The sequence below is a fragment of the Neptunomonas concharum genome, assembly GCF_008630635.1.
In the GTDB taxonomy this organism is placed as follows: domain Bacteria; phylum Pseudomonadota; class Gammaproteobacteria; order Pseudomonadales; family Balneatricaceae; genus Neptunomonas; species Neptunomonas concharum.
This window is the reverse complement of record NZ_CP043869.1, coordinates 692,058-1,614,803: the sequence shown is the minus strand read 5'-3', so window position 1 is coordinate 1,614,803 and position 922,746 is coordinate 692,058. Positions and strand designations below refer to the sequence as shown.

Genomic DNA, 922,746 nt, shown 5'->3' with positions numbered 1-922,746 from the left:
ACCAGTACCTTTTAGGCTATCTTCATTAACCATATAAGGAACATAAGTTTCTGTATAGCCGTGCTCAGATGTTTGCACATCCAGCATAAATTGAATCAATGCACGGTGCAGACGTGCCATTTTGCCAGTCATCAAGGAGAAGCGAGAGCCTGTTATCTTCGCAGCGGTTTCAAAATCTAAACCGCCATTCGCTTCACCCAAAGCAACATGATCCTGAGGATCGAAATCCAGCTCTTGTGGTGTGCCCCAACGACGAACTTCGACGTTGTCGTCTTCACTTTCACCGGCAGGTACAGAGTCGTCCGGTATATTAGGAACACCCAACAACATATCATCCAACGCAGCGGTAATGTCACTTAGTTGTGCTTTTGCTGCATCCAGTTGACTGCCTAAGGTTTCTACTTCTGCAAGGAGTGGCTGAATATCTTCACCAGCCGCCTTTGCTTTACCGATCGATTTAGAGCGGGTATTACGCTCATTTTGCAGGTTTTCTGTCTGGATTTGTGCTTCACGACGCTGAGCTTCAAGCTCATTAAATCGCGCTACAGGGAATTCGAAATGCTTTTTAGCCAATTGCTCCGCAACGGCTTCGGGATTTGCCCGGACAATTTTAGTGTCTAACATGAGTCTATAAATAACCTTGATTTAGAACAGGCGGGTAAACCAGATACCTGCTGATAATGCCGCAATACACATTAAAACGCTTAATAATACATAGATCAGAGCCGACATGATATGCCCTTCCTGCAGGAGAGCCACGGTCTCAAGCGAGAAGGATGAAAAGGTCGTAAAGGCGCCTAAAAAACCCACCATCAACAAGGGGCGAAGCTCCGGTGATAATTTCGCCTTCTCCATAATCAGTACAAACAACACGCCCATAATCAGAGAGCCGACAACATTGCAGGTTAAGGTGCCTATTGGCAGTTTATCCGCTTTGTCATTGAGGACAGCAGCAAGCCAATAGCGACTCATTGCACCTAAAGCTCCTCCAGCGGCCACTGCTAGAACCGTTTGCATACTATTCCTTACGTTTGGTAGCGCTTTTTCGGACTTTGTTGATCTAACATTTTAAGTTGCTGAAGTTTAGCACTTATTTTCTGTTCTAGGCCACGTTCTGTCGGCTCATAATAGCAACGATGCGCGATTTCTTCTGGTAAGTAAGATTCACCGGCTGCGTACGCCTGAGGTTCATCATGGGCGTAGCGATATTCAGCACCATAACCTAAATCTTTCATTAAATTAGTAGGGGCATTGCGCAGATGCTCAGGCACAGACAAATCTGGATCGTTGCGAATATCCGCCCGACATTGCTTGAATGCCGTATAAACAGCATTACTTTTAGGCGCGCTCGCACAGTAAATCGCCGCTTGGGCAATCGCCCTCTCACCTTCTGCAGGCCCTACCCGCTCAAATGCATCCCATGCAGACAAAGCGACCTGCATAGCTCTAGGGTCAGCATTACCAATATCCTCAGAGGCAATAGCGACTAACCGGCGAGCAATATATAAAGGGTCACAACCACCTTCCAGCATACGACAGTACCAATACAAAGCTCCATCCGGCGATGAGCCTCGTACTGACTTATGAAATGCCGAAATCATGTCATAGAAAATATCGCCTTGCTTGTCGTATCGACGTCCTGTGCTTTGCAAAATTTCTTGAAGCGCGCTTTGAGGGATCCATTCTACATCCCCTTGTTGCTCAGCGAGATCCGATGCGATTTCTAATAAATTTAAAGCACGTCGAGCGTCACCGTCTGCTGCACGAGCTAACCGCTCCAATGAGTCGCCCTCAAACTGTATTGGACGAGCCCCCAAACCTTGTACAGTGTCAGTCAGCGCCTGCTTGAGCACATCCACGATATCATCATCTGTAAGGCTTCTAAGCAGGTACACACGAGCACGAGATAAAAGTGCATTGTTTAGCTCAAATGAGGGGTTCTCGGTTGTCGCGCCGATGAATAGAAAAGTGCCATCCTCAATGTAAGGTAAAAAGGCATCTTGTTGAGATTTATTAAATCGGTGGACTTCATCTACAAACAAAATAACTTTTCGTTGTCTTGATAAGCGAACTTGCTTAGCTTCCTCCACTGCTGCACGAATATCCTTTACACCAGAAAGTACCGCAGACAGCGTCATAAAATGAGCATCACAGGTTTTGGATAGCAAACGCGCCAAGGTAGTTTTCCCCACTCCTGGCGGCCCCCAGAGAATCATCGAATGAAGCGCACCTTGCTCAATGGCCTGGCGTAATGGTTTTCCTTGTGCCAGTAGGTGCGATTGTCCAATATAACGAGAAAGCGTATCTGGGCGCATACGCGCGGCTAAGGGTTGGTAGCCACTTTCCTGATCAGAAAACAGGTCGTCCATTAAGCCTCATCACTTAAAATGACATCAGTGCCTTCAGGGGGTGTGAACTGAAACAGTGCTTCATCCATCGGCTCATTAATAACCGCATCTTTTAGCAAAATGACCGTTTGCTGGCCTAATAAATCCTGTAACATCAGTTCCGACATAACACCGTTGGTAAAAAAGAGTCGAATACGCTGAAAGCTACTCTGCGTCTGCTTCGGCAGCAACTCATAGAGCGCTTCATTCTCTTCTTTTATCGGCATCTCTATATCATACTTTTCAGCGAGCTCTGCCACATTGCCATTAAGTATCAAGGCAGCCGCATTTGACTGAGAAGCGTCGACTGGCTTGCGGGTTGCCTGCTCAAGATCAGGATCATAGATCCACAAATAGCTGCCATCACTCACAATTAACTGTGGAAATGGCGATTCTGTTTCCCAACGAAATTGACCTGGACGAGCGATTTTCATTTCGCCTTTGGAGACTTCAGAGCGATTATTTTGTTCGCTACGCGTCACTTGTTCGAAGCGAGCACTGAAACGCTCATAGCCCTGCAACAAGGACTTTAAAGATTCTGCAGGTGTTTCTGCTTGAGCTCCCATAGCCATCAAACTAATGCCTAAAACTGCACACCATTTCATCACTTTTTTCATCAATTAACCTCTTACAGGCGGTGGTGCCAGCACTTCGCGCTGGCCGTTACTGCCGGCTTCTGTCACTACGCCAGCGGCTTCCATCGTTTCGACCATTCTAGCGGCACGGTTGTAGCCAATTTTTAACTTTCTCTGCACACTGGAAATAGACGCTTTTCGTGTTTCAGTGACAAAGGCGACCGCTTCATCGTAAAGCGGATCTTGCTCATCATCGAACAATCCACCACCCCCACCGGATGCATCGCTTCCACCTTCATCCAAAATCGTATCGATATATACAGGTGCGCCGACAGCCTTCCATGCCTCTACCACTCGGTGGACTTCATCATCACTGACAAATGCACCATGTACACGATTCGGAACACTCGTGCCTGCAGGGAGATATAACATATCGCCATTGCCCAGCAGGTTTTCAGCGCCCGATTGATCAAGAATCGTTCTGGAATCAATTTTAGATGAAACCTGAAACGCAATTCGCGTTGGAACGTTGGCTTTAATCAAACCGGTTATTACATCAACGGAGGGGCGCTGCGTCGCCAGAATCAAATGAATACCAGCAGCACGGGCTTTTTGTGCAATCCGCGCAATTAACTCCTCCACTTTTTTACCGACAATCATCATCATGTCGGCAAACTCATCTATTACGACAACAATATAAGGTAAAGTTTCCAAAGCAGGTGCTGGCGTCCCAAAGGGCTCACCATGCTCTTCAGCATTCCATAAGGGATCTAATAACGGCTTACCTTGTTGCTCCGCTGCTTTAACTTTTTCATTGAAACCTGCAAGGTTTCGCACCCCCATTTTTGCCATCAATCGGTAACGGCGTTCCATTTCACCGACACACCAGCGCAAACCTCCTGCCGCCTCTTTCATGTCAGTAATAACAGGCGTCAGCAGATGAGGAATGCCTTCATAGATAGACAGCTCCAACATTTTCGGGTCAACCATCATTAAACGAACCTCTTCAGGCGTCGCTTTAAACAGAAGGCTCAACAGCATGGCATTGACTCCAACCGATTTACCCGACCCTGTCGTACCCGCTACCAATAAATGGGGCATTTTCGCCAGATTAGTCACCACGGGGTTACCCGCAATATCATTACCCAACCCAAGGGTAAGTTTTGATGACGCCTCTTTATAGGGCTTTGAGTTGAGCACTTCACTGAGGCGTACCATCTGGCGGCTTGAGTTAGGAATCTCAATACCCATCACCGATTTACCAGGAATAACCTCTACAACACGCACACTGGAAACTGCTAACGAGCGGGCGAGATCTTTTGCCAAATTAGTAATTTTGCTGGCTTTAACTCCAGGAGCTGGTTGGATTTCAAAGCGTGTAATCACAGGCCCTGGGTTAACCTCAACCACTTCTGCCACAACGCCAAAGTCCTTCAGCTTACTCTCCAAAAGCCGGGACATCTCTTCCAACTGTTCTTCAGAGTAACCATGATCAGTTTGTAACTCGGGTGGATCTAAAAGCTCTAGTGCCGGAATCTTTCTTAACGAGCGCACTGGCTTACGCTCAGATGTAGCAGGCTCTTGGTCATCATTTTGTAACGGCCGATGGGTTTCGGCCAGCGGTACAATTTTTAGGGATTTTTTCAATGCAGCGGCTTCTAACGATTGATCTCCCGCATTCTCCATTTGAGATGCTGTATCTTGAATATCACGTTTTTCTGGCAAATCAATCGTAGCGGCATCTTTAACAGGTTCCAGAGTAGGAATAATGTCCTCATCTTCCCCCACACCTTTCAAAACAACAGGTGCTTCAGGCGCTAACGCAGACAAGACTGGCTCGGCAAACGTAGGCTCTATTGGCTTGATTTGAGATGTCGTATCTTCCGACTCCTCTGGCAAGTTAGGTGCTGATTGAGGCGTCTCAAAGCGTGCTTTGAGGCGTTCTTTCATACTCGCCCGTACCTGATCCGGCTCAAGCTCACCACTGGCTGGGGTTTCAGTACTCGCGAAAAGCCCCACTACCCATCGATAGCTCTTAAGCACAACGGTACCCAAACATTCAGCGACCTCGCCCCAAGACGTCTCCATATAAAAGGTACTACCAATCGCTGCAGCGGTTACCAAAAGCAAACTGCTACCTAACAAACTAAACCATGAGACCATCCAATCCGATAGCGCTTGCCCAATCAACCCACCACTGGTAAATGGAAAGCCCAACAACGTATTAGAAACATGTAAAGAAGCCAAACCACAGCAGGACACAATCAATAACAATAAGCCTACCGTGCGTAACATCACAAACGGCAAACCATCAAGTAACGAAACATCCCCCCGAAGCATAAAACGCAGACATGGAAATAGAACAACAAAAGGGATAAACCAAGCACTCAACCCTAAAAACGAAAAAGATAAGTCGGCAACCCAAGCACCCATGACTCCCATCCAGTTTTCCACTTGAGGGTGGTAGCCTAAATGGGACCAGCCGGGATCTTTAGAGTCATACCCCGCCAGACTCAGGAAGAGATAAGCACATGACATCATTACCAACAGTAATGCCAGATTCTTACTCCCGCGAGATAACAACTCGGTAAACGCTTTAGGGTTCGCTGTCAGCCTATTTTTCACTCAAATTCCTTATCATCTATAGCACGTTCTCACGACGCATAAAATAACATAAATCAGCTGTTCACACTGCCTACGTCGTAACCGATTGTGAGAAAATCATGATGCTCTTTAAAGCGCCACAGCATACGACATCCTGCCTTAACACAAATCGATCACTAACCACAGACCACATTTTTTAGAAAATGTCTTAAAAATTACAGCACGTGAGGATTGCATTTCCTGACGATAGCCCCATCATAGAATAAAGATTTCCAAACAGGTTAAGGCAAGCATTCATGAGCGATACACAACACCACAAACTGATCATTCTTGGTTCCGGCCCTGCAGGCTACACTGCCGCTGTTTATGCAGCACGCGCTAACCTAAAACCCGTTGTTATTACTGGTATGCAAGCTGGCGGACAGCTAACAACCACAACCGAAGTGGACAACTGGCCAGGTGACGTTGAAGGTGTTCAGGGACCTGAACTGATGATGCGGATGCAACAACACGCTGAGCGCTTTGATACACAGGTGCTGTTTGATCATATCAACGAAGTTGAGCTGCAAAATCGCCCGTTCACCCTGAAAGGTGATATGGGCACCTACACATGCGATGCTTTGATCATTGCAACTGGAGCTTCAGCTCAGTACTTAGGTCTTGACTCTGAAGAAGCTTTTAAAGGAAAAGGCGTGAGCGCTTGTGCCACCTGCGATGGTTTCTTCTACAAGAATCAGAAAGTGGCGGTGATTGGCGGCGGTAATACCGCAGTAGAGGAGGCCCTTTATCTCTCTAACATCGCAGCTGAGGTCACCCTGATCCACCGTCGTGACTCCTTACGCTCTGAGAAAATTCTTCAAGACAAACTGTTTGAGCGTGCGGAGAATGGCAATGTGCGCATCATCTGGAATCATCAGCTAGAAGAAGTTCTAGGGGATGACTCTGGTGTAACAGGCATCCGTATCCGCAGTACAGAGGGTGAGGCCACACAAGATCTGGATCTGGCAGGTGTCTTTGTTGCCATCGGCCACAAGCCAAACACTGATATCTTTGAAGGCCAGCTAGCAATGCACAATGGCTACCTGAAAATCCAATCTGGCTTGGAGGGTAATGCAACGCAAACAAGTATTCCTGGTGTATTCGCTGCTGGTGATGTGTGCGATCACATCTATCGCCAAGCAATTACTTCGGCCGGATTTGGCTGCATGGCCGCACTGGATGCCGAACGTTTCCTTGACGATCTAGCCTAATCAACTTCAACGCCCAAAGCGACTAGCTTTGGGCGGGTTTCTCTTCATGATTCCTTGGCTTTCTGACACATCTCTGCTTTTTCCTGACCCGAACTCGGCCCTATTAGAGCCAGATGGACTACTGGCAGCTGGAGGCGACCTTTCTCCTGAACGCCTTATTGCAGCCTATCGTGCTGGTATTTTCCCTTGGTTCTCCGACGAAGATCCTATTCTTTGGTGGAGCCCCAACCCTAGGTGTGTATTAAAACCTGAAGAGATTCATATCTCACGCAGTATGAAAAAGCATCTAAGAAAAGCCTCTGTACAAATTAAAGTGGATACCGCTTTCACAAAGGTCATTCAGCAATGCGCAACTTCGCGATCAGATCGGCAAGGCACATGGATTACTGATGATATGGTAGTCGCCTATAAGGAGCTGCACCGCAGAGGTATCGCCCATTCAATCGAAGTATGGCAAGCTAATCAGCTTGTTGGCGGGTTGTATGGCTTATCTATCGGCAAGCTGTTTTTTGGCGAATCAATGTTCAGCCTTCAACCTAATATGTCAAAAGTGGCCTTTATCACTCTCGCTTCTTATTTGAAAGAGCATGGTTTTCCGCTGATTGACTGTCAGGTACATAACGAGCACTTGGTTTCACTTGGTGCCCAAAACATTTCTAGAAAAGAATTTCTGCACTATATTGATCAGTATATTGATCAAGAACCCGGCGATATATGGAGCACTTTCAGCGCTCCAACCTTGAACAGTGAACGCGAATGACCGATTTAAAAGAACTTCACTTCTTTGCTACACCTGAACATAACTGTAGCTATATAGAAGGTAATAAAGCCAAAACGCTCTTTGTAGACCCGTTATCAGAGGTCTCTATGGCAGCGTTTAGCCAGCTCTCAGATTTAGGCTTTAGACGTAGCGGAAAACATATTTACCGACCACATTGCGAAAACTGCCAAGCCTGCATCTCTGTTCGTATTCCTGTTGCATCGTTTTCTCCCAATAAAACCCAGAGAAGAATTTTCAATAAAAATAGCGATCTAACAGTTAAAAAAACAACTCCTCATTATGCCGATCACTATTTTCAGCTTTATGCAGCCTATATCAGCCAACGGCATGCCGATGGTGATATGTATCCCCCTACCCGTGAGCAATTCGTCAGTTTTTTGGTAGACGGAGAACAGCCCTGCGAATTTATTGAATTTTATCTAGGTGACAAACTCCTCGCTTTAGCTGTGACGGATCGACTGTCAAAGGGTCTATCCGCCACTTACACCTTTTATAACCCGGCATCCGAATACCAAGCCCGCAGCTTAGGAACCTATGCCATTTTGTGGCAAATTCAGGAATGCCAACGCCTTAACTTAGATTACTTATACTTGGGCTATTGGGTACAATCGTGCCGGAAAATGAGCTACAAAATCGCCTATCGTCCACTCGAATTCCTCATTGATGGCCGCTGGATAATGATCCGGTAAAAGAAAACCACTAATTCTCTTTGATATCCCTAGATTATTCAGGCAAAATACTGCGCTCTGATAATAGGACATTGTTCGAAATCAGCCCTTTCACAGGTAGGTAATGAATGGCTAAAGAAGATAGCATTGAAATGGAAGGCACCGTGGTTGACACGCTGCCAAACACCATGTTCCGCGTTGAGTTAGAGAACGGTCACGTAGTCACCGCTCATATTTCTGGCAAAATGCGTAAAAACTACATCCGTATTTTGACGGGTGATAAAGTTAAAGTTGAACTAACACCATACGATTTGAGCAAAGGCCGTATCGTATACCGCGCTCGTTAAGTTCATCGCGCCTGCTATTTCTAGCAGGCGGAGACGAATCCCTCAGTGACGGCCTAGGCCGTCACTGCTACTTCTAGCGTGATTTCATTTTCATCATCTACGCTAATTTTGACCTCACCACCCTCTTCTGCAAGCTCTCCAAACAGTATCATCTCAGCCAATGGCTTTTTCAGCTTCTCCTGAATTAAACGCTTCATAGGTCGTGCACCCATTTTCTCGTCATATCCGTGGGTAGCCAACCACTCTCTGGCACTATCATCCACCATCATGACAACACGTTTTTCATCTAACTGAACTTGCAACTCTGTGAGAAACTTATCGACAACCCCGATAATAATCTCAGGGGAGAGCGGCTTGAATTGAATCACCGCATCTAAGCGGTTGCGAAACTCGGGAGAGAATAGACGTTTGATCGCCTCCATTCCATCACTGGAGTGGTCCTGATGACTAAACCCAATGGATGGACGACTCATTACATCCGCCCCTGCATTGGTCGTCATCACGAGGATCACATTACGGAAGTCCGCTTTGCGACCGTTGTTGTCTGTTAGCGTCCCATTATCCATCACTTGAAGAAGAATATTAAAAACCTCGGGATGGGCTTTCTCTATTTCGTCTAACAACAAGACACAGTGAGGTGATTTGGTGACCGCTTCGGTCAGTAAACCTCCCTGATCATAGCCAACATATCCCGGAGGTGCACCAATAAGGCGGGAGACGGTATGACGCTCCATATACTCTGACATATCAAAACGTATCAGCTCGATACCCATAATCCTTGCCAACTGCGTTGTCACCTCAGTTTTACCGACACCGGTTGGGCCAGCAAACAGAAAGTTTCCTACAGGCTTATTGGGTTCGTTGAGCCCCGCACGTGATAAACGAATCGCAGAAGATAATGACTGGATCGCTTCATCTTGCCCCAGCACAACCATGCGTAAGTTAGCATCCAATTTTTGCAGCTGCTCCTTATCGGAAACCGATACCGTTTTTGGCGGTATACGAGCTATTTTAGCCACAACAGACTCTATTTCGTGCACACCAATAACGGGGCTGCGATCCTCAGCTTTAAGTAAACGTTGATAAGCACCAGCTTCATCCACAACATCAATTGCCTTATCAGGCATATGCTTATCATTAATATAACGATCAGCAAGCTCAGCAGCCGACTTCAACGCTTCATCGGAGTATTCAATCTCGTGGTGCTGCTCAAATTTACGGCGTAACCCTTTAAGAATCTCGAAGGTCTCATGCACACTTGGCTCTAATACATCCACTTTCTGGAAACGTCGAGCCAAGGCTCGGTCTTTTTCAAAAATACCTCTAAATTCTTGGAAAGTCGTTGAGCCAATACAGCGCAAATCACCGGAACTCAGTAAAGGCTTGAGCAGATTAGACGCATCCATTGAGCCGCCAGATGCCGCCCCAGCCCCAATGATCGTGTGGATTTCGTCAATAAACAAAACCGCCCGCTCTTGCTGCTTCACTTCGTTAAGCAGTGCCTTTAGACGCTTCTCAAAATCACCTCGATATTTTGTACCTGCCAACAAGGCACCCAGATCCAGAGAATAGACCACACTACCGGATATGATGTCCGGCACCTGCTCTTCGATAATCAGCTTAGCCAACCCTTCAGCAATGGCTGTTTTACCAACACCCGCTTCCCCTACCAATAGAGGGTTGTTTTTACGACGGCGGGAGAGAATCTGTATCACTCGCTCCACTTCAGCAGCACGGCCAATCAGCGGATCGATACGTCCTTCGGCAGCTTGCTGGTTCAAATTTACGGCATACTTACTAAGCGCACTTTGTTCTTTACCTTGTGCATTATCATCTGACTCTAACAAGTGCTCTTGGTCTTGGTCATCATGGCCTACACGCGATATGCCGTGCGAGATGTAATTCACCACATCGACACGTTCTATACCTTGTTGCTGCAACATATAGACCGCTTGGCTTTCTTGCTCGCTAAATATCGCAACAATTACATTAGCGCCAGTTACCTCTTGTTTACCTGAGGATTGAACATGAAACACCGCGCGTTGCAAAACCCGCTGGAAGCCTAATGTAGGCTGCGTCTCCATCCCCGGAATATTTTCAGGCAACAGTGGCGTTGTTTCTTCGATAAACTGCTTGAGTGTTGCTCTCAGTTCCTCAACGTTCGCACCACAAGCTACCAGTACTGAAACCGCTTCCCTATTGTCCAGCAGAGCCAGCAGCAAGTGCTCAACCGTCATAAACTCATGACGATTCTCGCGAGCGCCTCTAAAAGCAGCACTCAATGTTTCTTCAAGCTCTCGATTTAACATGATTATGTCTCCGCTAAACAGCTTCTACTTCTGACAACAGGGGATGTTTGTTATCCCTAGCATATTGATTCACTTGGGCAGATTTAGTTTCAGCCACATCCCGAGAAAATACACCACATATACCCTTACCTTGGGTATGAACCGCTAACATTACCTGCGTCGCTTTCTCTTGTGTCATCCCGAAGAAGACCATGAGCACCTCAACCACAAACTCCATTGGCGTGTAATCATCATTCAGAAGGACGACACGATACATCGGCGGCTTTTTCAGTTTAGGCTTAGCTTCTTGTGTCGCCAAGCTTCCTTCATCAGAAAAATGTTCTTCTTCATCGGCGGACATACGAATCAGATTTCTGTCAATGCTTGTAAACATGAAATATCTCTATAAAACCTGTAAAAAAATTAAGAAGAAATGGCACCACAGTTTCACAAACAGCTATACTTCTCACCAACAGGAGAAGTTTAAACTGGCAGTCCCTGTATTGATAAGCGACATTCTACGCTATAACTCTATTGTAGCAGGTGTCAGCTTTGCAGTTCAGGCTTACTATCTGCAGGTAGGTCGGTTAACAAGGCATTAGATAGGAGTATGTAATGCAGACAGGGAAAGTAAAGTGGTTCAATAACGCTAAAGGTTTTGGTTTCATTATTGCTGACGAGGGGCCTGATGAAGATCTTTTCGCTCACTACTCAGCGATTCAAACGGATGGCTATAAAAGCTTAAAAGCAGGCCAACTGGTTAAATTTGAAACAACACCCGGCCCTAAAGGAGTTCATGCGGTTAATATTGTACCGCTATAACTCAAAGGACCCAGAAAACCATAAAGGCATGTCATTGACGACACGCCTTTTTGTTAAATAAGCCGAAGGGTATGAACGTTCGTTCATACCCAAGGTTTCTTCTGCGCCACACCTCGCACACTGTCACCAAACGCATACATTATTCCAACACTACAGAATTAGGATTTATGTCGAATATATTGCTCTTCAACAAGCCATTTCAGGTACTTACTCAATTTACTGATCCCGAAGGCCGCGCAACACTAGCTGATTACATTAAGCTATCTGGCTTTTATGCCGCTGGAAGACTGGACTACGACTCTGAAGGCTTATTAATCCTGACAAACGACGGCGCGTTACAGCACATGCTTGCTCACCCTAAGTTTAAAATGGAAAAAACCTACTGGGCTCAAGTCGAAGGAGAGATCACCCAAGAAGCGCTTACGCTACTACGAAAAGGGGTACTTTTAAAAGATGGCATAACGCGCCCCGCTAAAGCAAAGCAGATGGAAGCACCTAAGGTTTGGGATAGAACACCACCCGTACGCGAGCGCAAAGCGATACCTACCAGTTGGATTGAGTTAAAAATTACCGAAGGAAAAAATCGACAGGTTCGTCGGATGACCGCAGCGGTGGGCTTTCCTACCTTAAGATTGATCCGTTATGCTATCGGAAGCTGGACGATAGATGACCTCCCTATTGGGGAGTTCCGAGAAGATACCATCCATATTTCACAAAAACCTAAGGGGAATGCACCTGGCTCAGCAAATAGGAAGGGACGAAACAAAGCATCCAAACCTACCGGCCGCCGCGCCAATCCTGCTCGCTAACACTTAGAGAGTTACCAGCGCTTAGCTGCAAGCAGGTCCGTTTCTTTTTGTTCTACCCATGTTTCCTGTGCGTTACCAATCTCTTTTTTCCAAAATGGGGCGTCTTTTTTAAGGTAATCCATAATGAATTGAGCCGCCTCAAATGCATTAACACGATGCGCGCTGGCAACCCCCACAAAAACGATATTCTCATTGAGGGATAGATGGCCAACCCGATGAATAACAGCAATATTCGCCAGCTCCCAACGTATTCGTGCTTGCACAACTATGCCCTCTAAAGCTCGCTCCGTCATCCCCGGATAGTGCTCTAAAAACATCTGCTCCATGGCAGTTTCTGCATGCTCGCGCACTAAACCCGTAAAAGTAACCACTGCTCCAGCACTGGCATCATCTGATTTAAGCCAAGCGTTTAGTGTTGTAATATCAAAATCATCTGTTTGTACAAGAATCAGATCTTCAGGCATGCTATCTCCCCTCTAAAGTGAAAAATCATATCATTTTTTAGCGCAAACGACGCCTTTAACTAACACAGGGATCAACATGAGCTGGACACCCCATGCTACCGTTGCTGCAATTATTGAGCAAAATGGCCGTTTTTTGATGGTCGAAGAGATATCAAATGGAAAGCTCGTTATCAATCAACCGGCAGGCCATGTTGAAGAGGGAGAATCCTTTGAAACCGCAACCCTTCGAGAAACGCTGGAAGAAACCGGCTGTCATGTGGAATTGACGGCGCTCGTTGGCTTATACATTGCCAAAGGTGAGGAAAACGGCATCACCTACCACAGGCTATGCTATGCCGCCAACCTGCTCCAACAAAATCCCGACGCTGAGCTCGACAAAGAGATCGTCCGTACGCGCTGGATGACGCGAGAGGAACTAGTGGCAGAAAAATCTGCCCTAAGAAGCCCAATGGTACTGGCCTGCATTGACGATTATCTGGATAATCAGCGTATTCCGTTATCCTTTGTTCGCCAGCTATAAACTGGTAAAACCTAGTTCAACTCGAGCGTTTGATGAACCCTACATCCCCATTAACAGTACAAAAAGTGATTGTCGGCATGTCCGGCGGCGTCGACTCATCCGTTTCAGCCCTTCTTCTGATGCAGCAAGGCTATCAGGTCGAAGGGCTTTTCATGAAAAACTGGGATGAAGATGATGGTACCGACTATTGCACCGCCATGGACGACCTTGCCGACGCCCAAGCGGTTTGCAACAAGCTAGGCATTCACCTTCACACCGCCAACTTTGCCGCCGAGTACTGGGATAATGTCTTCGAGCATTTTCTTGAAGAGTACAAAGCTGGCCGGACACCCAATCCAGATATCTTATGCAATAGAGAAATTAAATTTAAAGCGTTTCTCGAGTACGCACTAGAGCTTGGCGCTGACTTTATCGCAACCGGACACTATGTTCGCCGCGCAGAGCGTAATGGTCACACCTGCCTTCTCAAAGGACTAGATAACAATAAAGACCAGAGCTATTTTTTACATCAGGTGGGTGAAGAAGAGATCAAGCGCACGCTCTTCCCCGTGGGAGAACTGGAAAAGCCCGAGGTTAGAAGAATAGCCGAAGAGCACGATCTGATTACGCACAACAAAAAAGATAGTACCGGTATCTGCTTTATAGGAGAGCGCCGCTTTAAAGATTTTCTCCAGCAATACCTCCCTGCCCAGCCTGGAAAAATAGAAACCGACAACGGAGATGTGATTGGCGAACATGCCGGTTTAATGTATTACACCATCGGTCAGAGGCAAGGTTTACATATTGGTGGCCTCAAAGACTATCCTGAAGAACCTTGGTTTGTCGCAGGCAAAGACTTAGACAGAAACGTCTTGATTGCCGTTCAGGGCCAACAAAATGACCTGCTCTTTACCGATTGGCTTACCAGTGCCGATATTTTCTGGATTAATGGTCAAGCGCCAGAAACACCCTATCGCTGTAAAGCGAAAGTCAGATATCGCCAAGGAGATCAAACGTGCACCCTTGAAAAAGATCCCCAAAGCGCCATCTATAGGGTACTCTTTGATGAGCCACAGCGCGCAATTACACCCGGTCAATCCGTGGTGTTTTATCAAGATGACATCTGTCTTGGCGGTGGCGTGATAGAAACCACAGGGAAAAACGAGGCCTAAACCTACATGTCCAGAGCCCATGATGAACAAGCAATCGCACTTGCTGCCATGTTTCAGGCGGCAACGTTAGTTGATCAGATCGCCAACAGAGGCATGGTTCCACAAAATAATTTTGAGGCAAGCATATACAGCCTGTTTGTAACTAGACCTGAAAGCACAGAAGATATTTATGGTGGAGCAAAGGATCTTCCCTTTAATCTCAGCATGGGTCTTAAATCACTAAAAGACCTCGTTGATAAAAAGCAGGAGACCAAAAACAACAATATTACCAACTATGTGCTTAGCATGATTATGTTGGAAAAAAAGCTTTCTAAAAACAATCAGATGCTGAACCTAGTGGGTGAGAGAATTGATAGCATCCGCGAGAAAGCGAGATACTTCAGCCCTGAATCACAAAATCCAATGGATAATCCGGCAAGCTTTACCCATTCAAGTGTGATTGCCAATTTGGAAAGCCTCTACCAAGACTCCATCAGCACCTTCAGTTTTCGCATTCAAGTAGGTGGCGACCCTCGCCATCTACAAAATGCTGAGAACGCCGCAAAGATACGCGCACTGTTACTTTCTGGCATTCGGGCGGCCATGCTTTGGAGGCAAGTTGGTGGCAAACGCTGGCACTTGCTTTTCTTCCGCTCCAGACTAAGACCATCGCTGAAAAAAATTGCACCCTGAGTCATTCTCTGGCTTGTAATATTTGCATTCTGACCTAGGCTTACAGCATGTGGTTGCTTATATCAGGGAGATATATAAGCATGTTCAGGAGACCCTCATGCAGTACGAGAAAACAAAAGGCTTTAGCTTGCTGGAGCTCATGATAGCAGTTGCTATTGTGGGCATTCTGGCGAGCTTTGCCTATCCTGCTTATCAGGCGCACATTGATCGCACTAATATAGAATTATCAATCTCTGAAATTACCCTCATCAGCGGCAAGCTGGAGACTTTCTTTATCACTCAAGGCAGCTACCCTCCTAATCTGAACAACCTAAACCTACCTGCGGATGTACTGAGAGACCCGTGGGATAACCCCTATGAGTATTTGAATATATCGACAACACAAGGGAACGGTCAGCTAAGAAAAAATAAAGATCAGGTACCTATTAATACCGATTACGATCTCTACAGCAAAGGAAAGGATGGCCGCACTGCTAGCCCTCTCACCTCGGCATTAAGCCAGGATGATATCGTGCGCGGCCGAAATGGCAGCTATATTGGCCTAGCCAAAGATTACCATTAAGATCTATGAAACTTGAATTAAGCGCCTTCAAAAGCCGTATCGGACGACGACTCTTTCTACTTTTCTTAATTGTAATATTTATTCCACTATTTGTGACTGGTCTCTCATCATTCAAAGAGGTCAGCCAGCTTATCTCCTATGAACACAAAGAAAGCTTACGTCGGACCAGTCAGGAATACGGTTTGAGTTTATTCAGACGCCTTAGCGATGCTCGCCGTTACTTGAGTATAGCGCTCACCGACTTAACCGATAGTACCCCAATTAATGATGATGAGTGGGCACTGCTAAAGGTATTTTTCAACCAACTGCATATTTACCGTGACAAGCAGCATAAATTAAGTTTGCTAGGTTCAGATATTGATGCGAGCCTATCCCAAACATTGGCAACATTGGGAGACGAACGGCTGTTTCTAGTCAACCAAGGTGATTACCAAGACGTATGGCTGGTAGAACGGCTCGAACTAGATGGGAGCCAATATATTGCAGCGGCTCAACTTAAAGAGGAGTTTGCATGGCCCGAAACCGAGCTGGGTGCCTATGAGTCTCTCTGTATCGCTTTAATGTCTGGGGCCACTATTCACTGCACCGAGCCTATGCCAAACGAGAAAATTCAACAGGTCATTACACAACCAAACACCCCCACGCTTTCTTGGACCAATACCCATGGCACTAAAATGCTGGCTTCCTATTGGGCATTATTCATGGACCACCAGTTCAGGGTGCCCGACTGGTATATCATTACTAACAAGCCTGAAAGCATTGTGCTCTCACAACTAACCGCCTTTGCAAGAACTTACATACCGGGAGCACTACTTGCTCTTTTGCTCATTGTACTTTTATCCGTGATTAGTATTCGTCGTTATTTAAAACCTGTCGACGCTTTAATAAAAGGCACTCAAGCGTTATCAGAAAACGATTTAACATATCGTATACAACTAAACACGAATGACGAATACCAAGAGCTAGCAGAATCCTTTAACGCCATGGCCCGCAAGTTAGAAGATGAGTTTAAGGTCAACTCAACGCTGTCTTCAATTGATAGAAGAATTCTTGTGAAAACAGATATTCACGCGTGCGCTCGCGAAATACTCCAAAGTCTGTCAATGCTGTCATTTCCAAACAATGCCTGTATTTTTATATTCGACCCTTTTTTACAACCTGAGCAAGTTATTTTTCACTACAACTACACTCATAACACCTTCACAGATATTCCTACTAATCTTGATCAACTGCGTAATTCGTTGCAGCACCATAGCCAAGGAGAAAATTCCATTAGCTGCAGTGCTGACCAAGTGCAAGCATGGTTTCCACAAAGCCGATGGCCTAGCAAACAAGAAAGCTACCGCTTTTACCCACTCTTTCACGGCAATCAACTCATGTCGGGCTTGTTAATCGGGCAGACAGAAAAACAAAGACACGCTAGATTCCCAGAGTTTTTAACTCACACCGCCGTCGTATTTAACGCTCTCCATCGTGAGAAAATGTTAGAACGGCAAGCAAACTATGACAAATTGACCGGCCTTTATAACCGCAGTTACTTTCAATTTAGCGTCAACCAGCGACTCAAGAGCCGAGATGCACCAGGCTATCAGGCCAGTATGCTGTTTATCGACCTGGATCGTTTTAAGAATATTAATGATACCCTTGGTCACCATACCGGAGACCAGCTATTGATCGAAGCCGGCCAGCGAATTCTTAAACACTTACCAGAGGATACGATAGCATCACGCTTTGGAGGGGATGAGTTTACAGTTTTTATACCCTACCTTCCCCAAGATGCGTTAGCTAGCCTAGCCCAACGGCTTATTCAAAAAATATCGGAAATTTACCGCTTAGGTGATTACAGTGCAAACATCAGCGCCAGTATAGGCATTAGCCGCTTCCCGCAAGATGCTGAAAGTTTTGAATCACTGCTACGCTGCGCAGATATGGCTATGTATCAAGCAAAAGCAAAAGGTAAGGAGTGCTTTGAATTTTATTCACAAGATTTAAGTATTGCCCTAGAGCACAGAACCAAACTGGAGCGATACCTACGCTCTGCGATTGATAATGACTACATGAAGGTTGTCTACCAACCTAAAGTTGATATACAAAACCGCTGCTTGTCCGGATTTGAAGCACTCTCTAGATTTATTCACCCAACCGCTGGTTTTATTTCCCCTGAGGAGGTTTTCACCATAGCCGAAGAAACCGGCATGGTCATGGAACTGGGGTATCACGTCATGATAAGCGCAATGAAACAACAAGCCGCATGGCAACACGCTGGGATTTGGCAAGGCCGCATGGCGATCAATATTTCACCTATCCAGTTATTTGATATTCACTTTTTAGAGCATCTAGATCAAGCAATCTATAGTAGCGGGGTTAAGCCAGAACATATCGAACTGGAGATAACCGAAGGGGTTTTTCTGGATAATATGCAAAAGGCGACAGAGCGTCTGAATCAAATTAGAGAAAAAGGTATCACAATTGCGATCGACGACTTTGGCACAGGTTATTCATCACTCTCCTATATATCAAATTTACCTATCGATAATCTGAAAATCGACCGGTCGTTTATTCTTCAACTAGAGAAAGATAAGCGCTACAAAGGGGTAATCAGCAGTATCATTACCATGGCACAACACTTAAATCTAAGAGTCACCGCAGAAGGGATTGAAAACCTCGAACACCTCTACTTTATGATCGATCATCAGTGCAATGATATTCAAGGTTACCTTTACAGCAAACCCCTCAATGCAGAGGAGTCAGAAGCGTTACTCAGAAATCCGCAAACTGAAAAGCTTTTCATTCTCACGGCTTTGTAAAACCCTCACGAGATACAGATTTCTAAGCAAAGTTCCGCTATAATTTTGCCTCATTTTTATCAATTAGCTACAGCGAGATGATACATGGAGCTTTCTGCCCTCACTGCCGTATCTCCGGTAGATGGCCGCTATGGCAGCAAAACTGCTGACCTACGCCCTATTTTCAGTGAATTTGGACTTATCCGTAACCGTGTTCTGGTCGAGATCCGTTGGTTGCAAAAACTGGCCGCTCACCCGCAGATCACAGAAGTACCTGCGTTCAGCGACGCTGCGAACGCCCTTCTGAACGGCATCGTTGATAACTTCAGCACCACTGATGCAGAACGCGTCAAGGAGATCGAGCGCACGACCAACCACGACGTAAAAGCCGTTGAATATTTGATTAAAGAGAAATTCAAAGACAACGCTGAACTGCAAGCCGTTAACGAATTTGTACACTTCGCTTGCACCTCTGAAGATATAAACAACCTCTCTCATGCGCTAATGCTCAAAGAAGGTCTAGAGGTTACTCTACCTTTAATGAAGCAAACCGCTGACGAGATTGCCAAAATGGGCCGTGATTTTGCAGAGCAGCCTATGCTCTCCCGCACCCATGGCCAAACAGCTTCACCAACAACCGTTGGAAAAGAGATGGCTAACGTGGCGTTCCGTTTACAGCGTCAGATCAAGCAGATGCAGCAGATTGAGTTTTTAGGCAAAATTAATGGTGCAGTCGGCAACTACAATGCTCACCTATCAGCCTACTCAGATATCGACTGGGAAGAGAATGCTAAAACCTTTATCGAAGGTTTGGGGCTTAGCTTTAACCCATACACGACTCAAATCGAGCCACACGACTACATTGCAGAACTGTTTGATGCGGTTTGCCGTTTCAATACGATTCTGATCGACTTTGACCGTGATATTTGGGGTTACGTCTCACAGGGCTACTTCAAGCAGCGCACTATTGCTGGCGAAGTTGGCTCTTCAACGATGCCACATAAAGTTAACCCTATTGACTTCGAAAACTCTGAAGGCAACTTAGGCATTGCTAACGCTATCATGCAACATTTAGCAGCCAAGCTACCTATTTCTCGCTGGCAACGCGACCTAACAGACTCCACGGTTCTTCGTAATATGGGCGTTGGCTTTGGTTACAGTTTGATTGCGTACCAATCGACACTCAAAGGTATCAGCAAGCTGGAACTGAACGCGGTTCGACTGAATGAAGATTTAGAAAATGCATGGGAAGTATTGGCTGAACCAATTCAGACCGTGATGCGCCGCTACGCCATCGAAGAGCCATACGAAAAGCTTAAAGCACTTACCCGTGGCCAAGCAATGAACAAAGACACGATTCAGGCATTTATCGATACACTCGAACTGCCAGAAGCGGTCAAAGTTGAGCTGAAGCAATTAACACCCCATAACTATATCGGTAATGCGGTGGATCAAGCCAAGCGTATCTAATAGATCGTCACACACGAAAAAGGGGCTATTAAGGCCCCTTTTCGTTTTTATGATAACAGGCCCCTATTGCATAGATTCGGGTGCCGCTTTTTGATGCTCTTGAAGCAAGCGCTTAAGATCAATCAGATGGATTTCGGTTAACACAATGTTGGTGAGATTAATAAGGCCCAACGCCAAAGAAACACCGCCCCAAGCATATTTCCCGTCACCTAAGGTCGCCATTGAAGAGACAATCATGATAAAAGACACAAGCATCATCGCCCCTTGATAGGAAGAAAACGCCAAAGCGCGCTTATTCCAATCATAGATGATCTTCACAGGCCCAGACCATGCATTCAATTTGATCTTTAAAGCATCACCCTGTTTTGTGAATGAAATACCTTCTTGGTTCAACACTTTTTCGACATCGATGATTTGCATAGGATTTCCCTTCCAGATTGATCAAATATATGACTGACATAATATATTAATAGTCACCCGTTATAAATCGTTCAAGATTCAAGGTTAATTGTTTTATCCATCTTACCTTTTAGGCTAAGAGCACCTGATGATTCGTAGGTATAACGATATAATGGAGGCCTCTCTTTGCCGCAGGAACAGATTCTCTCCATGGAACAATTTCACGCTTCAGATAATACAGAAATTAACTATATCTCTATGGGTGCTGGCGAACTTTGCCTTGTTTTTTTACATGGCTGGACAGCCAGTTCAAGAGAGTGGCTTCCTTTTGCAGCCGAATTATCTGAACGACATCAAGTGATCTGCTGGGATGCCCGAGGACATGGTTTCCATGTTTATCGCAGCCAAACGGAGATGACTCTTGCGCGTATGGCAGATGACCTTGAAGAACTGTTAGCACACCTTGAATTGACAAATGTTGTGCTTATTGGACACTCCATGGGCGCGCTTACCGCATGGGAGTATATTAGACGCCACAGTGATGCTCGCCTTAAAGGGCTTTGTATTGTCGACCAATCGCCAAAATTAGTCACCGATGATGAATGGAGAAACGGCGTTTACAGTGAGTTCAATGCGACAAAAAACCAAACATTTCTTAAGCGTCTTGAAGAAGATTTTGCTGAAGCCGTATTAGAACTGATAGCCTTTGGGCATAATCGCCGCTCACGAGAAAACTACGAGGCAAACTCAAGAGGCTTTCAACAAATGCGAGACCATCTCCATAAGCTTCACGGTTCTCTATTAACTCGATGCTGGGACAGCATTACTCAACAGGACTATCGCCCTGTGCTCCCCTCAATCCAATGCCCAACCCTTCTGGTATACGGCGATGAAAGCCAGTTTTATAGCGCTGACTTACAAGCTTATGTTCACCAGCACACACCAAATAGCCAACTGCTGATTTATCCCGACTCAGATCACTCGCCTCATTTATGGCATAGAGAGCGTTTCATTTATGATCTGAATCGCTACACAGAGTCTTTGTGAGCCGCCGTCATTACCCTATAATGGCCGCCTGTTTTTAAAGGCTATCACCTATGCTATCCAATGTTCGTATCGTTTTAATCAATACATTCCATCCTGGCAATATCGGCGCAGCGGCTCGTGCCATGAAAAATATGGGGCTGTCCCAGCTCTGGCTGGTTGACCCTAATGATCATCCAAGTGAAGAAGCCGTATCCAGAGCAGCAGGCGCTAAAGATGTACTCGACAATGCAAGAGTCGTTAGTACGATGGAAGAAGCCATTGCAGACTGCCAGCTCGTCATTGGAACCAGTGCCCGCACCCGAACATTTGACCTACCTATTCTCGATGCACGAAACTGTGCAGAAAAAGTGGTGTCAGAAGCAAGCCACGGGGAGATTGCGTTAGTTTTCGGGCGTGAAACTATGGGCTTATTGAACGAAGAACTGCAGTTGTGTAACTTCCATGTTTACATCCCTGCGAATCCAGAATATCCCGTGTTAAATGTTGCTCAGGCCATTCAGTTGCTATGTTACGAAGTCTGGATGGCTTCTCAAAGTACTGAGGTTAAGCCAACTGAGTCCGAGTATCCTCGACATAAAGAGATGGAGCTTTTTTATGAACATCTGGAAACTGTGATACGAGCTACCAACTTTATTATTCCCCAACACGAAGGGCGCGCCATGACCAAACTAAAGCGCTACTTCAACCGGACGCGTCCGGAAAAAGCCGAGTTGGGCATGTTACGAGGCATCCTGACCTCTGTTCAGGAAACTATGCAAAGATTATCGTCGACCGACAAGAAGGATTAACGACAATGCACACCAATCTAAAAAATTTAAAAGAAGATGCAGCACGTCTCCAAGCAGGTATCGAAGCAGTCGCCGCTGAAATGGATGCTTATGAGAATAACTTAGGCGGCATTCAAGATTGCGCACTGAAAATCCAGAAGTGTGCCAAGGTGTTAGGAAATAATCGAATTGCCGCTTTGGCAGCACGAGATAAACGCAAAGTCATGGATGAACTGGAAGATGCCGCCATTGAATTGGTTGAGCTACTGAAACGATGATTCAGTTCCCGCTAGGTGATATCACCGTAGAGCAGTTTCTTGAAGAATATTGGCAAAAGAAGCCCCTACTGATTCGAAACGCTTTCCCTGACTTTGAGCCCCCTGTCAGCGCTGACGAGTTAGCAGGGCTCGCCTGTGAACCGATGGTTGAGTCTCGCCTCATTACTCAGGATGAGACCGGTGAAAGTTGGGAACTTAAGCAGGGGCCTTTTGAGGAAGCCGATTTTGCCTCTTTGCCTAAAAGCCATTGGACTCTGCTCGTCCAAGCGGTTGATCATTGGGTCCCAGAAGCTAATGCGCTACTTGAACAGTTTCGCTTTATCCCTAGTTGGCGTATTGATGACTTGATGATCAGCTACGCCACCCAAGGGGGTGGTGTAGGGCCTCACTATGATAATTACGATGTATTCCTGATTCAGGCTAGCGGACAGCGACGCTGGGAAATAGGCGGCACATTTAATGAAGCATCACCGCGCCGCAGCGATACTCCCGTCATGATCCTTCCTGAGTGGACCGCCGAAGAAAGCTACATCCTAAACCCGGGTGATATGATTTATATCCCACCCTGTTTAGGGCATAACGGTATTGCTGAATCAGACGATTGCATGACTTACTCTGTTGGTTTTCGAGCCCCCTCTCATGCCGAAATTCTCAGAAGCTTCACGGACTTCGTGGGTGAGCAATTAACTGGCGAACTGCGTTATGCTGATCCTGATCTGAAGCTACAAGAAAGTCCCGCAGAAATAACTGAAGCTGCTTTTGACAAAGTAAGAGATATCTTTACCTCTTACCTAAAAGAGCCAGGTCTGTTAGAAGACTGGTTTGGCCAGTTCATGACAGAGCACAAATACCCTGATCAAGAGCAAGATGAACCGCAAGAGATGTTAACAACAGATCAGGTTCGTGGCTATCTTGATGAAGGTGGACTGTTGATGCGAACGGAAGGGATACGCTTTGCCTATCGCCGTAAACAGGTAAAAAATTACGTGCTATACGTGAATGGCGTGTCTTGCGAGGTAGGCGCTCACGAAGGAGGCTTTATAAAAGCCTTATGTGATCACTCAGCAATCAGTGGTGATGACATCACCAGCCAAGAAACACTGGAGATTGTCACCGAGTTGCTCAATATGGAAGCACTCTGTACAGAATCCTATGACGAAGCACTAGAAGAGGAGGCCTAGGCCTCCTCTTTTTTACCTAGTTAGCTGTCAACCAGCGTCCTATGATCAGAACCCGGCAGCACATGCATACGCTTGCCTTTTAGCTCATCGACGCTGTAAGTCGGGCTGAGAATATTATTAACAAATATCCATTCGCCCTCTGCCTTTTCAGGCGTCAGGGTTACTGTCAAATAGCCCCGCTGAGAGATATTCATATACTGCAAGTCATTAATTAATGTAGTGAAACCAAACTCAGCCTGACCTAAAGCCACAGGGTCATCCCCAAGATTAAGATAAGACTCCAATCCAGGTGATGTTACTGAAGGTGCCGCAAGCTCTACCCCTACCGCATCGCCAACCCTATCTGTCAGATTGTTGGCCCAAGCATTATGAGTGTCGCCCGCCAAGACAATGAGATCTTTATCCAGCTGCTTAACCAGCCCAAAAATCACTTCACGCTCATAAGCATAGCCATCCCAGGCATCTAGGTTATAAGGAACCGCGGATAGGACTCTTGCTTGCTCTTCCTCCGTGAGTGTTGGATCACCTGCATCCATTCTTAATTTGATCGCGACCAACTCCCCCATCTTAGACGGTGACCGGAGCAGCTCTGCAGGGATATTCATACGCCCCATAAGCACTTGCTGTCCTAACACTTGCCATTTTGCAGGAGAAACCATCATGGTTTGCTGCAACCATAATAATTGATCAGCACCCAACAACGTCCGGTTGGCATCAGCGACATCTGCAATAAATTGAGCACTATTGAAACTTCCGCTAACAGGATCCGTATAACTTGCAAAATCTAACTGTAAATCTCGCCCAATCAGTCGCGTATCCAGCATATACAAGGATGCTAGATCACCGAACTCAAAGTAGCGATAGATTGTTTCGTTGTCATCAGGATTAGCCGGACGAATAGGCAACCACTCGAAGTAAGCTTGCAATGCCTGCATTTTGCGCTCATCAAAGCTTCCCTCTTCCGGTTGATGATTCTCTGCACCATTGCGCCATGCATCATTTGCTACTTCATGATCATCCCACACACAGATAAAAGGTACTTTTGCATGAAGACCTTGCAGCTGTTCATCACTACGATAGAGCGCATAACGTTTACGATAATCGCTTAAACTAACGAGTTCAGTATCGTTATCTTGAGGAATCGCTCGACCTATCTGAATCGCATTCTCTGTTGCATAACCACCCATCGCATACTCATAGAGGTAGTCACCTAAATGGAGTACAGCATCAATATCATTCCGTTTTGCGGCTTCACCATAAACGTTGAAAAAGCCTGCAGGATAATTCGCACAAGAGAATACGGCCAGCTTAACTTTGTCTACAGAACCACTGGGTAACGTTTTCATCTGACCAACAGGCGATACTACTTCATTAGCTATGAAGCGATAGAAATAAGTACGCCCTGGTAATAAGTTTTGAATATCAACCTTGACGGTATAATCTCGCTCTGGAGAAGTAATCATATGTCCTTGGTGAATAAGCGAAGTGAATGCAGCATCCTCAGAAACTTCCCAATGAACCTGCACATCTATTTTCAGTTCTAACTCGGGTGTTACCCGTGTCCAGATGATGACTTTATCTTGCAAAGGGTCACCACTGGCAACACCATGAGAATACTTAACTTTTACGCCAATTTGGCTATCACCTCCGCATCCGGCAAGCCCTGTAGAAATCGCTGCAGCACCGATACCCATTGCAGATAATCGAATGAAATCCCTACGGCTGATACTATTACTTCTCGACATGACCTGTGCTCTCGGCTATTTAAAACCCTATAGTAACGAAGGATTATGACGATGATCTGACACGCATTGAGTTACATCGACGCTAGCTTCTGAGCAGATTCTGTAACCAAGCGCCGCAGCCACTGGTGAGCACGATTATGTTGAAGCAACGGACTCCAGGCCATCTTCAGCTCAAAGCTGGGGACTTCAAAAGGTGGCGGAAAAATTTTAAGTTTGGGGTTATGCTGCTGCGCCATCGCCGCCTTGGTTGGGATGGTAACAATCAAGCCTTTTTGTTCAGCCAGTAAAGCCGCTGATTGATAGTGGCGAGTGAATACAGAGATATGCCGTTTGTGGCCGCATTTAAGCAGCGCTTCATCTACCCAGCCAAGGCGAGTGGTATCTTTTGGCGTGAGCCCCATTCCGGCCCCCATTCCTGTTTTACTGACCCATACATGATGCCCTTGTAAATAACTATCCAAAGAGAAACTATCCGCGAGTGGGTTATCCGCGCTAAGTAAGCAGGAGAAGCTATCTTGCCATAGCGTCACTTGGTGAAAAGCTTGAGGCAACGTATCGAAGCGGTTTATAACCAAATCTACTTCACCCTGCTCTACCTCCAGAAAACTCATATCACTGGGGGTTAAGATATCAAGCACGACACCCGGTGCTTCCTCAGTGAGCCGAGCCAGTACAGTAGGAATTAGCGTTGACTCACCATAATCACTGGTCATAATGCGAAACACACGGTCACTGCATGATGCATCAAAATCCGTACCCGGCTCTACGGCTTGCTCGATAGAAGCAAGGACTTGCCGAATAACAGGTTGTAATAAAATCGCACGCTCCGTCGGCATCATACCTTCACTCGTCCTAACCAAGAGAGGATCTGAAAAAGTTTCTCTCAGACGCCTTAAGCCATTACTCATGGCTGGTTGAGTAATACCCAATAAGCTAGCGGATCGAGTCACATTTCGCTCTCTCAGCAACACATCTAGATAGACCAGCAAGTTTAAATCAATCTTATCGAGATTCATTTATCAGCCTCAAATCTTTTAGATTCAACAAGTTAAACACTACATTCATATAATAAATATATAAAATAAATAGCATTTATTTCAATTATATATCTTTTTCCCATACTATGGCTTCAACAATTAGAAACAGCTTTTTGCTATTACCTTTAACCTGTTAGGTAGGACAAAACCATGTCAAACTACACAAAAGATATCGATGCAGTAGCAACACTGTGCGAAACCAATGGCTCTCCTTGGAACGCTATCAACCCAGAATCTGCTGCTCGTATGCGCGCTCAGAACAAATTCAAAACCGGTCTGGATATCGCTAAATACACGGCAGGTATCATGCGCCGTGACATGGCTGAGTTTGACAAAGATAAAACCAAGTACACTCAGTCTCTGGGCTGCTGGCACGGTTTCGTAGGTCAGCAAAAGCTGATCTCTATCAAAAAGCACTTCGGTTCTACTGAACGTAAATACCTCTACCTGTCTGGCTGGATGGTTGCTGCACTGCGCTCTTCTTTCGGTCCTCTGCCTGACCAGTCTATGCATGAGAAAACCGTTGTTGCTGATCTGGTAAGAGAGCTGTACACCTTCCTGCGTCAGGCTGATGCGCGCGAACTGGGTGGCCTGTTCCGTGAACTGGATAAAGCGCGTGAAGCGGGTGATGCAGCTAAAGAAGCTGAAATCCAGAGCCAGATCGATAACCACGAAACGCACGTTGTGCCGATCGTTGCTGATATCGATGCAGGCTTCGGTAACGCGGAAGCAACTTACCTGATGGCTAAGCAGATGATCGAAGCCGGTGCATGCTGCTTGCAGATCGAAAACCAAGTAGCTGATGAGAAGCAGTGTGGTCACCAGGACGGTAAAGTAACCGTACCTCACGCTGACTTCCACGCGAAACTGCGTGCACTGCGTTACGCGTTCCTTGAGCTAGGTGTTGATGACGGTGTTATCGTTGCACGTACTGACTCTGAAGGTGCTGGCCTGACTAAAGAGATCGCAGTGGTTCGTGAGCCAGGCGATCAAGGTGATATCTACAACTCTTACCTAGATGTTGAAGAAGTTGCTCCAGAAGACACCAGCGAAGGTGACGTACTGATCAGCCGTAACGGCAAACTGGTTCGTCCTAAGCGTCTGGCTTCTGGTTTGTACCAGTTCCGTCCTGGCACAGGCCACGAGCGTTGCGTATTTGACTGTATCGAAGCGCTGAACGCAGGTGCTGACCTGTTGTGGATCGAAACAGCGGTTCCGACTGTTCATGAAATTAAGGGCATGATGGATGACGTTCGTAAAGTACATCCTGATGCTAAGCTGGTTTACAACAACTCTCCATCGTTCAACTGGACGCTGAACTTCCGTCAGCAGACGTACGATGCATGGGTAGCTGAAGGCAAAGACGTATCTGCCTACGATCGTAACAACCTGATGTCAGCTGAATACGATGATTCTGAACTGTCTGCAGCCGCTGATGCACGTGTACGCACCTTCCAGGCAGATACTGCTCGTGAAGCGAACGTATTCCACCACCTGATCACGCTACCGACTTACCACACTACTGCCCTGTCTGTAGACAATCTGGCGAAAGAGTACTTCGGTGATGCAGGTATGCTGGGCTACGTGGCTGGCGTACAGCGTAAAGAGATCCGTCAGGGTATCGCGTGTGTTAAACACCAGAACATGTCAGGTTCTGACATCGGTGACGACCACAAAGAGTATTACGCAGGTGAAGCAGCACTGAAAGCCGGTGGTGCGAAAAACACATCTAACCAGTTCAACTAAGAACCGATTTAAGAGAAGCGCTCTGGTGATGTAAGTGATCAGAGCAGCGTTCTCCAAGATCAAGGCGATCCCTTTTACAGGCATCGCCTTTTTTTTAACGGGTTCAACTGAAACTTACTGATGAAAGAACCCAATAGGTTTTTACGTTAGAATATGCAGCGGTTTCTATTAAAATTGATAAAGTGATTTCAAATATGGCTGATACACCTACTTTCCTTCAAGATGCTAAAGATGTGTTAACCGACCAGGGGTTCACAACAAATAATACTTGGTATCACGGTACGTCATCGGCGCTAGTCGATTCCATCAAAGCACAGGGCTTAAAACGCTCAGGTGATAAAGAGCTCAACGCAGCTGCAAAAAAAACCATGGCAACTATTGGAAACAGCTACACTGAATCAATTGAGCCGGTATTTTTAACACAAAGTAAAGAATTGGCTTTTTACTGGGCACAGAAAACCGTCAGGGATCGCAGTGTGCGAATAGCCGGAAATGAACAGCCTGTTGTATTTACCGTCACCTTGCCAGAAACACTCAATACACAAGTGAAGCCCGATGTTGGTGCGGCCAGCTTATTATTGGTCAGTGAAGGTGAGAACTTTATGGCTTATCTGGCAGGCCTCTATCAGAAGCACGGCTTTGATGCCCCTGAAATTGACCTAATGAAAGCCGACCGTATGGAGTACTTAACCAAGTTAGGTATGGCTTATTTTGATGAGGATATCGAAGCGACCTACCTCAATTTGATCACAAGCTAACCAATCCAACAGATGTATCTTTTCAAAAGGTTCGTATCAGTAGATATGAGCCTTTTAAAGCACTATCAGCTCACGAATTTACGCGATTATGTAGTTAAAATTATAAATATTTTTTTGATATATGAAATCTTATTTTAATTCCAAAATTGCATGTAAATTACGTTAAAAAGCCCCCCTTCTAAAGTCGAAATAACCTTTTTATGCTGCATCGCAACACCCATGAATTGGGCGTTTCAAGCTAGCCAGTTAAACCAAAATTCTGTAGTTTTTTTACATTAATTCAATCGACCTATTTGTAGTGAAACTACAGCTTTGCTGCTATGCACAAAAACGCTTTGACATGACCTGCTTACCCCTTCAACATAGAGAAAAATGATTCTTAAATCATCTTATTTTTATAGAAACACGTGAAGGACTAACCATGTCAAACTACACAAAAGATATCGATGCAGTAGCAACATTGTGCGAAACCAATGGCTCTCCTTGGAACGCTATCAACCCAGAATCTGCTGCTCGTATGCGCGCTCAGAACAAATTCAAAACCGGTCTGGATATCGCTAAATACACGGCAGGTATCATGCGCCGTGACATGGCTGAGTTTGACAAAGATAAAACCAAGTACACTCAGTCCCTAGGCTGCTGGCACGGTTTTGTAGGTCAGCAAAAGCTGATCTCTATCAAAAAGCACTTCGGTTCTACTGAACGTAAATACCTCTACCTGTCTGGCTGGATGGTTGCTGCACTGCGCTCTTCTTTCGGTCCTCTGCCTGACCAGTCTATGCATGAGAAAACCGTTGTTGCTGATCTGGTAAGAGAGCTATACACCTTCCTGCGTCAGGCTGATGCGCGTGAACTCGGTGGTCTGTTCCGTGAACTGGATAAAGCGCGTGAAGCGGGTGATGCAGCTAAAGAAGCTGAAATCCAGAACCAGATCGATAACCACGAAACGCACGTTGTGCCGATCGTTGCTGATATCGATGCAGGCTTCGGTAACGCAGAAGCCACTTACCTGATGGCTAAGCAGATGATCGAAGCCGGTGCATGCTGCTTGCAGATCGAGAACCAAGTAGCTGATGAGAAGCAGTGTGGTCACCAGGACGGTAAAGTAACCGTACCTCACGCTGACTTCCACGCAAAACTGCGTGCACTGCGTTACGCTTTCCTTGAGCTGGGTGTTGATGACGGTGTTATCGTTGCACGTACTGACTCTGAAGGTGCTGGCCTGACTAAAGAGATCGCAGTGGTTCGTGAGCCAGGCGACCAAGGTGATATCTACAACTCTTACCTAGATGTTGAAGAAGTTGCTCCAGAAGACACCAGCGAAGGTGACGTATTGATCAGCCGTAATGGCAAACTGGTTCGTCCTAAGCGTCTAGCTTCTGGTTTGTACCAGTTCCGTCCTGGCACAGGCCACGAGCGTTGCGTATTTGACTGTATCGAAGCGCTGAACGCAGGTGCTGACCTGTTGTGGATCGAAACAGCGGTTCCGACTGTTCATGAAATTAAGGGCATGATGGATGACGTTCGTAAAGTACACCCAGATGCTAAGCTGGTTTACAACAACTCTCCATCATTCAACTGGACGCTGAACTTCCGTCAGCAGACGTACGATGCATGGGTAGCTGAAGGTAAAGACGTATCTGCCTACGATCGTAACAACCTGATGTCAGCTGAATACGATGATTCTGAACTGTCTGCAGCCGCTGATGCACGTGTACGCACCTTCCAGGCAGATACTGCTCGTGAAGCGAACGTATTCCACCACCTGATCACGCTACCGACTTACCACACTACTGCCCTGTCTGTAGACAATCTGGCGAAAGAGTACTTCGGTGATGCAGGTATGCTGGGCTACGTGGCTGGCGTACAGCGTAAAGAGATCCGTCAGGGTATCGCGTGTGTTAAACACCAGAACATGTCAGGTTCTGACATCGGTGACGACCACAAAGAGTATTACGCAGGTGAAGCAGCACTGAAAGCCGGTGGTGCGAAAAACACATCTAACCAGTTCAACTAAGAACCGGTTTAAGAGAAGCGCTCTGGTGATGTAAGTGATCAGAGCAGCGTTCTCCAAGATCAAGGCGATCCCTTTTACAGGCATCGCCTTTTTTCGTGTGGGACATTTACTTAAGAGGAAGGTAAATATCTGTCAGCAATTCGGTAGGAGCCACCTCTTTAGGATCATTTAAGTACTCTTCAAATACGGGCTTATCTGCCGCTTCCCTTCCTGACTGAGGTAACCATACCCCATACAGCCATTGATAAGCGTTATGCATGTCGCTATAGGGGCCTTTATAGTGTAATACCGCATATTCTCCCCCAACTAATTCCTGACACTCAAATGTCGATTCAGCAGAACCATCAAAGGTAGCACCGGCAAAGGAGCGTAGCTCACTCTCTTCTACACTGCACGGATCATCTAAATAGATACCAATTGAACGTATATCGGATGTCAGTTTATGGTTAATCGCCAACCAACCAAACAGTTTCTCAAATGCTTTGCCAATCTCCATATAGGACCCTCGATGAGGGAGGCCACATACAGAAAAACTTTCGACTTGTTTAATATTCACTTCTAACATCATCATATCTCCGACAGTTTTTACATGCATATCTGAAGGGGTAACAGCAAACTGCTGATGACTCCCTTCCCTTTTATAACGCACAGGCGGAAGCCCGTAGCTCTGTGAAAATGCCCTGCTAAATGCTTGAACGCTGCTATAACCTGCGCCTAAAGCGATTTTCGATAACGGCTCACTGGTATTCAAAATCTGCTCAGCGGCTCTATGTAAACGTAGGCGCTTTACGGTCATTGCTAAGGTTTCACCATAGATTGAGCGATAAATCCTGTGCCAATGCGAAGGGGACATACAAGCCACCTCTGCGAGTTGATTAAGATCTAGCGGCTGATCTAGATTAGCAAAGATATAATCGATGACGTTTTGAAAACGCTGGTGATAACTGTTTCGCGTACTTTGCATAGGAAGTCTCTTAACATTCAAACGTTAGAATGAACTCTACCACTGAGACTTTTAACAAATCTTGCTAAGTTTTATTGGTGAGAAAGGTGAGCTGAAAATATTTACGCGAGGATCTACTAAAAAAATTAACGAGCAAGTAAAGAGAGCGTCATAGGCTTAGATATGCAGTCCGTCTGATCATTAGCCATATCAGCTAAACGGGTTGCCACCAATACCGGAACAGAGTCTACAGTGAAGGCTTCTTGCAATGACGACTGGTAAGGGGACTCGATAATCACCTCTTGGCCCTTGATACGAATATATAACCGACTGCCATGAATTACACTCAAATACTCGTGCTGCTGGCGACCATTGTCATCAGAGAGATACAACGCCCCATTAAAACATGTAGGAGAATCACCAGCAGCTGTAGGCTCTTGTAATAGCGTAGGGTCTGCACCCGCTAAAATCTGGCGTTGCAGCTCGCTCGCACTGTTACGCGCGCCACCTGTTGCGGCAAGAAAAGGGATCTCCCACTCATACTTCATGCTGAGCACAATAGAGATCGACAGTGCGGTTACTGCCAGTATTGATAAACCTTTTAAAGCATCATTCATTATCGTTATTTTCCTTATACTGGGGGATTATGCGCCTATTTGCCTATGCAGGCTACTGAACCTGAGTACAACCCAAATAAAGGAAATCCCTTAATATTTTCACTATCTTGTCGTATGCTTAGACAAAAACAAACAGGATCAACTATGCACTTGCCAATTCCGCAACTTTGCGATGCAACACTGACATTAGATAACCGTATTGCTACCCTCGCCTTCAATCGAGATGATGTTCGTAATGCTCTGACAGGTACAGCACTCATTGATGACATACTGACAACAATCGATTGGGTTAATCGCTCTGAGGATGTTTCCGTACTTATCATGACGGGGAATGGATCAGCCTTCTCTGCTGGCGGTAACATCAAGGAGATGCAGGAAAGAGATACCACCTACCGTGATGGCGCTTTTGGTGGGGATGTCTATGAAGTGCAGAATAAATATCGCAACGGCATCCAAAAAATCCCACTTGCCGTTTATCAATGTGAAGTCCCGGTTATTGCCGCAGTTAATGGCCCTGCTATCGGCGCAGGTTTTGACCTAACCTGTATGTGTGATATTCGCATTGGCTCAGAATCCGCTCTGCTGGGCGAGACCTTTGTAAATCTAGGCATTATCCCAGGTGATGGGGGCGCATGGTTCTTGCAGCGTCTCATTGGCTACCAAAAAGCAGCAGATATGACCTTTACCGGTAGATTAGTCAAAGCTCAGGAAGCTAAAGAGATGGGGCTATTGCTGGATGTTGTACCTGCAGATCAGCTGCTGCCAACCGCTTTGAAGATGGCCCAACAGATTGCAGCTAAGCCCCCCCAAGCACTTAGGCTAACAAAACGACTAATGAAGGCAGCTCAACGACAAGCGTTACCCGACTTTCTCGACCTATGTGCTGTTTTCCAAGGCATGTGCCACAACACAGAAGATCACATGGAAGCCGTCACTGCGTTTGTAGAAAAGCGAACAGGTAACTATTCAGGAAAATAAGCCAGTCATTAGACAACTTAGAGCCGGGAATATCCCGGCTTCTCTTTCTCTCTTTAAGCGATTAACTCAGCGCCTTCCACAAACCGATCAGGCTCACAATAATTAACGCAGAACCAAGCACTCTGAAAAACAGCGGCGTTTCTGCCGATACCATCCGTTCATGGAATCGTTGCCCAATCAGGTGCCCCAGCGCTGCGCAAGGTAGTAGCCATAGATGATGAATCCATTGGAAATCTACGCCTGCCCAAGCAAATGCTGCACACTTAATCACCACTAGAATAAACCAAAGGACAAACAGCGTATCTCGCAGCTGGTGCTTAGCCACATGTCCTGCATAGACGGCCACAATCAATGGTGCGCCGATCAAGGATGTACCACTAATATAACCACCAAGCATTAAGAACATATTATCCAAAACTCGGCTATTACTCTTAAAAGGTCGATTGAGTACATAACCAATGGCATACACCATCACAATCACGAAAATAATACTGCTCATCAATGCTGTAGGTAGCGTCAATAGACCAAACACCCCTATCAGTTTTGGAATGATCATGATTTTTAAGGAGTGCTTTAGGTAATCCCAATCGATAGTTGAGATAGGCTCTTCACTAACCACTCGTTTATTCTTTTTGTGACTGCCATACGCAATTAAGCTTGAGAATACTAAAAGGTGAACGGCAATAATCGGTAAGAAAACCAGTGGATCATTATGTACTAATAATAAAAAAGGCAGGGTCAGGACGGCACCACCAAAGCCCAAACCTGAACGGACAAAGCCGCTCCAGATAAATAATGCGCCAATGGCTACATATTGCCATACCTGTAAATCGTTCACTGAAGCCCCCTGATTTTTGAAGGCTCTAGTATAGCAGTCTGTTACTTCGTGGAAGTACTTTTATCCGACAACAAATAGAGTGCCATTGCTTGTTGATCAGCCTTACTTAAATACGATAAACCATCACGAATAACCTCTCCCATGGCCGCTCCCATCACATCTCCATCAGGTTTTATCCCCGTGCTTAATCCATAAGCCAGAGTATTGAGCGTCCAACCTTGTTGTTTTAGAGCTTCAGGCGTAATCGCTGGGGCTTTCATATCATCTAATATTGTCGCCCCTTGTAGGGACTTATCATCTTGCAAACCACCTAACCACCCTCTTGGGGTATGGCAAGCGGCACAATGCCCTGCGACTTCGACAAGATACTTACCTCGGTTGTATTGATCATCCTGAAGACTATCTGTTTGGACAGAGGTGCGCCCTTCAAAATACAAGGCACGCCACAGGTAGAGCGCTGAGCGAATGTTATAAGGGAACGCAAGCTGGTGCTCACGATTTTCATAAGGTACTGGAGGTACCGTCTGAAAGGCCGCCCATAAATCAGCAATATCCTGATCACTAAATTGAGCATAAAAACGGTAAGGAAACACGGGATAATAAGGCTGCCCATCAGGCGAAACACCCGACCTTACCGCGCGCCCGAACGTTTCTATTGTCCAATCACCTATACCCGTTTTGTTATCCGTCGTTAAGTTGGGCGAAAAAAGCACACCAAAAGGCGTTTTAATCCCATAGCCACCCGCCAAAGGAGCATTGGCTTCCGTATTGGTATGGCACGCAATACAACCCGAAATGCGCGCAAGATAAGCACCTCTGGCAACGTCACCTTCCCGCACCGATAAAGGTGTTTCAGGTGGTAGTGACGTCACCATAAAGCCGAAAGCAACCGCTAAGATTAAAGCCGCAAAAACTGTGTACTTTTTCCACCCCACCATAGATCAGTCCTCTTCGGTACGATATCGAGTGTGGCAGTTGCTACAGCTCTCTTTAACCATGGTGAATAGATGATCAGCAGGCATATTATTTAAGTGCTCTTGGGACATCTGTTGCATTCCCATCATTTTGTGCCCACCCATCATTTTATGCCCACTCATCATAGAGCTGCTACCACTCATCATCGTGGTAGCCGGCGCTTGCTGAGAGCCTGCTTCATATTTAGAAGCGGCCTGCGCCAACGCTTCGCTAAAGCGCTGCAAGTCCATGGCATAACCAGAAAAACGTGGCCACTCTTGCCAGATCTCCGGTTTCGCTTCTGTATGACCTAGCCCTTTAAGGCTGCCTTTCGGGAACAGCTTTAGCAGGCTTTCACCTGACAACTGTGCGATGGTATCCGCTGCGTCTTTGACCTGTTGCGCATTGTATTCTCGTTCTCCGCTAAAAATAGCGGCTAAGGTTTTCATGGATGCTTTCATATCATCCATAGTATCCATGCGCTCTTTTACAACACCGGTCGCATTACCATGAGCAACAGCAAATTGGAGAGGTGCCAGCGATAGCAAAGCGCCCCCAATGAAGGTAACCATTGTTTTTTTCATATTTTCACCTAATCCTATTATTCTTATAAAAACGTTCATTGATTTATAGTGCGCGGGATAGACCCCGATTGCGCCATAAAAAATAAACCGCGGGCAATACCAACAATGTAAGAATGACCGCACTGACCATTCCACCAACCATCGGTGCCGCGATACGACTCATGACTTCGGAACCTGTGCCTGTTCCGTACAATATCGGTAATAAACCAACAATAATGGCGGCAGCGGTCATCATGACAGGTCTTACCCGTAACCCCGCCCCGTGCAAGACGGCATGCCTTAAGGTTTCCTCTCTGGGATCTACATGATTGGCGCGACAACGCTCTAGCATCTCTGCGTAGGCCTGGTTGAGATAGACCAACATAATGACACCAATCTCTACAGCAACACCGGCCAGCGCGATAAAACCAACACCTACCGCCACCGAGAAATTAAAGCCCTGCCAATACATCAACCAAATGCTGCCTATCATCGCTAATGGTAACGTCCCCATGATAATGGCGACTTCAACGACATTACGAAAACTCATATAAAGCAATACGATAATGATCGCTAATGTGAGCGGTACAACGTAAGTCAGTTTCTCTTTAGCCCGCAGCATATACTCGTATTGTCCTGACCAATTGATGGAGTAACCAGGCGGCAGTACCAGTTGATCAGCGACCACCTTCTGCGCTTCCTCAACATAAGTCCCAACATCCACCCCATCAATGTCAATAAAACTCCAACCGTTGAGGCGAGCATTCTCACTCTTGATGCCAGGTGGGCCATCTTCAATAAAAATATTAGCCACGTCCCCTAGAGAGATGCGTTGCCCTGCCGGTGTGACTATCGGAAGCAGACCAAGCTGTTCAGGCGAATCCCTATACGCTTGAGGATAACGCACATTGATCGGGTAACGCTCCAACCCTTCTATCGACTGGGAAACATTCATACCCCCAACGGCACTACCAATCACTTGCTGTACGTCCGCAATATTCAAACCATAACGCGCTGCTTTTTCTCGCTGGATATCCACCTTGATATATCGACCGCCGGCCACACGCTCGGAGTAAACCGAAGCCGTACCGGGTATCGATACCATGATCTGTTCTAGCTGCTCTCCTATTTTTTGGATTTCTGCCAAATCAGGCCCGGCTATTTTTACCCCTACTGGCGTTTTAATACCGGTTGCCAGCATATCAATCCGGGTTTTAATAGGCATAACCCACGCATTGGTTAATCCTGGAATCTGGACTAACGAATCCAACTCCTTTTTAAGCTTCTCCGTTGTCATACCGGGCCGCCATTCACTCTGCGGCTTTAGCTGAATAAAGGTTTCGATCATGGTCAGTGGCGCAGGGTCAGTAGCTGATTCCGCACGCCCCACTTTACCAAATACAGAGCTAACCTCAGGGACTGTCTTAATTAACTTATCGGTTTGCTGCAATAACTGACGAGCCTGACCAATGGATATGCCAGGATAAGTTGTTGGCATATACATCAGATCCCCTTCATCCAGTGGCGGTATAAACTCACTACCCAGCTTATTAACAGGCCACAAACCAATCAGAAACACACCGACAGCTAATAACAACGTTATTTTAGGAAAGCGTAAAACCGCTTTAAGCGTTGGCATATAAACAGCGGTTAACAACCGGTTAACAGGGTTTTTATGTTCAGGCAGGACTTTACCTCGAATAAAGTACCCCATTAACACAGGTACGAGCGTTACTGCCAATGCCGCAGACGCTGCCATCGCGTAGGTTTTGGTAAAAGCCAATGGCGCGAACATACGCCCTTCCTGTGCCTCAAGGGTAAACACAGGCACAAAACTCACCGTGATGATGAGCAAACTAAAAAACAACGCAGGCCCCACCTCTGTTGCCGATGCAACAACGACAGACCAACGGTTCTCTTTTGTTAGCGGGGTTCGCTCCATGTGCTTATGCATGTTTTCAATCATTACAATGGCGCCATCGATCATCGCGCCTATAGCAATAGCAATCCCCCCTAGCGACATGATATTGGCGTTGATACCTTGTAAATGCATCACAATAAAGGCCGCTAATATACCCACCGGCAAACTGATGATCGCAACTAATGAAGAGCGAATATGGAATAAGAACACCATACATACCAAAGCGACCACTACAAACTCTTCAAGTAGCTTGAACCATAGATTCTCAACGGCGCGATCAATTAAGCCCGAGCGATCATAAACAGTGACGACCTCAACCCCTTCAGGAAGTCCTTGTTTTAAGGTTTCAAGTTTCGCTTTTATGCCATCGATGGTTTTACTGGCATTTTCACCGAAGCGCATGACTACCACACCGCCGACCACTTCCCCTTCGCCATTAAGCTCAGCAACACCGCGGCGCATTTGAGGTCCAACACCTACATCAGCGACATCTTTCAGCAAAACGGGCGTGCCTTGTTGATTCACACCTAAGGGAAGCGTTCGTAAATCCTCAACACTGGATATATACCCGGTTGCCCTGACCATATACTCAGCCTCGGCCATCTCAATAACGGATGCACCGACTTCCTGATTGCCCCGTTTAATGGCATTTTGAATATGGCTAAGCGGCATATCAAACGCCCGCAATTTATCTGGATCAACTCTGACCTGATATTGCTTAACCATGCCACCAATCGGCGCAACTTCAGAGACACCTGGAACCGTTTGCAACTCATACTTCAGAAACCAGTCCTGAATACTACGCAGCTTACCTAAGTCATGTTTTCCCGTTTTATCAACCAATGCATAGAGATACACCCAGCCCACACCCGTTGCATCAGGTCCAAGCTGAGGTCTGGCGTTTTCAGGTAATGAAGGTGCTACTTGGCTGAGATACTCCAACACGCGACTTCGCGCCCAGTACATATCGGTATCATCATCGAAAATGACGTAAACATAGGAATCACCAAAAAAAGAGTACCCTCTCACGGTCACCGCTCCAGGAACGGACAGCATCGCGGTCGTGAGTGGATAGGTCACCTGATCCTCTACCACTTGAGGTGCTTGCCCCGGATAGCTGGTTTTGATGATTACTTGTACATCAGATAGATCGGGGATTGCATCAACCGGTGTATTTTTCAGCGACCATATACCTGCGCCTACGAGGATTAATGTCGCTAATAAAACAAAAAACCGGTTCGAAACAGACCAACGAATAATAGCCGCTATCATTCCCCCGCCCCCTGCTTCTGATGATTCATACCTTGGTGAGCACTGTGATCCATCTCTGGCATGGCTTCATGATTCATACCCTGATGAGCACTGTGATCCATCTCTGGCATGGCCTCATGATTCATACCCTGATGAGCGCTATGATCCATCTCTGGCATGGTTTCATGATTCATACCTTGATGAGCGCTGTGGTCCATCTCTGGCATTGCTGTACCTTGAGTGTCAGGGATATGAATACCCGTAATCGGGAATTGCCCTTGCTTATCTTTAATCTCAACATGGAGGGTAGAGCCTTCAGGAAGGTCTGGCATCTCAACCTGTTCATCCAATGTGAAGTCCATCGTCATGGTGGGCCAGCCCCATGCCTCGATAGGGGCATGCTTAAGGGTTAACATCCGGTGACCTGGCATGCTGCTAATGAGGGTCGCTTCCACCCAAACAGAGGATGGTTTTTCTGGTTCAGAGGCTTCGGGGGACATACGTTTAAAGTCAGACGTTTTACTCGACTCGGAGTCCAGCATAAACTGGGCTGCCGTTACAATACGATCCTCTTCATTTAACCCTGAGAGTACTTCGATTAGCTGCCCATCGGTCTGGCCTGTTTTCACTTCAACAGACTTAAAGCGCCCTTCGCCCAACGCAATAACGACTCGATTAACATTACCGGTGCGAATAACCGCCTCTTGGGGCACCGTTAGCACGGCCTTCTCCATTGGGTTTTCAATCATCACACGTGCAAACATATTGGGCTTTAACGCGTGATCCTCGTTTGCGAACCGCAACCGTACTTTTAGCGTACGCGTTTTCGCATCCAACTCTGGATAGATATAATCAACACGTCCCTCTCTGATTACACCCGGTTGGAAGTCGGACTCCAACGTAACGACTAAGCCTTCCTTTAGTAAGGCGGCTTGACGCTCAAACACTTCCGCTTCTACCCACATCTCATCCAACGAAGCCACCGAAAGCAACGTCATACCGGGCTTAACATACATACCTTCAGATAAGTTAAAGTCATCGACAACACCGCTAACAGGAGCCTTAAATGTGACGTATTGCTGGGCTTTTCGGTTTTTACGCAGATCGGTAATAAATGCATCCGATACTTGCAAGGCCTTCAATCTCGCTTCAGCCGCCTTCACCAAGCGACTATCGTTGCGCGCTAAAGCAAATAGTAACTCCTCTTGCGCATTAACCAATAAGGGGGAGTAAATCTCATAAAGCGGTTCACCTTTTGTAACTTGTTCCCCCTTTGAGCGCACAAAAGATTTCTCAATCCAGCCATCTACCCGAGGGTGAATATGAGTAACTTTATCCTGATTATATTGAACATAACCAACCGTACGTATTTTGAAGCTCAACGGCTGTTTGACGACTTCACCGATACGTACCCCTAGATTATTTATCATTTCAGGGGCAACACTGATCGTCCCAGGGCCACTATCACTCCCTTGGTTGGCCTCTTCAAATACGGGTATCAGATCCATCCCCATAGGAGATTTACCGGGTTTATCCCGACGATAATTGGGGTCCATTGGAGCCACCCAATACAGTGGTTCAGGTTCACCCGAGATCTTACTCGTATCGCCATTCTCCATGCCTATATAGGGTAATGCGACCCAAACGGCTGCCGCACCAACCGCGATACCTACCGTCAACGTGCCTAGTGTTTTCATCATATTACTCATGATCTCCCCCAGCGATTTCCAATAAAGAAGGAGCCGAGCCGGATAAGAGATAATCCATTTGTGCCAGCTGTTTCTGCATATCTGTCGTAATGTTAATCAACTCAACTTTGGCGTTGAGTTCTGCTAATTGAGAACGCACAACCTCAGAAAAATCACCTGTATCATTCTGATATGCACTTTCTGCCGCGTGGCTTTGCGCATGAAGTTTAGGAATTAATACGGACTGGTAGTGCTGTTGCCGTTGTTCTAGCCGAAGCGCTTGTACTTTGGCAGTATTAAATGCCGAGAGCATCTCTCTAAGCATGACCAGCTGTTCTGTTTTAACCATTTCGCGCTCAGCAATGGCCGCCTTCACATTCTGGTCCTGCCTGACTTGTGAGAAAATTGGCATATCTACACTGACACCGAATGTCACCAGATCAGATCGTTCTCGACCAAACCCATCTTCTCCACGATGCCCATAACTGGCGTTCAGCATCCACTCAGGCTTATAAGCTTGCTCAGCTAATTGAACGCCATTACTGCGGACTTCATACTTTTTTTCCAACAGCTTAAAAGTGGGGTGCTGTCGTAAAGCACGCATAAGTTCAGAATCCTTAGCGTTAGTTAAACGTAAAAAACGCTCAGGGAAAGGATACGAAACCTTGGTGTCGCTTCCCTTAAAGTCAAATTGATACTCATTGGCAACCCTATCGCTTAACAGCCACGTCTGTAGCTGTTGTTCGGCCGCCTGCTCTTTCTGCTGCAGGCGGTATAAGCGATCTTCTAACTGCTCTTGTTCTAATTCCGTACGAATCAGTTGCTGCTGTCGGCTAGAGGATAGACCTGAGGTGTAGTTAGCTAACGAAATATCAGCAAGCTGCTGAAAAAGCCGCCGATTTTTTTCAAGTAGCTGTGTTGTCTCTTTTGCATTGGCCGCATCTAACCAAAGCTGTGTAATCGTCAATTTAACCTGAGCCGCTCGCACTGCTCGCTGTAAAGGTAACTGTTCTCCTTGCAATAGGTAGTTACGACCACTCAACTGTAAGGTATCGCCACGGGGTATTTTTTGAGACACACCGAGTACTAATTGCGTCATCGCCTCCTGATTAAAGTCAAAGCTATCTGTTGGCATGTTTGCCAGCGCCAGCGATAACTTAGGATCCGGCAATTGACTAGCTGCCATGCCCTTGGCTTGAAGCGCGCTTTGGCTAAGGAGATTACCCTCAAACCAAGGATCTTGTTTTATCGCAAGCTCAACAACCTCGGGAAGCGTAATGGTTGATCGCAAGTGCTGATCAGCCACAGCAAGACTACTGACGCCCATCATCAGCAGCGCTAACGAGTGTTTATAAGTCAGCCTCATTAATACTGCTCCTGCTGTTGGCTAATATGCGCATACACCTCGCTAGAACCATCTTCCTTGAGCAAAAGCACATCATAAGGCGTGAACTGATCCCCCATCTCCATGCCCGGACTACCCGCTGGCATACCAGGAACCGCAAGCCCCCGAGCCCCTTCAGGCTTTTCATTTAAGAACTTCTCGACTAGACGGACAGGCACGTGCCCTTCAAACACATAGCCCTCTTTAGATACAGCGGTATGGCATGAGGCATACTGGGGTTCAACTCCCCAACGCTGCTTCTCAGCGGTTAAGTTTTCTGGGTGTACCGCTTTTGTTGCTATGCCCCGTTGCTCTGCATGCTCGATCCAAGCACCACAACAGCCACAGGTCGGGCTCTTATAAACCACCAGCGATGTCGGTGTATTGGTAGTTTTTTCTACAGCAGCGGCTGTATTCGCTTGAGTCGTACTGTCAGTACAACCGACTATCGCAATAGAAAGAATTAGCGAACCTGCCGCTACAGCAAAGTGACGTTTAATGTGTGACATGATGTGTCCCTCTTACTGCTTGCCTTGATCGCGTATAGCGCGGAGGCCGCACCATAAGATAACGGTATAAATAACAAGCAAGCAAAAATAGATAAGGCGTAAGCCCTGCTTAAAATTAAAAGTGTTTTTAAGGATTAAGCTGTTATCGGGGGACGATAAAGAGAGTCAGAGGAGGAAAGTAGAACCGAGCTAGGTTCAATAAAACGTTGGAAATCAACATCTCCAAACGTGAGATACAACCCTGTATCAGGGCATGCCGTTACAGAAAGGCAATGAGCAGTGACACAATTCTCCATCTCATTGCAACAATCTGCAGACTCCATTGGCATTGAATGACAACCCATACTGGCATCTGCTGATTCCATGCCGCTGCAATGGTCACTGTCACTTTGCATTGTTTGATGCTGCTGTTGAGGTAACATCTGCCAAGGAGACACCGACGCCACAGCATAGCTGAACAACTGCATGATAAGCATCAGCAGTAATCCAAACATAAGCAATGTACGGCGGTTAAGTAGTAACATCAGTTTTCCAAAGTGAACTAATAACTGGAGTCTAATCTGATTTCCACAATAAATAAAGTGGCCACCGCTAACGTGTGGCCACTTACTGTTTATTTCGATTCGTTCGCTAAGAAGAACCAAGTATCCAGCACTGAGTCCGGGTTAAGGGATACGCTACTGATCCCCTGCTCCATTAGCCACCTTGCCAAATCAGGGTGATCTGATGGCCCTTGCCCGCAGATGCCGATATATTTGCCCTGCGCTTTGCACGCATCAATCGCCATACTGAGGAGTTTTTTCACGGCATCGTTACGCTCATCAAACAGATGGGCAATGACGCCAGAATCGCGATCTAACCCTAATGTCAGCTGTGTAAGATCGTTAGAGCCGATAGAGAAGCCATCAAAGTATTCAAGGAACTGATCCGCCAAGAGCGCATTGGACGGTATCTCGCACATCATAATAACGCGCAGACCATTTTCGCCACGGCGCAAACCGTTCTCTTCTAGCAGGTCAATCACTTGTTTTGCTTCGCCGACCGTGCGCACAAACGGAATCATGACCTCAACATTCGTTAGGCGCATTTCATCACGCACTTTCTTGAGTGCACGACACTCCAGCTCAAAGCAATCTTGGAAAGAATCCGAAATATAGCGCGCCGCACCACGGAAACCGAGCATGGGGTTTTCTTCTCCCGGCTCATACTGATCTCCGCCAATCAGGTGTCCATATTCGTTAGACTTAAAGTCCGACATACGAACAATCACTTTCTTCGGATAGAAAGCCGCAGCAAGCGTAGCGATACCCTCAACCAGTTTCTCCACATAGAAATCTACCGGCCCACCATAACCCGAGATGCGACGCTCGATAACTTGTCTGACTTCAGGACTTTGATCGTGCAAATTTAGTAACGCTTTAGGGTGGACACCAATCATGCGGTTAATGATGAACTCTAGCCGCGCTAAACCAACACCCGAGTTAGGTAGGGATTGGAAGTCAAAAGCACGATCTGGGTTACCAACATTCATCATCACATCAAAAGGCAAATTCGGCATAGAATCAACACTGTTGGTCTGATGCTCAAAATTCAGCTTGCCCTCATAAGCACGTCCGGTATCGCCTTCAGCACAAGAGACAGTGACGACTTGGCCATCGCGTAGGCGGTCTGTGGCATCAGCACAGCCAACAATAGCTGGGATACCCAGCTCTCGCGCAATAATCGCCGCGTGGCAGGTACGGCCTCCTCGGTTTGTGATGATGGCAGAAGCCCGTTTCATCACCGGCTCCCAGTCTGGATCTGTCATATCTGTTACCAGCACATCACCGGGCTGGACTTGATCCATCTCTGCCAAATCAGAAACCAAACGCACAGGGCCAGAGCCGATACGATGGCCAACCGACCGCCCTTCTACCAGTACATTGCCTTTTTCTTTTAGCAGGTATCGCTCGATGACATTCGCATTATCACGGCTACGAACCGTCTCAGGGCGTGCTTGAACAATATACAGCTCACCATCGTCGCCATCTTTTGCCCACTCAATATCCATAGGACGGTTGTAATGCTTCTCAATAATGACAGCGATCTCTGCCAGACGTTGAACATCCGCATCCGTAATGCAGAAGCGGTTTCGATCTTTTGCATCTACGCTGACGGTTTCTACCGCATTTTTAGTCGAGCCTTCACCCGCATACACCATCTTAATCGCTTTAGACCCCAAAGTACGGCGTAGAATAGCCGGTACTTTTTGCGTGAGCGTAGGCTTATAAACATAAAACTCATCAGGGTTGACCGCCCCCTGAACAACCGTCTCACCCAAACCATAAGCAGCCGTAATAAAGACTACATGGTTAAAGCCAGACTCTGTATCCATAGTAAACATAACGCCAGAGGCGCCCGTTTCACTACGTACCATACGCTGTACGCCTGCCGATAAGGCGACTTCACTATGTTCAAACTCTTGGTGCACACGATAGGAGATAGCGCGATCATTATAAAGAGAGGCAAATACCTCTTTGATCGCCTGCTTAACGTGATCAAGACCGCGTATATTCAGGAATGTCTCTTGCTGCCCAGCAAAAGACGCATCAGGAAGATCCTCAGCGGTTGCTGACGAACGAACCGCCACCGCTACTTCATCCCCTTGCGTCATATCGGCATAAGCTAGCTCAATCGCTTTATCGAGCTCCGGTTGAAACTCCGCCTCTAAAATCCACTGGCGGATCGCTTTACCTGTGGACGCTAAAGCAACCACATCGTTGGCATCAAGTTGATTAAGGGATTCGTCGATCTTCTCTTTAAGACCGGTATGCACCAGAAAATCTCTGAACGCTTCAGCCGTAGTCGCAAAACCACCGGGGACTTTAACGCCGACGCTGGTTAGCTGGCTGATCATTTCACCGAGGGATGCGTTTTTACCGCCTACTTTTTCAACATCGCCCATACCCGCCTGGTCGAGACGTAATACGTAATTATGCAAAGCCTGTTTCTCCTGCTATCCAAGAAATCTGCTGCTATTGTTATCACTATTTTTATGCGCAGCGAACGATGGCACACAGCATACTGTAATTTAGAGGAAAAATGAAAAGGCCTTATAATGATTTAAGACAAAAAACGGACCGATGTTATCCCTTTAGACCCTTATTAAAATCCACAAAACGTTGCTGTAATTCATCTGCTGCACCCAAACGTTTGTTTTGTCGCAATAACGCGATTGCACACTCTGCCGTGCACAACCCACCTGCCACTTGGTTTCTTCTTAGCCTGAATTCAGACGGTTGCACGTTCACTAATGCAAACCGAGGTAAACGGTGCAAGTAAGGCGATCGGTTATAGATCTTACGAGCCTCCTGCCAAGTGGCATCAATGATAATAAACGTATCGCACCTGTTAATCTGTTGAGTATCAACCATTCCCACCTCAGACTCAGGATAAAGCAGCGCCACGCTCCCTTTTTCAATAAGGTTTAATAACACCTCGTCGGGCTGAGTTCGAGACCAGATAATCCGGGAGACCTTGAGCCCTTTGCTGCTTTCTAGCAACCGTCCGGTGTTAGTCGCTTTAGTAACCTCACGCGCATGGGTTAGAAGAAGAATATGCAGGGTGTCCATTCGCTAGTCCCAAGGGTGCTGAGCATAGTAGTCAGCCATAAAGTCGATCAAGGCTCTAACCGTCGGTGATAGATGCTTTCTGGATGAGTAAAACCCATAGATACGCATCTCTGGAGGTTGCCAATCCGGCAAAACCGGTTGCAAATTACCTTCTGAGATTGCCTGATTTGCCAAGTAAGTTGGCAGTAGTGCGACCCCTGCCCCTTGAATAGCGGCCTGCATTAAGACACTCGTCTCGTTCGCACTTAGTCGGCAACCGACACTAATCGCTACATGCTGATCACCTCGACTTAGATGCCATACATTGCGCTCGAAGTACTTATGCCCCAGACAATCATGAGAAACGAGATCCTCAGGAGATCTGATAGCTGCAAAGCGGGCCAGATAACTGGGAGATGCCGCCATAACAGAACGGCATTGAGCAATCGGTTTGCCAATCAACGAGGGATTTGGATTAGAAGCGATGCGTATCGCTAAATCGATGCGCTGTTCAACTAAATCGACCGCCGTATCTTCTAAATCCACATCCACAGATACGCGAGGATGCAATGCCATAAACTCGACCAACGCAGGCGCTACATGAGCATATCCAAAAGAGGGACTGACAGCGATACGGATAGCATCGCTTAGCTCACCAGATGGGTTGGCATTGCTAACTAACTGATGTGCCGCTTCCAGCCATGCCTCGACATCCTTTAAGCAATGCTCACCGGCACTGGTCAGCGTTACTTTACGCGTCGTTCGATGAAACAAGCGCACCGCCAACCAGCCTTCCATTGCCTCGATGTAGCGCGTCACCATTGGGCGAGACATATCTAGCCGTTGTGCTGTTGCTGTAAAACTGCCGGAGTAAGCCAGATCAACAAACACCTCTGCGGCTGTTACTCTATCCATAATTAGACCGAAATATGAAACAAAGCTACACAATTTAAACCATATATCCGAGCATATCAAACCTTTAGACTGCCCTCATCACTCTTTAAAACAATGAGGAACACCATGAAACTACCTGCCCTATTAACCGCTCTGGTTATCTCAACAACCGTATCTGCTGCAGACAAAGCACCACTCACCTTAAAAGTGTATAACGCTTCTGAAAGCAGTTTTCACGTCAACTCCACCCTCATATACGGTGATACCGAAGCGGCCGTCATCGATGCGGGTTTTACCAAAGCAGACGGATTACGTATTGCTGCCAATGTGCTCGACTCCGGTAAGAAATTAACCACTATTTTTATCAGCCAAGCCGACCCAGATTATTACTTTGGCGCGGAAGTGTTAAAGCAACTGTTCCCTGAAGCCAACGTTATCGCTGCACCTAGTGTTGTAAAAGTGCTAGAAAAGAAAAAGGCCGGCAAGGTTTCATTTTGGGGGCCTAAAATGGGGGCAAACGCGCCCACCCATCCGGTTACGCCTACCGCCTATAAAGAAACATCATTCAGTGTTGATGGTTACCCTATCGAAATCAAAGGCACAGAGGGCCCCTTAGCTCATCGCCCTTACTTATGGGTTCCATCACTCAAAGCGGTTGTGGGGAATGTTGCCGTATTTGGTGATCTGCACGTCTGGACCGCAGACACTCAAACCGATGTGCAACAAGCAGCTTGGCTAGATCAACTAACAGAGATGCAAGCTCGCAACCCCAAGATTGTTGTCCCTGGACACATGCAAGCAGAAACACCCACCGATGTAACGGCTATTCATTACACGGCGGATTATCTGCAACGCTTTGCTAAAGAAAAACGAAATAGCAAAGACAGCGCAGCCTTAATCCAAGAGATGACAACGCATTACCCAGATGCAAAACTAAAGGTTGCACTCGATATTGGTGCTAAAGTACATAAAGGAGAAATGGCGTGGTAAAACTGTCGCATTTGTTCAAGACAACTCGCTAACTCAGCGCCTAAACTCAAAGGATGAATCTAAAGCGTGAGGCACGATGATGGAACCTTTAACATTTAAATACACCATTCTCTATGTAGACAGCGTAAAAGATACACTGGCATTTTATGAGGCCGCATTTGGCCTAAGCACAGCGATGCTGCATGAAAGTGGTGATTATGGGGAACTCAAAACAGGCGCAACGACACTGTCGTTCTCCTCGTTAGAACTGATGGAGACGCTTGGAAAAAAACCGTCTAAAGCTAACGCCAATAATCCATCTTTTGAGATTGCTTTTGAAACTGATGATGTACCCGCCGCGCTCTCCCGCGCTTTAAAAGCGGGTGCCTCATTGGTGCAAGATGTTGAACAGATGCCATGGGGACAAACAACAGCGTATGTATCTGATATCAATGGCTGTTTAGTCGAGTTGTGCACACCCGTGGCAGCTCAACCATAGCCAGTATCATGCAGCTACTTCGGAAAAGCCAACAGGATCGCTTATACATCTGGCGGCTTTTCTTGCTCTAGCTAATGTAACATCAACCCTACCCTCTACTGACATCATCTTTTCTCAATACTGTGGCACCGGGTGAGCGGCTCAATAGAATTGTCGCCATAACAAACAACGCCCCACTGATCCATGTTCGTAGCAGATTAGCCTGATTCCATTGCGCGCGCACCGCTTCCCAATCAGTCGGCAAATCATGAACATCCCAAGACTCCGTATAATAATTGAGCGGCAAGTTAACCCACTTAGTAAACATGACAATGCCAAGCATATATGCCAATCCCACTGCCAACCAGAGCCAACCAATAGAACAACGCTGCTGGAGAAAAACCACCGCCGTAATCAGTGCAAAAACACCCGCACCAAAGAAACAAACAAAAAAGCCTGCATGGCGCACATTTACGTTAAACAAGGATTGTACCGTGGCGTACATTTCACCATTTAAAACTAATGTGGCGTAGTTAACGTTAAAAGAATACGTCGCAAAAAAGCCCGCCATCACCCCTAATAAAAGTGTGCTGATGATCGGCATAATCCGAACAAGCAATGTAGACATAACACCTCCTACTAATTTGCTGCAGTATCGCCAAGCACTATTAGAAGGTCGTTAACAAATGATAAGAAACTAACGATTCTTTATACGAGAAAGAGAAACAGGCGTGATACCAAGATAACTCGCAATATGCTGTGCGGAAACTTGCTCTATCAACCGAGGTGAAGTATCACACAACTGCTGATAGCGCTCTGCAGCACTCAAATGTAACCAATCGCGTTCTCTCGCCAACTTTGAATCAATTAGGCGCTCCAACCATAGATGGCTAAATGACAGCCACGCTTGATCACACTCAAAAGCACCGCGAAAATCTGCATAAGACCACACATCACAGTGAATATCCGTTAGCGCTTGTATATAAAAACCCGCCGCCTTCTCACGCAAAGCAGGCGTGACAGGCCAAAAAAAGTCATTCGCCATAAAGAAGCGCTTGTTATGCTCTCGCCCTTGCGTATCTAAGTAGAACATCCGCACCACCCCAGCATGAAGCCAATAAACATGCTGCCAAGAATCAGATGCGACCAATAAAGTTTCACCCTTAATGCCCCGCCGTACTTGCTTGCAGTCATTCAATGTCTGTTGCACTGACTTAGCAAGATCTGATAATGGCGAATACGACTGAAGGGACGACATCATTTTGGCTGCCATTCCTCATAACTAGGGATACCCTCATCCTCCAGCCACTCGACATCATGCTTTGTCCAAATATGAGCTTCTGGCTTTACTTCAGGATCATCATCCAAAGTCGCTACTCGCAGAATCACATGTGGCTGGGCTGGCCTTTCTGCCACCAACTGTGTGCCACATACAGAACAGAAGTGTCTTATTTTCCCTGGGCTAGACTCAAAGCTTGAAAGCTTATCTTTACCACGCAGCCATCGAAAATGCGCTCTTAATACTCCAGCCGTAGGTGCAAAAGGTGCGGCATGTGCTTTCTGGCAAGTCTTACAGTGGCAAAAAATGATTGGCATATCCAGCGAGTCAACCTCGTACTCGATAGCTCTACACAGACAACTCCCCTTCATACACTTTCTCCTTGAATACTAACGACGGGCTTTGGGGCTAACTTGTGGCTACGAAGCAGCAGCTCCTAATGGCGACAACAGCCCTGTGTTAAATATCTTTTCATATCTCGGCTTATATGGCCACTTCAACCATATTGACGCCATGCCAGAGGAAAATAACAGGACAGCCATAAGCTAGGGAACATAAGATTAATTCCTAAATATAAAGACTTGGTTCCCATTTTATGCGAGCTGCAGAGTATTAGTGGGAACTTATTCATATGTTTCCTAGTCCATTGTTATCTTTTTTGATTTGGTCAATCACATAATCTTTGAAAAGCTGGTTGTCGTAGGCACGTTGGTAAGCCGGCACAAAGATTCTGTTTCCTGCCAGCATTTGTTTGATTGTTGTTGAAGCGTCCATGACTTCATTTCTCCTTTGGATTGTGATCTTGGGTCATAACACCCGCATAACGGGCAAAAACAATACCAAGCGAAGCGCAGGGCCCTGCGTGTTTTTGTCCCTAGCGAGCACTGCGAGTGTTAATGCGCTTGTTATCCGCAACTTGCCACATTTGTAGCGCCTTGCTACAATCTGACAGAAAGCTATTAGGAGGCACCTTATGGCAACTGCAAGCGTAAGGCTAGATCAAGATCTGGTTGAGAAAGCGACCATTATGGGTAAAGCGCTAAATCGAACTATGCCGAAACAGATTGAGCATTGGGCAAAGATAGGTGAAATGATGGAAGATAATCCTGACTTGCCATACGAATTCGTTAAACAGGCAATCATTTCCAAAGCTGAAAAAGAGGCTGGAAAATTGGAGCCTTACGATTTTGGCTAAGATTACCAAAGTTTTACAGACAGCTAGTTTCAAGAAGGCGGTAAAGAAGTTACATCAGAATCAGAAAAAAGATTTGGATAAAACCGTAAAGATACTGATGGACGATCCCCTCCTAGGGGAGCAGAAAAAAGGGGACCTAGCATTTCTGCGCGTGTATAAATTCAAAATGGTCAAACAGTTAACTTTACTTGGTTACAGCTACAAGGATGGCACTGTAATACTGGAATTAATAGCACTTGGTTCTCATGAGAACTTTTATTGCGATGTTAAAAAGTTATTCTGACCAATTACCTTAACGCTATATGCATTAGAACTTATACTGACGAAGACCGTTTTTCTTTTAAGTAGAGCTACAGTGGAAACCAGAACCAAATCTTGCCTTGATACCTGTAAAAGTAGCCAATGACCACCCACTGGACAACCAGCCATAAAACCGAGAAGAAGAAAAACCCTCTATGGCACGATGTCTCGGGGAGAGTAAAGTACGACAATATCACTGAAGTCTATTTTAGTAATGGTAGCGGCACGAAATTATCGTTATCGCCTGATCATCGACAGCATAGACGAGTCTATTTGTGTCATCAATGCGACGTGACCAAAAACCAGATAGGTTCTCTTTTAAAGGCTCTGGCTTACCAATACCCTCAAACGGAGAGCGCCTCACGTCATTGATGAGTTTGTTGATACGCTTTAATGTTTTCTTGTCTTGGGTTTGCCAATACAAATAGTCATCCCAAGCAGCATCAGTCCACGATAACAGATATTGGCTACTACTCATCAACTAACTCTCGTGCTGTTGTTTTACCAGCACGATATTGCGCTATAGAACGATTTAAATGCTCTGCGTTTTGAGGAGAACGAAGTAAGTGAACGGTCTCCATAAGGCTGTTGTAGTAGTCTAAAGACATAACCACTGCATCTTCAGAGTCACGGCGTGTAATGACTGTTGTATCGGCATCATTAACTACCCCGTCTAGAACAGCTTTGAGGCTATTTCTTGCTTCTGTAAAAGATACGATTTTCATAAGAACCTCAACCTGTACATTTAATGGAACAAGTATAGTCTTACAGAGCACACCTGTACAGTAAACCGGACATTTAACTAACATCTTGCATCAGCAGTAAGCTCTACTTTCTTGCAGGACAATTAACGCTTGGCTTAGGGGCGGGTTTGGAGCTGCAAAGCATCGGAGAAACCGTCCCAGCCATGCTTGCATGGCGACTACAGCCACTTGTTAGGCCTTTCTCTCTGAAATAATGCAGTTTTTTAAGGTTATATACTCGTGCAATCCATTCTACCCATCGCTAGCATAATGAGTTTTTTTATATCATGCAGGCAATTAGAAGGTAACTGATTAATGCTCACTAAGCTCACCTTTTCTTTTTCATTGGATTTAGCTTTGTTAGCCAAACTACTTACAGCGAAAAAATAATGAACTATTTTATCGTCTTTATTCGTTGTCTTATGAAATTGCGACCATAGCTGAGGAGGAAGCATAACTCCAGATTCTTCAAATACTTCCCTCGATATAGCATTAGAAATGCTTTCGCCATCATTCACCAATCCACCAAGACCATTCAGGCGCCCCTTTTGCCATAGCGGCTTATTTTTCTCGATCAAAACAACATGGGTTAAACTAGGATTAAATAGAAAGCCTACAACAAAGCTCTTGGTAGAATTGAGACGTTTTTTCACAAAAAATCTTCTTTTTTTATAGAGAATGGATAAGAAACTAAGCTAGCCAAATAAGCCCTTCCTTTCTCAAAATCACTATCACTCGGTTCATTTGCATATGACTTATGTGTTTCAAAGCTTTCTTCCAAATGGCGAATAAGATATTCAACTTCTGATTCATCAAGCTCACTTTCATCTAGGCGTCGGACTTTTTGGGCTATCAATTGATAACCAGATAGTGACTTCTGATTCTGCAACCATTTTTCCCTAAATTGATGAGTTTTTGACATCATTGTCAAATATAGAGCTGCCACATTACTAGCAATACCAGTAATTGCCAATAGAGTATATAGACTAAATCCCATTAGCTGAGGGCTAGAGGTGCTTGTTGTAGCGTAATGCAGGCTCACGGAAATACAAAAAATTGGGACAATGATAAATAGTGTGATTGCACTTTCTTCTACCCAAACAAGTAATCTAAGTCTTTCCATAGTGACTTTATGAGCAAATGCATTGTGTCTAGCCCTAATCCAAATACTTTTACACTTTTTATGGTATTTATCATTCATGCTATAGCCTCGGTGTTATTTAGCCACATCGGCCCTTGATATTATATTTCTTATTACACTTTTCTTTAGACTGCTATTCAGTTTATAAAGCGAACCTCTCAAGCTATTACTAAACACAAGTACATACAACGGAAATTTTATAGATTTCTCTAACAATTCATTTACGCCCCCTTCAGCGACCAGTGTGAAGTCCGGTTCACCGAGCTTAGATATAATTGAATCTTTGTATTTAACGGGAACGATATGTGCATGAGCATGTATGACCTTTCCACCTGTACAGCTCTCTCCTCGTCCCCGCTCCACGAGGATATAACCATCACTCAACAGAAAATTAACTTTCGATTCCAAAAACTGAACTAGGTCATTTGCACATACGTCTGCAAAGCTACTATAATTTTCCTTTGTATAAACTAAATAATGATCTTCATCCAAAGGATTGGCATCCTTCACAACTCTAAATTTGTCATCTTCTGTCAACGATTCTTCAATAGCTATTCGTTCTAAAAATGGATTTGTATTTTTTAGCATGCTTTTACTTCCTCAAAAATCACTCGAAATAAACCTTTTAACCTTATATCCTAACTCTCTCAAGACCATTGCTGGATGAGATAGAACTCCAAATTCAACAAACAGTAAAGTACCAACTGGGACGTATTTTTTTATCTTAGATAGATTAATCTCATCCCCTCTGTCTGGAGTCATTCTAATCAACAAGTTATCCTTGCGATTCCATTTCTTAAAATCATCATAAGTATTTATTGAAAATAATGAATACACACCCCCCGAAAAATTTTCGATCTCGCCTGCAATCCTAATGTTTAAAAAGTTCCACTTACCATCTTCATCTTCTACAAAGTGAAAATTTAGAGGGAGACTTTCTTTGAAGTCTGATCTTATTTTCACTAAGTATGGGGCTATTTGTTTAACCCACGAATCAGCTGTTTCCCGCCTAATTGGAGGAATACTAATTTTAGAACGTATCCCACCAACAGACTCGTCAATTATATCTCGGGAAGATTTCGACAAAGAGATTGATAACTCATCATTAAAATCATGAATACAATCAGGAGGGGATTTGCTATCGCTTTCCCAAAGACCCGGCAAATGCTCCAGAATATAATCATTGTCGTCGATCCATAACTCGAAGGAATTGGTGATTGTCATGTAAGTATGAACTATACAGCTCCACTTACCATTCCATAACCTTTTAATAAATCCTATCGCTTCCTGTTTTGATTTACAAAACTTACGCGGTAATCCAAGGTTTCCCTTATACGAGAACCGGACAGTAATACCTCTTTCATTAGATGGAAAGTCAGCCATTTTTTTCTCTATATCATCTAGAGATAGATCAGGGCTAAACAAAGCTAGCTCAGGATCAAACCAACCGGAAGATTTAAAATACTGCATAGCAGAGGATTTTAATCCTAGATATCCAAACCTTGGTAGATTTTTAGTCAGAGAATTGTACCTATCTATCTCAGGGGCTGCGCTCGCTGGAAATGATCTAACTTGCACAATATAGACAATATCATTTTTTGATATCCATTCGATAAGCACAGGAAATTTACATGCTTCACGTATATTATCCAAGTCACTTTGAATGGAGTCCGTGATTGATTTTAAATTACTTGAGCCTTTATAGGTTGGAGTAGAATAGGAATCATTGTGGTATTCTGCTACCAATCCATATTCAGGGGAAGACTGATTAAGCATCTCAAAATTACTATATTTTACTGCTTCACAATATATCCTATCCCCTCCTTCAAATAGCTCTATTTTAGATTGACCGATTATCTCCCCCTTAATTTGTTCTTGTATAAGGATAGACATTTGTATGTCTTTATTATCACTGCCTATAGCATCTTTATAATCATAAACCACTTCATCGAAAGCACTTTTGTAGCATTCATTAATTCCATCTAGCAAATCATCAAAAGTAACAATATTTGATATTGATTTAAAAATACCGGGGTATAAATGCCCCTCCACATCCTCATCATTTGAACAACTTCTAACTATAAATGTCTTTTCAGTTGATAGTTGAATTAGCTCATTGAAAACTTTCTCTAACTTTTTAATGATATGCTTTTTATTTTGTCTATAAATAAGATCTGATACTAGATCGCCTCCCAAATAAAACCCGACTGGAACCTTGGTTCCTTTTGAACTCAATATAGACTGAAGCAACGCCTTGCTTCCTATGTTCCTATATTTTGATTTGTACAGTTCATCTAACCATAATATTTCCATATACAATCGCTCTATAGTTAAACTTTCAAAACGGGACTCAGGCCTAACGCCCAATTAAGCTGCCAAAAACGCACTCACGTCGTTTATGCAAACCACCGTAAACAACGATACTCAACGCAAGCTGAAAATGCCATGCGTTTTTGGTCTGCTTGAATTCTTTGTTATATTTTTTTACCGTAAATTTCTCGACTAAATGGTGGTGTTGTTTTTGTGCTATCAAATAGCTCATATTCGTTTTCAACTTCACCATTTTCATTTATTTCAGTAATAGAATATGTATCAGTGTCATACCCACCTTTAACTTTCCATTTTTCATGACTTACTAACAAGCCATGTGACATAGGTATTTTTAAGTGTTTCCTATACTCGCAATCAGGATCATATGATGGGCTTCTCTTTTTAGGTGTTGTTTTTTCAGGTGTTTCTGACTTAGCCAGCTTTTCAGAGTCTTTTATTGACGCTACGACTTCTTCATCTGTTTCAAATAACTCTAATAGCTTAGATAGGCTAACAATATGAAATGATTTGCCTGACGTTTTTTCTCTAAACTCATCCACCAATTCAAACCTTGGGTACAAAGGGCTCTTTCCGCTTTGATGCCACCAATCGACTTTCTCATCACCAGAAACAAATATTACATGTTGTTCTTTTTCTTTGGCTATAGTAAGAATTTCATGCCAAATCAGTAAATCACCTGCTTGGTTTTGATCCTTATTTTGGTCTTTATATCCTGGCGGTATTTTTAAAGTATTACGATTGTCGAGATCTTGAGCGATTTCTTCGACATTCACTTCTTCATCATTCAAGACTCGCTCAGCCAAGACTTCTTGATACATTTTACTGACAGGGTCATTCCACCCCCATCTTTGAACTGCTGTTAATGTTTCTCGTATTTTATTTTGATAGTCTTTAATTGCTTCTTTCAGATTACTTTCTAACCCTAAGACTGCCTTGAATTCATCTAAACTTTCTAACAGCGGGTGAGCACCAACATAATTGAAGCTTTGGTTCGATTTTTTTTGTAAAGCTTCATTTATATCTGTAAGTTTCTTAGCTCTATTGTCTAAATACTCTCTTACTGCTTGAGCTGGTAAGAAGATTTTATCACTTTGAACGAGCTGCTCATAAACAGTTTTTATAGCTTCTACATTTTTTACATTAGTTGTAAAAGGGAGTAAAAGTACATTAGCATCTAAAACAATTAATGCATCATCTTTAATACTCTCTATAGGCTCCAATGAGAACTTAAAAGCATCAGCTGGTGATGGGTAAATGTTCCTTTTGCTAAATTCATTTTTCATTTACGACAATTTCCTTTATGTGCACTCGGTGCTGATAAAAATATAACATTTTAATAGTGCGCATGCGCGTTTACACATTGCCGAAGCCCTGAAAAAAACCTTCTAACGATTTGTTTTATAAGCATTTTTATGGCTTCCCCCATAGCAATTCAAAACACAAAATCAAGCATGCGCATTATATCATTTATCCACAGCACGTTATTCTGGCTGTGTCATTGGTTAGTTATTGATCTTAATACACTTTCACTAACGCTTCCATGACAGATCAAGAAAGTGAATAGCATTCAGATCATAAAAGTAAGCATCAAACTTGCGAAGGCAAAAATAAACTGTATATTTATACAGCTTAGAGCAATATATCCACAAGGAGTGTGTGATGTCTTCCAGCCCTTTTATGAATCACCTTCGAAGCGAGTTGCGTATACGTGGCTACAGCATGAAAACGGAAAAGTCTTACTTATACTGGATTCGTTATTTCATTAGATTCCATCAGCTTAAGCACCCTAATCAGATGGGAGCCTGCGAGGTAAGAGCCTTTCTTTCTTTTCTGGCAACCGAGCAACATGTTGCTATTAACACTCAAAATCTGCTCTGAATGCGCTCGCATTTTTGTATAACAAAGTACTTGAACAGCCCCTTGGAGATCTTGGTTTTCAGCATGCCAAACAAGGTCGGCGCTTGCCGTCAGTACTCTCTGCCAATGAGGTTAAATCGATTTTTGATCAAATTGAGAGTGAGCGAGATAGGCTGATATTTGCATTGCTGTATGGTAGCGGTCTTAGGATCAGTGAGTGTCTGAGAATTAGAGTTCAAGATTTAAACTTGGAGCAAGGCAGCCTGGTTGTTCGATGCAGCAAGGGTAATAAAGATCGAACGACTATTTTGAGCAGAAAGTTAGAAGGCAGTATTTCAAAGCAAATTGAAACGGTGAAATTACTTCAACAACAAGACAATAGAAGAGGCTACGGGCCTTCGCTGCCTTTTGCGTTAAGCAAAAAATATCCCAATGCATTTCGACAATTGAGTTGGATGTATTTATTTCCTTCGACTAGTTTATACCCTCATCCATTAACGGGAGAACTTTGTCGTCATCATCTTCATGACTCAGTACCTCGAAAAACACTCAAAAAAGCAGTTCAATTAGCTAACATCCCAACCAAGCGAGTGAATTGCCATACTTTTAGGCATTCGTTTGCAACTCACCTTCTAATGGCTGGCAGAGACATTCGAACAGTCCAAGAGCTGTTGGGACATAGCGACGTTTCAACAACACAGATTTACACACACGTTATTGGGCAACATTTTGCGGGAACTAATAGCCCTTTAGATGGCATCCTATGATGACACCATAGTCGACTATTCTTTAAAGCTGCTAGAAAAAGCGATATTGCATTACAAAACACCATGAGCTCAAAATCAATATCGCACCTACTCGTAGGTGCTCACCAACAGTTAAGGCTCCAATTTCATTTTTTGAGTAATTCCGCTTGATAAACGCTGAAAGCCCCAGTGCATCGAGCACTGAGGCGATTTGAGGATAATTAGGGCTGAAAAGTTAACACTTTATTCATCCGCATGCTCGTTATCTTCCTTGAGCCTTACATTATCCATCTGATATTAACCTGTTTCATGATTTGCCCAGTCGAGAACGTGTATTCATCACTAAAGTCGCGCTTATGCACACAGTGGTACTTATTTGCTATAGTCTCGCCTTCGATTTAGGTAGGTGTGTTATGAAGCGTTCGGTGTTTTTTATTTCTGATGGTACGGGTATTACGGCAGAGGCGTTGGGTAATAGTTTGTTAGCCCAGTTTGATGGCGTGGAGCTGGAGAAGATTACGCTGCCTTATATCGATTCACCCGAGAAAGCAGCCGTGGCTGTACAGACGATTCAAGCCGCTGCCGCTCAGGATGGGGTCAGGCCTATTTTGATTGATACCATCGTCAATAACGAGATTCGCACCGTGCTTAATGGTTGCGACGCTTTGAAGATTGATGTGTTTTCTACCTTTATCAAGCCACTTGAGCATGAATTTGGTATTGATTCCTCCTATAGCGTGGGTAAATCTCACGGTATTGTGGAGGCGACCCGTTATAAAGACCGGATCGATTCGGTGAATTTTGCCATTGATAATGATGATGGGGCGCGTACCAAACAGTATGACCGGGCAGATATTATTTTGGTGGGTGTATCCCGTTGCGGTAAAACCCCTACCTGCCTGTATATGGCGTTACAGTTTGGTATCCGCGCGGCAAATTACCCGTTAACAGAGGAGGATCTGGAGCTGGATGGCCTGCCCGAGAGCCTCAAGCCCTACAAAGATAAGCTTTATGGGCTGACTATTGATCCTTTTCAGTTGGCCGCTATTCGCCATGAGCGCCGCCCCAATAGCCGTTACTCTTCGCTAACCCAATGCGATACCGAAGTTCGTTATGTGGAGCAGCTATTCAAGCAGCAACAGCTTCCGTTTATTAATACGACGACTTTTTCTATCGAGGAGATCTCTACCCGTATCATGGCGGATCGTGGGCTGAAACGAAGAATTAACTAAATTTTCATTTTACATGCAGGGTGTATTGGTTTATTTTTGACGAATCGTCAATATAGAATTTAATTACCCATGTCGCCTAAAATTATTGATTCAGCCACACAGCATGCGCGTGAAGCGCAGATCCTTGCAGCCGCCTTACGCTACATCCAGCAAGAGAGTATCGCCACCCTAACCGTCGATAAACTAGTTAAGGAGTTGCCCTTCTCAAAGGGGACGATCTATAACCACTTCTCTGGCAAGGAAGATATCCTCCTTGCCTTGTGTAATAGCGGCATGACAATTTTAGCCGACCTCTTTTTGCGAGCAGAGCGCTTTGATGGCATCCCGCGCGAGCGCGGCTTAGCGATCCATTTTGCTTATATGCTTTATGCACGTCTCTACCCGACCCAGTTTATGCTGGTGCTATCGGCCAAAACATCCAATATCACCGATAAAGCATCTGAACGCCAAAAACAAGCAAACCTCATTTTAGAAAGTCAGTTATTTGAGCCGGTAACCTCAGTTTTTCAAGACGCGTTAGCGCAAAACCTGATGGATCTCCCTGTGTCTATGACCATTGAACAGCTGGGCTTTGCCTGCTGGAGCCTGAGCTTTGGTACGAATGCGCTGTTGCTTGAAGATGTTGAGCGCTGCGGTAAACGTACCGGGATGGTCGTTGAGCGGGAGTTATTGAATAACGTCGCCCTGTTGTTTGATGGGATGCGTTTACGGCCCTATAGCCATGAGTTTGACTGGTCGACCACTTTACACCGATTAAAGCATGAAACTTTTAAAGAAGAAGTAACCCAACTGGAGGCGCGAGGTGTTGTGCTGGCTGTCTGACAACCATCGTGCCAATCGAAAACTATAACGTGATTAGCCGTCTTTAAACGGAGTTATTATGAAAGAGCGAGTCTACAATGCTGCGATAGAGCACCCCATAAAGGTGCTGCTCATCGGCATAATACTGATCATAGCCGCTGCTGCTGGCGCTAAGAATTTGGTATTCAAAAGCGACTATCGGGTGTTCTTTAGTGAGCAAAACCCACAGTTAACCTCTTTTGAGTCGATGCAGAAAATCTATAATAAAAGCGATAATGTCGCCTTTATTATCGCCCCAAAAGAGGGGGGTGTATTTACCCCCGATAGATTAACCGCCATCCACGAACTCACAACGGAATCTTGGCAGATCCCCTACTCTAACCGCGTCGATTCTATCACTAACTTCCAACATACTACGGCGGAAGAGGATGATTTGATCGTTGAGGATCTGGTCCTAGAGCCATCTGACTTAACCCCTGAGCAGATGCCTGCATTACAAGCCATTGCGGTTAATGAGCCCCTCATGAAGCGCAAGCTGATCTCGGATGATGGCAAGGTCACGGTCGTCAACGTAACTGTGCAGCTACCCGGTATCAACCCTGTCGCAGAGGTGCCTGAGATAGTCACTAAAGTTCGTGATATGCGCGAGCAATTCTTGGCGGCCAACCCCGATACGGATGTGTATTTATCCGGCATGGTGATGATGAACAACAGTTTTGCTGAATCTTCACAAAACGACAGTAAGACACTGATTCCACTTATGTTTGGTGTGATCATTATCGCGATGATCTTTTTGCTGAGGACCTTCAGCGGCACCATTGCTACAGTACTGATTATTATTTTCTCGATCGCCAGTACAATGGGGCTTGCAGGATGGACAGGCTTTTACCTAACCGGCCCATCCGCTAGTACACCCACTATGGTCATGACCTTAGCCGTGGCTGATTGCGTTCACATTCTGACATCCTTCTTCTATGAATTGCGCCACGGAGCCAAGAAAAAGGATGCCCTCAAAACCAGTTTACGCATCAACTTTGGCCCTATTTTCTTAACCAGCGCAACGACCGCTATTGGCTTTTTGAGTATGAATTTCTCAGATTCGCCGCCTTTCCGTGACTTAGGAAATATGGTTGCTGCCGGTGTGATGTTGGCGTTTGTGTTCTCGATTACGCTGTTCCCTGCCCTGCTGATGTTGCTGCCTGTGAAGGTAAAACCTCGCCCCGAAGGTCATAACGGTGCAATGGAGAAGCTCTCGCACTTTGTTATCGAGAAGCGCAACTTTCTGCTGCCGGGTATGAGCGTAATCATGATCGGGCTGGTACTGTTTTTACCCCTTAATAAACTCAACGATGATTTTGTTAAGTACTTTGATACCAGCGTGCCATTCAGGCAAGCCACTGATTTTATGCAAGATCACCTCTCTGGCTTAACCTCGATGGAGATATCCATCGACTCTGGCACCTCTAGTGGAATTAACGAGCCTGCTTACCTAAAAGCCGTGGATGATTTCAGCGAATGGTTGCGTACCCAGCCTGAAACCGACCATGTTAATACCCTCACAGACATCATTAAGCGCCTTAACAAAAATATGCACGGGGATGACCTGAGCTATTATAAACTGCCCGAAAGCCGGGAGTTATCGGCTCAATACCTGCTGTTATATGAGATGTCACTCCCTTACGGGCTGGATCTTAATAACCAGCTCAACGTCGATAAATCTTCTGTTCGTGTTGTAGGAACCTTTAAGAACCTCACCAGTAATGAACAGATCGATTTAGAAAGCCGTCTCTATGGCTGGTTTGCTACCCATGCACCTCAATATGAAGTAACCATAGCCAGTCCCAGTTTGATGTTCTCTCATATTGGCCAGCGTAATATCACCAGCATGCTGCTGGGTATCTCCTTTGCCTTGGTGTTAATCTCTGCGCTACTTGGGCTTGCTCTGCGCTCGTTCCGCTATGGGGTAATCAGCTTACTGCCTAATCTGGCACCCGCGGCCATGGGCTTTGGTCTGTGGTACTTTATTGATGGTCAGGTGGGGTTAGCACTTTCGGTGGTTGCCGGTATGACCCTAGGTATCGTGGTAGATGATACCGTACACTTTTTGAGCAAATACCGTCATGCCCGTGAAGATAAAAACAAAGATTCTATTGAAGCGGTGCATTACGCTTTTGCGAGCGTAGGCAAAGCCCTTTGGATCACAACACTGGTATTGGTAGCAGGCTTTATGGTCCTAGCTCAATCCAGCTTCAAGATTAATGCCGATATGGGCTTGCTAACCGCGGTCACCATCTTAATTGCTTTGATTGTCGATTTCCTATTCCTCCCACCGCTATTAATGCTAATGGATAAACGAGCCGCCAAAGCCAAACAAGGAGCAACAGCATGAACACATTTAAATCTTTTTCACACTGGTTACTGGCAGGCGCATTTGCCTTAACAGCTAGCGTCTCTCTGCAAGCCTCAGCTGAGACGGCAGAGGAAAAAGGCCTACGTATCTCTCAGGATACAAAAGTTAAGGATGATGGCTGGAAAGACCTTCAAGCTGAAATGGTCATGATACTTCGCAATAGCCAAGGTGAAGAAAGCATCCGCGAGATTCGTCTGAAGTCTTTGGAAATGGCAAATGATGGCGACAAAAGCTTGAGTATTTTTGATAAGCCACTGGATGTAAAAGGCACGGCGTTTTTAAGCTTTTCTCACCCCGTGGGCGCAGATGATCAATGGCTTTATCTACCTGCGTTAAAGCGTGTCAAACGTATTGCATCACGCAATAAGTCCGGCCCTTTTATGGGGTCAGAGTTTGCTTATGAAGATCTGACTTCGTTTGAAATCGAGAAATACACCTATAAATACCTGCGCGAAGAGGCCTGTGGCGCAGAGCAGTGCCATGTCATCGAGCAATACCCGGTCGACCAATACTCCGGTTATACCCGACGTGTGGTATGGGTTGACCAGAGAGAGCTGCGCTTACAGAAGGTTGTTTTTTATGATCGTAAAGACGCTTTGCTAAAAACCCTGACTTACCATGACTACCAGCAGTACCTAAACAAACACTGGCGCCCTGATCTGATGAAGATGGAAAACCACCAGAGCAAAAAAAGCACCGACCTGCGCTGGAAAGATTACCAGTTCAGTACAGGCTTAGATGACTCAGACTTCAATAAGAACTCCTTGAAGCGAGCACGCTAATATGAAGTCGATCAATACACAGCTTTGTACCGTATTGCTCGGCTCGTTATTCTCCTGTTCGGTGACGGCAGATTCCGAGGTTGAGTTTGAGCTATCAGGGAAGCTCTCTTTAGAAGCCCGTGGTTTTCTGGAGAGCCCCGCTTACGAAGGTCAGCATAGTGGGCGTGGCGCACTTTCATTAGCCCTTGAGCCCGATATGTATTGGGCAATGAATAATGGGGGGGATGCCGTCACCTTTAAGCCGTTTTTCCGCCTTGATCAGCAGGACAATCAGCGTACTCACGCTGATATCCGTGAACTTAGCTGGACTCATCTAGGGGACGGCTGGGAGCTGCGTAGTGGATTACGCAAGGTGTTCTGGGGAGTCACAGAGTTCCAGCACTTAGTCGATGTTATCAACCAAAGCGACGCCGTTGAAGATATCGATAGTGAGGATAAACTCGGCCAACCGATGATCAACCTTTCCCTAGTTCGGGATTGGGGGATTGTGGATCTTTACCTATTACCGGGCTTTCGTGAGCAAACCTTTGCGGGGCGTTCGGGCCGCTTAAGAGCACCCCTTGTGGTTGATACAGATAATGCCCGATATGAAGCAGGCAACAAGGAGTGGCACACCGATTTAGCCGTTCGTTGGAGCCACTCTGTGGGGGATTTTGATTTAGGAACCTATTGGTTTCGGGGCACACAGCGTACCCCTGAGCTATCCCTCGATCTAAGCGGATCATCTCCCATGCTGGTGCCCACCTATGTACAGATGAATCAGTTCGGTTTTGATCTGCAAGCAACGTTAAACAGTTGGTTATGGAAGGCCGAGTTGATCTGGCGGGATACCGATAAGGAGCACTACTGGGCCAGCCAAGCGGGTTTTGAGTATACCTTTTACGGTATTGCCGATAGCGATGCGGACTTAGGCGTGCTCTTGGAATATGGCTGGGATCAACGAGGTGAGGATGCCACGGCGATTTTCCAAAATGATATATCAGCAGGTGCTCGTATCACCCTCAATGATGCTAATAGCACGGAGTTTTTAGCCGGATTTATCCACGATCTGGATTACCACTCCACCAGCTTTCAGGTAGAAGCCAGCCGCCGTATCGGTAGTGGTTGGAAAGTCAGTGTAGATGGACGCTTTTTCGCTGCGAAAAACAGCCGCGATCCTTTATCAGCTTTAGATGATGATAGCCATATCCAGTTAACCTTGGATCGTTACTTCTAAGAAGCCGGGATACGATGTTAAACCATGGCCACCTGGGCCTCAGGTGGCCGTTTTTATAAGATCTGTCTATTCAACTAGCGGGGTTTGCACTGACGATATAACACTCTTCGTCAGAGAGGTTTCTGAAACGATGTGGAATATGGCTGCTAAAGTAATAGCCATCTCCTTCTTTTAGTAGATAGACATCAAAGCCAACCGTTAGCTCGATCTCACCTTTGAGTACGACACCACTCTCTTCTCCTTCGTGTTGCAGCATCTCTGCACCCGTATCAGCGCCTGGCGGGTAATATTCCCGTAGCATATCCGTGGTGCGCCCTTTAACTGAGGCGCCAACCAACAGCAACTTGACGTTACCCGAACCAATATCCGGCTGTTCTTCAGATCGAAATACCACTTTTTCAGGTTCCATTTCGTCTAGATCAACGGTAAAAAAGTCACCAATCGAAATCGGTATACAGGCCAGAATTTTCTTAAGGGAACTGACGGACGGGCTGACCCCGTTTTTTTCAATCATAGAGATTGTGCTGTTAGTCACGCCAGCACGTTTAGCTAACTCTCGCTGTGAGATACCTTTAAGCTTGCGGATTTTCTTTAATCGCTCACCTACGTCCACATGGTTATCCTGTTCTAAAACTATCAGGTCAGTATATCAAAGATGCAGGCCGACACATCCAAAATAGCGATAGCATCGGCCAGCATAAGACTTAAAGACTACGCAGGCTTTGCTCCATAATATCCAGCCCTTCTTCAATCAGCGCATCCGATGCGGTCAGAGGCACCAGAACACGAATGGTGTTGCCGTAGGTGCCGCAAGAGAGCAATAACAAGCCACTAGCCGTTGCTTTTGCTACAAGCTGGCGCGCTTTTTCAGCATCAGGCTGACCTTGTGTATCAAACAATTCACACGCCACCATTCCGCCGGCAGCACGAATATGCCCGATACAGCTAAGCCCATTCTCTTTCATTGCTAAAAAGCGTGAAGTAATGAGTTCTCCGACCGCTTGGCTTCGCGCCAGCAAACCCTCTTCTTCAATTACTTCAATCGTAGCTAACGCTGCGGCACATGCCATTGGACTACCGCCATAAGTGCTGCCAACGCTGCCAGGTCCCGGCGCATCCATTAGCTCCGCTTTGCCCACTAATGCAGATAAGGTCATACCACCGGCTAAACTCTTCGCCATGGTAATAAGATCAGGAATAACACCGGTATGTTCAATAGCAAACATTTTACCGGTACGGGCAAAACCTGATTGCACTTCATCAACGATCATTAGGATGCCGTGCTCATCGCACAACTCGCGAATAGCCTGCATAAACTCAGCAGGCGCTTGATAGAAACCACCTTCACCTTGCACAGGCTCAATAATAATGGCCGCCACTCGGGTGGGGTCTACATCGGTCTTCAGCAAGCCATGTAAGGCAGCCAGAGAATCTTGTGCTGACACGCCATAATAGTCATTGGGGTAAGGAGCGTGATAAACCTCCGCAGGGAAAGGCCCAAAACCCACTTTGTAGGGAGCCACTTTGCCGGTTAATGCCATCCCCATCATGGTACGCCCATGGAAAGCGCCGTTAAATGCGATCACCGCCGAACGCCCCGTGGCTGCGCGCGCTACTTTCACCGCGTTTTCGACCGCTTCGGCTCCTGTGTTGAGCAGTAGCGTTTTCTTTGCATGATCTCCTGGTGTAATGCTATTAAGCTTTTCAGCCAGCGCTACATAGGGTTCATAAGGCATAACATGAAAGCAGGTATGCATCAGTTGGTGCAGCTGGTTTTCTACCGCTGCAACCACTTTTGGGTGCAGATGGCCTACGTTTAGCACACCAATGCCGCCTGCAAAGTCGATATAACGATTACCTTCGACATCCCACACTTCTGCGTTGCTAGCTTTTTCTGCATAAAATTGCGTGATGTTTGCAGCACCCCGAGCCACCGCGGCTTCACGACGCGCCTGCATCTCTTGGTTAGTTGTCATTTGGTGACTCCTGTTAACTAATTCCACCGATCAGGGTGTATTTCATTTCTAAGTATTCATCGATGCCGTAACGGGAGCCTTCCCGACCGATACCGGACTCTTTCACCCCACCAAAGGGTGCAACTTCCGTAGACAGAACGCCTTCATTCACAGCAACCATGCCATATTCAAGCCCCTCCGAGACTCGCCATACTCGACCTAAGTCGTTGGCATAGAAGTAAGCCGCGAGGCCATACTCGGTATCATTAGCCATCGCTATCGCTTCTGCTTCGGTTTCAAAACGGTAGACAGGTGCAATAGGACCAAAGATCTCTTCACGGGATACCCGCATCTCAGGAACCACATCGGCAATCACTGTCGGCTCAAAAAAGGTACCACCCAGCTCATGAGGGTTTCCGCCACATACTAAGCGCGCACCTTTGCTTACAGCATCTTCAAGCAGTTCGGATACTTTGTTGACAGCGGCTTGATTAATTAACGGTCCTTGATCGAAAACCCCTTGTAGGCCGTGCCCAACCGATAAAGCTTGTACTGCTACGCTGAACTTCTCGATAAATGCGTCGTAGACACCTGCCTGCACCAAGACTCTATTTGCACACACGCAGGTTTGCCCAGCATTGCGAAACTTGGAGATAATTGCGCCTTGTACTGCTTTATCAAGATCGGCATCATCAAAGACGATCAAGGGTGCATTGCCCCCCAACTCCATGGATACTTTCTTAACGGTATCTGCGCACTGTTTCATTAACTGTTTACCGACGGCTGTCGAGCCGGTAAAGGACAGTTTTCTGACCTCTTTACTCGCTGTAAAGACGCTCCCTACTTCCGCTGGCTGGGTTGTCGTTATGACATTAATGACTCCTTTAGGAATCCCGGCACGCTCGGCTAATACCATCAGCGCCAAAGCAGAGAGAGGCGTATCTTCAGCGGGTTTTAACACCATGGTGCAGCCTGCAGCCAGTGCAGGTGCGCATTTACGGGTGATCATGGCGTTCGGGAAGTTCCACGGTGTAATCGCCGCGACAACACCCACCGGCTCACGGCTGACCATAATACGTTTATCTGCCGCATGGGATGGGATCAAGTCACCATAGACGCGCTTACCCTCTTCTGCGTACCACTCAACAAAAGAGGCTCCGTACAGTACTTCACCTGCCGCTTCAGTTAAGGGCTTTCCTTGCTCTGCTGTCATTAACATGGCCAGATCGTCTTTGGCATCGACAATCAAATCAAACCAGCGTCGCAATAGTACAGATCGTTCTTTAGCTGTTTTCTTCTTCCATAAAGGTAAGGCCGCTGCCGCTGCATCAATGGCTTGTTGCGTTTCAGCGGCACGCATGTCAGGTACATACGCTAGAATCTCGCCGTTTGCCGGATTAATGACCGGCATCGTTTTTCCACTCAATGCGGCTTGCCACTCACCATTAATATAGGCTTGCTGCTTGAGTAAGTCAGAATCTTTTAGTGATAACATAAGTTAACCTCTTTGTATAACACCTTGATTGCATAGAGTTTCTAGATCTTCACCTTCAATATTTAACAAACACTTTAGCACTTGTTCGCTGTGCTCGCCGAGTATAGGCGGTGCTTGAGTATATTCGATTGGTGTTTCTGAAAACTTCACAGGGTTCGCAACCGACGGTACCTGCCCAGCTTGTTTGTGGGACAGGGAGACTTTCATTTGACGGTGCACTACCTGAGGTTCGTCAAACACCTGCTCAAGGGTATTAATAGGTCCGCAAGGGACACCAACCTCAGCCAATAACGTGAGCCATGTCTGGGTCGTCCGTTTCCGCAAAAGTGGTTCAAGCAGAGGTATTAATGCATTTCGGTTTTCAACCCGTTTGCGGTTGGTCTGAAAAGCCTCCATACACGCTAACTCAGGCTTGCCCGCCACCTCACAGAAACGTGTAAATTGCTGGTCGTTTCCCACGGCTAGAATGATATGACCATCTTCAGTGGCAAACGCTTGGTAAGGTACAATGTTGGGATGAGCATTACCTAGTCGTCCAGGTGATTCTCCGCTGGCAAGGTAGTTGGTAGCTTGATTGGCAAGGGCTGCCACACAGACATCCAACAAGGACAAGTCAATATGCTGACCTTTACCAGTTTGGTCTCTGCTTAAGAGCGCCGCCTGAACAGCATTGGCGGCATATAACCCTGTCATAACATCCACCAACGCTACCCCTACTTTCATCGGCATACCATCAGGCTCACCGGTTACACTCATCAGGCCTCCCATTCCTTGTATCATAAAGTCATAGCCTGCCCGGTGTGCGTCTGGCCCATCCTGACCAAATCCAGTAATGGAGCAATAGATCAGGCGAGGATTGATCGTCTTCAGTGACTCATAGTCCAATCCGTACTTGGCTAAGCCGCCCACTTTGTAGTTTTCTAGAACCACATCGCTGACCTTCACTAATGCTTTGATTAGCTCCTGCCCTTCAGTCGATGCGATATCAATCGCTACGGACTGCTTACCGCGATTCGCTGCATGAAAATACGCCGCTTCACTGCTTTGCCCATCACTGCCTTGCATAAACGGGGGGCCCCAACTTCGGGTGTCATCACCTGCTCCGGGGCGCTCAACCTTGATGACTTCAGCACCAAAGTCCGCCAGCATTTGACCAGCCCATGGGCCAGCCAAAATGCGACTCAGATCCAATACACGGATATGTGAGAGTGCGCCACTCATCAGAAGAACGCCTGCAAACCTGTTTGTGCACGCCCTAAGATCAAAGCATGGATATCGTGGGTGCCTTCATAAGTGTTGACCGCCTCAAGGTTCATCACATGGCGGATTACATGGAACTCATCGGCAATACCGTTACCACCGTGCATATCACGAGCAACTCGGGCGATATCCAGTGCCTTGCCACAATTGTTACGTTTCATTAACGAGATCAACTCAACTGGACAATTACCTGCATCCATTAGCTGCCCCATGCGCAAGCAACCTTGCAAACCCAAGGAGATCTCCGTTTGCATATCTGCCAACTTTTTCTGAACCAATTGAGTTTGTGCCAAAGGTCGGCCAAATTGTTTGCGGTCCAGCGTATATTGGCGAGCGGCCTGCCAGCAAAACTCAGCTGCCCCCATAGCACCCCAAGCAATGCCATAGCGCGCCTTGTTTAAGCAGCCAAATGGTCCTTTTAAACCTTCTACATTGGGTAGCAGGTTCTCTTCAGGTACAAATACATCTTCCATCACAATTTCACCTGTAATCGAAGCACGCAGTGAAAACTTACCTTCAATTTTTGGCGCTGAAAGCCCTTCCATCCCTTTTTCAAGTACAAATCCACGGATCACATCATCAAGTTTGGCCCATACGACAAACACGTGCGCAACCGGGGAGTTAGTGATCCACATCTTACTGCCCTTAAGGATATAACCTCCGTCAACCCGTGTGGCACGGGTACGCATACCGGCCGGATCAGACCCCGCATCAGGTTCAGTTAAGCCGAAACAGCCAATCCACTCACCACTTGCTAACTTAGGAAGGTACTTTTTACGCTGCGCTTCACTGCCATAGGCGTAGATAGGATGCATAACCAGTGAAGATTGCACACTCATCGCTGAACGATAACCGCTATCAACTCGCTCTACTTCACGGGCAACCAAACCATAAGTGACATGACTTGCACCCGCGCACCCGTACTCTTCCGGTAAGGTACAACCTAGTAAACCTAACTCACCCAACTCCTTCATAATTTCAATATCGAAGGTTTCATGACGGTTGGCTTCTAAAACACGAGGCATTAGCTGTCCTTGCATGTAGTCACGGGCGGCATCCCGTACCATGCGCTCCTCTTCAGAAATTTGCTGGTCAATAAAGAAAGGGTCTTCCCAGTTGAAAGCGGCTTTACTCATTGTGATGGCCTCAGTTCTATTTATTTTGATTCACGATTGATTGTTTCTCTGTCTTTTTTACAGCACACTCACAGCATGCATCAGTAAAAATCCAATAGTCGAATTATTGTTCATTATTTTTTACAAAATCAACTTATTTACTAATAAATTTTATTTACCAACAGCTCTCGTCTCTAATCTAACTATATATTAGATCATGCTAACCCTTCGCTTATTTCTTGATTTATTTCATATTTTATACAGAACAACCCTTAAAAACCCTGCTATTCCTCTGTAAATCTCATATCCAACTCACCCGAAAGTCTTAGATTATTTTTAGTAAATTGTGCTTTACGATCTTTAAAAAAGACTGTTAGATATAGTGAACACATGGTCTAAAACGCATCCACATAGAGACCAGACAATAACAACAAGAGTGGGAAGGGAAAGCGCTATGAGTGGTCATCAGGACACCATTGTTAAATTTCAGAACATCCAGAAAACTTACGATGGCGAAGTGTATGTCGTCAAAAATCTTAATTTAGATATTCGCCGTGGCGAGTTTCTTACGTTACTCGGCCCTTCCGGTTCAGGTAAAAGCACCTGCCTTATGATGCTTGCAGGATTTGAATCACCTACCAGCGGCCTCATCGCCCTAGATGGTAAAGCCTTAAATCATACCCCCCCTCATAAACGTGATATTGGTGTTATATTTCAAAATTATGCGCTTTTCCCTCACATGACTGTAGAGGAAAATGTTGCCTTTCCATTGTTGATTAGAAAAACCCCAAAGCACGAAATTGCCAAAAAGGTCAAACGTGCCTTAGACATGGTTCAACTAGGCCATCTTGGTAATCGACGTCCGGCCCAGATGTCCGGCGGCCAACAGCAACGAGTCGCTTGCGCCCGTGCATTGGTGTTTGAGCCGCAACTGGTTCTTTTAGATGAACCACTGGGTGCACTGGATAAAAAGCTCCGTGAAAGTATGCAGCTGGAGCTTAAGCATATTCACGAAAACCTCGGTGTTACCATGGTATTTGTTACCCATGATCAAGGGGAGGCGCTTACCATGTCGGATAGAATTGCCGTGTTCAATGACGGCATTATTCAACAGATTGACGATCCAGCTACCCTGTATGACGAACCGGCTAATGAGTTTGTAGCAAGCTTTATTGGTGAAACCAATATGCTACGTGGGCAAGTGACCGCGTTAAGCGGCGAATCCTGCGAAGTGCAACTGGATAATGGCTTTCGTATTATGGCAACTAACCATTCAGGCCTTAACGTCAACGATACAACCTGCATTTCCCTTCGACCAGAGCAAGCTCGCTTTATCCAGCCCAATGAAACGACATCTGGCAACCGATTTGATACCACGGTCATTGAGTGTATCTACCATGGCGACCATATGCGTCTGAGTTTGGATGCTGGTGGGCAGCACTCATTTATGGTGAAAGTCCCCAGCGGTTCTCTTCACAGCCGGCTAAACGGTGGGCAACGCGTCACCGTTGGCTTTAATGCTGAAGATTGCCGCGCCCTTCGTACACAATAAAAAAAATACTGACTCATTTAGTCTCGAGGATATTTATATGAAAGCAATTCGTACCGCTCTCTTTTCTGCTATAACAGGCGGCTTACTCGCCGCTCAAGTGGCCTCTGCACAATCTCTAACAGTCGTTGCATTTGGCGGCGCTTCTCAAGAAGCACAACGCACCGTATTCTTTAAGCCCTTCAGTACAACCAGCGGTAATCAGATTGTAGAAGATAGCTACAACGGAGGCTTGGCCAAAGTTAAAGCTATGGTCGATAGCAACAGCGTTACCTGGGATGTTCTTCAAGTTGAAGACCCCGATTTGCTTCGAGGTTGTGAAAGTGGTCTGTTTGAAAAAATGGACTGGGATAAACTCGGCGACAAAGGGCAGTATCTTGAATCCGCCATTAGCGAGTGCGGTATGGGACATATCATATGGTCAAATGTGATCGCTTATAATCGTGACACCCTCAAAACAGGCCCTAAAAACTGGCAAGACTTCTGGGATGTTAATAAATATCCTGGTAAACGCGGTCTACGCAAAGGCGCAAAAGGTAACTTGGAATTTGCACTGCTTGCCGACGGAGTTAAGCCAGATGAAGTCTACTCATTGCTTGAAACAGAGGAAGGTGTAAACAGAGCTTTTGCTAAGTTAGATGAACTAAAACCTTACATTCAATGGTGGGAAGCAGGCGCCCAACCTCCCGAGTGGCTGGCTTCTGGCGATGTGGTGATGACGACTGCCTACAATGGCCGTATTACTAATGCCAATAAAGAGGGTAAAAACTTTCAGGTTGTTTGGGATGGGCAGCTCTATTCCGTTGACTCTTGGGCCGTCATAAAGGGTTCTAAAAATAAAGATAAGGCTTTTGATTTCATCGCCTATGCAAGCTCTGCAAAAGTGGCTAGTCAGTATCCAGCGCATATCCCTTACGGTGTAGCCCATAAAGAAGCCACTCAGGCAATCCCTGAGAAGATCGCAAAAGATCTGCCGACTTACCCTGATAACCTCAAAAACGCACTTCGTGAAGATACTGCATTTTGGGTTGACTATCAGGATGAGCTAAATGAACGCTTTAATGCTTGGGTAGCACGCTAAATCGGACTCAGTTTCTGGCCGCAGAATTGGTGTGGCCAGAAACTCCCGCTTAAGCGACGAGGTATCGTTATGACATCACTCTCCACTAACGTCGAGCTACAGGGCTTAGCCGAAGAGAAAAGCCTAAAAAGCAAACTTCGGCGCTCTCAACGCAAGCAGAAATTCAAGGCGATCTGTTTAGTTGCGCCATTGTTTTTGTTTGTTTTGGGCGTATTCGTCACCCCTATTTGTATCATGCTTTTCAAAAGTGTTGATAATCCTGAAGTACACAAAAACTGGCCAGAGACCACAGCTATACTCTCCGACTGGCAAGGCACCGAACTGCCCCCAGCTTCTTTTTATCTTGCTCTGTCTAGAGATCTGCGTAATAGCAGCGAAAACAAGACGCTCTCTGCCGCGGCAAAGCGTATTAATTTTGAACGTTCAGGGATGCGCAGCGTTATCACCCGAACGGCACGAAATCTGAATAAGACCCCCTTGGAATCAGCAGAGAAAGAAGCTGACAAACTGTTAGAAAGCCATAAACGCTGGGGGGAGCTAGCAACATGGCAAGCGATTAAACGATCATCCTCACCCTATACTTCCTTATATCTATTAAACGCAATCGACCTTACTCTAGATAACGACGGCTCCATTGCCAAAGTCAGTGAGGATCAGGCCATTTATCTTAATATTTTTGGTCGCACCTTATGGATATCCTTAGTGGTAACCCTATCCTGTCTGGTGATCGGTTATCCTTTAGCGTATTTGTTAGCCACGGCTAAAGCTAGCTTAGCAAACATGCTGATGATTGGCGTGCTTCTGCCCTTCTGGACCTCTTTACTGGTACGCACCAGTGCTTGGGTTGTGCTGTTGCAGAAGAATGGTCTTATTAATGACATGCTCATATCGATGAAGCTGATTGATGAACCATTGGTTCTGCTGTTTAACCGTCCCGGAGTCTACCTTGCGCTGATCCATTTACTTTTGCCCTTTATGATCCTCTCGCTCTACAGCGTCATGAAATCTATCTCACCTGCTTACATGAGAGCAGCCATCAGCCTCGGAGCTCGGCCATCCCTAGCATTCGTCAAGGTTTACATGCCACAAACCCTTCCGGGAGTTGCGGCAGGCGGGCTGTTATGTTTTATCTTATCCATTGGCTACTACATCACACCGGCGCTAATCGGCTCTCCTCAAGATCAGATGATCAGTTACTTTATTGCTTACTACACAAATCAAGTAATTAACTGGGGAATGGCTGCCGCTTTAGGTGTCGTTCTATTGGTCTGTTGCGCACTACTGTTTGCAATATATAACCGTCTCGCTAATAAACACGATTTGAAGATGGGGTAATCTATGGAATTCCAACCCTATACCACGCGAACACAAAAGCTGGGCTACTATGCCTACATGGCTCTATGCTTTTCTATCTTGCTGTTTTTACTGCTTCCAATATTGGTTATCGTGCCTTTATCTTTCAGTGCCGACAGCTTCCTCAGCTACCCTTTGCCAGGATACTCTCTGCGCTGGTATGAGGAGGTATTAACCTCCCCAGCTTGGACCGCTGCTATTAAAAACAGCCTTATTGTGGGAACCTGCTCAACCTTGTTAGCGACCGTGCTTGGTACGTTAGCGGCTATGGGATTAACGCTGAGTAACTTTCGCGGCAAATCTTTTGCTATGGCGGTTATGATCTCTCCCATGGTTGTGCCGTTGATTATATCTGCTTTAGGCCTCTACTTCTTCTTTGCAAAAGCTGGGCTAAATGCTACTTACACGGGCTTAATCTTAGCGCATACGGCTCTGGGAGCACCGTTTGTGGTCATCACTGTGGCAGCAACGCTGAAGGGCTTTGATACAAACCTGATGAGAGCAGGCGCAAGCCTCGGTGCCAACCCTACTCAGGTTTTCTTCCGTATCGTGTTGCCGTTGATTTTACCTGGGGTTATTTCGGGCGCTCTTTTCGCGTTCGCCACCTCATTTGATGAAGTCGTTGTAGCGCTCTTCACCGCAGGGCCTGAGCAACGCACCCTACCAAGGCAAATGTTTGATGGTATTCGGGAAAACATTACACCGGCTATTACCGCTATTGCTACGTTACTTACACTATTTTCCCTAGCCCTGCTCTCTGTGTTGGAATGGCTCAGAAGGCGAGGAGAACGGCTAAATAGCGGCGCTTAATCCTTCGTTCTGCGCGGGAGCCTTAACAGGCTCCTTTTTTATATAACTAATCTTGCTGCATCTCATCAATAACCCAATCTTTAAATGCCTGCATTCCATAGCTCAAAGTACGATTTTTCTGATAAACCAAATAGAAGGATTTGTGCGTATCCAACATAATGTCAAAGGGTACGACCAGCTTCCCATCGGCAATTTCACGGGAGGTCAACGTACTATCGGCTAACGCTACCCCTAGACCTTCTTGTGCTGCTGCGGTTGCCAGTTGGCTACTGGATAACTGTAGCCCCCGGCTAAAGCCGGTGAATTCCATACCTGCCAACTTTAGCCATTCAGGCCATTCATGCAGCCGCTTACTCACATGAATCAAACTATGGGAGCGTAAATCCTCTGGTACCGATAACACTCTCCCTGATTGCAGCAAAGCTGGACTACACACCGGTACCAGCAAAACATTTCGAAGAAAAAACACCTCAATATCGTGCCAATCTCCATGGCCAAAATAGATCGCCATATCAGTATTGGATTTATTAAAGTCAATCAGACCGGTTGATGCGGTAATTTGCAGCTCCACATCTGGATACTTCTTCTGAAAGCGGCTCATTCTTGGCATTAACCAACGTATCAAAAAGTTTGGTGCCACACTGATGGTAATCGCATCGTTTTCAGCAGATGCCGTAAGCTTTCTGGTAGCTACTTCTATTTCATCCAAAGCATGCTGAATCGCAATAAGATATTGCTGTCCTAAAGGGGTCAGTTCGATTTGCCTTCGATTTCTGGAGAAAAGGCGCTGACCCAAAAAATTTTCAAGTGACTTAATCTGATGACTAACTGCCGATGCCGTAATATAAAGCTCTTCTGATGCCGCTACAAAGCTCTGGTTTCTGGCGGCGGCTTCAAAAACGCGTAGTGTATTGAGAGGAGGAAGACGTCTGATATCGAATACCTAATTGATGAGTTATTTTCATCATTCTGATGAAATTTGATCGTTTGTGCAAGACACAACTCGACCTTAGTATAAACCCAACACTCACATAAGCTTATTAGGTATCATCATGAACCAAGAAATCGACATCAAGCTAGATAGCAATGGCAACATCGATACTAACTACTACATTCAAGAGGCTCACAGGCTGCGTAGCGATTATAATGCTGAACTCTTTTCTGCAGCTAAAAACTCACTTAAAAAAGCGCTCGTAAAACTACTCGCTTTTGAATTTCCAAAAGCATCTGCTCGTCGTCCCGCTCATCACTAATAGAGCAATAGCGGATTAGCAGGAAGATTTTGGGGCCAGCACCTGGCCCCGAGAACTTTTTTGACAGCTAAGCTAGGCATTTTACACCCTTATCTCCCTATCTATTCTTGTCTATACTGGTATCAACTGCGTATAGAGAGAACTCCAATGAACCAACCTATCATTACAGGCATGGGCCTGTGGACCCCTGAGCACACGATTACCAATGAAGAACTCGTTACTGCGTATAACGGTTGGGCAGAGCAATTTAATAACCAGCATGCCAGTGAGATTGAACAGGGTCTTGTATCCGCCGCCCCCTTCTCAAATGCCGAGTTCATAGAGAAAGCCTCTGGTATTAAAAGTCGTTTTGCATACTGCAAAGAGGGTATCTTGGATATTAATCGCATGCGCCCTCTGATCAATGAGCGTTCAGATGAGGAGATCTCGATACAAGCAGAGATTTCTATTGCAGCTGCAAAAGCGGCGCTCCAATCGGCCAACAAAGAAGCAAAAGATATTGACGCCGTTATTGTTGCCTGCTCCTACACACAGCGCGCTTATCCGGCCATTGCCATTGAAGTTCAGCACCACTTAGGGATTACCGGCTTTGCTTTTGACATGCTGGTTGCTTGCTCATCGGGCACCTTTGGCCTTCACCGTGCCTACGAAATGATAAAAGCAGGCACAGCAAAAAGCGTGCTTGTCATTAATCCGGAACACACCTCTCCACAAGTTAACTATTGCGACCGTGATAGTCATTTTATTTTTGGTGATGTAGCAACAGCAACCTTGATTGAATCTTCAGAGCAAAACCGTGCGCAGCATAGCTATGAGATTATCAGCACGAAAGCCGCCACACTTTTCTCCAACAATATTCGCTCAAACTTTGGCTACCTTGCCAGAGTCAATGATACAGACCCCTTCTCATCGGATGCATTGTTCCACCAAAATGGCAAGAAGGTATTCAAAGAGGTATGCCCAATGGCCGCGCAGCATATCACTGAGCATTTGAAGGAGAATCAGCTACAACCTAGCGATCTTCGCCGCTGGTGGTTACATCAAGCAAATATCAACATGAATCACCTTATCTCAAAACGGCTACTTGGGCGAGAAGCTACCCAAGATGAAGCTCCCATCGTACTGGACCGTTATGCCAACACAGCTTCCGCAGGCTCCTTGATTGCCTTTAACCTACATCATGAAGACTTACAACAGGGAGATTATGGCGTGATTTGCTCATTCGGCGCAGGCTATTCGATAGGCAGTTTATTACTTAAGAAATGCTAAGCTCACAACAGCTGAGCATAGAACAAAAAAAAGCACCCTCAAAGGTGCGTTTTTTGTTCAAGCTAAACTAAATCACTTTTATAGTTTTTCAATAACCGCTGTATTCTTTAAACGGTCAACAAAGGCTTGATAATCTTGCTGACCGATACGATTACTTAAGAATCCACCCATTGAGCGTTTTTCTTCTTCACTCAATTCAACCGCTTCAGTATTAACCTTATCTAACAAGACAAGCGCCATACCGCCATCCGCTAGATCTGTGATATCAATAGAGGGCTGCCCTTGAGTCGGATGCGGCATTGCAAACATTAATGAGCGTACCTCAGCAGGCAACTCTGCTGCTGCACGAGAGGCCGCTTCAACGCTCTCAACTGTCAAGTCAGCAGCAACCACATCAACGGGTTTACCCGCCAGTAAATCTGCTTTGCGTTGTTCAGCATCAGCTTTGAGGGCCGCTAACACTTTTTCTGTTTTGATAATCTCTTTCAGGCTATCAGCCACCTCTTCTAGCGTCTGAGATCTTGGCTCAAAGTGCTCTTTGACCCGAACAACCACAGTACGCTCTCGATCAAGCTCAATAGGAGCACTGTTAAGTCCTTCTTTGATCTGCTCTTGACTAAAAGCTGCGCTAATCACTTTCGCATTTCGGGTGATATCAACTTCTCCGCCGCTACGATCAAATGGAGCAGAGGTTAGGATCGTCAAACCAAGCACTTCTGATGGCTCTACTAAGTCACCGGATGAAAAGCTCACATCCGCCAAGGTTTCTAGTTTCTCAACATAGACTGCTTCTACTTTTTGCGAAACCAGATCTTCTGTTAGCTGCTCACGCACTTGTGCTAACGTTGGTGCTTCTTTAGAAGAGATATCTAACAGTTTGATCAGATGGTAACCGAACTCCGTACGAACTGGCTCTGATACCTCACCTTCATTCATGGAGAACAGTGCATCTTCAAACGCCGTTGCAAAAACACCTTTTCCGTTAACGCCCAGATCACCGCCAGTTTCAGCAGAGCCTAAATCTTCAGAGTCAGACTTAGCAACCGCATCAAACGTCTCACCTGCATCAATACGCTGCTTCAGGGCCGTTATTTTTGCCAATGCTGCAGCATCGTCTTGAGTATCACTCACCTCAATCAGGATGTGCGCCGAATGACGCTGCTCCTCAGCCTGAAATGTGGCCAGCATCTGATCATAGGCACCATTGATCTCTTCTTCACTAACCGAAACGCCATCGCGAAGGTCATTCTTATTTAGCACGACATATTCGACAACTACTTGTTCTTCAGTTGTGAGATTCGCTTTATCTTGCTCATAACGCGCTTTTATTTCATCGTCAGACACGCCAACCGTCTTCTCGATTTCCGCCTTTGGCAAGACAAAATAACGAGCATTTCGCGTCTGGCGATCCAGCTCAACAATACGCTCCAGCTCAGATGGCACTGCAAACGCAGAAAGCTCATAAGCAGTACGCTGCTGTTCAAGAAGTTTCTCTTTTTTAACCAGCTCTCGATACATCATAGGAGAGAAGCCAGCATTCCGTAACACCGCTTCAAATTGCGCTGGATTAAATTTACCATCAATCTGGAAATCCGGTGTATTAACGATAAGCTGATCAATCATTCGATCAGAGATCAGTAATTTTTGCTCTTGCGCTGAGAGTAGAAGAGATTTCTGCTGAATCAAACTTTCAAGCACCATCCCCCGAATCAAGTTTTCATCCAACAAAGCAGGGTCTGCGTTTTCTCCCATCTGAGATAGCAACTGGCGTCGCTGTAGCTCTGTCGCCTGATAAAGCTCTTGCTCCGTAATCTCTTCACCATTAACCGTAGCGGGCGCGTTACTTCCTGCGCTTAAGCTAACTAATGACTCGACACCAAATAACGCAAAGGTCACGATGATCAAACCCACTATGACTTTGGCAACAATACTTTGAGAATTATCCCGGATGGATTGCAGCATGTTTCACCTAAAAGCAAATCTAAAATTCAAAAAAAAAGCGCATTCGCCTGAATGCGCCTTTTTAAACTGGCGGAACGGACGGGACTCGAACCCGCGACCCCCTGCGTGACAGGCAGGTATTCTAACCAACTGAACTACCGCTCCGTGTTCGGCTTATACGACCTTGACGCGATCAGCCCTTACTTGTTTACTGCGTCTTTCAGTGCCTTACCAGGCTTGAAAGAAGGCAGTGTCGCAGCAGCAATCTCAATTGGCTTGCCTGTCTGCGGATTACGACCTGTACGTGCCGCGCGCTCTTTAACAGAAAAAGTACCAAAACCTACTAAAGCAACAGATTCACCTTTCTGCAATGCAGAAGTAACAGCCTCTAGCGCGCCATCTAATGCACGACCTGCAGCTGCTTTTGGAATGTCTGCAGAAGCTGCAATAGCGTCGATCAGTTCAGACTTATTCACGATGTTCCCCTTTATCGAGTCGTTTATTTTTTATGTTCTGTAGTCCATGCCCAGTACAAATATCTCGCACTTTATACCAACTGGCAGAAACAAGTGTCAAGCGCTCAACCCCTGATTCTGCCTAGCTTTGGCATTAATGGGTATTTATTTGTTCTGTGGAGGTTTTTGCCGATTTTTTTTCAGCTGTGACAGGCTCAACAGGTTCTTCCTTTAACGGCTCAGGTTGATACGTCAAAGCGATCTGTAATACCTCGTCAATCCACTTCACCGGCTTAATTTCTAAATCGGCCTTTATATTATCAGGAATTTCCTTCAGGTCACGTTGATTTTCATCAGGAATTACAACTGTTTTGATTCCACCGCGGTGTGCAGCCAGTAATTTTTCCTTTAAACCACCAATCGGCATCACTTGCCCGCGCAGGTTTATCTCTCCTGTCATCGCCACATCAGAGCGCACTGGAATATCGGTAAGTGCCGAAACTAACGCAGTGCACATACCAATACCCGCGCTTGGACCATCCTTCGGCGTTGCCCCTTCTGGGACGTGAATATGTATATCCTGTTTTTCATGAAAGGTAGCGGGAATTCCCAACGCTTGAGCTCTACTACGGACAACCGTTAACGCTGCCTGTATGGACTCTTTCATCACATCACCCAAACTACCCGTAGTAATTTGACGCCCTTTACCCGGTACCACAGTGGCCTCAATACTGAGAATATCCCCACCCACTTGCGTCCAAGCCAAGCCAGTCACGTGGCCAACCAGGTTTTCTTCTTCGGCCAAACCAAAACTGTGCTTCTTCACACCGCTGTAGTGGGCTAATTCTTCCGCTGTCACCACAACCTGTTTAGCAGCCTTGCCAAGAGAAACTTCTTTGACGACTTTACGACTGATTTTTGCAATTTCTCGCTCCAGCCCACGAACACCGGCTTCGCGTGTGTAGTAACGGATCAAGCCTAAAATAGCATCATCCGCTATTTCCAGCTCTTTCTCCTTCAAACCATTTTGTTTAATTTGCTTAGGAATTAGATACTTACGAGCGATATTTAACTTTTCATCTTCGGTGTAACCCGGAATACGAATCAACTCCATACGATCTAACAAGGGACCGGGAATATTCATCGAATTTGAGGTACACACAAACATGACATCTGACAGATCGTAGTCCACTTCTAAGTAATGGTCGTTAAATGTACTGTTCTGTTCTGGGTCTAGCACTTCTAACAAGGCTGATGCTGGATCACCACGCTGATCCATCCCCATTTTGTCAATTTCATCCAATAGGAATAATGGGTTTTTAACACCGATTTTAGCCATTTTCTGAATCAGCTTACCCGGCATAGACCCTATATACGTGCGGCGATGGCCTCGGATTTCGGCCTCATCCCTCACCCCACCTAACGCCATGCGTACATACTTACGATTAGTTGCACGAGCAATAGAGCGTCCCAATGAGGTCTTACCCACCCCTGGAGGCCCTACAAGGCATAGAATTGGCCCTTTCAGTTTCTTGACGCGTTGCTGAACCGCCAGATATTCCAGAATACGCTCTTTAACCTCTTCAAGGCCAAAATGGTCTTCATTGAGGATTACTTCGGCACGCTTCATGTCATGACGAACTTTCGAGCGCTTTGACCAAGGAATCTGCAACATCCAATCGATGTAGCCTCGTACAACCGTTGCTTCAGCGGACATAGGCGACATCATCTTCAGCTTATTGTATTCAGCAATGGTTTTGTCATGCGCTTCTTTTGGCATACCTGCCGCATCTATGCGGTTTTTCAACTCTTCGATGTCACTGGTACCATTTTCATCCAGATCGCCAAGTTCTTTCTGAATAGCTTTCATTTGCTCATTCAGGTAGTACTCACGCTGGCTTTTTTCCATCTGTTTTTTGACACGGCCACGAATGCGCTTTTCAACTTCAACCAAATCAATTTCGGCTTCCATTAACGACATTAAATGCTCAAGACGTTGGCGGTTTTCAAGCATTTCAAGAATTTTCTGCTTCTCATCCAACTTTAGGGACATATGAGCCGCAATCGTATCCGATAAACGACCAATATCATCAATATTCTGAAGGGATGACAGCACTTCTGATGGAATTTTTTTATTGATCTGAATAAAGCGTTCAAACTGCTCCAGAGCGGTACGCTTATAGACCTCACCCTCTGCCGTTGTAAGCTGTTCTACAGGCAAACTTTCTACTTGAGCAGTAAAGTAACTCTCTGTTTCAAATACCGTTTTAACACGGGCACGATAATCACCTTCAACAAGTACTTTGACTGTACCATCAGGCAACTTTAGCATCTGTAATACGCTTGCAACCGTGCCTATTTCAAACAAATCATCAGCGACAGGCTCGTCATCTGACGCATTTTTTTGTGCGATCAACAGGATCTCTTTATCACCTTCCATTGCCGCTTCTAAAGCTTCAATAGATTTTTCACGGCCAACAAACAATGGAATGACCATATGAGGGTACACAACCACATCACGTAGCGGCAGTACGGGAAGCTCTACATTAATAACATCACTGGTAGCTTCAAACTGATCCATAATGGATTTTGCCTCTTTGCAGGGCACCCTAAACAGCTGGGCGCGAGAAATAAAAACGGACTTTTAAGTGTCTGAATCAGACTATGGGGGCTAAAAATAAGAAAACAACCATATTCTGGTAACAATCGAGCCGCGAAAATGCGGTAGTGATTACGCTGCCGTTTACATATATTGGTTATAGCAAGACATTACGTTTCAGGCAATGTGCGAATAGATTTTGTCTATCTATTCACACATCTGTGCTTATTTGTAGTAAGCGTTATCCGTTACCGTGTGATCGGTGACGTCACGCACGCCAAGCAGCCCAGGTATACGCTCTATTAAGGTTTTTTCGACGCCATCTTTTAATGTCAGATCTACAGCGCTACAACCTTGACAGCCACCACCAAACTTGAGGATAGCTATATAACCCTCTGTTTCTTCTACCAATTCTACAAGTTTAACTTCACCACCATGTGAAGACAGACCTGGATTAATATCCGAGTAAAGAATGTAGTTTATCTGCTCATCCATTGGGCTATCGGCAGATACTTTAGGCACTTTTGCATTAGGAGCTTTAATAGTTAGTTGCCCACCCATGCGATCCTGAGCGTAATCCACCAACGCCTCTTCAAGATAAGGCAGGCTATTTTTTTCAAAATAGAAACGTACTTTTTCCTTTTCCATGATGACATCATCTTCGACCACTTCATCAGGACGGCAATATGCGAGACAGGTTTCAGCATAAGAGGTACCCGGCTGTGTCACAAACATTCTGACTGCGATACCTTCAACATTCTGCTTTTCTAACAATTCGGCCAGATAGTCCTCTGCACCTTGGGTAACCGTAATATTCATTTTTAACACCTGAGAGACAGATACATAAATTATGTCCAAAGGATACACTGATTCTAAACCCGAGTAAATTGATCAGATATTATCCAACCGACATAGATACACCTTGTTTAGACGTAGTATTTAGCACTACGGATCACCGCTTATCTAAACAGAAGATGGCACATCTGCTACACTAGCATTCAGTTGGCAGGGAGTTGTTAAATGGCCGAACATTCCGTAGTTTTTTCTTTCTTTTTGATTTTTTCAGGTGCAGCCGTTTTAGCCTCGATTGCCCTCTACACCCGACAGCCGTTACTCGTCGCCTATATTGTGCTAGGTGCCTTATTAGGGCCTTATTGGCTTGGCTATATCTCAGATACCGCCATGCTAGCCGACATATCCCACATCGGTATTATCTTTTTGCTTTTCTTGCTGGGTTTGGATATGCAGCCATCCCACCTTGTGCAAATGATCAAAAAAGCCACATGGGTGGCATTGGGTAGCTCTGTCATTTTTTTGGGGATCGGGTACACCGCAGGGATTTTCTTTGGCTATACACAAACTGAGGCACTCATTATTGGCGCTGCTTTGATGTTTTCCAGCACGATTATTGGTATCAAATTACTTCCGACCACCGTGTTACACCACCGCCACACCGGTGAACTCGTCGTAGGCTTACTGTTATTACAAGATGTTATCGCCATCATTGTGTTGCTTTTTTTGTATAGCGGCCAAGGTGACGAAGGTATGATGGGATTAGTTAAGCCTTTGATTGCCTTACCCTTGTTGATAGGAACCGGCTTTTTACTCGTCAAATATGTCATCCTTCCTTTAATTCAGCGCTTTGATCGTTTCCATGAGTACATTTTCCTGCTAGCTATCGGCTGGTGTCTAGGCATGGCCGAACTGGCTCAATATGCAGGCCTATCAGCGGAGATGGGCGCTTTTGTTGCAGGCGTTGCTTTAGCCACGAGTCCAATATCGCAGTATATTGCCACGAACTTAAAGCCTCTTAGGGATTTTTTCTTAATCTTGTTTTTCTTCTCCGTAGGGGCGAGCTTCAACCTCGCTCTGATTCCTCAAATACTACTTCCCGCTACGTTGCTGGCTGTTATCGTGGTTGCTTTTAAACCCATAGTCTTTCGTTACCTGCTCAAAACTATTAAAGAGGATGATCAGATATCATGGGAAGTGGGCTTTCGCCTTGGACAAATAAGTGAGTTTTCATTGCTGATCGCATATATCGCCACCAGCGCCGCCTTGATTGGGCAAGAAGCGTCCCATGTTATTCAAGCTACCGCTATTCTTACTTTCTTATTATCTACGTATGTGGTGATTTTCAATTACCCTTCACCCATTGCCGTGTCTGACAAACTGAGGCGAGACTAGCCGAAGCGCATACCCTCTTAGGGTATGCGACTCTTCACTAATAGAGAGTTTTATCTCTACCCTCCCAACTGAGCACCGCTTGGTGAATAGCCTTCTCACGATTATCCGCTTTACCCAACAACAGCATCAGAACCGATAATGTACTGATAACAGCTGCCTCTCCATACTCATGACGCTGATCACCACGCCATACATCTACTAGTAATTGAGGCTCTAGAGACTCATCCTTTACAAGCCTTCGCGGAAAAATGCGCCCCCACATTTCATCAGACAGCTCTCCGTTACGAATCCACCGCACCTCACAATCGCTGTCAGGTTTCAACTCGGCTTCCCCCCCATCACCTCGAATGGTCAAACTGTGCTGCACTCCCAACAGCTGGCTCGTATGCTGATGCATGGGAGCATAAGCCGGGTGGAATACCCCATCAACCGTGCAGGGTGCTAATAGAGGATTAATCAACCTGCACAGTGTGTGTACTGGAGAGCGAAGACCAAAGATGGATCGTAACTGAATAATGTCACCTAACTGTGGTACCAGCGTATTGATCGACATAAACGCAAAGGCACGCTCAGATAGCGCAGCCTCTACATCCTGCCAATTCTGACAAGGTGATAGGCCAAAGAGTGACAGCATATCTTCTGTATAAAGTCGCCCTTGCGTATGGCCGCGAGAACCATGCATAAAGATACGTACGCCCTGACCTGCCAGTACGAAAGCGGCCAACAAGTACCAAGGTAGTTGCCTTTTTTTACCCGCATAAGAGGACCAGTCCAAATCCACCGCCAAACCTGTCGGGGCATTTGCGTGCATACGTGCAGCCTCTACGAAGCCTGCCAACTCCTCCGGCGCCTCCTCTTTTACACGCAGCAGCATCAAAAAAGCGCCCAACTGCTCAGGCCTTACTTCACCCCGCAAAATCATACCCATCGCTTCTTTTGCTTCACTCTGAGTAAGCGACCTTGATCCCTTCTTTCCTTTACCAAGCACTCTTACAAATGGGGCAAACGGATGTTCTGACACGATAAAGCTCCACAATTATCTGAGGGCACAACTATACAACAGAATCCAAGGCATGGAATCTGTTGCTTATCCCTCCCTGTGATAGAATGCCTCTCCCTTGAGCTTGGAATCCATCATGAAGAGATTAGGCATCCGCTTTGGTCGGCCAAAGACCAAAAAAAACACGACCACTGACAACACCCCCATTGTCCTAAAGATAGAGTCGCTAGGACACGATGGCCGTGGCGTCGGGCGCCATCAAGGGAAGACACTGTTTGTAGAGGGCGCCCTCCCCAATGAGCAGGTACACGTGGATATTATCGCTACGCATAAGCGATTTGATGAAGCCAAAGTGTCAGAGATCATCACCCCTTCTGCAGATCGAGTAGATCCCTTTTGCAAACATTATGACGACTGTGGCGGCTGCCAGCTTCAGCACCTTGAGCATTCTGTGCAAATTCACCACAAGCAAAAGAGCGTGCTTAGCCAGCTCCAGCGCATTGGCCAAATCACACCCGAGGTTATTGAAACACCACTTACTTCACCTTCGGTTCACTATCGCCGATCTGCCCGTGTAGGCATTAACGTACTCCAACGCAGCGGTGAGGTCATCGTTGGATTCAGGCGGCGAAAAAGCAACAAACTACTGGATATTGATCACTGCCCCATACTAGACCAGCGCTGTGATGGTCTATTTAGTGCGCTAAAAGCTACGCTGCAAGATCTCCATAACCCTAAAGGCTTCACGCATGCTGAAATCCTTCTAGGCGATCAAAGTATCGCTATACAGATCCGCTGCAAGCACACGCCGGATAAAGACAGCCGTGAACTGTTGGAAACCTTTGCCAAAACGCACCAGCTCAACCTCTATATCAAAACCGATACTCAACTCCTGACGCTTTGCGAAGCTTCAACCAAGAACGCTTATCAAGTCGCTGATAACAAGGTTGAACTTCACTTTGAGCCTGGCGACTTTTTGCAGGTCAACGCAAGTATCAACCAGAAGATGATTGATCAAGCAATCGATTGGCTGACACCGGCCTCACAAGATAGCATTCTAGATCTCTTCTGTGGCCTTGGTAATTTTACACTGCCACTGGCGCACTATGCCGATCACGTTACAGGCATTGAGGGCAGCGACGAAATGGTGAGTCGAGCAAACAAGAACGCTCTGATTAACCAATTAGCCAACGTCTCTTTTTATAGAGCGGACCTTGCTGGCGATAATCAACAGCAGACCTGGTATCAAGCGAATTACAACAAAATGCTACTTGATCCTCCCAGATCTGGTGCTTACGAACTGATAGACCAAATGCCGTTAGGTATGGAGAAAATTCTCTATATTTCCTGCGAACCTTCAGCACTTGCTCGCGACGCTAAGCGTTTGCAGGAGAAAGGCTATAAATTAACACGCTTCTGCGCTATGGATATGTTCCCACACACCAGCCATGTCGAGTCGATGGCCCTGTTTGAAAAAGCGGAAAAGCCAAAAACCAAACCCAAAGCCGGACTGTTTAAACGATGATTCCCGTACTTTATGCGGACGAGCATATCGTCGTGATTAATAAACCTTATGACCTGCTCTCTGTTCCGGGAAAAGGCCCGGACAAACAGGACTGCCTATGGTTTCGTGTTCAGCAACAAGGATTTCCTACGGCACGAATTGTTCACCGTTTAGATTATGCCACCTCTGGTTTGATGGTATTAGCGTTAACAGCCAGTGCTCACGCCCTGATTAGCAAGCAGTTCCAACAGCGGGAAGTCTCGAAGCGCTACCATGCCATCATTAGCGGCACTCCAACCGAAGATAACGGTATAATAGATCAACCCCTACGCTGCGACTGGGAAAGAAGACCACTGCAAATGGTGGACCATGAGCAAGGCAAGCAGGCTATTACTCGCTGGGAGGTTATCGAGCGGCTATCGAACGCCACTCGGGTTCATCTATTCCCTAAAACGGGTCGATCCCATCAATTAAGAGTACACATGCTCTGGATGGGACACCCAATTGCGGGGGATCGCTTTTATGCCGATGAGGCTGCGCTCTCGCTAAGTGATAGATTGATGCTACATGCTGAGGAGCTTGCCTTTACCCATCCTGCTAGCAGTGAGCCCTTGCACTTTATAGAGCTTGCGCCGTTTTAAACTATACGACGCAAGGTATCACCAGCCCGAAAAGCTTTGACGTTCTCGATGGTTTGATCAAGTATTCGCTGGCGAGCTTCAATGCTCCCCCAAGCACTATGAGGCGTGACAATCAGGTTGGGAATATCACCCACTAGCAGTGGATTATCTGAGGTAGGTGGCTCACTGATTAGTACATCGGTTGCAGCGCCTGCAATTTTTCCCTTACGCAGGGCATCCGCCAAATCGGCTTCGTTAACAATACCACCGCGAGCAACATTAATTAATATGGCTTCAGGTTTCATCTGATTAAACACATCAGCATTAATCAAATTTTCTGTTTGCTCTGTGAGTGGACAGTGCAGACTGATAACATCCGCCTGCCTATACAGCTCCGCCAAGGCAACACGCCCCTCTGTAGGCGCTGTTCCTGGTCGGGCACCGATGATCACCTTCATTCCAAACGCTTTAGCAATCTCTGCAACCCCTTGTCCCAAATTACCGGAGCCGATCAGGCCGAGTGTTTTGCCAGATAGCTCTCTAATCGGAAAATCAAGCAAACAAAATTGAGTAGATTTTTGCCACTCTCCCGCCTGCACCGCTTGATGATAGCTCAGTAAATTGGTCTGTAATGCCAGCATTAAACTAAACGTATGCTGCACGACAGAAGGCACCCCGTACGCCTGACAATTAAAAACGGCTATGCCTTGCGAGCGAGCCGCTTCTAGATCAACGTTATTCACTCCCGTAGCTACCACACAAATCAGTTTTAAGGATGGATTAGATGCCAGAGTATCGCTATCCAATACAACTTTGTTAACGATAATAACATCCGCGCCACGGACTCTATCGGCCACCTCGTGAGGAGAGGTAGCATCATAGGCGGTAAAGTTATTAAAGCATTGAGATAACGTTTCTAGATTAAGATCTGTAAGGCTTTGCGCATCCAGAAATACAGCTTTCATATTCATGGTCCTTAAGTGGTATTGGCCGGTATAAACAAAAAAGGAGCCTAAGCTCCTCTTTTAAGACTACTGCATTCAGTCAACGATCAACCTGGCATATTATCTTTGATTGTCCATAAAATCTCATCAGCAATGATAGCAGGAGCCGATAGCCCTTCTTGATTCAGCACGCTGATATAAATACCTGAGCGAGTACGTGTCATTTTCAACTGATAACGTCCGGTATGCTCATAGCTATCCGTTTCAGGGTTGTAGTTGCCTTTTTTAGCATCTTCGCCAAATACATAAATGACACGGCCAGCAAACCAAATCTTATAGCCTTTTCTGTTAGCGGCATTATTTGGATCATCCAGCGCTTGTACTTGCCCTTCAGCGAGCGGCTGATTCAATGCTTGTTTCGTGCTGTATTTGATTTCAGACTCACTACCCCCACCCAACAGTGAAAGGCTATCACCTAACTTGATCTCTCCACGGTCTGAATTTAACCATTCAAAGAATCCCATATCTTTCTTGTTTTCAGATCGCGTCGTTGTGGTATAGGTCATGTACATCATGCCGGTCGCTTTGTCCCGCGTACCCACATCAAAGCCTGCGCTATCAACAGCAGCACTTAGCAGCTCCCACGACTGATCAGTATGAGACTCCAATTTCAATACAGGATTACCACGAGAGTCACGACCCAACTGAGGCTTGTTAGCCCGCTTTTCCTGATAAGCCAGTAAAGAGCGCTCGGACGGATTGGTTGTCGCTTTGCTCATGTAGCGCAGCATTTCGAACATCATATCCGATTTATAACCGACCTCTTGCGCTTCATTGCTGCTCCAATCCGCAACAGCTTCTTTTTGCGCCTCTGCAAACTGCACATGCTTCATCTCTATTGAGGTGCGCTGATAGTTCTCAGGGTCCGGTCTTAAGCGTATCTGCAGCTTATTCCGTGTTCCGCCAGGAATATCCTGAAAAGTGATTCGCTTGATCCAGCGATCAACGAAGCCATGCTCCGGCCCATCGACGATGATCCAATCACTCTCAATAACACCTTGCCGGGCATCCGCAGATTCCACGGCAATACCGTTATACTTCATGAAATCTAATGACTTTTCCCATACCGATGCGATGGGCTCATCAACCACAATAATCTTCTGGTTACCCAGCTTCTTCAGATTAACTGCTTCACTACCGGTATCTGCGTAGAAAAATTCTGGCCGTGGAACTTCAAATTCACCCGTTCGCTTTGAGGCCGTATTTGTAATCGCAGGAATTACAAGCAGGTCCTGTGTTTGCTTCACTTGCAAATGAGGCGGTACATCCAGCTTTTTAGCAACGGTTGCTTTCTCGTACTCCTGATTCCGATCGCGTATTAACCCCTCCTCTCCATAGATAGGGTTCTTTTTGATCATGCTACAACCACTCGTTAAGGTGATAGCAGCCAGTACAGCCGTAGAAAGTAACCGCTTTTTCATAAAATCTCCTTACTTGAGAATTCCGCTATCAACCATCGCTTGTTTTACAACCGGTTGGCTCGCTTGCGACAACACAGTTAACGGCAAGCGGATTCCCTTATCCATTAAGCCCATCTCATACATCGCCCATTTCACGGGGATTGGGTTAGCCTCAATGAACAAATGAGTATGTAAAGGCATCATTTTTTGCTGAATCGCACGCGCTTCTTCAGCTTTACCTTCCAAGCCTAAACGACACATCTCTGACATCTCAGCTGGCGCAACGTTCGCAGTTACTGAAATATTTCCCTGCCCACCCGCAATAATCAGCTCAATCGCAGTAGCATCGTCTCCAGAGTAGATGGCAAAACCTTCTGGCGCATTTGCAATCAGAAAACGTGCACGCTCAAGATCACCCGTTGCTTCTTTGATACCAATGATATTCGGGATCTGTGCCAATCTGAGTACCGTCTCTGGCTGCATATCACATGCTGTTCGTCCTGGAACGTTATATAAAATCTGTGGAATATCCACCGCTTCAGCAATCGCTTTATAGTGAAGGTACAGGCCTTCCTGAGTCGGCTTGTTATAATAAGGCGTTACCAACAAGCAGGCATCAGCACCGGCATTCTTTGCTTCACGGGTCAGCTCAATCGCTTCTGTCGTAGAGTTAGCGCCAGTACCTGCAATTACAGGGATGCGGCCATTAACGCGTTCAACAACACGTTTGATTACCGCACAATGCTCATCACAATTAAGTGTTGCAGACTCACCTGTCGTGCCTACTGCAACGATAGAGTCTGTGCCCTTATCCAAATGAAGATCCACAACCTTATCAAGACCAACCCAGTCGATCTCTCCGTTGTCCTTCATTGGGGTGACAAGCGCTACAATGCTGCCGGTAATCATTTTATTCTCCGTTACATAAGGTTGGTGCCTCTGTTTTTTCAGACACATCCAAACCGGATCTGATATCGTATAAGGCTCGATATTCTATACGAAATAGTGACAATAAGCGTAGTAGCCACATCGCTTTTTTATGATTTGAGGAGAAGAAAATGGCAAAAGTGGAAATTGACCACGAAGTTGAGGACTTTTCAGCCCCAATAACCGGTGCAGAGACCTTCCAATTATCAGCTCATCGCGGCAAAAATATCATCGTCTACTTCTACCCCAAAGACAACACACCAGGATGCACCACTGAAGGGCAAAATTTTAGAGATCTTTACCCCGACTTTACCGCCCTGAATACGATTGTGGTGGGGGTCAGTAAAGATAGTCTTAGAACCCACGAGAACTATAAAGCCAAGCATAATTTCCCATTTGAGTTGATTACTGATCCAGATGAAACCGTCTGCAAACATTTTGATGTTATCAAACTCAAAAAATTATATGGCAAAGAGTACATGGGTATTGAGCGCAGCACTTTCCTGATTGATACGCAAGGTGTGCTTCGCCAAGAGTGGCGTAAAGTGAAAGTAAAGGGGCACGCTGACGCTGTATTAGAAGCGGTAAAAGCTCTTTAGAGTCATCGTATGCAGTGCCCATGACATGGGCACTGCAAAATTCAAGGCCATTTATAAACTAGCTAACTTCTTCTACTGACTGGTCATCAGCATCGAGAGGCCCAGGCCAAGCATTCATAATTGCCTTTACCAAGGTGGCGAGCGGAATAGCAAAAAACACGCCCCAAAATCCCCAAAGTGTTCCGAAGACCAAAACCGCTACGATTATAGAGATAGGGTGTAAGTTGACTGCTTCAGAGAACAGCCAAGGTACAAGAGCATTGCCATCTAATGCCTGTATGACGCCGTAAACCACCATTAAATACATAAATTCATTGCTCCAGCCCCATTGAAAAAAGCCGATCAATGCAACAGGCAAGGTAACAAGCGCCGCTCCGATATAAGGGATCAAGACGGACAAGCCAACCATGATACCCAACAACGCTGCGTAGTTAATTCCCAAGAACAAGAAAGCAACGTAAGTGACTGTACCAACAATAAAAATCTCAATTACTTTACCGCGTATATAGTTCGCTATCTGGTCATCCATCTCATCCCAGACTTTGGTCATCATTTTACGTTTTTTAGGTAGAAACGAAGCCCACCAGCGCACCAGAAGGCGACCATCTTTTAAAAAGAAGAAAACCAGAATAGGTACTAGGACTAAATAAACCAGCAAGGTCATCACCCCGGTCAGGGAGTTTAGTGAAAAGGTTAAAACCCATTGCCCTGCACTGCTTAGTTCACTGGAGGCTAACGCCATGACTTCGCGAATCTGTGACTCAGAAATCCACTGCGGATACTGCTCCGGCAGTACTAACAACATCGCCTGAACCTCCTGAACCATGCCAGGAAGCTCGTTAAAGAGATTAGAGAGCTGCTTCCAAGCCAGTGGTACAACAATTAAGGTTAGCGCTAAAAGAAAACTTAAGAAGCCAGAAAAGAGGATCAGAACCGCCACAAGATGAGGCACTCTTCGCTTAACCAACCAATCCACCCCGCCCTGCATCAAAAAGGCGATTATCAAGCCTGCAAACACCGGTGCCAAAGGCTTACCCAATGTAAGAATAATGAGCAAAGAGGCGCCCAATAAAAGAAATAGAAACAGCGCTTCTTCATCAGAAAAATACCGCTCGATCCATTTAGAAAAAATTGCTCTCATACCTAGAAAATCCTAATGTTTTTCAACCGCGGCGAATGAGGTAGGTATATTCGGCGTCTGCGCTGAACATTTCAAGTAACTCATGGTCTGAACGATCAGTAAAAGCTTTAAAGTCACGCACTGAACCTGCATCAGTAGCTACGACTTTTAGAACCTGCCCTGTTGTAAGTTTGTTGAGTGCCTGCTTGGTTTTTAGCAAGGGCAAGGGGCAGTTTAGTCCACGAGTATCTAAGAATTGATCGACTTCTATTTCTTGCATAGTAGGCCTTAATATCAATGAATTAACGACAGTTGTGATAAATCGCAAACATCACTAAGCATATCGGGGTAAGATAATGACACGCTTCCCATCCCCTTGAAAGAGAACATGGAAACCTGAATGACTTTTAAACCTGTTATTTTCGCAGCGCTGCTTTTAGGTACAGCACATTACACATCTGCTAACGATAACTTACCCATCTTAGGGGACTCAACCTCTTCCATAATCTCTTTAGACAAAGAGTACAAAATAGGCCAAGCATGGGCACGCTCACTCAGAGGAAACGCCCCATTACTGAATGACCCTATTACCTACTCATACCTTTATGATTTAGTGTGGCAACTGGCTGCCTACAGCCAATTGCAGGATAGACGGCTCGATCTGGTTATATTGGATAATCCCACGCTTAACGCTTTCGCCGTACCAGGAGGAGTGGTCGGCATTCATGGGGGCCTGCTTCTCTCTGCCGAACAAGAAGATGAATTAGCCTCTGTAATTACCCATGAGTTTGCCCATCTAAGCCAGCGCCATTTTGCTTCGCAGTTAGAACAAGCGCGACGTAACCGCCCTTTATCTCTAGCGACCATTCTAGGGAGTATTTTAATCCTAGCAGCTGACTCAAGCGCAGGAACGGCGGCCCTCACAACCAGTATCGCAGCACAGCAAGCGTCTCGATTAGCATTTAGCAGGCAAAATGAGCAAGAAGCTGATCGCATCGGTATGCAAAACCTAGTCGAGGCAGGCATTGACCCTAATGCAATGCCAAGAATGTTTGCCCGAATGCAGCGATCTTTACGCTTTGAAGGAGCCAAGCCTCCCGAGTTTTTACTTACTCACCCTGTGACGGAATCCCGCATTGCGGACTCACTTAACCGTGCAGCACAACTACCTACCCCCCCCAAACGCAGAAATGCCTTGGATTTCACCATCATTCGCATACGAATGGCGGTTCACTTCACAAAGAACCCACAAGACGCTTTTAACTACTATCAAAATGCTAGCAACAACAACGCTGACGCGAAAAACCTCTATGGCCTAGCACTGGCAGCCATTCGACTCAATAAGTTTTCAGCGGCTCAATCTGCTCTTGAGAAGCTACCTACAGACTGGAAAAACCACCGGTTTGTTCGTCTGACGTTAGTTGAAAATACGCTATCTAATGAGCAATGGCAGAACGCAATCGGTGAGCTAACACACTTAAACAGCTTGTATCCTGGGGATTTCGCCGTTTATAAACTGCTAGCCAAAGCGTTTATGGGTGCGAAACAACCAGAAAAAGCGACAAAGGTGCTTGAGCAACTTATTGAGGACCATCCCAATGATGTCGACGCTTGGTATCTGCTCTCTGAGGCGCTGGGGCAAGCAGGCAAACGCCTCGCTGTCCATGAAGCACGTACAGAGTACTTTCTCCTGACAGGGCAAGTAGATAGAGCATTGCAGCAAATTCTGTTTGCTAACCGTGAGCCAAACCTCAGCGAGTCAGACCGTGCCCGTTTGAGCCAGTTAGAATCTGATGCTAAGCGCATTCGCGAAGAGATGAAAATGGATTTATAAGGACCAACGTAGCCAAACTAGCTGGCTACGTTGTTTCTAGCCTTGCTGTTAGTCGGGCTTATCGTCCTTGAACATTCGCCAGCCGCCAATCATGGTCGAAATCAAAGATTGTCGGGACATAATGTCCTCCCTTACAGCAACATATACATGAATCATGATAAAGACAATGAGATACCACATGCCTAAATGATGCCATGTATGCACATCTTGGCTCTGCCCCATTAGCGGAATAACCCAGCCAAAAAGCTGATCAGCCCAACTACCTTGCCCCAAACCTTCACCGTATAGCGCAAAACCAGTGATAATCATAAAGATCATTCCCAGCACAAAAAAAGTGAACATGGCTAACTGACCAAGCGGGTTGTGGCCAATATATTTTTTCGGCGTTTTCTCCATAAAGAGATACCAGCGCACTTCATGAACCGCTTCTTTCCACCACTTTGCTTTGAAGATCGGTACGATAAAGAGTTCACGGGCATGACTATTACCAACAAACGCCCAATAAATTCTTCCTAAAAACGCAATGGTTACAACATAACCTGCCGTAAAGTGAGCAAATCGGATATATCCCATCACATAGTTATCAATCGCCTCTCCTGGCATTGTCGGTAAGGGTGAGCCAATAAAGTACCCGGTGACGCATAACGTCAACACGGAGAACACCGTTACCCAGTGCCATAAACGAACGGGGGCTTCATATACATAGACCGCTGTTTGCTTACGCTGTTTGAGTTGCTCTGTACTCATGTAAACCTCCACGGCACCTGATGCCCTCAGGTGCTCTCCCAGCTATTAGCGAATTTTCACTTTTGTCAGTTCCTGACCGTCCGGTGACATCACATGCGTGGAGCACGCCAAACACGGATCAAAACTATGTAAGGTTCGCAATATTTCTACTGGTTCGTCTGGACGCTCCATGGGTGTATTCAGCAAAGACGCTTCAAACGCACCAATATTGCCTTTAGAGTCCCGAGGGGAGCCATTCCAAGTGGTTGGAACAATAGCTTGATAGTTCTCTATTTTGCCATCTTTGATCTTAATCCAATGCCCCAGTGCACCACGTGGCGCTTCATTGATACCAACACCTTTTGCCTCTTTTGGCCAAGTACTAGGGTCCCACTTTTCAACATTAGCTGTAGAGGAGTCCCCATTCTTGATGTTGTTAATCAGCGCGTGCCAATCATCCAACATGGTATCGCAGCATAGCTCGCATTCCAGAGCTCTTGCTAATGTCCGCCCCAAAGTAGATGGAAGGAACTGTTTTAACCCCAAGTCTAAACCGGTCGCTTGATTGAACCCTGATAACGACCGATCGACTTGCTCTTTCACATACTCTCGACCAGAAACATAAGCGATGATGTAACGCGGCAATGGCCCAACCTCCATCGCATGACCTCGCCAGCGAGGAGCCTTGATCCACGAGTATTTTGCCGCTTCATCTAATTCCTGAATGTTGGTTTTAGTCCCTTTTGTATTAGGACCTAATTCGAAGTTTGGTTCAGTGACGCCATCCCAAGGGTGAAGCCCCTTCTCGCCATTGGCATAGGTGTACCATGAGTGATCGACAAATTCTTGAATCTGTTCAGGGTCCCGAACATCCACTTCATGGATCTCATTCCAGTTACCACCGATAATGGCACCAGCTGGCAGCAAATCGGTAGATTTATCCCCTTGTACTTGGGCATATGTGCCATAAGAGAGTACGTTCTCACTAGCAAGACCTCCGCCATAGAGCCAGTCTTTATAGATACCGGCAATAGCCATCACATCAGGCAGGTATACATTTTTTGTGAACTCTCTCGCTTCTTTTATACGCTCCAGTACAAAGTTCAAACTGGTCATATTAACCGGCGCACCGGATGCTCCCACTCCGTCCAGATTAATCGCGCATGCAACACCGCCGACCATGTAGTTCGGGTGAGGGTTTTTACCGCCAAAAATGGTGTGTATTTTGACAATCTCTTTTTGTAGGTCGAGTGCTTCAAGATAATGAGACACCGCCATTAAATCCGCTTCAGGGGGAAGCTTATATGCCGGGTTATCCCAATAGCCATTGGCGAATAAACCTAATTGCCCCCCTTCTACAAACTTTTTCAGGCGTGTCTGAACATCACGAAAATATCCAGGGCTCGACTTTGCATGACTTGGAGACACCATTTGTTGCAGCTCAGAAGTTGCTTTCGGGTCTGCTTTTAATGCGTTAATCGGGTTAACCCAATCCAAGGCATGAAGATGATAAAAATGCACGATATGATCGTGAATCTGCAGCGTTTTATCCATCAGGTGACGGATAAGATAGGCGTTATAAGGAACATCAATGCCTAGCGCATCTTCAACGGCTCTTACAGAAGTCAATGCATGAGTACCCGTGCAAACACCACAGATCCGCTCTACAAAGGCCCATGCATCCCGTGGATCGCGTCCTTTCAAAATCACTTCAAGTCCACGCCACATCGTACCGGTAGATACGGCATTGCGGATTATATTGTTTTCATCAACGTTGACTTCACATCGCATATGGCCTTCGATGCGCGTTACCGGATCAACAACGATACGACGGCCACTGTTATCAAGATTACTAGCATTTAACGTGGTCATACGTCTTGATCTCCTTTATGTTGTGCACGTTTGATCGCGCTCACTGCGGCATGAGCTGTCACCGCAGCACCGACACCACCGGCAACCGCCATGCCGATCTCATCCGCATTTTTCTCAATTCCAAACTGGTGAATATCGGTTAGGCGGTCATAAAATGATCCTTTATCCCAAAAGCCATCTTCCGAACAACCAATACAACCGTGGCCTGCTTGAATGGGGAAAGAGGTTCCTTCATTCCAACGTACGGTTGAGCATGCGTTATAGGTCGTTGGCCCCTTACAACCTACTTTATATAAGCAGTAACCTTTACGGGCACCTTCATCATCCCACTCCTCAACAAATTGGCCTGCATCGAAATGTGGACGTCGGTAACATTTATCGTGGATACGTTGGCTATAGAACATCTTTGGTCGCCCCTGACGGTCTAATTCAGGAATTTTCCCAAAGGTCAGCATATAGGTAATGACGCCTGTCATAACTTCCGCAATGGGCGGACAACCCGGTACTTTAATGATCGGCTTATCCTTGATCACTTTATGGATAGGTACGGCCTGCGTTGGGTTAGGCCGGGCCGCTTGAACGCAGCCCCATGATGCACAAGATCCCCAAGCAATAATGGCCTTGGCATCTTTAGCTGCATGTTTTAATTGATCGAGAAATGGCTTACCGCCAACAATACAGAACATGCCATCTTCATTCAGCGGAGGGTTACCTTCCACCGCTAAAATATAGTTACCCTTATATTTCTGGATGGTTTCTTCAAGTATCGCCTCGGCTTGATGCCCTGCGGAGGCCATTAAGGTGTCATCATAATCCAGTGAGATCATAGAGAGGACAACATCCTTAACCAAAGGATGTGCTGACCGGATAAAGGATTCTGAGCAGCAGGTGCATTCCAAGCCATGCAGCCAGATCACCGGTGTCCTTGGTTTACTCTCCATGGCATGAGCTATTTTAGGTGCAAAAGTAGGCCCTAATCCAAGAGCCGCAGCCGTTAAGCTGCAATATTTGAGGAAACTACGGCGAGTAATACCCTGGCGCCGCATGACTTCATAGAAAGTTTCGATGGATGGCATGTTTTTTCTCCGTCTCAGCAGCTCATGCTTTAGCATAAGCGGCGACGTGGTTCTTATAATCAAACCTCTTCAAAGCAAAAGACACACCATTAAATTTAATTATTTTATTTTCAATAAGTTACATAATATACAAACATGCAAAGCTGTATAACGCATCCAGCTAAACTCCCAAGTTGAAAAGATGCTTTCCATAGACTAAAGGTACATACAGCTTCTTTTCGTAACCGAGTAGGCTCAAACAAACAATAAGAATAAAAAGAGATGTATGAATATGAGCTACCTCGACCACGAAGGGATTCCACGTTTGGCTTTAGATTTTATTGATCGAGATCACGAAGAAGCCGCTCGCCTTGTCAACGAAATAAAGTCGACTATTAACTTAATCCGGCAATCCCAAGCTAATCACGATGCCCTCTCACCACTTCTAGAGACTCTGCTCAATAACAAGCAGGAGCACTTTAAACGTGAAGAGGAAGCCATGTCTCAAGCCAACTTCCCCGCTTACCAACTGCACAGGCAAGAGCACTGTCGAGTGATTAATGAGCTGACTTCACTGATCGACCACTGGAAAACCTATGAGGATTTAAACGCACTAAACTCGTATATGACCGAGATTTTTCCTACATGGCTGAAAAGCCATACATCAACCATGGATAAGGCATCTGTACATTATTTAAAGGGCGGGTAATCACACAGGCGGCATAGCTTATATCTGCCACATAAGCTATGCCCTATTCAAAACAGATCACATACGAACTTCATTACCTAGAAAGCTATTCAGCGCTTTCCAATTTATCAATAGCACTTTGGACTCTCGCCACCAGCTTCTCATTGGCCATAGGCTGCTCACCCGATAATACCGGGATCAATGTCAGTTCTCGACAAACCGCAAATAGCATAAGCACCAACATGTCATCGGGCTGACAAAATCGCTGCTCAAGCAGTTGGCTGACCCAAATCTTTAAGTCTTGATCAAGTTGTGATAACTGCTCTTGCACATCCTGATCCAACTTATGGCACTCACCGTAAAAGATTCTGTACAGGCAGGTATAAGCAGGATCGGCAGACATCTTCTTAAACGCTGCTACTAATAAAGCAGAGGTAGACAAACCTTCTTTATTTTCGAGCAGTACTTGACGCTCAGCTTGCGCCTTGGATAGAAGAAATTCAACCAGTTCACTTAGCAACGCCTGCTTCGTCGGAAAATTATTATAAACCGTCGGCTTAGACACACCGGCCTTCTGTACGACAAGGTCGATCGACGTACCTTGAAAGCCAGCTTTCGAAAACAGATCTAGAGCAGTATCCAATATCAGTTGTTTTTTAGATGGACGGCCACGCGCCATAAAAACTCCATTGACGGCAGGCAAATTATCTATTAATTTAACCAAACCGTTTAGTTAATAAATTAATCTATAGGTGTGATAATGCGTGATGATGGTTATTTTGGTCAATACGGCGGCAGCTATATTCCGGAAATACTTTTTAACAGCCAACAACAGCTGCTAAAGGAATATCGATCAGCCATGGCTGATTCTGCATTCATCGAACAAGTACAACAGGAGATGCAAGAGTACTCTGGACGCCCCACTCCGCTCACGCACTGTGCACGCCTCTCCGCCCAAATCGGTGGTGCGCAAATCTACCTTAAACGGGAAGATCTAAACCATAGCGGTGCTCATAAAATGAACAACGTTATTGGCCAAGGGCTGCTTGCCAAGCGCATGGGCAAAACACGTATTATTGCAGAAACCGGTGCAGGTCAGCATGGTGTAGCTTCGGCGCTAGTCGCTGCACGTCTCGGACTTGAGTGTACCGTTTATATGGGCGCCCACGATATAGAACGCCAGTACCCGAATGTTTTCTGGATGAAGCAGTTAGGAGCAACAGTTATTCCCGTAACCACAGGTGCTGCCACACTAAAAGATGCCTTAGATGAGGCAATGCGCGATTGGTCCGCCAGTTACGATGATACCTATTACCTGATCGGAACAAGCTGTGGCTGCGCTCCGTATCCTGAAATGGTCTCGGGCTTTCAGTCTGTTATTGGTCATGAGGTCAAGACTCAGGCTCTGAAACAATTTGGCCAGCTACCCGATAAAATCTATGCCTGTGTTGGCGGTGGCAGTAACGCCTGCGGTATTTTCATGCCTTTCCTTGAAGACAGCACAGAGCTTGTCGGGGTTGAAGCCGGTGGCAGAGGCCCACAAGTTGGCGATCATGCTTGCCGTTTTAATACGCCACAAGCTCGGTTTGGTATCGCCCAAGGGTTTAGCACACGTTTTCTTCAGGATGATCAAGGCCAACTATTGCCGACTCACTCTATTTCAGCAGGTCTTGATTATGTGGGGGTTTCTCCGATCCTTGCCGATCTGGCAGATCGCGGTGAGGTGAGAATGATCAGTGCAACCGATGAGGAGGTCATGACCGCGTTTTCGCAACTGGCAAAAAATGAGGGAATTATTCCGGCACTGGAATCGTCCCATGCTGTCGCCGGCGGACTACGCGAAGCGGCAACTTTATCTCCTGATCAGCATATTGTGATCAATCTATCAGGGCGCGGCGATAAGGATCTCTTCAACATCGCTCGCGCACTCAATGACCAACCGTTTAATACGTTTCTGCGCACTTATCTGGATGAGGAGGAAAACCGATGAAACAGCTAACTTCATTTATTCAGAGAAAACGTGAAAGCCAACCCATTTTACTCATGACCCATGTGGTATACGGTTATCCAACGATACCGGAGAGCCTTGAGATCATGGAGATGCTGCTAAAAGAAGGGGTAGAGCTTCTGGAGGTGCAATTCCCCTTCTCAGACCCTGTTGCCGATGGCCCGGTGATCACCGAGGCTTGTCATGTTGCCCTAGAGCAAAAGGTTACGTTAAACCAATGCATCGAAGATATATCCGTATTGGCAAGCACTTATCCAGAAAGCCGTGTTCTGTTAATGAGCTATCTTAACCCGCTTATCCAGATAGGTTTTGACCATTTAGCAGAGAAACTCAGCCCTTCAATTTCAGGTATGATCATTCCTGACCTGCCTATAGACCATAAAGCATTGGCCACACCCCTGAACGATAAAGAGATACCCATTATCTGGATTGTAACACCCGGTATGGAGCCGTCTCGCATTCAAAAAATTGCAGATCAAGCAGCAGGAATGCTCTATTGTGTTAGCCGTGCAGGCGTCACAGGACAGACAAATTCACCTATCGACTCACTTGAAAGCTACTTAAACTCGATACGCGCCCTGACTCAGCTACCTTTAGCGGTCGGGTTTGGTATCAGTACCCGAGAGGATATTGCCATGCTAGAAAACAAAGCTGACGTTGCCATTGTGGGTTCTGCCTTATTAAGAGCGTTTCATGCTGGAGGTATTCAACAGGTGAAACGATCTCTTCTTGAACTTAAAGGCAGTAACGCCTAAGCCGTTTTCACTCTGACGCTGTTATTGGTATCGCGACTTTTCCGGATCAGCTCATCGCCCATCATATGACGATGAGCTGATTTTGCTAAGCGATCATAGAGCACCACATTAACGGTTGCCGCTAAATTCATGCAACCAACTGTAGGTATGTAAACAACTGCATCCGCTTTATCAATAACCGCTTGCGATAAACTGCTATCTTCTGGGCCAAATAGGTAGAAAGCGTTTTGCGGATGCTTAAAATTCGGCAGCGACGTAGCACCTTCAGCCAGCTCCACACAAACCAGCTTTACGTCGTCAGGTATCACTGCCGTAATATCATCGCCTGCAGAACGAAGTGGAATGCGGTGAGCCGCCTTTTTGGTATCAGTATTAAATTTAACCGCTTTGTCATAACGACCACCGGTGTAAAATACAGCGTCAACCTGATAACAGCCTGCGGCACGCATAACCGCACCTACGTTGGTTGGACTTTTCGGGTCTGTTAAGCCAATGAATGCTTTACCTTGTTGCATGAATGGTTTTCTATCTCAGCAGAATCTAAAAGTGCAAGGATACGCGAAATCAATCAGCTTATCAGGGTTGTTTATCTCTGCTATGCTTTTGCCCTGGATAAAACCACGGGACACCCTGTTAATTTTTATATGAGCAATCTCAATGAGCAAATTTTGGAGTGAGGCGATTCGCCAACTAACCCCCTACGTACCGGGTGAGCAACCTAAGGTCAGCAACCTTATCAAGCTGAATACCAATGAGAACCCTTATCCACCGTCTCCTAAGGTGGCTCAGGCAATACATTCGTTTGATAGCGAGCGGCTGCGCCTATACCCTGACCCCGATGCGTCATTGCTCAAACAAACACTCGCTGATTATTTATCAGTGAAGCCTGCTCAAGTCTTTGTGGGCAATGGCTCAGACGAAGTACTAGCGCACACATTTATGGCCTTTTTCCGCCAGCCTGAACCTCTACTCATGCCAGACATCTCCTATAGCTTTTATGATGTTTACTGCAATCTATATGGTATTGAGTGCCGCCATATCCCACTAAGAGAAGATTTTGGTATCGCCTTAAGCGATTATAATTTGGCCAATGGCGGTATTATTTTTGCCAACCCCAATGCCCCCACAGGAAAAGTGTTGCCACTAGACGATATCGAAGCACTGCTGAAGCAAAATACGGAGTCTGTCGTAGTAGTCGATGAAGCTTATATTGACTTCGGAGGCCAATCAGCCAGCACATTAGTGGATCAGTATGCAAATCTCTTAGTGATTCAGACTTTTTCTAAATCCCGTTCGCTAGCCGGTATGAGAATTGGCTTTGCCATCGGCAACGAAACATTAATCGAAGGTCTGGAGCGTGTTAAAAACAGCTTTAACTCCTACCCCTTAGATATGCTGGCCCAAGTAACGGCAATTGAAGCCATTAAGGATGATACCTACTTTAAAGAAACCACCCAGAAGGTGATCGATACCCGCGACTGGACAACCTCGCAGTTAGCATCAATGGGCTTTAAGGTCGTACCTTCGGGTACAAACTTTGTGTTTGCTTCTCATCGATATATTCCCGCTGCGGAATTAATGGGCTTCTTACGAACCCATAACATCCTGGTTCGCCACTTTAGCCGTCCAATCATTGATAATCACTTACGCATTAGCATCGGAACGGATGAGGAGATGCAAGCGCTGATTGACTGCCTCAAAAGTCATCCAGAAGTGACAACTCTATAAAACAACCATCATCATTCACCCTTATTACCAGAGGGGTGAATGATGCAGTTTTTGACAACGCATTGTTCCCTTGCCGAAATTCATACGCCTGTTAGAATCCGTTTTTAACTTGTGAGCAAGATGTGATGACTGAAGCAACACGTGGACTGCTGCTAGCACTGTTCTGTTTCTCAACGTGGGGCAGCTTCCCCATCTTTTTCAGTTTACTGACCCATATCCCTCCCACCGAGGTACTAGTACACCGTGTGGTGTGGTCGTTTATATTTGTCGCGCTTATTTTACTATTTTCAAAGCAGTGGCGCAGGGCTGTAGCAGCATTAAAAAATCCCAAGCTAGTGTTTGCTCTGCTTTCTTCGTCGCTGTTAATTGCGATCAACTGGGGAGTCTATATCTGGGCCGTAGGGCAAAACCGTGCAGTCGATGCCAGCCTTGGCTATTTTATTAACCCCATTGTCGCTGTAGGACTCGGTGTTATCTTTCTCAAAGAAAGCTTAGCGAGCTACCAAAAATTAGCTATTTTGATAGCCTCGGCGGGTGTGCTCTATAAAATTCTAGGGGTGGGAGAGTTTCCTTGGATCGCTTTAACGCTGGCAGTTTCATTTGGATTTTACGGCTTAGTCAGAAAGCAAGCACAGGTTGATACCTTTACCGGTTTAGCACTTGAAACCCTGCTACTTTTACCTTTATCACTTCTCTACTGGGGATGGTTAACCTATTCAGGCGAGCAACACTTTGCCATAAACAGCGATGGTCTATTATTAATTTGCTCAGGCGTTTTAACGGCTATCCCTCTGATGGCATTTTCAGCGGCAGCCCGCCGATTGAGCCTTACCGCTATTGGTTTTTTAACCTACCTTACACCCACACTACAGCTACTGAGTGCCGTATTTGTATTAGGGGAGCCTTTCGATAAGGGCGATTTTGTAACCTTCGCACTTATTTGGCTGGCTTTAATCGTTTTCTCAGGAGGCGCTATTCGCGAGCGCCAGAAGCTGCCACAAAGCGCCTAGTCTAAGGTAAAGGGTGGCAGATTTATTAATCTGCTTCCCCTTCTATACGGTTAGAACCACTTTGTTTCGCAATAAAGAGATGCTCTTCCGCTCGGCGAAGCATCGTCTCCGGTGTATCTTCGATATCTCGTAATGTCGAGCTGCCAATGCAAACGGTATATTTCAGATTACCTGTTTGAAAAGGTATCTCTATTCCTTCTACAAGCCGACGCACCCTTTCAGATGCCAGCCGTGCTTGCTCTCGATTTGTTTCAGGAAGAAACATCACAAACCGATCGTCCGAATAGCGTGCAAAAAAGTCAGCGGTTCTCTGGAAACCATGTAGCGCTGTCACAAAGCTCTGCAACACCTGATCCCCAGCATCCCAGCCATACTCATCATTAATGCCGCTAAAATCATCAATATCAATTAGTAAGAAGGAGCATACCCAATCATATCGATGGGCCTGTGCGACTGACTGATTTAATATCGTCATTAAAGAACGGCGGTTATAAGCCCCGGTTAACGGATCTCGTTGGGCTTGGTGGCTCACTTTCTGTTCTAGCTTACGGGACTCAGTGACGTTTCTCGCAACCCACAACAACTCCGTTGCACTCACCGCGATTAACTGGGAATCCCACGTCTGTACCTCCAGCAAGCCGATTTCTCTCCAATGTAACGAGTGTTCTGGCTTGAGTGTTAGTTGCAGAGGCTGTGGCTCATGACTTGATAATGCAGCATCAAACTGAGCACTTACTTTTTGCGACAGCTCGTCAGTAAACAAAGTACTAAAGGTACGTGACAGCATTTTGCTCGCATCCAACCAATCCATTGATCCAACGTTTACATCCACAACCTCGCCTGCACCATTTAACGTGACGATTAATTGATCGATAACGCCAACTAAAGCATTGTAACGTCGCAGCAAGTGACCCTCTGAATCCGTCATCCACTTTTCCCCTATAGCTTTCTTCTTTGTCTAAAAGTTATAGCACAGCTCACAAAAAAAGTGGGGACTAAAGGCAATATCTGAAAAATTAAATACGTTATGCGATTAAACGTCGCACCAGTCGCGCAGAATCCCCCGTTAAATCGAGGGCATAACTGAAGCAGAGCGGGCTCAAATCAGCCATTAATCGTTCTAGTGCTTCAGGCTGCCCCGAAAAGGTTGCTTCAATAAGTACCGAGCGCTCCCCTTCTAAGGAGAGATAGAACGGGGGGTTGCACAGAGCCACCCCATCATCAAATTCTGAATGCACCGACCAACCCGCCCCCTCAAGGGCCCTTTGCATCTCAAGGCGTGTAAGTTGGGTTTGCACTACACCCAAAAGCTTATAGTCTAAGCTACTCATGTTTTAAGCTTTTGATTCAGCGCTTGTTGTCTTTCTCGTTCTCGTTGCTTTGCTTCTCTGCGCTCTTGCATCGTGAGCAAGGCTTGATCACCTATATGGTCTTCACCGCGCTCTCTCGCAATTTGGATTTGAAGTTCTCGTTGGCGAAATCGTGCTATTTGTTCTTCACTGTGAGTGCCGTAGCAGTGTGGGCAACTAACACCATGTTCATAGCGTTCACTTTGCTTGTCCTCTTCCGTGATAGGCAAGCGGCAGGCGTTGCACTGCTCGTAGCTCCCTTTCTCAAGCTGGTGATTAACCGTGACGCGGTCATCAAATACGAAGCATTCACCTTCCCACAATGACTCAGTTTCAGGGACCTCTTCCAAGTATTTCAAGATCCCACCTTTAAGGTGGTAGACCTCTTCAAAACCTTGTTCTTTCATGAAAGCGGTGGACTTTTCACAACGAATGCCACCTGTGCAAAACATCGCAACTTTTTTATGTTTAGCAGGGTCCATATGCTGTGCGACATACTCAGGAAACTCCCGAAAGGTTTCCGTTTTAGGATTAACCGCTTGTTTGAACGTACCCACCTGTACTTCGTAGTCATTTCGAGTATCGATTAAGATGACATCAGGATCATTGATCAGATCATTCCACGCTTTAGGCTCAACGTAGGTACCCACTACACGCTTTGGATCGATACCTTCGACACCCAATGTCACTATCTCTTTTTTCAGCTTAACTTTGGAGCGCTTAAACGGTTGTTTTTCATGCAAAGATTCCTTGTAATCTAAGTCTGCCAAGCGAGGATCCGATTTCAACCAAGACAGCAATGCATCTATACCTTCTCTTGTGCCTGAGACCGTTCCATTGATTCCCTCTTCAGCCAGCAGTAATGTACCCCTGATGTTATGTGCCTTCATCGTTTCCTGGAGCGGTTCACGCATTGCTTTAAAATCCTCAAGCGTGACAAATTTATATAATGCACAGACCACCGTATGGGACATAAGCAAACTCCAACATGTTTGAATCGCAAATTTTAAGAGCCGAATTATACGTAAAGCCAGGACTCTTGTCCTGATCGGCTATAATGACTCTCAATGAAAAAACCTTAGACCACAACCACCACTCTTGAGAAGATAGCTAAGAGCAACACCAAAAAACATCTTGCTCAATGAGTGAGCATTCTATTAACTCTGCACGCCTCTACTTAGGCTTTACTGGATACCTGTTTTGTTAAAAATTAATGACCACACAACAATCAAGCCGGAAGAGGTAGAACTCATTGCCATTCGGGCGCAGGGAGCCGGCGGGCAAAATGTTAATAAGGTATCCAGCGCCATCCACCTTCGCTTTGATATTGCCAACTCATCCCTTCATGATGTTTATAAGCAGCGCTTGTTAGCACTCAAAGACCACAGAATAACGAAAGAAGGCGTTATCGTGATCAAGGCGCAACAGTACCGCACGCAAGAACAAAACAGGGAAGATGCTCTCAATCGACTGATAGAAATCATTAAAACAGTAACGGTGCAGCAGAAAAGCCGACGCCCGACCAAGCCAACAAAAGGCTCACAAACCCGGCGACTCAATAGCAAGACAAAAAAAGGACAGATAAAAGCATTAAGAGGAAGAATAACAGATTAAGCGTACGGCTAGCTTATATGTAGTTGCGAAGGTGGTATCAGTTGGTTTTCCTCATGCAGGTCCAGTAATTCAATCACGGCTTCGATCCATTCTCCAGTTTCACCTCTCAACCAGCTAGCGGATAACTCTTCCTGTAAAAGTGCGCGCCAATCCGTGATTTTAAGACGTTCCGATGCAGGCAGTAGTAACGGCAGGTGCCTTAAAATTGAGAACAGCTCAAACGGAATTTTGAAATCGCGAAAGCTTCTTCTAGCGAACAGCTGAAGCTGCCTACCGGTACAGTATGCGGGTCTGATATCCCGTCCCGCCGCAACCTGCATCCAAGGATCGACACCCCTGACACCCAAATCGTCTAATGCTACAGGGTAGACACCGTATAGATTAAAAGCTCTCAAGTAAATCTGGCGAAGGTAAGCATCATAACACTGATTTTCAATGGCATCGAAACGGCTCATACCACTGATTTCACGAATGCTTATAGTCGCATCGGCTAATGCATAGGGGCGACCTAACAAAGCAACACTTGTCAGCTCATCAGACTGCTTTCTCACCCAATGACTGATGGGCCGCTCATAGCGCCACAACTGCTCTAAGAACCTCTCCGTCAGATTAAAAGGCACATTTAAGTCAGCAATCACGCCACCCACACCAAACCGAACTGTCAGGATATCGGGCTGAATATGTCCAAGCAATGCCTCCATCACCCTACCCGCACGCTCATGAAAACGGATAAAGTCATCCGCATGCATATCAGCACGCGTTTCAGGATCATTTAACAGGGAGACTAGGTCGTGGACAGGCCACTCTGCGATCAGGCGCAATTCTTCTTCTGTTACCACGTCAGATACATCACAGTCAGATTCGAGTAGAGAAAAAACTGAAGCACTCTTCTTCATATCAGAAGAAACATCACCACCATGATTTGGAGGCTCTCCTGAAGAGGTCGCCATAAAAAAACAGTGGCCGAATTGGCGCATAAATACCCCATCACTCCAATTGATATCAGTAATACTATGCAACTGCACAGAAATAACCAACTAGAATGTTCAGTTATAGTTCAGTTTTGTCGTAAGTTTAGCTTGAATCCAGAAGTTTAGTTATATTTTTTTCTTATATAAGGGCTCTACAATGCTTAAGAAACAGCTGTTCTTTGCATCAACTTATTCAGCACTCGGGAAGCGGCAACCAGGCCAAATGTTGCCGTTACGACAGTGGCTGCACCAAAACCGCCATCGCAGTCCAGTCGAGTTTGCCCATCATTCATCATTTTTTCAGCACAAACAGAGCCGTCTGGCTGTGGATAGCGAAGCTGCTCTGTTGAATAAACGCACTCAACGGCAAATTTTTTACCACTTTTGCTAAACCCATAATGGCGACGAAGAAAGGATCGCACTTTAGCAGCTAAAGGGTCATTATGCGTCTTAGAAAGATCTGCCGTCGTCACGCATACAGGATCAAGCTGCCCACCAGCACCCCCAACAGTGATAATAGGAATTTTCTGTCGCTTGCAAAACGCGATCAGTGCCGCCTTATCCTTAACCGAGTCTATCGCATCAACCACATAATCAAAGTAGCCGTGTATCAGCTCTGGGATGTTATCACGTTGAATAAAAGACTCTTCCTGATGCACTAAGCACTCTGGATTGATCTGTTGAATGCGCTCGGCCATAACAGCTATTTTAGAACGACCTATCGTATTGGTCAGCGCATGAATTTGCCGATTGATATTGGTTTCGCATATATCATCCTGATCGATTAGGGTGAGTTCACCAATACCTGATCTTGCGAGCGCTTCTGCAACCCACGAACCTACACCACCAATGCCAATCACACATACATGCGCATCACGAAAACGCTCGACCGTATCGACGCCATACAACCGTCGGGTTCCACCAAAACGACTATCGAAAGATGTCACGCTAACGCCCTCTACTGTTATATATCGTCATCTGTCAGTTCGGTGTATACCGGTTGCCCACAGCGGTTGCAGGTTCCTTCAACAAAAATCGTTCCCTCTTGCTCATACTCCAGCGGATTACTCATACCAAGATCGGCTTCCTGACAATGATCGCACCATGTTTGCTCCAGAAAGGCTTGCTGCTCTTCTTTATCACGAGCAAAAAAATTACGTTCGATACGCTCTTCTGTAGACACAGATTTTCTCCAGATTAACTTTTGGGCCACGGCAGCTGCTGAGGATCTCCCCATACAGCCAATTGGTTTGCAACTGATTGAGTCAAAAAGAACTCCCCCTCAGCAGGGTCAGATCGATAATGATGATCTTGCCCATCATATCGGAAATGGAGTTGCCAAGCATGAAGATATGTTCTGTCGGCTAAAGAGGAGGCATACAGGGCGTCACCTACAATTGGCGCACTTATACTTTTCATTGCCACACGTATTTGGTGAGTTTTTCCCGTTTCAGGTTTCAGCAGAAAGAGACGCTTACCAGGGTCAACTGCTTGACTAAAAAAACGCGTGACGGCGGGGTTATTCACGGTCGTAGCCAATCGCCAAGTTGCCCGACGCGACCTAACCATATCACCTTTAACACTCCCCTGCTTTTTCGAAGGCTTTTTATCACTCAAAGCCAAGTAATATTTATTCACCTGACGCTCACGAAACAGGGCCGACAGTTTAGCTGCAGCTAGCGAATGGCGGGCAAATATCATCACACCTGAGGTCACTTTATCCAATCGATGTACGAGAAATACAGACTCACCTAAGTCTTCACTCAGGCGCATCGTCAAACCCGTTAACTGGTCATCTTTGTGAACAGAGATGCCCGGCTGCTTGTCTATCACTACAAAGTCATCGCAGGTCGCTAACAGCGTATAGCAAGACATATGTTGGTCAGAATCTACCACCCCATTTCCTGCTTTATAAAGGGTATAGTCACTTTGCGCTGCGCGGTTAAGGAAGCCTGATCCAGACGTTCAAGTGTTAAACACAAATCCACCATACTACGACTATCATGATGGACCATATAACGGGCAACATCTTCAGGAAGTTCAAAACCTCTGATTTTTGCCCGAAGGCGTATGGCTTGTACCTTATCTTCATCATTTAACTGAGCGACGCTAAATACAGCCCCCCAACTAAGCCTAGAAACCAAATCAGGAAGCTGTATCTGTAGCTGGCGTGGAGCGCTATTCGCTGCCACGATCAACGTATTTTGTTCCTGACGAATGCGGTTATAAAGATGGAAAAGCGCCTCTTCCCAGATAGGATTACCCGATATTGCCTCAACATTATCAACGCAGACCAGATTTAGATGCTCCATCCCTTCCAGAATAACAGGGCTGAGGCTAAGCAGTTCTTGCAGTGGCAAATAAACAGCTGTACGGCGTGCCGGTTCAGCCGCATGGCACGCAGCCTGCAAAAGATGAGAGCAACCCGCACCTTCGCTTCCCCATATATATAAAAACTGTTCACCTGTTCCAAGCGCAGCCTGACGCAACATTTCACAAACCAGCCCGTTTTGGCCTGTTTGAAAGTTTTCAAAACGCGCCTCATCCTTTAAAGAAATACCTAATGGTAGCTGCTGTGGCGCATTAGCGCTGTTCATCGTCATTCTTTTCCTGTTCTAGAACGGGCTCCGGTATATCTGCAAGTTCCAAAGCCTCAGAGCCATAAAGATGGCTCTTTTTATAACCATCGTGAAGGTGGCGCAAAAATACCATAATTACCGCCGCTACCGGAAGCGCTATCAACACACCGACAAAACCAAATAGCTGTCCCCCTGCCATAATGGAAAAAATAACAGCAACCGGGTGCAAACCTATTTTATCGCCTACCAGAAGTGGTGTTAGCACCATACCTTCCAATGCCTGCCCAACGGCAAACACAGCACCTACCCACAGCAATATGATTGGGTCATGGAACTGCATATAAGCGGCAACTGCTGATGCAATAATACCTACAATAAATCCCATATAAGGCACAATACTAGCCAACCCGGCCAACATACCCAAAAGAAGTGCCAAATCTAGACCGATCATCCATAAGCCAAGTGCATATACCACCCCCAACGCGAACATCACAAGCAGTTGGCCTTTAATAAAGGAGCCTAAAACCTCATCACTTTCTTTGGCCCATAAAGACACCTTCGGCTCGATGTTACGGGGTAATAAATAACCTATCTTCTCAATCATGACATCCCAGTCCCTAAGCAGATAGAAGGTCACAACCGGTATTAACAATAAGTTAGCAAACCAACCAACAACAGCCAGACCCGAACGCGTTATACCACCTGCAATTTGCGCCATGATATCGCCCGTCTTCTGCCAATGTGAGGTAATCAGTTGCTTCAGGGTGGAAAGATCGCCAAAAGAGATATCTTCACCTAAGTAAGCCTGAATAGCTGGGATAACCTTCTCTTCAAAGAGCGCGATTACCGCAGGAATCTGCCTAACCATGACCTGAATCTGGTGACTGAGCTTTGGTATAAATAAGAGAATCAGCAAGGTAAGGAGTGTTGATAGAATAACAAATACAATGACGACCGATGTCGTACGTGTAAAGCCTGCTAACTCCAAACGATCAGCAACAGGGTCGGTCAAATAAGCCAATAAGGCACCCACTAAAAAGGGAGATAGGATAGGCCCTAATAAGTAAAGTAAAAAACCAGTCACCAGAAAAACAACCAGCAAGAACCAACGCTGCGTAGCAAATAAATTATCCATAGTCCCTCACTTTCTCCGCTTTCCAGACCAACGCCAGTAAAGCGTCGACTGATCCTGAACAGGATCTAACTTTCGTATTAATCGCATACGCCTTTCGAGCCCTAAAACTCTCAGCAAAGCATCTTTAGATAAAGAGGTATTAACCTCTAGTGCCAGTTCACCTGCATGAAACATCACCACGCTATACGCTTGCAAGGATGGAAAGGCACTAAGCAGCCCAAGTACTGCGGCATAGTCTGCCAGATTTTCCACATGAGTCACGCGAATAACAAAGGTTTTTTCCTGCCCAGCTTCATGAGAAGCAAGCGTCACACCAAAATCTGATAATAACCAGCTAAACAATTGAGCAAGTTGCTGTGTCCTATCTCCTTTGAAGCTGACTTCATCTCTATCTTCCCCTGCAACTCGACGCCAACGGGATAAACCCGGCTCTTCCGTCAACAGCTCGATATAAAAACGCGGAAGGTAACTGTCGTGCTGACTAAGCAATCTAACAGGTATCGCCAATTGCTCAGCGAAGCCTTTGATAACATCGCCAAAAGGCTCATTGGGCGTTGATAAATCCAATGATAAAGCCGAGTGAATAGGTATTTTAAACACAAATTCAGGGCGATAAGCGCCAATAGGATTACGCTGATGAGCGATAAGCAACTCATCCACTAAACTCTGATTAAAATTAATGACAAGTCTCTGAGCAAGATAGTCATTTCCCTCACGATTCGTTCGTACCAGCAGCGTAGGCTCAAAATGAAAACCACTTGCATAGTGGCTGTAGTCAGTCTGCCCATCTACTAAATGATCAACCTTGTAATCACCACTAGCTTTGCGCAGTACCTGCTTAAGCCCTTCCCGAACATCCATAGGAGCAGGCGCAGCGAGATCTTCCACCAGTAATGCTGCCTGATAAAAATCATCAGTACCCTCAGCAGCGCTTGCCCTACCATGCGCACCAACAATCAGCGTGAGTAAAACCATTAATTGAAAAAAAACATTCATTTAAACGTCTGGGCTTATTCTACAGAGGAAATCTTATGAAAAGGTCAACATACAATAGCAGCCTTACAAGCAACCTGTTAGAATACTGCGCATATTTTTTACCTCTCATTTTACCCCGTCTGGAAGGTTAAACTGCATGTCTACTGGTTCTGACAAAACATCCCTAAGTTATAAAGATGCTGGCGTTGATATTGATGCTGGTAACGCATTAGTTGACCGAATTAAAGGGGTTGCTAAACGCACAGCTCGCCCCGAAGTGATGGGCGGCTTAGGCGGGTTTGGCGCATTGTGCGAAATTCCTGAAGGGTATAAACAGCCTGTATTGGTATCGGGTACTGACGGCGTAGGTACAAAACTTCGCTTGGCGATGGACTTAGCTAAACACGACACCATCGGTATCGATCTGGTAGCGATGTGCGTCAACGATCTGGTTGTTGCCGGAGCCGAGCCATTGTTCTTTCTTGACTACTATGCAACAGGCAAACTCAACATCGATACAGCAGCGGATGTTGTCACAGGCATTGGCAAAGGCTGCGAACTAGCTGGCGCTGCCTTAGTCGGCGGAGAGACCGCAGAAATGCCGGGCATGTATGAAGGTGACGATTACGACCTTGCAGGCTTCTGTGTAGGCGTTGTAGAGAAATCAGAAATCATCGACGGTACTAAAGTAAAAGCAGGCGACACATTGATAGGCTTGGCCTCCTCTGGCCCACACTCAAATGGCTACTCATTAATCCGAAAAATTATTGAAGTCTCTGGCGCCGACCTAAACCAAGAGATCGAAGGCAAAAAACTTAGCGATGCCTTGCTTGAGCCAACACGTATCTATGTAAAATCAATTCTTTCCTTAATGAAGCAGCAACAAGTCAACGCGCTGTCACACATCACAGGCGGTGGCTTACTGGAAAATATCCCACGCGTTTTACCTGCTAATACAAAAGCTGTTATTAACACCAATTCTTGGGTACTACCTGGCGTATTTCAATGGTTGCAATCAGCAGGCAATGTCGAATCCCGTGAAATGTACCGCACCTTTAACTGCGGTGTCGGTATGGTCATCTGCGTTCCTGCTGATACTAAAGATCAAGCACTGGCCGCATTGAAAGCATCAGGTGAGTCAGCTTGGATCATTGGTCATGTCGCTGATGCGCTTGACGGGGAAGAACAGGTTGAACTGACCGAAGCGGAGTAAACCATGTCCCTGAAACGGATCGTTGTACTGATTTCAGGAAGCGGCTCTAACCTCCAAGCTATTATGGATGCAATTCAATCTGGCCAGATTAACGGTCAGATTGAACTGGTTATCAGCAATAAAGCCGATGCCTATGGCCTTATCCGTGCTAAAAACGCAGGCATAGCGACCTGTGTTATTGATCACAAAGCGTTTGATTCACGAGAGTCCTTTGATTTAGCTGTTCAGCAACGCATAGATACGATAGAGCCCGACCTTGTCATCCTTGCAGGCTTTATGCGTATTCTCTCAGCAGGCTTTGTGCGACACTACTCAGGCCGCATGTTGAATATTCACCCCTCGTTACTACCTAAATACAAAGGGTTGCACACACACCAACGCGCACTCGCCGCTGCCGACAAGGAACACGGTTGCACCGTGCACTTTGTCACAGAAGAACTCGACGGCGGCCCTCTGTTAGTACAGGCCGTTGTTCCAGTAAAAACTGACGACACAGAGGCTACGCTTCAAGCACGAGTGCATGAGCGAGAGCATATCGCCTACCCCCTTGCTGTAGAGTGGATCTGCGCCGATCGCATACGTGTTTGCGAAGATGGAATTTATCGCGATAACGAACTTTTACCCACCTCTGGGTTCAGACTAGCGTATAACGAAAAAACCGACTCTGGAGCCTCAGATGCGACTCATTCATAGATCCATCGCAACAGCATTGTTTTGCTCATCCTTAGGGGCCTATGCAGACTCCCCCCCCGTCTCACCGTTCAAAGCGATATACAGCTCAGAGTGGGATGTCGGCATATCTCTTGATGGTGAAGTAGAGCGCTCTTTGATAGCAACCTCTGAAGGCCAGTGGACATTTCGCACCTATGCAAGCGCTATGGTTGCCTCGATTGATGAGCAAAGCATTGTTCGCTTTGAAAACGAGCAAGTAGTGCCTCTTAATTATCTTTACAAGAAAAAGGTATTAGGCAAGAAACGCAAAGCCAGCCTTATCTTTGACTGGGATTCATCCAGCGTCAAAAATGATATTGATGACAAACCCTGGAATATGGAAATACCCAAGGCAACCCAAGATAAGTTGAGTTATCAGTTGCAAATGCGTCTTGATCTAAAAGCAGGGCAAAAAGGTCCTTTCAGCTACCAAATTGCAGATGGCGGCAAGCTGAAGCAATATGACTTCAAGATCATTGGCAACGAGACCATTCAATCACCACTTGGCGAGTATGACACCATTAAGGTGGAAATGGATCGCGGCCCTAATGCCAAACGAGAAACCTACATTTGGTACGCTCCCGAACTCGACTATATGATCGTTAAACTAAAACAAACTGAACCCGATGGTAAAGCCTACGCTTTGCACCTTAAGTCAATGGAAACGCTTTGATCATGACCCTTCAAGATGGTAACTCGCTCTACCAATGGCTACTTTCGACAGAATTAACCGCTGACGATGATAGACGCTTTTATGCAAGCTACTTACTTGGGCATATAAGCCTTGCCATTGCAGAAACAGAAGAGAACCCAACCTCTTTTTCCAGCACCTTAGAACAAAGCCTAAACAGCGCACTCGCAACAGATAAATTAAGCGATAACGACCGTAATGGCATTCTAGAGCTCCTCAAAGAAGGTAAAGCCTCCGCTTAAATATTGTGCAACGCACAATAAGTAAGTATACTTAAGTATAAGCCCTCAGGGTAACTTTAGGAGACTTTTCTCATGAATCTAAACGGTATGAAATTCACTGGCGTTGCAAATGATGATCGCCGTATCGCTGGAGAGCTTCAAGCAATGGGCGCATTCGATCAATCGCAAGAGGACACACACTCTGTTGTTGGTCAGGTCTTGGAAGCCATCGGGCAGTTCATTACTTGGACTCGCTGGAAAGGTGAAGTAGGTGTCTATGGTTGTCGTGTAGGCGCTGATCACGCCCGTTACATGGAAGCAAAACACACTGCTTAATGACTTAAGCGACATGAAAAGGCTGCCAACTCTGAAAGATATAAGCGGCAGCCTTTAAAATTTCACATATTCGTCAGATCTAGACCAAGCGCATTAGCTCTTTGTACCATTGCGCCATTAATTCGCTCTTCTGTTAGCGTCCCATTCTGGCGGGATATTTTGAGTATATGCTCGCACTGTTTATGCTGGTTTAGAAAAGTATCATTCGCTTGCATACTATTATCCCATCCCATGGCCTTTTGGCGACTACCAACATATTCATCGCTAAAGGTTTGAAGCGACAAAGCAGGCTCCGGCTTAAAGCGGTGGTTCAACTGGCGAATAAAAATATCCGTCATGAGCATAGAAGAGGTCGACTGGCGAAACACAAAACGCTTATTAACACCCGGCCATATCTGCTTTAACTCTAACAGACGCTCACCCTGTTCATCTTCCATATTATGCAATAACCGATAAACGCCATCATAAAAGCCTGAGCAAGACGCCCCCACTGACGAGGCAAGCTTCATCTGCTCAATGCCCACAGAGCTTTCTGCTGACGTGAAGCTGGAGATACCTAGAAAGGAGAAAACCACCAACGTCTTTTGTAGTTTTTTGCCACCTACCCAGCTAACTCTCATCTTAAATATATCTCTTTATCAAAACGGATATTCGAAATTCTACATGATTGTAAACTGGGTAGATAGCTTAGGGAAAAAGCAGACTTATACTGCCACATCCACTTGCTGTACAACCCTTGCCTCCCCTTGCTCAGAAAGGTAGATACCCGTCTGCGCCACCCTACCTAATATCTCATTGTTGTCATTCTTTATATCAAAGGGGGTTTCCGACGCTCCTAGATAGATCGCTCCCACATCAACATCTTTCAGTCCGAGCAGTTGATCTACTTCGCTCGTTTTCTTCCAAATAAGCAATTCGTCATAAATAGTATCCGCCTCATCTATAAACTGATTACCGTCATCATCAAAGTGTAGAAGGTCATCAAAACCATGGCCTGATATAGCACCAAATAGTTCAGAACCATCATTGATTTTCCCATCTCCATTTATATCTCGCGCAAGCCACCCTCCGTCACTTTCTAGAAAGCGCATCAAATCCAGCTCTCCATCCGCATCTAAATCAAAATCAAACTGCGCTTGTGATAACTCGGTAGATAAACCATCAAAGTTTAAAACCAAAGGATCTTTAAACTGAATCTCTTTAGTAACCGACACCAAAGTCTCTGCCGAATAAGCATGTTTCATATGTAAGTTCAGGTTTAAATCAATACGTTGACCATCCGCTGTATGTATAACCCCTGAGCTCTGAAACGTAGTACTCTCAAAGGATTCAACCTTTTGATAAACACTCACGTTGACCTCTACCGTTTTTGGTATCGATAAAAAATCCGTAGATGCTGAACGCTGCAAACGTCCTGCTGAAAAATCCTCTTGGCTTATGTTCGCCAAATCAAAAGGCATCTCTGCACTCTGAGGTAACTCTTTACCGGTTAAGGCTCGATATAAAGCATGGAAAAGGGATTGCTCGGTTTGGCAACTACACAAATTATCCTCACTTGCATCCGGCTCGCGAAAAACCAACCCTTCATCTGTCATGACCAGGATTGATGCTGGTCCAACCTGTGTATCAAGACGCTGATCATCCCACAGTAGAGCTTGCGAGCTAGAAAGGTGGCCCGCAAACACATTTGTAGATTCTGTCTTCTCCTTGGTGGTGATACGCTCCATTTTTTGGTGGTCGGCATCTAATAAAATATGACTTTGCTTAACATGCATAACTGATCTCCTTAGGACTGACTAGCGCGCTGTTTACGTCACAGGGAATAGATTTGCCGTTGGTTAAGTACCTTATGGCACTTTTTGCCCGCAGCAATGTCTTTAGAAACGCTATAAAACACTCAAAAATCCAGCAACTTAGGTGCTATGACGATGTTGCTACTTGCACCGTCAGGTATAAATAAGCAAGATGCAGGCCTGAATCAAAAAAGGATGAGACACATGCCATATCTTAGATATCCAAAAGCCACCACACCAAAGCTCTGGGCAGGCTCCATTCTTGCGATATTCCTTACCGGCTGCAGCGTTACACCGAAAGCCCCCGGTATCGCTGAGGAGATTTGCTGGAACCAATTGAAAGGCTGGCAAGATGATCAACTAGTCGAGGCTATGCCCGCTCTACAAAGCCAGTGTGATCGCTTAAGTAAAAAAGATACGGTTTGGAAAAATATATGCGAAGCCGCCCCTAAAGATGCATCAACCCCGGAGGTCAGGCGTTTCTTTGAAACACACTTCTCCCCTCATAATATTGTCGGTCTTCAAAACAAGAACCAAGGCTTGATTACGGGATATTATGAGCCCACACTTTATGGAAGTTTTGAACGTTCAGAGCGCTTTAACTACCCTATCTATCAGCGTCCCGATGACATGTTTGAAGTTCGCTTAGAGAGCCGTTTTCCAGCGCTTAAAAATCAACGGGTAAGAGCACGCATTGAAGGTAATAAAATCGTCCCCTATTACTCACGAGCTGAAATAGACGGCAACCAACAACCCTTAAAAGGTCATGAAATCATTTGGGTGGATGATGCAGATGCCGCATTTTTTCTTCACATCCAAGGCTCTGGCCGTGTACAACTGCCTGATGGTAAGAGCGTTGGTGTAGGATACGCCGATCAAAATGGACACCCCTACCATGCCATTGGTAAAAGCCTCATAGCACAAGGCGAGTTAACACGGAAGAATGTATCCTTACAAACTATTCGAGCATGGCTTAAAAACAATCCAAGCAAAGCTTCTGAACTTAAGAACAGCAACCCCAGCTATATCTTCTTCCAGCTCCGTCACGATTTAGATAACGGTCCACGTGGCTCCCTCAATGTTCCCTTGACCCCTGAGCGGAGTGTTGCTGTAGACAGGAAAATCATCCCTCTCGGTACGCCTCTATGGATCAACACTCAACTACCGAATACAACAACACCCTACCAGCGCTTGGTCTTTGCTCAAGATACAGGCGGTGCCATTAACGGGCCAGTCAGGGCTGATCTATTTTTCGGAAAAGGGGATAGAGCTGAACAGCTGGCTGGAGAGATGAAACAAACAGGAAGTCTTTTTGCTCTGCTACCTAAACCCGCTGATGCAAAGCTCTGTAACTAAGCAATAAAAAGCGCCAATTGAAATATCAATGGCGCTTTTTTGGATACCGATGAGATTACGGACTACATCATTTCTACCGCAACCGCCGTAGCTTCACCGCCACCAATGCATAATGATGCAACACCCTTAGACTTGCCTGCCTGTTTAAGCGCATACAATAAGGTAACAAGAATACGAGAGCCACTTGATCCGATCGGGTGACCTAACGCACAAGCGCCACCTTTAACATTCACCTTAGCATCATCTAGACCTAATTCAGAAATGGCTAACATCGATACTACGGCAAACGCTTCATTGATCTCATAAAGATCAACATCATCTTTTGACCAGCCTGCTTTATTCAACACTTTTTCAATAGCACCAATAGGAGCGATGGTGAACTCCGCAGGAAGTTGCGCATGAGTGGAGTGCGCCACAATACGAGCAAGAGGCGCGAGACCACGTGCTTTTGCTTGCGACTCTTTCATTAAGATTAGCGCCGATCCCCCATCGGAAATGGAGCTAGAATTTGCCGCTGTTACCGTACCGTCCTTTTTAAAGGCGGGCCTTAACCCACGAATCTTATCGATACGCGCATTACCTGGTTGCTCATCCGTATCGACCTGCACTTCACCTTGGCGAGTTTTCACTGTGACAGGAGCAATTTCATCTTTAAACGCACCTGTCTCAATCGCTTTTAGCGCTTTTTCAAGAGAACCAATAGCAAAGTCATCCATTGCCTCTCTCGATACGTTGTAGTCATCAGCACTCTTTTGTGCAAACGACCCCATCAAACCACCTTCGTACGCATCTTCTAGGCCATCAAAAAACATATGGTCAATAACTTGCTGGTGACCCATACGCATACCTGCACGGGCTTTTGGTAAAAGATAAGGAGACTGACTCATATTCTCCATACCGCCAGCGACCATCACATCGACCTGACCAGCCATGATTTGATCATGGGCAAGCATGACAGCCTTCATACCAGAACCGCACATTTTATTGATGGTTGTTGCACCAGCCGCATCAGGAATACCCGCAGCACGAGACGCTTGCCTAGCAGGTGCTTGTCCTAACCCAGCAGGCAATACACACCCCATGATCACTTCATCAATATCCGAGCTAGATATACCTGCGCGCTCAATCGCCGCTTTAATAGCCGTAGCACACAAATCAGGGGCTCTTACTTCGCTCAGGGAGCCCATCATCCCGCCCATAGGCGTACGTGCAGCACTAACAATAACAACTGAATCCTGACTCATCACAAAAACCTCAGTTTACGTAAGCGTTAATTTTGAAAAATAAAAAAGCCCTGCTACCTACAGCAGGGCTGAATAGAAATAGGATTAACCGAAATTACGCTTAACCACTTTCTGTATTTCACCAACAATACCACTTCGGAATGCCAACACACAGACGATAAATATAACACCCATAATAATATGGATGTAGTTTCCTAATTCGCCGCCTGACATGTAGTTCTGGATCGTGACAACAACACCTGCGCCGACCAGTGGCCCAAAGATTGTGCCCATACCACCCAATAGTGTCATCAGTACCACCTCACCCGACATATGCCAATGAACATCTGTAAGAGAAGCCAACTGGAATACTAACGTTTTAGTGGAACCTGCCATGCCAGCCAGAGCTGAAGAGATCACAAATGCAGCCCATTTATAATCATTCACATTATAGCCAAGGGATACAGCGCGTGGTTCATTTTCACGAATAGCCTTCAGGATCTGGCCAAAGGGTGAATGAATCGTACGGTGTACCATCCAGAAACCAAATAAGAAGATAGCCAGCACGAAGTAGTACATACTGTTGTTATCGGATAGATCAAAAAGTCCAAACAGTTCACCACGTGGTACACCTTGCAAACCATCTTCCCCTCCAGTGAACGGAGCCTGTAGGTAGAAGAAGAACGCCAACTGAGCCAACGCCAGGGTAACCATTGCAAAGTAGATACCTTCGCGCTTTACAGCTAATTTGCCATATACAGCACCCAAAAGGCCTGCTGCAATAGTTCCTGCCAATACGCCTAGTTCAGGCGTGATACCCGTCTGTAGCATTAAGTACCCAGTAACGTACCCTCCCGTACCAAGAAAAGCAGCATGTCCAAAGGACAAAAGTCCAACAAATCCTAGTAGAAGGTTAAATGCGCAGGCAAAAAGGGCAAAACAGAGCACTTTCATCAAAAACACTGGATAGACAACCATTGGCGCAACTAACGCCAGTGCTATCAGAATCACATAGAGCTTATTAATTTTCATGGCTGTACCCCTTTAAGCTTCTTTACCAAACAGACCGGCAGGCTTAATCAGCAGCACGATCACCATGAATAGGAAAATAACGGTGGTAGACGCTTCCGGGTAGAAAAACTTTGTCAATCCTTCCACTACCCCCATCATCAAACCGGTAAGAATAGCGCCACCTATCGATCCCATTCCACCGATTACAACGATGGCAAAGACCACGATAAGTATATTGGAGCCCATTTCAGGACTTACTGAATAGACAGGTGCAGCAAGCACACCAGCAAAGCCAGCAAGTGCAACACCAAAACCGAAAGTGAGCGTTGTAATCAATGGTACATTGATACCGAACCCCTGCATCAGCTGTGGGTTTTCTGTCCCGGCTCTTAAATACGCGCCTAACTTGGTTTTTTCGATGACCCACCATGTGCTAAAACACACGATAAGCGAAATTACGATGATCCATGCGCGGTAATTAGGCAGATACATGAATGGTAGTTTTGTACCACCCTTCAGTTCAGCAGGAATCTGATAAGGCAATCCGGAAGAACCATAAAGATGAGTAAATAATCCCTGTAAAATCAGTGCGATACCGAAAGTCAGCAGAAGGCTATAGAGGTGATCTTCATTGGCTATTGGACGTACCAAAAAGCGTTCGATTAGTATCGCAATTCCACCTATAGCAATGGGCACTAATATCAAAGCGACCCAGTAGTTAATGCCAAGATAATTTAGTGCCATCCACGCGAAGAAAGCACCAAGCATATACATCGCGCCCTGCGCGAAGTTAATAATTTTTAACAGACCAAAAATAATCGCCAAGCCAAGACTCAGCAAGGCATAAAATGAGCCGTTAATCAGGCCCACCAGCAACTGTCCCGACAGCGCAAACAGATTAATACCAAATATCGTCGCCATAACACCACCTAGAAAAACAAAGGAGCCGTGCGGAGCTTCCACACAGCTCCTTGCAGATAAAGCTGGAGGGGGTACACGACGTGCAACACCCTCCTAATTTCAAGCAGGATTACTTGAAGTCACACTCTGGAAGCATTGGGTTAAATGCCACGTTACCAGGAATGGTTGCTTCGATGTTATAGATATCATCTTCGGATTTACGGCTAGCCGCATCTTTGATGCTCACCAATAGCATATCGTGAACCATACGACCGTCGTTACGTAACGTAGCATTACGAGCGAAGAAATCGTTCGGCTTCGTCATTTTCATCTGCTTCATGACGGCATCAGAATCATCCGTACCGGCTGCTTTGATCGCATTTAGGTAGTGCATTGTCATAGAGTACGCACCTGCCTGCCCCATAGCTGGGATAGAACCATGACGCGCTTTGAAACGTGCAGACCACTCACGGGTTTGATCATCCATATCCCAATAGAAGCCTGTAGTCGCCTTCATGCCTGCAGCAATCGCTGGATCCAACGCTTTTGCGTTATGCGTAAATACCAACAAGCCTGCAACGTCCATCATTTCTGTCAGACCAAATTCTGCTGCCGTTTTCAAAGAGTTAACGAAGTCAGCACCCGCATTAGCCAAGCCTACAACGTCAGCACCAGAAGCCTGAGCCTGAAGGATATAAGAAGAGAAGTCTGTTGTACCTAGCGGTGCACGAACAGCGCCTACAACTTCACCACCCGATTCATTAATTACTTTAGAAGCAATACCTTCAAGCGCATGTCCAAACGCATAATCTGCTGTAATGAAGAACCACTTCTTCTTGCCAGACTCTACCATCGGCTTAACGGTACCATTTGCCAAAGCAGCTACGTTGTAAGTCCAATGAACATTGTAAGGAGAGCACGCTTTAGTTGTGAACGCATTACTTGCAGAAGTAGAGATTAGCGCGATTTTCTTAGCATCTGTCAGTACTTTAGTCACGGCACCTGTTACAGAAGACGCTACCAGACCATTAACTGCATCAACCTTTTCATCTTCAACCCACTGGCGAACTTTTGCAGACCCTACATCCGGCTTGTTCTGATCGTCAGCACTCACAACTTCAATTGGCTTACCCAGTACCGTTCCACCGAAGTCTTCAACCGCCATCTCTACAGCGGTTACACAACCCTGTCCACAAACATCGGCGTAAACACCACCCATATCTGCCAGTACACCGATTTTAACCACATCATCTGAAATACCAGCGGCCTGTACACCTGTTGCGGCTGCCAAGCTCATTGCTGCGGCTAGTACGGTCTTTTTCATTGCTTTCATGTTGTCACTCCTGCTTGAGAAATTTTTATTGTTATCGCATTTCAAGGGAATCAGGCATTCACTTGGACCGTTTAATCCAAGCATTAAACACCCAAATAGGTATTCAACAGCTCCGTTTTAGCTTGCAACTCATGAGCATGAACCTCTTCTACGATATGTCCGTGTTCCATAACGTAGTGACGATCAGCTATTGGGGCCGCAAAACGGAAATTTTGCTCGACTAACAAAATAGTCAAGCCACGTTCTTTTAACATAACCAGCACTTCTGCCAGCTTCTGAACGATGACCGGAGCCAAACCTTCAGTGATCTCGTCAAGAAGCAAAATATTTGCTCCCGTACGAAGAATTCGAGCCATAGCAAGCATCTGCTGCTCACCACCAGAGAGGCGTGTCCCCTGGCTATAACGGCGCTCAGCTAAGTTAGGGAACAGCTCATAAATCTCTTCAACACTCATGCCATCCGAACGCACATTCGGAGGTAGCATTAAGTTTTCCTCGACATTGAGGCTAGAGAAGATGCCTCGCTCTTCAGGACAGTAGCCTACCCCCAGGTGGGCAATTTTATGGGCAGGCATGTTAATGGTCTCATTACCATTTATATTGATCGCCCCCGTACGGCGTCCCACCATATTCATGATCGCTTTCAATGTGGTTGAACGACCTGAACCATTTCGCCCTAAGAGCGTTACCAACTCACCCTGCATGATCGTCATATCGATACCATGCAGAATATGAGATTCGCCATAGTAGGCATGTAAATCAACGATGCGGATCTTCTCACCGGTACTGCTCATGCCTTCGCCTCCTTCTCTGCTGCACTTTCTGCTGCGATCGCATTAGCAACCTCATCATCAGCCTCAACACCCATATAGGCCTCACGAACCTGTGGATCTTGAGATACCGTTTCATAGGTACCTTCTGTGAGGATAGCGCCACGCTGCAATACAGTGATCTTATCGGCAAGTTTCGCAACCACGTGCAAATTATGCTCAACCATAAGAATGGTACGATTTGCAGAGACTTTCTTAATAAGATCAGCAACTACACCCACATCTTCGTGGCCCATACCTTGGGTAGGCTCGTCCAGCAATAGCATTTCTGGATCAAGCGCCAAGGTAGTCGCAATCTCTAATGCACGCTTACGCCCATAGGGAAGGTCGACTGTAATCGCATTGGCATAGTCTTTTAAGCCAACCTCATCCAGCAGCTCTAAAGCACGATCATTTAACTTATCGAGAACTTTTTCAGACTTCCAAAAATGGAAGCTATTACCCTCTTTACGCTGCAATGCAATCCTGACATTTTCCAACACGCTAAGATGCGGGAAGACCGCCGAGATTTGAAATGAGCGCACAATTCCCTTACGAGCAATTGCCGCAGATTTCATCGAGGTAATATCCTCACCGTTAAACAAGATCGTACCGGTGGTAGGTGTTAGGAACTTAGTCAGCAAGTTAAATACCGTTGTCTTACCAGCACCATTAGGGCCGATAAGCGCGTGGATTGTGCCTCGCTCAACTTTAAGATTCACATCATCAACAGCAGTGAACCCTTTGAATTCTTTTATCAGATTCCGGGTTTCCAGAACATAATCTGCACTCATGCGGAATAAGCCTCTTTTGTTCTTATTTTGCAGCTTCGGCTGCACGGCTTAACTTACGTATTCGTAAGCTGTCTTTAGAAATTAGCAATTTCCCTTACTGGAAGCCAAGTACTACTTTGGTAGCAACACTCCATAAAACACCCCCAAAAACCCCATTTTATTCATATATTTCATACGGTTAACCATTGAAAAAAGAATCATGATATAATTTCACTACACCTCTTTGCTACTTTACGTTTACGTAAACTTCCGCTAAATTAACCTGATCAAGCATAGTAGATATATTTATGGAAAAGAAGGCGACATATTCAATTAGCGAGCTAGCCAGCGAATTTGATGTTACCACCCGTAGCATTCGCTTTTATGAAGACCAAGGTTTGCTCGCTCCTCGACGCCGAGGGCAAACACGTATTTATAGCCGCCAGGACAGAGTTCGTTTAAAGCTCATACTCAGAGGCAAGCGTTTAGGGTTTTCGCTTGCAGAGACCAAAGAGCTTTTTGATTTATGGGATGAAACGTTGTCCGGCAGCGAGAAGCAGTTAAAGCTTCTGCTCAACAAAATCACTGAGCGGAAGATGGCGCTTGAACAGCAATTAAACGATATCGCAATGGTTCAGCTAGAACTGGAAAGTGCAGAAACTCGTTGTACTGAAGCACTTAAGGAACTAGCGAGCAAAAAACAACAAAAAGCAAATTCAGCCTGACAACCGTCAGACAGGAATAAGCAAACAGTAAGGATGTCACAGATGATTTCACAATACACAGAACTAAACTTTGGACTTGGCGAAACAATTGACATGCTGCGTGAGCAAATCAACAGCTTCGCCGCGCAAGAAATTGCGCCACGCGCAGAACAAATTGACCACGACAATGAGTTCCCCAACGACTTGTGGCGCAAATTCGGTGATATGGGCCTGCTAGGTATCACAGTCAAAGAGGAATACGGCGGTGTAGGTATGGGCTATCTTGCGCATATTATTGCCATGGAAGAGATTAGTCGTGCATCCGCTTCTGTAGGTTTATCTTACGGCGCACACTCCAACCTGTGTGTAAACCAAATTCATCGTAACGGCACCCACGAGCAAAAGCTTAAGTACCTGCCTAAACTGATCAGCGGCGAGCACATCGGCGCATTGGCAATGTCTGAACCGAACGCAGGCTCTGATGTTGTATCAATGAAATTAACCGCACGCGATAATGGCGATCATTATCTGCTGAACGGCAACAAGATGTGGATCACTAACGGTCCTGATGCCAACACTTATGTTATCTATGCCAAGACAGACATTCAGGCAGGCCCTCGTGGTATCACAGCCTTTATCGTAGAGCGCGACTTCCCAGGCTTCTCTCGCCACCAAAAATTAGACAAGCTGGGTATGCGCGGCTCCAACACATGCGAACTGGTTTTTCAGGACTGCCCTGTGCCTAAAGAAAATATTCTAGGCGAACTTAACGGCGGCGTTAAAGTTCTGATGAGTGGTTTGGATTATGAGCGTTTGGTTTTGTCTGGCGGACCATTGGGTATCATGCAGGCGGCGATGGATATTTGTGTACCTTACATCCGTGATCGTCAGCAGTTTGGCCAACCGATTGGTGAATTCGAACTTGTACAAGGCAAAATTGCCGATATGTATACACTGATGAATGCCTCTAAATCTTATGTTTACATCAATGGCATGGCGGCTGAGCGTGGTGAAACGTCTCGTAAAGATGCAGCAGGCTGTATTCTTTATTCAGCAGAAATGGCTACCAAAATTGCACTGGACGCGATTCAGCTATTGGGTGGCAACGGCTATATCAACGAATTCCCGACAGGCCGTCTGCTGCGTGACGCAAAACTTTATGAAATCGGCGCCGGTACTTCTGAAATCCGTCGAATGCTGATTGGTCGCGAACTTTACCTTAACAAGTAAGCGACCACCTCACCTTCCATTAATAAGAATTAAAAAGATCCTGTTACACCAACCGTAACAGGGTCTGATGAGGGCAGCTTATGTCTATTATTCAATCCAAAATAAACCCAAGGGCTGAAGATTTTGTTTCACGCCATGAAATGATGTCAGTCGCTGTGCAAGATCTGCGCGAGCAGGTCGCTACCATTGAGCAAGGTGGTGGCCCATCTTATCAAGAGCGCCACACCTCCCGTGGTAAGCTTCTACCTCGCGACCGCATTAACACATTGATTGATCCGGGCTCTGCGTTTTTAGAACTCTCGCAAATGGCCGCTTACAAAGTGTACGAAGACGTGATTCCGGCGGCAGGGATTATCACAGGTATTGGCCGCGTATCAGGCCGCGAGTGTATGATTATCGCCAACGATGCCACGGTTAAAGGTGGCACATACTACCCGCTAACGGTTAAAAAGCATCTTCGTGCTCAAGAAATTGCTGAGCAAAATCACCTGCCTTGTATTTATCTGGTTGACTCGGGTGGTGCCAACTTACCTCAGCAAGACGATGTATTCCCTGACCGCGATCATTTTGGCCGTATCTTCTACAATCAGGCACGTATGTCCTCGAAAGGCATTCCTCAAATCGCGGTAGTGATGGGCTTGTGTACAGCCGGTGGTGCATACGTACCAGCCATGGCGGATGAATCGATTATCGTACGCAACCAAGGTACGATCTTTCTCGCAGGCCCCCCGTTGGTAAAAGCAGCAACTGGGGAAGTCGTGAGTGCAGAAGATTTAGGGGGCGCCGATGTTCACTGTAAAGTGTCAGGCGTTGCCGACCATTACGCAGAGAATGACCAGCACGCCCTGCAGATTGCTCGCACAGTGGTTTCTAACTTAAACCGCAAGAAAGAGATCAATCTGGATATCAAGCCAGTTGAAGCGCCGCTCTACCCTGCTGAAGAACTGTACGGCATTGTCGGTACAGATCTTAAAAAGCCCTTTGATGTGCGTGAAGTGATCGCTCGTATTGTTGACGGTTCTAACTTTGACGAATTCAAAAAGAACTACGGTACAACACTCGTCACCGGGTTTGCACATATTTTCGGCTATCCAGTAGGTATCATTGCTAACAACGGTATTCTTTTTAGCGAATCCGCACAAAAAGGCGCTCACTTCATTGAGCTTTGCTGTCAGAGAAAAATCCCTCTTCTATTCCTGCAAAATATCACAGGCTTCATGGTTGGGCAGAAATATGAAGCAGAAGGGATCGCCAAACATGGCGCCAAACTGGTAACTGCGGTTGCTTGTGCAGAAGTCCCTAAATTGACCGTATTAATTGGCGGCTCATTTGGTGCAGGTAACTACGGCATGTGTGGCCGTGCCTATAGCCCTAACTTCCTATGGATGTGGCCAAACGCGCGCATCTCCGTTATGGGTGGCGAACAAGCAGCAGGCGTACTGGCAACCGTCACACGCGATGGTAAAGAGCGTAAAGGTGAAGAGTGGTCAGCCGAAGCTGAAGCTGCGTTTAAAAAGCCCATCGTCGAAACGTATGAACACCAAGGCCACCCTTACTACGCATCTGCCCGACTATGGGATGACGGTGTTATAGACCCTGCTCAGACCCGCGAAGTGATCGGCATGGGGCTTTCTGCAGCACTGAACAAACCGGTTGGTGAAACACGCTTCGGCGTCTTCCGCATGTAAGGAGATCATGATGACCGATAATAATCATGTACTCCTGCGCCAAAATGACAACGGTATTGCCGAACTCATTCTGAACCGCCCGGAAGTACACAATGCTTTTGATGATCAGATTATTGAAAGTTTGATCAGCCAACTTGAGCATGTTGATACGAATGACAACATTCGTGTATTGATCCTGCGATCCAATGGCAAAAACTTCTCTGCTGGTGCTGATCTTGCATGGATGAAGCGCATGGCAAAAAACTCCCATCAGGAAAATTTGCAAGACGCTGGACGTTTAGCAAAATTGATGGAGAGATTAAACAACCTGAGCAAACCCACTATCGGACTTGTCCAAGGTGCCGCTTACGGTGGAGCCGTCGGGCTAGCTGCTTGCTGCGATATCGTCATTGCATCTGAAGATGCTCAATTTTGCTTAAGCGAAGTAAAAATTGGGCTGATTCCCGCAGTTATTAGCCCTTATGTAGTGAGAGCCATTGGCGAGCGTCAGTCCCGTCGCTTCTTCCTAACAGCAGAAGCTTTCTCTGCAAATACAGCAAAAACATTTGGGCTGGTTCATGAAGTTGTCGCTACAGCAGATCTGTTTGACGACGCTTGCGCCCGCATCACTGCCACACTACGCAGAAACAGCCCACAAGGTATGCGTGCTGCTAAAGATCTGATCTTTGCGGTGAGTTCCAAAGTGATTGATCAGGCGGTAATCGACGATACAGCAAAACGTATTGCCGATATCCGCGTCAGCACAGAAGGACAGGAAGGACTTAGCTCTTTCCTAGAAAAACGCAAACCAAACTGGATTCAGGAGTAAGTCACTATGTTCAGCAAGATATTAATTGCAAACCGTGGCGAAATCGCCTGCCGGGTTATTCAAACCGCTCACCGGTTGGGTATTCGTTGTGTCGCGGTCTATTCTGAAGCCGACCGTAATGCTCGCCATGTTGCGATGGCAGATGAAGCTTTTTTACTTGGTCCTGCGCCAAGCAGTGAAAGTTATTTGCGCGCCGATAAGATTATTGAAATCGCATTACAATCAGGTGCTCAAGCAATTCACCCGGGCTATGGTTTCCTATCAGAAAACACTGGCTTTGCTAACGCCTGTGAAGAAAACGGCATTGTATTTATTGGCCCACCCGCTTCTGCTATTGCGGCAATGGGCTCAAAATCTGCTGCTAAAGCGATCATGGAAAAAGCCAATGTACCTCTCGTACCCGGCTATCATGGTGCAGATCAAACCCCTGCATTATTAAAAGCTGAAGCAGAGAAATGCGGCTTTCCATTGCTACTAAAAGCCATTGCTGGCGGTGGTGGTAAAGGGATGCGTGTCGTCAACAATATTGATGAATTCGACTCTGCATTAGCCGCCGCTCAACGTGAATCGCAAAACGCCTTTGGCAACCCGGATATGCTCATTGAGCGTTATTTAACTAAGCCTCGCCACGTCGAGATTCAGGTATTTTGCGATCATCACGGCAACGGTGTTTACTTGGCAGAGCGCGATTGCTCTGTTCAACGTCGCCACCAGAAAGTGATCGAAGAAGCACCTGCTCCAGGTCTAGCTGACGAAACCCGTAAAGCAATGGGTGAAGCAGCCGTTGCAGCAGCAAAAGCCATCGACTATGTCGGCGCAGGTACTGTTGAGTTCCTGTATGACGAAGATGGCTCTTTCTACTTCATGGAAATGAACACGCGTTTACAGGTAGAGCACCCTGTTACTGAAATGATCACAGGTCAAGACTTGGTAGAATGGCAGCTGCGTATTGCCGACGGAGAAGTGATTCCTCAGCAGCAGGATCAAATCCAAATCCGCGGCCATGCACTGGAAGCCCGTGTTTATGCAGAAGATCCGGATAATGACTTCTTACCCGTAACAGGTACTCTACACTACCTGAGAACACCTGATGAGAACGGCAACGTTCGTGTCGATACCGGTGTCATTGAAGGCGATGAAGTTAGCGTTTATTACGACCCCATGATCGCTAAACTGATCGTATGGGATGAAAGCCGTGAGCAAGCGATCAATCGCATGGTACATGCACTGGAGTCTTATCGCATCGGTGGTATGAAAACCAACATTGGATTCTTGCGCCATCTGGCAGACAGCAAACCTTTCCGTGACGAAGAACTGGATACAGGGTTCATTGAGAAACATAACGATCTGCTTTTCCCAGAAGCAAAAGTTGATGTTCAGAGCCAGCTAGCCTTAGCCACCAGCTTTCTGCTGGAGAAAGAGCGCCAGAGCAACCCAGTAAAAGGTGACCCATATTCACCGTTTAACCAGCAAACCAGCTGGCGCTTAAACGCAAATTATGCGCGCCCGCTCGAATGGACTGTGGAAGGTGAAAGCCACAAAGTCAGCGTGTTAGAACACACCACTGGTTATGAAATCACGGTTGATGATGCAACCTTCAACGTTTCTGCTTCGTTGGATGATGATCATCTTCGCGCTGTGATTAACGGCCATCGTCTAAGCATCCACGGCCACATGGCCGGTGATAACCTGACCCTGTTCCGTGAAGGTAGCCAGTTCCAATGCCAGCTGTTCCGTCATACGTTTGATGAAAACGATCAAGCTGATGGCGGCTCGCTAACCGCACCGATGAACGGCGCGATTGTTGCCGTTTTGGTTGAGGTTGGCCAATCTGTCGCTGAAGGCGATACACTGGTAATCATGGAAGCGATGAAAATGGAACACAGCATTAAAGCGCCTCATGATGGCGTCGTTGCTGAAATTTTCTTCGCCGAAGGTGAACTCGTATCTGATGGCGCAGCACTCGTCGCCGTCACAGCAGCGGATGAAGAGGAGGCCTAATCATGGGTTTGCCCGAGAAAGTGAGAATTGTAGAAGTCGGCCCTCGTGACGGCCTACAAAATGAAAGCGGCCCGGTTATCAGTACAGACATTAAAGTGGAGCTGATTAACCGACTCGCTGATGCCGGTATGCAATATATTGAATCGGCAAGCTTTGTCTCACCGAAATGGGTTCCTCAGATGGGCGATGCCAGCGCGGTTATGGCTGGTATCTCCCGACGGGAGGGTGTGGTGTATGCTGCGCTCACCCCTAATCTGAAGGGCCTTGAAGGAGCCATTGCCGCAGGCGTTGAGGAAGTTGCGGTATTTGGAGCCGCGTCTGAATCTTTCTCTCAGAAAAACATTAACTGCTCAATTGCCGAAAGTCTTGCCCGCTTTATTCCAGTCATTGAACTCGCCAAGCAGCACGATATTCGTGTTCGAGGCTATGTATCAACAGTACTGGGCTGCCCTTATGAAGGGGATATCGATCCCGCACAAGTCGCATCAGTGTCTCGTGAACTTTTGGATATGGGCTGTTACGAAATATCCTTGGGCGATACTATTGGTGTTGGTACACCAACCAAGGCGCGCAAGATGTTAGCCCGAGTCGCCAATGAAGTACCCGTAACGAAACTGGCAGCTCACTTCCACGACACATACGGCCAAGCGCTAGCAAATCTATATGCCGTTATGCAGGATGGTATTAGCGTCATAGACACATCAGTTGCAGGTTTAGGCGGCTGTCCTTATGCAAAAGGCGCTTCCGGTAACGTTGCAACCGAAGATGTAGTCTACATGCTAAATGGGCTAGGGATAAAAACAGGGGTTGATCTGGATAAACTTGTCGAGATAGGCAACTGGATAACCCGACAAATAGGCCGAAACAACGGATCGAAAGTCGGTCTCGCCCTCGGGTGTGACCAATAGAAAACAGATAAGATCTCTATCGCTGGCAATAACAATAAACGAGGCACAGCACGATGAGTCAACCCACACACATTACTGCGCTGGATCTACCCATACCTGAGCGCGATGCGTTACCTGAAGAGGTACAAAAGTACTTTGGCAAGTGTGACGAAAAGTTAGGTATGGTGCCCAATGTTCTGGCTGCCTACAGCCAGAATACCGCTCAGTTAGACGTTTTTTCCAAGTTCTATAACGAACTTATGTTTGGTGAAAGCGAGCTAACGCCCTTAGAAAAAGAGATGATCGCCGTGGTCGTTTCTTCGGTCAATCATTGCTACTACTGCTTAACTGCCCACGGCGCTGCTATTCGGGAATACTCAGGTGACCCTGTTTTGGGTGAACTGATGGTGATGAACTATCGCGCAGCAGAGCTTAGCTCACGTCATCGCGCTATGCTGGATTTCGCCGATAAACTGACTCGCCATCCTGACCAGATTCTCGAAGCTGACAGACAAAACCTAAGAGACGCGGGATTCAGCGATCAGGGCATTTGGGATATTGCCAATATTACCGGCTTCTACAACATGACTAACCGTGTTGCCAGCGCCGTTGAGATGCAACCGAATCTTCAGTATCACGCTAGCTATCGTGGTAAATGAATCGACGGAATACCTGATAACAACAAGATTGCAGGGATTTGAATATGACAACTAAATTGCCAAGTTACACAAGCGGAACCTCCGATAAACCACTGATCGGCATGACGATCGGTGATAAATTTGATGAGATAGCCAATACATTCCCAGACAACGATGCATTGATCGTTCGTCATCAGGGGTTACGATATACCTATCGCCAATTACAAGAAGCCGTGGATCAAGCCGCACGCGCTTTTTTGGCTATTGGTGTCCAACGTGGTGATCGTATTGGTATGTGGTCACCGAACCGTGCAGAGTGGACTATTACTCAGTTTGCTACGGCTAAGGTTGGCGCTATTTTGGTTAACATCAACCCAGCCTACCGCTTACATGAGCTGGAATATGCACTGAACCAATCAGAAGCACGTTTCATTGTCACTGCTGACACCTTCAAGAGTTCAAACTACACTCAGATGCTATACGAACTCGCTCCTGAGCTGAAAGCATCCGCTGAAGGCAAATTAAAATCCATGAAGCTTCCTTATCTACAAGGTGTTATTAACCTTGCCGAAGAAGCTCACCCGGGTATGTGGCGCTGGGCGGATTTCGTGAATATGGGTGATAACGTTGCTACTGAGCAGCTAGCCGATATCCAATCGCAGCTACAGTTCGATGACCCTATCAATATCCAGTACACCTCGGGTACCACAGGCTTCCCGAAAGGAGCCACCCTCTCCCACCACAATATCCTTAACAATGGCTATTTCGTTGCAGAGAGTATGAACTTTACTGAGAATGACCGCCTGATTATCCCCGTCCCACTCTACCACTGTTTTGGTATGGTGATGGGTAACTTAGGCTGCATCACTCACGGCGCGGCAATGATCTACCCCGATGAAGGTTTTGAGCCGAAAACGGTCCTTGAAACCATCACAGAAGAGAAAGCCACTGCGGTTTATGGCGTACCTACCATGTTTATCGCCGAACTGGATCACCCTGATTTTAAAAACTTCGACCTGAGCACGCTGCGCACCGGCATCATGGCAGGCTCTATCTGCCCAGCCGAAGTTATGAAAGCGGTGAACAACAAGATGCACATGGAAGAGGTTCAAATCGCTTACGGCATGACAGAAACCAGCCCGGTTTCCACTCAAACCGCAGCGGATGATCCCTTCGACAAGCGCGTGACCACCGTCGGTCGTACACAACCTCACTTAGAGACAAAAATTGTCGATGCCGCAACTGGCAATATCGTCCCTCGTGGCGAGATTGGTGAGCTCTGTACCCGTGGTTATAGCGTCATGCTGAAATACTGGAACAATGAAGAAGCCACTCGTAAATCCATTGACGCTGCCGGCTGGATGCATACCGAAGACTTGGCAACCATGGACGACGAGGGCTATATCCAGATCGTCGGCCGCATCAAAGACATGGTTATCCGTGGTGGTGAGAACGTCTACCCGAAAGAGATCGAAGAATTCCTATACACCCACCCTGCTATCTCCGATGTACAGGTAACCGGTGTACCGGATAAAAAGTACGGTGAAGAACTGATCGCATGGATTAAACTTCACCCGGCTGAAGCGGACACAGTTACAGAAGAGCAACTTCGCGAGTTCTGCAAAGGGAAAATCACCCACTTCAAGATCCCGCGTTACTTCAAGTTTGTGGATGAATTCCCAATGACCGTGACCGGAAAAATCCAGAAGTTCAAAATGCGTGAGATATCCATTGCTGAGTTAGGCTTAGACGATATCTAATCACCTATTATTGAGCACCTCTGTGATAAAGGCCGATACAAACGTATCGGCCTTTTTGGATCTAGCACTTTGCTCCAGACTGTTTACAGAGACTTATTAGCTGCTCTTTTCCAACGCCAATTTAGTACCAAAGCCAATAAATACAATGCCAGTTATAGAGTTTAACCAGATTTTAAATTTCGGGTGGTTAGTGGCATTTTTCACTTTGGCTAACGTGAACACCATAGCCGAAAACCATATCACATTGACTAATGAATGCGCAGTTACAAGCGCGTATGCACTGAAAGCGCTACCGTCTACTGTCATAAACTGCGGAAAAGCAGCAAGATAAAATACTGACACTTTAGGATTCAGTATATTAGTTAAAAAACCTTCATAAAAGGCACTCTGTATCGACGCCGGTTTTTTCAACTGCTCCCTAAGTGCTGTAGTCGCAGATGGACGTTGGCTTACAGCGTTTCTTAGCGCTTTGAAGCCAAGCCAAATCAAATAAGCAGCTCCTAGCATTTTAAACACAAAAAAAGCGTTAGCCGATTGCACCAAGAGTATAGAGATGCCAAATATGGACAAAGTGCCATGCACATAGAATGCGGCCACAAAGCCTGCAACATTTGCCAACCCTGCCCTATGCCCAGACAAAGGAACCGTCTTAGCAATAAGAAACCCATTCGGACCAGGCGAGATAACCAGTAAAGTGGCCACTGCAATAAACGTAAGAATGTTGTTTAAATCCATCCTATTCTCCGAAAAAAGCAATAATGACTTCCACAAGGCAATGCCAAGAGGAGCACCCTATCTCATGGAGTGGAAACCAATAGTGTTGCCTTCGGTGTCTTGTGCTATTGAAATAAACCCATAATCGCCAATCGCCATCTTAGGTACGACTACCTTTCCACCGGCCTTTTCAACCCTTGCTTGCTCAATCGCACAATCCTCGCTACTGAAATACACCAAGGTGCTGTTGCCCCCTGCCGCGACACCTTCCATTTTACAGATTGCACCACTGGCACCAGGCCGCTCCTCCATCGGGAAAGCCCACATTTCAGGCTGCGGGAAATCTTTTGGTTCACTGGGATTGTCCAAGCGTGTTAGTTCTAGATCTAGTACTGATTCGTAAAAAGATTTAGCGCGCGGAATATCATCCACATAAATTTCAAACCAGCATACGGCATTTGTATTCATTGTAGAGCCCTCCAGAAATGTTTAACTATCCTTATCAATCTATACACTATCAGATTTCAATTAGTGTTTCGCGTACGCCAACATCTTGCTTACTGGCCAAACTACCGCATCGTTATTACCCAATCAAGACATCAAACCGGCTGTCAGTTTTCTTTGGCTCAACTTCAAATATTTCAGCATTAACAATTTTCTCAGCAACGAAAGAGTCATTTTTACTCTTTCTTGTAGCTCAGATAGTGAAGTATTGTGGACAATCACAGAAGCGGGTCAATCACCATACCCTTCTTAGGGGTATAGGTAATACCACTATCCGAAATAAATCTAAAAGGAATAGAAACTGTTTTTAGGCCTACATTTTTACGTATAACAAAGTGAAGGTGAGGCCCAGTTGAGTAACCCGAGGATCCAGACCTTGCAAGTACATCGCCTGCCTTAACAATGTCTCCTGGTTTAACTGTGGCAGTTGCTATCAATATATGAGCATAAGTTGCGTAAGTGCCGTCTTCGTGGAGCACTTTTACATAGTTTGCCTTATCAAGAAAATACTTGTTCTTACCACCCATGTGATAGTCATCTTTCACCCAGATAACCACGCCATCCCTAGCAGCACTGATATCCGTTCCGACAGGAAGTGCTATATCTATTGCATTTATGTTTGGGAGCTTAGAGTGTGAGAAACGCCCATTGAATCCTTGAGTAATCTTATGAGAAAGCTTTGAGGATACTGGAAATTTGTAGAGATGGCCGTCCTCCCGCGCAGACGGATCACCCAGCCGCCAGCGATAACGGAAAGAACCAATTTTTTGAGGGCTTGTATACAAATCCTTTTGACTCGCGGCTGGGACGACATATTTTTTTGAACCGCCTGCCAGTCGAGACGATTTTACAAGAAACTCTACGGGAGCATGATAGGGGTTATCTGCGACTAAGATATTCATGCTACCAGCGCTACGACTGAAGACCCTCGGCGCTGGCTTAATTACTTCCCTCTTATACTCCACAATGTCGAATTCATTATCATTTTTGTTTGATGGGCGCCTATCGGTGAACACCCACTTTCCGGATTCATCCTTGTACTTGTATACTTCTTGGCAAAATGCCTCGGAAGATATGAGTAGAGTTAAAACTATAAACCTTATGAACATACTATGTTGACTACCTATTGATCCACCTAACACCAAGCTGTGCAGCTTGCTGCGTCCTTGCTTCTACGCCTAGTTATGCATTCTCACGGGATGCAATATTATGAATTAGCTTTCCACGGCATATAAAGTAGTAAGCAGCTACGGAAAATAGGATAAGCTGGGATAACGCAGTAACGCCTTTGGAAACCGCGGCCTTGCGTATTGAGTCCGCCATTGAAGCAAAATCGGACGATCTGCCAGCAGCGTCAGCGAGATGCAAATGTGCATAAACAGCACCAATTGCTTCAGGGATTGATATTATAGCTAACACCAGCAAGTAGATTCCAAATATTCTAATTGCGACCCAAATCCATTCACTCTTACTCATTTTTCATCCTTAGTGCAACACCTTAATATAGGGCGCGATGAAAGCGCGTCATTACTTAAGCGCCTTGTTAACTGTTTTTTTGTACCAAATGACAATCGGTGCAAGTAAAAGAAAGCACCCAATTGCGATTGGTATGCTAATTAGAATTACTGGGGCAATACCAAAAGCAATAGCGCCATAAGATACGGCAGGATGCTCACATCTCTTAATTGAGCCAAAGCCTAGTACTATTGAAATAAAACCAAGAAAAGCACCTACTCCACCGATGATATAAATAGCAGCAGCTTCACTAAGTTCAAATTTATTGCTAGGTCTGAATGAGGCTTCTGATTCAGTTGCACCTGACATTACTCCTAATGCGTCCGCTACTACTGGGGCGAGTTTCATATTTATACCATCATCATAAATATATGCCTCTAGAGATAACAACATCAAGGTTATTCCTAGCGCTGAAATGATTAATGCAAATACCCCTAAACGATTACTCATAGCTTCCCTGACAGTCAAAACGCTAAGCTAAGCGGCGCAGCTTTGCTGCCTTCTTGCTTAAGCGCATTGTTAAATTTTTACCCAACAATGGTAGGAGGTAAGTATATGGTAAATTCATTTATTGGCTCGATTAACACACTATAGGGATTGCTTTGCTCTTCTTCTTTAACAATATCAAGATCAGATAAAAGTTTGAAATTAGCTGATTTTATCTGGGCGGGCTTAACCTCAAGCTCTTTGTGCCACACACGATATGTACCCAACTTTTTATCTCTTCGATAATAAAATCCAGCCAGCGGGTGCGTTAGATAGACCAAGGCAGACTCAATATCGGGAAAACCCGGGAATTTTAACAAATCAGATTCCGATTGAACCAAATCAACTGAAGCTTCAGCCCACTCGGATTCAGTTTCCATATGGTATTTTTCGTACAAGCCATTAACTTTATTGAGAGTGCAGTCAAAGCTAACTTTTCCAGCATGCCACGGAAGATTCCAAAGGTATCTTGGCACCGCTAGCGTCCAAGAATCTAGAGTAGTGCCAAGGAACCATACACAACGTTCTCCTGTTTCAGTATCAATAATGTATATTCGATAGTTTGTTTGGCCCATTGTAAATTTCGGAAACGGGAAGACTGCTGAAGTAAAGTCAACATCAATGAATGGAACTACAGATATAAGCCCCATCTTTTGGCCGTTGATTTCAACCGTGTCTAATTGAAACCGTTCGGGGAATATCCCTTGAAACCTATCAGAAGGTACTGCGTAAGTAATGATTGCGAAATGCTTCAAAGAACAAAGGACATCTATACCTTTTGGTTTAGGCCTTTCTATCAAATAGTCCTCTAGTTTCCGCGATTCTTGCACGATGCTTCCTTGAAATTGGTGTGCCCCGCAAAAGGTGACAATGGCAGGAGGTCAGATTGCAGGCGCTTGTTAAGTTTAGACCCAATAAATGAGCCGACTAGCCCACCTAATACAATGGGGATATAGTTCATATGGATGCTAATAATTTTTATCGGACCAACTGTGATTGATAATGACGTTAATAAAATTATCACAAAACCAATAAAGTAGTGTTTAGAAGTAAGCTTTCTAGTTACGAGAACAGTTGTTAATACTAGGACAATAAATGTAAATGGTAACGACCAGTACATAGCTTTACTTGATCGAGTAGCATCTACCATTTGAGCGCTATCAGTCATATCTAGAATGAGGATCTGATAGAACGCTACCAAGAGATAGCCAATTACTCCAAGGCCTATGGCAAGAGCTGAGCCTAAAATTATACTTTTGATTAACGATCTCATTTATCTTCCTTGAAACTTGTAACGAGACTGTCGGATTAGACATTTAACAAAATAAAACCTCATCCCACAGCCTTCCTTGATATTCTTAATGCCTAAAATCAGTTTTGACAGGCTCATTTTTGATGTATTCAAACACGTTTCATATCGCCATACGAGCACTCATAAGGCTTAATTTCCTCAGATAAGCCCCTCCCAGGTGTCTTAATGCCTCACATTACCTTGGGTCGCTATCTTTTCAATGTTGTGAACCATAGGTAATCCTCCCGAGAATAGGCGAATAAAACGATTTTTAATAACAGTGCAGGGTCATAAGCAGGCGCGCCGTTATGGTCGTTACGATAGCGGGATTCAAACACACTAAGGTCGAGTTCATTATCAACGACGTGGTTGAGGGTATATTCGAATGTTCCCGGCTGGATTTGGTCTGCAAACCGCAACGGTATCATCTTAGTCTGTTTGTAATCGTAGTGTTTGAAGCGTGCCATCCGTTGCACCATGCGGGGTAAAGTTTGTTTTAAGCAGTGTAACTGAGTGTTCGACCGCAGGTCTAGGGCTGTAAGACTTACCCGACAGCCTCAACGCCCAATTAAGGTGTAAAGCACGCTACCACATAGCTCAACTGGAACATCTTAATCACTGCATTTGACCTAAACCAAAAATGCCAAGCGTGCTGAATCGCTTTTAAATTATTTGTTAGCCACTCATTCCCAAAGGTTACTGCTTACTTAACAGGAACTTACGTAAATCTCTCTCAACCCGCATCACAAACAGAATAAATACTTTATCACCGTCTTGTTTATAGAAAACACGACATGGATTTACGACAACCTCACGATAACTTAAATGTTCCAGCTCGGGCGGAATGCGACCTGATTCAGGGAAAGTTTCTAGGCGTTCAACTTTAGAGAAGATCGTTTGAACCCATTGCTTTGCAGCTACGGCATTTTCAAGTGCGATGTATTCAGCAATATCATTGAGGTCAGATAACGCTGGCTCAGTCCAGATTATTTCAGCCATTTTGACATTTTTTCCTTGGCTTCATCGTGACTTACCACTTTACTATCAGCTAATGCGCGTTCACCTCGTGCGATACCCTCTAGAATCACCAAGCGATTTTGCATAGATTCGTAATCATCAACATCAACCAGATATGCTGATGGCTTACCATGCTCGGTAATTAACACAGGTTCTTTGGTGTCGTGAAGATCTGCGAGGATCTTGGTCGCTTGACGTTTGAGTGATGTAACGAGTTCTACTTTCATGAGAGCCGCTCCAAAGAAATACTAAAGTGATACTATTCTATCACTTTGAGTATAGCAAACACCATGACGGCTAACGCTGCACTTAAAGGGCCGAAAAAGCGTAGCTTTTGAGGCCCCAGTGAGCAAAGCGAACAATTTTCAACGCATTGTTAAGCATTTACCCTCTCCTAAATAACTTTACGATGATCAAAGCCCCAAAACAGGCTAATCCAATTCCTGCAAGGATCCTCCAGAAACCAGGAGCTATTTGAAAAACACCGTATTTAGTTAGAAAACTACCAGTAAACGACCCTATTCCGCCCGATACCAGTAATAAAATACCCAAGAATCCTTGAGAGGCCTCTTTTCTTTCTAGCGCTTCCTGATGATCTACCAGTCTTTGCTCTTCCTTTAATCGCCGAAAGCTCTCAGGATCACTGAGCAATGATTCGATTTTTCTAACCCTTTCAGGCCACCTCTCGCGATCAATCATTTCGAGAGCTTCGTAGAGCTGTTTCAATGAATAATTGTCGTAGTCAGGCTCTTTCATATTTTTGCTTAACGCCCACCTCAACTGTCGGAGGTCAGATTGCAGGTGCTTGTTAGGTGCCTACTGCACACTTTCAAATACACTACTTAACGCGTTTGTGGCCACAGCATTAAGTAAATCTTTGGACTTAATTTCCATACTACGGCCTACTTTTTTCTGCATTTCTGACATTTTATCTGCAAATTGTGAGTTACGTTTTTCGTAATAAATGGAGTTTAACTCTGCAACCGAAAAATGCTCAAGGTATGAATTAGCCAAATTTTCATTCCACTCTCTCTGATGATCTTTTGTTATTTTTACAAGTTCATCTTCCAAACGAGATGAAGCTTCCTCATGTCCAAGCTCTTTAACAAGCATCCGAAATGTTTGCGTATTCTTAGAAACCCTAAAACTCAAACTAACTAAGTTTTTTCCAAGTTGCATTTTTTCCACAAACTCAATAGCCGTGATTTCAGGTTGATGCTTTGAACAGGCTGACAAAATCAATAAAAGTGAAAAAATAACGATTTTCTTTAACATTGCACGATTTCCCTAAGCACTGGTGTTACCCATAAAAAGTAGACACCTCAATGAACCACTTGGGCTGCATCTCATCAAAATCCGTTCGAATATTGGAAGGCAGGTAACTTGCTGAATCCAAGACAAACTCTTGGTCTTTCAGACGTTTGAAAACAACCCAATGCCAGAAATTTTTACCATCTTCCTGATGGTGCTTGATGGACAGTAGTGCCAGATCAGGCAAACTACTCCATGATTCAAAAGGAATTTCATCGGGAGACGTCTCAACTCCGGCACTGGACAACATCTTCCTGACATACTGGGTATCGGACCAAAGCGATTTATCTTCGGCATAGATACCCATAGCATTCGCTACAGCCTTCATTTCCGAGTAGGTTTTGCCCAGAACATTGGCTACCGATGCAATTCCGCAGCCTGTAGTTTCTTCCTGTATTACGGGCTTTAGCACCGTTTTCTCCTTATCGCATAACGCTTACAGCAGTTGAGCGCATTGCGCGTCAACTGCCTGTTTTTGTTAGCCGTAACATTACTCATGGTTTCCATTTAGCTTGCACATGAAAACGTTTAATAAGGTCTTGTATTTTGGGGCTTTCGCACCCTTCCTTAGCAATTACTGAGTGGACAGCTTCAGTGGCCTTAGCGCTACCAGCTTTAAGTATCTCCTGAGTTTGCTTTTGAGAAATGACTGAATTTCTTTTCTGTATTTCTTGTAAAGTAAGTACGGTTACCATTTGGTAGTTTGCTAGGAATGAAGTTAGTTCTGATTTCTCAGGCTTGATACATTTACCAGCCGCTGCATTCGTTAAAGTGAAATGCTCAAATACCTTCAAGATATCTGTTTTTCCTGCTGCGTGAACTGTTCCGCAGTACATCAGCAATAAAATTAGAACTTTTTTCATAGATACCATCCGTTGGCTTTTAGTGACGGCTAACGCCTCAAACACCGGCGGCGTTTGCGCCGTCCGAGTGCTTTGACTTGTTAGCTACGGTTTTACCCTTGATATTGATGTACATATGATCCCAGTCATGCTCCAAAACCACATCGAAATCCTTTAGGTTTGCACACCTCGTTACCACAAGCTTTTTCAAATTTGGTGCAAACTCGAAAATTGAATCAATGGACTCTAGGTTTTTGCAGTAATGGATTTGCAGCTCCTCTAGCTCGCTAAGAACTGGCATGCCCTCCAAAGATGTGGGATTACACCAATTAAGATCGAGCTGCCTCAAATTTTTGGATAGCTCAATACTTGAGTAGGACTTGTCTTTTGGTTTAAACCTCCAAACGTCCAAGCCACGAAGTGAGTCCAGCTCTCCAAGACCACAATCTTTACGAACAGGATGCCAGACCGCTTTTTTAAGCTTCGGGAATTTTGAAAAGTTGATAGCAGGCCTTTTTTCATGGATACCGAAATACGTTAGATCTATGAGCGAATACAGCCCACTTATGTCTTTTAGCGCAATCTCCCAAAACCACACCTGCTGAATGAAAGGTATTTGGTTTAGGAAATCTAGGTCTTCTTGCTTAAAACCAAAAACAGGGCACCCAAAAGCACCAAGTATCTTTCTATCTTGGATTTCTCTGATGCAGCATTCCACTTGGGACGTCTCAATCCCTAGGGAGTGAGTTATTCCCAAATCAGCCGTTTCTAAAAATTTTCCGATTCTCTCAATTGGCATGATTCTAAGTAGCTAACGCCTTTAGCAGGCGAGCCACGCTTTTCGGCATCGCTGCCTAAATTTGTTACATGCTGGCACGCTGGATGGCTGAAACTACCTGCTTGCCAACACCAATGATTCTGTTGTGGTGATTTTCGCAAAGTAGCCATGATTTGTCTCTAGGCACCAAGTAATACTCAAACGCGAAACACTCACCTATGATCTTTATGACATTCTCAGTTGATGCTTCAAATATTGGGTAGTGAGATAGTTGGTCATCTTCAACTACGAACCACACTAGCTCCTTGGAGTCTGGAACGAACTGACCAAGTTTCTCGAACCCTTTACCGTCATCGTAAGTTATAGAGTCCGATGGGTGAGAAAAGGATTCCCACCACCAACGCCTATCACCCCCCTCTACGAAGTGCGCTACAAGTGAATCATATAGAGATGCTCCCTCATCCTTAAGCAAACTGACTTCTTTAGATAGGCCAAGTAAAGATATGGCCTTTTCAACTTCCTCTAATACTTGAGACATACTTTCCCGTACATGTAACGCCGCGCTCACCGGAAAATTAGGAGCGCAGCGAATAATTTTTCCGAGTGCAGCGCTTTGTTATGACTTACACAACTAGCCATTTCAATTTCGCCACATTACAAAACAGATTGAAGGTAGAGTAATGGATGGTTTCTTCAATCTCATACAGTTCATCCAATCGCATAAGTCGCCCGTGAAGTCGAAGATAGTATTTTGCTATTGGATTGTGATCTTGGATTTCTTGACAAGTTTCAACTGTCATTTTATGTAGATACCGGAGATTTTCAGAAGCATTTTCGTTCTCTTGTCCGAACTCTCCCATTTGCTCAATCATAGAATTTAGAGAAACATCCTCAATAAATTCTGGCTCAGAATGTGCGACGCCACTCGTCCCAGCCTGATAGTAGTTCCATTGCTTATGATTATGTAATCGCTCTACTTTGACAAAATTGGAATTCTCCACGATCCTTTGAGCTTCAGTATGGTTATAGAGGTCATCTAGTGTGTAGAATGCCGGAGCGGCGTATATAACAAGGGCTTTACGACGCAAATTATGAGACACTTTTTCAAGAATTTCTTGTTGGTGCTCAGTAATTTCAAATCGCCAATGCCTGGAGCTAAAACCGTAGCTTTTTAGAAGCGATGAAGCTCTGCTCAGAGGGACGGGCCGCTTTGCTTGAATTAGTAGGTTAGTGCTAAACGTTGGTAACCGTCGCTTCCTACCAAGCTTGCGCCACATAAACCCCCACCTTAGATGATCGAGAACCACCCCCTTTGGTATGTCATAGAAGCGAAACAGGTCCCAAAATAAAGGGTGCTCAGCTTCTAACGCAGCATCAATTCCAAACTTACCTTCAAACACTTGGCCAGGAGTAGCAATTCGGTGACTTCCAAACCTTAACTCGGTGTATAGGGGTGCCTCAAAGTCCTTTTCTTCAAATTCTGCTTTCATATTTCCCTGATATTAATTGCTGAAGGTGTCATAACATTTTAATAGTGCGCATGCGCGATATCATTCCCCACCCAAAAGTCAGAAAATTAGCTAACACGCTGTTTTAATTTAATTTTCAGGAAAGTTTCAAAATTAGGAGGTGAGAAAAACGCGCATGCGCGATATTCTTTCATCCTTGGCATGATATCTTCCCTGTGAATATCTCTATTTCCTTGATTTTACAGATAGTTCAAAAGTTGTCCAGAATAGAAACCGTGCCTACCTGAACAACAAACCGCGCCAAGGTTTACTTTGTTTGAAAATATACTGTATGGATATACATAAAATTGCTAATTTTTATCCACAAGGAGTGTCGGATGAGCCATAGCCCTTTTATTCAGTCGATCCAGCGGAATACTTGGCAAGAATTCACCGGCAGCAGAAACCACCGGTGAACAGAGTAAGACTGTATCAGCCTTTAAGAACTGGCGTATCACAAACCACATCAGCATTTTGCGCACGGTGGCGTAGGTAGTGATCCATCAGCACAATCGCCATCATCGCTTCGGCGATGGGTGTGGCACGGATGCCAACACAAGGGTCGTGGCGACCTTGAGTGATCACTTCAATCGCTTCACCTTTGGCGTTGATACTACGGCCGGGTAAACGTAAGCTGGATGTCGGTTTAAGTGCGATGCTGGCGGTGATCGCTTGGCCGGTCGAGATACCACCGAGGATGCCACCCGCATGGTTTGAGCAAAAACCTTCGGGGGTCATTTCATCACGGTGCTGTGTTCCTTTTTGTTCTACCACGGCGAATCCGTCACCAATTTCGATCCCTTTTACTGCATTAATGCTCATTAATGCATGGGCGAGTTCTGCGTCGAGACGGTCGAAGATCGGTTCGCCTAAGCCAACGGGCACGCCTTCTGCAACGACGGTGATTTTTGCGCCGATAGAATCCCCTTCTTTACGTAGGGCATCCATATAACGTTCCATTTCTGGGACGATATCGGCATCCGGCGAGAAGAATGGGTTTTGGTTAACCTGATCCCAGTCGAATTTGCTGTCGTCGATCTTTAATGGCCCCAGCTGCGATAGGTAGCCGCGGATGGTAACCCCTTTGCTGGCTAGAAATTTCTTTGCAATTCCGCCTGCGGCAACGCGCATGGCTGTTTCACGGGCAGATGAGCGCCCACCGCCGCGGTAATCTCGAAAACCGTATTTATGGGTGTAGACGTAATCTGCATGAGCTGGACGAAAGGTGTCTGCTATATTGGAATAGTCTTTGGAGCGCTGGTCGGTATTTTGGATCAGCAGGCCAATAGAGGTGCCTGTTGTTTTACCTTCGAACACTCCTGAGAGAATCTGTACGATGTCATCTTCGCGCCGTTGTGTGGTGTGGCGGGAGGTTCCCGGTTTACGACGATCCAGGTCTTCTTGTAGGTCTGCTTCACTTAGTTCGATTCCCGGTGGGCAGCCATCAATAACACATCCCAGTGCAGGGCCGTGGCTTTCGCCAAAGGTGCTGATGCTGAAGAGTTTACCGTAGCTGTTTCCTGACATGGGTTTGTATCTCTCTCATTAAATCCGGTGTTTGATTATACGGGTTCTGTCAAAATTCGTCGCGGTATTGCGCGAGTTCTTCTTTGGTAATGGCAAAGACACCATTGCCGCCTTCGGGCAGGTCTACCCATATGAGAGGCACATGGGGGAACTGCGTCATCAGATGGACTTCGCTGTTGCCGACTTCAACCACAAGCAGCCCTTCGTCGTTTAGGTGGTCACACGCTTCGCGTAAGATGCGCCGTGTGATATCTAAGCCATCCTCTCCCGAGGTGAGTGCCAATTCTGGCTCATGTTGAAACTCCTCAGGCATGCTGTCAAAGTCTGGTTTATCGACATAAGGTGGGTTCGATACGATCAAGTCATAACGTTTGCCCTCGAGCCCATTAAATAGATCACTATGAATCACATTAACCTGTTCGGCCAGCTCGTGCTTCTCGACATTGGTTTGGGCTACATCTAAGGCGTCTTCGGATATATCCACTAAATCGACTTCGGCTTCTTCAAAGGTATAGGCGCAAGCGATGCCGATGCAGCCACTGCCGGTACACAGGTCCAGTACGCTTTCGACTAAACCGGGGCGCAAGAAGGGTGAAAACTCGGTTTCGATCAGTTGAGCAATCGGTGAACGGGGGATCAATACGCGCTCGTCCACATAGAATGGCATCCCCATAAACCACGCTTCTTGCGTGATATATGGCAGCGGTTTACGTGCCTCAACACGATCACGCACAAAACTGATGATACGCGCCTTTTCTGTGGGTAATAACCGGCTATCCATCACCGCAGGGTCACTGTTCCAAGGCAAGTAGAGTGCGGCCAACACCAGTTGTACCGATTCATCCCACGTGGAGACGTTGCCATGGCCCAAAAAAACCTGTTGCTGGTTCATTAAACTACAGGTCCAGCGTACAAAATCACGCACGGTTTTGAATTCTGTTAACAGCGGCTCTTGATCTATCATCATAACAATCGGGATAATACCCGGCTCTAGCTTATTAAGGCCCGACAGTTTAATGAATTCACCTCGCCTGCGCCATGTCTAAGGATCAAAAGAGCCCGGAAGATATCTCCTTTACGTCATTAATGGGGGATGTCAGCCCGTTAAAACACGACAAAGCGACATTACGAACCAACGGCCCTATTCGTAAGGATAGATCACGCGCTTACCACCGGGCTATGGCAGAAGCCGAAAGCGAACAGGTGATCGACGGCTTATCCAGCGAAGCGGTGGAGATTGTCGAGTCTGATGAAGAGTTGCTATTTGCAGCCCCTGGTGTGCAGATCCGCGTTATGAAGCGCTTACGCAAAGGCCATGTTCCTTGGGAAGCCGGTATTGATCTACACGGTATGACGGTTGATACCGCCCGAGATGAGTTGAGCGCGTTTATTCGGGATGCTCATCGCCAAGGGATGCGTTCTGTGATCGTCGTCCACGGCAAAGCGTTTAGTCAGTCCGGGCAGCAACCGGTGCTAAAGTCCTATGTGAATGATTGGCTCCGACAACTTGCTCCCGTCTTGGCGTTTTGCTCTGCCCAGCCTCGTGACGGTGGCTCGGGTGCCTTATATGTGCTTTTACGTCAATCTAAGCCATAATTTAACATCCGCTACTTTACGCAACTGTCATGTTCGCGTAAGTTAGCTCCCTTTTTTGATCCAGATGACAGGGGATTTTTACCAGTGATGGAAAAAGCATACGCCGCAATTATTGAACAGGTTGGCGAAGACCTAACCCGTGAAGGATTGGTTGATACACCCGCACGTGCGGCGAAAGCAATGGCCTATCTCACGCGCGGTTATCAGCAATCCCTTGAAGAAGTGGTGAATAACGCGCTCTTTCCTTCTGATAATAGCGAAATGGTGCTGGTTAAAGATATCGAGTTGTATTCTCTGTGCGAACACCATCTACTGCCTTTTATTGGCAAAGCTCATGTGGCTTATATTCCTGATGGCAAAGTGATTGGTCTTTCGAAGATTGCACGTATTGTCGATATGTACGCTCGCCGTTTGCAGATTCAAGAGAACATGACGAAAGAGATCGCCGAGGCAATCATGTCTGTGACGGACGCTAAAGGTGTGGGCGTGGTCATCGAAGCGAAACATATGTGCATGATGATGCGCGGTGTCGAAAAGCAAAACGGCTCAATGAAAACATCTATGATGCTGGGTACATTCCGTAGTAAACCAGAAACACGCGCTGAGTTTTTATCACTTATTAACTAATAACACCCATTTATCGAACGCAATTAACCCTCAGACAGTTTTCCTGTTTAAGGGTTAATTTGCGCGGCTTCATAGGCTCGCCTTTCTAGATCATCCAGTGCTTTATCAGCTACTTTACGGCCAACCTCTATAACATCTTTCGCACGGTGAAAATCGTGAAAGCGGCAAACTTCAGACGGGATATTAATCAATAAGTCCGGCGGATAACCTGCGATTTTGTATTGGCTCAATGAGCCTTGCATCACTTCCAGCGAAGTCATAATAATATCGATATTGCTATCCAGCTTAAATTTGCTGTCTTCCGGGTCTTTTGACTTAAGGAAGGAGAAGATGCCATCTTCGAATCTGCGCGCTTCATCAATACGCGGATGAGGCAGTTTTACTTCCGGCATGACAGGGTTAGTGTTCAGATCAACGGCTATGATAAGGTCAGAATGTGCGGCAACGGTTGGTACGATCGGCAAAGGGTTTAAAACACCCCCATCGACTAACACACGGTGTTCCTCTACTACCGGCGTAAATACTCCAGGTACGGCGATCGAAGCACGTATAGCTTCCATCAAAGACCCACGCTGAAACCAAACCTCTTTTTGGTGGACTATATCCGTAGCTACTGCGGTAAACTGAATAGGTAGATCTTCGATCTTAGGGTTGCCAGTAAGATTAGAGAGTTTGTCATATAAGCGCTCACCACGAATTGCACCCATACTAAAAGTTACGTCAAGTAGTTGAATAATGTTGAGACGTGAAAGCCCCTCTACCCAACTTTTATAGTTTTCAAGTGCACCCGACGCATACAGCCCACCGATTAGTGCTCCCATGGAGCTGCCAGCAATACAATTTATCTGATAACCGCGAGCTTCTAGCGCTTCGATCACACCAATATGGGCGTACCCCCTCGCCCCACCGCTACCCAAGGCAAGAGAAACAGTTGTCATGGCTTATCACTCCCGGCAACGAGCACGACTTTAAGCTGGCTATTACCCAGCACCGAAGGCGCTAAAGCCCCTAATGCTTTGACAGCAACATGTCTTAATCCATTATCGTTGAGCAAAGCTCTTAGCTCATTGGCTGTAGCTTCTGATTTTTCCTGAGCATCTGCTAAATTCTCTCCCTGATGGTGCACCACGACCACCGCTGAGCGATTAAAGCTCGCCAAACGTGGCTCAAGCTGTTGCAACACGTCCTCAGTTGGCAGTTCATCCACGGCTAGATCGACATAACCGACTTGAGAAAGTGTCGTCACGATTCGCGCTGCCGCATCTGTTTCAATTAAATCCAAGTGGGCATATAGGCGAAGGTTGCCCCGCTCAATGATATACATCACAACCGTCAAACCCGGCAGGCTCGCTACATGGTAATATTGAGAACGCTCAACACCATAAAGCTTTGATCGATCGAATATTTGGTTGGCCCAGTAAGCACTACTGCCACATTCCCGGCCACGACAGCTAAAGAGTGTTTCAGCGCGTTGCGCGGCTAACTGCTCAGAGAAAAATTCATAGACCTCCCGCGTACGGTGCCCTTCGGGGATACGGTAGGTAATTCGGGTCAACTTACCACTGAGGCGCTCTGCCTTTTCTGGCCGCTCCGCACCATTTACCTTTTCAATGCTGCCTAAAGGTAGCAGATAATCAATGGCAGCCTGGCGGTCATATTCAACAATATAAGACCCTCGAAAACGATCCAGTGCTTTACTATCGGTCGAGCCACTAATATCTGATTCAGCCAGCGCGACAGCACTGGTAAGTATCAAAATGAGTGTTGTAATCCGTTTAAACCACATTATGTTACTACCTGATTTTATTTTAGTTTTAGATCACCGTTTCGTTAAAACATTCCTTAATCTACTGCTTTAATTGCGTCGGCAATCAGACGAGCGGCTATCGGTTCTAAATGAAGATGATGATTGCCGTTAAACCAAAACACTTCACTTTGTTGTAAATGTTTTATACGCGCGCGCCAGCTCTCATCAAACAGGCCGGTCTCACCAAGATAAACGCTGACGGGTACTTCGATCTTCTTTAAAAACGCCGTTACATGCCCTTCGGTCATGCGTAAGATGGAGGGCAACATCAATCCTGGGTCACTACGCCATACAAAGCCGTCATCTTGGCGCTTTAGCCCTCGCTCAATAAGCCACTCTGCTGCTTGGCGACAAACCGGCCATCGACCTCGCATACGGGCTTGTATGGCTGACTCTTTATCGGGATATGGCCGTAAGAGTTTTTCCATCATTTTTCGTCGCTTTATAATAGCGTCGGACATCAGTACCGGCAGCTCACTCTCTTCATATACGAGCGGCGCTAATCCTTCGATCAGGTGTAAACGCTCAATACGATCAGGAAAAGCGCCGGCAAATAATGCAGCGATGCTTGCCCCCATGGAGTGCCCAATTAAGGTGACTTTATCGACACCTAATTGGTCTAATACACTTAATAGATCGCTAACGTTGTCCCATATGTAATAGGGCATTGATGAGGGTCTATGATCCGATAAACCGTGCCCGGCCAGATCCAATGCAATAAAGTGATGATGAGGAAAATGCGTACGCAGCTCATTAAAGGTCGCAGCATTGTCTAACCAACCGTGCAAAGCCAATAGCAAAGGCTGACCACGCTCTCCGGACTCCAGCGCTTTCAATCGAAAGTCGCCGATCAAAAATTCTCTTTCTTTCATATGGATAAGGTATCAGAGCAGCACACGAATTGCGCTGTTATTTTTCAATCAAGCGCGTAGCCATGCCCGCAGCAGGCCAATCCAGTGCAAGAGAGACTCGATGACCCGGGAGTAAAGGCTCGGGGGAACGCATATCCCCTTCTATTAAATAGCTTACCAGATAGCCAATAAGTGGCTGATGTGTCACTACGAGTAAGTTATCCTGCCAATGTGCCTCTAACGCCGTTATGGCTTCAGAAACCGGCACGTCGGGCGTGAGGCGCTCATCTTCGACGATTTCAATACCGCCTAACGACTGCTGCATCAGTCGAGCCGTTTGACAGGTACGTCGGTAAGGGCTGCAAATAATTTTACTGATATTCGGTGCAAAGTCTGCCACCTCAGCAGCTTGCTGACGGACAAAAGAGATCCCTTTCTCCGTCAGGCAACGGCTTTCGTCTGTTGTGGCATTCCAGTCCGCTTCTCCATGACGCATCAGTATCAACATATCACACCGCATCCCTTGGTAAGACAAATTCAACATCCGTACTTTGCTCGCTAGTCATTAAGGTTTTCGCAACCTCTTGCACATGAGCCCCATTAAACACAACTTCATACAAACCAGACACTAAAGGCATGTAGATATTTTGCTCATCCGCTTTGGCCTTGATAATACGAATAGTATTAACACCTTCAGCCACCTCACCCAACGCATCAACCGCTTCATTCAGTGTTTGGCCGCTGCCTAACGCGTAACCAACACGGTAATTACGGCTCAGCGGAGACATACACGTAACAATAAGATCGCCTACGCCTGCCAGCCCTAAAAACGTCATAGGGTTTGCGCCCATGCTGACAGCGAACCGGCTCATTTCGGCCAAGCTACGCGTCATCAACATGCTTTTTGTATTTTCACCCATCCCCAATGCAGCACTTAGCCCAGCGGCAATGGCGTAGATGTTTTTCAATGTACCGCCTAACTCAACACCATACTTATCTGAGCTGGCGTAGACCCGAAAATAGGACTGGTGCAAGGCATCCTGCACTTCGCTACGTAAAGCTTCATCATCACTAGCAATAACGGTTGCCGTTAACTGGTGCTTAGCAACCTCTTTCGCCAAATTTGGCCCACTCAGAACCCCTACGCGGGCATCAGGCAGCTCGTCACACAGTATCTGGCTCATGAGACTAAAGGTTTCACCTTCGATACCTTTAGTGGTACTTATCACTCCCTGACCTGCTACTAGGTAGGGTTTTGCCATTCTCACCACTTCCCTAAAGCTTTGGCTCGGGATGGATACAAACACCAACTGCGCCCCTTTGACTGCTTCCGCTATATCGGTGGTTGCTACCAAGGAGTCTGACAATGGGTAGTCCGGAAGATAACGAGAGTTCAGATGGCGCTGGTTAATCTCTTCTGCTCTGGTGGCATCACGCATCCACTGGGATACACAGATGCCCTTTTCTGCCATGATGTTAGCAATGACGGTTCCAAAACTACCGCCACCTAACACAGCAACTTTCTGCTGCTTTGCATTCATACCGATTCCTTAACGACGGCTACCGATCATCAATACTATCGAGCAACCGGTCTATACCCTTAAAGATAAACACTACAATCACGTAAGCTAACACCGACAATCCAATAAATACCATAAGCTGTGTTAGGTCACCGGTGCGCTGATAACCTGCAACGCCGAACGCTGCAAACAGAGCGCTAACAATAATTGCCAACACCTTAGAGATTAGCCGGGTTTTATGACGATCTTCAGACATGAGTCTGGTTTTTCTCCTCTTCGTTTGGGGTATTTTCACTCGATACAGTTACATCATCTTGTACTTCGACATCAGAAACCACTGGCGCTACTGGCTTCTGGCCAACCGGATACAGATCAGCCAACAACTCTTCATCAGGGTGGATACATTCCAATTTGACTCCCGTTTCGGCTTCAATATCGGGAATCATAAAGGAGTCGTTTTCACAGGCAAAGCAGATAGATGTTCCCGATGCCCCGGCACGCCCTGTACGACCGATACGGTGCACGTAATCATCCGCATCTTCCGGTAATTGATAGTTGACCACATGAGTTACACCATCAATATGGATACCACGGCCTGCCACATCCGTTGCCACCAGTACTTCGATCTTGCCATTTCGGAAATCTTCTAAGGTTTTTACACGCTTATGCTGTGGGATCTCGCCTGACATGAGCGCGGCTTTTACACCATCTTTGCGTAGCTTTTCGGCCAGATCACGGGTTTCGTGGCGACGATTACCAAACACGATGACGCGCTCAATGTTGTTAACGCGAATGTAATTACGCAACAACTTGTACTTTTCATGACTGGAAACCAAAAATACTTTCTGGCTGATGTTATCCGTCGAACGTTTTTCTGCCTCGATCTCAATCTGAACGGGATCTTTAGTCCATTGGCGGGCCAAATTCATAATATCATCGGTAAATGTAGCGCTATACAGCAGGGTTTGACGCTCATCCCCTTTACGCGGCGTGTTGCGGATAATCGTGCGTACATCAGGGATGAACCCCATGCTGAGCATACGGTCTGCCTCATCCAATACAAGCACTTCGACGTTATATAGATCCACCTCTTTGGAGCGCACAAAGTCGATCAATCGACCTGGCGTTGCCACCAAAATATCAACCGGCCCTGCTTTAAGCTGTTTACGCTGCTTTTCATAGTCCATGCCACCTACCATGGAGATAACACGTAGGTCGGTGTATTTGCATAACAGCTCAGCATCAGCGGCAATCTGTAACGCCAGCTCTCGCGTAGGGGCAATAATCAAAGCACGAGGCTCACCCTTACGCTGTTTGTCCTCAAGTTGGAAATCCAACAGGTCTGTAATAATACCGACAAGAAACGCTGCTGTTTTACCGGTACCCGTTTGGGCCTTGCCGATAATATCCTTGCCTTCCAGAGCAGGTTTAATGGTTTCTGCCTGAATGGGTGTGCAGTACTCAAAGCCTAAATCATGGACAGCGCGCATCAGGGGATCCGGTAGCGAAAAGTCATGAAAGCGCTTTTTGCCTTCAACTTTTGCGACAACAAATTCTGATGGTGTCCAGCGTTCATGCTGACTACTTTTTTTACGATCTGACGGCCGACGTTTGCTGGCTCGCTCACTCTTAGAAGCTTGCGCATCTTCCTTGTTGTTATCAACAGTATCGGATGTAGCGTCTTGCACGGTTTGGGTTACTTCTTCCAATTTTTTACTCACTTTAACTGATTTCTCGCCGAAATGGCGGTAGTGCATCTAACAGCTGACGACCATAACGACGGGTCACTACCCGACGATCCAGCAAAATAATCTGCCCACGGTCCTGCTCTGTACGTAATAAACGGCCAGCTGCCTGTGTCAGGCGAATCGATGCTTCCGGCACCGTCCACTCCATAAACGCATTACCTCCACGCTGCTCTATCCATTCAGCCATGGTGGCGTCCACAGGATCATCGGGTACGCCAAACGGTAGTTTAGTAATAATTACCTCGGTCAGGTACTTACCTGGGAGGTCGACCCCTTCCGCAAAAGAGGCCAATCCAAAAATAATGCTATGTTCATTCTCGTCTATTCGTGCTTTATGGCTACGAATGATCTCATTCTTAGTCAGGTCGCCCTGCGCCAGTACTTTAGCACGGATCTTCTCTGGCGTATTCTCCAGCACCGAAAACATCTGGCGCCAAGAGCTAAATAAAACCAGCGCCGCTTCAGATGTTGGCAAATGCTGATTTAAGTACTGAATCACTTCTTGCGTATGATCATCAGGTTTGCCTGGATCACTTTCCATTTTTGGTACTGATAATACCGCAGCCCCCGCGTAGTCGAAAGGGCTTGGCAAGCGCTCACACAGCACATCCGAGGGTAACCCCAAGTCATCGATAATACGGGTGAACATGCCGAGTGCCGTTAATGTTGCCGAGGTAACAACGGCTCCAAAACAATGATCCCAGAGATGATTTTGCAAAGTATCAGCAGCGGATACTGGGCTGCTACGACACTCATAATCCACACCATCAGACGCTTCGGTCAAATTGATCCAACGAGCCGTGGGTGCTACACCCTGCGGATCTGGCTGAGAATAACTTTTGTTTAGCCAGTAGAGCGATTGCGCACGCATCCACAACTGCCCCATGCGCGGATACCAGCGCTCTGCCACATCACGATTAATCTCAGGCACCCCTCCATCTAAGGCCTCTTTCAAGAGATCAACGATTTGCTCAGCTTTAATCATCCAACGTTCAGCCTCACGACTTAAAGCTAACGAAAGTGCCATTAAGTCATCAGGTAACACCCCTTTAGGGAAGCGATAACGATCAGACGACGGTCGCTGCTGCAGATCAAACAGCTTAGCCCTTAATGCGACCTGGTATTGATCCAACAAGGTGTCCATCTCCTGACGGGCAGGGCTCATTTTATCAACATATTGCGACAGCACGGCATGTCCATCACACTCATCGAGCATATGATCAAGCTGCTTAGTTGCCGACTTAAGCCAGCGCTGCGTCCCTTTTACCCGCATGCTGTAAGAGAAGTGTCCGGTTGCTTTCGCCGACAGATGATGCCCCTCATCAAACACATAGATGGTTGAAGAGGGTTCCGGCAAAATGGCTCCGCCACCTAACGAAAGATCTGCTAAAACCAAATCATGGTTTGCGACGACGATATCCGCCTTATCCATTGCATCTCTCGATCGGTAGAAAGGGCAAACCGAAAAGTTACTGCAGCGACGGTTAGTACAGCGGGTGTGATCACTCGTCATTGGCGACCAGCGCTGCTCTTCAATCTCTTCTGTTAATGAATCCCTATCCCCATCCCATGCGCCTGACGCAAACTGATTAAGCAGTCCTTGGTAGAAAGCGAGTGAGTCCTCATCTAGTTTGTGGTCTATTTCATCTTCATAGAGCGCCATTTGTCCAAGTTCGTGCTGTGACTCAAGCAGTTTTTCTGCCTGGCTGATACAGAAATAACGTCCACGCCCTTTTGCCAGCACAAATCGAATGGGAAGCTCCAGCAATTTAGATACTTCTGGCAAGTCTTTGTTAAGCAGCTGTTCCTGAAGCGCGACTGTCGCCGTAGATAGCACCAATGATTTACCACAGGACTGGGCGATAGGAATGGCACTTAATAGATAAGCCATTGTTTTACCCGTACCGGTTCCGGCCTCTATCAGGCAGACATGATTACCGCCTCGGCGCTCCCCTTTCTCATTGGTATCAATACTGCCCAATACCCGAGCGATATGCGCAATCATCATCTTTTGCCCATACCTTGGCTTTAAGTTCTGTTCGGACAGAAAACGCCGATAAGAGGATTGGATCGAATTTTTAAGGGTGTCACTTAACAAAACGTATACTCGACCAGTTTTTGGCGTGGATCATATCAAGATACTGGATATATAAACAGAAAATTACTTTACATCAAAGTTTGCCTGTATATAATCACATGTACTGTATAAAAAAACAGGCACGATCATGAAACTGACAAAAAGACAATCAGAAGTATTAGAGTGTATTCGTGACCATATCGACGCGACTGGCTATCCACCTACCCGTGCAGATATCGCCAGAAGCCTCGGCTTCAAATCTGCTAATGCGGCAGAAGAGCACCTTAAAGCGCTCGCTCGAAAAGGCGCCATCGAGATTATTCCTGGTACATCCCGCGGTATCCGCCTACCTGAAATTGAGAGCGAACCCGAAGGTATACCTGTTATCGGTCGCGTTGCTGCCGGATCACCTATTCTTGCTCAAGAACATATCGAGGAGCACTGCACGATCTCCTCCAGCTTCTTTCATCCACCGGCGAACTATCTGTTACGAGTCCACGGTACCAGTATGAAAGATATCGGTATTATGGACGGTGACCTATTGGCGGTTCATCAATGCAACGACGCAAAAAAAGGGCAAATTGTTGTTGCCCGCATCGAAGATGAAGTCACGGTCAAGCGCTTCAAGAAGGAAGGCCACATGGTCTACTTGATCGCCGAGAATGAGGAGTTTCCTCCCATTGAGGTTGACCTTCGACAACAAACGATTTCGATCGAAGGATTAGGCGTGGGCGTTATCCGACAAGGGAGTGAGCCATAATGCAAGCATTGAATACGGTAATTCCGTTCCCTGCTCCTTTACTGCGCAAAACAGATGTTAGTGAGATTCGCCGCAAACCGACAACCTCGTCAGCCTTTGGCAAAATAACAGAGATTGTTACGCAATGTGGTGATATTACTGAGATCCCTATGCTGATGCCATTACTGGCTCAACTCAGCCATAGTGATCGCTGGTTCGTATGGGTATCGCCACCTAGCCAGCTACCTAAAGCGCTGCTGCTCGATGCCGGTGTGGATCTGAAAAAAGTCATCATGCTTTACCCGAACGAGCAGCACTCAACGCTTGAGTTAGCACAAAAAGCCCTGCGTGCAGGTACCTGCCATGCCGTTATAAGTTGGACGGGGGACCTTTCAGACACTGAGATGCAGGCCCTTGAACATTCAGCACTGCATGGCCACAGTAATGGCATCCTCATCCGAGGACGCCAACACCACTGAATCGACCGAATGCCTTAATGGAGTGTAACAGGTATTGGAAGCCCGGATGCTTCCTTCGGTTCTACCTCACCAGCTTTACGCATAGCATTTATCTATTTGTATTGTGCCTGTCTTTACTGTTACCACTCTTGCATATCGGCTCTTAATCTTTCAACCAAGGCGCGAAACTCATTCAGCCACCCCTTATACTCAGCCAAAATATCTTTATCTTCGGCATGATTAGGATTGATCTGAATAACATGTATTTCTGAAATACTGACTTTCTCATTGGCGGTTGCCGTCTGATGATCAGCCGCTTTCCAACATGCATCATAGGCTGCCAGCATTTTATGCAACCAACTTGCTTCGTTTTTCTCCAAAGCATTTAATTCTGAAAGCTCAGGTGACTCCTGACCAGAGCCTTCTAGCAAGCGTTCCAGATCAGATAGCCTAGAGACTAACGCAGGATCAAAGCGATACTTCTCCGCGACTTCCCGCAAAAAAGCACCATATGCCGACGCCAAATGAAAAAGAACAGACTCATTATAAGACTCAATTTCGGCGTGCTTACTCCAACCTGTCGATTCGTGAGCCTCCGCCAGCGCATCCATATGGATGCGGGCAAAGTTGATTTTCTGATTCGTCCTGACCAGATAGACATTACTCATGCTACGCCCCTGTTAATACCCAACCGTGTTTATTTTTTCTTCGCTTTAGGCTCTTCAACCGCCCATTTACCATCTGCATAGAATGCCTTCCAACCGGTCGCTTTGCCATTGACCTCGGTCATCACATACTGCTCCTTGGTTTTGCGGCTATATCGCACAATAGTCTCATTGCCTTCCATATCATGCGTGGGCGCACTAAATAAGAAGCTGTATTTCTCATCAATCTCCGATTGATGCGGCAATAACTCGACCACCTTAGGGGCACGGGTTTCACGATTTTTTGGGAACTGACTCGCCGCTAAGAATAACCCCGACGCACCATCGCGCAGAATATAGGTATCCTCAACTTTTTCACAGGCCAGCTCTGGCATCGGCACAGGGTCCATTTTTGGAGGAGCCGCTTCGCCATTTTTGAGCAGTTTACGTGTGTTTTTACATTCCGCGTTTGTGCAGCCGAAGAACTTGCCAAAACGGCCCGTTTTAAGCTGCATCTCAGAACCACACTTATCACATTCTAACGAAGGCCCATCATACCCCTTAATACGGTACTGCCCCTGCTCGACTTCATAACCCGGACAATCAGGGTTATTCCCGCAGACGTGTAGCTTGCGGTGCTCATCGATCAAGTAGCTATCCATCGCACTATCACATAGCTTACAGCGGTGCTTGTTACGTAGAATCCGCGACTCTTCTTCGTCATCTCCATCAACGCTCACCACTTCATCACCAGAGGTCAGGTTGATGGTTGCTTTGCAGCGTTCTTTAGGTGGCAAACTATACCCAGAACACCCTAGGAACACCCCCGTGCTGCCGGTGCGAATCATCATATGACGATCACACTCAGGGCACGGTATATTCGTATCAGTAGGGCTGTTAGGCCGCATCCCATTTTCTGGATCTTGTGCTTCTTCAAGGCGTCGTGTGAAACCTTGATAGAAACGGTCTAGCAAGACTTTCCACTCAGCCTCACCCTGCGCGATATCATCAAGCGCATCTTCCATTCGTGCGGTGAAGCTGTAATCCATGAGATCAGTAAAGTTTTCGGCCAAACGTTCAACCACGATATCGCCCATTTTACAGGCATAGAAACGTCGGTTTTGGATTTCTACATAACCGCGATCTTGAATCGTTGAGATAATCGACGCATACGTCGATGGACGGCCGATTCCCCTTTTTTCCAACTCTTTAACCAAACTTGCTTCAGTATATCGTGCGGTTGGTTTCGTGAAATGTTGTTTAGGGTCAAGCGATTTCAGGACAAGTTCTTCACCTGCCGCCACATCCGGAAGAATAATATCCTCATCATTCTTACCTTTACTCGCCATTACGCGGGTATAACCATCAAAGCGCAGAATACGCCCTTTCGTGGTAAGCTCATATTCGCCCGACTTCACAGTAATACGCGTACTTGTGTACTGGGCAGGTGTCATTTGACAGGCAATAAATTGACGACGAATCAAATCATAGAGTCGCTCGGCATCCCGCTCCATGCCGTTTAGATTCGCAGGTTCTACATTAACATCTGAGGGGCGGATCGCCTCATGGGCCTCTTGTGCCCCCTCTTTGCTAGAATAGCGATTTGCAGCTTCCGGCAGGTATTTACTGCCATAATGATCACCGATATATGCACGACAACTTTCTACCGCTTCGGCACTCAAGTTAGTCGAGTCCGTACGCATATAGGTGATATAGCCGGCCTCATATAGACGCTGTGCCATCATCATGGTTTTCTTAACGCCAAACCCTAAACGGGTACTCGCTGCCTGCTGAAGTGTTGACGTAATAAAAGGTGCAGAGGGTTTGCTGCTGGTTGGCCGGTCATCACGACTCAGCACCGTCAAGCTCGAAGCCTGTAACGCCTCAAGATGCTGATTTGTCTCCGCTTCTGAGGAAGGCCTAAACGCAGCGCCTGCCACCTTAGCGACTTGTAGGCGGATAGCATCTTCTGCTGCCGTTAGTGCTTGAGCGTGAACTTCCCAGTATTCTTCAGGGATAAACGCACGAATCTCTTTTTCCCGCTCCACAACAAGACGAACAGCCACCGACTGAACTCGCCCTGCAGAAAGCCCTCTGGCGACCTTTTCCCATAGCAGTGGAGAAAGCATATAACCCACTACACGGTCTAAGAATCGTCTCGCCTGCTGGGCATTGACATGATTCATGTCCAGATGACCGGGCTTTTCAAACGCTGCCGAGATCGCCTTCTTCGTGATTTCGTTAAAGACTACACGACGGTAGCGCTCATCATCCCCGCCGATAGATTCCCGCAGGTGCCAAGCAATAGCCTCCCCTTCGCGGTCCAAATCCGTTGCGAGATAGATAGTGTCAGCTTCTTTGGCTAAGCGGCGCAACTCTTCTACTACTTTCTCTTTGCCTGGTAGAATTTCGTAGTGCGCATCCCAACCTTTCTCAGGATCAACCCCCATACGTGCCACCAGCTGCTCTTTAGACTTTTTAGCCTTGTAGATCAGCTTTTCTTCTGGCGACATTTTGCGGGTCAGGGCAGCCTGACGAGCACGGGCTTTAGGATCAGACTTAGTGGCGCTTCCGCTCGTTGGCAGGTCACGGATATGACCGACGCTCGACTTAACGACATACTGACTTCCAAGATACTTATTAATCGTCTTGGCTTTTGCGGGTGACTCAACAATAACGAGCGATTTTCCCATAGGGTGGTTATCCTCGGGCAGAGATAGCACATAAAAACAGCGAGCATATATAAGTGGTTAGCGTAGCGGGGTCAAGCGAGTCTACAAAAAAAAACTAAACCAGCTATAATCGAACTGTCATATGTTGTTTTAGAAATTGGCATAAAAATACAACTGCTTGACTATATAATTCATAGACTTACCAAGGTAGTTAAGCCCAATGCTTCAAGATAACTTAATATACATTGCTATTATCGCCCTTGTTGGTGCAGCTGCGCTCTTTATAAACTACTTCATAACCCGCCAAGAGCACAACACCTCTATGAAAAACAGCCGCTTAGGGTGGCTGCAGACCCGAACACTGCATACGTTAGATGCCATAACGGCCCTAAGAAGCGCAGGCTGTAAACCCGATATATTGGAAAAGCTGAATCAGCACGCCATGGTCTTGATCGAAGAGATCAGCCTTCTCGCACCGGATTCAGATTTAATGACGCAAGTAAACAATCAAAAAGAAACCGCCGACAGAACCGCCCCAGGTACAGCTCAATTTACCAGCGATAAAGAACTTAAGCGCTTTCAGATTTATATCAACTTTACTGAAAAACTACTCGCCGAAATGCTAAAAAAAGGCAAACTCTCCCAAGCTTTGGCGAGAAACTATGGTCAGGAGTTATACTGGCTGAACCTCACCGTTGTCGCAGAAGCACACATTAGCCAAGGGCAGCGCCATCTTCACGATAACGACCCACTCACTGCCCTTTCGCATTTCAAACATGCTAAGGCTGTGATCGTTCGCGCTATGGTCCCTCAAATAAAGAAACAACCGCTTTTGGATAGAATCCAACCCATGATAGAAGAGATACAACCGAACAAAACGGCTAACGCTGGTACGTTGGCAGATTCGCTGGATAACTTCCTCAAGTAGATGTAACAAAGCACACAGGCCTTGCTTGTTTTCAGAGGGTAACTTTGCTCCCAATAATGTTATGTTGTAACATAACATTTAATTACCCCTATGGACCGACTCTTTGTAAATAAATGCGAGAGGCCTTTCTCCTTATGATTCAACCAAATAACTACCAAGCAGTAGCTAATCTGTCGCCCTGTGCGCTACCTCGACGCTCAGCAAGCGCACACCACCCAGACATCTTCACCGATATCTATCGAGACGACACGTATCTTGCCATATGGCAACGAAGCCTGTCAGACGAGCTAAAAGGCGCTGTGACAGACTTTATGGATATTAACAAGGCACGACAAGGCATCTTGGCCGTCACGCCTCACAACACCATCGAGACGCTTTGCAAAACCTTCGGCCCTAACGATAGCGTTGTTACATTAGGAGAGGATATTGCCCTGCTTGTTGATATGTTTTGTTGCTTATTCGACCTAAAGCGCGCTGGCTTAAGGCTCACAAAACTGGATATGGCCATGTGCCCGCGGTTTCATGTTGACCGTGTTCCATGCCGTTTAGTCACAACCTATCAAGGCGTCGCTACCGAGTGGTTACCTCACGAAGTGGTCGACCGCTCCAAACTTGGCGCAGGCCACCAAGGGAAACCAGATGAGCAATCTGGGCTTGTTAATGGCACCCACCATATCCAACGCCTGAGCTTAGGCGATGTTGCTTTATTAAAAGGTGAAAACTGGTCTGGCAATGAAGGCGCAGGGGTCGTACACCGCTCGCCTCCTGTACCTACAGGTGAAAAACGCTTACTACTGACACTGGACTTTATCGATGACTAAAACATTTTTTATCCAGTGTGAAAGCTTAACAGAGCGAGACCGCTTGGATTTATCGATGTGCATAAAGCACCTGAGTTTTAATTCAGATGGGCTGATTCCCGTTATCACTCAATGCTATCAAACGGGCGAAGTGCTGATGCAAGCCTGGATGAATAAAGCCGCTATCGAGAAAACCCTATCTTCTCAAAAAATGACTTACTGGTCCCGAAGCAGACAAGCGTTCTGGATGAAAGGCGAAACCAGCGGCCACACTCAACAGTTAAAAAGTATGCGCTTTGACTGCGATGGCGACGCCATTTTATGTCTGGTAGAGCAACAAGGCCCAGCTTGTCATACCGGCCGGTTGAGCTGCTTCTATTTACAGGCCGATAACCAATCAAGCCAAGTGCAGTTGTGCACACCTATTTTTACTGAAAAAACAGCCACTGAACAATAACTCACTGGACCATGAAAGAAGTGCACTCTATGCCATCGACTCTGATTAAAAACGCAAACATCGTTAATGACGGCAAGGTAATGGCGTCTGACCTTCGTATTCGGAACCAACGTATAGAAACCATCTGTACAGACATTGCTGCCCACCCTAACGAACAGGTTATAGATGCCAAAGGCGCGTATCTGCTACCTGGCATGATTGATGATCAAGTTCATTTTCGAGAGCCGGGTCTAACTCATAAAGGCACCATTGCCAGCGAATCCAGCGCTGCAGTTGCAGGCGGCATTACCAGTTATATGGAGATGCCCAATGTTAACCCTTCTACCACAACCCTTGAGGCTTTAGCACAGAAGTACGCTATTGCATCCGCAAGCTCACTCGCTAATTACGCATTTTATTTAGGTGCCACCGAAGATAATATAGAGCAGATAAAGCGCCTTGATCCAAGCAAGCACTGCGGTGTCAAAGTCTTTATGGGTGCCTCAACAGGGGACCTATTGGTAGAAAACCCGACAGCGCTTGAGGCTATCTTTCGAGAATCGCCGACCTTAATTGTCACCCACTGCGAAAGCGGCCCCGTGATTGCACATAACCGCCAAGCATTACTTCAATCCAAGTCCGAACTCACTATTGAAGACCATCCAAAACTACGGGACACAGAAGCCTGTTTTGCATCCTCCTCTTACGCTGTCAATCTTGCCAAGCAGTATGATAGCCAACTCCATGTACTGCATATCACCAGCGAAAAAGAGCTCAGTCTGTTTGATGCAGGCTCTGTGGCAAGTAAAAAGATTACCGCAGAGGCCTGCGTGCACCACTTATGGTTTACGGAAGATGACTACCCCCGCTTGGGTAATTTACTCAAGTGCAATCCATCGATCAAAAGCAAGCAAGATAGAGACGCTCTAATACAAGCCTTGCAGACAGGGAAAATCGATATTATTGCCACTGACCACGCACCCCACACCTTTGCCGAAAAGCAGCATGTTTATGATCAAGCTCCGGCGGGGTTACCGTTGGTTCAACACGCGCTCTTAACCTTAATGGATCATGTAGCACAGGGACGTATGACACTCCCCCAAGTCGTCGAGAAAACCGCCCATAACCCCGCTACGCGATATGCCATTCAAGATCGCGGCTTTATCCGCGAAGGCTACTACGCAGATTTGGTTTTAATCGATAGGGCATCTCCCACCATCGCTACTCATCAAAACAGCTTATATCTCTGTGGTTGGACTCCATTTGATGGCCATACCTTCCGTTCAAAAATCGTAGCGACCTGGGTGAATGGACAACAGGTTTACAACGGCCAGCAGGTTTCGACACGCCCAAGCCCTGCGCAACCACTCATATTTAATCGATAATCAGGAATACCATGTTTCAACACAATACGCTTCCCGATATAGCGACAACACAGCTCACCGATAACGCGTTTGCACTGCAATGGGTAGGCATGGAGCAGATTGCGGTGCCACTTATCCTGCCTCTGCAACATGGGCAAGCACAAAATCTGGCCGCCAAAGCTAGTATCTATGTCAGCCTTGATGATCCTGCAGCTAAAGGTATACACATGTCCCGTTTGCATGCGATTGTGAATCAACTGGCGATACGCAAATGCAATAAAGCCACGCTGGACGATTTACTGAATGAGGCCGTCCGCTCACAAGCAGGCACAAGCAATAATGCCAAGCTTCAATTAACCTTTGGGTTACTCTTAAAAAAACCATCACTGCTCAGTTATGAAACCGGCTACCAGACTTATGACGTTACCATTGCGGGTGAATCACGAGCCAACAAACACAGTTATGCAATGGAAATAACCCTTCCCTATTCCAGTACATGCCCTTGCTCAGCTTCATTGGCTCGCCAATTATATGCCAACGAAATTGATATCAAGTTCCCCTCATTAGCCATTGATAAAAAAGAGCTTTTACAATGGTTGCAATCAGACGCTGGATCAGTTGCCACACCTCATAGCCAACGCTCTTACGCTTACATTAACATGGTCATAGGCGATCATAACTGGCCTGATTTAGCTGAGTTGATTTTTCAATTTGAAAAAGCAATCGGCACCCCCGTACAAACCGCAGTGAAACGCAGTGATGAGCAAGAGTTTGCGCGACTCAATGCCACCAACCTTATGTTTTGCGAAGACGCTGCTCGTCGCTTAAAAGGTTGTTTAGAAAAGATGTCGTTCGTTGATGACTATCAACTCAAAGTAGAGCATCAGGAAAGCCTTCATGCCCATAATGCAGTTGTAATTGATAAGCGATCAGCCCGCTAACGCAAGCTGATCTGAGGCATAAAGGTAAGTAGGGCGTATTATTGCAATACGCCATTTTCATCGTAATATGCTTGTGTGCTGTATTCGCTTAGCGGCAATTTACCGATGGTGCCTTCACGTTTTACGTAATCGACAAACGACTGCGCGTAATCCAAGAAGGTATCTACGATACGGCTTTCATCCTGCGCAATAACACCAAATGTCAGATAACCGTCCCGGCCACCTGCAATGTAATTGTTCGTTACCACTTTATAGGTCGCCGCAGGGCTTAGTGCTTCCCAAGTATCGCTGCCTTTACGCATCACTTCCAGATTGCTAAAGCGGCTGCCTTTTACCTGTGAGCGATCCAACGTCCAGCGTAACCCCGAAGCATAAGGGAAGGCTCCTGACGACCCATCTGGCGAGATTGCATAATCAAAGGCATCTTCCAACACATTGATAATATCCTGCCCCGTCATTGTCAGCTCCACCAACGTATTGGCAAACGGTAGCAACGTATAGGCATCCCCTACCGTGATATCCCCTTGTGCAAGATCCACGCGTACACCACCGCCGTTTTGGATAGCAATATCAGAGGTTAAGCTCATATCACGGAACGCCTTAGCCACAATATTGGTAATATCACTACCATTAGACTGGGTGGCTGTCACATCACAAAGCGAGCTTTTACCCTGCCCTGGGATTCGTTCAAGGCACAGATCATCGGTACTTGAACCGATCACCGCTTGCTTAAGTTGATCAACCTGTACGGAGTAACCCGCCAGCACCGCTGCTGCTGTTGGGTCATCTTCAACCACCGAAAGTACACTATTAGCAGCAATGGCATCCAGCACGCCTTGGCGCTCAGCACCTGCAAGCTCCGCATCATTACGCTCAAAGGTATCGGATAGCAACAAGTGCGGTGTACCCGCGCAGCTTTCTACCTTACCCTCGCTGCTAAAGTTAACATCCAGCTCACCCACTACATTGGAGTATTGCCATGCCTGCACCACACAGACAGGGTCGCCATCTTTATTAGTGAGCTGTGTCGGGTAAGGCCCAGCGGCATTCAGGCCAAGTGCATTAAATTGATCGCCCAGCAAGGTGTGGGAATCACCGCCTACAATCACATCGACATCGGTCAGGTTTTGAGCCAAGGCCTGGTCATTTTTATACTGATAATGGGTCATCAGGATAATCTTGGTAATGCCGTCTGCTTTAAGCTCATCAATATATTTCTGCGCAGTTGCGGTTTCATCTAAAAATTGAGTCGATGCATCCGGGCTGGAGGAGTTCTTGGTTTTGTTGGCAATATCAATACCGATGATACCGACACGCGCCTCACCAAACGTTTTGACGACAAAGGGCTTAATATAATCCGTTGGTGAATTCAGCGCCAAAGGAGAAACACCTAACTCAGGCACCACATTCGCAGCAAGTACATCTGTTGTACACTGGCCGCTGTTAAGGTGATCTAGGAAGTTTTTCAGCCCCGCATCACCATCGTCAAACTCATGATTACCCAATGCGAACGCATCAAAACAGACCTGATTCATCAAATCCGCATCCGCCTGCCCTTTAAACAGGGTGTAATACAGATCCCCCGTGATGGCATCACCCGCATGAAGCTTAAGCACATGAGGCTGTCCACTGGAAAGCTCATTAAACTTTTGAGTCACTTTAGCAAAGCCGCCCATCTGCACATCCGTATCCTCACCCGCCAGCATCAAACTGCCACCATTACTGGTAAGGTGGGAATGGTGATCATTAATATGCAGAATTTTTAGCGCCAGCGCAGCGCCCTCTTTTTCACTCTTAGAGTTACCGTTACAGCCTGCTAACGCAACCGCTGCCGCCAACAACGCAACCGTGCCTACCTGTTTTAAATGAACCATAGATCTAATCCCCGACACTCTCTTTAGCTGGAAAATCCACTGTTAAACGTTTAGTAGAAAAGATTAGATTACTACGCAAAAATGACATTAATGCTGCGAAAATGCCTTAAGAGGCTGCTTTTTTGGATGTTTTTTTACGCCTGTAAACAGGCTTTTTCCCTAATCCTTTAAGTTCGGTGAAGTTCTGGATTTCGACTTCTCCAATCAAAGCCCTAAGACCTTCTGTCAAAGGCTGCATAAACTGTCCATAGCTCATCCGTTTGTCGCTGATCGCTTCTAGCTGGGATTCCCAGTGAGCCGTCATATCAGGGACAACCATCTTTGCCGGTAGGCTGTTAACCAATTTTTTGCCGGTTTCTGTGGCGTGGATCTCTTTGCCTTTTTTAGTAAGAAATTGGCGTTTGAAGAGTAGCTCTATAATACCTGCTCGGGTGGCTTCGGTGCCTAGTCCATCGGTATCCCTGAGCACTTTTTTAATCTCTGGGTCTGATACAAACCTGGCGATGCCGGTCATGGCCGCCAGCAGTGTGGCATCCGTAAAATGCTTTGGAGGGCTGGTTTGTTTCTCATCCAGCCTACCCTCTTGACAGTACACTGAATCACTCACTTTCAGTGCAGGTAACGCCTGACTTGCGAATTCATCTTTCTGATCCGGCTTACTTGAGCGAGGAAAGAGTACCTTCCAGCCTTGTGCGATAACGGATTTTTGCTTGGCGATAAAAAGCCCACCCTCTACTTCGTTATCAATTTGGTGTTCTGCATATTCAAAAGGTGGGTAAAACTGCATCAAGTATTGCCGAGCAATCAGCTCATAGATGTTTTTTTCATCCTGTGAAAGGCGGCTTCCCTCCATCGCTCGGGAGGTGGGAATGATGGCATGATGGGCACTGACTTTACTATCATTCCACGCTTTACTCTTAAGGGACAGATCTGCTTCTGCAATCGCTTTAGCCAGTGTTGGCGCGGTTTTGGCTATGGATGCGGTAACGGTCTGCCGGTCGTTATAGTGCCCGCTGGGCAAGTAGCGGCAATCCGACCTTGGGTAAGTAATAAGTTTATGGCGCTCATAGAGTTGCTGGCAAACATCCAACGTTTTTTGGGCATTTAGGTTAAAACGCTTTGAGGCATCAATTTGCAATGCTGATAGATTATAAGGTAATGGCGCTTGCTGCTTCTTTTTCTCTTTTTTGACTGCCGTAACACGTCCCTCTTTACCGGTGACAGTTTGCAGTACCTTTTCAGCCAGCTTAAGAGAAAGAACACGGCCCTCTTCATCCATGTAAGGCTCACAGGCGCTGCTCGGTTTCCATTTGGCGACAAATGTCTCGCCTTGATCCGTTTGCAAGGTGATAAACACTTCATAGAAGGGCTTGGATACGAAGTTCTCTATTTCTTGGTCGCGATGTACCACAAGCCCTAACACAGGTGTTTGCACCCGGCCGATAGAGAGTACACCCTGATAACCAGCGTTCTGCCCTAGAAGTGTGCAGAGCCGTGTCATATTAATACCATAGAGCCAATCTGCTCTCGCTCGGGCAAGTGCGGAGGTGGCTAAAGGGATAAACTCACTGTTCTGGCGAAGGCTATTGAGCGCTTTTTTGATAGCGTCAGGGTTCATATCGTTCACCAAGCAGCGCTTTGTTGCCTCTCGCTTAGCTTTACTGACCTTTGCATAATTGATCACTTCATCAACCAATATTTGACCAACGCGATCAGGGTCACCCATATTGACCAGCAGATCTGCTTCTTTAATCAGCTTTTTCACAGTGTTGAACTGCTTGCGGGTTTTGGGCTTTACCTGTTGCTTCCATTCAGTGGGAATGATCGGCAGATGTGCCCTCTTCCATTGTTTGTATTCAGGGTCATAGGCTTCAGGCTCGGCCTGTTCAAGCAGATGCCCTATACACCAAGTGACAATATCACCATTGGCAACCCGAATAAAACCATCACCTTTTTGATGAGGCTTGGGCAAAACATCCGCCACAGCACGAGCAACGCTGGGCTTTTCTGCGATATACAGCATCATCTAATTTGAGACCACTGAATTAAATCTGGCGCGTATTAGTCCGCTTAGGCGAGGGCTTTTTATAACCCACGACGCAGTTTCTACCATGTTTTTTGGCGGCATAAAGTGCCATATCCGCATATTTTACAAGGGGCTCTTCCTCTGTGCTATCACCAGGTGCTGTGGCAATACCAACAGAGAGTGTGATAACTCGCATACAGGTATCACTTTTACCTGAGAGCTCTTCAATGACGGCAATCATTTTCTTCAGCTTTTTGTACGCTTCTATTTTGCTGGTATTAGGTAGGATAAGAATAAACTCCTCGCCACCATAACGCGCCAGTACATCACGGGATCGAATTTGACGAGAGAGGTATTCCGCAACAAATTTGAGCGCTTTATCACCCTCTTGGTGACCGTAGGTATCGTTATACTGTTTAAAGTGGTCAATGTCGATCATCGCCACGGTTACTTCATAGCCCTGAAGTTCTGAGGCTTTAATTTCGCGTTTTAAGGTGTTGCCTAAGCCTCTGCGGTTCAGCAATCCTGTAAGTTCATCCCGGTTAGAGGCCATACTGAGTTCAGCTCTTAGCTGAGCATTGTAAAAGTGTAATCCGATGGAGTTACAAACGGCGATGACCATTTTTTCGTCCTCGGTTGATAGCAAGTTTTCTGTTAGTTTATCGGAACGAATATGCAATACACCAAAAGCTCGCTCCCGACAGATAATAGGAAAACAGGCAACACTTTTTATAGTGGTCATGTTAGCCTGCGGACAGCTCATGGTTTGGGTGTTGGATAGATCTTTATAGATTTTGCTATTTTGCAAAACCCAGCAATCATTTAATCGCATCTCCTGATGAACTTGATCTGAGTGTGGTCCCCACGATCCCGCATTTTTCCAAAGGTTGAACTCAGGATTAGCAAACATGACCGAAACAGTGTGATCGGGCACGATATGTTGCAAGCTATCTACCGTAATTGCTTTTAATTCTGCCAGCGTGCTGGCCGATGCTAGCAAATCGCTCATAACACGTACTTGTTCGAGCTTTTCAGAACGTAAGTATTCGTTTTCTAATATCTCATTTTTGGTAGCCGACAAGACATGAGCATGTTCTTCAGCTAAACGGCGCTCTTCTACTTCAACCTGAAGTTGCTGAACAGTTTCTGATAATTGTTGATGGCTACTAGTAGCATCTTGCCAACGCCGCCAAGCATACCAACCCAACGCCAGTGAAAAGAAAGATAAAGCAACAGGCAGCTCTTCAGCCCCCGCTAACCCCTGAGTTTGGCTCCAAGCTAACCAACGCTCATTAAGATCCGTTAACGCTGCGATCAAGAAAGCCGCTACAAAAATACCGATTGCAATTAAAAAGTCAGAGACACTACGCTTCATTCACCCTTCCTGATGTGAAAACCTTCTGACAACCCGAGCACGCTGCTCACCACTGCTCATAAGCTTAGTTTATTTTTGTAAAATAGCCCTGTAAAACGAAAAAAGGCAGAAGAATCTGCCTTTGTAGAGCTTATAAACCATTAGCTTTTGGGAGGCTGCCTTAGCTTTTTAAAGATTACTTTTAAGCTTTTTTGCATGCGGCTAACGGCGTCTGCTAGTTCACCAATCTCATCTTTGGAGTTAACAGAAATCACCGTATCCATTTTACCTAAACTCATCTGTCTAGCACTTTCTGACAGCTCACGGATCGGCTGCACCAAAGCACGATTAGCAAACCACAAGTTGATTACAACAATGACCAACAAGATAGCAGCACCAACACCCAATGAAAGGATGACGGTTGTTTTCACTTTTTCATCCACTGCCAAGCGTGCGTTCTCTACTGCATCATCGATATCATCAATGTAGAAACCCGTTCCCAGCATCCATCCAAATTCTTTTAAATCGATTGCATAACTAAGCTTTGGTGCTTCTTTGCCTTTTGAAGGCTTATCCCACATGTAACTGACATAACCGCCGCCATTACGACCTACTTTAATCAGCTCTTCGATTAATCGAACACCATTCACATCCTGAAGGTCTATGAGATTACGCCCTTCAAGCTCAGGTTTCGCAGAATGAGCTTTAGTCACACCATCGTAGTCAAACGCGAAAATATAACCATCTTCATCACCATAGGAGATCGAACGTAGCGCCGTTTTTACACGTTCTTCTGCTTCTCTCTCGTTTGCTACACTTTTTAGGATAGGACGAATAGCCGTTTCTGTAATTTCCATATAGTTGAGCAGGGATTCCCGCTTGGCTGCCATCATCGTATCTCGAATTTCCACCAGCTCCTGATTACCCATATCCCGTATCTGATAGATTGAGACAAAGGTCAGCGCAGCTACGGTTAACAAGAGAGGAATTGCCGTCAAGACAAGGATTTTTTGTTTGATCTTAAGGTTTTTCACTTAAAGCACTCCAAGGCCTTTGCAGTTAAGCGTGTAATCTAACCGCTTACTCTTTATTTTTATTAGTTTAGTAATAGCAAAAAATGTGTTGCCAGCTTCGGACTATAGTAAACAACGCTCTGAATTAAAAGCACTATATAAGTGGAAATATCTGTGGCTCTCTTTCTAAACTCACCCCAAATTTGGATTGTACCGAGGTTTGAATTTGCTCCGACAGGTCGAGCAGCTCATCCAATTGACCATCACCATAATGCACCAAGACCAGCGCTTGTTTATCATACACACCCACGTTGCCTTGCCTTTTCCCTTTCCAATGACACTGATCTATCAACCAGCCTGCCGCTAATTTAGTGTAACCGGGCTGATCGGGATAGCGTACAAGATCAGGAAAATGGCTGATCAGTGCATCACACTGGCTATTCGTAATAACCGGATTTTTAAAAAAACTCCCAGCATTACCTAATGTAGCAGGGTCGGGCAATTTGCTTCGTCTCACCTCGCACACCGCATCAAATATTTGCGAAAGGCTGGGCGCATTAATACCTTTTTGGTCAAAAAATCCCTGAAGGGCAGCGTACTTTAAACGGGGAGCCGCTACTTTAGATAGCGACAAGGTCACTTCCGTAATGATATAGCGTCCCGGCTGCTGCTTAAAAAGGCTATCTCGATAAGCAAACTGACACGCTTTTTTATCAAAATCTACCCAGCGTTTTTGCTCAATGTCGTAAGCGCGTAAATGAACGAAGTTATCTTTTAGTTCCGTGCCATAAGCACCGATATTTTGTACGGGCGCAGCACCGACTGAGCCAGGAATCAACGCCATGCTTTCAATTCCTGAAAAACCTTGAGCTACGCTCCAGGCGACAGTCTTATGCCATTCTTCGCCTGCACCCAGTGTGAGCAGAGCAGAATCTCCTGACATGTTGACGGTTCGGCCTTTAATATCCATTTTGACTACCAAACCTGAGACGTTCGGTGTAACCAAAATATTGCTGCCGCCCCCTAGTATATGTAATTTCAGTCCTTGCTTATCAGCATAGTGAACCGCATCAGTCAGCATCTGCTCTGAGGTCACGCTAACAAAAGCTTCAGCAGTTGCAGGAAAGCCAAGAGTATTGAGCTGATCCAGCGGGCACTGGTGTTGAATATTCATCGGTAGAGCGCTTGTTGCATGTTTAACAGAAGTCCCATAGACGCGTTTTCTACCAGATCCAATACATGGTCAAATCCAGACGCTCCACCATAATAGGGGTCAGGCACTTCAGATTCGAGACACTGCCCAAAGCTTAAAAATAATCCTAGATACCCTTGGTAATTCGCCGGCGCTATCGACTTAAGGTTGTCTAAGTTTTCAGAATCCATCGCAAGGATGTAGTCGAACGTTTCGAAATCTTGTGCTGTTACCTGTCGGGCACGCAAGTGATCCAATTCATACCCACGTTGCTGAGCAGCCGCTACCGATCTTTTATCGGGCGGGTTGCCAACGTGATAAGCCGCTGTACCAGCTGAATCCACTTCAATCAGGTGTGCAAGGTTATGCTGAGCCACTAAGGTTTCAAATACACCATGGGCTGTGGGAGAGCGACAAATATTGCCTAAACAGACGAACAGAACACGTTTTTTAGCGACGGGTTTCACGCATGATTCCTTGCTATTGCTTTAAAGCAAACCATTATAGCGACGCAGATTGTGCCTGCCTATGATATAGAAAGTTAATAGCTGCTATATGCCCGCAAAACTTCAACCACCTCTACACAGTAATGCTCATACCATGCGTCTTGCCCCATTTTTTGTGCTACCTGATGTTCGGCATCGGCCTTCCAGGCTTTAATGTGCTCTAAAGAGTCCCAATACGAGACCGCAATTTCTTTATTGCCTTCCGTACAGGCTACAAATTTTGTACAACCATATTGGCTCATCGCCCGCTGCCTCATATTGGCTGCAGTCGATGCGTAAAGATCATCAAATTGTTTTACTGTTGCCGTAAAAATGACAGCGTATTTCATGGGTTTCCCCTTCGGGTCGAGATAAATAAAGATGATTAGCAATGCCTGCCCAGATTACTCTACTCTGCCGCAATAAGCCTTTATAATGAACCATTCAACAGTTTCTTAAAGTGAACCGATAATTTTATGCTTTACGTCTTACCTGAAACCACCGGTGATATTCTTGTCTTACAAGCGAGCGAGACCCTAACCGAGCAAGATTACACTGAAGTCTTTCTGCCACTCTACCAGCAAGTCGCTGAATCACAAGAAGGGGTTCGCATAGCGCTTTATCTGGACCCTGGGTTTCAGGGTATTGATGAGACAAGCTCGTGGGAACCACAAGCGTTTGCTACAGCACACAACACCTCTTTGCACTATTTGGCAATTTCAGGTGCAGAGCAATGGAAAGGTTTAACCCAGAGTTACGCTACTACGATGCCTCAAACTAACGTCAGCTATTTTGGCGCATTGCAATTTTTACAGGCGTTACATTGGATTAATGAAGATGGTGAGGCGGGCGAGCTTTATCCTTTTGGCGGATAATGGAGCGTGCCAAGCCCATCGCTATTAAGGCTTGGCAGATAAGTGCCCCTATGACTTATTCGAACAGGGCACGTAAACGCTCTAGGTCTTCGGGTGTATCAACACCCGCGGGCGGCAACTCATCAGCAACATCTACATGAATCTTTGCGCCATTCCACATAGCTCGAAGCTGCTCTAAGCATTCTGTCTCTTCTATCGGCGCAGGCTCCCAACGGACAAACTCATTGAGCATTTTTACCCGATAAGCATAGATGCCAATATGACGTTGCCAACTATAGCCTGATGGCATCGCGGTTGGATCTTTGGCAAACGCATCCCTAGGCCAAGGCATAGGAGCACGACTGAAATAGAGTGCCATACCTCGCGTATCAGAAACGACTTTCACCACATTCGGATTCAGTAGACTCTCAATGTCGGTGATGGGTTCAGATAGGGTTGCGATGCCTGCTTCAGACTCAGCTTTTAAATTATGCGCTACTTGATTAATCACACGTGGGGGGATTAGTGGTTCATCGCCCTGTACGTTAACAACAATATCATCCGCATAAAAGCCCAGCTTATGCACCACTTCTTGAAGCCTATCTGTGCCCGAGGGGTGATCTGCACGCGTCATACACACTTCTGCGCCAAAACCTGTTGCCACATCGGCGATACGCTGATCATCGGTGGCTACAATGACTCGCTCTGCTTCACTGAGTAGTGCGCGCTCGTAAACATGTTGAATCATAGGTTTCCCGGCGATATCCGCTAACGGCTTGCCCGGAAAGCGCGTAGACGCGTAGCGCGCGGGGATAACAACACTAAAGCCCATAACTTAAACCTGTTTCTCTTTCAGTCGTTCATCCGTTGTTAGCGTGCGCGCTTCACTCTCTAACATAACGGGAATATCGTCACGTATCGGATAAGCTAAACCACTGGTACGACATATGAGTTCATTGGTTTCAGCATTGTACTCCACAGGCGCTTTAGAAACGGGGCACACCAGTATATCTAATAGTTTCTTGTCCATTTGTCTCTCACTTGTCTATTCGTTTAAGCAAACTATCGAGCTGCTCTGTCAATTCATGGGCCAGTAGGGCTTCAACTTTGAGGTAATAGTAACGCTCATCACATGCAAAGGTACGACATTTCACAGCATCTTTTTCTGTCATGATAACAGGCAACGAGTCGTCGAATGCAATATCAGCGGGGGCATAAGCGTAATGATCAGGGAAAGAGTGCTCTACTACCTGCAAGCCCAAATGAGTTAAGGTCGAAAAAAAACGATCAGGATGCCCAATACCAGCAATGCCATGGACCTTTGAGAAAACGCGTTCATGGAGAGGAAACGCCTTGCCATCTGATAAGCGTACCCATTCACTGGCTTGAAGCTGCATATGAAACGCCCCAAAGAGCTGAAAATCTCCCTGCCCGTTGAGAACCACCATATCCACTTCAGCCAAACGCGACGGAGGCTCCCTAAGCGGTCCCATCGGTAAACAGTGGCCATTGCCTACTCCCCGAGAGGCATCAATGACCGCTATTTCAATATCTCGTCCCATACGATAATGCTGTAAACCATCATCACTGATAATAAGGTTACAATCCGTCTGCTCAAGTAGATACTGGCATGCAGCAACACGGTCAGGATCGATCACTAAGGGAGCACCTGTGCGTTTAACCAACATTATCGGCTCATCACCGCACTGCGAAGGTGGCATCTGAGGATTAACAAGCAACGGGTAGGTTTTTGATTGCGCACCGTACCCTCTGCTAATAATCCCTGGACGATAACCTCGTGATCGCAGGTGCTCAATCAAGGCTACAACCAGAGGGCTTTTCCCAGTACCTCCCACTTGAATATTTCCGACCACAATAACCGGTACAGGTGCATGCCAACACTGTTGCTGCTGTTTATTACGCCGCCGTTTTGCCAAATAGTAAAAAAGCCTTTCGAATGGCCAAAGTATCCAAACCCATCGAGATGGGCTATACCAAGCCTTTTGCAGGGCCGCTACGACTCGCTGCACCTTATTCTACGGCCTGCTTGGTGGTAATACTGAGCTTTTCAAAGCCCAGTTGCCCAGACACATCCATTGCCGTTACGACCGCTTGGTGCGGCGTTTTAGCATCCGCAGTAATAATCAAAGGCGGTTTATCCGACTGATCTTTTACTTGCAAATTGATCGCTTGGCGCAGCGTTTTCTCTTGGGTATTTACCAGAGCTTGGCCGTTGACGCTGTAATTACCCTCTTCATCAATCACCACCTCGATCATGGTAGGGAGATCTTCACTCGGCGCTGCATCGGAGGCCTCCGGAAGATCAATCACTAAGTGGCTCTCTTTTGTGAACGTGGTTGATACCATAAAGAAGATAAGCAACAGAAAAACCACATCGATCAGAGGTGTCAGATTAACATTCACCTCTTCCCGCTGTTGACGTTGAAATTTCACCGTAACGCTCCGCTACTTGCCAGATTCTACGGTGCGCTCACCGTGGACAACTTCAACTAATTTAACCGCTTGCTGTTCCATTTCAACCACTAGGGAGTCAACTTTACGCTGGAAATAACGGTGAAAAATCAAAGTAGGAATTGCGACCGCCAACCCCGAAGCTGTAGTAATCAAAGCCTCAGATATACCACCCGCTAATACGGATGCGTTACCCGTCCCTTGAATCATGATCTCCGTGAATACTTTTATCATGCCAATCACTGTACCGAGCAAACCAAGCAATGGCGTAATGGCAGCGATTGTGCCAAGTGTCGTCAAAAAGCGCTCCATATCATGAATCACTTCAGAGGCCGCTTCCTGAATACTCTCTTTCATGATCTCACGACCATGGCGAGCATTATTTAAACCTGCCACGACAACGCGTCCCAAGGGGCTACTTGCTCGTAGCTCTTTCATTCGCTCCGCTGTCATAGCGCCGCTCTTGAGCCAACCCCATACGTTTTGCATCAAATCAGGCGGCGCTACTTTTTTTGCACGCAGCTCCCATAGGCGCTCCATACAGATCGCAAGAGATAAAATGGAACACCCGATAATCGGGATCATCAACCAGCCACCAGATGATATCAACTCGAACACGTTCTAACCTCCTATAATGTGGAGCTACTTTATCACACTGAAATCCATTGGAGTATGCTCTCAACTGCCTGACCAGTAACGTTTTTCCATTTCACGCCACCCACGGACAAAACACGCATTCTTCGGCGACGAATTTAACAGAATCGCTCCCTGTCTGTCTGTGCGGTATATTGCCGCACCAGACGCCTTAACTCGCTCAACAACTTGCTCATGAGGATGCCTATAGGGATTGAGGAATCCCGCACTAAATACAACAACTTCGGGCTGAACCCTGTTGAGTAGTGGTGCCCCCGTCGACGTTTTACTACCGTGATGCCCCGCAATCAACCAAGTAACAGGCCGAAGATTCGGCGCTATCTGAGCTTCAATATCCGTATCTGCATCCCCCGTAATTAACAAACTGCATTGGTCAGAGCGAACCTCCAATATGCAGGAGCGGTTGTTATCGTTACTTGCTAGGTTCGCTTTAGGTTGGACATAACGAAAAATTACATTATCCCATTGCCACTGCAAACCTGACTCGCAATACCTGGCAGACTCAATAGGCAGCCGTTCAGGCATACCGGCCTCTGTCTGTGTAATTTCCAGATGCTGATGAGCTACAGACCAGCCACCCGCATGATCATTATCGTCATGACTGATCACTAGGCGGTCTAACCCAGTAATCCCCTGATGCTTAAGGTATGGTAATACGGCACGCTCAAAGGCACCTCCACCATGACGGTAAGCTGGCCCAGTATCATAAATTAGCTGATGATTAGCCGTACGAACCAGTACCGATAGTCCCTGTCCTACATCAAACACCACCACTTGAAAATCACCTTCTGTTAACGATGCTGGGGCTTTAAAGAGCAGAGGTACCCAGCATAGAAATCCGGCCAGCCTAATAACATAAGATAACGGTATAATTAACAATACAGAGCCAAAGAGTGCAAACCCAACCGCAACCCAGTCAACAGATGAACGATGCCACAAGCCTTGCGAGCTAATCTTAGCCACCGCTTCCAGACCAAACCATATCCCCTCAAGACTATAGGCAATACTTTCTAGCAACCAAGGAATACCTAACAGTTCTAGAAAAATAGCGGGGACAGATATCAATAACGCTAACGAGACGAGTGGGATAGCAAGTACATTAACGAGGGGAGCAAACAGAGACAGCACACCAAAAAAGAGCAAGCTAAAAGGCCCTATCACTAAAAAAATATACCATTGACTCAAGAAAATTATGCGCAGCTTGCTCACTCCTCGGCTCGAATCAACAAGGAAAATTAAAGCAGCAACCGCGATAAAACTGAGCCAAAAGCCAACTTCATGTATCGCCAAAGGAAAAAGTGTTAACACTACAGCCATACTGCCCCACCAGCGGCGCCAAATCGATATGCGATCAAAGGTAAGAAAGCCGCTTAGGAGAATAGCTGCCATCAGCCAAGCCCTAACAGTCGGTATGCTAAATCCGGCTAAAATGACATAAACACCACTGAGCAGCAATGCACATACAAAAGGAAGGGCAAAGTGCGATATTCGAGCCTCTTTTCCCCGCCATAGCATTCCAGTGAGTAATCGCCCTAACCACCAACCCAACCCAACAATGACGCCAATATGCAAACCACTCACCACCATCAGATGAGTCGTGCCTGTTGTTTGCAAAAGCTGCCACCCATCTGAATCAATCGCGGATTTATCACCCAACCAGAGGGCATTCAACATCACTCTGGCTTTAGGCCAACGTTCAAAACGTTGATTTACCCAAGAAATAAGATCAAACCTTAAGCGGTCAAAAGAGAAATATTCCACCGACTGTTCAGACGATAGCTCTTTCACATAGCCCACTGCATCGATATGCCGAACGAAGGCCCAATACTCATAATCAAACCCCTTGGGGTTTCGTAGGCTATGGGGAGGCTTTAAACGTACCGTAACACGTAGGTGATCTCCGGGTCTGATCGGGTATGCAGGCTGATACCAACTAAGCCGAATAGTTCTTATCGAGGGAGCAGGCTCCTGCCTATCAAAAGCGGTGATTTGCTCAACCGCCAAATCAAATCGGACACGGGATGCATTTTGGTCTGGCAAACCGGAGACAGTTCCAACAATTTCCCAGTCGATGCCTGCGGCTGATTCAGATAAGCGATGGCTAAGCTGCTGCTGACCATAAAGATAAGCGACTGAAAAACCAGCCAGTAGCAGAAACAAGGAAGTTCGGGTAGTCGAAAACCACCACCCTAATAGCAGGCACAGTAACAAGATAAGCAGCCAAACCCACACGGTAGGCAAACTGGGTAACCAACCTGTAATAAAAAACCCTGAAATATATGTGATCATCCTTGATCTCGATGTTGGCTTACTTGGTTTAGCTGTGCATAATACCTCTACTGGATTCCCCGCAGAAGAACACTTCTCTATGCCCCGTAAGCTTATTAAGAAGTATATGCCAGATGAATCATCTGTCCGTAATCATAAGCATTTAAGCTGGCTAGGCAGCCACTTGCACGACCCTGGCTTATGGCATTTAACACGCAAGTCCGTATCAAAGGCATTTCTTGTCGGTATCTTTTGTGCTTTTCTACCACTGCCTTTACAGATGTTAATCGCTGCTATTTTAGCTTTGCTGGTGCGCAGTAACATACCCATCTCTGTAGGCTTAGTATGGATTACCAACCCGCTTACCATTCCGCCGATCTTTTATTTTACCTATGTGGTGGGGACTTACCTGCTCAACACCCCTCAACTAGCCGTTGAGATGCACTTTACCTATGAATCATTGTCTCGCGATATATCAGCCATCTGGTGGCCACTACTGGTAGGATCTCTTTTCTGCGGTGTTATTTTTAGTGTAATCGGCTATTTTGCTGCCAACCTGTTTTGGATCTGGCACGTGAGACGCAGTTGGTCTGGGCGACGAAAAAAACAATCGCCACCTAACTGACCAATCCTTAATCTACCCTATGCAGTCCCCCACTCTTTAACTCTAGCACGCGATCCATCCGATGAGCTAATTCAGGATCATGAGTCACAATCACAAATGACGTGTTAAGCTCTTGGTTTAATTGCCCCATCAGTTGCTGCACATCACTGGCTGTATTACGGTCAAGATTACCCGTTGGTTCATCCATCAATACACAAGCTGGTCTCGTTACTAAAGCCCTAGCAATCGCCACCCTCTGCCTTTCACCACCACTGAGTTGGGCAGGCTTATGCTTCAGACGCTCACCTAAACCTACTGCTTGTAATATCTCGATCGATTTTTTCTGGGCGATAGCAATATCTTCTTTACCCAATAGTAGCGGCATCGCTACATTTTCGACGGCGGTAAACTCTGGCAACAGATGGTGAAACTGGTAAACGAAACCCAACTGGCGATTCCTGATAGCAGCACGCTTGTTTTCACTTACCTCATACAGGGCCTCACCGCCCACCTTAACTTCACCGACCGTGGGTGCTTCAAGGCCACCCAGAATATTGAGTAATGTACTTTTTCCTGAGCCGGAGCTGCCGATAATCGCGATCCGCTCACCCTGCATCACAGTTAAACCTATCTCTTTTAAGACCTCTAAAGAGGAACCCGCTTCCGTATAGGTTTTACCCACTGACTCACATAGCAATACGGGCTGATTACTCATAGCGTAGCGCCTCCGCCGGTTGAGTTCGGGATGCACGCCACGCAGGGTAAAGCGTAGCAAGAAAGCTGATCGTTAATGCCGCCGCTACAATCAGCCCAACATCAGGCCAATTCAGCTGTGAAGGCAGGTAATTGATGAAATATACATCCGAGGACAAAAACTCGATCCCCATCAAACGCTCTAAGCCGGCAACAAGATCAGATACCGTTAAAGCCAGCACAATACCCAAGGCGGTACCAATCAACGTACCCACAAAACCAATCACAATACCTTGCACCATAAAAATGCGCATAATCATGGAGGGCGTCGCGCCCAATGTTCGCAAAATAGCAATATCCGACTTTTTATCGGTTACCACCATCACCAAGGTCGAAACAATATTAAATGCCGCTACAAAGACGATTAAAAATAGCAATAAGCCGATCATCTTCTTTTCCATTTGAATCGCTTGAAAGAGATTACCGTGGGTGCGCGTCCAATCAGAGGCCATGAAATAACCATCTAATGTCAAACCGATCTCCCGGACAGCGACCGGCGCTTTAAACAAATCGGTAAAGGTAATACGCACGCCCTCAACGCCTTCTTTAATACGCTTGAGCCGTGCAGCATCGTCTATATGAATATAGGCTAGATTGCCATCAAGCTCGGCACCTACCGAGAAAATCCCAACAACCGTAAAACGCTTGAGGCGCGGCGTGACACCCGCAACACTGATAGAAGCCTCTGGCAGCACTAAGGTTACTTTATCACCCATACGCACTCCCAAAAAGCGCGCTAGGAGATCTCCCAGTACAATGCCAAACTCACCGCTTTGTAAGTTATCCCACTGGCCGTTAAGCATATGCTGGGAAACAATAGAAACTTTACTCTCTGCTTCAGGCTCAACGCCCTGAACAACGACACCCCTGACTTGACCACCGTTGGTCAACATACCCTGAGCATGAATAAAGGGAGCCGTAGCGACTACTCGACCGTCCGTTTCGATCGTCTGCGCCACCGTGCGCCAATCTTCGATCGGCTCATCAAAACCGGTAATACTGGCATGAGGAACCATACCAAGAATGCGATTCTTTAGCTCCCGATCAAAGCCGTTCATAACGGAAAGTACTAGAATCAATGCAGCAACCCCTAACATCAACCCCAGCATCGAAACTAGGGAGATAAAAGAGATAAAATGATTACTTCGTTTGGCGGCGGTATAACGCAGGCCAACGTATATAGAAAAAGGTCTGAACATGGTGGCGGATTAAATCATAGTTGGGGCAGTAACTCTAACATAAATAAGAAATTCTCCGTTATACTCTAACAACAAAATCAGTAATAGGAGGCCGCTGTGGGTCAGGAGCGTAGGCAATTTTATCGGGTAGAAAAGGATGTCGCACTGGAGGTAGAGGTCGTTTCTTTGGAGGAGGTAACTCGCTCTATCCAACCTTCTCAGTTTGAGGTATCCCCCTATTTTGAACTACTGGCCGAAGTGCAAGAGCTGGATAAACAACAGCAAGATTTGATTGCCTCAATAGCCCAATCCCATCCAGAGATTGCAGCCCTCTTTAACCTCCAAGCACAAAAACTGGATACCATTACTCGCACCTTGGCCAGCAGCGGTTTGAAAATCAACCATCTAACTAAGCAAACTATTAATCTGAGTGAGGGCGGGATGCAGTGCGAGGTTAATAACTGCAAGCCTGGGGATTATCTGGCAATCAAACTTATTTTTTCAAACCCTCTTTTAGGCGTTCTCTTATACGGTCAGGTTCAGCGGATTATTTCAGAAAATACCGACTCCCAGAAAGTCGCTGTAGCGTTTTATCAAATGCCAGAGAGCTGCCGTAGGCTTATTGCTCAACGGGTACTTCAAGCCCAAACTCGCCATCATGACGCGATTTAGTATATGGCCGTTTCTGCTACACTTTTATCTGAGATAGAAGACGCTTTTGACGCCATGAGCAACAGTTTGCGACTCTTTGATGAGCGGCTTTACCAATCATCTTTATCCATATCGCTCCCGTGGGTAAAAGAGCCTGGATTGCAGAAGCAGATAGCTCGAGAGCTGTATAACGATCTATGGCACAAAGACCACCAAGATGGTAGGAAGACCACCACAAACTACGGTTTGGTCGGAGCTAATGAGTCATTAATAGTAGCCGCGAAGCACCTTAATCATCACAAAGCACGACTTAAGACTGCGATTGCAAATTTAAAAAAAAGTGAACTTCCTCAATTACATGAGCATCTGCATAAACGCTCTATAGCACTGGCAAATTCACTCAATCAAACAGGCCTTGCACGCTTGCACCTTAAACAGTGTTATCGACAGATTCCCCTCTTGGAAAGCCGCCCGGATAGTGTTCGCTTTAGTTGGTATAGCAGCGGCCGAAGCATCCGCAAACTCAGTGTTGAAGAAGCGATGGGTAGGCTGTTAAAACTGGATATATCACAGCCCCACATTCAAATTCAGCTAGAGAAATTATCAGCTTTGCACCAAGCTACACCATTGGCGCAAATACAACAGCAAGTACCCGTTATTCGAGCTAATTTTTCTTGGAAAACCACCGATAATCACTGGCAACGGCAAGCCAGAAACTGTCCTTTACCGATACTAATTCCATTAAATGAAGGTGATACTTTACCCGAACACAATATACTTCCTACCGAACCACCGGAACAAAGAAACAGAGCTTTAAGGTCGGACAGTAAAATTGACCCTACGCCTTTTTTAAGTAGCTTACGTATTCACCTCTACAGGAATTGATTCCCGATGCAACACGCTAAATTACTACATCATATTGCTACAGCCATTGGTTTTGCATGGCTGATTGGATGGTTTTATCTTTGTAAGCATTTCGGAGTTATGGACTGGGGAGTTACCTTGTTGCCGCAAGGTTATGAAGGAGCCGGTCTGATGCTCGTAATTGGTTTAATGATGGTACCTGCTTTTTTTATCTGGAGCCGCTTTAATCGCTTTGTCGAAAAAAAGCTCGAGATTAAGGGCAAGTATTATGAAGATGAATATTACGCATCAGAGCAAGCAACTAAGCATAAATCAACATCAGACACTAACGAGTAAAGCAGCGGCAAGTTGTACTGAATTGAGCATCTCACTCTAAACAGTACAACCAGCACACTCATAAAAATCAAAATAAATAGCGTCAACGTGGTTCCCTTAGACGGCTATTTATTAGATTTATAGATTTGAAATCCGGTTTAAACCAGCGATGGCCGCTACACGATATGCTTCTGCCATCGTGGGATAGTTGAAGGTCGTATTAACAAAGTACTCGATAGTATTTGCAGCCCCTTCCTGGCGCATGATCGCTTGCCCGATATGTACAATCTCTGATGCCTGATCACCAAAACAGTGAATCCCTAAAATGGCTAAGGTTTCACGATGGAAAAGAATTTTTAGCATACCGACAGGCTGGCTGGAAATTTGCGCGCGTGCAGTATCTTTAAAGAATGCCTGCCCTACTTCATAAGGGATGCACTCTTTAGTCAGTTCCTCTTCGGTTTTACCGATAGAACTGATTTCAGGAATGGTGTAAATACCGGTTGGAACCTCATTGATGTAACGGAAATAATCAGAACCAACCAGATCAGCCGCCGCCGAACGCCCTTGATCCAGAGCAGCAGAAGCTAAACTCGGCCAACCAATAACATCGCCTACCGCATAAATCCCTTCGACCTCTGTACGATAGTGACCATCAACAGATAATTGGCCACGGCTATTTGGCGCCAACCCCGTTGCTTCAATATTTAAATTATCAGTATTACCCGTACGACCATTGCACCATAAGAAAGCATCAGCTCGAATACGCTTACCGGATTTTAGGTTTAAAATCACGCCGTGATCATCCCCTTCGACGCTTTCATACTCTTCGTTATGGCGAATCTTAACGGCAGTATTACGCAGGTGGTAACTCAGTGCATCCGATATTTCACCGTCTAAGAAAGACAATAAACGATCTTGGGTGTCGATCAAGTCGACTTTCACCCCTAAGCCACTAAAGATAGAACAGTACTCACTACCGATGACACCAGCACCATAAATGATCAACGTACGCGGTGTGTGGCTTAATTTAAGTATCGTGTCGGAGTTGTATATCCGTGGGTGGGAAAAGTCGATATCAGCAGGCGTGTAAGGCCGCGACCCCGTCGCAATAATAATATTCTTAGCTCTTAAGGTTTCTGTACCTTTGACTGTTCCTTTCACCAGTACGGTATTTTTATCTTCAAACTCCGCACGCCCAAAGAATACATCAACACGATTTCGTGCATAAAAGTTGGTTCTCAGCATCACCTGATTGGACATAACCTTTTCGGCACGTTTTAAGACTTTTGGAAACGAGAACCAACGAGGCTCACCAATGTCACGGAACATTGGGTTAGTGTTGAACTCAATGATCTGCTTAACTGAGTGACGCAACGCCTTTGAAGGGATTGTACCTTTGTGGGTACAGTTTCCACCAACAGTCTCCTGCTCTTCAATTACCGCTACACGGCGACCATGCTTAGCTGCATTCATTGCAGCCCCTTCGCCAGCAGGTCCAGAACCGATGACAACTACGTCATACTCATAAACAGCCATTCATTTCCCCTTAGTTTTATATACTTTTTTATCAGACACTTAGGCTAGTCTTTTCGCAGAATAGACTGTGGAGAGAAAAGGGCAAATTAGCCTTTCGCCTTAACCTCATAAGTCAGCTCATCTAATTTAGCTAACTCCGCGATGCGACGGCTTTTTTCATCTTCATCGTCACAAATGGTTTTATCACCACCACAAATATCACAGGCAGTATCCATACCCAGTGATGCCATTCCACCACAGGAGCCTGCTATCGGCTTGCGCCCTAAAAGGACACCTACTGACATCGCCAGTACAACCAACATTAAGCCTGCAAACACAAGAAAGAAAATATCCAACACAACCTCACTTCACCAGACGCTTTTCAAATCCTGGTGTCATTTTTTCAATAAACCCTGTTTCAGATTTTACTATAAAAAACGCATCAATTTGATTTTTTGATGCATATTCATAGGCGGCCTCCTCGCCCATAACCATAAATGCGGTTGCCAATGCATCAGCCTCTGCACAGGTTGGCATTAAAACCGTTACTGACGCCAGCTTATGCGTAATGGGTCTCCCCGTCTTAGGGTCAATGGTATGAGCGTAGCGGATGCCATCCTCTTCAAAATAATTACGATAGTCACCCGATGTAGCAATACCGGTATCACTGATACGGATAATTTTTTGTACCTGACGCTCACCTTGCGTGGGGCTTTCAATGGCTATGCGCCAATCTTGGTTACCGGGTTTACGACCTGAAGTCCGCAGTTCACCCCCAATTTCAACCAGATAGTTCACTATTCCATGCGTTTCAAGGATAGCGGCGAGAACATCAACACCATAACCTTTCGCGATAGCAGAGAGATCAACATAAAGAGGTTTAGTTTTTGTGATCTGTCGCGTTTCAGGATTAAGTTCTAAAAATTGGTAACCGATTTCAGTTAAGCGCTGCTCAACCAATGCATCAGAAGGCGCTTTAATAATACGTTTATCGGGCCCAAAGCCCCACAAATTGACTAAGGGACCGACTGTTACATCAAATGCCCCCAGAGTTGCCTCGCTAATAGATTCTGCTAAAGCCAATACAAAAAACAGTGGCTCAGAGGCTATTACCCCTGCGCCTGAAGGCATCTGGTTAAACTTAGATAATTCTGAATCATCAATGTACGTAGACATGGACTGGTTAACATCAACCAGAGCCTGCGTAATTTCTTTTTGAATCTGTGCTGATTGGGTATGTACATCATCCACTGAAACCCATTTCACAGTGTAGGTAGTCCCCATCGTCATGCCATTTAGGGACAGTATTGTTTCAGCTGGTTGTTTTGAACACCCACTCAGAAACAAAAAGGCCAGCAGCAGTGCTGCCGGCCATTTCAGGATACGAAAGCCGTTATCCATTAGTGATTAACCACCAAAGTCATCAAGGAAGATGTTTTCACGCTCTACACCCAGATCCAAAAGCATCTGGATAACTGCAGCGTTCATCATTGGTGGTCCACACATGTAGTACTCACAATCTTCAGGCGCTTCGTGATCCTTCAGATAGTTCTCATACAGTACGTTATGGATAAAGCCTGTCATGCCATCCCAGTTATCTTCTGGCTGTGGATCTGACAATGCCAAGTGCCATTTGAAGTTGTCATTCTCAGCAGCAAGCTGATCATACTCTTCGTTATAGAAACACTCTCGTAACGAGCGCGCACCGTACCAGAAAGAGATCTTACGCTTGGAGTTAAGACGCTTTAACTGATCGAAAATGTGCGAGCGCATTGGCGCCATGCCAGCACCACCACCGATAAAGACCATCTCGTTGTCAGTATCTTTGGCAAAGAACTCACCGAACGGCCCGTATACAGTGATCTTATCGCCTGGCTTCAAGCTGAAGACGTAAGATGACATTTGGCCTGGAGGCAAATCATCTTTACCCGGAGGTGGAGAAGCAATACGGATGTTAAACTTCACAACACCGCGCTCTTCTGGATAGTTAGCCATTGAGTATGCACGGATCACAGGCTCAGTTACCTTAGATACATACTTCCACTGGTTAAACTTATCCCAATCTCCGCGGTACTCTTCTTCTATATCGAAGTCCTTGTAGTGCACTTCATGAGGAGGGCACTCTAACTGAACATAGCCACCTGCACGGAAGTCTACGTTCTCACCTTCAGGTAAGCGTAGTGTCAATTCCTTGATGAAAGTAGCAACGTTAGGGTTAGACTCAACCGTACACTCCCACTTTTTAACACCAAAGATCTCTTCTTCCAATTCAATGTTCATGTCCTGCTTCACAGCAACTTGACAACTGAGACGCCAACCATCTTTCGCTTCACGCATTGTGAAGTGAGACTCTTCAGTTGGCAGCATAGAGCCGCCGCCATCAAGTACTTGACACTTACACTGAGCACAGGTACCGCCGCCACCGCAAGCAGAAGGTACAAAGATACCTGCATTAGCCAGTGTCTGAAGTAACTTACCGCCCGCAGGTACAGTAATAGATTTTTCCGGATCTTCATTGATATGAATAGTCACATCACCGGAACTAACAAGTTTTGAACGAGCTGCCAGAATTACCGCTACAAGTGCAAGCACCACAACGGTAAACATGACAACGCCGAGAACGATTTCAGCATTCATGGGCTTAATCCATCCTTCTGTTGATCATGTCTGAGCAGAATTACAGCTGAACACCAGAGAACGACATGAAACCTAAAGACATCAAACCAACAGTAATGAAGGTGATACCTAGGCCACGCAATCCTTCTGGTACGTCGCTATATTTCAATTTTTCACGAATGCCGGCTAACGCAGCAATTGCTAGCGCCCAACCTACACCCGCACCTACACCATAAACCACACTTTCACCAAAGTTATAGTCACGCTCTACCATAAAGAGAGCAGCACCCATAATGGCACAGTTTACAGTGATCAAAGGCAGGAATACCCCCAAAGCGTTGTACAATGCTGGGAAGAACTTATCCAACACCATCTCGAGGATCTGTACGATCGCTGCGATAACACCAATATAAGAGATATACCCCAAGAAGCTCAGATCAACTTCCGGATAACCCGCCCACGCCAATGCGCCTTCACGCAACAAGCCGTTATATAGCAAGTTATTAACCGGCGTGGTGATTGCTAGTACAACAATAACCGCAATACCTAAGCCAATGGCTGTTTGTACCTTCTTGGAAATCGCCAAGAAAGTACACATCCCCAAGAAGAATGCCAACGCCATGTTTTCTACGAAGATCGCCTTAATTGCTAGGCTGATATATTGTTCCATTACACAGCCTCCTTCTTAGAGTTAGGCGCCATGATGAATTCTGGGGCTTCAACCTGCTTCTTATCAAAAGTACGCAGTAACCAGATAAATCCACCAATAATGAAGAATGCACTTGGTGGCAACAGTAGCAAGCCATTTGCCTGATACCAGCCGCCATTGGTAATAAGTGGTAACACTTCAACACCAAACAAGCTACCAGAACCGAGTAGTTCGCGAATAAAGCCAACAAACATCAGTACCGCGCCGTACCCTAAGCCATTGCCGATACCATCCATGAAAGAGATTCCTGGAGGGTTTTTCATTGCAAAAGCTTCCGCACGTCCCATAACGATACAGTTTGTGATGATCAAACCAACGAAAACTGAAAGTTGTTTTGATACATCATAAGCAACCGCTTTAAGGATCTGGTCAACAACGATTACCAACGAAGCGATAATAGTCATCTGGCAGATAATACGAATACTGCTTGGCATATGATTACGAATCATAGACACAAACATGTTTGAGAATGCCGTAACCGCAATTACTGCTAACGTCATTACCAGTGCAGTATTCATGTTGGTTGTTACCGCCAAAGCGGAACAAATACCCAGAATCTGCAAAGCTATTGGGTTATTTTTGACGATAGGGCTCGTCAAAACATCTTTAGTTTCAGACATTGTTTACACCCCCCCCGCTTTCAGGTTAGCAAGAAACGGTGCATAACCGTTTTCGCCCATCCAGAACTTAACAAGATGAGATACACCATTACTTGTGAGTGTTGCACCAGAAAGGCCATCAATTTGATGTTCTGCACTTGCAGATGCCGGGTCGACCTTACCTTTCACTAAGCCAAGTTTTGGCTCCATCGTGCCTTCAGCGTAGACCTTTTTACCAGGCCATAGCGCTTTCCAAAGTGGATTATCCACCTCGCCACCCAAACCTGGGGTTTCAGCATGAGAATAAAAACCCAAACCAACCACTGTATTCAAATCACCTTCCAAAGCAAGGAAGCCATACAGTGTTGACCAAAGTCCGTAACCATGGACAGGTAAAATAACCTTTTCCAGCTGGCCATCCTTCTCTACTAAGTAAACCGTCTGGTATTTTGCCTGACGCTTAATAGAAGCAATATCCACATTACGATCCAGTGCTTTTGATAGCGCAGGCTCTTTAGAAGCTTTACGTGCATCATACGTTGCCGCATCAACTTCATCTGTGAATTTACCCGTCTCCAAATCAATGACTTTGGTCGTGATCTGAGCAAACAGCTCTTCTACAGATTTAGAAGAATCCATCAATCCAGCCGCTGCCAGAATGTTGGTTTTTCTGTCCAACTCTTTGTTGGCAATCTGCTGAGGCTTCAGAAGAACTGCCGCAGCAGACACGATCACAGAGCAAACAACACACAGTAGTACCGTGACCGTAATTGTTTTACCGATAGTATCGTTATTAGCCGACATTACGTGCCATCCTCCGCTTGATGTTTGCCTGAATCACAAAATTGTCAATCAGAGGTGCAAACAAGTTACCGAACAGGATTGCCAACATCATTCCTTCTGGGAATGCTGGGTTGACCACACGAATCAGCACCACCATGACACCGATAAGCGCACCAAAGTACCACTTACCTTTATTTGTCATAGACGCAGATACTGGATCTGTTGCCATGAAGAACATACCAAAAGCAAACCCACCCAACACCAAGTGCCAGTAGAAAGGCATAGCAAACATAGGGTTAGTGTCTGAACCAATCAGATTGAGCAGCACTGACATACCCACCATGCCCGCAAATACACCGGCAACGATTCGCCAAGCAGCTACTTTCGCTATTAATAGCACAGCACCACCGATCATAATGGCTAGCGTCGATGTCTCACCGACAGAACCTTGAATCATGCCAAGGAAAGCATCCATCCAAGTAAGGTTTTGCGCCAGAATCGCATCGATACCACCTGCAGCGGCTAAGCCTAAAGGCGTCGCACCGGAGAAACCATCAACAGCTGTCCAGATTGCATCACCTGACATCTGAGCTGGGTAAGCAAAGAAAAGAAAAGCACGGCCTGTTAGGGCAGGGTTCAGGAAGTTTTTACCTGTACCACCAAACACTTCTTTACCAACAACCACACCAAAGCTGATACCTAGCGCCACCTGCCATAAAGGTACGGTTGGAGGCAAAATCAGTGAGAACAGTATAGAAGTCACAAAGAAACCTTCATTAACTTCGTGTCCACGCTTCATCGCAAACAACACTTCCCAGAAGCCGCCAACAATAAACGTCACCGCATAAATGGGTAACCAGTAAACGGCACCATGGATAATGTTATCCCAGATACTCGTCGGGTCGTAGCCTGCCAGCGCGCCAGCAATAGCACCGCGCCACCCTTCAGCTTCACTCAACCCCATACCAGCCATGGCGGTATTAGCTTGATAGCCAACGTTATACAAACCCGCAAAAACAGCTGGGAAGGTACACATCCACACCAAGATCATCATGCGCTTTAGATCAACTGCATCACGTACGTGAGAAGCTGTCTTCGTCACAGATCCTGGTGTATAGAAAATAGTATCAACCGCTTCATAAAGCGCATACCAATTTTCATACTTGCCGCCTTTATGGAAATGCGGCTCCATTTTGTCAAGAATATTTCTGATGCTCATAGGCTGCCTCTCTTAAGCCTCTTTCTCGATGCGCGTCAGATTATCGCGAAGGATCGGACCATACTCATACTTACCTGGGCAAGCAAAAGTACAAAGGGCCAAATCTTCTTCGTCGAGTTCCAGGCACCCTAACTGCATAGCAGAAACGATGTCACCGGTAACCAGCGCACGTAGCAATTGAGTAGGCAAGATATCCATAGGCACAAGTTCTTCGAACTGACCTACTGGAACCATCGCACGTTCAGAACCATTTGTGGTGGTTGTGAAGTCGAATTTCTTACCCGAAGAGAGGAAGGACGCGAATACGTTCAACACTGAGAACTTATTGGTGCCAGGTAGAACCCAACCCATAAATTCACGCTGAGTACCTTCCGTTAGTACCGTAACTTGGTTCGCATAACGACCAAGGTAGCCCAGAGGGCCTTTTGCGGCACGACCATTCCATACTGAGCCACTGATAACACGATTATCACCTACAGGTAATAAGCCCGTTGCCAACTCTGTTAAGTTCGCACCCAGTCGGGTTTTCAGTATGGAAGATTTATTGACATGAGGGCCTGCCACAGAAATATAGCGCTCGACAAACAGCTTACCTTCGGTAAACAACTTACCTATTGCTACAACATCCTGATAGCCTACTGTCCACACCACCTTGTTGCGAGAAACTGGCTCTAAGTGGTGTATGTGAGTACCGGCATTGCCTGCTGGATGCTTACCCTCGAACTCTTCAACGGTAACACCCGAAACCGTAGGTACGTTTGCACCCGGTGCTTTGCATAGGAAAACGTTCTTTTCAGGTAATTTTGTTAACAGCTTCAAACCGTTAGCAAAATCTTCTGAATAAGCATTGATAAAATGTTCAGGATTAGCAGCCAGTGGATTTGTATCTATTGCGGTTACAAATATAGAAACCGGCACACTGGATACAGCGGGCACCTTGCTAAAAGGTCGTGTACGAAAAGCCGCCCACAGACCAGAAGCTTGCAAGTTTTCAACTACCTGATCACGAGACAAGCCATCAAGCTTAGCAGCATCATACTGTGTAAACTCAATAGACTCTTCATTTTCGTCCAGCTCGATAACAACCGTTTGTAGCACTCGACGCTCGCCACGATTGATCTCTTTAACCACACCAGCACCTGGTGCAGTGAACTGAACGCCTTCAGTTTTCTTATCGGAAAAGATCACTTGACCGAGTTTAACTCGATCCCCCACCTTAACGGCCATCGTTGGTTTACAACCAACATAGTCTGGCCCGCATACGGCGACCGATCGAATTACCGGCGCAGCGTCTTTGACGACTTGCTCCGGCGCACCCGTTATCGGTAGATCCAGACCCTTCTTGATCTTGATCATACACCTCACCCAATCACGATTAAATTTTTTGAAGCCTAGTTTTCACCTGTTTCAGATTACAGAAGAGCCTCGTCTCATTTGAGAGACCTCCTTTCTGATTTTTTTCTCGGAAAACCAATAACCCCACCTAAAAACCTTGTAAGTATACCTGAGCGGCGCATCCCATATCTACAAAGAGCCCCACTTTAACCGCTGATACCTTTGGGTTACTAAGGCAAATTAGCTAGACACATTTAGAATATACTTATTCCAAAAAACACTAAAAGAAAAAGACCAAAAAAAAGGCCACATTTTGTGACCCTTTCTTGAAAAGATTCAATTATTTAGTTGCTTTAGGGAACGCAGGTAAAGTGACATTAGCCATCTTCTGAGCCATACGGATAACCTGACAGCTATAACCAAACTCGTTGTCATACCATACGTACAGCACGCAGCGCTTGCCAGTAGCAATTGTAGCTAACGCATCAACGATACCAGCCGCTCGCGATCCTACAAAATCAGTAGATACCGCTTCTGGGGAGTTGCTGTAGTCGATCTGCTTCTGCATAGACGAGTGCAGCGCAGCATCACGCAAGTACTCGTTCAGCGACTCTTTAGTGACCTCTTTCTCTAGGTTGAGATTCAAGATAGCCATAGAAACGTTAGGTGTAGGAACGCGAATCGCATTACCCGTCAGCTTACCTTCCATAACAGGCAGCGCTTTAGATACAGCTTTTGCAGCACCCGTTTCAGTCAGTACCATGTTCAAACCCGCTGCACGACCACGACGATCACCTTTGTGATAGTTATCAATTAGGTTTTGGTCATTGGTGTAAGCATGAACTGTTTCAACATGTCCGTTCTCAATACCAAACGCATCGTTAACAGCTTTCAACACAGGAGTGATCGCATTAGTAGTACATGACGCCGCTGACAATACGCGATCGTTTTCATCAAAATCGTGATGGTTAACACCCATAACGATGTTCTTAACACCTTTACCAGGCGCTGTTAGCAGAACGCGAGCAACACCTTTAGACTTTAAGTGCAGCTCCAAGCCTTCTTTATCGCGCCAGATGCCCGTGTTATCCAGTACGATCGCATCGTTGATGCCGTATTGGGTGTAGTCAACCTGATCAGGACCATCAGAAAAGATGACCTGAATCTCATTGCCATTAGCAATTAATAAGTTACGTTCTTCATCAACTTGAATCGTACCTTTAAAAGAGCCATGTACCGAATCACGACGTAATAAGCTTGCACGCTTTTCAAGATCGTTTGCAGCCTTGCCTTTACGCACAACAATGGCACGTAAACGCAACGATTGACCGCCACCTGTGCGCTCGATCAACAAACGAGCCAACAAGCGCCCGATACGCCCAAAACCATAAAGAACAACATCCGTACCCTGACGCTCTTCTGCACCAATAACGGGAGCCAGCTCACTCTCTAGGAACTCATTAATGGTACGACCATTGCCTTCATTACGGAACTTAACAGCCAGCTTACCGATATCAATATGAGCGCCGCTTACATCCAGAGACTCCAATGCCTCAAGTATTGGAAAAGTATCAAGAACCGTCAGCTCCTGAGATTCCATCTGACGAACAAAACGGTGTGCTTTCAGAATATCGATCACTGAACGCTTAACAACTAAGCGACCATAAACAGAAGTCTCGATATTACGATCGCGGTATAAGCGACCGATAACAGGGATCATTGCTTCGGCAGTGGCTTCGCGTTCTTTCCATTCAGCGAATACTAGATCTTGGCTCACAGGCATCTCCAACTTTACGTCAACGCACATTAAAAAATTGCGGCATATTATCGCTTGTTATCGGGTTTCGAGCAAATACTGCTTTTCTAGACTTTAGGACCATGAATTCGTTAGCTTTTCTATCGTTTTTCACAGACAGGCGTTAACATAGCTCGCTTCTTGAAAGAGGATTGATGGGGAATAATGTGACTAAGCTGACTTTTCAGATGCCCAACAAGCTGGGCGATCTTAAATGGATAGGGCAAGCACACCAGAGTGCAGCAGGCTTAGCCATCGCTCAGGCAGCGATTGCACACGATCATCCGACGGTGGTGATCACTCGCAACAGTGATACAGCCACATTATTAGAAAATGAAATTCGCTTCTTTGCCGATAAACTAGATATTCTACCCTTCCCTGACTGGGAAACGCTTGCCTACGATAATTTCTCACCCCATCAAGATATTACCTCCACACGTATCAGCACGCTAAAACGACTAGAGCATCTGCGCCATGGCGTAGTCATTGTCCCGATTAGCACATTAATGCACCGTATCGCGCCCAGCAGTTTTTTACGAGCACATTCCTTAGTGCTTGATACAGGGCAAAAGCTGGATGGCAACCATTTAAGGCAACAGTTAACGGATGCAGGCTATCGGGCAGTTGATACGGTCCATGAACATGGTGAGTTTGCAATTCGCGGCTCAATCATAGATCTGTTTCCGATGGGCACCGACCTACCCTATCGAATTGATCTGTTCGATGATGAGATCGACACACTTCGCACCTTCGATACAGAAACGCAGCGCTCCATTGAACAGATAGAACAGATTCGCTTATTACCCGCTCGTGAGTTCCCACTCACAAAAGAGGCGATTACTCTATTTAAGCAACAATGGCGTGAACATTTTGATGTTGATCATCGCCGTTGTCCCGTCTATCAGGACGTTTGTAACGGCTTTGCACCAGCTGGAATCGAGTACTATCTCCCTCTGTTTTTTGATGGCACCTCCACGTTATTGGACTACCTACCGCAAGACACTCTGCTAATTACCGATGGCGCGCTCGCAGAACCATGCCAGAACTTCTGGCATGATGTCAGCCAGCGCTATGAAGATCGCCGCCACGATATTGAGCGACCGATTCTGACACCGAATGCAATCTTCACCCCTACCGACGAACTGCTGGCCAAACTGAAAAAGTTCCGCCGTTTACAGTTTTCCGAGGCAACAGAACCTACGTCGGCCGGGCATACTAACCTTTGTGCGGAAGCGACACCCGACCTAACCGTTAATGCACAATCCTCCACACCACTTAAACTACTCTGTGATTTTCTAGCCGAAAGACCTAATGAGCGAGTATTATTTTGTGCCGAGTCAGCAGGGCGCAAAGAATCCCTACTAGAGCTATTGGCGAAAGCAGGCATCCAGCCCCAATCAGCTAACAGTTGGAGTCATTTTTCACAAAGCGAACATCCTTTCTGCATAACGGTTTACCCATTAGATAGAGGCCTCAGCTTAGCTGGCCAGTTACAGGTCATTACCGAGTCACAACTCTTTGGCAAGCAGGTATTCCAACGACGCCGACGTGCTCGCGAAAAAGACCAATCAGACCTGATTGTACGCAATCTTGCCGAACTAGCACCCAATGCTCCTGTAGTTCATATAGACCATGGCGTCGGACGCTACCTTGGCCTAGAAACGATAGAGCTGGACGGCCAAGCCAACGAGTTTGTCATGCTCGCCTACGCAAACGATACGAAGCTCTACGTACCGGTCTCATCATTACACTTGATTAGCCGTTATAGCGGCACAACAGATGAACTCGCCCCGCTTCACCGACTCGGTACAGAACAGTGGAGCAAAGCCCGCCAGAAAGCTGCCGAAAAGATTCGCGATACCGCAGCCGAGCTGCTGGATATTTACGCACGCCGCGCCGCACGCAAAGGTTTTGCCTTTAGTAACCCAGATGAGAACTACCAACTGTTTGCCGCAGGCTTCCCCTTTGAAGAAACCCCAGATCAAGAAACCGCCATAAAAGCGGTGATTGATGATATGACAGCTGTACAACCCATGGATCGCTTGGTCTGCGGTGATGTTGGTTTCGGAAAAACAGAGGTAGCCATGAGAGCGGCCTTTATGGCAGTCCAATCTGGTAAGCAGGTCGCTATTTTAGTGCCAACAACACTGCTGGCGCAGCAACATTATGAGAACTTTAAAGATCGTTTTGCAGAATGGCCGGTCACTGTGGAACTGATTTCCCGCTTTCGGTCGGGCAAACAACAAAACGCCGTCATCGAACAGCTCAATAATGGTCAAGTTGATATCATCGTAGGCACACATAAGCTACTCCAAGGCGATATCGACTTTAAAGACCTTGGGCTCGTCATTATCGACGAAGAACACCGCTTTGGCGTTCAGCAAAAAGAGCGTCTAAAGTCTTTACGCTCTGAGGTAGATATTCTTACGATGACCGCCACACCGATTCCAAGAACGCTGAACATGGCAATGTCTGGTATGCGCGATCTATCCATTATCGCCACACCTCCTGCTAGAAGGCTGGCAGTAAAAACATTTGTACGAGAGTCCGATAACGGCTTGATTAAAGAAGCGCTTTTGCGCGAGCTGCTGCGTGGTGGGCAGGTTTATTACCTGCACAATGAAGTAAAAACCATTGCTAAAACGGCTGAAGTCCTAGCCGAACTGGTTCCCGAAGCACGAATCGGTATCGGCCATGGCCAGATGCGTGAGCGCGAACTCGAGCAAGTCATGTCCGACTTTTATCATAAGCGCTTTAATGTTTTGCTCTGTACCACTATTGTTGAAACCGGTATCGATGTGCCGAATGCCAACACCATCATTATTGATCGCGCTGATAAGTTTGGTTTGGCTCAGCTGCATCAGTTGCGTGGTCGTGTAGGCCGATCTCACCACCAAGCCTATGCTTACTTATTGACACCTCCACAGAAAAATATCACCGCAGATGCCAACAAAAGACTAGAAGCCATAGCCTTGGCTGAAGACTTAGGTGCTGGATTTACACTGGCCACCCATGATCTTGAGATTCGAGGGGCTGGCGAACTGCTCGGTGAGGAGCAAAGCGGCCAGATTCAAGGGGTAGGTTTTACACTCTATATGGAAATGCTCGAAGAGGCGATCGAGTCCATTAAACAAGGACGAACGCCCAATATGGATAAACCACTGAACCATGGCGCAGAAATAAACCTACGTGTACCGGCACTCATACCCGATGATTATCTGCCAGATGTGCACAACCGCCTAATCATGTACAAACGCATTGCCAGCGGCAAAAATGAGACCGAGCTAAAAGAGCTACAGATTGAGATGATCGATCGTTTCGGCTTACTGCCTGAGGCCACTAAGAATCTCTTTAGAATCACATCACTAAAACTACTAGCAGAACAGTTGGGAATCGCTAAACTAGATGCTGGTAGCCATAGCGGTCGTTTGGAGTTTGATAGCGAGCCAAAGGTGGATCCTTTTACGCTGGTGACACTGGTTCAAAAGCAGCCAAAAATCTATAAACTGGAAGGCGCAAATCAGTTGCGCTTCTCGATGGATATGGACGACACAGAAAAGCGCTTCACAGCGGTTGAATCCCTACTGACGGAATTGGGTAAGGTAAGTACATGAAAAAACTGATTATTCTCTGCACAGCACTGTTAGCTCTCAGCGGCTATAGCCAAGCAGCCACCTACTACGGCATTGAAGTACTGATCTTCAGCCGTGACAATGCTTCTACCCGCAGTGAGTTTTGGCCCACTCCCGATTCCCCACCAGCGAGCGGAATCAGTCTCTCAGGCTCTGGAGGTTACAAGGAAAGAGGGCCGGGCAGCTTTTTTTTAAACAGTACTGATCAACGAATTCGAAATGCCGCCGGTATGCGAGTGATCTATCATAAAGCGTGGAGCCAACCCGTCGTGCAAGGGCGCAACTCACAACCTGTTGCAATTCGTGCGGGATACATGATGGATGATGGTTATCATGAACTTGAAGGAGCTATTACTGTAGATCGCGGGCGTTATTTACACTTCAAACCCAACCTGCAACTACGCCGCAACATCGCTCTAGGGGATGGTTCTACTCGAATGATCACTGCATTACTGGATGAGCCAAGGCGCATGAAATCAAGAGAGGCGCACTATATTGACCACCCACTATTTGGCATTTTGGTTTATGCAACTCCCCTCAACTAATCAATCAGCAACTCACTAAGACGACTACTGGATTGACGGGCCAGCACATCATACTGGCCCTCTTCTACCAACTCACCTGAATCCAGTAGTGCTATGCGATCAAAGCGCTCCAAATGCACTAGATGATGGGTAATCATTATTAAGGTTGTATTCTGTGTCTTACAAAAAATCAAAAGGCGCTGAATAATCTTCTCAGCAGACTCTAGATCCAACCCTTCTAGGGGCTCATCCAGAATAAGGATAGGCGCTTTGTATAAGAGCGCTCTCGCTAATGCAAGTCTCTTTCGCTGCCCCCCCGACAACTGCTGCCCATTTTCACCGATAAAGTGATCAAGCCCTCTTTCCTGATGAAGAAACTGGTCAAGATCCGCTATTTCAAGCACCTGCCACAACTGCTCATCCGTAGCTTGCGGATTAGCCAACTGCAGGTTCTCCCGCACTGAGCCGGAAAAGAGCTTAACCGGTTGGCTCATCACACTTATTTGACGTCGCAACGCCTCTTCTGTGTAGTTAGTAATGGCTAAGCCATTCAACGAAATACGCCCCGTCTGAGGCTCCCAAAAACGCGCCAACAAATTAATCAGCGAGCTTTTACCGCTGCCGGTATTCCCTAACACAGCTAACGTTTCACCCGGATTCACAGAAAGCGAAAAGTGGTTGATAGCGGGTGTAGATTGATACGCGAAACTAACGTTATTAAAAACAACACGTCCGCTATCCGGCCCCTGCTCTGCATCGCCATAAGACACATCCGACGTAGATGACAAAACTTCATTTAAGCGTGCCGCCGCAGCGAGCGTCTTCCCTAAGTACTGATAAGCTACTGGCAAACCAGCAACCACCTCAAAAGCAGCTATCGAAGCTAATACTAACATTACAACCTGAGGGCCACTAAGCTCGGCTATGGCAAGACGCTCAATCCCCATGAACAGAACAATCGCCATGGTTAAGCCCGCCAACATCACCATAAGGCCCGATGTTAAGCCGTTAACCCAACTCATTTTAACCTGAGCGCCTAACAGTTGAGCATCCTGAGATAATAATTGTTCACTGTGTCGTTGCGAAGCACCATAAATACGAAGATCAGCCATACCACGGATTAAATCCAGCCACCCATTACGCAATGCTGCCTTACTCGATATCTGTGTTCTACCCGCATATTTTCCTAGAGAGTGCCCTAAAAGTGGTAGAAGAACCCCGCCTGCAAATAAGGCAAGCACGAGAACCCACGCAAGATAAGTGTCATAAAAACTAACAAATAACGCTAAAAGTGCCGTCGTTATAACAGCCATTACAGAAGGCACCAGCACCCTAAGGTATAGATTATCCAAAGCATCGATATCTGACACGATTCGATTAAGCAGATCTGATGACCGGAAAATCGCCACTTGACGGGGCCCTAACGGCTCTAGCTCCCGATAAAACCAGCAGCGAAGATCCGACAGTAATCTGAATGTCGCTTCATGGGTCGCTATACGCTCGCCATAACGTCCAGCTGTTCGCAAGATGGCGAAACCACGAACACCTGCTCCTGGCGTATAGTAGTTAAAAGCCTGTGCGGAGATTAGTGTGAGCCCGGCCAAGGAGGTTGCTGTGATAAACCAACCCGATAATGCGAGCAAACCAATCGCTGAAAACAACGTGAGTAAACTTAAAAAGCCACCCAACAAAACCCAACCTAAGTGATGGCGCATCAACACAATAAAGGGAAGCAATGCTCGCATTATCAACGCACCTCCATTTTCGAAAATCCACCATCTGATAATCGATAAACGCTCTGCGCAATCGATTGACTAGCCAGACGATGTGTCAACATAATCACCGTGCGCCCAACAGCTAATGCCTCGATCGCTTTTAACACATACCCTTCTGAGGCTTTATCTAAATTCGCGGTTGGCTCATCCAACAAAACCAAAGGCGCATCCTTTAGCAAAACCCGTGCAATAGCCAAGCGCTGAATTTGCCCTCCCGATAAACCAAACCCTCCCTCACCTAAATGGGTATCAAGCTGCTGTGGCAAAGGCTCAATAAACTCCCACGCAAACGCGGTTTGGCATGCCTTTACCAAGACCTCATCTGAAGCATCGGGACAGGCAATCAATAAGTTATCGCGAATCGTGCCGTAAAAAAGGTTGGTGTGCTGACTTACCCAAGCAACTTGTTGTAGCCAATGTTCATGATTGAGACGGGATAATGGTCTGTTATTGATTTGAATTTCGCCCTTATTGGGCTGATCAAAACCTAGCAGCAGATTCAATACAGTACTTTTTCCAGAACCACTTGGCCCTATAATGGCCACAAACTCACCCGCAGAAATCGTTAGGGTTGCTTCGTCCAAAACGGGGACTTGCTGCCCCGTATAGCGCTTTGATACAGCTGCTAAGTGAACGGCTATAGCGTTGCCTTTTATGACTTCATCACCGGAGACGATCTCCGGCTCAGGTTCAGATAAAAGATCTGCGATACGTCCTGCCGCCCCTATCGCTTCCGCTTTAGCATGGTAATGGGTTCCAAGCTCTCTTAATGGCAGATAAAACTCTGGTGCCAGCAAAAGAATAAACAGGGCTTCATAGAAGGTAATACTATCGCTCCAACTACCGAAATCTAGATGCCCCAAAAAACTCATCCCCAGATAAACAGCTACGACAGCAATAGAGATAGCAGAAAAGAATTCCAATACCGCTGAAGAGAGAAATGCTAATCGTAAAACTTGCATCGTTCTCTGGCGAAACTCATCTGAAGCCTTTGCCAGTGACGCCTCCTGATGGCGGCTCCGATTGAACAACTTTAAAGTAAACATCCCCCCCAATACATCGAGGAAAAATGCACTCAAATGCGACAACGCTGCAAAATTTCGCTGATTAGCCTCTGCAGCCTTCATGCCCACCAACGCCATGAAGAGAGGAACCAAGGGAGCTGTTACTAAGAAAATAACAACAACAGCCCAATTGTAGGGAATAACAAAGCCGATAATAAGCAGCGGTACTATCACGGACAGTGCCATTTGAGGCAGATAACGGGCAAAAAAACCATCCAAGGCCTCAATTTGCTCTATCGCCAAGTTACTTAGATCACCACTTCGCTGCGATAACGTATAGGCAGGCCCAAGACGAATCAGTTTGTCGCTTATTTGCTGTCTTAACTCCCTGCGTATGGTGACCGACGCTTGCGTACCACAAACATCTTTGACCGAAACAGCTACACCGCGCACTAGAAAAACAGGTACTAACGCAATGAATAATGGCCAGAGCGCCTCAAGGGGTACTTCGAGAAAGACTGCGTTGTAGATGATTTTTGCTAATAACATCGCCTGAAAAATCATCATTAGCGCACTTAACACGCCAGCAGAGACCGACAAAAGCACCCAATGGCGCGACAACCCAAGATGCGATTTAAGCCATTTCAACCTGACTTTACTGATTTCGCGGGTTAATTTTGTCATTCTTGGTCACTGCTTTTTCTGATCTGGATTTCACCTTCAGGGATTAAATGAACTGTCGTCGTTGGGAAGGCAGCTTCGGCACCATGAAACTCAATAATACCCATGACCTTAAGCAAAACATCCTCTTTGATCTTATGAAAGTGCTCCCAATTTATTGTTTTTGTAAAACAATAAATAAAGAAATCCAACGATGAGGGGGCAAATTTATTGAGGTTCACAATTAACGTTTGCCGTTGGTCAATATCAGGATGCTGTCGCAACATCTCTCGAATATCATCCACAATAGCCTTAACCGTTTTCACATCACAATAGCGTACACCTACCGTCTCATAGATCCGTCGATTGGTCATACGCGAAGGGTTCTCAACAGAGATACTGGTAAAGGTTGCGTTCGGGACATACAAAGGGCGCTTATCAAATGTGCGAATGCGTGTTAACCGCCAACCAATATCTTCTACGGTCCCCTCAATATCTTTATCAGGAGAGCGCACCCAATCACCAACTTTAAAGGGGCGATCCAAATAGATCATAAGACCACCAAAGAAGTTAGCCAGCAGATCTTTTGCCGCAAAGCCGACGGCCAAGCCACCAATACCACCAAAAGCCAGAACGCCGGAAATGCTGTAACCAAAGCTTTGCAAGACCACTAAAGAGACCGTAATAATCAGCGCCAAGCGTAGTAACTTACCCATAGCGCTGACGGTAGTCGCATCCATAGTGGTATCAATCCCTTCTGGATCGATAAGCGCTTTCTCAGCGGCATGAACAAAGCGGATCAAGAACCATCCAAGAAGCAGAATAACGGCTACTTTACGCAGTGGCTCCACAATATCCAGAAGCACTGTGCCAGTCTTTACATCAATGACATCAAAAGCCCAGCTCCCCCCTAACACCCACACCATCATGATGGTGGGTCGTCTGGCGGACTCCAGTAGAATATCGTCCCAGATATTACGGGTCTTAGAAAGTTGAGCTGCCAGGTGGTTAAAAACCTTGCCTACAATAAAAGCAACAACGAGGGTTGAAAACACAATCACGAAAACAATCAAAACCCAACTGTTCTCTTGGCCAAGAGCAAAGTTATTGATAAGCCATTGGTTTAAGTTTCCAACAATCTCCTTACCATCCACGGTCGACTACCCTCTATTCTTTAACAAGTCGGTTATTGGTTTTACACGTTGAAACATTCCATCTGCGATGCGATCCGAGCAAACCGCTCAGTGTCAATATCCAAGGGTTTACGGCGCATGGTTTGAATAGAAACGGTATTCCCACTAGGGTAGGATTCAAGAAAGGCCAACACCTGTTTTGCCCCTTCAGGATGATTACACACCAACACCATGTCACACCCAGCGGCTAATGCAGCCTCCGCCCGTTGCGCAAAATTTCCCGCAACAGTCGCGCCTTCCATGCTCAAGTCATCACTGAAAATCACACCATTGAAGCCCAGCTCCTGCCGTAAGACCTGCTTTAGCCAAAACGAGGAGAACCCTGCGGTATGCTCATCTATTTGTTGATAAATAATATGTGCAGGCATAATCGCCTCTAAGCCCTGCGATACCAATGCGCGAAACGGAACGAGATCCACGTTTCTGATTGACTCAAAGCTACGTTCATCAACCGGAATATCTAAATGGGAGTCTGCTGCCACCCATCCATGACCTGGAAAGTGCTTGCCTGTGGCAGCCATTCCGGCAGCATGCATACCTTTCATAAAGCAACTAGCTAAGGCGATAACCTGGTCAGTTTGAGTGCCAAAAGCACGATCACCAATGATTTCACTGCGAGCCCAATCAATATCCAAAACAGGCGCAAAGCTGATGTCAATGTCCAATTCAACCAACTCTGCCGCCATTAACCAGCCCAGATCTTCCGCCCATTGTTGCGCTGCAACCGGATCGGCTAACCACAGCTCGGCGAGTTTTTTCATAGGCGGAATGCGAACAAACTCGTCACGAAAGCGCTGTACGCGCCCGCCTTCATGATCAACGGCAATCAAGATATCCGCCCGCTGTTGGCGAATATCGGCAACAAGGGCCTGTAACTGTGCCTTAGACTGGTAGTTACGGCTAAATAGGATCAACCCTCCTACCTCAGAGTGGCGCAACAGAGCGCGTTCCTCATTCGTCAGCTCATACCCTTGCACATCCAACATTAAGCGCCCTGTGGCCATTAGCAATCCTCTATTTGTAATTCTGTTCCGACGGGGATCAAGTCAAAGAGTTCCATTACATCGCTATTACGCATCCGAATACACCCATGGGATGCTGGAACGCCCATCGGCTCCGAGTCCGGGGTACCATGAATATAGATATATCGGCGCATCGTATCGACATTGCCTAAACGGTTCACGCCTGGCTCTAGCCCGCTTAACCAAAGAATACGGCTCAATATCCAATCACGATCAGGAAAACGTTCCGCCAATGCTTGGGAGTAAATTTCTCCTGTAAAACGCCGCCCCACAAACACTGCATTAGCTGGTAGACCTTCACCTATTTTAGCGCGAACAAGGTGTTTTCCTCTTGGGGTACACCCTGACCCTTGTTGTTCTCCCACACCTTTAACTCCTGTAGAGACAAGGTATGTGAGCACTTTTCCGGGCAGATACAACTGCAACGTCTGTTGTGGAATACTTAGAAGAAGATGCGCCATGCTTTCTCAAAGTCGGCAGAATTGAGTGTTTTCAGCACGCGCCTGAAAACCTGCTGCTAACACAGGTATCATTCGATGCAGTGTTTTTTCGATAGCCGCTTCCTGATTATAGGTCTCTTTCTCAATCCCCCGGAGCGTATGATAATTAGATAATGTAAATATCATTGCCCCCATCATAAAGTGCAACCGCCAAAAAAACTCTTCATCCGGCATAGGGGCAGTATCTTTACGTAGAAGGTCAATAAAGCCTTCCAGTTTCGTTTTGAAACGACGTGCTAAGAATGACCGTAAGTCTTCCTGGCTACCCAGATAAGCCAACTCTAGCAGCCGCGTAAACATTGGCAAGGCTCGCGTGTTATCCTGATGCACGTACAACATAGCGCGCACCAGCATCTCAATGAGTTCTTCAATCGCTACTGTTTCGTTGGATGTGTCCGCAGTCCGCGCATGAACCGCATCCTGCAGATACTCCGCAAAAGGACCTAAGTAGGTTTCAGAGACAGCTTGAATCAAGCCCTGCTTTGAACCAAAGTGATAATTCACAGCCGCCAGATTAACATCCGCTTCTGTGGTAATTTGACGCATGGTCGTCTCTGCAAAGCCTTGCTCGGCAAATAGCGTTTCTGCTGCCTGTTGGATCCTTAGTGCAGTTTTTGATTGCGGCAAAACCGATCTCCCTCGAATGCGTTTTAAACACCTGCATTAAAATGTATCAGATAAACATATTCAAGTATTAGTACACTTCAAAAAAATATTAAAGAAATCATTACTTAACGACTGAGGAAGCGACTATTGGAAACTCGGCTCCATATTCGTGAGAAAAGTCCATCGGCTGTTTTAATCGTCATTTCGCTGATTTTGTCCTGCAGTGTCTTCTTCACTTCATAACGAACCCGGTAAACATCGGCTTCTTCGCAAGCCTTCATCAGATAGTCATCACTGGTTGTCAGCTCATCCACCAACTTTTCTTCGATCGCTCGCTTGCCAAACCACACCTCGCCTGTTGCGACTTTCTCAATATCTAATTGAGGGCGATATTGGGATACAAACTCTTTGAAGAGCGCGTGAGTATCCTCTAGCTCCTCAACAAATTTTTGCTTACCTTTTTCAGTATTTTCGCCGAACATCGTAACGGTTCGCTTATACTCACCCGCGGTAAACATCTCATAATCCACATCATGCTTTTTCAGCACCCGATGGAAGTTCGGGACTTGAGCAATGACACCAATAGAGCCTACCAACGCAAAAGGAGCGGCTAATAATTTATCCGCCAAACACGCCATTAAGTATCCACCACTCGCAGCAACCTGATCGACGCACACGGTTAAAGGGACACCCCTGGCTTTTATCCTCTCCAATTGTGATGCAGCTAATCCATAGGTGTGCACTAACCCTCCCGCACTCTCCAAGCGGATCACCACTTCATCTTCTGGGCGAATGTACGTCAATATGGCTGAAATCTCTTCCCTTAATGGCTCAACTTCACTGGCTTTAATATCACCGTCAAAATCCAACACGTAGATACGTTTTTTATCAGCTTCTTGTGCAAAGTTACCGGTTTTTGCCGCCTTCTTACGCTCTTTTTCTTCCTGTTTATCCTGTTTTTTCTGTGCCTTGAGCATCTGCTTGTAAGCTTCTTTATCTAATACAGCTGCTTCTACAGTCTCTTTCATGTCATCAAACTGATCATTGAGCGATGTTAGCTCAACTTCACCATCCCGATGCTGGTGCCGTCCTCGAGAACTGATCATGACTACTCCAAGAATGAGTAATAGGAAGACTACAAGCCCGGTAAAAGCTTTCGCAACGAACAGTCCATATTCAAAGAAAAATTCAGACAAAGGTTTTCTCCTGAAAAAGAGTTATCAGCAATAAGGTCGGTAATGTACCATAAAAGCCTTTTTACGAATCCATTGAATTCAATTATAAAACTACAATTTTAGGAAAGGCCTATGAGTTCTGAAATCACCGTTGCCAAAGTTATTGAAAAACTACCCTCTCGCTTTGAGCCCGATGCTGCTAAAGACCTTACGGTGATTTACCAATTCCTTTTGGAAGACGAGTCTGATTTTTATATCGAGATTGACAATCAAGAGTGCTCCACCTTTCCTGGAGAGCACCCGGACCCTTCCATCACCTTGTTAATGGATGCTGACACTTTTATCCAAGTCGTGACAGGACAACAAGACGGAATGAGCGCCTTTCTCAAAGGTCAACTAAGAGCAGAAGGCAACGTTATGCTGGCCACTAAGCTTGGAAAACTATTCAAAAAGAAAAGTTAAACGGGCTCACCTTTAATAAAGGGCTCTATTAGCGCGTAGGAGATCGCAAACGAGGGAGGCAGATCGGGTAACGTGTCTCGGGTATACCAATGCGCCTCTTCAATTTCGATACCATCTGGTTTTAGCTCTCCGCCTGCATAGTCGGCATAAAACCCCAACATTAATGAGTGAGGAAACGGCCAAGACTGGCTCCGTGCATAACGTACATTTTTAACGTCAATACCCACTTCTTCTTTGATTTCACGATGCACCGCCGCTTCTGCGGTTTCTCCTGCTTCAATAAAACCTGCCAAGGTGCTAAATCGACCTGGTGGAAACCGCGGTGATCTTGCTAACAAACACCGATCGCCATCAACGACCAATACGATGACACAAGGGGATATGCGAGGATACTGAACTAAATCACATTGCCCGCAATGCTTTGCCAAATCTTCAGCGTGATGATGCATTTTCGCACCACAACGTCCACAAAAACGATGCTCATTATGCCAGGTTATTAATTGTGTGGCTCGAGAGAGCACAAGATACTCCTGTTCGTTACGGCTGGTTGCCAGCAACGGCCGAAGCTCTGCTTTTTCATAGGGTATTGGCGCACCTCGGCGGATAATCTTGACTGATACGGCGTTACCCTCTAGTTCCCCAACGGGGTAAGTTGCCTCAACATCTTCCAAAGCGATATCGTCCGCAAAAAGATATTCACCTTTATTTGGCTGATACATGCGCCCTGAAGATCCAATTATCAAATGTTTTTTCACGAATGACTCCTTTTGGGCAGCGTCTATATAAAGGCTAAAAAACGATTACTTGCTTTGAAAAGTCTATTTTAATGACCATATCTAGTAGAAACCCATACAAAATATGCGTTTGTCTATTCAGATTTTTTCATTCAACTGCTAGTCTAGCTGACCTTCGAGCGCCCACTTACGGTAAGTGGGTCGGTCTAGAATAGGAAGATTAGCAAAATGACCATCTCTTTTCCTCAGGCTTTTATGAGGAATTTCCTCGGAAACTCCCCAGTCTGGTATAAGCAGGCTATTATTGGCTTTCTGATTCTAAACCCCATACTACTCATGGTAGCTGGGCCAGTTGTTACAGGCTGGATACTTATATTCGAGTTTATTTTCACACTTGCCCTTGCGCTTAAGTGCTATCCATTACAACCTGGTGGATTACTAGCACTTGAGGCGATTGTCATCGGACTAGCCTCGCCCGACTCAGTGTATCATGAAGTTTCAGCCAACCTTGAGGTGATACTGCTACTGATGTTCATGGTGGCTGGCATCTACTTCATGAAGAGTATGCTGCTATGGATTTTCACGAAGATACTCTTAAAAGTAAAATCTAAAGTTGCTCTATCTCTTCTTTTCTCACTCTCTTCAGCTTTCCTGTCTGCATTTTTGGATGCACTAACCGTAACAGCTGTCTTAATTAGTGTAGGGGTCGGCTTTTACTCGGTTTATCATAAAGTGGCGTCAGGAAAGCAATATGATCACGACCACGACCACGCTGATGATGATACCGTCAATGACAACAGCCGCAGTGATCTGGAAACGTTTAGGGCCTTCCTGCGCAGCTTGTTAATGCATGGGGCGGTTGGTACAGCACTAGGTGGGGTATGCACACTCGTTGGGGAACCCCAAAATTTATTGATCGCCCAAAAAGCCGGGTGGGACTTTGTTGAATTCTTCATACTCATGTCCCCCATCACTATGCCTGTACTATTTGCGGGCCTCACAACCTGCATTCTTTTAGAAAAAACCCAATGGTTCGGCTACGGTGCTAAACTACCCGATAGCGTACGCTTGATCCTAGAAGATTTTGCAGCAGCTCAAGACAAAAAGCGTACGACTCGCCATAAAGCCGAGCTAGCTGTACAGATGGTCGTGGCGGTTTTCTTAGTACTTGCCTTGGCATTACATCTTGCTGAAGTAGGCTTGATTGGCCTAACGGTGATTATTCTACTAACCGCCTTTAATGGTATCGTAGAAGAACATCAAATTGGCAAAGCGTTTGAAGAAGCTCTTCCCTTCACCGCACTATTGGTTGTGTTCTTTTCCATTGTGTCTGTTATCCATGATCAACATCTCTTCCAGCCCATTATTCAAGCAGTACTGGATATGGATGAAGCCTCACAACCTGCGTTATTCTTTATCGCCAACGGCGTTTTATCCGCGATTAGCGACAACGTTTTTGTCGCAACGGTCTATATTAATGAGGTCGTTGAAGTTTTTAATGCTGGCGCTATTTCGCGCGAGCATTTTGATGCATTAGCGATTGCTATTAATACGGGTACTAACATCCCAAGTGTAGCGACACCCAATGGGCAAGCGGCTTTCCTATTCTTGCTCACATCGGCTTTAGCTCCTCTGATCCGACTGTCCTATGGGCGCATGGTAATCATGGCACTCCCGTACACTATTGTGATGAGCCTTGTTGGTTATTTCGCCGTTACAATCGCTCTCTAGGTGAATAAAGCTGCCTCATAAAAGCAGCTCTCATCTCTCTTAAAATACCCGTACCCTTTGGTACGGGTATTTTTTTAACTTCCCCTCACCACACTGCCTTAGCTTTCATCAAGAATACAAAAGGACAGAAAAGTACTAAATAGGGAGATAACTGCTATAAAAACCAAGGATGGGAAGCACAACATAACAAACGCTGAGCAGATCCAAAGACGCTGAACCACAGCCCGCTTTTTTTGGTAGTCACGGGTAAATTGGCGACGATAAAAATGCCTGCTATCTGGACTTTGATCCGCCATCCATTGAGGCAAAAACCATAGCCAAAGCATCTGAAGTAAGAGTTTCATAGCAGTACCTCCTCTCATTAGAGACTAGGAAGTACTGCTCTATTTATCAAATATTATTGTTTAACCGGCTCTCGCATAGTAACAAATTCTTCGGCGGCTGTTGGATGTATGCCAATCGTTGCATCAAACACAGCTTTTGTTGCACCAGCTTTTAATGCAACACCCATTCCTTGAATAATTTCCCCAGCATCCGGGCCAACCATATGTACACCGAGTACTTTATCCGTAATCTTGTCAACGATCATTTTCATTAAGGTACGTTCGGTATTACCTGACATCGTATGCTTCATTGCACGGAACTCACTTCGGTAGATATCAATATCGATACCTTGCTCCCGTGCTTGCTCCTCCGATAAACCGACAGTACCTATGTTAGGCTGACAAAATACAGCTGTCGGAATTAAGTCATAGTCCACTTGTGCACTACCTTGCTGGTAAAGATGCCGGACCAACGCCATTCCTTCGGCCAGCGCCACAGGCGTCAGTTGAACTCTGTCAATCACATCACCAATGGCATAGATAGAAGGTACATTCGTCTGGAAGGTGTCGTTCACGATGATCGCACCATTTTTTTGCTGGGCAATACCTAGTTTCTCTAGCCCCAAACCTACAACATTAGGCACACGACCTGTGGCATACAGCACACAATCAGTGACCTGCTGACTGCCATCACTCAGTGTCAGTAATAAGCTGCCATCAACCTGTTTCTCAATAGCTTCAATATTGTTATTGAAATGGAGGTTTACGCCTTTCTTCTCCACTTCTTGGGCAACAAACTCTCGTAAATCACGATCGAAGCCACGTAGGAAGAGGTCTCCGCGATAAATTAAATGGGTATCCACACCTAAACCGGCAAAAATACCTGCAAACTCTACAGCGATATATCCCCCGCCAACGACAACAGCACTTTTAGGAAAGTCCTCAAGGTAGAAAACTTCATTCGAGCTGATAATATGCTCTTTTCCTGGAATATCCGGTATGAACGGCCAACCGCCCGTCGCTACAAGAATCCTCTCAGCGGTGTATTGTTGACCGTCAACTTCAACAGTATGATCATCGATTAGGCTCCCCCGCCCTTCAATCAGGTGGCAGCCTGAATTAACCAACAAGTTTCGATAGATACCATTTAGACGAAGAATTTCCTCATTTTTTCTATCACGCAAAGTCGGCCAGTCAAACGCAGTATCTCCAACATTCCACCCAAACCCTGAAGCGTCGTTAAACGCCTCCTGAAACTGAGAAGCATAGACGAATAACTTTTTAGGAACACAGCCTACATTGACACAGGTGCCTCCAAGATACTTATCTTCAGTAATAGCAACGCGAACACCCATAGAAGCTGCCATTCGCGCAGCGCGCACACCACCAGAACCGGCACCTATTACAAATAAATCATAGTCATACGTAGACACTGTGACACTCCTGTTATTTCAGTTTCAGTAACTGTAACGACTGATACAAGAAAGTACCAATTAAAGAAGACTAAAAACATGATAGATAATTCAAATTACTAGGTAGTCTTTGCCCTATTTATGCATGCTAGAATATGTGAATATTTTTCTAATGGATTGAAACGAATGAAAATCATCTCATTTAACATCAATGGCCTGCGTGCTCGCCCTCATCAGATTGAAGCACTCATCGAAAAATACCAACCCGATGTTATTGGACTTCAGGAAACCAAAGTAGATGATCCTCAATTTCCTCATGAAGTGATAACGACACTGGGGTATCACGTAGAGTTTTTTGGACAGAAGAGCCATTACGGTGTCTGTTTGATCTCTAAAAAGCCACCGTTGGCGTTACAAAAGGGCTTTGAAGGCGATGAAGATGATGCTCAACGGCGTATGATTATTGGTACCTATGAAACACCTAAAGGTAATAAAGTCACGGTACTCAATGGCTATTTTCCCCAAGGGGAGAATATTGAACACCCTGTAAAATTCCCTGCCAAAGCACGTTTCTATGCTGACTTGCAAACCCATTTGCAAAGCAACCACTCTCCTGATGAGCACTTAATCGTCATGGGTGATATAAACATATCGCCTACCGACAAGGATATTGGTATTGGGGAAGTTAATCGTAAACGTTGGCTAAAAACGGGGAAAACCAGTTTTCAACCCATTGAAAGAGAATGGCTTAGTAGGTTACAAAACTGGGGATTGGAAGACACTTTCCGTCTTAAGCATCCTGAAATAACAGATCGTTTTAGTTGGTTTGATTATCGAAGCCGAGGATTTGAACAGACACCTAAGCGCGGACTGCGTATTGACGTAATTTTGGCCAGCTCACCTATGGCAAGCATTTGTCTCAACTCTGATATAGACTACGATATTAGAGGTATGGAAAAACCGTCTGACCATGCCCCTATTTGGGCAGAGTTTGATATCTAACCCGTAAACTTTATATAGGCCATTGCGGGTATCTGTATCTGCTTTTCGAGCAGACTTAGCCAGAGCACGACAGGCCACTCAAAAAAAGGATTCTTTTTGTTATGACGAGACTAACAACCCGGTGCATCCTAGCGGCAAAATTGCTACCTATCACTCTAGGCTTGCTAACAATGCCATTATTAGCAGCTGACTATGACTCTGCTAAACGCGTCCCTCACGCTGTATTTACTGGCGAACCTACGAAGAGGGTTGCTATCGAATCCTTGAAATCCAGCTTCTCCTTACGTAAACAGGCACTTCCTTCTGCGCTTAATTTGGGAGAGCTTTCTGAAACTGAACAACAACGATTGGAACAAGCGCCTCTAAACAATGGCCGTAAAGCTGTTGTTGGTATACAACGTTCAACCGCCGATTTTCCTCTTCGTTATACAGCTTCTGATTTGACTTGGGAGGCCCATAAAGAGGGAGAAACTGCTATTTTGGGGATAACCTCCTCTGGCGCAGCGTCTTTACGTGTCAACATAGACTTATCAACACTTCCGCAAGGTACAGAAGTTCGCTTCTATGACGAAAGTTTCTATAAGCCTGTAGGGAGATCAATACGAGTATCTAAGGATCAAACCATTAATCACTGGTCCGACTCCATTGAAGGGGACTTTGTAGGTATCGAATTGTTTATCCCTTCCAATGCCCCTAAAAACGATTTCACGTTAGTCATTAATAAGGTGATGCATCAGCTGATCAGTAAAGAAACGGCATCGTTAAAAAACAACGCAGCCATCGGCGCCAGTGGTAGCTGCCAGATCGATGTTAAGTGTGCATCAGAATCGGCCAGCAATTTCTCAAACCTCACTAGCTCTGTCGCGAAAATTGTCTTTATCGATGACGGTTTATCCTATAGCTGCACAGGCACATTAATGAATGATGCCGACACCTCTTCAGAAATCCCCTACTTTCTGACTGCGAATCACTGTGTCGACTCTCAAGCTGTTGCTAACACACTGGAGTTTTACTGGTTCTTTGAGAAAAGCACCTGCAGCACCAGTACGGCTAATAACACGATTTACACCTCTGGAGGGGCCAGCCTTTTAAAAGCAGATAAAGATTACGACTATAGCTTTTTAAAACTAAATAGGACGCCACCTGCGGGTGTCAGCTTAAGCGGCTGGGATGCCAATACTATTGGATCAGCTGGTGTCTATGGTATCCACCATCCAAGCGGAGACCTGAAAAAATACAGTTCAGGATTGACTTACAGCTTTTATGATTCGTTTTATGGCAATAAGTCGAATACGCATATCCTCGTAGACTGGTCCCTCGGCGTTACTGAAACAGGAAGCAGCGGCTCTGGTCTTTGGTACCGGGACGGTGGTAGCTCATATTTAGTGGGCATCTTAACTGGTGGATCTTCTGCATGCGGCTCTACACAAGGGATTGATCTATATGGTCGCTTCGATCAAAGCTATCCAGCGCTTAAAGGATGGCTCAACAATACAAGCGCATCGCCCGTTACAGGCAACATCACCATTAAAGGTCAGGTCGTTGTTGCAGGCACCAGCATACCCGTATGTGGCTTAGTATTAGCGAACGGCACCCACCTGTTCAGCTGCAACCAAGGCAACTATGAGATCACAGCCCCTGTTGATAGTGAGGGCAAAATAACGCTTTTTGCTTGGGCTGACGGATTCTTCCCTTATAAGCTGGTTTTTACGCCGAGTAACAGTTCAACAACACAGCACATTGAGATGCAACGCGCGCCCTGATTTCAACAAGTCGGCTAGCACTACTCAGTTACCGGGCTGACAAAGCCCGGTTTCTTAACCAGCAACACATCACAGGGGATATGATCCAGAACTCTTTCTACTGAGCTGCCAACCAGCAACCTATCCACCATATCGCGAGCAGCTGACCCCATAACGAGAACGTCAATCTTTTGCTTTTCAACAAGCTCAGGCAAAGCGTTATGCACCTCACCTTCAATTAGATGCTCCAATATTTGTCCCTTAGCATGATGGTCTAAAAACTCACCAAATGCCTTTTTGTGCTGGCTCCGTACTTTTTCCTGCAACCCTTCATAGTCAGCTGTAAGGTGCTCATCAAAAATAGCTGACTGCGGTAACACATTAAAGCAGTGCGCCCCATGTAGTTCACCTAGCATCAACCGGCTAAACTCAATTGCCGCCTCTATAATTTTAGCATCCAATGCACTTGCTTTTTCCACTTCAGAAGGATGAAAAGGATCAACAGCTGCTAACACCCGAGGGTGAACACCCCAACCACGCTCTTTCGTCATTAATAAGGGAATTGGACATTCTGAAATTAGCTTCCAGTCACCTTGCCCTAACAGGTAGTGTCCTAATGAGTGTTTACTTATAGAAGAAATCACCAAATCAGCTTGGTATCTAAGTGCCTTTTTGATCAGCCCTTCTGCTGAGTTTTTATTCCAGCTAACATCATAGCCAACCGAGTACCCCTCGCCTTCAAATGCTTCGGATAGTTGGATAAGCTGAGCCTCTACATGTTGTTGATATCCTGCTATGGCGTGCTTTTCTGCTTCACGGTCGAATAAGTAACTATTATGCAATGAGCGGCTGTAACAGTTATGGAATAGCTCAATGTGTAAGGAGCGACCCGCCGCTATCCTTTTTACTTTTTCCAGTAGAAAACCAGATGGATTTTTCGGATCAATATCCACTAGCACTTTGTTCAGGCCCATAGGTTTTCTCCTTATAGCAAGTTAGTAATAACTCAATCCAATGCACACTTTTGATACCCATCGTTAGCGCTAAGTTCCAATTATCAGCAAATAGATATACATATTAGATAAAACTAATTTATAATATTCTAAAACTTAATGGGAGATTTTCTTGTGACTGTTAATGCTGCTCTTCGTCTAATGGCTGGATGCGTTGTACTAATAAGCTTAGCTTTAGGTGCATATATTAGCCCTAACTGGTTCTACCTAACGGGCTTTGTCGGCCTCAATTTACTTCAGTCTGCCTTTACAGGATGGTGTCCGGCAGTCTTGGCTTTTCAAAAGCTAGGTCTAAAACAAGAAGTCTGTAATTTAGAAGGCATGACCGTCAATCAGTTTGTTCATATCATCGCGGGCATCACGATTCTTGCAAGCGTGATTGCAGTTATCGGCTTTGAAGCAAACGCGCTCTATCTCATCATCACCGCAGTGGTTGGAGTTAGCTTGCTACAGTCTTCATTAACAGGCTGGTGCCCTGCCATGACTATAGGTAGGTTGTTAGGCTTTAAGGACTCTGTCAAAGCAGGATAATTACTTAAGGCACCGAGTACGGTGCCTTTTTATTAAAATACTGATACTCGTCACCGTTTTAGAAGGTTACGAAATTGAGATAAATGCTACATTTTTGTAAACTGGTACAATAATAATACTTTACCCGGAGTACATAGCTTGGCGAATGCAGTAGATGAACCTAGCCTGAGCGCTGAAACCCTAGAAATGATGAAGACTAACGCCTCTCGGGCTGCCAAGTTAATGAAAGCACTTGGTAATGAGAGCCGTTTGCTTATTTTGTGCTATTTAGATGGCAAAGAGTTATCAGTCACTCAGCTTAATAATTGCCTGGATCTAAGTCAGTCTGCCCTATCCCAGCACCTCGCTGTATTGAGAAACGACGGTTTGGTACAGACCCGCCGAGAATCTCAAACCATTTATTATTCTCTAGCGGGCGATACCGCTAAGCGCATCATTCACACATTACATGAGATGTATTGCCCAACGGTATAACTCAGCATGCGGTTAAGCCCAAAAAGCGCTTTGACGCGCTTTTTGGATTGCTTGTAGCTTTAGTGCTGTAGTCGAGTGATTTGCCAATCTTCTGTCGGCTCATTTAGCATCATCTTCATATCAACAACTTCTTCTTCCATATTGAAAGTGTTCTTAAAACCAAGCTTTTGCGCCAGCCCTTGCATCCCCTTATTTGTCGGAAGGGTCGATCCCTCAATCATAAGCGTTCCTCGCTTACGGCAGTAATCAATCACTTTACGCATCAGGATAATGCCCAAGCCTTCACCTTGAAGGTCGTCCCGGATAACAACAGAGAACTCGCTACGAATATTGTCAGGATCAGTGACAGCACGGACAACACCTAAGGTTTCAGCACCTCTTCCATCTAATCGAGGAGCAGACACAATAAAAGCCATCTCCCTGTCATAGTCTATTTGAGTCCATGAAGCCAATTCTTGATGAGACGGAATACCTCGGCTATAGAAGTAACGCATTCGAATAGATTCTGGGCTAAGCGAGTTATAAAACTCTAAGTGCTTAGGTTCGTCCTCACCCCGAATAGGTCGAATTACAGCCGGACGACCTGAACGCTTCAAAGTAATCGCCTCTTCCAGATCACCCGGGTAAGGTGAGATTGAAAGTCGTGACTTTTCTGGTGTTATAGAAATTGCCACATCAACCGCCAAGATACCCAACTTATTGAGCAGTAATGGATTGACCTCCAAGCAGTGCAGATTGGGAAGATCAACGACTATTTCAGACAGCTTCAATATCAGATCAGCAAGCTGTTCTATATCCCGCTCAGGCTGATGGCTATGCTCTTGAATAATCCGATAAATGCGAGAATTCATGACCAACTCTTTAGCCAGTGCCATGTTCACAGGCGGTAGCATCACATGTCGATCAGCTAAAACATCCACCGTGAAACCACCAGCACCAAAAACGATCATCGGACCAAACGTGGGGTCTCTCGTAACGCCTACATTGATTTGCAGCGACTGAAACCCTCGCTTCATCTGCTGTACACAAAACCCCATTGCGCCCTCATCACCAAAACGCTCACTCACTCGGTAAGCAAGTTTTGTAGTCGCATGCCGCACTTCATCAGGTGAATACACATCTTGCACAAGGTCCAACCAACGCTGATTAGATTTCTCGTCATAACTAAATGGATAGATATTTCCTCGATGCAGGGCTTTTACAGCAACCGAACCACCCAGCTGTTTCGATATCTCCACAACGCCAGTGATATCATTCGAATAGTAACTATTTTGTACTGGAATATCGTACTGATTTAAAAGCTCGCACGCCTCATTATGGGTCAAATAATCCCGCCCCTCGTGCAGTGCCGCAGCAATGATCTGTTTTGCTTGTTGATGATTTTGCGTATTCTGCTCAACATATGAAGCTGGTGTTTGGCGCATAACCTCTTGGTTACGGCGATAATCCACCATGTGCATAAATGCATCAACCGCTTCTTCGGGGGTAATAAACGTCGCAACATTCGCCGCATTACAGTGATTACGAGCTTCGATAGCGGTAGCCCGCCCCATCCAGCAGGTCAATACATTTCTTGCTGATTTTCGAGCAACTTTGACAACTTCGTCTGCCGTCTCAACACTGGGTGCCATACGTGTTGGGGCATGAATTGAGAGTATCGCATCAACCTCTTTATCTTTTGACAATATATCCATTACCGCCGTAAAACGCTCAGGCGTAGCGTCCGCATTCAGATCTATAGGATTTGTTCGACTCCAGTTAGGCGGTAAAACATTGGCTAAGTTATCGAGTGTTTCTTCACTCAAAGAAGCAAGCTTTCCTCCGCTTTTTAGCAAACGATCGGTTGCTAAGGCATTGGGTCCCATTCCATTACAGAGAATGGCCAACCGCTCACCACGTAATGGTTTCATCCGCGACAGTGTTTCTAACGCATTAAATAACTGGTCAGAGGTATCTACACGCACAACCCCTGCCCTACGCAACGCTGCATCATAGACCATATCCTCGTCAGGGATACCCGGGGCCAACCGCTGTTGAGTATCACCGCTGGATACGATATCGGACTTGAGCACTAGCACCAGCTTATTTCTCGAAGCCGACCTTAGCGCTGAAATAAAATTACGAGAGGAACCGACTACACGATCCAGCTGAAGCAAGATCGCGTGGGTGTAGGGGTCTTGGGCCACATAATCAATAACAGAAGGAAGGTCCACATCAGCGCCATCGCCTAGCGTCAGAAAATGTGAGAAGCCTATCTCCTGCCCATTGGCCCAATCAATCATCGCGGTTCCCAGCAGCCCTGATTGACCAATATAAGCAACTTTCCCCTTCTTGATGTTGATATGGGAGTAGCTGGCGTTCATTTTTGAACCAGGAACCAATAAACCCATACAGTCTGGTCCAAGAATGCGTATACCATAAGGACGAGCTGCATCTCTAACTCGCTCAGTTAAACTCTTAACCAATGGGTCATTCTTAACAGACAAACCACCGGTTAATATCATGGCGGCTTTCACCATATTAGCCCCGAGTTTTCGAATAATGTCCGGCACTGTATCCGAAGGGGAGCAAATAATGGCAAGATCAGGCATTTGCGGGAGCGCAGAGATTCTGTCATAGCAGGGAACGCCATAAACGGAGTCATACCCTTCTGGGTTTATGGCCATCATCTCTCCGGGATACTCACTATCAAGCAAGTTCTGGATAACAATACCTCCCATACTCCCACTTTTTTCGGATGCGCCAAAAATAGCTATAGATTTGGGTTTAAAAAAACGTTTCAGGTATCTCGTACTCACCGTCTGACTCTCCAAAGGGTGTCGCATTGCTTCATAAACGATCCATACAGTATACAACTTACGTATAAATTACGCAGTTGCAAAATAATTAAAGTACTGTGAATAATGAATCAGATCAAAGAAATGCATTAAAAATGCTGCTTCGCACAATAAAACCACAATCAGGCAACTTAGTTTCCACTTTTGTTCTTCAATGTGAAACGGGTTAGCATCGAAATGATGCGAATCAGAATCCAATTCTTTATGTAGGGCTAGCAAACTCCTCTAGTATAGGCTCCTGCGCACCAATCAAACTTATCAGGTATGAATTTTGCTTAGTCATATAAAACATAAAATTACATAGGGTCAGCTACATGAAACGTCTTTCTATACTATGTCAGGCTATAGCTTTGGTTTTACTTTTTCAGTCCTCAGCCTATGCGCATTCAACAGAAACGATTAACGCCAGCCTGCTCTCAGGCCTGTTACATCCACTAATTGGCTTAGATCATCTATTAGCAATGATTGCAATTGGGTTATGGAGCAGCCAGCAGAAAGTGTTCAATAAGCCAGCCACTCTAGCTATCATTGCAGGCTCCTTATTTGTTGGGTTTATAATCTCCTACTTATTACCTTTCTACCCTTTGTTGGAACCAACACTTGCAGCTTCGATATTAATCATCAGTTTATTTAGTCTGTTTGCTGCCAGACTTAATGCTAGGCTATCGCTCTATGTCATTATTTTCTTTGTACTTCATCATGGCTTTGCTCATGGTTCTGAGATGCAGGCAGGCATATCAGTCTTATACCTAATAGGTTTTACTGTGTGCTCTTTACTCCTGCAAATACTGGGTCAATTACTACCGCTAACACTCAAACCTTACCTAGTAAAGATACCTAGTATTATGCTGGCATTAGCAGGCAGCGTACTCACAGTATTTTCTTTGAGCTAAGCACCTTTACCACATCACCCAATAGAAACATTTCAGCGGACTCAGGTCCGCTTTTTTATTGATATTTTTTCAAAAAAAACCAACTCTCTTTTAAAAAAATTCATTTTACAGCATACCGCTCCACTGCTAATTATTAGTCATATAAGGCTTTTACAAAACTACAGCATGCATATGCTAGGGAGTCTTTAATGAGAGATAAGATATCAAAAAACGATGATTCAATTGATGACTTTGAAAGCTTTGATGGAGAAGAGTTTGATGAAATAGGCTTTATAAGCACCCAGAAAAACACTAGAAGAAGTCTTCGAAAAAATATCGAAGAGATGCTTGAAGCAAGAGCACTCAAACGCAGTATTAGTGAGATTTTCGATGATGAGATGTAGTCGTTCGACCTTCTCATACAACTGATAAATTTAATTTTGTAAAAAACGATACTTCAATTTAAAAAATTAATTTCTTATTTTCAAACTAAGCAAGATATATTCGCCAAACATCGTGAGTTCTCAAAGAGAGAACTTTAAATAGTAACTATGCTTTTCCATCTTATATCGAGATAACCCTAGATGAGCACAAAAATACGTGTTGAAAAAATCCCTTCTGAAGACATGGACGACTGGGAAGATGACTTATTGGAAGAAGAAGAGTTTATCAAGCACAAGAAACGCAACAGCTTCAACGGAAAAAGACGTAAAGATATTGAAGATGTGCTAGAAGAAAGACGCCTCAAAAAGCAGATTAGCTATAGTTTTGAGGATATACCTGAATATAGAGTATAGTACCGTTTTTATAAGTGAGCGGATGAGATATCATCCGCTTTAAACAGACCTCACTTATCAACAGCAAGCTTTATACCTAATAAGATCATTACTCCACCGGTGATTCCTTGCACCCACTTCTCAATACCTGAACTAGCCCCAAAACTTTTAAGGCGACAAACCACTACGGTTAAGATACCCAGCCATACAAGACCGATCACAAAGTGAATCCCTGCCATAAAAAGTGACTGCACCATAGGACTCTGTGTGGGCGAAATAAACTGAGGTAAAAACGCCATATAGAAAACAATAGTTTTAGGGTTAAGGACATTTGAGAGAAGCCCCTCCCTTATTGAGCGAGTCCAACTCGTTGTTCGCGCCCCAACCCCACGGACTTGGTCCATAGGCAATGCTTTCAAGTTTCTAATACTTTGGATCCCCAACCAAATTAAGTATAGAGCACCGGCAAACTTTAACGCGTTAAATGCCCAAGCAGACTGAAGTAGAATAACTGAAATACCCACAGCTGAAACAGCGGCATGCACAAACAAGCCACTACAGATACCCAAGCTTGTTACCAAGCCATCTTTCCAGCCACCTCTCGCCGTATTTCTCATCACTAAAAGTGTGTCAACACCAGGTGATATTGTTAGCAATGTGATTGCTATCAAGAACGTAATAAATTGACCTTCCAGCATACATACCCCCATCTAACAGATGACCAACTATACGCTTAAGCTTTTTTTCTTTATAGCTCCTCATGATATTTTTAATGGCTATGGTATATTGGCGCCTTCATTCATAGCAGGTAGTTGATGATGGCGATTTCACTTCAAGACCAGCTCCTAAAAGCTGGCTTAGCTAGCAAGCAGCAAGCAAATAAAGTCAAAGCAGACAAACGGAAAAACAAAAAGAAAGCTAGTAAGCAATCTGAACCAGCAGCCCAGAGCCAAACAGTCCTCCAAAGCCGTCAAGAGAAACAAGAACGTGATAGGCAGCTGAATTTACAACGGGAGCAAGATAAGGCTCAAAAAGCTTCAGAGGCTGAAGCCAAACAACTAATCGAAGCTCATAAAGTTAGAAAAGACCCAGAGGCTGAAGTAAGTTACCGTTTTGTAGACGGGAAACTCGTTAAAACTCTCTATGTCACGCCACAACAACAGGATCTGTTAGCCCGTGGCCGACTTATTATCTGTAAGAGTGATGAGCAATATCATATGGTTCCATCAGATATTGCAGATCGAGTTGAGCAACGCCAGCCAACTTGGTTATTTAGAATAAAAAGCAAAGAGGTATGCGAAGACGATCCCTACGCTGCCTTCCAAATACCTGACGACCTTATGTGGTGATTGAATAGCTATTGCAGGATAACTTCCTTCAATAGCTATTGCTTAAATTGCCCAATCTGGCTTCTCTTGCCGCCCTTTCAGATGAGTGCTCATATCATTAAAGTTAAGGGGTTTGGTAAAGAAGTATCCTTGTCCGATATCGCACCCATACACCCTAAGCAGTGCTAATTGGTCTTCATCTTCAATCCCTTCAGCAACGACTCGTAAACCCAGCTTATGCGCCATAGTGATAACGGTGTGTGTTAACGTTGCATCACTACGATTCTCCACCATATCTTTCACAAAGCAGCGATCAATTTTAAGCGCGGAGACAGGGAACCTGGTTAAGTAACTAAGCGAACTATAACCGGTGCCAAAGTCATCAATACTAAGCGAGACACCAAGCTCCAGTAAGCGATTTAAAACTGGCTGAACCTCTTCCAAGCTTTGTGCCAAAAGAGATTCTGTTATCTCAAGCTCTAGAACTGAGGGATTAATGCCTGTTTCCTCTATGACGTGCTTCACCGTTTCGACAATATCTGAGTTAGTTAACTGATGCATAGAGACATTAACTGCCATCGTTAATGTTTGACTAACAAGCATTTGGTATTTTTTTAAGTCCATACACGCTTGCATAAGCGCAAACTCACCCAGTTTATCAATAACACCTATCTCTTCTGCAGCCGTAATAAACTCTTCGGGGCTTACAAATCCCAATCGCGGGCTTTGCCAGCGCATCAGGGCTTCAAAACCATATACCTCTTTATTTCCAATCAGGTTTTTGGTTTGGTAAACCATGAAGAGCTCTTTATTCGTAAGCGCATGGCGGATTTCGGTTTCTAACTCAACTTTGCGTTTATTCCTTGCATCCAACTCTTTACTGAAGAAACTATAACAGCGACGACCTTTATTTTTTGATTCATAAAGTGCTATATCCGCATGTTTGAGCAACCCTAGCACGTCATCACTATCTTCAGGATAACGAGAAACACCGACACTCACCGATATAAAGAGCCGCTTACTTTCGAGTAATACCGGCTGTTTCATCACGTCCATGATTTTTTCAGCCATGGCGATAACATCGTCATCCGACTCAAAGTTCATAAATACCAAGAATTCGTCACCACTCATGTGACAGGCAATAGCATCCTGACCTACGATTTGCTGAAGCCTTACAGCAATAAGCTGTAGCATTTGGTCACCTAAAAGGTGACCAAATGTATCGTTAATTTGCTTGAAGTTGTCTACATCCATATATAACACAGCAACATTTAAGCTATTCTTCCATGCACTTTTTAGCGCTTCACCTAGTAAATCATGTGTTCTTCTTCTGTTGGGCAATCCTGTCAACGCATCGAAGTTAGCTTGTTTATAAAGACGAACTTCTGCTTGTTTTCGCTCAGTAATATCTTGCGTAACAATGACATAGTTATTGACGTTACCTTTATCATTGTGCATTGAACTGATAGAAAATGAGAACCATAGCTTCTGCTCTTTCGCTCGACGCTCTCCATACCAGCTCCCACCGTGGGCTAAATGCTCAGAGATGGCTTTAACTTCTGCCTGCAATAGATTGTGAGGGAATGAATCCAGCAAGGCATTCCCTGATTCTATTTGTATAGGCTCTTCTGAGCCTCCACTCAGTCGTTTATTGGCATATTCCACGACCCAATGTTCATCCGTCACAATCACACTGCTGGGACTTTGATCAATCGCTTTCGAGAGCTTAAAAACGTTACTTTCAGCTTCATTCCGAGCCGATTCAAACTTAGTTGCACGGTGCAGAATCACTCTGAATACTAATAATCCCGCAGCAAGGAAGATTAATACGGATAAGGTTACAAACTTCATCCTTTCAAGCCAAAGAGAAAGAAGGTCCGTATTTTGAATACCGCTTACGATAAACAGACCATACTCATCAAGACGACTTGCCGTAATAAGAAGTTCTTCATCTTGGTAGGAAACATTTGATGAGGCTGAACGGCCTTTATCCTGAGCAAGTTCTTTCAACCTATTTAAGAAATCATCTTCTACTTTAGAAGATACAAAGCTTTGCCAGAACGTGTCAGACTCAGGGTAGGACAAATAAACTCGGCCATCATCTCCAACAACAAGGGATCGTCGATTTCTTTCGCTCTCTTCCGCTTCTTGCCAGATAGCATTATTTCCCAGAAGACGGTACGCAGCTACAACATAGCCTAGCTTCGCCCCTTTCTCATTGAGAATAGCTTTACGCATAGGCAAAAGCGTTTCGCTGACAAATGTGGGCCGAAATGGCCTACCAATGGTTTGTTGTTCAGCATCAAAAAGATCTCTCCACTCTAACGTTTGCAGATTTCCTGTTGTTGCTAATACTCTCCCCTTAATATCTATCACCGCTAAAACACGCATTTGAGGTGTTGCTAACAACACATCGTTTAAGCGCGTTTGAATCACACCGTCTTCATTTTGTTCAGATAATATTGAACTGGCCAACCCGCCAAGCAACTTGTCCTGATGCTGAAAAAAACGACCGACAACGCTACTTAAAGTGGCGTTATGAGGCAACAAAGTATTATTGGCTTGGACTTCTACATCCTTCCACGTAGCAAATCCAAACGCCAGCAATGCCAGCAGCATTAGAATAGATAAAAGGCCGTATAGAAATTGGAACCAGCTTTTAGTTTTGCTTCGATCTAGTGTCATAATGACTCTTTAAACAAAAAAGGTGCATGGAACACCTAAAAACACATATAGCTTGAGCGTTAAATAGAGACATACACTATACCGCTTATAGAATGACGCCAATCTGAACAAGTAAGCACCCCTTATGTATTAACTTCGTACTACCTGAAAGCTTAGTAACAAAAGCAATTTTTCGCCTTAGTAATCATACTAAAGTTAGGGGTATTTACAGTGCTTTAGCCATACAACGGTAATCAACCAGCGTCATCTTCTCTATCGATTTCTGGTTCGGTGGTAAAACAATAATTTGCATTCTGGCCGCGCCAGAGCCTTGTTTAAGTGGTGTACGAATACGGCCTGACTCTTGTAAAGGATGTGTTTCATTATTAACGTGCATGAGTAGCTCCGACTCACAAGCAACGGCAACGGTATCCGTCGTCAAAGGCCCTACGACCGTTAAATCGATATTTAACAAACAGCTCCCAATACCCGTGTTCTCTGCATTCGGTAGACAATTCAGCTGGGCTCCGATTGCGCTGGCTTTAAGCTTGGAATCTGCCTGTCTGACCTCACCGTCTGGGCTGATAAAGTCGCTGTGAATCCACCCCTCTACTTTACGGCCATCAGGGTGAATAAAGAAAATATTAGCCCAGTCTTCTTGTCTTTTAATCAGTAAGACCTGCTCATTTTTTTTCGCTTGGGCTAAGCGCTCAAAGGATACTCCAGGCCCCGAACGTATATTGATAGGTTCGTCGATCACTTTATAAAACTCAAGCGCTCTTGCCTGAAAACTAGCCACCATCATGATCAGCAAAAGAACAAACCCTTTTCGGCTCATCATATCCTTCTTACTCCAACAAGTTCATCCAAACTGCAAACCTATGCATACTACGTCCTAGCTTCCTACAATATCGAAGCTTAGAGTCGGGGTAAAGTCGTGGATGCGACAATGCGTCACATGTAAAAACGAATGACATATGACTATGATAGACAAAACCCAGTGGGCAAAGAGTATGTTGCAAGCAACCAATTTGAAAACCATCATCGGTTTATTTTTAACATTTGGGGCAATCATCATTATCTGGAAGTTACCTCATTTTCTATCATTGTCTAATACGCCCGCTGTACGCGAACTAAGCACCGTAGCACAGTGCGACCTTACCGAAGGAGCCTGTTATGCAAAACTGGATGAAGTGGAAATAGCGCTGAGTATAGAGCCAAAGCAGTTCAGCTCACTGAAACCGCTTCTTTTCACCGCTGAAATTAGCGGGCTTGATGCAACCGAAGCCATACTAGACCTTCAGGGAAAAGAGATGTACATGGGCATTAATCAAACCCCTCTGACGCTGAACCCCAACACTCGAGTTTGGACGGGTGTAACTGAATTGGCTGTGTGCACTACCGGTTCAATGCTCTGGCAAGCTTCAGTGATCGCACGAGAGAATGACCAAACAACACCGATTAAAGCCACTTTTGAGTTTGTTGCACAATGAAAAATAACACCCTGTCTACTTTGAGAACCCTGTTACTTCTAACGCTATTATTGTTAGTAGGTTTAGCAATTGCCTTTATGCTCCGGCCATCCAATTTTCAAAGCGGAAGCCTCATGAAGCTAGGTGGCGACTTCACACTCCAATCTAATAATGGGCCAGTATCACTTAGCGATTACCGGGGTAAAGCCGTCGCACTCTATATTGGTTATGCCTCATGCCCTGATGTTTGCCCCACAGCTTTAGCGGTTATGACTCAAGCATTTCGAAACTTAAGTAACGAGAATGTAGATCAAGTTGCAGGTATTTTTATCAGTGTAGACCCTGAGCGAGATACACCTGAGAAGCTTGAAGAATACACACGTTTTTTTAGCCCGATGATTACAGGCTTGACTGGTACTAAAAAAGAGATCGATCAAGTAGTTGCACAGTATGGTGCTTTTTATCGCAAAGTGGATATGCCCGATTCAGCAATGGGGTATGCGGTGGATCACTCCTCACGTATTTACCTGATCGATCAGACAGGAGAACTGTACAAAACCCTGCTTCACAATAGCTCTCCCAACGAATTACTGGAAGAGATCAATAAACTATTAGACTCAGACAAATAGGTATACTGATGAAAAAACTAATCATAGCGGCCACTTTGAGCGTATGTGCACTTCCTGCTTGGGCAGAGGTTTCTGTGAGCGAGGCGTATGTCAGAGCCGTACCTGCAAATCAAATCAACAGCGCTGCTTTTATGACGCTAACGAATAAAGGGGAGTCTGACCTAGCACTGATTTCTGCCACCAGCAGTGCAGCTAAAACCGTGGAACTGCATACACATCAGCACGACAACGGCGTAATGCGTATGCGTCGCATTGATGAAATACAGCTACCTGCAGGCGAGGCTGTCACACTTCAGCCTGGCGGACTACATGTCATGCTGATTGGGTTAACACAGCCACTAAATCCTGATCAAAATGTTGACCTTACGTTGAAGTTTTCTGACAACTCCGAAGAAGTGCTCAATGTGCCGGTTAAAAGTGTTGTAGGGATGATGCCAAACAAAACACCTCATGCTCAGCATCATAATACCAATCAATAGTTATCGAATGGCCTGTGCTGATGGCGTTTTATGCGCATCAGCACATTTTGCACCCTCTTAAGCGATTATCAAAATGGCTATATATCCCCAAACATGCCTCTTTTTCGTTCTCAAAAAGTCCTAAATATTCAGTTTTATACGACTGAATATAGTGAACTATTCTTTTTTCAAGTGAGTCTGGGCAGATATCGACTGTATATGATTTAAACCCTACACGATAGACACCCGCGTACACAGGGAAGCAAAACTGCCCTTCACCATTCACACCTAAATAACGATTATCAGGAGCAAGTTTAAGCGCTGGTACTTTTAGCTCATTATCAAGGTGAAGGTCCAAAAAGAAGCCGAGCTGACCGCACGTATCAAATACGCCTAATACCCAATCGACCCTGTTATTCTGATCAGAATCGCTATCAGATGCATACAGATACCATGACACACCCTGCCCATCCAACTGAACAGCCAATAGTCGATAAGTAAAGTGCTCCGTTTTATAAATAGCGTCATTTATAACACTTGAAGAAACAGGCTCTTGACTAGAAATGGGGGTAAATCGAGGGTCCATGTACTTCTCCACGGCAGCCTTACTGCATTAGCTAAAGAATAATTCTGAAGCGCATTATATCAGATAATACTAATATTAAGCCATTTAGGATGCGCTGAGGGATAAGCTGTTACTTATCAGACTAACCTAAACATTCACAGATTAGCTAATCCATTGGTTTCCCAGTAACTTCTCAACCCAGACAACACTTTATTGGCAGTGGGAGGTGGATTTACCCGCATCTCTTGATAGGCGAGTTCTAACTCTTGCAGAAAACTTTCCGACGCTGGCCGTCCTGAAAAATCGTCAAGGCTGGGGGAAAACTTAAGCCCAACAATTTCACACATGGCTTTTTCCAGCCCTTGTGGCCTCGCCTCAACTTCTTCAAAGCGCTGTTGCTCTTCGGCTGTTCTTCCGCACGGAGCGTACCAGTATCCGAAATCGTCCAAAGCTCTTCGCCGATCACCCGCTAAGCAATAATGCGACATTTCATGCAAAAGGCTGCGTGGATAGTTACTTCTAAAATATAGGATGGCATGGGTATTCGCTGTCGGCGCTTCGTAGAACGGCTCTTCTGCGTCTCCTTTTATGATTAAGTTGGGTAAGATGTTCGCAAAGGCATTGATCAAATTTTGACAGTATTCATCATCAGTACTGCATACACTCATTTATTCGCTTCCTGATACGACCTAAACGCTCGACACTCGTCTAATACTTTAACCAACTATTTTCACTTAACCACCAGACTTGGCCACTGCGCTGGTCTATGCGAGCGGTAGCAAAACCTTTTATATCTTTATCGGCTCTTAGGAGCTGGATCTCAAAAACTGAAGGGGAAATAACCTCATTTTCGTTGATGGGGTTCCAGTTTCCTTGGTCAGCCAGCCAAGACTCCCCAGTAAACCGATTATAACGAATCAAGACCCACTGGCCTTTTGCGGTATAACCCGAAACTAACTTAAATGCACTGTCTGACGTCTCTTGCAGCTGCTGGAGCTGTTGGGATAACTGCGCGATGTCGACTGAACTTAACGCCTCAGCAGACTGCCCTTCCGTATTATTGGCGGCATTTGATGTGAAATTAGCACCCATCAGCTGTAACCGGGAAAGGATAAGTTGGTTTAGCTGTTTTAGGTCTGCAGTATCCGCTTTGATTTGGATGATCTGCTCCTGCATTGTCGTCACCTGCCCTGATAGATAATCAACCGCATTACTTTGAGCAGGGGTTCCCGATGGCGAGGAGGTGCGGTTTGTGTTCGTAGGGGTCACTTGATCAGACTGAGTGGCATTCTTTATTGGCTCTGGGGCAGGTAATTCTCCAGAAATTTCCGGCGTAGATTGGCACCCAGTTAGCAGCGCACTACTAATCAATAAAATGCCTATTATCCTTAATGACATGTACACCTCCCACCGTTAAAAGCATGAATCACTAAAATTAAAAAAGAGGGCCTAAGCCCCCTTCTTATGATACTCGGTTAGTATCACGCTGGATAATCCATGATCCCAGGGTTACCGTCAACGTTTTTCAATTTAGGGGTATTCAGTTTGTCTATGCTCGCAACTTTACGGTCTCTTAGGTATTCAGCAACGACATCCCATATATCAGCTCCTTCTGAACGAGCCCCTACCGTTGCCCACCCGCTGACTTTATAGGATTTATTCGCGTCAATCTTTTCTCCGTTATCCAGTGTCATCTCACTAATTCGGTTACCGATATCTTGGGTAGGATCACAGACATAATCAAACCCTCCCACTCGCACCATATCACCGCCTGACTGCAGGTAGGGCTCTGGATTAAACAAATTATCGGCCACATCTTCCAAAATCAACTTGAGTTCTGAGCCTTTCATTTCACGGACATATGTCTCTGGATAAGTCAGGCATGTTTGGTCGAGCACATGTTCCATGGTCACCATTTGGCCTTTTAGCACCGTCGTTCCCCATCTAAAACCTGGGGATAGTGAAACTTGTGCATCATTAACCTTGCGTAGTGCATCGCAAATAAGTTGATCAAACGTGCCATTAAAATTACCTCGGCGAAACATTAGCTCATCAGCAGGTGCTAATTGCTCAGTTAACCACGGCAAATAAGGGGCTCGTATATCGTTGATTAACGCAGCCATGGCAGGATCAGCAGGAATCAATTCTGAGAAGACAGGGAGCAAACGGTAACGGTAACCTTGTACCTTACCCTCTCTAACATCCAGATCCATAACACCGACGAACTTTCCGTTCGAACCCACATTACACACTAATGTAGTTCCGCCATTATTTTTGACTAATGTAGGTGCTGGCATACCATCATGGGTATGGCCTCCAAGAATAACGTCAACGCCTGAGACGCGATTAGCCATCGCGATATCTACATCCATCCCATTGTGGGAGATCACAACAACGGCATCAACCTTCTCATTTGCTCGAATGTGATCGACCTGCTCCTGAAGGCGGTCGTCATAGATATCGAATGTCCAATCAGGGATAAACCGAGCAGGATTGGCAATTTTAGTACGAGGGAAGGCTTGCCCAATAATCGCTATGCGCGCTCCGCCTATCTCTTTAATCGTATATGGTTTAAAAACATGACCACTGTCTTCACTGAAAATGTATTCATCAGCTCCTTCAAAGAGGGCATCTTCTGTCACAAAGACATTCTGCGCTAAAAACTCGCCATTAAAGGCTTTAATATTTTCAAGAATCTCTGCTTGTTCGTACGTAAACTCCCAATGTCCTGTCATTATATCTACGCCCAATGCATTGGTTGCTTGTACCATATCCATGCCCCGAGTTTTATACGCCGTACCCGAGCCCTGCCACGTATCCCCACCATCTAGCAACAGTGTTTTCTCTCGACCATAGGATTCCCGCAAACGTTCAACCAGCGTTTTTATATGAGCAAAACCACCTACTTTTCCATATTTAGCAGCGGCTTCTTCATAATTAAGACAGGAAAACGCGTGAGCCTCTAGCGTATTCGGATTAATACCGAAATGCTGGAGCAATTTATCGCCGACCAAATGTGGGGGCTTTCCTAAGGCACTTCCAATCCCTAAATTAACGTTAGGTTCTCGAAAATAAATAGGTAACAGTTGGGCATGGCAATCGGTCATATGGAGTAAACGCACATTCCCAAAGTTTTCTACTTCGTAAGGATCAGTTATTTGCTTCGCAGCTGCAAACCCTTGAGCTGGGAGCAAGCCTGCGGCACCAGCAAGACCTAATAACTGAGCAAATTCGCGACGAGACATGGACATAAAATCACCTTCGGGCAAAAAAATACCTATAGCAGCGTCTGCTATAGGTACTTAGCGGTTAATTATTATTGTGGTATAGAAAGATGCCAATTGGATTCTGCATACTCGTGCTGCTGAATACCAATACGGGCGTGATACTTAGCCTGCGCGGCTAGGTTCATAGCTTTCTGATACTCTCCTTCAGCAAGTGCAGCCTCGGCTTCTTTGATAAGCCCCTTAGTTAGCTTCCATTCAAAACCAACAGCTCCTGCTTCCGCATTCTTTGCCTTAGCTTTCTCTACTAAAGCGGCTGCATTAGCTTGTGTCGCCTCAACAGATGCCTCAACCTCTTCCTGATGATTCGTAGAATATTGCTTCCCACTCCATGTGAATGTATGGTCTTTACCATACATCCCTCGGTTCATATTGAACGCCTGATCAAAACTTTCAGCCAAAGCGGTCGTAGGAAGTAAGACAACAGCAGTTAATGCTAATAATTTTCTCATTTGCCTATCTCCTATTTACGAGCGCCAGGGCCATTAACTACCAAACCGTTGCTCATATAAGTTTGGAAGTATTCAAGGTTTCGGTAAGCTTCACTTTGCATTTCAAGAGGCTCAGAGCGGCTATCTTTATGGCAGCCTTTATAACGACGGTGCAATGTACCTAGCTCACCCCACTTAGAACGAAACACAGGGAAGTGGCTAACATGACCCAACGCAGGGCTCGGCAAATCAGCCCTAATACGAATATTTGAGCCTTGCATATGGCAATTTGCACACGATAGATTGAGCTGTCCCCGCTTGGTATAGAAGAACTTTTTACCTTCTAAATAAGCGGCCAACGCTCTTTTGTCATCTTCTGGAATTTTGATATCAATAGTATTATCTCGTGAGGTCCAAGCCATATAGGCTGAAATCTGAGCTATCGGACCTTTGCCCCACTTTAATGGCTTCTCGCCATTTTTTTCACGACACTCATTAATCTCCATCTCCAACGTTTTTACCGTACCTTGCTCTTTGTTCCAGTACGGGTAGTTTTGACGGATACCTATCCCCCCATTGTCAAAGCAATCGGCATAGCTTTGTCCGTTTGCAAAAGGGGTATTAAAAAGTGTTTCTCCCGTCTCTACGTCAAACTCATAGGGAGGGAACTCTTCCAGCTCATTCCATTGCTCACGCGATCCCGCATCAACGGCATAAATACCATTTACGTAATCCGCAATTTCTGCTTCTGGAAAGCGCTTTTTGTAGAAGTTTTGCAACGAGATACGGTCAGCCTCGGGGTCGACCGTCTCTAATGTATTACCTGCAGCGGTTACCAGTTGTGCGCTCATAATAAGCCCTACACTGACCGCCAGATTTTTTATTATTTTCATCCGGTAGCACTCCATCCTGTCATTCGATGGGTTAAGCATCCTCTAGAGGATGCTTTTTTTATTTTATAGCAGCGGTTTCTGTTGCAGACTTACCTGTGTTTTCAGACCACATCATCACCAGTTCATCCCCTTTTGCACCACCTTCGAAATCAAATGCGATATAAGGGTTTTTAGACACTGCAGGACCTAAGTTAGCCTCAAACACGACTTTATCAGCATGCTTTACCACTAGATTGTTTAAGAAAAGCGCTGGTATGAGCTCGCCCGTTTTAGAGTCTTTTCGCTGTCCAGACTCCATTACATGCTTAGCCATCATTTTAACTTGGGTTTTACCACCTGATGCTTTTGCTTTAACTTTTAAAATATTCGCCATGATTTTTCTCCAGAAACTGTCTTAGCCGCCACAACCGCCGATGGTTACTTTTACCTCTTTAGAGGCGCTGTATAATTTTCCATTTGCCTTAACAACCGCAGTAACCTTGGAGGTTTTACCCATACGCACACGTGTTGATACATCCGCCATAGTTCCGGCTGGAATGATAAATTCAGCAGCCAATGGTGATGGGTTTCCTTCAATGAAGATGCTCATGGATTCAACACCCGCCATTGAAGACGCAACCGTCACAGGCACTACCGCACCATTTTCAGCAATATCAGGTGCTTTAAGCGTTACCTCAGCACTATCTTCAACAGCGCCCTCGCCTAGCAGCGCTTTCATAGCAGACATCTGGTCTTTGGCTTCGAATGCATTTTTATTCCATGCAGCTAGTGCTAATCGCGGCATTAAAACGCTCGCGCCGATCAATACACCCCCGGTGGCAATCGCTTTTACTACAGTACGACGATTCATACTCATTTTATTGTCCTCTTACTTTCTCACCCTGCGGGCAAATCAAAACTGGTAGATATACTCAACAACCGCATCAATCTCTTCTTCGGAGAGAATCCAATGTTTGCCAACAGGTGGCATGATGGTAATAGGGTTATTAACGGTAGGATCCCAGACCTGAGCCCGTAATAGGCGTTTATCTGGGAAGCGTTGCTTCATCGCTATCATTGGGGGGCCTTGATTACCAGGAAGGTTAGCATCAGGATCATTGATTTGATGGCAAGAGATACAATTACCTCTCGACTTACCCATATAGACAGCCTTGCCTTCGGTAATCATCTCCTCCTGCGTAGCCGCATTGGCTGGCACTGCTGTGCAGATTGCCAGAAAACCGGCTGCGCACACTGAGGTCATTACTTTGCGCATTCCTCTCTCCTCCGAATCTGTCTGAAAACAGACTTTCTTATTGTTATTGTAAAAGGCTCTTATTCAAGAGCCTTATAAGCTTAGTACTATTTCACCAATTCAACCATGTAAACGACTGCCTCTGCAACTTGCTCATCGCTCAGGTCAACCCGGCCACCCTTGGGAGGCATAATACCCGAAGATCCCGAAAAACCTTTAACAGCATGATCGATCAAGACACTCAAATCTTGTTTGATTCGAGGCGCCCATGCTTCATGATCACCTAGTTTAGGGGACCCAGCGATACCGGTACCATGACAAGCTTTACAAGCGTTATCAAATGTTTCTTTTCCCGCCTGAGCTTTTGCAGACAACACAGCAGGTTTAGTATCCGAAGAATGTGTATCATCCCCTTCCATACCTAAGGAAGCTTTTCGTGCTTTTTCTTTCTCACGCTCTAGCTCCTCTTGCCCCTCATGAGAGGCCGCTGGCGCATCGGCACCTTCAATGAAGTGGCCTACTGGGGTAATCCCTTTAAGCGTGCCTTCTATCTTCATTGTTTTTGGATCAGCACAGTCTTTCATACAACGAGTATTCTGGGCATCTGGGCGCGGGTCTACAAAGAAACCATCCTTGTTAGGCATCTCAATTTGCGCTAGGTTTTCATGAGTCAGTACAAACTCATCATCCACTATTTCATTCAAGTACAAAACATAGGCGGTGATGTGATAGACCTGCTCATCCGTTAATGAGCGTGGTGCTGTAAAGGGCATCGCGCGGCGAATATAGTCAAATAGCGTCGATGCATAAGGCCAATAGGAGCCCACAGTTTTAGTTGGACGCTCTTCCGTTAATGTACCTTTGCCACCCGCTAATACAGGCCAGCGCCCTTCCCCTTCTCCAAACAAGCCGTGACACGTTGCGCAGAGTTGTTCATATAGCGCTTCACCTTCGGATACTGACCCTTCTCCTGGTGGAAGACCTAGTCCATCAGGTCGAATATCAATATCCCACCCTGCTATCTCTTCTGCTGTGGCAGTTTTACCAAAGCCAAATTTTTCTGCAGCCACAGCCGTTAAAGGCGTAGTGATGGCAGCTCCTATGATAGAGGCTAATACGACTTTCTTAAGAGATCTGAACATTGGTGACCTCCCCATTATTCGCAACTTTCCAAGTATGAATGGAGTTTTTGTGATAGATGGAATTACCGCCGCGAGCTTCACGCAATTGCTTCAAGGTAGGCTGGACGTATCCCGTCTCGTCAATAGCCCTAGATTGCAGCAGCCAAGGCTGACCATTCCATTTAGTTACTAAACTAAAGCGTGTCAGTGATTTGGATAATACAAGCCCCTTTAAGTTAGCAGGCACCCAACTCACGCCGCCATCAAAGGAGATATCCACTTGCTTAATTCGTCCCCTGCCAGACCAAGCTAATCCTTCGATCTCGATTAACCCGCTATTTTTAATCGGATTCTCTGGGCAAGGATTTGTAATGACTGAGTTAGTTTCCTGCACAAACGAAAACTTACGAGCTCGTCCGTCTGGCATCAAATCTGTGTACTTGGAGGTCTCTTCGCGGTGATACCAAGGCTTATCCCCCACTTCCAAACGGCGTAGCCATTTAATCGAAGTGTTACCTTCCCAACCTGGGTTCAATAAACGTAGTGGGTAGCCCTGTTCTGGGCGTAGCATTTCACCATTTTGAGCGTAGACTACTAATGTATCATCTAAGGCTTTCTCTAACGGGATCGAACGACTCATATGAGCGCCGTCTGCTCCTTCAGCCAAAATCCATTTACCCTCTGGCTTAATACCCACCTCGTCCAATAGCACACGTAGTGGAACACCCGTCCATTCACAGCAACTTAACATGCCATGAGTGAACTGCAAGGCTTCCATTTGTGCACCTTTCCACTCCATTCCCCCATTAGCAGGGCATTCAATAAACTTTATTTCAGAGACCGATGGAAAGCGCATTAAATCTTCCATCGTAAAAATAATGGGCCTTTCAACCAGCCCATGAATCATTAAGCGATGCTCCTCAGGGTCTATTTGAGGAACACCCGCATGATAGCGCTCGAACACGAGACCATTAGGTGTGATGATTCCCTTTAGGTCGTGTAAGGGAGACATAGAAATAGAAGAGATAGATTCGGCAGTCAACCAAGGAACTGTGCGTCGAACAACGTGACTTTCATATTTTGAAGGTTGGCCGTACGGGTACTCTACAACACCATGACCGAGCATTTTGCCCCATGTAGGTTCCATTGGTGGCAGGTTGGAACTCGCTGCCGCTTTGCTGGCAAATACGGTACCTGCTACTCCCCCTGCCGCTAGAATCCCTTTTCGTAAAAAGTCGCGGCGGTCAGTGATCGACAACCCCTCAGACTCTTTTGCAAGCTGAGCCATCAGCTCTCTGGTGCTGGGCACCTTTGTGTTCTTTGACATCCACGCCTCCGCAATCTTGGACAGCTGTGCTGCTTTTTATTCTTTTTAGGTATATGTTTATAACACCATTAGGATATTAGCACATCCTGAAACATTTTCATCACAGAAGACACTTAATTAGCACCTACTTAAGTAGAAAATCTTTATTTTTTGTATTTAAAGCTTTAATTTTTCGGTAGAGGGTACGCTCACTAACTCCCAACTGAATAGCCAAGTCCCTATTTTCACCTTGGTAGTGAGATAACACCCACCTCAGATAATCATCCTCTACCTGAGTGAGAGGAAGAATCGTCTGGCACGGTACAGAATCCACCTCTGAAGGTGACTCAAATACCTCACTTGGTAGGTGTTCAGGCTCAATTACACCGCCATCAGCAAACAACACGGCACGCTCTAAAATATTCCGCAGTTCACGAACATTGCCCGGAAAAGCATAAAGTCCCAAAGCCCTTAACGCTTTACTACTGATAGCCACAGCCTCTCCACCGGGGATTCTTTTCAAAAGCGTATTGGCTAACAACTTAAGATCTTCCTTACGCTCCGCTAACCTTGGTAAATCTATAGGAAAAGCCGATATACGATAGTAAAGATCCTGTCTAAAACGACCTTCTGCCACCATCGTTTTTAAGGATTTATGGGTAGCACAGACGAGTCTAAAATCTGCATGCTGTGGCTCTATTCCACCCACCGTACGGTAGGTTCCCGACTCGATTAAACGCAACAGTTTTACTTGTAAAGAGAGCGGTATATCTCCTACCTCATCTAGAAATAGCGTGCCGCCTCTAGCAGCGGCAACCAAACCTTGTTTACGTGAGATCGCTCCTGTAAAAGAGCCCTTTTCATGTCCAAACAACTCACTCTCAAACAGGCTTTCTGTTAACCCTGAGCATTCGACCGTAACAAACGCTCCCTTTGATCGCCGGCTGGCTTGATGAATAGCTTGAGCAACCAGCTCCTTACCTGTACCAGACTCCCCCAAAAGCAAAACACTAATTTCGCTAGGAGCTGCCCGCTGGATCATCTCCAACATAGTATTGAAAGCTTTCGACCGTCCCACCATACCAAGCCCTGATGGGGAGGCCGCAGCCTCCTTCACCAAATGCATCTTTTCAAGAAAGTAGATAACTTCACCCGCTTCATTTTTGATGGGCGTCATTTCTACATCCACGTGCTCCTCACCATGGCAAGTATTATGAAGATGCAGTACACGTTGTTTTTTTCCTGTTTCGCTACAACGCTTTAGTGGACATGATTCACCAGCTTGATCACACGGTACGGCATAACCGTGAGACACCTCAAAGCATTTTCGCGATAGAATCCTCTGATCCCCCCCATACAGTTGCGTATAGGACTCATTTGCTGCCAAAATCTCATAGTCAAGAGATAGCAAAGCAGCTGGTTCTGGGTGTGCATTTAGAATACCCGCAATCTCTGAAAAAGACTCGATAACCATAAAATATCCGCCAAAAATGTCATGAATTATGTCAAACATGACATATATATAGAAAATTTCCAGCAAACTCACCCCAAAAGCCGACCATAATCCCTCTAAAATAGCGTGTAGCGAGTTATGGCACACTCTGTGCTATCTACAAACCGAGTCATCCATTTGTAAGCAATCGATAGTTCAGTGCGCGACAGTTCGTCTCTATTGCACGACAGAAAGAGTGCTTATTCACCCTCTCTGATTTGATAACCTCGGGAGTTAGCAATGATCACAGAAGAGATTGTTGATCTTTCACGATTACAGTTTGCCATCACGGCAATGTACCACTTTCTTTTCGTCCCCCTCACTTTAGGTCTGACCTTTATTCTTGCGATTATGGAGTCTGTCTATGTCATGACAGGTAAGCAGATCTACAAGGATATGGTGAAATTCTGGGGCAAGCTTTTTGGCATCAACTTCGCCCTCGGCGTGACGACCGGCCTAACGATGGAGTTCGAGTTTGGCACAAACTGGGCCTATTACTCACATTATGTTGGGGATGTCTTCGGTGCACCCTTAGCGATAGAGGGATTAATGGCTTTCTTTTTAGAGTCCACTTTTGTTGGTTTATTCTTCTTCGGCTGGGATCGTCTGAGTAAAGTTCAACATCTCGTTGTTACATGGCTTGTTGCTCTGGGTTCTAACCTGTCAGCCATGTGGATTTTAGTGGCGAATGGTTGGATGCAAAACCCCGTAGGCTCAGAGTTCAGCTATGAAACGATGCGCATGGAAATGACAAGCTTTGCTGATATCTTCATGAACCCTGTCGCACAGGTGAAATTTGTACATACCGTGTCTGCGGGTTATACCACGGCAGCAATGTTTGTTTTGAGCATCAGCGCTTGGTACTTGCTAAAAGGGCGAGATATCGCCTTTGCTAGACGCTCCTTTGCCATAGCATCAGCCTTCGGACTGGCAGCTAGCCTATCCGTGATTCTCTTGGGTGACGAATCAGGCTACGAACTAGGTGATGTACAAAAAACCAAACTCGCAGCCATTGAAGCCGAATGGGAAACAGAAAGCGCCCCTGCTGCTTTTACACTATTCGGTTTCCCTGATTCTGAGACTATGGAGACCCACTATGCCGTTAAGATCCCTTATGCGTTAGGACTAATTGCTACGCGATCAACTACAGAAGAAGTAACGGGTATCAAGGATTTAATCCTTGAGCATGAGGCACGTATCCGCCAAGGAATGGTCGCCTATGGGCTGTTGCAAAAACTTAGAGCTGGGGATCAATCAGCTGACTTAAGAACACAATTTGATGCGGTGAAAAAAGACTTAGGGTATGGGTTATTACTAACCAAGTACACCGATGATATTACCCGTGCAACCGAGGCGCAAATTAAGGCCGCTGCCATGGACACAATTCCACCCGTCGCCCCTTTATTTTGGAGCTTTAGAATCATGGTTGCATGCGGTTTTTGGATGCTGATGATTTTCGCACTCTCCTTTTATTACACCGCAAAACGCACTTCCCACACCCAGCGCTGGCTGCTGAGACTAGCATTTATCTCTCTCCCCGTACCATGGATTGCAAGCGAGATGGGTTGGTTTGTTGCTGAATTTGGCCGCCAACCTTGGGCCATCGGTGAAATCTTACCAACCTATACGGCAACATCGGTACTGACAGTTAATGATCTGCTGGGTAGCTTAGCCGCCTTTATCTTCTTCTACACCTTACTCGCTATTGTTGAAATGTACTTAATGATTAAATTTGCACGCATAGGCCCAAGTAGCCTACATACGGGTCGTTATCATCATGAAGAAAACACCTCCTCGTCCACTCAAGCAACATTATCAGTTTAGGAGATAGACGTTATGTTATTTGACTATGAAACCCTAAAGTTTATTTGGTGGGCTTTGGTAGGCGTACTGTTGATCGGCTTTGTTGTAACTGACGGCTTTGATCTGGGTGTCTGTATATTATTACCCTTCATTGCCAAAACAGATGAAGAAAGGCGCATTGCCATTAATACCGTTGGCCCACACTGGGAAGGTAACCAAGTATGGTTCATTACCGCAGGCGGGGCTATCTTTGCCGCTTGGCCAGCCGTGTATGCCGCAGCCTTTTCCGGCTTTTACTGGGCAATGCTGCTGGTACTCTTTGCGTTGTTCTTCCGCCCTGTTGGCTTTGATTATCGCTCAAAAATACAAGACCCTCGCTGGCGCTCTACATGGGACTGGGGTTTATTTATTGGTGGTTTCGTTCCTGCTCTCGTCTTTGGCGTTGCTTTTGGAAACTTACTTCTTGGTGTTCCCTTCCAACACGATGAGTTTTTAAGACCCTCTTACCAAGGCTCCTTCTTTGGTTTGCTTAACCCATTTGGTTTATTAGCGGGTATTGTCAGCTTGGGTATGCTCGCTATGCACGGTGCGGTTTGGTTGCAGCTACGAGCCAGCGACTTAATTGAGAGCCGGGCACAAGGTTGGGTCAAATTTTTCTCTTTGTTCACGTTAACTGCATTCGTCTTAGCAGGCATCTGGCTTAGCGTCGATATAGACGGGTACACCATCATTACCCAACCGGCTCTCGATGCGTTACCTAATCCCCTAAATAAGAGCGTTATTGTAGAATCAGGAGCTTGGATGAATAATTATCAAAACTATCCTGTAACGCTTTTAGCACCGCTATTGGGGATTGTCGGTTTAGTCTGCACCTTTTTACTCTCCTCTGCACAGAAGCCGGGATTAGCATTTGTGACAAGCTCACTTTCTATGGCAGGCATTATACTGACAGCAGGTGTTTCCATGTTTCCTTTTATTATGCCTTCTAGCCTGTCACCTAACAGCAGTTTAACGCTATGGGATGCAGCCTCTAGTCATTTGACCTTAAATGTTATGACGTATGCCGCTTTGATTTTTGTGCCCATCATACTTGGCTATACCACTTGGTGCTATAGAGCGCTCTGGGGGCGTGTAACTGCCGAATATATCCGTCTTAATGATCATTCGTCTTACTAGGAGTTTTTATGTGGTACTTTGCATGGATACTGGGAGTTTTGCTGGCGTGTAGCTTTGGCATCATCAACGCAATGTGGCTTGATGCTGAAGAGGAGAGCAGATACTAAATATTAAGGGAGAGCACTCAGTTGCTCTCCCTCTTCCTTTAAAAGGTTCTAGCAATGTTTCCACACAGGTTGTCGTTTTGCAATAAACGCATCAATACCTTCTTGTGCATCCTCTGAAAGCATATTACTGACCATGATTTGACTGCAGTGGATATAAGCATCAGCAAGTGATTGGTCTTTTTGTTGATAAAAAGCACGTTTGCCAACTGCCAATGTATGTCGCGATTTGCTAGCCACTAACGACGCAACCGCTTCTACTTCTTGCTCCAGAGAGTTTTCAGGTACTACGGCATTAATTAACCCCATCGATTCCGCACGAGCAGCACTAATCAATTTACCGGTCAGTAACATTTCCATCGAGTGTTTGGGCATAACGGCCCTAGATAAAGCCACCATGGGAGTTGAACAGAATAATCCGATATTAACGCCCGGTGTACCAAAACGTGCATTATCAGCTGCATAAGCTAAGTCACAACTAGCCACTAGTTGACACCCTGCCGCGGTCGCTACACCGTGCACTTGCGCTATTACAGGAATGGGAAGGCTGGTAATTTTTTGCATTACCTTATAGCAGGTTTCAAAGGTTAGTTGATAAAAAGATTCCTCTCCAGCATCAAGCATCTCTTTTAGGTCATGGCCTGCACAAAAACCTTTACCGTCTCCCTTAATAACAACAGTACGGATAGAGAGGTCGGTTTCAATCTCATCTAAAGTTTCGAATAGCTGCTGCATTAATGCCATAGATAGGCTGTTATATGCTGATGGTCGACACAGTGTTAGGTAAGCTACCCCGTTTTTATCTCGGCGCTGAATAAACTCTTTCATAGGATCTTTCTCTTATTTTTGTTAGCGAGGCTCTTCGCACACTAACAAAGAAAAAGATAAAGGAAAACCCTATCTTTGCGAGTTTCCCTCTACTAACATCTGCCGTACACGCCATCCAGACAACAACATAGAAGCCAAACTGCCATATAAATTAATTAGAACGAGAGATGTCGGTTTATCAATCTTGGGGATAGCTGCTTGATCTGTAATGACACTGATACCCTCAGCCGTTAGATTATCGATCGCACTCATTGCTTCACTGCAACCCGCAACCAAAGCTTTTACGACCAAATAATGCTGCTTACCTGGGGATAGCAACAGAGAACGCTCAGTCAACGAGACCAAAGGCGTTAAGTCATGCTGCCGTGGGTCAGGCACAACCTTTAGCTCTCTGAGGATTTGATGGCAAAGTTTTTCAAGTAAAACTTTCATCTGCTCTGAAGCCACAGGTGGATTCATCTCCAACATTTCATTTGCCTTAAGCCAATGTTTAAGTAGAGTAGGTTCGTCGATAAATTGATTCTGAGACAGTAAAGCTTGAGACGGCTGAGAGGAGTCAGGAGAAAGTTTTGCCAAAAAAGGGGAGAATTCAGAGTCAATAAACGCTTTCCTATCCTCATGGGAGGCGTAGTTGTACTTCATCATTTGCCATAGATCTGACAAATCAGGGTGCTTCTCAAGAACGCTAGGTATAATACGGGACGTATCCTTATGTCCCATAAAGTAATGGCGCAGCTTATGGTAATCTGCCTCATTTACACTCCTGCCCGTCACATGAGCAATAAGTAAATTACGCAAATAAACCGCCCGCTGATGTAGCTTACTGCTATTGTCGCTCATATTCCCTCATGAGTTATTGTTCGTCGCTTACGCACTATTTATATGTAGATATCAAGCAATCCTAGCAATGAAACACGTACACTCAACAGTCTATAACAGAAAGCTGTTTTTATCAGCAAAGCAATACTATCAGACCGATAAAATATCAATCATTTCAGGCCCTTCATTAATATTTGCCTCGGTTTTGGGACCTACTCCATGTGCAAAACCTAACTCAAGGGACTTAAAGTCAAATAGCTGTGTATCGGCAAGATGAGAAGGCACAACATGTTGCAAAGAACGAAACATAGTTTCAATACGCCCGGGATGGTGTTTATCCCATTGCTGAAGCATCTCTTTAATAACTTGTCGCTGCAAATTATCCTGAGAACCACAAAGATTACACGGAATAATAGGAAATTCTTTAAGCTCGGCATACTCTGCTATATCTTTTTCTCTAGCGTAAGCGAGCGGGCGAATAACCATATTTTTACCGTCATCTGACACTAACTTTGGCGGCATCGATTTTAGCTTTCCGCCATAAAACATGTTTAGGAAGAACGTTTCTAAAATATCATCACGATGGTGACCTAACGCTATTTTATTTGCCCCGATCTCTTCTGCAAACCCGTACAATGTACCTCGACGAAGGCGAGAACAAAGCGCACACGTCGTCTTACCCTCTGGTACTACCGACTTCACGACTGAGTATGTATCACGCTCCACGATGTGAAAAGGCACATCTATAGAAGCAAGATACTCGGGTAGTACATGCTCAGGAAAGCCCGGTTGTTTTTGGTCAAGATTAACCGCGACAAGCTCAAAAGAGATGGGTGCACTACGCTGAAGATTCATTAGAATATCCAGCATCGCATAGGAGTCTTTCCCCCCTGAAAGGCAAACCATCACTTTATCGCCATCTTCAATCATATTGAAGTTTTCAATTGCCTGGCCCATCTCGCGACGAAGACGTTTCTGCAATTTATTTAAGCGCGTTTTATTTCTCTTTTCTAGAGCATTATCTTGTTCAAGATTCGTTGTCATTGGATGCACGAGCAAATGTGTTAAAGCGCGGGATTATACCGAAATCTATTCCTAAGCCCCAGTTTTTCCATAAAAGAAAAGCCCCGAAAAATCGGGGCTTTAATTAGAGCTTCTCGCTAAGTGTTAAGCATGATTAATCAACAATCAGCTGGTTGTTATCCAGCAACTCTTGAATAATTTCCGCATCAGTTCTAACACCGGCGCCCAAATCAACATTCTGAAGCAGAATAGTTTGATCAGGTCCTCCAGTACCAGAGCTGCTGACCTCAATCAACGTATCAGAACCTTGCTGTGAGAAGCTTAAGTAGTTCGTTAACGTATTTAGATCATGGCTTTCACCCTGCAACAAATCACTGAGATCCAGAACATCACGCTCATCGCCGACATTTTGGTAAACCGCAAAGTCAGTAACGGTATCAGACCCTGTATCACCTTGGAGCCACTGGAAGACATCATCGCCATCACCACCGGTTAGAATGTCATTGCCACCAATCCCTATCAAGAAGTCCGCATTACTCGTTCCAGTTAAAGTGTCATTACCGGATGTAGCGCCAGCAACCACTGTAGCACCAGCAATCAAAATGGTTACAGATGACGTTGCAGTATCACCATCATTATCCGTTACCGTGTAACTGAAACTCTCGGTGATAACTTCATCAGGCGCTAATGAGTCTTTAGTCGCTCGATTCACAGTGAAGTCATAACTACCATCGGAATTAACGGCCATCGTGCCATAGCTACTGCTGGTTGATCCCCAAACAACTGTATCAATACCATCAGCACCCGATTTGGATGTTACATTGCCCGATATACTTGGTAATGGATCCGTAGAAACGATTTCCGCATACAGAGTAAAGGTATTCGCTGCGTTCTCGTCCGTAAATATTTGTGTCACAGGAGTGTCACCAGGGTTTGCAGAGAAGCCTCGAATTACAACTTCATAGTCTTGCCCATCAACCGTAAACGACTGACTAGATCCAGAAATCGTAATGATATCTCGTGGATCAGCTCCATTATTTGGTGTTTCGTTATGGTCTAGGTTAATTAGCATATTAAGCGGATTATCAACACCATTCACATTAACAGTAAAGTTAACGCTTAATACCGTAGTATCCAAACTTGGTGCAAAAACCGGGAAGTTATTATGGGTAAATTGACCTACTTCAAATATTGAATTCGTCGTTACCAACTCACCTGTTTTAAGCCCTGTGTCATCAACAAAGACATAACCAGAACGACCAGCAGAAGACGCTGCTGTACCCCACTCAAGTTGATCAGTAAGCGCATCTCCATCATTTAACTCAATATTAGTTATTGAAGTTGATGTACCATCACTAGCAACTGAGTTAATAAAGCCTGCCTGCAAGCCTGTGACGCTGATCGTATCGATCGGCACGTGGACTGTTTGTACCAAACCTCCTGTCGTTGGAGAGTCATCTTCGATAACGACTGTCAGGTTAGTTGAAGAGCTATTGGTACCATCACTGACGATAACAGGTACTTCAACTACTTCAGTATCTTCTTGGGTCGGATCGGTATGATCAATCTGCCTTAAAAGATCCACATCATAGTTACCGTTATTATCAATAGTTACCCTGATCACATCACCTTGAGAAGTGCTACCTACCAATGTTTGGCTATCTGTCAATGCCCACGTGACAGCCTCGCCACCTGAGGACAAATTAGCACTTGGGCCTGTAGGAAGATCCAAGGTATAGCTTAATACACCACCGTCCGCATCCGTCGCAGAAATTGTTCCACTAGCAGATGCCGAGTCTGTTTGGTCAACTGAACCCACTCCATCTGGAATCCCCTGATCAAAGAAGCCAAGCGCAATATCAAATCCTTCTTCAGATACGTGAGCTTCGCCCGGTGTAACAATAATCGGCGTTGTATCATTATCAATGATGCCGGTGGTTTGAGAGTCTGTCCCTACAACAACATTCTCAAAACCTCCACCAACAACAGCTGGCAGGCTAATGGAGACATTGTAGTCCTCTGTTCCTTCGTCGAAGAAATCATCCTGTGTGTTCACATCGAAGGTTCCAGTAGAACTACCCGCTGCTACTGTAACAGTAGTGTCATAGGAAGAGATGTCACCCGTCACCGTATCAATATGAGTAAGAGTAACGTTCAGCGTCATATCCGTAACCGCTTCTTCCGTCAACGTTACTGTGTAAGTTGCAACATCACCTTCAGGGACAGAAGTTGGCCCCGTCAAATTAACAGTTACTGTATCTTCTGGCCCTGGGGTTGGCTCATCAATAATATTGCTGAGCACGTTATTAGCAGAAGGATCTGCCGAAATCGCCTCAAAGTTACCGTCTGTAATGGTGCCTAAGGTAATTGTGAAGCTTTCACTACCCTCGGCAAACACGTCATCCAGTGTCTGGATATTGAAGTCAACGCTATTACTACCTGCAGGGATGGTAACACTTGCTACACCTGTAAAGTCTGTACCATCAATTGCAACACCAGAATAGGTTAGAGCCACAGTGATCGGTGTTGTAACCTCACTTGCTGGCCTATTGACGCTCACGGTATAAACTGCAGAAAGCTCGCTTTCCACAATCGTTTGATCGCCGGTAATAGATACTAAGGCAGCGTCCTCTGAACCAACAGGCTCATCAAGAATAGTACCCAAGCCCACATTATCTATGATCGTAGCGTTCGTTGGGTTACTTAACACTAGATCCAGTGTCTCTGCACCTTCTGCAATGAAATCATCTGTTACAGGTACTGTAACAGTTAAGCTAGTGACTCCCGGCGCAAAGGTCAGAGTGTCAGATACAGCCGTATAATCCAGACCCGCCGTTGCGGTGCCATCCTGAGTCGCATAATCCACCGTAACCGGTGAGGTACTTGGATTACTCAGGGTGACCGTAAAGGTCATGCTACCGTCATCTTCATTAACGGTAACGTCGTTGACGCTGATGCCAACAACATCGTTATCCGTAATTGTCGTATCAACACTATTGTTAACACTATCCGGTTCGATCGCTTCAAAGTTAGTGTCGGTAATCGCACCTAGCGTGATCGTAAAGACTTCAGAGCCTTCAGCCAGATTGTCATCTAAGGTATCAATTGTGAAATCGACACTGTTGCTGCCCGCAGGAATTGTTACATTAGCAACCCCTGTAAAGTCAGTACCATCAATCGCTACGCCGCTATATACAAGCGCTACCGTTATTGGCGTGGTTACATCCGATGCCGCTTGGTCAACGCTGACGGTATAAACCGTTGAAGTATTACCTTCGATGATAGTTTGATCGCCAACAATGGAGACAAGTGCTGTATCTTCAGGCCCTGGTACAGGCTCATCCGTAATCACCGTCGTCACCTGACTTACGCCCAGCACCGTGTTCTCGAACCCACCGCCCGTGACATTCGTCATCGTTACCGTGTAGCTCTCTGTCGCTTCCGCTAAGTTGTCGTCTGTCGTCGTAACTGTGAAGCTGACCGTTTGCTGGCCCGCCGGGATCGTTACCGTCGTCAGCAACGGTACATAGTCGCCATCTTCTGTCGTGACATGGCCCGTTTGGACACTCACCACCATATCCGTTAACGGTATACGGTCTACGCTAACTGTGTAGGTCGCTACATTACCTTCGATTACACTGTTATCTCCCGCAAGGCTGATCGTTGCCGTGTCTTCGGAGGTCGGTGAGCTTTCGTCGTTGATCGTGGTCGTGACACTCGCAGCCGCGGGGTTCACCGCCGCTGCTTCAAAGCCGCCGCTGCTTGGGTTACTGATCGTCACCGCAAAGTCTTCCGCACCTTCAGCATACGCATCGTCCACCGTTTCGACCGTGAACGGTACGCTGGTGCTGCCCGCCGGGATCGTTACCTGCGTGGTCGCCGCTACGATGTCCCCTGTCTCTGCACTGAGGTAGCTGTAGGTGATGTCGACCGTCATGTCGACCAGTGGCGCTTCACTCACAGTGACAACATACGCCGCGGGCGCTTCACCTTCTTCTACCGAGGTGTCACCACTGATCGATACCAGAACCGTGTCTTCTGGTCCTGGGGTCGGTTCGTCGGTGATGGTACCGATACCTTGACCATCGGCGATCTGGGCATCTCCTGACGTTACCGCCGTTAGGTTCAGCTGGAAGGTCTCGGCCGTTTCATCAATGTTGTCATCCAGGATCGGCACCGTGATGGTGGTCGTGGTCTGACCCGCTGTGATTGTGCCGGTTCCACTTACCGCCGTGTAGTCGTCGCCCGCCAACGCACTGCCATTATCAGCAGAGGCGTAGCTGAAGCTTACATCGCCACTGGAGGCGGTGCTGAGGGTGACGGTGAAGGTCATCGTGCCTGCCGATTCATCGACGGTGACGTCGTTGATCGTCAGCGATGGCGTGCCTTCGTCATCGATGATCGTGGTCGTTACCGGGGTGGTATCTACACTGAGGTTTTCGAAGTTACCGCCCGTGAACGTGCCGGTTAGGGCGACGCTGTAGTTCTCGTTGCCTTCGGCTAAGGTGTCTTGGTTGTTGCTCACCGTGAAGTCAACCGTGCTCGCACCAGCCGGTACATTAACCGTGATGGTCGTCGGTATCAGGTCGCCATCGTCTGTGGTGATATGGCCGGTGACCACGTCAACCGTCATGTCGGTTTCAGCCGGGTTGCTCAGGGTTAGGGTGTAGGTCGCATCGCCACCTTCTGCCACCGTGGTCGCGCCGCTGAGGCTCAACGTGGTGAGGTCACTGTCATCACTGAGTACCGTAGTGGCTGTGTCAGTAGTGTCTAAGTTCTCGTAGTTGCCACCGGTCGTGCTGCTGATGCCCACAACAATATCGCTATCCGGGTCGACATAGACGTCATCCGGTGCTGTTACGTCTACACTGCCGGTCGTACCGCCCACCGGGATAGTGATGGTCGCGCCGTTGTCCAGCGTGATCACCAGTGGGGTGTCTTCTGGGGCATTGTCTACTGTCGCGGTGTACGTGATGGTGCCGCCCTCTTCAACCGCAGGCGTCGCTTCCAACGTCACCGTGGTGGTGTCGCTGTCGTCGCTTAGCACGGTTGTCGTGGTATCACTGGTATCCAGGGCTTCGTATTCACCGCCCGTCGCACTGGTAATACCCACAACAATGTCGGTATCTGGGTCTACATAGACATCATCCGGTGCGGTCACATCAACGCTGCCAGTGGTCGCACCGACAGGGATCGTAATGATGGCGCCATTGTCCAGTGTCACCACTAAGGGGCTGCCAACCGGTGCATTGTCAACGTCAACCGTGTAGGTGATCGTGCCACCTTCTTGGACGCTCGGCGTTGAAGTAAGCGTCAGAGTACTGGTCTCCGGTGAAGTGCTGCTATCGTCTAGGATGGTTCCTTGGCCTTGCGCGTCACTCACCACCACACCACTGCTGATGTTGGTCAGGTTGATCAGGAAGGTCTCTGGGTTTTCCAGATACACGTCGTCGGTGATCGGTACGTCGATCGTGACTTGTGTGCTGCCTGCCGGGATCGTTGCACTGCCGCTGACCGCGGTGTAGTCACTGCCGGCTAACGCACTGCCGTTATCCGCTGTCGCGTAGTCGAAGGTGACATCCGCCGTCGTCGGTACGCTTAAGCTTACCGTGAAGGTCAGGATACCCGCATCTTCGTTAACGGTGACGTCGTTCACGCTGATTGATAGCACTTCATCATCGGTGATGGTGGTAGTCACGGCACCGGTATTCACATTGATGGTTTCAAAACCACCGCCGCTGGTCACGCCAGTTAGCGCTACGCTGTAGTCTTCATCACCTTCTGAGAGGTTGTCGTCATTGTTACTCACCGTGAAGTCGTGGCTGGTGACCCCCGCCGGCACCGTTACGGTGAACGTCGTCGGTACCAGGTCGCCATCTTCGGTGGTGATATGGCCGGTGACCACTTCGATGTCCATTGGCGTTGCCGTCGGCTGATCGAAGTGGATGGTGTACGTCGCTGTACCCCCTTCGGCAACATCGCTGGCCCCTGTCAGGGTGATATTGATCACTTCCGCATCCGGCTCAACACCCGGGTTGGTTGGGCTGTTGTCATTGATGGTGGTCGTCACCGGTGTGGTGTCGATATTTACCGCTTCAAAACCGCCGCCACCGAAGGAGCCGGTTAAGGTAACGGTGTAGTCTTCGGCGCCTTCTGCATAGGCGTCATCGGTATTTGTCACATCCAGTGTCGCGGTGGTTGTACCTGCCGCGATCGTCACTTGCTGTGTCACCGGCACCAAGTCGCCATTATCGGTGGTGACATGGCCGGTCACAACATCAACCACCATATCGGTGATCGCTGCTGCACTTAAGGTGACGGTGTACGTCGCTGTCGCGCCTTCGGCAACCGTCGCTGGGCCACTTAAAGTGACATTGATGGTATCCGCTGGGCCTGGGGTTGGTTCATCTTGGATGATACCTAAGCCCACATCATCTGTGATCGTAGCGTTCGTTGGGTTACTTAACACCAGATCCAGTGTCTCGCCACCTTCGGCAATGAAGTCATCCGCCACAGGAATCGTGACCGTCAGGCTCGTCACACCTGGTGCAAAGGTCAGGGTGTCAGAAACGGCCGTATAATCCAGACCCGCCGTTGCGGTGCCATCCTGAGTCGCATAATCCACCGTAACCGGCAAGGTGCTTGGATTACTCAGGGTGACCGTGAAGGTCATGCTACCGTCATCTTCATTAACGGTAACGTCGTTAACACTGATGCCAACCGTATCATTGTCTTCGATCGTCGTGGTAACGCTGTTCTGTGTGGTGGAGATGCGAACATCTTCCAAGCCACCATTCTGGATGGTATTGATAGAGACGGTGAAGTCTTCATCACCTTCTACTACGTTATCATCGAGCGTATCGATCGCAAAGGTCGCTGTCGTTTGACCTGCTGGGATCGTCACAGATCCCACGGCCACGTAGTCGTTACCATCCGCATCGGTAGTCGTGTAGCTAAAGGTGACTTCCAAGTCGGTTTCTGGCGCTTGCGTAATGCTCACAGAGTAGTCTGTAGTGGTCGAGCCTTCTACAACATTTAACGGGCCGACTAAACGCACGATGGCTGTATCAGCATCCGGATCCGTCGGTACCGGCTCGTCACTGATGGTCGTCGTGACGCTGTTCTCGGTGGTTGAAGCACGTACATCTTCTAAGCCACCGTTCGTTAAGGTGTCAATGCTGACCGTGAAGTCTTCATCACCTTCGGCAATGTTGTCATCGATGGTGTTAATCGTGAAAGTCGTGCTGGTCGTACCGGCTAAGATCGTCACGGAACCCACTTGATCGTAGTCTGTGCCATCGGCATCCGTTACGGTATAGCTAAACGTCACCACCAGGTCTTCCGTCGGTGCTTCGGTGATGCTCACGGTGTAGTCCGTGGTCACTTCGCCTTCCACAACACTGCCTGGGCCAACCAGGCTCACGATCGCGGTGTCTGCATCCGGATCCGTTGGTACGGTTTCATCGGTAATGGTGGTCGTGACGCTGTTCTCGGTCGTGGAGATGCGCACATCTTCCAGACCGCCGTTACCGACGCTGGCGATGGAGACGGTGAAGTCTTCACTGCCTTCGGCCAAGTTGTCGTCAATCGTGCTGATCGGGAAGGTCGCGCTGGTCTGACCCGCTAGGATCGTCACAGATCCCACGGCCACGTAGTCGTTACCATCCGCATCCGTGGTGGTGTAATCAAACGTCACCACTAGGTCTTCCGTCGGTGCTTCGGTGATGCTCACGGTGTAGTCCGTGGTCACTTCGCCTTCCACAACACTGCCCGGGCCAACCAGGCTCACGATCGCGGTGTCTGCATCCGGATCCGTTGGTACGGTTTCATCGGTAATGGTGGTCGTGACGCTGTTCTCGGTCGTGGAGATGCGCACATCTTCCAGACCGCCGTTACCGACGCTGGCGATGGAGACGGTGAAGTCTTCACTGCCTTCGGCCAAGTTGTCGTCAATCGTGCTGATCGGGAAGGTCGCGCTGGTCTGACCCGCTAGGATCGTCACAGATCCCACGGCCACGTAGTCGTTACCATCCGCATCCGTGGTGGTGTAATCAAACGTCACCACTAGGTCTTCCGTCGGTGCTTCGGTGATGCTCACGGTGTAGTCCGTGGTCACTTCGCCTTCCACAACACTGCCCGGGCCGACTAGGCTCACGATCGCGGTGTCTGCATCCGGATCCGTTGGTACAGGCTCATCCGTAATCACCGTCGTCACCTGACTTACGCCCAGCACCGTGTTCTCGAACCCACCGCCCGTGACATTCGTCATCGTTACCGTGTAGCTCTCTGTCGCTTCCGCTAAGTTGTCGTCTGTCGTCGTAACTGTGAAGCTGACCGTTTGCTGGCCCGCCGGGATCGTTACCGTCGTCAGCAACGGTACATAGTCGCCATCTTCTGTCGTGACATGGCCCGTTTGGACACTCACCACCATATCCGTTAACGGTATACGGTCTACGCTAACTGTGTAGGTCGCTACATTACCTTCGATTACACTGTTATCTCCCGCAAGGCTGATCGTTGCCGTGTCTTCGGAGGTCGGTGAGCTTTCGTCGTTGATCGTGGTCGTGACACTCGCAGCCGCGGGGTTCACCGCCGCTGCTTCAAAGCCGCCGCTGCTTGGGTTACTGATCGTCACCGCAAAGTCTTCCGCACCTTCAGCATACGCATCGTCCACCGTTTCGACCGTGAACGGTACGCTGGTGCTGCCCGCCGGGATCGTTACCTGCGTGGTCGCCGCTACGATGTCCCCTGTCTCTGCACTGAGGTAGCTGTAGGTGATGTCGACCGTCATGTCGACCAGTGGCGCTTCACTCACAGTGACAACATACGCCGCGGGCGCTTCACCTTCTTCTACCGAGGTGTCACCACTGATCGATACCAGAACCGTGTCTTCTGGTCCTGGGGTCGGTTCGTCGGTGATGGTACCGATACCTTGACCATCGGCGATCTGGGCATCTCCTGACGTTACCGCCGTTAGGTTCAGCTGGAAGGTCTCGGCCGTTTCATCAATGTTGTCATCCAGGATCGGCACCGTGATGGTGGTCGTGGTCTGACCCGCTGTGATTGTGCCGGTTCCACTTACCGCCGTGTAGTCGTCGCCCGCCAACGCACTGCCATTATCAGCAGAGGCGTAGCTGAAGCTTACATCGCCACTGGAGGCGGTGCTGAGGGTGACGGTGAAGGTCATCGTGCCTGCCGATTCATCGACGGTGACGTCGTTGATCGTCAGCGATGGCGTGCCTTCGTCATCGATGATCGTGGTCGTTACCGGGGTGGTATCTACACTGAGGTTTTCGAAGTTACCGCCCGTGAACGTGCCGGTTAGGGCGACGCTGTAGTTCTCGTTGCCTTCGGCTAAGGTGTCTTGGTTGTTGCTCACCGTGAAGTCAACCGTGCTCGCACCAGCCGGTACATTAACCGTGATGGTCGTCGGTATCAGGTCGCCATCGTCTGTGGTGATATGGCCGGTGACCACGTCAACCGTCATGTCGGTTTCAGCCGGGTTGCTCAGGGTTAGGGTGTAGGTCGCATCGCCACCTTCTGCCACCGTGGTCGCGCCGCTGAGGCTCAACGTGGTGAGGTCACTGTCATCACTGAGTACCGTAGTGGCTGTGTCAGTAGTGTCTAAGTTCTCGTAGTTGCCACCGGTCGTGCTGCTGATGCCCACAACAATATCGCTATCCGGGTCGACATAGACGTCATCCGGTGCTGTTACGTCTACACTGCCGGTCGTACCGCCCACCGGGATAGTGATGGTCGCGCCGTTGTCCAGCGTGATCACCAGTGGGGTGTCTTCTGGGGCATTGTCTACTGTCGCGGTGTACGTGATGGTGCCGCCCTCTTCAACCGCAGGCGTCGCTTCCAACGTCACCGTGGTGGTGTCGCTGTCGTCGCTTAGCACGGTTGTCGTGGTATCACTGGTATCCAGGGCTTCGTATTCACCGCCCGTCGCACTGGTAATACCCACAACAATGTCGGTATCTGGGTCTACATAGACATCATCCGGTGCGGTCACATCAACGCTGCCAGTGGTCGCACCGACAGGGATCGTAATGATGGCGCCATTGTCCAGTGTCACCACTAAGGGGCTGCCAACCGGTGCATTGTCAACGTCAACCGTGTAGGTGATCGTGCCACCTTCTTGGACGCTCGGCGTTGAAGTAAGCGTCAGAGTACTGGTCTCCGGTGAAGTGCTGCTATCGTCTAGGATGGTTCCTTGGCCTTGCGCGTCACTCACCACCACACCACTGCTGATGTTGGTCAGGTTGATCAGGAAGGTCTCTGGGTTTTCCAGATACACGTCGTCGGTGATCGGTACGTCGATCGTGACTTGTGTGCTGCCTGCCGGGATCGTTGCACTGCCGCTGACCGCGGTGTAGTCACTGCCGGCTAACGCACTGCCGTTATCCGCTGTCGCGTAGTCGAAGGTGACATCCGCCGTCGTCGGTACGCTTAAGCTTACCGTGAAGGTCAGGATACCCGCATCTTCGTTAACGGTGACGTCGTTCACGCTGATTGATAGCACTTCATCATCGGTGATGGTGGTAGTCACGGCACCGGTATTCACATTGATGGTTTCAAAACCACCGCCGCTGGTCACGCCAGTTAGCGCTACGCTGTAGTCTTCATCACCTTCTGAGAGGTTGTCGTCATTGTTACTCACCGTGAAGTCGTGGCTGGTGACCCCCGCCGGCACCGTTACGGTGAACGTCGTCGGTACCAGGTCGCCATCTTCGGTGGTGATATGGCCGGTGACCACTTCGATGTCCATTGGCGTTGCCGTCGGCTGATCGAAGTGGATGGTGTACGTCGCTGTACCCCCTTCGGCAACATCGCTGGCCCCTGTCAGGGTGATATTGATCACTTCCGCATCCGGCTCAACACCCGGGTTGGTTGGGCTGTTGTCATTGATGGTGGTCGTCACCGGTGTGGTGTCGATATTTACCGCTTCAAAACCGCCGCCACCGAAGGAGCCGGTTAAGGTAACGGTGTAGTCTTCGGCGCCTTCTGCATAGGCGTCATCGGTATTTGTCACATCCAGTGTCGCGGTGGTTGTACCTGCCGCGATCGTCACTTGCTGTGTCACCGGCACCAAGTCGCCATTATCGGTGGTGACATGGCCGGTCACAACATCAACCACCATATCGGTGATCGCTGCTGCACTTAAGGTGACGGTGTACGTCGCTGTCGCGCCTTCGGCAACCGTCGCTGGGCCACTTAAAGTGACATTGATGGTATCCGCTGGGCCTGGGGTTGGTTCATCTTGGATGATACCTAAGCCCACATCATCTGTGATCGTAGCGTTCGTTGGGTTACTTAACACCAGATCCAGTGTCTCGCCACCTTCGGCAATGAAGTCATCCGCCACAGGAATCGTGACCGTCAGGCTCGTCACACCTGGTGCAAAGGTCAGGGTGTCAGAAACGGCCGTATAATCCAGACCCGCCGTTGCGGTGCCATCCTGAGTCGCATAATCCACCGTAACCGGCAAGGTGCTTGGATTACTCAGGGTGACCGTGAAGGTCATGCTACCGTCATCTTCATTAACGGTAACGTCGTTAACACTGATGCCAACCGTATCATTGTCTTCGATCGTCGTGGTAACGCTGTTCTGTGTGGTGGAGATGCGAACATCTTCCAAGCCACCATTCTGGATGGTATTGATAGAGACGGTGAAGTCTTCATCACCTTCTACTACGTTATCATCGAGCGTATCGATCGCAAAGGTCGCTGTCGTTTGACCTGCTGGGATCGTCACAGATCCCACGGCCACGTAGTCGTTACCATCCGCATCGGTAGTCGTGTAGCTAAAGGTGACTTCCAAGTCGGTTTCTGGCGCTTGCGTAATGCTCACAGAGTAGTCTGTAGTGGTCGAGCCTTCTACAACATTTAACGGGCCGACTAAACGCACGATGGCTGTATCAGCATCCGGATCCGTCGGTACCGGCTCGTCACTGATGGTCGTCGTGACGCTGTTCTCGGTGGTTGAAGCACGTACATCTTCTAAGCCACCGTTCGTTAAGGTGTCAATGCTGACCGTGAAGTCTTCATCACCTTCGGCAATGTTGTCATCGATGGTGTTAATCGTGAAAGTCGTGCTGGTCGTACCGGCTAAGATCGTCACGGAACCCACTTGATCGTAGTCTGTGCCATCGGCATCCGTTACGGTATAGCTAAACGTCACCACCAGGTCTTCCGTCGGTGCTTCGGTGATGCTCACGGTGTAGTCCGTGGTCACTTCGCCTTCCACAACACTGCCTGGGCCAACCAGGCTCACGATCGCGGTGTCTGCATCCGGATCCGTTGGTACGGTTTCATCGGTAATGGTGGTCGTGACGCTGTTCTCGGTCGTGGAGATGCGCACATCTTCCAGACCGCCGTTACCGACGCTGGCGATGGAGACGGTGAAGTCTTCACTGCCTTCGGCCAAGTTGTCGTCAATCGTGCTGATCGGGAAGGTCGCGCTGGTCTGACCCGCTAGGATCGTCACAGATCCCACGGCCACGTAGTCGTTACCATCCGCATCCGTGGTGGTGTAATCAAACGTCACCACTAGGTCTTCCGTCGGTGCTTCGGTGATGCTCACGGTGTAGTCCGTGGTCACTTCGCCTTCCACAACACTGCCCGGGCCAACCAGGCTCACGATCGCGGTGTCTGCATCCGGATCCGTTGGTACGGTTTCATCGGTAATGGTGGTCGTGACGCTGTTCTCGGTCGTGGAGATGCGCACATCTTCCAGACCGCCGTTACCGACGCTGGCGATGGAGACGGTGAAGTCTTCACTGCCTTCGGCCAAGTTGTCGTCAATCGTGCTGATCGGGAAGGTCGCGCTGGTCTGACCCGCTAGGATCGTCACAGATCCCACGGCCACGTAGTCGTTACCATCCGCATCCGTGGTGGTGTAATCAAACGTCACCACTAGGTCTTCCGTCGGTGCTTCGGTGATGCTCACGGTGTAGTCCGTGGTCACTTCGCCTTCCACAACACTGCCCGGGCCGACTAGGCTCACGATCGCGGTGTCTGCATCCGGATCCGTTGGTACAGGCTCATCCGTAATCACCGTCGTCACCTGACTTACGCCCAGCACCGTGTTCTCGAACCCACCGCCCGTGACATTCGTCATCGTTACCGTGTAGCTCTCTGTCGCTTCCGCTAAGTTGTCGTCTGTCGTCGTAACTGTGAAGCTGACCGTTTGCTGGCCCGCCGGGATCGTTACCGTCGTCAGCAACGGTACATAGTCGCCATCTTCTGTCGTGACATGGCCCGTTTGGACACTCACCACCATATCCGTTAACGGTATACGGTCTACGCTAACTGTGTAGGTCGCTACATTACCTTCGATTACACTGTTATCTCCCGCAAGGCTGATCGTTGCCGTGTCTTCGGAGGTCGGTGAGCTTTCGTCGTTGATCGTGGTCGTGACACTCGCAGCCGCGGGGTTCACCGCCGCTGCTTCAAAGCCGCCGCTGCTTGGGTTACTGATCGTCACCGCAAAGTCTTCCGCACCTTCAGCATACGCATCGTCCACCGTTTCGACCGTGAACGGTACGCTGGTGCTGCCCGCCGGGATCGTTACCTGCGTGGTCGCCGCTACGATGTCCCCTGTCTCTGCACTGAGGTAGCTGTAGGTGATGTCGACCGTCATGTCGACCAGTGGCGCTTCACTCACAGTGACAACATACGCCGCGGGCGCTTCACCTTCTTCTACCGAGGTGTCACCACTGATCGATACCAGAACCGTGTCTTCTGGTCCTGGGGTCGGTTCGTCGGTGATGGTACCGATACCTTGACCATCGGCGATCTGGGCATCTCCTGACGTTACCGCCGTTAGGTTCAGCTGGAAGGTCTCGGCCGTTTCATCAATGTTGTCATCCAGGATCGGCACCGTGATGGTGGTCGTGGTCTGACCCGCTGTGATTGTGCCGGTTCCACTTACCGCCGTGTAGTCGTCGCCCGCCAACGCACTGCCATTATCAGCAGAGGCGTAGCTGAAGCTTACATCGCCACTGGAGGCGGTGCTGAGGGTGACGGTGAAGGTCATCGTGCCTGCCGATTCATCGACGGTGACGTCGTTGATCGTCAGCGATGGCGTGCCTTCGTCATCGATGATCGTGGTCGTTACCGGGGTGGTATCTACACTGAGGTTTTCGAAGTTACCGCCCGTGAACGTGCCGGTTAGGGCGACGCTGTAGTTCTCGTTGCCTTCGGCTAAGGTGTCTTGGTTGTTGCTCACCGTGAAGTCAACCGTGCTCGCACCAGCCGGTACATTAACCGTGATGGTCGTCGGTATCAGGTCGCCATCGTCTGTGGTGATATGGCCGGTGACCACGTCAACCGTCATGTCGGTTTCAGCCGGGTTGCTCAGGGTTAGGGTGTAGGTCGCATCGCCACCTTCTGCCACCGTGGTCGCGCCGCTGAGGCTCAACGTGGTGAGGTCACTGTCATCACTGAGTACCGTAGTGGCTGTGTCAGTAGTGTCTAAGTTCTCGTAGTTGCCACCGGTCGTGCTGCTGATGCCCACAACAATATCGCTATCCGGGTCGACATAGACGTCATCCGGTGCTGTTACGTCTACACTGCCGGTCGTACCGCCCACCGGGATAGTGATGGTCGCGCCGTTGTCCAGCGTGATCACCAGTGGGGTGTCTTCTGGGGCATTGTCTACTGTCGCGGTGTACGTGATGGTGCCGCCCTCTTCAACCGCAGGCGTCGCTTCCAACGTCACCGTGGTGGTGTCGCTGTCGTCGCTTAGCACGGTTGTCGTGGTATCACTGGTATCCAGGGCTTCGTATTCACCGCCCGTCGCACTGGTAATACCCACAACAATGTCGGTATCTGGGTCTACATAGACATCATCCGGTGCGGTCACATCAACGCTGCCAGTGGTCGCACCGACAGGGATCGTAATGATGGCGCCATTGTCCAGTGTCACCACTAAGGGGCTGCCAACCGGTGCATTGTCAACGTCAACCGTGTAGGTGATCGTGCCACCTTCTTGGACGCTCGGCGTTGAAGTAAGCGTCAGAGTACTGGTCTCCGGTGAAGTGCTGCTATCGTCTAGGATGGTTCCTTGGCCTTGCGCGTCACTCACCACCACACCACTGCTGATGTTGGTCAGGTTGATCAGGAAGGTCTCTGGGTTTTCCAGATACACGTCGTCGGTGATCGGTACGTCGATCGTGACTTGTGTGCTGCCTGCCGGGATCGTTGCACTGCCGCTGACCGCGGTGTAGTCACTGCCGGCTAACGCACTGCCGTTATCCGCTGTCGCGTAGTCGAAGGTGACATCCGCCGTCGTCGGTACGCTTAAGCTTACCGTGAAGGTCAGGATACCCGCATCTTCGTTAACGGTGACGTCGTTCACGCTGATTGATAGCACTTCATCATCGGTGATGGTGGTAGTCACGGCACCGGTATTCACATTGATGGTTTCAAAACCACCGCCGCTGGTCACGCCAGTTAGCGCTACGCTGTAGTCTTCATCACCTTCTGAGAGGTTGTCGTCATTGTTACTCACCGTGAAGTCGTGGCTGGTGACCCCCGCCGGCACCGTTACGGTGAACGTCGTCGGTACCAGGTCGCCATCTTCGGTGGTGATATGGCCGGTGACCACTTCGATGTCCATTGGCGTTGCCGTCGGCTGATCGAAGTGGATGGTGTACGTCGCTGTACCCCCTTCGGCAACATCGCTGGCCCCTGTCAGGGTGATATTGATCACTTCCGCATCCGGCTCAACACCCGGGTTGGTTGGGCTGTTGTCATTGATGGTGGTCGTCACCGGTGTGGTGTCGATATTTACCGCTTCAAAACCGCCGCCACCGAAGGAGCCGGTTAAGGTAACGGTGTAGTCTTCGGCGCCTTCTGCATAGGCGTCATCGGTATTTGTCACATCCAGTGTCGCGGTGGTTGTACCTGCCGCGATCGTCACTTGCTGTGTCACCGGCACCAAGTCGCCATTATCGGTGGTGACATGGCCGGTCACAACATCAACCACCATATCGGTGATCGCTGCTGCACTTAAGGTGACGGTGTACGTCGCTGTCGCGCCTTCGGCAACCGTCGCTGGGCCACTTAAAGTGACATTGATGGTATCCGCTGGGCCTGGGGTTGGTTCATCTTGGATGATACCTAAGCCCACATCATCTGTGATCGTAGCGTTCGTTGGGTTACTTAACACCAGATCCAGTGTCTCGCCACCTTCGGCAATGAAGTCATCCGCCACAGGAATCGTGACCGTCAGGCTCGTCACACCTGGTGCAAAGGTCAGGGTGTCAGAAACGGCCGTATAATCCAGACCCGCCGTTGCGGTGCCATCCTGAGTCGCATAATCCACCGTAACCGGCAAGGTGCTTGGATTACTCAGGGTGACCGTGAAGGTCATGCTACCGTCATCTTCATTAACGGTAACGTCGTTAACACTGATGCCAACCGTATCATTGTCTTCGATCGTCGTGGTAACGCTGTTCTGTGTGGTGGAGATGCGAACATCTTCCAAGCCACCATTCTGGATGGTATTGATAGAGACGGTGAAGTCTTCATCACCTTCTACTACGTTATCATCGAGCGTATCGATCGCAAAGGTCGCTGTCGTTTGACCTGCTGGGATCGTCACAGATCCCACGGCCACGTAGTCGTTACCATCCGCATCGGTAGTCGTGTAGCTAAAGGTGACTTCCAAGTCGGTTTCTGGCGCTTGCGTAATGCTCACAGAGTAGTCTGTAGTGGTCGAGCCTTCTACAACATTTAACGGGCCGACTAAACGCACGATGGCTGTATCAGCATCCGGATCCGTCGGTACCGGCTCGTCACTGATGGTCGTCGTGACGCTGTTCTCGGTGGTTGAAGCACGTACATCTTCTAAGCCACCGTTCGTTAAGGTGTCAATGCTGACCGTGAAGTCTTCATCACCTTCGGCAATGTTGTCATCGATGGTGTTAATCGTGAAAGTCGTGCTGGTCGTACCGGCTAAGATCGTCACGGAACCCACTTGATCGTAGTCTGTGCCATCGGCATCCGTTACGGTATAGCTAAACGTCACCACCAGGTCTTCCGTCGGTGCTTCGGTGATGCTCACGGTGTAGTCCGTGGTCACTTCGCCTTCCACAACACTGCCTGGGCCAACCAGGCTCACGATCGCGGTGTCTGCATCCGGATCCGTTGGTACGGTTTCATCGGTAATGGTGGTCGTGACGCTGTTCTCGGTCGTGGAGATGCGCACATCTTCCAGACCGCCGTTACCGACGCTGGCGATGGAGACGGTGAAGTCTTCACTGCCTTCGGCCAAGTTGTCGTCAATCGTGCTGATCGGGAAGGTCGCGCTGGTCTGACCCGCTAGGATCGTCACAGATCCCACGGCCACGTAGTCGTTACCATCCGCATCCGTGGTGGTGTAATCAAACGTCACCACTAGGTCTTCCGTCGGTGCTTCGGTGATGCTCACGGTGTAGTCCGTGGTCACTTCGCCTTCCACAACACTGCCCGGGCCAACCAGGCTCACGATCGCGGTGTCTGCATCCGGATCCGTTGGTACGGTTTCATCGGTAATGGTGGTCGTGACGCTGTTCTCGGTCGTGGAGATGCGCACATCTTCCAGACCGCCGTTGCCGACGCTGGCGATGGAGACGGTGAAGTCTTCACTGCCTTCGGCCAAGTTGTCGTCAATCGTGCTGATCGGGAAGGTCGCGCTGGTCTGACCCGCTAGGATCGTCACAGATCCCACGGCCACGTAGTCGTTACCATCCGCATCCGTGGTGGTGTAATCAAACGTCACCACTAGGTCTTCCGTCGGTGCTTCGGTGATGCTCACGGTGTAGTCCGTGGTCACTTCGCCTTCCACAACACTACCTGGGCCAACCAGGCTCACGATCGCGGTGTCTGCATCCGGATCCGTTGGTACGGTTTCATCGGTAATGGTGGTCGTGACGCTGTTCTCGGTCGTGGAGATGCGCACATCTTCCAGACCGCCGTTGCCGACGCTGGCGATGGAGACGGTGAAGTCTTCACTGCCTTCGGCCAAGTTGTCGTCAATCGTGCTGATCGGGAAGGTCGCGCTGGTCTGACCCGCTAGGATCGTCACAGATCCCACGGCCACGTAGTCGTTACCATCCGCATCCGTGGTGGTGTAATCAAACGTCACCACTAAGTCTTCCGTCGGTGCTTCGGTGATGCTCACGGTGTAGTCCGTGGTCACTTCGCCTTCCACAACACTGCCCGGGCCAACCAGGCTCACGATCGCGGTGTCTGCATCCGGATCCGTTGGTACGGTTTCATCGGTAATGGTGGTCGTGACGCTGTTCTCGGTCGTGGAGATGCGCACATCTTCCAGACCGCCGTTACCGACGCTGGCGATGGAGACGGTGAAGTCTTCACTGCCTTCGGCCAAGTTGTCGTCAATCGTGCTGATCGGGAAGGTCGCGCTGGTCTGACCCGCTAGGATCGTCACAGATCCCACGGCCACGTAGTCGTTACCATCCGCATCCGTGGTGGTGTAATCAAACGTCACCACTAAGTCTTCCGTCGGTGCTTCGGTGATGCTCACGGTGTAGTCCGTGGTCACTTCGCCTTCCACAACACTGCCCGGGCCGACTAGGCTCACGATCGCGGTGTCTGCATCCGGATCCGTTGGTACGGTTTCATCGGTAATGGTGGTCGTGACGCTGTTCTCGGTCGTGGAGATGCGCACATCTTCCAGACCGCCGTTGCCGACGCTGGCGATGGAGACGGTGAAGTCTTCACTGCCTTCGGCCAAGTTGTCGTCAATCGTGCTGATCGGGAAGGTCGCGCTGGTCTGACCCGCTAGGATCGTCACAGATCCCACGGCCACGTAGTCGTTACCATCCGCATCCGTGGTGGTGTAATCAAACGTCACCACTAGGTCTTCCGTCGGTGCTTCGGTGATGCTCACGGTGTAGTCCGTGGTCACTTCGCCTTCCACAACACTGCCCGGGCCGACTAGGCTCACGATCGCGGTGTCTGCATCCGGATCCGTTGGTACAGGCTCATCCGTAATCACCGTCGTCACCTGACTTACACCCAGCACCGTGTTCTCGAACCCACCGCCCGTGACATTCGTCATCGTTACCGTGTAGCTCTCTGTCGCTTCCGCTAAGTTGTCGTCTGTCGTCGTAACTGTGAAGCTGACCGTTTGCTGGCCCGCCGGGATCGTTACCGTCGTCAGCAACGGTACATAGTCGCCATCTTCTGTCGTGACATGGCCCGTTTGGACACTCACCACCATATCCGTTAACGGTATACGGTCTACGCTAACTGTGTAGGTCGCTACATTACCTTCGATTACACTGTTATCTCCCGCAAGGCTGATCGTTGCCGTGTCTTCGGAGGTCGGTGAGCTTTCGTCGTTGATCGTGGTCGTGACACTCGCAGCCGCGGGGTTCACCGCCGCTGCTTCAAAGCCGCCGCTGCTTGGGTTGCTGATCGTCACCGCAAAGTCTTCCGCGCCTTCAGCATACGCATCATCCACCGTTGCTACCGTAAACGGTACGCTGGTGCTGCCCGCTGGGATCGTTACCTGCGTGGTCGCCGCTACGATGTCACCTGTCTCTGCACTGAGGTAGCTGTAGGTGATGTCGACCGTCATGTCGACCAGTGGCGCTTCGCTCACAGTAATTACATACGCCGCGGGCGCTTCACCTTCTTCTACCGAGGTGTCGCCACTGATCGATACCAGAACCGTGTCTTCTGGTCCTGGGGTCGGTTCGTCGGTGATGGTACCGATACCTTGACCATCGGCGATCTGGGCATCTCCTGACGTTACCGCCGTTAGGTTCAGCTGGAAGGTCTCGGCCGTTTCATCAATGTTGTCATCCAGGATCGGCACCGTGATGGTGGTCGTGGTCTGACCCGCTGTGATTGTGCCGGTTCCACTTACCGCCGTGTAGTCGTCGCCCGCCAACGCACTGCCATTATCAGCAGAGGCGTAGCTGAAGCTTACATCGCCACTGGAGGCGGTGCTGAGGGTGACGGTGAAGGTCATCGTGCCTGCCGATTCATCGACGGTGACGTCGTTGATCGTCAGCGATGGCGTGCCTTCGTCATCGATGATCGTGGTCGTTACCGGGGTGGTATCTACACTGAGGTTTTCGAAGTTACCGCCCGTGAACGTGCCGGTTAGGGCGACGCTGTAGTTCTCGTTGCCTTCGGCTAAGGTGTCTTGGTTGTTGCTCACCGTGAAGTCAACCGTGCTCGCACCAGCCGGTACATTAACCGTGATGGTCGTCGGTATCAGGTCGCCATCGTCTGTGGTGATATGGCCGGTGACCACGTCAACCGTCATGTCGGTTTCAGCCGGGTTGCTCAGGGTTAGGGTGTAGGTCGCATCGCCACCTTCTGCCACCGTGGTCGCGCCGCTGAGGCTCAACGTGGTGAGGTCGCTGTCATCACTGAGTACCGTGGTTGCAGTATCGGTGATATCTACGTTCTCGTAGTTGCCACCGGTCGTGCTGCTGATGCCCACAACAATATCGCTATCCGGGTCGACATAGACGTCATCCGGTGCTGTTACGTCTACACTGCCGGTCGTACCGCCCACCGGGATGGTGATGGTCGCGCCGTTGTCCAGCGTGATCACCAGTGGGGTGTCTTCTGGGGCATTGTCTACTGTCGCGGTGTACGTGATGGTGCCGCCCTCTTCAACCGCAGGCGTCGCTTCCAACGTCACCGTGGTGGTGTCGCTGTCGTCGCTTAGCACGGTTGTCGTAGTATCACTGGTATCCAGGGCTTCGTATTCACCGCCCGTCGCACTGGTAATACCCACAACAATATCGGTATCCGGGTCTACATAGACATCATCCGGTGCGGTCACATCAACGCTGCCAGTGGTCGCACCGACAGGGATCGTAATGATGGCGCCATTATCCAGTGTCACCACTAAGGGGCTGCCAACCGGTGCATTGTCAACGTCAACCGTGTAGGTGATCGTGCCACCTTCTTGGACGCTCGGTGTTGAGGTGAGCGTTAGGGTGCTGGTCTCCGGTGAAGTGCTGCTATCGTCTAGGATGGCTCCTTGGCCTTGCGCATCGCTCACCACCACACCACTGCTGATGTTGGTCAGGTTGATCAGGAAGGTCTCTGGGTTTTCCAGATACACGTCGTCGGTGATCGGTACGTCGATCGTGACTTGCGTGCTGCCTGCCGGGATCGTTGCACTGCCGCTGACCGCTGTGTAGTCACTGCCGGCTAACGCACTGCCGTTATCCGCTGTCGCGTAGTCGAAGGTGACATCCGCCGTCGTCGGTACGCTTAAGCTTACCGTGAAGGTCAGGATACCCGCATCTTCGTTAACGGTGACGTCGTTCACACGAATCGACAAGGTTTCATCATCAACTATTGTTGATGATGCAGGTGTTGTATCCACATTAACAGTTTCAAAACCACCGCCGCTGGTCACACCAGTCAGCGCTACGCTGTAGTCTTCATCACCTTCTTCCAAGTTATCATCGTTATTACTCACCGTGAAGTCGTGGCTGGTGACCCCCGCCGGTACCGTTACGGTGAACGTCGTCGGTACCAGGTCGCCATCTTCGGTGGTGATATGGCCGGTGACTACTTCGATGTCCATTGGCGTTGCCGTCGGCTGATCGAAGTGGATGGTGTATGTCGCTGTTCCCCCTTCGGCAACATCGCTGTCCCCTGTCAGGGTGATGTTGATCACTTCAGCATCCGGCTCAACACCCGGATTGGTTGGGCTGTTGTCATTGATGGTGGTCGTCACCGGTGTGGTGTCGATATTCACCGCTTCAAAACCGCCGCCACCGAAGGAGCCGGTTAAGGTAACGGTGTAGTCTTCAGCACCTTCAGCATAGGCATCATCGATGTTGGTAACATCCAGTGTTGCCGTGGTTGTACCTGCCGCGATCGTCACTTGCTGTGTCACTGGCACCAAGTCGCCATTATCGGTGGTGACATGGCCGGTCACAACATCAACCACCATGTCGGTGATCGCTGCTGCACTTAAGGTGACGGTGTACGTCGCTGTCGCGCCTTCGGCAACCGTCGCTGGGCCACTTAAGGTGACATTGATGGTATCCGCTGGGCCTGGGGTTGGTTCATCTTGGATGATACCTAAGCCTACATCATCTGTGATCGTAGCGTTCGTTGGGTTACTTAACACCAGATCCAGTGTCTCGCCCCCTTCGGCAATGAAGTCATCCGCCACGGGGATCGTGACCGTCAGGCTCGTCACACCTGGTGCAAAGGTCAGGGTACCGGATACCGCACCATAGTCAAACCCTGCCGTTGCAGTGCCATCTTGGGTTGCATAATCCACCGTAACCGGTGAGGTGCTTGGATTACTCAGGGTGACCGTGAAGGTCATGCTACCGGCATCTTCATTAACGGTAACATCGTTAACTGAAATCTGAACACCACTGCTTTCAACGATACTGCTGCTAACGCTCTCAGCAGACGGGTCTGCCTCAATGTTTTCAAAGTTAGTGTCGTTGATAGACCCAATAGTAATAATGAGGCTTTCACTACCCTCCACTAACGAGTCAGCAAGCGTATCAACAGTAAAATCAATACTATTACTTCCAGCTGGAATAGTTACTTCGGCCACACCTGTAAAGTCCGTACCATCGACTGCCACTCCAGTATAAACAAGCGATACCGTAATTGGTGAAGTAACATCGCCTGCAGGCTGATTAACACTGACAGTAAAAGGAGCCGACGTATCACCTTCCGTAATAGACTGGGCACCGGTGATAGAAACTAAAGCTGTATCTTCAGGTCCAGAAACTGTTTCATCAACAATACTAGTCGTTACTTCACCGGCTGAGCCTGAAACTGAGAGGTCCACTGATCCGCCGCCAACAACATTTTGAATAGCAACAGTGAAATCCTCACTACCTTCGGCAATTGCGTCATCTATGGTATCAATTGTGAACGTAACACTGGTTTGGCCGGCTGGAATAACAACTGAGTTAACCGCGACATAATCATTACCATCAGCATCGGTTGTCGTATAGCTGAAGTTAACAATGACGGGGGCTGTAGGAGGCTCACTGATCGTTACGGTGTAATCTGTTGTTGTCTCGCCTTCGATTACACTTCCCGGACCTGTAATACTCACAACCGCTGTAGTTGGTGTTGGAGGCGGCGCAACAGGCTCAACAATTACGGTTTCTACTTGAGGAGTGTCTATAGCGATATTTTCAAAGCCACCACCAGTAATAGACGACACAGTAACAGAGAAGGTTTCATTACCCTCCACTTCGTCATCTAGATTGGTATTAACTGTAAAGTCTACTGATGTAGACCCAGCTGGAATAGTAACAGTGGTAAATACGGGGACATAATCACCATCATCTGTCGTAATGTTGCCAGTTTGCACAGTAGCAGTGACATCAGTTTCTGGGGCAATATCCACACTTAAGGTATAGGAAGCAACGCCTCCCTCTTCAACTTGAGCATCGCCCGTCAAAGTAAAGTTAGCGGTATCTTCTTCACTTGCATCAGCTTCATCCAAGATGGTACCAACAGCTTCTCCATCTTCCACAATAACGTTGTCTGAAACGTTTGTGATAGTCATCAAGAAAGATTCAGGATCTTCTGCAAATGCGTCATCAATAATTGGAATAGTTAAAGTAACAGACGTAGCGCCTGCTGGAATTGTAGCCTCACCGAATACCGAATCATAATCTGAACCGGACAACGCGCTATTATTAGAGGACTGGTAATTAAAGGTAACGTCACCGGTAGCAGGAGATGACAGCGTGATGGTCATCGTCATCACACCAGCATCCTCATCTACTGTTACATCTGCTATACGAAGAAGCGGCCTTACCGCCGATTCATCTTCACTTAGGAAGACTGTTTCATTTTGCGTAGCATTTAGGCCAATGGTTTCATAACCTGCTTCAGGGTCAGCCTCTGCAGCAGTTCTAGATATCATTTCAAAGCTACTGCCTTCATTACCATCTGCCCCTCCAGCAGCCGCCGCATTACCAGCAGCGGTCGCTTCAGTAACCTGCGTCGGGTCTACGCCAGCAAGGATGGCTTGCTGTATTGCATCCACAGAAGCAATATCATCCGTTGCTACAGCATCTTCAACTGGATAATCCTTAACCTCGGTGTAGGTCTCAGCACCAACAAACCAACTTTGCCCGCCAGACAGGCTGACGAGGTTCCCATTGGCCATTGTAATGCCTACTTGAGCGTCAGGTCCGGTTTTAATGACTTCATCAGCAAAGACCTCATCACCTAACATCAATAAACGCTGTGTTCCGTCCGCTTGAATAGCATAAACCATGCCTGACAAAAAACTAACCGTACCGACGACCGCTGACATAGAAGCACCTCAAAAAAATTTTACCTAGTTACCGTCTATTTAAACGGCTTACAACTCCAAAAAGAATTGTACCCGAGTACAGGATAGGCAGAAATTTGAGGTTTTGCAGGATAATTAACAGGGATAAATTGACAGCGGTCAATTTATCCCTCCTTTAGAGAACATCAACAGCACTGTCTACTTAGTGCCTTTAAGCTCCTGGAGACTCATATACTTCTCTAAGACCGACTTGTGACCTTTAAGCCCATCTAAGTTCATATTGATAGATTTAAACCCTGCGAAGACATCTTTACCCCCGCACATAGCCCGAGCCTTTTCTAGAACGTCCGCGCCATAGAGATCATCCAAAACATACTCATAAGCAGTATCTGCAATATTAACAACACACTTAAACGCTAAGACATTACACAAGCAGCGATATAGCTTAGACTTCTCCGCCGAAAGATCTTGCATACAGAGAATTCTTTTACAAATCTCCAACGCTTTCTTCCGCTCATTCAGCGCTAAAGACAATAACAGCTTCAATTCAACAACTCTGAAACCATAAAGCACCTCTCCGCGCGACACCTGAACACCAACAAGTTTAGCAACCTCTAACTCATCCTTAAGCCCTAAAAGATCTAACTGTCTCGATAGCTCGGCGAGCGCCGAATAATTCAAGCTGGAAAGCTCAAAAACCTCCACCCGAAACGGAGCACCTGCATTATTGTTATCCTTTATTAGCTTCTCTACTGGATAGACTTCTGACATACCCGGAACAACCACACGACAACATGGCACCCCTAGGTGCTGGTAATCAGCGATATAGATATCCATATCCACTTTATGAATTAGATAACACAGATGCTCAAACTCCTCACGCGGACCACCCTCTACGTTCCATTCAACAAAAGGGTAATCAGCATCAGACGATAGTAGCTCCCAAGAAACAACACCACTTGAATCAGCCACATGTTTCTCGAGATTATGTTGATCCGCCACTCTCTGAAGATCCAAAGAAGGCTCCGCAAATCCAGACAACTGACTTAACTTTCTACTTTGCAATAACTCTGTTACCGCTCGTTCGAATGCAACTGCAAACTTTGGATGCGCACCAAATGACGCGATACATCCACCGTCTTCAGGGTTAAGCAAAGTTACATTAACAAGAGGAAATTTTCCGCCAAGTGAAGCATCCAATACATAGACTACAAACCCCTCAGACCTCAGTCTGTCGACAACAGACAAAACTTTAGGATAGCCCTGAAGAACATCATAAGGAATCTTCGGTAAACTAATACCTGCCGACAGAATAGTGATCTTTATATGGCGCTCGAAGATTTCCGAAATTGCATTAACCTTCGCCTCGTACTCGCTGCTTCCTGCAGCCATACCATTGCTTGCATATAAATTGCTGAGAATATTGACAGGAAACCAGACCGTCTCACCTGTTTTCTGCCTAATAAAAGGTAAAGCACAAATCCCCCTCGCAGCATTTCCAGAATTGGTATCAACCAACATAGAGGCCGTAAGCTCTTCATCCATATTATAGTGACTGAGAGTAGCCTCATCGAGCAAACCCTCAGGAATAACCTCAGAGCTAAAAGGAAACCAACGCTCATCTGGATAATGAACAAAACTAGAATGCGCTATCGTCTGACCAAGAAAAAGGTCTTTAAAAAAATAGTTGCAGCTCAACCGCTCAAAAAACTCACCATAAGCACTGACTAAGGCTGCCGACTGAGTCATCCCCTTCCCTCTGGCTCTTAACCAAGGAACACTCTTATCTCTAATCTGCACGGACCATATATCAGGTAGAGGATTAAGCCACTCACCTTCTTCTACTTCAAACCCCAGGTGTCGAAGCCTAAGCGACATTACTTTAATAGCATCTTCTTCCAAGATTGCCGAATGCTCAATCGTAACTGTCATATCACATCTCTAAATCGCGCCAGTAGCTGGAATATTCTTCTAGTTATTAATAGCTGTTACTTATGTAGAGGCAAACAACCAAACCCTCACTCAGAGGATGCATTCCAACATATACAGAATACAAATATAAGCTCTACTTAAGGTTATTAAAAATAAGGAGTTTTCTGTTAGTTTTTTTTGAAAATATGCTTGACGAAGTCAACCACCATCACTAATATACGCGCCCACAGGTTAAGTCGTTCCTCGATAGCTCAGTTGGTAGAGCAGTAGACTGTTAATCTATTGGTCGCTGGTTCGAGTCCAGCTCGAGGAGCCAACCTGTAGTTCGGAGCATAGCGCAGCTTGGTAGCGCATCTGGTTTGGGACCAGAGGGTCGCAGGTTCGAATCCTGCTGCTCCGACCACTATCTTCAATAAGTTATCTCGAATAGCACACTTCATCGGAGCATAGCGCAGCTTGGTAGCGCATCTGGTTTGGGACCAGAGGGTCGCAGGTTCGAATCCTGCTGCTCCGACCACTATCTTCATAAGTTATCTCGAATAGCACACTTCATCGGAGCATAGCGCAGCTTGGTAGCGCATCTGGTTTGGGACCAGAGGGTCGCAGGTTCGAATCCTGCTGCTCCGACCACTATCTTCAATAAGTTATCTCGAATAGCACACTTCATCGGAGCATAGCGCAGCTTGGTAGCGCATCTGGTTTGGGACCAGAGGGTCGCAGGTTCGAATCCTGCTGCTCCGACCACTATCTTCATAAGTTATCTCGAATAGCACACTTCATCGGAGCATAGCGCAGCTTGGTAGCGCATCTGGTTTGGGACCAGAGGGTCGCAGGTTCGAATCCTGCTGCTCCGACCAGCAATCGCCTCGTTTAAAACTTTCAGATAAGAAACATTTGCCGCGAAGTTTACTATAATAGCTGATACTCTTTTTCTTTGGCCACTAAAGACACCTATTGAAAAGAATAATATGAGCCATGCATTATGGAGAGCCCAATGTCTGATCAACTACTGCCACAAAAAAGCGAAAACCCTGCATTCGAGGTTACTCGGCATACCAGTAGTGAGACAATGGTTGAACCGCTTCAGCTAGGTAAACGTGTGAAAGAGATTCGTCTTAGCCAAAACCTTACTCTTGAAGAAGCGAGCAAATTAACCGGCCTTGCCAGATCAACGCTCTCAAAAATTGAGAACGAGCAAATATCCCCCACTTTCAGCGCCGTATCTAAACTAGTAAAAGGTTTAGGAATTGATATTCCGCAACTATTTACCCAGCCTTCCAAAACAGCTGGCGCAGGAGGCAGACGAGATATTACTCGCTCCGGGGAAGGCAAACCCCACCCAACACCTACTTACGAGCACGAGTTACTTGCCAACCAACTCACTAGCAAAAAAATGCTACCCTACAAAACCACCGTTCGAGCACGCTCTTTTGAGGAATTTGGCGAATGGGTAAGACACGAAGGTGAAGAGCTACTGTATGTAATCAGCGGCAGTATTATCTTTTATTCAGAGTTTTACGAACCCGTCCCCATGGAAGAGGGAGATAGTGCCTATTACGATTGCGAAATGGGTCATGCGGTCATCTCAACCAGCAAGCAAGACGCTGAAATTTTATGGGTTACCGCCTGACAAGTATTGCCTCACTTTAGACCTGATGTTAAATTAACCCTACATCCTGAGTAGGGCTGACGTCCTCGCCAACCTGCCTTCCTGGGCAAGGTGGTTACCGATATCGGTGATGTGGTCAATTGACAAATATACAGGTGGCCCGTCAAATCCGTCAGCTCTCGGTTTTTATTAAATCTGGAGCGACTTCTCATGTTCGAAGCACATTTACCAACAGCTGATCTATCTGCGAGCACTGATCACCCCCCATCCTTTCAATCAGGGGATGAGCGACTCATCGAGCTTCCCTTATACAACAAACAGCATTTATGCCACACGTGGGTATGGACTGCAAAAGGCAAAAGAAAAGACCAGAGAGGCATCCCCCATGATAGGCTCTTTGTGTATGTGGAATATAAGAATAGCAAGAACACTTCTTGCTACTTAAGCAAAGAACTAAAAGGTGAGTCATTGATCGACCAGCAATTTATTACTTTGCTCGCGGAATCGCTTCACCTACCTGACATAAACGCATCATCCACTCAAAGATGGATCGATCAAAAAATGTTCAAATAAACCGCTCGCAACGCAAAACCATTCTGTACTAAATCGGCCATATATTTTATAATGCTCGATTATATGTCATATCATCCCATCTCGGTTGCGATTGACGCAACTACGATTTACACAGGTTCAATTAGATGTCACTAGACGACCAGCCCGCTTTTTCAGAATTGGGCTTGGCCGCTCCTTTGTTGCAAGTGCTTCAAGAGATCGGCTACGAAACACCTTCGCCAATTCAGGCTGCCAGTATTCCACACCTTTTGGAAGGTAGAGACCTGCTAGGACAAGCACAGACAGGTACCGGAAAAACGGCTGCATTTGCATTACCATTAATGTCACGTATCGACATTAAAAAAACGACGCCACAACTACTCGTGCTAGCACCGACACGAGAATTGGCTATTCAAGTCGCGGAAGCCTTTCAAACTTATGCCCGTCATATCAAAAACTTTCATGTACTGCCTATTTATGGCGGTCAGGCATATGACGGACAGTTAAGACAATTGCGTCGTGGTGTACATGTTATTGTTGGCACACCGGGTCGCGTTATGGATCACATCCGTCGCGGTTCCCTAGTTCTGGACGACCTGCAGGCATTAGTACTGGATGAAGCCGACGAAATGCTACGCATGGGCTTCATTGACGACGTTGACTGGATTTTAGAGCACACACCTGCAACACGACAAATTGCATTATTTTCGGCAACAATGCCATCAGCTATTCGCCGCCTTGCCCTACAGCATCTTAAAAACCCTGAAGAAATTAAGATTGCCAGCAAGACTGCAACAGCCACGACTATCAAGCAACGCTACTGGCGCGTTAGCGGTCTCCACAAGTTGGATGCTCTGACTCGTATTTTAGAGATGCAACAGTTCGACGCCATGCTTGTTTTTGTTCGTACGAAATCAGCAACTATCGAACTGGCCGAAAAGCTGACAGCACGAGGCTACGCTTGTGAAGCACTTAACGGCGATGTATCTCAGCAACTTCGAGAGCGTACGGTTGAACGACTGAAGCAAGGAAAACTCGATATCCTAGTGGCTACTGATGTCGTTGCCCGAGGATTAGATGTTGAACGTATCAGCCATGTCTTAAACTACGACATACCATATGATACTGAGTCCTATGTCCACCGTATCGGTCGAACAGGCCGTGCTGGCCGTGAAGGGGAAGCTATCCTTTTCGTGTCGCCTCGTGAACAGCGCATGTTGCGCATGATCGAACAAGCGACGCGCCAAAAAATTGAACCAATGGATCTTCCATCTGCCGCTGATATCAATACAAAACGTATTGATCGCTTCAAACAACAAATCAGCGATGTTTTGGATAATAAAGATATCTCTCAGTTCTTAGACCTTTTAACTGAGTATCAACATGAACACGATACTGACCCGATGCACATTGCAGCAGCACTTGCCGCATTATTGCAAGGCCAGACGCCATTGCTGATCAATGAGAAAGAGATTCGAAGCCCTAAAGGTTTTGAAGATCGCCCTCCTCGCGAAAAAGGCGAACGTCCAGCACGTAAGCGTCGAGAGGGCCCTGAATCTGATATTGAAATGCAACGCTATTGCCTGTCAGTAGGCCGTGAACACGGTGTTAAACCAGGTAACATAGTGGGGGCGATTGCAAATGAGGCTGATATCGAAAGTCGCTATATTGGTCATATCGACATTCGAGAAAAAGCAACCTTTGTAGATCTTCCTGCAGGACTTCCTAAAGAGGTTGAAGCCCTACTCCAGAAAGCGATGGTCTGTGGCCAACGACTGAGCATCAAGAAAGTCGATGGCGCATCTAAACCGTCTCGAAGTAGTCGCCCATCCAATAAGGGGCCTCGCACTAAGAAGCCGCGCAAAAAGGATTGATCTACCCTAAAAAAGCACCTTTATACTAAGGTGCTTTTTTTATATATCCTTTCTTACAGAGTTACTTAGTCTCCATCTATCATTCGACCCAAACCACCTAATACCGAGCCTTCTCCTTTAGAGCCGCCTCCGGCAGAAGGAGCACTGGCAATAATCCTATCTGCCATACGTGAGAAAGGTAAGCTCTGTAACCATACGGTGCCAGTTCCTTTTAATGTCGCTAAAAATAACCCTTCGCCGCCAAATACCATCGATTTCAGGCTTCCCGCACGTTCGATGTCATAGTCAATCCCATCCGTAAAACCAACAAGACATCCGGTATCAACACGAAGCGTTTCACCATTTAGCTCTTTGCGAATCACCGTTCCCCCGGCTTGAATGAAAGCCATACCGTCGCCTTCCAATGTTTGGAGAATAAAGCCTTCCCCTCCAAACAAACCCGTGCCTAATTTTCGGTTAAAGGCAATATCAATCTTTGTTCCTAAAGCAGCGCATAGAAAAGCATCCTTTTGACACGTTACTCGCTCTCCAAGTTGAGCCATATTTAGCGCAACGATATTACCTGGGTAAGGGGCAGCAAAAGAGACACGCTGCTTGCCACGTCCTTGATTCGTAAAATGGGTGGTAAATACAGACTCCCCTGTCACCATACGCTTACCCGCAGAAAACAGCTTACCCATGAGCCCTTGATCCGGTTCAGAGCCATCGCCCATTTTAGTCTCAAACGAAATGCCTTCTTCCATGTAGGTCATAGCGCCAGCTTCAGCTACCACTGTTTCACCAGGATCAAGCTCGATCTCCACCAGCTGCATCTCAGATCCAAAAATTTCATAGTCGACTTCATGGCAACGCATGTTTACAAATTCCTTAGTTTGTTGATACGTAGATTAGTAAGTAACGCGGATAACTCCACCTCTTTGCAAGAGCCTTACCTGCTCACCAACATTAAAAAATCGCTGATCAGTGACTTCTTGCACAACCGATAGCTCTTCTCCGTTTGTTAACCGAACCGTTACCTCTTGACCTTGCTTGCGCGTAGCATTTTCTTCAATTGCCTGACCTGCCATACCGCCAGCCACAGCTCCAATAACCGATGCAATGCTACTACCTTTGCCTCCGCCAATTGTACTACCTGCAATACCGCCGATAATTGCACCCGCACCCGTGCCTACAATGCCATCAGAGCGCCCCTCAATCACAACAGGAGTAACCGATAGAACTGTGCCATATTTAATATGTTGGACTTGCCGTGCTTCGCTACGGCTATAGGTAGTACCCGTCAAACTGGGGGATGCGCAACCCGTTAACAACACACCCATGACGATCGCTGACGTTATTGTGTTTAAAGTCTTCATTGTATTAATCCCTGTTATTTACCGAGTAGCCTTATAAAGCCTATATTTTGACACCTTCTCCAAAGAATAATTTCAGTTAAGTGAATCAATGCTGACCATACAATCGAGAATATAAACCGTCTTGCTTGATAAGTTCTTGATGATCACCCTCTTCCGCTACTTGTCCATCTTCAAACACATAGACATGGTCGGCCTGCTTTACTGCCGATAACCGATGAGCAACGATAATCGTAGTTCTATTTGCAAGAAAGGTTGTCAGCGCCCCGTGTAATGCGCGTTCTGTCTGCGTATCCAGAGCAGACGTCGCCTCATCTAAAATCACTACTTTAGGCTCTGAGAGCACCATTCTGGCAACGGCAATACGCTGGCGCTGACCTCCGGAAAGCTTAACACCTTGGCGCCCCACAACTGCATCCAGTTCTCCATCCAGCGTTTTAATAAATTCAGCTAATTGCGCGGTTGTTAAAGCATCCCAAAGCTGCTCGTCGCTGAACGCTCGCCCCATACAAAGATTACTGCGAATACTGCCATTAAATAATGCGGGATGTTGTAAAACAGTAGCTACATTATCACGTACAACCGATAACCCGATTCGCTCAACAGGGACACCATTAAAACGTATTTGCCCCGACTGTGGCGTATAGAGACCTAGCAACACTTGAACGAGTGTCGATTTACCGCCACCACTTGCCCCAACCAGCGCAATTTTCTGCCCCGCCTCAATACTCAAAGAGATACCCTTTAAGACTTCAGTGCCATCTTCGTAGCCAAAATGCACATCCTCAATATCAATTGCAATACGTTCCTGGCCCTTAAAGGGGTTTTCTAAGGCAGAGTAGTTGGGTTCTTGCTGCAATGCGAGTATACGATTAAGTCGTTTTAGCGCGGCCTTAGCACCATAATAGGAATACTGCATGCCCAGTACTTCTTGCACAGGCCCCATCATGAACCATAAATATCCAAACACGGCCATCATCTGTCCGATAGAAAGATCGGAAAAGACAACCATCAACATAGATACGGCTCGGAACAGGTCAAAACCCACCAGAAAAATCAGAAAACTAAAGCGCCCTGCAGCTTCACTCTTCCACTCGAAGGCACTGGAATCATCCCTTACCTGCTTTGCCGAGTGCATCAAACTAGAAAGGTAATGCTGCTCTCGATTACTTGCTCGTATCTGTTGTATAGCATCCAATGTTTCAGTCAAGGCGTCTTGAAACAACTCATAAGCACGATTTTCCCGTCGTTTTAACTCTTTGACTCGCTTACCAATTACGGTTGTAAAGTAGATCACCGCCGGGTTGAGAAACATGATGAATAAAGCCAGCTGCCAATGCATCCATAAAAGGATAATCGCTGTACCTATAATCGACAGCGACGCTACCAGCAATCGGCTAACGGAGCTCCCAACAAAACGATCTACCGTATCCAGATCGGTAACAAAGTGAGAGCTTACCGCCCCACTGCCAATGGTTTCGTATTCCGCCATAGCGATCCGCCCTAAACGATTGAGCATTAATGATCGCATTCTGAAAATAATATCTTTAGAAATAATCGTAAACTGGCGCGATTGCCAAACATTGAGTACTAATGCAATTCCCCTCAATAAAACAGTGATGACAAGAATTGCCATGATGTAAAGTATTGGCCCATGCCAATGCTCTGGAAAGAAAGGCTGCAGTGAATTTATCAATACGCCGGGTTGATTGAGCAGAACCTCATCGACCAGCAATGGCATTAACAGAGGCAACGGTACGGAAGCAACCGTTGCTAAAATGGCGACAATGTTAGCTAAAACCAGCTCTTTTTTATGCTCAAGCGCAATATTAAGAATGTAGTTCCAACTAAAAGTGGTTGGTTGCATAGCACCTCAATCCCTATATCTCTGTGCCCGCATATATACCACACTCGTCGTCCTATCGCATCGAAATCACTACGATGACAAATAAAAACACCCGCAGATGCGGGTGCTTTTAGAGCGGTTACGGCTTACTTTGCAGCACGTAACATAGCATACAATTGATCTTTCAAATGCAGTCGCTTAACTTTTAGCTCTTCTTCGGTTTTTGTAGAAGCAGGCTCGATCTCCGCCTCCATTTTTTCTACTTGTTTTGTTACATCATGATACTCGTCGAACAGTTTAGAGAAATGCGCATCACTCATTTTCAGTGAGTGAATCTGTTCGCGGTATTCAGGAAGTTCATGTACTAAATCATGATGTTCAATGCTCATGAGGGGTATTTCCTTGTGGGTTACATTTCTAATTGCTTTTCGATTGTAGTATCACCCGACCAAGCATCCGGTTCATTGACGCCTATCAAAGATAGCTATAAATGAATCTAATCCCGCTAAATATTGACACTCTGTATGATCTCTCGTGAGGTCTTAGCTAAACCAATGCTTGCTTTTTCTGTATTTCTTGAAGCCTCCAAAGCCACCTCTGCAGACTGTTTCACCGATTCGATATCGATCATTAAAGCTTCCGCTGCATGACTCTGCGCACTAGATGCAGAGGCCATCATTGCGTTCATATTAGCAATGACCTCTACACGTCCTCGAATGTCTTCTAACGCCGCTCCTGCATAGTTAGCTTTATCAACGCAGGCGGCCGCCTGCTGCTGTCCTTTCTCCATGACGGAGATGACTTGCCCTGATTCTTCACTTAAACGATTAATCGCCTCATCAATATCTCGTGTCGATTGCTGCGTGCGCTGCGCTAATGCCCTGACTTCATCAGCAACAACAGCAAAACCTCGCCCTTGATCTCCCGCCCTTGCCGCTTCTATTGCAGCATTCAAAGCCAATAAGTTTGTCTGATCAGCTATCTCACTGATAACTTGGGTAGCATTGTGAATTTCATCTGTCGCCGCTTGAAGCAGCTCTAATTGTTTCGCTGCCTGACTAACATTACTATCTAACCCAGAAATTGCCTGAATAGTCTCACTCACCGCATCTTTTCCCGCCCTCGCTTTTTCATTAGCTTCCTGAGTATTTGCCGATGCGTCATTAGCTGACTGTGCGACTTCCTCTATTGCGGCTGTAAACTCGTTGATGCTTTGTGAGATTTTCTCTAAGTCCTGAACCTGTCTAGTGATGGCGGCCTCAGCTTGGTGTGCAATATCAATCGTTTCTCGCCCTTGGTTATCTAACGCCCGTGCCGAGTGACTGACCCGCACATTCGCAGAACGTATGCGCGCTTTATTCGTCAATGCAGCTAAATAGATAGAACCTGCCTCCGATACTGAGTTGGCATACATCTCCTCTAACACCTGACTTTGAATAACATCATGCGAGCGGGACACTAACATCCTGATAGGCTTCATACTGTACAACGCCAGACCTGAACATATTGCAGCTCCAGCAATAGCTACGATAGAGGGGACGATCACTGCTTCCCCTGAAAAATATAGAGCAAGAATAGGAAGCAAAGCAGCGAACCAAGGTAGCAGCGCAACCTTCGTATTAATACTCACATCATGAAAAGAAAAACGAGTTTTGTTCTGGTTGATGCGATCATAAACCGCCTGCGCGCGCTTTTTCTGCGATGCTGTTGGCAACGTCCGAACAGATTGGTAACCGAGCGTCTGCCCATGCTCTACAATCGGTGTGACATAGGCATTAACCCAGTAATAACCACCATCTTTACAGCGGTTCTTCACAACGCCTATCCAAGGCTTATTTGCCTTAAGTTTGGACCACATATCTGCAAATACGGCTGGGGGAACATCAGGATGCCTTACCATATTATGCGGGCTGCCGATTAACTCATCGCGGGAAAAACCTGAGATCTCCACAAAAGCATCGTTAACAAATGTGATTTGTCCTTTAAGGTCAGTGGTCGATATCAGCGGTGTTTCATTTTGGAAAGTATATTCTTTAGCATTTACGGGAAGGTTTTTCTTCATTTTTTATCTTCCGAAACCTGACGTACAGTACTTATACGTATTCGATGGGTTATTAAATTTCATACTCCCTGCTTGTATCGACCATATCACTGATTTTTATAGGAATAGGTGCAAATTAATGTATTAACCAATCGTCTAACTATTTTTATGCTTAAAGACTCGACCTGACCCGCAACACAAGGTAGTTTATACCCCCCTGAATTATTGCCAATAATAGAGTTCTACCCATGGAAAGCCTGACACTCCAACCCGTCAAAGCGGTTGCCGGTGAAGTCCGAATCCCGGGCTCCAAAAGCCTCTCTAATCGCATCCTCTTACTTGCTGCATTAGCTGAAGGCACAACAACGATCACCAATCTTCTTGATAGTGATGACGTTAAGCATATGCTGAACGCACTATCCAAGCTCGGTATTCGTTATGAGCTATCTGAAGACAGAACGGAGTGCGTTCTTCAGGGTGCAGGACAAGCCTTAGGAGCTACGGTATCCGAGCTTTTTTTAGGTAACGCAGGTACGGCTATGCGCCCCCTCTGTGCAGCACTCTGCTTAGGAGAAGGCGAATATCACCTCACTGGCGAACCGAGGATGTATGAGCGCCCCATCGGCGATCTGGTCGACGCGCTAAGAGAGCTGGGTGCTGATATTACCTATCTGGGAGATGAAAATTTCCCTCCTTTACTTATCAAAGCGAATGGACTGAACGGCGGCGAAGTCAGCATTAAAGGCAATATTTCCAGCCAATTTTTAACAGCCTTACTGATGTCTGCTCCCATGGCGTCAGAAGATTTGGTCATCAACGTAGATGGTGAGTTGGTATCCAAGCCCTATATTGATATCACCTTACACACCATGGCGCTGTTTGGTGTCAATGTTATCAATGACAATTATGAGCGTTTCACCATCAAATCGGGGCAGACTTATCGCTCTCCTGGCGAAGTCATGGTTGAGGGCGATGCGTCTTCAGCATCTTACTTCCTTGCTGCTGCGGCAATTGCTGGCGGTACGGTAAGAGTGTACGGCGTTGGCGCTGACAGTGTACAAGGCGATAAACGATTTGCCGAAGTGCTTGAAGCGATGGGGGCGTCTGTAATGTACGGCCCTACGTATATTGAAGTGACCCGAGGATCAACGTTAAAAGCAGTGGATATGGACATGAACCATATACCTGATGCCGCAATGACAATCGCTACCACAGCTCTGTTTGCAGAAGGCACTACGGCTATCCGAAACATTTACAACTGGCGCGTCAAAGAAACAGATCGATTATCCGCCATGGCGACGGAGTTGAAGAAGGTGGGGGCTACTGTTGTCGAAGGTGACGACTTTATTGAAGTCACACCGCCGGCACAACTCACTCATGCTGCCATCGACACCTATGACGATCATAGAATGGCGATGTGCTTTTCCCTGGTATGTTTAAGTGACACCCCTGTCACCATTAATGATCCTGGCTGCACTCGCAAGACTTTCCCTGAATACTTCGATCTCTTTAAACAGATCTGTAAATAGCAAAATACCAAAGTGCCAGAGATCACACTGGCACTTTGCTTTCGCCTTTTATTTTGAGCCGCCCCTACACGTTGGAGATGGCATCACAACGCCCTTCTTAGCCGCCCATTCCTCTCGAGTATAGAGGTGCATCGCTAGTGCATGAATTGGGTTTTGCATTTCATCCGCCAGAATTTTATAGATCGTCTGGTGCCGTTGCACAAGGCGCTTCCCTGCAAACGCTTCTGAAACCAACAATAGTTTAAAATGGCTCTCCGTTGCCGGACCAGAGTGCATATGGCTTTCATTTTCTATTTGGATCTCTTCAACGGCTAAGGCTTCCCGCAGTTTACTCTCCATGACCTGAGCTACACTCATTTTGATACCTCTTTTCTTGCTTTCTCATCGGCTAAATCGGCATCCCTTTGCTCTTTAGCTAATGCGAGAAAATGTTTATGTATTTTACGCGTCGCCAACCAAACACTACTGATCACAACAGGGACCGCAACCCCCAGTGCCAGATGTTTATTAAAGGATACACCGCTGTCATAAATAGCATCCATGACCAATTTAATCAGCCCGACAGAGTAATAACTGATGGCAGCAACAGACAACCCTTCAACGGTATGCTGCATCATCAGTTGGATCTTGGAACGGCGATCCATTGAAGCCAATAATTGTTGGTTCTGCGCCTGTATTGATAATTCAACGCGAGTTCGCATCATATCAGATACCCGATCGATGCGTTTAGACATATCCTCCAAACGCTCACCAACCGACTGGCATGTTCTCACAGCGGGTGTTAACCGTCGGGTCATAAACTCAGTAACCGTTAAGTGACCGGACACCTCATCCTCGCGAAGCTCTGCGAGACGCTTGAGCACCAATTCATGGTATGCCTGAGTCGCAGTAAAACGAAAAGTCGTTTTAGCACGGTAATCCTCTACGCGAGCTGCCATATCCGTTAATTCCCCCAGAATAGCCTGCTCATCAATCACACCGCCTTCTGATAAACGCTGTGTTAGGGCTGCTAATTGGCGATCCATCTTTGCTAAATCCGGCGCACAAGCTCTTGCTAGAGGTAAAGCAATCAGGGTCATTAAACGGTAGGTCTCGATCTCCATAAGCCGCTGCGCCAGACGCCCTAATTGACTATCACTCATCCGTTTATTACAAATGAGGAATCGGCCAAAATGGTCACTATGGAGCCTAAAGCTTGTCCATACACGCGCATCACCTTGCTGCGGGCTACTACCCACCAGCCGCATTCCTTCAAAATAGCTTTTCACCCTAGGTAGCATGAGTTTTTCATCTTCACTTTTGCCGGAGTCTTCAACAGAAAGATGAAATGCCGTCACAACCTGGCCGGGTAACCGTTCTAACCACCCGGACGGCAAAGGCGTGACACCCGTACTGGCAAATGGGTCGCTTCGTGGAGGCGCATCAAAATGGATAAAGGTGTAGGTGGTAAACTCCAAGTGTTTCTCACGACGAATCCGAAATGCCCCTAGATCATATTCAGCGCACACCTCATCAGTCGTGGGCGGAGTAGCCCCTAAAATTTCAAACAGCTCCTGAAGATGCTCAAATTGTGAAACTCTCTGAATATCATCAGCCATCAACGCTAAATGACTGACTCTGGCAGGACTCGGTATGACCTGAAAAGGGCGTGAGTGCATCTCTTCATACAATGAGTCTCGCAAAGGATGAAACTGCAAACCCGTGATATCGTCGTTGATCATTGCTAATTCTCAAATACGTACTAAAAAGATAGATTATCTAACGGTGCAACTAGTAAGGTCTCTTCCGTTAGATCAAATACCATCAGCTGATGACCAACGGTAAACCATTGATTGAATAGTTCTAGGGATAGGTCACTTGGCCAGAAATCGCCCATTTCATCCCAAGCTGCCAGCTCATTTTCAAAGATAGCGCGCCAGTGCTGCCCGATCTCACGTCTAAAATCATCCTCGGACTCAACCTCTCCGATCAAGTAGACATTGCCCTCTTTTTGTAAACTACCCAAAGAAATATCACTGGATCCAAATTCGTCAACAGGCAAGGTTGCAACCCATTCCGCAAAGGGTGCTTTCGCTAATAAGGTAAGGGAGGAGCGATTTAAGAGTTTCATGTGCGTTATCAACCTAATCTATTTATACTCTGGGCAAAGCGACTACGAACTATCATGATGCATATACCTGTTCTTAATCAATTAGAAACACGTACCGAATGGGTCTCCTTCTTTCGTAGGGAGCGTTCCTATGCTTATACCCTATCACCATTATGCTTAGTCGATTTTCAAACTACTTTTTTACACCTGACGTTGCTCGATGAAGTGATGTTAGACGGCCGTCAGGCAATTAAATACAGCCTAGGCTCCAAAACCAGTATGGAACCTGCGTGGCAGCTCATTAAAGCGTGTGACTGGCAACTATCTGCTGTGACCAAGGGATTAAGCGATCTGGATTTCAAAAGTAATGTTCGTGACAACAGCTTTTTAGGTGTCCATTCTGATTTATCTGTCAGAAAGTACTTTGCTAAAGATAAAACCTTGATCGCTCCAACGCTTGTCAGGCCACTAGCACCGATAGTAGCCAAACCCTATACTTGGGATTTGCATCATATTTGCTGTTTACTTAGTCACCAGCAACTAAGCGACCCCTGCTTTATACCTGCTCCCCTAAAAGAAGCACCAATAAAAAGCATCCTATTGCGGTTACTGGACACCCCCGCAGGCTGGTCTATTCAGGAAATCGATAATACCTTGCTGTTACGATATCAAGACAAAGCGATTTTAAGCTTCACGCCAACTTACACGGTGCCTGCGCCTCGTTTAAAAGAGGACACAAGCACACTTTGGTCGTTAAACCGTTTCTAGCATCTCTTCTGACAGCCCTGATGCCTCAAGCATCTTACGGGGGTTATCAGAATTTAGCAGAGCTTTGCCTTTTGGGGTTGGGAACTCCACATCGATATCAACAACACGACCATCACGGCAAACGTTAATAATCGTATCCATACAAGACGACAACAGTGAGTATTTTTCATCCGGTGCCGCGATAATCGTCTGCAATCCCAGATCGGTCATAAAACCGAGGGAGGTGATGGTATTTTCCGAGTCGAGTTTATTGAAGGCTTCATCGAATACCGACAGGCTCATACCGCCAACCGCTTTACCATCTGGCCCCTCTTTTAACCGGTAAGCAGCCCCCATTGCAGCAGCCATTGCCACATAGAAAGGCACTTGGTGCTCACCACCAGAACCGGTTTTGATACGCTGAGTCAGGGTTGTTTTACGGTTACCATTAAGGTCTTTTACAACTAATTCAAAGTTGTAGAAGTTACGATAATCTTGCAGGAGGCTGCTTTCACCCTCATCTTTGAGTACGTCGTGGATTTTAGCCAATGCGTCTTGATGAGGCTTATCTTCATCATATTTCAGGTCAAATAGAGAACCGACATTTGCTTGATCTAATCGCGTGTATGCCTCAACCAACTCTAAAATATCTTTCAGCTCAGGATTGGGAGACATCTCAAAACTATACATCTCTTTATGGAAAGGACGGTGTTTGAGGTGATTGTTCAGCTCACGAATCAGGTCTTTGATTTTGTTGATTTGATCATTCAAATGCGCCACAAAATCTGAACGGAACGCCGTTTCTGCTTCTAAGCGTGCACGCTCTGCTTTTTGGGTATAAAGCGCAAGTTCAGAATCTTTGAGCGCTTGAACGGTCTCATCGACATACTGTTCCAGCTCTTCATGAGAGGAATCAGGACCGATCTTATCCAGCCCTTGATGACTCATACCGCCACCATGAAATTTGGCTTTGTAATTCGCTACCGCATCACGCACTGAATATTTTTTCTTCTCATGCAGTGTCAGCTCAGACTGTGCTTTTTTGGCCGCTTCAAAAATGACGCGCTCTAGCTCGCCACCGCAACTTTCATCTAAATAGTCGCGTTTCTCCTGAGCGGATTGGGCATCAAAATCTTTATTCGATTCACAGGTGTTGCGGGCTTCTGCATGCTCAGATAACTCTTGATCCAACACCTCTAATGCCGCTGAGTCTTTAATCATGCTGGTACGGATACGTTGCAACTTATCCATCAGCACTTTGTTCTTCTCTTCAGCCGCCTTCAAATTATCCGCAAGATCTGCAATACGCTGTTGAATCCCCGTATCATCATGATTACGAAGGTCCGTAATCGCTTGGCGATAGCCTTCTATCTCTGTACCTAACTGTTCACGCTGACGCACAAGATCGAATACTTTTTCGCCAGCACCCGCCAAGCTTGTGGTCAAGTTAATAAGGTTATCACGCAGCTTTTCCAACGCTTCATGGCGTTTGCCCATCTCAGTAAACTCAACCATCATCTGATCAACTTGTTTACCTTGGGTTGCTAACTGATCACCACGACGGCGTATACCCATGATAGGCGATAGCTCATTAATAGAGGTGGTTGAGCCTTCCGTCTGCAGCATACAGTCATAGGTTAAAGCACGCTCTTGACGTAACAATTCGGCTTCTGTTTCTACCGCCATCACTCCGCCTAACGCACGATTCATATAAGCTTGAGCATGTTCATTATCTGTATCGATAAACTGTGCAAGCGACTGCGGCTTGGAGCGGTTCATCCACTCATGGGATTTTGCCGTATTCACAATACGACAACCTTTGAGATGTCGACCCTTACGACGATACAGTGTAACCGCTTCTTTCACACGATCAGGGTCAACAATCAAAGCCTCACGACGAGCCCCTAGAAAAGACTCAATCGCAATACGCCATTTATCTTCATTAATATCGACCAATTCACATATCGGCGTGGACTCAATACCATATTCAGACAATAGCTCCATGAGCTCACGGGTGTTGTGGCGAACAGGCGCACGGCCTTGCTTTAACTGCTCAACAGCACCTTTCTGATTCTGAATGCTCGTACGTAATTCATTAATCCGTATTACTGACTCTTCAAATTTACGGCCAATATCACGGCGTACCGAGTCTACACTTTTCTTTAGCTCATCTAAGGTATTGTCGACTTCAACAGGTTCTGGTGGCCACACATCCGCCATCATGTCTTCACCTGAGCGCCATAAATCAACCGAGCGCTTTACTAAGGGGGTGAAACTTTCTGGAAGCAGGTTCTCATAGTTTGCAAAACCCACGGTAGTTCGGAATAAACCATAAACATTCTGGATTTTGTCTTTGACCACACCCTCTTCATGCAGACGTGCTGCAATAGAGTTCTCCAGCGCTTTGATTTGGTGGGCCGCATCTGAGTTGTTCAGCTGAGCACGGGCATTGGCCAAGTTTTGCATGAGATCGCTCATCTCGGCCGCATGAGCTTCCAGCTCGGTCTGAACCTGAGTTTCTTTCTCTTGATTAGACTCTAGACGCTCCTGAGCATCTTCTTTCTTAAGATCTGCGTTTTCAAAGCGAGTCTCATGAACAACCCACTCATACTCCACCGCATTCTTCACATTGCGCTGGATCCCTTTGCAAAGCTCCTGAACTTTTTCCAACTCTTCTATGCGATTAAATACTTCGCGCGTTTTTTGTTCCATCGCGCGATATTCATCCAAAGATTTTCGAAAAGCGCCAACGTGAACGATATTCTCGTCTAGTACAAACTCACGAACGAACTTTGTCGGGCTATCGATCGGAACAAAACGGAGCGCATTCTTGAAGTTTTTGACGAACTTTTCATCATCATTAGGCATCAATGGATCATGACTTAGCGCACTGGTGACCTCTTTTACGAATTTACTCGCCCGTTTTTCTAAGACCATATCAGGGCACTGTTTTAACAGTTCTGTTTTCACCTGTGCCCACGGTTTAGGTAAACGCCCATCCCCTTCTTTGATAGAAAAGTCGTCCAAAGCCACAGAGAAATTTGGCAAGATAAAACGCCCTAAGATCTCCTCTTCAGGGGAAGAAGTCGATGCGCTGATCGCAATGCCTATACACGTTTCCTTCGCTGTCTCTGTATCAAAGAAGCTTAATGCCATATAAGTAATGGAGTCTTCTCGCGCCGTCGCCTTTTTACCGCCATCATCCATAAAACCAAGACAGTAAGTGCGCAACGAGCGCTCGCTTTTTTGTCCGGCTGAGGCGTTGAAGCTAAGATTGCGTTTATGCCCACCCATCAGCACGGTTTGGATCGCATCCAGTAAAGATGATTTACCTGAGCCATTTGGACCCACAATAGCCACATTACCCTTAATAGGAACTTCTACTGCTCCAAGCACATACCAGTTAACCAATACAATACGATTAAGCTGTTTCATCGGCGATCGCCTCCTCTGCTTCTGTCAGCGCATCGCGGGTATCGGTATCGCACAGAGCTTCTAACTGACCTATATAATCTTCTATTACCACTTGGCGAATCGTTGGCAAAATACTAAAAGGGACATTCTTCGGGTCTGTCTCATTAGGACGACCACGCTCAATGACGCCGTGCCGGCTAAACAGAGAAAGAATCTCCTTCATACGCGTTTCATTAGGTAACTCTTTACCTGTCAGATTTTCATAGAGCGACAGGAGTTCGTCAGTGGTTGTAAACGCTTTTCCACTTTCCACCTCAAACTGCTCTAGCTTCGTTTCATACTGCTGTCGCATACACAGCATGAGCAAGGATTCATCAAGGCGCAGCTTAAGATTGCGCTCCTCACCTTTAGGCAAGATACCCATATAAGCTTCGTCTGGCTGATAGATAAATGACCAGCCAATTGCTTCAAACAAATTGGTAAAGTAATCAACATGGGATGCCACCAAAAAGTAGCTCTCACGATGCGAGGAGCGATCAGCATATAAAAACTGACTGGTCAGCAATAAGTTAGCTGCACGGGTAAAATCACCGGCATCATACTGATCACTGCGACTGATAATTTTTTGCAGATCCCCAAGCATTAGCGTTTCCTATAAATTACAAAATCACGACACTCAACCATCTCAGCAACTTGAGTGTAATCATCATTAAACTGGATATTAAAGCGGTCTGCGGTTGCTTTCGCTTTCTTGCCCAACGAAGCAAGGTGGCGGATATAACTAAAGCAGATGTAGTCTTCAATGGTGTTGATACGAAACTCATTAGCGCGCAGGCTTTCTTTGTTCGCCAGATGATCATCCAGGTAACTTTCTATTCGATCGATACGCACTTCACGCCGTTCTTTAAAGGCTTTGAATAGCTGACGTAATTCAATCACTTTCGGATCTATAACCTGCTGTCTGATCACACGAGGCTCAGCTTGAATTCGTCGGCGAATAGGCGAGCGTACGCTGGAGGGCGAGATAAAACCAACAGACTCCAAGGTATCAATCTCCGGTAAATCGGTGCGCTTGGCTACTTCGGTGATCAAACGGGAAAGGCGCGAGGCCATCCCAGGCGTCGTTTTGTCCATATACCGGACAGTATCTGCAACACGTTTTTCTAAGCGATAACGGAAATCATCAATGGTATCTAAACGTTTATCCACTGATTCAAAAATCCGAATAATACGATTGATATGCTGATGCACCATCGCTTCAGCATCTTCATAGTTCGATTCAAACTGCTCCTGATAGTGGCGAACCAGCTTATCTAACTTCACCATATCAAACTGTAGATCACGCAACAGGGATAAAATCTGACGACGAAAGCGAAACGGATTATTCTTGGTTTTCAGTGTTTTATAATCGGATACCAAGATATGTTCAACGAAGCGGTCAAAAAAGCCTCGAACCACTTCTTGCGGGCTTTCGGAGTTAGCTAGGCTAATCTTTAGCTCTCGCAAGCCCAGCATCATATCGGTTAGATGAGCACTGAACTCAGCCGCTGTTTGAGCAGCTTCTGATAGCGTAATCCCGCGCCCCGCAGGATCATTAACTGCCGACTCTAACGAGCTTAAAACGTTGAGAACCGCACCACCATATGAGCGTTTTTCCAACGTAGAGATGGATACCAGCGACCTTAACAAATAACTGATGGAAGGCGACATCAACACAAAGGTTCGATAAATCCTTTGCTCTTCCTCTATCCAGCCGGTTTGCACTAAACGCCGGTAAATCCGGTTGGTATATTCTGCGCTAGATCGTGGGAGTTCAGCATCGTCTGTATCATCCTCTTCCGGCTCCCAACGACGCACACCTAAACGAACCACGGCGTCTTCGATGGAGGAGCGAACCAAATCTTTCGGAATGAAAGGGTCAATCAGGTCTTCGTCGAAGAAGAGATCAGCCAGTTGCAGTAAAACGGCCTGATATATATACCGATTTTTACCTGATAGGGGCAGAAATAAGTCGTCGGGGAGCTTATTAAAAAGCATTCATCATCCAATACGAATCTAGGTTAATTGCACTCTGTTAGGCAACAGCAAATGAAAGTTCAAACGAGGATTCTAGCTTAGGTAGCTAAGACAAAAAAGTGGATATTGGATATTTGGAGCATTCTAAGCAGGTAGGATCGGCTCATCTCAACACCTTACTGGCATTTCAAACAAAACATTTATGAGCTCATTAATCGATTCTTTTTCAAAAAATCGATTAATGCCCTTACTTTTTTGGGAACAAAATCGGCCTTTGGATAATAAACACAAGCCCTGTGTCTAGGACTCTGTAATTCAGGCAGCACATGAACTAACGTTTTATTGTCCAGTTCTTCGAGCAAAATTTCTTTAGGTAGATATACGATCCCTAAGCTGTTTTTAGCAGCACTGATCATAATTTCCGCACTATTGACGTATAACACACGGTTTAAAGCTACTGTCTGCCTTTCAAACACCCACTCCAACGGATACTTCTTATCACTGTAAACCAAGCAGCGTTGATGCCGTAACTGAGCTATTTCGTTGAGAGATGAGTGCTTTTCTACATACTCAGCAGATGCAAAAAGTTGATTGTGATAAGAGTAAAACGGCACCATGACAATAGAGTTTGAGTCATAGTCTTCTATCTCTCGACAGATTGATAAATCAGCATGAATTGACGGAAGTTGATCAATCTGATGATGCAGTAACTCATACGATATCTCAGGATACTGGCGTTGAAAGTCAGCGAGAACAGGCATAAGGAAACGGCTAAACAAAGGCTGTGGTGCGGCAATACGAATGATACCCTTTACATCCGCCGCCAAATTCGACGCCTCATCTAAAGTCGACCGCCATTCATATTCTAACCGTGTCACTTTTTCGTAAAAGCCTTTCCCTGCTTCAGTCAGAGCAATGCGCCTAGTTGTACGGTTCAGTAACTGTACGCCTAACGACTCTTCTAGCTTAGTCAGTTGTTTGCTCACTGCTGAAGCATTAACACCAATCTGATCTGCAGCCTTAACAAGAGACTGGTTATCGACAATAGCTTTAAACGTTAGCGACCATTCAAACTGACTCACAATAATTCCCTAATGGACATTTAGAAAGTCCTATTAGATCGATTATATCCTTTAAGGCATTTGTTAAGCTAAATTTTTAACTTATAAGGAAGGAAACTATGCAACCCCCTATATTTGAAATCCTTACTTGGAAATCTGCACCAAACGTCACCGAAAAAAATATGATTGATAGCATGAGTCGTTTCGGTAACTTAGTGTCGACACTCCCTGGTTTTCTCCACCAATCACTCTATAAACGAAGAGACGAGACATGGGTGTGTGTGTACTTTTGGGAGACGGAACAACAGGCCCATGATTCTAATGATCTTGTTGCGGGCACACCGGAATTCTCAGAGCTCATATCCCTAATTGAGGAAGGAAGTATTACCATGGAAGTCCTTACTGCTCTGCAAGAACGGGGTATAATTGCCTAATAAAGCGGTTTATATAGGGCAGAAAAAAGCCCTCAGCAGCAAAAGCTATTTGAGGGCTAAACAGGAAGTTATTCCTTACACTGACAATCAGTTTTCACAAGTAGATTCAATCTTGTGAATACTCAAATCAGCACCATTGAATTCGTCCTCTTCGCTAAGGCGAATTCCGGAGATCGCCTTAATACCACCATATACGATACCAGCACCAATAACGGCGACTAATATACCAGCAACTGTCCCTATCAATTGGGACATAAAGCTGACACCGCCAAGACCACCCAGCGCTTCACTACCGAAAATACCTGCTGCAATACCGCCCCAAGCACCACATAGACCGTGCAAAGGCCACACGCCTAAGACATCATCAATTTTCCAGCGGTTTTGCTGAACCGTGAACAACCACACGAATATCACACCAGCAATCGCACCAATCGCAAGCGCACCAATCGGGTGCACAACATCAGAGCCTGCACAAATCGCAACAAGTCCCGCTAGCGGACCGTTATGAATAAAGCCAGGGTCATTCTTACCTACGATCAATGCAGCAATAATACCGCCCACCATCGCCATTAAGGAGTTAACAGCCACCAGCCCGGAAATACCGTCTAGGGTTTGGGCAGACATTACATTAAATCCGAACCAGCCAATCGATAAGATCCAAGCGCCTAACGCCAGAAATGGAATATTGGATGGTGGAAAGGCAACAAGACGCCCCCCACGATAACGTCCCTTACGAATACCTAGTAAGAGCACTGCAACCAATCCAATCCAGCCACCGACACCATGTACGACAACAGAACCTGCAAAGTCATGGAATGATGCACCAAAAGACGCTTCTAACCACGCTTGAAAGCCAAAATTACCATTCCAGATAATGCCCTCAAAAAATGGATAAACAAAAGCAACCGTTAATGTAGATGCGATCAGAATGGGCCAAAACTTAGCGCGTTCTGCAATACCCCCAGATACGATAGCAGGGATTGCAGCAGCAAAGGTCATTAAAAAGAAGAACTTAACCAGCTCGTAGCCATTACCCGCCGCTAAGGTTTCGGCATCCTGAAAGAAGGTAATACCATAAGCAACCCAATAACCAACAAAGAAGTAAGCGACCGCCGAAAAACCAAAGTCCGTCATAATTTTTACCAAAGCATTCACTTGGTTTTTATGGCGCACCGTCCCAACTTCGAGGAATGCAAAGCCGGCATGCATGGCAAATACCATGATAGCCCCCATTAAAATAAACAAAGTATTCGAACTTTGTACTAACGTCTCAACCGCACTATTTACACTTTCCACACAAATCTCCCACGTTCAAGCAAGCTGCCTCGGCCACATTTGCACCAATATGGTGCGATTTCTTATTAATATTCCCAAATGGGTGCATTAGGTTTCCTTTTATATCGATCAATCAAATAAGCAATTTATTAAAAGCTTACTAAGCCATTAATTTAAAAAGGAAAATAATGAAAATGCGCAGATTGAGCTTTAATCGTCTCAAGACTGCGCACTAAGAAAAAGCACAAAATGTGCCAAATGGAAGCGTTGCACCAAATTATGGCCAGCGGATCTCAAAGCAAGTGTGGATCTTACTATTACGCTTAAAATCGGGATCAATAGTAGATGTTGAGATATCCTTGATATCAAATCCCGATAAAAGGTCGTAATCGAGTTTGAACTTACGGTAGTTGTTAGAAAAGATTAGCACTCCATCTTTTCGCAACAGGCGCATCGCCAAACGAATCAACTCAACGTGATCACGTTGAACATCCAATACATCCTGCATACGTTTAGAGTTAGAGAACGTCGGCGGATCCATAAAAATAAGATCAAATTCCGGCTTACGCTGTTTTTTCAACCATACAATACAATCTGATTGAATAAACCGGTGGTGCTTATCGTTGAAACCGTTTAACGCTAGGTTTTTCATGGCCCACTGTAAATATGTCGCAGACATATCAACGCTCGTGGTGGTTTTAGCCCCCCCCACACCTGCATGAACACTGGCAGAAGCGGTGTAACAGAATAAGTTAAGGAAGTCTTTCCCTTGAGAGATCTTCTGGATTTTCTGCCGAACAGGACGATGATCTAAGAATAACCCGGTATCTAAATAGTCATGTAAGTTAACCCTTAAACGACAGTTGTGCTCCGTCACTTCAAAAAAACGGCCCACGCTCGCTTGCTTTTCGTATTGGTCACTACCTGACTGTCGCTTACGTTGTTTGAGAACGACTTTACGGGGCTCCACCTCAAGTACCGACGGAATAACCGCAAGAACGTCCTTCAGGCGCTCAAATGCCTTCACCTTATCAATAGAGGCAGGGGCAGCGTATTCCTGTACATGCACCCAATCTTTATAGATATCAACGGCCACTGAATATTCTGGGATATCTGCATCGTAGAGGCGGTAGCATTCAATATCATTCTGCTTTTGCCATTTTTTTAGCGCTTTAAGATTTTTCTTCAAGCGATTAGCAAACATTTGTGCCGTTTCACTAAACTCAGCGGGAGTACTTGGTTGCTCGTGTGTTTCAGTCACAGCCGCTTTTTCGTACAACGTATAAAGGAACAAGCGGCTATCGATCGGGCCGTTATTCAAACGGTAGGATTTGTCTGCCTTCAGGCCGACCACTTGGCAAAGATCGGGGTTTCCCGTAAAAATAGCCGCTTTCCAGCCTGCAAAATCTTGTTTTAGCGCATCACCTAACTGGCGATATAAGAACATCAACTCTGACCCTTCACCTAGCCGTTCACCGTATGGCGGGTTTGTCACCATCAAACCACCTTGATCAGCAACAGGACACGTCATTTGCTCAACAGAAGCTTGCTTAAGCTCGATAAGCGCTTCAACACCAGCTCTTTCAGCATTGCTACGGGCAATTGACAGCATACGGGGATCTTGATCACCACCAAAAAAGCGAACCGATGATTGTTCTAGCCCTTTAGCTCGCCGTACTTCAGCTTCCTCTTTAAGTCGACTCCATATATCAGGTTGATGCTGCTTCCAGCCTTCAAAACCAAATCGTTCACGATAGATGCCTGGCGCAATATCAGCAGACATCATCGCCGCTTCAATCAGTAGCGTTCCTGAACCACACATAGGGTCAAACACCACAGGACGCTCATCCGCAAGCTGTGGCCATTGGCAGCGCATTAAGATAGCCGCTGCTAAGTTCTCTTTTAGAGGCGCGGCGCCAGCCTGCGTTCTATAGCCTCTGCGGTGCAAGCTTTCCCCTGAAAGGTCAAGGGATAGATTCAATCGGCCACGATAGATATGAGCATGTATTTTTAGGTCAGGGTTGTCACGATCAACACTAGGACGCTCACCGGTTTTTTCTCTGATCTGGTCGACAATCGCATCTTTGACCTTTAAAGCACCAAAATGGGTGTGGTTGATCGATTCCGTTCTTCCGGTAAAAGCTACACTTAGGGAACCAGACGCTTCCATATGATCAAGCCAATCAACACTTTTCACCGCATCATAAAGCTGTTCCGCTGTTTCGACAGGCGCTTCGGCCAAGGGCAGTAACACACGGTTAGCTAAACGAGACCATAGACATACAAAGTAAGCCAGTGCCAGATCACCGCTAAATTCGGCACCCGTCGCTGTGGATTTCACACTTTCTGCACCAAATCCGGTCAGTTCATCAAGAAGGAGTGTTTCAAGCCCTTTCGGACAGGTCGCAAAAAATTTCATTATTTATCCACGTAAGTTAGTTGGAGCGCGGTATAACCGTGTATTAAGCACATCATCACATACAAAAATAGCAATTAAGCTGTCATAAATGCGTCATGATTATTTTTCATGTTTTATTTAAGCACCTTAGCCGTCACTTAACTAACTGAAAGCATGGTGTTTTTGCAGCCGCTCACTATCGACTCAAAAAAAATGATTGTTTTAATTAATCGAACTCAATCGTTTTTTCCGCTATCTATAATAGTCACTGTGATGATCCAAGAATGGACGAACCACAGCTCAGGATGAATATTCAGTCTCAGATATTCACGTTTTCTAAAAACAACGTATGAGAGGCACCTCTATATGAAGAGACAGAAACGAGATAAGTCAGCAACCCTATTTAATCGCGGCTTCCAAGCAGGACTAGGAGGCAAGTCGCGAGACACCTGTCCAGTTACCACCACGGACCTACGTAGTCAGTGGATGAGTGGCTGGCGCCAAGGCCGAGAAGCCCATTGGAGCGGAATGGCAGGCGTATCCGCCATTCAAGCCCACCCTTCATTACATTGATGCCCTTCAAACACAAAAGGCTCCTCGCTTGAGGAGCCTACGTAGCACATGCTAAAAGCTATCGGGTAATGCCTGAATCGCTCGAACCGAATCGCTAACAAGTGACGGGCCTTTAAATATAAAACCTGAGTAAATTTGCACCAAACTAGCCCCAGCTTCTATTTTTTCTGCCGCATCGAACCCTTCGGTAATACCACCCACACCAATAATCGGTACAGACCCACCTAGCGATTTCGATAATACACGAATCACTTTAGTTGACTTGTTACGGACAGGAGCACCGCTTAAGCCACCGGCTTCACTTTGCAACGGTGAGTCCTCTACTCCCTCACGAGAAAGCGTCGTATTGGTCGCGATGACGCCATCCATTTCGTAGGTTTTGAGGGATGCTGCAACCATCTCGATCTCTTCTTCTGTCATATCAGGTGCAATTTTGACAGCAATCGGTACATAACGATCGTGTAAATTGGCTTGGCGAGCCTGTTCATTCTTCAACGCCTCAAGCAGGTTCTCTAATGACTCGCCAAATTGCAAAGTGCGTAGCCCCGGCGTATTAGGTGAGGATACATTAACCGTAATATAAGAAGCTCTTGAATACACTTTTCTCATGCAAAGCAGGTAATCATCATTGGCTTTTTCATTCGGTGTATCTTTGTTTTTGCCAATATTGATACCTAATATGCCGTCGTAACGAGCCCGATCAATATTAACAAGCAAAGCATCGACGCCTGCATTATTGAAGCCCATACGATTAATAATCGCGTTATGTTCAGGTATTCTGAAAAGACGTGGTTTAGGATTACCCAACTGTGGGCGAGGCGTAACCGTACCGACCTCTACAAAACCAAACCCCATCGCCGCTAGTCCATCAATTGCAGTGCCATTTTTATCCAACCCTGCAGCTAAGCCAACTGGATTAGGAAAACGAATCCCCATCACTTCTACCGGCGCTTCCAGCGTCTCAGCACCTAAAATAGTAGGTAAGCCCATCGCTGCAGCGACATTCATACCACCCAGTGCCAAGTTGTGAGAGCGTTCAGCATCCATACGGAACATCAGGGATTTAGCCAATGAATAAAGCATAGCGAACCATTTCCGAGAGTTAACAAAGCGGGCATTATAGCCGTGCTGAAGGAGTTTTACATCCTGAGCTAATTAATTCGCTGGATACTTTTAAATTTGCCGCCGGAATCGAAGCTGATGCGAAAGCGCCCTTTGATTCCATCATGTAGCAAAAAAGGTCTCAGGATTGAGGCAGGAAACCTGACTCGCCGCCCATCTGAAGAGAGTGTTGAAACCTGGCAGTTAGGTGCCTGATATTGCTTTAGGTACTCCTTCGTAGAAATACTGATATTGATAATAATTTCGTTCATTTCAACTGATCTTTAGCATATGGCCTAACCATTCTAGCGAAACCCACGAGCAATGGAATCATCAACTCATTGATATCATTTGAAGCTTACTGAATAATGAACCAAATAGGTTTTCTATCCTGAGACTCATATAACAGAATGCGCCGTTTCTTTTTTTTACTCGTTTTACTACCCAGCCTAGCTCATGCAGAAGTGAGTACCTACCTGAGCCGCTACAACATATCTCTTCAGGACACCGTTCGTTTAACGATTGAAGTGACTCAACCTGGACAAGCACAACGCCCTGACTTATCAACGCTCACTCAGGATTTTCAACTGCTTGGTAGCAAGAAGATGACAATCTCCAGCTTACAGGGGAAGACACGGGTCGCCACTACCCGATGGCAGGTTTTAATACGCCCTAAACGTTCAGGTGCATTAACGATTCCTGCGTTTACGATCCAAAACGACCGTTCACTACCTATCACAGTGAATGTCTCAGGCCCTAGCGGCATTCCTAGTTATACGGCCACCCAAACGCAAGCACCTTCCGGCATATTGCCGACAACACCATTGCAAAACATTCCACGCCCATTGTTTATTGAAAACGAGCTTGACTACACCGAAGCCTACGAAAGCAGCCAGCTAATTTATAGTGTCCGCTTGTATCATAAGGACCCCCTCAGCAAGAACGTAGGGCTAACCGATCCTTTCCTGAATCGGGCGCTGATTGTACCGCTAGGTGACGCTCAAGAGGAGGAAACCCTCTATCAGGGCCAACGCTACTTCGTTAAAGAACAACGCTACGCTATTTTTGCCGATGAGCCTGGAACTTATGATATCGAGCCTCCCTTGTTCTCAGGCACAACCGTTTCGGGCAACCCTCTTGAGACCGTAGGTAGCGAGCTGGAAGTAGCAATCATTCCCCGTGCCAATACTAACTCCCAAGGCTACTGGCTACCCGCCAATGATATGCTGCTTACCGAAACCTTAGAGGCTCCAGATAAGGTAGAGCCGGGTGTTGCCATTATCAGAAAGCTGTCGCTAACAGCAACCGGACTACCCACTGCCCGGCTACCCTCTTTGGCTGTGCTGCAAAATGAGCTCGCCACAATTGAACTACTTGATGTGACACTATCAGAAGCCATATCAGAACAGGGGTTGATAGGCACAAGAACAGAAACACTGCGTATAACGCCCAAAGAGCGGGGAGAGATCACCCTACCGCCAATTGACATCCATTGGTGGGATACCTACGAGGACAGAGCAAAGATTGCTTCACGCCCACCCGTTATTATTCGTGTAGATGCCAAATCAGCGAACGGACTGAACTCATCTGACCCTCAAGCCAAATCGGCGACGACTATCAGTGCAGAAACAACGGCCCCTGAACCTCAAGAAGCCTCAGATGTGCTGACAAAACGTAATACATCAGATGGTTACATCGTCGTAATCATATTCTTACTCACGTTAAGTACAGCCACGTCTCTGGGTTGGCTATACACCTACAATAAACTCAGACATTTTAAACAGCATCAAATTAAAAAACGCAGCATCGTGAGTGAACGGCAAAAACAAAAGCGAGAGCGTACCCATCTGTTAGCTGAGAATAACACCTTTCAGGCATTAACTATGGCCTGTCAGCAAAATAATGTGGAGTTTGCTAAACTTCGTCTTATCGAGTGGGCACAACACTTTTGGCCCGATAGTGATATAGACAGCTGTGAAGATATTAGTGCCGCTGCCTCGAATCAAACACTAGACTTTTTAATTATCGACTTAGAGCAGCATATCTATAATGGTGAAGCAGCGCTCTGGCAAGGGGACTTATTACTTCAGGCTGTCGATGCGCTGCGACAACGCCGCTTAAAATCCACCCATTCATAAATAGGTAGCGTATGGGCTTTGATCGTCACCAAGCATTTCTGAGTCGCCTAGGTTTTGGTGGCGTTTCTCCTGATGAAAATCCTACCGCCCGCCGTTGGTCCCGCAGACTAGAAGCCCCAATGATGATTGCGGCTTTATGGATTATCGTGGATTGGTATTTGGCCGAAAAAGGGCTATCGACCCCAGAGTTAACGCTTTTCACGGATCGGTTTATTTGGCTTTGCTTTGTTGCAGAAACCGGAATTTTACTCTTTTTAGTGGATAATAAAGCACTGTATCTCAAGCATAACTGGATGAACATCTTGATCATTCTTGCCGGCCTTCCAGTGATTTGGGGGATGCAGATCTTTTATGCGGGAGTGCTCAGAACACTGCGGCTACTGATCATGGTAGGTATTTTGCTACGCATATCCACCGATGTACGCACCGTGCTCGCCCGTCACAATTTGGGGATGACCCTGTTCATCTGCTTTTTAATCATGCTGTTTTCGGGCTTTCTTATTTCCGGCATTGATCCAGCGTTCAAAACACCTGTTGATGGCATCTGGTGGGCATGGGTGACGGTGACGACGGTTGGCTATGGAGATCTCGTTCCTGTTACTACAGCAGGAAGGCTCTTTGGCGCACTGCTTATCCTAATGGGCATAGGCCTTTTTTCCATGCTAACAGCCAGCTTCTCCGTTTTTTTTATAGAGCAGGATGAAAAAGATATGCTCGAAAAGGAGAACCAAAATATCGATAGGATCGCTAAAATTGAATCTCAACTAGAACGCATTGAGGCACAACTGCAACAAACATTGCGGCACTTAGAAAGCAGCCATCAAAACAATCCCCCTACTCAGAGCCCAGAACAGTCCGTAACGCGGTTGAAAGATCAGGATATTTAAAGGTAAACCCTGCTTTCAGTAGTTTTTCTGGGTATATACGCTGCCCTTCCAAAAGGAGTTCACTAGCCTCTCCTAACATGAGCTTCATCATGAGAGGGGGGACTCGAAATTTCGCAGGCTTACCTAAGACAGCACCGAGGGTATCACTGAACTCTTGGTTGGTAACCGAACCCGGCGCGGTAAGATTAAAAGGGCCGCTGAGGGTATCGTGTGCTAATAAAAAGCGGATAGCCGCCACCTCATCATCAAGATGCAACCACGACATCCATTGCCTTCCATCTCCGATAGGGCCTCCTAAGCCAAAACGAAAAGGAGGTAACATCTTTTTAAGTGCTCCGCCTTCTCCTAAGACCACTCCGGTTCGAATCAAGCAGACTCGCGAATTCAAGCGTTTTTCAGCACCCAGAGCAGCATTCTCCCAGTCACGACACAAGTCATGAGTAAACCCTTTGGTGACCGTCGCCTGCTCATTTAATGGTAGGTCATGATCGTGACTACCATAATAACCAATTGCTGACCCACTGATGAATACATCCGGTTGAGCACCAGCCTTTTCCAAACTCGCTATTAGCGTCTGGGTAAGATCAATACGACTGTGTCTCAATAGTTTTTTTCGCGCATCAGTCCAACGCTTATCGACAATCGGAGCACCTGCCAGATTAACAACACCATCCACCGGTTTTGTCAGCTTTTGTAGTTCATCGATTGTGATAGACTCAAGCTTAGGTTGATGAGCTTTTGAGCCAACAGTAACGTTAGCAGGCTTTCGAGAAATCACTGTAATATCATGCCCGTCTGCTAACAGGGACTCGACCAGCCGAGTACCAATAAAGCCAGTTCCGCCCGTAACAACGTAGTGCATCTTAGACTCCTTGGAGCAAGTAATTTGTTCCTTTTTACGTTATTCTCTGCCCTTCAGATTAATCGTTAATGACAGGAAAGGTAAAGATGTTTACAGGCATTGTTCAGGGGCAAGCCGAAGTAACCCTCATAGAGCGGCGGGATGACTTTATGCAACTGACAGTCAGGCTTCCATCCAGTCGAGCAGGCAACTTGCAAATCGGTGCGAGTATTGCGATAAATGGTACCTGCTTGACGATTGCCAGTTTTGATTCATGCAATGTTCGCTTTGACCTTATAGAAGAAACACTGCGCGTGACTAACCTCGGGGATATCACTGTGGGTGATCACGTTAATTTTGAACGTGCGGCAAAGTTCGGAGACGAGATAGGCGGGCACCTTCTTTCGGGCCATGTATCCTCTGTGGCTACCATTGACTCAATCCGCAAAACGCCGGATAACTGTGAAATCTGGCTGAAAGCACCTGACCACCTAAGCCAATATCTTCTTCCGAAGGGCTTTGTCTCCCTGAATGGGTGCAGCTTGACCATTGCTGAGGTAAAAGGAAACTTGTTTAATATCTTTTTGATCCCAGAAACACTGAATGTAACCACCTTTGGTAGCGCAAATGTAGGCGACCGTATTAATCTTGAGGTTGACCCTCAAACTCAAGCCATCGTTGATACTGTCCAACGTTATCTCGATCAATCCTCCATATAAGGCTGTTATTGTTAATTTTATGAAGACTTTTGACTATTTAAAACAGAGCTTTTTCTTTTTTAGGCAGAACTTTCGGGATATCGCTACGATTCAGCTTCCTTTTTTAATTCTTTTGAATGCTTTGGCGCTTTGGCTCGATATGAACGCATCCGAGACCGAAGACTTTCGCCAAACTGCCTTATCCATATCACTATTGAGCTTAGTACTGATGCCCATCTATTGGGCTGCCACGATTTTGTATATGCAGTCAAAGCTTGAAAACCGGCCGTTACAGCCTTTTCAAGCAATCAGCCTCAGCTTTAAGTACTGGAGAACCTTACTGTTCATCTTTATCCTGACGGCATTGGCTATCTCCGGCGGCTTGCTTTTACTCATCATTCCAGGCATCTATATTGGAATTCGCCTATCCTTTGCGGACTATATTGGGGTTGTCGAAGGCAAAAGCGCATGGGCCAGTTTAAAACAAAGCTGGGAGGAAACCGATGATTACTTCTGGGTATTACTGCAAGGTTTATTGATTCTTTATCCTACTTTACAGTTGGTAGAAATTCCTATCACCCAATACTTCACCAACCAAGAAGACCGCAGCATGTTGCTTGAACTCCCCATTGTGGTCTTTTTGGATTTACTCAGTGCTTTGATCACCGTATATGGCTTTCGCATCTATTGCGTCATGCGGGAAGAGATTCGCCCCGAATCTAATAATGACCGACCCAAAGCCATTGACGATCAGAACCCCTAACAGGGGTTTCTGTTTTATCTGGTTTGACCTATTATTCATTTCGAGACAGGCGCCTAATGTTAGGCATGAGTTCTACACAAATGGATAACCGTGATGACGGAAGTAGCCGCTACTTCGCAAAAAGCAATCAATCTGATGCTGCTCGATCCGGGCGGAGACTTTTTGTCATGGACACACCAACTCTCAAAGGCAGAACCACATTGGCAGGTTGATCGTTTTGACGATCCGCAAATGCTACTGGCTCGGTTTGAACTTAAAGCTCCTGATGCAGTGTTTTTATCCAGCTCAATCAGGGGCTATGCAGAGCTCAATGTATTAAACCGTATGATTGAGCTGAAACCTGATCTTCTTCGCTTTCAGCTAGGGCCAAGTATTCATAGTAATCAGAGTATTACTCAGAGGCTTGAGCTGACCCATCGGGTTTTTGCTCAACCCAACGATATTGAAACCATCTGCACAACAATCAAATATCTGCTTAAAATAACGCAGCTGGTCAAGCGCCCTGCTATCAGACAATTTATCAGTAATCAGCATCAGTTACCTGCCGTCCCAGGCGTATACTTGGAATTAACCCACGCGCTCAACTCTGACACGACAAACGCTAAGAACATCGCTTCGATTATTCAACAAGACCCGGCACTAGCCGCTAAGCTGATCCAGCTGGTGAACTCTTCCTATTTTGGTATGCCTAGAGAGATCAGCCAAATACCTGAGGCGGTATCTATTTTAGGGATTCGTACTCTGAGAGGCCTCGCTTTATCCAGTCGTATTTCCAGCACCTATCCACCCCACAAGCGCTGGAAGTATTTCTCTTTTGAGCGGATAAACCAAAGAGCACTCTTAGTCGCCAGACTCGCTAAAGATATCTGTCAACAAGCCAAAGTTAGCCCTGGTATAGCAGAGCAGGCTTTTCTTGCAGGGTTGCTGCAAGATATAGGTATTCTGGTCATGGCCTCCCAGAACCCATCAGATTATCTGAAGGTACTTCAGTATGCCGTTAAAGAGAAAAAGCCATTACATTTAGCTGAGAAAAAGATCACTGGGCTTTATCACGGTGAAGTCGGCGCAGCGCTGATGGCTTTATGGAACATTCCGCCCCGCGTAGTCGAGGCAATTCTTTTACACCCTGCCCCCCATCTATCCACGGACACGGATTTTCAGCCTCTTACCGCTGTTCATGTAGCTGATGCCTTAATTCCACCAGTATGGCAACATAAGCATACGAAGATGAATAACCAGCTGTCTGAAGCATACTTAGAGAAGATAGGCTACCTATCCTCTCTGCACCATTGGAAATTACTGGCACACGACTACCGAGCAATGATGAAAGCCAGCTGATGGCTATCACCAACCTGCGCTCATGTACTGCTCACATCTAATTGATCAATAATATGTTCACCAATGGGTATAGCCGATGTTGCTGCCGGTGAAGGTGCATTGCAAACCACCAGTGCACGCTGGGTTTTCACGAACAAAAAATCATCAACTAAATCACCGTCAGGTGTAATCGCTTGTGCCCGAATACCCGCAGGGTAAGGTTTTAAATCATCCAAAGTGATTATTGGGCAATATTTTTGCACCAACCCTAAATAACCACGCTTAGATAAGCTATTTTTCATCTCAGCCAAGCTAGGCTTAAGGTTTTTCCAGACAACCTTTCTTAAACCCGGGTAAGTCAACATCTCCCAACAGTCTTTAAGACTGATATCGGTTTTGCGATACCCTTCGCGTTTAAAGGCAAGTACCGCATTCGGGCCTACGGTGACTGTTCCATCAACCATACGCGTTAAGTGAACACCCAAAAATGGCAAATCTGGATCAGGTATCGGATAGATAAGATGGTTAACTATCTGATTATGTTTTGAGGGCAACAAAAAGTACTCCCCCCGAAAGGGGATGATTTTGAACTTAGGCTCGACCCCAAGCATCCGTACGACTCGGTCCGCCATAAGACCGGCACAGACAATTAGGTGGCGCCCTTTAAAGACTCCAGAATGGGTTGTCACCGTCACCTCTTCGGGTGACTCCTTAACGCCGGTCACTTCAGTAGATAAGCGTACCTCACCACCGAGATTAACAACTTTTTGCAACATTTTTTCTGTAATCTGGGTATAGCTGACAATCCCTGTAGAGGGGACAAAAATAGCTCCAAGCCCTTCGATATTAGGCTCTCTTTCACAAAGGGCTTGTTGATCAAGCACTTCAATAGGCAGGTCATTTTCTGCACAACGTCCGATCAGAGCTTGCATTCTCTCAAGCTCAACAGGGTTGGTCGCTACTAACAGCTTTCCACATTGGTCATAAGGAATACCTTCTGCTTCACAGAAAGCTTTGGTTGCTGCATTACCTAATTTACAGAACTTTGCCTTCAAGCTACCCGGTTTGTAATAAACGCCAGCATGAATAACACCGGAGTTATGCCCTGTTTGGTGGGCGGCTGGAGAGGCCTCTTTTTCCAGAACCAATACCTTGGCTGATGGATAACGTTGCTGTAGTTGCATAGCGGTTGATGCACCCAGAATGCCACCACCGATCACAATATAATCAAATAGCTCCGACATAACCTGCTCTCTATGCTCCTTCAATTACCGCATTGTCTTCAGGAGTTTTTATCCGTCGACTATAGATAAACAAACCAATAAATAACACCAAAGATAACAGACTGATCCATAGCTGATGATGTGGCCACAATAAGCCTAGTGCCAATACACCAGAAAGTATCCTTAACACGATATTTAACTTACCTTCCAAATATCCTTCCATAAAACCGACAAAGGCATACATACCAAACAATGCAAAAATAAAGATGCTCAGCACTTCTGTGGCTGTACCACCGATAAAGTTGGTGTAGGCAAATAGCACCGGCACCACATACATCCCTTTAGCAATTTTCCAAGCCGTAAAACCTGTTGCCATAGGGGGGGTTTTAGCAATAGCCGCCGCCGCAAAGGCTGTCAGACAAACAGGCGGCGTTACATTGGAGTCTTGTGATAGCCAAAAAATAATCATATGAGCCGATAGCAACATCATTGCTAACACCGTGGGATCCATCGCCTGCTCTAACAGCTGCCCTTTAAAATCACTGGGCACCAAAGCAACCAATGCTTTGGCGTCCATTTCTGACATAGGTGCCGACAGTAACGCTATCTTATCGGGATCAACCAACATGAAGATCATTTTGGCAGCCTCGGGTAAGGAACCCTGAGTAATGATCTCGATCAACTGCATCTCAGCAATCAGATTGTATAAAGCGGGAGCCGATAAAGTCGCTAACACGATATATGCCGCGGTTACCGGCAACCCCATCCCCAGTACAAGTGAAGCTAATGCAACGAGAAGCAACGTAATAAATAAGCTACCCCCTGCCCATTCTGTCACCATCAGTGAGAAGGTATTACCAATGCCTGTCATAGCAACCACATTGACCACCAAGCCAACCGATATCAATAAAATCGAGGTGGTCGCCATATTTTTCGAGCCTTGAGAAAGCGCATCAAGAATATCTTTTATACCCATCGGCTTTTTCGATAACCATGATGCCACGATCACCGAAATGATCGATATACCCGCGGCATACGTAGGCGTGAAACCGTAAATCAGTAAGCTGACCAACACCACTAAGGGCAACAAGAAATGCCATCCCTCTTTTAAGACGGTCTTGATAGGTCTGGAGTCCAATTCAACCGCATGGGCATGGCTTCGCTTCGCTTCAACACGCACATAGAAGCCCACTGACATGAAATAGAGCAACGCAGGTAAGGCAGCTATAGCAATAATGTCCACATAAGGAATTTGCGTATAAGACGCCATAATAAAGGCACCGGCACCCATCACAGGTGGCATCAACTGCCCACCGGTTGATGCAGCAGCCTCAACACCTGCGGCAAATCGTGCTGGGAAACCCGCTTTTTGCATCAGGGGAATCGTAATTACACCCGTTGATACCGTGTTAGCAACAGACGATCCAGATACAGACCCCATCAGCCCCGAACCTAAGACAGCCACAAAGCCCGGGCCACCGACGAAACGCCCCGCTGCACAGCGGGACAGTTCAATAATAAAGTCACCTGCTCCTGATTTGACCAAGAACGCGCCAAACAAGATAAACATGAAAACATACGTCCAAGAGATACGGGCAATCTGGCCGAACATCCCTTCAGAGGAGAAATAGCTTCGATAAAGCACGGTTTCCAGACTTAAGCCGGCAAAGCCAAATAAACCATCAATATAGGGCCCCCACCAAAATACATACGTGAGCGCGACCAAAATCATACAAGGGATAAACCACCCTGTTGTTCTTCTAGCAAGCTCCAGCGCAATCCCTATCGCCAGTATGGAAAAAACCCAATCACTGCTAGAAAACTTGACTCCCCTTTCGTACAAAGCATCTTCAAAACCGATCAAGTAGAGTGTACAAAGCACACCCGCCACCCCTAAGAGCACATCACCCAGAAGAACCAGTTTCCCATTTCCTAATGGGCCTTTAACCATGGGAAACATGAGCGCACACAAGAGCGCAAAGCCGCCAAAATGGATAGCAGAAACCCAAAGCTCAGAGAGCGTCCCCAACGTGTTGAAGTAGATATGAGCAATCGCAAAAACTACACCACCCCAGTAGATAAACCGACCAACATGACTTGCGTCATCCCGTTGGGCAATCTCGAGGCTCTTCAGTTTTTCCTGGGTTTCCTGCTCAATGGCAGAGGATGATGTATCGAGGGAGTTAGTCATAATAATACCGGAAGATTGACTACAAAAAAGAGATGAAGATCAGTTGTGCGGCCCCTTAGAGGCCGCACAGCAGCATCAATTCGCCATCAAATGATCTGGAATTTGAATACCCGCTTCTTTGTAATAGCGCGCAGCACCAGGGTGCAAAGGCAGAGGCAAGCCAGCAATTGCTTTTTCTAATGCCATCGCTTTGGTTGCCTTATGAATACCATTTAGGAAAGGCAGGTTCTCATAAATGGTTTTGGTTAGCAGATATACATCCTCTTCAGAGATATCATCACGAACGGCTAAGAAGTTTGGCTGCGCCATGGTGTTGATATCTTTGGTTTGCCCAGGATAAGTATTGGCAGGGATGGTGTAACGCGTCCACAGTTTATAATTACCGTTAGCACGTTGAATCTGCTCATCCGTAAAATCGAGTACCGTGATATCACTACCCATGGCTGCATAGGCCCGAGTAATCGCAGACGTCGGAACCCCTGAAGGGATATTCATGCCCTCAATTGTACCGTTCTGCAACGCATCAGCAGACGAGCCATAGCCCATATAAGCCAGATTAAAGCCGTCTGCATCAATACCTAAGTTACCCAAAATTGTTCGGCCAGAGCCTTCTGTTCCAGAATTTTTCTTACCGATAGAGAATTTTTCACCCTTCATCGATTTCAGATCATCAATCGAGCCACTTTTTGCGAACTTACTTTTAACAACAAACTGTTCAACGTTCTGCCAAAGCATGGACACCGAGCGAAGGTTCTTTTGAGGGCCGCTGTTAGCCAGCTTACCTTCCCCTTCCCAAGCCCAAGCGCCATATAGACCTTGCAGGATTGCAAACTGTGCTTCATTTTCTCCCAGCAGCTTAACGTTCTCACCAGAACCCGCTGAGTTAATAGCCGACATTGAGATTTTGTGAGAAGGCTCCAGTTTTACTTTAGCCAGTGTCGCTAATGCTACGCCTACCGGATAGTACGTACCCCCCGTTGACGCCGTTGCAAGAATATAAGAGCGCTTCTCATCTGCCTGAGCAAGACCACTGACACCCACTAAACTGCTCATTGCTACCGCCATTGAAATAGATTTCAGAAGCGTGCGTTTACTGATTTTCATTCTGTCACCTTTCTTGTGATTGTTGTAGGAAAACAGAATAGGTATAGCAGGGATTGGGCCAAAAAAAACAACCCATTGTTTTTAAATGATAAAATATAAATGGACGATAAAAACAAGCACGGATAAGCAAGAAATTGCTTATTCAAGGGTTTTAGTAGGCAAAATCATGCTCATATCCACAAACACACTCAGATAGCCTATTCAATGGGCATTTCTGATGAAAAGCCATTAAAGACCCAACAGATAAGCACAATTTTGCTCATCTGCTTGCCACCGTCACTGCACAAAATCACCACGAACAAGCCCATACTTGGTCATTTTTTGATTTAACGTTCGCCGCGGAAGATCCAACTCACCCATTACGGCTAACATGTTACCTCGGTGCCTTTGCAACGCTCCTTTAATAATATCCGCTTCAAAGCTCGCCACCTGCACAGCTAGCGGTAGTGGCCTGCCATAACTGGGCTTTGAAGGAGTGTTCCATTCACCCGACGCTAAAATATCAGCCACCGATAGCTCGGTATCTAACGAGTAACGAACAGCAATATTTTTTAACTCCCTCACATTTCCCGGCCAATGGTACGCAGACAAGGTAGCTAAATCGTGTTCAGATAACACCCTTAACGCTCGCTCATGATCACCCGCTGCACAGCGCAGATAATGCTGAAATAGCAACGGCGCGTCCTCAGGACGATCTCTCAGTGGCGGAATATGCAGCTGGGATACATTTAAGCGATAAAATAAATCCTCACGAAAATTTGCATCTTCCCGAAGATCCACTTTCGCTGCGGCCACCACTCGCAGGTCAACATTCAGCGGTTGATTCGATCCCAGTCGCTCTATCACCCCTTCTTGTAGCGCTCGCAACAGCTTGATCTGAAGATGCGTTGGCATACTCTCAATTTCATCCAGAAACAGCGTACCTTTATCTGCATACTCAAATTTACCGATTCGACGCTTAGCCGCACTGGTAAACGCACCGGCTTCGTGACCAAAGAGCTCGCTCTCTATTAATGATTCCGGTATACCTCCACAATTGATTGGAACAAAATGGTTTCGATGGCGGAAACTATATTCATGCAAACATTGAGCAACCAGCTCTTTTCCAGTCCCTGTTTCTCCATAGACGATGACATTCGTATCTAGCTCAGCCAGTTTAAGAATCTCACGTTTCAAGCGCTGAATCGCAGGTGAAATACCGATTAGTTTCGCATCGATGCCCGATTGAGAAGCGATATTTTGTTGTAGCTTTTCATTTTCGATAACCAGGCGCCTTTTTTCACAGGCACGATACACGGTTTCAACCAAACGCTCTGGTACAAAAGGCTTTTCAATAAAATCATAGGCACCATCGCGCATCGCTTTAATAGCCATATCCACATCGCCATGGGCCGTCAATAAAATCACCGGAAGCTTAGGCACTTTGACCAATGCCTCAGACATCAACGTCAGACCGTCCATACCCGGCATTCTGACATCTGTAACGATAACCCCCGAAAAGGTGTTATCCAAAATCGCTAACGCTTCTTCTGCAGTGGCATAGCTATCAACTTGAAAGCCTGATAATTTCAGCCATTGCGCCGTTGACTGACGCACCATATCCTCATCATCAACCAATAAAATATGGCCTTTATCTCTATCGCTCATTGTTCTATTCATTCCCCATGCAAAGGCAGCTTAACAGAGAAGCATAAGCCTTCTGCTGGATGGTTAGTCTTAACCGTAATAACCCCACCTAAATCTCTCACAATTCCTTGCACAATAGCTAATCCTAGCCCCAAGCCGGTTCCAATTTTTTTAGTCGTATAAAAAGGTTCGAAAAGCGTTTTTAACTGCTCCTTCGACACCCCAGCGCCATTATCTGATATATCTAAACAACCCAATTGATCTTGTACATAAAGGTGAAAAGACAGTTGCCTTTCACTCGAGCCGGTTGCTGCTATAGCATCCAAAGCATTAGACACCAAGTTATTGATAATCTGTTCGACAGCCACATCATCTCCTCTGATGAGAATAGTCGGTCGTTGGCACTCCAAACTCACATCTATCTGCTCACTTCGGATTCTATCTTCATAGTGGCATAGCACATTACGGACACACCCTTGCAGATCAGCACTGCCTCTTTGCATCTCCATATTGTCAGGTGTTTTATACGCAAAGGTTTTTAGCTGCCCTGTCATACCGGCCATCCTGTCAACCAACGTATTCATTAAAGGCAGGTTTTCTTTAAGGAGATCGGGACGATCAATGACCTGTCTAAAAATCGCAAGGTAATTGCGCATAGCCGTCAGGGGTTGGTTCAATTCATGCACCATGGCCGCTGACATTCTACCTAGTGCGGCCAGTTTCTCTGCTTGAATCAGCTCATGTTGTGCCGATGCCAGCGCTAAGGTTCGTTCTTCAACTTTTTGCTCTAACGACTCATTAGCTTCGCGTAACGCGTACTCCAAACGCTTTCTTCTGGAGATATCAATGATCGTAACAAGGTAGGAAGGTTCAGGAGTTACCGTCATTAAACGCATAGAAAATAACAGTGGAAACGTTGAACCATCCGAGCGCTGACCTACGACTTCATAGCCTGTGATCGGGGTGAACTCTCCCTTCTGCAGACCATCTAGCCAGCGCTTTAAGGGAGCAAATAGCTCAATATCAGCAAATAAGATGTGTAATGATTGCCCTTCAATCAGCGTTAAAGAGACACCAAACTGCTGCATCACCATCTGATTAACAGAGAGAATTTTTCCAAACTTATCGACCGTTACTAACCCCACTTGGGCGGTATTAATAATATGCCGTTGTCGTTGTTCGCTTTCCATATGAGCATTGAGTACCTCCTGTTGAGAGCGCCTTTTGAGACGAAACTCTCTCAGATATAAGCCCAACAGAAGCAGTGCTAAAAAACCACCGGCAACAATAAGTGCTGCAACGATCGCTTTTTGCTCCAGTGGCTTCGTAGGCTCAACCACCCCAACACGCCAGCGTAAATCATCCAGAAGGACATCATGAACAAGATAGGCTTTATCGTTATCAACTTTCATTTTAAGTAGCGTGCCATTGTGCAGTATCTCCTGCTTCAAAGGAGTAGAGCTTAACGGCAGCAAAGAGGATGCTTCCAATAGACGGCTGGCAAAAAGTGTTTGTCCCTTCTCATCCGTTACAAAAAACGCTGACTCTAAAGACAACTGCTCCTTAAGCCCTTCCATATCCAGCTTCATCACTGACACGCCTATTAAAGTTTGGCGATGGTAAATAGGGGCTGAAAGATAATAAGAGGAGGACTGCGTAGCAAAAGCACGGCCCTGCTCCCCCGATATCGCTTGCCGAAAAAACTCACTGCTACGATAAGATCTAGGCGCTTTCTTTGACTCCCGCCAATTACTGTAAGCGACCACATCACCTTGGGTATCAAGAATGATGAGTGCAGCAGACCCAGCAATTAAGTTTGTTTGCTCAAGGTAGCGACTCACACGAATAATTTTATCCGGGTTAGGTTGAATCAACAGATCTTTTACATCTCGGTTTTGCGTTAACAAAAAAGGGAGGTAGCGATATTGATCTATCGTGACACGAATAGAGCCAATGACATCTAATAAGCGCTGTCCGGTTTCTTGATGCGCTTCATAAAAACTTCGATCACGGGTATAAACATAGACCTGCCTTGTCATTAGCATGCCCAACAATACAACTAAAACCAGCAATGCAATTGAACGTTTTACCCTCAAGGGCATTCCACCTTATATCTGTAAATATGTAAGCATTATCGCCTTATTCTTCTAACCTGACGCATCCCTGTGACATAATAGCTGACCAATTAAACAACAACCTCTTGTTGGAATTAACACTATCATGAGCACAAATATCATTGCTTACCAAGGCCACCAAGGCGCTTATTCCCATCTTTCCTGTCGACATGTCCATCCAGAAATGGATGCATTTGCCTGCAAGAGTTTTGCGGATGCCATGTTTATGGTCGAGCGCGGTGAAGCGCAACTTGCAATGATTCCATTAGAGAACTCCACAGCAGGCCGTGTCGAAGAGATCTATCGGCTCATGCCCAAAACCCAGTTGCATATCATCAGTGAGCACTTCGAACCCGTTAATCACTGCTTGCTCGCTAAACCCGGTACGCAACTGAGCGACCTTAAAACCGTCTCCTCTCACCCTCAAGCACTGGCTCAATGCGATGGTAACATTAAAGCGTTGGGGATGACGCCTATCGCTAGTCTTGACACCGCAGGAGCTGCTGAAGCACTGGCTAACAGCTCAGAGCTTGGGCACGCAGCGATTGCATCAAGCCTGGCAGCAGAGCTGTACGGGTTAGACGTTTTAAAGGATAACTTCCAAGACAAGCAAGGAAATACAACCCGTTTCATTATTCTCTCGAAAGAGGGCCACATGCCTGTACTTGAAGCTGGCATTACCTTTATGACAACCATTATGTTTACCGTAAGAAACATGCCTGCTGCGCTGTATAAAGCATTAGGTGGCTTTGCGACCAATAGCGTTAACATGGTGAAGCTCGAAAGCTATATGGCGTCTGATACAATGCAAGCAGCAAGTTTTCATCTGGATGTCGAAGGCCACCCTCATCAAAAGTCCATGCAGTACGCACTTCAGGAATTAGACTTTTTTGCTAAAGAAGTACGCATCATTGGAACTTATCCAGCACATCCATTTCGTTTTAAGCAGGAAAACAGCATTGATTATTAACACCACATTAATGCAGCGCAAAACCAAGAAAATAATACTTAATACAAAAAAATACAATATAATCAAATAGTTAAAACGTTATACTAAAGTATAATTGTGCAGTGCACAATAAAATTCAATAGTATACGTGATAGAGACATTCGTGAATGTTGTTTGTTCGCTGTACCACGTATCTATCACATCCCTACTTTTCAACTCTGGCTATTTGAGTTGTATTTTTCCAGCCCCTGATCTTCAGGGGCTTTTTTTTGATGCCAAAAAGCTACGATCAAGGTTCCATTCATACTTAGTATGAAAAGATCAAACACCTATTATAACTGAGTAAAACTGAGGGTAACCCGATGGGACTGTTCGACTTTGCAGCAAACCTTGGCAAGAAATTATTTGGATCTAATGACGATCCAGCTGAAAAAATCCAAGAGCACATCGTTGCTGATAACCCCGGCGTAGATGACCTAAAAATTACAGTAGATAATGGCGTTGCAACCGTATCAGGCACAGCCAAAGATCAAGCCGCTTTTGAAAAAGCTATTTTGATGGCAGGTAATGTTCAGGGTATTGAAGAGGTCAAGGCAGACACTCTCCAAATCACAGAACCCGCTACTGCAGAAGTAACCTACTACACCATCGAATCGGGAGATACACTTTGGGGGATCGCACAGAAGCACTTGGGCAACGGTGCTAAATACACCGAAATCTTTGAAGCCAACAAGGAAGTCATAAAAGATCCGGACTTGATCTATCCGGGTCAGAAAATTCGCATTCCACTTTCTTAATCCCTTGAATATCAAGGCGGAATACAAGAATCCTCTTTTATTTCGCCTTTTCAATTTTTTTGAAAAAAGTTTCAAAAAGTACTTGAATTAACACATCCAGCTCATTAATATACGCGCACTTCAAACGATGCCGGTATAGCTCAGCTGGTAGAGCAACTGACTTGTAATCAGTAGGTCCCGAGTTCGACTCTTGGTGCCGGCACCATCTCTAGAAGCCCTCTTTAAGATTCACCACAAAGCAAACCATTTGATATTTTATCTTCAGATAATACACTGCATATAAATCCACTATCGGTGTGCTTATGAATTTGCCCTCTCCTATCGAGCTACAACTGTCTCCCCCCAGACTCTCTGATCTCTCATTCGATGACGCCATCGTTGAAAACAAAGAGAAATACGAAAAAAAACTTAAACAGTGGCAAAAACGCCTACTTACAGTACAGCAAGCTTATTATCATCAAAAAAAGCGGGCAGTGATTGTTTTTGAAGGATGGGATGCCAGTGGCAAGGGCGGTGCTATTCGCAGAATCACCGAAAAGCTTGACCCGCGTGGGTTTAAAGTTCACCCAATTAGTGCCCCTACAACCTATGAACAAGGCAAGCACTACTTATACCGCTTTTATAATAGGCTTCCCTCGCCGGGAGAGATCGCCATTTTTGATCGCTCATGGTACGGGCGCGTTCTGGTAGAACGTATAGAAGCGTTTGCCACACCCGAGGAGTGGCAACGAAGCTATCAAGAGATAAACGAATTTGAACGCCTGCTCCTTGACGACGATGCCAGAGTAATAAAGCTCTTTTTACATATCACGCCCGAAGAGCAGTTAAAGCGTTTTGCAGAACGGCTGGACAATCCAGTCAAACGCTGGAAGCTGACAGAGGAGGATATACGTAATCGCCAACGCTGGGAGGAGTATGAAACTGCCATCCAGGATATGTTTCGCCATACCTCTACGGAGTCAGCACAGTGGTCGCTCATTGCAGCGAATCATAAATGGTATACACGTATCGAAGTTTTGAAAACGATCGTTAAGGCGCTTGAAGAAAATATCGACCTATCGCCTCCACCCGCAGACCCAGATGTCATCAAGGCGGCTAAAAAGCACCTTGGCCTAGAAGTAGATCTGGATTAATCACGCTAATCCCGGTTTTTGATGGCGCTTACAGGGAGCATCCTGTAAGCTGCTGCTCCCGCCTGTCGTGCGACAACAATCTATCAATTACTTTTTACAGAGAGAATCTATGAGCTTTGCCTCCCTGGGACTATCAACTCCCCTTCTGGATGCTATTACCGAACAAGGTTATTCCACCCCTACTCCTATTCAAGCCCAAGCTATTCCTGCCGTTGTTTCCGGTAAAGATGTGATGGCAGCAGCTCAAACGGGAACAGGGAAAACGGCAGGATTTACATTACCCCTGTTGGAAAAACTATCCAAAGGAGAACGCGCTAGACCCAATCAGGTAAGAGCTCTCATTTTAACGCCTACTCGTGAGCTTGCAGCGCAAGTTGCCGAAAGCGTTGAGACCTATGGAAAAAATCTGCCACTGCGTTCAGTGGTTGTCTTTGGAGGCGTTAAGATTAACCCTCAGATGATGAATCTAAGAAAAGGGGCGGATGTGCTAATTGCCACTCCAGGCCGTTTATTAGATCTCTATAGCCAGAACGCCGTTCACTTTAAGCAGCTAGAAGTATTAGTACTGGATGAGGCTGATCGAATGCTCGATATGGGCTTCATTAACGATATTCGAAAGATTCTTGCACTACTGCCTAAACAACGACAAAACCTGATGTTCTCTGCGACGTTTTCTGACGACATCAGAAAATTAGCCAAAGGCTTGGTCAATGACCCTATCGAGATTTCTGTTAGCCCTAGAAACACAACGGCAGAATCTGTGACGCAATGGGTAGCACCTGTAGATAAAAACAGAAAAGCCGCATTGCTAATCCAGTTAATCAAGGAACAACAATGGTTCCAAGTTCTGGTCTTTACTAAAACCAAGCATGGTGCTAATAAGTTAACCAAACAACTCGATAGCGCGGGAATCAAAGCTGCAGCCATTCATGGCAATAAAAGCCAAGGAGCACGCACTCGAGCACTTGCTGAATTTAAGCGCAGTGATATTCAAGTGTTAGTGGCTACTGATATTGCCGCGCGCGGATTAGATATCGACCAGCTGCCTCAAGTTGTTAACTTTGAGCTACCGAATGTAGCCGAAGATTACGTCCACCGTATCGGAAGAACGGGCCGTGCAGGTTCTAGCGGGCAAGCGATCTCTCTGGTTTGCGCTGATGAGTTCAAACTACTGGCTGCCATAGAAAGACTGACAAACCAGCTTATTACCCGCAAAGCCATAAATGGCTATGAACCGGTAAACCCACTGCCGGAATCGCGTTTATCCAATAAGCCCGTACGCCCCAAAAAACCCAAAAAGCCTAAAGTTCCTCATCGCGACGGTCAGCGATCCGGCGAAAATGCCAGAGGGCACAAACCTGTTAGGCCTTGATTTGGTCTATAGGGGGAGGAAAGCCTCCCCTCACTGTTTATACCTCGTAACTACCCCTTGTCTATAAATCAGCGCCACTCGCCACACAAACAAAAGTTGACGTTTACGTAAACGCAATCAAAAACTATTGACCTCGATTAAAAGTTAACCTATCTTTGCCACATGAGCTTCACAAGAGCCCACACATACACCTGCCTACCGGCCGGATAAAAATAACAAAAGTTGAACCATTGCTGAGATCCAGTAATCGTTTGAGGTATGCCCTAATGACAACCCAACTACCGTGTGTTTGCGTACTTTTCTCTCGCTACTCTTCCTATTCCGCTTTTCACAACGACTCTAACAACTTACCAAGACACCGACTTGGCAAGCTAACACCTATTCCGTCTGACCTCTGCCAGCCCTATATTAGCGAATCTGACCTTCAGGGCTGATTGCTGACTGGCTTAACCGTACTGTTTTTTCAACCAGACACGGCTCAGACAGATCGGACACCGACATTGACTCCCCCTATGTACTGCGGTCATAGCGTTTTCAGGTCGTCTGATTCATCGCCGTGCTGAGGAGCTATCGATGAAAGATGTTACTCTTAATGATAAATGGGAATTAGAAACCGGCCGCGTTTATCTGACCGGAAGCCAAGCGTTAACACGCCTTCCTATGTTACAAAGCGAATTAGATAAGCGCCAGGGCTTGAACACAGCTGGGTTTATTTCCGGTTATCGCGGGTCACCGTTAGGTGGCTTCGATAAGACCCTATGGCAGGCTAAAAAATACCTAGAAAAGCATCGCATCTACTTTCAGCCAGGTATTAATGAAGATTTAGGGGCAACCCATGTTTGGGGGTCTCAGCAGGTTAATGTTTTTGAAGGAGCCAAGTACGATGGCGTTTTTGGTCTTTGGTATGGAAAAGGCCCTGGTGTAGATCGTACCGGCGACGTACTAAAACACGCCAATGCGTTTGGTACATCCCAACATGGCGGCGTATTAGCCGTAGCGGGAGATGACCATGCATGTAAATCGTCCACACTACCTCATCAAAGTGATTATGCCTTCATGGATGCCATGATGCCTGTGCTTTATCCATCAGGTATCCAGGAGATGCTCGACTTCGGACTCTATGGCTGGGCGATGTCTCGCTATAGCGGCTGTTGGGTTGGTTTTAAAACACTTGCAGAAGTGATGGACTCATCTATCTCTGCGGATCTTGATCCTAGCCGAATAACCATCAACACCCCTACTGATTTTGATCTGCCAGAGGATGGTCTTAATGCCCGCTGGCCTGATAAACCGATGCAGCAAGAAGCACGTCTGCATACTTACAAACTCAAAGCAGCGGAGGCGTTTTGTCGCGCTAATCAGTTAGATAAAACGATTATTGATAGCCAACAACCGAAGCTTGGTATTGTCACCACCGGCAAGTCTTATTTGGATGTACTACAAGCACTAGAAGATCTGGGCATTAGTCATGAAATGGCGAGTCAGCTAGGGATCAAACTCTATAAAGTAGGCATGGTTTGGCCGTTAGAGCCCATAGGCATTCGTACGTTTGCACAAGGCACACCTGAGCTTTTACTCGTCGAAGAAAAGCGCGGAGTAATTGAAGATCAGATAAAAGACTACCTCTACAGTTGGCAAGATGATAAACGCCCTCGCATTGTTGGTAAGAAAGATGAGTTAGGCAACGAGCTGCTGACAACCTTGGGGGAGTTAACACCGGCAATGATCGCTCGCGCCATTGCGTCACGCATTGCACCTTTCTATCAAAGCGAAAAAGTCGCCGCACGCCTTGCTTTCTTATGCGCTAAAGAAGCTGAGCTGGCTAAGCCCCGCTCTCTCGTAGAACGTACACCTCATTTCTGCTCTGGCTGCCCGCATAATACATCCACCCGCGTTCCAGAAGGCAGCAAAGCGCTAGGTGGAATTGGCTGCCACTATATGGCTACATGGATGGATCGAGACACTGATACCTTTACACAAATGGGCGGTGAAGGCGCAACATGGATCGGCCAAGCCCCTTTTACCAACAATCACCACGTTTTCCAAAACCTTGGCGATGGCACCTACTTCCATTCAGGATTATTAGCCATCCGTGCTGCTGTGGCTTCCAAAGCCAATATTACCTATAAAATTCTCTATAACGATGCCGTTGCTATGACTGGTGGCCAACCGGTAGATGGTCAGTTAACTGTGCAGCAAATCACCCACCAGCTCTTTGGTGAAGGTATTCGCCGTATTGCGATCGTTAGCGATGAGCCCTACAAATACCCAAGTCGCGCAGACTTTGCCGATGGCGTCACATTCCATCATCGTGACGATTTAGACGCCGTACAACGTGAATTAAGAGATATCGCAGGTTGTACCGCATTAATTTATGACCAGACATGTGCAGCGGAGAAGCGTCGACGTCGTAAGCGCGGTCAAATGCCTGATCCAGACAAACGTGTTGTGATCAATAGTGAAGTCTGTGAAGGCTGCGGCGACTGCGGTGTACAATCCAATTGTCTATCAGTGCTTCCAAAAGAAACAGACAAGGGTCGTAAACGCCAAATCGACCAATCCGCTTGCAACAAAGACTTCAGCTGCGTGCGTGGTTTTTGTCCAAGCTTTGTAACCGTCAAAGGTGGAACCCTGCGCAAAGCGCCGGGATTAAATGCCGAGCCTCCTGCCGCTAATTTGCCAGAGCCGGTTATCCCATCCCCAACCACACCTTATAACGTGTTGCTCACTGGCGTGGGTGGAACCGGCGTGGTTACCGTCAGCGCCTTGCTAGGTATGGCCGCCCATATAGAAGGAAAAGGTGTGGGCGTACTGGATCAAATTGGTCTCGCACAAAAATTTGGCGCCGTTATGAGCCATATTCGAATCGCTCCTGAGCAAGAGAAGATCCATGCCGTTCGCATACCAGCCGGTGAAACAGACCTGTTAATTGGTTTTGATTTAATGGTAGGTGCAAGTGAGGAAGCTTTAGGCAAACTTGATCGCCAACGTAGTTTCGCGATTATCAACAACCACGAAACGATGCCAGCGGCCTTTACCCGAGATCCAGACTTGCATATACCAAATCCCGAAATGCAAGCGGTGATTGAATCTACCGCACGACCAGAAGGCACTTTTTGTTTTGATGCAACGCGTCTAGCAACAGACTTAATGGGCGATGGCATGGCCGTTAACTTGTTTACCGTCGGTTATGCATGGCAGAAGGGCTTAATACCCTTGCAAAGAGAATCCATTGAGCAAGCCATTCGACTCAATGGTGCTTCAGTTAATGCAAACCTGAAAGCCTTCCTGTGGGGACGCTGCGCTGCTCACCAACCAGATGCAGTCAACGCCCTGATTAATCCAACAAGGGATATTCAGCCAGTACAGATACTGCCTTCGCTTGACGAGCAAATAGAACGCGAAGTAAAGCACCTGAAGGCCTATCAGAATGACGCTTTAGCAGAGCGCTTTCGCGCCCGTGTAGAAGCATTCAAACTTAATGAGAAAAATAAAACTGGCAAAACACATCTAAGCCACCTGATTGCCAAGCAGTACAGCCGAGTGTTGGCATATAAAGATGAATATGAAGTGGCTCGATTAATGACATCCGATAGTTTTCGAGATGAGCTTGCCGCCCAGTTTGAAGGCGAATTCACATTAGAGTTCAACTTGGCTCCCCCACTACTCTCTCGTAAAGATAAGCACGGCGGCCGCCCTCGTAAGCGCACTTATAGCGAAAAAATACTCCCTTTATTTCGCATGCTTTCACGCATGAAAGGGCTACGTGGCACACCTCTGGATATCTTTGGCTGGTCCGCTGACCGCCGCTTAGAGCGCAGAATCATTGCAGAGTATGAGGACGATCTGAATCTCATTGAACGCACTCTTAGTAACGATAATTACGGGTTAGCACAGCAACTTGCCTCACTGCCTGAGACCATCCGGGGTTATGGGCCTGTAAAAGACGTTAACTATGAAAAAGCACAACTAAAGCGTCGTGATTTAAGAGCCCAACTCAGTGCTGAACCAACGTTCAGCGTACAGGCTACAGCATTAAGCTAATTCATTTGAGTAAGGAATTAAGAGGTATCTATGTCCGTTTTCAGTCACCCAGAATTTGATCTGCACGAACAGGTCAACTACTTCCATGATGCTAAAACTGGCCTTAAAGCCATCGTCGCCGTTCACAACAGTAATCGAGGTCCAGCACTTGGCGGCTGTCGCATGTGGAACTATGCAAGCGATGAAGAAGCCTTACGGGATGTACTCAGACTCTCAAAAGGCATGACTTACAAATCGGCGCTCGCCAATCTGGATTTAGGCGGTGGAAAATCCGTTATCATCGGTGATGCCAGAGCACATAAAACCGAAGCATTATTAGAGATGATGGGGCGTTGCCTAGAAAGCTTAAGCGGCCGCTATATCGCTGCAGAGGACTCCGGGACCAGTGTGCCTGATTTACAGATAATGGGACGCCATACCCAATACGTAGCCGGCGTAACCGAACGTACAGGTATTGATGGGCAGTTAAGTAATGGCGACCCTTCTCCAGCAACCGCGTACGGCACCTTTATTGGCCTTAAGGCCGCTGTGAAGCACAAATTAGGCCGAGATGACCTGACAGGCTTAAAAGTAGCGATCCAAGGGGTTGGCAATGTGGGATATCGCTTGGCAGAACACTTGCATGTCGCTGGGGCAGAACTCTACGTCACAGACATCCATCAAGAACAGGTGGATAAAGCCGTTTCAAAATTAAATGCGACAGCTGTATCGGCTGCCGATATTTTATCCCTTGATGTCGACATTCTTGCACCGTGCGCGTTAGGTGCCATTTTGAACGACAAAACGATACCTACCATTAAAGCACAGGTCATCGCTGGGGCATCTAACAATCAATTGGAATCCGCCCATCATGACATGATGCTGAAAGAACGCGGTATTCTTTATGCGCCGGATTTCGCCATCAATGCAGGCGGCATCATCGACATCTTCTATGAGCGAGTTGGTCATACACCCGCAAAAGTGACCGCGCATATTGAAACCATCGCTGAAACCCTAGCAGAGATTTTTATTCGCTCTGATGAATCTGGACTCGCTACCGGCGCAATAGCTAATCAGCTAGCGGAGGAGCGCTTCATTCTTTCTACTGTGTAAAAGAATTCTGTTTGAGAGGGATGGTTTTATCCATCCTTCTATTTTTAAAACAATTACAACATTTAGGGTCTTTTGTTGAAATTTTGTTTCAAATCAAACCTACATTGCAAATGTATTAGCAAGCACCTTTCAGTGTAAAAGCCCTAAACTAAGTATTCAAATTATCTCGATACACGATAAAAATAACTAAGTGGAGATCCAGTGTGACTGAAGTTAGCCAAACCTATACCGAAGATGCTTCCGTGGCGGAAGCACGTAAAGATCACCCTATGTGGTCTTCTCGACTTGCTTTTATTCTTGCTGCCAGCGGCTCTGCTGTTGGACTTGGGAATATTTGGAAGTTTCCTTACATTACTGGCGAAAACGGTGGCGGTGCCTTTGTTATCGTCTACTTGCTTTGTATCGCCCTTATCGGCATTCCCATTATGATTGCCGAGGTTATGATAGGGCGGCGTGGTGAACGAAGCCCTATTAACACCATGCGTATGCTCGCCCAACGGGATGGACTCTCCCAGCGCTGGAGCTGGATCGGTTGGACGGGTATTGTATGCTCATTCCTGATTCTATCCTTCTACTCCGTTATTGGTGGTTGGGCACTCTCCTACACCGGACATGCGGTAAGCGGTGTTTTCTCAGGCGCATCCGCCGATGATATTGGTGCTATGTTTGGTGGGCTTTTGTCAGACCCTTGGACACTTTTACTTTGGCACTCTGTATTCATGGTGCTCGTCATTGTGATCGTAGCTGGCGGTATTCGCTCTGGCATGGAAAAGGCAATTAACATTTTAATGCCACTGCTGTTTCTTCTCTTACTCGTGATGGTTGGCTACGCGCTCAATAGTGGCGAGTTTATGCAAGGCTTTAACTTCCTATTTCAGCCAGATTTTTCAAAACTCAGTACTGAAGGTGTTCTAACTGCATTAGGCCATGCCTTTTTCACATTAAGCCTAGGTATGGGCGTTATGATGGCTTATGGCTCTTATCTGCCTAAGAAGGTATCCATTGTTAAAACAGCAGTAACGGTTTCCATTGTGGATACAGCGGTCGCTTTATTAGCCGGGTTAGCTATTTTTCCCCTCGTGTTTGCGAATGGGTTGGAAGCAGGTGCGGGCCCTGGTCTGATCTTTCAGACATTACCCCTTGCCTTTGGACAAATGACAGGTGGTGTTCTATTTGGCTCGCTGTTTTTTGCATTATTAGTCGTTGCCGCCGTAACATCGGCTATCTCTTTGCTTGAGCCTGTCGTTGAGTGGCTGGAAGAGCAGAAAGGCATTAGCCGCCTTTCCGGCGCGCTGATCGGCGGTATCTCGATTTGGCTACTCGGCATGATGACGATTTTATCATTTAACGAGTGGGCTAACTTCTTCCCATTGGAGTTTATTCCCGCGTTCGAAGGTAAAACTGTCTTTGATCTGCTCGATTACGTTACTGCCAATTTACTGATGCCTTTAGGGGGTCTATTTATCGCGATCTTTGCAGGCTGGTTTATGAGCAAACAAGCCGTCAAAAACCAACTTGGACTTGGAGAAGGCGCGGCTTACCAGAGTTTCATGTTTGTATTGAAATTTATTACCCCCATCGCTGTAGCCACAGTCTTTATCTATAATCTTAGTTGATAAAAACCATCAAAAAAGGAGTCTTAAAACGACTCCTTTTTTATTTTTACCGACTAATTACATAACTACGCCGCAAATCACCAAAGGTTCTAATCCAATACCCTGACTTTTGCACACCATCTGGCAGCGTCTTAGCAACCGCCTTACTGGTTTTGTTATTTGGATAATCACCATAAAGCAGAATATAGCGATATTCACCATCTTGCAGTGCATGGATGTAGTAAGACTTGTCTTCTAAACCATGCTTGCGAATGTATTTAAGTATGCCATCCACTTGGCTGGCTTGTACCAACTGAATAGCGTAGCGCATCTCCGGTTGCTGACTTATCCAATCAACACCACGACGATACTGATCCGCATCGAGTGGCTGCGAGACGGGTTGTGCCGTCTTTTGAGTAGCCAGTGACTCAACAACAGGAACGGGCTCCACACGCTGCTCTCTTACAGAGGGAGTCTCTTGCTTTAATGCTTTTTCTTCTGCCGCTGCAGCCTCAACCAACTGATCTTGTAAGGATTTACCTAATTCCAGCGGTGCTGTTTCTGACTCTGGTTTAAGTTCTGGTTTTAGTTCTGATGTAACTTCGACGACCTCCACAGGAGCAGCCCCTTCTACGGCGCTTACAACGACTTCAGGCTCATCAAGCTGGGGAATTGCTTGCGAAGTAGTTACTTCTATCTGTGGCTGATCTTTAGACTTATCTGTTGAGGAAAGACCTGCTAATGAAGGAAAAACAGATAATAAGCTTTTCAGTACATTGTTGGATTTTTCAGTTTCCACTGAACTAGAGACGGGTATTGTACCAGCACTATTTACCACTGGGGCCTCTGCTGGCACATCTGCTGCTGCCACGATATCGTTACCACCTTTTGCCTCAATAGTAGGTGGTGTTTCAACAGCAGGGGCTTTAACGGTAGGCGTGGGCGGATTAGAAACCACCTGCTGCCTTACGCGAATACGGGTGAGTAATTCTCGGCTTTTATCAAACCCTTCAGCAACCCCCAACTCAGATAGCTCTTGTGCCTTAGCAAAATCTTGCGGCACACCCATACCATAGTAATGCAGCTCGGCTAAACGATGGTTAGCATAAAGATTACCCGCAGCGGCTGAGCGCTTAAAAAGCACCGCACTTCGGACAGGGTCAGTATCGACTAACAGAATACCCAATGCTAGCTGTGCATCATGATTACTGTTGTTAGCCGCGCGGTTCAGCCAATGCATCCCTTTAGGAATATCTTTCGAGGTGCCCTTACCCTCAAGTAACATCAATGCAACTTTAAGTTGCGAGTCGCCATGTTTCTGTAACGCCCCATTGCAGTACCAATCGAAGGCTTGGGTCGAGTCTTGCTTTACACCTTCTCCCAATTCGTAATTGAGGCCTAAACGAAAGCTCGCGGCTGGGTCAACGGAATCAATAACACTATTACTACCATCTACACGGCAGGTGAGCTGCTTTTCCTGATAAGGAGCCGCAGATAAATAGACAGAACTCGCTAAAAGCGAGCTGAATAAAATAAATCCTGTTTTGAAAGTTGACTGCACTGCGCTTTATTCCGTTTTAGATCGAATGCATTGTAGAACAAAACCTTAGCCCACTATCCTACATGCTGCCTATAGGAATGGCTACATCTCAAAAAATTAAAATTTACCCTACCCATCTAAGTCTGCTCCTTGCGCAGCAAACCATTGAAAAATAGATCGAGATTGCTCAGGTGTAAGATTCATATCACGACATTGACTACGTAATGCAGAAATAATTCCCTGAGATTGATAAGCCTGAACAAATGGAGCTAACGGCACGCCATTAAGGTGCCAAATCCCTAATGGTTGGTCTGGGGATGTAACTACCTCTACCGCATCAATCAGCCCTTGGTTAACGACGGGCAGGGTTTTCACCTGCAGTTTATTGATATCAGGCTCCATGTGTATCGGCTGGTTATCTGGCCAGTGGATGCGCGTTTCCCAAAAAGAGCTATCAGCCCACTGCTTTTCTGTAGCATAGAAATCACGGCCAATTCTAGCAAACCGGAAGAACAGTTCCGTCACCCTCAGTTGATGAAAACGTTGCGCCAACAACGCTCTCTCAGGCTCGCGCAACAGTGTATTAATGACGGCTGGAGCTTGTAATGACGAGGAAAGTGCTTGAAAGATACCATTACCGGATAGTGGGTCGACAGCCATAGCGGCATCACCGACCCGAATCCAATTATCCCCAATCGACTCTTGACATAAGATGGGGGTGCTGGTGCGGGCATGCATTTCACCGCTGTAGCTGGCATTTTCAATAAAGGGCCGTGCTTGCTCTAATGTATTAAGCTTTTCAAGGCAAAACTCAGGCAAGCGCGACTTTTCCGGAAGAACAGCCGATGCAACATCAAAAGTAAGCTGCAAATAGCGCTTACCTTTTTCATCCATTGCCATCCATGCCCACCCTTGAGGAAAGCTTTCTACCGCCGAGCGCCTCTCTTCAACCTCACCTTGCCAGTATTGCAGAATAGAAACCGTTTCTGCGCCTCTGATACGCTTCTGTTTTGCAGAAGGCGCAGCTCGCCCTCTCGCTTCAACTAAAAATGTTGCCTCAACCTCTATCATTTGCCCTGATGAGTCAATTGAGATTCGGTGGCCCAAAGAGGAAGTCTCTACCTCCTTCACTCTTCCTTGGATGACATGAATACCCTGCATAGCCAGATCCATTAAGATAGCTGAGTCAAAGGCACTACGATCAATCAATCTTTCGGTATTCGCTTGGCTGGATACACCATTCCAAGTTACAAAGCGTGCAGAAGGCTCAGGAATTTTATCTAAAGCATGACAAAAACCTGCATTGCGGAGACCCTCAACGACCCGTTCAGAGATACCTTCCAACGCACTAAAAGGTCGTGGCTCTCCAACCACCGTGACGTGTGTGTAGCCCAATTGCTTAAGCCCAAGCGCAACCGCGCCACCGGCAGGACCTGCACCCAGAACGACAATGGGTGTTGCTTCGACTGTTCCAACGTTTGTCATAACGTTCAACTCTCAGTGATGGTGTCTATAGTTTATGCGAATTTATGAGAAACGCCGTTCTGGTCCAATATATTTTGCTTGTTGCTGTAAGGCCTGGTAAATCGCATCGCGGTTTGGATCAGTCATGATATGCAGCAAGCGTGCTACATGTCCGGTCATATGAGCACACCCTAAACTCGCACCCGCGGCTTGTTGCTTCTGATCAAAACCCAGTACATGACCACCAAAATCAGCATATTGGGTATTAAGCCAAGAAAGCTCTTCCAAATCACAACGAGCGTCCCCCGTCATTCTTAGCACACCTTCATACGCTGATGGGTACACGGGATCTCCGCGCGCTGGCGCTGACGCGCACATAACCACCCCAGCGTTCAATGCGTTTTCAACGGCTTCTTTCAAAACTGGCCGATCATCTCGCAAACCCAAACTTAAATTAATCACCCTCACTTGCTGGTTAACTAGCCAGTCGATTGCTGCGGCAACTTGTGCCGCTGTCGTAGTGTTTTTCTGACTAAACACCTGTGCAACGTAAAACAGCGATTCAGGAGCGTGGTAATGGATAATATCCAATATACGAGAACCATGGTTGATTAAGTCCTCTGAAGGCTCATCCATCCACAGCGCATCCTCGTGCAGTATAAAAGCAGCGCTATCCTCAACCATCGCCATTTGCGTGTCACGGTACCCACTATCGACAATCCCCACCCGCACGCGCTCATTCATGCGGTAAGCTCACCATTGGATAACAATTTACCATCCACAAGTGTTAAGCATGTATCAGCACCCGCTAACGTTGAGGCTCGATGACTAATTAAGATACGCGTGCGACCTGCAAATAACTGATCAACGGCATCAATAACTTGTGTTTCAGTTACTTCATCAACGGCAGCCGTCGCCTCATCCAAAACCAAAATAATAGGGTTTTGTAGCAGTGCACGAGCAATGGCAATACGCTGCCGCTGGCCACCAGACAGTTGCTGCCCGCGCTCGCCAATCACACTATCAATGCCTTGAGGTAGCTCTGAAATCAAACCAAGCAACTGAGCCTGCTCAGCCGCCTTCTCAACTTGATGATCATTTGCGTCAGGGTTGGCATAACGGATATTTTCTCGAAGCGAGCCTCTAAACAGGACAATATCCTGGCTGACCACAGCAATCGCTTTGCGAAGCATGAAAGGGCTAATCGTGCGTATATCAATGCTATCTATCTGAATACTTCCCGCTTGTGGATCATAATAGCGCTGCAAAAGGTCAATTAAGGTGGACTTGCCGACACCTGATGAACCACTCAAGGCAACTTTACTACCAGCGGGTATAAAGGCAGAAGCATCGGACAGGATTAATTGTTCTCGACCTGGGTAGGAAAAGCTTAGTCCCGTCAATTGCAGCTCACCGACTACCGTTGTAGGCAATGGCTGCCATGTATCGTCATGCGGAATCTCTGGCTGCTCCAACCTCAGTTCGTTGACCCGCCCCAAGCTCACACTCATACGCTGAATCGCAACATACAAGCCCAGCAGGCTGTTAACCGGTCCAACCGCCATACCCAAATAAGTGGAAAAAGCGATTAAAGAGCCCAATTGCCAACTACCCTCAATAACCCAGTATCCACCAATAAGAAAAGCAGACGCGCGGGTTAGTGAAGTCAAGGTGCTCGGTATCGCTTGCGTAAAGAACTCCGTCACCTGAAGCTTAAGCAGATCACCTAAATAGTTTTCGTTCAGCGTGTTTAGTCTATCTCGCTCTCGCTCCTCCTGCCCAACCGACTGGATAAACTTCATAGCCGGTAGGGTTTCAACCAAAAAGCTCGACAAGTCAGACGAACGTTCTCGAATGGTTCGCACCTTCACTTCGACTTTTCGTCGCATCCAACGCAGCCAGAGCACTTCAAGGGGGATCAAAATCAGCACCAAGAGCGATAGTTTCCAAGAGAGAGCGAGCAACATAACCACCGACCCTAGCAACCCTAATACACTGCTCACGGCGGAGAATAAACTATCTACTGAAAAGCGCTGAATTTCGGCAACATCACCATCCAAACGAGACAATAGGTCACCTATCCGCCGCTTTCCGTAGAAGCTAGGTGAAAGGGTTTGTAAATGATGATAGATATTATCGCGAAGGGAGAACAGAATTCGCCCAGACAAACGAGTGTGCAAATAACGCGTCACACCGGATAACGCCGTACTAATAATACCTACCGAGATCATCAGTAAAGCCACACTGACTAACGTGCCATAATCTTTGGCAATTAAGCCGTCATCGATTAATGTTTTTGTTAACCAAGGCTGCAAAAGCACCAGCATAGAAGCAAGCACAGATAGGAGAAGCAACCCACCAATTGCTTGGCTTTGAGGCTTCACAAAGCTGTATAGCCAGCGAAACGCTTTCTCTAATTGCTCGGGTTGATCACTGGCAACCGTTCGTGAAATCCATCGAAGCATCATTGATCCAAACTATGGGAGGCACCCATAAAAAAAGGGACGATGTTACATCGCCCCTTATATTATTATTTTTTGTTGAAGCTATAGTTTGAAACTAACGTCACAGACGTAACTTTGCAATCCTTAAGTCGGATGTCGACATATCTCCCGTGAGCTGTATCGAACCGATTTTCTCCAATGTTTCGGGGTCATGAACCGAAATATCACTGGATGTGCCTCCAACGTATATCTTGCTGCCATCCTCTAACATGTTGAGGTTGTAGTAAGTATGCTCCAAGTTGTGAACCGCCAAGGTTTTACCCTCCTTCACATTATGCTTAGACAAGGTGTTGAAAGAACCGTACACAATATCTTTATTATTTGGATCAGTGACCCAGTTAAAGACAATAAACTCAAATGGAAGCACTTCTCCGCTTTCTACCTCACCTGTCTTGGTATCGATACGTGTCATCCCCCACAGGAACTCCGCTTTCTCCATGTCACCAGGGTCGCCGTTCCACTTAATGGTGAAATACGGCATGATATATTCACCAATGTGTTCTCCCATCGTATGCATTTGGAAAGCATCGGGTGGTACCCACTTTTCCGGGCTTCGATCCCAGTTTTGAAGTTTAGCTAACGTGCGGATTTCACCTGTTTTCGGATCAATCGCTTTCACATCACCACCACCTAGAATGACTTCACCCGAATCTAGACGCCCCAGCTTGGTAATGCGCCGATCAACGGGAAACGTTCTAACAGGTTTGGCATCCATGCCATCAGCAGTGTTGAAGACAGCCAAACGAGGTGTCTGTACTTCAAAATGATCAGAATGAAGTTTGACAGGATTTTGCACCGTGTAGAGTTCCTTACCATCGGGGCTGACTGTCATCGAAATGATCGTTTTAACTTGCTCGGTTTTACTGGATTGTTTTGCAGAGAAAACCAACTGACAGTCGGTAATATCAATACCGTAAACATCTTCCCACTTTCCACTCAAGACATATGCAACACGTCCATCGGGTGAGGTTGCTATTCCGCCATTACCGAAAATACCTGGCACATCACAGCTGCGCACTAATTTATCCGTTTCGGTATCAATAACGTGTAGCTGATTAGGGCGCGTTACCGTCAGCAAGTACTCATGCATCTCTGAAGCTTGCGCAGTCATACCGCCACTCATTAAGACCCCGCCCGTTACCGCTATGCCCAAGGCTTTAAGGGGCTTCATCATATTTATAAATTTCATTCACCGGCCTCCTTATTCAGACTCTGGGAAAATACCATCAATTTTGCGCCAGTCTTTATCCGCCTTAGCAACGTCTTGAGACCAGTCTGGATGGGTGTTCATCGTGTCGGGGACCTGAGCCGGCCACCAGCAGGCATCAGCACATCCATAAAGATCAGACTCCATCGGCTGGCACAGCGAGCCTAAACCACCAAAAGCATCCACTTCCCAACCGGGGTCGTTGGTTGAGGTACAGCCAACAATCGTCTGCATCGCGACCACTTCTTCAACATCGCCCTGACCTACCGCGACATCCAACATTTTTGCTTTCTTATTAAACGACTTTAAATGTTTCATGCTTTAAGTACCTCTTCGTGGCGATACATAGGCATCAAAGAACCCTGGGTTCTTGAGCATTATTTGCGAGTACACTTCTACGCCATAATCAACCCAATCTCTTAAAAGGTCACAGTAGTGGTATGAAGGTGTCGCAGGATCACCATATTTTGCGTAGCTTTCGTGATAGCATCCGCCAGAGCAGATGTTGCGTATACGGCAGGTTTCACAGCCGGTATCGCTTCTGTCCAAACGCTGCTCCACAAAGGCAGCTAACGCCGGTTTATCAATTCCTTTATCTACATCCCCAAAGGTGGCAACGTCAGAACCCGTAAATCGGTGACACAGGTTAAAGTCACCCTCTTTATCCACCGCTAACAATGCAACACCGGCACCGCATGGCAGTTGTTTTTTGTTACCCTCATGGAGATCAGTCATCAATTGATGCATGTTGCCGTAGCCAAAATTACGATTCTCTAAAGCGGCTTCCAAGTACTGGGCGCCCAAACGCTTCATACCTGCAAACACTTCCGTCATTTCATCGCCCGTTAGATTGAACTCAGCAATATCCCCTGAAGTAACGGGCCCAAACCCCACTTCAGTAAAGCCTAAATCATGGTAGAGATGATTAAAGATGGTATTCACATCGGTAATACCACGGGTTAAGGTGACCCGGCATCCGACAGGACGAGCCGTATACCGAGATAACAACATAGCGACTTTCTTTTTCACTACCTCGTATGTCCCTTGACCTCCAACGGTAATGCGATTCTTATCATGCATCGCCTTTGGACCATCCATAGAGATCGTTAGCCCAAATCGGTGTTCGTTGAACCAATCAACCAACTCTTCTGTCAACAAGGTCGCATTTGTGGTCATTGTAAAATCGACTCTGGCTTCTAAGTCGGCAAAACGGCGTTCACAATAAGCAACAACCTCACGAATCATCGGCATATTCGTCAAAGGTTCCCCACCAAAAAAGACAACGTTGTATTGCTTTTGATCGGGCGATTCTTTTAGCAACATTTCAATCGACTTAATCGCCGTTTCCGCCGACATTTTTTCCCCTCTTGATGGGGTTGTAAGGTCCTCTTTATAGCAGTAGGTGCAGCTCAAATTACACCCAGTGTTAACATTCAGCACGACCGTTGTTAAAGGGAACTGCTTCACCTTTCTGGGTGCTGGGTTTAAACGAGCTACACCCGAAGAGTCATGGATAATCTCCATCGCTTTAAACTCTTCAAGTAGCTCCAACACTTCACCACTTGCGTATCGACCGGCGAAACGTTCTTTGATCATTGGTGCTGTGACTGCACTCTGTTCGCTAAACAGACTAATCAAGTCACGGCTCATTTCATCCAATTCAAATAAGCCGCTGGTTGGTACATGAAACAGCATTGTTCGAGATTTCAGGTCAACCAAATGCATATTTGGTTTAACCAGTGACAGAGATCCCATACTCACCTCGTTTTCTTTGTTTTATGCCAAGTAGGCTGGTTTGAGGTTAATTTCAAAACAATGGATTCAGCACTATTGGATTAACGATCTCACGTAGTCCTGTACAGTCACCATCAAATGAGCGTTACCCGATAACATTTGTTCACCCTCCGTCACAGTACCAACGACGGTCAGGTTTCCGACATTATTGGCGGACATTCGACGTTCTGGATTTAGGCCTGCATCACCCGGCGTGAAGATACCCCGCGCATCGATTTTGCCTGCATATTTGAGATCATGGTCTTCTTCCGCTACCTGATCGAACGGCTTCAAGGACCAACTTGCCGGCATGTAGCCTAATTTCAGATCATCTTCAGTTCCGGGTTTACCATCCGCTCCTGCGGCATACCCGATAGCACGATAAACTGCTTTTTGTTTAGGGATAAGGCCACCGTTACCGCCAATTCGCGCTATGGAATCATTCGGTGTGATATCAACACGCGCCAGTTTGTCAAAAACTGCAATGGCATCCTCAACACGGGCAGAGCCAATGCTGAGTGTGCGCATACCTACCGGTGCATCCGCACCTGCTTTTACCTGAACAACAATATGATCTGAAGCCTGACTTACGACTTTGGCATCGAGTCCTTCTCCAAAAGAGAGAGGCTGATCCAAATTTGCACCGGTAATGACAAGCGTCTGGGTACTGCCCTGCTTGACATAAGTAGGGCTAACAGCGGCGATAGCAGGTGAACTACCCGCTTTTACTGCTGTTATTGCGCCGCCGATCTCATCAGAGCCTTTTACGAACATCCGGCCCGACATACGAATCCCCTGCTCGTCAGTTGCCAAGACCTGTTTTAACGCCTGACCATCGATAATGAGAGACGCACGCCATTCATAACCAGTAAATACTTTTGCACTTCCGCTGCCATTTAATTTGCTACCGTCAGCATAGGTGCCGTTAACCAATAACACATAACGATCATCGGCCTCTTTGATTACACTCAGCTGTGCCGAGAAGTCACCTTTCTCAGGAAGATAACCACTCATCATCCAGTTACCGGTTAAATCTGACTTAGGTTTCGCTGCCCAATCATCCCAAGCTTGTGCTTTAAATGGGTAATCCGCAGCCAACTTAGGTGCTACGTCATTTAAGGCGATATCAAACCAAGCGCGGTCTCGGGCCAGCGCATGATATTCAATCGTTGGATACTGCCCCATATGGAAATGGACAAGTTTCTCCCACTCTCCTTGGGTACGACGCTGCATACCGAAACGAGCACCCGAGTGACATCGAGTACACATTTCAGCATACGCCGGATCAACTTCTTCAACTTTATTCGGAGTGCGCTCTAAAATATAACGTTGCGCCAACGTTTCAGAAGGGGCTAATCCTTGCGTATCCGATAGATACTTAATAAGAACCTGCTCCTCTTCGGGAGAGATATTCAAACCTCGCTGGGTTTTCATCCGATAGAGCGTCGTCATCCAGCCTTCTGGCGTTTTACGCTGTTCACTGATTCGAGAAAACGGCGCATCCGAATTACCTGTTTCGGTATGGCATGACAAACAGTTTTTCTTAATGATTTGCAAACCATCTGCCGCTAAGGCTGTACCCGATATACTCAGTAAGGCCACGGCACTACCGAGGTATGCTGCTCGCTTCATACGTGTGTTTTTCAAGACTATCACTCCTGGCTTTCGGTGATATTTTTATTGTTGCCCAGTATCAGATGGATGACTAAAAGCAAACACTCAAACTAGGTATGTTGATAAGGTACCCCTGCGGTGTAAATAAAGTAGTCGCAATATGTGCGCATTTGTTTGAACATGTAACAGAATGTAACATCATCCGTTAACCAATTGAAAATTAATAAAAATATATCTTTTCTATAAAAATCCACCAGCTTTTCATTAACCGCCTTGATTGCTAGACTCAAACCATTCCTTACTAAGAAAGATCTTTCCATGACTCACCCGAAAAACACCAAATACCGCATATTGATCGTCGAAGATGACTTTGCGTCGCGCTCATTGCTGGCAAGTTACTTTGAAAAGGAAGGCTATGCCGTTGCAGAGACAGAGCAGGCCGATGATCTATGTGGGCGTGTGCATCAAGAACATATTGACTTAGTGTTGCTGGATATCAGCCTTCCGGGAAAAGATGGCTTAACCTTAACCCGTGAGCTGAGGTCAGTGTCTAACGTGGGCATTATTTTGGTAACCAGTAAAGGGGATGAGATAGACCGCATCGTCGGTTTAGAGCTGGGCGCAGATGACTATGTAACAAAGCCTTTTAACCCACGGGAATTACTGGTAAGAGCTAAAAACTTACTGTGGCGCGTCAAAGACAGTCAATTGGCTAAACAGCAAGAAAGTCACCAGCTTTGGCAATTTGAAGGTTGGACCTTGGATGCCAACAAGCGCCTGTTAACATCACCTGAGAGTGTTAGCGAGCGCCTCCCCGAGGGCGAATTCAAACTGCTCTGTGCTCTGATTAATGCACCGGGGGTCATCTTATCCAGAGATCAATTAATGGATGCTATTCATGATCGTGAATGGACTCCAAATGACAGATCCGTCGATGTCATGATCGGCCGTCTTCGCCGAAAACTCACTGACGAGCCATCCAACCCCCACTTCATTCTTACCGCTCACGGGGCCGGATATGTTTTCGCAGGCGAGGTTCGTCAGTCGTGAACACAGCGCAAACACTGATCTATCGAGAGTTAATCTATCAAGGCCAGCGCAGCCGCCTATCTCGTGCTACCTCTGAGCCTTCACTCGAATCGGTCATCGTCAAGCAACCCAGTCTTCTATCCCACCTTCCATCCGCAAACAATCGCCTCCTGCATGAGTACACCATTCTTAAAGAACTGAATATTGACGGCGTTTCACAACCGATCAGCTTTCAAACGACTGAACGAGGTAATACGCTGATCTTCAGGGATAACCATTCTATTAACCTAAGGGCCTGGTTAACCCTCAAACGACCGGATTATGCACAAAGGCTACGAACAGCACTGCACATTGCAAAGATACTGGGCCAAATACACAATGCTCGAATCATTCATAAACAGATAACTCCAGATAACCTTCTGATCAACCCCGACACCGAAACAGTCACAATCATCGATTTTAGCTTGGCAAGCCGCTTAAGCCGCGAATACCCGACCCTTGGCACACCCCAAACACATTCAGATAATTTACCTTATATCGCCCCAGAGCAGACGGGCCGGATCAATCGATATATTGATTACCGCACAGACTACTATAGCTTTGGGGTGACATTATATGAGTTGTTTACAGGACAGCGCCCTTTTCCGCAAAAGGACAATTTAGAGCTTTTACATTGTCATATAGCACGGCAACCCAAAGCACCACACCTTGTTAATCCCGACCTACCCGCTGCGCTTTCACGGGTTATTCTCAAATTACTGGCTAAGGATGCAGCTCAACGCTACCAATCCAGCTACGGCCTCTACTATGATCTTGAGTACTGCAGCCAAATAAAAGATACCAGCTCAACATCAACCTTTACTGTGGGAGAAAAGGACCTCTCCGAGCGATTTGAACTCCCTCAATCACTCTATGGGCGCAAGGACACTATCGAACGTCTGAATGCCTGTTTTGATCAAGCCACCAATGGCCAACAATCATTAGCACTTATCGCAGGATACGCCGGTGTCGGAAAATCCAGCCTAGTGCATGAGTTACGCCAGTATATTTCACAGCAGCACGGTATGTTCGCAGGTGGCAAGTTCGATCAATACCATAGAAATCGCCCCTACACCGCTGTTTATCAAGCGATGCAAATCTTGATCCGCCAACTGCTCACAGAGTCTGATGAGCGAATCCAGCAATGGCGCACCGAGTTACAAACCGCTTTGGGAAAAAATGCCCAGGTCATTTTAAATCTGATACCGGAGTTATCACTCATTATTGGTGAGCAACCCACAGCGCCTCGCTTGTCACCCTCTGAAGAACTACACCGTTTCTCTCATATTTTTCGCCAGATGCTCAAGGTATTCGCTACCGCAGAACACCCTTTAGTACTTTTTTTCGACGATCTACAGTGGGCCGACCTTTCTTCCCTTACCCTGCTAGAAAAACTGGCAAATAATCCGCAACACCCCCACCTACTTATTATTGGGAGCTACCGAGATCAAGACCTTGATCAAAATATCGCTTTTACACACGCTATACATCGTTTGAAGTTAGCCCCCCTTCAGGTCACCTTTGTTAAGGTTGAACCATTAACAAAACAGGATACTCAACAGTTCATTAGCGATGCGTTATCTCATCCTTTTGAAGCGTGCGAACCATTAGCACGTATCTCTTTTGAAAAAACGCAAGGCAACCCCTTCTTTTTAAATCAATTTCTTCAGGGTCTCTATGAGGAAAAACTGATTTTTCTCGAAGGGAACCGTTGGGTTTGGAGCGAAGAAGCCATTCGTGACTGCGAAATATCGGATAACGTTATCGACTTCATGGTAGATAAAATCCAACGCTTATCTCCACAAACTCAAGCCGTCATTCAGCTAGCTGCCTGCATCGGCAACCCCGTGGCTTTGCCCATACTCGCCGCCGTCTATCAAGCGTCTATAGAAGATACCGCCGACGATTTGTGGCAAGCACTCGCCGAAGGGCTGATTTTTCCTATTAACACCAATCAGTTAAACAACCAGGCAACGACACACTCAACGCGCTATCGTTTTGTGCACGATCGCGTCCAGCAAGCCGCTTATTCACTGATACCTCAAGAGAAGATCCAAGCACTGCATCATACCATCGGATTAATCATGCTGGAGCGCTTGCCTGAGGAGGAGCAAGGGCGGCGAATATTTGATATAACCAATCATCTCAATCAAGCACACTCGCTTATTACAGCTCCAGATGAGCGAATACAGCTGGCAAATCTCAATCTACAAGCAGGTCGTCGCGCCAAAGAAGCAGCAGCGTTTGAGTCAGCTTTTGATTATTTCCAAACCGGCATTGATTTACTCCCCCAAGATAGCTGGAACAGCCAAAAGCAACTAGCCATAGATCTTCATCAACTGGCGGCAGAGGCGGCATATATCAAAGCAGATTTTAATAGCTTACATCTGCTCATTGATGCAGCTTTACCCTACTGCACAAGGGTTAACGATCGCGTCCATCTGCAGGAGTTAAAAATCCAAGCCTTGGTTGCCACTAATCATTTTGACTCAGCTCTAGAAGTTGCTCTCAATCTATTAAGCTTACTCAATATAAAGCTTCCAGAAGTACCCAGTAAACGAGTCACCCACCAATCCAGACTGTATTCTCTGGCTAAACTTTATCTCACATCGGATGAGCGTATATTAGCGTTACCTAGCATGACTCACCCCGAAGCGCGCTCGGCCATGTCAATCCTTGCCAGCATGTTCGGAATAGTAAAATTTTCAAGTTCGGGGTTACGCCCGTTGGTCATGGCAAAAGAGGTAGAGCTCACACTAAGGCATGGCCTCTGCAATGAGTCGGCCATGGCATTCGCAGGCTACGGCGGCGTATTATGCGGCCAATATCAGCAAGTTGACCTAGGGTACCGCCTTGGTCAGCTCGCTCTCAAGATTTCGAAACAACCCGAATTCAGTCGCTTTGATCATAAAGCTGAATCGCTCTTTAGTACCTATATCAGGCATTATAAAGAGCCCTTATCGGTATGCGCCGATGCGTTACTGGAAGCTCACAATAAAGGACTGGAAACAGGAGATATCGAGTGGAGTGCTTACTCTCTGGCGGCATATATTCAGTTCTCTATATTGTTGAGCACTGACTTAGATAGTTTCAGCCAGCAAGTTAAAGAATACACGTTACAACTGAAAGAATCGGGGCAAAAGCAATCCTTACACTATTCGCTCATGGCTTTGCAAACCGTTGAAAGCTTAAGAGCGCCAAAGGCCGAGTTGAACCTAAACGGTAGCTTCTATACTGAAGAGATCATGTTGGCTGAGCATAAAAAACATAACCATAAAACGGCTATCTGTTTGCACTACTTTTACAAATCGTTACTGGCGTTTCTATTTCAACACCCTAAAGAAGCCTTTGCTTACAGTGAACAAGCCCTATCACTGAGCGTCTATATTGGCGGTACTTATACAGAGTCATTTTTGCGCTACCTTCACGCACTTAATAGCTTAAACCTGTTGTCGCAACTCAAAGATGCTGAACAATTAATTCATATAAAGGCTCTCGAAAACTACCTTAAAAAAACAGACAAACTGGCGCTTCATTGCCCTGCAAACCATGAACATCACCAGATATTGGTAAAAGCACTGTTGCTAAGTTACCAGCTATCCTACAACGAAGCGGCGAGCCTGTTTGATAGTGCCATATCGCTTGCGAAACAAAGTGGGTTCCATCTGGACTTTGCAATCGCCAACGAAGCCGCCGGGCGTTGTTATTTGCGCTGGGGAAAAGAAACCATTGCCCATCATTACATTGAGCAAGCCTATATGGGCTACTCTACTTGGGGAGCTCGTAGTAAACAGACATTATTGGAACGTGAATTCCCTCACCTAGCGAGCGCTGCTACACCAAAAACGAATACCTATCTCGCGCAAGCGACTCCCCAGCCGGAGGCTCATAAACTTTCAGACTACGCCTACGATGTCGCATCTGTTATCAAAGCCTCGCAAGCAATCTCAGACGAAATTGTTCTCGAACCTCTGCTTGGCCGTTTAATGGGCTTAGCGATTGAAAATGCAGGTGCCCAAAGAGCACTACTTCTCTTAAACCGTCAATCCTTGATGATAGAAGCCGAAGCACAACTAGAGGGCAACACCCAGTTTTATGAAAATCTGACGCTCGAAGCCGGAAGTCATCTCTTACCTGCCAGCATCATCCATTATGTTGCCCGAACAAAAGAGAATGTGGTTTTAGGCCACGCTTGTCGCCATGAAATGTTCAAAAATGACCCTTACATCGCTCAACAGCAGCCTTTGTCATTGTTATGTTTGCCCATTCTCTATCACGGCAAATTGACCGCCATGCTCTATCTGGAGAACAATCAAAGCCGGGATGTATTCGATAAAAATCGACTAGAGGCTCTGCAAATATTATCTGCTCAAGCTGCTATTTCCATAGAAAATGCCAAGCTCTATCAGAGTTTAGAAAAATCCGAATACAATTATAAATCTCTGTTTTTAAACGCTGTGGAAGGTATATTCAGAGCAGCCCCCGAGGGCCGGTTCATCTCAGCCAACCCTGCTTTAGCATCTTTACTGGAGTACCCATCAGCGAACCATTTTCTAGATGAAATTACAGATATTGCCACGCAATGTTTTTATGATGATCAAGACTTATTCACCTTCATGGCAGCCTTGAATCAGCATCAACGCGTTCTTAATTTTGAAACCCGCTGGCTCAAACGCTCCAAAGAACCGATCTATGTCTCGATATCAGCCAGAAAAGTTAACGATATACAGGGTAATCTGGAATATTATGAAGGCTCTCTGACCGATATCAGTGAGCGAAAAGCGAAAGAGTTCGCGGAACGTGCCAGACAAAAAGCGGAAGCAGAGAATGAAGCAAAAACTCGTTTTCTGGCTACGATGAGCCACGAAATCCGCACGCCAATGAACGGTATACTAGGTATGGCTCAACTGCTTCGAAAAGGAAATTTACAACCGGAGCAAGCAGCACAAATTGATACGATTTATAACGCAGGCCAATCACTGCTCTCGATTCTGAACGATGTATTAGACTTTTCAAAGTTTGAATCTGGTCACATTACCTTGGAGGAACAGCCCTTCAAAATAGATCAAGTACTCGATGAAGCCTATAACCTGTTTCTCCCCATAGCACAGGAAAAATCCCTGCAACTAATACCACGTATCGATCGCAATCTGCCCTCAGTCCGTGGTGATCGACGCGTCCTTAGCCAAATTTTGATCAACCTGCTCTCAAATGCCATTAAGTTTACCCATGCAGGTGTTATCTCCTCTTGCATGAAACTACTCACAAAAACCGAGACTGACCTAACAATACGTTTTGAAATCACAGATACAGGTATAGGGATTAGCAAGGCTGCGCAAAAAACTATTTTCCGACACTTCACACAAGCAGATAGTTCGATAACAAGGCGGTACGGTGGAACCGGCTTAGGTTTGGCTATCACGAAGCAAATGATCGAACAGCAAGGGGGCAAAATCGGTGTCGATAGTCATGAAGGCAACGGCTCTTGTTTCTGGTTTGAAGTGAGTTATCCAATAGCTGATTTACCTAACGATACAACAGAGCACTCTCCACAAAAAACAATAGCTAGCACTATTGCACCCTTGGATATTCTCCTCGTTGAGGATACACAGGTAAATCAAGCAGTCGCCACGGGCTTACTCGAGATAGATGGTCACCGAGTGACTATCGCAGATGATGGCTATACAGCCCTGTCGATGCATAACGATCATGCCTATGACTTAATTCTGATGGATATTCATCTACCCGATATGGACGGCGTGACGACCGCCAAAAAAATTCGCGCCCATCCAGACCCCAACCGCGCTTTTGTTCGCATCATTGCCTTGACAGCCTCCGTTTCAAAGCAAGAGGTTGACTCCTATTTGGCAGCAGGTATGGATGACGTTATCGCCAAACCGATTCAGCATGAACGGTTGAGGCGCGTATTAAGTACTCCTTATTCTAAAGCGGAATTAATTTTAAACGCGCCTGCTCCCGAAGGGGAAACATTGTTAGATAGCTCGCTGATCCAACAACATTTAAATCTGCTGGGTGAGGAACGATTTAACCAGCTAATGGAGCAATTCCAAGCGCAAGCCAGAACTCTGCTGGGAGATTTAGAGAGCACGTCAGATGCTCATTTGCTGGCACAACATGCACACACCCTAGCGGGTGCTGCCGCAAATTTTGGTTTTCATGCACTGTCAGCCCAATGCAAACAGATAGAAAATCATGCCACAACAGAAAGAGATAACTCACTCAATATCATCACATTAATTGAAACCAGCAGAGCACTTTTTGAGGAGAGTGTAGAGGCTCTAAGCGCCCTCCGGCTTGAACTATAAAAAAAGGCGTTCTATTGAACGCCTAAACAACTCGCCTTACTGGAGAGCCAAGTTGATATGAAAGGTGCTGCTCTTTTTCTAACGATTGATATTCAGTAGCTGGGGCACGGTGTACTCTAATAGCCCCTCAAGACCAAACTCCACACCAAAACCAGACATCTTGCATCCACCAAACGGAGCGTGCGGTAACACTTCTGCATGACCGTTAATCCATGCAGTTCCGCACTCTAGTTGTGACGCGACTAATTGGGCTTGCTCTAAGTCACTCCCCCACACAGATCCCCCTAGTCCATTCTCGCTGGCATTAGCTTTCTGAATAGCTTCATCAATATGCGAGTAACGAATAATAGGTAGCACAGGACCAAACTGCTCTTCATCAACAATGCGCACACCGTCAGACACGTTTGTCACTATAGTCGGCGAGATAAAATAACCCGAACCCTCAGGTATCGCTGCCCCACTATGTACAGCGGCACCCTGTCGTTTTGCATCAGCGATCAACTCATTAACCAGATCATACTGATCTTTATTTTGAACAGGCCCAAAGCTTACACCTTCATCCATACCATTCCCCACTTGCTGCTGCTGGGCAATCGCGATGAGCTTGTCGCTTAATGACTCGTAGAGAGAATCGTGAACATACAAGCGTTTCAATGCAGCACACGTTTGACCCATATTGAGGAACGCTGTTTGAAAAATTCCTGACGCTATGGCATCTACATCAGCACCGGGTAGCACGATACCTGCATCATTACCGCCCAGTTCCAGCGTTAAGCGTTTCAGATTACCTGCCGCATTACGCATGATGTTCTGCCCTGTTGGCGTCGAGCCGGTAAATACAATTTTTCTGATCTTCTCGTGGCCACTCATGGCTCGGCCTAACCCACCCTCACCCGTGACGATGTTAATAACCCCTGCTGGTACAACTTCATTAATCAGCTCAACAAGACGGATGGTGTTAAATGGGGTCATTGAAGAGGGTTTTACTACAACCGTGTTGCCTGAGCGCAACGCGGGCATAATATGCCAAACCGCGATCATTAAAGGCCAATTCCAAGGTAGAATCGATCCGACAACCCCTAGTGGTTTGCGATGAAGTTCGATACGCTTATTCGGGCTATCCTCTATTACATCAACAGGAATCTCTAAATCAGCCGTATAGCGTGTCCAAGCCACTGCGCCACCGACTTCCATCTGAGCCAGCCCTAAAGGTTTTCCCTGCTCTTGCGTCACAATCTCAGCTAATTCAGCAGCATGTTCTTCAATTTTGTCAGCAATGCTATGCAGCATTTTTTGGCGATCCTGATGAGAAACATGCTGCCACTGTTTGAATGCTTCTTCTGCAGCATTCACTGCCTCATCAAGTTGCGCTAATGATGCAGCTGGACACTGGCTCAGCTCAGTGGCAGTAGCGGGATTAATAACGGAAAATGGTGAACCACCTCCAGCCACTTTCTGTCCGTTGATAATCATCGAGTATTCTTTTTTCATACGAGAACCTGCTTGTCCTGAGTAAAAAATTTGCCAAGCCCTAGGGCCTGGCATAATTCAGATGCGATCGATTTCTGGAAGGGGTCAGAAAGGCACAATCGCAATCATCTGAAAATACGTATTGGTATCATCATTACCGATTTGCACGCCACTCTTGTCCGGCGTATAGAATCCGAGTAGTGGACTAATAATCAGGTGATCATGCACCACCCATTCGGCATAAAGATCAATCTCTTGGCCATCCAAAGCACCCGTTCCACCTGCGGTATCACTGAAATCAAAGAATAAAGCACCAATAGACAAGGTCTCTGAAGGGCTCGCTTTAATCGCTAGGTGGTGAACATCAGCATCACTATTGAAAGGGCCAGCGTAGTTAGCAGCAACTTCTCCTTGGAACCACGTACCATAGCCACGGTTAAAACCGAAGAAGAGTGGATCAAAACCCTCTTCAAACGTGCTGTATCGATACGAAACACTCGGAGACCAAGCGACATCGGCAAAGGTCCAACCCGCTTCTACATACCAAGCATTACCATCTTTACGTGTCTTGTCGCCCTGATTCTGCGTAACGAATTCAGAGGATAAGAACAAGTTCTCAACACCTGCATTACCCTGAAAACGTAAACTGAACGTATCTTGGCCATCTCGATGGGTTTGGCCGAAATTCTCATTGACCTCCAACCCCTTCAGATACATACCGCCAAAAGTACCCACTTCTGTTTGGTACTCTACATTGATACCGGCCAACTCTGTTTCGGCCTGTGCTTTGTTATCCGATGCAATCCAGAAAATATCTGACCTCAAGCCCGTGTCACCACCAATTTTCAGAACAGCTGTTTGGTCAAAGGCTTTGCGCGCAGCAATCCAGTAAGCTCCTCCTCGATTTAATTCTTTGCCTAAAGCATCACCAAAATTCAGCGCATCACCATTAATCAGGAAACCATCACCAAAGGATACATTTTGACGACCAAAGGAGAACTGCAGGCCATTCTCACCTAATGCGGGAACCAGATTACCTGAACGCCACCCAAGATAAGCATCCTCCACTTTAGTTTTACGCTCATCGCCACTCGTAAAACCACCCGCGTCGCCATCACCAAAGGTTCCCGAGCTCAGCAGGTTCAACGCGCCATACACCGTAGAGCCTTCGCTGAGATTGCGAGAGGCACTTATCCCATATTTGATATAAGCTTCCTGCCAATTGGAGGAGCCTTCTGTATTAACAGCCGCTCCTGTGACGTCATAACTCTCTTCACTATGGAAAGTGCCTAAGATCGCTTCTATATCAAGATTGATCTCACCCGCATCACTACTATGCAGATTGTAGGCATGAGCCGGCATGGCTATCGCAGCACTCACTGCCGCACCCAATAGATAAGCCGAACGGATTTTAAAAAGGGTTTTCATTGAAAGGGTTCCTCCACACAAGCGGACGCATGACTTCGTTGTTATTATCAGATCCAACGTATGGATCAGTTCATAACAAGCATCCTACTTCTGTGGTGTAAACCAACTTTGTGCCGATTGTTTGAAGTTGTTCTTAAATGTAATCAGATGTAACACATAGATACGCTATGCATCATATTCTCGTAGCTTACGATAAATCGTCGCTCGGCTTATACCCAATGCCGCAGCGGTGGCAGACACATTGCCTTCACATTGATCGAGCGTGTTGCGAATAAGCTCTAGCTCCGTTACTTTGATCGTACCTGCCCGGCCTGAATGACTATTGGCACTCAGTTCATCTATAAAATCATCCGTTAAATGATCAATCGTGATCTCTTTTTCCCCTTCATCTAAAAAGGCTACCGCTGCTTTCAGTACCATCTCTAGTTGACGAATATTCCCTGGCCAACTGTACTGCCGGAACATATCAAGCACTTCTTCATGTATACGTACACCTGAAGCGCCAACCCGAGTTAATAAATCAGATAAGAGGGCTTCAAGGTCTGACCGTACTCGTAACGCTGGTAACTGTACGCCGACACCATTTAAGCGATAGTAAAGATCTTCACGAAAAGCATTGTCTTTGACCAATGTTTTGATATCACGATGGGTGGCACAGATCAAAGCGATATCAAGATCGACCTCTTCACCTCCACCTAACGGCGCTACTTTCCGCTCCTGTAATACTCGTAATAATCGTGCCTGTAGGGCCAGTGGCATGTCGCCGATTTCATCGAGGAATAATGTGCCATTATTCGCTTGTTGAAAACGCCCAACCATTCCGCCTTTTCTTGAGCCGGTAAACGCACCTTCACGATATCCAAACAGTTCTGATTCTATCAACCCCTCAGGGATGGCTGCACAGTTCACCGCAACGAACGGCTTATCACAGCGGCGGCTCTGATTATGCAGAGCCCTTGCAACAACCTCTTTGCCGGTGCCTGTTTCCCCATTCAGGAGCACAGGTAGATCATGATTAATCCCTTTTAATGCCATGCGCAATGCTTTAGCTAATCGAGGGTGCTCAGCCCCAATTTTCTGTATCGTGGGGTGATCCGATGAGCGTTTAGCCTTCTCTGTTCCCCTACTTAGGGGCTCACGTCTGGAAGTAAAACCGGTCAACTGGCGAGGAAAGTGTAAAAGCTCACAGTGCAGAACTATATTTCGCAACTGTAAGGTCACCCCATTATTACGCAGCAATTGATTGAGCAAAACGGTTGGAGACTGCCCTGTGATGGCCTCTATTGGTTGATGCTGAAGCTGTTCACGGGATTTTTTAAGTAACTGGCATGCTTGTTCATTGAGCGCCAGAATTTTTCCTTCCATATCAATGGCAATAAGCCCTTGCCATGCGGATCGTAGATATTCTGTGCGGCTGTGAAAAGCGATGATGGCCTGTTCTTGAAAGTGGGAAATGAACAGTCGGTTTTCAATACTTCTGGCGGCTAACTGAACCGCACTCATGTTTCCCTGTATATGTTGAGTATTTGCTTCAGTCGTTAAGTCCAGAACACCTAATAATTGGCCGTTAACCCCCTTGATGGGTGTTGATGTACAAGAGAAACAGGTGACACCATCTAAAAAGTGCTCAGTGCCATTAATCATGACAGGTTTACCATCAACAACCGCTGTACCTAATGCATTGGTGCCATGGGTTTCTTCTGACCAACATATACCCGGATCCAGCGCATAGCTCCCCGCATTATTCAGGGAACGCTTATCTCCTAACACTGATAGGATCGTGGCTTTTTCATTAGCTAGAATCACCATCCCTTTGTCACGATTAAACTGCTTTGATAGGTGGTCCATCTCAGGCGCAGCCATCGACAAAAGGGTTTGATGATTCTCTTTTAATTCAAATAGATCAGCCATAGGCGGTTGAGAGGTGATCAATGGATCTTGAAATCGAACACCGGCTTTAAGGCTTCGCTGCCATGAAGCCTCTATTTGTGCTCGAAGGAACCCACTGGGTACTTCGCCTTCGAGCAGGAGTCTTTCGCGGGCCCGTTGTGCATCTTGAAGAGGATCACTAAACACCCTTTGCTCTAACTTATACGACATAGAACACCTGCCTCTTCTTTTATTGTTATTTAGGGAGGTTTTTGTATTCAATCAAAGACAACACTCTAAACCGACTACAAAGCGGAATGCAACACAGCTGATCAAACTCAAGGTAAGCAACCACGCCAACGAAGGGGTATCAACGTGGTTGCTATGCCTTTTACTACTTAAAAGAAGTACATCATTATCGCTTGCGCATAAATATTGCTGTCGTCATTTCCTTGTGCTGCGATAACCGCATCACCCTCTGGCATGTAAATACCGATTAATGGGCTGAATACCCAATTATCATTAATACTCCAAAGCGCATAGAGATCTATCTCACTACCCGCTAAATCAGGCGCGTCATCTTGTGGTGAGAATTTCCAGTATTGTGCGCCTACTTGTAGGTTATCACGAGGTGATGCGGATATTTCCAAGCGGCTCACATCATTACCACTGTTTGCAGGGCCTGCGTAATTTGAAGCAACTTCACCTTGGAACCAAGTGCCAAATCCACGGGTAAACCCAAAGAATAGAGGATCAAAAGCTTCATTTTTTGCAGTGCTCGCGTTATCACCAGAAAACTGTGCATAGCGATAGTTGACGGTTGGTGACCAAGGAAGATCTGCAAATGTCCAACCCGCCTCCACATACCATGCGTCAGCCTCATTCTTAACACCTGCACTACCACCAGTTTCTTTAACATATTCGAAAGAGAGCTGCAGATTCTCAACACCTAATGAGCCCTGACCGCGTAAACTAATCGCTTTCATGCCCTCTCGCTGATCCCATAAGCCCAACCCTGAACCTTGATCAACATCCAATACTTTTAGATAGCTAATACCCACCGTTCCGCGGGCTTCATCCACATACTCAATATTAATGCCTGCTAAAGAAGTGTCTTGGTGATACGGGTTATTCGACTGTAACCAGAACAGATCTCCTCGATAGGGGCCCTCTGGATCAAATTTTAAAAGCGCGGTGTTACTAAAGCTTTTTTTACCCGCTAGGTAGTAGGCTCCACCACGATCAACATCAACCCCTGCGACGCCCAAATCGCCCAAGCTAATAGCATCCCCAGCAATAAGAAAGCCATCCCCTAGCTGGAAAGTCTGCCGACCTACTGAGAAATCAATAACGTTGTTTTGCGATCTTAATCCGATATAGGCATTTTCCAGGTCAACTTGACCTTCATTACCCTTTGTTAATCCTGCAGCATCGCCATCTCCGGCCGTGCCTAACGCGATGGCACCTAGGCCACCGTAAGCCTGTACCCCATTGGAAAGCTTATGGGATACCGCGAATGTGGGCTTTACAAAGCCTTCCTGCCACGTGCGGCCATTGCTGCCGACATAATCTTCTGAAGCCGAAAACAATCCCGCCATCGCTTCTATATTTAATTCAATTTGGGTTTCATCAGTGGTACTCAATACGCCAGCTTGAGTGGCGGAGGCCATTGCGCAGGCAATCAACCCTGCGAAGGTTTGTTTATTCATTTTCATGTTTACACACCATTTTTATTATTTTTGGCAAAAAAGCCCCTAGGAGACCGATAACGGTCTCTTATAGGGGAATATGCAGAGGTGAACTAAGAATTTAACGGATAAATATTTGTGACGTGCCGAGTGCCATATCACCACCAGGTAATTGAACATTGCCTAGTTTTTCTAATGAGTTTGCATCATAAATGGCAATGTCGTTATAAGTACCAGATAAGTAAATTTTGTTACCATCATGATTCATAGCAATGCAGTAGTATGAGTGTTCAAGGGCAGCTGCTTTAATCAATTTCTTCTCTTTGATGTCGTACTTAGCCAAGCGGTTGAGTACACCAAACATCAGATTGGGGTCTTTAGGTGACGTCATGCCAGTGAAGTAAATTTCGGTAATGGGCCCAAAGTCCGTTGTTTGAGTCTCCCCCGTTTTCAGATCTACATTCATAAAACCGTAGATCCAATCTGCCGTGTCCATATTGTAAGATTCATCCTGAAACTTAGCGGTTGTATACAACAGCGTGAAGTCATTAGATGGCGTTTGTATAGGCCAAGCATTCAGCACATCGGGCGGAGCATACAATGGGCGTTGCCAATTTCTACTGGCGATGGCCGTTGTATATTCACCGGATTGGACATTAAACTTGTAGATATCGCCACCCGCCATATATAAACCGCCATCACTGCCTGTCATCATGACGGTTACCTGCCTAGGTGCAGGAAACATCCGGATCGGCTTCGCATCCAGACCACCTTCAGCGCTATAAACGGCTAACTGTGTTGGTAAGACACGATAGTGGTCTCTATTGAGTTTAGTAGGGTTATGCATAGCGTAAATCTCTTTTCCATCAGGGCTAATCGCCATAGAGAAGATGGATTTCGTACGCACTGTCGGATCACTTGAAAAACGGGTATGAAAACTCACATCACACGTATCTAAATTGATACCGTAAATATCCTCATAGTGATTAGACAAGATGTATGCCGTCTTGTTATCTGGTGCAACTTGCATGACACCTGGACCAAATGAGCCAGGCACTTTACATGTCTTAAACAGCGTATCCGTGACCACATCAATAACATGGATTTGGTTGGGATAGTTAGAAACAATCATATATTCATTGCCAGGCTTCAATGGCGCATCAGCAGCCTGCACAAAAGATGGCAAAACACTGGCTGTCACAGCCAATACAGCTGTATTAAAACCCTTTGCCAGCGATGACTTTGTTTTTGTTATATTCATTACGCTCATCCTGTCTTTACTTTTTATCTGCGGGGAAAACAGTGCCCAGATTCCGCCAATCATCTTTTGAGCTCAGGGCGTCTTTATTCCAGTCTTGATAAGTGTTCATCATGTCTGGCACTTGAGCTGGCCACCAGCAAGGATCAGCACAACCATAGAGATCAGATTCCATAGGTTGGCAAAGCGATGTCACTGAACCAAAAGCATCAATTTCCCAACCGGGATCGGTCGTGGCTGTACAACCTGCAAGGCTACTCATCGCCACCACGTCTTCTACTTGGTTCTCATTAACAGCTTGATCTAATAGCTGAGCTTTATTATTTATAGGTTTAAGAAATTTCATTTCAGAGAGCCCTCCGAGGAGTAATATAAGTGTCGATGAAGGCCGGGTTTTCGGCCATGATGCGGCTATAGGTCTCGATAACAAAATCCACCCAGTCGCGCATCAAATCGCAGTAGTGATACGTAGGCCGAGTTGGGTCTTCATAACGGGCATAACTTTCGTGGTAACAGCCACCGGAACAAAGGTTTCGGATATGGCAGGTTTCACACCCCGTATTTGTTCTGTCCAACCGCTCTGCTAAAAAGCTGCCCAAACGGCCTTTATCGATACCCTGATGCACATCACCAAAGGTATTTAAGTCTGAACCCGTGAAGCGGTGACAAAGATTCAATTCACCTTTGTGATCGACAGCCAACATTTTTAAGCCTGCACCACAGGGCAGCGCTTTCTTATTACCTTCGTGGATATCCGTAATCATTTGATGCATATTGCTGAACCCTATATTGCGGTTCTGCAACGCAGCGTCCAGATAGTGCCGACCTAGCGCTTTCATGTTATCGAAGACCTGCTTAACCTCCTCATCAGAGAGGTTAAACTCACTGATATCTCCGGATGTGACCGGTGCAAAGCCCACTTCCGAGAAGCCAAGGTCATTAAACAAGTGATCCCAAATGGCCTCGACATCAGTTACACCTTTCGTCAAGGTTACACGCGCACCCACCGGGCGGGACCGATAACGGGATAACAACATTTCAGCTTTTCGACGCACGACAGCATAAGTGCCTTGCCCTCCTACGGTGATACGATTCTTATCATGAATCGCTTCGGGGCCATCCATGCTGATCGAGATACCAAAGCGATGTTGATCTAACCAGTCCACTAGCTCTTCATTAAGCAAAGTTGCGTTGGTCGTTGTTACAAAATTGACCCTTTTACCCGCTTGTGCAAAGCGTTGTTCACAATAAGCCACCATCGCCTTGATCAATGGCAAATTGCTCATAGGCTCACCCCCGAAGAACACTACCGTGTAAGTATCTTCATCTGGCGATTCTTTAAGTAACATATCGATCGAGGCTTTAGCCGTTTCAAAATCCATTTTTTTGCCCGCCGAGGGCTTATCCAAGTCCTCTTTGTAGCAATAGGTGCAACTCAAGTTACAGCCGGTATTTACATTCAGTACGACGGTTGTCAGTGGAAACCTATCCACCGTTTTTGCTTGGATTTCTGGCGTTAAGCCGGAACCATCACTCACCACTTCTAATGCGCATAAATTGTGTACTAACTCATGGACATCATTAGCGCTATAACGGTTTTTTAGCTGTTGGCTGATATCCTCAACCGATAGACTCCCACTACGAAGTAACCCAAAAACATCTTGTGTCATCGAGTCCAATTCGAACAACGAATTGGTCGGGATGTGAAACATCATCTGTCGCTCGCTTACCCGAACTTCATGCAGATTGTTCTCAACAATGTTAAGTACAGCACTCATGATTCAGCTCCTCGTTTTACTTATTCTTATTGGTTTTTAACAAGCTAAACGTTAAGGGATGGGAGGATTATTCCAGCGCTGGACGGTCACGATCAGTTGGCCATCGGCCGTGATTTTTTTGCCTTCTTCATCAACTTGAGCAATGACTTTAAGGTTGCCAGCATTGTTAGTGCTCATACGACGCTCAGGGTTAGGGCCAGCGAGCGCAGGCGTAAATACGCCGGATGCTGCATCCATACGTCCGCTAAAATGAACATCGTTGTCAGCAGCGGCAGTTTCATTAAAGGGCACAACGGACCAAGTAGCAGGCATGAATCCTATGCGTATATCATCCTCGGTGCCTGCAATACCATCTTGACCTGCAGCCCACGCTTCTGCCTCAAATACCGCTTCCATTTTGGGTGTAGAGCTGTCATTACCACCGACACGTGCGACCTGAAATGCAGGCACAACTTTCAGACTCGCAATCTGATCGTATACGGTAACAGTAGAAGACGCCTTGCCCACATGGATCGCTAAAGCGCCCGTGCTAGCTGAAGAGCTTGCTTTAACCCGTAAGACACGCTTGTTTGCATTTGCAGAAACATCCTTAATCAGCGTTAGTCCCTGCCCTAGGGTGACATCACCCTGCAAACCCGTGCCTATAATGGATAACTCTACGGTTTCACCGGATTTAATATATTCAGGTTGAACGGCCAAAATGGATGGTGACATACCGCTTTGCTGCACGGCTGCAAAGTCAAAGCCTCTCTCATCATGCTCTCTTTCAAACATGCGACCTTGCATCTCTCCAGCTTTAGCCGCCGAGAAAACCTGCCTCATGGCTATTCCATCAACCATCATGTTTGCCCGCCATTCATAGCCGGTATAGAGGATTGCATCCCCACTGCCTTCGAAGGCAGCCCCATCGGCATATTGTCCTGCTAGTACGATGCCAAATTGATCCTTGGCTTTCTCTTTAACTTGCATAACACCGTGCATTTCACCTTTGCCTGGCATTTTCCCTGCAAACGTCCAGCTACCGGCTAACGATGGCTTAACCGTTTTTTGCCATTGATCCCATGCTTTACTTTGCAAGGGCAACATGTCAGCCAACTCTGGCACCATTTCATTAAGTGCTAAGTCCAACCAATCTCTATCTCGTGCTAAAGCCTGATACTCTGTCGTTGGCCATTGGCCCAAATGAAAATGTATTAAGTGTTCCCACTCACTCGCAGGGCGGCGCTGTAACATGACCCGAGCGCCAGAATGGCAACGGGCGCAGGTTTCAGTAAACGCTTGAGATTCGAAACTTTCAGAGGTATTCAACCGCCGTTCAAGGGCATAACGAGCGCCTTCCGTTTCGGAGGGGGCTAAACCTTGTCGGTCGGCCAAATATTTAACTAACGTATGGCGCTCCTCTTCTGTCACCTTTAGGCCATGCATAATCTGCATACGTGCAATGCTCATTAGCCAGCCTTCTGGCGTTTTTCGCTGGTGACTAATACGGCTCCAAGAGGTTTCGCTTTCTTCAACATGGCATGCCAGACACTTTTGCTGAATGATATGCTCGGCGCTCGCAGCATGAACCGATGGTGTGAATAGCAGTGAAACCGTGCTTAATAGGCCACTGATTGCGGGAACGATAGGGGGTGTCTTTTTCAAAACAAGACCTCCTGATTTATTATGATTATTTTAAAGTTGGTTTTCTTTGTTTCTCTCTGATGACACAGCATTTGATGTGCCACTATCGGCAAACCTATTTATTAACAATAAGTTAAGATCGAAACAGATATTTTTATCCTTACAATAAAGCAAAAATTACTGTTTTAAATTGAGACACCTGTGCAAAACTGATACACCTTGCAACAAACCAGCATCACTAGCACGATTAGGTTTGTCACACAGCCCATTATCCCCTACTTTCCCTGTCACACGCTGAGACACTACTCATCTTCCTAGAATCAATGAAAACTTAAAAAAGTCCTTAATTAACAAAAAGTTAAAAAAAACTCTTTAAATGGCATGGCCTTTGCTGCACTCATACAACTTCAAACAACAATAAAAAAGGTTTGTTATGACTACCTATACTCCCAGTGCAGCAACCAGCAACTTTATTAATAAAAATCACCTATTGTTTATCAACGGTGAAGCCGTCAGCTCCATTTCTGAACAAACTATCGATGTGTACAATCCAGCCACCGCAGAAAAAATCACTCAAATACAAGCCGGTGGCCAAGAAGATGTTAATAGAGCCGTCGCGGTTGCACGTAAGACATTTGAGGACTCTGATTGGAGCCGCGCCCTGCCATCGGACAGAGAGCGATTACTTTGGCGTTTGGCTGATTTAATCGAAGCAAACAGTGATGAGCTATCGGAAATCGAATCCATTGATAACGGCAAAAGTGCAGCTATCGCAAAAGCCGTCGATATTCGTTTGGCTATCGACTTTCTGCGCTATATGGCGGGCTTTGCTACCAAAATTGAAGGTAGTACCGTCGATGTTTCCGTACCTTTCATGCCTGGCTCACAATTCCATGGATATACACGTCGTGAAGCCGTCGGTGTAGTTGGCGCCATTGTCGCGTGGAACTTTCCTCTGTTGTTAGCCTGCTGGAAACTTGGTCCGGCGTTAGCAACCGGTTGCACCGTCGTCCTCAAACCAGCTGAGGATACACCGCTTACCGCACTCCGCTTAGCTGAATTGGTCATGGAGGCGGGTTATCCAGCGGGGGTACTTAACGTCGTAACAGGGTATGGACATGAGGCTGGTGCCGCACTCTCATCACATCCTGATGTCGATAAACTGACATTTACTGGATCAACGCCGGTAGGCAAGATGATAGGCAAAGCCGCTATGGATAGTATGACGCGTGTTACGTTAGAGTTGGGCGGAAAATCACCTACCATTGTGCTGGAAGATGCCGATCTAAATATGGCCGCTCAAGGTGCCGCCAATGCGATATTCTTCAACCAAGGACAAGTCTGCTGCGCCGGTTCACGCCTTTATGTGCATAAGAAACATTTTGAAAATGTCGTTGCCGATATCTCAGATATTGCAAACAGTATAACGCTTGGTCAAGGGCTGGACCCCAGTTCCCAAATGGGACCACTGGTATCGGCTAAGCAGTTTGATCGTGTGAACGGCTACATTGAGCAAGGACGCAAGGATGGCGCAACTATCACCGCAGGCGGAAACGGTCTAAACGGCCCCGGTTATTTTGTTAAACCAACGGTCATGGTCGATCTGGAGCAAAACTCCAAACTGATCCAAGAGGAGATATTTGGCCCCGTGCTCGTTGCAAGACCTTTTGATGATATAGATGAGGTTATTCGTGCTGCAAATGACTCGGAGTACGGTTTAGGTGCCAGCATCTGGTCAAACAATTTGTCTCACGTTCATCGTATGATTCCGCGTATAAAATCCGGCAGTGTATGGGTGAACTGCCATACCGCATTGGACCCTGCACTACCTTTTGGCGGGTATAAACAATCCGGCCTAGGTCGGGAAATGGGGTCAGCGGTCATTGAACATTACACCGAGTTAAAATCTGTTTTAATTAACATCTAACCCGTCAAGCGGTTGCAGTCTTAACCACAACGTTAGGGCTGCAGCCTATCTGTCCTGCTACTTCGCAAGCTATCTGTATCTTCTGATTACTGCAATGCCTATGTTAATGTCCCTGCCTGACACAGATAGGATTACGGATACTATGCTCTTCGATTTACTCTTCTTATTCGCTGCAGGTTTTTTTGGCGGTATTATTAACTCCATTGCAGGCGGCGGCAGCTTCATCACCTTTCCGGCCCTTATCTTTGCAGGCATCCCACCTGTCAGTGCAAACGCTACCAATACGTTTGCATCTTGCGCCGGCTATATTAGTGGCACCTATGCGTTTCGACGCGACCTCATCGCTTATAAAGCTGAGCTTCCTCGTATGGTTATTATCAGCTTGCTTGGCGGCATTATCGGTGCATGGTTACTACTTAACACCCCTGAAACGCTATTTCGTGAAGCAATTCCTTGGTTACTGCTGTTTGCGACGCTCCTCTTTATTTTTGGCGGGCAATTAAATCGCTCACTAAAGCAGCTTGCCTCAAAACATCGCCATGCTTCCGCTATTGGTGGCGTCTTACTGCTGTTGGTTCTGCTGGGTGTGTCTATCTATGGCGGCTTTTTTAATGCAGGCTTAGGTATTATCACCCTCAGCTATCTAGCGTTGGCGGGGCACACCAACATCAATGCAATGAACGGCATGAAACTGCTCATCTCATCAGCAGTCTCCTTAATTGCCATAGCGATTTTTATAAGCGATGGTCTTATCGCTTGGTATGAAGGCACCATCGTGCTTGTGGGAACCCTTGCCGGAGGCTACGTAGCTGCGCATCTCTCAAGGCAGCTGCCGCAGACCTATGTACGTAACTTTGTTATCGTTGCCAGCGTGCTGACAACCCTCTACTTCTTCTACGATACTTATTGAGCAAAGAGGCATTTCCCGTACTTTTGAGCTACCATTCAATTATTAACTTGAATGCTAAGCGATATATAAAGAAGTGCGCATCCGTTGGAAAGGAATCACATGCAAATGCTCGTAAAATTATTGCTCATTTTTACCCTGTCTTTGCTATCCCCCCTATCATTCGCAGGCACTTTGGATGATGTGCTCAAACATGGTGATATTCGCTGCGGTGTATTTCCCGACGATCCAGGTAGAAGTGCGATTGATAGTAAGGGGGAGTGGCGTGGCTTTTATGTAGACTTCTGCCGTGCCGTTGCCGCTGCAATATTTGCTGATCCCAAGCGAGTACACTTTATTGAAGTTGGACCTCAAACACGCTTTAGTAGCTTGCAAGAACGAAAAACTGATGTCGTGATGTACAGCTCAACTTGGACCATGGAGCGAGAACACAACTACGGTATTGCTTTCCCTGCCATCTATCTTTTTGATGGGCAAGGTATTATGGTGCGCAAGAACAGCGGTATAAACACCCTATCTGACCTATCCAAGAAGCGCATCTGCGTCACTGAAAATACGACAACCCATACAACCCTCGTCCAGTATTTAAAAACACACAACATAGATGCAGAGATTTTCTTCGCCAATGGTGATGCCTTTTTTAGAGGGAGTTGTGATGCTTACACAGCTGACCGCCTCAACTTAGCTGTCAACAAAGCTAACCGAGCAGAAGACCCTGCTGCCTATCATCTACTACCCGAGCGTCTCTCAAAAGAGCCCATTGGCCCGATGGTTCGTGCAGATGATCCCCAGTGGGCTCGGCTGATCAGGGCAGTGATTGATGCCTTGGTATTAGCCGATGAGAAATTAATATCGCAGCGTACGGTTGATCAAGCGCTACTCACCCATAGCGATCTTGAAGTGCAAAACTTGCTCGGTAAAACAGGTACGATAGGTGCTCAGCTAGGACTGCGAGCAGACTGGGCCACACACATTATACGCTCCGTTGGCAACTACAGTGAGATCTACCTTCGCCACTTTGGGCCGAATACACCGGTTGGCGTGGAGCAAGGTATCAATCAGCCTTGGAATCGCGGCGGACTACTCTATGCGCCGCTCTTCAAATAGTGGTATGTCTTATTTAGATTGGCGACACAGTATTGGCACACGGCTAAATACGTCGATTATTACGCTATTTACCTGCTATTTTCTTGCGATGGCAGCCTCTACTTATAGCCTTTATGAACAGTTTCTTAGCTTTAACGCATTATCAACAAATCATTTTGAACGTGTGATGACTGCAGCGGAACTAACACGCGATGCCGAGCTGATTGCCTCTGAAGTATTTGAAAGCTTAGTGGGTGTCGATCGTAGCAACGGCCAACGAAGTAATAACAGCGAAAACCTCATACAGATCTACCAGTCGGTCAGAGATCGATTAAGTAATCCCACCAGCCCATTCGACGTAAAACAACTCAGTATTATAGATCAATGGCAAACGCCTTATTTCAATAGTCTTGAAAGGTTTAATCAGCAACTAGAGAACGAATATCAGCTAAAGTCCGCTTTGCTGTTAAGAATTGATTCGCTCTTTGAGCAGCTAAACACACTAGAGCAACAGCTTCCTTTGTTAGCAACGCAAACCGATACACGATTTACACTGCATGCTTTGAGCGCCCTCAGCTACTGTGCTACCTCCTTAAGAGCGGAGCGCCCAGGCCAACTAGCGCAGCTGCATAACGCGATTAAAGATCATCAAGCAAAACTCAATGCGCTAAGTCCTTCATCAGAAACTTTGAGGCAATTACGTAATCCTATCAATGAGTTAACTCAACAAATTCTTACGGAAAGAGGCCCTACCCTGAAATCAGAACGCGCTACACTTTCAAGCGCGAGAGAAACCCGTGTACTGGCGCAAAAGATCACTAGCGCAACCTTTAATTACTACCAAGCTCTTAAGCAGATCACGCGGGAAGAAATTGAAACCCACCAAAAACAAGTAATAACAACACTGATTACCCTATCACTCATCACACTCTTTATGGTCATCATGACTGTTGTTGTGATTTTTTATATAAAACACCATGTATTAGAGCGCCTACATCTACTTTACTCAGCCGTTAATGCACGTATGGATGGCAAAGAGGTTCGTATTCCAACCCAAGGCCGCGATGAGATCAGCATTCTTGGCCACGCCTTCGATCAATTTGCGAAAGCGCGATATGCCGCAGAAGATCAACTAAAAACAGCCCATGCAGAAACCGAAAAAGCGAACAACGATCTCAAACTTGCCAACGAACAACTCCACAATTTAAGCCAAACCGATGCACTGACCCAAATCCCAAACAGGCGGTTCTTTGATCAATATTTAGCGCGAGAATGGAACCGAGCTTGCCGACATAACAACTTTCTTAGTTTGATTATGGTCGATATAGACTGGTTTAAAGCATACAACGACCACTACGGCCATCCCGAAGGCGATGCTTGTCTGCAGCAAGTTGCGCAAACACTCTCTAGTCATCTACGCCGTGAAGGAGAATGCGTCGCCCGTTATGGTGGCGAAGAGTTCTCCATTATCTTACCTAACACCTCACGCGAGCAGGCCACCGAATACGCCGAGTTATTACGCCAAGCGATCACCCAACTGGAGATCCCTCACCCCTACGGCCAAGTAACGATCAGCCTAGGTGTCGCCACTACCAACCAGCCTGACAAGCTCTCTATTGAAGCACTGATCGCGCAAGCCGACCAAGCGCTCTACCACGCTAAGAACGAAGGCAGAAACCGGGTTATGACAAGCGACTCGGGCCAGCCTTTATAACCACCACTTGTACTTACCCGCATAACATCGGAAACTATCGCCGCTTATAACAGTTGAATAACCAACAAGGATACGAGCGTGAACAAGATAACCACCCTACTGATAGCGCTACTGTTTTTTGGATTTAAGGCACATGCACAAATGCATTCTGGCTTAACCATACAGACTATCTATAGCGAAGATCGTGGTAAAAACATCGAGATCTATTATTGGTACCCTACTGAAGAAGCACGCTATGATCATGAGTTCGGCAACAACAGAATATTTGCATCCATAAAAGCCACGCGTGACGCAAAAATTTACCCGGAAAAACACCCTGTTATAGCCTTGGCACATGGCGGAATGAGATCATCATTCACACACAGTGGCTGGATAGCGGCTGCACTCGCTAAACAGGGATATATAGTCGTCACCCCAAAGCCACCGCAGCATAATGAGATACCGCCCAGCCAAGCCGTGAACGAACTTTGGCTACGGCCAAGCGATGTGCGCTTAGGGCTATCGCACCTTAATAATATCCCTTTATTGAGCCAAAACGCGGATAACAAAAACATCGCTGGCGTTGGCTTCTTTCTTGGCGGCACCACCATGTTGACGCTTGCCGGAGGCAAAATCAGCCCTGACAAATACAAAGCATCCTGCAAACAGACCGGCGTGAACATTGACTGCCCGTGGTTATTAAAAAACAAAGTAGACTTGGATAATCTTGCGAATAGCGTATTTGATAAAGCTCAGCTAGACCCGCGCATAACCTCAATCGTTGTTATCAATCCAGAACTGACAAAAACGCTGGATACCCAAAGCCTGGAAAATACCAACAGTCGAACCACCCTGATTCATCTATCCGCTAACGCCAACCCGACACTTGAGCCGGCAAAAGCGATGATGAACATCCCCAAGCTGCAAACGATAGAGATTGCATCAGCCACACCCTTTAGCGCATTTAGCCTATGCACCGAAAAAGGGGTAAAAATACTATCGCTTGAGGGAGAGGATGAGATTTGCCATGAAATACCTAACACAACCAGGCAAGACAACCACCAGCGGATCGTGGCAGAAATCTTAGGGGCATTAGGCCGTTTACGCGACGCTAAACACTTTGGAGAACCCAGTGATTTTAAGGACAATGGAAGATAGGCATTAGAAAAAGCCTGATAACAGCGGCTTTAAAGCATGCAAGAACCCAAACTGTAACGGTAAAGGCGTCTTTATCCTCGGTTCCTGCATACAAAAAGTATGGGTTCAAATGCAGTGGTGATATAGGCGAATCTGCTGGTTTAGTTTATCAACCCATGGAAATTGAACTTTAAAGTTAGATAAATATTTGGAGATTACATGCGTACATTAATAGCACTAGCCATGGTTTCGTTATCGCTTTCTATGAGCGGCTGTAAATTACACCAAGTCAAAGGCGAGGTAGGCGGTGTCGAAGTAGAAGCACAAACTAAAGAGAGTAAAACAGAAAATAAAGGTAAATTTTGCCCACCAGGACAAGCAAAGAAAGGCAATTGCTAACCCAAAACAGGGCTGCTTATGCGCACTATGTTGGTGTTACTCACAAAAAGTAAGTTACTGATCTCGCGATTGCAGGGCTTGCAAGGCATTGTATTGCAGCGCTAAAGCTCCCTTAATGCACAGATCGCGCTCTTGTTCTCTTCGCTAGACCTAGCAATCAGATACGCCCACCCAATAACTGGATAGACGCATCCGTTAAAAACGCTGAGCGGTTCTTTGCTTTTCCTGATTGAACCGCCCCCTCAATACCCCGTAAAACAATGGAAGGAATCGTCACAGTCACCTTCTCTGACTTCCCTAAATAAGGCGTTACATCTACTTCAACCAGCGCCCACACACCACCAGCATAGTCCTCATTACTTACATGCGCTTCTACACTGGTTGCCACAGGCGCGACCTCGCCATCTTCAGCCAATAATTGTAAATGGCCTTGGATTGCCTCTTTTACGCTTTCTAGGGCGTCATCCATCGTATCACCTGCTGAAAAACAGCCGGGTATATCTGGAACCGTCACCCCATAAGCGGAACCATCCTCATGGTGAACCACTACCGGATATCTCATCACACTTTACTCCTTTCGCTAACTAAGCTAACAGCGCCGGGTTATTTCAGCCCAGCTTGTTTCAGTATGCTGTTTACTGTGCCTTTCGGAATATCCTTAACAGGATGCGTTACAGTAACCAACCCTCGCTTTTCTGGGTGCTTGTAGTGGTGGTGATCTCCTGTTGTTCGAACATAATACCAACCATCCTCTTCAATCATCTTAATCAGCTTCCTGCTGTTCACTTAGCTATCTCTTGCTTAATACAGTCATGTTAATTATACCTCTGGCGGTATGTTTTTCAATTATTCATACCACCAGAGGTATAAATAAACTATTTAAGTAAGCCCCTCAAAGGCTCGGCAATGGGATCGTATAAGTTTGACTTTGTTGTCCCGTACTGCCTCTAGACAGCGGAAGCCGTCTGTGCCGATAGTATTACGCGGGGTTGGGGATTGGAGCTTCTATATGTGAGAAGTTTCGACACCTCATATACGGCACAGAAACCCCTTCTCCTTTTTCTGTCAATGCAGAGCAGGTTTTTGAAGCCCAGACTGAGCGACATCTGAACACTATGTCTAGCCCTATCCGGTGCTTTTATTTTGGAAATTGCACCGAACCAAGCTAGAATCAAAGCATAGCGTAAAGCTCAAGGAAGATAGTGCGAGTCTTGCAGACATCGTGTCTTATATAATTCAGGGGTACCTCCTGAACATCCGCGATTGCGGGGCTTGCAAGGCATTGTATTGCAGCGCTAAAGCTCCCTTAATGCACAGATCGTGCTCTTGTTCTCTTCTCTTTACCAGACCCGGCAGCCTGATACCCTTGGCATACACCCAGCGAGGCAGCTGGTGGCACGCCTCTAACCGCTGGCCACTGTTCAGGAACTTCAATAAGGTGGATGATTTCCAGTTGGCAGCACCCACGTTGTACGTGAATGACACATAAGCCGCGTACTCCTCATCGGATAAACGGTAATCCGTTGAGTAGTACACCACCTCAGCAAAGTACTCGGCTTCCTCGGCCAGCAGATCGTGGCACTCCTCAAGCGTCTTAGTATCGCCGAGCATCACACCTTGGGTGTGGCCAAAGCAGATTGTAGGCACACCGACTGGATCGAGATAAGCGGCCTGACGTAACCCCTCAAAACCCGATATCAAGCTCAGAGTTAAGGCCCACCAGCGCATTCTCATAAACAGCAGCCACAAAAAAGCCCCGCAAAAGCGAGGCTCAGAAACCAAAAAGGAGAGCGCTTTCGCAACTTAGGAATTAGCGTACTCAATCTGTATCGAAAAAACAATACAATACTGTAAATAAATACAGTTATTTTTTAATCAGCCACCAGCCTAACCACTTTGTCTAACGCTATCCGGTACTTTTATTATGGACATTACACCGATCCAAGCTAGAATCGAACAGGTTACACCAAGCTCAAGGAAGACAGTGCGCGCACGCGAGAATGATATTACGCATGCGCATTTACAGGGAAGCCACCTGAGTACTCCTTCCAAAAAAGCTTATTAGAAATAATGTGTTAGAACGATTTCTGACTTTTAAGTAAGGAATGATATCGCGCACGCTGATGAATAAAATGTTAGGCATCACTTATGACTCCAGGCGTTTTTATATTGTCATTCATTCTGTACGGGATAATTGCGTACACCACCAAAAGAATGCTTTATCCATTTGACAAGGAGCAGCTCCCATGTCCGATTGCTGATTGGCAGTGTGGGCATGAGCATACGCTTATTGTAAGTCCGGATTATTGGTGGGCGTTTCGCTTCAAATCCCGCATCAAGGGCAGAATTCCAGATGATAGTATCAAGGAAGCGCTAAAGTCATATGTAGAGACAAATAACAAATTTAATTTATTTTCCAGCATTGCCTTGGCGATTTTTTGTTTGGCTCTATATTTTTATACACCGAGCTCTCTGTTGTCACAAACATTGTCTGCGATTGCCATAATACGTCTTTTCTCGCGGAGCTATGAGATTGCTTACGCTTTTGGTTGCGACGTCTTCCAGAAGCATGAATCCGCTACGGGGCTAGAAAAGGGTGAGCGAATTCGCTTAGCGCTTTTTAGTTATTTTGAAATATTCTTTTATTCTGCTGCAGCATACACTGCTTTGCCAACAATAGACTCTGCCTCCGAGGCAGTTACATTAGCCCTAAACGTCGGTACTCTTACAAACGTTGGATATGCCTTTGGAGAATGTAGGGCATCGTTCGTAACAAACATTGTATTTATTCAGGTCTTCGCCACGCTGAGTTTGGTTGTGCTTAGTCTGGCGGCATATCTGTCAAGGAACGAAAATGCCTAACAAGTTGCTCAAGGATCGTTCTAGGCCTTCGGCCCTTCACTGGGACGGCGCTACGCGCCGCCCCTTAGCAAAACGTTAGAAAACTGAAAGGGTTTAAATATGAAATGGATAGCAGTAGTTTTCTTAACCTTAATTACCAGTCAATCAATGGCTTCATCAGAATTTGAGGTAATTTACGACAACGGAAATTCTAAGGTTATTCTTACCAATTCTGGTCTACTTCCAGAAGCTAAGCTCAACCTACACGGAAAATCGGTTTGTTCTAATAACAACTTCTGTATCCTTTGGTTTTATTCAGAACGCAGCAATGCCAATGTTGGGGCTGCGGCAATGAAAGCTGGTAATTTATTTGCTCAAACACCAGGAATGTATGGAATATTCTCTAAGAACAATGTAGTTAACAATATTATTTGCTATGAGCCTTCTAGTGGTTGTTAGCAAAACACATAATCAGGTAGCCGAGAGTCTCTAACCCTCAGCCCCCACAACACCCTGCATGCGGGTCAGCACAGGGTGTTTCACTTAGGATAGTGAAGCGAGATCCCTCTATCTCGCTACGTATAAAGTCGCTGAGTTTTTAAATAAGATTTCGATAACGCCAGATAAACCCCTTTGCCTTCTTCTGTCAATGCTGAGCTGGCATTAGCTCTGGACATTGCACCGATCTAAGATAGAATCGAACAGGTTACATCAAGCTCAAGGAAGAGAGCGCTCACGCTAAACTGATACCTCGCATGCGCATATACAGGGACGCCTCTTTCCTACCCTCTTCCTGAAAGCTTCTAAATTAGCATGCTGTAGCGTCTTCTGACTTTTAAGTAGGGAATGATATCCGCATGCGCATGAGTAAAACTATTAGGCTATAAGCAATTTCAAACTACGCAATAGGAAAAATGAGAAATGGACAAAGTACTATTTACTACCGAAAATTTACCAGAAGGTTTAATAGTTAAAGAAGTCTTTGGCATGATTCAAGTTACCGGGACTGTAGAAGTATCAAATAAGGGCGTTATACGTGGGCTCTTAGAGCGCAAAAGAAACGAGTATCAAGAAGTAATTGACTCATTCGTTAACAGTGCCCCCTCTGAAGCGAACGCCATTCTTGGTGTTCAAATATCTACTTCCTCCCAACAATTTAGCAACGGAACATTTTTGTACATCACCTATATTGGCACACCAGCAACAATAGAAAACGTACAAGCCTAAACATATAACCCTAACCCCCATAAAGGCCGGTGGGCAACCCCACCAGCCTAGCATCAACCTAGGATCGGCGACGGTCTTGCATATCCAGTAAGCGCTCTACCCTATCTTGATCCACATACGGCGTGAGTGACATCGAAGGCTCTGCAATGGGATCGTATAAGTTCGATTTAACCGCCTCGACCTTTTTGGCTAAGTCGTTCAGTTGTTTAGACAGATCATCAAGCTGGCGGTAGCGGTGGTAAGCGATCTTATTCCACGTTGCCAGGTACGCGATTTTCTCTTCAGGAAACGGAGCCCTTTGCTGTTTGGGCAAATACTCCCCTTCCAGTGCGTAGGCACCGATAAAGTTTCTGACGGCATCCAAACTACCCGCTGGAATATCCTGAGCAGACACCACGCTAAAAGCTTTGTGAACTTGTGACCAGATATGCTGTTTTGCCCGCGTGCGCAGCGCAGGCTCAAGGTGTTTTACTTTACCGTCCAGTATTGCCCCTAAGCAGCGGAAGCCATCTGTGCCGATCGTATTGTTCAGGATGCTATCCACCAGCGCGGGGTTGGTTTCTCTCAGCTCCGCTTCCATCTGGTTAAAGGCGTTAATGTACAGCTCTTTCACCTGTGCCGCTTTTTTGCCGGTGAACCCCATGACAAGAAACATAAAGCCGTCCTTGGTCATTTGGTACGCATCATACTCATTACCTCGATGGTTAAATTTAACTGCCGAAAAGTTGGCGGTTAAAAAATGATCAGAACAGTCGAGAGATTTAATCTTGTCTGTGACATGACTATGCCGCTTTCCAAAAGCCTCAGCCACCAGCAATGAGGTGGTTACGGGTTGATTGTTCGATGCAATAGATATGAGTGTGGTAGGTTCACAACGTGTGATTTGATTAGCCATAATGGCCTCCTTGCTGTCTTTTCGAAATACCCCTTTTCGAATAGGGGTGCCGGGAGGTTCGAAACAGCCAGCAAGAGCTGCGGATTTATTCCCCCGAAGGGTATTGTATTCATCACCCTCCCGGCATAACAAAAGCTATGGCCGGATTTTAGGCACAAAAAAACAGCGCTTTCGGGTGCTGATACCGCTTGCTGACTGGAGGTTTCGACGCCTCGTATGAGGAACAGTAATCCCTTCGCCTTTTTCTGTCAATGCAGAGCTGGTGGTTGAAGCCCTAACTAGGCGACATCTGCACACTATGTCTAACCCTTATAGGTCCTTTTATGCTGGACAATGACCCAAACCGGTCTAGAATCAAAATATAGCTAAAGCTCAAGGAAGATGGCGCGAGTGTTACAGACATCGTGCGTTTGTAATTACAGGGATGCCTTCCGATAACTCCTTCCGAAAAGCTTATTATAAATAATGTGTTAGGGCGGTTTCTGACTTTTCAGTAAAGAATGATATCGCGCACGCCGATGAATAAAATGTTATGCATAGGAATAATAGAATGAAGTTGTTTGCATTTTTAGTGTTTTTTCTTGTTATATCCGGATGCGCTTCAAATATTCCTGTGCAGGAGCCGGTAGAAGTAGTCACGTTGCAAAAAGAGTTCCCGCCACAGGTTTGGTCTGATCACAAGGAGTTAAATATTTCAGAGTCGGCATGTGCTGAAAAAGGAATGCAAATACTTAACTCGTTGGGCTTCATACAGGTAGTAAAAAGTAGTCATGGTGAATATATTTATGGTAATTACAGTAACAATCGAGCAGTAATTAAATGCGTTTCTGTCAATGGACAAACACTTGTTTACTCCATTGTTGCGGGTCCTAAAAAAGCGATCGTTGAAAAGCTCAGAAACGAAATTATGTGGCAGTATTAAGTGCATAACAAAGCCAACCACAATCGCCCACAAAAGACGTGGGCTGGACTCGCTAACGCTCGCCTGTGTTGGCGGCGTTAGTCTGACTAGGATATAAGATGAAATATATTGATTTAAAAGGATTTTTTTTGGGTGGTTTTCTTGGATTTTTAGGCCTAGTGATTGTAGTTGTTGCATCCGCGTTTATACAGATTCTACTATTTGGCACTAGCGAATATGAAGCAGAATATACAACGCAAGAACTCGTTATATTAACTATCGACTGCATTATTATTTATCTATGGTCAGGTTATATAATTTCAACGATTTCTAAAAAAGCAAAAATATCAACTCCAATCATTGCTTCAATTATTGTTATGGTTTTTGCCTTTTTCCCTGTAAGGGAAGTACCTATTTGGTACATGCTAAGTTCAGCACTTCTTGCGCCGCCTCTTTTTTATTTTGGAGCTAAATTTCATGTAACCAGACTAACAAAGCGCTTAAGCGCTGGGACGCAGCAAAGCTGCGCCCCTTAGCGCGGCGTTAGAAAACTGAAAGGGTTTAAATATGAAATGGATAGCAGTAGTTTTCTTAACCTTAATTACCAATCAATCAATGGCTTCATCAGAATTTGAGGTAATTTACGACAACGGAAATTCTAAGGTTATTCTTACCAATTCTGGTCTACTTCCAGAAGCTAAGCTCAACCTACACGGAAAGTCGGTTTGTTCTAATAACAATTTCTGTATTCTTTGGTTTTATTCAGAACGCAGCAATGCCAATGTTGGGGCTGCGGCAATGAAAGCTGGTAATTTATTTGCTGAAACACCCGGAATGTATGGAATATTCTCTAAGAACAATGTAGTTAACAATATTATTTGCTATGAGCCTTCTAGTGGTTGTTAGCAAAACACATAATCGGGTAGCCGAAAGTCTCTAACCCTCAGCCCCCACAACACCCTGCATGCGGGTCAGCACAGGGTGTTTCACTTAGGATAGTGAAGCGAGATCCCTCTATTTCGCTACGTATAAAGTCGCTGAGTTTTTTAAATAAGATTTCGATAACGCCAGATACCCCCCTTTGCCTTCTTCTGTCAATGCAGAGCTGGTGGTCGAAGCCCTAACTAGGCGACATCTGCACACTATGTCTAACCCTTATAGCTGCTTTTATGCTGGACAATGACCCAAACCGGTCTAGAATCAAAGCATAGTCAAAACTCAAGGAAGATGGCGCGCGTCATATCGATATCGTGCGTTTGTGATAACAGGGACCCCTTCTGATTCCCCTCTTCCGAAAAGCTCTTAAAATTAGTGTGTTATGGCCTTTTCTGACTTTTATGTAAGGAATGGTATAGCGCATTCAAATGAATAAAAATGTTAAAAACTTAAGCATGGTCACGCAATGAAGAAAAAGCCAAGATTCTACAAGTATAAATCTTTGGATAATTTTGAATTCTTGCTGGATCTCTTATTGAAAGAGAGGATGTATGCTGCCCCCTATCACGAGCTTAATGACCCAATGGAAGGCGTCATAAAGATTGACGGTACCATTTCGAAAGAAAGAGAAGCAGAGTGGGAAAGTCTTATTAAAGAGACTCGATTGGTTTGCTTCACAAAGAGCTCAACAAATCCTTTAATGTGGTCACATTATGCAGATGGTGGTAGAGGCTGTGTTGTATGCTTTGAGCTAATGGATAAGCAGATATTTCACAAGGTTTCGTATCTTAAGAAACCATCGATTACCGAAAAAGACCTGCTCCCCGAAAAGGCTCTTCAAATATTACAATACAAAGACAAGCACTGGAAATATGAAGCTGAGTATCGCTGCTTGATTCAAAACGAAAGCTTCTTACCTGTAGATATAAAGTCAATTACATTTGGACCACGGGCTGACAAAAATAAAGTCGACATGCTTTCGCATATTCTGAGGCTTTGCAAGCCTAAGCTGGGTGTTTTCAAAATGAATGACAACGGCCTAGTTGAGAAGCCAGAAATCATTACAGGAGCCACGATAACACGCATGGCAAACCAGCAGTTGAATCCAGATTATTGTCCTAAGTGTAGTGAAACAGAAATCATTCAAAACAATTATGTTGGCCGTAACAGAAACTGGGTTGGCTTTTAACAGGTATTCAGCGTTAATACTGATTAAGGGAACCTCAATGATGAAAGATAGGTATTGGTATATTCGCGGGATGAGTGGGCTTAACCAATTTTCTGAATTGATGATTCCGCAAGGCCACCTTACGAGCAAGAAGTTGGATGAGCTTCTGCAGGCATTGGTGGCCAAATACGGTTTGTCTGACGAGGAAATTACTTCGTGTTTTTATAGGAAGCGCTGCAAAGCATACTGCTCTTTATTAGAGATTAGATATGATAGACAGAATCAAACAAGGGAATGCGGTGAAGATCCTTACTTTGTTGCATCTTTGGTTGATAGTGCGGGGAAAACTATCCCTATGCCTAAGTTAAAATCGGCACATTAGTCGAGTAGCCGAGGGACCTATAGCCTTAAGCCCTACAATAGCTGGGGGGCACCCTTCGACCTGAAAACGTGAACGCTATGCCACCTATTAGCTCTATGCCTAACCCTTTCAGCTGCTTTTATGCTGGACAATGACCCAAACCGGTCTAGAATCAAAACATAGCTAAAGCTCAAGGAAGATGGCGCGCTAGAAATAGTATCGCGCAAACGCATTTATAAAACGGCTAACATAACCCTATGCGAATATTCTCAGCTCTATTGATATCATTATTCCTAATATCAAACTCCATCTATGCAAAAGACCACAAGCAGCATGATACTACTGCTGATATTTTGCTTGCTGCAAAGAAAATATTTCAAAAAAACGGAAAGTTTGTCCCTGTATACAATGAGTACATAACTAATCAAAGTGACTACGAAAAAGGTTTCCATGATGGCATGCATTACTCTACTACTACTTTTCTCAATCAAGGAACGAACCATTTACTGCAAAAGACGCTGAAAGAGGTCAATAAGGAATCAAGAGATTATGCTTGCGGTTTTTACTCCGCCCTTGAAAGTTACTACGCTATTTCAAGCTATATCATTAATTCCAGCCCTCTCCGTGAAAGTCATAACGAATAATACGTTATCCTTCAAACAGCTAAGCGGGGGAAGGTACTAGAGCTTACTCATGAAGAAACCGTTAGAAGAACATCTCAATGGATAAAGCCCTAGAGCTTAAAATCAGCTTAGACAATGGTCTCTCTATTTCTCAAGATGAAGCGCTGCAGCTGCTTGCACAGTCCGAGCTTGTAAAAGAACTCACACGAGATTGGAGCGACGACCCGCTTTTCTGCGTTTGGCGACTCATCGCATTGAGTGAGATACCTTTTGCCCAACATCTTGAATATACCGACAGACTAATTGATCAGGTCTTCGAAAGACTTACCACTCCTTTTGGTTTCTCGCTTAGTGGTGACGAGAAATACTTTCTCCCCTGCTACAACGCAATGCTGATCAGTGCGATGTGCAGACTAGGCCAATCCAGAGCAGAACATGTTTTGAATGGTGTAGAGTGGATAACTACATATCAACCAATGGAACGCGGCTTATCAGTATCAACCTCAAAATTAAATTTTGACAGATTTGGCGGTTGTTTTAAGCATACGCCTTGTTACATTGGAGTTGCCAAGTCCGTATTTGCACTTCTTTCTTATTGGAAGGCCACAGGAGATACCGGCGTTAGCGAAAAACTAGAAAAAGGCAAAGAATACTTACTTGATCACGAGCTAGTACGGAAGCTAAGCGACGGTAAACCCATTACTCAACACATTATGGATATTTCGTTTCCTGAATCCTATCATCTGAATATCGTAGAGCTGATTCGATTTTCCAGTAATGCCAACCTTTTAGATGACCCAAGAAGCCATTTCGCAGTACGCTATTTGGAGAAAAAAAAGGGAAAAACGGGTTGGAAAACGGATTTTCGCTACCGATCAAACGGGTATATTTCCTTCGACAAGAATGGAAGAAAAGCCGGCGATTGGGTAACTTACATAATTAATCACGCATTAAATGGATTCAATACGGAAAAGTTCGCAGTTAAAGAATGATCAGAACACTCCAAGCCTTGAACTTTACACATAAATTCGTTTTAGCGCTTACCAAAAGCCTCAGCCACCAGCAATGAAGTAGTTACGGGTACGTTGTCAGATGCAGAACTGGCAAAACCCTAACTAGGCGGCACCTGCACACTATGTCTAACCCTTTCAGGTGCTTTTATGCTGGACAATGACCCAAACCGGTCTAGAATCAAAACATAGCTAAAGCTCAAGGAAGATGGCGCGAGTGTTACAGACTTCGTGCGTATGTGATTACAGGGATGCCTCCTGAATGCCTCTTCCGAAAAGCTTTTAAAATTAGCGTGTTATGGCATTTCTCTACTTCTAAGTAAGGAATGATATCGCGCATGAGAATTATTATATTGTTACCTTTGAGCCCGTAATAACTCAATCTGAGGAGAGTAAGTATGAGTGATGAATTTGACATCAATGATACTGAGAGTGTTGTTCAAATTAGCTCTGATATTAGCTGTTCATGTGAAGAATGTGATTTTTACATTGATGCAGATGTGGAAGAAGGTGTTAATCACTACATTCAAGTGCATGGATATACCCTTCTACATATAGGCCAAGAAACTGAGCACGATCAAAATGGTGAGCCATGGCATAATACTGTTGCTTTCTTAGCTGTGTAACATTTCATCAGGCTTAGATAATACGATAAAGCCATTGAGTGAAATCTGTAATTGGTAATGAGCTTCAACAAAGCCAAAATAAAGCTCATCATCTTAAGCGATACTGCGCATGCGCATGAAAAACTGTTGAGCATAGAAAATGAAACGAGACATGGATAAAGTCAGAAAGATAATATTGGCCGTTCGAGATGCAGAAGGCCCGTTGAACGGTAAATCGATTGAAGGTGTAACCGAAGCGGAGTTCGCAATGCATGCGCAGCTGCTTGATGAAGCAGGTTTGATTCAGGCTGCGTTACAGGGTGAAGGTAAGCGCGTTGCCCAGTCGGCAGTGATTTTCCGGCTCACTTGGCAAGGCCACGACTTTGCGGATTCCATTGTCGATGAAACACTTTGGAACAAAGCGAAGGAACACGTTATTAATCCAACCGCGTCATGGACGTTCAGCATCTTAAAGGAGTATTTGAAGGCCGAGATACGGAGCCGTATTCCTGGTCTGGAAGCTGGCCAGTGAAACCTAAACCAACATCTATAAAGGCCGATGGGCAGCCCCACCAGACTATGATCGCTGATAAGCACTATGTCTAACCCAATCCGGTGCTTTTTTTATGGACATCCGATCCAAGATAGAATCGAGTCCCTTGTCCCAAGTTAAAGAAAGGCTGTGTGCGCTTGCGCAGTAAAAACTGTTATGTCAGTACGGAAACTTAGATGTTCGACAATCTGAAGTATGTTCAGCAAATTTTTGTGGCTTTAACAAAACTGTTTCTTTTTTTCAGGGATCCTGAGAATCAGCATTTGGCCACTTGGGTGCAAACTCTCGCTGTAGTTGCAGGTGTTGTCATTGCCTTAAATCAGCTTGATACTCTGACAAAGCAGGATCAAATAAAAAGTAATGAACGTTACCTAGAATTCGAAAAACGTTTCTCATCAGATATTAGTTTAAAGATAGGAGCTCTTTATGAGCACTATGAGAATCGAAATCGTCTGAACGATGATGAATATTCCAAGCTATATACTCTTGAGGGCATGTTGAAGATACGTCGTGAGATCGAAATATATATTTCAGATCTAAGCACTTGCGGTAATCTTCAAGTTTGCCCGAAATCATTGGTGGATAACAACGTATGCGCTCAGTCAAAACACTTGCATCATCTGCTAAGCAAAGAATTAAAGTTGCCTCCAAAATGGAAAATGAGCTTTAACGAACCAGTGTTCTATGAGTGGAAAATAAATGAACATTGTAATATTTTCGAGCGCGCCTATTACTGGTGGAGCACTTAACAAAACGCTCAAATAATTACCTAACTAGCGCTCAACCACGCTATCTCGACCATATCCCGTACAAACTCCTCCCCCGCTTCGAGCTTTTTGAGGTAGGCGCTGCGGCTGATGCCTAGCTCGGCGGCTATGCGGCTTTGCGTGTAGTGGCTGCGGCCTGTTTTGGGGTCTGGGCGCTTTCGTAGGTAAACCGTGGCGATCAGGGCGTTAGCGGCTTTGCTGTCACGTTTTTTTAGTACATCCATCATTTTGCAGGCGCGCTGCGTCTTAATGCCTTGCGGCATGTCCGGCATGAATAGGATCTGGTAGAGCATGTTGGCGTTACTCTCCCCACCACCTCCGTGGGCTGGTAGATCGCCTTTAAACTCGATGATACGCCCCATCAGGTGTTCTGCTCGCCAGCCTGCGTATTGGCGCGCGTTTTCCTTTAGGATGACGGAGATATAACGTTCAACGACTTCTAATACTCTGCTGTCCATTAGTCCATCCTGTGTTTGCCACCGAGCCGCGAGCTCATACCGCGATAGCGATCGACTGCTTCATCTTGAGCCACCAGCTGTCGTTTGAGTTCGCGTATCTGGTTACGCTGTTGTTTAATACATTGCTTCATGGCGGCAATCAGTACGTCTCTATGGATTGCCTCGCCTGAGTCTTTTGCTATCACGCCTGCACCCTCACACTTAAAACAGACATCTGTGTGAAATGTCCCCTGTATCAAGCCATCGTTACATAAGGGGTTGTCACACTCGGCCAATGGCGGCAGCTTTATACGGCTGGGTTTACTCACGTAGCGCCCTGGTTACTGGTAATGATAGGTACGCTTCCACTTCGGCTTTAAGCGCATCAAAACCTTTGCACAGTACTGATTTGTATCCTTGGCTTGCGAGCTTTTCTAGCCATGCTTTTTGCGTGACAGATACAACGGCATTGTGGGGTGGTGTCGCTTTAAACTCGATATACAGGCCAAAGTAGCCGCCCCGTGGTATTGCTATGCAGATATCCGGTACACCCGCTTTAACCCCTTGCGCCTTGAGCCTAGCCCCTTCTTTTTGCCCGCCTTTGCGACTTCCACCATTGGGTACGTGATACGCCATATCGAATACGGCCGGATGCCTTACCCGCAACCAGTTGAAGAACGCCGCTTGCTCACTTCCCTCTCTATCCCTCATCCTTCACCCCTTCGGCTTGTTAGCTGCGTTAAGTTGGTAATCAGCACGTTTTAGCTCACTAATACTCAGGGTTGAGAGCACCCACTCTGTACCTGTCCAGCGGTAAACTCGTTGGCCTTGGGCTTTGTAAAATCCGTATACCGCGTGGTGTGTTGTTCCTTCGGGAGCATCCAGCGCCACCGGCACCAAAGGGGCCTCATCCATAGCGGTACGGGTACGACGAAACGCACTCGATGGGAATAAATGCGCATATTGGTGTTTCACATCGCTCACTGTCATCGGGGTACATCCAAAGCGCTTGGCGATCTCTACATTGGTAACTTCACCCTTGCTCTGCAATAGCGCATCGAGAATACCAGCTCGATCATGCTTACGCCCTGCTGTGACTATCATACGTTGCGCTCCTTCTCTTGCTCCTGCTTGCCACTAACCCCCTGCCCCGCAAACCATAGTCTTGCCCCCTCGATCTGCTCGCGGCTCAGGTAGATATACATTGGCCCTGCCTTGCAGTTCCTGTTCACCAGATGGCGCACATAGTTATGTGCTGCCGCTGCATCGTGGACGCTGGTTACCGCGATCCCTAGCATGTTTTCTGGGTTTTTAATCGTGCTCACCAGTCCATATCTCCTACGTTCATGATGGATGCCGACACCTTGGCGCGTGTTGTTTGCTTGCTGGGTGGATCAATCCAATCGGTATTCCCCACATCCATAACCGCTGCCGAAACCATGGCACGCTGATTGGATTTTGCTGGGCTGGCCAAGAAATGCTTCACCTGCTGCACCAGCTTGTGCTCCCACTGCTGCTGCGAGTAGCAGTCGTTGCGTGCCGCCCAGTAGCTCACAAACTCGGTGATCACCTCCTCCTGCGTTTCGAGGTCCAACGCCGAAAGATCAACTCGATTGAATCTCAACCTCTCGCCAAACGATCTGGACGGTTGCCAGCCCATGAACATCTCAAAGCGGTGATCAGTGGAACAGGAGACATCATCAAAAACCGGATGCTGCTGTGCGGGTGGCGGATTGATTTCGCCTACTGGTGGTTCAGGATGGCACTCAGCATCAACAGGTTCATTGACTGGTTCAAAAGAGTGACTGGTTCTGGGGTCAGATTCTGACCGGGTCAGGGGGTCAGATTTTGACCGGGTAGCGGTTGAATCCTGACCGGGTTTATTTTTGACTGGGTCAGATTCTGACCGGGTCAACTCGTTAGACGGTGATGATGTAGCCGCTGAATCCTGACCGGGTTCATGTTTGACCGGGTCAGATTTTGACCGGGTTAGATTAATATCACCCTTAGCGATCGTTAGCCGATACAGGTTGCTGCTCTTACCGTCGTTCCGCTCTTCTACTTGAATAAAACCACCAGCGGCCAGCGCTTTAATATGCGCCTTAACGGTACTGCGCCCCATCTCACAATGATCAGCAATGTTCTGATAAGACGGCCAGCATTTACCTTCATCGTTAGCGTTATCAGCTAGCTTGATCAAAACCAACTTACGACCGTGGTTTCCCACCTTAGCCTTAAGTGCTTCGACCATTAATAACATGCTCATTCTTTGGCCCCCTCTTTCACCCACCAGCCTCAGCCAGCTTTGTTGCATAACACGGCATCACACCCAGCGATTCACAATGTGTTTGATGAATCTCAGCCAGCAAACGAACATCGTCATTCAGAACGGCTGAGCGCAACTCCTCTAATTGGAATGTGGGCAACACCTCAAGATTCGATCCTTGGCGGTAAAACGCTACGCGTACCAGGTTAGGTGCGAATCCGGGCAAGTCGGTGATCATCTGCACCAAGTGTTGTGCGGCAACCGAGCAAGTAGACTGCTGAATATCATCCATCAGACGCCCCAACTCCGGCGCTACAGACAGCCCTAATAGCGGAGGCGTACGCTGTTGAGCAAAGTCAGCCTCAGCGATTGCCACCTCTATCTCGAAATCATCAGGATTAAGGGGAGTATTAAAAGGATCTGCGGCTTGCTCGGCCTCTACATCCAAGGACGACTCACTCACAGCCGGAGGCATCAGCACGCTTTCAGCCCAGAAATACTGGTTAGCGTCGTAGAACAGCTGCCCCTTTTTCTGCAGCTTAACCACCGTTGCACTGATCATAGGGACATTGGTCTCAACCCCCTGCTGTTCCAGCATATTCACCAGTCCGGGAATAGATGCCCCCTGATTACCTCGGGCCTTTAGCGCCCTGATTACGTCATTAGTTAAATCGTTAGCCATGGGTTAAACCTCAATTTATTAAGTTGCGTCGCTCCGCTACTATTAAGCCTCTGACCCCTTGCAAGTAACGGAGCTACGCATGACCGAAAAAACCTATTCTTACCGCCTCTCCTATACCGGACTGGAAGGCGATATGACCCCAAAGCAATACCATTCCGATAACAAAGCTCAGGCTGACGATGTCATACAGCTTGAGAACGGAAATTGGCATTACGTGATTGAGGTTAAGCAAATTAAAGCGCCTCCATACGAGCAACTGAGGCTTGCAAAATCGGGGCAAGATCATGAGGACGCGCTGTACGAAGCGCTTGATCAAGGGTATCTATCAGAAAACGATATGCCTCATATCTAACATCGTGAATTAAGAACGTTTCAGCAGGCCACATCAGATCAAATAGGACCGAATGCCCCACGCCCTCTGCGCCATAAACGGCAACGCCGAGTGCCGCTTTTAGTTTGTCGTCAAAAGTGCGCGCTCTCGCCTGTCGATCCGCTTGCTTATTGTTAGACGGCTCAAAAGCAATACGCTCCAAACCCTTAGCTTTTCGCTCGTTCTTACGTTTTACCCCGATCAACCGCGCATGCTCTGCCATAATGGCGTTTATATTGTTTTCTTTAGCAGCCATAACGACCCGCTTGAAGCAATCGGTCGGCTCTATACAATCCAGCGGCTGACCACTGTCATCAACAGCACCAAGCGGATAACTGCACTCGGTAGCAAATAGCGGTGTCTTTAGCACCACTCCCAGCGCGAACTCGGTTTTCAAAGCTAACGGTTTCTCTTTAAGCTCGGCCACCAGAGCCTGAGCCTTTGCACCTCGCGGTTTTAGTCCGTCTAGAACTGACATCTTGCGTACCTGTACAAATTCACATGGAACCCAACCGATAAAAAAAAGCCGGTGGGTATGGATAATGGGTTATGCAGACAACGCATCAGGTGGATACAGGTCAGGACGTAGCTGGTGAGCTGTTACCTTGTTATTTACAGCCATAGCAACAAAGCGCGCATACTTGGCAGAGCAGCGCTTTTCTCGGTGTCGCCAGTTGGTGATATGTTGCTGTTTAATTCCGCGCCCAGGGGGTAAAGTGCCTTCTTTAGTCGCCAACTCTGTGACTTTGCGGCTTAAGGCGGTTGGCCCACCAGCAATGGAAATAGCGACTTCTAATGCCTCTAGCTCTGTCATATCAACACCTAAAAGTATAATTTAAGGCAAAATATAACACTTGATGTGTTTATTTTAAACACTTTAAGCGCTTTGATTTCAAAACGTTTAGTTGTGATAATAAAACTATGATGCTTAAAGACCGATTTAAAACAGCCCGGAAGAGAAGGGGCCTATCTCAGCAAGAAGTTGCTGATGGCATTGGCGTGGCTCAAAATGCAATTGCAAAAATTGAGTCGGGTGAAACAAAGCAGCCCCGAAAAATTGAAGATATCGCCGCCTTTCTCGGCGTGACTTCTCAATGGCTGCTTTTTGGCAATGGGCCTAACCACCTCTCAACCTCTACAGAGCTTAGCGCTGATAATATCGTAACGGTTGATAGCGGCCAGTTCGTATCTGTGCCAGTCTATGAATCCCACCTAGCAGCAGGGACCGGCGCTTATACGGATAATGACGTAGTTATCACTTACAAGCCGGTACTTAAGGAAACTCTCGACCGCTTCCATATCCCCCATAACGCCGCAACAATCGCTACTGTCAGCGGTGATTCGATGGAAAGTACGCTACAAGATAAGGACGTAATTCTAATTAATTCAAGTGCATCTATTCCAACTAGCGGAAAGATCTATGCTTTTGAATTTGATGGTGATTTGCGGGTCAAGAGGTTCAATAAGCGCTTAGATGGATCATGGCTTATTACTAGCGATAACCCAGATAAGAATATCTATAGGGATGAGGTCTTGTCATCTCATAATATTGATCAACTCAGAATCATTGGCCAGGTTGTAACTATTGTAGAGCGTAATTTACTCTGAATTTTAGGGATTACAATTAGGTAGACTTAAGAGCCTTTCCATCTCGAAGCCACATCTGTTTCAACCCTGCCAAAGCGACAGACTCCTAATATCTAATATTTGCCTCCCTTTTGTATTCTAACGCTTGACCATGTTAATTTTTTCCACCAACATGTAGGGACAAAAAATTAACATGAGGATTGGCCATTGTTATCAGAAGTGATTTTCAAAGAAGAAACAGATGTAACCGATAAGCTAGCCTTTTTCGGTGTAACAGCCCCACAGTTACTGCAACTTGCACATAACGTTGCAACTGCTAGATCCCAAGCTACTCCTTTACATGCAGCCAATGCGGCAGGCACTTTCGCATACCATGAAGGAGTAAGAGGAAAAAGAGAGTTATTCATAAGCAACCAAACTGGCTGGGTAGCCGCCTCTTACAAAGGCATTGAGGCAGTTGAAAACCATGACAAAGGACTTATCGTAGTTTTCCAAAACGTCACCCAAGCATGCAGTAGCAATTCACCGAAGGCTATATCAGGAAAAAAAACTGGATCAAAAGAGCTAGTTGAGTCGAACAATAATTTCGAATTGTTTCCAGAAACCAAGCCTCAAAAAACATTGCATGAAAACAAGTCAGTTTGGTATTTGTGCGTGTCTTCTGACATCGAAAACGTAAAAGTCGAGTTGTCCAGACCTACATCAATAGATGATAATGGGCAGTTTAGTGCCTTTAGCGAACGAATTTTTATTACTGATTACAACGGCGATTTTGAACCGATCGATACTAAAAATTCACGAGAAAGGTATGAAGCTGACGATTTTGAAATTTATAAAATAGAATGATGATTGAATTTAACCCCGATCGCTTGATTGTTGCTAGACAACGGAGAAGCATTACAGCCAAAGCACTGGCTGAGGCGACTGGTATTTCAGCAGTTCACATTTCTCGTATTGAAAAAGGTAAGGCAGAAAACTTAGAAGAATCAACTGTAAATTCCCTTGCTAAGGCTTTAAAGTTCCCGGTTGATTTTTTCTATCGGGATAAGCCCCGTGTGCCTTTAAAAGAGGAGGTTAGCTTTCGGAGCTTAAGCAAAATGTCCGCGAAAGAAAGAAATGCAGCAACGGCTGCTAGCGCTTTTGCCTTCGAAATAAACGACTGGGTATCGGAGAGGTTCAGCTTGCCCAAAGTAGACCTCCCGGATCTTTCAGACCAAACAAGCCCGGCAATTGCCGCATCTTTACTACGCGACTTTTGGGGCTTGGGCGAAATGCCGTTAGGCAATATTATTAAACTTCTGGAGTCAAAAGGTATTAGGGTGTTTTCTTTGTCCGAAAACACAAGAAATGTCGATGCGTACTCCTGCTGGGAAGATCACGTCCCCTATATTTTTCTGAATACGTACAAGACGGCGGAGCGCAGTAGGTTCGATGCGCTGCATGAGTTAGGCCACTTGGTAATGCACTCAAATGGAGTTCCACAAGGCAGGCAGGCAGAAAATGAGGCTAATGAATTCGCTTCTTACTTTCTAGTACCGCAGGCTGATTTGATAGGCACCATCCAGAAAGTAACGTCTTTGAACCAGTTAATTAAAGCCAAGAAAAGATGGGGTGTATCTACTGCAGCTCTAGCCTATCGCTTACATAAAGTTGGATTTATTAGTGATTGGCAGTACAAGACCTTCTGTATTGATTTGAGGAAACTGTACGGCCAAACAGAGCCAGAGGGGCTTGAAAGAGAAAAGTCAGTGCTCTGGGATAAGGTTTTTAAAGCGCTCTGGACAAACGGACAACCTAGATCATGTATCTCCAAAGCTTTGTCACTTCCAGAGCACGAAATAGATACATTGTTGTTTGGCCTTATTGGCGGAGAAGTTGTATCAGGAAAAGGAAAACCTAAGCTATCTTTGGCTTAGGTGCGCCAGACCACCAAACAACTATAACTTCGCAACCAATTACCACCCTCACCTTCTAAACCAGCTTCCCGTTCTCGGGAGCTGGCAATTCAAGTACCCCTTATTTTGCCCCTCCATACAGGCAAACAATACGCTCTTACTCTCTGAATTATTTATTACTTTTCACTTAACTGGGTTACCCCATCAATCTAAAACACTTTTAGTGTTGACAAGCAACCAACTAGAGCTATATTCTTAAACACATATAGTGTTTTAAGGTGGTTGACATGATTACACGCACTCAACACGGATACGGTTTAGGTGACTGGGAATGTACCCCCGTTATTCTCCCCAGTGGTCGTAAAATTACGCCTACCGAATCACGCGCTCTGGTTTGCCGACTAAACGGCCTCAGCCAGAAAGAAGCGGCGGAAGAGATGAACTGCAGCAAGTCCAATATTGCTCAAGCGTGGGAATCCATCTATTTCAAAACCGCCACCAGCGATGTGGTGGTCGCTATCAATAAGCTGTTTGAGCTCGGGGCTATTCATCGTGTCAGGATCATTTTGATCATGTTGGTATGTAGTTGGCTGACCTTCCCTGCTATGCAGGCAGACCCCGAAGCAGATCAACACACCGAGTTAGCCCGTCGTTACCGCTCGCGTAGCTCACACCGTAGCCGTGCATCCACCAGCACCCGAAACGCTCAGCTTGACCACGCGGCTGAGCTATTGGGCGAGGCTGTTTACGAGTTCTGCACCATAGCTGATTTTGGAGGCAATGATCATGCTGCCTGAATTCTTTGTGCTGATCGGCTTCTTTTTCGCGGCTACGGCACTGTTTTGTACAGCATTCGTGCTGGTGGGCATCTACTACGGCCTACAACAGAAAGCCTCCGGCAAACCATTTTTACCCGCTGTGTTGCGCTTCATGCGTGACCCAGACAATACCTACATCCACTAAGGAAGGAATCACCATGTTATTACTCACACGTAAAGTCGGCGAAACCATCATGGTCGGCGACGACATCACCGTTACCGTGACATCGGTTAAGGGCAATCAGGTTCGATTGGGGTTTAACGCCCCTAACGATGTGAATATCCACCGCGAAGAGATCTATCTGGAGATACAGAAAGAAAAGGCCATGAAGGATGTGGCCAATGGCTAAGACTGCGGCACAGCGTAAGGCCGACCAGCGCCGAAGGGAGGCATCGCATCTTGAGGCTGTAGGTGCTTCTCGGTTTTCTATGGATATGTACCAAGGCACGCGTGAAGCCCTTGCTCGCATAGTAGAAGCCGGCGGCTTTGAGCAGCCAGCCGAAGCCTTAACTGTCCTGATCCATAACGCGGATAACGAAATACAGCGTGACATGTCACAAATTGACGTTTTGCTCAATGTGGCACGTCTCAGGGAGACAAAGCGATGAGTTATATCGATGCAATCCAGGCACGGCATGTTCAAACCAACCTGCGAAACGAGCTAAGAATCTTTGGCCGGTACTGTAGCGCAATCAATCAAGGTATAGAGCTCAATTCATCTGATGCTAGGGATCAACTTGCTCATCAGATCATTAATCTATTTATCCGTGCAGAGCGCCAAAATATCGACCTAGCCTCAGCTATTGTCGAGCGTCTTAGCCATACCGCCAGAACGGAGGTGCCCATGTGTGATGCAGTTTTAACCCAGATGCGCCCTGATCAAGATAAGGCCAGCTCTATTAGGAAAGGAACTTCCCGTGACTGAAGCAGATACTACAAAAGAGAGGATGATATGTTTATCACACTAGAAGAATGGGACAAAGCGAACTATTCAAAACCCCATCATATGAACACTCTCCGCAAGTGGGCTAAAGAAGGGCGATTTGAACCGCCGGCAGAAAAACACGGGAGGGAATGGTTAGTAAAAGAGGTGGCTAAGCTAAGGCCTCTCGACCATTCAACAGCCAATCAGCTGCGGCAAGCACAAAAAATGATGAATGACGAGCAAACCACATACCTTGACCCTAAAGTATTGGAGATCCTGAATGGCAGCCGCGCCGCGTAAGCAGAAGTTTACCAATGTTCCGAACCTCTACGTAAAGAGAGATAAACGCACTGGTAAACTTTCCTGTCAGTACAGAGACATTCGGCCAAATGCAATCAAGGAGTGGTGGGGGCTGGGGCCAGATTTGCAAAAAGCAGAAGCACAAGCTCGCCAACTAAATGCTGTAATCGCTCAAATAATCATCGAGCGAGAAACTAAAGCAATTATAGAACGGGACGTTTGTCAAAGTGTAACCGTAAACGCATGGTATGAAACGTATTTAAAAATACTCACTGAGCGCTTAGCACATAATGAGATTAAACGAAGTACGTTTGATCAAAAGCGCTGGGCATTTTCATCGGTTTTAGAGAGTCACGGGCACTTGAAATTATCCCAACTGACAACGATGGAGATTAGTAAAATTATAAATACCTACATAAAGGCTAATAAGCCTACGATGGGGCAGCGTGTAAGAACCGTGATAATAGAGTTTTTTGACGAAGCTATTGCAGCTGGGTACTTCCCTGCAGATAAACCAAATCCAGCCCGAGTGACTAGAACCCCTCGTATTAAAATCAAACGCGCTCGCCTAACAACAGAGCTTTTTATAAGTGCGCTAGAATGGTCAAAGAAAAATCAAGCGCCTTACCTATGGCATTCGTACCTTTTGGCAGCAACTACCGCACAAAGGCTGGATGATATAGGTAATGCCGCTTTTAAGAATGTGAGAGTCCTTGAAGGTGAAAAGTTTCTCTCCTTCGTGCAAAGTAAGACAGGAACAAAGGTAATGATCCCGCTAACTCTAAAACTCGATGTATTGGGTATCAGTGTTGGTGAAGTCGTGGCGCTTTGTCGAGATAACGTGGTCAGTCCTTGGCTGTTCCACCACACGAAAAAAGTTGGCCAAGCAGAGAAAGGCAGCCAGGTACGCATTAAATCTCTCAGCAACGGCTTTTCCAAAGCTATTCGAGCGGTGAAACCACAATGGGAGGATTACCTCCCCCCTTCATTTCATGAAATAAGATCATGGTCAGAACGCGAGTATAAGAAACAAGGCATCAACACACAGAATTTATTAGGCCACAAACATCAAAGCACCACGGATATATATGCCGATACCCGAGGTCATGATTGGATCATAGTTAAAGGTTAGAACTGGATTATGTTGCGTTAAATTCGCATGAAAAAAACAAGGGGGGTTTTGGGGGAATTTTGGGGGGATTTTGGGGAAAGAGAAATAACCTTTAATTATCAATTAATTATATCTAATGCACCGTACAGACCATACAGGGATCAAATGATCTGACAATGTGTTGGACATTCACCGGTTCTTTTTCGGATGTTAGCACAGGCGTATTTTCCAGCGCTTGCTCTAATGCGCCGGGTTGTCCTTGCTGGTCTCTGGAGGAAAAATTCCAGGTTGTGGGAGCAATCACCTGATAATTCTCTATCTTACCTTTGTGTATGCTGATCCAATGCCCTAGGCTGCCCCTCGCGGCTTCAACCAAGCCTACTCCTTGGCACGACTCAGGGAGTTTTGCCTGTTCACAGAATGGCTCGTTTACTTTTATAGCCGTAAGCCATTGCTGCATTTGAGGCACAACCAGCGCTAACTCTAACAGCCGGGCAATCATACGGTTTTGTACGTTGCCTCCGCTTTGGGCGACTAAGGCTCTAATGAGTGGATGCCCATCTACCTGCTGGCGCGCCAATGCACCGGTTTCTACTACTTCGCCGTCAAGCCTTGGAGCTTTACACCAGCTATAACCGGCCGTGTTGTCGAGTGATGGCAGTGTAATACCATGCGCAGGGTGCGCACGCTCTCCGGCCATCCAACTATGAGATAGATCTTCTGATATCTTAGATAAATTAAGCGATTCAACCTCGCCACTCAAACCACTCACCCCGCGCCGAAAGTGTGTTTTTCCATGCAGTGGGTAATTACCAAAACTCATAAAACGATCGGTTGCGCGCCCTAGCTGGTCTAAGTGCTGTTGTTCGCTTATATGCAGAAACGCCCTGAAGTCGCCCTTGCTCCAATGGTTGGCATCCCGATACTGATTAAGTGCCTCTATGGAGCTAATCTCAGCAACAGACTCTAGATCAGCATCAAAGACCACCTCTTCTAGAAATTGCCGAAAGCTACTGATAATCATCAAGAGCTTAAGCCGTTCATGGCGGTCGACAGGTTTGGCAGAGCCTCCCGGCTGAATGCTCAAGGAGTGCGGCCATTTACCCGCCATTAATCCCATGACGTGTAAAAAAGCAGCACGTGCCGGTAGCACCTGCTTTGTTGCACTACCCTTTTGCGCTTTAAAGCGCTCAGCCACTTCGGGAAACCATACCGCCTTAGCGTATTCATCACGCGCAAAATCCGGCATAAAAAACAGGTAGAAGTGTGTTAGTAGGTCCGCCAGATTTTCATTGGCAAGCACGATGTTTTGCGCTAATTGTCCGTTTTGATTCGGGCTCAATTGCATGGCATCAGCAAGCGCACGCGCTGAAGCAACCGATTGGCTTACCGAGCAGATACCACAGATACGCGGGGTATACACCAAGGCATCCATAGGTGGCCGGCCTTGCAGAATCTGTTCAAACCCTCGGTAGAGCGGTGAATTGACTTTAGCTTGTTGCACGCGGCCTTCTGTAATCTCTAACGAAACCTCAAGATCCCCTTCCACACGGTTAAACGGGCCAACGACTATACGACTCATCTACTTTTTTCTCTTATGAACGCTTGGGGGATAGATCAGGTTTTGGGATACGGCGTTTTTACGTAACCGATCCGGTGTTGCGGCTTTCGATAGTGACGCCAACGCCACAAACCAAGCTTTAGGCATATCCGTTGGCAGGCCAACTGGAATACCGGCGATTTTAGGTGTTTCTAAAAAGCTATGGCGGGGTTCTTCAAACTCTGGGGCAGTGCAGTTGATACATGCATAACCGCCTTTGGTACAGGAGCCTTCACCGTTCCATGGTCGCGTATTACAGTCCCCATGCGCTTGCGTACCTAAGCACCCCATATGTTCCATCAAACAGCCTCGATCACCGGGGTTTTCAGCACTGGCTTTATATTCATAATATTCATTACGGTTGCAGCCGTGATGAACTAATTGGTCAGCGTAGCTTCGGGGGCGCCCAAAGTCGTCAACGCTGGTATGGTCAAACTCCCCCATCGCCAGTTCTACTAGAGTGTCGATCACCCAATTGGGGTGAACCGGGCAGCCCGCGATATTAACGACAGGCAACTGCGCTAAGCTATGGTAATCATCCCCGAGTAGCCCACCGATCATCTCCCCTTCATATTGTAGACCTGTGGCTTCCGTTACATTGGGTGCAGCCGCCGTAATTCCACCATAAGCGGCACAGGAGCCAACCGCCAAGGTGTAACGAGCTTTGCTCGAAAGCTGTTTTACCCAATCCATCATCGGCTTTCCTGTGCCACCTAACAGATGAAAACGCCCTGTTCCCATGGGGCCTCTCAGCAACGAGCCTTCGATACACAAGATATCTAAGGGGAGCTGATCCGTTAAAATCTGATCGAGTATCGCCAACATCTGCGAGCCACACGCTTCGCTCAGAGAGGGATGCCAGAGTAAATTAATCCCTGCGTTTTTTAGGGTACTCACTAAGTCTGGAGACTCTGCGTTCAGTAGTGACATAGAGCACCCACCACAACCACCAGATTGCAGCCACAATAGATTAAACATCGCTGCACTCCTTAAGTGGTAAAACCATCTCGGCTATTGCGCCGCCATGTGGTTGGTTCTCTATTTTCAATGTTCCGCCATGTTCAATAGCGATACCGTAGCTGATTGAGAGCCCAAGACCTGTACCTTCACCCACGGGCTTTGTGGTAAAGAATGGATCAAATAAGCGAGATAAATCTTCAGCGGGAATACCAGGGCCGTTATCCTCCACGGTCATCCAAACCTGATTATCAGCGGTGCCAGCCGATAGCTTAATTGAGGGGGTTGGCGTTGTTTTAAGCGCATCAGCCGCATTTTGCAGCAGGTTAACCACCACTTGATGGATTTGCCCAGAGTGCCCCCACGCTTGTAGGTAGTCAGGCAGGTTATCCTCAACACGAATGGTGTGCTTGCTCTCTTTGATAATCCATTGCAGTGCTGATCTGACGACATGCACTAGATCAAACTCTGTTTTTGCACTCGCCTGCGTCGAAGAGAACTGCTTCAAGTCGTTGACGATATCTCGTACACGATCAGCCCCTTCCATGGTGCCATCAACCAGTGAGTTAAGATCTTTGATCGCTTTATCTAAGCGTAAGGTTTCCCGTAACTCTTTGAGTGACTCACGAGATGCGCCCGATTGTATTTCGTCAAAATAGACAAGTAACTTTGCCGTATAACGCTTGAGTGCGTGCATGTTCCCATACACAAAGCTGATTGGGTTGTTCAGCTCATGGGCTACACCGGCGACTAAGCGCCCTAGAGAGGCCATTTTTTCGGCTTGAATTAAGCGCTCCTGTGCCAATTTTAATTCGGCATGTGCGCTATTTAGGGCTTTATAAGCTTTTTGCAGCTCCCCTAATGGACGGCCTACCATCACCATACCAATTAAACGCCCACGACTATCCTTGCGGGGGGAGCAGTTCATCGAAAGCGGGATATCGCCCTGTGGGCTGGTTAGAGCTATTTCACAATCGCGGATAGGTTGGAGCCGTAATTGCTCGCTAAAACTTTGTACTTTCTGTTGGTAACACACCGAGACCAACGTCGAAAAATGCACCCCAACTAACGCTGATTGGCTTTGCCCAACCAGTAACTCTAAAGACCGATTAACTTGCTGCACCACACCTTGATGGTCACAGACCATCAGCAGGTCACTCATGGAGCCTTGTACGCTATCAAAAAAGCTTTTGGCCTCATTCAGCTCGGCGTTTTTGTCCTCTATCTCTACTTGGTAGTGGACAAGATCAGCGTATGCTTCATCCATTTTTTGGATAACGCTGACCCATGCCTCTTCCGTATGAGCGGTGACTTCAGGAGATTCAGGAATACGCTGCGCCATCTAAACAAATCCGTGGGTTGAACTTGTCTAAGACTACAGCGAACCCGAAAAAGACGCAAAAGAAGCGTAGTTACTTAACGCACATCCGCCGTAATCGCTTCAACCGCTGCTTTTAATTGTTCATCAGAGCAAGTGCCACAGGTGCCCTTTGGAGGCATAGCCCCTTTACCTGATTTGACCACTGCCGTCATAGCATCAACCCCGGTTGCTACACGGGGTGCCCATGCTGCTTTATCGCCCAGTTTTGGTGCTCCTGCTAACCCTGCTTGGTGACACGCCTTACAATGCTTTGCGACGATATCTTCGCCTTCACCTGCTATCGCGGCCGGTGTCGATACAACCAGTGCCAGCCCCAAAGCTAAAAGTGCATTCTTCATGTGCAATCTCTCTTTTTAGTCAACATATAATGAAAATCTGAATATATTCAAAGGTAGACCAAAACACAGAAACTGCAGGTAAATAGCCACAAAAAAAGCGGGCTTTTGCCCGCTTTCTAAGTTTAATGATGCATTTACTGACTTAGCTCAAGCAGCAGCTTATTCAAGCGTGACACGTAGGCAGATGGGTCATCAAGGTGGCCACCAGCCGACAAGTTTGCCTGATCCAAAATGATCAGCGCCAGTTCACCAAAACGATCTTCATCGGGTTCGTGATCCAGTTTTTGAATCAACGGATGTTCTGGGTTGATCTCAAATACCGGCTTGCTATCAGGGACCGCCTGACCCGCAGCCTCCATGATCTGGCGCATCTGCGCACCCATATCGTAAGCGTTCAGCACTAAGCACGCGGGTGAGTCCGTCAAACGATGGGTCACACGCACATCAGACACTTGGTCTTTCAGGCGCTCTTTAAGACGTTCTACCAAGCCTTCTGCTTCTTTAGCTGATTCTTCTTGTGCTTTTTTCTCTTCTTCGGTTTCGACACTACCCAGCTCTAACTCACCTTTAGTGACATCCTGGAAAGATTTACCGTCGAAGTCGAACAGGTGGCTCATCATCCACTCATCAATGCGCTCCGTCATTAAGATGACTTCGATCCCTTTCTTACGGAAGATCTCAAGGTGTGGGCTATTTTTCGCTGTATTGTAGTTCTCAGCTGTCACGTAATAGATCTTTTCCTGACCTTCTTTCATACGGCCAACATAATCTTCCAGAGAAACCGTCGGTTCAGCACTGTCAGTATGGGTGGACGCAAAGCGAAGTAGTTTAAGAATCTTGTCGCGATTGCTGTAATCTTCAGCCGGGCCTTCTTTGATCACGCTACCAAACGCTTTCCAGAAAGTCGCATATTTTTCTGGCTCGTTTTTGCCCAGTTTGGTCAACATATCCAAAACACGCTTCGTCAACGCGGACTTCAGCTTATCAACGTTTGGATCTTTTTGCAGAATCTCACGGGATACATTCAATGACAGGTTGTTGGAATCCACCACACCTTTAATGAAACGCAGGTACAAAGGCAGGAACTGATCCGCTTGGTCCATCACAAAGACACGCTGGATATACAGTTTAAGGCCTTTAGGCGCATCTCGATTCCACAAGTCATACGGCGCATTTTCAGGCACATACAATAAGCTTGTGTATTCCAGATTACCCTCAACTCGGTTATGCCCCCATGTTAGTGGAGCGCCAAAGTCATGCGAGATGTGCTTATAAAACTCACCATACTCATCATCGCTGATATCAGCCTTGTTACGCGTCCACAGCGCTGTCGCTGAGTTGACGGTTTCATCTTCTGGCTGAGTATCTTTCGCCTCTTCCTCTTCACCTTCTGCGCCCAATGCAGCTTCTTTCTGCATGATCACAGGCATAGCAATATGATCAGAATACTTACGTACCAAAGCTCGTAGACGATGGCCGTTTGCGAACTCCTCTTCACCCTCTTTCAGGTGTAAGACAATCTGTGTGCCGCGCTTTGGTTTATCAACGGTTGCAATCGTGAACTCACCTTCGCCCGCTGAACTCCAATGTACACCTTCAGCAACAGGCGTACCTGCACGACGGGTAAAGACATCGACTTTATCTGCCACAATAAATGCAGAGTAAAAGCCTACACCAAACTGGCCGATTAACTGGCTATCTTTTGCCTGATCGCCCGTGAGTTGGCTCATGAAGTTCGCGGTGCCCGATTTGGCAATCGTACCCAAATGTTCAATGACGTCACTACGGCTCATACCAATGCCGTTATCTTCAATCGTGACGGTTTTCGCTTCTTCGTTAAAGCTGACGCGGATATTCAGATCACCGTCATCTTCATACAAGTCACCATTAGACAGTGCTTCAAAGCGGAGTTTTTCAGCGGCGTCTGATGCATTGGAGATCAGCTCGCGCAAAAAGATCTCTTTGTTAGAATACAAAGAATGGATCATCAGATTCAGTAGTTGTTTGACTTCGGTCTGAAAACCAAGCGTTTCTTTCTGCGTTTCAGTAGTCATGGATACAGCACCCTATCTCTTTGGATATTGTTTATTTCAGTTTCCAAAGAGATGGGGGCTAGCCCTTCGTTTTCAAGGGTAAAATGTAAATTAACGAAAGGAAGAGAGTGTATCGAGCAGAAAATGCCCACGGGCAGACGCGATAGGGTGGCTTTTTCTATCCTGCCAAGCTGTAATCGAGCAGTTGCCTACTCGCCGACCCTGCCGCTCGATTTTACACATGGCAAAGGTATCTCGATCCAGCCCTGCACGCATGTAATCTACAGAGAAATCGATAATCTTAGCCAGTGCTGGTTGCTCTAATTGAAGGGTCAACTCAAACGCTGCGGTCAGCTCCATAAAAGAGGCAATTACACCTCCGTGAATCGCAGGAATGGTTGGGTTACCGATATTCTCCGGGTTACGCGGTAGGCGAAAAATCATCTCTTCGCCAAAGCGCTCACATTTCACGCCAATAACACGTGCATAGGGGATCAAATCAATAACAGGCTGATAATCACCTGTCTTGTGCGCTTCAGATACAAGGGATTGTAGGGTATCCATCAATTGACCTCCTCTACATTGTCACCATCGATTACAGCCTTAAATGCGGGGTCCGTATTCCCCTCCCCTGGCCGCATGAATGTAGAGATTGCGTAAGCGACCGGCTTTTCAGGGTTTTCCTGATACACCGTAGCACGCGTAAACAACACATTACGGGTTACACGATAGCACTCGGCATAAGCATACAACGGCTGGCTCAATACTGGGGTCGACATATGGTCAATCCGCAGGTCTAACGTTGGGCATAGCTCATACTCTTTGAGTGCGGGTATCGTTGACAAGCTAGAAGCGGTATCGACCAACGTCGTGAGCACCCCCCCATGCATGTAGGTATCAAACGCATGGTTAATGAGTTGCTCCTGAACCGGTAATACGACAGTAATGCTTTTTTCATCTGCGCGAATCACGCGCATTTTCAATTTACGCATGTGCGCCAATGACTCAATAAAGCGTTGGCATTTCGCCAGAATATGGGCATTCATGATTTGATCTCTGTATCGGTCGTCATCATTAAGGTTTTCAGCGTTGAGGAGCTAAATTCACGTCGATAAAGAATAAAAGCAATAAACGCTGTGAGCACCACAAACAGGATAGGGTTGATAAACCAGCCCAGCACCGCCTGACTGAAGTAAAACGTACGTAGCCCCAGGTTAAAATTGTTTGCCGCCATGGAGGTCATTTTTGCGATACGCGCCGCATTTGCCTGCTTTACCTGATCAGATATTGCCTCTTCTGGCGTCGGCGCACCTCCTACCATCACAGAGACAAAACCATACTGGCGCAAGCTCCATGTAAACTTAAAAAAGGCATAGACAAACAAAACGATCAGCAACAGGATTTTTAACTCCCACTCTTGACGGGTAGCATGCACCACAAAGGGAATATCAGCCACGACATCTATCGCTTTTTCGGTAGAGCCTAATACCGTCATAAGACCAGCTAAAATAAGCATTGTGGTCGATGCGAAAAAGGATACACTACGCTCAAGATTAGCAATGGCCGATGTATCAGATATACGGTTTTCCCGGTCCATCATGCGCTGCATCCACTCATAACGATACATATGCAGCACACTGGCTAAACAAGGCGTGGTATAGCTTTTACGTTTGGCGTAATACATATAGCCTTTAAAGCATAAGATGAACCACGACAGTGCCAGCAGATTTAACCAGTTTTGGGTAATAAAGGCGGAAACGTCTTCCATTTGATTATCCAGAAATATGTAAGTGCTTATTGTAATTGAAGTATCAGGATTCTCAATTGGTCTCTTCCCCTACCGAAAAAATAGCCCTTGGCGCTTTCTATGCGTTGGAGACTGCTATGGTAATGAGCGTTGCAGCGGCATTGATTAAATACACATCACATATTGTCTCCATCGAAACGATTGTCGTCGCTCAATATTTGCTCTGTACCCTCTTCATGGTTCCGTGGTTAATCAAGCAGGGCACAAGCGGGCTTCGCACAGAAAAGTTGGGGCTCCACATTCTGCGGGCGCTGTGCGGCTGGGCATGTTTTTACACCTACTATCTGGCCATCTCACATATACCTTTAGTAGATGCAGCGTTACTTAGAAATGCGGCGCCTTTATGCGTGCCCCTTCTGGTGCTACTGGTTTACAAAGTCCATATCGGTTGGCTGCGCTGGGTTCCAGTATTCATTGGTTTTATCGGCATAGGCCTGATCCTTAAGCCTGATAGCAACGGCTTTAGTGTGTGGCATCTAGTTGGCTTTGGATCAGCTATAACACTGGCAGGCTCCATTCTGACTACCCGAATGCTGACACGCACCGAACCGACTAATCGTATTCTCTTTTATTATTTCGGTTTATCCGCACTGGCTAGCCTTCCTCCTGCACTCATGAAATTCGATGTGATCCCACTAAAGGCGGCGCTACCTCTACTGCTGATTGGCCTATCGATCTGGCTCACGATGTGGCTGTACACCCAAGCGTACCTAAACGCCAAAGCCTCTGTTATTTCGCCTATCAGCTATTCGGGTGTTGTGTTTACGGGTTTTTGGGGGTGGTACTTTTGGGAGCAGATTCCCGACTGGCTATCTCTGTCCGGCGTGATACTCGTCGTTATTGGCGGTGTAGGGTCCGTGCTACTTGGAGCAAGGGCAGATAGAAAAGTAACGTAGGGTAATTTTACAGTGTAGGTATCAGATGGGGGCAGCTCCACCAGCCACATCCCGGCACATGAGTCGATCGCTGTGGCTGCTCCCTTCCGGGCCTGACCAGGTTCACGATGTATCATTGCGAGAGGACCAGCAGAGCTACCATAACGCGGTAAGCCGCTGTTCCGTAACAGAACTGGCGCGAAGTATACCAGCCTGTTTTTTTATTGCAAAACAAAGTCGTTATTTTTAAGAAGAGTTTCTCCCGGCTCCTCGTAATATGGCCGACCTAACCCAACGGTGCATGGGATCATGATGATCTCTAGCATGCCAATACAAATAAAACTGTAGCGGCTCTGCCTGTAAGGCTTCAGGAGGGGACTGCCAAACAACGGCCCGCCCCACGGCCAGTCGCTCTATTAAATTTACCGGTAACATAAAGATCAGATCTGTTTTTTCACAAAAGTCAGCAACGGTCATAAAGCTGGTGAGTCGTAATGACGTGTTTCTTTTTTTACCCATGGCTTTCAACCGAATATCTGCCATCGGCAAACCTTTACCGGTGATCGACACATATCCATGTCGGCACTTGAGGTAATCATCTAAAGAGAGCCGCTTATTCGCAAAAGGATGTTGAGCCCCCATGATAATGGCGCGCTCCGTGGTATCTAACAAAACACGGTGCAATTGATCTTCTCCACCATCAGGTGGAACCCCTGATATCGCAAAGTGAATCTCACCTTTGGATAGCATCTCAAAATAATCAGCTGGCCTAGAATCTAAATCTATCTGCATATCCGGTGCCTCATGGCGCATCATCGCCATCAAGTCAGGCACATAAAGCGCTGTTTCTAAGTCTGGCCCTGCGATTTTCACATGCTGTTTAGACGTAAAGGGTAAAAATTCAGGTTCTGCAATGATCTGCTCTACGCTTTGCAAGATGGTTTTTAGATCTCCCATCATTTCTGTAGCCCGCGTTGTTAAATCATAACCTTCGGCACTTCGCACCAACAAAGGATCCGAAAAGACGCTACGTAAGCGCTGCAAAGCTCGACTGACTGCAGGTTGGCTCATGTGCAGTTTTTCAGCTGCCCGTGTCACTTGTTTTTCACTTAAGAGGGCTTCTAAAACAACTAATAGATTGAGGTCCACCGACCTTAAATTCACTTTACGCATACATTAATTCAACTTTATGCATTAGATGAATTAATTATCTCCTATTATAGTGAGCGCTATCAACTTCGATTAGGAGAAGCAAATGTCCAAACCATCAATTGTAATCGCTTACCATAGCGGTTACGGCCATACAGAAGTTCAAGCAAAAGCGGTAGCTGAAGGGGTTTCTGAAGCAGGTGGTACCGCTGAACTCTTATCAGTAGCCAATGTCGAAGCCATCGATTGGGAACTGCTAGCAAAAGCCGATGCGATAATTTTTGGTTCACCGACTTATATGGGAAGCGTCAGTGGCCCTTTCAAGACGTTTATGGACGCCAGCTCGAAAGCTTGGTCTACACAGGATTGGAAAGATAAATTAGCAGCTGGATTTACCAACTCAGCCAGCCAAAGCGGTGATAAGCTCAACAGTCTGATTCAGATGAGTATTTTCGCAGCTCAACATGGTATGAACTGGGTCAGTTTAGGTCTGCTACCAGGCAATAACAGCTCCGAAGGTAGTCCTGAAGACCTTAATCGAATTGGTAGCTATTTAGGTGCTATGGCACAAAGTAATGCTGATGCATCTGCTGAGATAGCACCGCCAGAAGCCGATAGAAAAACTGCGAGCGCATTGGGCAAACGTGTTACTGAAGCAGCCATTCGCTGGAAAAATTAAAAACTGGCCTGCGCCCTTTGCGGCGCAGATTACCGTGAGGAACTGTACGTTTATATGGCGTTTATCAAACACATAAGGAACACAACTACAACCTACGGGCTGGGCGCTATCGCTCTGCATTGGGTTGTTGCTTTGCTTGTTTTTGGTTTATATCCCCTTGGTCTTTATATTGATTCACTCAGTTATTATGACCCCGCCTATCGGACGGTCCCTAACTGGCATAAAAGCATTGGTATTATACTCGCTGTAATTCTAGTCACTCGGATCATTTGGAGAGCGATTAACCCACACCCAGAAAGCATCAAAACCCACAGTAACGCTATACGTCTAATAACTAAACTTGGGCATATAGGCCTCTACCTGTTGTTGATCCTTGTTTTGATGTCCGGCTATATGATTTCAACAGCCGACGGTCGCCCTATTAGTGTGTTTAACTGGTTTGATATACCGGCACTTCCGGCATTAATTGAGCAACAGGAGGATATCGCAGGTGAAATCCACTTCATAAGCGCAACAACATTAATCACTCTATCCTTATTGCATGCTGCTGCAGCATTGAAGCATCACTTTATTGATAAAGACAATACATTAAGAAGAATGTTAGGAACAAAGGAGCCATCATGAAAAACGTTTTAAAACCTTCTATCGCGTTCGCAGGACTACTCTTGGCAGCTAGCCCTGTATACGCCGCAGACTATGTTATCGATACAAAAGGCGCTCATGCCAGCGTGGAGTTCCGTATTAACCACTTAGGCGTGAGCTGGCTCAAAGGCCGCTTCAATACGTTTAATGGTGAGTTCAGCTATGACGAAAGCAACCCTAACGCGTCTAAAGTGAATGTAGAAATTGATACGACTAGCATTGACTCTAATCATGCTGAGCGAGATAAGCATCTGCGTAGCGCCGACTTCTTAGACGTAAAAAGCTTCCCGAAAGCGAAGTTTGTCAGCACGCAATACACAGATAAAGGCGATGGTACGGCAACGCTTGAAGGCGAGCTGACACTTCATGGTGTAACTAAGCCAGTGACATTAGCTGTCTCTAAAGTCGGTGAAGGTAAAGATCCATGGGGTGGATACCGCGCAGGATTTGAGGGAACGACCGAGTTTAAGCTGAAAGATTTTGGCATTGATTATAACCTTGGCCCTGCTGCAGAAACTATCTACATGAATCTGTACGTAGAAGGCATCCGTAAGTAACCTATACCGCTAACAAAGGCACCCAACGATAGGGTGCCTTTACTTATTTTCCCCTTCGTAACGCCTCAATCTATACCCTATCATCAGACTCAAAAAAGCCAGCAAGCAGCTCATATTTCTATTTCCTTAGCCTAAAGCACAATCCACTATGCGAGTGTTATTTGCGTAAAACAAAAAATCCCCGCCAAATGACGAGGATTTTATGAAAAGGCAACTCAAAAGCTGCCTTTGACAAGCGTAGCTATGTTACCAGCCAGTTACTTCACGCAAGCCGTCAGCAATCTGAGCTAGAGAACGAACAGTCTTAACGCCAGCAGCTTCTAGTGCAGCAAACTTCTCGTCAGCAGTACCTTTACCACCAGAGATAATTGCGCCCGCATGGCCCATACGCTTACCTGCAGGTGCAGTTACACCAGCAATGTAAGAAACTACAGGCTTAGTTACGTTTGCTTTGATGTAAGCGGCTGCTTCTTCTTCAGCTGTACCACCGATTTCACCGATCATAACAATCGCTTCTGTCTGTGGGTCATTCTCGAACATCTCAAGAATATCGATGAAGTTAGAGCCTGGAATTGGGTCACCACCAATACCAACACACGTAGACTGACCAAAACCAGCATCCGTTGTCTGCTTAACAGCTTCGTACGTCAAAGTACCAGAGCGAGAAACAATGCCTACTTTACCTGGTAAGTGGATGTGACCTGGCATAATACCGATCTTACATTCACCTGGTGTGATAACGCCTGGGCAGTTAGGACCGATCAGACGAACGCCCAGCTCATCACACTTCACTTTACACTGAAGCATGTCCATTACTGGAATATGCTCAGTGATACAAACGATCAGTTTAATGCCCGCATTAGCTGCTTCTAAGATCGAGTCTTTACAGAAAGCCGCTGGAACGTAGATAACAGAAGCCTCAGCACCTGTTGCTTCTACAGCTTCTTTAACCGTGTTAAAAACAGGCAGACCTAAATGCTCAGTACCACCTTTGCCTGGCGTTACACCACCAACCATTTTAGTACCGTAAGCAATCGCTTGCTCAGAGTGGAAAGTACCCTGACCGCCAGTAAAACCCTGACAGATAACTTTAGTATCTTTATTGATCAATACGGACATGATTACTTACCCTCCGCTGCTTTAACTGCTTGCTGAGCAGCATCTGTCAGACTGGTTGCAGCAATAATATCCAAACCAGACTCAGCCAGGCGCTGTGCACCCAACTCAGCATTGTTACCTTCCAGACGTACAACAACCGGTACGCTTACGCCTACTTCTTTAACTGCACCGATAATACCGTCAGCAATCAGGTCACAACGAACGATACCACCAAAGATGTTAACCAGAACCGCTTTAACTTTGTCATCAGCCAGGATGATTTTGAATGCTTCGGTTACACGCTCTTTAGTCGCTCCGCCGCCTACATCCAAGAAGTTAGCTGGGAAACCACCGTGCAAGGCAACAATATCCATTGTACCCATGGCTAGGCCTGCACCGTTAACCATACAACCAATAGTGCCATCCAGTGCAACGTAGTTCAGATCCCAAGAAGCTGCATGTGCTTCACGCTCATCTTCTTGTGAAGGATCGTGCATTTCTTGCAGATCTTTGTGGCGGTAAACCGCATTGCCATCGATTACAACTTTTGCATCCAAGCAGTGAAGATTACCCGCATCAGTAATAACCAGTGGGTTAATTTCCAACAAAGCCAGATCTTTCTCTTCAAACATCTTAGCAAGACCTAAGAAAATCTTAGTGAATTGCTTAACCTGATCGCTGTTCAAACCTAGCTGGAACGCTAATTCACGCGCTTGGTAAGGCTGAGCACCCGTCATCGGATCGATAACCGCTTTCAGGATCTTTTCAGGGGTTTCTTCAGCTACCTTCTCGATTTCCACGCCACCTTCAGTAGATGCCATGAAAACAATACGGCGAGTAGAACGGTCAACAACAGCACCCAAGTAAAGTTCTTGGGCAATATCTGTACACGTTTCTACTAAAATTTTAGTAACTGGCTGGCCATTCTCATCGGTCTGATAAGTCACCAGGTTTTTACCTAACCAGTTTGCAGCAAACTCTTTCGCTGCATCTGGAGAGTCAACCAGCTTTACACCGCCCGCTTTACCGCGGCCGCCAGCGTGGACCTGAGCTTTAACAACCCATTTGTCACCGCCAATTTTTTGTGCTGCTTCAGCAGCAGCTTCTGGAGTATCTACCGCGTAACCTTTGGAAACTGGTAGACCATATTGAGCAAACAATTGTTTGCCTTGGTACTCGTGAAGATTCATGCTCTAGTCCGTTGTGTTGTCACTGGTAAATCCGGATAGCTTATGCCAATCCGGCCCACAGGGCTTACGACAAGCTCTCGCAAATCGGCCAGACACCAGTGCCCGACCGAAACTTTTAAATAATGTACTAAATTAACGCTTCTTACGATTAGCAATATGGATAGCGTGGTTATCTACTGCTAGCGCTGCTTCATGAACTGCTTCACTCACTGTTGGGTGAGCGAAGACCGTCAACTGAAGATCTTCTGCACTAGAACAGAACTCCATCGCAATCGCACCCTGAGCAATCAACTCAGACGCAATCGCACCTACCATATGAACGCCAAGAATTCGGTCTGTTGTTTCATCCGCGATAATTTTAACGAAACCATCCGTAGCGTTAGAAGCCATAGCACGTCCAGATGCAGCAAATGGGAATTTACCCACTTTGATCTTAACGCCTTCAGCTTTTAGCTCCTGCTCTGTTTTACCTACCCAAGCCAACTCTGGGAATGTGTAGATAATATTTGGAATAACATCATAGTTCATGGCAGCTTTATGGCCTGCGATGATATCCGCAACCATAATACCTTCTTCAGATGCTTTGTGTGCCAACATAGGTCCACGCACTGAATCGCCGATAGCATAAACGCCTGGTACCCCTGTACGGCAACTTTCATCTACGAAGATAAAACCACGTTCATCCAGTTTCACACCGCTATCGCCAGCCAGCAAACCCTGAGTCTGTGGACGACGCCCAACAGCAACGATCAGCTTATCAACGATCAGCTCTTTGTCGCCTTCAGAGTCGGTATACTTAACCTTAACTTCTTTGCCATCGATGATTTCAGTGCCTGTACAGCGAGCACTCAGCTTGATGTCCAAACCTTGTTTTTTGAACAGCTTAGCTGCTTCTTTAGCAACATCCTGATCAGCCAATGCAAGGAAAGAGTCCATCGCTTCAAGAACGGTTACTTCTGAGCCTAAACGCGCCCATACAGAACCCATCTCTAAACCGATAACACCTGCACCAATAACGCCCAAACGCTTAGGCGTTTCATCGATATTCAGCGCGCCTTCGTTATCTAGAATAAGGCCTTCTGTCAGCGGAGCTGGTGGAATTTCAACCGGAACAGAGCCTGACGCTAAGATTACATTTTCAGCATCATATACGGCAGCTGTACCATCAGCGGCTGTAACTTCAACTTGCTTGTTAGCCAGTAATTTGCCCATACCTGCCAACAAAGTCACACCGTTAGCTTTAAATAGGCCAGTAATACCGCCTGTCAGGTTCTTTACGATAGTGTTCTTGCGAGCAACCATCTGCTTAACGTCCATCTGAACGTCAGAAGCTTCGATACCATGGACTTTTGCATCATGTGCCATTTCATGAAACTTATGAGTCGACTCCAAAAGTGCTTTAGATGGAATACAACCCACATTTAAGCAGGTACCACCAAGTACAGCGGCGCCTTTATCATCAACCCATTTCTCAACACAGGCAGTTTTCAGACCCAACTGTGCAGCACGGATTGCGGCAACATAACCACCAGGGCCGGCACCAATTACGATTACATCAAATTTCTGAGACATGCGTCTTACCTATTCTCTCGTTTAATATGGGGTTGAATTACACATCAAGCAACATACGCGCTGGATCTTCCAGAAGGTCCTTGATAGTAACGAGGAATTGTACCGCTTCTTTGCCATCAATCATACGATGGTCGTATGACAACGCTAAGTACATCATAGGCAGAATTTCCACCTGACCATTAACAGCCATTGGACGATCCTGGATTTTATGCATTCCAAGGATAGCCGTTTGAGGTGGGTTCAGAATCGGTGTAGACATCAATGAACCAAACACGCCGCCGTTAGTAATCGTAAACGTACCGCCTTGCATGTCATCCATACCTAGCTTACCGTCACGGCCACGCTTGCCAAAGTCAGCAATCGTTGCTTCAACATCCGCAAGGCTCATTGCATCGGTATCGCGCAGCACAGGTACCATCAAGCCGCGATCCGTAGATACAGCAACACCAATGTCCTGATAGCCATGATAAACCATGTCATTGCCATCAATAGATGCATTCACTGCTGGGAAACGTTTCAGCGCTTCTGTAGCCGCTTTAACAAAGAAAGACATAAATCCTAAACGTGTGCCGTTATGGGTCTTTTCAAACAGATCTTTATATTGCTTACGAAGCTCCATGACTGGCTTCATGTTCACTTCGTTGTACGTTGTTAGCATCGCAGCGTTCTGCTGTGCTTCAACCAAACGCTTAGCAATGGTTGCGCGTAAACGTGTCATTGGAACACGCTTTTCAACACGCTCGCCTACCGGTACGTTCAACGCTACTGGAGCAGCTGCCGCAGACGCAGCTGGAGCAGGAGCAGGAGCTGATGCAGCACCAGACTTGATATAGTTCTGAACGTCTTCTTTGGTGATACCACCATTTTTGCCAGAACCTGGAATCTTAGAAGCGTCTAAGCCGTGCTCATCAATCAGTTTGCGAGCGGCAGGGCCAACTTTATCACCATCACCCGTTTCAGCAGCAGTAGCCGCCTCAGCAGGGGCCGAAGCTGGGGCAGCTGAAGCTGCAGCGCCGGCTTCAAACTTAGCAATAACTTCATCGCTAAGTACCGTGTCACCTTCACCTTTAATAATTTCTGTCAACACACCGTCAGCTGGTGCGACAACTTCTAAAACCACTTTGTCTGTTTCGATATCTACAATCAGATCATCCGCAGAAACGGCTTCACCTGGTTGTTTGTGCCATGTTGCAACAGTACCGTCCGCAACGGATTCAGGGAATGTAGGGGCTTTGATTTCGATGGACATATCTATTCCTTTTAAACTCAAAAAGCTGCCCTTGTAAAAATGGGGCAGCTTAGTCATTAACCGTTGATTGCTTCGTTTACCAGTTGTTCCTGTTGCTCAACATGCACAGAGATATAACCTACCGCTGGTGCAGCCGATGCAGGACGACCTACACCTTGAAGGTTGAGAGCAGGATTATGCTGATGAAGAACATGACGCATGTGATGCTGAGTACAGTACCAAGCCCCTTGGTTCATTGGCTCTTCCTGACACCAAACCACAGACTCAAGGTTTGTATAGTCACGAATGGCATCGGCCAAGTAGGTTTCAGGGAATGGGTACAACTGTTCGATACGAACAATAGCAACATCTTCTTTTTCAAGCTCAGCGCGACGATTATAAAGGTCGTAATATACCTTACCGCCACACAGAACAAGTCGCTTCACGCCTTTAGGATCCAAGGCATCAACTTCACCAATTACCGGCTGGAATGAACCTTCTGCAAGATCTTCCAAGCTAGAAACCGCTTGCTTATGACGCAACAAGCTCTTAGGCGACATGACCACCAACGGTTTACGCAGCGGACGAATAACTTGGCGGCGTAACAAATGGAAAATCTGAGCTGGCGTAGTCGGCGTACATACTTGGATATTGTGCTCTGCACACAACTGCAAATACCGCTCCAAACGCGCCGATGAGTGCTCAGGTCCTTGTCCTTCAAAGCCATGAGGAAGCAGCATGGTAAGACCGCACAGTCTCTGCCACTTATGTTCACCACTGGTGATAAATTGATCAATAACCACTTGAGCGCCGTTAGCAAAGTCACCAAACTGCGCTTCCCAGATAACGAGTGAATTAGGCATCGTTGTAGCGTAGCCATATTCAAATGCCAACACCGCCTCTTCTGATAAGAAAGAGTCATATATAGTCATTGCAGGCTGTTCCTCGGAAAGGTTCTGCAACGGTACATAAGTATCAGCGGTTTTCTGATCATGCAACACTGCATGACGGTGCGAGAAGGTACCACGTCCCACATCCTGCCCCGTAATACGCACAGGGTGGCCTTGGGCAAGAATAGAAGCATAGGCTAATGACTCAGCCATACCCCAGTTTAGTTCCATTGCGCCTGCAGCCATGCGTTTGCGGTCATCAATAATTTTCTGAACCTGGCGCTGCACTACAAACCCTTCAGGGGACTCGCACAATGTACTGCCTAGCTCTTGAAGCAGTTTCAGATCTACACCCGTGTCACAATCAAATGACCACTCATGCCCAAGATAGGGTTTCCAATCAACGAAAAGCTCTGCATTTGGCTCATGCACAAGTGATTTAACAACATGCTGACCATTTTCAAGAGCTTGACGGTACTCTTTCTCGTACTCTTTACTCTCTTCAGCAGTAATCACACCTTCGTCGATCAGCTTCTGAGCATAAAGTTCACGAGTTGTTTTTTGTTTTTTGATCTGTGCATACATCAAAGGCTGAGTGCCAGATGGCTCATCGGCTTCGTTATGACCACGGCGGCGATAGCAGAATAGGTCAATAACGACATCTTTCTTAAACTCGTTACGATAATCAACAGCTAGCTGTGTCACAAAACGCACCGCTTCAGGATCATCACCGTTCACATGGAAAATGGGTGCCTGAATCATTTTAGCAACATCGGTAGAATACTCAGTTGAGCGAGAGTCTTCTTTTTTAGATGTTGTAAAGCCAACCTGGTTGTTGACTACGATATGAATCGTACCGCCTGTTTTGTAAGCACGGGTTTGTGACATCTGGAACGTTTCCATCACAACACCCTGACCACAAAACGCTTGATCACCATGGATATTAACTGGAACAACCGTTGTTCCAACGTCATCACCGCGACGATCTTGGCGAGCTCGAACAGAGCCTTCCACTACCGGTGCTGCAATCTCAAGGTGAGACGGGTTAAACGCCATTGCAATATGAACTTCACCGCCGGCGGTCATGACATTCGATGAGAAGCCTTGGTGATATTTCACATCGCCCGAGGTATCAAGCGTTTTCTTACCTTCAAACTCACTGAATAGCTCGGCCGGATTCTTGCCAAAGATGTTAACCAAGGTGTTAAGACGGCCACGGTGAGCCATGCCAATTACTACTTCTTTCGCGCCCTGCTTACCTGCTCGTTGGATTAAGGTATTTAAAGAGACGATCATCGACTCTCCACCTTCCAAACCGAAGCGCTTAGCGCCAGCGTAACGAGAGCCTAAATACTTCTCCAGACCTTCAGCCGCGGTCAGGCGCTCAAGGATCATTTTTTTCTTTTCAACAGAAGCTTCAGGGTGAGAGCGCACAGGCTCTAGCCGTGATTGGATCCAGCGCTTTTCTTGCGTATCAACGATATGCATATACTCAGCACCCACTGTCGTACAGTAGGTCTTCTTCAAATCTGCCAGTATATCCTTAAGCGGGGCCTCTTCAGCACCGAAAAACAAGGAGCCCAGCTGGAAGGTCGTATCAAAATCCGCTTCAGACAACTCATGAAAACGCAGATCTAAATCTGGAACATCTTCACGCTCCATTAGACCTAACGGGTCGATGTTAGCAATCTGATGCCCACGTACACGATAAGCATTAATCATGCGAAGTACGCGTACCTGCTTCTTCTCATGTTCAGAAGAAACACTACCACCGGCAGCAGGCTGAGAACGCTTTTGGTTCTTTGATAAATATAAAAAGTGCTCTCGCACAGGAGAATGAGGAACATCCTGAGATAGACTCTCACCGACTTTAGGCAAGCGGTCGAACTCTTCACGCCATTCCTGTGGAACAGCATTAGGATCCAATAGATAAGTCTCGTATAGTTGCTCGACGTAGGAAAGGTTTCCACCATAGAGGTGGGCGTTTTTCCAAAGCAACTCCATTACGCCTTCTTGCATTAGTTGATCACCCTGGCTCGAGGGACTTTCTTACGCAGTTAGGTTGCACCAATTACCTAACGATGTATTCGCGCAGATGCCCCTTCTTGTGTTTCCGTTTCATTAACTCAACATCACCACGAGGTAACATGGGAATGAGGATTGATATTGTACGCCTTTTCAAAAAGGCTTGATATATTCAACACTGTAGGATTTTACAGAAAGTTACAATTTTGAAGCATAAGCCTTTCGGCTAGTTAAGCTAAATTAACCAAAAAAAACGGCACCAAAGGTGCCGTTTTTATTATTAAGTCGCTTGCTGAATGAGCATGTTGCGAATTTTCCCGATAGCCTTGGTAGGATTAAGGCCTTTAGGGCAAACATTCACACAGTTCATGATGCCATGACAGCGGAAAACACTGAACGGGTCATCAAGCTCAGCCAGACGTTGACGAGTTGCCGTATCACGACTATCCGCCAAAAAACGATAAGCCTGCAACAAACCAGAAGGTCCGACAAACTTGTCTGGGTTCCACCAGAATGATGGACACGCAGTAGAACAACAAGCACACAAGATACACTCATACAAACCATCTAACTCTGCACGCTCCTCTGGAGACTGCAAACGCTCAATGGCAGGCGCTGGTGTATCATTAATCAAGAATGGCTTGATCTTCTCATACTGCTTGTAGAACTGACTCATATCTACAACCAGATCACGAATTACAGGCAAACCTGGCAATGGACGCAGTACTAATTTGTCATTCTCTACAACAGCAGAGAGTGGCGTAATACAAGCCAAGCCGTTTTTGCCATTCATGTTCATGCCATCAGAGCCACACACACCCTCACGACAAGAGCGACGGTAACCCAAAGATGTGTCTTTATCCTTCAGCAGCTGAAGAAGATCCAAAACCATAATGTCCTTACCGCCAGGAATATCAATGTGGATATCCTGCATGTAAGGGGCATCATCAGTCTCAGGATTGTAACGATATACGCTTACTAACACTGTAATACTCCCTTAGTATGTACGAACTTTAGGTGGGAACGCTTCAACAGTTTTCGGCGCAAAGTTAACCGCACGCTTTCCTACTGTCTTATCCTGAGGGAAGAACACAGAATGGCACAGCCAGTTCTCGTCATCACGCTCAGTAAAGTCATTACGCGCATGTGCACCGCGAGACTCTTTACGCTCTTCAGCCGCGATAGCGGTCGCTTCTGCAACTTCCATCAAGTTTTCAAGCTCTAACGCTTCAATTCTCGCTGTGTTGAAAGCCAGACTCTTATCTTCTAGGTGTAGATTATTCACTTTCTCGCGAATACCCTTGAGCAGTTCCAAGCCTTTCTGCATGCTTTCGCCATCACGGAATACACCGAAGTATAGCTGCATAGTTGCCTGTAACTCTTTACGAACAGCAGACACACTTTCACCTGATGTAGAGTTATTCAGGCGATTTAAGCGAGTCATAGCACGCTCAAGATCAGCTTCAGTTGCATCCTTAACCTGGTAGCCTTCACGCATCTGCTTTTCAATCTGCAGACCCGCAGCACGACCAAATACAACCAAGTCAAGCAAAGAGTTACCACCCAAGCGGTTAGCACCGTGTACGGATACACACGCCACTTCACCACATGCAAACAGACCTTCAACGATCTGATCATTACCGTCTTTATCTGGAGAAATTGCCTGACCACCGATATTAGTAGCCACACCCCCCATCTGATAATGACACGTAGGAACAACAGGAACCGGTTCTTTAACAGGATCAACTGCTGCGAATGTTTTAGACAATTCACAGATACCTGGTAAGCGAGAGTGGAGAACCTCTTCGCCCAAATGATCAAGCTTCAGGTAAACATGATCTCCGTCTGGTCCACAACCACGGCCATCCAGAATCTCAAGGATCATAGAACGAGCAACAACGTCACGGCCTGCCAAATCTTTGGCATTAGGCGCATAACGTTCCATAAAACGCTCACCATCCTTATTGATTAAGTAACCACCTTCACCACGACAGCCTTCGGTTACCAAAACACCCGCACCCGCTATACCCGTTGGGTGGAACTGCCACATCTCCATATCCTGCGCAGGAACACCCGCACGTAGTGACATTCCCATACCGTCACCGGTATTGATCAAAGCATTGGTAGTTGATGCATAGATACGACCTGCACCACCTGTCGCCAAGACGGTAGCTTTCGCCTTAATGTAAACCGTTTCACCGGTTTCAATACAGATAGCGATACAACCAACAACTGCACCATCTTCATTTTTAACCAAATCAACCGCATACCACTCATTTAAAAAGGTAGTACCCGCTTTCATATTGGCTTGATACAGCGTATGCAGAAGAGCATGACCTGTACGGTCTGCAGCAGCACAAGTACGCGCTGCCTGAGTTGGATTGTCAGGCCCTTTAGACTGACCACCAAATGGGCGCTGGTAAATACGACCTGTTTCAGTACGCGAGAACGGCAAGCCCATATGGTCCAATTCAAACACAGCTTGAGGACCTACTGAGCACATATACTCAATAGCATCTTGGTCACCGATATAATCAGAACCTTTGACTGTGTCATACATATGCCAGCGCCAATCATCATTCGGATCAGCACTTGCGATCGCACAGGTAATACCACCCTGTGCAGATACTGTGTGTGAACGTGTTGGGAAAACTTTTGTCACACAAGCAGTATTCAGTCCAGACTGAGCCAGCTGTAGAGCGGCACGCATACCGGCCCCACCACCACCAACAACAATCGCATCAAAATTAAGTGTGCGAAGTTTACTCATCTCTTAAACACCCCACAGAATCTGAATACCCCAAACGACGTAAATAAACGTCAACAAACCACACGCCGACTGAACAATAAAACGTAGTCCAGTTGGTTTAATATAGTCCGTCGTTACTGACCAAAGACCAATCCAGGCGTGAGCCGCCAAAGATAGAATAGCCAGCAGGGAGAAGATGCGCATTGAAGTACATTCAAACAATGACTTCCACTGTGCATAATCCATATCAGAATTAAACATCAGATAACCAATCATAAAGATTGTATAGGCCAGCAATACAACTGCTGTGACTCGCTGGATCATCCAGTCGTATAAGCCACTCCGGCCAAAGCTTGTGATACTTGTTACCATACCCATACTCCCGCCAGTAGAATTGCGACTGCACCTGCTGCCAGCGTAACTTTCGCGGCCTTCGTACCACTTTCTAATTCTTCCAGATGTCCTGCATCCATAATAAGATGCTTAACACCGGCGATTACGTGATACAACAATGCAGATACCAGCCCCCATGCGATAAATCGAGCAATAAAGCCCTCTTCCAGCATGGTAATTGCTTCGTTAAAGCCAGCTTCAGATTCGAGAGACAAACCTAATGCATAGGTCATAAAGAGAGTACCAAAAAATAGCACAACACCTGTGACACGATGCAGAATGGATGTAACCGCCGGAAGTGGCTGCTTGATAGTTCGAAGATCTAAATTTACAGGTCTTTTTTTGTTCACGGCTCTTGTTCACACTTTGCTGCCCATTTTGGGCAAGGTTGCTAGGAAGTGTTCAGAGAGAGTTCCTCAGACGAACATATACGCCAACACTTGTAACGTATATTCGGGTCGAGAGTATAGACAGTTAAAAACCAGATTACAACGCACCAGACAAGGCCTAAGCCTAACGTCTAGTTAGATAAAACAACGATTATTAAACACCCCTACAACTAAAAGCGTATTCTGTCCGTATAGTATTATTGGTAGAAATTAACCCTATATGCTGCAATGCAGAAAAAGCGCATTCTGTCCAGATTGACAATCCTGTTTCAATCTCTATATTGGGCAGGTCCCATACGGACCAGACTCTGAAATATGACCTATTATAAATAGAGTCAGATTATAACAAACAATTGATAGGAGCCTCTGATGGCTGATAAGAAAGCACGTTTAACTGTCGACGGTCTTGATGAAGTTATCGAATTACCTGTTTACTCCGGCACAGAAGGGCCCGACGTAATCGATGTGCGCCCTCTAACAGGTCAAGGCCTTTTCACGTACGACCCAGGATTTGTTTCTACGGCGGCGTGTGAATCCAGTATCACCTACATCGACGGTGGCCAAGGTATTCTGCTGCACGGCGGCTACCCAATCGAGCAGCTGGCAGACAAATCTGACTATCTGGAAGTATGCTTCCTGCTGCTGAACGGCGAATTACCAACACCTGAGCAGAAAGAACAGTTCGTCAATACAGTTAAACGACATACCATGGTTCACGAGCAAATGAACCACTTTTTCAACGGTTTCCGTCGTGACGCTCATCCAATGGCTATCATGGTTGCTTGTGTTGGCGCACTGTCTGCGTTCTATCACGACTCATTGGATATTGATGATGCTCACCACCGTGAAGTGTGCGCATACCGCTTGATCGCCAAAATGCCAACTATTGCAGCGATGTGTTACAAATACAGCATCGGCCAACCTTTCCAGTATCCACGTAACGATCTGGATTACGCTGATAACTTCCTGCAGATGATGTTTGGTAACCCTTGCGAAGAGTACGTAACCAACCCAATCCTCGCTAAAGCGATGGATAAGATCTTCCTTCTTCATGCTGATCATGAACAGAATGCCTCCACATCGACTGTACGCCTGGCAGGCTCCTCTGGTGCTAACCCGTTTGCATGTATAGCATCAGGTATCGCTGCCCTTTGGGGACCAGCTCACGGCGGTGCAAACGAAGCTGTATTGACGATGCTAGAAGAGATTGGTGACGAGTCAAACATCGAAGAGTTTATCCAGCGCGCTAAAGATCCTGAAGATAACTTCCGCCTGATGGGCTTTGGACACCGCGTATACCGCAACTTCGACCCTCGTGCTAAGGTCATGAAGCAGACCTGTGACGAAGTTTTGGCTGAACTGGGCATTGAAAACGATCCTCTACTGAAGATCGCTAAGCGCCTTGAGCAAATTGCGCTGGAAGATGAATACTTCGTCGAGCGTAAGCTGTATCCGAATGTTGATTTCTACTCAGGCATTATCCTGAAAGCAATCGGTATTCCAACTAACATGTTTACCGTTATCTTCGCGCTGTCACGCACCATCGGCTGGATCTCTCATTGGAGCGAGTTCCACAGCAGCCCGAACAAAATCGGCCGCCCGCGTCAGCTTTACACTGGCCCAAGCAAACGCGATTACCCTAACTAATCGCTGGCTCTGATAAAAAAACCCGCTTTATGAGCGGGTTTTTTATTTAGTGTTCAGGTCCACTCAGCCAATTAATCTCTATAGCCGTTGCTGCGCCAACCACTGCATGTTCAAGGCTTGGCGGAATCAGAGCAATTGAAGGAGATACTTGTACCCTGCCCCCCATAATTTCCGCCTTGGTTTGTGGCAATAATGGAACCTTTGTGGGTTCAGCATAGCCATCAGGCCAGAGCGGCCAGCTTGTTTTTGGATCGTATTTATCCGTAGCCCCTAACGTATGTAGCAGCTCGTGTGCAGCGATAAAGTTGTTTTGCCCTTGGTACTCCACATCAGCATAGCCATTAACAACGCCGATCAAACCTTTTTGCAGCCCTAACGAATGTCGCAAGGCTTGCTGCCCTTTCGGTGAGAAAAAGCGCATATAGATGCGGATATCAGGTTCCACTCCATCCCAATTATCGTTTTTCCACGACCAGTAACGCATCGTTAAGCTCCAAAGCACATTATCCAATAAGCTTGGGTTCTCGGGTGGTTCAGGCGGGTTACTCGTTAATACGTTAGAGAGCATAACTTTAATCGGCTCATCAAGCGGAACACGATAACGCTCGACCTCTTTTTGAAAGAAAGTTTCGATATCAACAAAATGCTCAGTGATTAACGATTCGATATAGTCTTGCGTATCGGCTCTTTGATCACCATTAATGGGGTAAATCACGACCCAGAGAGAATTATTCCAATCCGTTGAGCGAGTTTTCGACAAAAAGGTATTTAGGCTAACAAATAACAGGATTAACAGCAGCACCGCAATACGTAACATTCGTCCCACAACGCCTCTCCTTGTTTTAAGGAAACTTACAAGAATATACCCGCCACAACACAGTAACGTAGGAATTTACCCAGCATAATAAAAATAGCCGAGAGAAGAAAATTGAACTTCATCCAGCCGGCCACAAAACACAGAGGATCGCCAACAATAGGCAGCCATGATAGAAGCAAAGAAACACTTCCATAACGCGTTAGATACAACTTAACGTGGCGGTGACTTTTTTGCTGCAACATGCGAAAGGGGTATCGGATAGCAACCAGACGCCCCATAGCAAAAGTGATAATGCCACCTAAACCATTACCGAGCGTTGCGATGGCTATCAGCTGTTCAGTTGGGTATTGGCCGTCTACAGTTAACCAAGCCAGATAGGCTTCCGACCCACCGGGAAGTAGTGTCGAGGAGATCAAACTACTGACAAACAACCCCCAAAGCTCTGGACTCATTGTTGCTCCAACCCCTGGCGAACACAGGCCAACAAACCCATATCATAAACACCGGCCAGCGCTTCATGCACAGGGCGCAATGCCTGACCAAAACGTTGCTGACAATCCAGAATCACTTGTTGAATGTGCCTCAGTTCTGCCTCAGGTAGCTCAACGACCTCTTCCACGCTTAACTCACCTTTAGCAATACCTTTTGCTAGATGCCCATAAATAACCTTCTCAGACAAACGTTGCATACTCGCAACTTGAGCAACACTCATACCCGCCTTAAACAAGGTTACTGACTCTTGCGCTTGAAGATCAGGCGAACGATCGTCTGTAGAGGTTTCTCGAATAACTTCTAAAAAATCGTCCCCATAGAGCGCTAATTTGCGCTCCCCGACACCACTAATTTTATGCAGCTGATCTGACGTTGCAGGACGATACATCACCATTTCCATCAAGGTAGCATCATGGAAAATCACATACGGGGGCACATCCTGATCATCCGCTAAGCGCTTACGCAGTACTTTTAAGCGCTCCCAGAGTTTGTGATCGTCAGCATCCAATTTTTGTTGAGGGGCGCGCTCTTTTCTGTAACCGGCTTGCTTCTCACGCTTATCTTCGCGAAGCATGATACTTTCAGCACCCTTTAATATAGGCCGACACTTTTCACTTAAGTGCAAAACTCCAAAGCCTTCGCTATCAACTTCTAGAAGTCCACGAGCAACCAATTGCCGAAACACCGAGCGCCACTGATTTCTATTCAGCTCTTTGCCAATACCCCATGTTGATACTCTTTGATGGCCAGCATCTTTGACTTTATCGGTGACACTCCCCAGCAAAACATCAATAATATGATTAACACCAAAGCGCTGCCCAGTACGATAGACCGCTGACAATGCTTTACGTGCGGCTTCTGTGCCATCCCATTGAGGCACGGGTTCAAGGCAGGTGTCACAGTTTCCGCAAGGCTTATGATCAGTTTCACCAAAGTACGCTAATAGCATCTGGCGACGACAGCTGGTGATTTCGCACAGACCTAACACCGCCTCTAGTTTCTGCCGCTCAATCTGTTTGAACTGCTCTTCGGCCTGAGACCCCTCCAGCATTTGGCGCAAAAAAATTACATCCTGCAAACCATAAACCATCCAAGCATCCGCAGGTTGGCCATCACGCCCCGCTCTGCCCGTTTCTTGATAGTACGCCTCGATACTTTTAGGTAAGTCCAAATGCGCAACAAAGCGTACATTAGGTTTATCGATTCCCATGCCAAAGGCGATGGTTGCAACCATAATGATGGGGTCTTCAGTAAGAAACCGATGCTGGTGATGCTGACGCAACTGAGGTGGCAACCCCGCATGGTAGGGCAATGCATTCAAGCCTTTTTCTTGCAGCCAAGCGGCTGTTTCCTCAACCCGCTTGCGTGACAAACAGTAAACAATACCGGAGTTACCTTGGTGTTCTTGGTTTAAAAAAGCCAGCAACTGCTCCCTTGCACGATTTTTCTGCCCTATGCGATAACGGATATTGGGGCGATCAAACCCTTGAATAAAGACCTGAGCCTCACGCAGATACAACCTAGAGACAATCTCATCACGGGTACGCCCATCAGCCGTTGCAGTCAGCGCAATACGAGGCACATGGGGGAATTCTGCCATCAGTTTAGGAAGGTTTAGATACTCAGGGCGAAAATCATGCCCCCATTGAGAAACACAGTGAGCTTCATCAATGGCAAATAACGCAATCGTTCCCTGTTGCAACAAGGATAATGTTTTAGGTTGCAAGAGACGCTCGGGAGCCACATAGAGAAGATCCAACTGCCCCCGTATAAACGCTTGCTCAACTTCTGTCTGAATAACAAAGTCCAAACTTGAATTTAGGCAAGCCGCCCGAATCCCCAATTGCGATAAGCCTGCGACTTGATCTTGCATGAGTGCAATCAATGGGGAAACAACGATTGCCGTGCCATTCCTTAGCAGGGCCGGCAACTGGTAACACAGTGACTTTCCTCCGCCAGTCGGCATAACAACCAACACATCCTTTGCTTCTACAAGGTTGTTAATAACTAGATCTTGAGGCGTGCGGAAGCGGTCGTATCCGAAGACTTCTTTAAGTACGTGAAGGGCTTTATCTGTCATGGCGGGAATTATCCGGAATGGGAAGCGTCCTGTCATCTTAATTTATCGCTGACGGAACCTCTCGCAAGGAGTAGAATAGCCAAAAGCCTTTTTTCTAGGAAGCCAGATAATGCACCCAACTTTAGATTACAAACCTTTAACTGATGAAGAGCTTGACCTGCTAGAAGCGTTTATTTTTTCTGAAGCAGTGTCCGAAGACTCTCTTGATCTGATTGGAATTCACGGTTTCCTGTGTGCGCTTAACATCAGCCCTGTGAGTGTTGACACTACAGAATGGCTTGAGTTGCTATTTGATGGCGAACCTAATTGGCAATCCTCTGAGCAAGCAACGCTTATCACCAACCTACTCCTACGCTGGAAAGATGCGATTTGCAGCGATCTCTACAATGATCGCGAGTTAGGTATGCCTTGCGAGCTGACCCTGATTACAGATAATGAAGAGTCCGAGCTGGAAATCTGGGCCCAAGCCTTTATGGAAGGCGTTTTCATGCGTGAGGATGAATGGTTTGGAGAAGGCTCTGACAAAGAGGAAGCAATTGCCGAGCTAATGCTACCGATCATGGTGGCGTCTAACCTCTTTGAAGAGAAAGAGTTTACTGAGATTCGCAAAAATCGCGTGATCTCTGAGCAAATGGCCAATGAAATACCAGAAATTCTGGTAGATCTGTATCTGCTCTTCCACGCCCCAGCCAACTAAACACAGGCTGATGAAAGCTCCCAGCCAATGACTGGGAGTTTTTATATTAGCAATACACGCGAGGTACGCGTTTCGTTACACAGGTCAACAACGTGTACGGAATTGTTCCACAATGTTTAGCGACCTCTTCTACCGCAAGATTGGCACCCCAGAACTCTACCGTTGCGCCTATCTCCACACCGGCTATATCCGTTAAGTCAACGCCACACATGTCCATCGAAACACGACCGATAATGCGTGTACGCTGGCCATTGACCATTACAGGGGTACCGGTGACTGCATGGCGGGGATAACCATCACCATATCCCATAGCGACCGTACCAATACGCATAGGCTTGTCTGCCCGAAAAGAAGCGCCATAACCAACAGCATCGCCCGCTAGAATTTCACGGATTGCAATCACTTCGCTTTGCAAGGTCATTGCCGGCATTAGCTGGTCAGCATATTCATGAGCGTCTTCAAACGGCGAAGCGCCATACAGCATCAACCCCGGGCGAACCCAATCCCTATGCAATGAAGGCCAACCCAAAGTGGCAGGTGAATTTGCTATACTATGAGGCGCGTCCAGATCAGATGTTGCTTGATCAAAGGCAGCAATCTGCTGGTAGGTATATGCCGACTCAAGCTCATCCGCACAAGCTAAATGACTCATCAGCACCACTGATTCAACATTAGGCGATGCTTTGAGCCGCTTAAACTCAGCGGCATACGTTTCAGGTGCCATACCTAAACGGTGCATGCCCGAATCCATCTTTAGCCAAACATTGAGCGGCTGAGTAAGTACTGCTTGCTCAATCCATGTGATTTGCTCAGGTCGATGTACCGCCGTCCAAAAATTATTGGCTGAAACCACCGCCAACTCATCTTCAGTAAAAAAGCCTTCGAGCAGCAGTATCGGCTTTGTAATGCCGGATGCGCGTAGCTCAAGCGCTTCTTCGATACAAGCCACACCAAAAGCGACAGTTTCCGGCTCGAGAAATCGAGCGACCTCTGCACTTCCATGACCATAGGCATCAGCTTTAACAACGGCGATAGCTTGCGCACCTGACGCCAAACGCTTCGCCAAGCGGTAGTTATGCCGTATCGCGGAAAGATGAATGACTGCTTGAGCTGCACGCCCCATGTTATCTCCTAAAATCTAAAATTATTCAGCCGTAACCATAATGGCTTCGATTTCGATATCTGCATCTTTAGGCAGCGCCTTAACTGCGAATGCAGCACGTGCAGGATATGGCTCAGAAAAGTAACGTGCCATCACTTCATTAACCGTTGCAAAGTTAGCTAGGTCAGATAGGAGAATCGTTAACTTCACCATATCAGCTAACGACCCTCCGGCCGCTTCAGCTACCGCCTTCAGGTTTTCAAACACTTGCACCGCTTGCGCTTCAAAAGACTCCGTGACCATTTCCATGGTTTCAGGAACCAGTGGAATCTGACCTGACATATAGACTGTGTTACCAACTTTCACAGCTTGAGAATAAGTACCAATAGCTGCTGGGGCTTTTTCTGTAGAAATAATGCTGCGGTTCATCTGTTCACTCCAAAATTGTTGTTATCAGTTAGTTTTTGCAAAAAGTGCATAACAATAGCAGGCTATCCATTTTTGTTAAGCATATCTTTCAATACCAAGGCCACTCGGATCAATATCAGTCGCTTTACCCGAAATAATATCACTGACAAACCGCGCTGACCCTGCAGCCATTGTCCAGCCTAAAGTGCCGTGCCCTGTGTTCAAATACAAGCTTGGATAGCGGGTTTTACCTAACACTGGCGTACCATCTGGAGTCATTGGACGCAACCCGGTCCAAAACTCTGCTTTACTGAGATCCCCACCACCAGCAAACAGATCATTCACCACAAAGTCGACATTACTACGGCGCTTTTGCTGCAAACTTAAATCATATCCTGTCAGTTCAGCCGTCCCACCAACACGGATACGGTCATTGAAACGCGTAACTGCAATCTTGTAAGTTTCATCCATTACTGTGGATACGGGAGAACGACTCTCGTCTTTTATTGGCAAGGTAAGGGAGTAACCTTTTACTGGATACACAGGGATGTTAATACCTACTTTTTTCAGCATCAGTGGGCTATAACTGCCCAATGCCATAAGATAAGCATCCGCACTGATAACCTTATCAGCTAACTTCACACCGGTAATATCGCCCCCTTCCACCTGCAAAGCTTCTATTTCGGTGTTGTAAAGGAAGGTCACACCGATCGCCTCACACGCTTTTGCTAAACCTTGAGTAAACTTGAAACAATCACCCGTTCCATCTCCTGGTAAGCGCAAACCACCTACAATCTTCTCTTGCACGAAACCTAAGGCTGGCTCTTTTTCTATACATTCCTGTCGACTAAGAACCTCATACGCAACACCACACTCTTCTAAAATGGCAATATCAGATTTCGAGGCATCCACTTGCTTATCTGTACGAAATACCTGCAACGTGCCACCAAACCGTTGGTCATAGTCGATATTCACCTCATCATTCAAAGCATTCATACTGTCCCGACTGTATTCAGCAACTCTCAACATTCGCGATTTATTGATACGATAAGCAGACTCAGTACAATTACCCAACATTTTAGTCATCCACTTAAAAAGTACCGGATCCACAGCAGGCTGAATACGCAGGGGCGCAAGATCTTGCATCATCCACTTGACCGCTTTTAATGGTATCCCCGGAGCAGCCCAAGGCGCAGAATAGCCGGGTGAGATCTGCCCTGCGTTCGCATAGCTCGTCTCTAAAGCCGCAGCAGGTTGTCGATCAATCACCGTCACATCGTGACCCAATTTTGCCAAATACCACGCACTGGTTACCCCAATGACGCCACTACCAAGAACGATTATTTTCATTATTTTGCCCAGCATATTTAACAAGATATATGCCTAGCATAATTGAAATTTATAATAGTTTTTTGTCGTATTTTTGACATATAATAGCTTTTTATATCGAAAAAAAACAAAAATACAGAAAATACATGAAAAAGTTAGATAGAATAGATAGAAACATTCTTACTACTCTTCAAAAAGATGGCCGCATCTCTTATACCGACCTCGCGGATAAAGTAGGGCTGTCTACCACACCCTGTATTGAACGAGTTAAACGGCTAGAAAAAGATGGCTATATAGAGGGTTATTTTGCCCGATTAAACCCCGATGCATTAGGGTATAACATGCTGGTATTTGTTGAAATCTCTCTTTCATACCAGTCACCCGATGCCTTTGAGCGCTTCAATTTAGCCGTCAAGCAACTACCTTACATTATGGAGTGCCACTTGGTATCAGGTGATTCTGACTACTTGCTAAAGGCGCGAATCAAAGACATGTCAGAGTATAGAGCCTTGCTAGGTGATATGCTATTGACGCTACCTGGCGTCAAAAACTCTAAAAGCTATATTGTTATGGAAGAGGTAAAAGAGAGTGCTAGCATCCCAGTACCTGCTTAACCCCTACATTAGCGCTTTTTTCCATGCTTCTGGCATGTCAGAGATTTGTTATGCAACGCGTCGATCTACTTTTAGTTGAACAGCATCTAGCCGACACACGCACTCAAGCGCAACGTCTGCTTAAGGAAGGGCGAGTATCCTACAGCACCGGTGGAAAGTCTCAGGTTATCACCAAGCCGGGCCTCAAACTGCCTGATGATACCCTTTTCACCGTTAAGGACGACCCATCAGACCACTATGTCTCCCGTGGCGCACTCAAGCTAAAAGGCGCTTTGGAGGAGTTCAACATAGATATAACAGGAATGATTGCAATTGATGTGGGCCAATCCACAGGTGGCTTCACAGATTGTTTAATACAAGCAGGTGCTGCGCAAGTGGTTGGCATCGAAGTGGGCCATGATCAGTTAGCTGAGCGCTTACGTACCCATCCTGCAGTTCACTGCTATGAAGGGATGAATGCCCGAGAGCTACCCGCCTCACTTTTAACGCATACACAGGGTAATGGATTTGATGTTGCTGTCATGGATGTCTCTTTTATCTCCCAAACAAAAATACTTCCATCACTATCACCTTTGCTACGCACAGGTGGAACACTCATCTCATTGGTCAAACCTCAGTTTGAAGTGGGTAAAGAGGGGATAGGTAAAGGAGGCATTGTGAAAGATACACGCCTATTTGCCAACGTTGAGCACCTGATACGTACCTGTTGCCACGATAATCATTTACACGTTGAAGGCTATATGGAAAGCCCCATCACAGGCGGTGATGGAAATCATGAGTTTCTCCTTTGGGCAGTTAAACAATGAAAATCAACCTTGAACATCCAGTAGTAGAAGCTGCACCTAATATAGCTAAACTGGCAGCTTCTCTAAGCGGCCTGTCTAAAGCCAGAATCAAGGATGCCATGAGCAAAGGTGCCCTGAGCCTTAAACGAGGCAAACAAACACGGCGTATTCGCCGCGCTGAAACTGCCGTTAAGTCAGGAGACATTCTCTATTTAAATTATGATGAGTCACTGCTTGCGCTAAAACCGCCCATGATCAGCTGCCTTGAAGATCGCATGGGGTATAGTATTTGGTTCAAACCGGCTGGAGTTATGTCACAAGGCAATCAATACGGCGACCATATGTCGATCCTCAGAATTGTTGAAAAACAGCTCCATCAAAAGCGCGAAGTTTTTCCGGTACACCGCTTAGATCGGGAAACACGAGGGCTAGTGATGGTTGCGCATAACAAGAAAATGGCTGCGACACTATCCACTATGTTTCAGCAGCATCAAATCGAAAAAGGCTACCAAGCCATTGTGTTAGGCAAAACTGAAGATTCAGGAAAAATAGATATTGCCCTTGATGGTAAACAGGCCGTTACCCACTTCACCCGCATTGGCTATGACGAAGAGAGAGGAACAAGTCAGGTTGATATTCAACTTGAAACCGGTAGAACACATCAGATTCGCCGCCACTTTGAGCAGATTGGGCATCCTCTGATGGGTGATCCAAAGTATGGTAGCGGCAATAAAAATCGCCAAGGATTATTACTGGTTGCGTATAAATTGAGCTTTCTCTGCCCTATCAGGAAAGATCAGATCACTCTAGCGCTGCCTGACCCCTTTCCCTCAAGGTAACAACTTTAAATTTTGAAATGACTAACCAGCGTTTTTAATTGGTGAGTCATTTCAGCTAGCCTTTGAGCTGATACAGAGATCTGCTCAGCTGCATGGGTCACATCGATAGAACCGGTATCAATATCTGTCAGATTCATACTAACATCCTGAATGACAGCAGCTTGCTCTTCCGATGCTGTAGCAATTTGATTAGACATATCTGTTATTCCGCTAACGGCTACCACAATAGCCTCAAGCGAATCTTCTACGCTATGAGTGCTAGTAACGGTATCCAACATCTTCTGATGGTTTACCTCAACCAGCTGGAAAGCTTCTTCAACTTCCGCTTGCAACTCCTGAATGATAGTGGCAATTTCAGTCGTCGATTGCTGGGTACGTTGAGCTAGCGTTCTCACCTCATCAGCAACAACAGCAAACCCTCTTCCTTGTTCACCCGCCCGCGCTGCTTCAATTGCAGCATTTAATGCAAGCAAACCCGTCTGATCAGAAACACTACTGATAACTTCGACAACATTCGAAATATTAATACTGCTGCTATGGAGCTTATGAATCAGTTCGCTTAAAGATTTAACATCCTGAGCCAGCTGATTGACTGACTTCACCGATGATTGAACGATAGCATGTCCATCACTAGCAACATGATTTGCCTGAACCGCCTGATCCGCCGACGTAGCTGTATTACTAGCCACTTCATGAACCGCAGCGGATAGTTCTTCAACGGCGGTTGCTACTTGCGTCGTTTTCTCACGTTGCACTTGGATTTTACACACACTGTCGTTTACAACTTTGTCGGTTTCATCTGCAATAGAAACCAGCTCTACACAGGTATTAGATAGCTGCCTGATAGCTCCTGAAAAGTTATCTAATGTCTTATTAAACCCTTCAGAGACACTGCCAATCTCATCATGACAATACACTTCTACACGAGCGGTTAAATCATGATCATTACAGACTTTATCCATAGTGTTGGACAAAGCGGTTACTTGGCGTAGAAGCCCTTTAACAATCGACACCGTTATCCAAAAAACCACTAACAAGCTGACAAGCAAGACACTGGCATAGAACCAGAATTCCATAGTGGCACGACTTCTGGTTGCTTCAGCACGATCAATTAGATCCCGAGCTAAGCGGTCTTCTAACTTTTTAAGCGTATTAATACGCTTTGTAGCTGCATCGAACCAATGAACTGACTCAACTCCAAATACGCCCGTGGAATATTTATCAGTGGCAATTTTACGCAGCCGCATTACTTCTTTTACTTCGTTCGAGCTTTCCAATTCCGTCAAAAGTTTTACGTGGCTATCAGAAGATAGCTCTCGGAATGTTTGTATATAAGTATTTTGCTCTGTGATTAAAGCGACAAAACGTGCAAACAGCCCCGGTAAAAACTGATCATTTGCAAACGTATTACTAAGAACCGCACGCTCAATTCCTGCTCTCTCTTTCGCTTGAAGATAATGATAATAAGCTAAGGAGGCACGGCTTAGCATCATGTCCTGACTGGTATTAGCCGTTACAAAGCCTGTTGATAACAGCGTTTTATTTAAGCGGGTGTAGTAAGTCAGCGCATCTCCAAGGGGGATATCAAGTTTGTCTACACGACTTCTAACCGTCTGAATGCTTGATACTTGTACTCCTGCTTCCTGAACGAGACTCTTTAGCTCATCACTTTCTATAACTAACGTTTTTAAAAAGCTATCCCATGTTTTTCGCGCATTATCCGTTTTAGCCCGTTGAGCAGACAGCACATCAACGAACTTGGCTCCTTTCGAACCAAGAAATCCCGCCGTTGCACCTCGTTCTTTTTGCAACTCATGAACTAACGCACTATTCACAGTTACCAACTCAACATAAGACGCGAGTCTCTCACTTTGGTAACTAACCCAATAGCTCTGATAGACCTGGCTAACCAATAAAAAAGCACTAATGAGTACAGGGAGGGAAATAAGAGCGAGTAATTTATACTTGAATGGTAGGTTTTTCATAAACAGCCCTGTCAATTAACAACACCATGCTTAATAGCGTCCCCAAAAGGAGACAATTTTAAGCAAGAATCTTATTAAAAAATCATCCTCTAATCCATACCTCTCAAGAAGTATAAAGTAAGCATAGCTAAAAAAAATCTATACGCTATTTTAAAACGTACAAAAAGAATAACCCCTGTAAAGGAATAAATAGATGCAATACAACGCCATGACATCCGGTAAAATGATCCCAGTAGGTATCAGCGCCTGCCTGTTAGGTGATGAAGTGAGATACAACGGGGGGCATAGTCGCTCTACTTTATGCTTGGGTAGTTTTAGCGAACATTTCAGTTATCAGCGTTTTTGCCCAGAAGTGGCTGCAGGTTTTTCAACACCTAGGCCTACCATGCGATTGGTGGGTGATCCTGATCAACCCGTTCTACAATATTCCAACTCATCCGAAGAAGATTTAACCGATCAGTTGGTTAACGGCTTTAAGCACAAGATAGCGCATCTTGATAGTATCGATGGCTATATCTTAATGAAGAACTCCCCTAGCTGCGGCATGGAGCGCATCAAGATATATCAGGAAAATGGCCACCCACACACCCAAAGGGGACGAGGCTTGTTTGCAGATGCCCTGATCAAAACATACCCTCTGCTCCCTGTAGAAGAGGAGGGTCGTTTGCATGATGCAGCGCTTTGCGAGAACTTTGTGATGCGTGTTTATGCGCATCACCACTACCGCAAAGAGGTACGCGAGAACCCTAGCCACCATGCACTTTTACAATACCACAGTAGTTATAAATATTTATTACTGGCACATTCGCAAAGTGCTTATAAAGCATTAGGGCAGCTCCTAGCTGACGCCGGAAATTTGCCGCTAAATGAGTTGATCGAAGATTATCAAGTTCGATTTATGGAAGCCGTCAGTAAACCAGCCAAACGAGGTGCACACTGTAACGCATTGTTACATATCCTAGGTTATTTGAAGAAAAGTGTCCCAGCAGAGGAGCGTCAAGGCGTCACAGAAGTGATCAATCAATATCTTCGGGAAGAGGTCAACCTCGCAACTCCAGTAACCCTAATTAATCACTATATTAAGCGCTACGGTAGCGACTATGTGCGCGCCCAACGCTATTTAGAGCCCTACCCTGCATCCATGGGGCTGCGAAACCAAGTATGAAAGATAACGTCATCGTCTGGTTCAGACAAGATCTGCGCATCCATGATAATCCAGCGCTTTATGAAGCCTGTCGAAGCGGGCAGGTTATTCCTGTATACATTCTGGATGATCACGCTGCAGGAGACTGGAAAATGGGAGCTGCCAGCCGATGGTGGCTTCACCACTCATTAATTGCGCTAAATAAATCCCTAGGTGGAAACCTAAGACTCTTCAAAGGAGATCCAAGCCTTACGATAGCGCAATTGGCACAAGAAACATCGGCCTCAGCTGTTTATTGGAACCGCGCCTACGAACCCTGGCGAATAAAACGAGATTCCAACATAAAACTGGAGATGCAAAAGCAAGGTTATACCGTCCAAAGCTTCAATGGCTCTCTGCTGTGGGAGCCTTGGGATATTACAAAGCAAGATGGCACACACTATAAGGTGTTCACCCCCTTTTATCGCAAGGGATGCTTGAATGCGCCTGCACCAAGGGAGCCATTACCACCCATTGAGCTTGATTCAATAGTGCCATCTTCTACTCCGTTTGATATTGATAGCTTACAGCTACTTCCCAAGATTGACTGGGATAGTGAGTTCTATCAGCACTGGCAACCTGGCGAAACAGGCGCCGCAGATACACTATCAAGCTTTCTTAATACAGGGTTAGCTCACTATCGTGATGGCAGAAACTATCCGGCAAAACCTTATATTTCGACTCTCTCGCCCCATCTACACTTTGGTGAGATATCGCCTAATCAAGTATGGTACGCCAGCGCACATACTGCGCTAGATACTTCTTCTGAAGATGCTCTGGATTGTTTTCATAGTGAGCTAGGTTGGCGGGAATTTTCATACTATCAACTGTATTACAACCCCAACTTACCAGAGAAAAACTTACAAACAAAATTCGATCGCTTTCCATGGAAAACAGACAGTTCCTCCCACTTGAGCGCATGGCAAAAAGGACTCACAGGCTATCCTATTATTGATGCGGGTATGCGCCAATTATGGAAAACCGGGTACATGCACAACCGAGTACGCATGGTTGTAGGATCCTTCTTGGTGAAAAACCTACTGCTTCATTGGCAGCATGGCGCTCGCTGGTTTTGGGATTGTTTATTGGATGCCGATCTCGCCAGCAATAGCGCTAGTTGGCAATGGGTTGCCGGTTGTGGTGCTGATGCAGCACCCTACTTCCGAATATTCAACCCCGTAACTCAGGGTGAGAAATTTGATTCAGAAGGAGACTATATTCGTCAGTATATTCCTGAGCTAAGTAACATACCGAATAAATATATTCACACCCCTTGGGAGTTATCAACTGAGGAGCTTTTGCAATATGGTGTGGTGTTAGGTGAGACCTACCCAGCCCCTATTGTTGACTTAAAGCACTCAAGAAATGCGGCCTTAGAAGCACTTAGTTCGATCAAAGAGGCGTAAGGTCAGCAATTATTTTGTATGTATTCGCGCCACTAAGCTAGCGACCACATACGATTAAGCATAATGTTTAGGGAAGTCTACAAAATGCCAAATCAGCACATTAGCAATGCCATCATAAAAGTTAAAAATCTGCGACTGAGAACCTTTATTGGATTTAACCCCGATGAGATCGCTAAACAACAAGACGTTGTGATCAATTTAGCGGTTCATTACCCTGCAGAAATGGCGGCACAAACGGATGATGTTGAAAATGCACTTAACTACAAAGTCATCACAAAACGGATTATCCAGCACGTAGAAGAGGGACGCTTTCTGCTACTCGAAAAGTTAGTGGCTGATGTACTGGATATCTGCACCGACCACCCTTGGGTCAAATATGCCTCAGTGACAATTGATAAGCCCCATGCACTGCGATTTGCTGACTCTGTCTCACTGACGCTGGAGAAATACTGTGAATAATAACGCTAACTATGCGCCTATTTTGATCACTGGCGTTGGCAAACGTATTGGCTATGCCCTAGCCAAGACACTGCTTAAGCAAGGATACCCTGTTATTGGCACCTACCGAACCGTGTATGACAGCATTGCAGAGCTCAAAGCATTAGGGGCCGAGCTTTATGCATGTGATTTCTACAACGAGCATAGCCTCAACGAGCTGATTAATACCTTAACTCAGCAACATCCGTCACTCAGAGCCATCATTCATAACGCATCCGATTGGTTGCCAGATAGTAATGCCTTGTCACCGACCGAAACTTTGCAGCGGATGATGCAAGTTCACGCCAGCGTACCCTACACGCTCAATCTAGGCTTGCGGGATTTGCTGCTGGAATATCCGGGTGAGTACAGTGATATTATTCATTTTACCGATTACGTGGTTGAAAAAGGCAGCCAGAAACATATCGCCTATGCCGCCAGTAAAGCAGCACTGACCAATATGACGCTCTCCTTTTCAGCGCTGCTTGCACCTAAAGTAAAAGCAAATGCTATTGCCCCTGCCATGATCCTGTTCAATCCTGATGATGATGACACCTATCGTGAGAAAACGCTGAAAAAGTCATTAATGGGCATAGAGCCAGGTACAGAAGAAATCATAAAAGCGGTGCAATATCTCCTTGAAAGTCGATACGTGACAGGCCGCACACTGCATGTTGATGGCGGCCGTCACTTAAAATAAAAGCCAGCCTCATAAAGGCCGTACTCTATCCACCAAAATGAGTCAACCAGCGCTTAGCCAAATTACGCCGATACTCGACAGGCAAAGAGGTTATTTCGCAAGGAAGTCGATTGTTATATAGGTAATCAATCGCAGCGATGGCCTCTCCCTGAACCAGATAAATATAAGGCCCAACCTCAGCATTATGAATAAAGTTAATCGCATTTCCCCTATTTGCGAGATGAAAATACTGACCTAATCGCTCATAGCGAGAGATATGTTGAGTCACTCGGTTTATTTTGAAATTACTATCAGCCCTTGCCAAATCCAATTCGTCATCCGATGACGTCACTGAGAAAATAAAAGCACCATTCTTTACCCGATTAAAATCATGATTGTTTAGTGACTGATTCCCTGTGGCGCAAAAAATCACATCGCAGGTTGGTAAAGCCTCCTCTTTATGAATCAAGTCAAACCCCCGCGACTGCGCTTCAATGGCTCGAATGGGATCAATTTCGACGACTTTCGTGTTGATATTTTTCGCATGTAACGCCTTTGCAATAGAGCGGCCTATCTTGCCATAACCAAATACCACTGCATTGCCACCGTTCATTATATGATGGCACTCACGCATTAGCGCCTCAGCAGAATAAACGATCGACTGTCCTGTCAGGTAATCCTCAGGGCCTTTTAATGGGCTGCGAGCTAAAGAGAGCACTGGGACAGGTAATTCGGGTAAAGCAGCATACCGCTGATGCCCATTTTCTGTTACCTCAACGACACCGATTAGGCGGGATTTAAGCAAAGGTAAAATCTCAGGAAGAGACGCTGCAAAGTAGCCCCCAATATCCACCAGCACCACATCACCTTTCGGAATAAAGCTATTCAAAATAGCCGATGTTACCTCTGGCGACTGCATTTGAGAGCGGCTTTTTATAACCACCTGAAAACGTTTTTCGACTTGCTCCAATGTTTCCTGACTAATACTCTTAGGTTTGGGCAACAACATGGCTACATCAGCAAATCGTTGTAAGCAATCGAGATAAACTGGCGGGGTATCGAGTAAATGCGTTACAACGGCCAGATGCAGATCTGGATAAAACGTCGGTTGTATATCTTCAAAAAAGTGCGAGCCTTTCACAAACAGCGGATTCATAGCTGTACTCCTTAAGTACGAGGATCATAATTACCGCTGTTTGTGTAAAAGATTAGCGACATAAGTACAAACGTTTGTTTAAATCAAACGTTTGTTACCTGATTTCAGTGCCATAAAAACCGTTCTATTGACGATACAGCGCCATAAGTTGGCGGTTATGAATGTGTGATAAAAATACTAACGCACAGATACACCCGACTAGCGCAAAAGCCATATCCGTTTGTGTATCCCACACATAACCTTGAGTCCCTAAAAAAGCTTCGGCAGATTCGCCGGTCATTTCCGCAACCACCCACTCCAGCAGCTCATAAAAAGCGCTGAACGCAAGACATACAGAGATAACAAATAGATTTAACCAGGCGGGCTTGGCCAACACCGCTTTTCTAATCAAAATTTCTCTGGCAAGCACCGCTGGAACAAAACCTTGCATAAAGTGGCCGACTTTATCGTAGTTATTACGCCCTGAGCCAAACCACTCTTTGAAAAGATCAAATAAAGGCACTTCAGCGTAAGTGTAATGACCACCCACCATCAGTACAATCGAATGAAGTAATATCAACCCGTATAGTAATGGTGTTAATGGGAAGCGCTTGTACGTTATCGCCATCAAAAGCGCACCGATCAAAGCAGGAGATACCTCAAGCGCCCATGTAAAATAGTCTTTAGGATTGGTTCCAGACCAAACCAGTACAACGGTAAATATAACAACCCATAATAACTTCATACCACCACCTGCTCCGATTTGCTCAACTCTCGGGATCCCGATAAGTACTCTGCTGACTGCATCTCTGTTAATCGACTCAGTGTTCGACGAAATTCAAAGCTTAGCGCCCCTCCAGAGTAAATATGCTCTATGGGCAATGTCGCTAAAAGATAGAGCTTAACCCCTTGATCATAAAATTCATCCACCAGACTAATAAAGCGCCTAGCCGGATCATCTAGCTTTGCATAGGATAACTGCCTTTCCCCCGTTTTAGTAACACCACCGCTACCGTCTTCGGTGCCTCTTGCTTTGATCCAACTTTTCAACTCACCTCCTAACTGAGGAAGCCCACTGATCAATATGGTCTGGTATCGACTGGCTAACTCAATGTAATCCATTGCCGAACGGGGGCCTTCACAAAGGGCAGAAAAGGTAAACCATACGATGGAATCTGCAACACGCTCGACTTCAATGGGGCGTCCACAAATAGAGATAGGTTGACGGCTATCGTCTTGTGTTTCGTTGAGTTGATCAAATAGCTCAGCAAAGTTTGCCTGCCCCTCTAAAAAATAGGTTTGCTGGTAGTTCAAATAACGTAACCGGTAATCTTCTTCACCCTTCAGATGCCACTCATGGGTGTGGGTTTTCAGCAACTCCATCGCGGGGGCAAATTGCTGACGCTGCAATCCATCCCAATAGAGTCTGTCGATAGGAATATTAGAGGTAGCAACGAGCGTTAAGCCATAATTAAATAATGCATCAAATAGCCGCCCTAAGATCATGGCATCAGCAATATCTGATACATAAAATTCATCAAAGCATATCACTCGACACTGTTGAGAGAGACGTTTAGCGATACGTACTAACGGATCAGCATGACCTGCTTCCAATTTCATCTCATGATGAACCATTGCCATAAAACGATGAAAGTGCAAACGCAACTTATCTTTATCAGGCAAGCTCTCAAAGAACAGATCCATCAGGAAGGTTTTCCCCCGACCAACACCACCCCAGAGATACAAGCCTTTTACAGGTCGACGTTTACGACCAAAGCGATTAGTAGAACACTGTAACTCCTGAAAGAGCAGATCTAACCGTTCAACCACTTGTAACTGGAGAGGATCGCCCATAAAGCCGGGGTCTGTTAATCGTTGCTCGTAGCGTTGAAGAGGAGAGTTCATCCGTGGCAAGCCTAAAGTGACAAGGCTCTATGGTACGAGATTTTAATCCTGAGACTCAACTTGGCGTATGAGGTTTATAGTAAAGACAGCTCAGGTTGATCGCCGGACAACCTTAACCGCTGAATCCAACCTTGTTGATGCCATGACAGAAGCGTTTCAACCATTTGTTGACTAGGATCTTCACCCGATTGCCATACAAGCAATGTATCAGCAACCTGTGACAGATCATCACCTTTTAGGAATGCTGTCAGCATAACATGCTCAAAAGAATCAATTGAACGAAACTCCGTTAGGCGTTCTTGGTTGCGCCACATTACCCAATGGTTTATTTGTTCCCATGGGTCAGGCGGCGTTTCCTCCCCTTTTAGCGCTCGCCAAATCTCAACAACATTCCAATGTGAAGTAAATACTTGAACACTTGGATGGAAAGCCAACTTAAGTTCAGGCCATAAGTTTTGATCCAATTGCAGTAAAGTATCCTGAGTAATTCTGGCAGCATCGGCAGCATCAAATGCCCTGAGTAATAAACGTTCAAAGCGGGCCAACTCTGATAGTTGCGGGTATTGCGAAAAAAACGCGTCCTCACGTAAAAACTTAGGAAGGTTATCTCCAAATTGACGCAGCGATGAATAAGAAGAGGGATATGCGCCAATATAGCCTTCTACCATCTGGTCGAACAGATTATCACCAAGGTAAAGCCCCAGCATTTCGAAGTCAGTATCAATGACTTCTCTCAAGCCTGCCTGGTAGTTATTACGATAAATATGCAGGCGTAAAGCTTTATTCGCATCAGCCGACTCCAAGATATGATCTGTTATAAGATCACTCTTACCCAAAATATAATCCATTAACTGCTGCTGTCGGATTTTTAACTCACTCATGATGCCATCCGATATTTTGGCTGGAGCTGCTCGGGGGTAAGGCAATCCGCTGCAATCTGTCTTGCTATCTCCAACTCATCCAACAAGTCAGCAAAAGGCGGAATATTATCGTCTCGCTCTATCATCGTGCTGATAGGGCCTAAATAACGTAACGCCTCACGGTACAAAGCCCACACAGGGTCCGGTATATCGTGATCATGGGTATCAATCACATAAGTGCCATAGTCACTATGACCTGCCAAATGTATCTGCTTAACGGTAGTCGGATCTATTGCTTTTAAATAGGTTTGGCAATCATACCCATGGTTACGAGAGCTAACATAGATGTTATTTACATCCAATAGAACCTGACAGCCTGATCGTTTAACCATTTCAGCCATAAACTCCCATTCGGGAATAGAGGACTCTGAAAACTCAAGATAACTGGATGGGTTTTCCATCAGAATAGGTTGTCCAAGATAGTCTTGCACCTGTATCAGTCGAGATACAATATGATCCAACGCCTCTTCGGTATACGGTACAGGCAACAAATCATGACTATTTAACTGATTGACCCCCGTCCAACATAGGTGGTCAGATACCCATTCAGGTTGTATCTCATTTATCAGGCATTTTAATCGCTTGAGGTATTCTAGATTCAAAGGGTCAGTTGAGCCAATAGAAAGCGAAACGCCATGCATCACCATGGGATACAATTCACGAATCTGATGTAGATAAAATTTTGGCTTACCCCCATCAACCATGAAGTTTTCAGAGATCACTTCAAACCAGTCAAGATCAGGCTTTTGTTGCAACACTTCATGAAAATGCTGAGTTCTTAAACCTAAACCAAATCCTAAAAATTGATTGTCCATCGATGACGCTTCCTATCCGTTAAATCGGAGGGATCGCTCCCTCCGAGTCTAATCGCTTTTTTAAGCGCCTTTACCACCGATATCAGCACACGATTTTGCCGTTGTCATAACAAAGCCCTGACCTTTGCAAGATGCGTGTCCTGCGCAAGCGTTATCAGCGGTTTTGCAATCATTATGGCCTTTACAAACATTAATGCCGTAGCACTGTGTCAGTTCAGCTTTAGCGATCTCACCACGCCAATCATCTTTTACTTTGCCACCTACATCAGCGCAGGCCTTTGCAGGCATACCTACAAACCCCTGACCTTGGCAGGATGCGTGCCCGGCACAAGCATTCGTTGCCGTACCGCAATCATTATGGCCTTTGCATTGGTTTACACCATAGCAATGTACCATTTCAGCAGTATCCGTTTTTACAGCACCTGTTGATGTTGTTTCTTGAGTTGCAGCACAGGCGGCAAGGCTGGCAGCAGCAAATGCGATGGCTACCCCATTGAGGGCTGGCTTTAGATTTTTATTCATTGTAATGCTCCTTGGGTTAGATCCCCATTGCCGTCTTGCAACAGGTTTCATTCTATTAGTCGCCCCCAAAGAGCATTCCTTACACTTATTTTTTAATAATTCTAAAAACTAAGAAGCGTCGTAGCCAAACATGGATTTAACTTCAAGAAACTCTTCCATACCATGCATACCCCATTCGCGTCCTAATCCCGACTGTCGATAGCCACCAAAGGGCGCACGTCCATCCACCATGGCACCATTAATGTGTACCATACCGGTACGAAGCCTAGACGCTACTTTACGGGCTCTTTCTAGATCGGAAGACCAGACAGAACCCGACAAGCCGTAGATATGATCGTTTGCGATAGCAATTGCTTCAGCTTCATCCTTGTAAGGAATAATGCAAAGTACGGGACCAAAGATCTCCTCTTTGGCAATCGTCATCTGGTTGTCCACACCTGTAAAGATAGTAGGTTTGACATAATAACCGGTCTCTAAACCCTCAGGCTTACCCAAACCACCGCATAACAACTGCGCTCCCTCATCTATACCTGCAGCGATCAATGCCTGAATATTATTCCACTGTACTTCACTGACCACCGGCCCAATAACTGTCTTAGCATCCTGAGGATCACCCGGAATCACAGACACTACGGCTTTACGTGCTATTGCTTCTACCTCAGCAAGACGACTTTCGGGAACCAGCATACGACTCAGAGCATTACAGGACTGCCCAGAGTTACTCATCATCCCCTTCACACCTCGACCTACCGCCTTCTCAAAATCAGCGTCATCAAGGATAATATTGGCCGATTTACCACCCAGCTCTAATGATACTTTTTTAACCGTATCTGCAGCAGCTTTTGAAACTAAACGCCCTGCTCGGGTGGAGCCTGTAAAGGACACCATATCTATTTGGGGGTGCGCGCTTAGTGCAGAACCCACGCCCGCTCCATCACCATCCACCAAATTAAACACACCGGCAGGTACGCCCGCTTCATGGAGAATCTCAGCAAAAATATGTGCAGATAAAGGTGCAACTTCGCTAGGCTTTAACACCATAGTGCAACCGACGGCTAATGCGGGAGCCACTTTGCAGGTAATCTGATTCAGTGGCCAGTTCCATGGTGTGATCAGCGCACAAACACCTATAGGCTCCTTGATCACTTTTGTAGTGCTGATCATCTTTGCAAAGTCGTTTTTCTTCAGAAGGCTTAGCGCTACTTTAATGTGCCCAAGACCTGCCATAACCTGCACTTTACGAGCAAATTCAATAGGAGCTCCCATTTCGGAGGAGATCGCTTGAGCAAGATCTTCAATCCGCTCGCTATAGCCTGCAATTATTTTTTCAAGTAAGGCTATACGGCTTTCTTTACTTGTTTGGCTGTAGCTCTCAAATGCAGAGCGAGCCGCCATAACAGCCGCCTCAACATCGGCTTGCTCACCTAAACGAATCGTCGCAAATGCTTGCTCTGTCGCTGGATTTATAACCACTAAGGATTGCTTACCTTGTGGCTCGGCCCATTCGCCATTGATATAAAAACGCTGTAAATCATTCATGCTGAAACTAGTCTCATCTGTATTGTTATTATCAAAAATACAGGTTTACCATTACTTTAACATTGCTTCAATCATTCCAGTGTTATTGCTTACTGCCAATGCGCCTCAGGTTCGTACAATTCAAACTCAATATCTCGGCCATCAGCACACAACTGCAATGCACGAACAGGCCTCCCATCAACAGACAATTCAACCAGCCCAATTCCTGCATCATTGACTAACCGCTCCCCTCGTGACGCAGGTACGGGGCGCCTTGGAATCACCTTCATTCGACGGCGCTTGGTCAGCCAGTTTAAGGGTGACCAAGGCGCATATAGCCAACGATTAAGCCGGTCGAATATATCCAACAATCGTGTCGGGAATTCATTTCGTAAACCACTACTTGTAATTTGCCAAATATCTGGACCGCGCTGCCGACCACGCAGCTCAATATCGTAAACAAAGGAGTAGTGTACATCGCCGGATAGAATGACAAAGTTCCGTGGTGTTTTGGAATGCCGGAATAGGTTCATCAATGCATGAGCTGAACCGCGGTGGGCCATCCAGTTTTCAGCATCGACCATAAGAGGGTGCCCAAACCATGTAAACACTTTTTGAATAGACTCAATCAGCTTGACACCAAAAATGGGAGCTGGCGAAACAAGCACGACAGCATCGTGTCCAACCAGATCTGCTTGTAAGTCGGTTATCGCCTCCCAATCCATTAGCCCTGATGGCTTATCTAATGACCTCTCGGATCGCCAACGACGAGTCCTCGTATCCAATACTAACAAGACAGGCTGCGTGTCCCATCGGTAGTGCCAATCGGAAAAACGATATAACTGCTCAATGAGTTGCTCATGCACTCCCTCGCCTGGCTGAGAGAGGGCATCCTGAACCTCCTGCATGAGCGCTTTCGAGAACTTTTCTGGCGCATTGCCCCACCCTTGACAGATTAAGTAGCCCAACAAGGTATTGCCAATAATACGATTAGATAATGGGTTCCCGTAGGCCGTCTGCTCCCATTGAGCGGTCAGGTTCCAGTCATCTGTTATATCATGATCATCAAAAATCATCGCAACAGGAAGGTGCGCTAAAACACGGCGTGCTTCACTTAAAGAAGCCGCAAAGCTCGCTATCTCCTTTTGTTCTTGCTGGTATGTCTCTCGGTGCTCATCGGATAATTCAGAAGGAGCCTCTAAACCTATTAGACGCCAAGGCTCAGGGGACCAAACCAACAGATACATAGCCAGCACCTCAGCTAATGTCATTAGGTGATTCTGCGCGTTGTCTGAGGTAAATATCGGTTTTCGAGTACCACCAAACAAAAGGTCTTTTAATGCCGCATTAGCGTTCGTATCAGGAAGTAAGGTTTCACGTTTATAGTAATGAGCATCTTGCTCATACAAGGGTGTTGCATCTGGCATCGGTAAAGGATCAACACCCTCAAATGACTCACTAGGCAAGCCTAACACTTGAATAAAACGATGAATTGCCACCAGCATAGGCGCCGCAACATCATCCGCGTAAATTTGATCCCCTGACATGATTAACACACTGGGCCACTGCTCAGCTGAATGCACGTGGGCCTGCAAAAAGTCATCTGCTCGATTTAAACCATCGGACGATTGCTCTGAAGCAGCAGAGTTATTTAAACGGTGGTGAGGCTTTCGGCAGGAGCCATGAAGCATATTTTGTATACGAGAACGTAAAACAAACCCGGGCGACACCTTGTCGGGATAACAAAGATCAGGAGCCCAGCACCGCCAATCTAACCACTCACACTCAGACGCGCCTTCTCTCTTCAAGCTCAAGTTATAGCCGATCCAGCAGTCCTCAGGTAACGGTTCTGCTAGCGGCAGATCAATCAGTAAAAAACACAGGTGCTTTCCTGCCTTTAAGCAGAGCGTAGATTGCTGCAGACTATCGGGTTCAATATGTATCGGCGCTTGCTGATCAGGTAACAAGGCAAGCTTGGCTTCCACGGGTGAAGAAACAGCTAGCCAAAACGTCAATCGGCTGGGCTGCATTCGACGCAAGATGGGGCCTGCCCAAACTAATGGTAAGTGCTGCATTTGAGCCTTTTTTTCCAAACGACCTCCGCTCTAAATAAAGATACACAACCTTTTGAGACCACAAAGATTAACAATCGTCTTAACAATAGCCGCTCACGACTCCCCCACCAGCGACCATACCGCATTGACCAACGGGTTTTTCAAACTGCGCTGTAAAGCAAACATACCCACATCATAAGGTTGTAAAGCAGGCTGTACATCCAAGATCTTCACCCGTGTTGCCACAGGACTGTTTTCCAGAACAATTTTAGGCACAACACCTACGCCTAACCCTAAACTCACCATACTCACAATCGCCTCGTTACCCGCCACCTGAGCATAAACCCTAGGATTTATACCCATTTTCTTAAACCACGCATCAATGCGATTACGTGCCAATCCACCCTCAGAGAGAACCATGGGCACTTTAGCCCACTCCTCAGGGGAGTTGGGAGCAATAGTGGGCAGGTCAAGATCGGTTTGTTCCGCAGGCGCGATAAAAACCAAAGGGGAAACGGTAATCGGCTGAAACGCCAAACCACGAGGCAACGTCGCAGGACAAGCAGCAATCGAGATATCGTCCTCCCCCCCTATCACTCTAGCAATTGCATGCTCAGGGTCACCGGTATGTAACTTAATTTCAATGCTTGGGTAGTTGTTGCGAAAACGGCTGAAGAGGTCAAACAAAATACTGTACACTGCGGTTACGGAGCAATATAAGCTCACCTCACCGTGTAATTGATTACCAGAGCCTGCTAACTCGTTACGTATCATATCCCATCGAGAGATCGCTTCCCGGGAATATAAAACAAATTTCTCACCTTCGCTGGTTAGTACAACAGAGCGATTATCACGCTGAAACAGTACAACACCTAACTCATCTTCCAGCTGCCGAATATTGCGTGACAACGCAGAGATGCTGATAAAACAAGCAGCACTGGCACGACCAAAGTGCAGTGTATCCGCCAGTGCCAAAAAGTGTTTGAGCGTTTTTGTATCCATCTCTGATTACACCCACCATCGTTTCACATATTGATACATTATGTTGCATTTATATCGATTTACGGAAGAAATAATTTTCGCTACAGTACCCACACTAAAAATATCAGAATGAGCCACGCCGCTCATTGGTATTAGCGATACAATACCCCTTCAGTATTGCGATGTTTACTTTCAGGGCTGCCGTTGTTACTGCAGCCCCAATGATTACTTAATTAAACGGAATATCAGTCATGTCAAATAACTACTTCAACACGCTACCTTTGCGTGAACAGCTAGAGCAACTAGGCAAGTGCCGCTTCATGTCTATCGATGAATTCAGCGACGGCGTTGAAGCGCTTAAAGGCAAGAAAATGGTTGTTATCGGTTGTGGCGCTCAAGGTCTGGCACAGGGTATGAACCTGCGTGATAGCGGTTGTGATGTTTCTTACGCCCTGCGTGAAGCAGCTATCGCAGAGAAACGCCAATCCTGGAAGAATGCGACTGAGAATGGTTTCGTTGTGGGTACTTATGAAGAACTGATCCCTACAGCTGACGTTGTTCTGAACCTGACACCCGATAAGCAACACACTTCCGTTGTAAATGCAGTTATGCCACTGATGAAAGAAGGCGCTTGTTTGTCTTACTCTCACGGTTTCAACATTGTTGAAGAAGGCATGAAAATCCGTGAAGACCTGACTGTTATCATGGTTGCACCTAAGTGCCCAGGCTCTGAAGTACGTAATGAATATGTTCGTGGCTTCGGCGTTCCTACTTTGATCGCTGTTCACGAAGACAACGACCCTAAAGGTGAAGGCCTAGCGCTGGCTAAAGCCTATGCTGCGGGTACTGGCGGCCACAAAGCAGGCGTGTTGATGTCATCTTTCATCGCGGAAGTAAAATCTGACCTGATGGGCGAACAAACAATCCTGTGCGGTATGTTACAGACAGGCTCTTTGTTGTGCTTCGATAAGATGGTTGAAGAAGGTATCGAACCGGGTTACGCCTCTAAGTTGATCCAGTACGGCTGGGAAACGATCACAGAAGCCCTGAAATACGGTGGTGTCACCAATATGCTGGATCGCCTTTCTAACCCAGCTAAAATTAAAGCATTTGATTTAGCAGAAGAACTGAAGCAAATCATGCGTCCGCTGTATAACAAGCATCAGGACGATATCATTGATGGCACTTTCTCCCGCGTTATGATGGAAGATTGGGCAAACGATGACAAAAACCTGCTGGGCTGGCGCGCTGAAACCGCTGAAACCGCATTTGAGAAAACACCAGCTGGCGATTACGAAATCTCTGAGCAGGAATACTTCGATAAAGGTATCCTGATGGTCGCGATGGTTAAAGCGGGTGTTGAACTGGCATTCGAGACTATGACTGCTGCGGGTATTATTGCTGATTCAGCATATTACGAGTCTCTGCACGAAACACCGCTGATCGCAAACACGATCGCACGTAAGAAGTTGTACGAGATGAACGCAACTATCTCTGATACAGCTGAATATGGTTGCTACCTATACAACCACGCTTGCTTGCCTCTGCTAGCTGACTTCATGAAGGGCATAAAAACCGACGTAATCGGTAAGGGCCTTGAGCTAGAAGACACTGGCGTGGACAACGCTCGCCTGATCGAAGTAAACACAGCTCTGCGTTCGCACCCAGTGGAAGCAATCGGTGCAGTACTTCGTGGCCATATGGCTGACATGAAAAAGATCGTTTAATTTGGATCACCCCTGAGCTTTTGCTTAGGTCATAGAAGGCTGGGACTTTGCTCCTAGCCTTTTTTTTAACTGAGCTTTGTCTTAATTGTTCTCCTTTTGAAAACTAATACCGGGTACATATGAATATTCGTCTCGACAATCTTAGCGTTAATTTCGATGATCGTTTCCAGATGGATGATATCAATTGGCAACTGGATGATAGCCAGCATTGGGTCATTACCGGCGCTAACGGTTCAGGCAAGTCCGCACTAGCCGCTATTTTAGCCGGCGCGGGCAATCAACTTTTGGGTAGCATCGAAGGCCTCCCGGATAAGGTCGGACTAGTCTCTTTTGAAGCTCAAGCAGAGCTCATCGAGCGCGAGCGAAAAAAAGATGATGCCGATATTATGGATGTTATTTCCGAAGGCACACCTGTCCATGAGATTCTCAGTGAAAATGGCAGGAACCCAGAACTGATTGATAAGCTTGTGACGATGTTCAAATTAGAGGGACTGGTTAATCGTTCATTTCGCAAGCTATCTACCGGAGAATCTCGTAAAGTCATGCTGATTCGGGCACTGGCAAGCGAACCGGATCTCCTTATTTTGGATGAACCGTTTGATGGCTTAGACGCCCATACACTGGAGATGCTGCAACATTACTTAGCTTCGCTAGTGGAAACGGTTCCGATGGTAATGGTATTAAACCGTTTTGATGAGTTTCCTGAGTTTATTACCCATATAGCCTATGTGGATCATGGACGCTTACAACTGCAAATCGAGCGCAACGACGACAAAGCCTATAGCGAGCTTTATCAACTGCTCCACCTTAAAACAACGAATCTTGAAGTACCGGAAGCAGATCCAGACAATCGTCTACCTCCATTAGATCCAAACCAACCACTGGTTCGCCTAAATAAAATCAACATTACCTATGATGGCCACAAGATCATCGACTCATTGGACTGGACCATTGAGCGCAATCAGCACTGGCAACTCAGCGGCCCCAACGGTAGTGGAAAGACAGGGCTTTTGTCGTTAATCACAGGTGACCACCCACAGTGCTATGTAAACGATATTTTCGTCTTTGGCTTTCAACGAGGTAAAGGTGAAAGTATCTGGCAAATTAAGCAGTTTATTGGTTATGTATCGACCGCACTACAATGGGAATACAAGGTAGGTACAGGCTTAAGGAACGTCATCATTTCAGGCTTCTACGATAGTATTGGTCTATATACAAAAGCCACTGAGCGACAGAAAAAGATAGCTGACGAATGGTTGGCTCTGTTGGGTATGAACGATAGGGCTGATGAGCCGTTTAATAAACTCTCTTATGGTGATCAGCGTCTTCTGTTGATCGCACGAGCGATGGTCAAGCACCCGCCTTTGCTGATTCTGGATGAACCTTGTTTAGGCTTAGATGATATGAACCGCCAACTCGTTTTAGCGTTGATTGAAAAAATCTGCGCAGGGAGCGAGACCTCAGTGCTCTATGTAAACCACCACCCTGAAGACAAAATCAAAGGGATTGATAACTATCTCGCACTGGAAAAACGCTAAACAAAGTGCATGCGCCCTAAAGGATACTCCATAGGGCGCACAACATATTACTTAGTCCTGAAGTAATGTCTCTGGGTTAAAGCCCATAATCAAAGCTCCCCAATGTTGCCCATTGATATAAATCGGTATCGATAGATCATTTAGTACCTCGCCCGTATCCCGAATAAACGTCTGCAGTAGGAAAGGCGATGTATGAGATGCACGCCTAATTTCTGCACGATTGCCCACAAAAATTCGTCTATGGCGACTTTTCAGATTATCAACCGAAAAGTCTCCTGTAATAGGGTGGGATACTTTAGCGTGATGAGCTGGTGCATAGCCATTTTTATCAATCGCAATCGCATAAATGAACTCAGATCGCTCGCTAATAAAACGATCAAAAAGTGGTTGTAACTGGGCCTCAAACTCATTCGTATAGCTCAGGTCATATTTTTCTGGCTGCTGTCCATCATTGGTACGACGATACTGCGTATCAAATATGTTATGTCCACTATCAGCTAATTTCTGAATGGCTTGAGTGGTTTGTTGCGCCCACTTGCGACCCGAAAGGATCATGCTTTCAAAACCGCCGTAACCGATAATAAAGCGAGATAGAAGCTCTTGAGTCTCTTCGGTAGCCACTTCCAGTTCACTGGAGTGTTTTTGTGACTCATCCATCTCATGCTTAATCTCTTGCGCAATATCCGTAATTTCGGACACGTGCTGATGGGACTGTTTGTTCGTATAAGAAAGCTCATCGATGGCAGCACTGATCCCCGACAACTGAGAATTCACCTCTTCAAAATCATCCACCAACTTCAAAAACTGTGAATTAGTATTTTCGATAAAGCCTTCCGTATTTTGTACATAATCCTGAATATCAACGGCACTGGTACGTGTACTTTCTACCAACGAAGTCATTTCACCAATGTTTTTATCAATCTCACTCGTAGCCACACTTACTTGTCTTGATAAATTCCGGACCTCATCAGCAACCACGGCAAAGCCTCGCCCCGCATCACCCGCACGAGCAGCTTCAATTGATGCATTTAGTGCAAGCAAATTAGTCTGATCCGAGAAGTCTTGAACCATCGATAGTATATGGGTGATATTCGTGGAATTTTCACTTAATTTCGCGACAGTATCCTGAAAGCTGTTGACGAGTTCTCTAATGGATTTAATCTGATCCAGAACCTTCATAAGCTCTTGGCTTGAGGTGCGCACTTCTTGCATATTAGCGCCGTTTTTCTCACCAATCATCAGAGTACTGCCAGCCACCTCATCAATAGCTTGCGTCGCCTCCTGACTGGATTGGAACACCAACTGCGCTTGCTCTTCCTGCTTCGACACAGAAGCGGAAGCCTGTGATAACACTTTTTGTAAACGCGTCGCACTTAAGGCCACGCTAACACTACGGCGGCGAGACTCCGCAATCATCTTTTTCAAACTGTCAGAAAATTGGTTATAGCTAACGGCCATATCGGTGATTTCGTCATGAGTGAACTCAGGTAACGTCACAGAAATATCACCATCCTTCTCTTTAATTTGCCGCAGAACTTGCGTTATTGCACTGACTGGCCGAAGAAAGAGATGACGCATAAAGAAGATAGAGAAAACCCCCGCCAATAATGCGATAACTACGGTAATGGTCCCCACCGATAAAAACCGATCGAATATCTCTAACAATAGAGAGCTTTGCTCATCCGATAGGTTCATGCCCTTAAGTGTGGCTACAAACTCTTCAGAAAAAGAGAAGCCAACAAATAACAAGACGAGATGGGGGGCTAACAGAAACAGAACATTACCCACAATTTTTTTGGTGAGTGAGTTGAAAAAAGTTCGCTCAATTGCACCGTATAAGCTCATAGTCTTTCCTTAGCATTATTTTTATTAGCTGTGGCTCACTGATTACTTAACCAATCTATCATGATTTTTAATCATTAAAATGTAGCATAACCTATAGAAATCACTCTAAATTGTGTCAATTTTGATACAAAAATAGCAAAATTCATCTCATCATTTAGTACAACTCCAGTAACACCTTTGCAGCCTAAGGCGCTATCGCCAGTTTAACCAAACACTCCGCTCCCTAAAGTAATCCCGGTACATCTCCATGTCTGGGCAATGCGCAGCCACTAACTTCCAAAACCGCGCTGAGTGATTAAACTCTCGTAAATGACACAATTCATGGATGATGACGTAATCAATTGCTTCAGGATGCGCTAATAACAAACGCCAATTCAGTGCGATCTCACCTTTTGCAGAACATCGCCCCCATAAGGATTTATAGTTTCCGATAACCATACCCTTGGGCTTCATCCCTGTGGTTTCAGCTAAATAACCTAACCGGCGCGTTAAGTCGATTCTCGCTTGATCCGCAAACCAGCTTCGAAGCAACTCATCAGCAACCAGCGTTTGGTCACGACGAGTCCGTCGGCTGATATCAATTAAAAAGCCCTTTTCAGATAGGCGGGATGTAGTATTGGAAGCACCTGCGGTAATCACAACGGGCACTCTCTGCCCTAAATAGAAAACCTCAGGTTTTTCAGCAAGCGCTATGGCATGGCTTTCATAACGGGTACGCTGCTCACGTAATTGACGCGCTATCCAGTGAGCTTTAGAACAGATAAATTCATCAATCCAAGCTAAAGGCGTACGCAAGGGGGCTTTCAGTCTGACCTTGTTCTGGCGTACCTCAATAGCTGCCGTTTTCCGCTTGCTTAAAATGACTTCTACATCCACCACTTCAGAGTCAATTGTATAGTGGCGACGCATTACGGTTTAGCTCGATATTTTTTGTGTTTTATTTCACGAGCCAGCTGGTTGTAGATAAGTCGATACTCTGAAGCCGGATACCTTCCTGGCGCATAACGTTGCGCCTGAAAAGCTTTTGCCCAACGTAGAAACAGCGATTGTGTCTCAGGAAAAGACTCACTGAGCCTTTGTGCATAGTGCATCACCGTCTCTCCCGTTTGTCTTTCCAAAGATTTATTGAAACGTCCTAGGCGACGACTGAGGACCTCAATATCTTCATCCAAGACGTGTAGAGCTACGCGGGGCGTGCGCAATAACCACCAGATAACAGCACCTAACACAAGAGCAATCGAACCTAACACCATCAGCATCTTGAGCACGCTGATACCACCCAGCCAATCCTGTATCAGGTTATTTTGCTGATGATGATAACCGAGTACCCAACGATGCCACTGGTAGTTAAGTGCTTCATAGCGCAACCGTAGCTGCCCTATCCATTGTACATTACTCTCTAGGTTAATTAGCGAGAAGGCTGTTTCGGTAGCAAACTCGGGGGCATCACCAAACAGTTCATCAAACGGCTGAAGAATACGCTCAGGCGCAACAGCTGCAGTTGGGTCTAACCTTACCCAGCCCTGATCAGGGAACCAGGCTTCAGCCCAGGCGTGGGCTTCATACTGTCGCACTTGAAGGTAGTTTTCGAAAGGGTTCCACTCTCCACCGAGATACCCCCCTACTAAACGGGCGGGCACACCGGCAAGCCTGAGAATATAAACACTCGACTCCGCAAAGTGCTCACAGAACCCTTGTTGCGAGTCAAACAGGAACTGATCTATACGCTCGCCGGCTAACGTTCCGGGGGACAAGGTATAGGAAAACTTTTGGCGATATAGATTAAAAAGCGTATCAACGATAGCAGCTTGCGTCACCCCTTGCTGTAACCACGAGGATACCAGCGCCCGCGTTCTTGGATTACCCCGTGAGGGTAGTGCCAAATATTTATTTCGCTGGAAAGCTGTGAGTGCTTCGGGTGCTCTTTGTATAACTGAGGTGGCTGAGTAGCTCACTCTTTCCATTAAGGGCGATAACGCACGAAAGGTACCATCGGCTTGCTTGACCGCACTGATCTTGATGCTCTGCGGATAATCCAAGGTAAATAGCCACTCCCGAGCGGAGGCTTCTGCGATAACCTGATAGTTGATCTGTGTAGATGGTTTAATAACCGGCATTGTATCGTTGGATGCTGGCTCTTCATCAACCAACCAGCGACTGCCATCAAAGTCACTGTAGGTCATCACCCTCCAGTACCTCTCCTCCAGTGCTGGCGGCTTGTTACCCTCAAAACTGGCCCTGAATGCTATTTTTTCTGAGCGCGCCAACTCACTTACTCTTCCCGGCTCCATCATTTCCGAGAGGCCGGTTTGTGCAACATTATTTTTATATTGCACATTCCACAGCGGCCCTAAACGTGGAAAGAGAAAAAACAGAACCAGCATAAATGGTGTGGACTGAAGTAACATAACACCACTTTTTTGAAGTGGTTTAAGATCATTTCCCAGCTTATCCGTCTGGTGCATAGAGATCAGGGCAGCAAAAATCACCCATAACGACAATATGCCATAGATAGCAGCCAATAAGGATTGATTAAAAAGGAAACCTACCGCCGCGATAAAACAGGCGACTAACACCAATACCCAGCCATCTCGACGGGTGTTGAGTTCTAACAGCTTCAGTACGGCACCTGCAACTAATAACGTCGATAACCCCTCTAATCCTTTTGCACGGGTGGCTGATAAAAAAACACCAATAATAACCCCGACAACTAGCCCCCATTTCAACCACCTAGGAATACCTGTTACTTTTCCAAGTACGGTAGCCGTACTCCATACGAGTACACCCGCAGTCAGTAACATCAACCAAGTGGGTATCACGGAGAAATGAGGCGCACAGACACCCAGCAACATCATCAGCAACCACAAGCGCGAAGCGGGGGGTAAAGCAACAGAGCTAGTCATGGGTTTGAGGCTCCGATCGGTACAAGGCAAGCGCTTTTAAGACATCTAATTTGTGATTCTCACCGATGTCAGGCCCCATCAATATCTCGTCATTTAAGTTTAAACCAAAAGGGATACCCTTTCGGCTCAGCTCCAAGACCCAATAGCTTAAGCGTGACAAGCGCGCTTCCAAGCCGAGATTCGGCCAAATATTGAGGCTCAACCAAACATCCTCTCCCGTTTCGCCAGTGTAAGACTTAACGTGTAAGCCCTGCCCTTTGGCAAAGACCTTCCAGGCTATACGATTGATAGGCATCCCAAACCCATAAGCTTTCAACTCTTGGAAATCCTCTTGTCCTTTTGACAAAGCTTGCGGCTCCATTACGGAGCCTCCAGCAGCTTGCAGTTCACCATCCTCTTTTACAGGCGAAGGGTACACCAGCACACTCTGATCAAAAGCCAACCAACTCCATGTTTTAAAAAAGCCTAAAGGGTAAAGACTGCTAACCCGTAGCAAAGCAATCTCTTGCCAGCCTCTATGCTCGGCCAGAAGCGGCACCTCAATGACTAGGTTTGAACCAGCGGGTATATCCCATGCTTGCGCTTTTTGCTGATCAAACCCAAAAGAGACTTGGGTCAATACGCGAGGGGAATATAAACGAAAGCGAAATAAGGCTTGATCCCCCTTAAACACCGGTGAGACGGAAAGCACTTCGACCTGTAGCCCAGACAAGTTAGCATATGTATGCACAATGGCCGTCATAAACAGGGACAGCATCGTAAAGCATACAGCGTAGGCTAAGTTATTCTCATAATTTATGGCTAGTAACAGAACCAGCAGAGAGACCACTAAAAAGGCGACTCCTGCCCCTGTCGGAAGTATATAAATACGTTTTTGGGTTAATATCGTCTCTTTTTCACGCGGATGTCGCGCTAAAACCCATTGCCTGAACCGGGCATTTAATCTTGACCAGAGCTTCATAACACACTCAACATATCCACACGCTGAAGCAACATCGTTATGGGATCTACACTTCGGTCTCTTTCGGTTTTAAGTAGCAGACGGTGTTTAACTACTTGGGGGAATACGTGCTGAATATCATCAGGCACTACGTAGTCTCTATTCTCAAGATATGCCCATGCTTTTGCCGCTTGCAACAAAGCCAAAGCACCTCGGGGGGATAAGCCCAGCTCAATCTCATCAGCATCGCGGCTTGCCTGGCTTAGCCGTTGTACATAGTCAATCACCGCATCAGAAACCAAAATTTCATCGCACACCGCTTGTACCGACAACAACTCCTGACTATTCATACAGACGGTGAGATTAGCAATATCATGGCGCGTATCACCATGTTTGAGCAATGCTCGTTCTGTTTCCTGATCAGGATATCCAATTGATATCCGCATCAAAAAACGATCCAGCTGCGACTCTGGCAACGGGAAAGTGCCATATTGACTAATAGGATTTTGCGTGGCTATTACAAAGAAGGGTTCAGGTAATTTTCTTGTTACACCTTCACTGGAAACCTGACGTTCTTCCATCGCTTCTAACAAAGCACTTTGAGTTTTAGGCGTGGAGCGATTGATTTCATCTGCGAGTAGCAACTGGGTAAAGACAGGGCCTGGGTGAAATTGGAATAACCCCTCTTTTTGGTCGAAAATCGCCCCCCCCAAGATATCTGCTGGCAACATGTCGCTAGTAAACTGCACTCGTCGATAGTCTAAATCAAACACATGAGCCAAGGTATGAGCCAGCGTGGTTTTCCCCATCCCAGGTAAGTCTTCTATTAATAGATGCCCCCGTGCCAACAAACAAGCAACGGCAAGCTTAACAGATGACTCCTTCCCCATAACAACTGATGACATTGAGGCAATTGCCTGTTCTACCTTGTCTCTCATATATCCCTCTAAATTCAATCAATTACTATGGTTTATTCTAGACCACACCAGCATAGCTTTGTTCAGCATAGCCTACAAAACCAAATTTCAGGCAAAAAAAACGCAGCCTAAAAGCTGCGTCATGAGAAGTTTGAACAATTAGTGGTGATGACCACCCTCACCATGGGCATGACCATGCTGAAGCTCTTCATCTGTAGCTGAACGAACGGCCATCACTTCAACTGCAAATGTGAGCGTCTGACCCGCTAACGGGTGATTGCCGTCCAACGTTATTCCATCTTCCTCGACAGCCATCACTGTAACCGGCTGCTCGCCCCAAGGCGCCTGCGCCATAAACTGCATACCTACCTGAATATCATCGATCCCTTGGAAGTTTTCATGATCAACTTTTTGGACTAACTCTTCACGCAGTGGGCCATAAGCTTCTTCCGGCTCGACAGTGACATCCAGTTTATCGCCTACCTGCTTGCCTGTTAGTGCATTTTCCAATCCTGGAATGATATTACTAGCGCCTGCTAAGTAAGCTAATGGCTCTTGACCCTGTGATGAATCAAGTACCTCACCTTCACTATTAGTTAATGTGTAGTGAATAGTAACAACTGAATTTTCAGCAATCTGCATGCGAAACTCCCAATAAGATTTAAATTTAAGCATAACTGAGAGGAACGGAATCGCCAGATGGCTAACAAGCCGGAAACACCCCACAGGAATTATGCGTCATCCTAACGCGACAAACGATAAACTGCCAGTCAGAGATACCCAATTTCACAGCTGAAAATAGAATGCACACTCAGTAATTAGGAATTTTTCCTATTAACCTAAATCCGTAAACACAGTAACATTAAAATTTGATAATCACTGATGGGATCTCATGTTATGGATAACACCTGTCGCAGCTGCCAACAGCTGTTAACTTCAAATACTGCTCGCCCACACTCTACCTTGAAGCTTCTGAGTTCACTGCCAAACAGTCAAATGTATAAATGCACGGAGTGCCATGCCTATCTGCACCACTTCGATATGTCATGGGAAGTTTTGATCGAAGGCAACACTCACAATAAAGATGCCGTAGCGTTTAATAATCAGGTAGCAAACCTGTAACGATATAAAGAAGGGGGGCTAATATCTCCCCTTCTTTTAGTCAGTGCTCTAAACCTGCTCAGCTCGATAAAAGCGGCTTAACACCTTAATCGTGTTAATCACATCCTGACTTCCGGCCATCTCCCGAATAGAATGCATAGCAAACTGGGGAACACCTATATCTAATGTTTTCACACCAATTTCTGCCGAGGTGATTGGGCCTATCGTGCTACCACAAGCCATATCAGACCTCACAACAAACTCCTGAACAGGGACATTTTCCTGCTCAGCAAGGATCCGGAACATTGAGCTTGTAATATCCGTTGTTGCATATCGCTGGTTTGCATTTAACTTAATAACAGGACCCTGATTAATAAGGGGGCCATGATTGGCATCATGCTTGTCCGAGAAGTTGGGGTGTATACCATGAGCGTTATCAGCGGATATCATCATGGATGCCGCCAAGGCACGCGCCCTGTTTTCGGCATCGGGCAGCAAGCGCTCGATCAAGTGATCCAGTAGAGGCCCTTGCGCTCCTGACGCACTCATACTGCCGACCTCTTCATGATCCGTGCAGATCAACAGTTGTCCTTCGACCAAATCACTACTGAGTAAGGCTTCTAAGCCCATAAAACAACTAAGTAAGTTATCTAGGCGCGCTGAGGTGAGAAACTCATCATTTAAACCCACAAGACCCGGCGGCTGGGTATCATAGAAGGATAATTCGTAATCCAGCACTTGACTGACATGAGCCCCCTCTCTTTCTATTTGCTGTTTTAAGAGCGCTCTAAAATCAGGCTTTTCACCCGCCTGGCCAAGTATTGGCGGTAAAAAGGTTTGCGCATTGATAGCACGGCCACTGTTCGCCTCTCGGTCTAAATGGATAGCCAGGCTAGGAATCACGGCAATAGGTTTTTCAAAGTCAATGAGGGCTTGCCTTAATTGTCCCTCTTCATCTTGAAAGCTGACTCGCCCTGCCAGCGACAGATCTCTATCAAACCATGGACCTAATAGTACCCCGCCATAAACCTCTACACCCAACTGAAAATACCCATGCTTATGCAGCTCAGGATTAGGTTTTACTTTCAGGCAAGGTGAGTCGGTATGGGCACCAATCATTCGAAACCCTGATGTGATTAGGTCTTTCGCTTTCGGCATTTTCCAGGCAACCAAAGAGGCATCATTTCGGATTATGAAATATTGACCACCGGGTTGTAATTGCCAAGAGGCCTTCTCCGATAACTGCTGGTAACCCGCCTCTTCTAACCGCGACTTCATATTACTGACAGCATGAAAGGGCGTTGGAGACTTATGCAAAAACGCCACCAATCGATTTAACTGCTCTTGCTCACCCATTATTTTTTTCACCTTCATTCATGACATTAAGTAACTCAACTTTAAAGATCAGAGTTGAATTAGCGGGGATATCTACTGATGGGCTGGTCGCCCCATATGCTAACTTAGCTGGTAGATACAACATCCACGTACTTCCTACCGGCATTTTAATAAGTGCTTCTTGCCACCCTTTAATGACACTCTTGAGAGGAAAAACAGAAGATTTATTGCGCTGGTAAGAGCTATCAAATACATATCCATCCACACGCGTTCCTTCATAGTGAACTTCAACACTGTCTCTCATCGTAGGGCGCTCACCCTGACCCTCTACCAAGATTCTATATTGCAAACCACTCGGCAATGTGATGACACCCTCTTGCGTAGCGTTCTCAGTAAGATAAGCATCACCTGCTTTGCGGGTTTCATCATTAAGGGCTTTATCAATCAATTGTTGGCGAAAAGCAGCTTTCTCAGGATCTTCACCACACCCGATTAGTAGTAAGGTGCCCAACGCTACACACCAAAGAGATCTCACCTTCATTTGCCCTGCCTTCTTCATATAAAGTGGATTAACGCATTGATTTTACATTAGACGGACCGATAGCTACACTCAGATAATATTATTTATGGAACAACAGATTTAAGAATCTGTCATAACTGTATCGAATTTGGACGTAGAAGAGAGATTATGCTTAAAGGTTTTCGGATTACACTGGCTGCGTGCCTGCTTTCACCGGCTGTTTCTTTTGCAGTAGCAGACCTCACAACTCTACTTCCTGATGATACTCACAAAAGCACAATCAAAGAGATCGTTAGATCTCTTAACAGCAGCCACTACAATAAAGTATCCATTGATGACTCATTATCATCCAACTTGTTAGATAAATATTTAGATGAACTGGACCCCTCACGAAGCCTGTTTTATCAGGTTGATATTGACGAGTTCCAAGCTTATCGGCTGTTACTGGACGATGCCATCAAGTCCGGAGATTTGGAGATACCTTTTCATATTTTCAACCGTCTGCAAGTGCGTACCAAAGATCGGCTCACCCATGCGATCAATCGCCTAGAAGATGCAACACCTTTTAACCTCACCCTAGATGAGTTTCTGGATACAAATCGAGAAGATGATCCATGGGTTGCCACTGAGGCAGAGATGAATGACTTATGGCGTAAACGAGTCAAAAGCGCCCTACTAAACCTTATCTTAGCTGATAAGACTGAAGCACAAGCACGCGAAGCCTTGATTAAACGTTACAAAAATCAGCTAGCACGCCTTACACAAACGAAAAGCGAAGATGTGTTCCAGCGCTTTGCTAACACCTTTACAAAATATTTCGATCCACACACTTCTTACTTTTCCCCCCGAACATCTGAAAACTTCAAAATCAACATGAGCCTTTCCCTAGAAGGCATCGGTGCTGTGCTACAAAGTGAAAATGAATTCACGAAGATTGTTCGCTTAGTGCCTGCTGGGCCTGCCGATAAAACAGGTCAGTTGAAAGCCGCAGATGTCATCGTTGGTGTCGGGCAAGGTCAAGAGGGTGATATAGAAGATGTGGTTGGATGGCGACTCGATGATGTCGTGGACAAAATACGAGGCCCTAAAGGTTCCTTAGTGCGCTTGGAAATTATCCCCAGCGACGATAAATCTGCTCGACGTATCGTCCCTATTGAGCGGAACACTGTCAAACTTGAAGAACAAGCCGCACAGAAAAGAATTATTGACGTCGTTCATAATGACAGAATTTATAAGATAGGCGTGGTTGACATACCAGCATTCTATATAGACTTTTCTGCCTTACAACGGGGCGACAAGAACTACAAAAGCACCACCCGAGATGTTGAAAAACTGGTTACTGAGCTCACTCAGGAAGGCATTCACGGCCTGATTATTGATCTGCGCAACAACGGTGGCGGCTCACTGAGAGAAGCGAATGAACTTGTCGGACTCTTTATTGATCGCGGCCCTACAGTACAGATCCGCGACCCCAATGGACGTGTTGATATTCTTGGGGATTTCAACCCCAAAGTCGCCTACAATGGGCCGCTCGGCGTGGTGGTAAACCGCTTAAGCGCCTCCGCATCCGAAATATTTGCGGGTGCGATCCAAGACTACCAAAGAGGGATTGTTATGGGCAGCCAAACTTTTGGCAAAGGCACTGTACAAACCCTGCTACCCCTCAATCACGGTCAACTAAAATTCACTAATGCCAAGTTTTACCGTATTTCAGGGGAAAGCACACAAAACAAAGGCATCATTCCAGATATCAGCTTCCCCAGCCTATATGATAATGATGAAGTAGGTGAAAGCTCACTTCAAAGGGCTTTACCTTGGGATACCGTACAAGAAGCTAGACACGGCGTTTACCGCAGTTTGTCACCCATTAAGCAAACGCTTGAGCGCAACCATATGGCCAGAATAGAAAACCAGCCAGATTTTAATTACATGCGGGAACAAATTGCACGACTGGCTGAGATGCGAAAAGATGAGAGCATCCCACTTAATTACCAAAAACTGCAAGAGAAGCGAGATCAAACAGATAAATGGCAACTCGAAGCGGAAAATAAACGCAGATTAGCCAAAGGGTTAGCGCCTGTATCATCACTAACAGAACTGGAAGACTTAAATAAAGATCACACTGGCCGCCCATTAACACCAGAATCTGAAGCTATACTGCATGAAAGCGGTATGGTGCTGTTGGATTATGTAGCGCTTACCGGTCAACTTAACGCAGCGAACAATTAATAGCGTTGATAAGTTTCTGAGGAGAGTATGGCACGTTCTAAGGCCCAACTGGTATTTTACATTGTCACTCCCCTCCTGCTGATAGGTATAGCAGCGGGGGGATACTTGATCTATCAGCGGATGCAAGCACAACACGCTCAAAACAAAAAAGAGCTTGAACGCTTTGGCTATGAAATGGTTGCAACTACCCGAAGTTTCGAGACCACAGGTGAGTTGGGTACAAAACAGCTACCGCCAACTTTTGATGAAGATAAGTTAACCCCTACGCAAAAGGTGATCCGCAGCCTAATTAGAGACAAAGAAAATCTTCTAACCGAAAATAAAGATTTACAAGACTCCATAGAGGCACTTCAGCTGCAGATTGCAGAACTGGAAGAGTATAAGAAACTAAACGAACGTTTCGCCCCAGAGAAGCTAATAGATGAGCTTAAAGGTGTTGAGCGGCAACTCAGAGCCTTTTTAATACGCAACCCTGATGCTGAGCGTTTTTCGACCATTCAGATAGAAACGATGGCCGCTGCCGGTGCAGCCGAATATAAAGCCTATATTACGCGTAACCGTTTAATGCTATCAGAAGATAAAAAACAGAACGTCATCAGTGACTACTTACCCGGCTATGCATTTTGCATAGGCGATGGTATAGAAGTCGCGGCTAACTCCCCAGCCGAAGAAAGAAAGCTGGCAGGTTACTTTAGAACTGAGGACGCCTCTATCCTACCTGAAGCACTTTATCAGGATTTATCTACCGTGATAGAACCTTGCCAACTCACATTACGCGAGCAACTGGATAAAGATCAAGGTTAGCCCTACCTACTTCCCGCACATTACTGTATAATACGCCCTCCTAAATATATGATTTCGGCCGTCGTCAGCGTAGCGGTCGGATATCTATTTACTGATCTGACCCTGTAAGCTGACGATACAGGTTACGTGCCGCTAAGCCCCAATTTTCTGGAGCTACGGCCAAAATATAGGACACTTTCATGAGCGAAAGCTTTGCTGAACTGTTTGAAGAATCCCTTCTTAATGTAGACATGACTCCTGGCACCCTAGTAATGGGTGAAGTTGTTGATATCGATAGTGACTGGGTTACTGTTAACGCTGGTCTTAAATCTGAAGCTGTGATTCCTCGCTCTCAGTTCCTCAATGACGCAAACGAACTGGAAATCCAGATCGGTGACAGCGTTAAAGTTTCTCTGGAAGCAGTAGAAGATGGTTTTGGTGAAACCAAACTGTCTCGTGAAAAAGCTAAACGTGCGGAAGCATGGGAAGTACTGCAGGCTAAATTTGACGCTGAAGAAACTGTTACAGGTGTTATCAGCGGCAAGGTTAAAGGTGGTTTCACCGTTAGCATCAACAACATTCAAGGCTTCCTGCCAGGTTCATTGGTAGACGTTCGCCCAGTACGTGATGTTGACCACCTAGAAGGCAAAGAGCTAGATTTCAAACTGATCAAATTAGATCAGAAGCGTAACAACGTTGTTGTTTCTCGCCGTGCAGTTCTTCAAGAAGCGAACAGCGCTCAGCGCGACGAAATTCTTGCAGCACTGGAAGAAGGCCAGGTTGCTAAAGGTTTTGTTAAGAACCTGACTAACTACGGTGCTTTCATCGACCTAGGCGGTGTAGACGGCCTACTTCACATTACAGATATGGCGTGGAAGCGTATTTCTCACCCATCTGAGATGCTGAACCCAGGTGATGAGATCTCTGTTAAGATCATTAAGTTCGACAAAGAAACTGGTCGTATCTCTCTAGGTCTTAAGCAGTTGTCTGAAGATCCATGGGAAGCAATCAAAAACCGTTACCCAGCAGGTACGAAGTGCAATGCTCGCATCACTAACCTGACTGATTACGGCTGCTTCGCATCTATCGAAGACGGCGTTGAAGGTCTGGTTCACGTATCTGAAATGTCTTGGACTAACAAAAACATTCACCCATCTAAAGTTGTTAGCATCGGTGAAGCTGTTGAAGTCATGATCCTAGACGTTGATGAAGAGCGTCGCCGTATTTCTCTAGGTATCAAACAGTGCACAGTTAACCCATGGGTTGCTTTTGCTGAGAAATACGCTACAAACGACAAAGTATCTGGCCAGATCAAAACGATCACTGACTTTGGTATTTTCGTTGGCCTAGAAAACGACCTTGACGGTCTGGTTCACATGTCTGACATCAGCTGGGAAGGCGATGCAGAAGCAGCACTTCGCCAGTTCAAGAAAGGCGACGAAGTTGAAGCCGTTATCCTGTCTATCGATGCAGAGAAAGAGCGTATCTCTCTGGGCGTTAAGCAGCTAGATAGCGATCCTTTCGCTGAATACGCTGCAGCTAACGAGAAAAACAGCATCGTAAAAGGTACTGTTAAGTCGGTTGACGCTAAAGGCGCAGTTATCGAACTAGCTGAAGGCATCGAAGGCACACTGAAAGTATCTGAAATCAGTGCAGAGCGCATCGAAGATGCAACAACTGCCCTGAAAGAAGGTGACGAAGTGGAAGCGAAGATCACTAACATTGATCGTCGTAGCCGTGCTATCACGTTATCTATTCGTGCAAAAGACCAGGCAGACGAAAAAGCAGCTATCGCTGCTGTACGTAACCAGGAAGTTGAGACTGCTGGTCCAACAACCATCGGTGACCTGATCAAAGCGCAAATGGCTAACCAGAACAACTAATAGTTGTTTTGAGCCACAAAAAAGGAGCGCATCGCGCTCCTTTTTTTATTCATAACATCAACTATTATTCGTCGAGCACATAATCTATCAAGTCATCTTCACTGATCTCATTATCTTTTACCGAATAGATGTGCAGGACAGATGCGCCCGCATCAATCACTGAGTTCTCTTTTCCCGATATAAGTGGGTGCCATTCCGGTAAGGGCTGACCTTCATAAATCAATCGATACGCACACGTAGGAGGCAACCAATGAAATGCCTCTACATCCTCAGGGCGCAGCTTCACACAACTAGGAACCAGCTCGGTTCGTTTTTCGTACTGCGTACACCGGCAACTATCATCCATTAAATGACACACCACCGTTGTGTAAAATACTTCTTGCGTATCTTCATCTTCAATTTTATGAAGACAACACAATGCACAGCCATCACAAAGAGATTCCCATTCAATGGATGTCATTTGATCAAGCGTTTTACTCCGCCAAAAAACTTCTTGAGCCACTATCGGACACCTGTTTCAGGGCGTTCCTGATAAAGATCCAGCATGTAGTCCTCTTTAGGCGGTGGCATTTGAAGATAATATCCTTTCTCTTTCAAATCACTGAGTAGCTTTTCTGTATCATCGATACGCGCTAGCTTCCTGTCTTTAGTCAATGGCATATCCATCACGTGATGTGGCTTACCAAACATTTCAAGTAGCGGTTCAGGAACCCGAGTTAACTGATCTCGTTTATCAAGATAGAGATACATCTCATCTTTTCGAGCACTTTTGTAGATAGAGCAAATAATCATGATTAATTAGCCGTTGTTCGTAAATTTATTCAGTTGATCGAGTAAAGCATCGCCAATTACCGCTTTGCGCCAGCCTTGGAGACCGCTTGGTAATTGATACTGCCCAGTATCCATACCTGAACGCACAAGCGCATCCAGATCCTTTTTCTTAAGAAGCACCTCTTGGGCAACGTCAAGTCGATGAGCAGTGTCCCGAGCAATCGTTTTCAGCCGTTTTAGGCGCTTATTCCACGAAACATGCAATGGACGGTTAATAGCGCTGACAGGATTCTCCTTTGCGCTAGTCTGCGAGGTTGCAAGCAACCCCAAGATCACATCACCATCTTCCTTGACGACGCGGTACTTAATATCTTCGAGCCTTGATAGCTCATGCTTTGTTTTTGGCCAGCGCTGAACAATGGCGATAATGGCTTGGTTTCTTAAAATGCGGTTACGCGGAACATCCCTTAAGCGGCTTTGCTGTTCCCGCCACATCGTTATATCCCGTAAGGCGGCCAACTTGTGATCTTGCAATCCCGACATCTGACTAAAACGACGATAATATTCTTTACCTTCAGGGTCTGTATCAATAGCTTGCGATAACGCAACGAGAGACTCTTCTTCAAACCATGAGAGGCGACCCAGCTTGGTTAGCTGATCTTTTAACTGTAGACAGATGGCAGGCAGATAAGCGACATCCAGTGCCGCATATACCTCCTGCTCAGGACGTAGTGGACGTTTTAGCCAATCTGATGTGGTTTCCCCCTTACCCAGTTGAATGCCAAGGGCGTGTTCAACCATACGTTGAAGCCCCATGGTAAAGCCCCAACCAACAAATGCTGCTGCCAGCTGCGTATCAAATATTGGCGTGGGTAGCGCACCCAGTGTGTGGTTAAAGAGCTCTAGATCTTCACTGCCCGCGTGAATAACCTTGAGTACATCACGGTTTTCAAATAACGCGACTAACGGCGAGAAGTCCTTGATACTCAGCGGATCTACGAGATAACAACACTGATCGTCAGCAATTTGTATCAAGCCTGGAATGGGATAAAAGGTATCAACTCGCTGAAACTCGGTATCGATGGCAATCATTGGTAAACGCTGCCAATACTGACAGCGCTCATGCAAAGCTTCATCGGTGACGATATGCTCAGGCCGCTGAGCCGATACCTCTAAAACCGATACCTCATAGGCTTGCTTATTCAATCAAAACCTCACCATTGTCGTCGCCCTGCTAGTGCATGGGCAAGCGTTCCACCATCGACATACTCAAGCTCACCTCCGACGGGTACACCATGCGCGATGCGGGTAATTCGAGTTTCACAGCCCTTTAAGCGCTCTGCAATATAGTGCGCTGTCGCCTCACCCTCTACCGTTGGATTCGTAGCCAATATAACTTCTTTCACCTGTTCTGATGTGACTCTATCAATCAAAAAGTCGATTCCCAAGTCTTCTGGGCCGACGCCATCAATCGGGGAAAGATGCCCGCCGAGCACATAGTAGACTCCAGCAAAGCCACTGGTTTGCTCGATCGCAAGTACATCCATTGGCGATTCAACAATACAGAGCAAAGAGCTTTCCCGACTAGGCGATGCACAAATATCACATATTTCTGACTCGCTCAGCGTACAACACATGCGGCACTGTTCAACCTCTTGTGCAGCTACCTTCAAAGCATCAGCTAAAGTAAAGGCGCCCTCTCTATCTCGCTCAAGAAGATGAAATGCCATTCTCTGAGCTGATTTTGGACCGACACCAGGTAAACAACGCAATGCTGTGACCAGTTGCTGTATTAATGGGCTGAAAGACATGATCAGAACGGCATATTAAACCCTGGAGGCATACCCATACCACCAGTGACTTTTGCCATGCGCTCCTGCGTCGACGCTTCCACTTTGCGTACTGCATCATTCACAGCCGCAGCGATCAAATCTTCTAAGATATCCTTATCTTCTTCTAACAAACTATCGTCAATAGAGACGCTTTTAACATCATGGCGCCCCGTCATTACAATTTTGACTAACCCTGCGCCTGACTCACCGTTAACTTCTGCATTGGCAATTTCAGCTTGTGCTTTTTGTAAGTCTTCTTGCATTTTTTGGGCTTGTTTCATCAAGTTGCCCATTCCGCCTTTCATCATTTTTTCTACCTCAAAATTTATGGGTCAATAGGATAAATAGAATCGGGAATAATCTTTCCACTAAACTGACTTAATAGCTGTTGTACATGCGGGTCAGTTTCAAAATCATTAATCGCCCTTGCTAATCGTTCTGCTTTCAGTCGCGCGAAATAGTCGGCGGGCGTCTCCTGAGTTTGCACAGCTTTATTAAAAGCAACAGATAGCGTTTGCTGAAAATAACCAGCTAATGCTTCTTCAATTCGCTGCTGCTGTACGTCGTTCAGAAGCGCTTCTTGCTCTGCACGAAAATGGAACAATAACTGAGATTCAGACACTGATTCCAACGAAAGGTTGCTGGCAATACTAGCCGTCATACCACTGAGCCCTAAGGCACCCAGTAAAGATACCCAATGAGAAGGCTGTAGTGCGGATAGTGATGTTGGCAAATCGACAGTCAATTCATGATCTACCCCACCCGTATCAACCACTTGAACTGTAACAGGGTGATCGGCGGCGGGTAATGCTCTCTCATGGACGGTATTCACCTCAGCCTGCTGAGCAGGCAAAGGCTCAGCTATAGGCTTTTTTCCATTAGGTTCCTCTTCTATCTGAGGAGGAAGGTCATACTCATCATAGGGAGGAGGCTCAAGATCAGATGCTACTACAACTGTTTCAGGGGTAACTACCGGCAGCTCAGGTGCTGTTTTCACAGGCTCAACCACACTCGGTTTGTTACTCGCCTGTGTCACAACATCCTGTTTACTCGTGCTCGGAGCAGTAACAGAAGCGTCGGCTAATTCGATAGATGAGGCTTTTGCATCCGCTGGTCGAAAAGCCAGCATTCGCAATAGAATCATCTCAAGACCTTCCCGAGCATCAGGTGCGAACGGCAGGTCTTTACGCCCCATCAGTGCGATTTGATAAAACAGTTGTATATCTTCTGGACGGATCTTATGCGCAAGTGTAGATACTTGAGTTTGATCCCCCATACTATTATCGACCGCTTCCGGGAGCACTTGGGCTACTGCAATACGATGCAATAAGCTAATAAGGTCTCCAAGTACCGTCATATAGTCGGGGGAAAACTGCGCAAGGTCCGACACGGATGCAAGCAGCTCAGATGGATCTAACGCTACTAATGCATCCAGAATGCGATATACCAAACGCTGATCAATGGTCCCGAGCATGGCACGAACATCATTTTCAATCACTGCGCCCGCGCCAAAAGCAATTGATTGATCGGTCAAACTCAGAGCGTCACGCATCGAACCATCAGCGGAGCGTGCTAATAGCCACAATGCAGGTTCTTCGTAGCGAATTTGCTCTTCGTTAAGCACATAGGCCAAGTGGTTGACGATCTTCTCAGGGATCAGATTTTTTAAATTAAACTGTAAACAACGGGATAACACCGTGACGGGCAATTTTTGTGGATCGGTCGTTGCCAGCAAAAACTTTACATGGGGTGGCGGCTCTTCCAGCGTTTTAAGTAACGCATTAAAGGAGCTGGTCGATAGCATATGCACTTCGTCGATCAGATAAACTTTAAACCGACCGTGCGTAGGTGCATATTGGACGTTTTCGAGTAATTCGCGAGTATCTTCTACTTTTGTTCTTGAGGCCGCATCCACTTCTATAAGATCGACAAAGCGCCCTTCAGCAATTTCGATACAGGCACCACATTGGCCACAAGGCTCAGATGACACACCCGTTTCACAGTTCAACGATTTCGCGAATAAACGGGCAATGGAGGTTTTCCCTACTCCACGTGTACCTGTGAAAAGATAGGCATGGTGAAGGCGATCATCATCAAGTGCATTGACCAACGCTTTAAGGACATGTTCCTGCCCTACCATTTCGGTAAATCGCTTAGGTCGCCACTTCCGGGCTAACACTTGATAACTCATAATTGGAAGACGCCATTATTCTAAAAACAAACGCTAATGCTACCGGTTAAGCGGATTAATGGCTACCGTTAGATGACTTCCAAAGTACCTTGTCGCTGGGGAATTTCTATTTCAAAACGCACACCTTGGCCTAGAGAGGAGCTGCACTCGATTGTTCCACCTAACTGCTCAGTGACTATGTTAAAAATGATGTGCATGCCCAGCCCACTACCCACACCACGCTTAGTTGTGTAGAAGGGTTCATAGATACGTTTTCGAGACTCGGCATCCATCCCTTTACCGTTATCTTTATACACCAGTACCAAACTCTCAGTGCCTTTGGGTAAAACACAAAGGGTGATAGCACCATGAGATTGGTTTTCAAAACCGTGAGTTAAGCTATTCACAACAAAGTTAGTAATAATATGGGCAAAAAGATCTGGGCGAGCTTTGATTTTTAGATTATCGGGGCAGTTAACCACCGTATTAAAGTTCGTTCTACTCAACTTCGGCCCTAAACTCGTCAACACTTCGCCTATATAGAGCCCAAAATCAAAAAGCCGCGGGTGCTCACTGCTTTGATCAACCGCAATCTGCTTAAAGCTTCGAATAAGTCCCGCTGCCCGATTCAGGTTGTTCTTGATAATATCGTAGGATTGGAAAGCCTCTTGCAGATAATTTTCAAGGTGCGTACGACCCATTGCGCCGCTTTGATAGCGTTCTTGCAGGGATTTAAGTTCCTCCTCTAAATGGGAGGCGACCGTCACACAGACGCCCAGTGGGGTGTTAACTTCATGAGCAACGCCAGCAACCATCTCACCTAAACCCGCCATTTTTTCTGATTGTTTAAGCGCCTCTTCCATAATTTTTTCCCGTGTGACATCAGCACCTGTACCACGATAGCCTCGTAAATTTCCCTCCGAGTCAAAGAAAGGCTTTGCACTCACCTCGATAATAAGTGTCTCATCTGCGGGTGTTTTAATCTCGTAACATAAATTCCTAAAGCCCCGACGCTCTTTTTGCAGCTGGCTAATTTCTTCCCACTGGTTTCGATTCGTACTCAATAATAGTTTACCAAGGACTTCATCACGCGTACGCCCTAACACCTCTTCAGGCGTAAGTCCCACAACGTCGTAGAATATTTCAGATAGGTATACATATCGATTGTCAGCATCCGTCTCCCACAACCAATCTGAACTAGACATCAAGGTGTCATTTAAACGTTCTCTGCTTAAAATTAACTCAGCCTCAGTTTGCTTGTGTCGCTGAATCTCTTTCTCTAGTTCAGCCGTCCTTTTTCTCACTTCAGACTCTAAGACAGCTTTATGCTCTATCTCCCGCCCTATATCACGCAGAATAGCGTTAACGCAGATCCTCACCACCTCTGCATACCGACGTGCTTCTTCTAGGGGGGCCGTTACACCAATATTAGCTATGCGGTCACCTTGGTATTCAAGAGGTAGGTTGTATCCTTCATAAACATCATGTGCCTTAGCAGTGGCTCCATCGACTGCGAAAAAATCAACTTCCCCCCTCATGACTTTTAACGCACCATAGTGCTGTTCACCAATTCGTAATTTATTAGAAGAGGCTATGATAATCCCGGAAGCATTCATTACGTTGATGTTGTAACCAATCGCCGCTGCTATTTGTTCGCAGATATTTTGAAATATTTTTGGATCAAGAAATGAAAGACGGTCCATGCACTTACTCCACTCCGTTTTTAAATTGAGTGTAGAACACATTGCACCGTCCGTGAAATAAGACAGCAGCAAACCTTACTGCAATGTGACATCGGCCCTTAAGTTAAGCACTTTCCCTACGGTTCGATTCCAATTGGCCGCACACTCTGGACCGCAACGTTGAGTCCATCGCGGCAGAATAACCTCTTGCGCGATTTTATTGCGAACCTCCAAATCCTGATCAGAAGGCTGAGCTAATATCATATGTCCATTTTCACCTAGACTACAGGGGCCCGATGCCAAGCAATCTAACGCTACCGCATCTTCGGTTGCCGTTTCACGCCACATTTTCTCAGTTAGCTTAGCTATTTCATTTTGCAGCAATGTCTTTTGAGCTGGGTTAAGTAAATTCCATTTATCCCTATTCATCGCTCCAAAGGCCAACCCCCAACCTACGCGTAGCTTGAATCCATAAGGAGTCGCTTTATACAGCTGGCTCGCATACGCTGACATCGTGCCAGTAATCACACAATCGATGAGATTTTCTTCAAGCGCTTTAGGCACATCCAAAAAAGGGACGCTGACGGGTGTCGCACCAACCCCCTCAACAAAATCACCTAGCGTGGTTAAAAACACCCGAATTCGTCGATCTTTGAGATCTCCAATGCTATTAACAGGCGTTTTACACCAGATCATTTGGCTTGGAAAGGGATATAACATCATCAACTTTGCATTGTATTTTTCTGAAAAAGCACGGGCCAATGTTGGAAAATAGGCGTCTGCCACTTTACGCTGCACCGTGATATTTTGCACAAGAGCAGATAGGTCGGCTCCTTCAAAAATCTCATTTTCAGGCATAACATAACCTGGTAAACCAAATGCAAAATCAAACACGCCATTTTTAATCAAACGGATAATCTCAAACCCTCGCAACCCCAATTCATCTTGCGGCTTGATCTCTCCAACAATCTCGCCTTTGGACACCTCTGCTATATGTTGATTCCAAAACGGACTTTCATGTTTAGGGTAGTTGCTAAAGTACCCCCACGTTCCTACAGCTTTAATGATGATGGTGTCATTAGCTGCAATACCACGGCTCATAAAAGCAACCAGAAGTACCAGAGCAGCAGCTCCCAGATTTTTTTTCGACAGCATTCTCATAAAGCGGCTGTACCCTATTGTTGTGTTATTGGTAGCAATGTGACCACCCTAAGGTATTAAATGCTACTCTGAGCGTATCCTACTCAGAATTCAAGTTAAGCGCATACACTTGAGTATGGGAAATTTTCATTACAGACCGAAATAGCTATTATCCATCTACAGAGTTTCAGAGCCTTCAACCATGAACAATATTTATAACCTAGGGATTCGCGGGCGTTTTTTCTTTGCGTTTGGCGTACTGAGTGCACTGACTCTCGTAGCAACGATAGTTAGCTGGATATCCTACAATCGCTTAGGCGATGAACTCAATAACGTAGTAGAAGGTAATATTCAAACCTTAAGCTTGATTTCAGATTTAAAGGAAGGTGGCACAAAAATCACTCTCATGGCACCTACTTTGCTGGCTACTGAGGATGAGCAAAGTCGCCAACAACTTTTGCAAAAGTTGAATACCAATATTGAACACATGATCGAACTTATACCCCGTCTTGCGTCAGTGACTCCCAATAATGAAAGCCAAACATCAATTCTTGTTCAGATCGATAATCTCCAGCAAACCCTGAGTCAACTGGATAGTAACGTACGCCAGAAACTTGACTTATTCCAAGAAAAAACACAAGAGAACAAACGACTCAGATGGGCAGGCTCCCGCTTCTTGTCTGAGATAAAAAACGTTACTGAACGCGCCCAGCTCAATCTATTTCGTCGTATAAATCAGGATTACTCCGATGCTTGGGCGGTACTTAATTATTTTGGCAGAGAGTCCGCCACTGAGATCAATGCGGACCTACAGCGCCTCTATCGTATCGAGGCTGATGTTAATTTACTGGCTAATTTAGTAGATCGTGCCGGGCACCTACCCGATTTAAACTCTCTTATTGCCACCCAACTCCATGCAGAGGAGATTATACAAAGGGTCAATCAGGATGTGCACCGCGTGAATCCTTTATATGACACTAGGCGGCTAAAACAGGCTATCGCCAACATCGTCTCTCTGACACACGACAAAGGCAATATCTTTTCTCTTCGCAGCCAAGAGCGATTAATTTTACAAACGGGCCAGCAACTGTTGGTACAAGTTCACGAGAAACTCGGCAAACTCAATCAATTGATTACCAAGCGGTCTAATGACACTCAAACTGCGGCGCAAATGTCTGTGCTTAACGCACAAGATACCATCAGAAAAGGACGTATTTGGATGTTACTGATGGTCAGTGCGAGCTTACTGTTCTCAATTTTAGTGGTTTGGCTATACGTAGGCCGCAATATGGTAGCGAGAATTACCAGTCTTGATGCAAGTATGCGCGCTATCGCCAATGGCAATCTGGAAGAAAGAGTGCAAGTTAAAGGGGGTGATGAAATCGGAGCAATGGCACGCTCTCTGGTTCGTTTTAGAGATCAACTCTCTACTCTTCAGGAAGAGCTGGTTCAAGCGGGAAAACTGGCCGCCCTAGGCCAGCTTTCTGCGGGCATCGCTCATGAAATAAACCAACCACTTTCGGCTATTGGCCACTACTCCCATAACGGCTTACGTCTGTTACATGCAGGTCGCTTAGAGGACACCGAAAAAAACCTCAACCAAATATCTAACCTCACAAAACGAGCGACCATGATTATTACTCGTTTAAAGTCGTTGGCTAGAAAACAACAAACAAACTGGGTTCCGGTTGATCTCCAACAGGTGATAGATAATGTATTACTGATGCTGGTGGGTGATGAGGTTAGAAAACTAACGGACATACAGGTCTTGTTCCATGAGATAACAAACCGTGTTTATGCTGATCCGGTACAATTGGAACAGGTTGTGCTCAATTTAATCACCAACGCATTAGATGCCATTGCTGAGCAAGAGAGTAAACAGATCTGTATTGAGTGTCGGCACCTGCACGATAACCGCATAGCCCTGTTTGTAACGGATAATGGCCCCGGCGTTAGCCCCGAGCTACGTGAGAATATTTTTGAACCGTTCTTTACCACAAAGCGACGAGGGCAAAGCTTGGGGCTTGGCTTATCGATCTCGTTTAATATCATCAACAACTTCGGGGGCAAACTCAGCGTCGTAGACGAACCCAGCAAAGGCGCTTCGTTTTGTATCCAACTACCTAAATATCGGAGAAGTAAATCATGAGTGCAGTGATGAACACTGGCGAGGTTATTATCATAGATGATGAGGAGATCGTCCGTGAAGCCATGGTTCAAACACTCGAACTCGACGGTTTTGAAGCCATGGCCTTCGAACACCCTCTTGAAGCAATCACCAGATGCTCTATGAGCTGGATGGGCGTTGTCATCTGTGATGTCAGAATGGAGTTAATGGCAGGATTAGAGGTTCTGGAAAAAATACTTGAGATTGACCCTGAAATCCCCGTCATCATGTTTAGCGGCCACTCCGATATCGCTATCGCGATTCAAGCTATACGCATGGGGGCTTACGACTTTCTCGAAAAGACGGAGGATCCACAACACCATATCAACACCGTTCAAAGAGCCTGGAGCAAACGCCAGCTTGTTCTGGAGAATCGCCAGCTAAAACAGGCGATTCAAGGGCAACATGAGATAGATCAGCGTTTAGTTGGCCAGACGGCCGCCATGATTCGCCTACGAGAGTCTGTTCTACAACTGGCCCATGTCGATGTGGACCTCATTATTAATGGTGCAACAGGCACCGGTAAAGAGGTTGTTGCCAAGTGCCTCCATGATTTTAGCCCCCGGGCTAAAAGGCCTTTTGTCGCGCTGAATTGCGGTGCAGTGACAGAATCCATTATTGAAAGCGAGCTTTTTGGGCACGAAGCGGGGGCTTTTACTGGTGCCCATAAAAAGCGTATCGGAAAAATTGAATATGCAAACGGCGGAACCTTATTCCTCGATGAAATAGAAAGCATGCCCGCTTCTCTTCAAGTTCGATTGCTACGTGTATTACAGGAACGCACATTACAGCGCTTAGGTGGGAACCTAGATATCAATGTCGATATTCGTGTCATAGCGGCTTCCAAAGCGAACCTTCGCGAAGCGGCCGATCAGGGACTCTTTCGTGAAGACCTTTTTTACCGCTTAAATGTTGCAAGTCTTGATATCCCCAGCCTTGATGATCGAAAAGAGGATATTCCTGTCTTGTTTAGCCACTTTACCGACCAAGCCAATCAACGCTTTGGCCGTGAGAACAAGCCCGTGCCGGAACAATTACTTCGACAGCTTAGCCAACAATCTTGGCCTGGTAATGTCCGTGAACTGAGAAACGCTGCAGAACGCTGGGCCTTGGGCCTGCCTTTAAATCATCCAATAGAGACGCCTCAAATATCCCATGAAGGCAGCCTTGATGAAAGAGTCGATCAATACGAGCGGGATTTAATTATCGCCGCTCTGACAGAAAATAAGGGGCAAGCTGAGCTGACAGCACAAGCTTTGGGCATCCCCCGTAAAAAGCTCTATCTAAGAATGAAAAAACATGGGCTTGAGCGCAGTGATTATCAATAACAATTGAGTCAAAATTGACTCAACTATTCAAAAAAGGCGAGTTAAAATTAACTCAAAAATCAAACAAATTTTCTTAGATTTTATTTAATTAACTGATTTTATTGAACTTATTATTCTGGCACAGTGGTTGCTCCAGATTAGGTTAGCAATATGCCATCGGTATTGTTGTAAAACCAATATTTGGAGAATAATAATGAGATTCACAACCAAAAAAACAGCTATCCTGCTTGCGTCCCTGATCACCTTGGGTTCAGCTTCTCATGTGGCAGCAGAAACACAATGGCATATGCCAACCCCTTATGGCGATGCCAATTTGCCAACTCAAATTGCTCATGAATTCGCGGAAGAGATCAAAAATAATACTGCCTCAGAACTGAATATCGTGGTTCATTCAGGCGCGTCATTGATCAAGCACCCAGAGATTCCTCGTGCGGTCAGGACAGGACAAGTACAACTAGGTGAAGTCTTTATCGGCATTATGGGAAACACCCATCCCGTCTTTAAACACGACAACATCCCTTTCTTGGCAACCACTTTCGAGAGCGCAGAAAAACTATGGCAGGCCGCTAAACCAGAAGTTGAAAAACAGTTGAATAAAGAAGGTATGATGCTGCTTTACACTGTCCCTTGGCCTGCGCAGAGCTTGTATACCATCCTCCCGGTCAATACATTGTCGGATCTAAAAGGTCTGAAAATGCGCGCTTATAGTCCCTCCACATCCCGCTTAGCCGACCTTATGAATACCACACCCACAACCGTGCAGGTACCTGAAATCCCACAGGCCTTCAGTACAGGTATTATTGATGCAATGATCACCTCTCCATCCACCGGGGTGAATGGCCAAGCGTGGGATTACCTTAGCAACTACACCGATGTCCGTGCGTGGATTCCTAAAAATATCGTGGTCGTAAACAAGCGTGCCTTCAAGCGTTTGGATAAGCAGACTCAACAAGTGATTCTGGATGCCGCTGCTAAAGCCGAAGCTAAAGGCTGGGCAGGCGTTCGCGTGAAAGCAGAAGAAGATACTAAGACACTCGCCAAGCATGGAATCATCGTATCTCAGCCTTCTGATGAGCTCATGACTGATCTTAAGAAAATTGGGGCCATCATGATTGAGGAATGGAAGGCAGAAGCACCCGAAGTTGAAACGATTCTATCTAACTTTAACCAGTAATCTTTAATGTTAACTGACCCTGCTGAAGCGGCAGGGTCTATCAGACAAGAGGGATTACCATGCGTTCTCTACTCAACACACTCTATCTGGCATCCGGATATTTATCAGGCTTATGTATCGCGCTGATTACCCTGATTATCACCTCTCAAATTGTCGGCCGGTTATTTGGTTTTATCGTGCCTTCGGCTGAAGATTTTTCAGGTTATGCGCTAGCGGCGGCAACCTTTTTTGGTCTGGCTTACACCTTTCGTGAAGGTGGGCATATCCGAGTAACGCTGGTTATCCAGAATTGGAGACCACGCTTTCGCTATTTTCAAGAACTCTGCGTGCTCCTCTTTGCACTGTTACTGGTCAGCTTTATGTCTTTTTATTCGGTGCACATGGTGTGGGAGTCCTATGTTTTTGAAGAAGTGTCTTCAGGCTATGTATCCGTCCCTATTTGGATGCCGCAGGTACCCGTAGCACTCGGGGTGATTGTATTGAATATTGCTATTCTTGATGACGTTATCGCCATGCTTAGACGTCAATCTCCCTCCTATAAAGCCCACGAAAACGAACTACATTTGGAGGAGGTCTAATGGACACGGCTATTATTGGAATATCGCTAGCTATTTTCATGCTAATGATGCTGGCACTCGGCGTTTGGGTATCCCTAGCACTGTTTGGTGTAGGTGTTTTAGGCCTCTACCTGTCTGGGAATGATCAGATCGGCTTGTTATTTGCCACATCCACGTGGGGGGCTAGTACCTCGTGGTCTTTGACAGCCTTACCCCTGTTTATTTGGATGGGCGAAATCCTGTTTCGCACACGTCTATCCGAAGACCTGTTTAAAGGATTATCTCCTTGGTTAAGTGGCCTACCAGGTAAGTTGCTCCATGTTAACGTACTCAGCTGTGGTATCTTTGCAGCGGTGTCAGGCTCTTCAGCCGCAACCGCCGCAACCATAGGCAGAATGACACTACCGGAGTTAAAAGCACAAGGCTACAGTGACCGAATGGCTGTAGGTACCTTGGCAGGATCAGGCACCCTTGGCCTGCTTATTCCACCCTCTATCATTCTGATCGTCTACGGAGTAGCCGCCGAGGTTTCTATAGGCCGGCTATTTATCGCAGGTGCATTACCTGGCTTGTTGCTGGTGATGCTGTTCATGGGATATACAGCTATATGGGCGCTGCTTAATAAGAAAGAGTTGCCAAGACACGACAAAGCACATGTCTCTTTTGCGACAAAGCTGAAAGCATTGAGATTACTTCTGCCTATTATGTGCTTGATTGGCTTTGTTTTAGGCTCTATCTATGGTGGTTTAACGACCCCCACCGAAGCAGCCGCTTTAGGCGTCGTTGGTGCACTGTTCTTAGCAGGTATCACAGGGTCTCTCGATTCAGAAAGCTTTGGCGCCAGTTTAATGGGAGCGGTCAAGAGCTCCTGTATGATCGGCCTGATTCTGGCAGGTGCTCACTTCCTGACCCTGGCGATGGGCTTTCTTGGCATCCCACGAGCACTGGCGGAGTGGATTGGAGAGATGTCTTTGTCACCGGGTATTTTGCTGATCTATCTCACCATACTCTTCGTCGCGCTTGGCTGCTTTCTGGATGGTATATCTGTCGTAGTACTCACCGTAGCCGTCGTACTACCCATGGTACAGCAAGCAGGTATCGATTTGCTCTGGTTCGGCATCTACATTGTGTTAGTGGTCGAAATGTCCCAGATAACACCACCTGTTGGCTTTAACCTTTTTGTTATTCAGGCGCTAACTGGAAAAAATATTTTATACGTCGCACGAGCAGCGCTACCTTTTTTCTTATTGATTCTGCTAGCTGTCATATTGATATACGTTTTCCCAGAAATTGTGACCTACCTACCGATGTCAATGAGTCAGAACTAGGTAGAAACAAAGCATAGGGCTGGGTAATAACTCAGCCCTTCATGCCTAGCAAGCGGCAAAGGTGATTCACCATCAAGCTTTTGCTATTATTTTCCTGCATTTAGGATAATTCAGGATTTCTGATGAAACAGCTACCACTATGGATTGGGCTAGTAGTGACGCTCAACATGACCCCAGCTATTGCGCAGGGCATCACGCCAACCATTTGCAAAGCCATTACAAACAAAGCAGAGCGCGAACGCTGCATCCTGCGCTACTCGGTAAACGAGCGAAAGTCCGTTAGCGATCAGGCACGTCAAGAGAGCCATCAGAAAGCAAAGGAAGCTCATTTCCAAGCGCAATCTAAGGCGTTAACCAGTTACAAGGCACCAAAGGTGACCCGCAGAAACTTAAACTTTATCAATTTTTATATTGATGATGTGACGCACACTCAGTATCTCGATTGTACCGCTTACGACGCTCGAGATAAGGCGCTATACAAAGAACGGGTTCGTATCACCCCACCCCGATCCAGCTTTACCTTTAAAGCGCCACCTAAAACGTACCCAACCAGCGTTACTTGCCGTTAACAGAGGCTAATTTACGATGAGCAGCTGAGGCTAATACCTGACGCCCACTCAGGTGGCGCTTCAGCATAATGAGCAAACTCAGCTTTCTCTTCAAACGGCTTTCTGACAACGGCTAAAAGTTCATTTACCCCTTGGTAATCACCTTGATTCGCGGCTTTAATTGCCTCTTCGGCCATATAATTACGTAAAAGATAACATGGGTTGACGGCCCGCATCTGCTGTTGGCGAATCGGGGGACTAGCAGCCTCTTTTGCTAAACGATTACCATAAGTGAACATCCAGTCCTGCGCTGGCGCGGCTTGGCCAAAGTGGGACAAGCATCGATCCAGACTAGGTTGCTGGGAAGGCTCGAAGCTGCAGAGATCCCGCAAAAAACGATTCAAATCAATTCGCTGAGCAGAGGCCAACGTGATTAGCTGGTCAACTAATGCATCATCCCCCTCTCTTTTTACCTGTAAACCTAGCCGTTTGCGCATAAGTTGATAGTACGCTGTCAGATAAAGTGACTTATATTCATCCAGTAATCCAATCAGCTTTTCTTTGCCGGTCAAAGGCAGTAATGCTTGCGCTAAACAGGATAGGTTCCAAAGCACGATATCCGGCTGGCGCTGAAAAGCATAACGCCCCTGATGATCGGTATGGCTACTGACAAAATCAGCTCGATAGTTATCCATAAAGGTGTAGGGACCATAGTCAAAGGTTTCCCCAAGAATGGACATATTATCTGTGTTCATCACACCATGAACAAAGCCGTAAGCTTGCCATTTAGCGACCATATTGATTGACCGATCGCGTATTTCACGAAACATCGCTAAATATGGATCACTCTCTTGAATGAGATCGGGAAAGTATCGCTCCAAACAGTATTCTGCCAAGCGCTTTAGATCATCATGCTTTCTGCTGTAATAGAAGTGCTCAAAGTGACCAAAGCGGATATGACTCTGGCTAACACGCAATACCATAGCACAAGGCTCCATCCCCTCACGTAAGGTATATTCATGACTGCCAATTAAGCAGAGTGCCCTTGTCGTTGGAATATTAAGCCCATGCATCGCTTCACTAACCAAGTACTCTCGAATACTGGAGCGCAATACAGCCTTGCCGTCTCCAAAACGGGAAAAGGCAGTCTTCCCGGCCCCTTTCAAATGTAGATCCCAACGCTCTCCTTGTTGGTTCACCACTTCGCCTAACAGCAAACCTCGCCCATCCCCAAGGTCGGGATTATAAGATCCGAACTGATGGCCAGCATACTTCATCGCCAACGGTTGGCTGGTTGGTAATAAACCGCCACCTCCAAAATAATAGGCCAGCTCATCCGGATTAACCTTACAGGGATTAAGGTCCAATAGCCTTGCCACCTCAGGATTAAAACTGATCAGATGCGCACCTTTAAGGCTCGTTGGCGTATTTCGCTGATAAAAATGCTCAGGAAAGTCTAAATAACCGTTTTCAAGAATAAGCGATTGTAAGGTGCCCAACATAAATACTCTTCAGCTTTGGTATTGAGAAGCTATACCTTAGCATTTTAATCAGGTATTTTCATCTATGGATCTCTGCGCTATTTATACGCAGGATAATCCTTTATTTTCAGTCAACTTTACCGCAAACTCAGCTTTCATTATGAAAACTAATCGCCATGTATATTGAATTATCAGATCTCCTGCTCTTTACGCTTATCTGCGGCTGCCTTTGGTACTGGTGGGCGGCACAGAAAGTTAAAGAGATTGCCCTAAAAGCCGCCAGAAAAACCTGCAAAGAAGTATCTTTACAGCTTTTAGATGAGAGTGTCAGCCTGCGCGCACTCTGGTTAAAGCGGGACGATTCAGGGCAAGTGCGCTTGTGGAGACGCTACATTTTTGAATTCTCATCCACGGGAGAGGATCGCTACACCGGCAAGATTATTATGCTTGGCCATCGCATCACCCACATAGAGCTACAACCCCACCGATTGGCAGAGTGAACACTAACACGCAAGATAGTTATCACAAATCTGTCACCATTCTTTCATCTTCTGTTTCCATACTTTGCCGCTGTTCACACACGGGCTCTTTTGGTTCAAACCAATATGGAAATCTCTATAATGAAAAAGAAAGTCATCGCGCTGGCAGTAGGTTCAGCGATTGCTATGGGTTTAGCGGGCTGCAATAACTCAAGCAAAGACAAGACCACAGAAAACAAGTTACTTCCTAAAGAATCAACCATCAGTTTCAACGAGGTTCCTGCACCGGTTACTGATGCTGAAAAACGCGCTATTCTTGCATCTACGGCTAGCGTAGATACTGGTTCTGAAACCCTGGACCTTGAACTAGGTTACAAGATCTTTGCACGCTCTGGTGATCAGTTTGATAACGCCGTGTTCGGTCAGCTAGTAGATACGAACGGTAATCCAATGTACGGCGATGACGGCTCTGCAAAGATTTCCAACTCCAACGAATTCACCTCGTTGCTTCCTAAAGGCGACCGCCTCTTCTCTGTATCCCAGTTTGAAAGTCGCCCTGGTGCTATGTTCTTGTTAGAACTCAAGCAGGATAAAGAGAACGGTAAACTCAGCGTGATGGACGCATGGCAGATTGACCAGTCGGGTGTTAATGGCGGCTGGGTACATTGTGCTGGATCTGTAACACCTTGGACAACTCACTTAGCGTCAGAAGAGTACGAGCCTAACGCACGTAAATTGGTTACTGGCGCTGACGCTGCAGAAGATGGCTACACAGCACCATTCTTAGATTACTTTGGTGGTGATCAGTCTAAGTGGAATCCTTACCAGTTGGGTTGGAACATCGAAGTCGAAGTTGATGCAGCCAGCGCCGAAGCGGATCCTACAGCGGCTTCAACCAAGCATTATGCAATGGGTCGCCTAGCGTTTGAGCTCTCTTACGTTATGCCAGATCAAAAAACCGTCTATATGACCGATGATGGAACCAACGTTGGTCTTTATATGTTTGTTGCAGATAAGGCAGGCGACCTGAGCGCAGGTAACTTGTATGCCATGAAATGGAACCAGACTAGCGCATCTGGCGTTGGCGCAGCAAATTTAGAGTGGATTAGCTTAGGTCACGCTAACAGCGCTGAATTGAAGCCCCATATTGAAGGGGATATGCAAGTTAAATTCGCTGATATTTTCGAAACAGCCGATGCAAGCGAAGAGGGTAACTGCCCCGAAGGTTTCACCAGCATCAATGCGGGCGGAAACGGTCAGGAATGTCTCCAGGTCAAAACCGGCATGGAAAAAGTGGCTTCTCGCTTAGAAACACGTCGTTATGCAGCCATGATGGGTGCAACAACCGAGCTACGTAAAGAAGAAGGGATCACGTTCGACCCTACTCGTAATAAGATCTACCTAGCGATGTCAGAAGTAGCTCGCGGCATGGAAAGCTTTAAGAAAAATGGTTCTGAAAGCAGCTCTTATGACGCAGGTGGTCCTGATCATATTCAGCTTGCTGGCTTTAATCGTTGCGGTGCAGTTTATCAGTTGGATACGATGGCAGATGCAGCAATGGGTTCTTCTTACGTTGCTAAAAATATCTCTGCACTGGTTACCGGCATTCCGGCTGATGACGGCTACGGTGATGGTACAGAAAATCCGATCGTTATGAACCCAACTGATTTTGATAACAGCCAAAACAAGTGTCATATTGATGGTATCGCTAACCCCGATAACGTCGCCTATATGTCTGGCTGGGATAAATTAATCATTGGCGAAGATACCGGCTCTGGACATCAGAACGACGTTATCTGGGCTTATGATTTAAAAGATAAGTCGCTAACACGTATTCAGACAACACCTTACGGTTCTGAAACCACTTCACCCTACTGGTATCCAAACATCAATGGTTGGGCCTACCTAACCAGCGTCGTACAGCACCCATACGGGGAATCTGACAAAGATAAAGATACCGGCAGTGGCGAGAACCGCGCCTACACTGGTTATATCGGGCCATTCCCTGCAAAAGCAGAATAACGTCCGAAAACTATACAAGGGGGCCTAGCCCCCTTTTGCCTTTTCTCACACTCTCGTTTTAACGGTCGTTACTGATCATGGTCACAAAAAAAACTTTCCTTTGTATACTTCCTATCTGGTCACTCACCACCCTTGCTTTAGCAAACGGCACGGTTAATCCAACACCTTATATACCTGCACAATGCTATACCAATCCGGTAAGCGACAATGGCCAAGTAGCCAACCCCTGCTATGTTTGCCACACCCAGAGCATCAAACCCAACTTTCTAAACGACAGTGATGTACAGACATCCTTTTCTTTTACCGAGCCCGCGCTCAACAATCATTGGACAAACTATTTCAAAGGGTTCTCTGAACGCGCTCAACAGATCAGCCACAAAGCGATATTAGACTATGTGCGTGAAAACAATCTGATTGATCAACAAGGTAATAATCAGTTAGCCCACTATATTGAAAAAAACATCGACCAATATGACAGCAACCAAAATGGTCGCTGGGATGGCTACCTACCGGATATCTACTATCAGTTTGACGAAGAGGGGTTCGATTTGCGCCCTGATGGAAGCGAAACAGGCTGGCGCTCGTTTGCTTACTACCCCTTCCCTGGCGCTTTTATGCCGACCAACGGCTCCAGCGATGATGTCATTATTCGCCTACCCTCTCCCTTTAGAACCGATGCTCATGGCCAACCTAGCCGCCACATCTACAAGACCAATCTGGCCATTATTGAAGCACTCATTAAGCAACAAGACGTACCTATTACGCCAACCGATGAGAAAACACTGGACGTTGACCTAGATAAAGACGGAAAACTCGATATAGCGCATATTGTTCGCTATGACTGGGCACCACTTGAAGGTCGCTTCATGAGTTACGTCGGCCAAGCCAAACAGCTGTTAGCCTCAAAAAAACTACATTTAGCAGCAGGGCTTTACCCAGAAGGCACAGAATTTATCCATTCTGTACGATATTTAGATATTAATCAGCAGCAAACCGTCAGCATGGCACCTCGCATGAAAGAGCTACGCTATGCGCGAAAAACCCATTGGATGAACTACTATCAACTGGAGCAAATTGCGGCAAAGGAGCTTAAAGAACGGCATGACTTCCCTGACCGCACCAAACAGATCATCGGCTCAGTTGAATCGGGTGTTTCTATTCCTCAAGGTTGGGTTTATCAAGGGTTTATTGAAAATGCACAGGGCAATCTCAGACCTCAAACATTGGAAGAGCACGCCTTTTGTACCGGCTGCCACTCAGGTATCGGGGTAACGATAGACACCACCTTCGCCTTTAAACGTAAACTGAATAGTGATCATTTCCAACAAGGTTGGTATCACTGGTCACAAAAAGGCCTGCAAGGCGTCGTTGAGCCACGCAGGCAAAGTGACGGGGAGTATGAATATAGCTTCTATCTAAAACAGAACCCAACCGGTGATGAGTATCGCTCCAATCAAGAAGTGAAGCAAAAATTCTATCATCCCGATGGTTCACCGAAAACCGAAGCATTCACGGCTCTACATACCGATATTTCAGAACTTCTGCTACCTAGTGCCGAACGTGCGCTGGCACTCAATAAAGCTTATAAAGCCTTAGTTGAAGAGCAATCATTTACACAAGGGCGTGAGTCAATATTGGTTGATGGTGACGTTGTATTTGAGTCCGTAGAGTTGGATCAGGAAACGGGGATAAAAGAAGCGATCAACTTCTTTTAACCCACGTTAGCGGACTCTGGCTGTGCGAATGCGTGATGTACGTTTTCGCATAGCTCTTCAGGTAGCTGAGATAACTGGATAAACAATTGCCTATTTGACACCACTCTCGCCAACTCAGGCTGAGTCAAATAGTGTAGCGCCTCTGTCAGGGTTTCGGCTTGTGACAGTTTTTCACGTGCCACCACCTCTAATGCATCGACTTCCCCCTTACGAAGCGCGGTTGGTACATCCATCAAGTTACAATGGAGCGCTTGCCAGCGTGGTTCTTTTAAAAAATCACGAAAGCTAGGGCTGCTTGCAATCAATGCATCATATTCAGCTCGAATGGGAAGCATCGCGCGCTGAACATCGGGTTGGGACACCTCCTCTGGCGTTCTCAAGATGCCCCATTGTTTAAGCCGCTCACCTACTTTTTGGTCACTTGTTACCATCGACAAGGGTACAGAAAGCAGCATTCCGGCGATCGCTGGAGACAACCAAGCCAGTAATGCTGTCGAGTTCAAACCAGCCGCAATCGTAAGAAATACGCCCATTATCATATGCCAACGATGTCGATAAATCAGCTCGCGAATAGGCAAGGAGCCATCTTCTCGACGTTGGGGATTCCAGCCAGCGTCACGACCTAGGAAAATAGAGAGTACAGCCCCAGAATGAATCAACATCATCACCGGAGCAACCAGCGCAGATAGCACCACTTCAACGACAAAACTGACTAACAACCGGCTAATCCCCCCCACTGCCCGACATGCAGCTGAGTGCCGTATGAACGCGATAAGGCCTAATATTTTGGGTGTAAACAAAATCAGCATGGTAAAAATAAACAAGTTCAGTGCTTTAGCGGCATCCATACGAGGCCAACTTGGGAATAATGAAAACTCGCCACTGAAATATTCAGGGCGGATGAACTGAGCCTGTAGTGCTAGAGCTAAGCCTGACAAAATAAGCAACAACCACAGTGGGGAAGATAAATAAGACATAATACCTGTCATCAGGTGAATACGGCTTATCCAATGCAGGCCTTTCGTCGGTAAAACACGACTATGCTGTAAGTTCCCTTGGCACCAGCGCCTGTCTCTAATCGCTAAGTCGACGATAGAAGGCGGGCACTCCTCATAAGACCCCTCCAGATCATCAGCGATCAGTACCTTCCAACCCGCTCTTCTGAGAAGTGCAGCTTCAACAAAATCATGGCTTAATATATGCCCACCAAAAGGAGGTTTACCTTTTAAGTCGGGCAGCCCTGCCGACTGCATAAATGCCTGCGTGCGTATGATGGCATTATGCCCCCAGAAGTTACCTTCATTTTGCGTCCACCATGAAAGCCCTGTGCCCATAACCGGGCCATACACACGTGTCGCAAACTGTTGTAAGCGAGCCATGATGGTAGTACCGTTGATGAGACGTGGAATTGTCTGGATTAAACCGGCATCCGGATCTGCTTGCATACGCCGTACAAGCTCAAGCATCGTACTCGCTTCCATCAAGCTATCCGCATCTAACACCAGCAAATACTCATAGCCCCCGCCCCAACGGCGACAAAAATCTGCTACGTTACCCGCTTTTCTGGCAATATTTCGATTCCTGCGTCGGTAATAAACCGAGATAGACTGATCGCCAAGGCGCTCCCGTAGCGCAGCAAAAGCAATCTCTTCTGCTATAGCGATTTGGGGGTCTGTGGTATCACTAATAACAAACCAATCAAATGCTTGTCCTTGACCCGTACTAAGAATTCCACGAGACATGGTCTCGATAGCGGCAAAAACCCGCTCGGGGGATTCGTTATAGGTTGGCATTAATACAGCTGTTTTGGAAACAGAGGGTGGCATTGTCCTGCTGCGACCTAGTAAGGCGCGCTTCCAGACTGTCAAAAAGCCTGCAATCGCTCCCGTAAAAGCAACGGTAATCCAGCTAAACGTCAGGCTAAACAGCGCTAAGACGATATACTCAATAAAGGTGAGCCCTGCAAAAGATAGCACTGAGTACATTTCATAAACTCCCCATAAGGAGAGTAATACAGCACCACCTAATACCCACCAGCGCCGAATGGCCAGCGACGATGTATGCTGGCGAACATGTTCAGCCGCACAGCTTAGCGACTGAACAGGCATGTCTGCAGGCTGTTCAGGAGGCATACCTGAAGCAAATGATGTTTTTAGTGCATCCCCTCGCCTCGCAGACAAGCTTAACGGGTCCACTGATACATCCAGCTCTCAGCTTTTCGACCATCATCAAAAAGCAGATTTAGACGCAGCTCAATCAAACGTTCATCTTCTGGATCTAGTTCGAAACTTACACGATATCCCTTCGTCTCTGGGTTATATGCAACCACAACATGGGAGACGCTTCCTGCAGAGTGCTTGACATCAGCTGTAGGTAGCACGTCAGAACCGACTGAAGAGGCAGGAAAGCCATAGTCGACCACAAACAAGCGCTCAGGCGAGGGGCCACTAATATCCGCGCGACCACTGCGCGTAGCGAGGACGATTGCCTCATCTGATTGTGCCTGAGGGCCATCTCCCCATAGCAAACGATAGGCAAAGCTAAACTCAGTACCGGCAGGAATACTCTCTTTAGGAGACCAATAAGCGACTATATTGTCATGGATTTCGGATTCAGATGGAATTTCAACCAATACCACTGAGCCTTTACCCCAATTGCCAACAGGCTCTACCCATAAGCTCGGACGCTTCTCATAGCGCGCTTCCAAATCCTGATAGTTCTTAAAATCCCGGTTGCGCTGCATCAAACCAAAGCCAAGTGGCCCGTTATCCATAAATGCACTGGTCCGTAAGTCCTGAGGATTAGACAAAGGCCTCCACAACCTCTCACCACGACCGTTCAGCATTAATAAACCATCAGAATCATGCACGCGAGGCCTGAAATCATCGACATTCTGGCGACCATACGAGGAGAACATAAACATACTGGTGCCAGCACCTAAACCAATCTTTTTCAACTCGACTCTAGGAAATAGCGTTGCTTCCACATCCATTGCTGTACTGCGCCCTGGGCGTATTGTAAAGCGATAAGCGCCAGTCACACTGGGGCTATCCATTAACGCATAGACAACCACTGATTGGCTGTCAGGTGTTGGTTTTTCTATCCAAAAGGCGCGAAACACAGGAAACTCTTCGCCATCAGGCTCTGCTGTTTTTATAGCAAGGCCTCGGGAAGAGAGCCCGTATGCCTGATGCTTACCTAAAGAGCGGAAATAACTCGCCCCCTGAAACACGACCAATTCATCTAAATAATCGTCACGATTGATCGGGTAATGTAAACGAAACCCCGCAAAACCAATATCCTGTTTTGGCAGCGGTTTCTGCATAACATTACCTGTTGAAAACAGCTCAGGAGAATAACTTAGGTGTTTAGCCACCCCTTCATCCACAATCGCAATTTCTACAGGGTCCTGAAAGTAGAAGCCTCGATGAAACAACTGCATCTGAAAAGGCAAAGACTCATCGGCCCAGATAGCGCCCTCTGGATTAAAGCGAATATCACGATACTGGTCATAGTTAAGATCCTGCAACGACTCAGGCAAAACAGACAAAGGGGCCTTATACGCTTTCTTCGAAAGCTTACGAGCAAGCTCTGACACAGTATCACGGCTGAACTTTCCATCTACAGCGTAAAGACTAGCATCTCCCCCTGCTTTTTTAGCAGCTAAAGCGGCATCGCTCACCACGATTAACGCAATAAAAACTAAAGAAAGGGCAGGCTTAAGTTTAGTGAATACCCATTGACGGACACGGCATAATAGATCGGACATTTTATTAGAAATCTCAGAACGATAAGTAAGCGCTATGACTTTTTGCGGAGGTCATTCAGCGCGTGCAATTTACGCTTTTTTTACACTAATGCAAGTACTAAAAAGGAGTATGGTTAAGCTTGCTAATCATCGATATTTACCTCAAGCACCTATCAACCAACGACTCTGGTAAGGAAAGAAGTAACGAATGGCACGAGCGATATAAAAACTACCAAAAAAGTGGATACAAAATACGACACTCGTCATAAAAACACTAAACCATGCCCCACCCGAAACTTTAGACCATCCCAGCAAAGGGAACAGATTATTCATCGCTAACGTCAACAACGGATGAAGAAAAAAGATAGCAAAGCTCAGCTCTCCTACCTCTCTTAGCCATCTGTCCAAGCAAAGCCATATCCCTTTCCATATAGAAAGTAGATAGCATAGCGCCAGCAACAGAATACAAAGTCCCATTTTTTGGACAAACTGAAAATCAATACCGCGGTACTTAAAGAACCACTTATGATAGTTTCCTACCCACGGCACTACCCATGTCTGCATGATCAACGCCCCCATAAACAACAATGCCGAGACCAGCAATAACGGCTTGTAATGCTTAATGAGAAAGACTCTATACAGAGAAAACAGCATGCCTAAAAGGTAAAAAGGCGTGTAATAAAGCAAGGACTGTATCACCCCGGCATTACCATGAGGCCTATGCAACATTACAGCGAGCATCGAGAACAGGGCAAACAGAAGAAGTTGCCTCCATAGCGGCAACTGCAAATACGCCAAGTACAAAGGTGATAATAAAAACACCACCATAATGAAAGGAATATACCAGTGCGGATAAAGCACATAGAAGTTTTTAACGGTGTAAAACACATTTAATGCGACTTTTTCAAGAGGCAACCCGTCCAGCCACCACCAACCAAACAACTTAAACCCTAAACCAACAAAAGAAACAAAAAGAAAAGGCACTACCACCCCTTTCCATTTCTTTAGAAGAAACGCCTGAAACTGAAAATTCTGGGCAAAAACAGCATGTAGAAAGTAGCCAGAAATAAACACAAATACCGCCGTCCCGCCGCGAACAATATTCTCCAGTAGAACAGGAAACCCTTTCTCAGAGTTATAAACGGAGTGGCCCAATACGATCAAGATGATCGCCACGGCACGCAGATAGTCAAACGCCAACCAACGAGCTTTCAATTCGTCTATTCCAAATCAAATAAGTGCCCCTTGTTGGCATCAGCTTTAGAGAAGTAGTCAGAGGGTGACCTGCGATGCCAAACATTCAGGGATCTGAAAGCGCGGATTATGCGCCTAACTTATTTCCAGAACCAGAGGTAAAAGCGGGTTTTTGATAAAAATATATCAACAGACGAACACATCGCTGAAAGCCTAAATACAGACGGAAGCTCTCTTCTCCTTGTACATAGCCATATCAGCTTTTCTTAATAGGTCTTCGATAGAATCACCATCATCCGGATAAAGAGCCACACCAACACTGGCCGAAACATAATGCTCACAATCGTCTAATACCACAGGTCTCTGTAAACACTGAGTAAGCTTTTCGACTAAGGTACAAATATCTTCAGGCTGAGGGTTATCATCAATCAGCAATGTGAATTCATCTCCTCCCATGCGCGCCAAAGTATCACTGGCTCGCAAAGTACTCCTAAAGCGCTGAGATACTTCAACCAATAAACGATCTCCACTCTCATGTCCTAACGTATCATTAACAACCTTAAACTCATTAAGATCCAAAAAAATCAGCGCAAGAGTGTATTTATTACGACTTGCTAATTTTAAAGAATGCTCAGCTCTATCGAAAAATAGTCGACGATTAGGCAACCCCGTTAATGCATCATAAAATGCATAGTACTCAAGCTGCATATTGATTTTTTCTATCTCTTTAGTTCTCTCTTTAACCAACTCCCGCAAGTGAACATGACGTCCAAAAGCTGACAGTATGATAAAAGCAGCCAGTGTTCCAAATAGCCATTGAGTCGCAAGAAAGCTAAGCGATTTTTCTACCTGAAGAGAAATGAGGTACTGCTGGTCAATATGTAGATTAAAAACCCAAGTTCGGCCCGCAAACGCTATCTCAAAGATATAGCCCAAACCATCTCCTTGGGACATCGCAGCTATGATGCTTTTATTACCATATACTGCTTTTTCTGGCCTACCCTTCTCATGAATATAAATATCAAGAAAGTTAATAAGATCATCACTCAGACTTTTATTGATTATTTCTGCCACTAAAAACACGCCAACAGCAAATCCTTTCAAAGACTCATGACTATCTATTGCCTGCTCCATAGGGTCAACATTTTGAAAAACAGGTGTAAAAATCAAAAAACCAGGCTCTCTTTGATCGGACTGTACTAGCTGAATAATGTCTGTCGAAACCGCACTATGTGTTTTCTTAGCCAAAAGCATACTCTCTCGTCTTGATGCGTTTGAGTAAACATTAAAGCCCTGCGCCGCTTTATTCTCAGCCAGAGGTTCGATAAATTTCACCACAACTAAAGGGTCTTCTGGATACAATGGCGCTCCTTTAATTTGAAAGTCCGAACCGAGCTCCTCTCTGGCAACTTGTTCAAACATTGCCAAATCCCTCTGTTTTATTACTGGATTCCATGACATCGCACGAATGCCTGGTAAATCAGTGGAAAGCCGTTTGACTAGATCGTAAAAGTCATCTTTGTTGATGGAGTCTCTTTCTGAAAGCTCGCTACCAAGCTGTTGAAGTGCATAAAGATAGGCAGACATCTGATACTTTAAACTATTTTCAGCAACCTTAGCTTTAAGCTCAAACTCGTTTTGTGTATAAGTAACTACCAAATGCTCGATATATTGTTGCGCGGCTTGAAAAATAACCAAAATTGACAGCAGCGGGACCGCCAACCCTTTAAGCAAAGACCCCTTACCCAGATAGCCTTGCCGACACTGCAAACATCCAAGTATTAAAGGTGTGACAAATATAACACCTAAAAAGTCTCCCACCCACCATACTAAAACGTTGAACCACTGCAGCATTCCAATCGCTACACTCTCATGGGTAAAAACCAAAACAGCATTACCCACCACGGCACTGATCAAACAGCATAAAAGCCCAATCAGTATAAAAGTTGATACTTGATAATAAGAAGGAGCACTCAGAAGGCTCACCCTCAAACGCCTAAGTAACGCAGTATTTGCCCAAGCCTGTATTGTTGAACCTAAAGCGATCAGGGCAGCAGGAATAATAGGTGCTAAGTTCTGCACTTCATCATTAAAAAAATGGGTGGTCAGATTAAAAAAGCAGGAGCCTAAAAAAACACCTACTAAGAATCGGTAACCAAGCACTAAACATCCAGCCAGTGCGACACCCGCAGAAGGCCAAAGGGAAACAATTTGTGCCTGAGGGCTAAAGGCAGAGAAAACAAACGCGCACCCCACGTAGAGGCAAAAAAGAAGAATGTAGGTAATCGTATTTTTATTAGTGGGGAGTAGCAAAGAGATCACCATATTCCATTATTAGCACATTGCGATTAATCCGCACCCGTTTGTCTTCAATCAATATGGCACAAACAGTAACCCATCCTATGGCAAACAAAGCAAATAGCGCCATACAGTCAGGAGCGCTTCATACAAAAGGAAGGTATACTTCAGGGTAGTTGTACTTGGGGAATATGTAAAAAAATTTTTAAAAATACTAACAGGACTATCGAGTACTTGAGGAAGATATGAGTGGCATTTAACGTATTGAATTTGCAATACATAAATGGCGGTCAGGGAGGGATTCGAACCCTCGATGCCTTTCGACATACACACTTTCCAGGCGTGCTCCTTCGGCCACTCGGACACCTGACCGTTGTGAGGCGCGTATACTAGCACACCTCTTTAATTGTGCAATAGATTTTGACGAGAACTATCTATTTTAAATCGACTTTTTAACGCTAATGAGCAATCAGAAGCCCACCGATAACTGCAACGAGTATTGCCACCCAAACCGACTGCTTTAACACAACTAAAACGCCCCAAATAGCCAGTACTGCGGCCATGTCTTCAACACGCGTTACGGTACCCTGCCAGACAAAACGGTAAAGCGTCGCCATTAATAAACCTACGACGCCGATATGAATACCACTGACAAAACAGCTCAATCCGGTGCTTGTTCTAAGCTTTGACCATATAGGTAAAACACTGATCAATAGTAACCAACCAGGTAGGAAAATCAGCAAGGTTGCCAGAAGCCCTCCCCAGATACCGCCACCCAGAATGACACCTAGGTAAGTCGCCAGAGTAAACATTGGGCCAGGCACCGCTTGAGCTAAGCTATACCCTGCTAAAAAGTAAGATTGAGGCATGGCATCATAGATAGCCGCTTCAGCACTGAGCATCGGTAAGACTACATGCCCTCCACCCATAACCGTTGCCCCCACGCGAAAGAGTGCATCTATCCATGCCAGTTCAGGCATAAGCCAACCGAGTACCGGAAGCGCCACTAATCCCAATAGTACTAACCATCCGTAATGGATGCTCGTTTTGTTGGTTGAGATATTTGTTTGCGTTAGCGTCTGAGTAACAGATGGCGAAATAAAAAGATAACCCATAAGGCCAGATACAAGCAGAACCCCAATTTGTACCATCCCACCGTTTAGTAGCAACATCAGCAGTGCAACCAGCAACACAAAAATCTGCCGGAATCGATCCGTAGCGGTTGTTTTCAGCATCTTTAAAACCGCGTCAGCGACCACCACCACGGCGAGTAGTTTCAACCCATGCAGTGCAGCTTCTACTGTGGGGGAAAGCTGGGTCAACATAAGCGATGCGCAGATCAGCATGAGCATTGCTGAAGGTAAAGTAAACCCCAAAAAAGCCGCCAAGCTGCCCGCTAAGCCTCGTTGCTGATACCCTAACGCCATTCCAACTTGGGAGCTGGCAGGGCCTGGCAAAAAGTTACAAAGCGCGATTAATTCAGCGTATTCGGGGGCAGTTAACCATTGGCGTTTATCAACAAACTCACGCTGAAAGTAAGCAAGATGGGCCATAGGGCCACCGAATGAGGTTAACCCAAGCTTTAAGAAGATCCAGAAAATGGAAAAAAGACTGTGCACGGCACTTACCCACTATCAAACTAAACCACTATTGTAGCAATGAAGATGACAGGGTTATGACAAAAAAAGGCCACTCAACGAGTGGCCAAAGTAAAGCACCTGAATTGGTCAATAAGACCAGGTATTAATCCGCCTGACGACGGAGAAAAGCGGGAATATCCAAGAAGTCCATATCATCTGTACCGGTTTTTTTCATGGTTTGATGGGACATCTCTTTCTCTTGTTCTGCAGCGATAGAGGTGCGCTGGCGTTCCTCTGCACGATTACGCAAGACCGTTGGCAACTCCAATTGGTTGAAGTCGGTGCCTGTAGCAACCGTGCGTGTTGTCGTACCGCCGTTAACAACTTTTAATTCTTCAGTCTGTGCCTGGCCCAAACCTGTCGCCACCACCGTGACCTTCAGGTCTTCGGTCATCTCTGGATCAATAACCGTACCGACTACAATGGTGGCATTTTCTGAGGCGTACTCTTCAACAATATTACCCACTTCAGAAAACTCACCCAAGCTCATATCCAAACCGGCAGTAATATTAACCAGAATGCCTCGGGCACCCTTAAGATCAACATCTTCCAGCAGCGGGCTGTTAATCGCTGCTTCTGTTGCAATCGTGGCACGGTCATCACCACGCGCTTTACCCGTACCCATCATCGCCATGCCCATTTCAGACATAACGGTGCGAACATCGGCAAAGTCGACGTTGATCATACCCGGACGTGTAATTAGATCTGCGATGCCTTGCACAGCTCCTCGGAGCACATCATTCGCCGTATTAAAGGCATTAATTAGGCTACAGTTACGACCTAGCACCTGCATTAGCTTTTCATTAGGGATGATGATCAAAGAGTCGACATTCTCTTTTAGCTCTTTAATGCCTTCATCTGCAATTTTCATGCGCTTACGGCCTTCAAATGGGAAAGGCTTAGTCACCACTGCAACGGTTAAAATCCCCATCTCTTTGGCGACTTCAGCAACAATGGGGGCTGCACCTGTGCCTGTACCACCACCCATTCCAGCGGTGATAAAGACCATATCTGCGCCAGTAATCATTTCAGCAATACGCTCGCGATCTTCAAGGGCAGCCTGACGGCCGACTTCAGGGTTCGCACCTGCACCTAAACCTTTGGTGAGTTCACCACCAATTTGGATAACTGAGCGCGACAGCATATTTTGCAAAGCCTGAGAATCTGTATTGGCACAGATAAACTCAACACCTTCGACATCGGTACTGACCATGTGCTGGACGGCATTTCCGCCGCCGCCACCTACACCAATCACCTTAATTACGGCGTTTTGTGGTAGGTTTTCAACCAGTTCAAACATGATTTGTTCTCCTTCAGGTTCGCGCTGTATCACTACAGTCACGCTGCTTTACATCTTATAAGTGTTATTATGAGTCACTTAGCATGGCGCTAAGAAACCCTCGTTATCTAAAAATTACCTTTAAACCAGTCTTTCATACGACTGACGATGCCCGGCCCTGTTTTCTTAGGCTTAGGCGCTTTTTCTGTGACCCGCTCTTCTGCCACTAATGTGGTTTCGTTACGCGGTGGCACATGCACCGAAGAGGCGCTCCCCACCTGTCCACCTTGACTGGCATAGTGGAGTAAGCCGATACCGGTCGCAAAGATCGGGTTTTGTAAAATATCATCCATTCCACGCACGCCATGGGGCATCGCTAAGCGTACGGGCATGTGGAAAATCTCTTCTGCTAGTTCTACCACCCCTTCCATCTTAGCGGTACCGCCCGTGAGCACGATGCCTGCCGCAACAAGATCTTCAAAGCCGCTGCGACGCAGTTCCGCCTGTACTAAGGTGAACAGTTCGTCATAGCGAGGCTCTACTACTTCGGCTAAGGCCTGGCGGGACAGATCCCGTGGTGGGCGATCTCCGACGCTGGGCACTTTGATGGTTTCATCAGCGCTCGCTAATTGCGCTAAGGCGCAGGCGTATTTAATTTTCAGTTGCTCGGCGTGCTGCGTCGGGGTGCGTAACGCCATGGCTATATCATTGGTGACCTGATCCCCTGCGATAGGAATCACACCCGTATGACGAATAGAGCCTGCGGTAAAGACTGCAATATCCGTTGTACCACCGCCAATATCCACCATGCAGACACCGAGGTCTTTTTCGTCATCGGTGAGTACTGCATAGCTGGAGGCAAGCTGCTCTAACACCACGCCGTCAACTTCCAAGCCGCATCGACGTACACACTTTTCAATATTCTGGATCGCATTGGTCGCGCCCGTCACTAGGTGCACTTTGGCTTCCAGTCGTACGCCGGACATACCCAGCGGTTCTTTAATGCCTTCTTGGTTATCGATCAGGTATTCCTGCGGCAGGATATGTAAGATTTTTTGATCTGCCGGAATAGCAACAGCGCTGGCCGCATCAATGACCCGCTCCAGATCATGATCCATCACTTCACGATCGCGCACAGCAACAATACCGTGGGAGTTCAGGCTGCTGATATGACTGCCTGCGATACCGACGGTCACGGAGTGGATTTTACACCCAGCCATCAGTTCGGCTTCTTCGACGGCACGTTGAATAGAGCTGACCGTGGACTCAATATTGATCACCACACCCCGCTTTAGGCCACGGGATGGATGCGAACCAATACCAATGACTTCGATTTGGCCACTTGGCATCACTTCGGCGACCAAACACACCACTTTTGATGTGCCGATATCCAATGCAACGATCATGTTTTGCTCTATTTCCATGAAATAAACCGTCTGTTTATTTTTTATTCAAAACCATACGAAGATTTTGCAAATTATAAGCCAAAAACTTCACTAATTCATTACTGTCCGCATTATAAGGGCTAGATAATATAAATGTACAAAAAATCACCAACCTAGCCAATACTTGATCGGCAATATTTTTCCTTTCTTTAGAGAAATCTTGCCATTTCAATTAGATAGCAATTACCTACCTGCAAAACTTTGCCGCTTAAATATTATCCTAATAGTAAGAAAGCAGCGGAAAAAATCACCCGAAAAATCAAAAATCAGTATTGATTTAAATATAATATTCAATATTAAATTTTGATTTATTTCAAAATATCAAAACTTGATATTGAATATTCGTAAAATTATCATTTCTCAATTTTGATTATTTTTCCACAACCCTCTCACGTATTTAAACAACAAAATAACTGCCGAACTAACATCAAAAACCACTTGCATTTTCCTGCTGCTGACCTTCAAGAAACTTTTTTAGAGGTATCATATTATGTTTACGAAGCTGCGCTCTTAGTTGGTGATATGTCAAACCAAGCTTCTTAGCCGCCTCTTTCTGGTTGTAATGATTTTCTTCTAATGCCTCTAGTAGTAATCGCTTCTCCAGTGCCTCAACCCTGTCGGAGAGGTGCTCAACTTTGTTATTTGACAGCGCACCTACCAACAGAACCTGCTGCTCTAAATCCTGATCTTTTTGAGCAACAGGAGACTCCCAAGGAGAAGCAAAAGGATCAATAATCAACTGGCGAATAGGTGACTCAACATCCTCCTGGCGATAAACACTTCGCTCCACAGCATTTCTGAGCTCTCGTACATTGCCAGGCCAGTCATATTCCAGCATTTGGAGCCTTGCCTGTTCTGCAAACCCCGGAAAAAAACGCCTCTCTAATTCAAAGCACATACTCAGAGCAAAATGTTCAGCCAACAGCAGTACGTCTTCTTGCCGATACCGAAGCGGTGGAATATGCAGCACATCAAATGCTAGGCGATCCAAAAGATCTGCCCGAAACTCCTCTTTTTCAGCCAATTCAGGTAAATCTGCATTGGTTGCTGCAATGAGACGAACATCTGCTTGCATTGTTTGTTGGCCGCCGACCCTCTCATACTCACCATACTCAACAATACGCAACAACTTCTCTTGCACCTGCTGTGAGCAAGTCGCCAGCTCATCCAAAAACAAGGTTCCAGCCTCTGCTCGCTCAAAACGACCGATATGACGCCGGGTCGCACCGGTGAACGCACCTGCTTCATGACCAAACAGATCTGATTCCAGCAAGTTGTCATTCATGGAGGCGCAGTTCACCTTCAGGAACGCTTGATCCCACCGCTTAGACAAAAAATGCAGCCGCTCAGCAATCAGCTCTTTACCCGTTCCTCGTTCGCCAATAATCAATACCGGCTTATGCAGGGGAGCAATTCTTGATACTTGATCCATTAGATCCAGCATCAGAGGCGACTCACCAATCATGGCTTTGTTATATGATAGCTTCATTAACTAAATATTAGCTTAATTAACTATTATTTAGCTATATTAACTACTAATTTTTTGTATGCTTTTTCATCAATTTAAAATTTATCCTTTATAATCAGTAAGTTGAAAAGTTGGCACATTCTTAGCTATTCCATTCATAACGATAGTCAATCCGCTCAACACATAAACAGCGGCCAATAGGACACTCACGGAGATCAACACAATGGGTATTTTTTCTCGCTTTCAAGACATCATTAACGCCAACATCAACTCCTTATTGGATCGCGCCGAAGATCCAGAAAAAATGATCAGAATGATGATTCAGGAGATGGAGGAAACATTAATCGAAGTACGCACGACATCCGCTAAGGTGATTGCGGATAAGAAAACTCTGGAACGTCGTATGATGGCGTTGCAAAAAGATGCCAAAGATTGGGAATCTAAAGCAGAAATGGCAATTACCAAAGGGCGCGAAGACTTAGCTCGCGCTGCGTTAACTGAGCAAGCCGCAGCAGAAGAGACACTCGAATTAGCACATAGCGAGCTTGATGCCATCGAAGCACACTTAGATGACCTCAACAGCGAAGTGTCACAGTTGCAACATAAACTAGACGATGCAAAGGCCAAACAGAAGTCAATGCTGGCCAGAGAACAAACTACGCGCTCACGCTTAGAAATTCGTCGTCGCTTTAATCGAGACAAATTGAACGAGGCATTTGAGAAATTTGAACGCTATGAGCGTAAGATGGACGACATGGAAGCAGAAGTAGAGAGCTATGATCTTGGCAGCAAAGATCTCGCCGAAGAGATTGCCGATCTTGAGCGCGATGAAAAAATCGATCAAGCTCTCGCTAAGCTCAAAGCACAGATGAACAAAAAGGAATCCGGTGATCAATAATGTCTAATTTAGTGTTTTTCTTTGTACCGACAGTCATTTTTTTGGGCCTTGTTCTGCCCCTCTGGCTGCTGCTTCACTACATAGGTCAGTGGCGCTCATCCAAAGGATTGTCGGCAGAAGACAGGCACACCCTAGAAACGGCGCTAGCGGAAGTATCCCGCCTAGAAAGCCGACTTGAAACACTGGAAACCATCCTGGATGCCGAACAGCCTGAGTGGCGAAAACAGCATTCATCGGAGTCATAAGGAGGCTCTATGTTTACAGCCAAATACCGAGGTCATGATATCGATCTCTACCGCAGCACCAAGCAACGCTGGATCGGTGGGGTTTGTGGCGGTCTTGCAGAAAATATGCAATGGTCTGCTGGAGGCCTGAGATTGCTCATGGTCATTCTATTTATGTTTACCGGAGCCTTTGCTGTCTTTGCTTATATAGCGGCCATCTTCTTACTCGCAAGCCGCCCCTATGAAGCAGAACAAAAGCCAGAACAGGCGAAGCCTAATCTGAAGGAAAAAGTGTTCAGCTATGGAACCTCTGCCTCCAGTCGCTTAAACGAGATACGCGAGCGCTTGAGTCGGGTAGACCAACGCGTTCGCGCCATGGAAGAGCATGTCACGTCACGCAAATTTCAATTCGAGCGTGAAATGCGTCGCAACGGTTAATACCTCATTGACGGATAGAGCACTTCGTGCGCTCTATCCACCTCCATACTAAGACTCTCTAGCATTTACAACCCGCTACACAGTAAGATCCTTAGGCACTTGCTCCCTATCATTCATTCCATAATCACGCACGACTTCTGCCACTCGCAGCCTGTAGTTTTCAAATAAAGCTCCTCGCCCTTTTGCTTGAGCTTTGCGATGCATTACCTGATTTCTCCACGCTTTTACGGCGGTTTCATCTTCCCAAAAAGACAGCGAAAGAAAGCGCTTCGGGTTTGCTAAGCTTTGAAACCGCTCGACTGAGATAAAGCCTTCAATTTCAGACAATATGGCTTTTAAATCGCCAGCTATTTCAAAGTATTCATCTTTCCCTTCGTCTTTTGGCTCTAGCTCAAAGATCACGGCAATCATATTTCTACCCTCGCAGATTGTTGATAGGTTTGCGGCACTACTTTTAAAAACGTGCGCTTCTCTTCTAAGATAAACCGCTCTTTTTGAGCAAACATAAAGTTACTGTGGCCATCCTTGTCTTTTTTGAGCCTTGCTCTGTATTTTTCATAATCTGCCAAGCTATTAAAGCTTATCAACCCAAAAGCGGTATCGTTACTACCTTCGTGCGGTAAAAAATAACCTAAGAGCTCGCCTCCACATAAAGGAATAATACGCCCCCAGTTTTCAGCATAGGTTGTAAACCTGTCTAGTTGGAATGGATCTATCTTGTACTCAATAAAGCATGTTATTTTCATTTGCACTCTCCTGTTAGAATGATAGGCATACTAATAATTGGGCTAAGCGCTGCTTCGATGGGCATCGAAGTATGATCGAACAATATTAACTACCATGGAACTTGCACAGAACTTTTATGAAGTACTCATAGGACTATCATAGACAGCGGAGGCTTGCAGAAATTGGAACCCAACATATCATTTGTAGCGAGCCTAATTGGCGACGCAACCCGAGCCCGAATGCTTACCGCTTTAATGGGTGGTAAAGCCTTAACGGCGACAGAGCTAGCAGTAGAAGCGGACATAACATCACAAACCGCTAGCAGCCATTTAGGCAAGCTAGTCGATGGACAGCTGCTTATTGTTCGCAAGCAAGGCCGACATAAGTATTTTCAGTTAAAAGGAAGGGATGTTGCCGAACTCTTAGAGGTACTTTTAAACGTAACATCAAAAATGAAGCACAGTAAAACATCCACAGGCCCAAACGATCCAAGGCTTCGGCAGGCGAGAGTCTGCTATGATCACCTTGCGGGTGAGCTCAGCGTTGCTCTGTACGATGCATTAATTAAAAGCGCACACATAGAAGATAACGGTATAAACAATATAGATGCTCATTTAACACCTGCAGGTGAAACCTTTTTCACCGAGCTAGGTGTAGATTTAAACATCCTGAATAAAAGTCATCGCCCGGTATGCAAGTCATGCTTAGATTGGAGTGAACGTCGCAGTCACTTAGCTGGGGCTCTCGGCCAATGGATATTAAACGATATCTTTAGTAAAGGCTGGGCATCCAAAGATCTTGATTCGAGAGCCGTTCACTTTACCCCATCCGGCTTAAAACAATTTGCTAAAAAATATAATATTCCACTTTTTTCACAACCCTGCGAAGCTGGTAAACACAGTTCATGCGGCTCTATCAAAAAAATGCAACCTCCATACTAAAATTCTCTAGCGTTTACACCCGAAACTCTCTATAAGCATTGCCAATAGATTGGCATTTTCGCCAATAGTCTTTCGGGAGGTCCCCATGGATGCCAGCCATGTTGCTATACGTCATTTAACCTATAAAGATATGCAAGAGTTAAGGGAGGCTTGTTCGGAGGTCTACCAAAACGAAAAGTTAGCCACATGGGATGAAACCACAGTTGACTCTCTTCTCACTCGCTTTCCTGACGGGCAAATATGTGTTTGCGTCGATGGGAAAGTTGTCGGATGCGCCTTTTCCATTATCGTAGACTTCGACAAGTTCGGTGACGATCATACCTACGATGAAATCACCAATAAAATGACCTTTAGCCATCACGACCCAGATGGCGATGTCCTTTATGGTATTGAGGTCTTTATTCATCCTGACTACAGAGGGCTACGGCTTGCACGTCGTTTGTATGATATACGAAAAGAACTCTGCGAGAATTTAAACCTTCGCGCCATCATGGCAGGCGGACGAATGCCAAACTATGGCAAGCATGCGCACGCAATGTCGCCCAAAGAGTATATCGAAAAGGTCAAAGCAAAAGAGCTATACGATCCCGTTTTAAGTTTTCAACTCGCTAACGGATTTCACGTTCGCAAACTACTCAAAGGTTATTTAAAGGGTGACATAGAGTCTCGTGAAAACGCCACATTATTAGAGTGGTTAAACATCTATTACACAAAATCCGTTAAGTTGATTAATGCACCCAAATCGGAAGTTCGCCTAGGTCTAGTACAATGGCAGATGCGCTCTATGTCTTCGCTAGAGATGCTCTATGAACAAATGGAGTTTTTCGTTGACGCCGTCTCCGACTATAAAAGCGACTTTATTTTATTCCCGGAACTATTCAATGCTCCACTTATGGCTGGTTTCAATCACCTAAGCGTCACACAATCCATTCGTGAGCTAGCGGCTTACACTGAGCAAATCCGCGATAAGTTTATAGAGTTCGCCATCGCTTATAACATCAACATCATTACTGGCAGCATGCCCTATTTGGATGACGGTAAACTCTATAATACAGGGTTCCTGTGCAGACGTGACGGCACTTGGGAGCGCTACGATAAAATACATATTACACCTGCAGAAGCACGCAATTGGGTGATGACTGGCGGAGAGCACATTAAAGTCTTTGATACCGACTGCGGAAAAATCGGCATCATGATCTGTTATGACGTCGAGTTTCCAGAGTTTTCAAGACTCTTGGCGGATCAAGGTATGGATATCTTATTTGTTCCTTTCCTGACCGACACCCAAAATGGCTACACCCGAGTTAGGCATTGCGCCATGGCAAGAGCGATTGAAAATGAGTGCTATGTTGCTATCGCAGGCGCTGTAGGTAACTTAGCAAAAGTGAATAACATGGATATACAGTATGCTCAATCAGCACTGTTCACACCTTCTGATTTTGCATTCCCAACCACAGGAATTAAAGCTGAGGCTACACCTAACTCAGAAATGACCCTGATCGTTGATGTAAATTTAAACTTACTCAAGGAGCTTCATAGTCATGGCAGTGTCCACACGTTACGCGACAGGCGTTTAGATTTATACAAATTGACACAGCTTAAAGACTAAGATGACCTTGTGGCTGCTATCCACATATTTTCGTCTTCTTCCATTAAGTGATATTACGTATCAAAACACCTAATGACATAACGATTGTAGATAACATCAAGAAGGCTAAGGCTCATACGGATTTGCCCAAGCCTTCTCCGATGTGGCTGATAAGCTAGGCCACAGTATTGTGTGTGTGCTCTTTCTCACTACGCTGAAACAACACAATGCCAATGGTGATCAAAACACCAGCCAAGCCAATATTCGGTGGTGCAGCTTCACCCAATACAAATACCCCTATAGACATGCCACTGAGCGCAGCAACTGTGCCAATTTGACTAAGGTAAACGGGACCAGCAAGCTGCTGAAGCAAAAAATAAAACAGGTACAGAATCGTAAAAACGATAACTTCTATTGCAAGTAAAACAATCACTCGACTTGAATTGAACACATTCACCGCCTGGCCTGCTTCAAAGAATAAAACAAAGGGTATCAGCGTTAGCGCACCACCAAACATCATGAGTGCTGCCAAAAAAACGGGCGATGCGGCAGTAGGCCAACGCAAGGTTCGGTAAATATTTCCACAAGCAATCATAACTGGCATCAGTAGCACTAACAGCACCCAGCCCTGCGCCTCAACCGCACCATTACTCTTCGCTACCGCCAATATGATACCTCCACTGAGCCCTAGCAGAACCCCCATAAAACGCCATACCCGTAGCGTCTCCATTTGGAATACAACCGCTAACAGCCAAGTAATCAATATGGGGAAAGCAAAGCTTAATGAGATAAAACCTGCACCTACATGGCGTATCGCCAAAAACCCCAGTGCATTAGGTAGCGCAAATAAAACCCCGGAAACTAGCCCGTATTCAAGCATGCGTTGGTTTAACCCCATGGGGTTACGTTTAAGTGCACATATTAAGCAAAGCATAGCGCTAGCGCCTAACATAGAGACCAATAAGAAAGTTAACAATGGTGCACCTGCCGTAGAGGCAAGCTTCCCCACGACTAAAGACAGCGATAGAAAAACACCCACCAGCAACAAACAGGCAAATGCATAAAAGCCAGTTTTATAAACAGGTTGTGTAGAATCGTGATTATTCGACTTGCGACCAACCCACATCACCCTTCTCCCGTTGCGTGTTACTATATGTTCCATAAGGAAGAATCTTAATAGAAGTCTTCTTAATGAAAAGTATCTTAACGTAGAGATAAAATTATAACAATGAATAAAGTTAAATTAGTCACGTCTCAATGGCAGCGTGAGATGCCCCAACTCGACCTACTACCGATGAAAGTGATTGGCTCTCTAGGCAAAGCGACTCGCTTAATCACACGGGATTATTTAGATCCTTTCTTTAAAAGCCACGGCTTACAGTTAGGTGAGTTTGATGTATTGGCTACGTTGCGTCGTTCAGGCGCACCATATGAATTAGCACCAACACAGCTGTTTGAAGCGCTGTTAATTTCGTCTGGAGGAATGACTAATCGGCTAGATAGGCTAGAAAAGGCTGGCTTGATTGCTCGCGCACCCAATCCAGAAGATCGCCGCGGTACGCTGGTGTTATTAACTGAAACAGGCCTAGCATTGATCAACCGAATTGTTCCCCTACATGTAGAAAACGAAGCACGCTCACTGTCGAATCTCAGCAGAGAAGAGCAAGAAACACTCGAGCGGTTGTTAGAAAAACTGATCGATGGATTAGAGAGGGAATAGCAACCCGCCTTGTGGCGAATTGTCACATGCGACAACAAGCCACATCCCCGACATAGCAGAACCCCTTAGAATTACACTAAAAAACAGGGGTTCTTTCTATGCTCGTAAGAATAATCGCGATGAGTTTACTATCAGCGAATGTCGCTGCTGATATTTTTTGGCAACCCTATTCTCAAGCCGACCCCGGCCATCATGCCCATAAAAAGAGCAAGTCCCTTCAGCTATCCAATCTGCCCAATGAGATACCTGTCGATATTAAGCTGGTTCATTCAGATCTTGAGATAAGCACCCCCTCATTATCAAATGACGTGCTTAAGCTGCAACCTACACGTAAAGGTAATTACCACGCGCTTGTGGCAACACTAGAGACTCCCGACAGTTATCAACAAGCTGTCCGATATCCTTATATGAATGGCAAGCCTGTCGACTTTTCCCCTAGCGATCTATTGGCCTACTCAACGGGGCCATTACGTATTATTCCCTCACCGCTTCCCAGAGAGCACTGGCGCTACGAAACCGATAAAACGTACCGATTCAAGGTGTTGTTTAATGGCGAGCCCTATAAAGAGCAACCCATTCTGGTCAGCACCAGTAATGGCAGCACTGATGTATTGCAAACTGATAGTTCAGGCCTGCTTAAATTACATATTCCGGATGATTTTACCAACGTCGTGCCGGGTAAAAGAAAAAACCCAGCAGCAGAGATTCGCTTATTTGCCAACACAAGTACGGATAGCATTCGCTACACCACCAGCTTTTCAGCACCCTATTCGCCAAACCCATCCCATTGGAAGAGTACCTCCTTAGGCGCGCTAGCGGCCGCATTCGGGCTTATGGCCGGATTACTTGTTATCAGACGCCTGCCAGAATACTCACGGAGACCTAAGAAATGATGGCAAACCTTACGCTCATCCGTCGCTTTACGCAGTTAGTCATGTTTATTTTTTTGGTTTATGGATCTGTGATTGTGGGCTTTTACGCAGCCGATAAATTATCGGGGGCACTCCCTGCTCTTAGCTGCGCCTATGATACGAAGAATGCTGATTACTGCGCACTGATCCCCGTACAACACCAACTGCATCATCGTTTAGGTAATGCTGTGAACTCAGGCAATGCATGGGTGCTGCTCATGCCATTACTGACAACCCTAGGGACATTTCTTCTCCTATTTATTGTGCTAAACAAAGCCTTTTGTGGCTGGGTGTGCCCCCTTGGATTCTTTCAAGAAGTGGTACACCTCGTAGGGCAAAAATTAGGATTCAGAAAGGTTGATAGTCTATCTCACAGAGCCGTAGATAAGATCCGCCCTATAAAATGGATGATGTTAGGGATTCTGGTGTTTGGCCTACCCTCACTAACCAGTTTGGGCTTTTTAAGTGATGAGTGGGGTGATCCATTTTGCCAGATATGTCCGAGTCGGATTATGACTACGCTAGCAACTGGCAGCAGCGAACAACTCTTCGTTGACACCTCCAGCTACAGTTATATGGCGCTGTCGATAACCGGTGATTTTCTTTTCGGGCTCATGATTGCACTGGCCCTCACCGTTAGGCAGCCGTTTTGTCGAATTTGTCCTCTGTTAGCGATGCACGCTGTTTTCAGAAAGTTAGGATTTGCCCGTTTGGTCAAACAAGGCACATCCCGCTGCGACAAGTGCGGTCTTTGTGCCGAAGCCTGCCCTATGGATATACGTGAATTACAAACCGAACATAATGACGCCGATAAAGCGAAAGATATTACGCTTGCCGACTGCACACTGTGTGGCCGTTGTGTTGAGTTTTGCCCTGATAAAGATGTTTTGCAGCTACGTTATTTAGGCATCCCCATTTTCAAAGCTGACCCTGCGTATTTTAAAGCACGCAAGAGATCACAAAAGCAATGGGATCAGATCCGTCTGATTAATGTGGCAGAAAAGCCCGCTGATAAAAACGTCAAGCCACTATGATATTGAGCGAACTAGACGCCATTTGGAGCTTCTCTGCTTTTCTATCGGCTTTCCTGATTGGACTGAGTTTTGGCAGCGGACCTTGTAATCTAACTTGCTTACCTTATCTGGGCCCTGTGCTATTGGGCCCTTCATCCGAACGAGCTTTAGGCACTGTCGTGCTCCCCTTTATGTCTGGCAGGCTCACCGGCTATATCCTGATAGGCATGAGTGCTGCCTTGTTAGGTGCCTTTATAGAAAGCTATTTAAAACACCCAGCACTCCCAATTGTGGTCGGCAGCATTACACTTTGGCTGGCTTTTCGAATGCTTTTTAAGCATGAGACAACTAACTGCGCCATCACCCCAAAAGAAACGTTTGCCACAGCAAACACATCGGCTGCAAAAACTACTCTTTATCATAGTCGTACTAACAACACTGACTTACTGATTGCTACGGATCGGCCTGCATTAGCCCAGAAACATCCGACTCAGCTTTTCCTGTTAGGTGCATCCCTTGCCGCAAACCCTTGCATCCCACTGATGACATTGTTAGCAGCGGCCGCACAAAACGGTGATCCACTCTTTGGCGGACTCCTCGCTCTGGCATTTGGTATGGGCGCTGTATTAATCCCTTCTCTACTCGTCCAATTTGGCGTTGCTTTAGTAGGACAGGAGTTGCGACATCACCTGAATCACTGGAAAACGACGTTGACGCGTATCGGTGGCCTGCTCTTAATCGCCGTAGCGATCAGCACGATGATAAGGGGCATTCCTGGATAATGAGCATACATCAGGCTGTGATATCTCATCCTCTTATGAAAGGCCTAGCGGTTTCACTCCTTGGGCACAGTACACTTTGGTTTTATCTCAACCATACACCTATAGTGAACGTTGATCCTCAGATAACACAGGCTATCACACCGCAGTCGATCAACGTAACGCTAGCTCGCCCATCCTTGATGCCTCAAGCAAAAAGTCTGAGTACACCTAAACCTGTACCACAGCCTACTCAACAGGTTTTACCATCGCCAAAGCTTGAGCAGCCACATAAAAAGCTCATCACACAAAGTGATCAGCCTAAAAGAACATTAAAGAACAAGCCCAAGACAGCACCGGTTACAAGCAAAAACCAATCACACAGCAAAAAGACTTCTACGACAGTGCCATCTAAGCCGGTCGCTACTGCGCAAGTGACCCACGCCACAACGCAGCAGTCCACCTCACCAAGGGCCACACAGCATGAAAGCGAACAGTATCTGTCCTATCTGATCAACCAGATAAACCGGTATAAAAAATACCCACGTCCTGCGGTAAGGCGGAATATAGAAGGAAGTGTCACTTTTCGCCTCAAGCTCAACCCTGATGGCAGTTTTAAGGATATGGAGTGGATATCGGGCCAGAATATTTTTAAAAATGCCACCCTCAAGGCCATACAATCATCCTTACCTATTCGACAATTAGCTACAACGCCACCAACATCTGTCGTGCTTACAATAGATTATCGGCTCATTTAACATGCAAAAACGCCGAGCATGAACTCGGCGTTTTCAGGCAGATTTGATTACGTATTAGTCTACCGACACACAATCCACATAGTAGATCGTTTTTCCATCAACCTTCTCTGCAACCAAGCCATGAACATAAGTTTCAAAGCCAGGGAAGTTGTTATTAAACACCCGAGCAAAACGTAAATAATCCACGATAATTTTATTGAACACCTCCCCTGGAACCAGCAAAGGTATACCCGGCGGATAAGGTGTTAACATAACCGCAGTCACTCGACCTTCAAGCTCATCTAATGGCACACGTTCGATATCTTTGTGTGCCATTTTCGCAAAAGCAGCAGCCGGTTTCATCGCAGGTACTAAGTCAGACAGATACATTTCTGTGGTTAAGCGAGCAACATCATGTTGGCGGTAAACATCATGTATCTGCTGGCATAGCTCTTTTAGCCCTATACGTTCATATTGCGGGAACTGCCCAATAAATTCGGGGAGCACCCGCCATAAAGGCGCATTTTTGTCATAATCATCTTTAAACTGCTGCAACGCAGAGATCATGGTATTCCAACGCCCTTTGGTGATACCGATCGTGAACATAATAAAGAAGGAGTAAAGGCCATTCTTTTCGATGACGACACCATGCTCAGCCAAGTATTTAGCGACGATCGCCGCCGGAATACCTTCCTCTGCAAAATCACCATCTACGTTCAGGCCCGGTGTTAGAATCGTGGCTTTAATAGGATCCAGTAAGTTGAAGCCTTCAGCAATATCACCAAAGCCATGCCAGCTTTCACCCGCTTTTAGCATCCAGGCATCACGCTCATCTAAGCCTTCGTCCGTTAGATCATCCGGGCCCCAGACTGTAAACCACCAATCATCTTCATACTCTTCATCAACCTTGCGCATGGCTCGACGAAACTCAAGCGCTTCAGCCAGAGATTCCTCGACCAACGCAGTGCCACCGGGCTCTTCCATCATAGCCGCCGCCACATCACAGGATGCGATAATCGCGTACTGAGGACTGGTTGAGGTATGCATCAGATAAGCTTCATTAAATACATCGCGATCTAATAAGTTCTGATTCGCATCTTGCACCAGAATTTGTGAAGCCTGAGATAACCCTGCTAGTAATTTATGTGTAGATTGGGTTGCAAACACCATGGAGGTATCACATCGAGGTCGACCTTCCCCAATCGCATGGTAATCCCCATAAAAATCATGAAACGCTGCATGAGGAAGCCAAGCTTCATCAAAGTGCAATGTGTCTATTTCGCCGTCCAAGAGCGTCTTAATCTCTTCAACATTATAAAGAACGCCGTCATAGGTGGACTGGGTGATCGTCAACACACGCGGTTTAACGTCTGGGTTCTCAGCTAACTTTTCACGGCAGAACGGATTAGCCAACATTTTTTTACGAATATTGGCAGGTTCAAATTCACTTCGCGGAATCGGACCAATAATGCCATAGTGGTTTCGGGTCGGCATCAGAAATACCGGTACAGCCCCTGTCATCATAATGGCATGTAGAATCGATTTGTGGCAGTTACGATCTACCACCACGATATCGCCGGGTGCGACAGTAGAGTGCCAGACGATTTTGTTCGAGGTCGATGTGCCGTTTGTCACAAAGTACAAATGGTCACAGTTAAAGATACGCGCTGCATTACGCTCTGACGCAGCAACCGGACCTGTATGATCAAGTAACTGTCCCAACTCATCGACGGCATTACACACATCAGCCCGCAGCATATTTTCACCAAAGAACTGATGGAACATCTGCCCTACCGGTGATTTCAAGAAAGCAACGCCCCCCGAATGGCCCGGGCAGTGCCAGCTGTAAGAACCATCCTGTGCATAATCAGTGAGTGCTCTAAAAAAAGGCGGCGCTAACGTATCTAAATAAGATTTAGATTCACGGATGATATGCCGAGCCACGAACTCTGGCGTATCTTCATGCATATGTATGAAGCCGTGTAATTCACGTAACACATCATTTGGAATGTGCCGGGAAGTGCGGGTTTCACCATACAAATAGATGGGTATGTCTTGATTTCGACGACGGATCTCGCCGACAAAAGCCCGCAGTTGCCCTAAAGAGATATCGGCATTGCTATCTGAATCAAAGTCATGATCATCAATCGAAAGAATAAAACCTGCCGCGCGGCTTTGTTGCTGCGCAAATGAGGTTAAATCACCGTAGCTGGTATAACCTTCTACATACATACCTTCGGCAATCATCGCGTCTGCTAACTGACGGATACCTGAGCCACTGGTGTTTTCTGAGCGAAAATCCTCGTCAATGATGACGATGGGGAAGTGAAAACGCATCTTCCGACCTTTTAATAGATGGATTATTAGTTAACAGCTGAATACTACCAGCTACCTTATTGCAATTGTGCGAAGTGTACTGCGCTTTGCAACCAATAGTTACTAGATAACAATAAATATTTCAGCTTTTCACATGCTTTTAAAATACGTTATCCACGTTTAAAACTGATAGCGATAACTTAGCATAGCCGTTCTTGGGGAGCCAGACGTATAAGACTTCTTACCGCTGGTATCCTTTTTCACCTCGACAGCATAGCGTTGATCAAATAAGTTTTGAACATTTAAGGAGACAGCATGTGGGCCTTGGCTATAGCCCAAATTCAAACTGGTCACCATATCGTAGCCCCCATACTTTTCTGTATTAGCATTATCCAGATAATATTCACCCCACGTATCGGCTTGCAAACGCGCTTTAATACCACTTGGATGCTGATAGCTAGCGGATAGACCAAACTGGTGATTAGGAACATAAGGTAATTGATTACCCGTACGATCAAAACTTGTTGGGCCCCCCGCTACCCTTACAGTCTCTTGGAACGCATCATATTGATAGTCGCTATAGGCATAGCTTGCACCCAGCCACAAACTGCCTATTTGGTTATTAAAGAGTTGATACTGCCCTTGTAGCTCCAGCCCTTTTTTATCCGTACTACCGGCATTTTGATAAATGGTTCTCCCATCTTCCAAAATCGCGATAATTTCATCATCTACTTTTGTAAAATAGATAGACATGTCCATCTGCCAGTTTTCAGCACGCCCTTTTACACCGAACTCGACGCTGCGATTGGTCGCACTTTTCAAATCATGATTGGATTCAAGTTCGCTGGAGAAGGGTACTTGTTCACCCTGCGCGATATTCCCAAACAACGAAAACTGAGGGTTCAGACGATAGCTCACACCCAATCGCGGAGAAAACAGTGTAAAGGACTTATCAAGCTCGCTATAACCGCCACTACCGGGGATAGTGACATAACGCCCCGCGCCATAGTTATAAGCCGTATCGCTACTTAGCGTCTCTTGCTTAATACTGATATGATCCAAACGAAAACCAGCGTCCACTAACCAACGCTCGGTGGGTTTCAAACTTTCCTGAAAAAACATCCCAATAACAGTGTTCGTCGTATCTTGGGTCTCTAACCAATCACCTTTTTCATCAGATAACGTTGCTAACATACGACCACTTGAGCTAGACAGATAATCGCGGTAGGCATACTTTTTTGATCCATCATCCCGATCTTGCCGAACAGTGATCCCAGCTACTAAACTGTCATTACCCAGAAGCGTGTGTTGATGGCGAATCTCTAAGTCTGTACCAAAAATAGTTACATCTGGCGTATCGTTTATTGCACCGGTGACTGGATGATAATGAGACCAATGGTTGATATAGAGCCGTTGAATAAAATCGGTGTTATCCGTTAATGCTCGGGTATAGCGGCTGTTAGCAAAGATTATCTCGGAATAACGGCCGCTATGCTTAAATGCAGAGTTGTTACCTTCTTGCTTTCCTGTCTCTTTAAACTGCTCAAACTGAGTTTCGGTCATCCCACCTGGCAGCTGTACATCCGCTTTAGTCAGACTCAGCTCTAACTCAAGCTCACTTTCATCCGAGAGTAACAAACCACCTTTTACACCAAGCTGGTCGGATTGGAACTCATTCCAATGACGCCAGTTATTTTCTGTTTCCCGATGAGAGTAGGTTAGCGCTAACGCATTACCCGACTCAGAGAATCCACTTTTTCTTAAGTGAAGATTGCGCGTATCCTGCTCCCCCAGACCTAGACGTATCTGATCCTGTTGTTCATCGAATACGGATTTGGAAAGAATCTGAATCGCCCCCCCTGCAGAACCTGTCGCATAAATATTGCCCGGACCTTTAGTAATCTCTATTTGCTCGATATCCTGCGTATCAATAAAGTCCAGGCGAGTGAAACTATCAGGGTCGGTGACCGGTACGCCATCACGTAACACCATGATCTCACGAATACCGTAATTCGCCTTTAAACCCGCACCCCGGATAATAAGCCGAGCATCATAGGCACCGTTGTTGGATTGGATAAGCACGCCGGGCGTCCCCTTTAGCGCATCAGAGACATTGAACATCTTCTCCTGCTCAAGACGTTCACCGCCGATCACGGCAATACTTTCCGGCACATCTGCTGAAGCTCTCGCTTCTCGAGTAGCCGTGACTGTAACGCTATCTTTAACCACCAGATCTTGCGCTAATGCAGGAAAAGCCTGTAACAATAAAGCACTGACAACAACCGTGCTCTGGCGAAGGGGAAAAGGCATGAACATTAATTTACTCTCCGAAAAGGTTTTCCGGATCATAAAAATAAAGTTCCCTAGAACACAGTGACACGATGTCACATGCGCGATTTTGTCGCAGCTGAAACAGCACCTTCTGTGAGTTTTCGGGGTAGCTCTTTTTTACCGCTTACTCCTAGGTTATTAAGTTCAACCGCTTGCTGTACCAAGTTGCCTCGCCCAGTACTCATGCGATTATAAGCAATATCATACGACTGCTGTGCTCTGGTCAGGTGTTTACCGACATCATCTAATGATTCAACAAACCCAACAAATTTGTCATAGAGTTCTGCACCACGGCGGGCAATCTCCTGAGCATTCTGGCTTTGGTGCTCATAACGCCAGATGTTTTGAATCGTGCGAAGCGTCACCAGCAACGTTGCTGGGCTAACCAACATAATGTTGCGCTCAAACCCAAATCGGAATAGTTGTGGATCATGCTCTAGTGCCAGAAGAAAAGCCCCCTCTACCGGTACGAACATTAAGACAAAATCCAGAGACCGAACGCCCTCAAGCTTTTGATAGGCTTTATCGCCTAGACCTCGTATATGGTTTCGTAAGGAGAGCGTATGGGCACGTAAGTGCTGTTGGCGTTCAGACGCCAATTCAGTACTGCAATAAGCTTCATAAGCGGTCAGGGATACTTTTGAGTCCACAATGATATCCTTACCATCAGGTAAGTGAACAATGACATCGGGTTGATAACGCTGCTCTTGTTCACGAAGGGATACCTGCACCTCATACTCATGACCTTTGCGTAGGCCTGACTCTTCTAGTACCCGCTCTAGAATAATTTCGCCCCAGTTACCCTGAGTTTTACTTTCACCTTTTAACGCCTGGGTCAGGTTAATCGCATCCTGACTCATCTGCTGGTTGAGCTGTTTGAGCTGGCTGATCTCTGCATGTAAGGCGCGGCGATCTTTTGCTTCGCGATCGTACACATCTTCAACCCGGCGTTTAAACTCACCTAACTGATCCTTTAATGGGGTCAGCATCATCCCCATCTCTTTTCGACTGGACTCTGAAAAGCGTCTGGATTTTTCATCAAAGATTTGGTTCGCAAGATTTTGGAACTCCTGACGTAACTGGTCTCTCGCATCCGTTAACAGTTGAAGTTTCTCATCACTAGCTTTTCTATCGGCTTGCAAACGGGCATCCAACTCGGCGACTTGCGCCTGTCGAATCGCTAACTGCTCACGAAGATCGCTACGCTCATACTCCAGATCCTCAACCATGCGCTCAAGTTTAGCCATCACCGCCAAACGTTCAGTAAACTGAACCGTTTTTAGTTGGCTTTCGTGCAACTGCTGCTCTCGGTCTTGTGCAAGACGCACCCAACCTGCACGCATAACCAAGAACATGACAATCAAAGGTGTAGCAACAGCTAAGAACACGATGACTGCCGTCGCTGTATCCCACCGATTGATTAGCGTCTCAAACAAGGGCATTACCAGTAATAATAGAGCGTCGGAATTGAGATAAGCACCAGCAGTGTCATCAATATCAGGTTTTTAACATCACCTAACAAGCGCTGCATAATCAAGATATGTACAACGGGAAAGGTCACAAAGACACACAGTAATGGAATCCACCATTCAAGCTGACGAACCCCAAAAGCCAGAGCACCAATCAATGTCAATGCAGCTAAGTTACCGGCTAAAACAAAGGCTACCTGAGTATTTTTTTCAGCTAACCTGCCCACTTTTTTCTCTTCAGGCAACTTGTTAATTGCCCCTGCGCTGAGCGCTGCCGACATAGAAACAAACCCCGTAATCAGGAAGGTAATCATAGGATCCACAGATATTTACTCCAATAAAGCTGAACAAAATCGAATTGTAGAGGAATTAGCGGCTAGTTAGTATGCCAACATGGCAGTTATGATGTGTAGTAGCGTTATCCTTATTATAGAAAATGCTATGATTGCGTTTTGGGTGTTCAGCCGTTGATGAGCTGAAACCTCCTATTAATTGAGACAAGTGAGACCCTGCAGTAATGGAGTATCTGGTTAACGAAGCTATTGAAGACTACGCCTTCCTGAATACAAGTGAAGAGCCCCCTCTGCTTCAAGAGCTGATCGACGGCACCAACGAAAACATGGGCTGGCCGCAAAAACTATCAGGACGCCTCGTTGGCCGTACGCTAAAAATGCTAAGTGCGATTCACCAACCAGAACGCGCTCTGGAGATAGGCATGTTTACCGGCTACTCTGCTTTATCCATTGCGGAAGGGATGCCCGAAACAGGCAAGCTTATTTGCTGCGAGACCAACCCACGTGCTATTGATTATGCACAAACATTTTTTGATCGTAGCGAGCATGGCCACAAAATTGAGGTTATTTTCGGGCGCGCCTTAGACACACTTGAAACCTTAGCAGAGCAACTGGATGGCCCTCTGGACTTTACGTTTATTGACGCTGATAAGCGTAACTACCTCAATTACTATTTGAAGGTTAAAGAACTAACCCGCCCCGGAGGTTTAATCATTCTCGATAATGTACTCTGGTCTGGAAAAGTGCTGCAACCGGAATCCGATATTGATGATGCACTGGTCGAAACCAACCGCTTGATTGCAGCCGACCCTAATATGGAAAACGTTTTTTTAACCGTGCGCGATGGCTTGAACGTTGTCAGGAAGCTACGCTGATGACTTGGTGGGTAGACGATATAGCCATTGAAAATGCCGATCAATTACTGCGCCTCTACGTTGATACCGATGATAATACCCCACGTATGCAACAACTGAGCGCTGTTCGAGACGCTCTCTTTGATAATCTGGAAGAGGTGTCCAGCGCTGCTGAAGTTACAGGGTTGATCCACTGGTATCTGCGGGACCAGCAGATTGTCGCACACGGTGAAACGTTGGACGAAACGGCTGATCGCCTCAGCGATATTGATATCGAGCAAGATACTGATCAATACACCGATTTAATTTTTCGTATCAAAATCGCCATTGAGAGGCTCGACGACATCATGCTGGCTGAACTTTAATCTTCTAGTAGGTACATCCTGTGAAAAAGTGGCTCGCTACCTCTCTTGTCCTGCTCATTATTTTACCCGTACTGGCTTATACCTCCTTACCCGGTATTGCAAAATATGTGGTAGAGCAATGGCTCTTAGAACAAGGGTTCCAAAAACCCGTGTTTACCGTGGAGTATCCGAGCCCTAAAGCTCTGTTAATTTCAGAACTACGTGTTGAAAAAATTACAGATAATCGTGTTTCGAAACTATCAGCTGGGCCCATCTCGATTAACTACGATCCCTGGGACCTGCTGCTTAAAGGCGAACTGAGCCGTATTGAAATCCCTCTTGCAGAACTTGATATCGAAATGACGGGGGCTCAATCAGCACCCCCTGAAGAAGATACAGCACTCTCTGGTTTTGACCTCATTCAATTGCTACCCGAACAATGGCTTGATTTTGCCCCTTCCAAGGAGCTAGTGATTGGACAACTTAGTATCCATTGGCACGGGCCTGAGCAAGCAGATTTTCGATTTACAGGTAATGTCTATTTAACACAGGAACAGCTACTTACCCGCGTAATGACCACCATTGATGATAAAGCAATTGCACGGACTGACTTGATTCTGGATGATTTGAATCGCATGCAATTCAATATCATTGACGATGCCAATACCACGACACTGACCTCCGTCGGCCAATTTCAAACCAAGGATGGGAGAATTCAGTTTTCATTGTTACACGATATAAATCTTAAGGACACACTGGAGATTGCCAAACGCCTGCCCTTAGGTTTTGAAATACCCCTTAGCATCACACAAGGGCACTACAACGGCACCTCTCATATATCTTTTCCTGACCAAATACGCGATAGCCTTAACCGATGGCTACTCAGTTTAGATATTGATCAAGATTATAGTCTAGAAGCTCAAGTCCAACTCCCGTTTAAGGAAGCAAAGACCACATCACTGATGCTATCGGGTAATACACGCTTTAACCTTGCCTCAGGCTTAAACATCGAACTGAGCAAGCAAAGTCACGTAAGCCTCAACCAGCTACACTACGATAACTGGCGTCTTGGCAAACTGACACTGCACTTGCCAGATGGGTTACAAGCGAATATTGATCAATCTTCAAATGCCAAGCCATTTAAACTGATCGTAGAGCCAGAGAATCTATCCCATCCCGACCACCAGATTACACTGCAACCGGCTACCTTCTCAATCGACGAGATTGACCTACAAAAACTACATGCAACTATTGATATACAGTTACCAAGTGTCAAAGCCAAGGTCGCGGGTAACCAACTTCCTCCGGTCACTCTTCAAGGGAAAAGTTACGTTCGCTGGCCTAAAGTCGATACAGCGCTAGCAGTCTCAGCGCTCGACCTACCCTTACATACCGCCATCAGTATTGCTGCTAATTTTGACAAGCAAATTATTGACGCCCAGTGGCGCTTGAAAGAGTTCCCATTGGCAACCGATTTAAGTTTGCTAGCACCTTATCTGCCTGTCAAAGAGATACCTGAAAACTTCTCTATTCAAAGAGGAAACTATACTCATAACGGCCGCTTCCAATGGTTCAGTGGTCGATTAGACGGCACGATCAATCACGCGATTACCGAGCTGGATATTAACTATGAACAGGTACAACTCCTTAATACTGAGTTGAGGAGTACTACCTACTTACGCGGCGATCGCATTGATGATAAAGGAACACTTCGCATTAAAACGCTAGCGGTAGGACTACCTCTGGAAAATATTCAGATCGATTATCGGCTCAATAAGATTGGTTCACCTCACACCATAGCGGATGTCTCTACCCTTTCAGCACAGCTGCTTGGGGGCACACTCGCCGCAGAGCCATTTTACACCGTTTTATCAGATCCTAATTTAAGTACAAATATTACTTTACGTGAACTTTCTTTAAATGCGCTGCTCCAATTGGAAAGGCAGCCCGGTTTATCCGGAGAAGGTATTCTTGATGTTAATCTCCCCCTTCGATTAAACCATCAAGGCTTTCGGATAACCGCAGGCGCCTTAAAAAGTCGCGGGCCTGGAATGATTAGATACCAGCCTGACGGTAACGTTAAAGCCTTAGCAAAAAATAACACTGGTTTAAGTCTTGCTTTAGATGCACTATCCAATTTTCGTTATCGGGTGCTTAATGCTGAGGTAAATTATGCTCCCAATGGCGCACTTTTACTTAAAACACAACTCTCAGGTGAAAACCCTGATTGGAACAATGGACAAGCTGTGAACTTCTCAGTCAACATTCAGGAAAATGTCCTTAAACTTCTGAAAACATTGCAATTTGCAGATAATTTGACGGAAAGCATAGAGAAGCGTTACCGTAAGCCCTAATACGAATGTATAACGGAGACTTCCATGTCACAAAAACACCTATGGCTGACCGGGCTACTGCTAAGTGGCTCGTTGTTAATGGGATGCTCCCCAAAGGTTCAGGTTGCTGTACCTAATGAGCCTATAACCATCAATCTCAATGTCAAAATCGAGCATGAGATATTAGTCAAGGTTGATCGGGAAATTGACGACCTTCTTAATGATAAGAGTGATCTTTTTTAAGGACGTGACATGTATAAATATATAACGGTTCCTCTATCTCGCTTCGCCTTACTTTGTTTGCTGTTATCACCCTCAGCTTGGGCACTGTCGTTGGACGAAGCTAAAGCTGGCGGATTGGTAGGAGAAACGCCTTCAGGTTATTTAGCGAGCGTCAGCCCATCCGCCAATACCGAAACAGCCAAGTTAATTGCCACTATTAATCAAAAACGTAAAGCCGCTTATGCCCAAGCAGCACAAAAAGCCGGTGTCCAAATCGAGGTTATCGAAGCACGGGTTGGGCAGAAGCTCTTTGAAAAAGCTGATAAAGGCAATTATCTACGACACACTGACGGCCATTGGTATCAAAAATAATAAAAACATCCCTAGAATCTGAAGGTCACCTGTGAAACGACATATAGATGATGCGCTGTTTTCCTACCGAAGGCTAAATTTGCTGGGCCTGTTCATTGCAGGAGTATCTCTAGGTTACGCGACTATAGTACTTGACCAGCAACTTTCAGCGATTGATTGCACCCTATGCCAAATCGTGCGCTTATGCCTTTTATCTATCAGCGGGATATTTTTGATCGCCTTCATACTAAACCCTTGGATTTTCGGGCAACGTCTTCTCGCCTTTTTGAGCTTAATAATCGCAGGTATCGGTTTAGCCACAGCTGGGCGTTATGTTTGGTTAACCGCCCAAAAAGCACCGCCTCTGCTGTGTGATACAGGCTTACAGGAATGGCTGCTGAACTCACCTTATTTGCAGGATATTGAACAATTTATTGTGGGCAAGCATGACTGCCTGCCTGACAGCATGGCACTTGTCGGCATACCGGTTGAACGGATAGCTCTTCTTGTCTTTATATTGTTATTTTTTATTACGTGGCGCCTATTAATACGACGCCCCATCACGCGAGCGTTTTTTTAGACATGCACAATAAGGTATCAATAGCACTTCTATCTTTGATCGGCTTATCTTCCCAAGCATCTTACGCAGCCCCTTGGACACATAATCTCTACTTTGAAAATGATCTATTCGCCGATACCGATCAAAGTTACACAAACGGTATTCGGTTGTCATGGGTATCACCTGACTTAGACAACTACCTTTATGACCCTAACATTCCCGAGGTTTTTCGGGACATTAATCGTTGGTTTGTCCCTCTCTACCCCGTGAAAGAAAAAGTGACTGATAACGTACAACGTAATTTAGTGTTCACGATTGGCCAGCAGATGTACACACCCGAAGATCGCGAACGAGTCACTATCGATCCCGACGACCGTCCTTATGCGGGGTGGCTTTATGCAGGATTCGGCTATCATGCAAAAACAGCCAACAAACTAAACTCTGTCGAGCTGAACCTCGGTGTCGTAGGCCCTGCCTCTCTTGCTAAAGAAGCACAAGATCTAGTGCATAGAACGCGCGGCATAGAACGCTTTGATGGCTGGCATAACCAACTTGAAAATGAACCGGGAATACAGATCGTCTATGAGCATAAAAACCGAATTCAGAAAGACAGGTTCTATAGCAATACCGAATATGATGTCATCACCCATTTTGGCGGCAGCCTTGGCAATGTAGCCACCTATATTAATAGCGGTGCGGAAGTCCGTTTCGGGTTTAACTTACCCGATGATTTCGGTACCTCTGCATTACGTCCCGGTGGTGATAACAGCGCCCCTGGTAACAAGCTGTATAACCAAAAACGAGGTTGGGGTGCCCATGCATTTATGTCTATCGACGGCCGCTGGGTGATTCATAACATATTTCTAGATGGTAACTCCTATCAGGACAGTCACGCCGTCCAGAAAAAACCTTTTGTTGCTGATGCTGCTATCGGAATAGCAGCCGTATATGACAATTGGAAGGTTTCGTTTGCTCACGTATACCGTACAAAAGAGTTTGAAACGCAAGATGATCCTCAGCGTTATGGTTCCCTCAGTATCTCTTATATTTATTGAAAGAGCGTACATGAGGGAACGCATAAGCACTGCAAACGAAGCCTGAGTACACAGCTAATTTTACTCACACTACCCCAAGGCAGCTTGGCGTTCTAATTCCGCTTTCAGTGCTGGCTCAATGGACAGTTGCCGAGCCAGCTCTTCAAGATAAGCCTTTTCCATATAGCTTTCTTCATCAATGACTAACACACTGGCAAGATACATTTCTGCAGCCATCTCCGGAGAACGTGCATGAAGCGCTACGTCGGCAGGATCCAGAGGCTTATGCAACTCCTGTTCTAGCCATGTTAGTAATTGAGGGTCATCTGTCATTTTTGCTATACCTTCATCAATCAGTGAACGCTCCTTGTCATCAATGTGCCCATCAGCTTTTGCTGCACCGATCATGGCACAGAGGACTGCTCGACTGTGCTGTTCCACTGCTGGCGCAGGTAATTCACTTAAGGGAACAGATGCTTGAGAGGCCGAAGCAGGTGTTCCAGACGATGCCTGCTGCGCTTGCCAGTTATTGTAAGCTTTATAGGCAACGGCCCCCAATGCCGCCAAGCTGCCGTATTTAAGTGCTTGGCCACCAAGTTTACGCCCTTTTTTACTGCCTAATAGTAAGCCCAACACACCACCAGCCACTAAACCTCCGCTATTCTTTGATAACAAATCACCAATACCTCCACTTTGCTGAGAGGATGACTGACTTGTTGATGTTCCCTGAAGCATATCGGTTCCCGCTTTAAGAAACTGATCCAGTAAGCTGCGTGTATCCATGTTGACTCCTGACAGATTATTTTCGCTAACCTATCGACAAAAATTATAGGAATTAATTCCCTCTACTTAGTGTGAGATCGTCTGTTTACCATGCTGACAGAAAATACTTTACCCCATCGCACTATCGAGCTTATCTTCACCATTCTCCTGAAATACAATGACTTTTGTAATTGCGCACAACCTCCTCTATGCTCTCATAAAAAATAAATAGAGGCGGTTATGGGAAAATTCTTTTTACTTTGCGTTTCGCACCTTTTCGTCGCCGCTTTAAGTTTTCTGGGAGGTATCTATGCGCTACCTATTCTAATGGCGCCCAACGCTCCAAATACCCACCAGATTACTCAACTGGAACAAGATTTACGCTATAGTGGTGAGTTCACAAAGGACTTAGCAGGCAGTGATTTCCTGCACTGGGGAGAAGGTAAAGTCATTATCACACACTCTTCAATCGCCTTAAAAGGAGAGCTTGCTCCAGGCCCCGCTTACAAACTTTATCTCTCGCCCACATTTGTTGAAACAGAAGCCGACTTTTTACGAAACAAAGCGTCTATGGTACAAGTAGGTGATATTAAAACGTTTAATAACTTCTTGATCAGAATCCCCGAAGGGGTACGGCCTGATGATTACACCTCCGTTATCATCTGGTGCGAGTCGTTTAATGAGTTTATTACCGCAGCCGCCTACCAATAAGGCATATCAAAGGACTTGTGTATGCGCTACCTACTGTTGCTACTCACACTGATGCTCTGTGCAGGCAAAGTCGCTGCTGTGGAGAAAATTCTGGATTACCAAACAGACATCCTTGTACAAAGGGATGGCACACTGCTAATCACTGAAAAAATAACCGTCAATGCCGAGCATGCCTCAATACGACGAGGCATATACCGCGACTTCCCAACGATCTACCACTTGCCCGATGGAACACGGTATCAAACATCTTTCGATGTCATCGACATTAAACGTGATGGGCAATCAGAACCCTACCATACCGAACAGCGCAGTAATGGTATTCGGGTCTATATTGGCGACAAACGTAATTACGTCACCAAAGGTGAGCACACCTATGAACTGTTATATAAAACAGATCGCCAAATACAATTCTTTGAACACCGAGATGAGCTATATTTTAATGCCATCGGTCATGGTTTTAGCTTTCCAATAGAGAAGGCAACAGCCACGTTAACACTGCCCACCGATGCGAATATAACCAAATTTACTGCCTACAACGGCCGCCAAGGAAGCCAAACCTCTGACGTTTACATAGAGCAGCCGCTTCCCTTTGAAGTGCGGTACACTCTAAACAAGTCATTAAACGCTTATGAAGGCATGACGATTGTTGCGGCTTGGAATAAAGGCGTCATCTTTCCTCCTTCAAGCAGCCAGACCATTCATTGGTGGTTGATGGATCACTTAACCAGCCTGCTCGCCTTAATCAGCGGTGTTATTGTCTTCGCCTTCTTGTTAGTTCGCTGGCACCAAGTTGGCAGAGACCCAGCGTCGGGCACCATCATCCCCTTATTCACCCCCCCTGAAGGATTATCCCCAGCCGCTTGCCAGTATATTTTCGATCAGAAAATGAAGCCTAGCGCCTTTACCGCCGCTACCATAAATATGGCGATTAAGGGCTATTTGAGCATCAAAGAGTCGGACACAACAGGTGGATTCCAGCTTAGTCACTTAGGAAGTTCAACCCATACTAAGGCAGAGCCATTAAGCTCAGGAGAACAAAAGCTAGCTACACTCCTATTTGCTTCAGATGCTCAGAGCGTCTCGCTAGGTCATAAATATGACAGCAAAATACAAAAAGCTTACAGCGCTCTAAAAAGCACGTTAAAAGCGGAGCATGGCGCCAAAAATTTTCGCCATAATATCGGTAGCTTTGTCGTAAGTGTATTGCTAGCACTCGGGCTCTTTGTCGTTTTAGTACTCGTTGATAATAATGCTGAAGCTGCCGGATTTGGTATCTTCTTAGGCGGGCTCACCGCAGGTATGGTGAACGCCCTGCGTATCTTTATAGAAAAACGCCACCGCTACACAGGGCTTCGTTTAGCACTTCGTGCACTGGCATCGCTTATTCCTATTGTCTTTGCTGTGTTTACTTTCAACATTGGTTCACATCTTTTGGATATGCTTGATAGCAATGGCAAAGCGATTCTTTTGTACTGTATTGTAGCTGGCGGCCTACTCGCTCTGTTTCACTGGCTCCTCAAGGCCCCAACAGTTGCAGGCCGAGAGCTAATGGATCAAATCGAAGGGTTCCGCTTATACCTGAGTGTTGCAGAAAAAGACCTGCTGAATTTCCAGCACCCACCTAAAAAAACACCCGAGCTGTTCGAACGCTATCTTCCCTATGCAATCGCATTGGGTGTAGAGAATGAATGGGGGGATCAATTCACTGAGATTATGGAAAAAGCAGCCAACGAAGGGCGAGAAAATTTACGATGGTATCATGGGCAGCAAGGCCCCCATTTCTCTACGATGACCTCCTCTCTAAGCAGTGGGTTAAGTAGTGCAATCGCCTCATCGGCGACGCCTCCCTCATCCTCAGGCAGTAGCGGTTTTAGTGGTGGCTCCTCCGGTGGTGGAGGTGGCGGCGGAGGTGGCGGCGGCTGGTAAAATTCAGCTCATGATCGCTACACTGGTTTGTTATACTCAGCTGAATCTTGGTTTAGCTATATTTTAACCGCAGGTAGAGGAGATACCCTGTGATTACATTGTCTGTCCTAGTAGGACTCATTGTTGCTCTCGCGCTTTATATTATTAGTCTGTATAACGGACTGGTTGATAAACGTACACGATCCGAAGAAGCTTGGAGCGGTATAGAAGTACAGCTTAAGCGTCGACATAACCTGATTCCTAATCTGGTAGAGACGGTTAAAGGTTACGCCACCCATGAGCAAGAAACCTTCGAAAAAGTCGTCAATGCCCGCAATAGCGCTGTCCAGGTAGGGCAATCGGGTGCTGCGGCTACCGCCCAAGCAGAAATGGCGCTAAGTGGTGCATTGCGCCAACTTTTTGCCCTAGCAGAAGCCTACCCAGACCTTAAAGCCAATACCAACTTTCTGGACCTTCAAGCACAACTTAAAGAACTTGAAGACCATATCCAGATGGCTCGCCGTTTTTATAATGGCTCTGTGCGAGATTTAAATATTATGGTGGATAGCTTCCCATCTAACTTGGTAGCTCAGCGCTTTGGATTCAGCAAGATGGAGTTCTTTGAACTGGATGAAGCAGAAGCCGCCCAAGTGAAGCAAGTACCTAAAGTCGAATTCTAGGACTCGGACAAGATTATGCTGGCAAGCGCCGTTATTGGCCACCGAGGGCTGGCCTCTCTCGCCCCTGAGAACACGCTTGCCAGTATTCGCATGGCACACCGCTATGGTATTCGCTGGGTTGAATTAGATGCCAGCCTATTAGGCGACGGATGTGTCGTCCTCTGCCATGATGACAGCTGGGATCGATGCTCAAACCACAGCGGCCTGCTCTGTCATTCTACTGCTGCTGACCTCCAGTTCATTGATGCAGGAAGTTGGTTTTCCGAGCAGTTTCGTCATGAGCCAATACCTACCCTTTCGCAGGCCTTAACACTACTTTCTGAACTGGATATGGGGCTTAATTTAGAACTCAAAGCACAAACAGGCATTGAGTATTGCCTCGTCATTAAGCAAATCTTGCCTATTATCAAAACTTATTGGCGCAGCGGTTTTCCGATACTTATTAGCAGCTTTGATCATGAACTTTTGCACCAATACCGCCAAGCCGACAGCCATCAATTACTCGGAACCCTCTACGAGACGATTGATAACGATTGGTTAAATACTCAGAAACAACTGCGTGCTGCCAGCCTTCATTGCGACTGGAACCTACTAAATCCAACCCAAGCAAATGATATAGTAGCGGTCGGATATGATCTTTTAGTCTATACCTGCAACCAACAAAGTGATGCTAAGACTCTCTGGAATATGGGCGTTCATAGCATTATCTCAGACACCCCTCATCTGCTAGCACAGCGCTAATCTGCAATTACTTGCTGAAATAAAAGACCTTTTCCCGAGATGAAAAAAAGCTCGGCGGGTAAGTGCGTCTCTCTCCAAGACATCGATTGACAGTCGTTATTGGAGAAGACAACTTTTCCAACTATCAAAGCGATACATTAATTTAAATTTTATTGTAATTTTATGTATCATTTATTTTAATTACGAGGTACATTTAATCTATCAAAGCTGTGGGCCTTAAACGCAAGCAAAGCGCCTATAGGTCGAACTAACAAACTGATACGCAAACAGCTATGAAGATAAAAATAAGTTTCATAGCCTGAAACAAGAACCAGAAAGTCGGAGAGCAGAATGATGACCCCCGAAGAACAAAATTTCATGCGTAAGATCGAAGCAGAAGAGAAGATTGAACCCAAAGACTGGATGCCAGATGCTTACCGCAAAAACCTGATCCGTCAGATCTCTCAGCACGCGCATTCAGAAGTTATTGGCATGCAACCGGAAGGTAACTGGATTACTCGCGCGCCTTCCCTACGCCGTAAAGCTGTTCTGCTCTCCAAAGTTCAGGATGAGGCGGGACATGGCCTTTATTTATACAGCGCTTGTGAAACATTAGGTATCTCACGCTCTGAGATGATAGAACAGTTGCAAAGTGGTACTGCAAAGTACTCCTCCATCTTTAACTACCCAACGCTAACGTGGGCAGATGTAGGTGCAATTGGCTGGTTAGTCGATGGCGCTGCTATTGTTAACCAAGTATCCCTGCAACGTACTTCTTATGGCCCTTATTCGCGCGGCATGATCCGTATCTGTAAAGAGGAATCTTTCCACCAGCGCCAAGGCTACGAAGCGATGCTGGCACTGGCCAAAGGCTCCCCAGAACAGAAAGCAATGGCACAAGATGCTCTCAACCGTTTCTACTGGCCTGCGCTCATGATGTTTGGTCCTCATGACTCTGAATCAGCACACTCTCAAAAATCAATGGAGTGGAAAATCAAGCGTGAGACAAACGATGACCTTCGCCAGAAGTTTGTTGATCAGACGGTCAAGCAGATAGAAGTACTTGGCCTTGAACACCCAGATAAAAACATCAAGTGGAATGAAGAACGCGGCCATTTTGATAGCAGCGATCTGAACTGGGATGAATTCTGGAGTGTAATCAACGGCAACGGTCACTGTAACCGCCAGCGCATTGAACACCACGTTGCTGCCCATGATGAGGGCGAATGGGTACGTGACGCCATCACAGCGTACAACGAAAAGAAACGAGCTAAAAAAGCACAGAATGCTGCGTAAGGGGGATGCATCATGACCAATATCACTGAAAAACTAGAATTATTTGAAGTATTTATTCGCTCTAAGCGCGGCCTTGATCATAAACACGTTGGCTCCCTTCATGCTGAAGATCATGAGCAAGCGTTAGAGTACGCACGCGACTGTTATACCCGTCGTAGTGAAGGCGTAAGCATCTGGGTTGTTAAATCTAACGACATCTGCTCTTCTCAGGAAGATGACGCAGAGAGCTTTTACGACCCAAGCGATGACAAACCCTATCGTCACGCCACTTACTACGTGCTACCTGATCCAGTAAACAACATGTAATTGGCAGGAGTATATAAGAATGAGTGATATCAAAGCTGCAACGCTTGAATATACTACCCGCCTCGGTGATGACTCTGTTGTACTAGGTCATCGTATCTCTGAGTGGGTCAGCTACGGTCCCTTCCTAGAAGAAGACATCGCTTACGGCAACGTAGCGCTGGACTATATCGGTCGTGCCCGTATGTTCTATACCTATGCTGCTGAACTGGCAAATGATGGCCGTACCGAAGATGACTTCGCCTATATGCGTAACGACCGCGAATACCGCAACTTGCTATTGATGGAGATGCCTAAAGGCGATTTCGCATATTCCCAAGTTCGCCAGTTATTTGCTGATGCTTACTACACTTTGGTACTGCCAGAGCTATTACAGTCAAAAGATGAAACCCTGTCTGCCATCGCCGCTAAAGCGATCAAAGAAACAAAGTATCACCTGCGCCGCAGCCGTGATTGGGTTTTACGTTTAGGTGACGGTACCGAAGAAAGCCATAAGCGTACTCAAAAAGCAGTCGAACAATTATGGGGCTACACCCATGAGATGTTCGATATGGATGAAACTGAGCAGTTACTGGCTGATAACGGCATCGGCGTAGATGTTTCTAAACTGCATGGAGCTTGGCGACAAATGGTTAGCGATATTCTGACAGAGGCAACGCTGACTGTGCCAGAAGATAGCTGGGCTGTTCGCGGAGGCCGCACAGGCTATCACACCGAGAACCTAGGCCACATGCTGACAGAGATGCAGATCGTACATCGCTCTCACCCAGGTTGCGAGTGGTAAACCAGTATGAATGAAATCTCACTGATGCCAGAAGAGCAGTATCAACGCTTGCAGCAGCGAAATACCGCTGATGTAAAAGACTTATGGGACTTGCTCGATGCGGTTAAAGACCCTGAGGTGCCGGTACTGAGCATTTGGGACTTAGGGATTTTGCGCAATATTAGCCGTGAAGATGGTCGTATCATTGTGACCATCACGCCAACCTATTCAGGTTGCCCAGCCATGGATAATATCAGCACCGATGTAAAGAAAGCGCTGAACGAGGCAGGTTATGATGACGTCATCGTAAAGATGTCATTATCACCTGCATGGAGTTCAGAGTGGATGTCGCCAGAAGGTCGTAAAAAGCTCAGGAATTACGGTATTGCACCACCTGAAGATGCAGACCTTGACGATGATGGCCTGACACCGGATGCCCATGCGCAATGTCCTCATTGCAGCTCCCGTAATACTCGAAGGGTCAGTGAATTTGGCTCAACTGCGTGCAAAGCACTGTTTCAGTGTAACGATTGCAACGAACCATTTGATTATTTTAAAAAGATATAGGTGAAGCGATGTCTGACACCAATTTCTACACACTAAAAATCGCCGATGTGCAGCCAGAAACGGACACAGCGATTTGTGTAACCTTTGCAGTACCTGAAGAACTAAAAGAGAAGTTTACATTTATTCAGGGCCAGTTCCTGACTCTACGCGCTATGATTGACGGTGAAGATGTTCGCCGTTCATACTCGATCTGCTCAGGTGTCACCGATGGCCATATGCGCGTGGGTATTAAACGCGTTAAAAATGGTAAGTTTTCCAACTTTGCCAATGACAACTTTAAACCAGGCATGGACATAGAGGTCATGCCCCCTCAAGGTAGCTTCTACTCTGAGTTAAAAGCAGAAAACGCTAAAAACTACATGTGTATTGCGGCAGGATCAGGTATCACGCCTATGCTGTCTATTATCAAGTCTGCGTTAGACATTGAGCCAAACAGTAAAGTTACCCTTATTTATGGTAACCGCCGCAGCAACTCTGTGATGTTCAAGGATGAGCTAAACTTCGTCAAAAACCGTTATATGGATCGCTTCCACTGGATCAATATTATGGATTACGAAGATCAGGGCGCCGATTTGCTCAACGGTCGCATCGATAATAAAAAAGGCTACGCCTTACAAAAAGCAGGCCTGATTAATATTAAAACGGTAGATGAAGCCTTTATCTGTGGTCCTGAAGCGATGATGTCTGAAGTATCCCGCGGCTTTCGCGCCGAGGGTCTGAGCGACGAACAGATCCACTACGAACTGTTTGCAAACTCTTCAGCAGACTCACAAGCTATTCTGGAAAAAGCGCAACAGCGTATTGCCGAATACGGTGAAGAAAAACAGAGCAAGGTAACTGTGATTGCGGATGGCCGTTCAGTCATGTTCGACTTAGCCACCGTAGGTGAAAACATTCTTGATGCTGGTATGGCTAATGGTATGGATTTACCTTACTCCTGCAAAGCAGGTGTTTGCTCAACTTGTAAGTGTAAAGTGGTCAAAGGTGAAGTCGATATGGACATCACTCATGGTCTCGAACAGCACGAGATTGATGCAGGTTATATCCTAAGCTGCCAAGCCCACCCTATCTCTGATGAAGTAGTCGTCGACTTCGACCAACGTCAGTAGATTGTGTCTTATCCTATAAAGCCCTGTTAAAACAGGGCTTTTATATCTCTATAAGCTATACGGGTGTATATCTAATCACCTGACTCAAACTATGGATCTGCCCAGAATCCAGCCAAATCGCTTCCTGCCTTTGATTAATAACAGACTCAATACAAACAAACGACTCCCAATCATCTTCGGACATATCCGCAAGCTTCGCGGCACCCAACTCCCCCGGATTCCAGCAGACTGAGGTGTTATAACCATCCTGCTCAATATGTAACAAACTATGAGGTTGATGCAGCGTTAATAACGGTTCCGCTTCCACAAATAACTTATCTAAGCCAGGGTTTGGAACAAATACTTCAGGAAAACGGCTCGCTTCTAATGTTTGAACATCAATTGCAGAACAACCTAACCCTTCAACCATAGACTGGGATAACTGCTCCACAGCAAAATAGCTATGCAAAGCAGCGCCCACCCCCCAACGCGCATCACCGGTATTTTTGGTAATCAGCTCAAGACCTAAAGCATCACCAACCGTAACCTCTAATGACAAGTGAAAGTCACGGCTACACATCGACTGGGTATATTCATTACTTGCTAGGGAAAAAGAAAGTCGGTGGAAATCGGTGACAGTAGCATCATCCAAACACCATTGAGCAGTACGCGCAAATCCATGATTGGGGAGGCTTGCTGATTCAGCTTTACCAAACCATGGCCAGCAAATAGGAATTCCTCCCCGTATCGCCACACCCGGTCTATCAATCATTTTATGGGACAACCATAGAAGATCAGGTTGGCCAGCGGGAATATAGCTGAGAACCTGTGCACCTTGGAGCGATACCCAACAAGTAGCCAAGGAGTTCTCTATTTTAATAAACGCTAAACCACCTTTGCTTTCCCAACGTGTCACGCCTGAACCCAAGGACTCAATTAACGCTAACTCCAAATGATTGACCAGCATCATATTCTCCTTACCATACACTTACGCAGGTTTCAGTCGAACCCCCATGCACGCACGTGTATAATTCCGTTTATAAATTGCCGCACTATACATAAAGCAGATAGCCTTGTGTAGGACTTGGAGACTTGAACAGTTTGACCACCCCCGCCCCCTCGAACCACACTCATGATTCAGTAAGCCGCCGCTTTTCGGTCGCACCCATGATGGACTGGACAGATAGACACTGCCGTATGTTCCATCGAACTCTGTCTCAACATGCTTTGTTATACACAGAGATGGTAACTACCGGTGCACTGATCTATGGCGACGCCGAACGCCACTTAGCATACAATCAGGGGGAGCACCCTGTGGCCCTGCAACTCGGTGGCAGTAACCCAGCCGAGTTGGCTCAATGTGCAAAAATGGCAGAAGCCTATGGCTATGATGAAATCAATTTGAATGTTGGCTGCCCTAGCGATCGAGTCCAGAATAATATGATCGGCGCCTGCCTGATGGCGCACCCTCAGCAAGTTAGAGACTGCTTAGCTGCCATGCAAGATCTGGTATCTATTCCGATTACGATAAAACACAGACTTGGAATTGATGACCTAGACAACGACGAGCTTCTGCATACATTTGTTGACACCGTAAAGGCCTCCGGGTGTAAGACCTTTATTGTTCATGCACGCAAAGCAATCCTTCAAGGTCTTAGCCCTAAAGAGAACCGAGACATACCTCCTTTGCAATATGAACGGGTCTACGCACTTAAACGCTGTTTTCCAGATTTGGAAATAATCATCAATGGCGGTATTAAAACCATAGCTGAATCATTGCAACACCTCCACTGGGTGGATGGTGTTATGATCGGTCGTGAGGCCTACCACAATCCATTTCTTCTCTCTGAGGTAGACAATGAGGTATACGGTACGCCCAAAGCCCCCACAACCCGCGTAAAGGCCTTAGAAGACTACTTGCCTTATATAGAATCCCAATTGAGTCTAGGGGTTCCTCTTGGTCACATGTCACGGCATATTCTAGGGTTATTCCACGGTGTTCGGGGCGGCAAACAATTTCGTAGAGTCATCAGCGAACAAGCACATAAACCCGGTGCGGATACGCAAGTCATTTACGACGCACTCAAAAAAGTTACTTCATTAAGTGATTAACAGGATTTTATTCAATGGAAAGCCAGCTAGAGCAACTTAAATCTATGACAACGGTTGTCGCTGATACAGGCGATATCGAGGCTATTCGCCAGTTTACACCGGTTGATGCAACTACAAACCCATCCTTGCTTCTGAAGGCAGCAGAGCTGCCCGCCTATGTAGCGCTACTCAACGAAGCTAAGCAATGGGCATTAACACATAGCAGCGATAAACATGAGCAACTAAGCTTAATGTCTCAAAAGTTTGGCGTGCTTATCGGACTGGAGATTCTAAAAATCATTCCTGGCAGAATTTCTACCGAGGTCGATGCCCGATTATCGTTCGATACACAGGCTACCCTTCAACAAGCTCGCCAACTTATCCAAATGTATAACGAAGCCGGCATCAGCAATGATCGCATTTTGATAAAAATAGCATCCACTTGGGAAGGTATCCAAGCGGCAAAAGTTCTTGAACAAGAAGGCATAAACTGTAATCTGACGTTACTTTTTGGATTTGCTCAAGCCGTTGCCTGCGCCGAAGCCAATGTCTATTTGATATCGCCTTTCGTTGGTCGTATTTTGGATTGGTATAAATCGAAAGCCCCCACTGACGACTTTACCAACGAGAAAGACCCCGGCGTACAATCGGTAAGTAGTATTTACCACTTTTACAAACATCATGGGTACAACACAATTGTTATGGGCGCTAGTTTTCGCAATATCGGCGAAATCCAGTCCTTGGCAGGATGTGATCGTCTGACCATTAGCCCTCAGCTTATGGCAGAGTTAGCCTCGACCGTGGAACCTCTTTCTCAGCGTCTTAGCGTTAATACAGCTAACAGCTCGCTAGATAAAATAGAAATGAGCGAAGCACGTTTCAGGTGGATGATGAATGAAGATGCTATGGCAACTGAGAAACTAGCGGAAGGCATTCGTAATTTTGCCAAGGACCAAGTGAAACTAGAGACGCTACTGGCCCAAAGCTGATAAAAAACAAAGGGCTCTAAAACATCCTATGCTTAGAGCCCTTCATCCCACATCCATGCAGGTCACCTTCTCATCCCTGTAGGTGGTCCATCCAAAGTTCTCAATCCTTATGAGATATTGCATCCCTGCTCTCTTCACTGGACAACTGTTATTCTACCTAGGCTCTTATAAAAAAAAATAGGAAAAATTCCTATTTTTCGAGAACTTTGATCAAACTCTGGAAAGCTTCATGATTTGCATCGTTGAGTGACATTAAGACTTTGTGCGCATCAATAATGCGCTTCTGCGTCTCCAAAACGGACTCCTGCACAAGCGGAATTTGCTTCAGCTCACACTGCGTTTCAGGTAAAACATCTAGTAACACAAATATTTGATCAAAGCCCATACTCAGCAGGGTTCTGGTGACGTCTTCATGGGTAGATACTAAGACAGGAGCTGATAAGCCATCTGCTTTAGCCCTCACTGCAAATTTTGCAACGAGGCCCAAAGTTGTACTATCGAGGTAACTCGCCTCACTCAGGTCAATCAGCACCGAGGTGCAATCACCCTTCGATAAAAGCGTCTCAATGTAGGTGTCTAAAGAAGAACAGAGTGTAAGCCTAACTTCCCCTACAAATTTAATAACGTAATGTTTATCCAAGACAGCATAATAAATAGAGCCAGAGCTCATAGGTTCACTCTCATCAACGACATGATCGTTACATCATCAGGTATAAGCCCGGATAACTCACAACCAGAAAATACATAAGCCTTTAGCGCTTCATGGCAAGGAGGATTGCTTTTAAGCCAGTTCAATAGCTGTTGCTCTTTGTCTGCTATGCTCCCGCCAGAGAGTAATTCTAAAACACCATCAGAGCAGAGTGTGAGTGAAAAATCATCATCTAATACTTGTTGACCTTCACCAAAAATAGCTTCCTCAAATAACCCAAGTGGCATACCTCTTCCAGGTAAAATAGTAACTTCACCACCAGATTTATAAAAAGGCATTGGATGATGGCCGGCAACAGCGTAGTTTAGGATGTTTGCCTGATGATTAATCACACCACAAAACGCTGTAAGGTGCTTATCTAACGCAAGCGAGTTAACCTCCTTGTTAATGCGCTCTAACGTTCTTACAGGAGATAGGATGTCGTAACTGGAGGAACGTTTGAAATTGCGCAACAAGCGGCTAGTGATATTTTTGAGGAGAATCGTTATAAGCGCAGAAGCCGCACCGTGACCCGATACATCTGCAATATAAAAAAGGGTCAGTTGTTCATTGATCGGAACTACGTCAATAAAATCACCGCTCACAATCAGTGACGGTGTAACCGAATAAGTAAACTCAACATCCTTGATCACTTGCTTCTGTGGAGGTAACAGGCGAGATTGGACTTGGTAAGCTGCTTCTTGATCATTCTTAAGTTCTTCTAGCGAAGCTTCCAGTGTTTCTCTATAGACTTTGCCTTCATATATTAAGCGGCATCTTGTTAACAATAGCTCAAGCGCTGATACAAATGCACTTTGCTCCTCCAAAAGCGAAGTTAGAAAGAAAACATCATCTGCGCCCGCCCTTAAAGATTCCAAGATCCTGGTTGGATCGGCTTTTTCATAAACTGAAATAACTAGAAAATAACCATCAGAATCACTTAACGCCTTGATCAGTTGTATATCTGCCTCGCGGGCAACCCTGACAATATAAACACCGAAGTGTTTAAAAGGCTGTACATTGGAAACACCTTCATTAACGAGCAGTGCATGACCTGCAAGTATGCGCCTGAACAAAATAATGTGCTCAGGCTCAAAGCCGATCAACTGAATACTCGCCGGACTTTCACACATAGTGTTAAGCGTCATCCACTTTTTGCTGGGTATACTTTAAAAGTCATCCTGATTAAATTTCAAGTCCATTTGTCCATCTTTAACCATAAAGGCTCTCTGTTGAAGATAGGCATCCCTGACAAAACTATACTCATCTCCAGAAATGAGACGTTCCGCTGAAAATAAGCTCACTCGCGTATCTAATAATCTTAGCCCATAGCCGGAATTACGCGTTGGAATATGACCCACCTCAACAGGCCATACATCTGTGTATGTATCAGGCACTCGCCCGACAGCATCCCGTACCGAAGAAGGTCCAAACAGGGGAAGCACCAGATATGGCCCCGATGATACTCCCCAATACCCCAATGTTTGGCCAAAGTCTTCACCACTTGAAGGTAGCCCCATTGGGGTTGAAACATCAATTAAACCCGCTAATCCAAACGTTGAGTTAAACGTTATACGCGCAAAGTCCTGTAATGCAGAATCAGGCTTTAATTGAAAAATACTGTTAACTAAAGAGGTGATATCCCCTAAATTCGAAAAAAAGTTGTGTACACCTTGCTCAACTAAGTCAGGTGTCACCGCCTGATACCCCTGAGCCAAAGGCTTAATCAGATAACGATCAGCACTTTTATTAAAATCATACATCGTGCGATTGTATCCTTCCCACGGATCTGATTTTGTTTCTGCCACAACTGGAGCCGCTAGAGAAAACGCCAGAACCAGTGCTAAATGTTTACCACAGCGTAACATTGATCTTTCCTAATCAAATTCAAGTATGGGCTAATTGTAGAGTAGGCTAACCCAAAATAAAACTGAAACTCGTTAAACGCAAAAAAGACTCCCGAAGGAGCCTTTTTATAGGAGTCTAATCTAAGGTTTAGATTAGAAGTCTACGCGGTAACCAGCCATGAAGCCTTCGCCACCGTCTGCAACGTTACGATCAACGTATGCAGCGAATACACGAGCCTGCTTGCCTAGCTTTTGCTGAACTTCCAAAGACCACTGATCGTCAGCATCACGCTCGTCGTCGATGTAGTTAGCTAACAGCTTAGTGTTACCCATTGTGTAAGAACCAGCCAGTTCCCAAGCATCACGGTCAGCACCTGGAGCATCGTCATTCTCGTAACGAGCAGCAACGTATACAGCATCCATAGTGTAAGAAGCACCAACAGAGATTACATCACGGTCAGCAGCTTCGAAGCCTAGGTAAGAAACACCAACGTTCAGGCCAGCGTTTTCGTACTTAGCAGCAACGTGAGAAACGTCGATAGTTTCGTCGTCAGCAGCACCACCATCGTTAGGCAGTACAGCAGCAGCAACCTGGAAGCCGCTCATAGATGGAGAAACGTAAGCGATTACGTTAGACGCACGGTGAGCACCAACTTGGTAAACAGAAGATGCAGAAGTGCTGTTGTCTAGGATATCAGTCTGAGCGCCAGTCCAAGAGTAGTAAGGAGTCCAGATACGGCCGAACAATGCAGTACCGAAATCACCAGTGATACCAACGTTAGCCAGACGTCCGCCAGCCCAAGCACCAGTTTCAGTGCTTACAGCTTGTTCGAACTGGAAGATAGCCTTAGCGCCAGAGAACAGTTCAGAGCTGCCTTTAACACCGATACGTGAAGAGTTATCTCTTACGTCTAGGTTGTCGTTTGTAGCGCCTTCAGTGTTTTCAATTTTGATGCGCAGAGAGCCGTACAGAGTAGCGTCAGCCTGTGCAACCATTGGAGCAGCCAGAGCACCAGCAACAGCCAGAGCGATCAGTGACTTTTTCATCGAGTTTTCCCCTTCAATATTCAACATACTAGTAGTGAATTCTAGTTTTTCTTAGCGCTTGTACTTGCCAGTATCCTACAAAAGAATAACTTTCAGAACATTGCTACCTAAGAAAATACTATACATTTAGAATATTTCAAATACATGAAAGCAATTTTTTTGCCTTTTCTTTCATATATCTATTCAAACTATCACTTTAAATGCTTAGCAGCTAATAAACCTAAGCCTGCCTTCACATAAATTTTGCGCATTACAGCACAGCTAATGGCTATACGCAACCCCTAAGCAACTTTCTTATACTGACTTGAAATCAATCTATTGCATTCATTGATCTTAGTCAGGCTGTAACGTTTGCCATCTTTGCCGAACGCGTTTTTCAGAAACCGGTTCTTGAGTACCTAATTGCTGCGCGAATAAGGAAACACGGTACTCTTCCAGATACCAACGGAATGCCATAAGCTCATCGATTCCTGAACCACGTTTTTCCAAAAGGCTCTTTAACCCCAAATATTGCTCCCACCATTGATGTAATTGCTCACTGAGCATACGTTGTCGTGGTATCTCTCTTGGGTATTTTTCTATCCGGTAAAGGATAGCATCCATATATCTTGGGTATTGCTGTAAAACAGACCACGATATATTGGAAATATAGGTTTTATTGATTAAATGCGTTAATTGGCTTTTTATGTCATTCAAAATAGTTACAGTGCTTAAGTCCACACGACCATTTAAATGCTTTACTGCTTGGTGGTATTGCTTATGTATTACCAAAACAAGCTTTGAAATTTCATAAATTCTAGCTTCAAGCCCATCCTTCACTGCTTCAACTTTCAACTCAAAAGAGGCTTCATCCTTTGGCAGGTCGTTGTCTAATGCCATTAACGAACGCACTGATTGGCTTAAGATCTGCTCTTCCAACATCTTTTTATTAAAAACTTTACCCGTATAGAGCACACTTTCGTTACTATGGGTCGACAGCGCCTTGCGACAGGCCCGAATTTGCGGAACTAACGCCAATAGCGCCAACCGAATAACACCTTGGATCGTTAGCTCTTTGGCCTTAGCCGCATCCATTACCGCTAGTAGCGCGACGCTCTCTTGCTTATCTTGTAATGCCGGCCAAGCATCGACGTGAATGCCACCTGCCTGTCGCAACTGAATTTTGTCAGGAATGACCCCGAAATCCCATCGCGTAATTCCTTGTCTACCCCAGCTTTGCTCAGGGCTACTTTCCAAAGCTTTTTCAGCTTGATGGCCATATTGCTCGCATAATCGCTGCCAATCTCGACCCTGCGCAATTTGCTTTCCTGCCGCATCTTTAACACGAATATTCATACGCCAGTGATCTGGCAAGACAACATCCCTCAGTTCTGAAGGATCAAGCTTAACGCCGGTCATCCGCAGCAACTGAAGGCACATCGCCTCATAAAGATCTCCGTCACCAAACACCATTGCTTCATAAAGTGCGGAGGCATAATCAGGAATAGGTACAAAATTCTTCCGACGCTGCTTCGGCAACCCTTTTAGTAACGCTGTACATTTATCTTGCAGCATACCCGGCACCAGCCATTCTAAGCGCTTTAAAGGTAGCTGTTTTAGCAGGGCAATAGGTACTGATAAAGTTACACCGTCATCTTCTGCACCCGGCTCAAAATGGTAGTGGAGTTTAAGATGCATACCTTTGTGCTTTATTTCATCAGGATAAGCACTCTGCGATATATGGGAAGTAGAACGCTGTAGTAGATCCTCTTCCGTTAAGCAAAGCGCATCGGGGCGCTCATGCTCTAACTGCTTACGCCATTTCTCAAATCCAGCACCATTAACAACATGTTCTCCCTGATATGTCCGAAAACGCTCCGCGTAGAAATCATAAAGCGCCTCTTCATCCACCAGCAGATCTTTTCTTCGAGTTTTTGCTTCTAGCCCTTCGATTTGATTCAACAGTTGCTGGTTGTGATTAAAAAAGCGAGCTTTTGTATCATAATGCCCTTCAACCAGTGCTGATCGTATAAAAACCTGATGGGATACATCAGGATCAATCGCCCCATAGTTAACTGTGCGTTTTGGGATAATCAACAAACCAAACAGCGACACCTGCTCAATAGCGGTCACTTGTGCACGCTTCTTTTGCCACACTGGCTCCAGATAACTACGCTTAACAAGGTGAGATGCTAATCGTTCTGCCCATTCTGGCTCAATGCGTGCAACCATACGTGCATAGAGCTTCGTGGTTTCTACCAGCTCCGCCGCCATAATCCACTTAGCCGGCTTTTTAAATAGGGCTGAGGCTGGGAACAGATGAAAACGTCGATTTCTAGCACCAAGGTACTCTTTATTTTCCTGGCGAAACCCCATATGACTAAGCAAGCCGGCTAATAGCGATATATGTATTTCTTTATAATCTGCTGACTCGCTATTTTCTTTAAGACCCAATTGGCGACAACTCAATAGCAACTGGCGATGAATATCTCGCCATTCCCGCATCCGCATAAAAGAGAGAAAGCTTTTCTGACAATGCTTGCGCAACTGAGATTGAGAAAGCGCTTGTCGAAGCGACTCGTAGCTGTTCCATAAATTAACGACGGTGAGAAAATCTGAATGCTCATCCACATAGACAGCATGGGCTTGATCTGCTGCTTGCTGCTTATCCATTGGACGCTCTCTGGGGTCCTGAACGCTTAACGCACTGGCAATTACTAAAACCTCTTTCAGTGCGCCTTGCTTTGAGGCCTCCAATACCATCCTACCAATACGGGGATCTACAGGCAGTTGGCTTAAGCGCTTACCTAATGCTGTCATCTGCCTTCGTGGGTTCACAGCACCGAGTTCTTCGAGCAGTTTAAAGCCATCACTAATAAAGCGACTGTCAGGCGGATCAATAAACGGGAAATCAGCTATATTACCGAGTTTTAAATTCAGCATCTGTAAGATAACTGCCGCTAAATTGGTACGACGTATTTCAGCATCGGTAAATTCGGGGCGTAGCTTATAATCCTCTTCACTATAGAGCCGAATACACACACCCGCAGCTATACGGCCACACCGACCGGCTCGCTGATTAGCGCTGGCTTGCGAGATAGCTTCTATCGGTAATCGCTGCACCTTAGACCGATAACTATAACGCGAGATACGTGCGACGCCGGTATCAATTACATAGCGAATATTAGGAACCGTAATCGACGTTTCTGCCACGTTGGTTGCCAGCACAATACGCCGCCCGATATGACGCTGATTTTCGAAAACGCGAGTTTGCTCTGCAACACTCAGGCGAGCATACAACGGCATAATTTCTGTGTCGCGCAGCTGCATTTTACGTAACCGGTCAGCAGCTTCACGAATTTCACGCTCACCACTGAGAAAAACTAATACATCTCTTGGGCCAGTAATCCGCTCCGCCCGATCCATAGCGATGATCTCTTCTACTGCGTCACAAATTCCTTGCTGCAGGCTACGCTCTTTTTGGTCATCATCCTCGGATTGTAGAGGACGATAGATAACATCTACCGGATATGTCCTTCCTGATACTTCAATAATAGGCGCGCTATCAAAGTGTTTTGAGAAGCGCTCTAAGTCAATTGTCGCTGAAGTGATAATCACTTTTAGGTCAGGACGTTTAGGCAGAATTCGTTTGATGTAGCCAAGCAAGAAGTCGATATTCAAACTTCTCTCATGCGCTTCATCAATAATGATAACTTGGTATTTAGATAACAAAGGATCATGCTGAGTCTCGGCCAGTAGAATGCCATCCGTCATCAACTTAATAAGAGAAAACTCTCCTACTTCATCCGTAAAACGAACTTGGTATCCGACACCTTCACCAATGTTAGTACCCAGTTCCTCTGCAATACGCGTCGCCACTGTTCGAGCCGCTAGTCGGCGGGGTTGTGTATGACCAATTAGCCCTAGTTCTCCCAATCCTAGATCGAGACATATTTTGGGTAGCTGCGTCGTTTTACCTGAGCCCGTTTCACCAGCGACTACAACAACTTGGCTACTTTGGATCGCCTCTTTAATGACTTCTCGCTTTCCAGAAACAGGCAGATCTGGATAGGAAACCACGGGGAAAGCTGCACGACGTAAATCAACTTTTATTTGACTCTCATTAACTTCACGGGTGAGTTCATCCAGTAAGCGAGACGCAGGCAGGTTATCATCTAATCGTTGCTTGAGCTTAGCAAACTTGCGAGAAAGCCGCGGCTGATCACTTGTTAAACAACTGACAATTAAAGACTCTAAATGGGATAGATTGCTATTCACGTAACTCTCTTGAGGCATCCCTATAAGGATGTTTATTGATGACCGCTGTATTTATGAAATCGCTGAGTTTGCAGCTCTTCATCTCTTAGCTGGCGACGAAGCACCTTTCCGACCGAATTATGGGGGAGATGTTTTCTGAATTCTACCTGTCTTGGCACTTTGTAGGAGGTTAAACGTTCACGGCAATAATCACGTATTTCACGAATGCTCAATCGTGGACTTTCTGAAACAACATAAAGCTTAATCGCCTCCCCCGTCACATCATCGGGTAGACCAACGATGGCACACTCTAAAATATCAGGATGGCAGCTTATTACATTTTCCAGTTGGCTAGGGTAAACCGTGAAACCTGACACATTGATAACATCTTTCTTGCGATCAACAATACTGATGAAACCTTGTGAGCTTAAACGCGCAATATCGCCCGTTTTAAACCACTCCCCTTCGAAAGCTTGGCGTGTTTTTTCTACGTCATTCCAATAACCGGACATCACTTGTGGTCCTTTAACCCAAAGCTCACCCGTTTCACCCTGTGCTAAAGAATTACCTTCTTCATTGACGACACAGACCTGCGTTTCAGACAGCGCTTGTCCAACACTTTCAGCCATAATATTGCCAGGATGGTTAGCCGCAACAACTGGCGATGCTTCGGTCAAACCATAACCTTCCAAAATTTCACAACCGGTGATTCTTTTCCATAACGCAGCCGTTGAAGGCGTTAATGCAACGCCACCTGAACAAACAACTTTCAACCTTTGAAAGTCCAACTGTATAAAGAAAGGGTGACGGCATAGGCTAACAAATAAGGTATTAAGCCCGGCAAAAAAGGTGAACGGGTACTGACTCATGGTATCCACTAAACGATCTATCTTTCGCGGCTCCTCCACTAATACAGAATGACTCCCCAACGAGGGCATCACTAAGCAATGAAGTGTTAGCGAGTAAATATGATAGAGCGGCAGAGCAGCAATAACCAGCTCCTTTCTAGGCGATACACTTGAGCCTAATAATTCTCGAATTTGGCGAAGATTCGCTAATAAGTGGCGGTGATGCAACATGGCACCTTTCACTTGTCCGGTTGTGCCACCCGTATATTGAATTAATGCCAGATCATCACGCGCTATTTCAGGAAAATCAACATCTGCCTGCCGCCCTAAACGCAATGCCGAACGTAAGCTAATAGTACTGATAGCATTGCTTTTAATACCCTCGCGACCTTGATGATATAGCATTTTAAAGCCAGACCAGCACCGCCTCCAAAACGGATGAAAGTCCTTTGGCGAGGTCCAGACAACCTGAACGACCTGCGTATTAGATAGCATAGACTGCGATACCGTAACAAACCGATCAAGCATAACAGCTATACGTGCTCCGCTATCCTTTAGCAGGTATTGCATCTCATCAAGGGAACTATGAGGATTAATGGTGACAGCAACCATTCCAGCACGCAATAACCCATAGAAAACAACGGTGAACTGCAACAAGTTAGGTAGCACAATAGCAACCCTATCCCCCTTTCTAAGGTCTGTATTGTGTAGCAGATAGGTAGCAAATTCTCGGCTGAGCTCATCTAAATGAGCATAATTTATAGAGGCTTTCTCGTGACTAAACGCAGGAAGTTGCGAGTAATCGCCAACCCACTGTTCAAACGCACTAATAATCGTATCGTTTTGATTGTTCGCCACTATCGGTTTCAATGATCGTCTACTTCATTAGACAGTGGAGCTTTACGTTGCTCTCTAACCAGCCCCTGATTAAAGACAACAAGCTCGCCGCTTTCAAACTGGTTCCAAACTTCGTTAGCTGTCAGCGGTACGGTCGCAATCACCGTTACAATATCATTCGCTGTTGTCTCCTTACAAAAATCGACTGTCAGCTCCTCATCCATGAGACTTGCTTCACCAAAAGGAGCACGCCGGGTCAACCAAGAGAGTTTCGAGCTGCAATACGCATAAAGATTCTCTGATTCAGACAACAGCATATTGTAGACGCCCAAGCTTCTTAGCTGCTCACAAAGATTATGGATAAGGTCTGTCAGATCGCTTGAATGACTGGGCTGGGTTGGAAATCTTTTCCGAATTTCTCCCAACAGCCAACAGAAGGCATATTCACTATCCGTTGTACCTACTGGCTGATAAAAATTTAATTCAAGATCAAAAATTCGTTTATCCAGCTGTCCGTTATGCGCAAATGACCAGCTCTTCCCCCACAATTCGCGAATAAATGGATGAGTATTTTCCAAGCAAACTGAGCCCACATTAGCTTGTCGAATATGACTGATCACAATAAGGCTTTTTATAGGATGATGCTTTATCAGCTGAGCAATCTCTGATCGGCAGCTCGGCGCAGGATCGTGGAAAGCACGAATGCCTTTACCTTCATAAAAGGCAATACCCCAACCATCCCGGTGCGGACCCGTTTCACCACCGCGTTGCATCAAACCACTAAAACTAAAGCAAATATCTGTTGGCACGTTAGCGCTCATGCCCAGTAGTTCACACATGAATCACGAACCTTTTTCATTCTCCGGCGCAGAGAGCGTTATCTTATCAGGTAGACTGTCAATCGCATCAATGCCAGATTCATACTCTGGAGCACTGATAGCATTCAAGCTTGAACTCTCTTGCTGACGACGCTCGCCTAAAAAGCAGCCTGCAGGATCAATGGACATTTTCTTACTGAGCACATTAGCTCTCACCTGCCCGCCTTTTTCAATATGCAACTCTTCGCAGATAACCTCGCCTTCTAACATACCACTCACATTCAAGTGCTTAGCGCGGATCGTACCAGAAACATGCCCTGTCTTTCCGATGGAGATATTATCTAAAGAGTTGATATGGCCTTCAAACATACCATCAATATGCATCTTACCAATGATACTCATGTCACCGGAGAATTTATTACCCTCAGCAATAATGGTTATGGCTGAGCGATTTGATTGAGAGGATACAGATTTTTTAAGGATGCCCATTTAATGCTCTTCACTGTTGTAAAAATTGTATCGAAGTTGGCTACATTCCATGAAACAAAAGGTGCCGGATTAATAGGTTGATACAGGTGTCGAACTTCATAATGTAAATGAGGCCCGGTAGATTTTCCTGTATTGCCGCTTTCCGCTATTTTTTGCCCTTTATGAACAAATTCACCGCTTGAAACTTCAATTTTATTCAGATGGCTATAATTCGTTTTAAATCCATAGTTGTGCAGCAACACCACTTGCTTGCCATACCCATCACCTTTATTACCTGAATACTCTACTACACCATCAGCGGTTGCATATACCGGCGTACCAACATCTGCTTTAAAATCAATACCATGATGCATCACCCTCTTCTTACGGATTGGATGCATACGCATGCCAAAACCATCATTGATACGGATAGCCTGTATTGGCACACCATTAGGTATACTATTTAGCATAAATAGCCTTTGATTGGCCATCATGGTCAGCGCCTCAAGCCGTTCGGAGGTTAATGCTTCGGATGTATCCACATTCAAAAGCGTTTCTAACCCAGACAAACTGGCATCGAGCGTAGCATTCAGTTCACCAAAGCGTAAATTTTCTTCTTGGAGCTTATCGCCCATACGTATGTTGTCAGCTTGCAGGCGGTCACGCTCATTCGCCACCTTTGCCAATGAAGCACTTAATTGATCGAGTTCATTCCTGTAAAGATTCTGCGTTCCCAGCATCATTTCATACTGATCTGATAGCTGCTGATGATTCTCCTCTAGATCGGCCAAATCATCAGTCGTTTTTACCAATAACCAATTTGAAATAAAAAAACTAATCCCGGATAACACGACGAACAAAAAAAGAATATAACGGGCAACCTGCCCAAGAGAGTACTGTCGTGAGCCATGGACGGTCGTTAATGTCACTATTAATCTGTTTTTCAAGCTATAACCCTTAACCCACACTTTCTGGCAGGGCTAAATATACCCATAAATGTCTGGAATGTCATAAAACGCTACGACATTCGCCTTTAGGATTGCTCTATAGTCTAACGATTGTACCAATTGCCTATAGACCTCTCTAACAACTTTCCAGTGTTTTAGTTTATGTTCTTAAGTTCTATTGGAGCAACCGGCTCCTGAACAGCCAAGAAAAAAGGAAATGGTAGATATGAGTAATCAGCAAGATGTAGTTATCTTAAGCGGTGTACGAACAGCCATTGGTGGTTTCGGTGGCAGCCTCAAATCTAAAACACCCTGCGAGCTTGGCGCTGCCGTCGTAGCCGAAGCAGTGAAGCGTTCAGGTGCAGAGCCCGCAGCATACGGACATAGCGTTTTTGGTAATGTTATCCATACTGAGCGGCGCGATATGTATCTCAGCCGCGTTGCTGCCGTCAACGGTGGTTTACCTCATGAAACACCAGCATTAACTGTCAACCGTCTTTGCGGTAGTGGGTTGCAAGCAATTATCACAGCTGCTCAACAGATTGAGTTGGGAGAATGCAACGCTGCGGTCGCTGGCGGTGCCGAAGTCATGAGTCGCTCGCAGTACTGGATGCCAAGTGCTCGCTTTGGTCAGCGCATGGGCGACACTGAAATTGTTGATGCGATGGTGGGCGCGTTGACTTGCCCATTTGAGAACACCCACATGGGCATTACTGCTGAGAATATTGCCGAAAAGTGGAGTATCAGCCGCGAAGATCAAGACGCCCTAGCAACTTTAAGCCACCAAAGAGCTGAAGCGGCATCCACATCAGGTCGCTTCAAAGACCAAATTCTTCCTATTGAATTACAAAGCCGTAAAGGTAGTACCTTTTTCGACACAGATGAGCATATCCGTTTAGGCTGCACTTTGGAGGATATGACTAAATTACGTCCTGTGTTTAAGCGTGATGGTAGCGTAACAGCAGGCAATGCATCGGGCTTGAATGATGCTGCTGCAGCTATCACTATGATGAGTGCCAGCGAAGCCGAAAAGCGTGGTCTAAAACCGATGGCTCGTATTGCTGGCTATGCCTTTGCAGGTGTTGAGCCCAAGTATATGGGCATCGGCCCTGTACCCGCTGTTAAAAAGCTACTCGACAATGCAAGCTTAAGTGTTTCTGATATTGACGTATGGGAAGTCAATGAAGCTTTCGCCGCTCAGGCCTTGGCCGTTGTCCGCGACTTGGATCTACCCGAAGAAAAAGTCAATGTTAATGGCTCGGGTATCTCTCTAGGCCACCCGATCGGTGCTACCGGCGCTATCATTACAGTCAAAGCTCTGTATGAGCTACAACGCACAGAAGGACGTTATGCCGTTGTCACTATGTGCATTGGTGGTGGTCAAGGGATTGCAGCATTACTTGAGCGGGTTTAACACGAAGTCTTAGTAGAGAGCAAGATGAACAAAGGAGCCCAAGGGCTCCTTTCATTTAGCACTAAGCCCTGACAATTCGGTAACAGGGTTCATATTCCTCATGGTTTATTTTCATACGGTGTTGATCTACAAAAGCACTCAATAATTCATCCAGTGACTTCATAATATCCACATCACCGGTTAACTCAAATGGGCCATGTTGCTCAATCGCCATTACACCGGGCTCTTTTACATTACCCGCAACGATTCCAGACAGTGCCCGTCGAAGCTGAGCGGCCAGAATATAATCAGGCTGCCCGCGCCGAAGGTTCAGCTGAGCCATTGCCTCATGATTCGGTTCAAATGGTTGCTGGAATTCATGCGGGATGTGCAGCTGCCAGTTGTAATGATAAGACTCATCCGTTTGTTTGCGATAAGCCAGTACAGCTTCCAAACCTGCTCGCATCTTCACGGCAACCTCATGAGGATCATTCACAATGATCTCATACTTTTGCGCTGCGCTTGGCCCTATCGTTGCTTTAATAAACCGGTCAACCGTTTCGAAATAGGCCTCGCTGCCTGCAGGACCTGTGAAAATTAATGGGAAGGGAATATGCTGATTTTTAGGGTGAAGCAAAATCCCTAGCATGTACAAAATTTCTTCCGCTGTACCCGCGCCACCTGGAAAGACGATAATACCGTGCCCTAAACGGACAAAGGCTTCTAAGCGTTTTTCAATATCTGGCAAAGTAACCAGTTCATTTACAATGGGGTTAGGTGATTCTGCGGCTATGATACCGGGTTCAGTCAAGCCAATATAACGCGGGTTATCTTTACGCTGCTTTGCATGAGCAATGGTTGCTCCTTTCATCGGCCCCTTCATAGCACCGGGCCCACAACCTGTGCAGATATCAAATCGTCTCAAACCCAGCTCATACCCCACCTTTTTGGTGTAGTCGTATTCACCTCGTTTGATAGAGTGCCCCCCCCAACATACCACTAAGTTGGGCTTCACATGGGGTCGCATAGCAGATGCATGGCGCAAAATTTGGAAAACAATATTAGTAATCCTCTCCGAATCAGTGAGCCCATCACAGCATTGATCCAATTCATCGCCTACGTACAGAAGGTCTCGTAAAACAGTAAATAGGTGCTCTCGTATACCTTGTATAATCTCCCCATCAACAAATGCTGAGGCCGGGGCATTAATCAGTTCCAGTTGAACACCGCGGTGTTTATGGGTAATACGGATATCAAATTCACGAAATTTATTCAGCACTTTTCGCGTGCTATCCAACTCGCTGCCCGTATTTAGCACAGCCAAGCAGCACTGACGAAACAGATGATAAAGGCCGCCCTGGCTAATATCCTGAAGCTTTGCCACCTCATGAGGAGATAAAGTATCAAGACTCTCCAATGGCGTTACACTTGCATTGACAAAATGTTCAGTGATCATAAAACGCCACCTCCACATAGAAAAACAAAAGAGACTTCACTATCTGAGCCTCTATCAATCAACATAGTTCACTTTTAGATAAAACGGTATTCTTTTAAATAACAAAAGGTTAATTTGATTTCCCTGCACAGGAGGTTAACAAATGCGCAATATAAGCCGGTACCTCCAAGCTTGCCTGACCATAAATGTGCTCTTTAAAGTGAGAGGCTTTACGAGATGACTCAAGATTAATTTCAACCGTATGCGCCCCCACCTCATTAGCGATCTCAACAAAGCCTGCGGCTGGATAAACATGGCCGGATGTTCCAATAGAGATAAATAGATCACAATGCGAAAGTGCCCGATATATTTCATTCATAAACATAGGCATCTCTCCAAACCAGACAATATCCGGGCGTAAATTGCCCACGATGCCGCAGCATCGACAGGCATCATCAGAGCCTACCGAACTTTCAGTCGGGTATACGTATCCTGTTTCAATGCAGCGCACATTCATCAACTCGCCATGCATATGTAAAAGCGCATGACTACCCGCCCGCTCATGCAAATTATCAACATTCTGAGTCACTAAAAGGAACTGGCCGTCAAACGCCTCTTCCAGTTGTGCCAAGGCATAATGTGCCGCATTGGGTTTCACGGATTCATCAAAAAGATGAGCGCGGCGCTCATTGTAGAAACGATGCACCAACTGCGGGTCCTTGTGGAAGCCTTCAGGAGTTGCGACATCTTCTATGGGATGATCCTCCCACAACCCATCGCTGGCTCGGAAAGTACGTATGCCCGACTCCGCCGAAATGCCTGCTCCCGTTAATACCACAATAGACCCATAGCTCATTTTCTTTCTCCGGTTGACCTCAAACGCTGAACATTAGACTATCATGAAAGAACAAAACTTCAGGGTTTTGGATTCTCTGCTTGGGCTGTATAAGGATAGATTCGATGAGCGCAACCAAACTATACATTCTCGATACCAACGTTCTACTGCACGACCCCCAATGCCTTTACGAATTTAAAGAGCAAGATATAACCATCCCCATGACAGTGCTGGAAGAGCTGGATGATATTAAAGACCGAAAGAAAAATGTGGCACAAGAAGCTCGGTATGCAATCCGCGCTATTGATAACATTCTCTCAACGGCCACCTCCTCCACGCAGATCACAAAAGGCGTACAAATCTTACTGCCAGGCAAAGATAGAGACGTAAAGCTTGGGAAGTTGAGTATCTTTCCGGATCACGAATTAACTAACCGCCAAGGTTTCTTACCAAACGATAAGAACAAAGACAATCAGATCATCAACTGCGCGCTCCATCTTCAATCAACAACCACCCACAGACAAGTAGTCTTAGTCACTAAAGATATCAATATGCGCCTTAAGGCGTTAGGGGCGGGTTTAGAGAAGGTAGAAGACTATCGCACGGACCAGTTAGTATCTGACTTAGATTTACTGCCTGCCGGGCATACCCATTTAGATGGCACATTCTGGGAAAATGTAGAACAGGTGAAAAGCTATCAAGAGGAGGGGCTTACCTTTCACAAGGTAGATCGTGCACTCATCCCCGACGCTTACATGAACGAATACATCTTCGACGACTCTAAAGACTTTGCCGCAAGAGTTGTGGGTATCAGTGATACCGAAATAACACTACGAGATCTCGGGTTTGATCATCTCATGCATCAAACTTGCTGGGGCATATCCCCCATCAACATTTATCAGGCTTTTGCCATGCAATCGGTGCTGGACCCCAATATCGATCTATCTATACTCAACGGTGCAGCGGGCTCGGGTAAAACACTCATCGCGCTTGCGTGTGCATTGGAAATGGTGATTGAAAACCAGCGCTACAATAAAATTATCGTTACGCGCTCTACCCCACCAGTTGCCGAAGACATAGGCTTCTTGCCAGGCACTGAAGAGGAGAAGATGACTCCTTGGATGAGCGCAATCCATGACAACCTTGAAGCAATGCATGAAAACGATGAGCGCCCTCAAAGCAGCGTTAAGTACGCAATAGAAAAAGCCAACATCCAGTTTAAGTCCCTCAACTTTATTCGCGGGCGCAGTATTCAGGACGCTATTGTTATCATTGACGAGGCACAGAATCTAACTCCCTCGCAATTAAAAACGATTATTACCCGTTCAGGTAAGGGCACAAAAATGATCTGCCTAGGCAATTTGGCGCAAATAGACTCAAATTACCTAACCCCTCTAACCTCGGGACTCACCTATATTGTCGAGCGCTTTAAAGGCTTTGAAGGGGCCGCTAATGTGCACTTTGAAGGCATCTTCCGCTCTAGGCTGGCTGAGTATGCAGAAGAGCATTTGTAAGGCCGTATATAAAATAACGGGGTTTAACCTCCCCGTTATTTTCATTCTTCCTAATACACCTTATCATGAGACACACACCAATTGACGGACGAGTTATGAGCCAGTTATCTCCTTCTGACAACTTTTCTACAGACAAACTAGCCAACAAAAGCCCTTTTGCTCTCGTGGCTCTGGATGATAACGGGCTGATTTGCTACGCCAATGAATCTGCAGGTCACGTATTTCATACGCCTCTACAGGAGCTAGTCGGTCTGTCTCTAGATAAGCTGAACCAATCCGATGATGTAATTTCCGCACTTAACCACGGTGTTCAAGCCGCAGTACAAAGCCAAAAAACACAACAAAATCGCATTCCCATTATGTGCGGTTCAGGCTTACAGTATTTTCAGATCACGTTTCAGCCTGAAAAAAACTATACCAGTCTCTACTTTCAGAATGTTTCTTCACTGGTAGATAAAGAACATTTTTTGCGTTCGCAAGCCACTCATGACGCATTGACGGGGCTATTTAATCGTCAGCAACTCTTCACAATGGGCGCGCAAGATATCGCTCGATCACGGCGCTATAAGTACCCTGTGTCATTATTGGTTATTTGCATCGACAATATTCGACAGATTAACCAGACCTACGGCTACAATATGGGTGACCATGTACTTATCAGCGTTTCACGTGTGTTACAGGAGTTACTGAGAGAATCAGACTATGTAGCTCGCTTAGATAATAAAAGTTTTGTCATAAGTTTGTTGGATGCGTCTTTGCAACAAACCGAGATCGTTGCAAAACGAGTGATGCGAGCGATTGAAGAGCAAGATATTCGCATAGCCGATACCAGCATACCTGTCGAAATCCTCTGTGGAGGCGCCCAATTTGACAGCGCACAAGACCAACTGTTTGATGATTTGTTACTAAGAGCAGAGAATAATTGCCAAAGTGATTAAGTTTATAAACAGCCTATTAAGGCGCTTACTGTTAGGGCTTATACGCTTTTACCAGTACATCATCAGCCCATTGATGGGCAGTAACTGTCGCTTTTATCCTAGCTGCTCACATTATATGTTCGAGGCAATTGAAACCCATGGCATTTTCAAGGGAGTCTGGCTCGGAACCAAACGATTATTAAAATGCCACCCGTGGCATGAAGGTGGCATAGACCCGGTACCACCCGCTTGCGGCTGCCATGAAAAAGAGACAGAAGTCAAAACAACTAAATAGAGCTATCTCCTATTGGCAAAAATAGCGCTACAATAACATCATATTGATAAAAATCTGGCCATAGGCCACCTCCAAGACTAAAAGGCAGCCCGGATGTTTTCGCCCTTAGCCGTTATTTCAACTGTCGTTATCTATATGCTTTTGCTGTTCATCATTGCGCAGCTCGTAGAAAAGCGTATTACCAAAACAGGAAGACCACTAAAAAGCCCATGGGTTTATGCCCTCTCGTTGGCGGTCTTTCATACTTCCTGGACGTTTTATGGCAGTGTTGGGTTTGCTAGTACCTCTGGGCTTCTGTTTCTCGGTATTTATGTCGGGGCCTTAATAGGGATACTTTTTTGGTGGGTCACGCTACGCAAAATGGTCTCCATAAAAGAAACTTTTCGCATTACTAGTATTGCCGACTTTATATCTACCCGCTATCGACGCTCTCAACGCATCGCAGGCCTAGTCACGCTGATCGCATTAATCGGCATTTTGCCTTATATCGCTCTGCAACTAAAAGCGATTGTCAGCTCCTTCGAAATCATCACTCATGAAGCGAGTAAACCTTGGGAATACAGCGGCTTGCTAGCAACGGTGCTCCTTACGGCTTTTACCATCATGTTTGGTGTAAGACGCCTCGACCCGACCGAACGCCACCAAGGCATGATTGTTGCCTTGGTAGTCGAGAGTGTTGTGAAATTACTCGCTTTCATCGCGGTTGGTCTGTTCGTCTGTTTTGTGATGTTTGATGGTATTCAGGATATTCACTCGCGCTTACAAGAAGCTAACCTACAACATTTAACCAGTTTTACTGCTAGTGAAAACAGCGCAAGCATGTGGGTTACACTGATTATTCTAAGCTTTGCTGGTATTTTTCTTCTACCCCGGCAGTTCCATGTTTCCGTGATTGAGAATACTGATCAGCAGCATATCAAAACGGCGATGTGGCTGTTCCCTCTCTATATGATTGCGATCAATCTTTTTGTCGTTCCGCTTGCCGCTGCTGGTTTACTAAGTGGGCTACCTAAGGAAAGTGCCGACTTTTTTGTGCTCTTGCTACCACAGCAAGCGGGTTCTGAAGCGCTAACCCTCTTTGCTTTTATTGGTGGGTTCTCCGCAGCAACAGGTATGGTGATCATCACAACGATGACCCTAGCCACCATGGTGTCTAATCATATGGTGTTGCCGATCATTGAATCCGTCCCTTCTGCGCAACCATTAAGGTCGTTTTTATTACAAATCCGCTGGGTGTTGGTTGCTTGTATCCTAGCGTGCAGTTACTGGTTTGAGCGAGAGTTTAGTGATTCCTATATTTTGGTCGCCATAGGCTTGCTTTCATTCGTTGCCATTTTGCAGTTTGCACCAGCTGTTTTTGGAGGGATGTTCTGGCAGCGAGGTAATAGCGCTGGGGCATTTGCGGGTTTATTAGCAGGTTTTTTCGTGTGGTGTTACACCCTTGCCCTGCCAACATTTATCAAACAAGGATGGTTAAATCCTGATATTTTAAGTTTAGGCCCTTGGGAAGTCAGCCTCCTTAAACCTGAAGCGCTGCTGGGGTTAGAAGGTTTAAATCCAGTGACCCATAGTGTTTTTTGGACATTACTGTTTAACACAGGATTTTATATTCTAGGCTCGTTAATCTACCACCCTCATAAAGATGAGCGCACTCTTACAACAGAGTTCATGGCGGCTCTGCACCCAGTAAATAGCAACCTTAAAGCACGCCCAACAGGCTTAGATGCTTACATCCCTCTAAACGTAAAACTTGATGAAGCACAAAATTTACTCGCTCAATATCTAACGAATGATAAAGCAAGAGAATCTGTTTATACCATCGCTGAAGATCTACAGGTGCTGGGCCAGGCTCACATTACCATTATTGAGCTGATGGAGTTTCACCGGATGTTAGAACATGTGTTGGCAGGGTCAATAGGGGCAGCCAGCGCGCATAATGCGCTTGAGCAAACTATTAAGTACTCCGAGAGAGAATCCAGTGAACTTAAGGCGCTCTATAGCCATATCATGACGGGTTTAGGCTCTCAAAGTGTAGTACAGCAAGAAGACACTGAAGAGGATATGCTACCTAATGGCTTTGGTATGATCTCTAATCTACAGTCACAAATTGATTTGCTTGAAAGTACCGTAATCGAGCAACGTAAGAGTCTTGATGCATTAGAAAGTAAACTGGAAGCTCGATATGAAGAAGTGTTTCGCTATCGCGTGGAATCACAGAGAGTTACTCAAGAAAATATCGATCTACGAGAGCAGATTGCTATTCTCACCCGTAGAGAAAGCAGTGCCAAAGAGACACCACCAAGCGCAGGCAATAAATCATAATATTGCCTGCGCCTTTTAACTAATCCTGCTTTTGTATATGTACATCCATCTGCGGGAACGGAATACTAACATTCGCTTCATCAAAACGTAGCTTCACTTTTTCTGTTGTATCCCATAGGACCTTCCAGTAATCCTCAGTCTTAACCCAAGGGCGTACAATAAAGTTGACACTACTATCAGCAAGCTCGGATACAGCAATCACTGGTTCAGGCTCTGCTAAAATACGAGGATCTTCCGAGATAATCGTCTGTAATAGTGCTTTTACCTGCAGTAAGTCAGCGTCATACCCAACTCCAAACACCATATCAACCCGGCGAGTCGAACGCTTAGAATAGTTCGTAATAACACCACCGTAGATAGGGCCATTGGGCACTATCACCTCTCGGTTGTCGCCGGTGCGCATGACGGTACTGAAAATTGTGATACTTTCAACAACGCCAGTTACACCACCTGCTTCAACAAAGTCGCCTTCCCTAAAGGGCCTAAATACTACCAGCAGAACACCCGCTGCGAAGTTTTTCAAAGAATCCTGTAACGATAGACCTATCGCTAAACCGGCCGCACCCACAATGGCAATCAGGGAGGAGGTATCCACGCCCAATTGATCTAATGATGCAACAATGACAAATAGCAACAACAGAGCATACATAATGGAGGTGACAAAATTCACCAACATATTGTCCATACGTGTCTTTCGTAATAGACGCTCTACAACTCGAGTAATGATCCCAATAATCATTCGCCCGATAATAAAAACAACGAATGCTAGCGCAATGTTGATAGCCCAAGGCACAACATAATCATTTTGTAGTCCTTCAAGAAATTTTGGATCAAGAAACTTTTCCACTTAGGCACTCCTCCTGCTGCAAACGGTGTAACATTACACCCCCACATGAAAACAACGCGTAAGCATACATTTAGAGGGAACTAATTCAATGCTTTTTAATCTCACAACGTGGAAATGGTTTATAACTGGCGCTTATCAGAGGAATCCGTACAATGCACACCTCATGACAGAAGGACTCTCTGAAGAATGAAAAAGTTTTTACTCGCCTCTGCGATATTGTTATCGACAGCACCTGTTTTCGCTGAAAAAGGACACATAGCTGATGATGTCTTTGTCTTTATCCATGGCGGACCTAGTAACCAGTACCGAATTACAGGTAGGGTCAGAAGTGGTTCTTCCATCGATATCTTGAAGAAGAGCGGAGATGGAAAATTTGTCCAAATCAGAACGACATCCGGAAAAACCGGCTGGGTAGACGCTAATAATGTTAGCAGCGGAGCCAGCATGCAGATTCGGTTACCAAAGCTTGAGTCTGAACTAAATGAAAGCCAATCACTGGTGACCGAACAATCGTCTGAAATCGAAAACCTTCGCAGTGAACTAGAAACCTATCGAACTGAAAACAGCACTTATTCTGGTCAGCTATCAAAACTACAGACGGAAATAAAAGACCTCAATCGTCAAATTGATAATATGGATGAGAGTAACTTAATGCGCTGGTTTACCTATGGCGGTTTAGTCGCTATTGGCGGTGTTTTTTTAGGTTTACTCGTGCCTTATCTCCCGAAAAAGAAAAAGCGTCGAGATGAATGGTTGTAATGTCTGTTTATGTTCAATCTTAAGCGCCCTTATGGGCGCTTAAGCGTATAGTAATTACTGATCTATCTGATACACCGTCGTGGTCCCAGATACTTCATTAGAGACTACCAACAATGGTTTGCCCGTAGGGCTAACGTCCTTGGCAATAAACTTCATCCCCTCAGGCCCTATATCTCCTTTCTCTGAAGCACGGTTTATATTTTCTACATAGTCAATAAACTGAACACCATAAGGGTCAGTAACATCATAGATCATAATACCATTGGTCCGTTCTAACCCTACAAATGCGTAAGTACGGTTATTAATAACGCCTACGGTCAGCGCTTCGGGTTCCGCTCCCTTGTCATCGCTTCGTTTATCTCCACCATTAAAGTCCTTACCTAAACGCCCTGCGGTTATACGACCGATATCTGAGTGGCTATCAAACAGCTGCTTCCCCTCTTGCCAGATAGAAAAAGAGCGCGCACCGTAGTTGTGAATAATATCGATGTCGCCATCTTGGTCTGTATCTCCTGTCTCGGTTGTCACCTTGAGTCGGCCGATCAGTTCGCTATCTTGAGCAGCAGCGAATTGTGGGTTGGTAGCATCTAACTTGTTATCATCGACCAAATCTTCAGCGCGTTGCTCTTCTGAAAAGCCTGAATAGTCTCGCGCATCACCCTCATTCGCACTCAACACAAGGGGTTTTCCACGGTAGTCCATCGTTGCAATGGTATCCGGCTGGTACATACCAACAACACCGGGGTATCGTGAAAAATTCACTGCGCCATCTTTATCGCTGGCATCGATGGCATTGACAGACAAACCGTAGTCTTTTACTCCAAAAGGGTGAATCGCTATAACACGCTGATTATTAAGATCTATTTCGGCAAGTGCATTATTCTCCTGTAAGGCCACATAGGCGCGGCTACTATCAGACGAAATCGCAATATACTCCGGCTCAAGATCTTGAGCTACGCTTGCATTAGGCCCAAATATACGTACCTGACTCGATAGCTCCCCATGACGGGACTGCCCAACATTAAAGTCTACAAAGCTAACTGTTTTAGCAGACATGGCCGGCTGTCCATTGATAATAGGAATAATCGATATTGATCCCTCTGGGTCGTTTGTGTAGTCATCATTTGGCTCCGCTTCATTGGCAACAACAGCCATAGAGCCATCTGGGGTAAACGCGACCATGTCAGGTAACGCACCCACTTCGACCGTTTTCATAAAGCGCGCTGTGTTTCCACTAAGATCATAGAAGGCTACAAAACCATTTGCTTGTTTGTCCTCAGCTTCTACTGCAATGGCTAATAGATCCCCATGAACTGAAACACTATTTGCAGCACCTAATGCGAGGCTCGATGCATCAGCCGATATGTCTAAAGTAGACACTAAGGGTAGGTCATTAAGCTGAGTTGGATCGACAGCAACAGCAGTCGTTGATATACCCGAAAGATCGAGTACATCTATTTTTTTATTATTTGCATTCACCACAAATAAGCGCTGACTTCCCACATGATAGTCCACGATTTCTGCGGCACTTTCATCATAGACACCGCTATCATAGCGACCCACAACGCTCAATTTTATAGGCGTTGGTAAATCGCCTTCCGTTAAACGCTCTCCAATCGGCAATATAGTAATTTGTGAGCCAGCACCCGCTATACCGAAGTCGTTATCATTAATCATCAATAGATGCGTTTTATCTAAAAGCGCCAACCCTTCTACTTTATCTGAAAGCTGAGAACCTTCTGGCATATCCGTTAGGGAGTTAAAAACCAGATGTTTAGTGACCGGCCTTGCACCTACAGTGGCAAGATCAAAGACCTCTTCAAGTGTTTTGCGCTGGTCGCTTTCATTGACAGAGACAGTATCGTAGCTAACCGCCTGCCCCATAATATTATCCGCCCCCTGCAAACTAATTCGATAGAGTTTGGTGGTTTTAGAGATACGCTCCAACACCACCAGATCATCATCCCCTACGGCTAGCATCTCAGATACTTTTACATCCGACAGCTTCGTAGAAACATCACCTGTGCCATCGGGAGACGCAAACGTCTGTGGCCAATCCATCTCATAACTCCACTCCCCTAGCTGGTCTCCTAGTGACCCGTCACCATTTAGCGCATATTTTAAGACTCTCAAATGACGGGAGTTTTTATACGCATCGGCATTTGGATTAGCTAATGGGCTTTGCATCGCGAAGTAAAGCGCATCCTCATTGGGAGATATCGCTAAAGACTCTATACCACGGTTGAGTTTACGATGCTTGAGCACCTCAGGTAGCCTTCCTACTACAGGATAACCAGCATCATCGACAATATCGGCTGTAACAGAGGCGGGTACGACTCTAGACAACACCTGACCCGTTTTACTCACATGTACTAATGAAGGGCCATACTCTTCGGCAATCCAGAAAGATCCATTTTTTAACTTAACGAGCGCTTCAGGATCTAACCCACCATTATCATATGCCAGAGCCTCACCCTTCATAGAGAAGCCACCTTCCGTATCGGTAGCAACCAAATTGTTTGTAAGCCCTGTAACCATTGAACCATCAGTTCTAGATAGTGGAATTTTATTTAAAATAGATGCCGAATAGTTTCCGGGGGTTCCTGTCAGCTCCCACTTAACAATCGTTGGGGCAAAATCAGTCACCGGGAAAATTTTGCCTGAACTATTGCCTGCTCCACAAAGGTCTTCAATTTTGAGGATCTTTAATGAACTACCACAAGGGATATTAGGGCCGCGGTCAGTAATCGTATAAAAGATGTTTGATGGGTCATCAGGATGATGAAATGCACCACTACCAAAACCTATCGATAGGGGTAACTGAGCAGTCCCTTGGCCAGGGATCTCATAAGTCACCGTCTCAAGCGGCTCGTCTATATCAAGCTGTAAAACCTTTCCTTCAGGCAAGCTAAACGAAAAACCTGATTTGTCATTCGAGTTGCAGCCAGCGAGAAGTGCAGCTGACACCGATAACACCATTAATTTTTGCGGGAAATTCATATAGCCTCCGAAAGCCTTCAAGTAAAGAAATTGTCGGAGTGTATCGACTATATATGTCAGTTAAGGGTATTTTTTATGACCAGCGCTTATTCCTTATCTAATGGGTCTCCCCAGCAAATGATATTGTGGTAATCAAAAGGGCGTTCGAGCATCGGTTTGATCACTTTAAAATAGGGGGAGACATCAAAATCTCGCGGTGTAAACAAGCTTGGGTGGCGACTAAACAGCATTCGCTCCCGCTTACCAATAGACTCCCCATACAGAACCGAGGGTAATATTGGGTAGTGAACTGACTGAAAACCTTCTGCGATTAAAGACGAGCAAATAGCACGAGTTGGATCCCCACTACCCAGCTGTAGTAGTTTGCGTCGCCATCGTGTTGGTATAGGGGGCGTTGGAAAAAGATATCGGGCTAAGTCGATGATATTTTTACGATCATACTGATGGCCTAAGCGAGATAGTAGATAGCTTATCATCGTGTCAATTTCTTGCTCAGATAAACCAACGGGACGACAAATCCTTGTATGCTGATCGAAGTAGGTACTCAGAGGAATCGCCCTAACTCCCTCCACCAAATCGGCCTCCACCAGCGTCCTTGCTTCTTTCTTTTGATCTAATGGGTCTAACGTATCGCCGATATACAATGCTGCGTGCGACCAAGTGGATTGTGTAAGGTATTTTATCGCGGTACTAACTCGACTCGTTCCCTCAACTAAGAGTACATCCCCTTTTTTGATGGCACCTGCCAGCCGCTCTGGCGAACTGGTCGCAACGCCACTCAGCTCGTTTCTGGGAGCCGACAGATAGTCCGATAAGGCTGTACCCAAACTATCCAACGCCCACCGCATATATAATCCTCAATACTAACCTTTTAAAAGTATAGTCATTGTTGTTGCTTATTGAGACAAGGTGCCACTTACCAACCTTCTCATCGACCAAAGGCCAACCACCGGCCCTATCAACAAAATCCACGCCACGTAACCTTGGATCAACGGATATAACAAGGTTGTTAGCGAAATCGACAGTATGGTCATAAAAAAACCTATGCTATTCATCAGCGCTAAAGCACTCCCTAAATACTCCTTAGGGCAGCTATCCGCTGCAAGCGCCGAATACTGAGCAGAATCTGCAATGACTGTCAGCCCCCATAACAGTAAGACGAACATAATTACCCAGAAGGGAGCACCCTCAATCAAAGGCCAAATAAAGCACATCAAACCAGAGATAAATAAACAGACAAAAGCTGTACGGGCACTACCCCACTCACGACTCATCGCACCCGCAACCAGACACCCAGGTAGTCCAACAGCAACCACAATAAAGGCAAGCCAAGGTATCCAACTCAATGGGAGTTCAGTCGTGTTCAACACGCCCGTAATGATAATAGGCACCAGTGTCCAAAATGCATACAACTCCCAACAATGACCAAAATAGGCGATCGCAGCGGCTCTAAATTGTGGAATACGATAGGCCTGCCAAACAGCTCCTTTCAACAGTCGGCCTGAACAAGTAGGAATAAACTCACCATCTCCAAGCTTATAAACCATAAAAGCGGCGACGGTAGCCAGAAATGAAGCCGCAAAAACCACCCAACGCCAGTCAAAACCAAAAGCAACGCCCTGCATCAAATGCGGCAAACTTGTGCCCAAGGTTAGCATTCCCACTAACCAACCTAAGGCATAACCTGTTTTATGCGGAACCCAACTAACCACAAGCTTCATACCTAGTGGATAAACACCCGCCAATGCAAACCCAGTTAAAAACCGCCAAACAAGCGCTGCAAAAAAACTACCTTCGGCAAGAATAAATAAACCATTAAACACCGCACCAAGTAACGCGCTGCACGCAAAGACATAACTGGCGCGAAAGCGATCAGCAACGCCACTAAAAGCAACCACTAGCGTGCCTGCAATAAATCCTAACTGCACAGTACTGGTTAGAAAACCCAACTGCTCTATGGATAAACCCCAATCTTGAATTAACCCGCTAGAGACTCCATTAGGCGTAAACCAGAGCGACGTACCCAATAATTGTGCTACTACAATAATCACTAAGGGATGATTCAAAAGCCCTTTCCTTTAAAGCAAGAGGTTTTATTTCATGGCCATTCGTTTAACAGTAAACTAAATAAAAAATCCCCGTCAAATGACGAGGACTTTTTTAATTCACCAGCACGCCGTTATACGACTATCATAACTAGCATCTACAGTGCGGCAAGCACAGCTTCTGCTTTACTGACTTCAAACTGCTTTGGCGCTTCTATATACAATTGCTTGATAACCCCATCCTCAATCACCATTGCGTAACGCTGAGAACGCAAACCACCGAAATCGCCGGTTTCCATTTCAAGACCGATAGCTTTTGTGAAAGCGCCTCCACCATCTGCCAACATAGTAATCGCGTCAGCGTTTTGTTGCTCCCCCCATGCCCGCATGACAAAGGCATCATTAACGGATAGGCACGCAATCAAATCAACACCTTTCGCTTTAATATCATCCGCTAAAACAACGTAGCCTGGCAGGTGATGAGCAGAACAGGTTGGTGTAAAAGCCCCCGGTACAGCAAACAGGACGACTTTTTTACCTGCGAACAGTTCAGCTGCCGGTAGTGTTTCCTGACCGCCCTGCGTTACAACGGTTAAAGGAGCATCGGGTATTGTGTTTCCAAGTTCGATCATGATCTTCTCCACAAAGTGAAGCTATCAGTTTAATCAGATTTGAGGGAAACAAACAGATATAAATAACAGGGTTTTTACTTACTCATATCGTCTACCGTTATGCTCAAGCCAACCACCGGGGTGTCGCTTTGCAGGGTCGTGATGCGTCCAATGAACAACGCCACCCTTTTCATTCCATTCATACTCCCCTTTAAACTTCAGCCTATCGCCTTTTTTCAGGCTGTTTATACGGGGAGCCAAGTCGATATTGTGGGCAATTAAGATGGTTTGTCCGGAAGCTAGCTTTAGCAAGATTCTCTGGTGCCTTGAGCCTTTGTTATCATCCGGCAGCAGCTTAATCACGCTACCTGAATCTTCTACCATCAGGTCACTGGTCTTCTCTCGGAATGCCTTTTCTAGACGTCCGGAGGATTGTTCATCATTATAGGTGAGCGTTTTATCAGCTACTTGGTCATTACCGGATAAGACTACACCGTCACCTCGATACTCATTAACAACCCATATGAGACCAATAACGATTATCAGCAAAAGACGCAACTTTGGACTAAGATTTACTTTCACACCGGTTCCTTTTTTACATTCACCTTAATTTTATCGAGCTTAATAACATTGATCGGATGAATAAAGCCTGATTGCTAGGAAACTAACATGTCCGACCCTTTCGTAGCCCTCATACTCAAAACCCTCCAGGATCAGCCACAAGGGTTTAGTGAGTATGAATTGATTAAAATTTTTGAGTCTCACGGTTTGTTTGCTGATCAGAATAACTTATCCGACTCCGACCTTGCCCTCTTTCAAAAGCATTTTCTCACCATGAATGCACTTTATCGGCTACAACAAACCCTATGGCAAGAGGAGCAAGTCCTGCTTTCAATATCCCCGCTTAGTATCTCTATTGAAAAGTGCGATGAAAACACATTCAATTCGAATACAGAAATGTTTCCTGCAGAAATCAGCGCAGCAGCACTGCGTAATTACTATCTAGATACGCGTGAATTTGAGAGCACCCAAGCCGAAGAGGTACAAACAATGCTGCGGCAGTTTTGGGCACGGTTCTACTGTATAGATAAGCGACTTGAGGCACTTAAAAGGCTCGAAATCGATATTGATAATCCCACGCCGTCTATTATTAAACAGCAGTATAAAAAACAAGCAACACGACACCATCCCGACAAAGGAGGATCACCCGAAGCGTTTATTGCCATTCGGGAAGCTTACGAGTGCTTAATCACTCTTCAGGGCGAAGCCGTTCAAACCGGGCAAACCTAGGTAGCCCATTACGGGTAAGTCCATTGTAACGGTAGGTAATTTGCGAGCCTATCGCCGGTGGAGTCTTACGTTGCTCATCAGTAAAGCCTGAACCAACCTTAAAACGTACACCGTTAGCACTTTCCACTAGCAGAGCCCCCATCATACCTCGGTATTTCCCTTTTCCTTCGAGTATTTCGATTACGGTAGCTTCTGCATCCTCATAACCTTTAAGTTTCAACAGGGCTGTGCCCCTACCAGGAAGGTAAAGTGCGTCTTCTTTATAGAGCATGACACCCTCAGCTCCTTGCTTTTGCCACAACTGCCAATCTCGTTGGAGCTGCAAATCAGAAGTAAAGGGCTTCACGTTGACCGCACGAATAAAAGGTACATTAATCCGTGTAACCGTCTGGTCTAAGAATTGCTTTCTCGTTTTGTAATCACCAGGATAATGCGGTAGGTCGAATAACCAGAAGGTTACATCTCTCCAATTTTCATCGTTAGGTTCGTTTGTTCGAACAATACCTGACACCCTCTCAAACTGACCCCGCCCTATCCATAGCTCTCCTTCCACAGCAATCTCAGGTAATGCGCTTAAAAACCAAGCAGGTGCGTGAATAGGCTTGCCCGTTCGCGTCATTAGTTTACGGCCATCCCAGTAACCACGAACACCATCCAACTTTTCAGTGTAAAGGTAGTGAGAGAGATCAATGGTTTCCCGTTTCTCATCAAGGCTTGATGCTTGCTGCAAGTTAGGATCGGACGAAACACCAATAGCAACGGTAGGGGCGCAGAACAGAGAAAGAGCCAGCGATGCCAGCCCTAGGTTGTGGGTCTTCATAATTACCATCCTTGGTAAAAAATTATGACCTTATTCTGAAGGATTTAACCGGACCCTGTAAAGTAGAGCAAATAGGACGGGCACAACAAACAGGGTAAGGATCGTAGCGAAACCCAAACCATACATAATCGTAACGGCCATCGGTTCGAAAAAAACGTCTGATAACAATGGCAGCATTCCCAGAATCGTTGTGATAGCAGCCATCGTAACCGGCCTCACACGACTGACCGACGCATCACGAATCGCATCAATCCAAGCATAGCCATCTTCCTCTTCCAAACGCTTTATCTCCTCCACCAGCACAATACCGTTCTTAATCTGCATGCCAACCAAACTAAGGACAGCCAGTAGCGCTGTAAAACTAAAGGGAGCTCCCATAAGGATCAACCCCCACGTTACGCCAATGATAGCGAGAGGCACCGTCAACCAAACGGCTAACGTTTGTCTCATAGAGTTGAACATAAATACGGTTATAACGAACATCACCAGTATGCCTAGCGGAAAAGGTGTAAACACCGCCCTATTGGCTTTTTGCTGTGCCTCAAATTCTCCCCCCCATTTAATCTCATATCCTACAGGCAGGGATAACATTTCCACTTTGGGCTTCAAACGGTTTAATAACTCCGCCGCTGTCGTTTCTGTAGCGGGATTAGGATCTGCCATAACCGTCAATGTTCGCTTACGGTCACGCCTTTTAATCAGAGGGTCTTCCCAATCGATTTCAATAAACTTAACAACTTGACCGATATTGACGTAGGTTCGCCGTGCGGAACTGTATACCTGAAGATTTTTGAGGGACTCAACGCCTTGTTGCTCCGACGCAGGAGCCTGCAACACAATAGGCAACAAATCAGAACCATCGCGATACAAACCAATAGGAAGACCGTTAACGTGCATTTTGATTGCCTGATTCAGGTCTGCCTCACTGATACCCAAACGCCGTCCTTCTGCTTCATCATAAACCGGTCGCAACAATTTAGTTCGCTGACGCCAGTCCTGATCGACATTAGTGGCCGTCGGTTCATTATCAAAAATATCCATCACTTGAGCGGCTAGCGCTCTGAGTGTGTCGGGGTCTGAACCTATGATTCTGGCTTCTATCTTAGCCTTTGTAGTAGGGCCAATAGATACGCGGGTAAACTTCGCAAAGGCCTGAGGGTATTGCTCTTTCAACAGTGTATTAATTTTACCAACCGTCGGTTCCAGATGCTCATAGCTGTCCGTTTGCACAATAATCTGAGCATAACTGGAAAAGTTATGTTCAGGTGCGTAAGTCAACATAAAGCGCTCTGCTCCCTGTCCTATGGTGCTGGTAACCTGCTCAATATGATCCAGTTCAAGAATTTGCTTCTCCAACCGTTTGATATCAGTTTCGGTGGCCCGAATATCACTGCCTTCTGCCAACCAGTAATCTACCAGTACAATGGGTAAAGAAGTTGACGGAAAGAACCCTTGCTTCACATATTTAAACCCATAAAGAGAGACACATAGTATCGCAACCATCAATACCACCGTGGACCACCTAAACCTCAAGGCCACATCTAATGCCTGTCTATAAAGACGGTAAATCACCCCGCTATATGGATCCTCACTCGGTAAGTCATTCTCCTTTGTATGAGTCTTTTCTCTAAATAACAGATAACAAAAGAACGGCGTCACCGTAATGGCAAGGAACCAACTCAAAAGCAGAGAAAAAAACAAAACCCAAAACAAACTACTGGTAAACTCCCCACTGGCATCAGGAGAAAGACCTATCGGGGCAAAAGCAGCAATCGCGATAATGGTTGCACCCAGCAGTGGCCAACTGGTGTTTTGAACAATTTTACGAACGGCCTCCAAGCGTGTCATACCACGCTGCATACCAATGATAGCCCCTTCGGTAATCACAATAGCATTGTCCACCAGCATGCCCAACGCGATAATCAGCGCGCCTAGAGAAATGCGGTGCAATTCAATGCCATAGATACGCATTAAAATAAAAGTCCCTAAGATCGTCAGTAATAAAACACCACTCATCAAAATACCCGGCCGGGTTCCCATAGAGATGAGCAGAACGATTACTACAATAGCGACGGCTTGCCCTAGGCTGACCAGAAAATCATTCACCGATGCCTCAACCCTCTCGGGCTGATTGTAGATAAAATCAATCTGCATCCCGATTGGGCGGCTGTATTCCAATGCTTGCAAACGAGACTGTACTGCTTGTCCAACCTCAACGACATTTACTCCCGCCGCAAAAGAGAGATTCAGCGTTAGCGCAAAATCACCGTTGTAGCGATATAAGTGAAGTGGAGGATCAACGTAATCTTTACGGATTGTAGCAACATCTGTTAGATGAACTAATTCACCGTTGGCTTCACCTAATAATAAGCCACCCAGACCTTGGCTAATTTGCGAATAGTTCAGTGCACTGATACGAATATATTCACTACCGGCTCGGATTCTGCCCGCATCGCTAACAAGATTATGAGTACTAAGCACTTGCTGTAGCGCAGCCACAGAGAAACCCGTAGCGGCTAACTTCGCTCGATCAATCTCTATGATAATCTGCTCTTGACGGCTCCCTCCTACAGTAACTTTGCCAACGCCTGGCAATAACACCAACTCCCTGCGAAGAAAGTCAGCATAATCTTCCAACTGTTCGTAGTTATATCCTTGCCCACTGAGCGCCATGAACATACCGTAAACATCACTGAAATCATCGATAATCTGTGGCGATGAACTTCCTGGCGGTAAGGTTGCTGCAATATCATTAACTTTACGGCGCATTTCATCCCAGATTTGAGCAAGATCTTTCTTTCGATAAGTGCTCTTCATTTCCACTTGTATTTGAGAAAAACCAGCACTCGATGTAGAAACAATCTCTTCAACATACGGCAACTGTTGGATAGCATTTTCCAATACGAGCGTCACCTCCTCTTCTACCTCTTGAGGGGATGCTCCCGGATACGCCGTGTTGATCAAGGCCTCTTTAATAGTGAATGCTGGATCTTCGAGCCTTCCTAACCCTAAAAAAGAGAATATTCCCCCACCAATGAGCAATGCGACAACTAACCAAGTCACCGTTTTGTGACGAATACCATACTCAGCCAAGTTCATGACAAGCGCCTCACAATCCGCGTTCTTTATTAATTGCTCTTACCTTTTGTCCCTCTTTCACGTAGGCAACACCCGCACTGATAATAGGCGTAGCATCATCCAAGCCTTTAATGATCGCTCGATCTTCCATTATTTTCAGGAGCGTAATCTCAGTCCTCGTCGCTTGCATTTGATCAGTAACTCGCCAGACGAAACTTTTACCCTGTGTTTCAAACACAGACTCAATAGGCACACTGACAGCACCGGAGATACCCTCGGCTAATAAGAAATTCCCCATATCAACCTCGATACTGGCAGACATTCCCGGAAAGATTGGGAACTTAGCCTCACGAGACATACTAAACACAACTCGGTAGGTACGCGTTAAGGGGTCAGGAACGGAGTCATGCTTTTTGTAGCAAGCATTAAATTCACTGTCTGGTTGACTATCGAAGCGCACCACACCACAGATACTACTAGCATCAATATCAGGATTGATATGAGTTAACAGCGTTTCAGGAATACTAAAACGAATATCAACACTCTCTTGACCTTGCAGTTCAATAATGGGGGCCTGCGCTTGTACAGCCTGAAAATTCTCAATATCAACTTTCGCAATAACGCCATCGAACGGAGCGATCAACCGAGAGTAGCGCAAATTATCCTGAGCAGCCGATAAGGCAGCACGCGCCGCCTTAAGATTAGCACTAGCCTCATCTAAACGAGTCTGACTTGCGTATTGTTTCGCAATTAACGCTTTTATTTGGTCGTACTGTACTTTGGCGAGTTGATACCTTGCCTGACGATCATCAACCACTGTTTTAAAATCGGTTTGGTCTAACTGAGCCAATAACGCCCCTTCCTTCACTATATCCCCGGCTTTCACAGGTAGGGCTTGTAACTGACCCGATACACGAAAGGCCAGTGCAGAGTGACGCGACGCTTCAATGGTTGCTGGCAAAGTCCGTCGTGTCGTGGGAGCTACCGATATCGCCAAATCGATTTGTGCAGGTCTGATAACTTCAGCATCCACAGCTGCAGGCTCTACCGGCTGATCACAACCACTCAAAAAACCAGTAGACACCACTAGCAGTACAAGAAACAAAGCTTTTTTCATTGCTCATCACCAACAAACATTCATGAACGTATGTTTATTATACGTAAATAGCGGCCTCTATAAAGGATATTTATATGAAATATTTACTCACATATCATGAAGGAAAACCCTAATCTGATTTGCTACTATAATCCTCTAACTACAATAACGATGAGCCCATTATGCCTAGCGCCCTAATCATTTCCGCCGCCAAAACGATTGATAGTCAAGGTTCTCAACAACATTGCTTAGCACTTGAACAACAGATCCAAGAAAAAGGTTTTGATATCAAGCAGTTGATTATTGAACCATTAAGTGCCGACTGGCATAGCCCTGAAAAAGATGGACACTTTCGCAGTGGTTGCGCACCGATCGAAGCACTATCCAAAGCTAAAATTCTGATTGATGCTGGTGCCGAAGCGGTTGTTATTAGTGGGGAAGATCACATTAAGAGCGGTTACACCCGTGACGAACGACTTGAGAAAATGGCAGTTTATGGCGCTCAGTATCCGCTAACAGAAGCCTATAATGAGCTAGCAACGCACTTTATAACGCGACAGAAAAGCACAGAAGATGAATTTCAACGCATAGCTCATGCGCTGTTTGAAAACTATCAATTGAGCTATCGTAACACGCTATCGGATAGTTTCACCCCAGAGCAACTTCCGGATGACCGGTGGTACAAACCTATCACCTCACTCTTTAGGGGTGTTGACTGCGCCAACCCTTTGGTCGACTTTTCAGGCCGTATGCTCATATGCTCTGAACGCTTGGCACAACAGTTAAATATCCCTAAAAACGAACAGATCGAAGTAAAAGCTGTAGGGCTAGGCAGGCTCGAAGGAGATGGTCGCGACTACATTGGAAAAATATCAAATTATGAGCACTTACAAAACGCTTATCAGCAATGTTGCCAAACAGCTGATGTCGACTTTGCAAAGCAATTTCGCCAAGGGGATGCGCTTTTAGAAGTTTACACCTGTTACCCTGTTGTTCCTATGGCCTTCTTACTCGCCAGCGGCCTAGTAGATCATTTGGAAGAAATTTCTGAATTCCTAAATGAGCACACCATCACCGTTACCGGTGGAATGAACTTGGCAAGAGCACCTTGGAATAACCCAGCCCTGAATGGCCTGATCACCATGTACCATCGCCTCTGTTCAGGTACTGAAACCTACGGCATGGTGCATGGCAATGGAGGGCTAGGTTACCGTCAAGGCGTCGCACTTGTGGCAAAAGCACCCTAAGTAGCTTTTCTCTTTTAATAAACAGACGTGAATGTATATTAATTAGAATTGGGGTATATTAAACATTTTTAAATACCGACTCAGCTAATGGCAAGAAAGACCAAAGAAGAAGCACAAAAAACTTACCACTTGTTACTTGATTCAGCAGCTATGCTTTTCGCACAGCAAGGGGTAAGTCATACCACACTAAACGATATTGCAAGGCAGGCATCACTCACAAGAGGCGCGGTATATTGGCACTTCGAAAACAAAGAGGATGTTATTAAAGCGCTGTGGGAGCGCGACGCTGCCCCTACCTTGGAAATATTTTTACAAGCGCTATCGTCACCCACTCCTACGGATGGAACGCTTCACTTTTGTGAGACAATTAAGCAGATGCTAAAAGTGGTAGTGAATAATCCGAAGGTCAGTCAAGCCGTCCGAATTGTCCTGAACTCAGCAGAATCCACCACGCATCAGACGGCGCTACAAATATACTTGGAAGAGAAGGCAACTCGCATCTACCAATCAATTTTAGATGCACTGACTCACCTTGAGAACCGCGCTCAATTGAATCCGCAATATACTCCCCAGCTATTAGCAGCTGCCCTGTGGAGCTATCTGCATGGGCTTGTCGATAACAACATGCAAACCCATATTCAGCAGATAGATTTAAAAACTGACAGCGATCAACTCATTGATCTGTTTCTAGGGAATTTTTTCCGCTAGTAGTATTACTTAAGGGCGTTGCCCCAGCCTAAAGGATCCATTCTGAAAGAACTGGGCAACTTCTTTGCGCTTTTTTCCCAGTAAAATCGGGCTGTCATCGATAAACAAAAAGTTCTTCCAGCAGCGACGAAACACATCCCAACGTGTTTCAACGATATGCTCAGCACCGTAGCAAAAATAAACAACGGTCTGGTTATCCCATGAAAAGTAAAGATTAAACGAGTCGGGTAGATCAAGACTCTCACTATCCCATGCGCTCTGCCAAGCTCCCTCTTCCACCCAGGTTTGACTGTGGCTAGCCCAATCATCTTTCGCTAATTCAGTGATATCATCACTTTGTTTACTAATCATTTGAGTCCATAGCTGATATGCTCTGGCTGGTGTCATCGGCTTGATAAATTCAAGATCTTCAGCCGATACCGGCATATCCTTGTGATGATAAAACCACGCATGTCGATACTCTTTTAGAGGCGTATAATTCATCGGTCATTCCTAGCACTATAATGAACGGGAGTATAACGATAACCCCTTGCGATCTCACCCAGATATTTTAGCCAAAGCTTTATCTGGTAATTTCCTCCTCTCGTGCATTAAGGCATAATGCCAGCCATGAATAAACGACCGACCAAAGCCGAAACCCGCCAAGAACTCGAATCAAAAATTCAAGAGTTCATTAAACATGGCGGCGCCATTCAGCATGTAGACAGTGGTGCATCTGGACTTGTGGAAGGTGCTTATCACCGTAACAGCTTTACATTCGGCCACCCGAAGCAGGAGCGTACCCCCGTTCCTGAGGCACTGGCAGCTATAGACTCTAGGCGCCGTTCCAAAACAGAAAGCCCTACTCATGCTTACTCTAAGCGGCCCCGAAAGAAAATCATTTACGATGATTTTGGGGAACCAGTACGCGAAATATGGGTTGAAGAATAATCTTCAAAAACCCCTTTCCTTTCTAGCTAAAATCGGTCTATAGTGAATGTGAAGAGATTGTCACATTCACCCTTAGATACGGAGTTAGCGCGTTACTTTTTCAAAGTCGAATTCTGAGCAAAAAGATATTGCTCGCAGTGTGATAAGGAAAGAATATGATCATTAACATCACTAGCCGTCATGATAAAGTTTCACCCGCTGTTCGCGAAAAAATTGAAAGTTGGCTGGAAAATAGCCAAAGTCATTTTGATATTATCTCCAGTGCGCAAGTAACTATTGACAAAAAAGATCGCCAAGAGGATGTAGAAGCTATCCTGCATGCCTGCGGTAGGGAAGTTGTAGCTAAAGCGAGCGCTGATAATTTATATGCTGCATTGGATGCTGTCGCTGATAAGATTGACCGCCAGCTATCTAAACTTCGCGATAAGCAGACTCATAAAAAAGGCGCGACAAAACATACTGAGCTCATCGGTGATGATGCCGTCAATGATGAAGTCTTCGAAGAAGAAGAAGAGGTCTATCTTGCTTAATTAAGACCTTGAACCAGAAAGCCCCTTTTGGGGCTTTTTTGCGTTTAGGGTTTAGCTACCGCCATAGCCTTGGCGTAGTTCACTGACATTCATTGGGGATATACCAGCGGCCTTAAAAACATCAACTAAATCTGCAACTTGGGATGCATTACTAGTAGCCAGCTGTTTACCATCTGCTGCAAAAAGATTGTTTTCAAAGCCAATACGTACATCGCCTCCCTGTTTCGCAGCCTCAAGCAATATTGTTTGTTCGGATATACCAAAGGCACAACACGCCCATGGCGTCTGTCCTAATTGCTCCTGGTATTGAAGAAACTCCCGTAATCCACTCACTGAGCTTTGTTGCTGAACGTGATACCGCCCCAATACGAAAAGCAGATGGTGAGGAGCATTCGGTATAATCCCCTTTGCTTTTAAGGACAGATACCGAGCAACATCATCCCCTGAATAGAGAATATATTGCGGCAAAATATTCTCAGCGGCTATCCAATGGAAAAAGTCCGCCGCTGTTTTCTCACTGCTCTGATCAGGAATTAACTCCTTTATCGCAAACGAGGCAGCTTCTGGCACAACGGCTTTAATCAATGCCATCTGCTGCTGTGGCGTATAAATACCGATGGCTTCTGTCGTCACCTGAATGACCACATCAGACCCTACACGCGCCTTAACGGCGTCCATTACTTGTAGATTATCATCGATATCCAGCGAGTGGTGACCATCGTTATCTCTGGCATGTAGATGCACCATTGCAGCACCCGCTTCTGCACAGGCAGCAACCTCTTGCGCAATCTCTTCGGGCGTCATCGGCAAAGCAGGATGATCACTCTTCATTTTCTTGGCACCGTTTGGCGCCACAATAATCAGTGATTTTTTCATGAGCAAGAGGCTCCTGAAGTAACTTCTTTTATTACAGATTCAATACTATTGCCGAGCTTATCGACTAGTTCATCTACTTGCTCAGTCGAGATGATAAACGGCGGCGCTAATAAAATATGATGCCCATGTGTACCATCAATAGTGCCTGACATAGGGTAACAAATTAACCCTAGCTCCATAGCCCTGTTCTTTATGCGCGCATGCAATTGAGTGACAGGATCGAAAGGTTGCTTGGTCTCCTTATCTTTCACCAATTCAAGACCAATAAACAAACCTCGCCCACGAATATCGCCCACATGAACGTTCTCTGCAAAACGCTGATGGAGCCTATCCATCAATAGATTTCCTTTGTGAACGACATTGGGAAGTAAGTTTTCATTTTGTATCGCATTCAGGACCGCCAATGCTCCAGCGGTTGCCGTCGCATGCCCCATATATGTATGCCCATGCTGAAAGAAGCCGCTCCCATTTGATACCGCATCATATACTCGATCACTGGCCAACATAGCACCAATAGGCTGATACCCAGCACCTAACCCCTTAGCAATGGTAACGATGTCAGCATGGATACCCTCCTGTTCATGAGCAAATAATGTCCCTGTTCTTCCCATACCACACATGACTTCATCCAGTATCAATAAGACACCATATTGATTACAAATTTCTCTGATACGTGAGAAATATCCCTCTTCTGCCGTGAGTGCACCCGCAGTCGCACCTACGACGGGTTCAGCAATAAAAGCAATCACTGTGTCAGGGCCTACAACCAATAGCCTCTCTTCAAGCTCATTGGCAACCCGTTGCCCATATTCAAACGGCGTTTCATGTGCTCGCTTGTCACGGTAGCTGTAGCAGGGTGCAATATGTTCAGCGGGAATGAGTAGCGGATCAAAGGGCGCACGACGCCATATATTCCCGCCCACAGCGAGTGCTCCTAATGTATTGCCGTGATAACTTTGTCGACGAGAGATAAAACGGGTTCGTTGCGGCTGACCTATCTCTAGGAAATATTGCCGCGCTAACTTCAATGCGGCCTCAACCGCTTCAGACCCACCGGATAGAAAGTAGGTATGATTGAGATCACCCGGTGCGTGCTCTGCCAGTTTATCGGCCAATAGTTCAGCGCTCTCTGTGGTAAAAAAAGCACTGTGAGCATAGGCTAATGAATCTATCTGGTGATGTAATGCCGCTCTCACACCAGCATGATTGTGACCTAAACATGAGACAGCTGCTCCACCGCTGGCATCTAAATAGGCTTTACCGTTTTGATCAAAGAGATACGCACCCTCACCTCTAACGGCTACAGGTAATGTTGAATGACAATGACGATGGAATACGCGACTATTCATGGAAATTTCCCCCTAAACGAATAGTGCTATTCAATACGCCTTCCACAAGACGCTCAAACGATATAATCTCTTAGCCTATGAGAAAAACTCATAGGCTAAAATACAATGGTTAATCATTTTCCTCCCCTCAATGCGCTGCGTGTCTTTGAAGTAGCTGCACGTAGGCTTAGTTTCTCTAAAGCCGCCGATGAGTTATGTGTGACACAAGGTGCTGTCAGCAAGCAGATCCAATTACTGGAAAGTTATCTTTCTCGTCCTTTATTTAATCGTACCCCTCAAGGGTTAACCTTAACTGAGGCGGGAAAACATTACCTTCCAGAAATAACAGCAGCGATGCAGCAAATAGTCAGTGCAACGGCAGCATTGCAACAAGCCCGTAAAAATACACTGACACTCAATATTAGCCCTTCGTTTAGCAATTTGTGGTTAATACCTAAGCTATCCGAGCTTCAACACAGCTTACCTGACCTAAAACTATCTATGGTGACAGGTGATGGTCCTATCCAATTCGGCGAACAAGAGGCAGACCTTGCTATTCGCTGCTTACCTTTATCGCTAAACCACGAACACGCCACTCTGTTAACGGAAGAAATTTTATTACCTGTAGTTCATCGTGATCTATTCCTACAAAACGCAACCTCTTCAAAAGAAGCGCTACTCAGCCTTCCATTGATTCTGCACACCACACGCCCTGAACTGTGGACACAGTTCTATAGCTATCTTTTCCCAGATTCTGAGGCAATTTTGCCCAGCAACTCATGCGCTGTCGGCTTTGAGCATTTCTTTATGTCCCATGCGGCGATTTTACAAAAACAGGGCGTCGGTTTATTACCCGACTTTATGATTGAAAGCACACTAGCATCATCAAATCTCGTAAATCCTTTTGGCATTCGCTACGCTAGCGGATACGGTTACTACCTGTTAACGTCACCTTATAAAGCCTATGACCCTAACATTATGGCGTTAAAAACGTGGCTGACTCAGCAGCTGGCGACTGCGTAACACCCCCTGTAGTAGGAGTGAATAATGAGAGAAAACAGAGTCTACCTTTCAGTAGTGGCTATCGTTCTGAGCTTCTTGCTAGTACTCTCGGCTCTCGCTACTGAGCGTGTATGGCAAGCGCCAGAGCTGCAAAAGCATCCACTGACGGGTACGATTTATGATCTTCGCACTCAGGCATTTATCACATCGGATGACCTTCAGGAGTTTTTAAAACGATCCGATTACGTACTTATTGGTGAAAAACACGATAACCCTGATCACCATCAACTTGAGCAAGAGATTATTTCAGCCAGCATGGCAGAAACGGCTGGTAGTGTGGTGTTTGAGATGCTGTCAGAGGATCAACAGGGGCTTATCAAGCAACTTCAGCCAACAGACAGTCCCGAAGTATTAAAAGACAAACTGAAGTGGAATGAACGTAGCTGGCCTTGGGCAGATTATGGAAAGCTTATACATGCAACCCTTCGTCATGGTGGAAAAGTTATCTCTGGAAACCTATCAACCGTTACCCTTCAACACCTTTATAAAACCTCCGATAAACAGCGGTTCACAAAAGAGCAGCAAGAGACGATCAATCATATTGATCACACAGTCAAAGAGGCGCTCTTAGAGCAAATCTATCAAGGCCATTGCCGTATGACGGAGAAAGATCGCTTAAGCGGTATGCTCACCATACAGTTAGCCAGAGATGCTATGATGGCTTGGCAGATGGCTAACAGCCCCCACAAGCCTGTAGTACTTGTTGCTGGTGCAACACATAGCCGAAAGGATCTGGGGGTTCCACTTCACCTAAAACAGTTAACTAAAAACTCAAGTACAATCACAACGCTTCTTTTAGTAGAAGTTCAAGAAAGCCTGTCTCAACCTCAAGACTATGTGACACAAGATCAGGCTGACTATATTTGGTTTACGCCAAAACAGGTATCCGTGGATTACTGCGCTAACTTTAAGCGTTCACATGCTTAAAAGACGAAATAAGCACGCTATCAGAAATCCAGCCTAAAGGTGTCGGCATCCTGCCAGGCAGGGAAATTTTCTCGAAAAGTTCTCAATGACGAGAGCGATAGTGCGGTTGTTTCTACAAAACTAACGCTTTGGGGCTGATCAATTAGTAGATCACCTTTAAAATCAACAGCTAACGAATCTCCACTGTAATTCAATCCCGCTGCGTCTTGCCCTACACGGTTAACGCCTAACATGTAGCACTGATTTTCTATCGCTCGTGCCTGTAGTAGGGTTCTCCAAGGATTACGCCTAGGCGCAGGCCAATTGGCAACACAGATACTTAAATCATAATCATTTTGGTTGCGCATAAAGACAGGGAAGCGCAAGTCATAACAGATAATCGGTAATATATTCCAACCACGGTACTGAATAACGACTCGCTGGTTACCAGATTGGTAGTGTTCGTGCTCTTTACCCATACGAAAAAGGTGACGCTTGTCGTAATAAGACACTTCCCCTTGCGGTGTTACCCAATAGAATCGGTTAACAAATCCTTGGTGAGTTTGAATGGCTACCGAGCCGCAAACGACTGACCCTAATTGAGATGCTTGCTGCTTCATCCACGGAAGTGTTTTACCTTGCTCCGTTTCTGCGTGCGTTTCAGGCTCCATCATGAAACCTGTTGTAAACATCTCAGGTAAGACAATCACATCTGCGGCACCCGCCAGAGGAGCTATCAGCGCTGCTAGTTGCACTCTATTCTCTTCTGGCTTTTGCCAAATCAACGCCGTTTGAACCAGCGAAACTCTTAAGTTTTCCAAAGGAGTATTCATACCCACTCTCACTTTAAAGGTGCACAAGGCGCTCGGCTGCGCTTCTCAAAGTATCATCCCCTTTTGCAAAACAAAAACGCACTAAACGCATGCTCGGTGGTGTTTCACAAAAAACAGACACAGGAATAGCCGCTACACCGGCTTCTTTAATTAACCACAAACAAAACTCGGTATCTGGAAGGTCGCTGATGGCACTGTAGTCCACCAGCTGGAAGTAGGTTCCCTTGGCTGGTGTGAACTGGAAGCTGCTCCCTTTGATAAGCGAACAAAACAGATCTCGTTTTGCTTTATAGAAAGTTGGAAGCTGCAAATAGTGCTGCGGCTCATCACGCATAATATCCGCCAACGCCAGCTGCATCGGCGTTGCTGTAGAGAAGGTTAAATACTGGTGTACTTTGCGAAACTCTACAGACAGTGATGCCGGAGCAACACAATAGCCAATCTTCCAGCCTGTTGTATGGTAAGTTTTACCAAACGATGAAACCACAAAACTGCGCGGATACAACACATCATGACTTAATAAGCTCTGGTGCTCACCTTCAAAGACGATATGTTCATACACTTCATCTGCCAGCAGCAGGATATCCGTCCCTTCCACGATACCTGCCAACTGATCCAAATCAGCGGCACTTAGAATGGCGCCTGTCGGGTTATGCGGCGTATTGATAATAATCATGCGCGTTTTCGAGCTAATAGCAGCCTTGACCTGCATCCAATCCACTTGGAAATTCGGTGGCAATAGTTGCAAGCGAACGGCCACACCACCATTGAGTTCGATAGCCGGTTCATAGCTATCATAGGCTGGATCAAAAATAATGACCTCATCACCTTTGCGTACGACCGACGAGATTGCGGCAAATAGCGCTCCTGTCGCCCCGGAGGTTACCGTTATTTCCTGATCTGCACAGACCTTACGACCATAGAGGGTTGCGACTTTTCCGGCGATCTGCTCTCTCAAAGCAGGTACCCCGGTCATTGGAGCATATTGGTTTGCACCTTGACGAATATAATGACCAACAGCATCCAACAAAGCGCGAGGCCCATCAAAATCGGGAAAACCCTGAGAAAGATTGATCGCTTGATATTCAGCGGCCATTTGAGACATTTGGGTAAAAATAGTCGTCCCAACTTTGGGTAACTTCGTCTCAGGGTAATTCATAGTAACTTACTCAACTTAGCAAAAAAGAAACGTATTCTAATCTCACTGGGTCAAAATAAACATCCTTACCCTAACATGCTCGACATCACCAGTTCCTCACCGGCCTGCTCCATCACTTCATCAATGTAAGTCTCAACCGTTTCTTGTACCAGTCGGTTTTCCGCATAAAAGAAAGCGATATGAACAATCGCATCACCTTCGTTGACCAGCGGCAATGTTTGAATGCCGATAACAATCCCTTCTCGTGGGGCTTTAACTTCGACCTCACTTCGCCCCAACGGATCACTAATAAAAGCAAGTACTTGGCCTTTATCAACACGATCTCCTAAAGTAACCTGACTGCGTAGAATACCGTTTTGCTCTGCTCGTACCCAACTGGTAGACCTTGCAATAACCGGCGTAATCGGCGACTTTTTACGTGTTTTCCTCAGCATTCCGAGCAGGCGCATCACACGCATCACACCCTCAACCGCCGCAGCTATAGGGATAGGATCAAATCGAAGCGCTTCTCCACCTTCATAAGTAATGACTGGTATAGAATGCTCCTCTGCAATTGCTCGCAACGAGCCATCCCTTAAAACGGCATCAATAATGATGGGGGTACCAAAAGCATGGGCAATCTCACTGGTGGTTTCATTGCTCAAGTTAGCGCGGATTTGAGGAAGGTTTGAGCGATGAATCGCACCAGTATGAAGATCAATCACGTAGTTACAATGCTTGACCACCTGATTAAAAAACTGATAAGCCAATCTGCCAGCAATCGACCCTCGCTCAGAGCCTGGAAAACAACGATTCAGATCCCGCCTATCAGGCAAGTAGCGTGACTTATGGATCAAACCAAAGACATTCACCACCGGCACAGCAACAACTGTACCTTTCAGCCTAGACTCATCTATACGTCCCAGTAACTGACGAACTGCTTCTACACCATTAAGCTCATCACCATGTATCGCCGCATTGACTAAAAGTACCGGGCCTTCTTTAGCACCATTGATCACTTCAATGGGGATACTTAGCGGTGTGTGGGTATAAAGTTGTGCTACCTCAAGATCAATCACCGCTCTTTGACCAGGTGCCACAGAGACACCTGAAATCGTTATACTTTGATTAGGCTTAGCCCTTGCCACGTGTTCTCGTCCTCTGCGGTTTCGCATTTTTCTCAATAAATTGAACAATCATAGTTGCAACATCCTTTCCTGTGGCTTTTTCAATACCTTCAAGCCCTGGGGATGAGTTAACTTCCATAACTAAGGGGCCTCTTTCAGAGCGCAATAGATCCACCCCGGCCACACCTAACCCCATAATTTTTGCAGCAGCTACCGCTGTCTGACGCTCTTCTGGGGTGATTCTGACAAGCGATGCATTACCACCCCTGTGCAGATTAGAACGAAACTCCCCGTCTGCACCTTGGCGTTTCATAGCTGCAATCACCCGATCCCCAATCACAAAGCAGCGGATATCCGCACCGCCTGCCTCACGAATAAACTCCTGCACCATGATATTGGCTTTCAACCCCATAAAGGCTTCAATAACACTCTCGGCAGCTTTACGCGTTTCAGCCAGTACCACGCCAATACCTTGGGTACCTTCCAACAGTTTAATAACAACTGGGGCGCCGCCAACCATGTCCAGCAAGTCTTTAATATCATCAGGCTTACTGGCAAAACCGGTCACTGGCATACCGATGCCTTTTCGTGAGAGCAACTGCATAGAGCGTAGCTTATCTCTGGAACGAGTAATCGCAACTGACTCATTTACAGGAAAGACCCCCATCATCTCAAACTGGCGTAACACTGCACATCCATAAAAAGTCACAGATGCACCGATACGAGGAATAATGGCATCGAATCCCGTCAGGTCATCCCCTTTAAAGTGGATTGAAGGCTGGTCTGAATTGATGTTCATATAGCAACGTAAAGCATCAATGACCTTTGTTTCATGCCCGCGCTGCTCGCAAGCTTCAACCAACCTCCGTGTGGAGTAAAGGCTTGAGTTACGAGATAAAATACCAATTTTCATATTAAAACTCCGGTTTCCCAAACTGATAAGACAGTTCAGGATCGATCATTAATTTGGATAGCATAGCGGTACGCCCAATCAACATACGGAACTTCATGATATCTCTGTTCGTTAGCGTAATTTCGATAGGCCAAGTTCTACCACCACAAAGCAAAGGGGTTTTAATCACATAACGCATTTCGCTATGGCCACCTGAGTCCGTCACTTTACGGACATCCAAAATTGGAGCTTCACAACGAATGACCGTTTCAGTCTCCTCCTGATGGGGGTGTAATGCAAATCTAACCCACTCTTCACCTTGGTCATTATTAAAAGCTTCAACCTCAAAAGCATGGATACATGAGGTTCTAGCCCCCGTATCCATCTTGGCTTTGATCCAATGAATACCCAATTCAGGTAAAGAAACCCACTCTCGCCAGCCCGCTGTCACTCGCTGATATTGCATATCAGATGCTTGATTCATAATAGACTCCTCCCACAAAGTATAGGTAACCTGCCAGTGTACACATGGCTTATATCTCCTTAGTCGAACATAAGAAAAGAAAAATACCAAGGCAAAAACAGCTCAGATATTAAAAACCGTGATCTGGAGTAACCAGCTAAGAACAAGCCAATGTTGTACAACGAACGTTGCAATTTTGAGTGCGCGGATTATAACCGGTTACGCTTAAAAAGATAGTACTTAAATTAAGTAATCAGAATAATAAAAAGGCCCCAAATGGGGCCTTAAAAAATCAGTTCAGTTCACAGTATTCATCATATAAACGAAGTAATACGCTGGACTCTCCAGATACGTTCTTGCCAAGAACCGTTATAGTAAACGGATCCCTACAAGAGTAAGCACCGATAGGAATATTAAGTGTTAAAATGGAACCTACCAACTGATAAGATCCCTCAGGCAATGGGCGACTAGTATTAACGGTCGAAACTTCCCAATGAGAAACCGAACCACCAAAATTTCGGAGTTTAGACAACAGATCTATAGAGAGAGGTTCGCTAACAACATACTGTACAAAGGCATATGGATTTAAACTAGGTGGCCGTATGATATTACTGTCATATATCTCGTAATTTACTGTTATCGTATCTTCATTCCCATCGGTATCTCTTGCAGTTATATCAGCACTAAACATGCCTGCCTGAGTTGGAATACCCATAAGTGATGCACTTACATCATTTGCCTGATTTAATATACTAATCCCCTCAGGCAATTGGCCTGACTTCAGAGTAAAGTCTACAAATAGCTCCCTCGTACCGGAGCGTATATAAAGTGGATCAACTGGGAAGTTGATATAGCCCACTAAGTTGACCTCATCCCCAAGCGTAGCAGGTTCAGTCACTATAGATACAGGCCCGAGCGGTAATACGTCTTCCAACTCAACATTTACAAGGGCATTTGGAGCAGCGTTGATACAAACATCTGAAGTTGTCCCTATCAACCCATTTGCATACATAATTTCTGCAGAAAAACAAACCTCTACCTCACTAGGAATATATAAGTTGCCTGTGGGCTCGCCAATATCGGCAATTGTCTCTGCTGTCGTTGGACTCCATCCTAAATTAGCTGTTGTCGTAGCCTTAATTCGTACTGTTCCGGGCTCATTACCCAGCACTGTGATAATAGCCTGTGAACGATTCATCACTACATCACAATTCCACCACGTAAAGTGGCTGACCTCTGCGGCCATCGCCATACCCGTGGGTGATGCACTAGATTCCACTACCGTGCCATAACCTTCCTGTAGCCAGATACCGGTATCTTCATTCAGAGACCATAACGGAATCTGATCACCTAACTGTATGGAACTACCATCTTGGTAGGTATCGATATAGATCGGGATTTCGATATTAGCTGTCACTCCCGGTGCTAGCTGTAACGGTTGGCCATTTTGTGTAAATTCATACTCCACCGTTCCTAAGCTAATAATCGGTGTTTCTGTTCCATCACTCTCTTGGATACCAACAAAATCACCCGGGAACGCTGCCAGAGATGCCGCTCTCGATACGTCGACCGGTGTAATGGTGACTTGAATATCGCCATTAACCAGATTCCCCGCTGCATTCACAAAGCTATTTGGCTGAACGTTTACTTGTGCTCCATCAGAACCAACCATCAACGCAGATTCTGCACTTTGGAAAGACTGTGGCGCGCCCGCAGCAATCATTGTGATATCAAAGAAGACTTTACCTGCTGCACCTGGGGATTGAATCGGTACGGATTGCGCAGCAAAACCCTGCGCTGACAATTTCAGTACATACTGTTTATCTTCTTCCAGCGTTAGATCAAACCGTCCTTGTGCATCACTGTTGCTGGTTAGTACAGAGGTGCCATTTTGTAAGACTTCAATGGCTGCACTCACAACGTTACCTGCAACATCGGTTATACGCCCTTGTACCGTTGAGGTAAGCGGCTCTGGTTCGCCACCCGCTACCGTTACATCAACGGTATCTTTTGCAATGGCTACCAGGCAACGACCATAGATGCCGCTGTGGGTGTAGGAACCCGCATTATTACAACGTCCTACTTGAGTACTCACCGTCAACTCAAATGTCAGGATTTCTTCTGTCGAGGCAACAGCCGGAGCTGTAAAGCTGGCACTATCGCTATCCGCACCCTCTAATACGACGGTCGTCCCTGCGATTTGTGTCCAGTGATATGAGAGAGATGCCACACGCGATAGTCGTGCGTTTTTGAATTTTCCTTCACCGACCAAAGAGACTTGATCGCCTTGTGATACGCTTTGGTTATCACCAGCATCAGCACCTACCAGCCCTTTAACGCAGCCTGACAGTGGGATCACCAGTAATAAGCCCAATAAGATCCTTTTGAAAGTGATCATATTTTTTCCTTTAGTTAAGTAAACTCCTATATGTCACACTCGGCCTAACTTCTTGAAAACTATCAAGCAACAGCCGCCCTGTGTGTGACGAGGAGAAACTAACCTAAAGGCAGTTTGCGTACAAGCTAATTGAAGAGCTTCAATATCACAAATACGATAAGAGAGTGATAGGGTACTTACAGAGCTGGCTGTCGTTTACTCATCGTAGGGTTCGATTCGAAACACCTCAAGCCGATAGCCTGCCGATGCTAACTCATGACTAAAGGTCTCCGTACGTAAAGTACCCGTTAACCAAACCGCATCGTAAAGGCTTTCTAGCTTGACGCCCGGCTCATAACGAGCATAGATAATCTGGTTAGATGGCGGTGGGGGGACATGAATACAAGCACCAAAGTAAGGAACGAGAAAGAAGGTAAAAACCTTTTGATCCTCGCCCTCTAAAGGAACGACAAAACCGGGAATACGGATTGTCTTGCCATCCATTTCAGGGACAATAGGGGCTGATTGGAGCGCTTGTTGCAGCTGGTCCATTAACTGAGCAGCCCTTGGGTCCAAATCATCCAACCCCTCCAACTGCTGATCATCAAAGAGGCCATCAAGCGTATAATCCGCAGGCATGAGCTGATCCCACTCTAGCTGCTCTATCGGTTTCCCTTCTAACTGGCCAACAATATTCTGTGCAGCTAAGCTGGGTGGTGTAACAAAGTGCAAAAATGCCAAACACACTGTGATAAAAATTTTGATATGCATACCTTACTTCTAATAACGTACCGATAAACCATCAGCGTGTGCCATACGATAGGCGCTGATCCCCGGCCATAATCCAGTCATAGCACCCGCCAATAAAACAGCACCTAGTATATATAAAGTCTCCATAGAAAGACTCCAAGGATCTAAAAATAAACCTAAGTTCGCTTCCAATACCGGTTGAAAAAACCAAAGTCCTCCTATCGACACCACAATCCCTAATAGGGTTCCTAACAGCGTAACGATAAAAGACTCCATCACTAACAAAGCTACCAAGTGCCAAGGCCGAGCCCCCACCGCCCTTAATATTGCCATCTCACGCCGCCTTATTCCAAGACTCGTTAGCAAAACAGAGAGCATTCCTGCAAGCCCCGCCACAACAACACATGCAGATACAATACGAAGTGCGTCTTCAGCTATACGGATTAACTCCCAAAGTTGCTGCAGGGCCACTCCCGGCAGTACAGCCTGCAGTGGCTCCTCGTTGTATTGGTTGATTTGTCTTTGCAGGTGAAAAATAGCCAAGCGCGACTTCACCCCGACAAGGATAGCGGTGAGTGTTTTAGGTTGTAAATCTTTGGCACGAACGTCGTCTTCAGAAAAGTGCTGACCGGGTATTCTAGTACCCGACTGCCAGCCTATATGAATAGCCTCAATCGCCTCTGGACTGATATAGACGGAACGATCTACTGGCGTTCCTGTCGCGGCTAAAACTCCCTTTATAATAAAAGGCCGATCATCATGTTCTGCAAAGCTGTTGTTGCCCATACCATGAGATAGCGTGATCTGGTCGCCTATTTGATAACCTAATTCTCTAGCTACCTCAGCACCAACCACTGCTTCAAATAGATCATCGTAAACCGAACCTGCGAAGAAGGATAGAGCACGCTGTTGGCCCACTTTGTAGTGTTGAAAGAAGTCACCTGTGGTACCCACAACCCGAAACCCCTTATGAGAGTCCCCTAGTAGTATAGGTAGCGCCCACTCTACATGCCGATGACCAGCAATTTTCTGATAACTTTCCCAACGGATATTATTGGAGGCTTGACCTATATGAAAAATGGAGTAGAGCATAAGCTGCAAAGCCCCCCCTCTAGCGCCCACTATCAAGTCCGTACCTGATACGGATCGATTAAAATGCTCTCTAACCTCTGATCGAACTTTCTCTACACTGATTAACAACGCAACACTTAAAGCAATTGTAAGGATAATCAGTAATAGCGTTTGCCTCCGATGCCAGCCACTCGCTATTGCAGACTTAAGCAGCATTATTCACTCCCTGTGCTACCGCTACGCTATTAATGTGCGAAAGCGAAACGCTGCGATCAAATCGTTCACCTAGCACTGGGTCATGGCTAACCAACAGAAGGGTACTATTTTGTGTTTTCACTTCTCGAAGGAGCAAGTCTAAAAACTGCTGTCGGCTGTCAGCATCAAGCGCCGATGTAGGCTCATCTGCAATCAGTAATCTTGGCGAACCGATCAGCGCGCGGGCAACGGCAACACGTTGCTGTTGGCCAACCGATAGCTGAATAACAGGCTGGTTGGTTTTTAATTGTGACGCCAAACCTAATTCCGATAATAATCGTTGTGCCGATCGCTTAACGGAGCCATCTCGCTCAATGGCCTTTTGTTTTCTAAGCGTTGAAAACCTGCAGGGCAAAACGACGTTATCTAGCAATGAAAGATAGGGAAGTAAATTGAAGCTCTGAAAAACAAATCCAATGTTATCAGCCCTAAAACGATCTCGTCGTAACATCGAAAGCTGCGCTACATCGACATCGTTAACATACATGTGGCCCGCCTCAGGTGTCAGTAAACCCGTTATCAAGTTGAGCAACGTGCTTTTCCCACTACCCGAGGCGCCTTGTAAAAACACACGCTCTCCCTTCCCTAAGGAAAACGAAGGTATATCTATTAGCGGTGCGTCTTTACCCCAGCTAAACACTATATTTTGCAGCCGAACCACATCCATCTTATCGCCGCCATTAAAAGGTTATTTGAGAGGTATCACCGTTTGACTAGGTTTCAGACTCCCACCCTTTTGAAAGGTTTCACTGATAAATTGATAACGTATCTCTTCTGTTGCCGGGAATATTTTGAATAAATTAACTGTGAGGTTTTCTAATTTCGCTGGGTCAGCACATTTAAATTCATAGCTAATGCGATAGTCGCTATGTCCTTCGTCATGGCTGTTATTCTCATGCTCATGCTCATGCTCATGCTCATGGTCATGGTCATGGTCGTGGTCGTGGTCGTGGTCGTGGTTATCTTTCTGATCATCTTTTAGTGGGGTATCCTCTAACTTCACTTTCTTCAGAATACAAAGCGCGTCATCTGCAATTTCAAAAAGTGAGTACCCCTGCTTCAGTTGCTGCTCAACCTCTTCCAGTTTTTTATGCTGCTCAGCATTTTTTGGAGCATGCTCAAAACCTGCAAAATTCAGGGCAGGTGATACTAACATCAGCGATAGACTTTCGGCCTCTTTAGCGATGTCCAAGTGAGCAATACCGTGCTCATGCGCTTCGCCTGCATAGAGATTTGTGGAGAAAGATGCGCTAATAAGCAAAGGGAATAACCAACGATTCGGACGTTTCACGATAATAGCTTCCATTACTAAAAAGTTACACCATAACATAACAACAAGTATAAAAAAATCAAGCCCGCAAAGGCCTGATTGAATTAAACGCACATACAAGAATCAACGATAATAATTGAAAATCCGATCAACCGAGCCATCGTTATACATCTCTTGTAAGGTGGTATTGAGGCGATTAATAACGGTATCAGAGGTTTCCGGGTGGAAAGCAATACCCATAACTGTTTCTTTAAACGTCAACACATCAACTAAGCCATCAACTCGCTGCTTTTTAGCTAAATAGGGGCCTAATAAATGTCCCGTTGCCCATAGATCAATCCGATCACGATCTAATTTTAAGGCGTTAAGCTCATCTCGGCTTACCAAGTCTAAATTAAACCCTTGAGCCTCCAGATATAGAGCAATAGCGTCTCCCCTATAACCTCCAATACGATACTTCCTAGCATCTTCTAGAGAAGAAAGTCGTATATTACGGTCTTTTTTTGCTAAAAATACCCAGTTATTAGACGTTAGAGGACTGACCCACTTGAAAAGCTTCTCGCGCTCTGCTGTGCGTGTCGTAGAAAAAACGCCGACATTTGGGGATTCTTGGGCCATACTGTACGCGCGGTTCCAAGGCAACAGCTCCATCTCAACAGGGATCTGACTTCGTTTGAACAGTTCGTGTACGATATCAGTAGATATGCCCGAAATTTCGCCTGTCCTTGTAATCATATTAAACGGAGGGTAAGACTCCGTTGTTAACTTTATAGGCTCCGCCGCACTCGAATGAGCACTAAGCACCATAAGCATTAGATAGGCATACAACCTTACCGCTTTACTGACTGCTTTGAAAAAGTAAGAGAACACACTCATAGTTCTTGCTCGTTGGAACGGTTGTTTTGTCGGATTTTCTTAAACGCTACAATTAAACTTTTTTGCATTCGCGTTAAGGAGTCAGCTAACATACCTATTTCATCATTACTTTTTACTTCGATAACTGTATTGAGCTTACCAGTACTGATTTCACTGGCCTGTTCTGCAAGCTTAAGAATAGGTGTAATCAGAAACTTACCCAACAGCAAAACCAATACGAAAAAGATAGCAGCGTTAACTGCAACCGTTCGAATAACCTCGTTAACGACGGCATCTTGTATAGTTTTGCTGATAAAACGGTCGCTCACATAAACAGCCACACTGCCAATTGTTTTATCAGTAGTACGGATTTCTGCCGTTGCTTGGGCGTATGAGCTGGCTATGTTACCTGATGAGCCAATTACTCCCCAGTTATGATCTCGCTCTTTTGCTCCCATTACATTCGTGCCATTTTCATCATACACTACAACACCCAGAAGGCTTGTCTCCAGCATTTCTGCCTCAATTGCGCTACTGATACGATCAGTATCTAAATCCCAAACAGGAGTAATCAAATGCTGCGCCAAGCGCTCAGCGGTAACATCAGCCAAGTTGCTGAGTTTTTCTTTTTCGGTAGCAATCAAGCGATAAGTGTCAAATATACCTACCGCCGCCAATATTAAGGTGGTACAAACCAGCGTGATCAAAACAACTTTTGTTCGAATAGAACCTGAGTAGCGCGCAGACATGAAATCCCCTTATTTTTTGTAGTTTTGTCGCAAGATCATACTTTGGTCTTGGTAAATAAACAATCGCCAAAAAAAGAGGAGACTTATCAAGAAATTAAGGCGAGTTTTTCGGCTCGGGTTAAGCGTTTAATTACATACTCACGCTGACAAGCTTCCGACCGGTTACGAGCGGGTTCGTGCCAAACTAAAGTAACAGGCCTTCGACAACGGGTGTACTTTGCTCCCAACCGATTCGACTCATTGTGTTCTTTAAGCCGTCTCTGGCAGTCCGTAGTCACCCCCGTATAAAGCGTGCCATCAGCACAAAGGAGGAGATATACATGCCATAAAGGGGAATATTCAACGTCAGACATACTGGGCAAACTCACCGGATAACACTTAACGCTAGAATAATATAAACTTCGTGTCGAAAAATAAAATGCAGGGCATTTTACACAACAATAAAATACCGTCTTTCAACCTGCTGGAGCCGTGCAACATGCACACTTTTTTAATTACGTTAGCTGTCATAGCCTTTTTTATGATAGTGCTTGAAGATGTTATCCATCTCAATAAAGCAAAAACGACGCTGTTTCTGGGAACACTTGCTTGGCTTGTACTATTTTTGTTTCCCGAGCCCAATTTGTCACCAAAAGATATTCAAGAGATGCTTAATGAGAACCTTTTGGAGATCGCCAGCCTCTGGTTGTTTCTTATGGCAGCTATGACGTTTGTGGCTTACCTCAACCACCAAGGATTAATTGAAACTCTCATCTACAAGTTTTTACCCAGTCGCCTAGGTGAAAAACAATTGTTGTTTATGGTGGCGATATTTTCGTTTGTGTTTTCATCGCTGTCTGACAATATTACGGCTACGTTGGTCTCTGTAGCACTGGTACTCTCCTTACGGCTTCCCCCTAATAAAACATTGAAATTCACCGTCATGGTCGTCTTTGCCGTGAACTCAGGGGGCGTTTCATTAATAACCGGTGATGTCACCACTTTGATGATATTCCTAGCCGATAAAGTAGCAATACAGGATTTACTTTGGCTATCTGCCCCCTCATTTATCAGCGTGATGTTTTTAGCAGGCTTGCTCTCTTTCGGACTCTCTGGGGAACTTATCATTGATGGTGGACAACGGCGCTATGATCGCGTTGGCATGAGCATCGCCTTTGTTTTTTTAGCGACCATTCTAAGTACCATCATCCTCAACGTTATTGCTGGTGTCCCTCCGGTGCTTACCTTTTTGTTTGGCCTCTCAATTATGTTTTTAATTGGCCGCTTCTTCCACAAAGATGACGACCGGGAGAGTATGCTCGACTATATACGTGCGATTGAGTTTGACACATTGCTCTTTTTCCTCGGCATTTTACTCCTTGTCGGTATGTTAAAAGAGATTGGGGTTCTGGATTCTTTAGTGAAGATTTATGACATGTTGCCAGCAGTCCATGCAAACTATGTGATGGGTTTACTCTCTTCACTTGTGGATAATGTCCCGTTAACAGCTGCACTCTTAAAAGCAGACCCTGGCATGGATCACGCAGGTTGGTTATCACTCACCTATGGCGTTGGTGTAGGAGGTTCATTACTCGTTATTGGTTCAGCAGCGGGTATTGTTGCCATGAGTAAAGTGCCGGAAGTAACCTTTATCAGCTATATGAAATACAGCCTGTTTTTGCTCCTAGCTTATTCTTTAGGCTTTGCGGGAAGCTATGGCGTGGGTTTGGTACTGTTCCAGTAAACTTTAAGAAGCACGTTGTTGGCTGAAATGTTCGATAGCCAACAACGTGATCTAATTACCAATGATGCAGTTGTGCAAACAATCTAATTAGATAATCGCGTTATGGTAGATGTTTTGTACATCATCTAGATCGTTTAGCATGCCAAGAAATTTTTCGAGCATAGGCATATCTTCTTCACTGATTTCCGTTTCAGTTTGTGGCAAAAACTGAATTTCGTCCACATCAAATGTTATTCCCTCAAACGCTTCAGACAACGCCTGTTTAGCTTTAGCATACTCAGTATGGGGAGCAAAAACAGTTATTTTCCCCTCTTCATTTTCAATATCAGTTACGTCCACATCAGACATCATCAACGCTTCCAGTACCGCCTCTTCATCATCGTGCTGAAAAACAAAAATGGCGCAATGATCAAACATATGAGCAACACTGCCCTGCGTACCAATTTTCGTTTTAGTCTTGGTAAAACAGTTACGGACATCACCAAACGTACGATTAGGGTTATCTGTCAGGCAATCAATGATCACCATGCAATTCCCTGGGCCAAACCCCTCATAGCGCGCTCGAGAAAAGTCTTCTCCGCCACCGCCTTTTGCTTTATCAAGCGCTTTATCGATAACATGGCTCGGCACTTGTTCTCGCTTTGCTCGCTCAATTAAACCGCGCAGCGCTAAGTTACCGTTAGGGTCCACGCCCCCCGATTTTGCAGTAACATAAATTTCACGGCTAAATTTACTATAGAGTTTTGCGTTGGCATCGGATGTTTTTGCCATCGACATTTTGCGGTTTTGATAAGCTCGACCCATGGGATGATCTCTTTTACACAAGAATAAAAAATGGGATTCTACCTGATAAAGATTTATCTAGGGAGTGACTCTTTTATAAAATCAACATCCCTGCTTAAATCACCTTCTGACCTTCTCTATGTCTTTGCGTGGAAGAACCGCTCACATAGGTAATCCAGCTCCTTGAAGAATCTGCTCAAACTGAAAACTTGCACCTCCTCAATATAAAGCCGGCCATCTAAGTACAAGCGCACAACGGGCAAACTGAATACTTGGTTTTGAGCGCACTCCTCAGAAGCTTTTTCGCAATCTACATAATGTAGAGCTAAATCAGGCCAGTTGTCACGAAGATAGCGCTCAATTTGAGGACGAATAGCATGGCAAACACCACAGTGTTCACCCCCAAATAACCAAAGTCCGGTTTTGCCTATCGACTCGCTCATTAGGACTCCACAGCTTTACTCATCGACAAGGCGTGCGCCACACTCTGCTGATCTCCTACTGTGCCAAACCAAGATAGTTGCTCCTGTAACTGAACAACCTCACCGACGATAATAAGCGCAGGCGCGGGTAGTTGCGCCTGCTCCTGTTTGCTCACAATGTCTGCCAAAGTGCCAGTTAAAACCTGCTGATCAGCGGCCGTTCCCCTTGAGACAATGGCAACCGAGGTATTCTCTGGTTTACCATGGGTTACGAGCCCTTTAACCAAATCGGGCAATGTATGTAGCCCCATGTAGAAGACAACCGTCTGATTAGCATGGATCAATTCAGCATAGTTCAACTCTTGCTTGCGGTTTTTGAGTTGGCCCGTAACAAATTTAACCGATTGAGCATAATTTCGATGAGTCAGCGGGATACCGGCATAGGTTGAGCACGCACTTGCCGCCGTAATACCCGGAACCACCTGAAACGGGATACCTTCCGCTTTTAGCTCTTGCAGCTCCTCCCCCCCACGACCAAAAATGAAAGGATCGCCTCCTTTTAACCGAACCACACGTTTACCTTGTTTCGCGTGATTGACTAATAGAGCATTAATCCCCTCTTGGGGTACCGCATGATTATCTCGCTGTTTGCCGACATAGATAAGATCCGCATCACGACGACAAAGATCCAATACTTGCGGTGAGACCAAGTTATCGTAAAACACCACATCCGCTTGCTGCATTAGGCGAAGCGCCTTGAATGTCAGCAATTCAGGATCACCGGGGCCTGCACCTACGAGGTAAACTTCTCCAATTTGGTGGCCCACTTTACCCTGTTTAATCGCTTCAGTAAGCAATGCCTCGGCTTCAGTGTCCCTGCCAGAGAACACTTTCTCAGCAATCTGCCCCTCAATGACATATTCCCAGAAGCGGCGTCGATCATTTAGCACGGAAAAGCGCGCCTTGACCTGATCGCGAAAGCGCCCGACTAAACTACCTAAGTTACTGTACCCTTGAGGAATAAGCGTTTCTAGACGAGCCCTTAAAAGGCGCGCTAAAACAGGTGAATCTCCTCCCGAACTGATACCTATAACAATAGGAGACCGATCAACAATAGCAGGAAAAATAAAGGTACATAACGAAGGCGTGTCTACCACATTAACGGGTATATTGTGCTCGCTGGCATCAAAATGGATACGCTCATGAAGAGCATTATCATCAGTTGCAGCGACCACCAGCACCTTGCCATCCAGAAGGGCTGGATGATACTCACCAATGATGATTTGATCTTGCTCATGACTGAGTAAAGCTTTGAGTTCATCAATAATCCCATGGGAAACCACCGTGAGATTAACGCCAGCACGTTTTAGCAGCCTCGCTTTGCGCAAAGCAACATCGCCACCACCTACCAGTAGTGCCTGACGACCTTTGAGATTAAAGAAAAGAGGTAGGAAGTTCACAATGAGCCCTCATCAATTGATGAGCCTAAGATTAGCACATTTGCGTACAATCTATGATGGCTTCCAGGCTCATATTTTGCGATTCAAAACATAGAAAACCGGTTTAAAGCTGGGTATGCAATCCACATTCACGGGTTTCTAGTGCTTTGGTTGGATCAAAGTAGTCGTGCTCATTAGGCAAGTTGTGTTCAGCCAAATAAGCTTCTAGGTCTTCTTCACTCCAATTAAACAGCGGCGCTACTTTGATAATACCGTCTTTGCTTGCAGATACCACTTCTAACGATTGGCGAAACTCAGTTTGATCCTTACGAATGGCATTCAACCACAAATCTGGCTTCATCTGAGCCAACGCTCTCTGAAACGGTTCTAATTTAACCTGACGCGTAAACTCCTCATGTAGCGGATCATCTACGTCAGGAATACCTTTCATTAAGACGTTACGACGGGCAGAGGTCATCTGAGGAATAAACGTCTCAACATTTAAGTTAAGATCTTGAATCAACTTTTCTGCAAATCGATAAGTGGCAGACGTGTTATAGCCAGAGTCAACCCATAGCACCTTGATATCGGGTTTAGCTTGCACCGCCATATGCAAAATTACTGACTCATAGGGGCGAAAATTAGTGGTGACTATCGGGTTTACTGACTGAGAAACAGCCCAAGCGATAATCTCTTGTGGCGACTTACCTGTTAGTGCTTGGTTCGCAGCAGCGAGATCAATACTCATATCTTATACTCCTATGCAGTGCAAGACGGGGCTAACCACCCCGCCTTGGCATCATTTATCGGCGAAACAGCGGACGTGGATCTTCTGCAGCCCCTTGATAATGGACACTGATCTCATTGAATACAGCAAGGTCTTCTTGGCTAAATCGCTCCTCTGGAATTTGAAACGCATTGAAGCCACAGCGCTCCATGTAACCCAAACGATCGTGGGCAACATCCCCTACCGCTCTTAACTGCCCTTGAAATTTTTGGCGTACCAACTGCATGGCAATACTGAAGCCTCGACCATCCCGCAAAACAGGAAACTCAACAGCAACTAAGGGAAACGCCTGATGGAGACGGTACAGCTCGGCCAAGTTATCATCGCCATTCACCTGAACACCCACTTGACCTTCATGAGCATCAAGTACTGCTTGGTTTTCCAAAAAATATGTAAAAGGAACGATGAGATCACCTTGTGGCAGCTCAGCGGTTTCTTCAAGCCTTTCAGGACTAAGAGTAATCCAGTTATCCTCAACGATTTGTTGATTAATGAGCAACGGCATACACATTCTCCTTAAACGGATCCATACCAATACGCTGAACCGTATCTCGGAACAATTCATTGTCTAAGCGATGCTCTACAAACACGCCCAGAATACTTTCGATGGTATTAGCAACTTCATCAGCTGCGACTGCTTTACCTAAGATCTTACCCAAGCGAGCATCTTCTCGCGAAGAACCACCTAAGGTAATCTGATACCAGTCTTCGCCTTTTTTATCGACGCCTAATATACCAATATCGGCTACATGGTGGTGTCCACAGGCGTTGATACAGCCTGACATGTTGACATTGATATCACCTAGTTCGTAGAGATAATCTAGATCATCAAATTTCTCATTGATTTGATCAGCAATATTTAACGTACGGGCATTAGCTAAGGCACAAAAATCAAAGCCTGGGCATACAATCATATCTGTCAGTGTACCAATATTTGGACGGGCCATGTTGCCACCATCCAACGCCTGCCATACAGCGAAAAGGTCCGATTTTTTAACATCAGCCAACACCAGATTTTGATCGTGGGTGGAGCGGATCTCACCAAAGCTATACTGCTCAGCCAGATCAGCAATCAGATCCATCTGCACATCCGTGATATCACCTGCCGGTTTTAAATAGGGCTTTAACGAAACAATTACTGCCCGATAACCCTCGACCTTATGTTCACGGGTATTTTTCTCATACCACGTTGCAAAAGATTGATCCGCTGACAGCTTGTCTGCAAGTGTTTTATCTTCTGCAGCCTTTGGATCATAATCGAAAGGTTTGAAAAAAGATTTGGCACGCTCAATTTCAGCGTCAGTCAGCGTCAGCTCACCATCGCGCAAGAATTCCCACTCCGCCTCAACTAAACGTGTGAATTCCTCAACACCTAGCGCATTTACCAGAATCTTAATACGTGCCTTGTATTTATTATCTCGACGGCCATTAAGGTTATATACCCGTAAAATGGCATCCAAGTAAGACAAAAGGTGCTGCTTAGGTAAAAACTCACGTACTACTTTACCGATGACAGGCGTTCGACCAAGTCCACCACCAACCAAGACTTCAAAGCCAATCTCACCCTCTGCATTTTTGACAAGATGCAAACCGATATCGTGTACTTGGGAAGCTGCACGATCTTCGGGTGCTCCGGTAACAGCAATTTTAAACTTGCGAGGTAGATAAGCAAACTCTGGATGCAACGTCGACCACTGACGAATAATTTCACAGTATGGCCGCGGGTCCTCCAATTCATTGGACAAGATACCCGAAAACGGATCGGTAGTCGTATTTCGAATGCAGTTACCAGATGTTTGAATCGCGTGCATCTGCACTTGCGCTAACTCGGCTAGAATATCCGGCACTTCTTCTAACTTAGGCCAGTTAAATTGGATATTGGTACGTGTCGTAAAATGTCCATACCCTTTGTCATATTTTCGCGAAATATGCGCTAGTTTGCGCATCTGCTCAGATGAAAACAGACCATAAGGAATCGCCACACGCAACATAGGCGCATGACGCTGCACGTATAGGCCATTCATCAAACGCAATGCTAGGAACTCATCTTCTGGTAGCTCGCCAGCCAGAAAACGACGCGTCTGGTCACGAAACTGCTCGACTCGCTCATTAACCAGGGTTTGGTCAACTTCGTTATATTGGTACATGAATACTTCACCCGTTTGGCAGACCCGCTGCCCGCTTAGTTCTAAGAGTCAAAATTAAAAGTTTGTTTATTATTTATCAGCCTGCCAACACAAACCGTACGCCGATAGCAAGAAGTACCGAGCCAATAATCGGCTGCATAACCGCTGGGGAAAGCTTCGCTCCCAAATGGCTTCCTAGGAATACTCCCGGTAAAGAGCCAATCAGCAGGTAAGCCAGCAAGGACAGGTCTACACTGCCCATAGTATAGTGTCCTGCTCCTGCCACTCCCGTCAGAACAACTGCATGAACCAGATCAGTTCCTACAATTGCCGGCATGTTCATCCGTGGATAGAGTGTAATCAACAATGCCGTACCTAACGCACCTGCACCCACTGAAGACAAAGTAACCAAACCACCTAAGACAATACCCATGACGACGGTGATCGCTGGACGTACACGTTTTGCTTTAATAACCCATGCTTCATGCTGAATCTTCATAGCGTAAGTACGAATACGGTTACGACAGAAAACAGCAATGGAGGTTAAAATCAACGAAAAGCCTAACGTCAGATTCATTAAGTGCTCAATCTGCTCGAGCGCATCCAACCCCTTAAGGTATTCCAGAGTCAGCAAGCTACCGGGTATACTCCCCAATAGCAGTAAGAACACCACTCGCCACTCAATAAGCTTCTTTCGAGCGTAGGCAAATACACCACCAAACTTAGTGACTGACGCATACAGCAAATCCGTACTAACAGCGACGATAGGCGGGATGCCAAAGACGACAATCAAGATCGGTGTCATCAACGCACCGCCACCGATTCCTGTCAGACCGACAACAAACCCAACCACCAAACCTGCAAAACTGTAAGCTAATTCCATAACCACAGTACCTACCACCGCCAAATTAATCAGGTCGCCATCATACAGAGCATTATATATAACCTAAAATAATAATTTTTCATCTTGTTATATTTTTTTAGAATAAAAAATCATCCCGTAAAACCCGTACTCGATTATAACAAAAAAGAATAAAAGAATTTCTATTTATTACTTTTACAAAGGTGATTAGTTTGTGATAATGCGCCGCAACATCCGCAGCTGTGCACATTGACCTCTGCGATCAACTTTGTCCTTTATTAGAGCAGGCTGACATGACATCTTTACCAGAACGCCGTCTTACTCATCTTAAGCAATTGGAGGCTGAGAGCATCCAGATCATTCGCGAAGTCGCCGCCGAGTTCGAGAACCCTGTCATGCTTTACTCCGTCGGCAAAGATTCGGCAGTAATGTTGCACCTGGCACGAAAAGCCTTCTTCCCAGGAAAGCCACCTTTCCCTCTTATGCACGTTGATACCACTTGGAAATTTAAGGAGATGATCAGCTTTCGGGATAAAATGGCTAAAGAAGCAGGGATGGACCTGATCGTACATATCAATCAGGAAGGTGTAGATATGGGGGTAGGCCCCTTCACCCACGGCTCATCCAAACACACGGATATCATGAAAACTCAGGCCCTCAAACAAGCATTGGATAAGTACAAGTTCGATGCAGCTTTTGGTGGTGCACGCCGTGACGAAGAAAAATCTCGCGCAAAAGAGCGTGTTTTCTCATTCAGGGACAAATTTCACCGCTGGGATCCAAAAAGCCAGCGCCCCGAGTTGTGGACTATTTTTAATACCCGTGTAGATAAAGGCGAGAGTATTCGCGTATTCCCTCTTTCTAACTGGACGGAACTGGACATCTGGCAATACATCTATCTTGAGAGCATCCCAATTGTACCTCTGTACTTCGCAGCAGAACGCCCCGTTGTGCAACGCGATGGCATGATGATTATGGTTGATGACGAACGCCTTCCGTTGAATGAAGGCGAAACGCCTGATATGCGTAAGGTACGTTTCAGAACGCTTGGCTGCTATCCGCTAACCGGTGCTGTCGATTCCAACGCAGAAACACTACAGGAAATTATTCAGGAGATGTTGCTCACAACAACCTCCGAGCGACAAGGCCGCGCCATTGATCACGACTCGTCTGGCTCAATGGAGAAAAAGAAGATGGAAGGCTACTTCTAGTAACCGACCCACTTTTTCTAACTGTTTCCTGATACCGAATTTTGTAGAGAGAAGACCATGAGCCATCAATCAGAACTGATTTCCAGCGATATTGAAGCCTATTTACACCAACATGAAAACAAAGAACTTCTTCGGTTCCTGACGTGCGGAAGCGTGGATGACGGCAAATCCACCTTAATCGGACGCTTGCTACACGACTCTAAAATGATCTATGAAGATCAACTAGCTGCGATCCAAAACGATAATGCCCGCGTGGGCAATGCGGGAGAAGAATTAGACCTCGCATTACTTGTTGACGGTTTACAAGCAGAGCGTGAACAAGGCATTACTATTGACGTTGCCTATCGGTATTTCTCCACCGCCAAGCGTAAGTTCATTATTGCCGACACCCCTGGCCATGAACAATACACTCGCAACATGGCCACAGGCGCATCAACCTGTGATTTGGCCATCATTTTGATCGACGCTCGTCATGGGGTTCAGGTTCAAACACGGCGCCATAGTTTTATCGTGTCATTACTAGGGCTAAAGCACACCATTGTTGCCATTAATAAAATGGACTTGGTTGACTTCAGTGAAGCGCGCTACGAAGAGATAAAAGCAGATTATTTGAAGTTCGCTGCACAATTAGATCTCCCGGATATCCAATTTGTGCCACTTTCTGCATTGAAAGGTGACAATGTCGTTAACCCATCAGAGTCTATGCCTTGGTACACCGGTTTACCACTGATGGAGACACTGGAAACCGTGCAGATCGCCCGTGATCAGAACTTTGATGCACTACGTTTCCCAGTACAATACGTTAACCGTCCTAATCTTGATTTTCGTGGCTATTGCGGCACGCTGACCTCAGGCATTGTCCGCCCCGGTGATGCTGTCACTGTTTTACCTTCAGGCAAGTCATCCCGCGTAAAATCGATTGTGACCTTTGATGGTGAACTAGAGGAGGCATTTCCTCCTATGTCGATCACCCTGACACTGGAAGACGAAATCGATATCTCTCGTGGCGATATTCTTGTACATAGTCAGAATATCCCTAAAGCGACCAATCGTTTTGATGCAACGCTCGTGTGGATGTCAGAGCAGCCCATGTCACGAGGTAAAACCTATGACATCAAACTGCTGACCAGTCGTGTTGCAGGTGCGATTACTGATATTCGTTACAAAATCGATGTAAACACACTAGAACACTCAGAAGACTCCAGCTTACAGTTAAATGAAATTGGGCGATGCGAGTTAACGCTTGAGCGCGCCATTCTTCCGGACAACTATAAAGCTTTCCGAGGTACAGGCTCTTTCATTGTGGTTGATCGACTCAGTAATGCAACGGTTGCGGCTGGCATGATCATTGACGCCGACCAAGATGCTGGTTACAAGCTCTATGATGCAACACAGGTCAGTGCCGAGCAGAAAGCCGCACGTCTAGGTCAGAGAAGCTCTATTATCCAAATCACGGGGGATAAACAGTCAACTGAAACGCTGATTCACTCGTTAGAAAAGGCACTGTTTGATCTGGGTAAAGCGGTCGCACCGCTAATTGAGTCGAATTTACCAGCTACGCTACAACCGGTCATTGCCGATGTTGCGGCTCAGTTAAAAGACAACGGTCTGATAGTACTGTCAAATAGCCAGTTAGACGCTGATCTCAGTATTGATGCAAACACAGCGCCGACTCAAGATGAAGACCATGTAGCTGCTGCGCTACAACAGTTAAGAGCTAAAAACCTGATATAATCCAGCGCGGTCGGGGCCAGAGCACGCCTCTGTCTCCGATTGCGTTAGATCAACGCTTTACCCATGTTTAGCGATACAAAATTAGGTTAAACTTTAGCCTTTGCTAATTTTACCGATCTATCAAGTGCTGCTTGATAGGTCTTTCGTTTTTCTGAAGCAGAGATCATGACAGATTTCCTATTAATTCTGATCAGCACCGTGCTGGTTAACAACTTCGTACTGGTACAGTTTCTAGGCTTATGCCCCTTTATGGGAGTTTCCAATAAGCTAGAAACCGCCATGGGCATGTCCCTTGCGACAACCTTTGTACTAACACTGTCTTCGGTATGTAGCTACCTTGTCTACACCTACCTGCTTCAACCATTTGAGTTGGGTTATCTTAGAACCATCTCTTTTATACTGGTGATCGCCGTTGTCGTACAATTTACAGAAATGGTCGTCAAAAAAACCAGCCCTATGCTCTACAAAGTGCTGGGGATCTTCCTACCACTAATCACCACAAATTGTGCGGTGCTTGGCGTGGCACTTTTGAACATTAAAAAGCAGAACCATTTTATGGAATCTATTTTTTATGGATTCGGCGCCGCTGTAGGTTTTTCAATGGCATTGATTTTGTTTTCGGCCATTCGTGAGCGTGTTGCCGTGGCTGATGTACCCGTTCCCTTCAAAGGTGCCGCGATCGGTATGGTGACGGCGGGTTTAATGTCTCTAGCCTTTATGGGCTTCACCGGTCTGGTTAAGTTTTAAGCGGGATAGATGCCATGAGTGCTGTATTAATTGCCATACTGGTCTTGCTGAGCTTAGCTATCGTATTTGGACTTGTATTAGGCTTTGCTGCTGTTAAGTTCAAGGTTGAAGGCAATCCCATTGTCGACCAAATTGATAACTTACTGCCTCAAACACAATGTGGACAGTGTGGCTACCCAGGTTGTCGGCCTTATGCTGAAGCAATTAGTAACGGGGATGCCATTAACAAATGCCCTCCCGGCGGACAAAGCACCATTGAAGCCCTTGCCGACTTGCTGGATGTAGAAGCTATTCCGCTGGATGCTGAACACGGTGAAGAGAGTGTAAAAAAGATCGCTTACATCCGTGAAGATGAATGTATAGGCTGTACTAAGTGTATTCAGGCTTGTCCAGTTGATGCCATTTTAGGTGCAGCCAAACAGATGCACACTGTCATTGTGTCCGAATGTACTGGCTGCGACCTCTGTGTAGAACCCTGCCCTGTTGACTGTATCGATATGTTGCCGATTGAAACCACCTTAAATACCTGGAAGTGGGATGCGCCCGTTCCTGGCGTACAGCTGATTGCAACCGACAAGGGTCGTGGACTTGAACAAAGAGAGGTCGCCTGATGCATAAGTTTTTCTCATTTCATGGTGGCATCCATCCACCAGAGAATAAAAAACAATCCACACGCGCACCTATTCGTCCAGCACCCTTGCCCGAAAAGCTGATCGTCCCTTTGCAGCAGCATATTGGTGCGCCTGCTAAACCTTGTGTCAATACAGGTGAGCACGTCCTTAAAGGACAAGTGATTGCCAAAGCACAAGGCCGTATTAGCGTTGCGGTGCATGCTCCTAGTTCTGGGCATATTATCGATATTGCCCCACAAGCGGTTCCTCATCCATCCGGTTTGGCAGCACCTTGCATCACGATTGCAACAGATGGACAAGATGAATGGATACCCCATCAAGGGTTAGAGAATTATCGTGCACTCCCTAAGCCTGAATTGATCGATTACATACGCGATCATGGCATTGCTGGCATGGGCGGTGCAGGCTTCCCGACAGATGTCAAACTTCATCTAGGGGATGATCATATCGTCAATACTTTGATCATCAATGCAGCCGAATGTGAACCTTACATTACCGCTGACGATATGCTTATTCGTGAGCGAGCTGATCAAATTGTCAGCGGTGTTGAGATCATCAACCACTTACTGCAACCCAGCCACATCATGATCGGCATTGAGGATAACAAAGCTCATGCTATTCGTGTGCTGGAAGAAGCCTTACGTGATACGAATCTGAACATTGATATTATGGTTGTCCCCACAAAATATCCTTCTGGCGGGGAGAAACAACTGATCAAACTACTCACCAATGTGGAAGTACCGAGCGGCCGCATACCCGCAGATGTAGGTATTGTCTGCCAGAATATTGGAACAGTCGCTGCCATCCATCAAGCAGTACATGAGGGCAAACCGCTCATCTCCCGTATTGTGACAGTCACCGGTGAAGCGGTCTCAAAGCCACAAAACCTAGAAGCATTAATAGGCACTCCATTTAGCGCTCTTCTGAAAGCTTCAGGTATTAATCGACCTCAACTGAGTCGCCTAGTGATGGGTGGCCCCATGATGGGATTCACTATCGAAGATGAGAATATTCCCGTCATCAAGACATCCAACTGTATTATTGCAGCAACATTACAAGAGATGCCTCCCGCACCGCCTGCACAAGCGTGTATTCGCTGTGGCATGTGCGAACAAGTATGCCCTGCTGAGCTACTACCCCAACAGCTACATTGGTTTGCTAAAAGTCGCGAGTTTGAAAAGGCTAAGCACCACAACCTGTTTGATTGTATAGAGTGCGGAGCCTGCTCCTATGTCTGCCCTAGCAATATCCCACTGGTACAATACTACCGTTTTGCTAAGCAAGAGATCAGAGCAGAAGAAGCTGAACAACGTAAAGCAGAACAATCCCGCATCCGCTTTGAAGCAAGACAAGCAAGGCTTGAGCAAGAAAAGATTGAAAAAGAGCTAAGACGCAAAGAGCGCGCCGAGCAGGCCGCTAAAGCGCAAGCAGAAAAGAAAATCAGCGCTGAGAAAACCTTGGCAACACCTGATAACAATGCTCAGCCGGCTGCACCTGATATTAAGCAGCTCAAAACAGCCGCCGCCGTTGCAAGAACTAAACTTAAAAAGGCACAGCAGGCGTTGAAAAATGCCACTGAAAAAGGTCAAGAAGGCACGGAGGTGTTGCAAGCTACCGTTGTCGATTTAGAGAAAAAAGCACACGAAGCACAACTAGCCTTTGAAAAAGCGGATTCGGGTGCCCCGACATCAGGTACGGCATCAGCGCCGCTCAACGGTCTTACAGAAGATGTAGAGAAAGCTAAACGCACGCTCGAAAAAGCAGAGACAGCCTTACAGGCTGCGATCGCCAACAATAGTCCGGCCGTTGAAAAGATGCGCGCTGGGGTTGATAAATTACGTGCAAAATATGATGAGTCTCTAGAAGCCCTTCAACAAGCTCAAAGCAACACCACGGTTACAGTAACCGAGGCTATTGACTTAAAAGCGCTCAAACAACAAGTTTCCATCATGCGAACCAAACTAAAGAAAGCAGAAAAAAGTTTGGCGGAAACAGCAGAAGGCGATGCCCTTTATAGAGAGCTTGAAGAAGAAATTAAGCGCCTGCAAGAGCGACACGATGAGGCTAAAGCTCGTCTTGATGAGGCTGAAGCAATCAAGTCTAAAGAAGCACAAGCTCAGGGCATTGACCTCAAAAAGCTAAAAATCGATGCAGCGCTTGCAAGGGCTGCTGTCACTAAAGCAGAACGTGCTATCAAAAAAGCGCAAGAGAATGATGGCGAAGACCTCACTCAATTACAGGCTGAGTTAGTGGCTGCCGAACAACACGCAAACCAACTCAATCAAACTTTGAGCCAATTTGAATAGGACATCCCATAAATTATGGCGCTAATTCGAATTTCATCCCCTCACGTCCATAAACCGGCCAGTACCGCCGACGTGATGCGACTCGTAATTTTGGCAACGTTGCCAGGCGTACTCGCGATGACCTTCTTCTTTGGGTGGGGAACACTGATCAATATCCTATGGGCATCGCTCCTTGCTCTGACCTTTGAAGCGATCTGTATTCACGCCCGCAAACGGCCGACCCTGTTTTACCTTCGTGATTACAGTGCTGTACTAACCGCCGTATTGATCGCCCTTGCACTCCCCCCTTTTGCACCTTGGTGGTTAACCTTAGTCGCTGTTTTTGTGGCCATCGTTATAGCCAAACAGCTCTATGGCGGCATTGGCCAAAACCCTTTCAACCCAGCCATGGTCGCTTATGCACTGGTATTGATCTCTTTTCCTGTTGAAATGACACGCTGGACGGCCCCCTTTGTTCTTCATGGCGAAGGATGGAATGTTTTAGGTTTTACAGACACGTTGCAATTGATATTTGGTAGCTGGCAAGCGAGCGCTGATGCGTTTACATCAGCCACCCCCTTAGATGAAATGCGCCATCGTGGGGGCCTCACGACTGAAGAGGTGTGGAGAACGTCTGATGTTCTCGCCAATGTTGGCGCATGGCACGCCGTTAGTGCAGCTTATGTTATGGGAGGGATCTTCCTGCTTTATCGGAAAGTTTTCACATGGCATACGCCTGCAGCATTCCTGCTTTCTTTAGGCGGCTTGGCAACGCTATTTTATTTGATCGCACCCGATCAATACCCAGACCCATTTTTTCATTTAACGGTTGGTGGCACTATGCTGGGCGCATTCTTTATTGCAACTGACCCGGTTTCTTCTGCTACCAGCAACAAAGGGAAAATCTGGTTTGGCGTCGGTATAGGCGTACTCATTTATATTATTCGAAGCTGGGGTAACTACCCTGATGCGGTAGCTTTTAGCATTCTATTGATGAACCTAGCCGCCCCTTTTATTGATCAATACACACAACCACGTAGTTATGGACACCGTTCGCCCAAGCGCGGGCTTAAGGAGAAAGCGTAATGGAGTTATTCCAATCTATTCGCCAAAACACCTTAGGCATCTCTATTTTTGCGATTGTGACGGCTGGCCTGATTGCCATCACCCAAGTCTCGACCAAAGAGCGAATTGCCACCAATGAGCGTGAGCAAGAAGCGAAAGCATTACACGAAATCATTCCGGCCAAAAGCATCGACAATGACTTACTCCATGACACGCTGCTGCTACCCGCCCCAACACTCGGCTATTCTCAAGCGAGGATTTATCAAGCACACAAAGCAGGTCAAGTCTCGGCTGTTATCATCCCTGTAATTGCGCCCGACGGTTATAGTGGCGATATTTCGCTGATTGTAGGCATTAACGCAAAAGGTATTATTGAGGGCGTTCGTGTATTATCCCACAAAGAAACACCGGGTCTTGGGGATAAAATTGATTTAAAAAAATCCCCTTGGATTCTCAGCTTTAATCGCAAGTCGTTAAAAGATGATAATGATCCCGCTTGGGCCGTAAAGAAAGAGGGCGGCGACTTTGATCAGTTTACCGGCGCAACCATTACGCCGCGGGCTGTAATTAATGCTGTCGCACGGGCCGTCCGCTTTTTTGAACTAAACAAGTCTACTTTGCTCATTAAAACCCACCCTGCGGAGGCATCATGAGTATTGATTACCGCAAAATCACCCTAGATGGCCTGTGGCACAACAATCCGGCTCTCGTTCAACTGCTCGGCTTGTGTCCGTTACTCGCGGTCACCTCTTCTGTCGTTAATGCTCTCAGCTTAGGTATTGCAAGTATTCTCGTTTTGACAGGCTCCAACCTCACTGTTTCACTATTCAGACATTTTGTGCCGGACGCTGTACGCTTACCCGTGTTCGTTATGATCATCGCCGCCTTCGTAACGTCCATCGAGCTTTTGATGCAAGCCATGACTTATGAGCTTTATCAAATACTCGGCATCTTTATTCCATTAATTGTTACCAACTGCGTCATCATGGGCAGAGCTGATGCTTTCGCCTCAAAAAATCCTGTATCAGCCTCTTTGCTGGATGGTTTTATGATGGGCTTAGGCTTTACCGCCGTTTTGGTGCTTTTAGGGGCCTTACGCGAAGCGCTGGGATCTGGCACTCTATTTGCGGATATGCACTTACTTCTTGGAAGCTGGGCAGAAAGCTGGAAGATCACTCTGTTTAATGACTACAAAGGCTTTCTGTTTGCTATTTTACCTCCCGGCGCTTTCGTTGGCATGGGGCTTCTCATCGCGCTAAAGAATATCATCGACCAACGGCTCAAAGAACGCGCATTGTCACAAGCGCCGCAACAGGAGCCCGGAAGCTCCAGTAAGCGTGTGCGTGTTACAGGTTGATAGCTAATTTATCTATTGTTTTTATAGGCTTTTTTGGGTAGTTTGATGTTTTCTGCTACCTAAAAGAGCCGAATGTCTTGAACAACCCTATTCCTGTTATCATCTGCGATGATTCATCTCTCGCACGTAAACAGATGGCCCGCGCATTAGAGGGCTGGAATGTAGAGATTACGCTTGCTGAGCAAGGCCTTGAGGCTATCGAAGCGATTCGTGCAGGTAAAGGCGACCTCCTCTTTCTCGATCTTAATATGCCAATTCTAGATGGTTATGGTGTACTGGAAAGAATTCAGCGGGATGACCTGCCTACTATGGTTTTGGTTGTCTCTGGTGACATACAACCTGACGCCCGAAACAGAGTAAAAGCATTAGGTGCGCTAGATTTTATTAAAAAACCTATTAATCCCGATATTGTCAGCGATGTACTACATCAATATGGATTACTATCGGAATTAAGCCCCAGTGATGCACCATCACCTCCCCCCACCGAAGTTGCAATCGACCTGAAGTCTTACTATCAAGAGATAGCTAATGTCGCCATGGGACGTGCAGGTGATAGGCTAGCACGTCTATTAAAAGTCTTTGTACATTTACCTATACCCAGAGTCGATGTGATTTCCATACAAGAGCTTGATATGGCATTACGCAATCATATAGGTCGAGAGGGTAGCGCAACGGTCAGCCAAGGTTTTGTAGGCGCAGGTATCTCTGGTGAAGCGCTGCTGCTCTTTACAGAGTCCAATATTCCAGATATGGCCAAACTACTACACTATGAAGGCCCGATAGACGAAGCCGCCGAAAAAGAGATTTTAATCGACTTAGCCAATGTATTAAGTGGCGCTTTTTTAAACAGTCTTGCTCATCAACTGGATATTAGTTTTAGCCAAAACCCTCCTTTCATCATCGGTATGCATGGTGACTTACCCGAAATAGGTGATAATGGAGAAAATAGCTGGGATAAAACACTGTCAATTGAAATCAGCTATCGCATAGAGGACCACAAAATCAACTGCGACCTCTTACTGCTTTTCACCGAAGACTCTTTAGACGCCCTTAATGAACGAGCTCGATTTTTCTGATGAATATGACTGCAACAGAACCTAATATCGAAGAACTACACTTACAACTCGGCTTATTGCAAATGTTAGATGTGGGGTTAGTCGTTCTGGATAAAGACTACAATATTTATCTATGGAATACCTTTATGGAGAACCACTCTGGCCGACTCCATAGTCGCTTGTATAAGAAAAATCTGTTTGAGTGCTTTTCCGAACTTCCTGCCACATGGTTTCGCCGCAAGATTGAATCCGTTTTTACTTTGAAGAACCGTTCCTTCATCACTTGGGAGCAGCGACCTTACTTATTCCATTTTAAGAGCTATCGGCCCATTACCGGCAACGCTCCACACATGTACCAGAATGTCACCCTTATTCCCCTTTCCTCTCCTGATGGGAAAGTGAATCATGTAGGCATATTAATCTATGATGTAACCGATGCCGCCATGGGAAGAAGAGCATTAGAAAAAGCCAATGGACAACTAGAAAAACTTAGCAGAACCGATGCACTAACAGGGCTTTTTAACCGGGGCTTTTGGGAAAGCCAAATGCTACATGAGTTTAACCGGTTTGCCAGAACACAAAGCCCATCTACACTCATTATGGTCGATATTGATCATTTTAAGCGCATTAATGACACCTACGGGCACCCTGCTGGCGATGAGGTCATACGCCAACTCAGTGCCTGCCTTCAAGAAGCGACTCGAAACACCGATATTGTAGGGCGCTATGGTGGAGAAGAGTTTGCGTTATTGTTAGTCGATACGAAAGCGTCCCAAGCTAATATCCTTGTGAACCGACTTAGAGATGCGGTCGACTCACTGGCTATACCTCATTTAGATGAATCGATTACTTTCACTCTGAGTATGGGAATGGTAGAGATCAGTAATTTATTTCAGACCTATGAGCAGTGGATACAATTGGCTGACCAAGCACTCTACCAGTCTAAACAAAATGGCCGAAACCGAGTCACTGTACTGAGCATGGACGAATAAACCTGCTTTATATTTGCTATGAATAAAACCATAAGACACCAGATTTTCAGCCGCTGGAGGGAAGAAAACCCTTTTCCCACCACAGAACTTGAGTACACCTCTCCGTTTGAGCTACTCATAGCCGTTATCTTATCCGCCCAAGCGACTGATGTCGGCGTTAATAAAGCCACGCGTAAACTCTACCCTATCGCGAATACACCAGAAACCATTCTACAGCTAGGGCTAGAAGGCTTAAAAAGCTATGTAAAAACCATTGGCTTATATAACGCTAAAGCTGAAAACATCATCAAAACGTGTCAAATTCTCATGGATCAATACAGTAGCCAAGTACCTGATACCCGAGAAGCATTAGAAGCATTACCCGGTGTTGGCCGCAAAACAGCTAATGTCGTATTAAATACTGCCTTCAGGCAGCCTGCTATGGCCGTTGACACTCATATCTTTCGTGTTGCCAACCGTACCCGTATAGCACCTGGAAAAAACGTGCTAGAGGTCGAAAAAAAGTTACTAAGGTTTATTCCAAAAGAGTTTTTAATGGATGCTCATCATTGGATGATTTTGCATGGACGTTATGTCTGCACCGCACGAAAACCTAAATGCGGTAGCTGTATGATCGAAGATCTATGCGAATACAAGGAAAAAACCGACATATAACCACCTCCCAAATAGCGTTAAAAGTTACCCCCACAAGCTGTGGATAATTATGTGTAAATCTTTTGAGTAGATCCATGCAGACCGCATAAACACTGCACTGCTCTTAAATTGTCCGAAATTCAACCACAAAGAAAAAATACATATTTTTCAATAAGTTATATATTTCAATAATTTTTTATAAAGAAAAAGTATTGACTTAGCCTAAGTGGAACTTCACCAAAAAATCTGTGTGGATGACGCTATAAATAGACAGTAAAAAACTTTGATTTCAAGACTTGAAAATAAAAAAAGAAAGAAATTGTGGATAAAACAACCTGACTGCTATCCACGTCGGAATAACATCTGAACTCAGAAAGCAAGGGCACTTACTTATTCAGGCATTTCAATTTCGATATGAGTTTTTGGAATACAACAGCAGGTAAGGATTTCTCCTTCATTGAGATCTAAAAGACTTTCTTGCACATATTCTACTTCGCCATCAATTAAACGAACTTTGCAGCAACCACAATACCCACCGCGACAGTTATAGGGTGCAGGGATCTCCTGCACCTCTAGAGCGTCCAATAAGGTAGGTTCATACTGGTAGTAAAAAGTGTGGAAGTGATTGACTTTAATTCGAGGAATCGACATTACTCACCCCTTACAAATCAAAGTCATCAAAATCACTTTCATCGACCTGATTATCTATCTGACCGACCAGATAAGAGCTTATCTCAGACTCCTGCGGCGCTACTTGCACATTATCGCTACTTAGCCAAGCATTCATCCAAGGAAGTGGATTTTGCTTAGAAGGAAACAGCTCATCAAATCCTAATGCTCGCATCCTAACATTCGTAATGTATTCCACATAATCACTGAGAATTTTGGCATTCAAGCCAATCATGGACCCATCACGGAATAAGTAGCTAGCCCACTCTTTTTCTTGCTCTGCAGCTTCGGCAAAAATGCGAATAGCCTCTTCACGACACTCAACGGCAATCTCTTTAAATTCAGGATCATCGCTTCCCGAGGCCAAGATATTTAGCATATGTTGAGTGCCCGTCAGATGAAGTGCTTCATCACGGGCAATCAATTTAATAATCTTTGCATTACCTTCCATGATTGCTCGCTCAGCAAATGCAAAGGAGCAAGCAAAACTCACATAAAAGCGGATAGCCTCTAACACATTGACCGAAACCAACGTTAAGTAGAGCTTTTTCTTGAGATTACGCATCGATACATCAAATGTTTTACCCGCAATCGTATGCGAACCTTTACCATGTACTGAATAAATACTGACAAGCTCTATCAGTTCATCATAAAGCCGTGTCACCGCTTCAGCACGCTTCACGATCTCTTCATTGGTTACAATTTGATCAAAAACGTCTGAAGGTTCAGTGATGATATTGCGAATAATATGAGTATAAGAGCGGCTATGGATCGTTTCGCTAAATGCCCATGTCTCAAACCACGTTTCCAACTCAGGTAATGAAACAATCGGCAAGAAGGCAACGTTCGGAGAGCGCCCCTGTACAGAATCCAGCAAGGTCTGATATTTTAAGTTACTCAGAAAAATATGCTGCTCATGCTCAGGCATATTCATAAAGTCTTTACGATCAGTGGACAAATCAACTTCTTCAGGACGCCAGAAAAAAGAAAGTTGTTTCTCAATCAATTTCTCAAAAATAGGATATTTTTGCCTATCATAGCGAGCTACGTTAACACTTTTTCCGAAAAACATCGGCTCAAGGGTTGCATCATGATTAGAAGTACTGAACGTTGAATAAGACATAAATTCTGAGCACTACAAGGTGAATAACAAAGTGTTACACAGGTACGCTAAGCGCACCTGCAGTCGATAATTGACTAAAGCTTACAGGCACCGCTCTCGCAGCCGTTGTCATCCTGCTGATCTTTAGCACCATCACGCGTGTTATGGTAGTAAAGCGTTTTAACACCATATTTATAGGCGGTCAGAAGATCCTTAAGCAGCTGCTTCATAGGAACCTTTTCACCGGGGTAGTTTGTCGGATCATAATTGGTATTCGCTGAGATTGACTGATCCACAAACTTTTGCATGATACCGGTTAACTGCAAATACCCCTCGTTATTCGGGATACTCCACAATAACTCATACTCATCTTTTAGACGGGTATATTCAGGCACCACTTGCTTCATAATGCCATCTTTACTGGCCTTAACAGAGACAAAGCCTCGTGGAGGCTCAATGCCATTGGTAGAGTTCGTGATCTGCGACGAGGTTTCGCAAGGCATCAAGGCTGTTAGTGTACTATTGCGTAGTCCGAATTCACGGATGTCTTCACGCAGCGTCTCCCAAAAATAATGTAATGGCTCCTCGCAATACTCATCAATTTCCCGCTTGTAGGTATCGATTGGGAGAACCCCTTTGGCGTACATGGTTTCATTAAACTTCTCGCAAGGGCCCTTCTCTTTAGCCAGCTGGTTTGACGCTTTGAGCAAGTAATACTGAACCGCTTCAAAGGTTTTATGCACTAAACCATTAGCAGAACCATCAGAATAGCGAACACCATTTTTAGCCAAATAATAAGCAAAGTTAGTTACACCAACGCCTAGCGTACGACGATATTCTGTTGCTTTGCGCGCCGCTAAAATAGGGTAGTCCTGATAATCCAACAGGTTATCAAGGGCACGAACGATCAAATCAGCCAAAGTTTCTAGCTCATCCAATTCCTCAATCGCACCTAAGTTGAAAGCGGATAGCGTACAGAGCGCTATTTCACCTTCTGGATCATTAATATCGTTTAGAGGCTTGGTTGGTAGTGCGATTTCAAGACACAGGTTAGACTGTTTAACAGGGGCAACAGCAGGATCAAACGGGCTATGTGTATTACAGTGATCCACGTTTTGAATATAGATACGGCCCGTAGAGGCACGCTCTGATGCCAATAAACCAAACAGTTCAACAGCCTTGATACGGCGCTTACGAATCGACTCATCTTGCTCATATTGAAGATAAAGACGCTCAAACTCATCCTGGTCCGCGAAAAAGGCATCATATAAGCCAGGCACTTCATGAGGACTGAAGAGTGTAATATCCCCACCTTTAATCAGGCGTTGATACATGAGCTTGTTCAATTGCACACCATAATCTAAGTGGCGCACACGGTTCTCTTCCACTCCTCGGTTATTTTTCAAAACCAGAAGAGATTCAACTTCCAAATGCCATAACGGATAAAACAGTGTCGCAGCACCACCACGCACACCACCTTGCGAGCAAGACTTAACCGCCGTTTGGAAGTGCTTATAAAATGGGATACACCCTGTATGAAACGCTTCACCATTACGTATAGGGCTACCAATGGCGCGAATACGCCCAGCATTTATGCCAATACCAGCCCGTTGTGAAACATATTTAACGATAGCGCCAGCTGTCGCATTGATGGAATCCAGGCTATCACCACACTCCACAAGAACACACGAACTGAACTGTCGGGTTGGCGTTCTAACACCTGCCATGATAGGCGTAGGCAATGATAGCTTAAATAGTGAAATAGCATCGTAGAAACGCTTTACATAATCTAATCGCGTCTCTTTAGGATAAGACGCAAAAAGACACGCCGACACAAGCATATACAACAGTTGTGGGCTCTCGTAGATATCCCCGGTTACGCGGTTCTGAACAAGATACTTGCCTTCAAGCTGTTTCACTGCAGCATAACTGAAGTTCATATCACGGCTATGATCTAAATGCTCATTCAGTGCATCAAACTCTTCTCGACTGTAGTCTTCAATTAAATGCTTATCGTAACGGCCTGCTTCTACCATACCCGCAACATGGTCAAATAGATGAGGAGGATCAAAACTACCAAAAGCGCGCTTACGTAGATGAAAAATAGCTAAACGTGCAGATAAGTACTGATAATCCGGTGCAGACTCGGAAATCAAATCCGCTGCAGATTTAATGAGTGTCTCGTGAATCTCAGAGGTTTTGATACCATCAAAAAACTGGATGTGCGCTTTAAGCTCTACTTCTGAGGGGGAAACCTGATCCAGGCCATTAGCAGCCCAAATAACTACTCGATGAATTTTTTCGAGATCAATTTTTTCTCGGCGTCCATCACGCTTTGTGACCGTCAAATCTTGCTGCATAACGATTCCATCGTAAAGTTATAATGTTTGCGCTCTTTATTTGGAATTGGTAGGTGATGAAATAGCCATGATCGCCCTGAGGGCAGCGGGAAGTGCCTAGTGCTACAGTCGCAAATATGACACAACATCTGGTACATCAACTAACAACAGGCACTAAATATAGAGATAATCGATTTCTTTTCAATACTTGATTTTCAGTCTCTTCTATGTAGAGAACAGCCCCTAACTTGCCCAAGTCACTGAACATGGGGGCAAGGGACAAATACGCTTTTTTTAAGATTTTTTTTCAAAGATATTGCTGAACTGAAGCATTAAATTCATATTAAAAAAACTTCCTATTTAGGCGTTTTGAATCATTTACATTTATAAGATGAAGGTCTATTATACGCGCCCCTTCAGGTGAGGTTCCCGAGTGGCCAAAGGGATCAGACTGTAAATCTGACGCGAAAGCTTCGGTGGTTCGAATCCACCCCTCACCACCATTTTCTTTCTCCTAAATCTACAAACCAAAACAGAACCGAGTTAAGACTCGGAAAAAGCTCGATTTTCGCTTATAATTCCGAGCAATTCACTCAACTATATTCGAGTTACCTAATATGCGATTAGCTGAACTTGAAGGTTTGATGCTTAATATCGGCCTTGCCCTCTTTGCGTGTTTTATTTTTTTTATTATTTATGATCTTGCTAAGCGCTCCAAAGCCGGAAAATTCGGCACCTTTGTGCTATTTTTCGCATTAGGGCTTGGGTTAGCTGCCTTTCTTATCAAAACCATTGTGGTGGAAATCATTGGCGGGCACGTCTAACCTTCAGGCTTACGCCATTACTCTCTATCATAAAAGGAGCGATCCATGGAGCCTGGCACTCTTATTCTTATTGCCGTTGTTGCACTCGTTACATTTTACGCCATCTCGATATATAACCACCTGGTTCGATTAAAGCATAATGTGTCTCAAGCATGGGCCAACATTGACGTTTTATTAAAGCAGCGGCATGACGAGCTACCAAAACTGGTTGAAACCTGCCGTCAACATATGAAATATGAACAAGATACTCTCACACAGGTTATCGAAGCACGCTCTCGTGTCGCCTCCGCACGAGAACAACAAGACTTAAAAGGCTTAGGACAAGCAGAATCACAATTGCGTATTGGCTTGGGCAATCTTTTTGCCGTTGCCGAAGATTACCCAGAGCTAAAAGCCAGTGAGTCTTTCCAGCACCTGCAAAGCCGTATTACAGGATTAGAAAACTCCATCGCAGATCGGCGGGAGTTCTACAACGCCTCTGTTAATGTTTACAACGTCCGGATTGAGCAGTTCCCTGACCTGATTATCGCCAGACAACTTAAATTTACACCAAGCGATTTACTAGAGTTTAAAGAAGCGGAGCTTAAGGATGTGAACATTGGGGATCTTTTCCAATCTCCAAAATCATAATTATTTATGAGCACTGATGCACTGTTTATCAATTTCCTACTCTGTGTTGCACTAGCTATCACGGCTTGGAAAGGTTTTGACTTTCTTAAACGGTACCGTCTGATTACAGGCACACCAACTTCTAAAATAAGGGCCGCGCACCAAGGTTATGTTGAACTCATTGGCCACATAACAGAATCAAGTGGGTTGTTGCGCTCCCCTCTATCAGGACGAGAGTGTGTCTGGTTCCGCTGTCGCGTTTCACGCTTACAAAGTGGTAAAAAAACCCAGAAATGGAGTATTGAGTATGCTAGTGAATCTACCGATTTTTTTGAAATTAGCGACACCACTGACAGCTGCTTAGTCGCACCAGAGGGGGCGACCATTCGTGCAGAACATACGCGAACTTGGTACGGCAGTACACCTATGCCGGACTCTGCCATTGATAAACCAGCATCTAATTTAAACAAGCTAAATCAGATTCTTAACACACCGCTGGATTCAGAGCGTTACCAGTACCAAGAAAGCCTGCTGTTTCCCTACGAAAAAATTTATGCTCTTGGCCAGTTCAGTACCACTGGCGGTGGGCGCCATCTACCCAGCTTGGAAAGCATTAAAGGCGACATTATCAGAGAGTGGAAACAATCTTACGATAACCTGCTGGATACATTTGATACTGATAATAATCAGAAACTGGATATGCATGAGTGGAATGATGTCTTAGCTGCGGCTGAAAGTGCTGCGGTTGAACGGCGCAAAGAGCTAGCAAACCAGCCGACTCGACACCTTCTCTGTCAACCCGCAGAAAAGGACCACCCCTACCTCCTGTCAACGTTTGATGAAGAAGCACTCGCTAAGCGCTACGGCTGGTATGCATTAGGGGCACTGATTGCACTAATGTTAGAGATGTGGGCAATCATCACTCTTTGGACCTAGACTCATCCACTCCAGCCCTTAATGGCTAATATATCGCCCTTGCGCTCATCTTTCCTCTATAATGGCGCTTTAAATTCAGTATCAGGTTAATACGTATGGAACAAAAAGTCGTTAACGTTGGGAACATTGAAATTGGCAATGACAAGCCTATGGTGCTTTTTGGTGGTATGAATGTACTCGAATCAAGAGACTTAGCGCTGACTATTGCCGAACACTATGTAGCTATTACCGACAAACTGAACATTCCTTATGTATTCAAAGCTTCTTTTGATAAAGCTAACCGTTCATCCCTTACCTCCTTCCGAGGCCCCGGGCTTGATGAAGGCTTAAAGATCCTTGAAGAGATCAAAACCACCTTTAATGTTCCCTTGATTACCGATGTTCATGAACCCTACCAAGCTGCACCTGCGGCAGAAGTCTGTGACATTATTCAACTGCCTGCGTTCTTATCTCGCCAAACCGACTTGGTTCAGGCAATGGCTTCAACCGGTGCTGTTATCAACATTAAAAAAGCGCAATTCTTAGCGCCTCATGAGATGAAACATATTCTACATAAGTGTGTAGAGGCCGGTAATGATCGCCTCATTCTTTGCGAACGTGGCTCTACATTTGGTTACAACAATTTAGTAGTAGATATGCTGGGATTCTCTGTCATGAAAGCATTTGGCTACCCTGTTATGTTTGATGCAACCCATGCACTTCAAGTTCCTGGAGGGAGAGCGGATTCCGCCGATGGACGACGCGGGCTTGCAGCTCAGCTGGCACGTGCGGGCATATCCCAAGGTATAGCGGGCCTCTTCTTAGAAGCTCACCCTAATCCGTCCGAAGCGAAGTGTGATGGGCCTTGTGCACTGCCTTTAGATAAGCTTGAGCCTTACCTAGCACAGATGAAAGCGGTCGATGATCTCGTAAAAAGCTTTACACCGTTAGAAACAGATTAGATAAGCGTCTGATTTTACTTAAAACATTGTCCATCCTTGTCTATTATTAACGAAGTTTAATAGTCAGGCATGGGCAATGGATAACCTACAGCAACAACTCTACCTATCTCTCAATGATGCAAACATCATAGGTCCGGAGCATCATCGATTTAAATTAAAAGGTAACAGTGCACCTCATCCGTTAGGCCAACTCTGGCAAGCAGATGATCTCAGCACATCCAGCCCCACCCCTGTATCCCTTATCGTCATAGCCCCTGAGCTGACAAAACATAAAGGGCTCTTAGCTGCTTTTAAGAAGCAAATCATTCGCGCTAAGGGGTTAAGGCATAAACATATCCTGTCGATCTATGGGTACTTTGTACACCGAGGCGGCTTGCTATTTTTTGCATTCGAAGCGCTGGATGGGCTGACATTAGCGAACTTAATCCACGAACGAAAAATCAGTAAGCTCAAAGAAGGCCAACAACGGGGATTGATTCACCAATTAGCGAGTGCAGTCGATTTTTTTCACCAAAAAACCCGAACCCCTCACGGCGCTATTTCTCCCGACCTTATCTATATTAATCGACAAGCGGGCGTTAAGCTTTTTCCTTTAGATCCAAGAGAACTATTTGCGGAAACAACATTCCAGCTAGAACCAGCTTTTCTCTATCCCGCTTACCAAGCCCCTGAAGCTTTCCACCCCAATCCGCTTCCAATAGTTTCGGATATCTATTCGGTTGCATGTATTAGTTACGCAATCTTAACAGGCAATCCCCCCTTCACCATCAGTGACGACGAAGCCGCACGTGTCAAGAAAGAACTAAAAGCTCCCACTCAGATGAATAAGTCACAGTGGTTTGCCCTACAACAAGGCCTAACCACGACACCTGAACAGCGACAGCCAAATTGCGCAACGCTCATTGAAGCTATCTTTCATCAAGCGGAACCTACTACCAACCAGGAAGAGCCATCACCTGCGGATACTGCTACAGCCGAAATAGCGAATGTATCAGCCCCCCAAAGCGGCGATAAAACCACCCTTTATTGGCTTGTAGGCAGCTTTCTATTTGCTGCAGGCGTCACCGTCGGTTTCTTTGCCAGTCTCCTATTAGCCGACCATCAACGGCAGCAGCTCAACGGGCATATCGAGCAGTGGAAGAACCAGGCTAGCATGTGGAAAGCAACCTCCGAAGATCAAACAAATCAAATCCTGCAAATGGAAGCAGAGATAAACCAACTCAAAGAACAAACACTGGCTATGTCTACACCTTTTCAGGCCTCGGGCGTACAACAACGGGCATCAGCTTCTGAGCCAACCCATTTCGTTGCTTTCCATGACCCCCTCAGTATTGGAGGCTTCGGCCCTGATATGATTTCGCTCCCCGCAGGACAGTTTCAGATGGGAGACATCAATCGCCAAGGTGATGATAACGAAAAACCCGTTATCACGGTCAATGTCCAGAAACCGTTTGCCCTATCCCGGCATGAAGTCACATTTGAGCAATATGACCGCTTCGCAGAAGCCACCCAACGCAAGCGCCCAAATGACAATGGCTGGGGCCGCGGGCAGCTCCCTGTAGTCAATGTAAGTTGGAATGATGCCAATAACTACGCCAACTGGCTAAGAGAGCAAACCGGCCAACCTTACCGCCTACCCAGCGAAGCCGAATGGGAATATGCAGCTAGAGCCGGCACAAGCTCCGCCTATTGGTGGGGAAATGAACTTTCATCGCAGAAAGCAGTCTGTGATGGGTGTGGGACCCTATGGGATGGGGAAAAACCGGCACCAGTTGGCTCACTTCTAGCGAACCCATGGGGTTTCAATGACCTTAATGGTAATGTCGATGAGTGGGTTCAGGATTGCTACACAGAGACACTAGCAAACTACCCCAAAGACGGCCAGGCATACCTACAAGCCGGATGTGAGTACCGCGCCATGCGAGGTGGGTCATGGTTTGACATTGGTAGAGTTGTGCGCTCGGCCAGCCGTTATCGTCACCCACCCACCAGCACGAGAAATACCTGGGGATTTCGCGTAGCTCTAGACTTAAACGATAAAAATTAAGGACAGCTTTTATGATACTTAAATACATACGGACTGCTGCCGTACTCACTTGCTTTAGCTCCCCGACTCTGACTTTAGCAGCACCGTTAACGATCACCCATGAGCAGCAGACTGACCTTGCCGTAACACTTTACACAAACAATTTAGGGCTTATTCAGGATACTCGCCAGCTTCCCGCGCTAGAGGAAGATCAAACCGTCGTCATTCGGGATGTCAGTAACCAGATGCAAACAGAAACCTTGCAAATCAGAGATGCAGGGCTAGTAAAAGAGCAGACGCTAAATAATGCCTTATTAAATTACCACGCACTTTTGCAGCACTATATCGGTAAAAGCGTGACGTTATCTCGTCAACAACCAAACGGCGAAGAAGTAAGACAAAACGTTACGCTGCTAAATGTAGATGGTAATACTGCTCTTGTGGAAAACGGAACGCAAGTAGAATCCGTTCCTCTATATTCATCCGACTGGCGAATTATTTTTCCCACCAGACCTGACAATCTGCTGTTAAAGCCCAGTCTGACATTTCGCAGCCAAGGCACGCCAGAACCCGCTCAAGCGAAACTCAGTTACCTGACGCAAGGGCTCAGCTGGCAGATGGACTATGTAATGACGCTAAACGAAGGCAATACTGAGCTTGTCGTTGATGGCTTAGCATCACTTATTAACAACACAGGTACGCCACTACACAATGCACGGGTAAATCTACTTGCTGGTGATGTGTACAAAACTGAAAACCCTCGCTATCGAGCTAAAGAAGTTATGATGGCTGCTGCACGAGCAGACGAAGGCTCAGCACCGCTACCTGAAACGATCAATGACTACCAACTCTATACACTCAAAGACACTGTAACACTTCAGGACCAACAACGAACACAAGTGCCCTTACTTCATGCGGATAAAGTAAAAGTTGAGTCCCTACAAAGATACAGTTTTTATATTCATGCAGGCATTGATAATCAAACCCAGAAAGTAAAACCTGAATCTTTCATTCGCTTTACCAATAATCTACACCATGGTTTGGGTAGCCCATTACCTTCTGGCCAAGTAAGGTTCTTTTCTCCCGATAAAAAGGGAGAGTTGCACTATACCGGCGGTACCCATATCAATCAGACAGCCATCGGGGAACAAGTTGAGTTAGCGATGGGTAAGGCCTTTGATGTAACCATTTCGAGGCGCCAAACCGACTATCAGACCGCCTTTGATGGGACGGTAGCAGAATATGAGCTACGTATCCAAAACAGTGCGAATAAGAGTCGCGACGTGGAGATTAGCAGCCTCTTTTCGCAACCATGGAAATTAATCAGCAGCACAATGCAACCTTTAGAGCAAAGTGCAGGTTCGGCAAAATGGCGAATTAACGTTCCCGGTAATAGCGAAGGGTTACTGACGATGAGGGTACGTTTAACAAAGCAAAAGTAGCTAGAGTACCGGTAGCGCTGGCTGTTTATCAGCCCAGCGTTGCGCCTCTTCCGGATCAGGCAGCATATCCAGCTCGCCGTGATGGTAAACGTCACGCATTCGCTTGATAGCTAACGTATGACCTTGATTAGCGGCTAAGCGATAAAAATGTAAAGCTTGCTTATAGGATGGCTGGAAGTAATGCTCAAAGCCTTCTTCGTAGATTTTACCCATCTGGTATTGAGCTTTCATATCTCCCTTAGCCGCCGCTTTTTCTAAATAAATCGCTCCTTGAATACGGTTGTCCTTACCCTCTCCTCTAAAATGCAGAAGATGACCGTATACAGAAAGCGCATTGCGACTTCCATTATCCGCAGCAAATCGAAATATCTTCATCAACCATTGATGCCGGCGAGGAGAGTTCCGAAAAAGTCGGGAGCGAAAAATAAAATACGCCATCTGAAAAATGGCCGGTGCTATCCAATGCATCAATACTCGCATAAATCCTACTCTCAACAATAAAAACAGCGCTAGCTAATGTAGCACAAATGACTATAAGGGATGAAGTTACTAGACGATTTGACTCTCAACAAGCGCTAAAAACACGTCAGCTTCAACTGGCCGCGAAAATAAGAAACCTTGAAACTCATCACACCGCTTCTCTATAAGGAAAGCAGCTTGAGCCTCATACTCGACCCCCTCAGCAACTACGCTCAAATTTAATGACTCGGCCATTGCAATAATAGCTGCCGTCAATGAGCAATCATCGGCGTTATTAGGTAAGTCTCGGATAAAAGTACGGTCAATTTTCAAGGTATCTAAAGGAAAACGTCTTAGGTAACCCAAGGAAGAGTAGCCCGTTCCAAAGTCATCTACGGCGATACGCAAACCTAGGGACTTTAATTGAATGAGTGTAGACTCTGTCTGACCGGCATCTTCCATGATCGCGCTTTCAGTCAACTCAACTTCTACTTTATCAGGCGTAACGCCTATTCGCTGAATAACTTCCTGAATTTCAGCGGCGAGACGCGTATCTCTGAATTGTACTGCACTGTAGTTTATGGATACCAACAGCTCCTCATGGCCTAATTGATGCCATTTTCTAAGTTGTTGGCATGCTTGCTCCAGTACCCAGGCCCCTACTTCATGAATGAGCCCTAGCTCCTCCATTAAAGGAATAAACTCAACCGGTGAAACATCTCCAAGTATAGGGTGCTTCCATCTAAGCAGAGCTTCTGCACCAATAATATGGCGTTTCAATGCATGAACACGGGGCTGATAATGGAGGGTCAATTGATTATTCGAAAGCGCACGGCGTAGTTCACCTTCAAGCAGCATACGTCTTTCCGTTGTTTCACTCATACTCGGATCATAACAACGGTACATGTTTCTTCCTTGGCGTTTAGCATGTCGAATCGCATTCTCGGCATTACGCACCAGAAGTTCAAGGTCCGGCCCGCTTTCAGCCACCCGAGCATAACCGATACTGGCAGTAAAAGAGATTTCATGGCCGTTGGCCTGACAAGGCTTACTGATAAATTCTAGTAACTCAGAGGCAAGTTCATGATGGCGATTCTGGGCAACCGTGCTGCACAGAGCCAGTGCAAACGTATCACTTCCCCAACGGCTGACTTCACTACGTAGATCCCTCACTCGAGTGCCTAATGTATCAGCAAACTCACGTAAACGCTGCCCTATGACATCCAATACCGCATTACCGGTCATATAACCAAAAATATCGTTGATGCGAACAAACCGGTCAATATCTATCAAAAAGAGCGTTGTACACCCTGCTCCCCGAACGCATTCATGGATCATACTATCAAGAGCACGCGAGAAAGACTCTCGATTTTGTAGTCCTGTCAGCGAGTCGTATCGAGATAAGAACTGAATTTTTCGCTCCGCAGATCTCTTCTCGGTAATATCTTGCAGCGTTCCCTGAATGGCAATAATCGTACCGTTCTCATTTCTATCAAGCTCCGACTGAACGCGCACGACCCCCTCCTCGTCGGCATTCTTACTGTATGTCACCTCAAAGTCTCGGGGTAATAGACTTGGGTCATCAGACGCGCGCATGAGAATCTGCATGATTCGCTTCTGATCATCTTGCGCTAAATACTGAGCCAAAAACAGGGGGGATTCCACGCCTTCTGAAGGTATCTTAAGTATTGACTGTAGCTCTGGGGAAACAGAGAAATTTTTATTGACTAAATCCCAACGCCAATAACCTAAACGAGCAATCGATTGTGCTTTAGCAAGTCGTGCCTCGCTTTCAACCAAAGAGGTCATCGCTTCTACCGCTCGAAGCATGAAGCGTAACCGCTGTTTAAGCAAAGTCCAGTTAATCGGCTTAGCAATAAAGTCCGTGGCCCCAACCTGATAGGACTCTTCAATCGAACTATCACCTTCTAGCCCCGTAATCATTAATACGGGGACGTTTTCACCCTCTCGCATCCGACGTAACTTGCGACATGCGTCAAACCCGTTCATCACTGGCATATCAACATCCAGCATAATCAGGTCAGGTCTTACCACAGGAAACATCTCGAGCAATCGTGCTCCATTCTCCGCAGTCGCGACTGTGTAACCCTGCTGCCTTAGATGTGCTGCGGCAACCATTCTAATGGTGGCATCATCATCAACCACTAAAATAGTTTTGTTGTGTGATATATCTTGTACTGCTTTTTCTATCAAGTTACATCAACTCCCGTAACTGCTGCTCGGCTCTTGCATTAGCCGCTACCAGTTGTTGGTATTGGTTAGCAAGATCTTCGGTTCTGGACTCCCGGCATCCTAATTCCATTTCTCGACTAATCGAGCTCACAATCAGTAGCCCCAAATTGCCGGAACTAGACTTCATAGCATGAGATAAACGCCTAACTTCTTCGATATCATTATTTGTAATAGCCGCTTCTAAAGCCGTCAGTATTTCCAGTCCATTATCTGCATAGGTAGAGACTAAAGAGTTGAGTAACGGCAAGCCATTTTCATCCTGTAGCTCAGATAAACTTTCCAACAAAGCAACATCAACTTCTTTTTCGCTGAAGGTTGCAGGTTTGAGCGGCTGCTTAGCTTCAGTTTCTGACATTTGCGAAAACAGCACTTCAGGTTCTTCATCACTCTGGCTATTGTCCTCATCAAGCCAGCGTAACAGCATCTGGTACAGCCCTTTCCGACTAAAAGGCTTACTTAAATAATCATCCATACCGTTGCTTAAATATAGCTCTCGATCACCATCCATAGCATTTGCTGTAACAGCTACGATGGGTGTGTAAGGCAGCTGATTAGCGATCTCTTGCTCTCGAATCGTTGCTGTTGCGGTAATCCCATCCATAACGGGCATCTCTATATCCATTAAGATTAGGTTATAGCGACTCTTTTGCCACTTTTCTATGGCTTCAATGCCATTTGCAGCAACATCCGCAGAGCAGCCAATTAAACGTAGCAGCCCAAGCGCAACTTGTTGATTCACCGCATTATCTTCTACCAATAAAATATGCCCTCGCAACTCACCTAGGGCCTCAGCTTCAGGCAGTAATTTTTCAAAGGAGCTTTCTTCGCCATCCGTTAATAAACTGGCTAAATTATCAAGCAATAAGGAAGGGAGTATTGTATCTCCTTGCCGTTGAAGTAGCTTGGCGTTTTCAGGCAACCAAGTGGTATCTGGCAAGGCTGTTGAGGATACAACTGAAAACTTTAACCCTGTCACACCAATACGATGGTTCAAAGAGTGGATAAAACGGCTGGTGTCCCTATCTTTTTGTGAGAAAGGCAACATAACTACATCAAAACCTTTGCCTCTCGCTGCAGCGTTAATAATCTGGCGCTCCGCTAATTGTAAGCTACTCGCAATATCGGTATATACATCCCAACTGGCCAACAATTCTCGAATAGAACCATATTCAAGCAAACCGTCCTCAATAATGAGCACACGGTATCCCCCAAGCAGTGTTTTCCCACTCACACCATGCTGTAAGTCATCCACATGCAAAGGTAACTCAAACCAGAAGGTTGAACCTGCACCTAAAACACTATTAACACCAATTTCCCCCCCCATTAATTCTACGAGCTGCTGACAAATTGCCAGCCCCAATCCGGTACCCCCGTACTTTCTTGTGATCGATGAATCCGCTTGGGAAAAAGATTCGAAGATACGCTTTTGAGCATCTTCTGTAATACCAGGTCCGGTATCCTTAACTTCGATACGCAAGAACGGGGTCTCACCCGAAAAGCTTCCGGATACACCTATATCGACTCGACCTTTGTGAGTAAACTTGATGGCGTTACCTACTAAGTTTAAAAGCACTTGCCGGAAGCGGATTGGATCTCCGGTCATTCGACCGCAGAAACGTGAATCATAACGACTGGATAATGAAACACCTTTAGCACTGGCCACTTCACCTAACAACTGAACGACTTGTTCAATCTGTTCATAAAGATCAAAATGAATCGTCTCGAGTTTTAACTGACCTGCTTCAATTTTGGAGTAATCGAGAATGTCATTAATGATGTTTAATAGCGAACCACCAGATTTGTGAATTGTTTCTGCATAACGTCTCTGCTCCTCAGACAATGAGGTACCAAGCAACAACTCAGCCATCCCCAACACACCATTCATAGGCGTGCGTATTTCATGGCTCATCGTTGCCAAGAAACGGGATTTTGCAAGATTAGCTTCTTCAGCAATATCACGAGCATGCTTTAGTTGATCATCACGTACTTCAATTTGCCCTAACATGGTATTGAAACCGGTTACCATGACGCCAAATTCATCTTTTGAATCATAGGAGACCCGACGGGAGTAGTCACTTTTCTCCGAGATCACCCGCATCGCACTAACAAGGCGCTCAATAGGATTTATGATTACCTTCTGTAAACGACTAGAGATTAGATAACCGACAAAAAGAACCATCAAAAGAGCAACAGAGCCAAAAATCAGCCAATTTGTTACCATCATTTTGTAGCTGGACAAACTCACTCTGACCATCAAATTCCCAACGGTGCGCTCATTAACACGTATGATTTGGTGTATATCTAGATAATCATCGGTGAAGATATAAGACCAATCCTGCTCACCAGTCTGAAAATTTTCTATATTGATTGCTGATAGAGGTGTCTGGGGGATGCTCTCATCTGCTTGTTGATACTGAGCAAAATATGTTCCCTGCTGATCTGTAAGCACGGCAGAGACAATATCTTTGTTTGCACTAAACGTATTTAACAGCTCATTGGCTGTCACGCTGTCATCAAAGATCAGCGTAGCCGAAGCATTGATACTGACAGCCTTCGTTAATGAGTGCACGGATTGCACTAACTGATCTCGACTATTGAGCCAAAAATTTACAATAAAAACTGTATAGGAAAGAATCAACACCACTAACGTGGTCAGCATCACAATCGCAGAAAGCTTATGACGCACAGGCAAATTACGAAAGAATTTATTCAAAGCACATCCAAAATAATCAATAATAAAACTAACTTATGCAAACATATGGAGCAAAGCAATCTCCGGTTAGCCTAGGCAAAGTACTACAGAAAGAAATATCCCCCTAATAAATGCCAAACCACAATAAACTTATAGCAAAGGATTCTGAGATAACAAAGTTATCGGCAGGTAAACTCTCAGCATAATAGTTTCATAACAAAAAGGTGATCTAATGCAAACATTCCAAGACAACTCCCTTTCTATCGGCAATACACCACTGGTTAGGCTTGGCAGACTGGCTCCTCATGCTGAGATTTACGCCAAAATTGAATCCCGAAATCCAGCAGGCTCTATCAAGTGTAGAATTGGTGCAAGTATGATTTGGGCTGCTGAAAAGTCTGGGCAACTCAAACCTGGTATGACATTAGTTGAACCAACCAGTGGAAACACGGGCGTTGCATTAGCCTTCGTAGCAGCATCACGAGGTTATAACCTAACATTAACCATGCCAGCCTCTATGAGTATAGAGCGACGCAAGCTAATGAAAGCGCTTGGCGCTGATATCGTGTTAACACCGCCAGAGAAAGGCATGAAAGGAGCTATTGAAAAAGCTCAAGAGATTGTCGATGCTGACCCAAAAAACACACTGATGCTGCAACAATTCCAAAACCCGGCAAACCCGGCAATCCATGAACAAACAACAGGCCCTGAAATCTGGAAGGATACAGAAGGCCAGATCGACATTCTTGTAGCAGGGGTAGGAACCGGGGGCACCATTACGGGGATATCACGCTATATCAAGCAAACCCAAGGGAAAGCGATCACCAGTGTTGCGGTAGAGCCAACGGATTCCCCAGTGATTACTCAAACCATTCAGGGAGAAGAAGTCAAACCTGCACCACACAAAATTCAGGGAATTGGCGCAGGCTTTGTACCGGGTAATTTGGACTTAACACTGGTAGATTTGGTAGAAAAAGTCAGTAATGAGGACGCCATTGCAACAGCTAGGCGCTTAATGAAAGAGGAAGGAATTCTTGCCGGTATTTCTTGCGGAGCTGCAACAACGGCGGCATTACGCATTGCCGAAAAGCCTGAATTTAAAGGTAAAAAGATTGTTGTGATTTTACCAGACTCAGGGGAACGCTACCTTTCCACAGCACTTTTTGAGGGAATGTTTACTGAAAACGAGCTAGCCCAATAGGGCTAAACTCGACTCCCAAACTAAAGGCCCCTTTGTACTTATAGCAGGGGGCCTTTCGGTACTACTTTTCGATACGAACGACCCTCAAGAGTTTCGAGCTAACTTTAAAACCTTCAGCCTGTAGCACGTCAAGCTTCATCGCCACCCGTACTTTACGCCCTCGGGTTTCAAAGCCAATCATGCCTATATCACTCGATATAAAGCCACTATAGTCACCCACGAGCAGACCGCCGTTAGATTTTATGCTTTCTAACTCACTTTTTGATAGCAACTCACGTCTATCTATATAGACAACGTGGCACTCATTCAAAGAGTTCAAAGCTTCAACACTGGAAACATGAATAGGCAAATTGTTCACTAACTCATTTTTCACTACTGATTCAAGCTTTGATTTAAGAGAGGGGTTACCCACCACACACAGCTGATACTTATCATTAGGAAGCTGTTTATCTTCTGGCCAAGAGATGAAAGATAGGAAGTTGTAGATATAAACCGACTTTATATCATCTAGCACACTATCTTCTGCTCGTAATTGAGTACTGCTCAACGTCAAACAACAGATTAAGAATACAAAATAACGCTTCAGGTTCAATAGATACATCATTAGAACCTCACCGTTAACTTAGCAGAAAGGCTCCGCTTGATCTCAGTATTTTCTGATACCCCGCCGACATTTATTGGTGATGAATTAAACTCCTGATGGGCATTATCAAAAAGGTTTTGGCCTATAAAGCTCAACTCAACTTCAGGTGAAATCTGCCAGCCCAACCTAACATCAGTTCGTAAGTAAGCATCCACCCCAGTGTCCCCTATAATCAGCACAGGCGAACCTACAGAAGATAGCTCGGATACATAATAAAGACTGACATCTAACTCCCAATCAGGATTAATGTCCCAGTATGACCTTAAGGCAAATTGGTGCTCAGGAGACTTATTACTAGATACCGTCGGCTCAACCGATTGGGGTAAACTATTATAGGATTGCTGCAGCCAGCTATATGAAGCGGCCAAAGACCAGCTTGGTAGCACTTGCCAACGTATCGCCGCTTCAGCACCGAAAGCATCTGCACTGGCCTCGTTTCCAAAACTCAGTAGCCCGGATTGGTTTTGTAATGGGTTATACAAACGGTCGATTTTTAGGGTGGTTAGATCATCGTACCAATAGCGAAACCCAACCAGGTCCAAGGAAAATTCTTCTGTTGGCTGATAGCGAATACCTAACTCCAGAGAGGATAGCTTTTCAGACTTATGGGCACTGTTACCAAACGCTTGATAAGCAGAATTAGAGGCGACGGTACGTTCTATTCTTGAGGGTGTGCGAGAAGAGTAGGAAAGCGCTCCCCAAACTTGGGTTTGAGGACTCGCTAGCCACACACCTCTCAGCGTAGGCTGCCATTGGCTGCCAGTGATGGAGGAATACTCATATCCAATGCCTGATAGCAAACGAAACGATTCAGTAACGTTTAGCTCATTTTGCGCAAACAGATTGATCGTGTTATTCGACTCATTTTGAGGATTAAAGATCACAACTGGCGTAGGAGACAGGTTTGGAGATATGTCATCTCGAGAAGATCTTAAACCTATACCGACTGCTGTTTTACCTCGTTCATGCTTCCAACCTTTTTCAAGGTCAATATCCAGCACCGAAGCAGACTGATCAGCCATATACTCCTCACGCTGGGTATAATCAAAATAAGCTTGAGCTGTTGTCCAGTCAGTCTCAGAGATTTGGTTCCAGCGACCTAACACATGCCACCCTGAATATTCATGTCGATCACGTACATCCGTCAGGCAGAACGTACACATACCAAACGCAGGAATAGAGAGCAAACCGGATAACTGTTGTTGAGAAGCACCTGCCATCTGCATCAATTGGATTTGAGGAAGCACCACAGAAAAAAAGTCGGGTGCGTAAGGGTTAATTTCAGACTTAAACTGGCGCTGATCCGAGTAACCATTAAAAAGACCAACGTCAAACGTAACGGTTTCATCTACGTTTAAATCCGTATCAGTTCGTAACGAAAGCGACAAATGCTTAGAATCATCGTTCGCAGCCACCGGATAAACACCCAAGCCCGACGTAGAGGTGGCTTTATTTTCTTTTATCAGATTGACCTTTCCGCTGAAGCGATAGCTACTGCTGTCACCAAACTCGCCACCATATCGAAACCCCGCCTCTTTATTTTGGCTGCCAACATTCGCCGTCAACTCACCACTTTGACTGCTGTAAGAAGAACGAGTGATGATGTTGATAACACCATTCATTGCATTCGCTCCCCAAGCAGCGGAACCAGGCCCCCGTATCACTTCAATTCGTTCAATATCCTCTACACGAATATCTTGCATATCCCAATAGACGCCACCAAACGTGCTGTTATACAGGCTTCTTCCATCCAACAAAACTAGAAATTTATTAGCAAAGGTTTCATTAAAACCACGAGAATTGACTGCCCATGTGTTACCACTCACAGCTCCCACATTGATACCAGGAACCATTCTTAAAGCATCGGGCACATTGGCAGCAGCGGAACGCCGAATATCTTCTGCGGTAATAACATAGACGGCTGCGGGAGTTTCATTCAACTTTGATGGAATTTTCGAGGCGATACCCACCTCAAGAGAGGAAAGTTCACCAATAGAAAGCGCCTTTAAATCACTTAGGGAAAGCCCTTCGTCTGCACTCACTTGACTGCTTAGCAAGCAAGTGATCAATAGCAGTTTATATCTAGAAAATATCGCCAATTTACTACCAATCCCTAAATCAAAAAAGGCTGACAACATGTACAGAACACAGCAGAAACACCCTTAACACATAAAGCTAGGGTATGTTTGGTTACCAGTATAGAAGCTAATTTAGAATCTGCCTGCGGACATTTAAAATTTTATGCCTTTTTGATAAAAAATTTTATTGTCTACCCCAATTCTTTGAACCAGGTCAAAGGAGGGGCAAAAAATGCTTGGCCTGTTACGGCTGTAGTAAACTGCATCAAGCGATCACCGTGCCCTTGTCCATCCCCTTCAACCATACTTTTCAGCATCAATGTGAAATTTTCTGGCGTACGGCAATAACTGGCAAACAATAGTCCCGACTCCTGCAATGTGCCATAGGGCATACTGTGCCGCAATATTTCCAAGGATTGACCCTGATCATCTTTAAGGGATGTCCGTTTTGTATGTGCGGTCAAGGGCTTGTCCGCTGACGAGTACTCAATATTATCTGCTTTAGTACGCCCATACATGTCTTCTTGGGCTTTTAATGTTTGAGCATGCCATTTAGGTAAATCATGGACATAACGCTGCAGATGAATATAAGAGCCGCCCTCAAAATCAGAGTCTTCTTCACCCACCAGTGCAACTTCTTTTTTATGATCCCCTTGTGGGTTCTCGGTCCCATCGACAAATCCAGTGAGGTCTCTGGAATCCAAATACCGAAAGCAAGAAACCTCCTCTGCTATCGCGACATGAGAGCCAAATAAAGCGATCAATCGAGTTGCCAACTCAAACGTAATGTCATGCCGATCAGAGCGAATATGCAGTAACAGGTCTGCTGGGGTGATCGGCATTTCAACAGCCCCTTCCACCGAGGGGAAATTCGTCAGCAATAATGGCCGCTTCAATGGCGATATCTGGGGCCAATACTCACTCCCAATAGCAATAACCGCGTGTAGTGATTGGCCGGAAAACTGCTGTTTCATAGCATCAATGACGCCTTGACTCTGAGCTAATGCTTGCTTAACCGCTCTATTGGAGCCTTCGACCACATTTAATGTGACAAACAAAGCATCGCTGTTTGCATCCGCAATAACGCCTGACTGGTAATTAGCATTCATCATTTCACCTCTCTTACTAAGCATCTTATTCTGGCTCTGAATGCATCAGCCTACCAATAATAAAAATCAACAAAGCACATAGACGCTCTTTATCGATCACTTAGTATCTTGCGTCGATATCGGGCGAGCTGTATCACGTATCCACTCACTCCAGGAGCCTGCATATAGAATCGAGTTATCAAAACCCGCATGAGACATAGCCAGTATATTGTGACAAGCAGTCACACCTGATCCACACATATGTACAACAGGCTGCGTTAAGTCCACCTGCTCAGCCCATTCATGCGCTAGCTGCTGTGCCGACTTAAATACACCATCTTCAGAAAGATTCTCCTGAAACGGCCGATTAACCGAGCCAGGAATGTGTCCGGCAACGGGGTCAATCGGCTCTACCTCACCTAAAAAACGCGGCCTAGCTCGTGCATCGACAATCTGCAGCAATCCCAGTTTTTTAACAATGTCCGTTGTGGATAAATAGGATGTATTTTGGAAAGGTGCCTGTACCGTAAAATCACCCGCTGACGGTTCTGGCAAACTATCTGTCATCTTGCCATTGAACGCCTGCCAAGCCTGTAAACCACCATCTAAAACAGCAACGTCGCCATGCCCCATGTAGCGTAAAAGCCACCATAATCGAGAGGCCATCGCACCTTGCATGTCATCATAAACGACAACCTGTACTCCTTGTTTCACGCCGCACCTACTCAGCTTTTGAGCAAGCGTCTCAAAGTCGGGTAAAGGGTGGCGCCCTGAGATACTTGTTATTTGAGAAGAGAGGTCTGACTCCATATCAAAAAAGTGGGCATCTGGAATATGCGAAGTTTGATAAAGCAAACGCCCCTTCTCCTGATCAGTTAAATAGGACCGACAATCAAAAATCTGCCACGCTCCCTTCTGATATTCAGACTGCAGTGTTGCCGCATCGATCAAGGTCTTATAGGTCATCCTTCTCTCCTAAATGATCAAATCAGAGGTATTGAGCCAACTCTGATGTTAGTAGCTCCAACTCGTTCTCTGCCTTCTGCTTCGCTTTTTTCTTAAGCGATTCAACTTCCAAACGCTTTTCTTCTAAAATAAGCTTCGCTTCAACATTTTTATCTGATGCGGCATCAATACGATCAAAGTAGCGCTTAAGTTGCATTAAAATGGCACGTCGTCGTCCCTCTTCTGCACGTGCGATCTCTTCTGCTGTCTTCTCTTTTTTCTCGATTTGCGACTCGTCAGATTGAGCAGCTACGTAGTTTAACGGGCGAATACCGGCTGCGATTCGTACCTTATCCATAAAGGGAGCCGATATCTCGCGTGCCTTCTCGGCTCCTTTTTTTAGCTCAGCTTCAACAGATCCCAAATCATTCATTAGTTCATTATAACGAGCACGCGGAGCCGACAACTGAGCATCTAAAAATTCAAATAGCTCTTTTTTTGCTTCACCCCAAGCGATCCCTTCTAGGTATTTTTGGCGCATTTGCTCTGTTTCAGCTGTCGTTGCAAAGCAGTTATAAAGCTGGAACAGTGTACTGCTATCAGGGTCTTTAGGCTCGCCAGGGGCTTTGGTATCCGTAACAATTTGGTTTATCAGCTTGCGCAGCTGATCAGCCGAACAGAAAAGCGGAATCGTATTATCGTAACTCTTTGACATTTTACGACCATCAAGCCCCGGTATCAGCTGGCTTTCTTCATCGACTTGAGCTTCAGGTAAGTTAAATAGTGGCTGATACGCATGGTTAAAACGCCCTGCCACATCTCTCGCCATCTCGATATGCTGAATCTGATCTTTACCAACGGGGATAATATCTGCATTAAACATCAGAATGTCCGCAGCCATCAGAACGGGGTAGCTAAATAGCCCCATGGTGACACCGTCATCTAAATCTTCTTTGCCTGCATCACGGTTCGCATCCACCGAAGCTTTATAGGCATGTGCACGATTCATTAGACCTTTAGACGTCAAGCAGGTCAGAATCCAAGTCAGCTCAGTAATTTCAGGGATATCTGTTTGGCGATAGAATGTCGCTTTATCAGTGTCTAGCCCCAACGCAAGCCAAGTCGCTGCAATCTCTTGAGAAGAGCGGGCCACTCTTTCAGGGTCATGGCACTTAATGAGCGCATGGTAGTCGGCCAAAAAGAAGAAGCTATTGTAAGCGGCATTTTTGCTGGCATCTATCGCTGGCTTAATCGCCCCCAGATAGTTACCGATATGTGGCGTACCTGACGTTGTAATACCTGTGAGTACAGTTTTTTGGGACATTGCTAACAATCCTGGATCTAAATCGGTAAAAAATTTGCGCTTAATCATACACAAAATTGTGCGTAGATTCGCCTCTTTCCCCCCACGACTTTGATTAGATCAGTCAAGGATGAAACTCTCATTCAAAGCAGGTAAGCTTGCACTATTCGTATCGTTTATTTCACCTATCAGATTAAAGCGGAATCTTATGCTGACTGTTATTTCCCCGGCCAAAACGTTGGACTACGAGTCTCCCGTAACGACCAAGCTGCACTCTATGCCTCGATTTCTGGAGCACTCAGCTCAGTTGATTAACACGCTGGAAGCACTTTCGGTTCAAGAGGTCGCCGAGTTAATGAAACTCAGCGATAAACTGGCAAGCCTTAATGTAGCGCGCTACGCCTCTTGGCAAGAGCAGTTTAATCCCAATGATGCCCGACAGGCAGTACTTGCCTTCAAAGGTGATGTGTACACAGGCCTTGCAGCTGAAACACTCAGTGAAGAGCAACTTGAATATGCACAACAACACCTGCGCATACTCTCTGGATTGTATGGGATATTGAAACCACTAGATCTGATGCAACCCTACCGATTGGAAATGGGCACAAAACTCAACAATGCTAAAGGTAAGGATCTCTATCAGTTTTGGGGAACACGACTAACCGAGTCGCTAAACGAGGAGTTGGCCAGCGATAACAGTCCAGTTCTAGTGAATTTAGCGTCTAACGAATATTTTAAGGCAATCAAGCCTAAACTACTCAACGCACGCGTGATTACCCCTGTCTTTAAGGATTGGAAAAACGGCCAGTACAAGATCATTAGCTTTTACGCAAAAAAAGCCAGAGGTTTGATGAGCAGATACATCATTGAAGAGAAGATAAACGCACCTGAAGCACTCAAAGCGTTTAACTATGAAGGGTATCAGTTTTCAGAAACCTTATCTGAAGGCGATACCTTAGTGTTCACACGGGATCACAACGAATAACACAGCACTTCCAATAAAAAATGGCGCTCAAAAGCGCCATTTTTTATTAAGTCTTTGATACAAACCGTTTAAGGCTGCTCTATCCCCACAATAAACCAGTGAGCATTACCGGTATTCATATCGCGAGTAAGATGCCAGATTTCGCTGAACTCACTCGGTTGTTCACTCTCTGCTTCCTTAATCCAACCATAAAAGTGAATGCTAGCAACTACATGATCCTTGTTGTCGATAAAATTGATTAGCTCCGCCATTACGGATACCACATCGGTGTGCTGATCCGCTGCATATTTACCACGCTCAGCGATTAACTGCTCCAGTAGTTCAGGGCTGGTGTAGGTTTCTATTTCTGCCCAATCTTGACGATCCCAAGCCGCTTGTAACGTCGTAAAATGCTCACGGGCACCACTGAGAAACGAAACTTTATTAAACCATTGAGGAAGCACTAAATCAGGTTCAGACAGCTGCGTTGCTGCAGCGGACATCGGTGTAAAATGCTGTGGTTGCTGAACCGACTCAACTGGCTCTCGGGTCTCACGATATTGTGGCTGACCTGCGTATTGAGGCGCTGGCTGCTTCTGCTTCATCATGGCGAAAAGCTTATAAGCTAAGAATGCCATAAGCCCTATCAGCAATATATCCATAAACTGGATACCATCAAAAGCGCCACCAAACAATAAGGCGCCGAGTAAGCCACCCGCTAAAAGTCCACCTAACATACCGCCCATCATTCCAGACTTTTTAGGCGCGGCATTCGTTGCATTCTGAACAGGAGCCTGCTTCTGAGCAGGTGCTACTTTTTTGGGCGCTGAGTAGGATTTCCCGAATGAAGAACCCCCTCCTAAACGCTTCGCCTCTGCTTCAGGCGCAAGAAAATTAAAAGTAAAAAAAGCCATAAGAATAGATAGAAACAATGTGCGCATTATTAACCTCAGCTTGCTTTTAGAATCCGTTTCATTACATCAGCAACGACGGCAAGATAGATCCCTATGAAGATCAGTATCATACCAGTGATATGGAAAGAATGTATCTGCTCCCCTAAAAATAAAGATGATAACAATATGCCAAACAACGGCATTAAGTGAATAAATAGACCTGCTTTTGCCGCACCCAGTTCCGCAACCCCTCTATTCCAGAATAGATAGGCCAATATAGATGGGCATACAGCCATGTAAACTACCGTCGCTACCGAACTCAGGCGCCACTCAATAGGTTCGGCGCTCTGAAGCTCCCAAAGAGAAAAAGGTAATAACGCTAGGATACCAATCGCTACTGTCACCCCAAAGAATGTAAAACCATCCAAGCCTTGGGGACGCCAACGCAGTATCACGGAGTAGGAAGCCCAACATAACACACCCGCTAGTACCCACAAATCGCCTCGATTAAACTCCAGTGTCAGTAGCTGCGCCAAGTCTCCCTGAGAGATGAGTATTAATACACCCATCAACGAACTCGCGACCCCAGTCCATTGCCGCAGCGAAACAGTTTCTTTCAGCAAGAGTCCTGTGATTAACAAAATAATGATCGGAATAGCTGACTGCATCAACGTTGCATTCATCGCCGTTGTGCCTGTGAGTCCGATATAGATTAAGGTGTTAAAGCTGGCCACACTCAACACGGAGAGCAACAATAGGATTTTCCAGTGCTTTTTTATCAACGACCAGTTTGCAATAAGGCGCGGTAGTAAAAAAGGCAGAATAATAAGTAGAGCCAATGTCCAGCGCATCTGCGCCATAGTGACAGGCGGCAAGACAAGGTGCATTGCGCGCCCAAGCACAAAGTTACCCGCCCAGAACAAAGTTGTCAGGGTAAGTAAGAGGTAAGCCATGATTATTCCTTATTAAGCCAACGGGAGAGCAAGGTTTTATTTTCCTCTTTCCCTGTAAGAACGTACTGTAAAACGTTGTAATTGTTGACCGTCCACTCTACCTGACGAAATGCCTCACTTAAACCGCAAAACAGAATTTCATCCCCTAGCTGGAGCTCTTTTAACTCCCCAGGGAGCATTTTGATCTCACCCTCCCGCCTTAGCATCAATGGGAAAGCAGGTAGCATTTTTCGATAGTCTCGCGGGTCTTTAAGCAGGACATTCATTTTGATCAGAACACCTTCATCTAAGGCCATGTTAATGGCCGGCGTCTGCTCTTCAGATAAGGTAAAGGCCCAACTATCCAGCTCATCTTCGCCAACTACGCTGCTCATGCGATTTAGTAAAGTATGCGCCCATACATCGTCATAATGCTCCAAGGCTGCAATAAAGGCAGGTAATAAAGGCGTTTTAATCTGTGCCATAATCTGATTAGCGATAATGCGCCCCGGCTCCATAACAAAATCCGCACCGGAATGTTCGAAAACCCGTCGATTGGCATCAAGATTCTGTCTGACAACCGTCACGAGTTTAGGCTTTAGCTCCCTTGCAGTCATAATGATAGAGAGATTATCGGCGTCATTATCAGTACCGGCTACGATGCCGATGGCATCATGAATACCAGCCTCCTCTAATGTTTTGGCTTCTGTTCCTACACCCCAGATCTGCTGCGCTGTTTGATTAACGCTTTCAGGTTTCGCATCGATGACAGTGATAGCCACATCATGTTCTTTGAACGCTTTATAAAGTGCACGACCAAACCGCCCAAAACCACAAATAATCCAACGCCCTTGCGTGTTTTGATACGCACTGGATAGCGGTCGATGGTAAGGGTTAATCAGCCAGTCATAAACCAAGTGCTTATAAGGTGAATGCACAGCCATAGACAGGTAGCCGGCATAAGCTTGAAAAGGATCGACCACCAAATTGGTTCCAAATGAAAGCAGGTTAGCGGTTGTCACATCGGCCTCTGTCCGACTGATAACCAGCCGCTGTGGTACCAGTAATTTACTTGCGATAGAAATAGCCAAATTAGCGCTATCGTCATCCGTGAGCGCTAACACACCAATACAATGAGGATGCTGTAGCCCTGCATCATAGAGCACATCCGGCAACGCACCGTCTGCACACAAACCCGGCACACGAAGAGGCAGATGATCCATCTCTAAGTCATCAATGCGGTCCTGATCTATGTCGATAACAACAGCACGGATATCACGCTTTGCTAATTTATGAACAACAATCCGTCCGGTGACGCCATAACCACACACCAAATAAAAAGGCTCCGCAAAACCCGCGACTTCACTGGTAAATGAACGCCTACGTAATAACCGGCCAAACACCGGTTCCTGCACTAAAGCCAGTGTCGAACCAATGCCGTACAACCAAGCCACCACGGTTGCATAGATCATCAGCAGCGTCCACATCCGCTGAGCACTGGTGAACTCGTAGGGAATCTCTCCAAAACCAATTGTGGATCCCATAAAAGACACGAAGTAGACAGCATGGAAAAAATCCATACGCCAAATATTGCCTTCATTATCTTGCCCGGGTATCAGAACGAACCCCAAAATAGAAATGGAGTAGACCACAATCATCGTGATCAACGGCACCCGCAGACGCCGAAGCAGGAGGTATAAAACGTTATTCATAAACTAGCGGCGTACGACTATCGTTTCGACGACCAATAGAACCACAGAAACGATATTGGCTAGTAGTGCGCCTCCAGATAAAGAAACGATACTTGCCATCATTTCTGGTGTCATGCCTCCGCTGATCTGCTCGGCAAAACCCCATAGAATAGCTGCAATTATCAACTGAAGGTCAGCGACCAAGCTCGTCGCTAACATAAGCGCACCGAGGTGTGTACGATCACCAAACTTAAGAACGGTACAAATCAAACTAACAACTAATGCTGCGAACAGTTCAAATACGTTGTGATGTATGACTTTGTCGATTTCACCAAGAAAAAAGCCAAAGTTCAGCGTTAACGCCAGTACAATAAAAAAAGCAAAAATCACCTTCTCACGATTCATCTGTTCATCCTTCAGAGTAACCACTGCATTGTTATCGCTCCGATTGTATCGGGTGTAGCAACAGATGGCTACGTTGATTAATGGAACCCTCTCTTTATACAACGGTCTAGTTTAGACTAGGCCTTTAATTCTGTTATCGCATGAATTTTTTCCTCTGAGTTTGAGACACACTAATAATGAAAAAACCTGCACTGACTTTCGTTAAGTATTGGATTTTCGCGCTGGTTGCCGCCTTTGCTGCATCAAGTTCCTTGGCAACGCCTATTATTAAGAGCGAAAATGATGATCGACTCTATCGTACGATCACACTACCCAACCAACTCCAAGTCCTTTTAATTTCCGACATAGATGCCGACAAGGCAGCTGTATCCATGGATGTTGCGGTGGGCTCCGCTGCCAACCCTGACTCGCGACCTGGCCTTGCGCACTTTTTAGAGCATATGCTTTTCTTAGGGACAAAAAAGCACCCTGAGGCAGGGGAGTATCAAGCGTTTATACAAGCTCATGGCGGCTCACATAATGCGTTCACTGCACTTACAAACACCAATTACTTTTTTGATATCAATGCTGCAGATCTGGAACCTGCAATCGAGCGCTTTTCTCAGTTTTTCATATCACCGCTGTTCTCAGAAAACTATACAGATAGGGAACGTCATGCCGTACATTCGGAATATCGCGCTAAAATAAGGGATGACGGCCGCCGCATTTATGCAGCCAATCAGACGTTGATCAACCCCGCGCATCCTGCCAGCCGTTTCGCTGTGGGCAACCTTGATACACTACCCAATGACAAAAGCGGGCAGCTTCGTAAAGATCTTTTAGACTTCTATGCACAGCACTACTCAGCTAATCGGATGAAGTTAGTCATCTTGGGTAAGGAGCCTTTGGATGACCTGCAAGCACTCGCGATCCGTTATTTTTCTGCAATAGAAAACAAAGCATTACCGAAGTTTGAGATCACCGCACCTCAGATACTTCCATCAAATCTCAAAACTAAAATTGAAATACAAACACTGGCTGATATTCGACAGCTAGCTCTCAATTTTACTACTCCTAGCGACCATCCCTATTTACAAAGTAAACCACTCCAGCTAATTAGTAGCTTGGTTGGTTACGAAGGCGAAGGCAGTCTGCTAGCTTTACTTAAAGAGAAAGGTTGGGCCACGGGTTTAGGCGCGTCACCTGGTGCCACATACAAATATGAGAGCAGCTTCCATGTTTCTATTTCTCTAACGCCATCAGGTATGGAACATACAGATGAGATTATTGCTCTGTTTTTCTCTTTCATCGAAAGCCTGAAACAAACAGGTATCAGCGAAACACTCTTTAAAGAAGAGCAACAGCTTGGCAAAACTGCCTTTCAGTTCTTAGCTGAACAGGCCCCTATTCATTATGTCACTCAACTCGCCCAACGAATGCAAGAGTTAGCCCCAGCTTATTGGCTGAATTCTCCCTATGTCCTCAGCGAGTATGAGCCAGCTCTCTATCAGCAGTTTCTCGGCTATATTTCACCTGAAAACATGACCCTTAGTGTGCAGGCGCCTTCAATTCAAGGGGATACTAAAGAGCCCTATTACAACACCTCCTACCGCACCTCTACGATAGAAGAAGGACTCATTAAAAAATGGAAGCAAGCACCGATTTTGCCCGAACTGCATATTCGAGGAAACAATCCTTTTATAGCCGAAAACCTTGCAATCAAGCCAGCACCTGAAGATAAAAAAAGCACCCCCAGTTTACTTAACCATACACCCGATGGGGTTCGCAGTTGGCACCTGCAAGATACCCTTTATAACACCCCAAAAGCAGATTATTTCTTCACCCTTCTCACTCCGCTTGCAAGAGAAGGTGCCGATGCAACCGTTGGTTTAAATCTTTATACGCAGATGGTTAGCGAAGAGCTGAACAAGGTACTCTATGATGCCGATATGGCAGGGTTATCCGCCAGTATCTACCCACATCAACGCGGCATCAGTGTTAGAATTTCGGGTTACAATGACAAATTAGGCAGCATCGCCACACTGATTGCAAAAACTTTGCGAGCGCCCAATTATTCCCCTCAGCGTTTCGCTCGAATCTTAACCGCCTATAAACAGCAATTAAAAAATGCAGAAAAAGAAAAGCCCTACAATCAACTCTTCCGGGTAGGATATGAAATCCTATTACAGGATGCTCCTCTGACAGAACTTCAGGCAGCGGCTGATTCTTATACACTCAAACGTTTAGAAGCTCTCGTGGAAACGCTTTTTACTGAGGTCGAATTAAGAACCCTCTCACACGGCAACCTCACATCGGCAGAAGCGGTCAAAATCAATAACGACCTTATCACTACACTGTCACCTATCAACACAGCAGCTATTGCGCCGGCACTCACGATTAAGCAACTCAACGATACTCATTTTGAGAAAGTAAACATAGATATAGAGCATAACGACTCAGCCGTTATACTCTATATGCAAAGTTTAGATGATAGCTATCAAGCACGCGCCAGTACTGCTGTATTGGCTGAAATATTATCGGCACCTTTCTACAGTCAATTACGTACTGAAGAGCAACTTGGCTACATTGTTTTTGCCTCTCCCGTTACATTAAATAAAATATCAGGCATCAGTTTTGTGGTTCAGTCACCTAACACCCCCGCAGACACGGTGGTATCCCGCATGGAGTACTTCTTTGACCAATTCACACCAACTTTAGAAACGTTGAGTGATGATAGCTTTGAGAAGTTTCAAACCAGCGTCCTCAATCGAATAAACGAACAAGATGTACAACTAACCTCTAAAACCCGCCGTTTCTGGAGAGAAATAGACCAAAATGAGTGGAAATTTGATAGCCGAGAGCAACTATCCAGTGCACTGAAAAAACTCACAAAAGAAGACTTGGTCAAACAGTGGGAAGTACTTCGACGGCACAAATTACTTTTAAGCTCCCAAGGAAGAGCTGTTAGCGAGGCTTCGGTGGCAACTCCCCCTGAGGGATAAATTGTCGCCCTTGAGGTTGCGTTTCTTCACAAAGTCCGGGGTTGAGTATGCACCGATCCCGGATCTCATCTTCATGTATACGCTGAAATACAGCATCCTCTCCTTTTAAGTCAGACTTAGAAAAGACCTTGCCCGCTTTGAACTCCCGCACAATGGGTAAAGGAGAAGGTGCCACCACCGTAGGAGGTGGCAGATCCGATGGTTTATCAACGGGCACCACTTCCGTCATCTGCTCGCGATCAAACGCTCCTCGTTTCTTACGATGATAAGCCCATCGTGGGTCCACTGTTCCCTCTGAATAGCCCATCGGCTTAGAAACATTGTAAGGTATAGGCTCTTCTGCATAGATTAGCGGCGCTATACTCGCCATTAAAAAGGACAAGCAGAAAGTACCCGTTGCCTTTACCATATTTCCTCCATGGGATAGATCGACTCTGCATAAATTGCCAACTCCTCAAGCATCTCCCGCTGCGGTTGGGTAATATCTGCCTGCTGATAAAGCTCATTCAGCTGTTCATAGAACTGCTTCATTGTGAGTAGACCTCTATTATCTGCCTTGAGTAGCTTCTCAGTCCGGTATTGCTCCCAAACCGCAGACTCTTCAGCACTAAGCGTCATCGGGTAGTTTCGTGCACGATAGCGAAACAGCATCTCTTCAAGTCTGGGGTCTTGAAATGCTAAAGATAAGTCAGCTAACCCTGCCGGGTCACAAGCTCGAATTCGTTCCATTGACTGCTTATCCGCATCGCTAAAAAAACCACCCGCGTAAAGCATATGATCAGGATCACCATCCGATTCATAGGCATCTTCATTCATAATATCGGCCACTTTAGCTTTTAAATCAGCAAAACCTCTCAACATAGCCAAATGCGCTCTACATTCGTCACCATTGATGGATAGGCGTGCGGCTTCATCGCGATTAATCATGCCTGCAGGCGCGAGGATGGGGCACTTATTAATGTGCACCTGTTTCAGAGCAATCTTAGGATCAGCATCGCCGCGCTCTGCAGCAGGCAGATAAAGATAGTGGCGTATCTCCTCAACGGACAGAGTTATCAGTGGCGTAGGATCAACCCGCAGATCCCACACCAAAACGCTGTTACGATTGACCGGATGCGTCGCAACCGGAGCAACAATTGCCAAGTTTCCGACTTCGGCAGAGTAACGGGAAGAGACATGCAAAACAGGCTTCATTGAAGCGACATCCAGCATACGCTGCGCTGACACTTTATCTTTATGATCTAACACAAACTCATAAAGACGCGGCTGTTTCTCTTTCACCAACTTGGCTAGCGCAATAGTGGCATACACATCAGACAACGCATCATGAGCGTGACCATGATCAATTCCATTAGCCTGAGTTAAGTCTTCTAATCGTAAGCTCGGTGAACCATCTTCATAGGTAGGCCAAACAATACCCTCTGGCCGTAAAGCTCTCGTCAAGCGAAGCATGTCAATGATATCCCAACGAGAACAACCATTTTGCCACTCACGAGCATAAGGGTCGTAAAAGTTACGATACAGGGTGTTTCTCGTTACTTCATCATCAAAACGTATGCTGTTATAACCCACACCACAGGTACCGGGCCTAGATAGTTCTTGGTAAATGGTTGCTATAAACTCGGCTTCGCAAACGCCTTCTCTAACTGCTTTTTGCGGGGTAATCCCCGTAATCAAACACGCTTGTGGATGAGGCAGAAAATCATCCGCAGGTTTACAATACAACATGATCGGTTCGCCGATGATGTTAAAGTCTTCATCTGTACGAACACCTGCAAATTGAACAGGTCTATCCCGCTTTGGGTCAGCCCCTGTTGTCTCGTAATCATGCCAAAAAAAAGTTCTTTCAGAAGTCATCTCTTCAATTATCCGTGATATCTGTGCAGTTAGCAGGCTATAATGGTGCCATAGTATCAGGTCAGGCAGGGAGGATTACATATGCTAACGTCTCAAACAACCGAACAACGTTGCCCCTGTGGTTCAGGTAAACCTTTTGCTTTCTGCTGTGAGCCTTTCCTTGAAGGCGTAAAAGCAGCTCCTACAGCTGAACACTTGATGCGCAGTCGCTACACCGCTTTTGTCATGGGTGCCATTGATTATCTGATAGATACCACTGCTCAAGCAAAGCGTGCACTTATTGATCGAGCTATTTTGGCAGAGCAGGTTCAGTTTACCACGTGGACAGGCCTAACCATTTTGAGTTCGCAAGCTGGCACACCAAGTGACTCGGAGGGTGTTGTTGAGTTTGAAGCCACCTTCGAAGCAGATGATGAAGCCGGCATTTTACGAGAACGGTCCAATTTCTCTCAACATGACGGTCGATGGTTTTATGTCGATGGTGATGTCGAGTTGAGATCACTTGCCTAAATAGCAAGAAGCTTAGGAAATTACCAAGAGAAACTCACTTGTCAAGGCTTTTACTGACAGGCCTGTGCCCGTTAGAATAAGCCTCCTTTTTTCATCCGAAATTCTGTTATCCGGATTTTTGCTAACGTAAGACAGCTATTAATGTTATCAAAGTTTTTTAAGCCTAAGTGGCAACATACTAATCCCGTGACACGGGCATCAGCCGTCAGAAAACTGAGTGATCAAAGTCCTGAACAGTTTCGCATTCTTTCCAAGATGGCGACTCAGGATCCCGATGCACATGTTCGACAGACTGCTGTAGAACAAATTTCGGAAATCAGCCAGCTTATCCACCTTCTTGAACAGGAGATGGAAACAGACACGACGGCAATCGAGCAAGGGCTAGCCAAACGGTTGCAACATGAACCCCTGTCCGACAACCTGATTACACAATTATCCCAATGCAAGAACCCTATTGCTGTTTTCAATAGTGTTAGCCTGACAGGTCATAATGATCTACTGCGGAAACTGCTAGACACTATTGATAACGAAGCATTGCTGTTTAATGTCGTCCTATCGAATGCTCCCATTCAAGTCCGAAAACAAGCCGCAGAGCAGATCAATAGTCTTGAGAATATCGAGAAACTCGCTAAAGAGACTCGCCAGAAAGATAAAACTATTCAGCGAATCATGCGAGAGAAGCTCAAATCGATTAAAGAGTCTGAAAAGCAACGCGCGCTTGAAATAGAAAGGGCAACCCAACTTTCAGAACAGATCACAACTCTCTCCAATGGTGAATGGTTCCCACTTTATCCGGCCAAACTCACATCGTTAGTTCAGGAATGGCAAGCTTTCTCAAGCACACTCGATGTAACTCATAGAGAACAAGTCCAGATAGCACTTGAGCGATGCCAACACCGAGTAGATGAACAACAAAGCATTGAAGCCGCAAAACAGGCGGCACAACAAAAGCGCAGAGAAGCTGAACGTCAGGCTCAGCAGATTTTAGTTGCATTACAAGAAGCAACGACCCAGTGCCAACAACAGATTTTGTCGACCGACCCGGTAAACAATGACCTTATCCAAGATCTTATCGCCAGTTCGACGCAACAGTGGGAAAGCCTTTCAGGCCATCTCTCTCACTTAGAAGCGACATTTAAGCAACATATCGGCACTTTGCAATCTGCACAGACAAAAACAGCTGCTACCCGTGATACGCTGCAAAAGATTGATCAATTTTTAGAAAAGCATTCAATCGATAGCATTTCAAAATCATCTACGGTATCGATGAAGAAGCAAGCACAAAAACTGCTTTCACAACTCGACTGGCCCGACACTTTGGAACCGCCAGCATCGTTATTAGCCCTGCAAGCCCTCCTTGGCGAATTAGCAGCATTCGATAAAACTACGCGCGAAAAAAATGCCAAAGCAGAAGCCCATTTTAGCGAGCAACTTACACAACTTGAGACAGCAATCAATCAAGGTGAAATCAAGCTCGCCGATAAAACAGCCAAAAAAACCGCGGATCTCTTCGGGCGTCTTAACGGAGCTACACCCGATAAATTAGAACAACGCTATAAATTACTGACAAATCGGCTGCAAGAGTTAAAAGACTGGCAAGGCTACGCCGTAGCTCCCAAAAAAGAGCAGCTATGTGAGGAGATGGAAGCACTTATCTCTAAAGAGATGCCAGCGCCAGAGAAAGCGAGAACGATTAAGCAATTACAACAACAGTGGAAAGTCCTAGATTCTACCGATCCCTTCCACTCTCAAGCGGTCTGGAAACGCTTTAAAAGCGCATCCGAGCAGGCTTACGCGCCTTGCGAGCAGCACTTTGCTCAACAAAATGAAATACGTCGCTACAATCTGGAGCAGCGCCAACTAATTTGTCACGAAGTTTCAACTTACCTTAACACCATTGATTGGGAAACTGACGACTGGAAAGCGGTAGAAAAAGTTATACAAACAGCCAAGGAAGAGTGGCGTCGTTTTGTGCCAGTTGATCGGGGCCCAGGGCAAGCTTTACAGAAGCAGTTTAATACTCTCATCGTGGAAACCGAAAATCACTTTAAAGTATTTAAATCGCAATCCATGGAAATTAAGCAAGGATTGATTGATGAGGTTGCACAATTAACCCAATCAGAAGATGTCCAGTCAGCAGCTGAAGCCACCAAGGTACTACAGAAGCGCTGGAAAGAGGCCGGGCCAACATTCCACAGCCAAGAAAGAGTACTCTGGAAGAACTTCAGAGCTCATTGCGATCAGGTTTTTGCTCGCCTCCAAGCGGCGACACCCTCTCGGGATGAACGCCAGGCCATCAAAGAAAAACTCGCTGAAATTAGCCAGGAACTTACTAGTTTCTTGGAAAAGCCTATTTATGCTCAGCGCAACCTAACCCTTATGGCCGAAGGCCAGCAGCTTATTCAAACCTATGGTGATAACTTATCACCGAGGGATGAAGAGAGGTTCAATAAAGCCTCCAACGCATTTGAAGCACAAATCGAAGCCTTTAATAACTTTATAGAAACACCTGCTATTAAACATCTCATTCAACAAGGTTCGATCTGCGATAAGTTTGAAGAAGCCATTCTCGAAAATGCAGATATCGAGCCCTTACTAGACGACTGGCAACTTGATATAAACCTGCCTGAACATGCTGATTTGCTTCTCAGAAAGAAAACAGCAGAAGAAGTACTCAATGGCAGCACTTCGCTGGAAGCTATCTTACCGGCATCCGCGCAACGCTTAAGAGAGATCTGCATTCGCCTTGAAATCGCTCTAGGAGAGCCATCTCCTGAGGCTGACCAAGCACGAAGAATGGAGTATCAGATGCAACGATTACAGCAAGCGCTTGAGCAGCAACAGCAGACATTTACGCTTCTCGATATTAAGAAGCTTGAGCTGGAGTGGTCATCTACACCCTTTAGCCAGCTACACCCTGAGCTAACCAGCCGTTTCTACAACCTATTGGATAAGGTATTTAGTTAACCCACTGAGGTTAATTAGCCGCACAAAAAAACCCGCCAATGGCGGGTTTTTTCTATCTGAACGATATCACGACATGTGAAGACCGCCATTGATAGACATATCAGCACCTGTAATGTATCCCGACTCATCTTCAGCCAGGAAAGTCACTATGCGCCCAATCTCTTCTGGTGTACCAAAACGCCCTACCGGAATGGTAGAGCAGATCTTTTGCTGAACCTCTTCAGCAATTTTAGCCACCATTGGCGTCATTACGTAACCAGGAGATACCGTATTCACAGTAACACCCTTAGAAGCCACCTCTTGAGCAAGTGCCTTGGTAAAACCATGGATACCTGCCTTCGCAGCGGAGTAGTTACACTGACCAAACTGCCCTTTCTGTGCATTAACAGAAGAGATATTGATCACACGACCGAAACCTTTTTCGATCATAGGATTAATCACCAGACGCGTCATATGGAACATCGAGTCAAGGTTAGCTGTTAGCACCTCATCCCACTGCTCCCAGCTCATCTTTTTAAACTGACCATCACGGGTAATACCCGCATTGTTGATCAGCACATCTACTGTACCGCCAGTTAGTTCCTGAACCGTAGCAATACATGCTTCACAAGATGCCGTATCGGTCACATCACCGTAAGCAACGTGGATATCATAGCCATCTGCCTTTTGCTCTGCTTGCCAGGCTTTTGCCTTCTCGTGGTTCCCACCACTGTTATAACCTGCGACAACAGTAAATCCCTGATCGGCAAGGCTACGGCAGATTGCTGCACCTAATCCACCAGTACCACCAGTCACAAGAGCAACTTTCTTACTCATGCTTACATCCCCTTTTCTTTCTCGTTGTTTTGTTTCGACTCTACTTATTTTTCTTATCAAAGTCTTTAATTAGTTCGATCATAGACCCAAGAGTCTTATTTGAAATATGACTTTGGTTTATAGTCACAATGATAGTAGGGTAATGTTAAGGAATGATGATATCAATAAGATACTGCTAATTATCTGATTTTAAATTGCTTTTTTAGCAATTGCTTTCTTAACCCATAAAAACGCGATAACCGATGTTAAGGTGTTAGCAACTACAAACGAGATAAACATTGCCTGTAATCCCCCAAAATAGTTTGCGACCCATGCCATAGGTATAAAGAAAACAAACAAGCGCAGGATACTAATGCGCATAGCACGGATAGGCTGATGAAGCGCATTAAGGGTAGAAGCGCTCAAGAAAATAACGGCCTGCATCCCAAACCCCAAAGGCACAATCGTTAACCATAGCAACAATGGTTGCCTAACGGCTTCAGAATCCGCAAACAGCCCTGCCAACCAACCACTTAAGAGTAAAAGGAGCAGGAAAACACAGAACTGCCAGACCAATGCAAATTTTACAGCCCCCTTGTAAGCAGCCTCAACTCGGGAGATCTGCCCAGCTCCATAGTTTTGGCTCACAAAGGGCGGTAACGTCATTGACAGAGCCAGGCAGGCTAATAGTGATAGCGACTCGAGACGATTACCTACACCAAAAGCAGCGACAGCCTCAGCCCCATGCTGCGCGACTAGGGCCGTTAAAATCCCTCCAGCTAACGGAGTCAGCATATTGGATAGTGCCGCAGGCAAACCGATTTTCATCACCTGCAACCAATGTCTCAGCACTCGCGCCACATTCAGCCGGACAAACACCAGTAACTGATAACGATGATAGAGAATATGGGTAACACAAAAAAACACACAAACCCAAGAGATCACACTCGCCAACGCTGCTCCTCTGATCCCCATCGCCGGAACAGGCCCCCAACCAAAAATCAGCAACGGATCCAACATCACATTTAAAGCCGAAGAAGCAGCCATGATCATCGCAGGTGTTTTGGTATCTCCACGGGATCTTAAAGAGCTATTGGCTACCATGTTAGCTACTACAAAAACGGCACCAAACCACCAAACTTCCATATACTCAAGAATGTATACCTGCAATGCTTCACTGGCGCCCATCAAACGAAACAGAGGCGGCATAAACCAGTGAGCAATAATGCTCACCACTAGCACTAATATGAGAGTCATCATTAAATTATCGGTTGCCAAGAGTGCCGCTTCACTTTGACGACCTGCACCAATCAGCTTAGCTAAAATAGCAGACGTACCAATACCAAAGCCTATTGCCAGACTAATCACCGAAAAAGTCACCGGAAAAGTAAACGCCAATGCCGCCATAGGCTCAGTTCCTAACTGAGATACAAAATAGATATCGGCGAGATTAAACAGCATAAGGCTGACAATACCGACCATCATCGGTAGCGTCATTTTAACGAGCGTAGGACGAATATCGTCCCGGATCAGATCAGGAGAGGACATCAGATAAAGATCACAAAATAAGAGAGCATCTATCCTAACGGCAGATAAGCAAAAGAAAAACCGTCATAATAGAAGAGTGTGTTGCACAGCTGCAATTAAGTGGAGATTTTATGAACCTGATACTGCTGAAAGAAGATGACTTTGTGAGCCCCAATCACGTGCAACTATCCGATAGGCGCTTTATGCATATTCGCGATATCCACCAAGCAGAATCCAACAGCACACTCAAAGTCGGTTTGATTAATGGCTTAATCGGAACCGCTACCGTAACCCATATCCAATCTACGAGTATCACCCTACAAATCCAGCTCAATCAAACCCCGCCACCGCCTCTACCAGTCACCCTACTATTAGCCTTGCCTAGGCCCAAAATGTTAAAGCGCATTTTGCAAACAGCCAGCACAATGGGTGTTAAAGAGATTTATCTCATCAACAGCTATCGAGTCGATAAAAGTTACTGGTCTACCCCGCTACTCGCCGAAACAGCCATTTATGAGCAACTAATATTAGGCCTAGAACAAGCAGTCGATACCCACCTTCCTAAGGTGTACCTTCGTAAACGCTTCAAACCCTTTGTAGAAGATGAGCTTCCTTCGCTAAGCCAAGATTCACGAAAACTTGTCGCACACCCATACAATACAACGCAATGCCCGAGCTCTGAGTTAACGAAGACAGTGTTAGTGGTCGGCCCAGAAGGGGGATTTATCCCTTATGAAATCGAAAAGTTAGAAGCAGCGGGCTTTACTTCTTTTCATATCGGGCAGCGTATTTTACGGGTAGAAACCGCTATACCCGCGCTTCTTTCTCGACTCTTTCCTATTCTCTAGACAATTCCGTTGTTTTTACTGATTAAGATCAAAGCATATAAACTTATATGTAAATACTATTGAGAATTAAACGCATCTGCATTGACAAACAGCCTCTTAACGAGAATAATTCGCGTTATCTTTCCTACTTAGCAAGGTGTAAACGATAATGTTACGCAAATCTCTACTGACCATTGCCATGCTCTCTTCTGCTTTTTCTATGACCGCTCAAGCAGAAACAACGGAAGTGAATATTTACTCATACCGACAACCCTTCCTGATCGAGCCTTTACTGAAAGCCTTTTCTGAAGAGACCGGTATTAAGACCAATGTCGTTTTTGCTAAAAAAGGTTTATTAGAGCGTCTGGAGCATGAGGGCGCAAACTCACCCGCTGATATTCTTCTCACTTCGGATATCGGTCCATTGTCAGATGCCGTTGCCAAAGGTTTGTTCGCACCATTCAATAGCGAGATCGTTAATAAAAACGTACCAGAACAATTTCGTGACCCAGAAGGTCGCTGGGTAGGCTTAACCTCCCGTGCTCGCTTGGTATATGCTTCTAAAGAGCGTGTTAAAGAGGGTGAAATTTCCAGCTATGCGGATCTGGCTGATCCAAAATGGAGAGGTAAAATTTGTACTCGCAGCGGCAAACACACCTACAACTTGTCTTTGATTGGTAGTGTCATTGCTCACGATGGTGAAGAGAAAGCCGAAAGCTGGTTACGCGCTGTAAAAGATAACTTGGCGCGCAAACCACAGGGCAACGATCGTGCTCAAGTCAAAGCAATTAAAGAAGGCGTATGTGACCTAGCCTTAGGCAACTCTTACTACTTCGGGAAAATGCTCACGAATGAGAAAGAACCCGAACAAAAAGAGTGGGCCGCATCCGTTAACCTGATCTTCCCTGACCAAGAAGGTCGCGGTGCACACATGAATATCTCAGGGGCAGGTATTGCCAAAAACGCACCACACCCAGAAGCTGCGCAGAAGCTGATCGAGTTCCTGACCGAGCAACAAGCGCAACAATACTACGCTGACGCCAACTTTGAATTCCCAGTGCGCCCAGGCACACCGAAGTCTGACTTAGTGAAGCAGTATATGGGCGATTTCAAAGGCGATACGATTAACCTTCAGCGCGTAGCAGAACAACGTGCTGCCGCTGCTAAATTGGTCGATAAAGTCGGCTTTGATAACTGATAGTTATCGACTTTACATGACTGAAACGGTAGTCTTCGGGCTACCGTTTTGTCGTTTCAAATCATGAGCTCACATTCTTTACAAACAGGAAACACCCGAGGCTGGCTTTTTAGCAGCTGGAGTGCAGCCTTACTGGTTGCCTTGCCAGTTTGCTCCGTCTTTTATCTAGCCCTCTTCCCTGAGGAAAATATCTGGCAGCATCTAGCTGACACTGTGCTTCCCGTTTACATCAAGACTACGCTATTGCTCATGGCGGGTGTGGGGGCGCTCTCTATACTGACGGGTGTATCTACAGCATGGCTAGTAACTATGTGCAGTTTTCCGGGAAAACGGCTGTTTGAATGGGCACTCCTGCTGCCCTTTGCCGTCCCTGCTTACGTCATCGCTTATGTTTATACCGATTTACTCGAATATGCAGGCCCCGTACAGGGGGCTTTAAGAGATCTATTCGGCTGGCAAACCGCCAAAGATTACTGGTTTCCAGAAATAAGGTCATTACCTGGCGCTATTTTGATGCTCTCATTGGTGCTTTATCCATATGTCTACCTGATGTCACGAGCAGCATTTCTGGAACAGTCCATGAGCTTACGTGATGCCAGCCGCATTTTGGGTTGTAGCCCTTGGCAAAGCTTTGTAAGAATCTCTTTACCCATTGCCCGCCCATCCATTGCGGTCGGTTTGTCACTGGTTTCTATGGAAACCATTAATGACTTCGGCACTGTGGACTATTTTGCCGTAAAAAGCATGAGCGCTGGTATTTATGATACCTGGCTTAATATGAGTAACTTAGGGGGAGCCGCTCAAATCGCCACGATGATGATGATCTTTGTGGTCATACTGATTACCCTTGAAAGAGCTGCCAGAGCACGCCAAAAGCAGTTCCATACCTCTGACCGGTACAAAGCGATTGATCCTTACGCCCTTCACTCTTGGCGCGCAGGATTGGCGATACTCGCCTGCGGGGTACCCGTATTGGCAGGGTTTATCATACCCGTAGGTGTCTTGGGTGTTTACGCCACTAACCATCTGGATCAATTGTTTAATAGCGATTTCTTAACCCATGCAAGCCACAGCTTTATCCTCTCGGGTAGCGCGGCGCTGCTATGCGTTTTACTTGCGGTACTACTCACTTATGCAAAACGACTTAACCCTAACCGCATCAGTCTGGTATCCGCTGTGCGCTTTTCAAGCCTAGGTTATGCACTGCCTGGTGCGGTGCTTGCCATCGGTGTCATTATCCCCTTGGCCGCTTTCGATAATCGTCTGGATGCATTCTTGAGAGAGCATTGGGGCATATCAACAGGCCTTTTATTAAGTGGAACCACCTTTGCTGTTATTTTCGCCTACTGCGTTCGCTTTCTTGCGGTATCCACAGGTGCAGTTGATAGCTCTTTAAATAAGGTAACACCCACCATGGATATGGCATCACGCTCACTGGGTATGACACCCGGTTCGACACTCCTAAAAGTCCACTTCCCTTTGATAAAAGGTGGCTTATTAACCGCCTTGCTGGTTGTATTTGTAGACTGTATGAAAGAACTACCTGCAACACTCATTCTGCGGCCGTTTAATTACGATACACTGGCAACCTATGTCTACCAGTTCGCATCTGATGAGCAATTAGAAGAGTGCTCTTTGGCAGCCCTGTTGATTGTCCTTGTGGGAATTATTCCTGTGATTCTACTGAGCCGCTCGATCACAGGAACGCGCAAAGGTAATTAATTCAGGCAGGAAAAACAATAGGGCGATGAACAGCAACCTGCACACTCACCCGATCCCCTTCACGGTAGGAGAGCAATTCCCGAACCACAGCCGTGACTACCCGGCCGTTGTCCAGCTTTAAGCGATAGCGAGTCGCCTCACCCATAAAATCACGAGATAAAACGGTCGCAACCGCATGACCCTCTGCCACAGGGATTGGAGACAAATCTGCAGGTCGGATAAACAAATTAAGTTGATCTTTACTCTGAAAACCTAACGGCTCAGCAAACTCCAATACACCCAACTCGGTCTGCACACTGCGTTCATTAAGACACGCTCCCTCGTACAACTCCCCCTCACCGACAAAGCGAGCCACTTGAAGCGAGTTAGGCTGGTAATAAAGCGCTTCGGGTGTTCCCCATTGTTGCAACTTACCATCCGCCAGAATACCCAATACATCACTGATAACAAAGGCCTCTTCTTGATCATGGGTAACGACAACAGCAGCAATATCCTGCTGTTTGATAATGTCACGCACTTCTAACGAAAGCTCTTTGCGCATTTCAGTATCGAGATTTGAAAACGGCTCATCCATCAACAGCAAGCGTGGTCTGGAGGCCAGCGCTCTAGCAAGAGCCACCCTCTGTTGCTGCCCACCCGATAGTTCATGGGGATAACGCTTAGAAAGATCCGGCAGACGAACCAACTCCAACATCGACAATACAATCGCTCGACGCTGCGAGCGTTTCTGTTCTTTAAGACCAAACGCGATGTTATCTTCAACACTTAGATGCGGAAACAACGCATAATCCTGAAATACCATCCCCATACGGCGTTTTTCGGGAGGGATACTGTGAGTAGCCGAGGAGATAATCTCACCCGCCATACGAATTACACCTGCACTGATAGGATTAAACCCTGCCAAACCCCGTAATAGCGTCGTTTTACCACAACCACTAGGACCTAATAGACAGGCAATCTCCCCCTGTTTAATCCCAAAACTCACATCACTCACAATGGTCTGCTGACCATAGGCACAAGCAAGGGACTCAACGGACAACAGCTCAGACATCAATCGCTAACTCAATCAAAAAGTGAGGGCATATAATAAATGAAAACGATTCTCGATTATAGAGAGCATCAGCTAATCAAGCGGCGGTAATGCTCCCAATCAAATGCGGGGCCAGGGTCCGTTTTTCGTTGCGGCGCTATATCAGAATGCCCAGTAATTCGCTCAGAGGTGATGCGTGGGTACTCAGACTGAATCGCTAGCGTAAGCTGTTTAAGCGCTTGATACTGAGCATCGGTATAGGGAATCTCATCCGTCCCCTCTAGCTCAATACCAATAGAAAAATCATTACACTGCTCACGACCCTCAAAACAGGATACTCCCGCATGCCATGCGCGATCATTTAAGTTCACAAACTGCGTCACCCCACCTTTACGGTCGACAAACAGATGCGCAGACACCCTAAGGTCATGAATCTCTTTAAAATAATCATGGTCATCGACGGGCAAGCGGTTTTGGAAAAACGCCTCGACATAGCTATTTAAAAACTGTCCAGGGGGTAAACTGATATTATGAACCACCAGCAGGCTGATCACCTCCCCCACCGGACGAGCATTAAAGTTGGGCGACGGGCACCATGTTGCACCAGAAACCCGCCCGCTCACCACCTGAAACGCTATTTTATCCACCTAATGCTACTCGCTGTGCTACTAATCCGTTAAAATTCCCCATCTTACAGGTAACCCAAAACTCCAAGCAATCAACGAGCGGGATCATTATGCTGACTCTAGACGAACTGAAACCCACCATTACTCTAAATGTCGCGGCCGCACTTGCCGAAGATATTGGCGATGGGGATATTACAGCGCAATTGATCCCAGCAACGGAACACGCCACCGCGCGAGTGATCTCCCGTGAAGCAGCGGTTATCAGTGGCGTCGCTTGGGTTAATGAAGTATTTAAACAGGTAGACGAGCAACTGATTGTGGAGTGGCACGTCAACGATGGCGATCAGGTTACAGCGGATCAAATACTTTTTACCGCTAAAGGTGCTGCCAGATCATTGCTCACCGCCGAGCGCTGCGCCCTGAACTTCTTACAAACCCTTTCTGGGACAGCCACCATCAGCCAACATTATGCCGACAAAGTTGCCAGCACAGCAGTACGTTTGCTGGACACTCGCAAGACGTTGCCCGGCTTACGCTTAGCTCAAAAATATGCGGTTAGCTGCGGCGGATGCTACAACCACCGAATCGGTCTGTATGATGCCTTTTTAATTAAAGAGAACCATATCATGGCCTGTGGCGGTATCCCCCAAGCGGTTGCTACTGCGCATAAAACAGCACCGGGCAAACCCGTGGAGGTTGAAGTCGAAACCTTGCAGCAGCTCAACGAAGCACTTACAGCAGGGGCTGATATTATTATGCTGGATAACTTCACACTGGAAGCGATGCAAGAAGCGGTCAAGATCAATCAAGGAAAAGCCAAGCTCGAAGCCTCTGGCAATATTACAGATGAAACGCTCTTACCCATAGCCGAAACAGGTGTCGACTACATCTCCATAGGCGCACTGACTAAGCACTGCCGCGCTATCGATTTATCGTTGCGATTAATCTAGAAATTATAAAAGCAGAAAAGATAAGAAAAAGCGCCCCACGGCGCTTTATTGGCACTTGCTGGAAGCAAGCAGTGTCCAATCATCCTGACGCTGAATCTTCAGAACATCATAGACTTCAACATTAAGGCCCTGAACCGGCAAAGAGCGCGCTAGCATCATCTGACAAGCTTTTTTAGCCGCTTCATCACCATTGATCTCTGGCAAAACACCCACCGCTAAAATCTTATCATCCTCCCACCACACAGGACGCGCCGGAAACCACTCATCCTCAAGCAGGATAGACTCAGCCAACTGCTTAACCTCATCAGATAAGCGCTTGGTTGTTTGGTTGATATAAAGCGTAACACCGACAGAGGCGGCGATAAGAAGGAAGATTATTGTGCGTTTCATTTATATACTTTTATTTTAAATACGGCACTCAGAAGGAACGTATCTATTATGATTAACATTAGCAACAGAACAATTCCAACGAATTGCTCCAGAGGCATCAAGAAGAGGCGTTAGAACCAAAGTTAAACTACCTGCTTTTGATGTGGTATTTAGTGTTAAAGCACCTGTAATAGCGCTACAAGAAGAAGATGCAACATTTTCTGTACTATCAGGAGGAGTAATATTAGTAACACCAAGGCACGTATTAACACCAATAACATTATTTATGGCTATGTTTTCCCCTACTGTTGCCTTAGACATCGTTGCAAAAATCAACGCTTCCGCAACTCTAGCTCTAATCGTGTAATCTTGGTAGGCAGGTATAGCTATCGAAGCCAGAATAGCAATAATTGCCACCACAATCATCAGCTCAATTAAAGTAAACCCAACCTCACTAACCTCTTGATTCTTCACTCTACCTCCGCAAAAAAGCCGCTAGGAGTATAGCGGCTTTTTACAATTGGTCAGTCTAGTACACTCTTCTATTAAGGAGCTACATTACGACATTCACCAGGAACATACCGGTGATTTGCAGCTGGTGTAGTACAAAGCCAAGTAATAGGAGTACCAGCAGCTGAAGTTGGCGTCAAAGTCAAAGGTACGTTGTTACCTGTAGCATCCATAGTTGCAACAATTACACCTGTAGCGTCTGCACAGGTTACAGATGCCACTGCACCTGTTGCACCTAAGTCAGTTACTCCCGCACATGAACCAGCTGCTATCACCCCACCATTTGAGGCAATATTTTCTCCAACTGTAGATTTGAAACCGCTTGCTAATGATAACCCCTCTGTTACACGGGCTCGAACAGTGTAATCCTGATAAGCAGGCAATGCGATAGCTGCCAAAATACCGATAATCGCAACTACGATCATCAGTTCAATCAATGTAAAGCCTTGTTGCTTTTTCATACGTCTTTCTCCAGCGAGTTTTTAGAACGAAGAATTAAAATTTTAAAGCGTCTTCCTTGTATTCGGCAGCGCCGTTCGTAAGTGTAGCCACAGTTACAAATTTTACCACCCCAATTTGCTTTAAAATTACAATTTAAGTATAGCGCACGTTTTCAAACTGTCACGCAAGTGCTATTTTTAACCCCTAACAATGAACAACTTGTGAACAAACAGATTTTAGCATCTATCAAGGAGAGCATGTGCAACCACAGCAACCCCTTAGCGGTTTAGCACGACGCTTAGTAAAAGACGGTGTTTTTTCGGCAGAGGTTGCCCGCGAGGCGATCGAAAAAGCCAGGGCTTCGGAAAAGCCTTTTATCACCCATATAATTGATGAACGCTTAGTCAGTGCCCATCGAGCTGCCAGTGCTGCATCCGATGAGTTCGGCTTGCCCCTGTTTGATTTAGCGGCCATGAATATCGAATCGGTACCTCAAGGATTAGTCTCTGACAAACTGATTAACAAGCATCACGCCATCCCTCTAATCAAACGGGATAGCCGTATCTATGTAGCGCTGGCAGACCCCACCAATATTCAGGCATTGGATGAGTTTAAGTTCCACACTGGCGTCACCACCGAAGGGGTCATTGTTGAGGAGGATAAGCTTCGTAAATTTATTGAGTCCTTCTTAGATAACCAAGGCTCGGCACTGGATGAGCTGGATGATGCCGACCTAGATTCTCTCGAAGTCGATGACGGCAGCGTACCTGAAGAAGAGATCACAAGCAGTGAAGATGCCGCCAAAGATGCGCCTATTGTCCGTTTTGTAAATAAAATTTTATTAGATTGTATTAAAAAAGGCGCTTCGGATATTCATTTTGAGCCTTATGAGAAAACCTACCGTATACGAAGCCGTATCGATGGTATTTTGCAAGAGATCGCCAAGCCGCCTCATAATCTGTCTAGCAGACTTTCGGCACGGCTCAAGGTGATGTCACAAATGGATATCTCTGAGAAAAGGATGCCTCAGGATGGCCGTATCAAGATGAAAATTTCTAAAACACGAGCCATCGACTTCCGTGTTAATACCTTGCCCACCCTTTGGGGTGAAAAGATCGTACTACGTATTCTCGACCCATCCAGTGCTAAGATGGGGGTCGACGCACTGGGCTTTAACCCAGTACAAAAAGAGCTGTATATGGGCACGCTACACAAGCCCCAAGGGATGATTTTGGTGACCGGGCCAACCGGTAGTGGTAAAACCGTCTCGCTTTATACGGGCCTTAATATCCTAAATACCGAAGAGCGTAATATCTCCACCGCAGAAGACCCAGTGGAGATCAACTTAGAAGGTATTAACCAAGTCCACGTTAATGCTAAAGTAGGTTTAACCTTTGCTGAGGCGCTTCGTTCATTCCTGCGTCAGGATCCGGATGTTGTAATGGTAGGTGAGATCAGGGATTTGGAAACGGCCGAAATTGCCATTAAAGCCGCACAAACCGGCCATATGGTGTTATCAACACTGCACACCAACAGTTCACCCGAAACCCTGACCCGTTTACGTAATATGGGTGTGCCTTCGTTTAATATTGCCACATCCGTAAGCTTAATTATTGCGCAACGTCTTGCTAGGCGCTTGTGCGAAAGCTGCAAAAAGCCGGTCAGTATCCCAGAAGCGGCCTTGATTGAAGAGGGTTTCGGCCCTGAGCAGCTAAAAAACCTGCACCTGCATGAGGCTAACCCTGATGGCTGTAGCAAATGTAACCGTGGCTATAAGGGCCGAGTGGGTATCTATGAGATGCTACCCATGACACCCGAAATTGCCGAAGTTATTATGAACAATGGCACATCGCTGGATATTATTCGCGTCGCCAAACAGCAGGGCTTTAGAACCCTGCGGGATACCGGCTTAGATAAAGTCGCCGAAGGGCTTACCAGCCTTGATGAAATGAATCGTGTAATTAAAACCTAAATGGGGATCGCCTGACGCATGGCAGCAAAACAGAAAAAACCGGTCACATTTAACTGGCAAGGTAAGGATAAGAGCGGCAACCTCAGTAAAGGTAAAATCGATGCGGTAGACGTAGCAACGGCCAAAGCTTTGCTGCGCAAGCAAGGAATTTTGCCTAAAAAAATTGCTAAAGAATCCTCGATCTCATTTTTTAGTAATAAAAACAAACCGATTAAGCCCTTGGATATCGCCCAGTTTACCCGCCAAATGGCCACCATGATGAAGTCGGGTGTCCCTTTATTACAGGGTATGGATATTGTTGCTAACGGCACTGAGAAGATCAAACTCAAAGAGTTGATTTATGATGTGCGCAACTCCGTTAACGGTGGCCAAGACTTTGCCCAATCGCTCGCGAGCCACCCAAAATACTTTGATGACCTCTATTGCAGCTTAGTGGGTGCGGGTGAGCAGTCTGGTGCCCTAGAAACTATGTTGGATCGAATCGCCACTTACAAAGAAAAGGTCGAATCATTAAAGGCTAAAATTAAAAAAGCCATGACCTACCCCGCAGCAGTTTTAGGAGTCGGTATTATTGTATCAGCTATTCTTTTAGTTAAAGTAGTACCACAATTCCAGTCAATTTTTTCCAGCTTTGGTGCCGACCTGCCTGCTTTTACTTTGTTTGTGCTTGAACTATCTGAGCTTGCTCAGGCATATTGGTTCATTGCCCTTATTGGCTTTGTACTACTAGGTTATGGATTCACAAAAGTTAAACAGCGCTCCCAAGCCTTTGCCGATTTTATCGACAGGGCCGTTTTAAAAGCACCTATCTTCGGGCAAATATTACATAAAGCTGCCATTGCTCGATTCTCCCGCACGTTAGCAACTACTTTTGCAGCGGGTGTACCTTTGGTTAATGCGCTAGATTCTGCAGCGGGCGCATCCGGCAATGTTGTTTACCGTAATGCTATTATCCAAATTCGTAATGGCGTATCTACCGGCCAGTCACTGCAAAATGCCGTTACTATGACCGGCGTCTTTCCTAATATGGCGATACAGATGATGGCCATTGGTGAGGAAGCGGGCTCCTTGGATATGATGCTAGATAAGGTCGCCAGCTTCTATGAGGAGGAGGTAGATAACGCCGTTGATAACCTATCCAGCCTGATGGAGCCTTTAATTATGGTGGTACTAGGTACACTTGTCGGCGGGCTGGTTGTGGCTATGTATCTTCCAATCTTCCAGCTGGGTAACGTGGTATAAATCTTACATGAACGAACTTTTTGCTTGGCTAGTAACCGAACCCACCTACACTCTTGTGGTCTGTTTTTTGGTATCGCTACTGGTAGGTAGTTTTTTAAATGTGGTGATCTATCGCGTTCCGGCTATGATGGAGCGCGAGTGGCAAGCTTCCATTCATGAGGGCGAGAATAGCGACACTCAAATACCTCAAGATAGGTTTAACCTAGCCGTGCCTGCTTCTACCTGCCCCCACTGCGGCCATCGTATCCGCTGGTATGAAAATATTCCGGTTGTGAGCTATCTATTCCTAAAAGGCCAATGCAGCCAGTGCCATGCACCTATCAGCCTGCGCTACCCGCTTATCGAGTTGCTAACGGCAATACTCAGTACTTTAGTGATCTATCAGTTAGGGTTTAATTACGCAGGTTTTGCTGCTGTTGTATTCACATGGGCACTGATTAGCCTCACCTTTATTGATGTGGACCACCAGCTACTCCCAGACCGTATCACCCTACCCTTGTTATGGCTCGGGTTATTGGTTAACTCCCAGAATCTGTTTACGTCGCTTCATTCCGCCGTTTTTGGTGCCGTTGCAGGCTACTTAGTACTCTGGTCTGTCTATTGGCTCTTTAAACTTGTTACCGGCAAAGAGGGGATGGGCTATGGTGATTTTAAACTGCTTGCTGCTTTAGGCGCTTGGTGCGGTATATCACAAATCCCTCTGCTGATTTTGTTATCCTCTGTCGCAGGCGTACTATTAGCGATGTTGCTGATGCTGTTTAAGCGCCATGAAGCCAGCAATCCTTTACCTTTTGGCCCTTATCTAGCTATTGCAGGCTGGATTGCACTATTATGGGGCCATGATATTACATCTGCCTATCTTCAGCTTTATTAGGTAATCACATGTTAGTAGTGGGACTCACCGGTGGAATCGGCAGCGGCAAAAGCGCCGCCTCTAAAATCTTTTCTGAGTTGGGCCGACCAGTTATTGATGCTGACCTTGTTGCACGGGAAGTTGTAGAACCCGGTGAGCCAGCTTTGGGGAAAATAGCGGCTAAGTTTGGGGCCGACGTACTCACCCCTCAGGGCGAGCTGGACAGAGCATCCCTTAGAGAAAAAGTATTCTCTGACAACCAAGCCAGAGAGTGGTTGGAGCAATTACTACACCCTGTTATTCGTACCCGCATTATGGAGAAGATTGAGGATTACCAAGGCACGACACCCTTGGTTATTCTTGCATCCCCCCTACTTTTGGAAACTGACCAACACAAACTGGTTGATCACGTTGTCGTCATTGATGTTCCAGAAAGCCTGCAGATAAGCCGCACGGTTGCTAGAGACAACAATAGCGAGGCACTCGTTAAACGTATTATGGATGCCCAATTATCCCGTGATGAAAGGCTCAGTAAAGCCGATAGCGTGTTGGATAACGGCGGCTCTGTAGAGTCATTAAAAGATCAGATACGCTTATTGGATCTTAAACTGAGAGAACTGGCAGCGGATGAGTATCGCCTATGACAACCATCAAATGCCCTCAATGCGGTGGCCCTTCCCTTTGGGATGAGAGCAACAAAGCCCGCCCCTTTTGTTGCGATCGCTGTAAACTTATCGACTTAGGTGCTTGGGCCAGCGAAAGCTACCAGATCCCAGTGCAACCCTCTGATGAAGCCTATGAGGATTATAGCAGCAGCTATGACGCTAGTGGCTTGCCCGCTAACGCCACCAAGCACTGATCGCAGCTATACCTTGGGCACCAATGTTGATTGCACCCTCCAACGCCGTATCATCCAAACCGCCCAATAGATAGACAGGTATCGGTTGATCCTTAACCCATTCAGCCGCTACATCCCAACCTAGATTGGGAGTATCAGGGTGGCTCTGAGTCTGCGCTATCGGTGACAAAGTCACATAGTCACAACCTTTATCTACAGCCTGTTTAAGCTGTGCTAACGAGTGACATGAGGCGCCAAGAAAACGTCCTTTAAATGCCTGCCGGTCAGTTAACGCATCCAGCCGCTCACTCGTCAAATGAAGCGCCGCTGCATGTAATTGGTTGGCCAACTCGATAGAGCAATGCGCAATCAATAAACACTCTGAGCCACTCAGTGCTTGGGAGATCAACGCATAACCACGCTGGTAGGCCTCGTCACTTATCTGCTTTTGCCTGAATATAACACCTTGCAAGTGATGCTGTAGTAAGCTTTTCTGCAAACCTGAGAGTACTTCAGCAGATGATCCACATTCGGGGGTTATTAACACACGATCAGGCAATAGAGCTGCATTAAGGATAGGGCGATTGGCAGCAGGGAACTGGTAGCTATCCAACTGACGCTTAGCTACCCAAACTACCTCTTGGCCCTCTTTACCCCATGCTTCACCATCAAAACCAGTTACATGAAAAACATCTAAGAGAACCGATTTATCAGGATAGTGATAAGGCACCTGAATAAGCGGACTGCAGCCAGTAACACCGATCCCTATCTCTTCCTGAAGCTCCCGAACAAGTGCTTGCTGAGCAGTTTCGCCATCCTCAACCTTACCCCCTGGGAACTCCCATAAGCCGCCCTGATGTTTATCATCAGGGCGCTTAGCGATAAAGATACGACCTTGGGTATCTTCAATAACCGCTGCCGCTACATGAATCAGTCGGCTCATCAGCTACGATAATCTGCATTGATTGTGACATAGTCATGGGATAGGTCTGTTGTCCAGACAGTCTCGGATACGCCACCCCTATTTAAACAGATACGAATCAGAATATTTTCTTGATTCATTACCGCTTGCCCTGCCTCCTCAGTGTAACTATCCGCACGCCCGCCATTTTCTACCAAGCACACATCGTCTAGATAGATTTTAAGATCATCCAATACTAGGTTTTCGATGCCTGCACGACCCACTGCTGCTAAGATACGTCCCCAGTTTGGATCGCTGGCAAACAACGCGGTTTTGACCAAAGGTGAATGAGCAACCGTGTAGGCTGTATCCAGTGCTTCTTTTTGTGAGGCTGCGGTTTCAACCTGAATCGTAACCAGCTTTGTAGCTCCCTCGCCATCTTTGACGATTGCCAGTGCTAGCTCTAACATCACCGATTCCAGTGCTTGAGTAAACTGCTCCAGTAGTGCAGGGTCTTCATCCACCTGCAAACCGGATTTTCCAGTGGCTATCAAAATGCATGAGTCGTTCGTTGAGGTATCACCATCAACTGTAATGCGATTAAATGATTTATCCGCAGCCTGACTAAGAAGTGACTGCAACACGTCCGGATTGACCGCTGCATCCGTTGCCACGTAACCCAGCATCGTTGCCATATTAGGCATAATCATACCTGAGCCTTTTGAGATACCTGACAGTGTGATCGTTTTACCTTCATACTGAAATTGTACAGATACGCCTTTAGGGCGCGTATCAGTTGTCATAATCCCTTCTGCAGCCAGCGCCCATGTATCATCGCCTAAGTTAGACAAAGCGTCAGGTAAGGCTGTTTTGATCTTATCCACAGGCAGTTTTTCGCCAATAACACCCGTAGAAAAAGGTAGTACATCCTGAGCTGATACTCCGGTTAGTACCGCTAAAGCTTCACAGCAGGCTTGAGCATCTATCATGCCCTGCTTGCCAGTACCTGCGTTTGCATTGCCGGTATTGGTTAACAAGTAGCGATTGCTTCCCGATACGATATGCTGCTTGGAAAGCACGACAGGTGCCGCACAAAAAGCATTTTTAGTAAAAACGCCGGCAACAGATGCACCTTCACATACCTCAATGACAACGACATCTTTACGCCCCGGTTTTTTAATTCCCGCAGACGCCACACCTAAACGGATACCATCAACCGGAAACATTTCCGATAATGTTGCAGGACCCACTGCCATACGAATTTCCTCTTAATAAAAAGAAAGCAGCCTTAGCTGCTTTCTAAAAAGATGATTAGAATCAGCTTAACTTGCCATGACACTGTTTATACTTTTTACCAGAACCACAGGGACATGGTTCATTTCGACCTACTTTGCGCTCTTCTCGAACAAAGGTATCACCCCCTTGGTCTGCAGATTCTTCCGCGCCTTCTGCCAAAGCGTTCTCACTATCATGCTCAAAGTTCATCTGCTGGCGCTCAGCTTGCTCTCGACGTTGCTGCTCCATCGCCTCAACTTCTTCCGGCATTTGCACCTGCACATGGCTAATAATTTTAATGACATCACGCTTGATGTTTTCTAGTAAGCCTTGGAACAGCTCAAATGATTCGCGCTTATACTCCTGCTTCGGGTTTTTCTGCGCATATCCACGCAGGTGAATCCCCTGTCGTAGGTGGTCCATCGTTTGTAAGTGTTCTTTCCAGAGTGTGTCGAGCACTTGGAGCATCACCTGCTTTTCAAACAGACGAATACTTTGTTCACCAACCACGGCTTCTTTAGCAGCATACGCGGCTTTAATCTCGTTTAGAATTTTCTCGCGCAACGTTTCTTCATGCAGTGTGCTATCTTCGTCGAGCCACTGCTGAACTGGCATCTCTAAACCATACTCAGCCTGCAATGAGCGCTCAAGACCTGGAATATCCCATTGCTCTTCAATACTTTGCGGCGGAATAAAGTTACTGATGGTGCTCTCTACCATCTCTTCACGAATCGCAATAATAGAGTCAGAAACATCATCCGTTTCCATCAGCTCATTACGCTGTGCATAAATGACCGTACGTTGATCATTAGCAACATCATCATATTCCAGCAGCGACTTACGAATATCGAAGTTACGACCTTCCACTTTACGTTGAGCTTTCTCAATGGCGTTTGACACCATCTTATGCTCGATCGCTTCACCTTTCTCCATTCCCAGTGCCTGCATAAACGTGCGTACACGTTCGGAGGCAAAGATACGCATCAAATCATCTTCAAGGGAGAGGAAGAAGCGTGATGAACCCGGATCACCCTGTCGCCCTGCACGGCCACGTAGCTGGTTATCGATACGGCGAGACTCATGACGCTCTGTACCAATAATATGCAAACCACCCGCTTCTAATACTTTGGCATGACGCTGTTCCCAATCTTGTTTCATCGCCTCGATATCAGCATCCGTTGGGTTTTCCAAAGCTTCAAGCTCAAGCTCAAGCTTGCCGCCCAACATGATGTCGGTACCACGACCCGCCATGTTCGTTGCAATCGTCACCGCACCTGGGCGACCTGCCTCAGCGATAATATTCGCCTCGCGCTCATGATTCTTAGCGTTAAGGACATTATGTTTGACGCCCGCTTTATTCAGGTAGTTTGAAATCAGCTCAGACGACTCAACCGATGCGGTACCAACCAGTGTTGGTTGACCACGTTCCTGACAATCGCGAATCTCTTTAATGATGGCATCATATTTCTCTTCCATGGTCAGGAAGACAATATCGTTCATATCAATACGTGAGACTGGGCGGTTGGTTGGAATAACAATGACATCAAGGCCATAGATCTGACGTAATTCGAACGCTTCGGTATCAGCGGTTCCGGTCATCCCTGCCAGCTTATCGTATAACCGGAAGTAGTTCTGGAACGTAGTGGAAGCCAGTGTCTGGCTTTCCAGTTGGATCGCCACGCCCTCTTTTGCTTCAACCGCCTGATGCAGACCTTCTGACCAACGACGTCCCGGCATGATGCGCCCGGTATGCTCATCAACGATGACAACCTGCCCATCCTGTACGATATAGTCTTTATCCCGCGTAAACAGATTATGTGCTCGAAGAGCCGCCAACACGTGATGAAGTAAATTCAGGTTATGAGGTGCGTATAAGCTTTCACCTTCCGCTAAAACACCCTGTTGCGTCAGCATATCCTCAACAATTTGATGTCCCGCTTCTGTCAGTTCAACCGTACGGTTTTTCTCATCGACAACAAAATGCTCTTCTATCTCCTGCTGCGTATCTTTTGGATCAATTTCACCATCAAACTTTTTCAAGTTAGGAATAAACGTGTTGATCTTCTGGTACATTGCAGAGCTATCTTCGGCAGGGCCAGAGATGATCAGCGGGGTACGTGCTTCGTCGATAAGAATGGAGTCAACCTCATCCACAACCGCAAAGTTGAAGTCGCGCTGCACTTTTTCTGCGAGGCTAAATGCCATATTGTCGCGAAGATAATCAAAGCCAAACTCGTTGTTAGTTCCGTAAGTAATATCGCAAGCATAAGCGGTGCGCTTCACTTCTGGGTCTTGGCGCGATAGCACCACACCAACCGTCAAGCCCAGAGATTCATAGAGTGGACGCATCCATTCAGCGTCACGGCTGGCCAGATAGTCGTTCACTGTAACAACGTGAACCCCCTTACCCGATAATGCATTTAGATAAACAGGTAAGGTTGCCACCAGAGTTTTACCTTCACCGGTGCGCATCTCTGCCACACAACCCTCGTGCAAGGTAATACCACCAATCATTTGAACATCAAAATGACGCATCCCCATTGTACGTTTAGAGGCTTCACGCACCACAGCAAAGGCTTCTGGTAGCAGCTCATCTAAGGCCGTACCTTCTGAAAGGCGCTGACGAAACGCTTCTGTTTTTGCTTTTAGCTCTTCATCAGAGAGTTTCTCTATCTCTTCTTCAAACGCATTGATCAGCTTTACCAGCTTCCCCATACGTTTCAGCTCTCGATCATTTTTGCTACCAAAGATTTTTTTCAGGAATGAGGTCAGCATATTTTGATTGTCTTTCCGTAAGTATCAGAAGCAGTAAGCTACTGAAAATTATTAAAGTCAGTATTCTATGTTTATTAGGGCTATATTGAGAATCTCAACCGCTCTATGTATAGATTTGAAACAACTTTTCGGGCATATACATTAAAAAACCGGGCACAGGCCCGGCTTTAGGATATTGGCAACTATCAGACAGCCAAAACAGGCTTCTGATAAGAGATCGGCGCTTGTTGCTCCTGATCCTCAAATGTCACGACTTCCCACGCATCTTCCGTTTCTAAAAGTTTACGCAATAGCATGTTATTAAGATAATGGCCTGATTTGTAACCAAAGAATTCACCTATCAAGCTTTTACCTAATAGGTACAAATCACCCACTGCATCCAGAACTTTATGCTTGACGAATTCATCTTCATAGCGAAGGCCGTCATCATTTAGAATGCGATAATCATCGACAACAATTGCATTTTCTAAACTGCCACCTAATGCCAGATTTTGCGACCTCAGGTATTCAAAATCACGCATAAAACCAAACGTACGCGCGCGGCTGACTTCTTTTACAAAAGAGGTACTGGAAAAATCAAGTGAAGCTTCTTTGTTACGACCTTCGAAAGCAGGGTGCTCAAACTCAATAAGAAACCCAACTTTGAAACCGTCAAACGGTTTAAACGTCGCCGACTTACCATCAGAGCTTACCGTAACCTCTTTCTTGATGCGGATAAACTGCTTAGGTGCGTCCTGTTCGGCAATACCTGCTGACTGAATCAAAAAAACAAAAGGTGCTGCGCTACCATCCATGATCGGCACTTCTTCTGCACTCAGTTCAACAATCGCATTATCGATGCCTAAACCTGCCAAAGCGGATAACAGGTGCTCAACCGTAGCGACTCGAACACCGTCTTTGCCTAAATTAGTGGATAAAGTGGTATCGATAACATTTTTTGCACACGCGTTAATATCAACGATAGGATCAAGGTCAGTCCGTCGAAAAACAATCCCTGTGCCAACAGCGGCTGGTTTCAGTGTCAGATACACTTTTTGACCGGTATGAAGGCCGATTCCAGTCGCCTTAATGCTGTTCTTCAGGGTTCGTTGTTTGATCATGCGTCCGCCGGGGTAATATAAACAATAATTAACCTGAAATAGTAACAAAAGAGTGCTATACCAGCAACTGAAACGGCACTCTTCACGCGTTTAATCCGCCTGTCTGCGTATATATGTCGGGATATCCAACATCTCGACATCTTGCTTCTTTTCAGCTGCCGACTGCGGTGCTCTAGAAGGCTCCGTTAATGCCTCATGCTTTTGTCGACGTAATACTGTTGGCAGCTCAATCTGCTCAAAGTTAGCGTTACCATCTTTCCGCTTGTGAGACTCAGCTACCACCTTTACAGGTTCTGCTCGCTTATCAAAGCCTGTAGCAACAACAGTAACTTTTATATCATCCGCCATGTCATGATCAATAACGGTCCCGACAACAATCGTTGCATCATCGGATGCATACTCTTCAACAATATTACCCACTTCAGTAAACTCGCCTAAGCTCATATCTAAACCGGCAGTGATGTTCACCAGAATACCGCTTGCGCCTTTTAGATCGACATCCTCAAGCAGTGGACTATTGATTGCGGCTTGCGCTGCGACTAATGCACGATCTTCACCACGGGCTTTACCCGTACCCATCATCGCCATACCCATCTCAGACATAACGGTGCGAACATCAGCAAAGTCGACGTTAATCATGCCTGGCCGTGTGATCAGGTCAGCAATGCCCTGAACCGCCCCCAACAACACATCGTTTGCTGTGCTAAAGGCATTGATTAGGCTACAGTTACGACCTAGCACCTGCATCAGTTTTTCATTTGGGATGATGATTAATGAATCAACCGATTCACGCAGTTCCTTAATACCTTCAAGCGCGATCTGCATCCGCTTACGGCCTTCAAAAGGGAAGGGTTTTGTTACAACTGCGACAGTTAAAATCCCCATCTCTTTAGCAACCGAAGCGACTACAGGCGCGGCACCTGTTCCTGTACCACCACCCATACCGGCGGTGATAAAAACCATATCAGCACCGTCAAGCATCTCTGCTAACCGGTCGCGATCTTCAACCGCGGCTAAACGCCCTACTTCAGGGTCAGCACCTGCTCCTAGACCCTTAGTCGTCGCACCACCTAATTGAATGACCGCTTTAGCGGACATATTGCTCAGCGCCTGAGCATCAGTATTGGCACACAGGAACTCAACACCTTCAAGATCTGCCTTGACCATGTGTTCTACTGCGTTTCCGCCACCGCCACCTACGCCGATCACTTTGATCACTGCATTCTGTGGAACGCTGTCTAATAGCTCAAACATTTTTTTCTCCTGTCGGATTCCACGCCTTTACTGCAATCCGGCGATATATAATGCCCTCATCCAAGAGAGCACAAAATTAAAAATTACCTTTAAACCAGTCTTTCATACGACTGACGATGCCCGGCCCGGTTTTCTTAGGCTTAGGCGCTTTTTCTGTGACCCGCTCTTCTGCCACTAATGTGGTTTCGTTACGTGGTGGCATGTGCACCGAAGAGGCACTCCCTACCTGTCCACCTTGGCTGGCATAGTGGAGTAAGCCGATACCGGTCGCAAAGATCGGGTTTTGTAAAATATCATCCATTCCACGCACGCCATGGGGCATCGCTAAGCGTACGGGCATGTGGAAAATCTCTTCTGCTAGTTCTACCACCCCTTCCATCTTAGCGGTACCGCCCGTGAGCACGATGCCTGCCGCAACAAGATCTTCAAAGCCGCTGCGACGTAGTTCCGCCTGCACTAAGGTGAACAGTTCGTCATAGCGAGGCTCTACCACTTCGGCTAAGGCCTGACGGGACAGATCCCGTGGTGGGCGATCCCCGACGCTGGGCACTTTGATGGTTTCATCAGCGCTCGCTAATTGCGCTAAGGCGCAGGCGTATTTAATTTTCAGTTGCTCGGCGTGCTGGGTCGGGGTGCGTAACGCCATGGCTATATCATTGGTGACCTGATCCCCTGCGATAGGAATCACACCCGTATGACGAATAGAGCCTGCGGTAAAGACTGCAATATCCGTTGTACCACCGCCGATATCCACCATGCAGACACCGAGGTCTTTTTCGTCATCGGTGAGTACTGCATAGCTGGAGGCAAGCTGTTCTAACACCACGCCGTCAACTTCCAAGCCGCATCGACGTACACACTTTTCAATATTCTGGATCGCATTGGTCGCGCCCGTCACTAGGTGCACTTTGGCTTCCAGTCGTACGCCGGACATACCCAGCGGTTCTTTAATGCCTTCTTGGTTATCGATCAGGTATTCCTGCGGCAGGATATGCAAGATTTTTTGATCTGCCGGAATAGCAACAGCGCTGGCCGCATCAATGACCCGCTCCAGATCATGATCCATCACTTCACGATCGCGCACAGCAACAATACCGTGGGAGTTCAGGCTGCTGATATGACTGCCTGCGATACCGACGGTCACGGAGTGGATTTTACACCCAGCCATCAGTTCGGCTTCTTCGACGGCACGTTGAATAGAGCTGACCGTGGACTCAATATTGATCACCACACCCCGCTTTAGGCCACGGGATGGATGCGAACCAATACCAATGACTTCGATTTGGCCACTTGGCATCACTTCGGCGACCAAACACACCACTTTTGATGTGCCGATATCCAATGCAACGATCATACTGTCATCTGACATATTCACTAACCCGCCTTAATCTGCTCTATGGGCTCACGCCACTTAACCGCTACACCGTTTGTGTAACGGATATCTATTCTCTCTATTCGATCAGCCGCCGACGCCAGCTCTTTTTGATATACGTGCAAGAAGCGCTGTAATCGGTCTTTGAGCTGTTCGCGGCCAACAACAACTTCAATGCCATTTCCCATTTGTAGAATCCAGGCACCACGTGCTTCCATTGTTAATCCTGACATACGTACACTGGCTCCCTGAAATAAGCGGCTCATATCATGATATTGAGCCATGAGCAGCTGCGTTTCTGTCGCTGGCCCATTCAATTCAGGCAGATGCTCGTAACCGTCTCGGGAATCAGGCCAAAAAATATCACCTTGATGATTTAACAGCCCCTTTTTCCCCCATCTCGCTACCGGTATTTGTTCACTAACTAATACGGATACTGCAGGGGGCCACTCTCTACGGACTTCTGCCGCTTGCACCCAAGGATCATCCAGCAAGGTATTTCTTAACGCTTCGATATCTAAATGTAATAAGGGTGCACTAATACTTGCTGCGAGCTTTTCCGCTAATAATGTTTTGTTGAGATACTTGGTTTCACCCAACATACGAATTTCATTCACAGGGCGGTCAAGCCACTTCATAGCTTGCGTATAACCACTAAACATTAAGCCACAAAATATCAGTGCAGAACTGAGTATGATCAGCGGACGCCAATAGAGTTCAGACTCCTGTACATCGGGTTTAACAACCGAAGAATTAGCCTTAGAAGGCAATTCATACTGGTCGTAAACCTGTAATGTCTGAACCTTCGCGTTCATGTCACTCGGCCTCTCTCAATATTTCAACCACGAGTTGTTCGAAGCTGATACCTGCCTGTCGTGCTGCCATAGGTACGAGGCTATGATCTGTCATTCCAGGCGTTGTGTTCACTTCAAGGAGATAAAAATGTCCTTGTTGATCTTGCATAATGTCAACACGTCCCCAATCAAGGCAGCCAACAGCGCTAAAAGCCTGTTCTGCCAATCTTAGGAGGCGTTGCTCTTGCTCTGAACTCAAACCATGATCAAAATGATACCGAGTGTCGTCTGCCTCGTATTTGGCATTGTAGTCATAGAAGTCATGGGGTGTTTCCAGCTTAATAGCCGGCAGCGCCTTATCATTCAGAACAGCTACCGTATATTCAGAGCCCGTCACCCACTGCTCAGCAATAACACATTGATCATATCGACAGGCATCTTGCCAAGCCTCTGCCAATTGCTCTGCATTGGATACTTTATGCATACCAATACTGGAACCTTCATGGGCGGGTTTGATCATTAAGGGAAACCCTAGTTCCGCAACACAGGTCGATAAATCATCTTGATCGCGTAGCACCTTAAATGGGGGAGTGGGCAAGCCAGCTCCAACAAAAAGCTGTTTACTACGGAGCTTATCCATTCCCAACGCTGATGCAGCAACGCCACTGCCGGTATAAGGTATTTGCATCATTTCTAACATGCCTTGTATGGTGCCATCTTCCCCACCACGCCCGTGCAGAATTAGGAAAACACGGTCACATTCAGCCGCTTGTAGCTGCTGGATAGGGTTTAAGTTCCCATCAGGGCCATACAAATCAAGTAAGAATGCGTCAACCCCTGCAGAAACTAGCGCCGCATGGACAGCCCTACCGCTATTCAGTGATACTGGACGCTCTGCCGAATTACCCCCATATACCACTGCCACTCGGCCAAATGCTTTCGATTCAGCGTCGCTAATACGATACGTCATGCCTTCACCCCCGTTAGGTCAAGTCCTGACAGATCATGCGCCAGCGCAGTAATATTGCCAGCTCCTTGGGTTAGCACCAGATCACCGGGTTTTAGCATATTCTTTAACACCTCGGGCACTTCGTCGGCTGACTTAACATACACAGGCTCAATAGCACCGCGCTGTCGTATACTACGGCACAGGCTACGGCTATCTGCTCCGGCAATGGGCTCCTCACCCGCCGCGTACACTTCCATTAACATTAACGTATCGACTTCAGACAACACCTGCACAAAGTCTTCATACAAGTCTCGGGTTCGTGTATAGCGGTGAGGCTGATAGATCATAACCAAACGCTTATCTGGCCATCCCTCTTTAACCGCTCGAATAACCGCTTCCACTTCACGAGGATGGTGTCCATAGTCGTCCACCAACATCGCGGTGCCTTGTTGAAGTTGTAGAGGCTCCAACACCTGAAAACGACGCCCGACTCCCGCAAATTTCTGCAAAGCAGACGAAATAGATGCATCATCTATCCCTTCATCCGTTGCAACTGCAATCGTCGCTAACGCATTCAAAACATTGTGCACACCGGGCATATTTAAGGTTATGCTTAAGTCCGCATGACCCTCAGGGCGTTTCACCTTAAAGTGGGTATGCATACCACTTTGGCGAATATCGACTGCCCGATAATCCGCGTCTTTATTGAGGCCATAGGTAACAACCGGGCGGCTGATATCCGGTAATATTTCTTGTACAACCTCATCATCCGTACACAGTACAGCCAATCCATAAAATGGCAGGTTATGCAAAAAATCGACGAAGGTTTGCTTTAGCTTATTAAAGTCCCCTCCGTAGGTATCCATGTGATCAGCATCAATGTTGGTCACGATGGCAACCATCGGCTGTAGATGTAAAAAGGAAGCATCACTTTCATCTGCTTCAGCAATCAAGTAACGGCTTGCCCCCATTCGTGCATTGGTACCGGCACTATTAAGCCGACCTCCGATAACAAAGGTTGGATCCAGATCCCCTTCTGCAAACACAGATGCTAACAAGCTTGTCGTTGTCGTTTTGCCATGTGTCCCCGCGACTGCAACACCATGGCGATAACGCATCAGCTCAGACAGCATTTCGGCACGGCGTACAACAGGAATCCTAGACTCTCTTGCCGCTTTGACTTCTGGGTTAGACTCGTTAACGGCACTGGATGTAACAACGACATCAACCCCTGAAACGTTTTCCTCTGCGTGGCCAATACAAATCTTGGCACCCATGACTACCAAACGGTCAGTGACCGCGGAGGCACGAATATCTGATCCTGAAATTTGATAGCCTTGGTTGCAAAGTACTTCTGCAATGCCACACATGCCGACGCCGCCAATACCCACAAAATGGATCGTACGGATACGCCGCATCTCAGGTACTTCATAAACCGTTGGCCCTTGACTAACTCTGCTCATTTCATGATCTCCAGACAGATATGAGCAACACGCTTGCTGGCTTCTGGTTTGGCCACACTACGCGCTTTAACTGCCATATCTGCTAATGCTTGACGACTAACAGAGCCATCAATCAATTCTATTAAATTCTCTTTTTTTAAATCCCGTTGCTGGATAATCCATGCCGCTCCCACCGCTTCAAGATAACGAGCGTTAGCCGTTTGGTGATCATCGACAGCAAACGGGAACGGAATCAGCAACGCAGGTACGCCCGCAATCGCCAACTCACTCACTGTTAAGGCCCCAGAGCGGCACACAACCAGATCTGCCCAACAATAAGCAGATGCCATATCATCAATAAAAGGCACAACATTCGCTTCAACATTCAATGCTTGGTAGCGCGCTAATGTTGCATCAATATTCTGTTTACCTGTTTGGTGCCAAACGTAAGGACGCTTGCTCTCTTCAATTTCAGCCAACGCTTCAGGTAACAAATCATTTATAGCCTTTGCTCCCAAACTGCCACCTACCACCAGAATATTGAGTCGCTCACTTTCTCTGGATGAATAACGTACTTCGGGGCTGTCGACTGCAAGAATCTCACCGCGAACAGGATTACCTGTTTGCTCTGTATTAACGCCTTCAGGAAATGCACCACCGAACGCTTCTAAAACACGAGTCGCTAGCTTAGCCGATATTCTATTGGTCATACCCGCTACCGCGTTTTGCTCATGGATGACCAAAGGAACACCCATCAACTTGGCAGCTACCGCACCCGGCCCCGAAGCAAAACCTCCCATACCCAAGACAACATCCGGTTTTACACGCCTAACCACCGCTAGTGCCTGCCATATCGCTTTAACAAGACGAAACGGAGCGCCCAGCAAACTTAAGCGCCCTTTACCCCGTAGCCCTTTTACGTCGATCACATGCAGCGGTATCTCTGCAGCTGGGACAACGGTCGCTTCGATACCTTTGGAGGTTCCCATCCAATGAATAGCTACCTGATGTTGCTGCAGCTCTCGCGCCGTTGCCAAAGCGGGAAACACATGTCCACCGGTTCCTCCGGCCATTACCAACGCTGTTTTATTCGGCTTCGTCATGCGTATTTTTTCTCTTTTTGTCAGATGCTTTTTCATCTATAGGCATCACCAGCCTGAGTTTTTTCAATTCGTAGTCAATGCGTAAAACAATAGCGATCATGACAGTACACACCAATAGGCTACTTCCACCATAACTAAGCAGCGGTAGCGTTAACCCTTTCGTTGGCAGCGCGCCTACATTAACACCAATATTGATAAGTGCCTGACCTGCCAAAATAAATCCAAAGCCATACGCTAAATACCCCATAAAGAAAGCTTTTTGCTTTTCCGCTTGACGCCCAATCAGGAAGATTCGGCTAATCATGATCGCATATAACACAACAACGACCAGCGCACCTAAAAGCCCAAACTCTTCTGCTAGTACTGAGTAAACGAAATCAGTATGCGCTTCGGGCAGATAGAATAGCTTCTGCACACTATTGCCTAATCCTGTTCCGAACCACTCCCCCCGACCAAAGGCGATCTGCGCCTGAGATAGCTGATAACCCGTGCCAAACGGGTCAGCCCAGGGGTCCTGAAACGACTTCAGTCGTGCCATGCGATAGGGTTGCGCTATCGCCAAAATCAAGATCAAACCCACGGCACATAATAAAATCAGTAAGAACTGAGCAAAGCGCATGCCACCCAAAAAAATCATACCCATCACAGTAGCCATCAGTACAACGGCTGCTCCATAATCGGGTTCGCCCAGCAAAAGCGATACAAAGAAAGCTAATGGCAATACCGGCTTTGCCACACCTGACCAGCTCGTCCGCACCTCAGTTAGTCGCCTCACAAGATAGCCTGCAACGTAAATTACCATGCAAAATTTAGCGACTTCTGAAGCCTGTAAATTGAGTGGTCCTAAGCCAATCCAACGCCGACTACCGTTAACCTCACGCCCAATACCGGGTATCAGTACGAGTACCAATAAAACAAAGCCTACCGCGAGTAAAATAGGACCGTACCGTTCCCAAAAGCGAATGGGCACCTTCACCGCCATTAACGAGCAAGCCAGCGCTAAGGCAATAAAGAAACCATGCCGCTTTGCAAAAAAGAACTCACCGCCAAATTTCTCTGCAGCCACATCCATTGAGGCCGAAGTGATCATCACAAAGCCCGTTAAAATTAGCGCCGCCGCCGTCGCCAGCAACCATGGATCGAATGGCATCAAACCGTCATTGGAAACGCGCGTCCAAGATGGTTGGGTTGAGACCATCGGCTGATTCATAAGCTTTCTACCCACTTAACAAATTGCTGGCCGCGATCCGCATAACCTTTAAACATATCGAAACTGGCACAAGCTGGGGATAGCAGTACAACATCACCGGACACAGCGACCTCTGCGGAACGATTAACCGCTTCTTCCATTGAGTCGGCCATCAGAACTTCTGCCGAGCCTGTGAGCGTTTGCTTGAGAATGTCGGCATCCTGGCCGATCAAAATCACGGTTTTAACATAAGTTTTGACCGGTAAAATGAGGTCTCCAAAATCCGCACCTTTACCCTCACCTCCTGCGATCAGGACAAGCTTACTTGGTGCTTTAAGCTCACTACCTAACCCCTCAAGCGCCGCGACTGTCGCGCCGACATTGGTTCCTTTAGAATCGTTATAAAATGCAACACCTTGCTTTTCGGCTACCCATTGGCAACGATGATCTAAACCAGGAAATGCTTTCAGCGCGGCGAGCATAGCATTCATCGGGATACCCGATAGAGTGCCCAGCGCAAGTGCAGATAAAGCATTAACCACATTATGCCTTCCCGGCATTTTCATCATGGATACAGGCATAAGGGGCTCTGTACCCAAAGCGAGCCACTCTTCCCCATCCACATCCTGTAATCCAAAGATACGAAAATCGGCCTTTCCTAAACGATAACCCCATAAGGGCACCCCAGCAGGAAGTAATGGGTGAGTCAAAGCATCATCAAGGTTTTCTACTGCCTGTTTACACCCTCGAAAAATACGATGCTTGGCTTGGTAATAGCCTTGCATATCAGGATAACGATCTAAATGATCTTGACTGACATTTAACACGGTAGCCACTTCAGCTCTTAGCTCATGAGTCGTTTCTAGCTGAAAGCTTGATAATTCAAGAACATATAATGCTTTTTCGCCGTCAGACAACATATCCAAAACAGGCAGGCCTAAATTTCCACCCACCCCTACATCAATACCAGCCGTTTTAGCCATCTCTCCCACTAAGGAGGTCACCGTGCTTTTTGCATTAGAGCCTGTAATCGCAACGATCGGCGCAGACACTTCTCGGCAGAACAGGTCAATGTCACCTATTAGTTTCACGCCCGAGGATAACGCTTCTTGGATTGCCGGGTGGCTTTTAGCAACTCCTGGGCTCAGCACTAACTCATCGGCTTGCTTTAGAAACTGCGCATCCAAATCGCCTGTGCGAATATCAACATCGGGATAGATGCGGCGAATTTCATCAAGATTAGGAGGCACTTCTCTCGTATCAGCCAAGGCAAATCGTTGGCCTGTTCTTGCCAAATAGCGTGCACAAGACAGCCCGGTCAAACCCAGACCAATCACTATCTTTAATCTATCTGACGAAATCAGCGACATGCTTTTCTGCTCCTAACGAATCTTCAGGGTTGCTAAACCCACCAGCACTAACACCACGGTAATAATCCAAAAGCGAACAATCACCCGCGGCTCGGGCCAACCTTTTAGCTCAAAATGATGATGAATCGGCGCCATCCGGAAAATCCGCCGCCCAGTGAGCTTGTAGGAGGCCACTTGTAAAATCACAGAGACGGTCTCCATCACAAAGACCCCGCCCATAATGACCAGCACCAGTTCCTGACGTACAACAACCGCCACCGAACCCAGTGCAGCGCCTAGCGCTAGCGCACCGACGTCTCCCATAAAGACTTGCGCTGGGTAGGTGTTGAACCACAGAAAACCTAAGCCTGCACCAACGATAGCACCACAAAAAATGATGAGTTCCCCAGATCCTGCGATATAGGGAATATGCAAGTACTCCGCAAAACGAATATGACCACTAAGATAGGCAAAAACCGCCAAGGCACCTGCAACCATGACTGTTGGCATGATAGCCAAACCGTCGAGACCATCGGTTAGGTTCACTGCATTAGAAGTCCCGACAATGACGAAATAGGTAAACACAATAAAGAAGATACCCATGTCGATAGCAACATCTTTAAAAACGGGGACGATCAGCTGAGTTTCTGCTGGCGTTTGTGCCGTTACATAAAGCACGGTTGCTGCACCTAACCCGCCAACGGATTGCCAAAAATATTTCCAACGAGCCGGCAGCCCACGCGAGTTCTTTTCAACCACTTTTCGCCAATCATCGACCCAACCAACAGCACCAAAAATAAGTGTCACAATCAGCACTATCCAAACATATCGATTGGATAAATCTGCCCATAACAGGGTACTGATAGCAATCGACAACAGAATAAGCGCACCGCCCATCGTCGGCGTTCCTGCTTTACTTAAGTGGGATTGCGGGCCGTCATCCCGGACCGCTTGGCCAATCTGTTTTGTTTTCAAATATTTAATCAAACGAGGGCCGATAAACAGCGACAATGACAGCGCTGTAAGCACGCCCATAATGCCCCGCAGGGTTAAATATTTAAAAACCGCAATGGCCGAAAAATACTGACCAAAGAAATCTGCAAGAATCAGCAGCATATCAAGCCTCCCCAACCAGACAATTTACGACCTGATCCATGGCTGCACTTCGAGACCCTTTCACTAATATAACCATCGCTGAATGCGCCTCATGTTGAAGACGAGAAACCAACTCGCTTTTATCGCCCAGATGTTCAGCACATATGCCTCCCGCTTGTTTATAAGCTTCCACAGTAAATTGGCTCAACCGACCTACTGCAAAAAGCTTTTCTATACCCATTTGAGCAGCAAACTGCCCCACCTCTTGATGCAGGGACACTTCGTCAGCACCTAGCTCCCCCATATCCCCCAGCACTAACGCCCGCTCTCCTTTTAATTCACTCAACATGGAGATAGCAGCACGTACCGACCCGGGGTTTGCGTTGTAGCTATCATCAATCACCAAAGCACCATTCACACCTTGGGTGCTAAACATCCGCCCTTTTACAGCAGAGAATTTCGCTAAGCCTGATGCTATCTGCGACAAAGACAAACCCGCTGATAAACTCGCAGCGGCTGCGGCCAATGCATTGCATACATTATGACGCCCTAAGACATTCAGCCTGACAGCGACCGATTCATTTTGGTACGTCAAGTCAAAGCCGTAACATCCGTTTGTCTGAAGGTATAACGCTTGTGCTCGAACATCAGCACCCGCTGCCAACCCAAAGGTTAAGATGGACTTTCCTTTCGCTCTGTCTAACCAGCGCTGTGCATGGGGATCATCTGCATTAACAATCGCTACCCCTTGGTTTGTCAGCCCATCGTAGATTTCGCCTTTCGCCTCAACAACACCTTCAAGGGAACCGAACCCTTCTAAATGCGCCCCCATGGCGTTATTTACCATCGCGATATCAGGATGTGATAAAGAGGCCGAGTAAGCGATCTCATTGGGTCCACTTGCCCCCATCTCAATTACAGCATAACGATGTTCAGGCGATAGTCTCAGCAACGTCAACGGCACACCAATATCGTTATTCAAATTACCTTGCGTAAATAGCGTTTCCCCAACATCGCTAAGGATCGTTGCTAACATCTCTTTAACCGTTGTTTTACCGCTGCTCCCTGTCACTGCAATCAAGGTTCCATCAAAAAAGGCGCGATTATATTCACCTATTAGGCCTAATGCGATACGTGTGTCATCGACCACTAACTGAGGGATCGGCAACGCTATTGGATGATCCACCACCAGCGCAACAGCACCAGAATCTATGGCTTGTGCCGCAAAGTCATGGGCGTCAAAACGCTCACCTTTTAGTGCAATAAATAAATCACCGTCATGAATATTACGGGTATCTGTACTGACCCCCTGAATAAGAGCATCACCATTAATAAGCGTGGCATTTAAACACTCATTAAGCGCCGAGAGCTTAACACTTGTCATCATAAGTGAGCCTCTCTCTGCTGATAGCCCATTACCACGGCTTTATCGCTAAATGGATACTTAACGTTCATGATCTCTTGGTAATCCTCATGACCTTTACCGGCAATAACAACAAGATCGTTTTTCCCTGCCTGTCCTAAAGCCCATAAAATAGCTTCTTCTCGATCGGCACACTGCGTTACCTCAGCAGGCTGCTTAAAGCCCGAAATAATCATATCGATTATCTCTTCTGGCGATTCAGTACGTGGGTTATCACTCGTCACCACGACTTTATCTGCAAATGCCTCTGCCGCGCGTGCCATTTCAGCACGTTTACCAATATCTCTATCACCACCGCAACCAAACACGACCCATAATGTTGCTTGACAGTGCTCCCGCGCGGCCTGTAATGCCTTTTCGAGCGCATCGGGTGTATGAGCATAATCCACAACCACCGTCGGCATCCCCTCCTTAGCAAATACCTCCATTCGCCCAGGAACCGCGGAGATTTGTGACGCAACGCCCACAATATCCATAAACGGCACATCTAAGGAGCGCAATACAGAGAGCATTAAAAGAATATTGGATGCATTAAAAGCACCGATCACGGGTAGATTAATAACGTGCTCTTCACCCTTGGCATTCACTGATAACTGAATACCTTCCCGGCTTAACAAGCACGAAGTAGCATACACATCGGCCTGTGTATGCAAGCTGAAAGTCACCGTTTCTTTAGAGGCTTTCTGTAATTTTTCAGCTAATGACTTAACATAGTCATCATCCAGATTCAGCACTCGCTGCTTCACATCAAATTCTGTAAACAGGCGTGCTTTGGCGTGAGCATAAGCATCCATCGATCCGTGGTAATCAAGGTGATCACGGCTTAAATTTGTCATCGCCACCACATCAAACATAACCCCGGCAACACGCCCCTGATCTAACGCGTGGGAGCTAACCTCCATCACAACCGCTTTAGCGCCTTGCGCTTCAAGCGCTGCCAATAACTGCTGCAAGCGGATTGCATCGGGTGTAGTGTGTGTTGCTTGCTCCAGAGCTTCCGGGAAACCATTACCTACCGTGCCAATAATCGCAGTACGTATACCTAATGCATTCAGCGCTTGAGCAACATAATGCGCACAAGATGTTTTGCCATTCGTACCTGTTATACCAATCACTGTCATTCGAGATGATGGATTATCCAGCATCTGAGCTGCAAAGCCGCTGACTTTCTGAGCTAAATTGCGCACCTTAAAAACAGGTATGCTAAAGCTAAATGATTCAAGGTCGGGATAAGAGTGCTGATCCACAATCGCAGCAACTGCACCCGCTTTTGCTGCTTGAGCGATAAAATCAATACCTCGATGAGCCACGCCATCTCTTGCCACGAACAGGTCACCAGACTTTACTTGGCGACTATCAGAACATATCCCCTTTACAAGCAAATTTGCCGATACGTCATCCGCACCGGCAATAGTCAACTCTTGTAGTGTTTTTGCATTAAAGGGCTGCATCATTTCATCGCCATCGTTTGCTCGTTCTTTTGAGGCCATTGGTCGGGAGCCACATTCAGTAATCGTAAACTATTCGCCGTTACCCGAGAGAACACTGGTGCCGCAACCTCTCCACCGTAATATTCTTGGCCTTTAGGGTTATCGACCATTACCACTGTAACAATTCTTGGATTGGATACTGGCGCAACCCCTGCGAAGACTGAGATATACTTATCTTCGGCATATCCGCCGTTGGCGATCTTATGCACAGTGCCCGTTTTGCCTGCTACACGGTAGCCATGTACAGCCGCTCTTCGGCCTGTACCGCCACCTTGGGTCACCGTTTCCATCATTTCGAGTACAGAATCGGCAATCTCTTCAGGCATCACTCGAGTTGCTTCTGCGGGTTCATCACGCTTTAAAATGGAGATAGGGTAGGTAACTCCACCATTTGCCAGCGGTAAGTAGGCTTTCGCCAATTGCAGCGGCGTGACCGATAAACCATAGCCATAGGACATCGTTGCCCTTTCCACAACGCGTTTTGCAGGGTAATAAGGCAGGCTTCCACTACGCTCACCTGGGAAACTAGTCGCTGTCACTTGCCCTAAACCAACATTGTGAAACAGATTGCGTACGGCATCTTCATGCATACTCAGCGCCAACTTCGTAACGCCCACATTGCTGGATTTCGTAATAATGGAGGTTAAATCGAGCTTGCCGTAGTCACGGTGATCCCGAATCGTTCGACCTCTGATTCGGATAAAACCTGGGGAGGTATTGATAACAGTGTCAGCCGTATATTTACCACTCATCATGGCAGCAGCAACCGTTAGCGGCTTCATGGTTGAGCCAGGCTCAAACAGATCAGTCACGGCGCGATTTCTTAGCCCTTTGCTGTCTAATTTACTACGATCGTTAGGGTTATAAGATGGCTGGTTGACCATCGCTAATACCTCACCGGTTTTGACATCCAACACAACCGCTGAAGCAGAGTCTGCTTTATGTGCTTGCACAGCGGCTTTCAGCTCTCGATACGCCATATATTGAAGACGCAGATCGATACTTAATTGCACATCTTTACCCGGCTTAGCTTCCTCAATCGATTTGATATGTTTAATGGTTCGTCCCAAGCGGTCCTGCATAACCAACTTTCGACCCGGTTCACCACTTAGGCCTTGCTCGTAAGATAACTCGATACCTTCTTGCCCTGCACCTTCAATCCCCGTAAAGCCCACGAGATGCGTAGTCACCTCGCCTGCTGGATAGTAACGGCGGTATTCCCTATCAACATGCACACCAGGAATATCTAATCTATCAATCAGTTCTGCCAGCTCAGGGGTCACCTGCCGCTTGAGATAGATAAATTGACGTTCTGAGTTTTTCTCCAATCGCGCCACCAAATCAGCACGCTTCATATCAAGCAACACAGCTAATCGCGTTAATCCATTATGCCGAATATCTGCTGAGCTAGGATCAGCCCAAATTGTTGCTACCGGTGCACTCACAGCAAGCGGCTCGCCATTACGATCAGTAATCACTCCGCGATGTGCAGGAATCAAGGTGGTACGCAGACTTCTGGCATCACCCTGACGCTGCAGAAAAGCCTGATCCAGTGTATAGAGAGATACCAACTTGGTAACGATACCTATTGCAACTAAGGCCAGCAGTGAGAAGATCAGCACAAGCCGCCAGCTTCTGCCGGCACTTTCAGCTATTTCTGTATTCACTTTATCGCTCATACTGAACTATCTCTATCATCTCGGGTTGAGGCGAAATCATCTCTAATTTTTGCGTTGCAACCTGCTCTACTCGGCTGTTCGCACCCAGCGCGCTTTGCTCCAGCAATAACTGCCCCCACTCCACTTGATATTCATCCCACTGCTGTACAAGACGCTGATGCTTATTAAACAGCATGCGATACTCAAAAGCGCTGTAAGTCACGGCCAATGCACTCAATACAATCATCAATGTTAGCAACAGGGTCAGCGCGACCGGACGAGCCACCTCATCAAAACTAAGCAGACGAGATGCCCCTTCCTCTGCTCGCCCTGATCGCTGCTGAATGAAACCAAACATAAACAGCCCCATTACGCTATTTTGACCGCCACACGCATAACCGCACTTCGCGAACGTGGGTTATCTTCAATCTCTTTGGCAGATGCTTTTAACATTTTTCCGATCGCCTTAAGCCGCTGATTCAGCATATCTGTTGTTACAGGCACACCCTGCGGAAGATGCTCATCACCTTTCACATGCTTGCGAATAAAGCGCTTCACTATACGGTCTTCCAATGAATGGAAACTGATGATAACCAAGCGCCCACCTACCTTCAGCGCCTCTAATGATTGATCAAGGCACTGCTCTATATCTTGCAACTCTTTATTCACATGAATTCGAATAGCCTGAAACGCTCGCGTTGCCGGGTGCTTCCCCTTTTCCCAAGAAGGATTAGCATCAGATACGATCTTTGCCAGTTGGGCCGTCGTCTCAATCGGTGCTATCTGACGTGCGGCAACGATAGCTCTGGCCATGCGCCTTCCAAACTTATCTTCACCGTAGGTAAAGATCACATCGGCAATTTCTTGCTCAGATGCGTAAGCTAGCCATTGCGCTGCACTTTCTCCGCTGGTTGTGTCCATTCGCATATCTAAAGGACCGTCATGCTGAAAGCTAAAGCCACGAGTGGGATCATCCAATTGAGGGGAGCTAACCCCTAAATCCAGCAGCACGCCATCCACTTGACCGGACATATTTTGCTCTGAAACAAATTCACCTAGCCGAGAAAAAGAACCATGAGCAATAGAGAAGCGTCCATCATCACCAAACCGTTCTCCTGCACAGGCGATAGCTTCTAAATCCTTATCAATAGCCATCAAGCGCCCCTGATCAGACAAATGCTGCAAGATCAGTGATGAGTGCCCACCCCGACCAAAGGTGCCATCGACATAGAAGCCGTCAGCGTTTTGCACAAGAAGCTCAACAGCCTCATCCAGCAAAACAGTTACATGTCGAAATGTTTCAGTAGCCACTAAATGGACTCCGCTAATCAATTAAAGAGACAGATTAAGTAGTGCATCAGGCAAAGCCTCATCCTCTACTTCCTGTAAATATTTTTCTCGAGTTTCGTTCCAGGAAGCCTCATCCCAAACTTCAAACTTTCGCCCCTGGCCTAACAGAATCAGCTTCTTATCAAGACCTGCGTAATCCCTTAATAAAGCCGGTATTAATAATCGACCATTGGAATCCATCTCCAAGTCGGTTGCATGACCAATCAACAGCCGTTGCAAGCGACGAGCCGAAGGGTTGTAACTGGGCAGACTATCTATCTTTTCTTGGATAATTTCCCATTCATCTATGGGGTAAAGCAGCAAGCAGCGCTCTTCGGTGTCAATCGTCATCACTAGATGGCCCGCACACTGTACCGAGATCTGATCTCGATAGCGTGCGGGAACGGCCATTCGGCCTTTCGCATCTAAGTTGACTTGATTTACACCGCGGAACATTTATCCACCCATCTACCCAAAAACCATCACAAAAAACCACTTTAGCCCACTTTTACCCACTATATTACACTATAGAAAGTAACCCCTCCCAATGCAAGCGTGGAAAAAGCGCGACAAGCCCCTTAGCGACTGCAAATTCGATGAAATAGAATGGTGTTCATGAAGAAATAAATAAGGGAAAGGAAAGACTTTAAAAATCAGAGAATTATATCGCGCCTGCAGCAGCGATATTTCAAATCAAAGGATGTAACGTTAAAAAATGTACAGATAGCATAGTCTACGGAGCAGCCAACCGACACAAGCCTGGTATGAGATAGCGCTTATCTTGTTTTGCGTAATTCAGCTTTAGATTATAGAGCTTTTGCTCTACTTCATCGCCCTCTAAACGGCCAAAGAGCCCCAGCAACAACTGATCAAAAATTTCTCTACCTCTCTTTGCATCACGAGTTTCACGCTCAGAATTTTTGACATCCGTCAAAAAACTAAAATGATTCCATAAAACACCAAACTCTTCTGCATAGACAAAATGAAACTTAGGGTTATCTGTCACTCGACGAGACAACCCAGAAGGGTCGGGGCGAAACGGCATATACTGATTAGACAGTACAACAAAAACACGACGCAGGTAGGGGTTATCAGGATCAACAACCGACTCCAGATCCGACAGAGCAAAGGGATCAACCATAATAGCGGAATAGCCAACATCAACACCTACCTTTTTCGATACCTCCTCTGCCGCTTCTAAAGCGGCTTGAAGCACCGAAGGTGAACCACCCATGCTATAGTGGATACCCACAAATTCGCCACCACCATCTGCTAGCATTTGTTTAGCCATGGGTTCTTTTTTCCGAGAACGAACCTCCAGAACCCGATCAGCAAAACCACGGACAACCAAAGCCTGCCCAACATCTAGCGCACGCTGTCCTCCCCAATCTATGGCAAACAATAAACCTGGATGAACCATTATTGTTGTTGTTTTTTGCAAGGAGGAAACACGATGGATATGTTGAGAATGATGACTATCACAAACGGGCAACTGCTCGGCCGAGAGATCACTTCTCAATCCAGAAGAGGAGCATCCAGCAAGGAGCAATACTACAGCAACAATAGATAGATATGAGCTCAAGCGACGCATCTAAAGCACCTTACATTGACCCATCCATGGTATTCATGACTGATCAGTATAAGATAAAAAAAGAAGCCGTCGATAGCAACACAGGGTCGCCAATGGGAGACTAAAAGATTAGAGTTCGCCTATAAGCCGGGTTCTGTAATAGACAGTCATTCATCTGGGACGTACATCACTGCACGCCTCAAGCGACCTACCCGGATCCGATGCGAGCCACACCTAATGGATCCCTATTTGGTCTTGCTCCGAGTGGGGTTTACCATGCCGTGGAATGTTGCCACCCACGCGGTGCGCTCTTACCGCACCCTTTCACCCTTACCGTTATCCGAAGATACTTAGGCGGTCTACTCTCTGCTGCACTGGCCGTCGGCTTACACCGCCCAGACGTTATCTGGCACTCTGCTCTATGGAGCCCGGACTTTCCTCCCTCCTGCCAAGGCAAGACAGCGACTGTCCGGCGAACTCTGCGGGCAAGGATACCAGTAATCCTCGCTTTAGCAACTACTTCCGATTCAACGCTTCTTGGTAAAGTGCATTTTTCTTTTCACCGGTTAATTTTGCCGCCAAGGCCGCTGCCTGCTTAACTGGCAACTCCTCAAGCAGCGTTTCCAGCACATGAAGCGTTTCAGCAGAAAAGCCTTCTTCCTTTTTGGGTTCAACACCTTGAACAATCAGCACAAACTCCCCTTTTTGCTGGTTATGATCCTGCTCCATCCATACCAAAAGATCCGACACTTTATCTCCGTGAATCGTCTCAAAGGTTTTCGTCAGTTCACGCGCCATCACGACATACCTGTCAGCGCCTAAGACCTCAACCATATCATTCAGCGTTTCGATAATACGATGGGTAGATTCGTAAAAAATCACCGTACGCTCTTCACTTTTAATCAGCGCAAGCTGCTGCTGTCGCCCCGTGCGCTTTGCGGGTAAAAAACCTTCAAATATAAAACGATCCGTAGGCACCCCAGCAGCACTCATTGCTGTTATAACCGCACTACAACCTGGAACCGGAACCGCTTTAAAACCTGCATCCCTGACTCCCCGCACTAAATAAAAGCCAGGATCTGAAATTAATGGCGTTCCTGCATCGGAAATCAGTGCGATATTCTCGCCAGCGGACAATTTATCCAGTATTGTTTGCAGTCTTTGGCGCTCATTGTGATCATGCACTGAAATCATGGGCGTTTTGATGTTAAAGTGCGCCATTAAACGGCCACTATGTCGCGTATCCTCAGCTGCAATAAGAGCAACGGACTGCAAAACCTCCACTGCTCTGGGAGTCATATCCCCTAAATTGCCAATGGGTGTGGCCACAATATATAAAACCGCGTCTGACATAATTTTTCCATCCATCATCAGGGTGCTAGAGTATATGATGAATATGAAACGCCTGTCTCTAACCGTAGCGCTTACAGCCTTTATTGCCGGCTGTGCAATGCCTCCAACCACACCGCCTAGCGTCAGTACCGGTAAAGCTTCAACAAACACAGTTATACAAGATGCAGATTATCTGCTAAACCTTGCCCGCGGCGCTCAACCTATTCGAGCCGCTGAATTAAAAACACAGGCAGCGGAGCAGCTTATCGCACGGGGAGAGCTTGATCGGGCGGATCGTATCCTTGCGGGCATCGACACATCAATTCTGCCTCCTAGCCTACAGTTTACCGTGATTAGCCTGCGCACGAGACAGGCGCTCAGCAACCAGCAAGGCGAAGCCGCACTGGGCTATTTAGCGAACATGCCATCGCTTAGCACACTCCCTGATAACCAAGCACGCTTATCCGAATCACTCTATGCCGATGCCTATCAACTTAATGGGCAATCGCTTGATGAGGCCATGATTCTGATAGAAAGCACAACCTACGTACATGATGAAGCTGAACGCCAAGCTATACATGATCGAATTTGGAATGCGCTACAATCAACTGATAACCAAGCACTATACGAAGCACTTCAACGCCCCAACAACAACTACAACCTTCAAGGCTGGCTGGAACTTGCCCAAGCTGCACGGACCGTTTCAAATATAGAGTCCAATACCAACAATATCGATAATTGGCTGAACTTGTGGCAAGCACACCCTGCCGCTCTACTTATGCCAAGCAATTTCAACACACCTGTTGCAATCGCCGATCTTATCAATGTATCCCGCATTGGCATTATGCTTCCTTCAACAGGCAAACTCTCCAGTGCCGCATCTGCTATTCAGGAAGGCATTATGACTGCGCACTATGCCAATCAGAGCGCAACACAACCGCCCGAATTGATTTTTATAGACAGCAGCTACCTGGATACCCCAGAACAAATTATCCAAGCCGCTCAAGAAAAGGGGGTTGAGCTAGTGATTGGCCCCTTGGATAAAGATAAAGTGATAGCACTAAGTCAATCAGCACTCCCCTTGCCTTTTTTAGCACTTAATTACGCAAATACAGGCGCACCAAATCTCTACCAATTTGGCTTATCTGCCGAAGATGAAGCCAGAGACGCAGCAACCCAAGCATTAAATAATGGCAAGCGCTATGCGCTGGTAATAACTCCGGAAACAGACTGGGGCGAGCGAGCAGCTGTAGCTTTTAGAGAAACCTTCACACAATTAGGTGGCACCATTGTTGCTGAAACTTCCTTTAATAGCAGCAATCTCTCACAAAAGGTTACCCAGCTTCTTAAAACCGATGACAGCAAGGCACGCGCCAGAAGCTTAAGACAAATAACTGGCCTAAACTTTGAGTTTGAAGAGCGCCGTCGCCAAGACGCGGATACCATTTTAATGGCTGCAAGACCGCAAGATGCGCGTCTGATCAAGCCGCTTTTAGCTTTCTACTTCGCCGCAGACCTGCCCATTTATGCAACATCGCAAGTCTACAGCGGGCAAGCTAACCCCCGCGCTGATATCGACTTAAATGGCATCATGTTTGGCGAAACACCATGGGTTTTATCACCACCTAGCCAAAATCAACAAACCATAGCGGCCGTCAAAAACAATACCGGCACCCGATTCGGAAGGCTTTACGCCATGGGCATTGATGCCTATAACCTGTATCCTTATCTTTCGCAACTTCGCAGCACACCGGGTGGGCGATTGAATGGTGAAACTGGCCAGCTTTCTGTCAATGAACTTAACCAGGTTAATCGTCACCTACAGTGGGCCATTTTCGAAGATGGAATCCCTAAACTGATAGATTAAAAGAATGAACTATGGACAGCAAAAAAAGCGGCACGGATGCCGAAAATTACGCTTGGCACTGGCTAATCAAACAAGGGTTAAAACCAGTAAAGCGTAACTATTTATGCAAAATGGGGGAGATAGATCTCATCCTCCTCGATAGTAATGTATTGGTTTTTACCGAAGTACGCCTACGCAAAAGCCGCTTTTATGGCGGCGCAGCTAACTCCGTTAATTACCATAAACAACAAAAAATCATAAAGACAGCACAACACTTTTTGATGACGCACTCCGCTTTCCAGCAGTACGACTGCCGGTTTGATGTCATCGCCTTTGAAATAGCATCTGAAAGCAACGAACCTGTATGGTATAAAGACGCTTTTAGACTTTAAGACCGGATGCAGTAATGGAACTTGAAGACCGAATTGTTAACCTTTTCCACAATTCGATGGACACGAATGCTCATACCATCGAGCAATATACTCCATTAATAGCCCACGCAAGCGAGCTCATGCTGGCAACACTCGCCAGCGAACTAAAAATCATTTGTGTCGGCAATGGCGGATCGCTTGCTCTCGCTCAGCACTTTTCATCGTTGCTGCTTAGCCGGTTTCGCCATGAGAGACCGGGGCTGCCAGCCATCACACTTGGTACTGATGGTGCGGCACTTACGGGTATTGCTGAAGAAAATAGCTTTAGCGAAGTCTACTCCAAGCAAATTCGAGCCATTGGGCAGCCTGGCGATATATTATTAGTCATATCAAACCAAGGGCGCTCAAACAGCTTAGTACAAGCCATCCAATCGGCCCATGACCGAGATATGTCAGTCATTGCAATAACTGGACATGATAACAGTAATATTTCGGCACTTTTAAGACCCGACGAGGTCGAAATCTGCGTTCCTTCGAATGACAATGCGATGATCTATAGTGCTCATCTACTCATCCTACATTGTCTTTGTGATTTAATTGAATACCAACTGTTTGGAGCCTGACCCATGAGTTCAACCAGCCTCAAGTATCTTACTACCCTGTGTCTGATAGGCACCCTTAGCGGCTGCGCCACACTGATAGGAGCCGCCAGAGAGGAACCTATCCGAGAAGACCAAGGCAGCCGAACCATCGGAACATATGTCGAAGACGAAGTCATCGAGAATAAAACGCTCGTCAATCTGAATAAAGGCCCTGATAGCGTCAAAAACTCACATATTGGCGTTACCAGCTATAACGGCGTCATGCTCATAACAGGACAAGTACCTCACGAAACTGCCAAGCTGGAGGCGGAGAATATCGCCACTCAGACCAGAAAAGTTAGAAAAATACACAATGAGCTAGAGGTGTCGGGTCCAACATCAACCATCGTTAGAGCCAATGACGCCTACCTTACCAGTAGAATAAAGCTACAGCTTCTGGCTGATAAAAGTGTTGAAGGGGGTCGCATTAAAGTAGTGACAGAAAATAGCTCTGTCTACCTAATGGGCTTAGTTACCGAGGCAGAAGCGGCCAACGCCGTCAATATCGTTCGCACCATCCCTGGCGTCAAACGTATTGTTAAAGTGTTCGAGTATATCCCTAACCGTTAACTACTTAACAACTTTCAAAGCTGGCCGCCCACCTGAAGGCTTGGGCGGCTCAGGTGGCTCCTCATTAACACTCTGCTCATAGAACTCTGCACCAGGCTCCATTCCAAAGCCCATACCTGCCCCACTTTCGCGAGCATAGATAGCTAAAATAGCAGCCATCGGCACATAAACATTCATTGGCACACCACCAAAGCGCGCATTAAAGCTTACCGCTTCATCGTCGATGACCAGATTTTGAATGGCTGATGGGCTAATATTCAAAATTATCTGACCATCTGTTACAAACTGCTCAGGCACCATTACGCCTTTTAACGTAGCGTCAACAGCCAAGTGAGGAGTACTATCATTATCAATCAGCCACTCTTGTAGTGCTCGGATAAGATAGGGGCGACTAGGATTCATAACCTCTCCAAGAAAAAAGGGATGACAATATCATCCCTTTTAAATATCAAAATTCAACTTAAAATGCGTTACTCGCGCATTTCACGCTCCGCATCAGATAGACTCTCACGGAAAGATTCCCGCTCAAACAATCTATCCATATAGCTGATCAAACCTTGGCATTGAGACTCAGGTAACTCCACGCCCAAAGCAGGCAGACGCCACAACAAAGGAGCCAAGCAACAGTCCACTAAAGTAAACTCTTCACTCATGAAATACGGCTTATCAGCAAAAATTGGCGATACAGCTACAAAGCTGTCACGCAACTCTTTACGCGCTTCAAGCACTTCATCATCAGAAGAGTGAGCAGATAAAATAACATCTACATACTCACACCAGTCTTTCTGAATGCGATGCATAAACAGACGGCTTTTTGCACGCTCAACCGGATAAACAGGAAGCAATGGAGGATGCGGAAAACGCTCATCCAGATACTCCATCATCACATTAGGCTCATACAACACCAGCTCTCTGTCGAGAAGAGTAGGCAAACTGTTATATGGGTTCAGATCAGCCAGATCTTCTGGTAAATCCTCTACCTGACAATCAATAACATCGACCGCTACCCCTTTCTCTGCCAGCACTATGCGCACACGATGGCTATAGTGATCAGCCCCATCAGAATAAAAGGTCATGGAAGAACGCTTCGCCACAACTCCCATCAATAAATCCCCATATAACTTACCGCTAAAAATAAACAAGCACGGCCTGAAACAGGCCGTGCAAAATACCATTCTAACAGATTTATACTGCTAGATCAGTGCACATCTTTCCAGAATTCTTGCTTCAACGCATATGCCAAGAAGAAGAAGAAGAACAGGAAGATCAATACGTACGTACCAATACGATGTGAATCAAGCTTAGATGGCTCACCAATGTAGGCCATAAAGTTCACCAAGTCATAAATAGTCTTGTCAAACTCTTCAGGTGACTGCTGACCTTGCGTCGAAACAGTCAAACAGCCGCCCATAGCTTTACCAGTCAACGGATCAATACGCTTTTCCGCGTGCAGTAACTCATCTTTGGTACACGTGTTAATCTGCTCACCTTGCAAGTACTCAAGAACGTTAGGCATACCCACATCCGGGAACACCACGTTGTTAACACCCCAAGGGCGCGCAGGGTCTTTATAGAAGCTACGCATGTAAGTGTACAACCAATCAGTACCGCGCAAACGAGCTTCCAAAGTCAGATCAGGTGGCGGGTTACCGAACCATTTACCAGAGTCTTCTTTACCCATGGCAATAGTCATCTGTTCACCAATCTTCTGATCACCCAACAGTAGGTTTTGCTCAGCCAGCTCTAGCGGAATACCCAGATCAACAGCCGCACGCTCATAGCGCTGATATTGAGCCGAGTGACACCCCAAGCAGTTGTTTACAAAGATCTGCATACCACGCTGCAAAGATGCCTTGTTATGCAAATCTACTTCCATATGGTCCAACTTAGGACCTGCACCACCTGCTGCCAAAACAGACAGCGGAAACAGTGCAATGACGAATGCAACCAGATATTTTTTCATTATCCTGTAACCCTCTCTGGAACCGGCTTAGTTTTCTCCATTCTGGTGTAGAAAGGCATCAGGAAGAAGAAAGCGAAATACAATGCAGTACAGATCTGCGCAACCAGAGTACGGCCTGGGGTAGAAGAAACCACGCCCAAGTAGCCTAGAATCACAAAGCTGATAGCAAAGATAACCAACCAGATTTTGCTCAGCATGCCTTTGTAGCGCATAGATTTAACCGGGCTACGATCCAACCATGGCAGAACAAACAGAATTGCAATCGCACCACCCATTACCACAACACCTGGGAACTGAGAGCCTGCAATAGGCGGAATAGCACGTAACATCGCGTAGAATGGCGTGAAGTACCATACAGGCGCTATGTGAGGTGGCGTTTTCAATGGGTTAGCCGGCTCAAAGTTCGGTGCTTCAATGAAGTATCCGCCCCCTTCTGGGAAGAAGAAAACAACAGCACAGAAGACAAACAGGAACACAACCACACCTACAATATCTTTCACAGTGTAGTAAGGGTGGAAAGGAATACCATCGAGTGGCACACCGTTCTCATCTTTTTTCTCTTTGATTTCGATACCATCTGGGTTGTTAGAGCCCACTTCATGCAAGGCAATAATATGCAGAACAACCAGCGCTAAAAGCACGATAGGTAACGCAATAACATGTAAAGAGAAGAAACGGTTCAGAGTAACACCAGAAATCAGGTAGTCACCACGAATCCACTCAGCCAACTCAGGGCCAACAAACGGAACGGCCTGGAACAGAGATACAATTACTGCAGCACCCCAGTAAGACATTTGTCCCCAAGGTAGCAGATATCCCATGAAAGCTTCAGCCATCAGCGCCAAGTAGATCGTCATACCAAAGATCCACACCAGCTCACGAGGCTTACGGTAAGAACCATAAAGCATACCACGGAACATATGCAGATAAACGACAGCAAAGAATGCTGAAGCACCTGTAGAGTGCAGGTATCGCAACAGCCAACCGTAATCGACATCTCGCATGATATATTCAACAGATGCGAATGCGCCTTCTGCTGATGGGTTATAGCTCATTGTTAGCCAAATACCGGTAACAATCTGGTTAACCAATACCAATAGAGCTAAAGAACCAAAGAAATACCAAAAGTTAAAGTTTTTTGGCGCATAGTATTTTGACAGGTGGTCTTCCCACATCGCGGTTGCTGGAAAACGATCATCAATCCAGCCCATGAAGCCGCCTTTGCCTTTATTACGGTAGCCAGCCATTATGCAGTCTCCTGATCAACACCGACGATGATGATATTTTCATCTTCATACTTATGAGGAGGGATTACCAAGTTCGTTGGCGCAGGGGAACCCTTCACAACACGACCGGACAGGTCGAACCGGGAACCGTGGCATGGGCAGTAATAACCACCTACCCAATCAGAACCTAAGTCTTCAGGCGCCACTTCCGGACGATACGTCGGAGAACAGCCCAAATGCGTACAAATACCCACTAAAACAGCCACATCCGGGCGAATAGCACGGTTGGCATCTTTAGATACATAATCCGGCTGCTGCGGCACTTCCGAATTCGGATCTGCCAGTTTATTTCCATCTATCTTGCTTAAGTTAGATAGAGCTTCCTCGCTACGACGCACAATCCATACAGGCTTACCACGCCACTCAACGATCATCTGCTGACCTGGTTCCAGCTTGCTGATATCAGCTTTAGCCGGAGCACCAGCAGCTTTCGCTTTAGCGCTTGGATTCCACGAAGCTACGAACGGGACTGCCGCTCCTACAGCACCCACTGCCCCAACGGCAGAAGTGGCACCGATCAGGAGACGACGCCGACCCTTATTCACGCCGTCATTGCTCATCAAGTTTCTCCCCCTCAATCGACCAGGTTATTTGCGTTCAAATAAACACCAGCCGCTCAGTATAAAAAACCAATAAAATCCGGTTCTCGAAAATGGACAAAATAGTAAAGAAAATACCCCTATTTTACAAGGTGAAATCCACCCTACTAGGCACCTTTAAGACTAAGTATTGACTTCACACAGACATAAAAAAACGCCCAAACCACAAGGGCGAGGGCGTTTTTTTGTATTGCCAGTCGGATACCCGACAAACAATTAACGTTTTGAGAATTGTGGTTTCTTACGTGCTTTACGCAGACCCACTTTCTTACGCTCTACTTCACGTGCGTCACGGGTAACGAAACCAGCTTTACGCAGAGCAGGACGTAATGTTTCATCATATTCCATCAGCGCACGAGTGATACCATGACGGATAGCACCTGCCTGACCGAATCCGCCACCGCCTTTAACAGTAACGTAAACATCAAACTTTTCTAGCGTTTCAGTCAGTTCAAGAGGCTGACGAACGATCATGCGAGCCGTTTCACGACCGAAATAAACATCGATTGTACGATCGTTAATCGTGATTGCACCTGTACCTGGACGCAAGAAAACACGGGCAGTAGAAGTTTTGCGACGACCTGTACCGTAATACTGAGTAGTTGACATAATCTACTATCCCCTTAGAAATTCAGTTCTTGTGGCTGCTGAGCCGCATGTGGATGTTCGCTACCTGCATATACTTTTAATTTAGTATACATAGCACGACCCAGAGGACCTTTTGGAAGCATACCTTTAACAGCCAACTCGATAACTTCAGTAGGCTTGTTATTGATCATGATTTCAAAGTTAGCCTGCTTAAGACCACCAGGGAAACCCGAGTGACGGTAGTACATCTTATCTTTACGCTTGTTACCGGTAACGTTAACTTTCTCAGCGTTAACTACAACAATGTAGTCACCCGTATCTACGTGTGGAGTATATTCTGGCTTATGCTTGCCACGTAAGCGACGTGCAATTTCAGTAGCCATACGACCCAGAGTTTTACCTTCTGCGTCAATTACATACCAGTCGCGTTTAACTTCGGCTGGTTTAGCAACAAAAGTAGTCATCGATTGTTCGCCTTCATTTAAACTAAGCCTTGATCTGAATAATCAAACATTACTCAAACCGACTTACCTTATAATTATTGGTTGTTTGAGTTACATCAAACAACGTACGGACTCCTCGACCTAGATCAAGGAGCGCGAATTATAGACAATACCGCAATAGAATACGAGTCCTTTTGCACACTTTTTATCTAATCACGCCTTATGGGCACATGCTAAATATTCATGGGATTGCATCTCTAGCAAACGGCTCTGAGTACGCTCAATTTCGAATGATAAACGCCCCTCGGTGTAAATCTCATGGATAGGCACGGCAGCGGAAATAATTAACTTAACACCACAGTCATAAAACTCATCAACCATATTGATGAAGCGCCTTGCCGAGTCATCATTCGAGCGGCCCAACTGTGGCACATTTGATACAAGTACCGCATGATAAACCTTCGCCAGCTCAATATAGTCATTTTGTGAGCGAGGCCCTTCACACAAATCAGCAAACTCAAACCAAGCTACATCTTCACAGGTACGAAGGGAACGAATACCACGACCATTCACTTCAACAAGCTCACTCGAGACAGCCTCTGACAAGTCAGGGGCAAGGCTTTCAAAACTACGATTCAAACTCTCATTGGCTTCAGCATCCAACGGGTAGTGATATAACTCCGCTTGCTCTAAAGCTCTTAAACGGTAATCAATGCCGCCATCAACATTAATCACATCCGTATGACGATTCAAAAGCGCAATCGCAGGGAGAAAACGAGCCCGCTGTAGCCCATCTCTGTAGAGACCATCAGGAATAATATTGGACGTTGCCACCAAAGAAACGCCATTTGCAAACAGCTTTTCAAATAACCCACCCAAAATCATGGCATCCGTAATATCGGATACAAAGAACTCATCAAAACAGATGATTCTGGCTTCTGCAGCATAACGCTTAGCGATCTCGTCTAAAGGGTTTTTTGTACCTTCCAAGCCCTTCAGATCAGCATGAACCCGCTGCATAAACCTATGGAAGTGAGTACGCATTTTCCGCTCAAACGGCAGGCTGTCATAAAAGGTATCCATTAGATAGGTTTTGCCACGGCCAACCCCACCCCAGAAATATAGACCTTTTACTGGTTCAATCTCTTTTTTCTTAAAACGCTCCGTTAATCTACCCATTAAAGACGAGGGGGACGGGATTGTTTCTGCAGCAACCAAGTCATCATATAAACGTTGAAGGTGACCTACAGCCATTTCCTGAGAAGGATCATAAGAAAAATCATCTCTCTGAAGGTCTTGCTTATAACGCTCTAATGGAGTCATTTCTATCAATTACCTAAAAATTTATATGAGATTAAAAATGTGGGCGCACTTTACCTAGAGAACAGCAGCTAAGCAAATTCAACCATAGCCTTAAACCCGCTAGATCAACCCAAACATTGACACGACAACAGGCAAAATAAATGCCGTTAGCAAACCTGTCATTCCCATAGCCAAACCCGAAAAAGCGCCCGCTAAAGCGCTGATTTCAAACGCAGAGGCCGTGCCGAAACCATGAGCAGCCAACCCCATGGAAAATCCTTTTACCGCATCATCATCGACCTTAAGAAACGTAAATAACATAGGAGCCAACAAGCATCCCATAGCACCAGTAATTAGTACTAAGCCTGCCGCCAACGATGGAAATCCACCAATTTTTTCTGCGATGCCAATGGCTATCGGTGACGTTACAGACTTAGGCGCTAACGACAGCAAAGCCCCCACAGGTAGATCAAAAAACATCCCTACTGCTAGCACCGTTACAATAGCGGTAATTGCCCCCACCAAACAGGATACCAATAATGGCAACCACATCTGCCTCACTCGCTCAAAGTGATCATACAGAGGCACAGCCAAAGCAACGGTCGCAGGCCCTAACAAAAAATGGATAAATTGAGCGCCTTCAAAATACGTTTCGTAACTTGTCTTTGTCAGTAGCAAAAAAACAATAATCAATGAAAGCGCAACCAAAACTGGATGTAATAAAGGAGAACCACCAGCTCGCTTATTTAATGCCACCGAACACACAAACACCACAATGGTTATAATCAGCCAAAACAGTGGCTTTGCGGTAAAAAAGACCCAAAACTCCATTAGTTCTCACCTCTTTTACGCTTTAAACGACCAAATAGTTTAAACATAAGGAGAGTAACAACTAGGGTTATTAATGTACTCACAAACAACGCAGCAAGTATCGCCAGCCAATACTCAGAGATCATCTCCAAATGAAGCATCAACCCGACCCCTGCAGGCACATACAAAAACCCCAAATGCGCCAATAATCCTTCTGATACCCCGCGAACAGACTGGGGTGGTTTTTTAAGCAATACCAATGCAAGCAAAAGCAACACCATTCCCATAACTGGACCAGGAACGGGGATATCACCAGCAACAACTATCAACTCGCCCAGCAGTTGGCAGACCAATAGCATTAAAAATCCGTATAACATATTGACTCCCGACTTAGACCACCAGCCACTGCTGCCAAGATTCCAAGAGAGCTGCAATACCAAACAAGATAAACAGCACCCCACTGCCTTTATGGATTAAGTGAAGCGGAACATGTTTTAAAAGCTTATGTCCGACCAAAACACCTACAACAGTTGTCAAAGACAGCGCTAATGTTGCGCCCAGCCACACCGGAACAATGGAGTGAATCCCCCCCATGGCAGCAACCGCCAACTGTGTTTTATCACCAAACTCTGCTAAAAAAATCAAAAGAAAAACTGACAATAGAAGCTGGCGACCTACTTTTAAATCATCTTCACCTTCGTCATCCTCTTCGACACGCAGCGACTGCCAACCGAAATACAAAAATAGTACAGCAACGGCCAAAGCAACAGCCCAACCGGGAAGCCATTGCGCAACACTCGCACCAAAAAGCACACCCAAAATATTCAGCACAGCAAAAGCCGCAACCGCCCCGACAATAACAGGGAAAGGGCGGTATCTAGCTGCCAATGTCATGGCGACCAATTGGCTCTTGTCACCAAACTCAGCTAGAAAAACGAGTAAGAAAACCTGGGAAAGGGAAATCAGCGCTTCCATTAATACAACCCAAAACGCTGATTATACGATGAGCAGAGGCATCAAAACTACCGCAACGCAACAAAAAGGCAGGTTACCCTTTTTGCATGACCATTTCGACAAAATTGCAAGGGCGATGGCGCACATCTAGCTGCTCGCAAATAATTTTATTCCAAGCCGTTTTACACGCGCCAGTGGAGCCCGGCATACAAAAAATAACCGTACGATTAGCAACACCAGCTACCGTTCTAGACTGAATCGTTGAGGTGCCTATTTCATCGAAAGACAGAGAGCGAAATAATTCACCATACCCCTCAATTTGCTTATCAAAGAGCGGTATAACAGCTTCTGGCGTACTATCCCGAGCTGTAAAGCCAGTCCCACCGGTAATGAGAACAGCATGAACGACACTATCAGCAATCCAACGAGAAAGAACAGATCGGATTTGATAAATATCGTCTTTAACAATAGCTCGCTCATGAGCATAATGCCCTGCCTCTTCGACTCCCTTCTGCAGTGTATCACCCGATTTATCAGTCTCAGGAGTACGGGTATCAGAGACCGTCAAAATTGCGATATTGAGTGCTTTAAATTCCACATTATTTTGTGCGTGCCCCATAACTTCTCCACAAATCATAAACACCAAAGTGGCGATAATATAACAAAATAGCGAACGCACCTGTAAACACTATTGCTTTATGGGGCGACACACCTGCTTTTGTTCCTTAGATTGAGACAGCGAAGCACAAATGGGATAAAGCAATTTATAATGGATCAAGAAATACCTGACTGCTCTCGGCTTATGCAGTAACGCACGCTCCATCGCAGCGAGCGCAAGGGATTGACTTGAAGATGGTAAGCTCCTCCAACCCAATAACGCAGATTCTGAAACCGCAAGATTAACACTTAACTCCCAAGGACCTGTTTCTTTCGCTTGCTCAACCGCGAACAACCACTCTTGGTCAAACTCTCCTAGCCACGCTTTCATTAAGCCCAGATTCGCCCAGCTATAAGACCATTGAGGCCTTAGCTCACTCGCTTGCCGATGCAAGGCCAGCGCACTACGCAGGTCATTTGCCACTGGCTCAGATAAAGGCTGATTAACCATCAAGCCATTCAGAAGGGCACGCTGATATAAGATACGCGCCTTTAGCTCCAATAACTCGGCATTTTCAGGCGTATAGCTAATCGCCGTGTCGATCTTATCGAGCAACCGTAGCACTTCATCAGTTTTTGCAGGATTTTGTCTCGACCAATCCTTAACAGCATAGCGGGCAGGGTAAGCATGCAAATCTGCCATTACCCATTTAAAGCAAAGATAGAGTACAGGCAGCAACAAGATCAGAATAACGATAGCCGTCAGCTGACGCCGCGTACCTGCTCCGTTAGCCAAGCGCTCAAACTCCATCAACTATTGTTGCAGGGTTCAATGTAAATAGTGCTTGCGCTTCCACACGGCCATAAAGCTTCTCTACCAGTCGAAAAGCTTTAGATAGGAAAGGAGGACGGTGCTTTAAATTATGACCATCGCTAGCAATCACCGTAGCCCAGTTATTCTCCAGTATTTGATGCGCACGCTGATGAGCACTATCACCAAAATCAGCCGTTACAGACATTGCCGTCAACTGAAAAAGGCAGCCCATCTCAACAAAGGGGTGCAATTTACTCAGATCGTCCATCACAGCTTTATTACGCTCAGGATGAGCAATCATCGGTAGGATATTCCGATCTAGCAGCCACTTAACTAACTTATCACTGCCCGGAGGAATATGGCTATGGGGGAGCTCCAATAGCATGACATTTTTCCCCTGCCACCTACCTAAAAAAGGTAGATTATCAGACGCTGCTAACTGCAGTACTTCAGCACCTAAACGCACCTCTCCTGCAATAGACAACCCCACAGGAATACCTGCTTCAGCCACTGCAGCGGAGAAGGCTTCAAAATGAGGCACCAAAGAAGCCCGCGTATTTTCATACCGGCCCGGCTGCACGTGAGGCGTCAACACTAAGTGCTTGGTACCATCTTCAACAGCGGCACGCACCATAGATAATGCTTCTTCCAAAGAAGCAGCCCCATCATCAACAGCCGGAAGCAGATGACAGTGTAAATCAATCATGACTTAGCGCTGGAATATCCATACACATCATAATAGCCGCCGTATTCCTGACCATAGTACTTGGCACCCTTTTTGACATCGACCTGATTCAGAACCACACCAATCACTGGCGCATTGACCTCACGCAAACGTTTAAGGCCCGCTTTAGCATGCTGATAAGGCGTTGCATCGGACTTCACAACATAAATCATTGCACCAACCAAGGGAGCTAGCATCATCGCATCACTAACAGCTTGCGAAGGCGCCGTATCAATAATGATACGATCATATTTAGACTCTAGCAGCTCCAGCACTTTTGCAAATCGTTTAGAGGACAACAGCTCAGACGGATTAGGTGGGATCGTACCGGCGCACATCACATCAATATTGCCCGCCTCAAAGCGCTGGATACACTCCTCCACTTTTGCAGTACCTGCCACAAGATCAGCTAAACCAACCATAGAGCGCTCAAACCCCAGACATTTACCTATCGAAGGGCGCCTTAAGTCAGCATCAATCAGCAGTACTTTTTCCATCTGCCCTGTTGCAAAAGCCAATCCCAAAGACAGAGTCGACTTTCCTTCACCAGGCACCGTAGAGGTAACTGAAACGCTCTTATGCGGATTATCTAGAGCGGACAATATAAGGCCCGTACGAATTGTGCGAAGTGACTCAGAATAAGCAGATTGCGGGTTATCCACAAATTCCATATAACTTTGATTTGGCTTTTTACGCTGTTTAGGCAACAAAGGCAGTAAGCCCAGCATCGTTGCTTGCAAGCGACTTTCTACTTCAGAAGCCGTTTTAACCGTATTGTTCAACGCCTGCAAAAGGAAGGCAAACATCACACCAAACATCAAACTCACCACACCAGCCAAGGCAACAATCAAGCCTTTTTTAGGTTTAACCGGTAATTGCGGCACCACCGCAGGATCAGAGATTCGCGCATTGGCGGTATTCAAGTCCCCTGTCGCGCTGGTCTCATTAAAGCGGGATAGAAATGTATTAAATACGGTGCGCTTAGCATCTACATCTTGCTGAAGCTCACGTAATTTATACTCTTTGCGGCTTAAATCCTGCAGATTCCCTTTCGTGCCGTCCAAAGATTTTTGTAAAGACTGCTCATTGGCCAGTGCAACTTTATAATTGGTCTCAATACCATTCACGACAGAGAGAATCTGTGCATTAAGCGCACGTCGAGCATTGGCAAGTTCAGAATCAACCGCTTGCATTTTAGGATGCTTAGGGCCGTAACGTTTTGCCAATTCAGAACGTTTTAACTCTACTTGCGCATAAGACTGCTTCATCGCCTGTACCAGAGGGTGCTGAAGCACCGTTGGCACTAACTCTAATCGTTGCGGATTGCCTTTACCGATGGCTTGCACCTGACGATATAAACTTTCGGCCTCAAGGCGCTCACGCTGCGCTTCAACACGCTTATTAGCAATTAGCTCCAGCTCTTGGCCAGCGATATCCAAACCACCACGATCACCCACGATCTTCTCTTCTTCACGGTATTTCTGGAGTTTTTGCTCAGCAACCGTCAGATCGGCTCTTAACACCTCTAAACGCGAACTCAACCAAGAAGATGCTTTGAGCGTTAGCTCCAATTTGGCTTCTAAGTTATTTTCGATATAGGCTTCGCCAATCGCATTTGCAATACTGGCGGCTAATTTAGGGTCGGCAGATTCAAAACTGATTTTTACCAGTTGTGACTTTCTTACAGGCTCAATAGCAACCATTCCCATAAACGCTTCGACGACATCGTTGAAAGGGTCGTCCTCACCTTGCACATCTGTTCCTGGTAACTCAACAGGAATCAGCGCCTTTATCGACGCTTTGATATCAGCCACACTGAACGGCAGGAACGACTCTTCCACCTTATTGAATTCAGGATGATCCACCAATCCTAAGCGGTTAACGACTTTCTCTGCTAAACGACGGGACTTGAGGATCTCAAACTGCGTCGTGTAGTACTCAGACTGGCCACCCTCAATACCGTAAACCTCTTCGATCGAAACAACATTCGCTTGTTGCGACTCAATCAAAAGCGTTGCTGTCGCGCGGTAAATAGGTGTTAACGAATAAACCACCAAAATAGTTAGCAGCGTTACAACAAAGGAGAAACCAATAATGCCCCATTTGTGGCGCATTATCGTTTGCCAATACTGCCTTAAATCGATCACATCATCTTGTAGCAGTCGATCTATAGCACCCTGCTCTTTTTGTACTTCCATCACACTCAATCGCCTCAGCTACAAAATCAAAAGAAACTCTCTTCAATGGTAATCACATCCCCAGGCTTGACCGCGCTGGAGATACCAATTAGAACAGGTTGAGTCGATGATTCGCCTTCACGAACCACATAGAACTTGCTCGATGACGCACGCTCGGTAAAACCACCGGCCAATGACACCGCTCGCTGAAGCGTCAAACCAGGCTGAAAAGGATAGCCACCGGGATTTTTAACAGCACCATCAATAAAGAATTCACGATATTCAAGAATTTCTACACTAACGCTGGGGTCCACCAGATAACCATCGCTGAGTTTTTGGTAGAGATGCTCACCTAACGCTCCTGTCGTCATACCCATGACGCGTAGCTCCCCTAAAAAGGGATAAGAGATAGTACCGGCATCGGACAAACGTGTTTCAACACTTAACTCTTCTTCGCCATATACCTGTATCTTAATTAAATCACCAGCGCTTATGCGGTAATCCGACATACCCTCAGCAAAAGAGAGCGAAGAACAAAACAGAAAAGAAAAAAGAATGGCTAAAAAGACTCTCATCAAACCCTCTACGAACAGTTGAATTCAATAAGACGCCAAGCTCCTATGAATGGAGACTGGCGCCCTCGCCACATATTAAAGTGAACCCTGAACTCGGAAAATTACTTCATTACTATCATAATCAGCGCCCGCTATATTTGAGCTGAATGATTTATGAGAGAAGTCAGCACCTAGGGTTAGCCAGCGGCGCATGTCGTAATTCAACCCCAAGGTGGTCGTATTGGTGTCGTTATCAACAGTTGTGCCTTCATATTCTTCGTTGAGGAGGGTATGACTCAAACGTGTAGAGAAGCGGTCACTCCAGCCATGGGTCCAGCCTAATGTCCAACGAGTCGAGTCAATATAGTCTTCAGCGCCACCTGACTCTTCAGCCGTACGACTGGTGGATAGATCAAACACAGAATAGGTACGAGGCGCCCAATTCACACCAGCTTCCCAGCTACTAGTTGTCAGGGTATCACGGCTGTCATCATCGTAGTCTTTTCGCAGAACACCAAACTTCACTCGACCAGAAGTTTTAGCGGTAGCATCCCACTCTGCACCAAACTGCAAACGTGTTTCATTGCTATCGAGTGTCACCGATGACAGATCGTAATCAATATCACGCAAACGCGCTTCAGCTAACAAACGGGTTTTAGGCGAAATACGATAATAGAAAGTCCCCGTTAGAGTTTTCGTCATGCGATCCTGAGCGGCGGTAATGGTGCGGAAGTTATCATACGATTTATCTTCAACACGACCACTCACAACAATTTGTCCTGTCGCTTCATGAGCACCGTAAGTATAAGTTGCACCTAAGGCTTTGACGGTATACTTCGAGGGCTTATCAACCAAAGCAGGACTCAAGGAGTTACCCGAACGAGAATCACTGCGGGCATCATGCAGCTTCAGGTACTCGGCAAGAATTTCAAGTTTTTTACGGCTGTCAAATTCAGCCGTTGCGTACCCAGAAAGGGCATGATCAGTGTAGTCGTCATCATGGCTGCTAAAGTAGCTACCCTGCTCTAAGGCATAAGTCACACCCGCCACAAAACTACCTTTTTGCCCTTGAAGGTCAAAGTTTGGTCTAACCTTAGAGAACCAAGTGCTGGTTTCATTTTGTGTGGAGTTGTATAGATTATCTGTATGCCCCACTGCTACATCGACCGTGGGCGTTAACGCCAAATTACCCACCGCGATAGAAGAAGGCTCCAGTGCATGCACTGAAGAAGATATCACTAAAATAGAAGCTGCACTTGCACAAACGTTCTTAGTTACCATAAGACTCAACCTCTAATCCGTTAAAATTCCATGTCGATACAGCATCAATCTATTCTAATAACGCCTGAATACTGCACTGCAATAATGAGTAAGCTCATTCTATAATGCTGGTCAAAAAAAAAACAGTTATATCCTAATAAAACCGCCAATCGTTAGCCCATTTACTAATTTCAGGGTAGAATATTTTGCAACTATTTATCGCCCATATCACCCCTCTCAAGGACAATTTGGAGTTTAAGGATGTCAATGCTGACTAAAGTCGTAATCCCTGTTGCAGGTCTAGGCACACGAGTACTTCCGGCAAGTAAAGCAATCCCAAAAGAGATGCTAACGGTCGTCGACAAACCAGTCATTCAGCATGTCGTTGAAGAAGCGGTTAAAGCAGGTTTCAAAGAGATCATTTTAGTCACACGCAACAGCAAGTCAGCTATTGAAGATCACTTCGATACGCATTATGAGCTAGAGAGCGAACTGGCTCGCAAAGGAAAAGATAAAATACTGGCGGCTGTAAAAGACATCCTCCCCAGCGATGTTTCTATCACATCAGTAAGGCAAGGGCGTCCGTTAGGGCTCGGGCACGCCGTACTTTGTGCAGCACCCGTAGTTGGACAAGATGATTTTGCCGTGATGCTGCCTGACATGTTGATCCACAACCCGCACACCGATAGCAGTACAGACTTTAAAGCCATGGTTGACGACTACCATCAAAGTGGCGCTGCCCAAATCATGGTTGAAGCGGTCCCATTTGAGCATGTAGAGCGTTACGGCGTGGTTGATTGTGCAGGTAAACCTCTGGAAGCTGGGCAAAGCCAAACGATCGTAGGCATGGTAGAAAAACCACCACAAAGCGAAGCGCCCTCTAATCAGGCGATTGTAGGACGTTATATTCTTCCCGCTCGCGTGATGGAACTGCTAAAAGAAACGCAACCTGGCGCTGGCGGTGAAATCCAATTAACGGATGCATTAGATCAGCTCATCAAAGAAGCGACCATTCATGCCTACAGCATGACAGGAAAAACATACGATTGCGGTAACAAATTAGGTTACCTGCAAGCCAATCTGATTTTTGGCCTGGATCACCCAGAAACCGGCACTGAGTTCAAAGCATTTTTAGATGGTATCGTGTGAAAACACAAGGAGTTAGCGTTTTGCACCCCACTCAACAGCCCGGCTGGATTGCATTATCCAGCCATGCCAAAGCACTTAAAGAAACTCACCTAAGGGATCTATTCTCTCAGGATGGTCAACGCTTTGAGCGGTTTTCAGTCAAACATGACGAGCTGATGCTAGACTTTTCTAAGCAACGTATCACGACAGAAACCATTCAGCACCTGAAAGCACTGGCCAACGATTGCCAGCTCAAGCTCTGGATAGAGAAGCTGTTCTGTGGCGAAAAGATCAACACCTCGGAAGATAGGCCTGCCCTGCACACTGCCTTGCGACAGCCCGCTGACAAAGCGTTATACCTTGAAGGGCACAACATCATTGCCGATGTACAAGAAAACTTGGAACACATGGCTGAAATTGTCGAGCGCATCCATGCTGGCCAGTGGCGCGGCTATTCGGGGCAGCCTATCGATACCATCGTTAATATCGGTGTTGGCGGATCTGATTTAGGCCCGATGATGGCATGCAGAGCGCTCAGTGATTTTCAACCACTGATCAGCAACCCGCTAACGATGCATTTTGTCTCCTCGATGGACGGCAGCCAGCTAGCTGACTTATTGGATAACTTAAAACCCGAAACCACCCTGTTTATTATCTCCTCAAAGTCATTTACCACCATCGATACACTATCCAACGCCAACACGGCAAGGGAGTGGCTCAAAAAAGCCAGCGGTGTCAGAGACGAGCTACTCAACAGACGTCACTTTATCGGCGTATCGGCGAATCAGGAAAAGATGTCCCAATGGGGGATTACGCCCAAAAGCCAATTAAACTTCTGGGATTGGACCGGTGGGCGCTACTCTATGTGGTCAGCGATTGGCTTACCTATCGCCCTAAAGATTGGCATGCACGGCTTTAAAGATATGCTAAGCGGCGCACACAGTATGGATGAACACTTCCTCCACGCCCCTTTTGAAGAAAACGTGCCAACCCTGCTAGGGATGATAGGCATTTGGAATATTAACTTTCTTAACATCCATGCCCATGCAATTTTGCCCTATGACGGCCGCCTAAAGCACCTGCCAGCTTACTTGGAACAGCTGGAGATGGAAAGTAACGGCAAAAGCACAACACGCCAAGGCGAAAAGACTGACTACCATACCTGCCCCATTCTCTGGGGGGAGATCGGCCCTAACGCCCAACACGCGTTTTACCAGCTGCTACACCAAGGCACTGAGTCTGTTATGTGTGACTTTATTGCGCCGGCACGACGCTACCACGATACTGGCAACAGCGAACTGCAGCAGCAGCACACACTGACACTAGCCAACTGTCTAGCCCAGGCACGTATTCTAGCACTCGGCGACTCCGTACTGGATAACAGTACCTCAGCGCCACGTCATATGCGTTACCATGGTAACCAACCTAGTACTACCGTACTGGTTGATGAGTTAACACCCTACTCTTTTGGACAGTTGATAGCCCTATACGAGCACAAAGTCTTTGTGCAATCCGTCATTTGGGATATCAACCCATTTGATCAGTGGGGGGTTGAATTGGGTAAGAAGATGGCAACCAACTTACTACAGCCATTAAACGACCCGTTGGCAGAAGCCAACTTTGACAGCTCCACGGATGGACTATTAAACACCATCCACAGATTACAGGGGAAAAGCTAATGAAAATTGTAATCTGGGGCCAAGAGCTTACCGCATGGGTAACAGCTGCTGCATTTGCCCAAGCGGGCAATACGGTCTATATCGTCAACGATAGCACGCTAGAAAAGCCTATTGACCTGATGGGCAGTAATATTAAAAACGAACCCGGCCTGCTTGACCTAGTTAACAGCGAATTTGCAGCGGGTCGTTTACAAATGATGCAGAGTGGCTCTGCCATTTTAATGCAGAATCATATTATCAGCATGAACCCTGCGGAATATGAGCTAGCACAATCAGTTGTTATGCGTATCGCTAAAAAATGTGACGGCCCTGTGCTTGTACTCAACCAAAGTCATTTTGGTGTTGGCTATACCGACAAACTGCAAACCTTACTGGATATCGAAAAAGACCAAGTGGTCGCTTACTTGGCTGAAAGCTTATCTGAAGGTACAGCACTACAGTCTATTCGCCAGCAAAAATCCATTACACTGGGCTGCACCAACGACTGGGGGCTAATGACGATTCGAGCGCTGCTTCGCCCCTTTACGCAAAACATGGAACAAATGCTGCTAATGACCCCACAAGAAGCAGAATTCGCCAAGCTCGCTGTTACCGGTATGCTCGCATTACGCATAGGGTATGTAAACGAACTGGCAAACTTAGCTGAGCAGCTTCACGTTGATATTGATGTAGTCAGGCAAAGCATGATTGCTGACCCACGTATTGGGCATCACTTTTTGTCGCCAGGGTGCGGATTTGGCGGCCACACGTTCTCGCAGACCATTAAAGGGCTAGCCAACCTACTAACCGAAAAACGCCAATCTACCCTTTTAGACACGGTACTAAAAGAGAACGAAAAACAAAAAGAGCAACCTTTTAGAAAATTATGGCGACATTATGAGTGTGATATTCACAACTTGAACATTGCGATATGGGGCGCTTCTTTTAAGCCTGGTTCCTCGGCACTAGATGGTGCACCCAGTCTGAAAATCATCAATGCGCTCATTGCTCAACAGGCCAACGTCCGTATCCATGATCCCGAAGCTTTAGAAAATATCGCCAAACGCTTCGGCGGACACCCGCAAGTACATACCTGTGCGGATAAATACGAAGCACTTGAAAACGCTGATGCCCTATTACTGCTCACCGAGTGGCCAGAATATTGGTCACCCGACTACGAAAACGTATTAGCACAAATGAAACACCCGCTCATCATTGATGGAAGAAACATTTTTGATCGCGAGTTACTCGAAAGCCTCGGGTTTACCTACTACGGAATCGGGCGCTAAGCCTGTCATATAACAGCATCACCACTAACCCAACGGCTACGCCAACCAGATTGGCGTAGCCATCTTCGATGCTAAAAAATCGCGAAGGCCGAAGCACCCCCTGCAAATACTCCAGCAATGGCGCTAACAGCAACATCACTGACCAAAACAGATAAGCATTAACCCGCCAAAAGACCCAGCGAGACGATACCGACAGCCCAAGAAAAGCCAAAACGTGGCCGACCTTATCTGACTGTTCAAAGACCATGGGTGGCGGCTGTGGCCTAAAGAGACCATAGGCCACAGCCGCTACAACCACCACAAACAATAACCATCGACCAACCAATATCATTGAAGCGTCAACATAAACATTAACCTTTCGGGATCAATATAGTGGCATCCGGCACTATCGCCGCCAACTCACGTGCCAGCGCCTGTTTTGCCTCATCATCACCATGCACTATCCGGATCTCGTGAGGTTTACGATAAATGCGCTTAACAAAACGAACTAAGTTGCTTTGATCCGCGTGAGCAGAGTATCCGCTGATCGTATGCACACCCGCACGAATATCGACCCGCTCCCCATCCATATAGACATACCCGCCTTTGGGCCCATAGGTTTGAATATCACGCCCCGGCGTACCCTGTGCCTGATAACCGACAAACAGCACATCGGTACGTTCATCAGGTAGCAACGCTTTAAGGTAGTTCAGTATACGGCCACCAGCACACATACCGCTGGCGGCAATCACAATCGAGGGCCTGCCCGTCTCTTTAATATGATTAACACATTTCATATGCGCCTGATGGCTATCAATCGTTATCATCTGATCAAACGCTAATGGGTGCCGACCTGCCGATAACTTGACTCGCGCTTCGGCATCCCAAAGGTGGCTTAATGCGCGATAATGAGCAGTAAACTTAGCGGCAAGCGGTGAGTCGATAATGACATCCAGGTCAGCCCAATCCACCTGTTTACGATGAATAATCTCTTCGATCTCGTACAGTAACTCCTGCGTACGCCCAATACTAAACGCAGGAATCAAAACCGCACCACGATTTTTCAAGCACTGCTCAATGGTTTTTCGTAATAACTTGCGGCGATTCCTTCGGCCTTCATGCAACTTGTCACCATAGGTGCTCTCGATAACGACGCGATCAGCCCGATAAGGCGCTTTAGGTGCCGCTAACAAAGGGGAATAGGTCGCCCCCAAATCCCCCGAAAACAGCACCCGCTCACTGTTAGCATCGATCTCGATAAAAGCGGAGCCCAAAATATGCCCAGCCACACGAAAACGCCCCTTAGTCTTAGGCAAACCTTCAATATCAAACCACTGATCATCAGGAATAGGGCGTAACAAAGAGGCTAAACGCGCCAACACTTTTTGGATCAAACGCTTATCACGGGATACGCCGACTTTGATGGCGTCTTCCAATACTAATGGCAGCAGGTGCGCCGTAGCCTGCGTGGCATAGATAGGCCCATCAAACCCTGCAGCTAACAAAAAAGGGATCCGACCAACATGATCAATATGGCAATGAGTAACCAGCAAGGCTTTGATATCATCCAAAGGAAAGTCGATAACTTTATCACCCTCCTCCCGATTCACAGACTCCGCCCCTTGAAACATGCCGCAATCCACGAGCAGTGCCTCACCAGAATCCAACGTCAATTGATGACAAGACCCCGTAACACCATTAACAGCACCGTGGTGCGTAATCGTAACCATAACAACTCCCTGTAGAATGATTAAACCTTTAGCGGCGCGAGCACCTGATCAGGTGCCACCATAGCCATTAGGATTAGCGGATTGCCAGCGCCAATGATCCGTTACCATACGCTGAATATCATACTCCGCACGCCAACCCAACTGCTGGGCACTGTAGGCAGGATCAGCGTAACACGCTGCGATATCTCCCGGGCGACGATCAACAATTTCATAAGGAATATCACGACCACACGCCTTAGCAAACGCACTGACCACCTCCAACACCGAGTAACCATTGCCTGTGCCCAGATTATAGGCTTTACAACCATGCTCAGATTGGAGTGCATCCAACGCTTTTAAATGCCCCGCCGCCAAATCAACCACATGGATATAGTCCCGCACACCGGTACCATCGACTGTCGGGTAATCGCCGCCAAATACGCTCAGGCAATCACGTCGACCTATCGCCACCTGAGCAACAAATGGCATCAAGTTGTTAGGGATACCACTAGGGTCCTCACCAATTAAACCACTCTCATGAGCACCCACTGGATTGAAATAACGCAGCAGTGCAACCTCCCACTCAGCATCCGCTACCGCTAAATCCCGCAGAATATGCTCAATCATCAGCTTAGATTGACCATAAGGGTTGGTTGCAGAAAGGGGGAAATCCTCACGAATCGGCACAGATGCAGGATCGCCATACACAGTAGCCGATGAACTAAACACAATACGCTTACACCCTGCGTCTGCCATCGCCTCAAACAGGTTTATTGAGCCTTCGACATTGTTCTGATAATAAAACAGCGGCTTAGCAACCGACTCTCCTACCGCTTTCAAGCCCGCAAAGTGGATAACGGAATCAATCGAATGGCGGGAGAACACTCCTTTAAGGAAGGCTTTATCGCGAATATCCCCCTCCTCAAACGCAGGTCGAACACCAGAAATCTGCGCGATACGGTTGAATACCTCAGGGTGGCTATTACACAGATTATCTAACACCACCACATCCAAACCGGCTTGCTGCAACTGAACGACAGTATGGCTACCAATATAACCTGCACCGCCTGTGACTAACACGGCCATAGACCACTCCTTACGTTTAAATTAGCGATTAAGAGATTACGCACATTGTAACCGATATTTATTCGGTACGGAGGGCACTCACGCACTAAAAACCTATCTACTCTCTACCGTAGTTATCTTGCAGTCGGATGATGTCATCTTCTCCCAGATAGGAGCCGGATTGCACTTCGATTAACTCTAGGTCAACTTTGCCGGGGTTTTCGAGGCAATGCACTTCACCTAACGGGATGTAGGTTGATTGGTTTTCGGTTACAAGAAAAGTCTTATCACCGCAGGTGACTCGGGCTGTGCCTTTAACAACCACCCAATGCTCAGCGCGGTGGTGGTGTTTTTGCAGAGATAGCTTAGCATTGGGCTTAACTGTAATACGTTTTACCTGATAGCGCTCACCGGCATCGATAGAGTCGTATTTACCCCACGGGCGGTAGACTTCGCGGTGTTGCAAGTGTTCGTGGCGGCCTTGGGATTTGAGCGTTGCAACGAGTTTTTTAACCTCTTGCACATGGTCTTTGTGCGCGACCATCAAGGCATCTTTGGTATCTACAATGATTAGATCATCCACCCCTAGAGTGGTCACCAAACGTTCATTAGCCATAACCATCGAGTTGCGGGTGTTTTCGGCGATGACATCCCCCTGCAACACATTACCCGCCTCATCTTTGGGCTTGATCTCCCACAGTGCCGACCAGCTGCCCACATCACTCCAACCGGCATCCAGCGGGATAACCACCGCTTTATCGGTTTTTTCCATCACCGCATAATCAATCGACTCATCGGGGCAGGCTTCAAAGGCGGCTTTATCGATGCGGATAAAATCCAGATCAGGCGTTGTGATCGCCATTGCTTGCTGGCAGGCTTGCAAAATATCAGGGCGAAACCGGCTTAGCTCCTCAAGATAGCGGTTAGCGGTAAACATAAAAATACCGCTATTCCAATAATACTCACCCGTTGCTAAATAGGCCTGAGCCGTAGCGAGATTCGGCTTTTCTACAAACTCCGCCACAGTAAAAGCCGGACCTTGCGAACTACCCCGCCGAATATAACCATAACCGGTTTCGGGCTGGGTAGGTACCGTGCCAAAGGTGACCAAAAAACCATCTTTAGCGAGAGATTCGGCCTGCGCTACCGCCTGTAAAAACACGACGTGTTCGGTAATCACATGATCGGAAGAGAGTACCAGCAGAGGCTCATCCCCTTGGCCTTTTGCCACGGCATCCAATGCCGATAGTGCAATGGCAGGGGCTGTATTACGGCCTACAGGCTCTAAAAAAATAGAGCAACGCTGGCCTAATTGGCGCATCTGCTCTGCGACCAAAAAACGATGCGCCTCATTACAGATAATGCTCACTGACGGCAGTGACCCTAAGCGATATACCGTTTCTTGCAGCATGGATTGCGCAGAATTAAGGGGCAAAAACTGCTTAGGGCACTCGATCCGTGACAATGGCCACAAACGCGTACCCGAACCACCTGACAACACCACAGGGATCATAGCTAAAACCTCATGTCCCTATAAAAAGCCGCTAATCACTGCCAAACAGATCGCGGGTGTAGACCTTATCTGCTACGGCCTCTAGCTCTGAGGAGAGACGGTTAGCAATAATCACATCGGCATCGGCCATAAATTGATCAAGGTTACGCTCGACCCGCGAATTAAAGAAGCTAGCCTCCTCCAATACCGGCTCATACACGATCACCTCAATCCCTTTGGCTTTGATACGCTTCATAATCCCCTGAATAGCCGATGCTCGAAAGTTATCGGAGCCCGACTTCATCACCAAACGGTAGATCCCCACCACCTTAGGCTGGCGGCGAATCACCGAATCAGCAATAAAATCTTTACGGGTGGTGTTAGCATCCACAATGGCACGCACCATGTTACTGGGCACGTCTTGGAAGTTTGCCAGCAACTGCTTAGTATCCTTGGGTAAACAATAACCACCGTAACCAAACGACGGGTTGTTATAATGGTTACCAATGCGAGGGTCTAACCCAACACCTTGGATAATCTGGCGAGTATCCAGCCCGTGGGTTTCGGCGTAGCTATCTAGCTCATTAAAATATGCCACACGCATCGCCAAATAGGTGTTAGAAAACAGCTTAACGGCCTCGGCCTCGGTTGCATCGGTAAACAACACCGGAATATCTGGCTTAACCGCCCCCTGTACCAAAAGATCGGCAAAGACACGCGCACGCTCGCTGCGCTCCCCCACAATAATGCGCGAAGGGTGCAAATTATCATAAAGCGCCCGCCCTTCACGGAGAAACTCAGGGGAGAAGAGAATATTATCGCAACCTAACGCCTGCTTAATACGAGCCGTATAACCCACAGGCACGGTAGACTTAATTACCATGATCGCATCAGGGTTGATGGCCATCACATCCTTAATCACCGACTCAACGGAGCGGGTATTAAAGTAGTTGGTATCAGGGTCGTAATCGGTAGGCGTTGCAATAATCACATAATCAGCAGCTTGATAAGCCTGTGCTTTATCCAGCGTAGCGGTAAAGTTTAACGGCTTGTTGGCGAGAAAATCTTCGATCTCCGCATCAACAATAGGCGATTGCTTGTTGTTAAGCATCGCGACCTTTTCGGGGATAATATCCACCGCGACCACTTCATTATGCTGCGCCAGCAACATAGCATTGGATAAACCAACATAGCCGGTACCTGCGATGGTTATTCTCATAAAGACATCCTTAGTAGGGGAAAAATAAAGACTAAAACGCTTTTAAAAGGAAAAATCAAATAACTAACCTCTTTGATTTCTTACTAGAGAAAAAGCATAGAGAGGCATTATATATATAAAATTTCTCAACAAAAATTGAGAAAAAACAGCGCTATCATACATGAAAAATTTTATTACCAGCAGAGATAGCATAGGCACCAACAAAAGACGAACATCTTTTGAGTCTAGCCCAACGACGAATTTTTTAATAAATGTGACAAAAAAAGCAATAAAGGTAAAAAAAGCAAAACCTCCGACCAAGCCGAAGTTAACAAAAAGCTCGCCATACTGACCAAGTAAATTAGTTGTAGCCCTTATATCACCATGCACATAGCTACCAGAACCAAAAATCAACTCTGTTTTTTCTTTCGTTATAGAAGGCATTTTATTTTCTTGGGACAACAAGCTATCAGGTATGATAGAAAAAATCGACGAAATATAAGATCTACCCAAACTTAAATCAAAATCATCATCAAGCACTTTTCGAAGAGTTAATGTTTGAAAGTCCATTCTCCCTAAATCACGACTTAAAACGAATTTAACATTTTCCTCTCTTAGGCCTTGGTTTAAAGTAGAGCGATACTCAGAATCCCATATTGCTTGAAGGCCATCCAAACCGGCAAACTTATACCAATAGTAGGAATTAAGAAAAACAAATAAGAACAAAATACCAGAAACAGCATATTTAATACTTATTTTCTTTATAAAAAAGTGATACATACCTACACCCCAAAAAAGAGAGTAAACGACCGCTCCTCTACTACCTTTCAACCCTCCAAAAATAAAATTAACAAAAACCATAATCAAAATAATTGCGGGAAAAAACCACCATTTATTTCTAACAGGTTTATCCATAAAATAAACCACTAATAAAACAGCAAAGGCATTTCTATAGCCGTCCGCAAGAAGCATTTGAACGCCCATACCGGAAAAAGGATCAAAAACTGCAGCTGATAAGTCTTGCCTTTCTGTAAAAGTGTTCATGAATCCAGAAACACCACCAAATTTTATATAAATAAACAACTGAGATAAAGCACCAATAAAAGTAAAAACTATAGATAAGAAATAAAATCTTCTCTTATCGAAAGAATATATATACATCGATGGTTTATTCATAAAAGGAGTTAGAAGCATAGCTGAAAAGCGATAAATTAATGCTCCAAACATCATAAGAAACGACCAAAAAATCAACCATCCATCATAGAACTGTAACTCAGGGAAGGAAGGCCAAAATTGCCAATGCCTCTGAAGAATAGGACTAAAAAAAAAGTAAACGTAAGAAAAAATTGACACAAAGGAAGCTGGGTCAAAAAGACAGCGCCTTCCCAGGAGCCAATCACCAGCTTCTTTAGCAAGAATAGAAACTGTAATGAAGCTGAATACAAAGAAAATATCAATATCAACCTCTTCGAAAAAGACAAGATAAAAGGTCGATACCAAAAGAATTAGTTGAGAAAGAATAAAGCCCTGCATTTAAGAGTAGCACTCTAGAACTTTTTTATAAAAGAGAACTCGCCTAGACTCGACGTTCGTTCTGATATACTCTCTAGCTTTGGATAAGTTAGCCCTCGACATGCTAGACAATACACTCGGGGTACTTAGAACAAACTCAATCTTTTTAGCCAAATCATTAACATCACCAGGTTCAGCAATAAATTCAGATGGAATAAGCTCATGAACACCACCAACATTAGTGCCAATACAAGGTAAACCTCGTGCCATAGCTTCTATCATTGCTCGAGGCAAGCCTTCCTGAAGCGAGGGTAAGACAAATAAATCACCCATATCCAATTCACTCCATACTTCGTGTCCTGCTGATTTCATACCCTTAAAACTAAAATATTCTGGAAGCCCAATAGACTTAACGTAATCCTCGTACTTTTGTCTTAATGATCCATCCCCTACGAAATTTACTCTTAGATCCATCCCCTTTTTAACAAGAGAACTAACAGCATCTATTAATTGCATATGCCCTTTATAGTCAGACTCCATCAATCCTACATGTACTATAACAAAGGGCTGAAGAGATGAGTACTCTCTGCAACTTTGAACTAAAGCATCATCTGGCAAGTCCAAAGAAGTATAATGAGTCTGAAAAGTACTTTTTAAAGCAGGATAGGATTTCTGCAAGGTAAACTCTGTTACATAAGAAGCTGCTAAGGCATTACCAGCAATAGTTTTTGTTGCCTTAGTAAAAATAAATTGAAAAAATCTAGAAAAACGCCTATTCAGCACAGCTGGGCTGTACGCATCATACGGATCACCGACTACTTCTACTGCGTATGGAATTTTCAATAGTTTCAAATATACTCCCAAGATAAGCGGAAGAGTAGCAGGCAAGCGTAAAATAAAAGCTGACTCTTTATCAATACCAGAAATTAGCTTCAATATTTTAGGTATTACTTTAATAAACCCAATAGGCCCCTTGTAACCTGGAACTGCCAGAAAATCAACACAATCACCTACCACCGGGTTTGCTTTTTGGTCTTCCCTGTCAAATAAACGGCCTATTAAGGTAACTCTATCAAAAGCAACAAGATATCTTTTTGAAAAATTTTCATAAGATACAACCCTAGATGACGGACCATCTACACTAGCAGTAAAGTGTCCATCACGCACGACGTAAACTCTCATTGCTTACCTCCAACAAAACTTTTTAACTGAGCCTCTATTTTTCTCTTATATTCAGTAATATCAATTATAGGTAAGTTTATAGCTCTCTTGATTAAATTAAAAACATCATCAGGAGAAAATATATCTCCTTTTACACAGAAATCTTTTTGAGCTATATCATCATAAAATGATTCAACTTTTTTATCCCATGTCAGCCCAACTGACTTAAGACCTAAGGATCTAGCTATAATTGAAGAATGAAGCCTATGCGACACCACACAAGAAAATTGTGCGATAGTTTGCACCAATTCATAGGGTGAAGATGGCCTAACAATGCGCTTATACTTAGTGCCTTCTAAAACAAAGGAAAGATACTTCTCATCATCATACGATCCATTTGTATAAAACAAAACATCATAACCAAATTCAATAAGTAATTCTGCAAGTCTTATAAAATTTTCTTTTAAAATATCTTTATCAAATCGAAAATCTTTACCCGCACTTGCTTGCAAATCATTCGGACAAGCTATACCTATGCCAACTCTTCCTGCAACACTCTTCTCATTGATAGAATACGCCTCGGCAGAGTAAAATGCGGGATCGTAAGTCCCTTGAGCCAATAAAACACCACTATTGGAAAACCTACGATTAAACTGTTCAACCGAGCTTGAATCCCTTAAAAAAACCGAGGTCACACAAGGCCTAGACAGAGCCCTTTTTAAGAGAAATTCTCCATACCAGGAGCTTTTACGTCCAACCCCACAACCAATAAAGCCAACGTCAACACCTCTACTTTCTGCATATGATATAATGAAGTTAAGTTTTAATGGGAAACTAAGATTATTATCATGAATAACTTGCCCTCCTCCGAAAACTATTTTAACTTCGCCATCAAGAATTTTCTCAGAATTCAAGTATGACTTTATCCTTCTTTTATCAACAAAGTTCCACTTTAATATAACTAAGATTGTTCTTAAGATATATGGCATATTAAGAGCAATATTTTTAATCTTTGATACACCACCAATTTTTGAGTAGCCTCTTCGCCCAGACATATCAAGATCAACCACCTCGAAAGAGCCACCTATCTTACTAGATAGTATATAACGCACATTATCTGCTATAACACCATCACCAAGATTGTCACTATATTTTGCAGTAATTAGTACTATCTTTTTCGACACTTCAGACTCTCCAAATAAACCTTATCCAAACCAGAAACAGTGCTGTCAACTAAAAAATTATTCAGAAAGTGTACATAACCATTTTCACCCATATCTCTGAGGTCTGCTTTAGTGTAAAGCAATATTTTTTCAGATATTGACTCAGGAGTTTCATCAATATTGAAAATAATACCTGTTTTACCTGATATGATAGTTTCTGGAATACCACCACTCGAACTTCCAAAAACAGCTTTTTTTTGTCTCATTGCTTCTACTGCTACAAAACCAAATCCTTCCCATCTCGAAGGAACTATCACTGCATCACAAATTTGATAGTAGAACTGCAACTCCTCACTTGATAGCCAGCCAAGTTTATGTACATTATCAGGAACAGAGAAATCCAACTCATTATCTAGTCTCGCCCCCCCTGCCACATACAAATCCGCTTTCCCCTTTAATCTTTCAAAGATTGGAATTAACAAGTCAAATCCTTTTGCATGGTGAAATCGACCAACAAACAAAAATTTCACTTTATCATTGCTATCTAAAACACCACCCTCAACAAAATCTGGGGGTGTTCTAGATATCCCGTTGTATACAACAACACACTTTTTTTCTGAGAAACCATAACTTACCGCCAGTTTCTTCTCAAATTTTGAAATACAAACTATTCTATCTGTAAGTACAGATAGGCATCGCTCCACAAGCGCATAAATATTTTTCTTAAAAGGCCCAGTACTCATAGAGAAAGACCAGCCATGAGAGCAATAGACAACAGCAACTTTTTTAAATAAAAATAAATGTACAGTCCTACAAAAAAAACCGGCAAAGCTACTATGAATGTGAACCACATCGGGCTTAAAACTTGACATTACTTTTATATAAACAACAATTAAATTAAATATACTGAAAAAACTTCGCCCCTTTGATTCAAAAGAAAAATTATTAAAACCCTCTCCTAGACAGTCAAGTTGCTCTCTTGGAGCGAGAACATAAACATTTTCCTTACCATACTTTAACGACTGAATTGGAACTATTTCATTAAGATATGTCGCTATACCTCCATGTACCGTTTCCGCAACATGTATAATTTTCATATTAAACCTTTACCTTATAGTAATTCTTAAAGACAAGAAAAAGAAGAGCAGAGTTATATATAATCAAGTAAGCAATAGTTGAAAATACCGCACCATTTACCCCTATCAAAGGAGTCAAAAAAAACAGTAAAGCGCCGTGCAAAAATGTTGAGTACACACCCCACTTTACCACCCCTATCTTTACACTAGACTGAAAAGCAACACTGGATATGTTTAGACAATATGAAAATAAACCAAGAATCTGCATTAAAGCAATATCCAACCATTCTACAGAATACGACACACCGAAAACCAAGTTGAAGAGCTTAACACCATAAAAATAGGAAAAGAAAATCGACAGCAAGACAACAAACCCACACCCGGCATATAGTCTCATTAAAAAAACAAACCATACCTTATAATTAGCCTCACTCCAAAACTTCGCCATTACAGGTAAAAAAAACTGTGATAACGCAATTACAACAACACTCCCAATAAAAACTATTTGATATAACAAAGCATATATTGCAAGATCGGAACTACTACGTAGACCTAAAAAAAATCTAGGAAGATTAAGGTTAAGATTTGAAACCATTGCCATCACACCAAAAGATAAACTTAAACAGAAAATCTTACTAGCCAAAGCAACACCATCAAAGTGCAGCGTTCCATCAAGCCCCTTAAGGGCAGACAGTAAAATAAAAACTAATATGAAAATCTGGAATAAAAAATAATACCTTAAACAGAACCAATCAAAAAACAACATGAAGCATATTAGAATAACGACAGAAACAGACCTAACGACATTATAATTCCTTATCAATTCATAATTTATGACTCTTTGAAATGCACCATATAAAGTCTCAAGACCACTCTCTAGAATCTTTAACGCAAGAACATAATAAAATATATAACCTAGTTCCATATCTAAGAAAAAGGTAATAGAGAGTATTGAGATAACCCCTAAGAATAAAAAGTAAAGTCTACTTTCAAAATAATTTGAATCTGAGTATTTAAACTGCACATCAACAGAGCAGAGATTTCTTACTCCACCACCAAAAAACATATACACCGGACTACATAATGCTACAGAAAAAACATACTCTGATAAAACCTCCTCTCCTAAAAATCTCCCCATATATACAACCAATAAAAGTTGCGATAACGCATGCAAGCCATTGCCAAAAAAAACACTAACCAGTTTTTTAATCATAACTACCAGCTATATATTTCATGTACCAGCTCACAAAATCACCAACTCCTTTTTCAATCCTACTATTAGGCTTAAAAGAAATAACGTTATCAAGTACTACTATATCGGCATATGTAACAGGAACGTCACCAGGCTGCATAGGTAAATATTCTTTTATGGCTTTCTCACCAGTAGACTCTTCAATTGCTCGAATAAATTCCATCAATTCGATCGGTTCATTGTTTCCGATGTTATATATCTTATAAGGGGCTATGTTCTCCGAAGGACTATCTATGCCCATCTTATCATCTCTTCGAGGTACAAAATTCTGAATACGAATCACGCCTTGAACAATATCATCTATATAGGTAAAGTCACGCTGCATTTTTCCGTTATTAAATACTTTAATTGGCTGCCCTTTCAGAATGGCTTCAGTAAACAACCAAGGTGCCATATCTGGCCGCCCCCACGGACCATATACAGTAAAAAAGCGCAGACCTGTAGTTGGCAAGGAATACAGATGACTGTATGTATGGGCCATCAACTCATTAGATTTTTTAGTTGCTGCATACAGAGACACAGGATTATCAACTCTATCACTTTCAGAGAAGGGGGTTTTTGCATTTGCTCCATAAACCGAACTAGAAGAGGCGTACACCAAATGTTCGACTTTATTGTGCCTACAACCTTCTAGAATAGTCGCCATGCCTACGAGGTTTGAATCTATATAGGCCATTGGATTTTCTATCGAATAACGCACACCCGCTTGCGCAGCTAAGTGGATCACACGCTGAAATTGTTCTTCTTTAAACAGTTGCGCGATTCCATCTCTGTCAGCTACATCCATCTTTACAAATCTAAAGGCAGAATATGGCGTTAACTGCTTTAACCGTGCATGTTTTAGACCTACATCGTAATAGTCATTAAGGTTATCTAAGCCGACAACTTCATGCCCGTCATCCAACAAACGCCTTGCCGTGTGCATCCCTATAAATCCAGCAGCACCTGTCACTAAAAACTTCATTCAACTTCCTTGCTACAACTTAATATATATCTTTGGCAAAAAGACTCACCGGCGTTTTAATAAGTATCTTTATATCCAACGCCAACGACCAGTTGTTGATATACGCCAGATCATACTCTACCCGCCGCTCCATTTTATCGAGAGTTTCTGTCTCCCCCCTAAATCCTCTAATCTGTGCCAAGCCGGTAATTCCAGGCTTAATACGGTGGCGGGCAAGGTAGGCGTCGATTTTGTCACTGTAGTAGTTGTTGTGGGATACCGCGTGGGGGCGCGGCCCGACTAATGACATGGTGCCGTTGAGTACGTTAATCAGTTGGGGCAGCTCATCGATGGAGGTGCGGCGTATAAACTTGCCAATTTTGGTGATGCGCGGGTCTTCTTTGGTGGCTTGTTGTACAACCTCGGCATCGTCGTGCAGTTTCATACTGCGGAATTTATACACTTTAAAGATTTGCCCATCAAAGCCGGTACGGTTTTGTTGGTAAAACACTGGGCCAGGGGATGACCGTTTAATTAGGATGGCGATCACTAAAAATAGCGGAGCTAACGCTATCAGACCAAGGGTGGCACAGGTTTTATCCATCGCATTTTTCAGGATCATGGGCACCCTCGATGCCGTTAGTGGGCTTTCATTCAGGGATATCAGCGGCACCCCTGCGACTTCGCGTACGGAGTGGTTGAGCAGGTTCATGGCGAAGATGTCTGGTGCCCAGATCACATCGACATTTTGGTCCAGCAGGTCGATATGCAGCCCTTCGATCTGTTCGGATTCGCTTAACGGCAGTGCAATATAGATACGTTTGATGTTGTGCTCTTTGATAATACCCCGTAATGAGGCGATGTTACCGAGTATAGGTAAGGTACTTTTTTCTCTCGATGTCGGAGTACTATCCAGTGTGTCTTCATAGCTTTGCACAATGCCGATTACACGATCCCTTAGCCAGCTGTTGCTGTTCAAGCTTTTTATCAGATGATGGGCTATGTTGCTTTGGCCTATCACCAGTGTCGGGATCGGCTTCGCGTAGCGAGCTTTATACTGCCGGTTAAGGTAAGCCAGCGTAATGGAGTTTAGTAGCTGTACTAATAGCACAATGGGCGCCCAGATTAGCACTACCTCGCGGGAGAATAAGTCGGTAGTTTTGGTGATAAACCCTAAGAATAGCCACAGTACCAAGCACAGCCCCCACGCCACCGCAATGCGTAATGCTGTACGCCAGTAGCTGGCGGATTGCCGGTATACGCCACGGGCGGTGTAGATACCAAACATGCTGATAACAACAATGACCCCCAAAAAACGATATTGCATAGGTAGTGAGTCGATTTTAAGGTAGGTAAGCAGTAGTAACAGCAGGAGCGCCGCGCCTATGTCAGCGAGAACCTGTACCCAAAACATGAGGTTTTCGTGATTTTTAAGTAGGCGCCTGCGACGAGACGGAAAGGCAGATACTGCCTGATGCGTTGTGTGTAATTCCATCTGTCCAACCCTTGATAAACTGCAGCGTGTATATATCCATCGCCCTTTGCTGCATTGCGAAGTTATTTTAAGTCACTCTGTCGGCGCTGTGCAACATTTAATCAATTTATTGTTGCCTTTATATTGCATGTGCGTTTATTGCTCTGCTAATATCTGGTTACATTTTCTACAAGCAAGGAGCATGTAAATGCGCCATCTTATCATTGGTGTTGTGGCAGGGATGTTCCCGTTGTACTCTGCCTTTGCGGATATACCATCTGATATTGCCTCAGGCTTATCAATTTCAGAAGTTGTTTCAAACGCTACGGCTGACGGCCAGTCTGTTGAATCTATCTTTCAGCAAGTTGCAGCTATAAATCCAGATACAGTAGCCTTAGTTGTTTCTGCTATGGTTTCAGCAAATCCAGATGCTGCTGATTCTATCGTTGCCGCAGCTATTACGGCTGCCCCAGATAAAGCGCAAGATATTACTTCTGCTGCTATATCTTCTGGAGCAGACGCTGATGCAGTTATTACAGCAGCAATAGGTGCAGGTGCAGACCCGACCTCTATTACTGAAGCAACAGCTGCAGGTAACCCTCAAGGCCAAGGTCGAGGTTTAGGTATTGCTCCTGGCCAAACTGGCCGTGCTGTGACTCCTCCTCCATTTGGCTCTAACGCTGGCGGCGGCGGCGGTGGAATAGGCAGCCCTAGCTGATCGTTAGCTAGCTCTGCTGAGTCGTTTTATATAAGAGGCTGACGTTTATCGTTGGCCTTTTTCTTTTAGTGCCTTTTGTGAGCGGTTGCTTTCATGGATAGATACATCCCTGCCGATAAAACGCTGTTTTATTGTTTTATTGCTTTTTTACTGTGGATCCCTTTACCCCTTGGCAGCAACCGCCCTTGGTCATCCTCTTTATTGATTGTTTTTACTGCTCTATTACTTGGCGGCTGGTGCTGGTTGTATTTGCGTGGCCGTATTGAAGTAACACCGGTTTTTAAAAAAGCGTTACCCGTATTTGGCCTACTGGTTGCTTCTAATCTGTGGGTAGGCTATCAGTGGATTAGCAACCATACGCTGGATGCTCATGCCACACTACAACAATGGATACTTGGCTGGAGTTATATCGCGGTGTTCGCGCTGGCATTACTGCTAATCAATCAGCGCAGCCGCATACAGCTAGTGTTGTACGCATTGGTACTAAGCGGCACCGCCCAGGCTATTTATGGTGGCGTCATGACTTTGGGCGGCACGGAGTATAGTTTTTTTATCCCCAAAGATAGCTATACCGGCGTAGCGACGGGCACCTTTATTAACCGTAATCATTTAGCGGGTTATTTGGTGATCTGTTTATCACTAGGGCTGGGGCTCATGATTGCAACGCTACACACAGAGCGTTCGGGTAGCTGGCGTAATCGTCTGCGCCGCTGGATGATGGCACTATTGGGTGAGAAAGCGCGATTGCGTATCGCCCTGATCATAATGGTGATCGGATTAGTGTTGACTCACTCACGTATGGGTAATACCTCTTTTTTTGCGGCCATGATGATTACCGGTGTGATTGCGTTATTACTCAGCCGCCGCGCCACTCGATCCACAGTCATACTGCTAGGCAGTTTGCTGGTGATAGATATCTTTATCGTGGGTACGTTTTTTGGTGTTGAAAAAGTTATCAACCGGCTAGAAAACACCTCCACCCAGCGAGAAACCCGTGATGATGTTAACCGCTACAGTGTAAAACTGTTGGATGAGCACCTGTTAACTGGCACAGGAGCCGGCACCTTTTATACAGCCTTTCCTGCCTATCGTGAGGCCGATATTCGTATCTTTTATGATCACGCCCATAACGATTATCTGGAGTTTTTATCTGAGCGCGGGTTGATCGGTTTTATCCCCCTACTGCTGGCCGCTGCCCTTAGCTTTGCTGTTGCCATCAAAGCGCAATGGAAGCGCAGAAATGCGCTTATGCGCGGGGTTTCGTTTGGTTGTATTATGTCGATGATCGCCATGTCGATGCATGCAACCGTCGATTTTAACCTACAAATCCCCTCTAACGCCGCAACCTTTATGCTGGTGTTAGCGCTCGCTTGGATTGCGAGTTATCACACATCCCGAAAAACGAATCTGTAACACTTGTTCGCTTATAAGTGGAACATCTATAAAGTAATAATATTGAGCTGCGGATAGCCTGCCAATAAAGGGCCTGGGGCTATGCCTAGCCATTGCTGTGCCACAGAGGCATAGAGCGATCTAAAGTCAGTGGTATATTTTAGATCTTTGTTTTGCAGATCAGACAAGCTTGGCATCGGTGTTCTCACACCTCCTGCTACTTTGCCTCCCATCATAAAGTGCGTGGCGGCTGTACCATGGTCGGTTCCTTGGCTGCCATTTTCAGTGACTCTTCTGCCAAACTCCGAATAACTCATCACTAAAATCTGATCCCACAGGCCTGCCTCTTTCATGGTTTTCCTAAAAAAGGCTAAACCTTCAGCGAGCGCTTTAAGTAGCTGATCATGCTGATTTTTCTGGTTTATGTGAGTATCAAACCCGCTTAAGGCAACTTTGATCACTGGAGCACCGTGTCCACCTTTTATTATGTTTGCCGCTTCATTTAGATCCCGCTTAAACTCTGCTATTTTAGCGACCTTTCCTTTATCTTTTGTATCCATCCCACCCATCATGATTTCATCGTTCACACCCTGCTTCAGCGTTTGCGCACCAGCCCGTGCGCTTTGGTAGGTATTAAGCATATGCTTGAGGGTGGCGTTTTTGCTTTGTTCACTGATCTCTTTTAGTTTTTCAGCTTGGCGAATAAATTGCTTTTGGTTATTCATAACCAGTACAGGTAAATCGTTACCCACCATAGGTGCAGCATTCCTACCGATAACAATACCTTGGGCTGAGAAATGCTTTACCAAGGGGTGCCCCTTATAAAGCTCAGCAAGCCAACCATTTTCGAGTATTTGATTACTGTCTGATGCTGTATCCCAAATTTCAATCGAGCGAAAGTGGGAACGATTAGGCTGCGGATAACCCACACCAGGAAATAACGCCAACTCACCCGCCGCCCATATAGGTTCCATCACTGCCATTTGCGCATTAATTGCTAACGTATCAGTCAGAGTAACTTGTGCATCCGATGGAACTGCTAATGTAGGCCGGTGAGTGCAATAGGCTTTGTCATTTATGGGTATAAATGTATTTAGGCTGTCATTACCGCCGTGTAATTCAACGAGCAGTAAGTAACGCGGTGCAGTACCGCTAGTAGATGGCGCAGCGAGCAATGGCGAAACTAATGGCAGTAAGGGTGTCAACAGTGTGCAGGCCAACAACTGGCGTCTCTTTAACATAATACAGCCCTATTTCAATTGGTAGACTGGGTCTAAAAACAATTGTTTTAATCGTTGCATTGGCCATTTACCTTCCATGTCGGTCACGGGGGATACTGCTAGCAGTAACTCCGTATCATTAGGCCAAGTTGCCGCCCTCGCCCAATGGCGAGATTTTTCAAATAACTGCCTATTTTTGCTCATTGGTCCGTTTTTCATCTCTTTTCCGCGTATTGCTCGCTCCAAAATCGTTTGTCGGCGCAATAAGCTGGATGTGTTAATCCACTCGGTGGATGAGATCGGCCATCCTTTGACATTGGGTGGTGCAAAAAGTGTCATACCCATCGTTGATGATTGATTAGCCAGAATTTTATAAGGTGCATCCGTTACATCGAAACTGCGGTACAAACCGACCAACAGCTCAATGGGGGATTTGACAAGAACACCTCTATTTTCCTGTGCCCAGAAAGCATCATCCATTAGTAAAGACTTAACGAGAAACGAAATATTGTAGACAGAATCTTTGAACCGCTTCGCCAAGTTTTTAACTTTTACAGGGTCAGGGTTCGGTGAAATAAAGTTCAACCACAACTTGTAAGTGATTAGCTCGGCAGTATGTGGCGTGGATAGCAATATTCCTAAGACATCCGGCATCGCAAAATTACCCGTGCGCCCTAAGATGGTTTTCACCCCTTGGTCGTGCTGCTTAACCTTGTTTACAAACTGTCGCTTGAGCTTATTAAGTCCCCACCCCGTTAACGCTCTGGCCACATTCTTAACGTCATTTTCGGTGTAGTTACCCTCTCCTAATGTATAAAGCTCGAGTAGTTCTCTGGCTAAATTTTCGTTTGGTTTACCTTTTTTATTTTTCTGATTATCCAGATAAAACAAAATAGCAGGGTCACGCATGACAGCAGATAACATCTGATCAAAGTAGCCTAACGACTGTTGGCGCATAATCTGGTATTGGTTAAACATCATGACCGGATCGTTGATTTTTTGGTCTGATGTTGTGAAATGGTTTTGCCAAAACAGCGTCATCATTTCTCGTAGCGGTGACCGGCTCTTTATCATGCGTTCAACATACCAGCCCCTCAATGCTTGCGTTTGTTGCCGTCGTAGTTTGTTCGCTGCTTGTTTTTGTGCCGTCGTCATATTTTTCTGTGGCTCAAGCACAGCTGGATGAGTCAAAAATTCGGGTGGCGTCACATGATTATCTAAGGGCTGTGCGAGAAGATATTCAATAGCTTGTTCACGATTTAAGGGAAGCAAGGCGTTAATCAATGCAGGAGAAGGCGCAAAAGCAGTTCTAAGCGCCAGATGCTTAGCGTCAGCATGTGACAAAGCTTTGGCTGAGACGGGTAACATACAAAAGATACAAACAACAACAGACGATAACAGGCGTTTCATAACACCTCCCTGGCGATTAAAACAGCAAGCTCATCTTACTCAACTGAGCTTACTCTTAACAGCATAAAAAACGGGGTTCTTTTCAGAACCCCGTGAGCCAAGGGACTTGCTTAAAATAGTTTGTGCGACGTGGCATCGCTTACAGCATTAGGCGACGGATATCGCTTAACAAACTGTTGAGGTAGGTCAGGAAGCGGCCAGCATCACCACCGTTTATTGCACGGTGATCGTACGATAAGCACAGTGGCAACATCATACGCGGTTCAAACTCTTTGCCATTCCAGCGTGGTTTGATATCGGCTTTCGACACACCCAAAATACCCACTTCTGGCGCATTAACGATTGGCGTAAAGCCCGTACCACCAATACCGCCCAAACTGGAGATCGTGAAGCACGCACCCTGCATTTCGTTGGGCTTGAGTTTGCGATCTTTGGCTTTACCCGCCAATTCATTAGCTTCTAATGACAGTTCATATACGGATTTTTTATCCGCATCTTTGATCACAGGCACCATCAAACCATTTGGCGTGTCGACCGCCAAACCGATGTTGATGTATTTTTTGTAAACAATATGCTCGCCATCTGCATGCAATGAAGCGTTGAATTTCGGGTTGGCCGCTAACGCTTTGGCTACCGCTTTGATCATGAATGGCAGCGGCGTAAGCTTAACGCCCGCCTTAGCTGCTTCTTCTTTCATCTCTTTACGGAAGGATTCAAGATCCGTAATGTCGGCTTCATCAAATTGAGTAACGTGCGGGATATTCAACCAGCAGCGCGCCATGTTATCGCGAGTCACTTTGGCGATTTTGCTGAGTTTTTCAACTTCAACTTCACCAAACTTGCTGAAATCCACTTCCGGAATCGCAGGGATACCAGAACCACTGATTACGCCACCCGACGCTGGTTTTTCTTTCAGCGTCTTAAGGGCATTTTTAACATAGTTCTGTACATCTTCTTTTAAGATTCGACCTTTACGGCCTGTGCCGGTCACTTCAGATAGTTCGACACCAAATTCACGAGCAATGGCACGTACCGCTGGGCCTGCATGAGCTGAACGATTTTTCTTATCCAGATCTGCTTGGCTCAGACTGCTGGCAGGTGCCGCTTTAGCTGGCGCTGGTGCAGGTGTAGCCGCTACCGAAGCAGAAGCCGCCGGTGCTGATGGCGCCGCTGCTGGCGCTGGTGCAGCCACAGGCGCACTGCCTGCTACTTCCAGTACAAGAATCACGTCACCTTCGTTACAGGTGCTGCCTTCGGTAATTTTCACCTCTTTGACCGTACCGCCTTTAGGGGCTGGCACCTCCATAGAGGCTTTATCGGTTTCTAGTGCGATCAGGCTATCACCTTCTGCGATCACATCACCGGGTTTGACCATCACTTCGATGACATCAACATCGGTTGCACCGCTGAGATCTGGCACAAGTACATCTTCTACACCACCTGCAACTGGCGCAGCTGCCGGTGCTGGCGTAGGAGACGATGCAGGTGCAGGAGCCGCTTCAACGGCGGGTGCTGCTGCAGCCGATCCACCACCCACTTCCAGTAGTAGTAAAAGGTCGCCTTCATTACAGGTGCCGCCTTCTGCGATCTTCACTTCGACAACTTTGCCAGCCATAGGAGATGGTACTTCCATGGATGCCTTGTCTGTCTCTAGCGCGATCAGGCTGTCACCTTCTGCGATCATATCGCCGGGTTTAACCATGACTTCAATGACATCAACATCCGTTGCGCCACTAAGATCCGGTACTAACACTTGCTCTACGCTTGTTGCAGCGGGTGCTGCCGCAACCGGTGCCGGTGCAGGCTCGGCGGCAGGAGCGGGCGCTTCTGCAACGTCTGCTGCTGGGCTTGCCGTAGCTGTGCCTTCTGCTGCGAGCGTTAGAATCACGTCACCTTCGTTGCAGGTGTCGCCTTCTTTAATCATAACTTCAACCACGGTGCCGCTTTTATCAGCCGGTACTTCCATGGATGCTTTGTCGGTTTCCAGAGCGATCAGGCTATCCCCTTCTGCGATGACATCGCCGGGTTTAACCAAGACTTCAATAACATCTACGTCATCTGCGCCGCTTAAGTCTGGAACGGTAATTGTGATTGTACTCACGATAATGTCCTCTATTCGTTATTCGCCATTAAGTTCAAGTCAGACTTAAACAGTCCACGGAGCCGGTTTATCCGGATTGATGTTGAACTTCTTCATGGCTTTAGCGACGACTGCTGCTTCAACCTTGCCTTCTTCCTGCAGTGCTTTAAGTGCAGCCAGTACCACGTAGTAACGGTTCACTTCGAAGAATTCACGCAGTTTCTGGCGTGTATCGGAGCGACCATAACCATCAGTACCTAGCACTTTATAACGTTGCGGGATGTATTCACGTAGCTGGTCAGCATAGAGGCGCATGTAGTCAGTCGATGCAATCACAGGGCCTTGGCGGTCTTTCAGACACTCAGTGACATACGCCAGTTTCGGCTCAGCCTCTGGGTGTAGTAGATTATGGCGCTCTGCTGCCATAGCATCACGGCGCAGTTCGTTAATAGAGGTTGTACTCCACACGTCAGATTCGATTCCGAATTCGTCACGCAGAATCACGGCGGCTTCGCGCACTTCACGCAAGATAGTACCGCAACCCATAAGCTGAACTTTAAGCTCTGCGTCTTTGCCCTCTTCGAGCAGGTACATACCTTTGATAATGCCTTCTTCAGCACCTGCTGGCATATCTGGGTGTGTGTAGTTTTCGTTCATGGTGGTGATGTAGTAGAAGCGGTTTTCCCCTTCGTGATACATCCGGCGAATACCATCTTGAACAATCACCGTTAGCTCGTAGCCGTATGTCGGGTCGTAGGATACGCAATTTGGTACCATCTGTGCCATCAAGTGGCTATGACCATCCTGATGCTGTAGACCTTCACCGTTTAGCGTTGTGCGGCCTGCGGTTGCACCGATCAGGAAACCACGCGCTTGCATATCGCCCGCAGCCCAAATCAGGTCCATTACACGCTGGAAGCCGAACATGGAATAGAATATATAGAATGGGATCATTGGGCAGTTGTTGTTTGCGTAGGAGGTTGCACACGCAATCCACGCGGATGTTGCACCTGCTTCGTTGATACCTTCCTCAAGAATCTGACCGGTTTTTGATTCTTTGTAGAACATAATCTGGTCGCTGTCATGAGGCACATAACGCTGGCCTTCAGACGTGTAGATTCCCAATTGACGGAACATCCCTTCCATACCAAAAGTACGTGCTTCGTCAGGGATGATGGGTACGATACGTTCGCCGATATTTTTATCTTTAACCAGTGTGTTTAGTACACGGTTTAGAGACATTTGAGTAGACAACTCACGCTCACCGCTGCCTTTTAAGTTTCCAGAGAAAACTTCTAAAGCCGGGGTTTCAAGTTGCTGCACTTCGTTGCGGCGTGACGGGTAGAAACCGCCCAATTTAGCACGACGCTCAAACATGTACTTCATTTCGGGCGAGTCAACAGAAGGACGGTAATAAGGTACTTCTTTCAGTTGATCATCGGCTAGCGGGATGTTGAAGCGATCACGGAAATCTTTCAGATCATCCATCGCCACTTTTTTCATGGAGTGTGTGTCGTTTTTCGCTTCGCCCGATTTGCCTGTGCCGTAACCTTTAACGGTCTGTGCCAGAATCACGGTAGGCTGACCTTTGTGATTCATTGCAGCGGCATATGCTGCATAAACTTTGTACGGGTCGTGACCACCACGGTTGAGCTTCATGATCTCGTCATCAGACAGATCTTTTACCATCTCTAGCAGTTCTGGGTATTTACCGAAGAAATGCTCACGCGTGTATGCACCACCATTGGCTTTGCAGTTTTGCAACTCACCATCGACGACTTCATCCATACGTTTCTGAAGCAGGCCGTGCTCATCTTTTTCAAACAGTGGATCCCAATGGCGGCCCCACAAACATTTGATAACGTTCCAGCCTGCGCCACGGAATACGCCTTCCAACTCTTGTACAATTTTACCGTTACCGCGTACAGGGCCATCAAGACGCTGTAGGTTACAGTTAATGACGAATACGAGGTTTTCTAGCTGTTCGCGACCCGCCAGCGCAATAGCACCCAGAGATTCTGGCTCATCACACTCGCCGTCACCCAAGAATGCCCATACTTTACGGTCACCACGGTTGATCAAGCTACGTGCAGAGAGGTAGCGCATCACGTGGGCTTGGTAGATCGCCTGAATCGGGCCTAGACCCATAGATACCGTTGGGAACTGCCAGAAATCCGGCATTAACCAAGGGTGTGGGTATGAAGAGAGACCGTTGCCATCTACTTCACGACGGAAGTTATCTAGCTGCTCTTCTGTTAAGCGACCTTCAAGGTATGCACGAGCATAGATACCCGGTGAAATATGACCTTGGAAAAACACCATATCGGCGTCTTGCTCGCCTTCATTACCACGGAAGAAGTAGTTAAAGCCAATATCGTACAGCGTGGCTGATGAGGAGAAGGAGGATATATGTCCGCCCAGCCCGTCTTTGTTGTCGTTTGCACGCATAACCATCGCCATTGCATTCCAACGAATGAATGAACGAATACGACGCTCCATGAACAGATCGCCTGGCATTTGCGCCTGATCTTTTGGAGATATTGTGTTTCGGTAAGGCGTTGTTAGTGTAGCGCTATGGCCTACACCAATATCTGAAGCTTTACGGCCAAGTTGCGTTAATAAGTAGCGCGCACGCTCGTCCCCATCATTCTTTGCGACTGATTCTAGCGCGTCTAGCCACTCTTTCGTTTCGATTGGATCGATGTCATCTATTATTTGATCTTGCACGTTGCCTTCTCCACGTATGCTATTTTAGCAATCATCCCTTAGTTTGGATGGTTCAGTTTCCTGACTTTTGGCCTGAACCTTTGTTATGCGAGGGTTTATGCTGCTTTGCAGCAATTTCCTCTTTCTTGTTATTTTGTAGTAATACTACAAGAATCTAAAAAATCTGTCTATATGAGCCCTATATACTTATTGTTAACCTCTAGGTTTATTTCATTTTTGTAGTTTTTATACAGAGCCACAATCTCACGCTTTCTCTCTTATGCAAGACTATTACCTGAACGGCGCAACGCCCGTTCAATACGTGTATTTTCGCGACCCTGCTCTAGCAACGCTTCTTCTACATAGGCCAAGTGATCATGGGCAGCCTTTTGAGCTCTATCCGGCTCTCCCGAAAAGATTGCTTCCATAAGCTTGTAGTGCTGGTCGTGAATTTTTTGCCGATACCCAGGTTTTGGGTAGATATTTTGCAAGTTATCTCCAATATGCTGGCGCAACAAACTGAACAACGCTCGCATCATATGGAGCAACACCATGTTATGAGTTGAAGCCGCAATAGTTAGGTGAAAATCAACATCCGCTGCCACCTCTTTCTCAAACTCTTTGTTCTCATGAAAGCTTTGCAAAAGCTCATAGCTTGCTTTTATCGCTTCTTTATCAGCAGGTGTACTTCGAAGAGCGGCATAATAGGCAGTCACACCCTCCAAAGCATGACGAAACTCCAGCAGATCATATTGCGCTTCAGGGTGAGTTTTAAATAGCTCAAGCAATGGATCCATGAAAGAGCCACCTAAGTCATCAGAGACATAAGTACCCCCTCCTTGCCTGCTAACCAATAGACCTTTCGCGGCTAACTTTTGAACAGCTTCACGAAGTGACGGGCGTGACACTTCAAACTGTTTTGCCAGCTCTCGTTCAGGGGGTAATTTTTGGCCTGGTTTTAATGTCCCCTCAAGGATCATCTCCTCCATACGCTCTACGATTACATCCGAAATTTTTGGTTGCTTAACCCGTTGATATGCCATCCGTTTTTCCACACTGACTAAATACTCCCAGCAACAAGCGAACACCCAAGTCACATCCGCCTGCTCAAATACTCGCCTTTTAGCGAATCTGCACTAGGATAAATAGTAATAAATTATTCATTATCCGCTTTTTTGTGCAGGTGCAATAACTGGTAAGACCAATTAAGAATTCAAACCTTATATTTGAAACTAGCGCTTATTTGCGTAAATTCCAATATATATTTGGATTCTAAAAAAGGATTGACAAGCCCTGCTCAAAAAAAATACAGTAGAACCTATCGCATGGTAAATTGGTATGACCAATATTACAAGAAGCATAACATTGATTAATTAATGACATGTTTTTTGACATGCAATATGGTTAAAAGACCACTAGAAAAATAAATAACGTCATTGAGGATGAGACATGAAAAAGTTCACTAAGTCTGTGATCTCTACCGCTGTTCTGGCAGCCGCTGCCGCTACACTGGCTCCCGCTCAAGCTGCAGATAAAATCTTGCTAAAAACACCTATCGCCTTTGGCTCACACCTTCCTGCACTAGGTACACCGATTGTTTGGGTTTCAGAACAGTTGAATCTCGTCAGTGATGGCAAAATCAAAATGAAAATTTACGAGCCAGGCAAACTCGTGAGCCCTCCTGAGATTCTTGATGCGGTTTCTTCCGGTAAAGTTAACTCAGGTTATGCAACAGCAGGGTACTGGCAAGGTAAAATGCCAGCGGCTGCACTTTTCTCTGCCGTACCTTTCGGCCCTGAAGCCGGCGAGTATATGGCATGGATGTACTACGGTAATGGCCTTAAACTTTATCAGGAAATGTATGACAACGGCGGTTATAACGTAAAAGTTATTCCATGTGCCATCATCTCTCCTGAGACTTCAGGCTGGTTCAAAAAACCAATCGAGAAACCAGAAGATCTGCAAGGTCTGAATATGCGCTTCTTCGGTCTTGGCGCTTCTGTCATGGAAAAACTGGGGGTTTCAACCTCTCAGTTACCAGGCGGTGAAATCTTTGGCGCACTTGAGAAAGGGGCCATTGATGCGTCTGAGTTCTCTCAACCTGCCATCGACCAACGCTTAGGTTTCCATAAAATTGTTAAGTACAACTACTTCCCTGGCTGGCACCAACAGGCAACTATCTTTGAACTTCTAGTTAACAAAGATGCTTGGGGTAAAATGTCTAAAGGCCAACAGGCTACCGTTGAGAACACCTGTAAAGCCTCTATGACGAACGCGATTGCTGAAGGTGAGGCGATGCAGTTCCCAGTGATGGCTAAAGCCAAAGAGCAAGGTGTAGAGATCCGTTACTGGAACGAAACTATGCTGAAAACCTTTGAGCAGAAATGGGACGAAGTCGCATCTGAAAAATCAGCGGCTGATCCGTTCTTCAAGAAAGTATGGGACGACCTAAGCACGTTCCGTGAAGGTTACGATTTGTGGGAATCTAACGCATTCCTTCCACGTAGCCGTTAATTCTCGCTCGACTCAAGGCAGGCAGTATAGCTGCTTGCCTTTTCTGTATTTTCTATAACAATAATCGACGTAGGTAGCTTCCAGTGACTGAGAATGACACCCTTCCCTCAGTACCTTTGGCCGATAAGATCGATCGCTTTATCCAGCGTATCGGTATGTCAGTGGCTTGGTGCTATGTCCTGCTGGTTCTGGTAATCATTTTGCAGGTTGTACTTAGAAAAGGCTTTTCTAGTGGCCTTATCATTTTTGAGGAACTCCAGTGGCACCTCTACGCTGTTGGGGTAATGTTTGGCTTGTCCTATGCGCAAACTACTAATTCCCATATTCGCGTCGATTTGTTTTATACACATTTCCGTGCACGAACCAAGCACATCATTGAAATCATTGGCATTCTCACGTTGGTTTTGCCTTTTATCGCCATTGTTTTTATGCACAGTATCGACTTTTTCGTAGACTCTTACCGCATCAACGAGAGTTCTGACTCCCCTTCTGGATTACCATTCCGATGGATCATTAAAGGGGTCATTCCTGTTTCTTTTGCACTGTTAGGGCTGGCTGTTTTATCCCGCCTTTACCGTGACACTGTTTTACTTTTACGCGGAGAATAACCATGGACGCCAATGAAATTATGGTCATTGCGATGTTCCTATCGTTCATCGCGCTACTTTTTACCGGTATACCTGTCGCTTGGGTATTGGGTGGTATCGGCATCATCTTTGCCTTTATTGGCCAATTCTCTGACACCTATTTCGATACGATTACAGGCCTCGACTACACGACGCTAGGGTTGGTTGTTAACCGCCTATGGAAGATTATGGACAACTGGATTCTGGTTGCCCTGCCCATGTTTATCTTTATGGGCATTATGCTGGATAAGTCCGGCGTTGCCGAAAAGCTAATGCATTCCATGCAAGAACTCTTCGGGCGAGTGCGCGGTGGTTTAGCGGTAACCGTTACGGCTATCGGCATCATCTTGGCCGCATCTACCGGTATTATCGGCGCATCCGTTGTACTGTTGGCGGTTATGTCTCTGCCATCGATGACAAAGCAAGGTTATGCCATGCCATTAGCACTAGGTACCATCGCATCCGCGGGGACCTTAGGTATTCTGATCCCACCCAGTATTATGCTGGTCATTATGGCAGATCAGTTAGGCTTGTCGGTCGGCGATCTGTTTATGGGGGCGGTATTCCCAGGATTAATGCTAGGCGCTATGTATATTGTCTATATCTTGATTTATGGTCTTGTTAAACCTGAAGCAGCACCGGTACCTGTGGATGCTAAACCTGTTGATCTGACAATCGTCTTGAACGTGCTCAAAGCAGTACTTCCAACTGTATTGTTGATTTTCGTGGTACTGGGTTCAATTTTTGGTGGCTTCGCTACACCCACCGAAGCATCCGGTGTAGGCGCACTCGGCGCAACTCTGTTGGCCATCTATAACCGCAAATTCAACTTTACTGTCTTAAAAGAAGTGATGGGTGGAACGCTTAATACAACCGCTTATATCTTTGCGATCTTTATCGGTGCGACCTGTTTTGCACTGGTGCTTCGTGAGTTAGGTGGTGATGAATTAATCGAGTCGTTCCTGACAGGCTTACCATTTGGCCCTTATGGGATTATCTTTTTCATTCTTGGTGTCATCTTCTTATTAGGTTTCTTCCTTGACTGGATTGAGATTACGTTGATTATTCTTCCCCTCTTAGCCCCTGTTATCTCTGCGCTTGGTTTAGAGATTAATGGTTACGGTGTGGTTGATAATCCCCAATTAGTTTGGTTTGTGATGTTGGTAGCGATGACCTTACAGACCTCCTTCTTAACGCCACCGGTAGGTTTTGCGCTCTTTTACCTAAAAGGTGTCTGCCCACCTAATGTGAAATTAACAGACATCTACAAAGGGGTAATTCCTTTTATCGCCCTACAACTGGTGGCGTTGCTAATCCTTGTATTCTGGCCTCAGCTGGTACTTTGGCTACCTGCCAACGCTTACGGCTAATTCTATACTGCCTCGGAGGTATCCCATCGGGATACCTCCGACTTCCGATCTGACTAATTGCCACTTCTGTGGCCGCAGTGATAAACATGAAACAGACACACCGTGATTTTCTTGCTGAACTTGCGCGCTTTATTCCTGAGCAGCGTTTAATTACTGACCCGTTGCGTACCTTAGCTTACGGTACCGATGCCAGTTTTTACCGGTTGGTCCCACAAATTGTGGTGCGTGCTGAAAGTGCATCGGAAGTTGCCAGAATCATTCAACTGGCCAATGAAAAAACGATCCCTGTAACGTTTAGAGCAGCGGGCACTAGCTTGTCGGGGCAGGCGATTACCGATTCAGTACTCATCCAGCTTGGAGATGGTTGGAAAGGCTATAAAATCAACGACGATGCTACCGAAATCACACTTCAACCCGGTGTAATCGGCGGGCAGGCGAATAGCTATTTATCCCCATACAATAAGAAAATCGGCCCAGATCCTGCATCCATTAATGCTGCTATGATCGGTGGTATTGCGGCAAATAATGCCAGCGGTATGTGCTGCGGTACTGCACAAAATAGCTATCGTACACTTAAAAGTATGCAGCTTGTATTAGCCGACGGCACTCAGGTGAATACGGGGGATGCAGACTCTGTTGCGCGCTTTAAAGAGAGCCACAAAGGGCTTTTGGATGCACTGGATTCGCTGGGCAGACAAACACGCGCTAATGAAGCGCTACACTCACGTATAGAGCACAAGTATCGTTTGAAGAATACTACCGGCTATGCGCTCAACGCCTTAGTTGATTATCAAGATCCCATTGAGATTTTACAGCACTTGATGATCGGCTCAGAAGGTACGCTCGGATTTATGTCAGAGATCACCTACCAAACGGTTGATGAGCACCCTAACAAAGCCTCTGCCCTTATCTTTTTTAATAGTGTGCGTACGACCTGTGAAGCGGTCGCGATTCTGAAAAAAACACCCGTTTCTGCCGTTGAGCTGATGGACCGGGCGGGACTACGCTCGGTAGAAACCAAACCGGGGATGCCAGATTTCATCAAAGACTTACCTGATGATGCGGCGGCCCTTCTGGTAGAAACTCGCTCAGCCAACCCCCAGCAACTTGCTGAACAGGTGCAGGAAATTAAAGCCTCTATCGCGGCCTTAGAGACTGCTCGCCCGATTGAGTTCACAACTGACCCTGAAGAATACGCAAAGTATTGGGCGATTCGTAAAGGTTTATTCCCTGCAATTGGCGCTATTCGCCTTACAGGCACCACGGTTATTATCGAGGATGTAGCCTTCCCTGTGGATCAATTAGCTGATGCGGTTCATGATCTACACCAGCTATTCAAGAAATGGCATTACGATGAAGCCCTCATATTCGGCCATGCTCTAGAAGGTAATTTGCATTTTGTCTTTACTCAAGCGTTCGATAACCAAGAGGAGATTGATCGCTACGACGGCTTAATGATGGATGTCGCCAATATGGTGGTGGGCACCTATGATGGCTCTCTAAAAGCAGAACACGGCACCGGGCGTAATATGGCTCCTTTTGTCGAGCTAGAATGGGGCCAAGAGGCCTACCAGCTAATGTGGGATTTAAAGCACTTATTAGATCCCCGAGGTATTCTCAATCCTGGCGTAGTGTTAAACGCTAATCCTCATGTCCATCTGGAAAACCTCAAGCCTCTTCCTGCGGCTGATGCATTGGTTGATAAGTGTATCGAATGTGGGTTCTGTGAGCCGACCTGCCCCTCTCGTGCGCTGACACTTTCTCCGCGACAACGTATTGTCATCTGGCGTGAGATTGCTCGCCTAGAGGCAACAGGAGAAGATGCCGAGCGATTAGCCCTTTTAAGAAAAGAATATGAATACCAAGGTACAGATACCTGCGCTGCGTGCGGTCTGTGCTCAACGACCTGCCCAGTGGGTATCAATACAGGTGATCTCACCCGCTCTATTCGAAGCCGTAATAATGAGAGCCATACAAAGCTAGCACAGTGGTTAGCAGATCATTACGGTACTGTAGAGAAAGTCAGCCGAGTGGCCTTCGCAGGTGCAGATCTGACACACAAGCTCCTTGGCACAAAAGCGATGACTAACATCACTTCAAGCGCTCGAAAGCTGTCGGGCGGACGTATCCAGCAATGGACACCGGCCATGCCTAAGGCAGCACCTAAGATCAAACCAACGAGCACACCACCCACTGCCGGTGCACCTAAAGTGGTTTATTTACCCAGCTGCGCTAGCCGTACGATGGGGCCAGCGCGGGGCGATGAGGATCAAACCTCTTTAGCGACAATGACGGAAGCCCTGTTACGTAAAGCCGGCTTTGAAGTGATCTACCCAGACAACTTAGATGGTCTATGTTGCGGTATGCCGTTTCAGTCCAAAGGGATGTTTGCAGCAGCCGACTCTAAATCCTCTGAGATCGAGCAAACACTGCTCAAGATCACAGAAAACGGCAACATACCGGTGTACTCTGACACCAGCCCATGCAGCTTAAGACTAAAGGATAAGATCGATACTCGTCTTCAGATTTTTGATACTGTCGATTTTATCGATCAATTCTTGATGGATCGATTGATCTTCCAGCAAACCAACGAGCCGGTAGCACTGCATATTACCTGCAGCGCGACTCGCTTAGGCCAAGCAGCAAAACTTAAGCGTATTATGTCGGCATGCTCCTCTCAGGTGGTCATTCCCGATCAGATCACCTGTTGCGGGTTTGCCGGCGACAAGGGCTTTTCAACCCCCGAGCTGAATGCTTCAGCCCTGCGCACATTAAAAGGCGCAGTTGAACACTGTGAGGCAGGCTATTCCACCAGCCGAACGTGCGAAATAGGCCTGAGTCATCATAGCGGGATTGATTATAAATCGATTGTCTATTTAGTAGATCGTTGTACTCAACCCAAACTGAGCAACAGACCTACCACTGAAGAAAATAACCGGATTCAGACCCATTGATATCTGACCCGAGACTCTGAGGATAACACCATGGCGCTACCAGAAATAAATACAATCCTATACACCACATCACTCGGCAAACATACGCGTCCTGTGTTTCGCCATGCCGTTAAACTTGCAAAAGCCCTTAATGCAAAAATTGTGATGCTACACGTTGTTGAACCCATTGGTGAAATGGGCTCTGCACTTATAAAAAACTATCTCCCTACGGACTTAGTAAAGAAAATGCATGACGAAGGTATCGAACAGATTCACCAAGAGATGCACCAGCGTATTGAAAAGTTTTGCGAGGAGGAGCTTAATAGCTTGCCGGGTAGCATCGACCTCGATATTGAGTATGTCATTATTGAAGGGAATCATACCGACTCCATTCTCAATGAAGCTAAAAAGCGTGATATACAGATGATCGTAATGGGAGCAGAAAATACCTTTGGTCGTCATAGCCATACGACGCAACAGGTTGCTAAGCATGCCAAAGTACCGGTGGTCATTGTCCCCACAGGAAAACAATTCACTTAATATAAGCGACAAATTATATGGAAAGCACCACACTGGCTTTGATGGAACGCATTTTTCTAACGGTTTTTCCGTTGGTTGCTATTGTCAGTGTGGGCTATTTTTATGCAAAAAAGCGCCATACCGATATGTCGACGGCAAACGCTATCAACATTGATGTGTTTGTACCGGCACTGATTTTCTCGGTTTTATCGGCCAAATCCTTTGATCTTCCAAAATATGAGATGCTAGCGATTGGTGCTGCCATCATTGTGCTAGGATCAGGGCTGCTACTCTTTCCTGTCTGCAAGCTTCTAAAGATTAGCCCTAAAACTTTTCTTCCCCCCATGATGTTTAGTAATAGCGGCAATCTGGGATTACCACTCGCCGTTCTCGCCTTCGGAGAAGCAGCGCTACCAGCTGCCGTTGTTCTCTTTTTGGTAGAAAACTTACTCCATTTTACCGTCGGCTTGTATATTCTTGACCATAAAACGAACCCATTAAACGTACTGAAAATGCCTATGATTTTGGCAACCATTGCCGGATTGGTTTGGTCAGGTTTTCACTTAAGCGTGCCGCCTGCCGTGGCTACCTTTATTGAGATGCTAGGCCAAATATCTATCCCACTGATGTTATTTGCACTTGGCGTACGTATGACTAGTGTAGATTTCAGTAACTGGAAAATCGGGTTGTGGGGGGCTATCTTGTGCCCACTGAGCGGATTGGCAATTGCCTTGGCACTGCAACCCTTACTCAATCTGGAGCCCCTGCACTTTACCTACTTGGTGCTATTTGGGGCTCTGCCTCCTGCGGTTCTCAACTACATGGTCTCAGAACGCTATCAGCAGGAACCCCATCAGGTCGCGTCAATTGTCTTGCTAGGTAATATGGGTAGCTTGATTTTTATCCCAGCGACACTCTTCTTCGTTCTATAAGCGCACGTTTTTAACAAGGCTATACCAAAGCAGCAATGCTCTGCTCAATCGATTCCAGCGATTTGAGCGGATTCTCAGCTTGAGTGATGGGTCGCCCAATAACCAAGTAAGTGCTACCTGCAGCTAATGCCTGCTCAGGTGTCATAATTCGGCGTTGATCACCGGCGGCACTTTCAGCGGGGCGAATCCCTGGCGTTACTAAACTAAAACGATCTGAGATAACACTGCGCAAAGGGGAGACTTCTTGTGCGGAGCATACAACACCATCTAATCCGCACGACTCTGTAAGCGCCGCTAGACGCTTAACATGCTCCAATGGTTCAATATCTAAACCAACTTCCGCAAGATCTGCTCTCTCCATGCTGGTTAAGACAGTCACCGCAATCAGTAAGGTGTTATGATTCTGTACCTGTGAAAGCTCGTTTCGCGCCATCTCCATCATGCGCCGCCCACCGGATGCATGCACATTAACCATCCAAACACCCAACTCACCCGCTGCACGTACCGCTTTGGCGGTTGTATTTGGGATATCATGAAACTTAAGGTCAAGAAAAACCTCAAAGCCCGCTTTTTGAAGCGTTTCAACAATGGCTGGCCCACCGCGTGTGAACAGTTCTTTACCCACTTTCAGACGGCAGCGGGCAGGGTCTAACTGCTGAGCCATCGCGATGGCTTGCTCTGTAGTCGGGTAGTCAAGTGCGACGATTATGCGCTTTCTATCAGTTATCACGTTCTGTTCTCTCTCTTTATATTCATTCCCCTTCAAGCCCCTGTATTGGACGACTTGAACCCCACTTTTTACAGGATGGGCACTGCCACACCAGCGATTTAGCAGAAAAGCCACAATGCCCACAGAGGTAACGAGGCTTACTCATTTCAAGTGTTCCTGTCAGGCTACGTAACACTTTCAGGCTATCTACTGCACTTTCACTACCGTGCTCAATATGTAAATCAATAAGGCGATTGAAGCCTTTAATGGAGGGGCGGTATTTTAATTCATCTGTAATAAAAGCGCCTGCTGCATATACACCACGATTTTCCATAACTGCATCAGCCAGCGCAAGAATGACGGTGGCTGAGGGTGCTTTAGCCAAACACTGTCTTAAGTAATGTTCATACTCCTGCGGCGTATGCAAAGCCATGTAGCATTGGCGAAGATCTTCAATCGTTTCGGAAATAAAAAGCGGGTCTTGCTCTTCTACCTGCCGTAAAGCTTTCACAGCACTTTTCCATTGCTGTTGCTGCATCGCCATCTTAGCTTGCAAGAAAGAGCTTCTTACACATTTAGCATCAAATCCGAGACTTTGCTTCAGAAAGGTTGTAGCGCTTTTATAGTCCTGCTTTAGCAAACTTTTTTCTGCTAGTTCACAACAGTAATGCGCTAAGTCATGCCACAATTCATCGCTATGATCTGACCCTAATTTCGCAGCAGTGTCTAGGGCTTGTTGCCACTCGCCCTCTTTCTCGTACAAGCGCGTTAGTAAAGTGAGTGTTTTTTTCCGAATGCTTCGAGGGGGGTTCTGCTTAATAATATCAATTAGCAGGTTTTCTGCCCTATCCAGCAGGCCTAATGCGTCATAGTCAATCGCCAGGGCCATCTGAATACGCAACGAGTCAGGTCTAGATAGATCGGGACGAGCCAAAAGCGTTTGATGAATGTTAATAGCTCGTTGCACATCGCCTTTACGGCGGAAGAGTTTAGCTAGGGCTAAATGGGCAGGAATCGTTTCGCTGTTAACTTCGAGCGCACGAATAAAACTTTCGATTGCCTCATCCGTATTCTCATTGAGTAGATGATCCAAACCAACAAAATAATCCCTACTCAGAGATTGTTGAGAGTACATATGACGCTTAGGTTTAGCCATCCCCCGCCCTAGAATCCAACCTAAAGCAAGGGAGAGAAGAAGGGCAACAATCGCCCATATATCGATCATTTTAAACGGCGTCTTTCAGCGCGGCTGTCCTTAATTGATCAAGTTCTTTACTCGTTGTTTGAATCTTGCGGCGGCTACTCATAAGCTGAGTTTTAAGCGCTACAACCGCTATTGTACTGAGCAAGAATCCACATATCCCACCGATAACAAATGCAGCAATTAGCCATAACGATAAACTAGCCTGAGGTAGTTGTACGAAAACTAAATCAATCGCCACTTTATCGGTATTATGTATCGCAAACATAATGCCGACCATCAGTATGACAACTGATAGCAACAGTAAAATAAACATTTTTAACCAGCGCACTATTTTGCCTCCAAAGGGTTAAATCGATCAGTACCCTTTATTGATACTCTCATTCACTTGCTCTCTTAAATCTTTACCCGGCTTGAAGTGGGGCACATACTTTGCCGACAAGGTAACCGAATCTCCCGTTTTAGGGTTTCGGCCAATTCTTGGCGCACGATAATGCAGAGAAAAACTACCAAACCCCCGAATTTCGATACGATCCCCATTCGATAAGGCTTCGGTCATATGATCCAACATAGCCTTAACGGCCAGTTCGACATCTTTGACAGAAAGTTCAGGATGCCGGTCGATCAGATGCTCTATTAGTTCTGATTTCGTCATGTTGCTTTCTCCGCAATTCCAGCCACTCTGTGCCCTGACTTTACCGGAAATAAAAGGCGCCCATCGGCGCCTCCGGATCAGGAGTCCTTTTTGCTCATCTGTTGCTTGATCAGGTCACCAATCGTTGTCGGACCTGAAGCTTCAACGGTTTGCTGTTTCACAGATTGCAGCGCTGCTTTCTCTTGTTGTAATTCCATCTGTTTAATAGACAACAAAATACTGCGATTTTTACTATCAACCTGTGTGATAACAGCTTCAACAGAATCGCCTACGCTCAATTTCGTTGAAAGATCATCCGTCCGTTCGCGTGCAAAATCAGCCACGCGCAACGTTGCTTCGACGCCTTCAGCGAGCATAACAGCGGCCTGTTTACTGTCTACTGACGTTACTTCACCTTTTACAATAGTACCTTTACCGTTGGCAGAGACATATTCACTAAAAGGATCACTATTCAGTTGTTTGATACTCAAGGCGATACGTTCACGTTCCACATCAATGGACAGTATAACCGTTTCTACCTGATCCCCTTTATTAAAGGCTTTTACAGCCTCCTCGCCAGGAAGATCCCATGACAGGTCAGATAAATGGACCAAGCCATCTATGTTACCTTCAAGGCCGACAAAGACACCAAAGTCAGTAATCGACTTTATTTTTCCTGTTAATTTATCACCTTTGTGATGCTTGGCAGCAAAGGCGTCCCATGGGTTTTGTACGCACTGTTTCATACCCAGGGAAATGCGACGGCGTTCAAGATCAATATCCAAGAGCATTACTTCAATTTCTTGGCCAATCTGGACGACTTTAGACGGATGAACATTTTTGTTCGTCCAGTCCATTTCAGAAACGTGTACAAGCCCTTCAATGCCTTCTGAGATTTGGGCAAAACAGCCATATTCCGTAAGGTTAGTCACCCGAGCTGTGGTTTTGTCACCCACTTGGAATTTACCGACTGTCGCCTCCCAAGGATCAGCCATCAACTGCTTGATGCCTAAAGATACACGCGTACGCTCACGGTCATATTTGAGTACTTTAACGTCAATTTCATCACCAACTGTCAACACTTCGCTTGGGTGTTTAACGCGCTTCCAAGCAATATCAGTGATATGCAGTAGGCCATCAATGCCACCAAGATCAATAAAGGCACCATAGTCAGTGATATTTTTCACGATACCTTTGAGAACAACGCCTTCATCCAGTGTTTCCAGCAGCTTGTCACGATCAGCACTGTTAAGTTCTTCAAGTACTGCTCGACGAGAAACAACAATGTTGTTCCGCTTTGGATCAAGTTTAACTAATTTAAACTCCAGCTCTTTACCTTCGAGGTGAGCGCTATCCCGTAGCGGACGAATATCCAGCAACGAACCAGGCAAAAATGCCTGTACGGTTCCTAAATTCACAGTAAAGCCGCCACGAACCTTACCGGTGATCTCGCCTTTAATGATTTCACCGTTTTCAAATGCGGACTCGAGAACAATCCAAGCTTCTGCGCGTTTCGCTTTTTCTCGTGAGAGCTGTGTAGAGCCGTAACCATCTTCTACACTTTCTAGCGATACTTTGACCTCATCTCCAATCGAGACGGTTAACTCGCCATTGTCATCCCTAAACTGTTCCAGCGGAATAACACCTTCTGACTTGAGTCCTGCATTGACAATGACAAAATCATTTTCAATTCCAACAACCGTCCCTGTAACGATAGAGCCGGGTGCCATATTCAACTCTTGCAGACTCTCTTCGAAGAGATCAGCAAAACTTTCGCTCATAATCCAACCATCCTCGCAACGCGTGTTGCTTCTATTAGCGCAATCCCCTGTGGCGCGCTTCCTCTAGGATTGCATCCAGCACTTCTTCAATTGTCATAATGGTTGAATCCAGTATGACAGCATCGTCTGCGGGCTTGAGAGGCGCTACACTCCTGTTCTTATCACGTGCATCGCGAGCTTGCAAGTCCGCCAATATAGTTTCAAGGCTAGCATCGAGCCCCTTATTTATCAACTGGTTATATCTTCGACGCGCACGCTCTTCGACACTAGCATCTAAATAAACTTTCAGGGCCGCTTCTGGAAAGACGACGGTACCCATATCTCGGCCATCCGCGATCAATCCTGGAACTTCGGCAAACGCTCTTTGTCTTTCTAAAAGCGCCTTGCGTACTGCCCCTAGTGCGGCTACGACAGAGGCATCATTGCCCACCGATTCCGAACGAATCGCCTGAGTGACTTCCTCTCCTTCGAGGATGATTTGTACATCCTCTTCACCCTCATTGACATTGAACTGTACATCTAAGTGTGCAGCCAAAACCACCAGCGCTTCTTCATTATCCATCGCAACACCGTGATGGCTGGCGGCTAATGCTGTCAAACGATATAGAGCGCCACTATCAAGCAGGTTCCATCCCAATGCTTCAGCCAATAACCTGCAGACAGTTCCTTTACCCGATCCACTCGGTCCATCTACAGTAATAACGGAAACACTTCTATTGCTATGAGACATTCGTCTCCTCCTTATGTATGCGCAATCCTGCTTTCTGAGCAACTTCCAAAAACTCGGGAAATGACGTTGCTATCTGATTACAAGCCTCAATCACTACTTCACTACTAGCTTGCGTACCTGCAATTGCAAATGCCATAGCGATTCTATGATCTTCATAACTCTGAATGCGACCACCTGAGAACCTTCCTCCCGTGATTTCAACATTGTCGTTATCGACTGAAATCTCGATCCCCATTCGTTGCAGGCCTTCCATCATTGCCTCGATACGATCACTTTCTTTGTACCTTAGTTCCCCAATACCATGAATTTTCGTTTTACCTGAAGCGGAGGCTGCAGCAATAAAGATGGCAGGAAACTCATCCATGGAGATTGAAACTAGATGCTCAGGGATAGTAATACCCTGAAGAGGGGCATACCGCACCCTAATATCTGCAACTGGCTCACCACAGAGTTCAGTTGGGTTTTCAAGAGATATATCAGCCCCCATTAGGCTTAAAATCTCTAGAATACCTGCTCGGCTAGGGTTAACGCCGACACGTTCGATGGTGATATCAGAATCCGGTGTGATCACACCTGCCAGAATAAAAAAAGCAGCCGAAGAGATATCTGCGGGAATATCAATCTGCCGGTTAAGCAAGCGTTGTGGCGGTTGAACCTGAATGCGACTACCTGTCTGCTGAAGCGTAATACCAAACTGTGCCATCATTCTTTCTGTATGGTCCCGTGTTACCGCAGGTTCCACAATCACACTTTCACCTTTTGCATATAAAGCGGCAAGTAATAGGCCCGATTTCACTTGGGCACTCGCAAGAGGCATCTCGTAGTTAATAGCGCTCAAACGACGCTTTCCTTTGATGTTGATGGGCGGCACGCCTCCTTCGGAGGTTACAATTTCAGCGCCCATATTGCGCAAAGGTATCGCAATCCGATCCATTGGCCTTTTCGAGAGTGACGCATCGCCGACCAAACAACTATCGAAAGACTGTGCCGCTAACAGACCACATAATAAACGCATACTGGTTGCGGAATTACCTACATAGAGCGGGCCAGGTGGCGCGCATAAACCGTGAAGCCCAACACCATAAATTTTCACCCGCCCAACATGAGGTCCCTCAATGACAACACCCATGTCGCGAAAAGCTTGAACGGTTGCCAGGCTATCTTCACTTTCGAGAAATCCATTGATATGGGTAACCCCATCCGCTATTGCACCCAGCATGACCGCTCGATGTGAAATAGACTTATCACCGGGCACGCGTATATGCCCATTCACTATCCCACCGGAGCGGACATGGAAGGTTACGCGACCTGTGTGATGTTTTTGTGAATAGGCAGTACCCGATAGCATTTTACTAAAGTGCTCTCTCGCCGCTTTAGCGCGCGTAAACACTCCGAGCATCGCGGGTGTATTTTCATTTTCAATCGCTTCCCTCAACTGCGCAAGACCTTGAGAGAAGTTATCGATTTGATTGAGGATTTCAGCTTTGTTAGCTAAACAAACATCGTGCCACATGGTAGGGTCTGACGCTGCAATACGCGTAAAGTCCCGAAAGCCGCCTGCTGCATAACGGAATATCTCAGTGCTGTCCTGCTCTTTTGCCAGCGTATCCACCAATGAAAAGGCTAATATGTGGGGAAGATGGCTAGTTGCAGCCAACACTTCATCGTGGCGGCTCACTCCCATTTGTAACACTTCTGCACCGGTGAATTGCCACATTCTGGCAACGGTTTGCGTGGCGATGGGGTCAGAACTTTCTAAAGGTGTAATAATTACCTTGTGCTTATAAAAGAGCTGCTCATCAGCCGCTGCAACACCACTCTTTTCAGAGCCTGCAATAGGGTGCCCTGGAATAAACGTCGGCGGTACCTGCCCAAATACAGACTTAGCAGCCGAAATGACGTTGCCTTTAGTGCTACCCACATCGGTAATAATAGTATTTTCACGCAAGTGAGGCTGGATCGCTTTTAAGACAGCCTCCGTCGCTTTGACAGGTACTGCCAGCACGATAATATCAGCAGTTTTAACCCCGTCCTCCAGAGAGGAGCACGCCTCATCAATAACGCCTAAATCAACACCTTGTTGCAACTCTTCCGAATCGCGATCGTAGGCCTGTATATAGCCAAACCGTTTATTTTTAAGCGCTTTTGCTAGGGAGCCACCTATTAGCCCAAGGCCAATCACTAGAACACGATTCACAGAAAAACTCACAATGTAAGGCTCCTGCAGGAGCCATAATCAAAGAATAGAGACTTCATTTGTACTCGTTATTATTTTTATAGTACCGCTTTAGGGTATGACCCCAATAACTTAAGCTCAACCGAACTGGATTCCAACTCTTCTAATACCTTTTGAACAGCAGGCTCGTCCGCATGGCCCTCAAAGTCAATGTAAAACATATAACTCCACCCGCCCTGGCCTGCTGGACGCGTCTCTATACGTGTCAAACTAATGCCATGTCGATGAAAAGGTTCGAGTAAGCTATAAAGAGCGCCGGGTTTATCGCGAGCACACATCAAAATCGATGTTTTATCATCGCCACTTGGGCCAACTTCCTGATTACTCAAAATTAGAAAGCGTGTACTGTTATCCGGTTGATCTTCAATATTCCGCTCTAATACATCCAGCTGATAAAGCTCCACTGCCATCTCGCCAGCTATCGCTGCGCTTTGCGGGTCTTCAGATGCTCTCTTAGCGCCTTCGCCATTAGAATTAACAAAGCAATGTTCTACATCCGGGTAATGCGCTTCAAGCCAACTACGACACTGGGCAAAGGACTCTTGATGCGCATAAATACGCTTAATGACAGGCTCTGCACTATCTTTAACAAGTAAGTGGTGATGAATAGGCAATTCTAACTCACCACAAATACGTAAGTTAAAGCGCTTAAATAGGTCGAGCGTATGGGTTGCCATCCCTTCAGTCGAGTTTTCAATCGGGACAACGCCGTAATGAGCAGCCCCAGCTTCGACCTCACGAAACACCTGATCCAGTGTGTTCATGGGGGCGCTATCGGCTGAGTGACCGAAGTGTTTCAGCGCTGCTTGCTGAGTAAAGGTTCCTTCAGGGCCCAAAAAAGCAACACGCATGGGTTTTTCTAGCGCTAAACAGACCGACATAATTTCGCGGAATAAACGGGCTACCTCTTTATCAGGGAGCGGCCCCTCATTGCGTTCCATGACTCGCCGCAGCACCTGCGCTTCTCGTTCAGGGCGATAAAATACCGCATCTTGTTCACCCTGATACTTCTGTTTGACTTCGGCTACCTGTTGCGCACATTTAGCGCGCTCATTCAGGAGCCGATGTATTTGCTGATCAATGCTGTCAATTTGGTCTCGAAGTACCTTAAGCGCCTGTTCTTGCTCGGTCATCTAAAGCCCCTTTCCTCTAACCGCGAGTCTTCTCAAAGTGCGCCATAAACTCGGTCAGCGCATCAACTGCTGCCTCTGGCACAGCATTGTAGATACTGGCACGCATTCCACCTACCGAGCGATGCCCTTGCAGGTTAAGCAAGCCTGCCTGATCCGCCTCTTGAATAAATACCTTATCCAAAGCAGCATCTGCCAGTGTAAAGGGTATATTCATCCAAGAACGATTGGCTATCGCAACAGGGTTTGCGTAAAACTCACTGGCATCAATTGCCGCATACAATTTCTCAGCTTTACGCTGGTTCATAGCTGAGATAGCTTCAACGCCTCCTTGGCGCTTGAGCCATTGAAAAATCAACCCCGCCAGATACCAACCAAAGGTTGGTGGTGTGTTATTCATCGAGTCAGCTGCAGCATGTACGGCATAATCAAACATCGTCGGCGTACCGGGTAAGGTCTCGCCAAGTAGATCATCACGAACAATAACGACCGTCAGGCCTGCAGGGCCAATGTTTTTCTGCGCACCAGCATAGATCAAGCCGAACTTCGATACATCTATAGGGCGCGACAAGATATTAGAAGACATATCCGCAACCAGCGGGACGCCATTCGTTTCGGGTACGTAATCAAACTCAACACCACCAATGGTTTCATTAGGCGTGTAATGTACGTAAGCGGCCTCACTACTGAGTGTGAGTTCTTGCTGAGTAGGGGCTGAACTAAAGTTATTCGCTTCAGTTGAAGCTGCAATATTTACGTTGCAGTAACGCTTCGCTTCAGCAATGGCTTTTTTTGACCAAACGCCCGTATTGATGAAATCGGCAGATGTTTTCCCGCGTAACAAATTTAGGGGAACCATCGAGAACTGACTCGTAGCGCCACCTTGCAGAAACAATACTTTGTAATTGTTTGGGATTGCCATCAGATCCCGCAGGTCCTGCTCTGCCTGCTGGGCTACCGAGACATACTCATCACTACGATGACTCATTTCCATGATGGAAAGGCCCGTGCCATGCCAATCAAGCATTTCATCTCTTGCTTGAGCTAAAACCTCTTCCGGCAATGCAGCCGGCCCAGCACTGAAATTAAACTTACGGCTCATTATTAGCTGTTCTCTTTACTATCAAATCAAGCTCAAACAGAAAATGCGGCCTGTGGCCGCACTTTATTTATTCTGAATCGGAAGCATTTTCCGGCTGCTCTGTCAGCAGCTCATCGTCATGCTCATCCTCTTCAGGCTCCTCAATACGCGCTAAACTAACCAGATTTTCATCTCCAGCTACACGAATCAAGGTTACACCCTGAGTATTTCGCCCAAGTACCGATATTTCGGATGTACGGGTACGAACCATGGTGCCCTGATCACTGATCAGCATGACATCATCACCATCGAATACCTGCACCGCCCCGGCAAGGTTGCCGTTACGTTCTGTACATTGCATACCGATAACACCTTGGTTGCCTCGCCCTTTACAAGGGAACTCTTCAACCGGCGTTTGTTTTCCGTAGCCACGTTCAGAAGCCGTTAACACTTTACCGCCTTCAGCAGGAATAATCAGGGAGATTACTCGCGCGCCAGCCTTCAATGTAACGCCCTTAACCCCTCGCGCAGTTCGTCCCATTGGACGTACATCGCCTTCATGGAAACGTGCGACTTTGCCTATGCTCGTTACCAGAAGTATATCATCCGCACCTTCCGTGATCGCAGCACCGATCAATGCGTCATCATCCAACAAATCAACAGCAATCAACCCGCTGGTTCTTGGTCGAGAGAAGTTTGCCAACGATGTTTTCTTCACAATACCGTTAGAGGTAGCCATGAAAACATAACGGTCTTCACTGTACTCATTGACTGGAAGTATGGTGGAGATTCTCTCTCCTTCATCCAAAGGCAAGATATTCACAATCGGGCGGCCACGAGCGGCTCGACTTGCCTGCGGTATTTCGTAAACCTTCAACCAGTAAACTTTACCTTTATTGGTAAAGCAGAGAATCGTGTCGTGTGTGCTGGCAATTAATAGATGCTCGACAAAGTCTTCATCCTTAACGGCGGTCACAGATTTGCCTTTACCACCACGACGCTGCGATTGGTAATCAGACAGAGGTTGCGTCTTGGCATATCCACCGTGGGAGATGGTAACCACCATATCCTCTTCGGTAATCAAATCGGCAACCGTGAGATCTTGGCGAGATGCGATAATCTCAGTACGTCGATCATCACCATACTCTTCGGAAATCGCTTCCAGCTCACCTCGAATCACTTCCATCAGTCGCGTGTAAGAACCCAGAATTTCTAACAACTCTGCAATCTTAACCAGTAGGTCCTGATATTCAGCGATTAACTTTTCATGCTCTAACCCGGTCAGACGATGCAAACGTAGATCAAGGATCGCTTGAGCCTGCACAGGTGATAAGTAATATTTACCTTCACGCATACCAAACTGAGGATCCAGATCATCAGGACGACACGCATTTTCACCTGCACGCTCCAGCATATCGACAACCGAACCTGGAGCCCACGCTGTAGCAATCAGGCGCTCTTTTGCATCCGCTGGTGTTGCCGACTGCTTGATCATTTCAATGACAGGGTCAATATTCGCTAAGGCAATCGCTAGGCCTTCAAGTACATGGCCTCGCTCACGCGCTTTACGTAACTCATAAACGGTACGGCGCGTTACTACTTCGCGACGGTGACGAATGAAGTTTTCAAGCAACTCTTTTAAGTTAAGAATCTTGGGCTGACCATCTACCAACGCAACAACGTTAATACCAAAAACGCCTTCCATTTGCGTTTGAGCAAATAGATTGTTGGCAATTACATCAGGAACTTCGCCACGGCGTAGCTCAATGACGATACGCATACCATCTTTATCAGATTCATCACGCAGCTCACTGATCCCTTCGAGCTTCTTCTCTTTAACCAGCTCCGCGATCTTCTCAATTAAGCGCGCCTTATTAAGCTGGTAAGGAATTTCAGTAACGATGATAGCAGCGCGGCCTTTCCCATCCTCTTCTACATGGTACTTGGAGCGGATATAGATACGTCCGCGGCCGGTGCGATAGGCCATCAAGATACCCGCGCGACCATTAATGATCGCGCCGGTCGGGAAGTCAGGCCCTGGAATAAACTCCATCAACTCATCAACAGACAGCGTCGGAGTTTCAATCAAGGCAAGACAGCCACTGATCACTTCGCGCAGGTTGTGAGGCGGAATATTCGTTGCCATACCGACAGCAATCCCTGAGGAGCCGTTTACCAGCAGGTTAGGCACTCGGGTCGGCAGGACATCAGGAATCTGTTCCGTACCATCATAGTTAGGTACGTAATCAACCGTTTCTTTATCTAAATCTGCCAATAATTCATGGGAGATTTTATCCATGCGGATTTCGGTATAACGCATCGCCGCAGCGGAGTCGCCGTCTACCGAACCAAAGTTACCTTGGCCATCCACCAAGGTATAACGCATCGAAAAATCCTGCGCCATACGAACAATCGTATCGTAAACCGCGCTATCTCCGTGAGGGTGGTATTTACCTATTACATCACCCACCACACGCGCCGATTTCTTATATGGCTTATTCCAATCGTTATTGAGTTCGCTCATCGCAAATAAAACTCGGCGATGAACCGGCTTTAAACCATCTCGCACATCCGGCAATGCACGACCAACGATGACACTCATGGCATAATCGAGATAAGACTGTTTCATCTCATCTTCAATATTGACCGGCAAAATCTCTTTGGCTAAATCACCCATGTATACAAGCTTTCCTTATTCGGTCTGCTAAAAGACCCCCTGATCGAGGCCCTTTTTTTTAACCGGACGAGTATACCACAAGATTTATAAAAGATTCCCGCAAAATGAATACCTTGCATTGACTGTTTTAGGCGAGGCCTCGGTGCTAAAATGGATCACAAATTAGCCTAAAGATCTCACTTATCATGACTGACCACACTTCTTCAGCAAACATAGATCCAACCGAAATTGCCAAATTCGAAGAACTGGCCAGCCGTTGGTGGGACCGAAACAGCGAATTCAAGCCGCTGCATGACATCAACCCATTAAGGGTCGGCTACATTGACCGCTACGCTAAACTAGCGGAGAAAAAGGTGATCGACGTAGGCTGTGGTGGTGGAATACTTTCTGAGTCAATGGCTCAACGTGGCGCTGAAGTCACTGGTATTGATATGGGAGCAGCGCCACTTAAGGTCGCCAAGCTTCACGGCCTTGAAAGCGGCGTTTCAGTGGCATACCAGCAAACAACCGCGGAAGATATGGCCGCAGAACACCCAGAAGCCTTCGATGTCGTCACCTGCATGGAGATGCTGGAGCACGTACCCGACCCAGCCTCAGTGATTCAAGCGTGCGCAACGATGGTTAAGCCAGGCGGTACCGTCTTTTTCTCAACACTTAACCGAAACCCCAAAAGCTACCTATTCGCTATTCTTGGTGCAGAACAGCTCCTTAAGCTGGTACCTCAAGGCACACATGATTTTAAAAAGTTTATTCGCCCATCAGAATTAGCTCAATGGATTCGCGAAGCGGGATTAAAGGTAACAGACATCACAGGCATGACTTACAATCCCTTAACGAAGCAATACCGCTTAAACAGCGATGACGTCGATGTAAACTACATGGTCGCCACCACGAAGCCTAAGTAATGACCACAACCAAACCCATTGACGCCATTCTGTTTGATTTAGACGGGACCCTTCTGGATTCAGCACCCGACTTCTACCGTATCATTTCGCTCCTGATGCAAGAAGAGGGGCTGTCTCCACCGCCTTTCCAACAACTAAGGCAAGTTGTGTCAGAAGGCGCTAAAGCCATGCTGTCTAACGCACTTCAACTACCACGCGAACATGAGAAAATACTCGAACTGCAACAGCGCATGCTAAACCTCTACGCAGACAACCCATGCATTGATAGTCAACTATTCCCGGGCACCCATGCACTATTAACCCAACTAGAAACACTCAGTATCCCTTGGGGTGTCGTCACAAACAAATCAGAGAAATTTGCTGCACCCATTCTCGAAAGCCTTAACCTCACCTCAAGATGCGGCATTCTCGTTTGCCCAGAGCAGGTTAAAAACGTTAAACCCGACCCTGAAGCCCTATACTATGCTTGCGATGCTCTTCGGGTAGCACCCACACGATGCATTTATGTTGGCGATCACAAACGTGATATTGAAGCAGGCCAAAACGCTCACATGACAACCGTATCTGCGCTTTACGGTTATATCAGCCAGAGCGATGATCCCTCTTGCTGGCAATCCGACCATTATATAAACCACATTACTGACATCAGCCAAATTATTGAGAGCAACCTCTCACTAGCCACACACGCTTAAAGGATAGATTTATGTTCGAATATACGGCACCTACTAACTTACTGGAAAATCGAATCATCCTAGTTACCGGTGCCGGCGATGGCATTGGACGAGCCGCTGCACTTAGCTATGCATCCCACGGCGCAACCGTCATTCTAATCGGCAAAACCGCCGCTAAACTGGATGCAGTATACGATGAAATAGAAGCCCTTGGTGGCCCACAGCCTGCTATAGTCCCGCTGAATCTTGAAACCGCCACCGAGCATGACTATATAGAATTAACCAACATATTAGAGAATGAGTTCGGCCGTATCGACGGACTGCTACACAATGCAGGAATTTTAGGGGTACGCACACCCCTTGAGTCTTACGACCCCATTATTTGGCAACAAGTGATGCAGGTGAACGTCAATGCAGCCTTTATTCTGACACAGAATCTCATGCCTCTGCTGCGCCGCTCAGAAGATGCCTCCATCATCTTTACATCTTCCGGCGTTGGTCGAGCAGGTAGGGCTTATTGGGGAGCCTACAGCGTCTCCAAATTTGCAACCGAAGGCATGATGCAGATATTGGCTGATGAACTTGAAAATACTACCAACATTCGCACCAACTGCATCAATCCCGGCGCAACACGCACCAACATGCGCGCCTATGCATACCCTGCGGAGCAACCCGAGAACAACCCAGAGCCAGCAAGCATTATGCCCTTATACCTTTACTTGATGGGTCCGGACAGCAAAGACATTAACGGTCAATCGCTAGACGCCCAAGGCATCTATCCTAAAAAGTTATAACGCTTAACATCAAGATACAAAAAACGCAGCATAATCGCTGCGTTTTCGCTATTACACACTCACTAAACCAACGAAGCTTTAATCTTCACGACGCTTTTTCGGCCCAACCGACTGGCGAATTTGCTGACGCTTATATTTGCGTTCATATTTTGCTTTCTCTAACGGCTTCATTTTAACCGGTTTCTTCTGCTCTAAACCCAGCATATTAGAAAGCACTTTAATCTCTTTATGAGTCAGCTCTTTCCATGTGCCTGCTTTCACATCACTCGGTAAAAAGATCGAGCCATAACGCACGCGTTTAAGACGACTAACCTGGACTCCCTGAGACTCCCATAAGCGACGCACTTCACGGTTACGACCTTCCATCACCACACAGTGGAACCACTTATTTGCACCTTCGCCATCAAAATACTGAACATCAGTAAAACGAGCCATGCCATCCTCTAACAAAACACCCTCTTTAAGCGTTTTGATCATCTCTTCTGTTACATTACCCAGAACACGAACAGCATATTCACGATCAATATTCGCAGAAGGGTGCATCATCAAGTTAGCCAGCTGTCCATCTGTTGTAAAGATCAGCAAACCACTGGTATTAATATCCAACCGACCAATAGCAATCCAACGACCTTGCTTTAAGGGGGGCAAATGATCATAAACCGTAGAACGCCCTTCAGGATCATGACGAGTCGACACTTCACCGATGGGTTTGTTATATATCAGAACACGTCGCTGACTTTCGTTTTCAGTAACAATTTTCGCAGCATGTCCATCAATTTCGATTTTATCATTTCTTCCTACACGATCGCCTAGCTTAGCCCGCGCTCCGTTTACCGAAACCCGACCTTCATCAACCCAACGCTCCATCTCACGACGTGAGCCATATCCGGAGCGCGCCAACACTTTTTGTAACTTTTCATCAGACATGTGACGCCACCTTTTAAAAAATAAAAAAGCCCCCCACATAAGCGGAGAGCTTTCGATTATACAGCCAACTAACTCTACTTAATTAGGCAGGCTTCTTTATCTACACCGTGCTGTTCAAAATACTGTTGGAAAACAACTGGTGTTCTTCCTCGACCAGACCAGAAATGCTCTTCCCCTGCTGCATCAACAATAGAGTACTTAGCCTCTACTTTTTTCTTAGGCGCAGAAGCCACCATATCTTTTATATCTTCGAAGCCTAAATCTGCTTCCTGCATCATTTTACGGATCAACTCAATTTTCTCATTTTTCTCACGATCCGCTTCGATTCTTGCCTGCTCGTCAGCAATCTTTTCCTGCAGTATATCCGAAAGGTCAGCAATGATTTTTTCCACTTCTGCTACTGACAACTCTTGGCACTGTTTACGAAGAGAGTTTTTACGCATTAACACTTTCGTTATATCTGTCATTACTAAAACCCAATCATCTATTTAAAACAGATAGTATTATCGACAAAAATACTAATATTTCAAGAAAATAAAAAACACTTACTCAAATGCAGATATATCACCTGCACCTATTCGAATAACTTCTGGCTGATCTTCAACCAAGGCAACCACTGTTGTAGCCTCCATTCCGCAATATCCACCATCGATAACCAGATCAAGTTCATGCTGTAACAAGTCTCTGATTTCATAGGGGTCAATTAACGGCTCAGACTCCCCAGGCAATATTAAAGAGGTGCTCATAATCGGCTCCCCTAACTCACTTAATAATGCTTGTGTAATTTTATTATCAGGTATCCTTAAACCTATTGTACGTCGCTTCGGGTGTAATAATCTGCGCGGAACCTCGGTTGTCGCTTTAAGAATAAAAGTATAAGCCCCAGGCGTATGCGCCTTTAAAAACCGGTATTGCTGATTATCAACTTTTGCGTATGTACCTATTTCACTAAGGTCACTACAAACCAGTGTAAAGTTATGTTTATCATCAAGCTTACGGATACGCTTTATTTTATCCAAGGCAGTTTTATCGCCTAAATGACACCCTAATGCATAAGCACAATCGGTTGGATAAACAATCACACCACCTTTATTAATAATCTCTACCGCCTGCTGGATAAGGCGTTTTTGTGGATTATCTGGATGTATTTGGAAAAATTGGCTCACAAAAAACCCTCATTCAATTTAGGTGTTTACTATAACATCTAAAACATGGGACAAGTTACTTGGCATAGCAGGAAAACGGCCTATTGATGTCCAATGATGAGCCGGATCATGAAAATCACTTCCCGCCGAAACTAAGAGCTGATGTTTTTCCGCCAAAGCGATTAATGTTCGCTGCTGATCTTGTGTGACCGCAGGATAACTAATCTCTAGCGCATCTCCTCCCGCTTCTTTAAAGTATTGAACCAAGTAACGAACCTTCGTTAAGGTTAAGTTGTACTTTGTCGGGTGCGCCAGTACGCTTAAACCACCGGCACCTTTAATAATATCTAACACCGTTTCAAGCGCTGGCCACTGCGTTTTAACATCTCCTGGCTTTCCTGCACCTAAAAACTTTTTAAAAGCTGCAGAAGCATCTGGCACCACACCTGCGTTAGTCATTGCCTGAGCAAAATGCGGTCTCCCAATCTGCCCGCCTCCAGCACAAGTTAATGCCGCATCAAGCAGGTCAGGCAGCCCTTGCTTAATCAGCCTATGAGCAATAGCTTTAGCCCGAGCGTAACGCAGCTGATCAAGCTCCGAAATATGGTCAACAAATGCTTGATCTGTAATATCTAAATTCAGGCCTAGAACGTGTAAAATTTGCTTATCTCGTCGGCACGTTAACTCTACCCCCGAAATAAGCGAAACCTGAGAAGGGATATCTTGCAAAGACACTTGGTGATACGCCCCAACTGTATCATGATCCGTAATTGACAAGTATTTCAGACCCGCAGCCGCCGCACGTTCTAAAAGCTCCGCTGGGGCAAGCATGCCATCCGATGCAGAAGTATGCGTATGAAAATCGTAAGAATGAACAACCATATCATTTCCGGGTTTATATACAGGGAGAGGGTCTATATACTTTAAGACCCTTTTACTAATTATACGACTATGAAACTACTTCTCGACTTTTTACCGATAATTATTTTTTTCGGCGTGTACAAATACACAGGCGACATCATTCTAGCTACTGCTGTTTTGATTCCAGCCACACTATTACAGATGCTGTATACTTGGCTCAAAGAACATAAAATTGAGAAGATGCAGCTCGTCACACTGATCATGGTCATACTTCTCGGCGGCGCAACCGTTGCCTTTCAAGATAAAACGTTTATTCAATGGAAACCCACCATTGTTAACTGGTTGTTTGCCGCTGCCTTTTTGGGTAGTCAGTTCATTGGTTCTAAAACCATTTTGGAGCGCATCATGTCCAGCAACATTGAGCTTCCCGAACCGGTTTGGCGAACGCTTAATATGGCATGGATTGCGTTCTTCATCTTCCTTGGCATCATAAATCTGGTCGTAGCCTACCAATTTTCTGAAGAGACATGGGTTAACTTCAAACTCTTTGGCATGTTAGGACTGACCGTCGTATTTATCATCATTCAAGGGCTCTACATGTCTCGCCACATGCAAGAGACAGATCAGGAGGAAAGTTAATGTTTTATGCAATCATTGCTGAAGACAAGCCAGGCACTTTAGAGGCCCGAATGGCTGCGCGCCCTGCTCACCTAGAGCGTTTGGTTAGCTTAAAAGAGCAAGGAAAACTTCTGGTTGCAGGGCCCCACCCTGCCATTGACTCAGAAGATCCAGGCAATGCTGGCTTTACCGGCAGCTTAGTTATCGCCGAGTTTGCGTCACTCAATGAAGCACAAGCATGGGCAGATAAAGATCCCTATATTGACGCAGGTGTCTATGACAAGGTGACGGTTAAGCCCTATAAAAAGGTTTTGCCTTAAATATTCTTAGTAAAAGAGTCGCCTAGCTGTTCCATACTTGCTAGACACCAAGTAAAATGGTACTAGTTTGTATAGTGAATACTTGCCATTTTGCATCCGTTAAGGATTATATTGGTATATTCATCAAAGACTAAGAATGCAACAACCCACAATTCACAAGGACACTAACATGAAAAAGCTCGCTATGACCGCAGGTTTCGCTATCGCGATGGGCATGTCTGCAGCTGCGATGGCACATCCAACTAATAGCGGTTATGTAACAGACTCTACCGATACTGTATGGCGCACTGGTTTTGGCGAGTGCTGGCACACAGGCTTCTGGAGCAAAGAAGACGCTACTGTTGAAGGTTGCGACGGTTACAAAAAAATGGCTGCAGCTCCTACACCAGCTCCAGCTCCAGCTCCAGCACCAGCCATGGCTTCTGCAGATCGTAAGTTTGCAGTTTTCTTTGACTTTGATAGCGCCGTTGTTGACAGCGTTTCTGATATCGTTAACTACGTTAACGGTATGGGTCAGATTAACTCTATCCGTTTGATCGGTAACGCTGACCCAATCGGTACTAGCGCTTACAACGATGCTCTTTCTAAGCGTCGTGCAGAAAACGTTGCAGCAGCTCTTCGCTCTGCAGGTGTTGATGGCAGCAAAATGACTGTTGATCACTTAGGTGAAACAGCTCCTGTTGCTCAGTGTTCAGGCCGTGGTGCTGCTCTGATCAGCTGCTTACGTGCTGACCGTCGTGTAGACGTTCAAATCACTGGCAAAAAGTAATAACTTCTTGACTTGAAAAAAGGCTGACCTTGTGTCAGCCTTTTTTATATCTATTTTTCGGAATCTTTTATCATGCTTTCCTCATACGCACGATTTTTGCTATTAATCAGCTTGGTAGCTCTACCCATTAAAAGCTTTGCAGATTCGCATTATCAGTCGCAGAAGGTCGTTTATCATATGAACTATCACGACGAGGGGCGCATTTCTGAAACCATGACCAATATTTCAAACCACTTACAATCACTACCTGAAGATCAAATTGATATAAAAGTCGTCGTGCATGGTAAAGCGATAGAGTATTTTGTGGATGCCAAAGACAATCAAGCCAAACAGATTACCCTTGATTCGTTAAGACTGAGAGATGTGCAATTTATTATTTGCGGCAATACCTTACAAGGCTACCAAATCACAAAAGACGACCTATACGAAGTAGAAGATGAAGATATTGTGCAGGCTGGTCTGCCTGAAATAGTGCACCTGCAACAGCAGGGCTACGTCTATGTACGCCCATGAACATTTCCTCCAAGATTTTTTTCATAGCTCCCCCCCCTCAAGTTACATTTTATATTCTACAATCAATAAAAAAGGCGGCTTAACGCCGCCTTTCCATGACTACCATACTGGCAGCAATCTTTTAAAAAGACCTTACCCTACCCATACACGTGCATTTCGGAACATACGCATCCAAGCGCCATCTTCTGACCACTCATCTGGAGCCCATGAGTTCTGAACCGCTCGGAAAACTCGTTCTGGATGCGGCATCATAATAGTGACCCGACCATCTGGTGTTGTAAGGCCTGTAATTCCCGCAGGGGAACCGTTCGGATTAAGAGGATAAGTTTCAGTTGGTTGGCCGTAGTTATCCACGTATTTCAGTGCAACGGTACCTGACACGTCCACCTCAGCCACCTGCTCTGGAGAAGAGAATTCAGCATAACCCTCCCCATGCGCCACAGCGATAGGCATACGAGAACCTTCCATCCCCTGAAGGAAAATAGAAGCGCTCTTTTGGACCTCAACAGTTGCAAAGCGCCCTTCAAATTGCTCGGATTGGTTGCGCACAAAGTGTGGCCACATATCCGAACCCGGTATCAGCTCATGCAAGTTAGATAACATCTGACAGCCGTTACATACGCCCAAAGTAAACGTATCTTCTCGCTCAAAAAAGGCTTGGAATTGCGATCGAGCACGCTCATTAAAGAGAATGGATTTAGCCCACCCCTCTCCCGCACCTAGAACATCACCGTAAGAGAAGCCGCCACATGCCACTAAGCCTTTGAAATCAGCAAGCGAAACACGCCCTTCCAAAATATCGCTCATATGTACATCAATAGCTTTAAAACCTGCACGGTCAAACGCCGCAGCCATTTCAATCTGCCCGTTTACCCCCTGCTCACGCAAGATGGCAACTGGCGGACGCACACCCGAAGCAATCAAAGAAGCTGCAACATCTTCGTTCACATCGTAACTCAGTGAAACCTGAATGCCCGGATCTTCTTTATCCAGCAAGCGCTCAAATTCCTGCTCTGCACAATCAGAGTTATCTCGCATTGCCTGAATACGGTAGGAAGTTTCTGCCCACCAACGCTGCAGCTGCGTACGAGTAGCACTGTAGATTTCTTCATCATCAAAGTGCAAACGCAGCTCATCATCCAGATTGGTAGAGCCAATCACCATAGCCACTTCACCCAAACCTGCCGCATTCAACTCGGTTAGGATCTGTTCAGTATTTTCACGCTGCACCTGAATAACCGCACCCAACTCTTCATTGAACAAGCCGGACAACCACTCTGAAGCATCTGCTGCTACCATATCCAAGTTGATATCAACGCCGACATGACCCGCAAATGACATCTCTGCGACAGTAGCCAACAAACCACCATCAGAGCGGTCATGATAAGCCAATAGTAAACCTTGTGCGTTTAATTCCTGAATAGCAGCAAAGAATGCGGATAGCTGATCAGCATCATCGACATCCGGCACATCCTGCCCAACCTCGTTGTAAACCTGCGCCAATGCAGATAGCCCCAGACGATTTTTACCATTACCCAAGTCCAACAGGATCAGATCGGTATCACCTTTATCTGTTCTTAGCTGTGGCGTCAAAGCTTTACGGGCATCAGTTACTGGAGCAAAACCTGAAATAATCAGCGATAACGGCGCCGTAACACTTTTATCTTCACCCGCATCATTCCAAACAGTGCGCATAGACATGGAGTCTTTACCCACTGGCACGGTAATACCCAGCTCAGGACACAACTCCATACCCACAGCTTTCACTGTGTCATACAGTTTTTCATCTTCACCGGGGTGGCCCGCAGCACACATCCAGTTAGCCGACAGCTTAATATCTGAAATATCAGCAATGGGAGCAGATGCTAAATTAGTCAGCACTTCACCAATAGCCATACGCCCTGATGCTGGCGCGTTCACCAAAGCAAGCGGCGTACGCTCACCCATCGCCATTGCTTCACCCGCATAGGTGTCATAAGCTGCTGTTGTAATCGCACAATCGGCAACCGGCACCTGCCATGGACCTACCATCTGGTCACGAGCAACCTGTCCCGTGATAGTACGGTCACCAATAGTGATCAAGAAGGATTTAGAGGCCACTGCAGGGAATTTAAGAACACGCTCCACCGCTTCTGCCAGCTGAATTTCATCCGTGTTAAACTCAGGTACCTGATACGAAATACGCTCAACTGAACGGTGCATCTTTGGCGGTTTGCCAAAAAGTACACTCATCGGCAAATCAACCGGCTTATTCTCAAAATGCGTATCACCTAACGTCAAATGATGCGCTTCTGTTGCTTCACCAACGACCGCATAAGGGCAACGCTCACGCGCACACAAGGCCTCAAAACGCGCCATATCTTCTGGCTTAACAGCTAATACATATCGCTCTTGCGCCTCGTTACACCAGATTTCCAAAGGCGACATACCCGGCTCGTCGTTATTAACGTTGCGCAGTTCAAAGTGGCCGCCACATCCACCATCTTTCACTAACTCTGGGAAAGCGTTGGATAATCCACCCGCACCTACGTCATGAATAAAAGCGATTGGGTTTTGCTCACCTAATTGCCAGCAGCGGTCAATGACTTCTTGGCAGCGACGCTCTAGCTCAGGGTTATCACGTTGCACCGAGGCAAAATCCAAATTTTCAGAAGACGTGCCTGAAGACATGGAGGAGGCAGCCCCACCACCCAAGCCAATCAACATCGCAGGACCACCTAAGCAGATCAGCTTAGCACCAACGCTAATTTCGCCCTTTTCAACATGCTCAGCACGAATATTACCCATACCACCAGCGATCATGATCGGCTTGTGGTAACCACGCATTTCCTCACCTGCGGCTCCATTAACTTTCTGCTCAAACGTACGGAAATATCCAGATAGAGCAGGACGACCAAACTCATTATTAAACGCGGCGCCGCCGATCGGCCCTTCAAGCATAATATCTAACGCTGATACGATACGCTCTGGCTTACCGTAGTGGGACTCCCAAGGCTGCACAAAGCCCGGGATTTTCAGATCAGATACCGTAAAGCCCGTTAACCCAGCCTTAGGTTTACCACCTTTACCGGTTGCACCCTCATCTCGGATCTCTCCACCAGAACCCGTAGCAGCACCTGGGTGCGGTGCAATCGCGGTTGGGTGATTGTGGGTCTCAACTTTGATAAGAATATGGATATCTTCTTGGTGTGCACCATACTCAGCAGTGCTAGGGTCAGGATAAAAACGACCCGCCTTACTTCCAGCAATAATAGCGGCATTATCTGAGTACGCCGACAAGACATTCTCGCCACCTAGCTCATTGGTATTGCGAATCATGGCAAATAGAGATTTTTCTTGCGCTTCGCCATCAATATCCCAAGAAGCATTAAATATTTTGTGGCGGCAGTGCTCAGAGTTGGCCTGCGCAAACATCATAAGCTCAACATCGGAAGGATCTCGCCCTAGCTCCTCAAAACTAGTCACTAAATAGTCGATCTCATCATCAGCAAGCGCTAATCCTAATTCAGTGTTCGCTTGCTCCAATGCCTGACGCCCGCCCGCAAGAATAGCGACGGTTGTTAAAGGCTTAGGCTGTGCATGGCTAAATAAGCTTTCTGCCGCATCAATCGTCTCTAGTACACTTTCGACCATTCGATCGTGCAGGACTTTAGCAACCCCTTGTTGCTGCTCAGGAGACAGTGCCACCGAGGAATCGACATAGTATGCGATACCTCTTTCAAGTCGATTAATCTTGCTAAGTCCGCAATTTCTGGCAATATCGGTAGCCTTGCTTGACCATGGAGAGATAGTACCTGGGCGCGGAACCACAAGTTGCAATAAGCCAACTGGCTGCTTTACTTCAGCTTTGGGGCCATAACGAAGAATGCGGGAAAGCTTATCCTGCTCTTCATCGTTCAGTGCCTCCTTGATATCAGCAAAATGATAAAATTCACCATAAAGTGCTGTAATATCTGGAACTAGGTCCTGTAAAGCAGCTAAAAGTTTATCGTGACGGAAGGCAGAAAGAGCGGGTGCTCCACGCAAAACTAGCATGTGATCTCAAGCCTCTTGAATGAGCCAAAACAGACAGGAAAATTAAGCGGGTATTCTACCTGAAATCCACCCGCATATACCAGAAAAGCACTCTATGTTATTTGACTTAAGACGACGCAAGGATGTTTTACACCTATTAGCCTTTATGGTGCTAATCAGCCTGCCTGCGCTGGTTAGTTATAACTCTATGTCCCATCTGGAGGCGATAAAAGCTAATGGTGTTTTGCGCGTAGCCACAAGAAACACACCGAGTGCCTACTATATCGACAAAGGCGAGCCGGCCGGTTTTGAATATGAGTTAGCTCAAGCATTCGCAGACCATCTAGGTATACCAATGGAACTCATTATTCCTGATACTATTCAAGGGCTCTTTCAAAGCATCTATGACCGAGACGCACACCTTGTTGCGGCAGGCGTCAGCATCTCTCAAGAACGCCAACAGTCCTACGAATTCTCAACGCCCTACTCTGAAAGCGAAACCACTGTCGTTTATCGCGTAAAACAGGGGAATCCAGCACCAGAATCCCCTGAAGACCTTCTTGGCAAACGCATACTTATTCTTAAAAATTCCATTCAGGCTGAACAACTCATCCAATTAAAGAAAGAGTACCCAACACTGGAATGGCAGGAAACCAGCGAGCTGACAAGCACTGATATTTTAGACAAAGTGTTTGCAGAAGAAGTAGACTACGCCCTCGTAGACTCTGTGATTTATGATTCGCAGAACTCTTTTTACCCTGGCCTTAACAAAGCCTTTACCGTGGGTGACGCTCAACCCATTGCTTGGGTTTTAACGCTCAATCAAGATGGCTCTCTCAAGCAGGCGGTCAATGCTTTCTTGACCTTACCTTCCACCAAAAAACTGATCGAAAGACTAAAAGAGAAATATTTTGATAAGCGCAATCCTCTTAACTTTTTTGACACAGTGACCTTTAAAAGAGACCTTGAAGAGCGACTTCCCTGCCTTGAACAGTACTTTTATATGGCAGAACAGGAAACTGATATTGATTGGATGCTCCTAGCAGCGATTGCCTACCAAGAATCTCACTGGAAGGCGGATGCCGTTTCTCCGACAGGAGTTAAAGGCATTATGATGCTGACACACGCGGCAGCTAAAGAAGTCGGTGTAACGGATAGAACTGACCCTATTCAAAGCATCTTAGGCGGCGCCCAGTACCTCATCAATGTTAAAGACAAGATACCTGATAGAATCCCCGAACCTGACCACACTTGGTTTGCGCTTGCAGGCTACAACGTTGGTTTTGGCCATTTAGAAGATGCGCGAGTACTGGCTCAACGAGGGGATAAAGATCCTGACAAATGGGATGATGTTAAGGAGTTTTTGCCTCTTCTCTCTAAAGAGCATTACTTTTCCACCGTTAAGTACGGCTATGCCCGCGGTCAAGAACCTGTCCAGTATGTGGAAAACATACAAAAGTACATCAAACTGCTGGCCTGGGAAAAACAGATTGAGCAGATCAGACGCGCAAGGGAAGCAGCTAAGGAACAACAAGAAACGACCGACACCGAGACCAATAGTCTCACTTTAGACAAAGTCCCAGCACAACTTTGACACATTACATCCTTGATATATTAAGGAGCATTTATAACATTTTTTGCTTTTCTGCTTTTTTTTGCCTCTCGACGCGCTTTAAAAAAAGCACTAATCGCATCACCACAAGGCTGCGCCAACACACCGCCAACCCATTCAACTTTATGGTTCAGAAAATCTGCTTCAAGAAACTGCTGTTGACTACTCACTGCACCAGCTTTGGGTTCTGCTGCACCAAAAACCAGACGCCTGAGACGGCTATGCACAACCGCACCTGCACACATTGAACAAGGTTCGAGCGTCACATACATATCGGCCCCAACAAGGCGATAATTTGCAACGGCTCTGGCTGCGTCACGCAGAGCCACAATTTCAGCATGCGCTGTTGGATCATTAGCCGTAATGGGCTGATTCCATCCTTTACCAATGATTTTTCCATCGAGAACGATGACAGCACCAACAGGCACCTCGCCTAGCTCTGCTGCATTTTTGGCCAGCGCTAGCGCTTGTAACATCCAATACTCATCATCATTTTGCATGTACTTACCCAACCAAAGCGCTCATCACGCTTCGTCTCGCCCTCTGAAAAGCCGCATAGAATAACTTATTATTCTCCTAAAAATGAAAAAGATAATCATAAAATCAACACATAGCTTCTCCAAAAATATCTATAACTTAGCAAGACACAAAGCTAACTTCTGTTATACTCCAAGCTGTCTTTTACGATTCTCAAACTGACATAATCTCGATTACGCAAGGCCGCCACTCGTATGACTGTATTATGGATTCTGTTGCTGCCCATGATGGGCATCATACTACCATTACTGCTTTCACAAGCAGGTCGCACCGCCACCGCATGGGGCACAGCATTAACACCAGCAGCCGCATTAGCTGTTCTATTGTTATTAGCCCCTCAGGTATTCTCTTCCGGACCTGTACCTATATTCTATGCCTCTTGGGTGCCCACCCTTGGTTTAAATCTGTCATTGCATCTAGATGGCTTAGCGTTCCTATTTTGCTTGTTGATTTTAGGGATAGGCTTACTCGTCATACTTTATGCACGTTACTACCTATCTGAATCCGACAATATGGGGCTGTTCTACACCTATTTATTGTTCTTTATGGTAGCCATGCTGGGCGTCGTACTCTCTAGCAACCTTATTCAGCTCTGGCTTTTCTGGGAACTCACCAGCATCAGCTCCTTCTTGCTTATCAGCTTCTGGTGGCATAAAACAGAGGCGCGTAAAGGGGCAAGAATGGCCTTAACCGTGACTGGTGCAGGCGGTTTGGCATTATTAGGCGCACTTCTGTTAATCGGACATGTAGCTGGCACTTACGAGTTACGAGAAGTGCTGGCAATGAAGGATGTATTGCGTAACAGCGACTACTACCCCTACATTCTCACACTGTTTTTGTTAGGTGTTTTTACCAAGTCTGCTCAGTTTCCATTCCATTTCTGGCTACCGCATGCAATGGCGGCACCCACACCCGTTTCAGCCTACCTGCACTCAGCAACCATGGTAAAAGCAGGTGTTTTCCTGATGGCGCGCTTTTACCCTGTTTTAGCAGGCACCGACGGCTGGTTTGCTGTTGTTTCCCTTACCGGTATAGTAACCATGGTTATGGGGGCTTACATCGCCCTGTTCAAGCATGACTTAAAAGGTTTGCTGGCTTACTCTACTGTCAGCCATCTAGGTTTGATCACTCTGTTACTGGGTTTAGGTACAGACCTTGCCGCAATGGCCGCTGTATTCCATATCATTAACCACGCCGTCTTTAAAGCATCGCTCTTTATGGCCGCGGGTATAATCGACCACGAGTCTGGCACTCGGGATATGCGCAAACTCAATGGCTTGTGGAAATATATGCCCTGGACAGCCACACTGGCGATGGTTGCAGCCTCTTCCATGGCAGGCGTCCCTTTGCTGAATGGTTTCTTATCAAAAGAGATGCTATTTGCAGAAACGCTCCATCAATCCACTCTTGGCGCACTGTCTTGGTGGATACCTTTGCTATCTACTGTCGGCGGAGCATTAGCAGTCGCTTACTCTTTACGCTTTATGCATGACGTGTTCTTCAACGGTGAACCGATTGATCTTCCTAGAACACCACATGAACCCCCCCGCTATATGCGCGTTCCGGTAGAAGTACTTGTTGTACTTTGCTTACTGGTAGGTATTTTCCCACAATTCATGGTAGGGGACTTGCTGGATACAGCGTCTATGGCGGTGTTACAAAATACACTGCCCGAATATAGCTTGGCCGTCTGGCACGGTTTTAACTTCCCTCTATTGATGAGTGCTCTGGCCGTTACCGGCGGCTTGATCCTATATATCAACCGGCGCCACCTGTTTAGCTTCCAAGAGCAATTTCTCGAACGAGATGCCAAGTATGTCTTTGAAAAAGCGGTGCAGAAGCTTATTTCCCGAGCAACCTCACTGCATGATTGGATGGACAACGGCTCTTTACAGCGCTCTATGTTCTTACTCATTTTATTAGCATTAGTGGTCAGCGCCGCCCCATTATTTAATTTAGCATCAACGATTGGCACTCACCCTCAGATACCCAATAACTGGGTGGTTGGCCTATGTGCAGCCCTGATGATTGCGGCGACGTTTATCACTCTTTGCTGGAGCCATATGCGCCTTGTGTCGCTTATTTCTCTCTCGATCGTTGGGCTTATCGTTTCTATTGCCTTCGCTTACTTCTCTGCACCCGATCTGGCGCTGACACAGCTATCGGTAGAAGTTGTCACCATCTTATTGTTCTTATTAGCGCTCTTCTTTTTACCTCAGAAGAGCCCGATAATTGATAGCCCTCTAACAATTATTGTGCGGGACTTTAGCGTGGCGGCCTTGTTCGGTAGCGTTATTGGCACACTATGTTATGCCATGCTCACTCGACCATTAGATAGCATTTCACATTTCTTTATCGAGAACAGCAAACCCGGCGGTGGCGGTACAAACGTGGTCAATGTCATTCTCGTCGACTTCCGTGGATTCGATACCTTAGGCGAGATTACTGTACTAGGTATTGCTGCATTAGGTATTTATAAGCTACTGCAACAGATGCTGGTTTTCATGCCATCTGCCGATAGCAAAGGCAATCAGTGGTCTCAGGAACGGCACCCGTTTGTATTAGCGGTGATCTCTCAAAGCTTACTACCTTTAGCACTGCTGGTTTCCGCTTATATATTCCTAAGAGGCCACAATATGCCTGGCGGTGGATTTATTGCAGGACTCATCACAGCCATCGCACTGATTCAACAATATGTCGCCCATGGTGTGGTTTGGATGAAAGAGCGCATGCCTATTAACTACATCGGTTTGATCGCCAGCGGCCTGTTTATCGCTACGTTATCGGGCTTAGGTAGCTGGGCTTTTGGCCGCAACTTCCTAACCACTTGGTTTGATTACTTCTACCTACCAGTAGTGGGCAAATTTGAACTTGCCAGTGCAATGGTATTCGATTTTGGAGTTTATCTAACGGTTATCGGTGCGACCTTGTTAATTCTGGCAAACCTTGGCAAACTCACCACCAGCGAGCGTTTAGGGGCAGGAAATAACTAATGGAATTCACCTTTTCTCTTGGAGTTGGCGTTCTGACCACCGCAGGTATTTACCTTATGCTGCGTGCTCAGACCTTTCCCGTCATTTTAGGACTTACGCTCCTATCCTATGCAGTCAATCTGTTTTTGTTTGCCAGTGGACGCCTAACAATTAACGGGCCAGCTATTGTAGGCGAAAGCGCTCAGTATGCTGACCCTCTCCCTCAAGCACTCGTCCTTACCGCTATCGTAATTGGATTTGCGATGACAGCCTTTGTACTCATACTGGCTATCCGCGCCCGAGCCGACTTGGGGAATGATCAGGTTGACGGGCGAGAGCTACCCCCGCGGCGAACCGCTGTAGAAGAAGCGCTTGCGGAAAGAATTGATAAAAACCAAGCTAATTCAAAACAAACTCGAGATAAAAGGAAGCACTCTTGATACTGCAGCATCTTCCTGTTCTACCGCTTTTAATACCGTTAATTGCTGGTATATTGCTGTTAGCTCCACCACTTGCTACTACGCTACAACGGCAACGCGTGGCAGGATTGGTATTTGCACTACTTCAATTACTGGCGGCCATCGGCTTACTTTTGCAAGTCCAGCAACAAGGCACCCTAGTTTACGCCATGGGAGAGTGGCAACCACCTTTTGGTATCCTGTTAGTTGCTGACCGCTTAGCGACGATTATGCTGACGCTCACTAGCTTTCTTTTATTGTGTGTACAGCTCTTCAGTAGCGCAAATGACGACCAGCAAGGCAAATTTCTGCATCCATTACTGATGTTTCAGGCTTTGGGGATACAAGGGGCATTCCTTACCGGTGATATTTTCAACCTGTTCGTCTTCTTTGAAGTCTTGCTCATAGCCTCCTACGCCCTATTGATTCATGGTGGCGGAGCACAAAAGACATTAGCAAATATGCACTATGTCACGCTAAACCTTGCAGGATCAGCATTATTCCTATTTGCATTAGGTATTATGTACGGCACGTTTGGTACGCTCAATATGGCGGACATGCAACAACGTGCAGCCCACATAAACCCAGACGATGTGCAGCTAGCTAAATCAGGGGCCATGTTATTACTTGTTGTTTTTGGTCTTAAATCGGCAATGATGCCATTACATTTTTGGCTTCCTCGCGCCTATGCCGCAGCGCCCGCACCCGTAGCAGCTCTCTTTGCCATTATGACCAAGGTAGGCATTTATAGCCTATGGCGAGTACATAGCAGTATTTTTGGCGATGACGCAGGGGAGCTTGCCAACATTGCGGAACCTTGGTTATGGCCGTTGGCACTACTTACTTTAGCCACAGGTATTTTAGCAACTCTGGCAAGCAAAACTCTGCGTAGCCTTACCGCTAACTTGGTTATCGTATCCATTGGTAGTCTGTTGCTAATGGTCGCCTTAAACACCATTGAATCAACAACAAGCGGCCTCTACTATCTTGTACATAGCACGCTAGCAACCGCTTTAATGTTTCTTGTGGCTGGCTTAATTATTAACCAACGAGGTAAGGCCGAAGATCGCTTTGTACAAGCTCGCTCAGTAGCACAACCGCGTTTATTAGGTATCCTTTTCTTTTTAGCCGCACTAGCGCTCATCGGCATGCCGCCCATCTCTGGTTTTATCGGTAAAGCCCTGATGCTCAAAGCTGCACTTGCCAGTGGTCAAGCAAGCTGGATTTGGCCACCTGTACTCATCAGTAGCTTGGCAGCACTCATCATGCTTTCTCGCTCTGGTGGCACACTTTTCTGGCGCGCCCGCGGAGAGAGCGCAAGCAAAGTCACATCGCATCCAGCACAACTTGCGGCTGTATCTTTATTGGTGATTGCTCTACCGCTGATGGTTATTTTTGCAGGTACTATAACTGAGTACGCACAACTAGCTGCGCAAGATATGAAAGCTGGACTGAATTTTGCCAAACCACTCTCAACCACGGTACCTGGAGGTGACGGTGCTTAATCGACTCTTCCCTATGCCACTTCACTCCTGCATTTTAGTGACAGTGTGGTTACTGCTGAATGACTTTTCTATGGGCCATTTAGTGCTCGGCACAGCCCTCGCTATTGTTATTCCATGGATAGCTGCTCCACTCAGCGATCCACACGCGCGCGTTGTTAAGCCTTTCAGGGCGATCCGCTACATCGGTATGGTACTGGTGGATATTGTCGTATCTAATTTTGAGGTCGCAGGTCGCATACTACGCCCCAACCATCACCTACAACCTGGACTCATCGCTTTACCACTGGACCTTACCGGACACTTCCCCTTGTCTATATTAGCCAGCACAATCTCTCTTACCCCGGGCACCGTGAGCGTCGACTTCTCAGAAGATCTTAAATGGCTATATATTCACGCGCTCCATATCGACGATGAACAACAACTTATCAACCATATTAAAACGCGATACGAAGAACCACTAAGGGAGATTTTTGCATGCTAAGCACAATTTTACCGTTAGTGACTATCATGGTAGGCATCGCACTTTTGTTAAATACGGTCCGTTTATTTATTGGCCCCACAACATGTGATCGCATTCTGGCGCTAGATACTCTGTATATAAACAGCATCGCCCTGATCGTGTTACTTGGGCTCTATTTTGAAAGTGTTATGTATTTTGAGTCGGCTTTATTAATCGCCATGCTTGGCTTTGTCAGCACAGCCGCTTTAGCTAAGTACCTACTACGCGGCGATATCATCGAATAAAGGAAAGAAGTTTATGTTATTTTTCATGGAATTATTTGCTTCCTTTTTATTACTAATGGGGGCCGCTTTTATCCTAGTGGGCGCCCTTGGCATGGTTAAGCTGCCTGATTTCTACACACGCCTCCATGCCCCTACAAAAGCAACAACACTGGGTATTGGCTGTATTCTATTAGCCTCTATGACACTCCATGCTTTAATTGATAACGAACTATCCATTCATGAGTTTGTTATCAGCCTCTTCCTGTTTATCACAGCCCCCGTTTCAGCCTATATGGTAGCCAAAGCAGCGCTACAGCGACGCACTAAGTTTGTTGAAGGCACACTAAACGCTAATATGAGCGAGACTATTCTAGAGCGCAAAGCGCCCGAATAAGCTCGGTGGGTTATCAAGATTTTTCTGAAGATCTCGCATAAAGTCGTTACTCCCTATTCAACGCCTCTTGTAATAAACAGATATATTGCATTTTAAGCATCCTGATCTATGTTTAGTAGACAGGCGTTGAAACCTAATCAGTAAATTACGCTGCTTACTATTCAGACTTTTTACTATCCCATGGAAGAACTCTTCTCAAAAACAGGAAGTTGATAATAAACAACCTGCTTACAGGGATACGATTATGCTATTTAGAAACAGGAGCATGGTGGAGAAAAACCCATTAAAGGAAGATACCGATTATACTCAGAGGCAGCTAGATGCTCTCAAATCCTCTGTTGCTTTTATTGAGTTTGATACTCAGGGCAACATATTAAGTGCTAATGATTTATTCTTGAAAACAACAGGATATCAAGCACAGGAAGTCATAGGCCAACACCACCGTATCTTTTGCCCCAGCCATATTTACCAGAGTTCTGACTACAATAAGCATTGGCAAGATCTTGCTTCTGGCCATTCTATCTCAGGCATATTTGAACGACGCAACTCGCAAGGTAACACCTTGTGGTTAGAAGCCACCTACTTCCCCGTGGCCGAAGCAGATGGCAGCGTATCGAAAGTGATAAAAATAGCAGCCGATATTACCCAACGTAAGCATGAAACTGATCAACAAGAGCAAGTATTAGAAGCCCTAGATCGCTCCCAAGCCATCATTCATTTTACCCCAAAGGGTGACATTTTATTTGCCAATGATAATTTTCTAAAAACCGTGGGTTATCGCTTGGAGGATATCCAAGGAAAGCATCACCGCATATTTTGCACAGAAGCTTTTTATCAAGAAAATCCAAACTTCTGGTCAGATTTAGAAAAAGGTGAGTTTAAGTCAGGGCAGTTTGAAAGACTTGACGCTCAAGGGCGAACCATTTGGCTAGAGGCTACCTATAACCCTATACAAAATACTCAAGGAGAAATTGTAAAGGTTATTAAATTTGCTTCAGACATAACAGCAAAAGTTGAACTGGACCTAGCTATTCGTGAAGCTGCTACATTAGCCAGCAGCACCTCTGAAGAGACCGCACAAATTGCTCAACAGGGACTATCATCACTAGATCTGGCCGTTCAGACATCTATTCAAATCGTTGAGAAGGTAGATGAGGTCAATAATCTCATCACCAACCTAAATGAACAGTCTGAGAGTATTCAATCCATCGTCGCTACCATTAAATCAATCGCTGACCAAACAAACTTACTGGCGCTCAATGCAGCAATCGAAGCGGCCAGAGCTGGTGATCAGGGCCGAGGCTTTGCCGTAGTAGCCGATGAAGTAAGACAGCTAGCCTTCCGCACCAGCGAATCAACCTCAATGATAGCGGATGTCGTTAACGAAAATCATCAACTGTTAACCACATTAACTGGAAACACAGCTGAAGCGCGACAATCAGCCGAGGCAGGCCAAGACAACATCAGCCAAGTGAGCAATATTATGACAGAGATATATCAAGGTGCAGACAATGTATCGCAAGCCGCTGCAAGATTGGGGACTTTGGGGTAATGCAGATTATTTACAAGCTCCAACTTAAATATTGGAGCTTGCTGACAGCGCTTGAGCGCTCACCGATTTAGAATCATAGTCAATGATCGAGCAATTAATGTCTTTGTGATAAAAACTCTAATCGTCGCGGAGAGAGGTATACACATGTTTTGCTTTCTTGGCGATCGACTCTCTTCACCTATTAAGATATTTTAGGGACTATAAACTGATATCGTGCGTGCAATACCGTGTACTCTTTGCTTAACAATGAAGCCAGGGTAATTTGTATTAGACTCTTGATGCCAAAATTAAAAAACCAACAAAGGTTGTCGATGATAGTAGGAAGCTAGGTTCGCAATGAGTCAAATTACGTTCAAAAACATAGAAACATCCAAAAATGTCACTCTTGATACTAATCTCAACATACTAAAATCCTCTGGGCGTGAGGTATTTATTCAGGATGCTGCTGTCTATGTTCTTTTCTATCAGCTTTTCACCCTTCAAACATCTTTGATTAGCTACAGCGACATAGGAAATATTGTTAGAGATCAGAAATCTTCCTTCCACATGGAAGACAGCCCAGACAGCATTATCGCCAACAAATACGTGTTCAAAGCGCGAGCAGTGCTGAAGAATGTCATGATCGAAGACTTTATCGTGACAGTGCGTGGACTTGGTTACAGAGTTTCTAACAAATGGCTCCCTATGATTGAAAAACAAGAGGATGACGAAAACAAGCATGCCTTTCTTAAGGAAATTACAGCCATCATTGAAGACTGCATTTCATACAGCGAGTCGGTAGACATCACACAAGACAAAAGCGGGTTATCATTCATCAAACCTGATCAAGACATTGTGATGACGCATTTTCGGAGGATGAACGATTGTTATCACTCATTCCTCAGTCGTTGTTCCGCCCCAGGCAACAGCATAGAACTGTTCGAACTCAGGGAGAAAATTACCAAAGTGCTTCTCTATGCGATCTATTGGCGCGTGGGCGATAGCTTGACCGACGAAAAATTCCGATCAGACTACAAGAATGAGCTCAGGCTCATCCTGAGACAGATTGACCAAGCAGCGGCTTTGCTCAGTTAGCTGGTTTCGTTTAGCTATCGCCGCAACAGAAGGCGTAAGTGGCGATCATGTAAACTCCCATCATCAGCATTAGCGCACCTAAACTGCGGTCAATAAGATACACCTTACTATCAAATTTCATCCGAATGCTAGGGATAGTGACAATGAATATAAAGGTAAGATACCAAGTCATTTGCACAGAGACAATCAAGACAATCACCAGTAGCAATTTCTCAGCACCCATGGACGGGGAGATAATGATTGAGAACAGAGAAATAAAATAAATCGCCGCTTTGGGATTAAAAACATTCACGATCAACCCGCTCCAAAATGCGGACGCTCCGCCAGCATTGTTTTCTTTCTCGATGGAAGGCGCAGGGTTCGCAGAAAAAGACCCCTTGATGGACTTATAGCCGAGAAAAACCAGATAACTTCCGCCAAAAATTCCGATGCCTTGGGTTAACCTGACCGAATGCTCAAGCGCCGCAGTTAATCCTGCAACGGAATAGCCTATGTGAACCAAGAGGCCCGCGCAGACACCCGCACCGCAAACAATGCCCGCTTTTCGACCCTGCTGCAGGGTTTTCTGGGACACAACAACGAAGTCTGGGCCAGGAGAAATAGATGCCATTAAGTGAATAGTCAGGATAGAAAACAAAGCTGTAGAAAAATCCATAATTAACCTTAGTGAATCGAGTAGCTGACTTTAATATGTATCAGTCACGACCTAATCTGACACTTTTCTTGAGAAAGAGAGAGCTACCCGTTTTTATAAAGAAGCTGCTCACCATCTTGTTCTGAGGTTTTCTGATTCTCGGTGCGAGAATACGGAGCGATATTAGAATGAAACATTTTATTCCCTAGCCTTATGTCGTTGTTCTAGTGATAGGCATATTAAGGAGTGGCTGGGATTGAATAAAGTACAGATAAATCCAGAATAACAGAACAAAGCTGGGATATTTACAGGAGTTACTTCTGCTCTTATTGACTGTCGGTACATCGTTCTAAGCCTCATGCTATGTCAGGAGACAAACTGATCGATGACTATTTCTTCCTATTCATGTTGAATTTATCATTACAGCTAGCAGACGTAGCGGGGCTTCGAAAGGTGGTCGACTCTAAGCTCCCAGGCACAAGAAGAAAATAACACCCACACTCATGCCTCGATCAAACTGTGCTTGTAACTGCTAGATAATGCTCGCTCAATTTCCCCTTAAATACAAAAAAGCCCGCAATCATGCGGGCTCTAGGGTGTTTATTGCTAAACAACGAAAAGGACTACTGAACGATTAATTATTCCCACTCAAATATCAACGAGCAGAAAATATACCTATATAACAGCTAGTTAGAAAGGTGGTCGTTATCGATACCATCATCTATACCATGCGCAGAATTTTTTTGACTTTTTGCGGCTCGTCGACGTTTTAGTTCAGCTTTGGCCCAAATTGAAGATTCTTCCATATCGCGACGAAGTTCTTGTATCTCTTCAACACTAAGCCGTCGTGGACCTGAGGTAATTCTATCCATCTTGTGCCTCCAACTAGTCGCAGTACATTTTAAAACGCATCAAAACATGAGTTACCAGCAAGAAATATTGGGGATATTTTTAGATTTTTTTTCATACACATCTTGAAAGCCATCAACACTGCCCAAAGATTATACAACGAGGAATAACCTCGTTAAATAAAAGGATCAAATCATGGGTTTGAAACCAGGGCCAAAACCAATAGCCAAGTCGACCGGCAAGCCAGATCAACGTCGACGTGACAACAAAAAAACTCCAGGAAACACTCCCGGCTTAAAGCCAAGCAAATCCTCGACCAAGTAACGCTACCTCAATATCGAGTCAGTGTAAGTAGTACTGACTCTTGTTGCTAAAACCCAAAACACGCTTTTGCCCCAACTTTGGTTAGAGTCTTTGCTTTACTTAAACAACCCGCTCTCCATTTTCCGTACTTTTGTTAATGCCATCACATCTGGTTGACGGATCTAAATGTACAGTAATCAATGCTGACATAGTAGTGTGATCAGATGCATAAAGCCTTGGTAGCGTGAGGGTGATGCGTGCCAAACAAAGGTCACGGCACAGTAACTCGTTGAGCCCCAAAGCAAGTTTGCGGCCACTAAAGCCTCTTGTCTCCAAGTAACCGTTTGGGCAAGTTTTTCAATGACTGATAGCTAAGAATTGTATATATGAATATAGATGATATGGACTTCTCCCAGTTAGGCCTTTTAAATGCCAGTCAACAAATAATGAGCCCAACTTTTGGTCAGCTTAGAGCAGATCACAATATAAGTAAGCTAATTGATGACTTTGACTTTGAAGACGCTCTTATAAAACTAGCGGGACTACTATATGAAGAAGAGCTCCATAGTAACTTGGTAACTACCGAGACTATGATTCATCAGCTTTTTCTATCTCAGCGTGGTCAGAAAGTAATGAATGCGGTTGAAATAGGTCGATTATTTGATGGCATTCATTCTACATATATTGGTTCATGGGAAGATCCGGCTGAAGATACGATGGTTGGGGTAGCCAATTCAATCAAAGGGTCATATATGTTCCTCAATGGGCTTTGGGAAAGCTCATGTTTCTATACACAAATCTTTATCGACCTAATAGATGAAATGCCAGACAACAAACCGTTTTCAGGTATAAAAAAATCAGTAAGAGCTATCCTCATTTTATCGAATGAGTCCATTTGTAGGAAAAGTTTAAAGCGTTATCAGAAAGGTAGTGATTAGGTAATCCTCCCATTTTTAACTGCCGTTAAAAGTAGAAGTTAAGCCGCTTTCATCGGCGGCCTGCCGCCATTGGCTTTGTGTGGCCGTTCATGATTGTAAAACCATAGCCACTGCGTTGCATAATCCTGAACCTCTTCCAAGGTTTCGAACAGATGCTTACTTACCCAGCTATATCTCGCTGTGCGGTTAAAACGTTCGATATAAGCGTTCTGTTGCGGCTTCCCTGGTTGAATATACTCAATCCGGATTGAGTGCTTACGAGCCCACTCCGTAAATTCATGACTGATGAACTCAGGGCCGTTATCGCAGCGGATAACACTCGGTTTTCCTCGCCACTCTATCAGCTGGCTCAGAGTCCTGATAACTCTTATCGCAGGCAATGAAAAGCCTGCTTCAATCGCTAAACCCTCACGTCGGAAGTCATCCAGTACGTTGAAGAGACGGTATGTACGCCCATCCGAGAGCTGATCATGCATAAAGTCCATCGACCACACCTGATTCTGACGCAGAGGCTGCTTTAGGGGTTCAGGCTTATGCCGATTTAACCGCCTACGAGGCCTCACTCTGAGATTTAACGCCAGTTCACAGTAAATGCGGTAAACCCGCTTATGATTCCAGACAAATCCCTTCTCGTTGCGAAGATAGTCAAAGCACAGACCAAATCCCCAGTCGGACTCCTGTTCTATCAGCTTGATCAACCAGTCTGCGATCTCCGCATTTTCAGAGTCGAGCCTCGGGTGGTAACGATAACAGTTTTCACTGATACCAAAGGCATCGCATGCCAACCGGATGCTGATACCTCGCGTTACTACTGCCTGTTGCGCCATCTCCTTACGGCGAGACGGCTTTACCACTTTTTTTGCAAAGCCTCTTGGACAATCTCTGCCTTAAGGCGCTCCTCCGCATACATCTTCTTCAAACGGCGGTTTTCTTCCTCAAGCTCCTTCATGCGAGCCATCAAGGAAGCATCCATGCCTCCATACTTGGCGCGCCACTTATAGAATGTAGCTGAGCTCATACCGTGTTCACGGCACAGCTCAGGCACTGGTGTGCCTGCTTCGGCTTGCTTCAAAATCGCCATGATCTGGCTGTCGGTATAACGTGACTTTTTCATGCAGAATCTCCTGCGCTTAGGTTACGAGAATATTCTACTTTTGAGGACCGTTAGTTTTCGGGGGGATTACCATTACCCTCAATCTGAATGGGACTTCCATTCTTATATATCAACTGAAAAACGTAATATAGTCAGTTTTTCCTTGGATGACCTAACTCAATTGGGAGTCTCAGAGAAGGACCTTAAGCCATATATTTTTGAGAACCCAGATCTCATTTCGCTTACTAATGAAGCTTTTGGAAGCTCCTCATTAGAACGTAAGCCTATTTACAGGGCACAAGATGGAACTTATATCTTAGCTTTACCAACAGCAATAAGTGTCGCAATTCGTCTCTTTGTGATCGAACAAGCCAATAGGTTTGGTTTATTAGATCGGCTACAACATGCCATGCAAGTCAGATATGCTAGATTCTTTTCTGAAGACTCGCGGTTACTGGGCAAAATAAGTAATGTACCGTTTTCACCATTTAGAGACTCAAACGGAAGTATTGTCGGTGCAGACGCTCTCATTGGTATTGATGAACAAAGGTACGTACATTTCTTACTGTTTTTTGATGACTTTTGCGACTATCAAAATGGACTTGTTAATGGTGCATCGACTTCGAACTCTAGCTTAGAAAATGCTATTGCGGAAAGAATTAAGAAAGCGTTTAGCTACTCGTCAAAAATAGATGGGTTTAAGAGCGGCCTTAGCATTCTTATTGGCTGTGGTTGGGGACGTTCAGTTATGATATCACTTGAAGGTGAATCGGAGTCTAGCAACTGGCTTTTAGAATCTATTCCTGCACCTGATTTAGACACATTCAATCGAATCACTAGTATGAATCCATTTACTTTCTGGCGGTTGATTGAAGCTAAACACAGAGTACTTGATGTTGGAATCCACACTCAAAATGTAAACGGCTTACTCAATCTATATAGCTGGGCCAAAGATAACGATTTTAACATTATCCCTCATTCAGCGTTTGATGAAGACGTTGGTAACTTATCATCAATATTCATGATGATCACACAGAATGCTCTGTTAGATGTTCGTTGGGAAGTTCAAAATGAGGACGATATACATAAAGTTTTAAACCCGTATGGTGAGGTAATTTCTGTCAGAAGATTGACTACAAGTAGCTACTTCAAAGAAGATCGTTTTAAACCAATTTATGCATCGGTAGATAACCTTGAAAATGGTCAATTGCTAGGCTTGATCGAAGGGAATCTATGCTCATGGTGGTGCACTCCTTTACATAATGAAAATCAGAATAAAGACCTTTTATATAGATTGTGGCATGGCGTCTGTAATTGGATATGTAGGACTGACTTGGCGTTATCTGAATTAGCCTGCTCTTCATCATACGCTAATGTTTTTTTTAAGATTGAATTTGAAGATGTTGATGTCCCTATTCAAGTATCTCAAGTACTTGCCCCCGAAACTCTAAGCAATTTAATAAAGACCTCTACATCTGTAGAAAACGGCATTCTGCATATAAGCTGTAAGTTCTTAAAAAACTATTTTCTTGCATTTCATCGAGCTGACAACGTTGCTGAGAGAACCATCATAAAATCATTGCTTACTGTTTTTATAAAAGAGTCTGTTGAATGTAATGACCATAAGGAGCTAGTTGAAAGTATTTTAGGTCATGTTTTTACAGATAATTATGGTAAAGAAGTGCATATGCTCACCGCACAATCCTTTCTGGATTACGTCAAAATGAGCTTACCTGAACCTTTAGTATTAGACCGTTTTGATGATGCCACCATTAAAATTGGGTTAGCATGGATGTCGAAAAGCCATACCGAGCCATGCAATATCTACGGCAAAACTGAATGCACGCAATATTTACAAGACTTAACTTTGAATCTTTGGAAGGAAATTCAGTCATATTTGGGTTCTTTTAACAAGAAAGCACTAATTATTTTCTTGCTTGAAAACCATACTGCTGTAGAAGCAGATATTGAGCATTGGCAGCGTACTTTCAAAGCTATGCTGGGACTCCATAATGATAAAGATGATGTATATTCAGTCGCATTGGAGCGAATTTCTTCAAATAATTCTGCACTTACGGGGTCTAGGATTCTTATTGAAATGGCCATCTGTGAATCTTTAGATGATGGCGGAAAAGTTCCAAATCATCTGGATTTAACTAAGCTAATAACTTTTGCAACTGCAATTTTCCAATATGGCAATCTTTCAGATTCGATTATGTATGAGTTGGTTAAGCCCCATCTAAGGCTTTCCACATATGGTGATGTACAATTCGATCACACTGCGTATGACACTGTAGTAAACCCTTACGGTAAGTCCGTTCAGACAGAGATGATAAACCATGCTTCAAATAAATATGATGATCATTTCTCTGAACCAGAAGTTCATGAAAAGGTTGCCGATCTACTAGGTCAAGAATTCGAGGCTGCTTGGCATGAAGAGTTTGGGGTATCTATCGATGAAGCCAGAAAAATCTTAGATGTTTTTGAAAATATTGGGGTCGAAAAAAACAAAGCTGTCTATGAAATCTCATGCTCAGAGCTGTTTTATCAATCGAATACGAGTGGTGTATCTGATGCTGCGTTGAAAGCTTTTATGGATAGATTTACCCTACCACAAAGATCCAGCTGGATGGCCTTATCTTCAGGTTATCGTGTAAGCGATATTTCTCCATGGAGATTTCGACGAAGGTTGTCATTGACAGCGCGGCCATTAATCATACTTGGCGATAAGCTTGTTATAGCCCCAAGTTTAATACGAAGAGGGGTTTTGTATTGCTTATCCAATTCATTTGACGCAACTCTAGACGGCTCATTTTTCAACACTAAAGCGATGAAAAAATGGATTGGAGAGCAACGAAATAAGTCGGGGCACAGATTCAACCAAGAAGCTGCTGACAAATTCAGTCGCTTGGGTTGGAAAGTTGAGGCTGATGTGAAGGTCAGCAAGATTCTTAAAAAAAGAACCAAGAAAGACTTTGGAGATGTTGATGTGCTCGCATGGAACCCTTCAGAAAAAATTGTCTACCTCGTTGAATGTAAAGACCTAGAATTTGCCAAGACTCAAGGTGAAATAGCTAAACAAATATACGAGTTTCGTGGTGTAACGAAATCAGATGGCAAACCTGATCGCCTAAAGAAACACATGGACCGCTTCTTAGTTTTGGATGAAAACATTGATAAGTTGAGGGATTACTTGAAGCTCGAATCTATAAACGAATTAAAAGTAATGTTGTTGTTTAGGCAGACCGTTCCTGTTTCGTACGATAACGCTGACAGTGATATACCCGTTACAGTTGGCTTCTTTGACGAACTAAATGTCTAATTCAATGATCAAAGAATTGAAATACCGTTGTAGTGATTGAGTGAATTTGGTGGTTACTCGATTCTAGATTTGCAATACCTGAACTTATTCGTGAGGTGCTAATTTAGCAAACTCACTGACTCATTTATGTCCAAAAACGAGTTACAGCTTCACTATAATCGGTTTGATGTATGTGAAAATACGGGCCAGTGCACCATCACCGGCCCGTATGCTTTCTAACTACTTGCGTCGGCCAAACGGCCAGCGTCTCATGTTGTCGATTTGATCGACCGTTCTCGTCACGTCCTTGTAGGCACGCCGGGCCAGCTTGTTTTGGAATACCTCCATTTTATCGGCAATGGTTGTCATCTTAGGGCCGAGTCCAGTGTTGTGTAGCCAATACGCCCCATGTACTGATACATGATCCTGATTTCTTCGGGAGTCAGGGTTCGATCTCTCGGCTCAAACCTGGCAATGCTTGCTGGCCGCACTAGGTCTGCCGGGTTCTCAACCTTCTGGCCTCGCTCAGTGGCCCAGAGATATACCTGGAGTACAATCTCTCGCGCATGAACCGCCGTAGCAGGCGCTCCACGCTCTACGATGGCGTCGGTCAGTGCTCGCAAGTCCTCGTGAGTGATTTCGGTCAGCTTTTGATTGCCGAATTTCGTTTCCAGCTCTCTCGTATAAACCGAGCGGCGCATATCACGGGTAGAGTCGGCCATCTGGTAGCCACGTAGCCACTTTTCAGCCCAGGCACCAAAGGTTTCAGCCCCTTTTACACGCGCCTTGTCCCTTGCCTTCTCCTTCGCTGGCGACTTTCCATCAGCGACCATCCGCTTGGCTTCACCAAGTCGCTCACGGGCTTCTGCCAGCGTGATCCCCCCAACGCCATAGCGGCCAAAGGTGATTGTCTCTTGCCTGCCATTGATCGAGTAGTTGTAACGGAATGAGATAGAACCGGCAGGAGTGACAGCCACATAGAGGCCATCCCGGTCATTCACCTTGTAGAGTTTATCCCTCGGCTTGAGGTTGCGCAGCTTGGTATCGGTCAGCAAGAGTCTTATCCTTCTTCGATTCCAATACCATGCTGAAAAATCGCCCAAAAATCAGGAAATAAATCAAATAAAAACAGTAATTTAAACAATTTCGATACCATGAACACACAGGATCAAGCAGCATGGTATCGGCTTTCACTCATGGCATCATGTCTCGATAATACCACCTTGAATGCCATGCTCAAGCGGTGCTTCCCGCTGCCATCAGTTGCCAAATACTGCCAGACACAAGAACAAAAAAGCCCATGAAAACATGGGCTTAAGTATCATTTAATGCCAGTTAGTACCAGCTAATGCCTAACGTGTGATCATTCCCACTCAATTGTCGCAGGTGGCTTACTGGAAACATCATAAGTCACTCGGGATACCTGTGGGATTTCGTTGATAATTCGACCCGATACCGTTTCAAGCAGCTCGTAAGGCAAATGCGCCCAGCGAGCAGTCATGAAGTCGATTGTTTCTACGGCACGTATCGCAATAACGTATTCATAACGTCGTCCGTCACCCACGACCCCTACTGATTTAACAGGCAGGAATACAGCGAATGCTTGGCTGGTTTTATGATACCAGTCTGCTTTATGTAGCTCTTCAATAAAGATTGCATCGGCTTCACGGAGAATATCAGCGTATTCTTTCTTTACTTCACCCAAAATACGTACACCTAAGCCAGGGCCTGGGAATGGGTGACGGTAGACCATGTCGTATGGCAGACCGAGTTCCAAACCAATTTTACGAACTTCGTCTTTGAATAGTTCGCGCAAAGGTTCAACCAACTCAAACTGCATATCTTCAGGCAGGCCACCCACGTTATGGTGGGATTTGATGACATGAGCTTTACCTGTTTTTGCTGCCGCTGATTCAATAACATCAGGGTAGATGGTGCCTTGAGCCAGAAAGTTCACATCCTTTAGCTTGGTCGCTTCTTGGTCAAACACTTCAATAAAGGTATTACCAATAATTTTACGCTTTTTCTCAGGGTCATTTTCACCTAACAAACGCCCTAGGAACATCTCTTCAGCGTCGGCACGGATGACTTTAACACCCATGTTTTTGGCAAACATATCCATAACCTGATCGCCTTCACGTTTGCGCAGCAAACCATTATCAACAAAGACACAGGTTAGCTGTGGGCCGATAGCCTTATGCAGCAATGCAGCAACGACCGAGGAGTCGACACCCCCAGATAATCCCAACAACACTTTTTGGTCGCCGACTTGCTCTCGCACTTTTTCGATCTGATCATTGATGATATTAGCAGCCGTCCAGAGTGCTTCTGTTTCGCAGATCTCACGCACAAAGCGCTCAAGGATTCGACCGCCCTGCTTTGTATGCGTCACTTCTGGGTGGAACTGTACCCCGTAGAAGTTATTCACTGGGTCACACATAGCGGCAATCGGCGCAGAATCAGTTGATGCAATTACAGCAAAGCCTTCTGGTAATTCGGTTACTTTATCGCCATGACTCATCCAAACATCCAGCAACAGAGAACCATTGTTGGCTATATGATCTTCGATGCCTTCCAATAAGCGGCTAGGGCTGCTCGCCAATCGTACTTTCGCGTAGCCAAATTCACGATGATCCGAGGTTTCTACTTTACCACCCATTTGAGCAGCCATCGTTTGCATTCCATAGCAGATACCCAGAACAGGTACTCCCAATGAGAAAACAACTTCAGGTGCCCGAGGGGAGTCACCCTCAGTAACTGATTCTGGTCCGCCTGCTAAAACAATACCTTTTGGCTGGTAGGCGCGGATATCTTCTTCTGACATATCCCAAGGGTGAATTTCACAATAAACACCAATCTCGCGCACGCGGCGAGCAATCAGTTGTGTGTATTGAGAACCGAAGTCCAAAATCAGAATTCGTTGTGCATGAATATTTGTTGTCATGTTCAGTGGCTCCACCGAATGGCTGATTTAACAGCCCTATAAACTAAAAATGGGGCAGCCAAGGAGCGCCCCACTTTGATGAATAAAACGAGATTAGCCAACGCGGTAGTTTGGCGCCTCTTTGGTAATACTGACATCGTGTACGTGGCTTTCATTCATACCCGCATTCGTGATCCGTACAAACTTAGGTACGGTGCGCATAGTCTGAATATCTGGGCTGCCTGTATAACCCATGGACGCTCTTACGCCACCCATCAGTTGATGAACAACACCGACCATTGGCCCTTTACAAGCAACACGCCCTTCGATCCCTTCCGGTACAAGCTTTTCAGCACCAGCAGAGGCATCTTGGAAATAGCGATCCGACGAGCCGCTGCTCTGCGCCATCGCACCGATCGATCCCATACCACGATAAGATTTATACGCTCGCCCTTGGTACAACTCAACTTCACCTGGCGCTTCATCCGTACCAGCTAACATAGAACCCACCATGACAGCAGATGCACCAGCTGCAATTGCTTTAGCGATATCTCCAGAGAAACGGATACCGCCATCTGCAATTAAAGGAACGCCACGATCTTTTAATGCTTCAGCCACGTTTGCAACAGCTGAAATCTGAGGAACACCAATACCTGAGACTATACGTGTTGTACAAATTGAACCTGGACCAATACCGACTTTTACACCGTCAGCACCGGCATCTGCCAGAGCTAAGGCCGCTTCAGCGGTGGCGATGTTTCCACCAATCACCTGCACTTGCGGGTACGTGTCTTTAACCCACTTAACGCGATCAATAACGCCTTTAGAATGGCCATGAGCGGTATCGACGATGATAACATCAACACCTGCCTCAACCAGAGCTTTGACACGATCTGGCGTTTCAGGCCCAGTACCTACAGCAGCCCCAACAATTAAACGACCTTTGCTGTCTTTTGCTGCATGCGGGAACGCCTCGGCTTTGTACATATCTTTAACTGTCATCATGCCTTTCAAACGGAAGGCATCATCAACAACTAAAATTTTCTCGATACGATGCTTACGCAACAAGTTGCGAACTTTATCTTTATCGACACCTTCTTCAACAGTGACCAGACGCTCTTTGGGCGTCATGATAGAAGCGACTGTTGCATCTAGGTAATTTTCAAAGCGCATATCGCGGCTGGTAACAATACCTACCAGCTCGCCATTATCAATCACTGGGAAACCAGAAAAACCTAGTTTTGCAGCCATTTGACGCAGTTCACCCACCGACATATCAGAGCTACATGTGATAGGGTCGCTGACAACACCCGCCTCATATTTCTTAACTTTGCGTACTTCTTCTGCCTGCTCATCCAGCGTCAGGTTTTTGTGGATAATACCAATGCCACCTTCCTGCGCCATCGCAATAGCCAAGCGAGACTCCGTCACTGTATCCATTGCTGCAGAAACCAAAGGTATGTTCAGCGAAATACCTTTGGTGAGCTGTGTCTGCAAAGAGACCTCTTTTGGCAGTACCTCTGAATACCCCGGCACCAGCAAAACATCATCAAAAGTCAACGCTTCTTCAACGATTCGCAACATTGTCTAAACAACCCGTATCTGTGGAAAATTTAAACGATCAATTATACAGATTTCACCCATGCCGAACAATCACATTTAAACCTAAGCGTGTGAATAATCCACTTAAAGGTGACGAGCACAAACATCATCGATTAAGATGCTCGTATGAATCAAACACAGCTAAACAAGCGCCATGCCCTTAGTGTCTCGGAACTAAACGCCCAAGCACGTTCGTTACTTGAATCCTCCTTTCTACAGGTTCGCGTTCAGGGAGAACTCTCTAATATATCGAGACCATCATCAGGGCACTGGTACTTTACACTCAAAGACCAGAAAGCCCAGGTACGGTGTGCTATGTTTCGCAACCGCAACCTACACGTCCGCTTCTCTCCTAAAGAGGGGGACCAAGTCATACTGACAGCGAAGGTCAGCCTGTACGAAGGGCGAGGCGATTTTCAACTGATCGGCGAGATGCTAGAAGCCGACGGCGAAGGACAGCTACAACAAGCCTTTGAACAGCTAAAAGCGAAGTTAGATGCTGAAGGCTTGTTTCAGCTTAGTCAGAAAAAGCCCATTCCTAAGCACCCCAAACATTTAGGTATTATTACATCACCTACCGGGGCGGCTATCCATGACGTGCTGACCGTTCTAAAACGGCGTTTTCCTGGCCTTAAGGTGACACTTTACCCCTCTGCCGTTCAGGGTGAAGATGCTCCTAGACAATTACTATCTGCCCTAAATCTTGCACTAAAACACGATCAAGCTGATTTAATCATTATCGGGCGCGGTGGCGGCTCACTGGAAGATCTCTGGCCTTTCAATAATGAGGCTTTGGCAAGGGCAATCTATCACTGCCCAACTCCCATTATCAGTGCCGTCGGGCATGAGGTTGATTTTACCATAGTAGACTTAGTTGCAGATTTACGCGCACCTACCCCGTCCGCGGCTGCAGAGTTAATTAGCCCTGATCAGGAGCAGCTGGCTCTACAGCTTGATAGACTCCAACGGCGCTTAGAGCAACTGGTATGTGCAGCTATTGAGCACCGAGCCACACGCTTAACTCACCTAAGAAAACAGCTACGCCATCCCGGCGAGCGCTTAAAGGAGCAAGCTCGACAGCTCAACCATAGCCAGCAACGCCTGTACCAAGCCCTACAAAAGCATGTCATTGCGCTGAAACACCGCCATGAAATAGCTCAGCAAAAGCTATTGCGATACCACCCGCAACAGCTTTTTGAACAGAAGCAAAAACAAGCGGTCAGATTAGATGAACGCCTGCATGGCGCAATACGCAAAGTCACAGAGCGACAGTCTCAAGTATTAAGAGAGAAAGTCGTGCGCCTAAATGCTGTTAATCCGCTTTCAACGTTAGAACGTGGCTATGCCATCGTGAGCAATGCGCAGCAGCAAGTGATTACAGATGCCAGCGATCTGAAAGCTGGGGAATCAGTGACCACCCGCTTGCGCCATGGCAGTATGACTAGCCGTGTAGAAACCATTCAACCTGAGATATATGATGTTTAAAGTTAGACACCTGCTTATAGTTGCATCTCTATTTTTTAGTGCACAAGCGCTTGCCTTACCCGAAGAATCTAGGACACCCGGTGGTGTAGCCCTGATCCCCTTACAAGGTATTGATGCTGACCGTCTGCCTAATGCTTGGTATAAAAGTCACCGCGTAATGGTTGTCCCTACTGAGGATACCCGTTTTGCAGGTACGGCAAAGTGGTTAGCGGTTGTCGGTATCCCACTCAAGGCTGATTCAGGAGAACCGCAACTCATGGTTGCCAATGGGAAAGAGTTCCCTTTCCAAATTGAAGGCAAAGAGTACAAAGCCCAATATCTGACGGTAAAGAATAAGAAGCACGTTGACCCTGATCCTGAGCAAGTTGCCCGTTGGCGTAAAGAGAGCGTAGAGATGGCAAGCGCTTTCAAAAACTGGCAAGAACCCAACAAAATGGTAACGAATTTCATCCTTCCCGCAGATGGGCCTTTTAGCAGCCCGTTTGGGCTTAAGCGTTTTTTCAATAAGAAACCACGCAACCCTCATAGCGGTTTAGATATTGCCGCACCACTTGGCGCACCTATCATTGCGGCGGCGGATGGTGTCGTCTCCGCCGTTGGTGATTACTTTTTCAATGGTAAGACCGTCATACTCGATCATGGTCATGGGCTAACCACTATGTACTGCCATATGAGCGATATCGATGTAAAACTGGGGGATCAGCTAAAACAAGGCGAGCTACTTGGCAAGATCGGAAAAACCGGTAGAGTCACGGGGCCTCACCTTCATTGGGGGGTGAGCTTAAACAACACGCGTGTGGATCCTCTATTATTCATTGAAGAGAAAAAGCCTTAGCATTGTGCTAGCATTCGCATTCAATCTACAGGGTATAAGATCCAATGTCTGAAAAGAAATTTGAAACACTAGAGCAACACGCAAGTTATGGTATTGGCCGCCAGATGGGCGATCAGTTAGCGCAAAACGGGTTCGACGGTATCGACTTAGATGCTGTGGCCGCAGGCCTATCTGACTCTTATTTAGGGAAAGAACTAGCCGTGCCTGTTGCTGATATTCAAGCAGCTTTCAATGAAATCAACCGCCGCATCCAAGAAGCACGTGAAGCTGAAGCAAAAGCTGCTGGCGCTCAAGGCGAGGCGTTCCTTGCAGAGAACGCAAAACGCGAAGGGGTTGTGGTACTGGAATCAGGCCTACAATACGAAATCATTGAAGCCGGCGATGCCGATAGCGAAAAGCCAAGCGCTTCATCAAAAGTGCGCACTCACTACCATGGCACCTTTATTGACGGTAAAGTCTTCGATAGCTCTTATGATCGTGGTCAACCGGCTGAGTTTCCTGTGGGCGGCGTCATTGCTGGCTGGACAGAAGCGTTGCAGCTGATGAACAAAGGTGCCAAATGGCGCCTGACTATTCCCTACCAACTGGCTTACGGTGCTCAGGGTTCACCAGGCGGCATTCCTCCTTATTCAACACTGGTCTTTGATGTAGAGTTGCTGGATATCCTGTAATTCGCTCTGTCTTGCGGGCCGTTTCATTCGGCCCGTTTCAATATACGAGTACAATCATGAAATTACATCATCAGATATATGGCAGCGGATCCCCGCTCATCATTCTCCACGGCTTATTCGGCACCTTAGAAAACTGGGGCTCCCAGATTAAAACCTTGGCAGAGTCCTATCAGGTTATCGCCGTTGACTTAAGAAATCATGGCCGCAGTCCTCATACGGATGTCATGGATTACAATGCCATGGCGAATGATGTCATCGAATTACTCGATGACCTAAGCCTGACAGATGTGAATATCATGGGGCACTCGATGGGAGGTAAAGTCGCGATGCAAATTGCTCTGAACCACCCAGAACGCCTTCGTAAGCTGATTATTGTTGATATATCACCTGTGGTTTATCAAGCCCACCATGATGACGTTTTTAAGGGACTTTTTTCCATCGACCTTAACCACATTAAATCACGCACTGAAGCTGATCACACATTAGCAGAGCAGGTTAGCGACCCCTCTGTACGCGCCTTCTTACTGAAGAATCTATACCGTGATGAACATAAGATCTTTAACTGGCGCATGAACCTTCCCACGCTTGCGCAGACATACGCTAACTTAAGCCAAGCGCCTCATGGGGTCCCTTTTACCGGTGAAACACTGTTTATTAAAGGTGCTAACTCTGATTATATTTTACCTGACCACAGAGAGCTGATCTTGGGTCTTTTCCCTTTGGCAACCTATAAACTCATTGAAGGCGCAGGGCACTGGCCTCACGCCGAAAAACCAAGCATCTTCACAAAACTGGTGCTAAATTTTTTGCAACCTCAGTAAACGATCAAAGTTTGGACGCTTTGCAAAGATAGTTAAATTACCCAACAGCACCAAGGTAAAACCAATCACCGTGGCTAACGTCCAATGATAATCCTCCACAAAGGTCGATACGGTTAACGCCACCACTGGAAACAGTACCGTGGTATATGCAGCTTGCTCCGCCCCGATCCTTCCCACCAGCAGCAGATAGGTTGTAAACGCAATCACGGTACCTGGAATCGCCAAGTAGATTAATGAAGCCAAATAGATCGGGCGTGTATCTAATACAAAGGGGATATTCTGGGCTTGAATAATCGCCAGCATAATCAGCACACCATACAACATACTCCATGCATTGGTGGTTGGCGGCCTTAGCCCTTTATTTTGATGTCTGACTGAAATCATATTGCCTGATGAGAACAGGAAGGTTCCCAATGTTGCCAATCCAACACCAATTAACAGTGAACGATCAAACTGATTGAGTTGCAGCTCAGGCCAGAACATAAGTGCGACACCGCACCCACCTAATAATCCGCCTATGACAACGCGGCGTGTCGGCCTTTTTTTGTACCAAACCCACCCGTTAACACTATTAAAAACCGTCGCCAATGAGAAAACAACAGCGGTTAAGCCGCTACTTATAAAGCCTGTAGCCGTGTAAAACGCGTAAAAATTAAAGCAAAAAAGGCAGGCTCCCTGTGCTATACAAAACAGGTGATCTTGTAAGCTTAACTTTTGTAGCTTACGCACCAACGTGAGCATAACAAACAAGACACAACCGGCTAATACGAAGCGAAGCAGGATGGACATTTCGATCGGTGCATTGCCTAGTTGCATCTTGATTGCGATCCAGGTTGTGCCCCAAATTAAAACGGTGGCTGCGTAAAGAACAAAATTGAACATAGAGGCTCCTTAAGTAAATCCATAGCAGTGATTCTCTTAAGAAAGGTGAGTCATTACTTGTCTACCTTTGCGGTTTTTGTACATTCTTGCGGTTTTTTAAATGGCTGCTAGATGCACACTTTCAGGGTTTCAACTATGATTCATAAAGATCTAGACATGGTAACCCGAAATCCTATGACCCCAACCCTCTTAGAAAAACTCGATGTTTTTCAGCGCCTAAGCTCCTCAAAAGCAACATTGGAGCACCAACGCCCATTATCCGAAGGGTTAGGTATGGCGATATGGTCAAACAAAGAGGATAACACCAGCTATCATGCGCCCTATCATCACACGCTTAGTTGTTATATAGGTGGGGGATACGACACAGTTAGAGTCGATGGATCACAGAGGAAAACCGGAGGAGCGCCTGGAAGAATCTGCCTGATGCCTGCACAGCATCAATCCTATTGGGAGGTTGGCGGCGAGCTACGCTTCATTCATCTCTATTTCGATGATGCTCAGTTACAACGTATTAGCGAAAGCGTCTTTGATAAAAGCTTTTGCAGCAATCTGCCAGATCTAACATTTTCCCAAGATCCGTGGATAGCGACTTTTTGTCAGCAGCTTATTCGCCCTCTTCAGCGCAATGAGCAAAACGACAGCCTATTTTTAAGTAGTGCAGCCGACATTTTGCTTACACACCTGATATCAAACTATGCAGGATTGCCCTCGCTACCTACCAATCGTGGCGGCTTATCTCCTACAATACAAAAGCGTCTAATCGCTTATATCCACGCCCATCCCTCCTCCCCGATCACTATTAGTGATCTTGCGGAGCAAGCCGATTTAAGCAGCTACCACTTTGCTCGGATGTTTAAACATAGCTTTGGCGTCAGCCCCCATCAATATGTTACCGAGCAGCGCTTACAACGAGCGTATCAACAGATAACAAAGGACGATTTAGATTTGCAGAGCATTGCATTAGAGAATGGTTTCTTTGACCAAAGCCATTTTAATCGGCGCTTTAAACAAAGGTTCCAAATGACTCCTCGTGAGTGTCGAGGTGTAGCGAAGGCTTAACAAGCCTAAGAAGTGAGAGTTTTTTTCAGACGTTTTTATCGATGATCGAACCTTCAGGAAACAACTTTTCAAAGGCACCCGCCTCTACCAACTTCAAATTGATCTTACGCAGGGTTTTCTGAATCTCATTAAGGCGGTCGTTAAAAGCTTGCAGGCTTTGCGTAGCAGCTTTGTCTGCTTCATGTTTTTCAGCACTTAATTCAAAAGGTGACTTTTTATCGGTAGTGTCATCTTGATTTGTACGTTCTTTTGTTTCCTCAGTTTCTTCCTCTATTGTCGTTTGCGAGCCTTCCTCTTGTTGCTTCGCCTGCTCAGCCTTGGCTATTTCTGCTCTCGCCTCAGCAGCCATTGCACGTGCATCCGCAGCAACCCTTCTATCCTGAGTAGAAGGCTCTGGTACAGATAAAGCAGCACGTATGATAGTTTCGGCCTTCTCTAACGTTGCTTGCGGATCATCAGGGACGGGAGAGGTGTCAATCCGTACCTCACCATCAACCGCATAGAGCTGACCGTCAGGACCTCGTTCATAAGAAAATGAGGGAGCTGATGCGTGTACGCCACCGACAGAGGCATGAATCCGCTCGTGATTCTTAACTTCCCGATCACGCTCAGCTAATTGTCGGGTGATCAGCTGCTCCTCTTGCAGGCGCTGCTTTTCACTCGCATCGTTACTCACAAGGCTAGACTCAGATACTACGGAAGACCTCAGAGAGGCATCATTTTTTGACTGACCATCTGAATTCAATTGGCTAGCTACAGGGGAAGTCGAAGCATCGAGATCTGCCTTTCGAGTAGCGTCTACAGGCCTAGCTGCCGATGAGCTATCTAGCGTTGAACGCGTCTGTAGTGATGAGTAATTGCTAATAATCACTCTAATACCCTCAGACCACCCTTCGGTGGTCGACCTATATCAAGCTCGCGTGTCGATATTGGTTCCGAGCACTTCGCTGGCATCCGTCACTACCTTAGTAGTTGCCGCTTCAGTTGCCGGATTCACGGTACTCTCTTGTAATGCAACATTAGCACCTCGTCCGGAAGCCAGCTCAGGCGCTTCAGGTTTACCATTACCCACCTGATCCCCTGCGACTTTCTGTGTATTATCTAATGTTCGATTTAAGCCAATCAGCCCTGTTTGGAGTGCACCTGAAATATTCATGCTTCTGACCTGCTATTGAGTTTACATTTCAAACCTGACTCTATTATAGGACAGAAATAGCAGTCTGTATAAATTTTATACAATGCAATTTATTCAACTAAAGCGTCAATCTTCAGGAATTCTGCTACAGATGCGGGAGACACATCCGATAAAAAAGGAACCACACCAAGCAAAGGAACCTGAAAAGCTCCTTTTAACGTCGCTAAGTTTTCTTCATAGCACGCCATTTCAGGGTCAACCAAATTCGCTACCCAGCCCGCTATCTGTAATCCATCACGCTTGATCGCCTCAGCCGTTAAAAGCGCATGGTTGATACAACCTAACTTCATACCGATAACCAAAATCACAGGCATATCCAGTATTTTTGGCACATTGGCATAGGTTTCTTGGTTATTTAAAGGTACCCTCCAGCCTCCTGCACCTTCAATCAATAGAAAATCAGCAGGATAAAACATCGCACCTCGGCAAAAAGCGGCTATACGATCTGCCGATAATCGCTTATCTATCTGGGCCGCTGCAATATGCGGCGCAATAGGTGGCTCCAATGCAAACGGATTCACCTCATCATAACTAATCGGGACACTAGCCGTTTGCTGCAATAACAGTGCATCGCTATTGCGAAGGCCATTTTCCGTTGGTTCACATCCGGCTGCTACCGGTTTTAAAGCAATGGTTTTTAGCCCTTGCTGATTTGCCTTCTCTAACAGCCCAGCGGTAACAATCGTTTTACCTGCATCCGTATCTGTGCCTGCAACAAAAAACTGCTTTTTAGCCATGGGTTTTCCTAAGCTTTAAATAATAGACTTCATACGTTGCAGGTAGCGTCCCCTGAGGTAGCCGCTGCTTTTCATAGGCGGAACGGAACGCTTTAACTCTGGCTGGCCCCGTGAGCCCTTTTGCCCGACCCGCATTCATATTATGTGCCCCCAACCCTTTTAGCTCTTGAGTGAGCTCCTTGAGTTGTTGGTAATGCAGGACTTTTATTTCAGTTGAAACATGCTCAGCTTCCAAACCCTGAGGTAAGGCCTGCAAAAGTGTTTCAGCAGGCAGGAAGCGATTAACGTGTTGGTAATCATCTACCTCCGACCAAGCCCGGCGCAACTCTTTGAGGGTATCCGGCCCCAACGTCGCAATAAAGGCGACACCATTATTGGCTAGAGCACGATGAATCGATGCAAATAGCGCCGTAATATCTTCACACCACTGTATAGCCAAACTAGAGAAGATGAGATCATAGTTTTCTAGATGAGCAGGTAGCTGCTCTGCATCAGCACAAACCCAGCTTACATCGGTCAAACCTCGATGTGCTCGGGCATAAGCTAGCATTCCGGGCGCTATGTCTAACCCTGTTAACGTGGCATTGGCAAACCGCTGGCTGAGCTTGTCGGTAAAATATCCCGTCCCACACCCCAAATCCATCACTTTTAACGGGCTACACATAGGGATACGTTGTAGGAGTGCTTTTCCTATGTCTCGTTGTAAAGCAGCTACACTATCGTACGTTGTGGCAGCCTTACTGAAGGATTCAGCGACCTGCTGTTTGTTAATCAGCTTATTCATGGCTAGATTTCGCACCTGCAAAGTCCAGCAACTCATCCATAAATTGGTCTGGGTTGGATAAAAAAGGCAGATGGCCCGCATGTTCGACCATACACACCCGTTGGACTGGGCAGTTAGATTGGAGCCAACCGGCAAGAGAAGCCGGTACTAACACATCCTCTTTACCCAAGACATGCAACGCAGGCACATTAATCTCCTGAAGCGTTGATCGATGATCCTCTTCTAACAGCACCAAGGTTTCGAGTAACGCGGTTGGTTCAGATCCTGACAAAATCTGTTTTAGTCGCTTTAAAATTGGTTTTGAATAGGTATCACCTTGCACTTGAAGTAAGCAAAATCGTGTAAGTGCTTTACTGCCCTGAGCCTTTATCAGGGACTTAAACTCAGTGTAGGTTGTCGTCGCCATACCCAGAGACCAACCATCTCTTTGCACAAAACAAGGATTAGACGCCACCGTGACAAGATGAGTGACTTTTTCAGGGTAGGTTTGCGCTATTAATGCTGCTATAACGCCGCCTAATGACCAGCCTATCCAAATAGCAGGGGCAGTGACGACCTCCGCAATACGCTGAGTGATGCTTTTTAAATCCATAGGGTCTGCAACATCAACGGATTGCCCTAGGCCCGGTATATCAATAACGGTTACAAAAAAGTACTGAGTGAGTTCTGGCAGCAAGCTCTCCCAGATATGCGAGTTCATACCCCAGCCATGCAGTAGTACTACGTCAGGCAAAGAGGAATCACCGTGCTGTTCGAACCAGACTTTCACTATTTCACTCGCTCCAACGCATCCAATAAACGATCAACCTGCGCCTCGGAATGCGCCGCGCTGAGCGTGACTCGCAAACGAGCGCTACCTTGAGGAACAGTGGGTGGCCGAATCGCTGTAATAAAAATACCTTGCTCCCGAAGGGCAGCACTCATTGTCATCGCTTTGGCAGAATCACCAATGAGAATCGGTTGAATGGGTGTGGGGGAATCCATCAACGTGAGGCCCAGTTGCTGACAGCCATCGCGAAAGCGCTGGATAAGCGATTTTAGTAACTCTCTACGCCATTGTTCAGCAATCACTAACTTCAAGCTGGCTCGGGTGGCCGCTGCAACGGCAGGCGGCATACTGGTCGTATAGATATAGGTACGCGCTTGTTGGATGAGTGTCTCGATCAATGTCTCACTGCCCGCAACAAAAGCGCCGGAGGTCCCAAACGCCTTCCCCAATGTACCCATTAATACGGGCAGATCATCCACCGACAGACCATAGTGTTCCGCTACTCCAGCTCCCGTTGCTCCGATGCACCCAAAACCATGAGCATCATCTACCATCACCCAGGCATCGTTCACCTTCGCCGTATGGCAGATAGCTGGCATATCCGCTACATCGCCATCCATACTGAAGACGCCATCTGTAACGACGAGCTTACGTCGAGCTTCTGTTTTTTCCAGTTTCTGCGCAAGACTCTCGGGACTATTATGTAGGTAACGCTGGAAACGAGCACCGCTTAGGAGACCCGCATCCAATAATGACGCATGATTTAGGCGATCCTCAAACACAGCATCTTGTTTGCCCACTAAAGCATTGACGGTTCCCATATTGGCCATATAACCGTTAGAAAACAGCAAAGCGCGTGGGCGTCCCGTAAAATCCGCCAGCTCCTCTTCTAACGCATGATGGTGGAAGCTATGACCACTGACTAAATGCGATGCCCCTCCCCCCACGCCATATTCATCAGCGGCTTGCTGGAATGCACGAATAAGGTCTGGATGATTCGCTAGACCTAAATAATCATTCGAACAGAAAGCGAGATAGGCTTTACCGTCTACCACAACCTCCGGCTGCTGAGGGCTCTCAAGTACCCGACGCTCTCGATAAAGGTCAGCCCGCTTACGGCTCACCAGTTCAGATGCTAATTGATCAAACGACATGGATAGACCTATGTTTAGAAGGGAAGGTACGTGGGCTGATCGTTTATATGGCAGCGTAATAGCTCTGCCTTATATCCATTACGCTTCGTAGAAAATGCCCTGATCCTGCTGACTTTGCAGGTCTTTCATGATTGCCGCTTCCTGGACAGTATCATCAACAGAAATACGCTGTTCAGGGTTGATACCCAAACGCTTAAATAGCTGTAGGTCTTTATGGGTTTCAGGGTTAGGTGTTGTCAACAGACACTCACCATAGAAAATTGAGTTAGCCCCTGCAAAGAATGTCATCGCTTGCATCTCATCGCTCATACTCTCACGGCCCGCTGACAAACGAACGTGCGACGCAGGCATCATGATACGTGCAACTGCAATCGTACGGATGAAGTCAAGATGATCGAGATCCTCTACATTTTCTAACGGAGTGCCCTTCACTTTTACCAGCATATTAATCGGTACACTCTCAGGCTGAACAGGCAGATTTGCTAACTGACGCAATAAGCCGATGCGATCTGTAGCCGTTTCACCCATGCCTAAAATGCCGCCACTACAGATCTTCATACCAGAGTCTCGCACATGCTGAAGTGTATCTAAGCGGTCCTGATAAGTACGCGTGGTGATAATTTTGTCGTAAAACTCCGGGGAAGTGTCTAAATTATGGTTGTAGTAATCTAAACCCGCATCGGCTAATTGATTGGCTTTGCCTTCATCCAACATACCCAGTGTCATACAGGTTTCCAAACCCAACGCTTTCACTTGTTTGACCATCTCAACGACATAGGGCATATCTTTATCAGCAGGATGCTTCCAGGCCGCGCCCATGCAGAAACGTGTCGAGCCACTGGCCTTCGCTTGTCGAGCTTTTTCAATAACCGTTTCAACCTGCAGAAGCCGTTCTTTTTCAAGCCCTGTGTTGTAATGGCCACTTTGTGGGCAATATTTGCAGTCTTCAGGACAAGCGCCGGTTTTGATCGACAGCAAGGTACTTACCTGCACTTCATTAGGGTTGAAGTACTGACGATGAACCGTCTGAGCCTTAAAAAGCAAGTCATTAAATGGCAGATCAAACAGAGCCTGCACCTCTTCAACTGTCCAGTCGTGGCGGATGGTTGCTTTTTCGCTCATTATATTCACTCTCTTTTGATACTCTGCTACAACGCAGGCAAGCTGATTGAAAGCACTATGATAATTCGACAGAAGGAACTGTCAACTTATGATTCACACAAAACAAAACAATAGATCAATAAATAAACAACCATGCTATCTATGCGATAGCCTCTGTTCTGGCTTTATATGCCAAGCGTGCCAGATAGAGTTACCGAAGCTAGAGAGACGCTGTTATCGTTGCGCACTGCCACTTAACGCTACAAGCCCTCAAACTATCTGCGGCCGTTGCATTAAATCACCACCCGCTTTCTCTTCAACACAAGCCGTATTTCATTATCGTTTTCCCATTAATAGTCTTTTACCGGCTATAAAACAGAGACACGAACTTCACCATCTGAACTGGCTTTGTGAAGCGCTATTAGAAGAGTTATTATCCAAACCTCAGGCATGGCCTGATGTGCTTATTCCTGTTCCCTCTCATGCTGGGCGACTTTTCGCTAGAGGGTTTAATCCCCCCACACTAATTGCTCGCTTTTTAGGCAAACAATTGGGCATTCCTGTCCTGATTAATCAGTTGATTAAGGTTAGGCGTACACCCCATCAGGCAGCATTATCCGCTCGCCAACGCCATACCAATCTTGCGGGAGCGTTCAGTTATAAAGGCGAGCCTTACTCACATGTGGCGATCGTAGATGACATCATGACGACTGGCGCCACTTTCCATGAAATCAGCCGCGTCCTGCTTGAGTGCGGGGTTCAGCGAGTCGATAATTGGGTTATCGCCAGAACACCTGCCGAACGATAACGCCCATGGATATACGTTAATAGCGCTTGTAAGCGTTTGATACTATTATTCTCTTATTATCGTACGCGCGAATGAGGGTAAGTCCTTGGATATATCGTTACTGGGTAGCCTTGCTGGAGGAATCGGCCTTTTCTTACTTGGCATGCACTTGATGACTCAAGGGCTAAGACAAGCAGCAGGCAAATCCCTAAAACGCGCTTTACATGCTGCGACAGAAAGCCGAATACGCGGTTTACTTTCAGGAACCCTGATCACGGCTATCGTCCAATCATCTAGTGCCGTCACGGTTGCCACCATCGGCTTTGTCAATGCGGGTTTGCTGTCGACTTCTCAATCCGTGGCTGTAATATATGGCTGCAATATCGGCACCACCATGACTAGCTGGCTGGTTGCCCTGATTGGTTTTAAGATAAAGATCAGCGCATTCGCTTTACCGATCATCGCCATAGGCATGCTTTTAAATCTCGTTTCTCCTCGCGAAAAATTGAAGCAGATCGGCTTTGCTTTAGCTGGTTTTGGTGTTTTCTTTATTGGGCTAGACTTTTTAAAAGAGAGCTTCGAAGGGTTAGAAGCCACTATCAATTTAGCGGCGTTCACTGACCTGCCTTTTAGTACCCTCTTATTTTTGCTGGCCGGTTTTGTCTTAACCTTTTTGATGCAGTCCTCTTCGGCTTCAATGGCTATTACGCTATCGTTGGCAGCCACAGGTTCTATAACAATGACAGCCGCCGCCTCATTAGTTATTGGGGCCAATTTAGGTACCACTACCACGGCAATGCTGGCGGTATTGGGCGCAACATCGAATGCCAAACGCATCGCATCCGCCCATGTGATCTTTAATTTAGTCACTGGCTGTGTGGGGTATGCGTTGCTGTTAATTTTTTCTTCGCAAATAGATCAATTGAACGCCAGCAGTATCAGCATGGTCACACTGCTGGCGTTGTTCCATACATTCTTCAATCTTTTAGGGGTTGCGATCATGTGGCCGCTAACAACACCGATGGTTACCTTCCTTGAGAAGCGCTTTCAAACTCAGGAAGAGAACATCAGCAAACCCCGTTATCTGGATAAAAATATCCTCTCAACACCCTATTTAGCTGTCGAAGCGATCGCTCAAGAGTTAGGAAGAGTCAGTCGTTTGAGTACCGGCATGGCGCTTGCTGCCATCAGCGAAGAGGGAACCAACCCACCGCAAATGGAGCGAGATCTTAATAGTGTGAGTTCTTTGGTATCGCAAATTGCAGCCTTTAATCAGAAAGTAGCGCAACAAAACCTCGATACTGAAATTTCTAACATATTGCCATCATCTCTTCGGGTTGCTCGCTATTTGAATGAAGTGGCACGTCTATCTTCCCGCTTAGTCGACTATCAAAACGCCCTTGATAATATCGATGATAACGGCGTGCAGCGCAGTGTGTACCTGTTCAAAAAAGATATCAGCGAACTGCTCAATGTCAGCCGTATTATAAAAGAGGGGGATACTGACAGTGAGCCCGCTCGAGTTTTGCTTAAAAAATTGGAACATGACTATCAGCAGATAAAAAACGATATTTTGAATTCAGCCTCTACAGGTAAATTAGCGCCAGAAGAGAGTGTCCTCTTGTTAGATGCAATCAGCCACCTCCGACGTTTAGCAGAGCAAGCGGAAAAAGCGTCTACTTATTGGAGTAGCATACTGCCTATGCAGCATAGAAACGCTCCTCTAATTGAACCTAAAATTAAAGCTGAAGTTCAAGCGTCACAAGCTAATCCCCAATGATTACTGATCCCCTGTTTTACGCCGTTGCTATCCCGGCGGTACTTATCACGGCCATATCGAAGGGAGGCTTTGGCGGTGGATTAGGGCTTCTCGGGGTACCTATGATGGCCCTAGTTATCGCGCCACAGACCGCTGCTGCCATCCTACTACCTATTTTATGCTTGATGGACGTAGTCGGATTATGGAGCTTTCGGGGAAAAAGCCACCGTCATAGTCTAACCACGTTATTACCGGCGGCAGCGGTGGGTATCGTCATAGGAGCGCTTACGTTCAAATACTTTACAGCTGATCATATTCGCTTAATCGTAGGAACAATCGCCGTTGCTTTTGCACTGAACTATTGGCTTAAACCAAAAAACAGAGCACCCAAAAAGCCCTCTAGGTTACGAGGGTCTTTTTGGGGCACCATCGCTGGTTTCACTAGCTTTGGCGTCCACGCAGGCGGCGCACCTCTCAATACTTACCTTTTACCACTCAAGCTTCCCAAGCAAGAGTATGCCGCTACCAGTATCGTTTTTTTCGCCAGTATTAATTTTATGAAGCTCGTGCCATATACTTGGCTTGGTCAATTCAACACAGAAACTTTATCCACTGCAGTAGCTCTTGCCATATTGGCACCCATAGGGGTTTTAATCGGCGTTAAGTTACATCATCGAATCAGTGATCAATGGTTTTATCAAATCTGTTATGCTTTGCTTTTTTTAATGGGTATTAAGCTCCTTTTTGATGCCTTGAGCTGATGGTCTTTGCCTATGAATTTTGAACCTATTGGTATTATCCATAATGGCTACAAAGAGAAGTTCGGAATCCCTCGACAACCCGGCCTAGCCACATCAATGGTATCAACCATTGAGTTACTCTCGGAGTACTCTCAGGAGGAAGTCGTACGGGGGCTAGAAGGCTGTTCTCACATTTGGCTTATATTTATCTTTAGCGCCTGTGTGGATAAAGGCTGGAGTCCTACCGTTCGCCCCCCTCGCTTTGGTGGAAACCAGAGAATGGGAGTATTAGCTACCCGCTCTCCTTTTCGCCCTAATCCTATTGGCCTCTCGGCTGTTAAGCTGGAAAAAATTGAGACGGATAGCGGCAAAGTGATTTTGACGGTCAGCGGAGCTGATTTATTAGACCAGACGCCTGTTCTGGATATAAAGCCTTATATACCCTATTCAGATAGCCTACCCGATGCCCACTGTCATTATGCTCAAGGATACGATCCACTGTCACTCCCAGTAAAATTTACGCCAGAATCACTGAGATTCTGTGAGCAGGTAGAAAAGCGATCAGGTCTTGCTTTAATAAAACAGATTATAGAAATTTTACGGTGTGACCCAAGACCTGCGTATCAACGTTCAGCCGAGCGGGAGTATGGTATTCGTTTGCATGATTACAATATTCGCTGGTCAATTGACGATAAAGAAGCCATTCACGTGCTGGCTGTTGAGGAATGCGAAGACTAGCGATCTTCCCAGTAACGCTTAAACCAATAATCAAAACTCACATAACGCCCACCACCGGTAAACGCCAAGCTCAGGAGCATCGAAATATAGATCACACTTTGTTCGATACCATTATTGAGAATCACTAAGTGCCCCTTTTCTACCAGCCAGTCATAGTCCCCATAAGTTTGCAGAATCGCTTGGGCTGCTGCCATCCTCTTTGCCGACTCATTTACCCTATCACTCGCCAGCCAAGCCTCCGGCTCCGCTATCCACTGCCAACCGTTACCCCATTGAAAAGCGAACATCGATACCAGCAAGATTAGAAGCATCGGCAATATAGCGACACGTGTCGCTACACCCGCCAAAAGACACGCACCCGCTAAGAGCTCCAGCCCAGCCAGCAAACCCACTAAATAACTCCCCCCTAGCATGCCCAAACCATATTGCGAACTTTCGAACCAATCAGAGACCGCTGCAAAGTTATCTATTTTGTACCAACCAGACTGTAGAAACACCATCATAAGAATCATACGAAACAGTAGAGGAGGTAGCCCAGAGAAATGAGCTAAGTCCACACGCCTCCACCTACCACGCTTCTTTTTAACATCCATGGTGCACCCTAAAACAAATAAGCTGTTATATATCCTGTAGTTATTCTAGCAGTTGATTAAAAAAACGCGCATGAGTCGCCGAATTAGGTATATTTTAGCTTGGCGGGAATTCATAAAAGCAATATTATATATTAGATATTTCTAAACTAATAACGGAGAGATCTATGTCTGATCTACCCTTAGGTACTCAGCAGGCTGGCAGTAAACTCCAGCATATGCCTGTTGCGTTTTTTGCTATGATCATGGGAACACTCGGCCTGACCCTCGCGTGGCAGAAATCAGCCCACGTCCTAGGGCTACCTGCACTCGTTCCTCAAGTACTCCTTATCTTATCTGCACTGGTTTTTATCACGATTGTACTGAGCTATTTGCTAAAAATATTCCGCTACCCAACGGAGGTGATCGCTGAGTTCAACCATCCCATTAAGATGAGTTTTTTCCCTGCCTTTTCTATCGGTATTATCTTAATGAGCATCGCAACACTCGAAGTTTCTTCAGAGTTATCGCGATTTTTATGGGTACTTGGAAGCTCCCTACAATTGATTTTTACCCTTAATGTGCTAACTCGTTGGATTCACCACCCTAACTTCCAAATTGCCCACAGTACGCCAGCCTGGTTTATACCGGTTGTGGGAAATATTTTGGTACCCATAGCCGGCGTTGAGCATGGTTTTTATGAAGTCTCATGGTTTTTCTTCAGCATTGGCATCATTTACTGGCTTGTACTCAAAACGCTGATCTTTAACCGTGTGATTTTCCATGACCCTTTACCCGAAAAGCTATTACCTACTCTCTTTATCCTCATTGCACCACCAGCTGTCGGCTTTATCTCCTACATGAAGCTGAACAATGAAGTGTTGGATGGCTTTGCGAGGATTCTGTTTTACACGGGCGCATTTTTGGTACTACTGCTTTTCACTCAGTTTTTGCGTTTTTCTCGTATCAAATTTTTTATGTCTTGGTGGGCTTACTCATTCCCATTAGCGGCTTTTACTATCGCGTCGCAAATTATGTATCTGCGCACAGGTTCTGGGCTGTTTTCAATGCTCAGCTACATCATGCTAGCCATCGTCACAGGCGTAGTTTCAATCCTCTTAGTCCGAACGATTAAAGCGATTTTTAGCGGCCACGTTTTCCAGCCAGACTAACTTCAACACAGTCTCAAACGATTGCGCTTTTACTGGTAACGGGCTCTAATAGAGTCCGTTTTATATGGAGGAGCTTGTATGACAAAAATCACAGCCGAACAGATCAGGTTTGATCAGGACCACATCTGGCACCCTTACTCATCTATGATCAATCCTCCTCCTGCCTACCCCGTTACATCAGCTAAAGGCGTGCACCTCACCTTATCGGACGGGAGCACCTTGATTGATGGCATGGCTTCTTGGTGGTCAGTCATTCATGGCTATAACCACCCAGAACTTAACGCAGCGGCCCACGCTCAGATCGATCAGATGGCACATGTAATGTTTGGGGGTATTACCCATGAACCAGCCATCGAGTTAGCACGAAAACTCATCGATCTGACCCCACCCGCTCTGGAAAAAGTCTTTATTGCCGACTCCGGGTCAGTTGCTGTTGAGGTTGCCATCAAAATGGCGATCCAATATTGGCATGCTGCTGGTAAACCCGAAAAGCACAAACTTGTCACTATTCGTAATGGCTACCATGGGGATACGTTTGGTGCCATGTCGGTTTGCGACCCCGTCAATGGTATGCATGAGATCTTCACCGACGTTTTACCCCAACACTTTTTTGCCCCACGACCTGAAACTGGTTTTTATGAGGACTGGGACCCGGCTGATATAGCACCATTACGAGCGTTAATAGAAACCCATCACCATCAACTGGCCGCGTTAATTTTAGAACCTATTGTGCAAGGGGCTGGTGGGATGCGGCTCTACTCCCCTCACTATCTCAAAGAGGCCCGATCACTGTGTGATCAATATGGCTTACTGCTTATTGCCGACGAAATCGCGACAGGTTTTGCCAGAACGGGTGAAATGCTTGCATGCCACCACGCCAATATTGAGCCAGATATCCTTTGCTTGGGCAAAGCGATAACCGGTGGTTATATGTCTTTGGCAGCAACCCTAACCACCCGACATATCGCAGAGACCATTTCTGCAGGCGGCGCGGGATGTTTTATGCATGGCCCCACCTTTATGGGGAACCCATTAGCCTGTGCTGTCGCTAACACCAGCATAAAATTATTATTAGCGTCGGACTGGCGTAATAATCTAAAACGCATTGAAAAGCAGTTAATTCATGGCCTTGCACCTGCGACTGAGTTAAACATAACCCAAGAGGTTCGCTGCCTTGGCGGTATTGGTGTCATTGAGCTAAAGCAGCCTGTGGAGAGCGTACGGATTCAAAAAATGTTTGTAGATGAAGGTATTTGGGTACGCTCTTTTGGCAAGCTGGTTTACATTATGCCGCCTTACGTTATGGATAATGAAACACTACAGCAACTAACATCCGCAATGGTTCGGGTACTACACCGCTACCAATTAGCTTAGCCTTAGGCGAGAACTGATACTTTTAATATCCCATTATTGAAGAAAAATAGAGCACCGATAGAGGTTCATCATTAATAGATACCTCTGCTAATATGTTCTGCGTTGCTATACATAAGAAGGATGATCCATGGCACGTATCAAAATTGAAATGCCCGAAAATTATACGTTCACCACCGAGCTACCTATACGTATAAATGACATCAATTATGGTGGCCACCTTGGAAACGATGCGGTTTTATCAATGATGCATGAAGCTCGCATCCGTTTCTTAAATTATTATCATTACACCGAGCTGGATGTAGAAGGCGCCGGTATTATCATGACCGACTCTGCCATTGTTTACCGATCGGAAGGTTTTTACGGTGACACCGTTAAGATCGATGTAACGGTGGGAGATTTTAACCGTTACGGTTGCGATATTTATTATCTATTAACCAATAAGAAAACAGCAGCAGAAATTGCTCAAGCCAAAACCGGCATCGTGTTTTTTGATTACGAGCAGCGTAAAGTCATACCGGTACCCGAAGCATTCCAGGCGAGTATGCAAAAAGAGGCGGGCTAACGCTTTTTTATACATCTTTAACAGCCGGCCACTGAGTGTCGGCTTATTATTATCTATTCGTCAAAATCTTCGTAGCTTCCTTTGGCAAGGTTTTCAAAGCGGGTATATTTGCCAATAAACGCCAATTTGATCGATCCTATCGGACCATTACGCTGTTTACCGATTATAATTTCTGCGATCCCTTTATCTTGCGAGTCCTCGTTATACACTTCATCTCGATAGATAAACATGATCACATCGGCATCCTGCTCAATCGCTCCCGATTCACGTAAATCAGAGTTTACTGGCCGCTTATTGGGTCGGTTCTCCAAGCTACGGTTAAGCTGAGACAACGCTATCACAGGGCAATTCATCTCTTTCGCTAACGCCTTCAAGGAGCGGGAAATTTCTGAAATCTCTTCAGCACGGCTAGAACTTTTACCCGTTTTAATCTGCATCAGCTGAAGATAATCCACCATAATCATAGACAGATCACCATGCTCACGAACAATTCGCCGTGCTCGGGTTCTCATCTCATTAGGGCTAATGCCTGATGTATCATCGATAAATAGCGGCTTATCACGCAGCATATTGACTGCGGTGGTCAGTTTTGGCCAGTCTTCTTCATCAAGCTGACCTGTTCTTACTTTAGTTTGGTCGATTTTGCCAATAGAGGACAACATACGAGAAATTAGCTGATCAGCCGGCATCTCTAAACTAAAAACCAGCACAGGACGCTCTTCAGCCATAAGTGCGTTCTCAACCAAGTTCATCGCAAAGGTTGTTTTACCCATGGATGGACGGGCTGCAACGATAATCAGATCCGATGGCTGCATACCGGCTGTTCGGTCATCCAGATCGTCAAACCCTGTGGTTACCCCCGTTAGCTGATCACTGTTATTGAACAGAAAATCGATCCTATCGACCGCTCTTTTCAAAAGAGGATTAACAGGCTCAGGGCCACCTTGGTTGGGTCTATTTTCAGCTATTTGGAATATTTTCTGCTCGGCTTCATTGAGTATCTCATCGGAAGCACGACCCTCAGGATAGAAGGCATTCTCGGAGATCTCTTGTGCAACACTAATCATCTGTCGCAAAAGAGCACGATCACGAACAATCTCAGAATAAGCGCGAATGTTAGATGCACTTGGGGTATTTTTTGCCAGCTCTATAAGGTAGTCCAACCCCCCTGCTTTTTCTAAATCACCGGTTCGGTCCAACTCCTCCGACAGTGTAACCACATCAATAGGCTGCTGGTTATTCACCAGTTTTTGCATCACCCGGAAAATAAGACGGTGATCATGACGATAAAAGTGATCTTCAATGACCACTTCTGAAGCGGTATCCCACGTATTGTTGTCCAACATCAATCCACCAAGGACTGATTGTTCCGCCTCAATGGAGTGTGGAGCAACTTTTACGTTTTCAACTTCCTCATCATGCATTTCAGCAAATTGCATGTATTTTCTAACCCCTAAAAGTAAAAAAGCACTGCGCAGTATTCTACGCAGTGCTTTTCAAGACGTGAACGTTTTATGCGAATTAATTTTCGCCAACAACGCTCACAGTCACAGATGTTGTTACTTCAGCGTGTAACTGAACAGCAACTTCAAACTCACCTGTGTGACGCAGAGCGCCTTCAGGCAAGCGAACTTCGCTTTTGCAAACTTCCTGACCAGCAGCAACCAGCGCTTCAGCGATATCGCGAGTACCGATAGAACCGAACAATTTACCTTCGTCACCCGCTTTAGAAGCGATAGTAACAACAAAACCATTCAATGCTTCAGCACGCGCTTGAGCAGCAGCTAGTTTCTCTGCAGCTGCTTTTTCAAGCTCTGCACGACGTTCTTCAAATTTTGCAACATTAACCGCTGTTGCAGGAACAGCTTTACCTTGTGGAACTAGGTAGTTACGACCAAAACCAGCCTTAACTGATACTTTGTCACCTAAAGCACCCAGCTTACCAACTTTCTCGAGCAGGATAACTTCCATCTCGTAAACCTCTATTGTTCTGCAGATACACTGCAGTACTTAATCCTGACTGACGACAAACACGATCTGTCAGCCCCGTAATCACTTTATATTAGCTGCCTTAAAGACAGCCAAAACCTTACAGGTGGTTATCAGTGTAAGGTAGCAGTGCCAAGTAACGTGCACGCTTGATAGCAGTAGCCAGCTGACGCTGGTAACGCGCTTTAGTACCAGTGATACGGCTTGGTACGATTTTACCTGTTTCAGTGATGTAGCCTTTCAGTACATCCAGATCTTTGTAATCGATCTCTTTAACACCTTCAGCCGAGAAACGGCAGAACTTGCGGCGACGAAAAAAACGAGCCATGGGAATATCTCCTAATTAAATAATTACTCAGCAGTAGCTTCTTCAGTAGATGCTTCTTCAGCCGCAGGCTTTTCTTCCTGGCGCGGCTCTTCACGGCGAGGCTTACGCTCTTCACGTGCTTCAGCTGCTTTAATTGGAGACACTTCAGTCACTGCTTCTTTACGACGAATCATCAAGTTGCGCAGTACTGCGTCGTTATAACGGAACATATTTTCCAGTTCGTCCAGAGTTTCCTGGGCGCACTCAATGTTCATTAGGACGTAGTGTGCTTTGTGTGCGTTGTTAATTGGGTAAGCCAGTTGACGACGGCCCCAATCTTCCAGACGGTGGATTTTACCGTTAGCACCTTCGATTGCATTGGTATAACGCTCTACCATTGCAGGTACTTGCTCGCTCTGGTTCGGGTGAACCATGAACACGATTTCGTAATGACGCATTGTAGCTCCTTACGGGTTGTAGCCTTCGGTCATACAGTGAGTATCGTACCACTCAGCACTTAACGTCTGAGCATTGCCGAAAGCAAGGAGGTTAATAGTATTTTCTCAAAAGAGCGCGGCATTATACGCTTTACCACGGTGAGTTACAAGTATAGCAATGTAAAAAGCCCCGAATAGTCGGGGCTGAGAATAAACAAGGTGGCTGCTTAGCAGGGCCTATTCTACTTCGCGTATTTCATAGCTGTGGGTAATTTCTACCCCACCTTTTTCCAACATCAATGAAGCTGAGCAATATTGTTCAGCTGATAACTTAACAGCCTTCTCGACATGCTTTTCCTTGAGACCACGGCCGCTGACAATAAACTTCACATGGATCTTAGTAAAAACTGCTGGAATAGCATCAGCACGCTCAGCAGAGATCTCAGCAACACAATCAACAACATCTTGTCGTGTTTTCTTTAATATGCCGATCACGTCATAACTTGTGCAACCACCCAATCCTAATAGCATCAGCTCCATAGGACGAGGCCCCTGCTTTAGTTCACCATCAATAGTGATATTGAAGCCCGAACCGGTAGTTCCCTGAAAACGTACATCACCATCCCACTTTACCTGCGCATTCATCGTCACAGCGTATCCCCTTAAACAAATAATTCTTTGAGCTTGGCACCTGGGTCTTCGGCACGCATAAAGGTTTCACCAACAAGGAAGCTAAATACCTGGCGATCTTTCATTGCCTGAACATCATCACGGGTATGTATTCCACTTTCTGTTACAACAATACGATTTTCCGGTATAAATTTTAGCAACTCAAAGGTGTTGTCTAAGCTCACTTCAAAGGTGTGTAGATTACGATTATTGATGCCAATAAGGCGATTATTCAATTTCAACGCCCTTTCCAGCTCATCTCCACCATGCACCTCAACCAGTACATCCATCCCAAGTTTATGAGCTAAATCGTTTAACTCACTCATTTGCGCATCTTCTAACGCTGACACAATGAGTAAGATGCAGTCAGCCCCAATACTACGCGCTTCAAAAATCTGATAAGGGTCAACAATAAAATCTTTACGAATCACCGGTAACGAACACGCCGCACGCGCTTGCTTCAAATAGGTTTCGTGACCTTGGAAAAAGTCCGCATCGGTCAACACGGATAAACAGCTCGCACCGCCCGCTTGGTATGAACGTGCGATATCCGCAGGAATGAAAGGATCACGCAGTAGCCCCTTCGAAGGGCTGGCTTTTTTAATCTCAGCAATCACCGCAGGCAGGCCACCCGCAATAGAATGAGCCATAACGTTGGTAAAACCACGTGGACTCATTTCTGAGTTAGCTGATTGTCGTTTAATCGCCTGTTCCAAGTCGGCTAGCGTCTTTGAAGTCGAGCGCTCTGCAACTTCTTCAAATTTACGCGCAAGAATTTTTCTAAGTATAGTTGGGGTATCTGACATAGTTTTACTCTTTCAATCCTTGGCTAAAGGCCGCTAACTGTTTCATTTTGTTGGTCGCAGATCCATCTAAAATAGCACTCTTTGCTCTAGCTACACCAGCCGCCAAGGTCGCTTCAAGATCGGCCACATATAACGCCGCGCCCGCATTCAAGGCAATCATATCGATCGCTTTCTCATGCTTTCCAGCAAAAGCAGACTCAATCATAGCTAAACTTTCTAATGAGCCGCTAACCTGTAAACCATCCAAAGATTGGCTGCTTAAGCCTGCTTTTTCTGGTGTCAGGACATATTCGACCACCTCACCCTCTTTTAATTCAGCAACGAAGGTATCACCCGCTAAACTGATTTCATCCAGCCCGTCTGCTGAATGCACTACCATTGCGTGCTTCGCTCCCAAGGCTTTCAAAGCCTCTGCCAAAGGTCGGCAAAGCGATCGGTCAAACACACCCAATAAGTAATGCTTTACACCGGCTGGGTTGGTAAGAGGCCCTAAGACATTAAAAATAGTACGTAACGCCATCTCTTTGCGAGGCCCAATCGCGTACTTCATGGCGCTATGATGCTGTGGGGCAAACATAAAGCCAACACCGACTTCATCAATGCAGCGAGCAACATGCTCTGGACTCAACACCAAATTAACACCGCTAGCTTCTAACAGATCAGCTGAACCCGAGCTTGATGATACCGAGCGATTACCATGCTTAGCGACAACACCACCTGCAGCTGCTACAACAAATGCGCAAGCAGAGGAGACATTAAACAAGTTGGAGCCATCTCCTCCCGTCCCTACAATATCTACCGCATTACTGGACGAAATCGCTACAGGCACTGCCAGTTCACGCATAACTTGCGCGGCGGCTGTTATTTCATCAACCGTCTCGCCTTTCATCCGTAAGGCGATCAGCAAACCTCCTATTTGAGCGTCTGTTGCCTGCCCGGACATTATCTGATGCATGACGCTCTGCATCTCGTCTATAGAAAGATTTTGGCCCCCAACAATTGCAGCCAAAGCCTGTTTAATGTCCATTCATCGCTCCTGTTATCATCATTACTTAACGCCGCGTTGCAGGAAATTCGAAAAGAGTTCATGTCCCTGCTCTGTCAAAATAGCTTCTGGGTGAAACTGAATGCCCTCAACATCATACGTTTTATGTCGCACGCCCATGATCTCATCAGGCTCACCAGCTTCATTTAACGTCCATGCGGTTACCTCTAAACAGTCGGGCAACGTCTCCTTATCAATCACTAAAGAATGATAGCGTGTAACATCTAGAGGGTTGTTTAGACCTTCGAATACTCCTTTGCCCTCATGATGCACCCAAGAGTTTTTCCCATGCATCACTTTACCTGCTCGCACAATCATACCACCAAACACCTGACCGATAGTCTGATGCCCCAAGCAAATACCTAACACAGGAATTTTGCCTGAAAAGTGGCGAACGGCTTCAATAGAGATACCCGCCACTTCTGGCGTACACGGACCCGGAGAGATAACTAAATGAGAAGGGGCCATGTGTACCAGTTGATCAACAGATAGTTCGTTATTTCTCACAACATGTACATCCGCCCCAAGCTCTTTAAAGTACTGAACGACGTTAAAGGTAAACGAATCAAAGTTATCGATCATTAACAGCATAGATATCTTATCTAATTAATTCAGTAAACAGTGCTGACTCGCAAACATCATAAGCGCCAAAGATCTATATCTGCCGCCATAAATGCTTCTCGATCTAATATCGATTTAACATCCATTAGAATGCCGTTTTCAGTCAATAATGGCGTAAAATCCGATACCGAAAGCGACCGATAGAACTGATGCGCAACCGCAAGAATTACAGCATCTGCTTGCGGCAATTGCGCCCAATCCTGAAGCTGCACACCATACTCATGCATCGCCTCGTCAGCCTTTGCTATAGGGTCATGGACAACCACATCACAACAATAGCTTTGCAGTTCGTTAATAATATCTTCCACGCGAGAATTACGCAGGTCCGGGCAGTCTTCTTTAAAGGTTAAACCTAGGATAACCACCTTTGCACCATTGACCTGTTTACCTCTTTGAATCAAGTTTTTTACGGTTTGCTCGGCAAGGTATTTACCCATGCCATCATTAATCTGCCGCCCTGCGAGTATCACCTGAGGATGGTGCCCCGCGGTTTCCGCTTTATAAGTAAGGTAGTAAGGATCAACACCTATGCAGTGACCGCCCACAAGGCCAGGTCTGAACGGCAAGAAATTCCACTTAGTCCCTGCAGCTTCCAACACATCCAACGTGTCTATTCCTAGCTTGTGGAAAATGAGGGATAGCTCATTCATTAGCGCGATATTTAAATCGCGCTGAGTATTTTCTATTACTTTTGCCGCTTCGGCGACTTTTACAGACGCTGCTCGATGAACCCCGGCATCGACTACTCGCTCATAGAGCTCTGCCACTTTTTCAAGCGTCTGCGCGGTATCTCCTGCCACAATTTTAACTATCGTCTCTAGGCGGTTAACCTTATCACCGGGATTAATACGCTCAGGCGAATAGCCTATATAGAAGCCATTATTAGCTGGGACGGATGAAGAAGATTCATTGCCGGCCCACTTCAGGCCTGACTCAGCCTCTAAAATAGGCACGCAAACCTCTTCTGTGCATCCTGGATAAACTGTCGATTCAAAGATTACGATAGTACCTGCTGACAGGTTAGCCCCCACGGTTTTGCAGGCGCGCTCTAATGGCGTTAAGTCCGGACGTCGTGCCTGATCAATAGGCGTGGGTACTGCAACGATGATCATCGAGGCATCTTTTAGTCTGGCAGGGTCACTGGTGTATTCCAAGCCCGCAGCCGCTGCCAGCCCTTCTGGCTCGACCTCGCCACTGGGGTCGACCCCTTTACGGTAATTTGACAGCTTATTTTCGTCCAGATCAAAACCGATGGTTGGTATACGTTTTCCGAAAGCGACTGCCAGTGGCAAACCAACATACCCCAACCCTACCACTGCGATTTTTTTCATACCCAATCCATCCAAATTAAACGTTTGACTGCAACTGCTGAGCAGCAAACCATAAGACTGTTTCTTCTAACCCCGCATCGATACGGTGAGAAGGCTCATACCCTAACAGCGACTTCGCTTTACTAATGTCTGCTTGAGAGTGCCTCACGTCACCACCACGAAAATCTGCATATTCAGGCTCTATGCCGGCAAGCGCTGGCGCATATGGCGTAATCCGCTTTTTAAGTCCTTGATAAAGCTCATTCAAGCTGGTTCGATCCCCTAGGGCAACATTGTAAATCTGGTTAATTGCCGCCTCGTTCTGCGTAGTTGCTGCCAGAAGATTCACCTGCACAGCATTTTTCACGAAACAAAAATCCCGAGAGGTTTCGCCATCACCGTTGATGCGACAAGCTTGCGCTTCAAACAACTGTGCACACCATCGAGGAATAACCGCAGCGTAAGCACCTTGCGGGTCTTGTCTTGGACCAAAGACATTAAAGTAACGCAGACCAATCGCCTCTAAACCGTAGGTACGGGCAAAAACATCAGCATATAATTCATTTACGTATTTCGTGACCGCATACGGGGAAAGCGGCTTACCGATAACATCCTCGACCTTCGGCAAGCCTGGGTGGTCACCATAAGTTGAAGAAGATGCCGCATAAACAAAGCGCTTTACGTTGGCATCTCGGGCAGCGATCAACATATTCAGAAAGCCGTTGATATTAGACTCATGGCTGGTTAACGGGTCATCTATTGAACGAGGCACGCTACCTAATGCTGCTTGATGAAGTACATAGTCAACGCCTGCGACAACCGCGCTACAGTCTTCTGGATGTCGAATATCTTTCCTGTGGAGAGTAAAACGCTGCCATGCTTCTGGGCCAACTCTCTGCTCTACCTCATCAAGATTGATCTGCCGACCCGTTGAGAAGTTATCCATCCCAACCACAGTCTGCCCGAGTAATAGCAGTTCTTCTAGCAGGTGTGAACCAATAAAACCTGCAACACCTGTTACCAACCACGTGTGCGACTGCTGACTCAACCGAGACTTTAAATTTTCATAAGCAGACATTGATAAAACCTATTTTGTATCAATACGATGACTACCAGTTGGATCACAACACAAAGGCATGGCATTGACTGTTATTCACAACCCGATTATGAGTGACCATAAGATACAGGCGTTACTTTGTTGTCCGCAGTATACTGCATTTATAATGATAAACTTAGTCCGAAATGCGCTGGCTCTTCGGCCGATCTACTTTTATCACTCTGAACATTCGCTTAGTATTCAATCCTTTCTGTCCAGCTTATTGGTATAACTACATGTCGGAATTGATTGGCGACCTGATTCTCAAACAAGCAGCCTCGACTCCCAGCGCCACGGCTATTCTCTACAAGGAGCAAACCGTTACCTATGAAGCGCTGCTCCAACAGGCCTTTAGCTTCAAAACCCTCGTGGAGGATTTAGGTGTCACCAAAGGCGAACGTGTTGCCATCTATCTGCCTAAAGTCCCTGAAACCGTATTCTCTATTTTTGGCGCAGCGCTTGCCGGAACAGTGTTTGTGCCCATCAATCCTTTATTGAAGCCCCAACAGGTGGCCTATATATTAAAGGATTGCAATGTAAGAGCCTTAGTGACTTCACAAGACCGCCTGAAGCTACTTTCCGATTGCTTAGCCGATTGCCACGACCTGAGAAGCGTTATAGTCACAGGTAAAAAGCCGCTGGATAACCAAACAACTGTACACGTCGAGCCTTGGAGAGATGAGCCGGTCGTACCACCTCTTAACTTCAAAACGACTCGAATCGACAAAGATATCGCAGCGATTCTCTACACCTCTGGCAGCACCGGTAATCCTAAGGGCGTTGTTCTTTCACACCACAATTTAATCGCTGGTGCAAAAAGCGTGTCCAGTTACCTGGAAAATACGGATGCTGATCGCCTGTTAGCGGTCATGCCGTTCAGCTTTGACTATGGCCTTAGCCAACTGACAACCGCTTTTCATGTCGGCGCCTCCGTTGTGTTAATGGATTATTTGTTACCCCGCGATGTTATTCGTGCCGTCGAAAAGTACCAAATCACCGGTTTAGCGGCGGTACCACCTTTATGGACTCAACTGGCTGATCTTGAATGGCCAAGTGCCACTGTGCATTCGCTTCGTTATTTGACCAATACCGGCGGTGCCATGCCGATAGCCACGACCAAAAAGCTGACCGCAGCACTTCCCGATACAAAAATATTTCTTATGTACGGTTTAACTGAGGCGTTCCGTTCCACCTACTTACCGCCTGAGCAAGTTCATATACGCCCCGACTCGATGGGTAAAGCAATCCCTAATGCTGTAGTACTGGTACTACGGGAAGATGGTAGCGAGTGTGCACCCGGCGAGCCCGGCGAATTAGTCCACCGGGGTGCATTGGTTTCTATGGGGTACTGGAATGATCCCGTTAAAACCGCAGAACGCTTTAAACCCATTCCTGGGTACAACCCAGAAGTACCTTTGACAGACTATGCGGTTTGGTCTGGGGATCAAGTTAAAAAGGATGAAGAAGGTTATCTCTATTTCATTAGTCGTAAAGATGAGATGATTAAAACCTCAGGTTATCGGGTCAGCCCAACCGAAATCGAAGAGGTATTGTATGCATCCCAGCTAGTCAGCGAGGTCGCCGCATTAGGCATTCAACACCCTGTACTGGGTCAGGCGATTGTGCTCATCGCGGTAACCAACACTCCTGATGCGCAAAGCATCATCTTGAAACATTGTCAGAAAGAGCTGCCCAACTTCATGCTACCTAAACAAATTATTTTTGTTGATAAACTACCACGCAACCCAAACGGCAAGATCGACCGCAAACAACTCGGCGCTCTCTATAGCGACCTATTCCTAGAGGCCTAAGGTGATGAAAACAAAATTGCAACATGCACCAATGACAGCCTTCCCCATTATTGATGGCGAAATCTATGCGGGTGGCCACCCCATCAGTCGGCTCGCCCTGCGCGCAGGGCAAACACCTTTTTATGTATATGACCGGCACATCATGACAGAGAAGGTTAAACAGCTCAGGGAACATTTCCCAAGCAGCCTAGAGCTTCACTACGCCATCAAGGCCAATCCAATGCCTGCGGTTGTACAGCACCTATCCCAACTAACCGATGGATTAGATGTAGCCTCAATGGCCGAGTTACAGGTTGCATTACACTCAGGTGCAAACCCAGCACATATAAGCTTTGCAGGCCCCGGCAAAACAGATAAAGAACTCACGTGCGCCCTTGCTGCTGGTGTAGTCATTAATATGGAATCTGAGTCAGAAATGGAGCGCATTGCCGCTATTGGGCAAGCATCTGATCTTGAACCTCATGTAGCCATTCGTATTAACCCCGATTTTGAATTAAAAACATCAGGTATGAAAATGGGCGGTGGTCCCAAGGCGTTTGGCGTGGATGCCGAGCGCGTGCCTGCAATGATTCAACGCTGTTTACAGCTCGGCCTGAACCTTAAAGGTTTTCATATTTTTTGTGGCTCCCAAAACCTCCGCGCAGACGCCATCATAGAAGCCCACAACAATACGTTTGAGCTTGCCTATCGGATACTACAAGAATCCGGCGTTCAGCTTGAGTGGTTAAATATTGGTGGTGGGCTAGGTATCCCCTATTTTCCCGGCGAAGCCCCCCTTGATCTATCACCTATCGCTGATAACCTTACTCGTCTCATGGGCATCGCCGAAGAGAAAATCCCTGATACACGCATCATCATGGAACTGGGACGCTTCTTGGTTGGTGAATCCGGGCTCTATGTCAGCAAAGTAATTGATCGCAAGCTTTCCCGAGGTGCTAACTTCGTAATTACAGATGGAGGCTTGCACCATCACTTAGCAGCCTCAGGCAACTTCGGCCAAGTGATTCGTAAAAATTACCCCGTTACTATCGCAAATAAGGCAGACTTACCGCCCCAAAGCACCACACATATTGTCGGGCCGCTCTGCACACCTTTGGATATTATCGCCGACAGCGTGGAGCTACCTGAGGTAGCCGTGGGGGACTTAATTGCGGTTTATCAGTCAGGGGCGTACGGCTTTACAGCAAGCCCCCGTGATTTCTTGAGCCATCCACATCCTGTGGAAATACTTGTGTAGGAAAATCAATAGGCAGGCTTTAATAACGACTTATGAAAGGTAGCCTACTCTTAGGCGGCTACCTTCTCGTTTACGAACTGGTACAGAGATCCAACGGTTTCAAATACTTCTGCACTGATCTCATCGTCATCCACAGCCATGCCAAAGTTATCTTCTAGTGCAGTCAGCACCATGACAACAGCCATCGAATCAAACTCCGGTACACTACCAAGCAACGGCGTATCCGCATCAAATTCATCAATCCGACTACCCAGCTGCAAAACTTCGCCGATAATCTGCTTAACCTGATCCAGCGTTACCACTCATAACCTCCTGCCACCACTACTAGGCCACTCCACATATTTCGGGCCATGTTAGCACTTAGAAACAGGCCGATAAAACAATTAAAACAACAGATCCAAACGTTCCACAACATCATCCGGCTCCGATAACTTGATATCTTCACCATGATTGTAACCATAAGGAACCGCAATCACCGGACAACCCGCGTTTCTAGCAGCGCGTACATCATTGACAGAGTCTCCCACCATCAACACTTCTGTAGGCGCGAGACCATATTTATCCATCAGAACCAGTAACGGCATAGGATCAGGCTTTTTCTTCGACAATGAATCACCGCCTAAAACGTCACGAAAGAAGCCATCTATTTGCAGATGCGACAGCAATGGGTGAGTAAACGCGATGGGTTTATTCGTCACAACCGCCATCGGAATGTCGAGTTCAGCACACCGCTCTAAGGCACGATTAACACCGAGATATAACGCACTTTTGCATGATAAATTATCCCGATAGTGGTGCAGAAAAAGCTCAAAGGCCCGATCAAAAGCAATAGCCTCGTTAGAGGACATCGCTTTTAATGCACGCTGAACCAGCATCTGAGCACCATTGCCTACCCAACACCTGACCCGCTCCTGCCCTGCTAACGGCAAATCCAATGCTTCGAGCATTAGGTCGATCGCTAAAGCAAGATCAGGAACGCTATCCACCAGCGTTCCATCCAGATCAAAGATCACTAAGCGGGGCAAGCCGCCATTAAAGTAGCGCCGAATTAGCACACAGCTGAACCCACTTTTGCTAACTCTGCACGCATCGCCTGAATCGTTGCCGCATAATCAGAGGTATTAAAAATCGCAGACCCTGCTACAAACGTATCCGCTCCTGCGGCTGCAATTTCAGCAATATTCGCGATGCCCACACCACCGTCCACTTCTAGACGGATATCACGGCCACTCTGGGCAATCATTTTACGAGCTTCTTTGAGTTTATTTAACGTCCCTGGAATAAACGATTGCCCACCAAATCCTGGGTTAACGGACATCAAGAGAACCATATCCACTTTATCAAGCACATACTCAAGGTGGTGCAATGGTGTGGCAGGGTTAAATACCAACCCTGATAAACAACCGGCGTCTTTAATCATCTGCAAAGAGCGATCAATATGCTCGGACGCTTCAGGGTGAAAGGTAATATAGGTAGCCCCAGCTTCGATAAAGTCCCCTATCAAACGATCAACCGGCTTTACCATCAAATGCACATCAATGGGTGCGGTTATGCCATAATTTCTCAGCGCTTTGCACACCATAGGGCCAATGGTTAGATTCGGTACATAGTGATTATCCATCACATCGAAATGTACAATATCGGCGCCTGCTTCGAGAACAGCGTCGACCTCAGCGCCTAGCCGGGCAAAGTCTGCTGAAAGAATAGAAGGGGCAATTTTAAAATCAGACATGGATATCTTTCCGTAACTGAATAAGAATAAGCAGTATTGTACCGAAGGCTGCTCGCTTATGCAGCGCTTATACTTGCACTCTAACCGGGTTTCCTGACAATTTAGTTATGACTTTTATTTTTGATACAAAAATTATACCCAGCCTGTGCCTATGGACGCTGGCCTTGCTGCAAATACCGACACTAGTAGCCGCGGAAGAGACCTCTACGACAGAAGAAACCGAGCAGAGTACACCTGAAACTGCGCAACAACCTGCACCTAGCATAATTGAAAGACCTACCCATACAACACCAGCGGCACATAGCACTCGTGATCTGCAGCAAGTTCCACCAGACAATGCAACAGAACTGATCCAATTGGACGGAGGAGACGATCCTTTTGTAGGTTTTTTTCGTCAACAAAGCGGAGCCGTTAATTTAGGGGGTATCATTCTTATCGCGGATGACCAGACTCACCCGTTGCAAAATGCAAACCTTGAAGCTCTGCGCAAAGGACTAACAGAGTTTGGCTGGGCAACGTTATCTATCCCCCTTCCTTCGCCAATTCAACCACTTTTACCCAAAAGAACGTTACCAGCACTTAAACCCATAAAGGCGCACACACCTAAACCTGAAAGCCCAGAGCAAGAAACAGAGACAGCCGCCACTGCTCCACCCTCTGAGCCAACCGATGCAACCGTCGTGGAAACAACGCCAGCAACGAATGCACCTGAAGAAACTTCAGAGGCCAGTGTCCACACCTCTGATAGAAAAGAACGTATAACTAACCGCGGAATGGCCGCTATTAATGCACTACAATCTCGCCAAATAAGCCGCTTTATCATTTTAGGTTCAGGCTCTGGCGGCGTATGGGCAACGGCATTAGCCACCACCTTGCAAGAAAATCTGGATATCAATCTGGTGCTGGTTGACCCCACACCTTCAACAGATATAAGCGCCCCAGATATACGCTCGCTGATTCCAGACTTAGAGATCACAACATTAGATCTCTACAGCGCAGCCCCCAGCGCGGAAGTCGGAAAATCCACACCACACCGCCTGCGACTTATGACAGCCAGACGTAAAAACCTTGGCAATTATCACCAAATACGCCTGCCGAATACGACACAAAGCCCGCAAGGCTACAACTGGTTACTACGCACAGTCAGAGGCTTATTAGAAACCTACATCATTAACGCAGAACCGAGCCCTAAGCTTAAAAAACCAAAGGCTGAACCAGAGAAAGCCAACCAACCCCCAGGGTCTTTTGCTAATACGGGCTAACCCGAGTGCTTACGCGCTGTTTTAATACGATCATATGCAGCTTGTATCTCTTGAGTTTTCTCTTTTGCCAACTGCATCATTTCTGGTGGTAGCCCCTTCGCTACCAGTTTATCCGGATGGTGCTGACTCATCAGTTTACGGTAAGCCTTTTTAATCTCAGCATCATTAGCGTTTTCTTCAACCCCTAATACGCCGTAAGCTTCTTTTAACAGTGCAGCATGATCAGCTTGCTGGAAATGCTGATGCTGAGAATAGCTTTGCTGGTAAAAAGCTTGCTGGGCCTGCATACGTGCCATCAGTGCCGACATTTCAGGGCCAGACATGCGCAACAAACCACACACCTGCTGAATAACCGAAAGTTCAGCCGGTGATATTTCGCCATCAGCCATCGCCGCTTGAAGCTGAATTTCAATAAACATAATTTTTACAGAGGCGCGAGTATGGATATAACGGGCCAACGGTTGTAATACATCTGCAATATCAAAATCCGCAGATTTACCCAATGTAAAGTGCGCTATGGCTTCTTGGCGGCGCTCCTCTGTAAGATTCATGCGGTCCATAACATCACGGGCAAAACGGATTTCATCCTCCGTAACACGACCGTCAGCTTTGGCTATTTTACCCATCACTGCAAACGTTGCTTTAAAGAAAACCGCCTGAGGGGAGGCCTCTCCCGTTAGAAAACCAACCACTAAATGGCTCAGGAAAGCGCCAACAGCCCCCCCCAATAGCATTCCCCAAATACCGCCACTAAATAAACCGATGACCGCGCCAATCAGGATGCCATTACGATATTTCTTTAGCGTCGTACCTATTTGCTGTCCCATTTGGGAATCAATTGCCATGTGCTTGTCTTCCTCGATAATAGTGGCTTGCCTGTTCCAAGCGTTCTGGTGTACCTACGTCAATCCAGAATGAATCGGTCAACTCTCCTGAGAGTTGATCTTTTGCTATCGCCCCCCTCAATAACGGCCCTAACGGAGATTTCCCAGGCCGACACATTTCAAAGAGTGCAGCGGTTAATACGCTAATCCCTGAAAAAGTATAACTAGACCCTTCACTTTCACTTAATCTATTACCATTGAGGAGAAAGTCCCCCTCAGGATGGTGAGGCGGATTGGGCACCATAATTAAATGCCCATGCGTAGGAGATACAGTTTTCAACGTGGAGAAGTTAAAGTCCGTAGCTATATCGCCATTAATTAATAAAAACGGCTCACCATGTGGAGAGAGGTGATCCAATACCTGATAAACACCACCTGCTGTCTCCAATGGCTCAGTTTCTGCCGAGTAGCGAATATTAACTCCCCACTTTTCGCCCCCACCTAAGTACTCCTCAATCTGCTGCCCTAACCACGCGTGATTAATGGTTATATCAAGAAAACCTGCACGAGCAAGGCGCTCAATGTGATACTCGATCAACGGCTTACCGTTGACCGGAATGAGTGGTTTAGGTGTCGATAATGTTAATGGTCGTAGTCGGGTTCCCAAACCCGCCGCCAAAATCATTGCCTTCATATGGACTGGCCAAAAAGTGTGGGACGTTGGTTAAGTTCAGGGAGAACACGCCGCTTGAGCCACTCGGAAAAAGGTGCAAACTCGGCATACTTATTTGCCACATCGACGACATACCCCAACGTTCTGGGAATATCCAGCAAATATCCATGCTTATTATCACGACGACTCAGCCTTGAGAAAATACCAATGGCTTTCAAGTGCCTCTGCATCCCCATTAAATCAAACCAACGTACAAATTGCTCATAGGAAACCTGAGTGTCCAACACACCTTGCTGAATCAGTTCATCCCTAAAACTTGCTACCCAGCGATACACATCCTCATCAAGCCAACGAATGTAACAATCTCTAAGCAGCGAAGCCAAATCGTAAGTTACAGGCCCAACAACCGCGTCCTGAAAATCTATGACACCGGGCGTATGTCTGCCACATATCATTAAGTTTCTAGCGTGATAGTCGCGATGAACCACGACTTGTGGTTGCGCAAGCGCATTAGCAACTAATAGATCTTGTATTCTATCGAGTAGATCGGACTCATCTTTTTGCAGCGGGAGCGACAATAAATCACCCACAAACCAGTCACGAAATAGAGCCATCTCCTGTAAAAGCAGTTGCTTATCATACAGAGGTAGCCCTGCTTCTGGACAACGTTGAATCAAATGAAGCTCCGCCAACGCCTCTCGATAAAGCGAATCAACCGACTCCGCTGTCAACGCCCCAAGAAATAACGTATCACCAAAATCCTCCAACAGCATAAAGCCTTGCTCAAGATCAGTATGAATAACTTCGGGGACATTCACTCCTGCCTGGCGCCAGGCGCGAGCTATACGAATAAAAGCCTCACTGTTCTCCTTCTCCGGGGGCGCATCAACTGCAATCCAGCTCATTTGACCAGACACCACCCTAAAGTAACGGCGAAAGCTAGCATCGCCGGACACGGGCATCAACTCCCACCCCTCTTCGAGTGTCACCTGCTTTTCTTCCTGCAGACGCTCAATCCATCCCAGTAGTGACGACAACCTTTGCCCCATTCGCTTCTTTCCTCTGGCACATCATCTTGTGAATGTTTATTATTCCAGACTTTGCCAGCGACTAAAACGAATACCCGCGTGTTTATACTGCTCGATTCGTTTCTCAGATATTGGACGATATGGAATGCCATCTTTGAATTACAAGCTATTTTATATATCTATCACATCGGCATTCCTAACCTTGAGCTCACAAGCGGCGATGGCTCAGGACAGCCATGAGGCCCCTTGTCAGTCATGTGGAGTTACGACAAAGGACTATTCTCATTTAGATTGGTACCCAAGCGTGCCTGCTGGTGACAATGCGTACTGTGGTGGTCGCTATATCGAACCCGATTTCCCTGAGGCAAGTAGCGACCCTATTCAATCACTACCCGTTGAAATTAATGCCGAACAAGGTATTTCTCACCTTGGGCAAGGCACAGAGCTTTCCGGAAGTGTAAAAGTTGTTCAAGGACAGCGCAGTCTATTTAGTAGTCAAGCAAGAATCGACCAAGCCACAGGCAGAATTGAACTTGAAGGCGGAGCAACTTATCGCGAACCGGGGTTGCTTTTAACGGGCAAAAATGCACTATCTAACACCAACTCGTTAGAAACAACGCTAAACGAAGCAGAGTATGTTCTACATGAGAAAGGTATTCGCGGCTCCGTCGCCAAAGTCACCCGAAATGAAGACTCTACTCTGACCATCAAAAAAGGCACTTATACACAGTGCCCACCTGGTGTTAACTCATGGCAGGTAGCGGCTGGGGAAATACATTTAAATCCTGAATCTGGTTTTGGCTCGGCAAAGCATGCCACATTGCGCGTGGGTGATGTGCCCATACTTTACCTTCCTTACTTCTACTTTCCTATTGATGACAGACGCCATAGCGGCTTCTTATACCCTTCACTGAAGTATTCCGATTCTGAAGGTTTCGATATTGCCACACCTTACTATTTCAATATCGCCCCTAACATGGACGATACGCTGACTCCTCGACTACTGGAAAAGCGTGGATTAATGCTGGAAAACGAATTCCGCTATATGGATCAATTTTCCACAAACACACTTAGTACGGCGTATTTGCCCAATGATAGAATCGAAGAAAAAGACCGCTGGCTGCTAGGTATTCGCCACTTTGGGCAGCCGAGCACTCGCATGAGAAGTAGTATTAATTATACACACGTCAGTGATGATGACTATTTTGATGATCTAGGCTCCGACCTCAACATCTCTGAAGAGAGCCACCTTAATCGCAACGGCAGCTTGGCATATTACGGTAACCAGTGGCAGGCTGAATTTATCCTTCAGAGCTATCAAACCATTGATGACAGCCTAACACCTTACCGACGTTTGCCAGAACTGCGTTTATTAGGGCAACCGTCTATTGGTCCTGATTGGCTCTCTTTCAGTTATTTTGCGAATTACACTAAGTTTGACAGAGACCTTTCAGGCCTTATAGGTAGCGATAGAATTATTGGGGACAGGCTTCATATCGAGCCTAAGCTAAGCGCTACATTCAGAAATACTTGGGGATATATTAAACCCAGCATTAAATATTGGCATACAGAATACTCACTGGATAATCAACTTCCTGGCGTAACAGACTCACCTTCCGTCAGCGCACCGGTATTGAGCTTAGACACGGGAATCTATCTGGATAAGAACACCACACTATTTGGTACTCAGTATCAGCAAACGCTAGAACCAAGACTCTTCTTCTTGTATGTACCAGAAGAGGAACAGGACGCTGCGCCTGATTTTGACACTGACCTTTACCGTTTCAATTATTCTGCGCTGTTTCGCGACAACCGGTTCAGCGGCTATGATCGAATCGGCGATACACAGCAGGTATCATTTGGCGTAACCAGCCGGCTTTTCGATCAATCAGGCAAAGAAACAGTATCCGCCAGCGTTGGACAAGCCCTTTACTTCAGAGATAGAGTAGCTCATCTACCCGATGGAACTATTGAGCGGTCCGACTACTCAGATATCGCAACACAAATTAATTGGCGGCCAAATAAACGCATCAATGTATCTTTCAACGGAAACTTCAGCCCTAATCAATTACAAAACACGGAGAATAACTTCTCGGTACGCTATCAGGAAGATCTAAACCATATCGTTAGCCTTAGTTACCGTTTCACTGAAGATACTAGGGAGCAAAGCACCGCCTCTTTCATCTGGCCAATTAGCAAGCACTGGTCATCACTAGGGGTTTGGCAATATGATTGGCAGAAAGAAGATGATGTGGATTTGGCATTTGGTCTCGAATATGAGAGCTGCTGCTGGAAAACCAGGCTGATTACACGGCGCTGGCAAAAAGATAATGACGAAAAAGATACCGCCTTCTACCTACAGTTTGTACTTAAAGGCCTTGGCAGTTTTGGCAGCAGTGGCGGATCTGATTTCGTTGAAAAAATAACCGGTTTTGAACAGCGTGAAGAAACTAATGCGTATTTTTAAATTACTAAACATTCGCCAATTTGGCACATTAGCACTTAGCTCTCTATTGCTTTCAGCAAGTGTCCAAGCAGCACCCGAGAAGCTCGACAGTATCACTGCGATCGTTAACGACGACATCATCCTGTCGTCTGAATTACAGCAGAGGATGTCGATTGTGAAAAGCCAACTGGCATCACGTAATCAACGCTTACCACCTGATAACATCCTAACATCTCAGGTGATGGATCGACTTATCCTTGATAGTCTCATTCTGCAAACTGCCGAAAAGCAAGGCATTAAGGTAACAGAGCGCCAACTCAATGATGCCATCGATACGATTGCTGCCCGTAATGAGATGACTCTGGAGCAATTTAGAGAAGCACTCATTGCCGAAGGCCAGGATTACATCTCGGCCCGTGAGCAAATTCGTAAAGAGATGCTAATCGCACAGGTACAACAGAATAATGTTAACCGACGCATTCGCGTATCCGATCAAGAGATCAAAGCATTTTTAGCCTCAGAGGATAATCAGTCCAACCAATCTGAACTGTTACTAAGCATCATCTTGATTGCCATTCCAGAAGAAGCCTCACCTGAACAGATACAGACAGCTGAGACACAATCTAACCTGATTCATCAAGAGCTTTCCAAGGGAGCAGATTTCTCTGAACTGGCCATTGCCGCATCAAGTGCACCTAACGCACTCAATGGTGGTGATTTAGGATGGAGAAAGTTGGTAGAACTACCAGAACCTTTAGCTGAAGCGCTTAAAGGCATGCAATCTGGCGAGATCAGCTCCCCCATACGCGCACCTAGTGGTTTTTATATCATTCAACTCAGGGATAAGCGCGGTGGCAGCATTCAATTAATTGAACAAACAAAAGTCAGCCATATCTTACTCAAACCGAGTGAAATTCGCTCATCAGCACAAACGAAGCGACTCATCGGTCGTGTCCATACGCAAATCAAAGAGGGAGCATCCTTTGAAGAACTCGCTAAGGATTTAAGTGATGATCCAGCTAGTGGTTCTGAAGGCGGCGATTTAGGCTGGGCGCAACCAGGGCAGATGGTTCCAGAGTTTGAACAGGTGATGCAACGCACACCCATTGGTGAGCTAAGTGAACCGTTTGAGTCTCGCTTTGGCTGGCATATTCTCAAAGTTGAAAATCGCCGCACTCAAGACGTAGGCGAAGAAATGCTTGAATCTCAAGCACGTAATACCATCAGAAAACGTAAGTTTTCTGAAGAGCTTAGTAATTGGCTTCGTGAAATCCGCTCCGAAGCTTATGTAGAGATTAAGCCGTAATGCGACACATCAAACGCCTGATCATTACCTCAGGGGAACCGGCAGGCATCGGGCCAGACTTGGTTATCCAACTGGCTCAGCACTCTCACCCTGATGAGCTGGTTGTCGCATGCGATCCTGAACTCTTAATACAACGCGCTAAACAGCTTGATCTACCTCTATCAATAGAGCGTTTCGATCCATCAGCGGAGCCATCCCCCTCCTTGGCACGTACGATTAAGGTATTACCTGTAGAGCTGCGCACACCGGTTAACGCAGGCGCCTTAAACAGCAAAAACGCTCACTATGTTCTTGAAATGCTCACATTAGCCACCCAAGGTTGTCTTGATGGCGTATTTGATGCGTTGGTAACAGCACCCATTCATAAAGGCGTGATCAACGATGCCGGAATTCCATTTACCGGTCACACTGAATTCCTCGAAGCACTAACCAAAACTGATAAAGTTGTCATGATGCTGGCAACAGAAGGTTTAAAAGTCGCGCTCGCCACAACCCATCTACCCCTACGTTCAGTACCCGACGCTCTAACTCAAGATCTAATCGGCGAAATACTAACAACCCTAAATACAGATTTAGTGAACGTATTTGGTATCGAAGCACCTCATATTCTTGTTGCAGGGCTAAATCCCCACGCAGGGGAGAACGGACATATGGGTAGAGAAGAGATTGATGTCATTCAACCTGTGCTAACAGCATTGAGAAATCAAGGGCTTCACCTAACCGGCCCATTGCCTGCCGACACACTGTTTACACCCAAGTACTTAGATCAATGTGACGCTGTACTGGCAATGTATCATGACCAAGGATTACCGGTTCTGAAGTTCAAAGGATTTGGCAATGCGGTCAATATCACCCTAGGTATGCCCATCATACGGACATCGGTCGATCACGGTACAGCGCTAGATTTAGCCGGTACCGGACAAGCAAACACCAGCAGTCTCAAATTAGCGATTCAATACGCGGGTGATATGGCCCGTCATAAAACAAAGAGTATCCATGAGTCATCATAAACCGGCTATGCATAAAGCCCGTAAACGCTTCGGGCAGAACTTCCTTCAAGACCAAGGTATTATTCGCCAAATTATACGCTCCATAGCACCATCTCCTAGCGATCATATGGTGGAAATCGGACCAGGGTTAGGCGCGTTAACAGAGGAAATTCTGGATGCTGCTGGCGCTTTGGATGCCATTGAGCTCGATCGCGACCTCCCTCCCATTTTACGAGCGAAATTTTTCCGTTATGAGGATAAATTTCGTATTTTTGAAGCAGATGCAATGAAGTTCGACTTCAACAGCTTACGTGAAGATGATAGGCCGCTGCGTGTCATTGGCAACCTGCCCTACAATATTTCTACACAACTGATTTTCCACCTACTAAGCCATTCGGGTGATATTCTCGATATGCACTTTATGCTACAAAAAGAAGTGGTCGATCGTTTGGCGGCTCAGCCCGGCGAAAAACACTATGGGCGTTTAGGAATCATGGCGCAATACTATTGCCAAGTTGAGCCTTTGTTCATTGTTCCACCTGAGGCTTTCGACCCCGTACCCAAAGTAGACTCAGCCATTGTCAGACTGATCCCACACACGACGCTTCCATATATAGCTAAAGATATTAAGACACTGGAGCAGGTTGTCAGAGTTGCCTTTACACAACGTCGCAAAACACTGAGAAACAACTTGAAAGAGCTAATCAGTCCCGAGAAACTGGAGCAACTGGGTATCGACCCATCATTACGCCCAGAGCGCTTAGCGCTGCAGGATTTTATTACAATTGCAGACACCCTGACATCCTCTGAAACAGCATAATAAGAGAAACTATGGATCACCTCGACCCTAACCGCTTGATCAAAATTGATGTGGTAACACGTTTTCTTCCCGAGCAATCGGATCAAGAATCACACCGCTTTGTCTTTGCCTATGATATCACCATCAGTAACCAGCTAAACCAGCCCGTCCAATTGCTTAGCCGACGCTGGGTCGTTACCGATGGCAACGAACACGTACAAGAGATTGAAGGGGAAGGTGTTGTAGGTGAACAGCCGGTCATACAACCCAATGAAAGCTACCAATACACCAGCGGAACGGTACTTGCGACCCGTGTTGGCAGTATGTACGGTCATTACACCATGGAAACAGCCAGCGGGGAGCGTTTTGATGCGCCCATCCCAGCGTTTACGCTAGCTCAACCTAATGCGCTTCACTAGGTTTCAAAAAATACCACAGGACTGACAAGCAACATGGCCACCTACGCAATTGGCGACATCCAAGGCTGCTATGAGGAGTTACAACATCTACTTGATCTGATCCAGTTCTCCGACTCAGATCAGCTTTGGTTATGTGGCGACTTGGTCAACCGTGGGCCAAACTCATTAGAAACCTTGCGCTTTATCAATTCACTAGGAGATCGCGCTGTTACTGTCTTGGGCAACCACGACTTACATTTACTGGCACTGCACCATGGCGGTGCAACGGTTAAACGAAGCGATACACTCAGTGATATTCTCGCAGCGCCTGATCGCGACGCATTAATGCATTGGCTACAGCAACAACCCTTATTTCATACGGACCCCGCCCTTAACTTTTCAATGGTCCACGCAGGCATCCCCCCAACTTGGTCCATTAAAGAAGCAAAGAAACGATCTTTGGAAGTAGAACAGATTCTTAAATCTCCCTTGGCTGCGCAGTTTTTCAAGCACATGTACGGCAATGCACCCGTCAAGTGGAACAAAAATCTAGAGGGGTGGGATCGTTTACGTGTCATTACCAATTACCTAACCCGAATGCGCTTTTGCACACCAAAGGGGGAATTAGAGTTCGCCTCTAAAGGCGGCCTTGAAACCCAACCTACAGGCTACTTACCTTGGTTTGCTTACCCAAATAGAAAGTCTTTCAAAGAACGTATCGTTTTTGGGCATTGGGCAGCGCTGGAAGGCAACGCCATAGCAGACAATGTATATGCTATCGATACAGGATGCGTATGGGGTTTATCCCTAACTGCACTACGGCTTGATGACCTTACACGCTTCCAAACCCCGAGTTTGCAAAAAGCAGCGTTTAGAATGGAGTAGTACATGGATCAATATATTTGTATCAACCCAGATGAGGCGGCGACTTTACTGCATGAAGGAGCAATCATAGCGGATATACGTGACCCGCAAAGCTTTGCTAACGGCCACATACCTGGCGCTTACAATCTCTCTAACGATAATCTGCAGGACTTCATCAATGAAGCAGAATTTGAGCAGCCACTGATTGTCTGCTGCTACCATGGTATTAGCAGCCAATCTGCAGCGCAGTTTTTAGCTCACCAAGGGTTTGAGAAAGTCAGCAGCCTGAATGGTGGCTTTGAAGGCTGGTCAGCCACCTACCCGAATCAGATCGAGCGCTAGCTAATGGAGATCTATCTCGTCGGCGGCGCAGTGCGTGACCAATTACTGGACTACCCAGTGTACGACAAAGATTGGGTCGTTGTCGGCTCATCGCCTGACGAGATGATAAGCCTTGGTTACAAACCAGTGGGCAATGACTTTCCTGTATTTATTCACCCTGAAACAGGAGAAGAATATGCGCTAGCAAGAACAGAGCGTAAAAGCGGTAAGGGCTATACAGGCTTTCAATATCACGCCAGCCCTGATGTCACGCTGGAAGAGGACTTATCAAGACGCGATTTAACCATCAACGCCATGGCGCAGTCGTCAAACGGCCACATCGTTGATCCCTTTGATGGACAAAAGGATTTAGAAGCACGTATTTTGAGGCATGTTTCATCTGCTTTTTCCGAAGACCCTCTCAGGGTGCTTCGTGTCGCACGATTTGCTGCACGCTATGCACACTTAGGCTTTAGCGTAGCCCCAGAAACATTGGCACTCATGCAACAGATCGCGGCAACTGACGAATTAGCTCACTTAACTCGCGAGCGCATATGGGCTGAAACGGAGCGGGCAATAGGAGAGCAATCCCCCCTGACATTCTTTCGATTACTCAATCAGGCAGATGCAACCCAAACGCTTTTCCCAGAACTACTCCCTTTGGGAAAACTGAACGAAGCCAAACAACTTGAAACACACTTTACACCCGACACGACAACAACGGTTCGTTTCGCTGCATTGGTGTATCTCTGCTTTGCCACCATAGACAATCCAGCCGAGCAACTAACACACTTTTGCCAAGGCCTCCGCTGCCCTAACGGATTCAGAGACCTGTCACTTCAAGTCCTGCACAGTACAGATAAGCTCTTAAATTGGGCACATACTTCTGCGGATGAAAGGCTCAACGTTTACCTAAAGTCAGACTTGCTCAGAAGACCTGAACGCTTAAGCCCACTACTGGAAGCCTGCAGCTTATTGGCACAAACATTCAAAAACAAAACACTCGATACCCAGTTTTATGTCAATTTGCAAACCGAGCTAAAGACTATTCAGCCTGCCGACATCATACAAGCAGGGTTCAAGGGAGCTGCTATTGGCGAAGAGATTAAACGTCGTCAGCTGGCACTTTGCACAACGTAGCTAGGAACGTGGGGATATTAGCCGCCCTTGCCAGAAAAACTCCACAGGCCAGAGGCTTTGACGAGTTTTATCATAAGCACTCCACAATGAAGCGTAGGTTTCTTTTGTGACAGGATGACGGGCATTAGGCGCTATTTCAGCCAGCGGCCAAAGTACAAAAGCGTTGTTAACAATTTCATCACGAGGCAACTGGACGCCTGAGATAACACCGACGCACTCATCATAGGTAAGAATATCAATATCCAAGGTCCTAGCGGCAAACTTAGGACCACCTCGTACTCGCCCGTTACTATCTTCAATCTTCTTCAACACAGTAGAAAGCGCAGCGATAGACAGGTCCGTTTCACCACCCACCGCAAGATTCAGAAATGGATTCCCTTTAAAGCCAACGGCTTCACTTTCATAGACGGAAGATATTTTTAGCGCGCCGAATACAAGTTCCAATGCATCCAAACCCGCCGTGACATGTTGGTAGCGGTTAATATTACTACCAAGACTTAAATAAACCTGAGCCATCAGAAAGGCTCACCTCTTTCAATCACAACACCCACATCCTCGGCGGTCGCAATCGCATCCGGCTTACCCACTTTTAGTCGCAACCAAGGGACTGAAAACTCCTGCATCACTAAAGTAGCAATCTCTTCTGCCATCGTTTCTACCAAAAGAAACTCACTAGCAGACACAAACTCGACCAAGCGATCACTGACACTCTTATAATTGAGTGTACTTTCGATATCTTCGGTCAATGCAGCTTGACGAATATCCGTCCCCATATCGAGATCAAGCACCACACGCTGGCGAATCTCTCTTTCCCAGTCATAGATGCCAATCACAGTCTCGACTTGAAGAGCTTTTATGTAAACAATATCCACTGATAATACCTATTTTGCCTTACAATCTAATCAAGCCGCTCAAGCAGATCCATCGCCCAACGAGGCTTTGCCTCGATGACCAAATCACTCGACTGCCCCGCCAACAATCTTTGGCAGCCTGCATAGGCAATCATCGCACCATTGTCTGTGCAAAATTTAGGACGCGCGTAAAAAAGTGCTGCGTGCTCTTTTGCCACCATCGACTCCAAGCGGTCTCGAAGACGTTGATTGGCACTAACACCACCTGCAATAATCAATTGCTTCAAACCGGTTTGCTGCAAAGCGCGTTTACATTTAATGGTTAGCGTTTCTACCACTGCATCCTCAAAGGCGGCTGCTATATCAGCTCGAGTCTGATCAGCTAAAACACCATCCACTTTATGATCATTAACGGTGTTGAGGGTGAAGGTTTTCAAACCGGAAAAACTAAAATCCAGACCTGGCCTATCTGTCATAGGTCGCGGGAAACGAAATCGCGTACGATCACCTTGTTCTGCCAATTTAGCAACCAATGGACCACCAGGATAATCCAACCCCATCATTTTAGCCGCTTTATCAAAGGCCTCACCAGCCGCATCGTCCAGAGATTCCCCCAGCAACTCGTACTGCCCTATCGCGGTTACTTTCACAAGTTGTGTGTGACCACCACTGACCAACAAAGCAACAAAAGGAAAAACAGGGGGGGACTCTTCCAACATAGGCGCTAATAGATGCCCTTCCATATGATGCACACCGATTGCGGGAACACCCCAAGCCATTGCCATCGCCCTACCGGTTGACGCTCCTACCATAAGCGCACCAATCAACCCAGGCCCTGCCGTATAGGCAACTGCATCAATATCTTGAGAACTTAAGTTTGCTTCTTTTAAAGTTTCACTCACCAAAGGCAACAATTTACGAATATGATCTCGAGAAGCCAACTCTGGGACCACACCGCCATATTCGGCATGCATTTTCACCTGACTGTAGAGCGTATCGGCCAACAGACCATGCTCACTGTCATAGATAGCCACACCCGTCTCATCGCAGGAAGTTTCGATTCCAAGAACTTTCATTGACGCTTTCTCTAAACAATTTACGAAATTGCGCTCATTATCCCTTATATCCCTGACAAATACACGAATTAGACTTTGACAATTACTTGGCTCAGGCTTAAAATTTCGCCCCTCATCCGGGAGCTTTTAGTTTCACTGGATGTAGTATTATGTAAATTCATTAAAATTAATAAGGTTAGGTTGATTACATGCCTGCAGTAAAAGTAAAAGATAACGAGCCATTTGATGTTGCACTACGCCGTTTCAAGCGTTCTTGTGAAAAAGCGGGTGTATTGGCTGAAGTTCGTAAGCGCGAATTTTATGAAAAGCCAACATCAGTTCGTAAGCGTAAAGCCGCTGCTGCTGTAAAACGTCACGCTAAGAAAGTTTCTCGCGATATTTCTCGCCGCGTACGTTTGTACTAATTTAATACCGAGATTAAACATCCTCTAGTTACAGGTCAGGCCAAATGTCAGTACTCAAAAAGCAGATTACTGAAGCAATGAAAGAAGCCATGCGCGCTAAAGAAAAAGAGCGCCTTGGGACTATTCGTCTTATTTTGGCAGAAATTAAGCGTATCGAAGTTGACGAACGCATAGAACTAGATGATGCAAGAGTACTGGCAACGCTAGACAAAATGTCTAAACAGCGCCGTGATTCTATCTCACAATATGATTCAGCGGACCGCACTGATCTGGCGGACATTGAGCGACGAGAGTTGGAGGTGATTAAAACTTTCTTGCCGCAACCGCTAAGCGATGAAGAGATTCAAAAAGCCATTCAGGAAGCCATTGCAACCTCCGGAGCTACCGGCATGCAAGATATGGGTAAGCTGATGGCCGAGCTAAAGCCCAAGGTACAAGGGCGTGCAGATATGGGAATGGTATCTAAACTCGTCAAAGAGAGCTTAACAGGTTAACATTCCGTCCAATCCCACCCGATTGAGCAGAATATGGCCGGACGCATACCACAGAACTTTATTGATGATTTACTCGCACGCGTCAATATTGTCGATATCATCGACGGCAGAGTAAAACTCAAGAAGACTGGCAAAAACTATTCTGGCCTATGCCCATTCCACCAAGAGAAGTCCCCCTCCTTTTCAGTCAGCCCCGATAAACAGTTTTATTACTGCTTTGGATGCGGTGCCGGCGGAAACGCTATCGGCTTTCTCATGGAGTATGAACGTCTAGAGTTTCCCCAAGCAGTTGAAGAAGTCGCCAAACTGGTAGGCGTCGATGTGCCACGAGACGAAGCCCAAGAACAAAGACACAGCGAGCACAAAGCGCAATACCATATATTGGATGAAACAACCAGCTTCTACCAAAACCAACTACGCAGCCACCCAACCAAACACATTGCGGTAGATTATTTAAAATCTCGCGGTTTAAGCGGCCAGATTGCACAAACCTTTGGTATCGGATTTGCCCCTGTTGGCTGGGACAATCTACTTAAAGCACTAGGCACCTCAGAAGAACGAAAAGACCTTCTCGAAAGAAGCGGAATGCTAATCCGGCACGAAGAAAAAGATAGCCTTTATGATCGCTTTAGAGAGCGCATTATGTTTCCTATACGGGATATGCGAGGCAGAACCATTGCGTTTGGGGGGCGCGTACTCGGAGATGAAAAACCGAAATACCTCAACTCACCTGAAACAGACACCTTTCAGAAAGGACGAGAACTCTACGGCCTGTACGAGGCTCGTAAACTAACCCCAAAATTAGAGCGTATCCTTATTGTTGAAGGCTATATGGATGTTATCAGCCTCGCTCAATACGGCATTACTTACGCCGTCGCCACACTCGGCACAGCCACATCAGCACAGCACCTAGAGCGCCTATTCAAAAGCGTACCGGAGATCATATTCTGTTTTGATGGTGATGCAGCAGGACGAAAAGCTGCCGAAAGGGCGCTGGAAACAACACTCCCCATCATCAAAGATGGGCAAGAAGCACGCTTCCTCTTCCTTCCCGAAGGAGAAGATCCTGACACACTGGTTCGGAAAACCTCAAAAGAAGCTTTCGAAGAGCATTTATCAGAAGCCTTAGAGCTCTCTGAGTTCTTCTTCCGGTATTACAGCGAGAATCATGACCTAAGCAGTATTGGCGGGCGCGCCAATTTCAGCACACAAGCACTCCCCAATATCCAACGCATGCAAACCAGCTTACGCCAGCAAATGATGCTAGACCGAATTTGCGAACTAACAGGTCTGACGCTAGAGCAGATTAATACAACTATCAATCTGACACAGTCCAGCCAAATAAATGAAGAAACGGAAAAAGCAGAACCGCATCGCCCTACATTTAGGCAGTCACGCCCCACACCTGCAACTATCATTAAGCACACAACAACCCTTTGCAGCCACTTAGTATCACTCTTATTACACCACCCTGAATTAGCTCAAAAAGCACCAAGCTCTATCGACCTTGCGGAGCTATCCGATCCTCAAGCAGACCTACTCTGCAAGCTACTCACCCACCTACAACATCGTCCAAACCAATCCATTGGCACACTCATCATCGACTGGAACGATGACCCAGAGTTGCGTACCCACCTCCTACAACTGAGCGAGATATCCCGCTTAGATCCTGTACTCAATGGTGATGCCAACCAACTATTCGACGAAGCCTGGCAGCGCCTTACCCAGCGACTACAAGAAAGCCAGCTGTCTCGTCTGCAAAAGAAACCCTTATCAGCACTAACAAACGACGAGAAAAAACTGCTATCTGAGCTATTGATTAGAAAATAATACTTGTTTTACCCCAATCTACCCCCATATCTACGAAACTAGACTAAAGTTAATATCAACCTATGGCATAGGTAATTTGCCGTATGGGATAAGCTAGCTTTAAACGAGCGTCGACGTTATAATGTCGCGCTTACTTTTTCGTCACAATTGCATCATCGTAGGACATCTATGTCAGGTACCTCTCAGCAGCAATCTCGTCTAAAAGAACTGATCGCCCGCGGCAAAGAACAGGGTTATCTAACATACGCCGAGGTCAACGACCACCTTCCGGAAGATATCGCCGATCCCGATCAGGTGGAAGACATCATCCGCATGATTAATGACATGGGTATCTCCGTGTCTGAAGAAGCTCCTGATGCCGAAACGCTTTTAATGACTGAAGGCGACTCTGCTGAAGAAGCCGATGAAGAAGCCGTTGCCGCACTGGCCGCTGTAGAGTCCGATGCAGGCAGAACAACCGACCCTGTTCGTATGTACATGCGCGAAATGGGCACGGTTGAGCTGCTTACGCGCGAGGGCGAAATCGAAATTGCCAAACGCATCGAAGAAGGCATTCGCGAAGTTATGTCTGCGTTAGCCAGCTTCCCAGGCTCTGTCGAATTTGTGCTTGATGCATACGATACAGTCCTACAGGAAGAAGGTCGCCTTAGCGATATCTTTAGTGGCTACATAGATCCCGACAGCCCGATAGAAGAAGCTGTCATTATTGAACCTAACGCCATTGTCGAAGATGATGACAGCGATAGTGACGACGACGATGATGACGATGACAGCACAGATGACGAAGAGGATGGCGATCGCGGCCCTGATCCCGAAGAGGCACGCCTGCGCTTCACTGATATCAGAGAAAAACTAGCTCACCTCTACAGCCTTCAAGAAAAAGAAGGGCGCCAGAGCAAAGCGTTCTCGATAGCCCTTGAAGAGCTATGCGAAGCTTTCTCCCCTGTCAAACTAACGCCTCGCTACTACGACATCCTCGTAGCACGCGTCAGAGACTTCATTGATAGAACACGCCAACAAGAGCGCACTATTATGCGTATCTGCGTGCAACGCTGCAAAATGCCCCGCGCAGATTTTATCAAAGCATTCCCAGGCAACGAAACCAATACCAACTGGTTCCAAGAACTTGCCGACTCTGGTGAAAGCTATGCTCGTTCTATAAGCGTCAACCTACCAGACCTACAAAGAGCGCAAAGAAAGCTAATCCAAATCGAGGGAGATGCCCAAATAGAACTGGCGGAAATTAAAGATGTTAACCGCCGCATGTCTATTGGCGAAGCTCGCGCCCGTCGCGCCAAAAAAGAGATGGTAGAAGCCAACCTACGTTTGGTTATCTCTATTGCCAAGAAATACACTAATCGCGGCTTACAGTTCCTCGACCTCATTCAGGAAGGCAATATAGGCCTGATGAAAGCCGTGGATAAATTTGAATATCGCCGTGGCTATAAGTTTTCTACTTACGCAACATGGTGGATCCGACAAGCGATTACACGCTCTATTGCCGATCAGGCTCGTACCATTCGTATACCGGTACATATGATTGAAACCATCAACAAGCTGAATCGCATCTCACGACAGATGCTTCAGGAGATGGGGCGTGAACCTTTACCGGAAGAACTTGCCGAACGCATGGAGATGCCTGAGGACAAAATTCGTAAGGTACTCAAAATCGCCAAAGAACCTATCTCCATGGAGACACCCATTGGTGATGATGAAGACTCAAGCCTTGGGGATTTCATCGAAGATTCTAATCACACCTCCCCTGTGGACTCAGCAACAGGCGAAGGACTATGTGAAGCAACGCGCGAAGTACTCGCAGGCTTAACTGCCAGAGAAGCCAAAGTACTGCGCATGCGTTTTGGTATCGATATGAACACCGACCACACCCTTGAGGAGGTCGGCAAGCAGTTCGATGTAACGCGTGAACGTATTCGTCAAATCGAAGCTAAAGCGTTAAGAAAACTGCGCCATCCGAGCCGCTCCGATCACTTACGCAGCTTCTTGGACGAATAACTTCCTGTTACATATCAAAGTATTGCGCCAATAGTATAGACACTGTATTATTGGCGCCTCTTTTGAAGGGCCTATAGCTCAGTTGGTTAGAGCGCCGGACTCATAATCCGTCGGTCCCAGGTTCAAGTCCTGGTGGGCCCACCAACTCAACAGACCTCCTAGTAGTTATCCTTTTTAGCTTTATCTACTTCAATCTTTATAAATTCTATAAAGTAGCCATTCAGCGACAGCAGCATAACATGTCAATATTCAGTCCCAGCAAGCTTTGCACTGTACGCCATTAGGCCAACAAAATCGCAAAAGCGCCTGAATTTATCTCTCTTTAGCAGTATAATTGAGGGTCTATTTGCCCCCCCCGGAGTCAGAGCTGTAAGTTATGGATAAACGTGTTGCCATTATAGGTACTTCTTTTCGCTTTCCTGGCACAACCCCCCAGACCTTTTGGTCCGACCTTCTTGACCATCGTGATTTAGTGTCCGAGGTAGAATCAGGCCGTTGGTCGTTTGACGCTTTTTCACATCCTGACACCAAACACCCTGGTACTAGCTACACCTTCAAAGCAGGTTCGCTAGGAGATGTTTCGGGCTTTGATGCAAGTTTCTTTGGTATTTCTCCTCGTGAAGCATCCCTGATGGACCCGCAGCAACGCTTACTGCTCGAAATGACATGGGAAGCGATTGAAAATGCAGGTAAACCACCCTCATCATTGAAAGGCAGCGACTGCGGGGTTTTTATCGGTATCGCTAGTGCTGATTATGCGTACCGTTTTGCCGAGGATTTAAGCATCGTCGACTCTAGTGTTGCGACCGGAAATACCTCCAGTATTGCAGCTAACAGAATCTCCTATCTCTTTGATCTGCATGGCCCCAGCATTGCCCTGGATACCGCTTGCTCCTCTTCGATGGTTGCTTTTCATCAGGCGTGTCAATCCATTCGCTCCGGCGAAACGGAGCAAGCCTTAGCCGGCGGTGTCAGCTTACACTTACACCCTTATGGCTTTATTGCTTTTTCTAAGGCAACCATGCTTTCCAAACAGGGTAAATGCCAAGTTTTTGATGCCGAGGGTGATGGTTATGTTCGATCCGAAGGGGGCGGCATATTCCTGCTGAAAGATTACGACGCAGCGATTAGAGATGGTGATGCTATCCTCGCGGTTGTTGCAGGCTCCTCAGTAAATACAGATGGTTATAAGTCAGGCCTGACGGTTCCTAACCCCCAAGCACAAGCCGCTTTAATGACAGCTGCCTATCAAAAAGCAGGCTTGTCACCGGAACAACTTGATTATGTTGAGGCTCATGGTACTGGCACAGCGGTTGGTGATCCTATAGAAACCCGAGCCATCAGTATGGCTTTAGGGAAAGGCAGAAGTACGCCTCTACCTATTGGTTCGGTCAAAAGTAATATGGGGCATTTAGAAGCAGCCTCGGGTATAGCAGGCCTAGCGAAAGCAATTTATTGCCTTAAGCATCGAGAAGTGCCTGCTACTATCAGCATGAAAACCCCCAATCCTAATATTCATTTTGAGGATTGGAATATTCGTGTCGTTACCGAAAACATGCCACTATCCACAGAAAAAACCCTTACCATTGGTGTTAATTCGTTTGGTTTTGGGGGAGCGAATGCGCATGTTATCTTGCAGACAGCACCCAAAGTTCAGGCAACGCCTCCTGCTCAAACACCATCAAAAAAGATTCCACTTATTATCTCAGCTAGGGATATAAACGCACTGGAGCAGTCGGTTCGTCAAGCGATAACCTTGCTAGAAACTGCTAGTGATTCCTTTTATGCACTGGCTTATAATTTCGCCTTACATCGCGAAATCCACCCCATCGTACATACAATTTGGGCAGAAAACTGCACAGATGCGGCTGCACAATTATCATCTTTACTTACTGATAAGGTCGACCCTTTTTACAATGACACACCTTCCAGCAGGATAGCTTACGTCTACTCCGGTAATGGTTGCCAGTGGGAGAAAATGGGCAATACATTACTCCAAAGCTCAGAAGTTTTTCGAGCTGCTGTCGAGCAGGTTGATGGTTATTTCACACCGCTGGCTGGCTTCTCACTAATTGAGGAGCTACAAGGTAACAATGGCGAGGAACGTTTGGCGCTCACGGAGATCGCACAGCCAGCGTTGTTCGCACTGCAAGTTGGATTAACCGAACTCCTTCGTGCTCACCATGTAATGCCATCAGCAGTGACTGGTCACAGTGTTGGCGAAGTCGCTTCAGCGTGGGCCAGTGGCGCCCTGACGCTAGAGCAAGCGGTTCATGTCATCTACTACCGCAGTCAACACCAGGGCAAAACAGCCGGACTTGGTGAAATGACCGCTGTTGGCTTTGATGCCCAGAGCACACAAGCACTTATTACAGAACTCGCCTTAACGGAAGTAGAACTAGCTGGAATCAACAGCATAAGAGGCGTCACCTTAGCGGGCAACCCTGATCAACTCTCTCAAATAGAGTCCCATTTAAAACAGCAGGGTACTTTTTACCGTCGACTAAATCTGAATTATGCATTCCATAGTTCCAAAATGGATTCAGTCGAAGAACAAATAAAGATCAGCCTTAGCAATTTAACACCTTCTGCTTCCCAATTGCCTTTCTACTCAACCGTTTCAGGCGAACTGCTGGATGGAAGCACACTCACCGCTGATTATTGGTGGGATAACATTCGCCAACCGGTGCTATTTCAATCCGCTATCGATCAGATGATTGCAGATGGCTATACAGCTTTTATTGAAATAGGCGCTCACCCTGTCCTCAAAAATTATTTAAACGATGCGCTTCGACATGCAGATCTTACAGGACTCACGCTCACAACGCTGACCAAACATAAAGATCAAATCGAGCTTATCGAAAGGGCCGCAGCCCAAGCACTCATTTGTGAAGACATAAAATCTTCCGGTCTTTTTGCGCAACCTGCAGAGAGAATTGAGCTACCTGCCTATCCGTGGCAGCGAGAAAGGCTTTGGCACCCTGAGTCTGCTAACAGCATTGGGCTACTCATGCGCCAAAAGCAGCATGATTTATTAGGCTACCCGGTTAAGCAGTTTTTACATACATGGGAAAACACACTGGATACCCAGGCCTATCCATGGTTGGCTGATCATGTCGTCGATGATCATGTCATCTTCCCCGGGACAGGTTACATTGAGTTATTGCTAGCAGCGACTCATTTAAATACTCCCACAGAGTTTGTAGAGCTTGAAGAGATAGAGATTTATAATCCTCTGACACTCGATAACCAACATAGCAAGAAGACTCGCGTTTCACTGCAACCCAAAAGCGGCGAAATCACTATTTCCAGTCGCGATTTAGTCGAAGGTGAACACTGGACAAAGAATGCGGCTGGTCGCTTTTTGAAGGCACCCACCCCACTGCATCTTAGCCAGCCCTGCCCTGCCTTGCCAAGACGTCCCTATGATTTGACCCTGACAGATCATCTCAGCATGATGATGTCAGTTGGACTAGATTACGGCCCGACTTTTCAAGCGATTACTCATGGCTGGGCAGAAGGTGATCGCGTGTTGGGGGTATTTGACCCACAATTTAATCAAAGTGGCTACTGGCTTCACCCTGCGCAACTGGACTGCACTTTTCAATTAATCATCCAGTTCTTGAAAGAGCAACTTAACAATAATGAAGGGATTGCATATGTCCCCGTAAGAGTTGGCCGCATTTTTGTTAGAACACAAGCCAAGTCGCTCCATGTGGCTCAAGCTCGGCTTCTAAAGCGTTCACCCCATTCAATTACCGCTGAATTTGATCTATTCGATATCGACGGGGTGCATATCGCTTCAATCAAAGAAGCCCGCTTTAAAGCGGTACGTGTGAAAAAGTCAGCAACGCAACGGGTAGATTATTTAGATTATCACTTAACTGGCACACCTGCGCAAAAACTCTCGGCTACTCCTATGGATCTGAGACTGGTATTACAAGATTGCCTTTCCTCAGAAACCTTAGTCAAATGCCAGCGTTATCAGGAAGAGATAGACCCACTGTTTGATGCACTAGCCAATGCTATTCTTACCGAGCATGTGCCTAAATTGGCAGCCAGAGGACTATTTAATAGCACATATATCGCAGAATTCACTGAAGCTTACCCAGAAAGTGAGCCTCTGCTGCAGTGTTTGATTCACAGTGCCGCCCAGAGTCAACTTATCACAGAAACCAGTGAAGGCTGGCAAATAACACCTCAGAATGACGATGAAGCTATTCCCGCCAATCTAATCTGGCAGATGATGGCGCGGGACTACCCTGAGGTGTTTGCTGTTACTCATGCACTAGGACGTTTTAACCTTCAGCTATCTCGATGGTTAGAGGCTCCCGACCAGCTGCCTTCTGTTAATCTAGAGGCATATGACACCCTCTTACAGGTACGTAATACACCGTTATTTGCTCATGATGTAGCAAGCGCCTTGATAGATAAAGTTCAGCAGTTATCCGCACAAGCAAATGTGCAACGCCTACGTATCCTTGAGGTTGGTGTATCATCTCCTGAGATTTGCCGTTACTTTAACGAGGCACTCGACCCTAAACAGTATGATGTCAGCTTTACCAGCCTCAATAGCGGCGCTATTAATAAAGCGGAGCATCTCCAGGAGGAATTCCCCTACCTGAATGTTATTCCGCTGCTCGATATAGAAGAGGAACAAGCTCCCCAACACCAATTGGTTATTATTAATATTAATGGGGCCACTCTATCCGACTTTGGCATCATGATGAGACACTTATCGGTGCTTATGGCTGATAATGCCCATCTGATACTGATAGTACCCACACCATCGCACTGGTTAGAGCTGTTAATGAGAAGCCACCCAGAATGGTTAACAGCAGGGCACTCTCAACAACTATCACCGTCACAGTGGGCTGATCTACTTGCAGAGTATGGTATTGATGACTGCCACATCCTAAAAGGGTATACGACATCCCAACAACAGCTGGTGATCGGCCAATACCAGCGCCCAGAGGAAATCAAACTCCCTATAACCTTAGAACACTGGCATGTCCTAACGGACAATTCGGATAATTCTCTGTTTCCGACTGACGGTCATAACTATCCACAAAACACGCTCGTTTCGTTATCTGATTTTGCAAATTGGACATTGGAAGCCTGCGCGAGCTGGTTGACTCAGAATGTTTCTGACAATCTGCTGTTCGCCATAGGATTACAATCAGCACCGACATCGCAAATGAAACTCCAGCAGATCAATGATCGCTGCAAGGGGCTGAACAACCTATTCAAAGCAATTGAGACATCCGCTTCAGAAGTTAACCTCTGGGTATTAACTCGACATGTTGCAAGCTTATACCCCTGTGATGACCCTAATGCGAGCTGGGAACATCACCAATCCGATGATTCTGCTATTTGGGGGTTTGTACGCACTCTCATGAATGAGTCGCAGCACACAAGACTGCATTTGATTGATCTACCTAAATCGCTCACTACGCCGGTTTACCAGACACTCTATGCTGAATATGCAGTACCTTCAGTTGAGCAGGAGCTCTTCATCGATCAACGGGGTCAGCGTTATGCACCTCGCCTACGTAAAAACCCTGTACCTAGCCTGCAGTCATCGTCTGAATGTGCCAGTACACCTGCAGTTAGTTATTACTTGGGTTTTGAAACACCGGGGCAGCTAAAGAGTTTAAAATGGTACGCCAAAGAGATCAGTCCACTTCATGAAGACCAAATCCGCGTAGACATTAAAGCCACTGGACTTAACTTCCGTGATGTCATGTACACCTTAGGGATGCTGTCTGACGAGGCGATCGAAAATGGTTTTGCAGGGCCTACACTCGGACTCGAATTTGCAGGTATTGTCACCGCAGTTGGGGATAAGATAAGCGACTACCAGCCAGGCGACACGGTCGTTGGCTTTGGCCCTGCCAGCTTTAGCGATTCAGTGGTTACGCAACCCAATGCTATTGCACATATTCCGGAGGGTATTTCATTTGAAGCGGCCTCCACAATCCCAAGCACGTTCTTTACAGTTTATTATGCCTTGCACTACTTATCGCGCCTTGAACCTGGTGAAAAAATCCTGATCCACGGCGCGGCCGGAGGTGTTGGCATTGCAGCGATTCAAGTAGCCCAATGGATAGGGGCCGAGATCTATGCAACGGCGGGTTCTGAAAGCAAACGAGACTTCCTGCGCATGATGGGTGTTGAGCATATTTATGACTCCCGTTCGTTGACTTTCGCTGAAGAGATCTTATTAGACACGAAAGAAGTGGGAGTGGATGTCGTTCTCAACTCCCTCGCCGGAGAAGCCATTAACCAAAACCTACGGGTGCTCAAACCCTTTGGCCGATTCTTAGAGTTAGGTAAGCGCGATTTCTACGAGAATACCCAGATTGGTCTGCGCCCTTTCCGTAATAATATCAGTTATTTTGGTATAGACGCTGATCAGCTGATGCAGTCAAAGCCAGAGCTAACTCACCGTCTTTTCCAAGAGATGATGGGGCTATTCCAAGACGGCACGCTTTATCCACTGCCTTACACACTGTTTGATGCAAATCATGTTGTAGATGCGTTCCGCTATATGCAGCAAGCTAAGCAGATAGGAAAAATAGTTATCGGCTATGATCAGCCGATTCGACCTAAACAGCCAATTACGACTCCACCAAGCGAGGTGCTGACACTGGAACCAAATGCCAGTTACCTCGTCACTGGCGGGCTGGCGGGCTTTGGCTTAAAAACGGCCCAATGGTTGGTTAGCAAAGGGGCTCGTCACTTGGTTCTGATTAGCCGAAGCGGCTTAGGAAACGATAATGCCGTAGAAGCTGTGCAACAACTAGAAGCTCAAGGCATTAATGTACTAGCGTGCGCCTGTGATGTTAGCAACCGGGACTCACTAGCTGAATTGCTAGACAATAGCGCCGAAAAAATGCCTCCAATTAAAGGGGTTGTTCATGCTGCAGCAGTCATTGAAGATAGCCTTGCAATGAACCTTAGCCAAGAACAACTGGAGCGTGTTTTAACACCTAAAATCGCAGGGGCGCTATGGCTTGATGAACTGACTGATCATTTGGATCTTTCGTTCTTCGTACTTTACTCCTCTGCAACAACACTGCTCGGCAACCCAGGGCAAAGCAGTTATGTAGCTGCAAACCACTGGTTAGAAGGATTGGCCGCAGACCGCATTCGTCGTGGTAAACCTGCTACTTGCCCTCGGTGGGGTGCGATTGATGATGTAGGATTCCTCGCGCGTAATGAGAAAATCAAGGATGCATTACAAAGCCGTATAGGTGGGCAAGCCTTACCTTCAGATAAAGCCTTGGAAGCATTAGAACAGATGTTACTCCACGGTATTGGTAGTCAAGGGGTACTTGAATTCGAATGGGGACCACTTAGCCGATTCTTACCGAGCGCAGCTCAACCAAAATTTAGAGAGATTGCGCTCGCCAATTCCGATAATGACCAAAGCGAAGATAACCGGTTGGACATCAATGAACTTCTAGCAATGAGCGATGACGAGTTAACAGAGAAGTTGCTCTCATTATTGAAAGCAGAACTCAGTAAAATCCTCATGACATCTGAAGATAAGCTAGACCCTAACCGCTCCATGTACGACATGGGTCTGGATTCACTGATGGGGGTAGAGTTGATGTCGGCAATTGAATCCAAGCTAGGTATTAGTGTTTCAGTGATGGCATTAAGTGAAACACCTACTTTGGGAAAACTCAGCCATAAACTGATGAACCAACTACGCGGTGAGCAGAGCGATGAAGATGAGATGACCAAACAGGTTGCCAGCCAGCACCTTGCAGAAGAAGACTCATCAGTATGAACAGTAAACTGTCTCAACAACTTAAAGAGAAACTGATACAACAGACACTCAAGCATAAGCTGAAAAAAGCTGAAAGCCCAAACACCGGCATTGGCTCACTGATTCGCGCTAATCAACAGGAACAAAAGTATTGTCAGTTCGATCAGCTACCAGGCTATCAGCAAATGACGATCATTAGAGAAGGTGCACACTCGTTAGGTATAACCAGCCCCTTCTTTAGAGTCCATCAAGGTAATGCAGGAGCCACCAGCTACATTGATGATCAGGAGATGATCAACTTTGCCAGCTATAACTACCTAGATTTATCTGGACACCCCGATGTAAATGAGGCCGCTGTAAAAGCGATCAACCAATACGGCACCTCTGTTTCTGCCAGTCGTATTGTATCGGGGGAGCGCCCTGTTCATCGAACGCTCGAAACGGCTATTGCAGAGTGCTATGAGGTCGATGATGCCGTAGTTTTTGTGAGTGGCCATGCAACGAATGTATCGACGATTGGGCACCTGTTTGGGCCGAAGGATCTGATTATTCACGATGAGTTTAGCCACAATAGTTTGCTGGTTGGCGCCAAACTATCTGGTGCAAAACGGCTATCGTTTCCTCACAACAATCTCGCTGCACTAGAGAAGACACTGCTCGAGCATCGCACTCAATTTGAGCGAGTTTTAATTGTGACGGAGGGAATGTTCAGTATGGATGGCGACTTCCCTGACCTGAATAAACTTGTAGAAATAAAAAATCGGTTTTCTGCTTTTTTGATGGTAGATGAGGCTCATTCGTTTGGGGTGTTAGGTTCCACAGGTAAAGGCTTACGGGAGCATTTCCAAATAGCGGGTCGGGAAGTGGATATTTGGATGGGCACCCTCAGTAAAACACTGGCAGGGTGCGGCGGCTACATTGCAGGAGAATCTGCGCTTATCGAACATTTACGCTATATGGCTCCCGGTTTTTTATACAGTGTTGGCATTCCGGCCCCTACTGCGGCCGCCTCTCTGGCGGCGCTGCACCTTATGCAGCAAGAGCCAGAACGCATTAAAAAGCTGCATCATATCTCTCAGTTTTTCCTAAAACAGGCTAAAGATATGGGCTTCAATACAGGTAGCAGTGAGGGTATCGCGATTATAGCCATTATATTCGGCAGCTCTATGCGAGCAGCTAATGCATCTGATACCTTGTTCAAACAGGGAATTAATGTACAGCCTATTGTCTACCCAGCTGTTCCCGAACGTAGTGCACGGTTACGTTTTTTCCTCTCCTGCGAACACACTGAAGCGCAAGTGATGAAAACCTTAGCTCATCTAAAAGCTTTTATTTAGTTTGACTGGATTGCCATGAAAAGTAGAAATTTTCTGTTTTTACAGGGGTCCACCAGCCCATTTTTTTCCAAACTGGGGGATGCATTAACCCAAGCAAAAGCGCATGTGTTTCGCATCAATTTTAATGCGGGCGATTATATCTACTGGCGCAATAAACCTTCTTGGCAGTTCCGTGATAAAGCATCAGCACTACCTGAGTACCTCCGCAAAAAAGTGCTCGATTATGGCATTACCGATATTATAATGTTGGGCGATACTCGCCCCGTTAATGCAGCGGCGGTGCCGCTTTCAAAAGCGCTGGGGCTTAGGTTACATATCTTTGATGAAGGTTACTTAAGACCCGATTGGCTGACGCTAGAAGAAGGCGGTATTAATGGTTTTTCTCAGCTTCCAAAAGAGGCCAACTGGTACCTTGAAGCCGCTAAGCATCTCCCCCCCGCCCCGCCCAGTCAATCTATTAGCAACCCCATTACTCTGCTGGCTTTACATGAAATCGGCTACCACTTTCCTGGCTTACTGAACCCTATTTTTTATCACGGTTATAAAACCCACCGCCCTGCAATTTCAGGTTTAGAGCTAGCCGGTTGGGGAATTCGATTTTCCCAAATGCCTTGGTATGAAACGCGCGATAAACGCACTATTCATCACTTGCTTAGCAATAACAAACCTTTCTACCTACTCCCTCTGCAACTGGATAGTGATAGCCAAATTCAGGTACATTCTGATATCACATCCATGTCTGATCTGGTCCATACTGTTGTGGATTCTTTCACAGAGTATGCACCACAAGATGCACTGTTGGTAATCAAAAACCACCCACTGGATACAGGCTTCACTAATTTTGCTGCAATAATCAAACAGCTATCAAAAGAAAAAGACATTGAAGGACGTATTCTCTATTTAGAAAGTGGCTCCTTACCCGCGTTACTAGATGCATGTGAGGGTGTCGTCGTAGTAAATAGTACCGTCGGTATCACCGCATTAGCTCACCAATGCCGAACACTGGCACTAGGCCAAGCCATCTATGATATGCCAGGACTAACAGCCCAGTGTTCGCTCGATGCTTTCTGGCACGACACCATCTATCCAGACCCACAGCTATTTGATGCATTCCGGCAGATAGTGATCCACGCCACACAGATTAATGGAGGTTTTTTTAGCTCTGACGGCATCCGTATTGGCGTTAACAATGCGATGAAGCGCTTACAAGAAAGCCAATCTCCCCTTGAAGTTCTCTTGGAATCTTATCCCGTATCACCTTCATGATAATTCCGCTTTTGTGTATCGAGAACTACTGACATCAACTCGCTAGCCAAACCGGAAACCGCTTTGGATTGCTCCTTTTTTGGAGCCTCAGCGCTTTGCCCTTTGTGGCTACTCCAAATAAAGTAGCGAGTATCACCACTGGGCGCTCCTAAGCACTGATAAACTTTAGACATAATAGGCACATGATCACCATACCAACACAGCAAACCACCGTTATTTCGTGTTTTTAGCAAATTGGATAGATCTACTGCCATACGATCCGCATTATGTAAGTGGCGCAGATAGACACTGAGATCCTCACAACCAACCGGTTGCTGATCAACATAGAAACGCTCTATATCCTCATCCGTTGGCTTTTCTAGATGCAAAGGACCATGATTTTCCATCGTAATGATGTAAATGAACGAAGGGCCTGATGTATGACTCAATAATTGGCGCACCTGCTCCGTTAGCGCATGATCACCAATGTATTGTCCTACTTTATCTTTGCTATCGAAGGCCTCAATGTCAATAAAACGATCAAACCCCAGTTGAGGGTAAAGTTTATCCCGTTGATAAAACGAGGCCGGATACGGGTGAATACAAACCGTTTTATAACCCATTGCTTTTAACTGATGTGCCACCGTCGTTTGTGGGTTCTTAAGGAAATGACGATAGGGGCTGAACTGATTAACACCCATGGCATGTGGTGCAATACCTGATAAAAATGCAGCTTCGGTGCGAATAGTATTTGCCCCCCAAGCAGGAACGTTCAGAGAACCATAGCTCAACGCCTGCTGACAAATCTGATCAAACCCCGCCAAAACGGCAGGATCTACACAATCGTAATAGATACGAGGATCAAAAAAAGACTCGCTCTGGACACACACAATATCCGGTAGCGAGTGAATGTGCGTGTCGGATACAGGCGGGGTTGTAAAAGACTGCGGCGCAGGTGCTGATCGCTTCTTCTTGCGAAATAATCCAGCACTTTTACGCACCAGTTTTTTGGCATGCTTAAGCTGTGGGTGCGAGAAGTGTAGCTTTGCGTAATACCAAAGAAAACCACCCTGCCCTAATTGCTTGAAATCCAGTTCTGGATCCAAATGTAGCGGCATATTTTGATCAATACGTCGATACCCCATCACCAGCATACAAAGTGAGATGACAAGTAAGCACAACCAGACCACTACCCAGAAATCGGTTTGTCCACTGTGCAACAAGCTAGGCTCAATGAACACGCCAACAGCAATCACAACTACTAAGACAATCAAGGCAATAACAGCATTCATTACTCCTACAAAAGGCAGGTATAGCCGGGGATGTTGGATGGCATCCACTAAGTATTCAAAATCGTAAAATAGAAATGGCTCTCGCAAAACATGATATTTGGCGTTGTTAACCAAAATGAGTACCAAATGCCATGCCACCACATTGGCCATCGCAAACCAAGGGCGCTGGAATAACAATAATTCAAAACAGAAGAAAAAAAGCCAACCGCCCACATGCAATAAGTTAGCAGCTAAAGGACGCTTCCAGAACACCTGAGCTTTGGGTATAAGCAGCAACTCAACTAAAAAGGCAAACAGCAAACCAACCAGCAAAGGCACTATGAGGTGATCAAACAATAAGGTCATGCTCACGATGATAACGTCCATTTTATCCGCCATAGCCTAACCACTTAAGTAGCTTTTGCGACACACCCGGCGGTAATGCAGCCAGCCCCCAACAACCTATATTCAGTGGAAAGGGAAAACTGATGCGCGGATGGTTTTTAGCGACACGACGTTTAATCGTTTTTGCGGCTCGCTCAGGTGTCCATAAAAAAGGCTTTGGCCCCGGCATTTCATGACACATATCCGATGCGACATAACCCGGCATCACCACACTAACCCCTACACCAAACGGTGCCAACCAACCGCGAATACCCTCACCATAAGCTTTGATTGCAGCTTTACTTGCGCTATAACTGGGCGTATCCGGCAAGCCATAAAATGCGGCTAAAGAGCTAATCAATACCAGTTGACCAGCTTCACGCTGTTTCATTGCTAACGCCATATGATGCACTAACTGAAGGGTGGATTTAACATTCAAATCTAAGAGCGCTTCGATCTGTGACCACTGCTCTCCCTGGTGCTGCTGCCCCGTATTAATATTCATACCTGCATTAGCGAATACGAGATCAGGTACCCCATCAGCCAGTAACATTTCACACCATGAACGAGTTTGCTCGCTGTCGGTTAAATCAAAAGCGTGGAAGGTCGCCTTACCACCTAATAACTGACATTCATCACACAATTTCTCTAAAGAAGCAGACCGGCGTCCCTGTAATACCAAGGAATGACCATCAACCGCATAGGCTTTCGCTAACGCAGAACCGATAGCGCCTGTTGCACCTGTAATCACAATTTTAAGCGGCATTAAACATCCCTAAAGGTAGCTTCCCTGTTTCAGGTATTTAGAAAGATAGACCGTATCACACGTTTGATACGCGACGCTAAGGTTAAACCATAAGGATAATGAGCATAACGCTGAGCTAAAAGGTGAGCAGTTTCAAAATTAATCACATCCCCCGTATCCGGATCATGATATGTCACATATTTTATCAGCAACATATAGACGAGCTCTTCTAAGGTTAAGCATCGAGCCCTTTTTATACTCAACATATTATCTTCTGTTAGTCCCCAACCTGCATAAAAAGCATCGCTGTAAGTCACCACAGGCACACTCAGCACCAATGCTTTAAATCCTATAAGTGATGAATGCGTATGCACCTCATCCACCCATTGGATAAAAGGCAAAATATCATCATAAGCAAGCCCTCTATCGCATACTGAAGGTAAAGGACATATAGCAAACTTATCAGCATTCCAGTCTTTTCTGGCATAGATAATATACGCAGTGGGATTTGCTTCACGAATCAAATTAAGCAGCACGAGTTCATCTTCTGCAGATAACTGCTCTCTATCTTCCACCACTAATAGAATTTTTCGATCCTTAGGAAACTGAAAAAAGCAGGTGTACGTTTCTGAAATTTGTTGCTGCAAATAGCGCCGGTAAACAGTATATAGACCCGAAGCCGCATCCTGCTCATACGATAATAAATCATATTGATTCAACAAACCCAAAAGTTCAGACTTATTGAGTAACTCGTTGACAACTTCAATACCATTGCTTAACCCGTAGCCCACACCTTTATATGGACCCACTGAGAACAAGTCTAACGCCTGAACCTTAATTACCCGTGAAGCCTGAGATTTATCTTGTAACCAATAACTATTCACGAGGGCAGGCTTATCTGCGCAACCGCTAACACCATCAGAAGCGATACGGATATTGGCAGCTAAGCCAAGTACACGATTCAAACGAGGTAGAAACGTTCGCTGATTTTTAGGGAGTAACCATGTTCCTCGCAAGCGTTCTAAATGCTGTTTTTGCAAAGAAAGTAATGCAACGGTATCTTCAAATGCACACCGCTCACCCGTGTAGGGATTGATATAGCGGCAATACTGCAGATAAGCTGCAAAAAACAGCTGCTGTAAAGATCTGGGCTGTTGGCGTCGATCGCACTGCTGCCTATCTTGCGTTAGCCCCCACCCCGCATAAAAGGGGATACCAAAACAGTGAACACGCTTACCCGCCAGCAAAGCTTCAAAACCTAGCTGACTAGTGACCACATAGACATCGCTGACACGCTCAAAAAGCGACCAAGGGTTTACCTCTTGCGCTACTAACCGGCAGGAATAAACTTTAGCAAGCTCATGCAGATAACCTTTTTTCTTACCCGCCAATACATCCGGATGAACTTTGACGAGTACCTCCGCTCCCGGATTATCGTGAATAGCCGCTTTTAGCATCTCTTCAAATTGTGTAGCGGAGGCCATCCCTAAACGCACCGAAGTATCACCATACGTCTGATCTACCACCAAAACGGCGGATTTTGCTTTTTGCGAAAAGACGGAAACATCAGGTGCAAGGTTATATTTGCTTAAACGCGCCTGCCGAAGCATCTCAATACAGCGATTAGCGCGCTCAAGGCTATCCGTATCCTGCGGTGCATGAATAATCAGGTTTTCAAGTAAAGAGGGCTTTGTCGCATCATAATAAACGCCAACTGGGTCGACGATAAAACTGTGCTCAAGATGACCATGAACGCCTAGCCCAATAGATCGCAGAAAACCATCCTCAAGCGCCCAATAAGGAAGATTATGCTTAGCAGCATAAGCCATTGCCCGCTTAGAGGAGGGCTTATATCCCCACCCAGCTACCGCATCTAAACCTTGGGAGGGATAGAACGGAGGGCAATATTTAACCCTTGCCTCAAGAACACGATCTAGGTGGCCTATAACAGCATGGCCTGCAGCGAAAAATCCAACGGTTTTCATGGGCCTTATTTTATCCCAGACAAATGATAAGTCTGTGAGGCGTTCTCGAATAATTGAGCTCGCAGCACAGAATCACTCACAAGAGCACTAAGCTCAGCAGCCCATATTTGCTGATCCATAGGGAGTAATAGTCCGTTAACTTGATGCTGTACTATAGCTTGGTAAACCGAATCTTGAGTGTATATCCCCACAGCTCCTGCCATTGTGATATCAAAAAACTTTGTGTAAGACCTAGCTCGATTAAAATGAGAATCCAGCAAAGGCGCAAGACCTATGTCAAAGCGCCCACTCTTTAGGAATTGGCGATACGTCGCCCAAGGCATGGGGTGCAGAACATTAACGCGTTCCAAACACCTAAATTGCTTATTAACAGACGCATCACCAATAATCTGAAAACAAACCGACTCGTTAGAGGTAATAACACTTTCTATAACCGGATAAAGCCATTGAATATCCGCTTTATGAGATCCTGAGCCATGATAAAAAACCGTAATTTGCGCGCCTTTTTCAGTCGATGCGACAGGCTTTGGCTCAATACCGACAGCCCCCCATCGTGCGTACTTTTGCTGAAGATAAGGATTGGAGACAAGTAACTTACCCCCTATAGACTTTAACCATCGTTGATGGATATAGCTTAAACGGAATAGCTTCCATTGATAATGAATCGGCAAACCAGCCCACGCCCTGAAATCAAGCAGATCATCATCAATAAAAAGGTAAACTTCCTTTGCAGAGTGTTGCGCTAATAGCTTTTTCCATTGCCATGGGATATACCTAACAAAAATGACAATATTTTCGCAAGCTTCGTCCATACGAGGCAGATCGGAAAAAGAGAAGCGCACGCACTCCCCCCCCCAACGCCTCACCAAAGGTAAGATAAAAAAATCTGTAGAAGGGTTAGGCTTCTCTTCAACAACCAGCACCCTGTTATTTTCTAAAGACAGCATCCTGTAGGCAGCACTCCACCACACTCACAAAAAATCGAGAAGTCCCCCCCTAATAGGACTACTTTCTCAACTTTTTGCTTTTTTAATAAGCGTGGAAGTATACATTAATTTTCTGCGGCCGCTTTCCAATAGTCACTGATCGCAGGGCACACAATAAAGAAAGGATTTAGTAACGTATCAGGGCGGCTATTGTAGATCAGCGGTTTAAGCGTACTCGCTTCGAGTACTTGCCCACCCGCCGCAAGAACAACAGCATGAGCAGCAGCCGTATCCCACTCACTGGTTGGGCCTAAGCGTGGGTACAAGTCTGCTTTACCTTCAGCCACTAGACATAACTTTAACGAGCTGCCCATCGCGACAATATCTGCCTCAGGCAAGCAGTTCATAAAAACTTTGAACTTCTCTGATTGATGAGAACGACTACCCACCACTCGCCAACCGGTAGCGACTTGCGGAACATCTGCCACTTGAATTTCCACAGGCGCATTACTGCTCTCTTGCTTCCATGCACCTTTAGCAGCCTCGCCCCAATACATCACATCCAATGCGGGTGCATACACAACACCCAGAACCGCAACACCTTCACGAACTAACGCAATATTAACCGTAAATTCACCATTCTTTTTAATAAACTCTTTGGTACCATCAAGCGGATCAATCAGCCAATATTCAGCCCAATTCAGACGTTCCGCTTTAACCTCTTCACCGGACTCTTCAGATAATACTGGAATCGACGGTGTGAGTGCCTGCAAACCCTCTACCAAAATATGGTGAGATGCCATGTCTGCTTCCGTTAAAGGGCTGCTGTCAGATTTGTCATAGACCGCAAAGTCCTTTTGGTAAATATCCATCACCGCCACACCTGCTTTTCTGGCAAGCTCTACCACTGCCTCTATTTGAATCGACATAATTAATCCTTTCTCAATTAGAAACCCCAAACCTGAGGGATAATAACAATTGAAGTGACAGCTACCAAAAAACTCATCGGCACACCGACCTTCATAAAATCTTTTGCACTGTAGCCACCTGGCCCCATAACCATCAAATTAGTTTGATAGCCTAATGGCGTAATAAAGCTGGCAGAAGCTGCAAACATCACCGCAACAACAAACGGCATATAATTTACACCTATCTGATCAGCAATAGACATCGCAATCGGGAACATCAAAATCGCTGCGGCGTTATTGGTGATAATTTCTGTAAAAATAGCCGTCAGGATATAGACCATAGCTAACATCAGCCAAGGAGATAAATCATCACTAAACAACATGAGTTGCGCTATCGCATCGGCAGCACCGGTTTTAGTCATCGCCGCTCCAAGAGAGAAAGATGCGGCAATTACGGTAATAACGGTTAGATCAATATTACGGCGTGCTTTGGTAATCGACACACACCGCGTAGCCAGCATCGCACCAGCAGCTAATAGTGCCGACTCAAGAATAGATAAAATGCCCGTTGCGCTTAATGCAACCATCCCTAACAGAATGTATAAGGCGATGGGGGCTTTTTCAAAAACAGGGGGGGTTGAGTCATTAATCGCACTGACCAATAAAAAGTCACGGCGAGAACGGTATTGCCCCACGAAATCCTGACCGGTTTCCAGTAGCAAGGTATCACCGACTTGCAGATAAATATCACCGATCTTCCCGCTGATTCGCTGACCATTACGCGACACAGATAAGATAGCCGCCTGAAAGCGTGTACGAAAGCGCGAGTGACGGATAGATTGATCTAAACCTACAAACTCTGGCCCGATCACCGCCTCAACTAAGCAGCGTTCATGGTGGGCAATATCCAACTTATGGACTTCGCCATGAACCGGACTAAGCCCCTGAATATGACGTAATTCCCGCGCACACTCCGGAGCCCCTACAAAAACCAATATATCTCCTGCGTTCAATTGGGTATCTGGGGCAACCGCTGAGAGAATTCTTTCTTCGCGCTGAATTTCAACCAAGTAACCATAACTTAAACTTCGTAGCCCAGCCTCCTCAATGCTTTTCCCACACAGTGCCCCACCTTCCTCAACAAAGACATCCACACTGTACTCACGTGCCGACCCTAACTGTTCAATCGCACCTTTCTTATTGGGTAGCAACTTATCAGCAAAGAGGTACAAAAAGGTGCCGCCAACCAATAATACTGGCAGGCCGACCCAAGCCAGCGAAAACATGCCTAATTTAACGTTTACGCTTGCTTGTAAAAGACCATCAACAACCAGATTCGTACTCGTCCCTATCAAGGTACACGTACCACCTAAGATCGCGGCATAACTTAGCGGAATTAATAGTTTCGATGAGGATATTTTAATGCGCGTAGCCCAATCCTGAATAGACGGGATGAACATCGCAACGACAGCCGTATTATTCATAAAGGCGCTCATGGCCGACGTAGGTAATACCACTTTCATCATTGCATGGCGTACATTATCAGGCTGCCCTAGCAGACGAGAAGCGATCCACTGAATCGCGCCTGTTTCTTTCAGCCCCGAGGCAACCACATACAAAACCGCTATGGTCATAACACCGGGGTTGGAAAAGCCCGCCAAGCCTTCCATCGGTGTTAATACACCACTCACAATGAGTACAGCCAAAGCACTCATCAAGATAATATCAGTGGCCACCTTACTGAAGATCAAACCAAGCAAAACCAGAAAAACAACTGTTAATGTCAGGTAGGCAGTCACATCCATCGCTCTTCAATCCTAAAAAAACACCCGAATACAAACACTTAGAAAAACAAACAACATCGGGACAAAAATTATTTAATAAACAGCATTGAGATATTAACCAGTATTACGTAACATCTCAACCAAACCGATTGCATGAGTTCATAACGGAATAGCATATGGGATCCCGCCAACCAACCGTTGAGTCGCTCGATAAGCTCAGAAAGCTTGCGGTTTCCCTACGGCTACAGAAAAAAAGTCTGAATGAGATTCAAGCAAAAACAGGCCTTAGCCACCCAACAATTATTGCTGCTCATAAAAAGTTCTTAAAAGGTGGCTGGGGGGCATTAATAGCAGGTGAAAGAGGTCGGCCCACTGGCGCCAGAAATGTAGCGATCTCTTCGCTTCTAGACGATCTTATCGCTACAACAGACGTTCTATGGGATCTAGATAAAGCGCAAGATTGGATCAACCAACAGTATCAGCGAACAGTTTCAACAAAATCTGTCCGCCGCTATCTGCAAAACATTCAACTCATACCTAATGATGAGCCTGACTACCTAAGCCGTGAGAATTTACTACGTTGGTTAAAGCAACGAGATACAAGCTTTAACTCTGCCAAGTACTCTCTATTAATTTGCGGTTTTCATACAGTGCCTAACAGAGCCGACTGCTATCAGATATATTGCCGTGATATGAAACAGAGTATTCGCTGGCAACATGGATACGGTAAACCAAACGCCTCTCGTATCATGGACTTTTTAAAGGCACTTATAGAAAGCACCAACAAGCCAATCTGCATGGTATTAAAAACATCTAAGCCTGAGCAGATAAGCCAGCTTGCACAGTTTCAACAGCTTCATGCGGATCGTTTAGTACTGATACCCTATTCCGAGTTACAGGCCACCCAAAGCCCGCATAACTCACGCATGTTTCATAAAAAAGATACCCACATTAACACTCTAATCCCGGGGAAGGATATGCCACTAACACACTTACAACGCCTGGAAGCGGAGAGCATCCAGATTATGCGGGAAGTTGTCGCTGAAACAGAAAATCCTGTGATGCTTTATTCTATTGGTAAAGATAGCGCGGTCATGCTGCATATAGCCATGAAAGCCTTTTACCCATCACTACCGCCGTTTCCACTCCTTCATGTAGACACTCGTTGGAAATTCCGCGAGATGTATGAGTTTCGTGACCAAATGGTTAAAAACCTTGGCCTCAAACTGATCTCCCACATCAATCCTGAAGGTATTGAGAAGAATATAAATCCTTTTACACATGGTTCCGCAATTCATACCGATATCATGAAAACTGAAGGTCTCAAACAAGCCCTAGATAAATACGGATTCGATGCTGCCTTTGGCGGCGCTCGCCGCGATGAAGAAAAGTCACGAGCAAAAGAGCGCGTATTCTCTTTCAGATCAGCCGACCATCGATGGGATCCTAAAAACCAACGTCCAGAGTTATGGAAACAATACAACGCCCGAAAACACAAGGGCGAGTCTATCCGTGTTTTCCCGATCTCAAACTGGACCGAGCTAGACATATGGCAATACATCCATCTTGAGAATATCCCTATCGTACCGCTTTATTACTCAGCAGAGCGCCCAGTAGTTGAGCGCGATGGCACATTGATCATGGTTGATGATGAACGTATGCCATTATTAGAGGGCGAAGTGCCTATGATGAAAAGTGTTCGCTTTCGCACGTTGGGCTGCTATCCGCTCACAGGTGCTGTTGAGTCAAACGCCGACACACTTCCTGCCATTATCCAAGAAATGCTGTTAACCAAAACATCGGAGCGCCAAGGCCGCATGATCGATCATGACTCCGCCGCATCCATGGAAAAGAAAAAACAGGAGGGCTACTTCTAATGGCACACGTATCCGACCTAATTGAATCCGATATCGAGCAGTACCTGAAAAACCATGAACATAAAAGTCTGCTTCGTTTTATCACTTGCGGAAGCGTCGATGACGGAAAGAGTACTCTGATTGGTCGACTCTTATATGAGTCTAAGATGCTGTTTGAGGACCAGCTAGCAGCGGTTGAATCAGACTCTAAGAAGTTTGGCACCCAAGGGGAAAACATAGATTTTGCATTGCTAGTAGACGGCTTAGCAGCAGAGCGCGAACAAGGTATTACGATTGACGTGGCATACCGCTTTTTCTCAACAGACCGTCGTAAGTTTATCGTTGCAGATACACCCGGCCACGAGCAGTACACACGCAACATGGTAACCGGTGCTTCGACGGCTGATGTTGCGATCTTGATGGTCGATGCCCGCAAAGGCATCTTAACGCAAACTCGCCGCCATAGTTACCTGACCTCTCTGATTGGTATTCGCCACATCGTAGTTGCCATTAACAAAATGGACTTAGTGGACTACTCTGAGCAGACCTTCAATCAAATTGTTGAAAATTATCGCTCTTTTGCTAAGCAAATCGGTGTCGAAGATATTACCGTTATTCCAATGTCGGCATTCAAAGGGGATAACATCACTGAGCCAAGCCCTAATATGCCTTGGTATCATGGCACAACACTAATGGGTTACCTTGAAACCGTTGAAATCGATGACGAACGCCGCCAGCACACCCCATTCCGAATGCCGGTTCAATGGGTAAATCGTCCAAATCTAGATTTCCGTGGTTTCTCAGGGCAACTTGCCAGCGGTACGATAAAGCCGGGCGATAAGGTACGTGTGCTCCCATCAGGCAAAGAAAGCACTGTCGCTCGCTTAGTTACCTATGATGGCGACCTGGAACAAGCCGTAGCGGGGCAATCAATTACTATTACGCTCAATGATGAAATTGATATTTCAAGGGGCGATCTACTTGTTGAAGCGACAGAGCCTGCAGCCGTGGCCAAACAGTTTGAGACCACAATTATCTGGATGCATGAAGAACCCCTACTTCCTGGACGCACCTATCTAATGAAGGTAGGCACCAAAACGGTATCCGCCACAATCACTGATATTAAGTATCAAGTGAACGTCAATACCATGGAACACATGGCGGCGAAAAAACTGGAGCTTAATGGTATCGGAGTTTGTACTGTTAGCTTGGATCAATCCATTGCATTCGACCCTTATAAAGAGAATCAGGATACCGGTGGATATATCCTGATTGACCGCCTATCCAACTATACCGTAGGCGCGGGCCTCCTGAATTTTGCACTACGCCGCAGCCAAAATATCACCATGCAGCATGTCGATGTTGATAAAACCGCACGCTCAGGCCAAAAGCACCAAAAACCTTGTATCGTGTGGTTAACTGGGCTTTCAGGTGCAGGGAAATCCACGATTGCCAATCTGGTTGAGAAAAAACTGTTTGCCATGGGCCAGCATACTTATTTACTCGATGGCGACAATGTACGTCACGGATTAAATAAGGACCTGGGTTTTACGGATGAAGATCGCGTAGAAAATATACGCCGTATTTCAGAAGTGGCCAAACTGATGGTTGATGCGGGCCTGATCGTTATCAGTGCTTTTATCTCCCCATTCAGGTCTGAGCGCGATATGGCAAGAAATATGGTAGACGACGGTGAATTTATCGAAGTCTATATCAATACACCTCTAGACGTTGCTGAGCAAAGAGATGTAAAAGGTCTCTATAAAAAAGCACGCCGCGGTGAACTCAAAAACTTCACTGGGATAGACTCACCCTATGAGACGCCAGAAAAGGCTGAATGCACACTAGACACTACCAGCATGACGCCGGAAGAGTGCGCCGATATGGTAATCGATTATATGCGTGAGAGAGGTTACATTTAAGATAACTTGACAAAACCTGACTATGGCAATCATAGTCAGGTTTTTTACAACCAAATATAAGTAAAGTATGGAAATCAATTTACATCTTGGGATTCACAAAACCGCTACAACCTACCTCCAAGATCAACTCACACTATCTAGAGACTTACTTAAGAATAATGGTATTCAATATTTTTCTCTTAGTGAAATGAGATCTGGCCTAACACAGGCTATTAGAAATAAACCGTTAGATGTTATACAACATATTTTAAGGGAAACTATACAGCAAGAAAAAGTCATATTGTCAGATGAAAATATGATAGGAAATGCTGGCGAAATCCGCAAAGGAATAAATTATAAACCTATAAGCGATGTGATTGGTAAAATTAGACAGTCGCTTCCTGAAAGTAAAGTGTCAGTTTTAATTTCTTTAAGAAATCCGCTAGAATTCCTCCCATCTATTTATTGCGAGTATTTAAGACACAACAACTTCGTCAGCTATGAAAATTATATAGCCAATCAAAAAGATGCATTAAACTGGGAAAAGCTATTAACGCCTGTAATAAACAGCAACAGGGATATAAATTTTCTGATTTTTAATTTTGACAACTTCCGAAATAATAAAAAAGAGATACTTAAAGCTATTTCTTTTAATAGCATAGATAGGTATAGCAACAATATTAACAGTAGCAGGGCCACGCTAAGCACTAAAGTTATTGAGTTACTATCCAACTTTCCTGAGACATCGAAGGAATTACTCACTGTGATAGAAAATCTGAATTATGTCTTCGGGGATAAGTTCAAACCTTATAGTGAGCAAGAGCTGAGAAAGTCAAAAGAAGTTTATTTAAGCCAATTAAATAACTTAAGCAAACTAAAAAACACAGAGGTATTTTTTTAAAATGCAAAAATTACACTTTTTACACATAGGCAAAACAGGTGGAACAGCAATAAAGCACGCTTTATCCCAATTACAAAGCAATACAGTGGAGGTAATACTACACAGTCATCAAACATCCATAAAGGACATCCCCGAGGGCGAAAATTTCATTCTAAGTGTACGAAACCCTATACAACGCTTTATAAGCGCTTTCTATAGTAGAAAACGCAAGGGAAGACCAAAATATAATAATGAGTGGAATTCCGTAGAAGTACAAGTGTTTACAACATTTGAAACACCAAACGATCTAGCAGAAGCTTTAGCATCAATTAATGACACTCCCGAGAAGAAATTAGCAATTACGGCCATGCAACAGATCGAACACTTTAAAACGATGGAGAAGTGGTATATAGATATAAATCTTTTCGAAGAAAGAAAAACAGACTTATATCATGTATGTCATCAAGAAAACTTATTTTCTGATTTCGAGGAGCTCAAAATAAAATTAAAATCCCCATATATTGCTCTGCCAGAAGATGATATAAACGCACACAGAAACCCAAAAGATATAAATAAATATATAAGCTGTAAAGGGGAAAAAGCTCTTAAAAGCTGGTATAAAAAAGATTTAGATTTTATAAGCCACCTTAAAAAAAATTTTTAAGTGCCATGTTCACCCATTTTACTAATCATAGAAAAAAAATTCTCAAGCCATAGAATCCCAAACTCATCATTCATATGCATATTATCGTTGAGCGGATGCTCCTCGTTATCATCAAATTCACCTATTGCAAGCCGCTTAGATCCAAGCGAATAGCAAGGATTTGTTAAAGAGCTATTAACAACTGTATCTTCAGGTTGATTAACAAAATAACCATTAGAGCACAACGGGGAGTATTTCCTTAAAATATCCATTCCTAAAACATAGTCACTCTTTTTCCTATTTTTCACTTGTACTGCTGCAGGTAAAGGATTATGCCCTATATAGATAGGCTTATTAGTTACGCCACATAGCAGCGAAAAAATTTTATATGACAAAGTCACTGTAATAAAATCTCTCACAGATGACCGAATTGCAGATTCAGAATAAAAGCAATCACCAAAAAGATAAGCCTTAGCATTTAAGCCATAAAGCAAAAAAATATCATACTCATTTGGACAGATATAACCCTTCCCTGAAGAAGTAAATAATAAGGCCTGCTCCAGTTCTTCATTTGCAGCAACAAGAGTGCTATCTTTTACAACTAGATCAGCAAGGCCATTATTTCTATGAGCAAAAAAAGTGAGTTGGATATTCGAGTAATTCCTAGTGATTTGATCCCAACCTCTTTTCAATGATCCAACATGACTATTCCCAATAATACATATTTTCATTTTTTTGTACCTGTGAATGCAGCTAAGAGCTCTTCGTCACACATCGAATCATCTAGCTCAGTAAGATTAGTGGCAGCATCTGTTTTTTCATGAAAAATTGTATTTTGAGAGACATTAAGGTTTTTATCTAAAGAAGTAAAAAAAGTATCCATCACATAACTAACACCAACTTTACTAACAGATCGCTGATTACTCTCAAAAAATATACCCTTAAATGGGGTTCCATTAATTATTTCATATGATGGAAAATAGTCTACGGAAGGTCTGTTTTTAGATAACTGCCCAGCAACAGCACGCAAAATAGACTTCGATTCCATTGTAGCAACAAGAACATGGCTTTCAGATTTTGTTGCGGTGAGAGGAACAGGAGATACAGTTAAAATAAAGCGAGCTTTTTTATTAACATGCTGGATAGAATCAATAGCTTCAGATAAGTTACGGCGTACAAACTCAAACTGCTGATTCATAAATATATGACTCTGCTCATCATAAACTCCTGCTATCGTACCTGGGCACATAGGGTATTCATAGCCAAGCTCTTTATTGAACCAACTTTCAGTCAAACCTAGTGTGAAAACGATAATATCGGATTCCTTAATAGCTTTTCCAAATGACTTTATTGCTTGCTCACGGGATGAAAACATCTCTTCGATAGAACAAAAACCTAGAGGTTCAATATTAGGACGAAAAGGGTCGTAAAAACGACCTTCATACTCCCAGTATTCAGAAGGAAAGTCACTTTTTTCTAAAGCCCAATTAACCCACTGTTTCAAAAGAGATGTAGTATATATATTACCCGTACGACAAGTGAAGAGATCATAACCGAATTTCTTTTTATTAGTATCTGATAACCCAAGTGGGGCTGGCTCCGTAATAAACCAATTAAAACCATGAGCTTTTAAGGAGGCCCCGAAATACTGAGCAAAACATGACCCAAATGTCGATACTCGGTGATGCGGCTCTATAATAAATTTAGGTGACCAGAGATTACCAATATCAAACATATTTTTGTCAGAAATGGCGACTTTCCAAAAAGAAGCCTCTGATAGATTCTGATATGGATTTTTTTTACGAATCATAATATTTCACAAATATATTAAGCAAATATTGACATGAAAAAACCAAAAAAAATACCCAATAAAAAGCAAGCCAAAATTTATATCTAACAGAAACACTAATAAATATATTCTTAGATATCTCTACAGAAAGTTTTAGCAACCATTTCTGCAACCTCTATATTAGAAGGCCACCCCTGTATATTATCATCACCTAGGTCAGGCAGAGCATCAAAAAATAAACCATTATCACGTTTTAGATACTTCCTAGCCAGAAAATTATAATCATCCATGTTCTCATCTATAATATTACATCTAACCTTCCCACTTAATAAGGAAAGATTTTGATGATTGGAATATGTATCATTACACACATGCCAAATTAGTTTTTTTCTAACAGAAACATCTACATCCATTCTCTGAATAATATCCAAAAACTGTATCGCTCGTGAAGGCAGACTGACATTCTTGTTAATAGCCATAACTGGGAAGTCATCTAGATTTTTAAGTTCGCTAACACAAGATAAAAAATCAAAAGCGATATTCGGAGAATTCTGCAAATTTTCATATGGTCTAATTATAATATTCTCTTCTCCAAACTCGGAGGCCCAACGTTCAACCAAGTAACGATAGTTCCCATATGAAATATTATTTTTTTTATTAAAGTTTATATAACTTTGAATTCCCAACCCCCAAGGTGGGTTGACCTTCATCTTAACAGCCTGAGCGTAAGCCGACATCCACCAATAGTCATGCCTTCTAAGATAAACTATTATTTTAGTTGAAAAACCTTTCAAAAAATACCGTAAACTCTTAAAATCCCTATCCAGAACAAAATCTTCCGAACTCAATATAATAGAATGAATATCCCTAGTTATTTCATCACAAAGGTTTTTTCTTAGACGCTTTAAATCAAAACTCCAGTCACTTCTTATAGGATTATTATAAAAGCCTACTGATGTACTTATTCCATAATGAGCAGAATTAATCAACCCCACATCAGGGTACAAAATACCACTTTTTAACAAAATATTTTTATTATCATAAAAATATTTTTGAATAGAAGTCGTACCTGTTTTATTAAAGCCTATATGTAAATATATAGTAGGCAATGTCTTACATCTGAACTTTGGAATAAACATTAAAAAACTCACATACCGCCACCCTATAAAAGGAGCAATCATAAACCAATATATTACATCTCATTTACCACTGTAAAAGCAGCAATATTTTCAAAATCCCCACTATCCTTAGAAACAGACAGATTATAAGGAGTTCCAACACTAAGGCCAGGTAGTATATATCTACTATTCCCAGAAACAGGCTCATCATCTGGATATAACTTAGATACTCTAGGCGATTTTAGTCCATACTCAGCAGTTATTGATAGTTCGTTATGGCATGCTTTAATTTTTAATACACTAGAGTCACTAACCAATAGGATCCCCTGCAAGATACACTCTCCATCTCTAAGAGATGATAGGGGAGGCCAAACTTCAAATACCCGACTATTGAATTTAGAATTTTTCTCTAATTTCAACTTAAGTTTTTTGTTGAACAAAGTAAATGGAGGCAAACCATCAGCTGCAATAACAAACTCTTCGGAATTTTTAAATTTTTTGTATTCATGGCTTGTTCCTTGAGAGCCTTTTCTCAACATCCTTTTCAAAAACACATCATCAAGCTCCGTATCTTCCATATCTAAATGTTTAAAAATATTCAGAACAAGATATTTTGAGTACTCAAAAGTGGGAAATTGGTATAAGTCTTCGAAACTAACTGCAGCAGGAGAGAGCCCTTCCATACTTAAATATGAAAATATTTTTCCCATTTCAGTTCTGCAATGTAGTTCATGATCAACTAAAGATCTAATATTTATAGGTTCATTAAAAATATTCTCATTTACAGAAATTTTTCTTTTGTGCTCTTTACCCCAAATATTAGTCTTCTGTGAGTAATTTAAGCTCAAAAGTCTATTAGTAGGATATTCTCTATAGAGAAAAAGATGATTATATCCATACTCTTTACTAATCTTTGCTAACGCAATATTTACTTCATGAGGAATTATTTCCAAACAATGTTTTATTAAAACTTTTTTAGATAAAATCTCTCTTAAATTAGAATATAGCTTTTCTTCGCTTTTCTCGTCAAGCCAATTTTTTACAACATAGCCAAACAGTCTATCACCATTAAAAGGCTCATGTTCGACAGTATCACAATTGGATGTCGAGAAAAGAGCTTCAGCCAAATTTGTTCCACCGGCTCTTCTAAGAGTCCAAATAATAAATGGTTGCTTTTTCAATTCTATTTCCTCAGATCGTCAAAAGTGACGTACATTTTTGAAACGGCCTTGTTACCAAAATTACCACTACCTTCTGCTAACATTGCAGAATATCTTTTATATTCTTTTGCGCCGTCATAGTGTTGAGCTCTTGCAATTTCATCTTCAATTTTCTTTTTAAACCCTGCATGGTATTTAAAGTGAGCAAAAGCAATGGGGGTTTCAGATACAATTGCACCGCTGATATCATGTATGCCTTGGGATAATCTTAGCCAAGGTTTATATTTAAACAGCGCATACTTCTGAGATGTAAACGCATTAGGTTCTGAATCTGGATCTATTCTGTGTCGTAGGCTACTTACGTGACTGGAACGATTTGAAAACCTTCCGCTACCTATATGCCATTCGGTCAGAGGAGTTGAATCAAACCAATTAGCGGCATCAAATGGTTTTTCTTTTACAAAATCGGCCTTATTAAGATCACCATATGGATACATGTCTATCATATCGGTGCGAATACAATCTACTCCTAGGCTTTCAGAAATTGATACAAAGTCTTGTATACTGACTTTATCATCGTCTGGGTAAACCAATAATTCATCTGCATCAGCCACCAACACCCACTTATTTAGACAATAATTAGCCAGAATTGACTGCTGCCATGCAACGCCATAATGGGAATATTTATATTGTGTATCTGACGAATAAAGAATTACATCTTCCTGCTCATATAGATACTCTCGAGTTCCATCATCAGAACAGTTGTCAGCTATGATAAAAACCTTTACACCGAGTTTTCTATAATGTTCTAGGAAATGTTTAATCATAATAATTTCATTGCGCATAACAGAAATCACAAAGAAATCATTATTTAATAGAGTGCTTGCCTTAGAGAGGTCTGTTAATAGCTCAAGCTGATTAGAATTCCCTTTAATAGAAATGTCCCAACAAGATGGCCATATTTTTTTCGGCCACAGCTCAGTTTTAATGTGTTTTTCTTCGACCAGAGTCTGATCTTTATCCGTATCTAAGTGCGTGACTCTAGAAGGTGTAAGATTTGAAGGGTAGAAAGTATTTTCATACATCCCTACAGGCAGAGCAGTGTTAAACGTGCGTCGACGTTGATAACACTCGTAATCTTCATTACTCGGCTCGAAGTAAGAGAAGGACAACAGATCTCCGATTAACTTATCTTCCATAAAAGAGTTCGCAATCAGACGTTTGCCTTGCGGGGTATTAGCATTAGCACCCAATGATGCCATTGCGCAACGCGATAAGGTATAACCTCCACCTCCGTCACAGTAAACCGAAGGTTCTGGGGACTTATCAATGGCATTTTGCGCGCGCAGGGTTTTCGACTTGCTATGATGCCACGCACGATCCATACCCCCTACTGGTCTATGTATTACCCTACCGTAATAGTGGTGCTTGCGATAGCTTAATGTATCAAAGTATTTATCCACATCAAGGTAACAGTCATCATCGATTTTTAAAACATACTGGGCGTTGGTATTCTTATAGACCCATTCAAACAATTTGAGCGACTTCTGCGGTAGATCTTCGTAGGTATCGGATACATTAAGTGCCAATACATCACCTTCGATTTCGTCACTGCCATCGCCAACGAGGATGACATAGGGGATAGCCCGTGCCTTAAGATCTTTTACCCAAGTCTCGCGAATCGCTTTTATACGGGTGTCAAGATAGGCTCTACAGGAGTAAATAACCACCAGAGTGTCCTGTGGCCACCCAGGTTCAGTGATATCGTATTTTTTCAGCTTAACTTCAAACAATGTGTTGTGTATTTCACCAAACTTTAGGTCAAGTGTTGTTTTAATGCCCGCTAGCCAGTTTTGGATATGGAGGTTTTTCGTTTGGCTTAAATTCGAAAGCGCTGTACATACTGGTGCAGGAAGATAAAAGCTAGCTTTGGACTGAGCAATCACATGCTGCATGACATCGTCTAGTTTTATAAGTTTAGACTCAATATCTTGCGGCTGCTTCAGCAGTTCATTAACTAACACATCTATACTTAAAAACATAGCAGGCCAATTATTCAATGCGACAACGCTCTGCTCAATAGATGCTTGGTGTCTCATAGCTTGTGCGGCCGTTTTTTGAGCCTGGTAGGTAACGCTAGAGGTCCGTTCGGTATTTAGCCTCAAGGCATGGTAGATTTGAGTTTTATGCTTTTCTATCAGTTTTTGTTCAGTGGCAGGTTGAATGAGCGGATGTGCAACATAGCGTACCAATTCAAAATCTTGTTCTTGTGATAAGTCTTCTATGAGTTCAATCAACACTGCTTGGTCTGCCCCAGCATTTTGCATGAGGCTTGCCGCTAACTCACGCATAAAGATTACAGCTTCTGGGTTATGATTTTTCTGGAAAAACCTTAGTGCTTTAACTAGCTCAGTCGGGTTACTAGCCGATTGATTTAGGGAATTAAACTGTTGATGGATAACTTTCCATTGATTCTGAGCTTGCTGGAAAAGCGAATCGTCAATATTGATGTTCGTATCTGTATAAAATTGCCAAAAATCTGGAGAAAGACCGTAGTGTTTTATTGCAGCCTTTATAACATCCGTCTTTTTATAGTCAGTCATTAAAGGTAAATGCTGTAGTAAGGCAATCATTGCTTTATGCAGCATTTTATCGTGTAAACGCGAAAACCATTCACCTTTAAAGTCTTCTAAAACCGCAAGAAAGGCGTAACGCATACGTTGCGACTGCTCCTGCGTTGCCTGACCTTCAATCTCTAACTGATTAATTTGCGTAATAGCAAACCATAAACACTCGGTATTTAACCAACCGGCACTGGTCATTTTACTCAGTTTCCACATCGCTTCAATCGCACGATTGGTCTGCTTCTCAGCAATCAAAACAGCAATGGCGATAGTAATTTCCCAGGCATTATCAGATTGAGCTAAACTATAATAAGTTTTAAGGTCATGTACGCGATTTAAGCTATGCAACGATTGCTCTTTCGCCAACAACGGGATAATTGACTTTATAAAATTTGACTTAACATCGCCTACTAGCTTTTTATTTTTTATAATAATTTCTATTTCTTCATGGAGATTATTATTGTCTTTCAAAAGCTGTTTATTCAATATTTTCTGCGCACTCCAAAGTGCACGCGTTTTAACATCAACACTTACCCCTTCTAACTTTAAAGGCTGAACTGATGAATGATTAGCATGTAAAAACTCAGACAAACTCATGCTTTCTGCATATTGATTAAAAAAAGACTTAGCCTTTAATGTCAGTTTTTCATAAAAATTTGAATAGCGCAGGTGTTCTAATGCTAAGAGTAAATTATATTGCCCATCCTGACCTTCAGGCCAATTTGCTTCAGTTTCCAACCAATCTATACAATCATTCTCTAAAATAGACAAGTTTATAGACTGATCTTTAACTTCTCTAAAGCTTAAATTAATTTTTAATTCATTAGATTTTATATCTTGCCATATATAGCCTGGGATTTCTATCTCGACACCATAAGCAAATTCCGTTCCTAATGAAATAACTTTATTAATAAATATTTTCCAGTCTTTTACTTGGTTATCCAGTTTTACTTCTAATAATTGTTCTATCTCATTTTTATCTTTCGTTGTAACCAGGGTTCCAAAAATAGAGAATAACCAGACATCATTTACATAAAGCAGAGGCTTTTTTGTATCTTCATTTATGATGAGACTTTCTTGATATTTTTTCGCACGCTGTGGTAACAGCGTCCAAAGCTTGTCATTTTCTTCAGCAATTAAGTTATTACTTTTTCTGCCTTCACCTAGAGACTCTATAGCACTGTGCTGGGTTAAGCTGTTCTTATCATCAATTGGCTTATCAATAAATACCTTTTCTGGCTGTGGCATTCTCCCTACAATTTCGAGACTTACATCGGATACTATGATCTTCAATTGTTCTGGCAGCACTTCTTTTAGCTTTAACTCTGTGCTTATTTTTTCAGGTAATTCACATGAAAAACCTGCTTGTAAATATTCAGGGCCATACTTTTCAGCCACATCATCGCGCTGGTGCCATTGTGGGGTTAACTCAAACGACTCATTGTTATAGGTTAGCCTTATATTGACCACTCCCTTTTGCAAGTGAATAACCCAGCCTTCAATAGAGTAGTGATCAAGTTTTTCAATATATCCGACTACCGGCTTCTCTCTTTTGAGTAACTTAGCCAATTCTGCCGTTCTTTTAACTATTTCTTTCATAAGCAACCTTTGCTGTTTTCAACTACTCTTGACTCTCGATATTTCAAGAAGTTAGTGGCTATTTTTTTTGGCTCTTTACTTATAGATAGATCCATTAACCCTTTATCCCAGCCAGCCCTACGTAATCTAGATGCAATAGCCCCTATATCAAATCCAAAAACAGGAAGGCTATTTTTTAATGCTAGTGACAGTGTATAGCTATAGGTTTCAGGCCATGTTGCAGGTAACCAAACCACATGCGGACTTAAAGACATAAGTACTTCATCAGCCAAATGATCATCATAACGCCCTGTCACTTTAATACCTTTTTTCTCAGCCAGCGTATCATTTAGCGTAAAACCCATAACGGTTAGCTCAATTGGCAATTTATTCTTCTTAATATAATCTGCAACTTGGACAAGAACATTAAAGCCTTTTATAACCCCTATAGCGCCTACAATTACAATTTTTAGTGGCTTTCCAGCTGTAATTTCAGGTTCAATGATAGTCAAGTTTTCATGTTGAATATCGCAATGAGGTGTAACATTAAACTTCAAATCAGGATAGTATTTAATAATTCTTTCGGATACATCTTGATCAGGCACATATATTTCAGAAGCTGCTTTTAGTACCTGATGATGCATATTACGCCACGCACTGATATTTTTAGCGCCAAAATCATTATTATTTTTACTCAAGCAACGATTGCATTCTGCCTCATCAGGCTCGCCGCAATAAGCTCCATCTTTATCAACAAGATTTATTCTTGGGCATATCACCTTATAATCATGGATATCAACAAGTAACGGAACCTTTAACTCCTCAGCTAATTGAGCTATCAGCTCTGGTGCATGCTCTCCATAATCAACTAAGCCATGAGTATGAATACTAGTAATTTGTAAGATACTAAGTAAGTTTACTAGCTGAGTGCGTTCCTCTAACGAGAAAAATTCTACATTAGTAATCTGATGACAATCAGGGTGTTCGATTGATGCGAATAACTCTTTCCCCCGAACAGGCCGTAAATAAAATACACCTTCTCCTCTTTCACGAAGCATTGCGGTGTCTTCTTCTACATGGCGCTCTGCCCCACCTCCTCGGCTATGGCTTATAATCAAGGTGTTTCGTTTTTTGCTGAAACGAACTAAGCGCGCAACATCCAATCGACATCTATGATCGTGTAAAATATTTTCATCAATAAACTTGTATACAGAATTATGGTATTCAGGGTAGCGTTGCTTGAGTATTTTCTTAACTTTACGATCGCGCTTACTCCATTCTCCCTGAAATGATGCACTGCCAAAGTGCCTAACAAAAACATCAGCTGCAATTAGGTTTACCCATCTTTTATTTATGGCTCTTTGACACCAATCGTTTTCTTCTCCATACCCCTTACCAAATGCCTTATAATCAAAGAAGCCGATCTCATTTAACGCCTTTCTACTTATATACATACAAAAACCAACCCCTGTCGGTGCAGTAACATATCTACCAGCATTAACATCAGAGGTCATCTGATCGAGCATTTCATATGAAATTTCTAATGGGTATGGATTATCACATTGAGGGACGGGGTAGCTGCAAATTGTCGCATTATTTGATAAAGGAGTAACACTTGCCACATTTGGTGAAGACTGCCCTGCTGTAACCAATCGATCAAGCCAATCATTGTAGACCTCAGCATCCGAGTTTAACAACACTACATCGCGATCTGGATGCAAGTCCATTGCTAGGTTCACGGTCTTAATAAAGCCAAGGTTTTTTTCATTAGCTATTAAGCTGAATAATCCACGATCCGATAATATCTGCAATACACTGGTGAGCTTCGCATCAGGACTTTTATCATTTATAACAATTAATGCATATGGTGTTTTCGGTGTGCTATTTAGTACGCTGTAAATCGCTCTGAGCGTTAGCTCGTAATCCTTATACACAGGGATGATGACATCAACAACTGCTGTCTCTTCATGCTCAGCCTTTGATACTTCTTTCCATAATGCAGAGTCTATATTTTTTATCTCTTCAACTGACCACAGGTCAGCAGCCCCATTGTTTTCTAGGAACGAAGCAGTCGGTGTCCGGCTTTTCCAACCATACTCTAAGTAGTGCAATAGTGGATTGATTTTATTTAAGTGTACTTCTGGGTACTTTTCCAAATAAAAGCGCCCGTCAAACTGCGGGTTCGGGGAACGCCCTTCTACCCCTCCCCAATGTAAGTAGTGAACTATTGGCTCAATTCCCGAACGTCTAACATCACGATTAACTTTTAAATAGAAGTCAATATCAATCCAAGGGGTAGGAGATAGTCTAAGGAATCGACCTATATATACATAGTGCAACAGAGCATTAACACTTACTGTGAAGCCTCTAGCTTTGCTCCGGTAAAGCTTTGTATCAAATAACGGATGGGGATTCCGCCCTTCTTTATTGCCATATGCAACAAAATGATAGAGCCCTGTAAAGCTGCTACCCTCGAGATCAGTATTAATCTTTTTATAGTATTTTTCATCAAACAAACCCGTTTTGCTAACTAAAAAGCAAAGAAGCGTCCGATACCCATTTTTAAAAACAGGGAGATATCTAGTAAAACTAAACAGCCAAAGTATGGATAGGACTAGATAACCCTTACCAACTCCAAGGACTTCCTTAAATGACATCTAACCCCGTAAACTCCGACTCTTGAAGGCCGTAGCCATATATATCAATCTTGGTGATCTCTAATGATAGTTATCATCATATTAATGATAAATGAAATCAGCAGCGTAATTATCGCAAAAACAGAAACGTTATAAAGCCTATCAGGGCTTTGTGAGTACTCCGGTACTGTTGGAGATTGTAAAATCGATACTTGCTTTAGTTTTCTTGCAGCTTCTATGCGCGTGCTCTCCAAAGCGCCTAAAGCACCCGCATAACTTTCTTGGGCAAACTTCAACTTCAGCTCTAATATCTGGTACTCAGAAGACAGTTTATTCAAAGATTCACCAGAATCGGTAGCCATTCTGGCCCGCTCTCTATTAATTTGCTCCTGCAACGCTTTAATCTCATTTTTCACTCGAACAACATCAGGGGAGCGCGGGCTTTGAAAGCCTAGCAATGCAGTTTCTCTGGCGTTAAGTGACGCAAGCTGGCTTTCCAAAGCCGCAACTACTTCATTTAGGCTTTGCACTGTACCTGTTGGAGACACCAATCCCTTTAAGTTTTGATAGTCTATTAATTCACTTCTCGCTTGTTCAAAACCTGCCGCAAGCTCATGAACTTGCTCCTCAAGAAAACGCACTTGCTCTTGCGCAAGTCGTTGCCCCATCAAGTTCATATGCCTCTCGCCCTGCTTCAGCAAAGCTGACGAAATGGAGAAGGCCTGCTCTGGAGTAAATGCTTCAACTTTTATACGCAGCACCTGTGCATACTCGTCCAGCTCAACAGACACCCTTTTTAAAAAATACTCATGCAACTCTTCAATTGAAACGTCTGATTCATCTAATCTAGAAAACAAATCAATATCAGAATTGGAATAATGCTGCCTAAACCCATTATTTTCTTCCAAATAGCGCAGCATATCGACCGATAGTAAATAGTCGCGCAGTAGTAACATATCAGCACTACCCGCTCCACCTCGAAGCAACGCTGAGAAGTTTAGAGAAGGCGTTGATATTTGCGGGCTTTCTAATACGATGTTACTTTGCGAAACATAACGATCACTGGCAATTATAGCCCAGTAAATACTAACCACAAATATAAGAAAACCTGAAACTAACCAAATCCCATATTTCTCTAGTTTTTTTAGCGGTATATTTTTCATCTTTTCCTTACTAAAAGCCTATTACTGATTCTTATGATATTCAGATAAAGCTTTATTTAAATCTTCGTACCAAATCGCCTGGCCTTTATCGAGTAATATAGCCGATTGGCATAGCTCTTTTAAAATAGCCTCGCCATGCGACACAATAATTAAACCGGATTTTCCTACACGTTCCTTAAAGGCAGCTATTGCTTTCTTTCTGAACACTTGATCACCTACCGCTGTAGCTTCATCAGACAAGTAAACATCAAAATCAAATGCCAAAGACAATCCAAACGCGAGGCGCGCTCTCATGCCTGAAGAGTATGTACTCACAGGCTCATCGAACGCGTCGCCGATTTCTGCAAAATTTTCTACATTCTCAATAATTTCCTTGGCGTCAACAGCATTGCCATGAATCCTCGCCACAAATTTTACGTTTTGCCGCCCCGTCATAGATCCCTGAAAACCACCAGCCAAACCTATCGGCCATGAGACACGACAATTTCTATGAATTTCCCCTCTATCGGGAATATCCATGCCACCTATTAATCTGAGCAAAGTAGACTTACCGGCGCCATTTCGCCCTATCAAACCAACATTTACGCCTGTTGGTATTGTCAGGTTGATATTTTCTAATACCCACTTTGAACCTTTACGGCTCATATATTTTTTTGAGACATTCTTCAACTCTATCATGCGGCTTTCAATTCATCGGCATACTTAACATGTAAAAGAAGCCCCAGTGCAACAACACTCAGCGACCAAACCCACATATAAACTGGACTTACGCCAGGTAAAGCATGATAAGTCGAAAAGAATCCTTGCCGGAGCATTTCGAGTGCATGAACAATAGGGATATATAGAATAATCTCCCTTACCTCATGATGAAGAAAGTTTAAAGGGACTATAGCTCCAGAAGTCAACATAAGAGGTAGAGTTGTAATTCTGACTATACGGCCTAGTTCTGGTATCAAAGTAGAGAGAACAGAAAAAATTAAACCGAAACCAGCCCCCATCATCCAAAGATTGATCCATGCTACTAAAGCCGCTAAAGGATTATCAGGGATAATATTAAATCCTAGAACAGCACCGCAGCCGACAAAAATAAAAATAATAAATGTTTTGAGAATACCTTCTAGCAAACACCTTACAAAGACAGTGTCTACGGGTCGAACCTGCCGGTACGAGAAGAGGCCTTTGTTAGCTTCGATAGCATTCAAAGGCCGCATCATATTTTCACGAAACAAAAAAAATCCTAACAGGCCCGTGATAAGCCACGGGATAAAGTCAGCCCCCATAATGAAACGATTGCTGCCAAATATCAGTGTTCTTACTGATACCATGAGCCCAACCAAGGCCATAGGCTCAAATACCATCCAAAACCAAGCAAACCTATCGGCTGTTGTCCGTGCAAGCGCTTCTCGCATGAAAAGCGCACTCCACACACTATATGTTATTTGCCAAGAGCTCCTGCTGGCATGTTGGTTGACGCTCATTACAAATCGATTGCCACTTTAGCAGCTACGGCTAACTGATACAGAATCTGAGTGATACTGGTTGCCAGCTGTAGATTTTTTGTTGGCACAGCTGGTAAGACCAGAATCTCATCGCCTGCCTGCAAACTCACATCAGTGGCTTTACGTACTTCACCGTTTAAACGGACAACTAAAATGTTGTCTTTGTCAGCATGTTGTGTAAATCCACCCGCGCGCTCAATGTAATCCATTGCATCTTTACCGGAAGTGAACACGGCCGCTTGTGGCACCAATACTTCACCGGTAATAAGTAACGAGTCTGTTGCTTCAGGAATAGTGATAACATCACCATCTTGCAAGCGAATATCAGAAACCTTTCCGTTATCCGCAATCACCATACGACCATTAGGTTCAACCTGTGCTGCGCGTTTGATGAAATCAGAGATCAGCTCCGCTTCTTTAATACGAATTTCAGCTTCTTGCGGCGTAGAGGATGGCGCACCCAAATAAGTCGTTTCCAAACGGCGTAAGCTCTCTTGTAAAGAGACTTTCTGTCGTGCGGCAACGCTTAAACGGCGTAATGAAACACTGTGAGTGTCAGTTAGATCCGATGGTACTGCAACGTTGTCCAAAAACTCGGTCAAAGAGGTATCTTTAGGTACTGCATAACGAGAAGGGCCGTAGTAGCTACCTTCTACCTGAACGACGATAGTGCCATCCTGAAGATCGGAACTAAACAGCACATCATCGCCATTGTGCAATTTAACATTACCAAACTCAGACAGTTTGTAATAACGTGACACAGGTCCTTCTGCACGCACACCTCTTACCAACACATGAGTAATACCCGGTTTGGTTCTTGCATATTTCAACAGACTTTTGCCTGTATTTTCTTTAACGGTCAGTTCGTAGAAGTACTCACGCTCGACATCACCCGTTACAGTAACAACAGCCTGACGGCGCTCTACAATAACACTATCACCATCACGGAACTGTATTTTAGGCAGTACACCATCACCTAAGAATTTATACAGGTCTGCTGAGGCAATAACTTTACCATTACGCTTTACTTTTACCGTACGGAAGCTACCCAGTTGAGTATCAATACCACCTGCTTGGTCAAGAAAGTAGAGTACTGAATCATGAGGTGCACCTGCATAGCGCCCCGGGTTTTCTACCTCACCCGTTACAAACACAGCAACAGGCTGAACACCTTGCAGGTTGGTGTAGACGCTTACATTCTCTGGATAAACCGATTGTACAGCGGATTTAACAATGCCATTGAGATTTTGCTGTGTGCTGCCTTGTACTTTGACAGGGCCAATCGAGGGGATAAACACATAACCTTGTGCATCTACTGGCAAGACACGCTCTAACTCCACAGCGCCCCATAGTCTGAGGGTAATTAAATCACCTGGCGCAATTCGATACTCAGGATTGAGTCCATCAGAGCGAACGCCACGAAATCCACCTGTAAACAGCTGCTCGCCGTAAGGCATTATAGCATTTTGCGCTGATGCTTTAACATTAGGGACGGCGCCATAAGTGCCACTGCGCCAGTTTGTTGTTGGCACATCCCGAACCGCTGTTACCGCTTGCACTTGATCCTGCTGGCTAAGTCCACCTGCACCTGTATTGATTGTTGTGGCACTTGCCGTTGCGCTGATGAGACCCATCACGCCGACTGCCAACCACTTTGCTTTAATTAACATGATTTATTCGCCATCCTTATTCGTTACAGGGCTAACTATTACTTTGAAGCAGATAAAACACGAACAGAATACCAATCTGCCCCGTTTTTTGAGCACGCTAGCGCGCGGCTATCACTATCTGGCTTTAAGATGGTTAACGGGCGACACTCTGAACCAGTAGCCGATGCATAAGACTCATCCGCAACAACCGTAACTTGTTCGCCCCATGGGGATTGATCAAATGCTTGTCTTGAGCCAGCCTCTGTGCTCTGAAGGAAAGCAGCGATATCTTCGCTTAGTAAATTTGCTGGGGGGGTAGCCGGTGCTTTAGCCTTATAGGATGACATCTGAGAAGAACACCCTGTAACGGCGAAACCTATTAAAACCACACTCAACCAACGACAGTTTCGTTTAACATCAAATCGCACGATACGACTCCCTTTAATTACATCCATTACGAATGTTATTCTATTATATTTGAGCACTCAAACAAACCCAGCAGGTTATTAACACTGATTTTACAGCTCACCTTATACCAAGGATGTATGACACTAGCTTAACAGTTACGCTTTTAAAAAGGTGGCGCATCAACAAATGCTACACCCGCTTTATCTTTCTCGGACAACGCTGGCTGCTCGTCCTCAGCTATCGGCCACTCAATGCCGATATCCGGGTCATTCCAATGTACTGACACCTCAGCACTTGGGTTGTAATAATCTGTACACTTATAGACAAACTCAGCGGTTTCCGAGGTTACATAAAACCCATGTGCAAACCCTGCAGGTACCCAAAGTTGTTGTTTGTTTTCAGCCGACAGCAGAACCCCTACCCACTGGCCATAGGTTGGTGATTCCTTTCTCATATCGACCGCAACATCAAATACTTCACCTTGAACAACACGCACCAGCTTACCTTGGGTGTTTTCTGTCTGGTAGTGCAAGCCTCTCAAAACGCCTTTCGCTGATTTACTGTGGTTATCTTGTACAAAGCACACTTCGCCACAGGCTTTTTCAAAAGCTTGTTGCTGAAAGGTTTCCATAAAGAAACCACGCTCATCACCAAACACTTTTGGTGTAATCAGTACGACATCAGGAATAGCTAACGGGGTAAACTCCACAGTCTTTAGCCCTCTCCGGCCAACTTCAATAGATATTGTCCATAACTGGTTTTATTCAGGCTGGCTCCACTCTGGCGCAGCTGATCAGCGCTAATCCAACGATTGTGCCAAGCAATCTCTTCTAGGCAGGCAATTTTCAACCCTTGACGATGTTCAATCGTCTGAACATATTGAGATGCCTCCAGCAAGCTATCATGAGTTCCAGTATCTAACCAAGCAAAGCCACGCCCAAGCTTTTCAACACGCAGGCCACCTCGGTTAAGGTAAGCATTATTGACGCTGGTGATCTCTAATTCTCCACGATCCGATGGAGTTACCTGCTTAGCAATCTCTATCACATCATTGTCATAGAAGTAGAGCCCGGTGACTGCATAGTTAGATTTTGGCCGCTGTGGTTTCTCCTCAATAGAGATCGCTTTGCCTGCATCATCAAACTCCACAACACCAAAGCGCTCTGGATCATGTACTAAATAGCCAAACACTGTCGCACCTTCTTGTATTGCCGAGGCACGCTTAAGCTGTTCAGAAAACCCTTGCCCGTGGAAAATGTTATCGCCTAATACCAAACAAACTGAATCGCTGCCGATAAATTCCTCACCAATCAGGAACGCTTGCGCGAGGCCATCCGGTGTTGGTTGGACAGCATAACTAAAATTGACACCATACTCTTCACCGCTGCCTAGCAGCTTTTCATATTGGGGCAGATCTTCCGGTGTAGAGATAATCAAAATATCGCGAATACCCGCCAGCATCAGCACTGAAATAGGGTAAAAGATCATTGGTTTATCATAGATGGGGAGTAACTGCTTAGATACACCACGCGTAATAGGGTGCAGACGTGTCCCTGACCCTCCTGCCAAAACAATACCTTTACGACTCATTTATACCGTTCCTTTCATACTGAGGTACTCTTCCAGCGTTAGTATCAGCTGGGCTTGCCAAGCAGGCATCTTAACATTAAGCGCCGCTTCAAGTTTAGAGAGACTTAAACGTGAGTTTTGAGGTCGTACCGCCGGGACGGGATAATCAGCTGTTGTGATGGCATGAACCGCATTCGGCAGAATAGTCAGTGGTTGTTCGCGTTTAGTCGCTTCACTAAAAATTAACTTAGCAAACTCACACCAGTTCGTCTCACCTTGTGGCGCTAAATGATAGATGCCAGCATCAATAGGCCGCTTTTGCACAATGCGATCTATCGCCAGAGCAGTAACATCGGCGATCAACCTTGCTGGCGTGGGCGCTCCCCACTGATCAGCAACCACATTGAGAGCGGTACGTTCAGAACCTAAACGCAGCATGGTTTTCATGAAGTTATTGCCACGCGCACCATAAACCCAACTGGTTCTAAAAATCAGAGCGTCGGCACCCGACTCAATAACTGACTCATCTCCAGCCAATTTACTGGCGCCATAGACCGACAACGGCCCCGTTGTATCTGATTCAGACCAAGGCTGTTCGCCATCTCCGGGATAAACATAGTCTGAGGAGTAATGGATTAACCAGCTACCATGGCGAGCACTATATTCTGCTAGTATTTTGGGCAGCCTGTGATTAAGTTGGTAAGCATCATCAGAACTGCTTTCTGCCAGATCGACTGCCGTCCAAGCCGCCGCATTCACGATCATATCCGGCTTCAGCTGCTGTAAGTAGTTGATCACAGTTTGCTCATCAGAAAGATCCAGTTCCATTCGGTTTGGCGCTACCACCTCACCATAGAGTGTGAGGCTGCGTTGCAATTCAAACCCGACTTGCCCACTACCCCCAGTCACTAGAATTCTCATGGAGCCACCCCTAGTCGCTCACGCTGATAGCTGCCATCTAATACTCGCCGCCACCACTGTTCATTATTCAGATACCACTGCACGGTTTTTCGCATACCGGTTTCAAACGTCTCGTCAGGCGTCCAGCCGAGTGCTTTTTCTATTTTGCTGGCGTCAATTGCGTAACGTTGATCATGTCCAGGACGGTCCGCCACATAGGTAATTAATTCCTTGTAGCTGGATAGCCCTAATGCAGAGTTTTGGCTAGCAGGCCTAAATTCATCCAACAGATCACACAGCAGATGAACCACTTCAATGTTCTGCTTTTCATTATGCCCACCGATATTGTAGGTTTCTGCAATATCGCCGTTCTGGGCTACGGTAATCAACGCTCTTGCATGATCTTCTACATACAACCAATCACGCACTTGCTTGCCATCTCCATACACAGGCAGTGGCTTACCCTCCAATGCGTTTAAAATCATGAGGGGAATGAGTTTTTCAGGAAAATGATAAGGGCCATAGTTGTTAGAGCAATTAGTGACTAACGTTGGTAGCCCAAAGGTTCTCTGCCATGCTCTAACTAAGTGATCAGAGCTTGCTTTGCTGGCAGAGTAAGGTGAGCTAGGTGCATAAGGTGTTGTTTCGACAAACAAATCATCCACGCCATGTAGGTCACCATACACTTCATCTGTTGAAATATGGTGGAAGCGAAAGGCGTCAGCTTTCTCGGGTGCTTTATTCTTAAGTTCAAAAAAGTATTTGCGGGCGGCTTCAAGCAGTGTGTAGGTGCCAACAATATTGGTTTGGATAAAGTCGCCTGGGCCATCAATAGAGCGATCTACATGACTCTCTGCTGCCAAATGCATGACAATATCAGGCTGATGATCAGAAAAAACAGCCTCCATTAGTGATTTATCGCAGATATCATAAGCGTAGAAACGATAGCGCGGGTTATTTGAGACCTCTGCTAATGACTCTAGATTACCTGCATAAGTGAGCTTATCTACCACCACCACTTGATGATGCGTGTGCTTAATTAGCTCACGTACCACGGCAGAACCGATAAAACCTGCTCCACCGGTTATTAAAAATACCTTAGATTCCATAACTACCCTTTAAAAATCAGACCAAACCTGCCCGTTTTTATCAATATGCCTATGATGCAATTTTTGCTTGGCTGAATGCTTCATTCGCAGGATGAAAGTTTAACGCAGCTGATAAAAATATCTCGATAATTGCCGCATCGTTTGATTCATCGCAAGCTTCCCGTAAACGCGCCAAAAGAATCGATAGCACTGGCCATTCAACGTATACCTCATCAGCCGACATGATACGCGCATGCTCAGTACCGCGAAGATGCTCGCCTAGCCATAGCTCTTCATAGAGTTTCTCACCGGGACGCAGCCCTGTAACTTTGATCTCCATATCGCCATTCGGTGTCTCAGGTTCCTTCGGAGTTAAGCCACTTAAACGAATCATACGACGTGCCAGCTCCATGATTTTAACGGGCTTACCCATATCAAGCACGTAAACATCCCCACCTCGCCCCATGGCTCCAGCCTGAATAACCAGCTGCGCCGCTTCCGGAATTGTCATAAAGTAACGTACGACATCTTCGTGGGTTACTGTGACAGGCCCCCCTTGCTTAATTTGCTGCCTAAACAAAGGGACAACTGAGCCTGAGGAACCTAATACATTCCCAAAACGCACGATTGCAAAACGAGTTACCGATTGCTCTCTGGCCAAAGCTTGCAAAATAAGTTCGGCTAAGCGCTTAGTCGCGCCCATCACATTTGCAGGCCTGACCGCTTTATCCGTGGAGATCAATACAAAGGTTTCTACTTGGGCCAAGATCGCCGCTTGAGCACAGCTAAGGGTGCCAAACACATTATTCCTTACGCCCTCAATAACGTTGGCTTCCACCAACGGAACATGCTTATAGGCGGCTGCATGATAAACCGTTTGCACAGCATAATCTTTGAAGACTTTGTAAAGCTGCTGTTCATTCTGCACCGTACCCAGCAAAGGGACTAATATGATATGCAATTGATCATGTTCAATAATCTGCCTTAGCTCTTTCTCGATTTGGTAAAGGGCAAACTCCGATAATTCAAAGAGCACCAACGTGGCAGGCTGGGAACGAACAATTTGCCTACACAGCTCTGAACCTATAGAGCCACCAGCACCACTTACCAGTACCACTTTATTCGCAATGTCAGCTTCCATCAGCTGTACGATCGGGCTTACCGGCTCCCTGCCAAGCAGATCGTCGATTGACACCTCTTTCAACTCATCAATTTTTGCATTGCCTTCGATGAGATCAACCACACTGGGAATGGATAATACTTCACAGGAAACAGACTCCAAACGCTTGAGAATGCGCTGGCGATCCACTTCATTACTCTCAGGCACCGCTAAAAATACTTTTTTCACTTCATGCTGTGCAATAAGTCCTTCCAAAGCTTCGGCGTTAAACACTTCAAGCCCTTGTATAAAGCTACCAATGACTCTCGGATTATCTTCTACATAGCCAACCGCAAAGTATTCAGCCCCTTGATTCAGTGCTTGGTGTAACTGTCTCCCTGCAGGACCTGCCCCATAAATAACAACAGGTATGCGCGAGCCACGGGTGTTTTGATAAACCATACGAAAGAACAAGCGCACCCCCCCTACTAAAATCAGCGAGAAGGCAAAGTAAATAACCGGCACGGAACGCGGCAAAAAAGTGTTGAAATAGAAAGCAGCCAAGACTAAAAACAGGGTTGAAAGAAATACGCCTAACGCCACTGTCCAGAGCACACGAAAGCTCACAAAGCGCAGGACTGCACGGTAAAGCCCAATACGAATAAAGACAAATAATGTCACCGGAATCACAGCCGCCAGCAGCAGCCACTGCTCTCGCCCATCGATAGGTGTGAGATGATCTAAGCGGACCCAATACCCTCCCCAAAACGCCACCGACAGTAGTATTACATCGGCGGCCAGAGAGATAAGCCGTTTCGCTGCGCGGGGTAATTGTAGAATGTAAGTTAGCATTTACTTTTCTTCTTCAAGCAGGCCTGCCCGCAAATATATCACACCGACCAGCAAAGGTGCGTAAGCGATACCCAATAGCCAGAAACTCTGTGTCGGCAAATGAGCAGCCAGTAATGCTAGAGGGCATAGCCATAAAAGATTGATATCCAGCACACCGTAGCTGACCCGCCCATGGCTTCCCCACATGGCGGTTAATTTTTGATAGCCATGCAGTCTGTGAGCATCGAACACACGCTGCCCTGTTGCCAATCGAACCAACAGTGTACAGGTCGCATCGACTATAAAGACCGCCAGCATAATCAGAATGGCTACCAAGTAATGACTTCCCTGCTGCCAACATAGTAGAGCGGCTCCACCCAGCATCAGACCTAGAAAACCACTGGCCACATCCCCCATAAAAACTTTAGCAGGAGGCAAATTCCAATATAAAAAGCCTGCCACAGCAGCAGCCAGCCCAAATAACAGGATAGCTTGACCCGTAGCTTGCGCATCCAGCAACAAATACCCCGCAACGAGCAGCACACTCACCGCTTCGATACTCGCGATGCCATCAATGCCATCCATAAAGTTGAATAAGTTAATCAGCCAGACCAAAGCTAACACGACGATGGGGATATATAGCACGTCCTCCAACAACACCCCAAAGAGCGCTGCTGTCTCTGGTACCGGTATAGCCCACAACAACAGGCAAGCAGCAAGAATATGCACGAGTAAACGCCATCTCGCAGGAATATGCTGATGATCATCCATAAAGCCAATTCCTGCCACGAGAAAAGCGGCCAAGAGTAACCCTAGAGGTTGATAGTCATGGCTGGAGAACCATAATGCGTGTAATACCCCGCCTAGCAAAAACGTTACGACAAAACCCAATCCACCGCCTCTGGGTGTGGGTATAGAATGTGAGCTACGCTCTACGGGCTGATCTATCATCTGTATGCGCAATGCATAAGTACGCACAGCGGCGGTTAGGAAAAAAGAGGTAATTGCCACCAGCGCCAAGCTAATAAAAAGCCAAGTATTCATGACCTATCAAGCTCCGACGGCACATTAAAAGTCGGCGATTTAAAGCCAACAAGAGCAACGGCTAAACAACTGATCAATAACAACCAACGCTCTTTTCTTTTGCGGCGATAATCAAAGGACTCTAACGCCAAACGCACAAAGCCTAAGCGCCCCTGACGAAGTTGGTTTGCCAGCGTTTGTGCTTGAGGATCAACGGGAGTTAGCAATACGGCTGTTCGATAAACTTGGTCAAACCAGTTCCCCATCAATACCGTTTGGGCACGCTTAAATTTAGATTTCCAACCTACATTTGCTCCCTGCTCGTTGGCATGGTGCTGGCGATATCGAACCATAGCATGGTCGTCAATCACCCAGCGAAAACCATGGGCTCGTGCAAAGGCATAAATAAACCAATCATGATAATGCAAACTAGCCACACAAGGCTGACGTTGGTTAACAAACCGCTGAAGCGCTGCAAAAAGCGGTCGGTTTAATAAAAATGTACAGCCGGGCCCCGGGGCTTCTAACAGGTAGTCTTTAGCACGCTGAGGTTGGGATTTAATAATCAATCGCTCTTTACCATCAGGCCAAAATGACAAAACATCACTGGAATAGCCATCAGCCTGCTGCTCATTAAGCCATTCAATAGCCCGTATGGTTTTTGACTCTAGCCAGATATCATCTTGATCCGCCAAGCAGATATAATCGGCCTTATCGGCAACGGCAGCTCGTATCAAATGGAAAAAATTCTGCGCCGCAGAGCCTAATTTAACGCTAGGTAGCAGTGTAATGCGCTGCTCGGTTTGGGCGCGTGTTTCAAACCACGCATAAGTGCCGTCATCACATTGATCAACACTGACCATTAACGTGATATCAACACCCGCTTGGCCTAAGATCGAGTCTACCTGTTCACCTAGCCACTGCACCCCATTATAGGCTGCCAGCAACACCGTCACTTTCGGTAATGGTTGATCGTTTTGACTAAGGGTGGTCATACTGGACCTGCCTGACTGTCTTCTGCGTAACGACGACTCAAGTCACGAATCACATCAAGATACTCATACCCAAAGCGCTGGTCAGGCTCTAAATAAGCACTTTCGGACCACTCATTCCATGCATTAATAAAGATAAGATCGTTGCCTTTGCTTTGCTCAATCTGTGTCAGCTTCTCAAGCTGTGTTGCAAAAACCTCAGGAGATGCCCCCTGCAGATAATGGCTACGCGCTCCATAGCGAGGCGTATTATCCCAATCCACTGCAACAGATTGCAGCACAGGGGGCGCATCATTTAAGGCATCCTGAATAATCGATCTCCATAGCTGTTCGTAATCAAAGTAGATCGCTCTCGCCCGCGCTTGTTTTATATGCGCAAGCTTTATTTGCATAGCTTCAGGCAGCATTCGTAACACAGGCTGCACGCGTTTCCAAAGTGTCGAACGTTGTGACTTTTGCTCATTAAAAAAGATCCGTGGCTGAAATTTAATGACCGCATCAAATAAGCGGTAAATAGATGTCTCATTCACCATAGGATAGGACTTGATTGCCACCCAATGGATACCCGCAAATCCCTGTTCTTTAGCCAATTGATTCCAGCAATCGATATACCCCTCAAGATAGCTATGCAGTTCAGGCCGGTAGATACAAAAAACCGGTTTATTATCGACTTTTTTATAGCGCTCATCCTGAAAGAAACTCAATAGATAGTTAAAGTGAATAATCCACTGAGACTTATCTGCTGAGTAATTTTGCTGTAGCAAGACTTCAGGATCACCAACCCATTGCCGTGTCCAAGTTTCATTCGCCCATGTGATGCAGTAGGAAAGTTGGTGATCTGGATTATCTCGAAAAGCCTCCATGGGCTTTTCAAGCATCAGCTTGCCATCAAACCAATAATGATAAAAATTGAAACCATGCAAGCCATACTGCTCTGCCAGCGACGCTTGCCAAGCGACAACTTGCTCATCCGCTAAGTCATAATAGTTCTCATTCAGGGGCTGCCTAGGTTGGTAGTGCCCATCATGAAGAGGTTGTGCATTTTTCACCAGCTGCCAATCGGTAAAGCCTTCTCCCCACCATCGACTATTTTCAGGAGTGGTATGAAACTGCGGAAAATAAAACGCCATATACTTCATAATCGACAAGCCTACAATAAATCACCAAACGGGCTATCGACGAATGAGACGAAGCGCCAATGAAACAGAGCGACCTATGATACCACGCAGCCATCGTGGAATTCTTGGCGTCCCTGTGAGTTTTGCCCGCGAGTACTCTAAAAACTCAACGAGTACCTGGCGGTAAGAAACTTGATGGTTGATGTATAGCGCACGCGGTTGCTCTTGCTGCACCGTCGCACCGACTTTACGTGGAAGCCGATAACGCTTGATCGAGAATTCCGGTAGCTCTGGTGCTTTTGCAAAATACGCATCTGCCATGTCCTCAACCGTTGTATCTTCAACCGACATAAGCTGTGTTTTTACGTGAGCAATCACCTCTCTATCGTCATTAAGAATTCGCAACTGAGATAGAATCGAATCCGGTGTTAGCTCCACTAACCAACCATTCTTACCATGGTGAATACGACTTTCAAAAGCACCGATTCTAGTAGCCATGACCGGCAACTTAGCCGCCCATAGTTCACTCAATGTGTAACTAAAGGTCTCAGGCACCGTAGACAATAGTAGCCCCATATCCGCTTGATGCTCGCGCAAGAGTTCACCTAGTTCATGCCAGGCATAATGCTCTACAACAGTAACTCCCGATTGCCCCTTAAACCGCTTACCTCCCTCGCCGGTACCTAGCAAAATAAGATCAGCAAATTTGGTCAGAGGTGCAATAATCTCAGCCAATAAGTGCTCCCCTTTTTGTACTGAGACACTCCCGAGCATGACGATCTTGAGTTTTTGCCCGCTTGAAGATGGACTATCTTTGTGGGGAGCTAAACCTTCAATCATATCTGACTTCAGGCCATGCTCAATTACCGCTATCGCACCGCCAGAAAACTGATCAGATAACTGCGCTAAGCGATCAACTGCCGACTGTGAAGGAGCCACCATCTGTATATTAGGTTGCACCACCCACTCAAGAAAACGACGGCGAATAGCTTCCCAGTGCTCATCATTATCATGGAGAAAGAATTCATGTAACGGATTATTACCCCGACACTCTCGCATTTTTTGGTCATCACAATGACTACAGGGGGTCGTATAAGTAGCATACAACGCTGGGCAAAATGGGAAGTAGTCGTGAAATAAGTAGAGGGTCGGCAGCCCAGTCTTGAGCAGATCCAACGAATGCCCTATCAACGAAGAGATCACCAAGGACTCCACATGATACTCTTCGATCAGCTCCCTCAAAATAGTCCGATACTCTTCATGAGACTGAGCAATGGATACAATAGGGCGAGCCAATGTCCAAGTTTTTAAAGGGACTGACATTTCAGCGGTTTCATAAAGAGCGATGGTTTGCCCAAATGCGCTCCAATCTCCAATAGGCCTGAGCACCCGATTGTGGTGATGTTTGTCACCTGCAATGTAATCTTCTACCCAACGCCCTAGTCCACCGCCCCAGCTATGGGCAACATGGAGTTGTATCGGTAGGCATTTTATAATTTTCGCCGGAGCTTCGGCACGCCCAGACAACTCAGTTAATGCATGCCGAATTGTTGCCAAAGGGTGGTACTGGGCTAATCGATCATATACCGCTTGTGGGTAGACATCTGGATAGTCATGTACAGCCAGATCACTGTCATCAACAAACAGCGAATCCATACCAAGAACGGCACAGTCAGTTGCATATAAAGCCTGATAAATCGCGCTATCCGATGCTTCCGTTGTTAGTGTGTGCCACCAACCACCACTTAATCGAGCTACCGATTGATTGATACACGGCAGATCAAAAATCCCATTATGAGAGTAATGGTTTAACCACTGATCAATCTCTTCCACCGATAAAGTTGAACAATGGCTAGGGTCAGAAAAGATAGAGAAAAGACGATTTCTGGATGACAAGGGCGATACCGCAGCTAAGGTATCACCTGCAGATGCAACCGCCATTAGTCGAGCATCCCAACGGTCAGGCAGATCAACGCCCGCCCTGACCACCAATAAATCCTGATCAGATGAACAAGGTAACAGCGGAAACAAGGTAGACCAATAGCCATGCGAAGGTAATACATCAGGCAAACAAAAGTCTGCAGTAACTCCCAACGCTTCAAACTGAGCGCGAAGTACGGGGGTATCACTAGCCAGTACCACCACATGCTGCTTTAACGAGCGCTCTTTTAGGGCAAGAAGCGTCTTGCCCAGACCATTAGCATCAGTGGCAAAACAAACAACAACAATCTGCCAGCTAACATTGTGACCTGAATGATCTTCCATGCTCATCACTTAGACCTTAGACGTTAGATAGCTCTGACCAATCGAACGCCTAAGTGCATACCGCGTCCCATGAGTTTCAGCAAAAGCTTCTTAACGCGATTACTCGCACGCGGTGTGTTACTGATATTTTCAAAGTAATCACCCATTGCTGACAACACATCGGTAAAGCCTGCATTTGCCTCAATCGTCACTACACCTGTTTGCTGAGGCTCAATCGCATTTTGGGCATACCATGCTTTATAACCGCCTTTATCTTGCGTAGAGAAGGGGTCAGGGAACGCCATTTTCAAATCTTCACGGTCACGATAAAGCAAGCGCTGAGCATTAGTAATGAGTGTGCCATCATCAAAGAAAGCATATTTAGACGGTAACTTACCCAACTCACTTTGGCCATTACGCTCGCATTCACGGATATACCAATCTCGCAGCTCAAACAACACCGGACTCTCTTTACCATACTTATTCAGCATAATCTCTTGCGCACCGCTATCAAACCCAGAGAAATGATAAAAACCTAGTCTCTCATCGTTGATCTTAACGCCTTCTGCGATGCTACCTGTTGCTCTACGATTGGTGAGATTCCAAGTCGCTACGTTGTAAGCAGGTGAACGCAAGACACCAATATCATCAAAGAAGCAGGGCGCAAGGTTGACCCATTTCTGATCAGTAAATAAACCACTCGGGCGGTCATCACGGCAAAATTGTAGTAATCGCTGGTTCCACCATTGTGCAAATCGGCGGCCTTCCGGTACATTTCTTACACCTAGAAAGCCCAGATTGAAAACACCGTACTTTAAGCTCGCCATTTCGTTATCCATAATGGCAGCTGTTGATGTCTCTGGCATAGTTTGGTGAGGAGTCAAGACAAAACTGTGCTCTGCCAAACTTGCTTGCAAATCGTCTAAGCGGGAAAAAACCGCCATATCTGGATCAAAATAGAAAACCTGTTCTGCCTGATGGTGCTCAAAAATATACTCAAGCGCAGCTCCTTTAACAGCAGTGCATAACTCCACAACCGCATGGGAGAAAACCCAAGGTTTAAAGTTTTCAATCGGCAGGTCTTCAGCAAAGATCACGGTATCAAAGGCTTCATTCTCTAAGTCAAAACCTGCAGGCAAATCATCCGATAGGATTAGGTGAAAAGTCACAGATGGATCAACACGCTTGATTGACTCAGCTAAAACACGTGCTTTCGGTAAATAGTTTGAAGTAATGCTGGTATATGCATGTGTGTTAGCTGTCATAACGTTCCTAATAATTTTCGAATAAAGGCGGTATAACGCCAAAATTTTGAGTTTTTAATCGTTTCTAGTTCACCAGAAAGCAAAGTAATCGTTGCATTTTTATCTGTAACTATATGCTGTGCCTGCCCTAAGGCCTGATCCGTTTTCTCAAACTGCTCTCGTATTTCGGCAATTTGCTCTCTAAGCACTATATTTTCAACAGTTAGGAGTCTCTCAGACTCAAATCGTTCAGAGACTGCGGACAATAGTTTATCACGATATTGTCGATGACTATTGAGTAAGTCAGTACTAGCCATAGGGTTATATTGCAGAAGCGCGTCATCTATACGATCTCGCCACATTTTAAGAGGATCTTGTCGCACGAATTCACTAACAACATCACCATAATCAGGATGTAGTTGATACATCATCTGCTCTGCATGTTCAATGCGAGCACGTGCGCCCTCACCGAAACTTACCCCACCTTGGTGAAGCACAAAGGTATCCAGAGCACACACGTTCTGCCAACCAGCTCGGCTGGCACGGCGACTAAAGTCTGTTTCTTCGCCATAGCCTTTGCCAAAATGCTCGACATCAAACAGTCCGATCTCGTTTAAACAGTCTCGGCGAATATACATACAAAAACCCACGGCTGTGGGAATCTCGATAGAGATGCCAGCATTCGTCTGCGCGACAACTTCATCAAGTTCACGCGTACTAAGTGATGCCAGTAAAGGGTTATCCTCAAGGAAAACAGGATAGGAGCAGATAGTCGCATTATTCGATAAAGGGGTTACGGTACCAATACGCTCAGATTGATAAGCACATTGCTGCATTCGCTGGAGCCAGCTTCCTGCAACCTCTGTGTCGCTGTTAAGCAGTATCACATCACGCTCTGGATGCAATGCCATCCCCAGATTGACTGAAGCAACAAACCCTAAGTTCTCTGGATTCTCAATCAACTGCCAGCCTGTTTTTTGCGCCCATTGACGGCAAAGCGTTGTTATATCCTCTTCGGGCGAAGCATCATTAATTAAGACAATATGGGCATGGATAACCCCTGATGACGCTAAAGAGCGCTCCACCGATGATAGACAGGCCTGAGTAACAGCCGCGTTTTTGTAGATAGGGATAACAACATCAACATCAGGTAATGCACTCATAGGGCCTTTTTCCTTAAGTTAGTTCTGTGCCGTCCGTTTGCGGAACTTTAATGTTACATTATCATTCCATGCCCACGTTTTATTAACTTCCCACAACCTATCGGTACGATCTTGTAATTTAGTTAGCACTTCTCGTTGTTGAGCAGCCATCGCCTGCCAATAGCTTTCTTTTTGTTGATAAGCAGCTACAGACATAATACCCAGTTTGCTTAAGATGCGCTCTTTCAGAGACTGTTGCGCCGAAGACTCAGCTGGCATATCCACAGGTGGTATAGTGATAGGCTCCGGCATAACTGGAAACCCCGTGACATCATGGGGTTGCTCCTCATAGCTACTCCACTCCAAAGATAGCATGGTCGACTGAGCCACCGCTGTCACTAACTCAGGATGGTAAAACCTTACGTGCTCAGGGTCTCGCCAAAAACCCAGTAACTGTGAACGAATAGATTCAGGATCAGGGAAAGTCATTATTAAACGCCCACCCTCTTCTAGGCAATTCGCTAAAAGGGTGATCAATTTTTGAACTAACTCAAACGGCAAATGTTCAACAAAATGGGAGCAGTAGATACCATCGAACCGATCGTTTGTTGATTCTAAATAGGCCAGAGCATCGGCTGTAACAATATCCACGCCTAAACCTCGGCCATAGGCTGCAATCACAGGATCACGCTCAACCCCTGTAGCGTTAATACCCTCTCTTTTTAACAGATCTACAAAGATACCCGCGCCACAGCCCAAATCCAAAACACGCTGACAACCAACAAAATGCCGCACATCAGGTTGCTGCATCCTAACCAATAAAGGGTGATCCCGAAGACAAAACTCGTAATGAGAATAGTTAAAAGACTGCTTTTCCACAGCCTGATACCACAGACTCTTACTCTCTAGCGCACTTTCAAGGGAGTTGAACGCTTGGGTATGAACAGCCAAATCCCCCCACAAAGCCAGAACATCCTTAGAAGCCACAATGGCAGAGCACTGCTTAAAAGCCTCCTCAATCCAGCGAAGCGTGTCTTGATCTAGAGATTCGAGTGGCTCTGACGGTTCATTTAAAATCAGTAAAGATGAAACTCCCATCAACGCAGAAACTCGCACCAGATCTAAGGATGCACCATCTAAACCATCAACAACCAACAGCTGTGCTTGCTGGTTCTGCAAATTTTTTGCGCAAAAACGATTTAGTGCCTGCTGAGAAAAGCCACCACGAAAAGCGCGACATAAGGAGGAAACAGCAACCTCTTCTCTACCTTCTCTTAAGGCAAGACTTCTTGCTGAAAAGCCATCACTAAACACATCTTCCGTAAATTCGTAGATAAGGGAGAAATTCACACCAAGTAACTGTTTGGCTAACACTACAGCCTTGTCAGCGCAGCGTGACACAATCAATGAAGACTTAAAGCACATCCGCAAATCCTTTTCTGACCTTATGGAAGAACCAATACCCAAAGTAAAACATCACACAAGACACTATTAGTGCAATCAGCGCAGAGATCGGATTCGGTATCTCACCTAACACCAACAATTTACGAAAGGACTCGATATAGTAAGTTAGGGGGTTAATATCCATTAAAAATCTAAACTTCTCAGGCACCGCCGATGCAGGATAAAACACCGGACTTAAAAAGGTCATGGCCGTTGCCAAAAAGCCTGATACATAAGTAACATCGCGAACATAAACCCCTAACGCGCCTAAAAACCAAGAAAGCCCCGCCAGAAAAAGGATAAATTGCAGCATGAGAAAAGGTAATAGCAATAAAGTAACAGCCAGCCCTTTTCCTGAAAGTAGAAGAAAAACCAACAAGACACCACAGGCGATCAAAAAGTGGAACAAACTATTAACCAGCGCCACCCAACTCATTATCTCCAACGGAAAGACGACCTTCTTAACATAATTGGCGTTATCAACGACTAATCGAGGAGACCTTGTTAACATTTCTGAGAACATCAAATAGACAATAATTCCACAGAACAATAAAGAAGCAAATCCTTCATCTACGCCGTTTGATTGAGGCCAGCGCGCCTTAAAAATCAAGCCAAAAACAAACATGTAAACCAGTAGCAATAAAACAGGCGTCACTAACGTCCAAAGAACGCCTAACCATGAACCACGGTAACGGCTTAATATTTCGCGCTTTGCCATACCATAAATCAACTCACGGAATTGCCAGCCTCGGGAAAACGGGTTAAAAAATGTTGTAAGTTGCATCAAAAACTCAAACCTTATTCGAGGGCTGTTATATCAAAATGTCCAACTGGAATACCCATTAGACCATGAACCACATGCCCACCTGTCACGGTAAACACCATCGCATCATGACGCCAACAATGCTGAACATGCTCTCCTTGGGAACCTGATGCCATACCCACCGACACCACATATTCACCTTCAGCCAGATAAGGCATCGTTAGGGCAAATCGAGCTACATAGCGCTGCCCTGCCAGCAGCTGGACGGGGCCATCTAGACTAAACAGGCAATTATTTTCGCCAAACAATACCTGCCCTAAGCGGTTTTTCACCAAAAAACCAACAATGAAGTCATTAATAGGAGATAAGGACTGCAAGGCCACCTCTAGAGAAACTTTCATCCCCCCTACGACCCAGGATAGCGGCCTACCTGACTCATCACGAAAGCAGATGTTCTCAAGGACAACTTTACCCGTGCCAAACTCTTTTGCATCCGGATCAAACGCATGGATACGATAGTCAGCGCGCAAGGGGGAAGCCTGTAAATAGGACTCCCTAGCATCATACCAGTGAGTGTAATCAGGTACAGGTGCTAAAGCAGGCTCATCAGAGGTCAGTTCTGCACGCTCACTTAGCGAGACGGACTGTTTTTCGGAATACAGATGTTCTAAATAGGCCTCAGAAACCTCCTTAGCCTCGCCTAACATCCGCATATTGCCATTTTCCAGCCACAGCGCACGATCACATAAACGTGTGACCGCACCCGAATCATGGCTAACGAATAGAATGGAGCCGTTTTTCTTAAACTCTTCAAGAAAACGCATACACTTTTGCGCAAAGAGCGCATCACCTACCGCAAGCGCCTCATCAATAATCAGAATATCCGCATCAACATGGGCAATTACGGCAAATGCCAGCCGGACAAACATACCGCTGGAATAATGCTGTACCGGCTGGTCTATAAACTCACCAATCGAAGCAAAGGCTATAATGTCATCTAACTTCGAAAGAATCTCTTCACGAGATAAACCATAAATGGCCGCATTGAGCAGAATATTCTCCCGCCCAGTAAATTCTGGATTAAAACCCGCCCCCAACTCTAGTAAGGCGGCAATACGGCCTTGTAACTGAACGTTACCGGCTGTAGGGGATAATGTCCCTGAAATAATTTGTAGTAATGTCGACTTTCCTGAGCCATTGCGACCAATAATACCTATGGTTTCTCCCTTTTTAAGGGAAAAAGACACATCATTCAACGCCCAAAATTCACGGCATTTATTTTGATACTGAGGAAAGAAATAGCTTAGTAGGCGGTGTTGCGGCTTATCAAACAGGAAGTAGCATTTAGATAACTTATCTATCTCCAAAATACTCAAATGCATTCCATACTCACTTACAAAAAATGGCCTGACAAAGCAGGCCATCATAAGCTCCTAAGAGAAGGAATTACTTCTTAAGCTCTTCCAGAACCTGAGCGGCCAACTCTGAATTAAATTTCAAGTCTGCAGCGGATCGTAAAGCGACAAATTTATCCTGACGTAATTTCTTAGCCATCTGCATCTTAAGCTGCTCGATAATATCAGATTTCACACTCTCAAACGACATTTTCACACGCGGCTTATGATCATGAAGCTTGATAATATGAAAACCAAAAGGTGATTTCACCAAACCACTAATTTCACCCGGTTTTTTCATAGAGAAGGCAACCTCCTCAAACTCTTTAACCATTTGCCCACGGGTAAAGTACCCTAAGTTACCAGAGTTACGTGATGCAGAGGGGTCTTCAGAACTCTCTTTAGCTAGCTCAGCAAAATCAGCCCCACCCTTGGCTTTAGCCAAAAGCGATTCTGCTATTTTTTTAGCCTCAGCTTCACTTCGCGCACCTGTTTTCACAAGAATATGGGATGCACTTACGCGCTCATCCTGATAGAACTTAGACTCATCCGCGATATAAACCTCATTTGCTGCAGCATCCCAATTCACACGGGACAATACTTTTTGCTGCTCATGGGCAAGCAGCTGCTCCATGCGGGCTCGACTTTTGTATAACTCTGCCGACCAAGCCAGCTCCTCTTCATTAACAATACCCTCCGATTTAGCCTGCTTGGATAACGATTTAATAATCAACAGACTTTCAGCCGCTTCTTTAATGATGCTGTCTTTTTGATAAACTTCTGCTTTTTTATCTGCAGGAACCGTATCTGACAAATAACGCTGAATATCGTTAGCGGTAATACTCACACCATTACCTTCAATAACAACATCAGAGGCCAATGAAAGGTTCGCAGAGCACACCAAAACCGCCATGAGAGAGTAAGTAAAACTTCTTTTCATAAAAACAAATACCTCACAAAAAAAAACGCCATATACATGGCGCTTTATTTAACACTACAAGCTATTACTTATGGTCTACCGTTTGTGTAAATATTACGGTAAACATCACAAGTTGAAGCTGTACAGTCCATATTCTGAACGTTGATATAGTATTCTTTATTAGGTGTCAACTGACAGAAACTACCTGTGTATTTTGTACCCTGCTCAAAGTAGATAACCGTTGAGCTTGTACCGGTTTTTGCGCAAGCCGTATTCGCTGCTGTATAAGCCGTACCTGGGCATTCGGAAACCCATACTTGGCGCTTCACACCAGAGTTACCCGTAGTTGAAGCAACTGAAATCTGTCCAAGATATGCTGTATTTGTAGTTGCAGTGAACGGCATAGACTTAATTTTTCTAGCCAAAGCTATACGCGTCTGCGTACCAGGTTTTGCCCAATTGATACCATCTGTAACATCAATTGTATCTGGAACCGCACCACAAGTTGGATTAGGGGTTGGGTCTGGGTCCGGGGTTGGATCTGGGTCCGGGGTTGGATCTGGGTCCGGGGTTGGATCTGGGTCCGGGGTTGGATCTGGGTTTGAACCGTCAATAGTTACAGTAAAAGAAGGAGTTGTAGTAACTACTACACCCGTTGCAGTAGAGCTTATCTTAACATCAGTTAGCCCAGTTTTTGTAACACCATTAATCGTCAAATCATACGCTAAAGCGCCTGCAGACAGGGTAACCCCCATCGCCAATGACACTGCTGTCGCCAACTTATGCATTATAAAACCTCTCAATTAAAATCAATAACATATGCGTTTCCATGCATTATGCCCATTCGATATTAAAGCAAACTGAACGCAGTATAGACAGCAACTGACGAAAAGTCTAACCCAGACAAAAAAAAACGCGGCTAAGCCGCGTTTTTTATTACATAGTTACTTGCTACTCATTAAGGAGCAGTAACGATAGAACGTGTAGCTTTGTGTGTAACAGCGCCAGCGTAGTTAGACTTAACGCCACCTACGTCACCGTTAACGTACTTCTGTACAGCAAAGCCAGTTACAGGCAGACCGTTGAAGGTAGTAGCACCACCAACCAACTGACGACCAGCAACATTGTTCAGGTTGATAGTCATCCAACCATTGTCGAAACCAGAGTCTAGAGCTAGGTTTTTAGAAACACGATCAGAACCGCTCAATACATTGCTGTTATTGAAAGTCAGAACGTTTGCTTCAAAGCACAAAGACAGTGGAGCCGCTGCTGGTGGCAGTGGAGAGAAGTCTAGGTCGTCTGGTGCCTGGTCTTTCTCTTCACGATCGTAGTAAGTGATAGAGATAGGCTCACACGCCTGAGTATTTGTTTTGCTCCAAGATACAGTGAAAGGTGCTGTAGCTGGCGCAGTTGCAACATAGTCACGCTTAGTTGGGAAAGTAATAACCCAATCAGTACCAGCGTTGATAGTTGGCTCTAGAACGTAATCGTTAGCGATTGCATCGTGCATCAGAACCGCACTTACCGCATCGATACCACGGCCGAAAGCTGCAGAAACAACTGTGTTGCCATCGATAACATCAGCATTTGCTGGTGAAGCGTTGTTCAGAGATGGATCCAAGCTACCTGGGTTCGTGTGAACAGAGATCAAGCTGAATGCATCCAGAGCTACTGCGTCGTAAGTTGCGTCAGTACCTTCAGCAACATTGATCAGCACGCCGTAACCGTATAGACCACCAGCTGGCCCTACAACACCGTTACCCTGAACAAATGTGCCGTTACCCTGCCAAGCAGACACTACAGCGCCACAGTTACCAGGAACGCCATTAACGTGCTTGATAGCAGTTTCTAAAGCTGCGTTTTCTACTTCACCCATTTCGATTACTTCGATGTAACCTTCACGAGTACGATCTACGCCTTTGTTTTTAGCGTCAGACTGGTATTCGAAGTTACGGAAAGGAACCGCAGTACCGTTAGAAATCGCTGCAGGAACAGTACAAGAAGTATCACCAGATTTGATGATAGCGCCTTCACCGTTTGGATCAGCAGTAATTACTGCAGACCAGTGATCCTGTGGAGACAGGTACAGGTTAAAGTCAAGAACCTCTTGGCTGTTCATAGCTTCAAGGATACGAACCTTAACAGCTTTAGTCTTGTCAGTAGTGTTAACCAGGTTTACGTAAGTGTCCTGACCATCTTCTACTGTGTAGAATGGGTACAGAAGAACCTGACCAAGACCGTCAGAGTTTACGTACACTGCTTGAGCGGTGCTAGCCACCAGACCAGTTGCCGCTGCCAGCGCCAGAGGTAGAAGTTTTTTCTTCATTGTGTTGCTCCTAGGTTTACAACAATCCGATTGTTTTCTTTTAAAAGGTTGCAAAAAAATCATAATCCAAATCTAACACAAGTTAAATCTGAATCTCCCCATACTGATATGAGCTTTAATATCAAACAGTGTTCTGGGTTACACCCAACATAGGGTTGTGATGCAAACAGCGCATAACTTAACACACGAAACCTCGCTAAACAACTGAGCATTTTAAGAAATTCCCCAATTTTATTAGCACAGATCACATGTAATCAAGACAACATCCCTATACCGACACCACCATTTAATATTTTATACTTTTTTAACGCATTTCGTGGTAAATCCACCACTCACCCTCAATGCGTATCCATTTTTCCGGAATCACTGTCGTGTTGGTCATTTTAAACCGCGGTGCCGAGTAGGTCACTAACGCTTTCACGTTACAGACATCCTCTTCACACACAATATCCCCCACTTCAGCTTTTTCCCACCGAGAAGACCCAATTACACGAGGAATATACCTATCCAGTGTCACTAAATCTCTATATGCCGGTGTAGCGTACGTTAACGCCGCTTCAATATCCCCTTCTAACAGCGCGTTTAATCGCTTTTGCGATTTTTCAGCAACCACGTCTTCGTCAGTTCTATTCGACTGATTAACGGTAGCGCATGCTGTAAGCAAACCAAAAGCGGCGACCATTATCAATACTTTTTTTACGTGATTGTTTAATCTTACCATGACAGATTCTACTCGTATAAGGTTAACAGTTTATTACATTGAGCTGATTAATAGCTTAACAACCTACTATCGCATTGATTTCTCTGACGTAATAGCAGGAGAGATAAGCTCTAAACCTCGAATTCTTGAACGCATCTCACGGCTGACACTGCGCAAGTCTTCTTCATTCAATAACACCTTCGGTGTGATCACAATCAAAAGTTCAGTACGCCTCCCAGTATCTGTCGTTTTACCAAACAGACCTCCAAATACCGGTATTTCATGGAGCCCTGGCACACCGCTCTTCGAATTAGTTTTGTTTTCTCGGATCAGGCCACCTAACACAACGGACTCACCGCTTCTTACAGCCACACGACTATTAATATCCCGTTTATTAAAAGAGCGCTGTCCCGTGGCCGAATCGACCGTGCCCACATCCGTTACCGATTGCTCCACCGACATTGTCACCAATCCCCCGGCATTAACAGATGGCGTGACAGCAAGTTTTACACCGGTATCCTTGTATTCGATAGAGGAGGTTAATACGTTACCATCTGTGCTCACCGACTGCCCAGTTCTTACCGGCTGCTGATCACCCACTTGTATAGTAGCTGTGTTGTTATCCAGCACCATAACCGAAGGTGTTGATATAACATTGAGTAACGATTTTTCGGCTAGCGCGTTTAGCACAGCTTCAATATTACCCGCCGAGTTAGCTACGGTGTAGGAGAATCCTGGAAGGATGGCGGCTATGGCATTCTCTGAAGTTCCCAGCTGCGCTGTACCTCTATCACCGCCGCCTATTCCGTTAGAGAACGCCCACTCAACGCCAAATTTAAAGTCGTCTGTCAACGTCACTTCCAGAATGCTAGCCTCAATCAAAACCTGAGCCGGAACTACATCGAGCTTTTTCAGGGCCGATTCAATTTTTTTGTACTCTTTACCTGTAGCGTAAATTAGTAGCGCATTATTATCCTCATCGGCAACAATACTGGTGCTGTCACCCAGCTGCACATTCACCTTGGAAGCCGTGCTAGCTTTTTGGTTACTCGATGCTGACGATGATTCTTTCCCATCGGATGTAACACTCTCTTTGACCAACCCTGGCGCTACACCGGAGTCTTTGCTTTTAGTACCACTCGTACTACCCGAATACACACTACTCAATAACTCAGCCAAATGACCTGACGACGTATTTTGCACAGGGTATACGTGCAACCGCTTTTCTAAGCTGTCACTAGGTGATCGATCCAATCGCTCAATCCATGTTCTAATGGTTTCAAGATAATGCGCACGAGGCGTAATAACCAGTATGCTGTTCAATCTTTCAACCGGTATCACTTTAACAACACTACCGATCGCCCCAGCCAATGCAGAAGCATCTTTGCCTCCCGCCGATGCTGGCTGCCCAACTAAGCCAGATAATGCTTCTTCAATATCACTGACAGAACTATTTTCCAACGGGAAGATACCAACCGACATACCTTTCAACATATCAACATCAAATGTTGCTACGATATCCAGCCAGCCTTCCATCTGCTTACGAGTGCCAGCCATCATTAAAAGGTTTCTTGTTGAGTCAACTCGCACAAAGGCGTTCTCATCCGCCATCGGCTTTAAAATTTCCGCCATGTCAGCAGCGCCGATATATTGCAAGGAAATAATAGTTGTACTGTATCCTGCACCCAAGCTTTTTGCGTTAGCTATCTGTGGCAATCTACGATTAATATCTTGTGAAGAGCTAACAAATATACGATCACTCGCATCACGAACCATCACCGCATTATTGGAGCGTAGTAATGATTCCAGAATAACTAACAGCTGATCTCTGGGTACTGGCGTGCGCGTTCGAAGCGTCACCTCGCCTGCAATTGGATGCTCAATCACGTAATCTAGCCCAAGCATATCGCCCAATATCGCATGAACTACATCAACCAACGGGGCTTGTTCAAAATTAAGCGCTACGGCTTCACCAAATAATTTTATAGGAGGCCTTACGCTTGGCAGTTTAATCTGCCGGTCGTTACCCTTAAATATGACAGGCTGGTCTTTTTGTTTGGTCTCTGCAACGTCACGGGTAGTTTGATCAGCACTTAACGGCGTAGTCATCAAACGATACGGTTCTGTATTAGACAGCTGCCGATCAAAAGGAAACTCCAGTGGGTCACTTGTACGTTTTTCATTTGCCGCACAGCCTGTTAACAGAAGGGCAATAACGGCAATGTTCAATACTTTTTTCATATGTCTCTCAATAACAGATACCAAACAAATGACGCTCTTGTTTAGAGCAATATATTGTCACGATCTATTTCTTACTAGATTGCTCAGTGGTTAAAGGCGGTTTCTCATTCACTCCAGACGCAGCCTTTGGAGTAACTAACGTACGCCCCGCAGATGCAGGCGGCGCGGTAACAATGGAAGCATGCTCCAATGGCACCACTTTATCTTCATCACCTTTTGTAAAGACAGCACTATCAGGGCTCATAAAAGCAAGTTGCCAACCTTCATACTCTTCTTCAATTCTTATTCTCTGCTTTATTCCATTAATATTGGCTATCACCCCCGCCTGATCGCCGTAGAGGTAGACACCCAGCAGTTTAAACTCCCTAAACGGATCCCGCAGGTTATTTACCGGCTTCGGTACTTCAGACGCCACCCCCTCAACCATGCGTCGCTCTTCCCAGAATAGCGGGCGAGATACAAAGTCATCAGATGAAATAGCCTTTACCATGTCAGCATCAACCTGTAGCGGTGATGTTAAATCACTTGCTAATGGATATGCTTGCGGTAAAGCCAAGTTCATCATTTTGTAGGCACCATAAGCTGCAACAACAAAAACAAGCAAGGCAAATACAACGATCAGCCGGACCATCAAAGACAATGCGTTACTCTTCAAGCAGCCCCCTCATAACAAATAGCCTAAAACGTGCGTTGATAACCTGGGAAACAACAGGGCCACGCCGTTGCCGAACAGGCTGAATATTAACCCACTCTGTATAAATTTTAGGGCGAGCAGCTTCCAGCACTGCCAGCGCATCATTCAAAGCTACAACACTACCAGAGGCTGTAATATCCAGATAAAGGCGGCTGAGCTGCTGCTCATTTTTCGCTGGTAAAATCTGACTTGCAGAAACGTTTAGCCCTACCCCTTCAAATGCACTTCTTACATCTTGCTGCAACTGACTAGTAATCGCTGTTTCATCACCAGACAAGTGCACCTGCTGAGCCAGAACCAGTTCACTTTGAACATTCGCAGCCTCAAAAGATTTCTCATGCTCTTGTGCAGCCAAAAAACGTGCTATACGGGGCTGCATCGACTCAATATCTGCTTGAGCTTCTTGATATGCCACAAACATACTTATATAAAAAGTAGTCAAGGTCGCCAGAATAATTACAAAAAACAACCAGACCACACGTGATGACTTTGTAGACAAACCAATCATTCCGCCACCTCAGAAACAACCACTTGCGGCGTCAGATCAAAAACAAAGCGCTCTCGCCCACTTCTTCCTTCCTTTCTAAAAGCCGCCGGCGAAACGACCTTGCTATAGCTAGGCTCTGCCAATAAAAGCTGCATCAAAGAGGATGCGTTATCCGCCAAGCCTTCAATACGAATCAAGCCTTCTTGCATATCTATTGATGTCAAAAATGCACTATCTGGCAACAATACTGCTAACCGCTCAAGCTCATTGATAACATCATAACGCTGAGTATTTACCGCGCTAACTTGTGATGCTATTTCTCTTTTTTTGCCCAGCGCTTCACGTAACTGGACAGCCGGCTGTGCCGCTTGCTTTACTTGCTCATATTGCTGCGTCACCTTTTGCATTTCCGCCTGCTTAAACACTACAGGCAGCCACCCCAAAAAGAAAAGCAGTGCTAGCATCCCACCGCATAATAACAAGAACCTTTTCAAACGTTTTATATAACGCGCTCTGCGATCACCTTCTGCGTAACCGAAAATTTCTACGCATGCGATGTCAGATCGGTACCAGACTTCATATTCATTGAGGTCTCGTTCTAAATCTTGACTCTGAGCAAAACGATGAACCAGCAAGTTCGAAGTAATCACCAGTAAAACATCCAGTACTCCCGCTTTGCGATCAATGATACGCCATCCAAAACGGGTGTCTTCCTCAGCAAAAGGGCTACTAGCTCGCACCTCAAGGGATAAAAAGTTTTCTAGGTCATCTTCTGCACTTTCAGGCAGTGTAATAGTTTTGCATAAACATTGCTCATCAGGTAAAACAACTGCTTCGCTATGAGCTGGCCCACTTGTTACGACTTTATTGTTCAAGATAAAGTGCGTCTGTCCTGCTTCGTAGACTCTGACCGTCTCTGCGAGATTTTTGGCCAGCAATGATTGAGGAGAATGACATAGTTCGTCCCAAGCGACCCGAACGGAGCGGAACAGATTGCGAAGATCGTAGCCAAGAAAGCTCCATTGATTGTTAACTACTGACATCTACTTTCCTAACTCGTTGACAAAATCAAACGCTTCTACCCGGACAACAGGTTCTGTCCTGATAAACCTCCAAGGCAACCCCTCATACCCCGTACTATTTTGTTCAACCCAACGGGTACGCTGGAACACCTCACCACTTGAAAAGCGTACTCTACTTTCTATGCGATACATTGCAACAGGAGACGCTGCCACCCACTCGGTATTAATGCCGGCGGGAGTAAATACTTGCTCTGACTGACGAGCCAACTGCCACTGAGAAGCTAATGCTTCATCGCCTTCAGCAAGTACCGTTAAAACAGAAAACGGCGCTGAAGGCATATGCACTTGAGCACTATCTAACTGACCCACATAGATTGAGTTTTTGACTTTATCATATATTTCTCTCGTCATACCCTCGACCATCATTAGATCCTCTAGCGATTCAAAGCGCCCATAGCGAATAACCTTGTAAGGAGAACCCCCCTCGCTATCATTCTCATTGAGCCTTGATGCAGAGCGCCAAGCCACCACCTTGCTCGCCAACAAAGAAGCTTGCTCTTCACTTAAGCCCGCATTTATCTTAAACACTGAGAGCAGCAACGTCTCGGGGGATGTATTCAGATCAACCAGCCCTGACACCGACAGCATGCGCACCTTAACATCATGATCAGCCAAGCGCATGTCATAATACGTAACCTTGTCGGAAAAACCGACATCCTGCTGCGCCTTTAACCTTTGCACCAATACTAGTTGAGCAGCACCATCACCTAACGCCTCAGCTTGTGCCTGCTGTATCCTGAGCTGGGATAGCTTTATATCAATACGTGCCTGATACATTATCGTGCCAACCAACAGCGACATCGCAGCAATAAACCACAACAATATAGCTAATGCGACACCCGCTTCTTTTCTAGCATCCATCATCTTGCGTGCAGCTGCCCATCATCTAAGCGAACCACAATTTCAGGAAGAAATCGCTCCGCCGATGATACCGTCAACTTAACTAATGCGGGACTTGTTTGCGAAAGAGGCCACTGCGTTAACCATTCTGAATCACGACCGCCTAGAAAACCTATTTCAAATACCGTTACATCGGCCAACAACTCATGCTTAATTAACCCATCCCAATCAGGCTCTGTCACAGGGTCAAGAAATGGCGCAAACTGTAACCATAAGTGGCTATCTTCCTGACTTAAGCGAAACACAAAACTACTACCCGCATCCAACCCAAAGTTCATTGGCGCAACCCAGATTAAGGATGTTTGCTCGCCTATAAAGTAAGTCCCATAGGACGATTCATGATTTCCTTTTGTAGGCGCAAACGGTATTGGCATTGCTTGTCCAATGGTTCTTCTTAAGAAATCTGTGACCTGTCGGGTGGTATTGAGTCGAGCCGTGACCTCTTCAATTTTTGATTGCGTTTGTGCAAAAGTACGCAGCGCCGTTAATGTCGCTAACATAATCATAGATAAGATAACCAGCGCGATAATCATCTCAACCATTGTAAAGCCGGACTGGCTTTTTTTGGCAATCACCGCTCAACCTCACCAGCTACCACGGAATTCAGCACAACTGAACGTCGTTTACTTGCATCATTCCACGCAACTTCAACAACAATATCCTGCAGGTCTCCTGGCTTTAGTGCCTGAAGTTCCTCCAAAGGATGAGCTGTCGATACCACACGCCATGTAAAACCGCCTTGCGTTTCACCTGACTGTTCAGACTCTCTCTCTACCACACTATTTAGCGCCAGTAGCGAACGCCCAAGTTCTACAGCATAAAGATACTTTTCATCAACTCGAATACTTTTTGTGGCACCGCCAACCGCTTGGTACAGTGCCCCAAGTGACATAGCCAAGATACTAATAGCGACCATCATCTCTAATAAAGAGAACCCTTGTTCACCACGCCGCCTCATAACGCTACCTGCGTAATGGAGCCAAGCAACCAATCAACACGAAGCCGGATCCCATGTCCGTTTTTATGCTCAAGACTAATACTTCCACCTGTCGAAGTACCATCTGGGAAAAACCGAATCACCCCAGCACCGTCGATCATCTGATTAAGAGATTGAGCAGAAGTAACAGAAAGCTTCACGCTATCGCTCAAGCTCACTTCCTTTTTGCCTACTCGGATCGTTCTCGCCTCAGGTGTCGTAATCACATCGACATACTGGCCTGAAGAGATGGCACCGTATCTAGCAGCGGTTAACGACGTCACAACATCCTTAACCGCACTTCGATACTGTGTCGACTCATAGAGCTTTAAAGCCATAGGGCCTGATACACCCAACACTAAGCCTGCTATTGCAAGCACAACCATAATTTCAAGTAATGTAAAACCCGACTGGCGGTGCAACAGCACAATTAATCCCTATTACCAGCTACCTATGTCTGCATTCTCACCATCACCGCCAGGAACACCGTCCTGTCCGTAAGTGAAGATGTCATATTCTCCATGATCGCCTGGCATTTTGTACTGATAGGGCTTTTTCCAAGGATCTTGTGGTACACCTGATTTCAGGTAAGGACCATTCCAGCCAACCACATTCGATGGCTTTTCCACTAAAGCAGCCAACCCTTCTTCTGTGCTCGGAAAACGTCCTACGTCGAGCTTAAATATCTCTAAGCTCTGTTCAAAGTCTTTAATTTGCACACTGGCCGTTTTCGACTTTGCCCCACCTAATTGATTCAATACAGCAGGCCCCACCAGCCCCGCCAGCAGACCGATAATGGCCAGCACAACCAACATTTCGACAAGTGTGATACCTTGCTCAAATCGATTTTTTTTATAACGTGTTGGCACAATCAACCCTCAACTTTACACTTTTAATTAAAATAGCTTTCTCAGCCGACATTATACTGCCAGATCATTCACCGATAGAATGCCCATTAAAATGGCGATAATAATCACCGCTATTGCTCCGCCCATCCCAAGTATCAACATAGGCTCTAACAACGTCAGCCCTCGTTTAACTCCTGACTGCACTTCGTTGTCATAAACCTTCGCTAGCTCTAGCATCATGTTATCCAAGCTACCAGACTCTTCTCCCACCCTGATCATTTGAACAACCATAGGGGTGAACGCCTCCGTCTTTTGTAACGCGAGAGACATTCGCTCTCCCTGTTTCACCGCAGGCTCGAGAACGCTCAATGATGCTTTGACCTGCCGATTACCCACAGCACCTATAGCGATCGACAAGGCAGACAACAAAGACACACCATTTCCTAGTAAGGTTCCCAAAGTACGAGAAAACTTTGCCATTTCATATTTAAAAGCGACACTCCCCACAATGGGCAAACTGAGAATAAATTGATCTTTTTTTAGCGCGCCTCTATCACTACTAGCCCACTGACGAATCATAAACCCGATGATAAATACAACAATCAGCATCACCCAACCATAGGACTTAACAGCATTACCTGCATCAATCACACCACGGGTTAAGGTAGGCAATGCATCCCCCATATCAGAAAACAACGTCTCAAATTGGGGAACCACAAAACCAAGCATTAAGAAAATAGAGAGCGTTGCTACCACCAGCAGAATAGCCGGGTACACCAACGCTGATACAACACTACTTCGAATCTCTTTCGCATTCTCCAAATAGGCAGCCAAGCGCGTTAATACATCACCTAATTGCCCGCTGGCCTCACCCGCCCTAATCATATTGATATAAAAGTACCCAAAGGTAGACTCATAAGGCGCCAGAGCCTGACTAAGACCTTTACCACTTTTAACGGTTTCAAGAATCGACGTAAGCACTCGGATCTGATTAGGCGAAGCGCTCATTTCGATTAGGATTTTCAAAGCCCGATCAATAGGTAACCCTGCACGGAGCAAAACAGCGAGTTCATTAGTGACTGACAACACCTCGTTTCGCGCTAAGGATGCTTGCTGAGCCTGACTTTTACCCTGCCGTGATCCATCACCCATTTCATCCAGCTTAAGCAGTGTTAAGCCTTGCAGCTTAAGCTGGCGTAGCGCCAACGCTTTACTATCAGCGGTAAGCACACCCTCTGTAAGGGAGCCATCTCGCTTGGCTGCTCGATAAAAGAACTCGGCCATTAGGCGACAACATCCTCTGAACCTTGATCTTGGGTCACGCGTATCACCTCTTCAAGAGAAGTCACACCCTGTGCCACTTTTCGCAGACCATCTTCATACAGTGTAATCATGCCATTTCGTCTGGCCACCGTGTGAAGCGTTGTTGCATCAGAGCCACTTAAAATTGCTTTGTGCATATCACTATCCATGACAAAAAGTTCATGAATGGATGTACGACCAGCGTAACCACTTCCCTGGCATTCAGAACAACCGCAGCTACGGTAAACCGTTTGGCCAGACTGCATAAAGCGGCCCAGCCCTGATGTTTCGATCACCTCTGCCGTCAATTCAACAGGGATCCGGCATTTTTGGCAAAGCTTTCGAAGCAAGCGCTGTGCGAGCACACCGTTAACAGAAGAGGTTATCAAATAGCGTTCGATGCCCATATCTTCAAGGCGTGTAATTGCACCGGCTGCTGTATTAGTATGCAGTGTCGATAAGACTAAATGTCCGGTTAGAGCAGACTGTACGCCAATTTGCGCCGTCTCAGTGTCCCTCATTTCACCGATCATAATAATGTCAGGGTCCTGACGGAGAATTGAGCGTAGCGCTTTACCAAACGTCAGATCGATCTGCGACTGCACCTGAATCTGGTTAATTCCTCTGAGCTGGTACTCAACAGGATCCTCAACCGTTACTATCTTTAACGATTGCGAGTCCATCGCAGCTAGCGAGGCATAAAGCGTTGTCGTTTTACCCGAGCCGGTGGGTCCTGTAACGAGCAAAACACCATGGGGGCGATCCAATAGCTCACGATAGCGGGATAAGGTATCTTGGCTGAATCCCATCTTATCAAGGCTTAGTTGAATACTTTGACGATCCAAGACACGCATAACAATGCTTTCACCGTGGACGGTAGGTATCGTCGACACCCTAAGGTCCAGCTCATGACCTTTCACCCTCGTCATAATGCGCCCATCCTGAGGAAGGCGACGCTCAGCAATATTCAGATGAGCCAGTAGCTTGATACGAGAAGCAATAGCAGGAGCTAAACTGAGCTGCGGAGGGTCTGGCACTTCATGAATTACCCCATCCACACGGTAGCGCAGGTGAAGACCATCATCGAATGGCTCAATATGTATATCGGAAGCACCTAGATCCAACGCTTTATGAATAATCTGATTAACCAATCGAATCACCGGTGCTTCGCTGGCCAAGTCTTTCAGATGCTCGATAAACTCATCATCTCCGGCGAAGCTATCCGATACGACTTCGTCGCTCTCAACTGCATCATCAGCAACCTGTAAATACTTCTGCAATGCAGAGGAGATGTCAGCATCAAGGCCTATACACAATTCAACAGGACAACCCAAAGCAATACGCAATGCTTTATTAACATAAGCATCTTGAGGAACACTGGCCGCAAAACAGATACCTGTTTCGGTTTTAGATACAGGCACAACATTGTTGCTAAATAGAAAATCCTGCGACAACCCTTCTATAATTATTGGCTCTTCAGGGTAAGCCGCCAGAGGTAAAAATCGGATAGACATCTGCTCGCTCAAGGCTGAGCAAATATCTTGCTCAGAAACGAGCCCCAGCTTAACCAAAACCTGGCCCAGCATATCACCCATTTCTTGCTGGGCGATAAGCGCACGCTCTAAGTCCCTAGTGCTGATTTTTTTCTGTGAGACAAGTAGCTCACCGAGTTGGACAAGATTGCTCATAAGTCGGCTAGTTTTTCCTTAGAAAACCTTTGGGGGCAAAGGTAAAACCAAACTTACCCTCTCTCTCTGTTTCAATCGTATAATCATCAGGGTAACGAGCAAAGTACTCTTCTACAGCCTCGTAAGGACCTTCTCCCCAACCTGGTAACACGGGGTGGCCATTGATATTTCCATCTTCAACAATCACATAATCACCGGACTGTATGACTATTCTCAGCAATTCAAGTTCAGCTAAAACGTGAGATTTTGTGTGGTCACTATCCAGAATAAAGAACACTTTCCCGGGAAATAGTGCACGCATTTTAGCAATACGAGCAGCAATAACTGGATCGGACGAGGAGCCTGTGGCCAGCTGAATAGCTGAGTCCAACAATACCTGCGGATACACATCCTCATGGGAAATATCTACACTCAGCACTTTAAGATCCGGATTGACAGCACGTCCCATAACACTAAAGAACAGAGCAGAACCGCCAAAACGTGTACCGAACTCCACAATCAAAGAGGGCTTTAGCTCTGCCAGTATCTCTTGATAATTCCACATATCAGAAACAGATTTATAACAAGGGACACCTAAAAACTTTACCTCTTGCCAAACTTCACTGTTGTAGTACCACTGGTGATAGGCTTCCTTTACATCTGCTTCGCTTGGCATCTTCACCTCAAACAATTATCAACACCGAACTTAAATAGGCGCAGAGTATAACACGATGTAACAAGGACTATATATCTCTACAATAAGGTATGATAGATAGCACCAACTCACCTTTAAATCACAACGGTTAACAAGCGCCCTATGCAGCCTAAACATGCCTCCATTCGCTGGCAAGACGGAAAGCCCTTCTCTGAAAGTTTCTGCGATATCTACTTCAGTCAGCACGACGGCATGGCAGAAACCCAACACGTTTTTATTGATGGCAACCGGCTCACAGAACGCTTTGCTAAAGTATCAAGCACAAACTTCATCATTGCGGAAACAGGATTTGGCACAGGCTCCAATCTACTGACGACACTAACATTACTCAGCAAGCTCCATCCGGCTCAACCCTCGCAACTTCACTTTATATCCACAGAGCTCTACCCCCTGAGCCGCAAGGACCTCCAAAAGTCACTCGAACTACTCCCTGAACTCAAACATTTTTCCGACCAGTTATTATCACAGTATCCGCCGGTTGTTAAAGGGATGCACCGATTCATCTTTGACCATGGCCGGTTCTACCTCACTCTCTGCATTGGTGATGCGACCACCAGCTTTCGCCAAATCGACAGTTCGATAGATGCTTGGTTTTTAGATGGATTTGCACCCAGTCAGAATCCTGAGATGTGGAGCACTGAGCTGTTCCGTGAAATAGGTCGCTTAAGTTGTGCTGATAAACCCTCCACACTCGCCACCTTCACATCAGCAGGTTTTGTAAGGCGAGGACTCTCTGATGTGGGATTCGAGATGCGCAAAGCTAAAGGATTCGGAAAAAAGAGGGAGATGCTAACAGGCACTTTTTCTACACTGCCTCCGACATCTGACTACTCTGTGCAACCTTGGTTTAAGCTACCTAAAAACCAAAAACCAAACACAGCTATCGTGATAGGCGCCGGATTAGCCGGATGCGCGACGGCTGAAGCGCTTGCACGACGGGGTATCAACGTTTCCCTGCTGGAAAAGAACAACGGTATTTGCCAAGAAGCTTCGGGCAATCGCCAAGGGGCGCTATATGCCAAGCTACCTATCCAACCCACCCTATCTGGAGAGTTCCACCTTTGTGGGCTTGAGTACAGCCTCCGGTTACTAGAGATGTACCAATGCCTTGACGGCTCTATTGCCGAACAGTGCGGATTGCTTCAGTTAGCCACGCAGCCTAAAGAGGTCGAGCGCCAAAAAGCCACCGTGGAAAGCGGTTTTTATGACGCAGAAACGGTCAGGCTACTCTCGGCAGAGGAGGCTAGCGACATCGCAGGAAGCTTGATTAAACACCCAGCCCTATGGTTTCCTCGAGCAGGCTGGGCCTATCCCAAAGGCGTCTGTGATGCACTTATACAGAGTCCGTTTATTGACCTTCAGACCCACTGTCATATCATCGAGATAAAACAGCTCCCCTCTGGCGAGTGGCAAGTAACAGATAGCAAAGGAAGCATATATCAAGCAAGCACACTTGTTGTGGCATCTGCATCAGAAGCGGCCTCATTCCAGCCCCTCCAACACCTCCCCCTTAAAAATATTCGTGGTCAGGTTTCCATAGCTCCCGAGCCTAACTCCACGCCAACACTAAAAACCGTTGTCTGTGGGGATGGATACATCTCCCCCTCAAAAGAGGGCTTGTATAGCTTTGGTGCGACATTCGATTTACGAGACCCCGAAACCGGCATCCGCCCAAGCGACCATACGAAAAACTTAGCAACGCTTAGCGCTGCGCTTCCAAACTTAGCCAACCAGCTAACAACACCTGACACCTGGCAAGGCAAAGTGGGATTTCGCTGCACGACACCTGACTACCTCCCCATCGCTGGGCCAGCTCCACAAGCAGACGCTTATCTGCAACGCTACGCAAAACTAAAAGATGATAAAAACTGGAAATTTGAAAATATGGAGCCACCTTTACATTCCAACCTCTATATAAATACCGGCCATGGATCAAAAGGCCTAATTACTGCGCCATTAGCATCAGAGTATCTTGCATCCCTGATTTCAGGGGAACCCCTGCCAATATCCAGAAATATAGTAAATGCATTGCACCCTGCGCGTTTTTTAGTTAAAGATTTAATCAGGGGCCGTTAAGGTTATCTAAAGGATTGCCGAATACTGCCGCTATTTTGGGTATTGCGAGAAGAGAGATCTATATGGCACTGATTGTTATCGATCATGGCAACCGAATTAAAACACCGGTTCGTTCCTTATTCCCAGCGAGAGGGGTAGACAGTACGACCCAAGCGAAGGCTGCTCACGATAGTGCGGGAGTTGAGAAACAAGTGCATGCTGACGGGGAGCCTTTTAGTCACTTCTTAGGCACTGACGCCAATAATCCCCATAACGAAGCGCAACCCGATACTTATAGTCCAACAAAACCCGATCAAAGGCTTGCTCACCATAAGCGGCTAAAAGCTGCACAAATCATGACCCACCCTGTTCATACCATCAGCCGAGAAGCGACTTTTAAAACCGTATGGAGCCGCATGCAAGAGCTACATATCAGCCATTTAATGGTGACTGATGCTCAAGAGCATCCGGTTGGCATCATTTCTCGTACAGATATCATTGAACACGGTAAAGATTCACCGGTGAGCATCGCTAATTTCTTCACGAAACAACTTATTGCTGCACTACCTGATACTGATGTCGCTGTCATCTCAGCAACGTTTATTGAGTACGAAATCAATGCGATTCCTGTTTTCAATGAAAATGAGCAACTCTTAGGCATCGTGTGTCGTTCCGACCTACTCCGGCTATTGATCAGTGGCGCTCATATTGAGGGATGGGCGTGAGACGATATTCACATCACCTCTTGTTTCACTATATAAAATGACGACATCCCCTCTTTTAAGTTGGGCTTTCACTTGTGTGACTTTATGAGCCAAAGAGGTTTCTATCTCGCCGTAATCGGTGCCATCCCGAGTAACAAATTCTTCAATTAACCCATTAAGCGCTTCATCTGATAGCGCATCCATTGGAATGATCATAAAACAGCAATCCCGTTGCTCTCTAGCAAGCCAATCAAACCCTGTTCATCTAGTACCGGTATGCCTAACGATTCAGCTTTGGCTAGCTTGCTACCCGCACCCGGGCCCGCGACCACACAGTCCGTTTTCTTTGAAACACTACCAGTGACTTTAGCGCCTAACGCCTGCAATTTTTCTTTAGCCTCATCTCGTCCCATCGTTTCTAGCGTTCCGGTTAGCACATAAACTTTATCCTTAAGAGGCAAATCATCCGCAATTACCGGCGCCTCTTCAGGCCAAACAACTCCCGCTTTGCGAAGTGAAGCAATCACTTCGACATTATGGGGTTGGCGAAAAAACGTATAGATATGATGAGCAACGATTTTACCGACATCAGGTACCGCTTGAAGCTGTTCCTCATCCGCCTGCATGAGAGAATCCATAAAGCCAAACGACAGTGCTAAATTTCGAGCGGTTGCTTCACCAACCTCCCTGATGCCCAACGCATATATAAAACGGGAAAACAGAGTTTGCTTACTTTGCTCAATGGCAGATAGCAAGTTGCTCGCAGATTTATCACCCATACGCTCTAAATTGGCAATATCTTCATGCTTAAGATGATAGATATCGGTAATCGAGTTGAGTAATTCTTTATCAACCAAGGTGTCAATCAGCTTTTCACCTAAGCCCTCTATATCCATCGCTTTGCGGGATGCATAGTGCCTAAGCGCCTCTTTTCGTTGTGCAGCACAACTCAAACCTCCGCTGCAGCGTGCAACAGCTTCGCCTTCGATTCGCTCAATATCTGCACTGCAAATAGGGCAGTGCTCCGGCATTTCCACAGAAGATGTACTGTCTGGGCGCTTATCCAGCACAACACTGACGATCTGAGGGATAACATCACCAGCTCTACGGATGATCACATAATCTCCGACTTGAACCCCAAGCCGCTCAATTTCGTCCATGTTATGCAAAGTCGCATTGCTGACGGTCACGCCACCTACAAAGACGGGCGTTAATCTGGCGACCGGCGTCACCGCCCCCGTGCGCCCTACTTGAAATTCGATTTTCTCAATTTGGGTTATCTCTTCCTGAGCTGGAAACTTATGCGCAATCGCCCACCGCGGAAAGCGGGATACAAAGCCTAACCTTTGTTGTAGTGAGTACTTATTAACCTTAAAGACCAGACCATCTATCTCATAGGGGAGGGAATTGCGTTTTTCAGCCATATACTGATAATACTCAAGACACCCCTGCTCTCCGGTAGCGGCCTTCAGTTCACCATTGATTTTGAGCCCCCAGCGGCTCAACTGTTGCATCATATCTGTATGCGTAGGAAGCAATTCCCCACCACTAATGACACCAATCCCATAGCAACACATCTCTAAAGGTCGTGTCGCCGTAATTCGAGCATCCAACTGCCGCAAGCTTCCCGCCGCTGCATTACGAGGGTTCACAAAGCGCTTTTCACCACTCAACTCTGCGCGCTTATTGAGCGCTGCAAAGCCAGCTTTAGGCATATAGATTTCGCCCCGAACCTCTAATCGTTCGGGTATAGCATCACCAAACAAGCGCAAAGGAATAGAAGGGATAGTACGCACATTATGCGTAATATCCTCTCCAGTTGTACCATCCCCACGGGTTGCCCCTCTCACCAGAAGCCCCTTTTCGTAGAGCAAGCTAACGGCAATCCCGTCTAGTTTTGGCTCGCAGGCATACTCTACGTTATCTTGTACACCCAGACGTTCTCTGACACGGCGATCAAAATCGATTAACTCTTCCTCGTTAAACACATTATCCAACGACAACATAGGTATTTCGTGAGCCACTTCACCAAAACCACTGATGGGCGAGCCTCCCACTCGTTGGGTTGGCGAATCAGAAGTAATTAATTCCGGATGCGCTTCTTCCAGCGTTTTTAAACGCTGAAATAGACGATCATACTCCGCATCAGGGATGCTTGGCTCATCCAACACATAATATCGATGGTTATGAAGATTTAAATCAGCACGTAGCTGCTGAGCTTCCTGAATAACGGAGGAGTCGGCGGACATAGGATTAAGGCTTTCAAAATATTAGATAAGGAAAGTCAAGCAGCCGTCAGTGATGACGGCGACTGCGGTTATGCATTTCATATTCTGTAATGCGCTCACGATAGTGCGCCTTAGTTTGCGGACGCATCACTGAGCGGTTTTCGTCAAGCAGATCCCCGCCTAAGTGTTTAGCAACGGTTTCAGCAGTAGCTAACATACACTCAAAAGCGTTTTTAGGGTCTTTTGGCTCACTCATAGACATAAAGAAGCTGACCCCCGGTGTCGACAGTTCGTTCATGCGCTCCAGATCAAATGTGCCTGGATTAACCGCATTAGCCATACTGAACTGGACAGCACCTTTATCGATTCCTTCTTCAAATCGATGGAATAAATTCATGTCGCCGTGACGCAAACCACACGCTAGTACGACTTGCAATAGCGCCTGTCCATCCAAAGGCTGCTGCTTACCGACAACGGTAATGACCAAAACCTCTTCGGGTTCAGGAACACTTTCCCTTGCCTTCCGGTCTGTTCGAGCTTGCTCTAGAGAGACCTCATCAAACAGGGAGTTTTGTTCTGGCTGTTCAGGTATATCTTCTTTCTGTTTAACGGGAATCTCTGTTATATGAGTATCTGGTAACGCTTGAGGCTCATTTTCAAATCTATCTACCAGCGTTTCTTGCGGCTCCTCAACAGGTTCAGATATTACTTCAACAGGCTCAGGCTCAAATTTTGCTTCTGGCTCTGGACTTGCTTGTGGCTCAGAGAACATTTCTTGCTGTGCCTGCTTGCGGCTATCCTCACGAAGCGCCGCTTGTGCTGATACCTGCCTCATTAAGGCCGTGATCGGCTGCTCAAGATCTAGTGAGCTGGCGTGAGCCACCTGCGAATCTGAAAAATCATGCTCTCTGCTTGGCTCTGGCTCTGGCTCTGGCTCTGGAGAAGAGAGTACAACGTCTGCTTGCTGAGGAGGGTGCACCGCTAGCGCTTCCTCCGCCTCAATGGAGCCAGTGGGTACAGCTACACGAACAGGCGACAACGAATCGGGGATTTCATCAAACAGTGGGTCAAGCTCTTCAGCTGGGTTTGCTGAAACGTCCCCACCACCATAATGCGCTGACGTAACGTCAACCTCACTGTAGTGTGTATCGATAATTTCGGCGTGGCGATCCGAAAGGGCTATCTCATCCATATGCTCGAAGCTAGGATCGATACGCGCTGCGCTACTCGCTTGAGCCTGTTCATTTACACTGTTATTAGCGTAGGCCGCTTCGCGCTGCAGCTCTTCTAAAGTTTTAACACGTGCGCCGCCGTTAGGAAGCTCCGGATTATGGTCATCGTCACCAATATCAGAGAACTTTTGATCGATATCCATTTTCAGGGTACTACGATGCCCCTTCATTCGACGCCAGCCATCAAATATGATCAGGCCAATAACGAGAATACCTCCAATTATTAACCACTCTCTTAAGCCAATATCCATGGTTTAACCACGTCCCCAGGAAAGATTTAACTTATTAATACTATTTACTATAAACTGAACCGACCTACTGGACAATCCGATCTATAACCAGCGATATTTCTCCTGTTACCTCTTCGACGGCAACTGGAACGTTAGCAGACTCCAGATCCCCTGTACTGGCTTGCGGCTGGCCTGATATAGATACGCGTGCGCCAATTTCTACATTGGGGTGCAGAGATAGTTTTGCCTGAGGCATCATGGCCATCGAGTCATCCAAAGTTACCTCTGCCGGAAGATCAGCTACCGAGAGCTTCACCGCCGCAACCGGCATGCGACTGCCAATAGGCCGTGCATAAACAAATACTGCCTGATCAGGAGAAACTTTATCTAACAACGCTTCAGAAAGGCTTATTTTAAGCGCTAAGGTAACATCACTTTCAGCCAATTCTGGTACTTCAGGCACAGGTTTTCCTGCTTGAGCCAGCTCTTGCATGGCTCTTCGGATTCCTGTTTTTAATGACTCTGCTGCCTGAGGCTCTGCGTTCATTAGCGCTTTTTGCCAAAAAGCAATCGCATCTTCATGCATCCCTTGCTCAAATGCATCAATTCCTAAAAGGCCTAATGCTGTTACTTCCAGAGGCTCGATATCTAATGTGCGCTGGATCTGCTGACGAACCTCCTCATCCATTTTGCCACTTTTTGAGAAATAAAGCGCTTGAGCGTATTGCCCCATCACACCTACATACTGCGGTGCATCAGTAGGTAGCAGTGCTAACACTTTCTCAAAACTATTAGCACCTTTAACAAACTCTCCGAGGTTCATATAAGTGGTCGCCAAAATGTACCAGCCTTCTGCATTCTCAGGATGCTTCTCTAATTCCGCTTCCAGCATACCGATCGCTTCATCTACTGTGGGTTGCTGCCCATCAGCAAAGAGTGTTTTGGGACTTTCCAGTGAAGCCCGCAAAGCTGGTGCATTCCCGTAGTTAAAGTAGAGACCAAAGGCCAGCACCGGCAATATTAAGGCAATCAACACAACAGTAAGCAGTTGTTTGGAACCAACAGCAACCGACTGGAGCTGCTGCTCAGCCTCAGTTGCATCTTCTAGCAAATTGCGTTCAAGCTCTAATTTAAGCTCTTCAAACTCCGTATCTAGCAGATTACCTGCGCCTCGTTCTGCTTCCAGCTCACTTAAACGCTCTTTAAAGATGGCAATGTTTTCTTCATTTCTATCAACATCTGTAACAGCCAGAGCATCACGCTTAGCACGAATAAAAGGTAGGAATACGAAGGCCAGCGCCAAGCATGTCAGTAGCGCAATACCGATCCATAGTTGTATCATTTCTTAGGCCCTTTCTCTAATAACGAAGCTAAACGCGACTGCTGATCTTGATCTAAACGACCAATACTACTGGTTTCATTTTCGGCCGCTTTACGCTTTCTCGTTATGAGAAGCACAACAACAAACCCTACAGCGAGTAATACAAAGGGGCCATACCAGAGGACCCAAGTGTTTTCTGCCATACGAGGGCGATAAAGAACAAACTCTCCATAACGAGCCACCATAAAATCTACAATAGTGTCGTCATCTTCTCCGTTATCGACCATTCGATAAACCTCTCTGCGAAGATCTTCCGCAATAGGCGAATTAGAGTCAGCTAGGTTTTGGTTTTGGCACTTGGGACATCTCAACTCATCCACCAGCTGCTGAAAACGTTTACGCGACTCGTCATCCTTAAACTCATAAGTATCAATCGCAGCATGGGCCGTCAGGGAAAAAAACACTATCAGCAGGCTATACAACAATCTCATCGTTTACCCCTTTGGCGCCTCAGACACTTGTTTTAAAACGTCGCGCAGTTGCAGCCAAACTTTCTCATCAACCGCTCCTACATGCTTATAGCGAATAACACCGTTTGCATCGAGAACATAGGTTTCTGGGGCACCGTAGACACCTAAATCCAAACCTAAAGTTCCTTTCTCATCAAACACATTTACCACATAAGGATCCATATAGCGCCGTAACCATTCTCGGGCAGCACTGCGCTCATCTTTATAGTTAATACCATAAATAGTAACGCCCTCTTCTCGCGCAATACGATTTAACTGAGCATGTTCCTGCTTACATGTAGGACACCAAGTTGCCCAAACATTCAGTAATGCAGGCTTCCCTTTTAAGTCCTTCTCGGTTAACAGCTTATTTTCATCCTGCAATGAAGGCAGGCTAAAAGCAGGTACAGGCTTATTCAATAGAGCCGAAGGCAGCTCCGTGGGATCAAGCTGAAGGCCTTTCCAAAAAAGCCCTCCCATTGCGATAAAGACAACTAGCGGTATAAACAGTAAAAAACGGCGCATATCTCGACCCTAAGCTACAGCTGATTGACGAATGAGTTGTTTTCGATAACGGGGATCACTGGCAGCCAGCAAGCCACCTGCCGTCATCAATAAAGCACCCAACCAAATCCAACGGACATAGGGCTTGTATTGAACTCTGACAGCCCAGGCATCCCCTTCAAGAGGTTCCCCTAGTGCCACATACAAATCACCAAAGAATCCAGGATCGATATCCGCCTCAGTCATCACATTGCCACGCGCCGTATATAAACGTTTTTCTGGGCGCATTACTGAGTAGGGCTCGCCATTTTTGAGTACTTGTAAAATTCCCATATCAGAAGTGTAGTTAGGTCCTTCTACATGCTGGGAACCTTCAAATATGAAAGTATAGTTTTCAAAGGAAAGTGTATCGCCAGGTGCCATACGTAGATCCCTCTCTTCACTGTAGAAAGAAACCATTGCCACACCTACCACAGAAACAGCGACGCCAACATGTGCTAACACCATGGCATAGTAACTACGCGATAACCCCTTCAAACCTTTCGCCTTACTGCTGCGATTCCATACTTTGTTATAGAGATCTTTCAAACCGGCAATCACAACCCAAAGAGCAAGGACACCGCCTAGCGCTACATTTAAGTTAAAGGCACCAGCATATATCATCGGTAAAGCACAGCCACCTGCGACTGCGATTATTGCCGGAATACCTAGCTGTTTTAGTAAGTAGTTCGGCTCTGTTTTTTTCCAGCGAGCGATGGCACCCACTCCCATAAACAAAACCAAAACAGCCGTCAGCGGCACGAATAAAGCATTGAAGTATGGCGGTCCAACCGAGATTTTACCAAGTGACAACGCATCCATCACTAGAGGATAGAGCGTACCAAGCAGCACCATCATACAGATCACAACTAAGACAATGTTGTTAATTAGTAAAAAGCTCTCTCGAGACACCAAGTCAAAGCTCGACTCGCTTTTTACATGCGCAGCTTTAATTGCATAAAGCAAAAATGATCCACCAATAGTAATAGCGAGTAACGCTAAAACAAAGTAACCACGCTCGGGGTCGGTTGCGAATGCATGTACCGAGGTGAGTACACCAGAGCGTACCAAAAACGTTCCTAATAAGCTTAACGAGAAAGCAAAAATAGCTAATAGAACCGTCCAGCTTTTAAAGACGCCGCGTTTTTCAGTGACTGCTAAACTATGAACTAATGCCGTCCCCACCAACCAAGGCATAAAAGATGCATTTTCTACTGGATCCCAGAACCACCAGCCTCCCCAGCCTAACTCGTAGTAAGCCCACCAACTACCTAGCGCAATACCTAAGGTCAAAAATGCCCAAGCAACGTTAGTCCACGGACGCGACCAGCGAGCCCAAGCAGCATCTAGTCGCCCACTCATCAGTGCAGCAATAGCGAAGGCAAAAGCCACAGAAAAGCCTACATACCCCATATACAGCATAGGCGGATGAATAATCAGACCTATATCTTGTAGCAACGGGTTCAAATCCCCACCTTCAACAGGTGAATTTGGCAATAAGCGTTGGAATGGGCTGGAAGTAAGTAGCGTAAACATGGTAAAGCCTACACTGATCATCCCCATCACAGCTAAAACTCTAGCTACGATATCTAAAGGTAAGCCTTTACTTTTCACAGCAACAGCATAGGTCCAACCAGCCAAGATGAGCACCCAAAGAAGCAGAGAACCTTCATGCCCCCCCCAAATAGCACTAAACTTATAGTAAACAGGTAAGGCCGTATTAGAGTTGCTTGCAACATAAGCAACCGAAAAATCATCCGTCAAGAAAGCATAACCTAGACATAACATGCTGATGCATAGGAATAAGAATAGGCCTTTGGAAAGAGGGCGAGCATAGCCCATCCATAACGTATTATTCGAATAGGCTCCGACTAGTGGCACTATCGACAGTACAACAGACAAGCATAAGGCAAGAATAAGGGAAAATTGACCAAGTTCCGGTATCATTTATTGAACACCTCTTTTGCAGGCATTGGCATTTTCCCAGCAGCTTCCAAAGCTTCTGCAACTTCAGGGGGCATGTAGTTTTCATCATGCTTGGCCAAAACCTCTACCGCCTGAAACACACCATTACTATCCAACTCACCTTGCGCAACGATCCCCTGACCTTCACGGAAAAGATCAGGAAGTATTCCCGTGTATTCGACTGTGACCGTTTTTGCATAATCCGTCATATCAAAGGCAACGTGCAGACTCTGCTGATCTCGGATAACACTGCCCTCTACCACCATCCCACCAGCGCGGATTCGTGTGTTTTTTGGTGCTTCTCCCTCAGCAATCTGAGTGGGCGAGTAGAAAAGATTAATATTCTGATTCAAAGCGTATAGAGCCAAGCCCACTGCTACCGAAACACCCGCTACTAAAAAGATTACTAACAATAGTCGCTGTTTTCGTTTTGGATTCATGGTGCGTTGTTCTCCCTACGAAGGCGTCGAGCCAAATTTTTGAGTAATTCTTTACGCTTAAAGACGGGCAATATTAAATTGGCGCTAATAATCGCTATGCCTAAGGCATAGGACAACCAAACATAAAGCCCATGACCACCCATGTTTAAAAACTCGGAAAAAGATTCAAACTGCAAAACAAACCTCACTTAGGCACAATCAGGTCTTTTACCCAACCTGCACGCCGCTCCCTACGAAGGATTTCGTTACGTAAACGGAGCATTAAAGAGACGGAGAAAAAACAATAAAAACCTATTACCATCACCAGCAAGGGCATCCACATTTCCGCTGGCATGGCGGGTTTCTCTGTTAATGTGAACGTAGCTGGCTGATGGAGTGTGTTCCACCATTCGACCGAGTACTTGATAATAGGAATGTTCACCAAGCCCACCAATGATAATACGGCTGCTGCCTTCGCTGCGGAAGCCTCACTCTCCATGGCGGCATATAGAGCCATAACGCCAAAATAGAGGAAGAGTAGTATCAACATTGAGGTAAGGCGCGCATCCCATACCCACCAAGAACCCCAAGTTGGTTTTCCCCAAATTGCTCCTGTCGCTAACGCAATTACCGCCATAGAAGCCCCTATCGGTGCTGTACAGTACGCCACCATATCAGCCACTTTCATTTTCCAAATCAGACCGATAGCCCCAGCGATAGCCATTAACATGTAACAAGATTGCGCAAGTATCGCGGAGGGGACGTGCAAATACATAATCCTAAAGCTATTCCCTTGTTGGTAATCCGGCGGTGCAAAACCCAGTGCCCACACAATACCAACACCCAATAGAAATACAGCTGCTATTAGAAAACCTGGTAACAATTTACCTGTAATTTCATAACACCAGCGCGGCGATGCCAGTTGGAAAAACCAACGAGGTAACCATTTACTTACAGCCATTAGCTACTACCCACTTACCGAAATTCTTACTGCAGCGCTGATTGCAAACGGCGCTAATACAAACCCTAATGCCAACATTGCACCCAGCAATGCCAGATAACCGACTACTGGCAAACCAATAGATGCGGCCTGAACCGCTCCGGAACCAAAAATCAACACCGGTATGTAGAGGGGCAATACCAATAAAGAGATCAGTACTCCTCCTTTTTTCAACCCTACAGTCAAACCCGCCCCTATTGCGCCTATCAAACTTAGCGTGGGAGTCCCTATAAGCAAACTCGCCATCAGCCCCACCATCGCGTCACTAGGCAAAAAGAGCATTAAACCTAATAGCGGCGACATCAAGGTTAGTGGTAAGCCTGTTGTCACCCAGTGGGCGGCTACTTTAGCCAAACAGACAACCATCAACGGTTGTGGGCTTAACATGACTTGCTCAAGCGTGCCATCATCAAAATCAGAGCGAAACAAACCATCAAGAGATAGTAGCGTTGCTAATAATGCAGCAACCCAAACCACTCCTGGCGCAACTTCTGCCAAGAAGTTTGGCTCAGGACTCACCCCTAAAGGAAAAAGCGTCGCTACCATAAGAAAAAAAATCAATGGATTGGCTAGATCACTCTTCCTCCGAAAAGAGAGGAGCAAGTCTCTTTTAAAAACCGCGGCAAACTGTTTTCCAAGCGAATTATCAGATGTGTTAGTACGCGAATCGGCCATCAAGTTCCCATCAATTCATCAAGATTTAACTTTGTAACAGGACCACATGCGCTCAGATCATGATGTGTTGTTAAAATCACACTGCCACCTTGGGACACATGACCGGCCAACAGCGCCTCTTTTGCAGCAACGCCTCGTTTATCGATTGCCGTAAAAGGCTCATCTAGTATCCATAATTGGGCTCGATTCATATAAAGGCGAGCCAAGCTTACCCTGCGATTTTGCCCAGCAGACAGTGAGTGGCAGGGTACATCCTCATAGCCTTTCAGTCCAACCGACTCAAGTGCAGAATTGATAGACCCTTCGTCTAATGAAGGATGGATTGCAGCATACCATCGAAGATTTTCTATTGGCGTCAACATGCCTTTCACACCAGGCTGATGCCCAAAATAGAGAAGAGCGGCAAGGAAGCTGTGTTTCGCATCTCGGATCGCCTCTCCCTGCCAATAGATATCACCTTCATAATGACTAGAAAGACCACTCAGAATTCTCAATAATGTTGTTTTACCGCTACCATTAGCACCTTCTATCTGAATTAATTGCCCTTCAGCCAACTCAAAGTTTAAGCCATCAAATAGAACACGCTCATCCCGCTCACAGTAGAGATCAACAACTTTCAATAGCGGTTCTGACACACATTTTCCTCAGGATAATATCGATGTCGGAAGAGAAGCTTCATTTTGTCTTGCTTCGGCCGATCTATAAGCAGAGCATTATATACAAATTCACCTGCTCATGGGCATTGCTCTTGATCAGAACTCATGTAAAAAATGTGACTATGATTCCAATAAACGCGCAATCCATTACTTTAGTCGATAGTAGCGGTGCCACACGTGCTGGCAAAGACGTTCCGTTGCCTTCAGGAACAACGATTCAAGCCACGGTAAAGCAGGTCGCGCAAGATCAACTCGACCCTAAAATATTTAGAGTTCGCTTAGAAGCTAATAGCACCTTATTGGAACTAAAAACTCCGCAGCCTTTAGCGACAGGAACCCAAGTTACTCTCTCAAGGAATATCGAGGGACGCATCAGTATTTTTTTGAACCAAGCCGGACAAGCACCCTCACAAAACAGCAGTAAGACAACTCAAGCACCTTCTTCAGGCGCTCCTGCCATTCCTGCGAGGACTTTTCAGGCTCCGGTTGTACCTCGTAACGACTCGCTAGCAGAGATTAATCGCTTGGAACAAATTATTCCCAGAGGGCAGCTGCAAACAGCACTGGTGATTACTCAAAACTCACCTCCAATTTCTATACAAACAACACCACCAGCTCAAGTAACACCAGCACCTGCTCAGGCAACACCCTCTTCACAAGCAACACCAGCGTCTGCTCAGGCAACACCCTCTGCGCAAGCAACTCCAGTGCCTGCTCAGACACCACCACCTGCACAAGCAGCACCTACGCCTGTTCAGACATCACCTTCTGCACAAGCAGCACCGGCGCCTTCTCAGACAACACCACCCGCACAAGCAACACCAGCACCTGCTCAAACATCACCATCTGCACAAGCAACACCAGCGCCTGCTCAGACAACACCCTCTTCACAAGCAACACCAACATCTGCTCAGACATCATCCTCTGCACAAGCAGCACCGGCGCCTTCTCAGACAACACCACCCGCACAAGCAACACCAGCGCCTGCTCAGACAACATCATCTGCACAAGCAACACCAGCACCTGCTCAGACAACACCATCTGCACAAGCAACACCTACTCAGACAACACCCTCTTCACAAGCAACACCAACACCTGTTCAGGCATCATCCTCTGCACAAGCAACACCAACACCTGCTCAGATATCATCCTCTGCACAAGCAGCACCGGCGCCTGCTCAGACAACACCCTCTGTACAAGCAAAACCGGCACCTGTTCAGACATCATCTGCGCATATAGTGTCAAGACAAGTTACAACACAATCACTTGAACAGCCCGTATTACCAAAACATTTTCCACAAACGCAGCCCTATAGCACAGGCGGAAAAACTGGAGATTTACAACTCAATATCAAGGGTGAAACCGTCAGTTTTAAGGCTCCAGCCAACCTCCCGCCTCTTAAAGAAGTACAAGTAGGAAGAACCGCCGAACAGATATTTATTCGTTGGTCCCTGCCTACCACAAACACCCCCGCTCCTTTAATTAAGGCGAACATTCCGGTTCTTACGAGTACCCAGCAAGACCTTGTTCAAACGACTCTTCGAGAAAACTTGCCCATACAGCAACCTATGGCCGATAACCTCCAACAACTCACGAATCTATTGCAACTCTCTGCACAAAATCCTAGTCCGCAGACCGACAAGCTGATTCAGTCTATTTTACAGCTTTTTGGTGTACGCCCTGGGGCTAAAGAGTCAGGGGAGCAAGTAAAACAGAATGTGCAATTCGGCGGGCTTTTTACAGAAAGCCGTTTAGCGAAGAAGCAGCCAGTCCATCAAGATTTAAAACAGTTTCTTGGCAAGCTGAAGCAAAATGCGGACTCACTTCCTCCATTGCAACGTGAATCAACTTTACATGTTGTAGATAAGATATTAGCCCGAGTCACTTCACAGCAACTTCAAGCGGCTCAACCTCGCCAAGAAAGGAGCGAAAATATAGATAGAATTTTCCAACTTGACCTCCCTATAAAACACGAACGTCAGTTAGAAAATGTAGAGTTATGCATTGGCCAATCACAACGCAAAAATTCAGCGGGACACTACGAAACCATCTGGAATGTACAATTACATTTTGATTTAAAAAAAGCAGGCGCTATTGATGTCGATATATCATTGAATCAGCAACACCAAACGCTAACAACCGCTTTTATTTGTGAAGAAGCCAGTACAGCATCACATGTTCGCCAACAACTCGACTCTTTCAAAACCCAATTAGAAAAATCAGGCTTTAGTAACCCTTTGCTAGCCTGTCGGACAGGAAAATCAAACGCCGATAAACAGACCCTATCAAAACAGCTAATAGATATAAAAACATGAAGAAAGCAGAAAACAGCTCAGAATCAGCCGTTGCCTTAAAGTATGACGCTAACAAATCTAGCGCCCCTACCCTTGTCGCTAAAGGCCATGGGGATATTGCCAAACAAATATTACAACTAGCGCAAGAGAATGACGTGCTGGTTCACCAAAGTCCTGAGCTATTAGAGGTCTTAATCAGACTTGAATTGGGTGATGAAATACCCGAAGAATTATATAGAGCGATCGCCGAAGTTATTGCCTTTGCTTACAATTTGAAGAATCCAAAAAGCCAGTAATCAATGCTTATGTTCTAATCCTTGGTGCGCGTGCAATTCCTTATGCAAAAGTGCCATCAATTCAGCTTCTGGTCTACCTATACCGCAGTTTTTGACTAAATCATCAACATCTGCACCCATTTCCATAAGACGCGCCGCTTGATTGTAGGCCAATTCACCGGGGTCACGATTTTCAAGCTCTAACTGTTTTTCAACCGTAATGCTCAATCTCTGTTCTATATCAACGAGTCGCTTACCCATGCCTATAGAGCCTCCGGTCATTGAACGTATTTCATTTCGGAGTACGTTGATCAAAGCCTTGTATTGACGTTCATGCTTACGTTGTCGAATAAACATATAGACACTTAGCGCTGAAAATACAGCGACCACTACAGATAAAAAATAAACTAACCACACACTAGATTCCGCCACTTCACACCCGTTAACCTTGAAGGGATAATACAGATTAACAGTTTTTGTTGCTATTGAAACGCCCGTTCTAGTTGTTCCAATAACTCAGGAATATCAACAATCGCACACCGTTCCGGCATGTAAGTACCAAGTAACCAAGGGCGACTCTTTTTATCTGTATTGATATTGATACGGGCACTCGGCACTTTAATAGATTTCACTAACTCATCACATGATATCGCCCAACGACGCCCCGCCAAGACAACGACTTCTTTATAGTGAGACTTAGTTGCATCATATCGATCAGGAATCAGAAAACCAGCCGTATCGACGATTTGCGTAAGGCTTAAAGGGCTACCAAAACTGCCTAGGATCCAATCGTGTAAGTTATCAAGCTGCAATGTGAGCATATTAATATGCTGCGTACCTTCGATATATTCCAAAGGTAATGCTAATTTTAGACCGTAAATCTCCACTAGCACACAGTTGATACTACTTGCTGGCTCTGGCTCTGGCTCTGGCTCTGGCTCTGGCTCTGGCTCTGGCTCTGGCTCTGGCTCTGGCTCTGGCTCTGGCTCTGGCTCTGGCTCTGGCTCTGGCTCTGGCTCTGGCTCTGGCTCTAAAGTATTTTCGTTATTGTCATACGCAACAACATCTACATCAGTTTTTTTTGCCTGAGCCGCAACTTCCTTATCTAAGGAGGCATCAATATCCTCAAGCTCCTCATCGAACAACAGAGCTTCTAAATACTCAAAAACAACTTTTTGCTGTCGCGCACCTTGCTTTTTATCTGACATCAGGATTACCTCCGCTGCTCTATGAGAGAACGGAGCAATCGGGCATAAGCATGAACGCCCCGGCTGCCAGCATCTAACGCAGAAGGCACTACCCCTTTCATACTGGCATTTCTGAATTTTGTATCTACGGGTATGACCGCACTAGCCAATTCATCAGGATAAAGCTTGTGTAATTCTCGTAGGCAGCTCACGGATGCTTGTGTTCGTCGATCATAAAAAGTTGGAATAATGGTGTATGAGAGCTTTTTCTTGCGGGCTCGATTAATCATACTGATCGTTCTTATCATACGTTCGAGGCCTTTCAGCGCCAAAAACTCAGTCTGTGCAGGTACGATCAGATGATGGCAAGCAGCAAGCGCATTAACCATTAGCACACCCAATACAGGGGGGCTATCGATCAAGACGTAATCATAACGGTCTTTTAGGTGGCGCAAAGCTCTGGCTACTTGGAGCCCCATACCCTCATGCTCCACTGCTCGTCGCTCTAACGTTGCCAATGCTGTAGATGCTGGCAGAAGTTGAATCCGTTCTACATTCGTAGAGCAAAGCAAAGAGTTCACTTGGTTTTCAGTAACATCACCTGCCGTCTGAAAGAGGTCGTAAACACTATGGTCAAGCTCATCAGGCTCATAACTGAAATAGCTAGTCAACGAACCATGAGGGTCCAGATCAATCAGTAAAACCTTGTACCCAACTTCAGCCAAAAGTCCGGCTAAAGTCACAACGGTTGTGGTTTTACCAACACCACCTTTTTGGTTTGCTATCGCCCATATTTGCATACTTTGCTCATCCGACAACGCTGACAGCCCTGATAGATACTGTTGTTTTTATTGTAGTTTAGCCGATATAACAAGATGGCCACTAAATTTTCCCGTTATTTTTCAATAAGGGGCCAATATCATTCAGGTGTAAAATATCATCAGCTAATCCGGCTTTCACTACTGCTTGCGGCATACCATATATTGTGCAACTCTCTTCGTTTTGAGCCCACATAACCGCACCACTTTTCTTTAATAACTTAGCACCGTCCGCGCCGTCCGCGCCCATACCGGTTAAAATAATACCCAGCACTTTGTTACCAAAAGCTTTTGCAACGGAGGCATAGGTAATATCCACACTGGGCCTGTAGGTAACTCGCTCGTCACCCGGCAATATTTTTACTCGATCAGGTGAGCGGCTCTCAATGATTAATTGATGTCCACCCGGTGCTAACAAGGCTCGACCTGGTAATAATTTATCGCCATCTTCGGCTTCTTTCACTGAGATTTTGCATTGCTGGTCCAGCCTCGCCGCAAAAACCGACGTAAAGGCCTTCGGCATATGCTGTATGAGCAAAATTGGATAAGGAAAAGAAGCCGGAAGCTCCATTAATATTTTCTGAAGTGCCGCAGGCCCTCCTGTCGAAGAACCTATTACAACCAAACGACAATGTGCAGGAAAGTGGGCTTGTCTTGCATTCCTCAGGGAAGACGACAAGCCTGGATCTGTCCGTTGTGACCGGCTTGTTAAGGAGTTCTGATTAGATCTAGAAGGGCTAGAGGGCTCAGCACCGCCTTTATCCGAACTAAACGTATGAACAGTAGATGACTGACCTGACTTCAGAGGTCGAGGCGCAAAAGCCGTGCTTCGGATAAACCGTTTATTACGGCCCAAAGCAACTACGCGCTCCACAAAAATGTTATGCAAGCTATCTGATTTATCAATCCAAGCTCGAATATCTTTTGTTAAATAGTCAGCCGCACCAGCTTCTAAAGCCTGTAATGTAACTTGCGCACCTTCATGGGTTAGGGATGACAACATGAGCACATTGGTTGGTGAATCCCGCATGATAAGCTTTACGGCCTCAATACCATTGAGCTGCGGCATCTCCACATCCATGGTTATGATATCAGGCTTTAACTTTCTAGCCTGTTCAACAGCTTCGCGGCCATTGGAGGCAACACCGATTACTTCTAAACGACTGTCCGAGGATAAAATATCGGTGATTCTTTGGCGAAAAAAGCCGGAGTCATCAACAATTAATACTTTTACCGGCATAAATTCACTCTTCCAACTTAACCATTAAGAAGCATATTGCTTCAATAGATTTGGGATATCGATGATTAACGCTATACGCCCATCTCCTGTGATGGTTGCGCCCGATAAACCAGGCGTGCCATGCAAAATAGACCCCAACGGTTTGATAACAACCTCCTCTTGACCAACGAGTTGATCAACCACAAAGCCAACACGGAGCGTACCAACAGTCACAATCACTACGTGCCCCTGTTCAGGCAGTTCAGCCTGCTCCTGTCCTTCAACCAACCACCGTTTCATATGGAAAAGAGGCAACGCTTGATCACGCACAATAATGACCTGCTGACCATCAACAATATTGGTTTTTGTCAGGTCCAGATTAAATATTTCATTAACATTAACCAGCGGTAATGCAAACGCTTGGTTCTCCAAAATGACCATCAAGGTTGGCATGATAGCGAGCGTCAAAGGTACCTGTATAGCAATCCTAGTCCCCTGCCCCATGACCGAATCTATACTTAACGTACCATTGAGTTGGGTAATTTTAGTCTTAACGACATCCATACCCACACCACGACCTGATACATCAGAGACTTCGGTTTTTGTCGAGAAACCAGCTTGGAAGATCAAGTTAAAGCACTCTTGCTCAGACAGCCTATTCGCTGCCTCTTGATCCAACATACCTCGATTGACAGCTAACTTGCGCAGCTTCTCTGGATCCATACCTGCGCCATCATCTTGAATTATCAAGAGAATATGATCACCTTCCTGCTCTGCAGAGAGCAGCACATGTCCTTCTCTCGGTTTCCCTAAACCTTCACGTACTTCGGGTGATTCGATACCATGATCTACCGAATTACGCACTAAGTGGATAAGCGGGTCGGCTAGCGCCTCAACCAAATTTTTATCTAGGTCAGTTTCTTCTCCACGCAACTCTAAACGTATCTCTTTTTTCAAGCTTCGAGACAGATCACGAATAAGCCTTGGAAAACGACCAAATACCTTTTTGACCGGTTGCATACGCGTTTTCATAACCGACATTTGCAAATCAGCCGTTACCATATCAAGCGTACCCAGAGCTTTAGCCATCTCTTCATCTTCACGGGTAGCGCCCAAACGCACTAAGCGATTACGAACCAACACCAGCTCTCCGACCATATTCATGATCTTATCAAGTAACCGAGTATCAACACGCACATTACTCTCTGGGGCAGCCGCTTTGGCGGGAGCTGCCTTGGTAGCAGAGACAGAGGCTTTAGCAACTGGTTTAGGCTCCTCTTCCGCAGGCATTACTGGTTCAGGAATAGCCTGAGCAACAGAAGCATCAACTGCAGAGAAAGCACCTTGCCCTTGCGACTGTAGCTCATCTAGAAGATTCTCAAACTCCTCTTCCGTTATAAGTTCATCACTAGAACTCGAGGCTGCAGCAGGCTCTTTTACATCTGTTTTGCTAATACCAGGGGCGCCATGCTCCCCATGCAGATCATTTAGCAGAGCTTCAAACTCATCTTCTGTGATTAAGTCATCACCAGAAGAAGCACTATCGGGAGAGGCGACATCATTCAGCAAAAGGTCAAATTCATCACTAGCCGATACACCCGGTGAAGGCGCCACCGGAGCAGCCACACTGGGTTCTACAATAGCAGGCTTTGTTACAGGAGCACTCATTTCCGATACAGAAGGCGGAGCCTCGGGGACTTGTCCGCTCGCGTATACTTCTAGCTTCTGCAGTAACTCGGGATCTGCGGGTTCAGGTTCTTCTCCAGCCCTAACATTGCCAAACATAATGTTTACAGCATCCAGAGACTGAAGAACAACATCCATGAGTTCAGAATTAACCTTAATCTCCCCATTACGGAGTAAATCAAAAAGATTTTCCGCTTTATGGCAGCACTCAACCATTGCCTCTAGCTGCAAGAAACCGGCACCACCTTTAACGGTGTGAAAACCTCGGAAGATTGCATTAAGAAGATCTTTATCATCTGGACTTTTCTCAAGGTCAACCAACTGCTCAGACAGCAGTTCGAGAATTTCTCCAGCCTCGACTAAAAAGTCTTCGAGGATTTCGTTGTCAACATCCAAACTCATAGGAAGCTCCTACTCAAAAACCTAGGCTTGATAGCAGATCGTCAACATCATCTTGATTACAGGCCACATTGGGGTTATCTTTCCCACCAATTTGCGGTCCCTCTGCTTCAATCGGATCTTTCTTGTTTTTCTTTCCATCACTTTTATCTAGTGACGGTCCGGCATCCAGCCCACTGATCCTTTCCACTTTAGCTGCCATATCCATTAGTTGAACTAAACTGGATTCAACTTGAGTCACGAGTGTGATAACTCTTCGGATTAGCTGCCCAGTAATATCTTGGTAGCTCTGTGCAACTAATATCTCCGTCAGCTCAGACCGCATATCAGCAACTGTTTTCTCAGACTCTTCCTTAAGCTGACACGTTCTATCATAAACCCCTCTTAGTCCTTCAAATTCAGCTTCCAGCTGGCCGACTAGAGAGAGTAAATCTTTAAAGCGCTCACTCTGTTCGTCCATTTTATCGACTAAGGCTAGAGATTTATCGACCCTATCCATGGTTTCATGAGAGGTTTTTTCTGTTACTTCAATTACATACGCCAACCTCTCGGAAGCATCAGCCATGCCTTGAATAGCTTCTTCATTCGGGTCATTCTTAATCGCGACATCCGAAGAAAAAGACTTTATGGCTTCATGCAACCCCCGCGTCAAATAACCGACTTCATTGTAGAAAGCACGGTGTTTAACCTGTTGCAAGTCGCTGATGATATTAAGACCTGCGGCAACATCACCGGTATCTAACACAGAAACCAGCTCACGGGCTTTATCCTGCAAGAGCACTTCAAGGCCATCTAAACCAAGCGAGAAATCTATTTCAGACATAATCTTTATTCCCTAACTTCTCAGGCTTGAATGCGCTCAAATATTTTATCGATCTTCTCTTTTAAAACTGCAGCGGTAAAAGGCTTAACAACATAGCCGTTCACCCCAGCTTGAGCCGCAGCTATAATCTGCTCTCGCTTTGCTTCAGCCGTTACCATTAAGATCGGTATACCTGACAAATTAGGATCCGCACGCACAGTTTTAACCAAGTCGATCCCAGTCATCTCAGGCATATTCCAATCGGTAACAAGAAACTGGATACCCCCTTGCTTAAGAATAGGTAAAGCGGTTTTACCATCATCCGCCTCAACTACATTATTAAAACCAAGGTCACGGAGTAAGTTTTTAATTATTCGTCTCATCGTAGAGAAGTCATCTACTACAAGAATCTTGATGTCTTTTTTCAAGACAAAATCCCCCAATTCAGACACACAAGTAAGGCGAACCTGATTGCTTTATTTCCGCCTGACTTAAAATCTAGACTAATTTTCAGAAAAATGGGGACTTAGAGAAAAATTTATTGCCAATCTCTAAGCCGTCCGCGTAAACGGTGGGCTGCTTGACTGTGAATTTGGCTCACTCTGGACTCACTTACACCAAGAATTTCACCTATCTCTTTAAGGTTTAATTCTTCGTCGTAGTAAAGCGCCAAAACCAACTTCTCTCTTTCAGGAAGGGTATCAATAGCACTTGCCAATGCTCCGGCAAAGGCCGTTGATTCTGTTAAATTTACAGGGCCCGGATCATCAGCAGATAGCTGCTCACCAACGGTTTCTCCTTCCGTACTTGTCAGCTCTTCAAAGCTAAATAATCGACTCTCTAAGGAGTCTTTTAGTAAGCTATGATAGTCAGCCACACTGATATCCATTTCGGCAGCGATTTCACTATCTGAAGCATCACGACCTAATTCAGCCTCTAATTTATGGATAGCTTCAGATATTCGGCGCCCATTTCTGTGAACGGAGCGAGGCGTCCAATCACCACGGCGCACTTCATCGATGATTGACCCTCGAATACGAATACCCGCATAGGTTTCAAAGCTAGCCCCTTTACTCGCGTCGTATTTCTTGGCTGCTTCTAGAAGCCCAATCATACCCGCCTGAATCAGATCATCCAGAACCACACTCGCTGGTAACCGTCCCATCAAATGATAGGCTATACGCTTAACTAACGGCGCGTATTGTTCTATTAAATTATGGCTTGAAACTTTATCTTGCGGGTTGTACATGAAGCCCCTTCCGAGCCGAAATTAAACACCTTGAACCAGACGTTCAACAAAAAACTCTAAATGCCCTCGCGGTACATCCTGAACTGGCCAACTATCCACTTTAGTTGCCAATTGCCGATAGGCAAGCGCAGCTTTAGTTTTAGAAAATGCTTTCAGAACAGGAATTTGGCGCTGAACTGATTTTCTAACGTTTTCATCATAAGGTATTGAGCCTACGTATTGAAGCGTTACTTCAAGGAAGCGATCGGTTACCGTAACCAGCTTATTAAACATGTTACGACCTTCAGCGTCTGTCGCAACCATATTTGCCAATACGCGAAACCGTGTCGTTCTATAGTCACGATTTAGGAGTTTAATAAGTGCGTAAGCATCCGTAATTGAGGTAGGCTCATCACAGACTACTACCAAAACTTCCTGCGCAGCCCTCACAAAACTCACCACTGAGTCAGAAATACCCGCTGCCGTATCAATCACTAATACATCAATACTGTCTGCGACTTCATTGAATGCATAAATCAGCTCAGCGTGCTCATGAGCGCTTAGCGAAGTCATCTCCTGCGTACCTGAACAGGCAGGAACGATACGTACATTTTCATTTACGTCTAGCATGACATCAGACAAGCTGCACTCACCTGACAGAACATCGCTTATGTTCTTTTTTGCCCTTAGACCTAACAGCACATCCACATTCGCAAGCCCAAGATCAGCATCCATCAGAACGGTTCGCCTGCCCATTTCACCCAGAGCCAACGAGAGATTAACCGAAACGTTGGTTTTGCCTACGCCCCCCTTACCACCGGTGACCGCTATGACTTTAACTGCATGATTACTTTTCATCTATTATTTCTGAACTAACCAGCCGAGGAAAGTGCAGACCCCCCCTCTGCTGAGAGAGCTCTTTGCCGCTCTCTTTCTAGTGCCTTTTGTGCCGTTACAACGGCGCGGCTGACCAGATCATTTCTCTGCGCAACCTCAATATCATCAGGTACCCGCTGACCGTCAGTGATATAACTGATAGATAAACCTTTTTCTATCGCCAACGTTAATGCTTCCCCTAAACTGCCAGATTCATCAAGCTTACTGAGTACACATCCGTTCAATCCGATACTTTGGTAATTAGCATACGCATCTTCCAGCACTTGCCGCTGGCTGGAGCAAGAAAGCACCAGTAGTTTTTTTAGGCGAACTGAAACACTACTTAGCATCGTTTTTTGCGCTTCACTTGGACCTTCATGCTGACTCATACCTGCTGTATCTATCAAGACAAGTCGCTTACCTCTTAAGGATAGCAACACCTCTTCTAAGGAGTTGTTTTCATCAACGACTCTTACAGGCACATCCAATATCCGTCCAAATGTTCTTAACTGCTCATGAGCCGCTATGCGATAGGAGTCGGTTGTTACCATAGCCAACCCAGCACTACCGTGCTGCAATACATATCGAGCTGCTAGTTTTCCTATCGTCGTTGTTTTACCGACGCCAGTAGGCCCAACAAAAGCGATCATTCCGCCTCGATCGATAAAGTCTTCACCCATTACCGGAATAGCGTCAGTCAATTTTGATAACGTAATACGCCAAGCTTTAGCAACATCCAAGTCAGATTCCAAACCTTTAGTTAGGTGATTGGATATAGCGTCACTAAGACCTATTCGCTCAAATCGGCGACTGAGCTTACTAACAACAGAGTTCCCGCCCTCGGCAGGCTTCCTCACCTCTTCAACCCAAACTTTTCGCGAGGAATGACTTATCTGCTGTTCAAGCAGTGACTTAAGCTGCTGTATCTCTTGCTGCATTCCCTCAATGACTTGCTCTGAATGCTGGGCAGGGGGCGCGAAAGAAGGCGCAGGCGCTTCTAGCGGCTCATCAAACAAGGATAGTTTTTCCTCATCTTTAGCTCTCTGGCGCGCCTTTAAAGACTCAAGTATGGTCTGCAGATCATCGTCATCAGACTCCTCTACCTGTAAATTCTTTTGGCCATCACTGTGATAGGACTGAGACGGGTGAGAGGCTCGCTCTCTCGCTTCAGCGATATGCAAACGTGTTCTTTGCAATTCAGCATCCAGTTCTGAGCGCTGCCGACTTCCGGTTAGCACTTGAACCTGCTCATCCTTGCGTTTTTTTCTCTCATATTCACGCTTAAATTCGGCTTGAGCCGCTTCAAACTCATGCTCATGGGCAGCAACTACCTCTACGCCACCTGCGACCCGGTGATTAGATACAATCACCGCATCAGGCCCAATTTCCTCTCTTGCCCGACGCATAGCCTGACGCATGTCTGGTGCAAATATGCGTTTAACTTTCATAGACCGGTCATCCATAAATTCGCTACAACGTTAGTCATTTCAACCATGTTGGCCACCCACTGTTGCAACGATAGTAATGCGTTTATTTTCTGGCACTTCTTGATAAGAAAGCACATGGATAAGTTGCTCGCCATAGCGAACAAATTTCGCCATTAGCGGCCTAACCGGCGCAGCTACTAACAGAATAGCAGGCTGCCCCATCATTTCCTGCTTTTGAGCCGCTTCGATTAATGACCCTTGCAACCTCTCCGCCATTCCTGGCTCTAGAACCATTCCGGATTCTCCAGCTTGCTGACTCTGCTGTACAGATCCCAATAGCAACTGTTCCAATTGTGGATCTATGGTGATCACGGGAATTTCAGGGTCCGGGCCATTAAGCGTTTGTACGATTAAACGACTAATGGCAACACGCACGGCGGCGGTCAACGCCACAGGGTCCTGCGTCCGTACCACCGCTTCCGATAGAGCCTCAGCTATACTGCGGAAATCTTTCAAAGGCACCTGTTCCATCAACAAGTTCTGTAGTACCTTCAATAAACTGCTGATCGAAAGCTTCGCAGGCACCAACTCCTCTACCAACTTAGGTGAGCTTTTCGCTAACATATCCAACAACTGCTGCACCTCTTCATGCCCCAATAATTCATGAGCATGACTCTGGAGCACTTGATTTAAGTGCGTAGCTACCACGGTACTTGCATCCACAACAGTGTAGCCTAACGTTTGCGCATGTTCTCGCTGCCCCGGTTCAATCCAAATAGCATCCAATCCAAATGCCGGATCCTTAACCTCGACCCCTTTTAATGCGCCAAATACCTGCCCCGGATTAATTGCCAGATCTCGATCTGGATAGATCTCTGCCTCTCCGACAACAACACCCATTAGTGTCATTCGGTATGCACCTGGCATCAAGTCCAGATTATCGCGAATATGCACAGAGGGAACCAAGAAGCCCAGATCTTGAGATAACTTCTTCCTGACACCTTTAATTCGACTTAACAACTGTCCGCCCTGAAGTTTATCCACCATTGGAATCAGTCGATACCCGACCTCAAGACCGATCATATCCACCGGCATTACATCAGCCCAATCAAGGTCTTTCTGCTCAGATTCTTGCTCTGTTTCTACTGACTCTGCCGTCTGTCGTTGCAGTTCAGCTTCTGCTTTTACCTCTTCACGCTTCGCGTGCATCCACCAAGCACCAAAACCTGCCATAGCTGCCAACGATAAAAAGGCCACGTGCGGCATACCTGGCACAGAACCCATAATCGCAAGAATAACAGCCGCGACGGTTAACGCTTTAGACGACCCAAACAACTGATCTACGATCTGACGCCCCATATCCTGAGAGGAGTTCTGTCGTGTCACCATAATGGCAGCCGCTGTAGAGAGCAGCAAAGAAGGGATTTGAGCAACCAGACCATCACCAATGGTTAGAAGTGAATAGTATTCAGCGGCCACCTCAAACGACAAATCGTGCTGAATCATTCCGATCATTAAGCCACCAAGGATATTGATTACCAAAATCAAAATACCCGCAACAGCGTCACCACGAACAAACTTGGAAGCACCATCCATCGCACCATAAAAATCAGCTTCTTGTGTCACATCTTGACGTCGAGCTTTCGCTTCCTCTTGAGTGATTAAACCCGCATTTAGGTCAGCATCTACAGCCATCTGCTTACCTGGCATCGCATCCAGCGTAAAACGCGCACTCACTTCTGAGATTCGGCCTGCCCCTTTGGTCACCACGACAAAGTTAATAATAACAAGGATTAAAAACACCACGATACCGACGACGTAGTTACCACCAATCACCACAGAGCCAAATGCCTCGATCACCTTACCTGCAGCATCTCCACCTTCATGCCCATACAAGAGCACGACACGCGTAGAAGCCACATTCAAGGCAAGCCTCATTAACGTTGCTACTAATAAGATCGTTGGAAAAACAGCAAAATCTAATGGCCTGAGAGCGTAAACACCTACAAGGAGTACTACGATAGAGAGTGCTATGTTAAACGTGAAGAGCACGTCTAGAAGGAATGCAGGAACAGGCAACGTAACCATTGCCAAAATAACAAGCAGCAGCAAAGGAACACCCAAGTTCCCCTGACTTAAACCTCTGACATTATTAAAAAGGACTGCTCTATCCAACCCAACCTCGCGTCAAAAAAACAACAAAACCCCACAAAGAATGCCAAATTATTGACATATTGAGGGCATACAACCCAAATAAGACTTATATACGGTTAGTTTTTGCAAGAATTAAGCCAGATTAATCAAATCGATAAGCATCGGGAATTTCAAGCTCGTGCTCTGCAGGAAGCACGGGTTTACCTTCTGAGCGATCCGCTTGGTAGCGTTTTAGCTGGAATACATAAGCAAGTATCTGGGCAACTGTCTTATAAAGTGCCGTTGGTATCTCTTGGTCTATTTCCGTGCTGTGATAGAGTGCTCGAGAAAGAGGTGGGGCTTGTAAAACAGGGACACCATGCTCGTCAGCAATTTCACGGATTTTAAGTGCTATAAAGTCCACACCCTTTGCAACCACCACAGGAGCCTCGCGCGACCCTGACATATATTTTAATGCAACGGAATAGTGGGTAGGGTTGGTTATCACCACATCAGCGGTAGGCACTTCCTGCATCATCTGTCGCTGAGCAATTTCACGCTGGAGCTGCCTGATGCGACCTTTTACTTCAGGTTTACCCTCCGTATTCTTCATCTCATCCTTGACCTCCTGAAGCGTCATTTTTAATTTATGCGAGTAATCATGTAACTGATAGGGCACGTCCACTAAAGATATAATGATCAGGCTTGAGCTGATCACCAAAAAAGCCCAGCCAATCATCTCTACCGCATATCCTGCTGCTGCCCGGACATCTTGCCCCCCCAAGGCCAACAACTTAGGCTCAACCGCTAACAGGACGGCAACAGCAAATGAAGCCACTAATGCGAATTTCGCAAACGCTTTCCCTAGCTCCACTAACGCTTTTAAAGAAAACATCCGCTTAATGCCCGCCAAGGGATTTAAACGACTCATTTTAGGTTGAATCGCTTGCGCACTAAAGTTCCACCCGCCCAGAGCAATCGGTCCTATGAGAGCAGCCAAGGCGACCACAACCATAAAGCCAAGCACCGCCCACACTGCATCCTCAAAAGAGAGTGCCAATTGCGCAATCATGAGCTGACTATCAAAAAATTGCTCACGCCGAAGTTCAAAATTACCCGCCATCATTGCGGCTAACTGATGCGCTGCAGAACTGCCAAAAAGCAACATTCCGCCAGCGGCTGCTAGTAATAGCGCTGTTGCATTAAGCTCTTTGGAGCGAGGGATATCGCCTTTTTCACGCGCTTCCCTCATTCGCTTGGGGGTGGGATCTTCGGTTTTTTCCTGGCCCGTTTCTTCAGCCATGCGGCACCTCCAGCAACTGACCTATCAAACTCAATGCGTAATCCGCAATAAGCTCAAATTGACCCAAAAACCCAGATAAGCTCAACCATGTAATCAACAACCCAAGGGTCATGGTAAATGGAAAACCAATAGCGAAGATATTTAATTGCGGTGCAGCTTTCGTCATGATTCCAAACGATAAGTTAACCACGAGCAGTGAGGTTACCGCTGGTAGAGACATCAACAATGCACCGCTAAACATCCACGTTCCAGCCAATGCAATATCAATAAATTTTATAGCACCTAAATTGACCACATCCACAGGCATCACATAAAAACTCTGTGTGATGATGTTTAACATTATCAGATGACCGTCCATCGCCAAAAACATCAACGTTGTCATCATCATGTAGAATTGCCCCAACACGACGATAGATACCCCATTAGAAGGGTCTGTCATGGAAGCAAAGCCCAAGCCCATCTGGTTGGCAATAAGCTGCCCTCCGACTGCAAAAACTTGAAACATTACGTGCAATGTAAATCCAAGCGCTGAGCCAATCAGCACCTGCTGAGCAATGACAAGATAGGTATTAAAATCCAGTCCACTCATCACCTCCGGCTTGGGAAGTATAGGCACAAGCAAAGCCGTGATCAGAAGAGCAAGACCTAAACGTATTCTAACTGGCACTAAGCGCGTACCAATAATTGGCATAGCCATCAGAAAGGAAGCAACCCGAAACAAGGGCAACATAAAAGCGCTTACCCATTGCTCAATCTGAATCAGGCTGACATCTAACATATCAACCAATCATCACTGGAATACTGTCAAAAATTTTATGAAATTGATCAGATAATTTTGTCACCATCCAAGGCCCCATGAGCATGATAATCATCAAAATCACTAACAACCTGGGAAGAAAGCTCAAGGTCTGTTCATTGATCTGAGTTGCTGCTTGAAAAACAGCTATAACCAAACCCACCAGCAGACTCGGTACGACAATCACAGAAACCAGTATAACGACCAACCATAAGGCTTCGCCAAAAAGATCAAGGATCAATTGAGGTGTCATTCACTCCTCCCGATGCTTTAAATACCAAAACTAGCTGCCAACGTGCCAACTATCATAGCCCAGCCATCCACGAGCACAAACAGCATAATTTTAAACGGCAAGGAGATAATCACTGGTGACAACATCATCATACCCATCGCCATCAGCACACTAGCCACAACAAGATCTATGACCAGAAAAGGAATAAACAGCATAAAGCCTATTTGAAACGCCGTTTTAAGCTCACTAGTCACAAAAGCAGGTACTAAAACGGTAAAAGGGATATCAGCAGGCGTTTCAACGGGTGGGGATTTAGAGATGCGTAAGAAAAGATTTAAATCATTCTCACGCGTTTGATGCAGCATAAACTGATGAAAAGGCTCACCGGCTGCCTTAACAGCACTCATTGTATCCAACTCCTCATTCAAATATGGCTGCACCGCACGCTGATTGACCTCTTCCAAAACGGGCGACATGATAAAAAACGTTAGAAACAACGAGAGCCCGACTATGACCTGATTCGAGGGAGTCTGCTGCAAGCCCAACGCCTGTCTTAAAATAGCAAATACAATAATAATGCGGGTAAAAGAGGTCATCATCATGAGCATGGCTGGCAAGAATGTCAGCATGGTCATGAGAGCAAGAATTTGTATAGTTACACTGTAGTTTGTGCCACCCTCTGGTGTTGTCGTAACACTTACGGCGGGAATACCTGGATCTGCTGCGAACCCGATCATAGGAAATATAAGCGCTACAACCAAAAGCAAAATTTTCATTTTTGGCCCTCGGTACTACTAACCTCTTTCATCACCTTAGCAAACTCATTTGATGAGGTATCACCTACAACGTGCTCATCAAAGGTGACTAGATGCGTCACTCGCCCCGGCGCAACACCAAGCAGCACTTGCTTCGCTCCCACCTCAACCAACACAGCCTTCTCTCTAGTCCCCAAGGCTAAAGAGGCTACCACTTTCATTTTTTGATGAGGAAGATTTAAGGCAGACACTCGACGGAACAACCATGCCAAGCCAATAATCAGAGCCACAACCAACCCCAGCCCTAGAATAACCTGCGCTATGGACTGAAACGTAATAGTAGGATCCTGGCTCATCGTTAACGCAGACGCTTAATGCGTTCTTGTGGGCTAATCACATCCGTCAAGCGAATACCATAACGATCATTAACAACAACAACCTCGCCATGGGCGATTAATGTGCCATTTATCATGACATCTAAAGGTTCTCCCGCAACACGATCAAGCTCCACGACTGAACCTTGGCTCAGTTGCAACAAGTTGCGAATGGAGATATCCGTATTCCCCACCTCCATCGAAAGCGTCACTGGAATATCCAGAATAACATCCAATTTAGGGTCATTCACGGGAACTGATTCATCTTGCAGTTCGTCAAATTCAACAGCACTGGATGCGTCAGTAGTTTGCTCAGCTAAAGCGGATGCCCACTCATCAGCCATCGCTTGCTGATCGTCGTCCATTTCATTATTTTCTGTTGTTTCACTCATTACGACTTCTCAGAAGAACTGGCACTAATCGTGCCTAGGTATTTGACTTACAATTTTCACCGCTAGATTGCCGCGTGCGGTTCCCATCTTGCATTTGAACACAGGTACTGAATTAGCCTTTAACGTTAAACTTTCAGGAATCTCAACAGGGATAACATCACCTGCCTCTAATTCCATTACATCCCTAAGTGTCAACTCCCGCTCGGCAATACGAAGGTTAATTTGCATTGGCGCCAACATAATATCGCGTCGTAAAGCAACCACCCAGCGATCATCTTTTTCATCTTCAGCAGGCTGAAAACCTGACACCAGCAGGTCACGTATAGGCTCTATCATTGAGTAAGGCAAAGTAATATGAAACTCGCCCACTCCACCATCCAAGTCCACTTGGAACGTGCTCACCACAACCACTTCTGACGGGCTAACCGCATTGGCCATCGCCGGATTCATTTCATGCCCAACACGCTCGAAGCCAATAGCCATAACGGGACGCCATGCTTCTACCAAGTCACTAAAAAAAAGATCCAAGGTCTTTTGCACCAAGCGGGTTTCTGTTGGCGTAAAGTCCCGGCCTTCGATTTTAGCGTGACGACCATCTCCACCAAAAAAGTTATCCACTAACTTGAATACCAGCTTCGCATCCATAATGAAGAGTGCAGTTCCTCTCAAAGGAGGCACTTTAACCAAATTCATACTCGTGGGAACATACAGTGTATGAATATAGTCCCCATACTTCATCACCTGTACTTCACCGACCGTGACATCTGCCGTGCGTCGCAACAAATTAAATAAGCTGTTACGCGTGTGCCGAGCAAAGCGCTCATTAATCATCTCCAACGTCGGCATTCGGCCACGAACAATACGTTCATGACTAGCTAGGTCGTAAGAGCGAACAGCACCTTCCTCCAGTTCCTCCTCAACCTCGGCAGTTTCAACATCGCCGTCATCAACACCATGAAGTAGCGCGTCAATTTCGTCTTGAGATAGCAGATCTTTAACAGACATTGGCGTTTAGCTTCCTAAGCCTACTGCATAACAAAGTTAGTAAACAGGATCATTTCAACACCCGGTTTACCAATTTTTTCTTGAAGAATACCTTGCACTAACTCGGTCGAGGCTTGACGAAGGCGTTCTTTGCCTTCAATCGTTTGCAGCTCTTCAAAAGACTGCTTCGCAAACAAATTATTCATTCGCGCAACAATTAACGGCATATGCAATGTCAATGCGTCGACCACATCCTGATCTCTGCTTTTTGCCTCTACAAACGTTTGTAGGTAGTGCCTTTTACCATCACTTGACTGCAAGGTTGCAACAAATGAAGGTTTTCCCTCCAACGTCCTGACTTTAGAATAGATGGCTTCTTTTCTAACCGGCTCTGCGGGAGCCACCGTCTCATCTGATTGACCACCTAGAAGAAAAAAAGCAGCTCCTGCACCCAGCGCAGCGATCAGCAATGCCCCTATAACAATAAAGATGATAAGTTTTTTCTTTGATTTTCCGCCTTCAGCGGCCTCTGCTACCGATTCTGCCTCAGCCATGCACTTACTCTCCTGTTATCGCCATCCAAGACCAATATATCAATAGTATAAATATAACATAGAGATAGCGCGACCGGAGTTTAAGCGTAATAATCCACTAAAGATACATTCCCGCGACTAACAACCTCAGACGAAGTCTCCACTTCTCCAGCCGAAAGGTCATAGCCCATACGCCCTGAAGATTCGTCTCTTTCACCCTTGCCACCACCAGAAGATTGGTCATTTACAAAAGATTCACCCAAACTCATCCCCTGCTCTGCAAGCATTTCACGCAGGCGAGGCAGGTTTTGCTCTAATGCATCCCGCGTAGAGGCATGAGGAGAGACAAAAGTCACACTCACCTGCTCATTGCTTATCTGGAGTTTTACTTGCAAGGAGCCCAACTCTGGAGGATCAAGCTGTAACGTTGCACTTTGGACTTGCTGACCTGAAACCCAAGCCAAACGCTCAGACACCACTTGAGGCCACGCAGGATGATTAGGTGTAATACCTTGGGGCATTTGCAATACCACACCTGCAGAAGGGCGATATAAAGTAGGTTGATGCAGCGCCCCTATAGAGAACTGCTCAATCTGTGTTGGTTTTTCCGTAACGCTTTCAGCTTGTGCTGAATTAATAGGCGAATCTATTTTCTCGGCACTTACCCGTACCGGAGATACACCAGAAAGTTGTTTCTTAGCTACGATTTGATCACCGCTCTTCACAACAACCTCAGACTTCAAGTTAACACCGACAATACTAGTGTCAGCGCTGCGCTGCGCTGATTCTGCAGCAGACAAGCTATTACGCGATACCTTCTTATTATCCGACTGCACTGTTTGAGCCGGTTGAGCCGGTTGAGCCGCTTGAGCCGTTTGAGCCGTTTGAGCCGTTTGAGCCGGTTGAGCCGGTTGAGCCGGTTGAGCCTTTTGCGCCAGTTGAGCCGTTTGAGCCGTTTGAGCCGTTTGAGCCGTTTGAACCGTTTGAACCGTTTGAGCCGGTTGAGCCGGTTGAGCCGGTTGAGCCGGTTGAGCCGGTTGAGCCGTTTGAGCCGGTTGAGCCGGTTGAGCCGGTTGAGCCGGTTGAGCCGGTTGAGCCGGTTGAGCCGTTTGAGCCGGTTGAGCCGGTTGAGCCGGTTGAGCCGTTTGAGCCGGTTGAGCCGTTTGAGCCGTTTGAGCCGTTTGAGCCGTTTGAGCCGTTTGAGCCGTTTGAGCCGGTTGAGCCGGTTGAGCCGTTTGAGCCGGTTGAGCCGGTTGAGCCGGTTGAGCCGTTTGAGCCGGTTGAGCCGGTTGAGCCGGTTGAGCCGTTTGAGCCGTTTGAGCCGGTTGAGCCGGTTGAGCCGGTTGAGCCGTTTGAGCCGTTTGAGCCGTTTGAGCCGTTTGAGCCGTTTGAGCCGTTTGAGCCGTTTGAGCCGTTTGAGCCGTTTGAGCCGTTTGAGCCGTTTGAGCCGTTTGAGCCGTTTGAGCCGTTTGAGCCGTTTGAGCCGTTTGAGCCGTTTGAGCCGTTTGAGCCGTTTGAGCCGTTTGAGCCGTTTGAGCCGTTTGAGCCGTTTGAGCCGTTTGAGCCGTTTGAGCCGTTTGAGCCGTTTGAGCCGTTTGAGCCGTTTGAGCCGTTTGAGCCGTTTGAGCCGTTTGAGCCGTTTGAGCCGTTTGAGCCGTTTGAGCCGTTTGAGCCGTTTGAGCCGTTTGAGCCGTTTGAGCCGTTTGAGCCGTTTGAGCCGTTTGAGCCGTTTGAGCCGTTTGAGCCGTTTGAGCCGTTTGAGCCGTTTGAGCCGTTTGAGCCGTTTGAGCCGTTTGAGCCGTTTGAGCCGTTTGAGCCGTTTGAGCCGTTTGAGCCGTTTGAGCCGTTTGAGCCGTTTGAGCCGTTTGAGCCAACAACCCCTCCTCGA

Annotated in this window: 847 protein-coding genes, 11 tRNA genes, 2 other RNA genes and 1 riboswitch (2 of these 861 running past the window's edge); of the genes, 324 read left to right on the top strand and 536 right to left on the bottom strand. The window is 46.0% G+C overall.

Going from position 1 to position 922,746, the window contains the following annotated elements; translation table 11 throughout:
- The 5 genes in view from serS to F0U83_RS07540 are tightly spaced (at most 21 nt apart) and all read right to left on the bottom strand, a layout consistent with a single transcriptional unit that may run on beyond the window.
- On the bottom strand, positions 1-624 hold the start of the coding sequence (gene serS / locus F0U83_RS07560; RefSeq protein WP_138987188.1) for a serine--tRNA ligase. The gene continues 651 nt to the left of window position 1, outside the view; 624 of the gene's 1,275 nt are visible here — the first part of the coding sequence; it begins with the start codon at positions 622-624; the stop codon falls past the left edge of the window.
- A gap of 21 nt (positions 625-645) precedes the next feature.
- Positions 646-1,017, bottom strand: a complete 372-nt coding sequence (gene crcB / locus F0U83_RS07555; RefSeq protein ID WP_138987187.1) for a fluoride efflux transporter CrcB — start codon at positions 1,015-1,017, stop codon at positions 646-648.
- 8 nt (positions 1,018-1,025) lie between these two features.
- The gene (locus F0U83_RS07550; RefSeq protein WP_138987186.1) at positions 1,026-2,369 is read right to left on the bottom strand and encodes a replication-associated recombination protein A; all 1,344 of its coding nucleotides are present in this window, start codon (positions 2,367-2,369) and stop codon (positions 1,026-1,028) included.
- Positions 2,369-3,004, bottom strand: coding sequence for an outer membrane lipoprotein periplasmic chaperone LolA (gene lolA, locus F0U83_RS07545; protein ID WP_138987185.1), 636 nt, complete (start codon positions 3,002-3,004; stop codon positions 2,369-2,371). The genes F0U83_RS07550 and lolA overlap by 1 nt, the downstream gene beginning before the upstream one ends.
- A gap of 3 nt (positions 3,005-3,007) precedes the next feature.
- On the bottom strand, positions 3,008-5,500 hold the full coding sequence (locus F0U83_RS07540; RefSeq protein ID WP_420813354.1) for a DNA translocase FtsK: 2,493 nt from the start codon (positions 5,498-5,500) through the stop codon (positions 3,008-3,010).
- Positions 5,501-5,862: 362 nt separating this feature from the next.
- Here F0U83_RS07540 and trxB point away from each other — a divergent pair, with 362 nt between their 5' ends.
- The 4 genes from trxB to infA all read left to right on the top strand — a co-directional run bounded on the left by trxB (position 5,863) and on the right by infA (position 8,612).
- Positions 5,863-6,816: a thioredoxin-disulfide reductase gene (trxB, locus tag F0U83_RS07535; protein WP_138987184.1), complete on the top strand. Its 954-nt coding sequence runs from the start codon at positions 5,863-5,865 to the stop codon at positions 6,814-6,816.
- Between the two features lie 46 nt (positions 6,817-6,862).
- A complete protein-coding gene (gene aat / locus F0U83_RS07530) occupies positions 6,863-7,576 on the top strand; it encodes a leucyl/phenylalanyl-tRNA--protein transferase (RefSeq protein ID WP_138987183.1) in 714 nt (237 codons plus the stop codon).
- Entirely contained in the window at positions 7,573-8,286 is a 714-nt protein-coding gene (locus F0U83_RS07525) for an arginyltransferase (protein WP_138987182.1), read from the top strand. Before aat ends, F0U83_RS07525 begins: the two co-directional genes overlap by 4 nt.
- A gap of 107 nt (positions 8,287-8,393) precedes the next feature.
- Entirely contained in the window at positions 8,394-8,612 is a 219-nt protein-coding gene (gene infA, locus F0U83_RS07520) for a translation initiation factor IF-1 (protein ID WP_027853708.1), read from the top strand.
- 53 nt (positions 8,613-8,665) lie between these two features.
- Here infA and clpA read toward each other — a convergent pair whose 3' ends face one another.
- Both clpA and clpS read right to left on the bottom strand, forming a co-directional pair.
- Positions 8,666-10,921, bottom strand: a complete 2,256-nt coding sequence (gene clpA, locus F0U83_RS07515) for an ATP-dependent Clp protease ATP-binding subunit ClpA (RefSeq protein ID WP_138987181.1) — start codon at positions 10,919-10,921, stop codon at positions 8,666-8,668.
- A 13-nt stretch (positions 10,922-10,934) separates the two neighbouring features.
- Entirely contained in the window at positions 10,935-11,261 is a 327-nt protein-coding gene (clpS, locus tag F0U83_RS07510) for an ATP-dependent Clp protease adapter ClpS (protein ID WP_246077721.1), read from the bottom strand.
- Between the two features lie 254 nt (positions 11,262-11,515).
- Between clpS and cspD the strand changes: the two genes are divergently transcribed.
- Together cspD and F0U83_RS07500 are read left to right on the top strand one after the other, a co-directional pair.
- On the top strand, positions 11,516-11,722 hold the full coding sequence (gene cspD, locus F0U83_RS07505; protein ID WP_138987179.1) for a cold shock domain-containing protein CspD: 207 nt from the start codon (positions 11,516-11,518) through the stop codon (positions 11,720-11,722).
- Between the two features lie 167 nt (positions 11,723-11,889).
- Positions 11,890-12,531, top strand: coding sequence for a pseudouridine synthase (locus F0U83_RS07500; protein ID WP_338036386.1), 642 nt, complete (start codon positions 11,890-11,892; stop codon positions 12,529-12,531).
- An 11-nt stretch (positions 12,532-12,542) separates the two neighbouring features.
- Here F0U83_RS07500 and moaE read toward each other — a convergent pair whose 3' ends face one another.
- Positions 12,543-12,995, bottom strand: a complete 453-nt coding sequence (gene moaE, locus F0U83_RS07495) for a molybdopterin synthase catalytic subunit MoaE (protein WP_138987177.1) — start codon at positions 12,993-12,995, stop codon at positions 12,543-12,545.
- Positions 12,996-13,071: 76 nt separating this feature from the next.
- Between moaE and F0U83_RS07490 the strand changes: the two genes are divergently transcribed.
- The 6 genes from F0U83_RS07490 (at position 13,072) to purB (ending at position 20,156) form a co-directional block, all read left to right on the top strand.
- Positions 13,072-13,515, top strand: coding sequence for an NUDIX hydrolase (locus F0U83_RS07490; protein ID WP_138987176.1), 444 nt, complete (start codon positions 13,072-13,074; stop codon positions 13,513-13,515).
- A gap of 32 nt (positions 13,516-13,547) precedes the next feature.
- Positions 13,548-14,666: a tRNA 2-thiouridine(34) synthase MnmA gene (mnmA, locus tag F0U83_RS07485; RefSeq protein ID WP_138987175.1), complete on the top strand. Its 1,119-nt coding sequence runs from the start codon at positions 13,548-13,550 to the stop codon at positions 14,664-14,666.
- A 6-nt stretch (positions 14,667-14,672) separates the two neighbouring features.
- The gene (gene hflD / locus F0U83_RS07480) at positions 14,673-15,338 is read left to right on the top strand and encodes a high frequency lysogenization protein HflD (RefSeq protein WP_138987174.1); all 666 of its coding nucleotides are present in this window, start codon (positions 14,673-14,675) and stop codon (positions 15,336-15,338) included.
- A gap of 97 nt (positions 15,339-15,435) precedes the next feature.
- The gene (locus tag F0U83_RS17325) at positions 15,436-15,900 is read left to right on the top strand and encodes a prepilin-type N-terminal cleavage/methylation domain-containing protein (RefSeq protein ID WP_138987173.1); all 465 of its coding nucleotides are present in this window, start codon (positions 15,436-15,438) and stop codon (positions 15,898-15,900) included.
- Positions 15,901-15,905: 5 nt separating this feature from the next.
- Positions 15,906-18,707, top strand: a complete 2,802-nt coding sequence (locus F0U83_RS07470) for a bifunctional diguanylate cyclase/phosphodiesterase (protein WP_138987172.1) — start codon at positions 15,906-15,908, stop codon at positions 18,705-18,707.
- 84 nt (positions 18,708-18,791) lie between these two features.
- On the top strand, positions 18,792-20,156 hold the full coding sequence (gene purB / locus F0U83_RS07465; protein WP_138987171.1) for an adenylosuccinate lyase: 1,365 nt from the start codon (positions 18,792-18,794) through the stop codon (positions 20,154-20,156).
- 63 nt (positions 20,157-20,219) lie between these two features.
- On the opposite strand, the gene F0U83_RS07460 is transcribed toward purB, so the two are convergent.
- Entirely contained in the window at positions 20,220-20,576 is a 357-nt protein-coding gene (locus F0U83_RS07460) for a hypothetical protein (RefSeq protein ID WP_138987170.1), read from the bottom strand.
- Between the two features lie 189 nt (positions 20,577-20,765).
- On the opposite strand from F0U83_RS07460, the gene F0U83_RS07455 reads away from it, so the two are divergent.
- From F0U83_RS07455 to F0U83_RS07440, 4 genes are read left to right on the top strand one after another with little or no spacing between them, the layout of a single operon-like run.
- Positions 20,766-21,602, top strand: coding sequence for an alpha/beta fold hydrolase (locus tag F0U83_RS07455; protein WP_138987169.1), 837 nt, complete (start codon positions 20,766-20,768; stop codon positions 21,600-21,602).
- 50 nt (positions 21,603-21,652) lie between these two features.
- Complete coding sequence (trmJ, locus tag F0U83_RS07450; RefSeq protein ID WP_138987168.1) at positions 21,653-22,390, top strand: tRNA (cytosine(32)/uridine(32)-2'-O)-methyltransferase TrmJ; 738 nt, start codon at positions 21,653-21,655, stop codon at positions 22,388-22,390.
- A 5-nt stretch (positions 22,391-22,395) separates the two neighbouring features.
- Complete coding sequence (locus F0U83_RS07445) at positions 22,396-22,647, top strand: hypothetical protein (protein WP_138987167.1); 252 nt, start codon at positions 22,396-22,398, stop codon at positions 22,645-22,647.
- The gene (locus F0U83_RS07440) at positions 22,644-23,828 is read left to right on the top strand and encodes a cupin domain-containing protein (protein ID WP_138987166.1); all 1,185 of its coding nucleotides are present in this window, start codon (positions 22,644-22,646) and stop codon (positions 23,826-23,828) included. Before F0U83_RS07445 ends, F0U83_RS07440 begins: the two co-directional genes overlap by 4 nt.
- Before the next feature lie 20 nt (positions 23,829-23,848).
- On the opposite strand, the gene F0U83_RS07435 is transcribed toward F0U83_RS07440, so the two are convergent.
- Together F0U83_RS07435 and F0U83_RS07430 are read right to left on the bottom strand one after the other, a co-directional pair.
- The gene (locus F0U83_RS07435) at positions 23,849-25,573 is read right to left on the bottom strand and encodes an alkaline phosphatase D family protein (RefSeq protein WP_138987165.1); all 1,725 of its coding nucleotides are present in this window, start codon (positions 25,571-25,573) and stop codon (positions 23,849-23,851) included.
- 71 nt (positions 25,574-25,644) lie between these two features.
- On the bottom strand, positions 25,645-26,589 hold the full coding sequence (locus tag F0U83_RS07430) for a LysR family transcriptional regulator (RefSeq protein WP_138987164.1): 945 nt from the start codon (positions 26,587-26,589) through the stop codon (positions 25,645-25,647).
- A gap of 171 nt (positions 26,590-26,760) precedes the next feature.
- On the opposite strand from F0U83_RS07430, the gene F0U83_RS07425 reads away from it, so the two are divergent.
- The 3 genes from F0U83_RS07425 (at position 26,761) to F0U83_RS07415 (ending at position 31,131) form a co-directional block, all read left to right on the top strand.
- Entirely contained in the window at positions 26,761-28,356 is a 1,596-nt protein-coding gene (locus F0U83_RS07425) for an isocitrate lyase (protein ID WP_150036804.1), read from the top strand.
- Between the two features lie 194 nt (positions 28,357-28,550).
- Positions 28,551-29,114, top strand: a complete 564-nt coding sequence (locus tag F0U83_RS07420) for an RNA 2'-phosphotransferase (RefSeq protein WP_138989100.1) — start codon at positions 28,551-28,553, stop codon at positions 29,112-29,114.
- A 421-nt stretch (positions 29,115-29,535) separates the two neighbouring features.
- Positions 29,536-31,131: an isocitrate lyase gene (locus tag F0U83_RS07415; RefSeq protein ID WP_150036803.1), complete on the top strand. Its 1,596-nt coding sequence runs from the start codon at positions 29,536-29,538 to the stop codon at positions 31,129-31,131.
- A gap of 106 nt (positions 31,132-31,237) precedes the next feature.
- Here F0U83_RS07415 and F0U83_RS07410 read toward each other — a convergent pair whose 3' ends face one another.
- Together F0U83_RS07410 and F0U83_RS07405 are read right to left on the bottom strand one after the other, a co-directional pair.
- Positions 31,238-32,095: an AraC family transcriptional regulator gene (locus tag F0U83_RS07410; protein WP_138988332.1), complete on the bottom strand. Its 858-nt coding sequence runs from the start codon at positions 32,093-32,095 to the stop codon at positions 31,238-31,240.
- A 125-nt stretch (positions 32,096-32,220) separates the two neighbouring features.
- On the bottom strand, positions 32,221-32,691 hold the full coding sequence (locus F0U83_RS07405; protein ID WP_138988333.1) for a hypothetical protein: 471 nt from the start codon (positions 32,689-32,691) through the stop codon (positions 32,221-32,223).
- Positions 32,692-32,835: 144 nt separating this feature from the next.
- On the opposite strand from F0U83_RS07405, the gene F0U83_RS07400 reads away from it, so the two are divergent.
- The gene (locus F0U83_RS07400; protein ID WP_138988334.1) at positions 32,836-33,669 is read left to right on the top strand and encodes an enoyl-CoA hydratase-related protein; all 834 of its coding nucleotides are present in this window, start codon (positions 32,836-32,838) and stop codon (positions 33,667-33,669) included.
- A 61-nt stretch (positions 33,670-33,730) separates the two neighbouring features.
- Here the strand turns inward: F0U83_RS07400 and F0U83_RS07395 are convergent, their stop codons facing one another.
- The 11 genes from F0U83_RS07395 to F0U83_RS07345 all read right to left on the bottom strand — a co-directional run bounded on the left by F0U83_RS07395 (position 33,731) and on the right by F0U83_RS07345 (position 47,282).
- Entirely contained in the window at positions 33,731-34,507 is a 777-nt protein-coding gene (locus F0U83_RS07395) for a sulfite exporter TauE/SafE family protein (protein ID WP_138988335.1), read from the bottom strand.
- 41 nt (positions 34,508-34,548) lie between these two features.
- Positions 34,549-35,445, bottom strand: a complete 897-nt coding sequence (locus F0U83_RS07390) for a c-type cytochrome (RefSeq protein ID WP_138988336.1) — start codon at positions 35,443-35,445, stop codon at positions 34,549-34,551.
- Between the two features lie 3 nt (positions 35,446-35,448).
- On the bottom strand, positions 35,449-36,045 hold the full coding sequence (locus F0U83_RS07385; RefSeq protein WP_211343692.1) for a c-type cytochrome: 597 nt from the start codon (positions 36,043-36,045) through the stop codon (positions 35,449-35,451).
- A gap of 43 nt (positions 36,046-36,088) precedes the next feature.
- On the bottom strand, positions 36,089-39,217 hold the full coding sequence (locus F0U83_RS07380) for an efflux RND transporter permease subunit (protein ID WP_138988337.1): 3,129 nt from the start codon (positions 39,215-39,217) through the stop codon (positions 36,089-36,091).
- Positions 39,214-40,905, bottom strand: a complete 1,692-nt coding sequence (locus tag F0U83_RS07375; RefSeq protein WP_138988338.1) for an efflux RND transporter periplasmic adaptor subunit — start codon at positions 40,903-40,905, stop codon at positions 39,214-39,216. The genes F0U83_RS07380 and F0U83_RS07375 overlap by 4 nt, the downstream gene beginning before the upstream one ends.
- The gene (locus F0U83_RS07370) at positions 40,898-42,250 is read right to left on the bottom strand and encodes a TolC family protein (protein ID WP_138988339.1); all 1,353 of its coding nucleotides are present in this window, start codon (positions 42,248-42,250) and stop codon (positions 40,898-40,900) included. The genes F0U83_RS07375 and F0U83_RS07370 overlap by 8 nt, the downstream gene beginning before the upstream one ends.
- On the bottom strand, positions 42,250-42,777 hold the full coding sequence (locus F0U83_RS07365; RefSeq protein WP_138988340.1) for a DUF411 domain-containing protein: 528 nt from the start codon (positions 42,775-42,777) through the stop codon (positions 42,250-42,252). The genes F0U83_RS07370 and F0U83_RS07365 overlap by 1 nt, the downstream gene beginning before the upstream one ends.
- 134 nt (positions 42,778-42,911) lie before the next feature.
- Positions 42,912-43,301: a hypothetical protein gene (locus tag F0U83_RS07360; RefSeq protein ID WP_138988341.1), complete on the bottom strand. Its 390-nt coding sequence runs from the start codon at positions 43,299-43,301 to the stop codon at positions 42,912-42,914.
- An 89-nt stretch (positions 43,302-43,390) separates the two neighbouring features.
- The gene (ppsA, locus tag F0U83_RS07355) at positions 43,391-45,757 is read right to left on the bottom strand and encodes a phosphoenolpyruvate synthase (RefSeq protein WP_138988342.1); all 2,367 of its coding nucleotides are present in this window, start codon (positions 45,755-45,757) and stop codon (positions 43,391-43,393) included.
- 145 nt (positions 45,758-45,902) lie between these two features.
- Entirely contained in the window at positions 45,903-46,388 is a 486-nt protein-coding gene (locus F0U83_RS07350) for a DTW domain-containing protein (protein WP_138988343.1), read from the bottom strand.
- A 3-nt stretch (positions 46,389-46,391) separates the two neighbouring features.
- Positions 46,392-47,282 carry a LysR family transcriptional regulator gene (locus tag F0U83_RS07345; protein WP_138988344.1) on the bottom strand — a complete coding sequence of 297 codons (891 nt, stop codon included), beginning with the start codon at positions 47,280-47,282 and terminating at the stop codon, positions 46,392-46,394.
- Positions 47,283-47,387: 105 nt separating this feature from the next.
- Between F0U83_RS07345 and F0U83_RS07340 the strand changes: the two genes are divergently transcribed.
- On the top strand, positions 47,388-48,251 hold the full coding sequence (locus tag F0U83_RS07340; RefSeq protein ID WP_138988345.1) for an MBL fold metallo-hydrolase: 864 nt from the start codon (positions 47,388-47,390) through the stop codon (positions 48,249-48,251).
- A gap of 76 nt (positions 48,252-48,327) precedes the next feature.
- On the top strand, positions 48,328-48,729 hold the full coding sequence (locus tag F0U83_RS07335) for a VOC family protein (RefSeq protein ID WP_246077840.1): 402 nt from the start codon (positions 48,328-48,330) through the stop codon (positions 48,727-48,729).
- 88 nt (positions 48,730-48,817) lie between these two features.
- Here F0U83_RS07335 and F0U83_RS07330 read toward each other — a convergent pair whose 3' ends face one another.
- The 4 genes from F0U83_RS07330 to F0U83_RS16955 all read right to left on the bottom strand — a co-directional run bounded on the left by F0U83_RS07330 (position 48,818) and on the right by F0U83_RS16955 (position 50,761).
- Positions 48,818-49,336, bottom strand: a complete 519-nt coding sequence (locus tag F0U83_RS07330; RefSeq protein WP_138988347.1) for an anthrone oxygenase family protein — start codon at positions 49,334-49,336, stop codon at positions 48,818-48,820.
- Positions 49,337-49,405: 69 nt separating this feature from the next.
- The gene (locus F0U83_RS07325; protein ID WP_138988348.1) at positions 49,406-49,969 is read right to left on the bottom strand and encodes a Crp/Fnr family transcriptional regulator; all 564 of its coding nucleotides are present in this window, start codon (positions 49,967-49,969) and stop codon (positions 49,406-49,408) included.
- On the bottom strand, positions 49,966-50,358 hold the full coding sequence (locus tag F0U83_RS07320) for a GFA family protein (protein ID WP_138988349.1): 393 nt from the start codon (positions 50,356-50,358) through the stop codon (positions 49,966-49,968). The genes F0U83_RS07325 and F0U83_RS07320 overlap by 4 nt, the downstream gene beginning before the upstream one ends.
- Positions 50,359-50,614: 256 nt before the next feature.
- A complete protein-coding gene (locus tag F0U83_RS16955) occupies positions 50,615-50,761 on the bottom strand; it encodes a hypothetical protein (RefSeq protein WP_170221881.1) in 147 nt (48 codons plus the stop codon).
- A 199-nt stretch (positions 50,762-50,960) separates the two neighbouring features.
- Here F0U83_RS16955 and F0U83_RS07315 point away from each other — a divergent pair, with 199 nt between their 5' ends.
- Together F0U83_RS07315 and F0U83_RS07310 are read left to right on the top strand one after the other, a co-directional pair.
- Entirely contained in the window at positions 50,961-51,182 is a 222-nt protein-coding gene (locus tag F0U83_RS07315; protein ID WP_012518669.1) for a TA system antitoxin ParD family protein, read from the top strand.
- The gene (locus F0U83_RS07310; protein ID WP_138988350.1) at positions 51,175-51,465 is read left to right on the top strand and encodes a type II toxin-antitoxin system RelE/ParE family toxin; all 291 of its coding nucleotides are present in this window, start codon (positions 51,175-51,177) and stop codon (positions 51,463-51,465) included. Before F0U83_RS07315 ends, F0U83_RS07310 begins: the two co-directional genes overlap by 8 nt.
- A gap of 225 nt (positions 51,466-51,690) precedes the next feature.
- Here the strand turns inward: F0U83_RS07310 and F0U83_RS07305 are convergent, their stop codons facing one another.
- The 7 genes from F0U83_RS07305 to F0U83_RS07275 all read right to left on the bottom strand — a co-directional run bounded on the left by F0U83_RS07305 (position 51,691) and on the right by F0U83_RS07275 (position 56,980).
- Positions 51,691-51,960 carry a Txe/YoeB family addiction module toxin gene (locus tag F0U83_RS07305; protein ID WP_170221883.1) on the bottom strand — a complete coding sequence of 90 codons (270 nt, stop codon included), beginning with the start codon at positions 51,958-51,960 and terminating at the stop codon, positions 51,691-51,693.
- Entirely contained in the window at positions 51,953-52,207 is a 255-nt protein-coding gene (locus F0U83_RS07300; RefSeq protein ID WP_138988352.1) for a type II toxin-antitoxin system Phd/YefM family antitoxin, read from the bottom strand. Before F0U83_RS07300 ends, F0U83_RS07305 begins: the two co-directional genes overlap by 8 nt.
- Before the next feature lie 248 nt (positions 52,208-52,455).
- The gene (locus F0U83_RS07295; RefSeq protein ID WP_170221885.1) at positions 52,456-52,878 is read right to left on the bottom strand and encodes an NUDIX hydrolase; all 423 of its coding nucleotides are present in this window, start codon (positions 52,876-52,878) and stop codon (positions 52,456-52,458) included.
- Positions 52,875-53,426: a hypothetical protein gene (locus F0U83_RS07290; protein WP_138988354.1), complete on the bottom strand. Its 552-nt coding sequence runs from the start codon at positions 53,424-53,426 to the stop codon at positions 52,875-52,877. The genes F0U83_RS07295 and F0U83_RS07290 overlap by 4 nt, the downstream gene beginning before the upstream one ends.
- Positions 53,427-53,441: 15 nt before the next feature.
- Entirely contained in the window at positions 53,442-53,954 is a 513-nt protein-coding gene (locus F0U83_RS07285; protein WP_138988355.1) for an HIT family protein, read from the bottom strand.
- A gap of 12 nt (positions 53,955-53,966) precedes the next feature.
- The gene (locus F0U83_RS07280; protein WP_138988356.1) at positions 53,967-55,679 is read right to left on the bottom strand and encodes a PEP/pyruvate-binding domain-containing protein; all 1,713 of its coding nucleotides are present in this window, start codon (positions 55,677-55,679) and stop codon (positions 53,967-53,969) included.
- Between the two features lie 161 nt (positions 55,680-55,840).
- Positions 55,841-56,980, bottom strand: a complete 1,140-nt coding sequence (locus F0U83_RS07275) for a PIN domain-containing protein (protein ID WP_138988357.1) — start codon at positions 56,978-56,980, stop codon at positions 55,841-55,843.
- Between the two features lie 376 nt (positions 56,981-57,356).
- Here F0U83_RS07275 and F0U83_RS17320 point away from each other — a divergent pair, with 376 nt between their 5' ends.
- From F0U83_RS17320 to F0U83_RS07245, 7 genes are all read left to right on the top strand, one after another.
- On the top strand, positions 57,357-57,575 hold the full coding sequence (locus F0U83_RS17320; protein ID WP_276469564.1) for a site-specific integrase: 219 nt from the start codon (positions 57,357-57,359) through the stop codon (positions 57,573-57,575).
- A gap of 14 nt (positions 57,576-57,589) precedes the next feature.
- Complete coding sequence (locus F0U83_RS07270; protein WP_276469565.1) at positions 57,590-58,321, top strand: integron integrase; 732 nt, start codon at positions 57,590-57,592, stop codon at positions 58,319-58,321.
- 392 nt (positions 58,322-58,713) lie between these two features.
- Positions 58,714-59,532, top strand: a complete 819-nt coding sequence (gene ppsR, locus F0U83_RS07265; RefSeq protein ID WP_138988358.1) for a posphoenolpyruvate synthetase regulatory kinase/phosphorylase PpsR — start codon at positions 58,714-58,716, stop codon at positions 59,530-59,532.
- A 69-nt stretch (positions 59,533-59,601) separates the two neighbouring features.
- Entirely contained in the window at positions 59,602-60,354 is a 753-nt protein-coding gene (locus tag F0U83_RS07260) for a TetR/AcrR family transcriptional regulator (RefSeq protein ID WP_138988359.1), read from the top strand.
- 58 nt (positions 60,355-60,412) lie between these two features.
- Positions 60,413-62,722 carry an efflux RND transporter permease subunit gene (locus tag F0U83_RS07255; protein ID WP_138988360.1) on the top strand — a complete coding sequence of 770 codons (2,310 nt, stop codon included), beginning with the start codon at positions 60,413-60,415 and terminating at the stop codon, positions 62,720-62,722.
- On the top strand, positions 62,719-63,525 hold the full coding sequence (locus F0U83_RS07250; protein ID WP_138988361.1) for an outer membrane lipoprotein-sorting protein: 807 nt from the start codon (positions 62,719-62,721) through the stop codon (positions 63,523-63,525). Before F0U83_RS07255 ends, F0U83_RS07250 begins: the two co-directional genes overlap by 4 nt.
- Before the next feature lies 1 nt (position 63,526).
- Positions 63,527-64,741 carry a hypothetical protein gene (locus F0U83_RS07245; protein ID WP_170221888.1) on the top strand — a complete coding sequence of 405 codons (1,215 nt, stop codon included), beginning with the start codon at positions 63,527-63,529 and terminating at the stop codon, positions 64,739-64,741.
- Positions 64,742-64,811: 70 nt separating this feature from the next.
- On the opposite strand, the gene F0U83_RS07240 is transcribed toward F0U83_RS07245, so the two are convergent.
- The 5 genes from F0U83_RS07240 to F0U83_RS07220 all read right to left on the bottom strand — a co-directional run bounded on the left by F0U83_RS07240 (position 64,812) and on the right by F0U83_RS07220 (position 70,587).
- Positions 64,812-65,354 carry a cupin domain-containing protein gene (locus F0U83_RS07240; RefSeq protein WP_138988362.1) on the bottom strand — a complete coding sequence of 181 codons (543 nt, stop codon included), beginning with the start codon at positions 65,352-65,354 and terminating at the stop codon, positions 64,812-64,814.
- A 91-nt stretch (positions 65,355-65,445) separates the two neighbouring features.
- A complete protein-coding gene (gene gabT, locus F0U83_RS07235) occupies positions 65,446-66,717 on the bottom strand; it encodes a 4-aminobutyrate--2-oxoglutarate transaminase (RefSeq protein WP_138988363.1) in 1,272 nt (423 codons plus the stop codon).
- Positions 66,718-66,730: 13 nt separating this feature from the next.
- Positions 66,731-68,191 carry an NAD-dependent succinate-semialdehyde dehydrogenase gene (locus F0U83_RS07230; RefSeq protein ID WP_138988364.1) on the bottom strand — a complete coding sequence of 487 codons (1,461 nt, stop codon included), beginning with the start codon at positions 68,189-68,191 and terminating at the stop codon, positions 66,731-66,733.
- 3 nt (positions 68,192-68,194) lie between these two features.
- Positions 68,195-69,412 carry a CaiB/BaiF CoA transferase family protein gene (locus tag F0U83_RS07225; protein ID WP_138988365.1) on the bottom strand — a complete coding sequence of 406 codons (1,218 nt, stop codon included), beginning with the start codon at positions 69,410-69,412 and terminating at the stop codon, positions 68,195-68,197.
- Positions 69,412-70,587 (bottom strand): acyl-CoA dehydrogenase, encoded by a 1,176-nt coding sequence (locus F0U83_RS07220; protein ID WP_138988366.1) that lies wholly within the window; start codon positions 70,585-70,587, stop codon positions 69,412-69,414. Before F0U83_RS07220 ends, F0U83_RS07225 begins: the two co-directional genes overlap by 1 nt.
- A 433-nt stretch (positions 70,588-71,020) precedes the next feature.
- Between F0U83_RS07220 and F0U83_RS07215 the strand changes: the two genes are divergently transcribed.
- From F0U83_RS07215 to F0U83_RS07200, 4 genes are all read left to right on the top strand, one after another.
- Positions 71,021-72,118, top strand: coding sequence for an ABC transporter ATP-binding protein (locus F0U83_RS07215; protein WP_138988367.1), 1,098 nt, complete (start codon positions 71,021-71,023; stop codon positions 72,116-72,118).
- Positions 72,119-72,155: 37 nt separating this feature from the next.
- The gene (locus tag F0U83_RS07210) at positions 72,156-73,196 is read left to right on the top strand and encodes an ABC transporter substrate-binding protein (RefSeq protein WP_138988368.1); all 1,041 of its coding nucleotides are present in this window, start codon (positions 72,156-72,158) and stop codon (positions 73,194-73,196) included.
- Between the two features lie 69 nt (positions 73,197-73,265).
- A complete protein-coding gene (locus F0U83_RS07205; protein WP_138988369.1) occupies positions 73,266-74,531 on the top strand; it encodes an ABC transporter permease in 1,266 nt (421 codons plus the stop codon).
- Positions 74,532-74,534: 3 nt separating this feature from the next.
- Positions 74,535-75,359, top strand: coding sequence for an ABC transporter permease (locus tag F0U83_RS07200; RefSeq protein WP_138988370.1), 825 nt, complete (start codon positions 74,535-74,537; stop codon positions 75,357-75,359).
- Between the two features lie 46 nt (positions 75,360-75,405).
- Here the strand turns inward: F0U83_RS07200 and gcvA are convergent, their stop codons facing one another.
- Positions 75,406-76,293: a transcriptional regulator GcvA gene (gcvA, locus tag F0U83_RS07195; protein WP_138988371.1), complete on the bottom strand. Its 888-nt coding sequence runs from the start codon at positions 76,291-76,293 to the stop codon at positions 75,406-75,408.
- 118 nt (positions 76,294-76,411) lie between these two features.
- On the opposite strand from gcvA, the gene F0U83_RS07190 reads away from it, so the two are divergent.
- Together F0U83_RS07190 and F0U83_RS07185 are read left to right on the top strand one after the other, a co-directional pair.
- A complete protein-coding gene (locus F0U83_RS07190; RefSeq protein ID WP_138988372.1) occupies positions 76,412-76,612 on the top strand; it encodes an RSP_7527 family protein in 201 nt (66 codons plus the stop codon).
- Between the two features lie 147 nt (positions 76,613-76,759).
- Positions 76,760-77,881: a beta-ketoacyl-ACP synthase III gene (locus F0U83_RS07185; protein ID WP_138988373.1), complete on the top strand. Its 1,122-nt coding sequence runs from the start codon at positions 76,760-76,762 to the stop codon at positions 77,879-77,881.
- A 78-nt stretch (positions 77,882-77,959) separates the two neighbouring features.
- Here the strand turns inward: F0U83_RS07185 and F0U83_RS07180 are convergent, their stop codons facing one another.
- The 5 genes from F0U83_RS07180 to nfuA all read right to left on the bottom strand — a co-directional run bounded on the left by F0U83_RS07180 (position 77,960) and on the right by nfuA (position 83,695).
- Positions 77,960-79,843, bottom strand: a complete 1,884-nt coding sequence (locus F0U83_RS07180) for a SurA N-terminal domain-containing protein (RefSeq protein WP_138988374.1) — start codon at positions 79,841-79,843, stop codon at positions 77,960-77,962.
- Positions 79,844-79,910: 67 nt separating this feature from the next.
- Positions 79,911-79,987: transfer RNA gene (locus F0U83_RS07175), tRNA-Asp, on the bottom strand.
- A gap of 35 nt (positions 79,988-80,022) precedes the next feature.
- Positions 80,023-80,298 carry an HU family DNA-binding protein gene (locus F0U83_RS07170; RefSeq protein ID WP_138988375.1) on the bottom strand — a complete coding sequence of 92 codons (276 nt, stop codon included), beginning with the start codon at positions 80,296-80,298 and terminating at the stop codon, positions 80,023-80,025.
- A 133-nt stretch (positions 80,299-80,431) separates the two neighbouring features.
- Positions 80,432-82,858 (bottom strand): endopeptidase La, encoded by a 2,427-nt coding sequence (lon, locus tag F0U83_RS07165; protein ID WP_138988376.1) that lies wholly within the window; start codon positions 82,856-82,858, stop codon positions 80,432-80,434.
- A gap of 243 nt (positions 82,859-83,101) precedes the next feature.
- Positions 83,102-83,695 (bottom strand): Fe-S biogenesis protein NfuA, encoded by a 594-nt coding sequence (nfuA, locus tag F0U83_RS07160; RefSeq protein ID WP_138988377.1) that lies wholly within the window; start codon positions 83,693-83,695, stop codon positions 83,102-83,104.
- Positions 83,696-83,896: 201 nt separating this feature from the next.
- Between nfuA and F0U83_RS07155 the strand changes: the two genes are divergently transcribed.
- On the top strand, positions 83,897-85,063 hold the full coding sequence (locus F0U83_RS07155) for a cation:proton antiporter (RefSeq protein WP_138988378.1): 1,167 nt from the start codon (positions 83,897-83,899) through the stop codon (positions 85,061-85,063).
- A gap of 37 nt (positions 85,064-85,100) precedes the next feature.
- On the opposite strand, the gene F0U83_RS07150 is transcribed toward F0U83_RS07155, so the two are convergent.
- Positions 85,101-86,084 carry a glycosyl transferase family protein gene (locus tag F0U83_RS07150; protein WP_338036385.1) on the bottom strand — a complete coding sequence of 328 codons (984 nt, stop codon included), beginning with the start codon at positions 86,082-86,084 and terminating at the stop codon, positions 85,101-85,103.
- Positions 86,085-86,199: 115 nt separating this feature from the next.
- Here F0U83_RS07150 and rlmD point away from each other — a divergent pair, with 115 nt between their 5' ends.
- The gene (gene rlmD, locus F0U83_RS07145; protein ID WP_138988379.1) at positions 86,200-87,588 is read left to right on the top strand and encodes a 23S rRNA (uracil(1939)-C(5))-methyltransferase RlmD; all 1,389 of its coding nucleotides are present in this window, start codon (positions 86,200-86,202) and stop codon (positions 87,586-87,588) included.
- Positions 87,585-88,208, top strand: a complete 624-nt coding sequence (locus tag F0U83_RS07140) for an RluA family pseudouridine synthase (RefSeq protein WP_138988380.1) — start codon at positions 87,585-87,587, stop codon at positions 88,206-88,208. The genes rlmD and F0U83_RS07140 overlap by 4 nt, the downstream gene beginning before the upstream one ends.
- On the opposite strand, the gene F0U83_RS07135 is transcribed toward F0U83_RS07140, so the two are convergent.
- The 3 genes from F0U83_RS07135 to dapA all read right to left on the bottom strand — a co-directional run bounded on the left by F0U83_RS07135 (position 88,205) and on the right by dapA (position 91,500).
- Positions 88,205-89,152 (bottom strand): 2-hydroxyacid dehydrogenase, encoded by a 948-nt coding sequence (locus tag F0U83_RS07135; RefSeq protein WP_211343693.1) that lies wholly within the window; start codon positions 89,150-89,152, stop codon positions 88,205-88,207. The genes F0U83_RS07140 and F0U83_RS07135 overlap by 4 nt on opposite strands.
- An 86-nt stretch (positions 89,153-89,238) precedes the next feature.
- The gene (gene bamC, locus F0U83_RS07130; RefSeq protein ID WP_138988382.1) at positions 89,239-90,612 is read right to left on the bottom strand and encodes an outer membrane protein assembly factor BamC; all 1,374 of its coding nucleotides are present in this window, start codon (positions 90,610-90,612) and stop codon (positions 89,239-89,241) included.
- 9 nt (positions 90,613-90,621) lie between these two features.
- Positions 90,622-91,500 carry a 4-hydroxy-tetrahydrodipicolinate synthase gene (dapA, locus tag F0U83_RS07125; RefSeq protein WP_138988383.1) on the bottom strand — a complete coding sequence of 293 codons (879 nt, stop codon included), beginning with the start codon at positions 91,498-91,500 and terminating at the stop codon, positions 90,622-90,624.
- Between the two features lie 149 nt (positions 91,501-91,649).
- Here dapA and F0U83_RS07120 point away from each other — a divergent pair, with 149 nt between their 5' ends.
- Positions 91,650-92,117: a peroxiredoxin gene (locus tag F0U83_RS07120; protein ID WP_138988384.1), complete on the top strand. Its 468-nt coding sequence runs from the start codon at positions 91,650-91,652 to the stop codon at positions 92,115-92,117.
- Between the two features lie 58 nt (positions 92,118-92,175).
- On the opposite strand, the gene F0U83_RS07115 is transcribed toward F0U83_RS07120, so the two are convergent.
- Together F0U83_RS07115 and F0U83_RS07110 are read right to left on the bottom strand one after the other, a co-directional pair.
- The gene (locus F0U83_RS07115; protein ID WP_138988385.1) at positions 92,176-93,258 is read right to left on the bottom strand and encodes an AI-2E family transporter; all 1,083 of its coding nucleotides are present in this window, start codon (positions 93,256-93,258) and stop codon (positions 92,176-92,178) included.
- A 22-nt stretch (positions 93,259-93,280) separates the two neighbouring features.
- Positions 93,281-93,517, bottom strand: a complete 237-nt coding sequence (locus tag F0U83_RS07110) for a sulfurtransferase TusA family protein (protein WP_211343694.1) — start codon at positions 93,515-93,517, stop codon at positions 93,281-93,283.
- A gap of 120 nt (positions 93,518-93,637) precedes the next feature.
- Between F0U83_RS07110 and F0U83_RS07105 the strand changes: the two genes are divergently transcribed.
- On the top strand, positions 93,638-95,071 hold the full coding sequence (locus F0U83_RS07105; protein ID WP_138988386.1) for a M48 family metalloprotease: 1,434 nt from the start codon (positions 93,638-93,640) through the stop codon (positions 95,069-95,071).
- A gap of 48 nt (positions 95,072-95,119) precedes the next feature.
- On the opposite strand, the gene cybH is transcribed toward F0U83_RS07105, so the two are convergent.
- The 3 genes from cybH to F0U83_RS07090 are packed head-to-tail and all read right to left on the bottom strand — an operon-like array spanning position 95,120 to position 98,745.
- Entirely contained in the window at positions 95,120-95,818 is a 699-nt protein-coding gene (gene cybH, locus F0U83_RS07100; protein ID WP_138988387.1) for a Ni/Fe-hydrogenase, b-type cytochrome subunit, read from the bottom strand.
- Between the two features lie 45 nt (positions 95,819-95,863).
- Positions 95,864-97,669, bottom strand: coding sequence for a nickel-dependent hydrogenase large subunit (locus tag F0U83_RS07095; protein WP_138988388.1), 1,806 nt, complete (start codon positions 97,667-97,669; stop codon positions 95,864-95,866).
- Positions 97,666-98,745 (bottom strand): hydrogenase small subunit, encoded by a 1,080-nt coding sequence (locus tag F0U83_RS07090; protein ID WP_138988389.1) that lies wholly within the window; start codon positions 98,743-98,745, stop codon positions 97,666-97,668. Before F0U83_RS07090 ends, F0U83_RS07095 begins: the two co-directional genes overlap by 4 nt.
- A 271-nt stretch (positions 98,746-99,016) precedes the next feature.
- Here F0U83_RS07090 and F0U83_RS07085 point away from each other — a divergent pair, with 271 nt between their 5' ends.
- Positions 99,017-99,433 carry a bacteriohemerythrin gene (locus tag F0U83_RS07085; protein WP_170221890.1) on the top strand — a complete coding sequence of 139 codons (417 nt, stop codon included), beginning with the start codon at positions 99,017-99,019 and terminating at the stop codon, positions 99,431-99,433.
- Between the two features lie 85 nt (positions 99,434-99,518).
- Here the strand turns inward: F0U83_RS07085 and F0U83_RS07080 are convergent, their stop codons facing one another.
- Positions 99,519-100,091 carry a TetR/AcrR family transcriptional regulator gene (locus F0U83_RS07080; protein ID WP_138988391.1) on the bottom strand — a complete coding sequence of 191 codons (573 nt, stop codon included), beginning with the start codon at positions 100,089-100,091 and terminating at the stop codon, positions 99,519-99,521.
- 81 nt (positions 100,092-100,172) lie between these two features.
- On the opposite strand from F0U83_RS07080, the gene trpB reads away from it, so the two are divergent.
- Positions 100,173-101,402, top strand: a complete 1,230-nt coding sequence (gene trpB, locus F0U83_RS07075) for a tryptophan synthase subunit beta (RefSeq protein WP_138988392.1) — start codon at positions 100,173-100,175, stop codon at positions 101,400-101,402.
- Entirely contained in the window at positions 101,399-102,175 is a 777-nt protein-coding gene (trpA, locus tag F0U83_RS07070) for a tryptophan synthase subunit alpha (protein WP_138988393.1), read from the top strand. The genes trpB and trpA overlap by 4 nt, the downstream gene beginning before the upstream one ends.
- Here the strand turns inward: trpA and F0U83_RS07065 are convergent.
- Positions 102,172-102,690 carry an RNA methyltransferase gene (locus F0U83_RS07065; protein WP_138988394.1) on the bottom strand — a complete coding sequence of 173 codons (519 nt, stop codon included), beginning with the start codon at positions 102,688-102,690 and terminating at the stop codon, positions 102,172-102,174. The genes trpA and F0U83_RS07065 overlap by 4 nt on opposite strands.
- A 142-nt stretch (positions 102,691-102,832) precedes the next feature.
- Between F0U83_RS07065 and hisC the strand changes: the two genes are divergently transcribed.
- Both hisC and rarD read left to right on the top strand, forming a co-directional pair.
- Entirely contained in the window at positions 102,833-103,903 is a 1,071-nt protein-coding gene (gene hisC / locus F0U83_RS07060) for a histidinol-phosphate transaminase (protein WP_138988395.1), read from the top strand.
- Positions 103,904-104,028: 125 nt separating this feature from the next.
- Positions 104,029-104,913 carry an EamA family transporter RarD gene (gene rarD / locus F0U83_RS07055; RefSeq protein ID WP_138988396.1) on the top strand — a complete coding sequence of 295 codons (885 nt, stop codon included), beginning with the start codon at positions 104,029-104,031 and terminating at the stop codon, positions 104,911-104,913.
- A 25-nt stretch (positions 104,914-104,938) separates the two neighbouring features.
- Here the strand turns inward: rarD and F0U83_RS07050 are convergent, their stop codons facing one another.
- From F0U83_RS07050 to trhO, 3 genes are all read right to left on the bottom strand, one after another.
- Positions 104,939-105,841 (bottom strand): GGDEF domain-containing protein, encoded by a 903-nt coding sequence (locus F0U83_RS07050; RefSeq protein ID WP_138988397.1) that lies wholly within the window; start codon positions 105,839-105,841, stop codon positions 104,939-104,941.
- Between the two features lie 97 nt (positions 105,842-105,938).
- Positions 105,939-106,244, bottom strand: a complete 306-nt coding sequence (locus tag F0U83_RS07045) for a hypothetical protein (protein ID WP_138988398.1) — start codon at positions 106,242-106,244, stop codon at positions 105,939-105,941.
- Positions 106,241-107,236, bottom strand: a complete 996-nt coding sequence (gene trhO / locus F0U83_RS07040; RefSeq protein ID WP_138988399.1) for an oxygen-dependent tRNA uridine(34) hydroxylase TrhO — start codon at positions 107,234-107,236, stop codon at positions 106,241-106,243. The genes F0U83_RS07045 and trhO overlap by 4 nt, the downstream gene beginning before the upstream one ends.
- 226 nt (positions 107,237-107,462) lie before the next feature.
- Between trhO and arfB the strand changes: the two genes are divergently transcribed.
- On the top strand, positions 107,463-107,876 hold the full coding sequence (gene arfB, locus F0U83_RS07035; protein WP_138988400.1) for an alternative ribosome rescue aminoacyl-tRNA hydrolase ArfB: 414 nt from the start codon (positions 107,463-107,465) through the stop codon (positions 107,874-107,876).
- Positions 107,877-107,884: 8 nt separating this feature from the next.
- Here the strand turns inward: arfB and F0U83_RS07030 are convergent, their stop codons facing one another.
- From F0U83_RS07030 to F0U83_RS07000, 7 genes are all read right to left on the bottom strand, one after another.
- On the bottom strand, positions 107,885-108,901 hold the full coding sequence (locus F0U83_RS07030; protein WP_138988401.1) for a hypothetical protein: 1,017 nt from the start codon (positions 108,899-108,901) through the stop codon (positions 107,885-107,887).
- 107 nt (positions 108,902-109,008) lie between these two features.
- Entirely contained in the window at positions 109,009-109,794 is a 786-nt protein-coding gene (gene tcdA, locus F0U83_RS07025) for a tRNA cyclic N6-threonylcarbamoyladenosine(37) synthase TcdA (RefSeq protein ID WP_138988402.1), read from the bottom strand.
- A gap of 17 nt (positions 109,795-109,811) precedes the next feature.
- The gene (locus tag F0U83_RS07020) at positions 109,812-110,030 is read right to left on the bottom strand and encodes a hypothetical protein (protein WP_138988403.1); all 219 of its coding nucleotides are present in this window, start codon (positions 110,028-110,030) and stop codon (positions 109,812-109,814) included.
- Positions 110,031-110,044: 14 nt separating this feature from the next.
- Complete coding sequence (locus F0U83_RS07015; RefSeq protein ID WP_211343695.1) at positions 110,045-110,743, bottom strand: TIGR01621 family pseudouridine synthase; 699 nt, start codon at positions 110,741-110,743, stop codon at positions 110,045-110,047.
- Positions 110,737-111,450 (bottom strand): DnaA regulatory inactivator Hda, encoded by a 714-nt coding sequence (gene hda, locus F0U83_RS07010; RefSeq protein WP_338036384.1) that lies wholly within the window; start codon positions 111,448-111,450, stop codon positions 110,737-110,739. The genes F0U83_RS07015 and hda overlap by 7 nt, the downstream gene beginning before the upstream one ends.
- Positions 111,431-112,561, bottom strand: a complete 1,131-nt coding sequence (locus F0U83_RS07005; protein WP_138988404.1) for an AI-2E family transporter — start codon at positions 112,559-112,561, stop codon at positions 111,431-111,433. Before F0U83_RS07005 ends, hda begins: the two co-directional genes overlap by 20 nt.
- A gap of 6 nt (positions 112,562-112,567) precedes the next feature.
- Positions 112,568-113,557 carry a DUF2066 domain-containing protein gene (locus F0U83_RS07000; RefSeq protein ID WP_138988405.1) on the bottom strand — a complete coding sequence of 330 codons (990 nt, stop codon included), beginning with the start codon at positions 113,555-113,557 and terminating at the stop codon, positions 112,568-112,570.
- Between the two features lie 136 nt (positions 113,558-113,693).
- Here F0U83_RS07000 and purM point away from each other — a divergent pair, with 136 nt between their 5' ends.
- The 5 genes from purM (at position 113,694) to F0U83_RS06975 (ending at position 116,708) form a co-directional block, all read left to right on the top strand.
- Positions 113,694-114,749, top strand: a complete 1,056-nt coding sequence (gene purM / locus F0U83_RS06995) for a phosphoribosylformylglycinamidine cyclo-ligase (RefSeq protein ID WP_138988406.1) — start codon at positions 113,694-113,696, stop codon at positions 114,747-114,749.
- Positions 114,750-114,752: 3 nt separating this feature from the next.
- Positions 114,753-115,442 carry a phosphoribosylglycinamide formyltransferase gene (gene purN, locus F0U83_RS06990; protein WP_138988407.1) on the top strand — a complete coding sequence of 230 codons (690 nt, stop codon included), beginning with the start codon at positions 114,753-114,755 and terminating at the stop codon, positions 115,440-115,442.
- Positions 115,426-116,133, top strand: coding sequence for a DUF3108 domain-containing protein (locus F0U83_RS06985; RefSeq protein WP_138988408.1), 708 nt, complete (start codon positions 115,426-115,428; stop codon positions 116,131-116,133). The genes purN and F0U83_RS06985 overlap by 17 nt, the downstream gene beginning before the upstream one ends.
- Positions 116,134-116,135: 2 nt before the next feature.
- Positions 116,136-116,393 (top strand): YfcL family protein, encoded by a 258-nt coding sequence (locus F0U83_RS06980; protein ID WP_138988409.1) that lies wholly within the window; start codon positions 116,136-116,138, stop codon positions 116,391-116,393.
- Positions 116,394-116,465: 72 nt separating this feature from the next.
- The gene (locus F0U83_RS06975; RefSeq protein WP_138988410.1) at positions 116,466-116,708 is read left to right on the top strand and encodes a hypothetical protein; all 243 of its coding nucleotides are present in this window, start codon (positions 116,466-116,468) and stop codon (positions 116,706-116,708) included.
- 62 nt (positions 116,709-116,770) lie between these two features.
- Here the strand turns inward: F0U83_RS06975 and F0U83_RS06970 are convergent, their stop codons facing one another.
- Positions 116,771-117,328, bottom strand: coding sequence for a hypothetical protein (locus tag F0U83_RS06970; protein ID WP_138988411.1), 558 nt, complete (start codon positions 117,326-117,328; stop codon positions 116,771-116,773).
- Positions 117,329-117,412: 84 nt separating this feature from the next.
- On the bottom strand, positions 117,413-118,483 hold the full coding sequence (locus F0U83_RS06965) for a hypothetical protein (RefSeq protein WP_138988412.1): 1,071 nt from the start codon (positions 118,481-118,483) through the stop codon (positions 117,413-117,415).
- 222 nt (positions 118,484-118,705) lie between these two features.
- Between F0U83_RS06965 and mltA the strand changes: the two genes are divergently transcribed.
- A complete protein-coding gene (gene mltA, locus F0U83_RS06960; protein WP_138988413.1) occupies positions 118,706-119,857 on the top strand; it encodes a murein transglycosylase A in 1,152 nt (383 codons plus the stop codon).
- A gap of 62 nt (positions 119,858-119,919) precedes the next feature.
- On the opposite strand, the gene F0U83_RS06955 is transcribed toward mltA, so the two are convergent.
- The 6 genes from F0U83_RS06955 to F0U83_RS06930 form a co-directional block, all read right to left on the bottom strand.
- A complete protein-coding gene (locus tag F0U83_RS06955; protein WP_138988414.1) occupies positions 119,920-121,101 on the bottom strand; it encodes a thiolase family protein in 1,182 nt (393 codons plus the stop codon).
- Positions 121,102-121,185: 84 nt separating this feature from the next.
- Positions 121,186-122,112: a branched-chain amino acid ABC transporter permease gene (locus F0U83_RS06950; RefSeq protein ID WP_138988415.1), complete on the bottom strand. Its 927-nt coding sequence runs from the start codon at positions 122,110-122,112 to the stop codon at positions 121,186-121,188.
- Between the two features lie 12 nt (positions 122,113-122,124).
- On the bottom strand, positions 122,125-123,012 hold the full coding sequence (locus tag F0U83_RS06945) for a branched-chain amino acid ABC transporter permease (protein ID WP_138988539.1): 888 nt from the start codon (positions 123,010-123,012) through the stop codon (positions 122,125-122,127).
- Between the two features lie 109 nt (positions 123,013-123,121).
- The gene (locus tag F0U83_RS06940) at positions 123,122-124,324 is read right to left on the bottom strand and encodes an ABC transporter substrate-binding protein (RefSeq protein ID WP_138988416.1); all 1,203 of its coding nucleotides are present in this window, start codon (positions 124,322-124,324) and stop codon (positions 123,122-123,124) included.
- A gap of 83 nt (positions 124,325-124,407) precedes the next feature.
- Positions 124,408-125,118 (bottom strand): ABC transporter ATP-binding protein, encoded by a 711-nt coding sequence (locus F0U83_RS06935; RefSeq protein WP_138988417.1) that lies wholly within the window; start codon positions 125,116-125,118, stop codon positions 124,408-124,410.
- Positions 125,115-125,927, bottom strand: a complete 813-nt coding sequence (locus F0U83_RS06930) for an ABC transporter ATP-binding protein (protein WP_138988418.1) — start codon at positions 125,925-125,927, stop codon at positions 125,115-125,117. Before F0U83_RS06930 ends, F0U83_RS06935 begins: the two co-directional genes overlap by 4 nt.
- A gap of 287 nt (positions 125,928-126,214) precedes the next feature.
- Here F0U83_RS06930 and F0U83_RS06925 point away from each other — a divergent pair, with 287 nt between their 5' ends.
- The 8 genes from F0U83_RS06925 (at position 126,215) to F0U83_RS06890 (ending at position 135,622) form a co-directional block, all read left to right on the top strand.
- The gene (locus tag F0U83_RS06925; protein ID WP_138988419.1) at positions 126,215-126,631 is read left to right on the top strand and encodes a MerR family transcriptional regulator; all 417 of its coding nucleotides are present in this window, start codon (positions 126,215-126,217) and stop codon (positions 126,629-126,631) included.
- A gap of 42 nt (positions 126,632-126,673) precedes the next feature.
- Entirely contained in the window at positions 126,674-127,840 is a 1,167-nt protein-coding gene (locus F0U83_RS06920) for an isovaleryl-CoA dehydrogenase (RefSeq protein ID WP_138988420.1), read from the top strand.
- Between the two features lie 80 nt (positions 127,841-127,920).
- Positions 127,921-129,528: a carboxyl transferase domain-containing protein gene (locus tag F0U83_RS06915; RefSeq protein WP_138988421.1), complete on the top strand. Its 1,608-nt coding sequence runs from the start codon at positions 127,921-127,923 to the stop codon at positions 129,526-129,528.
- Positions 129,529-129,535: 7 nt separating this feature from the next.
- The gene (locus F0U83_RS06910) at positions 129,536-130,336 is read left to right on the top strand and encodes an enoyl-CoA hydratase/isomerase family protein (protein ID WP_211343696.1); all 801 of its coding nucleotides are present in this window, start codon (positions 129,536-129,538) and stop codon (positions 130,334-130,336) included.
- A 6-nt stretch (positions 130,337-130,342) separates the two neighbouring features.
- Positions 130,343-132,337, top strand: a complete 1,995-nt coding sequence (locus tag F0U83_RS06905) for an acetyl/propionyl/methylcrotonyl-CoA carboxylase subunit alpha (RefSeq protein WP_138988423.1) — start codon at positions 130,343-130,345, stop codon at positions 132,335-132,337.
- 2 nt (positions 132,338-132,339) lie between these two features.
- Positions 132,340-133,245 carry a hydroxymethylglutaryl-CoA lyase gene (locus tag F0U83_RS06900; RefSeq protein ID WP_138988424.1) on the top strand — a complete coding sequence of 302 codons (906 nt, stop codon included), beginning with the start codon at positions 132,340-132,342 and terminating at the stop codon, positions 133,243-133,245.
- 53 nt (positions 133,246-133,298) lie between these two features.
- A complete protein-coding gene (locus F0U83_RS06895; RefSeq protein ID WP_138988425.1) occupies positions 133,299-133,883 on the top strand; it encodes a peroxidase-related enzyme in 585 nt (194 codons plus the stop codon).
- A gap of 44 nt (positions 133,884-133,927) precedes the next feature.
- Positions 133,928-135,622 carry an AMP-binding protein gene (locus F0U83_RS06890; RefSeq protein ID WP_138988426.1) on the top strand — a complete coding sequence of 565 codons (1,695 nt, stop codon included), beginning with the start codon at positions 133,928-133,930 and terminating at the stop codon, positions 135,620-135,622.
- A 96-nt stretch (positions 135,623-135,718) separates the two neighbouring features.
- Here F0U83_RS06890 and F0U83_RS06885 read toward each other — a convergent pair whose 3' ends face one another.
- The 18 genes from F0U83_RS06885 to prmB all read right to left on the bottom strand — a co-directional run bounded on the left by F0U83_RS06885 (position 135,719) and on the right by prmB (position 148,082).
- A complete protein-coding gene (locus tag F0U83_RS06885) occupies positions 135,719-136,393 on the bottom strand; it encodes a LysE family translocator (protein ID WP_246077842.1) in 675 nt (224 codons plus the stop codon).
- Positions 136,394-136,414: 21 nt separating this feature from the next.
- Positions 136,415-136,804 (bottom strand): VOC family protein, encoded by a 390-nt coding sequence (locus tag F0U83_RS06880; RefSeq protein ID WP_138988427.1) that lies wholly within the window; start codon positions 136,802-136,804, stop codon positions 136,415-136,417.
- Positions 136,805-137,058: 254 nt separating this feature from the next.
- Positions 137,059-137,949: a M23 family metallopeptidase gene (locus tag F0U83_RS06875; protein WP_138988428.1), complete on the bottom strand. Its 891-nt coding sequence runs from the start codon at positions 137,947-137,949 to the stop codon at positions 137,059-137,061.
- A 73-nt stretch (positions 137,950-138,022) separates the two neighbouring features.
- A complete protein-coding gene (locus F0U83_RS06870) occupies positions 138,023-138,316 on the bottom strand; it encodes a hypothetical protein (RefSeq protein WP_138988429.1) in 294 nt (97 codons plus the stop codon).
- 51 nt (positions 138,317-138,367) lie between these two features.
- Complete coding sequence (locus F0U83_RS06865; RefSeq protein ID WP_138988430.1) at positions 138,368-138,805, bottom strand: hypothetical protein; 438 nt, start codon at positions 138,803-138,805, stop codon at positions 138,368-138,370.
- Positions 138,806-138,882: 77 nt separating this feature from the next.
- Complete coding sequence (locus F0U83_RS06860) at positions 138,883-139,671, bottom strand: DUF2071 domain-containing protein (protein WP_138988431.1); 789 nt, start codon at positions 139,669-139,671, stop codon at positions 138,883-138,885.
- 670 nt (positions 139,672-140,341) lie between these two features.
- Positions 140,342-140,599 (bottom strand): transposase, encoded by a 258-nt coding sequence (locus tag F0U83_RS06855; protein WP_211343697.1) that lies wholly within the window; start codon positions 140,597-140,599, stop codon positions 140,342-140,344.
- Positions 140,600-140,828: 229 nt separating this feature from the next.
- Positions 140,829-141,131 carry a type II toxin-antitoxin system RelE/ParE family toxin gene (locus F0U83_RS06845; protein ID WP_138988432.1) on the bottom strand — a complete coding sequence of 101 codons (303 nt, stop codon included), beginning with the start codon at positions 141,129-141,131 and terminating at the stop codon, positions 140,829-140,831.
- Positions 141,119-141,376, bottom strand: a complete 258-nt coding sequence (locus F0U83_RS06840; protein ID WP_138988433.1) for a type II toxin-antitoxin system Phd/YefM family antitoxin — start codon at positions 141,374-141,376, stop codon at positions 141,119-141,121. The genes F0U83_RS06845 and F0U83_RS06840 overlap by 13 nt, the downstream gene beginning before the upstream one ends.
- Positions 141,377-141,533: 157 nt before the next feature.
- Positions 141,534-141,905 (bottom strand): hypothetical protein, encoded by a 372-nt coding sequence (locus F0U83_RS06835; RefSeq protein WP_138988434.1) that lies wholly within the window; start codon positions 141,903-141,905, stop codon positions 141,534-141,536.
- 60 nt (positions 141,906-141,965) lie between these two features.
- Entirely contained in the window at positions 141,966-142,424 is a 459-nt protein-coding gene (locus F0U83_RS06830) for a hypothetical protein (protein ID WP_138988435.1), read from the bottom strand.
- A 25-nt stretch (positions 142,425-142,449) separates the two neighbouring features.
- Positions 142,450-142,872, bottom strand: a complete 423-nt coding sequence (locus tag F0U83_RS06825) for a hypothetical protein (RefSeq protein WP_138988436.1) — start codon at positions 142,870-142,872, stop codon at positions 142,450-142,452.
- A gap of 82 nt (positions 142,873-142,954) precedes the next feature.
- Positions 142,955-143,323: a hypothetical protein gene (locus F0U83_RS06820; RefSeq protein ID WP_138988437.1), complete on the bottom strand. Its 369-nt coding sequence runs from the start codon at positions 143,321-143,323 to the stop codon at positions 142,955-142,957.
- Between the two features lie 37 nt (positions 143,324-143,360).
- Positions 143,361-144,101: a hypothetical protein gene (locus F0U83_RS06815; protein WP_138988438.1), complete on the bottom strand. Its 741-nt coding sequence runs from the start codon at positions 144,099-144,101 to the stop codon at positions 143,361-143,363.
- A gap of 64 nt (positions 144,102-144,165) precedes the next feature.
- Positions 144,166-144,618, bottom strand: a complete 453-nt coding sequence (locus F0U83_RS06810; RefSeq protein ID WP_138988439.1) for a DUF6756 family protein — start codon at positions 144,616-144,618, stop codon at positions 144,166-144,168.
- 85 nt (positions 144,619-144,703) lie between these two features.
- Positions 144,704-145,570, bottom strand: coding sequence for a hypothetical protein (locus F0U83_RS06805; protein WP_138988440.1), 867 nt, complete (start codon positions 145,568-145,570; stop codon positions 144,704-144,706).
- Between the two features lie 450 nt (positions 145,571-146,020).
- The gene (aroC, locus tag F0U83_RS06800; RefSeq protein ID WP_138988441.1) at positions 146,021-147,115 is read right to left on the bottom strand and encodes a chorismate synthase; all 1,095 of its coding nucleotides are present in this window, start codon (positions 147,113-147,115) and stop codon (positions 146,021-146,023) included.
- Positions 147,116-147,164: 49 nt separating this feature from the next.
- On the bottom strand, positions 147,165-148,082 hold the full coding sequence (gene prmB, locus F0U83_RS06795) for a 50S ribosomal protein L3 N(5)-glutamine methyltransferase (RefSeq protein ID WP_138988442.1): 918 nt from the start codon (positions 148,080-148,082) through the stop codon (positions 147,165-147,167).
- Between the two features lie 71 nt (positions 148,083-148,153).
- On the opposite strand from prmB, the gene F0U83_RS06790 reads away from it, so the two are divergent.
- A complete protein-coding gene (locus tag F0U83_RS06790; RefSeq protein WP_138988443.1) occupies positions 148,154-148,711 on the top strand; it encodes a Smr/MutS family protein in 558 nt (185 codons plus the stop codon).
- An 87-nt stretch (positions 148,712-148,798) separates the two neighbouring features.
- Complete coding sequence (gene folE, locus F0U83_RS06785) at positions 148,799-149,338, top strand: GTP cyclohydrolase I FolE (protein WP_138988444.1); 540 nt, start codon at positions 148,799-148,801, stop codon at positions 149,336-149,338.
- Between the two features lie 47 nt (positions 149,339-149,385).
- Here folE and F0U83_RS06780 read toward each other — a convergent pair whose 3' ends face one another.
- From F0U83_RS06780 to dinG, 8 genes are read right to left on the bottom strand one after another with little or no spacing between them, the layout of a single operon-like run.
- Positions 149,386-150,276, bottom strand: coding sequence for a patatin-like phospholipase family protein (locus tag F0U83_RS06780; RefSeq protein WP_138988445.1), 891 nt, complete (start codon positions 150,274-150,276; stop codon positions 149,386-149,388).
- Positions 150,273-151,124, bottom strand: a complete 852-nt coding sequence (locus tag F0U83_RS06775) for a DUF4892 domain-containing protein (protein WP_138988446.1) — start codon at positions 151,122-151,124, stop codon at positions 150,273-150,275. The genes F0U83_RS06780 and F0U83_RS06775 overlap by 4 nt, the downstream gene beginning before the upstream one ends.
- A 56-nt stretch (positions 151,125-151,180) precedes the next feature.
- Complete coding sequence (locus F0U83_RS06770; protein ID WP_138988447.1) at positions 151,181-152,017, bottom strand: alpha/beta fold hydrolase; 837 nt, start codon at positions 152,015-152,017, stop codon at positions 151,181-151,183.
- A gap of 37 nt (positions 152,018-152,054) precedes the next feature.
- On the bottom strand, positions 152,055-152,504 hold the full coding sequence (locus F0U83_RS06765) for a SixA phosphatase family protein (RefSeq protein ID WP_170221892.1): 450 nt from the start codon (positions 152,502-152,504) through the stop codon (positions 152,055-152,057).
- Between the two features lies 1 nt (position 152,505).
- Complete coding sequence (locus F0U83_RS06760) at positions 152,506-153,537, bottom strand: NAD(P)H-dependent glycerol-3-phosphate dehydrogenase (RefSeq protein ID WP_138988449.1); 1,032 nt, start codon at positions 153,535-153,537, stop codon at positions 152,506-152,508.
- 19 nt (positions 153,538-153,556) lie between these two features.
- Positions 153,557-153,772, bottom strand: a complete 216-nt coding sequence (locus F0U83_RS06755; protein ID WP_138988450.1) for a hypothetical protein — start codon at positions 153,770-153,772, stop codon at positions 153,557-153,559.
- Positions 153,765-155,237: an ATP-dependent RNA helicase RhlB gene (rhlB, locus tag F0U83_RS06750; RefSeq protein ID WP_246077844.1), complete on the bottom strand. Its 1,473-nt coding sequence runs from the start codon at positions 155,235-155,237 to the stop codon at positions 153,765-153,767. The genes F0U83_RS06755 and rhlB overlap by 8 nt, the downstream gene beginning before the upstream one ends.
- Before the next feature lies 1 nt (position 155,238).
- Positions 155,239-157,362: an ATP-dependent DNA helicase DinG gene (gene dinG / locus F0U83_RS06745; RefSeq protein ID WP_138988452.1), complete on the bottom strand. Its 2,124-nt coding sequence runs from the start codon at positions 157,360-157,362 to the stop codon at positions 155,239-155,241.
- A 127-nt stretch (positions 157,363-157,489) separates the two neighbouring features.
- On the opposite strand from dinG, the gene lexA reads away from it, so the two are divergent.
- Positions 157,490-158,101, top strand: coding sequence for a transcriptional repressor LexA (gene lexA / locus F0U83_RS06740; protein WP_150036802.1), 612 nt, complete (start codon positions 157,490-157,492; stop codon positions 158,099-158,101).
- Positions 158,101-158,559 carry a cell division inhibitor SulA gene (locus tag F0U83_RS06735; protein ID WP_138988454.1) on the top strand — a complete coding sequence of 153 codons (459 nt, stop codon included), beginning with the start codon at positions 158,101-158,103 and terminating at the stop codon, positions 158,557-158,559. Before lexA ends, F0U83_RS06735 begins: the two co-directional genes overlap by 1 nt.
- A 119-nt stretch (positions 158,560-158,678) precedes the next feature.
- Here the strand turns inward: F0U83_RS06735 and F0U83_RS06730 are convergent, their stop codons facing one another.
- A complete protein-coding gene (locus F0U83_RS06730) occupies positions 158,679-159,206 on the bottom strand; it encodes a DUF6586 family protein (RefSeq protein WP_138988455.1) in 528 nt (175 codons plus the stop codon).
- A 29-nt stretch (positions 159,207-159,235) separates the two neighbouring features.
- Positions 159,236-161,875 carry a type I DNA topoisomerase gene (topA, locus tag F0U83_RS06725; protein ID WP_138988456.1) on the bottom strand — a complete coding sequence of 880 codons (2,640 nt, stop codon included), beginning with the start codon at positions 161,873-161,875 and terminating at the stop codon, positions 159,236-159,238.
- A gap of 199 nt (positions 161,876-162,074) precedes the next feature.
- Between topA and F0U83_RS06720 the strand changes: the two genes are divergently transcribed.
- From F0U83_RS06720 to folE2, 5 genes are all read left to right on the top strand, one after another.
- The gene (locus F0U83_RS06720; RefSeq protein ID WP_138988457.1) at positions 162,075-162,782 is read left to right on the top strand and encodes a DNA topoisomerase I; all 708 of its coding nucleotides are present in this window, start codon (positions 162,075-162,077) and stop codon (positions 162,780-162,782) included.
- A gap of 134 nt (positions 162,783-162,916) precedes the next feature.
- Positions 162,917-163,603 carry a DUF1826 domain-containing protein gene (locus F0U83_RS06715; protein ID WP_150036801.1) on the top strand — a complete coding sequence of 229 codons (687 nt, stop codon included), beginning with the start codon at positions 162,917-162,919 and terminating at the stop codon, positions 163,601-163,603.
- A complete protein-coding gene (gene hisI, locus F0U83_RS06710) occupies positions 163,596-164,039 on the top strand; it encodes a phosphoribosyl-AMP cyclohydrolase (protein WP_138988459.1) in 444 nt (147 codons plus the stop codon). The genes F0U83_RS06715 and hisI overlap by 8 nt, the downstream gene beginning before the upstream one ends.
- A 29-nt stretch (positions 164,040-164,068) precedes the next feature.
- Positions 164,069-165,403: a dihydroorotase gene (locus F0U83_RS06705; RefSeq protein WP_138988460.1), complete on the top strand. Its 1,335-nt coding sequence runs from the start codon at positions 164,069-164,071 to the stop codon at positions 165,401-165,403.
- 11 nt (positions 165,404-165,414) lie between these two features.
- The gene (gene folE2, locus F0U83_RS06700; protein WP_138988461.1) at positions 165,415-166,323 is read left to right on the top strand and encodes a GTP cyclohydrolase FolE2; all 909 of its coding nucleotides are present in this window, start codon (positions 165,415-165,417) and stop codon (positions 166,321-166,323) included.
- Positions 166,324-166,361: 38 nt separating this feature from the next.
- Here the strand turns inward: folE2 and nadN are convergent, their stop codons facing one another.
- The 7 genes from nadN to F0U83_RS06665 all read right to left on the bottom strand — a co-directional run bounded on the left by nadN (position 166,362) and on the right by F0U83_RS06665 (position 174,617).
- Positions 166,362-168,197, bottom strand: coding sequence for an NAD nucleotidase (gene nadN, locus F0U83_RS06695; protein WP_138988462.1), 1,836 nt, complete (start codon positions 168,195-168,197; stop codon positions 166,362-166,364).
- 106 nt (positions 168,198-168,303) lie between these two features.
- Positions 168,304-170,223, bottom strand: a complete 1,920-nt coding sequence (locus F0U83_RS06690) for a DNA topoisomerase III (RefSeq protein ID WP_138988463.1) — start codon at positions 170,221-170,223, stop codon at positions 168,304-168,306.
- 19 nt (positions 170,224-170,242) lie between these two features.
- Positions 170,243-171,598 (bottom strand): sensor domain-containing diguanylate cyclase, encoded by a 1,356-nt coding sequence (locus tag F0U83_RS06685; RefSeq protein WP_138988464.1) that lies wholly within the window; start codon positions 171,596-171,598, stop codon positions 170,243-170,245.
- Positions 171,599-171,738: 140 nt separating this feature from the next.
- Positions 171,739-172,611 (bottom strand): cache domain-containing protein, encoded by an 873-nt coding sequence (locus tag F0U83_RS06680; protein ID WP_138988465.1) that lies wholly within the window; start codon positions 172,609-172,611, stop codon positions 171,739-171,741.
- Positions 172,612-172,744: 133 nt separating this feature from the next.
- Complete coding sequence (gene murB, locus F0U83_RS06675; protein WP_138988466.1) at positions 172,745-173,764, bottom strand: UDP-N-acetylmuramate dehydrogenase; 1,020 nt, start codon at positions 173,762-173,764, stop codon at positions 172,745-172,747.
- Positions 173,761-174,249 (bottom strand): low molecular weight protein-tyrosine-phosphatase, encoded by a 489-nt coding sequence (locus F0U83_RS06670; RefSeq protein WP_138988467.1) that lies wholly within the window; start codon positions 174,247-174,249, stop codon positions 173,761-173,763. The genes murB and F0U83_RS06670 overlap by 4 nt, the downstream gene beginning before the upstream one ends.
- Positions 174,250-174,323: 74 nt before the next feature.
- Positions 174,324-174,617 carry an antibiotic biosynthesis monooxygenase family protein gene (locus tag F0U83_RS06665; RefSeq protein ID WP_138988468.1) on the bottom strand — a complete coding sequence of 98 codons (294 nt, stop codon included), beginning with the start codon at positions 174,615-174,617 and terminating at the stop codon, positions 174,324-174,326.
- A gap of 126 nt (positions 174,618-174,743) precedes the next feature.
- Here F0U83_RS06665 and F0U83_RS06660 point away from each other — a divergent pair, with 126 nt between their 5' ends.
- Complete coding sequence (locus F0U83_RS06660) at positions 174,744-175,142, top strand: SpoIIAA family protein (protein WP_138988469.1); 399 nt, start codon at positions 174,744-174,746, stop codon at positions 175,140-175,142.
- Between the two features lie 55 nt (positions 175,143-175,197).
- Here the strand turns inward: F0U83_RS06660 and kdsB are convergent, their stop codons facing one another.
- Genes kdsB through F0U83_RS06630 form a run of 6 tightly spaced genes read right to left on the bottom strand, consistent with a single transcriptional unit; the run spans position 175,198 to position 180,536 of the window.
- Entirely contained in the window at positions 175,198-175,953 is a 756-nt protein-coding gene (kdsB, locus tag F0U83_RS06655) for a 3-deoxy-manno-octulosonate cytidylyltransferase (protein WP_138988470.1), read from the bottom strand.
- A 3-nt stretch (positions 175,954-175,956) separates the two neighbouring features.
- The gene (locus F0U83_RS06650) at positions 175,957-176,151 is read right to left on the bottom strand and encodes a Trm112 family protein (protein WP_138988471.1); all 195 of its coding nucleotides are present in this window, start codon (positions 176,149-176,151) and stop codon (positions 175,957-175,959) included.
- Positions 176,152-176,158: 7 nt separating this feature from the next.
- Positions 176,159-177,151 (bottom strand): tetraacyldisaccharide 4'-kinase, encoded by a 993-nt coding sequence (gene lpxK, locus F0U83_RS06645; RefSeq protein WP_138988472.1) that lies wholly within the window; start codon positions 177,149-177,151, stop codon positions 176,159-176,161.
- 1 nt (position 177,152) lies between these two features.
- Positions 177,153-177,575: an ExbD/TolR family protein gene (locus F0U83_RS06640; RefSeq protein WP_138988473.1), complete on the bottom strand. Its 423-nt coding sequence runs from the start codon at positions 177,573-177,575 to the stop codon at positions 177,153-177,155.
- A 12-nt stretch (positions 177,576-177,587) separates the two neighbouring features.
- On the bottom strand, positions 177,588-178,211 hold the full coding sequence (locus F0U83_RS06635; RefSeq protein WP_138988474.1) for a MotA/TolQ/ExbB proton channel family protein: 624 nt from the start codon (positions 178,209-178,211) through the stop codon (positions 177,588-177,590).
- 60 nt (positions 178,212-178,271) lie between these two features.
- Positions 178,272-180,536 carry a DNA internalization-related competence protein ComEC/Rec2 gene (locus tag F0U83_RS06630; RefSeq protein ID WP_138988475.1) on the bottom strand — a complete coding sequence of 755 codons (2,265 nt, stop codon included), beginning with the start codon at positions 180,534-180,536 and terminating at the stop codon, positions 178,272-178,274.
- On the opposite strand from F0U83_RS06630, the gene F0U83_RS06625 reads away from it, so the two are divergent.
- Positions 180,529-181,140: a DUF2062 domain-containing protein gene (locus tag F0U83_RS06625; protein WP_338036383.1), complete on the top strand. Its 612-nt coding sequence runs from the start codon at positions 180,529-180,531 to the stop codon at positions 181,138-181,140. The two genes, F0U83_RS06630 and F0U83_RS06625, sit on opposite strands and share 8 nt — an antisense overlap.
- Positions 181,141-181,147: 7 nt before the next feature.
- On the opposite strand, the gene lolD is transcribed toward F0U83_RS06625, so the two are convergent.
- Both lolD and F0U83_RS06615 read right to left on the bottom strand, forming a co-directional pair.
- Positions 181,148-181,834 carry a lipoprotein-releasing ABC transporter ATP-binding protein LolD gene (gene lolD / locus F0U83_RS06620; protein WP_138988476.1) on the bottom strand — a complete coding sequence of 229 codons (687 nt, stop codon included), beginning with the start codon at positions 181,832-181,834 and terminating at the stop codon, positions 181,148-181,150.
- Complete coding sequence (locus F0U83_RS06615; RefSeq protein WP_138988477.1) at positions 181,827-183,071, bottom strand: lipoprotein-releasing ABC transporter permease subunit; 1,245 nt, start codon at positions 183,069-183,071, stop codon at positions 181,827-181,829. Before F0U83_RS06615 ends, lolD begins: the two co-directional genes overlap by 8 nt.
- A 96-nt stretch (positions 183,072-183,167) precedes the next feature.
- Between F0U83_RS06615 and F0U83_RS06610 the strand changes: the two genes are divergently transcribed.
- The 3 genes from F0U83_RS06610 to F0U83_RS06600 are packed head-to-tail and all read left to right on the top strand — an operon-like array spanning position 183,168 to position 184,901.
- Complete coding sequence (locus F0U83_RS06610; RefSeq protein WP_138988478.1) at positions 183,168-183,722, top strand: PilZ domain-containing protein; 555 nt, start codon at positions 183,168-183,170, stop codon at positions 183,720-183,722.
- A gap of 3 nt (positions 183,723-183,725) precedes the next feature.
- Entirely contained in the window at positions 183,726-184,586 is an 861-nt protein-coding gene (locus F0U83_RS06605) for a DNA replication terminus site-binding protein (protein ID WP_138988479.1), read from the top strand.
- Between the two features lie 6 nt (positions 184,587-184,592).
- Positions 184,593-184,901 (top strand): hypothetical protein, encoded by a 309-nt coding sequence (locus F0U83_RS06600; protein WP_138988480.1) that lies wholly within the window; start codon positions 184,593-184,595, stop codon positions 184,899-184,901.
- A gap of 117 nt (positions 184,902-185,018) precedes the next feature.
- Here the strand turns inward: F0U83_RS06600 and sthA are convergent, their stop codons facing one another.
- The 10 genes from sthA to F0U83_RS06550 form a co-directional block, all read right to left on the bottom strand.
- The gene (sthA, locus tag F0U83_RS06595) at positions 185,019-186,419 is read right to left on the bottom strand and encodes a Si-specific NAD(P)(+) transhydrogenase (protein WP_138988481.1); all 1,401 of its coding nucleotides are present in this window, start codon (positions 186,417-186,419) and stop codon (positions 185,019-185,021) included.
- Between the two features lie 86 nt (positions 186,420-186,505).
- Entirely contained in the window at positions 186,506-186,754 is a 249-nt protein-coding gene (gene nqrM, locus F0U83_RS06590; RefSeq protein ID WP_420813352.1) for a (Na+)-NQR maturation NqrM, read from the bottom strand.
- Positions 186,755-186,761: 7 nt separating this feature from the next.
- Positions 186,762-187,799, bottom strand: coding sequence for an FAD:protein FMN transferase (locus tag F0U83_RS06585; RefSeq protein ID WP_138988482.1), 1,038 nt, complete (start codon positions 187,797-187,799; stop codon positions 186,762-186,764).
- A gap of 6 nt (positions 187,800-187,805) precedes the next feature.
- Positions 187,806-189,035 (bottom strand): NADH:ubiquinone reductase (Na(+)-transporting) subunit F, encoded by a 1,230-nt coding sequence (nqrF, locus tag F0U83_RS06580; protein WP_138988483.1) that lies wholly within the window; start codon positions 189,033-189,035, stop codon positions 187,806-187,808.
- A 40-nt stretch (positions 189,036-189,075) separates the two neighbouring features.
- Positions 189,076-189,684 carry an NADH:ubiquinone reductase (Na(+)-transporting) subunit E gene (nqrE, locus tag F0U83_RS06575; RefSeq protein ID WP_138988484.1) on the bottom strand — a complete coding sequence of 203 codons (609 nt, stop codon included), beginning with the start codon at positions 189,682-189,684 and terminating at the stop codon, positions 189,076-189,078.
- Positions 189,684-190,343: an NADH:ubiquinone reductase (Na(+)-transporting) subunit D gene (locus F0U83_RS06570; RefSeq protein ID WP_138988485.1), complete on the bottom strand. Its 660-nt coding sequence runs from the start codon at positions 190,341-190,343 to the stop codon at positions 189,684-189,686. Before F0U83_RS06570 ends, nqrE begins: the two co-directional genes overlap by 1 nt.
- Positions 190,344-190,346: 3 nt before the next feature.
- Positions 190,347-191,126: a Na(+)-translocating NADH-quinone reductase subunit C gene (locus tag F0U83_RS06565; protein ID WP_138988486.1), complete on the bottom strand. Its 780-nt coding sequence runs from the start codon at positions 191,124-191,126 to the stop codon at positions 190,347-190,349.
- Positions 191,116-192,324: an NADH:ubiquinone reductase (Na(+)-transporting) subunit B gene (locus F0U83_RS06560; protein WP_138988487.1), complete on the bottom strand. Its 1,209-nt coding sequence runs from the start codon at positions 192,322-192,324 to the stop codon at positions 191,116-191,118. The genes F0U83_RS06565 and F0U83_RS06560 overlap by 11 nt, the downstream gene beginning before the upstream one ends.
- Before the next feature lie 12 nt (positions 192,325-192,336).
- Entirely contained in the window at positions 192,337-193,680 is a 1,344-nt protein-coding gene (locus tag F0U83_RS06555; protein ID WP_138988488.1) for a Na(+)-translocating NADH-quinone reductase subunit A, read from the bottom strand.
- A gap of 319 nt (positions 193,681-193,999) precedes the next feature.
- A complete protein-coding gene (locus tag F0U83_RS06550; protein WP_246077846.1) occupies positions 194,000-195,436 on the bottom strand; it encodes a glyceraldehyde-3-phosphate dehydrogenase in 1,437 nt (478 codons plus the stop codon).
- Between the two features lie 173 nt (positions 195,437-195,609).
- Between F0U83_RS06550 and mfd the strand changes: the two genes are divergently transcribed.
- Positions 195,610-199,068, top strand: coding sequence for a transcription-repair coupling factor (gene mfd, locus F0U83_RS06545; protein WP_211343698.1), 3,459 nt, complete (start codon positions 195,610-195,612; stop codon positions 199,066-199,068).
- Positions 199,065-199,631, top strand: coding sequence for a CsiV family protein (locus F0U83_RS06540; RefSeq protein WP_138988489.1), 567 nt, complete (start codon positions 199,065-199,067; stop codon positions 199,629-199,631). Before mfd ends, F0U83_RS06540 begins: the two co-directional genes overlap by 4 nt.
- On the opposite strand, the gene cydC is transcribed toward F0U83_RS06540, so the two are convergent.
- The 7 genes from cydC to sohB form a co-directional block, all read right to left on the bottom strand.
- A complete protein-coding gene (gene cydC, locus F0U83_RS06535) occupies positions 199,628-201,355 on the bottom strand; it encodes a heme ABC transporter ATP-binding protein/permease CydC (RefSeq protein ID WP_138988490.1) in 1,728 nt (575 codons plus the stop codon). The two genes, F0U83_RS06540 and cydC, sit on opposite strands and share 4 nt — an antisense overlap.
- A 2-nt stretch (positions 201,356-201,357) precedes the next feature.
- Positions 201,358-203,073, bottom strand: a complete 1,716-nt coding sequence (gene cydD / locus F0U83_RS06530; protein WP_138988491.1) for a thiol reductant ABC exporter subunit CydD — start codon at positions 203,071-203,073, stop codon at positions 201,358-201,360.
- Positions 203,070-204,203 carry a mechanosensitive ion channel family protein gene (locus F0U83_RS06525; RefSeq protein ID WP_246077848.1) on the bottom strand — a complete coding sequence of 378 codons (1,134 nt, stop codon included), beginning with the start codon at positions 204,201-204,203 and terminating at the stop codon, positions 203,070-203,072. Before F0U83_RS06525 ends, cydD begins: the two co-directional genes overlap by 4 nt.
- A 41-nt stretch (positions 204,204-204,244) precedes the next feature.
- Positions 204,245-205,246, bottom strand: a complete 1,002-nt coding sequence (gene nagZ, locus F0U83_RS06520; RefSeq protein WP_170221894.1) for a beta-N-acetylhexosaminidase — start codon at positions 205,244-205,246, stop codon at positions 204,245-204,247.
- Positions 205,246-205,725 (bottom strand): L,D-transpeptidase, encoded by a 480-nt coding sequence (locus F0U83_RS06515; protein ID WP_138988492.1) that lies wholly within the window; start codon positions 205,723-205,725, stop codon positions 205,246-205,248. Before F0U83_RS06515 ends, nagZ begins: the two co-directional genes overlap by 1 nt.
- Before the next feature lie 6 nt (positions 205,726-205,731).
- Positions 205,732-206,391, bottom strand: a complete 660-nt coding sequence (locus F0U83_RS06510) for a TetR/AcrR family transcriptional regulator (protein WP_138988493.1) — start codon at positions 206,389-206,391, stop codon at positions 205,732-205,734.
- Between the two features lie 104 nt (positions 206,392-206,495).
- Positions 206,496-207,566, bottom strand: coding sequence for a protease SohB (gene sohB / locus F0U83_RS06505; RefSeq protein WP_138988494.1), 1,071 nt, complete (start codon positions 207,564-207,566; stop codon positions 206,496-206,498).
- 111 nt (positions 207,567-207,677) lie between these two features.
- Between sohB and F0U83_RS06500 the strand changes: the two genes are divergently transcribed.
- A complete protein-coding gene (locus tag F0U83_RS06500; RefSeq protein WP_138988495.1) occupies positions 207,678-208,007 on the top strand; it encodes an SCP2 sterol-binding domain-containing protein in 330 nt (109 codons plus the stop codon).
- Here the strand turns inward: F0U83_RS06500 and nudC are convergent.
- Positions 208,004-208,762: an NAD(+) diphosphatase gene (nudC, locus tag F0U83_RS06495; protein WP_246077850.1), complete on the bottom strand. Its 759-nt coding sequence runs from the start codon at positions 208,760-208,762 to the stop codon at positions 208,004-208,006. The two genes, F0U83_RS06500 and nudC, sit on opposite strands and share 4 nt — an antisense overlap.
- Positions 208,763-208,969: 207 nt before the next feature.
- Here nudC and nhaB point away from each other — a divergent pair, with 207 nt between their 5' ends.
- Positions 208,970-210,472 (top strand): sodium/proton antiporter NhaB, encoded by a 1,503-nt coding sequence (gene nhaB, locus F0U83_RS06490; protein WP_138988496.1) that lies wholly within the window; start codon positions 208,970-208,972, stop codon positions 210,470-210,472.
- A gap of 98 nt (positions 210,473-210,570) precedes the next feature.
- On the opposite strand, the gene F0U83_RS06485 is transcribed toward nhaB, so the two are convergent.
- Positions 210,571-210,816, bottom strand: coding sequence for a hypothetical protein (locus tag F0U83_RS06485; RefSeq protein WP_138988497.1), 246 nt, complete (start codon positions 210,814-210,816; stop codon positions 210,571-210,573).
- 53 nt (positions 210,817-210,869) lie between these two features.
- Complete coding sequence (gene gorA, locus F0U83_RS06480; protein WP_138988498.1) at positions 210,870-212,228, bottom strand: glutathione-disulfide reductase; 1,359 nt, start codon at positions 212,226-212,228, stop codon at positions 210,870-210,872.
- 165 nt (positions 212,229-212,393) lie between these two features.
- Between gorA and xthA the strand changes: the two genes are divergently transcribed.
- The gene (xthA, locus tag F0U83_RS06475; RefSeq protein ID WP_138988499.1) at positions 212,394-213,209 is read left to right on the top strand and encodes an exodeoxyribonuclease III; all 816 of its coding nucleotides are present in this window, start codon (positions 212,394-212,396) and stop codon (positions 213,207-213,209) included.
- A gap of 101 nt (positions 213,210-213,310) precedes the next feature.
- Positions 213,311-214,972: a trypsin-like serine peptidase gene (locus tag F0U83_RS06470; RefSeq protein ID WP_138988500.1), complete on the top strand. Its 1,662-nt coding sequence runs from the start codon at positions 213,311-213,313 to the stop codon at positions 214,970-214,972.
- Positions 214,973-214,992: 20 nt separating this feature from the next.
- Here F0U83_RS06470 and F0U83_RS06465 read toward each other — a convergent pair whose 3' ends face one another.
- Positions 214,993-215,925: a universal stress protein gene (locus F0U83_RS06465; protein ID WP_138988501.1), complete on the bottom strand. Its 933-nt coding sequence runs from the start codon at positions 215,923-215,925 to the stop codon at positions 214,993-214,995.
- Positions 215,926-216,078: 153 nt separating this feature from the next.
- On the opposite strand from F0U83_RS06465, the gene F0U83_RS06460 reads away from it, so the two are divergent.
- Positions 216,079-216,495 carry a YgaP family membrane protein gene (locus tag F0U83_RS06460; RefSeq protein ID WP_138988502.1) on the top strand — a complete coding sequence of 139 codons (417 nt, stop codon included), beginning with the start codon at positions 216,079-216,081 and terminating at the stop codon, positions 216,493-216,495.
- Between the two features lie 189 nt (positions 216,496-216,684).
- Positions 216,685-216,969: an ArsR/SmtB family transcription factor gene (locus F0U83_RS06455; RefSeq protein WP_138988549.1), complete on the top strand. Its 285-nt coding sequence runs from the start codon at positions 216,685-216,687 to the stop codon at positions 216,967-216,969.
- A 59-nt stretch (positions 216,970-217,028) separates the two neighbouring features.
- Here the strand turns inward: F0U83_RS06455 and F0U83_RS06450 are convergent, their stop codons facing one another.
- On the bottom strand, positions 217,029-219,767 hold the full coding sequence (locus tag F0U83_RS06450) for a bifunctional acetate--CoA ligase family protein/GNAT family N-acetyltransferase (RefSeq protein ID WP_138988503.1): 2,739 nt from the start codon (positions 219,765-219,767) through the stop codon (positions 217,029-217,031).
- A gap of 353 nt (positions 219,768-220,120) precedes the next feature.
- Between F0U83_RS06450 and F0U83_RS06445 the strand changes: the two genes are divergently transcribed.
- The 3 genes from F0U83_RS06445 to F0U83_RS06435 all read left to right on the top strand — a co-directional run bounded on the left by F0U83_RS06445 (position 220,121) and on the right by F0U83_RS06435 (position 221,475).
- Positions 220,121-220,699 carry a HupE/UreJ family protein gene (locus F0U83_RS06445; RefSeq protein WP_138988504.1) on the top strand — a complete coding sequence of 193 codons (579 nt, stop codon included), beginning with the start codon at positions 220,121-220,123 and terminating at the stop codon, positions 220,697-220,699.
- 188 nt (positions 220,700-220,887) lie between these two features.
- Positions 220,888-221,082, top strand: coding sequence for a PA3496 family putative envelope integrity protein (locus tag F0U83_RS06440; RefSeq protein ID WP_138988505.1), 195 nt, complete (start codon positions 220,888-220,890; stop codon positions 221,080-221,082).
- 180 nt (positions 221,083-221,262) lie between these two features.
- Positions 221,263-221,475: a PA3496 family putative envelope integrity protein gene (locus F0U83_RS06435; RefSeq protein WP_138988506.1), complete on the top strand. Its 213-nt coding sequence runs from the start codon at positions 221,263-221,265 to the stop codon at positions 221,473-221,475.
- Between the two features lie 50 nt (positions 221,476-221,525).
- On the opposite strand, the gene F0U83_RS06430 is transcribed toward F0U83_RS06435, so the two are convergent.
- On the bottom strand, positions 221,526-222,152 hold the full coding sequence (locus tag F0U83_RS06430; RefSeq protein ID WP_138988507.1) for a LysE family translocator: 627 nt from the start codon (positions 222,150-222,152) through the stop codon (positions 221,526-221,528).
- 117 nt (positions 222,153-222,269) lie between these two features.
- On the opposite strand from F0U83_RS06430, the gene F0U83_RS06425 reads away from it, so the two are divergent.
- Positions 222,270-222,803 (top strand): DUF2058 domain-containing protein, encoded by a 534-nt coding sequence (locus tag F0U83_RS06425; RefSeq protein ID WP_138988508.1) that lies wholly within the window; start codon positions 222,270-222,272, stop codon positions 222,801-222,803.
- A 42-nt stretch (positions 222,804-222,845) separates the two neighbouring features.
- Here the strand turns inward: F0U83_RS06425 and F0U83_RS06420 are convergent, their stop codons facing one another.
- The gene (locus tag F0U83_RS06420) at positions 222,846-225,467 is read right to left on the bottom strand and encodes a bifunctional diguanylate cyclase/phosphodiesterase (RefSeq protein ID WP_138988509.1); all 2,622 of its coding nucleotides are present in this window, start codon (positions 225,465-225,467) and stop codon (positions 222,846-222,848) included.
- A 205-nt stretch (positions 225,468-225,672) separates the two neighbouring features.
- Positions 225,673-226,287, bottom strand: coding sequence for an SH3 domain-containing protein (locus F0U83_RS06415; RefSeq protein WP_138988510.1), 615 nt, complete (start codon positions 226,285-226,287; stop codon positions 225,673-225,675).
- 136 nt (positions 226,288-226,423) lie between these two features.
- Between F0U83_RS06415 and F0U83_RS06410 the strand changes: the two genes are divergently transcribed.
- From F0U83_RS06410 to F0U83_RS06400, 3 genes are all read left to right on the top strand, one after another.
- Positions 226,424-226,939 (top strand): hypothetical protein, encoded by a 516-nt coding sequence (locus F0U83_RS06410; RefSeq protein WP_138988511.1) that lies wholly within the window; start codon positions 226,424-226,426, stop codon positions 226,937-226,939.
- Positions 226,940-227,052: 113 nt separating this feature from the next.
- A complete protein-coding gene (locus F0U83_RS06405; protein ID WP_246077852.1) occupies positions 227,053-227,547 on the top strand; it encodes an SCO family protein in 495 nt (164 codons plus the stop codon).
- An 8-nt stretch (positions 227,548-227,555) separates the two neighbouring features.
- Positions 227,556-228,026, top strand: coding sequence for a copper chaperone PCu(A)C (locus F0U83_RS06400; RefSeq protein ID WP_138988513.1), 471 nt, complete (start codon positions 227,556-227,558; stop codon positions 228,024-228,026).
- A 37-nt stretch (positions 228,027-228,063) separates the two neighbouring features.
- Here F0U83_RS06400 and F0U83_RS06395 read toward each other — a convergent pair whose 3' ends face one another.
- The 12 genes from F0U83_RS06395 to F0U83_RS06340 all read right to left on the bottom strand — a co-directional run bounded on the left by F0U83_RS06395 (position 228,064) and on the right by F0U83_RS06340 (position 238,313).
- Positions 228,064-228,591, bottom strand: coding sequence for a hypothetical protein (locus F0U83_RS06395; protein ID WP_138988514.1), 528 nt, complete (start codon positions 228,589-228,591; stop codon positions 228,064-228,066).
- Positions 228,592-228,725: 134 nt separating this feature from the next.
- Complete coding sequence (locus F0U83_RS06390) at positions 228,726-229,238, bottom strand: elongation factor P hydroxylase (RefSeq protein WP_138988515.1); 513 nt, start codon at positions 229,236-229,238, stop codon at positions 228,726-228,728.
- A 40-nt stretch (positions 229,239-229,278) separates the two neighbouring features.
- Positions 229,279-229,968 carry a hypothetical protein gene (locus F0U83_RS06385; protein WP_138988516.1) on the bottom strand — a complete coding sequence of 230 codons (690 nt, stop codon included), beginning with the start codon at positions 229,966-229,968 and terminating at the stop codon, positions 229,279-229,281.
- Positions 229,969-230,051: 83 nt separating this feature from the next.
- Positions 230,052-231,815, bottom strand: coding sequence for a thiosulfohydrolase SoxB (gene soxB, locus F0U83_RS06380; protein ID WP_246077854.1), 1,764 nt, complete (start codon positions 231,813-231,815; stop codon positions 230,052-230,054).
- A gap of 71 nt (positions 231,816-231,886) precedes the next feature.
- Positions 231,887-232,306 (bottom strand): SoxAX-binding protein, encoded by a 420-nt coding sequence (locus F0U83_RS06375; RefSeq protein ID WP_138988518.1) that lies wholly within the window; start codon positions 232,304-232,306, stop codon positions 231,887-231,889.
- 11 nt (positions 232,307-232,317) lie between these two features.
- Entirely contained in the window at positions 232,318-233,178 is an 861-nt protein-coding gene (gene soxA / locus F0U83_RS06370; RefSeq protein ID WP_138988519.1) for a sulfur oxidation c-type cytochrome SoxA, read from the bottom strand.
- 58 nt (positions 233,179-233,236) lie between these two features.
- A complete protein-coding gene (gene soxZ, locus F0U83_RS06365) occupies positions 233,237-233,551 on the bottom strand; it encodes a thiosulfate oxidation carrier complex protein SoxZ (RefSeq protein WP_138988520.1) in 315 nt (104 codons plus the stop codon).
- A 21-nt stretch (positions 233,552-233,572) separates the two neighbouring features.
- Entirely contained in the window at positions 233,573-234,034 is a 462-nt protein-coding gene (gene soxY / locus F0U83_RS06360) for a thiosulfate oxidation carrier protein SoxY (protein ID WP_138988521.1), read from the bottom strand.
- Positions 234,035-234,070: 36 nt separating this feature from the next.
- Positions 234,071-234,433 (bottom strand): sulfur oxidation c-type cytochrome SoxX, encoded by a 363-nt coding sequence (soxX, locus tag F0U83_RS06355; protein WP_138988522.1) that lies wholly within the window; start codon positions 234,431-234,433, stop codon positions 234,071-234,073.
- A gap of 86 nt (positions 234,434-234,519) precedes the next feature.
- Positions 234,520-235,554 carry a c-type cytochrome gene (locus tag F0U83_RS06350; RefSeq protein WP_138988523.1) on the bottom strand — a complete coding sequence of 345 codons (1,035 nt, stop codon included), beginning with the start codon at positions 235,552-235,554 and terminating at the stop codon, positions 234,520-234,522.
- Positions 235,538-236,860, bottom strand: coding sequence for a sulfite dehydrogenase (gene soxC, locus F0U83_RS06345; protein ID WP_138988524.1), 1,323 nt, complete (start codon positions 236,858-236,860; stop codon positions 235,538-235,540). Before soxC ends, F0U83_RS06350 begins: the two co-directional genes overlap by 17 nt.
- Positions 236,861-236,984: 124 nt before the next feature.
- Positions 236,985-238,313, bottom strand: coding sequence for a sigma-54 interaction domain-containing protein (locus F0U83_RS06340; RefSeq protein WP_138988525.1), 1,329 nt, complete (start codon positions 238,311-238,313; stop codon positions 236,985-236,987).
- A 258-nt stretch (positions 238,314-238,571) separates the two neighbouring features.
- On the opposite strand from F0U83_RS06340, the gene F0U83_RS06335 reads away from it, so the two are divergent.
- The 3 genes from F0U83_RS06335 to cydX are packed head-to-tail and all read left to right on the top strand — an operon-like array spanning position 238,572 to position 241,417.
- Complete coding sequence (locus F0U83_RS06335) at positions 238,572-240,155, top strand: cytochrome ubiquinol oxidase subunit I (RefSeq protein WP_138988526.1); 1,584 nt, start codon at positions 238,572-238,574, stop codon at positions 240,153-240,155.
- 12 nt (positions 240,156-240,167) lie between these two features.
- The gene (gene cydB / locus F0U83_RS06330) at positions 240,168-241,310 is read left to right on the top strand and encodes a cytochrome d ubiquinol oxidase subunit II (protein ID WP_138988527.1); all 1,143 of its coding nucleotides are present in this window, start codon (positions 240,168-240,170) and stop codon (positions 241,308-241,310) included.
- A gap of 8 nt (positions 241,311-241,318) precedes the next feature.
- Positions 241,319-241,417 carry a cytochrome bd-I oxidase subunit CydX gene (cydX, locus tag F0U83_RS06325; RefSeq protein WP_138988528.1) on the top strand — a complete coding sequence of 33 codons (99 nt, stop codon included), beginning with the start codon at positions 241,319-241,321 and terminating at the stop codon, positions 241,415-241,417.
- Between the two features lie 48 nt (positions 241,418-241,465).
- On the opposite strand, the gene F0U83_RS06320 is transcribed toward cydX, so the two are convergent.
- The 5 genes from F0U83_RS06320 to ycaO form a co-directional block, all read right to left on the bottom strand.
- Complete coding sequence (locus tag F0U83_RS06320; protein WP_138988529.1) at positions 241,466-242,242, bottom strand: enoyl-CoA hydratase; 777 nt, start codon at positions 242,240-242,242, stop codon at positions 241,466-241,468.
- 69 nt (positions 242,243-242,311) lie between these two features.
- Complete coding sequence (locus F0U83_RS06315) at positions 242,312-243,082, bottom strand: hypothetical protein (RefSeq protein WP_138988530.1); 771 nt, start codon at positions 243,080-243,082, stop codon at positions 242,312-242,314.
- A 129-nt stretch (positions 243,083-243,211) separates the two neighbouring features.
- Positions 243,212-244,105 (bottom strand): tRNA 2-thiocytidine(32) synthetase TtcA, encoded by an 894-nt coding sequence (gene ttcA / locus F0U83_RS06310; protein ID WP_138988531.1) that lies wholly within the window; start codon positions 244,103-244,105, stop codon positions 243,212-243,214.
- Between the two features lie 133 nt (positions 244,106-244,238).
- Positions 244,239-268,388, bottom strand: coding sequence for an immunoglobulin-like domain-containing protein (locus tag F0U83_RS17220; protein ID WP_150036800.1), 24,150 nt, complete (start codon positions 268,386-268,388; stop codon positions 244,239-244,241).
- Positions 268,389-268,565: 177 nt separating this feature from the next.
- Entirely contained in the window at positions 268,566-270,299 is a 1,734-nt protein-coding gene (ycaO, locus tag F0U83_RS06300) for a 30S ribosomal protein S12 methylthiotransferase accessory factor YcaO (RefSeq protein ID WP_138988723.1), read from the bottom strand.
- Positions 270,300-270,539: 240 nt separating this feature from the next.
- On the opposite strand from ycaO, the gene F0U83_RS06295 reads away from it, so the two are divergent.
- From F0U83_RS06295 to F0U83_RS06255, 9 genes are all read left to right on the top strand, one after another.
- Positions 270,540-270,615, top strand: a tRNA-Asn gene (locus F0U83_RS06295).
- 10 nt (positions 270,616-270,625) lie between these two features.
- Positions 270,626-270,702, top strand: a tRNA-Pro gene (locus F0U83_RS06290).
- 37 nt (positions 270,703-270,739) lie between these two features.
- Positions 270,740-270,816, top strand: a tRNA-Pro gene (locus F0U83_RS06285).
- A gap of 36 nt (positions 270,817-270,852) precedes the next feature.
- Positions 270,853-270,929: transfer RNA gene (locus tag F0U83_RS06280), tRNA-Pro, on the top strand.
- 37 nt (positions 270,930-270,966) lie between these two features.
- Positions 270,967-271,043: transfer RNA gene (locus F0U83_RS06275), tRNA-Pro, on the top strand.
- A 36-nt stretch (positions 271,044-271,079) separates the two neighbouring features.
- Positions 271,080-271,156, top strand: a tRNA-Pro gene (locus tag F0U83_RS06270).
- Between the two features lie 212 nt (positions 271,157-271,368).
- The gene (locus F0U83_RS06265; RefSeq protein WP_138988736.1) at positions 271,369-271,929 is read left to right on the top strand and encodes a helix-turn-helix domain-containing protein; all 561 of its coding nucleotides are present in this window, start codon (positions 271,369-271,371) and stop codon (positions 271,927-271,929) included.
- Between the two features lie 36 nt (positions 271,930-271,965).
- Positions 271,966-272,069, top strand: a riboswitch (SAM-I-IV-variant riboswitch).
- 49 nt (positions 272,070-272,118) lie between these two features.
- Entirely contained in the window at positions 272,119-272,481 is a 363-nt protein-coding gene (locus F0U83_RS06260) for a hypothetical protein (RefSeq protein ID WP_138988722.1), read from the top strand.
- 125 nt (positions 272,482-272,606) lie between these two features.
- Positions 272,607-274,334 (top strand): DEAD/DEAH box helicase, encoded by a 1,728-nt coding sequence (locus F0U83_RS06255; RefSeq protein ID WP_138988721.1) that lies wholly within the window; start codon positions 272,607-272,609, stop codon positions 274,332-274,334.
- Between the two features lie 65 nt (positions 274,335-274,399).
- Here the strand turns inward: F0U83_RS06255 and F0U83_RS06250 are convergent, their stop codons facing one another.
- The 5 genes from F0U83_RS06250 to F0U83_RS06230 form a co-directional block, all read right to left on the bottom strand.
- Positions 274,400-275,188 carry a TIGR00266 family protein gene (locus tag F0U83_RS06250; RefSeq protein ID WP_138988720.1) on the bottom strand — a complete coding sequence of 263 codons (789 nt, stop codon included), beginning with the start codon at positions 275,186-275,188 and terminating at the stop codon, positions 274,400-274,402.
- A 33-nt stretch (positions 275,189-275,221) separates the two neighbouring features.
- The gene (locus F0U83_RS06245; RefSeq protein WP_138988719.1) at positions 275,222-275,689 is read right to left on the bottom strand and encodes an outer membrane lipoprotein; all 468 of its coding nucleotides are present in this window, start codon (positions 275,687-275,689) and stop codon (positions 275,222-275,224) included.
- 85 nt (positions 275,690-275,774) lie between these two features.
- Positions 275,775-277,553: an ABC transporter ATP-binding protein gene (locus F0U83_RS06240; RefSeq protein ID WP_138988718.1), complete on the bottom strand. Its 1,779-nt coding sequence runs from the start codon at positions 277,551-277,553 to the stop codon at positions 275,775-275,777.
- Positions 277,554-277,678: 125 nt separating this feature from the next.
- Positions 277,679-277,921 (bottom strand): HP1242/YdcH family protein, encoded by a 243-nt coding sequence (locus tag F0U83_RS06235; RefSeq protein WP_138988717.1) that lies wholly within the window; start codon positions 277,919-277,921, stop codon positions 277,679-277,681.
- A 116-nt stretch (positions 277,922-278,037) separates the two neighbouring features.
- Positions 278,038-279,594, bottom strand: a complete 1,557-nt coding sequence (locus F0U83_RS06230; protein WP_138988716.1) for a methyl-accepting chemotaxis protein — start codon at positions 279,592-279,594, stop codon at positions 278,038-278,040.
- A gap of 227 nt (positions 279,595-279,821) precedes the next feature.
- On the opposite strand from F0U83_RS06230, the gene aroA reads away from it, so the two are divergent.
- Positions 279,822-281,102: a 3-phosphoshikimate 1-carboxyvinyltransferase gene (gene aroA / locus F0U83_RS06225; RefSeq protein ID WP_138988715.1), complete on the top strand. Its 1,281-nt coding sequence runs from the start codon at positions 279,822-279,824 to the stop codon at positions 281,100-281,102.
- 48 nt (positions 281,103-281,150) lie between these two features.
- On the opposite strand, the gene F0U83_RS06220 is transcribed toward aroA, so the two are convergent.
- Genes F0U83_RS06220 through F0U83_RS06210 form a run of 3 tightly spaced genes read right to left on the bottom strand, consistent with a single transcriptional unit; the run spans position 281,151 to position 283,212 of the window.
- Positions 281,151-281,459, bottom strand: coding sequence for a BolA family protein (locus F0U83_RS06220; protein ID WP_138988714.1), 309 nt, complete (start codon positions 281,457-281,459; stop codon positions 281,151-281,153).
- Positions 281,456-282,823 carry a DUF3422 family protein gene (locus F0U83_RS06215; RefSeq protein WP_138988713.1) on the bottom strand — a complete coding sequence of 456 codons (1,368 nt, stop codon included), beginning with the start codon at positions 282,821-282,823 and terminating at the stop codon, positions 281,456-281,458. Before F0U83_RS06215 ends, F0U83_RS06220 begins: the two co-directional genes overlap by 4 nt.
- A gap of 20 nt (positions 282,824-282,843) precedes the next feature.
- A complete protein-coding gene (locus F0U83_RS06210; protein ID WP_138988712.1) occupies positions 282,844-283,212 on the bottom strand; it encodes a hypothetical protein in 369 nt (122 codons plus the stop codon).
- On the opposite strand from F0U83_RS06210, the gene F0U83_RS06205 reads away from it, so the two are divergent.
- The gene (locus F0U83_RS06205) at positions 283,213-283,959 is read left to right on the top strand and encodes a hypothetical protein (RefSeq protein ID WP_150036799.1); all 747 of its coding nucleotides are present in this window, start codon (positions 283,213-283,215) and stop codon (positions 283,957-283,959) included.
- Here the strand turns inward: F0U83_RS06205 and F0U83_RS06200 are convergent.
- From F0U83_RS06200 to F0U83_RS06185, 4 genes are all read right to left on the bottom strand, one after another.
- Positions 283,945-287,373 carry an SbcC/MukB-like Walker B domain-containing protein gene (locus F0U83_RS06200; RefSeq protein WP_138988710.1) on the bottom strand — a complete coding sequence of 1,143 codons (3,429 nt, stop codon included), beginning with the start codon at positions 287,371-287,373 and terminating at the stop codon, positions 283,945-283,947. The genes F0U83_RS06205 and F0U83_RS06200 overlap by 15 nt on opposite strands.
- Positions 287,360-287,995, bottom strand: a complete 636-nt coding sequence (locus tag F0U83_RS06195) for a DUF4194 domain-containing protein (protein WP_138988709.1) — start codon at positions 287,993-287,995, stop codon at positions 287,360-287,362. Before F0U83_RS06195 ends, F0U83_RS06200 begins: the two co-directional genes overlap by 14 nt.
- Positions 287,995-289,389, bottom strand: a complete 1,395-nt coding sequence (locus tag F0U83_RS06190) for a Wadjet anti-phage system protein JetA family protein (protein WP_138988708.1) — start codon at positions 289,387-289,389, stop codon at positions 287,995-287,997. Before F0U83_RS06190 ends, F0U83_RS06195 begins: the two co-directional genes overlap by 1 nt.
- Before the next feature lie 179 nt (positions 289,390-289,568).
- On the bottom strand, positions 289,569-290,450 hold the full coding sequence (locus tag F0U83_RS06185; RefSeq protein WP_138988707.1) for a LysR family transcriptional regulator: 882 nt from the start codon (positions 290,448-290,450) through the stop codon (positions 289,569-289,571).
- Between the two features lie 98 nt (positions 290,451-290,548).
- Here F0U83_RS06185 and F0U83_RS06180 point away from each other — a divergent pair, with 98 nt between their 5' ends.
- A complete protein-coding gene (locus tag F0U83_RS06180) occupies positions 290,549-290,863 on the top strand; it encodes a hypothetical protein (protein WP_138988706.1) in 315 nt (104 codons plus the stop codon).
- A gap of 87 nt (positions 290,864-290,950) precedes the next feature.
- Here the strand turns inward: F0U83_RS06180 and F0U83_RS06175 are convergent, their stop codons facing one another.
- Entirely contained in the window at positions 290,951-292,159 is a 1,209-nt protein-coding gene (locus F0U83_RS06175; RefSeq protein WP_138988705.1) for an ammonium transporter, read from the bottom strand.
- A 256-nt stretch (positions 292,160-292,415) separates the two neighbouring features.
- Complete coding sequence (gene rlmKL, locus F0U83_RS06170; RefSeq protein ID WP_138988704.1) at positions 292,416-294,557, bottom strand: bifunctional 23S rRNA (guanine(2069)-N(7))-methyltransferase RlmK/23S rRNA (guanine(2445)-N(2))-methyltransferase RlmL; 2,142 nt, start codon at positions 294,555-294,557, stop codon at positions 292,416-292,418.
- Between the two features lie 345 nt (positions 294,558-294,902).
- Between rlmKL and rmf the strand changes: the two genes are divergently transcribed.
- Positions 294,903-295,109: a ribosome modulation factor gene (gene rmf, locus F0U83_RS06165; RefSeq protein ID WP_138988703.1), complete on the top strand. Its 207-nt coding sequence runs from the start codon at positions 294,903-294,905 to the stop codon at positions 295,107-295,109.
- Between the two features lie 51 nt (positions 295,110-295,160).
- Here rmf and F0U83_RS06160 read toward each other — a convergent pair whose 3' ends face one another.
- Together F0U83_RS06160 and F0U83_RS06155 are read right to left on the bottom strand one after the other, a co-directional pair.
- A complete protein-coding gene (locus tag F0U83_RS06160) occupies positions 295,161-296,192 on the bottom strand; it encodes a quinone-dependent dihydroorotate dehydrogenase (RefSeq protein WP_138988702.1) in 1,032 nt (343 codons plus the stop codon).
- Positions 296,193-296,260: 68 nt separating this feature from the next.
- Positions 296,261-296,482, bottom strand: coding sequence for a DUF2835 family protein (locus F0U83_RS06155; RefSeq protein WP_138988701.1), 222 nt, complete (start codon positions 296,480-296,482; stop codon positions 296,261-296,263).
- A gap of 138 nt (positions 296,483-296,620) precedes the next feature.
- Between F0U83_RS06155 and F0U83_RS06150 the strand changes: the two genes are divergently transcribed.
- Both F0U83_RS06150 and F0U83_RS06145 read left to right on the top strand, forming a co-directional pair.
- A complete protein-coding gene (locus tag F0U83_RS06150) occupies positions 296,621-298,348 on the top strand; it encodes a BatD family protein (RefSeq protein ID WP_138988700.1) in 1,728 nt (575 codons plus the stop codon).
- 11 nt (positions 298,349-298,359) lie between these two features.
- Positions 298,360-299,235, top strand: coding sequence for a potassium channel family protein (locus F0U83_RS06145; RefSeq protein ID WP_138988699.1), 876 nt, complete (start codon positions 298,360-298,362; stop codon positions 299,233-299,235).
- Here F0U83_RS06145 and F0U83_RS06140 read toward each other — a convergent pair.
- A complete protein-coding gene (locus F0U83_RS06140; protein ID WP_138988698.1) occupies positions 299,183-300,097 on the bottom strand; it encodes a TIGR01777 family oxidoreductase in 915 nt (304 codons plus the stop codon). The two genes, F0U83_RS06145 and F0U83_RS06140, sit on opposite strands and share 53 nt — an antisense overlap.
- Positions 300,098-300,183: 86 nt before the next feature.
- Here F0U83_RS06140 and F0U83_RS06135 point away from each other — a divergent pair, with 86 nt between their 5' ends.
- From F0U83_RS06135 to F0U83_RS06125, 3 genes are all read left to right on the top strand, one after another.
- Positions 300,184-300,795: a riboflavin synthase subunit alpha gene (locus tag F0U83_RS06135; protein WP_138988697.1), complete on the top strand. Its 612-nt coding sequence runs from the start codon at positions 300,184-300,186 to the stop codon at positions 300,793-300,795.
- Positions 300,796-300,814: 19 nt separating this feature from the next.
- A complete protein-coding gene (locus F0U83_RS06130; protein ID WP_138988696.1) occupies positions 300,815-301,537 on the top strand; it encodes a YciC family protein in 723 nt (240 codons plus the stop codon).
- Between the two features lie 93 nt (positions 301,538-301,630).
- Positions 301,631-302,875: an HDOD domain-containing protein gene (locus F0U83_RS06125; protein ID WP_138988695.1), complete on the top strand. Its 1,245-nt coding sequence runs from the start codon at positions 301,631-301,633 to the stop codon at positions 302,873-302,875.
- Between the two features lie 20 nt (positions 302,876-302,895).
- On the opposite strand, the gene lhgO is transcribed toward F0U83_RS06125, so the two are convergent.
- From lhgO to F0U83_RS06100, 5 genes are all read right to left on the bottom strand, one after another.
- Positions 302,896-304,098 (bottom strand): L-2-hydroxyglutarate oxidase, encoded by a 1,203-nt coding sequence (lhgO, locus tag F0U83_RS06120; RefSeq protein ID WP_138988694.1) that lies wholly within the window; start codon positions 304,096-304,098, stop codon positions 302,896-302,898.
- A gap of 10 nt (positions 304,099-304,108) precedes the next feature.
- Complete coding sequence (locus tag F0U83_RS06115) at positions 304,109-306,268, bottom strand: TRAP transporter permease (protein ID WP_138988693.1); 2,160 nt, start codon at positions 306,266-306,268, stop codon at positions 304,109-304,111.
- A gap of 75 nt (positions 306,269-306,343) precedes the next feature.
- Complete coding sequence (locus F0U83_RS06110) at positions 306,344-307,372, bottom strand: TAXI family TRAP transporter solute-binding subunit (RefSeq protein WP_138988692.1); 1,029 nt, start codon at positions 307,370-307,372, stop codon at positions 306,344-306,346.
- 276 nt (positions 307,373-307,648) lie between these two features.
- Positions 307,649-309,019 (bottom strand): sigma-54-dependent transcriptional regulator, encoded by a 1,371-nt coding sequence (locus F0U83_RS06105; protein WP_138988691.1) that lies wholly within the window; start codon positions 309,017-309,019, stop codon positions 307,649-307,651.
- A gap of 8 nt (positions 309,020-309,027) precedes the next feature.
- Positions 309,028-311,094: a sensor histidine kinase gene (locus F0U83_RS06100; RefSeq protein WP_170221914.1), complete on the bottom strand. Its 2,067-nt coding sequence runs from the start codon at positions 311,092-311,094 to the stop codon at positions 309,028-309,030.
- Between the two features lie 124 nt (positions 311,095-311,218).
- Between F0U83_RS06100 and F0U83_RS06095 the strand changes: the two genes are divergently transcribed.
- The 8 genes from F0U83_RS06095 (at position 311,219) to F0U83_RS06060 (ending at position 322,115) form a co-directional block, all read left to right on the top strand.
- Positions 311,219-312,082, top strand: coding sequence for a prephenate dehydratase (locus F0U83_RS06095; protein ID WP_138988689.1), 864 nt, complete (start codon positions 311,219-311,221; stop codon positions 312,080-312,082).
- A gap of 341 nt (positions 312,083-312,423) precedes the next feature.
- Entirely contained in the window at positions 312,424-312,858 is a 435-nt protein-coding gene (gene lysM, locus F0U83_RS06090) for a peptidoglycan-binding protein LysM (protein WP_138988688.1), read from the top strand.
- Positions 312,859-312,987: 129 nt separating this feature from the next.
- Positions 312,988-313,063: transfer RNA gene (locus F0U83_RS06085), tRNA-Thr, on the top strand.
- Positions 313,064-313,160: 97 nt separating this feature from the next.
- Positions 313,161-313,991: a polyphosphate kinase 2 family protein gene (locus F0U83_RS06080; RefSeq protein ID WP_138988687.1), complete on the top strand. Its 831-nt coding sequence runs from the start codon at positions 313,161-313,163 to the stop codon at positions 313,989-313,991.
- Between the two features lie 109 nt (positions 313,992-314,100).
- Complete coding sequence (locus F0U83_RS06075) at positions 314,101-315,363, top strand: DEAD/DEAH box helicase (RefSeq protein WP_138988686.1); 1,263 nt, start codon at positions 314,101-314,103, stop codon at positions 315,361-315,363.
- 573 nt (positions 315,364-315,936) lie between these two features.
- The gene (locus tag F0U83_RS06070) at positions 315,937-319,407 is read left to right on the top strand and encodes an indolepyruvate ferredoxin oxidoreductase family protein (RefSeq protein ID WP_138988685.1); all 3,471 of its coding nucleotides are present in this window, start codon (positions 315,937-315,939) and stop codon (positions 319,405-319,407) included.
- A gap of 30 nt (positions 319,408-319,437) precedes the next feature.
- A complete protein-coding gene (locus F0U83_RS06065; protein ID WP_138988684.1) occupies positions 319,438-320,499 on the top strand; it encodes a Leu/Phe/Val dehydrogenase in 1,062 nt (353 codons plus the stop codon).
- Between the two features lie 203 nt (positions 320,500-320,702).
- Positions 320,703-322,115, top strand: a complete 1,413-nt coding sequence (locus F0U83_RS06060; RefSeq protein WP_420813347.1) for a sodium-dependent transporter — start codon at positions 320,703-320,705, stop codon at positions 322,113-322,115.
- A gap of 46 nt (positions 322,116-322,161) precedes the next feature.
- Here F0U83_RS06060 and F0U83_RS06055 read toward each other — a convergent pair whose 3' ends face one another.
- The 8 genes from F0U83_RS06055 to peaA (F0U83_RS06020) form a co-directional block, all read right to left on the bottom strand.
- Positions 322,162-323,655 carry an SEL1-like repeat protein gene (locus tag F0U83_RS06055; RefSeq protein WP_138988683.1) on the bottom strand — a complete coding sequence of 498 codons (1,494 nt, stop codon included), beginning with the start codon at positions 323,653-323,655 and terminating at the stop codon, positions 322,162-322,164.
- A 108-nt stretch (positions 323,656-323,763) separates the two neighbouring features.
- The gene (gene qhpG / locus F0U83_RS06050; RefSeq protein WP_138988682.1) at positions 323,764-325,119 is read right to left on the bottom strand and encodes a flavin-dependent monooxygenase QhpG; all 1,356 of its coding nucleotides are present in this window, start codon (positions 325,117-325,119) and stop codon (positions 323,764-323,766) included.
- Positions 325,120-325,161: 42 nt separating this feature from the next.
- Entirely contained in the window at positions 325,162-325,842 is a 681-nt protein-coding gene (gene qhpE / locus F0U83_RS06045) for a subtilisin-like serine protease QhpE (protein WP_138988681.1), read from the bottom strand.
- A complete protein-coding gene (locus tag F0U83_RS06040) occupies positions 325,839-327,563 on the bottom strand; it encodes an ABC transporter ATP-binding protein (protein WP_138988680.1) in 1,725 nt (574 codons plus the stop codon). Before F0U83_RS06040 ends, qhpE begins: the two co-directional genes overlap by 4 nt.
- A gap of 100 nt (positions 327,564-327,663) precedes the next feature.
- Positions 327,664-328,791, bottom strand: coding sequence for a quinohemoprotein amine dehydrogenase subunit beta (gene peaD, locus F0U83_RS06035; RefSeq protein WP_138988679.1), 1,128 nt, complete (start codon positions 328,789-328,791; stop codon positions 327,664-327,666).
- Positions 328,792-328,803: 12 nt separating this feature from the next.
- A complete protein-coding gene (qhpC, locus tag F0U83_RS06030; RefSeq protein WP_138988678.1) occupies positions 328,804-329,127 on the bottom strand; it encodes a quinohemoprotein amine dehydrogenase subunit gamma in 324 nt (107 codons plus the stop codon).
- Positions 329,128-329,130: 3 nt separating this feature from the next.
- Positions 329,131-330,564, bottom strand: coding sequence for a quinohemoprotein amine dehydrogenase maturation protein (peaB, locus tag F0U83_RS06025; RefSeq protein WP_138988677.1), 1,434 nt, complete (start codon positions 330,562-330,564; stop codon positions 329,131-329,133).
- Positions 330,565-330,636: 72 nt separating this feature from the next.
- Positions 330,637-332,238 carry a quinohemoprotein amine dehydrogenase subunit alpha gene (gene peaA / locus F0U83_RS06020; protein ID WP_420813346.1) on the bottom strand — a complete coding sequence of 534 codons (1,602 nt, stop codon included), beginning with the start codon at positions 332,236-332,238 and terminating at the stop codon, positions 330,637-330,639.
- A gap of 276 nt (positions 332,239-332,514) precedes the next feature.
- Here peaA (F0U83_RS06020) and F0U83_RS06015 point away from each other — a divergent pair, with 276 nt between their 5' ends.
- Positions 332,515-333,246 carry a response regulator gene (locus F0U83_RS06015; protein ID WP_138988676.1) on the top strand — a complete coding sequence of 244 codons (732 nt, stop codon included), beginning with the start codon at positions 332,515-332,517 and terminating at the stop codon, positions 333,244-333,246.
- Positions 333,243-339,590, top strand: coding sequence for an AAA family ATPase (locus F0U83_RS06010; protein WP_138988675.1), 6,348 nt, complete (start codon positions 333,243-333,245; stop codon positions 339,588-339,590). The genes F0U83_RS06015 and F0U83_RS06010 overlap by 4 nt, the downstream gene beginning before the upstream one ends.
- A 78-nt stretch (positions 339,591-339,668) precedes the next feature.
- Here the strand turns inward: F0U83_RS06010 and F0U83_RS06005 are convergent, their stop codons facing one another.
- The 8 genes from F0U83_RS06005 to peaA (F0U83_RS05970) form a co-directional block, all read right to left on the bottom strand.
- On the bottom strand, positions 339,669-341,081 hold the full coding sequence (locus F0U83_RS06005; RefSeq protein WP_138988674.1) for an aldehyde dehydrogenase family protein: 1,413 nt from the start codon (positions 341,079-341,081) through the stop codon (positions 339,669-339,671).
- Positions 341,082-341,165: 84 nt separating this feature from the next.
- Complete coding sequence (locus F0U83_RS06000; RefSeq protein ID WP_138988673.1) at positions 341,166-342,488, bottom strand: alginate export family protein; 1,323 nt, start codon at positions 342,486-342,488, stop codon at positions 341,166-341,168.
- Positions 342,489-342,653: 165 nt separating this feature from the next.
- Entirely contained in the window at positions 342,654-344,588 is a 1,935-nt protein-coding gene (locus F0U83_RS05995; protein WP_138988672.1) for a sigma-54-dependent Fis family transcriptional regulator, read from the bottom strand.
- 167 nt (positions 344,589-344,755) lie between these two features.
- Positions 344,756-346,072 (bottom strand): alginate export family protein, encoded by a 1,317-nt coding sequence (locus F0U83_RS05990; protein ID WP_138988671.1) that lies wholly within the window; start codon positions 346,070-346,072, stop codon positions 344,756-344,758.
- Between the two features lie 94 nt (positions 346,073-346,166).
- Positions 346,167-347,306 carry a quinohemoprotein amine dehydrogenase subunit beta gene (peaD, locus tag F0U83_RS05985; RefSeq protein WP_138988670.1) on the bottom strand — a complete coding sequence of 380 codons (1,140 nt, stop codon included), beginning with the start codon at positions 347,304-347,306 and terminating at the stop codon, positions 346,167-346,169.
- A 16-nt stretch (positions 347,307-347,322) separates the two neighbouring features.
- The gene (gene qhpC, locus F0U83_RS05980; RefSeq protein ID WP_138988669.1) at positions 347,323-347,649 is read right to left on the bottom strand and encodes a quinohemoprotein amine dehydrogenase subunit gamma; all 327 of its coding nucleotides are present in this window, start codon (positions 347,647-347,649) and stop codon (positions 347,323-347,325) included.
- 1 nt (position 347,650) lies between these two features.
- Positions 347,651-349,081, bottom strand: a complete 1,431-nt coding sequence (gene peaB, locus F0U83_RS05975; RefSeq protein ID WP_138988668.1) for a quinohemoprotein amine dehydrogenase maturation protein — start codon at positions 349,079-349,081, stop codon at positions 347,651-347,653.
- A 51-nt stretch (positions 349,082-349,132) separates the two neighbouring features.
- Positions 349,133-350,725 carry a quinohemoprotein amine dehydrogenase subunit alpha gene (gene peaA / locus F0U83_RS05970; RefSeq protein WP_211343707.1) on the bottom strand — a complete coding sequence of 531 codons (1,593 nt, stop codon included), beginning with the start codon at positions 350,723-350,725 and terminating at the stop codon, positions 349,133-349,135.
- A gap of 412 nt (positions 350,726-351,137) precedes the next feature.
- On the opposite strand from peaA (F0U83_RS05970), the gene F0U83_RS05965 reads away from it, so the two are divergent.
- The 4 genes from F0U83_RS05965 to F0U83_RS05950 all read left to right on the top strand — a co-directional run bounded on the left by F0U83_RS05965 (position 351,138) and on the right by F0U83_RS05950 (position 356,338).
- On the top strand, positions 351,138-352,631 hold the full coding sequence (locus F0U83_RS05965; RefSeq protein ID WP_138988667.1) for an aldehyde dehydrogenase family protein: 1,494 nt from the start codon (positions 351,138-351,140) through the stop codon (positions 352,629-352,631).
- A 142-nt stretch (positions 352,632-352,773) separates the two neighbouring features.
- Positions 352,774-353,541 carry a sulfite exporter TauE/SafE family protein gene (locus tag F0U83_RS05960; protein ID WP_138988666.1) on the top strand — a complete coding sequence of 256 codons (768 nt, stop codon included), beginning with the start codon at positions 352,774-352,776 and terminating at the stop codon, positions 353,539-353,541.
- Positions 353,542-353,640: 99 nt separating this feature from the next.
- The gene (locus tag F0U83_RS05955) at positions 353,641-354,645 is read left to right on the top strand and encodes an amino acid ABC transporter substrate-binding protein (RefSeq protein WP_138988665.1); all 1,005 of its coding nucleotides are present in this window, start codon (positions 353,641-353,643) and stop codon (positions 354,643-354,645) included.
- Positions 354,626-356,338, top strand: coding sequence for a GGDEF domain-containing protein (locus F0U83_RS05950; RefSeq protein ID WP_138988664.1), 1,713 nt, complete (start codon positions 354,626-354,628; stop codon positions 356,336-356,338). Before F0U83_RS05955 ends, F0U83_RS05950 begins: the two co-directional genes overlap by 20 nt.
- Before the next feature lie 299 nt (positions 356,339-356,637).
- On the opposite strand, the gene F0U83_RS17385 is transcribed toward F0U83_RS05950, so the two are convergent.
- Positions 356,638-357,000 (bottom strand): hypothetical protein, encoded by a 363-nt coding sequence (locus tag F0U83_RS17385; RefSeq protein WP_420813345.1) that lies wholly within the window; start codon positions 356,998-357,000, stop codon positions 356,638-356,640.
- Positions 357,001-357,174: 174 nt separating this feature from the next.
- Positions 357,175-357,360 carry a hypothetical protein gene (locus F0U83_RS17380; RefSeq protein ID WP_420813344.1) on the bottom strand — a complete coding sequence of 62 codons (186 nt, stop codon included), beginning with the start codon at positions 357,358-357,360 and terminating at the stop codon, positions 357,175-357,177.
- Positions 357,361-357,471: 111 nt separating this feature from the next.
- On the opposite strand from F0U83_RS17380, the gene F0U83_RS05940 reads away from it, so the two are divergent.
- Positions 357,472-357,648, top strand: coding sequence for a GNAT family N-acetyltransferase (locus F0U83_RS05940; protein WP_138988732.1), 177 nt, complete (start codon positions 357,472-357,474; stop codon positions 357,646-357,648).
- A gap of 25 nt (positions 357,649-357,673) precedes the next feature.
- Entirely contained in the window at positions 357,674-357,853 is a 180-nt protein-coding gene (locus tag F0U83_RS05935; RefSeq protein ID WP_138988662.1) for a hypothetical protein, read from the top strand.
- A gap of 157 nt (positions 357,854-358,010) precedes the next feature.
- Here F0U83_RS05935 and F0U83_RS05930 read toward each other — a convergent pair whose 3' ends face one another.
- The 3 genes from F0U83_RS05930 to F0U83_RS05920 form a co-directional block, all read right to left on the bottom strand.
- On the bottom strand, positions 358,011-358,415 hold the full coding sequence (locus F0U83_RS05930) for a type II toxin-antitoxin system HicB family antitoxin (RefSeq protein ID WP_138988661.1): 405 nt from the start codon (positions 358,413-358,415) through the stop codon (positions 358,011-358,013).
- Positions 358,416-358,456: 41 nt separating this feature from the next.
- A complete protein-coding gene (locus F0U83_RS05925) occupies positions 358,457-358,639 on the bottom strand; it encodes a type II toxin-antitoxin system HicA family toxin (protein WP_138988660.1) in 183 nt (60 codons plus the stop codon).
- Positions 358,640-359,089: 450 nt separating this feature from the next.
- A complete protein-coding gene (locus F0U83_RS05920; RefSeq protein ID WP_211343706.1) occupies positions 359,090-359,602 on the bottom strand; it encodes a lysozyme in 513 nt (170 codons plus the stop codon).
- 399 nt (positions 359,603-360,001) lie between these two features.
- Here F0U83_RS05920 and F0U83_RS05915 point away from each other — a divergent pair, with 399 nt between their 5' ends.
- The 3 genes from F0U83_RS05915 (at position 360,002) to F0U83_RS05905 (ending at position 361,921) form a co-directional block, all read left to right on the top strand.
- Positions 360,002-360,715, top strand: a complete 714-nt coding sequence (locus F0U83_RS05915; protein WP_138988659.1) for a hypothetical protein — start codon at positions 360,002-360,004, stop codon at positions 360,713-360,715.
- Between the two features lie 99 nt (positions 360,716-360,814).
- Positions 360,815-361,153 (top strand): hypothetical protein, encoded by a 339-nt coding sequence (locus tag F0U83_RS05910; protein ID WP_138988658.1) that lies wholly within the window; start codon positions 360,815-360,817, stop codon positions 361,151-361,153.
- Positions 361,154-361,615: 462 nt separating this feature from the next.
- Positions 361,616-361,921, top strand: a complete 306-nt coding sequence (locus tag F0U83_RS05905) for a hypothetical protein (protein ID WP_138988657.1) — start codon at positions 361,616-361,618, stop codon at positions 361,919-361,921.
- Between the two features lie 58 nt (positions 361,922-361,979).
- On the opposite strand, the gene F0U83_RS16950 is transcribed toward F0U83_RS05905, so the two are convergent.
- Positions 361,980-362,816, bottom strand: a complete 837-nt coding sequence (locus tag F0U83_RS16950; RefSeq protein ID WP_170221911.1) for a Rha family transcriptional regulator — start codon at positions 362,814-362,816, stop codon at positions 361,980-361,982.
- Positions 362,817-363,366: 550 nt separating this feature from the next.
- On the opposite strand from F0U83_RS16950, the gene F0U83_RS05895 reads away from it, so the two are divergent.
- The 10 genes from F0U83_RS05895 (at position 363,367) to F0U83_RS05850 (ending at position 369,722) form a co-directional block, all read left to right on the top strand.
- Complete coding sequence (locus F0U83_RS05895) at positions 363,367-363,738, top strand: hypothetical protein (RefSeq protein ID WP_211343705.1); 372 nt, start codon at positions 363,367-363,369, stop codon at positions 363,736-363,738.
- A gap of 98 nt (positions 363,739-363,836) precedes the next feature.
- Positions 363,837-364,253: a hypothetical protein gene (locus tag F0U83_RS05890; RefSeq protein ID WP_138988655.1), complete on the top strand. Its 417-nt coding sequence runs from the start codon at positions 363,837-363,839 to the stop codon at positions 364,251-364,253.
- 31 nt (positions 364,254-364,284) lie between these two features.
- The gene (locus F0U83_RS05885; RefSeq protein ID WP_138988654.1) at positions 364,285-364,623 is read left to right on the top strand and encodes a hypothetical protein; all 339 of its coding nucleotides are present in this window, start codon (positions 364,285-364,287) and stop codon (positions 364,621-364,623) included.
- Between the two features lie 496 nt (positions 364,624-365,119).
- Positions 365,120-365,842: a DUF2971 domain-containing protein gene (locus F0U83_RS05880; protein WP_138988653.1), complete on the top strand. Its 723-nt coding sequence runs from the start codon at positions 365,120-365,122 to the stop codon at positions 365,840-365,842.
- Between the two features lie 37 nt (positions 365,843-365,879).
- The gene (locus F0U83_RS05875; protein ID WP_138988652.1) at positions 365,880-366,203 is read left to right on the top strand and encodes a hypothetical protein; all 324 of its coding nucleotides are present in this window, start codon (positions 365,880-365,882) and stop codon (positions 366,201-366,203) included.
- A 236-nt stretch (positions 366,204-366,439) separates the two neighbouring features.
- On the top strand, positions 366,440-366,826 hold the full coding sequence (locus F0U83_RS05870) for a hypothetical protein (RefSeq protein WP_138988651.1): 387 nt from the start codon (positions 366,440-366,442) through the stop codon (positions 366,824-366,826).
- 77 nt (positions 366,827-366,903) lie between these two features.
- Positions 366,904-367,797 carry a hypothetical protein gene (locus F0U83_RS05865; protein WP_170221909.1) on the top strand — a complete coding sequence of 298 codons (894 nt, stop codon included), beginning with the start codon at positions 366,904-366,906 and terminating at the stop codon, positions 367,795-367,797.
- A gap of 416 nt (positions 367,798-368,213) precedes the next feature.
- Positions 368,214-368,441, top strand: coding sequence for a hypothetical protein (locus F0U83_RS05860; protein ID WP_138988650.1), 228 nt, complete (start codon positions 368,214-368,216; stop codon positions 368,439-368,441).
- 151 nt (positions 368,442-368,592) lie between these two features.
- A complete protein-coding gene (locus F0U83_RS05855) occupies positions 368,593-368,952 on the top strand; it encodes a DUF2513 domain-containing protein (RefSeq protein WP_211343704.1) in 360 nt (119 codons plus the stop codon).
- Between the two features lie 197 nt (positions 368,953-369,149).
- Complete coding sequence (locus F0U83_RS05850) at positions 369,150-369,722, top strand: hypothetical protein (protein ID WP_138988648.1); 573 nt, start codon at positions 369,150-369,152, stop codon at positions 369,720-369,722.
- Positions 369,723-369,742: 20 nt separating this feature from the next.
- Here F0U83_RS05850 and F0U83_RS05845 read toward each other — a convergent pair whose 3' ends face one another.
- The 9 genes from F0U83_RS05845 to F0U83_RS05805 all read right to left on the bottom strand — a co-directional run bounded on the left by F0U83_RS05845 (position 369,743) and on the right by F0U83_RS05805 (position 374,309).
- The gene (locus F0U83_RS05845) at positions 369,743-370,198 is read right to left on the bottom strand and encodes a hypothetical protein (RefSeq protein WP_138988647.1); all 456 of its coding nucleotides are present in this window, start codon (positions 370,196-370,198) and stop codon (positions 369,743-369,745) included.
- Positions 370,198-370,506, bottom strand: a complete 309-nt coding sequence (locus tag F0U83_RS05840) for a hypothetical protein (RefSeq protein WP_138988646.1) — start codon at positions 370,504-370,506, stop codon at positions 370,198-370,200. The genes F0U83_RS05845 and F0U83_RS05840 overlap by 1 nt, the downstream gene beginning before the upstream one ends.
- Positions 370,499-370,888, bottom strand: coding sequence for a VRR-NUC domain-containing protein (locus tag F0U83_RS05835; RefSeq protein ID WP_138988645.1), 390 nt, complete (start codon positions 370,886-370,888; stop codon positions 370,499-370,501). Before F0U83_RS05835 ends, F0U83_RS05840 begins: the two co-directional genes overlap by 8 nt.
- A gap of 3 nt (positions 370,889-370,891) precedes the next feature.
- Positions 370,892-371,281 carry a hypothetical protein gene (locus F0U83_RS05830; protein WP_138988644.1) on the bottom strand — a complete coding sequence of 130 codons (390 nt, stop codon included), beginning with the start codon at positions 371,279-371,281 and terminating at the stop codon, positions 370,892-370,894.
- Entirely contained in the window at positions 371,278-371,502 is a 225-nt protein-coding gene (locus F0U83_RS05825) for a hypothetical protein (RefSeq protein WP_138988643.1), read from the bottom strand. The genes F0U83_RS05830 and F0U83_RS05825 overlap by 4 nt, the downstream gene beginning before the upstream one ends.
- On the bottom strand, positions 371,499-372,443 hold the full coding sequence (locus F0U83_RS05820) for a helix-turn-helix domain-containing protein (protein WP_138988642.1): 945 nt from the start codon (positions 372,441-372,443) through the stop codon (positions 371,499-371,501). The genes F0U83_RS05825 and F0U83_RS05820 overlap by 4 nt, the downstream gene beginning before the upstream one ends.
- A gap of 16 nt (positions 372,444-372,459) precedes the next feature.
- Complete coding sequence (locus tag F0U83_RS05815; RefSeq protein WP_138988641.1) at positions 372,460-373,125, bottom strand: hypothetical protein; 666 nt, start codon at positions 373,123-373,125, stop codon at positions 372,460-372,462.
- A 233-nt stretch (positions 373,126-373,358) separates the two neighbouring features.
- Entirely contained in the window at positions 373,359-373,973 is a 615-nt protein-coding gene (locus F0U83_RS05810; RefSeq protein WP_138988640.1) for a hypothetical protein, read from the bottom strand.
- A 69-nt stretch (positions 373,974-374,042) separates the two neighbouring features.
- Positions 374,043-374,309, bottom strand: a complete 267-nt coding sequence (locus tag F0U83_RS05805) for a YdaS family helix-turn-helix protein (protein WP_138988639.1) — start codon at positions 374,307-374,309, stop codon at positions 374,043-374,045.
- A 107-nt stretch (positions 374,310-374,416) separates the two neighbouring features.
- Here F0U83_RS05805 and F0U83_RS05800 point away from each other — a divergent pair, with 107 nt between their 5' ends.
- The 10 genes from F0U83_RS05800 (at position 374,417) to F0U83_RS05760 (ending at position 380,153) form a co-directional block, all read left to right on the top strand.
- Positions 374,417-375,103: an XRE family transcriptional regulator gene (locus tag F0U83_RS05800; protein ID WP_138988638.1), complete on the top strand. Its 687-nt coding sequence runs from the start codon at positions 374,417-374,419 to the stop codon at positions 375,101-375,103.
- A gap of 186 nt (positions 375,104-375,289) precedes the next feature.
- Positions 375,290-375,928 carry a hypothetical protein gene (locus F0U83_RS05795; RefSeq protein ID WP_138988637.1) on the top strand — a complete coding sequence of 213 codons (639 nt, stop codon included), beginning with the start codon at positions 375,290-375,292 and terminating at the stop codon, positions 375,926-375,928.
- Positions 375,925-376,998 (top strand): helix-turn-helix domain-containing protein, encoded by a 1,074-nt coding sequence (locus F0U83_RS05790; protein ID WP_211343703.1) that lies wholly within the window; start codon positions 375,925-375,927, stop codon positions 376,996-376,998. Before F0U83_RS05795 ends, F0U83_RS05790 begins: the two co-directional genes overlap by 4 nt.
- A 266-nt stretch (positions 376,999-377,264) precedes the next feature.
- Entirely contained in the window at positions 377,265-377,774 is a 510-nt protein-coding gene (locus F0U83_RS05785; RefSeq protein ID WP_138988636.1) for a helix-turn-helix transcriptional regulator, read from the top strand.
- The gene (locus F0U83_RS16945; protein WP_170221907.1) at positions 377,764-377,940 is read left to right on the top strand and encodes a hypothetical protein; all 177 of its coding nucleotides are present in this window, start codon (positions 377,764-377,766) and stop codon (positions 377,938-377,940) included. Before F0U83_RS05785 ends, F0U83_RS16945 begins: the two co-directional genes overlap by 11 nt.
- 13 nt (positions 377,941-377,953) lie before the next feature.
- Positions 377,954-378,145 carry a carbon storage regulator CsrA gene (gene csrA / locus F0U83_RS05780; protein WP_138988635.1) on the top strand — a complete coding sequence of 64 codons (192 nt, stop codon included), beginning with the start codon at positions 377,954-377,956 and terminating at the stop codon, positions 378,143-378,145.
- On the top strand, positions 378,138-378,404 hold the full coding sequence (locus F0U83_RS05775) for a hypothetical protein (RefSeq protein ID WP_246077859.1): 267 nt from the start codon (positions 378,138-378,140) through the stop codon (positions 378,402-378,404). Before csrA ends, F0U83_RS05775 begins: the two co-directional genes overlap by 8 nt.
- A complete protein-coding gene (locus F0U83_RS05770; protein ID WP_138988634.1) occupies positions 378,401-378,721 on the top strand; it encodes a hypothetical protein in 321 nt (106 codons plus the stop codon). The genes F0U83_RS05775 and F0U83_RS05770 overlap by 4 nt, the downstream gene beginning before the upstream one ends.
- 27 nt (positions 378,722-378,748) lie before the next feature.
- Entirely contained in the window at positions 378,749-379,021 is a 273-nt protein-coding gene (locus F0U83_RS05765; protein WP_138988633.1) for an excisionase, read from the top strand.
- A complete protein-coding gene (locus F0U83_RS05760) occupies positions 379,002-380,153 on the top strand; it encodes a tyrosine-type recombinase/integrase (RefSeq protein WP_138988632.1) in 1,152 nt (383 codons plus the stop codon). The genes F0U83_RS05765 and F0U83_RS05760 overlap by 20 nt, the downstream gene beginning before the upstream one ends.
- 112 nt (positions 380,154-380,265) lie before the next feature.
- Here the strand turns inward: F0U83_RS05760 and F0U83_RS05755 are convergent, their stop codons facing one another.
- From F0U83_RS05755 to F0U83_RS05720, 8 genes are all read right to left on the bottom strand, one after another.
- Positions 380,266-381,714 carry a nickel-dependent hydrogenase large subunit gene (locus F0U83_RS05755; protein ID WP_138988631.1) on the bottom strand — a complete coding sequence of 483 codons (1,449 nt, stop codon included), beginning with the start codon at positions 381,712-381,714 and terminating at the stop codon, positions 380,266-380,268.
- The gene (locus tag F0U83_RS05750; protein ID WP_138988630.1) at positions 381,715-382,710 is read right to left on the bottom strand and encodes an NADH-quinone oxidoreductase subunit B family protein; all 996 of its coding nucleotides are present in this window, start codon (positions 382,708-382,710) and stop codon (positions 381,715-381,717) included.
- Positions 382,703-384,031, bottom strand: coding sequence for an ATP-binding protein (locus tag F0U83_RS05745; RefSeq protein WP_138988629.1), 1,329 nt, complete (start codon positions 384,029-384,031; stop codon positions 382,703-382,705). The genes F0U83_RS05750 and F0U83_RS05745 overlap by 8 nt, the downstream gene beginning before the upstream one ends.
- A gap of 74 nt (positions 384,032-384,105) precedes the next feature.
- On the bottom strand, positions 384,106-384,408 hold the full coding sequence (locus F0U83_RS05740) for a c-type cytochrome (protein ID WP_138988628.1): 303 nt from the start codon (positions 384,406-384,408) through the stop codon (positions 384,106-384,108).
- A 134-nt stretch (positions 384,409-384,542) separates the two neighbouring features.
- The gene (gene htpG / locus F0U83_RS05735) at positions 384,543-386,462 is read right to left on the bottom strand and encodes a molecular chaperone HtpG (protein ID WP_138988627.1); all 1,920 of its coding nucleotides are present in this window, start codon (positions 386,460-386,462) and stop codon (positions 384,543-384,545) included.
- A 90-nt stretch (positions 386,463-386,552) separates the two neighbouring features.
- Positions 386,553-387,005: a PaaI family thioesterase gene (locus tag F0U83_RS05730; protein ID WP_211343702.1), complete on the bottom strand. Its 453-nt coding sequence runs from the start codon at positions 387,003-387,005 to the stop codon at positions 386,553-386,555.
- Positions 387,005-387,487, bottom strand: a complete 483-nt coding sequence (locus F0U83_RS05725; protein ID WP_138988625.1) for a PaaI family thioesterase — start codon at positions 387,485-387,487, stop codon at positions 387,005-387,007. Before F0U83_RS05725 ends, F0U83_RS05730 begins: the two co-directional genes overlap by 1 nt.
- The gene (locus F0U83_RS05720) at positions 387,484-388,209 is read right to left on the bottom strand and encodes a DUF599 domain-containing protein (RefSeq protein WP_138988624.1); all 726 of its coding nucleotides are present in this window, start codon (positions 388,207-388,209) and stop codon (positions 387,484-387,486) included. Before F0U83_RS05720 ends, F0U83_RS05725 begins: the two co-directional genes overlap by 4 nt.
- A gap of 35 nt (positions 388,210-388,244) precedes the next feature.
- Here F0U83_RS05720 and F0U83_RS05715 point away from each other — a divergent pair, with 35 nt between their 5' ends.
- Complete coding sequence (locus F0U83_RS05715; protein WP_420813343.1) at positions 388,245-389,144, top strand: DMT family transporter; 900 nt, start codon at positions 388,245-388,247, stop codon at positions 389,142-389,144.
- A gap of 35 nt (positions 389,145-389,179) precedes the next feature.
- Here F0U83_RS05715 and ffs read toward each other — a convergent pair.
- Both ffs and F0U83_RS05705 read right to left on the bottom strand, forming a co-directional pair.
- Positions 389,180-389,276: signal recognition particle sRNA small type (gene ffs, locus F0U83_RS05710), an RNA gene on the bottom strand.
- Positions 389,277-389,369: 93 nt separating this feature from the next.
- Entirely contained in the window at positions 389,370-390,296 is a 927-nt protein-coding gene (locus tag F0U83_RS05705; RefSeq protein ID WP_138988622.1) for a LysR family transcriptional regulator, read from the bottom strand.
- Positions 390,297-390,378: 82 nt separating this feature from the next.
- On the opposite strand from F0U83_RS05705, the gene F0U83_RS05700 reads away from it, so the two are divergent.
- From F0U83_RS05700 to F0U83_RS05690, 3 genes are read left to right on the top strand one after another with little or no spacing between them, the layout of a single operon-like run.
- Positions 390,379-390,951, top strand: a complete 573-nt coding sequence (locus tag F0U83_RS05700) for a flavodoxin family protein (RefSeq protein WP_138988621.1) — start codon at positions 390,379-390,381, stop codon at positions 390,949-390,951.
- A gap of 54 nt (positions 390,952-391,005) precedes the next feature.
- Positions 391,006-391,575 carry a cytochrome b gene (locus tag F0U83_RS05695; protein WP_138988620.1) on the top strand — a complete coding sequence of 190 codons (570 nt, stop codon included), beginning with the start codon at positions 391,006-391,008 and terminating at the stop codon, positions 391,573-391,575.
- Positions 391,572-392,150 (top strand): YceI family protein, encoded by a 579-nt coding sequence (locus tag F0U83_RS05690; protein ID WP_138988619.1) that lies wholly within the window; start codon positions 391,572-391,574, stop codon positions 392,148-392,150. The genes F0U83_RS05695 and F0U83_RS05690 overlap by 4 nt, the downstream gene beginning before the upstream one ends.
- 246 nt (positions 392,151-392,396) lie before the next feature.
- Here the strand turns inward: F0U83_RS05690 and sucD are convergent, their stop codons facing one another.
- The 9 genes from sucD to sdhC all read right to left on the bottom strand — a co-directional run bounded on the left by sucD (position 392,397) and on the right by sdhC (position 403,645).
- On the bottom strand, positions 392,397-393,269 hold the full coding sequence (gene sucD / locus F0U83_RS05685; protein ID WP_138988618.1) for a succinate--CoA ligase subunit alpha: 873 nt from the start codon (positions 393,267-393,269) through the stop codon (positions 392,397-392,399).
- 2 nt (positions 393,270-393,271) lie between these two features.
- On the bottom strand, positions 393,272-394,438 hold the full coding sequence (gene sucC, locus F0U83_RS05680; RefSeq protein ID WP_138988617.1) for an ADP-forming succinate--CoA ligase subunit beta: 1,167 nt from the start codon (positions 394,436-394,438) through the stop codon (positions 393,272-393,274).
- Between the two features lie 132 nt (positions 394,439-394,570).
- Entirely contained in the window at positions 394,571-396,010 is a 1,440-nt protein-coding gene (gene lpdA, locus F0U83_RS05675; RefSeq protein WP_138988616.1) for a dihydrolipoyl dehydrogenase, read from the bottom strand.
- Positions 396,011-396,047: 37 nt separating this feature from the next.
- Positions 396,048-397,259 (bottom strand): 2-oxoglutarate dehydrogenase complex dihydrolipoyllysine-residue succinyltransferase, encoded by a 1,212-nt coding sequence (gene odhB, locus F0U83_RS05670; protein WP_138988615.1) that lies wholly within the window; start codon positions 397,257-397,259, stop codon positions 396,048-396,050.
- A gap of 56 nt (positions 397,260-397,315) precedes the next feature.
- Positions 397,316-400,147: a 2-oxoglutarate dehydrogenase E1 component gene (locus F0U83_RS05665; RefSeq protein ID WP_138988614.1), complete on the bottom strand. Its 2,832-nt coding sequence runs from the start codon at positions 400,145-400,147 to the stop codon at positions 397,316-397,318.
- A 286-nt stretch (positions 400,148-400,433) separates the two neighbouring features.
- Positions 400,434-401,138 carry a succinate dehydrogenase iron-sulfur subunit gene (locus tag F0U83_RS05660; RefSeq protein ID WP_138988613.1) on the bottom strand — a complete coding sequence of 235 codons (705 nt, stop codon included), beginning with the start codon at positions 401,136-401,138 and terminating at the stop codon, positions 400,434-400,436.
- Between the two features lie 12 nt (positions 401,139-401,150).
- Positions 401,151-402,923, bottom strand: a complete 1,773-nt coding sequence (gene sdhA, locus F0U83_RS05655) for a succinate dehydrogenase flavoprotein subunit (RefSeq protein ID WP_138988612.1) — start codon at positions 402,921-402,923, stop codon at positions 401,151-401,153.
- A 3-nt stretch (positions 402,924-402,926) separates the two neighbouring features.
- Positions 402,927-403,274 carry a succinate dehydrogenase, hydrophobic membrane anchor protein gene (gene sdhD, locus F0U83_RS05650; protein WP_138988611.1) on the bottom strand — a complete coding sequence of 116 codons (348 nt, stop codon included), beginning with the start codon at positions 403,272-403,274 and terminating at the stop codon, positions 402,927-402,929.
- Positions 403,268-403,645 carry a succinate dehydrogenase, cytochrome b556 subunit gene (gene sdhC, locus F0U83_RS05645; RefSeq protein WP_138988610.1) on the bottom strand — a complete coding sequence of 126 codons (378 nt, stop codon included), beginning with the start codon at positions 403,643-403,645 and terminating at the stop codon, positions 403,268-403,270. The genes sdhD and sdhC overlap by 7 nt, the downstream gene beginning before the upstream one ends.
- 408 nt (positions 403,646-404,053) lie before the next feature.
- Between sdhC and gltA the strand changes: the two genes are divergently transcribed.
- A complete protein-coding gene (gltA, locus tag F0U83_RS05640; RefSeq protein WP_138988609.1) occupies positions 404,054-405,331 on the top strand; it encodes a citrate synthase in 1,278 nt (425 codons plus the stop codon).
- Positions 405,332-405,377: 46 nt separating this feature from the next.
- Here the strand turns inward: gltA and F0U83_RS05635 are convergent, their stop codons facing one another.
- Genes F0U83_RS05635 through recQ form a run of 3 tightly spaced genes read right to left on the bottom strand, consistent with a single transcriptional unit; the run spans position 405,378 to position 408,720 of the window.
- A complete protein-coding gene (locus tag F0U83_RS05635) occupies positions 405,378-406,148 on the bottom strand; it encodes a hypothetical protein (RefSeq protein WP_138988727.1) in 771 nt (256 codons plus the stop codon).
- A 35-nt stretch (positions 406,149-406,183) separates the two neighbouring features.
- Complete coding sequence (locus tag F0U83_RS05630; protein ID WP_138988608.1) at positions 406,184-406,600, bottom strand: YqaA family protein; 417 nt, start codon at positions 406,598-406,600, stop codon at positions 406,184-406,186.
- Positions 406,597-408,720, bottom strand: coding sequence for a DNA helicase RecQ (recQ, locus tag F0U83_RS05625; RefSeq protein WP_138988607.1), 2,124 nt, complete (start codon positions 408,718-408,720; stop codon positions 406,597-406,599). The genes F0U83_RS05630 and recQ overlap by 4 nt, the downstream gene beginning before the upstream one ends.
- A 109-nt stretch (positions 408,721-408,829) precedes the next feature.
- Here recQ and F0U83_RS05620 point away from each other — a divergent pair, with 109 nt between their 5' ends.
- On the top strand, positions 408,830-409,417 hold the full coding sequence (locus F0U83_RS05620) for a YecA/YgfB family protein (RefSeq protein ID WP_138988606.1): 588 nt from the start codon (positions 408,830-408,832) through the stop codon (positions 409,415-409,417).
- A 46-nt stretch (positions 409,418-409,463) separates the two neighbouring features.
- Here F0U83_RS05620 and alr read toward each other — a convergent pair whose 3' ends face one another.
- From alr to F0U83_RS05605, 3 genes are all read right to left on the bottom strand, one after another.
- The gene (gene alr, locus F0U83_RS05615; protein WP_138988605.1) at positions 409,464-410,540 is read right to left on the bottom strand and encodes an alanine racemase; all 1,077 of its coding nucleotides are present in this window, start codon (positions 410,538-410,540) and stop codon (positions 409,464-409,466) included.
- Between the two features lie 21 nt (positions 410,541-410,561).
- Positions 410,562-410,948, bottom strand: a complete 387-nt coding sequence (locus F0U83_RS05610) for a RidA family protein (protein WP_138988604.1) — start codon at positions 410,946-410,948, stop codon at positions 410,562-410,564.
- A gap of 75 nt (positions 410,949-411,023) precedes the next feature.
- Positions 411,024-412,277 (bottom strand): D-amino acid dehydrogenase, encoded by a 1,254-nt coding sequence (locus F0U83_RS05605; RefSeq protein WP_138988603.1) that lies wholly within the window; start codon positions 412,275-412,277, stop codon positions 411,024-411,026.
- Positions 412,278-412,372: 95 nt separating this feature from the next.
- On the opposite strand from F0U83_RS05605, the gene lrp reads away from it, so the two are divergent.
- Genes lrp through F0U83_RS05590 form a run of 3 tightly spaced genes read left to right on the top strand, consistent with a single transcriptional unit; the run spans position 412,373 to position 414,494 of the window.
- Positions 412,373-412,870 carry a leucine-responsive transcriptional regulator Lrp gene (gene lrp / locus F0U83_RS05600; RefSeq protein ID WP_276469566.1) on the top strand — a complete coding sequence of 166 codons (498 nt, stop codon included), beginning with the start codon at positions 412,373-412,375 and terminating at the stop codon, positions 412,868-412,870.
- Between the two features lie 50 nt (positions 412,871-412,920).
- Entirely contained in the window at positions 412,921-413,676 is a 756-nt protein-coding gene (locus F0U83_RS05595; RefSeq protein ID WP_138988601.1) for a TlyA family RNA methyltransferase, read from the top strand.
- Positions 413,673-414,494 (top strand): RluA family pseudouridine synthase, encoded by an 822-nt coding sequence (locus F0U83_RS05590; RefSeq protein WP_138988600.1) that lies wholly within the window; start codon positions 413,673-413,675, stop codon positions 414,492-414,494. Before F0U83_RS05595 ends, F0U83_RS05590 begins: the two co-directional genes overlap by 4 nt.
- Before the next feature lie 5 nt (positions 414,495-414,499).
- Here F0U83_RS05590 and F0U83_RS05585 read toward each other — a convergent pair whose 3' ends face one another.
- On the bottom strand, positions 414,500-416,479 hold the full coding sequence (locus F0U83_RS05585) for a methyl-accepting chemotaxis protein (protein WP_138988599.1): 1,980 nt from the start codon (positions 416,477-416,479) through the stop codon (positions 414,500-414,502).
- A gap of 193 nt (positions 416,480-416,672) precedes the next feature.
- Between F0U83_RS05585 and F0U83_RS05580 the strand changes: the two genes are divergently transcribed.
- From F0U83_RS05580 to folM, 4 genes are all read left to right on the top strand, one after another.
- Positions 416,673-417,644 (top strand): YbgA family protein, encoded by a 972-nt coding sequence (locus F0U83_RS05580; protein WP_138988598.1) that lies wholly within the window; start codon positions 416,673-416,675, stop codon positions 417,642-417,644.
- Positions 417,641-419,068, top strand: coding sequence for a cryptochrome/photolyase family protein (locus F0U83_RS05575; protein ID WP_138988597.1), 1,428 nt, complete (start codon positions 417,641-417,643; stop codon positions 419,066-419,068). The genes F0U83_RS05580 and F0U83_RS05575 overlap by 4 nt, the downstream gene beginning before the upstream one ends.
- A gap of 84 nt (positions 419,069-419,152) precedes the next feature.
- Entirely contained in the window at positions 419,153-419,527 is a 375-nt protein-coding gene (folX, locus tag F0U83_RS05570) for a dihydroneopterin triphosphate 2'-epimerase (protein ID WP_138988596.1), read from the top strand.
- Positions 419,520-420,245, top strand: coding sequence for a dihydromonapterin reductase (gene folM, locus F0U83_RS05565; protein WP_138988595.1), 726 nt, complete (start codon positions 419,520-419,522; stop codon positions 420,243-420,245). The genes folX and folM overlap by 8 nt, the downstream gene beginning before the upstream one ends.
- Before the next feature lie 25 nt (positions 420,246-420,270).
- Here the strand turns inward: folM and F0U83_RS05560 are convergent, their stop codons facing one another.
- The 9 genes from F0U83_RS05560 to ilvY form a co-directional block, all read right to left on the bottom strand.
- Positions 420,271-421,380 (bottom strand): adenosylhomocysteinase, encoded by a 1,110-nt coding sequence (locus tag F0U83_RS05560; RefSeq protein WP_138988594.1) that lies wholly within the window; start codon positions 421,378-421,380, stop codon positions 420,271-420,273.
- A gap of 124 nt (positions 421,381-421,504) precedes the next feature.
- Positions 421,505-422,104: a DUF2238 domain-containing protein gene (locus F0U83_RS05555; RefSeq protein WP_138988593.1), complete on the bottom strand. Its 600-nt coding sequence runs from the start codon at positions 422,102-422,104 to the stop codon at positions 421,505-421,507.
- Entirely contained in the window at positions 422,101-423,264 is a 1,164-nt protein-coding gene (gene zapE / locus F0U83_RS05550; protein WP_138988592.1) for a cell division protein ZapE, read from the bottom strand. The genes F0U83_RS05555 and zapE (F0U83_RS05550) overlap by 4 nt, the downstream gene beginning before the upstream one ends.
- Before the next feature lie 74 nt (positions 423,265-423,338).
- Positions 423,339-424,145 carry an HvfC/BufC N-terminal domain-containing protein gene (locus F0U83_RS05545; protein WP_138988591.1) on the bottom strand — a complete coding sequence of 269 codons (807 nt, stop codon included), beginning with the start codon at positions 424,143-424,145 and terminating at the stop codon, positions 423,339-423,341.
- Positions 424,142-424,999 carry an MNIO family bufferin maturase gene (bufB, locus tag F0U83_RS05540; RefSeq protein ID WP_138988590.1) on the bottom strand — a complete coding sequence of 286 codons (858 nt, stop codon included), beginning with the start codon at positions 424,997-424,999 and terminating at the stop codon, positions 424,142-424,144. Before bufB ends, F0U83_RS05545 begins: the two co-directional genes overlap by 4 nt.
- Before the next feature lie 60 nt (positions 425,000-425,059).
- Positions 425,060-425,521: a BufA2 family periplasmic bufferin-type metallophore gene (gene bufA2, locus F0U83_RS05535; protein ID WP_138988589.1), complete on the bottom strand. Its 462-nt coding sequence runs from the start codon at positions 425,519-425,521 to the stop codon at positions 425,060-425,062.
- Between the two features lie 108 nt (positions 425,522-425,629).
- Positions 425,630-427,060, bottom strand: a complete 1,431-nt coding sequence (locus F0U83_RS05530; RefSeq protein WP_138988588.1) for an aldehyde dehydrogenase family protein — start codon at positions 427,058-427,060, stop codon at positions 425,630-425,632.
- An 89-nt stretch (positions 427,061-427,149) separates the two neighbouring features.
- Positions 427,150-429,132 carry an alkaline phosphatase D family protein gene (locus F0U83_RS05525; protein WP_338036382.1) on the bottom strand — a complete coding sequence of 661 codons (1,983 nt, stop codon included), beginning with the start codon at positions 429,130-429,132 and terminating at the stop codon, positions 427,150-427,152.
- A gap of 75 nt (positions 429,133-429,207) precedes the next feature.
- Positions 429,208-430,095 (bottom strand): HTH-type transcriptional activator IlvY, encoded by an 888-nt coding sequence (gene ilvY, locus F0U83_RS05520; RefSeq protein WP_138988587.1) that lies wholly within the window; start codon positions 430,093-430,095, stop codon positions 429,208-429,210.
- 230 nt (positions 430,096-430,325) lie between these two features.
- On the opposite strand from ilvY, the gene ilvC reads away from it, so the two are divergent.
- On the top strand, positions 430,326-431,801 hold the full coding sequence (gene ilvC / locus F0U83_RS05515; protein ID WP_138988586.1) for a ketol-acid reductoisomerase: 1,476 nt from the start codon (positions 430,326-430,328) through the stop codon (positions 431,799-431,801).
- A 119-nt stretch (positions 431,802-431,920) separates the two neighbouring features.
- Positions 431,921-433,339, top strand: a complete 1,419-nt coding sequence (modF, locus tag F0U83_RS05510) for a molybdate ABC transporter ATP-binding protein ModF (RefSeq protein WP_138988585.1) — start codon at positions 431,921-431,923, stop codon at positions 433,337-433,339.
- Positions 433,340-433,390: 51 nt separating this feature from the next.
- Here the strand turns inward: modF and F0U83_RS05505 are convergent, their stop codons facing one another.
- The 8 genes from F0U83_RS05505 to F0U83_RS05470 all read right to left on the bottom strand — a co-directional run bounded on the left by F0U83_RS05505 (position 433,391) and on the right by F0U83_RS05470 (position 442,921).
- On the bottom strand, positions 433,391-435,184 hold the full coding sequence (locus F0U83_RS05505) for a methyl-accepting chemotaxis protein (protein ID WP_138988584.1): 1,794 nt from the start codon (positions 435,182-435,184) through the stop codon (positions 433,391-433,393).
- A gap of 192 nt (positions 435,185-435,376) precedes the next feature.
- Positions 435,377-436,093, bottom strand: coding sequence for a M48 family metallopeptidase (locus F0U83_RS05500; protein WP_138988583.1), 717 nt, complete (start codon positions 436,091-436,093; stop codon positions 435,377-435,379).
- On the bottom strand, positions 436,093-438,087 hold the full coding sequence (locus tag F0U83_RS05495) for a transglutaminase TgpA family protein (protein ID WP_138988582.1): 1,995 nt from the start codon (positions 438,085-438,087) through the stop codon (positions 436,093-436,095). The genes F0U83_RS05500 and F0U83_RS05495 overlap by 1 nt, the downstream gene beginning before the upstream one ends.
- On the bottom strand, positions 438,080-439,048 hold the full coding sequence (locus F0U83_RS05490; protein WP_138988581.1) for a DUF58 domain-containing protein: 969 nt from the start codon (positions 439,046-439,048) through the stop codon (positions 438,080-438,082). The genes F0U83_RS05495 and F0U83_RS05490 overlap by 8 nt, the downstream gene beginning before the upstream one ends.
- On the bottom strand, positions 439,045-439,965 hold the full coding sequence (locus F0U83_RS05485) for an AAA family ATPase (protein WP_138988580.1): 921 nt from the start codon (positions 439,963-439,965) through the stop codon (positions 439,045-439,047). Before F0U83_RS05485 ends, F0U83_RS05490 begins: the two co-directional genes overlap by 4 nt.
- 138 nt (positions 439,966-440,103) lie before the next feature.
- Entirely contained in the window at positions 440,104-440,586 is a 483-nt protein-coding gene (locus tag F0U83_RS05480) for an FKBP-type peptidyl-prolyl cis-trans isomerase (protein WP_138988579.1), read from the bottom strand.
- 528 nt (positions 440,587-441,114) lie between these two features.
- On the bottom strand, positions 441,115-442,401 hold the full coding sequence (locus tag F0U83_RS05475) for a M18 family aminopeptidase (RefSeq protein ID WP_138988578.1): 1,287 nt from the start codon (positions 442,399-442,401) through the stop codon (positions 441,115-441,117).
- Positions 442,394-442,921, bottom strand: a complete 528-nt coding sequence (locus F0U83_RS05470; RefSeq protein ID WP_138988577.1) for a BamJ family beta-barrel-assembly machinery protein — start codon at positions 442,919-442,921, stop codon at positions 442,394-442,396. The genes F0U83_RS05475 and F0U83_RS05470 overlap by 8 nt, the downstream gene beginning before the upstream one ends.
- A gap of 147 nt (positions 442,922-443,068) precedes the next feature.
- On the opposite strand from F0U83_RS05470, the gene F0U83_RS05465 reads away from it, so the two are divergent.
- The 3 genes from F0U83_RS05465 to rpsA (F0U83_RS05455) all read left to right on the top strand — a co-directional run bounded on the left by F0U83_RS05465 (position 443,069) and on the right by rpsA (F0U83_RS05455) (position 447,795).
- Positions 443,069-445,129, top strand: a complete 2,061-nt coding sequence (locus tag F0U83_RS05465; RefSeq protein WP_138988576.1) for a carboxy terminal-processing peptidase — start codon at positions 443,069-443,071, stop codon at positions 445,127-445,129.
- A 27-nt stretch (positions 445,130-445,156) separates the two neighbouring features.
- The gene (locus F0U83_RS05460; RefSeq protein ID WP_138988575.1) at positions 445,157-445,933 is read left to right on the top strand and encodes a hypothetical protein; all 777 of its coding nucleotides are present in this window, start codon (positions 445,157-445,159) and stop codon (positions 445,931-445,933) included.
- Positions 445,934-446,112: 179 nt separating this feature from the next.
- Positions 446,113-447,795: a 30S ribosomal protein S1 gene (rpsA, locus tag F0U83_RS05455; RefSeq protein ID WP_138988574.1), complete on the top strand. Its 1,683-nt coding sequence runs from the start codon at positions 446,113-446,115 to the stop codon at positions 447,793-447,795.
- Between the two features lie 64 nt (positions 447,796-447,859).
- Here rpsA (F0U83_RS05455) and F0U83_RS05450 read toward each other — a convergent pair whose 3' ends face one another.
- The 8 genes from F0U83_RS05450 to F0U83_RS05415 all read right to left on the bottom strand — a co-directional run bounded on the left by F0U83_RS05450 (position 447,860) and on the right by F0U83_RS05415 (position 455,411).
- A complete protein-coding gene (locus F0U83_RS05450) occupies positions 447,860-448,297 on the bottom strand; it encodes a YcgN family cysteine cluster protein (RefSeq protein ID WP_138988573.1) in 438 nt (145 codons plus the stop codon).
- Positions 448,297-448,587: a YcgL domain-containing protein gene (locus F0U83_RS05445; protein ID WP_138988572.1), complete on the bottom strand. Its 291-nt coding sequence runs from the start codon at positions 448,585-448,587 to the stop codon at positions 448,297-448,299. The genes F0U83_RS05450 and F0U83_RS05445 overlap by 1 nt, the downstream gene beginning before the upstream one ends.
- Before the next feature lie 6 nt (positions 448,588-448,593).
- On the bottom strand, positions 448,594-449,772 hold the full coding sequence (rnd, locus tag F0U83_RS05440; RefSeq protein ID WP_138988571.1) for a ribonuclease D: 1,179 nt from the start codon (positions 449,770-449,772) through the stop codon (positions 448,594-448,596).
- Positions 449,773-449,780: 8 nt separating this feature from the next.
- Complete coding sequence (gene recR, locus F0U83_RS05435; protein WP_138988570.1) at positions 449,781-450,377, bottom strand: recombination mediator RecR; 597 nt, start codon at positions 450,375-450,377, stop codon at positions 449,781-449,783.
- 2 nt (positions 450,378-450,379) lie between these two features.
- Positions 450,380-450,706 (bottom strand): YbaB/EbfC family nucleoid-associated protein, encoded by a 327-nt coding sequence (locus tag F0U83_RS05430; protein WP_138988569.1) that lies wholly within the window; start codon positions 450,704-450,706, stop codon positions 450,380-450,382.
- 17 nt (positions 450,707-450,723) lie between these two features.
- A complete protein-coding gene (gene dnaX / locus F0U83_RS05425; protein ID WP_138988568.1) occupies positions 450,724-452,589 on the bottom strand; it encodes a DNA polymerase III subunit gamma/tau in 1,866 nt (621 codons plus the stop codon).
- 68 nt (positions 452,590-452,657) lie between these two features.
- Complete coding sequence (locus F0U83_RS05420) at positions 452,658-454,271, bottom strand: sugar diacid recognition domain-containing protein (RefSeq protein ID WP_170221903.1); 1,614 nt, start codon at positions 454,269-454,271, stop codon at positions 452,658-452,660.
- A 75-nt stretch (positions 454,272-454,346) separates the two neighbouring features.
- On the bottom strand, positions 454,347-455,411 hold the full coding sequence (locus tag F0U83_RS05415) for a TRAP transporter substrate-binding protein (RefSeq protein ID WP_138988566.1): 1,065 nt from the start codon (positions 455,409-455,411) through the stop codon (positions 454,347-454,349).
- A 181-nt stretch (positions 455,412-455,592) separates the two neighbouring features.
- On the opposite strand from F0U83_RS05415, the gene F0U83_RS05410 reads away from it, so the two are divergent.
- The 6 genes from F0U83_RS05410 to F0U83_RS05385 all read left to right on the top strand — a co-directional run bounded on the left by F0U83_RS05410 (position 455,593) and on the right by F0U83_RS05385 (position 462,513).
- On the top strand, positions 455,593-457,539 hold the full coding sequence (locus tag F0U83_RS05410; protein ID WP_138988565.1) for an ATP-binding protein: 1,947 nt from the start codon (positions 455,593-455,595) through the stop codon (positions 457,537-457,539).
- A complete protein-coding gene (locus tag F0U83_RS05405; RefSeq protein ID WP_138988564.1) occupies positions 457,536-458,885 on the top strand; it encodes a sigma-54-dependent transcriptional regulator in 1,350 nt (449 codons plus the stop codon). The genes F0U83_RS05410 and F0U83_RS05405 overlap by 4 nt, the downstream gene beginning before the upstream one ends.
- A gap of 193 nt (positions 458,886-459,078) precedes the next feature.
- The gene (locus tag F0U83_RS05400) at positions 459,079-460,059 is read left to right on the top strand and encodes a TRAP transporter substrate-binding protein (protein WP_138988563.1); all 981 of its coding nucleotides are present in this window, start codon (positions 459,079-459,081) and stop codon (positions 460,057-460,059) included.
- A gap of 59 nt (positions 460,060-460,118) precedes the next feature.
- Complete coding sequence (locus tag F0U83_RS05395; RefSeq protein ID WP_138988562.1) at positions 460,119-460,637, top strand: TRAP transporter small permease; 519 nt, start codon at positions 460,119-460,121, stop codon at positions 460,635-460,637.
- Positions 460,637-461,944, top strand: coding sequence for a TRAP transporter large permease (locus tag F0U83_RS05390; RefSeq protein ID WP_138988561.1), 1,308 nt, complete (start codon positions 460,637-460,639; stop codon positions 461,942-461,944). The genes F0U83_RS05395 and F0U83_RS05390 overlap by 1 nt, the downstream gene beginning before the upstream one ends.
- Positions 461,945-462,066: 122 nt before the next feature.
- Positions 462,067-462,513 carry a hypothetical protein gene (locus F0U83_RS05385; protein WP_138988560.1) on the top strand — a complete coding sequence of 149 codons (447 nt, stop codon included), beginning with the start codon at positions 462,067-462,069 and terminating at the stop codon, positions 462,511-462,513.
- An 11-nt stretch (positions 462,514-462,524) separates the two neighbouring features.
- On the opposite strand, the gene F0U83_RS05380 is transcribed toward F0U83_RS05385, so the two are convergent.
- Positions 462,525-463,994: a protein adenylyltransferase SelO gene (locus F0U83_RS05380; protein ID WP_138988559.1), complete on the bottom strand. Its 1,470-nt coding sequence runs from the start codon at positions 463,992-463,994 to the stop codon at positions 462,525-462,527.
- 155 nt (positions 463,995-464,149) lie between these two features.
- On the opposite strand from F0U83_RS05380, the gene F0U83_RS05375 reads away from it, so the two are divergent.
- The 3 genes from F0U83_RS05375 (at position 464,150) to F0U83_RS05365 (ending at position 468,189) form a co-directional block, all read left to right on the top strand.
- Positions 464,150-464,473, top strand: coding sequence for a DUF3301 domain-containing protein (locus tag F0U83_RS05375; RefSeq protein WP_138988558.1), 324 nt, complete (start codon positions 464,150-464,152; stop codon positions 464,471-464,473).
- Positions 464,474-464,593: 120 nt separating this feature from the next.
- Complete coding sequence (locus F0U83_RS05370) at positions 464,594-466,474, top strand: PhoX family protein (RefSeq protein WP_138988557.1); 1,881 nt, start codon at positions 464,594-464,596, stop codon at positions 466,472-466,474.
- 77 nt (positions 466,475-466,551) lie between these two features.
- Positions 466,552-468,189: a hypothetical protein gene (locus F0U83_RS05365; protein ID WP_138988556.1), complete on the top strand. Its 1,638-nt coding sequence runs from the start codon at positions 466,552-466,554 to the stop codon at positions 468,187-468,189.
- Here the strand turns inward: F0U83_RS05365 and mdoH are convergent.
- The 9 genes from mdoH to pspF all read right to left on the bottom strand — a co-directional run bounded on the left by mdoH (position 468,186) and on the right by pspF (position 481,282).
- Positions 468,186-470,384, bottom strand: coding sequence for a glucans biosynthesis glucosyltransferase MdoH (gene mdoH, locus F0U83_RS05360; protein ID WP_211343701.1), 2,199 nt, complete (start codon positions 470,382-470,384; stop codon positions 468,186-468,188). The genes F0U83_RS05365 and mdoH overlap by 4 nt on opposite strands.
- Positions 470,372-471,958, bottom strand: a complete 1,587-nt coding sequence (locus tag F0U83_RS05355; protein ID WP_138988555.1) for an OpgD/OpgG family glucan biosynthesis protein — start codon at positions 471,956-471,958, stop codon at positions 470,372-470,374. Before F0U83_RS05355 ends, mdoH begins: the two co-directional genes overlap by 13 nt.
- A 141-nt stretch (positions 471,959-472,099) precedes the next feature.
- Complete coding sequence (locus tag F0U83_RS05350; RefSeq protein ID WP_170221898.1) at positions 472,100-473,152, bottom strand: acyltransferase family protein; 1,053 nt, start codon at positions 473,150-473,152, stop codon at positions 472,100-472,102.
- 192 nt (positions 473,153-473,344) lie between these two features.
- Positions 473,345-475,444, bottom strand: coding sequence for a diguanylate cyclase domain-containing protein (locus tag F0U83_RS05345; RefSeq protein ID WP_170221896.1), 2,100 nt, complete (start codon positions 475,442-475,444; stop codon positions 473,345-473,347).
- Positions 475,445-475,713: 269 nt separating this feature from the next.
- Positions 475,714-475,801: transfer RNA gene (locus F0U83_RS05340), tRNA-Ser, on the bottom strand.
- An 86-nt stretch (positions 475,802-475,887) separates the two neighbouring features.
- Positions 475,888-477,048 (bottom strand): chromate efflux transporter, encoded by a 1,161-nt coding sequence (gene chrA / locus F0U83_RS05335; protein WP_138988552.1) that lies wholly within the window; start codon positions 477,046-477,048, stop codon positions 475,888-475,890.
- A gap of 124 nt (positions 477,049-477,172) precedes the next feature.
- On the bottom strand, positions 477,173-478,369 hold the full coding sequence (ftsZ, locus tag F0U83_RS05330) for a cell division protein FtsZ (RefSeq protein WP_138988551.1): 1,197 nt from the start codon (positions 478,367-478,369) through the stop codon (positions 477,173-477,175).
- Between the two features lie 107 nt (positions 478,370-478,476).
- Positions 478,477-479,772: a cell division protein FtsA gene (ftsA, locus tag F0U83_RS05325; RefSeq protein ID WP_150036798.1), complete on the bottom strand. Its 1,296-nt coding sequence runs from the start codon at positions 479,770-479,772 to the stop codon at positions 478,477-478,479.
- A 448-nt stretch (positions 479,773-480,220) separates the two neighbouring features.
- Positions 480,221-481,282 carry a phage shock protein operon transcriptional activator gene (gene pspF, locus F0U83_RS05320; RefSeq protein WP_138988875.1) on the bottom strand — a complete coding sequence of 354 codons (1,062 nt, stop codon included), beginning with the start codon at positions 481,280-481,282 and terminating at the stop codon, positions 480,221-480,223.
- A gap of 202 nt (positions 481,283-481,484) precedes the next feature.
- Here pspF and pspA point away from each other — a divergent pair, with 202 nt between their 5' ends.
- The 3 genes from pspA to F0U83_RS05305 are packed head-to-tail and all read left to right on the top strand — an operon-like array spanning position 481,485 to position 482,821.
- Complete coding sequence (pspA, locus tag F0U83_RS05315; protein WP_138988874.1) at positions 481,485-482,159, top strand: phage shock protein PspA; 675 nt, start codon at positions 481,485-481,487, stop codon at positions 482,157-482,159.
- Positions 482,159-482,404 (top strand): envelope stress response membrane protein PspB, encoded by a 246-nt coding sequence (pspB, locus tag F0U83_RS05310; RefSeq protein WP_138988873.1) that lies wholly within the window; start codon positions 482,159-482,161, stop codon positions 482,402-482,404. The genes pspA and pspB overlap by 1 nt, the downstream gene beginning before the upstream one ends.
- Positions 482,405-482,413: 9 nt before the next feature.
- Positions 482,414-482,821, top strand: a complete 408-nt coding sequence (locus tag F0U83_RS05305) for a PspC domain-containing protein (RefSeq protein ID WP_138988872.1) — start codon at positions 482,414-482,416, stop codon at positions 482,819-482,821.
- Between the two features lie 75 nt (positions 482,822-482,896).
- Here F0U83_RS05305 and F0U83_RS05300 read toward each other — a convergent pair whose 3' ends face one another.
- Together F0U83_RS05300 and F0U83_RS05295 are read right to left on the bottom strand one after the other, a co-directional pair.
- Positions 482,897-483,232, bottom strand: coding sequence for an antibiotic biosynthesis monooxygenase family protein (locus F0U83_RS05300; RefSeq protein WP_138988871.1), 336 nt, complete (start codon positions 483,230-483,232; stop codon positions 482,897-482,899).
- On the bottom strand, positions 483,229-483,567 hold the full coding sequence (locus F0U83_RS05295; RefSeq protein ID WP_138988892.1) for an NIPSNAP family protein: 339 nt from the start codon (positions 483,565-483,567) through the stop codon (positions 483,229-483,231). The genes F0U83_RS05300 and F0U83_RS05295 overlap by 4 nt, the downstream gene beginning before the upstream one ends.
- A 162-nt stretch (positions 483,568-483,729) precedes the next feature.
- On the opposite strand from F0U83_RS05295, the gene F0U83_RS05290 reads away from it, so the two are divergent.
- Positions 483,730-484,488: an ArsR/SmtB family transcription factor gene (locus tag F0U83_RS05290; protein ID WP_138988870.1), complete on the top strand. Its 759-nt coding sequence runs from the start codon at positions 483,730-483,732 to the stop codon at positions 484,486-484,488.
- Positions 484,489-484,573: 85 nt separating this feature from the next.
- Positions 484,574-486,097: a bifunctional GNAT family N-acetyltransferase/carbon-nitrogen hydrolase family protein gene (locus F0U83_RS05285; RefSeq protein WP_138988869.1), complete on the top strand. Its 1,524-nt coding sequence runs from the start codon at positions 484,574-484,576 to the stop codon at positions 486,095-486,097.
- Between the two features lie 154 nt (positions 486,098-486,251).
- Here F0U83_RS05285 and F0U83_RS05280 read toward each other — a convergent pair whose 3' ends face one another.
- On the bottom strand, positions 486,252-487,238 hold the full coding sequence (locus tag F0U83_RS05280) for a DMT family transporter (RefSeq protein ID WP_246077894.1): 987 nt from the start codon (positions 487,236-487,238) through the stop codon (positions 486,252-486,254).
- A 66-nt stretch (positions 487,239-487,304) separates the two neighbouring features.
- Between F0U83_RS05280 and F0U83_RS05275 the strand changes: the two genes are divergently transcribed.
- The 5 genes from F0U83_RS05275 (at position 487,305) to F0U83_RS05255 (ending at position 491,236) form a co-directional block, all read left to right on the top strand.
- Positions 487,305-487,796 carry a MarR family winged helix-turn-helix transcriptional regulator gene (locus F0U83_RS05275; protein ID WP_138988868.1) on the top strand — a complete coding sequence of 164 codons (492 nt, stop codon included), beginning with the start codon at positions 487,305-487,307 and terminating at the stop codon, positions 487,794-487,796.
- A 119-nt stretch (positions 487,797-487,915) separates the two neighbouring features.
- A complete protein-coding gene (locus F0U83_RS05270) occupies positions 487,916-488,689 on the top strand; it encodes a hypothetical protein (protein WP_138988867.1) in 774 nt (257 codons plus the stop codon).
- A complete protein-coding gene (locus F0U83_RS05265; RefSeq protein WP_138988866.1) occupies positions 488,686-489,741 on the top strand; it encodes a 4Fe-4S binding protein in 1,056 nt (351 codons plus the stop codon). The genes F0U83_RS05270 and F0U83_RS05265 overlap by 4 nt, the downstream gene beginning before the upstream one ends.
- Before the next feature lie 2 nt (positions 489,742-489,743).
- Positions 489,744-490,502: a sulfite exporter TauE/SafE family protein gene (locus tag F0U83_RS05260; protein ID WP_246077892.1), complete on the top strand. Its 759-nt coding sequence runs from the start codon at positions 489,744-489,746 to the stop codon at positions 490,500-490,502.
- Positions 490,502-491,236, top strand: coding sequence for an energy transducer TonB (locus tag F0U83_RS05255; protein ID WP_138988864.1), 735 nt, complete (start codon positions 490,502-490,504; stop codon positions 491,234-491,236). The genes F0U83_RS05260 and F0U83_RS05255 overlap by 1 nt, the downstream gene beginning before the upstream one ends.
- Positions 491,237-491,290: 54 nt before the next feature.
- Here F0U83_RS05255 and F0U83_RS05250 read toward each other — a convergent pair whose 3' ends face one another.
- From F0U83_RS05250 to F0U83_RS05235, 4 genes are all read right to left on the bottom strand, one after another.
- The gene (locus F0U83_RS05250; protein WP_138988863.1) at positions 491,291-493,552 is read right to left on the bottom strand and encodes an arginine/lysine/ornithine decarboxylase; all 2,262 of its coding nucleotides are present in this window, start codon (positions 493,550-493,552) and stop codon (positions 491,291-491,293) included.
- Positions 493,553-493,711: 159 nt separating this feature from the next.
- Positions 493,712-495,847: a TonB-dependent receptor gene (locus F0U83_RS05245; protein ID WP_138988862.1), complete on the bottom strand. Its 2,136-nt coding sequence runs from the start codon at positions 495,845-495,847 to the stop codon at positions 493,712-493,714.
- 68 nt (positions 495,848-495,915) lie between these two features.
- Positions 495,916-497,298 carry a DNA recombination protein RmuC gene (locus tag F0U83_RS05240; RefSeq protein ID WP_246077890.1) on the bottom strand — a complete coding sequence of 461 codons (1,383 nt, stop codon included), beginning with the start codon at positions 497,296-497,298 and terminating at the stop codon, positions 495,916-495,918.
- Positions 497,299-497,303: 5 nt separating this feature from the next.
- A complete protein-coding gene (locus tag F0U83_RS05235) occupies positions 497,304-497,645 on the bottom strand; it encodes a hypothetical protein (RefSeq protein ID WP_138988890.1) in 342 nt (113 codons plus the stop codon).
- 203 nt (positions 497,646-497,848) lie between these two features.
- Between F0U83_RS05235 and F0U83_RS05230 the strand changes: the two genes are divergently transcribed.
- The 7 genes from F0U83_RS05230 to F0U83_RS05200 are packed head-to-tail and all read left to right on the top strand — an operon-like array spanning position 497,849 to position 503,342.
- Positions 497,849-498,499 carry an O-methyltransferase gene (locus F0U83_RS05230; RefSeq protein WP_138988860.1) on the top strand — a complete coding sequence of 217 codons (651 nt, stop codon included), beginning with the start codon at positions 497,849-497,851 and terminating at the stop codon, positions 498,497-498,499.
- Positions 498,499-498,843: a hypothetical protein gene (locus tag F0U83_RS05225; RefSeq protein ID WP_138988859.1), complete on the top strand. Its 345-nt coding sequence runs from the start codon at positions 498,499-498,501 to the stop codon at positions 498,841-498,843. Before F0U83_RS05230 ends, F0U83_RS05225 begins: the two co-directional genes overlap by 1 nt.
- A gap of 20 nt (positions 498,844-498,863) precedes the next feature.
- Positions 498,864-501,176, top strand: a complete 2,313-nt coding sequence (locus tag F0U83_RS05220; RefSeq protein ID WP_138988858.1) for an intermembrane phospholipid transport YdbH family protein — start codon at positions 498,864-498,866, stop codon at positions 501,174-501,176.
- Between the two features lie 24 nt (positions 501,177-501,200).
- Positions 501,201-501,398 carry a YnbE family lipoprotein gene (locus tag F0U83_RS05215; protein ID WP_138988857.1) on the top strand — a complete coding sequence of 66 codons (198 nt, stop codon included), beginning with the start codon at positions 501,201-501,203 and terminating at the stop codon, positions 501,396-501,398.
- Between the two features lie 9 nt (positions 501,399-501,407).
- On the top strand, positions 501,408-501,749 hold the full coding sequence (locus F0U83_RS05210; protein ID WP_138988856.1) for a YdbL family probable chaperone protein: 342 nt from the start codon (positions 501,408-501,410) through the stop codon (positions 501,747-501,749).
- A 31-nt stretch (positions 501,750-501,780) separates the two neighbouring features.
- A complete protein-coding gene (locus F0U83_RS05205; protein ID WP_138988855.1) occupies positions 501,781-502,308 on the top strand; it encodes a disulfide bond formation protein B in 528 nt (175 codons plus the stop codon).
- Positions 502,309-502,310: 2 nt separating this feature from the next.
- Positions 502,311-503,342, top strand: a complete 1,032-nt coding sequence (locus tag F0U83_RS05200) for a lipid A deacylase LpxR family protein (RefSeq protein WP_138988854.1) — start codon at positions 502,311-502,313, stop codon at positions 503,340-503,342.
- A gap of 69 nt (positions 503,343-503,411) precedes the next feature.
- Here the strand turns inward: F0U83_RS05200 and F0U83_RS05195 are convergent, their stop codons facing one another.
- Entirely contained in the window at positions 503,412-504,104 is a 693-nt protein-coding gene (locus F0U83_RS05195; RefSeq protein ID WP_138988853.1) for a tellurite resistance TerB family protein, read from the bottom strand.
- Between the two features lie 219 nt (positions 504,105-504,323).
- Between F0U83_RS05195 and F0U83_RS05190 the strand changes: the two genes are divergently transcribed.
- The 9 genes from F0U83_RS05190 to paaE all read left to right on the top strand — a co-directional run bounded on the left by F0U83_RS05190 (position 504,324) and on the right by paaE (position 512,137).
- Positions 504,324-504,794, top strand: coding sequence for a DM13 domain-containing protein (locus F0U83_RS05190; RefSeq protein WP_138988852.1), 471 nt, complete (start codon positions 504,324-504,326; stop codon positions 504,792-504,794).
- A 21-nt stretch (positions 504,795-504,815) separates the two neighbouring features.
- The gene (locus F0U83_RS05185) at positions 504,816-506,720 is read left to right on the top strand and encodes a DUF2207 domain-containing protein (RefSeq protein WP_138988851.1); all 1,905 of its coding nucleotides are present in this window, start codon (positions 504,816-504,818) and stop codon (positions 506,718-506,720) included.
- An 89-nt stretch (positions 506,721-506,809) separates the two neighbouring features.
- Positions 506,810-507,379, top strand: coding sequence for a LemA family protein (locus F0U83_RS05180; RefSeq protein ID WP_246077888.1), 570 nt, complete (start codon positions 506,810-506,812; stop codon positions 507,377-507,379).
- 15 nt (positions 507,380-507,394) lie between these two features.
- A complete protein-coding gene (locus tag F0U83_RS05175; protein WP_138988850.1) occupies positions 507,395-508,120 on the top strand; it encodes a glycerophosphodiester phosphodiesterase family protein in 726 nt (241 codons plus the stop codon).
- Positions 508,121-508,453: 333 nt separating this feature from the next.
- Positions 508,454-509,395: a 1,2-phenylacetyl-CoA epoxidase subunit PaaA gene (gene paaA / locus F0U83_RS05170; protein ID WP_246077900.1), complete on the top strand. Its 942-nt coding sequence runs from the start codon at positions 508,454-508,456 to the stop codon at positions 509,393-509,395.
- A gap of 12 nt (positions 509,396-509,407) precedes the next feature.
- Positions 509,408-509,701, top strand: a complete 294-nt coding sequence (paaB, locus tag F0U83_RS05165) for a 1,2-phenylacetyl-CoA epoxidase subunit PaaB (protein ID WP_138988848.1) — start codon at positions 509,408-509,410, stop codon at positions 509,699-509,701.
- Between the two features lie 19 nt (positions 509,702-509,720).
- Entirely contained in the window at positions 509,721-510,482 is a 762-nt protein-coding gene (paaC, locus tag F0U83_RS05160; protein ID WP_138988847.1) for a 1,2-phenylacetyl-CoA epoxidase subunit PaaC, read from the top strand.
- A 6-nt stretch (positions 510,483-510,488) separates the two neighbouring features.
- Positions 510,489-511,028, top strand: coding sequence for a 1,2-phenylacetyl-CoA epoxidase subunit PaaD (paaD, locus tag F0U83_RS05155; protein ID WP_138988846.1), 540 nt, complete (start codon positions 510,489-510,491; stop codon positions 511,026-511,028).
- 8 nt (positions 511,029-511,036) lie between these two features.
- Positions 511,037-512,137 (top strand): 1,2-phenylacetyl-CoA epoxidase subunit PaaE, encoded by a 1,101-nt coding sequence (gene paaE, locus F0U83_RS05150; RefSeq protein WP_138988845.1) that lies wholly within the window; start codon positions 511,037-511,039, stop codon positions 512,135-512,137.
- Positions 512,138-512,192: 55 nt separating this feature from the next.
- Here the strand turns inward: paaE and F0U83_RS05145 are convergent, their stop codons facing one another.
- Positions 512,193-513,083: a D-hexose-6-phosphate mutarotase gene (locus tag F0U83_RS05145; protein WP_170221924.1), complete on the bottom strand. Its 891-nt coding sequence runs from the start codon at positions 513,081-513,083 to the stop codon at positions 512,193-512,195.
- A gap of 200 nt (positions 513,084-513,283) precedes the next feature.
- On the opposite strand from F0U83_RS05145, the gene dusA reads away from it, so the two are divergent.
- Positions 513,284-514,228 carry a tRNA dihydrouridine(20/20a) synthase DusA gene (gene dusA, locus F0U83_RS05140; protein ID WP_138988888.1) on the top strand — a complete coding sequence of 315 codons (945 nt, stop codon included), beginning with the start codon at positions 513,284-513,286 and terminating at the stop codon, positions 514,226-514,228.
- Positions 514,229-514,242: 14 nt separating this feature from the next.
- On the top strand, positions 514,243-515,196 hold the full coding sequence (tal, locus tag F0U83_RS05135; RefSeq protein WP_138988843.1) for a transaldolase: 954 nt from the start codon (positions 514,243-514,245) through the stop codon (positions 515,194-515,196).
- Positions 515,197-515,386: 190 nt separating this feature from the next.
- Here the strand turns inward: tal and F0U83_RS05130 are convergent, their stop codons facing one another.
- The 9 genes from F0U83_RS05130 to F0U83_RS05090 form a co-directional block, all read right to left on the bottom strand.
- Complete coding sequence (locus F0U83_RS05130; RefSeq protein WP_138988842.1) at positions 515,387-515,866, bottom strand: STAS domain-containing protein; 480 nt, start codon at positions 515,864-515,866, stop codon at positions 515,387-515,389.
- Positions 515,863-517,032 carry a PP2C family protein-serine/threonine phosphatase gene (locus F0U83_RS05125; RefSeq protein WP_138988841.1) on the bottom strand — a complete coding sequence of 390 codons (1,170 nt, stop codon included), beginning with the start codon at positions 517,030-517,032 and terminating at the stop codon, positions 515,863-515,865. Before F0U83_RS05125 ends, F0U83_RS05130 begins: the two co-directional genes overlap by 4 nt.
- A gap of 21 nt (positions 517,033-517,053) precedes the next feature.
- Positions 517,054-517,752, bottom strand: a complete 699-nt coding sequence (locus tag F0U83_RS05120) for an MlaA family lipoprotein (RefSeq protein WP_138988840.1) — start codon at positions 517,750-517,752, stop codon at positions 517,054-517,056.
- Between the two features lie 132 nt (positions 517,753-517,884).
- Complete coding sequence (locus tag F0U83_RS05115) at positions 517,885-518,778, bottom strand: porin (protein WP_138988839.1); 894 nt, start codon at positions 518,776-518,778, stop codon at positions 517,885-517,887.
- A 333-nt stretch (positions 518,779-519,111) separates the two neighbouring features.
- Positions 519,112-523,035 carry an ATP-dependent RNA helicase HrpA gene (hrpA, locus tag F0U83_RS05110; protein ID WP_246077886.1) on the bottom strand — a complete coding sequence of 1,308 codons (3,924 nt, stop codon included), beginning with the start codon at positions 523,033-523,035 and terminating at the stop codon, positions 519,112-519,114.
- A 32-nt stretch (positions 523,036-523,067) separates the two neighbouring features.
- Positions 523,068-524,720: an AMP-binding protein gene (locus F0U83_RS05105; protein ID WP_170221922.1), complete on the bottom strand. Its 1,653-nt coding sequence runs from the start codon at positions 524,718-524,720 to the stop codon at positions 523,068-523,070.
- A gap of 8 nt (positions 524,721-524,728) precedes the next feature.
- Positions 524,729-525,538, bottom strand: a complete 810-nt coding sequence (locus tag F0U83_RS05100) for a class II glutamine amidotransferase (RefSeq protein WP_138988836.1) — start codon at positions 525,536-525,538, stop codon at positions 524,729-524,731.
- A gap of 3 nt (positions 525,539-525,541) precedes the next feature.
- Positions 525,542-526,006 carry a bactofilin family protein gene (locus F0U83_RS05095; protein ID WP_138988835.1) on the bottom strand — a complete coding sequence of 155 codons (465 nt, stop codon included), beginning with the start codon at positions 526,004-526,006 and terminating at the stop codon, positions 525,542-525,544.
- Positions 525,955-526,932, bottom strand: coding sequence for a M23 family metallopeptidase (locus tag F0U83_RS05090; protein WP_138988834.1), 978 nt, complete (start codon positions 526,930-526,932; stop codon positions 525,955-525,957). The genes F0U83_RS05095 and F0U83_RS05090 overlap by 52 nt, the downstream gene beginning before the upstream one ends.
- 226 nt (positions 526,933-527,158) lie before the next feature.
- Here F0U83_RS05090 and F0U83_RS05085 point away from each other — a divergent pair, with 226 nt between their 5' ends.
- The gene (locus F0U83_RS05085; protein WP_138988833.1) at positions 527,159-528,346 is read left to right on the top strand and encodes an acetyl-CoA C-acyltransferase family protein; all 1,188 of its coding nucleotides are present in this window, start codon (positions 527,159-527,161) and stop codon (positions 528,344-528,346) included.
- A 61-nt stretch (positions 528,347-528,407) separates the two neighbouring features.
- On the opposite strand, the gene ppnN is transcribed toward F0U83_RS05085, so the two are convergent.
- Together ppnN and cobB are read right to left on the bottom strand one after the other, a co-directional pair.
- Entirely contained in the window at positions 528,408-529,781 is a 1,374-nt protein-coding gene (gene ppnN, locus F0U83_RS05080) for a nucleotide 5'-monophosphate nucleosidase PpnN (protein ID WP_138988832.1), read from the bottom strand.
- 109 nt (positions 529,782-529,890) lie between these two features.
- Entirely contained in the window at positions 529,891-530,616 is a 726-nt protein-coding gene (cobB, locus tag F0U83_RS05075; RefSeq protein ID WP_138988831.1) for a Sir2 family NAD+-dependent deacetylase, read from the bottom strand.
- Positions 530,617-530,720: 104 nt separating this feature from the next.
- Between cobB and F0U83_RS05070 the strand changes: the two genes are divergently transcribed.
- The 4 genes from F0U83_RS05070 (at position 530,721) to F0U83_RS05055 (ending at position 535,643) form a co-directional block, all read left to right on the top strand.
- Positions 530,721-532,109, top strand: a complete 1,389-nt coding sequence (locus tag F0U83_RS05070) for a PhoH family protein (RefSeq protein ID WP_138988830.1) — start codon at positions 530,721-530,723, stop codon at positions 532,107-532,109.
- A 95-nt stretch (positions 532,110-532,204) separates the two neighbouring features.
- Entirely contained in the window at positions 532,205-533,047 is an 843-nt protein-coding gene (locus tag F0U83_RS05065) for a sensor domain-containing diguanylate cyclase (protein WP_170221920.1), read from the top strand.
- Positions 533,040-533,321, top strand: a complete 282-nt coding sequence (gene yidD, locus F0U83_RS05060) for a membrane protein insertion efficiency factor YidD (protein WP_420813342.1) — start codon at positions 533,040-533,042, stop codon at positions 533,319-533,321. Before F0U83_RS05065 ends, yidD begins: the two co-directional genes overlap by 8 nt.
- Before the next feature lie 93 nt (positions 533,322-533,414).
- The gene (locus tag F0U83_RS05055; protein ID WP_138988828.1) at positions 533,415-535,643 is read left to right on the top strand and encodes a sodium:solute symporter family protein; all 2,229 of its coding nucleotides are present in this window, start codon (positions 533,415-533,417) and stop codon (positions 535,641-535,643) included.
- 19 nt (positions 535,644-535,662) lie between these two features.
- Here F0U83_RS05055 and F0U83_RS05050 read toward each other — a convergent pair whose 3' ends face one another.
- Positions 535,663-536,490 (bottom strand): mechanosensitive ion channel family protein, encoded by an 828-nt coding sequence (locus F0U83_RS05050; RefSeq protein WP_246077882.1) that lies wholly within the window; start codon positions 536,488-536,490, stop codon positions 535,663-535,665.
- Positions 536,491-536,676: 186 nt separating this feature from the next.
- Between F0U83_RS05050 and F0U83_RS05045 the strand changes: the two genes are divergently transcribed.
- Positions 536,677-537,249: a TIGR04211 family SH3 domain-containing protein gene (locus F0U83_RS05045; protein WP_138988827.1), complete on the top strand. Its 573-nt coding sequence runs from the start codon at positions 536,677-536,679 to the stop codon at positions 537,247-537,249.
- 54 nt (positions 537,250-537,303) lie between these two features.
- On the opposite strand, the gene F0U83_RS05040 is transcribed toward F0U83_RS05045, so the two are convergent.
- The 5 genes from F0U83_RS05040 to F0U83_RS05020 all read right to left on the bottom strand — a co-directional run bounded on the left by F0U83_RS05040 (position 537,304) and on the right by F0U83_RS05020 (position 543,487).
- Complete coding sequence (locus F0U83_RS05040) at positions 537,304-540,249, bottom strand: choice-of-anchor I family protein (RefSeq protein WP_138988826.1); 2,946 nt, start codon at positions 540,247-540,249, stop codon at positions 537,304-537,306.
- An 86-nt stretch (positions 540,250-540,335) separates the two neighbouring features.
- Positions 540,336-541,097 (bottom strand): YiiX/YebB-like N1pC/P60 family cysteine hydrolase, encoded by a 762-nt coding sequence (locus tag F0U83_RS05035; RefSeq protein ID WP_138988825.1) that lies wholly within the window; start codon positions 541,095-541,097, stop codon positions 540,336-540,338.
- A 48-nt stretch (positions 541,098-541,145) separates the two neighbouring features.
- On the bottom strand, positions 541,146-542,315 hold the full coding sequence (locus F0U83_RS05030) for an MFS transporter (protein WP_211343714.1): 1,170 nt from the start codon (positions 542,313-542,315) through the stop codon (positions 541,146-541,148).
- Positions 542,316-542,452: 137 nt separating this feature from the next.
- A complete protein-coding gene (locus tag F0U83_RS05025) occupies positions 542,453-542,926 on the bottom strand; it encodes a peroxiredoxin (RefSeq protein ID WP_138988824.1) in 474 nt (157 codons plus the stop codon).
- 78 nt (positions 542,927-543,004) lie between these two features.
- Positions 543,005-543,487 (bottom strand): DUF3465 domain-containing protein, encoded by a 483-nt coding sequence (locus F0U83_RS05020; RefSeq protein ID WP_246077880.1) that lies wholly within the window; start codon positions 543,485-543,487, stop codon positions 543,005-543,007.
- Positions 543,488-543,574: 87 nt separating this feature from the next.
- On the opposite strand from F0U83_RS05020, the gene F0U83_RS05015 reads away from it, so the two are divergent.
- Positions 543,575-544,195 carry a DNA-J related domain-containing protein gene (locus F0U83_RS05015; protein WP_138988823.1) on the top strand — a complete coding sequence of 207 codons (621 nt, stop codon included), beginning with the start codon at positions 543,575-543,577 and terminating at the stop codon, positions 544,193-544,195.
- Here F0U83_RS05015 and F0U83_RS05010 read toward each other — a convergent pair.
- From F0U83_RS05010 to F0U83_RS05000, 3 genes are read right to left on the bottom strand one after another with little or no spacing between them, the layout of a single operon-like run.
- Complete coding sequence (locus F0U83_RS05010) at positions 544,155-545,015, bottom strand: DNA ligase (protein WP_138988822.1); 861 nt, start codon at positions 545,013-545,015, stop codon at positions 544,155-544,157. The two genes, F0U83_RS05015 and F0U83_RS05010, sit on opposite strands and share 41 nt — an antisense overlap.
- Before the next feature lie 30 nt (positions 545,016-545,045).
- Positions 545,046-548,114, bottom strand: a complete 3,069-nt coding sequence (locus F0U83_RS05005) for an efflux RND transporter permease subunit (RefSeq protein ID WP_138988821.1) — start codon at positions 548,112-548,114, stop codon at positions 545,046-545,048.
- A 10-nt stretch (positions 548,115-548,124) separates the two neighbouring features.
- The gene (locus F0U83_RS05000) at positions 548,125-549,210 is read right to left on the bottom strand and encodes an efflux RND transporter periplasmic adaptor subunit (RefSeq protein WP_138988820.1); all 1,086 of its coding nucleotides are present in this window, start codon (positions 549,208-549,210) and stop codon (positions 548,125-548,127) included.
- A gap of 161 nt (positions 549,211-549,371) precedes the next feature.
- On the opposite strand from F0U83_RS05000, the gene F0U83_RS04995 reads away from it, so the two are divergent.
- A complete protein-coding gene (locus tag F0U83_RS04995) occupies positions 549,372-550,436 on the top strand; it encodes a hypothetical protein (RefSeq protein ID WP_138988819.1) in 1,065 nt (354 codons plus the stop codon).
- 87 nt (positions 550,437-550,523) lie between these two features.
- Positions 550,524-551,144, top strand: coding sequence for a TetR family transcriptional regulator (locus F0U83_RS04990; protein ID WP_138988818.1), 621 nt, complete (start codon positions 550,524-550,526; stop codon positions 551,142-551,144).
- A gap of 9 nt (positions 551,145-551,153) precedes the next feature.
- Here F0U83_RS04990 and F0U83_RS04985 read toward each other — a convergent pair whose 3' ends face one another.
- Entirely contained in the window at positions 551,154-551,627 is a 474-nt protein-coding gene (locus tag F0U83_RS04985; RefSeq protein ID WP_138988817.1) for a DUF2947 domain-containing protein, read from the bottom strand.
- 126 nt (positions 551,628-551,753) lie between these two features.
- On the opposite strand from F0U83_RS04985, the gene F0U83_RS04980 reads away from it, so the two are divergent.
- Positions 551,754-552,074 (top strand): hypothetical protein, encoded by a 321-nt coding sequence (locus tag F0U83_RS04980; protein ID WP_138988816.1) that lies wholly within the window; start codon positions 551,754-551,756, stop codon positions 552,072-552,074.
- A gap of 155 nt (positions 552,075-552,229) precedes the next feature.
- A complete protein-coding gene (hpf, locus tag F0U83_RS04975) occupies positions 552,230-552,604 on the top strand; it encodes a ribosome hibernation-promoting factor, HPF/YfiA family (protein WP_138988815.1) in 375 nt (124 codons plus the stop codon).
- Positions 552,605-552,655: 51 nt separating this feature from the next.
- Here hpf and F0U83_RS04970 read toward each other — a convergent pair whose 3' ends face one another.
- Together F0U83_RS04970 and F0U83_RS04965 are read right to left on the bottom strand one after the other, a co-directional pair.
- On the bottom strand, positions 552,656-553,480 hold the full coding sequence (locus F0U83_RS04970) for a beta-keto acid cleavage family enzyme (protein ID WP_138988814.1): 825 nt from the start codon (positions 553,478-553,480) through the stop codon (positions 552,656-552,658).
- A complete protein-coding gene (locus tag F0U83_RS04965) occupies positions 553,477-554,829 on the bottom strand; it encodes an aspartate aminotransferase family protein (protein ID WP_138988813.1) in 1,353 nt (450 codons plus the stop codon). The genes F0U83_RS04970 and F0U83_RS04965 overlap by 4 nt, the downstream gene beginning before the upstream one ends.
- A gap of 105 nt (positions 554,830-554,934) precedes the next feature.
- Here F0U83_RS04965 and F0U83_RS04960 point away from each other — a divergent pair, with 105 nt between their 5' ends.
- The gene (locus F0U83_RS04960) at positions 554,935-555,831 is read left to right on the top strand and encodes a LysR family transcriptional regulator (RefSeq protein WP_138988812.1); all 897 of its coding nucleotides are present in this window, start codon (positions 554,935-554,937) and stop codon (positions 555,829-555,831) included.
- Positions 555,832-555,855: 24 nt separating this feature from the next.
- Entirely contained in the window at positions 555,856-556,797 is a 942-nt protein-coding gene (locus F0U83_RS04955; RefSeq protein ID WP_138988811.1) for a ChaN family lipoprotein, read from the top strand.
- A gap of 20 nt (positions 556,798-556,817) precedes the next feature.
- Here F0U83_RS04955 and F0U83_RS04950 read toward each other — a convergent pair whose 3' ends face one another.
- The 13 genes from F0U83_RS04950 to F0U83_RS04890 form a co-directional block, all read right to left on the bottom strand.
- Positions 556,818-557,609 (bottom strand): amidohydrolase, encoded by a 792-nt coding sequence (locus tag F0U83_RS04950; RefSeq protein ID WP_138988810.1) that lies wholly within the window; start codon positions 557,607-557,609, stop codon positions 556,818-556,820.
- Positions 557,610-557,622: 13 nt separating this feature from the next.
- The gene (locus tag F0U83_RS04945; RefSeq protein ID WP_138988809.1) at positions 557,623-558,768 is read right to left on the bottom strand and encodes a pyridoxal phosphate-dependent aminotransferase; all 1,146 of its coding nucleotides are present in this window, start codon (positions 558,766-558,768) and stop codon (positions 557,623-557,625) included.
- Between the two features lie 65 nt (positions 558,769-558,833).
- The gene (locus F0U83_RS04940) at positions 558,834-559,847 is read right to left on the bottom strand and encodes a succinylglutamate desuccinylase/aspartoacylase family protein (RefSeq protein WP_246077878.1); all 1,014 of its coding nucleotides are present in this window, start codon (positions 559,845-559,847) and stop codon (positions 558,834-558,836) included.
- A 34-nt stretch (positions 559,848-559,881) separates the two neighbouring features.
- Positions 559,882-560,787, bottom strand: a complete 906-nt coding sequence (gene rimK, locus F0U83_RS04935) for a 30S ribosomal protein S6--L-glutamate ligase (protein WP_138988807.1) — start codon at positions 560,785-560,787, stop codon at positions 559,882-559,884.
- 1 nt (position 560,788) lies between these two features.
- Entirely contained in the window at positions 560,789-561,250 is a 462-nt protein-coding gene (locus tag F0U83_RS04930; RefSeq protein ID WP_246077876.1) for an ATP-dependent zinc protease family protein, read from the bottom strand.
- A gap of 271 nt (positions 561,251-561,521) precedes the next feature.
- On the bottom strand, positions 561,522-563,627 hold the full coding sequence (locus F0U83_RS04925) for a carboxypeptidase-like regulatory domain-containing protein (protein ID WP_138988806.1): 2,106 nt from the start codon (positions 563,625-563,627) through the stop codon (positions 561,522-561,524).
- A gap of 195 nt (positions 563,628-563,822) precedes the next feature.
- Positions 563,823-564,377: a DUF3299 domain-containing protein gene (locus F0U83_RS04920; RefSeq protein ID WP_246077874.1), complete on the bottom strand. Its 555-nt coding sequence runs from the start codon at positions 564,375-564,377 to the stop codon at positions 563,823-563,825.
- Positions 564,378-564,386: 9 nt separating this feature from the next.
- Positions 564,387-565,643, bottom strand: a complete 1,257-nt coding sequence (locus F0U83_RS04915; protein WP_138988805.1) for an ABC transporter permease — start codon at positions 565,641-565,643, stop codon at positions 564,387-564,389.
- Complete coding sequence (locus tag F0U83_RS04910) at positions 565,633-566,349, bottom strand: ABC transporter ATP-binding protein (protein WP_138988804.1); 717 nt, start codon at positions 566,347-566,349, stop codon at positions 565,633-565,635. The genes F0U83_RS04915 and F0U83_RS04910 overlap by 11 nt, the downstream gene beginning before the upstream one ends.
- Before the next feature lie 21 nt (positions 566,350-566,370).
- Positions 566,371-566,973 carry a DUF2796 domain-containing protein gene (locus F0U83_RS04905; protein WP_170221916.1) on the bottom strand — a complete coding sequence of 201 codons (603 nt, stop codon included), beginning with the start codon at positions 566,971-566,973 and terminating at the stop codon, positions 566,371-566,373.
- Positions 566,974-567,075: 102 nt separating this feature from the next.
- Positions 567,076-567,828, bottom strand: a complete 753-nt coding sequence (locus tag F0U83_RS04900; RefSeq protein ID WP_138988802.1) for a substrate-binding periplasmic protein — start codon at positions 567,826-567,828, stop codon at positions 567,076-567,078.
- Positions 567,825-568,556, bottom strand: a complete 732-nt coding sequence (locus tag F0U83_RS04895) for a HAMP domain-containing protein (RefSeq protein ID WP_138988801.1) — start codon at positions 568,554-568,556, stop codon at positions 567,825-567,827. Before F0U83_RS04895 ends, F0U83_RS04900 begins: the two co-directional genes overlap by 4 nt.
- 86 nt (positions 568,557-568,642) lie before the next feature.
- Entirely contained in the window at positions 568,643-568,909 is a 267-nt protein-coding gene (locus tag F0U83_RS04890; RefSeq protein WP_138988800.1) for a GIY-YIG nuclease family protein, read from the bottom strand.
- A gap of 125 nt (positions 568,910-569,034) precedes the next feature.
- On the opposite strand from F0U83_RS04890, the gene nhaD reads away from it, so the two are divergent.
- Complete coding sequence (nhaD, locus tag F0U83_RS04885; protein ID WP_211343713.1) at positions 569,035-570,279, top strand: sodium:proton antiporter NhaD; 1,245 nt, start codon at positions 569,035-569,037, stop codon at positions 570,277-570,279.
- Between the two features lie 87 nt (positions 570,280-570,366).
- On the opposite strand, the gene F0U83_RS04880 is transcribed toward nhaD, so the two are convergent.
- The 7 genes from F0U83_RS04880 to F0U83_RS04850 form a co-directional block, all read right to left on the bottom strand.
- Positions 570,367-571,083: a YebC/PmpR family DNA-binding transcriptional regulator gene (locus F0U83_RS04880; RefSeq protein ID WP_138988799.1), complete on the bottom strand. Its 717-nt coding sequence runs from the start codon at positions 571,081-571,083 to the stop codon at positions 570,367-570,369.
- Between the two features lie 116 nt (positions 571,084-571,199).
- Positions 571,200-571,505, bottom strand: a complete 306-nt coding sequence (locus tag F0U83_RS04875) for a thioredoxin family protein (protein WP_138988798.1) — start codon at positions 571,503-571,505, stop codon at positions 571,200-571,202.
- Positions 571,505-572,944, bottom strand: a complete 1,440-nt coding sequence (cysG, locus tag F0U83_RS04870; RefSeq protein ID WP_138988797.1) for a siroheme synthase CysG — start codon at positions 572,942-572,944, stop codon at positions 571,505-571,507. The genes F0U83_RS04875 and cysG overlap by 1 nt, the downstream gene beginning before the upstream one ends.
- Positions 572,945-573,047: 103 nt before the next feature.
- The gene (locus F0U83_RS04865; RefSeq protein ID WP_138988796.1) at positions 573,048-573,671 is read right to left on the bottom strand and encodes a phosphoadenosine phosphosulfate reductase domain-containing protein; all 624 of its coding nucleotides are present in this window, start codon (positions 573,669-573,671) and stop codon (positions 573,048-573,050) included.
- Between the two features lie 55 nt (positions 573,672-573,726).
- A complete protein-coding gene (locus F0U83_RS04860) occupies positions 573,727-574,215 on the bottom strand; it encodes a DUF934 domain-containing protein (RefSeq protein ID WP_138988795.1) in 489 nt (162 codons plus the stop codon).
- Entirely contained in the window at positions 574,199-575,857 is a 1,659-nt protein-coding gene (locus F0U83_RS04855; protein ID WP_138988794.1) for a nitrite/sulfite reductase, read from the bottom strand. Before F0U83_RS04855 ends, F0U83_RS04860 begins: the two co-directional genes overlap by 17 nt.
- A 76-nt stretch (positions 575,858-575,933) precedes the next feature.
- On the bottom strand, positions 575,934-576,719 hold the full coding sequence (locus F0U83_RS04850; protein ID WP_138988793.1) for a sulfite exporter TauE/SafE family protein: 786 nt from the start codon (positions 576,717-576,719) through the stop codon (positions 575,934-575,936).
- A gap of 272 nt (positions 576,720-576,991) precedes the next feature.
- Between F0U83_RS04850 and cysD (F0U83_RS04845) the strand changes: the two genes are divergently transcribed.
- The 11 genes from cysD (F0U83_RS04845) (at position 576,992) to nth (ending at position 588,430) form a co-directional block, all read left to right on the top strand.
- Complete coding sequence (cysD, locus tag F0U83_RS04845) at positions 576,992-577,909, top strand: sulfate adenylyltransferase subunit CysD (RefSeq protein ID WP_138988792.1); 918 nt, start codon at positions 576,992-576,994, stop codon at positions 577,907-577,909.
- Between the two features lie 57 nt (positions 577,910-577,966).
- The gene (gene cysN, locus F0U83_RS04840) at positions 577,967-579,643 is read left to right on the top strand and encodes a sulfate adenylyltransferase subunit CysN (RefSeq protein ID WP_138988791.1); all 1,677 of its coding nucleotides are present in this window, start codon (positions 577,967-577,969) and stop codon (positions 579,641-579,643) included.
- Between the two features lie 165 nt (positions 579,644-579,808).
- Positions 579,809-580,390 carry an electron transport complex subunit RsxA gene (gene rsxA, locus F0U83_RS04835; protein WP_138988790.1) on the top strand — a complete coding sequence of 194 codons (582 nt, stop codon included), beginning with the start codon at positions 579,809-579,811 and terminating at the stop codon, positions 580,388-580,390.
- Between the two features lie 14 nt (positions 580,391-580,404).
- Positions 580,405-581,001 (top strand): electron transport complex subunit RsxB, encoded by a 597-nt coding sequence (gene rsxB, locus F0U83_RS04830; protein WP_138988789.1) that lies wholly within the window; start codon positions 580,405-580,407, stop codon positions 580,999-581,001.
- Positions 581,001-583,328: an electron transport complex subunit RsxC gene (gene rsxC / locus F0U83_RS04825; protein WP_138988788.1), complete on the top strand. Its 2,328-nt coding sequence runs from the start codon at positions 581,001-581,003 to the stop codon at positions 583,326-583,328. The genes rsxB and rsxC overlap by 1 nt, the downstream gene beginning before the upstream one ends.
- A 15-nt stretch (positions 583,329-583,343) precedes the next feature.
- Positions 583,344-584,393 carry an electron transport complex subunit RsxD gene (gene rsxD, locus F0U83_RS04820; protein WP_138988787.1) on the top strand — a complete coding sequence of 350 codons (1,050 nt, stop codon included), beginning with the start codon at positions 583,344-583,346 and terminating at the stop codon, positions 584,391-584,393.
- Positions 584,393-585,025 (top strand): electron transport complex subunit RsxG, encoded by a 633-nt coding sequence (rsxG, locus tag F0U83_RS04815; protein WP_138988786.1) that lies wholly within the window; start codon positions 584,393-584,395, stop codon positions 585,023-585,025. The genes rsxD and rsxG overlap by 1 nt, the downstream gene beginning before the upstream one ends.
- Positions 585,022-585,729, top strand: a complete 708-nt coding sequence (locus F0U83_RS04810) for an electron transport complex subunit E (protein WP_138988785.1) — start codon at positions 585,022-585,024, stop codon at positions 585,727-585,729. The genes rsxG and F0U83_RS04810 overlap by 4 nt, the downstream gene beginning before the upstream one ends.
- A gap of 77 nt (positions 585,730-585,806) precedes the next feature.
- Complete coding sequence (locus tag F0U83_RS04805) at positions 585,807-586,805, top strand: response regulator (RefSeq protein ID WP_246077872.1); 999 nt, start codon at positions 585,807-585,809, stop codon at positions 586,803-586,805.
- Positions 586,805-587,776 (top strand): sensor domain-containing diguanylate cyclase, encoded by a 972-nt coding sequence (locus F0U83_RS04800; protein WP_211343712.1) that lies wholly within the window; start codon positions 586,805-586,807, stop codon positions 587,774-587,776. Before F0U83_RS04805 ends, F0U83_RS04800 begins: the two co-directional genes overlap by 1 nt.
- 18 nt (positions 587,777-587,794) lie before the next feature.
- Positions 587,795-588,430 (top strand): endonuclease III, encoded by a 636-nt coding sequence (gene nth, locus F0U83_RS04795; RefSeq protein ID WP_138988784.1) that lies wholly within the window; start codon positions 587,795-587,797, stop codon positions 588,428-588,430.
- A 369-nt stretch (positions 588,431-588,799) separates the two neighbouring features.
- Here nth and yfaE read toward each other — a convergent pair whose 3' ends face one another.
- From yfaE to nrdA, 3 genes are all read right to left on the bottom strand, one after another.
- Complete coding sequence (yfaE, locus tag F0U83_RS04790; RefSeq protein WP_138988783.1) at positions 588,800-589,060, bottom strand: class I ribonucleotide reductase maintenance protein YfaE; 261 nt, start codon at positions 589,058-589,060, stop codon at positions 588,800-588,802.
- Between the two features lie 10 nt (positions 589,061-589,070).
- Complete coding sequence (gene nrdB, locus F0U83_RS04785; RefSeq protein ID WP_138988782.1) at positions 589,071-590,201, bottom strand: class Ia ribonucleoside-diphosphate reductase subunit beta; 1,131 nt, start codon at positions 590,199-590,201, stop codon at positions 589,071-589,073.
- Positions 590,202-590,275: 74 nt separating this feature from the next.
- Positions 590,276-592,540: a class 1a ribonucleoside-diphosphate reductase subunit alpha gene (nrdA, locus tag F0U83_RS04780; RefSeq protein ID WP_138988781.1), complete on the bottom strand. Its 2,265-nt coding sequence runs from the start codon at positions 592,538-592,540 to the stop codon at positions 590,276-590,278.
- Positions 592,541-592,938: 398 nt separating this feature from the next.
- Between nrdA and F0U83_RS04775 the strand changes: the two genes are divergently transcribed.
- The 7 genes from F0U83_RS04775 (at position 592,939) to F0U83_RS04745 (ending at position 599,297) form a co-directional block, all read left to right on the top strand.
- A tRNA-Tyr gene (locus F0U83_RS04775) sits at positions 592,939-593,022 on the top strand.
- Positions 593,023-593,136: 114 nt separating this feature from the next.
- Positions 593,137-593,343 (top strand): DUF2788 domain-containing protein, encoded by a 207-nt coding sequence (locus F0U83_RS04770; protein WP_138988780.1) that lies wholly within the window; start codon positions 593,137-593,139, stop codon positions 593,341-593,343.
- A gap of 45 nt (positions 593,344-593,388) precedes the next feature.
- On the top strand, positions 593,389-593,973 hold the full coding sequence (locus F0U83_RS04765; protein ID WP_138988779.1) for a LemA family protein: 585 nt from the start codon (positions 593,389-593,391) through the stop codon (positions 593,971-593,973).
- Positions 593,974-593,979: 6 nt separating this feature from the next.
- Entirely contained in the window at positions 593,980-594,888 is a 909-nt protein-coding gene (locus F0U83_RS04760; RefSeq protein WP_138988778.1) for a hypothetical protein, read from the top strand.
- 95 nt (positions 594,889-594,983) lie between these two features.
- Entirely contained in the window at positions 594,984-595,829 is an 846-nt protein-coding gene (kdsA, locus tag F0U83_RS04755) for a 3-deoxy-8-phosphooctulonate synthase (RefSeq protein ID WP_138988777.1), read from the top strand.
- 76 nt (positions 595,830-595,905) lie between these two features.
- On the top strand, positions 595,906-597,876 hold the full coding sequence (locus tag F0U83_RS04750) for an SUMF1/EgtB/PvdO family nonheme iron enzyme (protein WP_138988776.1): 1,971 nt from the start codon (positions 595,906-595,908) through the stop codon (positions 597,874-597,876).
- A gap of 11 nt (positions 597,877-597,887) precedes the next feature.
- Positions 597,888-599,297, top strand: coding sequence for a DUF4139 domain-containing protein (locus F0U83_RS04745; protein WP_138988775.1), 1,410 nt, complete (start codon positions 597,888-597,890; stop codon positions 599,295-599,297).
- Here F0U83_RS04745 and F0U83_RS04740 read toward each other — a convergent pair whose 3' ends face one another.
- The 3 genes from F0U83_RS04740 to F0U83_RS04730 form a co-directional block, all read right to left on the bottom strand.
- On the bottom strand, positions 599,298-599,777 hold the full coding sequence (locus F0U83_RS04740; RefSeq protein WP_138988774.1) for a tetratricopeptide repeat protein: 480 nt from the start codon (positions 599,775-599,777) through the stop codon (positions 599,298-599,300). It abuts the gene before it with no gap.
- A 69-nt stretch (positions 599,778-599,846) separates the two neighbouring features.
- Positions 599,847-601,970 carry a putative bifunctional diguanylate cyclase/phosphodiesterase gene (locus F0U83_RS04735; protein ID WP_138988773.1) on the bottom strand — a complete coding sequence of 708 codons (2,124 nt, stop codon included), beginning with the start codon at positions 601,968-601,970 and terminating at the stop codon, positions 599,847-599,849.
- 1 nt (position 601,971) lies between these two features.
- Entirely contained in the window at positions 601,972-604,722 is a 2,751-nt protein-coding gene (locus F0U83_RS04730) for an ATP-binding protein (RefSeq protein WP_138988772.1), read from the bottom strand.
- Between the two features lie 211 nt (positions 604,723-604,933).
- Here F0U83_RS04730 and cysK point away from each other — a divergent pair, with 211 nt between their 5' ends.
- Positions 604,934-605,902: a cysteine synthase A gene (gene cysK, locus F0U83_RS04725; RefSeq protein WP_138988771.1), complete on the top strand. Its 969-nt coding sequence runs from the start codon at positions 604,934-604,936 to the stop codon at positions 605,900-605,902.
- A gap of 61 nt (positions 605,903-605,963) precedes the next feature.
- On the opposite strand, the gene F0U83_RS04720 is transcribed toward cysK, so the two are convergent.
- From F0U83_RS04720 to F0U83_RS04700, 5 genes are all read right to left on the bottom strand, one after another.
- The gene (locus tag F0U83_RS04720) at positions 605,964-606,506 is read right to left on the bottom strand and encodes a YfiR family protein (protein WP_138988770.1); all 543 of its coding nucleotides are present in this window, start codon (positions 606,504-606,506) and stop codon (positions 605,964-605,966) included.
- The gene (locus F0U83_RS04715; RefSeq protein WP_138988769.1) at positions 606,506-608,683 is read right to left on the bottom strand and encodes a TonB-dependent receptor plug domain-containing protein; all 2,178 of its coding nucleotides are present in this window, start codon (positions 608,681-608,683) and stop codon (positions 606,506-606,508) included. The genes F0U83_RS04720 and F0U83_RS04715 overlap by 1 nt, the downstream gene beginning before the upstream one ends.
- Positions 608,684-608,814: 131 nt before the next feature.
- A complete protein-coding gene (locus F0U83_RS04710; protein WP_338036381.1) occupies positions 608,815-609,735 on the bottom strand; it encodes a Dyp-type peroxidase in 921 nt (306 codons plus the stop codon).
- A gap of 93 nt (positions 609,736-609,828) precedes the next feature.
- On the bottom strand, positions 609,829-610,677 hold the full coding sequence (locus F0U83_RS04705) for a sulfurtransferase (protein ID WP_138988768.1): 849 nt from the start codon (positions 610,675-610,677) through the stop codon (positions 609,829-609,831).
- A 22-nt stretch (positions 610,678-610,699) separates the two neighbouring features.
- Entirely contained in the window at positions 610,700-611,980 is a 1,281-nt protein-coding gene (locus tag F0U83_RS04700; protein ID WP_138988767.1) for a tryptophan--tRNA ligase, read from the bottom strand.
- Between the two features lie 187 nt (positions 611,981-612,167).
- Between F0U83_RS04700 and yaaA the strand changes: the two genes are divergently transcribed.
- Positions 612,168-612,944 (top strand): peroxide stress protein YaaA, encoded by a 777-nt coding sequence (gene yaaA / locus F0U83_RS04695; protein WP_138988766.1) that lies wholly within the window; start codon positions 612,168-612,170, stop codon positions 612,942-612,944.
- A gap of 68 nt (positions 612,945-613,012) precedes the next feature.
- On the opposite strand, the gene F0U83_RS04690 is transcribed toward yaaA, so the two are convergent.
- Genes F0U83_RS04690 through F0U83_RS04675 form a run of 4 tightly spaced genes read right to left on the bottom strand, consistent with a single transcriptional unit; the run spans position 613,013 to position 616,844 of the window.
- Entirely contained in the window at positions 613,013-613,864 is an 852-nt protein-coding gene (locus F0U83_RS04690) for a Tim44 domain-containing protein (protein ID WP_138988765.1), read from the bottom strand.
- Positions 613,865-613,872: 8 nt separating this feature from the next.
- Entirely contained in the window at positions 613,873-614,769 is an 897-nt protein-coding gene (locus tag F0U83_RS04685; RefSeq protein WP_138988764.1) for a DMT family transporter, read from the bottom strand.
- A 2-nt stretch (positions 614,770-614,771) separates the two neighbouring features.
- Positions 614,772-616,460, bottom strand: a complete 1,689-nt coding sequence (locus F0U83_RS04680) for an NAD-binding protein (RefSeq protein ID WP_138988763.1) — start codon at positions 616,458-616,460, stop codon at positions 614,772-614,774.
- 3 nt (positions 616,461-616,463) lie between these two features.
- Entirely contained in the window at positions 616,464-616,844 is a 381-nt protein-coding gene (locus F0U83_RS04675; RefSeq protein WP_138988762.1) for a DUF6394 family protein, read from the bottom strand.
- A 176-nt stretch (positions 616,845-617,020) separates the two neighbouring features.
- Here F0U83_RS04675 and F0U83_RS04670 point away from each other — a divergent pair, with 176 nt between their 5' ends.
- Positions 617,021-619,825 carry an insulinase family protein gene (locus tag F0U83_RS04670; protein ID WP_138988761.1) on the top strand — a complete coding sequence of 935 codons (2,805 nt, stop codon included), beginning with the start codon at positions 617,021-617,023 and terminating at the stop codon, positions 619,823-619,825.
- Here the strand turns inward: F0U83_RS04670 and F0U83_RS04665 are convergent.
- Both F0U83_RS04665 and sbcB read right to left on the bottom strand, forming a co-directional pair.
- On the bottom strand, positions 619,788-620,234 hold the full coding sequence (locus F0U83_RS04665) for a hypothetical protein (RefSeq protein WP_138988760.1): 447 nt from the start codon (positions 620,232-620,234) through the stop codon (positions 619,788-619,790). The two genes, F0U83_RS04670 and F0U83_RS04665, sit on opposite strands and share 38 nt — an antisense overlap.
- The gene (gene sbcB, locus F0U83_RS04660) at positions 620,228-621,682 is read right to left on the bottom strand and encodes an exodeoxyribonuclease I (protein WP_138988759.1); all 1,455 of its coding nucleotides are present in this window, start codon (positions 621,680-621,682) and stop codon (positions 620,228-620,230) included. Before sbcB ends, F0U83_RS04665 begins: the two co-directional genes overlap by 7 nt.
- A gap of 81 nt (positions 621,683-621,763) precedes the next feature.
- On the opposite strand from sbcB, the gene F0U83_RS04655 reads away from it, so the two are divergent.
- Together F0U83_RS04655 and F0U83_RS04650 are read left to right on the top strand one after the other, a co-directional pair.
- Positions 621,764-622,192 (top strand): YchJ family protein, encoded by a 429-nt coding sequence (locus F0U83_RS04655; RefSeq protein ID WP_138988758.1) that lies wholly within the window; start codon positions 621,764-621,766, stop codon positions 622,190-622,192.
- 141 nt (positions 622,193-622,333) lie between these two features.
- Positions 622,334-625,159, top strand: coding sequence for a DUF349 domain-containing protein (locus F0U83_RS04650; protein ID WP_138988757.1), 2,826 nt, complete (start codon positions 622,334-622,336; stop codon positions 625,157-625,159).
- A gap of 66 nt (positions 625,160-625,225) precedes the next feature.
- Here the strand turns inward: F0U83_RS04650 and phbB are convergent, their stop codons facing one another.
- Positions 625,226-625,975: an acetoacetyl-CoA reductase gene (gene phbB, locus F0U83_RS04645; RefSeq protein ID WP_138988756.1), complete on the bottom strand. Its 750-nt coding sequence runs from the start codon at positions 625,973-625,975 to the stop codon at positions 625,226-625,228.
- Between the two features lie 189 nt (positions 625,976-626,164).
- Positions 626,165-627,502 (bottom strand): MATE family efflux transporter, encoded by a 1,338-nt coding sequence (locus tag F0U83_RS04640; RefSeq protein ID WP_246077870.1) that lies wholly within the window; start codon positions 627,500-627,502, stop codon positions 626,165-626,167.
- A gap of 110 nt (positions 627,503-627,612) precedes the next feature.
- On the opposite strand from F0U83_RS04640, the gene F0U83_RS04635 reads away from it, so the two are divergent.
- From F0U83_RS04635 to F0U83_RS04625, 3 genes are all read left to right on the top strand, one after another.
- Positions 627,613-628,329, top strand: a complete 717-nt coding sequence (locus F0U83_RS04635) for a 16S rRNA (uracil(1498)-N(3))-methyltransferase (RefSeq protein ID WP_138988755.1) — start codon at positions 627,613-627,615, stop codon at positions 628,327-628,329.
- A 148-nt stretch (positions 628,330-628,477) separates the two neighbouring features.
- Positions 628,478-629,506, top strand: a complete 1,029-nt coding sequence (locus tag F0U83_RS04630) for a Fe(3+) ABC transporter substrate-binding protein (RefSeq protein ID WP_138988754.1) — start codon at positions 628,478-628,480, stop codon at positions 629,504-629,506.
- A 63-nt stretch (positions 629,507-629,569) separates the two neighbouring features.
- Positions 629,570-631,228, top strand: a complete 1,659-nt coding sequence (locus tag F0U83_RS04625) for an ABC transporter permease (RefSeq protein ID WP_138988753.1) — start codon at positions 629,570-629,572, stop codon at positions 631,226-631,228.
- Between the two features lies 1 nt (position 631,229).
- Here the strand turns inward: F0U83_RS04625 and F0U83_RS04620 are convergent, their stop codons facing one another.
- Together F0U83_RS04620 and ampD are read right to left on the bottom strand one after the other, a co-directional pair.
- Complete coding sequence (locus F0U83_RS04620; protein ID WP_138988752.1) at positions 631,230-632,279, bottom strand: ABC transporter ATP-binding protein; 1,050 nt, start codon at positions 632,277-632,279, stop codon at positions 631,230-631,232.
- 68 nt (positions 632,280-632,347) lie between these two features.
- Positions 632,348-632,905: a 1,6-anhydro-N-acetylmuramyl-L-alanine amidase AmpD gene (ampD, locus tag F0U83_RS04615; protein ID WP_246077868.1), complete on the bottom strand. Its 558-nt coding sequence runs from the start codon at positions 632,903-632,905 to the stop codon at positions 632,348-632,350.
- A gap of 89 nt (positions 632,906-632,994) precedes the next feature.
- On the opposite strand from ampD, the gene nadC reads away from it, so the two are divergent.
- A complete protein-coding gene (nadC, locus tag F0U83_RS04610; protein ID WP_138988751.1) occupies positions 632,995-633,834 on the top strand; it encodes a carboxylating nicotinate-nucleotide diphosphorylase in 840 nt (279 codons plus the stop codon).
- Positions 633,835-633,879: 45 nt separating this feature from the next.
- On the opposite strand, the gene F0U83_RS04605 is transcribed toward nadC, so the two are convergent.
- From F0U83_RS04605 to F0U83_RS04595, 3 genes are all read right to left on the bottom strand, one after another.
- Positions 633,880-634,224: a hypothetical protein gene (locus F0U83_RS04605; protein ID WP_138988750.1), complete on the bottom strand. Its 345-nt coding sequence runs from the start codon at positions 634,222-634,224 to the stop codon at positions 633,880-633,882.
- A gap of 15 nt (positions 634,225-634,239) precedes the next feature.
- Positions 634,240-634,677 carry a pilin gene (locus tag F0U83_RS17215; protein WP_138988749.1) on the bottom strand — a complete coding sequence of 146 codons (438 nt, stop codon included), beginning with the start codon at positions 634,675-634,677 and terminating at the stop codon, positions 634,240-634,242.
- A gap of 71 nt (positions 634,678-634,748) precedes the next feature.
- Positions 634,749-635,174 carry a pilin gene (locus tag F0U83_RS04595; protein WP_138988748.1) on the bottom strand — a complete coding sequence of 142 codons (426 nt, stop codon included), beginning with the start codon at positions 635,172-635,174 and terminating at the stop codon, positions 634,749-634,751.
- Positions 635,175-635,413: 239 nt separating this feature from the next.
- Here F0U83_RS04595 and pilB point away from each other — a divergent pair, with 239 nt between their 5' ends.
- Genes pilB through F0U83_RS04570 form a run of 5 tightly spaced genes read left to right on the top strand, consistent with a single transcriptional unit; the run spans position 635,414 to position 640,080 of the window.
- On the top strand, positions 635,414-637,126 hold the full coding sequence (pilB, locus tag F0U83_RS04590) for a type IV-A pilus assembly ATPase PilB (RefSeq protein ID WP_138988747.1): 1,713 nt from the start codon (positions 635,414-635,416) through the stop codon (positions 637,124-637,126).
- Positions 637,127-637,144: 18 nt separating this feature from the next.
- A complete protein-coding gene (locus F0U83_RS04585; protein ID WP_138988746.1) occupies positions 637,145-638,368 on the top strand; it encodes a type II secretion system F family protein in 1,224 nt (407 codons plus the stop codon).
- Positions 638,369-638,375: 7 nt separating this feature from the next.
- The gene (locus F0U83_RS04580; RefSeq protein WP_138988745.1) at positions 638,376-639,242 is read left to right on the top strand and encodes a prepilin peptidase; all 867 of its coding nucleotides are present in this window, start codon (positions 638,376-638,378) and stop codon (positions 639,240-639,242) included.
- A gap of 8 nt (positions 639,243-639,250) precedes the next feature.
- Positions 639,251-639,865, top strand: coding sequence for a dephospho-CoA kinase (coaE, locus tag F0U83_RS04575; RefSeq protein ID WP_138988744.1), 615 nt, complete (start codon positions 639,251-639,253; stop codon positions 639,863-639,865).
- Complete coding sequence (locus tag F0U83_RS04570) at positions 639,862-640,080, top strand: DNA gyrase inhibitor YacG (protein ID WP_138988743.1); 219 nt, start codon at positions 639,862-639,864, stop codon at positions 640,078-640,080. The genes coaE and F0U83_RS04570 overlap by 4 nt, the downstream gene beginning before the upstream one ends.
- On the opposite strand, the gene F0U83_RS04565 is transcribed toward F0U83_RS04570, so the two are convergent.
- The 22 genes from F0U83_RS04565 to rsmI form a co-directional block, all read right to left on the bottom strand.
- Positions 640,061-641,002: a Nudix family hydrolase gene (locus F0U83_RS04565; protein ID WP_138988742.1), complete on the bottom strand. Its 942-nt coding sequence runs from the start codon at positions 641,000-641,002 to the stop codon at positions 640,061-640,063. The genes F0U83_RS04570 and F0U83_RS04565 overlap by 20 nt on opposite strands.
- Positions 641,002-642,216, bottom strand: coding sequence for a bifunctional glutamate N-acetyltransferase/amino-acid acetyltransferase ArgJ (gene argJ, locus F0U83_RS04560; protein WP_138988741.1), 1,215 nt, complete (start codon positions 642,214-642,216; stop codon positions 641,002-641,004). Before argJ ends, F0U83_RS04565 begins: the two co-directional genes overlap by 1 nt.
- A gap of 61 nt (positions 642,217-642,277) precedes the next feature.
- Positions 642,278-645,010, bottom strand: a complete 2,733-nt coding sequence (gene secA / locus F0U83_RS04555) for a preprotein translocase subunit SecA (RefSeq protein ID WP_138988740.1) — start codon at positions 645,008-645,010, stop codon at positions 642,278-642,280.
- 185 nt (positions 645,011-645,195) lie between these two features.
- Complete coding sequence (gene lpxC / locus F0U83_RS04550) at positions 645,196-646,110, bottom strand: UDP-3-O-acyl-N-acetylglucosamine deacetylase (protein ID WP_138988739.1); 915 nt, start codon at positions 646,108-646,110, stop codon at positions 645,196-645,198.
- Between the two features lie 90 nt (positions 646,111-646,200).
- Complete coding sequence (ftsZ, locus tag F0U83_RS04545) at positions 646,201-647,364, bottom strand: cell division protein FtsZ (RefSeq protein WP_138988738.1); 1,164 nt, start codon at positions 647,362-647,364, stop codon at positions 646,201-646,203.
- A 76-nt stretch (positions 647,365-647,440) separates the two neighbouring features.
- The gene (gene ftsA, locus F0U83_RS04540; protein WP_150036797.1) at positions 647,441-648,733 is read right to left on the bottom strand and encodes a cell division protein FtsA; all 1,293 of its coding nucleotides are present in this window, start codon (positions 648,731-648,733) and stop codon (positions 647,441-647,443) included.
- A 5-nt stretch (positions 648,734-648,738) separates the two neighbouring features.
- Positions 648,739-649,551 carry a cell division protein FtsQ/DivIB gene (locus tag F0U83_RS04535; RefSeq protein WP_138988893.1) on the bottom strand — a complete coding sequence of 271 codons (813 nt, stop codon included), beginning with the start codon at positions 649,549-649,551 and terminating at the stop codon, positions 648,739-648,741.
- Position 649,552: 1 nt separating this feature from the next.
- Positions 649,553-650,500 carry a D-alanine--D-alanine ligase gene (locus F0U83_RS04530; protein ID WP_138988894.1) on the bottom strand — a complete coding sequence of 316 codons (948 nt, stop codon included), beginning with the start codon at positions 650,498-650,500 and terminating at the stop codon, positions 649,553-649,555.
- Positions 650,497-651,942, bottom strand: coding sequence for a UDP-N-acetylmuramate--L-alanine ligase (murC, locus tag F0U83_RS04525; protein WP_138988895.1), 1,446 nt, complete (start codon positions 651,940-651,942; stop codon positions 650,497-650,499). The genes F0U83_RS04530 and murC overlap by 4 nt, the downstream gene beginning before the upstream one ends.
- Positions 651,939-653,024 carry an undecaprenyldiphospho-muramoylpentapeptide beta-N-acetylglucosaminyltransferase gene (gene murG, locus F0U83_RS04520; protein ID WP_138988896.1) on the bottom strand — a complete coding sequence of 362 codons (1,086 nt, stop codon included), beginning with the start codon at positions 653,022-653,024 and terminating at the stop codon, positions 651,939-651,941. Before murG ends, murC begins: the two co-directional genes overlap by 4 nt.
- Positions 653,008-654,234, bottom strand: coding sequence for a putative lipid II flippase FtsW (gene ftsW / locus F0U83_RS04515; RefSeq protein WP_246077904.1), 1,227 nt, complete (start codon positions 654,232-654,234; stop codon positions 653,008-653,010). The genes murG and ftsW overlap by 17 nt, the downstream gene beginning before the upstream one ends.
- Positions 654,231-655,583: a UDP-N-acetylmuramoyl-L-alanine--D-glutamate ligase gene (murD, locus tag F0U83_RS04510; protein ID WP_138988897.1), complete on the bottom strand. Its 1,353-nt coding sequence runs from the start codon at positions 655,581-655,583 to the stop codon at positions 654,231-654,233. The genes ftsW and murD overlap by 4 nt, the downstream gene beginning before the upstream one ends.
- 12 nt (positions 655,584-655,595) lie before the next feature.
- Positions 655,596-656,678: a phospho-N-acetylmuramoyl-pentapeptide-transferase gene (gene mraY / locus F0U83_RS04505; protein WP_138988898.1), complete on the bottom strand. Its 1,083-nt coding sequence runs from the start codon at positions 656,676-656,678 to the stop codon at positions 655,596-655,598.
- A 1-nt stretch (position 656,679) separates the two neighbouring features.
- A complete protein-coding gene (locus F0U83_RS04500; protein ID WP_211343718.1) occupies positions 656,680-658,044 on the bottom strand; it encodes a UDP-N-acetylmuramoyl-tripeptide--D-alanyl-D-alanine ligase in 1,365 nt (454 codons plus the stop codon).
- Positions 658,041-659,570, bottom strand: a complete 1,530-nt coding sequence (locus F0U83_RS04495; protein ID WP_246077905.1) for a UDP-N-acetylmuramoyl-L-alanyl-D-glutamate--2,6-diaminopimelate ligase — start codon at positions 659,568-659,570, stop codon at positions 658,041-658,043. Before F0U83_RS04495 ends, F0U83_RS04500 begins: the two co-directional genes overlap by 4 nt.
- On the bottom strand, positions 659,531-661,249 hold the full coding sequence (locus F0U83_RS04490; RefSeq protein ID WP_138988899.1) for a peptidoglycan D,D-transpeptidase FtsI family protein: 1,719 nt from the start codon (positions 661,247-661,249) through the stop codon (positions 659,531-659,533). The genes F0U83_RS04495 and F0U83_RS04490 overlap by 40 nt, the downstream gene beginning before the upstream one ends.
- Positions 661,239-661,586, bottom strand: coding sequence for a cell division protein FtsL (gene ftsL / locus F0U83_RS04485; protein ID WP_138988900.1), 348 nt, complete (start codon positions 661,584-661,586; stop codon positions 661,239-661,241). The genes F0U83_RS04490 and ftsL overlap by 11 nt, the downstream gene beginning before the upstream one ends.
- An 11-nt stretch (positions 661,587-661,597) precedes the next feature.
- Entirely contained in the window at positions 661,598-662,539 is a 942-nt protein-coding gene (rsmH, locus tag F0U83_RS04480; protein WP_138988901.1) for a 16S rRNA (cytosine(1402)-N(4))-methyltransferase RsmH, read from the bottom strand.
- A 21-nt stretch (positions 662,540-662,560) separates the two neighbouring features.
- Positions 662,561-663,013, bottom strand: coding sequence for a division/cell wall cluster transcriptional repressor MraZ (gene mraZ / locus F0U83_RS04475; RefSeq protein ID WP_138988902.1), 453 nt, complete (start codon positions 663,011-663,013; stop codon positions 662,561-662,563).
- A 277-nt stretch (positions 663,014-663,290) separates the two neighbouring features.
- Positions 663,291-664,148, bottom strand: coding sequence for a hypothetical protein (locus F0U83_RS04470; protein ID WP_138988903.1), 858 nt, complete (start codon positions 664,146-664,148; stop codon positions 663,291-663,293).
- Positions 664,149-664,254: 106 nt separating this feature from the next.
- An RNA gene (gene rnpB / locus F0U83_RS04465) (RNase P RNA component class A) lies at positions 664,255-664,608 on the bottom strand.
- Positions 664,609-664,643: 35 nt separating this feature from the next.
- Positions 664,644-665,480, bottom strand: coding sequence for a 16S rRNA (cytidine(1402)-2'-O)-methyltransferase (gene rsmI / locus F0U83_RS04460; protein ID WP_138988904.1), 837 nt, complete (start codon positions 665,478-665,480; stop codon positions 664,644-664,646).
- Positions 665,481-665,514: 34 nt separating this feature from the next.
- Between rsmI and F0U83_RS04455 the strand changes: the two genes are divergently transcribed.
- The 4 genes from F0U83_RS04455 to F0U83_RS04440 are packed head-to-tail and all read left to right on the top strand — an operon-like array spanning position 665,515 to position 668,887.
- Positions 665,515-667,326 (top strand): penicillin-binding protein activator, encoded by a 1,812-nt coding sequence (locus tag F0U83_RS04455; protein WP_170221935.1) that lies wholly within the window; start codon positions 665,515-665,517, stop codon positions 667,324-667,326.
- A gap of 11 nt (positions 667,327-667,337) precedes the next feature.
- The gene (locus F0U83_RS04450; RefSeq protein WP_138988906.1) at positions 667,338-667,697 is read left to right on the top strand and encodes a YraN family protein; all 360 of its coding nucleotides are present in this window, start codon (positions 667,338-667,340) and stop codon (positions 667,695-667,697) included.
- Between the two features lie 14 nt (positions 667,698-667,711).
- Positions 667,712-668,299, top strand: a complete 588-nt coding sequence (locus tag F0U83_RS04445; RefSeq protein WP_138988907.1) for an SIS domain-containing protein — start codon at positions 667,712-667,714, stop codon at positions 668,297-668,299.
- Positions 668,300-668,302: 3 nt separating this feature from the next.
- On the top strand, positions 668,303-668,887 hold the full coding sequence (locus tag F0U83_RS04440; RefSeq protein ID WP_138988908.1) for a BON domain-containing protein: 585 nt from the start codon (positions 668,303-668,305) through the stop codon (positions 668,885-668,887).
- Here F0U83_RS04440 and F0U83_RS04435 read toward each other — a convergent pair whose 3' ends face one another.
- The 17 genes from F0U83_RS04435 to F0U83_RS04355 all read right to left on the bottom strand — a co-directional run bounded on the left by F0U83_RS04435 (position 668,888) and on the right by F0U83_RS04355 (position 682,979).
- Positions 668,888-669,289 (bottom strand): ClpXP protease specificity-enhancing factor, encoded by a 402-nt coding sequence (locus F0U83_RS04435; protein ID WP_138988909.1) that lies wholly within the window; start codon positions 669,287-669,289, stop codon positions 668,888-668,890.
- A 68-nt stretch (positions 669,290-669,357) separates the two neighbouring features.
- The gene (locus F0U83_RS04430; protein ID WP_138988910.1) at positions 669,358-669,990 is read right to left on the bottom strand and encodes a glutathione S-transferase N-terminal domain-containing protein; all 633 of its coding nucleotides are present in this window, start codon (positions 669,988-669,990) and stop codon (positions 669,358-669,360) included.
- Positions 669,991-670,085: 95 nt separating this feature from the next.
- Positions 670,086-670,850, bottom strand: a complete 765-nt coding sequence (locus F0U83_RS04425) for a cytochrome c1 (RefSeq protein ID WP_138988911.1) — start codon at positions 670,848-670,850, stop codon at positions 670,086-670,088.
- The gene (locus F0U83_RS04420; RefSeq protein WP_138988912.1) at positions 670,850-672,097 is read right to left on the bottom strand and encodes a cytochrome b; all 1,248 of its coding nucleotides are present in this window, start codon (positions 672,095-672,097) and stop codon (positions 670,850-670,852) included. Before F0U83_RS04420 ends, F0U83_RS04425 begins: the two co-directional genes overlap by 1 nt.
- The gene (gene petA, locus F0U83_RS04415; RefSeq protein WP_138988913.1) at positions 672,097-672,696 is read right to left on the bottom strand and encodes a ubiquinol-cytochrome c reductase iron-sulfur subunit; all 600 of its coding nucleotides are present in this window, start codon (positions 672,694-672,696) and stop codon (positions 672,097-672,099) included. The genes F0U83_RS04420 and petA overlap by 1 nt, the downstream gene beginning before the upstream one ends.
- Before the next feature lie 255 nt (positions 672,697-672,951).
- Positions 672,952-673,344, bottom strand: coding sequence for a 30S ribosomal protein S9 (rpsI, locus tag F0U83_RS04410; protein WP_138988914.1), 393 nt, complete (start codon positions 673,342-673,344; stop codon positions 672,952-672,954).
- Between the two features lie 14 nt (positions 673,345-673,358).
- Positions 673,359-673,787: a 50S ribosomal protein L13 gene (gene rplM / locus F0U83_RS04405; protein WP_138988915.1), complete on the bottom strand. Its 429-nt coding sequence runs from the start codon at positions 673,785-673,787 to the stop codon at positions 673,359-673,361.
- 192 nt (positions 673,788-673,979) lie between these two features.
- On the bottom strand, positions 673,980-675,089 hold the full coding sequence (gene zapE, locus F0U83_RS04400) for a cell division protein ZapE (protein WP_138988916.1): 1,110 nt from the start codon (positions 675,087-675,089) through the stop codon (positions 673,980-673,982).
- 99 nt (positions 675,090-675,188) lie between these two features.
- The gene (locus tag F0U83_RS04395; protein WP_138988917.1) at positions 675,189-675,899 is read right to left on the bottom strand and encodes an LrgB family protein; all 711 of its coding nucleotides are present in this window, start codon (positions 675,897-675,899) and stop codon (positions 675,189-675,191) included.
- Positions 675,899-676,255, bottom strand: a complete 357-nt coding sequence (locus tag F0U83_RS04390) for a CidA/LrgA family protein (RefSeq protein WP_138988918.1) — start codon at positions 676,253-676,255, stop codon at positions 675,899-675,901. The genes F0U83_RS04395 and F0U83_RS04390 overlap by 1 nt, the downstream gene beginning before the upstream one ends.
- A gap of 13 nt (positions 676,256-676,268) precedes the next feature.
- The gene (locus F0U83_RS04385) at positions 676,269-676,853 is read right to left on the bottom strand and encodes a TMEM165/GDT1 family protein (RefSeq protein WP_138988919.1); all 585 of its coding nucleotides are present in this window, start codon (positions 676,851-676,853) and stop codon (positions 676,269-676,271) included.
- A 73-nt stretch (positions 676,854-676,926) separates the two neighbouring features.
- Positions 676,927-677,451 (bottom strand): molybdenum cofactor biosynthesis protein B, encoded by a 525-nt coding sequence (gene moaB, locus F0U83_RS04380; protein ID WP_138988920.1) that lies wholly within the window; start codon positions 677,449-677,451, stop codon positions 676,927-676,929.
- 69 nt (positions 677,452-677,520) lie between these two features.
- On the bottom strand, positions 677,521-678,240 hold the full coding sequence (locus F0U83_RS04375) for a hypothetical protein (RefSeq protein WP_170221932.1): 720 nt from the start codon (positions 678,238-678,240) through the stop codon (positions 677,521-677,523).
- A complete protein-coding gene (locus F0U83_RS04370; RefSeq protein ID WP_138988922.1) occupies positions 678,230-678,949 on the bottom strand; it encodes a tyrosine-protein phosphatase in 720 nt (239 codons plus the stop codon). Before F0U83_RS04370 ends, F0U83_RS04375 begins: the two co-directional genes overlap by 11 nt.
- Positions 678,946-681,165, bottom strand: coding sequence for a GumC family protein (locus F0U83_RS04365; RefSeq protein ID WP_138988987.1), 2,220 nt, complete (start codon positions 681,163-681,165; stop codon positions 678,946-678,948). Before F0U83_RS04365 ends, F0U83_RS04370 begins: the two co-directional genes overlap by 4 nt.
- Positions 681,166-681,191: 26 nt before the next feature.
- On the bottom strand, positions 681,192-681,719 hold the full coding sequence (locus F0U83_RS04360) for a polysaccharide biosynthesis/export family protein (protein ID WP_138988923.1): 528 nt from the start codon (positions 681,717-681,719) through the stop codon (positions 681,192-681,194).
- A 75-nt stretch (positions 681,720-681,794) separates the two neighbouring features.
- On the bottom strand, positions 681,795-682,979 hold the full coding sequence (locus F0U83_RS04355; RefSeq protein WP_138988924.1) for an outer membrane beta-barrel protein: 1,185 nt from the start codon (positions 682,977-682,979) through the stop codon (positions 681,795-681,797).
- A gap of 240 nt (positions 682,980-683,219) precedes the next feature.
- On the opposite strand from F0U83_RS04355, the gene galU reads away from it, so the two are divergent.
- Genes galU through F0U83_RS04340 form a run of 3 tightly spaced genes read left to right on the top strand, consistent with a single transcriptional unit; the run spans position 683,220 to position 687,033 of the window.
- Entirely contained in the window at positions 683,220-684,107 is an 888-nt protein-coding gene (gene galU / locus F0U83_RS04350) for a UTP--glucose-1-phosphate uridylyltransferase GalU (RefSeq protein WP_138988925.1), read from the top strand.
- 20 nt (positions 684,108-684,127) lie between these two features.
- On the top strand, positions 684,128-685,765 hold the full coding sequence (gene pgi / locus F0U83_RS04345; protein WP_138988926.1) for a glucose-6-phosphate isomerase: 1,638 nt from the start codon (positions 684,128-684,130) through the stop codon (positions 685,763-685,765).
- Positions 685,765-687,033, top strand: a complete 1,269-nt coding sequence (locus tag F0U83_RS04340) for a nucleotide sugar dehydrogenase (protein ID WP_138988927.1) — start codon at positions 685,765-685,767, stop codon at positions 687,031-687,033. The genes pgi and F0U83_RS04340 overlap by 1 nt, the downstream gene beginning before the upstream one ends.
- On the opposite strand, the gene F0U83_RS04335 is transcribed toward F0U83_RS04340, so the two are convergent.
- From F0U83_RS04335 to F0U83_RS04280, 12 genes are all read right to left on the bottom strand, one after another.
- Positions 687,008-687,364 carry a VanZ family protein gene (locus tag F0U83_RS04335; RefSeq protein WP_138988928.1) on the bottom strand — a complete coding sequence of 119 codons (357 nt, stop codon included), beginning with the start codon at positions 687,362-687,364 and terminating at the stop codon, positions 687,008-687,010. The genes F0U83_RS04340 and F0U83_RS04335 overlap by 26 nt on opposite strands.
- Before the next feature lie 19 nt (positions 687,365-687,383).
- Positions 687,384-688,742, bottom strand: a complete 1,359-nt coding sequence (locus tag F0U83_RS04330) for an MBL fold metallo-hydrolase (protein WP_138988929.1) — start codon at positions 688,740-688,742, stop codon at positions 687,384-687,386.
- A gap of 48 nt (positions 688,743-688,790) precedes the next feature.
- On the bottom strand, positions 688,791-689,807 hold the full coding sequence (galE, locus tag F0U83_RS04325; protein WP_138988930.1) for a UDP-glucose 4-epimerase GalE: 1,017 nt from the start codon (positions 689,805-689,807) through the stop codon (positions 688,791-688,793).
- A gap of 97 nt (positions 689,808-689,904) precedes the next feature.
- Positions 689,905-691,299, bottom strand: coding sequence for a mannose-1-phosphate guanylyltransferase/mannose-6-phosphate isomerase (locus F0U83_RS04320; protein ID WP_138988931.1), 1,395 nt, complete (start codon positions 691,297-691,299; stop codon positions 689,905-689,907).
- Positions 691,300-691,330: 31 nt separating this feature from the next.
- Positions 691,331-692,497, bottom strand: a complete 1,167-nt coding sequence (locus F0U83_RS04315; protein WP_138988932.1) for a nucleotide sugar dehydrogenase — start codon at positions 692,495-692,497, stop codon at positions 691,331-691,333.
- A gap of 63 nt (positions 692,498-692,560) precedes the next feature.
- The gene (locus F0U83_RS04310; protein WP_138988933.1) at positions 692,561-694,009 is read right to left on the bottom strand and encodes a hypothetical protein; all 1,449 of its coding nucleotides are present in this window, start codon (positions 694,007-694,009) and stop codon (positions 692,561-692,563) included.
- Positions 694,010-695,170 (bottom strand): glycosyltransferase, encoded by a 1,161-nt coding sequence (locus tag F0U83_RS04305; protein WP_138988934.1) that lies wholly within the window; start codon positions 695,168-695,170, stop codon positions 694,010-694,012.
- Positions 695,167-696,333 (bottom strand): polysaccharide pyruvyl transferase family protein, encoded by a 1,167-nt coding sequence (locus F0U83_RS04300; RefSeq protein ID WP_138988935.1) that lies wholly within the window; start codon positions 696,331-696,333, stop codon positions 695,167-695,169. Before F0U83_RS04300 ends, F0U83_RS04305 begins: the two co-directional genes overlap by 4 nt.
- Positions 696,318-697,409 (bottom strand): glycosyltransferase, encoded by a 1,092-nt coding sequence (locus tag F0U83_RS04295; RefSeq protein ID WP_138988936.1) that lies wholly within the window; start codon positions 697,407-697,409, stop codon positions 696,318-696,320. The genes F0U83_RS04300 and F0U83_RS04295 overlap by 16 nt, the downstream gene beginning before the upstream one ends.
- Before the next feature lies 1 nt (position 697,410).
- A complete protein-coding gene (locus tag F0U83_RS04290; RefSeq protein ID WP_138988937.1) occupies positions 697,411-698,601 on the bottom strand; it encodes a lipopolysaccharide biosynthesis protein in 1,191 nt (396 codons plus the stop codon).
- Positions 698,594-699,604: an NAD-dependent epimerase gene (locus tag F0U83_RS04285; RefSeq protein WP_138988938.1), complete on the bottom strand. Its 1,011-nt coding sequence runs from the start codon at positions 699,602-699,604 to the stop codon at positions 698,594-698,596. The genes F0U83_RS04290 and F0U83_RS04285 overlap by 8 nt, the downstream gene beginning before the upstream one ends.
- A 19-nt stretch (positions 699,605-699,623) precedes the next feature.
- Positions 699,624-701,078 carry an undecaprenyl-phosphate glucose phosphotransferase gene (locus F0U83_RS04280; protein WP_246077907.1) on the bottom strand — a complete coding sequence of 485 codons (1,455 nt, stop codon included), beginning with the start codon at positions 701,076-701,078 and terminating at the stop codon, positions 699,624-699,626.
- Between the two features lie 187 nt (positions 701,079-701,265).
- Between F0U83_RS04280 and F0U83_RS04275 the strand changes: the two genes are divergently transcribed.
- Positions 701,266-701,775: a hypothetical protein gene (locus tag F0U83_RS04275; protein ID WP_138988939.1), complete on the top strand. Its 510-nt coding sequence runs from the start codon at positions 701,266-701,268 to the stop codon at positions 701,773-701,775.
- Positions 701,776-701,868: 93 nt separating this feature from the next.
- Positions 701,869-703,188, top strand: a complete 1,320-nt coding sequence (locus tag F0U83_RS04270) for an O-antigen ligase family protein (RefSeq protein WP_138988940.1) — start codon at positions 701,869-701,871, stop codon at positions 703,186-703,188.
- A gap of 26 nt (positions 703,189-703,214) precedes the next feature.
- Here F0U83_RS04270 and F0U83_RS04265 read toward each other — a convergent pair whose 3' ends face one another.
- From F0U83_RS04265 to pdhR, 5 genes are all read right to left on the bottom strand, one after another.
- A complete protein-coding gene (locus tag F0U83_RS04265) occupies positions 703,215-704,408 on the bottom strand; it encodes a DUF1501 domain-containing protein (protein WP_138988941.1) in 1,194 nt (397 codons plus the stop codon).
- 9 nt (positions 704,409-704,417) lie between these two features.
- The gene (locus F0U83_RS04260) at positions 704,418-705,797 is read right to left on the bottom strand and encodes a DUF1800 domain-containing protein (protein WP_138988942.1); all 1,380 of its coding nucleotides are present in this window, start codon (positions 705,795-705,797) and stop codon (positions 704,418-704,420) included.
- A gap of 139 nt (positions 705,798-705,936) precedes the next feature.
- Positions 705,937-707,898, bottom strand: a complete 1,962-nt coding sequence (gene aceF / locus F0U83_RS04255; protein ID WP_138988943.1) for a pyruvate dehydrogenase complex dihydrolipoyllysine-residue acetyltransferase — start codon at positions 707,896-707,898, stop codon at positions 705,937-705,939.
- A 45-nt stretch (positions 707,899-707,943) separates the two neighbouring features.
- Entirely contained in the window at positions 707,944-710,604 is a 2,661-nt protein-coding gene (aceE, locus tag F0U83_RS04250) for a pyruvate dehydrogenase (acetyl-transferring), homodimeric type (protein WP_246077909.1), read from the bottom strand.
- A 257-nt stretch (positions 710,605-710,861) separates the two neighbouring features.
- Positions 710,862-711,626, bottom strand: coding sequence for a pyruvate dehydrogenase complex transcriptional repressor PdhR (gene pdhR, locus F0U83_RS04245; RefSeq protein WP_138988944.1), 765 nt, complete (start codon positions 711,624-711,626; stop codon positions 710,862-710,864).
- Between the two features lie 406 nt (positions 711,627-712,032).
- On the opposite strand from pdhR, the gene F0U83_RS04240 reads away from it, so the two are divergent.
- The 6 genes from F0U83_RS04240 (at position 712,033) to F0U83_RS04215 (ending at position 719,477) form a co-directional block, all read left to right on the top strand.
- On the top strand, positions 712,033-713,097 hold the full coding sequence (locus F0U83_RS04240) for a TRAP transporter substrate-binding protein (protein ID WP_138988945.1): 1,065 nt from the start codon (positions 712,033-712,035) through the stop codon (positions 713,095-713,097).
- Between the two features lie 83 nt (positions 713,098-713,180).
- Positions 713,181-713,705 (top strand): TRAP transporter small permease subunit, encoded by a 525-nt coding sequence (locus F0U83_RS04235; RefSeq protein WP_138988946.1) that lies wholly within the window; start codon positions 713,181-713,183, stop codon positions 713,703-713,705.
- Positions 713,706-713,707: 2 nt separating this feature from the next.
- Positions 713,708-715,093: a TRAP transporter large permease gene (locus tag F0U83_RS04230; RefSeq protein WP_138988947.1), complete on the top strand. Its 1,386-nt coding sequence runs from the start codon at positions 713,708-713,710 to the stop codon at positions 715,091-715,093.
- 86 nt (positions 715,094-715,179) lie between these two features.
- Positions 715,180-718,047, top strand: coding sequence for an FAD-binding and (Fe-S)-binding domain-containing protein (locus F0U83_RS04225; protein ID WP_138988948.1), 2,868 nt, complete (start codon positions 715,180-715,182; stop codon positions 718,045-718,047).
- Between the two features lie 30 nt (positions 718,048-718,077).
- Positions 718,078-718,566 (top strand): universal stress protein, encoded by a 489-nt coding sequence (locus F0U83_RS04220; protein ID WP_138988949.1) that lies wholly within the window; start codon positions 718,078-718,080, stop codon positions 718,564-718,566.
- A gap of 17 nt (positions 718,567-718,583) precedes the next feature.
- The gene (locus F0U83_RS04215; RefSeq protein WP_138988950.1) at positions 718,584-719,477 is read left to right on the top strand and encodes an AEC family transporter; all 894 of its coding nucleotides are present in this window, start codon (positions 718,584-718,586) and stop codon (positions 719,475-719,477) included.
- A gap of 19 nt (positions 719,478-719,496) precedes the next feature.
- Here the strand turns inward: F0U83_RS04215 and pyrF are convergent, their stop codons facing one another.
- From pyrF to gyrA, 10 genes are all read right to left on the bottom strand, one after another.
- Positions 719,497-720,204 carry an orotidine-5'-phosphate decarboxylase gene (pyrF, locus tag F0U83_RS04210; RefSeq protein WP_138988990.1) on the bottom strand — a complete coding sequence of 236 codons (708 nt, stop codon included), beginning with the start codon at positions 720,202-720,204 and terminating at the stop codon, positions 719,497-719,499.
- Positions 720,205-720,229: 25 nt separating this feature from the next.
- The gene (lapB, locus tag F0U83_RS04205) at positions 720,230-721,411 is read right to left on the bottom strand and encodes a lipopolysaccharide assembly protein LapB (RefSeq protein ID WP_138988951.1); all 1,182 of its coding nucleotides are present in this window, start codon (positions 721,409-721,411) and stop codon (positions 720,230-720,232) included.
- 1 nt (position 721,412) lies between these two features.
- Complete coding sequence (locus F0U83_RS04200; RefSeq protein ID WP_138988952.1) at positions 721,413-721,718, bottom strand: lipopolysaccharide assembly protein LapA domain-containing protein; 306 nt, start codon at positions 721,716-721,718, stop codon at positions 721,413-721,415.
- A 27-nt stretch (positions 721,719-721,745) separates the two neighbouring features.
- Entirely contained in the window at positions 721,746-722,042 is a 297-nt protein-coding gene (locus tag F0U83_RS04195; protein ID WP_138988953.1) for an integration host factor subunit beta, read from the bottom strand.
- 77 nt (positions 722,043-722,119) lie between these two features.
- Entirely contained in the window at positions 722,120-723,802 is a 1,683-nt protein-coding gene (gene rpsA, locus F0U83_RS04190) for a 30S ribosomal protein S1 (protein ID WP_138988954.1), read from the bottom strand.
- A gap of 34 nt (positions 723,803-723,836) precedes the next feature.
- Complete coding sequence (cmk, locus tag F0U83_RS04185) at positions 723,837-724,532, bottom strand: (d)CMP kinase (RefSeq protein WP_138988955.1); 696 nt, start codon at positions 724,530-724,532, stop codon at positions 723,837-723,839.
- Positions 724,522-726,741, bottom strand: coding sequence for a bifunctional prephenate dehydrogenase/3-phosphoshikimate 1-carboxyvinyltransferase (locus F0U83_RS04180; protein WP_138988956.1), 2,220 nt, complete (start codon positions 726,739-726,741; stop codon positions 724,522-724,524). Before F0U83_RS04180 ends, cmk begins: the two co-directional genes overlap by 11 nt.
- 65 nt (positions 726,742-726,806) lie before the next feature.
- Positions 726,807-727,901 (bottom strand): prephenate dehydratase, encoded by a 1,095-nt coding sequence (pheA, locus tag F0U83_RS04175; protein WP_138988957.1) that lies wholly within the window; start codon positions 727,899-727,901, stop codon positions 726,807-726,809.
- Positions 727,902-727,917: 16 nt separating this feature from the next.
- The gene (gene serC, locus F0U83_RS04170; RefSeq protein ID WP_138988958.1) at positions 727,918-729,000 is read right to left on the bottom strand and encodes a 3-phosphoserine/phosphohydroxythreonine transaminase; all 1,083 of its coding nucleotides are present in this window, start codon (positions 728,998-729,000) and stop codon (positions 727,918-727,920) included.
- Positions 729,001-729,067: 67 nt separating this feature from the next.
- The gene (gene gyrA / locus F0U83_RS04165; RefSeq protein ID WP_138988959.1) at positions 729,068-731,656 is read right to left on the bottom strand and encodes a DNA gyrase subunit A; all 2,589 of its coding nucleotides are present in this window, start codon (positions 731,654-731,656) and stop codon (positions 729,068-729,070) included.
- Between the two features lie 185 nt (positions 731,657-731,841).
- Between gyrA and ubiG the strand changes: the two genes are divergently transcribed.
- Genes ubiG through F0U83_RS04150 form a run of 3 tightly spaced genes read left to right on the top strand, consistent with a single transcriptional unit; the run spans position 731,842 to position 734,026 of the window.
- A complete protein-coding gene (gene ubiG, locus F0U83_RS04160; RefSeq protein ID WP_138988960.1) occupies positions 731,842-732,561 on the top strand; it encodes a bifunctional 2-polyprenyl-6-hydroxyphenol methylase/3-demethylubiquinol 3-O-methyltransferase UbiG in 720 nt (239 codons plus the stop codon).
- Positions 732,561-733,253 carry an HAD family hydrolase gene (locus tag F0U83_RS04155; RefSeq protein ID WP_138988961.1) on the top strand — a complete coding sequence of 231 codons (693 nt, stop codon included), beginning with the start codon at positions 732,561-732,563 and terminating at the stop codon, positions 733,251-733,253. Before ubiG ends, F0U83_RS04155 begins: the two co-directional genes overlap by 1 nt.
- 11 nt (positions 733,254-733,264) lie before the next feature.
- Positions 733,265-734,026, top strand: coding sequence for a YciK family oxidoreductase (locus tag F0U83_RS04150; protein WP_138988962.1), 762 nt, complete (start codon positions 733,265-733,267; stop codon positions 734,024-734,026).
- 78 nt (positions 734,027-734,104) lie between these two features.
- Here the strand turns inward: F0U83_RS04150 and rluB are convergent, their stop codons facing one another.
- The 4 genes from rluB to F0U83_RS04130 form a co-directional block, all read right to left on the bottom strand.
- On the bottom strand, positions 734,105-734,953 hold the full coding sequence (gene rluB / locus F0U83_RS04145; protein WP_138988963.1) for a 23S rRNA pseudouridine(2605) synthase RluB: 849 nt from the start codon (positions 734,951-734,953) through the stop codon (positions 734,105-734,107).
- Between the two features lie 74 nt (positions 734,954-735,027).
- Positions 735,028-735,420, bottom strand: a complete 393-nt coding sequence (locus F0U83_RS04140; RefSeq protein ID WP_138988964.1) for an H-NS histone family protein — start codon at positions 735,418-735,420, stop codon at positions 735,028-735,030.
- Positions 735,421-735,498: 78 nt separating this feature from the next.
- A complete protein-coding gene (locus F0U83_RS04135; RefSeq protein ID WP_138988965.1) occupies positions 735,499-736,119 on the bottom strand; it encodes an L-threonylcarbamoyladenylate synthase in 621 nt (206 codons plus the stop codon).
- Positions 736,120-736,137: 18 nt separating this feature from the next.
- Positions 736,138-736,980 carry a PHP domain-containing protein gene (locus F0U83_RS04130; RefSeq protein ID WP_138988966.1) on the bottom strand — a complete coding sequence of 281 codons (843 nt, stop codon included), beginning with the start codon at positions 736,978-736,980 and terminating at the stop codon, positions 736,138-736,140.
- 69 nt (positions 736,981-737,049) lie between these two features.
- Here F0U83_RS04130 and F0U83_RS04125 point away from each other — a divergent pair, with 69 nt between their 5' ends.
- The 4 genes from F0U83_RS04125 (at position 737,050) to F0U83_RS04110 (ending at position 739,179) form a co-directional block, all read left to right on the top strand.
- Positions 737,050-737,598, top strand: a complete 549-nt coding sequence (locus tag F0U83_RS04125) for a septation protein A (protein WP_138988967.1) — start codon at positions 737,050-737,052, stop codon at positions 737,596-737,598.
- A complete protein-coding gene (locus tag F0U83_RS04120) occupies positions 737,598-737,897 on the top strand; it encodes a YciI family protein (protein WP_138988968.1) in 300 nt (99 codons plus the stop codon). The genes F0U83_RS04125 and F0U83_RS04120 overlap by 1 nt, the downstream gene beginning before the upstream one ends.
- A 169-nt stretch (positions 737,898-738,066) precedes the next feature.
- Complete coding sequence (locus F0U83_RS04115; RefSeq protein ID WP_138988969.1) at positions 738,067-738,666, top strand: OmpA family protein; 600 nt, start codon at positions 738,067-738,069, stop codon at positions 738,664-738,666.
- Between the two features lie 72 nt (positions 738,667-738,738).
- Positions 738,739-739,179, top strand: a complete 441-nt coding sequence (locus tag F0U83_RS04110) for a DsrE family protein (protein ID WP_138988970.1) — start codon at positions 738,739-738,741, stop codon at positions 739,177-739,179.
- A gap of 132 nt (positions 739,180-739,311) precedes the next feature.
- Here F0U83_RS04110 and purL read toward each other — a convergent pair whose 3' ends face one another.
- Entirely contained in the window at positions 739,312-743,214 is a 3,903-nt protein-coding gene (purL, locus tag F0U83_RS04105) for a phosphoribosylformylglycinamidine synthase (protein ID WP_138988971.1), read from the bottom strand.
- Between the two features lie 94 nt (positions 743,215-743,308).
- Between purL and mltF the strand changes: the two genes are divergently transcribed.
- Entirely contained in the window at positions 743,309-744,787 is a 1,479-nt protein-coding gene (mltF, locus tag F0U83_RS04100; RefSeq protein WP_138988972.1) for a membrane-bound lytic murein transglycosylase MltF, read from the top strand.
- Between the two features lie 20 nt (positions 744,788-744,807).
- Here the strand turns inward: mltF and tadA are convergent, their stop codons facing one another.
- Positions 744,808-745,305, bottom strand: coding sequence for a tRNA adenosine(34) deaminase TadA (tadA, locus tag F0U83_RS04095; RefSeq protein ID WP_138988973.1), 498 nt, complete (start codon positions 745,303-745,305; stop codon positions 744,808-744,810).
- Between the two features lie 231 nt (positions 745,306-745,536).
- On the opposite strand from tadA, the gene F0U83_RS04090 reads away from it, so the two are divergent.
- The 8 genes from F0U83_RS04090 to F0U83_RS04055 all read left to right on the top strand — a co-directional run bounded on the left by F0U83_RS04090 (position 745,537) and on the right by F0U83_RS04055 (position 754,020).
- Positions 745,537-748,335 carry a monovalent cation/H+ antiporter subunit A gene (locus F0U83_RS04090; protein ID WP_138988974.1) on the top strand — a complete coding sequence of 933 codons (2,799 nt, stop codon included), beginning with the start codon at positions 745,537-745,539 and terminating at the stop codon, positions 748,333-748,335.
- Complete coding sequence (locus F0U83_RS04085; protein ID WP_138988975.1) at positions 748,335-748,754, top strand: Na+/H+ antiporter subunit C; 420 nt, start codon at positions 748,335-748,337, stop codon at positions 748,752-748,754. The genes F0U83_RS04090 and F0U83_RS04085 overlap by 1 nt, the downstream gene beginning before the upstream one ends.
- Positions 748,751-750,277 carry a monovalent cation/H+ antiporter subunit D gene (locus F0U83_RS04080; protein ID WP_246077911.1) on the top strand — a complete coding sequence of 509 codons (1,527 nt, stop codon included), beginning with the start codon at positions 748,751-748,753 and terminating at the stop codon, positions 750,275-750,277. Before F0U83_RS04085 ends, F0U83_RS04080 begins: the two co-directional genes overlap by 4 nt.
- Positions 750,270-750,758 (top strand): Na+/H+ antiporter subunit E, encoded by a 489-nt coding sequence (locus F0U83_RS04075; RefSeq protein WP_138988976.1) that lies wholly within the window; start codon positions 750,270-750,272, stop codon positions 750,756-750,758. Before F0U83_RS04080 ends, F0U83_RS04075 begins: the two co-directional genes overlap by 8 nt.
- The gene (locus F0U83_RS04070) at positions 750,752-751,021 is read left to right on the top strand and encodes a K+/H+ antiporter subunit F (RefSeq protein WP_138988977.1); all 270 of its coding nucleotides are present in this window, start codon (positions 750,752-750,754) and stop codon (positions 751,019-751,021) included. The genes F0U83_RS04075 and F0U83_RS04070 overlap by 7 nt, the downstream gene beginning before the upstream one ends.
- A 13-nt stretch (positions 751,022-751,034) precedes the next feature.
- On the top strand, positions 751,035-751,394 hold the full coding sequence (locus tag F0U83_RS04065) for a Na+/H+ antiporter subunit G (protein WP_138988978.1): 360 nt from the start codon (positions 751,035-751,037) through the stop codon (positions 751,392-751,394).
- 244 nt (positions 751,395-751,638) lie between these two features.
- Positions 751,639-752,946, top strand: a complete 1,308-nt coding sequence (locus F0U83_RS17315) for a methyl-accepting chemotaxis protein (protein WP_138988979.1) — start codon at positions 751,639-751,641, stop codon at positions 752,944-752,946.
- Between the two features lie 336 nt (positions 752,947-753,282).
- Positions 753,283-754,020, top strand: a complete 738-nt coding sequence (locus tag F0U83_RS04055) for a hypothetical protein (protein WP_138988980.1) — start codon at positions 753,283-753,285, stop codon at positions 754,018-754,020.
- A 10-nt stretch (positions 754,021-754,030) separates the two neighbouring features.
- Here the strand turns inward: F0U83_RS04055 and F0U83_RS04050 are convergent, their stop codons facing one another.
- Complete coding sequence (locus F0U83_RS04050) at positions 754,031-754,675, bottom strand: LysE family translocator (protein ID WP_138988981.1); 645 nt, start codon at positions 754,673-754,675, stop codon at positions 754,031-754,033.
- 665 nt (positions 754,676-755,340) lie between these two features.
- A complete protein-coding gene (locus F0U83_RS04040) occupies positions 755,341-755,526 on the bottom strand; it encodes a hypothetical protein (RefSeq protein WP_138988982.1) in 186 nt (61 codons plus the stop codon).
- A 666-nt stretch (positions 755,527-756,192) separates the two neighbouring features.
- On the opposite strand from F0U83_RS04040, the gene F0U83_RS04035 reads away from it, so the two are divergent.
- Complete coding sequence (locus tag F0U83_RS04035; protein WP_138988983.1) at positions 756,193-756,744, top strand: hypothetical protein; 552 nt, start codon at positions 756,193-756,195, stop codon at positions 756,742-756,744.
- A 38-nt stretch (positions 756,745-756,782) separates the two neighbouring features.
- Here F0U83_RS04035 and F0U83_RS04030 read toward each other — a convergent pair.
- Positions 756,783-757,858 (bottom strand): IS3 family transposase gene (locus tag F0U83_RS04030; protein WP_138989101.1). Its coding sequence is split into 2 segments (ribosomal slippage): positions 756,783-757,609 and positions 757,609-757,858, totalling 1,077 coding nucleotides; the frame shifts between segments, so codons are not numbered across the junction.
- On the opposite strand from F0U83_RS04030, the gene F0U83_RS04025 reads away from it, so the two are divergent.
- Complete coding sequence (locus F0U83_RS04025; RefSeq protein ID WP_138986643.1) at positions 757,857-761,159, top strand: hypothetical protein; 3,303 nt, start codon at positions 757,857-757,859, stop codon at positions 761,157-761,159. The genes F0U83_RS04030 and F0U83_RS04025 overlap by 2 nt on opposite strands.
- Before the next feature lie 344 nt (positions 761,160-761,503).
- Here the strand turns inward: F0U83_RS04025 and F0U83_RS04020 are convergent, their stop codons facing one another.
- The 3 genes from F0U83_RS04020 to guaB form a co-directional block, all read right to left on the bottom strand.
- Positions 761,504-762,193 carry a tyrosine-type recombinase/integrase gene (locus F0U83_RS04020; protein ID WP_476703674.1) on the bottom strand — a complete coding sequence of 230 codons (690 nt, stop codon included), beginning with the start codon at positions 762,191-762,193 and terminating at the stop codon, positions 761,504-761,506.
- A 308-nt stretch (positions 762,194-762,501) separates the two neighbouring features.
- Complete coding sequence (gene guaA, locus F0U83_RS04015) at positions 762,502-764,082, bottom strand: glutamine-hydrolyzing GMP synthase (RefSeq protein WP_138986642.1); 1,581 nt, start codon at positions 764,080-764,082, stop codon at positions 762,502-762,504.
- A 93-nt stretch (positions 764,083-764,175) separates the two neighbouring features.
- A complete protein-coding gene (guaB, locus tag F0U83_RS04010) occupies positions 764,176-765,645 on the bottom strand; it encodes an IMP dehydrogenase (RefSeq protein WP_138986641.1) in 1,470 nt (489 codons plus the stop codon).
- A 144-nt stretch (positions 765,646-765,789) separates the two neighbouring features.
- On the opposite strand from guaB, the gene xseA reads away from it, so the two are divergent.
- Genes xseA through F0U83_RS03990 form a run of 4 tightly spaced genes read left to right on the top strand, consistent with a single transcriptional unit; the run spans position 765,790 to position 769,475 of the window.
- Positions 765,790-767,148 carry an exodeoxyribonuclease VII large subunit gene (gene xseA, locus F0U83_RS04005; RefSeq protein WP_138986640.1) on the top strand — a complete coding sequence of 453 codons (1,359 nt, stop codon included), beginning with the start codon at positions 765,790-765,792 and terminating at the stop codon, positions 767,146-767,148.
- Positions 767,141-767,983: a M23 family metallopeptidase gene (locus F0U83_RS04000; RefSeq protein WP_246077638.1), complete on the top strand. Its 843-nt coding sequence runs from the start codon at positions 767,141-767,143 to the stop codon at positions 767,981-767,983. Before xseA ends, F0U83_RS04000 begins: the two co-directional genes overlap by 8 nt.
- 44 nt (positions 767,984-768,027) lie before the next feature.
- Positions 768,028-768,654, top strand: a complete 627-nt coding sequence (locus tag F0U83_RS03995) for a BamJ family beta-barrel-assembly machinery protein (protein WP_138986639.1) — start codon at positions 768,028-768,030, stop codon at positions 768,652-768,654.
- 56 nt (positions 768,655-768,710) lie between these two features.
- Positions 768,711-769,475 carry an alpha/beta fold hydrolase gene (locus F0U83_RS03990; protein WP_138986638.1) on the top strand — a complete coding sequence of 255 codons (765 nt, stop codon included), beginning with the start codon at positions 768,711-768,713 and terminating at the stop codon, positions 769,473-769,475.
- Here F0U83_RS03990 and F0U83_RS03985 read toward each other — a convergent pair.
- On the bottom strand, positions 769,452-770,357 hold the full coding sequence (locus tag F0U83_RS03985; protein ID WP_138986637.1) for a DMT family transporter: 906 nt from the start codon (positions 770,355-770,357) through the stop codon (positions 769,452-769,454). The genes F0U83_RS03990 and F0U83_RS03985 overlap by 24 nt on opposite strands.
- Before the next feature lie 135 nt (positions 770,358-770,492).
- Here F0U83_RS03985 and F0U83_RS03980 point away from each other — a divergent pair, with 135 nt between their 5' ends.
- A complete protein-coding gene (locus F0U83_RS03980; RefSeq protein WP_170221726.1) occupies positions 770,493-771,416 on the top strand; it encodes a helix-turn-helix transcriptional regulator in 924 nt (307 codons plus the stop codon).
- Between the two features lie 25 nt (positions 771,417-771,441).
- Here F0U83_RS03980 and F0U83_RS03975 read toward each other — a convergent pair whose 3' ends face one another.
- From F0U83_RS03975 to bioB, 7 genes are all read right to left on the bottom strand, one after another.
- Positions 771,442-772,287, bottom strand: coding sequence for a putative metalloprotease CJM1_0395 family protein (locus F0U83_RS03975; RefSeq protein ID WP_170221724.1), 846 nt, complete (start codon positions 772,285-772,287; stop codon positions 771,442-771,444).
- A gap of 39 nt (positions 772,288-772,326) precedes the next feature.
- Positions 772,327-772,572 (bottom strand): hypothetical protein, encoded by a 246-nt coding sequence (locus F0U83_RS03970; RefSeq protein ID WP_138986634.1) that lies wholly within the window; start codon positions 772,570-772,572, stop codon positions 772,327-772,329.
- An 89-nt stretch (positions 772,573-772,661) separates the two neighbouring features.
- Positions 772,662-773,348, bottom strand: a complete 687-nt coding sequence (gene bioD / locus F0U83_RS03965) for a dethiobiotin synthase (RefSeq protein ID WP_138986633.1) — start codon at positions 773,346-773,348, stop codon at positions 772,662-772,664.
- Positions 773,341-774,132, bottom strand: a complete 792-nt coding sequence (gene bioC, locus F0U83_RS03960; protein ID WP_138986632.1) for a malonyl-ACP O-methyltransferase BioC — start codon at positions 774,130-774,132, stop codon at positions 773,341-773,343. The genes bioD and bioC overlap by 8 nt, the downstream gene beginning before the upstream one ends.
- Positions 774,125-774,901 (bottom strand): pimeloyl-ACP methyl ester esterase BioH, encoded by a 777-nt coding sequence (gene bioH / locus F0U83_RS03955; RefSeq protein ID WP_138986631.1) that lies wholly within the window; start codon positions 774,899-774,901, stop codon positions 774,125-774,127. Before bioH ends, bioC begins: the two co-directional genes overlap by 8 nt.
- A complete protein-coding gene (bioF, locus tag F0U83_RS03950; RefSeq protein ID WP_138986630.1) occupies positions 774,901-776,055 on the bottom strand; it encodes an 8-amino-7-oxononanoate synthase in 1,155 nt (384 codons plus the stop codon). The genes bioH and bioF overlap by 1 nt, the downstream gene beginning before the upstream one ends.
- Before the next feature lie 78 nt (positions 776,056-776,133).
- Positions 776,134-777,177 carry a biotin synthase BioB gene (gene bioB / locus F0U83_RS03945; protein ID WP_138986629.1) on the bottom strand — a complete coding sequence of 348 codons (1,044 nt, stop codon included), beginning with the start codon at positions 777,175-777,177 and terminating at the stop codon, positions 776,134-776,136.
- 88 nt (positions 777,178-777,265) lie between these two features.
- Between bioB and F0U83_RS03940 the strand changes: the two genes are divergently transcribed.
- The 4 genes from F0U83_RS03940 (at position 777,266) to tsaA (ending at position 781,180) form a co-directional block, all read left to right on the top strand.
- Positions 777,266-777,964, top strand: coding sequence for a ComF family protein (locus F0U83_RS03940; RefSeq protein WP_138986628.1), 699 nt, complete (start codon positions 777,266-777,268; stop codon positions 777,962-777,964).
- A gap of 85 nt (positions 777,965-778,049) precedes the next feature.
- The gene (locus F0U83_RS03935; protein WP_138986627.1) at positions 778,050-779,723 is read left to right on the top strand and encodes a Na/Pi cotransporter family protein; all 1,674 of its coding nucleotides are present in this window, start codon (positions 778,050-778,052) and stop codon (positions 779,721-779,723) included.
- The gene (locus F0U83_RS03930) at positions 779,720-780,463 is read left to right on the top strand and encodes a sulfite exporter TauE/SafE family protein (RefSeq protein ID WP_138986626.1); all 744 of its coding nucleotides are present in this window, start codon (positions 779,720-779,722) and stop codon (positions 780,461-780,463) included. The genes F0U83_RS03935 and F0U83_RS03930 overlap by 4 nt, the downstream gene beginning before the upstream one ends.
- A gap of 12 nt (positions 780,464-780,475) precedes the next feature.
- The gene (gene tsaA / locus F0U83_RS03925; protein WP_138986625.1) at positions 780,476-781,180 is read left to right on the top strand and encodes a tRNA (N6-threonylcarbamoyladenosine(37)-N6)-methyltransferase TrmO; all 705 of its coding nucleotides are present in this window, start codon (positions 780,476-780,478) and stop codon (positions 781,178-781,180) included.
- Here tsaA and F0U83_RS03920 read toward each other — a convergent pair.
- Positions 781,177-781,773, bottom strand: coding sequence for an HvfX family Cu-binding RiPP maturation protein (locus F0U83_RS03920; RefSeq protein ID WP_138986624.1), 597 nt, complete (start codon positions 781,771-781,773; stop codon positions 781,177-781,179). The genes tsaA and F0U83_RS03920 overlap by 4 nt on opposite strands.
- Positions 781,774-781,937: 164 nt before the next feature.
- On the opposite strand from F0U83_RS03920, the gene F0U83_RS03915 reads away from it, so the two are divergent.
- From F0U83_RS03915 to F0U83_RS03905, 3 genes are all read left to right on the top strand, one after another.
- On the top strand, positions 781,938-782,921 hold the full coding sequence (locus F0U83_RS03915; protein WP_138986623.1) for an SLAC1 anion channel family protein: 984 nt from the start codon (positions 781,938-781,940) through the stop codon (positions 782,919-782,921).
- Between the two features lie 78 nt (positions 782,922-782,999).
- The gene (gene bioA, locus F0U83_RS03910; protein WP_138986622.1) at positions 783,000-784,295 is read left to right on the top strand and encodes an adenosylmethionine--8-amino-7-oxononanoate transaminase; all 1,296 of its coding nucleotides are present in this window, start codon (positions 783,000-783,002) and stop codon (positions 784,293-784,295) included.
- A gap of 127 nt (positions 784,296-784,422) precedes the next feature.
- A complete protein-coding gene (locus F0U83_RS03905) occupies positions 784,423-784,857 on the top strand; it encodes an acyl-CoA thioesterase (protein WP_138986621.1) in 435 nt (144 codons plus the stop codon).
- Positions 784,858-784,910: 53 nt separating this feature from the next.
- Here F0U83_RS03905 and dnaB read toward each other — a convergent pair whose 3' ends face one another.
- The 10 genes from dnaB to F0U83_RS03855 form a co-directional block, all read right to left on the bottom strand.
- Positions 784,911-786,296, bottom strand: coding sequence for a replicative DNA helicase (gene dnaB / locus F0U83_RS03900; RefSeq protein WP_138986620.1), 1,386 nt, complete (start codon positions 786,294-786,296; stop codon positions 784,911-784,913).
- A gap of 82 nt (positions 786,297-786,378) precedes the next feature.
- Positions 786,379-786,828 (bottom strand): 50S ribosomal protein L9, encoded by a 450-nt coding sequence (gene rplI, locus F0U83_RS03895; protein ID WP_138986619.1) that lies wholly within the window; start codon positions 786,826-786,828, stop codon positions 786,379-786,381.
- 118 nt (positions 786,829-786,946) lie between these two features.
- Entirely contained in the window at positions 786,947-787,174 is a 228-nt protein-coding gene (gene rpsR / locus F0U83_RS03890) for a 30S ribosomal protein S18 (protein WP_138986618.1), read from the bottom strand.
- Between the two features lie 23 nt (positions 787,175-787,197).
- Entirely contained in the window at positions 787,198-787,611 is a 414-nt protein-coding gene (gene rpsF, locus F0U83_RS03885; protein ID WP_138986617.1) for a 30S ribosomal protein S6, read from the bottom strand.
- A gap of 216 nt (positions 787,612-787,827) precedes the next feature.
- Positions 787,828-788,235: an OsmC family protein gene (locus F0U83_RS03880; protein WP_138986616.1), complete on the bottom strand. Its 408-nt coding sequence runs from the start codon at positions 788,233-788,235 to the stop codon at positions 787,828-787,830.
- A gap of 17 nt (positions 788,236-788,252) precedes the next feature.
- A complete protein-coding gene (gene trpC / locus F0U83_RS03875) occupies positions 788,253-789,065 on the bottom strand; it encodes an indole-3-glycerol phosphate synthase TrpC (RefSeq protein WP_138986615.1) in 813 nt (270 codons plus the stop codon).
- A gap of 4 nt (positions 789,066-789,069) precedes the next feature.
- Entirely contained in the window at positions 789,070-790,092 is a 1,023-nt protein-coding gene (gene trpD / locus F0U83_RS03870) for an anthranilate phosphoribosyltransferase (RefSeq protein WP_138986614.1), read from the bottom strand.
- A 21-nt stretch (positions 790,093-790,113) separates the two neighbouring features.
- A complete protein-coding gene (locus F0U83_RS03865) occupies positions 790,114-790,701 on the bottom strand; it encodes an anthranilate synthase component II (RefSeq protein WP_138986613.1) in 588 nt (195 codons plus the stop codon).
- Between the two features lie 47 nt (positions 790,702-790,748).
- Positions 790,749-792,062, bottom strand: coding sequence for a nucleotide sugar dehydrogenase (locus tag F0U83_RS03860; protein ID WP_138986612.1), 1,314 nt, complete (start codon positions 792,060-792,062; stop codon positions 790,749-790,751).
- A 16-nt stretch (positions 792,063-792,078) separates the two neighbouring features.
- Positions 792,079-793,119, bottom strand: coding sequence for an SDR family oxidoreductase (locus F0U83_RS03855; RefSeq protein ID WP_138986611.1), 1,041 nt, complete (start codon positions 793,117-793,119; stop codon positions 792,079-792,081).
- 254 nt (positions 793,120-793,373) lie between these two features.
- Here F0U83_RS03855 and F0U83_RS03850 point away from each other — a divergent pair, with 254 nt between their 5' ends.
- On the top strand, positions 793,374-794,948 hold the full coding sequence (locus F0U83_RS03850; RefSeq protein WP_138986610.1) for an acyl-CoA ligase (AMP-forming), exosortase A system-associated: 1,575 nt from the start codon (positions 793,374-793,376) through the stop codon (positions 794,946-794,948).
- Between the two features lie 4 nt (positions 794,949-794,952).
- A complete protein-coding gene (locus tag F0U83_RS03845) occupies positions 794,953-796,185 on the top strand; it encodes a pyridoxal-dependent decarboxylase, exosortase A system-associated (RefSeq protein ID WP_138986609.1) in 1,233 nt (410 codons plus the stop codon).
- Between the two features lie 50 nt (positions 796,186-796,235).
- On the opposite strand, the gene F0U83_RS03840 is transcribed toward F0U83_RS03845, so the two are convergent.
- From F0U83_RS03840 to rpe, 3 genes are all read right to left on the bottom strand, one after another.
- Positions 796,236-796,487 carry an acyl carrier protein gene (locus F0U83_RS03840; protein ID WP_138986608.1) on the bottom strand — a complete coding sequence of 84 codons (252 nt, stop codon included), beginning with the start codon at positions 796,485-796,487 and terminating at the stop codon, positions 796,236-796,238.
- Between the two features lie 81 nt (positions 796,488-796,568).
- Entirely contained in the window at positions 796,569-797,240 is a 672-nt protein-coding gene (locus tag F0U83_RS03835; protein WP_246077636.1) for a phosphoglycolate phosphatase, read from the bottom strand.
- A complete protein-coding gene (gene rpe, locus F0U83_RS03830) occupies positions 797,234-797,917 on the bottom strand; it encodes a ribulose-phosphate 3-epimerase (RefSeq protein WP_138986607.1) in 684 nt (227 codons plus the stop codon). Before rpe ends, F0U83_RS03835 begins: the two co-directional genes overlap by 7 nt.
- Before the next feature lie 107 nt (positions 797,918-798,024).
- Between rpe and F0U83_RS03825 the strand changes: the two genes are divergently transcribed.
- Complete coding sequence (locus F0U83_RS03825) at positions 798,025-799,179, top strand: DUF3530 family protein (RefSeq protein WP_138986606.1); 1,155 nt, start codon at positions 798,025-798,027, stop codon at positions 799,177-799,179.
- On the opposite strand, the gene djlA is transcribed toward F0U83_RS03825, so the two are convergent.
- The 3 genes from djlA to F0U83_RS03810 are packed head-to-tail and all read right to left on the bottom strand — an operon-like array spanning position 799,176 to position 801,725.
- On the bottom strand, positions 799,176-800,024 hold the full coding sequence (gene djlA / locus F0U83_RS03820; protein ID WP_138986605.1) for a co-chaperone DjlA: 849 nt from the start codon (positions 800,022-800,024) through the stop codon (positions 799,176-799,178). The two genes, F0U83_RS03825 and djlA, sit on opposite strands and share 4 nt — an antisense overlap.
- Positions 800,014-800,697: an N-acetylmuramate alpha-1-phosphate uridylyltransferase MurU gene (murU, locus tag F0U83_RS03815; protein ID WP_138986604.1), complete on the bottom strand. Its 684-nt coding sequence runs from the start codon at positions 800,695-800,697 to the stop codon at positions 800,014-800,016. Before murU ends, djlA begins: the two co-directional genes overlap by 11 nt.
- Positions 800,694-801,725: an aminoglycoside phosphotransferase family protein gene (locus F0U83_RS03810; protein WP_138986603.1), complete on the bottom strand. Its 1,032-nt coding sequence runs from the start codon at positions 801,723-801,725 to the stop codon at positions 800,694-800,696. Before F0U83_RS03810 ends, murU begins: the two co-directional genes overlap by 4 nt.
- A gap of 124 nt (positions 801,726-801,849) precedes the next feature.
- Here F0U83_RS03810 and F0U83_RS03805 point away from each other — a divergent pair, with 124 nt between their 5' ends.
- From F0U83_RS03805 to F0U83_RS03770, 8 genes are read left to right on the top strand one after another with little or no spacing between them, the layout of a single operon-like run.
- Entirely contained in the window at positions 801,850-804,171 is a 2,322-nt protein-coding gene (locus tag F0U83_RS03805; RefSeq protein WP_138986602.1) for an LPS-assembly protein LptD, read from the top strand.
- Entirely contained in the window at positions 804,158-805,456 is a 1,299-nt protein-coding gene (locus tag F0U83_RS03800; RefSeq protein WP_138986601.1) for a peptidylprolyl isomerase, read from the top strand. The genes F0U83_RS03805 and F0U83_RS03800 overlap by 14 nt, the downstream gene beginning before the upstream one ends.
- Entirely contained in the window at positions 805,456-806,466 is a 1,011-nt protein-coding gene (pdxA, locus tag F0U83_RS03795) for a 4-hydroxythreonine-4-phosphate dehydrogenase PdxA (protein WP_138986600.1), read from the top strand. Before F0U83_RS03800 ends, pdxA begins: the two co-directional genes overlap by 1 nt.
- Positions 806,453-807,265, top strand: a complete 813-nt coding sequence (gene rsmA, locus F0U83_RS03790; protein WP_246077634.1) for a 16S rRNA (adenine(1518)-N(6)/adenine(1519)-N(6))-dimethyltransferase RsmA — start codon at positions 806,453-806,455, stop codon at positions 807,263-807,265. The genes pdxA and rsmA overlap by 14 nt, the downstream gene beginning before the upstream one ends.
- Positions 807,266-807,276: 11 nt before the next feature.
- The gene (apaG, locus tag F0U83_RS03785; RefSeq protein ID WP_138986599.1) at positions 807,277-807,663 is read left to right on the top strand and encodes a Co2+/Mg2+ efflux protein ApaG; all 387 of its coding nucleotides are present in this window, start codon (positions 807,277-807,279) and stop codon (positions 807,661-807,663) included.
- A 33-nt stretch (positions 807,664-807,696) separates the two neighbouring features.
- Positions 807,697-808,527, top strand: a complete 831-nt coding sequence (locus F0U83_RS03780) for a symmetrical bis(5'-nucleosyl)-tetraphosphatase (protein WP_138986598.1) — start codon at positions 807,697-807,699, stop codon at positions 808,525-808,527.
- A gap of 3 nt (positions 808,528-808,530) precedes the next feature.
- Entirely contained in the window at positions 808,531-808,848 is a 318-nt protein-coding gene (gene glpE, locus F0U83_RS03775; protein WP_138986597.1) for a thiosulfate sulfurtransferase GlpE, read from the top strand.
- Between the two features lie 3 nt (positions 808,849-808,851).
- A complete protein-coding gene (locus F0U83_RS03770; RefSeq protein ID WP_138986596.1) occupies positions 808,852-809,967 on the top strand; it encodes a tRNA nucleotidyltransferase/poly(A) polymerase-related protein in 1,116 nt (371 codons plus the stop codon).
- Here the strand turns inward: F0U83_RS03770 and folK are convergent, their stop codons facing one another.
- The 3 genes from folK to tsaD are packed head-to-tail and all read right to left on the bottom strand — an operon-like array spanning position 809,968 to position 811,894.
- Positions 809,968-810,483, bottom strand: a complete 516-nt coding sequence (folK, locus tag F0U83_RS03765; RefSeq protein ID WP_138986595.1) for a 2-amino-4-hydroxy-6-hydroxymethyldihydropteridine diphosphokinase — start codon at positions 810,481-810,483, stop codon at positions 809,968-809,970. It abuts the gene before it with no gap.
- Complete coding sequence (folB, locus tag F0U83_RS03760; protein ID WP_138986594.1) at positions 810,483-810,839, bottom strand: dihydroneopterin aldolase; 357 nt, start codon at positions 810,837-810,839, stop codon at positions 810,483-810,485. Before folB ends, folK begins: the two co-directional genes overlap by 1 nt.
- A 26-nt stretch (positions 810,840-810,865) precedes the next feature.
- A complete protein-coding gene (tsaD, locus tag F0U83_RS03755) occupies positions 810,866-811,894 on the bottom strand; it encodes a tRNA (adenosine(37)-N6)-threonylcarbamoyltransferase complex transferase subunit TsaD (protein WP_138986593.1) in 1,029 nt (342 codons plus the stop codon).
- A gap of 188 nt (positions 811,895-812,082) precedes the next feature.
- Here tsaD and rpsU point away from each other — a divergent pair, with 188 nt between their 5' ends.
- From rpsU to F0U83_RS03715, 8 genes are all read left to right on the top strand, one after another.
- Positions 812,083-812,298: a 30S ribosomal protein S21 gene (gene rpsU, locus F0U83_RS03750; RefSeq protein ID WP_138986592.1), complete on the top strand. Its 216-nt coding sequence runs from the start codon at positions 812,083-812,085 to the stop codon at positions 812,296-812,298.
- A gap of 44 nt (positions 812,299-812,342) precedes the next feature.
- Entirely contained in the window at positions 812,343-812,792 is a 450-nt protein-coding gene (locus F0U83_RS03745) for a GatB/YqeY domain-containing protein (protein ID WP_138986591.1), read from the top strand.
- Between the two features lie 33 nt (positions 812,793-812,825).
- A complete protein-coding gene (gene dnaG, locus F0U83_RS03740) occupies positions 812,826-814,622 on the top strand; it encodes a DNA primase (protein ID WP_138986590.1) in 1,797 nt (598 codons plus the stop codon).
- A 168-nt stretch (positions 814,623-814,790) separates the two neighbouring features.
- The gene (gene rpoD, locus F0U83_RS03735) at positions 814,791-816,635 is read left to right on the top strand and encodes an RNA polymerase sigma factor RpoD (protein ID WP_138986589.1); all 1,845 of its coding nucleotides are present in this window, start codon (positions 814,791-814,793) and stop codon (positions 816,633-816,635) included.
- Positions 816,636-816,702: 67 nt separating this feature from the next.
- Positions 816,703-816,779 (top strand) — tRNA-Ile (locus tag F0U83_RS03730).
- A 232-nt stretch (positions 816,780-817,011) separates the two neighbouring features.
- Entirely contained in the window at positions 817,012-824,433 is a 7,422-nt protein-coding gene (locus F0U83_RS03725) for a type I polyketide synthase (RefSeq protein WP_138986588.1), read from the top strand.
- Positions 824,430-825,749 (top strand): aminotransferase class I/II-fold pyridoxal phosphate-dependent enzyme, encoded by a 1,320-nt coding sequence (locus F0U83_RS03720; protein ID WP_138986587.1) that lies wholly within the window; start codon positions 824,430-824,432, stop codon positions 825,747-825,749. Before F0U83_RS03725 ends, F0U83_RS03720 begins: the two co-directional genes overlap by 4 nt.
- A gap of 15 nt (positions 825,750-825,764) precedes the next feature.
- On the top strand, positions 825,765-827,015 hold the full coding sequence (locus tag F0U83_RS03715) for a capsule biosynthesis protein (RefSeq protein ID WP_138986586.1): 1,251 nt from the start codon (positions 825,765-825,767) through the stop codon (positions 827,013-827,015).
- On the opposite strand, the gene F0U83_RS03710 is transcribed toward F0U83_RS03715, so the two are convergent.
- The 6 genes from F0U83_RS03710 to F0U83_RS03685 all read right to left on the bottom strand — a co-directional run bounded on the left by F0U83_RS03710 (position 826,994) and on the right by F0U83_RS03685 (position 835,018).
- Positions 826,994-828,664, bottom strand: coding sequence for an LTA synthase family protein (locus F0U83_RS03710; RefSeq protein WP_138986585.1), 1,671 nt, complete (start codon positions 828,662-828,664; stop codon positions 826,994-826,996). The genes F0U83_RS03715 and F0U83_RS03710 overlap by 22 nt on opposite strands.
- On the bottom strand, positions 828,654-829,415 hold the full coding sequence (locus F0U83_RS03705) for an SDR family NAD(P)-dependent oxidoreductase (protein ID WP_138986584.1): 762 nt from the start codon (positions 829,413-829,415) through the stop codon (positions 828,654-828,656). The genes F0U83_RS03710 and F0U83_RS03705 overlap by 11 nt, the downstream gene beginning before the upstream one ends.
- Before the next feature lie 29 nt (positions 829,416-829,444).
- Complete coding sequence (locus tag F0U83_RS03700; protein WP_138986583.1) at positions 829,445-831,379, bottom strand: capsular polysaccharide export protein, LipB/KpsS family; 1,935 nt, start codon at positions 831,377-831,379, stop codon at positions 829,445-829,447.
- Between the two features lie 5 nt (positions 831,380-831,384).
- Positions 831,385-832,326, bottom strand: a complete 942-nt coding sequence (locus F0U83_RS03695) for a glycosyltransferase family protein (RefSeq protein WP_138986582.1) — start codon at positions 832,324-832,326, stop codon at positions 831,385-831,387.
- A 104-nt stretch (positions 832,327-832,430) separates the two neighbouring features.
- On the bottom strand, positions 832,431-833,234 hold the full coding sequence (gene cysQ / locus F0U83_RS03690) for a 3'(2'),5'-bisphosphate nucleotidase CysQ (protein ID WP_138986581.1): 804 nt from the start codon (positions 833,232-833,234) through the stop codon (positions 832,431-832,433).
- A gap of 17 nt (positions 833,235-833,251) precedes the next feature.
- The gene (locus F0U83_RS03685; protein ID WP_138986580.1) at positions 833,252-835,018 is read right to left on the bottom strand and encodes an SLC13 family permease; all 1,767 of its coding nucleotides are present in this window, start codon (positions 835,016-835,018) and stop codon (positions 833,252-833,254) included.
- 956 nt (positions 835,019-835,974) lie between these two features.
- On the opposite strand from F0U83_RS03685, the gene cysD (F0U83_RS03680) reads away from it, so the two are divergent.
- From cysD (F0U83_RS03680) to F0U83_RS03665, 4 genes are all read left to right on the top strand, one after another.
- On the top strand, positions 835,975-836,874 hold the full coding sequence (cysD, locus tag F0U83_RS03680; protein ID WP_138986706.1) for a sulfate adenylyltransferase subunit CysD: 900 nt from the start codon (positions 835,975-835,977) through the stop codon (positions 836,872-836,874).
- Complete coding sequence (gene cysN / locus F0U83_RS03675) at positions 836,874-838,775, top strand: sulfate adenylyltransferase subunit CysN (RefSeq protein ID WP_138986579.1); 1,902 nt, start codon at positions 836,874-836,876, stop codon at positions 838,773-838,775. The genes cysD (F0U83_RS03680) and cysN (F0U83_RS03675) overlap by 1 nt, the downstream gene beginning before the upstream one ends.
- A gap of 67 nt (positions 838,776-838,842) precedes the next feature.
- Positions 838,843-839,655 (top strand): hypothetical protein, encoded by an 813-nt coding sequence (locus F0U83_RS03670; protein ID WP_138986578.1) that lies wholly within the window; start codon positions 838,843-838,845, stop codon positions 839,653-839,655.
- A gap of 1 nt (position 839,656) precedes the next feature.
- Positions 839,657-840,298: a sulfotransferase family 2 domain-containing protein gene (locus F0U83_RS03665; protein ID WP_138986577.1), complete on the top strand. Its 642-nt coding sequence runs from the start codon at positions 839,657-839,659 to the stop codon at positions 840,296-840,298.
- Here the strand turns inward: F0U83_RS03665 and F0U83_RS03660 are convergent.
- The 41 genes from F0U83_RS03660 to F0U83_RS03460 form a co-directional block, all read right to left on the bottom strand.
- Positions 840,295-841,008: a hypothetical protein gene (locus F0U83_RS03660; RefSeq protein ID WP_138986576.1), complete on the bottom strand. Its 714-nt coding sequence runs from the start codon at positions 841,006-841,008 to the stop codon at positions 840,295-840,297. The genes F0U83_RS03665 and F0U83_RS03660 overlap by 4 nt on opposite strands.
- Positions 841,005-842,087, bottom strand: coding sequence for a GSCFA domain-containing protein (locus F0U83_RS03655; RefSeq protein ID WP_138986575.1), 1,083 nt, complete (start codon positions 842,085-842,087; stop codon positions 841,005-841,007). The genes F0U83_RS03660 and F0U83_RS03655 overlap by 4 nt, the downstream gene beginning before the upstream one ends.
- A 110-nt stretch (positions 842,088-842,197) precedes the next feature.
- A complete protein-coding gene (locus tag F0U83_RS03650; RefSeq protein ID WP_138986574.1) occupies positions 842,198-843,217 on the bottom strand; it encodes a hypothetical protein in 1,020 nt (339 codons plus the stop codon).
- Between the two features lie 41 nt (positions 843,218-843,258).
- Positions 843,259-844,365: a hypothetical protein gene (locus F0U83_RS03645; RefSeq protein ID WP_138986573.1), complete on the bottom strand. Its 1,107-nt coding sequence runs from the start codon at positions 844,363-844,365 to the stop codon at positions 843,259-843,261.
- 2 nt (positions 844,366-844,367) lie between these two features.
- Positions 844,368-848,567 (bottom strand): glycosyltransferase family 2 protein, encoded by a 4,200-nt coding sequence (locus F0U83_RS03640; RefSeq protein ID WP_138986572.1) that lies wholly within the window; start codon positions 848,565-848,567, stop codon positions 844,368-844,370.
- Entirely contained in the window at positions 848,564-851,203 is a 2,640-nt protein-coding gene (locus F0U83_RS03635; RefSeq protein WP_138986571.1) for a glycosyltransferase, read from the bottom strand. The genes F0U83_RS03640 and F0U83_RS03635 overlap by 4 nt, the downstream gene beginning before the upstream one ends.
- A 44-nt stretch (positions 851,204-851,247) precedes the next feature.
- Complete coding sequence (locus F0U83_RS03630; RefSeq protein WP_138986570.1) at positions 851,248-852,345, bottom strand: KpsE/RkpR family capsule polysaccharide export protein; 1,098 nt, start codon at positions 852,343-852,345, stop codon at positions 851,248-851,250.
- Between the two features lie 21 nt (positions 852,346-852,366).
- Positions 852,367-853,023 (bottom strand): ABC transporter ATP-binding protein, encoded by a 657-nt coding sequence (locus tag F0U83_RS03625; protein ID WP_138986569.1) that lies wholly within the window; start codon positions 853,021-853,023, stop codon positions 852,367-852,369.
- Complete coding sequence (locus F0U83_RS03620; protein WP_246077632.1) at positions 853,020-853,754, bottom strand: ABC transporter permease; 735 nt, start codon at positions 853,752-853,754, stop codon at positions 853,020-853,022. Before F0U83_RS03620 ends, F0U83_RS03625 begins: the two co-directional genes overlap by 4 nt.
- A gap of 68 nt (positions 853,755-853,822) precedes the next feature.
- On the bottom strand, positions 853,823-855,514 hold the full coding sequence (locus F0U83_RS03615; protein ID WP_211343618.1) for a polysaccharide biosynthesis/export family protein: 1,692 nt from the start codon (positions 855,512-855,514) through the stop codon (positions 853,823-853,825).
- A gap of 38 nt (positions 855,515-855,552) precedes the next feature.
- Positions 855,553-855,948, bottom strand: coding sequence for a DVU3141 family protein (locus F0U83_RS03610; RefSeq protein WP_138986567.1), 396 nt, complete (start codon positions 855,946-855,948; stop codon positions 855,553-855,555).
- Between the two features lie 116 nt (positions 855,949-856,064).
- Positions 856,065-856,610 carry a dTDP-4-dehydrorhamnose 3,5-epimerase gene (gene rfbC / locus F0U83_RS03605; RefSeq protein WP_138986566.1) on the bottom strand — a complete coding sequence of 182 codons (546 nt, stop codon included), beginning with the start codon at positions 856,608-856,610 and terminating at the stop codon, positions 856,065-856,067.
- 5 nt (positions 856,611-856,615) lie between these two features.
- Complete coding sequence (gene rfbA / locus F0U83_RS03600) at positions 856,616-857,491, bottom strand: glucose-1-phosphate thymidylyltransferase RfbA (protein WP_138986565.1); 876 nt, start codon at positions 857,489-857,491, stop codon at positions 856,616-856,618.
- Positions 857,492-858,391, bottom strand: coding sequence for a dTDP-4-dehydrorhamnose reductase (gene rfbD / locus F0U83_RS03595; protein WP_138986564.1), 900 nt, complete (start codon positions 858,389-858,391; stop codon positions 857,492-857,494).
- On the bottom strand, positions 858,388-859,479 hold the full coding sequence (gene rfbB, locus F0U83_RS03590) for a dTDP-glucose 4,6-dehydratase (protein WP_138986563.1): 1,092 nt from the start codon (positions 859,477-859,479) through the stop codon (positions 858,388-858,390). The genes rfbD and rfbB overlap by 4 nt, the downstream gene beginning before the upstream one ends.
- 49 nt (positions 859,480-859,528) lie before the next feature.
- Positions 859,529-861,409 carry a polysaccharide biosynthesis protein gene (locus F0U83_RS03585; protein WP_138986562.1) on the bottom strand — a complete coding sequence of 627 codons (1,881 nt, stop codon included), beginning with the start codon at positions 861,407-861,409 and terminating at the stop codon, positions 859,529-859,531.
- On the bottom strand, positions 861,410-862,432 hold the full coding sequence (locus tag F0U83_RS03580; RefSeq protein ID WP_138986561.1) for an MraY family glycosyltransferase: 1,023 nt from the start codon (positions 862,430-862,432) through the stop codon (positions 861,410-861,412). It lies immediately after the preceding gene.
- Positions 862,429-863,406, bottom strand: coding sequence for a glycosyltransferase (locus tag F0U83_RS03575; RefSeq protein WP_138986560.1), 978 nt, complete (start codon positions 863,404-863,406; stop codon positions 862,429-862,431). The genes F0U83_RS03580 and F0U83_RS03575 overlap by 4 nt, the downstream gene beginning before the upstream one ends.
- Entirely contained in the window at positions 863,403-864,542 is a 1,140-nt protein-coding gene (locus F0U83_RS03570; RefSeq protein ID WP_138986559.1) for a glycosyltransferase WbsX family protein, read from the bottom strand. Before F0U83_RS03570 ends, F0U83_RS03575 begins: the two co-directional genes overlap by 4 nt.
- Positions 864,543-864,575: 33 nt before the next feature.
- On the bottom strand, positions 864,576-866,786 hold the full coding sequence (locus F0U83_RS03565; RefSeq protein WP_170221722.1) for a glycosyltransferase: 2,211 nt from the start codon (positions 866,784-866,786) through the stop codon (positions 864,576-864,578).
- 23 nt (positions 866,787-866,809) lie between these two features.
- Complete coding sequence (locus tag F0U83_RS03560) at positions 866,810-868,030, bottom strand: glycosyltransferase family protein (RefSeq protein ID WP_138986557.1); 1,221 nt, start codon at positions 868,028-868,030, stop codon at positions 866,810-866,812.
- A complete protein-coding gene (locus tag F0U83_RS03555; protein WP_138986556.1) occupies positions 868,027-869,172 on the bottom strand; it encodes a glycosyltransferase family 2 protein in 1,146 nt (381 codons plus the stop codon). The genes F0U83_RS03560 and F0U83_RS03555 overlap by 4 nt, the downstream gene beginning before the upstream one ends.
- Positions 869,173-869,190: 18 nt before the next feature.
- Positions 869,191-870,576 carry a class I SAM-dependent methyltransferase gene (locus tag F0U83_RS03550; RefSeq protein ID WP_138986555.1) on the bottom strand — a complete coding sequence of 462 codons (1,386 nt, stop codon included), beginning with the start codon at positions 870,574-870,576 and terminating at the stop codon, positions 869,191-869,193.
- Positions 870,566-871,378, bottom strand: a complete 813-nt coding sequence (locus F0U83_RS03545; protein WP_138986554.1) for an ABC transporter permease — start codon at positions 871,376-871,378, stop codon at positions 870,566-870,568. Before F0U83_RS03545 ends, F0U83_RS03550 begins: the two co-directional genes overlap by 11 nt.
- A gap of 14 nt (positions 871,379-871,392) precedes the next feature.
- Entirely contained in the window at positions 871,393-872,739 is a 1,347-nt protein-coding gene (locus tag F0U83_RS03540; protein ID WP_138986553.1) for an ABC transporter ATP-binding protein, read from the bottom strand.
- 64 nt (positions 872,740-872,803) lie between these two features.
- Positions 872,804-873,691, bottom strand: coding sequence for a peptidylprolyl isomerase (locus F0U83_RS03535; protein ID WP_138986552.1), 888 nt, complete (start codon positions 873,689-873,691; stop codon positions 872,804-872,806).
- Positions 873,692-873,759: 68 nt separating this feature from the next.
- Positions 873,760-874,458 (bottom strand): hypothetical protein, encoded by a 699-nt coding sequence (locus F0U83_RS17005; RefSeq protein WP_211343617.1) that lies wholly within the window; start codon positions 874,456-874,458, stop codon positions 873,760-873,762.
- A gap of 170 nt (positions 874,459-874,628) precedes the next feature.
- Positions 874,629-875,996, bottom strand: a complete 1,368-nt coding sequence (locus F0U83_RS03525) for a hypothetical protein (RefSeq protein ID WP_138986551.1) — start codon at positions 875,994-875,996, stop codon at positions 874,629-874,631.
- 304 nt (positions 875,997-876,300) lie between these two features.
- Positions 876,301-876,717, bottom strand: a complete 417-nt coding sequence (locus F0U83_RS03520; RefSeq protein WP_138986550.1) for a hypothetical protein — start codon at positions 876,715-876,717, stop codon at positions 876,301-876,303.
- Positions 876,718-876,783: 66 nt separating this feature from the next.
- Positions 876,784-878,937 (bottom strand): type II secretion system secretin GspD, encoded by a 2,154-nt coding sequence (gene gspD, locus F0U83_RS03515; RefSeq protein WP_138986549.1) that lies wholly within the window; start codon positions 878,935-878,937, stop codon positions 876,784-876,786.
- Between the two features lie 64 nt (positions 878,938-879,001).
- The gene (locus tag F0U83_RS03510; protein WP_138986548.1) at positions 879,002-879,592 is read right to left on the bottom strand and encodes a hypothetical protein; all 591 of its coding nucleotides are present in this window, start codon (positions 879,590-879,592) and stop codon (positions 879,002-879,004) included.
- The gene (gene gspM / locus F0U83_RS03505) at positions 879,582-880,139 is read right to left on the bottom strand and encodes a type II secretion system protein GspM (RefSeq protein WP_138986547.1); all 558 of its coding nucleotides are present in this window, start codon (positions 880,137-880,139) and stop codon (positions 879,582-879,584) included. The genes F0U83_RS03510 and gspM overlap by 11 nt, the downstream gene beginning before the upstream one ends.
- Positions 880,136-881,161 carry a PilN domain-containing protein gene (locus F0U83_RS03500; protein WP_138986546.1) on the bottom strand — a complete coding sequence of 342 codons (1,026 nt, stop codon included), beginning with the start codon at positions 881,159-881,161 and terminating at the stop codon, positions 880,136-880,138. The genes gspM and F0U83_RS03500 overlap by 4 nt, the downstream gene beginning before the upstream one ends.
- On the bottom strand, positions 881,162-882,064 hold the full coding sequence (locus F0U83_RS03495; protein ID WP_138986545.1) for a type II secretion system protein GspK: 903 nt from the start codon (positions 882,062-882,064) through the stop codon (positions 881,162-881,164). It lies immediately after the preceding gene.
- Positions 882,061-882,675: a PulJ/GspJ family protein gene (locus F0U83_RS03490; RefSeq protein ID WP_138986544.1), complete on the bottom strand. Its 615-nt coding sequence runs from the start codon at positions 882,673-882,675 to the stop codon at positions 882,061-882,063. The genes F0U83_RS03495 and F0U83_RS03490 overlap by 4 nt, the downstream gene beginning before the upstream one ends.
- Positions 882,672-883,058 carry a type II secretion system protein gene (locus tag F0U83_RS03485; protein ID WP_138986543.1) on the bottom strand — a complete coding sequence of 129 codons (387 nt, stop codon included), beginning with the start codon at positions 883,056-883,058 and terminating at the stop codon, positions 882,672-882,674. Before F0U83_RS03485 ends, F0U83_RS03490 begins: the two co-directional genes overlap by 4 nt.
- Complete coding sequence (locus tag F0U83_RS03480) at positions 883,055-883,504, bottom strand: GspH/FimT family pseudopilin (protein WP_138986542.1); 450 nt, start codon at positions 883,502-883,504, stop codon at positions 883,055-883,057. Before F0U83_RS03480 ends, F0U83_RS03485 begins: the two co-directional genes overlap by 4 nt.
- Positions 883,505-883,516: 12 nt before the next feature.
- Positions 883,517-883,945 (bottom strand): type II secretion system major pseudopilin GspG, encoded by a 429-nt coding sequence (gene gspG / locus F0U83_RS03475; RefSeq protein ID WP_246077629.1) that lies wholly within the window; start codon positions 883,943-883,945, stop codon positions 883,517-883,519.
- A gap of 51 nt (positions 883,946-883,996) precedes the next feature.
- Entirely contained in the window at positions 883,997-885,208 is a 1,212-nt protein-coding gene (locus F0U83_RS03470; RefSeq protein WP_138986541.1) for a type II secretion system F family protein, read from the bottom strand.
- Positions 885,208-886,914: a GspE/PulE family protein gene (locus F0U83_RS03465; protein ID WP_211343616.1), complete on the bottom strand. Its 1,707-nt coding sequence runs from the start codon at positions 886,912-886,914 to the stop codon at positions 885,208-885,210. The genes F0U83_RS03470 and F0U83_RS03465 overlap by 1 nt, the downstream gene beginning before the upstream one ends.
- 7 nt (positions 886,915-886,921) lie before the next feature.
- Positions 886,922-887,569, bottom strand: coding sequence for a CmcI family methyltransferase (locus tag F0U83_RS03460; RefSeq protein ID WP_138986540.1), 648 nt, complete (start codon positions 887,567-887,569; stop codon positions 886,922-886,924).
- A gap of 141 nt (positions 887,570-887,710) precedes the next feature.
- Between F0U83_RS03460 and mnmC the strand changes: the two genes are divergently transcribed.
- A complete protein-coding gene (gene mnmC, locus F0U83_RS03455) occupies positions 887,711-889,684 on the top strand; it encodes a bifunctional tRNA (5-methylaminomethyl-2-thiouridine)(34)-methyltransferase MnmC2/FAD-dependent 5-carboxymethylaminomethyl-2-thiouridine(34) oxidoreductase MnmC1 (protein WP_138986539.1) in 1,974 nt (657 codons plus the stop codon).
- A 62-nt stretch (positions 889,685-889,746) separates the two neighbouring features.
- Positions 889,747-890,388: a CBS domain-containing protein gene (locus tag F0U83_RS03450; protein ID WP_138986538.1), complete on the top strand. Its 642-nt coding sequence runs from the start codon at positions 889,747-889,749 to the stop codon at positions 890,386-890,388.
- On the opposite strand, the gene F0U83_RS03445 is transcribed toward F0U83_RS03450, so the two are convergent.
- The 12 genes from F0U83_RS03445 to ccmA all read right to left on the bottom strand — a co-directional run bounded on the left by F0U83_RS03445 (position 890,350) and on the right by ccmA (position 901,124).
- Positions 890,350-890,583, bottom strand: a complete 234-nt coding sequence (locus F0U83_RS03445; protein WP_138986537.1) for a YheU family protein — start codon at positions 890,581-890,583, stop codon at positions 890,350-890,352. The two genes, F0U83_RS03450 and F0U83_RS03445, sit on opposite strands and share 39 nt — an antisense overlap.
- The gene (ligA, locus tag F0U83_RS03440) at positions 890,580-892,616 is read right to left on the bottom strand and encodes an NAD-dependent DNA ligase LigA (RefSeq protein WP_138986536.1); all 2,037 of its coding nucleotides are present in this window, start codon (positions 892,614-892,616) and stop codon (positions 890,580-890,582) included. Before ligA ends, F0U83_RS03445 begins: the two co-directional genes overlap by 4 nt.
- 46 nt (positions 892,617-892,662) lie before the next feature.
- Entirely contained in the window at positions 892,663-894,078 is a 1,416-nt protein-coding gene (gene zipA, locus F0U83_RS03435) for a cell division protein ZipA (RefSeq protein WP_138986535.1), read from the bottom strand.
- Positions 894,079-894,142: 64 nt separating this feature from the next.
- The gene (gene ccmI / locus F0U83_RS03430; RefSeq protein ID WP_138986534.1) at positions 894,143-895,399 is read right to left on the bottom strand and encodes a c-type cytochrome biogenesis protein CcmI; all 1,257 of its coding nucleotides are present in this window, start codon (positions 895,397-895,399) and stop codon (positions 894,143-894,145) included.
- Positions 895,396-895,869: a cytochrome c-type biogenesis protein gene (locus F0U83_RS03425; protein ID WP_138986533.1), complete on the bottom strand. Its 474-nt coding sequence runs from the start codon at positions 895,867-895,869 to the stop codon at positions 895,396-895,398. Before F0U83_RS03425 ends, ccmI begins: the two co-directional genes overlap by 4 nt.
- 3 nt (positions 895,870-895,872) lie before the next feature.
- Positions 895,873-896,412, bottom strand: coding sequence for a DsbE family thiol:disulfide interchange protein (locus tag F0U83_RS03420; protein ID WP_138986532.1), 540 nt, complete (start codon positions 896,410-896,412; stop codon positions 895,873-895,875).
- A gap of 9 nt (positions 896,413-896,421) precedes the next feature.
- Entirely contained in the window at positions 896,422-898,377 is a 1,956-nt protein-coding gene (locus F0U83_RS03415; protein ID WP_138986531.1) for a heme lyase CcmF/NrfE family subunit, read from the bottom strand.
- Positions 898,374-898,835 (bottom strand): cytochrome c maturation protein CcmE, encoded by a 462-nt coding sequence (gene ccmE / locus F0U83_RS03410; RefSeq protein WP_138986530.1) that lies wholly within the window; start codon positions 898,833-898,835, stop codon positions 898,374-898,376. Before ccmE ends, F0U83_RS03415 begins: the two co-directional genes overlap by 4 nt.
- Positions 898,832-898,978: a heme exporter protein CcmD gene (gene ccmD, locus F0U83_RS03405; protein WP_420813350.1), complete on the bottom strand. Its 147-nt coding sequence runs from the start codon at positions 898,976-898,978 to the stop codon at positions 898,832-898,834. The genes ccmE and ccmD overlap by 4 nt, the downstream gene beginning before the upstream one ends.
- A 41-nt stretch (positions 898,979-899,019) precedes the next feature.
- A complete protein-coding gene (locus tag F0U83_RS03400) occupies positions 899,020-899,775 on the bottom strand; it encodes a heme ABC transporter permease (protein WP_138986528.1) in 756 nt (251 codons plus the stop codon).
- A gap of 6 nt (positions 899,776-899,781) precedes the next feature.
- The gene (gene ccmB / locus F0U83_RS03395; RefSeq protein ID WP_138986527.1) at positions 899,782-900,489 is read right to left on the bottom strand and encodes a heme exporter protein CcmB; all 708 of its coding nucleotides are present in this window, start codon (positions 900,487-900,489) and stop codon (positions 899,782-899,784) included.
- Positions 900,489-901,124, bottom strand: a complete 636-nt coding sequence (gene ccmA / locus F0U83_RS03390) for a cytochrome c biogenesis heme-transporting ATPase CcmA (RefSeq protein WP_138986526.1) — start codon at positions 901,122-901,124, stop codon at positions 900,489-900,491. The genes ccmB and ccmA overlap by 1 nt, the downstream gene beginning before the upstream one ends.
- A 23-nt stretch (positions 901,125-901,147) precedes the next feature.
- Here ccmA and F0U83_RS03385 point away from each other — a divergent pair, with 23 nt between their 5' ends.
- Together F0U83_RS03385 and F0U83_RS03380 are read left to right on the top strand one after the other, a co-directional pair.
- The gene (locus F0U83_RS03385) at positions 901,148-903,460 is read left to right on the top strand and encodes a flagellar hook-length control protein FliK (RefSeq protein WP_138986525.1); all 2,313 of its coding nucleotides are present in this window, start codon (positions 901,148-901,150) and stop codon (positions 903,458-903,460) included.
- Positions 903,457-903,735: an EscU/YscU/HrcU family type III secretion system export apparatus switch protein gene (locus tag F0U83_RS03380; protein WP_138986524.1), complete on the top strand. Its 279-nt coding sequence runs from the start codon at positions 903,457-903,459 to the stop codon at positions 903,733-903,735. Before F0U83_RS03385 ends, F0U83_RS03380 begins: the two co-directional genes overlap by 4 nt.
- On the opposite strand, the gene F0U83_RS03375 is transcribed toward F0U83_RS03380, so the two are convergent.
- The 21 genes from F0U83_RS03375 to F0U83_RS17200 form a co-directional block, all read right to left on the bottom strand.
- Positions 903,736-904,131, bottom strand: a complete 396-nt coding sequence (locus tag F0U83_RS03375; protein WP_246077627.1) for a DUF2802 domain-containing protein — start codon at positions 904,129-904,131, stop codon at positions 903,736-903,738. It lies immediately after the preceding gene.
- Positions 904,132-904,196: 65 nt separating this feature from the next.
- Positions 904,197-904,922: a hypothetical protein gene (locus F0U83_RS17000; protein ID WP_211354939.1), complete on the bottom strand. Its 726-nt coding sequence runs from the start codon at positions 904,920-904,922 to the stop codon at positions 904,197-904,199.
- Between the two features lie 5 nt (positions 904,923-904,927).
- Positions 904,928-905,701, bottom strand: coding sequence for a ParA family protein (locus F0U83_RS03365; protein ID WP_138986523.1), 774 nt, complete (start codon positions 905,699-905,701; stop codon positions 904,928-904,930).
- 82 nt (positions 905,702-905,783) lie between these two features.
- The gene (locus F0U83_RS03360) at positions 905,784-906,959 is read right to left on the bottom strand and encodes a protein-glutamate methylesterase/protein-glutamine glutaminase (protein WP_138986522.1); all 1,176 of its coding nucleotides are present in this window, start codon (positions 906,957-906,959) and stop codon (positions 905,784-905,786) included.
- Between the two features lie 24 nt (positions 906,960-906,983).
- Positions 906,984-909,026, bottom strand: a complete 2,043-nt coding sequence (locus F0U83_RS03355) for a chemotaxis protein CheA (protein ID WP_138986521.1) — start codon at positions 909,024-909,026, stop codon at positions 906,984-906,986.
- A gap of 13 nt (positions 909,027-909,039) precedes the next feature.
- Entirely contained in the window at positions 909,040-909,846 is an 807-nt protein-coding gene (locus F0U83_RS03350; RefSeq protein ID WP_138986520.1) for a protein phosphatase CheZ, read from the bottom strand.
- A 20-nt stretch (positions 909,847-909,866) separates the two neighbouring features.
- Complete coding sequence (gene cheY, locus F0U83_RS03345) at positions 909,867-910,253, bottom strand: chemotaxis response regulator CheY (RefSeq protein WP_211343614.1); 387 nt, start codon at positions 910,251-910,253, stop codon at positions 909,867-909,869.
- 110 nt (positions 910,254-910,363) lie between these two features.
- Positions 910,364-911,074, bottom strand: coding sequence for an RNA polymerase sigma factor FliA (locus F0U83_RS03340; protein WP_138986519.1), 711 nt, complete (start codon positions 911,072-911,074; stop codon positions 910,364-910,366).
- A 21-nt stretch (positions 911,075-911,095) separates the two neighbouring features.
- Positions 911,096-911,911 carry a MinD/ParA family protein gene (locus F0U83_RS03335; protein ID WP_138986518.1) on the bottom strand — a complete coding sequence of 272 codons (816 nt, stop codon included), beginning with the start codon at positions 911,909-911,911 and terminating at the stop codon, positions 911,096-911,098.
- Positions 911,912-911,925: 14 nt separating this feature from the next.
- On the bottom strand, positions 911,926-913,377 hold the full coding sequence (flhF, locus tag F0U83_RS03330; RefSeq protein ID WP_138986517.1) for a flagellar biosynthesis GTPase FlhF: 1,452 nt from the start codon (positions 913,375-913,377) through the stop codon (positions 911,926-911,928).
- 39 nt (positions 913,378-913,416) lie between these two features.
- A complete protein-coding gene (gene flhA / locus F0U83_RS03325) occupies positions 913,417-915,531 on the bottom strand; it encodes a flagellar biosynthesis protein FlhA (RefSeq protein ID WP_138986516.1) in 2,115 nt (704 codons plus the stop codon).
- A 121-nt stretch (positions 915,532-915,652) separates the two neighbouring features.
- Positions 915,653-916,792 carry a flagellar biosynthesis protein FlhB gene (flhB, locus tag F0U83_RS03320; RefSeq protein WP_138986515.1) on the bottom strand — a complete coding sequence of 380 codons (1,140 nt, stop codon included), beginning with the start codon at positions 916,790-916,792 and terminating at the stop codon, positions 915,653-915,655.
- On the bottom strand, positions 916,785-917,570 hold the full coding sequence (gene fliR, locus F0U83_RS03315; RefSeq protein ID WP_138986514.1) for a flagellar biosynthetic protein FliR: 786 nt from the start codon (positions 917,568-917,570) through the stop codon (positions 916,785-916,787). Before fliR ends, flhB begins: the two co-directional genes overlap by 8 nt.
- 1 nt (position 917,571) lies before the next feature.
- Positions 917,572-917,841, bottom strand: a complete 270-nt coding sequence (gene fliQ / locus F0U83_RS03310) for a flagellar biosynthesis protein FliQ (RefSeq protein ID WP_138986513.1) — start codon at positions 917,839-917,841, stop codon at positions 917,572-917,574.
- A gap of 17 nt (positions 917,842-917,858) precedes the next feature.
- On the bottom strand, positions 917,859-918,596 hold the full coding sequence (gene fliP, locus F0U83_RS03305) for a flagellar type III secretion system pore protein FliP (RefSeq protein ID WP_138986512.1): 738 nt from the start codon (positions 918,594-918,596) through the stop codon (positions 917,859-917,861).
- On the bottom strand, positions 918,593-918,931 hold the full coding sequence (gene fliO, locus F0U83_RS03300; RefSeq protein ID WP_138986511.1) for a flagellar biosynthetic protein FliO: 339 nt from the start codon (positions 918,929-918,931) through the stop codon (positions 918,593-918,595). Before fliO ends, fliP begins: the two co-directional genes overlap by 4 nt.
- 2 nt (positions 918,932-918,933) lie before the next feature.
- Positions 918,934-919,341 (bottom strand): flagellar motor switch protein FliN, encoded by a 408-nt coding sequence (fliN, locus tag F0U83_RS03295; RefSeq protein ID WP_211343613.1) that lies wholly within the window; start codon positions 919,339-919,341, stop codon positions 918,934-918,936.
- A 24-nt stretch (positions 919,342-919,365) separates the two neighbouring features.
- Entirely contained in the window at positions 919,366-920,346 is a 981-nt protein-coding gene (fliM, locus tag F0U83_RS03290) for a flagellar motor switch protein FliM (RefSeq protein WP_138986510.1), read from the bottom strand.
- Between the two features lie 20 nt (positions 920,347-920,366).
- Complete coding sequence (locus F0U83_RS03285; RefSeq protein WP_138986509.1) at positions 920,367-920,879, bottom strand: flagellar basal body-associated FliL family protein; 513 nt, start codon at positions 920,877-920,879, stop codon at positions 920,367-920,369.
- A gap of 80 nt (positions 920,880-920,959) precedes the next feature.
- Entirely contained in the window at positions 920,960-921,601 is a 642-nt protein-coding gene (locus F0U83_RS03280) for a flagellar hook-length control protein FliK (RefSeq protein WP_138986508.1), read from the bottom strand.
- Positions 921,598-922,746 carry the 3' portion of a hypothetical protein gene (locus F0U83_RS17200; protein ID WP_249042191.1) on the bottom strand. 3 nt of this gene lie beyond the right edge of the window, so only the last 1,149 of its 1,152 coding nucleotides appear in the window; the start codon falls outside the window, past its right edge; it ends in the stop codon at positions 921,598-921,600. Before F0U83_RS17200 ends, F0U83_RS03280 begins: the two co-directional genes overlap by 4 nt.

Excerpts from the sequence above, each read along its gene's own strand:
- F0U83_RS03335 (WP_138986518.1), bottom strand. The coding sequence starts at position 911,911 with ATGAAAAGTAATCATGCAGTTAAAGTCATAGCGGTCACCGGTGGTAAG.
- F0U83_RS05215 (WP_138988857.1), top strand. The coding sequence starts at position 501,201 with ATGTCACAAAAACACCTATGGCTGACCGGGCTACTGCTAAGTGGCTCG.
- paaB (WP_138988848.1), top strand. The coding sequence starts at position 509,408 with ATGACCAATATCACTGAAAAACTAGAATTATTTGAAGTATTTATTCGC.
- F0U83_RS05210 (WP_138988856.1), top strand. The coding sequence starts at position 501,408 with ATGTATAAATATATAACGGTTCCTCTATCTCGCTTCGCCTTACTTTGT.
- cysN (WP_138988791.1), top strand. The coding sequence starts at position 577,967 with ATGAGCCATCAATCAGAACTGATTTCCAGCGATATTGAAGCCTATTTA.
- F0U83_RS07345 (WP_138988344.1), bottom strand. The coding sequence starts at position 47,282 with ATGGATAGAGTAACAGCCGCAGAGGTGTTTGTTGATCTGGCTTACTCC.
- F0U83_RS07335 (WP_246077840.1), top strand. The coding sequence starts at position 48,328 with ATGATGGAACCTTTAACATTTAAATACACCATTCTCTATGTAGACAGC.
- lpxC (WP_138988739.1), bottom strand. The coding sequence starts at position 646,110 with ATGATCAAACAACGAACCCTGAAGAACAGCATTAAGGCGACTGGAATC.
- peaD (WP_138988670.1), bottom strand. The coding sequence starts at position 347,306 with ATGAATATAACAAAAACAAAGTCATCGCTGGCAAAGGGTTTTAATACA.
- F0U83_RS03990 (WP_138986638.1), top strand. The coding sequence starts at position 768,711 with ATGAAATTACATCATCAGATATATGGCAGCGGATCCCCGCTCATCATT.
- F0U83_RS06910 (WP_211343696.1), top strand. The coding sequence starts at position 129,536 with ATGATGACCGATAATAATCATGTACTCCTGCGCCAAAATGACAACGGT.
- F0U83_RS04365 (WP_138988987.1), bottom strand. The coding sequence starts at position 681,165 with ATGGAAGTACAAAAAGAGCAGGGTGCTATAGATCGACTGCTACAAGAT.
- peaB (WP_138988677.1), bottom strand. The coding sequence starts at position 330,564 with ATGGGATCTCTGTCACTGGTTAAACCAAATATGCATTTGGTTGACCTG.
- rsmI (WP_138988904.1), bottom strand. The coding sequence starts at position 665,480 with ATGTCAGACGCGGTTTTATATATTGTGGCCACACCCATTGGCAATTTA.
- recR (WP_138988570.1), bottom strand. The coding sequence starts at position 450,377 with ATGTCTTTCAGCCCATTAATACAGCAACTGGTCACAGCATTGCGTTGT.
- F0U83_RS05850 (WP_138988648.1), top strand. The coding sequence starts at position 369,150 with ATGTTCGACAATCTGAAGTATGTTCAGCAAATTTTTGTGGCTTTAACA.
- F0U83_RS06105 (WP_138988691.1), bottom strand. The coding sequence starts at position 309,019 with ATGAGCGATAGAGATAAAGGCCATATTTTATTGGTTGATGATGAGGAT.
- F0U83_RS03385 (WP_138986525.1), top strand. The coding sequence starts at position 901,148 with ATGTCGGAAGAGAAGCTTCATTTTGTCTTGCTTCGGCCGATCTATAAG.
- F0U83_RS07280 (WP_138988356.1), bottom strand. The coding sequence starts at position 55,679 with ATGGAAATATTATGGTTAGATGAACTGTACAAATCAAAATATAGGAAC.
- F0U83_RS03355 (WP_138986521.1), bottom strand. The coding sequence starts at position 909,026 with ATGAGTTTGGATGTTGACAACGAAATCCTCGAAGACTTTTTAGTCGAG.
- F0U83_RS06560 (WP_138988487.1), bottom strand. The coding sequence starts at position 192,324 with ATGAGCATCAGAAATATTCTTGACAAAATGGAGCCGCATTTCCATAAA.
- F0U83_RS05725 (WP_138988625.1), bottom strand. The coding sequence starts at position 387,487 with ATGAATGCCCATATTCTGGCGAAATGCCAACGCTTTATTGAGTCATTG.
- F0U83_RS06735 (WP_138988454.1), top strand. The coding sequence starts at position 158,101 with ATGCAAGCATTGAATACGGTAATTCCGTTCCCTGCTCCTTTACTGCGC.
- F0U83_RS04420 (WP_138988912.1), bottom strand. The coding sequence starts at position 672,097 with ATGGCTGGCTACCGTAATAAAGGCAAAGGCGGCTTCATGGGCTGGATT.
- F0U83_RS05770 (WP_138988634.1), top strand. The coding sequence starts at position 378,401 with ATGAGTTATATCGATGCAATCCAGGCACGGCATGTTCAAACCAACCTG.
- F0U83_RS03800 (WP_138986601.1), top strand. The coding sequence starts at position 804,158 with ATGCGTATTTTTAAATTACTAAACATTCGCCAATTTGGCACATTAGCA.
- F0U83_RS06145 (WP_138988699.1), top strand. The coding sequence starts at position 298,360 with ATGGGCTTTGATCGTCACCAAGCATTTCTGAGTCGCCTAGGTTTTGGT.
- F0U83_RS03535 (WP_138986552.1), bottom strand. The coding sequence starts at position 873,691 with ATGAAAAGAAGTTTTACTTACTCTCTCATGGCGGTTTTGGTGTGCTCT.
- F0U83_RS04685 (WP_138988764.1), bottom strand. The coding sequence starts at position 614,769 with ATGGCTTACCTCTTACTTACCCTGACAACTTTGTTCTGGGCGGGTAAC.
- purN (WP_138988407.1), top strand. The coding sequence starts at position 114,753 with ATGTCCCTGAAACGGATCGTTGTACTGATTTCAGGAAGCGGCTCTAAC.
- F0U83_RS06570 (WP_138988485.1), bottom strand. The coding sequence starts at position 190,343 with ATGTCTGAAACTAAAGATGTTTTGACGAGCCCTATCGTCAAAAATAAC.
- rimK (WP_138988807.1), bottom strand. The coding sequence starts at position 560,787 with ATGAAAATTGGTATTTTATCTCGTAACTCAAGCCTTTACTCCACACGG.
- F0U83_RS06315 (WP_138988530.1), bottom strand. The coding sequence starts at position 243,082 with ATGAGCGACAATAGCAGTAAGCTACATCAGCGGGCGGTTTATTTGCGT.
- F0U83_RS05395 (WP_138988562.1), top strand. The coding sequence starts at position 460,119 with ATGCGTTCTCTACTCAACACACTCTATCTGGCATCCGGATATTTATCA.
- F0U83_RS17000 (WP_211354939.1), bottom strand. The coding sequence starts at position 904,922 with ATGTCAGATAAAAAGCAAGGTGCGCGACAGCAAAAAGTTGTTTTTGAG.
- F0U83_RS05285 (WP_138988869.1), top strand. The coding sequence starts at position 484,574 with ATGGATGCCAGCCATGTTGCTATACGTCATTTAACCTATAAAGATATG.
- pspB (WP_138988873.1), top strand. The coding sequence starts at position 482,159 with ATGTCTAATTTAGTGTTTTTCTTTGTACCGACAGTCATTTTTTTGGGC.
- F0U83_RS04670 (WP_138988761.1), top strand. The coding sequence starts at position 617,021 with ATGAAAAAACCTGCACTGACTTTCGTTAAGTATTGGATTTTCGCGCTG.
- F0U83_RS17220 (WP_150036800.1), bottom strand. The coding sequence starts at position 268,388 with ATGTCAGCGGTCGTCGGTACGGTTAGTTTTTTGTCAGGCATGGTTTAT.
- F0U83_RS05420 (WP_170221903.1), bottom strand. The coding sequence starts at position 454,271 with ATGGACCGTCTTTCATTTCTTGATCCAAAAATATTTCAAAATATCTGC.
- tadA (WP_138988973.1), bottom strand. The coding sequence starts at position 745,305 with ATGCAAAATGATGATGAGTATTGGATGTTACAAGCGCTAGCGCTGGCC.
- F0U83_RS06585 (WP_138988482.1), bottom strand. The coding sequence starts at position 187,799 with ATGGATAACGGCTTTCGTATCCTGAAATGGCCGGCAGCACTGCTGCTG.
- F0U83_RS07430 (WP_138987164.1), bottom strand. The coding sequence starts at position 26,589 with ATGAATCTCGATAAGATTGATTTAAACTTGCTGGTCTATCTAGATGTG.
- F0U83_RS05275 (WP_138988868.1), top strand. The coding sequence starts at position 487,305 with ATGAATAAAGTTAAATTAGTCACGTCTCAATGGCAGCGTGAGATGCCC.
- F0U83_RS05385 (WP_138988560.1), top strand. The coding sequence starts at position 462,067 with ATGAAACAGCTACCACTATGGATTGGGCTAGTAGTGACGCTCAACATG.
- F0U83_RS07400 (WP_138988334.1), top strand. The coding sequence starts at position 32,836 with ATGCACTTGCCAATTCCGCAACTTTGCGATGCAACACTGACATTAGAT.
- soxX (WP_138988522.1), bottom strand. The coding sequence starts at position 234,433 with ATGCGCAAAGTAATGACCTCAGTGTGCGCAGCCGGTTTTCTGGCAATC.
- hda (WP_338036384.1), bottom strand. The coding sequence starts at position 111,450 with ATGACGATGAACAGCGCTAATGCGCCACAGCAGCTACCATTAGGTATT.
- topA (WP_138988456.1), bottom strand. The coding sequence starts at position 161,875 with ATGGGAAAATCGCTCGTTATTGTTGAGTCACCCGCAAAAGCCAAGACG.
- F0U83_RS06890 (WP_138988426.1), top strand. The coding sequence starts at position 133,928 with ATGACAACTAAATTGCCAAGTTACACAAGCGGAACCTCCGATAAACCA.
- F0U83_RS06065 (WP_138988684.1), top strand. The coding sequence starts at position 319,438 with ATGTCCGTTTTCAGTCACCCAGAATTTGATCTGCACGAACAGGTCAAC.
- F0U83_RS05130 (WP_138988842.1), bottom strand. The coding sequence starts at position 515,866 with ATGAGCTCTGGCTCTATTTATTATGCTGTCTTGGATAAACATTACGTT.
- F0U83_RS04065 (WP_138988978.1), top strand. The coding sequence starts at position 751,035 with ATGTTATTTTTCATGGAATTATTTGCTTCCTTTTTATTACTAATGGGG.
- F0U83_RS04260 (WP_138988942.1), bottom strand. The coding sequence starts at position 705,797 with ATGAAACGCCTGTTATCGTCTGTTGTTGTTTGTATCTTTTGTATGTTA.
- F0U83_RS04035 (WP_138988983.1), top strand. The coding sequence starts at position 756,193 with ATGAATATAGATGATATGGACTTCTCCCAGTTAGGCCTTTTAAATGCC.
- F0U83_RS07220 (WP_138988366.1), bottom strand. The coding sequence starts at position 70,587 with ATGAGTAAAGCCGCTTTCAACTGGGAAGACCCTTTCTTTATTGACCAG.
- F0U83_RS05620 (WP_138988606.1), top strand. The coding sequence starts at position 408,830 with ATGCACCCAACTTTAGATTACAAACCTTTAACTGATGAAGAGCTTGAC.
- F0U83_RS05095 (WP_138988835.1), bottom strand. The coding sequence starts at position 526,006 with ATGGGCATCCTTAAAAAATCTGTATCCTCTCAATCAAATCGCTCAGCC.
- aroC (WP_138988441.1), bottom strand. The coding sequence starts at position 147,115 with ATGTCAGGAAACAGCTACGGTAAACTCTTCAGCATCAGCACCTTTGGC.
- F0U83_RS05305 (WP_138988872.1), top strand. The coding sequence starts at position 482,414 with ATGTTTACAGCCAAATACCGAGGTCATGATATCGATCTCTACCGCAGC.
- F0U83_RS07420 (WP_138989100.1), top strand. The coding sequence starts at position 28,551 with ATGGCTGATACACCTACTTTCCTTCAAGATGCTAAAGATGTGTTAACC.
- F0U83_RS04375 (WP_170221932.1), bottom strand. The coding sequence starts at position 678,240 with ATGGAGTTTGAGCGCTTGGCTAACGGAGCAGGTACGCGGCGTCAGCTG.
- ppnN (WP_138988832.1), bottom strand. The coding sequence starts at position 529,781 with ATGATCACTGAACATTTTGTCAATGCAAGTGTAACGCCATTGGAGAGT.
- rlmKL (WP_138988704.1), bottom strand. The coding sequence starts at position 294,557 with ATGAAATTTTTTGCGACCTGTCCGAAAGGGCTTGAAACACTCCTTCTT.
- rpe (WP_138986607.1), bottom strand. The coding sequence starts at position 797,917 with ATGTCTGATTTTAAAATTGCCCCTTCTATTCTTTCAGCAGACTTTGCC.
- F0U83_RS06070 (WP_138988685.1), top strand. The coding sequence starts at position 315,937 with ATGAAAGATGTTACTCTTAATGATAAATGGGAATTAGAAACCGGCCGC.
- F0U83_RS06385 (WP_138988516.1), bottom strand. The coding sequence starts at position 229,968 with ATGTCATTAAGGATAATAGGCATTTTATTGATTAGTAGTGCGCTGCTA.
- F0U83_RS03745 (WP_138986591.1), top strand. The coding sequence starts at position 812,343 with ATGTCAGTACTCAAAAAGCAGATTACTGAAGCAATGAAAGAAGCCATG.
- F0U83_RS07370 (WP_138988339.1), bottom strand. The coding sequence starts at position 42,250 with ATGAGGCTGACTTATAAACACTCGTTAGCGCTGCTGATGATGGGCGTC.
- F0U83_RS03805 (WP_138986602.1), top strand. The coding sequence starts at position 801,850 with ATGCCATCTTTGAATTACAAGCTATTTTATATATCTATCACATCGGCA.
- pspF (WP_138988875.1), bottom strand. The coding sequence starts at position 481,282 with ATGAAGCTATCATATAACAAAGCCATGATTGGTGAGTCGCCTCTGATG.
- F0U83_RS03725 (WP_138986588.1), top strand. The coding sequence starts at position 817,012 with ATGGATAAACGTGTTGCCATTATAGGTACTTCTTTTCGCTTTCCTGGC.
- F0U83_RS17315 (WP_138988979.1), top strand. The coding sequence starts at position 751,639 with ATGCTATTTAGAAACAGGAGCATGGTGGAGAAAAACCCATTAAAGGAA.
- F0U83_RS06195 (WP_138988709.1), bottom strand. The coding sequence starts at position 287,995 with ATGCTTGGGGATCTGCAAAAAATTATCAGTCGCAGTGATCAGTATGAT.
- F0U83_RS06110 (WP_138988692.1), bottom strand. The coding sequence starts at position 307,372 with ATGAAAATCAGTAAACGCACGCTTCTGAAATCTATTTCAATGGCGGTA.
- qhpE (WP_138988681.1), bottom strand. The coding sequence starts at position 325,842 with ATGAATGAGCGCGTGCGGGTGGGGATTGTCGATAGTGGGTACCGTGAC.
- F0U83_RS05175 (WP_138988850.1), top strand. The coding sequence starts at position 507,395 with ATGCTGGCAAGCGCCGTTATTGGCCACCGAGGGCTGGCCTCTCTCGCC.
- F0U83_RS06350 (WP_138988523.1), bottom strand. The coding sequence starts at position 235,554 with ATGTTCAGATCTCTTAAGAAAGTCGTATTAGCCTCTATCATAGGAGCT.
- F0U83_RS05820 (WP_138988642.1), bottom strand. The coding sequence starts at position 372,443 with ATGAGCATGTTATTAATGGTCGAAGCACTTAAGGCTAAGGTGGGAAAC.
- F0U83_RS03720 (WP_138986587.1), top strand. The coding sequence starts at position 824,430 with ATGAACAGTAAACTGTCTCAACAACTTAAAGAGAAACTGATACAACAG.
- F0U83_RS05495 (WP_138988582.1), bottom strand. The coding sequence starts at position 438,087 with ATGACTAGCTCTGTTGCTTTACCCCCCGCTTCGCGCTTGTGGTTGCTG.
- cydC (WP_138988490.1), bottom strand. The coding sequence starts at position 201,355 with ATGCGAGCATTGCTTCCCTTTATTGTGTTGATGCGCCATCACTTAGGT.
- F0U83_RS03695 (WP_138986582.1), bottom strand. The coding sequence starts at position 832,326 with ATGCTGTCTTTAGAAAATAACAGGGTGCTGGTTGTTGAAGAGAAGCCT.
- trmJ (WP_138987168.1), top strand. The coding sequence starts at position 21,653 with ATGCTATCCAATGTTCGTATCGTTTTAATCAATACATTCCATCCTGGC.
- F0U83_RS07140 (WP_138988380.1), top strand. The coding sequence starts at position 87,585 with ATGATTCCCGTACTTTATGCGGACGAGCATATCGTCGTGATTAATAAA.
- F0U83_RS05635 (WP_138988727.1), bottom strand. The coding sequence starts at position 406,148 with ATGTTACGTATTGCGGTGCTGCTGTTAATCCTGTTATTTGTTAGCCTA.
- F0U83_RS05870 (WP_138988651.1), top strand. The coding sequence starts at position 366,440 with ATGCGAATATTCTCAGCTCTATTGATATCATTATTCCTAATATCAAAC.
- nhaD (WP_211343713.1), top strand. The coding sequence starts at position 569,035 with ATGCACACTTTTTTAATTACGTTAGCTGTCATAGCCTTTTTTATGATA.
- F0U83_RS04110 (WP_138988970.1), top strand. The coding sequence starts at position 738,739 with ATGCTTTCCTCATACGCACGATTTTTGCTATTAATCAGCTTGGTAGCT.
- F0U83_RS05915 (WP_138988659.1), top strand. The coding sequence starts at position 360,002 with ATGACTCCAGGCGTTTTTATATTGTCATTCATTCTGTACGGGATAATT.
- F0U83_RS07390 (WP_138988336.1), bottom strand. The coding sequence starts at position 35,445 with ATGGTGGGGTGGAAAAAGTACACAGTTTTTGCGGCTTTAATCTTAGCG.
- F0U83_RS05070 (WP_138988830.1), top strand. The coding sequence starts at position 530,721 with ATGAGCGCAACCAAACTATACATTCTCGATACCAACGTTCTACTGCAC.
- soxZ (WP_138988520.1), bottom strand. The coding sequence starts at position 233,551 with ATGGCGAATATTTTAAAAGTTAAAGCAAAAGCATCAGGTGGTAAAACC.
- F0U83_RS07190 (WP_138988372.1), top strand. The coding sequence starts at position 76,412 with ATGAACCAAGAAATCGACATCAAGCTAGATAGCAATGGCAACATCGAT.
- F0U83_RS05800 (WP_138988638.1), top strand. The coding sequence starts at position 374,417 with ATGATGCTTAAAGACCGATTTAAAACAGCCCGGAAGAGAAGGGGCCTA.
- murC (WP_138988895.1), bottom strand. The coding sequence starts at position 651,942 with ATGAGCAGAGTTAGTCAAGGGCCAACGGTTTATGAAGTACCTGAGATG.
- lon (WP_138988376.1), bottom strand. The coding sequence starts at position 82,858 with ATGGATCAGTTTGAAGCTACCAGTGATGTTATTAATGTAGAGCTTCCC.
- F0U83_RS06335 (WP_138988526.1), top strand. The coding sequence starts at position 238,572 with ATGATCACAGAAGAGATTGTTGATCTTTCACGATTACAGTTTGCCATC.
- clpS (WP_246077721.1), bottom strand. The coding sequence starts at position 11,261 with ATGTCCGCCGATGAAGAAGAACATTTTTCTGATGAAGGAAGCTTGGCG.
- F0U83_RS06980 (WP_138988409.1), top strand. The coding sequence starts at position 116,136 with ATGACCCTTCAAGATGGTAACTCGCTCTACCAATGGCTACTTTCGACA.
- F0U83_RS05065 (WP_170221920.1), top strand. The coding sequence starts at position 532,205 with ATGAGCCAGTTATCTCCTTCTGACAACTTTTCTACAGACAAACTAGCC.
- F0U83_RS03495 (WP_138986545.1), bottom strand. The coding sequence starts at position 882,064 with ATGATGGATGCTAGAAAAGAAGCGGGTGTCGCATTAGCTATATTGTTG.
- F0U83_RS07385 (WP_211343692.1), bottom strand. The coding sequence starts at position 36,045 with ATGAAAAAAACAATGGTTACCTTCATTGGGGGCGCTTTGCTATCGCTG.
- odhB (WP_138988615.1), bottom strand. The coding sequence starts at position 397,259 with ATGTCCATCGAAATCAAAGCCCCTACATTCCCTGAATCCGTTGCGGAC.
- F0U83_RS05875 (WP_138988652.1), top strand. The coding sequence starts at position 365,880 with ATGATGAAAGATAGGTATTGGTATATTCGCGGGATGAGTGGGCTTAAC.
- ccmB (WP_138986527.1), bottom strand. The coding sequence starts at position 900,489 with ATGGCCGATTCGCGTACTAACACATCTGATAATTCGCTTGGAAAACAG.
- F0U83_RS05235 (WP_138988890.1), bottom strand. The coding sequence starts at position 497,645 with ATGATTACCTTCCTGATTACGGGGTTTGTTTCTATGTCGGCAGCGCTC.
- F0U83_RS05300 (WP_138988871.1), bottom strand. The coding sequence starts at position 483,232 with ATGATTGCCGTGATCTTTGAGCTAGAGCCAAAAGACGAAGGGAAAGAT.
- F0U83_RS03545 (WP_138986554.1), bottom strand. The coding sequence starts at position 871,378 with ATGCAACTTACAACATTTTTTAACCCGTTTTCCCGAGGCTGGCAATTC.
- F0U83_RS05010 (WP_138988822.1), bottom strand. The coding sequence starts at position 545,015 with ATGAAGACCCACAACCTAGGGCTGGCATCGCTGGCTCTTTCTCTGTTC.
- F0U83_RS07490 (WP_138987176.1), top strand. The coding sequence starts at position 13,072 with ATGAGCTGGACACCCCATGCTACCGTTGCTGCAATTATTGAGCAAAAT.
- F0U83_RS04115 (WP_138988969.1), top strand. The coding sequence starts at position 738,067 with ATGAAAAAGCTCGCTATGACCGCAGGTTTCGCTATCGCGATGGGCATG.
- F0U83_RS05705 (WP_138988622.1), bottom strand. The coding sequence starts at position 390,296 with ATGCGTAAAGTGAATTTAAGGTCGGTGGACCTCAATCTATTAGTTGTT.
- F0U83_RS07315 (WP_012518669.1), top strand. The coding sequence starts at position 50,961 with ATGGCAACTGCAAGCGTAAGGCTAGATCAAGATCTGGTTGAGAAAGCG.
- F0U83_RS04500 (WP_211343718.1), bottom strand. The coding sequence starts at position 658,044 with ATGATGACAAGTGTTAAGCTCTCGGCGCTTAATGAGTGTTTAAATGCC.
- F0U83_RS06470 (WP_138988500.1), top strand. The coding sequence starts at position 213,311 with ATGACGAGACTAACAACCCGGTGCATCCTAGCGGCAAAATTGCTACCT.
- gspD (WP_138986549.1), bottom strand. The coding sequence starts at position 878,937 with ATGAAAAAAGTATTGAACATTGCCGTTATTGCCCTTCTGTTAACAGGC.
- F0U83_RS05690 (WP_138988619.1), top strand. The coding sequence starts at position 391,572 with ATGAAAAACGTTTTAAAACCTTCTATCGCGTTCGCAGGACTACTCTTG.
- F0U83_RS06340 (WP_138988525.1), bottom strand. The coding sequence starts at position 238,313 with ATGGTTATCGAGTCTTTTTCAGAGATTGCGGGTATTCTAAATGCACAC.
- F0U83_RS05375 (WP_138988558.1), top strand. The coding sequence starts at position 464,150 with ATGTATATTGAATTATCAGATCTCCTGCTCTTTACGCTTATCTGCGGC.
- rpsA (WP_138988574.1), top strand. The coding sequence starts at position 446,113 with ATGAGCGAAAGCTTTGCTGAACTGTTTGAAGAATCCCTTCTTAATGTA.
- F0U83_RS07340 (WP_138988345.1), top strand. The coding sequence starts at position 47,388 with ATGAAACTACCTGCCCTATTAACCGCTCTGGTTATCTCAACAACCGTA.
- F0U83_RS03285 (WP_138986509.1), bottom strand. The coding sequence starts at position 920,879 with ATGGCTGAGGCAGAATCGGTAGCAGAGGCCGCTGAAGGCGGAAAATCA.
- hflD (WP_138987174.1), top strand. The coding sequence starts at position 14,673 with ATGTCCAGAGCCCATGATGAACAAGCAATCGCACTTGCTGCCATGTTT.
- bioF (WP_138986630.1), bottom strand. The coding sequence starts at position 776,055 with ATGTCGTTTGATCAATTAGCATCTGAACTGGTGAGCCGTAAGCGGGCT.
- paaD (WP_138988846.1), top strand. The coding sequence starts at position 510,489 with ATGAATGAAATCTCACTGATGCCAGAAGAGCAGTATCAACGCTTGCAG.
- F0U83_RS06660 (WP_138988469.1), top strand. The coding sequence starts at position 174,744 with ATGCTTTACGTCTTACCTGAAACCACCGGTGATATTCTTGTCTTACAA.
- F0U83_RS07085 (WP_170221890.1), top strand. The coding sequence starts at position 99,017 with ATGAGCTACCTCGACCACGAAGGGATTCCACGTTTGGCTTTAGATTTT.
- F0U83_RS03570 (WP_138986559.1), bottom strand. The coding sequence starts at position 864,542 with ATGAAGTATATGGCGTTTTATTTTCCGCAGTTTCATACCACTCCTGAA.
- F0U83_RS03630 (WP_138986570.1), bottom strand. The coding sequence starts at position 852,345 with ATGAAAAATATACCGCTAAAAAAACTAGAGAAATATGGGATTTGGTTA.
- folE2 (WP_138988461.1), top strand. The coding sequence starts at position 165,415 with ATGTTTCAACACAATACGCTTCCCGATATAGCGACAACACAGCTCACC.
- F0U83_RS04050 (WP_138988981.1), bottom strand. The coding sequence starts at position 754,675 with ATGGATTTTTCTACAGCTTTGTTTTCTATCCTGACTATTCACTTAATG.
- F0U83_RS04990 (WP_138988818.1), top strand. The coding sequence starts at position 550,524 with ATGGCAAGAAAGACCAAAGAAGAAGCACAAAAAACTTACCACTTGTTA.
- pdhR (WP_138988944.1), bottom strand. The coding sequence starts at position 711,626 with ATGGCATATCAACGGGTTAAGCAACCAAAAATTTCGGATGTAATCGTA.
- F0U83_RS17005 (WP_211343617.1), bottom strand. The coding sequence starts at position 874,458 with ATGCATAAGTTGGCGACAGCAGTGTCATTGGCGATGGGGGTTACCCTG.
- F0U83_RS05295 (WP_138988892.1), bottom strand. The coding sequence starts at position 483,567 with ATGAAAATAACATGCTTTATTGAGTACAAGATAGATCCATTCCAACTA.
- rpsF (WP_138986617.1), bottom strand. The coding sequence starts at position 787,611 with ATGCGTCATTACGAAATCGTGTTCATGGTTCACCCGAACCAGAGCGAG.
- tal (WP_138988843.1), top strand. The coding sequence starts at position 514,243 with ATGGAAAGCCAGCTAGAGCAACTTAAATCTATGACAACGGTTGTCGCT.
- F0U83_RS05015 (WP_138988823.1), top strand. The coding sequence starts at position 543,575 with ATGTCCGACCCTTTCGTAGCCCTCATACTCAAAACCCTCCAGGATCAG.
- rpoD (WP_138986589.1), top strand. The coding sequence starts at position 814,791 with ATGTCAGGTACCTCTCAGCAGCAATCTCGTCTAAAAGAACTGATCGCC.
- cysD (WP_138988792.1), top strand. The coding sequence starts at position 576,992 with ATGACATCTTTACCAGAACGCCGTCTTACTCATCTTAAGCAATTGGAG.
- F0U83_RS03915 (WP_138986623.1), top strand. The coding sequence starts at position 781,938 with ATGTCTGATCTACCCTTAGGTACTCAGCAGGCTGGCAGTAAACTCCAG.
- guaB (WP_138986641.1), bottom strand. The coding sequence starts at position 765,645 with ATGTTGCGAATCGTTGAAGAAGCGTTGACTTTTGATGATGTTTTGCTG.
- F0U83_RS06155 (WP_138988701.1), bottom strand. The coding sequence starts at position 296,482 with ATGAACGAAATTATTATCAATATCAGTATTTCTACGAAGGAGTACCTA.
- F0U83_RS06835 (WP_138988434.1), bottom strand. The coding sequence starts at position 141,905 with ATGAAAGAGCCTGACTACGACAATTATTCATTGAAACAGCTCTACGAA.
- F0U83_RS04595 (WP_138988748.1), bottom strand. The coding sequence starts at position 635,174 with ATGAAAAAGCAACAAGGCTTTACATTGATTGAACTGATGATCGTAGTT.
- galE (WP_138988930.1), bottom strand. The coding sequence starts at position 689,807 with ATGGCCGTGTTAGTCACAGGCGGTGCAGGTTATATTGGTAGCCATACT.
- F0U83_RS05585 (WP_138988599.1), bottom strand. The coding sequence starts at position 416,479 with ATGAAAAACCTACCATTCAAGTATAAATTACTCGCTCTTATTTCCCTC.
- F0U83_RS03540 (WP_138986553.1), bottom strand. The coding sequence starts at position 872,739 with ATGCATTTGAGTATTTTGGAGATAGATAAGTTATCTAAATGCTACTTC.
- F0U83_RS03460 (WP_138986540.1), bottom strand. The coding sequence starts at position 887,569 with ATGCCAAGCGAAGCAGATGTAAAGGAAGCCTATCACCAGTGGTACTAC.
- F0U83_RS05280 (WP_246077894.1), bottom strand. The coding sequence starts at position 487,238 with ATGGAACATATAGTAACACGCAACGGGAGAAGGGTGATGTGGGTTGGT.
- ycaO (WP_138988723.1), bottom strand. The coding sequence starts at position 270,299 with ATGACAGTTACGATTGAGCATTCGGCAATCTTGGAAGAAGATGCTATT.
- F0U83_RS06250 (WP_138988720.1), bottom strand. The coding sequence starts at position 275,188 with ATGCGTTGCCATGAAGTCGACTATGAAATTTTTGGATCTGAGATGCAG.
- F0U83_RS03340 (WP_138986519.1), bottom strand. The coding sequence starts at position 911,074 with ATGTACAACCCGCAAGATAAAGTTTCAAGCCATAATTTAATAGAACAA.
- F0U83_RS06845 (WP_138988432.1), bottom strand. The coding sequence starts at position 141,131 with ATGGCTGAAATAATCTGGACTGAGCCAGCGTTATCTGACCTCAATGAT.
- F0U83_RS05730 (WP_211343702.1), bottom strand. The coding sequence starts at position 387,005 with ATGGATACCCTACAATCCCTTGTATCTGAAGCGCACAAGACAGGTGAT.
- F0U83_RS06900 (WP_138988424.1), top strand. The coding sequence starts at position 132,340 with ATGGGTTTGCCCGAGAAAGTGAGAATTGTAGAAGTCGGCCCTCGTGAC.
- F0U83_RS07360 (WP_138988341.1), bottom strand. The coding sequence starts at position 43,301 with ATGTTACTACTTAACCGCCGTACATTGCTTATGTTTGGATTACTGCTG.
- F0U83_RS04215 (WP_138988950.1), top strand. The coding sequence starts at position 718,584 with ATGGAAAGCACCACACTGGCTTTGATGGAACGCATTTTTCTAACGGTT.
- rsmA (WP_246077634.1), top strand. The coding sequence starts at position 806,453 with ATGAGTCATCATAAACCGGCTATGCATAAAGCCCGTAAACGCTTCGGG.
- gabT (WP_138988363.1), bottom strand. The coding sequence starts at position 66,717 with ATGACAACTAACCAAGAGATGCAGGCGCGTCGTGAAGCCGCGGTGGCT.
- F0U83_RS05720 (WP_138988624.1), bottom strand. The coding sequence starts at position 388,209 with ATGGAAGACGTTTCCGCCTTTATTACCCAAAACTGGTTAAATCTGCTG.
- F0U83_RS06215 (WP_138988713.1), bottom strand. The coding sequence starts at position 282,823 with ATGATCAACGACGATATCACGGGTTTGCAGTTTCATCCTTTGCGAGAC.
- F0U83_RS04950 (WP_138988810.1), bottom strand. The coding sequence starts at position 557,609 with ATGAATACTCCTTTGGAAAACTTAAGAGTTTCGCTGGTTCAAACGGCG.
- F0U83_RS05555 (WP_138988593.1), bottom strand. The coding sequence starts at position 422,104 with ATGAAGTTATTATGGGTTGTTATATTTACCGTTGTACTGGTTTGGTCT.
- rsxD (WP_138988787.1), top strand. The coding sequence starts at position 583,344 with ATGGCGCTAATTCGAATTTCATCCCCTCACGTCCATAAACCGGCCAGT.
- F0U83_RS07245 (WP_170221888.1), top strand. The coding sequence starts at position 63,527 with ATGAAGTCGATCAATACACAGCTTTGTACCGTATTGCTCGGCTCGTTA.
- F0U83_RS07440 (WP_138987166.1), top strand. The coding sequence starts at position 22,644 with ATGATTCAGTTCCCGCTAGGTGATATCACCGTAGAGCAGTTTCTTGAA.
- F0U83_RS05790 (WP_211343703.1), top strand. The coding sequence starts at position 375,925 with ATGATGATTGAATTTAACCCCGATCGCTTGATTGTTGCTAGACAACGG.
- F0U83_RS05750 (WP_138988630.1), bottom strand. The coding sequence starts at position 382,710 with ATGTTTAATCTATTGTGGCTGCAATCTGGTGGTTGTGGTGGGTGCTCT.
- F0U83_RS03585 (WP_138986562.1), bottom strand. The coding sequence starts at position 861,409 with ATGCTAACTTACATTCTACAATTACCCCGCGCAGCGAAACGGCTTATC.
- folE (WP_138988444.1), top strand. The coding sequence starts at position 148,799 with ATGGAAAAAGCATACGCCGCAATTATTGAACAGGTTGGCGAAGACCTA.
- F0U83_RS06135 (WP_138988697.1), top strand. The coding sequence starts at position 300,184 with ATGTTTACAGGCATTGTTCAGGGGCAAGCCGAAGTAACCCTCATAGAG.
- F0U83_RS05960 (WP_138988666.1), top strand. The coding sequence starts at position 352,774 with ATGCTCTTCGATTTACTCTTCTTATTCGCTGCAGGTTTTTTTGGCGGT.
- F0U83_RS07090 (WP_138988389.1), bottom strand. The coding sequence starts at position 98,745 with ATGCCATCCATCGAAACTTTCTATGAAGTCATGCGGCGCCAGGGTATT.
- F0U83_RS05400 (WP_138988563.1), top strand. The coding sequence starts at position 459,079 with ATGAGATTCACAACCAAAAAAACAGCTATCCTGCTTGCGTCCCTGATC.
- F0U83_RS06565 (WP_138988486.1), bottom strand. The coding sequence starts at position 191,126 with ATGTCGGCTAATAACGATACTATCGGTAAAACAATTACGGTCACGGTA.
- bamC (WP_138988382.1), bottom strand. The coding sequence starts at position 90,612 with ATGAAAAAGCGGTTACTTTCTACGGCTGTACTGGCTGCTATCACCTTA.
- crcB (WP_138987187.1), bottom strand. The coding sequence starts at position 1,017 with ATGCAAACGGTTCTAGCAGTGGCCGCTGGAGGAGCTTTAGGTGCAATG.
- F0U83_RS06775 (WP_138988446.1), bottom strand. The coding sequence starts at position 151,124 with ATGTGGTTTAAACGGATTACAACACTCATTTTGATACTTACCAGTGCT.
- F0U83_RS06465 (WP_138988501.1), bottom strand. The coding sequence starts at position 215,925 with ATGGGCCTGAACAAAGTGCTAGTGGATATTGATCCGAAAAATCCATCT.
- F0U83_RS07455 (WP_138987169.1), top strand. The coding sequence starts at position 20,766 with ATGGAACAATTTCACGCTTCAGATAATACAGAAATTAACTATATCTCT.
- F0U83_RS05590 (WP_138988600.1), top strand. The coding sequence starts at position 413,673 with ATGAAAATCAACCTTGAACATCCAGTAGTAGAAGCTGCACCTAATATA.
- F0U83_RS04285 (WP_138988938.1), bottom strand. The coding sequence starts at position 699,604 with ATGAAGTTTTTAGTGACAGGTGCTGCTGGATTTATAGGGATGCACACG.
- F0U83_RS04370 (WP_138988922.1), bottom strand. The coding sequence starts at position 678,949 with ATGATTGATTTACACTGTCATCTGCTTCCGGCTGTTGATGATGGGGCT.
- F0U83_RS04910 (WP_138988804.1), bottom strand. The coding sequence starts at position 566,349 with ATGGATGTGGTTCGGCTGCAAAATATAGTGTTTAGCTGGGGTAAAGAC.
- F0U83_RS03715 (WP_138986586.1), top strand. The coding sequence starts at position 825,765 with ATGAAAAGTAGAAATTTTCTGTTTTTACAGGGGTCCACCAGCCCATTT.
- fliQ (WP_138986513.1), bottom strand. The coding sequence starts at position 917,841 with ATGACACCTCAATTGATCCTTGATCTTTTTGGCGAAGCCTTATGGTTG.
- F0U83_RS07445 (WP_138987167.1), top strand. The coding sequence starts at position 22,396 with ATGCACACCAATCTAAAAAATTTAAAAGAAGATGCAGCACGTCTCCAA.
- F0U83_RS03380 (WP_138986524.1), top strand. The coding sequence starts at position 903,457 with ATGAAGAAAGCAGAAAACAGCTCAGAATCAGCCGTTGCCTTAAAGTAT.
- F0U83_RS16950 (WP_170221911.1), bottom strand. The coding sequence starts at position 362,816 with ATGGCTAATCAAATCACACGTTGTGAACCTACCACACTCATATCTATT.
- F0U83_RS03525 (WP_138986551.1), bottom strand. The coding sequence starts at position 875,996 with ATGAAGAAAAAACTTCTACCTCTGGCGCTGGCAGCGGCAACTGGTCTG.
- F0U83_RS05380 (WP_138988559.1), bottom strand. The coding sequence starts at position 463,994 with ATGTTGGGCACCTTACAATCGCTTATTCTTGAAAACGGTTATTTAGAC.
- F0U83_RS04315 (WP_138988932.1), bottom strand. The coding sequence starts at position 692,497 with ATGAGAATAACCATCGCAGGTACCGGCTATGTTGGTTTATCCAATGCT.
- F0U83_RS05665 (WP_138988614.1), bottom strand. The coding sequence starts at position 400,147 with ATGCAAGAAGGCGTAATGGAGTTGCTTTGGAAAAACGCCCACCTCTAT.
- F0U83_RS05115 (WP_138988839.1), bottom strand. The coding sequence starts at position 518,778 with ATGAAAAAGTCACTGATCGCTCTGGCTGTTGCTGGTGCTCTGGCTGCT.
- F0U83_RS04040 (WP_138988982.1), bottom strand. The coding sequence starts at position 755,526 with ATGGATAGAATTACCTCAGGTCCACGACGGCTTAGTGTTGAAGAGATA.
- F0U83_RS04625 (WP_138988753.1), top strand. The coding sequence starts at position 629,570 with ATGAGCTCACATTCTTTACAAACAGGAAACACCCGAGGCTGGCTTTTT.
- F0U83_RS06950 (WP_138988415.1), bottom strand. The coding sequence starts at position 122,112 with ATGAAAATTAATAAGCTCTATGTGATTCTGATAGCACTGGCGTTAGTT.
- F0U83_RS06705 (WP_138988460.1), top strand. The coding sequence starts at position 164,069 with ATGCCATCGACTCTGATTAAAAACGCAAACATCGTTAATGACGGCAAG.
- F0U83_RS05810 (WP_138988640.1), bottom strand. The coding sequence starts at position 373,973 with ATGTCAGTTCTAGACGGACTAAAACCGCGAGGTGCAAAGGCTCAGGCT.
- F0U83_RS04680 (WP_138988763.1), bottom strand. The coding sequence starts at position 616,460 with ATGAATAACGTTTTATACCTCCTGCTTCGGCGTCTGCGGGTGCCGTTG.
- F0U83_RS05990 (WP_138988671.1), bottom strand. The coding sequence starts at position 346,072 with ATGAAAATGAATAAACAAACCTTCGCAGGGTTGATTGCCTGCGCAATG.
- F0U83_RS07380 (WP_138988337.1), bottom strand. The coding sequence starts at position 39,217 with ATGATAGCGGCTATTATTCGTTGGTCTGTTTCGAACCGGTTTTTTGTT.
- F0U83_RS03995 (WP_138986639.1), top strand. The coding sequence starts at position 768,028 with ATGTCTGAAAAGAAATTTGAAACACTAGAGCAACACGCAAGTTATGGT.
- F0U83_RS05085 (WP_138988833.1), top strand. The coding sequence starts at position 527,159 with ATGAGTAATCAGCAAGATGTAGTTATCTTAAGCGGTGTACGAACAGCC.
- F0U83_RS06540 (WP_138988489.1), top strand. The coding sequence starts at position 199,065 with ATGAAAAAACTGATTATTCTCTGCACAGCACTGTTAGCTCTCAGCGGC.
- F0U83_RS06240 (WP_138988718.1), bottom strand. The coding sequence starts at position 277,553 with ATGCAACCAACCACTTTTAGTTGGAACTACATTCTTAATATTGCGCTT.
- lysM (WP_138988688.1), top strand. The coding sequence starts at position 312,424 with ATGGGACTGTTCGACTTTGCAGCAAACCTTGGCAAGAAATTATTTGGA.
- F0U83_RS04915 (WP_138988805.1), bottom strand. The coding sequence starts at position 565,643 with ATGCTGCTTAAGTCTGCAATAGCGAGTGGCTGGCATCGGAGGCAAACG.
- tsaA (WP_138986625.1), top strand. The coding sequence starts at position 780,476 with ATGAATTTTGAACCTATTGGTATTATCCATAATGGCTACAAAGAGAAG.
- F0U83_RS04340 (WP_138988927.1), top strand. The coding sequence starts at position 685,765 with ATGAAAATTGTAATCTGGGGCCAAGAGCTTACCGCATGGGTAACAGCT.
- F0U83_RS04930 (WP_246077876.1), bottom strand. The coding sequence starts at position 561,250 with ATGAATCAAGCATCTGATATGCAATATCAGCGAGTGACAGCGGGCTGG.
- F0U83_RS03710 (WP_138986585.1), bottom strand. The coding sequence starts at position 828,664 with ATGGCGGATAAAATGGACGTTATCATCGTGAGCATGACCTTATTGTTT.
- F0U83_RS05580 (WP_138988598.1), top strand. The coding sequence starts at position 416,673 with ATGCAATACAACGCCATGACATCCGGTAAAATGATCCCAGTAGGTATC.
- F0U83_RS06395 (WP_138988514.1), bottom strand. The coding sequence starts at position 228,591 with ATGGACCCTCGATTTACCCCCATTTCTAGTCAAGAGCCTGTTTCTTCA.
- F0U83_RS06720 (WP_138988457.1), top strand. The coding sequence starts at position 162,075 with ATGCTTCAAGATAACTTAATATACATTGCTATTATCGCCCTTGTTGGT.
- F0U83_RS03580 (WP_138986561.1), bottom strand. The coding sequence starts at position 862,432 with ATGAATACTTGGCTTTTTATTAGCTTGGCGCTGGTGGCAATTACCTCT.
- murB (WP_138988466.1), bottom strand. The coding sequence starts at position 173,764 with ATGAATATTCAACACCAGTGCCCGCTGGATCAGCTCAATACTCTTGGC.
- F0U83_RS03420 (WP_138986532.1), bottom strand. The coding sequence starts at position 896,412 with ATGCGCCGTTTTTTACTGTTTATACCGCTAGTTGTCTTTATCGCAATG.
- F0U83_RS07210 (WP_138988368.1), top strand. The coding sequence starts at position 72,156 with ATGAAAGCAATTCGTACCGCTCTCTTTTCTGCTATAACAGGCGGCTTA.
- F0U83_RS04150 (WP_138988962.1), top strand. The coding sequence starts at position 733,265 with ATGTTCGAATATACGGCACCTACTAACTTACTGGAAAATCGAATCATC.
- F0U83_RS04710 (WP_338036381.1), bottom strand. The coding sequence starts at position 609,735 with ATGATGAATGCTAATTACCAGTCAGGCGTTATTGCGGATGCAAACAGC.
- F0U83_RS05855 (WP_211343704.1), top strand. The coding sequence starts at position 368,593 with ATGGATAAAGTCAGAAAGATAATATTGGCCGTTCGAGATGCAGAAGGC.
- F0U83_RS05700 (WP_138988621.1), top strand. The coding sequence starts at position 390,379 with ATGTCCAAACCATCAATTGTAATCGCTTACCATAGCGGTTACGGCCAT.
- F0U83_RS07550 (WP_138987186.1), bottom strand. The coding sequence starts at position 2,369 with ATGGACGACCTGTTTTCTGATCAGGAAAGTGGCTACCAACCCTTAGCC.
- F0U83_RS05500 (WP_138988583.1), bottom strand. The coding sequence starts at position 436,093 with ATGCGTCGCCACTATACAATTGACTCTGAAGTGGTGGATGTAGAAGTC.
- F0U83_RS06095 (WP_138988689.1), top strand. The coding sequence starts at position 311,219 with ATGAGCACAAATATCATTGCTTACCAAGGCCACCAAGGCGCTTATTCC.
- moaB (WP_138988920.1), bottom strand. The coding sequence starts at position 677,451 with ATGGGGCACGCACAAAATAATGTGGAATTTAAAGCACTCAATATCGCA.
- csrA (WP_138988635.1), top strand. The coding sequence starts at position 377,954 with ATGTTATTACTCACACGTAAAGTCGGCGAAACCATCATGGTCGGCGAC.
- trpD (WP_138986614.1), bottom strand. The coding sequence starts at position 790,092 with ATGGACATTAAACAGGCTTTGGCTGCAATTGTTGGGGGCCAAAATCTT.
- bufA2 (WP_138988589.1), bottom strand. The coding sequence starts at position 425,521 with ATGAATAAAAATCTAAAGCCAGCCCTCAATGGGGTAGCCATCGCATTT.
- F0U83_RS06895 (WP_138988425.1), top strand. The coding sequence starts at position 133,299 with ATGAGTCAACCCACACACATTACTGCGCTGGATCTACCCATACCTGAG.
- F0U83_RS06405 (WP_246077852.1), top strand. The coding sequence starts at position 227,053 with ATGAAGCTAGGTGGCGACTTCACACTCCAATCTAATAATGGGCCAGTA.
- bioB (WP_138986629.1), bottom strand. The coding sequence starts at position 777,177 with ATGAGCGAAAAAGCAACCATCCGCCACGACTGGACAGTTGAAGAGGTG.
- F0U83_RS04320 (WP_138988931.1), bottom strand. The coding sequence starts at position 691,299 with ATGATCCCTGTGGTGTTGTCAGGTGGTTCGGGTACGCGTTTGTGGCCA.
- F0U83_RS07435 (WP_138987165.1), bottom strand. The coding sequence starts at position 25,573 with ATGTCGAGAAGTAATAGTATCAGCCGTAGGGATTTCATTCGATTATCT.
- nadC (WP_138988751.1), top strand. The coding sequence starts at position 632,995 with ATGCTGACTCTAGACGAACTGAAACCCACCATTACTCTAAATGTCGCG.
- mltA (WP_138988413.1), top strand. The coding sequence starts at position 118,706 with ATGCCATATCTTAGATATCCAAAAGCCACCACACCAAAGCTCTGGGCA.
- F0U83_RS04995 (WP_138988819.1), top strand. The coding sequence starts at position 549,372 with ATGCCTAGCGCCCTAATCATTTCCGCCGCCAAAACGATTGATAGTCAA.
- F0U83_RS04650 (WP_138988757.1), top strand. The coding sequence starts at position 622,334 with ATGTTATCAAAGTTTTTTAAGCCTAAGTGGCAACATACTAATCCCGTG.
- F0U83_RS06150 (WP_138988700.1), top strand. The coding sequence starts at position 296,621 with ATGCGCCGTTTCTTTTTTTTACTCGTTTTACTACCCAGCCTAGCTCAT.
- nqrF (WP_138988483.1), bottom strand. The coding sequence starts at position 189,035 with ATGAATGCTGAAATCGTTCTCGGCGTTGTCATGTTTACCGTTGTGGTG.
- prmB (WP_138988442.1), bottom strand. The coding sequence starts at position 148,082 with ATGATGATAGATCAAGAGCCGCTGTTAACAGAATTCAAAACCGTGCGT.
- F0U83_RS07470 (WP_138987172.1), top strand. The coding sequence starts at position 15,906 with ATGAAACTTGAATTAAGCGCCTTCAAAAGCCGTATCGGACGACGACTC.
- F0U83_RS06830 (WP_138988435.1), bottom strand. The coding sequence starts at position 142,424 with ATGTTAAAGAAAATCGTTATTTTTTCACTTTTATTGATTTTGTCAGCC.
- infA (WP_027853708.1), top strand. The coding sequence starts at position 8,394 with ATGGCTAAAGAAGATAGCATTGAAATGGAAGGCACCGTGGTTGACACG.
- cybH (WP_138988387.1), bottom strand. The coding sequence starts at position 95,818 with ATGAGTACAGAGCAACTCAAACAGCGTAAGCAAACAGCGGTCTATGTA.
- F0U83_RS06160 (WP_138988702.1), bottom strand. The coding sequence starts at position 296,192 with ATGCTTTATTCATTGGCTAAATCCCTGATGTTCCGTATGGATGCTGAA.
- F0U83_RS07110 (WP_211343694.1), bottom strand. The coding sequence starts at position 93,517 with ATGCAAGAAATAGAAGTCGATCAATTCTTAGATACTCGTGGACTAAAC.
- F0U83_RS05460 (WP_138988575.1), top strand. The coding sequence starts at position 445,157 with ATGGCACGTTCTAAGGCCCAACTGGTATTTTACATTGTCACTCCCCTC.
- purL (WP_138988971.1), bottom strand. The coding sequence starts at position 743,214 with ATGCTAGTTTTGCGTGGAGCACCCGCTCTTTCTGCCTTCCGTCACGAT.
- F0U83_RS06420 (WP_138988509.1), bottom strand. The coding sequence starts at position 225,467 with ATGACACTAGATCGAAGCAAAACTAAAAGCTGGTTCCAATTTCTATAC.
- F0U83_RS07250 (WP_138988361.1), top strand. The coding sequence starts at position 62,719 with ATGAACACATTTAAATCTTTTTCACACTGGTTACTGGCAGGCGCATTT.
- soxB (WP_246077854.1), bottom strand. The coding sequence starts at position 231,815 with ATGTCTCGTCGCGAATTTGCTCAGTTATTAGGTCTTGCTGGTGCCGCA.
- sdhA (WP_138988612.1), bottom strand. The coding sequence starts at position 402,923 with ATGAGTAAACTTCGCACACTTAATTTTGATGCGATTGTTGTTGGTGGT.
- zapE (WP_138988592.1), bottom strand. The coding sequence starts at position 423,264 with ATGAACTCTCCTCTTCAACGCTACGAGCAACGATTAACAGACCCCGGC.
- F0U83_RS07120 (WP_138988384.1), top strand. The coding sequence starts at position 91,650 with ATGGCAAAAGTGGAAATTGACCACGAAGTTGAGGACTTTTCAGCCCCA.
- F0U83_RS05595 (WP_138988601.1), top strand. The coding sequence starts at position 412,921 with ATGCAACGCGTCGATCTACTTTTAGTTGAACAGCATCTAGCCGACACA.
- secA (WP_138988740.1), bottom strand. The coding sequence starts at position 645,010 with ATGCTGACCTCATTCCTGAAAAAAATCTTTGGTAGCAAAAATGATCGA.
- F0U83_RS03350 (WP_138986520.1), bottom strand. The coding sequence starts at position 909,846 with ATGTCTGAAATAGATTTCTCGCTTGGTTTAGATGGCCTTGAAGTGCTC.
- gyrA (WP_138988959.1), bottom strand. The coding sequence starts at position 731,656 with ATGGGTGATTTAGCCAAAGAGATTTTGCCGGTCAATATTGAAGATGAG.
- nadN (WP_138988462.1), bottom strand. The coding sequence starts at position 168,197 with ATGGTTCATTTAAAACAGGTAGGCACGGTTGCGTTGTTGGCGGCAGCG.
- F0U83_RS04455 (WP_170221935.1), top strand. The coding sequence starts at position 665,515 with ATGATGAATATGAAACGCCTGTCTCTAACCGTAGCGCTTACAGCCTTT.
- F0U83_RS07180 (WP_138988374.1), bottom strand. The coding sequence starts at position 79,843 with ATGCTGCAATCCATCCGGGATAATTCTCAAAGTATTGTTGCCAAAGTC.
- F0U83_RS06040 (WP_138988680.1), bottom strand. The coding sequence starts at position 327,563 with ATGCTTCGATGGATTTCACGAACGGTTGCCAGTGATCAACCCGAGCAA.
- kdsA (WP_138988777.1), top strand. The coding sequence starts at position 594,984 with ATGGAACAAAAAGTCGTTAACGTTGGGAACATTGAAATTGGCAATGAC.
- F0U83_RS06235 (WP_138988717.1), bottom strand. The coding sequence starts at position 277,921 with ATGAGCATTGAACATCATGATTTAGTACATGAACTTCCTGAATACCGC.
- F0U83_RS05880 (WP_138988653.1), top strand. The coding sequence starts at position 365,120 with ATGAAGAAAAAGCCAAGATTCTACAAGTATAAATCTTTGGATAATTTT.
- F0U83_RS04025 (WP_138986643.1), top strand. The coding sequence starts at position 757,857 with ATGCAGAATCTCCTGCGCTTAGGTTACGAGAATATTCTACTTTTGAGG.
- F0U83_RS07105 (WP_138988386.1), top strand. The coding sequence starts at position 93,638 with ATGACTTTTAAACCTGTTATTTTCGCAGCGCTGCTTTTAGGTACAGCA.
- F0U83_RS05045 (WP_138988827.1), top strand. The coding sequence starts at position 536,677 with ATGAAAAAGTTTTTACTCGCCTCTGCGATATTGTTATCGACAGCACCT.
- F0U83_RS05025 (WP_138988824.1), bottom strand. The coding sequence starts at position 542,926 with ATGATCGAACTTGGAAACACAATACCCGATGCTCCTTTAACCGTTGTA.
- rfbB (WP_138986563.1), bottom strand. The coding sequence starts at position 859,479 with ATGGAATCTAAGGTATTTTTAATAACCGGTGGAGCAGGTTTTATCGGT.
- F0U83_RS05365 (WP_138988556.1), top strand. The coding sequence starts at position 466,552 with ATGGTCACAAAAAAAACTTTCCTTTGTATACTTCCTATCTGGTCACTC.
- lolA (WP_138987185.1), bottom strand. The coding sequence starts at position 3,004 with ATGAAAAAAGTGATGAAATGGTGTGCAGTTTTAGGCATTAGTTTGATG.
- sdhD (WP_138988611.1), bottom strand. The coding sequence starts at position 403,274 with ATGGTAACAAGTATCACAAGCTTTGGCCGGAGTGGCTTATACGACTGG.
- F0U83_RS06015 (WP_138988676.1), top strand. The coding sequence starts at position 332,515 with ATGACTCACCCGAAAAACACCAAATACCGCATATTGATCGTCGAAGAT.
- cysK (WP_138988771.1), top strand. The coding sequence starts at position 604,934 with ATGCAAACATTCCAAGACAACTCCCTTTCTATCGGCAATACACCACTG.
- F0U83_RS06970 (WP_138988411.1), bottom strand. The coding sequence starts at position 117,328 with ATGAGAGTTAGCTGGGTAGGTGGCAAAAAACTACAAAAGACGTTGGTG.
- F0U83_RS04490 (WP_138988899.1), bottom strand. The coding sequence starts at position 661,249 with ATGAGCGATAAAGTGAATACAGAAATAGCTGAAAGTGCCGGCAGAAGC.
- F0U83_RS07405 (WP_138988333.1), bottom strand. The coding sequence starts at position 32,691 with ATGAATGATGCTTTAAAAGGTTTATCAATACTGGCAGTAACCGCACTG.
- F0U83_RS05785 (WP_138988636.1), top strand. The coding sequence starts at position 377,265 with ATGATTACACGCACTCAACACGGATACGGTTTAGGTGACTGGGAATGT.
- F0U83_RS16955 (WP_170221881.1), bottom strand. The coding sequence starts at position 50,761 with ATGGACGCTTCAACAACAATCAAACAAATGCTGGCAGGAAACAGAATC.
- soxY (WP_138988521.1), bottom strand. The coding sequence starts at position 234,034 with ATGAGTATGAATCGTCGTACTGTAGTAAAAGCGATTGCCACCGGGGGT.
- F0U83_RS04770 (WP_138988780.1), top strand. The coding sequence starts at position 593,137 with ATGCGATTAGCTGAACTTGAAGGTTTGATGCTTAATATCGGCCTTGCC.
- F0U83_RS04640 (WP_246077870.1), bottom strand. The coding sequence starts at position 627,502 with ATGTCCTCTCCTGATCTGATCCGGGACGATATTCGTCCTACGCTCGTT.
- F0U83_RS07200 (WP_138988370.1), top strand. The coding sequence starts at position 74,535 with ATGGAATTCCAACCCTATACCACGCGAACACAAAAGCTGGGCTACTAT.
- F0U83_RS05245 (WP_138988862.1), bottom strand. The coding sequence starts at position 495,847 with ATGTTCATGCCTTTTCCCCTTCGCCAGAGCACGGTTGTTGTCAGTGCT.
- F0U83_RS07350 (WP_138988343.1), bottom strand. The coding sequence starts at position 46,388 with ATGGACACCCTGCATATTCTTCTTCTAACCCATGCGCGTGAGGTTACT.
- F0U83_RS04000 (WP_246077638.1), top strand. The coding sequence starts at position 767,141 with ATGTTTAAAGTTAGACACCTGCTTATAGTTGCATCTCTATTTTTTAGT.
- F0U83_RS03855 (WP_138986611.1), bottom strand. The coding sequence starts at position 793,119 with ATGTCTGCTTATGAAAATTTAAAGTCTCGGTTGAGTCAGCAGTCGCAC.
- F0U83_RS07230 (WP_138988364.1), bottom strand. The coding sequence starts at position 68,191 with ATGTTATCACTAAAAGATTCTGACTTACTCAAGCAGCAAGCCTATATT.
- hpf (WP_138988815.1), top strand. The coding sequence starts at position 552,230 with ATGATCATTAACATCACTAGCCGTCATGATAAAGTTTCACCCGCTGTT.
- F0U83_RS07205 (WP_138988369.1), top strand. The coding sequence starts at position 73,266 with ATGACATCACTCTCCACTAACGTCGAGCTACAGGGCTTAGCCGAAGAG.
- F0U83_RS05480 (WP_138988579.1), bottom strand. The coding sequence starts at position 440,586 with ATGCAGATTGCTGAAAATTCAGTTGTTACTATTCACTACACATTAACT.
- F0U83_RS03825 (WP_138986606.1), top strand. The coding sequence starts at position 798,025 with ATGACTTTTATTTTTGATACAAAAATTATACCCAGCCTGTGCCTATGG.
- ilvY (WP_138988587.1), bottom strand. The coding sequence starts at position 430,095 with ATGGATACAAAAACGCTCAAACACTTTTTGGCACTGGCGGATACACTG.
- F0U83_RS06965 (WP_138988412.1), bottom strand. The coding sequence starts at position 118,483 with ATGCATGTTAAGCAAAGTCATATTTTATTAGATGCCGACCACCAAAAA.
- F0U83_RS03610 (WP_138986567.1), bottom strand. The coding sequence starts at position 855,948 with ATGGATGTAATTAAAGGGAGTCGTATCGTGCGATTTGATGTTAAACGA.
- F0U83_RS03685 (WP_138986580.1), bottom strand. The coding sequence starts at position 835,018 with ATGGATGTGACTGCCTACCTGACATTAACAGTTGTTTTTCTGGTTTTG.
- F0U83_RS03450 (WP_138986538.1), top strand. The coding sequence starts at position 889,747 with ATGGCACTGATTGTTATCGATCATGGCAACCGAATTAAAACACCGGTT.
- F0U83_RS06180 (WP_138988706.1), top strand. The coding sequence starts at position 290,549 with ATGCAACCCCCTATATTTGAAATCCTTACTTGGAAATCTGCACCAAAC.
- galU (WP_138988925.1), top strand. The coding sequence starts at position 683,220 with ATGTCAATGCTGACTAAAGTCGTAATCCCTGTTGCAGGTCTAGGCACA.
- F0U83_RS06945 (WP_138988539.1), bottom strand. The coding sequence starts at position 123,012 with ATGGCGACGATATTTGGTATTAATCTGTTTGCGCTGTCGGGACAGTTG.
- F0U83_RS04630 (WP_138988754.1), top strand. The coding sequence starts at position 628,478 with ATGTTACGCAAATCTCTACTGACCATTGCCATGCTCTCTTCTGCTTTT.
- F0U83_RS05755 (WP_138988631.1), bottom strand. The coding sequence starts at position 381,714 with ATGAGTCGTATAGTCGTTGGCCCGTTTAACCGTGTGGAAGGGGATCTT.
- F0U83_RS05530 (WP_138988588.1), bottom strand. The coding sequence starts at position 427,060 with ATGAATGATTTACAGCGTTTTTATATCAATGGCGAATGGGCCGAGCCA.
- F0U83_RS04570 (WP_138988743.1), top strand. The coding sequence starts at position 639,862 with ATGACAACCATCAAATGCCCTCAATGCGGTGGCCCTTCCCTTTGGGAT.
- serC (WP_138988958.1), bottom strand. The coding sequence starts at position 729,000 with ATGAGCCGTAAGTTTAATTTCAGTGCTGGGCCGGCTGCATTGCCGGAA.
- F0U83_RS06920 (WP_138988420.1), top strand. The coding sequence starts at position 126,674 with ATGATTTCACAATACACAGAACTAAACTTTGGACTTGGCGAAACAATT.
- F0U83_RS04855 (WP_138988794.1), bottom strand. The coding sequence starts at position 575,857 with ATGTACCAATATAACGAAGTTGACCAAACCCTGGTTAATGAGCGAGTC.
- F0U83_RS03810 (WP_138986603.1), bottom strand. The coding sequence starts at position 801,725 with ATGGGGCAAAGGTTGTCGTCACTACTGGGATGGATTGAGCGTCTGCAG.
- pheA (WP_138988957.1), bottom strand. The coding sequence starts at position 727,901 with ATGACCGAGCAAGAACAGGCGCTTAAGGTACTTCGAGACCAAATTGAC.
- F0U83_RS03865 (WP_138986613.1), bottom strand. The coding sequence starts at position 790,701 with ATGCTGTTAATGATCGATAACTTTGATTCGTTTACCTTTAACGTCGTT.
- F0U83_RS06130 (WP_138988696.1), top strand. The coding sequence starts at position 300,815 with ATGAAGACTTTTGACTATTTAAAACAGAGCTTTTTCTTTTTTAGGCAG.
- F0U83_RS06605 (WP_138988479.1), top strand. The coding sequence starts at position 183,726 with ATGGCCGTTTCTGCTACACTTTTATCTGAGATAGAAGACGCTTTTGAC.
- pspA (WP_138988874.1), top strand. The coding sequence starts at position 481,485 with ATGGGTATTTTTTCTCGCTTTCAAGACATCATTAACGCCAACATCAAC.
- F0U83_RS07300 (WP_138988352.1), bottom strand. The coding sequence starts at position 52,207 with ATGAAAATCGTATCTTTTACAGAAGCAAGAAATAGCCTCAAAGCTGTT.
- F0U83_RS04605 (WP_138988750.1), bottom strand. The coding sequence starts at position 634,224 with ATGAAACGCACAATAATCTTCCTTCTTATCGCCGCCTCTGTCGGTGTT.
- F0U83_RS06515 (WP_138988492.1), bottom strand. The coding sequence starts at position 205,725 with ATGGCGCATCTTCTTCTAAGTATTCCACAACAGACGTTGCAGTTGTAT.
- cspD (WP_138987179.1), top strand. The coding sequence starts at position 11,516 with ATGCAGACAGGGAAAGTAAAGTGGTTCAATAACGCTAAAGGTTTTGGT.
- F0U83_RS06430 (WP_138988507.1), bottom strand. The coding sequence starts at position 222,152 with ATGCTGGAAGGTCAATTTATTACGTTCTTGATAGCAATCACATTGCTA.
- F0U83_RS07275 (WP_138988357.1), bottom strand. The coding sequence starts at position 56,980 with ATGAAAAATGAATTTAGCAAAAGGAACATTTACCCATCACCAGCTGAT.
- trpB (WP_138988392.1), top strand. The coding sequence starts at position 100,173 with ATGCGTGATGATGGTTATTTTGGTCAATACGGCGGCAGCTATATTCCG.
- F0U83_RS05905 (WP_138988657.1), top strand. The coding sequence starts at position 361,616 with ATGGACAAAGTACTATTTACTACCGAAAATTTACCAGAAGGTTTAATA.
- F0U83_RS06820 (WP_138988437.1), bottom strand. The coding sequence starts at position 143,323 with ATGAAAAAAGTTCTAATTTTATTGCTGATGTACTGCGGAACAGTTCAC.
- trxB (WP_138987184.1), top strand. The coding sequence starts at position 5,863 with ATGAGCGATACACAACACCACAAACTGATCATTCTTGGTTCCGGCCCT.
- fliO (WP_138986511.1), bottom strand. The coding sequence starts at position 918,931 with ATGAGCCAGGATCCTACTATTACGTTTCAGTCCATAGCGCAGGTTATT.
- purB (WP_138987171.1), top strand. The coding sequence starts at position 18,792 with ATGGAGCTTTCTGCCCTCACTGCCGTATCTCCGGTAGATGGCCGCTAT.
- clpA (WP_138987181.1), bottom strand. The coding sequence starts at position 10,921 with ATGTTAAATCGAGAGCTTGAAGAAACATTGAGTGCTGCTTTTAGAGGC.
- F0U83_RS06255 (WP_138988721.1), top strand. The coding sequence starts at position 272,607 with ATGTCACTAGACGACCAGCCCGCTTTTTCAGAATTGGGCTTGGCCGCT.
- F0U83_RS07415 (WP_150036803.1), top strand. The coding sequence starts at position 29,536 with ATGTCAAACTACACAAAAGATATCGATGCAGTAGCAACATTGTGCGAA.
- F0U83_RS06400 (WP_138988513.1), top strand. The coding sequence starts at position 227,556 with ATGAAAAAACTAATCATAGCGGCCACTTTGAGCGTATGTGCACTTCCT.
- F0U83_RS05125 (WP_138988841.1), bottom strand. The coding sequence starts at position 517,032 with ATGACGCTTAACACTATGTGTGAAAGTCCGGCGAGTATTCAGTTGATC.
- F0U83_RS03555 (WP_138986556.1), bottom strand. The coding sequence starts at position 869,172 with ATGAGTGCATTACCTGATGTTGATGTTGTTATCCCTATCTACAAAAAC.
- F0U83_RS06375 (WP_138988518.1), bottom strand. The coding sequence starts at position 232,306 with ATGAGAAAATTATTAGCATTAACTGCTGTTGTCTTACTTCCTACGACC.
- F0U83_RS06140 (WP_138988698.1), bottom strand. The coding sequence starts at position 300,097 with ATGCACTACGTTGTTACGGGCGGAACTGGCTTTATTGGTACTCGGCTG.
- F0U83_RS07285 (WP_138988355.1), bottom strand. The coding sequence starts at position 53,954 with ATGCTAAAAAATACAAATCCATTTTTAGAACGAATAGCTATTGAAGAA.
- F0U83_RS05560 (WP_138988594.1), bottom strand. The coding sequence starts at position 421,380 with ATGAATCCGCTGTTTGTGAAAGGCTCGCACTTTTTTGAAGATATACAA.
- F0U83_RS07320 (WP_138988349.1), bottom strand. The coding sequence starts at position 50,358 with ATGAAGGGGAGTTGTCTGTGTAGAGCTATCGAGTACGAGGTTGACTCG.
- F0U83_RS05355 (WP_138988555.1), bottom strand. The coding sequence starts at position 471,958 with ATGTCCGATCTATTATGCCGTGTCCGTCAATGGGTATTCACTAAACTT.
- rpsU (WP_138986592.1), top strand. The coding sequence starts at position 812,083 with ATGCCTGCAGTAAAAGTAAAAGATAACGAGCCATTTGATGTTGCACTA.
- ftsZ (WP_138988551.1), bottom strand. The coding sequence starts at position 478,369 with ATGTTTGAACTGGTTGAAAACCTACCACAAAACGCCGTAATTAAGGTG.
- F0U83_RS06765 (WP_170221892.1), bottom strand. The coding sequence starts at position 152,504 with ATGTTGATACTGATGCGTCATGGAGAAGCGGACTGGAATGCCACAACA.
- cydB (WP_138988527.1), top strand. The coding sequence starts at position 240,168 with ATGTTATTTGACTATGAAACCCTAAAGTTTATTTGGTGGGCTTTGGTA.
- F0U83_RS04535 (WP_138988893.1), bottom strand. The coding sequence starts at position 649,551 with ATGAACGCGAAGGTTCAGACATTACAGGTTTACGACCAGTATGAATTG.
- F0U83_RS07290 (WP_138988354.1), bottom strand. The coding sequence starts at position 53,426 with ATGAATGATAAATACCATAAAAAGTGTAAAAGTATTTGGATTAGGGCT.
- F0U83_RS07325 (WP_138988348.1), bottom strand. The coding sequence starts at position 49,969 with ATGATGTCGTCCCTTCAGTCGTATTCGCCATTATCAGATCTTGCTAAG.
- F0U83_RS04690 (WP_138988765.1), bottom strand. The coding sequence starts at position 613,864 with ATGCGCACATTGTTTCTATCTATTCTTATGGCTTTTTTTACTTTTAAT.
- F0U83_RS05465 (WP_138988576.1), top strand. The coding sequence starts at position 443,069 with ATGCTTAAAGGTTTTCGGATTACACTGGCTGCGTGCCTGCTTTCACCG.
- F0U83_RS07050 (WP_138988397.1), bottom strand. The coding sequence starts at position 105,841 with ATGACGGATTCAGAGGGTCACTTGCTGCGACGTTACAATGCTTTAGTT.
- F0U83_RS05610 (WP_138988604.1), bottom strand. The coding sequence starts at position 410,948 with ATGAACCGCAGCATTATTTCTACAGAAAAAGCCCCAGCAGCTATTGGT.
- F0U83_RS03670 (WP_138986578.1), top strand. The coding sequence starts at position 838,843 with ATGGAAATCAATTTACATCTTGGGATTCACAAAACCGCTACAACCTAC.
- F0U83_RS06815 (WP_138988438.1), bottom strand. The coding sequence starts at position 144,101 with ATGCCAATTGAGAGAATCGGAAAATTTTTAGAAACGGCTGATTTGGGA.
- F0U83_RS05185 (WP_138988851.1), top strand. The coding sequence starts at position 504,816 with ATGCGCTACCTACTGTTGCTACTCACACTGATGCTCTGTGCAGGCAAA.
- F0U83_RS04965 (WP_138988813.1), bottom strand. The coding sequence starts at position 554,829 with ATGAATAGTCGCGTATTCCATCGTCATTGTCATTCAACATTACCTGTA.
- rpsA (WP_138988954.1), bottom strand. The coding sequence starts at position 723,802 with ATGAGCGAAAGTTTTGCTGATCTCTTCGAAGAGAGTCTGCAAGAGTTG.
- F0U83_RS07065 (WP_138988394.1), bottom strand. The coding sequence starts at position 102,690 with ATGCAACAAGGTAAAGCATTCATTGGCTTAACAGACCCGAAAAGTCCA.
- F0U83_RS05430 (WP_138988569.1), bottom strand. The coding sequence starts at position 450,706 with ATGATGAAAGGCGGAATGGGCAACTTGATGAAACAAGCCCAAAAAATG.
- F0U83_RS05035 (WP_138988825.1), bottom strand. The coding sequence starts at position 541,097 with ATGCGGTGGGCGTTGGATAGTTTGGGTACAGCCTTATCGGACTATCTG.
- mraZ (WP_138988902.1), bottom strand. The coding sequence starts at position 663,013 with ATGTTCCGCGGTGTAAATCAAGTCAACTTAGATGCGAAAGGCCGAATG.
- ppsR (WP_138988358.1), top strand. The coding sequence starts at position 58,714 with ATGAAGCGTTCGGTGTTTTTTATTTCTGATGGTACGGGTATTACGGCA.
- F0U83_RS06200 (WP_138988710.1), bottom strand. The coding sequence starts at position 287,373 with ATGAAACAGCTTAATCGTATTGTATTGGTTAACTGGTATGTGCTTGGA.
- F0U83_RS04665 (WP_138988760.1), bottom strand. The coding sequence starts at position 620,234 with ATGGTAAAGGCAACGGGTACTTTCTGCTTGTCCTTTTTAATGGCGAGT.
- F0U83_RS07410 (WP_138988332.1), bottom strand. The coding sequence starts at position 32,095 with ATGCAAAGTACGCGAAACAGTTATCACCAGCGTTTTCAAAACGTCATC.
- F0U83_RS06770 (WP_138988447.1), bottom strand. The coding sequence starts at position 152,017 with ATGAAAGAAAGAGAATTTTTGATCGGCGACTTTCGATTGAAAGCGCTG.
- coaE (WP_138988744.1), top strand. The coding sequence starts at position 639,251 with ATGTTAGTAGTGGGACTCACCGGTGGAATCGGCAGCGGCAAAAGCGCC.
- F0U83_RS05845 (WP_138988647.1), bottom strand. The coding sequence starts at position 370,198 with ATGGACAGCAGAGTATTAGAAGTCGTTGAACGTTATATCTCCGTCATC.
- xseA (WP_138986640.1), top strand. The coding sequence starts at position 765,790 with ATGAATCAAACACAGCTAAACAAGCGCCATGCCCTTAGTGTCTCGGAA.
- F0U83_RS03550 (WP_138986555.1), bottom strand. The coding sequence starts at position 870,576 with ATGTGCTTTAAGTCTTCATTGATTGTGTCACGCTGCGCTGACAAGGCT.
- F0U83_RS07225 (WP_138988365.1), bottom strand. The coding sequence starts at position 69,412 with ATGAGTGGCGCACTCTCACATATCCGTGTATTGGATCTGAGTCGCATT.
- fliP (WP_138986512.1), bottom strand. The coding sequence starts at position 918,596 with ATGAAAATTTTGCTTTTGGTTGTAGCGCTTATATTTCCTATGATCGGG.
- F0U83_RS06925 (WP_138988419.1), top strand. The coding sequence starts at position 126,215 with ATGGAAAAGAAGGCGACATATTCAATTAGCGAGCTAGCCAGCGAATTT.
- F0U83_RS06780 (WP_138988445.1), bottom strand. The coding sequence starts at position 150,276 with ATGACAACTGTTTCTCTTGCCTTGGGTAGCGGTGGGGCGAGGGGGTAC.
- F0U83_RS04360 (WP_138988923.1), bottom strand. The coding sequence starts at position 681,719 with ATGAGAGTCTTTTTAGCCATTCTTTTTTCTTTTCTGTTTTGTTCTTCG.
- F0U83_RS06230 (WP_138988716.1), bottom strand. The coding sequence starts at position 279,594 with ATGAAGAAAAACCTTCCCGTAAATGCTAAAGAATATACTTTCCAAAAT.
- F0U83_RS06935 (WP_138988417.1), bottom strand. The coding sequence starts at position 125,118 with ATGAGCAGTACCGGTGAGAAGATCCGCATCGTTGATTTACATGCCTAC.
- F0U83_RS05835 (WP_138988645.1), bottom strand. The coding sequence starts at position 370,888 with ATGAGGGATAGAGAGGGAAGTGAGCAAGCGGCGTTCTTCAACTGGTTG.
- F0U83_RS03930 (WP_138986626.1), top strand. The coding sequence starts at position 779,720 with ATGATTACTGATCCCCTGTTTTACGCCGTTGCTATCCCGGCGGTACTT.
- F0U83_RS04240 (WP_138988945.1), top strand. The coding sequence starts at position 712,033 with ATGAAAAAGTTCACTAAGTCTGTGATCTCTACCGCTGTTCTGGCAGCC.
- F0U83_RS04140 (WP_138988964.1), bottom strand. The coding sequence starts at position 735,420 with ATGACAGATATAACGAAAGTGTTAATGCGTAAAAACTCTCTTCGTAAA.
- F0U83_RS06870 (WP_138988429.1), bottom strand. The coding sequence starts at position 138,316 with ATGAGTAAGAGTGAATGGATTTGGGTCGCAATTAGAATATTTGGAATC.
- trpC (WP_138986615.1), bottom strand. The coding sequence starts at position 789,065 with ATGTCAGATACCCCAACTATACTTAGAAAAATTCTTGCGCGTAAATTT.
- ftsA (WP_150036797.1), bottom strand. The coding sequence starts at position 648,733 with ATGTCAGATGACAGTATGATCGTTGCATTGGATATCGGCACATCAAAA.
- F0U83_RS03560 (WP_138986557.1), bottom strand. The coding sequence starts at position 868,030 with ATGACAGCTAACACACATGCATATACCAGCATTACTTCAAACTATTTA.
- F0U83_RS06715 (WP_150036801.1), top strand. The coding sequence starts at position 162,917 with ATGATTCAACCAAATAACTACCAAGCAGTAGCTAATCTGTCGCCCTGT.
- rpsR (WP_138986618.1), bottom strand. The coding sequence starts at position 787,174 with ATGGCTCGTTTTTTTCGTCGCCGCAAGTTCTGCCGTTTCTCGGCTGAA.
- F0U83_RS06650 (WP_138988471.1), bottom strand. The coding sequence starts at position 176,151 with ATGGACAAGAAACTATTAGATATACTGGTGTGCCCCGTTTCTAAAGCG.
- ftsL (WP_138988900.1), bottom strand. The coding sequence starts at position 661,586 with ATGTTTGGTTTCATTCAGCAGCGATCAGGGCGAGCAGAGGAAGGGGCA.
- F0U83_RS07155 (WP_138988378.1), top strand. The coding sequence starts at position 83,897 with ATGGCCGAACATTCCGTAGTTTTTTCTTTCTTTTTGATTTTTTCAGGT.
- F0U83_RS04155 (WP_138988961.1), top strand. The coding sequence starts at position 732,561 with ATGACCACAACCAAACCCATTGACGCCATTCTGTTTGATTTAGACGGG.
- sbcB (WP_138988759.1), bottom strand. The coding sequence starts at position 621,682 with ATGACTTCTGAAAGAACTTTTTTTTGGCATGATTACGAGACAACAGGG.
- F0U83_RS04920 (WP_246077874.1), bottom strand. The coding sequence starts at position 564,377 with ATGCATATCAAAATTTTTATCACAGTGTGTTTGGCATTTTTGCACTTT.
- F0U83_RS04765 (WP_138988779.1), top strand. The coding sequence starts at position 593,389 with ATGGAGCCTGGCACTCTTATTCTTATTGCCGTTGTTGCACTCGTTACA.
- F0U83_RS04330 (WP_138988929.1), bottom strand. The coding sequence starts at position 688,742 with ATGGTTACGATTACGCACCACGGTGCTGTTAATGGTGTTACGGGGTCT.
- F0U83_RS04275 (WP_138988939.1), top strand. The coding sequence starts at position 701,266 with ATGCGCCATCTTATCATTGGTGTTGTGGCAGGGATGTTCCCGTTGTAC.
- F0U83_RS04850 (WP_138988793.1), bottom strand. The coding sequence starts at position 576,719 with ATGGAATTAGCTTACAGTTTTGCAGGTTTGGTGGTTGGGTTTGTTGTC.
- bioA (WP_138986622.1), top strand. The coding sequence starts at position 783,000 with ATGACAAAAATCACAGCCGAACAGATCAGGTTTGATCAGGACCACATC.
- F0U83_RS17385 (WP_420813345.1), bottom strand. The coding sequence starts at position 357,000 with ATGTTCACGCCGGTCTGTTTGCAGGATGCTTTGTATTTGTCAGGGCTG.
- ubiG (WP_138988960.1), top strand. The coding sequence starts at position 731,842 with ATGACTGACCACACTTCTTCAGCAAACATAGATCCAACCGAAATTGCC.
- F0U83_RS05190 (WP_138988852.1), top strand. The coding sequence starts at position 504,324 with ATGGGAAAATTCTTTTTACTTTGCGTTTCGCACCTTTTCGTCGCCGCT.
- F0U83_RS06485 (WP_138988497.1), bottom strand. The coding sequence starts at position 210,816 with ATGAAACTCTTACTTCAGATGCTTTGGCTATGGTTTTTGCCTCAATGG.
- F0U83_RS04800 (WP_211343712.1), top strand. The coding sequence starts at position 586,805 with ATGAATATGACTGCAACAGAACCTAATATCGAAGAACTACACTTACAA.
- F0U83_RS04310 (WP_138988933.1), bottom strand. The coding sequence starts at position 694,009 with ATGCAGGGCTTTATTCTTTCTCAACTAATTCTTTTGGTATCGACCTTT.
- F0U83_RS04335 (WP_138988928.1), bottom strand. The coding sequence starts at position 687,364 with ATGATATTGGTTGGTCGATGGTTATTGTTTGTGGTGGTTGTAGCGGCT.
- F0U83_RS04715 (WP_138988769.1), bottom strand. The coding sequence starts at position 608,683 with ATGTTGTCAGCCTTTTTTGATTTAGGGATTGGTAGTAAATTGGCGATA.
- murU (WP_138986604.1), bottom strand. The coding sequence starts at position 800,697 with ATGAAGGCAATGATTTTGGCGGCGGGTTTGGGAACCCGACTACGACCA.
- fliR (WP_138986514.1), bottom strand. The coding sequence starts at position 917,570 with ATGTTAGATGTCAGCCTGATTCAGATTGAGCAATGGGTAAGCGCTTTT.
- ccmD (WP_420813350.1), bottom strand. The coding sequence starts at position 898,978 with ATGGGTGGTCATGGGCTTTATGTTTGGTTGTCCTATGCCTTAGGCATA.
- F0U83_RS05255 (WP_138988864.1), top strand. The coding sequence starts at position 490,502 with ATGAGCATACATCAGGCTGTGATATCTCATCCTCTTATGAAAGGCCTA.
- F0U83_RS05775 (WP_246077859.1), top strand. The coding sequence starts at position 378,138 with ATGGCTAAGACTGCGGCACAGCGTAAGGCCGACCAGCGCCGAAGGGAG.
- F0U83_RS03500 (WP_138986546.1), bottom strand. The coding sequence starts at position 881,161 with ATGTCAGTAGTTAACAATCAATGGAGCTTTCTTGGCTACGATCTTCGC.
- mfd (WP_211343698.1), top strand. The coding sequence starts at position 195,610 with ATGGGGAATAATGTGACTAAGCTGACTTTTCAGATGCCCAACAAGCTG.
- F0U83_RS05695 (WP_138988620.1), top strand. The coding sequence starts at position 391,006 with ATGGCGTTTATCAAACACATAAGGAACACAACTACAACCTACGGGCTG.
- F0U83_RS06260 (WP_138988722.1), top strand. The coding sequence starts at position 272,119 with ATGTTCGAAGCACATTTACCAACAGCTGATCTATCTGCGAGCACTGAT.
- F0U83_RS06685 (WP_138988464.1), bottom strand. The coding sequence starts at position 171,598 with ATGAAGCGTAGTGTCTCTGACTTTTTAATTGCAATCGGTATTTTTGTA.
- F0U83_RS04705 (WP_138988768.1), bottom strand. The coding sequence starts at position 610,677 with ATGACCTATAAGACCTTGATCGATGCGGCAACACTGCAGTCTGAATAT.
- F0U83_RS04580 (WP_138988745.1), top strand. The coding sequence starts at position 638,376 with ATGAACGAACTTTTTGCTTGGCTAGTAACCGAACCCACCTACACTCTT.
- F0U83_RS04220 (WP_138988949.1), top strand. The coding sequence starts at position 718,078 with ATGGCGCTACCAGAAATAAATACAATCCTATACACCACATCACTCGGC.
- F0U83_RS06730 (WP_138988455.1), bottom strand. The coding sequence starts at position 159,206 with ATGAGTAATGTCTATCTGGTCAGGACGAATCAGAAAATCAACTTTGCC.
- F0U83_RS04385 (WP_138988919.1), bottom strand. The coding sequence starts at position 676,853 with ATGGAAGCGCTGATTTCCCTTTCCCAGGTTTTCTTACTCGTTTTTCTA.
- F0U83_RS06390 (WP_138988515.1), bottom strand. The coding sequence starts at position 229,238 with ATGAGTGTATGCAGTACTGATGATGAATACTGTCAAAATTTGATCAAT.
- F0U83_RS06975 (WP_138988410.1), top strand. The coding sequence starts at position 116,466 with ATGAATCTAAACGGTATGAAATTCACTGGCGTTGCAAATGATGATCGC.
- F0U83_RS05145 (WP_170221924.1), bottom strand. The coding sequence starts at position 513,083 with ATGCTGGTCAATCATTTGGAGTTAGCGTTAATTGAGTCCTTGGGTTCA.
- aat (WP_138987183.1), top strand. The coding sequence starts at position 6,863 with ATGATTCCTTGGCTTTCTGACACATCTCTGCTTTTTCCTGACCCGAAC.
- dusA (WP_138988888.1), top strand. The coding sequence starts at position 513,284 with ATGATGGACTGGACAGATAGACACTGCCGTATGTTCCATCGAACTCTG.
- ftsA (WP_150036798.1), bottom strand. The coding sequence starts at position 479,772 with ATGGAAATAGAGCAAAACATGATCGTTGCATTGGATATCGGCACATCA.
- F0U83_RS05405 (WP_138988564.1), top strand. The coding sequence starts at position 457,536 with ATGAGTGCAGTGATGAACACTGGCGAGGTTATTATCATAGATGATGAG.
- F0U83_RS05475 (WP_138988578.1), bottom strand. The coding sequence starts at position 442,401 with ATGGGTGAGCAAGAGCAGTTAAATCGATTGGTGGCGTTTTTGCATAAG.
- F0U83_RS03485 (WP_138986543.1), bottom strand. The coding sequence starts at position 883,058 with ATGAGGCGGCGTGGTGAACAAGGGTTCTCTTTATTAGAGATGATGGTC.
- F0U83_RS04470 (WP_138988903.1), bottom strand. The coding sequence starts at position 664,148 with ATGCGTCGCTTGAGCTCATATCTATCTATTGTTGCTGTAGTATTGCTC.
- F0U83_RS05000 (WP_138988820.1), bottom strand. The coding sequence starts at position 549,210 with ATGAAAAAAGCTTTGTTTCTTGTACTGCTAGTGGTGTCTACTGGTTTT.
- F0U83_RS04120 (WP_138988968.1), top strand. The coding sequence starts at position 737,598 with ATGTTTTATGCAATCATTGCTGAAGACAAGCCAGGCACTTTAGAGGCC.
- F0U83_RS04720 (WP_138988770.1), bottom strand. The coding sequence starts at position 606,506 with ATGATGTATCTATTGAACCTGAAGCGTTATTTTGTATTCTTAATCTGT.
- moaE (WP_138987177.1), bottom strand. The coding sequence starts at position 12,995 with ATGCCTGAAGATCTGATTCTTGTACAAACAGATGATTTTGATATTACA.
- rsxB (WP_138988789.1), top strand. The coding sequence starts at position 580,405 with ATGAGTGCTGTATTAATTGCCATACTGGTCTTGCTGAGCTTAGCTATC.
- ligA (WP_138986536.1), bottom strand. The coding sequence starts at position 892,616 with ATGTCCGCCGACTCCTCCGTTATTCAGGAAGCTCAGCAGCTACGTGCT.
- F0U83_RS04895 (WP_138988801.1), bottom strand. The coding sequence starts at position 568,556 with ATGTCTGCGCGCTACTCAGGTTCTATTCGAACAAAAGTTGTTTTGATC.
- F0U83_RS03940 (WP_138986628.1), top strand. The coding sequence starts at position 777,266 with ATGATTCACACAAAACAAAACAATAGATCAATAAATAAACAACCATGC.
- F0U83_RS03565 (WP_170221722.1), bottom strand. The coding sequence starts at position 866,786 with ATGGAAGATCATTCAGGTCACAATGTTAGCTGGCAGATTGTTGTTGTT.
- nqrE (WP_138988484.1), bottom strand. The coding sequence starts at position 189,684 with ATGGAACAATATATCAGCCTAGCAATTAAGGCGATCTTCGTAGAAAAC.
- aroA (WP_138988715.1), top strand. The coding sequence starts at position 279,822 with ATGGAAAGCCTGACACTCCAACCCGTCAAAGCGGTTGCCGGTGAAGTC.
- F0U83_RS06875 (WP_138988428.1), bottom strand. The coding sequence starts at position 137,949 with ATGTTCATAAGGTTTATAGTTTTAACTCTACTCATATCTTCCGAGGCA.
- qhpC (WP_138988678.1), bottom strand. The coding sequence starts at position 329,127 with ATGAAACATTTAAAGTCGTTTAATAAGAAAGCAAAAATGTTGGATGTC.
- phbB (WP_138988756.1), bottom strand. The coding sequence starts at position 625,975 with ATGAGTAAGAAAGTTGCTCTTGTGACTGGTGGTACTGGTGGATTAGGT.
- F0U83_RS04530 (WP_138988894.1), bottom strand. The coding sequence starts at position 650,500 with ATGACGTATCGTATTAGCGACGCTGAATCGAAAGCATTTGGCCGAGTG.
- F0U83_RS06840 (WP_138988433.1), bottom strand. The coding sequence starts at position 141,376 with ATGAAAGTAGAACTCGTTACATCACTCAAACGTCAAGCGACCAAGATC.
- F0U83_RS04955 (WP_138988811.1), top strand. The coding sequence starts at position 555,856 with ATGAGAGAAAACAGAGTCTACCTTTCAGTAGTGGCTATCGTTCTGAGC.
- lexA (WP_150036802.1), top strand. The coding sequence starts at position 157,490 with ATGAAACTGACAAAAAGACAATCAGAAGTATTAGAGTGTATTCGTGAC.
- paaE (WP_138988845.1), top strand. The coding sequence starts at position 511,037 with ATGTCTGACACCAATTTCTACACACTAAAAATCGCCGATGTGCAGCCA.
- F0U83_RS06805 (WP_138988440.1), bottom strand. The coding sequence starts at position 145,570 with ATGAAAGCAGAATTTGAAGAAAAGGACTTTGAGGCACCCCTATACACC.
- murG (WP_138988896.1), bottom strand. The coding sequence starts at position 653,024 with ATGACGAAGCCGAATAAAACAGCGTTGGTAATGGCCGGAGGAACCGGT.
- F0U83_RS06810 (WP_138988439.1), bottom strand. The coding sequence starts at position 144,618 with ATGTCTCAAGTATTAGAGGAAGTTGAAAAGGCCATATCTTTACTTGGC.
- sucD (WP_138988618.1), bottom strand. The coding sequence starts at position 393,269 with ATGTCCGTATTGATCAATAAAGATACTAAAGTTATCTGTCAGGGTTTT.
- qhpC (WP_138988669.1), bottom strand. The coding sequence starts at position 347,649 with ATGAAATTTCTTAAACCTATAAATAATAAAGCTCAGCTATTAGATCAA.
- bioD (WP_138986633.1), bottom strand. The coding sequence starts at position 773,348 with ATGGCTAAAAAGCAGTTTTTTGTTGCAGGCACAGATACGGATGCAGGT.
- F0U83_RS05745 (WP_138988629.1), bottom strand. The coding sequence starts at position 384,031 with ATGGCGCAGCGTATTCCTGAATCTCCTGAAGTCACCGCTCATACGGAA.
- F0U83_RS06955 (WP_138988414.1), bottom strand. The coding sequence starts at position 121,101 with ATGAGTCAGGATTCAGTTGTTATTGTTAGTGCTGCACGTACGCCTATG.
- htpG (WP_138988627.1), bottom strand. The coding sequence starts at position 386,462 with ATGACTACTGAAACGCAGAAAGAAACGCTTGGTTTTCAGACCGAAGTC.
- F0U83_RS07305 (WP_170221883.1), bottom strand. The coding sequence starts at position 51,960 with ATGAGTAGTAGCCAATATCTGTTATCGTGGACTGATGCTGCTTGGGAT.
- F0U83_RS06425 (WP_138988508.1), top strand. The coding sequence starts at position 222,270 with ATGATGGCGATTTCACTTCAAGACCAGCTCCTAAAAGCTGGCTTAGCT.
- F0U83_RS05410 (WP_138988565.1), top strand. The coding sequence starts at position 455,593 with ATGAACAATATTTATAACCTAGGGATTCGCGGGCGTTTTTTCTTTGCG.
- F0U83_RS06265 (WP_138988736.1), top strand. The coding sequence starts at position 271,369 with ATGGTTGAACCGCTTCAGCTAGGTAAACGTGTGAAAGAGATTCGTCTT.
- F0U83_RS04395 (WP_138988917.1), bottom strand. The coding sequence starts at position 675,899 with ATGGAGTTTTGGGTCTTTTTTACCGCAAAGCCACTGTTTTGGCTGATT.
- F0U83_RS05910 (WP_138988658.1), top strand. The coding sequence starts at position 360,815 with ATGAAATGGATAGCAGTAGTTTTCTTAACCTTAATTACCAGTCAATCA.
- F0U83_RS04305 (WP_138988934.1), bottom strand. The coding sequence starts at position 695,170 with ATGAGAGTTTACGTCGTGCGTGATGGACACTTTACTGCTAGTGTAGAT.
- F0U83_RS04270 (WP_138988940.1), top strand. The coding sequence starts at position 701,869 with ATGGATAGATACATCCCTGCCGATAAAACGCTGTTTTATTGTTTTATT.
- F0U83_RS06445 (WP_138988504.1), top strand. The coding sequence starts at position 220,121 with ATGAAACGTCTTTCTATACTATGTCAGGCTATAGCTTTGGTTTTACTT.
- tsaD (WP_138986593.1), bottom strand. The coding sequence starts at position 811,894 with ATGAAAGTTCTTGGAATCGAAACTTCCTGCGATGAGACGGGTGTGGCT.
- F0U83_RS03400 (WP_138986528.1), bottom strand. The coding sequence starts at position 899,775 with ATGGCTGTAAGTAAATGGTTACCTCGTTGGTTTTTCCAACTGGCATCG.
- F0U83_RS05765 (WP_138988633.1), top strand. The coding sequence starts at position 378,749 with ATGTTTATCACACTAGAAGAATGGGACAAAGCGAACTATTCAAAACCC.
- cydD (WP_138988491.1), bottom strand. The coding sequence starts at position 203,073 with ATGACAAAATTAACCCGCGAAATCAGTAAAGTCAGGTTGAAATGGCTT.
- F0U83_RS04295 (WP_138988936.1), bottom strand. The coding sequence starts at position 697,409 with ATGAAAATTATACATGTTGCGGAAACGGTACATGGAGGTATAGCGACA.
- F0U83_RS04760 (WP_138988778.1), top strand. The coding sequence starts at position 593,980 with ATGAGCACTGATGCACTGTTTATCAATTTCCTACTCTGTGTTGCACTA.
- F0U83_RS16945 (WP_170221907.1), top strand. The coding sequence starts at position 377,764 with ATGCTGCCTGAATTCTTTGTGCTGATCGGCTTCTTTTTCGCGGCTACG.
- dnaX (WP_138988568.1), bottom strand. The coding sequence starts at position 452,589 with ATGAGTTATCAAGTGTTAGCCCGGAAGTGGCGACCTAAGCGATTTACC.
- F0U83_RS06630 (WP_138988475.1), bottom strand. The coding sequence starts at position 180,536 with ATGATCACATATATTTCAGGGTTTTTTATTACAGGTTGGTTACCCAGT.
- F0U83_RS05040 (WP_138988826.1), bottom strand. The coding sequence starts at position 540,249 with ATGAATTTCCCGCAAAAATTAATGGTGTTATCGGTGTCAGCTGCACTT.
- ccmI (WP_138986534.1), bottom strand. The coding sequence starts at position 895,399 with ATGATACAACTATGGATCGGTATTGCGCTACTGACATGCTTGGCGCTG.
- nhaB (WP_138988496.1), top strand. The coding sequence starts at position 208,970 with ATGACCATCTCTTTTCCTCAGGCTTTTATGAGGAATTTCCTCGGAAAC.
- F0U83_RS06555 (WP_138988488.1), bottom strand. The coding sequence starts at position 193,680 with ATGATCAAGATCAAGAAGGGTCTGGATCTACCGATAACGGGTGCGCCG.
- gltA (WP_138988609.1), top strand. The coding sequence starts at position 404,054 with ATGGCTGATAAGAAAGCACGTTTAACTGTCGACGGTCTTGATGAAGTT.
- sucC (WP_138988617.1), bottom strand. The coding sequence starts at position 394,438 with ATGAATCTTCACGAGTACCAAGGCAAACAATTGTTTGCTCAATATGGT.
- F0U83_RS03470 (WP_138986541.1), bottom strand. The coding sequence starts at position 885,208 with ATGGCCGAGTTCTTTTATCGAGCAGCCAAGCGAGATGGCTCCCTTACA.
- F0U83_RS07540 (WP_420813354.1), bottom strand. The coding sequence starts at position 5,500 with ATGTCATGTGCTTATCTCTTCCTGAGTCTGGCGGGGTATGACTCTAAA.
- zapE (WP_138988916.1), bottom strand. The coding sequence starts at position 675,089 with ATGACTCCATTAGAGCGTTATAAGCAAGACCTTCAGAGAGATGATTTT.
- F0U83_RS07365 (WP_138988340.1), bottom strand. The coding sequence starts at position 42,777 with ATGTCACACATTAAACGTCACTTTGCTGTAGCGGCAGGTTCGCTAATT.
- rmf (WP_138988703.1), top strand. The coding sequence starts at position 294,903 with ATGAAGAGACAGAAACGAGATAAGTCAGCAACCCTATTTAATCGCGGC.
- F0U83_RS04860 (WP_138988795.1), bottom strand. The coding sequence starts at position 574,215 with ATGCCGTTGCTCATTAATCAACAAATCGTTGAGGATAACTGGATTACT.
- F0U83_RS06000 (WP_138988673.1), bottom strand. The coding sequence starts at position 342,488 with ATGAAAACCCTTTTTAAAATCCGTTCGGCTTATCTATTGGGTGCGGCA.
- F0U83_RS06855 (WP_211343697.1), bottom strand. The coding sequence starts at position 140,599 with ATGGCACGCTTCAAACACTACGATTACAAACAGACTAAGATGATACCG.
- F0U83_RS07000 (WP_138988405.1), bottom strand. The coding sequence starts at position 113,557 with ATGAATGTTTTTTTTCAATTAATGGTTTTACTCACGCTGATTGTTGGT.
- F0U83_RS03615 (WP_211343618.1), bottom strand. The coding sequence starts at position 855,514 with ATGTTAATTAAAGCAAAGTGGTTGGCAGTCGGCGTGATGGGTCTCATC.
- argJ (WP_138988741.1), bottom strand. The coding sequence starts at position 642,216 with ATGGCAGTGGGTCCTGCAACATTATCGGAAATGTTTCCGGTTGATGGT.
- F0U83_RS04890 (WP_138988800.1), bottom strand. The coding sequence starts at position 568,909 with ATGTCTGACGTTGAATATTCCCCTTTATGGCATGTATATCTCCTCCTT.
- F0U83_RS05505 (WP_138988584.1), bottom strand. The coding sequence starts at position 435,184 with ATGAGCTTATACGGTGCAATTGAGCGAACTTTTTTCAACTCACTCACC.
- ftsW (WP_246077904.1), bottom strand. The coding sequence starts at position 654,234 with ATGAATCAGCCGATGGTCTCAACCCAACCATCTTGGACGCGCGTTTCC.
- F0U83_RS06415 (WP_138988510.1), bottom strand. The coding sequence starts at position 226,287 with ATGATGAGCCGAAAAGGGTTTGTTCTTTTGCTGATCATGATGGTGGCT.
- F0U83_RS06005 (WP_138988674.1), bottom strand. The coding sequence starts at position 341,081 with ATGAAAAAAGAATACTCGATGATTATCAACGGACAGAAAGTGGCTGGA.
- cysD (WP_138986706.1), top strand. The coding sequence starts at position 835,975 with ATGCCACTAACACACTTACAACGCCTGGAAGCGGAGAGCATCCAGATT.
- F0U83_RS07080 (WP_138988391.1), bottom strand. The coding sequence starts at position 100,091 with ATGGCGCGTGGCCGTCCATCTAAAAAACAACTGATATTGGATACTGCT.
- nagZ (WP_170221894.1), bottom strand. The coding sequence starts at position 205,246 with ATGGCCACAGGGCGCTTAATGTTGGATGTGCAAGGGTATGAGCTGACG.
- F0U83_RS06500 (WP_138988495.1), top strand. The coding sequence starts at position 207,678 with ATGAGTTCTGAAATCACCGTTGCCAAAGTTATTGAAAAACTACCCTCT.
- F0U83_RS05575 (WP_138988597.1), top strand. The coding sequence starts at position 417,641 with ATGAAAGATAACGTCATCGTCTGGTTCAGACAAGATCTGCGCATCCAT.
- folX (WP_138988596.1), top strand. The coding sequence starts at position 419,153 with ATGCCAAATCAGCACATTAGCAATGCCATCATAAAAGTTAAAAATCTG.
- F0U83_RS04280 (WP_246077907.1), bottom strand. The coding sequence starts at position 701,078 with ATGGAATTACACACAACGCATCAGGCAGTATCTGCCTTTCCGTCTCGT.
- petA (WP_138988913.1), bottom strand. The coding sequence starts at position 672,696 with ATGAGCAATGACGGCGTGAATAAGGGTCGGCGTCGTCTCCTGATCGGT.
- cmk (WP_138988955.1), bottom strand. The coding sequence starts at position 724,532 with ATGTCTCATAGCAATAGAAGTGTTTCCGTTATTACTGTAGATGGACCG.
- F0U83_RS03850 (WP_138986610.1), top strand. The coding sequence starts at position 793,374 with ATGTCGGAATTGATTGGCGACCTGATTCTCAAACAAGCAGCCTCGACT.
- F0U83_RS07045 (WP_138988398.1), bottom strand. The coding sequence starts at position 106,244 with ATGAGTAGCTTAGACTATAAGCTTTTGGGTGTAGTGCAAACCCAACTT.
- F0U83_RS04655 (WP_138988758.1), top strand. The coding sequence starts at position 621,764 with ATGCTAACGTCTCAAACAACCGAACAACGTTGCCCCTGTGGTTCAGGT.
- F0U83_RS07330 (WP_138988347.1), bottom strand. The coding sequence starts at position 49,336 with ATGTCTACATTGCTTGTTCGGATTATGCCGATCATCAGCACACTTTTA.
- F0U83_RS04810 (WP_138988785.1), top strand. The coding sequence starts at position 585,022 with ATGAGTATTGATTACCGCAAAATCACCCTAGATGGCCTGTGGCACAAC.
- F0U83_RS05445 (WP_138988572.1), bottom strand. The coding sequence starts at position 448,587 with ATGATTATTTGCTCTATCTACAAAAGTGCTCGAAAAGATGAGATGTAT.
- F0U83_RS05935 (WP_138988662.1), top strand. The coding sequence starts at position 357,674 with ATGCGTACATTAATAGCACTAGCCATGGTTTCGTTATCGCTTTCTATG.
- F0U83_RS06760 (WP_138988449.1), bottom strand. The coding sequence starts at position 153,537 with ATGAATGCAAAGCAGCAGAAAGTTGCTGTGTTAGGTGGCGGTAGTTTT.
- F0U83_RS07005 (WP_138988404.1), bottom strand. The coding sequence starts at position 112,561 with ATGGATAATTTATTTGCTACGCAGCGTTGGTTCTTGCTGGTTGTTTTT.
- F0U83_RS05995 (WP_138988672.1), bottom strand. The coding sequence starts at position 344,588 with ATGTCGTATAAGTTAGAGCAAAGGGTGTTTAGTGATCCTCTTCAAGAT.
- soxC (WP_138988524.1), bottom strand. The coding sequence starts at position 236,860 with ATGTCAAAGAACACAAAGGTGCCCAGCACCAGAGAGCTGATGGCTCAG.
- F0U83_RS05055 (WP_138988828.1), top strand. The coding sequence starts at position 533,415 with ATGTTTTCGCCCTTAGCCGTTATTTCAACTGTCGTTATCTATATGCTT.
- F0U83_RS07115 (WP_138988385.1), bottom strand. The coding sequence starts at position 93,258 with ATGAGAGCAATTTTTTCTAAATGGATCGAGCGGTATTTTTCTGATGAA.
- F0U83_RS04290 (WP_138988937.1), bottom strand. The coding sequence starts at position 698,601 with ATGATTAAAAAACTGGTTAGTGTTTTTTTTGGCAATGGCTTGCATGCG.
- cobB (WP_138988831.1), bottom strand. The coding sequence starts at position 530,616 with ATGAGCTATGGGTCTATTGTGGTATTAACGGGAGCAGGCATTTCGGCG.
- F0U83_RS03635 (WP_138986571.1), bottom strand. The coding sequence starts at position 851,203 with ATGTCATTTAAGGAAGTCCTTGGAGTTGGTAAGGGTTATCTAGTCCTA.
- bufB (WP_138988590.1), bottom strand. The coding sequence starts at position 424,999 with ATGGACAATCAATTTTTAGGATTTGGTTTAGGTTTAAGAACTCAGCAT.
- F0U83_RS04450 (WP_138988906.1), top strand. The coding sequence starts at position 667,338 with ATGGACAGCAAAAAAAGCGGCACGGATGCCGAAAATTACGCTTGGCAC.
- sthA (WP_138988481.1), bottom strand. The coding sequence starts at position 186,419 with ATGGCTGTTTATGAGTATGACGTAGTTGTCATCGGTTCTGGACCTGCT.
- F0U83_RS05815 (WP_138988641.1), bottom strand. The coding sequence starts at position 373,125 with ATGGCTAACGATTTAACTAATGACGTAATCAGGGCGCTAAAGGCCCGA.
- F0U83_RS04900 (WP_138988802.1), bottom strand. The coding sequence starts at position 567,828 with ATGAGTGTGTTCTCTTACTTTTTCAAAGCAGTCAGTAAAGCGGTAAGG.
- F0U83_RS06210 (WP_138988712.1), bottom strand. The coding sequence starts at position 283,212 with ATGAAACTCTTAAATCGCTCCTCCCTTACCTTATTAGCGAAAGCACCC.
- F0U83_RS04445 (WP_138988907.1), top strand. The coding sequence starts at position 667,712 with ATGGAACTTGAAGACCGAATTGTTAACCTTTTCCACAATTCGATGGAC.
- hisI (WP_138988459.1), top strand. The coding sequence starts at position 163,596 with ATGACTAAAACATTTTTTATCCAGTGTGAAAGCTTAACAGAGCGAGAC.
- F0U83_RS06125 (WP_138988695.1), top strand. The coding sequence starts at position 301,631 with ATGACGGAAGTAGCCGCTACTTCGCAAAAAGCAATCAATCTGATGCTG.
- F0U83_RS03425 (WP_138986533.1), bottom strand. The coding sequence starts at position 895,869 with ATGAGATTGTTGTATAGCCTGCTGATAGTGTTTTTTTCCCTGACGGCC.
- F0U83_RS07260 (WP_138988359.1), top strand. The coding sequence starts at position 59,602 with ATGTCGCCTAAAATTATTGATTCAGCCACACAGCATGCGCGTGAAGCG.
- F0U83_RS07500 (WP_338036386.1), top strand. The coding sequence starts at position 11,890 with ATGTCGAATATATTGCTCTTCAACAAGCCATTTCAGGTACTTACTCAA.
- F0U83_RS04750 (WP_138988776.1), top strand. The coding sequence starts at position 595,906 with ATGGATAACCTACAGCAACAACTCTACCTATCTCTCAATGATGCAAAC.
- F0U83_RS05485 (WP_138988580.1), bottom strand. The coding sequence starts at position 439,965 with ATGAGAGACAAGGTAGAACAGGCAATTGCCTCAATGTCATCAGTTGTT.
- recQ (WP_138988607.1), bottom strand. The coding sequence starts at position 408,720 with ATGACAGATAAAGCCCTTCACGTACTTAAAGAAGTCTTCGGATACGAC.
- F0U83_RS06190 (WP_138988708.1), bottom strand. The coding sequence starts at position 289,389 with ATGCTTTTTAATAAGCTCCCCGACGACTTATTTCTGCCCCTATCAGGT.
- F0U83_RS04425 (WP_138988911.1), bottom strand. The coding sequence starts at position 670,850 with ATGAAAAAATATCTGGTTGCATTCGTCATTGCACTGTTTCCGCTGTCT.
- F0U83_RS04700 (WP_138988767.1), bottom strand. The coding sequence starts at position 611,980 with ATGTCCCAAAAAACTGTACTCACAGGTATTACAACGTCAGGTACGCCA.
- cydX (WP_138988528.1), top strand. The coding sequence starts at position 241,319 with ATGTGGTACTTTGCATGGATACTGGGAGTTTTGCTGGCGTGTAGCTTT.
- F0U83_RS04085 (WP_138988975.1), top strand. The coding sequence starts at position 748,335 with ATGGAATTCACCTTTTCTCTTGGAGTTGGCGTTCTGACCACCGCAGGT.
- lhgO (WP_138988694.1), bottom strand. The coding sequence starts at position 304,098 with ATGTCGGAGCTATTTGATTATATTGTGATCGGTGGTGGCATTCTGGGT.
- F0U83_RS03575 (WP_138986560.1), bottom strand. The coding sequence starts at position 863,406 with ATGACCACCCTTAGTCAAAACGATCAACCATTACCGAAAGTGACGGTG.
- xthA (WP_138988499.1), top strand. The coding sequence starts at position 212,394 with ATGAAAATCATCTCATTTAACATCAATGGCCTGCGTGCTCGCCCTCAT.
- F0U83_RS03985 (WP_138986637.1), bottom strand. The coding sequence starts at position 770,357 with ATGTTCAATTTTGTTCTTTACGCAGCCACCGTTTTAATTTGGGGCACA.
- F0U83_RS07185 (WP_138988373.1), top strand. The coding sequence starts at position 76,760 with ATGAACCAACCTATCATTACAGGCATGGGCCTGTGGACCCCTGAGCAC.
- glpE (WP_138986597.1), top strand. The coding sequence starts at position 808,531 with ATGGATCAATATATTTGTATCAACCCAGATGAGGCGGCGACTTTACTG.
- F0U83_RS05740 (WP_138988628.1), bottom strand. The coding sequence starts at position 384,408 with ATGAAGAATGCACTTTTAGCTTTGGGGCTGGCACTGGTTGTATCGACA.
- F0U83_RS04055 (WP_138988980.1), top strand. The coding sequence starts at position 753,283 with ATGAGTCAAATTACGTTCAAAAACATAGAAACATCCAAAAATGTCACT.
- F0U83_RS03625 (WP_138986569.1), bottom strand. The coding sequence starts at position 853,023 with ATGATAGAGTTGAAGAATGTCTCAAAAAAATATATGAGCCGTAAAGGT.
- F0U83_RS05390 (WP_138988561.1), top strand. The coding sequence starts at position 460,637 with ATGGACACGGCTATTATTGGAATATCGCTAGCTATTTTCATGCTAATG.
- F0U83_RS06440 (WP_138988505.1), top strand. The coding sequence starts at position 220,888 with ATGAGAGATAAGATATCAAAAAACGATGATTCAATTGATGACTTTGAA.
- F0U83_RS07095 (WP_138988388.1), bottom strand. The coding sequence starts at position 97,669 with ATGACCACGTTAAATGCTAGTAATCTTGATAACAGTGGCCGTCGTATC.
- guaA (WP_138986642.1), bottom strand. The coding sequence starts at position 764,082 with ATGACAACAAATATTCATGCACAACGAATTCTGATTTTGGACTTCGGT.
- murD (WP_138988897.1), bottom strand. The coding sequence starts at position 655,583 with ATGTCGCTGATTTCGTCAGATAGATTAAAGATAGTGATTGGTCTGGGT.
- F0U83_RS06865 (WP_138988430.1), bottom strand. The coding sequence starts at position 138,805 with ATGAGTAATCGTTTAGGGGTATTTGCATTAATCATTTCAGCGCTAGGA.
- gspM (WP_138986547.1), bottom strand. The coding sequence starts at position 880,139 with ATGATTGGTTTGTCTACAAAGTCATCACGTGTGGTCTGGTTGTTTTTT.
- F0U83_RS03845 (WP_138986609.1), top strand. The coding sequence starts at position 794,953 with ATGAAAACAAAATTGCAACATGCACCAATGACAGCCTTCCCCATTATT.
- F0U83_RS06080 (WP_138988687.1), top strand. The coding sequence starts at position 313,161 with ATGAATTTGCCCTCTCCTATCGAGCTACAACTGTCTCCCCCCAGACTC.
- purM (WP_138988406.1), top strand. The coding sequence starts at position 113,694 with ATGTCTACTGGTTCTGACAAAACATCCCTAAGTTATAAAGATGCTGGC.
- modF (WP_138988585.1), top strand. The coding sequence starts at position 431,921 with ATGAATATTCGTCTCGACAATCTTAGCGTTAATTTCGATGATCGTTTC.
- F0U83_RS06435 (WP_138988506.1), top strand. The coding sequence starts at position 221,263 with ATGAGCACAAAAATACGTGTTGAAAAAATCCCTTCTGAAGACATGGAC.
- F0U83_RS06220 (WP_138988714.1), bottom strand. The coding sequence starts at position 281,459 with ATGAGTGTAGCTCAGGTCATGGAGAGTAAACTGCGGGAAGCCTTAGCC.
- F0U83_RS03365 (WP_138986523.1), bottom strand. The coding sequence starts at position 905,701 with ATGCAAATATGGGCGATAGCAAACCAAAAAGGTGGTGTTGGTAAAACC.
- F0U83_RS05490 (WP_138988581.1), bottom strand. The coding sequence starts at position 439,048 with ATGAAGCTCTGGTCAAGATTAAATGCCCGGTTCAGGCAATGGGTTTTA.
- flhF (WP_138986517.1), bottom strand. The coding sequence starts at position 913,377 with ATGAAAGTTAAACGCATATTTGCACCAGACATGCGTCAGGCTATGCGT.
- F0U83_RS07375 (WP_138988338.1), bottom strand. The coding sequence starts at position 40,905 with ATGAGTAATATGATGAAAACACTAGGCACGTTGACGGTAGGTATCGCG.
- mnmC (WP_138986539.1), top strand. The coding sequence starts at position 887,711 with ATGCAGCCTAAACATGCCTCCATTCGCTGGCAAGACGGAAAGCCCTTC.
- F0U83_RS06790 (WP_138988443.1), top strand. The coding sequence starts at position 148,154 with ATGTCTAAGGATCAAAAGAGCCCGGAAGATATCTCCTTTACGTCATTA.
- F0U83_RS06665 (WP_138988468.1), bottom strand. The coding sequence starts at position 174,617 with ATGAAATACGCTGTCATTTTTACGGCAACAGTAAAACAATTTGATGAT.
- F0U83_RS04265 (WP_138988941.1), bottom strand. The coding sequence starts at position 704,408 with ATGTTAAAGAGACGCCAGTTGTTGGCCTGCACACTGTTGACACCCTTA.
- F0U83_RS03970 (WP_138986634.1), bottom strand. The coding sequence starts at position 772,572 with ATGAATATTTCAGGTGCACTCCAAACAGGGCTGATTGGCTTAAATCGA.
- mnmA (WP_138987175.1), top strand. The coding sequence starts at position 13,548 with ATGAACCCTACATCCCCATTAACAGTACAAAAAGTGATTGTCGGCATG.
- cysN (WP_138986579.1), top strand. The coding sequence starts at position 836,874 with ATGGCACACGTATCCGACCTAATTGAATCCGATATCGAGCAGTACCTG.
- F0U83_RS05760 (WP_138988632.1), top strand. The coding sequence starts at position 379,002 with ATGGCAGCCGCGCCGCGTAAGCAGAAGTTTACCAATGTTCCGAACCTC.
- yaaA (WP_138988766.1), top strand. The coding sequence starts at position 612,168 with ATGCTGACTGTTATTTCCCCGGCCAAAACGTTGGACTACGAGTCTCCC.
- mraY (WP_138988898.1), bottom strand. The coding sequence starts at position 656,678 with ATGCTGCTGATTCTTGCAGATTTCTTTGGTCAGTATTTTTCGGCCATT.
- paaC (WP_138988847.1), top strand. The coding sequence starts at position 509,721 with ATGAGTGATATCAAAGCTGCAACGCTTGAATATACTACCCGCCTCGGT.
- F0U83_RS06880 (WP_138988427.1), bottom strand. The coding sequence starts at position 136,804 with ATGAATACAAATGCCGTATGCTGGTTTGAAATTTATGTGGATGATATT.
- apaG (WP_138986599.1), top strand. The coding sequence starts at position 807,277 with ATGGATCACCTCGACCCTAACCGCTTGATCAAAATTGATGTGGTAACA.
- lolD (WP_138988476.1), bottom strand. The coding sequence starts at position 181,834 with ATGAGTAATCAGCCCGTATTGCTATGTGAGTCAGTGGGTAAAACCTAT.
- F0U83_RS04225 (WP_138988948.1), top strand. The coding sequence starts at position 715,180 with ATGAAACAGACACACCGTGATTTTCTTGCTGAACTTGCGCGCTTTATT.
- F0U83_RS03700 (WP_138986583.1), bottom strand. The coding sequence starts at position 831,379 with ATGAAAACCGTTGGATTTTTCGCTGCAGGCCATGCTGTTATAGGCCAC.
- rpsI (WP_138988914.1), bottom strand. The coding sequence starts at position 673,344 with ATGTCAACTACTCAGTATTACGGTACAGGTCGTCGCAAAACTTCTACT.
- F0U83_RS03640 (WP_138986572.1), bottom strand. The coding sequence starts at position 848,567 with ATGAAAGAAATAGTTAAAAGAACGGCAGAATTGGCTAAGTTACTCAAA.
- F0U83_RS04125 (WP_138988967.1), top strand. The coding sequence starts at position 737,050 with ATGAAACTACTTCTCGACTTTTTACCGATAATTATTTTTTTCGGCGTG.
- F0U83_RS05955 (WP_138988665.1), top strand. The coding sequence starts at position 353,641 with ATGCAAATGCTCGTAAAATTATTGCTCATTTTTACCCTGTCTTTGCTA.
- F0U83_RS06600 (WP_138988480.1), top strand. The coding sequence starts at position 184,593 with ATGCAACACGCTAAATTACTACATCATATTGCTACAGCCATTGGTTTT.
- F0U83_RS06930 (WP_138988418.1), bottom strand. The coding sequence starts at position 125,927 with ATGAGTGCAGATTATGTTCTGGAAACCCGGAATCTGATAAAAGAATTC.
- rfbA (WP_138986565.1), bottom strand. The coding sequence starts at position 857,491 with ATGAGTCGTAAAGGTATTGTTTTGGCAGGAGGGTCAGGGACACGTCTG.
- folK (WP_138986595.1), bottom strand. The coding sequence starts at position 810,483 with ATGGCTCAGGTTTATTTAAGTCTTGGTAGTAATATTAACCGCTACCAA.
- F0U83_RS04980 (WP_138988816.1), top strand. The coding sequence starts at position 551,754 with ATGAATAAACGACCGACCAAAGCCGAAACCCGCCAAGAACTCGAATCA.
- ilvC (WP_138988586.1), top strand. The coding sequence starts at position 430,326 with ATGTCAAATAACTACTTCAACACGCTACCTTTGCGTGAACAGCTAGAG.
- nth (WP_138988784.1), top strand. The coding sequence starts at position 587,795 with ATGAATAAAACCATAAGACACCAGATTTTCAGCCGCTGGAGGGAAGAA.
- dapA (WP_138988383.1), bottom strand. The coding sequence starts at position 91,500 with ATGATTACCGGCAGCATTGTAGCGCTTGTCACCCCAATGAAGGACAAC.
- lapB (WP_138988951.1), bottom strand. The coding sequence starts at position 721,411 with ATGATCGATATATGGGCGATTGTTGCCCTTCTTCTCTCCCTTGCTTTA.
- F0U83_RS05545 (WP_138988591.1), bottom strand. The coding sequence starts at position 424,145 with ATGAGTGAGTTAAAAATCCGACAGCAGCAGTTAATGGATTATATTTTG.
- dnaB (WP_138986620.1), bottom strand. The coding sequence starts at position 786,296 with ATGCAATTTGCTGAAATGCATGATGAGGAAGTTGAAAACGTAAAAGTT.
- F0U83_RS05805 (WP_138988639.1), bottom strand. The coding sequence starts at position 374,309 with ATGACAGAGCTAGAGGCATTAGAAGTCGCTATTTCCATTGCTGGTGGG.
- F0U83_RS05965 (WP_138988667.1), top strand. The coding sequence starts at position 351,138 with ATGACTACCTATACTCCCAGTGCAGCAACCAGCAACTTTATTAATAAA.
- rluB (WP_138988963.1), bottom strand. The coding sequence starts at position 734,953 with ATGTCTGATGAAAAGTTACAAAAAGTGTTGGCGCGCTCCGGATATGGC.
- F0U83_RS04195 (WP_138988953.1), bottom strand. The coding sequence starts at position 722,042 with ATGACGAAATCAGAACTAATAGAGCATCTGATCGACCGGCATCCTGAA.
- F0U83_RS03880 (WP_138986616.1), bottom strand. The coding sequence starts at position 788,235 with ATGAATGCGCAGGTAAAGTGGGATGGTGATGTACGTTTTCAGGGAACT.
- F0U83_RS03860 (WP_138986612.1), bottom strand. The coding sequence starts at position 792,062 with ATGAAAAAAATCGCAGTGGTAGGGTTGGGGTATGTTGGTTTGCCACTG.
- F0U83_RS05830 (WP_138988644.1), bottom strand. The coding sequence starts at position 371,281 with ATGATAGTCACAGCAGGGCGTAAGCATGATCGAGCTGGTATTCTCGAT.
- F0U83_RS06245 (WP_138988719.1), bottom strand. The coding sequence starts at position 275,689 with ATGAAGACTTTAAACACAATAACGTCAGCGATCGTCATGGGTGTGTTG.
- F0U83_RS05265 (WP_138988866.1), top strand. The coding sequence starts at position 488,686 with ATGATGGCAAACCTTACGCTCATCCGTCGCTTTACGCAGTTAGTCATG.
- F0U83_RS03905 (WP_138986621.1), top strand. The coding sequence starts at position 784,423 with ATGGCACGTATCAAAATTGAAATGCCCGAAAATTATACGTTCACCACC.
- F0U83_RS07525 (WP_138987182.1), top strand. The coding sequence starts at position 7,573 with ATGACCGATTTAAAAGAACTTCACTTCTTTGCTACACCTGAACATAAC.
- F0U83_RS04230 (WP_138988947.1), top strand. The coding sequence starts at position 713,708 with ATGGACGCCAATGAAATTATGGTCATTGCGATGTTCCTATCGTTCATC.
- F0U83_RS07255 (WP_138988360.1), top strand. The coding sequence starts at position 60,413 with ATGAAAGAGCGAGTCTACAATGCTGCGATAGAGCACCCCATAAAGGTG.
- F0U83_RS05230 (WP_138988860.1), top strand. The coding sequence starts at position 497,849 with ATGGAGTATCTGGTTAACGAAGCTATTGAAGACTACGCCTTCCTGAAT.
- F0U83_RS05120 (WP_138988840.1), bottom strand. The coding sequence starts at position 517,752 with ATGTTACGCTGTGGTAAACATTTAGCACTGGTTCTGGCGTTTTCTCTA.
- F0U83_RS04635 (WP_138988755.1), top strand. The coding sequence starts at position 627,613 with ATGAACCTGATACTGCTGAAAGAAGATGACTTTGTGAGCCCCAATCAC.
- hisC (WP_138988395.1), top strand. The coding sequence starts at position 102,833 with ATGAGCAAATTTTGGAGTGAGGCGATTCGCCAACTAACCCCCTACGTA.
- F0U83_RS04740 (WP_138988774.1), bottom strand. The coding sequence starts at position 599,777 with ATGCGAGTATTGATGCATTGGATAGCACCGGCCATTTTTCAGATGGCG.
- F0U83_RS04865 (WP_138988796.1), bottom strand. The coding sequence starts at position 573,671 with ATGAGTATTGATCTCGCTGCTGCGAACCAAGCACTAACAGGTAAGTCG.
- yfaE (WP_138988783.1), bottom strand. The coding sequence starts at position 589,060 with ATGTCGATTCCTCGAATTAAAGTCAATCACTTCCACACTTTTTACTAC.
- F0U83_RS03920 (WP_138986624.1), bottom strand. The coding sequence starts at position 781,773 with ATGGATGTTAAAAAGAAGCGTGGTAGGTGGAGGCGTGTGGACTTAGCT.
- F0U83_RS05895 (WP_211343705.1), top strand. The coding sequence starts at position 363,367 with ATGAAGTTGTTTGCATTTTTAGTGTTTTTTCTTGTTATATCCGGATGC.
- F0U83_RS05225 (WP_138988859.1), top strand. The coding sequence starts at position 498,499 with ATGACTTGGTGGGTAGACGATATAGCCATTGAAAATGCCGATCAATTA.
- F0U83_RS05195 (WP_138988853.1), bottom strand. The coding sequence starts at position 504,104 with ATGGATACACGCAGCTTACTGGATCAGTTTCTTAAAGCGGGAACCGAT.
- F0U83_RS04620 (WP_138988752.1), bottom strand. The coding sequence starts at position 632,279 with ATGTCTGAGCTGTTGTCCGTTGAGTCCCTTGCTTGTGCCTATGGTCAG.
- F0U83_RS04875 (WP_138988798.1), bottom strand. The coding sequence starts at position 571,505 with ATGAGCGAGTCGATAGGCAAAACCGGACTTTGGTTATTTGGGGGTGAA.
- F0U83_RS06320 (WP_138988529.1), bottom strand. The coding sequence starts at position 242,242 with ATGAAAGAGTTTATTCAGCGCCGAGATAAAAACGGGGTAGCTTACCTA.
- djlA (WP_138986605.1), bottom strand. The coding sequence starts at position 800,024 with ATGGCAATTGATTCCCAAATGGGACAGCAAATAGGTACGACGCTAAAG.
- F0U83_RS04495 (WP_246077905.1), bottom strand. The coding sequence starts at position 659,570 with ATGGCCTCAAAAGAACGAGCAAACGATGGCGATGAAATGATGCAGCCC.
- F0U83_RS05470 (WP_138988577.1), bottom strand. The coding sequence starts at position 442,921 with ATGAAGGTGAGATCTCTTTGGTGTGTAGCGTTGGGCACCTTACTACTA.
- F0U83_RS04945 (WP_138988809.1), bottom strand. The coding sequence starts at position 558,768 with ATGAATTACCCTGAGACGAAGTTACCCAAAGTTGGGACGACTATTTTT.
- bioC (WP_138986632.1), bottom strand. The coding sequence starts at position 774,132 with ATGAATAAGCTGATTAACAAACAGCAGGTCGCTGAATCCTTCAGTAAG.
- F0U83_RS04745 (WP_138988775.1), top strand. The coding sequence starts at position 597,888 with ATGATACTTAAATACATACGGACTGCTGCCGTACTCACTTGCTTTAGC.
- F0U83_RS04440 (WP_138988908.1), top strand. The coding sequence starts at position 668,303 with ATGAGTTCAACCAGCCTCAAGTATCTTACTACCCTGTGTCTGATAGGC.
- rsxG (WP_138988786.1), top strand. The coding sequence starts at position 584,393 with ATGGAGTTATTCCAATCTATTCGCCAAAACACCTTAGGCATCTCTATT.
- kdsB (WP_138988470.1), bottom strand. The coding sequence starts at position 175,953 with ATGGGCTTTAGTGTTGTTATCCCCGCGCGCTACGCGTCTACGCGCTTT.
- F0U83_RS05885 (WP_138988654.1), top strand. The coding sequence starts at position 364,285 with ATGAAATGGATAGCAGTAGTTTTCTTAACCTTAATTACCAATCAATCA.
- ccmE (WP_138986530.1), bottom strand. The coding sequence starts at position 898,835 with ATGAATCCAAAACGAAAACAGCGACTATTGTTAGTAATCTTTTTAGTA.
- F0U83_RS06455 (WP_138988549.1), top strand. The coding sequence starts at position 216,685 with ATGAAGACTAACGCCTCTCGGGCTGCCAAGTTAATGAAAGCACTTGGT.
- F0U83_RS03445 (WP_138986537.1), bottom strand. The coding sequence starts at position 890,583 with ATGATCATTCCAATGGATGCGCTATCAGATGAAGCGCTTAATGGGTTA.
- F0U83_RS04435 (WP_138988909.1), bottom strand. The coding sequence starts at position 669,289 with ATGAATCCTAGTCGCCCCTATCTTATCCGAGCACTACAAGAGTGGCTG.
- cysQ (WP_138986581.1), bottom strand. The coding sequence starts at position 833,234 with ATGTCGATTCAAATAGAGGCAGTGGTAGAGCTTGCCAGAAAAGCAGGT.
- F0U83_RS03980 (WP_170221726.1), top strand. The coding sequence starts at position 770,493 with ATGATTCATAAAGATCTAGACATGGTAACCCGAAATCCTATGACCCCA.
- lpdA (WP_138988616.1), bottom strand. The coding sequence starts at position 396,010 with ATGTCTCAGAAATTTGATGTAATCGTAATTGGTGCCGGCCCTGGTGGT.
- F0U83_RS04675 (WP_138988762.1), bottom strand. The coding sequence starts at position 616,844 with ATGAATCGTGAGAAGGTGATTTTTGCTTTTTTTATTGTACTGGCGTTA.
- peaB (WP_138988668.1), bottom strand. The coding sequence starts at position 349,081 with ATGAGTGCTGTACTTAACATTGTTGAGAACAATCTGCATGAAGTTCGG.
- F0U83_RS05370 (WP_138988557.1), top strand. The coding sequence starts at position 464,594 with ATGAAAAAGAAAGTCATCGCGCTGGCAGTAGGTTCAGCGATTGCTATG.
- trhO (WP_138988399.1), bottom strand. The coding sequence starts at position 107,236 with ATGTCCCATACGGTGGTCTGTGCATTATATAAATTTGTCACGCTTGAG.
- F0U83_RS05860 (WP_138988650.1), top strand. The coding sequence starts at position 368,214 with ATGAGTGATGAATTTGACATCAATGATACTGAGAGTGTTGTTCAAATT.
- nfuA (WP_138988377.1), bottom strand. The coding sequence starts at position 83,695 with ATGAATATTACGGTTACCCAAGGTGCAGAGGACTATCTGGCCGAATTG.
- F0U83_RS04960 (WP_138988812.1), top strand. The coding sequence starts at position 554,935 with ATGGTTAATCATTTTCCTCCCCTCAATGCGCTGCGTGTCTTTGAAGTA.
- F0U83_RS07135 (WP_211343693.1), bottom strand. The coding sequence starts at position 89,152 with ATGAAAGCTGTATTTCTGGATGCGCAAAGCCTTACAGATCTTAATCTA.
- F0U83_RS03360 (WP_138986522.1), bottom strand. The coding sequence starts at position 906,959 with ATGCCGGTAAAAGTATTAATTGTTGATGACTCCGGCTTTTTTCGCCAA.
- F0U83_RS04070 (WP_138988977.1), top strand. The coding sequence starts at position 750,752 with ATGCTAAGCACAATTTTACCGTTAGTGACTATCATGGTAGGCATCGCA.
- F0U83_RS05005 (WP_138988821.1), bottom strand. The coding sequence starts at position 548,114 with ATGAACTTGGCTGAGTATGGTATTCGTCACAAAACGGTGACTTGGTTA.
- F0U83_RS06915 (WP_138988421.1), top strand. The coding sequence starts at position 127,921 with ATGTCTATTATTCAATCCAAAATAAACCCAAGGGCTGAAGATTTTGTT.
- peaD (WP_138988679.1), bottom strand. The coding sequence starts at position 328,791 with ATGAAATTTATAAATATGATGAAGCCCCTTAAAGCCTTGGGCATAGCG.
- alr (WP_138988605.1), bottom strand. The coding sequence starts at position 410,540 with ATGGGGCGTGCAGCTCAAGCAGTCATTCATCTTTCCGCGATACGGCAT.
- rplM (WP_138988915.1), bottom strand. The coding sequence starts at position 673,787 with ATGACTACTTTTGTTGCTAAACCAGCCGAAGTTAAACGCGACTGGTAT.
- F0U83_RS06410 (WP_138988511.1), top strand. The coding sequence starts at position 226,424 with ATGACTATGATAGACAAAACCCAGTGGGCAAAGAGTATGTTGCAAGCA.
- F0U83_RS06985 (WP_138988408.1), top strand. The coding sequence starts at position 115,426 with ATGCGACTCATTCATAGATCCATCGCAACAGCATTGTTTTGCTCATCC.
- F0U83_RS03520 (WP_138986550.1), bottom strand. The coding sequence starts at position 876,717 with ATGGTAAGATTAAACAATCACGTAAAAAAAGTATTGATAATGGTCGCC.
- rplI (WP_138986619.1), bottom strand. The coding sequence starts at position 786,828 with ATGGAAGTTATCCTGCTCGAGAAAGTTGGTAAGCTGGGTGCTTTAGGT.
- F0U83_RS03660 (WP_138986576.1), bottom strand. The coding sequence starts at position 841,008 with ATGAAAATATGTATTATTGGGAATAGTCATGTTGGATCATTGAAAAGA.
- F0U83_RS04430 (WP_138988910.1), bottom strand. The coding sequence starts at position 669,990 with ATGGGAGTTGTGGCGAAGCGTTCTTCCATGACCTTTTATTCTGATGGG.
- F0U83_RS05100 (WP_138988836.1), bottom strand. The coding sequence starts at position 525,538 with ATGTGTGAACTACTGGGCATGAGCGCTAACGTGCCAACAGATATTTGC.
- F0U83_RS05865 (WP_170221909.1), top strand. The coding sequence starts at position 366,904 with ATGGATAAAGCCCTAGAGCTTAAAATCAGCTTAGACAATGGTCTCTCT.
- F0U83_RS05890 (WP_138988655.1), top strand. The coding sequence starts at position 363,837 with ATGAAATATATTGATTTAAAAGGATTTTTTTTGGGTGGTTTTCTTGGA.
- F0U83_RS03705 (WP_138986584.1), bottom strand. The coding sequence starts at position 829,415 with ATGCCGCTTAAAATTGTGATTACAGGTGCAACAGGCGCTATCGGTTCT.
- F0U83_RS07425 (WP_150036804.1), top strand. The coding sequence starts at position 26,761 with ATGTCAAACTACACAAAAGATATCGATGCAGTAGCAACACTGTGCGAA.
- F0U83_RS06905 (WP_138988423.1), top strand. The coding sequence starts at position 130,343 with ATGTTCAGCAAGATATTAATTGCAAACCGTGGCGAAATCGCCTGCCGG.
- soxA (WP_138988519.1), bottom strand. The coding sequence starts at position 233,178 with ATGAAAATAATAAAAAATCTGGCGGTCAGTGTAGGGCTTATTATGAGC.
- rsxC (WP_138988788.1), top strand. The coding sequence starts at position 581,001 with ATGCATAAGTTTTTCTCATTTCATGGTGGCATCCATCCACCAGAGAAT.
- F0U83_RS04985 (WP_138988817.1), bottom strand. The coding sequence starts at position 551,627 with ATGAATTATACGCCTCTAAAAGAGTATCGACATGCGTGGTTTTATCAT.
- F0U83_RS03415 (WP_138986531.1), bottom strand. The coding sequence starts at position 898,377 with ATGATACCGGAACTTGGTCAATTTTCCCTTATTCTTGCCTTATGCTTG.
- rarD (WP_138988396.1), top strand. The coding sequence starts at position 104,029 with ATGACTGAAGCAACACGTGGACTGCTGCTAGCACTGTTCTGTTTCTCA.
- rfbD (WP_138986564.1), bottom strand. The coding sequence starts at position 858,391 with ATGAGAATTCTAGTGACTGGGGGTAGTGGGCAAGTCGGGTTTGAATTG.
- F0U83_RS03465 (WP_211343616.1), bottom strand. The coding sequence starts at position 886,914 with ATGAGCAATCTTGTCCAACTCGGTGAGCTACTTGTCTCACAGAAAAAA.
- F0U83_RS06615 (WP_138988477.1), bottom strand. The coding sequence starts at position 183,071 with ATGTTCAGACCTTTTTCTATATACGTTGGCCTGCGTTATACCGCCGCC.
- F0U83_RS05415 (WP_138988566.1), bottom strand. The coding sequence starts at position 455,411 with ATGAGAATGCTGTCGAAAAAAAATCTGGGAGCTGCTGCTCTGGTACTT.
- F0U83_RS06690 (WP_138988463.1), bottom strand. The coding sequence starts at position 170,223 with ATGATGCTGTATATCGCAGAAAAGCCCAGCGTTGCTCGTGCTGTGGCG.
- nrdB (WP_138988782.1), bottom strand. The coding sequence starts at position 590,201 with ATGTCTTATTCAACGTTCAGTACTTCTAATCATGATGCAACCCTTGAG.
- F0U83_RS03655 (WP_138986575.1), bottom strand. The coding sequence starts at position 842,087 with ATGATTCGTAAAAAAAATCCATATCAGAATCTATCAGAGGCTTCTTTT.
- F0U83_RS05930 (WP_138988661.1), bottom strand. The coding sequence starts at position 358,415 with ATGAGATATCCGGTAGTGGTTCACCATGAGGATGGTTCCGCTTATGGG.
- F0U83_RS04130 (WP_138988966.1), bottom strand. The coding sequence starts at position 736,980 with ATGGTTGTTCATTCTTACGATTTTCATACGCATACTTCTGCATCGGAT.
- dnaG (WP_138986590.1), top strand. The coding sequence starts at position 812,826 with ATGGCCGGACGCATACCACAGAACTTTATTGATGATTTACTCGCACGC.
- paaA (WP_246077900.1), top strand. The coding sequence starts at position 508,454 with ATGACCCCCGAAGAACAAAATTTCATGCGTAAGATCGAAGCAGAAGAG.
- F0U83_RS06755 (WP_138988450.1), bottom strand. The coding sequence starts at position 153,772 with ATGTCTGAAGATCGTCATAAAACCCGGCTAATCTCTAAGGTGTTGGCA.
- F0U83_RS06115 (WP_138988693.1), bottom strand. The coding sequence starts at position 306,268 with ATGACTAACTCCCTCGATACATCATCCTCTGCCATTGAGCAGGAAACC.
- F0U83_RS17320 (WP_276469564.1), top strand. The coding sequence starts at position 57,357 with ATGTCTTCCAGCCCTTTTATGAATCACCTTCGAAGCGAGTTGCGTATA.
- F0U83_RS05950 (WP_138988664.1), top strand. The coding sequence starts at position 354,626 with ATGCGCCGCTCTTCAAATAGTGGTATGTCTTATTTAGATTGGCGACAC.
- ttcA (WP_138988531.1), bottom strand. The coding sequence starts at position 244,105 with ATGACAACGAATCTTGAACAAGATAATGCTCTAGAAAAGAGAAATAAA.
- rlmD (WP_138988379.1), top strand. The coding sequence starts at position 86,200 with ATGAAGAGATTAGGCATCCGCTTTGGTCGGCCAAAGACCAAAAAAAAC.
- mltF (WP_138988972.1), top strand. The coding sequence starts at position 743,309 with ATGTTATTTGACTTAAGACGACGCAAGGATGTTTTACACCTATTAGCC.
- F0U83_RS03620 (WP_246077632.1), bottom strand. The coding sequence starts at position 853,754 with ATGCGAGAAGCGCTTGCACGGACAACAGCCGATAGGTTTGCTTGGTTT.
- qhpG (WP_138988682.1), bottom strand. The coding sequence starts at position 325,119 with ATGACAAACGTTGGAACAGTCGAAGCAACACCCATTGTCGTTCTGGGT.
- F0U83_RS04970 (WP_138988814.1), bottom strand. The coding sequence starts at position 553,480 with ATGAAAAAATCACTGATTATTGTGGCGCCAAACGGTGCCAAGAAAATG.
- F0U83_RS03780 (WP_138986598.1), top strand. The coding sequence starts at position 807,697 with ATGGCCACCTACGCAATTGGCGACATCCAAGGCTGCTATGAGGAGTTA.
- trpA (WP_138988393.1), top strand. The coding sequence starts at position 101,399 with ATGAAACAGCTAACTTCATTTATTCAGAGAAAACGTGAAAGCCAACCC.
- F0U83_RS04565 (WP_138988742.1), bottom strand. The coding sequence starts at position 641,002 with ATGAGCCGACTGATTCATGTAGCGGCAGCGGTTATTGAAGATACCCAA.
- F0U83_RS05250 (WP_138988863.1), bottom strand. The coding sequence starts at position 493,552 with ATGCGTTTTCACTTCCCCATCGTCATCATTGACGAGGATTTTCGCTCA.
- F0U83_RS03770 (WP_138986596.1), top strand. The coding sequence starts at position 808,852 with ATGGAGATCTATCTCGTCGGCGGCGCAGTGCGTGACCAATTACTGGAC.
- F0U83_RS04925 (WP_138988806.1), bottom strand. The coding sequence starts at position 563,627 with ATGATCACTTTCAAAAGGATCTTATTGGGCTTATTACTGGTGATCCCA.
- F0U83_RS17325 (WP_138987173.1), top strand. The coding sequence starts at position 15,436 with ATGCAGTACGAGAAAACAAAAGGCTTTAGCTTGCTGGAGCTCATGATA.
- F0U83_RS05270 (WP_138988867.1), top strand. The coding sequence starts at position 487,916 with ATGAGTTTACTATCAGCGAATGTCGCTGCTGATATTTTTTGGCAACCC.
- F0U83_RS05605 (WP_138988603.1), bottom strand. The coding sequence starts at position 412,277 with ATGAAAATAATCGTTCTTGGTAGTGGCGTCATTGGGGTAACCAGTGCG.
- F0U83_RS04090 (WP_138988974.1), top strand. The coding sequence starts at position 745,537 with ATGACTGTATTATGGATTCTGTTGCTGCCCATGATGGGCATCATACTA.
- F0U83_RS05200 (WP_138988854.1), top strand. The coding sequence starts at position 502,311 with ATGCACAATAAGGTATCAATAGCACTTCTATCTTTGATCGGCTTATCT.
- F0U83_RS06075 (WP_138988686.1), top strand. The coding sequence starts at position 314,101 with ATGAGCTTTGCCTCCCTGGGACTATCAACTCCCCTTCTGGATGCTATT.
- nrdA (WP_138988781.1), bottom strand. The coding sequence starts at position 592,540 with ATGCAGCAAGATTTGACGGTCACAAAGCGTGATGGACGCCGAGAAAAA.
- F0U83_RS04355 (WP_138988924.1), bottom strand. The coding sequence starts at position 682,979 with ATGGTAACTAAGAACGTTTGTGCAAGTGCAGCTTCTATTTTAGTGATA.
- ftsZ (WP_138988738.1), bottom strand. The coding sequence starts at position 647,364 with ATGTTTGAGCTATTAGACAGCGTTCCACAGAATGCAGTGATCAAAGTG.
- F0U83_RS03665 (WP_138986577.1), top strand. The coding sequence starts at position 839,657 with ATGCAAAAATTACACTTTTTACACATAGGCAAAACAGGTGGAACAGCA.
- F0U83_RS06940 (WP_138988416.1), bottom strand. The coding sequence starts at position 124,324 with ATGAAAGCAATGAAAAAGACCGTACTAGCCGCAGCAATGAGCTTGGCA.
- fliM (WP_138986510.1), bottom strand. The coding sequence starts at position 920,346 with ATGTCTGTTAAAGATCTGCTATCTCAAGACGAAATTGACGCGCTACTT.
- rsxA (WP_138988790.1), top strand. The coding sequence starts at position 579,809 with ATGACAGATTTCCTATTAATTCTGATCAGCACCGTGCTGGTTAACAAC.
- F0U83_RS07460 (WP_138987170.1), bottom strand. The coding sequence starts at position 20,576 with ATGCAAATCATCGATGTCGAAAAAGTGTTGAACCAAGAAGGTATTTCA.
- F0U83_RS07215 (WP_138988367.1), top strand. The coding sequence starts at position 71,021 with ATGAGTGGTCATCAGGACACCATTGTTAAATTTCAGAACATCCAGAAA.
- F0U83_RS04390 (WP_138988918.1), bottom strand. The coding sequence starts at position 676,255 with ATGTTATACGGATTTTTAATGCTATTGGTCTGCCAACTGCTGGGCGAG.
- flhB (WP_138986515.1), bottom strand. The coding sequence starts at position 916,792 with ATGGCTGAAGAAACGGGCCAGGAAAAAACCGAAGATCCCACCCCCAAG.
- zipA (WP_138986535.1), bottom strand. The coding sequence starts at position 894,078 with ATGGATATTGGCTTAAGAGAGTGGTTAATAATTGGAGGTATTCTCGTT.
- pdxA (WP_138986600.1), top strand. The coding sequence starts at position 805,456 with ATGCGACACATCAAACGCCTGATCATTACCTCAGGGGAACCGGCAGGC.
- F0U83_RS05630 (WP_138988608.1), bottom strand. The coding sequence starts at position 406,600 with ATGAGTCCAGAGCTTTGGGGGTTGTTTGTCAGTAGTTTGATCTCCTCG.
- F0U83_RS04880 (WP_138988799.1), bottom strand. The coding sequence starts at position 571,083 with ATGGGTCGAGCTTATCAAAACCGCAAAATGTCGATGGCAAAAACATCC.
- fliN (WP_211343613.1), bottom strand. The coding sequence starts at position 919,341 with ATGAGTGAAACAACAGAAAATAATGAAATGGACGACGATCAGCAAGCG.
- F0U83_RS04585 (WP_138988746.1), top strand. The coding sequence starts at position 637,145 with ATGGCAGCAAAACAGAAAAAACCGGTCACATTTAACTGGCAAGGTAAG.